The 922746-nt window shown below is 56.2% G+C and carries 759 protein-coding genes, 18 tRNA genes, 1 other RNA gene, 3 pseudogenes and 1 riboswitch (1 of these 782 running past the window's edge); of the genes and pseudogenes, 488 read left to right on the top strand and 293 right to left on the bottom strand.

What is annotated here, in order from left to right:
• Nucleotides 1–964: the 5' portion of a KpsF/GutQ family sugar-phosphate isomerase gene (locus tag AU11_RS06915; RefSeq protein ID WP_043317432.1), read on the bottom strand. The gene continues 8 nt to the left of window position 1, outside the view; the window shows 964 of its 972 coding nt (coding positions 1–964); it begins with the start codon at nucleotides 962–964; the stop codon falls past the left edge of the window.
• Between the two features lie 304 nt (nucleotides 965–1268).
• On the opposite strand from AU11_RS06915, the gene AU11_RS06910 reads away from it, so the two are divergent.
• The 5 genes from AU11_RS06910 to hisD all read left to right on the top strand — a co-directional run bounded on the left by AU11_RS06910 (nucleotide 1269) and on the right by hisD (nucleotide 5781).
• Nucleotides 1269–1961, top strand: coding sequence for a phospholipid-binding protein MlaC (locus AU11_RS06910; RefSeq protein WP_231491667.1), 693 nt, complete (start codon nucleotides 1269–1271; stop codon nucleotides 1959–1961).
• Between the two features lie 106 nt (nucleotides 1962–2067).
• Nucleotides 2068–2301: a BolA family protein gene (locus AU11_RS06905; protein ID WP_043317430.1), complete on the top strand. Its 234-nt coding sequence runs from the start codon at nucleotides 2068–2070 to the stop codon at nucleotides 2299–2301.
• Between the two features lie 72 nt (nucleotides 2302–2373).
• Nucleotides 2374–3636, top strand: a complete 1263-nt coding sequence (gene murA / locus AU11_RS06900) for a UDP-N-acetylglucosamine 1-carboxyvinyltransferase (RefSeq protein ID WP_043317428.1) — start codon at nucleotides 2374–2376, stop codon at nucleotides 3634–3636.
• A 184-nt stretch (nucleotides 3637–3820) separates the two neighbouring features.
• Nucleotides 3821–4459, top strand: coding sequence for an ATP phosphoribosyltransferase (gene hisG / locus AU11_RS06895; RefSeq protein ID WP_043317427.1), 639 nt, complete (start codon nucleotides 3821–3823; stop codon nucleotides 4457–4459).
• Between the two features lie 5 nt (nucleotides 4460–4464).
• Complete coding sequence (hisD, locus tag AU11_RS06890) at nucleotides 4465–5781, top strand: histidinol dehydrogenase (RefSeq protein ID WP_043317425.1); 1317 nt, start codon at nucleotides 4465–4467, stop codon at nucleotides 5779–5781.
• A 28-nt stretch (nucleotides 5782–5809) separates the two neighbouring features.
• Here hisD and AU11_RS06885 read toward each other — a convergent pair whose 3' ends face one another.
• Nucleotides 5810–6301, bottom strand: a complete 492-nt coding sequence (locus tag AU11_RS06885; protein ID WP_231491665.1) for a nuclear transport factor 2 family protein — start codon at nucleotides 6299–6301, stop codon at nucleotides 5810–5812.
• Between the two features lie 32 nt (nucleotides 6302–6333).
• Nucleotides 6334–7500, bottom strand: coding sequence for a S1C family serine protease (locus tag AU11_RS06880; protein ID WP_231491663.1), 1167 nt, complete (start codon nucleotides 7498–7500; stop codon nucleotides 6334–6336).
• Nucleotides 7501–7670: 170 nt separating this feature from the next.
• On the opposite strand from AU11_RS06880, the gene sat reads away from it, so the two are divergent.
• Nucleotides 7671–8861: a sulfate adenylyltransferase gene (sat, locus tag AU11_RS06875; protein ID WP_197023779.1), complete on the top strand. Its 1191-nt coding sequence runs from the start codon at nucleotides 7671–7673 to the stop codon at nucleotides 8859–8861.
• A gap of 127 nt (nucleotides 8862–8988) precedes the next feature.
• Here the strand turns inward: sat and AU11_RS06870 are convergent, their stop codons facing one another.
• Entirely contained in the window at nucleotides 8989–9459 is a 471-nt protein-coding gene (locus AU11_RS06870; RefSeq protein WP_043317423.1) for a YhcB family protein, read from the bottom strand.
• Between the two features lie 280 nt (nucleotides 9460–9739).
• Here AU11_RS06870 and zapE point away from each other — a divergent pair, with 280 nt between their 5' ends.
• The 8 genes from zapE to AU11_RS06825 all read left to right on the top strand — a co-directional run bounded on the left by zapE (nucleotide 9740) and on the right by AU11_RS06825 (nucleotide 17097).
• Nucleotides 9740–10831, top strand: a complete 1092-nt coding sequence (gene zapE / locus AU11_RS06865) for a cell division protein ZapE (protein ID WP_043317420.1) — start codon at nucleotides 9740–9742, stop codon at nucleotides 10829–10831.
• Nucleotides 10832–10967: 136 nt separating this feature from the next.
• The gene (gene rplM / locus AU11_RS06860; RefSeq protein WP_010132512.1) at nucleotides 10968–11396 is read left to right on the top strand and encodes a 50S ribosomal protein L13; all 429 of its coding nucleotides are present in this window, start codon (nucleotides 10968–10970) and stop codon (nucleotides 11394–11396) included.
• Between the two features lie 14 nt (nucleotides 11397–11410).
• Entirely contained in the window at nucleotides 11411–11803 is a 393-nt protein-coding gene (gene rpsI, locus AU11_RS06855; RefSeq protein WP_043317418.1) for a 30S ribosomal protein S9, read from the top strand.
• Between the two features lie 499 nt (nucleotides 11804–12302).
• On the top strand, nucleotides 12303–12902 hold the full coding sequence (gene petA, locus AU11_RS06845) for a ubiquinol-cytochrome c reductase iron-sulfur subunit (protein WP_043317415.1): 600 nt from the start codon (nucleotides 12303–12305) through the stop codon (nucleotides 12900–12902).
• Nucleotides 12899–15100, top strand: coding sequence for a ubiquinol-cytochrome c reductase (locus tag AU11_RS06840; RefSeq protein WP_043317414.1), 2202 nt, complete (start codon nucleotides 12899–12901; stop codon nucleotides 15098–15100). The genes petA and AU11_RS06840 overlap by 4 nt, the downstream gene beginning before the upstream one ends.
• 124 nt (nucleotides 15101–15224) lie before the next feature.
• Complete coding sequence (locus AU11_RS06835; RefSeq protein ID WP_043317412.1) at nucleotides 15225–15854, top strand: glutathione S-transferase N-terminal domain-containing protein; 630 nt, start codon at nucleotides 15225–15227, stop codon at nucleotides 15852–15854.
• 23 nt (nucleotides 15855–15877) lie between these two features.
• Nucleotides 15878–16270, top strand: a complete 393-nt coding sequence (locus AU11_RS06830) for a ClpXP protease specificity-enhancing factor (protein WP_043317410.1) — start codon at nucleotides 15878–15880, stop codon at nucleotides 16268–16270.
• Nucleotides 16271–16476: 206 nt separating this feature from the next.
• Nucleotides 16477–17097 carry a Yip1 family protein gene (locus AU11_RS06825; protein WP_043317409.1) on the top strand — a complete coding sequence of 207 codons (621 nt, stop codon included), beginning with the start codon at nucleotides 16477–16479 and terminating at the stop codon, nucleotides 17095–17097.
• 223 nt (nucleotides 17098–17320) lie between these two features.
• Here AU11_RS06825 and AU11_RS06820 read toward each other — a convergent pair whose 3' ends face one another.
• Nucleotides 17321–19378, bottom strand: a complete 2058-nt coding sequence (locus tag AU11_RS06820; RefSeq protein ID WP_043317407.1) for a M48 family metallopeptidase — start codon at nucleotides 19376–19378, stop codon at nucleotides 17321–17323.
• A 19-nt stretch (nucleotides 19379–19397) separates the two neighbouring features.
• The gene (locus tag AU11_RS06815) at nucleotides 19398–19994 is read right to left on the bottom strand and encodes a LemA family protein (RefSeq protein ID WP_043317405.1); all 597 of its coding nucleotides are present in this window, start codon (nucleotides 19992–19994) and stop codon (nucleotides 19398–19400) included.
• 245 nt (nucleotides 19995–20239) lie between these two features.
• On the opposite strand from AU11_RS06815, the gene AU11_RS06810 reads away from it, so the two are divergent.
• A complete protein-coding gene (locus AU11_RS06810; protein ID WP_043317404.1) occupies nucleotides 20240–21430 on the top strand; it encodes an acetyl-CoA C-acyltransferase in 1191 nt (396 codons plus the stop codon).
• A gap of 80 nt (nucleotides 21431–21510) precedes the next feature.
• Here AU11_RS06810 and AU11_RS06805 read toward each other — a convergent pair whose 3' ends face one another.
• From AU11_RS06805 to AU11_RS06790, 4 genes are all read right to left on the bottom strand, one after another.
• Nucleotides 21511–22110, bottom strand: coding sequence for a BON domain-containing protein (locus AU11_RS06805; protein WP_043317401.1), 600 nt, complete (start codon nucleotides 22108–22110; stop codon nucleotides 21511–21513).
• Nucleotides 22111–22113: 3 nt separating this feature from the next.
• Nucleotides 22114–22707: an SIS domain-containing protein gene (locus AU11_RS06800; protein ID WP_043317400.1), complete on the bottom strand. Its 594-nt coding sequence runs from the start codon at nucleotides 22705–22707 to the stop codon at nucleotides 22114–22116.
• A 41-nt stretch (nucleotides 22708–22748) separates the two neighbouring features.
• Nucleotides 22749–23108, bottom strand: a complete 360-nt coding sequence (locus AU11_RS06795; RefSeq protein ID WP_043317399.1) for a YraN family protein — start codon at nucleotides 23106–23108, stop codon at nucleotides 22749–22751.
• 85 nt (nucleotides 23109–23193) lie between these two features.
• Nucleotides 23194–25095 carry a penicillin-binding protein activator gene (locus AU11_RS06790; protein WP_051687012.1) on the bottom strand — a complete coding sequence of 634 codons (1902 nt, stop codon included), beginning with the start codon at nucleotides 25093–25095 and terminating at the stop codon, nucleotides 23194–23196.
• A 35-nt stretch (nucleotides 25096–25130) separates the two neighbouring features.
• Between AU11_RS06790 and rsmI the strand changes: the two genes are divergently transcribed.
• A complete protein-coding gene (gene rsmI, locus AU11_RS06785; RefSeq protein ID WP_043317398.1) occupies nucleotides 25131–25973 on the top strand; it encodes a 16S rRNA (cytidine(1402)-2'-O)-methyltransferase in 843 nt (280 codons plus the stop codon).
• Nucleotides 25974–26187: 214 nt separating this feature from the next.
• An RNA gene (rnpB, locus tag AU11_RS17710) (RNase P RNA component class A) lies at nucleotides 26188–26565 on the top strand.
• Between the two features lie 210 nt (nucleotides 26566–26775).
• On the opposite strand, the gene AU11_RS06780 is transcribed toward rnpB, so the two are convergent.
• On the bottom strand, nucleotides 26776–27453 hold the full coding sequence (locus tag AU11_RS06780; protein ID WP_197023778.1) for a phosphoadenosine phosphosulfate reductase family protein: 678 nt from the start codon (nucleotides 27451–27453) through the stop codon (nucleotides 26776–26778).
• Nucleotides 27454–28063: 610 nt separating this feature from the next.
• Between AU11_RS06780 and mraZ the strand changes: the two genes are divergently transcribed.
• The 19 genes from mraZ to mutT all read left to right on the top strand — a co-directional run bounded on the left by mraZ (nucleotide 28064) and on the right by mutT (nucleotide 51655).
• Nucleotides 28064–28507 (top strand): division/cell wall cluster transcriptional repressor MraZ, encoded by a 444-nt coding sequence (mraZ, locus tag AU11_RS06775; RefSeq protein WP_043317396.1) that lies wholly within the window; start codon nucleotides 28064–28066, stop codon nucleotides 28505–28507.
• A gap of 29 nt (nucleotides 28508–28536) precedes the next feature.
• Nucleotides 28537–29466, top strand: a complete 930-nt coding sequence (rsmH, locus tag AU11_RS06770; protein ID WP_043317394.1) for a 16S rRNA (cytosine(1402)-N(4))-methyltransferase RsmH — start codon at nucleotides 28537–28539, stop codon at nucleotides 29464–29466.
• 9 nt (nucleotides 29467–29475) lie between these two features.
• Entirely contained in the window at nucleotides 29476–29757 is a 282-nt protein-coding gene (gene ftsL, locus AU11_RS06765; protein ID WP_043317393.1) for a cell division protein FtsL, read from the top strand.
• Between the two features lie 42 nt (nucleotides 29758–29799).
• The gene (locus tag AU11_RS06760; RefSeq protein ID WP_043317392.1) at nucleotides 29800–31563 is read left to right on the top strand and encodes a penicillin-binding protein 2; all 1764 of its coding nucleotides are present in this window, start codon (nucleotides 29800–29802) and stop codon (nucleotides 31561–31563) included.
• Nucleotides 31560–33101 (top strand): UDP-N-acetylmuramoyl-L-alanyl-D-glutamate--2,6-diaminopimelate ligase, encoded by a 1542-nt coding sequence (locus AU11_RS06755; RefSeq protein ID WP_231491661.1) that lies wholly within the window; start codon nucleotides 31560–31562, stop codon nucleotides 33099–33101. Before AU11_RS06760 ends, AU11_RS06755 begins: the two co-directional genes overlap by 4 nt.
• On the top strand, nucleotides 33098–34477 hold the full coding sequence (murF, locus tag AU11_RS06750) for a UDP-N-acetylmuramoyl-tripeptide--D-alanyl-D-alanine ligase (protein ID WP_043317390.1): 1380 nt from the start codon (nucleotides 33098–33100) through the stop codon (nucleotides 34475–34477). Before AU11_RS06755 ends, murF (AU11_RS06750) begins: the two co-directional genes overlap by 4 nt.
• Before the next feature lie 3 nt (nucleotides 34478–34480).
• On the top strand, nucleotides 34481–35566 hold the full coding sequence (gene mraY, locus AU11_RS06745) for a phospho-N-acetylmuramoyl-pentapeptide-transferase (RefSeq protein ID WP_043317389.1): 1086 nt from the start codon (nucleotides 34481–34483) through the stop codon (nucleotides 35564–35566).
• A 40-nt stretch (nucleotides 35567–35606) separates the two neighbouring features.
• Nucleotides 35607–37004 (top strand): UDP-N-acetylmuramoyl-L-alanine--D-glutamate ligase, encoded by a 1398-nt coding sequence (murD, locus tag AU11_RS06740; protein ID WP_043317388.1) that lies wholly within the window; start codon nucleotides 35607–35609, stop codon nucleotides 37002–37004.
• On the top strand, nucleotides 37001–38227 hold the full coding sequence (gene ftsW, locus AU11_RS06735; protein ID WP_043317386.1) for a putative lipid II flippase FtsW: 1227 nt from the start codon (nucleotides 37001–37003) through the stop codon (nucleotides 38225–38227). Before murD ends, ftsW begins: the two co-directional genes overlap by 4 nt.
• A complete protein-coding gene (gene murG / locus AU11_RS06730) occupies nucleotides 38227–39324 on the top strand; it encodes an undecaprenyldiphospho-muramoylpentapeptide beta-N-acetylglucosaminyltransferase (RefSeq protein ID WP_051687011.1) in 1098 nt (365 codons plus the stop codon). The genes ftsW and murG overlap by 1 nt, the downstream gene beginning before the upstream one ends.
• 43 nt (nucleotides 39325–39367) lie before the next feature.
• A complete protein-coding gene (gene murC, locus AU11_RS06725) occupies nucleotides 39368–40810 on the top strand; it encodes a UDP-N-acetylmuramate--L-alanine ligase (RefSeq protein WP_043317385.1) in 1443 nt (480 codons plus the stop codon).
• A gap of 12 nt (nucleotides 40811–40822) precedes the next feature.
• Complete coding sequence (locus tag AU11_RS06720; protein ID WP_043317383.1) at nucleotides 40823–41662, top strand: cell division protein FtsQ/DivIB; 840 nt, start codon at nucleotides 40823–40825, stop codon at nucleotides 41660–41662.
• A gap of 91 nt (nucleotides 41663–41753) precedes the next feature.
• Entirely contained in the window at nucleotides 41754–42989 is a 1236-nt protein-coding gene (gene ftsA / locus AU11_RS06715) for a cell division protein FtsA (protein ID WP_043318403.1), read from the top strand.
• A gap of 76 nt (nucleotides 42990–43065) precedes the next feature.
• Nucleotides 43066–44268, top strand: a complete 1203-nt coding sequence (gene ftsZ, locus AU11_RS06710) for a cell division protein FtsZ (protein ID WP_043317381.1) — start codon at nucleotides 43066–43068, stop codon at nucleotides 44266–44268.
• A 559-nt stretch (nucleotides 44269–44827) separates the two neighbouring features.
• The gene (gene lpxC / locus AU11_RS06705; protein ID WP_043317379.1) at nucleotides 44828–45739 is read left to right on the top strand and encodes a UDP-3-O-acyl-N-acetylglucosamine deacetylase; all 912 of its coding nucleotides are present in this window, start codon (nucleotides 44828–44830) and stop codon (nucleotides 45737–45739) included.
• Between the two features lie 320 nt (nucleotides 45740–46059).
• Nucleotides 46060–46998 (top strand): M23 family metallopeptidase, encoded by a 939-nt coding sequence (locus AU11_RS06700; RefSeq protein WP_043317377.1) that lies wholly within the window; start codon nucleotides 46060–46062, stop codon nucleotides 46996–46998.
• A 186-nt stretch (nucleotides 46999–47184) separates the two neighbouring features.
• Nucleotides 47185–49932 (top strand): preprotein translocase subunit SecA, encoded by a 2748-nt coding sequence (secA, locus tag AU11_RS06695; RefSeq protein WP_043317376.1) that lies wholly within the window; start codon nucleotides 47185–47187, stop codon nucleotides 49930–49932.
• 116 nt (nucleotides 49933–50048) lie between these two features.
• The gene (argJ, locus tag AU11_RS06690; protein WP_043317375.1) at nucleotides 50049–51245 is read left to right on the top strand and encodes a bifunctional glutamate N-acetyltransferase/amino-acid acetyltransferase ArgJ; all 1197 of its coding nucleotides are present in this window, start codon (nucleotides 50049–50051) and stop codon (nucleotides 51243–51245) included.
• The gene (gene mutT / locus AU11_RS06685; RefSeq protein ID WP_081847970.1) at nucleotides 51245–51655 is read left to right on the top strand and encodes an 8-oxo-dGTP diphosphatase MutT; all 411 of its coding nucleotides are present in this window, start codon (nucleotides 51245–51247) and stop codon (nucleotides 51653–51655) included. Before argJ ends, mutT begins: the two co-directional genes overlap by 1 nt.
• 349 nt (nucleotides 51656–52004) lie before the next feature.
• Here the strand turns inward: mutT and nagX are convergent, their stop codons facing one another.
• The 4 genes from nagX to AU11_RS06665 all read right to left on the bottom strand — a co-directional run bounded on the left by nagX (nucleotide 52005) and on the right by AU11_RS06665 (nucleotide 58529).
• Nucleotides 52005–53102: a transmembrane glucosamine N-acetyltransferase NagX gene (nagX, locus tag AU11_RS06680; RefSeq protein ID WP_043317374.1), complete on the bottom strand. Its 1098-nt coding sequence runs from the start codon at nucleotides 53100–53102 to the stop codon at nucleotides 52005–52007.
• 266 nt (nucleotides 53103–53368) lie between these two features.
• Complete coding sequence (locus AU11_RS06675; protein WP_043317373.1) at nucleotides 53369–56482, bottom strand: glycosyl hydrolase family 18 protein; 3114 nt, start codon at nucleotides 56480–56482, stop codon at nucleotides 53369–53371.
• A 281-nt stretch (nucleotides 56483–56763) separates the two neighbouring features.
• The gene (locus AU11_RS06670; RefSeq protein WP_043317372.1) at nucleotides 56764–57222 is read right to left on the bottom strand and encodes a hypothetical protein; all 459 of its coding nucleotides are present in this window, start codon (nucleotides 57220–57222) and stop codon (nucleotides 56764–56766) included.
• 164 nt (nucleotides 57223–57386) lie between these two features.
• Nucleotides 57387–58529: a fatty acid desaturase gene (locus AU11_RS06665; protein ID WP_043317371.1), complete on the bottom strand. Its 1143-nt coding sequence runs from the start codon at nucleotides 58527–58529 to the stop codon at nucleotides 57387–57389.
• A gap of 659 nt (nucleotides 58530–59188) precedes the next feature.
• Between AU11_RS06665 and AU11_RS06660 the strand changes: the two genes are divergently transcribed.
• Both AU11_RS06660 and AU11_RS06655 read left to right on the top strand, forming a co-directional pair.
• Complete coding sequence (locus AU11_RS06660) at nucleotides 59189–61201, top strand: hybrid sensor histidine kinase/response regulator (RefSeq protein WP_231491659.1); 2013 nt, start codon at nucleotides 59189–59191, stop codon at nucleotides 61199–61201.
• A 182-nt stretch (nucleotides 61202–61383) separates the two neighbouring features.
• Nucleotides 61384–64782: an EAL domain-containing protein gene (locus tag AU11_RS06655; protein WP_043317369.1), complete on the top strand. Its 3399-nt coding sequence runs from the start codon at nucleotides 61384–61386 to the stop codon at nucleotides 64780–64782.
• Between the two features lie 95 nt (nucleotides 64783–64877).
• Here the strand turns inward: AU11_RS06655 and AU11_RS06650 are convergent, their stop codons facing one another.
• Nucleotides 64878–65684 (bottom strand): inositol monophosphatase family protein, encoded by an 807-nt coding sequence (locus AU11_RS06650; RefSeq protein ID WP_043317366.1) that lies wholly within the window; start codon nucleotides 65682–65684, stop codon nucleotides 64878–64880.
• 239 nt (nucleotides 65685–65923) lie between these two features.
• On the opposite strand from AU11_RS06650, the gene trmJ reads away from it, so the two are divergent.
• From trmJ to AU11_RS06545, 21 genes are all read left to right on the top strand, one after another.
• Entirely contained in the window at nucleotides 65924–66703 is a 780-nt protein-coding gene (trmJ, locus tag AU11_RS06645) for a tRNA (cytosine(32)/uridine(32)-2'-O)-methyltransferase TrmJ (protein ID WP_043318397.1), read from the top strand.
• Nucleotides 66704–66927: 224 nt separating this feature from the next.
• Nucleotides 66928–67422, top strand: a complete 495-nt coding sequence (gene iscR, locus AU11_RS06640) for a Fe-S cluster assembly transcriptional regulator IscR (RefSeq protein ID WP_043317364.1) — start codon at nucleotides 66928–66930, stop codon at nucleotides 67420–67422.
• A gap of 110 nt (nucleotides 67423–67532) precedes the next feature.
• Nucleotides 67533–68747: an IscS subfamily cysteine desulfurase gene (locus AU11_RS06635; protein ID WP_043318395.1), complete on the top strand. Its 1215-nt coding sequence runs from the start codon at nucleotides 67533–67535 to the stop codon at nucleotides 68745–68747.
• A gap of 39 nt (nucleotides 68748–68786) precedes the next feature.
• Nucleotides 68787–69203: a Fe-S cluster assembly scaffold IscU gene (gene iscU / locus AU11_RS06630; RefSeq protein ID WP_043317362.1), complete on the top strand. Its 417-nt coding sequence runs from the start codon at nucleotides 68787–68789 to the stop codon at nucleotides 69201–69203.
• Nucleotides 69204–69244: 41 nt separating this feature from the next.
• Entirely contained in the window at nucleotides 69245–69568 is a 324-nt protein-coding gene (gene iscA, locus AU11_RS06625) for an iron-sulfur cluster assembly protein IscA (RefSeq protein ID WP_043317360.1), read from the top strand.
• A gap of 100 nt (nucleotides 69569–69668) precedes the next feature.
• Nucleotides 69669–70187 carry a co-chaperone HscB gene (gene hscB / locus AU11_RS06620; protein WP_043318391.1) on the top strand — a complete coding sequence of 173 codons (519 nt, stop codon included), beginning with the start codon at nucleotides 69669–69671 and terminating at the stop codon, nucleotides 70185–70187.
• A gap of 9 nt (nucleotides 70188–70196) precedes the next feature.
• Nucleotides 70197–72077 carry a Fe-S protein assembly chaperone HscA gene (hscA, locus tag AU11_RS06615; RefSeq protein WP_043317357.1) on the top strand — a complete coding sequence of 627 codons (1881 nt, stop codon included), beginning with the start codon at nucleotides 70197–70199 and terminating at the stop codon, nucleotides 72075–72077.
• A 30-nt stretch (nucleotides 72078–72107) separates the two neighbouring features.
• Nucleotides 72108–72446 (top strand): ISC system 2Fe-2S type ferredoxin, encoded by a 339-nt coding sequence (gene fdx, locus AU11_RS06610; protein WP_043317355.1) that lies wholly within the window; start codon nucleotides 72108–72110, stop codon nucleotides 72444–72446.
• A 13-nt stretch (nucleotides 72447–72459) separates the two neighbouring features.
• Nucleotides 72460–72654 carry a Fe-S cluster assembly protein IscX gene (gene iscX / locus AU11_RS06605; RefSeq protein WP_043317353.1) on the top strand — a complete coding sequence of 65 codons (195 nt, stop codon included), beginning with the start codon at nucleotides 72460–72462 and terminating at the stop codon, nucleotides 72652–72654.
• A gap of 305 nt (nucleotides 72655–72959) precedes the next feature.
• Nucleotides 72960–73385, top strand: a complete 426-nt coding sequence (gene ndk / locus AU11_RS06600; RefSeq protein ID WP_043318389.1) for a nucleoside-diphosphate kinase — start codon at nucleotides 72960–72962, stop codon at nucleotides 73383–73385.
• A 117-nt stretch (nucleotides 73386–73502) separates the two neighbouring features.
• Nucleotides 73503–74648 (top strand): 23S rRNA (adenine(2503)-C(2))-methyltransferase RlmN, encoded by a 1146-nt coding sequence (gene rlmN / locus AU11_RS06595; protein ID WP_043317351.1) that lies wholly within the window; start codon nucleotides 73503–73505, stop codon nucleotides 74646–74648.
• Between the two features lie 81 nt (nucleotides 74649–74729).
• Nucleotides 74730–75518 (top strand): type IV pilus biogenesis/stability protein PilW, encoded by a 789-nt coding sequence (gene pilW / locus AU11_RS06590; protein WP_051687010.1) that lies wholly within the window; start codon nucleotides 74730–74732, stop codon nucleotides 75516–75518.
• Nucleotides 75505–76527 carry a RodZ domain-containing protein gene (locus tag AU11_RS06585; RefSeq protein WP_043317346.1) on the top strand — a complete coding sequence of 341 codons (1023 nt, stop codon included), beginning with the start codon at nucleotides 75505–75507 and terminating at the stop codon, nucleotides 76525–76527. Before pilW ends, AU11_RS06585 begins: the two co-directional genes overlap by 14 nt.
• 264 nt (nucleotides 76528–76791) lie before the next feature.
• A complete protein-coding gene (gene ispG / locus AU11_RS06580) occupies nucleotides 76792–77913 on the top strand; it encodes a flavodoxin-dependent (E)-4-hydroxy-3-methylbut-2-enyl-diphosphate synthase (protein WP_043317345.1) in 1122 nt (373 codons plus the stop codon).
• A gap of 101 nt (nucleotides 77914–78014) precedes the next feature.
• Nucleotides 78015–79277, top strand: coding sequence for a histidine--tRNA ligase (gene hisS, locus AU11_RS06575; protein ID WP_081847968.1), 1263 nt, complete (start codon nucleotides 78015–78017; stop codon nucleotides 79275–79277).
• Nucleotides 79278–79366: 89 nt separating this feature from the next.
• On the top strand, nucleotides 79367–80137 hold the full coding sequence (locus AU11_RS06570) for a tetratricopeptide repeat protein (RefSeq protein ID WP_043317343.1): 771 nt from the start codon (nucleotides 79367–79369) through the stop codon (nucleotides 80135–80137).
• Complete coding sequence (gene bamB / locus AU11_RS06565) at nucleotides 80134–81318, top strand: outer membrane protein assembly factor BamB (RefSeq protein WP_051687009.1); 1185 nt, start codon at nucleotides 80134–80136, stop codon at nucleotides 81316–81318. The genes AU11_RS06570 and bamB overlap by 4 nt, the downstream gene beginning before the upstream one ends.
• Nucleotides 81319–81501: 183 nt before the next feature.
• Nucleotides 81502–82896, top strand: coding sequence for a ribosome biogenesis GTPase Der (der, locus tag AU11_RS06560; RefSeq protein WP_043317341.1), 1395 nt, complete (start codon nucleotides 81502–81504; stop codon nucleotides 82894–82896).
• 225 nt (nucleotides 82897–83121) lie between these two features.
• Nucleotides 83122–84579, top strand: a complete 1458-nt coding sequence (locus AU11_RS06555) for an NAD-dependent succinate-semialdehyde dehydrogenase (RefSeq protein ID WP_043317339.1) — start codon at nucleotides 83122–83124, stop codon at nucleotides 84577–84579.
• A gap of 120 nt (nucleotides 84580–84699) precedes the next feature.
• Nucleotides 84700–85419, top strand: a complete 720-nt coding sequence (gene tsaA, locus AU11_RS06550; RefSeq protein WP_043317337.1) for a tRNA (N6-threonylcarbamoyladenosine(37)-N6)-methyltransferase TrmO — start codon at nucleotides 84700–84702, stop codon at nucleotides 85417–85419.
• Nucleotides 85416–85913 (top strand): protein disulfide oxidoreductase, encoded by a 498-nt coding sequence (locus tag AU11_RS06545; protein WP_043317335.1) that lies wholly within the window; start codon nucleotides 85416–85418, stop codon nucleotides 85911–85913. The genes tsaA and AU11_RS06545 overlap by 4 nt, the downstream gene beginning before the upstream one ends.
• A 100-nt stretch (nucleotides 85914–86013) precedes the next feature.
• On the opposite strand, the gene yacG is transcribed toward AU11_RS06545, so the two are convergent.
• The 3 genes from yacG to AU11_RS06530 are packed head-to-tail and all read right to left on the bottom strand — an operon-like array spanning nucleotide 86014 to nucleotide 87153.
• Nucleotides 86014–86220 (bottom strand): DNA gyrase inhibitor YacG, encoded by a 207-nt coding sequence (yacG, locus tag AU11_RS06540; protein WP_043317333.1) that lies wholly within the window; start codon nucleotides 86218–86220, stop codon nucleotides 86014–86016.
• Between the two features lie 19 nt (nucleotides 86221–86239).
• On the bottom strand, nucleotides 86240–86869 hold the full coding sequence (gene coaE, locus AU11_RS06535) for a dephospho-CoA kinase (protein WP_043317332.1): 630 nt from the start codon (nucleotides 86867–86869) through the stop codon (nucleotides 86240–86242).
• Nucleotides 86866–87153, bottom strand: coding sequence for a HigA family addiction module antitoxin (locus AU11_RS06530; RefSeq protein WP_231491657.1), 288 nt, complete (start codon nucleotides 87151–87153; stop codon nucleotides 86866–86868). The genes coaE and AU11_RS06530 overlap by 4 nt, the downstream gene beginning before the upstream one ends.
• 234 nt (nucleotides 87154–87387) lie before the next feature.
• Between AU11_RS06530 and AU11_RS06525 the strand changes: the two genes are divergently transcribed.
• Together AU11_RS06525 and nadS are read left to right on the top strand one after the other, a co-directional pair.
• Nucleotides 87388–87660, top strand: a complete 273-nt coding sequence (locus AU11_RS06525) for a type II toxin-antitoxin system RelE/ParE family toxin (protein WP_197023777.1) — start codon at nucleotides 87388–87390, stop codon at nucleotides 87658–87660.
• The gene (gene nadS, locus AU11_RS06520) at nucleotides 87653–87943 is read left to right on the top strand and encodes a NadS family protein (RefSeq protein ID WP_043317326.1); all 291 of its coding nucleotides are present in this window, start codon (nucleotides 87653–87655) and stop codon (nucleotides 87941–87943) included. The genes AU11_RS06525 and nadS overlap by 8 nt, the downstream gene beginning before the upstream one ends.
• An 84-nt stretch (nucleotides 87944–88027) precedes the next feature.
• On the opposite strand, the gene AU11_RS06515 is transcribed toward nadS, so the two are convergent.
• The 3 genes from AU11_RS06515 to pilB are packed head-to-tail and all read right to left on the bottom strand — an operon-like array spanning nucleotide 88028 to nucleotide 91888.
• Nucleotides 88028–88912 (bottom strand): A24 family peptidase, encoded by an 885-nt coding sequence (locus AU11_RS06515; protein WP_051687008.1) that lies wholly within the window; start codon nucleotides 88910–88912, stop codon nucleotides 88028–88030.
• 15 nt (nucleotides 88913–88927) lie between these two features.
• Nucleotides 88928–90142, bottom strand: coding sequence for a type II secretion system F family protein (locus AU11_RS06510; RefSeq protein WP_043317324.1), 1215 nt, complete (start codon nucleotides 90140–90142; stop codon nucleotides 88928–88930).
• A gap of 33 nt (nucleotides 90143–90175) precedes the next feature.
• Complete coding sequence (pilB, locus tag AU11_RS06505) at nucleotides 90176–91888, bottom strand: type IV-A pilus assembly ATPase PilB (RefSeq protein WP_043317322.1); 1713 nt, start codon at nucleotides 91886–91888, stop codon at nucleotides 90176–90178.
• A 421-nt stretch (nucleotides 91889–92309) separates the two neighbouring features.
• Here pilB and AU11_RS06500 point away from each other — a divergent pair, with 421 nt between their 5' ends.
• A complete protein-coding gene (locus tag AU11_RS06500) occupies nucleotides 92310–92756 on the top strand; it encodes a pilin (RefSeq protein WP_043318382.1) in 447 nt (148 codons plus the stop codon).
• 173 nt (nucleotides 92757–92929) lie between these two features.
• Here the strand turns inward: AU11_RS06500 and AU11_RS06495 are convergent.
• A pseudogene (locus AU11_RS06495) lies at nucleotides 92930–93412 on the bottom strand (transposase); the annotation flags it as partial.
• A 261-nt stretch (nucleotides 93413–93673) separates the two neighbouring features.
• On the opposite strand from AU11_RS06495, the gene AU11_RS06490 reads away from it, so the two are divergent.
• The 3 genes from AU11_RS06490 (at nucleotide 93674) to AU11_RS06480 (ending at nucleotide 95524) form a co-directional block, all read left to right on the top strand.
• On the top strand, nucleotides 93674–94660 hold the full coding sequence (locus tag AU11_RS06490; RefSeq protein WP_043317320.1) for a transposase: 987 nt from the start codon (nucleotides 93674–93676) through the stop codon (nucleotides 94658–94660).
• Nucleotides 94661–94779: 119 nt separating this feature from the next.
• The gene (locus AU11_RS06485) at nucleotides 94780–95211 is read left to right on the top strand and encodes a nucleotidyltransferase substrate binding protein (RefSeq protein ID WP_043317318.1); all 432 of its coding nucleotides are present in this window, start codon (nucleotides 94780–94782) and stop codon (nucleotides 95209–95211) included.
• Nucleotides 95195–95524, top strand: a complete 330-nt coding sequence (locus tag AU11_RS06480) for a nucleotidyltransferase domain-containing protein (RefSeq protein WP_043317316.1) — start codon at nucleotides 95195–95197, stop codon at nucleotides 95522–95524. Before AU11_RS06485 ends, AU11_RS06480 begins: the two co-directional genes overlap by 17 nt.
• A 96-nt stretch (nucleotides 95525–95620) precedes the next feature.
• On the opposite strand, the gene AU11_RS06475 is transcribed toward AU11_RS06480, so the two are convergent.
• Entirely contained in the window at nucleotides 95621–95938 is a 318-nt protein-coding gene (locus tag AU11_RS06475) for a HepT-like ribonuclease domain-containing protein (protein WP_043317314.1), read from the bottom strand.
• A gap of 21 nt (nucleotides 95939–95959) precedes the next feature.
• The gene (locus AU11_RS06470) at nucleotides 95960–97435 is read right to left on the bottom strand and encodes a DUF3360 family protein (RefSeq protein WP_043317313.1); all 1476 of its coding nucleotides are present in this window, start codon (nucleotides 97433–97435) and stop codon (nucleotides 95960–95962) included.
• Nucleotides 97436–97776: 341 nt separating this feature from the next.
• Between AU11_RS06470 and AU11_RS06465 the strand changes: the two genes are divergently transcribed.
• On the top strand, nucleotides 97777–98016 hold the full coding sequence (locus tag AU11_RS06465; protein ID WP_043317311.1) for a YdcH family protein: 240 nt from the start codon (nucleotides 97777–97779) through the stop codon (nucleotides 98014–98016).
• Between the two features lie 18 nt (nucleotides 98017–98034).
• Here the strand turns inward: AU11_RS06465 and AU11_RS06460 are convergent, their stop codons facing one another.
• Nucleotides 98035–98421 carry a DUF2750 domain-containing protein gene (locus AU11_RS06460; RefSeq protein ID WP_043317309.1) on the bottom strand — a complete coding sequence of 129 codons (387 nt, stop codon included), beginning with the start codon at nucleotides 98419–98421 and terminating at the stop codon, nucleotides 98035–98037.
• A gap of 154 nt (nucleotides 98422–98575) precedes the next feature.
• Between AU11_RS06460 and AU11_RS06455 the strand changes: the two genes are divergently transcribed.
• Nucleotides 98576–99238 (top strand): peroxiredoxin-like family protein, encoded by a 663-nt coding sequence (locus tag AU11_RS06455; RefSeq protein ID WP_043317307.1) that lies wholly within the window; start codon nucleotides 98576–98578, stop codon nucleotides 99236–99238.
• A gap of 24 nt (nucleotides 99239–99262) precedes the next feature.
• On the opposite strand, the gene AU11_RS06450 is transcribed toward AU11_RS06455, so the two are convergent.
• From AU11_RS06450 to can, 4 genes are all read right to left on the bottom strand, one after another.
• Nucleotides 99263–100030, bottom strand: a complete 768-nt coding sequence (locus AU11_RS06450) for a glycerophosphodiester phosphodiesterase (RefSeq protein WP_043317306.1) — start codon at nucleotides 100028–100030, stop codon at nucleotides 99263–99265.
• A 206-nt stretch (nucleotides 100031–100236) separates the two neighbouring features.
• Nucleotides 100237–100776: a flavin reductase family protein gene (locus AU11_RS06445; protein ID WP_081847966.1), complete on the bottom strand. Its 540-nt coding sequence runs from the start codon at nucleotides 100774–100776 to the stop codon at nucleotides 100237–100239.
• Nucleotides 100777–100872: 96 nt separating this feature from the next.
• Nucleotides 100873–102546 carry an FAD-dependent oxidoreductase gene (locus AU11_RS06440; RefSeq protein WP_051687004.1) on the bottom strand — a complete coding sequence of 558 codons (1674 nt, stop codon included), beginning with the start codon at nucleotides 102544–102546 and terminating at the stop codon, nucleotides 100873–100875.
• A 176-nt stretch (nucleotides 102547–102722) separates the two neighbouring features.
• A complete protein-coding gene (gene can / locus AU11_RS06435) occupies nucleotides 102723–103379 on the bottom strand; it encodes a carbonate dehydratase (protein ID WP_231491638.1) in 657 nt (218 codons plus the stop codon).
• A gap of 179 nt (nucleotides 103380–103558) precedes the next feature.
• On the opposite strand from can, the gene AU11_RS06430 reads away from it, so the two are divergent.
• Nucleotides 103559–103747 carry a hypothetical protein gene (locus AU11_RS06430; protein WP_043317301.1) on the top strand — a complete coding sequence of 63 codons (189 nt, stop codon included), beginning with the start codon at nucleotides 103559–103561 and terminating at the stop codon, nucleotides 103745–103747.
• Between the two features lie 41 nt (nucleotides 103748–103788).
• Nucleotides 103789–104277 carry an N-acetyltransferase gene (locus AU11_RS06425; RefSeq protein ID WP_043317299.1) on the top strand — a complete coding sequence of 163 codons (489 nt, stop codon included), beginning with the start codon at nucleotides 103789–103791 and terminating at the stop codon, nucleotides 104275–104277.
• Between the two features lie 22 nt (nucleotides 104278–104299).
• Here AU11_RS06425 and AU11_RS06420 read toward each other — a convergent pair whose 3' ends face one another.
• Together AU11_RS06420 and AU11_RS06415 are read right to left on the bottom strand one after the other, a co-directional pair.
• Entirely contained in the window at nucleotides 104300–105145 is an 846-nt protein-coding gene (locus AU11_RS06420) for an SPFH domain-containing protein (protein WP_043317297.1), read from the bottom strand.
• Between the two features lie 51 nt (nucleotides 105146–105196).
• The gene (locus AU11_RS06415) at nucleotides 105197–105658 is read right to left on the bottom strand and encodes an NfeD family protein (RefSeq protein WP_043317295.1); all 462 of its coding nucleotides are present in this window, start codon (nucleotides 105656–105658) and stop codon (nucleotides 105197–105199) included.
• Nucleotides 105659–106094: 436 nt separating this feature from the next.
• On the opposite strand from AU11_RS06415, the gene AU11_RS06410 reads away from it, so the two are divergent.
• The 5 genes from AU11_RS06410 (at nucleotide 106095) to AU11_RS06390 (ending at nucleotide 111560) form a co-directional block, all read left to right on the top strand.
• On the top strand, nucleotides 106095–106817 hold the full coding sequence (locus tag AU11_RS06410) for a hypothetical protein (protein WP_231491636.1): 723 nt from the start codon (nucleotides 106095–106097) through the stop codon (nucleotides 106815–106817).
• 178 nt (nucleotides 106818–106995) lie between these two features.
• The gene (locus tag AU11_RS06405; protein ID WP_231491634.1) at nucleotides 106996–108069 is read left to right on the top strand and encodes a phospholipase A; all 1074 of its coding nucleotides are present in this window, start codon (nucleotides 106996–106998) and stop codon (nucleotides 108067–108069) included.
• A gap of 11 nt (nucleotides 108070–108080) precedes the next feature.
• Nucleotides 108081–108584 carry an NUDIX hydrolase gene (locus AU11_RS06400; RefSeq protein WP_231491632.1) on the top strand — a complete coding sequence of 168 codons (504 nt, stop codon included), beginning with the start codon at nucleotides 108081–108083 and terminating at the stop codon, nucleotides 108582–108584.
• Nucleotides 108585–108723: 139 nt separating this feature from the next.
• The gene (locus AU11_RS06395) at nucleotides 108724–110715 is read left to right on the top strand and encodes an aminotransferase class I/II-fold pyridoxal phosphate-dependent enzyme (RefSeq protein WP_043317292.1); all 1992 of its coding nucleotides are present in this window, start codon (nucleotides 108724–108726) and stop codon (nucleotides 110713–110715) included.
• A 74-nt stretch (nucleotides 110716–110789) separates the two neighbouring features.
• Nucleotides 110790–111560, top strand: a complete 771-nt coding sequence (locus tag AU11_RS06390; RefSeq protein WP_043317290.1) for an ATP-binding protein — start codon at nucleotides 110790–110792, stop codon at nucleotides 111558–111560.
• 46 nt (nucleotides 111561–111606) lie between these two features.
• On the opposite strand, the gene AU11_RS06385 is transcribed toward AU11_RS06390, so the two are convergent.
• From AU11_RS06385 to leuS, 4 genes are all read right to left on the bottom strand, one after another.
• Nucleotides 111607–113265 carry an acyl-CoA dehydrogenase family protein gene (locus AU11_RS06385; protein ID WP_043317288.1) on the bottom strand — a complete coding sequence of 553 codons (1659 nt, stop codon included), beginning with the start codon at nucleotides 113263–113265 and terminating at the stop codon, nucleotides 111607–111609.
• Between the two features lie 203 nt (nucleotides 113266–113468).
• The gene (gene holA, locus AU11_RS06380) at nucleotides 113469–114473 is read right to left on the bottom strand and encodes a DNA polymerase III subunit delta (RefSeq protein ID WP_043317286.1); all 1005 of its coding nucleotides are present in this window, start codon (nucleotides 114471–114473) and stop codon (nucleotides 113469–113471) included.
• Nucleotide 114474: 1 nt separating this feature from the next.
• The gene (gene lptE / locus AU11_RS06375; protein WP_231491630.1) at nucleotides 114475–114993 is read right to left on the bottom strand and encodes an LPS assembly lipoprotein LptE; all 519 of its coding nucleotides are present in this window, start codon (nucleotides 114991–114993) and stop codon (nucleotides 114475–114477) included.
• A 275-nt stretch (nucleotides 114994–115268) separates the two neighbouring features.
• Nucleotides 115269–117866, bottom strand: a complete 2598-nt coding sequence (gene leuS, locus AU11_RS06370) for a leucine--tRNA ligase (protein ID WP_043317283.1) — start codon at nucleotides 117864–117866, stop codon at nucleotides 115269–115271.
• Nucleotides 117867–117968: 102 nt separating this feature from the next.
• On the opposite strand from leuS, the gene AU11_RS06365 reads away from it, so the two are divergent.
• The 3 genes from AU11_RS06365 to AU11_RS06355 all read left to right on the top strand — a co-directional run bounded on the left by AU11_RS06365 (nucleotide 117969) and on the right by AU11_RS06355 (nucleotide 119930).
• Complete coding sequence (locus tag AU11_RS06365) at nucleotides 117969–118451, top strand: hypothetical protein (protein WP_043317281.1); 483 nt, start codon at nucleotides 117969–117971, stop codon at nucleotides 118449–118451.
• A 93-nt stretch (nucleotides 118452–118544) separates the two neighbouring features.
• Entirely contained in the window at nucleotides 118545–119327 is a 783-nt protein-coding gene (locus tag AU11_RS06360) for a YdcF family protein (protein ID WP_043317279.1), read from the top strand.
• A gap of 198 nt (nucleotides 119328–119525) precedes the next feature.
• Entirely contained in the window at nucleotides 119526–119930 is a 405-nt protein-coding gene (locus AU11_RS06355; protein WP_043317277.1) for a hypothetical protein, read from the top strand.
• 32 nt (nucleotides 119931–119962) lie between these two features.
• On the opposite strand, the gene AU11_RS06350 is transcribed toward AU11_RS06355, so the two are convergent.
• The 6 genes from AU11_RS06350 to miaB form a co-directional block, all read right to left on the bottom strand.
• Nucleotides 119963–120895: a TIGR01777 family oxidoreductase gene (locus tag AU11_RS06350; RefSeq protein ID WP_043318366.1), complete on the bottom strand. Its 933-nt coding sequence runs from the start codon at nucleotides 120893–120895 to the stop codon at nucleotides 119963–119965.
• A gap of 317 nt (nucleotides 120896–121212) precedes the next feature.
• Nucleotides 121213–122814, bottom strand: a complete 1602-nt coding sequence (lnt, locus tag AU11_RS06345) for an apolipoprotein N-acyltransferase (protein WP_043317275.1) — start codon at nucleotides 122812–122814, stop codon at nucleotides 121213–121215.
• Nucleotides 122814–123710: an HlyC/CorC family transporter gene (locus AU11_RS06340; protein ID WP_231491628.1), complete on the bottom strand. Its 897-nt coding sequence runs from the start codon at nucleotides 123708–123710 to the stop codon at nucleotides 122814–122816. Before AU11_RS06340 ends, lnt begins: the two co-directional genes overlap by 1 nt.
• A gap of 32 nt (nucleotides 123711–123742) precedes the next feature.
• Entirely contained in the window at nucleotides 123743–124279 is a 537-nt protein-coding gene (ybeY, locus tag AU11_RS06335) for an rRNA maturation RNase YbeY (RefSeq protein WP_051687083.1), read from the bottom strand.
• A 10-nt stretch (nucleotides 124280–124289) separates the two neighbouring features.
• Complete coding sequence (locus tag AU11_RS06330) at nucleotides 124290–125372, bottom strand: PhoH family protein (protein WP_051687003.1); 1083 nt, start codon at nucleotides 125370–125372, stop codon at nucleotides 124290–124292.
• 516 nt (nucleotides 125373–125888) lie between these two features.
• Nucleotides 125889–127292, bottom strand: coding sequence for a tRNA (N6-isopentenyl adenosine(37)-C2)-methylthiotransferase MiaB (gene miaB / locus AU11_RS06325; RefSeq protein ID WP_231491619.1), 1404 nt, complete (start codon nucleotides 127290–127292; stop codon nucleotides 125889–125891).
• A 192-nt stretch (nucleotides 127293–127484) separates the two neighbouring features.
• On the opposite strand from miaB, the gene AU11_RS06320 reads away from it, so the two are divergent.
• From AU11_RS06320 to AU11_RS06290, 7 genes are all read left to right on the top strand, one after another.
• Nucleotides 127485–127817 (top strand): DUF1820 family protein, encoded by a 333-nt coding sequence (locus AU11_RS06320; RefSeq protein WP_197023776.1) that lies wholly within the window; start codon nucleotides 127485–127487, stop codon nucleotides 127815–127817.
• A gap of 265 nt (nucleotides 127818–128082) precedes the next feature.
• Nucleotides 128083–129456 carry a hypothetical protein gene (locus AU11_RS06315; protein WP_043317273.1) on the top strand — a complete coding sequence of 458 codons (1374 nt, stop codon included), beginning with the start codon at nucleotides 128083–128085 and terminating at the stop codon, nucleotides 129454–129456.
• A gap of 113 nt (nucleotides 129457–129569) precedes the next feature.
• Nucleotides 129570–130295: a hypothetical protein gene (locus AU11_RS06310; RefSeq protein ID WP_043317271.1), complete on the top strand. Its 726-nt coding sequence runs from the start codon at nucleotides 129570–129572 to the stop codon at nucleotides 130293–130295.
• Nucleotides 130296–130474: 179 nt separating this feature from the next.
• Entirely contained in the window at nucleotides 130475–131266 is a 792-nt protein-coding gene (locus tag AU11_RS06305; protein WP_043317269.1) for a UDP-2,3-diacylglucosamine diphosphatase, read from the top strand.
• Nucleotides 131263–132939, top strand: a complete 1677-nt coding sequence (locus tag AU11_RS06300; protein WP_043317266.1) for a lysophospholipid acyltransferase family protein — start codon at nucleotides 131263–131265, stop codon at nucleotides 132937–132939. Before AU11_RS06305 ends, AU11_RS06300 begins: the two co-directional genes overlap by 4 nt.
• A gap of 133 nt (nucleotides 132940–133072) precedes the next feature.
• Entirely contained in the window at nucleotides 133073–134527 is a 1455-nt protein-coding gene (locus AU11_RS06295) for a nodulation protein NfeD (protein ID WP_043317264.1), read from the top strand.
• Between the two features lie 30 nt (nucleotides 134528–134557).
• The gene (locus AU11_RS06290; RefSeq protein WP_081847965.1) at nucleotides 134558–135328 is read left to right on the top strand and encodes a slipin family protein; all 771 of its coding nucleotides are present in this window, start codon (nucleotides 134558–134560) and stop codon (nucleotides 135326–135328) included.
• Between the two features lie 319 nt (nucleotides 135329–135647).
• Here the strand turns inward: AU11_RS06290 and pgi are convergent, their stop codons facing one another.
• Nucleotides 135648–137261 (bottom strand): glucose-6-phosphate isomerase, encoded by a 1614-nt coding sequence (gene pgi / locus AU11_RS06285; RefSeq protein WP_043318355.1) that lies wholly within the window; start codon nucleotides 137259–137261, stop codon nucleotides 135648–135650.
• Between the two features lie 245 nt (nucleotides 137262–137506).
• On the opposite strand from pgi, the gene AU11_RS06280 reads away from it, so the two are divergent.
• The gene (locus AU11_RS06280; RefSeq protein ID WP_043317261.1) at nucleotides 137507–137761 is read left to right on the top strand and encodes a hypothetical protein; all 255 of its coding nucleotides are present in this window, start codon (nucleotides 137507–137509) and stop codon (nucleotides 137759–137761) included.
• 446 nt (nucleotides 137762–138207) lie between these two features.
• Here AU11_RS06280 and AU11_RS06275 read toward each other — a convergent pair whose 3' ends face one another.
• Together AU11_RS06275 and nhaC are read right to left on the bottom strand one after the other, a co-directional pair.
• The gene (locus AU11_RS06275; RefSeq protein ID WP_043317259.1) at nucleotides 138208–139266 is read right to left on the bottom strand and encodes a DUF3549 family protein; all 1059 of its coding nucleotides are present in this window, start codon (nucleotides 139264–139266) and stop codon (nucleotides 138208–138210) included.
• A gap of 8 nt (nucleotides 139267–139274) precedes the next feature.
• Complete coding sequence (gene nhaC / locus AU11_RS06270) at nucleotides 139275–140765, bottom strand: Na+/H+ antiporter NhaC (protein WP_043317257.1); 1491 nt, start codon at nucleotides 140763–140765, stop codon at nucleotides 139275–139277.
• A 337-nt stretch (nucleotides 140766–141102) separates the two neighbouring features.
• Between nhaC and AU11_RS06265 the strand changes: the two genes are divergently transcribed.
• The 6 genes from AU11_RS06265 (at nucleotide 141103) to AU11_RS06240 (ending at nucleotide 148517) form a co-directional block, all read left to right on the top strand.
• On the top strand, nucleotides 141103–142278 hold the full coding sequence (locus tag AU11_RS06265) for a 1-acyl-sn-glycerol-3-phosphate acyltransferase (RefSeq protein WP_043317255.1): 1176 nt from the start codon (nucleotides 141103–141105) through the stop codon (nucleotides 142276–142278).
• An 86-nt stretch (nucleotides 142279–142364) separates the two neighbouring features.
• Nucleotides 142365–144524, top strand: a complete 2160-nt coding sequence (dinG, locus tag AU11_RS06260; RefSeq protein WP_043317253.1) for an ATP-dependent DNA helicase DinG — start codon at nucleotides 142365–142367, stop codon at nucleotides 144522–144524.
• 55 nt (nucleotides 144525–144579) lie between these two features.
• The gene (locus AU11_RS06255) at nucleotides 144580–144906 is read left to right on the top strand and encodes a YqcC family protein (protein WP_043317251.1); all 327 of its coding nucleotides are present in this window, start codon (nucleotides 144580–144582) and stop codon (nucleotides 144904–144906) included.
• Between the two features lie 276 nt (nucleotides 144907–145182).
• Nucleotides 145183–145878: a RimK/LysX family protein gene (locus AU11_RS17705; protein ID WP_051687002.1), complete on the top strand. Its 696-nt coding sequence runs from the start codon at nucleotides 145183–145185 to the stop codon at nucleotides 145876–145878.
• Nucleotides 145879–145995: 117 nt separating this feature from the next.
• Nucleotides 145996–147528 carry an inactive transglutaminase family protein gene (locus AU11_RS06245; RefSeq protein ID WP_043317250.1) on the top strand — a complete coding sequence of 511 codons (1533 nt, stop codon included), beginning with the start codon at nucleotides 145996–145998 and terminating at the stop codon, nucleotides 147526–147528.
• Nucleotides 147528–148517 carry an alpha-L-glutamate ligase-like protein gene (locus AU11_RS06240; RefSeq protein WP_051687001.1) on the top strand — a complete coding sequence of 330 codons (990 nt, stop codon included), beginning with the start codon at nucleotides 147528–147530 and terminating at the stop codon, nucleotides 148515–148517. Before AU11_RS06245 ends, AU11_RS06240 begins: the two co-directional genes overlap by 1 nt.
• A 198-nt stretch (nucleotides 148518–148715) precedes the next feature.
• Here AU11_RS06240 and AU11_RS06235 read toward each other — a convergent pair whose 3' ends face one another.
• The 4 genes from AU11_RS06235 to AU11_RS06220 all read right to left on the bottom strand — a co-directional run bounded on the left by AU11_RS06235 (nucleotide 148716) and on the right by AU11_RS06220 (nucleotide 154800).
• Nucleotides 148716–151487, bottom strand: a complete 2772-nt coding sequence (locus tag AU11_RS06235) for a valine--tRNA ligase (protein ID WP_043318349.1) — start codon at nucleotides 151485–151487, stop codon at nucleotides 148716–148718.
• Nucleotides 151488–151626: 139 nt separating this feature from the next.
• Nucleotides 151627–152541 (bottom strand): hypothetical protein, encoded by a 915-nt coding sequence (locus tag AU11_RS06230; protein ID WP_043317248.1) that lies wholly within the window; start codon nucleotides 152539–152541, stop codon nucleotides 151627–151629.
• Nucleotides 152542–152562: 21 nt separating this feature from the next.
• Nucleotides 152563–152988 (bottom strand): DNA polymerase III subunit chi, encoded by a 426-nt coding sequence (locus tag AU11_RS18035; protein ID WP_081847964.1) that lies wholly within the window; start codon nucleotides 152986–152988, stop codon nucleotides 152563–152565.
• A 342-nt stretch (nucleotides 152989–153330) separates the two neighbouring features.
• Nucleotides 153331–154800, bottom strand: a complete 1470-nt coding sequence (locus AU11_RS06220; RefSeq protein WP_043317243.1) for a leucyl aminopeptidase — start codon at nucleotides 154798–154800, stop codon at nucleotides 153331–153333.
• Between the two features lie 301 nt (nucleotides 154801–155101).
• Between AU11_RS06220 and lptF the strand changes: the two genes are divergently transcribed.
• Nucleotides 155102–156244: an LPS export ABC transporter permease LptF gene (lptF, locus tag AU11_RS06215; protein WP_043317241.1), complete on the top strand. Its 1143-nt coding sequence runs from the start codon at nucleotides 155102–155104 to the stop codon at nucleotides 156242–156244.
• Nucleotides 156231–157292, top strand: a complete 1062-nt coding sequence (gene lptG / locus AU11_RS06210) for an LPS export ABC transporter permease LptG (RefSeq protein ID WP_043317239.1) — start codon at nucleotides 156231–156233, stop codon at nucleotides 157290–157292. Before lptF ends, lptG begins: the two co-directional genes overlap by 14 nt.
• A gap of 96 nt (nucleotides 157293–157388) precedes the next feature.
• Here the strand turns inward: lptG and AU11_RS06205 are convergent, their stop codons facing one another.
• Together AU11_RS06205 and AU11_RS06200 are read right to left on the bottom strand one after the other, a co-directional pair.
• Nucleotides 157389–157886: an RDD family protein gene (locus AU11_RS06205; protein ID WP_043317237.1), complete on the bottom strand. Its 498-nt coding sequence runs from the start codon at nucleotides 157884–157886 to the stop codon at nucleotides 157389–157391.
• A gap of 67 nt (nucleotides 157887–157953) precedes the next feature.
• Entirely contained in the window at nucleotides 157954–158460 is a 507-nt protein-coding gene (locus AU11_RS06200) for a hypothetical protein (protein WP_231491607.1), read from the bottom strand.
• 595 nt (nucleotides 158461–159055) lie between these two features.
• On the opposite strand from AU11_RS06200, the gene AU11_RS06195 reads away from it, so the two are divergent.
• From AU11_RS06195 to AU11_RS06170, 5 genes are all read left to right on the top strand, one after another.
• On the top strand, nucleotides 159056–161752 hold the full coding sequence (locus AU11_RS06195; RefSeq protein WP_043317235.1) for a family 20 glycosylhydrolase: 2697 nt from the start codon (nucleotides 159056–159058) through the stop codon (nucleotides 161750–161752).
• 365 nt (nucleotides 161753–162117) lie between these two features.
• Nucleotides 162118–163746, top strand: coding sequence for a GMC family oxidoreductase (locus AU11_RS06185; RefSeq protein ID WP_043317231.1), 1629 nt, complete (start codon nucleotides 162118–162120; stop codon nucleotides 163744–163746).
• Nucleotides 163743–164564, top strand: coding sequence for a 23S rRNA (guanine(745)-N(1))-methyltransferase (gene rlmA / locus AU11_RS06180; protein WP_043317229.1), 822 nt, complete (start codon nucleotides 163743–163745; stop codon nucleotides 164562–164564). Before AU11_RS06185 ends, rlmA begins: the two co-directional genes overlap by 4 nt.
• Nucleotides 164565–164587: 23 nt before the next feature.
• Nucleotides 164588–165022, top strand: coding sequence for a tRNA adenosine(34) deaminase TadA (gene tadA / locus AU11_RS06175; RefSeq protein ID WP_051687081.1), 435 nt, complete (start codon nucleotides 164588–164590; stop codon nucleotides 165020–165022).
• A 1-nt stretch (nucleotide 165023) separates the two neighbouring features.
• On the top strand, nucleotides 165024–165458 hold the full coding sequence (locus tag AU11_RS06170; RefSeq protein WP_043317224.1) for an ion channel: 435 nt from the start codon (nucleotides 165024–165026) through the stop codon (nucleotides 165456–165458).
• 19 nt (nucleotides 165459–165477) lie between these two features.
• Here the strand turns inward: AU11_RS06170 and AU11_RS06165 are convergent, their stop codons facing one another.
• On the bottom strand, nucleotides 165478–166077 hold the full coding sequence (locus AU11_RS06165) for an NADPH-dependent FMN reductase (RefSeq protein WP_043317222.1): 600 nt from the start codon (nucleotides 166075–166077) through the stop codon (nucleotides 165478–165480).
• A gap of 183 nt (nucleotides 166078–166260) precedes the next feature.
• Here AU11_RS06165 and AU11_RS06160 point away from each other — a divergent pair, with 183 nt between their 5' ends.
• From AU11_RS06160 to AU11_RS06145, 4 genes are all read left to right on the top strand, one after another.
• Nucleotides 166261–167175 carry a LysR family transcriptional regulator gene (locus tag AU11_RS06160; protein ID WP_043318344.1) on the top strand — a complete coding sequence of 305 codons (915 nt, stop codon included), beginning with the start codon at nucleotides 166261–166263 and terminating at the stop codon, nucleotides 167173–167175.
• Nucleotides 167176–167196: 21 nt separating this feature from the next.
• The gene (locus AU11_RS06155) at nucleotides 167197–168567 is read left to right on the top strand and encodes a hypothetical protein (protein WP_197023775.1); all 1371 of its coding nucleotides are present in this window, start codon (nucleotides 167197–167199) and stop codon (nucleotides 168565–168567) included.
• A 225-nt stretch (nucleotides 168568–168792) separates the two neighbouring features.
• A complete protein-coding gene (trxA, locus tag AU11_RS06150) occupies nucleotides 168793–169647 on the top strand; it encodes a thioredoxin (protein WP_043318343.1) in 855 nt (284 codons plus the stop codon).
• Nucleotides 169648–169664: 17 nt separating this feature from the next.
• On the top strand, nucleotides 169665–169982 hold the full coding sequence (locus AU11_RS06145) for a YqfO family protein (RefSeq protein ID WP_043317219.1): 318 nt from the start codon (nucleotides 169665–169667) through the stop codon (nucleotides 169980–169982).
• Nucleotides 169983–170031: 49 nt separating this feature from the next.
• Here the strand turns inward: AU11_RS06145 and AU11_RS06140 are convergent, their stop codons facing one another.
• Nucleotides 170032–170568, bottom strand: a complete 537-nt coding sequence (locus AU11_RS06140) for an NUDIX hydrolase (protein WP_043317217.1) — start codon at nucleotides 170566–170568, stop codon at nucleotides 170032–170034.
• A 75-nt stretch (nucleotides 170569–170643) separates the two neighbouring features.
• Here AU11_RS06140 and AU11_RS06135 point away from each other — a divergent pair, with 75 nt between their 5' ends.
• The 20 genes from AU11_RS06135 (at nucleotide 170644) to AU11_RS06040 (ending at nucleotide 198251) form a co-directional block, all read left to right on the top strand.
• Complete coding sequence (locus AU11_RS06135; RefSeq protein WP_231491605.1) at nucleotides 170644–172032, top strand: efflux RND transporter periplasmic adaptor subunit; 1389 nt, start codon at nucleotides 170644–170646, stop codon at nucleotides 172030–172032.
• A gap of 33 nt (nucleotides 172033–172065) precedes the next feature.
• Nucleotides 172066–175245 carry an efflux RND transporter permease subunit gene (locus AU11_RS06130; RefSeq protein ID WP_043317213.1) on the top strand — a complete coding sequence of 1060 codons (3180 nt, stop codon included), beginning with the start codon at nucleotides 172066–172068 and terminating at the stop codon, nucleotides 175243–175245.
• 73 nt (nucleotides 175246–175318) lie between these two features.
• Complete coding sequence (locus AU11_RS06125; protein ID WP_043317211.1) at nucleotides 175319–175930, top strand: CoA pyrophosphatase; 612 nt, start codon at nucleotides 175319–175321, stop codon at nucleotides 175928–175930.
• A gap of 145 nt (nucleotides 175931–176075) precedes the next feature.
• Nucleotides 176076–177896: an ABC transporter ATP-binding protein/permease gene (locus tag AU11_RS06120; protein ID WP_043317209.1), complete on the top strand. Its 1821-nt coding sequence runs from the start codon at nucleotides 176076–176078 to the stop codon at nucleotides 177894–177896.
• Nucleotides 177897–178116: 220 nt separating this feature from the next.
• A complete protein-coding gene (locus tag AU11_RS06115) occupies nucleotides 178117–179859 on the top strand; it encodes a Zn-dependent hydrolase (protein ID WP_043317206.1) in 1743 nt (580 codons plus the stop codon).
• A gap of 149 nt (nucleotides 179860–180008) precedes the next feature.
• Nucleotides 180009–181529, top strand: coding sequence for a DNA-3-methyladenine glycosylase 2 (locus AU11_RS06110; protein WP_043317205.1), 1521 nt, complete (start codon nucleotides 180009–180011; stop codon nucleotides 181527–181529).
• Complete coding sequence (locus tag AU11_RS06105; RefSeq protein WP_043317203.1) at nucleotides 181526–182020, top strand: methylated-DNA--[protein]-cysteine S-methyltransferase; 495 nt, start codon at nucleotides 181526–181528, stop codon at nucleotides 182018–182020. The genes AU11_RS06110 and AU11_RS06105 overlap by 4 nt, the downstream gene beginning before the upstream one ends.
• Nucleotides 182021–182111: 91 nt before the next feature.
• Nucleotides 182112–182666, top strand: a complete 555-nt coding sequence (locus tag AU11_RS06100; RefSeq protein WP_043317201.1) for a gamma carbonic anhydrase family protein — start codon at nucleotides 182112–182114, stop codon at nucleotides 182664–182666.
• Nucleotides 182653–182895, top strand: coding sequence for a DUF1289 domain-containing protein (locus AU11_RS06095; RefSeq protein ID WP_051686999.1), 243 nt, complete (start codon nucleotides 182653–182655; stop codon nucleotides 182893–182895). The genes AU11_RS06100 and AU11_RS06095 overlap by 14 nt, the downstream gene beginning before the upstream one ends.
• Before the next feature lie 392 nt (nucleotides 182896–183287).
• Nucleotides 183288–186806: a DNA polymerase III subunit alpha gene (gene dnaE, locus AU11_RS06090; RefSeq protein WP_043317199.1), complete on the top strand. Its 3519-nt coding sequence runs from the start codon at nucleotides 183288–183290 to the stop codon at nucleotides 186804–186806.
• A 370-nt stretch (nucleotides 186807–187176) separates the two neighbouring features.
• Nucleotides 187177–188133, top strand: coding sequence for an acetyl-CoA carboxylase carboxyltransferase subunit alpha (locus tag AU11_RS06085; protein ID WP_043317197.1), 957 nt, complete (start codon nucleotides 187177–187179; stop codon nucleotides 188131–188133).
• 234 nt (nucleotides 188134–188367) lie between these two features.
• On the top strand, nucleotides 188368–189147 hold the full coding sequence (locus tag AU11_RS06080; RefSeq protein ID WP_156035165.1) for a sulfite exporter TauE/SafE family protein: 780 nt from the start codon (nucleotides 188368–188370) through the stop codon (nucleotides 189145–189147).
• Between the two features lie 24 nt (nucleotides 189148–189171).
• Nucleotides 189172–190539 carry an aldehyde dehydrogenase family protein gene (locus AU11_RS06075; RefSeq protein ID WP_043317194.1) on the top strand — a complete coding sequence of 456 codons (1368 nt, stop codon included), beginning with the start codon at nucleotides 189172–189174 and terminating at the stop codon, nucleotides 190537–190539.
• 274 nt (nucleotides 190540–190813) lie between these two features.
• Nucleotides 190814–190912, top strand: a riboswitch (TPP riboswitch).
• A gap of 140 nt (nucleotides 190913–191052) precedes the next feature.
• Entirely contained in the window at nucleotides 191053–192993 is a 1941-nt protein-coding gene (thiC, locus tag AU11_RS06070; RefSeq protein WP_043317192.1) for a phosphomethylpyrimidine synthase ThiC, read from the top strand.
• 341 nt (nucleotides 192994–193334) lie between these two features.
• The gene (thiO, locus tag AU11_RS06065) at nucleotides 193335–194414 is read left to right on the top strand and encodes a glycine oxidase ThiO (protein WP_043317191.1); all 1080 of its coding nucleotides are present in this window, start codon (nucleotides 193335–193337) and stop codon (nucleotides 194412–194414) included.
• Nucleotides 194414–194614: a sulfur carrier protein ThiS gene (gene thiS / locus AU11_RS06060; protein ID WP_043317190.1), complete on the top strand. Its 201-nt coding sequence runs from the start codon at nucleotides 194414–194416 to the stop codon at nucleotides 194612–194614. The genes thiO and thiS overlap by 1 nt, the downstream gene beginning before the upstream one ends.
• Before the next feature lie 13 nt (nucleotides 194615–194627).
• Complete coding sequence (locus tag AU11_RS06055) at nucleotides 194628–195443, top strand: thiazole synthase (RefSeq protein ID WP_043317189.1); 816 nt, start codon at nucleotides 194628–194630, stop codon at nucleotides 195441–195443.
• On the top strand, nucleotides 195440–196990 hold the full coding sequence (gene thiE / locus AU11_RS06050) for a thiamine phosphate synthase (protein WP_043317188.1): 1551 nt from the start codon (nucleotides 195440–195442) through the stop codon (nucleotides 196988–196990). The genes AU11_RS06055 and thiE overlap by 4 nt, the downstream gene beginning before the upstream one ends.
• 39 nt (nucleotides 196991–197029) lie before the next feature.
• Nucleotides 197030–197794 (top strand): HesA/MoeB/ThiF family protein, encoded by a 765-nt coding sequence (locus AU11_RS06045; protein ID WP_043317187.1) that lies wholly within the window; start codon nucleotides 197030–197032, stop codon nucleotides 197792–197794.
• Nucleotides 197795–197924: 130 nt separating this feature from the next.
• Nucleotides 197925–198251 carry a cytochrome c5 family protein gene (locus AU11_RS06040; protein ID WP_081847962.1) on the top strand — a complete coding sequence of 109 codons (327 nt, stop codon included), beginning with the start codon at nucleotides 197925–197927 and terminating at the stop codon, nucleotides 198249–198251.
• 183 nt (nucleotides 198252–198434) lie between these two features.
• On the opposite strand, the gene AU11_RS06035 is transcribed toward AU11_RS06040, so the two are convergent.
• The 9 genes from AU11_RS06035 to purM all read right to left on the bottom strand — a co-directional run bounded on the left by AU11_RS06035 (nucleotide 198435) and on the right by purM (nucleotide 209017).
• On the bottom strand, nucleotides 198435–199265 hold the full coding sequence (locus AU11_RS06035; protein WP_043317184.1) for a type IV pili methyl-accepting chemotaxis transducer N-terminal domain-containing protein: 831 nt from the start codon (nucleotides 199263–199265) through the stop codon (nucleotides 198435–198437).
• 130 nt (nucleotides 199266–199395) lie between these two features.
• Entirely contained in the window at nucleotides 199396–200619 is a 1224-nt protein-coding gene (locus AU11_RS06030; protein WP_051686997.1) for an alginate export family protein, read from the bottom strand.
• A gap of 52 nt (nucleotides 200620–200671) precedes the next feature.
• Nucleotides 200672–201553, bottom strand: coding sequence for an ABC transporter ATP-binding protein (locus AU11_RS06025; protein ID WP_043317183.1), 882 nt, complete (start codon nucleotides 201551–201553; stop codon nucleotides 200672–200674).
• 58 nt (nucleotides 201554–201611) lie between these two features.
• Nucleotides 201612–202616 (bottom strand): ABC transporter permease, encoded by a 1005-nt coding sequence (locus tag AU11_RS06020; RefSeq protein ID WP_043317181.1) that lies wholly within the window; start codon nucleotides 202614–202616, stop codon nucleotides 201612–201614.
• Between the two features lie 110 nt (nucleotides 202617–202726).
• Nucleotides 202727–204103, bottom strand: coding sequence for a CmpA/NrtA family ABC transporter substrate-binding protein (locus tag AU11_RS06015; RefSeq protein WP_043317180.1), 1377 nt, complete (start codon nucleotides 204101–204103; stop codon nucleotides 202727–202729).
• A 698-nt stretch (nucleotides 204104–204801) separates the two neighbouring features.
• Nucleotides 204802–206205, bottom strand: coding sequence for an OmpP1/FadL family transporter (locus AU11_RS06010; protein WP_043317177.1), 1404 nt, complete (start codon nucleotides 206203–206205; stop codon nucleotides 204802–204804).
• A 228-nt stretch (nucleotides 206206–206433) separates the two neighbouring features.
• Nucleotides 206434–207195: a DUF3108 domain-containing protein gene (locus AU11_RS06005; RefSeq protein WP_231491603.1), complete on the bottom strand. Its 762-nt coding sequence runs from the start codon at nucleotides 207193–207195 to the stop codon at nucleotides 206434–206436.
• Between the two features lie 73 nt (nucleotides 207196–207268).
• Nucleotides 207269–207952: a phosphoribosylglycinamide formyltransferase gene (gene purN / locus AU11_RS06000; RefSeq protein WP_197023774.1), complete on the bottom strand. Its 684-nt coding sequence runs from the start codon at nucleotides 207950–207952 to the stop codon at nucleotides 207269–207271.
• Nucleotides 207953–207958: 6 nt separating this feature from the next.
• Nucleotides 207959–209017 carry a phosphoribosylformylglycinamidine cyclo-ligase gene (purM, locus tag AU11_RS05995; RefSeq protein WP_043317175.1) on the bottom strand — a complete coding sequence of 353 codons (1059 nt, stop codon included), beginning with the start codon at nucleotides 209015–209017 and terminating at the stop codon, nucleotides 207959–207961.
• A 244-nt stretch (nucleotides 209018–209261) separates the two neighbouring features.
• On the opposite strand from purM, the gene AU11_RS05990 reads away from it, so the two are divergent.
• From AU11_RS05990 to sodC, 3 genes are all read left to right on the top strand, one after another.
• The gene (locus AU11_RS05990; protein ID WP_231491601.1) at nucleotides 209262–210368 is read left to right on the top strand and encodes a DUF2066 domain-containing protein; all 1107 of its coding nucleotides are present in this window, start codon (nucleotides 209262–209264) and stop codon (nucleotides 210366–210368) included.
• 3 nt (nucleotides 210369–210371) lie between these two features.
• Nucleotides 210372–211106, top strand: coding sequence for a DnaA regulatory inactivator Hda (gene hda / locus AU11_RS05985; protein ID WP_043317174.1), 735 nt, complete (start codon nucleotides 210372–210374; stop codon nucleotides 211104–211106).
• 93 nt (nucleotides 211107–211199) lie between these two features.
• On the top strand, nucleotides 211200–211727 hold the full coding sequence (sodC, locus tag AU11_RS05980; protein ID WP_304412651.1) for a superoxide dismutase [Cu-Zn] SodC: 528 nt from the start codon (nucleotides 211200–211202) through the stop codon (nucleotides 211725–211727).
• Here sodC and AU11_RS05975 read toward each other — a convergent pair.
• The 4 genes from AU11_RS05975 to AU11_RS05960 all read right to left on the bottom strand — a co-directional run bounded on the left by AU11_RS05975 (nucleotide 211683) and on the right by AU11_RS05960 (nucleotide 217909).
• Nucleotides 211683–213050: a catalase family protein gene (locus AU11_RS05975; protein ID WP_231491598.1), complete on the bottom strand. Its 1368-nt coding sequence runs from the start codon at nucleotides 213048–213050 to the stop codon at nucleotides 211683–211685. The genes sodC and AU11_RS05975 overlap by 45 nt on opposite strands.
• The gene (locus AU11_RS05970; protein ID WP_043317172.1) at nucleotides 213047–215080 is read right to left on the bottom strand and encodes a di-heme-cytochrome C peroxidase; all 2034 of its coding nucleotides are present in this window, start codon (nucleotides 215078–215080) and stop codon (nucleotides 213047–213049) included. The genes AU11_RS05975 and AU11_RS05970 overlap by 4 nt, the downstream gene beginning before the upstream one ends.
• A gap of 172 nt (nucleotides 215081–215252) precedes the next feature.
• Nucleotides 215253–217139 carry a DUF885 family protein gene (locus AU11_RS05965; protein WP_043317170.1) on the bottom strand — a complete coding sequence of 629 codons (1887 nt, stop codon included), beginning with the start codon at nucleotides 217137–217139 and terminating at the stop codon, nucleotides 215253–215255.
• A gap of 188 nt (nucleotides 217140–217327) precedes the next feature.
• Nucleotides 217328–217909: a superoxide dismutase gene (locus AU11_RS05960; protein WP_043317168.1), complete on the bottom strand. Its 582-nt coding sequence runs from the start codon at nucleotides 217907–217909 to the stop codon at nucleotides 217328–217330.
• A gap of 331 nt (nucleotides 217910–218240) precedes the next feature.
• Between AU11_RS05960 and AU11_RS05955 the strand changes: the two genes are divergently transcribed.
• The 15 genes from AU11_RS05955 (at nucleotide 218241) to AU11_RS05900 (ending at nucleotide 231460) form a co-directional block, all read left to right on the top strand.
• Nucleotides 218241–218993: a hypothetical protein gene (locus AU11_RS05955; RefSeq protein WP_043317166.1), complete on the top strand. Its 753-nt coding sequence runs from the start codon at nucleotides 218241–218243 to the stop codon at nucleotides 218991–218993.
• Between the two features lie 222 nt (nucleotides 218994–219215).
• Nucleotides 219216–220724, top strand: a complete 1509-nt coding sequence (locus tag AU11_RS05950) for a fumarate hydratase (RefSeq protein WP_043317164.1) — start codon at nucleotides 219216–219218, stop codon at nucleotides 220722–220724.
• Nucleotides 220725–221116: 392 nt separating this feature from the next.
• Nucleotides 221117–221458 carry a DUF6508 domain-containing protein gene (locus AU11_RS05945; protein WP_156035163.1) on the top strand — a complete coding sequence of 114 codons (342 nt, stop codon included), beginning with the start codon at nucleotides 221117–221119 and terminating at the stop codon, nucleotides 221456–221458.
• Between the two features lie 575 nt (nucleotides 221459–222033).
• Nucleotides 222034–222357, top strand: a complete 324-nt coding sequence (locus AU11_RS05940; protein WP_043317160.1) for a hypothetical protein — start codon at nucleotides 222034–222036, stop codon at nucleotides 222355–222357.
• A 619-nt stretch (nucleotides 222358–222976) separates the two neighbouring features.
• Nucleotides 222977–223300, top strand: a complete 324-nt coding sequence (locus tag AU11_RS05935) for a hypothetical protein (protein WP_043317158.1) — start codon at nucleotides 222977–222979, stop codon at nucleotides 223298–223300.
• Between the two features lie 133 nt (nucleotides 223301–223433).
• Nucleotides 223434–223691 (top strand): hypothetical protein, encoded by a 258-nt coding sequence (locus tag AU11_RS05930; protein ID WP_043317157.1) that lies wholly within the window; start codon nucleotides 223434–223436, stop codon nucleotides 223689–223691.
• A 557-nt stretch (nucleotides 223692–224248) separates the two neighbouring features.
• Nucleotides 224249–224581 carry an excalibur calcium-binding domain-containing protein gene (locus AU11_RS05925; RefSeq protein WP_043317156.1) on the top strand — a complete coding sequence of 111 codons (333 nt, stop codon included), beginning with the start codon at nucleotides 224249–224251 and terminating at the stop codon, nucleotides 224579–224581.
• 132 nt (nucleotides 224582–224713) lie between these two features.
• A complete protein-coding gene (locus AU11_RS05920; RefSeq protein ID WP_043317155.1) occupies nucleotides 224714–225058 on the top strand; it encodes a hypothetical protein in 345 nt (114 codons plus the stop codon).
• Between the two features lie 120 nt (nucleotides 225059–225178).
• Nucleotides 225179–225628: a DUF3592 domain-containing protein gene (locus tag AU11_RS18030; protein WP_081847960.1), complete on the top strand. Its 450-nt coding sequence runs from the start codon at nucleotides 225179–225181 to the stop codon at nucleotides 225626–225628.
• Between the two features lie 956 nt (nucleotides 225629–226584).
• The gene (locus AU11_RS18270; RefSeq protein WP_156035161.1) at nucleotides 226585–226983 is read left to right on the top strand and encodes a hypothetical protein; all 399 of its coding nucleotides are present in this window, start codon (nucleotides 226585–226587) and stop codon (nucleotides 226981–226983) included.
• 121 nt (nucleotides 226984–227104) lie between these two features.
• Nucleotides 227105–227452, top strand: coding sequence for a hypothetical protein (locus tag AU11_RS05915; RefSeq protein ID WP_156035159.1), 348 nt, complete (start codon nucleotides 227105–227107; stop codon nucleotides 227450–227452).
• Between the two features lie 135 nt (nucleotides 227453–227587).
• The gene (locus AU11_RS18265; protein ID WP_156035157.1) at nucleotides 227588–227935 is read left to right on the top strand and encodes a hypothetical protein; all 348 of its coding nucleotides are present in this window, start codon (nucleotides 227588–227590) and stop codon (nucleotides 227933–227935) included.
• Between the two features lie 590 nt (nucleotides 227936–228525).
• Nucleotides 228526–228909 carry a hypothetical protein gene (locus AU11_RS05910; RefSeq protein ID WP_156035155.1) on the top strand — a complete coding sequence of 128 codons (384 nt, stop codon included), beginning with the start codon at nucleotides 228526–228528 and terminating at the stop codon, nucleotides 228907–228909.
• Nucleotides 228910–229115: 206 nt separating this feature from the next.
• On the top strand, nucleotides 229116–230672 hold the full coding sequence (locus AU11_RS05905) for an IS1182 family transposase (RefSeq protein ID WP_043315428.1): 1557 nt from the start codon (nucleotides 229116–229118) through the stop codon (nucleotides 230670–230672).
• 173 nt (nucleotides 230673–230845) lie between these two features.
• Entirely contained in the window at nucleotides 230846–231460 is a 615-nt protein-coding gene (locus AU11_RS05900) for a hypothetical protein (protein WP_043317149.1), read from the top strand.
• A 1489-nt stretch (nucleotides 231461–232949) separates the two neighbouring features.
• On the opposite strand, the gene AU11_RS18260 is transcribed toward AU11_RS05900, so the two are convergent.
• Both AU11_RS18260 and AU11_RS05880 read right to left on the bottom strand, forming a co-directional pair.
• Entirely contained in the window at nucleotides 232950–233612 is a 663-nt protein-coding gene (locus AU11_RS18260; protein ID WP_156035153.1) for a helix-turn-helix domain-containing protein, read from the bottom strand.
• Nucleotides 233609–234109 (bottom strand): transposase, encoded by a 501-nt coding sequence (locus AU11_RS05880; RefSeq protein WP_043315904.1) that lies wholly within the window; start codon nucleotides 234107–234109, stop codon nucleotides 233609–233611. The genes AU11_RS18260 and AU11_RS05880 overlap by 4 nt, the downstream gene beginning before the upstream one ends.
• 41 nt (nucleotides 234110–234150) lie before the next feature.
• On the opposite strand from AU11_RS05880, the gene AU11_RS05875 reads away from it, so the two are divergent.
• Together AU11_RS05875 and AU11_RS05870 are read left to right on the top strand one after the other, a co-directional pair.
• A complete protein-coding gene (locus AU11_RS05875; RefSeq protein ID WP_255343219.1) occupies nucleotides 234151–234423 on the top strand; it encodes a transposase in 273 nt (90 codons plus the stop codon).
• Between the two features lie 182 nt (nucleotides 234424–234605).
• The gene (locus AU11_RS05870; protein ID WP_043317141.1) at nucleotides 234606–235394 is read left to right on the top strand and encodes a toll/interleukin-1 receptor domain-containing protein; all 789 of its coding nucleotides are present in this window, start codon (nucleotides 234606–234608) and stop codon (nucleotides 235392–235394) included.
• A 57-nt stretch (nucleotides 235395–235451) separates the two neighbouring features.
• On the opposite strand, the gene AU11_RS05865 is transcribed toward AU11_RS05870, so the two are convergent.
• From AU11_RS05865 to AU11_RS05845, 5 genes and pseudogenes are all read right to left on the bottom strand, one after another.
• Nucleotides 235452–235769 (bottom strand): CcdB family protein, encoded by a 318-nt coding sequence (locus AU11_RS05865; protein WP_043317139.1) that lies wholly within the window; start codon nucleotides 235767–235769, stop codon nucleotides 235452–235454.
• Complete coding sequence (locus AU11_RS05860; RefSeq protein ID WP_043318322.1) at nucleotides 235769–236014, bottom strand: type II toxin-antitoxin system CcdA family antitoxin; 246 nt, start codon at nucleotides 236012–236014, stop codon at nucleotides 235769–235771. Before AU11_RS05860 ends, AU11_RS05865 begins: the two co-directional genes overlap by 1 nt.
• Before the next feature lie 360 nt (nucleotides 236015–236374).
• Entirely contained in the window at nucleotides 236375–237421 is a 1047-nt protein-coding gene (locus AU11_RS05855) for a transposase (RefSeq protein WP_043318320.1), read from the bottom strand.
• A pseudogene (locus AU11_RS18025) lies at nucleotides 237421–237615 on the bottom strand (tyrosine-type recombinase/integrase); the annotation flags it as partial. The pseudogene AU11_RS18025 and the gene AU11_RS05855, both read right to left, overlap by 1 nt.
• 294 nt (nucleotides 237616–237909) lie before the next feature.
• The gene (locus AU11_RS05845; RefSeq protein WP_043317135.1) at nucleotides 237910–238410 is read right to left on the bottom strand and encodes a lactoylglutathione lyase family protein; all 501 of its coding nucleotides are present in this window, start codon (nucleotides 238408–238410) and stop codon (nucleotides 237910–237912) included.
• A 93-nt stretch (nucleotides 238411–238503) separates the two neighbouring features.
• Here AU11_RS05845 and AU11_RS05840 point away from each other — a divergent pair, with 93 nt between their 5' ends.
• Entirely contained in the window at nucleotides 238504–239379 is an 876-nt protein-coding gene (locus AU11_RS05840; protein WP_043317133.1) for a LysR family transcriptional regulator, read from the top strand.
• Nucleotides 239380–239391: 12 nt separating this feature from the next.
• Here AU11_RS05840 and AU11_RS05835 read toward each other — a convergent pair whose 3' ends face one another.
• A complete protein-coding gene (locus tag AU11_RS05835; RefSeq protein ID WP_043317131.1) occupies nucleotides 239392–241242 on the bottom strand; it encodes a DUF885 domain-containing protein in 1851 nt (616 codons plus the stop codon).
• A 203-nt stretch (nucleotides 241243–241445) separates the two neighbouring features.
• Between AU11_RS05835 and AU11_RS05830 the strand changes: the two genes are divergently transcribed.
• Together AU11_RS05830 and AU11_RS18020 are read left to right on the top strand one after the other, a co-directional pair.
• Entirely contained in the window at nucleotides 241446–241790 is a 345-nt protein-coding gene (locus AU11_RS05830; protein ID WP_043317130.1) for a 4a-hydroxytetrahydrobiopterin dehydratase, read from the top strand.
• Between the two features lie 164 nt (nucleotides 241791–241954).
• Nucleotides 241955–242185: a DUF1272 domain-containing protein gene (locus tag AU11_RS18020; protein ID WP_081847959.1), complete on the top strand. Its 231-nt coding sequence runs from the start codon at nucleotides 241955–241957 to the stop codon at nucleotides 242183–242185.
• Between the two features lie 22 nt (nucleotides 242186–242207).
• Here the strand turns inward: AU11_RS18020 and AU11_RS05825 are convergent, their stop codons facing one another.
• Nucleotides 242208–242966, bottom strand: coding sequence for a TlyA family RNA methyltransferase (locus AU11_RS05825; protein ID WP_043317128.1), 759 nt, complete (start codon nucleotides 242964–242966; stop codon nucleotides 242208–242210).
• A 138-nt stretch (nucleotides 242967–243104) separates the two neighbouring features.
• Here AU11_RS05825 and nhaA point away from each other — a divergent pair, with 138 nt between their 5' ends.
• The 3 genes from nhaA to AU11_RS05805 all read left to right on the top strand — a co-directional run bounded on the left by nhaA (nucleotide 243105) and on the right by AU11_RS05805 (nucleotide 248292).
• The gene (nhaA, locus tag AU11_RS05820) at nucleotides 243105–244550 is read left to right on the top strand and encodes a Na+/H+ antiporter NhaA (protein WP_051686995.1); all 1446 of its coding nucleotides are present in this window, start codon (nucleotides 243105–243107) and stop codon (nucleotides 244548–244550) included.
• Between the two features lie 417 nt (nucleotides 244551–244967).
• Nucleotides 244968–247154: an alpha/beta hydrolase fold domain-containing protein gene (locus tag AU11_RS18015; RefSeq protein ID WP_197023773.1), complete on the top strand. Its 2187-nt coding sequence runs from the start codon at nucleotides 244968–244970 to the stop codon at nucleotides 247152–247154.
• Between the two features lie 82 nt (nucleotides 247155–247236).
• A complete protein-coding gene (locus tag AU11_RS05805; RefSeq protein ID WP_043317126.1) occupies nucleotides 247237–248292 on the top strand; it encodes a peptidase M42 in 1056 nt (351 codons plus the stop codon).
• On the opposite strand, the gene AU11_RS05800 is transcribed toward AU11_RS05805, so the two are convergent.
• The 5 genes from AU11_RS05800 to mltF all read right to left on the bottom strand — a co-directional run bounded on the left by AU11_RS05800 (nucleotide 248289) and on the right by mltF (nucleotide 253082).
• Nucleotides 248289–248714 carry a hypothetical protein gene (locus AU11_RS05800; protein ID WP_043317124.1) on the bottom strand — a complete coding sequence of 142 codons (426 nt, stop codon included), beginning with the start codon at nucleotides 248712–248714 and terminating at the stop codon, nucleotides 248289–248291. The two genes, AU11_RS05805 and AU11_RS05800, sit on opposite strands and share 4 nt — an antisense overlap.
• 82 nt (nucleotides 248715–248796) lie before the next feature.
• Nucleotides 248797–250548 (bottom strand): D-lactate dehydrogenase, encoded by a 1752-nt coding sequence (gene dld / locus AU11_RS05795; RefSeq protein WP_043317122.1) that lies wholly within the window; start codon nucleotides 250546–250548, stop codon nucleotides 248797–248799.
• 28 nt (nucleotides 250549–250576) lie between these two features.
• The gene (locus AU11_RS05790) at nucleotides 250577–250858 is read right to left on the bottom strand and encodes a PepSY domain-containing protein (RefSeq protein ID WP_043317120.1); all 282 of its coding nucleotides are present in this window, start codon (nucleotides 250856–250858) and stop codon (nucleotides 250577–250579) included.
• Nucleotides 250859–250902: 44 nt separating this feature from the next.
• Nucleotides 250903–251415, bottom strand: a complete 513-nt coding sequence (locus AU11_RS05785) for a hypothetical protein (protein WP_043317117.1) — start codon at nucleotides 251413–251415, stop codon at nucleotides 250903–250905.
• 188 nt (nucleotides 251416–251603) lie between these two features.
• Nucleotides 251604–253082, bottom strand: coding sequence for a membrane-bound lytic murein transglycosylase MltF (gene mltF / locus AU11_RS05780; RefSeq protein WP_051686994.1), 1479 nt, complete (start codon nucleotides 253080–253082; stop codon nucleotides 251604–251606).
• A gap of 584 nt (nucleotides 253083–253666) precedes the next feature.
• On the opposite strand from mltF, the gene purL reads away from it, so the two are divergent.
• The 3 genes from purL (at nucleotide 253667) to AU11_RS05765 (ending at nucleotide 258660) form a co-directional block, all read left to right on the top strand.
• The gene (gene purL, locus AU11_RS05775; RefSeq protein WP_043317115.1) at nucleotides 253667–257545 is read left to right on the top strand and encodes a phosphoribosylformylglycinamidine synthase; all 3879 of its coding nucleotides are present in this window, start codon (nucleotides 253667–253669) and stop codon (nucleotides 257543–257545) included.
• A 370-nt stretch (nucleotides 257546–257915) separates the two neighbouring features.
• Nucleotides 257916–258293, top strand: coding sequence for a DUF1801 domain-containing protein (locus tag AU11_RS05770; RefSeq protein ID WP_051686993.1), 378 nt, complete (start codon nucleotides 257916–257918; stop codon nucleotides 258291–258293).
• A 43-nt stretch (nucleotides 258294–258336) separates the two neighbouring features.
• Nucleotides 258337–258660: a TfoX/Sxy family protein gene (locus AU11_RS05765; protein WP_043317113.1), complete on the top strand. Its 324-nt coding sequence runs from the start codon at nucleotides 258337–258339 to the stop codon at nucleotides 258658–258660.
• Nucleotides 258661–258747: 87 nt separating this feature from the next.
• Here the strand turns inward: AU11_RS05765 and AU11_RS05760 are convergent, their stop codons facing one another.
• Nucleotides 258748–259869, bottom strand: a complete 1122-nt coding sequence (locus tag AU11_RS05760; RefSeq protein WP_081847956.1) for a cation diffusion facilitator family transporter — start codon at nucleotides 259867–259869, stop codon at nucleotides 258748–258750.
• A gap of 243 nt (nucleotides 259870–260112) precedes the next feature.
• On the opposite strand from AU11_RS05760, the gene AU11_RS05755 reads away from it, so the two are divergent.
• Nucleotides 260113–262113: a DUF3604 domain-containing protein gene (locus AU11_RS05755; protein WP_043317110.1), complete on the top strand. Its 2001-nt coding sequence runs from the start codon at nucleotides 260113–260115 to the stop codon at nucleotides 262111–262113.
• A 68-nt stretch (nucleotides 262114–262181) separates the two neighbouring features.
• On the opposite strand, the gene AU11_RS05750 is transcribed toward AU11_RS05755, so the two are convergent.
• From AU11_RS05750 to AU11_RS05715, 8 genes are all read right to left on the bottom strand, one after another.
• Nucleotides 262182–263750 carry an arylsulfatase gene (locus AU11_RS05750; RefSeq protein WP_051686991.1) on the bottom strand — a complete coding sequence of 523 codons (1569 nt, stop codon included), beginning with the start codon at nucleotides 263748–263750 and terminating at the stop codon, nucleotides 262182–262184.
• Nucleotides 263751–263769: 19 nt separating this feature from the next.
• Nucleotides 263770–264822 (bottom strand): HAD family phosphatase, encoded by a 1053-nt coding sequence (locus AU11_RS05745; protein ID WP_051686990.1) that lies wholly within the window; start codon nucleotides 264820–264822, stop codon nucleotides 263770–263772.
• A 167-nt stretch (nucleotides 264823–264989) separates the two neighbouring features.
• Nucleotides 264990–266288 carry a BatD family protein gene (locus AU11_RS05740; RefSeq protein WP_043317109.1) on the bottom strand — a complete coding sequence of 433 codons (1299 nt, stop codon included), beginning with the start codon at nucleotides 266286–266288 and terminating at the stop codon, nucleotides 264990–264992.
• Nucleotides 266285–267934, bottom strand: a complete 1650-nt coding sequence (locus AU11_RS05735; protein WP_051686989.1) for a VWA domain-containing protein — start codon at nucleotides 267932–267934, stop codon at nucleotides 266285–266287. The genes AU11_RS05740 and AU11_RS05735 overlap by 4 nt, the downstream gene beginning before the upstream one ends.
• Nucleotides 267931–268941: a VWA domain-containing protein gene (locus tag AU11_RS05730; RefSeq protein WP_231491596.1), complete on the bottom strand. Its 1011-nt coding sequence runs from the start codon at nucleotides 268939–268941 to the stop codon at nucleotides 267931–267933. Before AU11_RS05730 ends, AU11_RS05735 begins: the two co-directional genes overlap by 4 nt.
• Entirely contained in the window at nucleotides 268938–269459 is a 522-nt protein-coding gene (locus AU11_RS05725; protein WP_051686988.1) for a DUF4381 domain-containing protein, read from the bottom strand. Before AU11_RS05725 ends, AU11_RS05730 begins: the two co-directional genes overlap by 4 nt.
• Entirely contained in the window at nucleotides 269449–270468 is a 1020-nt protein-coding gene (locus tag AU11_RS05720; protein WP_081847955.1) for a DUF58 domain-containing protein, read from the bottom strand. Before AU11_RS05720 ends, AU11_RS05725 begins: the two co-directional genes overlap by 11 nt.
• Nucleotides 270469–270485: 17 nt before the next feature.
• Nucleotides 270486–271499, bottom strand: a complete 1014-nt coding sequence (locus AU11_RS05715; protein ID WP_043317105.1) for a MoxR family ATPase — start codon at nucleotides 271497–271499, stop codon at nucleotides 270486–270488.
• A gap of 109 nt (nucleotides 271500–271608) precedes the next feature.
• Between AU11_RS05715 and AU11_RS05710 the strand changes: the two genes are divergently transcribed.
• The 3 genes from AU11_RS05710 (at nucleotide 271609) to AU11_RS05700 (ending at nucleotide 277104) form a co-directional block, all read left to right on the top strand.
• On the top strand, nucleotides 271609–273966 hold the full coding sequence (locus AU11_RS05710) for a multiheme c-type cytochrome (protein ID WP_081847954.1): 2358 nt from the start codon (nucleotides 271609–271611) through the stop codon (nucleotides 273964–273966).
• An 83-nt stretch (nucleotides 273967–274049) separates the two neighbouring features.
• Nucleotides 274050–275549 carry an NAD(P)/FAD-dependent oxidoreductase gene (locus AU11_RS05705; RefSeq protein ID WP_043317101.1) on the top strand — a complete coding sequence of 500 codons (1500 nt, stop codon included), beginning with the start codon at nucleotides 274050–274052 and terminating at the stop codon, nucleotides 275547–275549.
• A 58-nt stretch (nucleotides 275550–275607) separates the two neighbouring features.
• Nucleotides 275608–277104: a phospholipase D family protein gene (locus tag AU11_RS05700; RefSeq protein WP_043317098.1), complete on the top strand. Its 1497-nt coding sequence runs from the start codon at nucleotides 275608–275610 to the stop codon at nucleotides 277102–277104.
• Nucleotides 277105–277176: 72 nt separating this feature from the next.
• Here AU11_RS05700 and AU11_RS05695 read toward each other — a convergent pair whose 3' ends face one another.
• The 7 genes from AU11_RS05695 to AU11_RS05665 all read right to left on the bottom strand — a co-directional run bounded on the left by AU11_RS05695 (nucleotide 277177) and on the right by AU11_RS05665 (nucleotide 289007).
• On the bottom strand, nucleotides 277177–279165 hold the full coding sequence (locus tag AU11_RS05695; RefSeq protein WP_043317096.1) for an alkyl/aryl-sulfatase: 1989 nt from the start codon (nucleotides 279163–279165) through the stop codon (nucleotides 277177–277179).
• A 49-nt stretch (nucleotides 279166–279214) separates the two neighbouring features.
• A complete protein-coding gene (locus tag AU11_RS05690; RefSeq protein ID WP_081847953.1) occupies nucleotides 279215–280513 on the bottom strand; it encodes an OmpP1/FadL family transporter in 1299 nt (432 codons plus the stop codon).
• Nucleotides 280514–280582: 69 nt separating this feature from the next.
• A complete protein-coding gene (locus tag AU11_RS05685) occupies nucleotides 280583–281389 on the bottom strand; it encodes a hypothetical protein (RefSeq protein ID WP_043317092.1) in 807 nt (268 codons plus the stop codon).
• Nucleotides 281390–281583: 194 nt separating this feature from the next.
• Complete coding sequence (locus tag AU11_RS05680; RefSeq protein ID WP_043317090.1) at nucleotides 281584–282474, bottom strand: DegV family protein; 891 nt, start codon at nucleotides 282472–282474, stop codon at nucleotides 281584–281586.
• Between the two features lie 314 nt (nucleotides 282475–282788).
• Nucleotides 282789–283697 carry a DUF4380 domain-containing protein gene (locus AU11_RS05675; protein ID WP_043317088.1) on the bottom strand — a complete coding sequence of 303 codons (909 nt, stop codon included), beginning with the start codon at nucleotides 283695–283697 and terminating at the stop codon, nucleotides 282789–282791.
• Between the two features lie 5 nt (nucleotides 283698–283702).
• On the bottom strand, nucleotides 283703–286297 hold the full coding sequence (locus tag AU11_RS05670) for an exo 1,3/1,4-beta-D-glucan glucohydrolase (protein ID WP_043317086.1): 2595 nt from the start codon (nucleotides 286295–286297) through the stop codon (nucleotides 283703–283705).
• 187 nt (nucleotides 286298–286484) lie between these two features.
• Nucleotides 286485–289007: a TonB-dependent receptor gene (locus AU11_RS05665; RefSeq protein ID WP_043317084.1), complete on the bottom strand. Its 2523-nt coding sequence runs from the start codon at nucleotides 289005–289007 to the stop codon at nucleotides 286485–286487.
• Between the two features lie 307 nt (nucleotides 289008–289314).
• Here AU11_RS05665 and AU11_RS05660 point away from each other — a divergent pair, with 307 nt between their 5' ends.
• Nucleotides 289315–290547, top strand: coding sequence for an AraC family transcriptional regulator (locus AU11_RS05660; RefSeq protein WP_051686987.1), 1233 nt, complete (start codon nucleotides 289315–289317; stop codon nucleotides 290545–290547).
• A 129-nt stretch (nucleotides 290548–290676) separates the two neighbouring features.
• On the opposite strand, the gene AU11_RS05655 is transcribed toward AU11_RS05660, so the two are convergent.
• The 4 genes from AU11_RS05655 to AU11_RS05640 form a co-directional block, all read right to left on the bottom strand.
• A complete protein-coding gene (locus AU11_RS05655; protein ID WP_051686986.1) occupies nucleotides 290677–292131 on the bottom strand; it encodes a sugar porter family MFS transporter in 1455 nt (484 codons plus the stop codon).
• A 283-nt stretch (nucleotides 292132–292414) separates the two neighbouring features.
• On the bottom strand, nucleotides 292415–294742 hold the full coding sequence (bglX, locus tag AU11_RS05650; RefSeq protein WP_081848007.1) for a beta-glucosidase BglX: 2328 nt from the start codon (nucleotides 294740–294742) through the stop codon (nucleotides 292415–292417).
• A 142-nt stretch (nucleotides 294743–294884) separates the two neighbouring features.
• Nucleotides 294885–297611, bottom strand: a complete 2727-nt coding sequence (locus AU11_RS05645; protein ID WP_043317082.1) for a TonB-dependent receptor — start codon at nucleotides 297609–297611, stop codon at nucleotides 294885–294887.
• Nucleotides 297612–297907: 296 nt separating this feature from the next.
• Complete coding sequence (locus tag AU11_RS05640; RefSeq protein WP_051686984.1) at nucleotides 297908–300061, bottom strand: carbohydrate-binding protein; 2154 nt, start codon at nucleotides 300059–300061, stop codon at nucleotides 297908–297910.
• A gap of 186 nt (nucleotides 300062–300247) precedes the next feature.
• Between AU11_RS05640 and AU11_RS05635 the strand changes: the two genes are divergently transcribed.
• Nucleotides 300248–301423, top strand: a complete 1176-nt coding sequence (locus tag AU11_RS05635; RefSeq protein WP_043317080.1) for an AraC family transcriptional regulator — start codon at nucleotides 300248–300250, stop codon at nucleotides 301421–301423.
• A gap of 25 nt (nucleotides 301424–301448) precedes the next feature.
• Here AU11_RS05635 and AU11_RS18010 read toward each other — a convergent pair whose 3' ends face one another.
• Nucleotides 301449–303005: an endo-1,4-beta-xylanase gene (locus tag AU11_RS18010; protein ID WP_231491594.1), complete on the bottom strand. Its 1557-nt coding sequence runs from the start codon at nucleotides 303003–303005 to the stop codon at nucleotides 301449–301451.
• 280 nt (nucleotides 303006–303285) lie between these two features.
• Here AU11_RS18010 and tilS point away from each other — a divergent pair, with 280 nt between their 5' ends.
• The 12 genes from tilS (at nucleotide 303286) to rpoS (ending at nucleotide 315673) form a co-directional block, all read left to right on the top strand.
• Nucleotides 303286–304587, top strand: coding sequence for a tRNA lysidine(34) synthetase TilS (gene tilS, locus AU11_RS05625; protein WP_231491592.1), 1302 nt, complete (start codon nucleotides 303286–303288; stop codon nucleotides 304585–304587).
• A gap of 124 nt (nucleotides 304588–304711) precedes the next feature.
• On the top strand, nucleotides 304712–306340 hold the full coding sequence (locus AU11_RS05620) for a CTP synthase (protein ID WP_043317078.1): 1629 nt from the start codon (nucleotides 304712–304714) through the stop codon (nucleotides 306338–306340).
• A 20-nt stretch (nucleotides 306341–306360) separates the two neighbouring features.
• The gene (gene kdsA / locus AU11_RS05615) at nucleotides 306361–307206 is read left to right on the top strand and encodes a 3-deoxy-8-phosphooctulonate synthase (protein ID WP_043317076.1); all 846 of its coding nucleotides are present in this window, start codon (nucleotides 306361–306363) and stop codon (nucleotides 307204–307206) included.
• A 98-nt stretch (nucleotides 307207–307304) separates the two neighbouring features.
• Complete coding sequence (gene eno, locus AU11_RS05610) at nucleotides 307305–308591, top strand: phosphopyruvate hydratase (RefSeq protein WP_043317074.1); 1287 nt, start codon at nucleotides 307305–307307, stop codon at nucleotides 308589–308591.
• A gap of 225 nt (nucleotides 308592–308816) precedes the next feature.
• Entirely contained in the window at nucleotides 308817–309131 is a 315-nt protein-coding gene (locus AU11_RS05605) for a septum formation initiator family protein (protein WP_043317072.1), read from the top strand.
• Nucleotides 309128–309883, top strand: coding sequence for a 2-C-methyl-D-erythritol 4-phosphate cytidylyltransferase (gene ispD / locus AU11_RS05600; protein WP_051686983.1), 756 nt, complete (start codon nucleotides 309128–309130; stop codon nucleotides 309881–309883). Before AU11_RS05605 ends, ispD begins: the two co-directional genes overlap by 4 nt.
• A complete protein-coding gene (ispF, locus tag AU11_RS05595) occupies nucleotides 309880–310362 on the top strand; it encodes a 2-C-methyl-D-erythritol 2,4-cyclodiphosphate synthase (protein ID WP_043317070.1) in 483 nt (160 codons plus the stop codon). The genes ispD and ispF overlap by 4 nt, the downstream gene beginning before the upstream one ends.
• Before the next feature lie 5 nt (nucleotides 310363–310367).
• Nucleotides 310368–311360, top strand: coding sequence for a tRNA pseudouridine(13) synthase TruD (truD, locus tag AU11_RS05590; RefSeq protein WP_051687074.1), 993 nt, complete (start codon nucleotides 310368–310370; stop codon nucleotides 311358–311360).
• Nucleotides 311361–311622: 262 nt separating this feature from the next.
• Nucleotides 311623–312294: a protein-L-isoaspartate(D-aspartate) O-methyltransferase gene (locus AU11_RS05585; RefSeq protein ID WP_197023772.1), complete on the top strand. Its 672-nt coding sequence runs from the start codon at nucleotides 311623–311625 to the stop codon at nucleotides 312292–312294.
• On the top strand, nucleotides 312294–313295 hold the full coding sequence (locus AU11_RS05580; RefSeq protein ID WP_231491577.1) for a DUF368 domain-containing protein: 1002 nt from the start codon (nucleotides 312294–312296) through the stop codon (nucleotides 313293–313295). Before AU11_RS05585 ends, AU11_RS05580 begins: the two co-directional genes overlap by 1 nt.
• A 206-nt stretch (nucleotides 313296–313501) precedes the next feature.
• Nucleotides 313502–314338 (top strand): peptidoglycan DD-metalloendopeptidase family protein, encoded by an 837-nt coding sequence (locus AU11_RS05575; RefSeq protein ID WP_369797800.1) that lies wholly within the window; start codon nucleotides 313502–313504, stop codon nucleotides 314336–314338.
• A 273-nt stretch (nucleotides 314339–314611) separates the two neighbouring features.
• Nucleotides 314612–315673 carry an RNA polymerase sigma factor RpoS gene (rpoS, locus tag AU11_RS05570; RefSeq protein ID WP_043317067.1) on the top strand — a complete coding sequence of 354 codons (1062 nt, stop codon included), beginning with the start codon at nucleotides 314612–314614 and terminating at the stop codon, nucleotides 315671–315673.
• A gap of 110 nt (nucleotides 315674–315783) precedes the next feature.
• On the opposite strand, the gene AU11_RS05565 is transcribed toward rpoS, so the two are convergent.
• The 3 genes from AU11_RS05565 to AU11_RS05555 all read right to left on the bottom strand — a co-directional run bounded on the left by AU11_RS05565 (nucleotide 315784) and on the right by AU11_RS05555 (nucleotide 319714).
• Entirely contained in the window at nucleotides 315784–316110 is a 327-nt protein-coding gene (locus AU11_RS05565) for a YdbL family protein (RefSeq protein ID WP_043317066.1), read from the bottom strand.
• A gap of 69 nt (nucleotides 316111–316179) precedes the next feature.
• Nucleotides 316180–316392: a YnbE family lipoprotein gene (locus AU11_RS05560; protein ID WP_231491575.1), complete on the bottom strand. Its 213-nt coding sequence runs from the start codon at nucleotides 316390–316392 to the stop codon at nucleotides 316180–316182.
• A gap of 178 nt (nucleotides 316393–316570) precedes the next feature.
• Nucleotides 316571–319714: a YdbH domain-containing protein gene (locus AU11_RS05555; protein ID WP_043317064.1), complete on the bottom strand. Its 3144-nt coding sequence runs from the start codon at nucleotides 319712–319714 to the stop codon at nucleotides 316571–316573.
• A 20-nt stretch (nucleotides 319715–319734) separates the two neighbouring features.
• Here AU11_RS05555 and ggt point away from each other — a divergent pair, with 20 nt between their 5' ends.
• Both ggt and pepN read left to right on the top strand, forming a co-directional pair.
• Nucleotides 319735–321585: a gamma-glutamyltransferase gene (gene ggt / locus AU11_RS05550; RefSeq protein ID WP_231491725.1), complete on the top strand. Its 1851-nt coding sequence runs from the start codon at nucleotides 319735–319737 to the stop codon at nucleotides 321583–321585.
• Between the two features lie 97 nt (nucleotides 321586–321682).
• Entirely contained in the window at nucleotides 321683–324322 is a 2640-nt protein-coding gene (gene pepN, locus AU11_RS05545) for an aminopeptidase N (RefSeq protein ID WP_043317062.1), read from the top strand.
• A gap of 19 nt (nucleotides 324323–324341) precedes the next feature.
• On the opposite strand, the gene AU11_RS17700 is transcribed toward pepN, so the two are convergent.
• Nucleotides 324342–324929 carry a histidine phosphatase family protein gene (locus tag AU11_RS17700; protein ID WP_197023771.1) on the bottom strand — a complete coding sequence of 196 codons (588 nt, stop codon included), beginning with the start codon at nucleotides 324927–324929 and terminating at the stop codon, nucleotides 324342–324344.
• A 44-nt stretch (nucleotides 324930–324973) separates the two neighbouring features.
• Nucleotides 324974–326533 (bottom strand): carboxylesterase/lipase family protein, encoded by a 1560-nt coding sequence (locus tag AU11_RS05535; RefSeq protein WP_081847947.1) that lies wholly within the window; start codon nucleotides 326531–326533, stop codon nucleotides 324974–324976.
• 615 nt (nucleotides 326534–327148) lie between these two features.
• On the opposite strand from AU11_RS05535, the gene AU11_RS05530 reads away from it, so the two are divergent.
• The 6 genes from AU11_RS05530 (at nucleotide 327149) to AU11_RS18250 (ending at nucleotide 343472) form a co-directional block, all read left to right on the top strand.
• Nucleotides 327149–328447 (top strand): MFS transporter, encoded by a 1299-nt coding sequence (locus tag AU11_RS05530; protein WP_081848003.1) that lies wholly within the window; start codon nucleotides 327149–327151, stop codon nucleotides 328445–328447.
• A gap of 448 nt (nucleotides 328448–328895) precedes the next feature.
• Nucleotides 328896–331334: a BapA prefix-like domain-containing protein gene (locus AU11_RS18255; RefSeq protein WP_156035147.1), complete on the top strand. Its 2439-nt coding sequence runs from the start codon at nucleotides 328896–328898 to the stop codon at nucleotides 331332–331334.
• A 209-nt stretch (nucleotides 331335–331543) separates the two neighbouring features.
• Complete coding sequence (locus AU11_RS05520) at nucleotides 331544–332995, top strand: TolC family outer membrane protein (protein ID WP_043317058.1); 1452 nt, start codon at nucleotides 331544–331546, stop codon at nucleotides 332993–332995.
• 60 nt (nucleotides 332996–333055) lie between these two features.
• Nucleotides 333056–335215 carry a type I secretion system permease/ATPase gene (locus AU11_RS05515; RefSeq protein ID WP_043317056.1) on the top strand — a complete coding sequence of 720 codons (2160 nt, stop codon included), beginning with the start codon at nucleotides 333056–333058 and terminating at the stop codon, nucleotides 335213–335215.
• Nucleotides 335215–336534 carry an HlyD family type I secretion periplasmic adaptor subunit gene (locus AU11_RS05510; protein ID WP_231491573.1) on the top strand — a complete coding sequence of 440 codons (1320 nt, stop codon included), beginning with the start codon at nucleotides 335215–335217 and terminating at the stop codon, nucleotides 336532–336534. The genes AU11_RS05515 and AU11_RS05510 overlap by 1 nt, the downstream gene beginning before the upstream one ends.
• Nucleotides 336535–336941: 407 nt before the next feature.
• Nucleotides 336942–343472, top strand: a complete 6531-nt coding sequence (locus AU11_RS18250; RefSeq protein ID WP_197023770.1) for a BapA prefix-like domain-containing protein — start codon at nucleotides 336942–336944, stop codon at nucleotides 343470–343472.
• Nucleotides 343473–343650: 178 nt separating this feature from the next.
• On the opposite strand, the gene AU11_RS05500 is transcribed toward AU11_RS18250, so the two are convergent.
• The 5 genes from AU11_RS05500 to AU11_RS05485 all read right to left on the bottom strand — a co-directional run bounded on the left by AU11_RS05500 (nucleotide 343651) and on the right by AU11_RS05485 (nucleotide 351176).
• Complete coding sequence (locus AU11_RS05500) at nucleotides 343651–344517, bottom strand: D-alanyl-D-alanine carboxypeptidase family protein (protein WP_043317054.1); 867 nt, start codon at nucleotides 344515–344517, stop codon at nucleotides 343651–343653.
• 51 nt (nucleotides 344518–344568) lie between these two features.
• Nucleotides 344569–345843, bottom strand: coding sequence for a UDP-N-acetylmuramoyl-tripeptide--D-alanyl-D-alanine ligase (gene murF, locus AU11_RS18670; protein WP_369797799.1), 1275 nt, complete (start codon nucleotides 345841–345843; stop codon nucleotides 344569–344571).
• 1018 nt (nucleotides 345844–346861) lie between these two features.
• On the bottom strand, nucleotides 346862–346963 hold the full coding sequence (locus tag AU11_RS18665) for a hypothetical protein (protein WP_369797798.1): 102 nt from the start codon (nucleotides 346961–346963) through the stop codon (nucleotides 346862–346864).
• Nucleotides 346964–348009: 1046 nt separating this feature from the next.
• On the bottom strand, nucleotides 348010–350040 hold the full coding sequence (locus AU11_RS05490; RefSeq protein WP_043318264.1) for an NADPH-dependent 2,4-dienoyl-CoA reductase: 2031 nt from the start codon (nucleotides 350038–350040) through the stop codon (nucleotides 348010–348012).
• Nucleotides 350041–350285: 245 nt separating this feature from the next.
• Nucleotides 350286–351176, bottom strand: coding sequence for a LysR family transcriptional regulator (locus AU11_RS05485; RefSeq protein ID WP_043318262.1), 891 nt, complete (start codon nucleotides 351174–351176; stop codon nucleotides 350286–350288).
• Between the two features lie 193 nt (nucleotides 351177–351369).
• Between AU11_RS05485 and AU11_RS05480 the strand changes: the two genes are divergently transcribed.
• The 5 genes from AU11_RS05480 to AU11_RS05460 are packed head-to-tail and all read left to right on the top strand — an operon-like array spanning nucleotide 351370 to nucleotide 355972.
• A complete protein-coding gene (locus tag AU11_RS05480) occupies nucleotides 351370–352041 on the top strand; it encodes a histidine phosphatase family protein (protein WP_043317053.1) in 672 nt (223 codons plus the stop codon).
• Between the two features lie 35 nt (nucleotides 352042–352076).
• Nucleotides 352077–353300, top strand: a complete 1224-nt coding sequence (locus AU11_RS05475; RefSeq protein WP_043317051.1) for an acyl-CoA dehydrogenase family protein — start codon at nucleotides 352077–352079, stop codon at nucleotides 353298–353300.
• A complete protein-coding gene (locus AU11_RS05470) occupies nucleotides 353301–354350 on the top strand; it encodes a phosphotransferase (protein WP_043317050.1) in 1050 nt (349 codons plus the stop codon).
• A gap of 48 nt (nucleotides 354351–354398) precedes the next feature.
• Nucleotides 354399–355175 carry an SDR family oxidoreductase gene (locus AU11_RS05465; protein ID WP_043317049.1) on the top strand — a complete coding sequence of 259 codons (777 nt, stop codon included), beginning with the start codon at nucleotides 354399–354401 and terminating at the stop codon, nucleotides 355173–355175.
• A 2-nt stretch (nucleotides 355176–355177) separates the two neighbouring features.
• The gene (locus AU11_RS05460) at nucleotides 355178–355972 is read left to right on the top strand and encodes an SDR family NAD(P)-dependent oxidoreductase (protein ID WP_043317048.1); all 795 of its coding nucleotides are present in this window, start codon (nucleotides 355178–355180) and stop codon (nucleotides 355970–355972) included.
• A 25-nt stretch (nucleotides 355973–355997) separates the two neighbouring features.
• On the opposite strand, the gene AU11_RS05455 is transcribed toward AU11_RS05460, so the two are convergent.
• The 4 genes from AU11_RS05455 to dinB all read right to left on the bottom strand — a co-directional run bounded on the left by AU11_RS05455 (nucleotide 355998) and on the right by dinB (nucleotide 358896).
• The gene (locus tag AU11_RS05455) at nucleotides 355998–356468 is read right to left on the bottom strand and encodes a hypothetical protein (RefSeq protein ID WP_043317046.1); all 471 of its coding nucleotides are present in this window, start codon (nucleotides 356466–356468) and stop codon (nucleotides 355998–356000) included.
• Complete coding sequence (locus AU11_RS05450; RefSeq protein ID WP_043317044.1) at nucleotides 356465–357193, bottom strand: RNA polymerase sigma factor; 729 nt, start codon at nucleotides 357191–357193, stop codon at nucleotides 356465–356467. Before AU11_RS05450 ends, AU11_RS05455 begins: the two co-directional genes overlap by 4 nt.
• A gap of 122 nt (nucleotides 357194–357315) precedes the next feature.
• Nucleotides 357316–357636 (bottom strand): DUF6116 family protein, encoded by a 321-nt coding sequence (locus AU11_RS18455; protein WP_197023769.1) that lies wholly within the window; start codon nucleotides 357634–357636, stop codon nucleotides 357316–357318.
• Between the two features lie 177 nt (nucleotides 357637–357813).
• Nucleotides 357814–358896, bottom strand: coding sequence for a DNA polymerase IV (gene dinB / locus AU11_RS05440; RefSeq protein WP_043317042.1), 1083 nt, complete (start codon nucleotides 358894–358896; stop codon nucleotides 357814–357816).
• Between the two features lie 74 nt (nucleotides 358897–358970).
• Here dinB and AU11_RS05435 point away from each other — a divergent pair, with 74 nt between their 5' ends.
• A complete protein-coding gene (locus AU11_RS05435; protein ID WP_043317040.1) occupies nucleotides 358971–359507 on the top strand; it encodes a carboxymuconolactone decarboxylase family protein in 537 nt (178 codons plus the stop codon).
• A gap of 93 nt (nucleotides 359508–359600) precedes the next feature.
• Here the strand turns inward: AU11_RS05435 and fdxA are convergent, their stop codons facing one another.
• Nucleotides 359601–359924, bottom strand: coding sequence for a ferredoxin FdxA (fdxA, locus tag AU11_RS05430; RefSeq protein ID WP_043317038.1), 324 nt, complete (start codon nucleotides 359922–359924; stop codon nucleotides 359601–359603).
• Between the two features lie 142 nt (nucleotides 359925–360066).
• Nucleotides 360067–362739 carry a DNA mismatch repair protein MutS gene (gene mutS / locus AU11_RS05425; RefSeq protein ID WP_043317036.1) on the bottom strand — a complete coding sequence of 891 codons (2673 nt, stop codon included), beginning with the start codon at nucleotides 362737–362739 and terminating at the stop codon, nucleotides 360067–360069.
• 386 nt (nucleotides 362740–363125) lie between these two features.
• Here mutS and AU11_RS05420 point away from each other — a divergent pair, with 386 nt between their 5' ends.
• The 3 genes from AU11_RS05420 to AU11_RS05410 all read left to right on the top strand — a co-directional run bounded on the left by AU11_RS05420 (nucleotide 363126) and on the right by AU11_RS05410 (nucleotide 368332).
• Nucleotides 363126–365906 carry a TonB-dependent receptor gene (locus tag AU11_RS05420; RefSeq protein WP_043317035.1) on the top strand — a complete coding sequence of 927 codons (2781 nt, stop codon included), beginning with the start codon at nucleotides 363126–363128 and terminating at the stop codon, nucleotides 365904–365906.
• Nucleotides 365907–365999: 93 nt separating this feature from the next.
• Nucleotides 366000–367553 carry a tryptophan halogenase family protein gene (locus tag AU11_RS05415; protein ID WP_043317033.1) on the top strand — a complete coding sequence of 518 codons (1554 nt, stop codon included), beginning with the start codon at nucleotides 366000–366002 and terminating at the stop codon, nucleotides 367551–367553.
• 14 nt (nucleotides 367554–367567) lie between these two features.
• Nucleotides 367568–368332, top strand: a complete 765-nt coding sequence (locus AU11_RS05410; protein WP_051686980.1) for a SapC family protein — start codon at nucleotides 367568–367570, stop codon at nucleotides 368330–368332.
• Nucleotides 368333–368401: 69 nt separating this feature from the next.
• On the opposite strand, the gene AU11_RS05405 is transcribed toward AU11_RS05410, so the two are convergent.
• Nucleotides 368402–370798: an alkaline phosphatase D family protein gene (locus AU11_RS05405; protein WP_043317031.1), complete on the bottom strand. Its 2397-nt coding sequence runs from the start codon at nucleotides 370796–370798 to the stop codon at nucleotides 368402–368404.
• Between the two features lie 28 nt (nucleotides 370799–370826).
• Complete coding sequence (locus AU11_RS05400) at nucleotides 370827–371801, bottom strand: sugar kinase (RefSeq protein WP_043317029.1); 975 nt, start codon at nucleotides 371799–371801, stop codon at nucleotides 370827–370829.
• Between the two features lie 468 nt (nucleotides 371802–372269).
• On the opposite strand from AU11_RS05400, the gene AU11_RS05395 reads away from it, so the two are divergent.
• The 5 genes from AU11_RS05395 to AU11_RS05375 all read left to right on the top strand — a co-directional run bounded on the left by AU11_RS05395 (nucleotide 372270) and on the right by AU11_RS05375 (nucleotide 380457).
• Complete coding sequence (locus tag AU11_RS05395; RefSeq protein ID WP_043317027.1) at nucleotides 372270–375794, top strand: TonB-dependent receptor; 3525 nt, start codon at nucleotides 372270–372272, stop codon at nucleotides 375792–375794.
• A 68-nt stretch (nucleotides 375795–375862) separates the two neighbouring features.
• Nucleotides 375863–377374, top strand: coding sequence for a tryptophan halogenase family protein (locus tag AU11_RS05390; RefSeq protein ID WP_043317026.1), 1512 nt, complete (start codon nucleotides 375863–375865; stop codon nucleotides 377372–377374).
• Entirely contained in the window at nucleotides 377349–377957 is a 609-nt protein-coding gene (locus tag AU11_RS05385) for a gluconate 2-dehydrogenase subunit 3 family protein (protein WP_081847945.1), read from the top strand. Before AU11_RS05390 ends, AU11_RS05385 begins: the two co-directional genes overlap by 26 nt.
• 28 nt (nucleotides 377958–377985) lie before the next feature.
• The gene (locus AU11_RS05380) at nucleotides 377986–379674 is read left to right on the top strand and encodes a GMC oxidoreductase (protein ID WP_043317024.1); all 1689 of its coding nucleotides are present in this window, start codon (nucleotides 377986–377988) and stop codon (nucleotides 379672–379674) included.
• 18 nt (nucleotides 379675–379692) lie between these two features.
• Nucleotides 379693–380457 (top strand): ThuA domain-containing protein, encoded by a 765-nt coding sequence (locus AU11_RS05375; RefSeq protein ID WP_043318258.1) that lies wholly within the window; start codon nucleotides 379693–379695, stop codon nucleotides 380455–380457.
• Nucleotides 380458–380561: 104 nt separating this feature from the next.
• Here the strand turns inward: AU11_RS05375 and AU11_RS05370 are convergent, their stop codons facing one another.
• Nucleotides 380562–384635: a carbohydrate-binding protein gene (locus tag AU11_RS05370; protein WP_043317023.1), complete on the bottom strand. Its 4074-nt coding sequence runs from the start codon at nucleotides 384633–384635 to the stop codon at nucleotides 380562–380564.
• A gap of 411 nt (nucleotides 384636–385046) precedes the next feature.
• A complete protein-coding gene (locus AU11_RS05365) occupies nucleotides 385047–387476 on the bottom strand; it encodes a hypothetical protein (RefSeq protein WP_043317022.1) in 2430 nt (809 codons plus the stop codon).
• Between the two features lie 292 nt (nucleotides 387477–387768).
• On the opposite strand from AU11_RS05365, the gene AU11_RS05360 reads away from it, so the two are divergent.
• The 3 genes from AU11_RS05360 to eno (AU11_RS05350) are packed head-to-tail and all read left to right on the top strand — an operon-like array spanning nucleotide 387769 to nucleotide 391555.
• Nucleotides 387769–389247 (top strand): aldehyde dehydrogenase, encoded by a 1479-nt coding sequence (locus tag AU11_RS05360; protein WP_231491565.1) that lies wholly within the window; start codon nucleotides 387769–387771, stop codon nucleotides 389245–389247.
• A 2-nt stretch (nucleotides 389248–389249) separates the two neighbouring features.
• Nucleotides 389250–390242 (top strand): phosphotransferase family protein, encoded by a 993-nt coding sequence (locus tag AU11_RS05355; RefSeq protein ID WP_043317020.1) that lies wholly within the window; start codon nucleotides 389250–389252, stop codon nucleotides 390240–390242.
• Complete coding sequence (gene eno, locus AU11_RS05350) at nucleotides 390239–391555, top strand: phosphopyruvate hydratase (RefSeq protein WP_231491563.1); 1317 nt, start codon at nucleotides 390239–390241, stop codon at nucleotides 391553–391555. The genes AU11_RS05355 and eno (AU11_RS05350) overlap by 4 nt, the downstream gene beginning before the upstream one ends.
• A 59-nt stretch (nucleotides 391556–391614) precedes the next feature.
• Here eno (AU11_RS05350) and AU11_RS17690 read toward each other — a convergent pair whose 3' ends face one another.
• Nucleotides 391615–392940 (bottom strand): carbohydrate-binding protein, encoded by a 1326-nt coding sequence (locus AU11_RS17690; RefSeq protein ID WP_051686978.1) that lies wholly within the window; start codon nucleotides 392938–392940, stop codon nucleotides 391615–391617.
• 192 nt (nucleotides 392941–393132) lie between these two features.
• Here AU11_RS17690 and AU11_RS05340 point away from each other — a divergent pair, with 192 nt between their 5' ends.
• The 3 genes from AU11_RS05340 to AU11_RS05330 all read left to right on the top strand — a co-directional run bounded on the left by AU11_RS05340 (nucleotide 393133) and on the right by AU11_RS05330 (nucleotide 398054).
• Complete coding sequence (locus AU11_RS05340) at nucleotides 393133–394431, top strand: MFS transporter (protein WP_043317018.1); 1299 nt, start codon at nucleotides 393133–393135, stop codon at nucleotides 394429–394431.
• 105 nt (nucleotides 394432–394536) lie between these two features.
• Nucleotides 394537–396819, top strand: a complete 2283-nt coding sequence (locus tag AU11_RS05335; RefSeq protein ID WP_231491555.1) for a beta-galactosidase — start codon at nucleotides 394537–394539, stop codon at nucleotides 396817–396819.
• A 338-nt stretch (nucleotides 396820–397157) separates the two neighbouring features.
• A complete protein-coding gene (locus AU11_RS05330; RefSeq protein WP_051686977.1) occupies nucleotides 397158–398054 on the top strand; it encodes an SMP-30/gluconolactonase/LRE family protein in 897 nt (298 codons plus the stop codon).
• Between the two features lie 218 nt (nucleotides 398055–398272).
• Here the strand turns inward: AU11_RS05330 and AU11_RS05325 are convergent, their stop codons facing one another.
• The 3 genes from AU11_RS05325 to AU11_RS17685 form a co-directional block, all read right to left on the bottom strand.
• Entirely contained in the window at nucleotides 398273–399727 is a 1455-nt protein-coding gene (locus AU11_RS05325) for a sulfatase (protein ID WP_051686976.1), read from the bottom strand.
• Between the two features lie 54 nt (nucleotides 399728–399781).
• Nucleotides 399782–400813 carry a hypothetical protein gene (locus AU11_RS05320; RefSeq protein WP_156035143.1) on the bottom strand — a complete coding sequence of 344 codons (1032 nt, stop codon included), beginning with the start codon at nucleotides 400811–400813 and terminating at the stop codon, nucleotides 399782–399784.
• 130 nt (nucleotides 400814–400943) lie between these two features.
• Nucleotides 400944–402893 (bottom strand): Ig-like domain-containing protein, encoded by a 1950-nt coding sequence (locus AU11_RS17685; protein WP_051686975.1) that lies wholly within the window; start codon nucleotides 402891–402893, stop codon nucleotides 400944–400946.
• 388 nt (nucleotides 402894–403281) lie between these two features.
• On the opposite strand from AU11_RS17685, the gene AU11_RS05300 reads away from it, so the two are divergent.
• From AU11_RS05300 to AU11_RS05235, 14 genes are all read left to right on the top strand, one after another.
• Nucleotides 403282–405846 carry a TonB-dependent receptor gene (locus AU11_RS05300; protein ID WP_043317013.1) on the top strand — a complete coding sequence of 855 codons (2565 nt, stop codon included), beginning with the start codon at nucleotides 403282–403284 and terminating at the stop codon, nucleotides 405844–405846.
• Between the two features lie 133 nt (nucleotides 405847–405979).
• Nucleotides 405980–407416 carry a sulfatase gene (locus AU11_RS05295; RefSeq protein ID WP_043318240.1) on the top strand — a complete coding sequence of 479 codons (1437 nt, stop codon included), beginning with the start codon at nucleotides 405980–405982 and terminating at the stop codon, nucleotides 407414–407416.
• 725 nt (nucleotides 407417–408141) lie between these two features.
• Complete coding sequence (locus AU11_RS05290) at nucleotides 408142–411807, top strand: TonB-dependent receptor domain-containing protein (protein WP_043317011.1); 3666 nt, start codon at nucleotides 408142–408144, stop codon at nucleotides 411805–411807.
• An 82-nt stretch (nucleotides 411808–411889) separates the two neighbouring features.
• A complete protein-coding gene (locus AU11_RS17680) occupies nucleotides 411890–413701 on the top strand; it encodes an Ig-like domain-containing protein (protein ID WP_081847943.1) in 1812 nt (603 codons plus the stop codon).
• 91 nt (nucleotides 413702–413792) lie between these two features.
• The gene (locus AU11_RS05280; RefSeq protein ID WP_043317009.1) at nucleotides 413793–414500 is read left to right on the top strand and encodes a hypothetical protein; all 708 of its coding nucleotides are present in this window, start codon (nucleotides 413793–413795) and stop codon (nucleotides 414498–414500) included.
• A gap of 58 nt (nucleotides 414501–414558) precedes the next feature.
• The gene (locus AU11_RS05275; RefSeq protein WP_043317007.1) at nucleotides 414559–415722 is read left to right on the top strand and encodes a mandelate racemase/muconate lactonizing enzyme family protein; all 1164 of its coding nucleotides are present in this window, start codon (nucleotides 414559–414561) and stop codon (nucleotides 415720–415722) included.
• Between the two features lie 5 nt (nucleotides 415723–415727).
• A complete protein-coding gene (locus AU11_RS05270; protein WP_197023768.1) occupies nucleotides 415728–416639 on the top strand; it encodes an SMP-30/gluconolactonase/LRE family protein in 912 nt (303 codons plus the stop codon).
• 74 nt (nucleotides 416640–416713) lie between these two features.
• Nucleotides 416714–418342 carry a sugar porter family MFS transporter gene (locus AU11_RS05265; protein ID WP_255343208.1) on the top strand — a complete coding sequence of 543 codons (1629 nt, stop codon included), beginning with the start codon at nucleotides 416714–416716 and terminating at the stop codon, nucleotides 418340–418342.
• A gap of 30 nt (nucleotides 418343–418372) precedes the next feature.
• Nucleotides 418373–419152, top strand: a complete 780-nt coding sequence (locus AU11_RS05260; RefSeq protein ID WP_043317004.1) for a glucose 1-dehydrogenase — start codon at nucleotides 418373–418375, stop codon at nucleotides 419150–419152.
• Nucleotides 419153–419488: 336 nt separating this feature from the next.
• Entirely contained in the window at nucleotides 419489–420937 is a 1449-nt protein-coding gene (locus AU11_RS05255) for an NAD-dependent succinate-semialdehyde dehydrogenase (protein ID WP_043317002.1), read from the top strand.
• 71 nt (nucleotides 420938–421008) lie between these two features.
• Nucleotides 421009–422172, top strand: a complete 1164-nt coding sequence (locus tag AU11_RS05250) for a mandelate racemase/muconate lactonizing enzyme family protein (protein WP_043317000.1) — start codon at nucleotides 421009–421011, stop codon at nucleotides 422170–422172.
• Between the two features lie 106 nt (nucleotides 422173–422278).
• Nucleotides 422279–423286, top strand: a complete 1008-nt coding sequence (locus AU11_RS05245; protein WP_197023767.1) for a 2-dehydro-3-deoxygalactonokinase — start codon at nucleotides 422279–422281, stop codon at nucleotides 423284–423286.
• 25 nt (nucleotides 423287–423311) lie between these two features.
• Nucleotides 423312–423944 (top strand): 2-dehydro-3-deoxy-6-phosphogalactonate aldolase, encoded by a 633-nt coding sequence (locus AU11_RS05240; RefSeq protein ID WP_043318233.1) that lies wholly within the window; start codon nucleotides 423312–423314, stop codon nucleotides 423942–423944.
• A 69-nt stretch (nucleotides 423945–424013) separates the two neighbouring features.
• On the top strand, nucleotides 424014–424976 hold the full coding sequence (locus AU11_RS05235) for a DUF4862 family protein (protein WP_043316998.1): 963 nt from the start codon (nucleotides 424014–424016) through the stop codon (nucleotides 424974–424976).
• Nucleotides 424977–425058: 82 nt separating this feature from the next.
• On the opposite strand, the gene AU11_RS05230 is transcribed toward AU11_RS05235, so the two are convergent.
• Together AU11_RS05230 and AU11_RS17675 are read right to left on the bottom strand one after the other, a co-directional pair.
• Complete coding sequence (locus AU11_RS05230; RefSeq protein WP_043316997.1) at nucleotides 425059–426402, bottom strand: family 16 glycosylhydrolase; 1344 nt, start codon at nucleotides 426400–426402, stop codon at nucleotides 425059–425061.
• A gap of 119 nt (nucleotides 426403–426521) precedes the next feature.
• Entirely contained in the window at nucleotides 426522–430121 is a 3600-nt protein-coding gene (locus AU11_RS17675; RefSeq protein WP_197023766.1) for a LamG-like jellyroll fold domain-containing protein, read from the bottom strand.
• Between the two features lie 360 nt (nucleotides 430122–430481).
• On the opposite strand from AU11_RS17675, the gene AU11_RS05215 reads away from it, so the two are divergent.
• The 3 genes from AU11_RS05215 (at nucleotide 430482) to AU11_RS05205 (ending at nucleotide 434649) form a co-directional block, all read left to right on the top strand.
• Nucleotides 430482–432917 (top strand): glycoside hydrolase family 42, encoded by a 2436-nt coding sequence (locus AU11_RS05215; RefSeq protein WP_043316995.1) that lies wholly within the window; start codon nucleotides 430482–430484, stop codon nucleotides 432915–432917.
• Nucleotides 432918–433049: 132 nt separating this feature from the next.
• A complete protein-coding gene (locus AU11_RS05210; RefSeq protein WP_043316993.1) occupies nucleotides 433050–433787 on the top strand; it encodes a FadR/GntR family transcriptional regulator in 738 nt (245 codons plus the stop codon).
• Between the two features lie 118 nt (nucleotides 433788–433905).
• Nucleotides 433906–434649 (top strand): FadR/GntR family transcriptional regulator, encoded by a 744-nt coding sequence (locus AU11_RS05205; protein ID WP_043318228.1) that lies wholly within the window; start codon nucleotides 433906–433908, stop codon nucleotides 434647–434649.
• 76 nt (nucleotides 434650–434725) lie between these two features.
• Here AU11_RS05205 and AU11_RS05200 read toward each other — a convergent pair whose 3' ends face one another.
• Genes AU11_RS05200 through AU11_RS05185 form a run of 4 tightly spaced genes read right to left on the bottom strand, consistent with a single transcriptional unit; the run spans nucleotide 434726 to nucleotide 439218 of the window.
• Nucleotides 434726–436990, bottom strand: a complete 2265-nt coding sequence (locus tag AU11_RS05200; protein ID WP_043316991.1) for a molybdopterin cofactor-binding domain-containing protein — start codon at nucleotides 436988–436990, stop codon at nucleotides 434726–434728.
• Entirely contained in the window at nucleotides 436983–437462 is a 480-nt protein-coding gene (locus tag AU11_RS05195; RefSeq protein ID WP_051686970.1) for a (2Fe-2S)-binding protein, read from the bottom strand. Before AU11_RS05195 ends, AU11_RS05200 begins: the two co-directional genes overlap by 8 nt.
• Nucleotides 437450–438121, bottom strand: coding sequence for an NTP transferase domain-containing protein (locus AU11_RS05190; RefSeq protein WP_043316989.1), 672 nt, complete (start codon nucleotides 438119–438121; stop codon nucleotides 437450–437452). The genes AU11_RS05195 and AU11_RS05190 overlap by 13 nt, the downstream gene beginning before the upstream one ends.
• On the bottom strand, nucleotides 438118–439218 hold the full coding sequence (locus tag AU11_RS05185) for an XdhC family protein (protein ID WP_051686969.1): 1101 nt from the start codon (nucleotides 439216–439218) through the stop codon (nucleotides 438118–438120). The genes AU11_RS05190 and AU11_RS05185 overlap by 4 nt, the downstream gene beginning before the upstream one ends.
• Nucleotides 439219–439508: 290 nt before the next feature.
• On the opposite strand from AU11_RS05185, the gene AU11_RS05180 reads away from it, so the two are divergent.
• The 3 genes from AU11_RS05180 (at nucleotide 439509) to AU11_RS05170 (ending at nucleotide 444506) form a co-directional block, all read left to right on the top strand.
• Nucleotides 439509–441053, top strand: coding sequence for a sulfatase-like hydrolase/transferase (locus AU11_RS05180; RefSeq protein ID WP_043316988.1), 1545 nt, complete (start codon nucleotides 439509–439511; stop codon nucleotides 441051–441053).
• A gap of 27 nt (nucleotides 441054–441080) precedes the next feature.
• Nucleotides 441081–442523 (top strand): sulfatase-like hydrolase/transferase, encoded by a 1443-nt coding sequence (locus tag AU11_RS05175; protein WP_043316985.1) that lies wholly within the window; start codon nucleotides 441081–441083, stop codon nucleotides 442521–442523.
• 81 nt (nucleotides 442524–442604) lie between these two features.
• The gene (locus AU11_RS05170) at nucleotides 442605–444506 is read left to right on the top strand and encodes a VCBS repeat-containing protein (RefSeq protein ID WP_081847942.1); all 1902 of its coding nucleotides are present in this window, start codon (nucleotides 442605–442607) and stop codon (nucleotides 444504–444506) included.
• A gap of 85 nt (nucleotides 444507–444591) precedes the next feature.
• Here AU11_RS05170 and AU11_RS05165 read toward each other — a convergent pair whose 3' ends face one another.
• The 5 genes from AU11_RS05165 to AU11_RS05145 form a co-directional block, all read right to left on the bottom strand.
• Complete coding sequence (locus tag AU11_RS05165; RefSeq protein WP_043316983.1) at nucleotides 444592–446052, bottom strand: aldehyde dehydrogenase family protein; 1461 nt, start codon at nucleotides 446050–446052, stop codon at nucleotides 444592–444594.
• Between the two features lie 69 nt (nucleotides 446053–446121).
• Nucleotides 446122–446916 carry an enoyl-CoA hydratase/isomerase family protein gene (locus AU11_RS05160; protein WP_043316981.1) on the bottom strand — a complete coding sequence of 265 codons (795 nt, stop codon included), beginning with the start codon at nucleotides 446914–446916 and terminating at the stop codon, nucleotides 446122–446124.
• Nucleotides 446917–446948: 32 nt separating this feature from the next.
• Nucleotides 446949–448103 carry a CaiB/BaiF CoA-transferase family protein gene (locus tag AU11_RS05155; protein WP_043316979.1) on the bottom strand — a complete coding sequence of 385 codons (1155 nt, stop codon included), beginning with the start codon at nucleotides 448101–448103 and terminating at the stop codon, nucleotides 446949–446951.
• Nucleotides 448100–449299: a CaiB/BaiF CoA-transferase family protein gene (locus tag AU11_RS05150; RefSeq protein ID WP_043316978.1), complete on the bottom strand. Its 1200-nt coding sequence runs from the start codon at nucleotides 449297–449299 to the stop codon at nucleotides 448100–448102. The genes AU11_RS05155 and AU11_RS05150 overlap by 4 nt, the downstream gene beginning before the upstream one ends.
• A gap of 15 nt (nucleotides 449300–449314) precedes the next feature.
• Nucleotides 449315–450514 carry an ABC transporter substrate-binding protein gene (locus AU11_RS05145; protein WP_081847941.1) on the bottom strand — a complete coding sequence of 400 codons (1200 nt, stop codon included), beginning with the start codon at nucleotides 450512–450514 and terminating at the stop codon, nucleotides 449315–449317.
• A 207-nt stretch (nucleotides 450515–450721) separates the two neighbouring features.
• Here AU11_RS05145 and AU11_RS05140 point away from each other — a divergent pair, with 207 nt between their 5' ends.
• Complete coding sequence (locus tag AU11_RS05140; protein ID WP_231491553.1) at nucleotides 450722–451546, top strand: IclR family transcriptional regulator; 825 nt, start codon at nucleotides 450722–450724, stop codon at nucleotides 451544–451546.
• Between the two features lie 434 nt (nucleotides 451547–451980).
• Here AU11_RS05140 and AU11_RS05135 read toward each other — a convergent pair whose 3' ends face one another.
• Complete coding sequence (locus AU11_RS05135) at nucleotides 451981–452640, bottom strand: 2-dehydro-3-deoxy-6-phosphogalactonate aldolase (protein WP_051686967.1); 660 nt, start codon at nucleotides 452638–452640, stop codon at nucleotides 451981–451983.
• A 295-nt stretch (nucleotides 452641–452935) separates the two neighbouring features.
• Between AU11_RS05135 and AU11_RS05130 the strand changes: the two genes are divergently transcribed.
• From AU11_RS05130 to aldA, 9 genes are all read left to right on the top strand, one after another.
• Nucleotides 452936–454486, top strand: coding sequence for an MFS transporter (locus AU11_RS05130; RefSeq protein WP_231491551.1), 1551 nt, complete (start codon nucleotides 452936–452938; stop codon nucleotides 454484–454486).
• A 42-nt stretch (nucleotides 454487–454528) separates the two neighbouring features.
• Nucleotides 454529–455302, top strand: coding sequence for an SDR family oxidoreductase (locus AU11_RS05125; RefSeq protein ID WP_043316976.1), 774 nt, complete (start codon nucleotides 454529–454531; stop codon nucleotides 455300–455302).
• Between the two features lie 13 nt (nucleotides 455303–455315).
• On the top strand, nucleotides 455316–456470 hold the full coding sequence (locus AU11_RS05120; protein ID WP_043316974.1) for a mandelate racemase/muconate lactonizing enzyme family protein: 1155 nt from the start codon (nucleotides 455316–455318) through the stop codon (nucleotides 456468–456470).
• A 54-nt stretch (nucleotides 456471–456524) separates the two neighbouring features.
• Complete coding sequence (locus AU11_RS05115) at nucleotides 456525–458948, top strand: beta-galactosidase (protein WP_043316972.1); 2424 nt, start codon at nucleotides 456525–456527, stop codon at nucleotides 458946–458948.
• Between the two features lie 395 nt (nucleotides 458949–459343).
• Nucleotides 459344–461623: an agarase gene (locus AU11_RS05110; protein ID WP_156035141.1), complete on the top strand. Its 2280-nt coding sequence runs from the start codon at nucleotides 459344–459346 to the stop codon at nucleotides 461621–461623.
• A gap of 98 nt (nucleotides 461624–461721) precedes the next feature.
• On the top strand, nucleotides 461722–462861 hold the full coding sequence (locus tag AU11_RS05105) for a mandelate racemase/muconate lactonizing enzyme family protein (protein WP_051686965.1): 1140 nt from the start codon (nucleotides 461722–461724) through the stop codon (nucleotides 462859–462861).
• A 12-nt stretch (nucleotides 462862–462873) separates the two neighbouring features.
• Nucleotides 462874–463905, top strand: a complete 1032-nt coding sequence (locus AU11_RS05100) for a zinc-binding dehydrogenase (protein WP_197023765.1) — start codon at nucleotides 462874–462876, stop codon at nucleotides 463903–463905.
• Nucleotides 463906–463944: 39 nt separating this feature from the next.
• Entirely contained in the window at nucleotides 463945–464709 is a 765-nt protein-coding gene (locus AU11_RS05095) for an SDR family NAD(P)-dependent oxidoreductase (RefSeq protein WP_043316967.1), read from the top strand.
• Between the two features lie 3 nt (nucleotides 464710–464712).
• Entirely contained in the window at nucleotides 464713–466167 is a 1455-nt protein-coding gene (gene aldA / locus AU11_RS05090; protein WP_043316964.1) for an aldehyde dehydrogenase, read from the top strand.
• Nucleotides 466168–466532: 365 nt separating this feature from the next.
• Here the strand turns inward: aldA and AU11_RS05085 are convergent, their stop codons facing one another.
• Nucleotides 466533–467141 (bottom strand): GntR family transcriptional regulator, encoded by a 609-nt coding sequence (locus AU11_RS05085; protein ID WP_043316962.1) that lies wholly within the window; start codon nucleotides 467139–467141, stop codon nucleotides 466533–466535.
• Nucleotides 467142–467544: 403 nt separating this feature from the next.
• On the opposite strand from AU11_RS05085, the gene AU11_RS05080 reads away from it, so the two are divergent.
• Nucleotides 467545–468444: a 2-dehydro-3-deoxygalactonokinase gene (locus AU11_RS05080; protein ID WP_081847940.1), complete on the top strand. Its 900-nt coding sequence runs from the start codon at nucleotides 467545–467547 to the stop codon at nucleotides 468442–468444.
• 39 nt (nucleotides 468445–468483) lie between these two features.
• Here the strand turns inward: AU11_RS05080 and AU11_RS05075 are convergent, their stop codons facing one another.
• Complete coding sequence (locus AU11_RS05075; RefSeq protein ID WP_043316961.1) at nucleotides 468484–469392, bottom strand: LysR family transcriptional regulator; 909 nt, start codon at nucleotides 469390–469392, stop codon at nucleotides 468484–468486.
• A 126-nt stretch (nucleotides 469393–469518) separates the two neighbouring features.
• On the opposite strand from AU11_RS05075, the gene AU11_RS05070 reads away from it, so the two are divergent.
• Together AU11_RS05070 and AU11_RS05065 are read left to right on the top strand one after the other, a co-directional pair.
• A complete protein-coding gene (locus AU11_RS05070) occupies nucleotides 469519–470580 on the top strand; it encodes a zinc-binding alcohol dehydrogenase family protein (protein ID WP_043316959.1) in 1062 nt (353 codons plus the stop codon).
• A 75-nt stretch (nucleotides 470581–470655) separates the two neighbouring features.
• Entirely contained in the window at nucleotides 470656–472506 is a 1851-nt protein-coding gene (locus AU11_RS05065) for a sodium:proton antiporter (RefSeq protein ID WP_043316958.1), read from the top strand.
• Nucleotides 472507–472536: 30 nt separating this feature from the next.
• Here AU11_RS05065 and ppnN read toward each other — a convergent pair whose 3' ends face one another.
• From ppnN to AU11_RS05050, 3 genes are all read right to left on the bottom strand, one after another.
• Nucleotides 472537–473919 (bottom strand): nucleotide 5'-monophosphate nucleosidase PpnN, encoded by a 1383-nt coding sequence (ppnN, locus tag AU11_RS05060; RefSeq protein ID WP_043316956.1) that lies wholly within the window; start codon nucleotides 473917–473919, stop codon nucleotides 472537–472539.
• A gap of 290 nt (nucleotides 473920–474209) precedes the next feature.
• Nucleotides 474210–474286 (bottom strand) — tRNA-Arg (locus AU11_RS05055).
• Nucleotides 474287–474480: 194 nt separating this feature from the next.
• Complete coding sequence (locus AU11_RS05050; RefSeq protein WP_051686964.1) at nucleotides 474481–475497, bottom strand: tRNA-dihydrouridine synthase; 1017 nt, start codon at nucleotides 475495–475497, stop codon at nucleotides 474481–474483.
• Between the two features lie 410 nt (nucleotides 475498–475907).
• On the opposite strand from AU11_RS05050, the gene AU11_RS05045 reads away from it, so the two are divergent.
• The 5 genes from AU11_RS05045 to AU11_RS05025 all read left to right on the top strand — a co-directional run bounded on the left by AU11_RS05045 (nucleotide 475908) and on the right by AU11_RS05025 (nucleotide 480738).
• Nucleotides 475908–476156, top strand: coding sequence for an OadG family protein (locus tag AU11_RS05045; protein ID WP_043316951.1), 249 nt, complete (start codon nucleotides 475908–475910; stop codon nucleotides 476154–476156).
• A gap of 125 nt (nucleotides 476157–476281) precedes the next feature.
• On the top strand, nucleotides 476282–478102 hold the full coding sequence (gene oadA, locus AU11_RS05040) for a sodium-extruding oxaloacetate decarboxylase subunit alpha (RefSeq protein WP_043316949.1): 1821 nt from the start codon (nucleotides 476282–476284) through the stop codon (nucleotides 478100–478102).
• A gap of 11 nt (nucleotides 478103–478113) precedes the next feature.
• Complete coding sequence (locus tag AU11_RS05035; protein WP_043316947.1) at nucleotides 478114–479427, top strand: sodium ion-translocating decarboxylase subunit beta; 1314 nt, start codon at nucleotides 478114–478116, stop codon at nucleotides 479425–479427.
• A 170-nt stretch (nucleotides 479428–479597) separates the two neighbouring features.
• Nucleotides 479598–480389, top strand: a complete 792-nt coding sequence (gene djlA / locus AU11_RS05030; RefSeq protein WP_043316944.1) for a co-chaperone DjlA — start codon at nucleotides 479598–479600, stop codon at nucleotides 480387–480389.
• 43 nt (nucleotides 480390–480432) lie between these two features.
• Nucleotides 480433–480738, top strand: coding sequence for a BolA family transcriptional regulator (locus AU11_RS05025; RefSeq protein WP_043316942.1), 306 nt, complete (start codon nucleotides 480433–480435; stop codon nucleotides 480736–480738).
• Nucleotides 480739–480839: 101 nt separating this feature from the next.
• Here the strand turns inward: AU11_RS05025 and AU11_RS18245 are convergent, their stop codons facing one another.
• Entirely contained in the window at nucleotides 480840–481079 is a 240-nt protein-coding gene (locus tag AU11_RS18245; protein WP_156035139.1) for a hypothetical protein, read from the bottom strand.
• A 73-nt stretch (nucleotides 481080–481152) separates the two neighbouring features.
• Here AU11_RS18245 and AU11_RS05020 point away from each other — a divergent pair, with 73 nt between their 5' ends.
• From AU11_RS05020 to AU11_RS05010, 3 genes are all read left to right on the top strand, one after another.
• Nucleotides 481153–481914 (top strand): OmpW family protein, encoded by a 762-nt coding sequence (locus tag AU11_RS05020; RefSeq protein WP_043316940.1) that lies wholly within the window; start codon nucleotides 481153–481155, stop codon nucleotides 481912–481914.
• Between the two features lie 105 nt (nucleotides 481915–482019).
• Nucleotides 482020–482997: a DnaJ C-terminal domain-containing protein gene (locus AU11_RS05015; protein WP_043316938.1), complete on the top strand. Its 978-nt coding sequence runs from the start codon at nucleotides 482020–482022 to the stop codon at nucleotides 482995–482997.
• Complete coding sequence (locus AU11_RS05010) at nucleotides 482994–483317, top strand: chaperone modulator CbpM (RefSeq protein ID WP_231491549.1); 324 nt, start codon at nucleotides 482994–482996, stop codon at nucleotides 483315–483317. The genes AU11_RS05015 and AU11_RS05010 overlap by 4 nt, the downstream gene beginning before the upstream one ends.
• Nucleotides 483318–483332: 15 nt before the next feature.
• Here the strand turns inward: AU11_RS05010 and AU11_RS05005 are convergent, their stop codons facing one another.
• From AU11_RS05005 to recQ, 3 genes are all read right to left on the bottom strand, one after another.
• Nucleotides 483333–484322, bottom strand: coding sequence for a calcium/sodium antiporter (locus AU11_RS05005; RefSeq protein ID WP_043316936.1), 990 nt, complete (start codon nucleotides 484320–484322; stop codon nucleotides 483333–483335).
• A gap of 236 nt (nucleotides 484323–484558) precedes the next feature.
• On the bottom strand, nucleotides 484559–485911 hold the full coding sequence (locus tag AU11_RS05000; protein ID WP_043316934.1) for a serine hydrolase: 1353 nt from the start codon (nucleotides 485909–485911) through the stop codon (nucleotides 484559–484561).
• A 101-nt stretch (nucleotides 485912–486012) separates the two neighbouring features.
• A complete protein-coding gene (gene recQ / locus AU11_RS04995; RefSeq protein ID WP_051686963.1) occupies nucleotides 486013–487866 on the bottom strand; it encodes a DNA helicase RecQ in 1854 nt (617 codons plus the stop codon).
• Between the two features lie 164 nt (nucleotides 487867–488030).
• Here recQ and AU11_RS04990 point away from each other — a divergent pair, with 164 nt between their 5' ends.
• Complete coding sequence (locus AU11_RS04990) at nucleotides 488031–488495, top strand: hypothetical protein (RefSeq protein WP_156035137.1); 465 nt, start codon at nucleotides 488031–488033, stop codon at nucleotides 488493–488495.
• 27 nt (nucleotides 488496–488522) lie between these two features.
• On the opposite strand, the gene AU11_RS04985 is transcribed toward AU11_RS04990, so the two are convergent.
• On the bottom strand, nucleotides 488523–489326 hold the full coding sequence (locus AU11_RS04985) for a glutaminyl-peptide cyclotransferase (protein WP_043316928.1): 804 nt from the start codon (nucleotides 489324–489326) through the stop codon (nucleotides 488523–488525).
• A 78-nt stretch (nucleotides 489327–489404) separates the two neighbouring features.
• Here AU11_RS04985 and AU11_RS04980 point away from each other — a divergent pair, with 78 nt between their 5' ends.
• Nucleotides 489405–490034 carry a DUF502 domain-containing protein gene (locus AU11_RS04980; RefSeq protein ID WP_043316925.1) on the top strand — a complete coding sequence of 210 codons (630 nt, stop codon included), beginning with the start codon at nucleotides 489405–489407 and terminating at the stop codon, nucleotides 490032–490034.
• A 6-nt stretch (nucleotides 490035–490040) separates the two neighbouring features.
• Here AU11_RS04980 and mnmC read toward each other — a convergent pair whose 3' ends face one another.
• From mnmC to AU11_RS04960, 4 genes are all read right to left on the bottom strand, one after another.
• Nucleotides 490041–492080, bottom strand: a complete 2040-nt coding sequence (gene mnmC / locus AU11_RS04975; protein ID WP_043316923.1) for a bifunctional tRNA (5-methylaminomethyl-2-thiouridine)(34)-methyltransferase MnmD/FAD-dependent 5-carboxymethylaminomethyl-2-thiouridine(34) oxidoreductase MnmC — start codon at nucleotides 492078–492080, stop codon at nucleotides 490041–490043.
• Between the two features lie 15 nt (nucleotides 492081–492095).
• Nucleotides 492096–492686, bottom strand: coding sequence for a flavodoxin FldB (gene fldB, locus AU11_RS04970; protein ID WP_051686961.1), 591 nt, complete (start codon nucleotides 492684–492686; stop codon nucleotides 492096–492098).
• Between the two features lie 3 nt (nucleotides 492687–492689).
• Complete coding sequence (gene trmL / locus AU11_RS04965; protein WP_043316919.1) at nucleotides 492690–493154, bottom strand: tRNA (uridine(34)/cytosine(34)/5-carboxymethylaminomethyluridine(34)-2'-O)-methyltransferase TrmL; 465 nt, start codon at nucleotides 493152–493154, stop codon at nucleotides 492690–492692.
• 244 nt (nucleotides 493155–493398) lie between these two features.
• Nucleotides 493399–493929 carry a glycine cleavage system protein R gene (locus tag AU11_RS04960; RefSeq protein WP_043316917.1) on the bottom strand — a complete coding sequence of 177 codons (531 nt, stop codon included), beginning with the start codon at nucleotides 493927–493929 and terminating at the stop codon, nucleotides 493399–493401.
• Between the two features lie 194 nt (nucleotides 493930–494123).
• Between AU11_RS04960 and AU11_RS04955 the strand changes: the two genes are divergently transcribed.
• From AU11_RS04955 to AU11_RS18000, 3 genes are all read left to right on the top strand, one after another.
• On the top strand, nucleotides 494124–494930 hold the full coding sequence (locus AU11_RS04955; protein ID WP_043318201.1) for a class I SAM-dependent methyltransferase: 807 nt from the start codon (nucleotides 494124–494126) through the stop codon (nucleotides 494928–494930).
• Nucleotides 494931–495080: 150 nt separating this feature from the next.
• Nucleotides 495081–495311 (top strand): YheU family protein, encoded by a 231-nt coding sequence (locus AU11_RS04950; RefSeq protein WP_043316915.1) that lies wholly within the window; start codon nucleotides 495081–495083, stop codon nucleotides 495309–495311.
• Entirely contained in the window at nucleotides 495311–495967 is a 657-nt protein-coding gene (locus AU11_RS18000) for an alpha/beta fold hydrolase (RefSeq protein ID WP_081847938.1), read from the top strand. The genes AU11_RS04950 and AU11_RS18000 overlap by 1 nt, the downstream gene beginning before the upstream one ends.
• Here the strand turns inward: AU11_RS18000 and AU11_RS04940 are convergent.
• Entirely contained in the window at nucleotides 495897–496298 is a 402-nt protein-coding gene (locus AU11_RS04940; protein ID WP_231491547.1) for an antibiotic biosynthesis monooxygenase, read from the bottom strand. The genes AU11_RS18000 and AU11_RS04940 overlap by 71 nt on opposite strands.
• Nucleotides 496299–496390: 92 nt before the next feature.
• Here AU11_RS04940 and tusA point away from each other — a divergent pair, with 92 nt between their 5' ends.
• On the top strand, nucleotides 496391–496621 hold the full coding sequence (tusA, locus tag AU11_RS04935) for a sulfurtransferase TusA (protein ID WP_043316909.1): 231 nt from the start codon (nucleotides 496391–496393) through the stop codon (nucleotides 496619–496621).
• A 276-nt stretch (nucleotides 496622–496897) separates the two neighbouring features.
• Here the strand turns inward: tusA and AU11_RS04930 are convergent, their stop codons facing one another.
• Nucleotides 496898–497584, bottom strand: coding sequence for a hypothetical protein (locus tag AU11_RS04930; RefSeq protein ID WP_043316907.1), 687 nt, complete (start codon nucleotides 497582–497584; stop codon nucleotides 496898–496900).
• Nucleotides 497585–498136: 552 nt separating this feature from the next.
• Between AU11_RS04930 and AU11_RS04925 the strand changes: the two genes are divergently transcribed.
• Genes AU11_RS04925 through AU11_RS04905 form a run of 5 tightly spaced genes read left to right on the top strand, consistent with a single transcriptional unit; the run spans nucleotide 498137 to nucleotide 502894 of the window.
• Nucleotides 498137–498673 (top strand): elongation factor P hydroxylase, encoded by a 537-nt coding sequence (locus AU11_RS04925; RefSeq protein WP_043316904.1) that lies wholly within the window; start codon nucleotides 498137–498139, stop codon nucleotides 498671–498673.
• Nucleotides 498670–499575 carry a 5'-3' exonuclease H3TH domain-containing protein gene (locus tag AU11_RS04920; RefSeq protein ID WP_043316901.1) on the top strand — a complete coding sequence of 302 codons (906 nt, stop codon included), beginning with the start codon at nucleotides 498670–498672 and terminating at the stop codon, nucleotides 499573–499575. Before AU11_RS04925 ends, AU11_RS04920 begins: the two co-directional genes overlap by 4 nt.
• Before the next feature lie 37 nt (nucleotides 499576–499612).
• Nucleotides 499613–500755, top strand: coding sequence for a 4-phosphoerythronate dehydrogenase (locus AU11_RS04915; RefSeq protein ID WP_156035135.1), 1143 nt, complete (start codon nucleotides 499613–499615; stop codon nucleotides 500753–500755).
• Nucleotides 500752–501945 carry an ATP-NAD kinase family protein gene (locus tag AU11_RS04910; protein ID WP_081847937.1) on the top strand — a complete coding sequence of 398 codons (1194 nt, stop codon included), beginning with the start codon at nucleotides 500752–500754 and terminating at the stop codon, nucleotides 501943–501945. Before AU11_RS04915 ends, AU11_RS04910 begins: the two co-directional genes overlap by 4 nt.
• Nucleotides 501938–502894, top strand: a complete 957-nt coding sequence (locus tag AU11_RS04905; RefSeq protein WP_231491545.1) for a class I SAM-dependent methyltransferase — start codon at nucleotides 501938–501940, stop codon at nucleotides 502892–502894. The genes AU11_RS04910 and AU11_RS04905 overlap by 8 nt, the downstream gene beginning before the upstream one ends.
• 106 nt (nucleotides 502895–503000) lie before the next feature.
• Here the strand turns inward: AU11_RS04905 and AU11_RS04900 are convergent, their stop codons facing one another.
• Entirely contained in the window at nucleotides 503001–503390 is a 390-nt protein-coding gene (locus AU11_RS04900; RefSeq protein ID WP_043316899.1) for a hypothetical protein, read from the bottom strand.
• Between the two features lie 19 nt (nucleotides 503391–503409).
• Complete coding sequence (locus tag AU11_RS04895; RefSeq protein ID WP_043316898.1) at nucleotides 503410–504624, bottom strand: pyridoxal phosphate-dependent aminotransferase; 1215 nt, start codon at nucleotides 504622–504624, stop codon at nucleotides 503410–503412.
• Nucleotides 504625–504886: 262 nt separating this feature from the next.
• Between AU11_RS04895 and msrB the strand changes: the two genes are divergently transcribed.
• From msrB to queF, 9 genes are all read left to right on the top strand, one after another.
• On the top strand, nucleotides 504887–505288 hold the full coding sequence (msrB, locus tag AU11_RS04890) for a peptide-methionine (R)-S-oxide reductase MsrB (protein ID WP_043316895.1): 402 nt from the start codon (nucleotides 504887–504889) through the stop codon (nucleotides 505286–505288).
• Between the two features lie 33 nt (nucleotides 505289–505321).
• Nucleotides 505322–506167, top strand: coding sequence for a DUF1499 domain-containing protein (locus AU11_RS04885; protein ID WP_043316893.1), 846 nt, complete (start codon nucleotides 505322–505324; stop codon nucleotides 506165–506167).
• 198 nt (nucleotides 506168–506365) lie between these two features.
• Nucleotides 506366–506441 (top strand) — tRNA-Glu (locus tag AU11_RS04880).
• Between the two features lies 1 nt (nucleotide 506442).
• A tRNA-Gly gene (locus AU11_RS04875) sits at nucleotides 506443–506518 on the top strand.
• A gap of 106 nt (nucleotides 506519–506624) precedes the next feature.
• Nucleotides 506625–506700: transfer RNA gene (locus tag AU11_RS04870), tRNA-Glu, on the top strand.
• Nucleotides 506701–506738: 38 nt separating this feature from the next.
• Nucleotides 506739–506814: transfer RNA gene (locus AU11_RS04865), tRNA-Gly, on the top strand.
• A 148-nt stretch (nucleotides 506815–506962) separates the two neighbouring features.
• Nucleotides 506963–507907 carry an ABC transporter ATP-binding protein gene (locus AU11_RS04860; RefSeq protein WP_043316890.1) on the top strand — a complete coding sequence of 315 codons (945 nt, stop codon included), beginning with the start codon at nucleotides 506963–506965 and terminating at the stop codon, nucleotides 507905–507907.
• Nucleotides 507907–508680: an ABC transporter permease gene (locus AU11_RS04855; RefSeq protein WP_043316889.1), complete on the top strand. Its 774-nt coding sequence runs from the start codon at nucleotides 507907–507909 to the stop codon at nucleotides 508678–508680. The genes AU11_RS04860 and AU11_RS04855 overlap by 1 nt, the downstream gene beginning before the upstream one ends.
• 21 nt (nucleotides 508681–508701) lie before the next feature.
• A complete protein-coding gene (gene queF, locus AU11_RS04850; RefSeq protein ID WP_043316886.1) occupies nucleotides 508702–509532 on the top strand; it encodes an NADPH-dependent 7-cyano-7-deazaguanine reductase QueF in 831 nt (276 codons plus the stop codon).
• Nucleotides 509533–509561: 29 nt separating this feature from the next.
• Here queF and AU11_RS04845 read toward each other — a convergent pair whose 3' ends face one another.
• The gene (locus AU11_RS04845) at nucleotides 509562–510956 is read right to left on the bottom strand and encodes an adenylate/guanylate cyclase domain-containing protein (protein WP_043316881.1); all 1395 of its coding nucleotides are present in this window, start codon (nucleotides 510954–510956) and stop codon (nucleotides 509562–509564) included.
• Between the two features lie 375 nt (nucleotides 510957–511331).
• Between AU11_RS04845 and AU11_RS04840 the strand changes: the two genes are divergently transcribed.
• The 4 genes from AU11_RS04840 to AU11_RS04825 all read left to right on the top strand — a co-directional run bounded on the left by AU11_RS04840 (nucleotide 511332) and on the right by AU11_RS04825 (nucleotide 514390).
• Nucleotides 511332–511892 (top strand): nitroreductase family protein, encoded by a 561-nt coding sequence (locus AU11_RS04840; RefSeq protein WP_043316879.1) that lies wholly within the window; start codon nucleotides 511332–511334, stop codon nucleotides 511890–511892.
• 245 nt (nucleotides 511893–512137) lie between these two features.
• Nucleotides 512138–512225 (top strand) — tRNA-Ser (locus AU11_RS04835).
• 514 nt (nucleotides 512226–512739) lie between these two features.
• Complete coding sequence (locus AU11_RS04830) at nucleotides 512740–513666, top strand: hypothetical protein (protein ID WP_043316875.1); 927 nt, start codon at nucleotides 512740–512742, stop codon at nucleotides 513664–513666.
• Entirely contained in the window at nucleotides 513650–514390 is a 741-nt protein-coding gene (locus tag AU11_RS04825) for an HIRAN domain-containing protein (protein WP_197023764.1), read from the top strand. Before AU11_RS04830 ends, AU11_RS04825 begins: the two co-directional genes overlap by 17 nt.
• Nucleotides 514391–514630: 240 nt before the next feature.
• Here AU11_RS04825 and AU11_RS04820 read toward each other — a convergent pair whose 3' ends face one another.
• On the bottom strand, nucleotides 514631–517795 hold the full coding sequence (locus tag AU11_RS04820; protein WP_043316874.1) for an efflux RND transporter permease subunit: 3165 nt from the start codon (nucleotides 517793–517795) through the stop codon (nucleotides 514631–514633).
• Between the two features lie 10 nt (nucleotides 517796–517805).
• The gene (locus AU11_RS04815) at nucleotides 517806–518981 is read right to left on the bottom strand and encodes an efflux RND transporter periplasmic adaptor subunit (RefSeq protein ID WP_043316872.1); all 1176 of its coding nucleotides are present in this window, start codon (nucleotides 518979–518981) and stop codon (nucleotides 517806–517808) included.
• A gap of 264 nt (nucleotides 518982–519245) precedes the next feature.
• Here AU11_RS04815 and AU11_RS04810 point away from each other — a divergent pair, with 264 nt between their 5' ends.
• The 11 genes from AU11_RS04810 (at nucleotide 519246) to AU11_RS04755 (ending at nucleotide 534831) form a co-directional block, all read left to right on the top strand.
• Complete coding sequence (locus AU11_RS04810) at nucleotides 519246–521654, top strand: TonB-dependent receptor domain-containing protein (protein WP_231491543.1); 2409 nt, start codon at nucleotides 519246–519248, stop codon at nucleotides 521652–521654.
• A 285-nt stretch (nucleotides 521655–521939) separates the two neighbouring features.
• Complete coding sequence (locus tag AU11_RS04805) at nucleotides 521940–523262, top strand: efflux transporter outer membrane subunit (protein WP_051686960.1); 1323 nt, start codon at nucleotides 521940–521942, stop codon at nucleotides 523260–523262.
• 15 nt (nucleotides 523263–523277) lie between these two features.
• Nucleotides 523278–524243, top strand: coding sequence for an efflux RND transporter periplasmic adaptor subunit (locus tag AU11_RS04800; protein WP_197023763.1), 966 nt, complete (start codon nucleotides 523278–523280; stop codon nucleotides 524241–524243).
• 29 nt (nucleotides 524244–524272) lie between these two features.
• A protein-coding gene (locus AU11_RS04790) for an IS3 family transposase (RefSeq protein WP_156035073.1) occupies nucleotides 524273–525816 on the top strand; the annotation gives its coding sequence in 2 pieces (ribosomal slippage) (nucleotides 524273–524744 and nucleotides 524744–525816; 1545 coding nt in all).
• Nucleotides 525817–525908: 92 nt separating this feature from the next.
• A complete protein-coding gene (locus AU11_RS04785) occupies nucleotides 525909–526400 on the top strand; it encodes an efflux RND transporter periplasmic adaptor subunit (RefSeq protein WP_051686958.1) in 492 nt (163 codons plus the stop codon).
• Nucleotides 526397–527128 (top strand): ABC transporter ATP-binding protein, encoded by a 732-nt coding sequence (locus AU11_RS04780; protein ID WP_043316861.1) that lies wholly within the window; start codon nucleotides 526397–526399, stop codon nucleotides 527126–527128. The genes AU11_RS04785 and AU11_RS04780 overlap by 4 nt, the downstream gene beginning before the upstream one ends.
• On the top strand, nucleotides 527115–528335 hold the full coding sequence (locus tag AU11_RS04775) for an ABC transporter permease (protein WP_043316857.1): 1221 nt from the start codon (nucleotides 527115–527117) through the stop codon (nucleotides 528333–528335). Before AU11_RS04780 ends, AU11_RS04775 begins: the two co-directional genes overlap by 14 nt.
• 278 nt (nucleotides 528336–528613) lie before the next feature.
• Nucleotides 528614–529588, top strand: a complete 975-nt coding sequence (locus AU11_RS04770) for an efflux RND transporter periplasmic adaptor subunit (protein ID WP_043316852.1) — start codon at nucleotides 528614–528616, stop codon at nucleotides 529586–529588.
• 4 nt (nucleotides 529589–529592) lie between these two features.
• Nucleotides 529593–532724 carry an efflux RND transporter permease subunit gene (locus AU11_RS04765; RefSeq protein ID WP_043316850.1) on the top strand — a complete coding sequence of 1044 codons (3132 nt, stop codon included), beginning with the start codon at nucleotides 529593–529595 and terminating at the stop codon, nucleotides 532722–532724.
• A gap of 66 nt (nucleotides 532725–532790) precedes the next feature.
• Nucleotides 532791–534023, top strand: a complete 1233-nt coding sequence (locus AU11_RS04760; RefSeq protein WP_043316847.1) for an MFS transporter — start codon at nucleotides 532791–532793, stop codon at nucleotides 534021–534023.
• A gap of 112 nt (nucleotides 534024–534135) precedes the next feature.
• Entirely contained in the window at nucleotides 534136–534831 is a 696-nt protein-coding gene (locus AU11_RS04755; RefSeq protein ID WP_197023762.1) for an alpha/beta fold hydrolase, read from the top strand.
• A gap of 4 nt (nucleotides 534832–534835) precedes the next feature.
• Here AU11_RS04755 and AU11_RS04750 read toward each other — a convergent pair whose 3' ends face one another.
• Nucleotides 534836–536221 carry a Na+/H+ antiporter NhaC family protein gene (locus tag AU11_RS04750; RefSeq protein ID WP_081847935.1) on the bottom strand — a complete coding sequence of 462 codons (1386 nt, stop codon included), beginning with the start codon at nucleotides 536219–536221 and terminating at the stop codon, nucleotides 534836–534838.
• Between the two features lie 346 nt (nucleotides 536222–536567).
• Here AU11_RS04750 and AU11_RS04745 point away from each other — a divergent pair, with 346 nt between their 5' ends.
• From AU11_RS04745 to AU11_RS04720, 6 genes are all read left to right on the top strand, one after another.
• Nucleotides 536568–537176 (top strand): PepSY-associated TM helix domain-containing protein, encoded by a 609-nt coding sequence (locus AU11_RS04745; RefSeq protein ID WP_043316842.1) that lies wholly within the window; start codon nucleotides 536568–536570, stop codon nucleotides 537174–537176.
• A 19-nt stretch (nucleotides 537177–537195) separates the two neighbouring features.
• Nucleotides 537196–537729 (top strand): DUF2271 domain-containing protein, encoded by a 534-nt coding sequence (locus tag AU11_RS04740; RefSeq protein ID WP_081847934.1) that lies wholly within the window; start codon nucleotides 537196–537198, stop codon nucleotides 537727–537729.
• Between the two features lie 68 nt (nucleotides 537730–537797).
• Nucleotides 537798–538628: a DUF4198 domain-containing protein gene (locus AU11_RS04735; RefSeq protein ID WP_043318183.1), complete on the top strand. Its 831-nt coding sequence runs from the start codon at nucleotides 537798–537800 to the stop codon at nucleotides 538626–538628.
• Between the two features lie 23 nt (nucleotides 538629–538651).
• On the top strand, nucleotides 538652–540217 hold the full coding sequence (locus AU11_RS04730; protein WP_051686957.1) for an NADPH cytochrome P450 oxidoreductase family protein: 1566 nt from the start codon (nucleotides 538652–538654) through the stop codon (nucleotides 540215–540217).
• A 49-nt stretch (nucleotides 540218–540266) separates the two neighbouring features.
• Nucleotides 540267–541178: a dienelactone hydrolase family protein gene (locus tag AU11_RS04725; protein ID WP_043316841.1), complete on the top strand. Its 912-nt coding sequence runs from the start codon at nucleotides 540267–540269 to the stop codon at nucleotides 541176–541178.
• Between the two features lie 8 nt (nucleotides 541179–541186).
• On the top strand, nucleotides 541187–542227 hold the full coding sequence (locus AU11_RS04720; RefSeq protein WP_043316839.1) for an isoaspartyl peptidase/L-asparaginase family protein: 1041 nt from the start codon (nucleotides 541187–541189) through the stop codon (nucleotides 542225–542227).
• Between the two features lie 10 nt (nucleotides 542228–542237).
• Here AU11_RS04720 and AU11_RS04715 read toward each other — a convergent pair.
• Nucleotides 542238–542313: transfer RNA gene (locus tag AU11_RS04715), tRNA-Arg, on the bottom strand.
• Nucleotides 542314–542808: 495 nt separating this feature from the next.
• Here AU11_RS04715 and AU11_RS18450 point away from each other — a divergent pair.
• The 13 genes from AU11_RS18450 (at nucleotide 542809) to AU11_RS17995 (ending at nucleotide 556225) form a co-directional block, all read left to right on the top strand.
• Nucleotides 542809–542982 (top strand): PA3496 family putative envelope integrity protein, encoded by a 174-nt coding sequence (locus AU11_RS18450; RefSeq protein WP_197023761.1) that lies wholly within the window; start codon nucleotides 542809–542811, stop codon nucleotides 542980–542982.
• Nucleotides 542983–543215: 233 nt separating this feature from the next.
• Nucleotides 543216–543560 (top strand): STAS domain-containing protein, encoded by a 345-nt coding sequence (locus tag AU11_RS04705; protein WP_043316834.1) that lies wholly within the window; start codon nucleotides 543216–543218, stop codon nucleotides 543558–543560.
• A gap of 16 nt (nucleotides 543561–543576) precedes the next feature.
• The gene (locus tag AU11_RS04700; RefSeq protein ID WP_051686956.1) at nucleotides 543577–545379 is read left to right on the top strand and encodes an ATP-binding SpoIIE family protein phosphatase; all 1803 of its coding nucleotides are present in this window, start codon (nucleotides 543577–543579) and stop codon (nucleotides 545377–545379) included.
• Nucleotides 545380–545411: 32 nt separating this feature from the next.
• Nucleotides 545412–546140, top strand: coding sequence for a cytochrome c biogenesis heme-transporting ATPase CcmA (ccmA, locus tag AU11_RS04695; RefSeq protein WP_081847933.1), 729 nt, complete (start codon nucleotides 545412–545414; stop codon nucleotides 546138–546140).
• The gene (gene ccmB / locus AU11_RS04690) at nucleotides 546133–546912 is read left to right on the top strand and encodes a heme exporter protein CcmB (RefSeq protein WP_081847932.1); all 780 of its coding nucleotides are present in this window, start codon (nucleotides 546133–546135) and stop codon (nucleotides 546910–546912) included. The genes ccmA and ccmB overlap by 8 nt, the downstream gene beginning before the upstream one ends.
• A 65-nt stretch (nucleotides 546913–546977) precedes the next feature.
• Nucleotides 546978–547733 (top strand): heme ABC transporter permease, encoded by a 756-nt coding sequence (locus AU11_RS04685; RefSeq protein WP_043316832.1) that lies wholly within the window; start codon nucleotides 546978–546980, stop codon nucleotides 547731–547733.
• Between the two features lie 19 nt (nucleotides 547734–547752).
• Nucleotides 547753–547992: a heme exporter protein CcmD gene (gene ccmD, locus AU11_RS04680; protein WP_231491541.1), complete on the top strand. Its 240-nt coding sequence runs from the start codon at nucleotides 547753–547755 to the stop codon at nucleotides 547990–547992.
• Nucleotides 547993–548066: 74 nt separating this feature from the next.
• Nucleotides 548067–548516, top strand: a complete 450-nt coding sequence (locus tag AU11_RS04675; protein ID WP_043318170.1) for a cytochrome c maturation protein CcmE — start codon at nucleotides 548067–548069, stop codon at nucleotides 548514–548516.
• Nucleotides 548513–550513: a heme lyase CcmF/NrfE family subunit gene (locus AU11_RS04670; protein WP_043316831.1), complete on the top strand. Its 2001-nt coding sequence runs from the start codon at nucleotides 548513–548515 to the stop codon at nucleotides 550511–550513. The genes AU11_RS04675 and AU11_RS04670 overlap by 4 nt, the downstream gene beginning before the upstream one ends.
• Before the next feature lie 42 nt (nucleotides 550514–550555).
• A complete protein-coding gene (locus AU11_RS04665) occupies nucleotides 550556–551137 on the top strand; it encodes a DsbE family thiol:disulfide interchange protein (protein ID WP_043316829.1) in 582 nt (193 codons plus the stop codon).
• A complete protein-coding gene (locus tag AU11_RS04660; RefSeq protein WP_043316827.1) occupies nucleotides 551100–551702 on the top strand; it encodes a YigZ family protein in 603 nt (200 codons plus the stop codon). The genes AU11_RS04665 and AU11_RS04660 overlap by 38 nt, the downstream gene beginning before the upstream one ends.
• A 312-nt stretch (nucleotides 551703–552014) precedes the next feature.
• Complete coding sequence (locus AU11_RS04655) at nucleotides 552015–554501, top strand: glycosyl hydrolase family 18 protein (protein WP_197023760.1); 2487 nt, start codon at nucleotides 552015–552017, stop codon at nucleotides 554499–554501.
• Between the two features lie 86 nt (nucleotides 554502–554587).
• Entirely contained in the window at nucleotides 554588–556225 is a 1638-nt protein-coding gene (locus AU11_RS17995) for a chitinase (RefSeq protein WP_156035133.1), read from the top strand.
• Nucleotides 556226–556438: 213 nt separating this feature from the next.
• Here the strand turns inward: AU11_RS17995 and AU11_RS04645 are convergent.
• Both AU11_RS04645 and AU11_RS04640 read right to left on the bottom strand, forming a co-directional pair.
• Nucleotides 556439–556515, bottom strand: a tRNA-Asp gene (locus AU11_RS04645).
• Between the two features lie 50 nt (nucleotides 556516–556565).
• Nucleotides 556566–556641 (bottom strand) — tRNA-Val (locus AU11_RS04640).
• 197 nt (nucleotides 556642–556838) lie between these two features.
• Here AU11_RS04640 and AU11_RS04635 point away from each other — a divergent pair.
• The 13 genes from AU11_RS04635 to AU11_RS04575 all read left to right on the top strand — a co-directional run bounded on the left by AU11_RS04635 (nucleotide 556839) and on the right by AU11_RS04575 (nucleotide 575229).
• Nucleotides 556839–557402 (top strand): cytochrome c-type biogenesis protein, encoded by a 564-nt coding sequence (locus tag AU11_RS04635; protein ID WP_051687067.1) that lies wholly within the window; start codon nucleotides 556839–556841, stop codon nucleotides 557400–557402.
• On the top strand, nucleotides 557395–558645 hold the full coding sequence (ccmI, locus tag AU11_RS04630; RefSeq protein WP_043316826.1) for a c-type cytochrome biogenesis protein CcmI: 1251 nt from the start codon (nucleotides 557395–557397) through the stop codon (nucleotides 558643–558645). The genes AU11_RS04635 and ccmI overlap by 8 nt, the downstream gene beginning before the upstream one ends.
• Nucleotides 558646–558942: 297 nt before the next feature.
• Nucleotides 558943–562446 carry a chromosome segregation protein SMC gene (gene smc, locus AU11_RS04625; RefSeq protein WP_043316825.1) on the top strand — a complete coding sequence of 1168 codons (3504 nt, stop codon included), beginning with the start codon at nucleotides 558943–558945 and terminating at the stop codon, nucleotides 562444–562446.
• Nucleotides 562447–562471: 25 nt separating this feature from the next.
• Nucleotides 562472–563851 carry a cell division protein ZipA gene (gene zipA / locus AU11_RS04620; protein WP_051686952.1) on the top strand — a complete coding sequence of 460 codons (1380 nt, stop codon included), beginning with the start codon at nucleotides 562472–562474 and terminating at the stop codon, nucleotides 563849–563851.
• Nucleotides 563852–563989: 138 nt separating this feature from the next.
• Nucleotides 563990–566026, top strand: a complete 2037-nt coding sequence (gene ligA / locus AU11_RS04615) for an NAD-dependent DNA ligase LigA (protein ID WP_043316824.1) — start codon at nucleotides 563990–563992, stop codon at nucleotides 566024–566026.
• Between the two features lie 150 nt (nucleotides 566027–566176).
• Nucleotides 566177–566611 (top strand): hypothetical protein, encoded by a 435-nt coding sequence (locus AU11_RS04610; protein ID WP_043316823.1) that lies wholly within the window; start codon nucleotides 566177–566179, stop codon nucleotides 566609–566611.
• Nucleotides 566612–566744: 133 nt separating this feature from the next.
• Nucleotides 566745–568166 (top strand): aspartate ammonia-lyase, encoded by a 1422-nt coding sequence (locus AU11_RS04605; protein ID WP_043316822.1) that lies wholly within the window; start codon nucleotides 566745–566747, stop codon nucleotides 568164–568166.
• A gap of 474 nt (nucleotides 568167–568640) precedes the next feature.
• Nucleotides 568641–568862: a hypothetical protein gene (locus tag AU11_RS04600; RefSeq protein WP_043316820.1), complete on the top strand. Its 222-nt coding sequence runs from the start codon at nucleotides 568641–568643 to the stop codon at nucleotides 568860–568862.
• 12 nt (nucleotides 568863–568874) lie between these two features.
• Nucleotides 568875–569963 carry an AraC family transcriptional regulator gene (locus AU11_RS04595; RefSeq protein WP_051686951.1) on the top strand — a complete coding sequence of 363 codons (1089 nt, stop codon included), beginning with the start codon at nucleotides 568875–568877 and terminating at the stop codon, nucleotides 569961–569963.
• A gap of 324 nt (nucleotides 569964–570287) precedes the next feature.
• Entirely contained in the window at nucleotides 570288–572084 is a 1797-nt protein-coding gene (locus AU11_RS04590) for an acyl-CoA dehydrogenase C-terminal domain-containing protein (RefSeq protein ID WP_043316818.1), read from the top strand.
• A gap of 102 nt (nucleotides 572085–572186) precedes the next feature.
• On the top strand, nucleotides 572187–572537 hold the full coding sequence (locus AU11_RS04585; protein ID WP_231491721.1) for an SCP2 sterol-binding domain-containing protein: 351 nt from the start codon (nucleotides 572187–572189) through the stop codon (nucleotides 572535–572537).
• Between the two features lie 388 nt (nucleotides 572538–572925).
• Nucleotides 572926–574563 carry an AMP-binding protein gene (locus AU11_RS04580; protein ID WP_043316815.1) on the top strand — a complete coding sequence of 546 codons (1638 nt, stop codon included), beginning with the start codon at nucleotides 572926–572928 and terminating at the stop codon, nucleotides 574561–574563.
• A gap of 156 nt (nucleotides 574564–574719) precedes the next feature.
• Nucleotides 574720–575229, top strand: coding sequence for a phosphate-starvation-inducible PsiE family protein (locus AU11_RS04575; RefSeq protein WP_231491539.1), 510 nt, complete (start codon nucleotides 574720–574722; stop codon nucleotides 575227–575229).
• Between the two features lie 78 nt (nucleotides 575230–575307).
• On the opposite strand, the gene AU11_RS04570 is transcribed toward AU11_RS04575, so the two are convergent.
• The 3 genes from AU11_RS04570 to AU11_RS04560 all read right to left on the bottom strand — a co-directional run bounded on the left by AU11_RS04570 (nucleotide 575308) and on the right by AU11_RS04560 (nucleotide 579472).
• Complete coding sequence (locus tag AU11_RS04570) at nucleotides 575308–577113, bottom strand: M28 family metallopeptidase (RefSeq protein WP_043316811.1); 1806 nt, start codon at nucleotides 577111–577113, stop codon at nucleotides 575308–575310.
• Nucleotides 577114–577174: 61 nt separating this feature from the next.
• Nucleotides 577175–578308 (bottom strand): M14-type cytosolic carboxypeptidase, encoded by a 1134-nt coding sequence (locus AU11_RS04565; RefSeq protein WP_043316809.1) that lies wholly within the window; start codon nucleotides 578306–578308, stop codon nucleotides 577175–577177.
• Between the two features lie 582 nt (nucleotides 578309–578890).
• Nucleotides 578891–579472: a hypothetical protein gene (locus tag AU11_RS04560; RefSeq protein WP_043316807.1), complete on the bottom strand. Its 582-nt coding sequence runs from the start codon at nucleotides 579470–579472 to the stop codon at nucleotides 578891–578893.
• A gap of 213 nt (nucleotides 579473–579685) precedes the next feature.
• Between AU11_RS04560 and AU11_RS04555 the strand changes: the two genes are divergently transcribed.
• Entirely contained in the window at nucleotides 579686–580210 is a 525-nt protein-coding gene (locus AU11_RS04555; RefSeq protein WP_043316806.1) for a hypothetical protein, read from the top strand.
• A gap of 79 nt (nucleotides 580211–580289) precedes the next feature.
• Nucleotides 580290–581261, top strand: a complete 972-nt coding sequence (locus AU11_RS17670) for a DUF3445 domain-containing protein (protein WP_081847930.1) — start codon at nucleotides 580290–580292, stop codon at nucleotides 581259–581261.
• Here AU11_RS17670 and AU11_RS04545 read toward each other — a convergent pair.
• Entirely contained in the window at nucleotides 581230–582720 is a 1491-nt protein-coding gene (locus tag AU11_RS04545) for a helicase HerA-like domain-containing protein (RefSeq protein WP_051686949.1), read from the bottom strand. The two genes, AU11_RS17670 and AU11_RS04545, sit on opposite strands and share 32 nt — an antisense overlap.
• Nucleotides 582721–582791: 71 nt before the next feature.
• The gene (locus AU11_RS04540) at nucleotides 582792–583781 is read right to left on the bottom strand and encodes an AraC family transcriptional regulator (RefSeq protein ID WP_043318156.1); all 990 of its coding nucleotides are present in this window, start codon (nucleotides 583779–583781) and stop codon (nucleotides 582792–582794) included.
• A gap of 158 nt (nucleotides 583782–583939) precedes the next feature.
• Between AU11_RS04540 and AU11_RS04535 the strand changes: the two genes are divergently transcribed.
• From AU11_RS04535 to AU11_RS04510, 6 genes are all read left to right on the top strand, one after another.
• Nucleotides 583940–585286, top strand: a complete 1347-nt coding sequence (locus tag AU11_RS04535) for an NAD(P)/FAD-dependent oxidoreductase (RefSeq protein WP_043316804.1) — start codon at nucleotides 583940–583942, stop codon at nucleotides 585284–585286.
• 13 nt (nucleotides 585287–585299) lie between these two features.
• On the top strand, nucleotides 585300–586268 hold the full coding sequence (locus tag AU11_RS04530; protein WP_231491537.1) for a bile acid:sodium symporter family protein: 969 nt from the start codon (nucleotides 585300–585302) through the stop codon (nucleotides 586266–586268).
• Nucleotides 586269–586365: 97 nt separating this feature from the next.
• On the top strand, nucleotides 586366–587385 hold the full coding sequence (locus tag AU11_RS04525; RefSeq protein ID WP_081847929.1) for an SDR family oxidoreductase: 1020 nt from the start codon (nucleotides 586366–586368) through the stop codon (nucleotides 587383–587385).
• The gene (locus tag AU11_RS04520) at nucleotides 587382–588257 is read left to right on the top strand and encodes an SDR family oxidoreductase (RefSeq protein ID WP_043316802.1); all 876 of its coding nucleotides are present in this window, start codon (nucleotides 587382–587384) and stop codon (nucleotides 588255–588257) included. Before AU11_RS04525 ends, AU11_RS04520 begins: the two co-directional genes overlap by 4 nt.
• 145 nt (nucleotides 588258–588402) lie before the next feature.
• Complete coding sequence (locus tag AU11_RS04515) at nucleotides 588403–589197, top strand: TatD family hydrolase (RefSeq protein ID WP_043316800.1); 795 nt, start codon at nucleotides 588403–588405, stop codon at nucleotides 589195–589197.
• Between the two features lie 6 nt (nucleotides 589198–589203).
• Nucleotides 589204–590874, top strand: coding sequence for an aminotransferase class V-fold PLP-dependent enzyme (locus AU11_RS04510; protein WP_043316798.1), 1671 nt, complete (start codon nucleotides 589204–589206; stop codon nucleotides 590872–590874).
• 8 nt (nucleotides 590875–590882) lie between these two features.
• Here the strand turns inward: AU11_RS04510 and tcdA are convergent, their stop codons facing one another.
• The 3 genes from tcdA to AU11_RS04495 form a co-directional block, all read right to left on the bottom strand.
• Complete coding sequence (gene tcdA / locus AU11_RS04505; protein WP_081847928.1) at nucleotides 590883–591713, bottom strand: tRNA cyclic N6-threonylcarbamoyladenosine(37) synthase TcdA; 831 nt, start codon at nucleotides 591711–591713, stop codon at nucleotides 590883–590885.
• A 95-nt stretch (nucleotides 591714–591808) separates the two neighbouring features.
• A complete protein-coding gene (locus AU11_RS04500; protein WP_043316795.1) occupies nucleotides 591809–592273 on the bottom strand; it encodes a peptidylprolyl isomerase in 465 nt (154 codons plus the stop codon).
• 173 nt (nucleotides 592274–592446) lie between these two features.
• Nucleotides 592447–592878 (bottom strand): hypothetical protein, encoded by a 432-nt coding sequence (locus tag AU11_RS04495; protein WP_051686948.1) that lies wholly within the window; start codon nucleotides 592876–592878, stop codon nucleotides 592447–592449.
• A 433-nt stretch (nucleotides 592879–593311) separates the two neighbouring features.
• Between AU11_RS04495 and AU11_RS04490 the strand changes: the two genes are divergently transcribed.
• From AU11_RS04490 to AU11_RS04475, 4 genes are all read left to right on the top strand, one after another.
• Complete coding sequence (locus tag AU11_RS04490; RefSeq protein WP_043316792.1) at nucleotides 593312–593731, top strand: HIT family protein; 420 nt, start codon at nucleotides 593312–593314, stop codon at nucleotides 593729–593731.
• 129 nt (nucleotides 593732–593860) lie between these two features.
• The gene (locus tag AU11_RS04485) at nucleotides 593861–594664 is read left to right on the top strand and encodes a GIN domain-containing protein (RefSeq protein WP_043316787.1); all 804 of its coding nucleotides are present in this window, start codon (nucleotides 593861–593863) and stop codon (nucleotides 594662–594664) included.
• Nucleotides 594665–594755: 91 nt separating this feature from the next.
• Nucleotides 594756–596192 carry a YcjX family protein gene (locus AU11_RS04480; RefSeq protein ID WP_051686947.1) on the top strand — a complete coding sequence of 479 codons (1437 nt, stop codon included), beginning with the start codon at nucleotides 594756–594758 and terminating at the stop codon, nucleotides 596190–596192.
• Nucleotides 596189–597385 carry a TIGR01620 family protein gene (locus tag AU11_RS04475; RefSeq protein WP_231491535.1) on the top strand — a complete coding sequence of 399 codons (1197 nt, stop codon included), beginning with the start codon at nucleotides 596189–596191 and terminating at the stop codon, nucleotides 597383–597385. Before AU11_RS04480 ends, AU11_RS04475 begins: the two co-directional genes overlap by 4 nt.
• 48 nt (nucleotides 597386–597433) lie before the next feature.
• Here the strand turns inward: AU11_RS04475 and AU11_RS04470 are convergent, their stop codons facing one another.
• Nucleotides 597434–597898 carry a hypothetical protein gene (locus AU11_RS04470; RefSeq protein ID WP_231491533.1) on the bottom strand — a complete coding sequence of 155 codons (465 nt, stop codon included), beginning with the start codon at nucleotides 597896–597898 and terminating at the stop codon, nucleotides 597434–597436.
• Between the two features lie 287 nt (nucleotides 597899–598185).
• Between AU11_RS04470 and gorA the strand changes: the two genes are divergently transcribed.
• Nucleotides 598186–599547, top strand: coding sequence for a glutathione-disulfide reductase (gorA, locus tag AU11_RS04465; protein WP_043316780.1), 1362 nt, complete (start codon nucleotides 598186–598188; stop codon nucleotides 599545–599547).
• A gap of 140 nt (nucleotides 599548–599687) precedes the next feature.
• Here gorA and AU11_RS04460 read toward each other — a convergent pair whose 3' ends face one another.
• Complete coding sequence (locus AU11_RS04460) at nucleotides 599688–600044, bottom strand: HPF/RaiA family ribosome-associated protein (RefSeq protein ID WP_043316777.1); 357 nt, start codon at nucleotides 600042–600044, stop codon at nucleotides 599688–599690.
• 582 nt (nucleotides 600045–600626) lie between these two features.
• Between AU11_RS04460 and AU11_RS04455 the strand changes: the two genes are divergently transcribed.
• A complete protein-coding gene (locus AU11_RS04455; RefSeq protein ID WP_043316775.1) occupies nucleotides 600627–601661 on the top strand; it encodes a hypothetical protein in 1035 nt (344 codons plus the stop codon).
• Between the two features lie 139 nt (nucleotides 601662–601800).
• On the opposite strand, the gene thpR is transcribed toward AU11_RS04455, so the two are convergent.
• The gene (thpR, locus tag AU11_RS04450) at nucleotides 601801–602397 is read right to left on the bottom strand and encodes an RNA 2',3'-cyclic phosphodiesterase (RefSeq protein ID WP_197023758.1); all 597 of its coding nucleotides are present in this window, start codon (nucleotides 602395–602397) and stop codon (nucleotides 601801–601803) included.
• Nucleotides 602398–602611: 214 nt separating this feature from the next.
• On the opposite strand from thpR, the gene AU11_RS04440 reads away from it, so the two are divergent.
• Both AU11_RS04440 and AU11_RS18630 read left to right on the top strand, forming a co-directional pair.
• Nucleotides 602612–603115, top strand: coding sequence for an Hsp20 family protein (locus AU11_RS04440; RefSeq protein ID WP_043316768.1), 504 nt, complete (start codon nucleotides 602612–602614; stop codon nucleotides 603113–603115).
• Between the two features lie 2 nt (nucleotides 603116–603117).
• Nucleotides 603118–603837, top strand: coding sequence for a class I SAM-dependent methyltransferase (locus tag AU11_RS18630; RefSeq protein WP_051686946.1), 720 nt, complete (start codon nucleotides 603118–603120; stop codon nucleotides 603835–603837).
• A gap of 5 nt (nucleotides 603838–603842) precedes the next feature.
• On the opposite strand, the gene AU11_RS04430 is transcribed toward AU11_RS18630, so the two are convergent.
• Nucleotides 603843–604829 carry a GlxA family transcriptional regulator gene (locus AU11_RS04430; RefSeq protein WP_043316766.1) on the bottom strand — a complete coding sequence of 329 codons (987 nt, stop codon included), beginning with the start codon at nucleotides 604827–604829 and terminating at the stop codon, nucleotides 603843–603845.
• 294 nt (nucleotides 604830–605123) lie between these two features.
• Here AU11_RS04430 and AU11_RS04425 point away from each other — a divergent pair, with 294 nt between their 5' ends.
• The 10 genes from AU11_RS04425 to AU11_RS04380 all read left to right on the top strand — a co-directional run bounded on the left by AU11_RS04425 (nucleotide 605124) and on the right by AU11_RS04380 (nucleotide 620515).
• Nucleotides 605124–606983 carry a beta-ketoacyl synthase gene (locus AU11_RS04425; protein WP_043316763.1) on the top strand — a complete coding sequence of 620 codons (1860 nt, stop codon included), beginning with the start codon at nucleotides 605124–605126 and terminating at the stop codon, nucleotides 606981–606983.
• Between the two features lie 493 nt (nucleotides 606984–607476).
• Nucleotides 607477–609633 (top strand): fatty acid oxidation complex subunit alpha FadB, encoded by a 2157-nt coding sequence (gene fadB, locus AU11_RS04420; RefSeq protein WP_043316760.1) that lies wholly within the window; start codon nucleotides 607477–607479, stop codon nucleotides 609631–609633.
• Between the two features lie 11 nt (nucleotides 609634–609644).
• Entirely contained in the window at nucleotides 609645–610820 is a 1176-nt protein-coding gene (gene fadA / locus AU11_RS04415; RefSeq protein ID WP_043316758.1) for an acetyl-CoA C-acyltransferase FadA, read from the top strand.
• A gap of 174 nt (nucleotides 610821–610994) precedes the next feature.
• A tRNA-Leu gene (locus tag AU11_RS04410) sits at nucleotides 610995–611079 on the top strand.
• 190 nt (nucleotides 611080–611269) lie between these two features.
• Complete coding sequence (tig, locus tag AU11_RS04405) at nucleotides 611270–612583, top strand: trigger factor (protein WP_043316756.1); 1314 nt, start codon at nucleotides 611270–611272, stop codon at nucleotides 612581–612583.
• A gap of 211 nt (nucleotides 612584–612794) precedes the next feature.
• Entirely contained in the window at nucleotides 612795–613439 is a 645-nt protein-coding gene (clpP, locus tag AU11_RS04400; protein ID WP_043316754.1) for an ATP-dependent Clp endopeptidase proteolytic subunit ClpP, read from the top strand.
• Nucleotides 613440–613667: 228 nt separating this feature from the next.
• On the top strand, nucleotides 613668–614951 hold the full coding sequence (gene clpX / locus AU11_RS04395) for an ATP-dependent Clp protease ATP-binding subunit ClpX (protein WP_043316752.1): 1284 nt from the start codon (nucleotides 613668–613670) through the stop codon (nucleotides 614949–614951).
• Nucleotides 614952–615353: 402 nt separating this feature from the next.
• Complete coding sequence (gene lon, locus AU11_RS04390; RefSeq protein ID WP_043316749.1) at nucleotides 615354–617759, top strand: endopeptidase La; 2406 nt, start codon at nucleotides 615354–615356, stop codon at nucleotides 617757–617759.
• A gap of 388 nt (nucleotides 617760–618147) precedes the next feature.
• On the top strand, nucleotides 618148–618420 hold the full coding sequence (locus AU11_RS04385) for an HU family DNA-binding protein (RefSeq protein WP_010132873.1): 273 nt from the start codon (nucleotides 618148–618150) through the stop codon (nucleotides 618418–618420).
• Nucleotides 618421–618616: 196 nt separating this feature from the next.
• Nucleotides 618617–620515, top strand: coding sequence for a SurA N-terminal domain-containing protein (locus tag AU11_RS04380; RefSeq protein ID WP_043316746.1), 1899 nt, complete (start codon nucleotides 618617–618619; stop codon nucleotides 620513–620515).
• Between the two features lie 78 nt (nucleotides 620516–620593).
• Here AU11_RS04380 and AU11_RS04375 read toward each other — a convergent pair whose 3' ends face one another.
• Nucleotides 620594–622168 (bottom strand): LysM peptidoglycan-binding domain-containing protein, encoded by a 1575-nt coding sequence (locus tag AU11_RS04375; RefSeq protein ID WP_043318143.1) that lies wholly within the window; start codon nucleotides 622166–622168, stop codon nucleotides 620594–620596.
• A 218-nt stretch (nucleotides 622169–622386) separates the two neighbouring features.
• Nucleotides 622387–623145, bottom strand: coding sequence for a hydroxyacylglutathione hydrolase (gene gloB, locus AU11_RS04370; RefSeq protein ID WP_043316745.1), 759 nt, complete (start codon nucleotides 623143–623145; stop codon nucleotides 622387–622389).
• A gap of 184 nt (nucleotides 623146–623329) precedes the next feature.
• Here gloB and AU11_RS04365 point away from each other — a divergent pair, with 184 nt between their 5' ends.
• The 3 genes from AU11_RS04365 to dnaQ are packed head-to-tail and all read left to right on the top strand — an operon-like array spanning nucleotide 623330 to nucleotide 625385.
• A complete protein-coding gene (locus AU11_RS04365) occupies nucleotides 623330–624175 on the top strand; it encodes a class I SAM-dependent methyltransferase (protein WP_231491529.1) in 846 nt (281 codons plus the stop codon).
• Between the two features lie 46 nt (nucleotides 624176–624221).
• Nucleotides 624222–624662: a ribonuclease HI gene (rnhA, locus tag AU11_RS04360; protein WP_081847926.1), complete on the top strand. Its 441-nt coding sequence runs from the start codon at nucleotides 624222–624224 to the stop codon at nucleotides 624660–624662.
• Between the two features lie 3 nt (nucleotides 624663–624665).
• Nucleotides 624666–625385, top strand: a complete 720-nt coding sequence (gene dnaQ, locus AU11_RS04355) for a DNA polymerase III subunit epsilon (RefSeq protein WP_043316737.1) — start codon at nucleotides 624666–624668, stop codon at nucleotides 625383–625385.
• A gap of 90 nt (nucleotides 625386–625475) precedes the next feature.
• On the opposite strand, the gene nhaB is transcribed toward dnaQ, so the two are convergent.
• Nucleotides 625476–627008: a sodium/proton antiporter NhaB gene (nhaB, locus tag AU11_RS04350; RefSeq protein ID WP_051686945.1), complete on the bottom strand. Its 1533-nt coding sequence runs from the start codon at nucleotides 627006–627008 to the stop codon at nucleotides 625476–625478.
• A 266-nt stretch (nucleotides 627009–627274) separates the two neighbouring features.
• On the opposite strand from nhaB, the gene AU11_RS04345 reads away from it, so the two are divergent.
• The 7 genes from AU11_RS04345 to AU11_RS04315 all read left to right on the top strand — a co-directional run bounded on the left by AU11_RS04345 (nucleotide 627275) and on the right by AU11_RS04315 (nucleotide 635054).
• Complete coding sequence (locus AU11_RS04345) at nucleotides 627275–628972, top strand: hypothetical protein (RefSeq protein WP_043316735.1); 1698 nt, start codon at nucleotides 627275–627277, stop codon at nucleotides 628970–628972.
• A gap of 53 nt (nucleotides 628973–629025) precedes the next feature.
• Entirely contained in the window at nucleotides 629026–629847 is an 822-nt protein-coding gene (gene nudC, locus AU11_RS04340) for an NAD(+) diphosphatase (protein WP_043316733.1), read from the top strand.
• Between the two features lie 42 nt (nucleotides 629848–629889).
• Nucleotides 629890–630540, top strand: a complete 651-nt coding sequence (locus AU11_RS04335; RefSeq protein ID WP_043316731.1) for a hypothetical protein — start codon at nucleotides 629890–629892, stop codon at nucleotides 630538–630540.
• Between the two features lie 69 nt (nucleotides 630541–630609).
• On the top strand, nucleotides 630610–631830 hold the full coding sequence (gene sohB, locus AU11_RS04330) for a protease SohB (protein ID WP_043316729.1): 1221 nt from the start codon (nucleotides 630610–630612) through the stop codon (nucleotides 631828–631830).
• 46 nt (nucleotides 631831–631876) lie between these two features.
• Nucleotides 631877–632902 (top strand): YhdH/YhfP family quinone oxidoreductase, encoded by a 1026-nt coding sequence (locus AU11_RS04325; protein WP_051686944.1) that lies wholly within the window; start codon nucleotides 631877–631879, stop codon nucleotides 632900–632902.
• Between the two features lie 198 nt (nucleotides 632903–633100).
• Nucleotides 633101–634363, top strand: a complete 1263-nt coding sequence (locus AU11_RS04320; protein ID WP_231491527.1) for a patatin-like phospholipase family protein — start codon at nucleotides 633101–633103, stop codon at nucleotides 634361–634363.
• 10 nt (nucleotides 634364–634373) lie between these two features.
• The gene (locus AU11_RS04315; protein WP_043316726.1) at nucleotides 634374–635054 is read left to right on the top strand and encodes a DUF4919 domain-containing protein; all 681 of its coding nucleotides are present in this window, start codon (nucleotides 634374–634376) and stop codon (nucleotides 635052–635054) included.
• Between the two features lie 35 nt (nucleotides 635055–635089).
• Here the strand turns inward: AU11_RS04315 and AU11_RS04310 are convergent, their stop codons facing one another.
• The 5 genes from AU11_RS04310 to AU11_RS04290 all read right to left on the bottom strand — a co-directional run bounded on the left by AU11_RS04310 (nucleotide 635090) and on the right by AU11_RS04290 (nucleotide 640473).
• A complete protein-coding gene (locus AU11_RS04310) occupies nucleotides 635090–637387 on the bottom strand; it encodes an ATP-dependent helicase (protein ID WP_043318137.1) in 2298 nt (765 codons plus the stop codon).
• Between the two features lie 67 nt (nucleotides 637388–637454).
• A complete protein-coding gene (locus AU11_RS04305; RefSeq protein ID WP_043316724.1) occupies nucleotides 637455–639188 on the bottom strand; it encodes a SulP family inorganic anion transporter in 1734 nt (577 codons plus the stop codon).
• An 84-nt stretch (nucleotides 639189–639272) separates the two neighbouring features.
• Nucleotides 639273–639695 (bottom strand): YeeE/YedE family protein, encoded by a 423-nt coding sequence (locus AU11_RS04300; protein ID WP_043316722.1) that lies wholly within the window; start codon nucleotides 639693–639695, stop codon nucleotides 639273–639275.
• A 4-nt stretch (nucleotides 639696–639699) separates the two neighbouring features.
• Nucleotides 639700–640149, bottom strand: a complete 450-nt coding sequence (locus AU11_RS04295) for a YeeE/YedE family protein (RefSeq protein WP_043316718.1) — start codon at nucleotides 640147–640149, stop codon at nucleotides 639700–639702.
• A gap of 9 nt (nucleotides 640150–640158) precedes the next feature.
• Nucleotides 640159–640473 carry a helix-turn-helix transcriptional regulator gene (locus AU11_RS04290; RefSeq protein WP_043316715.1) on the bottom strand — a complete coding sequence of 105 codons (315 nt, stop codon included), beginning with the start codon at nucleotides 640471–640473 and terminating at the stop codon, nucleotides 640159–640161.
• Nucleotides 640474–640648: 175 nt separating this feature from the next.
• On the opposite strand from AU11_RS04290, the gene AU11_RS04285 reads away from it, so the two are divergent.
• From AU11_RS04285 to AU11_RS04275, 3 genes are all read left to right on the top strand, one after another.
• Nucleotides 640649–641527, top strand: a complete 879-nt coding sequence (locus tag AU11_RS04285; RefSeq protein ID WP_043316712.1) for an MBL fold metallo-hydrolase — start codon at nucleotides 640649–640651, stop codon at nucleotides 641525–641527.
• Nucleotides 641528–641616: 89 nt separating this feature from the next.
• Complete coding sequence (locus AU11_RS04280) at nucleotides 641617–642024, top strand: TIGR01244 family sulfur transferase (RefSeq protein WP_043316709.1); 408 nt, start codon at nucleotides 641617–641619, stop codon at nucleotides 642022–642024.
• Between the two features lie 34 nt (nucleotides 642025–642058).
• Nucleotides 642059–643816 carry a SulP family inorganic anion transporter gene (locus tag AU11_RS04275; RefSeq protein WP_231491525.1) on the top strand — a complete coding sequence of 586 codons (1758 nt, stop codon included), beginning with the start codon at nucleotides 642059–642061 and terminating at the stop codon, nucleotides 643814–643816.
• 11 nt (nucleotides 643817–643827) lie between these two features.
• On the opposite strand, the gene AU11_RS04270 is transcribed toward AU11_RS04275, so the two are convergent.
• The 8 genes from AU11_RS04270 to AU11_RS04235 form a co-directional block, all read right to left on the bottom strand.
• Nucleotides 643828–644391: a DUF1415 domain-containing protein gene (locus AU11_RS04270; protein ID WP_043316706.1), complete on the bottom strand. Its 564-nt coding sequence runs from the start codon at nucleotides 644389–644391 to the stop codon at nucleotides 643828–643830.
• 16 nt (nucleotides 644392–644407) lie between these two features.
• Nucleotides 644408–644956: a DUF2058 domain-containing protein gene (locus AU11_RS04265; RefSeq protein WP_043316703.1), complete on the bottom strand. Its 549-nt coding sequence runs from the start codon at nucleotides 644954–644956 to the stop codon at nucleotides 644408–644410.
• A 291-nt stretch (nucleotides 644957–645247) separates the two neighbouring features.
• A complete protein-coding gene (locus tag AU11_RS04260) occupies nucleotides 645248–645826 on the bottom strand; it encodes a YceI family protein (RefSeq protein ID WP_043316699.1) in 579 nt (192 codons plus the stop codon).
• A gap of 299 nt (nucleotides 645827–646125) precedes the next feature.
• The gene (ahpF, locus tag AU11_RS04255) at nucleotides 646126–647721 is read right to left on the bottom strand and encodes an alkyl hydroperoxide reductase subunit F (protein ID WP_043316695.1); all 1596 of its coding nucleotides are present in this window, start codon (nucleotides 647719–647721) and stop codon (nucleotides 646126–646128) included.
• Nucleotides 647722–647937: 216 nt separating this feature from the next.
• Entirely contained in the window at nucleotides 647938–648504 is a 567-nt protein-coding gene (gene ahpC, locus AU11_RS04250; protein ID WP_043316691.1) for an alkyl hydroperoxide reductase subunit C, read from the bottom strand.
• Between the two features lie 174 nt (nucleotides 648505–648678).
• Nucleotides 648679–649263 (bottom strand): exopolysaccharide biosynthesis protein, encoded by a 585-nt coding sequence (locus tag AU11_RS04245; protein ID WP_043316688.1) that lies wholly within the window; start codon nucleotides 649261–649263, stop codon nucleotides 648679–648681.
• 9 nt (nucleotides 649264–649272) lie between these two features.
• Nucleotides 649273–652425: an efflux RND transporter permease subunit gene (locus AU11_RS04240; RefSeq protein WP_043316686.1), complete on the bottom strand. Its 3153-nt coding sequence runs from the start codon at nucleotides 652423–652425 to the stop codon at nucleotides 649273–649275.
• Nucleotides 652425–653576, bottom strand: a complete 1152-nt coding sequence (locus AU11_RS04235; RefSeq protein ID WP_081847924.1) for an efflux RND transporter periplasmic adaptor subunit — start codon at nucleotides 653574–653576, stop codon at nucleotides 652425–652427. Before AU11_RS04235 ends, AU11_RS04240 begins: the two co-directional genes overlap by 1 nt.
• Before the next feature lie 266 nt (nucleotides 653577–653842).
• Here AU11_RS04235 and katG point away from each other — a divergent pair, with 266 nt between their 5' ends.
• Nucleotides 653843–656077, top strand: coding sequence for a catalase/peroxidase HPI (gene katG, locus AU11_RS04230; protein WP_043316684.1), 2235 nt, complete (start codon nucleotides 653843–653845; stop codon nucleotides 656075–656077).
• A gap of 148 nt (nucleotides 656078–656225) precedes the next feature.
• Nucleotides 656226–657347 carry a MipA/OmpV family protein gene (locus AU11_RS04225; protein ID WP_043316682.1) on the top strand — a complete coding sequence of 374 codons (1122 nt, stop codon included), beginning with the start codon at nucleotides 656226–656228 and terminating at the stop codon, nucleotides 657345–657347.
• A 40-nt stretch (nucleotides 657348–657387) separates the two neighbouring features.
• Here the strand turns inward: AU11_RS04225 and AU11_RS04220 are convergent, their stop codons facing one another.
• Nucleotides 657388–658233, bottom strand: a complete 846-nt coding sequence (locus AU11_RS04220) for a DUF72 domain-containing protein (protein WP_043318134.1) — start codon at nucleotides 658231–658233, stop codon at nucleotides 657388–657390.
• A 171-nt stretch (nucleotides 658234–658404) separates the two neighbouring features.
• Between AU11_RS04220 and AU11_RS04215 the strand changes: the two genes are divergently transcribed.
• On the top strand, nucleotides 658405–658974 hold the full coding sequence (locus AU11_RS04215) for a hypothetical protein (protein ID WP_043316680.1): 570 nt from the start codon (nucleotides 658405–658407) through the stop codon (nucleotides 658972–658974).
• 52 nt (nucleotides 658975–659026) lie between these two features.
• On the opposite strand, the gene AU11_RS04210 is transcribed toward AU11_RS04215, so the two are convergent.
• The 3 genes from AU11_RS04210 to acnB all read right to left on the bottom strand — a co-directional run bounded on the left by AU11_RS04210 (nucleotide 659027) and on the right by acnB (nucleotide 662624).
• Nucleotides 659027–659497 carry a hypothetical protein gene (locus AU11_RS04210; RefSeq protein WP_043316678.1) on the bottom strand — a complete coding sequence of 157 codons (471 nt, stop codon included), beginning with the start codon at nucleotides 659495–659497 and terminating at the stop codon, nucleotides 659027–659029.
• Complete coding sequence (locus tag AU11_RS04205; RefSeq protein ID WP_043316675.1) at nucleotides 659494–659925, bottom strand: hypothetical protein; 432 nt, start codon at nucleotides 659923–659925, stop codon at nucleotides 659494–659496. Before AU11_RS04205 ends, AU11_RS04210 begins: the two co-directional genes overlap by 4 nt.
• A gap of 83 nt (nucleotides 659926–660008) precedes the next feature.
• Nucleotides 660009–662624: a bifunctional aconitate hydratase 2/2-methylisocitrate dehydratase gene (gene acnB, locus AU11_RS04200; protein ID WP_043316673.1), complete on the bottom strand. Its 2616-nt coding sequence runs from the start codon at nucleotides 662622–662624 to the stop codon at nucleotides 660009–660011.
• 420 nt (nucleotides 662625–663044) lie between these two features.
• Between acnB and AU11_RS04195 the strand changes: the two genes are divergently transcribed.
• From AU11_RS04195 to AU11_RS04185, 3 genes are all read left to right on the top strand, one after another.
• The gene (locus AU11_RS04195; RefSeq protein ID WP_043316671.1) at nucleotides 663045–663512 is read left to right on the top strand and encodes a DUF1289 domain-containing protein; all 468 of its coding nucleotides are present in this window, start codon (nucleotides 663045–663047) and stop codon (nucleotides 663510–663512) included.
• Nucleotides 663513–663590: 78 nt separating this feature from the next.
• Complete coding sequence (locus AU11_RS04190; RefSeq protein ID WP_043316669.1) at nucleotides 663591–664499, top strand: lipid kinase; 909 nt, start codon at nucleotides 663591–663593, stop codon at nucleotides 664497–664499.
• A gap of 61 nt (nucleotides 664500–664560) precedes the next feature.
• Entirely contained in the window at nucleotides 664561–664992 is a 432-nt protein-coding gene (locus AU11_RS04185; RefSeq protein WP_043316666.1) for a hypothetical protein, read from the top strand.
• 10 nt (nucleotides 664993–665002) lie between these two features.
• Here the strand turns inward: AU11_RS04185 and AU11_RS04180 are convergent, their stop codons facing one another.
• Nucleotides 665003–665971 carry a hypothetical protein gene (locus AU11_RS04180; RefSeq protein ID WP_051686941.1) on the bottom strand — a complete coding sequence of 323 codons (969 nt, stop codon included), beginning with the start codon at nucleotides 665969–665971 and terminating at the stop codon, nucleotides 665003–665005.
• A gap of 256 nt (nucleotides 665972–666227) precedes the next feature.
• Here AU11_RS04180 and AU11_RS04175 point away from each other — a divergent pair, with 256 nt between their 5' ends.
• Entirely contained in the window at nucleotides 666228–666851 is a 624-nt protein-coding gene (locus tag AU11_RS04175; RefSeq protein WP_043318131.1) for a tRNA-(ms[2]io[6]A)-hydroxylase, read from the top strand.
• 12 nt (nucleotides 666852–666863) lie between these two features.
• On the opposite strand, the gene AU11_RS04170 is transcribed toward AU11_RS04175, so the two are convergent.
• The gene (locus AU11_RS04170; RefSeq protein WP_043316662.1) at nucleotides 666864–667805 is read right to left on the bottom strand and encodes a hydrogen peroxide-inducible genes activator; all 942 of its coding nucleotides are present in this window, start codon (nucleotides 667803–667805) and stop codon (nucleotides 666864–666866) included.
• 120 nt (nucleotides 667806–667925) lie between these two features.
• On the opposite strand from AU11_RS04170, the gene AU11_RS04165 reads away from it, so the two are divergent.
• On the top strand, nucleotides 667926–668603 hold the full coding sequence (locus AU11_RS04165) for a carbonic anhydrase (RefSeq protein WP_231491523.1): 678 nt from the start codon (nucleotides 667926–667928) through the stop codon (nucleotides 668601–668603).
• Nucleotides 668604–668707: 104 nt separating this feature from the next.
• Nucleotides 668708–670357 (top strand): SulP family inorganic anion transporter, encoded by a 1650-nt coding sequence (locus AU11_RS04160; RefSeq protein ID WP_051686939.1) that lies wholly within the window; start codon nucleotides 668708–668710, stop codon nucleotides 670355–670357.
• Between the two features lie 79 nt (nucleotides 670358–670436).
• Here the strand turns inward: AU11_RS04160 and AU11_RS04155 are convergent, their stop codons facing one another.
• Together AU11_RS04155 and AU11_RS04150 are read right to left on the bottom strand one after the other, a co-directional pair.
• Nucleotides 670437–671165, bottom strand: a complete 729-nt coding sequence (locus AU11_RS04155; RefSeq protein WP_043316661.1) for a UDP-2,3-diacylglucosamine diphosphatase — start codon at nucleotides 671163–671165, stop codon at nucleotides 670437–670439.
• 54 nt (nucleotides 671166–671219) lie between these two features.
• Entirely contained in the window at nucleotides 671220–671729 is a 510-nt protein-coding gene (locus AU11_RS04150) for a peptidylprolyl isomerase (protein WP_043316659.1), read from the bottom strand.
• Between the two features lie 164 nt (nucleotides 671730–671893).
• Between AU11_RS04150 and AU11_RS04145 the strand changes: the two genes are divergently transcribed.
• The 10 genes from AU11_RS04145 (at nucleotide 671894) to AU11_RS04100 (ending at nucleotide 683907) form a co-directional block, all read left to right on the top strand.
• Complete coding sequence (locus AU11_RS04145; protein WP_043316656.1) at nucleotides 671894–673567, top strand: glutamine--tRNA ligase/YqeY domain fusion protein; 1674 nt, start codon at nucleotides 671894–671896, stop codon at nucleotides 673565–673567.
• A gap of 167 nt (nucleotides 673568–673734) precedes the next feature.
• On the top strand, nucleotides 673735–675108 hold the full coding sequence (gene cysS / locus AU11_RS04140) for a cysteine--tRNA ligase (protein WP_043316654.1): 1374 nt from the start codon (nucleotides 673735–673737) through the stop codon (nucleotides 675106–675108).
• 84 nt (nucleotides 675109–675192) lie between these two features.
• Nucleotides 675193–675381, top strand: a complete 189-nt coding sequence (locus AU11_RS04135) for a DUF3012 domain-containing protein (protein WP_043316651.1) — start codon at nucleotides 675193–675195, stop codon at nucleotides 675379–675381.
• Between the two features lie 24 nt (nucleotides 675382–675405).
• Nucleotides 675406–676842 (top strand): Wadjet anti-phage system protein JetA family protein, encoded by a 1437-nt coding sequence (locus tag AU11_RS04130; protein WP_043316649.1) that lies wholly within the window; start codon nucleotides 675406–675408, stop codon nucleotides 676840–676842.
• The gene (locus AU11_RS04125) at nucleotides 676839–677543 is read left to right on the top strand and encodes a DUF4194 domain-containing protein (RefSeq protein ID WP_043316646.1); all 705 of its coding nucleotides are present in this window, start codon (nucleotides 676839–676841) and stop codon (nucleotides 677541–677543) included. The genes AU11_RS04130 and AU11_RS04125 overlap by 4 nt, the downstream gene beginning before the upstream one ends.
• A 119-nt stretch (nucleotides 677544–677662) precedes the next feature.
• On the top strand, nucleotides 677663–681298 hold the full coding sequence (locus tag AU11_RS04120) for an ATP-binding protein (protein WP_043318125.1): 3636 nt from the start codon (nucleotides 677663–677665) through the stop codon (nucleotides 681296–681298).
• A gap of 245 nt (nucleotides 681299–681543) precedes the next feature.
• Nucleotides 681544–681993: a hypothetical protein gene (locus AU11_RS04115; RefSeq protein ID WP_043316645.1), complete on the top strand. Its 450-nt coding sequence runs from the start codon at nucleotides 681544–681546 to the stop codon at nucleotides 681991–681993.
• Nucleotides 681994–682126: 133 nt separating this feature from the next.
• Complete coding sequence (locus tag AU11_RS04110) at nucleotides 682127–682597, top strand: GAF domain-containing protein (protein ID WP_156035129.1); 471 nt, start codon at nucleotides 682127–682129, stop codon at nucleotides 682595–682597.
• Nucleotides 682598–682614: 17 nt separating this feature from the next.
• Entirely contained in the window at nucleotides 682615–683367 is a 753-nt protein-coding gene (locus AU11_RS04105; RefSeq protein ID WP_043316643.1) for a methyltransferase domain-containing protein, read from the top strand.
• 84 nt (nucleotides 683368–683451) lie between these two features.
• Nucleotides 683452–683907, top strand: coding sequence for a hypothetical protein (locus tag AU11_RS04100; protein ID WP_043316641.1), 456 nt, complete (start codon nucleotides 683452–683454; stop codon nucleotides 683905–683907).
• Between the two features lie 35 nt (nucleotides 683908–683942).
• Here AU11_RS04100 and AU11_RS04095 read toward each other — a convergent pair whose 3' ends face one another.
• Genes AU11_RS04095 through folD form a run of 3 tightly spaced genes read right to left on the bottom strand, consistent with a single transcriptional unit; the run spans nucleotide 683943 to nucleotide 686564 of the window.
• A complete protein-coding gene (locus AU11_RS04095) occupies nucleotides 683943–684962 on the bottom strand; it encodes a class I SAM-dependent methyltransferase (RefSeq protein WP_051686938.1) in 1020 nt (339 codons plus the stop codon).
• A 32-nt stretch (nucleotides 684963–684994) separates the two neighbouring features.
• A complete protein-coding gene (gene rsuA, locus AU11_RS04090; RefSeq protein ID WP_043316639.1) occupies nucleotides 684995–685687 on the bottom strand; it encodes a 16S rRNA pseudouridine(516) synthase RsuA in 693 nt (230 codons plus the stop codon).
• Between the two features lie 31 nt (nucleotides 685688–685718).
• Nucleotides 685719–686564: a bifunctional methylenetetrahydrofolate dehydrogenase/methenyltetrahydrofolate cyclohydrolase FolD gene (folD, locus tag AU11_RS04085; protein WP_043316637.1), complete on the bottom strand. Its 846-nt coding sequence runs from the start codon at nucleotides 686562–686564 to the stop codon at nucleotides 685719–685721.
• 422 nt (nucleotides 686565–686986) lie between these two features.
• Here folD and AU11_RS04080 point away from each other — a divergent pair.
• The 3 genes from AU11_RS04080 (at nucleotide 686987) to AU11_RS04070 (ending at nucleotide 687463) form a co-directional block, all read left to right on the top strand.
• Nucleotides 686987–687063 (top strand) — tRNA-Pro (locus AU11_RS04080).
• A 17-nt stretch (nucleotides 687064–687080) separates the two neighbouring features.
• Nucleotides 687081–687157 (top strand) — tRNA-Arg (locus AU11_RS04075).
• A gap of 230 nt (nucleotides 687158–687387) precedes the next feature.
• Nucleotides 687388–687463 (top strand) — tRNA-His (locus tag AU11_RS04070).
• Between the two features lie 142 nt (nucleotides 687464–687605).
• Here AU11_RS04070 and AU11_RS04065 read toward each other — a convergent pair.
• From AU11_RS04065 to AU11_RS03985, 18 genes are all read right to left on the bottom strand, one after another.
• A complete protein-coding gene (locus AU11_RS04065; RefSeq protein WP_081847922.1) occupies nucleotides 687606–688649 on the bottom strand; it encodes a tyrosine-type recombinase/integrase in 1044 nt (347 codons plus the stop codon).
• Between the two features lie 33 nt (nucleotides 688650–688682).
• Nucleotides 688683–688922 (bottom strand): DUF4224 domain-containing protein, encoded by a 240-nt coding sequence (locus tag AU11_RS18445; protein ID WP_043316633.1) that lies wholly within the window; start codon nucleotides 688920–688922, stop codon nucleotides 688683–688685.
• Nucleotides 688919–689194 carry a hypothetical protein gene (locus AU11_RS18440; RefSeq protein WP_043316631.1) on the bottom strand — a complete coding sequence of 92 codons (276 nt, stop codon included), beginning with the start codon at nucleotides 689192–689194 and terminating at the stop codon, nucleotides 688919–688921. Before AU11_RS18440 ends, AU11_RS18445 begins: the two co-directional genes overlap by 4 nt.
• A complete protein-coding gene (locus tag AU11_RS04050; RefSeq protein WP_043316629.1) occupies nucleotides 689191–689436 on the bottom strand; it encodes a hypothetical protein in 246 nt (81 codons plus the stop codon). The genes AU11_RS18440 and AU11_RS04050 overlap by 4 nt, the downstream gene beginning before the upstream one ends.
• Nucleotides 689433–690839, bottom strand: coding sequence for a DNA cytosine methyltransferase (locus AU11_RS04045; protein WP_081847920.1), 1407 nt, complete (start codon nucleotides 690837–690839; stop codon nucleotides 689433–689435). Before AU11_RS04045 ends, AU11_RS04050 begins: the two co-directional genes overlap by 4 nt.
• Nucleotides 690836–691570 (bottom strand): hypothetical protein, encoded by a 735-nt coding sequence (locus AU11_RS04040; protein WP_043316627.1) that lies wholly within the window; start codon nucleotides 691568–691570, stop codon nucleotides 690836–690838. The genes AU11_RS04045 and AU11_RS04040 overlap by 4 nt, the downstream gene beginning before the upstream one ends.
• Nucleotides 691567–692025: a hypothetical protein gene (locus AU11_RS04035; RefSeq protein ID WP_043316625.1), complete on the bottom strand. Its 459-nt coding sequence runs from the start codon at nucleotides 692023–692025 to the stop codon at nucleotides 691567–691569. The genes AU11_RS04040 and AU11_RS04035 overlap by 4 nt, the downstream gene beginning before the upstream one ends.
• On the bottom strand, nucleotides 692022–692264 hold the full coding sequence (locus tag AU11_RS04030; RefSeq protein ID WP_043316624.1) for a hypothetical protein: 243 nt from the start codon (nucleotides 692262–692264) through the stop codon (nucleotides 692022–692024). The genes AU11_RS04035 and AU11_RS04030 overlap by 4 nt, the downstream gene beginning before the upstream one ends.
• 1 nt (nucleotide 692265) lies before the next feature.
• Nucleotides 692266–692595 carry a hypothetical protein gene (locus AU11_RS04025; RefSeq protein WP_156035125.1) on the bottom strand — a complete coding sequence of 110 codons (330 nt, stop codon included), beginning with the start codon at nucleotides 692593–692595 and terminating at the stop codon, nucleotides 692266–692268.
• 77 nt (nucleotides 692596–692672) lie between these two features.
• Complete coding sequence (locus AU11_RS04020; protein ID WP_051686937.1) at nucleotides 692673–693509, bottom strand: DUF2303 family protein; 837 nt, start codon at nucleotides 693507–693509, stop codon at nucleotides 692673–692675.
• The gene (locus AU11_RS04015) at nucleotides 693509–693856 is read right to left on the bottom strand and encodes a hypothetical protein (RefSeq protein ID WP_043316622.1); all 348 of its coding nucleotides are present in this window, start codon (nucleotides 693854–693856) and stop codon (nucleotides 693509–693511) included. The genes AU11_RS04020 and AU11_RS04015 overlap by 1 nt, the downstream gene beginning before the upstream one ends.
• Nucleotides 693857–693888: 32 nt before the next feature.
• Nucleotides 693889–694182 (bottom strand): phage antirepressor KilAC domain-containing protein, encoded by a 294-nt coding sequence (locus AU11_RS04010; RefSeq protein ID WP_043316620.1) that lies wholly within the window; start codon nucleotides 694180–694182, stop codon nucleotides 693889–693891.
• On the bottom strand, nucleotides 694179–694334 hold the full coding sequence (locus AU11_RS18240) for a hypothetical protein (RefSeq protein WP_156035123.1): 156 nt from the start codon (nucleotides 694332–694334) through the stop codon (nucleotides 694179–694181). Before AU11_RS18240 ends, AU11_RS04010 begins: the two co-directional genes overlap by 4 nt.
• Nucleotides 694331–694735, bottom strand: coding sequence for a DUF6378 domain-containing protein (locus AU11_RS04005; RefSeq protein WP_197023757.1), 405 nt, complete (start codon nucleotides 694733–694735; stop codon nucleotides 694331–694333). Before AU11_RS04005 ends, AU11_RS18240 begins: the two co-directional genes overlap by 4 nt.
• Nucleotides 694732–695046 (bottom strand): hypothetical protein, encoded by a 315-nt coding sequence (locus tag AU11_RS04000; protein ID WP_051686936.1) that lies wholly within the window; start codon nucleotides 695044–695046, stop codon nucleotides 694732–694734. The genes AU11_RS04005 and AU11_RS04000 overlap by 4 nt, the downstream gene beginning before the upstream one ends.
• Nucleotides 695043–695258 (bottom strand): hypothetical protein, encoded by a 216-nt coding sequence (locus AU11_RS03995; RefSeq protein WP_043316618.1) that lies wholly within the window; start codon nucleotides 695256–695258, stop codon nucleotides 695043–695045. Before AU11_RS03995 ends, AU11_RS04000 begins: the two co-directional genes overlap by 4 nt.
• Complete coding sequence (locus AU11_RS03990; protein WP_043316616.1) at nucleotides 695255–695443, bottom strand: hypothetical protein; 189 nt, start codon at nucleotides 695441–695443, stop codon at nucleotides 695255–695257. The genes AU11_RS03995 and AU11_RS03990 overlap by 4 nt, the downstream gene beginning before the upstream one ends.
• A complete protein-coding gene (locus AU11_RS03985; protein ID WP_043316614.1) occupies nucleotides 695440–695784 on the bottom strand; it encodes a LuxR C-terminal-related transcriptional regulator in 345 nt (114 codons plus the stop codon). The genes AU11_RS03990 and AU11_RS03985 overlap by 4 nt, the downstream gene beginning before the upstream one ends.
• 65 nt (nucleotides 695785–695849) lie before the next feature.
• Here AU11_RS03985 and AU11_RS03980 point away from each other — a divergent pair, with 65 nt between their 5' ends.
• A complete protein-coding gene (locus AU11_RS03980) occupies nucleotides 695850–697094 on the top strand; it encodes an exonuclease domain-containing protein (protein ID WP_051686935.1) in 1245 nt (414 codons plus the stop codon).
• A 10-nt stretch (nucleotides 697095–697104) separates the two neighbouring features.
• On the opposite strand, the gene AU11_RS17665 is transcribed toward AU11_RS03980, so the two are convergent.
• Nucleotides 697105–697692 (bottom strand): helix-turn-helix domain-containing protein, encoded by a 588-nt coding sequence (locus tag AU11_RS17665; protein ID WP_197023756.1) that lies wholly within the window; start codon nucleotides 697690–697692, stop codon nucleotides 697105–697107.
• A 119-nt stretch (nucleotides 697693–697811) separates the two neighbouring features.
• Here AU11_RS17665 and AU11_RS03970 point away from each other — a divergent pair, with 119 nt between their 5' ends.
• Nucleotides 697812–698078, top strand: a complete 267-nt coding sequence (locus tag AU11_RS03970) for a YdaS family helix-turn-helix protein (protein WP_043316612.1) — start codon at nucleotides 697812–697814, stop codon at nucleotides 698076–698078.
• A 219-nt stretch (nucleotides 698079–698297) separates the two neighbouring features.
• On the opposite strand, the gene AU11_RS03965 is transcribed toward AU11_RS03970, so the two are convergent.
• A complete protein-coding gene (locus tag AU11_RS03965; RefSeq protein ID WP_043316611.1) occupies nucleotides 698298–698507 on the bottom strand; it encodes a hypothetical protein in 210 nt (69 codons plus the stop codon).
• A 134-nt stretch (nucleotides 698508–698641) separates the two neighbouring features.
• Here AU11_RS03965 and AU11_RS03960 point away from each other — a divergent pair, with 134 nt between their 5' ends.
• The 26 genes from AU11_RS03960 to AU11_RS03835 all read left to right on the top strand — a co-directional run bounded on the left by AU11_RS03960 (nucleotide 698642) and on the right by AU11_RS03835 (nucleotide 721939).
• The gene (locus tag AU11_RS03960; RefSeq protein WP_081847919.1) at nucleotides 698642–699673 is read left to right on the top strand and encodes a PriCT-2 domain-containing protein; all 1032 of its coding nucleotides are present in this window, start codon (nucleotides 698642–698644) and stop codon (nucleotides 699671–699673) included.
• The gene (locus tag AU11_RS03955) at nucleotides 699670–701421 is read left to right on the top strand and encodes a DUF5906 domain-containing protein (protein ID WP_051686933.1); all 1752 of its coding nucleotides are present in this window, start codon (nucleotides 699670–699672) and stop codon (nucleotides 701419–701421) included. Before AU11_RS03960 ends, AU11_RS03955 begins: the two co-directional genes overlap by 4 nt.
• A 336-nt stretch (nucleotides 701422–701757) precedes the next feature.
• On the top strand, nucleotides 701758–702102 hold the full coding sequence (locus AU11_RS03950; protein ID WP_156035121.1) for a hypothetical protein: 345 nt from the start codon (nucleotides 701758–701760) through the stop codon (nucleotides 702100–702102).
• Nucleotides 702103–702271: 169 nt separating this feature from the next.
• On the top strand, nucleotides 702272–702493 hold the full coding sequence (locus tag AU11_RS03945; RefSeq protein ID WP_043316606.1) for a hypothetical protein: 222 nt from the start codon (nucleotides 702272–702274) through the stop codon (nucleotides 702491–702493).
• On the top strand, nucleotides 702480–702947 hold the full coding sequence (locus AU11_RS03940; RefSeq protein ID WP_043316604.1) for a lysozyme: 468 nt from the start codon (nucleotides 702480–702482) through the stop codon (nucleotides 702945–702947). The genes AU11_RS03945 and AU11_RS03940 overlap by 14 nt, the downstream gene beginning before the upstream one ends.
• Nucleotides 702932–703420 carry a lysis protein gene (locus tag AU11_RS03935; protein WP_051686932.1) on the top strand — a complete coding sequence of 163 codons (489 nt, stop codon included), beginning with the start codon at nucleotides 702932–702934 and terminating at the stop codon, nucleotides 703418–703420. The genes AU11_RS03940 and AU11_RS03935 overlap by 16 nt, the downstream gene beginning before the upstream one ends.
• Nucleotides 703420–703806 (top strand): HNH endonuclease, encoded by a 387-nt coding sequence (locus AU11_RS17660; RefSeq protein WP_051686931.1) that lies wholly within the window; start codon nucleotides 703420–703422, stop codon nucleotides 703804–703806. The genes AU11_RS03935 and AU11_RS17660 overlap by 1 nt, the downstream gene beginning before the upstream one ends.
• Before the next feature lie 94 nt (nucleotides 703807–703900).
• A complete protein-coding gene (locus AU11_RS03925) occupies nucleotides 703901–704362 on the top strand; it encodes a phage terminase small subunit P27 family (RefSeq protein WP_043318102.1) in 462 nt (153 codons plus the stop codon).
• Nucleotides 704359–706017, top strand: coding sequence for a terminase large subunit (locus tag AU11_RS03920; RefSeq protein ID WP_043316601.1), 1659 nt, complete (start codon nucleotides 704359–704361; stop codon nucleotides 706015–706017). The genes AU11_RS03925 and AU11_RS03920 overlap by 4 nt, the downstream gene beginning before the upstream one ends.
• Nucleotides 706014–707255: a phage portal protein gene (locus tag AU11_RS03915; protein ID WP_051686929.1), complete on the top strand. Its 1242-nt coding sequence runs from the start codon at nucleotides 706014–706016 to the stop codon at nucleotides 707253–707255. Before AU11_RS03920 ends, AU11_RS03915 begins: the two co-directional genes overlap by 4 nt.
• Nucleotides 707248–708054, top strand: a complete 807-nt coding sequence (locus AU11_RS03910; RefSeq protein ID WP_051686928.1) for a head maturation protease, ClpP-related — start codon at nucleotides 707248–707250, stop codon at nucleotides 708052–708054. Before AU11_RS03915 ends, AU11_RS03910 begins: the two co-directional genes overlap by 8 nt.
• Before the next feature lie 85 nt (nucleotides 708055–708139).
• Entirely contained in the window at nucleotides 708140–709312 is a 1173-nt protein-coding gene (locus AU11_RS03905) for a phage major capsid protein (RefSeq protein WP_043316598.1), read from the top strand.
• 82 nt (nucleotides 709313–709394) lie between these two features.
• Nucleotides 709395–709949, top strand: coding sequence for a hypothetical protein (locus AU11_RS03900; RefSeq protein WP_043316594.1), 555 nt, complete (start codon nucleotides 709395–709397; stop codon nucleotides 709947–709949).
• On the top strand, nucleotides 709946–710248 hold the full coding sequence (locus AU11_RS03895; RefSeq protein ID WP_043316592.1) for a head-tail connector protein: 303 nt from the start codon (nucleotides 709946–709948) through the stop codon (nucleotides 710246–710248). Before AU11_RS03900 ends, AU11_RS03895 begins: the two co-directional genes overlap by 4 nt.
• On the top strand, nucleotides 710233–710583 hold the full coding sequence (locus tag AU11_RS03890) for a phage head closure protein (protein WP_043316590.1): 351 nt from the start codon (nucleotides 710233–710235) through the stop codon (nucleotides 710581–710583). Before AU11_RS03895 ends, AU11_RS03890 begins: the two co-directional genes overlap by 16 nt.
• Entirely contained in the window at nucleotides 710576–711019 is a 444-nt protein-coding gene (locus AU11_RS03885) for an HK97-gp10 family putative phage morphogenesis protein (protein ID WP_043316587.1), read from the top strand. Before AU11_RS03890 ends, AU11_RS03885 begins: the two co-directional genes overlap by 8 nt.
• Nucleotides 711016–711375, top strand: coding sequence for a DUF3168 domain-containing protein (locus AU11_RS03880; RefSeq protein WP_043316584.1), 360 nt, complete (start codon nucleotides 711016–711018; stop codon nucleotides 711373–711375). Before AU11_RS03885 ends, AU11_RS03880 begins: the two co-directional genes overlap by 4 nt.
• A gap of 15 nt (nucleotides 711376–711390) precedes the next feature.
• Nucleotides 711391–711588: a hypothetical protein gene (locus AU11_RS03875; RefSeq protein WP_043316581.1), complete on the top strand. Its 198-nt coding sequence runs from the start codon at nucleotides 711391–711393 to the stop codon at nucleotides 711586–711588.
• 56 nt (nucleotides 711589–711644) lie between these two features.
• The gene (locus AU11_RS17655) at nucleotides 711645–712055 is read left to right on the top strand and encodes a phage tail tube protein (RefSeq protein ID WP_051686927.1); all 411 of its coding nucleotides are present in this window, start codon (nucleotides 711645–711647) and stop codon (nucleotides 712053–712055) included.
• Nucleotides 712056–712058: 3 nt separating this feature from the next.
• Nucleotides 712059–712472 carry a hypothetical protein gene (locus AU11_RS03865; RefSeq protein ID WP_043316579.1) on the top strand — a complete coding sequence of 138 codons (414 nt, stop codon included), beginning with the start codon at nucleotides 712059–712061 and terminating at the stop codon, nucleotides 712470–712472.
• Entirely contained in the window at nucleotides 712472–712738 is a 267-nt protein-coding gene (locus tag AU11_RS03860; protein WP_043316576.1) for a phage tail assembly protein T, read from the top strand. Before AU11_RS03865 ends, AU11_RS03860 begins: the two co-directional genes overlap by 1 nt.
• Before the next feature lie 14 nt (nucleotides 712739–712752).
• On the top strand, nucleotides 712753–714807 hold the full coding sequence (locus AU11_RS03855) for a phage tail length tape measure family protein (protein ID WP_043316572.1): 2055 nt from the start codon (nucleotides 712753–712755) through the stop codon (nucleotides 714805–714807).
• Nucleotides 714808–714810: 3 nt separating this feature from the next.
• The gene (locus tag AU11_RS03850; protein WP_043316570.1) at nucleotides 714811–715203 is read left to right on the top strand and encodes a hypothetical protein; all 393 of its coding nucleotides are present in this window, start codon (nucleotides 714811–714813) and stop codon (nucleotides 715201–715203) included.
• The gene (locus tag AU11_RS03845) at nucleotides 715204–720924 is read left to right on the top strand and encodes a hypothetical protein (RefSeq protein WP_043316567.1); all 5721 of its coding nucleotides are present in this window, start codon (nucleotides 715204–715206) and stop codon (nucleotides 720922–720924) included.
• A 93-nt stretch (nucleotides 720925–721017) separates the two neighbouring features.
• Nucleotides 721018–721416, top strand: a complete 399-nt coding sequence (locus AU11_RS03840) for a hypothetical protein (RefSeq protein ID WP_156035119.1) — start codon at nucleotides 721018–721020, stop codon at nucleotides 721414–721416.
• A 40-nt stretch (nucleotides 721417–721456) separates the two neighbouring features.
• Nucleotides 721457–721939 carry an acyloxyacyl hydrolase gene (locus tag AU11_RS03835; protein ID WP_043316562.1) on the top strand — a complete coding sequence of 161 codons (483 nt, stop codon included), beginning with the start codon at nucleotides 721457–721459 and terminating at the stop codon, nucleotides 721937–721939.
• 1 nt (nucleotide 721940) lies between these two features.
• Here the strand turns inward: AU11_RS03835 and AU11_RS03830 are convergent, their stop codons facing one another.
• Both AU11_RS03830 and AU11_RS03825 read right to left on the bottom strand, forming a co-directional pair.
• Nucleotides 721941–722162 carry a helix-turn-helix domain-containing protein gene (locus AU11_RS03830; protein ID WP_043316559.1) on the bottom strand — a complete coding sequence of 74 codons (222 nt, stop codon included), beginning with the start codon at nucleotides 722160–722162 and terminating at the stop codon, nucleotides 721941–721943.
• Between the two features lie 41 nt (nucleotides 722163–722203).
• Nucleotides 722204–722551 carry a helix-turn-helix domain-containing protein gene (locus AU11_RS03825; protein WP_043316556.1) on the bottom strand — a complete coding sequence of 116 codons (348 nt, stop codon included), beginning with the start codon at nucleotides 722549–722551 and terminating at the stop codon, nucleotides 722204–722206.
• A gap of 382 nt (nucleotides 722552–722933) precedes the next feature.
• Between AU11_RS03825 and AU11_RS03820 the strand changes: the two genes are divergently transcribed.
• The 18 genes from AU11_RS03820 (at nucleotide 722934) to AU11_RS17980 (ending at nucleotide 742613) form a co-directional block, all read left to right on the top strand.
• Nucleotides 722934–723170 carry a hypothetical protein gene (locus AU11_RS03820; protein WP_156035117.1) on the top strand — a complete coding sequence of 79 codons (237 nt, stop codon included), beginning with the start codon at nucleotides 722934–722936 and terminating at the stop codon, nucleotides 723168–723170.
• A gap of 126 nt (nucleotides 723171–723296) precedes the next feature.
• On the top strand, nucleotides 723297–723554 hold the full coding sequence (locus tag AU11_RS03815) for a hypothetical protein (RefSeq protein WP_043316552.1): 258 nt from the start codon (nucleotides 723297–723299) through the stop codon (nucleotides 723552–723554).
• Between the two features lie 413 nt (nucleotides 723555–723967).
• Entirely contained in the window at nucleotides 723968–724591 is a 624-nt protein-coding gene (cysC, locus tag AU11_RS03810) for an adenylyl-sulfate kinase (protein WP_043316549.1), read from the top strand.
• Nucleotides 724592–724962: 371 nt separating this feature from the next.
• Nucleotides 724963–727314, top strand: coding sequence for a DUF6351 family protein (locus AU11_RS03805; RefSeq protein ID WP_231491521.1), 2352 nt, complete (start codon nucleotides 724963–724965; stop codon nucleotides 727312–727314).
• 180 nt (nucleotides 727315–727494) lie between these two features.
• Nucleotides 727495–727570: transfer RNA gene (locus tag AU11_RS03800), tRNA-Val, on the top strand.
• Nucleotides 727571–727663: 93 nt separating this feature from the next.
• Nucleotides 727664–727740: transfer RNA gene (locus AU11_RS03795), tRNA-Asp, on the top strand.
• A gap of 257 nt (nucleotides 727741–727997) precedes the next feature.
• On the top strand, nucleotides 727998–728360 hold the full coding sequence (locus AU11_RS03790; protein ID WP_043316544.1) for an MbcA/ParS/Xre antitoxin family protein: 363 nt from the start codon (nucleotides 727998–728000) through the stop codon (nucleotides 728358–728360).
• Nucleotides 728357–729139 (top strand): RES family NAD+ phosphorylase, encoded by a 783-nt coding sequence (locus AU11_RS03785; protein WP_051686924.1) that lies wholly within the window; start codon nucleotides 728357–728359, stop codon nucleotides 729137–729139. Before AU11_RS03790 ends, AU11_RS03785 begins: the two co-directional genes overlap by 4 nt.
• Nucleotides 729136–730089, top strand: coding sequence for a 1-aminocyclopropane-1-carboxylate deaminase/D-cysteine desulfhydrase (locus AU11_RS03780; protein ID WP_051686923.1), 954 nt, complete (start codon nucleotides 729136–729138; stop codon nucleotides 730087–730089). Before AU11_RS03785 ends, AU11_RS03780 begins: the two co-directional genes overlap by 4 nt.
• Before the next feature lie 217 nt (nucleotides 730090–730306).
• Nucleotides 730307–731176, top strand: a complete 870-nt coding sequence (locus AU11_RS03775; RefSeq protein WP_043316541.1) for an NAD(+) kinase — start codon at nucleotides 730307–730309, stop codon at nucleotides 731174–731176.
• Nucleotides 731177–731427: 251 nt separating this feature from the next.
• Nucleotides 731428–733521, top strand: a complete 2094-nt coding sequence (locus AU11_RS03770) for a hypothetical protein (RefSeq protein ID WP_043316539.1) — start codon at nucleotides 731428–731430, stop codon at nucleotides 733519–733521.
• Between the two features lie 28 nt (nucleotides 733522–733549).
• Complete coding sequence (locus AU11_RS03765) at nucleotides 733550–735595, top strand: glycosyltransferase (protein WP_043316538.1); 2046 nt, start codon at nucleotides 733550–733552, stop codon at nucleotides 735593–735595.
• A gap of 91 nt (nucleotides 735596–735686) precedes the next feature.
• Nucleotides 735687–736826: a polysaccharide pyruvyl transferase family protein gene (locus tag AU11_RS03760; RefSeq protein WP_197023755.1), complete on the top strand. Its 1140-nt coding sequence runs from the start codon at nucleotides 735687–735689 to the stop codon at nucleotides 736824–736826.
• Between the two features lie 185 nt (nucleotides 736827–737011).
• A complete protein-coding gene (locus AU11_RS17985) occupies nucleotides 737012–737869 on the top strand; it encodes a glycosyltransferase family 2 protein (RefSeq protein ID WP_197023754.1) in 858 nt (285 codons plus the stop codon).
• A 221-nt stretch (nucleotides 737870–738090) separates the two neighbouring features.
• Complete coding sequence (locus AU11_RS03750) at nucleotides 738091–739851, top strand: hypothetical protein (protein WP_156035115.1); 1761 nt, start codon at nucleotides 738091–738093, stop codon at nucleotides 739849–739851.
• Between the two features lie 143 nt (nucleotides 739852–739994).
• Complete coding sequence (locus AU11_RS18660) at nucleotides 739995–740864, top strand: glycosyltransferase (protein ID WP_051686921.1); 870 nt, start codon at nucleotides 739995–739997, stop codon at nucleotides 740862–740864.
• A 61-nt stretch (nucleotides 740865–740925) separates the two neighbouring features.
• Nucleotides 740926–741693 carry a glycosyltransferase family 2 protein gene (locus AU11_RS03740; protein ID WP_043316530.1) on the top strand — a complete coding sequence of 256 codons (768 nt, stop codon included), beginning with the start codon at nucleotides 740926–740928 and terminating at the stop codon, nucleotides 741691–741693.
• A complete protein-coding gene (locus tag AU11_RS17980; protein ID WP_081847916.1) occupies nucleotides 741690–742613 on the top strand; it encodes an NAD-dependent epimerase/dehydratase family protein in 924 nt (307 codons plus the stop codon). Before AU11_RS03740 ends, AU11_RS17980 begins: the two co-directional genes overlap by 4 nt.
• Before the next feature lie 27 nt (nucleotides 742614–742640).
• Here AU11_RS17980 and AU11_RS17650 read toward each other — a convergent pair whose 3' ends face one another.
• Genes AU11_RS17650 through AU11_RS03710 form a run of 6 tightly spaced genes read right to left on the bottom strand, consistent with a single transcriptional unit; the run spans nucleotide 742641 to nucleotide 749836 of the window.
• Nucleotides 742641–744377, bottom strand: a complete 1737-nt coding sequence (locus AU11_RS17650) for a BatD family protein (RefSeq protein WP_231491519.1) — start codon at nucleotides 744375–744377, stop codon at nucleotides 742641–742643.
• Nucleotides 744378–744382: 5 nt separating this feature from the next.
• On the bottom strand, nucleotides 744383–746263 hold the full coding sequence (locus AU11_RS03730; RefSeq protein ID WP_043316528.1) for a VWA domain-containing protein: 1881 nt from the start codon (nucleotides 746261–746263) through the stop codon (nucleotides 744383–744385).
• Nucleotides 746260–747309: a VWA domain-containing protein gene (locus AU11_RS03725; protein ID WP_043316526.1), complete on the bottom strand. Its 1050-nt coding sequence runs from the start codon at nucleotides 747307–747309 to the stop codon at nucleotides 746260–746262. The genes AU11_RS03730 and AU11_RS03725 overlap by 4 nt, the downstream gene beginning before the upstream one ends.
• Nucleotides 747302–747904 carry a DUF4381 domain-containing protein gene (locus AU11_RS03720; RefSeq protein WP_043316525.1) on the bottom strand — a complete coding sequence of 201 codons (603 nt, stop codon included), beginning with the start codon at nucleotides 747902–747904 and terminating at the stop codon, nucleotides 747302–747304. Before AU11_RS03720 ends, AU11_RS03725 begins: the two co-directional genes overlap by 8 nt.
• Nucleotides 747901–748926 carry a DUF58 domain-containing protein gene (locus AU11_RS03715; protein WP_231491717.1) on the bottom strand — a complete coding sequence of 342 codons (1026 nt, stop codon included), beginning with the start codon at nucleotides 748924–748926 and terminating at the stop codon, nucleotides 747901–747903. The genes AU11_RS03720 and AU11_RS03715 overlap by 4 nt, the downstream gene beginning before the upstream one ends.
• Nucleotides 748877–749836, bottom strand: coding sequence for a MoxR family ATPase (locus AU11_RS03710; protein WP_043318081.1), 960 nt, complete (start codon nucleotides 749834–749836; stop codon nucleotides 748877–748879). Before AU11_RS03710 ends, AU11_RS03715 begins: the two co-directional genes overlap by 50 nt.
• 366 nt (nucleotides 749837–750202) lie before the next feature.
• Between AU11_RS03710 and AU11_RS03705 the strand changes: the two genes are divergently transcribed.
• On the top strand, nucleotides 750203–755092 hold the full coding sequence (locus tag AU11_RS03705; RefSeq protein ID WP_043316521.1) for an NAD-glutamate dehydrogenase: 4890 nt from the start codon (nucleotides 750203–750205) through the stop codon (nucleotides 755090–755092).
• 122 nt (nucleotides 755093–755214) lie between these two features.
• Nucleotides 755215–756261, top strand: coding sequence for a quinone-dependent dihydroorotate dehydrogenase (locus tag AU11_RS03700; protein ID WP_043316519.1), 1047 nt, complete (start codon nucleotides 755215–755217; stop codon nucleotides 756259–756261).
• A 181-nt stretch (nucleotides 756262–756442) separates the two neighbouring features.
• Here the strand turns inward: AU11_RS03700 and rmf are convergent, their stop codons facing one another.
• A complete protein-coding gene (gene rmf, locus AU11_RS17975; RefSeq protein ID WP_081847914.1) occupies nucleotides 756443–756646 on the bottom strand; it encodes a ribosome modulation factor in 204 nt (67 codons plus the stop codon).
• 382 nt (nucleotides 756647–757028) lie between these two features.
• Between rmf and rlmKL the strand changes: the two genes are divergently transcribed.
• On the top strand, nucleotides 757029–759251 hold the full coding sequence (gene rlmKL, locus AU11_RS03695; RefSeq protein WP_043318079.1) for a bifunctional 23S rRNA (guanine(2069)-N(7))-methyltransferase RlmK/23S rRNA (guanine(2445)-N(2))-methyltransferase RlmL: 2223 nt from the start codon (nucleotides 757029–757031) through the stop codon (nucleotides 759249–759251).
• A 29-nt stretch (nucleotides 759252–759280) separates the two neighbouring features.
• On the opposite strand, the gene AU11_RS03690 is transcribed toward rlmKL, so the two are convergent.
• Both AU11_RS03690 and AU11_RS03685 read right to left on the bottom strand, forming a co-directional pair.
• Nucleotides 759281–761722, bottom strand: coding sequence for a bifunctional serine/threonine-protein kinase/formylglycine-generating enzyme family protein (locus AU11_RS03690; protein ID WP_043316517.1), 2442 nt, complete (start codon nucleotides 761720–761722; stop codon nucleotides 759281–759283).
• Between the two features lie 16 nt (nucleotides 761723–761738).
• Nucleotides 761739–762758: a PP2C family serine/threonine-protein phosphatase gene (locus AU11_RS03685; RefSeq protein ID WP_043316514.1), complete on the bottom strand. Its 1020-nt coding sequence runs from the start codon at nucleotides 762756–762758 to the stop codon at nucleotides 761739–761741.
• A 375-nt stretch (nucleotides 762759–763133) separates the two neighbouring features.
• Here AU11_RS03685 and AU11_RS03680 point away from each other — a divergent pair, with 375 nt between their 5' ends.
• Nucleotides 763134–764021 carry an FHA domain-containing protein gene (locus AU11_RS03680; RefSeq protein WP_043316511.1) on the top strand — a complete coding sequence of 296 codons (888 nt, stop codon included), beginning with the start codon at nucleotides 763134–763136 and terminating at the stop codon, nucleotides 764019–764021.
• A gap of 3 nt (nucleotides 764022–764024) precedes the next feature.
• The gene (locus AU11_RS03675; RefSeq protein ID WP_043316510.1) at nucleotides 764025–764279 is read left to right on the top strand and encodes a glutaredoxin family protein; all 255 of its coding nucleotides are present in this window, start codon (nucleotides 764025–764027) and stop codon (nucleotides 764277–764279) included.
• 62 nt (nucleotides 764280–764341) lie between these two features.
• Here the strand turns inward: AU11_RS03675 and AU11_RS03670 are convergent, their stop codons facing one another.
• On the bottom strand, nucleotides 764342–766351 hold the full coding sequence (locus AU11_RS03670; RefSeq protein ID WP_043316507.1) for a transglycosylase SLT domain-containing protein: 2010 nt from the start codon (nucleotides 766349–766351) through the stop codon (nucleotides 764342–764344).
• A 161-nt stretch (nucleotides 766352–766512) separates the two neighbouring features.
• Here AU11_RS03670 and abc-f point away from each other — a divergent pair, with 161 nt between their 5' ends.
• Nucleotides 766513–768417 (top strand): ribosomal protection-like ABC-F family protein, encoded by a 1905-nt coding sequence (abc-f, locus tag AU11_RS03665; RefSeq protein ID WP_197023752.1) that lies wholly within the window; start codon nucleotides 766513–766515, stop codon nucleotides 768415–768417.
• A gap of 65 nt (nucleotides 768418–768482) precedes the next feature.
• Here abc-f and AU11_RS03660 read toward each other — a convergent pair whose 3' ends face one another.
• Nucleotides 768483–768926 carry a universal stress protein gene (locus tag AU11_RS03660; RefSeq protein ID WP_043316503.1) on the bottom strand — a complete coding sequence of 148 codons (444 nt, stop codon included), beginning with the start codon at nucleotides 768924–768926 and terminating at the stop codon, nucleotides 768483–768485.
• Between the two features lie 224 nt (nucleotides 768927–769150).
• Between AU11_RS03660 and AU11_RS03655 the strand changes: the two genes are divergently transcribed.
• The 4 genes from AU11_RS03655 (at nucleotide 769151) to AU11_RS03640 (ending at nucleotide 773645) form a co-directional block, all read left to right on the top strand.
• Nucleotides 769151–769675, top strand: coding sequence for a hypothetical protein (locus AU11_RS03655; RefSeq protein ID WP_043316501.1), 525 nt, complete (start codon nucleotides 769151–769153; stop codon nucleotides 769673–769675).
• Nucleotides 769676–769929: 254 nt separating this feature from the next.
• Nucleotides 769930–772674: a type I DNA topoisomerase gene (gene topA, locus AU11_RS03650; protein WP_043318076.1), complete on the top strand. Its 2745-nt coding sequence runs from the start codon at nucleotides 769930–769932 to the stop codon at nucleotides 772672–772674.
• 82 nt (nucleotides 772675–772756) lie between these two features.
• The gene (locus tag AU11_RS03645; protein ID WP_043316499.1) at nucleotides 772757–773296 is read left to right on the top strand and encodes a DUF6586 family protein; all 540 of its coding nucleotides are present in this window, start codon (nucleotides 772757–772759) and stop codon (nucleotides 773294–773296) included.
• A gap of 94 nt (nucleotides 773297–773390) precedes the next feature.
• Nucleotides 773391–773645, top strand: coding sequence for a hypothetical protein (locus AU11_RS03640; protein WP_043316497.1), 255 nt, complete (start codon nucleotides 773391–773393; stop codon nucleotides 773643–773645).
• Nucleotides 773646–773797: 152 nt separating this feature from the next.
• On the opposite strand, the gene lexA is transcribed toward AU11_RS03640, so the two are convergent.
• Nucleotides 773798–774406: a transcriptional repressor LexA gene (lexA, locus tag AU11_RS03635; protein ID WP_043316495.1), complete on the bottom strand. Its 609-nt coding sequence runs from the start codon at nucleotides 774404–774406 to the stop codon at nucleotides 773798–773800.
• 169 nt (nucleotides 774407–774575) lie between these two features.
• The gene (locus AU11_RS03630; RefSeq protein WP_051686919.1) at nucleotides 774576–774908 is read right to left on the bottom strand and encodes a DUF6763 family protein; all 333 of its coding nucleotides are present in this window, start codon (nucleotides 774906–774908) and stop codon (nucleotides 774576–774578) included.
• Nucleotides 774909–775150: 242 nt separating this feature from the next.
• Here AU11_RS03630 and AU11_RS03625 point away from each other — a divergent pair, with 242 nt between their 5' ends.
• From AU11_RS03625 to AU11_RS03610, 4 genes are all read left to right on the top strand, one after another.
• Nucleotides 775151–775846 (top strand): TetR/AcrR family transcriptional regulator, encoded by a 696-nt coding sequence (locus tag AU11_RS03625; RefSeq protein WP_043316494.1) that lies wholly within the window; start codon nucleotides 775151–775153, stop codon nucleotides 775844–775846.
• A gap of 21 nt (nucleotides 775847–775867) precedes the next feature.
• Nucleotides 775868–776881, top strand: coding sequence for a beta-N-acetylhexosaminidase (gene nagZ, locus AU11_RS03620; RefSeq protein WP_043316493.1), 1014 nt, complete (start codon nucleotides 775868–775870; stop codon nucleotides 776879–776881).
• 66 nt (nucleotides 776882–776947) lie between these two features.
• Entirely contained in the window at nucleotides 776948–778090 is a 1143-nt protein-coding gene (locus tag AU11_RS03615; RefSeq protein WP_051686918.1) for a mechanosensitive ion channel family protein, read from the top strand.
• Between the two features lie 354 nt (nucleotides 778091–778444).
• Nucleotides 778445–778660 carry a cold-shock protein gene (locus tag AU11_RS03610; protein ID WP_043316491.1) on the top strand — a complete coding sequence of 72 codons (216 nt, stop codon included), beginning with the start codon at nucleotides 778445–778447 and terminating at the stop codon, nucleotides 778658–778660.
• A 153-nt stretch (nucleotides 778661–778813) separates the two neighbouring features.
• On the opposite strand, the gene AU11_RS03605 is transcribed toward AU11_RS03610, so the two are convergent.
• Together AU11_RS03605 and mfd are read right to left on the bottom strand one after the other, a co-directional pair.
• The gene (locus tag AU11_RS03605; RefSeq protein ID WP_043316488.1) at nucleotides 778814–779797 is read right to left on the bottom strand and encodes a CsiV family protein; all 984 of its coding nucleotides are present in this window, start codon (nucleotides 779795–779797) and stop codon (nucleotides 778814–778816) included.
• A gap of 129 nt (nucleotides 779798–779926) precedes the next feature.
• The gene (mfd, locus tag AU11_RS03600; protein WP_051686917.1) at nucleotides 779927–783412 is read right to left on the bottom strand and encodes a transcription-repair coupling factor; all 3486 of its coding nucleotides are present in this window, start codon (nucleotides 783410–783412) and stop codon (nucleotides 779927–779929) included.
• A gap of 338 nt (nucleotides 783413–783750) precedes the next feature.
• Here mfd and AU11_RS03595 point away from each other — a divergent pair, with 338 nt between their 5' ends.
• From AU11_RS03595 to AU11_RS03545, 11 genes are all read left to right on the top strand, one after another.
• Complete coding sequence (locus AU11_RS03595; protein WP_043318068.1) at nucleotides 783751–785214, top strand: glyceraldehyde-3-phosphate dehydrogenase; 1464 nt, start codon at nucleotides 783751–783753, stop codon at nucleotides 785212–785214.
• Between the two features lie 507 nt (nucleotides 785215–785721).
• Nucleotides 785722–787062 (top strand): Na(+)-translocating NADH-quinone reductase subunit A, encoded by a 1341-nt coding sequence (locus tag AU11_RS03590; protein ID WP_043316485.1) that lies wholly within the window; start codon nucleotides 785722–785724, stop codon nucleotides 787060–787062.
• 2 nt (nucleotides 787063–787064) lie between these two features.
• Nucleotides 787065–788276: an NADH:ubiquinone reductase (Na(+)-transporting) subunit B gene (locus tag AU11_RS03585; RefSeq protein WP_043316483.1), complete on the top strand. Its 1212-nt coding sequence runs from the start codon at nucleotides 787065–787067 to the stop codon at nucleotides 788274–788276.
• On the top strand, nucleotides 788269–789051 hold the full coding sequence (locus AU11_RS03580; RefSeq protein ID WP_043316480.1) for a Na(+)-translocating NADH-quinone reductase subunit C: 783 nt from the start codon (nucleotides 788269–788271) through the stop codon (nucleotides 789049–789051). The genes AU11_RS03585 and AU11_RS03580 overlap by 8 nt, the downstream gene beginning before the upstream one ends.
• A 2-nt stretch (nucleotides 789052–789053) precedes the next feature.
• The gene (locus tag AU11_RS03575; RefSeq protein WP_043316478.1) at nucleotides 789054–789728 is read left to right on the top strand and encodes an NADH:ubiquinone reductase (Na(+)-transporting) subunit D; all 675 of its coding nucleotides are present in this window, start codon (nucleotides 789054–789056) and stop codon (nucleotides 789726–789728) included.
• A gap of 3 nt (nucleotides 789729–789731) precedes the next feature.
• Nucleotides 789732–790340, top strand: a complete 609-nt coding sequence (gene nqrE / locus AU11_RS03570) for an NADH:ubiquinone reductase (Na(+)-transporting) subunit E (protein WP_043316477.1) — start codon at nucleotides 789732–789734, stop codon at nucleotides 790338–790340.
• Nucleotides 790341–790358: 18 nt separating this feature from the next.
• On the top strand, nucleotides 790359–791585 hold the full coding sequence (gene nqrF / locus AU11_RS03565; protein ID WP_043316474.1) for an NADH:ubiquinone reductase (Na(+)-transporting) subunit F: 1227 nt from the start codon (nucleotides 790359–790361) through the stop codon (nucleotides 791583–791585).
• Between the two features lie 111 nt (nucleotides 791586–791696).
• Nucleotides 791697–792695, top strand: coding sequence for an FAD:protein FMN transferase (locus AU11_RS03560; RefSeq protein WP_043318066.1), 999 nt, complete (start codon nucleotides 791697–791699; stop codon nucleotides 792693–792695).
• A gap of 2 nt (nucleotides 792696–792697) precedes the next feature.
• On the top strand, nucleotides 792698–792961 hold the full coding sequence (gene nqrM, locus AU11_RS03555; RefSeq protein WP_043316470.1) for a (Na+)-NQR maturation NqrM: 264 nt from the start codon (nucleotides 792698–792700) through the stop codon (nucleotides 792959–792961).
• A gap of 118 nt (nucleotides 792962–793079) precedes the next feature.
• Entirely contained in the window at nucleotides 793080–794477 is a 1398-nt protein-coding gene (sthA, locus tag AU11_RS03550; protein WP_043316468.1) for a Si-specific NAD(P)(+) transhydrogenase, read from the top strand.
• Nucleotides 794474–794941, top strand: a complete 468-nt coding sequence (locus AU11_RS03545; protein ID WP_043316466.1) for a thioesterase family protein — start codon at nucleotides 794474–794476, stop codon at nucleotides 794939–794941. Before sthA ends, AU11_RS03545 begins: the two co-directional genes overlap by 4 nt.
• 87 nt (nucleotides 794942–795028) lie before the next feature.
• Here AU11_RS03545 and AU11_RS03540 read toward each other — a convergent pair whose 3' ends face one another.
• On the bottom strand, nucleotides 795029–795331 hold the full coding sequence (locus AU11_RS03540; RefSeq protein WP_051686916.1) for a hypothetical protein: 303 nt from the start codon (nucleotides 795329–795331) through the stop codon (nucleotides 795029–795031).
• A 184-nt stretch (nucleotides 795332–795515) separates the two neighbouring features.
• Here AU11_RS03540 and AU11_RS03535 point away from each other — a divergent pair, with 184 nt between their 5' ends.
• The 4 genes from AU11_RS03535 to AU11_RS03520 all read left to right on the top strand — a co-directional run bounded on the left by AU11_RS03535 (nucleotide 795516) and on the right by AU11_RS03520 (nucleotide 800630).
• Complete coding sequence (locus AU11_RS03535) at nucleotides 795516–797147, top strand: alpha/beta-hydrolase family protein (protein WP_043316463.1); 1632 nt, start codon at nucleotides 795516–795518, stop codon at nucleotides 797145–797147.
• Nucleotides 797148–797249: 102 nt separating this feature from the next.
• Nucleotides 797250–798491, top strand: coding sequence for a lipoprotein-releasing ABC transporter permease subunit (locus AU11_RS03530; RefSeq protein WP_043316461.1), 1242 nt, complete (start codon nucleotides 797250–797252; stop codon nucleotides 798489–798491).
• A gap of 112 nt (nucleotides 798492–798603) precedes the next feature.
• Entirely contained in the window at nucleotides 798604–799353 is a 750-nt protein-coding gene (gene lolD, locus AU11_RS03525) for a lipoprotein-releasing ABC transporter ATP-binding protein LolD (protein WP_051686915.1), read from the top strand.
• Nucleotides 799354–799361: 8 nt separating this feature from the next.
• The gene (locus AU11_RS03520) at nucleotides 799362–800630 is read left to right on the top strand and encodes a lipoprotein-releasing ABC transporter permease subunit (RefSeq protein ID WP_043316459.1); all 1269 of its coding nucleotides are present in this window, start codon (nucleotides 799362–799364) and stop codon (nucleotides 800628–800630) included.
• Nucleotides 800631–800732: 102 nt separating this feature from the next.
• On the opposite strand, the gene AU11_RS17645 is transcribed toward AU11_RS03520, so the two are convergent.
• The 3 genes from AU11_RS17645 to AU11_RS03500 form a co-directional block, all read right to left on the bottom strand.
• Complete coding sequence (locus AU11_RS17645) at nucleotides 800733–803405, bottom strand: polysaccharide lyase family 7 protein (protein WP_051686914.1); 2673 nt, start codon at nucleotides 803403–803405, stop codon at nucleotides 800733–800735.
• A 552-nt stretch (nucleotides 803406–803957) separates the two neighbouring features.
• Nucleotides 803958–806639, bottom strand: coding sequence for a polysaccharide lyase family 7 protein (locus tag AU11_RS18435; protein WP_051686913.1), 2682 nt, complete (start codon nucleotides 806637–806639; stop codon nucleotides 803958–803960).
• A gap of 450 nt (nucleotides 806640–807089) precedes the next feature.
• The gene (locus tag AU11_RS03500) at nucleotides 807090–807623 is read right to left on the bottom strand and encodes a DUF2062 domain-containing protein (protein WP_043318055.1); all 534 of its coding nucleotides are present in this window, start codon (nucleotides 807621–807623) and stop codon (nucleotides 807090–807092) included.
• A 423-nt stretch (nucleotides 807624–808046) separates the two neighbouring features.
• Between AU11_RS03500 and AU11_RS03495 the strand changes: the two genes are divergently transcribed.
• From AU11_RS03495 to AU11_RS03455, 9 genes and pseudogenes are all read left to right on the top strand, one after another.
• Nucleotides 808047–808799: a GntR family transcriptional regulator gene (locus AU11_RS03495; RefSeq protein WP_081847910.1), complete on the top strand. Its 753-nt coding sequence runs from the start codon at nucleotides 808047–808049 to the stop codon at nucleotides 808797–808799.
• Nucleotides 808800–808827: 28 nt separating this feature from the next.
• Nucleotides 808828–809706 carry a methylisocitrate lyase gene (gene prpB / locus AU11_RS03490; protein ID WP_043316456.1) on the top strand — a complete coding sequence of 293 codons (879 nt, stop codon included), beginning with the start codon at nucleotides 808828–808830 and terminating at the stop codon, nucleotides 809704–809706.
• A 362-nt stretch (nucleotides 809707–810068) separates the two neighbouring features.
• Nucleotides 810069–811193 carry a 2-methylcitrate synthase gene (prpC, locus tag AU11_RS03485; protein WP_043318052.1) on the top strand — a complete coding sequence of 375 codons (1125 nt, stop codon included), beginning with the start codon at nucleotides 810069–810071 and terminating at the stop codon, nucleotides 811191–811193.
• Between the two features lie 237 nt (nucleotides 811194–811430).
• The gene (gene acnD / locus AU11_RS03480) at nucleotides 811431–814043 is read left to right on the top strand and encodes a Fe/S-dependent 2-methylisocitrate dehydratase AcnD (RefSeq protein WP_043316454.1); all 2613 of its coding nucleotides are present in this window, start codon (nucleotides 811431–811433) and stop codon (nucleotides 814041–814043) included.
• A gap of 215 nt (nucleotides 814044–814258) precedes the next feature.
• The gene (gene prpF, locus AU11_RS03475) at nucleotides 814259–815437 is read left to right on the top strand and encodes a 2-methylaconitate cis-trans isomerase PrpF (RefSeq protein WP_043318050.1); all 1179 of its coding nucleotides are present in this window, start codon (nucleotides 814259–814261) and stop codon (nucleotides 815435–815437) included.
• Between the two features lie 658 nt (nucleotides 815438–816095).
• Entirely contained in the window at nucleotides 816096–817817 is a 1722-nt protein-coding gene (locus tag AU11_RS03470) for a hypothetical protein (RefSeq protein ID WP_043316451.1), read from the top strand.
• A gap of 1111 nt (nucleotides 817818–818928) precedes the next feature.
• Nucleotides 818929–820485 (top strand): DEAD/DEAH box helicase, encoded by a 1557-nt coding sequence (locus AU11_RS03460; RefSeq protein ID WP_197023750.1) that lies wholly within the window; start codon nucleotides 818929–818931, stop codon nucleotides 820483–820485.
• A 68-nt stretch (nucleotides 820486–820553) separates the two neighbouring features.
• Nucleotides 820554–820848 (top strand): annotated as a pseudogene (locus tag AU11_RS18530) (integrase core domain-containing protein); the annotation flags it as partial.
• A 65-nt stretch (nucleotides 820849–820913) separates the two neighbouring features.
• Nucleotides 820914–821591, top strand: coding sequence for a DUF998 domain-containing protein (locus AU11_RS03455; RefSeq protein WP_043316447.1), 678 nt, complete (start codon nucleotides 820914–820916; stop codon nucleotides 821589–821591).
• A gap of 84 nt (nucleotides 821592–821675) precedes the next feature.
• Here AU11_RS03455 and AU11_RS03450 read toward each other — a convergent pair whose 3' ends face one another.
• The gene (locus tag AU11_RS03450) at nucleotides 821676–822449 is read right to left on the bottom strand and encodes an OmpW family protein (RefSeq protein WP_043316446.1); all 774 of its coding nucleotides are present in this window, start codon (nucleotides 822447–822449) and stop codon (nucleotides 821676–821678) included.
• A gap of 126 nt (nucleotides 822450–822575) precedes the next feature.
• Complete coding sequence (locus AU11_RS03445; protein ID WP_043316445.1) at nucleotides 822576–823526, bottom strand: alpha/beta fold hydrolase; 951 nt, start codon at nucleotides 823524–823526, stop codon at nucleotides 822576–822578.
• A 100-nt stretch (nucleotides 823527–823626) separates the two neighbouring features.
• Here AU11_RS03445 and AU11_RS03440 point away from each other — a divergent pair, with 100 nt between their 5' ends.
• Nucleotides 823627–824202 (top strand): ABATE domain-containing protein, encoded by a 576-nt coding sequence (locus tag AU11_RS03440; RefSeq protein WP_043316444.1) that lies wholly within the window; start codon nucleotides 823627–823629, stop codon nucleotides 824200–824202.
• 108 nt (nucleotides 824203–824310) lie between these two features.
• Here AU11_RS03440 and AU11_RS03435 read toward each other — a convergent pair whose 3' ends face one another.
• From AU11_RS03435 to AU11_RS03420, 4 genes are all read right to left on the bottom strand, one after another.
• Complete coding sequence (locus AU11_RS03435) at nucleotides 824311–824907, bottom strand: hypothetical protein (protein ID WP_156035113.1); 597 nt, start codon at nucleotides 824905–824907, stop codon at nucleotides 824311–824313.
• Nucleotides 824908–825465: 558 nt separating this feature from the next.
• Nucleotides 825466–825783 (bottom strand): hypothetical protein, encoded by a 318-nt coding sequence (locus AU11_RS03430; protein ID WP_043316441.1) that lies wholly within the window; start codon nucleotides 825781–825783, stop codon nucleotides 825466–825468.
• Nucleotides 825780–828281, bottom strand: a complete 2502-nt coding sequence (ctaD, locus tag AU11_RS03425; protein WP_043316439.1) for a cytochrome c oxidase subunit I — start codon at nucleotides 828279–828281, stop codon at nucleotides 825780–825782. Before ctaD ends, AU11_RS03430 begins: the two co-directional genes overlap by 4 nt.
• On the bottom strand, nucleotides 828278–828700 hold the full coding sequence (locus AU11_RS03420) for a cytochrome c oxidase subunit II (protein ID WP_197023749.1): 423 nt from the start codon (nucleotides 828698–828700) through the stop codon (nucleotides 828278–828280). The genes ctaD and AU11_RS03420 overlap by 4 nt, the downstream gene beginning before the upstream one ends.
• 252 nt (nucleotides 828701–828952) lie before the next feature.
• On the opposite strand from AU11_RS03420, the gene AU11_RS03415 reads away from it, so the two are divergent.
• Entirely contained in the window at nucleotides 828953–829516 is a 564-nt protein-coding gene (locus AU11_RS03415; RefSeq protein ID WP_051687058.1) for a DUF2231 domain-containing protein, read from the top strand.
• Here the strand turns inward: AU11_RS03415 and AU11_RS03410 are convergent.
• Both AU11_RS03410 and AU11_RS03405 read right to left on the bottom strand, forming a co-directional pair.
• Entirely contained in the window at nucleotides 829486–829998 is a 513-nt protein-coding gene (locus tag AU11_RS03410; protein WP_043316437.1) for a CopD family protein, read from the bottom strand. The two genes, AU11_RS03415 and AU11_RS03410, sit on opposite strands and share 31 nt — an antisense overlap.
• Complete coding sequence (locus AU11_RS03405) at nucleotides 829995–830780, bottom strand: cytochrome c oxidase assembly protein (RefSeq protein WP_197023748.1); 786 nt, start codon at nucleotides 830778–830780, stop codon at nucleotides 829995–829997. The genes AU11_RS03410 and AU11_RS03405 overlap by 4 nt, the downstream gene beginning before the upstream one ends.
• Nucleotides 830781–831083: 303 nt before the next feature.
• Between AU11_RS03405 and AU11_RS03400 the strand changes: the two genes are divergently transcribed.
• Nucleotides 831084–833453 carry a DNA polymerase II gene (locus AU11_RS03400; protein WP_043316435.1) on the top strand — a complete coding sequence of 790 codons (2370 nt, stop codon included), beginning with the start codon at nucleotides 831084–831086 and terminating at the stop codon, nucleotides 833451–833453.
• Nucleotides 833454–833478: 25 nt separating this feature from the next.
• Here AU11_RS03400 and AU11_RS03395 read toward each other — a convergent pair whose 3' ends face one another.
• Nucleotides 833479–834177: a hypothetical protein gene (locus AU11_RS03395; protein ID WP_156035111.1), complete on the bottom strand. Its 699-nt coding sequence runs from the start codon at nucleotides 834175–834177 to the stop codon at nucleotides 833479–833481.
• Nucleotides 834178–834339: 162 nt separating this feature from the next.
• Here AU11_RS03395 and AU11_RS03390 point away from each other — a divergent pair, with 162 nt between their 5' ends.
• Nucleotides 834340–835263 carry a M14 family metallocarboxypeptidase gene (locus AU11_RS03390; RefSeq protein ID WP_043316431.1) on the top strand — a complete coding sequence of 308 codons (924 nt, stop codon included), beginning with the start codon at nucleotides 834340–834342 and terminating at the stop codon, nucleotides 835261–835263.
• Nucleotides 835264–835278: 15 nt separating this feature from the next.
• Here AU11_RS03390 and AU11_RS03385 read toward each other — a convergent pair whose 3' ends face one another.
• The 5 genes from AU11_RS03385 to AU11_RS03360 form a co-directional block, all read right to left on the bottom strand.
• On the bottom strand, nucleotides 835279–836190 hold the full coding sequence (locus AU11_RS03385) for a spore coat U domain-containing protein (protein ID WP_081847907.1): 912 nt from the start codon (nucleotides 836188–836190) through the stop codon (nucleotides 835279–835281).
• Nucleotides 836187–838607 (bottom strand): fimbria/pilus outer membrane usher protein, encoded by a 2421-nt coding sequence (locus tag AU11_RS03380; RefSeq protein ID WP_197023747.1) that lies wholly within the window; start codon nucleotides 838605–838607, stop codon nucleotides 836187–836189. The genes AU11_RS03385 and AU11_RS03380 overlap by 4 nt, the downstream gene beginning before the upstream one ends.
• Nucleotides 838576–839301 (bottom strand): molecular chaperone, encoded by a 726-nt coding sequence (locus tag AU11_RS03370; RefSeq protein WP_051686912.1) that lies wholly within the window; start codon nucleotides 839299–839301, stop codon nucleotides 838576–838578. Before AU11_RS03370 ends, AU11_RS03380 begins: the two co-directional genes overlap by 32 nt.
• 1 nt (nucleotide 839302) lies before the next feature.
• Nucleotides 839303–839788, bottom strand: a complete 486-nt coding sequence (locus AU11_RS03365; protein ID WP_043316424.1) for a spore coat U domain-containing protein — start codon at nucleotides 839786–839788, stop codon at nucleotides 839303–839305.
• 276 nt (nucleotides 839789–840064) lie between these two features.
• The gene (locus tag AU11_RS03360; protein ID WP_051686911.1) at nucleotides 840065–840514 is read right to left on the bottom strand and encodes a GNAT family N-acetyltransferase; all 450 of its coding nucleotides are present in this window, start codon (nucleotides 840512–840514) and stop codon (nucleotides 840065–840067) included.
• Between AU11_RS03360 and AU11_RS03355 the strand changes: the two genes are divergently transcribed.
• A complete protein-coding gene (locus tag AU11_RS03355; protein ID WP_369797782.1) occupies nucleotides 840499–841110 on the top strand; it encodes a tRNA-uridine aminocarboxypropyltransferase in 612 nt (203 codons plus the stop codon). The two genes, AU11_RS03360 and AU11_RS03355, sit on opposite strands and share 16 nt — an antisense overlap.
• On the opposite strand, the gene AU11_RS03350 is transcribed toward AU11_RS03355, so the two are convergent.
• From AU11_RS03350 to AU11_RS03260, 19 genes are all read right to left on the bottom strand, one after another.
• Nucleotides 841107–842252, bottom strand: coding sequence for a hypothetical protein (locus AU11_RS03350; RefSeq protein WP_051686910.1), 1146 nt, complete (start codon nucleotides 842250–842252; stop codon nucleotides 841107–841109). The two genes, AU11_RS03355 and AU11_RS03350, sit on opposite strands and share 4 nt — an antisense overlap.
• A 131-nt stretch (nucleotides 842253–842383) precedes the next feature.
• Nucleotides 842384–842863: a hypothetical protein gene (locus AU11_RS03345; RefSeq protein ID WP_051686909.1), complete on the bottom strand. Its 480-nt coding sequence runs from the start codon at nucleotides 842861–842863 to the stop codon at nucleotides 842384–842386.
• Between the two features lie 47 nt (nucleotides 842864–842910).
• On the bottom strand, nucleotides 842911–843702 hold the full coding sequence (locus tag AU11_RS03340; protein ID WP_043316418.1) for an outer membrane lipoprotein-sorting protein: 792 nt from the start codon (nucleotides 843700–843702) through the stop codon (nucleotides 842911–842913).
• A 34-nt stretch (nucleotides 843703–843736) separates the two neighbouring features.
• A complete protein-coding gene (locus AU11_RS03335) occupies nucleotides 843737–846052 on the bottom strand; it encodes an RND family transporter (protein ID WP_043316416.1) in 2316 nt (771 codons plus the stop codon).
• 53 nt (nucleotides 846053–846105) lie between these two features.
• Entirely contained in the window at nucleotides 846106–846588 is a 483-nt protein-coding gene (locus tag AU11_RS03330) for a 3-hydroxyacyl-ACP dehydratase FabZ family protein (protein WP_051686908.1), read from the bottom strand.
• A 9-nt stretch (nucleotides 846589–846597) separates the two neighbouring features.
• Entirely contained in the window at nucleotides 846598–847617 is a 1020-nt protein-coding gene (locus AU11_RS03325) for a beta-ketoacyl synthase N-terminal-like domain-containing protein (RefSeq protein ID WP_043316414.1), read from the bottom strand.
• Between the two features lie 9 nt (nucleotides 847618–847626).
• Nucleotides 847627–848856, bottom strand: coding sequence for a beta-ketoacyl synthase (locus AU11_RS03320; RefSeq protein ID WP_043316412.1), 1230 nt, complete (start codon nucleotides 848854–848856; stop codon nucleotides 847627–847629).
• A gap of 44 nt (nucleotides 848857–848900) precedes the next feature.
• Nucleotides 848901–849650, bottom strand: a complete 750-nt coding sequence (gene fabG, locus AU11_RS03315) for a 3-oxoacyl-ACP reductase FabG (protein WP_043316409.1) — start codon at nucleotides 849648–849650, stop codon at nucleotides 848901–848903.
• 7 nt (nucleotides 849651–849657) lie between these two features.
• The gene (locus AU11_RS03310) at nucleotides 849658–850575 is read right to left on the bottom strand and encodes an MBL fold metallo-hydrolase (RefSeq protein ID WP_043316406.1); all 918 of its coding nucleotides are present in this window, start codon (nucleotides 850573–850575) and stop codon (nucleotides 849658–849660) included.
• Nucleotides 850576–850577: 2 nt separating this feature from the next.
• The gene (locus AU11_RS03305) at nucleotides 850578–851567 is read right to left on the bottom strand and encodes a beta-ketoacyl-ACP synthase 3 (protein WP_043316404.1); all 990 of its coding nucleotides are present in this window, start codon (nucleotides 851565–851567) and stop codon (nucleotides 850578–850580) included.
• A gap of 20 nt (nucleotides 851568–851587) precedes the next feature.
• On the bottom strand, nucleotides 851588–851917 hold the full coding sequence (locus AU11_RS03300) for an SCP2 sterol-binding domain-containing protein (RefSeq protein ID WP_043316402.1): 330 nt from the start codon (nucleotides 851915–851917) through the stop codon (nucleotides 851588–851590).
• A complete protein-coding gene (locus AU11_RS03295; protein ID WP_043316399.1) occupies nucleotides 851917–852891 on the bottom strand; it encodes a diiron oxygenase in 975 nt (324 codons plus the stop codon). The genes AU11_RS03300 and AU11_RS03295 overlap by 1 nt, the downstream gene beginning before the upstream one ends.
• Before the next feature lie 4 nt (nucleotides 852892–852895).
• A complete protein-coding gene (locus AU11_RS03290; RefSeq protein ID WP_043316397.1) occupies nucleotides 852896–854392 on the bottom strand; it encodes an NAD(P)/FAD-dependent oxidoreductase in 1497 nt (498 codons plus the stop codon).
• 14 nt (nucleotides 854393–854406) lie between these two features.
• Complete coding sequence (locus AU11_RS03285; protein ID WP_043316394.1) at nucleotides 854407–854661, bottom strand: acyl carrier protein; 255 nt, start codon at nucleotides 854659–854661, stop codon at nucleotides 854407–854409.
• Nucleotides 854662–854716: 55 nt separating this feature from the next.
• Nucleotides 854717–855760 (bottom strand): 3-oxoacyl-ACP synthase III family protein, encoded by a 1044-nt coding sequence (locus AU11_RS03280; RefSeq protein WP_043316392.1) that lies wholly within the window; start codon nucleotides 855758–855760, stop codon nucleotides 854717–854719.
• Nucleotides 855757–856605, bottom strand: a complete 849-nt coding sequence (locus tag AU11_RS03275; RefSeq protein WP_043316390.1) for a hypothetical protein — start codon at nucleotides 856603–856605, stop codon at nucleotides 855757–855759. The genes AU11_RS03280 and AU11_RS03275 overlap by 4 nt, the downstream gene beginning before the upstream one ends.
• The gene (locus AU11_RS03270) at nucleotides 856596–858152 is read right to left on the bottom strand and encodes an AMP-binding protein (RefSeq protein WP_051686906.1); all 1557 of its coding nucleotides are present in this window, start codon (nucleotides 858150–858152) and stop codon (nucleotides 856596–856598) included. The genes AU11_RS03275 and AU11_RS03270 overlap by 10 nt, the downstream gene beginning before the upstream one ends.
• Complete coding sequence (fldB, locus tag AU11_RS03265) at nucleotides 858149–858694, bottom strand: flavodoxin FldB (RefSeq protein ID WP_043316388.1); 546 nt, start codon at nucleotides 858692–858694, stop codon at nucleotides 858149–858151. Before fldB (AU11_RS03265) ends, AU11_RS03270 begins: the two co-directional genes overlap by 4 nt.
• A 756-nt stretch (nucleotides 858695–859450) precedes the next feature.
• Nucleotides 859451–860593: an NAD(P)/FAD-dependent oxidoreductase gene (locus tag AU11_RS03260; protein ID WP_043316386.1), complete on the bottom strand. Its 1143-nt coding sequence runs from the start codon at nucleotides 860591–860593 to the stop codon at nucleotides 859451–859453.
• 203 nt (nucleotides 860594–860796) lie between these two features.
• Here AU11_RS03260 and dbpA point away from each other — a divergent pair, with 203 nt between their 5' ends.
• Nucleotides 860797–862200: an ATP-dependent RNA helicase DbpA gene (gene dbpA, locus AU11_RS03255; protein WP_231491515.1), complete on the top strand. Its 1404-nt coding sequence runs from the start codon at nucleotides 860797–860799 to the stop codon at nucleotides 862198–862200.
• 61 nt (nucleotides 862201–862261) lie between these two features.
• On the opposite strand, the gene AU11_RS03250 is transcribed toward dbpA, so the two are convergent.
• On the bottom strand, nucleotides 862262–862702 hold the full coding sequence (locus tag AU11_RS03250; RefSeq protein WP_043316383.1) for a hypothetical protein: 441 nt from the start codon (nucleotides 862700–862702) through the stop codon (nucleotides 862262–862264).
• Between the two features lie 258 nt (nucleotides 862703–862960).
• On the opposite strand from AU11_RS03250, the gene AU11_RS03245 reads away from it, so the two are divergent.
• Nucleotides 862961–865174, top strand: a complete 2214-nt coding sequence (locus AU11_RS03245) for an OsmC domain/YcaO domain-containing protein (RefSeq protein ID WP_043316381.1) — start codon at nucleotides 862961–862963, stop codon at nucleotides 865172–865174.
• Nucleotides 865175–865317: 143 nt separating this feature from the next.
• Here AU11_RS03245 and AU11_RS03240 read toward each other — a convergent pair whose 3' ends face one another.
• A complete protein-coding gene (locus AU11_RS03240) occupies nucleotides 865318–868275 on the bottom strand; it encodes a pitrilysin family protein (RefSeq protein ID WP_051686905.1) in 2958 nt (985 codons plus the stop codon).
• Between the two features lie 213 nt (nucleotides 868276–868488).
• Complete coding sequence (locus AU11_RS03235) at nucleotides 868489–869421, bottom strand: porin (protein ID WP_043316379.1); 933 nt, start codon at nucleotides 869419–869421, stop codon at nucleotides 868489–868491.
• Between the two features lie 200 nt (nucleotides 869422–869621).
• Between AU11_RS03235 and AU11_RS03230 the strand changes: the two genes are divergently transcribed.
• From AU11_RS03230 to AU11_RS18525, 11 genes are all read left to right on the top strand, one after another.
• A complete protein-coding gene (locus AU11_RS03230; RefSeq protein WP_081847903.1) occupies nucleotides 869622–872162 on the top strand; it encodes a DNA internalization-related competence protein ComEC/Rec2 in 2541 nt (846 codons plus the stop codon).
• A 133-nt stretch (nucleotides 872163–872295) separates the two neighbouring features.
• Nucleotides 872296–872916 carry a MotA/TolQ/ExbB proton channel family protein gene (locus AU11_RS03225; RefSeq protein ID WP_043316377.1) on the top strand — a complete coding sequence of 207 codons (621 nt, stop codon included), beginning with the start codon at nucleotides 872296–872298 and terminating at the stop codon, nucleotides 872914–872916.
• A gap of 29 nt (nucleotides 872917–872945) precedes the next feature.
• Entirely contained in the window at nucleotides 872946–873365 is a 420-nt protein-coding gene (locus tag AU11_RS03220; protein WP_043316375.1) for a biopolymer transporter ExbD, read from the top strand.
• A 120-nt stretch (nucleotides 873366–873485) separates the two neighbouring features.
• On the top strand, nucleotides 873486–875324 hold the full coding sequence (gene msbA, locus AU11_RS03215; RefSeq protein ID WP_043316373.1) for a lipid A export permease/ATP-binding protein MsbA: 1839 nt from the start codon (nucleotides 873486–873488) through the stop codon (nucleotides 875322–875324).
• A gap of 53 nt (nucleotides 875325–875377) precedes the next feature.
• Nucleotides 875378–876409 (top strand): tetraacyldisaccharide 4'-kinase, encoded by a 1032-nt coding sequence (lpxK, locus tag AU11_RS03210; RefSeq protein ID WP_043316371.1) that lies wholly within the window; start codon nucleotides 875378–875380, stop codon nucleotides 876407–876409.
• A 17-nt stretch (nucleotides 876410–876426) separates the two neighbouring features.
• A complete protein-coding gene (gene kdsB / locus AU11_RS03205; protein WP_197023794.1) occupies nucleotides 876427–877182 on the top strand; it encodes a 3-deoxy-manno-octulosonate cytidylyltransferase in 756 nt (251 codons plus the stop codon).
• Nucleotides 877183–877269: 87 nt separating this feature from the next.
• Nucleotides 877270–878286, top strand: coding sequence for a UDP-N-acetylmuramate dehydrogenase (gene murB, locus AU11_RS03200; protein WP_043316366.1), 1017 nt, complete (start codon nucleotides 877270–877272; stop codon nucleotides 878284–878286).
• A 476-nt stretch (nucleotides 878287–878762) separates the two neighbouring features.
• On the top strand, nucleotides 878763–879407 hold the full coding sequence (locus AU11_RS03195) for a response regulator (protein ID WP_043316364.1): 645 nt from the start codon (nucleotides 878763–878765) through the stop codon (nucleotides 879405–879407).
• A gap of 123 nt (nucleotides 879408–879530) precedes the next feature.
• A complete protein-coding gene (gene uvrC, locus AU11_RS03190; RefSeq protein WP_051686903.1) occupies nucleotides 879531–881345 on the top strand; it encodes an excinuclease ABC subunit UvrC in 1815 nt (604 codons plus the stop codon).
• A gap of 94 nt (nucleotides 881346–881439) precedes the next feature.
• The gene (gene pgsA, locus AU11_RS03185; RefSeq protein WP_043316363.1) at nucleotides 881440–882006 is read left to right on the top strand and encodes a CDP-diacylglycerol--glycerol-3-phosphate 3-phosphatidyltransferase; all 567 of its coding nucleotides are present in this window, start codon (nucleotides 881440–881442) and stop codon (nucleotides 882004–882006) included.
• Between the two features lie 138 nt (nucleotides 882007–882144).
• The gene (locus AU11_RS18525; protein ID WP_231491513.1) at nucleotides 882145–882735 is read left to right on the top strand and encodes an HNH endonuclease family protein; all 591 of its coding nucleotides are present in this window, start codon (nucleotides 882145–882147) and stop codon (nucleotides 882733–882735) included.
• Here the strand turns inward: AU11_RS18525 and AU11_RS03175 are convergent.
• The 6 genes from AU11_RS03175 to AU11_RS03150 all read right to left on the bottom strand — a co-directional run bounded on the left by AU11_RS03175 (nucleotide 882732) and on the right by AU11_RS03150 (nucleotide 887485).
• Nucleotides 882732–884111: a serine hydrolase gene (locus AU11_RS03175; RefSeq protein WP_051686902.1), complete on the bottom strand. Its 1380-nt coding sequence runs from the start codon at nucleotides 884109–884111 to the stop codon at nucleotides 882732–882734. The two genes, AU11_RS18525 and AU11_RS03175, sit on opposite strands and share 4 nt — an antisense overlap.
• A 77-nt stretch (nucleotides 884112–884188) precedes the next feature.
• Nucleotides 884189–884275, bottom strand: a tRNA-Leu gene (locus AU11_RS03170).
• 71 nt (nucleotides 884276–884346) lie between these two features.
• A tRNA-Cys gene (locus tag AU11_RS03165) sits at nucleotides 884347–884420 on the bottom strand.
• A gap of 462 nt (nucleotides 884421–884882) precedes the next feature.
• Nucleotides 884883–886094 (bottom strand): hypothetical protein, encoded by a 1212-nt coding sequence (locus AU11_RS03160; RefSeq protein ID WP_051686901.1) that lies wholly within the window; start codon nucleotides 886092–886094, stop codon nucleotides 884883–884885.
• 318 nt (nucleotides 886095–886412) lie between these two features.
• Nucleotides 886413–886489: transfer RNA gene (locus AU11_RS03155), tRNA-Pro, on the bottom strand.
• A 147-nt stretch (nucleotides 886490–886636) separates the two neighbouring features.
• The gene (locus AU11_RS03150) at nucleotides 886637–887485 is read right to left on the bottom strand and encodes an acyl-CoA thioesterase II (protein WP_043316361.1); all 849 of its coding nucleotides are present in this window, start codon (nucleotides 887483–887485) and stop codon (nucleotides 886637–886639) included.
• A gap of 446 nt (nucleotides 887486–887931) precedes the next feature.
• Here AU11_RS03150 and AU11_RS03145 point away from each other — a divergent pair, with 446 nt between their 5' ends.
• The 4 genes from AU11_RS03145 to AU11_RS03130 all read left to right on the top strand — a co-directional run bounded on the left by AU11_RS03145 (nucleotide 887932) and on the right by AU11_RS03130 (nucleotide 894016).
• A complete protein-coding gene (locus AU11_RS03145) occupies nucleotides 887932–888630 on the top strand; it encodes a TetR/AcrR family transcriptional regulator (RefSeq protein ID WP_043316359.1) in 699 nt (232 codons plus the stop codon).
• Nucleotides 888623–889189, top strand: a complete 567-nt coding sequence (locus AU11_RS03140) for a DUF1285 domain-containing protein (RefSeq protein ID WP_051686900.1) — start codon at nucleotides 888623–888625, stop codon at nucleotides 889187–889189. Before AU11_RS03145 ends, AU11_RS03140 begins: the two co-directional genes overlap by 8 nt.
• Before the next feature lie 307 nt (nucleotides 889190–889496).
• Nucleotides 889497–891185, top strand: a complete 1689-nt coding sequence (locus AU11_RS03135) for a hypothetical protein (protein WP_043316357.1) — start codon at nucleotides 889497–889499, stop codon at nucleotides 891183–891185.
• A gap of 110 nt (nucleotides 891186–891295) precedes the next feature.
• Nucleotides 891296–894016, top strand: coding sequence for a TonB-dependent receptor domain-containing protein (locus AU11_RS03130; RefSeq protein WP_043316354.1), 2721 nt, complete (start codon nucleotides 891296–891298; stop codon nucleotides 894014–894016).
• Between the two features lie 186 nt (nucleotides 894017–894202).
• Here the strand turns inward: AU11_RS03130 and AU11_RS03125 are convergent, their stop codons facing one another.
• Nucleotides 894203–895840 (bottom strand): electron transfer flavoprotein-ubiquinone oxidoreductase, encoded by a 1638-nt coding sequence (locus tag AU11_RS03125; protein ID WP_043316352.1) that lies wholly within the window; start codon nucleotides 895838–895840, stop codon nucleotides 894203–894205.
• A gap of 442 nt (nucleotides 895841–896282) precedes the next feature.
• On the opposite strand from AU11_RS03125, the gene AU11_RS03120 reads away from it, so the two are divergent.
• The 16 genes from AU11_RS03120 (at nucleotide 896283) to AU11_RS03045 (ending at nucleotide 912008) form a co-directional block, all read left to right on the top strand.
• The gene (locus tag AU11_RS03120; RefSeq protein ID WP_043316351.1) at nucleotides 896283–897032 is read left to right on the top strand and encodes an electron transfer flavoprotein subunit beta/FixA family protein; all 750 of its coding nucleotides are present in this window, start codon (nucleotides 896283–896285) and stop codon (nucleotides 897030–897032) included.
• Nucleotides 897032–897961 carry an electron transfer flavoprotein subunit alpha/FixB family protein gene (locus tag AU11_RS03115; protein WP_043316350.1) on the top strand — a complete coding sequence of 310 codons (930 nt, stop codon included), beginning with the start codon at nucleotides 897032–897034 and terminating at the stop codon, nucleotides 897959–897961. Before AU11_RS03120 ends, AU11_RS03115 begins: the two co-directional genes overlap by 1 nt.
• Before the next feature lie 227 nt (nucleotides 897962–898188).
• Nucleotides 898189–898869, top strand: coding sequence for a type II secretion system protein N (locus tag AU11_RS03110; protein ID WP_043318016.1), 681 nt, complete (start codon nucleotides 898189–898191; stop codon nucleotides 898867–898869).
• 104 nt (nucleotides 898870–898973) lie between these two features.
• Nucleotides 898974–900956, top strand: coding sequence for a type II secretion system secretin GspD (gene gspD, locus AU11_RS03105; RefSeq protein WP_081847901.1), 1983 nt, complete (start codon nucleotides 898974–898976; stop codon nucleotides 900954–900956).
• Nucleotides 900956–902434 carry a type II secretion system ATPase GspE gene (gene gspE / locus AU11_RS03100; RefSeq protein WP_043316348.1) on the top strand — a complete coding sequence of 493 codons (1479 nt, stop codon included), beginning with the start codon at nucleotides 900956–900958 and terminating at the stop codon, nucleotides 902432–902434. Before gspD ends, gspE begins: the two co-directional genes overlap by 1 nt.
• 1 nt (nucleotide 902435) lies before the next feature.
• The gene (gene gspF / locus AU11_RS03095) at nucleotides 902436–903653 is read left to right on the top strand and encodes a type II secretion system inner membrane protein GspF (protein ID WP_043316347.1); all 1218 of its coding nucleotides are present in this window, start codon (nucleotides 902436–902438) and stop codon (nucleotides 903651–903653) included.
• Nucleotides 903654–903709: 56 nt separating this feature from the next.
• Complete coding sequence (gene gspG / locus AU11_RS03090) at nucleotides 903710–904138, top strand: type II secretion system major pseudopilin GspG (RefSeq protein WP_043316346.1); 429 nt, start codon at nucleotides 903710–903712, stop codon at nucleotides 904136–904138.
• 20 nt (nucleotides 904139–904158) lie between these two features.
• On the top strand, nucleotides 904159–904761 hold the full coding sequence (gene gspH, locus AU11_RS03085; protein WP_043316345.1) for a type II secretion system minor pseudopilin GspH: 603 nt from the start codon (nucleotides 904159–904161) through the stop codon (nucleotides 904759–904761).
• Nucleotides 904751–905140, top strand: a complete 390-nt coding sequence (gspI, locus tag AU11_RS03080) for a type II secretion system minor pseudopilin GspI (RefSeq protein ID WP_051686899.1) — start codon at nucleotides 904751–904753, stop codon at nucleotides 905138–905140. The genes gspH and gspI overlap by 11 nt, the downstream gene beginning before the upstream one ends.
• Nucleotides 905141–905147: 7 nt before the next feature.
• Nucleotides 905148–905960: a type II secretion system minor pseudopilin GspJ gene (gspJ, locus tag AU11_RS03075; protein WP_051686898.1), complete on the top strand. Its 813-nt coding sequence runs from the start codon at nucleotides 905148–905150 to the stop codon at nucleotides 905958–905960.
• Nucleotides 905957–907009, top strand: a complete 1053-nt coding sequence (gspK, locus tag AU11_RS03070) for a type II secretion system minor pseudopilin GspK (RefSeq protein WP_231491511.1) — start codon at nucleotides 905957–905959, stop codon at nucleotides 907007–907009. The genes gspJ and gspK overlap by 4 nt, the downstream gene beginning before the upstream one ends.
• Nucleotides 907010–908371 carry a type II secretion system protein GspL gene (gene gspL, locus AU11_RS03065; protein WP_043316344.1) on the top strand — a complete coding sequence of 454 codons (1362 nt, stop codon included), beginning with the start codon at nucleotides 907010–907012 and terminating at the stop codon, nucleotides 908369–908371.
• A 21-nt stretch (nucleotides 908372–908392) separates the two neighbouring features.
• Nucleotides 908393–908881: a type II secretion system protein GspM gene (gene gspM / locus AU11_RS03060; protein ID WP_043316343.1), complete on the top strand. Its 489-nt coding sequence runs from the start codon at nucleotides 908393–908395 to the stop codon at nucleotides 908879–908881.
• A 215-nt stretch (nucleotides 908882–909096) separates the two neighbouring features.
• A complete protein-coding gene (locus tag AU11_RS03055) occupies nucleotides 909097–909366 on the top strand; it encodes a hypothetical protein (RefSeq protein WP_043316342.1) in 270 nt (89 codons plus the stop codon).
• Nucleotides 909367–909539: 173 nt separating this feature from the next.
• Entirely contained in the window at nucleotides 909540–909746 is a 207-nt protein-coding gene (locus tag AU11_RS03050; RefSeq protein ID WP_043316341.1) for a DUF2788 domain-containing protein, read from the top strand.
• A 57-nt stretch (nucleotides 909747–909803) separates the two neighbouring features.
• Nucleotides 909804–912008 carry a response regulator gene (locus AU11_RS03045; protein ID WP_043316340.1) on the top strand — a complete coding sequence of 735 codons (2205 nt, stop codon included), beginning with the start codon at nucleotides 909804–909806 and terminating at the stop codon, nucleotides 912006–912008.
• A 93-nt stretch (nucleotides 912009–912101) separates the two neighbouring features.
• Here AU11_RS03045 and AU11_RS03040 read toward each other — a convergent pair whose 3' ends face one another.
• The 8 genes from AU11_RS03040 to AU11_RS03005 form a co-directional block, all read right to left on the bottom strand.
• The gene (locus tag AU11_RS03040; protein WP_043316339.1) at nucleotides 912102–915251 is read right to left on the bottom strand and encodes a TonB-dependent receptor; all 3150 of its coding nucleotides are present in this window, start codon (nucleotides 915249–915251) and stop codon (nucleotides 912102–912104) included.
• Between the two features lie 459 nt (nucleotides 915252–915710).
• Nucleotides 915711–916430, bottom strand: coding sequence for an arsenical resistance protein ArsH (gene arsH / locus AU11_RS03035; protein WP_043316338.1), 720 nt, complete (start codon nucleotides 916428–916430; stop codon nucleotides 915711–915713).
• Complete coding sequence (gene arsB / locus AU11_RS03030) at nucleotides 916427–917488, bottom strand: ACR3 family arsenite efflux transporter (RefSeq protein WP_051686897.1); 1062 nt, start codon at nucleotides 917486–917488, stop codon at nucleotides 916427–916429. Before arsB ends, arsH begins: the two co-directional genes overlap by 4 nt.
• A 32-nt stretch (nucleotides 917489–917520) precedes the next feature.
• Nucleotides 917521–917997 carry an arsenate reductase ArsC gene (locus AU11_RS03025; RefSeq protein ID WP_043316336.1) on the bottom strand — a complete coding sequence of 159 codons (477 nt, stop codon included), beginning with the start codon at nucleotides 917995–917997 and terminating at the stop codon, nucleotides 917521–917523.
• An 89-nt stretch (nucleotides 917998–918086) separates the two neighbouring features.
• Entirely contained in the window at nucleotides 918087–918431 is a 345-nt protein-coding gene (locus AU11_RS03020) for a metalloregulator ArsR/SmtB family transcription factor (RefSeq protein WP_043316335.1), read from the bottom strand.
• 198 nt (nucleotides 918432–918629) lie between these two features.
• Nucleotides 918630–919445 (bottom strand): exodeoxyribonuclease III, encoded by an 816-nt coding sequence (gene xthA / locus AU11_RS03015; RefSeq protein ID WP_043316334.1) that lies wholly within the window; start codon nucleotides 919443–919445, stop codon nucleotides 918630–918632.
• Between the two features lie 146 nt (nucleotides 919446–919591).
• Complete coding sequence (locus AU11_RS03010; protein ID WP_051686896.1) at nucleotides 919592–921697, bottom strand: carboxy terminal-processing peptidase; 2106 nt, start codon at nucleotides 921695–921697, stop codon at nucleotides 919592–919594.
• Between the two features lie 213 nt (nucleotides 921698–921910).
• The gene (locus AU11_RS03005; protein WP_051686895.1) at nucleotides 921911–922588 is read right to left on the bottom strand and encodes a TetR family transcriptional regulator; all 678 of its coding nucleotides are present in this window, start codon (nucleotides 922586–922588) and stop codon (nucleotides 921911–921913) included.
• Nucleotides 922589–922746: the final 158 nt, after the last annotated feature.

Raw genomic sequence — 922746 nt, 5'->3', positions numbered from 1 at the left:
CACCGGCGCGCAGTATGTCGTGCATGTGCAGCAGGCCGATGGGGTGGTGTTCCGGGTCTTCCACAACCAGTGCGGTAATCTTGTTGTCTTCCATGATGCGCAGTGCTTCCGCCGCGAGCGTGTGCGCACTCACTGTCTTGGGGCGGCGGCTCATTACCTGTTCCATGGTGGCGGTATCCATTTCCAGTCTCTGGTCAATCACCCGGCGCAGGTCGCCGTCGGTAAAGACACCCAGTAATTGGCCGCGATCATCCACCACGGTGGTCATGCCAAAGCCCTTGCTGGTCATTTCCAGCAGTGCCTTGGAGAGCGGTGTTTGTGGGGTGACCTGCGGAAGTTCATCCCCCGCGTGCATCACATCTTCCACCTTCAGCAGCAGCTGCCGACCGAGCGCGCCTCCGGGGTGGGAAAAGGCAAAGTCTTCGGCGGTAAAGCCCCGTGCCTCCAGCAGCGCAACGGCGAGGGCGTCACCCATCACCAGGGTGACGGTGGTGGAGGAGGTCGGGGCCAGGTTCAGTGGGCAGGCCTCGGTCTCTACCGCGATATCAAGATTGACGTCGGCAGACTGCGCCAGGGGCGAATCCGGTTTGCCGGTCATGCTGATTAGCGGAATACCCAGTCGCTTGAGTAGCGGCAACAGCGTTAGCACTTCGGCGGAGGTACCGGAATTTGAGATGGCGATTACCAGATCCTGGCGCGTGATCATGCCCAGGTCGCCGTGGCTGGCCTCACCGGGATGGACAAAAAAACTGGGGGTGCCGGTGCTCGCCAGGGTGGCGGCTATCTTGCGGCCCACATGCCCGGACTTGCCCATGCCGGAGACGATCACCCGCCCGGGGCAATTGAGAATCAGCTCGCAGGCGCGGTGGAAATCTTCGCCAATGCGGGGCTCCAGTGCCGTAACTGCGGCGGCTTCCATGGAGATGGTACGGCGTCCGGCCTGGATAATCAGATCTTTACCCATGGTGTGTCTCGTGTTCGCCCCACCTGGGAACGCGGGCGACTATGGTGGACCCGCGTGCAGGGAGGATATAGGTGCTAACCTATTAATACTGGTTCAAAAAACGGCGCCTCGATGCAAAGTGACCCAGTGCCGCTTGTCCGGAGGGCCGCCATGGTATAGTTTGCCGCCGCTATTGTCAGCTGTGGAGGCCGGGCGAAGTACGCTTTGTCTGATCCACGACCGCCAGCATGATTTTTTCGGCGTCCCACGACACTTTTTGGCGCTGTGGGTATCCAAGGGACGAATTGCCAATGGGAGATTATCTGTGAGCGCACTCACTTCTCGTTTTACCTTTATTACGCACAGTGTGCGGAGAGATTCCGCTACTGCTATCGCAAAACTTGCGCGCAAATTCTCGTTGTGGGTATCTGCTGTTGCACTTTGCTTTCTGGCTCCAATGGCTTCAGCAGCGCAAAACCCCTATAGCATGATCGAGGGGGTTTCCGGACAGTTGCTCAACGTTATCCGGACCGAAGGCAAAAATCTCAATTCCAACCCGCAGCGCTACTATTCTGCGGTAGACCGCGTGCTCGAACCGGTGGTCGATTTCGATTTTATTGCCCGCGGGGTGATGGGTGGCTACGCCAAGCAGGCAACACCGGCGCAGCGCGCCAAATTTGCCAGCACGTTCCGCCGCGACCTGGTGGCAACCTTCGCCCGCGGCGTGGCGACCTTTGGCAACCTGGATGTGAAAGTGATCAACCCGGGTTCGGCCCCCAGCGGAAACCGCGTCAACGTATTGCAGGAAGTGCGTAGCAAGGAAGGCTTGACCAAAGTCTCCTACACTCTGGTGCGCAACCGCAGTGGCCAGTGGAAGTTGATCAATGTGATTCTGAACGGAGTCAATCTGGGCAAAACCTTCCGCGGCCAATTCTCCCAGGCGATGCAGGCCAATAACGGGGATATCGACAAGGTGATTGCCGGTTGGTCCGCCGCGGACAAGGTTGCCGGCAACTGATGCGAAGTTGATGTTATGTGCCGGTGCTCAGCGGTATCGCGGCTGCGCACCGGTGGTGATTCCAGTACACTTGCGCGCTCTTTTTAGCCGATAAGTAGTCCCACCTATGCAACCAGATCAGATCAAGTCCCTGATTGAAGGGCAAATTCCCGGTAGTCAGGTAGAAGTGGCGTTTGAGGGCAGTCACTTGCAGCTCACCGTGGTCAGTGATGCGTTCAATGGCCTCAGCCGCCTCAAGAAACAGCAGCTGGTTTACGGCGCTCTTTCCGACAAGATTGCCGATGGCACCCTGCATGCGGTGCAGATGAAAACACTTACCCCGGAAGAAGCAGGCCAGTAGCCGGGCCCGATTCCCGGGGTTTTTTTGATCGTTCAATGATTTTTGCACCGTCGTTTAGGAATACCAGACCGAATGGATAAACTGATTATCGAAGGGGGCAGCCCCATTTCCGGAACCCTGAAAATTTCCGGAGCCAAGAACTCTGCACTGCCGATTCTGGCGGCGGCGCTGTTGGCGGATGGCCCCGTGCAGATCCACAATCTGCCGCACCTCAACGATATCACCACCATGATTACCCTGTTGCGGTGCATGGGAACCGAGATCACCATTGATGAAAAACTGGGAGTGGAGATTGATCCGCGTTCGGTGAATGAGCTCACCGCTCCCTATGAGTTGGTGAAAACCATGCGCGCGTCCATCCTGGTACTGGGCCCGCTGCTGGCCCGCCACGGGGTCGCCAACGTGTCATTTCCTGGTGGTTGTGCCATCGGTAGCCGCCCGGTGGATATCCACCTCAAGGGGCTGGAAGCCATGGGTGCAGAAATCACGATCGATGAAGGCTTTATCCGTGCGCGCAGTAATGGCCGCCTGAAGGGTGCCGATATCGTGATGGAAAAGGTCACCGTGGGCGGTACCGAAAACCTGCTGATGGCGGCTGTGCTCGCAGAGGGCACAACCGTATTGCAAAATGCCGCACGGGAACCTGAGATTGTCGACCTTGCGGAGTTTCTCATCGCCATGGGGGCCGAGATCGAGGGTGCCGGTACCGATACCATTCGTGTGCAGGGTGTACCGCGTCTGCATCCGTGTACCTTCTCGGTCATGCCTGACCGGATCGAGACTGGAACCTTCCTCGCTGCCGCCGCCGCCGCTCGCGGTAAGGTACGCCTGACTCATACCCGCGCCGACATTCTGGATGCTGTGCTGGTGAAGTTTGAGGAGGCCGGCGCGCACCTGAGTATTGGTGACGACTGGATCGAGCTGGATATGAAGGGCAATCGCCCCAAAGCGGTGAGCTTCCGCACCGCGCCGTACCCTGCGTTTCCCACAGATATGCAATCCCAGTTTACCGCCATGAATGCGGTAGCGGAGGGCACCGGAACCGTAGTAGAGACCATTTTCGAGAACCGTCTGATCCAGGTGCACGAGCTCAATCGCATGGGGGCGAATATTGTGCTGGAGGGGAATACGGCGATTGTCACTGGTGTAGAGAAGCTGAAAGGTGCACCGGTGATGGCGTCGGACCTGCGCGCCTCTGCCAGTCTGGTCATCGCCGGAATGGTGGCTGAGGGCACCACAATGGTGGATCGTATTTACCATATTGACCGTGGCTACGAGTGTATCGAGGAAAAACTGCAGCAGTTGGGGGCGAATATTCGCCGTGTACCGGGCTGATTGACGGTTTTACTTCATTTTTTGCCAAAAGCGGGAGCGGGTGTTCACCCGTTTCCTTCTAGCGCTATTCTGGATATGTATTGGCGCGGTTCGTAAAGAGCCGATAAGCTCCCGGGGGATTTGGGGCATGCCCGTACATTTTGGCCCGTAGACAGCGGGCGGATATCACACAACCATAAACGCTATGCAGATCACTATTGCCCTGACCAAGGGCCGAATTCTCAAGGAAACCCTGCCACTACTGGCGGCCGCTGGCCTGGAGCCGGCGGAGGATATTGCCAAGAGTCGCAAACTGATTTTCCCTACCAATCAGGAAAATGTACGCCTGCTGATCCTGCGTGGGTCGGACGTACCGACCTATGTGCAGCATGGTGCTGCCGATATGGGTGTGGCGGGCAAAGATAACCTGCTGGAACATGACGACAGTAATATCTATGAACCCCTGGACTTGAATATCGCCCGCTGCCGGCTGATGACAGCGGGCATCAAGGGCGCCCCGCTCCCCAGTGGTCGCATCAAGGTGGCCACCAAGTTTGTACAGTCTGCCAAGCGCTACTACGCCGCTCAGGGGCGCCAGGCAGACATCATCAAGCTGTACGGGGCTATGGAACTGGCGCCGTTGATGGATCTGGCGGATGAGATTGTGGATATCGTGGATACCGGCAACACCCTCAAGGCCAATGGGCTGGAGGCGCGGGATCAGATTGCGGACATCAGTAGTCGACTCATCGTCAACAAGGCGTCCATGAAAATGAAGTATGGTCCGATCAGTGCGTTGATTGAACAGCTGGCTGAAGCGGTGCGTACGCGGAGCGCAGGGTAATTTCCATGGGTGATTTTTCTGTGCGCCGGCTGGATGCCGGTAATTCCGAGTTTTCTTCCGAGCTGGATGCCCTGTTGGCCTGGGAGTCCGTCGCGGATCCTGGTGTCGAAGCGACGGTGGCGGATATCTTGCGCGAAGTGAGATCCCGCGGTGACGCCGCGGTAATCGAATACACCAATCGCTTTGATCGTCGCGATTTGCGGCAGGCGCGGGATTTCTGCCTACAGGCGGAGGAGCTGCAGACAGCGCTGGCGCGAATTCCTGCAGACAAGCGTGCGGCCCTCGAGGCGGCCGCTGAACGTGTGCGCGCCTATCACGAGCATCAGCTGCAATCTTCCTGGCAGTACCAGGAGGCGGACGGCACGGTGTTGGGGCAGCAGATTAGCGCGATGGAGCGCGTGGGTATCTACGTGCCCGGTGGCAAGGCCAGCTATCCTTCCTCGGTTCTGATGAACGCAATTCCCGCCCGGGTAGCCGGTGTTGAGGAGGTGTTGATGGTGGTGCCGGCTCCAGACAACCAGCTTAGTGATCTGGTGCTGGCAGCGGCCGCCATTGCGGGTGTGGATAAGGTTTTTACCATTGGCGGTGCTCAGGCTGTGGCCGCGCTCGCTTATGGAACAGAGTCCATTGCTCGTGTCGATAAGATCGTGGGGCCTGGCAATATTTTTGTGGCCTCTGCGAAACGCGCGGTTTTCGGTCAGGTGGCCATCGATATGATCGCCGGACCTTCGGAAATCCTGGTAATCTGCGACGGCAAAACCGATCCGGACTGGATTGCCATGGACCTGCTCTCCCAGGCGGAACACGACGAACAGGCCCAGTCAATCCTGTTAAGCCCGGATGCGGAGTTTTTGGAGGCAGTGGAAGTATCGTTGCAGAAACTGCTCGCTGAGCTGCCGCGGGAAGCCATTGCCAGTCGCTCTATCGCCGATCGCGGCGCGTTGATTCTGGTGCGGGATATCGAGCAGGCGATTGAGGTCTCCAACCGGATAGCTCCGGAACATCTGGAAGTCTCTGTGGATAATCCGGAGCAATATCTGCCGCAGATTCGCCACGCCGGGGCCATCTTTCTCGGTCGTTATACGGCAGAGGCGCTGGGGGATTATTGTGCAGGGCCGAATCACGTGCTACCTACCAGTGGCACTGCGCGCTTCTCTTCGCCGCTTGGGGTTTACGATTTCCAGAAGCGCAGCTCGATCATTTTCTGTTCGCCGGATGGAGCGGATACTCTGGGTCGGGTAGCGTCCACCCTGGCGAAAGGGGAGGGGCTCGACGCCCACGCCCGCTCTGCAGAATACCGGGTGCGGCCAGACGCGGACTGATTCGCGCGGATAGAGTGACGTGAACAAATTAGCCGTTGGCGGGCTCTGGCGCTGGGATTTTCGTGGCTTGCCAGGCCAATGCCCGCCACTCGCCATCGCGTTTGACGAAGGTGCCGGTGTTAAAAAACTCCATCTTCTCCGCCGGCTTGTCACCACCCGGAGCCGGCTCTGCAATCAGCCGGAACGCAACGATAGCGGTCTCGCCCAACACGCGGATATCGGTGTCTTCCGCACGGTAGCGTATTGGAGCAGAAGCCGCTTTCTTCTCTTTGTTCCCTTCCTTTTGTTCCGCCTTTTCCATTCCTTCGATAATCGTGGATTTGCCAAAGCGCTGACCGGATGAGCTGGTGTAGATCAGGTCGTCGGCCCAGAAGCGCTCGTGTACCTGGATATCATCTGCGGCACCGGTGAGAAACTGACTCAAGAGGTTGTCCAGTGTCTCGCGGTCATCTGCGGCGGCGCTGTGGTGAAACAGTGTCAGCATCAGTAGTGCTTTCAGGCCAAGAGCTTTTAATAGCACGATCACGTTTTCCTCTGGTGTTAAGCGCGAGGCTAGCCTTCTTCCTGTGCCTGGTTGCGTTCTGCCTGGGGGCGTTCGGATACCGTTGCACGGGTGGTCAGCGTTTCGCCGTCGCGAATGTAGGTAATGGTTACCACTTCACCCGGGCGCAGAGTGGCCATGGCGGCATTGCCGTGTTTGCCATCATTGATCGGGGTGGCGTTGATATGGGTGATGACGTCACCTGGCTTTAGCCCTGCCTGATGCGCCGGCCCTTCCTTGTAAATGGCTGTGACGATGACGCCATCGGTGGAGGCGAGATTGAAAGAGCGCGCCAGCAGGGGGTTCAGGTTCTGTGCCTCAATCCCCAGCCAGCCGGGTACCACCCGGCCAAACTCGATAAGGTCCTGCATGACCTTGAGGGCGATGGTAGCGGGAATCGCGAAGCTGATGCCGCCACTGGTGCCGCTCTGATTCAATCCGGTTTGGTTCAATACCGACGTGGTGTTGATGCCGAGAAGTCGACCCCGGGAGTCCACCAGAGCGCCACCGGAGTTGCCCGGATTGATGGCCGCATCGGTTTGCAGGAAATTTTGCAGGTAACCACCGACGCCGGTATTGCCCACGTCCCTGCCGGTTGCACTGATGATGCCCTGGGTCACCGTTTGCCCAACGCCAAACGGATTGCCGATGGCCAGCACCACGTCGCCGACCTGGGCTCTATCCGGGTCGCCAACTTCAATTGCGGTGAGGTTGGGGAGGTCGATCTTGAGTACCGCCAGGTCAAAATCTGCATCCGACCCGACCAGTTGTGCGCGGGCCTCACGCCCGTCGGCCAGCACCACAGCGATCTGTTCGGCACCGGAGATTACGTGAAAGTTGGTGAGCACATAACCCGCTTCATCGACGATAACGCCCGAGCCGAGGTTCTGCTGCATGCGTTCCCGTTGCAGCGGGGTCATTTTGTTCAGGTAGTAGGGAAACAGAGGATGGCTGGCAAGGGGGTGGTTGCGCAGTGCCCGTTTACTGAAGACGTTTACCACCGCCGGCCCTGCCAGATTGACCGCGCTGGCATAAGATTCTGGGGCGGTGATGGCTCGAGGAGTGTCGCTTCCCGTGCTTTCACGCAAATGGGGAAACAGGAAAAGTAGTGCGGCCGCCATCGCCAGGCCAATCGCGGCCGGAATCGCCCAGTCTTGCAGAAATCGTTGTAATGACACCTGAGGCTCCTTGGTTTGGGATCATTATACGTCTTTAGGTTCTTGTGTCCTCACCAGATGATCTAACCCGGGTCACGCTCGGCGCTTGGTGTGTGCCTGGTTATCCGTATAATGTGGCGCTCAAAATTTTCCTCAGAACTCTCTTTCCCAGAACTACCGCAGGAGTGTCTATGTCCCTGGTTCGTCCACACGGCAGTGTCGAGCTGCAACCCCGCTTTGTTTACGATAGCGAGCGCCATCACCAGCTGGCCCACGAAGCGGAATCCCTGCCGTCCATCGTGGTTAGCTCTGCTGCTGCGGCCAATGCCGTAATGCTGGGTGCTGGTTACTTCAACCCGCTGCACGGCTACATGAACCTGGCGGATACCCTGAGTGTTGCGGAAACCCTGCGTACCGTAGACGGTCTGTTCTGGCCGGTGCCGGTAGTGAACATGGTGGAAGACGCTTCCGCCATTGCCGGCGCCAAGCGCATCGCCCTGCGCGATCCCAATGTCGAGGGTAACCCGGTGTTGGCGGTGATGGACGTAGATGCCATTGAGACGGTGTCCGACGAGCAGGTGAACACCATTGCCGAGCACGTATTCGGCACTCTGGACGATGCGCACCCGGGTGTGGCCACCTTCAAGGCGGCCGGCCGCCAGCTGATCTCCGGTTCCATTGAAGTGCTGAACTTCAGCTACTTCCAGGCCGACTTCCCGGACACCTTCCGCACCGCGGTCGAGATCCGCAACGAGTTTGTGGAGCACGGTTGGAGCAAGGTTGTCGCCTTCCAGACCCGTAACCCCATGCACCGTGCCCACGAAGAGCTGTGCAAAATGGCTCTCGAAGCGGTGGACGCCGACGGCGTACTGATTCATATGCTGCTGGGCAAGCTGAAGCCCGGTGATATCCCCGCCCACGTGCGTGATGCCTCTATCCGCAAGATGGTGGAAGAGTACTTCCCCAAAAACACCGTAATGGTGACTGGTTACGGTTTTGACATGCTTTACGCTGGCCCGCGCGAAGCGGTGCTGCACGCGGTATTCCGCCAGAACTGTGGCTGTAGCCACCTGATCGTCGGCCGTGACCACGCTGGAGTCGGTGACTACTACGGTGCCTTCGATGCACAGACCATTTTCGATGAGAAGGTGCCGGAAGGGGCGCTGGAGATTCAGATTTTCCGCGCGGACCATACCGCTTACTCGAAGAAGTTGAATCGTGTAGTGATGATGCGCGATGTGCCCGATCACACCAAAGAAGACTTTATTCTTCTATCTGGCACCAAGGTGCGTGAGATGTTGGGGAATGGTATTGCACCGCCTCCGGAATTTTCTCGTCCGGAAGTGGCTCAGATTCTGATGGATTATTACCAGAGCCTGTAAGGCAATGGTGGCGGCTGGCCGGGGCTGTGTGCATCCGGCTGGCGGTCGCGCAGTACTTTGTCAGGATGCGCGCGTATACAAAAAAGGCGGGGTTGCTACCCCGCCTTTTTTCGTGTGCCAGCCGAGATCAGCGATTGATCACAGGCTCCGATGACGGTGCGGGCGCAGGGGCTTGCGCTTCCTTTTCCAGGCCGAACTCTTCAGACAGCGTTCCTTTGGCTCCGGGCTCCTTGGGGGCCCAGTCCCGGGGAGGGAGTACACTCAGGTTCTCGTCGTTGTCGCTCAGCTGCCCGCTTCCGGCTTCCAGCATCTGGCGGCCGATATCCTGGCTGGACAGGCGCATGGCGCTGTTGGCCAGGTACTCGTGCACCTCGCGATAGCTCTGGGTGAGATTGTTCACCAGCTGTGAGGTCTGGTCGAAGTGCTCATTAACCTCCTGCTGGAAGTCCTCGAGCTTACTGTTGGCTTCTTTCAGTCGCAGTTCCAGTTCCTGGGTGCGGTCAACGCTCTGGCGGCTGCGGGTGGCCAGAAAGGCCAGCAGGGCTCCGAGGGCCAGGCCGATAACGCCGACCAGAATTAAAACCGAAGTTGAGTGCACGATACATTCTCCTCAAAGTAAAAGTGGCACCAGCCCATCCGTGGCGGTGACCTTATTATACGCAATTCCGTCGCGCACGACGCGCCCTGCGGATCCCATATGTCATGGGGTTTGTGTCAAGGCGTGATGGATTTGGTAAAGTGCGCGCCAATCGGCAGTTGGTCGACTTCTCAGTTCCCGCCTGGCGGTGTCGCCACAAAATGTTATGAACGGTTTCAATTAGATGGTCACGGATCAGCACCAGATTGACTCAAACTTGGCATCCTCGCCTCTATCACCCATGCAGCGCTACGAGCGGGACCTGCTGCGCCCGGATTTTGTGGAAGATCCGGCGCAGCGGGCGGCGGTTGAGGAGTTGCAGGATCTCTACCAGCGTCTGCTGGCGGCGCATAGCAGTGGTGGTTTTCTCAGCGGCCTGCGTCGCCTGTGGAAAAAAGACGGAGCGCCGGAAACCGGGCTGTATTTCTGGGGTGGGGTGGGGCGCGGCAAAACCTATCTGATGGATGCCTTTTATGAGGCGCTGCCGTTCGAGCGCAAGCAGCGCACCCACTTTCATCGCTTTATGCGTGAAGTGCACCGCCAGCTGAAAAGCCTGGCGGGGGAGAAAAATCCTCTGGAAAAGGTGGCCGACCGCATTGCCGAACGCGCCCGGGTGCTCTGCTTTGACGAATTCTTCGTCTCGGATATTACCGATGCCATGATTCTTGCCAATCTGCTAGAGGCGCTGTTCCAGCGCGGGGTCACGCTGGTGGCCACATCCAATATTATCCCTGAGGGGTTATATAAAGATGGGCTACAGCGGGCACGTTTCCTGCCGGCCATTGATCTGCTGCTTGAGCATACCAAGGTGGTCAATGTGGATAACGGGGTGGACTATCGGCTGCGGGCGCTGGAAATGGCCGAGCTTTATCATCACCCGCTGGATGCCGACGCGGATGCCAGTCTCGCCCGTTCCTTTAATAGCCTGATGGTGGAAGGGGCGGAGATTCGCGAGCAGGTCGCTTTGGATATTGAGGGGCGTCCGATCGTTGCCTCCAGGGTGTCTGACGATGTGGCCTGGTTTGAATTTGCCGAACTGTGTGATGGGCCACGCTCCCAGAACGATTACATCGAGCTGGCGCGGGAGTTCCACACGGTACTGTTGGCCAATGTGCCGTGTTTTGACGAGCGCACCGAGAGTCAGGCGCGGCGCTTCATCAATCTGATCGATGAGTTCTATGACCGTTGCGTCAACCTGGTGATCTCTGCAGAGGAGCCTGCGGAGTCACTGTACGGCGGCCGTCACTTGCGCTTCGAGTTCCAGCGCACCGTCAGTCGTCTGCAAGAGATGCAGTCCCGGGAGTATCTGGCGCGACAGCACCGGGTGGATTGAGGTCCGGATGGCCGCAGTGGGCTGTTCACAAGTTGCTCAATTTTCTGCTTGAAAAGCCCATGGCGCTTATGTAGTATTCGCGCTCTTTTCGTGGGACGGCCCCCATTTCGGGAGCCATATACAGGTGTTTTATAACATGAAGACTTACAGTGCCAAGCCGGAAGCGGTCACTCGCGACTGGTACATTGTTGACGCTGCGGACAAGACTCTCGGCCGTATTTCCGCCGAGATTGCTCACCGCCTGCGCGGCAAGCACAAGCCTGAATACACGCCCCACGTGGACACCGGTGACTACATCGTAGTAATCAACGCCGAAAAGGTCCGCGTGACCGGCAACAAGGCCAAAGACAAGATCTACCATAGCCACTCTGGCTACCCTGGTGGTCTTAAATCCATCAGCTTTGAGAAGTTGATCGACAAGGCGCCTGAGCGCACCATCCAAAGTGCTGTGAAAGGCATGCTCCCCAAAGGCCCTCTGGGTCGCGCCATGTTCAAGAAACTGAAGGTGTACAAGGGTAGCGAACATCCTCACGCGGCCCAGCAGCCGATTGAACTGTCGATCTAAACGGAATCATTCTCATGGCAACTACTCAATACTACGGTACCGGCCGCCGCAAGACCTCCACCGCTCGCGTATTCATCGCGCAGGGTGAGGGTAAAATCAGCGTTAATGGTCGTTCCCTGGACGAATACTTCGGCCGCGAAGTGGCACGCATGATCGTGCGTCAGCCGCTGGAAATGGTCGACATGGTCGAGAAATTCGACATCAACGTAACTGTGAAGGGCGGTGGTTCCTTCGGTCAGGCGGGTGCGATCCGTCACGGTCTGACCCGTGCGCTGATGCAGTACGACGAGTCTCTGCGTCAGCCGCTGCGTGCGGCTGGTTATGTAACGCGTGACGCTCGTGCTGTCGAGCGTAAGAAAGTCGGCTTGCGTAAAGCGCGTAAGAAGCCGCAATTCTCCAAGCGTTAAGCGAGAATTACTTTTTTCTGGCCCGGCAAATGCCGGGCTTTTTTTTGCCTGCACCTCTGGTTGTACGTCGGTGCGCGTTTTGTGATCTGTTTAAAATCCCGCCAGTTCGCCGCGAGATTGCCGACGTTCGCTCCGGCATTCGCCTTGTATCGATTTGGCATTTTCTTTAACATTGCGCGAATTTCTATCCGCTTGCACATGGGGTTTGGCCAATTTGTTTTCGGGTCAGGCGAGCGGGCCAGTTGTAGGGGAGTTTCTGTTTAAGTCTCTGATTTCGCGGCAATAGGCTCTTGCTGTTGTTGCGCGGGTGCTCTGTTCTCTCTGGTTTTTGGCCACTGAGGCTGCACCGTTGCTACCGAATTGCGGTTAACCCTGGATTACCGCAATGGGTGGCTTTTGGATACTTGGCAGAGGTTTCCCGGAATTTTGGGTTTGGGCCAGTCAGTCTCGGAGCTGTGTATTTGCAGGTTACGGGGCGCTGTGATGGGAGATCTACGTCATGAGTGATGACGGTGTAAATGTGGGGCGTCGTCGATTCCTGACCGCTGCTACCTCCGTTGTAGGTGGTGCCGGAGCGGTGGGAGTCGCTGTACCTTTTGTCGCCTCCTGGAATCCGAGTGCCAAGGCGAAAGCCGCCGGCGCGCCAGTTAAGTACAATATTGCCAAGCTGGAGCCGGGCCAGATGGTCACCGTCGAGTGGCGTGGCAAGCCTGTGTATGTGGTTCGCCGCACCCAGGAAGTACTGGACAACCTTGTCAAAGTGGATCCGTATCTGCGCGATCCCAATTCTGAACAATCTACTCAGCCCGCCTACGTGAATCCGGAAAACCGAGCGATCAAACCGCAGATTCTGGTGCTGGTCGGTCTGTGTACCCACTTGGGCTGCGCGCCCATGTATCGCCCTGAAGTGGGCACTGCCGACTTGGGCGGCGATCAGTGGCAGGGCGGCTTCTTCTGTGCCTGTCACGGTTCCAAGTACGACCTGGCCGGACGTGTATATACCGGTGTACCCGCGCCGTATAACCTGGAAGTACCTCCCTATTCCTATGAAGGGGATGACGTAATCGTAATCGGCGTGGATCAGGAGGGCAGCGCATGAACTGGCTAACCGCACTGGGGGACTGGGTCGACCAGCGACTGCCGATCTATCGCGCGTGGGATACCCATATGGGTAAATACTACGCGCCCAAGAATTTTAACCTGTGGTATTTCTTTGGCGTGCTCTCCATGCTGGTTCTGGTGAACCAGCTGCTGACCGGTATCTGGCTGGTCATGAGCTATTCACCCACTGCAGACGGTGCATTTGCCTCTGTGGAATACATCATGCGCGATGTGGAAATGGGGTGGATAATTCGCTACCTGCACTCCACCGGCGCCTCTGCCTTTTTCGTGGTGGTTTACCTGCACATGTTCCGGGGCCTCATGTACGGCTCCTACAAGCCGCCCCGTGAGCTGGTGTGGATATTCGGTATGTGTATCTACCTGGTGCTGATGGCAGAAGCCTTTATGGGGTACGTATTGCCCTGGGGACAGATGTCTTACTGGGGTGCACAGGTAATCGTATCTCTGTTTGGTGCTATTCCTGTGGTGGGAGAAGACCTGGTGCAGTGGATTCGCGGTGACTACCTGATTTCCGGTATTACCCTCACGCGGTTCTTCTCCCTGCACGTGATCGCGCTGCCGCTGGTGCTGGTGCTGCTGGTTGTGTTGCACATCCTGGCGCTGCACGAAGTGGGTTCCAATAACCCCGACGGCATCGAGATCAAAAAGAACAAAGATGAAAACGGTGTACCGCTGGACGGCGTTGCCTTCCACCCCTATTACACCGTGCACGATCTGGTGGGTGTAGCGGTATTCCTGTTCGCTTTCTGTGTGGTGGTGTTCTTCTTCCCGGAGATGGGTGGTTTCTTCCTTGAGTACGCCAACTTTGAGGAAGCGAACCCGCTGAAAACCCCGGAGCACATCGCGCCGGTGTGGTACTTCACTCCTTTCTACGCGGTTCTGCGCGCGGTGACCATTGATATTGGTCCGCTGACCGCGAAGTTCCTCGGCCTGGTGGCCATGGGTGCGGCGATCGCGGTTCTGTTCGTGCTGCCCTGGCTCGACAAGAGCCCGGTGCGCTCCATCCGCTACAAGGGCTGGCTGCCAAAAGTGCTGCTGATGGTGTTTGCGGCGATCTTCATTATCCTGGGCTACCTGGGTGTGAAATCTCCAACACCGGGGCGTAACTTCCTGGCCCAGGTGGCAACCCTGTTCTATTTTGCGTTCTTCGTGACTATGCCGATCTGGACCAATCCGACCACCCGAAAAGGCCTGGCGTCCTGGATTGTGAGTGGAGCTTTCGGCTTCCTGTTCCTGTGGATGGCTGTGGTCAATTTCAAAGCGAGCCTGTTTGTGTTCGCCATGTCCATGGTGTTTGCGGTGTTCTTTGCGGTACTGCCGTGGCTGACCAGCCGTGATGTGGTGCATCCGGAGCCGGAGCGTGTTACCAGCCCGTCCAGCACCAAGTCGTTCATCCTGCTGATGACCGGTATTATCTCTGTGCTGCTGCTGACCTTTGTTCCCATCAAGGCGGTGGGCGCGGAGAGTTCTGTTGAACTGGATTACATCAAGACTGACCTGACCGACAAACCATCACTGCAGCGCGGAGCCAAATACTTCGTCAATTACTGCATGGGCTGTCACAGTGCCAACTTCTCCCGCTGGGAGCGGGTGGCGACAGACTTGGGTATTCCCAATGAACTGATGCTGCAGAATCTGGTGCTGGGGGACGACAAGATTGGCGATCTGATGCAGATCGCCATGAAACCCGAGGACTCGAAAGTCTGGTTTGGCGCCACTCCGCCGGATCTGACCCTGGTGGCTCGCGCCCGTTCGCCCGAATGGCTGTACACTTACCTGCGTAGCTTTTACAAAGACGACAGCCGTCCTCTGGGTGTAAACAACAAAGTATTTCCGAATGTCGGTATGCCCCATGTGCTGATGGAACTGCAGGGGCTGCCGGAGTGCGCCCCCGGGCCCAAGCGCGATCACGGCAAGGTGGTGCGCGATGAGATGGGCAATCCGATTATGGATGCCAACTGTGGCAGCCTGAAGGTGGGTAGCGTAAAGGGCTCCATGACCGATGTGGAGTATGATCAGGCCGTCTATGATCTGGTCAACTTCATGGAGTACATTGCCGAGCCGATGGCGGAAACCCGCAAGCGTATCGGCTTTTACGTGCTGGCGTTTATTTTGGTGTTCTTTATTTTCGCCTGGTTGCTGAACCGCGAATACTGGAAAGACGTGCACCACTAAACGTAAGCCTGTGACATTTCCGGGTGGTGGGCCGCCGGTTTACCGGTATCAGCCCGCCGCCCGTTTTCCGTTTTGAATAGTTGGCCCGGAATCGTTCCGGCCAGTAGATTGAGGTAGTTCCATAATGGGTGTGCCGACCAACAAGCGCTCCTCCATGACCTTCTTTTCCGACGGTCGTTGTCACTTCAGCCATCGGGTACGTATCGTGCTGGCGGAAAAAGGTGTTTCCGTAGAGATCATCGACGTCGACCCCGATGATAAGCCGGCGGAACTCGCCGACCTCAACCCGTATAACTCCCTGCCGACCCTGGTGGATCGCGACCTGGTGCTGTTTGAGACCAAGGTCATGATGGAGTACCTGGACGAGCGTTTCCCGCATCCCCCGCTGTTGCCGGTGTACCCGGTTGCGCGCGCGCAGAGCCGCCAGATCATGCACCGGATCGAGCGTGACTGGTGCCCGCTGGTGGATAAGATTCTGGCTGGTGGCAAAGATGTTGCCGCCGCTCGCAAAGACCTGCGCGACAGCTTTGTAGGCATTGCGCCAATGTTTACGGACCTGCCGTACTTCTTCAACGAAGAGTTCTCACTGGTGGACTGCTGCATGGCGCCGCTGCTTTGGCGTCTGGATCAGCTTGAAATTGCCCTGCCGAAGACCAAGCAGGCCAAACCCCTGTTGGACTATATGGATCGCCTGTTCGCGCGCGAAGCCTTCCAGCAGAGCCTGACCGAGTACGAACGCGAAATGCGCGCCTGAGGTGCTGATTGAATAAACCGCCAATGACGTCCAACCGCCCGTATCTGTTGCGGGCGTTTTACGAGTGGATTACCGACAACAAGTGCACTCCCTATCTACTGGTGGATACTCACCTGAACGGCGTTCTGGTACCCCAGCAGCACGTTAATGAAGATGGTCAGATTGTGCTGAATGTGTCGGAAACCGCGGTGATGGGTCTTACTATGGACAATTACGCGATCCGCTTTAATGCGCGTTTTGGTGGAGTGCCTACCGATATTCAGGTGCCGGTGGGTGCGGTGGTCGGGATCTATGCCCGCGAGAATGGTCAGGGAATGGTGTTTGAGCCAGAGGAAACTCCGGAGCCACCGGAGCCCACACCGCCAACCACCCTTAAAAAGCCCTCTAAGAAGCCGGCCTTGCGCGTCGTCAAGTAGTGCAAACGTCGATGCTGGCCAAAAGCTCTGTGACGAGCCGGCGGCCGGCGCTTCGCTCTTCTCCCCTCCGTTGTTGCTCTTTTCATCACCTTTTTGGCGCATTTGATCTGCTGGCGTAAAAATTGACGCCAGAATCCTGTTATTCATTGGTGAATTGACCCGGCCCTTCCGATACTGCAAACAAGCGGTATACAGGAGGACCCCAAGTGAAATTACTCAGCCATACCATTGGCATATTTACCAATCCGGATAAAGAGTGGCAGTCCATTCGCGCGGACAAGCACTCGTTTCTGCAGGTTTTTCTCAGTCATGTACCTATCCTGGCGTTGATTCCCTGTATTGCCGGTTATATCGGTGTGACTCAGGTGGGCTTCGAACTGGGCGGGCACGTGTCCAAGCTGACACCAGCGAGTGCCGGTAGCCTGGCGATCGTGACTTATCTAGCGCTATTGATCGGGATTTATCTGGTTGGAGAGTTTATCAACTGGATGGCCAAAGCCTACGGTGTTGAAGGCGATGAGCCCACTCGTCACTATGAAGGCACCGCGCTCGCTGTATTTGTGACTACGCCGGTGCTTCTGTCGGGGATTGTGATGATTTATCCCCATCTGTGGCTGGTGGTGACAGTAATGGGGCTGGCGGCCATTTATTCCGTTTATCTGCTCTATGAGGGTATCCCCATCCTGATGAATATGAGTAAGGAGCGTGCATTCCTTTACGCCAGTGCGGTGCTGACCATCGGCCTGGTGGGAATGGTCACGATCATGATCTGCTCTGTGATCATCTGGACCATGGGGGTCGGTCCGGTCTATCAGCATCACTATTAGTTCGTGGCTCAGTTCCAGCACCGCTACCGTGTGCGGTCTTGTGAGGCACGAGCTAGGCGCCCCCGGTAACCCATCCCTGGGGGCTCCGCACCGCCATCCCTGGCGGTGAAGGTCTCAAAGGACCACACCCGGTATCGTCACCTTCGCCCTCGGCTACGTTAAGTGAACAGCAATCGGCATTTATGCCGGCTTTCACTTTTATGGATATTGTGGCCTTGGCCGATCAGTTGACCGTGGCTGTTTCTCTGGGCGAGGCAACACTCGCCTGGGGCGAGATCGGATCGTGGCTGCCGGGAACAGGGGGCATCGGGCAATCCAGGCAATCGGCAATGGCCCTGAGCAACTCCACTTCACCTCCGCCAATCACGCCATCGTGGGCCAGAGTTGTAGCCAGGGCCTTGAGCAGCCGGGGCTTTTGCAGTGGTGAGATATCCCGCGCAATGGCCACCGCCTTGTCCAGGCGCTGTAGGGTAATATCGGTCCTGGCGGGCAGAGGGGCCGCAGGCAGCCCCAGCGCACGAGTGCCCGCTTCGAACGCACGTTTCGCGTTCAGATAATTGTCGCAGTCCGCGTGTGCCATGGTGGCCAGCAGAAACTGTTGCGCATCTGCGATGGCCTGGCTGTTCCCCTTTCGGCTGCCCAGCGCGCGGTGGCGGTCTGGGTTCGCCTCCAGGCCGTGCATGAGCACGCGGTAAAGAGCCCACTCCCAGATTTCCACCTTGCCATCGGCACGCAGCAGTTTGATGACGTTGCGTTTGAATATCTGAAACTGTTGCGGCGCAAGGGACTTGAGAGCCGGGATGCACAGGTCAATCAACGGCAGGCGATAGTGCTGTGGTGTGCTGGAAAGGAGTGGCGCCAGCTTGTTGAATTCTCGCAGAACGGCCGGGTGGGCAATCTCGGTGAGCAGGGTGAGTTGCTTCTCCCGGTGACCGGTTTCCGAAGACTCCGCATCGTTCCGCTCCTGCATCGCGCCACCATTGCTTCGGTTGTCCAGTAGCAGGCCATACACCAGCGCGCGCGCGGAAAATGGATCGTGCGCGGCAGTTTTCAATGGTGATGGAATATCTGCCAGTATGGCCTGACCCAGCAGGTGTTGCTGGTGTGTGGGCTGGGCAATGTTGTTATCCACGACTTCGAGGACTTTTTCGAGTCGGGTCTGGTAGTTCTCGTCACCCGGGCTGCCTGTGCCTGCATGTATCTGGGATGCTTGCACAGACGCCGCGTTGCTACCTGAAGATGCCGGGAGCTCCCCTGGGGGACTTGTTTCGCCGCTCCCGCTCCATTGCGGGTCCAGACGGGTGATTCGGGCATTGAGTGGGGGGTGGGTGGCAAACAGGCCGAGCAGGCTGTTTTTCAACCCGCTGGCGAAGTACATATGGCTGAATTCACTGGCATTGGCGGCCTGCAGGCGAGAGCCACCGGCGTGCTGGCCAATCTTTTTCAGCGCGCCAGCGATACCCTGACTATTGCGGGTGAACTGTACTGCGGACGCGTCCGCCAGGTACTCGCGCTGGCGGCTCACTGCCGATTTGATCAGGTTGCCAAAGAAAGTGCCGGTATAGCCTATGACCACCAGCCCGGCGCCGATGCCAAACAGGGCTGCCCGCCCCCGATTATCTCGCCCGCTGCTCCAGTAGCTGCCCCGCAGCAGCCAGCTGCCCAGCAGGCCGATCACGAGGATTCCGTGAAGAAGGCCGACGATACGGATATTCATGCGCATGTCGCCATTGAATATGTGGCTGAACTCGTGGGCGACCACACCCTGCAGCTCATCGCGGTTCAGTTGTTCTATACAGCCTCGGGTGAGACCAATGACGGCGTCGCCCTGGGCATAACCTGCGGCAAAGGCATTAATCCCGTTGTCATCGAGGATATAGACATCCGGCACCGGGGTGCCCGACGCCAGTGCCATCTCTTCTACGACATTGAGCGCTCGCTGCTCTGCGGGATTTGCCGGGGAAATGTTGATTTTGCGTCCACCGAGAGATTCCGCAACGGCCTGGCCTCCAGCGGAGAGCTGGCGCAACCGAAACAGGCTGGCGAGACCGATAATTGCAGTAATGGTGATCGCAATACCGGCGATAGTGTCCCAGCCGAGACTGCTGAGCATCGTCATGAGCGATGTCTCGGTGGATGGGTCGCGCAGGTCGGAATAGCTGGTAAGAAATGCCACGAACAGGGTCGTGACAGCAACCAGCCCGATGATCGCGGCAAAAAACAGTGCGATCAGCAGGGTGCTGTTACGTCTGGCGCGATCCTGATACTCAAAAAAGTTCATTGGTGTTACCGGTCCCGGCTCAGAATTCTACCCGTGGGGCGGCCTGTATAACCTCGGAGTCCGCAAACTCCAGAAGTTCGCCATTCTCACGGTGACCGAAAAAGCCGGCAAAAAACACGGGCGGGAAGCTCTGGCGGAAGATGTTGTAGGTGGTGACCCCATCATTGAATGCCTGGCGGGCGAAGGCCACCTTGTTCTCGGTACTGGTCAGCTCCTCCATGACCTGCTGGATGGTCTGGTTGGCTTTGAGGTCCGGGTAGGCTTCCATCACTACGTTGAGCCGCCCAAGCACGTTGCTGAGCAGCCCTTCGGCATTCCCAAGATCCGCAATCGCAGACGCGCTGCCGGGGTTGTTTGCCGCCGCTTTCAGGCCAGCAAGGGCGGAGTTGCGGGCCGCAATGACCGCTTCGAGGGTCTCGCGCTCATGCTTGAGGTAGCCGCGGGCAGATTCCACCAGATTGGGGATCAGGTCGTAGCGGCGTTTTAGCTGGACTTCGATCTGTGCAAAGGCATTTTCATATCGGTGTTTCAGTGATACCAGCTTGTTGTAAATACTGATGACGTACAGTATCAGAGCGGCGATGATCACAAGCCAGATGATGGTCGAAATTTCCATAGGGTCCCGGTTTCCAGTTTGTAGTGCTAAAGCCGGTGGAATCCGCGATTGGCAGATCGGTCAGTGCGATTGATCTTTATCGGTTTATTCCACCATTGCGCCTGATACTACCATGAGCAATACAACGAAGGGTGGATGGTAATCTCACCGGGTGTCTGGGTTATAATTCACCACCAAATCAGGACTTGACGCAATATTGGTCAGCCATTTGCGGCGGTTTCCGTTAAATATGGAGAGAAAACAGCATGAGCGAGCAATCAAAAGACCCTGTAGTCATCGTAGGTATCTCCCGTACCCCAATGGGGGCCATGCAGGGTGCTTTATCTGGCCTGAGTGCCCCGGAGCTGGGCGCGGTGGCGATTCGCGGTGCCCTTGCTGACGCCGGAGTGGATGTGGCGGATGTGGATGAAGTTTTACTCGGGTGTGTGCTGCCGGCGGGGCTTGGGCAGGCTCCTGCGCGTCAGGCCTCGCTGGGCGCTGGTATTCCGGAGAGTACGCCGACCACTACCGTCAACAAGGTTTGCGGCTCAGGGATGAAGACGGTGATGATGGCGCGTGACGCCCTGCTTGCTGGTGATGCCAAAGTGGTTGTGGCAGGTGGTATGGAAAGCATGAGCAATGCGCCATATTTGCTGCCCAAAGCGCGTGGGGGTATGCGCCTCGGGCACGGGGAGGTGCTCGATCATATGTTTACCGATGGTCTGGAAAACGCGTACGACGGCCAATTGATGGGCAATTTTGCCGAGAGTACCGCCGATAAGTATGGCTTTACCCGGGAAGCGCAGGACGCCTTTGCCATCGAGTCGCTTGCCCGTGCCAATGCCGCCATCGCATCCGGTGCATTCGAGCGAGAAATTTCTCCGGTCACCGTGAGCACCCGCAAAGGTGACCATGAAGTGTCCGTGGACGAAGGGCCAGGTAGCGCCCGCCCGGACAAGATTCCCCAGCTGCGGCCGGCGTTTCGGAAAGACGGTACCGTCACTGCGGCCAACGCCAGTTCGATTTCCGATGGCGCCGCCGCTCTGGTGCTGATGCGTGAGAGTGAAGCCAAGGCCCGTGGTATCAAGACACTTGCCGTATTGCGCGGTCAGAGCCAGTTCGCCCATGCGCCGGAGTGGTTTACCACGGCACCGGTATCGGCGATGAACAGCCTCCTGGATAAGACCGGCTGGAGTGCGGCGGATGTCGATCTGTATGAAATCAATGAAGCATTTGCCGTTGTCACCATGGCGGCCATGAAAGAGCTGGACCTTGCCCATGACAAGGTCAATGTTAACGGTGGCGCCTGCGCGTTGGGGCATCCGCTGGGGGCTAGCGGGGCTCGAGTGATTGTTACCCTGCTGGCAGCGCTGGAAAATCGCGACCTGAAAAAAGGCGTGGCCAGCCTGTGTATCGGTGGTGGTGAGGCCACGGCGATCGCGATCGAACGCCCGTAACCCCCTGATAATATATTTGTCTGGTGTAACCAAAAACGGAGGCATTGCCTCCGTTTTTTTGTTGCTATGCAGGGGGGAAGTCAGTCGATATATTCCACGGCTTTTACAACTTTCTGCACCCCGCCAACGGTACGGGTTTTCTCTGCAGCATTCTCAGCCTCCTGCCGGGTAAGCAGTCCCATCAGATAAACGACCCCGTTTTCCGTCACTACCTTGATGCGACCACTGTCAATTTCCTTATCGGTCAGCAGCACGCTTTTCACCTTGGTGGTCAGCCAGGTATCGCTGGTGCGTGCCAGTACCGAGGTAGTACCGCGCACCTGAATTTCGTTGTAGACCTGACGCACCGAGTGAACTTGTTGGGCGGTGCGGCCGGCCAGGTTGCGAAGTTCGTTATCGGAAACCTGGCCGGTGAGCAGAATCACACCGTTGAAGCTGGTGACGTCGATATTGGCCTCTTTCAGTTCCGGGTGTGCCTTGCGTAGGTTGACCTTGGTGATGGTTTCCAGCTGCTGGTCATCGATATAGGTACCGAAACTGCGTTCGCCGGGATCGGGCTGGATGGGGCCGTCGTGGGTGGCGTCCAGTACCGTGGCACAACCACTCAGGGCCGCCAGTAAACCGCCGGCCAGGGCCAGCTTCAGTGAGGTGAAAACTTTCTTATTGATGCTCGGTTGCATGGATTACTCCTCGAATCCGCCAAACAGGCTGCTGTCTATCAGGTCGCACAGGCAGAACAGAATCAGTAGGTGTACCTGGTGCACTTCCGGTGCCACCGGAGAGGGTACGCGCAATTCAATATCGTGCACATCGAGCAGAGCGGTACAGTCGCTGTCGCCTTCTCCTCCGGTCAGAGCGAGTACGCCCATATCCCGGTCGTGAGCGGCGCGGATTGCCTGGACCAGATTGGAGTCCTGGCCGTCTGTGCTGATGATCACCAGTAAATCGCCCGGTTGCCCCAATGCGCGTATCTGGCGCGCGTAGGACTCGGCGCGGCCATGTTTGCGTGCGACAGTACTGGTGGTGACGGCATCTCCATTCAAGGCAATGGCGGGCAGCCCCGGGCGCTCGCGCTCGAAACCGCCCATCAGCTGTGCGGAAAAGCTCTGTGCCAGAGCGCCGCTCAACCCGTTGCCACAGATCAGGAGCTTGTTTTCTGCCAACAGCGTATGCACGATCATTTCGCTCGCTTCGGCAATGTAAGGTGCCAAAAGTTCACCCGCATTCATGGTTGCTTCAATGCTGTGGTGAAACAGCGTTACCACTCTCTGTTCCATGTACTCTGTTTTTTCCTGTGGGTGAACTAACGGGGGTGAGCTTATTGCCCGAAGGCGTTTTGTATCCAGTCCAGTTTCAGCTGTTTACCGGGCCCTTCCTGCTCGATACTGATGACATCAAAGCGGCATGGGCAATCCAGCTTGCGCAGTTGCAGGTAGCTGTTGGCGGTAAGCAGCAGCTTGCGCTGCTTGCGTTGGTCAACGGACATTCCTGCTCCGCCAAATATCCGGTTACGTCGAAAGCGTACCTCCACAAAAACCAGCATATTGCCATCGCGCGCGATCAGATCAATCTCACCGAAGCGGCCACGAAAATTCCGTTGCACAATGCGCAGGCCCGCAGCAATCAAAAACCGCTCCGCCTCCGCTTCCATTTGGGTGCCAATACTGGTGGTATCCATACGCGTTTTCCAGGCTTTCCTGTTCCGTGGAAAGCAGTGTTTATTGGGTGCCCGCCAAAGGGCGGGACGCCGAGATAATCAGGGTTCAGTTGCGCGCGCTGTTGTCGGTGAGCCGCGGCGGGGCCTCGCTTGTGGTGATCGGCACCGGTGCCCCCTTGTCGATTTTCGCCCAAATCTGTTCCCGCACGATACGCCCATCCGCGGTGAGGCTAAGGGCGCCGGTCAAGCCATATACCTGTTGATCTGGGAACTGTCGCAGAATTGGCAGTCGTGGGTAGAGGCGGAAAGCATCGGCGCCGAGTGCGTAGAGGCGCGCAAACGCCGGGGCCGGTGCCGCCTGTCGCACAATATTCTGCTTGGTCTGGTTGTCGTCTTCGAACAGCCACGGTAGCGCGGTAAAGCGCACACCATTGATATCCCGGTCGCGTTGGCGGTCGACATTTCCCGCGAAAACCTGGGAGGTGGAATACACCGGTAACTCACCGGCATAGAAAAACGACAGCATGGGTTTGATCTGGCGGGCCTGTTGCGGTTGCGCCAGCACAAACAGCATATCTACATCACCGCGGCGGCGTGGGGTGAATTTGAGCGGCGTGGCCAGTTTGCTACGCAGGGCGCGCTCGCGCTCTTTACTTTCCGGAATCAATAGGGCGTCGCTTACCAACTGGGAGAAATTGGTGCTGTCTTTGTAGTTGCGGCTAACGCTGACACTGCCACCGAGGCGGTTCCACTCTTCGGTAAATGCCTGCAGGCCGCGCTGCCCCCAACCGGACTCCGGAGCCAGAATCATCGCTTGGCGATGTCCTTGGCGGTAGGCCTGCTGTGCGACCTGCCGGGCCTCATCTTCGATCGCAAGGCCAAACTGCACCAGATCGTCGGTCAGGCGCCCTTCATCGCCGTAGTTGAGTGCCAGGGTGGGCACCGGCAGGCTTTCCGTGGCCAGCAGGTTGGCAACCTTGCTCTTGTCCAGTGGGCCAACAATCGCCTGTGCGCCGTTATTGATGGCGGCCTGGTAGATTTCTTCAAACGGCTGCTCGGTGCCGGTGTCGTAAACCTGTACCTGGGGCGTTGGCGCGCCGGCATCCAGTGCGCTGTAGTAGGCCGCCATAAAACCGTCGCGAATGGCGTGTCCCGCGGAACCCAGTGGACCAGACAACGGCAGCAGCAGGGCGACATTCTGCGCCGGCTGCGATGCCAGTTTCTCAAGTAGCTGCAGCGCCTGGGGTGGGTACTGCACCGCCGTGTGGGTCGGCCATTGCTGGCGCCAGCGACTGAGCGCACTCAATTGGGTGCTGATATCAGCCTGGGTGTCGCGCCCGAGGAGTGCCAGTTGATACCAGGCTCGCATTTCTGGCGACAGGCTCTCTTCCGCACGCAGGCGCAATTCCTTGGACGGGAGCTGTGTCAGCAGCTGCCAGAGGCCATTGTTGTTGGTGTAGGTCGTCTGCTCATCCAGGGGCAGACCGGCGATGCGTTGACGCTCCTTGATTCCGCTGTCGATGTCTCCCATCAGGCTCCACAGGTCTGCACGCAGATTGCGCAGGGGCAGGGCGGTAGTGGCGGGAATCTGGAACCAGGACTGTTCCAGGCGCGGCGCACTGACCAGGTCCAGGGCGGTGAAAAACTCGTCGTCGGCGGCCAGCGCACTACCGTAAATATGCGCGTACTGGGCGTATTCCGGATCGGTAAGCTGCTCCGGGTCGATATCGCTCGCAGTCTGTCTGACCGTCGCGTTATCGCCCAATCCGTATAGAATGGCGGCCGCCTGCAGCTGGGTTTGCTCCTTCGCCGGGGATGGCAGCTGTCGCGCCTCGTCGATCAGGCGCATGGCGCTCTGGCGGTTGGCAGTGAGCGCATCGCCTGGAGCGGCCGGAATCTGCGTTCCCGGTCGGGTGCTCGGGGTCTGGCAGCCGGCCAGGGCCAGCGCCAGGGTGCCTGCGGCCAGGCTATTTAAAATGAAAGGAATGCGCCGGGAAAGGGCGGACATATTCTTCTCCCACAAAACTTATTCTGGAGTGAACTATGGGGCTTGATACAGCGGTGCTTTATATCGTCGCGACGCCCATTGGCAATTTGGCGGATATGGTACCGCGAGCCGTTGAAGTTCTACAATCCGCGGATCTCGTGGCGGCGGAAGACACCCGTCACAGTCAGAGACTTTTCTCCCACTTTTCCATCGAAACCCCGCTGGTTGCCTACCATGACCACTCGGACGACGTTCGTACCGGAAAGATCCTCGAGCGGCTCGCCCAAGGGCAGACTGTCGCCTTGATCTCCGACGCCGGTACCCCGTTAATCTCCGACCCGGGGTACCGCCTGGTGCGCGAAGCCCGCGAGCAGGGCTTCCAGGTCGTGCCTATCCCCGGCCCCTGCGCTTTCGTTGCTGCCCTGTCTGCGGCGGGGCTACCGAGTGACCGCTTTACCTTCGAGGGTTTCCTGCCTGCCAAATCCCTGGCTCGGGAAAAGGCGCTTTCTGCACTGGCGGGTGAAACCCGCACCATGGTGTTCTACGAGGCCCCGCACCGGGTGCTGGAGACCTTGGAGGCGATGGTCGACAGCTTCGGCGGGCAGCGCGAGGCGGTGATTGCGCGAGAGCTGACCAAGGCATTCGAGACGATTCAGCTGTTGCCGCTCGCTGAACTGGTTGAGTGGGTGAGGGCGGATAGCAATCAGCAGCGCGGTGAGATTGTGCTGTTGGTGCGCGGTGCAGAGGCGGCGAAGGCCTCGGAATTGGATAGTGAGTCCGAGCGAGTGATGAAGCTGCTGTTGGCGGAATTGCCGCCCAAGCGGGCGGCAGCGGTGGCCGCGGAGATCACCGGGGTGAATAAAAAGGTTTTGTACAACTGGTCACTGTCGCAGAAGTAGCGAGGTGCGACTGCGCTTGGATGCGAAGGTACTGCTACCGGGTATCGCCTTTTGAGACACGCCGTGCACCCATCCCTGGGGGCTCTGCGAAAACATCCCTGTTTTCGAAGGTCTCAAAAGGCGATACCCGGTAGCGGTGCCGCCACAGGCTCTTTTCGAAGTCGTTAAGGGATTTGGCTTGCATCCTCAGTCAGTGCTCATTAACCTTCGCGCCCGAGTCAGCCAGACAATCGCTGTTTTACCGCTTTCGGGCGATGAGATGGAGGAAAGTCCGGGCTCCATAGGGTGGGACGCCAGGTAACGCCTGGGGGGCGCGAGCCTACGGAAAGTGCAGCAGAGAGTAGACCGCCGATGGCTTCTTCGGAAGCACAGGTAAGGGTGAAAGGGTGCGGTAAGAGCGCACCGCGCGACTGGCAACAGTTCGTGGCACGGTAAACCCCGTTCGGAGCAAGACCAAATAGGCCCCCTATAGCGAAAGCTAAAAGGTGTGACCCGCACTGGGGGCGGGTAGGTCGCTTGAGGTGTCTGGTGACAGGCATCCCAGATGAATGATTGTCCGCGACAGAACCCGGCTTATCGGCTGACTCGACTTATTCTTAGTAGCAGTGGTGCATTTGTGCTGCTGGTTCAATCAGGTGGCGGTGTTAGTACTTGAAAGGTCCGGTGGCGGTGCTGCTACCGGGCATGGCCTTGCGAGACACGCCGTGAACCCATCCCTGGGGGCTCTTCCGCGACATCCCTGTCGCAGAAGGTCTCGCAAGGCCATACCCGATATCAGCCCCTTCGCATCGACTATTTGGTGCTACTTTTGCAGCAGTAACCCACACTCACGATGCTCCTCACCCTTCGTCGGGTCAAAGTACACATCGTTATCCGGCAGATCGTTCTCGTAAACATACTCTTCCACATCAATCTCTTTGAGGTGGAACATCGGCGCTACGCGAATGGTGCCGTGGTTGCCCTTGGTGAACACATCCAGCCCCTTGCGGTGCGCGTTCTGATCGTGACGGATACCATTTAGCCACACATCCGGCTTCAACTCCTGCATGGCGCGGTTGAAGGGTTCCAGCTTCACCGTGCGTGAAAAGAAGTCGTGCTCCGGGGTGTCCAGGGGCGGGATACCGCCGTATACGGCGTTGTAGTGGGCTGCGGACATTTTCGGCGAATACGTGTACAGGTTCAGATCCAGCAGTTTGATGACCTTCTCGATATGGCGGTAGGTCTCCGGCGTGTTGTAGCCGTGATCGACCCAGATTACGGGAATATCAGGCTTGGCGCGGGTGACCAGGTGCAGAAAAGCCACGGCCAGTGGGCGGAAGTTGGTGAAGACCACCGGGTTTTCCGCTTCCGCTATGGTGTACGCCATGATCTCGCTGGGCTTGCTACCTTTGAATCGCTGGTTGAGCGCATCCAGGTCGGCACCGTGATGGAAGGTGCGGGAGGGCGCGCTTTGTTTACTCAGTCCGGCTGTTAGGCCCATGTCGATAAATTCCTGCTGAATTTTGAATAGGGCAAAGCTACAGCGTGTCGATGTCCATTAAAAATAATAAAAGCTGATTTTTATATGCCTCCCTGTTCTAACCCCTGCCATATCCGCCTGATTGCAGGTTATCTGGCGCTGAAACTCTCCCCGCGCTCTCAATATTAAGGCGTGACGCGACAGTCTGTATTGGCGCGTTTTTCCTGGTGTTGAGGTGTGGTTGGCGACCGCCTGTAAGTGCCCGCTTACCTTTGGAGTTTTTGAGGTCTCTCATGGGGCTTCCGCGTAAACTTAAAGTGAATTATCAAGTTGCCAGAGTAAGTGCTTGCTTTGCTGTCGTTTTGCACAGTTAGTGTCCTGCCTGAAATGTGAACACTTCGCCTGCAGCCCGCGAAATTACTGGGCTTTTTCCGTGTTTATCCCTTCTATTTCCTTGACTTTGTTGTGCCCAGATTTATAGTGTCGTAAGTGGAGAAAAGTGGAAAAATGTGGGTATAAGTGGAGTTGGTGTGGTGGTGAGTGGTTATTCACGCATTATCGCGCCGCTCGGTGGCAATAAGTGCCAGCCCTCAAGCACATAACTGTTTACCAACTGAGCAATCGCTGATCCATGTATCTGGGCAGTCACGCAATCAATATGGACGCCAAAGGGCGTCTGGCGATTCCGGCGCGGGTGAGAGATTCGCTGCTGGAAGATTGTGGTGGTCGCCTGGTTGTGACGGCACATACGGAAGAGCGTTGTCTGCTCGTCTATCCTGATGCCCAGTGGCGTGAAATTCTTCCAAAGATTGAGGCGCTGTCCAGCTTCAACAAGGTGGCCCGGCGGGCCCAGCGACTGTTGATCGGATACGCCTGCGAGCTTCAGGTCGATGCCAACGGTCGCGTGCTGATTCCGCCGACCCTGCGCGAATACGCCGGTCTGGAGAAGAAGCTGATGCTGGTGGGGCAGGGTAAAAAACTGGAGTTGTGGAGCGAGGACCGTTGGATGGACTGGCTCGATGACAGTGAGGGGGATGGAGAAATGCCGGAAGAAATGGCTTCTCTTTCCCTGTAACCGAAACTAATCAATCGCAGGAGAGTGGGGTGTCCCAGGATCTGCATCGCAGTGTGTTGTTGCGCGAGGCTGTGGACGCCCTGGTGGTGGATCCGGGCGGCTTGTATATCGACGGCACTTTTGGTCGCGGTGGTCACAGTGCGTCGGTGCTCGAGCAGTTGGATGGTGCGGGCCGTCTGGTGGCGGTGGATAAAGACCCGCAGGCCATCGAGTTTGCCCGTGAACGCTTCGCTGGCGAGCCGCGTTTTGCGATCTGGCATGGCTCTTTTGCGGATATGGATCAGGCCGTCGCCGGTCGTGCTGGGCAGGTATCCGGAATCCTGCTGGATCTGGGGGTCTCGTCGCCCCAGCTGGATCAGGCGGAGCGCGGTTTCAGCTTTATGCAGGACGGCCCGCTGGATATGCGCATGGACACCAGCCGCGGTATGAGCGCCGCGGAGTGGGTGAATACGGAGTCCGAAGCCGAAATGGCGCGGGTATTCAAGGAGTACGGCGAGGAGCGTTTTGCGCGCCGTATGGCCGGCGCTATTGCGCGGCGGCGGGTGGAGCGTCCGTTCGAGCGGACACTGGACCTGGCGGAGGTGGTGAAGGCGGCAAATCCCGCATGGGAAAAGGGTAAGCACCCGTCCACCCGCGTGTTCCAGGCGATTCGGATTCATATAAATGGAGAGCTGGACGACCTGTACCAGGCCCTGGATAAGTCTCTGGCGTTACTCAAGCCCGGTGGGCGCCTGGTGATCATCAGTTTCCACTCTCTGGAGGATCGCATTGTGAAGCGATTTATCCGCGACCAGGAGAAGGGGCCTCAGCTGCCCCGCGGGCTGCCGGTGATGGACAGCCAGATTCGCAAGACGCTGCGCTCGGTTGGTAAAGCGGTAAAGGCCGAGGCGGAGGAAGTGGGTGAAAATGTGCGCTCGCGCAGTGCGGTGATGCGAGTTGCCGAGCGTCTGGCGGACTGATTACTGGCCATGGCTGCGAATACAAACAGTAAGTGGTGGGTGGCAGGCCTCTGGGGGCTCGTCATGGTTTCCGCTCTGGGAGTGGTGCACACCACACATCAGAGCCGGGTGCTCACTGCGCAGCTCGAGCAAGCGCAGCGCTACCGGGATGAGTTGCGCTACGAGCAGGAGCGCCTGCTTCTGGAGCGCGGCGCCTGGTCGGCATACAGCCGCATCGAGCAGGTAGCGAAAGAAAAACTGAAAATGCATGCGCCCAAACCGTCGGAGCGTGTGCTGGTAACTGCAAATTAGTGGTCGTCAAGCCGATAACAACAGGGATTCAGGGAAGCCTCGATGGGTGCCGTGAAAAAGCAGCAACAACAGCAGCAGGGTATCGCCCGCTGGCGCTTTGCGTTGATGGCGGGATTGCTGTGTGCGCTTGCGGCGGCACTGGTGGTGCATCTGGCGAGCCTTCAGGTGTTGCCGGAGCAGGATAAAGGTTACCGCTTCCTACAGGATCAGGGGCGTGCCCGCACTATCCGGACCGAAGAGATTGCCGCATACCGCGGCAGTATTCTGGATCGCAATGGCGAATTGCTTGCGGTGAGCACTCCGGTACACACCATCTGGGCCAACCCGCAGCTGTTGAAGGAGGCGGATGCCAAGCAACTGCGCGGCCTTGCGGCTGCGCTGGGTACGCCGCCGGCAAAACTGGCCAAGCGCCTGGAGAAGTACCGCAATAAGGGGTTCATGTATCTGCGCCGGCATATGACGCCGGAGGGCGCGCAAAAGGTGCTGCAGCTGGATCTTGCGGGCGTCTACAGCAAAAAAGAATATCGCCGCTTCTACCCTGCCGGTGAAGTCACGGCGCAGCTACTGGGCTTTACTAATATTGACGACCTTGGGCAGGAGGGGCTCGAGCTTGCCTACGAGCAGTCTCTGGCGGGCGAGCCGGGCAAGCGTCAGGTGGTGAAAGACCTGAAAGGCCGCACCGTGCGCGATCTCGCGGTGAAACAGGAGGCGCGTCCGGGGCGTGACCTGCAGCTCACCATCGATATGCGCCTGCAGTATCTGGCTTATCGCGAGCTGAAAAAAGCGGTCACCGAAAATGGTGCCGCCTCGGGTTATATGGTGATTCTGGATACGCGTACCGGCGACGTGCTGGCGATGGCCAATCAGCCCTCGTTCAACCCAAACAATCGTGCCGGGGTAAAAGCGGCCGCCATGCGTAATCGGGCCCTGATTGATCAGTTTGAACCGGGTTCTACGATCAAGCCGTTGACTGCACTGGCCGCTCTGGAGACCGGGCGCTGGCAACCGCACACCCGGATCAATACCAGTCCCGGCTATATCCGGTTGCCCGGCAAAACCCTGCTGGACCCGGTCAACTACGGCGAAATCGACCTGACCCGGGTGATTACCAAGTCCAGCCAGGTGGGGATCACCAAGGTGGCGATGGATCTGGAGCCGGAAACCTTGCGTGGACTCTTTTATCGGCTCGGGTTGGGTGAGGCCGTTGGCAGTGGATTCCCCGGGGAGGCGCCCGGAATACTGCCAACGCGAGGACGATGGCACCCCATTGAGCTGGCCAACTTTGCTTTCGGCTACGGTTTAACAGTGAACGCCGTGCAGCTGGCGCAGGCCTACAGTGTCGTTGCAAACGCCGGGCTCAAACGCCCGGTTTCGCTGATTCTGGAGAACGGCAAAAAGTCGCAAGATGCCGACCGAGTTGTGGAGTCTGAGCTGGCGCGGGAAGTGACCGCGATGCTGGAAACCGTAATTGGCCCCGAGGGTACCGGGAAGCACGCTGCTGTCCAAGGGTATCGGGTGGCGGGAAAGACCGGCACTGTGCACAAGGTGGGCAGCGAGGGATACGCGGACAACCGCTATCGTTCGGTGTTTGCCGGGTTTGTGCCAGCGGACAATCCGCGGCTCGCGGCGGTGGTGGTGATTGACGACCCCACCAGTGCCAAATATTACGGCGGTGAAGTCGCCGCGCCGGTGTTCGGAAAAGTGATGACGGGTGCTATGCGCTTGCTGCAGGTTCCACCGGAAAAAATTGCGCCGGCTGATCAGCAGTTGGCGACGCAGCTGGACGAGAGAGGTACTACATCGTGACCCAGCAAAAACAGACGCAAACTGGCGCGCCGAGCGGGATTGAGGTGCACAGCGTATCCCTGGCCACACTGGTGCCAGGCTACGCAGGTATTCCTGATATTTCTGTCACCGGTGTCGCCCTGGACAGCCGCCAGGTGCTGCCGGGTGATGTGTTTATGGCGCTGCGCGGCACAGTGGTAGATGGGCGGGAATATATCGACAGCGCAATTGCCAGCGGAGCAGCCGTAGTGCTCGCGGACGGCGAGGCGCTCGGCACCGAGGAGCGCAGTGGTGTCCAGGTCGTCACCGTGCCCGGTCTCGCAGCCCGGGTTGGTGAGATTGCTGCACGTTTTTACGGTAACCCCAGTGCATCCATGTATCTCGTGGGGGTGACCGGCACGAATGGCAAATCCACGTGTGCTTATCTGACTGCGCAAGTGCTGGCGGCACATTTTGGCAGCGCCGCAGTAATGGGCACCATCGGCAACGGTGTGTGGCGAGAGGGGGATATCGAACTGGTGGATACCGGTCTCACTACCCCCGACCCGGTACGCCTGCAAAAAGACTACGCAGAATTTTTTGCTCAGGGTGCCCGCGCTGGCGCAATGGAGGTGTCTTCCCATTCCCTGGCGCAGGGGCGGGTGCACGGGCTGGAATTTGATACCGCGGTATTCACCAATCTGACCCGCGATCACCTGGATTACCACGGCAATATGGCCGCCTACGGTGCCGCCAAGGAAAAACTGTTTGGCCTGCCGAAGTTGAAGCGTGGCGTTATCAATATTGACGATCCCTTCGGTGCGCAGATGGTCGAGCGCTGCAGACTGCGCGGCCTGAAAACCATCACGTATGGCTTGCAATCCGGTGATCTGCAGATCCGTGACCTCAAGCGTCTGGATAGCGGTTTTTCTGTGCACCTGATCACTCCCTGGGGTGAGGGTGAGCTGAAAGCACCATTGATCGGGGATTTCAATCTTCACAACGCCCTGGCAGTGGTTGCTGCGGCTGGCGCCGCTGGAATACCACTCAAGGAAATACTTGTCGCTTTCGAAAATATCCGCCCGGTACCGGGGCGGATGGAGCGTGTTGCCGGTCGCGTCGCAGGGGATATCAGCGTACTGGTGGATTACGCCCATACCCCAGACGCGTTACGCGCGGCGCTGGAAGCAGCGCGCCCCTATTGTCGTGGCAAGCTGTGGTGCGTATTTGGTTGTGGTGGGGATCGCGATTCCGGCAAGCGCGCCCCTATGGGAAGAATTGCCGCAGAGTTGTCCGATAGCGCGGTGGTCACCAGCGATAATCCTCGCGGTGAAGACCCTCAGAAAATCATTGATGACATTTTGCAGGGAGTTGATGGTCACCAGTGCGTAGTAAAAGTCGATCGTGCTGAAGCCATTGCTTATGCGATCGCGCAAGCCGAACCCGGTGATACCGTGCTGATTGCCGGCAAGGGCCATGAGGATTATCAGCTGATCGGTAGTGAAAAACTGCACTTTTGCGATCGCGAACAGGCCGCTGCCGCTCTGGAGCAGCGTGCGACCGCTGGGAGCGAGCAATGATTGCACCGCTCTCTCTGGAACAATTACAGCAGCGGTTCGGTGGCGAGCTGATCAATGGCCCGGTGACCTTTGATGCGGTGTGTACGGATACGCGCAACTTGGACGCGGAAGCCTTGTTTGTAGCGCTGCGTGGTGAGACGTTCGATGCGCATGACTTTCTCGCGGATGTCGACGGCAGGGTGCTCGGCGTGGTTACCGAAAAGCGCCTGGAAAATTCCAGCATGCCGCAGTGGCTGGTGGCAGATACCAATATCGCGCTGGGGCAGATTGGCCGCTTGTGCCGTGAACAGTTCACTGGGCCGGTGATCGGTATTACCGGTTCCTGTGGTAAGACAACGGTGAAAGAAATGATGGCGGCCATTTTCGGGCAGCGCCATCGTGTCTGTGTGACAAAAGGGAACCTGAATAACCATTTCGGTGTACCCATGACCCTGCTTTCCCTGTCCGCGGAGCACGAAGTTCTGATCGTTGAGATGGGGGCCAGCGGCCCCGACGAAATAGGCTATCTGTGTGGAATTGCAAAGCCCGGCATCACTGCGGTCAACAATGTGATGCCCGCCCACGTGGAAGGCTTCGGATCCGTAGATGGTATCGCCACCGCCAAAGGACAGATATACACCAGCCTCGGTCCGGATGGGATCGCGGTGGTGAACGCAGATGACAGCTATGCCGATTACTGGCGCGGTGAAATGCCGGAAGGCGTTCGCACCCTGGAAGTCGGCTTCGGGCACCAGTGTGCGATCCATCCCGATAATATCCAGATGGATGCATTGGGTTGCGCCTCTTTTGATCTCGTGGTCGAAGGCGTGTCTCACCCGGTCAAGTTACAAGTGCTGGGTGAGCATAATGTTCACAACGCGCTGGTGGCAGCGGGCTGTGCGCATGCGGCGGGAATACCCGGAGCTGAAATCGCCGGTGGTCTCAGTGCCGCAAGCGGCGTAGGCGGGCGCATGCAATCGCTACAGGGACGCAATGGGGCAACGGTTATCGACGACAGCTACAACGCCAACCCAGGATCGGTGAGTGCAGCCATTGAGCTGCTTGCCCAGCGCGACGGTAAAAGGATTCTGGTACTTGGCGATATGGCGGAGCTGGGGCCAGAAGCGGACCGTGCCCACCGGGATATGGGTGAACTTGCCCGCGACCGCGGCATCGACCAGCTGTTTACTCTGGGCACATTGAGCCGCGCGGCGAGCGTGGAGTTTGCGACCGGTCGTCACAACGGACAAAGGAATTTTTCTGAACGCGAATCGCTGATACAGGCGTTGGCGTCGGAACTGGATGGAAGCACCACTGTGCTGGTGAAAGGTTCCCGCAGTGCGCGAATGGAACTGGTTGTGCAGGCACTGACCAACGGGAATCAAGAGAAGGTTTAATTCATGCTGCTTTGGCTGGCCGAATATCTACAACAATATGAGAAGGGCTTTGCGGTCTTTGACTACCTGACTGTACGGGCAATCCTCAGTGCCCTCACCGCATTGGGTATATCCCTGCTGGTGGGGCCGCGCATGATCACCTGGTTAAACCGTTTGCAGGTTGGGCAGGCGGTTCGTGACGACGGTCCGCAATCGCACTTGAGCAAGTCTGGTACCCCGACCATGGGGGGCACGCTGATTCTCGCGGCGATATTTTCCGGCGCGCTGCTCTGGTCTGATCTCAGCAACCGCCTGGTATGGGTCACCCTGCTGGTCACCTTTGTATTTGGTGCGGTGGGGTTTGTCGATGATTACAAAAAGGTGGTGGAGAAGAACTCCCGGGGGCTGATCGCCCGTTGGAAGTATTTTTGGCAGTCCGTGGCGGGGCTTGGAGCGGCGATTTACCTGTATATGACCGCGACTTCGCCGGCGGAAACCCAGTTGTTCGTACCTTTTTTCAAGGATGTAGCGATCAATCTGGGGCCGGTCACTTTTATCCTGCTGACCTACTTCGTGGTAGTGGGTTCCAGTAATGCGGTGAACCTGACAGATGGTCTCGATGGTCTGGCGATCATGCCCTCTGTCATGGTTGGCGGCGCTCTGGGTGTGATCGCGTACCTGGTTGGTCATGTGGAATTCGCCACGTATCTACATATTCCGTCTATTTCCGGGGCGGGTGAGCTGGCGGTGTTCTGCGCGGCATTGGGTGGCGCGGGGCTCGGGTTCCTCTGGTTCAACACCTATCCGGCGCAGGTCTTTATGGGCGATGTGGGCGCGCTGGCACTGGGTGCGGCGCTCGGCATCATTGCGGTGATTACCCGCCATGAGATAGTGCTGTTCATCATGGGTGGTGTCTTCGTGATGGAAACTGTGTCGGTCATTCTGCAGGTGGCGTCTTTCAAATTGACCGGAAAACGTATTTTTCGCATGGCGCCGCTGCACCATCACTTTGAACTGAAAGGGTGGCCGGAACCGCGCGTGATCGTGCGCTTCTGGATTATCACCGTAGTACTGGTACTGGCAGGGCTGGCAACTCTCAAACTACGTTAAGCAACAAAACAAAGTAAATCGCGGAATTTATATAAAACCAATGAGCCTAATCGCAACTTCAGAGAGAAAAGTGGTGATCGGACTGGGCGCTACCGGACAATCGGTGGTGTGCTATCTGCTGCGCCAGGGTATTTCTCCTGTGGTCGTTGACAGCCGCGAGACGCCGCCCGCACTGGTTCAGTTCCGCGCAGAATTTCCGGACGTGCCAGTGGAGTGTGGCCCGCTGAACCAGGAAACCTTACTTGCGGCCAGCGAAATCATCGTGAGCCCGGGTATCGGAGTAGCGGAACCGGCGATTGCGGCTGCGGTGAAGGCTGGTATCCCGGTGGTTGGCGATATCGAATTGTTCGCGCGGGAAATCAATCGCGCTGAAGTAAAACCGAAGATTATTGCTATAACCGGGTCCAATGGTAAAAGCACCGTGACCACCCTGATGGGGAAGATGGTCGAAGCCGCGGGGATGCGTGTGGCAGTGGGTGGGAACATTGGTGTGCCGGTGCTGGATATGCTGGATCGATGTGGCCCCGTATTGCCGGATGTATTTGTTCTGGAGCTTTCCAGCTTTCAACTCGAAACGACCAGTGCTCTCGCGCCGGATGTCGCCACCATCCTTAACATCAGCGCGGACCACATGGATCGCTATGCCAATCTTGCGGCTTACCACCAAGCGAAGCAGCGAGTGTACCGTCATGCAGAGCAGCTGGTGGTCAACCGGGCAGATCCACTCACCCGCGGTCCTCTCGGGAAAGATCGGCTCGAGTGGAGTTTTGGCCTTGACCGACCGGACTTACGTCAGTTCGGTGTGATCAGCGCGGAAGACGGCCAGTGGTTGGCCAAAGGCGCTGAGAAACTGATACGCAGCGATGAGATGGCCATGGTGGGCAGTCACAACGCGGCCAATGCGCTCGCTGCGCTGGCACTGGGCAATGCGGTGGGAATTCCCATGGCGCCAATGCTTGACGTGTTGCGCACTTTTACAGGGCTTGCGCATCGTTGTGAGCGCGTGGGCGAGAAAGACGGCGTCATTTATGTGAACGATTCCAAAGGTACCAATGTCGGTGCCACGCGCGCGGCACTCGATGGCTTGGCTGACGATGCGCGTAAGATTGTTTTGATTGCTGGCGGCGATGGCAAAGGCGCTGATTTTTCACCGTTGGTGGAAGCGGCGGATGCCTTGCGTGGGCTGGTGACCATTGGCGTGGATGGTCCAGCGATCGCTCGGGTATTCGATGGCAAGGTTCCACAGCAAACCGCTGTGGATATGTCTGATGCGGTAAGCAAAGCCCGTGCACTGGCGCATTCTGGTGACTATGTACTGCTGTCACCGGCGTGCGCCAGTTTTGATATGTATCGAAATTTTGAAGCGCGTGGTGAAGCCTTTCGACGTGTTGTAGAGGACCACTTGTATTCCAGTCCGGCAAATGGAGGTGCGCAGTGAGTAAGTTGCCTCTGAGTGCTGCCAATCAGGAAGTCGATCCATATGCCTGGGTGCTGCCTTTCTGTGTCGCGGCATTGGCCAGTATCGGTGTGGTGATGGTCGCCTCAGCGTCGGTTGCTTACGCCTCGGATCTATACAATGACGAGTGGCACTTTCTAAAGCGGCATCTGGTATTTCTTGCTGTGGGTGTGCTGGGTGCGTTTGTGCTGAGCCGAATTTCCCTCAGTACCTGGTCAAACCTGTCGTGGACATTGCTGATTTTTGCCTGTGCCATGTTAGTGGTAGTGCTGATTCCAGGTGTTGGCCGTGCAGTCAACGGCAGTATGCGCTGGATTGCACTGGGGCCGATTACCGTGCAGCCAGCGGAAATTGCCAAATTTTGCTGCCTGGTATTTTTCGCCAGTTTCCTGACCCGGCGTCAGGAAAAGCTGCGCCATTGGAGCAGCTTTATGGTGCCGATTTCCGTGCTGGGAGTCGTGGCGATTCTGCTGTTGCTGGAGCCGGATTTTGGTTCCGTTGTGGTTATTGCCGGCACCGCACTGGCGATGGTGTTTCTCGCTGGTGCGCGCCTGCCGCACACCTTTATGCTGGTAGCTCTGGCGGCCTGTGGCCTGGTGATGATGGCGATTTTCAGTCCCTACCGATTACAGCGCCTGACGACTTTCTGGGACCCCTGGGCCGAGCAGTACGCGGCCGGGTACCAGCTCACTCAGTCGCTGATTGCGTTTGGGCGTGGTGAGTGGTTTGGCGTGGGGCTTGGAAACAGCGTGCAGAAGCTGTTTTACCTGCCCGAGGCGCACACCGACTTCGTGTTTGCGATTCTCGCGGAAGAGTGGGGCCTGGTGGGTGGCCTGCTGGTGATCGCCCTGTACAGCGCACTGACCTGGTCCCTGCTGAGGCTGGTGCGCAAGGCGTTGCAAAAGCAGGCTTATTTCGCCGCACTGCTGACCTTCGGTATTGCGGTGCTGTTAGCTGGGCAGGCGTTCGTGAATATGGGGGTGGCATCGGGCCTTTTGCCTACAAAAGGTTTGACGCTGCCGTTTGTCAGCTCTGGTGGTTCCAGCCTGGTGGTGTGCTTCGGATTGTTTGCACTCGCCTGGCGCGCGCAGAGAGAACTGAATAGTGACGAAGGAGAGGACCAGGGTCGTTTCGCCAAAATAAGTCAGTTGCCGATTTTCAACCCACTGCAACTGGGCGATCGGAAAACCGGGGAGGCAGCGTGATGAGCGCGAGCGACAATGCCAAGCCGTTTGCCGGCAAGAAAATCCTAATGATGGCCGGTGGCACCGGTGGTCATGTATTCCCTGCACTGGCGGTGGCCAATGCTCTGCGGGAACAGGGTGCTGTGATCGAGTGGTTGGGGACTATGCGCGGTATTGAGTCGCAATTAATTCCGGCGGCGGATATCCCATTGCACTTTATTACTGTTGAAGGCATTCGCGGCAAAGGTAAGGCGGCACTGCTGAAAGCACCGCTGCAGATCACTAAAGCGATTTGGCAGGCGCGCAAGGTTGTGAAAGCCGTGGGACCAGATGCGGTTCTTGGATTCGGCGGTTTTGCTACGGGCCCCGGTGGGGTGGCCGCACGGCTTGCCGGAGTCCCGTTGATTATTCACGAACAGAACGCGGTGGCGGGCACGACCAACCGGCTGTTGGCCAAAGTTGCGAACCGTGTGCTGGAAGCATTCCCCAGCGGTCTCCCAAAGGCGGAAGAGGTCGGAAATCCAGTGCGTGAGGAAATCTCCAGTCTGCCGGAGCCTGCCCAGCGCGTTGGCACCAGGCAGCCTCCACATCTGTTAATTCTGGGGGGCAGCCTGGGAGCGGTGGCGATTAATGAGCTGGTACCTCAGGCGCTGGCAAAAATACCGGCGGACAGCCGGCCATTGGTGGTGCATCAGGCCGGGCAGCGACACCTGGATGTGGCGAAAGAGGCCTACGAGCGTGTAGGTGTGGCGGCGGATGTCGTGCCGTTTATTGCTGATATGGCGGCGGCATATCGCCAGGCCGACCTGGTGATCTGTCGCTCAGGTGCTCTGACGGTTTCCGAAATTGCGGCGGCGGGGCTGGGTGCAATCATGGTGCCCTTCCCTTTCGCCATTGATGACCACCAGACAAAAAACGGAGAGTGGTTGCAGCAGGCGGGCGCCGCTCGTGTGATCCAGCAGGATGATCTGGATGCGGACCAGCTGGCGAAGTTGTTGAGCAGTTTGTTCGCCGATCCCAAAAAATTACTGGCCATGGCTGAAGCTGCGCGTCGCGTGGCTAAACCCGACGCAACCAGTCGAGTGCTGTCCGTGTGCCGCGAAGAGTTAAGGTGCTGAGATGACTGACGGAAAAGCCGGAAGCGCCGAATCAGGAATTGTTATGAGCGAAACGGGCGAGCGCCACTATCACGTACCCGCTATGCGTCGTATACGCCGTATCCACTTTATTGGTGTGGGTGGTGCGGGAATGAGTGGTATTGCAGAAGTGCTGCAGAACCAGGGCTACGAAGTATCAGGCTCGGACCTGCGCGACAGCAAGGTAACCGAGCGACTGCGCGGCCTGGGTGTAAAAGTGCAGATTGGCCACACCGCCGAAAACGTCAGGGACGTTGATGTCGTGGTCAATTCTTCGGCCATCTACGGTGATAACCCCGAGTTGACTGCGGCGCGGGAGAACCGCATCCCTGTGGTGCGCCGTGCGGAGATGCTCGGTGAATTGATGCGGTATCGCTACGGCATTGCGGTTGCCGGAACCCATGGTAAGACCACGACTACAAGTCTGATTGCGTCAATTTTTGCCGCTGACGGCAAGGATCCCACGTTTGTGATTGGCGGGTTGGTGAACAGTGCCGGCGCAAATGCCGCGCTCGGTGAGAGTCGCTACCTTGTGGCCGAGGCGGATGAGAGCGATGCCTCCTTCCTGCATCTGCAGCCGATGGTTACCGTAGTGACCAATATCGATGCGGATCACATGGAAACCTATGGTGGAGATTTCGAAAAGGTCAAACAGATCTTCATCGACTTTATTCACAACCTGCCATTTTATGGGCTGGCGGTGATGTGTGGTGACGATGCAAATGTTCAGGAAATTATTCCTAAGCTGGCGCGACCGGTCGCCACCTATGGATTCGATGAGGGTAATGACTTTCGCATCAGTGATGTGCGCCAGGAACCGCTGCGCAGTTTCTTTAATGTGTTGCGCCCCGATGGCAGCGTAATCGATGTATGCGTCAATGTACCCGGTATCCACAATGTACTGAATGCGACGGCAGCTATCGCAGTGGCGTCTGAAGAAGGGGTAAGCGACGCCGCTATCCGCGAAGGGCTGAAAGGCTTCCAGGGCGTTGGGCGTCGCTTCCAGATATACGGTGAGTACCCAGTCAGTGACGACCCGGATGCGGACAAGGTCATGTTGGTGGATGACTACGGCCACCATCCCCGAGAAGTTGCCGCGACGATCAAGACGGTGCGTGACGGTTGGCCAGAGCGGCGGCTGGTGATGGTGTACCAGCCCCATCGATATACCCGTACCCGGGATTTGTTCGAAGATTTTGTGCAGGTGCTTTCACAGGTCGACAAGCTGGTTCTTCTGGATGTATACAGCGCGGGCGAAGCAGTAATCCCGGGTGCCGATGGGCGAACTCTGGCGCGTAGCATTCGCAATCGCGGGCAGGTGGATCCGATTTTTGCTGAAAAAGTTGACCAGGTACCACCAATCCTTGCGGATCTTCTGGAGCCTGGGGATATCGTGCTTACCCAGGGGGCAGGTAACGTTGGTGGCCTGGCCCAGCAATTGTCGGAATGGCGCCTCGGCGACAAGTAACGGTAGCCGGCAGTGGGTAGAGAAACAAAATCGTCCCGCGAAAAAGTGGCGAAGAATAGAAAACCGAAGAAGGCGGTGCGTGGCGCTCGCGCTTTACCGAACCCGGATCATCAGTCCGCACCAGGGGTGCTGCGTGTTCTTGGTACGGTCTGCATGTTGTTGCTGGTCGCCGGTGCGCTGGGTTACACCGCGCACTGGCTCTGGCAGAAGGCCCCTGCGGTGGAATTGAGCCGCATGGATGCCCTGGAAAATGTGCGTGTGAAGGCGCCGTTCCGAGCAGTCAGTGAGAAAGCGGTCGAAGATATATTGCTACCGCACCTGAGTAACGGCTTCTTCGCAATGAATATCGATGAGATACGCAATGCGCTGTTGGCCGATCCGTGGATTGTTAACGCAACGGTAAGTCGCCGGTGGCCCAACGGGATTGAGGTCGTCGTTGAGGAAGCAGAGCCGCTCGCGATCTGGGGCGGAGACCAACTTCTGATCGCCAGCGGGGCTTTGTTGCCACGACCGGAAAATTTGAAAGACCTGCGGTTGCCGGAGTTGGCTGGCGACGCAGATCTGGTGGATCGAATCATGATGCAGTACCAGGCCTTGGCTGGACTGTTGACCACCAAAGATATGGAAGTGCGCCGCCTCTCATTCGATGACCTGGCGGGTTGGCAGCTGGAGCTGGTGAGCGGTATTCATTTGCAGCTCGGGCACGATGAACTGCTGGAGCGGGTCGATCGCTTTCTCAGTTTGACACGCGGCGTACTGGCGCCGCATCTGCAAAAAGTCGCGGGGGTGGATGCCCGCTATAACAACGCAGTTGCGGTGCAATGGAAGGCAACGGAAAACAAACAAAACTGACAACAAAACAGGCAGATAAAAAGCGGTACCTGGCCCTGATCCGACATGCACAATGTGGATCGGCGCAATGTTCCGCGAGGTTGAAATACGAATGACACAGTCCTCAGAACCACGCATGATCGTCGGGTTGGATATCGGTACATCCAAGGTGGTGGCGATCGTTGGTGAAGTTTCCGGAGACGGCGAATTGAATATCGTCGGAATCGGCTCTCACCGCTCTACCGGTATGAAGCGGGGCGTGGTGGTGAATATTGAATCCACAGTGCAGTCTATTCAGCGCGCGGTGGAAGAAGCCGAGCTCATGGCGGGCTGTGAGATTCACTCGGTGTATGCGGGTATTGCCGGTAGTCATATTCGCAGTCTGAATAGCCACGGTATCGTGGCGATCAAAGACCGCGAAGTGACCCAGCAAGATCTGGATCGTGTAATTGACGCTGCGCGGGCGGTGGCGATCCCCGCGGATCAGAAAATCCTTCACACCCTGCCGCAGGAATACCTGATCGACAATCAGGAAGGGGTGAAAGAACCTCTGGGGATGTCCGGTGTACGCCTCGAGGCAAAGGTGCACCTGGTCAGTGGCGCGGTGAATGCGGCGCAGAATATCGAGAAGTGTATCCGCCGCTGTGGCCTTGAAGTGGAAGACATCATTCTGGAGCAATTGGCTTCCAGTTATGCGGTGTTGACCGATGATGAAAAGGAGCTCGGTGTCTGCATGGTAGACATCGGTGGTGGCACCACGGATATTGCGGTTTTCACCGGTGGCTCTATTCGACACACCGGGGTGATTCCTATTGCCGGCGACCAGGTAACCAATGACATTGCCATGGCATTGCGTACACCGACGCCTCACGCGGAAGACCTGAAGATCAAATATGCCTGTGCGTTGGCAAAGCTCGCCCGTGAAGGGGAAACCATCAAGGTGCCGAGCGTGGGCGACCGCGCGCCGCGGGACCTGTCCCGCCAGGCGCTGGCGGAAGTGGTGGAGCCTCGGTACGACGAATTGTTCACATTGGTGCAGGCGGAGTTACGCCGTAGCGGTTTTGAAGACCTGTGTGCTGCGGGCATTGTATTAACGGGCGGTTCTTCAAAAATGGAAGGTGCCGTCGAACTGGCGGAAGAAATTTTCCATATGCCTGTGCGCCTGGCCGTACCACAGGGTATTGCCGGACTGACCGATATCGTTAGCAACCCCATCTATTCCACTGGGGTGGGCTTGCTGATGTATGCCATCAAGGCGGAAGAGAGCAAGGGTAGCCAGCCCCGAGTCAAGCACGACGAAAACCAGTGGTGGGACAAGGTTAAACACTGGTTTAGAGGCAACCTTTAGCAGGGGGCCCTAATGCCGAAAATAAATACCCGGACAAATTAATAAATTTGGACATGAGCAAAAAAGGGGAACAGCAATGTTCGAACTCGTAGATAGCGTACAGGATAAGCCTGTCATTAAGGTGATTGGAGTCGGTGGTGGCGGCGGTAATGCCGTCAAGCACATGATTGCCAGTGAAGTAGACGGCGTGGACTTTATCTGTGCCAATACCGATGCTCAGGCGCTGAAAGATGTGGAAGCGCAGACCATCCTGCAGTTGGGAAACACGATTACCCGAGGCCTGGGCGCGGGCGCGAATCCGGATGTGGGCCGTCAGTCTGCGTTGGAAGATCGCGAGCGCATCGCGGAAGTACTGACCGGTGCAGACATGGTATTTATCACTGCGGGTATGGGGGGGGGTACTGGTACCGGCGGTGCTCCAATCGTGGCGGAAATTGCCAAGGACCTGGGTATCCTCACCGTTGCTGTGGTCACTCGTCCGTTTATGATCGAGGGGCGCAAGCGTACCACCGTGGCAGAAGAGGGCATCCTCGAGCTGCGCGACAAAGTGGACTCTCTGATCACCATCCCCAACGATCGCCTGCTGGAAGTGCTCGGCAACAAGATCACCATGAAGGCCGCCTATAAGGAAGCTGACAATGTACTGCTGGGCGCGGTGCAGGGGATTGCCGACCTGATGATCCGTCCCGGTATTATGAACGTCGACTTTGCGGATGTGCGTACCGTAATGTCTGAAATGGGTATGGCGATGATGGGCTCCGGCTCTGCGGTCGGTGAAAACCGTGCCCGCGAGGCGGCAGAAAAAGCGGTGCGCAGCCCGCTTTTGGACAACGTCAACCTGCAGGGCGCTCGCGGCATTCTGGTGAATATCATCACCGGAAGCGAAGAGGCCGGCTGTCAGGAGCTGACTCTGGGCGAATACTCCGAAGTGGGGCAGATTGTTCAGGAGATCGCCTCCGACGACGCCACCGTGGTTATTGGTACCGCGGTGGACGACAAGCTGGGTGACGAGATGCGTGTCACTGTCGTGGCCGCGGGCCTCGGTGATGCCGGTGCCCAGGTCGCCCGCCCGACTAAAGTGGTTGATAACACCCGTCGCGCTGAGCCCCGTGAGTCGGTTCGTCCAGCGGCGCCGGCAGAGACTGCCCGCGAGACGCAAGAAGTGCGCAACAACGCCCGCGCTGAGGTGAAGCGCGAGCGCGCCATGCCGTCCCTCAGCCCGGATCAGGATATGGAATACCTGGATATTCCTGCATTCCTGCGCCGTCAGGCGGACTGATACCGTTTGGCTCTTTGGGTCCAGCAGGGTATCCATCACCCTGTGAGGGGCTCGCTGGAGCAGCGGCGGCATCTGCTCATGTCTGTGCCCGGTGAAATTCCGGGCATTCGCCCACTCCGGCGAGGAGAGCGGAACCTTCCTAACCTGAGGTACCGCTCCCCCCAGGGCCGAAAGCGCAGCTTTTGGATAAGAACAGACAGGGAAGAAACTGGTAGTACATCGCAGGAAGGCGGTGGCATTCAGGGGGAATTCAGCAACCCGACCATAAAATGTGGTGACCTTCAGGTTTTGGGCGTAAGTTAACACTTGTTAACCTCCAGCAGCCTGGTAAAGGCGTACAATAAACACCAGATTGTTTCCGGCCTGTGCGCCGATCTGGCGCAATAGTCTTCTCAGTGGACTATGCTTTTGGGAAGCAGGGTGGAAATGGTGTGCCGTAACTGCAGACACTCCGGGAAATGACCGAACGGGTTTCTGTAGTTTTGGCGTATATTTTCTGTTACTATCGCCGGCTCGCTGCGGTTCGTGCGCAGCTCACCGATTGGGAACCTAGATATAGATGATCAAACAGCGCACTCTCAAAAACGCTATTCGTGCCACTGGTGTTGGCCTGCATACCGGTAAGAAGGTCATTTTGACCCTGAAACCGGCGCCGGTGAACAGTGGTATCGTATTCCGTCGGGTCGATCTGGATCCGGTGGTTGAGATTGAAGCGCGTGCTGAAAACGTGGGCGACACCCTGCTCTCCACCACATTGGTGAAGGGTGACGTGCGTATAGCCACGGTTGAGCACCTGCTGTCCGCCATGGCTGGTCTGGGTATCGACAATGCGATTGTCGAACTGTCCGCCCAGGAAGTGCCGATCATGGACGGCAGTGCCGGTCCTTTCGTGTTTCTGATTCAGTCTGCAGGTATTCAGGAGCAGGCCGCTCCCAAGAAATTCCTGCGGATCAAGAAGCCGGTGACTGTGGAAGAGGGCGATAAGGTTGCCAGTTTCCTGCCGTTTAACGGCTTCAAGGTGTCTTTCACCATTGATTTTGATCACCCGGTTTTCGAGGGGCGCAACCTCAGCTCCTCTGTAGATTTCTCCAGCACCTCCTTCGTGAAGGAAGTGAGCCGTGCGCGTACCTTTGGCTTCATGCACGAAATCGAGTATTTGCGCTCCAAAGGTCTGGTGCAGGGCGGCAGTGTGGATAACGCCATCGTTATCGACCAGTACCGTATCCTCAATGAGGGTGGTCTGCGCTATGAAGACGAGTTCGTGAAGCACAAGATTCTCGATGCCATCGGCGACCTGTATCTGCTGGGTACCAGTGTGATCGGTGAGTTCAAGGCCTTTAAATCCGGTCATGCTCTGAACAACAAATCCCTGCGTACCCTGATGGCTCAGGAAGACGCATGGGAAATGGTTACTTTCGAAGATGAACAGGAAGCGCCAATCTCTTACGTCAAGCCGATTCTGGCGGTGTAAGAAGCACTTGACGCAAAAGCCGGCACGAAAATTGCCGGCTTTTTTGTTTGTGGCGAGCAATGATTTGTGCGCCAGTATTCTTATTTCGCCGCCAGTGCGTGTTACATTGGCTGGCACTCGCCATGAGGATGGCGCCCGGGGCAAGCAGGATGCGGCAGTCCCGGCCTCCGACAGAAGTCACTGAAGAGCCGTGTGTAACGGGCTCGTGCGCGTTTTGACTGGAAACTTCTGGTCTCGATGCTGTGACTGAAAGACTGTCGAGGGCCGAATACTAAAACAACAATTTGTCGCAAACCTTGTACGTCAGAAATGCGCCTGAAATGAAAGTTATCCTCGTCAATGACCGCGGCGGTGTGTCGCGCACTTTCAACTTCGGTGGCCTGAGTAAAGCTCTGCTCGGCCTCTGTCTGTTGGGCCTGCCCGTTGGCGCGTTGCTTATCGGGGCCAACCTTCCCGCTACAGAATCCGACGTATTCGACTCCCGCGCGGTCAAGGCGTGGAACAAGGCCTTGCGCAAACAGCAGGATCAGATTCAGGAAGCGGATCAGCAGGCGCGTGAGCAGCTCACCGCACTGACGGTAAAGCTTGCGGAGATGCAGGCTCGGCTGACCCGCCTGGACGCGCTGGGTGAGCGGCTTACTACCATGGCCAAACTGGATGAAGGTGAGTTTCAGTTTGGCAGTATGCCCGCTGTGGGCGGCCCGGAAGACCCGGGTATCAGTGGTGCCAGCGAGCTCCCCTACCAGCCCCCCGAGTTTCTCGAAGTCATCGGCGATCTGTCCGATCAAATCGAAGACCGCCAGATGCAGCTGCAGACGCTGGATAACCTGATGGCGCGCCGCCAGCTGCAGGACGAACAGTTTATCGCCGGCCGCCCGATTACTCGCGGTTGGATGTCTTCCCGCTACGGATACCGTACCGATCCTTTCAGCGGCCGCCGCTCCTGGCACAAAGGTGTCGATTTCGCCGGCAAGAAGGGCTCTGATGTTGTGTCCGTGGCGGCCGGCGTGGTGACCTGGGCGGAAGATCGTTATGGCTATGGCCAGCTGGTGGAAATCAACCATGGCAATGGCTATAAGACCCGCTACGGGCACAACAGTGAACTCAAGGTCAAGGTTGGTGATGTGGTCAAGCGCGGCCAGGTGATCGCCCTGATGGGTTCCAGTGGCCGCTCCACCGGACCCCATGTGCATTTCGAAGTGTATAAAAACGACCGACCGGTCGATCCTGCCAGCTATATCCGCCGTACCGGCAGATAACAACTATCCTCTATTCTTGCGCACGGGGCCCTTGTAATCCCGTAATGGCGCCCGCAACTCTGGTGTTTGCACCAAGTTAGACTGTTGCGGCGTCTGGCGCCTTCCTGTTTACTTGCACTCTTTTCTGCGCAGAGGCCCCATTTTTGGCCCTGCAGGCATAATCAGCATTAATGTGGTTTCTGAATAATGATTGGCAAACTGATAAAAACGGTCTTCGGCTCAAAAAATGACCGCGAACTGAAGCGCATGCGCAAGGTTGTCGCGAAGATTAACGCGCTGGAAGACGACTACAAAGCGCTGGACGACGCCGCGCTGAAAGCCAAGACCGATGAGTTCCGCCAGCGTCTGGCGGATGGTGAGACCCTCGACAAGATCCTGCCGGAAGCCTTTGCCGCGGTGCGCGAGGCCAGTGACCGCACCCTGGGAATGCGCCACTTCGACGTGCAGATGATTGGTGGTATGACCCTTCATGAAGGGCATATCGCCGAGATGCGCACCGGTGAGGGTAAAACCCTGGTGGCGACATTACCCGCCTACCTGAACGCGCTGGAAGGGAAGGGTGTTCACATCGTAACCGTGAATGACTATCTCGCCAGCCGCGACGCCAACTGGATGCGCCCGGTATACGAGTTCCTCGGCCTCACGGTTGGAATCGTGGTCTCTCAGCAGCATCCGGAAGACAAGAAAGCGGCCTACCAGGCAGACATCACCTACGGTACCAACAACGAGTTCGGCTTCGATTATTTGCGCGACAATATGGTGTTGCGCAAGGAAGATCGTACCCAGCGCCCGCAGAATTTCGCCATTGTGGATGAGGTGGATTCCATCCTGATCGACGAGGCCCGCACCCCGCTGATTATCTCCGGTGCCGCGGAAGATTCTTCTCAGCTGTATATGGCCATGAACAAGCTTGTGCCGCAGCTGGAGCGCGGCGAAGAAGGTGGCGAAGGTCATTACACCGTGGACGAGAAGAGCCGTCAGGTAGAGATGACCGAAGAGGGGCACCAGCTGATCGAAGATCTGCTGACTCGCAACGGCCTGCTGAAGGAAGACGAATCACTTTATGCTCCCGGTAACCTGGGCCTGCTGCATCATGTCAATGCTGCCCTGCGTGCCCACGTGCTGTTCAACCGCGATGTGGATTACATTGTGCAAAACGGTCAGGTGGTGCTGATCGATGAGCACACCGGCCGCACCATGCCGGGCCGCCGCCTGTCCGAGGGCCTGCATCAGGCGCTGGAGGCGAAAGAGAACGTTCAGATCCAGAGTGAGAGCCAGACGCTCGCCTCCACAACATTCCAGAACCTCTTCCGCTTTTATCCGAAACTCGCCGGCATGACCGGTACCGCGGATACGGAAGCCTTCGAGTTCCGTCAGATCTACGGTCTGGATGTGGTGGTGATTCCCACCAACCGCGAGAAGCAGCGCGAAGACCTCAATGATCTTGTGTACCTCACCAAGGAAGAGAAGCTCGAAGCCATTATTGAGGACATCAAGTACTGCCGGGATAAAAAGGCGCCGATTCTCGTCGGTACCGCGTCCATCGAGACCTCTGAGGAAATGTCCCGACTGCTGCAGAAAGCCAAGATCGAGCACCAGGTGCTGAACGCCAAGTTCCACGAAAAAGAAGCCCAGATCATCGCTCAGGCAGGTCGCCCGGGTACCGTGACCATCGCCACCAATATGGCGGGCCGCGGTACTGACATTGTGTTGGGGGGTAACTGGGAAGCGGAAGTCGAAGAGCTGCAACAGAGCGAAGGGCGAGAGGCAACTACGGAAGAGATCGAGAAGATCAAATTCGAGTGGAAGAAGCGCCACGAAACCGTGATTGAGGCTGGCGGCCTACACATCATCGGTACCGAGCGCCACGAATCCCGCCGCATCGACAACCAGCTGCGGGGCCGTGCCGGTCGACAGGGTGACCCGGGTGTGACCCGCTTCTACCTTTCCCTCGAAGACAACCTGATGCGTATCTTTGCCTCTGATCGGGTGAAGAACTTTATGCAGATGCTGGGTATGGAGCGCGGCGAAGCCATCGAGCACCGCATGGTGTCTAACGCCATCGAAAAAGCCCAGCGCCGTGTGGAAGGACGCAACTTCGATATCCGTAAGCAGCTGCTGGAATACGATGATGTCGCCAATGACCAGCGTCAGGTGATCTACTCACAGCGCAACGAGTTGCTGGAAGCAGAGAACATCAGTGACACCATTACCGCCATTCGCGACGATGTGGTAAACGAAGTGATTTCTGCCCATGTGCCCCCGCAGAGTGTGGAAGAGCAGTGGGATATTCCCGCGCTTGAGCAACAGCTGGCATCCGAGTTGGGGCTGCAATTACCGATACAGCAGTGGCTGGACGAAGACCGCACCCTGCACGAGGAAAGCCTGCGGGAAAAAATTGTTGAAGAGTCACAGAAGGCGTATCAGCAGAAGCTCGCACGTATTGCCGAGAGCACAGGCGATGAAAACCTGATGCCCACAATCGAGCGTCAGGTGATGTTGCAGGTGCTGGATCAATTGTGGAAAGAGCACTTGTCCAGCATGGATCATCTGCGCGCGGGCATCGGTCTGCGCGCCTACGCCAACAAGAACCCCAAGCAGGAATTCAAGCGCGAGTCTTTCCAGTTGTTCCAGACCCTGCTGGAAAACCTCAAGCACGAGGTAATCCGCGTGCTGGCCCATGTAGAGCCGATGACCCGCGAGCAGATGGAAGAAATGGAGCAGCGTCGTCTGGAGGCTCAGCGCCGTCAGCAACTGGAGTTGCAACATGCCCAGGCTTCAGCATTGCCGGAAACAGAAACCGCCACGGCGGAAGCAACTCCGGAGCCGGTACGTCGTGGGCCCCGTGTTGGCCGCAACGACCCTTGTCCCTGTGGGTCGGGTAAGAAGTACAAGCAGTGCCACGGCAAGCTGACTTCCTCCACTCCTACCTGAAAACTATTGTGCAGTCGTTATTGACGCATTAGATTCTGTAAAGGCCCGCCCTTACCCGGCGGGCCTTTTTATTTATAATTCGCGCACTACCCGCTTTTGCTCAAGGACGTAACCTCATGGCGCAGCCACTTCCTCCGGTTCCCGGTATCCGCCTTTCCGCCGTTCCCGCCAAAATCAAAAACTGGCAGCGTGACGACCTGTTGCTGATCGAAATCGCCGAAGGTGCCAGTGTTTCCGCGACCTTTACCCAGAACGCCTTCTGCGCGGCACCGGTGCTGGTGGCCAAGGAGCACATTCGCCAGGGGCAAATTCGCGCGCTTTTGATCAATGCTGGCAATGCCAATGCGGCCACCGGAGAGCGAGGCCTGAAAACCGCGCAACAAAGCTGTGAAGGGGTCGCGAACGCGCTTAAAATCAAAGCGCAGCAAGTACTGCCATTTAGTACCGGGGTGATTGGTGAGCACCTGCCGGTACAGAAGATTCTCGACGCGTTGCCAGCGGCTGTGGATAACCTGCAGGCGGATGCCTGGGACAGTGCGGCCAGAGCCATCATGACCACCGATACCCGTCCCAAGACGGCCAGTCGTACTGTCGATATCGGCGGTGAGGCCGTCACCATCGCTGGTATCGCCAAGGGGGCTGGTATGATCCAGCCGAATATGGCGACCATGCTGGCGTATGTGGCTACCGACGCGTGCATTGCGCAGTCAGTGCTGGACGAACTGGTTAAGGAAGCGGTGAATGCTTCGTTCAACCGCATTAGTGTGGATGGCGATACGTCCACCAACGACGCCTGCGTGCTGATTGCCAGTGGCGCCACCGGCCGTGAAATTGAAAGGGGTAGCGAGGCCTTTGCACAGTTGAAGGCGGCCATTGTGGATGTGCATATCGAGCTGGCGCAAGCCATTGTGAAAGACGGTGAGGGTGCGACCAAGTTTGTTACCGTGCGGGTGAACAACGCGGCCACCCCAACTGAAGCACTGCGTATGGCGTTTGAAATAGGTGAGTCACCACTGGTAAAAACCGCGATGTACGCATCTGATCCGAACTGGGGTCGTCTGGTAATGGCGATTGGTAATGCGGGTGCCGAGAACCTGGATACCAGTAAGATCAGTGTGTTTCTCGATGATGTCCAGATTGTAGAAGCCGGCGGTCGCGCAGATAGTTACACCGAGGAAGCTGGGCAGAAAATTTTTGCGCAAGCGGAATTCACTATTACCGTGGACCTGCAACGGGGTGATGCTTGTGAACACATCTGGACCTGCGATTTCTCCCACGAGTACGTGACCATCAATGCAGAGTACCGCACTTGATGGACGCGTCGGTGATCGAGCATATTCACGTTGCAGTCGGTGTCATTCTCGGCGTCGATGGTCGAATCCTGTTAGCCAAGCGTCCCGACCACCTGCATATGGGTGGCCGATGGGAGTTTCCGGGCGGCAAGGTCGAGGACAGTGAGACCATTCAACAAGCGATGAGTCGAGAGCTGAAAGAAGAGCTCGATATTGAAGTGAAAGCCATGGAGCCGCTAATCGAGGTTCGCCATGACTATGGGGATAAGCAGGTGTTTTTGGATACCTGGTTTGTTACCCAGTTCAGCGGAAAAGAGCGCGGTGTTGAGGGGCAGGAGCTGGCTTGGGTTGCTGTTTCAGAATTACCGGATTTTTGTTTTCCGGATGCTAATCAGCCTATTGTTGAGGCTTTGCTCGAGCGCCTTGGTTAAGTACGGGGTCCGCTAAGTTCTTCTGCAGGATTGCTGGCGGAAAAGCACTGGGTACGGGTTTTCAGGACCGCTGTGAATACGTCCCTGTACGCTGCGTCGCAAACATCCCTGTTTGCGACGCTCCTGAAAACCCGCACCTAGCACTTTTCCTTCACATCAAAATAATCACTTCGTAGCGGCAATGAGATTGTTCAATTCTGCTTGATCTGTGCACAGAGTTTAAATCGAAGGCGGAGTGCCAGGTATTCGTTTTCAAAAGCGTCGGCGACAGGGATGTATTCACAGCGGTTTTGAAATCGAATACCTGGTGCTCAGCCGCCACCAATCCAGTCAAGCGGAGCCCCGAAACTCAAGGGCTAATAAAGATCCCACGCTTGAACAAGAACCGCAGCACCAACCACTGCAGCAAAATCACACCACAGGCAATCACCAAAATCCCCGCCGCTTCGGGCAAGGCTGAAGCAATCCCACCGAACACACTCTTACTGGAATATGTCCAGTTCACCAGGCTGGTACCGAGATACACCAGAATCGCATTACAACCAATCACCGAGAAAAAGTAGGTGAAGGTTTCCCAGTGCCACATATCCACAACCAGGTAGAAAATACCTAAAAGAAGCAAGCAGCAACCGCAGGTGATCAATACAAACGAGCTGGTCCACAGCTCTTTGTTCACCGGGTAAATCCAGTGCCATAAAAATCCTACGAGCAGACAGGCCGCAGCGCCGATAAACAGGCCTTTGAGAATGGCTCCGTGATCACCCGCATTCCTGCTGAGCCAACGGCCGGCGAAGACGCCGAACATGGCGTTGGAAATGGCTGGGATAGTGGAGAGAACACCTTCCGGGTCGTAAGCGCGGTTTTGGTAAGTGATTCCCGGCAGGAAATGTTGATCCACCCAGGCGTTCACCGAGCCCAGCGGTGTGTAATCGCCAGCGGCAGCCTGAATCAGCCAGTATCCCAGCAAGATGCCGGCAGTAATCGCGTACTGAGTACGAATGCCGAAATGCCAAACGATCATCGCCGCAAAAAACCAGGCAAAACCGATGCGCGCTAACACACTGGCATAGCGGATTTCACCCAGGTCCGCCGGGATGCCGGTACCCCAACCGTGGTTATAAAGAACCCCCAGCAATATCAGTAAAAACAGGCGCTTGATAGCCTTGCGGTAAACTGGTGCCCGCTGGCTGATCGGCAGCCCCTGTAAAGATTTGTTGGCAAGTCCGAGGGTGACACCGGAAAGAAAAATAAACAGTGGAAAGATCAGGTCGTAAAAACTGAAGCCGTGCCACTCGGTATGCTGCATCTGCCCGTGCCCAAACTGGAAAATGGACCAGCCGGTGAGCGCAAATAGCGGCAGGAACAGCGCCTCGCCGCCGATAATCCAGAACATATCGAAGCCGCGCAGGGCATCGACGGAGGCAAGTCGTTGTTTTTTACTGACCATGATTGTTACTGCTAATCAAAAATTGAATATAAACGCGCTGTGGCAATTTCCCAAGGTAGCCCTGTTTCAGAGTTCTCATGGATGAAAACCAAAAAAAGCCCCGACCGGAGCCGGGGCGAACATAGGAGCAAATCCTGTACAGGAGTTCCTATCAGTCACAACGCAGAGAGAGAATTGTTGAATATCTGTTTTGTCGAGCTGCCCATCCTGTGAGATTGGACCGGCGCTGCGTCGCCGGCCCGGTTAGTCTGGTTATCTGGCGGAGTTCAGAGATTGCAGACGAAGCTCCAGCTGCCGTCCGCAGTGCCTGGTTCGGACTGAGTCCACCACTTGGCCTCGAATACACTGTTGTTGTGGATGATCTGGTCACCACTCGCTGCGTGATTACCCCGTGGCCACTCGGGGTAGGTGACCAGGCCACTGGTATCCACACCCGCATCGCTACAGCTCTCACCGCTACCGCCCCCAGAACTGCCACCGGAGGAACCGCCACCGCTGCCGAGCTCGGCAATGGGCAGATCGGGGTATTCGAAGGCCAGTGCGTAGGTGGTTCCGTTGACCGTTGCGGTGTAGGCCTGAGGGCCGGAGACCGGCAGGTAATAATTCAGAGTCATATCCCAGGATTCACCATCCGCCAGGTCCTGCCACTCTGGAAGGCTGAAGCGCACACGGTGGAACTCATTTTCCAGGCCGCCCACGTTACCCCCACCGGCGTTGGCCCCATCCTCAATGACTTCCAATCCGGCACCGCTCTGGTCGGTGATGATGTTGGATGTGGAGGTGGGCATGTCAAACTCGAACACAGTACCGCCGGGCAGTACGCCACCGGTGTTGTTGGTAATAAACAACTTCGGATTCAATGGGTAGTTCTGATCGCCTAACTTGAAATCCGTGATCTCGATGCCGATATCCAGTGCTTCATCCGGCACCACGCGATCGGTACGCAGGTGGCGGTACTCACTGGCGTTGGCGAACTTGTCGTAGGCCAGGGTAGTGAGTGTGTCACCCATAAAGTACTCACCTTTGGACGCATCCCAGTCGTAGTCGCCGGCCAGCTCCCAGAACATGATGCCGCCGACGCCCTCGTCGATAACGTATTGCACCTTGGCGTCCATGGACTCTTCGTCTTCGGTGGAGATAAAGACGCTCTTCTGAGCATTCCACAGCCAGGGGGCTTCAGAGACGCTGTCGTAGTTACGCTCGTAGGTGCCTACCAGGGCATCTTCGGGATCGTTGGCCGGGTTCAGGCCGTAATCGGTGAGATAGCTGCCGAGGATGCCGTTTTCCAGGTTCTTGGCATGCCACATGGGGTTGGAGCCCGCGCCCATCTCTTCACCGATACTGTTTTTGTCGTGCCACATGTTGTCGATACCGACGGCGCCGTTCCCGCAATCGGAAGCGCCACCAGTACCCTCAGGGCATTCTGACTGAGCCGGTAGTGGTGCCGAGCCGCCGAGGCCATTGGTGCCGCCGGAAACACCCTGCCAGCCGCGGGTGTAGTAGGGGATGCCGATATTGATACGGCCTGCGGGCATCGAACCGCGGAAATACTTCACCGCCCAGTCGATATTCAGGTAGCCGATACCGCCGTACTGGGAGGTGCTGTAGACACTAGCGGCTGCCAGCTCCGGATCATTGCCGTTGTCGAACAGCGCGGAGTTGTGACCGACATATTCATTCCAGGCGCCGTGCAGGTCATAGGTCATGATATTGACGTAATCCAGGTACTGGGTGATCTGCATGGTCTCCATGCCGCGTAGCAGGTAGCCGGAAGATGGTGATGCGATGGTCAGCATGTAGTGGGTGCCATCCTGCTCACCGGCTTCGTCCAGTTTTTCTCGCAGAACGCGCATCAGCTCCACATAGGACTCCATCAGGGCGCCGCGCATGGGGTTGGATATGCCGAAGTCCAGCGGGTTGCCGGCATCGTTCATGCTGGTGGGATATTCGTAGTCGATGTCGACACCATCGAAGCCGTACTGGCGAATAAAGTCCACAGAAGAGTTGGCGAAGGCCTCGATACCCTGGTGGTTGATACTGCCATCGGCGTTGGTGGTCATGGTGTAGAAACCGCCATCGGCCACTCGGTCGCCGTTTTCATTGAAGTGGCCACCGGTTTCTGCCCATCCACCCACGGAGACCAGAGTCTTCACGTCCGGATACTGGTCCTTGAATTTGGACAGCTGATTGAAGTGGCCCTTGTAGGGGTAGTCGGGGTCGGTTTCGGCACCGGGGACACCATTCCACTCCATTCCGGTTGCGGGGTTGCCGGGGTCACTGGTATTGCCTACCGAAACGGAGTAATCGCTGCCTACGTGGGCGAAGGCGTAATTGATGTGGGTGATTTTCCCCCACGGAATGTCTTTAACCAGATAGCTCGGCTGCCCGTTGGCGCCGTTACGCCAGCTGGTGAAGTAGCCAATGATGCGGCGTGGGTGGTCCGCGCCCATATCTTCGCGCCCGTCCGCGTCATAAATGGCGCAGTAATTGGGTGCCGTGCCGGGTGTGGTGTAGAGCCCATCCGGGCGACAGGGGTGATCCCCGATCACCACCGCTTCATCTTCTACGGTAATCGGCACCTCTGCGGAAGCTTCCAGCTCGTCGTTATCGGAGGCGACGGCGGAAATCGTGTGGTTGCCGAGCGTTGCGGTCCAGGAAGCTGTGTACGGTGCGGTGGAATCGGTACCGATCAGGTTGCCGTCAACGTAGAAGGCTACCTGGGTTACGCTGCCGTCGCTGTCGGAGGCACTGGCGCTGATATTCACACTGTCACCCGTGGTATGGGTAGAGCCGTTGGCGGGTGCCGTAATACTGATTTCCGGAGCAACCGGCCCGACCACGACATCTTCTTCCACGGTAAAAGTGACCGGCGCGGTGGTGGTGGTGAGATTGTCATTATCTGTGATGCGGGCGGTGAGAGTGGGCTCTCCGGCTACCGCAGTCCAGGTAGTTTGCCAGGGCGCGGTGGTGTCGGTGGCGACCAGTGCTCCATCGATAAAGAATTCAACGGAGGTAACGGTGCCGTCGGAGTCGGATGCAGATGCGGACAAGACAACGCTGTCATTCTCGTTGTGGGTAGAGCCGGCAGTCGGCGCGGTGATCGATCCCTGTGGCGGTGCGAGCGGGGGGGGATCACCATCTTCGCAGACACCCAGCAGGCTCCATTCCTGATACTGGCCGGAGTGCTGTTCGGGGTTCTGATTCTGAGTCCACCAGTTTGCCTTGTAGGCGTTGTCGTTATGCTGGACCTCCGCACCCCCGGAGTAGGCGGTGGCGGCTTCCCAGACCGGGAGTGACGTGCAGTCGACGGCGGCGTAGCCGTGTCCCGCAGTGAGCATGGCAGCGGTCATCAGACCGAGCCTGAGCTTTGAGCTGATCATATAATGTTCACCTTGCGGCAGATTATTTTTATTAAATTACGACGCTAATACCTCGGCGCCGCCAAATGACATCGCTGTCAAAATAGCAATCGCCGTGGGTCGAGGCAACACCCACTTTTCATAAAGTGGTCACAATCGAGCTTTTAACGCCAGAAAATACCGCTGAGGTGAAGTCGGGAGGAAGGTAGCGCCCGTCCTCGCCCTGTACTCTCCCGAGCGGAGCACCGGGAGCCAGAGCGGAGCACCGGGGGCGGGCGATGGGCGAACGCGGTGCAGGGCGGTTACATATCCCAGAGGGAGTTAGTGGCCATGGACAGGGTAATACGCTCCTTGTCTTGGATATGCTTGAGGTTTTCGAAGACTTCCTTGACCTCCACTGACTCGATAGATCCGTATACGGAGTGGTACAGCTCGGAAAAATAGCGGTCAACCTCCTGGCCGAGCTTGTTGATTTCATCGATTGACGGCTTTTCGCTCAGATCAAGGTTTTTCAATAGCTCTCCGGCAGATTCCTCATTGGTGTATTGCAGCCAGGTCTGCATGACCTTCTGCTCCGCTACCGCGCCGTAATTCTTAAGGTTGTTTGCCATGCGCAGCTCGTGTTCGTACAGATGTTTGAGCAGCAGCTGGGTGCGGTTGTCCTGGGCATTCTCCAGCAGCTGCTGGTAAACGCCGGCCATATCCAGATGAAATTTCTGGGCGTCCTTGAGAACTTCGTGGGCCTGTTTGAACGTCTTCATCAATAGCGCCTTCTCGTTGATTGATGTAATTATAGTTTTCCTGATCGCTCGGGAGTGCGACCTTTCTCTTATGGTTATAGTGCATATCCCGAGGCGTTCAAGTCATCGCCAGTGATTGATGTCCAGATACAAAAAAGGCGACCCCTTGGGGTCGCCTTGTGCGTTTACACCGTGGCCGGAGCCAGGTGGAACTGCTCCATCATGATCTGTAAGCGTTTGCGCTGCATCTTCAGGCTGTACTCCAGCTCTTTGACGCGGGTACGGATGGTCGCGTTTTCCCATTTTTCTACGAGACGCTCTCGGGCACTCTCATAGCGAGTCTGTTGCAGTTCCTTCCACTCTGCGAGAGCGGCGGAAAAGTCCTGTGCTTCGCGTTCCAGCAGCTGCTTCCAGCTTTCCTTGTGCTTGGAGTTTTCCAGTTTTTTCTCTGCGCGCTTGAACTGCATGGTCAGCATTGCTCTTTGAATGCGCATTGCCGGCACGGTTTTAAGGTTGCGCGCCAGGCCCAGCCAGCTGGCGGTCTTGATCAGCCACTTGGTGGGGTCCCACTGGTACCAGCGGATACCGTTGCGATAATCGGTCTGAAAAATGTGATGGTAGTTGTGGTAGCCCTCACCGAAGGTGAAAAATGCCAGCAGATCATTATCGCGGGCGGTATTTTCATCGGTATACGGACGGCGGCCCCAGATATGGGCAAGGGAGTTGATAAAAAAGGTGGTGTGGTGGTTCACCACAATGCGCAATACGCCGGCCAGCAGCAACATGCCCAGCACATCGCCGGTGAGCAGGCCGAGCGCCAGGGGCACGCCGACGTTCATGGCAACGGTAATGGGTACATAGTGGTTGTGCTGCCACATAACGATTTTGTCGCGTTGCAGGTCCTTGGCGTTGTCGAAGTCTACGGCACCACTGGGGTAATCCCGCAGCATCCAGCCGATATGAGAAAACCAGAAACCGCGATTGGCGGAATAGGGGTCGTGGTCATTGTCGTCACAGTGGCGGTGATGGCGGCGGTGACCGGAACACCAGATGAGTGCACTGTTCTGAAGCGCGGCGGCACCAAACAGCGCGTAAAACAGGCGCAGGGACCAGTGCGCTTCGTAAGTCCGGTGTGACCAGAGGCGGTGGTAGCCCGCGGTGATGGAAAAGCCGCAGAAGGCACCCAGCACGGCGAATGCCAGCCACTGGTACCAGTGATAACCAACCAGGAAGCCATACAGCGGTACCAGGGTCACGGCGACCAGCGCGGTACTGGCGAACAGTACGGTCGTGAGCCAGATACGGGGGGCTTCGGGAACTGCTTTCATATATTTACAACCTTGTTTAAGCCTGCCGATTTCGGCGCTTGCGGCAGAGTCGCGGGCCGAAAGGGAAATGCTACCCCAGATACCGTCTCGGAACACGTTATTAGAGGGCGCACGTCCTGTAATTTGGTGGATATGAGACCTGTTTTTTGCCTCGTGGTTCTCATTTTCCCCGCGATGGGTTGGACGAAACTCCATTTTAGCTTGTCTTCCATGGGTAGAAAGTCAGGATTGTGCGTATATGTCCTTAAGTGCGTTATTTTGGTGCGTTGGTGGGATTTTGCGTTCGATAATGGGTCAAGCGCTGTCATTTATCGTTAATAAACGCATTCTTAGAACAGGTTTTTCGTTATATGGTTTTCGATGTGACTAAATCTTGATCTATCTGGTCGGTTTTAGAGTGAAATAGATATTTTTTTACTCTTTCTCAAAAGTTGGCACACCGGTTGCAACATATTTACCGTGGGCCGCAAGGTCCACGCTCCGGGAATCCATCACGGGTTATGGCAATTGTAATAATGCGTGACTTCCCGTTTTCTCTCATCATCGCTATTTTGGGCCCCGCATTGCGGGGCCTTTTTTTATCTGGCGATAAGTGATTCACTAGCCGTATTCCGGCTGCATGCGCGGCCTTTCCTCAAGAGCAGCTGCACGGCAATACGGTGTCGAAGACGACCCCCATACACTCCAGTCCATTTGGTCTTCACCTTGCCAGCCCCGGCGAGTTGGAAGGCCTGTCGCCCGAGCAGGCACTGAATCAGGTGCAGTACCTGCATAGCCTGCTGTTGAGCGCAAATCAGGGAATCTGGGAGTGGCATCCTGAGACCGGAGAGCAGCGCGCCACCGGAAGTATCTGGCTGCAATTGCACCAGGATCCGGAATTGGCGCTATCCGGTATATGGAGTGGTGACCTGGACCTGGTTCATACCGATGATCGCGACGGTTTACTGGCGCTGCGCAATCGTTTGTGTCAGCAGGGAACCTTTGCCGATACCACGATGCGCGCTTATGCCCGCGACGGTCAACCGGTGTGGTTACGGGTCTGGGCTCGGGCGTTCAACGATCCCGCAGGGCAGCGATTCTTTCTGGGTGGGTGTACTGATTACACCGAACCGCTTTCGTTGCGCCCCCTGTCCAACTTTTCCGGGGAGCGTTTACAGCAGACGCTCAGCGCCATTGGTGACGGCCTGTGGGAGTGGGATCTGCGGGTCGATGAAATAGTGCTGGATAACACCTGTTGGAGCATGCTGGGATATGCCCGTGGACATAGCGACCCGGATGTCAGGGCGGCACTGGCTCGCTGGAAAACCCACATGTTCCCGGATGATTACCCCGATGTTAAACAGGCGATGGAGGACAACGTCCGTGAGCGGTTGCCGCTGGACGTGGCATTCCGGCTGAAACATCGCGATGGCAACATCCTCTGGGTGCGCGCTCGAGGTAACGTGCAGACTGACAGTGCCGGGCGCCCCATCCGGGTACTCGGGACCCTTGAAGATATCACCACCACCAAGAAAAAACAGATGCGTGCGAAAGAGGAGTTGTTGCGACTAAAGCAGCAGAACCGCGACCGCACGGAGCTGATTTCGAGCCTCGGGCACGAGTTGCGCACCCCGCTCAATGCGATCCTCGGATACAGTCAGATGGTCGAACTCGATCAAAGTGTGAACCCAAATCAGCGGCTGCGTCTTGCGGAAATCCGCAAGGCCGGGCAACACCTTCTGCACCTGGTCGGAGATGTGATGGATCTCGCGCGAATCGACAGTCAGCGTCTCGCGCCCTCCATTGAGCCCGTTCAGCCCGCTAACCTGGTAGCAGACTGCCGGCAGTTACTGGAGCCTCTCGCAGATACCCGCAAGGTCAGCCTGACCTTCGAGCCTCTTGGTTGGGAGCGTGCTTTTGTCCTCGCTGACCCCGTGCGATTCAAACAGGTGGTTCTCAATCTTGTGGGTAACGCGATCAAATACAATCGCGAGGGCGGTCGCGTGGTCATTTCTCTGGCCCCCCAGGCTGAGGGGTGGTTGAGGCTGAGTGTTCTGGATACCGGCAGTGGCATTGCCGCGGCCAAGCAGCCGCAGGTATTCGAACCGTTCAACCGCCTGGGGGCGGAGCTGGGAAAGATCGAAGGCACCGGTGTCGGGTTGGCGATTGCCAAGCAACTGACCGAGGCCATGGGGGGGCGCATCGGATTTGATAGCGAGGAGGGGCAGGGCTCGGTATTCTGGATTGAATTCATGATGAACGACGCCCCAAATGAAGTGCTGAAAATGGCGGCGCGTCCCGACTACGCTCAGATGCTTCCGGCTTGCCGCCTGCTTTATATTACCGGGCGAACCGCCAATGCCAGTCGTATGAAAGTGGTGTTGGCATCTGTACAGCAGGCCGAAGTACAGACCTGCAACGATGCAATGCGGGGGATTTTTGCCGCGCGAACTGCGCACCCAGACGTCATCTTGATCGACAGTGAGTTACCTGGTGTGTCACTTCGGGATTTCGCCAGTATATTGCGGAGTGACCCAAGTACTGCACATATTCCACTTGTGGGTATTCTCGATCAGTGCAGTGAGGATGTGGATTTCTGCGTGCCGGCGAATTACGACCTCGCCGGTCTCGCTGAGGGATTGCGTTATGGGTTGTCGCTTGGTCATATCGATGAGATCGAGGGCGGGCAGTAAGCTGTACATCCGGCTGCGGCTGCCCCTGTCCCCGGTTGGCGCGAAAGCTGTGGGCGTGAATGGCGCGTAAGGAATAACGATAAGATAGTGAAAGGACGTACTGCTTGAACGAGTCAGCGCCCGATACGGGAATCGCAGATCAAGGTAGCGCAAAACTTCGTGGGTTAGAGGCTCCTGCGAGTTTGCAGTCAACCCACGTCGAACAGGCGGTGGCGAGCGCATCGGGTGTGTTGTTGCTGGCTGTTGCCACCTTTGTACTCGCCTTTCTGTGCAAGCAGTTTCTCGATGTCAGCGACGGAATTGCCACCATCTGGCTCGCGGACGCATACACTATCGCCATCCTTTACCGGCATGCGTTTCGCTCGTGGCCGGTATTGCTGCTCGCCTCCTATACCGGTTCTCTGTGTGCTGCGGTGGCAGGGGAGGTGGCGCTGGTCAATGCGACACTGTATTCACTGGCCGGTGTTGTCGAGGCCAGTGTTTCGGCCACCATGTTGCGATTCTTTTGCCCCGCCGGCGACTTTTTCGACGGCGCAGGGCGCTGGCTGCGGTTCATCTGCTTTGGTGCGTTGATTCCGACATTTTTCGGTGCTGGATTTGGTGCTCTGGTGGCGATGGTGTTTGCCGGGCTGCCACCTGTTGATGTTTTTGTGGTCTGGTATCTGGCGGATGTCGTCGGGATAAGTATTTTTTTTCCACTGGTCTATCTGTGTACTTTGGGTGCCGGCTGCGAATCACTGTCCGCGCGGGCGATCCCCCACCTGCTGCTGGTGTCCGTACTGGCGCTTGCCGGAATAATTGGTATTTTATTTACGGTTCCACATCCGTTTGTCTTTATCGTCCTGCCATTGATCTGGGCAGCGTCGCGCCTGGATCTGATGCAAACACTGTTGCTGGTATTTGTAGCCGTTGTCGCACAGCTTGCGCTATTCACCAATGCCCTCTCCGTACTGCCAGAAGAATTGCAAAAGCTCACTACCGCGCTGGACTTCCTTCCTCTGTATGCCGCTATCTTCCCCGCGTACATTATGGCGGTGGTCTCGCGGGTCGAGCGCAAGCGCAGTACGCGGATAGTGGAAGTGGAAAGCAGTTTTCGCGCCGCGATGGCGTCCTCCCGTATAGGTATGCTCCTGGTCACACTGGACAATCGTATACTTCAGGCAAATGCGAGCTTTTGCCGGTTTATCGGCTTTAGCGAGGTCGAACTGCGCGGTTTGCGAGTGGGGGAGGTGGTTGTACTGCCTACGGTCAAGGCTGGCGCAAGCCACGGGATGCCAACCTATGAGCGCCCGCCGCAGGATTTTGAATTCGGCTATGTGCAGGATGCGGAATGGCAATTCGTTCGCAAAAATGGTGAGCGGGTATGGGGGCACTGGTCATGCTCGCTTGCCCGGGGTTCTCGCAACGAGCCGTTGTATGCGGTGGTGCAGATTGAAGATGTCGACTGGCGCAAGCGTAGCGAAGAACAGTTGGCGCGTGCCGAAGAGCGCTGGAAGTTTTCTTTATCGGTGACTGGTCAGGTGGTTTATGACTGGGATCTGGTTACTGGAAAAACTTTTTTTTCGGAGTGGCTCAGCAGTGGGATGGGTATTGATGCACGCAAGCTCGCCAGTCGCAACGACTGGGTCGCGCGGGTGGCGGACGTTGACCGTTCGCGCCTACTCGAGGCGCAGAAAGCGCACATTGAAGGTGGCGCCCCCGATATAGATTGCCAGTATCGTGTAGAAACCGACTCTGGGCAGTGGCGCTGGGTACATGAGCTGGCACATGTGATGGAATCGGCGGATGGTGGGTATCCATTGCGGCTGATTGGCGTGTTGCGCGATATCACCGAAAACAAGCAGATGGCCGAGTCTCTGGAAAAAGAAAAAGAGCACCTACAGGTGACCCTTACCGCCATTGCCGATGCGGTTATCGCCACAGACGAGCGCCAGCGAATTACCTTTATGAACCCGGTGGCCGAACAGCTGACCGGCTGGAAGCTGGCGGAAGTGAGCGGCCACGACGTCCGTGAAGTGGTGCGCTTGTCCACAGGGCGCGACGGAGCCCTGGTGGCCAGCCCGGCACAAGACTGTCTCAATATGAACCTTCCGGTGATGTCCCCTGAGGGCACGGTACTGCATCACCGTGGGGGCGACTGTTATGACGTAAAGTGTTCAGCATCGCCACTGCGGACCAGTGATGGTTTGGTACTCGGTGCGGTACTTGTGTGTCAGGACATTACCGAAACCCGCCAGCTGATCCAGCAGCTTCGCTACAAAGCGAGTCACGATCATCTTACACATCTGCCCAACCGCGAAGCTTTCCGGCGTGAATTATTGGAGGCGGTGAGTACCGTACGCAATACCGAGCGTGTGCATGTACTGGCGTATATGGACCTGGACCGCTTCAAGGTAATCAATGACAGCGCGGGGCATCAGGCGGGCGATGCGCTGCTTAAGAATGTCGCGCGCTTTTTGCGCGGGCACTTGCGGGAGTCCGATTGTGTGGCCCGCCTGGGTGGCGACGAATTTGGGGTTTTACTGCGTGACTGCGATAAAACGCAGGGGTTGGCACGCTGCGAGCAGCTGGTACGGAAAATTATTGCCCTGCGATTCCCATGGAGCGGCCGGATTTTCGATGTGGGCGCGAGTGTGGGTGTCACGGAAATTTCCCACAGTAACAGCCAGGTAGCCGACTTGATGAGCCAGGCAGATGTTGCCTGTTACTCTGCCAAGCACGCCGGCCGCGGTGTGGTGATGCTGTACGAGGCGGACCGGAGTGCGGCGGCGGAACAGCACCGGGAAATCCACATGGCCTCGCGTATTCGTGCCGCATTGGATGAGGGCAGCTTTCAACTTTACGCGCAGCCGATTGCCGGCGCCGGGGATACCTCCCGGATCCATCACTACGAAGTACTCGTGCGAATGCTGGATACAGACGGCACTCTGATTCTTCCCGGAGCGTTTATTCCGGCTGCCGAGCGCTATGGTCTGATGCAGCAGATTGACAGCTGGATTGTGCGGGAACTGTTTCAGACCCAGGGTGCAGCCGTTGCGGCCAGTGGACTGAAACTTGCGCTGAACCTCTCCGCCGACGCGCTCGGTGACAGCTTGTTTCAGCAACAGTTTTTTCACTTGCTGGAAGAGTCGGCGATTCCGCCGCAGCACCTCGGAATGGAAATTACCGAAACCGCAATGATCAATCAGATGGAGAGTGCCAGTCAGTTTGTAGCGGACTTGCGGGAAATGGGTTGTACCGTCGCCCTGGATGATTTCGGCAATGGACTGAGTTCATTCAATTACCTGAAAAGCTTTGCCATCGACTACATCAAAATCGACGGTAGTTTTGTGCGGCAGGTGGATTCCAATTTTGTCGATCTGATGATTGTCGAATCTATCAACCAGGTGGCGCACCGGCTGAAGGCGCAGACAATCGCTGAATTTGTGGAGGATCAGGCGACGGTCGAAAAGCTGCAGGCCATCGGTGTCGATCTGGTGCAGGGATACCATATTGGCAGGCCTCGGCCATTGGAACAATTGCTCCAGGAGACTCTTGTGTCGAAGGCGGAAGACGAGGTTGTGGTATTGGTCCAGAGCTGATGCGGGGCGCCAGATTGGGCAGATCGTTTCGGCAGCTGGGGGGCAGCGCGATAACGGCGTGGTGCCGTCACCGGGCGCTGCCCGCCGCTGCTGGATTATTGGCGAATTTTACCCAGGTGCTTGCCGACGATTTGCAGTAGAGGCTTGAAGGTTTTGGGGGTGGCACAAACCAGATTGCCAGAGTCCAGGTATTCGTTGCCGCCGCGGAAATCACTGATCAGGCCGCCGGCCTCTTTCACCAGCAGCGAGCCTGCGGCGATATCCCAAGTGTTCAGATACATTTCCCAGAAGCCATCGAAGCGGCCAGCGGCCACATAGGCCAAGTCTAGCGCGGCGGCACCTGGGCGGCGGATGCCCGCGGTCTGTCCGGCGATGTCTTTCATTGCTCCAAGGTAGCCATCGATATTATCGAAGGAGTCGCCGTTAAACGGGATGCCGGTGCCAATCAATGCGCCGTTCAGACCCTGGCGGTTGGACACACGGATGCGGCGGCCATTCAGGGCGGCGCCTCGTCCGCGGCTCGCGGTGAACTCTTCCCGTTTGATGGGGTCCAGCACCACGGCGTGCTCGATCTGGCCTTTGTGCTTGCAGGCGATGGAAATGGCGAAGTGGGGGAGGCCATGGATAAAGTTGGTGGTGCCGTCCAGCGGATCGATAATCCACTCGTATTCCGGCTCGGCGCCTTCCTGAATGCCGCTTTCTTCGGCGCGAATGCTGTGCTTGGGGTAGGCTTTGCGCAGGTGGTAGATGATCTCCTGCTCGCTGGCCTTGTCCACTTCCGTCACGTAATCGTTGCGCCCCTTTTCTTCAAACTTCATCAGGTCGCCGCGCTCCCAGGCGCGCTCGATCAGTTCACCGGCCTTGCGCGCCGCGCGCAGGGCAATATTCAGCATGGGTTCCATAGGGATTCCGCGATCAGTAGTGGATTGTGAATGGTAAAAAGCAATGTCGGGCCTGCCGACGGTCGCGATTGTAGGGATTTCCGTTCAATTTTGCTACACTCCGCGCCCGTTTTGTCATGGCCAAGTCTAGGCTAGTGCGGGTGTGTCCCGTAGGTCGGGTCTTGGCCCGAATTTCCCCGTTCATCCAGTTCATATCCGGAATCACCATGGCGACTTCCCCTTCGGAAACCTCAACTCAGATGGCTTCTCAGTCCGCGCTCGCGGCGCTGGGCAATATCCGCGTGGTGCTGGTGAACAGCGCGCACCCCGGCAATATTGGCGGCGCGGCGCGAGCGCTCAAGAATATGGGGTTGCGCCAGCTCTATCTGGTGCAGCCTCGCGAGTTTCCCGCGGCCAATGCGGTATGGCGGGCGGCGGGTGCCGCCGAGCTGCTGGACAGTGCGGTGGTTGTGGAGACGCTGGAGGAGGCGGTCGCCGATTGCGGGCTGGTAGTGGCCACCAGTGCTCGTGAGCGGCGTATTCCCTGGCCGCTGCTGACGCCGCGAGAGTGTGGTGTCCGCGCTGTGGCTGAGGCCAAATCTCACCCGGTTGCCCTAGTGTTCGGTCGTGAGGACCGCGGGCTGACGAACGAGGAGTTGCAGGCCTGCAATTTCCACGTGCATATCCCGGCTAATCCGGAGTACAGCTCTCTCAATCTGGCAACGGCGGTACAGGTGCTGGTCTACGAGGCTCGAATGGCGGCACTGGAAGCCGATAAGGGTGAAGCGCTGAAGTTCACCGACTGGGACAGGCCGCCTGCCAAAGCGGCCGATATGGAGCTCTACTACGAGCATCTCGAGCTGGCACTGGCCGAACTCGGGTTTATCGATCCGGACAATCCCCGTCAAACCATGACCCGCCTCCGCAGACTGTTCAGTCGAGTGCGTCCGGACGATATGGAGCTGGGCATTCTGCGCGGCATGCTGACCGCTATCCAGAACCATATCCATCGCAGTGGTGGCAAGGGTCGCCCGGACTGACCTGGGCCCGTCTCGGTTATGTCTGGGTGGTCAAAGCTGATAACCAATAGGTCTAAGCAAACGCCAAATACCCGACCAGAACGCTCGGCTATATACTTGACTGAAGTAGTGGGTTATTCCATACTCGCGCCCCGAATCAGTAGTGCCGGTAAGGGCTGCAGGGCGTCATCGAACGCCCGGCGACGCTGATTGGCGCGACCAGGTGCGACTTTCCAGGAGAGGGTATGCGGTTAACAACCAAAGGGCGGTATGCGGTCACAGCGATGCTGGACCTGGCGTTACACGCCGAACGCGGCCCCATCAGTCTGGCGGATATTTCCAAGCGTCAGGAAATCTCCCTTTCCTACCTGGAGCAGCTTTTTTCCCGGCTGCGTCAGTCCGGGCTGGTGTCCAGTGTGCGCGGACCCGGTGGCGGCTACCGTCTGGCGCGTCCGGGCGCTGAGATCTGTGTGGCGGAAATCATTGATGCCGTCAATGAGTCCGTCGATGCCACCAGCTGTGGCGGTAATAGCGACTGCTCGGCCGGTGAGCAATGTCTCACTCATTACCTGTGGACAGACCTCAGTCATCAGATTCACGGCTTTCTCAATGGTATCAGTCTGGCGGACATGGTCGCTCGCGCCGAAGTGCAGGAAGTGGCCCGTCGTCAGGATGGCCGCAGTGCCGCTCTGGGCGACAACATTGAGCAGAAAGTAGCGATTATCGGCGGCTTGCAGTAAGGTGCCGGCCGCCCGGTCAGGCACTGCGTTCTGGCCAGCAAAAAATTTGGACGCAAATTAGCGACAGCAGTATGGCGCCGAACAATATCGGCGAGTGGAGACAAGAGATTATGAAGCTTCCCATTTATCTGGATTATTCGGCTACATGTCCGGTAGACCCGCGCGTCGCCAGTAAAATGGCGGAGCAGTTGACCATGGAAGGCAACTTCGGTAACCCCGCTTCTCGCTCCCACCTGTTCGGTTGGAAGGCGGAAGAGGCGGTGGAAGATGCCCGTCGCCAGGTAGCGGAACTGGTCAACGCGGACCCGCGGGAAATCGTCTGGACCAGCGGTGCCACCGAGTCTGACAACCTTGCGATCAAGGGCGCTGCGCATTTCTATCAGGGGCGCGGTAAGCACATCATTACCTCTAAGATCGAGCATAAGGCCGTTCTGGATACCTGCCGCCAGCTGGAGCGTGAAGGGTTTGAGGTTACATACCTGAATCCTAAGGAAGACGGTATCGTCTATCCGGAGCAGGTGGAAGAGGCGATGCGCGAAGACACCATTCTGGTGAGCCTGATGCACGTCAATAACGAGATTGGCGTGATCAATGATATCGCTGCAATTGGCGAGCTGTGCCGCGCGCGCAAGGTTATTTTTCACGTAGATGCGGCCCAGAGCGCCGGCAAGATCGAAATCGACCTGGCGGAGCTGAAAGTGGATCTGATGTCCTTCTCCGCCCACAAAGTTTACGGCCCCAAAGGTATTGGCGCTCTGTACGTTCGCCGCAAGCCGCGGGTACGTATCGAAGCCCAGATGCATGGTGGTGGTCACGAGCGCGGTATGCGCTCCGGCACGCTGGCAACCCACCAGATTGTGGGTATGGGGGAGGCTTTCCGTATCGCCAAAGAAGAAATGGCGGAAGAGGCCAAGCGCATGGTTGCGCTGCGCGAGCGTTTCTGGAGCCAGATCAGCGATATGGAAGAGGTGCACATTAACGGTTCCGCGGAGCAGCGTGTACCGGGCAACCTGAATGTGAGCTTCGCGTTTGTGGAAGGCGAGAGCCTGATCATGTCGCTGAAGGACCTGGCGATCTCTTCCGGCTCCGCCTGTACATCTGCCAGTCTGGAGCCCAGTTACGTACTGCGCGCCCTGGGTGTCAACGACGAGTTGGCTCACAGTTCGCTGCGCTTCAGTTTTGGTCGTTTCACCACGGAACAGGACGTGGATACTGCGGCCAAAGAAGTAAGGAAGGCAGTAGAAAAACTGCGCGAGCTGTCCCCACTCTGGGATATGTACAAGGATGGTGTTGATCTCAGCACCATCGAATGGGCAGCCCACTAACGCACTGCCGAAATCAGGAATTTTTGAGAGGGTATAGTCATGGCCTATAGCGATAAAGTAATTGACCACTACGAGCACCCCCGTAACGTTGGCCGTCTGGACGACAAGGCGGATAACGTGGGTACCGGTATGGTTGGCGCCCCGGCCTGTGGTGACGTAATGCGTCTGCAGATTCAGGTGAACGATAACGGCATTATCGAAGACGCCAAGTTCAAAACCTACGGCTGCGGTTCTGCCATCGCTTCCAGCTCCCTGCTCACCGAATGGGTGAAGGGTAAGTCTCTGGATGAGGCGGCACAGATCAAGAACACCGAGATCGCCGAAGAGCTGGCGTTGCCGCCGGTGAAAATTCACTGCTCCGTGCTGGCGGAAGACGCTATCAAGGCGGCAGTGAACAATATTCGAGAAAAGCGCGGTGAAAAGAGCAGTGAAGCAGCAGAACAGGCTGCGGGCTAAGCGCCAGCACTGAATAGACAGAGAAGTAAGGAGTAGCTCCGATGGCAATTACCATGACCGAAGCGGCCCGGGCACACGTTGCCAAACAGCTGGCCAGTCGCGGTAAAGGTATTGGTATTCGTGTGGGTGTAAAAACCGCCGGCTGCTCTGGTATGGCGTACGTGCTTGAGTTCGTAGACCAGGCCGAGGCGGAGGACCAGGTGTTCGATGCCGGTGATGTGAAGCTGATCGTCGACCCGAAGAGTCTCGCTTATCTCGACGGCACCGAGCTGGACTTTGTCAAAGAGGGGTTGAACGAGGGTTTCGCCTTCAAAAACCCCAACGTCAAGAATGAGTGCGGTTGCGGCGAGAGCTTTCACGTATAAGGCTCGAGCGCAGCAGCAACAAGGCCGGGTGCGCGACTGCATGCCGGCCTTTTTGTTATCTGGTGGCACTTTCTGTAGCGAAGCTTTCGCAGTGATAACTATGCAACAAAATCACTTTGAAATTTTTGGTCTTCCGGTCTCTTATTCGATCGATCGTCAGGCGCTGGCACAGCGCTATCGCGAACTGCAGCAGGAGTTTCACCCGGATCGCTTTGCGGCAAAGTCCGAGCGCGAGCAGATGCTTGCGATGCAATACGCGGCGCAGATCAATGAGGCGAATAATACGCTGAAAGACCCGGTGGCGCGCGCCGCTTACCTGTTGAAGCTGGCCGGTGTGGAAATCAATCCGGAGCAGACCACTGCCGACGGCGAATTCCTGATGCAGCAGATGATTTTGCGCGAGCGTTTGGAGGAGGTGCGCGAAGCCTCTGACCCGGAAGCGGAACTCGAAGACCTCGCGAGCGAAACCGCGCAGTTGTTCAAGGTGCAGGAGCAGGCGTTCGCGCAGGCTTTAGAACATAGTGCGCTGGAAGATGCGAAAAGCGCGCTCCTGAAACTGCAGTTTCTCGCCAAGCTGCAGCGCCAGATTGAAGAGCTCGAAGAAGATTTATTGGATTAAGACTGACTTATGGCTTTACTGCAGATCTCCGAACCCGGCCAGACCCCCGAACCCCACGAGCGCAAGCGCGCCGTAGGCATCGACCTCGGCACCACTAATTCCCTGGTGGCAACGGTGCGCAGTGGCTCTGCGGAAGCGCTGCCCGCGGAAGATGGCCAAGCCATTCTGCCCTCTGCGGTGCGTTACACCGAGCAGGGGGTGGAAGTGGGCTACGGCGCTCGCGCCGCCGCCGGTGAAGATCCTTACAACACCCTTATTTCCATCAAGCGTCTGATGGGGCGTGGCATCGCCGATATCAAACACTTCGGCGAGCAGTTGCCGTACAAATTCAGCGAAGACAATTCCGGCATGCCGTCCATCGAAACGGTAGCCGGTGCGGTGAACCCGGTTCAGGTATCCGCGGAAATCCTCAAGGTTCTCGCCGAGCGCGGTGCGCAATCCCTGGGCGGCCCGCTGGACGGTGCAGTGATCACCGTGCCTGCGTATTTTGATGACGCCCAGCGCCAGGCCACCAAAGATGCCGCCAAACTGGCGGGGCTGAAAGTACTGCGCCTGTTAAACGAACCCACCGCTGCCGCCGTGGCCTACGGGCTCGACAAGGCCGACGACGGCAGCGATGTAGACGACAAAACCATCGCCGTTTACGACCTCGGCGGCGGCACCTTCGATATTTCCATTCTGCGCCTGTCCAAGGGCGTATTTGAGGTTCTGTCTACCGGCGGCGACAGCGCCCTCGGCGGTGATGATTTCGACCGCGCCGTGGCCGAGTGGATGGCGGCGGAAGCGGGGCTCGGTACCGACCTCGACGCCGGCACCCAGCGCAAACTGCTGAATGCCGCCTGCGCCGCCAAAGAGGCACTGGCCGCCGAGACCTCGGTGGCGGTCGCATACGGTGACTGGTCCGCGCAACTGCATCGCGCCAAGCTGGCCGAGCTGCTGGATCCGCTGATCACTAAAACCCTGCGCGCCTGCAAGCGTGCCTTGCGCGATGCGGATCTCACCGCGGACGACGTGGAAGAAGTGGTTCTGGTGGGCGGCTCTACCCGCACCCTGCGCGTGCGGGAGAAAGTGCAGGAATTTTTCGGTCGCGAGCCCCATGCGGATATCGACCCGGATCAGGTGGTCGCCATCGGCGCGGCGATTCAGGCGGACGTACTTGTGGGCAACAAGTCCCGCGAAGACCTGTTGTTGCTCGATGTTATCCCGCTGTCCCTGGGTATCGAGACCATGGGTGGCCTCACGGAAAAATTAATCCACCGTAACACCACCATCCCCGTGGCCAAGGCCCAGGAATTCACCACCTTCAAAGACGGCCAGACTGCCATGGCCATTCACGTAGTGCAGGGCGAGCGCGAGCTGGTGAGTGACTGCCGCTCGTTGGCCCGTTTCGAGCTTCGCGGCATCCCGCCCATGGTGGCCGGCGCGGCGCATATCCGCGTAACCTACCAGGTGGATGCGGACGGTTTGCTGTCCGTAACCGCCATGGAAAAGAGCAGCGGCGTGCAGGCGGAAATCACCGTCAAGCCGTCTTACGGCCTTGAGGACTCCGATATCACCCGCATGTTGCAGGACTCCTACGCCAACGCCGAGGAAGATATTGCCGTGCGCGCCCAGCGTGAGGCCCAGGTGGAAGCCGAGCGTACCCTGGAGGCGATGCTTGTCGCCCTGCAGGAAAATGGTGCGGAGCTGTTGAGCGAAAGTGAGCTGGCAGAGTTGGAGCGCGCCATGGAAGCCTTGCGCCTGGCCCATAACGGCGGCACTGCGGAAGAGATTCGCTCCCGCATTGACGAGCTGAATGCACTTTCCGAGCCCTTCGCCGCGCGCCGTATGGATGCTTCCATCAAACGCGCCATGCAGGGCCACAGTCTGGATGAATTCGACAAGCCCTGAGGGCGGTCGCGATTAATAGAGAAATAAGTTATGCCGAAAATCGTATTCCTACCCCACGAAGAGCTGTGTCCCGATGGCAAGGTTATTGAAGTGGAGCCGGGCATCAGCGTGTGCGACGCTGCATTGAAAAATGGCGTGGACATCGAGCATGCCTGTGAAAAGGCCTGCGCCTGCACCACCTGCCATGTGATCGTGCGCGAGGGCTTTGATTCTCTGGGCGAGCCGGACGAGCTGGAAGAGGATCTGCTGGACAAGGCCTGGGGTCTGGAGCCGGAATCCCGTCTGTCCTGTCAGGCGATTGTGGATAAAGAAGACCTGGTGGTCGAAATTCCCAAGTACACCATCAATCAGGTTTCCGAAAAACACTGAGGGCTCTGCCGGTATGAAATGGACAGACATTCACGATATCGCCATCGAACTCAGCGATACCTACCCGGACAAGGATCCGTTGACGGTCAACTTCGTCGACCTGCGCAAGTGGGTGATGGATCTGCCGGAATTCGACGACGATCCGGACCGCTGCGGCGAGAAGATTCTGGAGGCCATTCAGGCCGCGTGGATCGAAGAAAGCGAATAAAGCCCGTCATGCCGGACTCGATCCGGCATCCAGCGCTACGGAGCTCTGTTCTCAGGATCCCGGGTCAGGCCCGGGATGACGGAAGACAACCGTATTCCGTAGGGTGGATAAGCGCAGCGCATCCACCAAATCAAACAGTACAAACTTCATCAATCAACGCGTATAATCCGCGCTCCGCGAACCCGGATTGGTTAATTAATCGACAGTTTGCGCGGTGAGAGAATTCAGGGAAGAGCAACGTGAGTTGCTCTTTTCGTATCTGTCTTAAGACAAATTTTTTGCAAAACCTAGAAATGGAGAAAATCATGGCCGTGGAACGTACCCTGTCCATCATCAAGCCGGACGCCGTAGCCAAGAATGTTATCGGTGAAATCGAGAGCCGCTTCGAGAAAGCGGGCCTGCGCATTGTCGCCATGAAGATGGTTCAGCTGTCTCAGGAGAAAGCGGAAGGTTTCTATGCCGAGCACAAAGAGCGTCCTTTCTTCAAAGACCTGGTTGAATTCATGACCTCTGGCCCGGTTGTTGTACAGGTTCTGGAAGGCGAGAACGCCATTCTGGCCAACCGCGACCTGATGGGCGCCACCAACCCGAAAGAAGCCGACGCTGGCACCATCCGTGCAGACTTTGCTGACAGCATCGATGCCAACGCGGTACACGGTTCCGACTCCGCGGCTTCCGCCGAGCGCGAAGTAAGCTACTTCTTCTCTGCCGAAGAAATCTGCGCACGCTAATCAGCGCCGCAATCGTCATCCCGGGCTTGACCCGGGATCCAGACACTGGATGCCGGATCAAGTCCGGCATGACGAAGTTTTTGAATTTCCGCACCGCTGCCGGTGCAAGGTGAATCCATGACCGAAGTACAGACAGTTGTACAGACCGAGAAAGTTAACCTGCTGGGGCTTTCCGTAGACAAGCTCGCGGACTTCTTTGCCGGTTTGGGCGAGAAACGCTTTCGCGCGGTACAGGTCCTGAAGTGGATTCACCAGAATGGCGTGGACGATTTTGAGCAGATGACCAACGTCAGTAAGGTCATGCGTGCCAAACTGTCCGAGATCGCCGAAGTCCGCGCCCCCAAAGTCCTCAAACAGATGGATTCCGCCGACGGCACCCGCAAATGGCTCATCGAAGTCGCCGGCGGTAATGTGATCGAGACCGTCTATATCCCCGATGGTGACCGCGGCACTTTATGTGTCTCCTCCCAGGTGGGTTGTTCCCTGGACTGCAGCTTCTGTGCCACCGGCAAGCAGGGCTTCAACCGCGACCTGACCGCGGCCGAGATCATTGGCCAGGTGTGGATCGCGTGTAAATCTTTTGGTCAGCTGCAACCAAACGGCCCGCGCAAGGTGACCAATGTGGTGATGATGGGCATGGGTGAGCCCCTGCTCAACTTCGACAATGTGGTCGATGCCATGAACCTGATGATGGAAGACAATGCCTACGGTATCTCCAAGCGTCGGGTCACCTTGAGCACCTCCGGTGTGGTACCGGCTCTGGATCGCCTGGCGGAAGTGACCGATGTCAGCCTGGCGATTTCCCTGCACGCACCCAACGACGAGCTGCGCAACGTGCTGGTGCCGATCAACAAGAAGTACCCCATCGCCATGCTGCTCGACAGCGCCAAGCGCTACATCGAGAATATGCCGGATAATCACCGCAAGATGACCATCGAGTACACCATGATCCGGGAGGTGAACGACCGCCCGGAACATGCGGAGCAGCTGGCAGAGTTGCTGCGTGATGTGCCGGTAAAGATAAATCTGATACCCTTCAACCCGTTCGAGCTGTCCGATTATCAGCGGGTCAGCAACAACGCTTTGCGACGTTTTCAACAGATTTTGTTGGACAAAGGCTATACCGTAACCGTGCGTACCACCCGAGGCGACGATATCGCTGCGGCCTGTGGTCAGCTGGCCGGCCAGGTGAACGACCGCACCCGCCGCTCCGAGCGTTATCGCAACGCCGAGCGCCCGGTGAGGATTGTGGGCCAGGCATAACGGCTTTGATCGCTTCTGGGCATTGCCGAATGGATTTGGCGTGCGAGGTTGTACGCACCCCATAACCATAAGGTGAGGCTAGTGTTAGCAAGAATTTCCAATCCGGCGCTCCTTGCCGGATTACTGATCACCCTGCTGCTGGGCGGCTGTGTGGCCACCGGCCCCGGTGGCAAACAGATCGACCTCGACAAGGCCCGTGAGACTCACATCCAGCTCGGACTGCGCTACTTGCAAAGTGGCAGCGATAACCGCGAGATGGCCCGTCATCATTTCCAGGAAGCTCTCAAGCTGGGCAAGCGCGACCCTCAGGCCCATCACGGGCTGGCATTGCTGTACCAGGCCGATGGTGAGCTGAAAGTGGCCGAATCCCACTTTGAAAAAGCATTGCGCTACGACCGTAATTTTTCCATGGCCCGGGTGAACTACGGGGTATTTCTGTATCAGCAGGAGCGTTATCGGGATGCCAGAGATCAGTTCAAGACGGCCTCTGAAGATCTCACCTACAATCGCCGCTCCTATGCACTGGCCAACCTCGGCCGTGCGGAGCTTCGATTGCATGAGCTGGATAGTGCCGAGCAGGCATTCACCAAGGCGTTGGCCCTGAGCCCCGGCCTGCCGGTGGCGCTGCTGGAGCTGGCAGAGCTCAAGTTTGAAAAGCAGGACTACACCCAGGCCAAGCAGTATCTGGACCGCTTTACCGAAAAGAACCGGCAGGTGCCCCAATCCCTGTGGCTCGGTATTCGTATTGAAAAAATCTTTGGTAATCGTGACAAGGAAAGAAGTTACGCCCTCGCGTTGAAAAACCTCTTTCCCTATTCAGCGGAAACGCTGAAGTATCAACAGATGATGGCCGAAAATGAGCAGCAATAATCCCGTTTCTGAGCCGGCCGCAGCGGCCGCTAACCCCGTTTCCGTCGGTGGCCAGTTGCGCCACGCCCGTGAGCAGGCAGGCCTGGGTGTGGACGAGCTGGCGCGCCGCCTGTGTATGACCGCAGACAAGCTGGAGGCACTGGAGCGGGACGATTTTGAGCGGCTTGCCGGCGCCACTTATGTGCGCGGCTATATCCGCAATACTTGCAAAGAGTTGGGGCTGGACGCCGCCCCGGTACTGGAAACGTTTGCGCAACAGGTACCGGTCGAGTCTGCGGTGCACGTTCCAGAAATGCCCCGCGGTGCCGCCATGCCTCGTGGTGGACAGCCAAGTGAAGGCGGGTCGCTATTCGCTCCTGCGGTTTTGGTGCTCGCCATGGCAGCGGCTGGCGGATATTGGTGGTTCGGTGTGCAAGGTGCAAATGTTGCGCCGGCGGTAGACCCCGCGATGGCTGAGGCGACCCCCGCGGGGCGTTTTACCACAGAGGTGGCCCCGGCATCGAAGGATGCAGTGGAGTCCGAGTTCGATACCTTCGGCGCAGCCGATCCAGAGCGGATGGGGGGCGAGATAGCGGGAATCGCACCTGAAGAAAGCGCAGTTGATCCAGTGCCGGCGGATATCGAGTTGTATAGTGCCCAGGGCGCTCCCGCGGTCGCTGTTGGAGCGACAGTGGAGTCGATTGACGATGTCGAATCCGCCGTGACCCCGGCACCAGCGGTGACTGCGGTCGCGGAAGCACCCTCGGATATTGCGACGAGCGTGGAAGAGGGGGCTCCCTTGTCGTTGACCTTCAGCGAAGAATCCTGGGTGGAAGTGACCGATGCCGCAGGTAACAAATTGCTGGCCAAGCTACAGCCCGCCGGATCTACCGTGGAGTTGACTGGTGAGGCACCGTTCAATCTGATGCTGGGCAATGCCGCCGCCACCACTGTCAGCTATGCCGGTGAAGTGGTGGACAGTGCTCCGCTGGGCAATCGCCGCACCCGCAAGCTTATTGTGGGCGGATGAAGCTAAGTCGGCTTGGTCGTGCGGCGACCTCTTAGAATCGTAGCGAGCGGGTGCCTGCTGGTGCCCGCCGGAGCGCAGAAAGCGGAGTGTATGGTTAATACATGAGCATTTGACCGGGCTGGCGCACCAGCACCGCCTAGCGCCGCCAGGCACTCGCGCAGTAGATTCTATGAGGTGGCCTGTAGGTTTGCGCCCAATCTATCTATAATCTCCCCGTTTTTTTACCGTCACCCATACCCGCTTAAAGCCAACGCAGGTTCTGTTATGCAGTTCGAGTCACCCATAGTTCGCCGCGTGTCACGCCAGATCATGGTGGGCAATGTGCCGGTCGGCGGTGGTGCGCCCATCTCCGTACAGAGCATGACCAACACCGAGACCTGCGATGTGGCCGCTACCGTGGCCCAGATCCAGCGACTGGAGAAGGCGGGCGCGGATATCGTACGAGTGTCGGTTCCGTCCATGGAGGCCGCGGAAGCCTTCGGCGAGATCAAAAAGCAGGTAGCCGTGCCGCTGGTGGCGGACATCCACTTTGACTATCGCATCGCCCTGCGGGTCGCTGATCTGGGTGTGGATTGCCTGCGCATTAATCCGGGCAATATCGGCCGCGAAAAGCGCATTCGCGCGGTGGTGGACAAGGCGCGGGATCTGAATATCCCGATCCGCATCGGTGTGAACGCCGGCTCCCTGGAAAAGGACCTGCAGAAAAAATACGGCGAGCCCACCCCGGATGCGCTGGTGGAATCCGCCCTGCGCCACGTCGATATTCTGGACAGCCTGAACTTCCAGGACTTCAAGGTAAGCGTTAAGGCCTCGGATATTTTTATGGCCACCGCGGCCTACCGCAAACTGGCCTCCCAGATTGAGCAGCCGCTGCACCTGGGTATCACCGAAGCCGGCGGCCTGCGCTCCGGTACGGTCAAGTCAGCCATCGGCCTCGGTGCCCTGTTGCTGGACGGTATCGGCGATACCCTGCGGGTATCCCTTGCCGCGGATCCGGTGGAAGAAGTGAAGGTGGGATGGGATCTGCTGAAGAGCCTGCGCCTGCGCACCAAGGGCATCAACTTTATTGCCTGCCCCAGCTGCTCGCGCCAGAACTTTGACGTGGTCAAAACCATGAACGAGCTGGAAACCCGCCTGGAAGATATCACCACCCCGCTGGATGTAGCGGTGATCGGCTGTATCGTAAATGGTCCGGGTGAAGCCAAAGAGGCGGATATCGGCCTCGCCGGCGGCACCCCGAGCCATGCGATTTATGTGGACGGCCAACCGGACCGCAAATTCAAAAATGACAACCTGGTGGAAGACCTGGAAAAACTGATCCGCGAAAAGGCCGCCGCTAAAGAGGCCCAGGAAGCGAGCATCATCGCCAAGGAAACCACCGAGTAATTTAGATACCCCGTCATCCCAGACTCGATCCGGGATCCAGCTCCGAAACTGGATACCGGCCTGCGCCGGCATGACGACAGAACAGACATTAAGGACCACCGTTGAAACAACTTCGCGCCATCCGCGGCATGAACGACCTGCTGCCCACCCAGTCCCCGGTGTGGCAATACGTGGAAAGCACCCTCAGCGAACTCTTCGCCCGCTACGGCTACAGCGAGATCCGCACGCCGATCCTGGAAGCGACGCAACTGTTCGCCCGCGCCGTCGGTGAAGCCACCGATATTGTCGAAAAGGAAATGTATACCTTCGACGACAAGAGCGGCGACAGCGTCACCCTGCGCCCTGAAGGTACCGCGGGTACCGTGCGTGCGGCGATCCAGAACAACCTGCTGATCCAGCCCCAGCGCCTCTGGTACTTCGGCCCCATGTTCCGCTACGAGCGCCCGCAGAAAGGCCGCCTGCGCCAGTTCCACCAGTTTGGTGTGGAGGTGTTCGGCATCGAAGGACCGGATATCGACGCCGAGATCCTGATGATGACCGCGCGCCTGTGGAAACAGCTGGGCGTATCCGAGCATGTCACCCTGCAGCTGAACTCCCTCGGCAACAGCGAAAGCCGCGCAGCCTTCCGCGATGCACTGGTGGAATACCTGTCAGCACGCAAGGATCAGCTGGACGAAGACAGTCAACGCCGGCTGGAAAAGAATCCGCTGCGGATTCTCGACAGCAAAAATCAGGATACCCAGGCTCTGCTCGAAGAGGCGCCATGCCTGTTGGACTTCCTCGACGACGAATCCCGCGCGCATTTCGACCAGCTGCGCGCCTTCTTGGACGCCGCCGGCGTAGCCTATGAAGTAAATCCGCGCCTGGTGCGCGGTCTCGACTACTATGGCAAGACCGTTTTCGAATGGGTGACCGATAGCCTCGGCGCCCAGGGCACCGTCTGTGCCGGCGGCCGTTACGACGGCCTGGTCGAACAGATGGGCGGCAAACCCACCCCGGCAGTCGGCTTCGGCCTCGGTGTGGAGCGCCTAGTGCTGTTACTGGAAACCCTGGAAGTACTGCCAGACACCCTGGATCAACAGGTAGATGCCTATCTGGTGGCGGTGGGTGATGTACAATCAGCCGCCCTGGCCGCGGCGGAGCAGCTGCGCAGTGACCTGCCCTGGCTACGCCTGCAGACCCACTGTGGCGGGGGCAGCTTTAAAAGCCAGATGAAGAAGGCCGACAAGAGCAATGCGGATTACGCACTGATCATCGGCGAAGACGAAGCGGCTGCGGGGCAGGTAACGGTGAAGTCCCTGCGTGCAGAAGTAGAGCAGCAGACCGTGGCGGTCTCCGAGCTGGCCGCGCTTTTACAGAATTGATTCGTCGCGAGCGGGGCTGACTCCGCATCGCGTAGAAAATCAACGATCAACATTTCAAGACCTGGTATCGGGAATAAGGCAAATAACAAATGGCAGACCATCTGACAGAAGAAGAACAGATCGAATCCATCAAGCGCTGGTGGAAAGAAAACGGTACCGGCATTGTTACCGGTGTTGTACTGGCGCTGGCGTCATACTTTGGCTGGCAGTGGTGGCAGGGCAAGGAGCGCAGCGAAGCTGAAGCGGCCTCCAACGTATACCAGAGCTTTGTAGACGCTGTTTCCGCCAATGAGGGCAAACCGGACAACAAGCAGCTCACCACGGCTCAATCTCTCGCTCGTGAACTGAAAGATGATTACGCCAAGCGGATCTACGCCGCTCAGGCCTCTCTGGAGCTGGCGGCGCTGGCCGCGAGAGAAAATGATCTGGAAACGGCAGCCAAGGAGCTGCAGTGGGCGCTGGATAATACCAATGACGAGGCGTTGAAGCTGCTGGCCAAGCGACGTCTTGCCGCCGTGAAAGCCGCTCGTGGTGAAACCAAAGAAGCATTGAAACTGCTGGAAGGTGAGGTGCCGCCCGCATTCGCATCTCTGTACGCGGAAACCCGCGGTGACATTCTGGTGCAGCAGGGTGATAAAGACGCCGCTCGCACGGCTTACCAGGAAGCGCGCGCACAAATTCTGCCGGAGCAGGCGGCCAACTCCCGCCTACTGGACCTGAAGATCGAAAGTCTGGGTGAAGCACCGCAAAGTGACTCCCAGACAGATGATGCTCAATCCAATGAAACCAAGGAAGCTGCGCCGCTGTCTGAATCCGACAACGATTCAGACAATGCAGAAACGGAGAACAACGCGCAATGATAAGCACGCACACCGGTAACCGCTTCGCGGCGGGCAAGACACTCAACCGATTTCTTGCCGTGGCCCTGGCCGCGATGATCAGTGCCTGTGCTTCCAATGATGAAAAGGAAGACACAGACCCGGTGGAGCTCACCGAGATTCAGGAAAGTGTAAAGCTGCGCGAAGTGTGGTCCACCAATATTGGTGATATCGATGCGCTTCGCTACGCCATGCTGAAACCCGGCATCATCGACGGCAAGATTATCGCCGCCAATAGCGACGGTGATGTGTACGCGCTGGACCGCGCCACCGGCAAGCGCCTGTGGAAAACTGATATTGACCGCTCCATCGGTGGTGGTGTCGGTGTCGGTCTCGGTATTGCCGTGGTTGCGGATTTCCGCGGCCGTATTGTGGCTCTTGACCTCAATACGGGTGAACAGCGCTGGAACACCCAGCTAAGCGGCGAGGTGGTATCCACCCCGGCCGTTGGTGCCGGTATGGTGGTGGTGCAGACCGTCGACGGCAAGCTCCTGGGGCTGGATGCCAGCACCGGCGAGCAGCGCTGGCGCCACAATACCGCACTGCCGGTATTGACCCTGCGTGGTACCTCCAGCCCGGTCATTACCGGTGGCGTCGTATTTGCCGGTCTGGATAATGGCAAATTGATTGCGTTGAGTGCCACCGATGGTCTGACCCGCTGGGAACAGCGTGTGGCCATTCCGCAAGGCTCTGCAGAACTGGAGCGGGTTGTGGATATCGACGGTGCGCCGCTGGTGCGCGGTGAGCTGGTTTTCGCTGCCAGCTATCAGGGCCGGGTGGTCGCACTGTCCCGTGAAGACGGCCGTGGCCTCTGGGCCCGTGATGCTTCCACAAACCACGGTGTGGCGGTGGGCGCCGGCCAGGTATTCCTGAGCGGCGCCGACGGCAGTGTCCACGCCTACAATGTAGGTAATGGACAGATTCAGTGGACAAACAGTGAGCTGCTGCGCAGGGAAGTGAGTGGCCCCGCGTATTTTGGTGATGTGGTGGTTGTGGGCGACCTGGACGGCTACCTGCACGCCCTGGACCCGAATACGGGTCGCTTCGTGGGCCGCACCCGCATCGATCGCGACCCGATCCGGATTCCGCTGCTGGCCGATGGCGACCTGCTGTTTGTCCTGTCCGACGACGGTGAGCTGGCCGCCCTCCGCCTGGAGCGCTAATCAATGGTGGATGCGCTGCGCTTATCTACCCTACGGCAATGCACTGTACCGTAGGGGGGATAAGCCGAAGGCGCATCCACCAACAAAACCACACCGGTTTTAAACAATCGCCCGCATTCCGCGGGCGTTCGTATTTCTGGTCGGGCCCAAAACAACCCGCCAGTTTTTGAGTATATTTGAATTATGTTGCCTGTAATCGCCCTGGTAGGGCGCCCCAATGTGGGTAAATCCACCCTGTTCAATCGCCTGACCAAGAGCCGCGACGCCCTTGTGGCGAACTACGCCGGTCTTACCCGCGACCGTAAATATGGCGAGGCCGAGTTCGAAGGCCACAAGATGATCCTGGTAGACACCGGTGGTATCAGCGGTGGCGAAGAGGGCATTGATGCCGCCATGGCCCAGCAATCCATGCAGGCCATCGAAGAGGCGGACTTTGTCCTGTTCCTGGTGGACTGTCGCGCCGGTCTGACGCCTGCAGACGAAATGATCGCCGAGCGGCTGCGTACCCGCTCCAAACCCACCATTCTCGTGGCCAATAAGGTAGACGGGGTGAACCCGGATATTGCGCTGGCCCCTTTCTACGAGCTGGGTATTGGTGAACTTTTCCCAACCACCGCCACCCACGGGCGCGGTGTGCGTTCCCTGATGGAGCGCCTGGTCAACGACCTGCCGGAAAATGCGCAGGAAGAACAGCCGGAAGAGGCTACCGGTATCAAGATCGGAATCGTTGGCCGCCCCAACGTGGGCAAGTCCACCCTGGTAAACCGCCTGCTGGGCGAAGATCGCGTCGTCGTCTTCGATCAGCCCGGTACCACTCGGGATAGCGTGTATATCAACTACACTCGCGACGAAAAGCCCTACACCATCATTGACACCGCAGGGATTCGCCGGCGTAAAAACGTCAAGGAATCCGTGGAGAAGTTCTCCATCGTCAAAACCCTGCAGGCGGTGGAAGACGCCAATGTGGTGGTACTGGTGATCGACGCCAGTGAAGGGCTGGTGGATCAGGATCTGCACCTGATGGGCACGGTGATTCAGTCCGGCCGCGCACTGGTTGTGGCCCTGAACAAGTGGGACGGCCTGGACCCGGATCACCGCGACTTTGTCAAAACCGAACTGGAGCGCCGTCTGCGCTTTGTGGACTTTGCCGATATCCACTTTATTTCCGCGTTGCACGGCACTGGTGTGGGCAATCTGTATCAGTCCATTGAAGCTGCCTATCAGTCTGCCACCGACAAACTCTCCACCAACCATCTGACGCGTATTCTTCAGTGGGCGGTAAGTGAGCACCAACCGCCACTGGTCAATGGTCACCGTATCAAGCTGCGTTATGCCCACGCTGGTGGCCAGAACCCGCCGGTGATCGTGATTCACGGCAACCAGACCTCGCAGGTGCCCAATCACTATGTGCGCTACCTGGAGAAAACCTACCGCAAGGCCCTGGATCTGCACGGTACCCCAGTGAAAATCGAGTTCCGGACCGGTGATAACCCCTATGCCGGCAAGAAAAACAAACTGAGTGACCGCCAGAAAGCCAAGAAGCGTCGCCTGATGAAGTTTGTGAAGAAGAAAAAATAAATTCGGTTGAAGTGGCGCCGGGGCGCCGCAATACCCGTAAGGTGAGGGCAAAGAATTCCGCGCAAGACTAAACTTGCCGGGAATTCAATGGTGGATGCGCCTTCGGCTTATCCACCCTACAAAACTCGTACTACCGAACCCGTAGGGTGGATAAGCGAAGCGCATCCACCAATCTACTCGTAGGAGCCTGCTTGCAGGCAAACCCAAAGGCACAAGGACCCCCACGTGATAAACCTTAAAAACCCCGATCTCCTACGCAAACAATCCTACATTAACGGCCAGTGGACGGACGCCGACTCCGGCAACACCCTCGACGTTACCAACCCCGCTAACGGTGAAACCCTCGCCACGATTGCCAGTCTTGGCGCAGAGGAAACCCGTCGCGCCATTGAAGCCGCAAACGCAGCCTGGCCCGCCTGGCGCGATCTGACTGTCAAAGAGCGGGCCAGAATACTGCGCGACTGGTACAACCTGATTATTGACCACGTCGATGACCTTGCCGCCATTCTGACCGCGGAGCAGGGCAAGCCGCTCGCGGAAGCCAAAACCGAAATAACCTATGGTGCGAACTATCTCGAGTGGTTTTCCGAAGAGGCCAAGCGCGCCTATGGTGATGTGATCGCGCCGCCATCGAACGACAAACGCATTGTTGTTATCAAACAACCCGTCGGAGTGACCGCTTCGATCACCCCGTGGAATTTCCCCAGCGCCATGATCGCGCGCAAGGTTGCCCCGGCACTGGCCGCAGGTTGTACCTTTGTCGCCAAGCCTGCATCGGAAACGCCGCTCTCTGCACTGGCGCTGGCGGTGCTCGCGGAAAAAGCCGGGGTCCCGAAAGGTGTGTTCAACGTTGTCGTGGGTAAAAGCTCCCGGGAAATCGGTAGTGAGATGACATCTAATCCGCTGGTGCGCAAATTTACCTTTACGGGCTCTACCGCCGTGGGTAAACAGCTGGAAGCCCAGTGTGCCGAGACCATGAAGAAAACTTCCATGGAATTAGGCGGTAACGCGCCGTTTATCGTGTTTGATGATGCGGATATCGACGAAGCCGTCAAAGGCGCGATCATCTGCAAGTACCGCAACGCGGGGCAAACCTGTGTCTGTGCCAATCGGATCCTGGTGCAGGAAGGCGTGTACGATGAATTTGCCAAAAAATTCTCCGCCGCTGTCAGCCAGCTGAAAGTGGGCAATGGCACTGAGGAAGGCACCGACGTCGGCCCCATGATCAACCCCGGTGCCGTGGAAGATGTTAAAGCCTTGGTGGAAGATGCTGTGAGCAAGGGCGCCAAAACTCTGAACGACGGTGGCCCCAGCGATATGGGCGAGTGTTTTTATATGCCCACCGTGTTGGGCGACGCGGATGACACCATGCGCCTGTTCAAGGAAGAGATTTTTGGCCCGGTGGCACCGCTGTTCAAATTTAAAACCGAGCAGGAAGCCATTCAAATGGCTAACGACACCGAGTTCGGTCTTGCCTCCTATTTTTATTCCAGAGACATTGGTCGCATCTGGCGCGTTGCCGAAGGGCTGGAATATGGGATGGTCGGAATTAATGAGGGCATCATTTCCAATGAAATGGCCCCCTTCGGCGGTATCAAGGAATCCGGCAGCGGCCGTGAAGGTTCCAAGTACGGCATCGACGACTACCTGGAAATCAAATACCTGTGTATGGGGGGGATTTAGCGCTCCCTATTCCAGCGTGTCATACCGGCGAATGCCGGCATCCAGTGCGTTGGCACCGAGGCCGCTTCGTACCACCCACACTGGATCCCGGATCAAGTCCGGGATGACGTACAAAATAGAATGAACATTGTTCCCATCGCCACTACCCACTCCTGTTTCACCGAAAAGTTCGGCATCCCCCGCCAGCCTCTGCTGGCGGACGCCACTCGCGCGTCCATCGAATTATTGCCACCCTACAATGACCCGGAAGCCGTTGCCGGCCTGGAGCAGCACAGTCACCTTTGGCTTACCTGGCAATTTCACAAGGTTGCCGGACAGTGGTCCCCGAAAGTGCGCCCACCACGTCTTGGAGGCAATAAAAAAGTCGGTGTTTTCGCCACCCGCTCGCCATTCCGGCCGAACAATATCGGCCTGTCTGTGGTGCGGCTGATTCAGGTGCGTCTGCACCCTACCGTGGAGCTTGTGGTTGCCGGGGCTGATTTACTGGATGGCACACCCATCCTGGATATCAAACCCTACATCCCCTACGCCGATAGTGTCTCGGCGGCGACCAGCGAGCTGGCCGAAGCCTCGCCACCGATGATAGGCGTGCATATTCCGGAGCCGATACTGCGGCGGGCAAGAGAGTATCGCGATCAGCTCGGGACCGATCTGCCGCGACTTATCCAGCAGGTGCTCGGTCAGGATCCGAAGCCGGCCTATCAGCAGCCGGACCCCGAGCGGGTGTACGGCATGAAGCTCTGTGGATTCAATTTGCAATGGCGGTATCGGCAAGACGAGATCGAAGTGGTAGCTCTGGAGCCGCTGAGCGGTGAACTGGCGGGCGAGGTCAGCAAGTGAAGTGGCGTGGTGCGTTTTGGTCGCTAACCAAATTTATCCTGCTCGCCGCCGCGATCGTGACCGCTGTATCCTGGTATCACAGCCGCAATATGCCCAAGGGCCAGGCGCCAGAGCTACTGGCCCCGGATATCGATGGCCGACTTATCAGCCTGCAGAAGATGGTGGAGCAGGGCCCGGTACTTATCTACTTCTGGGCGACCTGGTGTGGGTATTGCCGCGTTGTTTCACCCGCGGTATCCGACCTGTCCACAGAACACCAGGTCATCACCATCGCCCTGCAGTCCGGCACTCCGGACGAAGTCGCCAATTACCAGGAAAAACACAACCTCAAATTCCACACCATCAACGACCCCGCCGGTGCCCTAAGTGCAAGCTGGGGCCTGCAAGTGACCCCCACCATCGCAATTGTGGATACAGAAGGCAACGTCAGTACGGTAACCTCAGGAATGACCTCAAGACTTGGATTAAAAACAAGACTCTGGTTAGCCAACTGAGCCCGAAACCCTCGTCGTGCCGGACTAGATCCGGCATCCAGCTCATCAGGTCCCCCGATACCACTGGATCCCGGATCAAGCCAGGGACGATGAGGTGGCATCAATGCCGCGTCTTGCTAGGATCCAAATCCTCACTCATCACATCATCAAACACCGGCTGCCCCGGAATCTTGTGCCCCTCACTGGCCCACTCGCCCAGGTCAATCAGTTTGCAGCGCTCGCAGCAAAATGGCCGGTAGGGGTTGGCTGGGCTCCACTCCATGGGCTTTTTACAGGTGGGGCAGGCTACAGTGGGTTTATCAGACATAAAACGGCTATTGCGGCAATTATTGAGGGGGAACCGCCTGCTGGAGGTACTGCTGGTGCAGCGCATCCACCTGGGCATGCAGGGATTCAAGTGGACCGCTATTATCCAGAATATCGTCCGCCCTTGCACACCGCTCTACCCGGGGCATCTGCGCGTCCATGATTTTTCGGATCTGATCTATGGAGCTGGTATCCCGGGCGCTTGCGCGGGTCAGCTGCACTTCTTCCGGAATGTCCACTACGCAAATACGCTGGACTAGCTCAGACTGATCGGTCTCCAGCAGCAGGGGGGATTCAAGAATCGCATAAGGCGCGGAATGGGTTTCGAAGCTTATTTCGAGAGAGGAAATTATTTCCTTGCGAATCAGCGGATGAGTCAACTGTTCCAGCCAGCGCCGTTCCGCGGGATTATCAAACACCAGCTTGCGCAGGGCCGCTCGATCCAGCCCACCCTGGGGCAAGATCACTTCCCGGCCAAAGTGCGCCGCAATGGCATCCAACGCCGGCCGCCCCGGCTCCACAACGACCCGCGCAGCCTGGTCGGCATCCACCACGTTCACCCCGTGGTGGCGAAAGCGCGCCGCTGCGGCAGACTTGCCGCTACCGATACCGCCGGTAAGGCCCACGACGAGAAAATCGACCTGAATCATGCCGCGCCCAGATCGAGTTTTTGCACCTTATTCAGCTGAATATGCTTCCTCGCTTGCCACAGGTCATATGTATTCTGCATGGCCAGCCAGCTTTCCGGTGAGCGACCGAGGGCCTTGGAGAGTCGAAGTGCCATTTCCGAGCTGATACCGCTTTGACGTTTTAGTACCCGGTTCAACGTAGAGGCTGCAACATCAAGCTTGGCCGCCAAAAAGCGACAGCTAACACCAAAGGGCTCCATATAAGTGAGCTGAATGAATTCGCCAGGGTGCGGAGGATTTTGCATCGTCATTTCAGCATGCCGTGGAGGGTGACTGTATCGTCAGTAAAGTGTAGCCTGTTGCGCAACAGCTGGCGACCACCTCCTGGACACTGGTCATAGTGTAATGGAGTTTTTAGGGGGGAATAGTAATCAGCAAAGTTTAGTGCCGCTTCTACCAAGAAGTACGCCATTGGCGTATAATTAGAGCAGATGATCTTCATAGAAACCAGTATCTTTACTCGGGTCATTCAATCATTAATGACCGATACCGATTATAAAGCCTTGCAGGAAGCTTTGATTCGGCGCCCCGATAGTGGGAGTTTGATCCAGGGCTCTGGAGGTTTAAGAAAAATACGTTGGAAACTTGATGGTCGAGGGAAAAGCGGCGGAATACGCGTGATCTACTACTGGGTGGTAGATGCTCACCAGATACGTATGTTGTACGCCTACCCAAAAGGGCAGCAGGAAGATCTGAGTAAAGAGCAACTGAAAGCGCTGCAAAAAATTGTAGAGAGGTGGTCTGATGAATAAAGCCATGTTCGACGAGCTGCTTGCCAGTGTTCAGGAAATGGATGAAATTGCCACTGGCAAGAAAGCTCCGGCGCGGGTATTTGAATACCCTGAGCCCGAAGTCAAACGTATTCGTGAAAATATCGGGTTGTCACAAAACCAGTTTGCGCTGCTGATTGGTGTCAGCAAGCGCACACTGGAAAACTGGGAGCAGGGCCGTCGCCATCCGACAGGGCCAGCAAAGGCTCTGCTGCGTATTTTGGAAGCTGACCCCGTTCACGCTTTGAAAGCGCTACATCACTGATGTGGGTCACATTAACTGTTTAACCGCACCGTGAACATCCAGTATTTGCCTGTACCCGCAGCCCTTCCATCTGCCGCTAACCGATTAAGCACTCAGCCCGGAAACGCGGAAATACCACCCCATAATCTGCTCACCCCACAGCATGGCAATCCACGCTGCGCCGGCCAGGTAGGGGCCGAAGGCGATTGGTAGGTTTTTGTCGCGGCCGGACACGAGGGTCCAGATAATGCCTGCCAGTGCACCAACCGCCGCAGACAACAGAATCACCAGCGGCAATACCTGCCAGCCAAACCAGGCGCCGATCGCCGCGAGAATCTTGAAATCTCCGGCGCCCATGCCCTCCTTGCCGGTCACCAGCTTAAATGCCTGGAAAACACTCCACAGGGCAAGATAACCGGCAATGGCCCCGATCACCGCATCCTGCAGGGGGGCAAATACATCCCAGAGATTGATCAGCAGCCCGGCCCACAATAAGGGCAGGGTGATGCTGTCTGGTAACAGCTGCTTGTCGAAATCAATCCCCGTGAGTGCCACCAGCGCCCAGGTAAAAAATACCCCCGCCAGCGCCTGCCAGGTAAAGCCGAGTTGCCAGACCACCACTGCAGTAAGAATACCAGTGGCCAGTTCAACTAATGGGTAGCGTTTGGAAATCCCTACCCCGCAGTTACTGCACTTTCCGCGCAACAGCAGATAACTGATGATGGGGATGTTCTGCCAGGGCTTGATCTCTTGCTTGCAGCCGGGGCAGTGGGAGTGGGGGAGGATCAGGTTGTAGGGCTGATCGAGTAGTACTTTGTCTTCTGCAGTCGGTATTTCTTCAAAGTAAGCGTAAAAATCCTGCTGGTACTCCCGCTCCATCATAATGGGGAGGCGGTGGATGACTACGTTTAGGAAACTACCGACTAGCAGCCCAAAAACAAAAGCGCTGCTTATTAGCAGCGCTGGGTGGGAGACGAAATAATCAGTCATTTTAGATTCTAATCGTTAGACTACTTGACCTAGTTGGAAGATGGGTAGGTACATGGCAATGAGCAGACCACCGACCAGAACACCCAAGACAGCCATAATCATAGGTTCTAGCAAGGTTGTAAGGTTATCAACCATATTATCTACGGCCTCTTCATAGAAATCGGCAGCTTTTGCCAGCATTTCATCCAGTGAACCTGATTCTTCGCCAATTGCTGCCATCTGTACCAACATGATTGGGTAAAGCCCTGAAGCTCGCATAGCGCCATTCAAAGGAATACCTGTGGCTACAGAGTCGCGGATCTTTAGAGTAGCCTCCTCATAAATAACATTTCCGGTGGCACCCGCGACAGATTTCAAGGCATCTATTAGTGGTACACCTGCCGCGAACGTAGTAGATAGGGTTCTCGCAAAGCGAGCGGCAATAGAGTTGTAAGTAATCTGGCCTAAGACGGGGATTCTCAGCATCAGCTTGTCAAAAGCATTTGCGATATTTTTATTTCGTTTTTTTGCTTCTATTGTCCCGCCTACGATAATTATTGTACAAATAAATGCGATGAGCCAATTTGCCTGCATCCATTCAGAGATCCCTAGCACAAATAAAGTGAATGCTGGGAGGTCTGCGCCAAAACTGGAGAAGGTTTGAGCGAACTGTGGTACAACTTTTACCAATAGTACAGCTGTTACAATTGCCGCAACGACCACAACCGCAATGGGGTAGGTCATTGCTTTCTTGATTTTCTTCTTAAGTGACTCGGTTTTCTCCTTATATGTGGCAATACGATCCAGCATGGTTTCCAGTGCGCCAGACTGCTCGCCCGAGGCAACAAGGTTACAGAATAAGTCATCAAAATAGAGGGGATGCTTACGCAGAGCGTCGGCGAAGGCCGTGCCGGAAGCAACATCATCCCGGATCTTAAATATCAAATCCTTCAGCCCCTCGTTATCCAGGCCATCAGCAACAATCTCAAAACTCTGCACTAGAGGCACGCCGGCCTTCATCATGGTAGCCATCTGACGAGTGAAGATAGCAATGTCGCCGGGCTTTACCTTTTTCTTGCCTCCGAATAAAGGTTGGGGCTTTTTCTGTACCCTGTTGGCTATAATTCCCTGTCGGCGCAACTGGGCCTTGATTAACGCGGGGGTTGTGCTGTTGACCTCCCCCTCAACTTTATTACCTTTGGCATCCACGCCTTTATAGATATAAGCGACTGCGGTGGCGGCTTTGGCCATGGTGTTAATCCCGGTTTTTTATCGTGTGTCTGGTTAGTCGTTGGTAACCCGGTTGGCTTCTTCGAGGCTGGTGACCCCCATCACTACCTTGCGTAAGGCAGATGTACGCAGGTTGTTGAAGCCTTCTTTCTGAGCCTGGTCGGCAATTTGAATGGAGTTTCCCCCCTCCATTATAATGCGCGAAATCCCATCAGTGATGCGAACCACTTCATACACGCCGACCCGCCCCTTGTAGCCCTTGGAGCAGTGCTCGCAGCCCACCGGCTGAAAAATTTGCCACTCACTTTTAGGGATGGTCACTGTATCAAAGCCTTCTTCCTTCAATACATCTTCTGGTAGCTGTGCAGGCTTTTTACATTCGCCACACAATCTCCGTGCCAGGCGCTGGGCAATAATCACGCTCACCGAGGTGGCGATATTGAAAGTGGGAACCCCCATGTTCATCAACCGGGTGAGAGTTTCCGGCGCGGAATTGGTGTGCAGGGTAGACAAAACCAGGTGGCCGGTCTGAGCCGCCTTGATGGCAATCTCTGCGGTTTCCAGGTCCCGGATCTCCCCCACCATTACAATATCCGGATCCTGCCGTAAGAACGAGCGCAGGGCCTCGGCAAAGTTCAGCCCTACCTTATTGGAGACGTTAACCTGGTTGATTCCCTCCAGGTTGATTTCCACTGGGTCTTCAGCAGTTGAAATATTGCGCTCTGGTGTATTGAGGATATTGAGGCCAGTGTAAAGAGATACCGTTTTACCGGACCCCGTTGGGCCGGTCACCAGAATCATGCCCTGAGGTTGCGCCAAGGCATTCATATAAATTTTCTTCTGCTCTTCCTCATAACCGAGGGCGTCAATACCCAGCTTGGCAGAAGAGGGGTCCAGAATTCGCAGTACTATCTTCTCGCCCCACAAGGTGGGCAGGCTGTTTACCCGGAAATCGATGGCCTTGGTTTTGGATAGCTTCATTTTGATGCGCCCGTCCTGAGGCACGCGCCGCTCGGAGATATCCATTTTCGACATCACTTTCAGGCGCGCGGAAATCCGGGTAGCCAGCTGGATCGGGGGGCGCGCCACCTCGTGCAGCACGCCATCGGTACGCATGCGTACGCGATAGGTCTTCTCATACGGTTCAAAGTGAATATCGGAAGCGCCGGTACGGATTGCATCGAGCAGGACTTTGTTGACAAAGCGCACGACGGGCGCCTCATCGCCACCTATATCGCTTTCATCATCGCGAGCTTGTTCACCGCCTTCCACATCCAGGGAGTCCAGATCTTCATCGTCCAGCCCTTCGAGACCACCGCCAACATCGTCACTATTGGCGAGGTAGCTTTCAATCGCTTTCGCCAGCTTGTCGGTCTCGACCAACACTGCATCGGTATTGAGGCCGGTGTTGAAATTAATTTCATCCAAGCCCGCTAGGTTGGTGGGGTCTGCCACTGCCACAAAAAGCCGGTTGCCACGCTTATACAGCGGCAGGGCGAAGTGCTTGGTTATCAGCTTTTCGTCAACCACGTTCCTAGGCAGTAGATCGAAATTATAGCTGGACAGGTCGAAAAGCGGTGAGCCGAATGCCTGACTGGCAATGCTGGCCAGCTCCCGACTTTTAATCAGTTTTGCTTCTACCGCGTGCTGGGCGAAACTCTGGCCTTCCCGTTTGGCCGCTGTGAGCGCTGATTGAGCGGTGGGCTCGTCAAGTGCCTTATCGATCACCAGCCGCTTGGCCAGTCCGCTGAGAGAGGTGCTACTCATTAAAATATATTCGCAATGTCTATTTTTGGGGCAGGTTTGGCGGTTTATTGCACGGGTACGCCTGCTCCTCAATATATCGAATTAACTGGCAGTCGCCAATTGCTGAAAAGACAATTGGATCACAGCCTTAACCTGCCTAGTTAAAGAAATTTATGAGCAATCGACTTTTGGGGCCTACTATATTAATTAATAGGTTTGTGAGTAGCCACTAGCTGACAATAAGTGTCACTATAACAGAGGTGGTGGTTAAGTTTTGCTCGCTGTGGTTGCGTTGCGACCAGATTGTTGGAGATTTGGTTTAACTTTCGTAGTAACTGAGGGAGGTGCCGCTTGCGCGTTTTGCCACAAACCCGGTATTGTAATTGTCGACTTCCTCACGGGATTTCGTCCAAAAACAACAGTCTGTATGGAGACGGTTACAATGAAAAAGCAACAGGGTTTTACTCTTATTGAATTGATGATCGTAGTTGCGATCATTGGCATTCTGGCTGCAGTAGCACTGCCTGCATACCAGGATTACACTGCGCGAGCCCAAGCAGCGGAAGCTCCGTCTATTGCGGCTGCAGCCAAGACCGCAATAGTCGAGTACTGGAATAGTGAGGGTGCATACCCTGCTAGCGGTGGTTCTCCTCTCGACTCCGATAGCCTAGCTGCGACTGGTGAGTACTCTGCTTTGGCTGTAGGTGACGGCACAGGAGTGATTACTGTTACTTTTAACTCTGCTGGAGTATCAAGTGAGCTTAAAAGCAAAACCGTAACCTTCACTCCTGTACCGCCTACAGCTAGTAATGCTTCATTCGGCTGGACGTGCGCTGGCACCACGTTGCAAAAGCATATGCCTAAAGGGTGCACTACTACTGCTCCCTAGTAGAGGCTATGGTCAATTTGTGACCAGTTAGGGCTAAGGGTCAACCCTTACCTTAATAATTAGTGGAAGAGAGCCCCGCAGTTTTTGCGGGGCTTTTTTGTTTGCCCGCGAGTTTGTGGGGGTAGGGGTCATGGGGTAGAGTTATTGTCAATTCTGGTGTTCAGCGGTCTTGATCAAGCAGCGCTCTGGTCAGCGGCTGGCACCTCTTCTCCATCTTTGAATTTCACTCCGGTAATGACTTTCGCGAGGTAGTCAAAGCCCCGGAGCTTTCTCCATTTTCCTTCTGCGCACATGCCCAGTTTGAACAACATGTGCAGCATTCCGTCTCTTGATAGGCAGCCCTTCGAGCGTTTAGTGCGACGCCGTATTGTTCCGAACGTTGACTCAATTGGGTTCGTTGTCCGGATGCTCTGCCAGTGCTTCGCCGGGAAGTCGTAGAAGCTCATCAGCTCTTCGTGATCCTTGAGCAAGCATTCAGTGACTTTCGGGTATTTTGCCTCGTACGTCTTGATGAAGGTGTCGAAGGCACTCTCCGCATCTGCCCGTGTCTCTGCCTGCCAGATGTCGTGCAGGAAACGCTTTGCTTTGGGTTGGCTCGCTTTTGGCAGCTTATTCAGAACGTTGGCCGTTTTGTGTACCCAGCAGCGCTGCTGGCGGAAAGTTTAGGGGTCAAAGGAAAGTTTAGGGGTCAAATCTTGACACAACAGTATTCCAGTCTTGTCTCCTTACATGAGCAGACCTTTACGACTGGAATACCCCGGAGCCTGGTACCACGTGATGAACCGTGGCCTGGCCCGGCAGAAAACTTTTATCAATGCGGGTTGCTATTCCGCGTTTCTCAATACACTGTCTGGGCTGAGTTTAGTGGTTTAGGGGTCAAATCTTGACATAACAGTATTCCAGTCTACTCTCCTTACATGAGCAGACCTTTACGACTGGAATACCCCGGAGCCTGGTACCACGTGATGAATCGTGGCTTGGCCCGGCAGAAAATTTTTCTCAATGCGGATTGCTATTCCGCATTTCTCAATACGCTTGCTGAAGCCCATCAGCGGTTTCAGGTTCAGGTGCACGCCTATTGTTTGATGGGCAACCACTACCATCTTCTTATTCACACACCTCTCGGCAATCTGAGCCGCGCGATGCGCCATATCAATGGTGTTTATACTCAGCGCTTTAATCGGCTGCAGGGGCGGGATGGCCCGCTGTTTCGCGGTCGCTACAAGGCAATTTTGGTGGAGGCCGATAGTTACCACTTGCCACTAACCCGGTATATCCACCGCAACCCGATTGAGACCAGGCAGCCGTTGGTGGATTCATTGGAGGCGTATCGCTGGTCCAGTTATCCCGCATTCCTCAATCTTTGCAAATCGCCAGACTGGCTGTATCGGGATTTTACCTACGCGGCGTTGGGCCGTCGGGACAAGTACCAGGGCTACCGGCAGTTTGTGGAGCAGGGTGTGGATGAGGAAGTGGCGGCGTTTTACGAGCGTCAGCGGCAGTCGCCGTTTCTTGGTGGTGAGGCGTTTCAGGCAGAAATGCGCTCGCGGCTTGGTGAGATACCGCCCGAGGTGAACGGCGTGGCCGGTGACGGCGGCACTTCGGTTGGGCATGTGACGATTGTGGAGGCTGTTGCAACGGTCTTTGAGCGGCAGGCTGACGACCTTTATAAGCGCTCGGCGCCTGGGCGCTCTGGCGCAAATCCGGCGCGGGCGGTGGCGATGTGGCTTTGTCAGGATCTGGCGGGGATGACGCTGCCAGAGATTGGCGCAGTGTTTGGTGGTGTGCATTACAGTGCGGTGAGTCAGGCGGTGCGGCGGATAAAGGAGAAGGTGAGGGGGAGCGCCGAATTGAGTCGCCTGTTTGAAGCGGCAAGGGGGGAGGTTTTAGGAAGTGGGTTGTGAGGTTGACTTTGACCTGTGAGTCATGATTCCGTGAGTCGGCTTGAACGAACTCGTTGTGACCAAGTGAGCAAGCACTATAATCGGCCGGAAGGCGATTATAGTGACTTTTGGAAGGGAAAATGGCTCTAAACGTGGATCATCTGTGCCGGACGGTGGATACACTGGCTGTAGCGCTCGAAGAGTTGGGTAAGGTATCGCCGGGCAGTGTTCAATACGATCTGTTTCGTAATGCCGCCATCAAGAGTTTTGAGCTTTCGTTGGAAACATCGGGAAAGTTGTTGCGAAAGGCGTTGAAGGCATTTTCCGGGAGCCCGCGACAAGTCGATAGACTGGTTTTCAATGATGTCCTGAGAAACGCTGGGACTCATGGTTTGCTGAGTATAGATGAGGTCGAGCGTTGGCTTGAGTATCGCGCCAACCGGAACACCACGGCGCACGACTATGGCGAGCAATTCGCAAATGAAACGTTAGTGCTCTTACCGCGTTATGTTGAGGATGCCAGGGCGCTAGCCAAGGTATTGTCGGAGATGACTGATGGCACCCAAGCTTGATCTGTTGCCGCGATACGCGGAAGGCGTGTTGGGTATTCTCGATGAGCAGGTCCCGGAGGCTGAAGTCTGGGCGTTCGGTAGTCGGGTGGTCGGCGGGGCCCATGAAGGTAGTGACCTGGACCTAGTGCTTCGCAACCCAGGTGATCTTTCTGCGCCCTTATCTGGCCTTGGGGCGCTTAAAGAGGCACTGAGTCAAAGTACAATCCCAATTCTGGTTGAAGTGCATGACTGGGCCCTGTTGCCAGAAGCATTTCACGAAGAAATTGAGAAAAAAAGCCTCCTTTTTCGGGCGCCCGTAAAGCCGGCGGCTTGAATGATTCGCTGGCGTCAAACCCTGCCATCACTGTGGTATAGCGCCAACTGTGAATATTAGTGCAGTGGCTGTGGCCGACGTCACTGCTGGTATGGGTTAGTCGGTGCTGTCGCCAAGCAGCTTGCAACAATGCTCCACAAACAGACCAACCTTTTTGTATTTCTGTTCTTCCAGCACGGCCTGGATTAGCTCCCAGTCCAGGTTGAAGTAGTCGTGAACAATGGCGTTGCGCATACCTATAGCGCCTTTCATTTCTTGCGCGCTCACGTTCGCGAGGGGGTGGTGCTCCAGTAGCTGGGCGATGGCGCTGGCGGCTTCGCTTCGAGCAGGGTAATTCAGTTTCTTGTTGGCATGTTTGGCTGCGCCGATAGCGGCTCCTACCAGTATTTGCAGGCTGCTGTTGCGCAGTATCAATTGATACCTGATCGGTTACGGTTATTCCATTCTGAACGCCCCCACCACCGCCGGCACCCCCGGAAACATCCCAATCGCCAACATCACAACACTCAGCAAAGCAAAAACAATCCCGGGAATTATCCATCGGCCAGTGTGCCCAAGCTCCTGCCCGCGTTCCTTACACCCGATCAGCCCCAGATTGTCCAGCAGCACCGTCAATGACCAGCCAAATACCGGGTTGACGATGGCGGAGGAGAAAATGACGACGGCGGCGGATTCGGTGGTTTTGCCTTTGCGGGTCATTTGCATGCCGGCTTCCAACAGTGGTAGGAACACGCCAACGATCAGCGCGATGCTTAACACCGGTGGCCATACCGCGAGATCCATGGGGTAGCCGAGTATTGCCGTGGCAATACACAGGATACCGGTGAGTACGGCACCGCCGGGAATTGGCCGTTTGGCGATTGCCGCCGGCACGATGTAGGTCCCCCAGGAGGAGGTGATATTTGCGCCCCCCATGACACTGCCGACAATTTGCCGGGAGGCGGCGCCGATCATGGTGTCGTCAATATTCATGATTACCCGGTCGGTGTTTTTCGGGTAGTTGAGTCGCTGGAACACCTGATGGCCGAGGAAGTCCGGGGACCACATGGCGACGGCGAGAATGGCGAAGGGGGTGACCGCCAGGAACGCCTTCAGGTCCGGTAAACCCAGCTGCCAGCCGGTGGATTCCCCCCACCAATATGCCGGGTTCATGTTCGGCAGGCCTGGTTCGGTGGTGAATTCGAAGGGTGCCCCTAGCGCAAAAGCTATCAGCCCCGCCAGCAGGCACCCCAGCGGAATGGCCAGCCAGCGTTTGCGGAAGTGCTCGAGCAGGGCGTACATGACTATGGTGGCGAGCAGTACGACGAAGGCGATATGGCCCTTGTCGAAGCTTTCCGCCCAGCTAAACAGGCGCCCCACCTGGCTGGTTACGCCAATAAATCCGAGGTACAGCAGCAGGCCGCCAGCTACCCCATTGCTGGTCAGTCGGGTGAGCAGGCTCCCGCATTTGGTGATACCCAGGATAAAGCCCAGTATTCCGATCATGATCCCCAGTGCCATGGGGTGCCCTCCGGAGGCGACGACAAGGGGAATCATGGGGATCAGTGGCCCGTGGGTGCCGGGCAGGTTGGCGGTGGGGTTCAGGAATCCGGAAAGAAAGAAGGCGAACAGAACTGCCGCGATCAGCATCTCGAAACGGATATTCTCCGTTATAAATTCGGTGGAAAGCCCCAGCGGTGTGGCGAATGCCGCCACAATAGCGGCCACCATCACTACCTTGCCGATAGTGGCGGCCATGGCGGGGATCCAGTCTTCCCACTCAAAACGGTAGTCGCGGAATGGGTAGTTGGGGGCCCAGCGGCGCGGGGCCATGACTTGCAGTTCGTGCTCAAGATAGGCTTCGCGGGTGGCAAACGCTGATCTCGGCTTGCGCTGTGTCCGGTAGCTATTCTCGGTTTGAGGCTCTGTCATCTAATGGTCCTTCACAGGGGCACTTATTGAAGGTTCTTCTCAAAGGTTTTTCTCAAAGCTCCTTATCATTGGCTCTTATCAAAGGGCCTTGGTCAGCTCTGCGGGTGTTCAGGTATCTGGCGTTTAGGTAACTATAGACGCGGGACAGTCGAGGAAAGCGAGTCCCGCGCCTGGTGCAGGACACGGTTGATGACAAGGTAAAATCAGGAGGGGGCGGCGCGGATGCGTTGATGGCGGGGATATTGGTCCGTGGCGAGTAATGTGGAGGGGACCGCTTCGACACTAGTATTCAGGAGTGAACCTCCAGCTTCCTGCTTACTAACTAATCGGAGCCTCTGCCCATGACCATGCGCACCCTGGAAACCGAATTTCCCGACCTCGCCGACAGTATCCGTCACCTTGTTCAGGACAGTATCCAGTTCAAGACCGATCGCGATAATTACCACAAGCTGGATAAAACCATTCGCGGTCTGGAGGAGCGAGGGGTGGCGACGGACGATCACCATTTCCGGGCACTGAAGACCGAGCGTGCGCGGTTGAAGGATCAACTTTACACTCAGGCGAAAAACCACGGGCACTGAGTGCGCCCGGGTTACATGTCAAAACCGTGATAGCTCGTCCCGCAGGTCCTGCTCCAGGTCTGCGGGTTCGGTGATCCATACGCTGTGATCTCCACCGGGAAATATGCCTACCTCGATACGGTCTTTTTTCAGGCCGGGCAACCAGCGGTTGAGGAACTGGGGGAGAGGGATACTTTTCGGCGTCAGGTCGCTGTCACTGGCGCTGTAGGCTTCGGCAAACTCGGCGCTCGGCCACACGGGGAGGTAGTCGAAGCCGCCATCCTCATCGCTGTGCAGCTTGAGGAAGTGCTCGTCGCTGTTGATCAATATCCAGACTTCCCGTTCTTCCCCCACCAGGTCCAGAAAATATTCAAAGCGCTCTTCGCAGGACTGTTCCAGTACGCTTTCCAGGTGATCTTCGCTCATAGGGTAACTTCTTGTGGCTTTGGGTGGCTTCGTCGCTGTTTGGGTGGCGGGATTGGCAAGTTGCCGTTTTGTGAAATGTTCATTATGCGCCACGCCGGTCGCTCAGAGTATGGTAATTTGAAAGCGAGTTCGCAATTGAGAAAAAGGAGTCGTCATGAGAAGAGTATTGTGTCTGTTTTCACTGTTGCTCGGGATCTTTTCCGGAGTGCAGGCGGAGGACGTCAAATTGCCTGAGCGCTTGCCGGAGCTCTCGGTGACCGAGGATGCGGCGCTTGGCACCGGGGATGTGGGGCTGAAGGCGGGGGCCAAGCCAGAGGATTTTACCGTGCGCGATCATAAGGGAGATGCGATTTCCCTGCGCTCCCTGGTGGCCTACAAGGCGCCGATACTGGTGATTTTCTACAGAGGGGGCTGGTGCCCTTACTGTAATGTTCAGATCCGTCAGCTGGCAGAGGCGTGGCCAGAGTTTGAAAAGCGCGGAGTGACGCCGGTGCTGATCAGCGCGGATAAGCCGGATGCGGGTGCCATGGCCAAGGCGACCTACGAGATTCCTTTCCCGGTATTGTCCGACCCGGATCTGAAAGCCCACGAGGCATTTGATGTGGTGGTGCAGATCGACGATGCGACGGTGGAAAAGTACAAAACTTACGGAATTGTGCTTGAGGACTGGTCGGGGCGGGATCACCACAAAATCGCGGCACCGGGAATCTTTCTTGTGAATAAAGAGGGCGTCGTGGAGTGGGCCCATGTCTCCAAAGATTACAAGACCCGCCCCAGTGTCGGGCAGCTGTTAGAGATGCTGGACAGCCGCAACTAGCCACTGAACAGATCGGGCCCAGAATCAGCCGGCTTTGAGTCCCCCGGCCGGCTGGATCTGCTCCGCCAGTACTTCGGCGGTTTTGGCGGCGTTGTAATCCATGATCAGCTTTGGCTCGTCGGTAAACACGCCGTCCGCTCCCATGGCGGCTACCAGGGCGAGGTCATGCGGATGGTTGACCGTGAACACATAGCTTTTCAGGCCCCGCCGGTGGCCATCGGCAATGATTTCCGGGCACACAAAATTGAGGCTGTGATGCATGGAGTAGGCCTGTAAGGGCTCCGCGCAGGCGGCAAGATCCAGCGGCACGCCGTCAATCAGTACGCCGCGGCGCACCTGGGGGATCAGCTTCAGGCATTCGTAGATCTGGCGATGGTCAAAGGACGAGACGATGTACTGCTCGTAGCTGACGCCGTTGTCGCGGATGTAGGATTCCAGCTCCCGGGCGGCGAGTGCTGCGCAGTTGGGGCCTTTCAATTCGATATTCAGCTGCACGTGGTTGCCGATCAGTTCCAGTACTTCCCGCAGGGTAGGCACCTGCTCGCCGCCGGGTAGCAGCATTTTGCGCAGGGCACTGGGTGCCATATCCGTCAGCAGTTCCTGCCCCGCCAGCAGGCGGCCCAGGCGGCGGTCGTGTTTGACGATCAGCTCGCCGCCCACATTCCAAACGTCGATTTCCACACCGTCAATATCGAATTCCAGTGCGTGGGAGATGGCCTGCAGGGTGTTCTCCGTGGCCCGTTTGGGGTAGCCCCGGTGAGCAAAGCAGAAGAGGGTGTCGGCTGATCGCATTTCGACGTCCACAGTGGCGGAGGTCTCCCAATGATGATTTAAAAGTATGACTACGAGGTGACAGGGTCACAACGGCGAGGCGGGAATTTGGGGGGAGTTTTTAGAATATTTGGTGTGGTTTTTCTGTGGGGTTATAACGCAGCCGGGGAATAACGGACCGGTTGCGAGAATCCGGGCCCTTGTGGCCCGGCATGCGCCCAGTGGCCTTACTCGCCGGCAAGGGCGCGATAGCGGCCTCGGTGAAACACCAGAGGTTCGCCGCCGGCGGCGGAGAATTCCAGTACTTCGCCCAGCAGGATGGTGTGGTCGCCACCGGCGATATTCTGCGCGCGGCGGCAGTGGAACAGGGCGGCGCAATCGTCCAGCTGCGGGATACCTTCGGCGCCCCGGTGCCATTTTACCTGGCCGAACTTGTCGGCACCGCGGCCGGCAAACAGGTTGGAAACATGCTGTTGGTCACCCTTCAGCACGTGTACCACAAAGCGCTCACATTCGGTGAAAGCGCTGTAGCTGAGGGATCCGCGGTCGATGCTCCACAGGATCAGTGCCGGGTCCAGGGATACAGAGTTGAAGCTGTTGACGGTCATACCCACCGGCTGGCCGGCTGCGTCCAGGGTTGTGACAACGGTTACCCCGGTGGCGAACTGGCCAAGGGTGTCGCGCAGGGCGCGGGCGCGCTCGGCCTGGGAATCCTGACTGGATGCCGGGCTAACGGAAGAGGGGGCGGAATTTGAAGGTGCCGTCATACTTCGATCAATTTGTGGTCAAAATTTGTGCTGGCGGCCATTCTACGGGAAAAGCGCCGCCATTGCGTGACTTTCTTTATCGCGAACGGCGTCCGGTCAGCCCTCTGTGCCCATCAGGGGCTGGCAGCGCTGGCTGAGGACGTCGCGCTCGGTGATACCACTGCCGGTGAGGGCGAAACCATGGAGTTGGCCGCTGGCGTCCAGGTACTCCGCGACGATACCGTCGTCCAGCCTGGTGACTTTCCAGTCCCCCGTCACTTCCGCGGATCTGGGCGGGCAGACTACGGTGGGGCGCAAGGTAGTTTTTACCGCGACCGGCAGGCAGCCAAAGTGCACCGGGGTTGGAGTACCGTTGAGCGTCTGCGCCAGTGCGCGCGCGCTCTGGGTGAGTGGTGCGACGTAAAAGAGATTATGACCGTCGACTTCCGCGCAATCCCCCAGTGCAAAGATATCGGGATCGTTGGTCTGCAGCTGGCGACTGGTGACAATGCCGCGACGAACCTCGAGTCCCGCGGCTTCAGCGAGGCCGGTATTTGGTATGAGGCCAAGGGCGGCGAGGGCCAAGTCCGCATCCAGGGTGTTGCCATCGGCCAGTTCCGCGCGGACTCCGCCGGCATGCTGCTGCAGCCTGTTGACGCTGTGGCCAAAGTGGAAGTGTACTCCTGCGTTTTCAAGAGATGTCTGAATATCCCGCCCTGCGGCTTCCGGCAGCAGGTTGGCCAGCGGCCAGGACTGCGGGTCCACCACCTCGACGTTGTAGCCCGCCTGAATCAGGTCGTTGGCAAGCTCGCAACCGATCAGGCCGGCGCCCATCAACAGTACCCGCTTGCGGTTGGCCAGCGCGGTGCGGAAGCGGTGGTAATCGGTCAGGCTGTTTACCCGGAACAGGCGCGATAGTCCATTGCCCTCAATGGGCGGTAGCGGCGCGCAATTGGCACCGGTGGCAAATACCAGTCGTCCGTAAGCGAGTTCGGCGCTTATGCCGCCACTGTCGGATACCAGGGTCAGCAGTTTGGCGCTGCGGTCCAGATTGGTGACATGGGTGTGCACCAGAATTTCTGCGTTCAGTTCTTTCGCCATATCTTCCGCGGTGGCGGTGGCCAGTTGTTGCGGCGTTTTCCCGTGGGCGAGCGAGGCGGACAGCAGAGGCTTTGAATAGAAGGTACCGTCGTCACCGGTGATCAGTATCAATGGGGTGCGCTGATCCAGTTTGCGGAACTCCCTGGCCAGATGGTATCCCGCGAGACCGGTACCGATGATCACCAGTGGCAGGGTATCGTCGAGCGCAGGGCGGATGTGTTCCGCGGGTTGCTCTCCAGGGGCCTCGGCATCCGGCTGACTTACCAGTACCATATCGAAATCTTCTTTACCGACGCCGCATTCCGGGCAGGTCCAGTCGGCCGGAATATCTTCCCAGCGGGTGCCGGGGGCGATGCCTTCCTCTGGTGCCCCTTTGGCTTCGTCGTAAATCCAGCCGCACACCATGCATTCCCAGATACGGCCTGCGGCAGAGTGCACTGCTGTAGACTGTGCCGCTGTGGCTGCTACCTGTTTACTTTGGGTGCTGGCCTGTGGCTTGTGTCCCGGAGCAGTGGCCACCACCGCGAGCATTTCGAATTCGTCTTTGGTGGCGCCACACTCCGGGCAGGCCCAGTCGTCGGGAATGTCTTCCCAGCGTGTACCAGGGGGAATACCGTCGTCTGGCGAGCCTTTGGCTTCGTCGTAAATCCAGCCACAGATCTGGCATTCCCACACACGGAAGTCGGACATGATTACCCCGGAAACAGCGTTATTCGTAAAGGTCGAGCGGTCGATTTTGGAGGCTGTGGAGTTTAGGGAAAAACGCGGGGAAAGTTAAGGAACCTATGATTTAGCCGGTGATTTCCCGGGTTTTCATGGGGTCCGGGAGGGGCGGCACCGGGTGTGGGCAGTGCCCGGGGCAAGGGTTACTCCTTGCCTCTCTGGGCGATGCTGGTGAGTGCGCGGTGATACATATCGGTGATCTGCCCGGTGTTCTCGACGGTGATCTTCAGGTCATTGATCAGCCCATTGGACAAGCCGTAGACCCAACCATGTACAGACAGTTCTTGACCATTCTCCCAGGCGTCGCGCACCGGTGTGGTCTGGCACACGTGAATCACCTGCTCCAGGACATTCAATTCACACAGCAGATCCACACGATCCTGTTCTTTAAACAACTCGATCAGGGTGTGATGTTTGTCGCGCACGTCCTTGATATGGCGCAACCAGCTTTCGATCAGCCCCAGACGAGTGTCTTCCAGGGCTGCCTTGACACCGCCGCAGCCGTAGTGACCCACAACCATGATGTGTTTGACCTTGAGCACTTCGACTGCAAACTGGATCACTGACAGACAGTTCAGGTCCGAGTGCACCACCACATTGGCAACATTGCGGTGGACGAACAGCTCGCCCGGCAACAGGTCGACGATCTGGTTGGCGGGTACGCGGCTGTCGGCACAGCCAATCCACAGGTATTCCGGTGTTTGTTGTTCGGAGAGCTTGAGGAAGAAATCGGGTTTTTCCTTGCGGGTAGTTTCCGACCAGGAACGGTTTTTTTCTATCAGGTCTTGGAGCTGGGACAAGGTTGTCATTCCATTGGTGTGCAGTGACTGCGCAGAATATCCTGTTTGGGACAGGCGTGGAATGCCTGTGGTTTTCGCGAGGGGATACTGGCGGGAATGTCTGCACCGGTGATCCCCTTCTGTTACCCTGCGCCTTTCACGGTGTGTAACGCCCGCTATGCCTTTCGCAGAGATTGATTATGGGATTCCGCAGAACCAGTATTCGCCGCCCACGCCGCTTCAATAAACACAATGCGGCGTTGACACGACGGCGGAAAAAAGTGCGCTGGCTGTTGGCCCAGCGGGCGCGGGTGCGTAATTACCGCCGCTTTTTTCAGGCGCAGAGCGAGCTGGTTGCGCGGGCGGAAGCCGCGCGCACGGACTGCTGATCAATCTCATTGAGTAGCAGAAATCGGAGTTTGGGGAGAATATGAATAACACGGTTGAGACGGTAATTGCCGATTACCGCGACGCGAGACAGGGCGCAGATCTTCTGGCGTTGTTGAATGAGTATGCGCTGGACCCCTGTGGCGGCGGTGAACCACTGCCGGAAATCTGTCATGACGCGCTGCTGGAGCGTCTTGCGGCCTTTCCTGGTGCGTTTTCGGTGCTGGCGTATCAGGGGGGGAAGGCGGTTGGGCTGGTGAACTGTTTTATGGGTTTCTCCACCTTCATGTGCCAGCCGCTAGTGAATATTCACGATGTGACTGTGAGCCCGTCCGCCCGCGGCGCGGGAATCTGCACCCTGATGTTCGAGAAAGTGGTGGCAGAGGCCAGGGCGCGCGGTTGCGGCAAGATTACCTTGGAAGTGCTGGAGAAAAACCTGCCGGCGCAGGCGGCCTATCGCAAGGTGGGTTTCAAACCCTACGCTCTCGATGAAGAGTTTGGCCAGGCGGAGTTCTGGCAGCGCTACCTGTAACACAGGTGCGCTGCCATAAGCGCTATCGGTTCAGTAGCCCTTTTACAGCATTGGGCAGATCTGCGGGTAGCAGGATATTTTTGGCGTTAGCGGAGGTAGAGAGTTCCTCCAGCGCATTGATATAGCGCTCCCCCAGCAGATACATCACCGGCATTTCCTTGTCGCCAATGGCCTGAGTGACGCGCTCAATGGCTTCCCGGCTGGCATCCGCCAGTACTACCTGAGCCTTGGCATCCCGCTTTGATGCTTCCAGGCGGCCATCTGCCTCCAGAATTGCGGCCTGTTTTTCCCCTTCCGCACGGGTAACCGTGGCACGGCGCTGGCGCTCAGCGGCGGCCTGTTCTTCCATCGCTTTCTGCATGGTAGCCGAGGGGTTGATGTCCTGAATCTCCACGGTTTTCAGATTGATTCCCCAGTCGGCAATATCGTCGGAAATGGCTTCCTTCAGTTTGGCCTTGATCAGGTCGCGGGACGAGAGCGCAGCGTCGAGGGACATCTCACCGACGATGGAGCGCAGCGCAGTCTGCACCAGGTTCTGAATCGCAATTTCGTAGTCTTCAACACCGTACACCGCCTTTTCTGGCGAGACGATGTTGATATAGGCAACGGCGTTGGCAATGATCGTGGCGTTGTCCTGAGTGATGACTTCCTGAGAGGGGATATCCAGCACGATATCTTTGGTAGTCACCTTGTAGGGTACCTGGTCCACATAAGGGATGATGACATTCATGCCCGGGTTTAGTGTGCTGTGGTATTTGCCCAGCCGTTGCACGATGTGTTTGGAGCCCTGCGGTACGATACGTACCCCCATGCCGACGGTGATAATCACCAGCACTACCAGTGCCAAGACTACAGATAAACCTTCCATTTACATTTCCCCAATAAAATATTCTGTGTGTTTGGATTGAAAGTCGTTCGGTCAGAGCGGGCTGACTACCAGTGTGTTACCGGAAATATTCATCACTTTGACCCTTTCGCCCACCGCAATCTCACTGGTACTCATAAACATCCACTCATCTTCGCCGAGAATGGGTGCCGGGAAGCGCATGCGTCCGCGGGCTTTGCCAATGTTGGAGTCGATCACTGAACCAACTTGGCCGGTCAGCGCTTCCATTGCCATGCCCGAAGTAGTGCGGTCTTTCCAGTTGGGTTTGATAAATTTCTGCCACAGAAACACCAGTGCAATAGACAGCCCCGCCCAGATCAGCAGCTGCGCGGTAATCGGCATGCCCACCAGCATCAGTAATACCCCCATAAAAAGTGCGGCGAGACCGAACCAGAACAGGATAAAGCCGGAAACGAAGATCTCGGCGGTTACCAGCAATAGTCCCAGTACCAGCCAGTGCCAGTAGGCGATGTGTGTATTCAGCCATTCGAGCATGATGGCTTTCTCCTTGTGTTAATTCTTGAAGCTTGCTGCCAAATTGAATGAGCAATTCCGTGATTATGCCTGAAAGCGTTAATGCCCGCGCGGGATATACCAGGTGGGGGTGTCGGAGCACAATCCCGTCGCACATCCTCCGCACAATAGAGCCTGGTTATCACGTATGATCCGCGGAATTTACCGTGAAAATAGTTCCATAAAAATTCGTAAAAACTTCATGAAAGCGCAGCAAATTCGGGGGGCTGTGCAATACTTTTTGCAGGTGCCGGTGAGTTTTACTCCGCTGGTACCGTGAAAGTTTCCCACAAGATGCTGAAGTCGTATCTGCACATCCGAGTTCTCCAGCGAACGAGCAGAAAATATGCATCAATTTTGTGCGTTTGTACCCGGGTTATCCCCGAAAATATCTCGCGAAATCATGGATGAACACTATATGCGAATGACCGCTAACCTTGCCCAGGGCCGCTACCAGTACAGCTGTGATGGCAGAACCATGCCGGTACAGGACGAGTGGCAGCTGGGGCGCGATGAGCAGGGCCGGCAGCTGCTTATCAGCCGCAGGCTGGTGGGTGAGCAGGGGCACGGTATCGAAGTCCGCGCGTTGATGGACGCGGGGCTGGTGACCGAATGCCTGGTGAACTGGAAAGACGAAGTCGATGAGGTGAATGCCCACTACCGCCTGGCGCCTACCAATAACGGGAGCGCCGCCATGGGCGACCCCATTGAGGCCGACTGGACCGGCCCCAACGGCCCCCAACAGATGGTTCTGGAAGGCGGCAATCGGCTGCTGTTTCCGCTGATGCGCATATTCATGGGGCCCCTGCTGCAGCGCCTGTGCGATATGGAATTTGGCTGTGAAGTGGTTGCCCCGGACATTGTCGACCCGTCCCAGCGGGGCAAGCTGCTGTCGCCGCGGGTGAGCCATCGCCGGGCTGAGGTTATGGCGGGTGATGCGAATATCCAGGGGGTGCATGATCTGGGCTCCGACATCACCGTATTTTCCTACCAGGGCGATGAAGCCGAGCGCGATGCCCACTGCTTTGTAGACCCCCGCGGCTTGCTGGTGGGGTACGACTGGCCTAGTAGTACCGGCCGTCTCTGGCAGGTGCGCCTGCACGATCTGGAGTGGTCGCCGGAGCTCGCGTCCCTGAGCTGAACTACGCGCAGACGCAAGCTGACTGGCTGCACACTTTAGATTCCCAAACCATGTAAACTGGCGTTCCGTGTTTATTCAGGAGCACCATTCGTTGTTTTCTGTTCGATCTTTGCTTCCCTTCCCCCGCTGGCCCCTTCTCTATGGTTTCGCCGCCGCTGTGGTTTTGACCGCAGAGCCGGTGTGTGCACAAGAAACCATCGCGGAGGAAGAGGTCGAGGCGCAATCCGGTTACGAAGAAATCGAGATTCTGCAGACCGATGATTCCCTACAAAGTGAAGAGCGGCGCCAGCAGAACTGCTTACGTGAGCAGTTACTTACTGCGCCCGCCAATATCACGCTCGAAGAAATGCGTATCCGCTGCGAACTGTCGGTGATCCGCGAGGGGCGCCGGGTGGAGGAAACTCCGGTTTTTGCCACCACCCCGGAGGTGTCCCCTCAGGAGTCCGCGGATGTACTGGTCAGCGAGCGCGCTCAGGCCATCCGCGATGCTGCGCAGAACCCGTTCACTCTGGCGTCCCATAAGACCAACTATCTTCTGCCGATTACCTACAATCCCAAACCCAACAAGGGCGGGCTGGAAGATTACGACACAGAACACGAGGTCGACCTGGATTCCATCGAGGTACAGTTCCAGCTCTCGGTACAGGTGCCCGTTTGGCGCGGTTTTCTGGGCAAGGCATCTTTTATGAGCTTTGCCTATACCAACCGCTCGTTCTGGCAGGCGTACAACTCGGACGATTCTGCGCCATTTCGCGAGACCAATCACGAGCCGGAGCTGATCATGACCTGGTTGAACGATTGGACCATTTTCGGGTTCCAGAATGTGGCCAATCAGATCGCATTCAACCATCAGTCCAATGGCCGAAGTGAGCCGCTGTCGCGCAGCTGGAATCGGATTTACGCCAACTTCGCGTTTGAAAAGGACGATGTCTATTTCACTGTCAAGCCCTGGTACCGCATTCCGGAAGACATGGAAGACGACGACAACCCAGACCTGGAGTTCTATCTGGGGCACTTCGAATTTGTTGGAGGGGTAGAGCGGGGCGACCACAATATTTCCATCATGGTGCGAAACAACCTGCGCTCCGACAACAAGGGGGCGGGTGAACTGCGTTGGAGCTTTCCCATGGGCAGCCGGGTACGTGGCTATGTGAAATACTTCAACGGCTACGGAGAGAGCCTGATCGACTACGATGAATCGGTGCAGACCCTGGGGATTGGTTTTGAACTGGCCCGGGGCACGGGAAGTTAAGTGGCACCGAGGTGCGTCTGCTGTGTGCGCGCCGGGTGGCGCCACCTTCCGCCGATTTCAATGGTGCCTGGAATGCTGATGAAGGTCCACGGATGGGATTCGACGATACCTACAAACTGAGTGCACACGCGGTCATCACCAACGAAGCAGGGGAAGTGCTGCAATTACGTGCCACCTACGCTGATAAAAGTTGGGGCCTGCCTGGCGGCGCCCTGGACCTGGGCGAGACGATTCATGAGGCCCTGCACCGGGAGTGCCGGGAAGAGCTGGGCCGGGAGATCGTCATCGACTATCTGAGTGGCGTCTATTACCACCGGGTATACAACTCCCACGTATTTATCTTTCGCGCGCACCTGAAAACCCACGGCGTGGGGAACAGTAACGGCGATATCACCCTGTCGTCTGAGCATTCCGCGTTTGACTACTTTGCGTTAAATGACCTGTCGCCGGTACAGCGCGTGCGGGTGCAGCATTGTTTGCAGTTTAACGGGGAAGTTCAGAGCGCAAAATTCTAATGTGATCACATTTTTCGACCATTGATTTCGTATCCCCCCCGCTTTCTGGTGCTTATTGCCAATTTCCGCAGTCCCCCCCTAAACGGCGCCAGCCTCATTTAGTATCTGTCTCCTATGCTGAAAGATAAGAAGAAATGTTATGGGTGTAGAACTGACAATGCCTGATCTGGGCAATCTCTGTGAACAGCGCCAGCCGCTGGAGTGCCGTGTCGCGCTGGTCAGTAATGACCGCGATCTGAGCAGTAGTTGGGTCAGCGCGCTCAACGCGACCGCCGCACAGCACGAGAATCCTTATGGGCTGCGGTTTGAATCGGTGGCCACCAGTGCTCTGGAGAAATGCCTGCGGGAGGAAGACCAGTTACAGGCACTCATTATTGATGGTGGCTGCGCTTCGGATGAGCTCAAGGCCGCCGAGCAGCTGGCGGATCGTATGCACGCGGTGCGTGCACAGCTGAATGTATTCCTGGTGGCGCAGGATTCATTCCTTAATGATCAGGGGGGGGCCCCGGCGTCCGTGCGCAAGCGTTTTGATGAGCTGTTTGACCGCCGCGAATGCAACTTCAACCATATGTTCCGCCTGGTGCAGGCATTTATTGCTCGCCGCGCTTCCACCCCCTTTGCCGATACGCTTAAAGAATACGTTTTCTCTGCCCGCGATGCCTGGCATACCCCGGGTCACTCCGGCGGCGACAGTCTGCGAAACAGCCCCTGGGTGGGCGACTTCTACCGCTTTATGGGTGAGCACGTTTTCAATACCGATCTGTCGGTATCGGTACAGGTGCTGGACAGTCTGCTTGAACCCCATTCGGTGATTCAGGAAGCACAGGATCTTGCGGCCCAGGCGTTCGGCGCCGAACAGACGTTTTTTCTCACCAACGGCACCTCAACCGCGAATAAGGTGGTGATCCAGCAGATTCTCGGTGGTGGCGGCAAGATCATTGTCGATCAGGCCTGTCACAAGTCGGTGCACCATGCGATCGTCATGAACCGGGTGGAGCCGGTGTACCTCAAGTCCACCCTGCACCCGCAATTCGGGATTTATGGCCCGGTGTGTCGGGCAGATATCGAGAAGGCGCTGGACGAACACCCGGATGCGGGGCTGCTGGTGATTACCTCCTGTACCTACGACGGCCTGCGTTACGACCTCAAACCGATCATTGACTACGCTCACGAGCGAGGGGTGAAGGTGCTGATCGACGAAGCCTGGTACGCACACGGATATTTTCATACTGAATTGCGGCCAACCGCCTTGGAGTGCGGGGCCGACTATGTCACCCAGAGCACTCACAAGATGTTGTCGGCCTTCTCCCAGGCCAGCATGATCCACGTGCAGGATCCGGATTTCGATGAGTTCCGTTTCCGTGAAAACCTGAACATGTACGCGTCCACCAGCCCCCAGTACTCCATGATCGCGAGTCTCGATGTGGCCCGTAAGCAGATGGTGATGGAAGGCTATGGCCGTTTGCGCCACTGCGCGCAAATGGTGGCTACGCTGCGTCGCGAGGTGGATGCCACCGGTGTATTCCGCGCACTGACCCTTGAGGATCTGGTTCCGGCACCGTTGGCGAAAGACAATATCCGCCTGGATCCCACCAAGGTCACCATCGACGTATCGGGTAGCGGTTATTCCGGCAAGGAGATTCAGGTCAAACTGTTTGATCAGTTTGGGATTCAGGTAGAAAAAACGACCTACAACACCGTAACGGTGCTGGTGACCCTCGGCAGTACTGAAAGCAAATTACTGCGCCTGGTTCACGCTCTCAAGCAACTGGCGCGCCAGCCGCGCAAGCGCAGTCATGTGGGTACAGCCCGGCAGTTGCCGGAATTCACCCATCTCAACTGTTTGCCAGCGGATGCCTATTTTGCTGAAACCGAAGAACTTCCGCTGATGGACAATGGTGTGGCAGCGGAGAAAAAGCTGGTTGGCCGCACCTGCGCCGACGAAATTGTTCCCTACCCCCCGGGGATACCGGTTCTGGTGCCGGGACAGGAAATTTCCGCGCAGATCGTGCAATTCTTACAACAGCTGCTGCAGGGGCAGAACGCCACGGAAATTCACGGGCTGATCTTCCGCTCTGATGAACCGATGTTGCGGGTGATGAAGAAGGCCGTATTCAAGCGGAAAAGCTGACACAGATGTATGGCGATTGATTGCATGCGTGTGACGGTGTACTTTTTGCGGCTTCGAATCGGGAGCCGTTCGGTATGCAAAAAATTGATTGGGATCAACAGATCGCGGCAATCTGGCGCGCTCAGCAAGGCGTGTTAAAGCCTGTTCGTCGTCTGGATCCGGTTCGCCTGGATCAGTTATTGGGAATTGACGAACAAAAGCGGCAACTGGTGGAAAATACCGAGAAGTTCCTGCGAGGGGAGCCCGCTAACCATACACTCTTGTGGGGTGCTCGTGGTACGGGAAAATCCAGTCTGATCAAGGCGTTATTGAACCGGTTCGGTAGCGAAGGGTTGCGCTGTATCGAGATCAATCTCCAGGATCTGGATGATCTGCCAGAAATTGTCGACTACCTCGATAGTGACGAGGTGTGCAAGTATCGTTTTATCCTGTTCTGCGACGACTTTTCATTTGAGAAAGGTGATGAACGTTATAAAGCGCTCAAAACCATTCTCGCCGGTTCCCTGGAGCTGCCTCCCGAAAATGTTCTGTTGTACGCAACATCCAACCGACGCCATCTGATCCCGGAAAGTACACAGGACAACCAGCAGACGAAAATCGTGAACGGCGAGCTTCACCACGGAGATGTGGTGGAAGAAACCCTGTCCCTGGCGGACCGCTTCGGACTCTGGCTGAGTTTCTATCCTGCGGACTGGGATAGCTACTTGAAAATAGTGGATCAGTATTTTTCCGAGTTTGACGGTGACCGCGACCAACTCCACACCGCCGCCAAACAGTTTGCCATGCTCCGCGCCAGCCACAGTGGGCGCACGGCGGAGCAGTTCTTCAAAAGTTATTCCAATTAACCGGTTACGTGTAGGAGTCTGCTTTGCAGGCTGCTACAGGCGAGTGTCACACGACCAGTGGATTGCCGCGCTCGATTACTGCTTTCACATCGATGCCCACCGGCAGGGTACCTGTGTTGTGTGCCCCCTGCGCGCCGAGCCTGGAAGCGATAAATCCCTCGGCCACAGCGGTGTTCCCGGCTTGTATCAGCAAGTGGCTCTGTATGGTCAGAGCCAGTTGATCTACCAGATGTCGCGCGCGGTATTCCATCTGATCGAGGTCCGCGAACTGGCTTTGTAAACGTGTCAGCGCGCGGTCAAAGCGCAGGTCACAGCCTTTGCTTTTTTCAAGCTCGTCAATCCAGGTGGTCAATGCGGCGGGGGTTTTGGTTACTGCACGCAGTACGTCCAGCGCCTGAATGTTGCCCGAGCCTTCCCAGATCGCATTGATCGGGGCATCGCGGTACAAGCGTGCGGTAATGAAATTTTCGATCACCCCATTACCGCCGAGGCACTCTGCGGCTTCGTAAGCGTGGTGCGGTGTGCGCTTGCAGATCCAGTACTTTCCCACCGCTGTGCCGAGGCGCATCAGCAGTTTCTGCTGCTCATCGTCAGGATGATCCATGGCCTGCGCCATGCGCATGGTCATGGCGACGGAGCCCTCCAATTCCAGTTGCAGATCTGCGAGGACGTTCTGCATCAGTGGCTGTTCGATCAGGGTTTTGCCGAAGGCGCTGCGTTGGCTCGCGTGGTAGATCGCCTGTAGCGTGGCCTGACGCTGCCCAGCGGAGGAGCCGATCATGCAGTCGAAACGGGTGGTGGAGACCATTTCGATAATGGCCGGTACACCTCGGCCCTCCTCACCCACCAGCCAGCCGAGCGCGCCGCGAAGCTCGATTTCTGACGACGCATTGGAAACGTTGCCGGCCTTGTTTTTCAGGCGCTGTACCTCAATCGGGTTTTTGGTTCCGTCCGGGCGCCAGCGGGGAACCAGAAAACAGCTTAGCCCAGCGCCGGTCTGCGCCAGCATCAGAAAGGCATCGCACATGGGGGCGGAGGTAAACCATTTGTGGCCGAGGAGTTCGTAGGTGCCGTCGCCAATCGGGGTTGCGGTGGTGGTGTTGGCGCGCACATCGGACCCGCCCTGTTTCTCTGTCATCCCCATGCCTATGGTGAGTGCGGACTTTTCGGTGTGGGGGCGATTGCTGGGATCGTAATCGCGATCGGTAATCTTTGGCAGCCACTCTTTTGCCAGTGCGGGAGCGAGGCTGATGGAGGGCACCGCCGCAAAGGTCATGGTGATCGGGCAGCCGTGGCCGGACTCCAGCTGACTGTGCAGGTAGTACTTGGCGGCACGCACTACATGCGCGCCGGGCTTCGGTTCCGTCCACGGCGACGAGTGCAGGGCCTCACTTTTGGCCAGCTGCATCAGCTGATGGTAGGCCGGGTGGTAGTTCACCTGGTCGATACGGTTCCCCACCCGATCGTGGGGCTCAAACTCCGGTTTGTGGTGGTTTGCCTGAAAACCCCGTTCGATCCACTCCGGTCTTCCACACACCTCCCCGTACCGCTGCAGATCCGCTTCACCCCAATGTCCTCCGTTGCGCGCCACCGCCTCTATCAGCGCAATGTCACCGGCGTAGAGATTGTGTCCCTGTAGCGGCGCCGGCTGGTTGCGTACCCGATGGGTGGAGGCGAGGTCGGTCGTCATTATTTTATTCGTCATGTCTGGTCTCTGACTGGAGCGGTGGACGTTGGAGAGTGGCTAACGAATATCCTAGCGGCTTGACAGGGGGTAGGCATGTCAGGACATGCCGGAATACTTGGCTTGCGGCGCCAAAGTGAGAGGCGCAGGCGGCGGGTTGCAGGCGAACGGACCGGAGTATTGTTCGGTTTGCCTGCACGCAGGCTTCTACGAGGGAGGAATTATTAGATGCTGCGTTTGCCAGAGAGATTTAGGGTGAGCTCCAGCAGACCTGCCCAGGGGTCCATTTCTTTGCCGCCTTTGATCGCGTTGTCCACAGCGCGAGCACGCATCAGGAAGTTTTCCAGATGGCGGGGGCGCAGGCGCTGGCAGGCGGCCTGGACCAGTGGTTGGCGTTTCTGGATTCGCACCAGTCGATTGATCGGCTGGCCCTGATCGAGTTTCTGCTGGGTTTCCAGTAGCGTGCGGATTTCCCGGGCGATGGCCCAGAGAACTACCGGGGCTTCTACGCCTTCTGCGCGCAGGCCTTGAAGTGTGCGCACCGCGCCGGCGGCATCACCGGCCAGTGCTTTGTCGATGAGGCCGAAAACGTCGTAGCGGGCGGAGCTGGCAACGACGTTGTTCATGGTGTCGGCGGTGATCACCGAGTCCTGCGCCAGCAGTTTCAGCTTTTCGATTTCCTGGCTGGCGGCGAGCAGGTTGCCTTCCACACGCTCGGCCAGGATCTGGATGGCTTCCGGTTCGGCGTCGAGGTTGGCTGCGCGCAGGCGCTGGTGGATCCAGCGGGGCATTTCAGAGGCATCTACCGGCCAGATCTGGACCAGTACGCCCTTGGCCTCCAGCGCCTTTACCCATTTGCTGTTCAGCTGCGATCGGTCTAGGCGTGGCAGAACTAATAACAGCAGGGTTTCCTCATTCGCCATGCTGGCGAATTCCTGCAGGGCTTTACTGCCTTTGTCGCCGGGTTTGCCGCCGGGAAGGCGCAGTTCGATGATTTTTTTATCGGCGAACAGGGACATGCTGCCGGCGGCGGAGAGCAGCTGGCCCCAGTCGAAATTGTGCTCGCCATGCAGCAGATCGCGCTCGTTAAAGCCGTGTTTGCGCGCGGTATCGCGGATGCTGTCGCAGCACTCCTGTACCAGCAGGGGTTCGTCGCCGGTGACGACGTAGATGGGGGCTAACCCCTGGCGGAGGTTCTGCGGGAGCTGACGCGGGTTGATACGTGGCATGTCAGGGGAGTGCCGGGCTGTCGCGGACGGGGGTGTTGATTTCGATACGGCGTAGGCGGTCGATGATCCGCCCGATGAGTTCGCGGCGCATTTCTTCCCGCTGCAGGCGCTCTTCTTCCCCTTTACTGACGACTTCGGCGTCGTCCCATTCGAGGGTGCGGTAGACGTCGGCGCGGGCCATGGTAAGGAGATCGCGGCCGGTGTTGTCACGCACGCTGTACTCGGCGCTGGTGATGAGTTCGTATTCGGAGGCGCGGCCCTGGGCATCCACGGAGACAGTGCGTTTCTGTTCGATCTCTTTGTGGATGGTGAGGGTGAAGTCGGCTTCGTTAGGGGCTTCTGCTAAAGGCAGGCCGCTGGTTTGCAGTAAGCGGGTGATGCTTTCGGCGAGTTCGCTTCTGGGGTCTTCGGTGGTGATGTAGAGCTTGCTTCCGGGGGGGAAGTTTTTCGGTGCGCCGCGGAGGTGCCAGCCACAGGCTGAGATTGCGATGGCCAGGATTATTGCGGTTATGCGGAGCACTGTATTTTTCATCTCGGTCCGGTGGTTTATTGTCTTGTGGCGGACGGGCACCGGGTACAGGTTTTCAGGACCGCGGTAGACCCATCCCTGGGCGCTGCGACGCAAACATCCCGTTTGCGACGCTCCTGAAAACCTGTACCCGGCACCCGTCCTTCGCGTCTGATCATTGTACTTCGTGAGCAATGGTGGATGCGCTGCGCTTATCCACCCTACGTCGAGGTGCGGCCTTAATTTGTAGGGTGGATAAGCGGAGCGCATCCACCAATCCGGGCTATTTAGTTGGCGACGATGTTGACCAGCTTGCCTGGTACCACAATCACCTTGCGCACGGTTTTACCTTCGGTAAATTTCAGTACGTTCTCGTCTGCCAGCGCCATTTTTTCCAGGGTTTCTTTGTCGGCGTCTGCGGGTGCTTCGAGTTTTGCGCGCAGTTTGCCGTTGACCTGTACCACCAGGGTGATACTGGAGCGGACCAGGGCTTTCTCGTCCACTTTCGGCCAGGGAGCATCGACCAGTTCGCCGCTGTTGCCCAGCGCTTTCCATAGTTCGTGGCTGATGTGCGGGGTGACCGGGGCGAGGAGCATGACGGCGGCCTGCAGGGCTTCGCGTTCTACGGCGAGGCCGTTGGCGGAGTCGCGCTCTGCGGTTTTGGTGACTTCGTTCAGCAGTTCCATGACCGCGGCAACGGCGGTGTTGAAGGTCTGGCGGCGGCCGTAGTCGTCGCTGACTTTCTGGATGGTCTCGTGGGTTTTGCGGCGCAGCTGTTGTTGCTTGTCGGACAGCGCGTTGGTATCAATCGCCGCACTGCCGTCGCCGGCTTCGATATGGCCGTGGACGGTTTTCCACAGTTTGCGCAGGAAGCGGCTGGCGCCTTCTACGCCGGAGTCGTGCCATTCGAGGGTTTGCTCGGGGGGGGCGGCGAACATGGTGAACAGGCGTACGGTGTCGGCACCGTATTCCTCAACCGCAGCGTGGGGGTCGATGCCGTTGTTCTTGGACTTGGACATTTTCACTACGCCGCCGGCGATGACTTCTTCACCGGTGGCGCGCTCGATGGCTTTGATCGGCTTGCCCTTGTCGTCGCGCTCTACGTCGACGTCTGCAGGAGAGATCCAGGTTTTGTGGCCGTTGTCTTCTTTGTAGAAGGATTCGGCCAGTACCATGCCCTGGCACAGCAGGCGCTTGAAGGGCTCGTCGCTTTTTACCAGGCCTTCGTCGCGCATCAGTTTGTGGAAGAAGCGCGCGTACAGCAGGTGCAGGATGGCGTGTTCGATGCCGCCCACGTACTGGTCCACCGGCAGCCAGTAGTTGGCGCGGTCCGGGTCGAGCATGCCTTCTTCGAAGTCGGGGCAGGTGTAGCGGGCGTAGTACCAGCTGGACTCCATGAAGGTGTCGAAGGTGTCGGTCTCACGCTCGACCGCTTCGCCGTTGTGTTCGTCTTTGCGCCACTCGGGGTCCGCCTTGATCGGGGAGGTGGTGCCGTCCAGGGTGACGTCTTCCGGCAGCAGGATCGGCAGTTTTTCCGCCGGTACCGGAATTTCGCCGCCGTCTGCCAGGTTGAACATGGGGATGGGGGCGCCCCAGTAGCGCTGGCGTGATACACCCCAGTCGCGCAGGCGGTAATTGGTGGTGACGCGGCCTTTGCCGGCGGCCTCTAAACCGTCGGCGATGGCATTGAAGGCGGCGTCGAAGTCGAGGCCGTCGAAACCACCGGAATTCACCAGCACGCCTTTTTCGGTGAAGGCTTCTTTCTCCAGATCGATGGATTCATCGCCGGTGGGGGCGATCACCTGCTTGATCGGCAGGTCGTATTTTTTGGCAAATTCCCAGTCGCGCTGGTCGTGGGCGGGTACCGCCATCACGGCGCCGGAGCCGTAATCCATCAGCACGTAGTTGGCGACCCACACGGGCACTTCTTCGCCGGTAAGCGGGTGGATGGCCTTGAGGCCGGTATCCATGCCTTTTTTGTCCATGGTGGCCATATCGGCCTCGGACAGGGACTGTTTTTTGCACTCGGCGATAAACGCCTTGAGCTCCGGATTCGATTCCGCCAGCTCCTGGGCGATCGGATGCTCCGCCGCCAGGGATACGTAGGTGACGCCCATGAGGGTGTCCGGGCGGGTGGTGTAGACGTCGAAGTGGTCGACACCGGCAATGGTTTTCGGCAGGGCGAAGGCCAGCTCGACCCCTTTGGATTTGCCGATCCAGTTGCGCTGCATGGTGCGCACCTGTTCCGGCCAGTCCGGCAGCTGGTCCAGATCCTTGAGCAGTTCTTCGGCGTAATCAGTGATCTTGATAAACCACTGGGGGATTTCCCGGCGTTCGACCAGGGCACCGGAGCGCCAGCCGCGGCCGTCTTCCACCTGTTCGTTGGCCAGTACGGTCTGGTCTACCGGGTCCCAGTTCACCGTGGCCATCTTTTTGTACACCAGGCCTTTCTTGTACAGGCGGGTGAAGAACCACTGCTCCCACTTGTAATAGCTGGGCTGACAGGTGGCCAGTTCACGGGACCAGTCAAAGCCGAAGCCCAGAGACTTCAGCTGGCCTTTCATATAGTCGATATTGGAGTAGGTCCACTTGGCGGGCGCGGTCTTGTTCTGGATGGCGGCATTTTCCGCCGGCAGACCGAAGGCGTCCCAACCCATAGGGTGCAGCACGTTTTTGCCCTGCATACGCTGGTAGCGCGAGATCACGTCGGTGATGGTGTAGTTGCGCACGTGCCCCATATGCAGCTTGCCGCTGGGATAGGGGAACATGGATAGGCAGTAGAACTTGTCGCGGCTGGGGTCTTCCTTTACCTCGAAGCTTTTCTGCTCGGCCCAATGCTCCTGGGCGGCGGCTTCGACTGCGGAGGGGTTGTACTGCTCTTCCATCGGTGGGGAACCTATACTCTGTGACTCGATCTATTGGGATATTCGGACCGGCAACCGCCTGCGCGGTTCTGCCGGAAAACGGCGAATTATAGGAGGGATAGGGTGAGTAAGAAACCTAAACAGGCCCGCAAAGTCGCGAATCCCGATCTGCCGGGGGAGGATGGCAAGCTCTCCACCGAAACCAGGCGCGAGCTGGAAAAGCTGGTGGGTGAAGAGCTGGACGTGGAGAAGTTCACCGCGCGTAAGGCGGCTTTCCTCAATGCCTGGATCAAAGATGACGTCCACCGCGCGGAGCACTATCTGCAGGACCTGGGAGGGGAACTGCTGACCCAGGAGGAGCGAGTGGGAGATTGGCTGCTGGATGCCGCTGACCCCACCAAGACCGTATGGCCAGCGGTAATGGGTTGTATCAAGCGCGGTGAGCCCTGGGCGCTGGCCGGAGAAAACGTTGGCGAGGGCGAGGAGCTCCAGTGCCTGGCCTGTGGTTACCGGGCACTACCGGACACCGGTACCGAGGTGACCCCATGCCACCGCTGTGGCTATGGCTGTTTCCGGCAAATTGTCGATGGGGCAAATCACCCATAGCTCTGCGGCAAGCGAATCTGCACCCGCAGCGGGGTCTATCTCGAGCCCATAGCGTATATCTTTTCCCTGAAACGGATCGCAGGCGAACCCAATATGGAACTGCAGACTGCACTCACGACTCTGGTAATGCCGCCATTCGCGCCCCTGGCCGGGATGTTGCTGGCCCTGGCTTTCTGGTTTTTCCCATCCTCTTCCCCGGTTGCCAAGCTGTCATTCCCTCTGGCTATCCTGTGCTTTATCTCGCTGTGGATATGCGCGACGCCGGCCTTCTCCGGCTGGCTTGGCGAACGATTGGTCAAGCAAATGCCGGAGGTACCGGAAATGGAGCCTGCGGCCGTGGTCATTCTTGGTGGAGGGCGATACCGGGATTGGGAAAGCGGGGACGAGCGCCTGTCCGCGGCGAGCCTTGAGCGGGTTACCCGGGCGGTGGCGGAGGCTCCAACCAAGCTACCGATCCTGGTAACTGGTGGGCGTGTGTTTGATGAAGAAACCCTGCCGGAATCAGATCTGATGGCCGCTGCATTGGAAACGTTGTTCGATCGCAGTGTTACCTGGCGCGAGAATTGCAGTCGCAACACGGCGGAGAATGCTTCTAATTCGGCGGCACTTCTTCACGATTCGGGAGTCGAAAGCGTACTTCTGGTGACTCACTGGTGGCATATGCCCCGCGCTGCAGAAACCTTTGCACGCGCCGGGCTGCAGGTGCAGCCACTGGCCGTAGGGAGCCCCGCAGAGTTGCTGCCCAGGGGCGAGAGCGGTTTGCTGCGCTGGTTGCCCAGTGCTGCAGCATTGGTGCGCAGCCAGGTGTACTGGCGTGAATTACTGGGGCTGCAGTGGTATCGCTGGCGGTCGCTGCCTGCGCGCAGACAGTGTTGAATTGAGTGGTATGACCCTGACGGGTTGACTGGAAAGGAACTGCGAGTTTTGGATCGCTGGTGAGGTTGCCGGTAGTTTCAGATAAAACTAATATGGCTGCCTTCGCCACTGTCCCCGAGGATACCCCGCGCGGGAATCGGGCAGTGGCTGTTCAGGCTACCCAGCGAATAACAACAAAAAAGATTGAGGTACGGATTGATGTCAGAATTTCCTGCGTCATTTTCCCCTATTCAGTTGCACAATCGACTGAATCGCCCGGTGTGGGTGGGTTTCAAAATGGCTCGCCGGGGCAGTCGGCAACTGGTGATGTTGTCCGCAGGCGCGGACAGTGGTGCCAAACTCAGTAAAAATTTCGAAACGTTTGTTGGCCAAATTGTGCGCGAGTTCAAGTTGGACCCCGAACACACCGATTTTGTGGAGTTGCGTCGGGAAAAGGCGGGCGGAGAGGGTGCTACCGGCAGCGCAGACGCCCACAGCTGGTTTCGCTGGCACGCCCAGTGGGTGGGTTCTGCACCAATGGAGTGCAAGGCCGATCCGGTGACGTCTGAGTCTGCGCGCAGCTACCTCGACGAAGTTCTGGTGCAAAGTAACGCCGCGGCGTAAGTAATTTTCTACACCCCGAATCTAGACCCCAATCAATGCCCTCGCGATGAAGCCTGGGCACTGCCATTACTCCCCGCTGGGGCCAGCAGGTCTTCCAGGGCTTTTTCCAGAGTGGGATACTGGAAGCTGTAGCCGCTATCCAGTGCGGTGCGCGGCTCCATGCGCTGGCTTGCCAGTAACAACTCCTCGGCCATTTCTCCAAACAGGATTTTCAACATCCAGGCGGGTGTGCGCATCAGACATGGTCGATGTAACTGTTTTGCCAGTAATCGCGAGAAGCTGTTGTTGGTGACCGGCTCCGGTGCACAGGCGTTGAAGGGTACACACAATTGACGGTCGATGGCGTGAAGCATCAGGCCGATGATATCCGCCTCGTGAATCCAGCTCATCCACTGCTCGCCGCAACTCATGGGGCCGCCGAGACCGGCTTTGAATGCGGGCAACATCTGTTTCAGAGCGCCCCCCTCGGTCGACAGTACGATGGCGGTGCGCATGGTGCCCACACAGATACCGGCCTGCTGTAGTGGATCTGTGGCCGCCTCCCAGTCGCGGCAGAGCTCAGCGGCGAAGCCACCTCCCGGACCACTGTTTTCCTTGAGCAGATCGCCACCCCGGTCACCGTAATAGCCCACCGCGGAGCCGGAGAGCACATACCTGGGCCGGCGTGGTTGAGAAAGAATCCAGCGCACCAGCTCGGCGGTGGTGTCGAGGCGGGAGCGGCGGATTTCCTGTTTACGGGCTTCGCTCCAGCGCTTGGAAATGGGCTCACCCGCCAGATTCACCACGAGATCCACCGGGTTCTGTATCTGCTGTAGTTCGCGCACCGCATGCGCCGCCTCTCCGCACTGGCGGTGTACCTTGGCCGGGGTGCGACTGAGAACGGTGAGTTGGTGGCCTCGCTCCAGCCATTTCGCGCAGAATTGGCGGCCGATCAGGCCGGTGCCGCCGGTAATCAAGCAATGCATAAATCTGGCATCCATGCCGCACTATGTCTGCCAGCGCCAGCTAGAGGTTGCCGCGCCGGGAAAAGATCTGTGCAGTTAAAAAGTGCAAATTTTTTCGTATCCGTTTACGCCGGTGGCATTTCGTGTGCCTGAGGCGGACGGGAGGGCGCCGGCAATATGCCAGGCCAGCGGGCGTGATACCCGGTAAATATCTCACGATAATAGCAGTCGCAAGGTCGCTTGCCGCGGATTCCCGGGGAATATTGGGTTCAGAGGAGAAACCCGGCGGCAAACGGGCGCATTTGCCGCCGGCGAATCGGTAGAGCGGTGTGAATAGGTCAGTCAGGCGCGCCGCTAAGCGTGCCTTCACCGTCTGTGGCGACGTCCTCAGTGGGCGCTACCGAACGGCGTTGCAGCAGTGCCGCGGCCAATAGCATCAGCGCGGACAGCGTCAGTAGGCCCCAAACGCCTAGCACCATAAAGGGTGTGAGACCGCTGCGAGCCTGTACCTCGCCGATAAGAGTGGCCTGTTCAAACTGTGGTAATTGCTCGGTGATGCTGCCGTCGGGGGCGACGATGGCAGTGACACCGGTATTGGTACCGCGTACCAGGTAGCGGCGGGTCTCCAGTGCGCGCATCTGCGCCATCTGCATATGTTGCAGGGGGCCGATAGATTTTCCGAACCAGGCATCATTGCTCAGAGTGAGTAGAACCTGCGCGTCACCACTGCTTTGGGATACCAGTTGTGGGTAAACGATTTCGTAGCAGATCAGCGGTGCCCAGCTGAGCCCGCCCGCGTTCAGCGGTGCCTGGCCTTCGGGGCCGGGGCGGATAAACGACGTTGGCAGATTAAAAAATTCGATGGTGCCGCGAATCCAGTCTTCCAGCGGTACATATTCACCAAATGGTACAAGGTGGCGTTTGTGGTAAAGCTGCTGCTCACTGCCGAACACGGCTGCCGAGTTGTGCACTACACGGCGGTAGTCCCTCTCGGTGTCGTAGAGGATGCCTGTGATCAGATCGGTTTCGGCGTCCCGTGCATTGCCCTGTAATGCTTCCATCAGATTGGGTGCATGATGGTACAGCAGCGGCAGTGCCGCTTCCGGCCAGATCACCAGATCTACGCCCTGTTGGTGCAGGGTTTCTGTCGCGGCCTGGTAACGTCGAATCGTCTCACCGCGAAATTCCGGCTTCCACTTTTTGTCCTGTGGAATATTGGCCTGAACAAGCCCAACGGTGCGAGAGTCTTCGCCGGGCGTTGTCCATTCGGAGTTCTTGAGCAACAGGCCAGCGGGCCAGATCAGGGTTGCAGTCACTCCGAGAGCTATTACTGCAGGAGATTTCCACGGGTTCGCGCCGAACGCTCGGCGTGCGAGCAGCGCGAATACCGCACAGGTAAACGCCAGCAACAGGCCGATACCGTACACACTCAGAACCGGCGCCCAACCGGCGAGCCAGGTGTGGATATGTCCGTAACCGGCAAACAGCCAGGGAAAGCCGGTAAACATCCAGGTGCGGAACCACTCGCTGATAAACCAGAGTGCGGCAAAGGCGAGGGCAAAGGAAACCGGGTTTGCGCGGAAGCGCGCGAGTAAAATAAACGGCAGGGCAAACAGCACCGCCATAATACCGACAAAGGCACCGGTAAGAATCACCCCGAGCAGTGGAGATGAGTTACCGAAGTCGGTGATGGAGACATACACCCAGGAGCCGCCGGTGGCGAACAGGCCAAAGCCGTAACACAGTGCCCGCCAAAAGGTCTGTCTGCCGCCAAGTGTCGGTGCCTGTTTTCCGGGAGCCAGCAACCAGGCAAACAGGCCGATGGAAAGCAGGCTGCACCACCAGAGGTTGTAAGGCGCAAAGGAAAGCGTAAGCAGGCCGCCCGCGATCAGGGCGGCCATTGAGGGCAAAGCCCTCGAGAAGAGCAGAGAATTACGCATCAACCATCTTCTTCTGCGGGCCTGTCGAACCGACTAACGCGCAGCAGGTGAATCTGCCGGTTGTCGGCGTAGAGGACGCGGAATTTGAATTCCCCGAGTTTGGTCATTTCATCGCGCCCCGGCAGGTGGCCGAAGGACTGCATGATCAGACCGCCGATGGTGTCGAACTCTTCATCGCTGAATTCGACCTCGAAGTATTCGTTGAAATCCTCGATGGGGGTGAGCGCTTTCACCACAAAGTCGTTGTCGCTCACTTTGCGGATAAAGCTATCCGCTTCTTCCTCGTCGGTCTCGTCTTCGATCTCGCCGACGATTTCTTCGAGAATATCTTCAATGGTCACCACGCCCGAGACACCACCATACTCGTCGATTACGACAGCCATGTGATAGCGGTTCTCGCGGAACTCCCGCAGCAGGATATTCAGGCGTTTGCTTTCGGGAATGATGTTGGCGGGGCGGATATGTTCTTCCAGGCGGAAATCGTCCACGCCTTTTAACACCAGCGGCAGTAGGTCTTTGGCCAGCAGGATTCCGCGGATATCGTCGATGCTCTCGCCCACCACCGGGAAACGGGAGTGGCCGGATTCGATGATTTTGGGGAGGAAGTCTTTGGGGCAGTCCTCGATGCTGACCACCACCATCTGCGAGCGCGGAATCATGATCTCCCGCACCTGTTGGCTGGATACATCCAGCGCGCCCTCGATGATAGACAGGGCTTCGGCATCGACCACCTTGTTTTCGGCGGCGTCCTTGATGATGTCCAGCAGTTCATCGCGGGATTTGGGTTCTTGTGAGAAGGCACCCAGTATTTTCTCCAACCAGTTTTTCTCCCCCGATCGGGGGCGGTTGGAAGAGGAGCTACTTGGGGGTTCGTCGGTGGTCATGGATGTGGCCATACTCCGCGTTACTCGTCGGTTCCGTTGTTCATTTATTCGGCCCGCGCATCGTGCGCCGGCGCGTCAGTCGATTCTTCTGCGGGCAAATAAGGGTCTTTGATTCCCAGGCTGCCCAGTATCCGGGTTTCCAGATTTTCCATGATCTCGGCCTCATCGTCCTCGATATGGTCGTAACCCAGAAGATGCAGTGTGCCATGGACCACCATGTGTGCCCAGTGTGCGGACAGGGCTTTGTGCTGCTGTTCCGCTTCCCGCGCCACTACCTGCGCACAGATCACCAGGTCGCCGAGCAGGGGCAGACCCAGCTCCGGCGGGATGTCCGCAGGGAAAGAAAGGACATTGGTGGGTTTGTCTTTGCCGCGATACTGGCCGTTCAGGGCCTGGCTCTCGTCCTCGTCGACGATGCGCAGGGAGATCTCGGCTTCGGGGCGATGCTCGCCCACCGCCGCCGTCGCCCACAGGGCAAGATCAGCATCAGAGGGGAGTGGGGAGCAGGAGGTGGCCCGCTGCACATCCAGGTGGACGTCAGCGGGCGAGCGCGACTGGCTCTCGGAAAGATTGGCGTTCATGGGCGCGGCCTCAGGCCGCATCTTCTCCAGCGCGGCCGGCGGCTTGCAGTGCGGCGGCCTTGCGCGCCGCGCGCTCGGCTTCCTGCTGCGCTTCCACTTCCGCCTCGTGTTCGCCGTAGGCCTCCACGATCCGTTGCACTAACGGGTGGCGCACCACGTCTTTGGCGCCGAAGTGGGTGAAGCTGATGCCGTTGACGTTGCTCAGCACTTCAATCGCGTGTTTGAGGCCGGAGGCCTGGCCGCGGGGCAGGTCGATCTGGCTGGGGTCACCGGTAATCACCGCGGTGGATCCGAAGCCGATCCGGGTCAGGAACATCTTCATCTGCTCGCGGGTGGTGTTCTGGCTCTCGTCGAGAATCACAAACGCGTTGTTCAGGGTGCGGCCGCGCATATAGGCCAGCGGGGCCACCTCGATCACATTGCGCTCGATCAGCTTGCCCACAGTCTCGAAGCCGAGCATTTCATACAGGGCGTCGTACAGGGGGCGCAGGTAGGGGTCGACCTTCTGGCTCAGGTCACCGGGCAGAAAGCCCAGTTTCTCGCCGGCTTCCACCGCCGGGCGAACCAGCAGGATGCGCTCCACGGAGTCCTTGAGCAAAGCTTCTACGGCGCAGGCCACCGCCAGATAGGTTTTACCGGTACCGGCGGGGCCAATACCGAAGTTGATATCGTTGGTCTGAACCGCGCGTACATATTTGCGCTGGTTGATTCCGCGCGGGCGTACGGAACACTTTTTGGTGCGGATCAGTACAACCTGGTCGTCCTCACCTTCCTGGATCTGCTGTTTCCCATTGGTCAGCTCTTCGACGCCGGACTCCTGCAGAGCAAGATGGATCTGCTCCGGGGTCACTTCGTCATTGGCTCCGGCTTCCTGGTACAGGTTGTTGAGGATCTCACCGGCGGCGCGGGCGGACTTGGCGTCTCCATAAAAAGCAAACTGATTACCGCGATTGCGGATTTCGATATCCAGTCGCTGTTCTATCTGGCGTAGGTGTTGATCGAATTGGCCACAGAGGTTGGCCAGGCGGCGAGCGTCGTTAGGCTCGAGAGTGATGCTGTGAGCGAGGGCTTGTGTATCCAAATTGGTTTCCATGCACCTTTTGTCTGATGGTTCAGTCTGTAGGTTATACCCATTTCGCCAATATGGGAAAGGCCGGTTTGTGACGAATGGGTTCTAACCGGTCCGGTGGCTTATAACAGGGGAGTATGAAGGTTTGAGGTCGCTTCGGGAATTCGGTACTTCGTAGTGGGCTGTGGTGCTTCGTAGGTGGTGGTGTGGCGGCCCCGCTACCGATAGCCCTTTGTGAGACACGCCGTGAACCCATCCCTGGGGGCTCTTCCGCGAGGTCCCTCTCGCGGAAGGTCTCACAAAGGGCTATCGGTATCGGCGCCTTAACCCCGAGTTCCCAGTATTTTCGCCCCTGAACAGGTCGAAAATCACAGTTGTCAAAAGCTAAGGCGCTGATGTCGGGATTCGTTTCCGGGACCGTACGCGGCCATGGATGGCCGTGTCCGAGCGCACATGGATGTGCTTGTAGCGTGTCCCGGAAACGAATCCCGACAGCAGGGCCGCCTCGGGGCCTACTAATCGGTTGCCCCGAAGGTTAAATCAGCTCAGCGGCCCATCCAGCTCAGAAGCCACCAGAGTTCCGCGCAGGGAGTTCGGCAGTGCTTCTTCAATCAGCACATCGGCAAACTTGCCGATCAGCTCCAGCTGGTCACAGCGGAAATTGACCACGCGGTTGTTTTCGGTCCGGCCCTGCAACTGGCCCGGGTCTTTCTTGGAGACGCCGCTGACCAGAACGCGCTCCACGTTCCCCACCATGCGACGCGCGATTTCCCGGGCCTGCTGGTTGATACGGTGTTGCAGCAGTTGCAGACGCTGTTTCTTCACCTCTTCCGGGGTGTCGTCCGGCAGATCCGCCGCCGGGGTACCCGGGCGGGCGGAGTAAATGAAGCTGAAGGAAATATCGAAACCCACATCCTGAATCAGCTTCATGGTGGCCTCGAAGTCGCGCTCGGTCTCACCGGGGAAGCCGATAATGAAATCGGACGACAGGCAGATATCCGGGCGGATCGCCTTCAGGCGGCGAATCTTGGACTTGTACTCGAGCGCCGTGTGGCCGCGCTTCATCGCCATCAGGATGCGGTCGGAACCGCTCTGAACCGGCAGGTGCAGGTGGTTTACCAGCTCCGGTACTTCCGCGTACACATCGATCAGCGCATCGGAAAACTCCACCGGGTGCGAGGTGGTGTAGCGGATGCGGTCGATGCCGTCGATGGCGGCAACGTAGGTGATCAGCTCGGCAAAATCCACGATCTGGCCGTCTTCGCCGGGCGCGCGGTAAGCGTTTACGTTCTGGCCCAGCAGGTTTACCTCACGGACCCCCTGGTCTGCCAGGTGCGCCACTTCTGCCAGCACGTCCGCTACCGGACGGCTCACTTCCTCACCACGGGTGTAGGGCACCACGCAGAAGGTGCAGTACTTGGAGCAGCCTTCCATGATTGAAACGAAGGCGCTTACCCCGTCCGCTTCCGGCTGCGGCAGGCGGTCGAATTTTTCGATTTCCGGGAAAGACACGTCGACAACGATGGCACCGCTCTGCTGTTTCTTGGTTTCCATCATCTCCGGCAGTCGGTGCAGGGTCTGCGGACCGAATACCAGGTCTACATAAGGGGCGCGCTTGGCAATGGCCTCCCCCTCCTGGCTTGCCACACAGCCGCCAACCCCGATCACCAGGTCCGGATTCTTTTCTTTCAGGTGCTTCCAGCGGCCCAGTTGGTGGAACAATTTTTCCTGTGCCTTCTCTCGGATAGAACAAGTATTTACCAGCAGCACGTCCGCGTCTTCCGGGTCGTCGGTGGGCACCATCTGGTGGGATTCGCCCAGCAGGTCCCGCATGCGCGCAGAATCGTACTCATTCATCTGGCAGCCGTGGGTCTTGATAAAGAGCTTCTTCACCGGTTTTTCGGTCGGTTCGGAGGACTTCTCGGGGGACATCTCAATAGACATGTTGGGCCTGGTTAAAAACTGGTCAGTTCAAAAGGTGGGGCATTATACCGGCCGCGTTTGGGGCTGCATAGACGGGGGTTGGATCCAGTGGTACCCTTCCGCGCTTTTCGTGGCTGAGGCCACCCGCACACTAGAATTCACGGGGCTTTCGCAATTTCCCTTGTACATTTCCGCCCCCTCATTGAGCGATCTATGGCAAACCCAATCTACAAAGTCATTTTCCACAATCAGAACCAGGTGTTCGAGCTCTACGCGCGTGCCATCTACCAGAGTGAGATGTACGGCTTTATCGAAGTGGAAGAGTTCGTTTTTGGGGAGAAGTCCCAGCTGGTGGTGGATCCCAGTGAAGAAAAGCTGAAGACCGAGTTTTCATCAGTGAAGCGTTCCTATATCCCCATGCACAGCATTGTGCGTATCGACGAGGTGGAGAAAGAGGGCGTAGGCAAGGTGCACGAGGTGAAGGGCGACAAGGTGGCACAGTTCCCGTTTCCGGCACCCATGCGACACCCGACAGATTCCGACTGAGTGGAATCAATCGAGAATGTGAAAACGGGCCAATTGGCCCGTTTTTTTATGTTCGGAGTTTATGGTCCGCGCGCCGCGGCAAAAAGGGAAATGGCGGCCCGTGGGTAGAGAGGCGCGCCAAGGTGGGGAAATTCTGGCGTGACAATTTCTTTTTAAGGGCCATTTGTCGCATCGACGGTGTCGGCGAAACACTGCCAGCTATGCTGAAAAAGGGAGTGACTCCTCCCGAAAACCTAAAATGTAGTGGAAGTTTTTAGGTGACAGCATGACCTCTATTCCGGCCACCAAAGCCGCCATCACCGCCCTCAAAATCGAACAGCGCGTGGAGCGCGACGTGAAAGCGGGTATCCCTGAAGTTGATCGACGCAACCATACCGAAAGCGAAGAGAGCATGCGCTCTTATGTGGTGCGGGAGATTATCGGCAGGGTACACGCAAATCGTCAGCGCGAGCTGGACAGGGAACTGGCCGATCGCAGCGCAGTGGATATCCGGCAACTGCATCAGGAATTGAAAAATACCGAATCGCTGGTGGAGAAAACCGTTGCCGGGCGCCTGGCAAATCTGGTGAGCGGACTCAAGCAGCGCGCGCAGGAGTATTCCGCGCAGCGTATGGATCTGGAAATGTTCCGCCAGCGCAATGGGCTTACCCGAGAGGCGGTATACCGTGAATCCAGGATTCTGCACCTCTCGGTGATCTTTTTTATCGTCATCATGGAAACGGTACTGAACGCGTTTTTTCTGTCTAAGGGTAGTGAGCTTGGTCTGGTAGGTGGCTTCTTCCAGGCATTTATCATCTCCATGATCAATCTCGGTTTTGCCGTGTTCCTTGCGTTTTCTCTGCGTCACTGTTTTCACCATAACCCGGCAAGAAAGTTCTGTGCCGGCACACTGTTTGTGGGCGTACTGTTTGCCGCCGCGATCTTTGTGCTCAGTGTGGGGCATTACCGCGAGGCGCTGGAGACCAATCCGTTTGCGGCCTCCCAGATGGCGATGACCACTTTACTGGCGCAACCGCTGGGCATTCAGGATTTCAATTCCTGGATTATGGTGGTGGTCAGTGGCATCGCGGTGATTCTATTGACAGCAAAATTCTTTGTGGTGGATGACCGCTACCCTGGTTACACCGCAATCACCCGACGGGTAAAGCAGCAACAGCAGGCGTGGCGCGAGGCCCATGAAGACGCCATTGAAAGTGTGAACGAGATGGCGGAGGACATTCAGGAAACCATCTCCGATACGGAAAAAACCATTCGCGCCCAGTTTATCCAGTTCAAGGCCAGTATCGAGCGTAGCGAAGAAATTCATCGCCACTATCACGAAGACATCGTAAAGGCACAGGGGCTTCTGGATGAGTTGGTGCGGTACTATCAATCCTACTCTGCTCGCATGATGAACCGGCGCTCTGCCTACTTTGGCGAGCTGTTGCGCTTCGAATTGGACAAGCTGCCGCAGCTGAATACCACAGGGCTGGAACAGCATAAGCGTGACCTCATTACCTTTGAGGCGGTCATGGAAGAGCTTGACCAGAGCTATTGCGATGCGGTGGATGTGGTTAATTGTCGTTGTGAGGCCATTCAGGCGTCCCTGGGGGCGCTGGTGGATAAACTGGAACTGGACAACGGTTTGCGGAGAGCGTGATGGGAGGCTTTCACCGTCGCCGCTCTTGTCGCTCACCCGGTCGTTCGCTCAGCCGGGCTCGCCCCTGGCGACGATTGTCCAGGGAAGACAAAAGAGGCACGCTGATTTTTGCCTTGGGAGCGCTGATCCTGGCAGCGCTGGTGGTGTTTGCGCTGCAGGTGGTGCGCTCGCCAGCGCGGGATTTCGATAAGGTCACCCTGTGCAATCCGCACCTTCCGCGCTTTGCCCAGCACCTTGTGGTTATCGACGCTTCCGACACGCTTTCGGCGCACCAGACCCACTTCCTCAAAACACATTTGTCGGGCTTGCTGGAGTCGGCGGCGGTCAATGATCGTTTTTCCATATTCGTGCTGGACGATCATTACAACGGGTTGTCGGAGCCGGTAATCAATCTGTGCAAGCCGCACTCCGGGGAAGACGTCAGTGCGCTGACGGCGAACCAGCAGTTTGTGCAGGCATTGTATAAACAGCGCTTTGAGCAGCCCCTGGATCACGCTATCGGCCGCGCGGTATCCGGTGGCGAGCAACCGGTCTCTCCCATCTACGAGGCGCTATCCGATGTGGTGGCGCTCAATCATCTGGACCCGGCCGCTGAGAACGTCCATCTCACTATTGTCAGCGATATGATTCAGAATTCTCGCGCCGGTTCGGTCTTCAAGCGGGGATCGGCGGCGATCGATCAACTGCCACTGATCGACCTGCGGCGGGCCCGCACCCGCGTTTACTGGCTGGACCGGGAGAAGTACCAGCGCTACCAGACCGCCGAACTGGAGGCCAGTTGGCAGGATTATCTGGGCAGTGTATCGCGGCTGGAAACCATTCAGCGGGTGCGCAACTGATGGTGGAAACCATACTGTTATTCCCCAAAAAATCACTTTTCGTCACTATTTTCCTCCTTGTGGCCGGTTTGCAATAGAAGCTTCAAGAAACAGCCGCCGGTTTGTAAGAAAACTCAAGCAAAGTTTTATCCCATCTGATGTGGTCCAAACCCTTGATGGAATCTGGATGGAACTTGCCAATGAGTAATCGATATCGCGCACTGTGGATTTCTGACGTTCACCTGGGCAGCCGGGATAGCGAGCCACAGAGGCTGGCGGATTTCCTGGCCCAGAACACCGCAGATACCGTGTACCTGGTGGGCGATATTTTCGATATGAAGGCCATGTCCCAGGGGAAGGGCAGCTGGTGCAAGGCTTCCAGTATGTTGCTGGAGATGCTCTCAGACCTCAGTACCCGTGTGCCGGAAATCATCTATGTCCCCGGTAACCACGATGCGCCCATGCGCAGCTGGGCTGGCAAGCGTCTTGGCAATATCCGGGTTGAACGCGAGTGGACACATACCAGTGCGGATGGCAAGCGCTACTGGGTGACCCACGGCGATCAGTTTGAACACCACATCGAAATCAATCCTGTCAGCTACCACATCGGTGACCAGAGCTACTACCTGATGTTGCGGATCAACCGCTGGATCAATTACTGGCGCAGCCGGTTCGATAAGCCCTGGTGGTCTCTGGCCAATCACGTAAAAAATCGTGTGAATGCGGCTCGACGGATGATGAACAAATTTGAGGAGGTGGCCATTCGCGAAACCGGTCGTCGCGGTTTCGACGGCGTTATCTGTGGGCACATCCATCGTGCGGGTATTCGTCACAGCGCTGCGAAAGACAGCGCGGTAACTTATGCCAACTGCGGAGACTGGGTCGACTCCATGACCGCCATTGTGGAAGAAAAAAGTGGCGCCCTAAGCGTACTGCACTGGCACCGGACGCCGAAGATTGCGCGCATCATGACAGAGGCGGTAGCCGCATGATTCAGCTAGAAAACCTGTTGCAAAAAAACCCTTGGTATAGTGCTGCGCCGAAGAGTCCAGCACGCCGCCTGGTATCTGCCACGGTAAAGAAAATCTGTTGTGAGCAGCAGTTGCAGCAATTCGGCAAGAACTTCCCGCATCTTGGTGGCCTGGATTTTATCCGACAGGTATTCCGCTCCTTTGATTTCCATTACGACGTCAATCTGGCGGAACTGGAGCGGATACCCACGTCTGGCCCGTTGGTGATAGTGTCCAACCACCCACTGGGCAGTCTCGATGGGCTCGCGCTGATCGATATGGTGGCGCGGGTACGCAAAGATGTGAAAGCAGTGGCCAGCCAGTTGCTGTGGAATATTGAACCCCTGCGTGGCTATCTACTGCCGGTGGATAACTTTAACGGTCGCACCCGCCGTGAAGACGTTGAAGGTATTTACAGCCATCTGCGCGCCGGCGGAGTGATCATCGTATTCCCAGCAGGAGAGGTGTCGCGGCTGACTCCTCAGGGTGTGCGGGATGGCCGCTGGAACCCCGGGTTTATCCGCTTTGCGGACAAGACCGGTGCGCCAATTCTGCCGGTACAGGTACGCGGGCGAAATTCCCTGTGGTGGTATGGTCTGTCGATGGTGAACAAGCCCCTGTCGACGCTGTGGCTGATTCGCGAAATGTTCAAGCAGGTCAGCAAAGGGATTGATATCCGCATTGGCACACCGGTAACCCCGGAGCACTATCGAGACTGGCCTATGGCGCCCCGCGCACAGGCCAAGCTGTGGAAAAAACAGGTCTACCGCCTGCACAAAAACCCCCAGGGATTGGCGCCGGAGCCAATCGCCGGAGCGGAAGCCGCTCCCGAAGTGGCGGCGGTACTGGGCGACTGTGAGACGCTGGTGGCACAGAGTGAGTTTGAGGTAAAACTCTACCGCCAGCGTCCGGATTGCCCGGTGATGCGGGAGCTGTCCCGTCTACGGGAGATCGCCTTCCGCGCGGTGGGCGAGGGTACCGGCAACAGCCGCGACTGGGATGCGTTTGACGCCTGGTACGATCACCTGTTGCTTTGGGACAAAGAGCGCCAGCAAATAGCCGGCGCTTATCGCCTGGTAAGTACCGATGGTCTCACCGCAGACAAGATATACAGCACCACCCTGTTCAACTATTCCCGTTCGCCGGAAGAGTGCCTGCCGGCATCGGCGGAGCTGGGGCGCAGCTTCCTGCTGCCGGAGTATTGGCGCAGCCGTGGCCTGGATCTGTTGTGGTGTGGTATCGGCCAGTGGATACTGCGCAATGACCGCCGCTACCTGTTTGGCCCGGTTTCCATGCCCGGTAATTTCTCCCGCCGAGCCAAGTCTGCCATCGTGCGTTATTTTCTGCACCACTTCGCAACCCAGCAGCCCATGGGTAACGCGCGTTTGCCGTTTGTCGAAGCCCGAGCGGACCTACCGGAGCTCAACGGTGATGCCAATGAGGACATGCTGCAGCTGAAGCAGATTCTGAAAGAGGAGGGCGTTGTTCTACCGCCACTTTTCAAGAAATACACCGCGGTGACCAGCCCCGGCGGTACCAGTTTTCATGCGTTCAATATTGACCCGGATTTCTGCGACTCGGTGGATGGCCTGGTGGTGGTGGACCTGGAAAAAATGGATTCCAAGTTTGCCAGGCGGTACTTGGCAGCAAATTAAGTGCCCACATCTTAGAGCGCGGCACGCTGGTTCTGAATAGTCGCTTATTTGCAACCGGCGCGCCTTTCCCTGTCTTCTTCCTCAATTCTGTTACGCTTGTGTTTCCTGTTCTTTCGCACCCGGGATAACACTTATGCAACAGTGGTGTTCGAAAGTAGTAACCGCCTGCCTGCTGCTGATTCTGGCGCAGGTGTTTTCCCATTCTGGTTTTTCCCAAGTGGAGCAGGAGGGGGAAGATTCAGCGCCGTCGGAAGTGCAGAATCAGCCCCATATCGCGCAGCTTTCCATCAATGGCCCGATCGGGCCTGCGACCACCGATTATCTGATTCGCACCAGCGAGAGCGCCCGGGAAGCGGGAGCGCGCTTGTTTATCGTAAATATGGATACCCCGGGCGGGCTGGATGCGGCCACGCGGGATATTATTCAGCATATTCTTGCCTCTGAGGTTCCCTACGTCACTTACGTCACGCCCGCCGGTGCCCGGGCCGCCAGCGCCGGCACCTATATTCTCTATGCCAGTCATGTGGCGGCGATGACACCGTCGACAACCCTGGGTGCGGCGACACCGGTACAGATTGGCGGTATGCCCGGACAGCAGGAGCCTCCGCAGAGATCGCCCGACAAATCGGCGGATGATAAAAGCGATGAAAAACAATCGGGCGGGAGCGATGAAAGTGATGCGGAAACGGGGGCGATAAAATCCGGTAGCGCTATGGAGCGCAAAGTTATTAACGACTCCGTGGCCTATATCCGCGGTCTGGCTCATCGTCACGGACGCAATGCGGACTGGGCGGAAAAAGCCGTGCGCGATGCCGCAACACTGACCGCCAAGGAGGCATTGGCGGACAACGTCATCGATGTGGTGGCCGAAAACCAGCAACGGTTGATTAAACAACTGCCCAATCGTGAAATCCTATTGAATGGCAGCAAGCAACAGATCGCCAGCACGATCAATGAGCTACCGGTAGTCGCTTACGAGCCCGATTGGCGCAATGAGCTTTTGTCATTGATAACCAACCCACAGATCGCCTATATCCTCCTGTTGATCGGAATTTACGGTCTTATTTTTGAAGGCTACAGCCCCGGCGCCATCGTACCCGGCGTTGTCGGTGTGATCTGTTTGTTACTGGCGTTTTATGCGTTACAGGTCCTACCGATCAACTACGTAGGGTTGGCGCTGATTATCGTGGGTGCGCTGTTGATCGCGGCGGAGCTGTTTGTACCGAGCTTTGGCGCACTGGGTATTGGTGGGGTTGTTGCCCTGGTGATTGGCTCGGTCATGCTGATCGACAGCGATGTGCCGGGCATGCAGGTTTCCAAGGCATTGATCGGCTCCATTGCTGCGGTCAGTGGATTGGGGCTTCTGGGTTTACTGTACGCCGTGGGTCATAGTCTGCGGAAGCCCAAGGTGGCCGCGAACAAGGCCATGGTGGGGCGAACCGCGGTGGTGATCGAAGTGGAACCGGAGTTATTGGTAAAAATCGACGGCGAAATCTGGCGGGCCCACTGTGACAATCTATTGACCGAAGGGCAGCTGGTGACGGTCACCGCGGAGCATGGATTGAACCTTCGGGTTCAACCGGAATAGCCATTTACAAGGCGAAAAAGGAGCATTCTTATGATCAGTTATTTTGCCAGCCTGTTGATTCTGGCGGTTGTGCTGATAGTCATGTACGCGATCCGCATCCTGCGGGAGTACGAGCGTGCGGTGGTGTTCTTTCTCGGGCGTTTCCAGGCGGTAAAGGGACCGGGGCTGATCATTATCATTCCGGTGCTCCAGACGATGGAGCGGGTGGACCTGCGTGTGGTAGTGATGGATGTGCCCACTCAGGATGTGATCAGCCGGGATAATGTGTCGGTCAAAGTGAATGCGGTGGTGTACTACCGGGTAATCGATCCACAGTCGGCAATCATCAATGTGGAAAACTACCACGAGGCGGTAAGCCAGTTATCCCAGACCACGATGCGCTCTGTGTTGGGTAAGCACGAGTTGGATGAGATGCTATCCGAACGCGACAAGCTCAATGTGGATATTCAGAAAATCCTCGATGAGCAGACCGATGCCTGGGGCGTAAAGGTCACCAATGTGGAAATTAAGCACATTGATCTGGATGAGAGCATGATCCGTGCAATCGCCCAGCAGGCGGAAGCGGAGCGTTCACGGCGGGCGAAGGTGATTCATGCCGAGGGTGAGGCGCAGGCGGCACGGAAGCTCACTGAGGCGGCGGATCAGCTTTCCAAGAACTCGAACGCTATTACGCTGCGATACATGCAAACTCTAATTGATATTGCTGGGGAGCAGAACTCTACGATTGTGTTCCCACTGCCGATGGATTTGATTAAGCCGTTAATTGATCAAGGGGCGAAGCGTGGTGGTCCCACTAGCTAGTTAAGTGGCGGCGGAGCACCGGGTGCGGGTTTTCAGGACCGCTGTGAACCCATCCCTGGGCGCTCCTGAAAACCCGCACCCGGCACTCCACCTTAAATTCGAAGTGTGTGGCCTAGCTCAAACTGAGGGGTAACGTCTTTTGGGGTGGAGCACGTAGTGAGATGCGAAGGCAAAGTGCTGGGTATCTGTTTTCAAAAGCGTCGGCAACAGGGATGTTGCCGACGCAGCGTACAGGGATGTATTCACAGCGGTTTTGAAAACAGATACCCAGTGCTTTGCCGCCACAGGGTCGCCTAAGTGATTACCACCAAACTACGCGTTACTTGAGAAGCAGCTTCAGTAGATGGGCCGTAGAGCCATCCCAATCCTCTGGGATATCCCCATCAATGGCCGCGTGCACACCATTGCCCAGCACCTTGCCTAATTCCACGCCCCACTGATCAAACGGATTGATGTCTAACAGACAGCCAAAGGTAAACACCTTGTGCTCGTAGAGCGCCAGCAGGCTACCCAGGTGGAACGGATCCAGCTTTTCCACCACCAGGGTATTGCTCGGGCGGTTGCCCGGCACCACCTTGTGGGGGGCCAGTTGATGCACCTCTTTGTGGGTATGGCCCGAGGCCTCCAGCTCCTTGCGGGCCTCCGCCAGGGACTTACCCTTGAGTAGTGCCTGGCTCTGGCTCAGGCAGCAGGACAACAGCCACTGGTGCTGTTCTTTCAGTTCAGACGTCGGTTCCTTGATGGCAATAAAGTCCGCTGGAATCATATCCGTGCCCTGGTGCAGCAACTGGTGGAAAGAGTGCTGGCCGTTACTGCCCTCGGCACCCCAGATCACCGCGCCGCTCGGATAGGGCAAGTGCTCGCCACCGCGGGTCACGCTTTTGCCCAGGCTCTCCATATCCAATTGCTGCAGCCACGCCGGAAACTTGGCCAGGCGCTGGGCATAGGGGAGAACCGCGAGGCTGCTGGCCCCCCAGCACTGGCGGTACCAGAAATGAATCAGCGCCATCAGCACCGGCAGATTCTGCGCGAACTGCGCCTCCGCGAAGTGACGGTCCATGGCGTTGGCACCTTCCAACAGCTCGCTGTACACCTCAAACCCGCAGGCCAGGGCGACAGGCAATCCGATGGCGGACCAGAGTGAGTAGCGGCCACCCACCCAGTCCCACATGGGGAAAATATTCTGTGCGGCGATGCCGAAGTCCTGGGCCGCGACGATATTGCTGCTCACCGCGACAAAGTGTTTTTCCAGATCGGACTCTGCACACCCGGCGTCGAGCACCCACTGGCGTGCTGAAAGTGCGTTCTGGCGGGTTTCGAGGGTGGAGAAGGACTTAGAGGCGACGATAAACAGCGTCTCGTCTGCGGGCAGGGGAGCGATGGTGTCGCTTAGGTCGGCGCCGTCGATGTTCGCCACAAAGTGCACCGTCAGCTCGGGGTTGTGCCAGGGGCGCAGTGCTTCCCACACCATGCGCGGCCCCAAGTCGGAACCGCCGATACCAATATTGACCACATGGCGGATACGCTTGCCGCTAAAGCCGGTCCAGGTGCCGCTGTGAATCTGTTCGACGAACTGGGCCATCTGCGCGCGGCAGTCGGCCACTGCCTGCTCATGCTCGGACTTGGGCTCGCCCTGAAAGCGCAGGGCGGTGTGCAGGGCCGGGCGGTGTTCTGTGTTGTTGATGTTGGTGCCGGCGAACAGGGCGCCGATGCGGTTTTTGAGTTGTGCGGTAGTTGTGTAGTCCAGAAGCTGTTGCAGTGTGTCTGTGCTCAGCAGGTTCTTGCTGTAGTCCAGATAAATACCCGCAGCTTCTGCGCAGAAGGTTTGCGCCCGCTCTGCATCAGTGGCAAACAGGTCGCGCAATGACCAACGCTGCTGGTCCTTGTGTTGTTGCAGAGAGGCAATGGCGGCAGACAGGGGGAGAGCATCCATGGTCATTAGTTCTTCGCTGAAAAAAAATTTATGTTCGGCAGGAAAACTGCTGATATTAGCGACAAATACGCAGTGCGGCCAGTGTGATGCCAATCGGTTTTGCGTGTGCAATTACGGTGCAGCAAAACAGCCACAAGTTACAGAGCGGTCGACCGATAACTGAGTCGATGCGTTGTGGTTGAGCCGCGTGAGAAGAGGGAAGCCGGAGCTTGCAGAGCGGAATGGAATAAATCTCGGAGGGCAGAATGCAAAATGCCGCTTCGAAAAGCGGCATTTGCATGAACCTGTCTGAGAGCGGTTATTTAACCACTTTCATGCAGCGAACATTATCGGATGCCATCCAGCAATCCGCGTCCGCAGGACAAGCCATGGAGGTCGGAATTTGCTCTGATCCTGGAGGGCAGGCGGCCGGCATCGGAGCCGGTGCACAACAACCTGCGAGGACCAGTGCACAAATAATTCCGGTTAAGTACTTGGCTGGAGTGAAATTCATCCCCTAACTCCTTTCCGTTGATGTTAGTCAATAGCATAGACAATAAAACGTCACCTGTTTGGTGTGCTTTGTAAAAATCTTTTCTACAAACATACCGCCCAATGGAGTGTAATAGGCGCGCGGTTAAAATAGCCGCCACAGGTGAATTCAGGATAAAAACGCCGCCAGTTTGTCGTCCCTGTGGGCCTGAATTTAAAGGGTTAAACGCCAAATTGCGTTTAGCAGCCGCTCTGCGGTGCAGCAGAGTGGGTATTATTTTTTTTCAGTAAAGTGAAAAAGAATTTTTTTTCCTTCTTTGCTGTGATGTAGCGAAGAAGGCGGCGCCAGAAATTGAAAAATGGCCGGGAAAATGCAGATAAAAGCTCGTAGATTTACGCGCATTTTTTTATACGCGTAAATCGGGAGGTGTCAGTGGGGCACTTTTTTGCGGAATAAAAGTGAAGCGGTGGCGGCTCAGGTACCGGATTGCAAGAAGCGACCGAAAGAGACAGCCACCGATTCCTGGCGCTGCGGGTCGCGCAAAACACCCAGCAGCACGTTGCGCAGTTGGGGAAGAAACAGCAAATCGGTCAGCAGCAGATTGAAGGTTTCCTGGGGCTGGCTCGCGCTGAGACGCTCCAGCCAGCTTTTTGCCAGGTCCGGTTCCATAAGGTCGTCACTGCAGCGACTGCCAATAGCCGCAAGCACTTCTGGTTGAGTGGCGGCACCAGCGGGATCCTGCTCTAGGAGCCATGTCAGAAATTGTCGCCGCATACCCGCTGCCGTGCTGTGTGATACGCCGCGAATAACGGCGATTACCAGGGTGAAATCCGGAGATGCAGATTCAAGGGATTGCCGGGCGCGGGTAATCAGGGGGCCTGTCAGCTGGTGGTCAATGGCCTCGCTCTCCAGGCACTGGCACAGAGAAATGAGAGCCGGCGCGGCAAAGCGGGGTAGATTCACTGCCAGATTGTCCTGCTCCTTACCCCAGCGCACCGCCAGATCCGCCAGACCTTGTAGAGCCAGTTGCTCCCAGGGAAACGCGGCCGGATCCTTGGCGTACGCCCTGGCGGCGGGGTAGTGGTCGCTGGCAGGGCGTCCCAGCAGCTTCGCCGCTTGCGCGTGGAAAACCGCACGCTTGTCCGCGGCGGGTGTAAACATCAGTCCGCTGTGTTCCAGCGCCTGCTGCAGGGCATTGGCCGGGGCTGGGGCGCCCTGTTGCTGCGGTATGAGCGCCTGCTGCAGCTCCCGTAAAAAGCGGTCGCGGATCGGCAGGAGTAACTTTCCCTGCTCATCCAGCGGGAGGCGCAGGAACCACACTGCGGGTTCTGCAGCACTTTCCTTGTCGGTTTCCCGTGGGGTCAAGAGCAGACCACACCAGGCGTGACGCAAATAGGGGTGGGGCCACGGGGCGGCGCCGTTTTCAAATTCTTGCGCGGACTTTCTGGAAACCGGGCGCACACGGCGCCCCAGGTCGAACCAGCGCAGATCAAAGTCCGCGTCGGTAATCAGGTCGGTTAAGGTGTTGGCCATTGGGTACGTCAGGCTTTCTCGGCATCTTGTAAGGGTTGCTGCACGCCCAGAGGCATCTGTTTGAAATGCAGCCAGCCGTAGGCGATGGCGAGCAGCGGACAGATAATATTGAACAGGGCGAAGGGCGCGTAAGTGAAAGTGGCAATACCGAGGGTGGCACTCATATAGGCGCCACAGGTATTCCACGGAATCAGTACCGAGGTTATGGTGCCGGAGTCCTCCAGGGTGCGCGACAGATTCAGACCGTGCAGGCCTTTGCCTTCAAAGGCTTCGCGGAACATACGGCCGGGAATAATAATGGCCATGTACTGGTCGCCAGCGGCGGCATTCATACCGAAGCAGGTGAGCACCGTTGAGGTGATAAGACCGCCCACCGTCTTCACGCCTGACAACGCCCAGTTGACGATTCGCTCGAGGAAGCCGGCGCGCTCCATTACGCCACCGAAGGCCATCGCGGAAATAATCAGCCAGATGGTATTGAGCATGCTGCTCATGCCGCCCTTGGAGAGAAGAGAGGCCACGGCTTCATTGCTGGAGGTGGACTTGTAGCCGTCGAACAGACTGTGCCAGGCGCCTTTCAGCAGGCTCAGCGGCCCTTCACCGCCGGCCAGCTGGCGAGTGGCGTTGGGCTCGAAAATCATCGCGATCATACAGCCAACCAGCGCACCGATTATCAGCGTGGGGTAAGCGGGTACTTTCTTCCACGCCATCGCCAACAGCAGTGCCAGGGGCAACATGCTCACGATAGAAATGCTGAACTCATCCTGCAGAGCGCCAAGCAGTGTCTGGATATCTTCCGCGGAGGCGTGGCCGGTATCGGAGCTAAGCCCGATGACGGCGAAGACCACAAGCGCGATGGTAAACGCCGGAATGGTGGTCCACAGCATGTGGCGGATGTGCAGGAACAGGTCGTTGGAGGTGACGGCGGCTGCCACGTTAGTGGTATCGGATAGTGGCGACATCTTGTCGCCAAAGTAGGCTCCAGAGATGACCGCACCGGCGGTGATTGCCGGGTTCAGGCCAAGAGCGGCGGCGATCCCCATCAGGGCTACACCCAGGGTGCCGGCGGTGGTCCAGCTGGAGCCAATGCTGAGGCCGACAACCGCGCAGATAATGCAGCTGGCGGCGTAGAACCACTGGGGTGAGAGCATCTGCACCCCGTAATAGATCATTGACGGCACGGTGCCGGCGAGAATCCAGCTGCCGATCAGAGCCCCCACCGCCAACAGGATCAGGATGGCGCCGAACACCAGGCTCATGCCGTGTAGCATACCGCCTTCCATTTCCTTCCAGGTGAAGCCGTTTTTCATGCCCACCAACGAAGCCACACCGGCACACAGCAGTAATGCAATCTGATTGGGGCCGTAGGACGAATCGGCGCCATAAAAATATACCGACAGGGATAATAGCGCGATCAGGATCAGGAGCGGGATCAGGGCATCCAGCAAGCTGGGTGTACGGGAGTCGTGATGCGACTCGCTGGAACTGGTGTGACTCAAGGCGGTCTCCTAGTGGCAGGCAAGTATCCGGCTCTCAGCTTGTGACCAGGGAGCCAGGTCAGTTTCTTGTTATAAAGCGGTCTATTCTCGGGGCGGGCTCCGCATATGTCTATAGGGATGCCGGTGAGGCTGGTAGTGGCAAAGGCCCGCAGGTTACCTGCGAGTCGCCACTGGCGCTGGCAGTTCGCCGCTGCATCCGGTATGTTCTGCGCCGGTTTCGCCCGGCAATGCCCCCGGTCAGGTATCGGAGGGTGCAGGCTGGGCCAAAATAAGAATGAGCCAGAGCGTGGCGGGCCCGAATCCTCGGCGCGCTGAAGTTGGCAGGTAGCACTACTCCATGAATGCGAGAAATATCGACCCCAGTCAGTTTGATGAAATCCGCCCCTACCGGGACGACGAAGTGCGCCCCGCGCTGCGCCGCCTGGTAGAAGACCCGGAAATGTCCCGGGTGGTGGCCCATTTCCTGCTCCCCGGCGCGGCCAGCAAGCTGGAGCGCCCCCTCGCCTGGCTGGTACGCCAGTTCGTGCGTTTTGAGTTCCGCAACGCCAATAATGTGCGCGGCGTGCAGGAAGTCATCGCCAAGTATCTGGAGAAAGCGGTCAACCGCACCAGTTGCGGCCTCACCATCTCCGGCCTGGATACTCTGCCGCGGGACCGCGCGTGTCTGTTCGTAAGCAACCACCGGGATATTGCCATGGACCCTGCGCTGGCGATTCTCGCCATGTTCAAGGAGGGACATGAAACCTCGCGTATTGCCATCGGCGATAACCTGTTGTCGAAGCAGTTTGCCTCGGACATCATGAAACTCAACAAGTGTTTTGTGGTTAAGCGCAGTTCCGGTAGCCGCCGCGAAAAACTGACCGCGGCCACGACCCTGTCGAAATACATCCACCACTCCATCGTCAATGACAATGAACATGTGTGGATCGCCCAGCGCGCTGGCCGCGCCAAAGACGGCCTGGACCGCACCAACCCGGCGCTGGCGGCGATGTTTGCCATGGCCAAGCCCAAAGAGCAGTCATTCGCCGACTTCTGGCGTGAGCTGCATATTGTTCCCCTGTCCATTTCCTACGAGTGGGACCCCTGTGACCGCTACAAGGCCCGCGAGCTGTACATCAAGGAACACCAGGACGAGTACCAGAAGGAAGCCCACGAAGATCTCGGCAGCATCGGCAAGGGCGTTGTTGGCAAGAAGGGCCATATCCACGCGGCCTTCGGCACCCCGATCGAGAAAGATTTCAATGATGTAGCGGCGCTTGCGGACGAGATCGATCGTCAGATTATCGGCAACTATGTGCTGCACCCTACCAACCTGATTGCCTATCAGATGATCTATGGGGAAGCGCCTCAGGTACCCGTGGGCTATCCCCCCAAGCCCTGGCACCCGGATGAGCACCAGGAGATCCGCGAGCAATTCGAGCAGCGTATGGCTGCCATTGACGAGCGCTGGCGGGACAAGGCCATCCAGGGGTACGCAAACCCGGTGGTTTCGCGGCTCGCTTTCGAGCAGTGAGCGGAATCCTGATTGGCGCAATCCTAAGCAAGCATGGATAATGCCCGGCTGATTTACTCCTTTAGTGCAGCTTCAGTCGGTCCCCAGTGCTCAGCGAAAAAGACAAAGAATCCATCCAGAACGCCTATCGTCAGTTTCTCAACGGCCGCGAGCTGAAAGCCCGCTACGGCCAGAAACTGATGATTGCGGCGATTGCCCGCACCCTGGGCGGTATCGAGCGCAACGGCGCCGGTGAGCGCGACCACGGCAAGACCGACGGCCAGCATATCTGTGTGGTGGAGGCGGGCACTGGTACCGGTAAAACCGTCTCTTACCTGCTGGCGGCGATCCCCATGGCCATCGCCCACGACAAAACCCTCGTTGTCTCCACCGCTACCGTAGCCCTGCAGGAGCAGATCATCCTCAAGGATCTGCCGGAGCTGGTGCGTCATTCCGGGCTTAAATTCGATGTGGCACTGGCCAAGGGCCGCGGGCGCTACCTGTGTTTATCAAAACTGGATCAATTGCTTACCGAGCTCACCTCCAGCGGTGTTGGAGCCTCCCTTGCCCTGTACGAGGATGAAAAGCCCCAGGTGGACGAGGCGGGCGTCAAACTGTATCGGGAAATGGCCGATGAGCTGGCCAGCGGCCGCTGGGACGGCGACCGCGATAACTGGAAAGACACCCTGGAGGGGGAAGACTGGAGCCGCGTCACTACCGACCACCGCCAGTGCAGCGGCCGTCGCTGTCCCCATGTGAGCAGTTGCAGCTTCTTCCGCGCCCGTGAAAGCCTGGGCAAAAGCCGCGTGATCGTGGCCAACCACGATCTGCTGCTGGCGGATCTGGCATTGGGCGGTGGCGCTATTCTGCCGGCGCCGGAAGACTCTATTTACGTCCTTGACGAGGCCCACCACCTGCCGGACAAGGCGCTTAATCACTTTGCCCACCACAGCCGCGTGGGAGCCACCACCGGCTGGCTGGATCAGGCCAATAAAAACCTGAGTCAGTTACTGGGGGAGATCGGTGATGGCGGCGAGCTGGATCGCGCCGGCGAGGACTTACCCGCGCTGTTCGCTTCCGCCAAGCAGAAGCTGGAAATGGCCTGGCCGCTGATTGAAGACCTGTGCGAATTCGAGGAGGAGCGCGGCCGCGGCGGCCAGCAGTCTCGCAGTGCCCGTTTCCGCTTTGAAGGCGGCGTGGTACCGGAACCCCTGATGCAGCTGGCCGATCAGTTGCGCGAGGACTTCGATGAAATGGAAGCGCTGCTCGGCAAAATGGTGCAGGTGGTCCAGCGCATGATGGAAGATGCCCACAGTCCGGTGCCAATTGTCGATCTGGAGCGTTGGTATCCGGTGCTCGGCGGTTGGCATGGGCGTGCCGAGGCAAATTTACAGTTGTGGGCAAATTACTCCCGGGAAGACCAGGGCTCTGTGCCGCAGGCCCGCTGGATTACCCTGGTGGACTGGGGCGGTTCCTTTGATTTCGAAGTGTGCAGTTCGCCGATCCTCGCCGGCAAAACTCTGGAATACAGTCTGTGGCGCCGCTGCTATGGCGCCGTGCTGACGTCGGCCACACTCACCGCCCTGGGACGTTTTGATCGGCTCAAAATGCGCGCAGGCACACCGGATAACGCCAGTTACGAGGTTGTGCCCAGTCCGTTCGATTTCTCCCGCGCGGAATTGCGTGTGCCGAAAGATGCGGTGGAGGCCAACAATGCGGACCTGCATACCGATGCGGTGATCGGGGCCTTGCCGGACCTGTTAGCGGCGGACGAAGAGGGGGGGGCTCTCGTACTGTTTGCTTCCCGCCGGCAGATGGAAACGGTGTACGAGTCCCTGCCGGGAACCTGGCGCAACCGCATACTGATGCAGGGGCAACAATCCCGCCAGCAACTGCTGGAGAGCCATAAAAAAAGTGTCGACAAGGGTGGGCGCAGTGTCTTGTTCGGTCTTGCCAGTTTCGCGGAAGGGCTCGACCTGCCCGGTAATTATTGCCGTCATGTGATTATTGCCAAACTACCATTTGCAGTACCGGATGATCCAATTGAGGCCGCGTTGGCGGAATGGATAGAAGCCAAGGGCGGCAACCCGTTTATGCAGATTACGGTACCGGATGCGGCGTTGAAACTGGTGCAGGCCTGTGGTCGTCTGCTGCGGACAGAGCGGGACAGCGGCACCATCACCCTGCTGGACCGCCGCATCGTCACCAAGCGATATGGCCGTGCCATGCTGGACTCGCTTCCGCCGTTCAGGCGCGCCATTAGTTAGTTCGTTGATTGTGTCCGCTGATTGGGCCCCTCAATCGACTGGAAAGTTACCTGTTATGAAGTCTATCTATTCGGATATAGCTACCCTGCTGCTGGAAATCGAAGCGGAGCTGCGCGCCCTTGATCTCTGGGAAGACACCCCGCCCAGCGCCGAGGCCCTCGCCAGCACTCAGCCCTTCTGTGTGGACACTCTGACCTTTCCGCAGTGGTTGCAGTTTGTATTCCTGGCACGCATGAGCCATCTGGTGGAATTTGAACAACCGTTGCCACAGCAGTGCGGTATCGCCCCTATGGCAGAGGAGCACTTCCGCGGCGGTAGTCTGTCGGGTGCGATTCTGGTTGCCAAACTGACCGAAATTGACGAGCGACTGGTTCGCGGCTGAGCCTCTCCCGGGTCGTATTTCGCTGAATGTCGCTTGATTCGTTGTGACCAGTTGGTACCATCGCGTCTCGCCGATTGCCGGCTACTCTTTCCTCCAGGCGTGCGCCCCACCCGTGAAAAGGGTGATCGGGCCCCCGGTGCAGTTGTGAAGTGGATAAGGTAATATCCGGGCTTTGCAAAATTCAGGGTGCAAGGAGCACCCGCTGTCATACCGCCAGGATTACTTGATAACAGTGCAAAGGGCCGATCCCGCGCCCTAAGGTAGTAATAAGAACAGATGCGGTTTTTGCCTTTTATTTCCCTGTTGCTGCTTGTTCAGCTGCTGGCCGGTTGTGAGACGCTGCGTCCGTCGGAACCGGCCTCTCCGCAAGCCCCCAACGTCTTCGAAGATACCCCTGCCGCGCAGGTGGCTCCGGACGCTGCCGGTCAATGCCCGCCCGTGGAAGCGGTGGTGTGTGCCGAGCCAGAAGTGAAAGTTGTGGAGCGTGTGATCGAGCGCAAGTTCGAGAAAATCGTCGAAGTCCCGGTTGCCAAAGACAAGCTCGTTTTAGGCTCGGAGGAGTATTTTGTGGTTGAGCCCGGTGGTCTGCGGCTCAAAGCGCTGGTGGACACCGGTGCTGCAACCTGCTCACTGAGTGTGGTGGCGCTGACGCCGTTCGAGCGTGACGGTAGCGATTGGGTGCGCTTCGACCTGTCTGATGGTGGCGATGGAGAGCCGGTGAAAATCGAGCTTCCCATCAAGCGTCATGTACGGGTCGCGCGACCGGGGTTTGATCGTCAGCGTCGTCCGGTAGTCAATATGAGCCTTACCATTGGGGAGGTGACCCACATGGTGGAAGTGAACCTGGTGGAGCGGGGGGAGTTTGACTTCCCGCTGCTGGTCGGGCGGAACTTCCTCAAAGATGCGGCGGTGGTCGATGTGAGCCGCAAGCTGGTCCAGGGCAATGGTTCTGTGTCGGTAGTTGGCAAATAATCCGTGATCACTGTCGGGTAAGCCTCGGAAATGTGGCGCGGTTACTGGCAGAACTTGCGGTAATCGGCAAAATACGCGGCCAAAAGCTGCAATCCATTTTGAAACGGGGAATGGCGAATGTCGCCACGGGCTCAGGTCTATATTCTCGCCGCGATTCTCGCCCTGATGGGCGCCGGCCTTACCATCTATAAAAATGTCGAACTGGGCTTCCCACTGTTGCCCGGTGAATACCGTACCGTGTGGACCATTGAGGCCAAGGTGCGCTTCACGGCCGATGGCGGTCCCGCCAAGGCGGCGCTGACCCTGCCCCGCGAGCAGCGCAATATGGAAGTGCTGGGGGAAACCTTCAGCTCCTCCGGTTACGGTTTCAATATCATCAGCGAGGACGACGAGTATCGTGCGGTCTGGGCCAAGCGTCAGGCCAGTGGCGTACAGTCGCTGTTTTACCAGTTGGATGTACACCAGACGCCCGGCGCTGCGCTGGAGCAGCCGCTGGATCTCAGTACCCAGGTTGTCAAACCATTGCTCGGAGCGGCCGAACAGGAAGCGGTGCGCCAGGCGATCTATTCCCTGGTTGGCAGTGCGCGTGAGCGTTCCTCCGATACCAGTACTTTCACCTCTGAATTACTCACCGCGCTCAGTGACAACCGCAACCAGGACAGTAACCTGATATTCGGGTACTACAAAAATCGCTCCTTTGTGGATGTGGCACTGCTGGTACTTGCCGCCGCCGATATCCCCGCACACCGCATTCGCGGGCTGTACCTGGAAGACGATCGTCGCCGTCTGGACCCGGAAGACCTGCTGGAAATATACGATGGCAAGCGCTGGATCGTGTTCGAGCCTCAAAGCGGCTCCCCCGGCGTACCGAAAAATTTCTTTATCTGGCAGCGCGGGGGCAAGAGCCTGCTGGATGTGGAGGGCGGCCGGAACTCCGGCGTGACCTTCTCGGTAATTTCCAATGATGTGCCGGCCCGCGATGTGGCCATGTTGAGTACCAGCCAGGAAAAAGAAGCGCTGGTGGATTTCTCCATCTACAGCCTGCCGATTGAACAGCAGAGTATCTTCAAGCTGATCCTGCTGGTGCCGGTGGGCGCTCTGGTGGTTGTTCTGCTGCGGGTGTTTGTGGGCCTGCGTACCTCCGGCACCTTTATGCCGGTGCTGCTGGCCATCGCCTTTATCGAGACCCAGCTGTTTACCGGTCTTGCGATTTTCGTGCTGATTCTGATCCTCGGTCTGTGGATCCGTTTCTATCTCAGCAGGCTCAACCTGCTCCTTGTGGCGAGGATCGCCGCGGTGGTGGTCACGGTGGTGATCTTGATGGGGGCGATCAGTGTGGTGAGTTACAAGCTCGGTATCGAGCAGGCGCTGACGGTGACTTTCTTCCCGATGATCATTCTCGCCTGGACCATTGAGCGTATGTCCATCGTGTGGGAAGAAGACGGCCCCTACGAAGTGGTGGTGCAGGCCGGTGGCAGCCTGCTGGTGGCGGTGATCGCCTGGTGGGTGATGACCAATCGCTATATCGAGCACTGGACCTTCAACTTCCCTGAGCTGTTACTGGTATTGCTGGGCTTTATCATGATTGTCGGTAACTACACCGGTTATCGGCTCGGTGAACTGGCGCGGTTCCGCCAGCTGGTGCGCTGATGCATCTGCCGTCTTTCTTTCGCGGAGGTTTGGTCTCACCGTTTGCGCTGAGAAAGCTCGGTGTGCTGGGCATGAACGCGCGCAATGTGCACTACATTGCGCGTTACAACGACCGCGACAAGTACCCCATTGTCGATGACAAGCTGAATACCAAGCGCCAAGCCAAGCGCTATCGTATCCCCGTCCCCGAACTGATCGCCGCCTTTGAAACCCAGCCCAGTCGTACGCGGGTAATGGAGGTGATCGAGCCACTGGATAAGTTCGTGATCAAGCCGGCACGCGGCTCTGGCGGCAAGGGTATTCTGGTGATCGTAGGTCGCGACGGGGAACACTATGTAAAGCCCTCCGGCAATCAAGTCACTGCCCTGGATATCCAGCGCCACGTGAGCAATATCCACAGCGGTCTCTACAGCCTGGGCGGCAAGCCTGACCGGGTGATGATTGAAGCTCTGGTGGATTTTGATCCGATATTCGACAAGTACTCGTTTGAGGGTGTGCCGGATATTCGTGTGATCGTATTCCGCGGCTACCCGGTAATGGCCATGCTCCGTTGCTCCACCCACGACTCCGACGGCAAGGCCAATCTGCACCAGGGTGCGGTTGGCGTGGGCGTGGATCTCGCCACCGGTAAGGCCTCTCATGCGGTGCAGCGGGGCATACGCGTGGATATTCACCCGGATACCCAGATGCCATTTTCGGACCTGGAAGTACCGGACTGGCAAGAGCTGGTGCGGCTAGCCGCCAGCTGTTACGAAATGACCGGGCTCGGTTATCTCGGCTGTGATATCGTGCTGGACCGCAAACGCGGGCCGCTGCTGCTGGAAGCCAATGCGCGCCCCGGGCTCGCGATCCAGATCGCCAACGGAGTCGGCTTGCGCACGCGTCTGGAGCATATCGAGAATATGGACCTGGAGCAGCTGGAAAAAAATGTGGATGAACGGGTGGCTTATTCGATGGATTATTTTGCGGCTAAGCCCTTAGCCCTATAAAAAGCCCTTAGCGCTATAAATAGCCTTTAGCTTAATGACCGTCATACCGGCGAAAGCCGGTATCCAGTGCTGAGCTTTGGGCATCGTGCAATTCTGGATCCCGGCTCAAGGCCGGGATGACGGGCGAGAATATCGATGGCCCATGGGAATCACTACATAAGATTCCGCATGGGCCTCTCGGTGAAACAACCCACTCGTTTACAGGTTCTTCAGCGATTCCAGCTGTTCGACAAAGCGCGTGCGGGTGCTTTCCAGGTCCGCCAGTCTCTGCTTCTCCTTGTTCACGACCGCTTCCGGTGCCTTGTCCACAAAGTTCGGGTTCTGCAGCTTGCCGGCAACCTGTTTCAGGTCTTTGTCCAGCTTGTCCAGCTCCTTCTGAACCCGCGCACTTTCCGCTTCCACATCGATCAGGCCGGCCATGGGCACCAGCAATTCCAGCTCGCCGACAAAAGCGGTGGAGGAGGCCGGTGCTTCGGCGCCTTTTGCCAGCCAGTCGATGGATTCCAGGCTCGCCAGTTTGGTGAGCAGGCTGCGGGTCTGCTTGAGCAGGTCTTCATCGTGCTCGGAGCCGCCGCGCAGGATCAGCGGGATCTTCTTCGCCGGGGAAATATTCATTTCACCGCGAATATTGCGCACGCCTTCAATCACGCCTTTCAGCCACGCGATGGCCGCTTCGGCATTCTCGTCAATGCGGTGCGCATTGGCTTCCGGGTAGGGCTGCAGCATGATGGTGTCGCCGGCCTTGCCCGCCAGGTCCTTCACGCGCTGCCAGATTTCCTCGGTGATGTACGGCATCAGCGGGTGCGCCAGGCGCAGGATGGTTTCCAGAACACGGATCAGGGTGCGGCGGGTGCCTTTCTTGATCGCGTCGCTGGCGTTGTCGTCCCACAGTACCGGCTTGGACAGCTCCAGGTACCAGCTGCAGTACTCGCTCCAAACAAAGTCATACAGGGCCTGGGAAGCCAGGTCGAAGCGGTAGCTTTCAACGGCTTCTTTTACGGCTATTTCGGTGCGCTGCAGCTGGGAAATGATCCAGCGGTCCGCAATGCTCAGCTCGAAATCTTCGCTACCATCCTGGCCGCAGTCGTGGCCGTCGCAGTTTTGCAGCACATAGCGGGAGGCGTTCCAGATCTTGTTGCAGAAGTTGCGGAAGCCTTCGATGCGGCCCACGTCGAACTTGATATCGCGGCCGGTGGAGGCCAGCGAGTAATAGGTGTAACGCAGGGCGTCGGTACCGTAGGCGGCGAGACCTTCGGGGAACTCCTTGCGAGTCTGCTTTTCAATTTTCTCGCGCAGGCGCGGCACCTGCATACCAGAGGTACGCTTGGCCACCAGACTTTCCAGATCGATACCGTCGATCAGGTCGATGGGATCCAGCACGTTGCCCTTGGACTTGGACATCTTCTGGCCCTGGCTGTCACGCACCAGGCCGTGTACGTACACGGTTTTGAACGGGACTTCTTTCTTGAAGTAGAGGGTCAGCATCATCATGCGCGCGACCCAGAAGAAGATGATGTCGAAGCCGGTAACCAGTACCGAGGTCGGGTGGAACGCCGCCAGCTCCGGGGTTTCTTCCGGCCAGCCGAGGGTGCCGAAGGTCCACAGGCCGGAGGAGAACCAGGTATCGAGTACGTCTTCGTCCTGACGCAGTTCGATATCGCCCAGGTTGTGCTTCTCACGCACTTCTTCTTCCGAGCGGCCCACATAAACCTTACCGTCGTTGTCGTACCACGCCGGGATTCTGTGGCCCCACCACAGCTGACGGGAGATACACCAGTCCTGGATATCGCGCATCCAGGAGAAGTACATGTTCTCGTAATTCTTCGGCACGAATTCCACGCGGCCGTCTTCCACCACCTTGATGGCTTCGTCGGCCAGCGGCTGGGTTTTCACATACCACTGATCGGTGAGCCATGGCTCGATTACGACGCCAGAGCGGTCGCCGCGGGGGACTTTCAATGTGTGCGGTTCGATTTTTTCCAGCAGGCCCAGGGCATCCAGATCTTCCACCACCTGCTTGCGCGCGGCGAAACGCTCCATGCCCTGATATTTTTCCGGCACGTTTTCGTTCAGGTTGGCGTCCTGGTCCAGGATATTGATCATTTCCAGATCGTGGCGCTGGCCCATTTCGTAGTCGTTGAAATCGTGGGCCGGGGTGATCTTTACGCAGCCGGTACCGAATTCCAGGTCCACGTAATCGTCCGCAATAATCGGGATTTCACGATTGGCCAACGGCAGGGTGATGGTCTTGCCGATCAGGTGCTTGTAGCGCTCGTCTTCCGGGTGCACCGCCACGGCGGTATCGCCGAGCATGGTTTCCGGGCGCGTAGTGGCGACCACAAGGTGGCCGGAGCCATCGGTCAGCGGGTAGCGGAAGTGCCACAGGCTGCCCTGTTCCTCCTCATTCAGCACTTCCAGATCGGAAATGGCGGTGTGCAGTTTCGGGTCCCAGTTCACCAGGCGCTTGCCGCGGTAGATCAGGTCGTCTTCGTACAGGCGGATAAACACTTCCTGCACCGCCTTGTAGAAACCGTCGTCCATGGTGAAGCGCTCACGGGACCAGTCCGGGCTGGCGCCGAGGCGACGCAGCTGGCGGGTGATGTTGCCGCCGGACTCTTCCTTCCACTCCCACACTTTCTCGATGAACTTGTCGCGGCCCAGTTCGTGGCGATTTTTACCTTCCGCTGCCAGCAGACGCTCCACCACCATCTGGGTGGCGATACCGGCGTGGTCGGTACCTACCTGCCACAGGGTGTTGTCGCCCTTCATGCGGTGGTAACGGATCAACGCGTCCATGATGGATTCCTGGAAACCGTGACCCATGTGCAGGCTGCCGGTGACGTTGGGTGGCGGAATCATGATGGAGTAGGGAGTGGCCTGGGTGTCGCCGGAGGGCTTGAAATAGCCGTTCTCTTCCCAGGTTTTGTACCACTGTTGTTCGATGGCGTTGGGCTGGTATGTCTTGTCCATGCGCTGGGGAATGCCTTGCGTTATATGGGCTGGCCGCCCGGTCATTATCGGTTCCGGGGGCATTGAATAAATAAAAGGGGCGGAATTATACCGCTGGGGTCGGGCAGGGCAAAGGAGTGGCGCCGGGTGCTCGTCGAGCTCAGCTTTCTTCCGGATAGATCTCGTCCACCAGGACGGTGATATTGGCACGCAACTGTCGCTCTAGCTCGGGCAACTGCTCGGCCATCAGCTGTTCGATCAGCTGTTCTCGTATACCGGGCTCGTCCTCAGATGCGGCCTTACCTGTATGTTCGGCTTCCGGCTGAGACTCCGTGGCCGATACTGTGACCTCAGCCTCCGGTTTGGGGATACGTCCACCGGTCAGGCGTGCGCGGATATGCGGTGGCAGAAACGGGTTTTCTGTTGCGGCCCGGGCTAGAGGCGGGGCGGCGGCCCGCACCTTTTCCGCGGTTTTCACGTCTCCGCCGGTTTCCGTCTCCACGGGCTTCTGTATTTTTGCCGCGTTAGAGGCATGTGCTGTGCTGGACGGTGCTGGTGATTTGGGGCTTTGCGCCTGCGGCTGGACTTCTTTGCGCGGTGCGTCGAAAAGCCCGGGTTGAAACTCTGCACGGGCCTCGGAGGCCGCTTGCGGGAACTGCTGCGGCGAGGCTTGCTTCGCGACCGGGGCAGGTTCGTCTCGGCCGGCGGGCCGGGGGAGATCCTGCAGTGGGCGCAGGAGTTCACGATCCGCGTCACTCAGGGTTGGTGCGTATTCCTCGGTGAGCTCTTCGTCGATAGGACTGAACAGGATTGGCAGATCGGCTTCCTCCAGCGGTCGCGGAGGTGCCAGCGGTGCGGCTTGCTGTGTCGGCTGTTGAGTGCTCGCTGATACGGGCTTGAGTACCGGTGGTGGGGCAGGGCGGTTACTGCCATTGGGGCTGGCGACCTGGTCCAGCAGAGGAATATCCGCTTCCATATCGCTGCCGAGCAGCTCGTGCAGCGAGTTAAGCTCGCTGAGCAATTCGTGGGGCGGCTGACCGTGGCGGTGCTTTCTATTCTTCTTTCGGCCGGACATGGCGCTTGGCTCGGGCTCTGATCAATGGGCGATTTTATGGGATTGTAACGGATATCCCCTGTCGCGGAAGTGACTGTATCGCGTTCTTGAGCGGGCGAGGGAGTCCGGGTGCTGGCAGACGATTTCGGCAAGGCGGTCGAATTGGCTGAACCAGCCGGGCACTTCTGTACAAAGGTTGATCAGGAGTCCGTGGTGCTGGCCGGGGTCTTCGCCGCTGTTGATTTCGATGGCGGCCTGCTGATCCAGGTTCTGCGGGGCGTGGGGCAGGAAACTGTCTTCCCTGAAGGTCCACAGCAGCTCATCAAATTGTTTGGCCTGTTGCTCGTTATCAACAGCAATCAGTACCCGCAAACCACTGCGGAACGCTTTTTCGGCAAGCCGGCAGGCAAAGTTCTGAATCTCATCGGGATTCTCTGAGGCCAAAACATAGAAGTCGATACGGGTCATTAGCAGGAACTTGTATAGGCGCAGGAGGCTGATGCGAAGGTGGCGATACCGGGTACAGCTTTGCGAGACCTTCTAAAACAGGGACGTTTTAGAAGAGCCCCCATGGATGGGTTCACGGCGTGTCTCGCAAAGCTGTACCCGGTAGCGGCACCGCCACTTTACGTGGTCCAGAGCACCGAACCTCCGTTAGTGGCGGTCCTGCTACCGATAACGGTTCACAGGACACACCGTGAACCCATCCGTGGGGGCTCTTCCGCGAGGTCCCTCTCGCGGAAGGTCCTGTGAACCGTTATCGGTATCAGGCCCTTCGCCCGAAGTTAATTACTTCGATTTAAGTTGTGACTATTTTTTATTCAGGATGTATTGCAGCAGCAATGGAACCGGGCGTCCGGTGGCGCCTTTGGCGGCGCCGGATTTCCAGGCGCTGCCGGCGATATCCAGGTGGGCCCAGTTGTAGTCTTCGGCGAAGCGGGCGAGGAAGCAGGCCGCAGTAACGGAGCCGGCTTCGCGGCCGCCAATGTTCTGCATATCGGCGAAGTTGGAGTTCAGCATGGGCTGGTACTCATCCCACAACGGCATGCGCCAGGCGCGGTCGCCGGTGGTTTCGCCAGCGGCGATCAGCTCTTCCGCAAGCTTGTCCTGGTTGGCGTAGAGGCCGGTGGCGTGGTGGCCGAGGGCGATCACGCAGGCGCCGGTGAGGGTGGCGACGTCGATCACTACGCTGGGCTTGAATTTGCCGGCCCAGGTCAGGGCGTCACACAGCACCAGACGACCTTCCGCGTCGGTGTTGAGGATCTCGATGGTCTTGCCACTCATGGAGGTGACGATGTCACCGGGCTTGCTGGCACGACCGCTGGGCATGTTTTCTGCGGCGGCGACTACGCCCACCACATTGACCGGAGCATTCATTTCCACCAGGGCGTTCATCACGCCGAAGACGCTGGCGGCGCCGCACATGTCGAACTTCATTTCGTCCATCATGGCGCCGGGCTTGAGACTGATGCCGCCGGTATCGAAGGTGATGCCCTTGCCTACAAGCACAATCGGCTTCTGGCCGGTTTTACCGCCTTTGTAGTTCATGGCGATCATCGCCGCTGGTTCGTCACTGCCCTTGGCCACGCTCATAAAGGCGCCCATGCCGAGGGACTCCATTTTCTTGTTGTCGAGAACGGTGGTTGTGAGTTTTGCGTGTTTTTTCGCCAGTGCTTTGGCCTCGCTCGCCAGGTAGCTGGGGGTGCAGATATTGCCGGGCAGGTTGCCCAGTTCCCGGGCCACGTTGCTACCGAGGGCCTGACCACCACCAATCTCCACGCCTTTCTGCAGGGCCTTCAACTGCTTTTTATCTGGCGCGTGGGCGGTGAACTTGGCCAGGGGGTTGGGCTTGGCGTCGCTGTGGCAGCGGGTGAATTTGTAGCTGGCAAGGCCGGCGGCGAGTGCGAGCTGTGCGCCCTGCCAGGTGGCGTCGGCGTCTTTTACGGAGACTTCGGTCAGGTAAGAGGTGGCGTCTTTCAGGGATTTGACCGCGCAGCCGCTGTTGTTGGCCAGCTTGCGGAATTCTGCCTGGGAGATCGGTGCTTTACTGCTGCGTACCAGCAGCACGCGCTCGGCGCCAGCGTCCAGGTTGGGGACCATCAGGGTACTGCCGGTGGTGCTGCCCAGGTCGCCGCGTTTCAGGAGCTTGGCCAGATTGCCACCGGTTGCCTTGTCCAGTGCGCTGCCGCTGTCGGTTAGGCGGTTCTTGTTGTCGACGGCGATGATCGCGCAGGCGGTGCGCTGTTTCAGGATGTCGGTGACCTTGGCGGTAAACTGCATGTAATGGTTCCTTGATGGTTTTATTCGCGTGCCGCGGCCAGGGCGCAGACGATTTATTCGAGCCAGAGATTGCGGCTCGGGGTGTGTCTTGCTGTCGGTAGGCCAGAGAAAAAGTGGCGGACCGAGACATTGCCGGGCTTTTTGGTGATAATGCGCCGCACAAGTTTAACCCGAGAAGCATCGCTTTGCTCGGGAACCTCTGATCAGGTGTTCTACTCTGACACCCGACGATGCCAATAAACCGGAATCGCATTTCCAATCGTCCAATCCAAACAGTGCAATCAGGGAAGCTGGTCGTTCAGTGATTATTTTCCGCTACCTCTGCCGCGAGTTACTCGGCGCCACCCTGGCTGTCAGTGCCGTGTTGCTGCTGATGGTCATGAGTGGCCGTTTTGTGAAGTATCTGGCGGAGGCCGCAGCTGGTGATCTTTCCGCCGGCATTCTGTTTTCTCTGATGGGTTTCCGCCTGCCTGGCTTTCTCGAGCTGGTGATCCCGCTGGGCTTTTTTGTCGGTATTCTGCTGGCATATGGCCGTCTCTACATCGAAAGTGAAATGACCGTGCTCCACGCCTGCGGGTTCAGTGAACGCCAGCTTCTCCGTTATACCCTGGTGCCGGCGCTGATGGTGGCGGCGTTTGTCGCAGCCATGAGCCTGTACCTGACACCCACTGGCATCGAGCGCACATCGCACCTGCTGACAGCTGACAAGACCCGCAATGAGTTTGATCATCTGGTGCCGAAGAAATTTGTCGCCACCGGTGGCGGTCGTGCGGTGTATTACGCAGAAGGGCTGAGCGACGACCGCTCCACCATGCACAACGTATTTCTCGCGGAGCTGGGTAACTCCCGCGGAGATACCGAAACCGATCACCAGATCGTTACAGTGGCCAGTGAGGGGGTACAGCAGATAGACCCGGAAACCGGCCTCCGATATCTGGTGTTGCGCGATGGCTACCGCTACGAGGGTGTACCGGGGCAGAGCGATTACCGCCAGATGGCATTTTCCAGTTACGAGGTGCTCCTTGAAGTACCGCGCTTGCGTTCCAAGGCCAGTGAAAAACTGCAGTCCATGTCCACCGCTGCTCTGTGGAAAAGTGAAGATCCCCGTGAGCGGGTGAATCTGCATTGGCGCTTCAGCCTACCGGTGCTGGTACTGGTGGTGGCGATTCTCGCGGTTCCCCTGAGCCGTACCAATCCTCGTCAGGGGCGCTATGCCAAGATGATCCCGGCGGTGCTGCTGTATATCGTTTATCTGGTGGCGCTGCAGGGGGTACGTGGTGCCATCGAAGACGGCAAAATTCAGCAGGCCTGGGCCATCTGGCTGGTGCATCCTCCGTTTTTGATTCTCGGGTTGTTTCTCCTCGGTGGGCGCAACCTGAAAAAACCGCGCAAGCGCGGCGGTGATGGTGGTGCAGATAAGGGAGGTGAGCATGTCCCTGCTTGATCGTTATATCGCACGTACCGTTACTCTGGCGATCCTGGCAGTGCTGATGGTCATTCTCGGCCTGGATGTGATTTCTGCAATTGTCGACGGCCTGGGCGATCTGGGAGGTAATTACCAGTTCACCAATATGCTCGAATATGTGGTGTGGACTCTGCCAGAGCGTATTTATAGCCAGCTCGGCTTTTCGGCTCTCGTGGGCTGTATGGTGGGACTCGGCACACTCGCCGGAACCAGCGAGCTGACGGTCATGCGCGCAGCGGGTATCTCCATCGGTCGTATCGCCTGGGCGGTAATGAAACCGGTGCTGGTACTGATTGTTCTGGGGCTAGCCCTCGCTGAGCTGGTGATTCCCTTTACCAACCAGACCGCGGAGAGCCGGCGTGCCATTGCCCAGGGTGAGTTCGAAAATGCCGGTCTGGAACAGGGTTTATGGCTGTTTGAGGGGGGCGAGTTTGTCCATTTCAATGCCGCACTGCCGGGCGGTACCCTGTTCGGTATTACCCGCTACAAGTTCGACCAGAAACAGCAACTGGAACAGGTGGTATTTTCCGAGCGAGGGCACTTTGCCAATGACCGTTGGGAGTTGCAGAACAGTCGCCAGACAAGTCTGACCCCGGAGCGCGCGAGCAGTACCCGGGAAGCCCAATCCACATGGGACTCCGACATGTCTCCGGATCTGTTTTCCCTGGTTGTGCCGCTGCCTTCGGATCTGTCGCCGCGCAATCTGTGGTCCTATGGTCGCTTCCTCGATCGCAAGGGCGAAGAGTCTGCGCGCTACTGGCTGGCGTTCTGGAAAAAGATTCTGCAGCCCCTGACCATCGCCGGTCTGGTGATGATGGCCATCTCTTTCATATTTGGGCCGTTGCGCGAAGTAACGACCGGCTTGCGGGTATTTACCGGAGTGATTGTGGGCATCGTCTTTCAGACGGTTCAGGATATGCTCGGGCCGTCTTCAGTGGTGTTCGGATTTCCGCCGTTTGTTGCGGTGATTGTGCCGATTCTGGCGAGCTTCTTGCTGGGGTGGGCGCTATTGAAGCGGGCGAGATAAGCCTCGCTGGCGTAACAATTTCCAGCGTGGTGGCGGTACCGCTACCGCACTTGGCATCGGCACCCTCGCATTTTGCTACCGCGCGGGCCTCATGTCTTACCTCTTCTTCTTTTTCGGCAGCTGGCGCACTTCGGTATCCGATGCCAGGTCATGCCAGCTGGCGCGGTCTGCGCGAAAATATCCCCAGAAGTACCCCAGGCCCAAACATGCCACTGATAGCGGGCCGACCAGTGCACGGATGAAGCACTGATACCAGCTCAGCTGTACCCCGTTATTGTTGGCCACCATCAGGCGCCAGGCGCGCATCCCAATGGTCTGACCCGCGGCGCGCCAGGACCAGAAGAAGTAGCCTGCAGTGACAAGAAGCAGTCCGAACTGGTAGAGAGGGCCGCCGACGCAGGGGGTGTAATCCACATGTTCCGGCTGGCAGTGCAATCCGCCGAAAGTCGATGCCACCAGCATCGCGAAGAATCCATACACCATCCACAGGCCCGCGACGATCAGCGCATCGTAAAGTAGGGCTATCAGCCGAGGTACTACGCCGGCGTGGGGAAGTTGATTGAACTGGGTGGGTGTCTTGACGGTGTCGGGCACGGGAATCTCCGCCTGTAGTAACGTGGCGGAGATTCTAGCAGGTTAGACGGGAGAACAGCGTCGGACTTCAGAACTCGTATTCGACAGAGATCTTGAACTTGTCGTCAGACAGGCGGAAGTCGTAGTCCAGCGCATTGTTGAAATTGAACTTGCCTTCGCCTTGGGTGTAGCGCAACAAGGGGTGTTGTTTGCTGCGCTTGTGCTGCTCCATATAGGTTTTGAAACCCATCTTCAGAATTTCGTTTACCGCGCGGCCACCGGTTTTATCCACATACTCACTGGGGCGGGTATGTTGCTCCAGCCACTGGTGATTCAGTCGGCGGTGAATCATTCCCATGGAATTGTTGCGCAGATTCTCCGCGGATTCGTACAGAGCGTTGTTGTCCATACCAAAGGCACTGTCGATGAAAAAGGCGTTGTCGGCCTGAAGATTTAGCGCACCGTTGGAGTCTGGGATAAAGATCTCGTCAGCGAGGAGGGTGGAGGAAGCTGGGAGCAGAATGAGACCAAGCACTACCGGCAGGGCATTGGCCAGGCGCTTAGAGGAAAGAAACCGAGTACTGCGAGAATCCATTTTTCCACCCCGGGGAGTATTTACTTGGCTCAGTTGGTTACTGAACAACCACTGAATTTATTATGGCTCACCCTGAACATGACGTTGTATCTCACAAAATCCGGAAAAGTGCCAATGCTGGTTGTGAATTCTGTGTCAAATTCAGTCATTTCGCTGCGAGCCCCGCCAGTGCTGGTTGTATTGAGTTTTGTCCAGTTTGCGGGGCCTGCGGGGATGTTTCCGCCAATGTTTTTTAATATAAAAACCGTATAGTCACGGTGTCGCTTATAAAAACATTGTCTAGTGACGGATGGGGGGAATCATTAGTGAGAGTGGTAACTGGGACCGTGGTTCCCCAGTCGGAAACTGTTGGCGCGCATATGGTCACTTTGAATAGTGGCTCACCAGGGCAGCGTAACTTCTGCCGGTGCCGTCCACTTAATACGTTCTACCCGACGGGGAGATGGAATATGTGGGGTGTGTTGACAGCGCTGTCTTTTTCGCTATTGTGGTGCACTGGCCGGATTCTGAAATACCGGCATACAACATAAGAATCCACGGGTGCTCTTTCCGGATTACGCGCGTAGAGGGAGCCTCACCAAAATAGAGATCATCCATGAGACGGATCCCACTCTTTGCCAGCCTGGCCCTGTCCGCTTTTATTGCTTCCTGCGCGGAGCCCGAATCCAGCCAGACGACCGCTGAGGTCGGTTTGTCTGCGCCAGAGCGTATTGCTGCCAATTTTGACGTCACTCAGGAAGTACTGCTCAATTTTCAGGGGGTGGATGACGCGCTGCGTGCGCAGTGCAAGCAGGCGGGCGGCAGTGCTGCGACATGTTCGACCTACCGTATCAGTCTGATCAACAACGGTCCGGCGGTGGCCGCCGATGAACGCGACTGGACACTCTACTTCCACAGCGTGCGCCGCTCCCTGGCGTTACTGAATACCGATGCATTTACCCTGGAAAGGGTCAATGGCGACCTGCACCGCCTGATTCCCAGCGAGCAGTTTGCCGGCATCGGCAGTGGCGAAACCCTACAGCTGGACCTGCTGGCCGAGAGCTGGATGCAGTTCGAGTCGGACTTCCAGCCGCGACTGTTCGTGGTGGATAGTGAAGGCGAGCCTCATATCATCCGCTCTACCGACACCGATGACCTCTCCGACATCGTTCTGCCCATTACCAAGAACGACCCCAACAACTGGAAGCGTGTAGCTGACGATGCCAATACCCTGGCCACTGCGAGTAGCCGCTTCCAGGAGTTTACCGCCGACATTCAGCCGGTGCAGGAGCAGGAATGGCGGGGCCGTATTATTCCTCAGCCCGTCAGCGTTCAGTTGCCGGATGCACCGCTGATCCAGCTCGGTGCCGGTATTGCGCTTCAGGCGGAAGGGCTGGAGGCTGGACACGTGGATGCGTTGGAGCAGCGTCTGGCCACGTTGCAGTTATCAGCTGTGGGAGATAAAGCCTATCCGGTCTCCGTTAAAATTGATGCAGGTGCCTTCGATACCCAGCCCGCGGGTGCTTACCGCCTGACCGCCAATGAGCAGGGTGCCGAGGTTATCGGTGCCGATGCAAGCGGCGCCTTCTACGGTGTGCAATCCCTGCTGGCCTTGGTAGACCTGAAAGGTGCCACCCTGCCGCCGGCGGTGGTAAACGATGCCCCGCGCTTTCCGCACCGGGGTATGTTTGTGGACGTGGGCCGAAATTTCCACAGCAAGGAAGTGATTCTGAAACTGTTGGATCAAATGGCTGCTTACAAGCTCAATCGCTTCCACTTCCATCTGTCGGATGATGAGGGTTGGCGGCTTGAAATTCCCGGATTACCTGAACTGACCGAGATCGGTAGCCAGCGCTGCTTCGACCTGGAAGAAAGTCGCTGCCTGTTGCCACAGCTGGGTTCTGGCCCCTTTGCGGATAACTTTGGCAGCGGTTTCTACAGTGTGGACGATTATGTGGAAATTCTGCGTTATGCAGCGGACCGCCATATTGAGGTGGTGCCGGAATTTGATATGCCAGCGCACGCCCGCTCCGCAGTGGTGGCGATGGAAGCGCGTTTCCGCAAACTGAAAGACACTGATCCCGCAGCGGCCGAGGCCTATCGCCTGATCGACCCGCAGGATGATACCCAGTACCTGTCGGTGCAGTTTTACAACGACAGCTATATCAATCCCTGTATCGACTCCACGTACCACTTTGTCGGCAAGCTGATTGATGAAGTGAAGGCGATGCACGACCGCGCCGGCCACCCGCTGAAAACCTGGCATTTCGGCGGCGATGAGGCGGTCAATATTCTCGCTGCTGATGCGTTTGAAGTCGGTCCGGGTGAAGATCCGGAGAAAGGTGATGTCTCCGCCGAGCAGCGTAGTAAGCCGTGGAGTAATTCTCCTCAATGTCAGAAGCTGATCGCCAGCGGCGAAGTAAAGGCCATTGATGAGCTGGGCGAGCTGTATGCCAAGCGCGTGAGCAAGCTGGTGGCGGATGCCGGCATTCCGACCATGGCGGCGTGGAATGATGGCGTGAAGAAGATCAGCGACGCTGAAGAGGAACTGGCGACGCAAAAGAACTATGTGAACTCCTGGGCACCACTGTTCTGGGGCGGTGGCGACGAGAGTGTACATTTTGCCGAAACCGGATTTGACCTGGTGCAGTCTCACTCCGATTACCTGTACTTTGATATGCCCCAGGAAGTGGATCCGAAGGAACTGGGTTACTACTGGGCTTCCCGCTACACCGATACGCGGAAAACATTCAGCTATGCGCCCCTGAATACCGCGCAGCTGGCGGAGCTCTACCCGAATCGAGATGGACAGGGTTGGGAGGCGACCTCCCCTGACCCGGTGTTCGCGGACAGTGTGCGGGGAATCCAGGGCCAGTTGTGGAGTGAGGTGGTGCGTACTGATGAGGCAGTGGAATACCAGGTGTTCCCGCGTCTGCTGGCACTTGCCGAGCGCGCCTGGCACAAGGCGGAGTGGGAATTGCCAATACAGCCGGGGCAGCGCTTCAATGCCGAGACCACTTTTGTGGACAAAAAAGCACTGGCTGCAGACTGGTCGCGCTTCTCCGCTGCAGTGGGCAACAAAGAGTTGTTGAAACTGGATCGCGCTGGCATCGGGTACCGGGTACCCGTGCCTGGCGCAGCGGTTGCGTCTGGAGGCGTGCTAACGGCACTGCCGTTCCCCGGGTTGCCAATCGAATACTTCGATGGTGAACAGTGGCGGCCACTTTCCGCTGATGTGGCGGCCGAGTCGGTGAAAGCCGTGCGAGCCCAGAGCGCGGATGGCCGGCGTACCGGACGCGCTGTGGCGCTCTAGATCACTCGCGACCTTTGCGGCACCAGTGCCGCAGCGTTGACAGAAAGGGGCATCCATTTGTGGATGCCCCTTTTTTGTTCAGCTCCTTTCTGTTCCTTTCCGTTACTTGCTGCTTCTCTGGCTTCTTCCGTGATTGTGCACTTCCCTGTGATCTGGTCATACACAGCGAAAAATCCGCGGTGTCCCGGGTCTACAATTGCTGGATTGACTGGAGTTGCTGCCGGCATATCTCTCACGGATTTCGGAATTACTCGTGTATTTCCCGTGGTTGAAGGCATGCTGAAGAAAGTTAGCTGCTAGATTGGGCGCCACCGCCTTGCGTTGGGTGAGTGGGCTCGATAACAAGCATAAAACGAGAGGAGATCATGGCGAGAAGTAAAGTATACGACTACGTGATTGTTGGCGGCGGATCGGCGGGCTGTGTGCTGGCCAACCGCCTCAGTGAAGCTGAGCAGAATCGCGTCTGCTTACTGGAGTCTGGTCCCTCCGATCACAATCTGTTGATTCAAATGCCCGTGGGAATCGGCTACCTGGTGCCGGGTAAGCGCTTCAATCTGCATCACTACACCGAACCCCAGGCAAACCTAGATAACCGCCGTCTGTTCTGGCCCCGAGGTCGTGTGCTAGGAGGTAGCAGCGCGATTAATGCCATGCTGTATATCCGTGGCAATTCTGGGGATTACAACGCCTGGGAACAGGCGGGAAATCCGGGTTGGGGGTGGGACGGCATACTGCCGTATTTTCTGATGGCCGAAGGCAATCAGCGTGGCAGTGATGCCTGGCACAGCGGCTTTGGTCCCCTGTCGGTATCCGATCTCAAATGGAAGTCACCGGCTGGATGCGCCTTCGTCAGTGCCGCGCAGGAGGCCGGGCACCGCCACAATCACGATTTCAACGGCCACCAGCAAAACGGTGTTGGTTTTTACCAGGTAACCCAAAAGGCCGGACGCCGCTGCTCGTCGGCCACGGCCTATCTGTATCCGGCTAAAGCGCGCCCCAATTTAAGCATTTACACCAGCTCTCCGGTGGCGGGACTGGAATTCAAGGGGGATCGGGTGAGTGCCGTCACGCTGGTCAATGGCCAGCGCGTGGTGGCGAATAAGGAAATCATTCTCTGCGCAGGCGCTATTCAGTCGCCTCAACTACTGATGCTCTCCGGTATTGGCCCCGAGGATGAACTCAAAAAATTGGGGATTGTTCCCCAGTGCCACCTCCCCGGTGTGGGACGTAATCTCCAGGATCACCTCGATATTACCCAGGTGGTGGAAACTAATCGCCCTGTTGGCTTTAACGACGCGTTTCTGTCCAAGCTGGGTGCGGCAATGCATTTTCCCGAGTACCTTTTGCTCAACCGAGGAAAGCTGACCAACAATGTGGCGGAAGCGGGAGGCTTTGCCAGTTCTGGTCTTGCTGGAGAGCATCCGGATATCCAGTTCCACTTGAGCGCGGCGCCACTGTTTAATCACGGCCTCGACAAGCGTCCCGGCAACGGTTATTCGCTGCACGCTTGCGCCCTGCGCCCCAAGAGCCGGGGCCAGATCACTCTGGTATCCCGTGACCCGCGCGCGCTACCGGCGATTCAGCCCAACTATCTGGCAGAGCCGGAAGATCTGCAGGTACTGATAGAAGGATTTGAAATGGCGCGGGACATCATCGAGCAACCCGCACTGAATAAGTTGCAGAAGCGTCGGTGGCTGCCGGAAAATTCGCTCACCAGTAAAGACGCCATCGCCAATTTTATTCGCCAGAAAGCGGAGTCCATCTATCACCCGGTGGGGACTTGCAAGATGGGTCAGGACGAGCTCGCTGTAGTGGATAGTGAGTTGCGCGTGCGTGGTGTGGATGGACTGCGTGTGGTGGATGCCTCCATAATGCCCACCCTCATCAGCGGCAACACCAACGCACCGGTGATTGCCATCGCCGAAAAAGCGGCGGAGCTGATACTGAATAAATCGACGGTGCGAAATATGCAGGAAGTCAGCGAAAGCGCATGATCTGGCAGTGCCCCCATTGTAAAGAACCCCTGAACCTGCAACAGCGAAGCTGGTGCTGTGATAACGGCCACAACTTTGATCAGGCGAAAGAGGGTTATGTAAACCTGCTGCCGGTACAACATAAGCGCAGCCGGGAACCGGGGGATTCGGCGGAAATGCTGAACGCGCGCCGCCGCTTTCTAGAAGGCGGTCATTATCAGCCGTTAGTCGATGCGATCTGTGCGCAGCTGCGTGCCGGCGTGGTGAGCAAGTCGGCTCCCGTGCTTCTGGATATTGGCTGTGGTGAAGGCTATTACGCGCGGCAAATTGCCGGCAATGATTGGCCGGCGGACTTGATTTACGGTATCGATATTGCGAAGGCCGGCGTGCGGCTGGCGGCAAAAAAACAGCCGCAGGCACAATTTGCGGTGGCCAGCAGTTTCCATTTGCCGGTAGCCGATGCCAGCGTCGACGCGGTAATGCGTGTGTTTGCGCCGGGCCCCGCGGAAGAGCTGGCACGCGTGTTGAAACCGGGAGGAGTATTGCTCGACGTATCGCCAGGGCCCAATCACCTTTGGAGCCTGAAATCCCGGCTGTATGATACGCCTCAGCAACACAGTGTTCCCGCTGCAATCGCCGGGTTCACGCCGGAAAGTGAAATGCGCTGTGAATTTCCCCTCGACATTGACGGCGTAGAGGCGGTGACGGACTTTCTGACCATGACCCCTTTTGCCTGGAAGGGAAATAACCAGGCGCGCCAGCAGCTTGAAGCGGAAACTTCTCTGCAATTGGAGGCAGATTTTCTGTTGCGCCGAATGACAAGAAATCAGGACCCTTAACCGTGGCGACACCACGCGATTTTATGTTTATGCAGCAGGCCCTGGGTCTGGCAAAAAAAGCGGCCGAGCTGGGCGAAGTGCCCGTGGGCGCTGTAGTGGTTCTGGGGGGCGAGGTCATAGGGGAGGGGTTCAATCAACCCATCTCCTCCTCGGACCCGAGCGCCCACGCCGAAGTCATGGCATTACGCGCAGCCGCGCAGCATCAGCAGAATTATCGTCTGCCCGGAGCCACCCTGTACGTCACCATTGAGCCCTGCACCATGTGCTTCGGTACTCTGGTGCACGCGCGCATAGCGCGGCTGGTTTACGGGGCGGCGGAGCCCCGCGCCGGTGTGGTCGCCAGCCAGCTACAGCTGCCGGAACAGAGGTTTTTCAATCATCGGGTGCAGGTGGAAGGTGGCGTGTTGCAGGACGAGGCCGGTACCCTGGTACGGGAATTTTTTCAGAAGCGACGCTGAAATGCTGGTAGCGACACTGATCAATATGTTCCTGGTGGCTTTCGCGGTGGTGATCCACCACGAGGCGCTGAATACCCTGTTCTGGGTGTCGCACCGTTGGAAATTTCGCCGTAATGTAGCGGTACTGATCGGTGTATTCGGTGCGCTCATCGCCCATGTGGTGGAAATCTGGATGTTCGCGGTGGGGTATTACTTTATGTATCACTCGCCGCTGTTTGGCACCCTGACGGGTAATTTCAATGGCGCCATGCTGGACTGTGTTTACTTCTCTTTCACCAATTACACCTCCCTCGGGTTTGGCGATATCGAACCTCACGGAGCCCTGCGGTTTACCGCAGGGCTCGAGGCTCTCACCGGCCTGGTGATGATCACCTGGACCGCTTCCTTCCTGTTCCTGAAAATGCAGCGTTTCTGGACTCAACAGCTGGAAGAATAGTGTGCGCCGGGGCATGCAGTCATGCGGTGTTTGCGGACGAGCGGGCATTCACCTCGATCGAGCGCAAGGTATCCTGCACCAGTGCACGCAGCTGCGCGGTGGCGCTTTCGTCGACCAGTCTGCCGTTTGTAAAAGCGGTCATGGACGACGGTACTGCCAGCATGGTGGGCGCGATCCAGGTGCCCAGTGGCTGCAGAATATCCCGCAGGTGATTCAGTCCGCGCATGCCCCCGAGCCCGCCAGGGGAAGTGGCAAATAGTGCCGCGCGGCGGCCGTGGAACACTTCGGCACGTCCAAACTGTCCGTCAGGGCGGGACACCCAATCAATCAGATTCTTGAGCGCTGCGCTTACCGAGCCGTTGTATTCCGGGCTTGCGATCAGTAGGCCGTCAGCAGAGGCGAACAGAGCCTTCAGGCGGCTCGCCTGTTCAGGTACACCGGCCGCCTCGATATCTTCGTCGAACAAGGGAAGTGGGAACTCGCGCAGGTCGATTTCGGTAACTTCTGCGCCGGCCTCGCGGGCTAATTCCGCGGCCGCACTGGCCAGTTGGCGGTTCCAGGAGTCTTTGCGCAGGCTGCCGGCCAGGGCCAACAGGTGGGGTTTGTGTCGCGTATTCATATTCTGTCCTCTGAAAATGGTGCCCTCAGGGGCTGGCAATGGGGCTATTTTGTCGAAGCCACAGAGGAACAGAAATACAATCCATGCAAAGGTTCTGTGCAAATTTGCACAGAAGGTCGGCCGCGGCTAGAGTTGACGCAGGCAAGCTGATTGCGGACATTGCGGAGGGAGCAAATATTGGCGGTGAGCTCGGTCAAGGACTGGAACAATCTGCATTACGCCCTTGCCGTGGCCAAGGCGGGCACCCTGTCCGGTGCCGCGCTTGAGCTGGAAGTGTCCCACTCCACGGTGTTGCGGCGTATCGATGCACTGGAAAAGGCGTTGAAAACCCGCCTGTTTATCCGCCACCCACGGGGCTATGTACCCACCGAGGCGGGGCAGATGCTAATGGGGGCTGCGGAGAACATGCAGGACCAGCTGGATCTGCTGGTGGGTAAAATGCAGGGCGCCGAGGAAACACTGCAGGGGTCTCTGGTAATTACCACGGTGAATACCCTGATTCCGCTGTTGATGCCGGTGATCCGCGGTTTTCAGCGGGAAAATCCGCACCTGCGCCTGGAGCTGGTGGCAGACCGGCGGCACCTGCGGCTGGATCATGGCGAGGCGCATATCGGGATCCGTCCGGGCGCCAGGCCCACCGAGCCCGACTACGTGGTGCAACCAGCCATTACCCTGAACAGCGCACTATACGCCTCGGCCGAGTACCTGCAGGAGTGTGGGCCGCTCAATGGGTTGGACGACTTGGCCGGGCATCGGTTTATCGGGCCCACCGAAGCCTACGACTTTATCCCGAGCCTCCACTGGATTACCCGACAAGTTCCGGACGAGCAGATCGTATTCCGTTGCAATGAGTTCTCCGGTTTTGAAGATGCGGCTCGCTGTGGTGTGGGTATCGCTGCCCTGAACCACTGGTGTGCGGAAGCGCGCCCGGGACTGCAGCGGTTAATTGAACCGCCGCCGGAGTGGTGCACTAACCTGTGGTTGGTTACCCACCGGGATATGCACCGCACGCGCAAGGTGCAACTGTTTCTCGACTGGATCAAACAGTCACTCGCCGGGCTTTCGCCGGAAATCGGGCGGGTGGAATTGCAAAGATAAATCACCATGGGAAAGACTATTGTGGATAGACGAATCGGTGCCGCGGCTGTATTCCTGCTGGCCATTTTTCAGTTCGCCTGTGACGGCGGCACGGAAAAAAAGACATCGGAGCAGCAACCGGTGGAGGCTTCTGGGGCTGAAAAGTCAGAAGTGCAACCGGAGTCGCACAGCGATGCCGCGCTGGACGCACTGGCGGAGCAGTATGTGCGCCTGGTCCTAACGCTCGGGAATCACGATAAAAGCTACGTGGATGCCTACTACGGCCCGGCCCCCTGGAAGGCCGAAGCGGCACAGGATGGTGCCTCGCCGGCAGAACTGGCCAACCGTGCGGAGCGCCTGCTCGCTCAATTACCGGACAGCGTTGAGCCCGCGGGAGACCTGAACACCCAGCGTCAGCACTACCTGAAAACCCAGTTGAAGGCCGTCGCTGCCCATGCGCACCATATCGCCGATGCGGGTTTTCGGAATTTCCAGAAAGAAGCTCGCGCACTCTACGACACCGAGCCACCGGTGCAGCAATATGCAGACTTTGATCCGGTACTGGCCGCACTGAATCAGGCGCTTCCCGGTGACGAGCCGCTCCATTTTCGTGTGCAGGCATTCCGTGAGCAGTACCGGATTCCCGAAGACAAACTCGACAGCGTGTTCAAAGCTGCGATCGACGAATGTAAAAAACGCACCCAGGCCCAGATCCAGTTGCCGAAGAATGAAAGTTTTCGGCTGGAATATGTTCAGGACAAACCCTGGAGCGGCTACAACTGGTATCAGGGTAAGGCCCACAGTCTGATTCAGATCAACAGCGGCCTCCCCATTCATATCGATCGCGCCGTGGACCTCGGTTGCCATGAAGGCTATCCCGGTCACCATACCTACAATGCGCTTCTGGAAGAGAAACTGGTCAATGATCAGGGCTGGGTCGAATACAGTGTCTATCCGCTGTTCAGCCCCCAATCGCTGATTGCCGAAGGCAGTGCTAATTACGGTATTGAACTGGCCTTTCCCGGGGATGAGAAAACCCGCTTTGAAAAAGAAACCCTCTATCCGCTGGCAGGGCTGGATCCCGCCGGTGCAGAAAAGTATCAACAGGTTCTGGATTTACTGGCGCAGCTGAAGTTTGCGGAGAACATTGTCGCCCGGGAGTATATTGATGGTGACATCGACCGCGACGAAGCCATCGAACGCTTCCAGAAATACACCGCTATGAGCCCGGAAAAAGCTGCCCAGCGTGTGCAGTTTGTGGATACCTACGGTGCCTACGTTATCAACTACAACTGGGGTAAACAGTTAGTGAAGGAATATGTAGAGCAGGGTGCGGAGAGTCACGGTGAGCGCTGGCAAAAGTTCTCTCGCCTGTTGTCCTCCCCGCGCTTGCCGTCATCTCTGAACTGGTAAACAGAGTTTGGGTTTATGCGTAATATATTGGATGTGTCTGGGTAGACGAGTGGGCCGGTTCAGCCTCTAAATCGGGCAATGAAAACGGAATACCCCTGGAACGTGCAGTGGGGTGGGTACAAGGAGAGGGTACAAGGAGGCGCAAACTCCGGTGAATCAGGTATCATGCGCCCATTCGTGGCTGCCCGTATGTGGCAGCCCGCCAGCAAGTTATCAGGAGTAGACGTGGAAGAGTTTATCGTCGATGTGACGGCACAGAATGCGCAGCAGGTACTGATTGAAGAGTCCATGAAGCGCCCGGTGGTGGTAGACGTGTGGGCCGAGTGGTGTGAGCCCTGCAAACAGCTGATGCCGGTATTGGAAAAACTGGCCAACGAGTACGCCGGCCAATTCCTGCTGGCGAAGCTCAATGCGGATACCGAACAGGCGCTTGCAGGTCAACTGGGTGTGCGCAGCCTGCCCACGGTCATGGTACTCAAAGACGGCCAACCGGTGGACGGCTTCGCAGGCGCCCAGCCGGAAAAAGAAATTCGCGAGATGCTGGACAAGTACCTGCCCAAGGCCTGGGAACTGCAATTCCAGCAGGCGCAGAAACTGGTGGGTGAGGGCGAGCTGGACGAGGCGCTGCCGCTGCTGCGTCAGGCTTACGGCGATTCCGGCGAGCGCGCGGATATTGCCAAGCAATACGCCGCCGTTCTGTTGGAGAAAAACCGCACCAAGGACGCAGAAGACATACTCGGCAAGATCCTGATGACGGATCAGGATTCAGACTATCAGCAACTGATGGCACAGCTCGAGCTGAAGCAGGCCGCTGCTGACTCTCCGGAAATCAAGGCCTTGCAACAGGCACTGGCGGCAAACCCTGAAGACAGTGAGTCCGCCTACAAGCTGGCGGTGCAACTCAGCCAGGCGGACCGCCACGAAGAGGCCCTGGAAATTTTGCTGAACCTGTTGCGCAAGGACCTGGGCTTTGCCGACGGCGCAGCCAAACAGGCCTACCTGGATATTGTCAAGGCGCTGGGTGCCGGCGACCCGGTGGCGACTACTTACCAGCGCAAGCTGATGACCCTGATGTTCTGATCGTCAACGCAAGCGCCATGTACAAACTCTGTATCTACATCCCCGAAACCCATCTGGAGCCGGTCAAACAGGCGATCTTCGCCGCCGGCGCCGGGCGTATCGGTGACTACGACAGCTGCTGTTGGCAGGTCCTCGGCACCGGCCAGTTTCGCCCGCTGGATGGCAGCCAGCCCTTTATCGGGCAGCAGGGTGAAGTGGAAAAGGTGCCCGAGTACCGGGTGGAAACCGTGTGTGCGGATGAGGTGGTGGATGGGGTGCTTGCGGCGATGCGCGGCGCCCATCCCTACGAGGAACCGGCGTTTGATCTGTGGAAGCTGGACGACCGCTGTAACTGATTTTGCCGCCATCCCGGCGAAGGCCGGGATCCAGTTCCGCGGAGTGCGCTTAAAGCTTCCGCTCAATCACTCCCCTGTGTAAAGCAAACTGCCCCTTCTCGCGGTCGCTGAAATAGTGTTTCAGCGTTTGCGTCATCACCGGAAATGCCATCTCGTTCCACGGAATATCTTTTTCGTCGAAGAGTTCTACATCCAGCGATTCTGGCCCCGGACCGAAATCCGTGTCGGTGAGCTCGCCGCGGTAAATCAGGTACACCTGATTGATATGGGGAATGTCATACACCGAAAACAGCTCATCCACGCGCAGCTTGGCGCGCGCCTCTTCCCAAGACTCCCTGAGCGCGCCCTGCTCGCTGCTCTCTCCATTTTCCATAAACCCGGCAGGCAGGGTCCAAAGCCCGTAACGGGGCTCAATGGCACGTTTGCACAGTAAAACCTGATCGCCCAGGTAGGGCAGGGTGCCGACGATGACGCGGGGATTCACATAGTGAATGGCACCGCAATCGTGGCACAGGTGGCGGGGGCGGTCGTCCCCGGCGGGGATCTCGAAAACAACGGTGTGGCCGCAATGGCTGCAAAATTTCATGGCGCAAGTATACCCGCGGTCGCAGTAAGCGCCAGTTCGCCAGCCATCTTCCTTCTATAGTGGTAAGTAGGATTTTTGTGCAGTAGCGATGGCTGGTTTTCCATGGCGCGTATTCTCGTTTTAGTAATTGCCATTTTGGCGATGGCCTGCAGTAAGCAAGAGGAGCAGGCCAAGCCCAAACCGCCGCCGGTTGAGGTCCTGGCGGTGCGCGCGCATCAGGTGGTTCCGCGCTACGAATATGTGGGGCGGGTGGAAGCTACGGATGAATACAAGGTGCGCCCGCGGGTAGAGGGGTATATCGAGACGCGCAATTTCGTTGAGGGGCAGCTGGTTCAGAAGGGCGAGCTGCTGTATCAGATCGACCCCAAACCGTTTATTGCCGCACTGGATAACCAGCGCGCCAATCTGGCGCAGGCACGCTCCGCGCTGCAGGTCGCACAGCGCAACTACCGGCGCGGTAGCGAACTGATTAAGACCGGTGCCATCAGCAAAATGCAGATGGACGAGCTGACCGGCAATTTCGAAGAGGCGGAATCCAAAGTTGCCGCCATGCAGGCAGATGTGGAAACCGCCCAGCTCAATCTTTCCTATACCGAAATCCGCGCGCCGCTCACCGGTCTGGTTGGCCGCTCGGAATATACCGAGGGGTCTCTCGTAGGTCCCAGCACCGACCCTCTCACCTCCATCGTGCGCATGGACCCGATCTACGTCACCTTCGAGGTACCGGAGAATCGATTGTTTGCGGTACAGGAAGAGACCGAGCGGCGCCGCCAGCAGGGCATCGCGCCAGTGAAACGGGAAGTGCGCATCAAACAGCCGGATGGAAAACTCTATCCCTATCCCGGCATCGTGGTTTTTGTGGATAACCAGATCGACCAGGCGACCGGATCTGCGCTGGTACGCGCCCGTTTTCCCAACCCGGAACGCCTGCTGGTGCAGGGGCAGTTCGCCCGCGTCGTCATCAGTGTGTTTGCCGGTGCGCAAGCGGTAAAGCCGCTCGTGCCGCAATCTGCGGTGCTCGAAGATATGCAGGGGCATTTCGTGTACGTCGTCGATGACAAGAATATTGCGCAGAAACGTTTTCTCAAGCTCGGGCAGCGAGAAAACGCCCTGTGGGCGGTGGAAGATGGACTCAAACCCGGTGAAAGAATTGCCGTCAACGGTTTGCAGCGGGTTACCAATGGGCAGCCGGTAGCACCGCAGAACGTCGCGTTGGATCCCTACAAGGGGATCAAGACCGAACAACCGCCTGCACAGACCAGCCCCGTCACACAGTTTCGCGAAGGTGAGGTCTCGCCGGAAGAGCGTCGTCAGTCCGGCGCGTCTGGCACCGGTTCAGATCTGCAGCAGATCGAGGCGGAAATGCGTGACGGTAGCGGGCAACAACTGCCGGAACCGGACAGCGAACGCAGTGAGCCCCTGGGCCAGGATAAGGAACCGGATGCCTATTTTGATGGCAAATGATATCCGCGGTCCCCGGGTGCAGGGCGTGATGCGATGATCAGCGCGACGTTTATCCGACGGCCGCGCTTTGCCTTGGTGATCTCTATTCTGATCACCCTTGCGGGCGTGCTGTCCCTGCCGCTATTACCCATTGCCCAGTTTCCCGACATTACCCCGCCCACGGTAGTGGTTACGGCATCCTACCCCGGTGCCAGTGCGGAAGTCATGCGCGACAGTGTGGCGGAACCTATCGAGTCTCAGGTCAACGGAGTGGAGGGCATGAAATATATGTCTTCCACCAGCAGCAACGACGGCACCTATACCCTGACGGTGACTTTCGAGAGTGGCTATGACGGGGATATTGCTCAGGTCAATGTGCAGAACCGGGTGCAACAGGCCACACCAAGCCTGCCGGATGAGGTGACCCGCAGTGGGGTCACCGTAGAGAAGAAATCCAACACCATTCTGCTAGTGGTCAACCTTCTGTCCAAGGACGATAAATTTGACACCCTATTTCTCGCCAATTACGGCGATATTTTTATAAAAGACGAGCTGTCACGGATTGATGGCGTCAGTGATGTGCAGATTCTCGGCGCCCAGGATTACGCCATGCGCCTGTGGTTGAATCCGGACAAGATGGCCGCGCTGGATGTCACCGCCAACGATGTGATCGCCGCGATTCGCGCGCAGAACCTGCAGGTGGCCGCAGGAAAAATCGGTGCGCCACCAATCAAACAGGAACAACAGTTTCAATACAGTATTCTCGCTCAGGGTCGCCTGGAGAGTGTTGAAGAGTTCGAAAATATCAGCATCCGCTCCCGGCCGGATGGTGGCATTGTACGCATGCGGGATATTTCCCGGGTGGAGTTGGGTAGCCAGAGTTACAGCGCCTACGGGGAGCTGGATGGACAACCGTCGGCGGTTATGGCGATCTACCAGCTGCCGGATGCTAATGCTCTGGACGTGGCGAATAAAATTCGCGATAAGGTTGACCAGTTAGCGCGGCATTTTCCGGAAGGGCTGGAGTCTGAAATTATTTACGACACCACCGGTTTCGTGAAAGCCTCGATCGAGGAGGTCGTGGAAACACTGGTCATTGCGCTGCTACTGGTGATTCTGGTGGTCTTCGTATTCCTGCAGGACTGGCGTGCGACACTGATCCCGGCCGTTGCCATTCCCGTATCTCTGATCGGTACCTTTGCGGTAATGCTGGCACTGGGTATGACGATCAACACCGTCACACTGTTTGCTCTGATCCTCGCCATTGGTATTGTGGTGGACGATGCCATCATCGTGGTGGAAAACACCCAGCGATTGCTGGGTGAGGGGCTGGATCCGAAAGAAGCCGCCATGGAATCCATGCGCGAAGTGACCGGCCCGGTAATCGCGACCACCGCCGTGCTGTTCTCGGTATTTGTGCCGGTAATGCTGATGCCGGGGCTGACGGGAAAGATGTATCAGCAGTTCGCCCTGACCATTTCCATCGCGGTTTTTATCTCGTCAGTGAATGCGCTCACCCTGAGCCCCTCACTCAGCGCGGTTCTGTTGCGGCCACCTCAGGGGGAAGGAGAGCACGGTGAAAAGCTGACTGGGGTGTTTGGTTTTTTTAACCGCTTCTTACAGCGTGCTACCCGCTTTTATATGGGGGTTGTGCGTTTTTTCGTGCGACTACCGCTACTTGGGCTGGCCACCATCGTCGGCACAGGTGTGCTGTGTTTTGTGTTGTTCAGAGTGGTGCCCACGGGATTCATTCCCGACGAGGATCAGGGGTACTTCATGATGAATGTGCAGCTGCCCGATGGTGCCTCACTGAAGCGGACCGCGCCGGTGGTCGAAAAGCTGAGCAGTGAAATCACCAAACTCGATGGGGTGGCCCATGTCATGGCGGTGCCGGGATTCAGTCTGTTGTCCAACAGTCTCGCATCCAATACGGCATTTATGATTGTGATCCTGCACCCGTGGGAGGAGCGCCTGACACCGGATCTCGACCAGTTTGCGATTCTGGATAAGGTGCAGAAACTCGGTGCCGCGGTTCCGGAAGCCCAGGTGCGGGCTTTCCCGGTTCCCGCACTACCCGGGCTGGGGACCATCGGTGGGTTTGAATTTGTGCTGGAAGATCTGCAGGGGCGGGAAATTCAGGAGCTGGCCGGGGTGCTGTACGCACTGCTTGGCGCCGCCAATCAGCGCCCGGAAATCGCTCAGGCATTCACCACTTACCAGGCCGCCTCGCCGCAATTGGAACTGCATCTGGACAAGGACAAGGCGCATATTCTCGGCCTGCAGCTTTCCGATGTATATCTTACCCTGCAGACGTATCTGGGGAGCTATTACGTTAACGACTTCAACCGTTTCGGCAAGGTCTTTCAGGTGCTTGCCCAGGCCGATGCGGAGTACCGGGACAGCGAGGAAGACCTCAGTGGCTTTTTTGTGCGCGCCAACAGTGGCGGGCTGGTACCGGTCAGCTCGGTAGCCGAGGTCAAACCTATCGTGGCCCCGCAAACGGTGCAGCGCTACAACCTGTACAACAGCGTCACCATTAACGGGGCCGCGGCGCCCGGTTACTCCAGTGGTGAGGCCATGCAGGCGATGGAGCTGTTGGGAAATCATTTGCCCGAAGGCTATGGTTACGAGTGGACTGGCGCCAGCCTGGAAGAAATCAGTGCAGGTAACCTGGCGCCGATCCTGTTTGGTCTGGCAATTTTATTCGCCTACCTGTTTCTGGTGGCGCAGTACGAGAGCTGGAGCATACCGGTTGCGGTGCTGCTGGCAATCCCGATCGCCATCGGCGGTGGTTTACTGGCGTGTTTTATCATGGGGCGCGATAGTGACCTGTATACACAGATCGGTCTGGTACTGCTGATTGCGATGGCCGCGAAAACCGCCATTCTGATGGTGGAGTTTGCGGTACTGCAGCGGGATAGCGGGCTTTCCGTCGAGGAATCCGCGCTGCAGGCCACCCGCTTGCGGTTTCGCGCGGTGTTAATGACCGCACTGGCGTTTGTGCTGGGCATTTTCCCGCTGGTGATCGCCACCGGTGCCGGTGCCGCCAGCCGTATCTCCCTCGGCCTTGCGGTATTTGGTGGCATGCTTGCTGCAAGTATTTTCTCCACCTTTCTGGTGCCCATCTATTTTGCGCTGGTGCAATCCATGCGTGAAAAAGTTAAGGGGGAACACCGACCGATGGATAAAGGCGAAGCAAAAAGCAAACCGGTGCAGAAGCCGGGTGCGACCTGATTCCCTGAACCGTTGAGGCAGAAGGTGTATAGTGATACAGGTACCGTGAGCTGGAGGCAGCACTCAAACAGCCATGTTGAAAACCATAGAAAAGAAATTTTCTGCAGTCAGGGATGAACTGCAGGCACGTGTGCCCCGTGGCCCGGAATTACAGGGCCATGCGGCGGTGCTACTGGCGTTGACGGACGAGTCAGACCCACAAGTCATTCTTACGTTGCGCTCGCAGCAACTGTCCAGTCACTCCGGCGAGGTCTCACTGCCCGGCGGGCGCTGGGACGATACAGACCCCTCTCTCGAATACACCGCACTGCGCGAGACCCATGAGGAAATCGGCCTGCCGGCGGATCAGGTGCGCGTACTGGGTCCTTTGTGGACACGCACTACCCGCTGGCAGGTGGAAGTGACTCCCTGGCTGGGCATAGTGCCGGCAGATGCACCACTGACACCGAACCCCGGTGAGCTGGATGCAATCTTCCGGGTACCGCTGGCCTGGTTCTTTGATGATCCACGTATTCGCACGGACCGTATCACCATCGACCAGCGCCGAATCTACCTGCCCGCCTACGAGTACGAAGGTTACGAAATCTGGGGGTTTACGGCGGGTGTTTTGACGGAATTTCTGGTGCGGGTTCTCGATGCCCCTATCGGCCGGCGGGATGACGTCCCTGTCAGGGCTTTGAGCTAAACCACTTTCCTGTCGAGTTTGCTTGCAGGCGAACCGTTCGCCACTGCTGAGTTGAAGCCTTGTCCCCATTCGCTGCAAGCAGGCGCGTACAGAGTGCGCGAGGCATGGTCAGGTATACTGCGCAGCTGATTTACCGAGATACGCCATGCCCAGACCCAAGTCCGCCGTCGCTCTGGAAGATGTCCACTGGAGCGCCCTCAAAACCCTGTTTCCCTATCTACTGGAGTTCAAGCGCCCGGTGCTGCTGGCACTGCTGTGTCTTATCGGCGCCAAGGCCGCCAGTGTTGGCCTGCCATTCCTGTTAAAGCATATCGTCGATGATCTGGATCAGGCCGGTGGTGCCGCCGCAGCGATTGCCTTGCCGCTGGGCCTGTTGCTGGCCTACGGCTTTGTGCGCTTTTCGTCGGTGCTGTTTGGTGAATTGCGGGATACGATTTTCGGTCGCGTGACCGAGCGCGCCCAGCGGCGAGTCGGTCTGGAAGTTTTCCGGCACCTGCACCGGCTGGATCTGGATTATCATCTCAATCGCCGCACCGGAGGCTTGTCCCGGGATATCGAGCGGGGCAATTCCGGTATCGGTTTTCTGATGCGGTTTATGGTGTTCAATATAGTCCCCACCCTGGTGGAGATCCTGATGGTGGTGGGGCTGTTGTGGTGGAATTACAGCGTCAGTTTCGCGTTGCTGGTGTTGGGTGCCGTGGCAGCCTATATCGGGTTTTCTGTGGTCGCCACCGAGTGGCGCACCCGCTATGTACGGGAGTTGAACCAGGCGGAGTCCCAGAGCAGCAGCCGCGCGGTCGACAGCCTGCTGAATTATGAAACGGTCAAATACTTCGGCAACGAAAAGTACGAAGCGCAGCACTACGATCGCGAGCTGGCTACCTGGGAACAGGCCCGGCGCAAGAACCGCCTGTCACTGTTTGGACTGAACGCGGGGCAGGCGATGATCATCGCCGCCGCCATGTGCGGCGCCATGGTGATGGCCGCAGTCAATGTGACCCAGGGCAGCATGACCATCGGCGACTTTGTACTGATCAATGCCGTGATGATGCAGATATTTATTCCGCTCAACTTTCTTGGTTTTGTGTATCGGGAAATGAAAGGCGCCCTGGCCAACATCGAGAAAATGTTCTCTATTCTCGACGTAAAACCGGCGGTTGAAGACGTGAAATCCGCCGGTGAACTGAGAATCAAACGGGGCGCTATCGAATTTCAAAACGTGTATTTCGGCTATAACCCCGAGCGGGAAATTCTCAAGGGCATCAGCTTTACCGTGGCGCCGAAACAGAAGGTTGCGATTGTCGGCGCCAGCGGCGCGGGCAAGTCCACCCTATTCAAACTGTTGTTCCGCTTCTACGACGTAACACGCGGCAGTATCCTGGTCGATGGGCAGGATATACGGGACGTACGTCAGGATTCCCTGCGCGCGGCCATCGGCGTGGTGCCCCAGGACACGGTATTGTTCAATCAGTCCATTCTGGAGAATGTGCGCTACGGTCGGGTAGGCGCCGCGGATGAAGAGGTCATGGCGGCGGTTCGCCACGCACAGCTGGATGACTTTATTGCCCAGCTTCCGGATGGTGTCCATACTGCCGTGGGTGAGCGTGGCCTCAAACTCTCTGGAGGGGAGAAGCAGCGCGTGGCCATTGCCCGCGCAATTCTCAAGCACCCTCCCATCATGGTGTTTGACGAAGCCACCTCCAGCCTCGACAGTCGCTCGGAGCAGGGGATTTTGCGTGCATTGCAGGATATTTCCCGCGAGCAGACCACCCTGGTAATCGCGCACCGTCTGTCCACCGTGGTGGATGCCGATCTGATTCTGGTGATGGACCGGGGGCGGATCGTGGAGCAGGGCAGCCACAACGACCTGATTGCCGCCAACGGCCACTACGCGGACCTATGGCGAATGCAGCAGCAGGAACGGGCGCGATACGATGACCGCGAGGATGTGTCCTTATCTCCCTGATGCCCGGCGGCAGTCCGGGGCACTATGCCGGAACGTGGATCTATTTGCTGGCGTAAATTGTTTTCCTCTAACGGAAACGCGCCACGGAATTTCCTATCTTTGCCCATAATTGCAGTCAAATATCCGGTGCCCTCTGAGCAGTGTGGGGTATCTGGACATCTTTCGAGCCCGCAATTAATGTGGCTCGCGCTATTCAATAAGACAACAGGCAGGAACCTGAATGAAATCTGCACTCTTTGCTGCATCGGCCTTGGCAATTGCCATTGTTACCGGCTGCTCTTCTGATGAAAAATCCGTCGCCACACCGGAATCTGCTGCGCCCGTAGAAACGACGGCGCAATCAGGGCCCGAGGCCGAGCAAAAAAATGCACAACCGGCCACTGGCCCCCAGGCTGGCGGCATCGCAAAAGGTGTGGACCCGGCGCGCTTCGATATCTACGCGCCGGTGGAATTGAATGCGGATCTCTCGTCGCTGTCTGAAAACCAGTGCCAGATGATCGGTAAGCTGATTGACGCCAGTAAAATCATGGATCAGTTGTTCTGGCTGCAGTCCTACGGTCCCGCGCAGGAGCTGCTGAGTGGCATCGATGACAGTGCCGCACGCAAGTTTGCGGATATCAACTACGGTCCCTGGGATCGACTGAACGACAACAAACCATTTATCGAGGGCTACGGCGACAAGCCGCTGGGTGCCGAGTTCTACCCGGAAGACATGACCAAGCAGGAATTTGAAGCCTGGAAACAGCCGGGTAAAGAAGGTCTGTATTCCCTGGTGCGCCGCGATAGCAACGGCGATCTTGAACTGGTGCCTTACAGCGAGGCCTACAAAGCGGAGCTGGAAAAAGCCTCAGCGCTGCTGCGTGAGGCCGCGGAGCTGGCGGAAGATCAGGAATTCGCGGCTTATCTGAAATTGCGCGCCGACGCCCTGCTGAACGACCAGTTCCGCGATAGCGATATGGCGTGGATGGACATGAAGGACAACCGAATCGACGTGGTGATCGGCCCTATCGAAAATTACGAAGACCAGCTGTTCGCCTACCGCACCGCCTATGAGTCCTACGTGCTGTTGAAAGACATGGCGTGGAGCGAAAAACTGTCCAAGTTCGCCGCCTTCCTTCCGGAGCTGCAGCGCGGCCTGCCGGTAGATGACAAGTACAAGGCGGAAACCCCGGGAACCGATTCCGACCTGAATGCCTACGACGTGCTCTACTACGCGGGCCACAGCAACGCAGGCTCGAAAACCATCGCCATCAACCTGCCGAACGACGAAGAAGTGCAGCTGAAGAAGGGCACCCGCCGCCTGCAGCTGAAAAACGCTATGCGCGCGAAGTTCGACCAGATACTGCTGCCTATCAGCGGCGTGCTGATTGCCGAGGATCAGCGCAAGCACATCACCTTCGATGCGTTCTTCGGCAACACCATGTTCCATGAAGTGGCCCACGGTCTCGGGATCAAGAAAACCGTCACCGACGGCGCCAATGTGCGTCAGGCTCTGAAAGAAACCTCCTCCGCACTGGAAGAGGGCAAGGCGGACATTCTCGGTCTGTACATGATCACCAAGTTGCACGAAAAGGGTGAAATTGAAGAAGGCGAGCTGATGGACAACTATGTCACCTTCCTCGCCGGTATTTTCCGCAGTGTCCGTTTCGGTGCCGCCAGTGCCCACGGCAAGGCGAATATGATGCGCTTCAATTTCTTCAAGCAGGAAGGTGCCTTCACCCGCGACGAAGCCACTGGCCAGTACAGTGTCGATTTCGACAAAATGCAGGCGGCGATGACCAAACTGTCGAACCTGATCCTGACCATCCAGGGCAATGGGGACTATAAGAAGTCGAAAGACCTGCTCGACAATATGGGCGTGGTTGGCGCGGAACTTCAGGCGGATCTGGATCGACTGAAAGATGCCAATATCCCGGTGGATGTGACGTTCATCCAGGGTAAGGAAGTGCTGGGTATTCAATAATCGTACGATCCTAACTTTTCCAGAGCGGGCCCTCATGGCCCGCTTTTTCGTTCCTCGGGGGCGAATAGCCAGCCAGTTCCGAATATGACTAGTTTGGGGGTTATCCGGTCCGTACACTGGAGGCAGTACAAGCTACAGATCAACTGAACGTGAAACCTGACCCCGGTATCTGCCACTCTGCCCGTCTCGCCCGCGACAAGCGGTTTGATGGCCGCTTCTACACCGCGGTGAAAACCACGGGCATCTTCTGCCGACCCATTTGCCCGGCGCGTCCGCCGCTGGAGAAGAACGTCGAGTACTTCCTTACCGCCGCAGAAGCCGCCGCAGCGGGTTATCGGCCTTGCCTGCGCTGCCGGCCCGATGCTGCTCCCGGCAGCCCGGCCTGGGGCCTGGTATCCACCACCGTGCAGCGCGCGGTAAACCTGATGCGCGCGGAGCGGGAAGCTCAATCCATCGAGCAGCTGGCGGAGCGCCTCGGTATCACTAGTCGTTATCTACGCAAACTGTTTGCAGAGCATATCGGCCTGAGTCCGTTGCAGGTTTGGCAGACGGAGCGGGCGCTATTCGCATTCAGCCTGCTGCGGGATACCAGTCTGCCGGTGGGGGATATCGCGTTCGCCGCGGGCTTTAATAGCCTGCGTCGATTCAACGGGGTTTTTAAGGGAATTTATCAGCGAACACCTAGTGAAGTTCGCCGCGAGTCGGTGTCAGCGCAGCCCAATGATCGCGGTGTAAAACCCATCCGGATATACCTGAGCTATCGGCCGCCGTTCGACTGGCCGGCGCTGCTGGCGTTCTTCGCCGCGCGCACCCTGCCGGGCGTGGAGCAGGTCGATGCCGGTGATGATCCTGAACAGGGGGAATACCTGCGCAGTTTCGAATTGCTCGGCCAGCGCGGGTTGCTGCGGGTGGCCCACGAACCCGACAAGGAGCGCTTGCGGGTCAGCGTTTACGGCGATGGTTGTGGAGCGGTACTTTATCCGCTGCGGGAGAAGCTGCGTCGCCTGTTTGACCTGGATACGGACAGTGATGAAATTCGCGGCCATTTGCAAACGGATCCGCTTCTGAAGCAAGTGCTGAAGGGGGCTCCCGGCGTGCGCTTGCCCGGTGCCTGGGATCCGTTCGAATACACATTGCGCGCGATCCTCGGTCAGCAGATTTCGGTGGCTGCGGCCACCACCATTGCCGGACGGGTCGCGAGCCGTTACGGCGAGACGTTTACCGGGCCAGAAGGCGAGTCGCTGCTGTTGTTTCCCACCGCGGAGCAGCTGCGCGATGCGGACTTCTCTGACATTGGTGTTACCCGCACCCGCGCAAAGACCCTGCAGACGTTTGTTGCGGCCACACTCAATGGCGATATCGACTTCAATGCGGCGGATCTCGAGAGCTTTTGCGTTCAAATGACCGCTCTTCCCGGTATTGGCGACTGGACCGCCCATTACACCGCCATGCGCGGTCTCTCCATGCCGGATGCCTTTCCGGCCTCAGACCTGGGAATCCTGATCGTCCTCGGCGATGGTGAGCGCAAGGCAACCCCGAAACAGGCTCTGGCCCGTGCAGAATCCTGGCGCCCCTGGCGGGCCTACGCCGCTCTTTTACTGTGGCAGTCCCTCAAAACCACACCTAAACCCAATTCCAAATCCAAGCCCAAGAAGAGGTTGCCCAAATGATCCACTATGAAATTTACCCCAGTGCATTTGGTGAACTCGGTATCGCCGCCAGTGAATCGGGGCTTGTGGGGATCGACCTGCAGGCGGGCAAGCGGCCGCTGCCGGTAAAGGAAGACTGGCTGCGTGGCGCCACCGAGCTGACAGACACAGCGGCAGAGCAGCTGGAGGCCTATTTTGGTGGTGAGATCCAGTCATTTGAGCTGCCGATGGATGCTACCGGCACGCCGTTTCAGCAATCGGTGTGGAAGGCGCTGTGTGCCATTCCCTTTGGTGAAACCCGCAGTTACCGGGAGCTGGCGGAGGCCATCGGCAATCCGAAAGCGGTGCGCGCGGTGGCGCGGGCCAACGGGGCCAATCCACTGTCCATCGTGGTGCCCTGCCACCGGGTAATTGGCGCAGACGGTAGGCTGACGGGCTATGCGGGCGGGCTGGAGATGAAGGCGCGTTTGCTGGCGTTGGAAGGCGTGTTAATCGGCCAGCCTGTCCGGTGAGTCACAGCTGTTCCAGGGTGGCAATCGGGAGCCCTGGGCGGGATAATGCCCGGCTGAATTCCACCACCACTAAATGTTTCCCGGAGATCAAATGCTGTACAGGTTGGGCGATAAGCAGCCGACCCTTGAAGGCGAGGGCCACTACATTGCGCCCGGCGCCCGGGTGATCGGCAATGTGCTGATGCAGCCTCACAGTTCGGTGTGGTTCAACGCGGTGATTCGCGGGGACAATGACCTCATCACTATTGGTGAGCGGGCGAATATCCAGGACGGTTCTGTGTTGCATACGGACCCGGGTGTGCCACTGACGGTGGGCACCGGGGTGACGGTGGGGCACAAGGTGACGCTGCACGGCTGCCAGATCGGTGAGTATTCGCTGGTGGGGATGAATGCGGTGGTCCTGAACGGGGCCAAGATTGGCCGCTGCTGCATTATCGGGGCGAATGCGCTGGTGACGGAGAATGCGGAGGTTCCGGATTTTTCGCTGGTGCTGGGGAGCCCGGGTAAGGTGGTGAAGACGCTGGATGAGGCGACGTTTGAGTTGCTGAAGGCGAGCAGTGAGATTTATGTGGCCAACGGTCGGCGGTTTGCAGACGAGTTGGTGGAGGTGGATATGCCTCAGGCGGTAAGTAGTGACCGAGAGTGACTGGAGCAAGGTGAAGGACAAAGAGCCGGAGGCTGCGTTTGAGTTTCCGGTGAAGTCGCCTTGTGTTTCCGTTTGTGCGTTGAATCGTGACGATATCTGTGAGGGGTGTTTTCGTTCCGGGGCTGAGATCAGTCAGTGGGGACGGATGTCTAACGCTCAGAAAAAGCATGTATTGAGTCTGTGCCATGAGCGGGCTGTTGCTCTGAAGCGGGTTTGGTGGTCCGACTGAATTTGTTTCTGTGGCGGTGGAGCGCCGGGTGAAGGTTTTCAGGACCGCTGTGAACCCATCCCTGGGCGCTGCGGCGCAAACATCCTGTTTGCGACGCTCCTGAAAACCTTCACCCGGCACTCCACCTGCGCATTCGGCCGCACTACTTTGTCAGTAAAAACGCGCATAAGATTTCTCGGGCTTACGAAGTAACGAATTACCAGAATTGCACTAAGCACCGAGGGGCGGTAAGCCCTTCCGGGACCTTCTCCGACATGGATGTCGGAGCAGAGCTACATGGATGTATTCACGGGGGGCGCCTAGCTCGTGTCCCGGAAGGGCTTACCGCCCCTCGGTGCGTTCCCGGAACAGAGCTAAAAATACCTCCGGGCCAAAATTAAATAGAACAGAATATGACCCAACCCTTCGTACATTTAAGAATCCACACTGAATACTCCCTGATCGACGGCCTGGTACGTATCAAGCCGTTGGTGGGTCGTGTTGCCGAGCTGGAAATGCCGGCGGTGGCGATTACGGACCAGACGAATTTCTACGGCCAGGTGAAGTTTTATCGGGGCTGTATGGGCGCCGGGGTGAAGCCGATTACCGGGGCCGATTTCTGGTTGAAGGAGGGTGGGGAAGAGCAGCCTACGCTGCTGACGCTGTATGCGATGAATACCACCGGTTACCGCAATATTACCGAGCTGATTTCCCGCGCCTGGATGGAAGGGCAGTACCACGGGCATGCGTTTGTGGAGCGGGAGTGGATCGAGCAGGCATCGGACGGTGTGTTGATGCTTTCCGGGGCCAAGTACGGTGATGTTGGCCGGGCGCTGATTGCCGGGCGGAATGCACAGGCGGAATCTCTGGCGCAGGAGTGGGAGCGAATTTTCCCGGGCCGCTACTACCTTGAACTGCAACGTACCGGTCGCCCGGGTGATGAAGAATATCTGCACGCGGCAGTGGGTCTGGCGGGCAGGCTGAATCTGCCGGTCGTCGCCACGAACGATGTACGCTTTATTGAAGACAGCGAGTTTGAGGCGCACGAGGTTCGGGTGTGTATCCGGGAGGGCCGGGCGTTGGATGATCCGCGTCGCGAGCGCCGCTATTCATCTGAACAGTACCTGCGCACCCCGGAAGAGATGCTGGCGCTGTTCAAGGATATTCCGGAAGCGTTAGAGAATACGGTGGAAATCGCGCGTCGTTGTTCTGCGCCGATTCAGCTGGGGAAATACTTCCTGCCGCAATTCCCCATCCCCGAGGGAATGACGGAAAACGAATTCTTTGAAAAAGTCTCGTTCGACGGACTGTACGAACGTCTGGAATTCATCCTCGACAAAAATGCGCCGGACTACGAGGCGCGTAAAAAGGTTTACGAGGACCGCCTGCGCTTTGAGCTGGATATTGTTATCCAGATGGGGTTCCCCGGGTACTTCCTGATTGTTATGGACTTTATCCAGTGGGCCAAGGATCACAATATTCCGGTGGGGCCGGGGCGGGGTTCCGGTGCGGGCTCGTTGATTGCCTACTCGCAGAAAATTACCGATCTTGACCCTCTGCAGTACGACCTGCTGTTCGAACGGTTCCTGAACCCGGAACGGGTTTCCATGCCCGACTTCGACGTCGACTTCTGTATGGAAAAGCGCGATCAGGTCATTAACTACGTGGCCGATCACTACGGCCGTGATGCAGTGAGTCAGATTATCACCTTCGGTACCATGGCCGCGAAGGCGGTAGTGCGGGATGTGGCGCGGGTGCAGGGCAAGTCTTACGGACTTGCAGACAAACTCTCGAAAATGATCCCGGCGGACCCGGGCATGACCCTGGCCAAGGCGTTTGAGCAGGAAGAGGTGCTGCGGGAGTTCCTCGAGAATGATGAGGAAGGTCAGGAAATCTGGGAAATGGCGCTGCAGCTGGAAGGCGTGGCGCGGAACGTGGGTAAGCACGCCGGTGGTGTGGTTATCGCTCCCACAAAGCTCACCGACTTCGCGCCGCTCTACTGTGACGAGACCGGTGCAGGCCTGGTGACCCAGTTCGACAAGAACGATGTGGAAGACGCGGGCCTGGTGAAGTTCGACTTCCTGGGGCTGCGGACCCTGACCATCATCGACTGGGCCAAGGCGATGGTGGACGAGCAGCGCGCACGGGAGGGCAAAGAGCCCCTGGTGATCGAGGCGCTGCCTCTCGACGACCCCGAAACCTACGCCATGATCAAGCGCGCCGAGACCACCGCGGTATTCCAGCTGGAATCTCGCGGTATGAAGGACCTGATCAAGCGCCTGCAGCCGGATAACCTCGAGGATATGATCGCCCTGGTGGCCCTGTTCCGTCCGGGCCCGCTGCAGTCGGGCATGGTGGACGACTTTATCAACCGGAAGCACGGTCGTGCGCAGGTCGCCTACCCGGATGCCAAATACCAGCACGAAAAACTGAAACCCATTCTGGAGCCTACCTACGGGGTAATCGTCTACCAGGAACAGGTGATGCAGATTGCCCAGGAGCTCGCTGGTTACACCCTCGGTGGCGCAGACATGTTGCGCCGGGCCATGGGTAAGAAAAAACCGGAGGAGATGGCCAAGCAACGCGCCACTTTCGAGCAGGGTGCGAAGGAGCAGGGAGTCGACCCGGAGCTCGCGATCAAGATCTTCGATCTGGTGGAAAAGTTTGCCGGTTACGGCTTTAACAAATCTCACTCCGCCGCTTATGCACTGGTGTCCTACCAGACCGCCTGGCTGAAGGCCCATTACCCGGCGCAGTTTATGGCCGCCACCATGTCTTCGGATATGGACAAAACCGATAAGGTGGTGACCTTTATCGAAGAGTGCCGGGCCATGAAACTGGACCTGGTACCGCCGGATGTAAATCTGGGTACTTATCAGTTCTCGGTGGATGTGGACAACCGCATCATCTACGGTCTGGGTGCGATCAAGGGGCTGGGGGAAGGCCCCATCGACAACATTATTGCCGAGCGCGAACAGAATGGACCTTTCACCGATCTGTTCGACTTCTGTTCCCGCATTGACCCGCGCAAGGTGAACAAGCGCGCGCTGGAAGCGCTGGTGCGTTCCGGCGCCCTGGACAGTATCGGCCCGGATACCAACAGCGCCGATGGCCTGGATTACTCGCGCGCGGTGCTGTTCAACGCGCTGGATGAGGCGGTGAAGTCCGCCGAGCAGCAGAGCAAGAACGATAGCGCCGGTATGATGGATCTGTTCGGCGAGGTGGTACGCTCCGCGTCCGACGGGGATGTGTACGAGGATTTCCGCAGTGCGCGTCCGTGGAGTATTCGCGAGCGTCTCGAAGGCGAGAAGAACACCCTCGGTCTGTACCTGACAGGCCACCCTATTGACGAGTACGAAGATGAGCTGAAGCATCTGGTGAAGGCGCGCATCGCGGACCTGAAGCCGGGCCGTGAAAACCAGAAGGTGGCGGGCCTGTGTGTGGGTATGCGGGTGATGAAGACCAAGCGCGGTGATTCCATGGCGATTGTGACTCTGGATGACCGCAGTGCGCGGATCGAGGCGGCGGTATTCAGTGAGGCGTTCGGGGAACACCGGGAGAAGCTGGTGAAGGATGCGCTGCTGGTGCTGGAGGGGTCTATCTCCCACGACGATTACAGCGGCGGCCTGAAGATGAGCGTGAATAGTGTGTCGACGCTGGACGATTTGCGCAGTGGCAGTGTGATCGGGGTGACCCTCAAGATCGATAGTGCTCAGGCATTACCGAAGATGGGGCAGCGTTTGAGCGCCTGCCTGCGTCCCTATGTGGGCGGCTCCTGCCCGGTGCTGGTGGAAGTGGAGCGCAGCGACGCGCGCGGTACCTTCCGCCTGGCGGATGAGTGGAAAGTGGAGCCAAATGACCAGCTGATCCAGTCCCTGCGGGAGGTGATCGGCCGGGAGCGGGTACAGCTCAACTACAATCAACGGCAGTAATTTTTCACTTGAGCCATTCGGTGGCGGTGGCGCTGCCGGGTGCGGTCTTGCGAGACACGCCGTCCACCCATCCCTGGGGGCTCTGCACCGCCATCCTTGGCGGTGAAGGTCTCGCAAGACCGCACCCGGCATCGCCACCTTCGCTCGAGGCTACGCCAAGCGATTTGTATTGCGCGACCAGTCTTCCGATTCAGGCTTTCTGTACTGTCGGAATTTAGTCAAGTGAACGCATGCACTCGACTGAGTGGTCCTATCCCGGTAAGCTAGCCGCCATTTTCAGTAGACGAGGCCTGTTTGCGACCGTTCGGGGTAGTTTGGTCGCATTTTCCAACATTTGGCAGGCCCACAGAATTATCAAGGCGCGAATTAAATGAACTTCAGTTTTCTCGAGTTTGAACAGCCGATTGCGGAACTGGAAAGCAAGATCAAGGAGCTTCAGCACGTCGGGGATGACAACGACCTGAACATCGCTGAAGAGATCACCCGACTGCGGGAAAAGAGCGAGAAGCTCACCGAGTCCCTGTATTCCGACCTCTCTCCCTGGCAGATCGTGCAGGTGGCCCGCCACCCGCAGCGTCCCTACGCCAAGGACTATATCGAGCGCATTTTCACCGATTGGGACGAGCTGCACGGCGATCGTCACTTCGGTGACGACAAGGCGATCATCGCCGGTATCGGTCGCCTGGAAGGCCGCCCGGTGGCGGTGATTGGTGAGGAGAAGGGCCGCAGTGTCAACGAGAAGGTGAAGCGCAACTTTGGTATGCCGAAGCCGGAAGGCTACCGCAAGGCGCAGCGCATTATGGAGATGGCGGAGCGCTTCAAGATGCCAGTCCTGACACTGATCGACACCCCCGGGGCCTATCCGGGTATCGACAGTGAGGAGCGCGGTATTTCCGAGGCGATTGCCAAGAACCTGGCGGTGATGTCCCGTCTGCGTACGCCGATTATCTGTACGGTGATTGGCGAGGGGTCTTCCGGTGGCGCGCTCGCCATTGGTGTGGGTGACCAGCTGAATATGTTGCAGTACTCCACGTACTTTGTGATTTCGCCGGAAGGTTGCGCGAACATTATCTGGAAGACCGTGGAGAAGGCGCCGCTGGCAGCCGAGGCCATGGGGGTGACTTCCAGTGTGCTGGAAGAGCTGGGTATTGTGGACGAGACGCTGCCTGAGCCGCTGGGTGGTGCACACCGCGATCCGGATCTGATGGCGGCGCGCCTGCGTGATCGCCTGTCTGAACAGCTGGATAAGCTGACCGCGATTCCTCTGGATGAGTTGCTGGAGAAGCGCTACCAGCGTCTGATGAGCTACGGTAACGTCGTAGGCTGAAGCCAACACTTCTTCAGGACATAAAAAACCGGCGTCTGTGCCGGTTTTTTTATGTTCGTGCATTCTTTCTCGTCCTCAAATAACCAGCTTCAGGCCCGGGACTACTGGGTTTGAAGCTGTCCTTACGGCTAGACTGGCCATCGCTCAAAAACCGATCGAATCACTGCGAGTTTCACCCGTAAGTACTCGGGATCGGCGCGATAATAATCACTGTTCAAAGCGTGGGGGTAGTCCTTGGCGGAGTTGGGTTCGCTGTTAAGCCTGATGCCAGACCAGAGCCCCGGCCTTGCCCTCGGGTTACTGCTGCTTGTCTGCGTGGTCAGTGCGTTTATCTCCGCGGTGACCGGCGGTGCCGGCGGTATCCTTATGTTCGCCGCGCTCAATGTGGTGATCCCCCTGCGCGCCCTGGTACCGATCCACGGTGCGGTCCAACTGATGAACAACCTCGCGCGTGTGGTCTATGTGCGCGAGCATATCCGCTGGGACCAGTGCATTTCGTTCTTTATCGGCTGTACCCTGGGCTCCGCGGCCATGACCCTGGGGCTGGCGAATCTCGACTGGCAACAACTGCCGCTGGTGCTGCTGGCGGTTTTGATTTTCTACACGGTGTTCAAACCGAAAAAATTGCCAGAAATCCGTTTGAAACCGCGCAATTTTTTCTGGGTAGGCATCGCCACCGGCACTCTGGGTATTGTGGCCGGCGCGGTAGACCCGCTATTGGCCGCGTTCTTTGTGCGTAAAGATATGACGCCGAAGGAAATCGTGGCGAACAAATCGGTGATGCAGGCCTGGTGCCACGCGCTCAAGGTGCCCGCATTTATTTATCTCGGTTTTGCATTTTCCGAACATCTAGGACTGATTCTTCTGCTGACCATTGCCGCGGTGATCGGCACTCGGGTCGGTATCGCACTGTTGAACCGGATTAACAGCGAAGTCTTTTTCAATCTTATGCGCGCGGCACTGCTGATCGCCGGCGCACGTATTATTTATCAGCTGGTTGCCCCGGCGATTTAGGACGAACAAAAGTAGGTAAACACCATGGCCGACTATCAGATTATCAACCCGTACAGCGGCGAGCAGATCGAAGCCTACGATTTTCACAGCAAAGAGCAGGTGGAAGAGGCTATTCAATCCCTGGTTGCTGGCCGCAAAATCCAGCAGGCCACCCCGGCGTTTGAACGCTCCAATATCCTTTTGAAACTTGCCCAACTGATTCTGGAGCGCAAAGAAGATCTGGCACGCCTGATATGCGAAGAAACCGGCAAAACCATCGGTGACAGCCGTATCGAAATCGACCGCGCCTACAACACGGCCCTGTCCAGTGCCATGGAAGCCCGCAACATCAACGGTGAAGCCCTTGACTCCGACGCCTTCCCGCCCATGCGCGAAAAAATCGGCGTGGTACTGTGGAAGCCACTCGGCACCGTACTGTGTATTACCCCGTTCAATTTTCCGATCAACATTGCCGTGCATAAAATCGGCCCGGCCTTCGCCGCCGGCAACACCATCCTGTTCAAGCCCGGCCCGCAAAACAAACGCTCTGCGGAACTGCTGGTTGAACTCTGCTATGCCGCCGGCATGGAAAAATCTGTACTGCAGATGCTGATTCCGGATATCGAGGCGACCAGTTACGCGGTCTCTCACCGGGAGATCCAGGCCATCAACTTCACCGGCGGCACCGCCGCAGCCGATGCCATCGCGAAGAACGCCGGTTACAAAAAAATGTTGTTTGAACTCGGCGGCAACGACCCATTGATCGTCATGCCCGGCGCCGACCTCGACGCCGCAGTCAACGCCACCATCAATCAACGCTTCGCCACCGCCGGTCAGCGCTGCACCGCCGCCAAACGGCTGTTCGTGCACAGCGACGTATTTGACTCCTTCAGCAACAAACTCATTATCGCCACCTCCAATCTCAACGTCGGCGATCCAATGCAGGACGACACATTTATTGGCCCACTGATTCACACCGCCGCTGCCGACGAAGTGGAAGCACGCATCGAATCCGCAGTGAAAGCAGGCGCACGGGTACTTTATGGCCACAAGCGCGAAGGCAATATCCTCTGGCCAACCATCCTCGACAACGTCCCCGACGACGCCGAACTGGTTGCGGAAGAAACCTTCGGTCCGGTAGTGCCGCTGCGGAAATTTGACGATGAAGCGGAGCTGATCTCGCTGATCAACAGCTCTCCATTTGGCCTGCAGGCCGGTGTATTCACCCAAAACCTCGCCCTAGCCAAACGCCTCTACAACCAGCTGGACGTAGGCCTACTCGCCGTCAACGATGGCCCCGGCTTCCGCGCTGAACACTTTCCATTCGGTGGCGTAAAAGAAAGTGGCGTGGGCAGAGAAGGTGTGAGTTACGCCATCCGAGAAATGAGCTACCAGAAAACATTGGTGATCTAATCATTCCGAAGTCAGCGGTCTAAATCGAAGGTGTCGACGTCGGGTATTGGCTCGCAAGACCTTCCGCGAGAGGGGCCTCGTGGAAGAGCCCCCATGGATGGGTTTACGGCGTGTCTTGCGAGCCAATACCTGGTGGCGGCACCGCCAGCGGGTGAGCTACGAAGCTCAAAGAACCTCCGGAGCGCACAACTCGAGCGGCGCAAAACCAAACCCTCGAATTCAAAGACAAGCCCCAAAGACTTGTCCTTCCTCTCAAATTACCTCTATACTCGGCTCCAACTTGTCGGAGTGCCTTAGGGCTGAGATCGCTGTTGCGAGATCCGTTGAACCTGATCGGGGTAACCCCCGCGTAGGGAACAAGATCTGAATTCGCTACATTTCGTACGCACGTTTGAATCCGGATTTAAACTGAGTTTTAAATCTCTGCGTCCGAAACCCGCTCTCCCCTCTGCCCCGGCAATCCACTCACGGATACCATCCACGGAACGTCCCAACAGGACGCAAGGGGTCAGCATGTCTCAAGTCGCCGAAGCAAAAATTACAACCAATAAAGCGGATAAGAAAAGCCGTGCCGAACAACAGCAAAGCGCCAAAGAATTTCTCGATAACCTAACCGCCCAGCAATTCCCCAACTCTCGCAAAGTCTATTTGCAGGGGGAACGCGAAGGCGTCAAGGTCGGCGTACGCGAGATCTGCCTCGGCCAGTCTCTGGTAGGTGGAGACGAAGCCAACCCTGTATTCGAACCCAACGAACCCCTGCAGGTCTACGACACCGCCGGCCCATACTCCGATCCCGACTTCAAACCCAACGTCCGCGAAGGCCTGCCCAAACTGCGCCAACAGTGGATCGAAGACCGCGGCGATACCGAAATTCTCGACACCCGTCAGGCCGCCTACAGCCAGAAACGCATGGCCGACCAGGGGCTCGACCATATCCGGTTTGACAACCTGCCTGCACCGCGCAAAGCCAAGCCCGGTAAAAATGTTTCCCAGATGCACTACGCCCGCCAGGGCATCATCACCCCGGAAATGGAATTTATCGCCATCCGCGAAAATATGGGGCGCGCACAGCTGGCCGAGCAGCTGACTGATAAGGACTATCAGAAAGCCCGCGACGGTATCTATATCCCACCGCAGATCACCCCGGAATTCGTCCGCCGCGAAGTCGCCGAAGGCCGTGCGATCATTCCCGCGAATATCAACCACACAGAACTGGAACCGATGATCATCGGCCGCAACTTCCTGTGTAAAGTGAACTCCAACATCGGCAACTCCGCGATAACCTCTTCCATTGAAGAAGAAGTGGAAAAACTTGTCTGGTCCATTAAATGGGGCGGTGACACCGTCATGGATCTGTCCACCGGACAGAACATCCACGAAACCCGGGAATGGATCCTGCGCAATAGCCCGGTACCCATCGGCACCGTACCGATTTATCAGGCCCTGGAAAAAGTGAACGGCGTCGCCGAAGACCTCAACTGGGACGTATTCCGCGATACCTTGATCGAACAGGCAGAGCAGGGCGTCGACTACTTCACCATTCATGCAGGTGTACTGCTGCGCTACGTACCACTGACCGCCAAACGCGTCACCGGCATCGTCTCCCGCGGCGGCTCCATCATGGCCAAATGGTGCCTCGCCCACCACAAAGAAAACTTCCTCTACACCCACTTCGAAGATATTTGTGAAATCCTAAAAGCCTACGACGTCAGCTTCTCACTGGGCGACGGCCTGCGACCCGGCTGTATCGCCGATGCCAACGACGAAGCCCAGTTCGGCGAACTGCGCACCCTTGGCGAACTCACCGAAATCGCCTGGAAACACGACGTCCAGACCATGATCGAAGGCCCCGGCCACGTGCCCATGCACAAGATCAAAGAAAACATGGACGAGCAGCTCGAACACTGTCACGGCGCTCCCTTCTATACCTTGGGCCCCTTGACCACCGACATCGCCCCCGGCTACGACCACATCACTTCCGGCATCGGTGCCGCCATGATCGGCAGCATGGGCTGCGCCATGCTCTGTTACGTGACTCCCAAAGAGCACCTCGGCCTGCCGAATAAAGAAGACGTAAAAGAAGGCCTAATGGCCTACAAAATCGCCGCCCATGCCGCCGACCTCGCCAAAGGCCACCCAAGAGCCTACAAACGCGACGACGCCCTCTCCAAGGCCCGCTTTGAATTCCGCTGGGAAGACCAATTCAACCTCGGCCTCGACCCCGAACGCGCGCGCATGTACCACGACGAAACCCTGCCCAAAGAATCAGGCAAAGTCGCCCACTTCTGCTCCATGTGCGGCCCGAAATTCTGCTCGATGAAAATCACTCAGGACGTCCGTGACTATTCCAAAAAGCTAGAGGCCGCAAAACAGGAAGCAGAAGCGAATAAAGGAATGGAAGAAATGTCCATCAAGTTCAAAGAACTAGGTGCAGAGATTTACCACAAGGGATAAGGAATCACTGAAAAGCTACTGCGCGTGCGCCTGGCGGCGTCCGGCGGTGCTCGTAATCCTCACGTACTGCAAGTACGCTCCGGTTACTGCGCTCCGGCGGCCACCACCAGCCACCCGCTCGCTACGCTTTTCAGCGATTCCTTCCGAGATTGATCGAAATAGCAGAACTTGATGCGAAGGCAGTGGTGCGGGTAAGCCTTTGCCAGACCTTCTGCGAGAGGGACCTCGCAGAAGAGCCCCCATGAATGGGTTGAGGGGGGGCGCCTAGCTCGTGTCTGGCAAAGGCTTACCCGTAGCGCTGCCGCCCCGAGTTGCCCGAGCACGAACCCCGGAATTAAAACGTGGCACAAGCCAAATTAAAGATTGGAATTGCAGGAGCTGGCCTAATGGGCCGCCTTCTAGCCTGGCGTTTGTCTGAAAAAGGCCACCAAGTAACCCTGTTCGAATCCGGTAGCCTGGAAAAACCTGCGGGCGCCTGCCACACTGCCGCCGGCATGATCTCTCCACTGTCGGAACTGTTCCACTGTCCACTTCCAGTCTACCAACTGGGTATGCAAAGCCTGCAACACTGGCCAAGCTGGGTAAGCCAACTGGAACAAACCACCGGCACTAACGTCGATTACCGCGAGAAGGGCAGCATCCTCATCGCCCACCCACAAGATCGCAACGAACTCCTTCAATTCCAACAGGAACTCAACGCAAAACTGGGCCCAGAGAATCGCGACCAACTGCAATGGCTAGACAATAACTCCCTACGAAACCTGGAGCCCGAACTAGACCGCTTCGACCAAGGCCTTTACCTCTCTTCTGAGGCCGACATCGACAATCGCAAACTACTGCCCGCGCTGCTCAAAGCGATCAAGCAAAACAAAATCGAAATCTGCGAAAACACCCCGGTAGATTGCACCCCCGAAATAATCCAAACCAAAAACGGCAGCGAACATTTTGACCTGGTCATCGATACCCGCGGCCTCGGTGCAAAAAATCAGATCAGTCGCCTGCGCGGCGTCCGCGGCGAAGTCATGGTCGTAGAAACCCCGGAAGTGCAACTAAACCGCCCCGTGCGCCTGCTGCACCCCCGATACCAACTCTACGCGGTACCCAGAGCCAACAACCAGACCGTCATCGGCGCCACCGAAATTGAAAGCGAAGATATGAGTCCCATATCCCTGCGCTCCACCATGGAACTCTCCAGCGCACTCTATTCGATTCACCCCGCATTCGCCGAGGCCCGCGTCATCGAAACCCGCGTCAACTGCCGCCCGGCAACCATGGACAACCTGCCGGTAGTGGAAAGCGAACCGGGCCTCATCCGAATCAACGGCCTTTTCCGCCACGGCTACCTGCTGGGCCCCGCACTGGTAGTCCAGACCGAAACTGAAATTTCCAGATTAACTCAAGCGACACAACAGGTGACCTGATGCAACTACTGGTCAATGGCGAAACAAAAAACTTTGACAGTGCACAAACATTGTCTGAAGTATTGCAAAAATTGGGCTACAGCGGCGAGACCTTTGCCGTTGCCGTCAACGGCGATTTCGTTCCCCGGGCAACCTACGAACAGACATCGCTGAACGCCGGCGATAGCCTGGATATCGTCGCCCCGGTAGTAGGCGGCTGAAAGGAGAGAGCACATGGCCGATAAACTGAAACTCTACGGAAAAGAATTCCACAGCCGTTTGCTGGTGGGCACCGCACTCTATCCGTCGCCGGCGATCATGCGCGAATCTGTCGCCGCCTCTGGATCGGAAATCATCACCCTGTCCCTGCGCCGCCAGAGCCCAGCTCAGCAGCAGGGCAAAATAATCTGGGACTATATCCAGGAATCCGGCTGCCAGTTATTGCCCAATACCGCCGGCTGCAAAACCCCTAAAGAAGTGATCGCACTGGCAGAAATGAGCCGGGAAATTTTCGGCACTGACTGGCTCAAACTGGAAGTGATCGGCGACGACTACAACCTGCAACCAGACCCCTTCGGACTGATCGAAGCTGCGCGGGAACTGGTGCAGCGCGGCTTCAAGGTGCTGCCTTATTGCACCGACGACCTGGTTGTGTGCCGCAAGCTGCTGGACGTGGGTTGCGAAGTGCTGATGCCCTGGGGCTCCCCCATCGGCACCGGTCGCGGTCTGATGAACAAATACAATCTGCAAACCCTGCGCGAACGCCTGCCGGACACTCCGCTGATTATCGACGCTGGTATCGGCGCACCCTCCCAGGCCTGCGAAGCCATGGAGATGGGATTTGATGCAGTCTTGCTAAACACCGCCATCGCCAAGGCGCAGAATCCGGTACTGATGGCGGAGTCCTTCAGGCTCGCCGTGCAGTCCGGCCGCGCCGCGCGCAATGCGGGACTGATGCTCAAACGCCAGACTGCCAGCCCCAGTACACCGACGCTGGACATGCCGTTCTGGCAGCAGACGATCAGCGCAGAAAATGGGGAGAAGGTATGAGCGGTACCGGACACCATCGCCCCATCGTATGGACCATTGCCGGCAGCGATTCCGGCGGCGGTGCGGGTATTCAGGCGGACCTGCTCACCATGCACGATCTCGGTGTGCACGGTTGCAGCGCCATCACCGCCAATACCGCCCAGAACACCCTCGGTGTACCGGCGATCAATGCGGTATCCGATGAAGTGCTGAAATCCCAGCTGGATGCATTGCACGCCGACCTCAAACCGGCGGCCATCAAGATCGGCCTGCTGGCAAACGCCGGGCAGGTTCGCCTGGTGGCGAAATTTCTGCGTGCGCTGAAATCCGCAGGCGAGTCCATCCCGGTGATCTACGATCCGGTGGCCGTCGCCACCAGCGGCGCGCAGTTGACCGAAGGCAGCACCGGTGCCGCCGTGTTGACGGAACTGTTGCCCCTGTGCGATCTGATCACACCCAACAGTATCGAGCTGGAATGGCTGGCGGCAACTGACGTTGATAACGCTGTGGCAATTCTCGAGGCCGCGCATAAAGTGCGAGGTAATCACAGTGCTGCACTGTTGGTGACCGGCGGCCACTTTGAATTAGAGCCGGGCACCACGGCAGACTTGCTTTGCTCAGGGTCCGGTGAGAATTCCAGTAATGACTGGCTGATCGGCAAAAAAATCGATACTCCCGATGCCCACGGTACCGGCTGCACCCTATCTTCGGCGATCGCGGCATTACTGGCGCTGGGCTACCCGCTGAAAGACGCCTGCGTGGTGGCCAATGCCTATGTGCGCCGCGGGCTGCGCCTGGGCGACAGCGATCATATCGGTGCGGGCCCCGGCCCGGTGGGGCACTGTGGCTGGCCCACAGAATTGCAGGACTTTCCCGAAGTACTGGTCGCCGGCAGCGAGCGCGCGAAATCATTCGGAGTCTTTAATGAGAAAGCGGCTGCGGCGTTTGCCGCCGAGTTCGCGCAGCCGGATTCTCATCAACTTGGGCTTTACCCGGTTGTGGAAACCGTGGAGTGGATCGAGAAACTGGCGGAGGAGGGTGTGCGCACGCTGCAGTTGCGCATCAAGGATCCGGGCCGCGACCTGAAAGAGCAGATTGAGCGCGCCGTCGCCATTGGTCGCCGCTACGATCTGCGGCTGTTTATCAACGACTATTGGCAGCTCGCCATTGACTGCGGGGCTTACGGAGTGCATTTGGGGCAGGAAGATCTGCAGACCGCAGATCTGAAGGTGATCCGAGAGGCGGGGCTCAAGCTCGGTATCAGCACCCACGGCTTTTTCGAATTGCTCTATGCCTATCAATATCGGCCCAGCTACTTGGCCATCGGCGCCATCTACGCCACCAATACCAAGGATATGAGTGGACAATTGCAAGGGCCCCGGAAGCTGACCCGGATGGCGGCCCTGCTGCCGGATTATCCACTGGTGGCCATTGGCGGTATTAACCTTGAGCGGGCACCGGCGGTGGCCGCAAGCGGCGTGGGCAGTATCGCGGTGGTGACGGCGATAACCCGGGCCCCCGACTACCGCGCCGCTGTGGCACAATTGCGTGCAGTGATCGATCAATAGCTATTGATTCGTTGAAATCTTGCCGAGAGAAACCGAGCCGTGTTGAGTCGTAAACAGCTACAGCGTTACAGCCGCCAGATCATGTTGCCGCAGATCGGTGAAGCGGGGCAGGAGAAGTTGGGCGCAGCGCGGGTCCTGGTGATCGGCCTCGGTGGCCTTGGCAGCCCGGCGGCACTGTATCTGGCCGCTGCAGGTATCGGTGAGCTGCACCTGGTGGATGGCGACAAGGTAGAGGTTTCCAACCTGCAGCGTCAGGTGCTTTACAAAACCAATCACCGGGAAAAGGACAAGGCCCAGGTGGCGGCGCAGCAGCTGACCGCCGCCAATCCCGAAATCCGTATCTACGCACATTGCCGTATGGCCGATGAGGGCTGGCTCACCGAATTGCTATCCCAGCAGTCTTTCGATCTGGTACTGGACTGCACCGACAACCTGAAGATACGGCACAGTATCAATCGCGCCTGCCGTGCGCAGAGAGTCCCAGTGATAATGGCTTCAGTACGGGGATTTTCCGGACAACTGGTAAGCTTCGATTTTCGCTTACAGTCCAGTCCCTGTTATGCATGCCTGTTTCCGCCAACGGCGACGCAGAGTGATTTGCCGGAAGTGGATAACTGCTCAACCGTCGGTGTGATTGGCCCCGCACTGGGGGTAATGGGGAGTACTCAGGCTCTGGAGGCGATCAAAATACTGGTGGGTTTACCGGTGAGCAGCCTGAATAAGCTGCAGTTATTCGAGGCTGGCAGCCTGGAGTGGCGTGCCCTCACACTATCAGGAAGCAGCACTTGCCCTGTTTGTGGATAACCAGTACAACGGAGCTGTACCAACAATAAATAGAGGGCGTATCTTGTCTGTTCATACTTTTCTCCGGGTTCTTGTCGCATTCACGCTTGGTTCATTGCTCTTTGGTTGTGGTGAAAAATCCTCAGAAGAGATGTCCATCTCCGAAAAGCCTGCCCAGGAAGTGGCCGTCGAAGAGGTGGAAACACAGCCAGTCGCGGAAGTGGATACCGTGCATATCTCCCCCAAGCTGTTGGAAACCTATCAGCAGACCTGCGGAGGCTGTCATGAAAAAGGCCTTGTGGGTGCGCCCGTCACCGGGGATGCCGAAGCCTGGAAACCGCGCCTTGCCAAGGGCATGGATACCATGGTGAAGCACGCCCGGGATGGCTTCAATGCAATGCCGCCCGCAGGGCTTTGTTTCCACTGTTCCGATGAGGACTATGCGGCGCTGATCATCTATATGTCCACTGCCAAGTAGCCATGTGGGGCGCGGCCTGAAGGAACATCTGCTGTGCCTTGTCTCTATGGGGCAATGATTGATTCGCGATTGGTTCATTGGGAAATGGGGCACCCTGTCGGTGGAGGCAAGACACAGCAGCTGTTCGCTTCGGATCACCGAAGAGTGCATGAGTTTGCTCAGCACATACTCGCGAGCTTGTAATCAGCGGGCGGCAAGTTCCACCGCGTTTAATAACTGCGCGTACTGACCGGTAATTATGTTCATGTTGCGCAACATGATGTCGGTGGTACCGGTGATGACATGAATCTGCCGCGCCTCCGATATCTGCATCTCCCCATCAAATCCGCGGCTGGCATAATGCAGGTGCCCCTGGGTTTTCAGCAGATTGCGGGTGATATCTGGTGTATTCAGCGGGCTTTCCAGTAGAAAGGTCAGCATCTGCTCGAACTCCGCCAGATCCTCGTACAGTAAACGCGTGCCGTCGCTGCCGGCCACCCCCCAATACTGGGCAACATAATTTTTTGCGATACGCTGAGACAGCATACGCTGTCGGCCGGATACGTTAACCAGTTCGGCGCTGCTGTGATCGGCCAGTGCCTGCAGGCGCATCACGTAGGTGTGGGCTGCAGGTAATAGAGTATTGCTGCGCTGGAACAGCTGCGCAGCAGTAGTTTTATTCACCGGTTGCCGGGCAACTTCCGCAAAAGCATCCCACTCTTGCTGAACCTGTCGCAAGGTATTGGCGAGCGGTTTCGCCGGTTCAAAGTTGGTGAGTCGCCCGAGATTACGCTCGAACTCTGCCATGGAGCGCTCAAAAACCTGACGGTGCTTGTCTACCGACGGCTGTACACCCCTTAGAATATAGGACTGTGTAATACGCTGAGACAGCATCCTCTGGCGTCCGGCGATATTGATGGCATCGCCCATGCTGAATCCGACATTGGCCGGATCAGCCGGTGCTTCCGCTTTGGCTGCAAATACCGGCGCGGTGCCCACTACAAATAACAGAAACAGGGAGAAAACGGATTTCATACTCTCTTTCCTGACTGAAAAATGGATGAGAAAGGGAGGGAGATAGGGAAGAAGAAAAAGTCCCGGCCTTGCGGCCGGGTAAATACTCAACGAGTGACTCAGGTTAAACCCTGTGAGTGGTTGCTTCCCTTTAGAATTTTGTCGCAGCGGTAAGCCAGAGTTTGTCGGTGTCCACACTGAAATCGTCCGCACTGTACGCGCTGTATTTCAGGCTGAGATTGACGCCGGAAAGGGTGCCCGCCACGAGAAAGCCCGCTTCGCTTCCCAGTTTATCCATACCGGATACACCGCTGTCGTCGGAGCTCAACTGATGGTAATTGAGTGCAAACTTGACGCCGGCGAGACTGGTACCTGCGGAAATGTACACGTCCTCAATACCGCCTACGATGTTTCCGGTACCTCCACCGAGAAATTGATCGGTCCAGCCCTGAAACTTGTGCAGGGTGGCCAGGGGGGTGATGAACTGTCCGTTCGCGCCGTCCGCACCCAGTAGTTCGTAGCCGCCGGAAATGGTGATGCTTCCCAGCTTGTAGCTACCTTCTGCTAGGAGGTAATCCGCATCGTAGTCTGCAGGGTTGTTTGCCGCGGAGGACTGGGTGGCATATTCCAGCGCATAGGAGAGGTCGCCCTTGCCTCCGGCAAAGCGCACACCGTAAGTGTCGGTGGAGAAGGCCGCTGCATCCTCGTTGTCGATCAGGTAGGCATAACCGCTGAGCGTGCCGGCGGAAAGCCCCGCGTACTTACCATTCAGCAGATAGGTATCATTGGTATGATCGCCCACCGGGCTATCCTCGCCAAAAATTCGGTTCACGTTTCTGACTCGCGCCAGAAACAATGTGGTGTCGGCGAGGCTGGTGTTGGTAACGCTGAAGGCATCGTAGGTCTGTTCATTCTGACGGAAGCCGACACCGCCAACTAAGCGCTGGTTATCCAGCAGGATGCGTTGACGACCGTATTTGAAGGTGGTGGTGCCAGTAGCGTAGGCCAGGTAAGCCTGGTTCACTTCGGTACCCTCCGGATCGCCCACACCGCCTTCGAATTCCGTAATATGCGTGACGTCGTCCATTTCGATCAGGGTGCTGAAACCTGCATAGGCTGCGGAAGTAAATGTAAGACGTGTCTGCAGGCTGGTCAGATCCACATTACTGCCGTCCACATCCACGAATTCAGAGCGGGCGCGGAAGCCCAGGGATACATCACCTTGAGCCAGAGCATCAGCGAAGCTGTTTACCTCCGGTGCCTGCTGCTCGGACATTTCCTGGGCGAAGACCGGTGCTGCAGCTATGGTGCTTATGGTGAGCGCGAGCAGGTTCTTGCGCAGTGAGAATTGGGAAATGAGAGTCTGATTTTTCATATTGTTTTCCTGTTGCGGAGATTAAAAGCCAAGTCAGCAAGGCGCAATAAAATCAGGCGGCGTCTTCCACCGCTTCTTTCTGCGCGTGACCTGTTGTGGTGTTTTCTGTCGTCTGCAGGGGTTTGGCAACGGTTTTTTTGACGGGAACGTCGGGCTTACTGTGCCGTTCGTGCAGAAATTTCAGTACCTTGGAGCGATACTGGTTGTAGAGCGGGTCGTTCGCCAGTTCCAGGCGGTGGCGCGGGCGCTCAAGATCAACGTCGAGAATCTCTCCGATGGTGGCGGCGGGACCGTTGGTCATCATCACAATGCGGTCCGATAACAATACGGCCTCATCCACATCGTGGGTGATCATAATTACGGTGTTGTTCAGCTCCGCCTGAATCTCCATCAGGGAGTCTTGCATATGTGCGCGGGTCAATGCGTCCAGTGCGCCAAAGGGTTCATCCATCAGCAATACTTTGGGCTGCATGGCCAGGGCGCGGGCGATACCCACGCGCTGCTTCATACCACCGGAAATTTCATTCGGGCGCTTGTGCAGAGCGTGGTTCATGTGCACCAGATCAAGATTGTGCTCGATCCACTCGCGCATCTCAGCTTTGGATTTGCTGTTGCCAAAAACCTGTTTGACCGCCAGTTCCACATTCTCATAGGCGGTGAGCCAGGGCAACAGAGAGTGATTTTGAAAGACCACTGCACGCTCCGGGCCCGGTTCGGTGACTTCCTTGCCATTGAGGATCACGCCGCCGCGGGTGGCCTGGTAGAGGCCGGCAACCACATTGAGTACGGTGGATTTGCCGCAGCCGGAGTGGCCGATCAGGGAGACAAACTCCCCCTGGGCAATTTTCAGGTCGACGTCCCGCAGGGCGGTGAATGGGCCCTTGGGGGTCGGGAATTCCATATCGATGTGACTGATGTCGAGAAGTACGCTCATTGGTTCAGGCTCCGTAAAATGAGTTACCCGGTGCTGTTTCGTTCCGGTGCAGATGGGGTTACTGGTTTGCTGATTTATCCCAAGAGACCAGTTTCTGCAGAGTGAGCATGCCGCGGTCCAGCAGGAAGCCGATCACACCGATCACCAGTACAGCGGCCATGATTCGCGCAAGGGAGTCGGAGCTGCCATTCTGGAATTCATCCCATACAAATTTTCCGAGGCCGGGATTTTGCGCCAGCATTTCCGCGGCAATCAGCACCATCCAGGCCACACCCAGGGAGAGACGCATACCGGTAAAGATCATGGGGACCGAGGCGGGCAGTACAATTTTCTGTACATGGCGCAGGGCGGGCAGACGCAGTACCTTGCTGACATTCACCAAGTCCCGATCGATGCCGGCTACACCCACAGCGGTATTGATAACCATGGGCCACAGGCAACACAGGGTGACGGTAATCAGGGAAACCAGGAAAGATTTGGCGACCACCGGATCGGGTGTTGCGTAGAGCGCGGAGACTACCATGGTGACCAGTGGTAGCCAGGCCAGTGGGGATACCGGTTTGAATACCTGAATGATCGGGTTGATCGCGTTGTTCAGGGGTTTGCTCAGGCCGATGGCGATACCCAGGGGGATGGCGATAGCCACCGCTAGTAGGAAACCACTCATCACGGTTATCAGGCTGGTCACAATCTGGTCGAGAAAGGTTTCCTTGCCGGTATAGGCGCGGATCTTGGGCTCGTAACTTGGATCTTTCGCTACACGCTCGGCGTTGCGCTTTTCCTGCCGCTGGTAAAATGCCTGCTCTTTTTCCCGTGATCGCTGGTGTTCATCGTACAGGGAGTTGAACTGCTCCATCACTGCAGCGGGTCCCGGGAATTTGCCCAGGGACGTATCGATGTTCTGTGCGGTGATGGACCACAGTAGCAGGAAAGTGAACATGCCCGCTAGGGGCAGGGCGATCAACCGAATGGCTCCGCTGACGAGGGTTCGATTGAAGACTTCGCTCAGTTGCGGCAGCTTGAAGCCTATCAATTTTGTGGCATTCGCGGTGGTGGTCGTCATTCCAGTTACCTCTGCACACGGCGTTGAGTGTTATGAGTGAGCATTTTTTGCGGGCGCTGACCGGTAGCTCTGGGCAGCGCCTTGTCTGGGTATTGCGTGAGAAAGCCGATTTACAGTTTTTGTCCGGACTTAAGGCCTATGGCGAATTTTTCGATATATTCATTGGGCTTCTGGCCGTTGTAGACGATACCGTCGATAAAATGGGTCTGCGGATTGCGGAAGCCATCTTCGGTGTCGAAATCCGGGAACTGCTCGGCACTAGCCAGTTTTTCTTCAATCAGAGACTTGGCGGCAGCGGCGTAAATGTCCGGGCGGTACACCTTGGCTGCCAGTTCCTTGTACCACGCGTCTGGCTTGTCTTCAGAAATCTGGCCCCAGCGCCGCATTTGTGTGAGATACCAGATAGCGTCGGAGTAGTAGGGGTAGGTGGCGTTGTAGCGGAAGAAGACGTTGAAGTCGGGCACTTCGCGTTTGTCGCCTTTTTCGTATTCAAAGGTGCCGGTCATGCTGTTGGCAATCACGTCATAGTCGGCGCCCACATAGTTGGACTGGGAGAGGATTTTCACCGCTTCCGAGCGGTTGGCGTTGTTGTTCTCATCCAGCCACATGGCGGCACGGATCAGGGCGCGGGTAACACGTACGGTGGTATTGGGGTATTTCTCGGCGAACTCTTTCGTGATACCGAAGACTTTTTCCGGGTTGTCTTTCCAGATTTCATAGTCCGTCACAACCGGAACACCGATATCCTTGAATACCGCCTGCTGGTTCCAGGGTTCACCCACGCAGTAGCCGTAGATTGTGCCGGCTTCCAGTGTTGCGGGCATTTGTGGGGGCGGGGTTACCGAGAGCAGTGCGTCGGCATCGATCTGTCCGGATGTGTCGCCCTTGTGGGGGGCATAGAAACCGGGGTGGATACCACCGGCGGCCAGCCAGTAGCGCAGCTCATAGTTATGGGTAGACACGGGGAATACCATTCCCATATTGAATGGTTTGCCTTCGGCCTTGTATTTTTCCACCACGGGTTTCAGAGCGTCTGCCTTGATCGGGTGAACCGGGCGGCCGTCTTCCATTTTCGGGATATTCGGTTTCATCTCTTCCCAGATGGCGTTTGAAACGGTGATGCCATTGCCATTCAGGTCCATGGAAAATGGGGTGATGATATCCGCCTTGGTGCCAAAGCCCATGGTGGCGGCAATAGGTTGGCCCGCCAGCATGTGAGCGCCGTCCAGGCGGCCATCGATTACACCGTCGAGCAAAACTTTCCAGTTGGCCTGAGCTTCGATGGTGACGTACAGGCCTTCATCTTCAAAAAAGCCTTTTTCGTAGGCGATGGCGATGGGCGCCATGTCCGTGAGCTTGATAAAACCGAACGTCAGTTCCTCCTTTTCCGGGTAACCAAGTTCTTTTGCGGTGGCGGGCGCGCTACTAAAGCCCATAGTCAGCACTAGCGAAGCGGCGAGTGTCTTGAAGGGTTTGTTCCTGATCATGATTCGTGTGCTCCAGGTTCCTGTTTGCGAAGTATTCAGTTTTCTGTGAGTCCGCAGTGCGCCGCCGATGCGGTAATCAAAAATCACACCTGCAAAAAAAAACGCTCACCAAACTCCCGTCGCCTGTGACGGGGTTGGTGAGCGCCTCTGCTCAAGGGCATACGCTTGCGCGCTGCCAGACTATTTTTTTGACGCCGTTGCCGGCTCAATCAATCAACGGATGTGAATTGGGTGTTTTTTGTTGTGATCCGGTCCGGTACGAAAATGTATTGCTGCGATGGATCACTGTTGAAAACGGTACTGCAGGGTCCGTGCCAACTTTTTTAGCACCGGTTCTGAGGCGCTTGATAAGGGGCGTGGGGGAAAACTGGCTCAGGAGGGTACTGTGGGAGGTCCAGATGCCCCTAAGTGACTGTAATTCAACAAGGTTTTATCGCCTTTCAGTCACCCGGAAATACCGGTGGGCAATTTTAGGTGGAACCCTGTTCATCGCTGTACGCAATGGTTTGAGGTGGGAGCGGCGGCGTGAAAACGTGCGTCAAGACACACTGTCGCTCTGTCACAATTGCCCTTTGTGGTGCACGCTCGGTGCGCGGTGCGGGAATGTTTTGGTGCGTGAGCGTTAAGGTGGGGCAATAAAAAAGGCCGGGTGTTGCCACCCGGCCTTGCTTGAATTGCAGCTTTACCCGTTCGTCGGATCAGAAACTGTAGTTCAGGCCTACACCAGCGATCCAGGCTTCCAGATTGGTGGTGCCACCGTCAAAGTAGGTATTGAGTGCGCCACCCAGTGCCGATACCGGCAGGCTGGAGAATTCCTGAATGGTGGAGTCGTCACCCCAGATATAGGCGAGACCACCGTCGATGCTCAACTGATTGTTGAATTTGTAAGTACCGCCGAAGGTCACCCACTGGCGATCGTTGTCCGGGATGGACAGGGTGCGCCAGGTGATGTCGCGGCCCACCAGTTCGCTTTCTTCGGTGTATAGACCGTCGCGGGCGGCACCTTCGTCATAGGCGTAGCCCATGCGCCAGGTCACTTCTTCGCAAGGGTAGTACTCCAGGCCCACGCTGTAGCGCCAGCCACTCTTGAAGTTCTCTTCCTTGATGTGCAACGGGTTGTAGGGCAGGTAGGGCTCGCCGCCAACGGTCTGATCGGGGAAGAATGCTTCCAGGCGCTCGAAGTCGTCCCAATCGGTCCAGGTGGCGCCTACCGCCAGGCCCCACTCGTTATTGAAGCGGTGATAGAGGCCGATCTCGGCCACATCCGGAAGGTCCAGGGTCAGGTCGGCAGGTTCGTTGTCGAACGGTAAGCCGGTAACCACGGATGGCAGCAGGTCAGAATCTACGTCGGCGTCGAGCTTGGGATCAAACTCTGCCTGGTAGGAAATACCGATACGGGTGCGGTCGGTAATGTTCCACAGTGCACCAATTGCCCAACTGGTATCCCAGTCGTCACCGCTGGCGTTAAGGATTTTGGCGTTGGACAGTGACGGGTCAACCGGGAAGTCGTTGGGTACCTTGGTGTTCAGGGTAGCGTCCGCGTACAGGAAGTTTACGGAAACCCCAACGCTGAATACGTCGCGGTAGTTGTAGGCTACGGATGGTGCGAGGTTGACGGTCAGCAGTTCCGTTTTGTCGGAGATGTGGGTTACCAGCCAGTTGGAATCGAAATCGGTTTCCAGACCGTAGTCCGCATTCATCGCAAAACCGAACGACCAGCAGTCATCAATTGGCACTGCGACATAGCCAAACGGCACTATGGCGTCGGTGGCGTAGTCGTTGGCTTCCTGGTACAGCGGTTCGGTCAGCGGAAACTCGCCATTGGGAGTCTGGGCGAAAAACTGGGTGTAACCGGCGGCGTCGATTTCCGGGTCGACATAATTGAAGCCACCGGTAATGGTGATGCGGTCAAACAGTGCTGAACCTGCGGGGTTGCGGGCGAGAATGGCGGCGTTGTCACCGACGGTGTTCTCGGCGGCATAGGCACGGCCAAGGCCGCTGACACTGGATTCCTGAAGTGCAAAGCCAGCAGCCATGGCGCCGCTGGATGCGGAACAGATTGCTGCCGCTAATGCGGCTCTGCGCAAAGTTTTGATAGTCATGAGGTCCCACTCTTTTGCTGAAAATTATGCCAGCGGGAATTTGGCCCAATACTGGCGAAGAAGCTTTTCCAGAAAGTTTTTGCTTCAAGCAAACAAATTCCCAGTAGCTTGATTCTAGCAGTGCGAATTTTACGCACGGGGAGAATGCGACGACTTTATAGTAGCCTGTAGCGGAAAAATCTACGGTTTGTCGTAAATTTTTTGTATAGATGTGAAAAAAATTTCTAATTATTTTTGTGCGCTGATTTCTTTTCCATCGATGGATAATTTTGTCAGGGTGATCTGGTAGCTTTTGCCATTTTCTTCACGCTGCATCAGTTTTACCAGTGCGTAATTCCACTCCGGCGCAAACCAGATATTGGTGACGCGATCTGCATCTTTGCCGCGCACTCGCTGAACTTTAATAGTTCTGACTTTGCCCATGGGTGTGTTGATGGTCTCTTCTCCCGCCACCTCAAATTCATAGTCACGAATTTTTTTGCCATCGGCAACCTGGTATTGCAGCGGCGTTTTGCCATTGGCGATATCAATTGCCAGCTGCAGCTGGTAGCTGATCTTGTCTTGGATATTTGCTGGCGCGTTGTCAATGCTACGGGATTTATCGTAGATATTCAGAATGCGCTTGCCACCGTCCTCAAAGCTGAGAGCGGTGTGACGATCGCGGCCCAAACCGGATTTCTGGTAGTCATAGTGTTGGGGGGTAAGCCTGGTGCCCTGTTGCGCGAAGCGGGAATATTCCTCGATCTTTGCAAACATCGAGTGCGCGGAAAAATCCAGACGCCAACTCTGCGGGCTGCCGGTCAACTTGCGCTCGGCTTTGACGCCAAACCCGCTGAACTCTGCCTCGTAAATCGCCGTGAAAGGAACGAGAACTGCGGGATCGTCAGTAACAGCGGGCGTTTGCTCGGTTTCGGCACTACTCGGGAGGCTGCTGAGGAAGGCAGCAAAGAGAAAAGATATTGAAGCGGCAGCAGCAGTGAAACGATTCAAAAGACAACCTCCGGCCTTGTTTTTGACTTCCATACATTGTGGGTCAGTGTCAGGCCGGAAGTGTAGTCCGGCTCTACAACCGTTTTCCGCTGCGTGGCAACAGCTCTCCATCCAGTTCGGCACGGTCGCCCACCATGCGCAGACGTCCTTGGGCAAACCAGCTTGCCACCAGCGGATAAATTTTATGTTCCTGCACCAGCACTCGCTGTGCAAGGGATTCGGCGGTATCGCCGGTTTCAATGGGCACCGCCGCCTGCAGAATAGGCGGGCCGCCATCGAGTTCTTCGGTGACAAAGTGCACGGTGGCGCCATGTTCCTTGTCGCCCGCATCCAGCGCGCGCTGGTGGGTGTGCAGACCCTGGTACTTGGGCAACAAAGATGGATGAATGTTCAACAGGCGCCCGCTGAAGTGGCGGACAAAGTGGGGTGTCAGGATGCGCATGAAACCGGCGAGGATCACCAGATCCGGCCCGTAGCCATCAATCAGCTTCACCATTGCCTGATCAAAGCTGTCGCGGTCGCTGAAATCCCGATGACTCAGGACTTCGGTAGGTACGCCCGCATTCTGTGCTCGGGTGAGTCCGTAGGCGTCGGCTTTGTTGCTGATTACCGCTTCCACGGAATAGTCGCCGTCACCGCCGGCCGCGGCATCCAGAAAGGTCTGCAGGTTGCTGCCGCTGCCGGAGATGAGAACAACGACGCGGCATTTCTGCGATGGGGTTGAGTTGTCGGTAGGCGACATGGTGCTGCTGGGCATCGGGAATTACAGGCCCGCCAGCTCGACGGCTTCGCCACCGTTCGCGGCTTCGATAGTGCCGACGATGAAGGCGTCCTCGCCCAGTTCTTTGAGCTTGGTAACGGCTTTGTCGGCATCTGCCGCTGGCACACAGATCACCATACCCACTCCGCAGTTGAAGGTGCGGTACATCTCACGGCCTTCAATGTTGCCCGCCTCCTGCAGCCAGCGGAATACCGGTGGCAGATCCCAGCTCTTGGTGTCGATCACCGCGCGGGCGTTGTCTGGCAGCACCCGCGGCAGGTTCTCCAGCAGGCCGCCACCGGTAATGTGGCTCAGTGCGTTGACCTGTACGTCCTTCATCAGCGCCAGCAGGCTCTTCACGTAGATGCGAGTGGGCGCCATCAGGGACTCGGCCAGGGTTTTGCCTTCCAGGTCTTTGTTCAGGTCGGCTCCGCTGATCTCCAGTACCTTGCGGATTAACGAGTAACCATTGGAGTGGGGGCCGGAAGCGCCGAGGCCGATCAGTTTGTCGCCGGTCTGGACCTTGCTACCGTCGATGATCTCGGATTTTTCAACCACACCCACACAGAAACCCGCGAGGTCGTAGTCTTCGCCTTCGTACATGCCGGGCATTTCCGCAGTCTCGCCGCCCACCAGTGCTGCGCCGGCCAATTCGCAACCTTTGCCGATACCGGTGACCACGTCTGCGGCGATATCCACGTTCAGTTTGCCGGTGGCGTAGTAATCGAGGAAGAACAGAGGCTCGGCGCCGGCAACCACCAGGTCATTTACGCACATGGCCACCAGGTCGATTCCGATGGTGTCGTGGATGCCCAGGTCCATGGCCAGGCGCAGCTTGGTGCCCACGCCGTCGGTGCCGCTGACCAGAACCGGTTCTTTATAGCCGCTGGGGATTTGGCAGAGTGCGCCGAACCCACCCAGGCCGCCCATGACTTCCGGGCGCGTGGTGCGCTTGGCCACATGCTTGATACGCTCAACCAGGGCGTTGCCCGCGTCGATGTCGACACCGGCGTCTTTGTAGCTGAGGGAGGGGCTGGAGGAGTTCGGCTTGGAGTCGCTCATGGTTCAACCTGATAAGGGCCTAATTGGAAGGGCGCGTATTCTAGTAGAAAATTACCTGAATGTGCGAACTGAAGGCTGGGAGAAACAGCCGACACTGATACAATAGCCGGTAATTGACTGCCGGGGGCCCGTCTCCGGCGCAGGAAGGCACCGTGTAACCCACTGGAACCGGCCGATATCAGGCCGAAGCTGGTCTCTGCGGACGTCTGATACATATAAAGAGGTAAAAGGGGACTGAGAGCCAATGCCATTGACCATAACCCCCCGTGCACTGCTCTGGTTTGTGCTGTTACTGGCAGCGATGTCGGCAACGCTAGTGGTCCCACCCGCCAGCGCGCGGGTCATGCCGGACCTGTACGATGTGAGTGAAGCCGTTGCCAGCCGCGGCGCCACTGACCGCGCCGACGCCACCGCACGTGGTCTGGAGCGCGTATTTGTTCGGGTTACCGGTGACCAGGACATCGCCAACAACCCCAAGGTTGCACCGGTTCTGGCGCAAGCCCAGAAATTTGTGCAGAGCTATCGCTACGACAGTGATAACAATCAGTTGTACCTGCAACTGGCCTTCGACCCGCAAGCGGTGAACGATCTTGTTCACAAGCTGCAGCTGCCCCTGTGGCCCAATAATCGCCCGGGTACGCTAGTGTGGATGGCGGTGGATACCCTGCAGTCCGGCCGCGATAGTCTTCGCCAGGAAGACTACCCGGAGTTGTTCGGATTGCTGGATGGTCTCGCCATGGAGCGCGGCCTGCCGCTCGACTTTCCGGTCATGGATCTGAATGACCAGCGCAATATGCCCCTGGGCAGCCTGTGGGCGCAGGATGAGAGTGCGGCGGAGCGCGCCGGTGTTCGCTACCGCCCGGATGCAACCCTGATGGGACGTCTGTTGCAGACCTCCGGTCAGCGCTGGCAGGCAAACTGGCTACTGATTCACGGTGGTCGCAGCTACGCCTTCGATGCCAGTGGTACCACGATGGAAGAGGTGGCGTTGCGCGGTGTCAATGAGGCCGCCAACCTGCTGGCAGAGCGCTACGCAGTGCACAGCTCCGATACCGGAGTAGCCAGCGCAGTTATGGTGGAGATTTCCGGTATCCGCAGTTTCGCTCAGTACTCCCAGGCAACCAAATATCTGCAGGGGCTGGCTCAGGTCAGCACCGCCGAGGTACTGGCGGTAAACGGCGATCGCCTGATGCTGGCGCTGACCTCCAGCACCGAGTTGCAGACGCTGCAAAATGTGCTGTCCCTGAACCGCAACCTGCAATTGGCCCGCGACGACGGGCTGGTCGATCTGACCGGCTATCGCGCGCCGCTTGGTAGTGCCCAGAACCCTCTGCGCTACAGCTGGCAGTAAATCGTGTCTGGAAGTAGCCAATCCGGTGGCGTCCCGCAGCAATTACCCCTGGGTGTTTCCCTCAGGGACGATGCGACGTTCGCCAACTTTTTCCAGTCTCCCGATGACGGCAACCGGCAGGTTGTGGGCATGCTGAATGCCTTCGCCTGCGGGCAGAGTCCCGAGCAGGTGGTTTATCTGTGGGGTGAACCGGGCAGTGGGGTGACTCATCTGTTGCAGTCTGCCTGTCAGGTTGCGGAGGCGAGTGGCCGCAGTTTTCAGTACCTTCCCCTGGGGGACCTGATCGACAACGACCCGGAAGCCATTGTGGAAGGGTTGGAGTGCCTGGATCTGGTGTGCATCGACGACCTACAGCAGATTGAGGGGCGCGCCGACTGGCAGACCGCCCTGTTCCACCTCTACAACCGGCTGCGGGACAGTGGTAAACAGTTGCTGCTGGGGGCCCGCCTGTCCCCGCGCGGTTTGCCGCTGGCGCTGGCGGATCTGAAGTCCCGGCTGCAGTGGGGACTGACTTTCCAGTTGCACCCGTTGAGTGACAGCGACAAGGTGGCGGCTCTGGTGCGCCGCAGCAAGCTACGTGGGTTTGACCTGCCGGAAGATGTCGCGCTGTATATTCTGCATCGGGCGCCGCGCAATACCCGTGCGCTGTTCACCCTGTTGGAGCAGCTGGACCGCGCATCTCTACAGGCTCAGCGCAAAATTACCATTCCTTTCGTCAAGCAGGTTCTCAATATCTGAGCGACTGACAGCCTGGCATTTCCTTCTACACTGATACAGATAGTGTAAATTCTGGCGCCACCAAATCTATTGGTGGTCTGAAGGAGGTGCCTCTTGTCCCGAATCTTCAAAAAGATCGCCCTTTCTGTGATGTGCTGTGGTCTGGCATTGCCCGCAGCGGCGGATACGGTGGTGACTGTGCTGAAACTGGATAAAGCCGGTGTCGGCACCATGCTCGGTACCGTCACCGTCACGGAAACCGCCTACGGTCTGGTGTTTACGCCCAAGCTGGATGGGCTGCCAAAGGGATTACACGGCTTTCATTTACATGAGAACGGGAGTTGTGAACCCGCCGAGAAAGAGGGTGAGATGGTACCGGGACTGGCAGCGGGCAGTCATTACGATCCGCAGAACACCGGCAAGCACGGCATGCCCTGGGGAGATGGCCATCTGGGTGACCTGCCAGCGCTGTATGTCGATAGCGATGGCAAGGCGATGACACCGGTGCTGGCCCCGCGGTTGAAAAAGTCCGACCTTAAGGGGCGCGCATTGATGGTACACGCGGGCGGTGACAATTACTCTGATCAGCCAAAGCCGCTAGGTGGCGGTGGCGCGCGCATCGCCTGTGGTGTCATCCAGTGATCGGGTATCCATACCGTAGCCGCCGCACTGGCTGTTGACTTCACTCCCATTTTTTGGACGGAAGTGCTGGTCGAAACATCGCGGTAGCGGCCAGCGCGGTTTGCGGATGTTGAGCCCCTGTGAGCCCGGGCATGGTGCTCCGGGCTTCGGGATACACCAGTTTTCCGGCTCTTGATAGTGGGTGTCGTTTTTCCGGTGTCGAAAGTCCGATACCGCGTGGTACACCAGTCGCCTTGCCCGGTTCAGGCTGCCGAGAGGTTCCCATTCTCCCACCCCTCGCCAGGGGTTCATGGATATGTTTTCACAAAATGCGTCCTGCCCCTCACTGGCAAAATCCTGTGGTGGAATATACACACGGGCGACGGGGATGAATGGCGACATTGATTCTTTCCAGATTGCCGTGCCGTCATCCAGTGGCATTTCCGATTCCGCGGCACCGCTAGCTCGCGGTTGTAGCAAAAAGTCGAAGCAGGCACTTTTACTGTCGAGGACTTGGGCCATCTGCTCGGTGAGGTAGTTGTCGCCGCGCTGTGTGTTGGCGCGAGCATCAGTGAAGTCACTGCCGGCGCAGGGGCGCGTGGAGAATTTGATGGCTGATTTTCCGAGGCGGTAGGGCAACATGGAAAAGTATTGCTCGGCTAGTGGGGTATCAATGGTGGAAGATACTGTCTGGTAGGCCCGCCACATTTCTTTCGGGTGCAGACGGGGAGGCCACAGGCTGAAAAACCAGGCGCTCCGGTCCATTTTGGCGAGGTGCTGCATATTCTCCGCGTAATCGAATATGTTGCGATTAAAAAATGCCGGGGTGTTGGTCATGATGAAATCCTGGTTCGCGGATTCACCTTGAGGCAGCTCCGGTGCGATCGGGGCCCCGCCGGTATCCATCACCTTGATTGCCATGCCGCGGGCGTCTCCGTGACCGTCGGGCTGCACCTGCATATCGCCATTGGAAAAGCGGATCCAGGCCCGATAGCTGCGCCCCGGTTCGGAAAAAATCGAATGTTGGAAGCGGCTTGGAATGTCGCCATTGATTTCAAATTCCGCCCGCACACAACCGGTGGCTTTGGCATGGGCGTCGCGGCGGTAGTGATTGCCATACCTTGGGCTGTTCAGCTTGTGAGCGGCGGTGGAGATGGCCCGCGCGGACTGAATGGCCGAGACAATGGCCTCCAGCTCATCGTCGGGGATGTCCATTCCCAGTGTATCCACGTCGAGAGATTCCAGACCGGTGGGGGACGGGGCGAGTGCCTGTGGTTGCTCATGGGCGGTCAATGTAAGCGGGCCGAGGGCGACCCCCGCCGCCAGTAGAAAGCGTGAGATCACCGTCTCGTCTCCCGGTTCCCGTGTTGGCTTGCCAATTGTGGGGCGCCGCTGTGGCGGTACGGAGCACAGGCCTGTTCGCCAATGGCACTGGCCGGCGGCTCCGGGTATTGCGCCCAGTTTTGCGGATCTCCGCTGAGGCGCTCGGCATAGTCCGGGTTGCCCATAACCTTCAGGTATTCAATGAGTGCCAGGCGTTCGCTTTCTTTAAAGCGTCGGCCGATACGCCCGGGCTCGTCGGCATCCGTAAACAGGTGGCCGCTGTTGCTGTTGCCGGTTTCGCGGGTGTCGAATGCAAAGTTCCCCGGGCGCAAATCGGTTACATAACCCAGCTTTTGCGGGTTGTATTCCCGGTGGCCAATACCAAACCGCACCGGACGCGCTTCCCTGGGGGACAGCAGGTCGTAGATGGTGGGAACGGATCCATTGTGCAGGAAGGGCGGCGTGGCCCAGACCCCGTGTAGCGGGCGTGCTTTATAGGCCGCCTTGTTGACGATGCGGAAGGGCACATTCAATCCGTCGTAGTCGGCGATTGCGTTGCCGTCGCTGGAAATCTCACGGTTTTTATACAGAACCGGAACCAGTTTATTGATCAGTAGTTGCAAACCGTCGCCCGCATTGACGCGGCGTTGGGCAGAATTCTCTGGTGCTGTCGGGTCGCGTGCAACCAGCGGACCCGGGTCAAAGGTATGTTCTACAAAATTGGTTGCTGCGGTCGGGTCGGTACCGATCACGCTGATGTCGATCCACGGAATGGCCCAGATGGATTCCCGCCAGTCTTGGCGTACCGGGCGGTTGTCAGCGTCATAGCCAACCTGGCCGGACATGTCCCACTGCCAGTTGACATCGCGCTGGCGGGCCGGGTTGTCGGTGGGGCCTGCGGCCAGCGGCCATTGATAGGGCTCGGAGATATGGGGTCCGTGGCAATGGGCGCATTGATCGGCGAACAGGTTTTTGCCTTGTCGGGCGCGGGTGATATTGATTTCTCCCAGCACCTCTTCCGGCCACTTGGGGGGGCGCAGTTTACGCAGGGTGGTTTCAATACACTGCATACCCTCCACATCAATAGTGGACGTACCAAACTCTCCCTCCGGCAGAAGCGCACCGTTTTCATCGATCAGTTTGACCGGTGCCATAACTCCCAGGGCCTCGCCTACATTGCGGGCCATGGCCTGGTTGGTGAAGCCGGTGTACTGCACCCAGTCGAAGCGCCAGATATCCCACAGGAAGGGGTAACTGACCGGGGCATTGGCTTCTTGATAGTTGTCTTCGATTCCCAGGTTGTAGCCGAAGACCACGTTGCCAATTCGGCCTACCGCATCGGTGCGACCGCGACCTTCTGCAACCGGAAAATTGCTACTCCGCCCCGGCCCTTTGGCGAATTCAAAAAAACGTTTGCGAAAGGCGGAAAAGTCTCGCCTCAACTGCGCGCGCGCTTGTTGGTCGTCACCGGCGATCTCATCGGCAAAGCGGTTCCATTTAAGCAGGTTGACCTGCATCTCCGCTGTGGTGGCACCGAGGGAGTGGATAAACTCACCAAAGCCGCTGGTGGACATACCGTGAATTGCCTGACCGCCGTCGATGCGCAGCGCGGTGCCCCGGTAGTGCAGTTCGCCGGTGTGGCACAAGGCGCAGCCCAGGTCCAATCGCCGTGAGCCGTCTTCGGGATTCTGGTGGCTGCCCATGCCCACCGGGTAGATTGCTCCGGCATTGGATTTTGGGCTGTGAACCGGATCGATGATGAAACCCCAGCCGCGCATATTATCTGCGCTGGCCAGTTTTTCCCTGGAGAAAGGAAGCTCCAGTGCCTGTAACCAGGCATAGTGAAGCCCCTGAAGTTCAGTGCCCTGAGGGGTATTGTAAAAAAGCTGACGGTCCTCGTCTGTCCAGCCCTGGTCCAGGTAGCGGATCTCGGTAATTTCCTCCCGGGTGATGTTGGGCTCGAACAGCTTATGAGCGAGCGTACAGCCGGTCAGTACCAGGCCGCCGCCAGCGAGTAACCACAGGGGGAGTTTGAGTAGCCGAAAATCCATTTTAATGTTCCAGTTTGATACCGTTTTTGTTGTTGTCGCCAGCTTGCCCTGCCTGCGGACGCGGCACTATTGTAAATTGCATCCGCTGAAAGAAAAGGCGGAAAAAAGAAAAGCCGGGCGCTGGAGTCCCGGCTTTTCTCGAATTGTAAGACTGATTGTCTAGGGCTGGGTGTCAGTTTCCTTTTTTCTCTTCAACCCAATTGTTCACCAGCTCTTCCAGCACATCCAGCGGCACGGCACCATTTGCCAGCACCACATCGTGGAATTCCCGAATATCGAATGCGTCTCCCAGTGACTGTTTGGCGTTTTCACGCAGCTCGACAATCTTCATCATGCCAATCTTGTAGGCGGTGGCCTGCCCGGGCATCACGATATAGCGTTCGATAGCCTTTACCACGTCGCCGTGGGGGTTGGGGCTGTTTTCAGCCAGCCACTTGATGGTTTCTTCGCGGGTCCATTTCTTGCTGTGCAGGCCGGTGTCAACAACCAAACGGCAGGCGCGCCACAGCTCCATGGCGAGGCGACCGAAGTCGGAGTAGGGGTCCTGGTAGAAACCGATTTCTTTCGGTACCAGCTCGGAATAAAGCCCCCAGCCTTCGGTGTAGGCGGTGTAGCCCCCGAATTTGCGGAAACTGGGAACATTTTCCAGCTCCTGCATGATCGATAGCTGCATATGGTGGCCGGGAATCCCTTCGTGGTAGGCCAATGCCTCCATCTGGTACACCGGCATGCTGCTCATTTTGTACAGATTGGCGTAATAGATGCCCGGGCGTGAGCCATCCGGTGCCGGGCGCTGATAGAAGGCTTTGCCCGCGGATTTCTCGCGGAAAGGCTCTACCGCTTTTACCACCAGGTCGGCTTTGGGCTTTGTAATAAACAGCTCGTCCAGGCGCCCCCTCATGGTATCGATCAATGCTGTGGCTTCCTTCAGGTAGCGCTGCTTGCCTTCTTCCGTTTCCGGGTAGTAGAACTGTTCGTCGGTACGCATGAATTCGAAGAATTCCTGCAGGTTGCCGTCAAACTTCACTTTTTGCATGATTTCGCGCATTTCGTTGTGAATGCGCTCCACTTCCTCGAGACCCTTCTGGTGGATTTCCTCGGCACTCATATCGGTGGTGGTGTATACGTTCAGGCGATGCTGATAGAAGGCGTCGCCGTCTGGCAGCTTCCAGACGCCGTCGTCGGTGGTGGCTTTTTTCTCCAGCTCACCCAGATAGCTGATCAGGTTTTCATAGGCCGGCTTGACGCTTTCCAGCATGGCGGACTTTGCCTGCTCGATCAGCGCGGACTTTTCCTCCTCGCTGATTTCCAGCTTGTCTACTTTGCCTTTAAAGTCGGCGTATAGGGTGCTGTCTTTACCGTCGTCGTAGGGGGCGCCGGTAATCAGGTTTTTTCCGTCGCTGATAATGTAGGGGAATACAAACTTGGGAACGATTACGCCCTTATCAGCCCGCTCCTTCAGGTTTTCAATCAGTTGGTCGAAATAGGCGGGCAAGCCGTTCAGACGGGAGATGTACGCTTCTGCATCGGATGCATCGTCCACCCGGTGCTGGTTGATCAGCAGCGAAGCGACGCTGGTGTGCGCGGCATACATCTGGTTGACCGGGTAGGTGTGCAGGCGCCACTTCCAGCTCTCGATGTCCTGCTCCAGGTTGCGGATGGCCAGCTCCAGAGACAGTCGGGTGGCGTCGTCGAGCTGGTCTGGATCAATTTTTTTCAGTGTTTCCAATTGCCGCTTATTGATTTCATGGGTTTCTTTTTCAAAGCGGGGAGAGATATCGTCCCATTTGCCGTAATCCTCTTTAATGCCCAAGAACGTTTTGAATTCAGGGCTGCGATTCACGTGCGTTTGGAACTGCTCTTCAAACAGCGCGTTGGTTTTCGCGATGACTTCCGGGTTGCCTGCTGACCCGGTGACGCTGGGTTGGTCCGTTGTCGGCGCTGCTTCGGTGGTTGCGGTCGGGGTGGAATCCGCCTGTTCTGTTGTTGGTTTCTGGTCACAACCTGATATGGCAAGCGCGCTTATGGCGGCCGCCAGCAGAGTCAACTTGAGCTTCATGGTGTTATCTCAGCGTCAGTGAATGAATTTAGGGAAGTGGTGTTGTAACCAGAAGCTGCGGTGGTTGCAAATCTAATGGCCGGGTGGTCATTTTTTCGGCGAAAGTGGTGGTGAGGTTATTGTGAATGACGGGCACAAAAAAGCGGGCCATGGGCCCGCTTTTGGTCTAACTGGAATTAACTCAGTGATCAGGCAAAGTTCTGATTCACGAAGTCCCAGTTGACCAGTGCCCAGAAGGCTTCCATGTACTTCGGACGCGCGTTGCGGTAGTCGATGTAGTAGGCGTGTTCCCATACGTCACAGGTCAGCAGCGGGGTGACGCTGTCGTCGGTCAGCGGGGTCTCGGCGTTGGAGGTGTTGACGATGGCGACCGAGCCGTCGGATTTCTTCACCAGCCAGGTCCAGCCGGAACCAAAGTTGTTCACAGCGCTTGTGGTGAATTCTTCTTTGAACTTGTCGAAAGAACCAAAGGCTGCGTTGATCGCTTCGGCTACCGCGCCGGTAGCGGCGCCACCGCCATTCGGGCTCAGGCAGTTCCAGTAAAAGGTGTGGTTCCAGATCTGCGCTGCGTTATTGAAAACGCCGCCGGAGGAAGATTTGATCACTTCTTCCAGGGACTTGTCGGCTTCCGGAGTGCCTTCCAGCAGGCCGTTCAGCTTGTCGACGTAGGTTTTGTGGTGCTTGCCGTAGTGGAATTCCAGAGTCTCTTTGGAGATGTGCGGCTGCAGCGCGTCCATAGCATAGGGGAGTTCGGGGAGAACATGTGCCATGTGATATTCCTTCCTTTGTCTGGGACCTGTACCGACCCAAGTACAGTAGCAGGTCAGTTGTTGGTGGCACGCATTCTACACGCGCTTGATGTCATTATTAAGCCATCGGACAGGCCGAAAACGGCTCAAATGTCGCTAAAGACACGGTAACTGTAATTAAGTGCTGCGAATGATTCTCAATGGCGAACCATGTCCGGTCCCTGGTGTCCTATTCTGATAACTGAACCCGCTTACTTTTTCGTCAATTTTTGGTATAACTGCCGCAGTTTTCATCTCCAAAATCGGTTTCCCACGCCGGCCTCAAAGGCCGAGCCAACGCAGGATCAACAGCATGCAACGCAGAGAGCCCACATTCGATGGCAGCAGTTCATCTTCTATGGACCCTCAAATCCCCAACGGGCCGATCGGCGGTCGCCGTGGGCCTGCCCAGCCTGTCGCGCCAGAGCCTGTGACTGAGGCGGGCAGTGGGGGTGGTTCTTCATTTCTGGCGATCGTGGCGCTGATGCTGGCACTGGCCGGTCTGGGCGGGGCCGGCTTTCTGTATACCCAGTGGCAGGAAACTGTGGCTCAGTTGAAAGATGCAGACGCGCGAATCGTGCAACTTGAGAAGCGGTTTGAAATGTCTGGGGAGGAGTCTGCTGCGTCTGTGGAAGTTCTCAACGCGAAAGTGAAGGAGAATGCCTCCGAAATCCGCAAGCTGTGGGGCGTGTCATACGACACCAATCGCAAGAGCATTGCCGCGAACAAGGCGACCGCCGACGCTGCCAAGAAAGAAGTGGCCGCTCTTTCCAGCAGGGTCAAGGGCTTTGAGAGCAGTCTGAAAAAAGTCGCTGCACTTGAGAGCGAGATCAGCAAGTTGAAAGAGTCTACGGTAACCGCGTCGCGCGAAACTAAAGATAAGGTGGCGAGCATCGAGCGGCAGCTGAATTCCGTGCGTGCCGATCTGACCGCACGCGTGGGTGCCAACGAAGAAGCTGTGCAGTCTATCGACAGCTACCGTCGTACCGTGAACAAGGATCTGGTCCAGCTGCGTGATGCTATTCGCAGCCTGCAATCCAGCTCTACCACAGCCTCGGCGCCCTGATATCCGTGCCCTGAACGGGGCGTCAATCAGGCGTCAGGCAGGGTTCAAATATTAGGATTCAAAAGGATTAACGGCGGTGGAGTCCGCCGTTAATCATTCTCATTTTCATCGGCGTCATTCAGGCAGGTAGTTTCTGCCTCCCTTCATATCGTCTCGCCCAACACCCCAAGCCATTTCGTGTAAAATCGCCGCCTTCGAGACGAGAGACAACCGGAGCCGGCAATGACGATTATCCGCCAGGACGACCTGATCGACAGCGTGGCCGACGCGCTGCAGTTCATTTCTTACTACCACCCACAGGACTTTATCCAGGCCCTCAACAAGGCCTACGAAAAGGAAGCCAACCCGGCGGCGAAAGACGCCATGGCGCAGATCCTGATCAACTCCCGCATGTGTGCACAGGGCCACCGCCCCATCTGTCAGGACACCGGTATCGTGACCGTGAAACTGAAAGTGGGCATGAACGTGCAGTGGGACGCGGAAATGAGCGTGACCGACATGGTCAACGAAGGTGTCCGCCGCGCCTACAACAATCCGGATAACGTACTGCGTGCGTCTATCCTGGCAGACCCGGATGGCGCACGTAAGAATACTGGCGACAATACCCCCGCGGTCATCCATTACGAAATCGTCCCCGGCGACACCGTTGATGTGTATGTGGCAGCGAAAGGTGGCGGCTCCGAAGCGAAGAGCAAATTTGCCATGCTGAACCCCTCCGACTCCGTCGTGGATTGGGTTCTGGAAATGGTGCCCAAAATGGGTGCCGGCTGGTGCCCGCCGGGCATGCTGGGTATTGGTGTAGGCGGCACAGCCGAGAAAGCGATGCTGCTGGCCAAGGAGTCCCTTCTCGATCCGATCGACATCCAAGACCTGCAGGAGCGTGGCGCTTCCAATCGTGCTGAAGAGCTGCGCCTGGAGCTGTTCGACAAGGTGAACAAGTTAGGCATTGGCGCCCAGGGCCTGGGAGGCCTTACCACTGTGTTGGATGTGAAGGTCAAGGACTTTCCTACCCACGCGGCGAACAAAGCGGTAGCCATCATCCCCAACTGTGCCGCTACCCGTCACACCCACTTTACCCTGGATGGTTCCGGCGCAACGCGCCAGACTCCTCCAAAGTTGGAAGACTGGCCGGAAATCACCCGTGAAGCCGGCGGAAATACCCGTCGTGTCAATCTGGATGAAGTGACCGCAGAAGACGTACTCAGCTGGCAGCCCGGTGACACATTGTTGCTGAACGGTAAGATGCTTACAGGCCGCGACGCTGCGCATAAAAAAATGGTCGACATCCTGGCCAAAGGCGAAAAGCTGCCGGTAGACCTGACCGGCCGTTTTATCTACTACGTGGGCCCAGTGGATCCCGTTCGTGAAGAGGTTGTTGGCCCCGCCGGTCCTACTACTGCTACCCGTATGGACAAGTTTACCCGTACCATGCTGGAAGAAACTGGCCTGCTGGGGATGATCGGAAAAGCCGAACGCGGCCCAACCGCAATTGAAGCTATTCGAGATAACAAAGCTGTCTATCTGATGGCTGTCGGCGGTGCTGCATACCTGGTGGCCCAGGCTATCAAGGACGCAAAGGTTATCGCTTTCCCGGAGCTGGGGATGGAAGCCATCTACGAATTTGAAGTGGAAGATATGCCGGTCACAGTGGCGGTGGACAGTAATGGTGAGTCAGTGCACAACACCGGCCCGGTAATCTGGAAGCACAAAATAGAAGAGGGTGCGGTATAACCGCAGCGCCACGCTTCACCTGAGCGCGACAAGCCGGCCCCAGCACCTGAGGCCGGCTTTTTTTGTGGATCTGGTTAAATAATATCCGCATTATGGTGTCAGAAAGAAATATTTGACCGAGATCAGCAGCCTATGGCGTGTGTGCAGGGAATGGGATAGGCTAACTCGTTGATATCTATATATTTAATCGAACCTAAAAAGTGCCATTTAGAAAATAAGAACAAAAGCCATTGGCTGCATTCTCTGGGCGGAAATTTGCAGAATGGTTTGCAAAATATTGATTTTACAGTGATTTATTGCCACCGTTGAATTCGGTGCCTAAAAATAATTGGGTTGGGAAAACACGCCTTTGGCGTATGAATAAAACTGTTATGCAAAGGAATGTTGAGATAGTGAAAATCGAGGATATATGGAAATTGGTGTTGAGCTATCAAGCAGCAGTTTCAGCGGTTCATGAGATCTCTCGTAGTGATGGATACCCTAATTATCCGGAAGAAATCTCAAGTTTCATGAAATTGTTGCAGTCTCCTCCTTGGGTTGCATATGAATATCAGCCAAACGAGATTAGCGGGATTCTAGCCTCAATTGAAAACGCGACCACAGAAGAAATTAAGTGGGCCTTAACTGCTGCGGCCAGGTCTGAAAGATTTTGTGATGGATCTTGGGAGCAAATTCTAAAAAATAGGAGGCTGGATCCAGTCCTTGAAAGGCTTCAGGAGCTGCATCATGCATAACAAACAGCGGCAGAGCGACAGCCAACGCTACGCACCTTTTGTGTTACTCGCTGGCGCTCAAACATTAACACAAAATGCGCTCCGCGCTGGCTGCGCCTGCGCTGGGCGTTAATGTTCAGGTTCATCGTGCCGCCGCCTGAAAATTGCAACGTGCTTGATGAGCGATTTGGCGGCCTCTGGCGCTGTAGAAACGTTATCGCTAGCAGGGATTGATGGTTGTTTTAAATGCGCTGCAGTGGCCTCCATTCTTTATATTTTGGGCAGGCGGCGGAAGAAGTAGAGCGGTGGTTTCCTGTTTGGCCTTTGAGCCGCTCTAGGGAAAACGTGGTAGGGTACAACCAATTGTGCCGCTCGTAGCATGCTAGTAATGAGCGAGCCCAGGTTTGGTGGTCTTAAAGTTGGTAAGTCGCTTATAGTCCCCCAACATTAACAATCACGGGCAGTGATGCTCCGGCCCTTCGGGCCTCCGCGGGACGGCTTACCTTATGCACGTTTTGCGCGGTCGCTTCGCTCCCATTTTTGCGCAAATCGCGCATAAGGTAAGCCGCCCCTGCCGTGGGCGTTATGTGTAAGCAATGACAAACGAAGAATTTATAAATGAGTTCAAAATTCTTAAGCATCAGTTGGTAGAAAGCTACTTCTCCTCAGATACTGATATATCAAGAATCAAAGGACTCAAAGGTGCCGGGCTCAGTGAAGAACAAATTGCATTAGTCCGGAATTTGTCCGGAGAGATCCTGACTGACGCGCTATATACAATTTTATTGGGGCTAGATGGCTGTGCATCTATTGGAGAAAAGCAAGCGGAATTCAAGATTGAAGATGAGGATGGCAATATTCTAGGTGGTGGCGATCTAGAGAGCTTGGCCTGGGAGGCCTTCCATGGCTCAAACACATAACAAACAGCGGCAGAGCGACAGCCAACGCTACGCACCTTTTGTGTTACTCGCTGGCGCTCAAACATTAACACAAAATGCGCTCCACACTGGCTGCGCCTGCGCTGGGCGTTAATGTTTTTTAGAGCTGTGGAAGGGGTTTTAGATTCAAAGTTCCTAGGCTTTGGAAAAGTGGTGGCGGATGCTTCTGTGGTAATAGTCCGTTACGTGAAAACGTGGAACCACCATTCGACTTCTGCTGCCGGGCTTCGTCATGCTTTTCAATAGCCCCATTTGTGCCGTGCCGCTGGTAGGTTCATCGTCGGCTTCGCCCACGATCGGTAATCTGAAATTCTGTGCCAAGTAGGGCGGCACCGCACGTTAGTTTTAAAGGTGTCCGCAAATGTTATTATTGTTCGTTCTATACGGTGGCCGGCTCAGGCCCAGGTAAAATATAGCGGGTCAAAATTTGGCCCAACATTAACAAGCGCAAGCAAGAGTGCTCCGGCCCTTCGGGCCTGCGCGGGACGCCCCACGCTGTGCACCTTTTGCGCGGTCGCTGCGCTCCCATTATTGCGCAAAAGGCGCACAACATTGGGCGCCCATGTTGCGGGCGTTATGAATCTCGGTATCGAGTAAAGCAATGAATATAGATATAGACAGTTTGTCGGAAGATGAGTTGATCGCTCTCAATCAAAGAATCGTTGAGCGCCTGAAATTTCTTGAATCTATGCACACTCATAAAGAGATGATGCAGTTCAATCCAGGAGAGAAGGTTAGCTTTGAGCCTCCAGGTCGCGGCCGCCAAATCGGTACGTTAGTAAAGTACAATAAAAAGACGGTCACAGTCATTACGGAAGGCGGCCAAAAATGGAACGTGTCTCCTCATTTACTGAGTAAAGTTAAAGAGATAAAGGGTGGAGCATCGGGCTCAGGTAAAGTAATTGACCTCCCGAGCAAGAAATAATTCATAACAATCAGCGGCAGAGCGACAGCCAACGCTACGCACCTTTTGTGTTACTCGCTGCGCTCAAACATTAACACAAAAGTGCTCCGCGCTGGCTGCGCCTGCGCTGGGCGTTAATGTCTGAGGAGTAGCAATGGAAAGTCTTGCGAAAGCCGTAATACAGGCATTGATGTTTTTTGAGCTGGTTGAGGATAACGTTCTGGATCCGGATACAGCATTAAAAAACGCAGAAAACTTGATCGCAGAACTTGAAGATTGTACTAATAACGAGAAGTCTGAGTTGCTCCGAGTCTGTAAGGATATGGCGCTAAAGGAAAGGCAAGAATTGAATAGAAAAGACGTAGTCCAGTTTCTAGAGCAGTTCAACGAATCCTACTTCCCCAATTACTAGCTAGCGAGATAAAACATTAACAAGCCGGGCAGAATACTCCGGGCCTTCGGCCCTCCGTGGGACAGCTTACCTTGTACACGTTTTCCGCGGGTCGCTTCGCTCCCATTATCGCGCAAAACGCGCACAAGGTAAGCTGCCCCTGCCGGCGGCGTTATGGTGCCGGGCTGTAAAAATGGTGGTCTGTGCCAGCGTGTAATTTAGAGCTCTATTTTGGCACGCAGCATTTGGCTATCTGCCATGATAAAATTAAGCAGTTTCGTTCCTAGAGCTTTCGTTTAATCTCATGGGAAACACGGCAACTCCGCTGCAGTAAGATGGTGTGCCAATAAGAAAACAATTGGTTGGGGGAAGTTGGAATTTCTTTCCTCGTTTTTAAGGAGCTTCGGCGCATTCGGTGCGCGTAGGTAGTTCGGAGCGCGTCAGCCATAACCAGGCGCTGCAGCCGACATCTTACTTTGTGCACTTTGTTGCGCGGTCGCTCCGCTCCTATTTTGCGCAACAAAGCGCCCAAAGTAAGCTGCGGCTGAGCGCGGCGTTAGAGTTTCGAGTAGTAAATAATGAAAAAAATAGTAATTTTGGCTCTGCTGGCATTCACCGGATGGAAAATTTATCAAGACAAGTTCGCCGTTAACGGCGATCGGTGGGGCGATTACGAAACAGAAGCAGTCGGGCGTTCTGTGGATGGTATGGAGATAATTAAGCTATCCCCACCAAAAGAGCAAATTCGCAGTAGCCAAGCTTCCTATCAAAATTTCAAATGCGATGGACGGCAGCATTGTAGTCAAATGACATCCAGGGAGGAGGCGGTTTTCTTTATAAATAACTGCCCAAATACAAAAATGGACGGAGACCATGATGGTGTTCCTTGCGAGAACGATTCCAGGTTCTAGGTCCGCCAACTCTAACAAGGTGCTGCAGCTGACGTCTTACTTTATGCACCTTTTGCGCGGTCGCTGCGCTCCTATGTTCGCGCAAAATGCGCATAAAGTAAGCCGCCGCTGAGCACGGCGTTATGTGTCAGTATGAATTTAAGTCCTCTAGAACAAAAAATATTCGATCTGTTGATTCAAGAAGATCCTGAAAAAGAAATCCTTAAAAGTCAGATTTCTCAAGTAGAGATTCTAGAGCGTAGTTATAGCGGCGTAGGAGTATTCACGAAATTTAAGGTGAGTGAGTCCGCAGAAAAATTACGTACAGAGAGACTAAAGCTCGAAGATTTTCCAGGGGCTTACCTTACCCATCCTGCTTTAGAGGCGGGCGCAGGTGTCATACTATGGTTAAATTCTGGCTACCTGGATACCTTAGAGTGTTATACATATGGTGGTGAGTGGCCAGCTAATGAGCAGTTATTCACAGTCCACACATAACAAACAGCGGCAGAGCGACAGCCAACGCTACGCACCTTTTGTGTTACTCGCTGCCGCTCAAACATTAACACAAAATGCGCTCCGCGCTGGCTGCGCCTGCGCTGGGCGTTATACGCAAATATGAACAATAGGTATCTACTTGGAGTAATAGCATTTTTGATTTTCGCTTGGGGAGGCGAAGCTGGAGGGAAAGCATTTAGTGGAGTCTACAGCTGGATCAAAAGTGACTTTAGCAATCCAGTGCCTGGTGTAATAACTAAATCGGAAATGGTGTGGTCGTCGGGACGTTATGGAGGGCAAGCTCACTGGGATATTGAATATTTCTACGTGGCTGGCGGAAAAGAGCTTACTGGTTATCGAGTAATGCCGTCTAGCTATGGAATTGAGGTTAACGAAGTTCTCTCCAGTTATCCTGTAGGCAAAAAAGTTACTGTCTGGCATTCAGCATCAGATCTCCAAAGCTCAATGCTGGAGCCTAGAAGAATTAGTTTCATGGCATTTTTTGTTGTTGTAGTCTCTGTGGTACTACCAGCACTAATAACATTCGTGTGGCTTCGGCCAAGCGTATAACAAGCAGCGGCAGAGCGACAGCCAACACTACGCACCTTTTGTGTTACTCGCTGTCGCTCAAACATTAACACAAAAGATGCTCCGCGTTGGCAGCGCCTGCGCTGGACGTTAATGTGCTCTGCAAAAAGTGTTGGATGGCAGCGTGCCAGGTTCGGGTTCATCGCATTAAGCCGCGGTTTCCGGGGTTTAGGTTTTGTGCCAGCGTTGGGCTGAGCAGTTTCGTTCTACGATAAGTAAGTTTCGCAGTTTGTCCTAGTACGGCATTCTTGCGGGTAATAATTAGTTGGCTGGGGTTTCGCTTGCGCTACACAACGTATTTCATAGTTGGTTGGGCAGTTCACAACATTAACAAGCGCATGTTGTGCGCCGCTATCGCGGCCGGACTCCTTACGCTGCGCTTCAGTCGCCGCAAATGCGGGCGTTATGCGTTTCTCCGATGCGAGTTTTCCCTGAATATAAGTTTTCCTTTAATTGAGAGTGGAAGTGGTTTCAGTAATTAATGTAATTCTTTACTTTGTTTTTATTTTCGGTATATTTTTGGTTGGAATTCCTGCTTGCATTTACTTTTCGACGAAATATGAAAGGTATATTGCTTTATTTATGAGTAGATGGTTCGCTTTACCGGTGCTACTTGTTGCAGGTTTGCTTATTTGGGGGTCAGGAAAAGTTCTTTCTGCATTCTATGTCTTGTTTGTTGTATGGGTACCATTTTTTGTTGCTCTTGTATTTGTGCAACTTAAGCCGCTATGGAAATGGTATATGCGTTATTTGAAGAATAAGTATAAGTGGAAATAATGAGCGCGTGGTTCCGCATAACAAACAGCGGCAGAGCGACAGCCAACGCTACGCACCTTTTGTGTTACTCGCTGTCGCTCAAACATTAACACAAAACGTGCTCCGCGCTGGCTGCGCCTGCGCTGGGCGTTATACGCCTATGAAGTAAAGGAGTAATTTCATTGAAACTAATGGGAAAAGAAAAATTTAGGCAATGGAAAGAAGAGCGAAATATTCCGGAGAATGTTAGCTTTGGTACGAGTAGAGCTTATTACGGTTTGTGTTTTCGATCGAGGCCGGGGGCATTGTATATAGATCGGGAATCGATCGTTCACTGGTCTTATGGCCCAAGTGATTGTTCGGCGGCAATGTTTGAAAAAGAGATAAAAATCTCCATTCCACTCGAAAGTGTCAAATCTGTAAAAGTAGAAAAACTTAGTTTCTGGTGGAAATTAGCGTTTATGGGCGCTAAATGGGTTGTAAAAATTGAGACTGATTCAGATCTCCAAGAAGTAGTTCTTTATGAAGATCCATCAGATTTAGTAGCTCCGATACAAGCAGCTAGCGCAGGGGCCGTATAACAATGCGCTGCAGGCCGACGTCTAACTTTGTGCACTTTATGCGCGGTCGCTTCGCTCCCATTATCGCGCATAAGGTACACAAAGTTAGCCGCGGCTGAGCGCGGCGTTATGTGATAGAGCCATGAAACGAGAAAAATTAATAATTTTAGCAGTGGTACTTCTGCCGCTATTCTTAGTTCTTCTTCTATGTGTCAAAAGTTCTGAAAATTGGAATGTATTTTCAGCTAATGGTGAGATGCAGGAATCATACGTTACTTTGGCATCCGAAGTTCAGTTGGGAAAGTACACAAATACGCAGATTGCAGAGAAATTTAAATCGCTTGCGGAAGCTGAGAAGAAAATATCAAATGGGGCTAAGTTGATTCAGTCAAGTTACTATTTCTGGAGCTTCTTGTTTGTGGTAATTGCGGCCCTTCAGCTCATGGTTCTATTTCGAGCGTTGGACGCACATAACAATCACGGGCAGTGATGCTCCGGCCCTTCGGGCCTCCGCGGGACGGCTTACCTTATGCACGTTTTACGCGGGTCGCTTCGCTCCCATTTTCGCGCAAAACGCGCATAAGGTAAGCCGCCCCTGCCGTGGGCGTTATGAGTCCATTTAGTCATGCACAAATACAAGACATCGGCTTCGCCATATTTGTGTGAAATTGCCATCGATCCAGGTATGGCGTATACCAAAAAAGATCTAAGCGTATTCAAAGGTAAGAATGAACGTGGCGTTGCCGTTTATGGGCATTCACCAAATGTTCTTGTCATCGCAAAGGAGCGCTACGACTACTGGGACACATTACATGTGTTGGTTAGCGCGCTGGATACTGGCAAATTAGCTGTTTGTGGAAGCAATTTTCCGAAAGATTTTTCTGAGTATTTAATGTGCTCAAATCCAGCGGTAAAAGTCCGCCTTTTGAGTTCTGATCAGAGCGCAGAAGGCAGAGATTGGCTCCTGTGCTAAGAAAAACTCATAACAATGCAATGCAGCCGACGTCTTACTTTGTGCACTTTTTGCACGGTCGCTGCGCTCCTATTTTCGTGCAAAAAGCACACAAAGTAAGCCGCGGCTGATCGCGGCGTTAATGTTCAGGTTCATCGTGCCGCCGCCTAAAAGGTTGCAGTGCGCTTGATGAACGATTCGGCGGCCTACAACGCTGTAGAAAGCGTATCGCTAGCAGGGATTGACGGTTGGTTTTAATAGGCTGTAGTGGCTTCCATTCTTTATGGATCGCGCTGGCGTCGGAAGAAGTAGGGTAGGGAATTCCCGTTTGGTCTTTGAGCCGCTCCAGGGGAAAGCGTGGTACGGTATAACCAATCGTGCCGCTCGCAGTATGCTGGTAATTTGCGAGTTCAGGGTCGGCGGTCTTTAAGTTGGTAAGTCACTTTCAGGCCTCCAACATTAACAATCACGGGCAGTGATGCTCCGGCCCTTCGGGCCTCCGCGGGTCGGCTTATCTTATGCACGTTTTACGCGGGTCGCTTCGCTCCCATTTTCGCGCAAAACGCGCATAAGGTAATCCGCCCCTGCCGTGGGCGTTAAGCATCTAAAACATGAATAGACCTAAACGAATTACAATTGTAGCTTGGTACGTTATCATTTCATCTGTTGTTGCAGGATTTTCGGTGACGTGGGGATTTAACCACCCAGAAGCCGTTAAGATCTTGGAGTCTGCTAATTTTCCAATCTGGCTGCAGAAGATATGGGCTTATCTCGCGCTCGCGCTTAAATTAGGGTGCGGTTTATATTTATTAGAAAGAATAAAGATAGCTCGTGTCGGGCTAATTATACTGCTGTTTGTTGGTCTGATGGTTACCATTCTAAATGGTTTAAGTTCACCGGCAATGTGGATAACTTTCATCGCTAACTTAGCAATTTACAGCTTTCTTTTTACCCCGGTTTCTGAAAAATGGTTTGGTCATCAGGCAAATGCTTAACAAGGCCAAGCAGTTTGCTCCGGGCCTTCGGCCCTCCGCGGGACGTCCAACGCTATTCACCTTTTGTGCTAGTCGCTGCGCGCCCATTTTTGCACAAAAGGTGAATAGCATTGGCCGCCCCTGTTGGCGGCGTTCAGGCTGTAGAAAAACTCTAAAAACCTAGTAGATTTTGATAAAATCTGCGGGCCCGGTTCCGAGATCCCGTCATGCCCAACTTCAAGCCCTATAATTACAGCCAGGACACAATGGTTGTAATCAATTTCGAAGATCAATTGCAGCCGAATACCTTCGAGTACACGCTGCATCACCTGATCGATAACCGTATCAATCTTTCCGCTTTCTACGACAAGTACAAGAATGAAGGTGGTGGGCGGTCTGCATACGATCCGGCTATTCTCTTGAAGATTATCCTGTTCGCTTACTCCAAAGGCATCACGTCTAGCCGGGAGATCCAATGGCAGTGTGAGCATAATATACTGTTCAAAGCTCTGTCCTGTGACAGCGTGCCGCACTTCACCAGCATTGCCAGCTTTGTCAGTAGTTATCCCGATGCCATACAGTCTGTCTTTGAGCAGGTGCTGATGGTTTGCGACCAGGAAGGTCTTTTGGGTAATGAACTCTTTGCCATTGATGGCTGCAAGATGTCGTCGAATGCCAGCAAGTCACACTCTGGAACTTTTAAAGAGCTCGAGCAAAAGCAGGCGAAGATCCGCAAGAAGATCCGTCATTGTCTCTCAGAGCATAAGAAGCTGGATGGAAGGAAGCCCGCCGAACGGGAGCGAAAGCAGCGTCTCGAGCAGGCGCAGAAGACCTTGGAGAAGCACTTTGAAAAGATCGACAACTTCCTAAAGACGCAAGCCCCAAGGATGGGGCAGGGCAAGAAACCGAAAGAAGTAAAAAGTAACATCACCGACAACGAGTCGGCCAAGATGAAGACTAGTAAAGGCACCATCCAGGGCTATAACGGAATTGCGGCGGTCGACAAGAAACATCAGATTGTCGTGGAGGCGCAAGCCTTCGGGGAAGGGCAGGAAGCGCATACCTTAAAGCCGATTCTTGACGGCATTAACACGCGTTATCGGAACGCAGGTATCGCCGAGGATATTCTTTCGGACCAGGTCATTGTTACCGCAGATACCGGATTCTCAAGTGAATCTAATAACGAGATGCTGAGAAGTGAAGGTGTCAATGCCTTCATTCCCGACAACCAGTTCCGTTCCCGCGACAAGGCGTTTGCCAAGCAAAAAGAAAAACACGGTAAGCGTCACCAAGATACGGTAAAGGGCGTTAAGCAGGTTCTGCCCGCTAGCGAGTTCAGACTCAATAAAAGAAGTAAGACCTGTATCTGCCCCGCCGGCAATGAAATGTTGCTCTACCGAGATGAGCGCGTCAGCGAGGGGAAGCAAAAACTTCACTTTGAAGGGCGACTCACAGACTGTCGACACTGCCCGCTAAAAAGCCAATGTATGCGCAATCCCGAATCGGCGGATACCCGGGATGGCCACGGACGACAAGTCTCTTTTACTTGGACGAATGGTAAAACAGCAACGGACTGGATGAAAAGACGGGTCGATAGCGTGGAAGGCAAGACAATTTACAGTCATCGCATGTCGGTGGTCGAGCCAGTCTTCGGTAATATTGGCACAAACAAGCGACTGAGTCGCTTCTCGTTGCGTGGAAAACACAAGGTGCAGGGACAGTGGCAGATGTTCTGCTTGGTGCATAATATCGAAAAGTTGATGCGATACGGCGCAGTACATTAATTCCTAGGGGCTTCTGCATTAATTTTGGGGCGATATGGTGAAAATACGCGCATGCGTGAGTAAGTGAAATTAGTGTGGTTAAATGGCGGTCAGTATGTAAACGAGAAAAGAGCCTTGAGGCGACGACTGCTGGGAGTTGTTTTTCTACAGGCTCGTTATACCTCAAGAAGCCAATGACAGAATCTGAACAAGTGCTAGAGAGAATTTTCAAAACGAAAGAAATTTCTTTTAAAAAAATACCAGAGTCAGCAACTAGAACTCCAGATTATGAAGTTGTTGCGGGTTTCTCCAAGTCATTTTGGGAGGTAAAGGAGATTTGTGAGAATGGTGAAGAAAAGGAAATTATTAGAAAGTTCGAGGCTGATCAGGGTGAAATATTTAGTGTCCATTCAAAAAGAGTTGAATCCAGCATAAAATCTGCTTCTGGCCAGTTCAAGTCATTTGGTGTTACCAATTACCCATGCATTATAGTATTAACTGATGTAAGAGATTTTTCGGTAAGAGATATCTGTTTTGAACTTTACATAAAAAGTGCAATGCTTGGTTCTGCCGAGTACATGGAATTTCGTGATGGAAGTGTTCGTGAGATCAACAGGAAAAACGGTCTCATGACTAATAGAATGAGCTACATTAGCGCTGTCGCATTAATGTACTGCGCAACTGATCAGCTCGTATTCCTTCACAACCCTAACACTTGCAACGAGCTTCCGGAGTATTTTTTCAATAAATTCCCGGAGCATTATAAAGTGGTCAACACAAGTATTGGGCTTGAGTGGACAAAGGTATAACAAACAGCGGCAGAGCGACAGCCAACGCTATGCACCTTTTGTGTTACTCGCTGTCGCTCAAACATTAACACAAAATGCGCTCCGCGCCGGCTGCGCCTGCGCTGGGCGTTAGGCAATAAGTAAAAGGAAGTTCAAGTGTATATTCTGGGGAAGGGAAAAAAGGCATTTTTAGAGTATATGCGGAATCTTACACCGCAAATTCTTCTTTCTTCATTTGTTCTTTTTATATCCAAGCGGTTGGATTTCTGTGAATGGGATTTATCGAATACGCCAATTACACTACTGTTCTTTAGTGCGCTTCTTTTACTTGTGTTTTCAATTTTTGTTAACATTTACTATTTTTTTGAACAATTTATAGAATCGCTGGAGTGGGTCGAAAATCTAAAAAAACAAAAACACTATATAAATCTGTCGTTGGTAGGAAGAGTTTCGTTTCTTGTATGTAGAACGTTGAGACCTCAGAAGTGGTTTTATTTCGAATTTGTTTTTTTGATTTTGCTTTTTCAGGTCACATTAGTTGTGGTGTTGACTCAAGGAGTTTTCGGCGCAGTCTCTCTCATTCAGGCAGTATCTCGGTGATCTGCCTAACAAACAGCGGCAGAGCGACAGCCAACGCTACGCGCCTTTTGTGTTACTCGCTGCGCTCAAACATTAACACAAAAGGCGCGTAGCGTTGGCTGCGCCTGCGCAGGGCGTTAGGTAAATGAGCATTGAGAAAATTTTCGAAGTACAGCCCGTCTACAATGTCGAAAAGAATAAGGCAGGAAGAAAATTGGCAAAAACAAAAAGCGCTGAGAGAAAGATATCTTCCTATATATTTTAAAGTATTATTTATAACTTACGTGTTTATGGTTTCAGTCTATGTCCCGTTTGGAAATCATGACAAATTTTACATTCAGACATTTATTATCGTGCTGATATTTATTGTGCCAGCAGGTAGCGCATTTATAGCGAGCGTTTTTTCTACCTACATGTCTGGAGTAAACTACTACTTAGGAGATTGGATCGTGTCGCAAGAGAGTGATGGGAGGCGATTTAGCAGCAATAAATTATTTTGTTGGTGCTTTTCAATAGTGTATATCACAATTTATTTTTTTTCCTCGGTTAACACGAGGCTCCTTTTTACCTAACAAGGTGCGGCAGACCGACGTCTTACTTTGCGCACTTTTTGCGCAGTCGCTACGCTCCTATTTTCGCGCAAAAACTACACAAAGTAAGCCGCCGCTGCGCACGGCGTTATGCCTCAATGAGAATTTAAGATGGAACTTATAAAAAGCAATGTTATTCAGTTCTTTGAACTTCTAGCCTTGAGAGAAGGTTGGAGTAAAAATTATACAAAGTTCACATTGTTTCTGATGCTCTCGGCTACAAGTTTCATGGCATACTTCATCTTCAAAGCGCTCGGAGTAATGAGCGCAAGTGATATGAATTCGTTGGCCGAAAATCTGTATCAATTGAAGATCTTTGGTATTGCAGTGTTAGCAGGAATCTACGGATTTTTTGGCTTGTACTGCAGCGTGCTTTCGGTGGCAATAATTAATGCCCTGGTACCCAAGGCATAACAAGGCACTGCAGCCGACAGCTTACTTTGTGCACCTTTCTCTCCGGTCTCACGCTCATACACCTCATGGCCGACAATTTTCCGGCTGTAAACATCCATAACCAAGTAAAGGTAATACCAGGTTCCGCATGCTGGTCCTGGTAGCCACGAGATATCCCACGACCACAGACAGTTTGGTTCTGATGCTTTGTGTGTGGTCGCTGCTCGCTTCCGCTCCGGCGCCTTCTGGCGGCCTCTACGGTGGACTTGATTGTATTCATGTAAAACCCGGTAGAGCGTTGATTCAGAGGCGAGATAATGGCCCTGATCCAGCTGGTCAGCAACAATAAATGCTGGAGGGCAGCTTCGGTATTCAGGTTGATTACACAGGGCTATTACGGCTTGACGCTCCTTAGCCGTCAGTTTGTTCGATGGCTCCGGCCTCGGCACCACGGGCCTCTGATCTTCCCTGACAACCTCGTCAGTGACCCAGCGTTGATAGGTGCGTACGCTCAAGTTCAGCAAGGCACAGGCCTTGGCCAGCCGGGCTCCGCTGCGATTGGCTTCGGCAATCAGAGCAACGATCTGCTGGCGATCTGGGAGGCTGGTCATTCGTCCTCGTCTTTGTGGCCCCAGATCGCCTCGGCTTTTTTTGACAGTGTGAGGAGCGCAGCGGTTTCAGCGAGCGCCTTCTCCTTACGTCGCAGCTCTGCCTCAAGCTTTTTGATACGCTTTTTCTCGGCCTTACTGGCCTTTTGGTTGCGTTTAGACTGCTCGTCAGATACAGCATTGGCTGACATGCAGGCCGTTTTCCAGGCCTCAATCTGCTCGGGGTAAAGGCCTTTCTTGCGGCAGTATTCACTGAGCTCCGCCTCAGTCATTGGGGCAGTTTCAAGGACGACTTTGAATTTTTCTTCGCTACTCCAATTATCGGGAGTAGCAGAGTTGGAAGGCAAAACAGCACCTCGTTGTCTGGCGGCTTTACGCCAATTGTACAGGGTAGCGGTACTGATGCCTTCCTGGCTCGCCAGTTCGGCAACGGTCATGCTGTGAGGCGGCGCCATCTTCTTGAGGATGGCCTCTTTACGTTCAGGTGAATAGTGGGGCATGGTTGTCCTCTGAAAAGTTCAGGCGACAACTACCCTGACACATAGGGGATGGCCACGGACGACAAGTCTCTTTTACTTGGACGAATGGTAAAACAGCAACGGACTGGATGAAAAGACGGGTCGATAGCGTGGAAGGCAAGACAATTTACAGTCATCGCATGTCGGTGGTCGAGCCAGTCTTCGGTAATATTGGCACAAACAAGCGACTGAGTCGCTTCTCGTTGCGTGGAAAACACAAGGTGCAGGGACAGTGGCAGATGTTCTGCTTGGTGCATAATATCGAAAAGTTGATGCGATACGGCGCAGTACATTAATTCCTAGGGGCTTCTGCATTAATTTTGGGGCGATATGGTGAAAATACACGCATGCGTGAGTAAGTGAAATTAGTGTGGTTAAATGGCGGTCAGTATGTAAACGAGAAAAGAGCCTTGAGGCGACGACTGCCGGGAGTTGTTTTTCTACAGGCTCGTTAGCTGCCCCAGACAAAAGGAAGAATATGCCAACTTATGATGTAGTGATTTCTTTCGCTGGAGAAGATAGAGGTGTTGCAGAGTCTATTGCTACCAATCTCATTACTAGAGGAATCAATGTCTTCTACGATGAGTACGAGCAAGCGAACTTATGGGGCAAAGATCTCTATGTACACTTAACAAAGATCTATCGCGATGAGTCTAAATTTTGCTTGATGGTAATTTCAGAGGATTATGCGAAGAAGCAATGGACAAATCATGAGAGGAAGGCGGCTCAAGCCAGAGCCTTTCAGGAAAACAGCGAGTACATCTTACCATTAAGGCTAGATGATGCAGAAATTGAAGGAATATTAGGTACAACAGGGTACATTGATTACCGGCAAGTATCTTTAGAGCGCATCATTGATCTACTTGCAGAAAAAGTAATTCAATATAACAAAGACAATGGTATAGCCTACGAAATTGTTAAAGCTGAAACTGTTTTTGAAAGAGCTTTAGACTTCAAAGATGGCCGGCCATTTCGTGACAGCGATATGAATACCGAGTGCCCTGCGTGTAATTCACAGCAAAATCTTTCCGAAGCCACGCTATCGCTTGATTACGATGACACAATTTATACGTGTAAAAACGGTTGCCAACCTTTGGTCGTGATCGGTCGGCCGGGGATGGTTGCGTGGCCAGGTAGGGGATTTAGGCTGAAAGATTACGTAATTCGAAATGTCAGAGACATTACAATTAAAACCGAAAATATGGGTATGCCAATGCTTATTCCTGCTAGCAAAGCTGCGCTAATGAAGGTGCGGCCAAGCAGCTAACAAACAGCTGCAGCGGATCATTTTACGCTGCGCTCCAATTGCCCGCTGAGCTGGGCGTTAAATACCGGTAATAGCAAAATCCAGAGCGGCTAATATTTCTGTTCGAAAATGTTCGAGTGTACCGATTGGGTTTTTTAGTCTATTCGTTGGCACGGAGGCAATCTGTGGGGTGAGTAAGATTAGCTCGTCACCCTCATATTCAATTACGGGGGTAAGCCTCCCAAGATTTTCATTTTTAAAATATTGCAACCGGCCGAGAGGGAGCACGATTCTTGTTCCTATATCAGAAATATGCTCGTGCTGAATATCCAGGATAAAAGGAAAAGTCTTCTGAGTTGCCTTGCTGGGGTTTTTGTATACGTCGAACTGCGGCATCAGAAATTCCTAAACTCATCGCCGAAGCAACCATGTTCTTCAACAAATTCGTTGTAGGCCTTAATTCCGGCTTTATGCTCATCTTTCCATTTCTGAGCTTCTCGCTTTGCGAGCTCCTGGCTCAGCGCTTGCTCTAAAGTCGCGGATAAATTAATGTGCATGGATCGGGATTTGACCAATAAGTCACTATTTATGCTGAGATTTGTTGCCTTCTTTGGGGCATTTGCGTCAAAAAGAGTGGTCATAGCGGCGCTCCAAGGTGTGCGCATAATAGTGCGCATACCCATGTTAGGCCGGTCTTGCTCGGAAATCAACCACTGGTTGACGGCTCAAGGTCCCGAGGCATTTAACGAATAAGGATAGATCGCGCGCAGCCGCGATCTCATCCAGTTGTTGGACAAGCCCGGGCTTTCCGGAAAGTTCTTTATATAAGCAAATATATTTTTTTGGCGTGGTGGGTGTTTCGCACAAGCTGTGTTATTAATTTTTTGAAGGCGAGCGAGAGCCTTGGCCTTTTCCTGCAGCCAATATGATCGACATCAGTTGCTCATAGGTTGGTTTTCTCCTCGCTTATGACTGTCGGTGTTTAATACGATCCTGAAGGGTTATCCGGATAGCCAGCCAGGCCTGAAGGCCTGAACAAACTGCAGTGGTGCCGTGCATCTCGGGCAAGGCAATACAGGCTTTTCCTGTGCCTTGAATGAGTCAATGACCACTTTCAATGTCATTTGCACGAGCTGCAGCAATCGCTTGGCATTGCCGTGCAGGAACCCGTAATCGCGTACGCGCCGAAAGCCCTTGGGGAGTACATGCTGCAGTACCAGCCACAAGAAGTCGGCGCCAGGTAATGTTCGCGTTTTGGGGTTGCCGCTTTTGCTTTCGATATAGCGGAAGGTTACTTCGCCGTTTCGGTCAGTGAGAATTTGTTTCTCGCTGATTACACCGCGATAAAGGTATTTTGATAAATATTCCAGAGCGGGTTGTCCTCTGCCGACTGATTGGCACTGAACGATCCACTTTATTGGAGTGTCGGGTACTGGCAGTCCAGCCTCTTGCAGGGCCTGGAGCATCCTTGCACGGAAGACTTTGGCAAGTGCTTGGCCGTTGAACAGGTATTTACCCTTTACCTTCTTCCACTGCCGTCTACTTCGGTTCACCGCACCGCCGGGAATCACGATATGGCAGTGCGGGTGGTAATCCAGACGTCGGCTATGGCTGTGGAGTACGCTGGTCATGCCGATCTCGCCGCTGAGCTGATCGTCGTTGAGGGCGAAGGTTTTGAGAATCCCGGCGGCAGCGGCCATTAACAGGTCATAGACTTTTTTTTGATGGCGCCAGGTCAGTGTACGAAGCTCCGCCGGGAGGGTAAAAGTTACCATGAAGTACTCCACCGGCAACAGCTTGCGGCGCTGCCGTGCCAGCCACTGGGTGACCTCGTGATTCTGGCACCGGGGGCAACTCCGGTGCCCACAGGGGCGCGGGTTCAACAGAGAGTGATTGCAATCGTTACATTGCCATAGTATCTCGCCAGCAGCGCTGGTACGGCAGCGTAGGATCGCCGCTATCGCCCGTCGCTGTTCCGGTAGCAGGCGCCCAGCATACTTTTGTAAGAGCGCCTCTTGATAGCGCTCAATCAGGTCGGCCAGATGCATTACGGCCTCCATAGATCGACATGCAGGGTGTTAACCAGCGCATTGATGGTGGCGGCAGTGTCCTGTTGGCTGAGCTCGGTAAGATGGATATAGCGGGCGGTGGTAGTGGGGCTAGCGTGCCCCAGCAGTGCTTGAATCTGGCGCAGACTCAGGCCGCGTTCCAGCAGGTGGGTAGCAAAGCTGTGACGCAGGGAATGTACCGAGGCTTTTTTTTAATCCCGCATTGGTGCAGCAACGCCTTCATTGCCGTTTGGGCGCTGCTCCCGCCCATGGGCGCTGGCAGAGTATCAATGGCTCAGACTTATATAGTGACTTTGAGGACTGCTAAATAAGTGAGATAGCGATGCCCCTTCTTGTTTCCTTACTTCAATCTTCCCATTAGTACTTTGGGTTGCTCGGTAAGTCGAATACGTCTCTCCTCGGCAGAATCCTGAGTTGCGCGCTCAAACCTGGCGGCTTATGCTCAACTCAGGATTCCAGTCGCGGGTTTAGTAGGCGCCCTCACTGTAAATCAGTTCGTAGCTGTGGCTGTAAATTTCCAAAATATTTCCAAATGGGTCTTCCATATAGATCATGCGGTAGGGCTTTTTGCCTGGGTAGTAGTATCTAGGCTTTTCCATGCGTCGCTTGCCGCCCGCGGCGACAATTTTTTCTGCAAGCGCTTCGACATCTGGATCTTGTACACAAAAGTGGAAAATACCGGTCTTCCAGTACTCGAAGTTGTTTTCCGGGTTTTTCTGGTTCGGGAACTGGAAAAGCTCGACGCCAATCCGGTCTCCGGTTGACAGATGTGCGATTCGGAAACTGCCCCAGCCTGCGCCGAAGACGTCGGTGCACATTTCTCCGATTGCGCTGTCGTCCTCTGTGATCTGGGTGGGCTCCATAATGAGATACCAGCCCATCACTTGGGTATAGAATTTGACTGCCTGGTCAAGGTCCGGTACGGAGATCCCAATATGTGAGAAGTTTCTAGGGTAGGTGTTGGTCATCTTGTGCCCTCCTGTTGGTAAGTAGTGCAAGCTTACAGTGGCACTTTAATAATCTATAATTATCATTTTGAATTGATATGATCTTTATTTGTAATGGTTAACACATCCTGGCTGTATACATTCTGTACTCTCGTTGAGGTTGGCCATTTCACTCGAACGGCCGAGCGGCTTCATATGACGCAATCCGGGGTCAGTCAGCACGTGCGTAAACTGGAAGAACAGCTCGGTGTTGAGTTGCTGGTAAGGGATGGTAAGAAGTTTTCCGTCTCGTATGCTGGTGAAAAGCTGTATGCGGAGGGGCAGGGCATTTTGTCGGCTCTTTCGGGTTTGGAGGAAAAGGTTCAGGAAGATAGGCCCTTTGAGGGGCTGGTTAGGGTAATGTCCCCGGGAAGTGTCGGGCTCAAGTTGTATGGGAATTTATTGGCTTTACAGTCTGAGTACCCGAAACTCGTTATCGATTACCGATTTGCTCCTAATTCCGAAGTAGAGGCGGCAATTGCCGAGTCCAGGGTTGATATCGGGTTTATGACTTCTGAGTCTTCCCTGCCGGAGGTCTTGTGCCAGCCTATTGCCGAAGAGAGTTTGTTACTGGTAACCCCCGCAAGTGTTGCACAGCCAGATTGGCACAATTTGATGGGGCTCGGTTTTATTGATCATCCTGATGGGCGCCATCACGCCAACCTGTTACTTGCGCCAAATTTTCCGCAGTTCCAGCATTGCGATCAGTTTCCGATTAGCGGTTTTTCGAACCAGATCGGTCTTATTCTCGAGCCTGTCAGTAGAGGGCTCGGTTTTACGGTTTTACCAGTCTACGCAGTGGAGGCGTTTCTTAAGCGGGATCGGATCAGGGTTCATCAGCTTCCCACACCGGTAAGTGAGACCTTGTACCTGTGTGGGCGGCGCGAAAAGGGGTTTCAAAAACGCATGCAAACCGTTATTACCGAAGCGCGCCGCTGGCTCGAGAATTGATCGAAGGAGAATTTACGATTCGATGTCCGTCAGCATCAGTTCCCGGATTACTGGAACAGGTGCGTTTCCGTAGCTCAGAAATTTTTCGTGAAATTGCTTCAAATTGAATTTTTCTCCCAGTTTTTGCTTTATTTCTTCCCGTAATTCCATGATGTCCATATAGCCAGCAAAGTAGCTGGTAAGTTGTACCTGGCTCAGTGTCGCGCGTCGCCATTTTCCCAGTGCTTCCGTTTCTTGCTGGAATGCCTGTTTCATCATCAATTCCATTGCCTGTTCTTCATTCATGCCTTTGACCTGAATTGAATAGTCCAGGATAGTGTTGACCACTGTGCGCAGGTTCCATTTGTAGTACATCATCCACAGCTCGGGCTGAAAATCCCCGTAGCCGGCTTCTAGCATCATACGTTCGGTATATACTGCCCAACCTTCAATCATGGCGCCATTGCCGAGGATGTTTTTAATGAGGCTGGGAGACTGGTTGGCATACACAAGCTGGGTATAGTGCCCGGGTATCGCCTCGTGGATGTTCAGTATTTGCATTAAGTAGGTGTTGTATTCTCTGAGGAAGCTCTCTGCCCGATCATCCGGGAGTTCCTCCACAGGCATCACGTTGTAATAGGTGTTGGCATTCTTGTCGTAAGGGCCTGGTGCATTGATTGATGCCACTGAAAATCCACGCATATACGCAGGTGTAGTACGCACGACCAGAGGCTTTTCAGGGTCCAGAGAAACGAGATCCTTCTCGTTGACGAAGGCGACAAGTTCCGGAATCTGTTTTTCTACTTCTGACTTGAATGTTTCCTTGGTTGCGTGATTCAGGGAAAGCTTTTCCAGCACCTTATGAATTTTCTCAAGTATGTCGTCTGGACGCTTTTCATCCGGGAAGTATTTAGGCCACAGTTGGTCGGCGAGTTCGTCCATTTTCAGGTGAAGCCGGTCTTTTTCTTTCATGGCACGGTTATAGAGTTCTTCACCACTCATGCTGATCTGTATATCGAATTTGAACTTTTTCTCGTAACGCTCTTTTCCGATACGAAAATCGCGGAAGCTGTCGGCTTGTTCCATCTGCGCGTGTAGCGTTTGCAGATAGACGACATATTCATCGATAGCCTGGCGAGCGGCCTGTAGGCGAGTAGCAAACTGTTCTTTTTCACGATCGCTGAGACCACTTTGTGCCAGTTTTCTCTCGAGTTCCTCACCAAATACAGATTGCGCACCTTCGTTCTGCTGAATCGCGAGGATGAGTTGTGGTGAGGCTGGATTGCTGAGGGTTTTTTCGGCGGCGGCGTAGTAAGCCGGTACTTTCAACAGGCGTTCACTGAAGGTTCGAAGGCGATCGTCCAGTGGTGCGTAATCGGTATTCAGGATCAGTGCGAACCCGTGGGAAACATTGTAGTCTGCGGGGTTCCACTCATGGGGCTTGAACTCTGTCAGTTTCCAGATGGTCTCATTCAGGAAGTTGACGATTAGCGCCAGGTCGGTACGCGCATTGGGGCTGAGTTTGTCCGGGGCAAATCCGGAAAACTGGTTCAGTGAGCTTCTCGCGAAACTGAGGACTTCCCGGCGATAGTGAGTGTCTGGCACTTCAAGTTGAGAGGCGACTTTATAGTATCCGTTGCTGATCGCCCAGGATGGAAAAAGGTGCCACATACGCTCGATCAGCTGGTTATTGAGTTGCTCAAAGGTTTCTTCATCGATGTTCGACTTTGGGGCTGGGGCCTTGCTGAGCTCATTTTTTCCAGCTCTGTGTTGCTCTGTTTGCGGGCTCTGGCCGTTGGGCTCGGTCGTCGAAGCTGGCGCGCTTTTTTGTCCACAGCCGTGAATGAAGGTGGCCAGAAATATGGCTGTGGTCAGTCGTTTCATGATGTTCTCGAATTTCTGATGGAATCTGTTGAAAACCTAGCACAGTCGTCTTGTGAGTAACTTTTTATCCACACACTATTTTGTGTGATCCAGGTCGCCTTGTGCCATATCCGGGCGGCGGCTAAAGTGGCACATCGCGAATTTGTGGCGGAGTGCCACGATTCGACCTTACCAATAAAGTACTGTGCACAGAGGAGTCAGATATGACCGAGCTGGCAGCGCAGGCCTGTGAGGCCTGCCGGGCTGATGCCCCCCTGGTATCCGATGAGGAATTGGCAACCCTGATCCGCGAAATTCCGGATTGGACCCCTATGGTTCGTAATGATGTGATGCAACTGGAGCGGGTTTTCAAGTTTCGGAACTTCAAGCAGGCGTTAGCGTTTACTAACCGTGTGGGCGCGATTGCGGAAGAGGTTGGTCACCACCCCGCGCTGCTCACTGAGTGGGGCAAGGTGACTGTGACCTGGTGGAGCCACGAAGCCGGTGGTTTGCACAAGAATGATTTTATTATGGCGGCCCGCACGGACAAGCAGCTGGAGGCGGAGTAATCTATTCCGTGCCACAGACTTGCCGGCGCAGCCTGCCTATGAAGTAGTTGGCCCATGTCCGGGATAACTCGGCTCACCGTGATGGCGTGGGCCGGGTACGGCTTTGACGTCACCCCGTCACAACCCTGGCAGCGGGCTATGAATTGCGAGTCTGAAGGAATACGATGCTGAAAATGAAAGCTAGCTGCGAACGTTGCAGCGCGCCCCTGGGCCTTTCTGACCTAGCCTATATCTGTTCATACGAATGCACATTTTGCCCCGAATGCACGGCAGCGTTGAATCAAGAGTGTCCGAACTGCCAGGGCAACCTCGTGCTACGTCCGCTGCGCCGAACGTCGCCAACGGAAGTTGCCCGCCCTGGCTTCAAGGCCAAGCTAGAAGCCATTCTGCGCTAGCACAGTGGCAGGGTGGGCGTCATTAGCGGGTTGCCCAGAGCAAAAACTCCCGATTTCCATCTCCACCCTTGATCGGGCTTTCAATGTAATCCCTTACCTGTAAATCCAGTTGCGTACACAGGGCGTATATTTTTTCCTGAACACCGCAATAGAGACTGGAGTCCTTTACAAGGCCACCTTTGCCAATACCTTCCGGGCCTACTTCAAACTGCGGTTTTACGAGGCTTAGCAGCTCACCACCCGGTTTTAGCATCGGGGGCAATTGAGGCAGTATCAGGGTTTGAGAGATAAATGACACGTCCATGACGATGGCGTCAAATCCGTTGTTCCCCCAGGGGGATACCTGCTCGCTGGTCAGGTGGCGGGCATTCAGCCCCTCAAACAATTTCATGCGCGGGTCCTGGCGTAGGGTGGGGGCCAGTTGGTCGTGGCCGACATCCACGCCGACCACTAGTGCTGCCCCTCGTTGCAGCAGGCAATCGCTGAAGCCGCCAGTGGAGCAGCCCACATCCAGGGCGTGCCACCCGCTGGGATCCAGGCCGGTATGATCGAGAATGCCAGCCAGTTTCAGGCCAGCTCTGGACACGTACTGGTCTTCCGGTAGTGGCTCGACGAGGACTTGAGTGTCCTCTCTCAAGGTCTGGCTGGGTTTTTTGACGATTTGCCATCGCTGGCCTCCAGCATCGGCCACTTGTACCCGGCCGGCATCAATCAGTTTGCGCGCGTGGGTTCGGGAGCTGGCCAGACCTTGCTGGACCAACAATAAGTCGAGACGGATCATGGATCGCACTATAGTTTTGAAAATCTGGAGGAGGAAATGACTGCCATGCTAACCTCTGCCCCCAAGACTGGGAAGACGCGCGACGTCTGTGCCCAGGCAAGTGACATAGCGAAACTGAATATTAGGAGTCGGCGTTAGATGGCAAACAATGTGTTGAGTAAATTCAGGATTCGCAAGGGCAAGGTATTTGAAGCGCCACTGGAGAGTGCCTTCGGCCGACTGGTAACGCCCTTTGAAGAGTTTATTCACCGCCAGAGCAGTAGTGGTGTGCTCTTGATGATCTGCGCGGTGGTAGCGTTAATCATTGCTAACTCCCCGTGGCAGGAAGCCTACAAACACCTGCTGCATTTACCGGTCAGTTACAACTTTGGTGACTGGTCCCTGTCCATGAGCTTCCACCACTGGATCAACGATGGCCTGATGGCCATCTTCTTTCTGTTGGTCGGACTCGAATTAAAGCGGGAGTTTCTGGTCGGCGAGCTATCCGAGATGAAGCATGCGGTACTACCGGTGATGGCCGCGATTGGCGGGATGGTGGTTCCGGCACTGATCTTCTATTTAATGAATGGCGGCACGCCGTCGGAGCGTGGCTGGGGTATCCCCATGGCCACGGATATCGCCTTTGCGGTGGGTTGTATCGCCATCCTTGGTAACCGGGTGCCGCGGGCCGTGGTGACGTTCCTGGTGGCGTTGGCGATTGTGGATGACCTGGGTGCAATTCTGGTAATTGCCATCTGGTATACGGAAAGTGTCAACACTACCGCTCTGATGGCGGCTTGCGTTTTGGTGGGTATGCTCTGGCTGCTGAAGTTTGCCGGTGTGCGCCGCTCCGCGGGGTACATTTTTGTGGGTATTCTGTTGTGGTACGCGCTCTACAGAACCGGGGTGCACGCAACTCTGGCGGGTGTGATCACCGCGATGGCGATCCCGGCCAAGCCGAAATACGACCCGGTGGCTTTCAGTACTTTCGTGAAGGATATTATTCGCAGTTTTGATCGCTGCTTCCGCCCCGGCGATAAGATTATTGCAAACGATGCACTGCGTGCGCGGGTAACCGCGCTGGACAATGGTATTCACCTGGTGCAGTCGCCACTGCAGCGGATGGAAACCCGCCTGCATACTCCAGTTGCGTTCGTGGTGGTGCCAATCTTTGCGTTGGCGAATGCCGGCATTCCTGTTGACAGCTTTACCAGCGCAGCAGCGGTGTTCAATCCACTGACACTGGGGGTGATCTGTGGTCTGGTATTTGGCAAGTTGATCGGTATCGTCGGAGCAACCTGGATAGGCTGGAAGCTGGGTTGGGGCGAACTGCCGAAATCGTCCACCTTTCACCATATTATTGGCGTGGCGCTACTTGGTGGTATCGGCTTTACCATGTCGATCTTTATCGCGGAGCTCGCGTTTGCCGGCCAAAACGAATTGCTCATACAGGCCAAGGCCGGGGTGTTGCTGGCCTCGCTAATTGCGGGGGTGTCGGGTTTTCTGATCTTACGCCGTGCGCCCATCGAGGAGTCCACGCAAACTGCCGAGCACCATGTGGAGAAGCCCGAAGATATTCAGCAGGGAGAGAAAAAACTGCCCTGAGCCTGTGGGGGCAGGGCCGGCATCAGCGCGTGCCCGCCCCCATTTACCAGCTCCCGTGTCCGATTGATCCTCTCCCAACCCGTCAGTGAGCTGCGTAACGAGTCGATCGGCTTTTCTTTCTCACGTGGTTTCTTCGCTGCTGTCGTATTTGCCGCACCGTCTTACTTTCTATCGCTCCTCTCCGGTTCTCAACCTGTATCCCCGCATCCCCTCTCCCCGTATACCCCTTTATCCGGCAGCTTGCCGGCGGGTGCTTTGATGTTTCGGTAAGGCCAAAGGTGGCCCCGGAACAAGGATGGGAGAGGGTGCCTTGAAATTCAGGTTCTGATTGGGGTATTTTGGTAAGTCCAAAATGCCTGACTTTTGGGTGATTGGTCAGCCTTCTGATAATGAAAATAAATCGAGGTGATGATGAAAATGGTTAGACGGGAATTCGATCGCTGGGCGCTGATCGTGCTGTTTCTGATGGGTTGTTCACAGGCGTTGGCCGGTATCGACTTGGAAGGGGTTGCCGGCTTCGGGGTGGATACCCCCGGGGGCAGTGGCGGTAAGATTATTCGGGTGACAAACCTGCAGAATCGCGGGGAGGGCTCACTGCGGTGGGCATTGGGTCAGTCTGGCCCCCGTATCGTGGTGTTCGAAGTGGGTGGTGTCATCGACCTCGACCGGGAAAATATTGTGGTCAGCGAGCCGTTTCTTACCCTGGCCGGGCAGACTGCGCCAAACCCGGGTATTACCTTGATTCGGGGCGGCCTGAGTATCCGCACACACGATGTGCGAGTACAACACCTCCGCGTGCGCCCTGGCGATGTCGGCCGACCGGCCCGCAGTGGCTGGGCTCCGGATGGCATTGGTATTTCGGGCAAAAATGCCTATCGAATCCATATCGATCATTGCTCCACCAGTTGGGCCGTTGACGAGAATATGTCGGCCTCTGGGGCGCGCACGGATGGGCCTGACGCCACCAGCCGACAAATTACGATCAGCAACTCAATCATCGCCGAGGGATTGGATTACTCAACCCACCGAAAAGGCAAGCATTCTAAAGGGCTGCTCGTACACGATTTTGTGCGTGACGTTGCGGTGGTCGGCAATCTGTTTGCCAACAATGATCGCCGCAATCCGTATTTCAAGGCGCATACCACCGGTGTGGTTGTGAACAATTTGATTTACAACCCGGGCTCTGCGGCAATTCAGCTGGGTTATATCGAAGACGAATGGCGGGATGTTGACGCGGCGCCGGTGAATCCGCGGGTCGCGGTTGTGGGCAATGTCCTGCAGTACGGGCGCGACACTTACAGTGATCTCGCGCTGGTGTCCTATCAGGGGGATGTTTATCTAGAGGATAACCTGGTGTGGAACCTCGATGGCGAGCCGATGAATATCGTACAGGGGGATATTCGGCGGCTGGAGGAGAAACCACTTTGGCCCGAGGGCTTGCGCACGATACCTGCCGAGATGCTCTCTCGCGAGCTATTGACAACCGTCGGTGCCCGGCCCGCCGAGCGGGATGCGGTAGATCAACGAATTATCGCGCAGGTAATGGCGGGACAGGGGCGTATTATTGATAGTCAGGATTCGGTCGAGGGGTACCCCACGCAGGTGCCGGTATTCCGTTCCCTGGCGGTACCGGAAGATGTAGATGCCTGGCTGTCGCGGTTATCGCGCGAGTTACTAGAGCAAGCCGAGCCGGCTGTCAGAATTTCGCTCGACGACTCGTTTAACATTCAATCCGCCTTTAACAAAACCCGCAAGACTCATCCAGACATTCAAGTTGCACGGGTGGCGCCTGGGCAGGGTACTGAAGTCCTACGGGATTTGGTGTATCGCCGCGTCGGGTCGCGCGCTCTGCATCTGGATCTCTTCCTTCCTGAGGGGGGGCAGCCCGCGTCCGAACGACCGGCTGTACTGTTCATTCACGGCGGCGGCTGGCGTTCTGGTAACCGCACTCTGCAGGAACCCATGGCAAGATATCTCGCCAACCGGGGATTTGTTACCGCGACGGTAGAGTATCGCCTGTCGCCGGAAGCCCGTTACCCGGCGGGTGTACAGGATGTTAAGTCTGCGCTTGGCTGGTTGCGGGCGCAGGCGGGTCGTTACGGCATTGACCCTGAGCGCCTCGCCGTCATCGGTGCCTCTGCGGGTGGGCAAATGGCCACGCTCGTGGGGGTAACCCCGGGCTTGCCCATATTTGAAACTGTACAGTCCGCGGGTAAAGACTCGGTTCAGGCTATTGTCAATCTGGACGGCATTGTCAGTTTCACTACGCCCATGGCATTGCAACATGAGGACGATCCGCGCAAAAAACCTTCGGCGGCGGGCGCCTGGTTCGGTGGTCGTTACGAGAATGTGCCGGATCTCTGGCAACAGGCTTCTCCACTTGAGTACGCGGGTGCTGGCGCTCCCCCCACGCTGTTTGTCAACAGCAGCCACCCGCGCTTTCACGCCGGGCGGGATCAATATATAGCGCGCTTGAGTGAAGCCGGTGTTGTTACGGAAGTAATGACCCACGTGGATGCGCCGCACCCATACTGGCTATTTGAGCCCTGGTTCACGCCGACTGCGGAGCGGGTTTACGGGTTTCTGAACCGGGTAATGCAGTAGCGATAAAAAACGGTCGCTCATTGGCGAAATTGCTGGATATACTCCGCAAATATCCCACGGCAGCGAGCGGAGCCTGCAGCCAATGCAACAGACCGAACAATTTATCGACCTGCTCAAACTGTTGGTGCGTAGTCCCAGTGTGGTAGGGGCGGAGCATTCTTTTTTCCGGGTTCTGCAGCGCGAGCTGGAAGAGCGGGGTGCGCACGTTACCTGGTACGAGGGCCTTCTGGTCGCTCAGGGGCAACGCCCCAATAGTGCCAAATTCTCTGCCCATATAGATCGTCATGGCCTTATCTGTACGGGCCCCAACGAATTCCAGTACGCCGCTTTTGTCTCCGGACGCCGCTCCGACCTACTGGGTAATTCCGTGTCGGAAAAGCTGATGACCAAGATCGTCGATCGTTTCCAGGGTGTCACCGTAACAGCTTACGAGCCCTGGTCCGGTTCCTATTTTGGCTCTGGTGTTATCCGTCGCGCTTACGTCTGCGGCTATCGCAATAACCTTATTTTTGAAGTTGCCGGCCTGGAGCACCTCGTTGCCGGAACGCCGGTTGCATTCACTGATCGGCTGGAGATCAACGACGGCATTCTCAGCGCACAGCTGGACAACGTACTGACTGCGGCCCACCTGGTGCATCTGTACAGTCTCGGCTTTCAGGGCACGGCATTTTTCACCGCCCAGGAAGAATCTGGCAGTAGCTGGCGTTACCTGTTGGAATGGTTCCGCCGTTTCAATGGCGGAACCGACAAGCTGATCGTGGTGGACACCAGCCCTTACCCGGATCGCGCCAGTGCCGACGCCCAACAGGTGGTTTTGCGTCGTAGAGATGCGAACGCCCAGTTTCACCCGGGTACCACCGAACGCCTGGCGCAGTTATGTGAATCCCGGGGGATCCGCTACAGCTACAAAGACAGTTATATCGAGGCACAAAATAAAAAGGCAGTCGCGGAGGGGCAAGAGCCACAGTCGTTCGGAAGTACGGAACTCGGGCGAATAGTGAGTGCGTCTTCCGGGTTTGTGCAGGGGACGACCCTGCAGGTTCCTACGACCGGCTATCACACCATGGAAGAATCCGCTTCACTCTCCGCGAACAGCGCGTTCAGCGATCTGCTGTTTGCCATTGCCGGGGACGATTAGAATTCTTCACTGGCTTGATAGCGGTTACAGCGATTGTTGCAGTAGGGCCTGTCGGAACGAATAGCGCCGGTTGTCGGGTTTACCGTCAGCTGGCGTTTTTTATTACCGTGATAGGCCACCACATTCCAGTACCCGTTGCGAAACTGAACCTGGTCAAAAGTGTGAAACCCCAATCGTTGCAGGCGCATCCGCACTGCACCCGCGCTCAGGTCTATCTCGGAAGGTGTCCCTCCATCCAGGTCCGGACCGTAGAGGTGTGGTGGAATTGGTATGCCCGATACGGGCCCGGAATACCGAAAGTCCTGGGCGGTGAATGGGCCCGGTTGCTGAGCGTTAAGCTGGCCTGGAGTCAATATGATGGCCAGGGTGGCCACGACCGAAAGCCTGGCTAAGGCTTTGTCTTTGATTGCGGCGTACAGCATGGTGTTCCCCAAATTACCGTTATCCTGTTATTGGTAATGTGGAACGCCATGAAAACCAAATTGGTGACCGTTTTAGGGCAGGTCAGCCGCAGTTGCAGCAGCGGCGGTGCTTGTCGGTTTTCCCGATACCGGGGTTGAAGGTATTGGTGGGGTCGAGCTGTTCGAAAAATGTTTTTTGTTCGTCGGGCGCCTGATAAAGATGGCCAACATTGTGCTCTGCCGGGTAGCGAGCCCCGCGGCGGTCGAGTAACCGGAGCAGGGCTTTTTTGACGGCTTCTGGATCGGCGCCTTTTTTAAGGATGTAATCCTGGTGAAAGACGTTGCACAGGAAGTGACCGTAGTAGAGGCGATACTCCAGCTGGCTTGCGATCTCGACAGGCAGCTTTTCTTCCCAGTCCATATCGTTGCGCCTGAGCGCGATATCCAGAGGCAGCAGCTCCCCTACCTGTTTACTGTGGACGGCCTGGTAGCGCATGGCGGCGCCGGCAGAGACGAATCGGTGCAGCATGGCCTTGCTGGCCTCTGAGGTACTACAGGCAAAAAATTCCCCGGTGTTTTCAGTCCCCGCAAAGAAGGTCTGCAACCACTGTTCGGCTGGCTCGATACTGCTATCCGCGACTTTTACGATCAGGTGATGCTGATACTTTTCCCGGTAATCCAGCATGGGTTTGGGCAAGTGCTGGGGGAGCAGTTTGCTGATACTCTGCAACAGGCGGTCACTGAAATATCGGGGCACCCACGACCGCTTTGCGAGCCACGCGTCGATGCGCCCCTTTAGTGCAAAGAAGCGGGGCATGCGGCGGGTTCCGAGCTTTTCAATGGTGTAAAAACTGTCTTTGCCGTAGCTCGCCGCCAGGTCGAACATGTCGCGATGCAGGTACTCGCCCAGCAGCGGGATTTCGGGTAGCTCGGTCAGCAGCCCTCTGCGCAGACGTGCAAAAACGTCTGCGTCATTGCTGCCGATGTAGAATGTCCGGGTGTGCCTGGGTATGGGGAAAGTATCGAGACGCACGGCAAACACAGCGACCTTGCCCGCACAGCCGCTGGTTTCAAACAGGCGGCGAGGGTCGGCATTGAATCTCGCGGGCGTGTCTGCCTCAACATCTCGTATCCGCTCCACATATTCCCGATCTGAAGCCATGCGTGTACGGCTGCTGTTGTGGGGGTGCGGTAGCTCCCTGACCTGAATAAAGGTACCGTTTTCCAGGTTGGTGAGCATTTCCTGCGGCGTCTCACCCAGGTCAATACCCAGGTGATTGATCAGTTGTAAACGTCCCTCCGCATTGACCTGTGCGTAAAGTGCAAGCTCTGTGTAAGCGGGGCCGCGTTGGCACAGTGCGCCGCCGGAATTGTTGGCGATGCCGCCGACAATGGAAGCGCCAAGGCAGGAGGAGCCAATTTCCGAGTGCGGCGAGCGCTGTAATGGTGTGAGGAGTTTTTCCAGGCTATGCAGCGTGGCCCCGGCCAAGGCGACAACCTGCTCTCCCTGGTGATTACCCTCTCCTAGCAGGTGAATACCGTTCATCTGCAGGGTATTGATTATCACGATCGGTCGATCGTAATCGTTGCCGCTGGGTGTGGAGCCTTCAGTCAGGCCGGTATTGGCCGCCTGCATGATAATGATGGCGCCGGCATCGACACATACCTGAAGAGTCTGCCACAGCTGCACAAGCTTTGCGGGGAACACCACTGCCAGCGCACCGCCTTCCCCTGAGCGGAAACCGGTGCGGTAGTGCTCGCTGCGCTGAGCATCGCTGATCACGCCATCGCGGCCGAGCAACCGCACCAGTTGTTGGAGCAGTGCTCGGCCATCGGGGGTGTCAGCGGGAGGCATTGAAGAGAGCTCTCCCTCGGGCTGCGGATCAGTCTTTATCTTCTTTGACCTCTAAAATTTCACCACTGTTGGGATCTACTTCGAGGTCCCATTTTCGCCCTTCTTTGTACGCTTCCACTTCCCAGCGGCCTCGCTCCAGTGAAACATCGACCACTGGAGTGTAACCCTGCTGTTCGAGTTTTGTGAGCAGGCTGGACAGGGCCATGGCGCCGGGGGGAGGCATTTCATCGTTGGCATTTGCCTGTGCTGCCGCGACTGCGGCGAAGCCGCTCAGAGTAACGGCGAGCAGGGAATTTTTCACGTTCTTCATGGTTTCTCCCGGTGTTGACAGATGTCTTATGGCTGGGAAGGTGGTCAGTCGGTTTTGTTGAGTCGCTGCTGCATCATGAAGCACCACTCATCACTGCCGCCATCGGGGCCGTGAGCGCCGTCACCTCCGGTCAGTTTATCCATGGCAATAAACCAGTCGTCGGAGCCGACCAGGGGTAAACCGGATGGGTAGTGTTCGGTAATGGCCTCACTCTGGGTTTTCATCACTTCTGAATTCACCCACTCGAACCACGTGGCGTTGCAGATCAGCTGGCCTTCACTGTTGGGGCTTTCCGCAGACGAGCTGTCGGTGTCACCGGCGGTGCCGCTAGCGTCGCCGCTGTCGCTGGTATTGTCGTTGGCACTGCCGGTGTCGCCAGTGGAGGAGGGCGCGCTGTAGTCTGGTGCGCTGGTATCCTCTTCGACGACGGTTGTTTCCTCAACCACTTCGGCCTCAGGCTTCTGGGTGGTGTCCGGGTCGTGGGTGTCAGATTTACGGCTGCAGCCGGTGATGGCAATCGTGGTCATCAGGCTGACCAGCAACATGTGACGAATCATAAGAGTTCCTCGTATCTATCGGATGATGGCGCCGAAATGATCGGTTCGCTGAAATAAGCATAGGAGGAATTTTGTGACTTGCACCTGTGGTGGAGGGGATTTGTGACCTCTTCCACGTGGCTGGCGGGAGGGAGAACAGGCAGGGCGGCCAATGGCCGCCCTGTGGGGGAGTGGGTGTCGTGCTGGAACTAAAGGGCCGACTGGGATGCGGCGGCCTCTGCTGCGGGTACTTCTGCCAGCGCTTCGCCGTTGTCATTGGCGGCCGCTGCGGCCAGGCGCTGTTCCTCGATGCGGCTGGTCCAGGTCAGCAGGGCCTGGTAGTGGCGGATATTCTGCACATAGGTCACCGGCTCCCAGCCCCGTGCGTAGCCGTGTTTCAGGTTCTTGTAGTACTGGCGCTTTGCCAGCAAGGGCAGGTGGTCCCTTACGTCCGCCCAGCGGTCGGGGTTGCCGCCCATTTGCTGGGTAAGTACTCGTGCATCTTCAAGATGACCGTATCCTACGTTGTAGGCGGCGAGGGCCATCCAGGTGCGGTCGGGTTCACGAATGCGTGCGGGAATCTTGTCGCGCACCTGCAGGAAATAGCGCGCCCCGCCATCGATACTTTCCAGTGGGTCCAGGCGATTCACACCCATTTCGCGGGCGGTTGCGCGGGTCAGCATCATCAGTCCGCGCACCCCGGTGGGCGACTTCGCGCGGGGATTCCAGTGGGATTCCTGATAGCTCAGGGCTGCCAGCAGCTCCCAGTCCAGCCCGTATTTGTCCGCGGTTTTCTGTAGTTCTTCGCGCCATTTTGGCAGGCGGTCGCGGGTCAGCTGGGCAAAGGTCTTGGCGCCTCCCACATTCATTTTGCTGACGTGACCGAAGTAGAGTTCACGCAGCTCCGCCACCAGACCACTGGTGTTGGCGCGCAACATAAAGTTGCGGGCAGCGCGGTACAGGGTGTCGTCTTCCCCTTTGGGGAAGGCCCAGGAAACCGGTTGAAATTGGGTCAGGTTAAACGCGATATGGGTGTTGGGGTAGAGGCCCCGGTGAACCGCATAGGCATTGGAGTCGACAACGGCGTAGTGGTATTGGCCTTCGTTGACCATCTCCACCAGTTCCATCGCATCCACATCGGAAATTTCTTCCCAGGAAAGGTTTTCGTAGCGTTGGGACAGCTTACGCAGCTGTTCCGCGTGGGCGCTTCCGGCAATGACGGCAATATTCTTGCCCTCGAGGTCGGCGACACTGCGCGGGCGCTGTTCGCCCAGACGATAGATGACCTGCTGGCGGATTTCGAAGTAGGAAGGGGCAAAGCGCACCTGTTCGCGGCGCTCGGAGGTGACGGTGAGGCCCGCCGCAGCCAGGTGCGCGCCGGACTCGGGGTTGCCCAGTTCACTGAACAGGTGGCTGAGGTCGTGGACGTCCCGGATTTCCAGCTCCACTCCGAGTTCGCGGGCAAACTCACGCAACATACCGTATTCGAAGCCGGTATAGCGGCCATTGGCGTCTTCGTAATAGGTGGTGGGTCCGTTCTGTGACAGCACAACCAGCTTGCCCGACGTTTTGACCTGCTCCAGCAGGCTGGGAGCTTTGCTTGCCACCAAAAGAGAAGCACAACAGGCCAGGGCCACCCCCTTCAACAGGCGGCGGCTGTATCGCAACAGTCGGCTTTTCATGATCATAGGCGGTCCCCTCGAATCCTTTCGTTAGCATTATTGATACGCAGAGCGGAGCCCTTTCATCCGGTTGGTCCTGGGCCGGTATCCTTGCTCTGCTGCGGGCGCGATCCGCTGCGCCTCGCGACTATCCTCTGCGGTATTCATTTGCGGCATATCAACTTGCCACCCTTCCTGATTACCGCACGTGCTGCCGGGCTTTGCCTATTATTTGAACAGGGTCAGGCGAAAGCGCGGCAATTTTACCTCATATATGAGGAGTCTGACCAATTGTGACCAGAATTGTCCCCTGAGTTTGTGATTGATCGGGTTGTTTCGATCCACTTTTCAGTGTAGTGGACGGTGTCAGGTCCGGTGTGGCACTCGCTAATCTCGGGTTGCCGCCAGCGCCAATCCGACCGCATTTACTCTGTTCACGTGGGTGCCGGCAGTGTTTCACCGCCGGATGCCCGCTTGACAGTGTTGGAGCGGCGATGCTTCGGGTACAATGCGCGCGCTCCGATTCCCGGTGTACCTGCGTGGCCCGTCCTAACCGATCTGATGCTTCCGCCCGCAGGCGCTCAAATCCAGACAAGAGGCCAACTCCCGCGATGCTAGTTCTGCGTGGTGCTCCCGCACTGTCGAAATTCCGCCATCAAAAACTGCTCTCTCAACTCCGTGCCTTACTGCCGGCGGTAGAGGATGTATACGCCGAGTTCGTTCACTTCGCCGACAGCGAAACGCTCGGCGACAAGGACCAGGCGCTGCTGGAGCGTTTGCTGCAATACGGCCCGACCGAAGAAAAGCACCAGCCGGAAGGCGAGTTGCTGCTGGTCGTCCCGCGTCCGGGCACTATCTCGCCCTGGTCCTCCAAGGCAACCGACATCGCCCACAATGCGGGTTTGACTGCGGTCCACCGCCTGGAACGAGGTGTTGCTTACTATCTTACCGGTGTGAAATTAACCGACGCTGAACGCAAGGTGCTGGCCGCGGAACTGCATGACCGCATGGTTGAAACCGTGTACACCGAATTAGGTGACGCAGAGCAGTTGTTCCAGGTGGAAGAGCCGCGCCCGATGGGTAGTGTGGATGTGCTGAGTGGCGGCCGTGATGCGCTGGTGGAAGCGAATGTCACCCTGGGTCTGGCCCTGGCGGAAGACGAGATTGACTACCTGCTGACCAGTTTTGAAGAACTGGAACGCAATCCCACCGATGTAGAGCTGATGATGTTCGCCCAGGCGAACTCGGAACACTGCCGCCACAAGATCTTCAATGCCAGCTGGACCATTGATGGCGAAGAGATGCCGCACTCCCTGTTCGGCATGATCAAGAACACCTACCGCAAGGGCGGGGAAGATGTGCTGTCCGCCTACGCAGATAACGCCGCGGTGGTGGTTGGCCACAAAGCCGGTCGTTTTTACCCAGACCCGGAAACCAAGGAATATGGTTTTAGCCAGGAAGCCATTCACCTCTTAATGAAGGTGGAGACCCACAACCACCCGACTGCGATCGCGCCTTTCTCTGGTGCAGGCACCGGCGCCGGCGGTGAGATCCGCGACGAAGGCGCCGTGGGCCGCGGCTCCAAGCCAAAAGTGGGCCTCACCGGATTTACCGTGTCCAACCTGCAGATCCCCGGTCACCTGCAGCCGTGGGAGGTGGATTACGGCAAGCCCGAGCGCATCGTGACCGCGCTGGACATCATGATCGAGGGCCCGATCGGTGGGGCTGCGTTTAATAACGAGTTCGGTCGCCCGAATATTTGCGGTTATTTCCGGACCTTTGAAGAAGACTTCAACGGCGAGCGCCGGGGCTACCACAAGCCGATTATGCTGGCCGGCGGTTATGGCAACATCCGCGAGGAACATGTGGAAAAGCCGGAGTTCAAGCCCGGTGCCAAGCTGATTGCACTGGGTGGCCCGGCCATGTTGATTGGCCTCGGTGGCGGCGCAGCCTCCAGTATGGCCAGCGGCTCCAGCTCTGAAGATCTGGATTTTGCTTCAGTGCAGCGTCAAAACCCCGAAATCGAGCGCCGCTGTCAGGAAGTCATCGACCAGTGCTGGCAGCTGGGGGATAAGAACCCCATCGCGTTTATCCACGATGTGGGTGCTGGCGGCCTGTCCAACGCCTTCCCGGAACTGGTGAAAGACGGCGGAACCGGCGGTAGCTTTGAGTTGCGCAATGTGCCCTCCGACGAGCCGGGCATGAGCCCGCTGGAAATCTGGTGTAACGAATCTCAGGAGCGCTATGTACTGGCGGTGATGCCGGAAGACCTAGCGCGCTTTGAGAAAATTTGTGAGCGCGAGCGTGCGCCTTTCGCGGTGGTGGGTGAAGCCACCAGCGAGAAGCACTTGACCCTGAATGACACGCAGTTCGACGCCAAGCCGGTCGACCTGCCCATGTCCGTGCTGTTCGGCAAACCGCCGAAGATGCACCGTACCGCTGAGAAGGTGGAAGTGAAAACCACCGCCTTCGACACCAGCAGTATCAAACTGGACGAAGCCGCTGAGCGGGTTCTGCGCCTGCCCACCGTCGCCAGCAAGAATTTTCTGATCACCATCGGCGACCGTACCGTAACCGGTCAGGTCAGTCGCGATCAGATGGTCGGCCCCTGGCAGGTGCCGGTGGCAGATTGCGCGGTCACTACCGTGGCTTACGACAGCACCGCCGGTGAAGCCATGTCCATGGGCGAGCGCACCCCGGTGGCGCTGCTGGACGCGCCGGCCTCGGGTCGCCTGGCGGTGGGTGAGGCTATTACCAACATTGCCTGCGCGCCGATCAAACAACTTTCCGATATCAAACTCTCCGCCAACTGGATGTGTGCCGCTGGCCACCCCGGTGAGGAAGAGAAGCTGTACCGCACCGTGGAAGCGGTAGGTATGGAACTGTGCCCGGAACTGAATATCACCATCCCGGTGGGCAAGGACTCCATGTCCATGCGCACTGCCTGGAATGATGGTGGTGAGGAGAAAGCGGTGACTGCGCCGCTGTCTCTGGTGATTTCGGCCTTTAGCCCGGTTACCGACGTGCGCAAGGTGGTAACCCCGCAGCTGCGTAAAATGAAAAAGGGCGAAAGCGAGCTGCTGCTTGTGGACCTGGGGGCGGGCAAAAACCGCCTGGGGGGATCCTGTCTGGCACAGGTCTACGGCCAGGTAGGGGACAAGCCGGCGGATCTGGACGATGCCAGGCGCCTGAAAGGCTTCTTCGATGTGATGCAGGAGCTGCTTGAAGAGGAAAAGGTCATTGCGTACCACGACCGTTCAGACGGTGGCCTGTTCGCGACACTTGCAGAAATGAGCTTTGCCGGTCGCGTGGGTATCGATGTGGAAATTTATGACCTGGGTGACGATCCCATTGCCGCTCTGTTCAATGAGGAGCTGGGTGCGGTACTTCAGGTGCCGAGCGCCGATGCGGATATGCTGGCAATGCGGTTTGCCTCGGTGGGTGTACCTGCGCATCGCATTGGTGAATTGAACGAAACCGAACGCCTGCGGATTACGTTTGAAGACAATGATATCTTCAATCGCAGCCGAGCGGAGCTGCAGCAGATCTGGAGCGAGACCAGCTATCGCATCCAATCCCTGCGCGACAACGCGGATTGCGCCAAGCAGGAGTTTGACGCAATCGCCAAGAGTGCCAAGGACGACCCGGGCCTGTCGGTCAAACTGTCCTATGACGTCAACGAAGACATTGCCGCGCCGTATATTAAGAAAGGTGTACGCCCGAAGATCGCCATCCTGCGGGAGCAGGGCGTGAACAGCCAGGTGGAAATGGCGCACTCTTTCCACCGCGCGGGCTTTAACGCCATCGACGTGCATATGAGCGATATCCTTGCCGGTCGTGTTGAACTGGATCAGTTCAAGGGCCTGGTGGGCTGCGGTGGCTTCTCTTACGGTGACGTGCTCGGCGCCGGTGAGGGCTGGGCAAAGACCATTCTGTTCAATGACCGCGCCCGCGATCAGTTTGAAGGCTTCTTTAACCGCAAGGACACTTTTGGCCTGGGCGTGTGTAACGGTTGTCAGATGTTCTCGGTGATCAAGGAGCTGATTCCGGGGGCTGGCCACTGGCCGCGTTTTGTACGCAACCTGTCCGAGCAGTATGAGGCGCGCTTTGCACTGGTGGGCGTGGAAGATTCCCCGTCTGTGCTGTTCAAGGGGATGGCGGGTTCCTATATGCCGGTGGCGGTTGCCCACGGTGAAGGGCGTGTGGAGTTTGCGGATCAGAAGGCGCTGGAGGCTTGCGAGCAGTCCGGCACCATTGCGATGCGTTACCTGAACAATAACCAGCAGATTACCGAAACTTATCCGGCCAACCCCAATGGTTCGGTTAATGGTATTACCTCTCTGTGTTCCGAGGACGGCCGCGTGACCATCATGATGCCGCACCCGGAGCGTGTTGCCCGCGCGGTCAGCAACAGCTGGCGCCCGGACGATTGGGAAGAGGATTCGGGGTGGATGCGCCTGTTCCGCAATGCGCGCGTGTTTGTCGACTGAAGCGCCTAACGTCCTTAGAAGCCTGCTTGCAGGCGAACCCAAAGCCCCGGCAATGCCGTTCACTTAAGAAATTTTGTGGCGGCGCCGCTCCCGGGGGCGGTCTTGCGAGACACGAGCCAGGCGCCCCCCGTTCACCCATCCCTGGGGGCTCTGTACCGCCATCCCTGGCGGTGAAGGTCTCACAAGACCGCCCCCGGAATCGTCACCTTCACTCTCAGCTACGTTAAATAGCATTGCGGCAAGCCGGGGCTTTGTCGTTTTGGGGAAGAGTCGATTTCCAGGACAACCGAGAATATCGTTCTCTGACTGCCCGGGCACTTTTTGATTTCTTTGCTACACTGTAATCAATAAGCGCAAAAACATTTTACGCATGGACACACCATCGCAGACTGCTTCAGATACCATCCCCCAGCTGCTTGCCGAGTACGTCAGCCAGCTTTCGACCTGGCGTAGTGAACGCCTGCAAAAGCTTCACAATCTGATTGTTGCCAACTTTCCCGATACCAGCCTCTCGATGAAATACAGAATGCCTACCTATGCGCTTGGCGACGGTTGGGTGGCACTGGCGAGCCAGCAGAGCTACCTGTCGCTTTACACCTGTGCGCGGGAGCATATACAGCCGTACCTGGATAGGCACCCCTCGGTGAAATGCGGCACGGGTTGTCTGAATTTTCGCGACAGCGACGATATTGCGTTTGAAGACCTGCGACCGGTAATCGCCTCTGCCCTGAAGATGCGCTCCCGGTGAAGTGATTGGCATAGGGAATTGATATAAAACGAAGGAGTTAGCCATGTCGTACAGTGAAGAACTGGTAGAAAAAGTCCGTGAAGTACTGCAGGAAGAAGATGGCCTGAGTGAGAAGCAGATGTTTGGCGGGCTGGCCTTTATGCTGAATGGCAATATGGCCTGTGGCGTGGTGGGTGAGGAATTGATGGTGCGAGTAGGGCCGGACAACTATCAGGCGGCACTTGGCGAACGCTACACACGGCCCATGGATTTCACCGGCCGCCCGCTGAAAGGAATGGTTTATGTGGAAGAAGATGCAATCGCCGCAGACCTGGACGGATGGGTGACCCGGGGTGTCGAGTTTGCCGGGACCCTACCACCCAAGTGATCCGGACCGCAGTGCCCGCAGATTGTGCAGGCACTGCCGTTCTCTCGAGTCGCGTGTCGCCGGAGCGAATTGGCACGACAGGGGCGATCAGAGGGATTTCCCTCTCAGTTGCTCCGGCACATCCAGTTTCGACGGTGCTGCGATACCATCGATCTCGATGGTTAGGTGAAACACCCGGGGGCAACGTTGCTTTAGTTCGGCCTCGAGCTCATCGATTAACTCTTCCGTTGCTTCAAGGGTCGCCTGCACGATGGCGCGTGTCTCGGCGTACTCGAGAACGGCGTCATTTCTGCGATGCTCCGCTACTCTTTCCAGCAGTTGCTGCTCATGCCGGTCAATGCGGTCGTTCATGCCCCGCATCAAAACCTCTTCGCGCACCTCGATTTCCGCAACGACGACCGTGTGGGTGTCATCCACAATCACTGATCTCAGGTCGTGATACCGTTCAACCTCCCGGTGATGTTTGATGATCTCGTGAAATGCGCGCTCGGCGTCCTTGTCGCGGATATTCGTCAGGTAGCGCATGTTGATCATGCCGAGAAAGATGGCCGTCAGTCCCAGCATGACCGCAATGGAAACCGAGAAGCCGATATCCCACATGGGATTACCCGTAGTCTGGGTTAGTCCGATACCCGTAGCGGCGAGGATAACGCCAGTTACCGCGATGCTGTCCTCAAGCAGTACGGCGATGAGAGTGGGGTCATCCGCATCGGCCAGGTACCGAAACGGGTTTTTCCTGCCCTCGGCGCGCATGCGTGAAAAGAACTCTTTAGCGGCGACCATCAGCACGTAGCCTTCGAGCACCAGGGCGATAAACAGCACCACACCGGAAACCCAGATCGGCGCGATGTCAAAACCGAGAACCGAAATCGCCTCTGGTCGATCAACCTGGTCGAGGTTGTGCCAGGCGTGCCATGCATGGGCGAGGCCAAGGCCACAGCCGATGGAGAACAGGCCGATGGCGCTCCACAGGTTCCACAGATACTTCTTTTGCCCGTGGCCAAACGCATAGTGGCTGTCCGCGGGCCGTCCACCGCGCTTTAACCCGATCAGCAGAAAAATCTGGTTTAGGGTATCCATCAGGCTGTGTACCGCTTCGTTCATCATTGCGGCGGAATGAGTCGCGAGAGCCGCCACTCCCTTGAGCACTGTGATGATGGCGTTTACACAGATGGCGTATAGAACAGCCTTTCTCGAGCCCTGGGCCATGTTTCCCCCATAAAACGGTAATGGTGTGCGGATTGCGCGGTGCTGTGTGTGGCAGATTATTCACACTGACGAACGGGAAGATTATAGAAGCCCGAATAGGGTGTCGACGCTCCGGGAACAAAGTCTCTCTTGCGCCACCGCAATGTTCGTCGCTACCCCCGGTTCTATACTCACGCGAAACCAGAATCACTGGTCCATTTCCAGACAACTCCGGCGTCCTTACTATCTAACAGGGAATTCATCATGCTTAAGCGCGGAATGACAGGTGTTGCACTTGCATTGAGTTTTTTTCTGATTGCCTGTGGCGGTGATCCTGATGGAAGAAGTGCAGGCGCCGCCCCAGACGAAAAAGACGGCGCACTGATCGAGGAAGAACTTGGTAGAGCGGATGACCAGCATGTGGATACAACTGGAAAAGCGCCCTTACCAAATCCGGAAATGTCTGGGAAATCAGCGTCAGCGTCGCAGTCTTCCCCATCTGGTTATCCCGTGCAGGCATATTTTGGCGATACCCATGTGCACACCGGCTGGTCTGCGGATGCAGGCATGGATGGGGCGATTCTTTCTCCGGAAGATGCCTATCGCTTCGCCACCGGGGAGGAAGTCAAATCCAATTCGGGGCTCAAGGCGAGGCTCGCCCGCCCGTACGACTGGTATATGATCACTGACCATTCTGACGGGATGGGCGTAATCAACGAGCTGATTGCCGGAAACCCGGAAATGATAGCGGATGAAACTCTGAAGCGTTGGCACGATGCGCTCAATTCCGGCGATGAAAAGGCCGCAGCAGATGCCAAAAGCGAATTGATTGTGATGCAGTCCGAGGGCCGGCTGCCGAAAACGGTGATGGACCCTAAATGGATGAAATCCGCCTGGGAAAAAACCGTCGATGCGGCAGAAAAATATTACCGTCCCGGCGAATTCACTACCTTTATCGCCTATGAATGGACGGTCAATGCGGACGGTGGTGATAACCTGCACCGCAATGTGATCTTCCGCGATGACGCCAGCAAGACCCGTCGCCTACTGCCATTGACCACCTTTGAAACACAGGACCCGGAAAAGCTGTGGGCGTGGATGGCCGCCTATGAGGACAAGACCGGCGGTCGGGTACTCGCCATTCCCCACAACGGCAATATGTCCAACGGCCGCATGTTTGAGCACAAGCGCTTTGACGGCTCGCCCATGACCAGTGAGTGGGCACAAATGCGCGCGCGGTTTGAGCCACTCTACGAGATCACTCAAATCAAGGGGCAGAGTGAGTCGCACCCCAGTCTCTCTCCGGAAGATGAGTTTGCGGACTGGGATCTTTGGGACCGTGGAAACCTGATATTGAAGCCAAAACCGAAAGGATCCTTTCGCTACGAGTACTGGCGCCCGGCGTTGATTGATGGCATGCGAATCGAAACCGAATTGGGTACCAACCCCTTCCAGTACGGTGCGAACGGGGGTACCGACAACCATGTGGGATTGAGTACCACAGAAGAAGACAACTTCTTTGGTAAATTCAAAACCCTGGAGCCCAGCAATAAAGAGCGCTGGGACTTTCCGTTGCTGACCGGGCCCAGTGGCAGTTACATGGGCTGGGAGCAGGCAGCATCCGGACTGACCGGTGTCTGGGCAACGGAGAATACCCGCGAAGCTATCTGGGACGCCATGATGCGGAAGGAAACATTTGCCACCACCGGTCCGCGTATGACACTGCGGTTCTTTGGTGGCTTTGATTTTGTATCGCAGGATGCCGAAGCAGACCTGGTTAAGCGAGGCTATCAGAAGGGTGTGCCCATGGGGGGCAAGTTAACTGGCAACGGCTCCACGAAATCAATCCGCTTTCTACTGGCGGCGTTAAAAGACCCGGATGGCGCCAATCTCGATCGGCTGCAGATTGTCAAAGGGTGGGTGGATGGAAATGGTCGCGCACACGAGAAAGTTTACAACGTGAGATGGTCGGGAAATCGTAAGGATGACGGTACCGGGCATATTCAGAAGGTCGGAAATACCGTCAATCTGGAAACGGCGGAATACACCAATAGTATTGGTGATGCCCAGCTGATCGGCTTTTTCGAGGATAAGGAATTCAATCCCAGGCACAAAGCGGTGTACTACGCCCGGGTACTTGAGATACCGACGCCCCGTTGGACGCTGTTCGACAAGGTGCGAAACGGGGTTGAAATGGATAAAGAAGTACCGATGGTTCTACAGGAGCGCGCTTTCAGTTCCCCCATCTGGTATTCGCCGAATTAGTCGCTGATACGGCAGGAAAAAGGGCCCATGCCGTAAGGTATGGGCCTTTTTTCATGGCGCCGAGAAAGTCAGTTACTGCCGCCTGCACCGGCCTTCAACTGTTCCTCGATCTTCTTGAGATTGAATGAACCCGGTGTCTGACTGGGGGGGTATTCCTCCATGGATTTGAGGAAGCGCGCTGCCATGCCCTGCATGGGCACCAGTACAAAGGCTCTGTCCAGGAACCAGTCATTATAGGTGTTGGAGTTGTGTTGGGCGCGCTCGAATGGATCGCGGCGCAGATTGAATAACAGAGGGACACGCAACTCGGTAAACGGCTCGCGCCATACTTCGAACGCCTGTCCGCGGTTTTCGAGAAATACCGCTTTCCACGCATCGTAGCGCATTGCCACAATCTGACCATCGTCATTTACATAAATGAACTCACGGCGGGGGGACTCTTCCGTTTTGCCGGTAAAGTAGTCCAGCATATTGTAACCGTCGATATGGTTTTTGTAGCTGCGGCCATTCAGGCTGACACCTTTGAGCAGCTTGTTCTTGATGTCTGGAGCACCACCTACTGCAGCGAGAGTGGGCAACCAGTCCTCGTGGGAAACAATACCGTTGAGTGTTTTACCCGCGGGGAATTTCCCCGGCCAGCGTACAAATGCGGGAACCCGGTATGCCCCTTCCCAGTTTGAGTTTTTCTCACTGCGAAAGATCGTGGTGCCGGCATCTGGCCAGGTGTTGAAGTGGGGGCCATTGTCAGTCGAGTAGAACACGATGGTGTTATCGGCGATTTTCAGCTGATCCAGCAGGTTCAGTAATTGCCCCACATGCTGGTCATGCTCAACCATACCATCCTGATAGTTGTTACCGGTCGGACCGGATAAGCCCTTATGCTCTTCTTTAACGTGGGTACGGAAGTGCATTCTGGTTGCGTTCCACCACACAAAGAAAGGCTTGCCGGCATTTACCTGCTGCTTGATAAAATCCATGGCTGCAGCGAGTGTCTCCTCATCTACGGTTTCCATGCGTTTCTTGGTCAGGGGACCGGTGTCTTCGATTTTTCCATCAGCGGTTGCCTTGATTACACCACGCGGCCCATATTTCTTGCGAAATTCAGGGTCTTTGGGGTAGTCCCGGTTCTCCGGTTCCTCTTCTGCATTCAGGTGATAGAGGTTGCCGAAAAACACATCGAACCCATGATTTACCGGCAGGTGTTCGTCGCGGTCACCCTGGTGATTTTTTCCGAACTGCCCAGTGGCATAACCAAGACTTTTCATGACGGTTGCAATAGTCACATCGGTTTTCTGCCAGCCCTCTTTGGCACCGGGTAAACCCACTTTGGTCATGCCCGTACGCACAGGAACACTGCCGCCGATGAAGGCTGCGCGGCCTGCTGTGCAGGATTGCTGCCCGTAGTAGTCGGTGAACGACAACCCCTGACTGGCTATGCGGTCAATATTGGGCGTCATGTATCCCATCATGCCTTTGCTGTTGGCGCTGATATTCCACACACCGATGTCATCGCCCCAGATTACCAGGATATTGGGCTTATCCTGAGCCTGAGCAGCGGTATGGCATATGGTGAGTAGCGCTGCTGCCGCAACGGAAATTGGCAGCCTCAGCAGGCGGCGCAAACGGATATTCCTCATGTGTCCCTCCAGGGCAGTGCTAACGCAATTGTGAAAGGCCTGTGGCCTGATTCGAAATGGTTGGGGATTTGTCGAAGGAGAAAACCCTGTTCCAGTCATTCTTCATATCGATGACATGCCAACTGTGTTTGCCTGCGTCATCCAGGCCTCGATGGAGCTGGCCGATATGGGATTTTCGGTCGTAGGCCCATTCGCGTTTGGCATCTGTGTGGTGTACCAGAACACCAAAGCGCGGGCCGCTACCAGAGGTGGCCCATTCCAGCATTTGATAGTCGCCGTCGGAATTTCCGGCAACAAAAATAGGACGCTGGCCAATGTGCTGATGGATACCGACCGGTTTCCCTTCCTTGTCGTCAATCAGGTTTATCTCCGGGAGCTTGATGACTACCGGCTTGCCATCGCGTACTTCGTAGCGGGCTTTTAAGCTGGAACCGACCACCTGGTTCGGCGGAATTCCATATGTCTCCTCGGCAAAAACACGGATAAAGTCCACGCCGCCGCCGGACACAATATAGGTTTGAAAACCATTGGCCCGCAGGTAATCCAGCAGTTCCAGCATCGGCTGGTAAACCAGTTCGTTATAGGGTTTGTCGTATTTTGGATGTCTGGCGGTTTTCAGCCATTGCGCCACAGCACTGGCGAATTCCTCTGTGGTCATATTGGCGTGGGTGGCGGCAATGATTTTCATCAGCCCTTCTTTGCCGCTGGCGATCACCTTACTCGTATCGCCATTGAGAATAGACGCGAAGGGTTCCTGGTTTTTCCATTCTGGGTGCTCCGGCGCCATCTTTCTTACTTGGTCCAGTGCGTAAAACAACTGGAAGTACATGGGTTGCTCTGCCCATAGGGTGCCATCATTGTCGAAGGTGGCAATACGCTGGCCCTGTTCAACAAAGTCCGGGGAACCTTTACGGGTCACCTTGCTGACGAACTCGATGATTGCAGACTTGGTCTGGCTTTCATTCCATGAGGGAAGCGGGTCAACGGGGGAATCTGCGAGCGTCAGGACTGGTGACAGGAAAAGGATAAATGTGGCCAGCGCAAGGCTGAGAAGCTTGTCCGGAATACGCATAGAACTTCCCCAGAAATTGCAGTGAGGGGCCACTCTGAATTTGGTACTCCTTAAACCTTAGTTCGTCTTTTTCATTTTCTCTGCGGGCGCCGGATAATTTTTTTTCATAACAGCGCTGTTGGGAGTAAGACTGGGCAGTTTCCACTTACCTGGCATGCGCTGGTTACTCAGGGTGGGTTCAGGGGAGGCAACGGGGATGAAAGCGCGCGACGCCGGCGCCCAGCGACGTAGGCATCTGTTGCCAGTTCCAGTTTTTGCCAGAGTGGTGCGGCGCTTGCCGAGGCCGGGGTATTGCCGTAATGGGCTTGTCCGAGCGCGAAGAGGGTCTGTGGGATATCGGAGGTTGCGTAGTCTGCCTGCTTTTTCAGTGTCATGGAGGCATTGAGAGCTACGGAGTAGTTATGATGTTTGATTGCCGATTGCAGCTGCCGAAGCGCAAGGGTCCCCGCCGCTTCCCGTCTTTGATGATACTGCGCACGTACCTGAGTAATCGTTGGCCAAAGGTATTCTCTGGCCAGCCAGAGCAGGGCAATGCCCAGAGCCAGCAGCCCGAGCCAGTGCGCGGGTGAAAGACCGCTGATGGCAGCGACCCCCTTCACGTGTACTTTGACCGGTTTCAGAGTGGTTGTCTTAATATCGCCGTCCTTCAGGTCATACCAACTGAGGGTGATGGCGGGCAAGGTGCCTTTTAGTGGGGTTTCGGCCACATAGGTGATTTTCTCAACCCGGCTGCCTCCATTTTCGCCGTCCACGCGCCCATCACTTTGCGCATTGGTCCTTGGGGTATCCGCGTAAGCAGCCAGTCCAGATGGGGCATCGGTGGTCAGTAGTGCCGGCACGAACATGACCGTTGAGCCCTGTATAGACGCTGTAACAGTGCGGCTGAAACTATCGCCCGGCTTCAGGTTTTCGGGGGTTCCTTCGATGCGCTGCTCGAGGTTCAGATTATCTGCTGCAATATAGGGATCCAGCGCTTCGGCACCTTCTGGCGCACTAGCGGTTAGTGTAATCGGCTCCTGCGCCAGGGTAGCTTGGCGGGTAATATCGGGGCCCCCATCGGGGTTGCGGTAGCGAATATCCAGGCTGGTTGCCGGAAGCCTGAACACACCAGGGGTAAGGGGGACGAGCAGATATTCGCGCACCACCCCAGACCAGGTTGTCCCGTTGATCGTCTCACTGGTAGAGACAGAGGATTTATCGGGCGCACTTACTGACAGATTCGGCCGGTCTATGGTGGGGAACTCTACGGGTTTGGTCAGCCAGGTGGGTACCAGCACGGTGATCTGCAGGGTGACCGCCTCACCGGGAACAACGTTGGATTGGGAGAGCGTGCTTCTGACAATGGGGGTATCGATATTCGCCGGCGTTGCGTTAGTTTTTGCGGACTGCGCCGAAGAAGCGCTGGCTGCCCACAGCAATATCACCGCACACAGAATACAGCGCAATCGAGAGTTCAACAGATTCATTGCGTGTTGCCCTCGCGTTTTTGTGCTGCGGCCTCAGCGGCAAACCGCTGTTTCATAAATGTACTGGTGCTGGTGTCCAGGGTCGACATCCACTGCTCCGGGTCGACCGGCTGTGGATCGCGAGAGCTATCGGGCGCTTGAATCTCCTGTTGTTGTTTGTCGTAGTTGTCTTGATCACTTTGCGTCTGCTCTTCTTTCTCTTCTTCCTCGCCGCGGGATTTTTCCATATAGGCAAGAATGTCTCGGGTAAGCCGCAGATTTTTATCGGCGCCAGGGAAATTCGAATTCATCGCCACTACCTGTTCAAAGCCGGTAATGGCGTCCTGATACTGGCCGCTTTTCACCTGTGCCATGGCTCGGGTGAATATTGCTTCCGGGCTATTCAGGCCTGCCAGGGTATTGGCCGCATCTTCAAACTGCCCGGCCTGATACTGGGCGTAGCCGCGTCGATAGGTATCGGAAAAGACATTGGCGGCGCGGCTGTATTCTTTGCGGTTCGACAGCCATTGGCCCAGCTGATCGGGGGTAAAAACACGGGTGAGAAAAGTATTTTCTGCGGGCATTGCATCCCGAGCAACGGCGGAGGTAAGAGACTGTGCGGTGACAACGGGCGAGGTGGAAGAGGTTGTTATCAGTCCGGTGAAAAGGAAAGTGAGTACCACACCAGTCGATAGGGCTGTGGATTTTTGCTGCGACACTGGCAGGATCCAGCCGCGGCGGAACCACAGCAGCGCCAGGATTGCCGCTGGCCATGCAAACCACCAGCCACGGTCCTCCCACTGCAGGTTTTTATCGTTTATCAATGCCTGTCGGAAATTATTGGAAAAATAGCGGACAAACCCATCGATATCCCGTGCATCGGGTGTTACCCGGGTGACTCTCGCGCGGCTGACTTGCTCTGCACCTGGGATCGGGGACTGGCTCGGTAGCAGCATTAAAAACCCAAGACCATTGTCCTGAGTGCGCTGAGCAAAGGCGGAGATATCGTGTTTTTCGATACCATCGGTAAGAAACAGGATGCTGCCGCTGGTCTGTTCTTTTTTCAGAATATCTTGCGCAAGCTTGAGGGCCGCGGCGGCGCTGTTACCTTCTTCCGGCATGACATCTGTTTCCAGCCCCTCCACGTAAGGGCGCATCAGGTACGGGTCTTCGGTCAGCGGTACGACACGGTGGGCGGTACCTGCGTAGGCGACCAGTGCGGTGGGGGCACCGTCACGGCGATCCAGCAGGTCGTAAATTTTCTGTTTGGCGCGTTCCAGGCGGCTCGGAGCAACGTCTTTCTCCGTCATACTCGAAGTCACCTCCAGGGCGAGGACCAGAGGGGCAGTGCGCGCCATCAATAGATTCGGTAGCCGGCTCCAGGCAGGGCCGGCGGTTGCCACGCAGAGAAACGTCAGAAGTAGGGCGAGGGTGTCGATGGGCAGTAAGCGCGGCCAGCCAGTTTTGTCATTTTTTCCGACACGGAGAGCATTGGCGAGATGTGGCGCGATATGAGGTTCACCAGAAGTCTCTTTCTGTTCAAGCCCGCCGGGTCGCCGCAAAACCCACCAGACCACGAGTATCACAGGTAACAGCAATAGCCACAGGGGACGTAAGAAGTGGAAGGCGGAGATAAACGTGGTCACATCGTCGAAGACACCGTTCATGAGGCCGCCTCCCGGCGCCAGTCTGCGCGTTCGAGCATGTGTAATGCAACGCTGAGCATTGCGAGCGTCAATGCCAGTGCCAGCGGAAAGTAGGCAAGGCTTTGGCGGGGGCGAAAGGTTTCGCTATCAACTTTCTTTGGTGCCAGTGCGTCTATCTGCTGGTACACCCGGGCAAGGGCTTGTTGATCATTGGCAAAAAAGAATTCCCCACCAGTGCGCGTTGCAATGGCGGTCATGGTGTCTATATCAAGCCTGTTGTCCGATTCTCCATGGGGATCGCCGACTCCCACGGTGAGGATTTTGACCCGCTGTTGTGCGGCGATGGCCGCGGCGTTAATGGGGCTCATACGGCTGGCGGTGTCACTGCCATCACTCAGCAGAATCAGCAGGCGCTGTTGGATGTCACTGGTTTCAAACTGGCGGATCGCCAGGCCAATGGCGTCGCCGAGAGCGGTGTGAGGGCCTGCCATACCAACTTCGGTCAGTTGCAACAGTTCCTGTACGGTATCCAGGTCAGTGGTGAGTGGGGCCTGCACAAACGCTTTTGAACCGAATACGATCAGCGCCACTCGCTCGCCCTCGCGGCCACCGAGAAATTGCGCCAGTACACTTTTGACGCCGGCGAGCCGCTGAGTCCGTTCGCCGGCAGGGCTGAGGAAGTCTTGCTGATCCATAGACCCGGAAATATCCACTGCGAGAATCAGGTCTCGGGCTGGTTTCTGGAGCGTCACGGCATCCCCTTCGAGTTCCGGGCGCGCCAGGGCGGCAACCAGCAGTAGCCACACCAGTGTGCCGATAATCCACTGCCAGTAGCGGCGCTTGCGCACAACGGAGCCCGAGCCTCGTATCAATCCCAGACGCTCACTGATGCGCTGGAAGAAGGGGACGCGTATAGCGGCGATGCGCTCGCGGTGAGGTGGAGCCAGCCACCATACCAGCAGGGGCAGCGGTAATAGTAAGAGGGCCCAGGGCGCACTAAACATAAGGCCGCTTGCTAATCCACTCACGGGGGCACCTCCGAGCCTTCGGGCCTGGATTTACGGGGTGGCACTATTTGGCTGCGATGACGGCGGACCCAGTTTTTGGCCGCTTGAGTCAGTCGGGGGTTCCGCGGGCAGCTGCGGTAAGCACCCCGCAATAAAGCCTCACCCAGATCACCGTTAAATTCCGTGCCGGAATACTGGCGATTAAGGAATTCCAGCCAATGGTTCCCGGTGAGTCCGGCGACCTGCTCTCGCGGATAAACGGCGAGTGCGGTGCGTCGTAAAATACTGGCAATCACTCCCGGGTCATTAGCTGCGTTTTCCAGAGCGCTCAGCGCGGCGCGCCGGTAGGCATTGCGCCGATAGTGACGGTAGGCTTTCCAGGTCAGGAAGAATACGAGTACAAGTAGCACTGTGAACATTGTCTTAGCCAGCGCCGTTTGAGGCCATAGTGAAATGGCTTCGGGTACCGGTGGCGGTACCAGCTGAGCGATCAGATCAGCTAATGTTGCCTCCGTGGGTTTGGTGTGCTCATTCTGCACCGGCGGTTCTCCTGTTTAGCGGGCACGACAGTCCCAACAGCCGGTGGAGTTGTGGCAGGGTTTCTGCACCTGCAGAAAGTGATGCCAGGGGGATTCCATAATGATGTTGCCAGCGCTCGATGGCCGCACGGCGCTCGCGGTTTAGGCGGTTCATGGCCGTGTGAATATCGCCAATGTTGGTATCAAGCGTCGCCTGTTGATCACCGTCAGAAATCGCGCTGACAAACCCCTTTGGCATAACTTCGCCACTCGGGTCTGACACCGGCATCAGTATCACATCATTGCGGCGCGCGAGGCCGGCGAGCAGTCGATCGCTGGCCGGTCCGATCACATCGAAATCACTGATAAGCAGAATCAGGTGATCGCGACGTGCAATATTTGCCACTGCTTGTAATACCGTGTCCAGAGATGTGGGGGTGGCTGGTGGCGCATCCGCATGTAGCGCACAGTTGGCGCGTGCGAGCTCGCTCAGGAATCGGGTCAGCGCGGTGCGACAGCGTTTGGGGCGCTGGCTGAAAAGCCCATCGTCCCGGATGACAATACCGCCTACACGATCGCCCTGGCTGAGCACCGCGAACGCGGCGAGTGTCGCTGTCTCCGCCGCGGTGACGGATTTCATGGCGAAGCGGGTACCGAAATACATGGACATGCGCTGATCCACCACAATGAGTGTGGGGCGGTCGCGCTCTTCCGTGTACACGCGCACGTGGGGCTCGCCAGTACGCGCAGTCACCTTCCAGTCGATTGCGCGCACGTCATCCGATGGTCGGTATTCACGCAGTTCCTCAAAGTTGAGCCCGCGACCGCGCAGGCGTGAAGCGTGGCGGCCGGCCAATACGCTGCGGGTCGGTTGCCTCGGTAGCAGATTCAGTGATTCCGCGGCGTCCTCCAGTGACTGCAGATGCGACAGGTCTACATGGATGCGGCGGTCGTTGCCGGTTGGCGGCGAGCTGATACCACCGACACCCGCGCGGCTGCGGTTACGTTGGCGCGTGAAAAAATTGAACATGGCGGTATCGTGATGAATCAGGGTAGGGCGACATTTTTCAGCAGAAGATCAATGACCTGGTCTGCGCTGATGCCCTCCCCCTGGGCCTCAAAGCTGAGCCCGATGCGGTGACGCAGGCAGTCGTGAATTACCCCGTGGATATCCTGCGGATCCACATAATCGCGCCCCTCCAGCCATGCGTTGGTGCGTCCCGCCTTGTCCAGTGCAATAGAGCCCCGTGGACTGGCGCCAATCTCAATCCAGCGCGCCAGCTCGTCGGAAAGCTTCGCCGGATACCGGCTGGCATCGATCAGGTCGGCCATGTAGCGCGCCATGGCGTCCGATACATGGATACCGGCTATTTCGCAGCGTGCGTCAAACACCGCCTGCTGCGGCACGAGCGTTGCGGCTTGTTGCGGCTTTGTGGCGCCACCGTCTGCACCTTTGTCTGGGGTGGCTGCGTGGGCTGCGGCAATTTCCTCTCCGCGCACCAGTTCGATCACCTCCACCTCGTCTTCTACCGGCGGGTAGGTGATCAGTACGTGCATCAGAAAGCGATCCATTTGCGCTTCCGGCAGTGGATAAGTACCTTCCTGCTCGATAGGATTCTGGGTGGCCATGACCATAAATAGTGGCGGCAACTTGTGGCTATTGCCGGCCACGGTGACCTGGCGTTCCTCCATAGCCTCCAGCAGCGCCGACTGCACTTTGGCGGGCGCGCGGTTGATCTCATCGGCGAGGACGATGTTGGCGAATACCGGTCCGGGGTGAAAGCGAAACGCGGACTGCCGCTCGTCCCGATAGAGCATATCCGTGCCGGTCACGTCCGCAGGGAGCAGGTCGGGCGTAAACTGTATACGACTGAAATCCGCTTGCAGGTTATTCGCCAGCGCTTTAATGGCGCGGGTTTTGGCGAGCCCTGGCAGTCCCTCCACCAGCAAATTGCCATTGGCGAGCAAACCGATAATCAGTCGCCGGATCACATCCTGCTGGCCGACGATGGCGCGACTCATACCTTGCTCTAGTGCGCTGATCTGTTCCCGTGCCGACATGGGCGCCTCGCGTTATTGCAACTCTACTAACGCTAGCAGATTCGAGGCTGAGCAAAAGTGTGCGAAAAGCTATACTCGGTGCCAATTACAAACATAATCCGGAGTTTCGATGCGTCGCCTGTCCCACCTTCTGTTTGCTGTCCTGCTGCTGAGCACTGTGAGTGCGTGTAGCAAAAATGACGAGACGAAAGGCGTGGAGAGCGGTGTAGAGCCCGGTGTTGCGGTAGCATCTCTTCAGCAACCGGGCCGCGGCTCCGGCACTGGTGCGGACGTCACTACTCAGAAGGCTCGCGGGTTAGCCGCTAAGTCCCCGGGCCCTGACGGCCACCCAGATTATGTGGGTGTCGAGGTCTGTTCCGGCTGCCACCAGGCGGAATATCAGGATTGGCAGAAATCCCACCACGATCTCGCCATGAAGACCCCCAACGGTGAGACCGTTGTGGGGAATTTCGATAACGCAACTTTCGATTATTTCGGCACGGAGTCCCGTTTTTTTAAACGGGATGGCCAGTACTATGTGCGCACCGATAACGCGGAGGGTGAACTACAGGACTTCCCTGTGGCGTACACCTTTGGAGTATATCCACTGCAGCAATACCTGATCGAGTTTCCTGGGGGGCGGTTGCAGGCGCTAAGCCTGTCCTGGGATTCGCGCCCCAAACAACAAGGCGGCCAGCGCTGGTTTCACCTGTACCCGGATGAAGAAATCAAGGCGGGCGACCCACTTCACTGGACCGGTATCAACCAGAACTGGAACTTCCAGTGTGCAGACTGTCACTCTACCAACCTGCACAAGAATTATGATGCGAAATCCCAGAGCTTTTCCACTCAGTGGTCTGAGATCAATGTAGGCTGTGAAGCCTGCCACGGGCCGGGAGCAAAGCATGTTCAGTGGGCGGGATTGCCAGAAGAAGAGAAATCCGGCTGGAAAAACAGTGGTTTTGCCGCGAGCTATGGCGGACGGTTGCGGGCGCACTGGAAAATGGATGCCGAGACCGGAATCGCCCACATCGAAAACAAGGCTGTGAACACCCAGCAGGAGATTTCCACCTGCGCCCAGTGTCACTCCCGTCGCGGTACCCAGTATCCGGGAGTTCGCCCCCATGATAACTTCCTGGATTATTTCCACCCGGCGCTGCTGGATGAAAACCTGTACCACGCCGATGGCCAGATCAATGACGAAGTCTATGTGTGGGGGTCCTTCCTGCAGAGCAAAATGCACGGAGCCGGCGTCACCTGTAGCAATTGCCATAACCCTCACAGCCTGGAAACCCGTATACAAGGTAATGGTCTCTGCTCGCAGTGCCACTTGCCCTCAAAATTCGATACTGTAGATCATCATCTGCATTCTGAGGGCAGTGCGGGAGCGCAGTGTGTCAACTGCCATATGCCCACCAAAACTTATATGCAGGTGGATGCCCGCCGTGATCACAGTTTTCGCGTACCACGGCCGGACCTGTCGGACAAGATTGGTTCGCCCAATGCCTGTATTGGCTGTCACACTGAAAAATCCAATCAGTGGGCAGCGGAAGCTCTGCGGAAAAAATTTGGTGAACCTGAGCCTCATTTTGGTGAAATTCTGTTTGCGGCCCGGCAGGGATACCCCGGTGTCGATCAGCCGCTGCAGGCACTGGCTCTGGACGAATCACAGCCTGATATCGTGCGCGCTACGGCAGTGTCACTGTTGCCACGCTATCTATCCCGAGCCTCTGCGCAAATGTTGCAAGTCATCGCTCAGGGGGACGACGCACTCCTGCATCTTGGCCTCGCGCAAAGCCTCGATAATATTCCGCAGCAGGTGAGACCGGCACTGGCCATCCCGTTATTGTACGAAGACGACCGTGTGATTCGCGCGCTGGCCGCCAATACGATGGTGGGAGCACCCATGGATGCCTACCCGGCGGAAGTGGCAGAGCGTTTTCAGAAAGGGTTGCAGGAATATGAAGATACCGCCCGGTTCAATGGAGATCGTCCGGAAGCCCTAGTCAACCTGGCAGGTGTGCGATTGAGGGAAGGTAAAACCGCAGAAGCGGAGTCTCTGTTGAAGCAGGCGCGGTTGCTGGCACCTCATTATGTTCCAGCGGTTATCAATCTGGCGGACCTCTACCGCTCATCCAATCGCGAGCATGATAGTGAGGTGGTCTTGCGGGAGGCGCTGGTAAACGCCTACGAGAAAGCGCCCTTGCAGCATGCCCTGGGGCTGTCTCTGGTACGTCAGCAGAAATTGCCAGAAGCGATGCCTCTTTTGCAGGCTGCCGCCGATAGCGACGGTGCGCCGCCGCGCTATGCGTATGTCTACGGAATCGCGCTCAATTCCAATGGTGATAGCGCGGGGGCCATCACTTATCTGGAGCAGGCACTGCAGCGCTATCCGGGTGACCGGGAAATATTGTCCGCCTTGGTATCTCTGCACCGGGAAGCCGGAAATACGGAAATATCTGAGCAATATCAGTCCCTGATACAGTAAATTCACTACTGAGAAAAGCCTTGTCCTCCCCCGGCTAAATCTCGGTACACTGGCTGCACGAATTTTAATAAAAGCGACGGACCATGCGAGCACAGTATTACGATACCCTCATTGTGGGCGCCGGCCTGTCCGGTATTGGAACTGCATGTCACCTCAAGCAGCATTGCCCTGATCGCAAGTTCGCCATTCTTGAACGTCGCGACCGCCTCGGCGGCACCTGGGATCTGTTTCGGTACCCGGGAATCCGCTCGGACTCCGACATGTTCACCTTCGGCTTCAGCTTCCGCCCATGGAACGGTGACCAGGTACTTGCGGATGGCTCATCTATTCGCCAGTACCTGGGGGAAACCGCGCAGGCCTTTCAGGTGAACGATCATATCCACTATGGGATCAATCTGACTTCCGCCAGCTGGTGCAGCAGCGAGCAATGCTGGACCCTGAGCGGCATCTGCCACGGGAAACCGGTGACCTATAATTGTCGGGTTCTGATTTCCTGCGCCGGTTACTACGATTATGCGCAGGGCCACGCGCCGGAGTTTAGCGGAGTGGATCGTTATCAGGGAGAGGTGATTCATCCCCAGCATTGGCCAGAAGATCTGGAGTACGCCGGCAAAAAAATACTGGTAATCGGTAGTGGCGCTACCGCCGTGACCCTGGTACCTGCGCTGGCGAAAAAGGCCGCGCATGTGACCATGCTACAGCGCTCCCCCACCTATATTTTGTCCATGCCAGGCCGCGATCGACTGCTGAGCCTGTTGAAGAGGTTTTTTCCCGAAAGAGCGGTTTTTGCTTTCGCCCGCTGGCGGAATCTGCGCTTGCACCGCCTGATGTTCAAAGCGGCAAAACGCTGGCCTGAAACCGTCCGGCGCCTGATATTGCGAGGGGTGCGCAAAGCGCTCAATGGGCACGCAGATATGCGCCACTTCACTCCCGAATATCAACCCTGGGACCAGCGGCTATGCGCGGTACCGGATGGCGACCTGTTTGAAGCGATCAAGGCTGGCCGGGCAACGGTTGTGACCGACACAGTCGACACTTTCACCACGAGTGGTATCCAACTGAAATCTGGCAAGGTACTGGATGCGGATATTGTGGTGAGTGCTACCGGCCTCAGACTTCAGTTGCTTGGCGGCATGGCGTTGACCGTAGATGGCGAACATGTGGATATGCGCAATCGCCTGACGTACAAAGGGGTGTTGATGGAAGGCGTACCGAATATGGCCTGGGTATTCGGCTACACCAACGCCGCCTGGACACTGAAGTCCGATATCTCCGCAGGCTATATCTGTCGCCTGTTAAATCATCTGCAGGAACGTAAACTGGGTGTATTCATCCCCATCGACCGCGAGGGCTGTAAGGCGGAAGAATCGGTAATGGCTGCACTGCAGTCAGGATATGTGGAACGTGCCGATGGAATATTGCCGCGTCAGGGCACCCGTTACCCGTGGCGTTTGCTCAATGACTATGAGCGCGACAGAAAGATATTACTAAAGGGGGAGCTGGAAGATGAATTTCTCAATTTCTATCCACCACTGCGTGCCGGGGACCGGAAACTGGAGGCCACTGTTACGAACCCGGTGTGAGGGCGCTTTGAACCGGCTAGACTAGTCGGGAACCCCGGACTCTGCCGTGTCATCGCCTATGAGTGACTCCTCAACGACCAAATATGACGCCGGGCCGGATTCGTCGGCCCTGGACCCGGCACGAGGCACAGAGCTCGCTCGTGGCCTGCGTGAAGAAATCGCGTCTCACGACAAGGATCAATCCGGCTTTCACCTGGTACACGATGGTTTGTCGGCATTTGTCGCACGCGCGGCACTGGTCAAAGAAGCCGGTGTTTCCCTGGATCTGAAATATTACATATACAGTGACGATAGCTCGGGGCGAATCCTTACCGGTTTATTGCTGCAGGCCGCTGACCGTGGCGTGCGCGTTCGACTGTTGGTTGACGACCTTGGAACACGGGTCACCAATCCCTGGATTCTTGCGCTGGAGAGCCACCCCAATATGCAGATCCGGGTGTTCAACCCGGTAGAAGGCCGCAGTGGTTTTCGCCGTGGACTTGAGCAGCTTTTGAATTTTGGGCGCATAAACCACCGTATGCACAACAAGCTGTTGGTGTGTGATGGGCAGGTTGCCATTACCGGTGGGCGTAATATTGCCGATGGCTATTTTTCTAAAGCAGAAACCGAATTTCTCGATGTAGATATCGTTGCAGTAGGCGCTGTGGTGAAAGAGGCCTCAGATATTTTTGATGACTACTGGAACAGTGAAGTCGCGATTCCGGTAACGGAGCTGGCACTAGCCAATGATCAGACCTGTTCGCTGGATGGGTTAAGGGACCGCGTAAGCGACTATCTCGCGGGTGAGCGGGAATCGGAATTCAGCCGCGCGCTGGAAAAATCCGATCTGGCTGAAAAACTTAAAACCGGTGCCATTGAGTTTCTCTGGGGGAAGGGAACACTGTTTGCCGATCCTCCGCGAAAGGCCATTGACCGGGCGAGCGTCCCGGTGAGTGAGTATCCCGGCTCGAAACTGGAAAAAACGCTCAGACAGTGTCAGCAGAAAGTGCGTATCACCAATGCGTATCTGATTCCCGGTATACCCGGTGTGGATTTATTTTCCGCCCTGCAGAATGCCAAGGTACAGGTGGATATTCTGACCAATGCCCTTGCCACCAATGATGTAGCGGTGGTGCACGGCGCTTATTCGCGCTACCGCAAACCCCTGTTGCGCGCCGGTGTTAACCTGTGGGAATTACGCCCGGTAGCAGAACAGAAGCAGCGGTTGCACTGGTTCAAAGGCAAGTCCCGCGCAAGTCTGCATGCCAAAACCTTCGTATTGGATGATGACCGCTCGTTCGTCGGCTCGATCAATCTCGACAGCCGCTCGATTATCCAGAATACGGAAATTGGCGTGCTGATTGAAAACCGGCAAATCAATCGACAGTTGAACGAGTTATTTGATACCTGGACCGGGCCGGATGCAGCTTGGCAATTATCTCTGGATGAGGGGGGGGATATTCGCTGGACCGCAGAGAGCGAGAATCTGACGGTAACGCACGAGCCGGAGACCCGGTGGTGGCAACGGTTGCTGGCCCGCCTGCTGTCGCGACTACCGATAGAATCACAAATCTAGGTGGTTAAAAAGGGCCCGCCGGTAACACACCTGCGGGCCCGATTCGCAGAAAAATCGGTGATTCGCCAGCCCTCAGCTTTTGGGGCGTGGATTGGGGGTGGATATGTTCCACCAGAATTCAAACGTATCGAGCATACCCAGGAATTCCTTGAACTTGGCCCCATCTCCACCGAGCTTGGCAGAGCCGTCTTTGACTTTATCGTCAATTTTTGCAGTGCCCATGATTACATCATCCAGAGAGCTGCGGTTGATGGTCACTGTGGCATCGGGCTTGTCGACGGGAGGCCCGTAGTTCAAAACTCCATTTTCCAGCATCAGTGCGTAGTTGCCCTTGATATCGGGGAGTGAAATATTGAACGCCATTTTCTTACCAGCGGCTTTTGGCCCATTTAAACGAATACCAAGAAAGTCGAAAAACATTTCTATGGGCATATTGGCAATGGTATCCGGACTCGCAGTAACCGGTACTGGCAATTTCTTAACGCCTTCGCGGAGTTCTTTTGCACCACTGAGGAAAAAGTTTCTCCATGGTCCATTCTCCTGCTGGTATCCCATCTGCTCCAACGCGTCGGCGAGCAGATTTTTTGCCTTCTGATTCTCCGGCTGTGCGGAAACCAGATTATCCAGTACCTGCGCTACCCAGCGGTAGTTGCCAGCATCATAATCCTTTTGGGCTTTTTGCAGAACGCTGTCTGCACCGCCCATATATTCCACGAATTTTTTACCGGCTTCTGTGGGAGGGAGCGGGTACAAACGGGCCGGATTACCGTCGAAAAACCCCAGGTAGTAGTTCCATACGGCACGGGTATCGTGGCTGACGCTACCGTAGTAGCCGCGGTTTGCCCAGTATTGGGATAACTCCGGGGGGAGCTCCATCATCTCTGCGGTCTCGACCATGTTGAAGCCCTGGTTTGCCATCCGCAGGGTCTGGTCATTCAGATATTTGTACAGATCGCGCTGTTTCTTTAGGTGATCAACCACATGCTCGTTGCCCCAGGTCGGCCAGTGGTGTGGCGCGAATAGTACTTCGGCCTTGTCTCCCCAGCGTTGTAACGATTCATTCAGGTAGTTGGCCCATGCTTTTGCGTTTCGAACCTTGGCGCCCCGGAGAGTGTACAGGTTGTGTAGAGTATGTGTGGCGTTCTCCGCCGCTGTCACTGCTTTCAGTTCGGGAATATAAAAATGCATTTCCGCCGGGGCTTCGGTTCCCGGGGCCATCAGGAACTCGAAAGTAAGCCCGTCTACCTTGATCTGCTGTCCTGTTTTGGTGACGGTATCCGTCGGCGGAATGATGGTAACGGTGCCCGGAGAAGTACCCAACCCCAGGCCAGTTCCCAGTGTCCCTTTTGGGTCTTTCGGCAAGAGATTGCCGTACATGTAAGACGCTCGGCGTCCCATGGTATTGCCGGCAAAGACATTTTCACTGACAGCCTCTTCGAGGAAACCCGCAGGCGCAATGATTTTAACCTTGCCGGATGTTACATCCGCCTCATCGACAATGCCGCGTACACCGCCATAGTGGTCAACGTGGCTATGGGTGTAAATCACAGCAACCACAGGCTTGTTGCCGCGATGCTCTCGATACAGGTCGAGGGAGGCTTTTGCCGTCTCTGCGGAGATCAATGGATCCATAACGATAATCCCATTGTCACCCTCGATAAACGTGATATTTGAGAGGTCCGCACTCCTAACCTGATAAATTCTCGGTGTTACTTCGTAGAGTCCACCTTCTGAGAGCAATTGCAACTGCCGCCACAGGCTCGGGTTCACCGTATCAGGTGCCTCTTTCCCCTGAGCAAATGCGTAGGCGCTTAGGTCCCAAACTGTCTGTCCTTTGTCATCTTTGATGACTCCGTTGTCTGGTAGTGGAGCGATAAATCCTTTTTTAACGTCTTTGAAATCCTGTTTGTTGTTGAATGGAAGCTGTGACTGTACTGCCGCGTTGGATTTTTGGGTGGTTTCCGTTGCGGCGTTTTGTGCCATCGCGGAGGGAACTGCAAGTGCAGTTACGCAGACGCTTATAAGCAGGGTAAATGGCGGTTTTAATCTCGGAAATTTCATGTTTACTTCCTTGTTACTCTGAATGTTTCCTTCCGTTTCCACGCGCTATTCAGAATTCGAATTGCACGGACCCGCCAAGAAACTGCAGTGAGGTATCTTTGTAACTTCCCTCGAGCCTGGGGCTGAACGGCGGGCGGCCAGTCTGATCAATATCGATATCACCGGACCAGAGCATGGTGTAACCGATGTCCATGGTTACGCCGGGGCACAGCATTTTCCCGGCCCCCAGGCCAAACCGATAGGCTTTGCCTGTGACCAGATTGGCGGTGAGGTTGGAGTCGTTCTGCATGGAGTTGTCATAAGCGAAACCGGTGGACAGGTTCCATCCCTGCAGGAATCCTTGGGAAACAGTATGTCTCACTCCCAGGGCGAAGTGACCGGTATCCTTGTATCCCTGGTCGACAAATACCGACAACTGATTCGGGTTGTCCAGTGCCAGTTCCATTCCGGCAAACTCGGACCAGTCCTGCCAGCCCAGGTTGGCGTACAGCGTTGTGGCCGGGCTAAGTTTTTGCTGCAGGCTCGCGGTTACCGTTGCCGGTACTGTCATATCGATTGTTGTACGAGCGCCATTGAGTCTTTCTACTGCCGGTTCAAGGATGGGGCCGAATCCACTCAAGCGGAGGTTGTCTTTGAAGGTAAGATCCACTTTCGAGGTATAGGTGATACCAAAGGTTGTAGATTCTACCGGACGGTAGATAATTCCAATGTTTCCGCCATACCCTACGTCGATATCTTCGTATTTGAGGTGGGCATCGTCGGGAAGAATCCCGGCTCGCGGCGCAGAAACATATTCAAAAAACGCGCCCATGATGTTAACGCCTGCGCCAATGGAAAGGCAGTCGTTAATTTTCCAGCTGAGCGAGGGGATCAGGCTCATTCCGATCAGGTCGGATTCCTGTACAAAGCGCCGGCCGGCCCAGTCGTCGTTGTAATCCAGGCCGAGGCCAAAGTTGCCCGTCATGGCCAGACCCCAGCCCAGGCGATCTGAAAATACTCCGGCGGCGTGGGCGCCGCCACCAGGAAACCATTTCACCGGATTGCCGCCGTCGTTGCCGGGCACATTGGTTTCTCCGCCATTGGTGAAGCCGATGTCACCGTAGAGCGCCTGGCCCGCCACGCGTACTTCTGTCGTCTCGCGCCATACGGTACCCGCTGGATTGGTAAATGCCGTAGCGGCGTCTTCTGGCATCGCTGCCCAGCCGGCGCTCGCTGTGCCGAGTGTCGGCGTGCCAATCTCCCACAGTAGTAATCCGCCGGCATGTGCCGGTGAGGAAGCGGCTATAGCAAGGGCCAGCGGTGTTAATTTATGAATGCGAGATTTGAATGACGTATGTTCGCGCTTCATAGCCAATTCCCTCTGGGTACGGACGTAGCGAAGTATTGAGTAGAGTGAGCCTGATATCGCCGATCAAGATTATTTGGGAAACAGCATTACCCAGTTGAGTCGGAATCCCCAGTCGTGGCTGCCCCCTGGTGGGCTTTCCGCGTAGTAGCGCGGCCCAGCCTGTATCTGATAGGTCTGCTTTCCCACCTTGAATACTTTGGCCACCAAAAAATGTACTGGCACATTCCATTGCTCGGTTTCCCAGTTGTAAGTGGATTCGGTCTGCAATGTAAACGTCCAGGATTTAGGGGTGTTGTATGCAAGAAACGGTTGCACAAAGGTGTTGTTCACATCGGTGCGGTTGTCGTTACCGGCAAAAGACCAAATGTGATTCGCGAGTGTTCCAATGGTCCAGGGGCCGGTCTGCTTCAGGATGACGCCGGTTGGGCCGGCGCCCCATTTTTCGGTACCCAATAGTGGCTCGCTACCTGTAGGCAATAGGAAAACCGGGCCCACCCCCCAGATAATACCTCCCGCGGTGGGAGCTTTGGGCGAGAAAAACAGGCTTTGCGTGGTGTCGCCGAGGCCGGTCTGATCGCCGCTTCCGGGGAAAATATCTTCCTGATTCATCACCGGAAGGATGGTGCGACTGATCAGGTTCCATTCCTCATTGATGGAAACCGGAATCACCGGCTGGATATTCAAGGTGTATCTTCGCCCGCCATCCACCGGGCCGACGCGGTTGTCCCAGTTGTTCTGGAATGGAACACTGATCAGATCCGATACCGGATTGCTGAGTTTTTTGGCGAGGTCGGCGTCGCCGAGGGTATCGCTGCTGACGAGCGATGTAAGTGTGGCCACAATGAACATGAGCGATGGAGCGAAACCGCGGTACATCTTATTCACCAATTTCGGTCAGTTGTAAAACAGCTTTCCTCAGTCTAGATGTAGCGGGCAATAATTGTTTTCGTGTGTCGCGGTGGACCACCACGAAATGGAAATTGATGACTGAGTGGCGCTATCGACAGCGTTTACCGTGCAATAGACGCCACGCAGCGGCAGGAAATCAGTAGAAGGCGTTGGGCGGCGGTTTACTTGGCGGCAATGGCCAATGCTACGGTGCCAGGCCCCAGGTTGATTCCCCCGGACAGGCTCATCACCGAACGATAAACCTTTACTTTGTGTTTTGCCGCGGTTTCGAGGAAGGACTTGAAACCCGGTATATTCTCCAACTGTTCCAGTGGCCCAGCGATACTGACCACCACGGCGGGCATCAACAGTGCGTTGGCGGCCATCTTTTCTTCGGCGATCTGAAACAGCCGGTGGGTACTACCATCGAAAGTTTTCACCGTATCGGCTACGGCGGAGCCCTGGTAGGTCATGGAAATGATCGGGTGCAGATCCAGTGAGCGCGCCATAAAGGCCTTCAACCAGCTTACGCTTTTTTCGTTTTTCTGCCGGCCGCGTTCACGGAGGTAGTACACATCCTGGATTGCGGCGTAGCCGGCAATCTTGCGGCCGAATTCCTCGGTGCGGGATTTTACCTGGGCACCAGTGAGACCTTTCTGGATAAGCGATAGGGTGTAGAGGGCCAGCAAACCCTGCCCGGAAAATAGGGTGTGTGAATCGACGGTATGAATCTCAACGGTATCTCCGCTCAGTCTTTTCGCGACTGCGACCGCGTTGGCGTATGTGGGGCTGTTGGCGGCGTTGATGGTCTGAATGACGATGTCCTTGTGGCCCTGGCGGATCAGTTTACTGATCACCTCTTCGATTTCCGGTTCGCCGGCGGGCCCGGAATTCACCACCCGGGAGCGATCGACCAGGGAGCGGGAATAGAAATGGCTCATTTGCGCAGGGTTGCGCTGATCGCCAAAGGTGTCTTTCCCCACGCTGACGCGGTGCGGCAATACGGGAACACCGTATTTGCGCAGGAATTCGTCCGGTAAATCACAGCCGGAATCGACGACTAACTGAACCATTGCGGGATACCTCTTATATTGTTTGGTCCGTTACCGAAGGCAATTGGTCGCCAAATTTAGCACTTCGTCACAATTTCGCACAGTTTGCGGAGTACAAAGTACTTGACTATTTGTGACTGGTTAGTTCGAAGCGTTGCCTGCCGGCATGACTGTACCCGATGACATTCACTCAAGCCGGTGGTGGGATCGGGTCCTGGGGGAAAGAGCTTCACGCGCAAAAAAGCCGCGGATGTCCGCGGCAGAAGCTACTCAGGATGTCGAGATGACGAGGAGAGTAAATCGATACGGCCCTTCTGGGGCCGTCTGAAATGGGGTCAGTGGCGGGAGAATTCCCTGATCTGGTTGCGAACAAATTCCAGCAGTGCGGGTGAACCAGTGTGTACCGCGAGCGCTTCCGGAAGCGGCACTACCAGCCAGTTCACTGTCCAGGACAAGACTTCTTCCTGTCGGAGCTGGTGTGCTGCACTCTGCACCTCCAGTTCCAGATAGGGAGATTCACCGCTCAGATAAAGTTCTATATCTCCTTCTCCCGTGGCCATCTCTGCGGCAGCCACAGGAGAGTAGATTTTGAGGTAGAGCAGTTGATCTACCACGTAGGCCAGCCAGCCCTCACTGCCATTGGCGATGACCTTACCTTCGACCAATGGCGCACCTTCGTTGAGAGGAAGCCAGAGTGTGTCCTTGTCCAGGGTGTAGGCCACTTCTCCACGCACGGTTTTGACCGTGTCGGCATTGACCGGGGCAAATGCCAGCCCGCGGTTGGGGACGCGGGTAATCTCCCAGGCTGCGACCTCCGGAAAATCCTGTTCGGCATCTATGCGGTAGTGCACAGCGATATGCTGGTCACTTTCGACTGATACGGTTTTGTGCACCTTGGCCCCCGCACCGGCAGCACTGGCGAGGCTTGCGGAATCATCCTCCTGCGTAATGACCGAGTAGGGCTGGTGATCGTGCTCGGGCACCGGTGGCCACTGCCACAGGGATTGCGGACTGAGCCAGAAGGTGGAGCCGAAGTTGTTGCCGCTGGGCTCGGCCAGCGACAACAGATCTTTGTCCCCGTAACGGAGCTCCGTGATTCTCCCGCCGTAGGCGGGATCCAGTACCAGTGAGAGCTTGTCCCTGCTCAGCTGGATACTGGAGGGCTCCGCGCTGGCGCTTGCGGCTGTCAGCGCGGCAGCGAGTCCCACGATGAACGGCAGATTTCCGATGCGTTCTTGCAGCATGGCGCTCAGCTCCCGCAGCGAATCTGTGCCTGTTCTGCCGCGCCGGGCACAAACTTGATGTTGGCCACAGCCATGGCCAGTTTGCCCTCACTGTGCAGGGACAGACCCTGGGAGACTTTCGAGAAATCCGCCCCGGCCTTGGCAAAGCACTGCAGGTCGATGGTGACCTGGGACCAGTCTCCCTGTGGCAGGGCCTGAAGCGTACTTTGCAGAGGCAAGGCACCATTGCATTCCTCGCCGGCGCAGGAAATCTTTGCGAAGACCGGGGCATCCGGTGCCTGGTCCATACGGATATCCATGGTCAGTGCGGCGCCTTCATCGAGGTAACGGCTGAGGTCCTGGGGCTTCTGGGTTTCCAGTACCACGCTGCCGGCGCGCAGGCCTTTCCAGGTCAATGCGCGCGCATCTTCCTGAGACAGCATGTCAATAGAGGCGACGGTGATATTGTCATCTGCACTGCTGGCGAGGTTGCCGCTGACCCATACCGGTTCCTGTTTGCCATCGGCAATAAACAGTTTCCAGGGCGCCTGGGGACGGGACACCATTAACCAGGCGTCTTCCAGTGCGCCATCCACGTAGGATTCACCGTCTTCGTTGAGATTGTTGGCCAGTTGTACATCGCTGGCGTAATCGAGACCGTAGCCATAGCTGAAGAGCGGTGCATAGTCTTCGTCGTCACGGTTGATGACGGTCTGGTGTACCAGCTCCGGCCAGCTGAAGGAGAGGCGGCCGGTAAAGTCATGGCGCTTTTTGCCGTTGCCGTCAGTGAGAAGAACATCTGCGACTCCGGCACCTTCCGAGCCTGGCAACCAGGCAGCGACAAATGCGTCAGAAAGGTTCAACTCCTTGTTCACCCACAGGGGGCGACCGGAAAGAAATACACTGACAACCGGAATACCCTGGGTTTTGATCTTCTGTAACAGTTCCTGATCCTGTTTGCTGCCCAGCTGGAATTCGATACTGGCCAGGTCTCCGTGCCATTCCGCATAGGGATCTTCACCGAAAACGACGATGGCCACATCGGGCTTTTCACCACCGAAGTCGGCGGGTAGGAGCGTGCCGTCTTCGCGCAATACTACTTGACCGCCGGCAGCCTCTACGGCCTGTTCGATTCCGGTATAGATAGACGTGGCTCCCGGGAAGTCTTCATCGGTATTTCCGGTACCCTGCCAGGAGATGGTCCAGCCGCCGCTCTGTTTGGAGATGTTGTCGGCACCGTCACCGGCCACCAGAATTTTCTTGCGTGCATCAACAGGTAGTAACTGATCATTATTCTTCAGCAGTACCAGGGATTTTCGCACCGCTTCGCGGGCGATGGCGCGGTGCTCCGCACTGCCGAGAATACCGTTTTTACCCGCCAGTGGGCGATCCCGTTCAAACAGCCCCGCACGGATTTTCACCCGCAGGATACGGCTGACCGCATCGTCGATGCGGCTCATGGGAATCTCCCCACTCTTGACCTGGGCAAGGGTGTTTTCCAGTAGCGCTTTCCACTCGGATGTGATCATGAACATATCCAGGCCGGCGTTGACGGCGGCAGCGCAGCTGTCGATGGTGCAGCCATCCACAAAGCGGTGGCCATTCCAGTCACCTACCACAAAGCCGTCAAAACCGAGGCGTTCTTTGAGAACGTCGGTCAGCAGGTATTTATGTCCGTGCAGGCGCTTGCCGTTCCAGCTGTTGAAAGAGGCCATCACCGATTGCACACCGGATTCCAGTGCGGTGAAGTAGCCGGCAGCGTGAATCTCTGCCAATTCTTTTTCGCTCACCTGGGTATCGCCGCGGTCAATTCCACGGGTGGTGCCACCGTCGCCGACAAAATGTTTAGCGGCGGAAACCAGATGGCGTCCGTCGAGAAATTCCTCGCTGTTTTTATCACCCTGAATACCCTTGATCATTTCCCGCGCGTAAGCGGCGACGATTTCCGGGTCTTCGGAGTAGCTTTCAAAAGTGCGGCCCCAGCGGTCGTCGCGCACCACGGCGATGGTGGGGGCAAAGGTCCAGTCCACACCGGTGACCGCCACTTCGCGGGCGGTGGCTTCACCTATGCGGCGGATCAGTTCCGGATCGCGCGCGGCGCCGAGGCCGATATTGTGCGGAAACAGGGTTGCGCCAATGACATTGTTATGGCCGTGCACAGCATCACTGCCCCAGATGATCGGGATGGCAACGCCGCCGTCCGAGGTATCCATGGAGGCTGCATAGTAGGCGTCGGCCAGTTGGCGCCAGTCGTCGGGGGTGGCGAACTTGTCGTTATTGGGGAAGGTGCCGCCGCCGTTAAGAATGGAGCCGATATGGTATTTTTTGACTTCTTCCGGCGTGATGGATTTGATTTCTGCCTGCATCATCTGGCCGACTTTTTCTTCCAGCGTCATTTGCGACAGGAGGTCAGCAATACGGGCTTCGAGTTTTTCATCTTTGGGGAAAGCCGGGGTCAGTTTTGGCCAGTTTTCCAGGGAATAATTTTCGCTTTGTGTCGGATGACTGTCCGTCGCCTGCGGTGTATGGGTGGCGTTATCGGAGCTGTTTTCAGGCTCGCTGCAGGCAGTAAGGACCGTTGCCAGCATGATGCTTGCTGACAGGGATTTCAGGTAAGACATGGGCACTCCGTAACGGATCCGGTGCGGAACGTCGCTAATTCAAAAAAGGCGGGGGCCTTGAGAAAGGGTGATCAAGGCCCCCGCAATCACTACATGTGAAACGTGTGTTTCTTACACGTCGAGAGAGCAGGGAGTCATGAACCGGGCTCGCCGCGCAATAAAAGCGAGCCCGGAGTACAGCAACCGCTTAGAAATTCACCTTGAAGCGCGCGCCATAGGTGCGCGGCAGGTTGGTGAATCTAATATTGTTGCCGTGATCAATGATTCCCTTATTAGAGACGGTTATGTCGGTCAAATTGGCCCCATAAAGTTCAACGCGGTATTTACCGGAGTTATCGGTGAAGCCAATACCGGCATCTACATTCACGTATCCATCTACGTGGTCCGCGTAATCTGGATCGCTACCGATCACGGTTTCACCGTCTACCAGATCGTAGTCGGTGTTGTTCCAGATGCTCAGGTAGTAATCACTGCGGTACATGGCGGAAACAGACCAGTCGAAGGTACCGGCGGAGGTATCCAGCTGTTGAGACAGAGCCATGGTCATGGTGAATTCCGAAGCCTGCGGCAAGCGCTTGCCGGAAATATCCACGATCGGCAGGTCGGTACCCCAGCCCTGGCGGGTATCCGCCATGGTGCCTTCCTTGATTTCCGCATTGAGCCACAGGGCGGTCATATCCAGCATCAGGTCGGCCGGCAGCAGGAATTTGCTTTCCAGTTCCAGACCGGTGATTTCGGAGTCCGCGATATTGCGGTTTTGCAGGGAGCTCGCGCCCTCATCGTCTGCAGTGGCCACAATCATCTGGAACACCTGGTCGGTGTAGTCGTAGAAGAACGCGGAAGCATTCAGTCGGGTGGGCACATTACCCAGGGTGAGTTCGTTCTTGCTGCCCACTTCATACATCACCAGTTTTTCCGGTGCGTAGGGGACTGCGATCAGGTCGCCATTGGGGTCCACCAGGCTGTCGTTGAAGCCGCCGGACTTGTGACCGGAGGCAACACTGGCAAACAGCATATTGTCTTCGGTCAGCTGGTAGGTACCGCCGATTCGGAAGTCGACATAGTCTTCCTCGTAGGAGCCTTCCTGCTGTTGCGGGCCATAGTAGCCACCTTCCATGTCGGAACCAAAGGCGCAGCTGTCGCTGTCCTGCAGGCACACGGCGATTTCATCGAAGTTGTCGTCGACGCCGAAGCTTTTGATGCCGGACAGCAGATAGCTCAGTGCATCGATCTTGCTCAGGTCATACTCGTCGCGGGCGAGCCCGTCATAGACGAAACCGGGGCTGCCCCAGCGGATGGATTCGGGGCGGTTCTCTCCGGCCCAGAAACCAAAGCCGTAGTTGCCACCGGTACCGTAGCGGTATTTCTCTTCCTCGGTGCGGCGAATACCGGCAAAACCGGTCAGCTGTTCCGTGAAGTCATAGGAGACATCGGCGTACACCGCGAGGGAGGAACCATCCACATCGGGCATGACCCATTCAGTGGCGTTGTACCAGTTTTCGATTCCGGCAACATCGGTGAGGCTCATCAGGCCCGCTTGCTGGTCTTCGTCGAACTGGAAGATGCCCGCGGTCCAGGACAGTGCGCCGTCGCCGTTGGAGAAGAAGCGCAGCTCGTTGACCACAGACTCGGACTGGGTGTCCCAGTACTGGGTGCTGTAGTTCTCCTGGTTGACGTCATCGTGACCAGGGTAGTAAACGCCGTCGTTAGAGGCGTTGGTCTGCTTGAAATCCAGGTCCCGGTAGCTGCTGGACAGCTCGACAGAGAAGCCGTCAAAGGCGTGGGTCAGCACGGCCATAATACCGGTGTGGGTGGAATCCAGGTCCCCCTCGGTGCCGCGATAGAGCACCGCACGCGGGTCGTCCAGGTCATCGAAATCGTAGCCCGACTGCAGCGCCTGCTTGATCTGGGCGCCGGGGTAGCCGGTGCCGCCTTCCTGGGTCTGGTCGGCCACCACATACAGGGTGGTGTCCTCGCCCACTTCCCACAGAGCCGAGAGACGGAAGGACTGGACGTCTTCACTGCCGGCGGCATCCAGTGCGCTGTTGGCGCTGGCGTTGCTGAAGTAGGGGTCGTGTTGCTCGGTGTAACCGGCGAGGCGCAGGGCGAAGGTATCGGTGACCGGCAGATTCACGGAACCGCGGGCGCCGAAGTTGTTGAAGTTGCCAGCGGAGACTTCAAGGTCCGCACTGGTGTCGTCCAGGTCCGGACGGTTGGCCACAATGTTGAGGGTACCGGCGGTGGCGTTGCGTCCGCGCAGGGTGCCCTGGGGGCCTTTCTTCACTTCGACCCGGGCAATATCGTAGAACATGGCGCCAACACCGCGGGGGCGCGGAATGTACACGCCGTTGAGGTGAGTGGCGGCGGCCGGATCGCCCAGCTCGGTATTGTTACTGGAACCTACACCGCGGATGTAGATTTCCATGTTGCCTTCCTGATCGGCAATATTGAGGCCGGGAACCACGTTTTGCAGGTTCTGGAAGTTGGTACCTACACCGAGTCGGTCGAGGCTGTCCTGATCGAAGGACTGGGCGACACCGGCGACGCTTTGCAAGGTCTGCTCGCGGCGTTCAACGGTGACTACCACTTCCTCCAGGGCTTGTGACGTTGTAGCTTCCTCGTCGGATTGGGCTAGAACCCCGTTGCTGATGAACCCAGCCAGAACTGCGGTCACAGCCACAGCCAGTTGATCTCGCTTGAATCGCACCATCGCTGGCACTCCTTTTTTATGTTTGTGATTATTTCTTGGTCGTCAGATTGAGTACTTCTCAGTCTCCCGAGAATACTGACGGCTGAGCGCGCTGCGAGTCGTCTCACTTAGGACATTTGCACAAAATTGAACGTCCAAATACCGGGTATGCATAAAGTCTTACGTTGATTATGGCGCCATTCTGGCTGTTATTTAAACATTCTGGTAGTCTCCCCTCAAAATACTGCGGTTGCCTCCTGGGCTTATGGGACAATCGCCTCTGCCTTAAAAAGCAGACAATAACAATACCGAGAGAAGCGCCCCTCCGATGGATATCCTTCTGTTTAACGTCCACGACATCGTCCTGATGATGACGAGTTACCAGTGCCTGCTATTCGCATTGCTGCTAACGGCGGTACGCAGTGAGCAAAAATTCAGCTTCCTGTTGTTGGCCGCATTTCTGGTCACCCAGGCCATGATCCCGATGGATACGCTGATCAGCTATGGGGCCGGTGTGCGCCAATGGGCGATCGATACCTCGCCGAATCTGTTTTATGTGTTCGGCTTCGCCTACTGGCTGGAGGGGCCGGTACTGCTGTGGTACACCCGCTCGCTGATCTATAAGAACTACCGTCCGGCCCGTTCGGATCTGGTGTATCTGCTGCCATTTCTCGGTTACGCCCTGTACGAGTATTTCACCTATTTCCGCTTCGATAGCGCCACCAAAATTGCCATGCTGGAGGGGTATACCCCCTACGGGGAAACCCTGGTGAACCTGATTATCGGCTTTGGCCGGGAGTCATTGCGCCTGCTGTTCGGGGTCTTCTGTCTAATCGAAATTCGCAACTGTCGGCGCCAGATGCGCGATACCTACTCCAATGTGGAGCGCATCGATTTCAAATGGCTGCTGATTCTGGTGTGGGGCTTTGTGCTGCTGCGTGGTTGGGCGGTGCTGGTCAATGTTGCCCTGACTCTGGCTGCACAAACCGACGTGCCGGTGGACTTCCGGATCATGGGGCTGGCCAGCAATTACACGGTATTTATCCTGATCAGCGCGATGATCTTCTTCAGCCTCAGCTATGCGTCCATGTTCGAGGGGATCGATCGCAAGCAGGACGGGGGCGAGGCGCTTGTTCCAGACAACGATGCGGGGGAGATAGCGGAAGAGGTCAAGCCGGTGGTGGACACCGCGTTGGCGGATCGTATCGCCGGATTTATGGAGTCAGAAAAGCCTTACCTGGAACCCTCGCTTACCCTGGAGCAGTTGGCCAGCAAGCTGGACGTGCCCAAACGCAGCGTATCCAGCACCATCAACCGCCATTTTGAGCGGAATTTCTTTGAGTTCGTTAATCAGTATCGGATTGAAGAGGCTAAAAACAAGCTGGGTGACCCGGACTGCGCGGATCTCACGGTCATGGATATCCTGCTGGACAGTGGCTTCAACACTAAGGCCACATTCAATGCTTTCTTCAAGAAACTGGTGGGTATGACACCGACGGAATACCGCAAGAACGCGCTCCGCGGGCAGAGCCTGCCGGAAAAAACTGCATCCGTGCAGTGATAAGGTGGCTTCCGTGCCGATTCAGCCAAGGTGTCATCCAGCGTTGGATGGAGGGAGATAAAGCTGTCGATTGCGTAATCAGAGACCCGCTGCCCGAATACCCGTGCAGCGGGTTTTTTGGGATGCGGGTTAGCCGCGCATCTGTTCCAGTTCCAAGCCCTTGGTCTCGTGCACCATGTACAGTACGAAAGCCACCGAAAGCAGGGCGAACAGGGTGTAGATGCCGTAGGCACCTGCCAGGCCGATGCCGGTCAGCATGATCGGGAAGGTCATGGTGATGGCAAAGTTGGCCACCCACTGCGCCAGACCGGAAACCGCCAGGCCGGAACCGCGGATCTGGTTGGGGAACATTTCACCGAGCATGGTCCACATGGCCGGGCCCCAGGAACCGTTGAAGAAGAACACGTAGGCATTGGCCGCGATCAGTGCCAGCAGGCCCATGCTCTGGGAAAGCTGCAATTTGCCGTCTACCAGGGAAGAATTTGCGAAAGCAAAGGCCACCAGCCCAAGAGTGACCGCCATGCCGATGGAGCCCACCAGCAGCAGCGGTTTGCGGCCGATCTTGTCGATCAATGTCATGGTGATCAAGCAGGCCGCGATACTCACACCCCCGGAGATGATGTTGATCAGCAGCGCGTCGGACTCGGAGAAACCGACCGCCTGCCAAAGTACAGCGCCGTAATAGAAGACGACGTTGATCCCCACCAATTGCTGGAAAACCGCCAGGCCGATACCCACCCACACGATCTTGCGCACCTTACCGGCCCGTTGACCGGCACTTTCCAGCAGGTCTGACATACGCGGGCGGTGATCAGTAGCAACGGACTGGTGAATGCTGTCCAGTTTTTCGCTCACTGCGGCTTCGCCGTACAGTTTGCTCAGGACTTCGCGGGCACGGGCCGTCTGCTTCGATAGCACCAAGTAGCGCGGGCTTTCCGGAATCAGCAGCAGGGCCAGGAAGAAAAGGGTCGCGGGGGCAATTTCGATCCAGAACATCCAGCGCCAGGCGGTAAAGCCCATCCACCATTCGTTCACGGCTGAGCCGGCGGTATTGGCCAGCCAATAATTGCTGATAAATGCCGCGAACAGGCCGGAAATAATGGCGATCTGGTTGATCGTGATAAGGCGCCCACGAATCGCCGCCGGGGCGATCTCACTGATATAGGCCGGCGACATAACGCTGGCGGCACCCACGGCCAGCCCCCCAATGATTCGATAAATCACGAACTCCTGCGAACTGGTGGCGATACCAGAACCCCATGCGCTTAAAATAAAAAATACGGCGGAAATCAGCAGTAGGGTTTTGCGCCCCCAGCGGTCGGCCAGGCGCCCGGCAAAAAAGGCACCCACCGCACAGCCCAGCAACATGGAGGCCACATTGAAACCGGTACCCGCGGTATTGGAGTTGAATGCCTGCTGCAGTCCGGTGACGGTGCCGTTGATTACGCCACTGTCGAAACCGAACAGAAAACCACCGATTGTGGCGACACCACAGATCAGCACGATAAAGGGGAGGGGAGGGGCGTCTTGATGGCTCTGGGCGGTGCCCTGAATACCATCGACGGAGTTCTCAATCGCTTGCATAGGTTACTTCCTGCATTTTTTATTTTCGGTGATCGGGTAGCTGGTATCCGCCCGAGTCTGTGAGTAAGTGGTTGTTCTTGTAATCGATGCACCCGCAATGGGGCAGTCTTAATAGTGACGTGTGGGTGGCGTAAAAGCGTCCTACTTTAGGAAAATACCTAAAGTTGGACGCCACTGGAGATCCCCATCCGTCCCAGTTTATGCAGCACGCCGGCAATCGGTGGGACGACCGGTGGGACGGAGGGAGCAACCTGTGAGACGTTGCCTGTTTAGGGGGTTAGCGTCAGCGCAGGGTGAAACCACTTTCCAGACCCGACTGGGCATCGGGCGCTACCCACAAGCGGAATTCGCCGGGCTCGATGACTTGCTCCATCTGGGCGTTGTGAAAGGCCAGATCCTCGGCAGTCAGATGGAACTGGACCCGTCGTGATTCCCCCGGGGCGAGGGTGACCCGCTCGAACCCTTTCAGTTCACGTACCGGGCGCGACACGCTGCCCACCAGATCGCGCACGTACAGCTGAGCGGTTTCGGTGGCGGTCGTCCTGCCGCTGTTGGTGATGGTGGCGGAAATACTGAGCTGGCCATTGGCATCCAGAGTGGTGCTGGACACTTGCAGGTCGGAATATTCAAATTCACTGTAGGTTAATCCGTAGCCGAACGGGAACAGGGGCTTGTGCCCGTAGTCCAGCAGGTTGGAGGAGTTACCCGGCTGGTGCTGGAACACCTCGCGTTCAATCTTCTCGATGCGGGTATAGTTATCATCGGTGGCCGGACGCCCTGTTGCCAGGTGGTTGTAGTAGATGGGAATCTGACCTGCACCCACCGGCCAGGTGAGTGGCAGACGGCCGGAGGGCGAGGTTTCGCCATAGAGCACATCGGCCAGTGCCGGCCCGGCCATGGTGCCCGGGTGCCAGGCCATCATCACTGCATCGGCCTGTTCCAGGGTGTCATCCAACTGCAGTGGACGGCCCGCCATCAATACCATGGCCAGGGGCTTGCCCGTCTCGGCCAGGGCCGCCACCAGTTCGGCCTGGGCACCGGGCAGGCGGATATCGCCGCGGCTGTGGCCTTCGCCGGAAAGAATGGACTCCTCACCACCCACGTACAGGATGACGTCGGCTTTCCGGGCCGCTTTGACGGCCGCTTTGAAGCCGCGGGTGCTCATGTCACGGCTGTAATCGAGACCCGCTGCATAGAGGATCTCTCCTTCGTCCCCGACCATCGCGCGCAAAGCGGGTAGCAGGGTGCGGGAGTGTTTCTTGTCACCGTTGTAAATCCAGGTGCCCAGCTGTTCATGGGGGGCTTCTGCCAGTGGACCGATGACCGCAACGGTCTGCCCTTTCTTCAGCGGCAGTACTTTTTTGTCATTCTTCAGAAGTACGAAGGTCTCTTTGGCGGCCTCTTTGGCTGCGTCCAGGAACTGCGCGCTGCGGATGATCTGTTCGCGCTCGGCCTCGGATTGCGCGCGGGGGTAGGGGTGGTTCCACAGGTCCAGGCGCAGTTTTACCCGCAGGATATTGGCAACGGCGGTATCCAGCTGTGCTTCCGAGAACTTCCCTTCATCCATCAGTTGCGGCAGGAATTTCTCATAGGTATCTGTGTGCATTTCCATATCGATGCCGGCGTTGGCGGCGAGATTGGCCGCGTGCCTGGCGTCGCGGGCAAACCCGTGGGGCACCATTTCCATGACCGCATTCCAGTCGCTCACCACGAAACCGTCAAAACCCCATTCGTCGCGGAGGATCTGTTTGAACAGGAAGGGGCTGCCGGTGCCGGGTACATCGTTAAGGGTACTGTAGGTACTCATGATGCTCTGCATGCCCGCATCGATACCCGCCTTGAACGGTGGCAGGTAGATATCGCGCAGCAGGCGTTCGGGAATATAGGCGCTGTTGTAGTCGCGTCCTCCCTCTGCCGCACCGTAGCCGGCGAAGTGTTTACCACAGGCTGCGAGGCTGGTGGGATCGGCGAGGTTACTGGTCTGGAAGCCTTCCACCATGGCCACACCCAGAATGGAGGTGAGTAACGGGTCTTCCCCAAGGGTTTCGGCAATCCGGCCCCAGCGCGGGTCCCGGCTGATGTCAATCATCGGAGCAAAGGTCCAGCGGATGCCGTCGGCGCTGGCTTCCTGGGCGGCGATGCGGGCGCCGTTTCTGATCAGCTCCGGATTCCAGCTGGCGGCTTGGCCAAGGGGGATGGGAAAGATGGTCTCATAACCGTGGATCACGTCCTGGCCGAATAGCAGAGGAATACCGAGGGGGCTTTCTTCCACCGCAATACGTTGCAGTTCTTCAAACGCATTCTTGTCCACAGCGCTGAAGTTCACGTTCAGGAATCCACTTACGCGCCCCTCGCGCACCGCCTGCTTGATTGACTTCATGTCCGAAGCACCAAAGGTGCCCCAGTCGCGCAGGGCCAGCTGACCGATTTTTTCGTGAATGGACATTTGCGCCAGCAGGTGCTCGATCTGGGACGCGATGTCTTCCTGTTGCAGCATCTGCTGTCTGGGGGTGCTGAAATTCGAGGTCTCGTTGGCGGCCTGCAGGGGCAGGGTGGCCGCGAGAGAAAGTAGCCCGGCCATAACGCCGACAGTAAGTGGGTGCTTTTTCATGGTGCTCACTCTGGTAAATCTGATTTCGGGTACTGCTATGCCGGCATCGATTCGCTTGTGCGCCACTTTCCTGTGTTAGACAGGCGCGGGGAAAAAGGCCCCCACCATCTGTGGTGAGGGCAAGCGACGATGACGATTGCGGTTAGAAGTTGTAGTTGCCGCGAATACCGTAGAAACGCGGCATGGAAACCGGGCCCTTGATTACGCCGTCGCCACCACCGGCCCAGTAGGTTTCTTTCTGGTCGGTGAGGTTGTAAACAAAGGCTTCTACATTCCACTTGTTGTCCGGTGCTTCCAGCTTGAGGGTACTGTTTACACTGTGGAATGCCGGGCGCACATCGCTGAACGCGCCCGGGGTTTCTGTGGCAAAAACGTCGTAGTGTTTATCCACGTTCTGGAAGGTGTGGTAGGACTTGTCCCGCCAGAAGTAGCTAAGGTGAGGGACAATGGCAAAGCCATTGTTGAAGCGGAAGGTGTGGGTGTAATTCAGCTTGGCGCTGAGTTTTGGTGACGCCGCCAGCTCGTTGCCTTTCAGATTGACCTTCATGGCGTCGTTGTCTGGGTTGGTGGCCGCTCCGTGGTCCACTTCGAACAGATCGGTAGCGGCGAAATCCCAGTGATAAATAAAATCGCTGGTGATTTCGGTATCCAGCCAGGTGACGTAACCGTCGAAGCGGCCGTTTTCGATGGGTGCCCAGTCAAACTCCACTTCCAGGCCCTTGATAACGGCGGTGCCGATATTGTCGGTCTGGAATACGGTTTGGGTTTCGGTGGTGATTTCGCCGGTCAGCTCACCGGTGTCATCGGCCCGCTCTTCCACATAGTAGGGGAAGATACCCTTGGCAGAGGCCGCCTGCATATCCTCGTAATCGCTGTAGAACAGGGTGGCCATCACATTCAGGCTGCCATCCAGGTAGGTGCCTTTGCTGCCCAGCTCGTAGGTAGTAACGACTTCAGGGTCGTAAGTATTGCGGTGACGCTCTTTGATGATGCGATCACCGTTGTCGTCGAGGAGATATTCAGCGGTGGCAGGGTCCTGTTCGTACTGCACGAAGACATCGCCGATGCCGCCGGATTTGAAGCCGTTGGCGACATAGCCGAATACCATCAGGTCGTCGTTGACGATGTAATCCAGGCCCAAACGGTAGTTGGTGAAATCCCAGCTGCCTTTGGTCTGGTTGTCACTGACCGCCGTGTAGATACCGGCGTCGTCGAAGTAGTCCGTGGGCAGCTGATTGAACGCGTCGCGGTCCCAGGCGGGGAAGCAGGCTTCGCCGGTTTGTGGGTTGATGGTATCGCCGTTACAGGCCATGTTGCGGCCACCCACGTCCTGCTTGGTGTCTTCGGTGTAGCGCACACCGACTGTAGCGTTCAACCGATCAGTGAGTGCGTAGGTGCCCTGGGTAAAGAAGGCTTGGGACTTGAGGGTACGATTGGGCTGGTTCCAATAATCCGCATTGGCGCCACTGTTGATCCAGCCGCCTTGCATATTGTTGTCTTCTTCAAAGTAGAAGGCGCCGGCGATCCACTGCAGCGGACCGGAGCCGGTGGACTGCAACTGGAGCTCGTGAGACTGGGAGGTAAACGTGGCGTCGCGGAAGAAAATGGACATGTCCCAGCCGGTGATACCGCGATCCTGGTCGGAATGCTGGGAGCGCACCTGCTCTGACCAGCCGGCGTTGTACACCAGCGCGAGTTCTTCGGAGAGATCCCAGCTCAGGTTGGAGCGAATGGATTCAATATTTAGGTCGAGGAAACCGGGCACACTGACGTTGACGGTAAAGTCGTCGGCACCGGGGCCGTACACGCTTTCACAGCCCAGCTGACCGGGTACCGGTGTGGCGGAAATATTGCCGTCTGCATCCAGGTAGTTGCCATCGCCGTCTTTGCGGATACGCTGGGCGGCCATGTCACAATTGAGTGTGTCGGCACCGCCGGCGCTGTCGTCCTGGAATTGCTCATAGGCGAGCATCCACGACAGGGTTTCGCTGGGCTCCCACAGGGCACTCACACGGAAGGCGTACTGGTCAGAGTTGTTGTAGAAGTCGGATGGATCGGCCTTGACCAGTTCCTGGACTTCACCGCTGCCCCAGCGTTCGCGCTGGCGCAGGCTGCGGTCTTCATCGGCGCCGGTGTAGACCGGCGCATTCTGGACTTCTTCCGGCAGGTAGCGCACGTCCCACTGGTTGGGATCGTAGTAGCCGTCCAGGTAGGAATCCCGGGTTTCCTGCATGAACGAGGCGCGTAGGGCGAAGGTCTCGCTCACCGGTAAATTGATCATGCCGCGGGTCTGCTGGTGATTCCAGCGGCCGGCCTCGATGCCGACAGACGCATCGAACTCGTTGAAGTCCGGGCGCTTGGAAATGATATTGACGTTACCCACGGTGGAGTTGCGTCCGAACAGGGTACCCTGGGGGCCGCGCATGGCTTCCACCCGCTCCACATCAAACATCAGCGCCATGGCGCCCTGGGGACGGGGGGAGTAAATACCGTCCAGGTGCAGGCCGACGGAAGGATCGCCCAGCTCGGTGATATTAGTGGAACGCACGCCGCGCATGGCGACCACCGGTGCGGTCTGCGAGGAATCCATGGAGATTTCCATGTTCGGCACCATTTGTGCCATATCCTTGATATTGGTCAGGCCTTCCCGGTCCAGTTTCTCCTGCGAAAAGGCGGTGATGGAAATCGGGGTTTCCATCAGATTGGTCTCCCGTTTGGTGGCCGTCACGACCACTTCTTCCAGGGCGGAAACGTCCTGGCTGCCGACCTGAGTATTCAGTGGCTCCTGTTGCGCATCTTGCTGCGCATAGGCGAAGCCTGAGTTCACCAGCGCTACGGAGAGCGCCAGAGGCTTGTGCAGTCTCTTCATCGGTATTCCTCTCATGTTTATTGTTTTCGGCCGCCAACGTGGGCGACGGAGGAAATTTGCCAAATGCCTTGCGGGCGGGCGTCCGGTTGCGGTTATTCGAACGCAAAATACGGGATTTTTTTGACGTTCGACTATCCTACGTGCACTCGAACGTCGAGTAAATCCCTAAAAATCAATGACTTAGGGGTTTTGGTTACCTTGGGGCTGCGCTGTTTTGGCAGATGAAAGAAGGGCCGCCAGCGTGTGCATTGCGGCCCATCAAGGTGATAGAGAGAAGGGAGACTTGTTAGCGGCGGTTAGTTTTCAAACAGCCATAGCTGATTGTCGCCCCCGTGGTATTCCCACTGCTGAATATTGGCGCCGGCGCTGTCGGACCCGTCCTGTACATCCAGAGATTTCCCGCTCAGCTCGGACAGGATGCGGAACTGGTTGCCAGAGACCGGTTCGACAATCCAGTGCTGGTTGGCGCCACCACCGTATTCCCATTGCTGGATGTTGGCTCCGTTGTCGCTGGAGACACCCTGTACATCCAGGGCCAGGCCGCTATAGCGGCTTTCAATCCGGTAGCTGCCATTGCTGAGGGTGGTGACCTGCCAGCGCTGGCTGCCACCCTGGATCACATTGCCGCCGTTACTGGTGGCATTGCTGGCAACGCCCAGCAATAGGCCGCTCGCCAGGTTGCGGATCTGGTATTCGCCATCGGCAATGTAGCCAGATGGCGGTGGGGTGGGGTCCTCGGGTTCTTCCTCGCCTCCTCCCACTGACAGCTCGAACCAGTTCAGGTTGAACCCGGGGCCTGTGACTTCCAGGCGCAGGGTCTGGGTACCCGCGGTCAGGTTGATGGTGGTGGAAACCGATTGCCAGCTCTGCCAGCCGCCCGTGTCGGGGAGATTGGTATCGGTCACTGGCGTACTGTCGGCCAGAAGTCGCAGCTGCCCGCTATTGGCGGTGCTGGCGATACGGTAAGTCAGTGTGTATTCACCATCCTGCGGAATCTCGACGCGGTAATCCAGCCAGTCGCCGCTATCGGTCCAGCCCGCATTCTGACCACCACCGTTATCCGCGGTATCTTCCAGCTGGATACCCTGCATCGCACAGAAACTTTCTGCCTCGATACGACCTATGGTGTGAGGACTGGTTTCAATGCACTCGGGAGTGGTGGGGCCGCCACCGGAACTGCCACCAGTGCCCGCATGGATCGCATCGTAAAAGCCCTGGTGCCACTGCACATTACTGGCGCCGTTGCCGATATGGTTCTGGGCGAAGTCGATCATTCCCGAATAGGCATTGGCCGGCGGTGTGCCGCCATGATTGATGTAGTCGACCACGGCGCTGTAGATCGCGTTGGGCTGGATGGTCCACAGAGTGCGGTGGTGACTCATCTTCTTGAAAGACCAGGGAAACTGTCCCGCTATATTCTCCATCGACCAGTCGGTGAGCTGGCGTAGGATGTCATTGGTGTCTTCACCATACTCCCCGAGGATCAATGGCACACCCATGGCGTCGGTGCGCGCCGCGCGCGGATAGAGGTCGGGAATCCAGCCGGCATTGCCGAACACATAGTGATGGGTCTGGTACACCAGGTTGTGGTCCCAGCGGGCGCTGATACCGGTATTGGTCTGGGTGTCAGAGTCTGTCCAGTCAATTTTCTGTATATCCGACCCCCACCAGCTGCCTTCGGCGATGATGGCGTGGTTACTGTCCACTTCGCGGATGGCATCGCGCATGGCGATCAGGGAGGGGAGCAGCTCGTATTCCCGTCCGGCCTGGGGCACCGGCTCGTTGATCAGGTCATAACCCCAGATCACCGGTTCCTCTTTATAGCGGTTGGCGATGTGTCGCCACACCTGGCTGGCAATCTGCACGTTGTTGCCGTCCCAGAATTTGACCGAGTCACGTGGCTGGCCCGCATTGGAATCCATATTGTCACTGTGGTCGCCGGGGTTCTGGTAGCCGGGGGCCGCGTGCATATCCAGCAGCACATAAATGTCGTGGGTGCGGCAGAACTCGATCAGGCGATCGAAATACTGGAAGCCATGGTCCGACAACTGCCCGTTTTCCCAGAAAAGGTTGTAGTGAAAAGGCACCCGCACGGTGTTGAAACCCAGGCTTTTCAGGTCTGCGATTTCCCGTTCGGTCACGTAGTGCATGCGCCACTGGTGTTCGAACTCCTTGGCCTGTGCCATGCTGCCAAAGGTGTCGGCAAGGCTGTTCAGGAACTGGGTGTGGGTCCGGTAGTTGAAGTCACCCATCATCAGGTAACCCTCCCACAACAGCCAGTTGCCGAGATTGATACCGTTTAGGTGGATGGGGTCACCATTACCGTCGACGATCTGGTTGCCATCGGTATGCAGGTACTGGGCTTGAGCGTCTTCTGTGGGGGTGAGCGGGGAGAGGAGAACCAGCAGTGTCAGAACACTGCCCAGTCCACTTGCGGTGTTAAATCTCATCATGCTTTCCTTTATTATCCATTTGATGTTGAGAGAAAAGGGCGATTGAGTCGCCAACTGCACCCTAAGAGGTGGAGACAATCCACGTCGTTCTGACGGCGTAAATTGTGTGGCATGTAGCGAGCCGAACCCGTTCGGCTGCCCCACGGGATTCGAACGCCCCGGTTTTACTGGAAAATCATAAAAATGAGCCAGGTCTTGTTTAATTTTCACGATGTGGTACTGCTGATGACGGCTATGCAGTGCCTGTTTTTTGCGGTACTGCTACTGGCCACAAACACCGGTAGGCAGACCAGTACCTATTTCCTCGCCGCCTTTCTGTTTGCGCACGCCTTTATTCCGCTCCACGAACTGGTGCTGTGGGGCGCGGAATTCAAATTTGCGGTGCGCGAGTGGTTGCCGCAGGTCTATTTCCTCGGCGGTTTTGCCTATTACCTGGATGGCATGCTGCTGTTCTTCTGCGTGAAATCCCTGATCTTTCGCGACTTTCAGCTGCGTCCCCGTGACGGGGTGCACCTGCTGCCATTCGCGCTCGCGCTGGTATATATGAGTGCGGTGTTCTTCCGCCTGCCTCTGGAGCAGCGGTTGGAACTGATCAACAGTGAAACCCTGGTGTATGGCTGGCACTACGTATTGGTGGAGTTTTTGTGCAAAGGGCTGCGAGTGGCGTACTGCCTGTGGTCTTTGTGGCTGATCGTCAATTACATCCAGCGCCTGAAAAGCACGCATTCGAATGTGGAACGGGTGGATGTTGCCTGGGTCCGGTTTCTGGTGGCCGGGTTTATGCTGGTGATGTTGGTAGAGGCGTTGCTGAGCGTGGTCAAGATATTCGGCCTGTATCAGCACTACGACCTGGGGGTGTTTGAACGGATCGGGCTGACTGGCTATTACATCGTCTTTATGCTGGTGAACCTGCTGGTATTTACCGGCGTGCGTTATTTTGCCGGTTTCGAATCCGTGCGTGAGCCAGATAAATCGCGCAAGGCGGCCGGTGAGCAACAGGTGTGCAACCCGGCGCTGGCGGAGGAGATCGACCGCAAGATGCTTGCCGAAAAATTCTACCTGCAGCCTGATGTGACCATCGATTTACTGGCGGAAAATCTTGGTGTACCGACGCGGGATCTGTCGATGATCCTCAACCGGCACTTCGAGGTGAACTTTTACGAATTCATCAATCGCTACCGCATTCGGGAAGCCATGCGTCTGTTGCGCAGCTCCGATGGTGAAGGCAAAACCATTACCGATATCTATCTCGAGGTCGGTTTTAACAGTAAATCGGTATTCAATACTTTTTTCAAAAAGGCTGCCGGAATGACGCCGTCCCAGTATCGCCGGGCCGACGTCACTCCCGAGACGGCGTGAGGGTGTACACTGCCGGTTTATGGGGCTATTGTCCCGTCAGCGCCTCGGCAACCCCCTCCAGTGCGGGCTTTTCTTCGTAAGGGCCATTGGCGGGGCCGCTGAACAGCAGTGGCCAGTCTTCCACGCCCTGCCAGTTTTCAAAATCCAGTATCCAACTGTCGCCATCCCAGAGACCCCAGACAGAGATCCCTCCTCGCAACGCCGGCGGCACCTCCTCCAGATACGTTTGTACGACGGCCTTGTAGCGGGCTTTCTGCAAGGCCGCGGCTTCCGGGGTGAACTGGGTGTGCTGCGGGAATGGCGCGGAGGAATAGGGATTGTTTACCGGTATATCCAATTCAGTGATTTTTACCTTGAGTCCGCGTTCGACGATGGCCTGAAAGGCGCTGCGCAAATGATCGGTGGTGGGCCAGTCGATCTGTATGTGCATCTGCAGACCGACCCCGTCAATCGGAATGCCGTCCGCCTGCATTTCGTCCAGCATGGTCAGCAGGCAGCTGAACTTGGCGCTGTTGCCTCCGGAAATACTGTAATCGTTGTAATAGAGGTCCGCAGTCGGGTCTGCGCTATCTGCGGCAATAAACGCCTCACTGACGTAGTCCCGCCCCAGCCGCTGGTAAAACAGCGTATCCCGGTAGCAATTGGGCTGGGTCTCATCCAGTACTTCATTTACCACGTCCCAGCTCACCACGCGGCCCGCGAAATGGTCGGCGATGGTGGCCACGTGGGTATTGAGCATGGACCGGAAATCGCCGTTGTAGCTCTTCATCCAGTCGGGTACCTGGTACTCGTGGTGCCAGATGAATGTGTGGCCGTGCACGCTCAGACCATTGGTGAGTGCCCAGTCCACCATCCGATCTGCATCGGTAAAGTCGTAGGTATTTTCGGCCGGGTGCAGAAAACGCATTTTCATGATGTTTTCCGCAGTGATCTGGCTGAAGTGCTGGCGAATGGTGATTTCCTGCTGAGGGATTTTCAGAAAGCTGCGCGCACTGTCACCGGCGGCGACCGCGACACCGATCGGGAAAGACGCCAGGCTGTACAGGTGGTCGGTGGAGCCGCCCGAACTGGACGAGCTACTGGAACTGGACGACCCACTTGAGCTGGATGAGCCACTGGAACTGGAAGAACCGCCGGAGCTGGACGAAGAGCTGCTGGATGAACCGCCCGATGACGAGCCGCCGTCGCACAGGGCGCCACTCACCGTAGGGGTTTCCGCGAAACTGCCAGAGGTTCCCTGAAAGCCGAATTCCGCCATCTGCCCCGGCAGCAGGCTGCCGTTCCACGATACATTGCTGGCGGTATAGGGATTGTCGCCCTGGACTTCGGCATTCCAGGCATTGGTGACACGATTGTCTCCAGAGTACTGCCACTGCACCTGCCAGTTCTGCACTGGGACGGGGGAATCGTTGGTGACACGCACATGGGCGACAAAGCCGGATCCCCAGTCGTTGCTGACGCTGTATTCACAGCCCGCAAACGCATTGCCCGCTGCGCTGGTACAAGCCGCCAGCAACAGTGGCGTAAGCCATCGGATCTGGTGTTTAAGGCGATGGTGGCCCGGGTGGGGGTGGTTACGCACACATCCTGCTTCTTTATGTATCTGCATCGCTATCCTGTTCTCTTAATATTGTTGATTTCGATGTGACTGCCTGACTGGCTGTGCCCGGGAATGCTGGACACATGCTGGTGACGTGTGAATGGTGTGGCCCGGGCCGCCCGCTGTACCGGTTTTGTGCACCAGATCTATAAATGGTCGCCTGCGACAACTTTTCCCGGTAGTTCGGAAGGTACCGGGTAGATGCGGGCAAGGTGTGGTTTGGCCGGGTATACTCGCGGCAAATCCCGTCTGGAATTCGTGTGTGACGCCCCCCACTGAGCAACTGAACGAAATGCTGAGCCGCTCTCTGAAGCGCTATCCTGCTTCGGGCCGGCTGTGGCTGGGCTATTCTGGAGGTCTGGATTCGTCCGTATTGCTGTATCTGTTGGTAGATGCACAGGTGCCGGTGACGGCGGTGTATATTCATCACGGCCTGAGTCCGGAGGCGGGTGCCTGGCAAAATCATTGTCAGGCAGTGGCGGCCCAGTTGGGGGTGCCTTTTGTGGCCCGCCATGTGCAGGTGGATCACGGAGACGGTGGGATGGAGCAGGGCGCACGGAATGCCCGCTACCGCGCATTTGACCAATTGATGGACGCAGGGGATCAACTTCTGCTGGCACATCACAGTGATGATCAGGCCGAAACTTTTTTATTGCGCCTATTGCGCGGTGCCGGGGTGCGGGGGTTGGGTGCCATACCGGAACACCGTGCCTTTGGCGACCGGCGGACGGAGAAGAGCCTGCTGCGACCATTGTTGAAGGCAACTCGATCGGAGCTTGAGTCCTATGCCCGCGACCACAGGTTGACCTGGATCCAGGACGAGAGCAATACAGACCTCGCAATCGACCGGAATTACCTTCGTAACCGGGTGCTTCCCATTATTAGCGAACGCTGGCCAGTTCAAGCTCGCGTGGAGCAGGCCTCGGAAAACCTGCGCGAGGCTGCTGAACTCTTACAGAACCTGGCCAATGAAGACCTGCAGCGGTGTGAATACCGGCAGGAGTTATTTGGTCACAGTGTCGACCTGGGGGGCTTCTCCTCACTCACCGAGGCGCGTCGCAAGAACCTATTGCGGGGCTGGCTGGCACACCTGGGATCCAGAATGCCGGAAGCCTCGCACCTGGTTCAGGCGCTGCAACAGGTTGGGGCGGTCGATGATGCCGCTCCAGAAGTTGTGCTTGGTGAATGGGTACTGCGCCGCTATCGCGATCGCCTGTTTCTTACACCACAATTGCAACCTTTCCATGGTATTGATGGGGGCGAGATCAAGTGGGATGGATCTGGCGAGCTGAACTTGCCGGGGAGCTGGGGCTTGCTGCCAAGCCCGGGCTGGCCAGTGGCAGACTATCGGGTTCGTTTCCGGGTAGGTGGCGAAAGGGCCAAACCGCGAGAACGCCATCACTCCCAGACCCTGAAAAAGCTGCTGCAGGAGTATGGCCTTCCTCCCTGGCTGCGAGATCGGGTGCCGCTGGTCTATCGGGGCGAGACCCTGGTGTCCGTGGGCGATCTTTTCGTCACCGGGGAAGGGCCGCCGCAACCGCCAATCTGGCGGTTTTTAGATTGAGCAGAAACGGCCTTTCTGGTAGTCTGGCGTCCCATCTCAAAGGCACCGGGTTGCGCGAGCTGCGCCCCCAGAGCCAGTCCCGCACGCCCGTACCCGTCGGGCATTCAACTGACCAAGGTTTTGCATGACGCGCTATATATTTGTCACTGGCGGCGTGGTTTCCTCATTGGGGAAAGGTATCGCCTCCGCTTCTCTGGCTGCTATTCTCGAAGCCCGTGGCCTCAAGGTCACCATCCTGAAGCTAGACCCTTATATCAACGTTGACCCGGGCACCATGAGCCCTTTCCAGCACGGCGAGGTCTATGTGACCGAAGATGGCGCCGAGACGGATCTGGACCTGGGCCACTACGAGCGCTTCATCCGCACGCGCATGTCCAAGCGCAACAACTTCACCACCGGCCGTGTATACGAAACCGTGCTGCGCAAAGAGCGCCGCGGTGATTACTTGGGCGGCACCGTACAGGTGATCCCGCACATCACTGACGAGATCAAGCGCCGCGTGATTGAAGGCGGCCGCGATGTGGATGTCGCCATCGTCGAGATTGGTGGCACCGTTGGTGATATCGAATCCCAGCCATTCCTGGAGTCCGTGCGCCAGCTGCGCGTGGAGATGGGGACCAACCGTGCTCTGCTGATGCATCTGAGCTACGTGCCCTATATCGCCACCGCCGGTGAAACCAAAACCAAGCCGACCCAGCACTCGGTGAAAGAGCTGCGCTCCATCGGCCTGCAGCCGGACATTCTGCTATGCCGCTCCGAGCGCGCCATCGACGACGATTCCCGCCGCAAGATTGCGCTGTTCACCAACGTGGAAGAGCGCGCGGTGGTGCCGCTACCCGACGCCAAGACCATTTACGGTGTTCCACGTATGCTGCACGAATACGGTCTGGACGAGATCGTGGTGGAAAAACTCCAGCTGGAAACCGATGCACCGGACCTGTCCGAGTGGGACGAGGTGGTCGACGGCAAGCTGAACCCGCAGCACGAAATCAAGATTGCCATGGTTGGCAAATACATGGAGCTGCTGGACGCGTATAAATCCCTGATCGAATCCCTGGTACACGCCGGCATCAAAAACCGCACCAAGGTCAATATCGACTTTATCAATGCGGAAGATGTGGAGGGCGAGAATGGCCTCGACCTGATCAAAGGCGCCGACGCGATTCTGGTGCCGGGCGGCTTCGGTGAGCGCGGCCTGGAAGGCAAGCTGGAATCCGTGCGTTACGCCCGTGAAAACAATGTGCCTTTCCTCGGTATCTGCCTGGGCCTGCAGTCCGTTGTGATCGAATATGCGCGCAACGTACTGAATTTGGAAGGCGCCAATAGTACCGAGTTTGACGCCAAGAGCCCGCACCCGGTGATCGGTCTGATTACCGAGTGGATCGACAGCGAAGGCAATATCGAGAAGCGTGACGAAAAATCTGACCTTGGCGGTACCATGCGCCTCGGTGGCCAGGAATGCCGCCTGGCCAAAGACTCTAAAGCCCGTGAAATTTACGGCAAAGACGTGATCGTAGAGCGCCACCGCCATCGCTACGAAGTGAACAACAATTACGTCGACCGCCTGCAGAAAGCCGGCCTGAAAATCGGTGGCTGGTCCGCCGACGACACCCTGGTGGAAATGGTCGAACTGCCGGAGCACAACTGGTTTGTCGCCTGTCAGTTCCACCCGGAATTCACTTCCACCCCGCGCGATGGCCACCCGCTGTTCGAAAGCTTTGTCGCCGCTGCGCTTAAGCACAAGCGGGTCTAAGGAAGCAGGCAGAATACGATATGAAGACAATTGCTGTGGGCAACCTGCAGGTTGCCAACGACAAGCCGTTCACCCTGTTTGGCGGCATGAACGTACTGGAATCCCGCGATATGGCCATGAAAGTGGCCGAGCACTACGTCAATGTGACGGACAAACTGGGAATCCCTTACGTATTTAAAGCCTCGTTTGACAAGGCCAACCGCTCTTCCATCCACAGCTACCGTGGCCCGGGGATGGAAGAGGGGCTGAAGATTTTTGAAGAGATCAAAAAGACCTTTGGCGTACCGCTGATCACTGACGTGCACGAGCCACACCAGGCCGCACCCGTTGCCGAGATCGTAGACGTAATACAGCTGCCCGCGTTCCTCGCCCGCCAGACCGACCTGGTTTCCGCCATGGCCGCTACCGGTGCGGTGATCAACGTGAAAAAACCGCAGTTTATGAGCCCACCGCAAATCAAGAATGTGGTGGAAAAGTTCGCGGAAGGCGGTAACGAAAATATCATCTTGTGCGAGCGGGGTGCCTGCTTTGGCTACGACAACCTCGTCGTCGACATGCTCGGCTTCCGTACCATGATCGACTCCACCGGTGGTGCCCCGCTGATCTTTGACGTGACCCATTCGCTGCAGATGCGCGACCCGGGTGGCGCCGCCTCCGGCGGCCGCCGCGCCCAGGTCACGGAACTGGGCCGCGCGGGCCTCGCCATCGGCATCGCCGGTCTGTTCCTCGAGGCGCACCCGAACCCGAATAAAGCCCTGTGCGATGGCCCCAGCGCCTTGCCGCTGGAAAAGCTGGAACCGTTCCTGGCACAAATGAAGGCCGTGGACGACCTGGTGAAAAACTTCGAGCCGCTGGATACGAAGTAAAGACTGAATAACTAGAAAGAGCGGCCCAGAGAAGGCGGTCGCCAACCCCAAACCTCACAGATCAATAAATTCCGACTAACAAGGAGCCCGTTGTAAACATGAGCAAAATTGTTGCTGTTAAAGCTTTTGAAGTATTGGATTCTCGCGGTAACCCCACCGTAAACGCCGACGTGATTCTGGAATGCGGCGCGGTAGGATCCGCCTGCGCACCGTCCGGCGCCTCCACCGGCTCCCGCGAAGCGCTGGAACTGCGCGACGGCGACAAAAGCCGTTACCTGGGTAAAGGCGTACTGAAAGCGGTTGAAAACATCAACGGCGAAATCGCCAGCCTCCTGGTAGGCAAAGACGCCACCGACCAGCGCGCCCTCGACCAGGCCATGATCGACGCCGACGGTACCGAAAACAAGTCCAAGCTGGGTGCCAACGCCATCCTCGCCGTCTCCCTGGCTGCCGCCAAAGCCGCCGCCATCTCCAAGGGCATCCCCCTGTATCAGCACATTGCGGAAATCAACGGCACCGCCGGCGAATACACCCTGCCGGTACCCATGATGAACATCATCAATGGTGGTGAGCACGCCGACAACAATGTCGACATCCAGGAATTCATGATTCAGCCGGTGAAAGCCAAAACCTTCGCCGAAGCCCTGCGCCAGGGTGCCGAGATTTTCCACGCCCTGAAAAAAGTACTGTCCTCCCAGGGCCTGAACACCGCCGTAGGCGACGAAGGTGGCTTCGCTCCCAACCTACCGTCCAACGAAGGTGCACTGAAAGTCATCGCCGAAGCCGTTGAAGCCGCAGGCTACAAACTGGGCGACGACATCACCCTCGCCCTCGACTGCGCCTCTTCCGAATTCTACAAAGACGGCAAGTACAACCTGTCTGGTGAAGGCAAAGAATTCGATAGCGAAGGCTTCGCCTCCTACCTGCAGGAGCTGTCCGAAAACTACCCGATCATCTCCATCGAGGACGGCATGGACGAAAGCGACTGGGACGGCTGGAAAATCCTCACCGACAAAATTGGCGAGAAAGTACAGCTGGTTGGCGACGACCTGTTCGTAACCAACACCAAGATCCTGAAAGAAGGTATCGAAAAAGGCGTGGGTAACTCTATCCTGATCAAGTTCAACCAGATCGGCTCTTTGTCCGAAACCCTGGACGCGATCAAAATGGCCAAAGACGCCGGCTTCACCGCGGTAATCTCCCACCGCTCCGGTGAAACCGAAGACACCACCATCGCCGACCTGGCCGTTGCCACCGCTGCTGGCCAGATCAAAACCGGCTCTCTGTGCCGCTCCGACCGCGTAGCCAAGTACAACCGTCTGCTGCGCATCGAAGCCGAGCTGGAAGGCAAGGCGCCTTACCGCGGCATCGCTGAGTTCAAGTAATTCAGTAAGCCCGGTAAACTGGCTGGAACTCGTATCAGAGCATAGCGCTCTGATGCGAAGGCTGCGACGCCGGTAGTGGTTCGCTAGACCTTCACCGCCATGGATGGCGGTGCAGAGCCCCCATGGATGGGTTCACGGCGTGTCTAGCGAACCACTACCGGCGGCGGAGCCGCCACGGACCTACAACCGTGCGAACCGCGAAACGCCAGATAGAGAACAAAACAAATGAAATGGCTGCTGGCAATCCTCACAGTAATGCTGCTGGTCACCCAATATCGATTTTGGGTGGGCGAGGGCAGTTTTGCGGATGTGACCAGACTCGAACGGCAGCTTGAAGAACAGCAGCAGAAAAACGCTGCACTGGAGCGGGAAAACCGCCACCTCCTGCGGGAAGTCCGCAGCCTCAAAGAAGGCACCGACGGCGTCGAAGCCAAAGCCCGCTACGACCTCGGCCTCATCAAAGAAGGCGAAACCCTGTTTATTTTTCTCGACCAGGATAAGCACAAAAATCCTGCGCAGTCACAACGGGAAAAAGAATGACCACCGCCAGCAACCCAGCTGAAACAAATTACTGGGTCATCGTCCCCGCCGCCGGTTCCGGCAAGCGTATGGGCGCCAAAAAGCCCAAACAGTACCTGCCATTGAGCGGCAAACCCCTCATCGCCCACACCCTGGAAAATGTCCTCCAATGGCCGGGCATGAAAGGCATCGTCGTCGCCATCGCCGCCGACGACACAGAATTCAAAACACTGAACTGCGCACAAGATCCAAGAATCCAGACCGTCACTGGCGGCGCTGAACGCGCAGACTCCGTACTCGCCGCCCTCAAATTTCTGAGTGAACACCAACCCGCGGAAACTCCGGTATTAGTCCACGACGCCGCCAGGCCGTTAGTAAGCACTGACGATATTCAGCAACTCCTCGCCGCGTCCCCCATGGCCCTGCTCGCGCAACCCGCCAGCGATACCGTAAAACAGGCCACACAAAGCGAAGGAAAAAGTCGGGTCCGGCAAACCCTGCCCAGAGCCCAGATCTGGCTCGCGCAGACACCACAAAAAGCACCGCTGGGTGTGCTGCTGGAATGCCTTCAGCATGGCCTGCAGGAAAACCCAAACGCGATCACCGATGAAGCCAGCGCACTGGAATTGGCAGGCCACGCCCCTGAACTGGTAGCCGCCTGCCGCAGTAATTTTAAAGTTACCCATCCCGCCGACCTTATTCTGGCGGAGGCCCTGTTACGACACCGACAGCAACACAGGGCGGTTGAACCTACCTCTGGAAATACACTATGAGCCTCAGAATTGGCCAGGGCATCGACGTACACGCCTTCGGCCCCGGTGGTCACGTCGTCCTCGGCGGTGTCACCATCCCGCATGATAAGGGCCTCGTCGCCCACTCCGACGGCGATGTCCTGTTACACGCCCTCGCAGATGCCCTGCTCGGCGCGCTGGCGCTGGGCGATATCGGCAAACATTTTCCGGATACCGACGACGCTTACTCCGGTGCCGACAGCCGCGTGCTGTTGCGTCATGTGGTGGGGCTGATTCACCAGAAGGGTTATCGGCTGGTCAATGCGGACGCAACTCTGATCGCCCAAGCGCCGAAAATGGCCCCCCATATTGACGCCATGCGTGCAAACATCGCCGATGATTGCCAGGTGAGCGCCGACGCCATCAGCGTCAAGGCCACCACCAGCGAGAAGCTGGGATTCACCGGTCGAAAAGAAGGTATCGCCGCACAGGCGGTCGTACTGCTGGAAACGCTGTCGTGACAGAATTGCCACAAAGCTGGGACCTGAACTGGCCCCGCGCCCTCGGCGGCACGGCGATTCAGGCTGACTTCCGTACCGAGCCCGAAGACTTCGTGGTGGACGAACTCGCCGCCCCTGAGGCCGGAGAGGGCGAACATGTCTATCTGCATATCCGCAAACGCGGGGCTAATACCGGCTATGTCGCGCAACAGCTCGCGCAAATAGCGGGTGTTCAGAGTAATGATGTGGGCTTTTTCGGCCTCAAGGATCGCCATGCCGTCACCACCCAGTGGTTCAGTGTATGGCTGGCACAAAAGCCGGAACCGGACTGGAAGGCGCTGGATAACGAAGAGTTTCAGGTGCTGTGTTACTTTCGCGGTGCCCGCAAACTGCGCCGCGGCGAGCACTTGGGAAACCGATTCCAGATTCGCTTGCGCAATATCACCGGGGACACCGCGGCCGCGGAACAGGTGTTACACCAGATTCCCAATGGTGTGCCCAACTATTTTGGCGAACAGCGCTTTGGCCACAGCGGCGGTAATCTGGACCTGGTAGAAAAGGCGGTTGCCGATCAGCAGGCCGGCCAACGCCGGCGTATGCCGCGCAATCAGAAGGCCTTTGCACTGTCTGCCGCCCGTAGCTGGCTGTTCAATCAGGTGTTGGCTGCCAGAATCGGGCGGGACAACTGGTTGGCGTCCATTGATGGTGAGCCGGAGGCTAATCCCAGTGGCCCACTGTGGGGGCGGGGACGGAACGCGGCTACCGGTGAGCAACTGGTTCTGGAAGATGGCGCCATGGAGCCTTGGAAACCGTGGCAGGATTGGCTGGAACACGGCGGCCTAAGCCAGGAGCGGCGCCCGCTGGTGTTGGTGCCTCAGGGGTTCGCCTGGGAGTGGCAGGAACAGGAGGGGCGAAAGGATCTGTTGCTCTCCTTCGCATTACCACCGGGGACTTTCGCCACCGCACTGTTGCGCGAAGTGGCGGAACTGGCCAATCAAGCCGCCGCCGCAATAAAATAAACGGACACGCCTAAAATCTACTGCGCGTGCGCCTGGCGGCGTCCGGCGGTGCTCAGAATGCTCATGTACTAAAGTACACTGCGCTTCCTCTGCGCCGGCGGCCACCACCAGCCACCCGCTCGCTACGATTTTAGAAGTGTCCTTACGAATATAGAAACGACAACAAAAGTGACCGGGTGTGGAAAGCCATTCACCGGTCAATCGCCGGATAAAGCAGTATTTGGGGGCCGGTGATCCGCTTGTAGGGAGACTTTCAGTCCTAATGGATCGATTCAGACACGAAGGCCTGGGCATGACGTCCCAGCGTACCCGCAACCGCCTGATTCAGCGCCTGCGCGATGAAGGTATCAGCAGCGAGGACGTGCTGGATGTGATGGCATCCACACCTCGCCACCTGTTTCTGGACGAAGCCCTGGCCATTCGCGCCTATGAAGATACCGCGCTGCCCATTGGGTACGGCCAGACCATTTCCCAACCCTATATCGTCGCTCGCATGACCGAGTTATTGATAAGCCGCGCTCCGTCGAGGGCTCGGGTATTGGAGGTGGGTGCCGGATCCGGCTACCAGACTGCCATTCTCGCGCGCCTGGTCGATAAACTGTATTCCGTAGAGCGGGTCGAACCACTGTTGATTAAAGCGCGCCAGCGTATGCGAGAACTCGGGATCTTCAATGTGGAGATGCGACTGAGTAATGGTGGCTTTGGGTGGCCGGAGCAGGGCCCCTATGATGCCATTCTGTGTGCGGCGGCCCCCGCCAGCATTCCCGATGAACTGCGTGAGCAACTTGCCCCTGGGGGCGTACTGGTGATGCCCGTAGGGAGCGAAAGCCAATATCTCACCATTGTTACCCGCCGCGAAGAAGAAAACCGCTATGACGTTGAAAAGGCGGAGCCAGTGCGTTTTGTCCCTCTGTTGAGTGGAGTGGTACGTTGATGACTGAGGATGCCCGGGAAATGAAATCCGCCGCCGATGCTCGGCACCGCAGGTCAGTCTGGCGCAGCCGCTACTGGGGCGTCGGGGCACGAGGCCTCGCGATGGGGGCTGCGGATGTAGTACCCGGGGTGTCGGGTGGAACCATCGCCTTTATTACGGGTATTTACCAAGAATTGCTCGGCAGCCTGAGTAAGATTGGCCCCCATACCCTGGTGACACTGTATAAAGAAGGGGTTGCCGCAACCTGGCGGCAGATCAATGGCAGCTTTTTGCTGGCGCTGTTCGGGGGTGTCCTGATCAGTATCTTCAGCCTCGCCAAGCTGATCAGTTATCTGTTGGATAATTACCCAATCCTTGTGTGGGGGTTCTTTTTTGGCCTGATTCTCGCGTCCACTGTTCCCATTGCACGCCGGGTAGCTGAGTGGCGCTGGTCCAGCTGGGTCGCCCTGGTCGCCGGGGTTGCTCTCGCGATTCTGGTGAGTGAAATGCGACCCACCGCAATCGCGGCTACTCCATATACGCTCTTCTTCTCCGGAGCGTTAGCCATTTGCGCCATGATCCTGCCCGGTATCTCCGGTTCCTTTATTTTGTTGATGATCGGGATTTATCCCCAGGTCATTACTGCGGTACACCAGTTTCAGGTCAGTGCGCTAGTCTGGTTCGCCGCCGGCGCTGGTTGTGGGTTGCTGTTGTTCAGTCGCCTGCTGTCCTGGCTAATGTACCGATTCCCCTCCGTTACCCTGTCGTTTCTTGTGGGAGTGTTGCTGGGCAGCCTGAAAATTGTATGGCCCTGGAAACTGGCGGATAGTGTCACGGGAGGCCTCAGCAACGCTAAACTGGCGCCGACCCTATCCAACGTTCTCCCCTGGGACTTTGCTGTGGCCAGTGGGCAGCCGTCTTACCTGGTCGGTAGCGCCCTGGCTGCGCTTGCAGCAGTGGCGCTCGTATTATCGATTGAGTGGATCAACCATCACTACGTAGGAAAAGACTTACAAGGTTGAATGGCAATTTCTTACTGCGCATACAGCCGCAGATTACAGGGAATTGCCACCGGACTTCAGGGTCAAAATAGCGGGAAGTTGGCAGAGATCGCCAATTATTCGGTGATCCGGAAAAAGGCAGATTTAATGGCCGTCAACAGACGAGGAAATAGCAGTTTTCTTTAGACACTTTTTCCATAAATGCCCACCTTTGATGTAAAAAGAGAATAATGAAACGGCGCAATATTCGACAATTTGGACACCGGTTTTTCTCTTTGTGCGGAAGAATTTTGCGCCTTTGTCCGTTTTTTCAGGGGGCCAAGCTGCCCTTGCTTTGCGCTACCCTTTTGATCGTTTCCTGCGCCAGTAACCTGGCTCCCACGTCATCTCTCAACCAGCCACCTAGCCAGAAGATTCAGCACCATACCGTGAGTAAAGGCGAGACCCTTTATTCCATTGCATGGAGATATGGTAAAGATTTCAAGGACTTAGCGGCCATTAATCGTATTTCCTCGCCTTACCGGATTTTCCCGGGGCAACGCCTGGTTCTGACTGGGCGGGTACCTGCACCGGTAAGCAGGCCGCCAGTAAGACAAGCGCAAGTACCGAAGAAAGTCACGCGCAAGACTGTGGTCGCCCCTCCCAAAGCACCGCCCAAGGTTGTCAAGAAATCGTCAATTTCGGACAGAAACAAATTTGACATAAAGTGGCAGTGGCCGGTACGAGGGCGAATACTGTCCCGCTACCAGGCCAACAACCCCTTGCGAAAGGGTGTTGATATCGCCGGGAAAAAGGGGGAATCTGTTCAGGCAGCAGCGGATGGCACAGTGATTTACGCCGGAAGCGCACTGAGAGGTTACGGCAAGCTTTTGATCATCAAGCACAGCGAGGAGTTCCTCAGTGCTTACGCCCACAACGACAAGTTACTTGTTGGCGAGGGAGCGAAAATCAAAGCGGGGCAACGGATAGCGGAACTGGGTTCGAGTGGTACCGACCGCGATATGCTCCACTTCGAGATTCGCAAGAATGGTCAGCCGGTAGATCCACTGGTTTATTTACCATGATCTCCCGTGCTTACTGTCCTGCTTGGTCGGTGCATTGAGCTCCCTGTCTTTACGCTGTTGTGTAATAAAAATGGACTTTTATTTATAACCACTTGAGGTAGTCACCGGGATCGGCAGTAACTGCCCTGCAGTGACCCTACTTACCGACAGGTTGCCAACGAGGGTAACGTCGGTGAGTTGCCGGGAACGGAGGCTGTCGCACAGACAGCGACCGATTCAGCAATCGCGCGTTGTCATGCGGCTGATACAGGCAAAGTACAAGGAGTTGGGGAAATGGAAGCACAACGTCACGATCACCTGGACATTGGTGCAAGAGCGGAACTATCACCCGAAGCAATGGATCAGGAAGAATCCATTAAGGAAAGTAAAACAAGCCGTGGCCGGAGCAAAGCGGCAAAAAAAAGCTCTGAAACAATCTCACCGAAAACATCAACAACAGCAAAAAGCGCCTCGCAGAAAACACCCTCCCGAAAGCTCGAAGATTCTCATGGACAGAAGAATCTGGATGCTACCCAGCTGTATCTCAATGAAATTGGTTTTTCCCCTCTGCTCACCGCAGAAGAGGAAGTCTACTACGCACGTAAAGCCCTGCGTGGTGACGCGGCTGCGCGCAAGCGTATGATCGAAAGTAACCTGCGATTGGTTGTGAAGATCGCACGCCGCTATGTCAGCCGTGGCCTGGCGCTATTGGACCTGATTGAAGAAGGTAACCTTGGCCTTATTCGCGCAGTTGAGAAATTCGACCCCGAGCGTGGATTCCGCTTTTCTACATACGCCACCTGGTGGATTCGTCAGACCATTGAGCGCGCGATCATGAATCAAACGCGGACTATCCGTCTGCCCATTCATGTGGTTAAAGAGCTCAATGTGTATTTGCGCGCGTCCCGCGAGCTGGCCCAGAAGCTGGATCACGAGCCGACAGCAGAAGAAATTGCCAATCTGCTTGAAAAACCGGTCGAAGATGTTGAGCGGATGCTTGGCCTGAATGAGCGCGTTACTTCGGTAGACACCCCTATCGGGCCGTCGTCGGAAAAAACGCTGGTAGATACTATTCCGGACCAACAGGAGTCTGACCCCGCAGAACTGCTGCAGGACTCAGATCTGTTCGACAGCATTAACCGTTGGTTGGGGGAGCTGCCCGACAAGCAGTGCGAGGTGGTATCCCGTCGCTTCGGTCTGCGTGGTTACGAAGCCAGCACTCTCGAAGAAGTAGGGCGTGAGATTGGTCTCACCCGCGAACGTGTACGTCAGATTCAGGTAGATGCACTGAAGCGCCTGCGTGAAGTGATGGAAAGCCAAGGGTTGGATGGCATGTCACTCTTTGCCAATCTGTAATGGCCTGACGAGACAATCAAGTAATCCCATAAAAAACCCGCAAACGAGCAGTTTGCGGGTTTTTTTAATGTGCAACTTTCCTGGGATAGGACAGGAACATCGAAAGGGGCCTACTTCTGTTTCCAGCGGCCCAGATTATCCTGATAATACTCCCCTCTAGAAAGGCGGGCTTCCAGCTTCTCGGCTGCGCGAGCGGCGACCTGGCTGATATCTATATTGTTGCGCTTGGCGATCGCAGCATACTCCTGCTTGCGCTTGTTGTTCACTTCTGCGACCAGTTTTTCAACTTCAGGGGTACTGTCTTGCACGACAGCGATATAACCGCTGTTTGCTTCACCAACTAAGCCTTTAGATTGCGCTTCTTTCAGCGAAAGCGCACTGGCGGGCAGAGCGATAAGCAGGGCCAGGCCAAGCAGGCCGTTTATCAGTTTCTTCATGGATGGGTATCTGGACATTGTTTCAATTCCTTCTCTCATTCGATGCGGGGGATTCTGAAGCCTTGGACGTTAGAAAATCCCTTCCTTATCTTCAAACAGATCATCGAGTTCCTTGTCTACCCGCACTCGGATTTCATGCTCGATCTTTACGTTCAGGTTAACGGTAATCGGCTCGCTGGGCGCTTGAACCGCCACCGTAGGTGTACAAGCGGCTGTAACCACCCCCCCGAACGATAGCATCACGCACACGGTAAGCCTCTTGAATATTCCCGATTGCTTCACTGATGAACTCCTGTGTCTCTCAGGTTATGGGTTGCCAGGCCTCTTGTAGCGCAAATCGGCCCGAACCGAGTCACCTGGGAGCAGTTGATGATCACTATAGATACTGTCTGATTAACCGCACCTGAACAGGCTCATTCAGGCTCTTACACCGGCGCAGTATACGTCTAATACCCAGAATTTATTGTACCTGTCGCTCAAGCACGTCGGTGAGATCTCGGCTCGCCTGAAGTGACCGAAGCATCGAAGGGACGTTGTTTTCCAGGTTCAGGTTGATAATCAGATCCCGATTGGCGTCGATGGCCTTACTGTGCCCTGTGAGCTTCAGATTCAGCTTCAGGTCACCGCTCAATGGGTAGTTAATGGTGCCATGAATGTCGCGATAATTGTAATCTTCCAGCGCCCCTGCGAGGAGCTTGAGCTGCGGGTTACTGCCCAGCATGGAGGGTGAAAAAGCGCCATAATAGCGCAGGCGCCCACCAGGTGGGCGTGATTGTACAGAGCCTTTCTCGACGGTGATGCCTTGTGCGTCTGTGGTGATAGGAATAGTCGCATCAAGCAGGCCGCTGGCTGCAAAATGAGTGGATTCCATTTCACGGGCAAGTGCCCCGATAGCCAATCCGGTGAACTGAAGGTTGGAGTGTCGTTCCTCACCGTGAATATTCCACACCAGGCTATTTGACGTAAGTGCACCTTCGAGTAATTCCGCGGAGAAATTCCCCAGTGTCAAATCACCATTTTCCGCCAGCGAAAACTGAAAGTTTATGTTTTGTAGGGAGATCCCCGCATCTATCTGATCGATAGAAACCGGGGAGGGGGCCGCAGTGACCCATTGCGTATTCAGCGGGGTCAGGGCTATGTGGCCGTTTATCCCTATGGCAAAGCTACTGTTGTACTGGAGTGCGGTATTCAACCATTGAACACTGAGGTGATCACTCCCAGATACGGGCCAATGCAGTACGCCATTGGCCTTGATGGCCCCCTCCACAAGATCTACAGGTAACCCCTTTATCGCGCTGGCTAGTGTGCGCTTTGGTGAAAATTCGCTCCTTGGAACAGTAATTTCCAGACTGCCAGTGCCACCTTTCAGGTTGTGCCTCCAGGAAGACTCTATTGCCAATGGGCCTGCGGTGATTGTGCTGGTACCAGAAACAAGTTCATTGCGAAGCACCAGCTTCCCACTAGCTGTGAAGTCACTCTGGTACTGATTTAGGGCGTGGATACTCAGGTTTTCACTGCGAAAACCGGTTTCGGCGTTGAAGGGATGTGGGTGGTCGCGATGGTGAGTCAGCGATAGATCATCAAAAAATACAACCCCCTGCATGCGATTATCGTCAATTTGCAGAGGTGACAGGCTCACGGCTACCTGTGGGGCTGTGCACACCGTCAGTCCGTCTCTCAGCTCGCAATTGGCCTTCGGGACGAACAGTTCTGGATTCTCCACGGTAAGTGCATCAGATTTGAAGCTATGTGCGGTGAGGTTAAGTGTGTCGAGTGCAAACTTTAGGGGATGAGCGTCAGTTGAGCGGAGGGCCAGCTTTTCAACGGATATATCCGCCCTGGTTACACTGGCCTGCGCGTCGCGTAGCGTCAGCTCTTGGAGGTTGGCTTCCATCCTGAGAGAGCAATTTAACTGAGGGAGCTGGGTACATTCAATATTGGACAGCTGACCGTTGAGGTTCGCTGGGTTGGAAGAAGCCTCGGTAAAGCGAGCTTGCTGCGCACGCACAGAAATTGTTGGTGCCTTAAGGTCCAGTGGCCCCGGCAGCTTGGCGGCGGCAAGCTCCAGGGTGCCTTTACTTGAAGCCTGTACCCAGGCGCTTTCCCACTGGATTGCCTGCAGCGGATCGGCGTTCTCCGGGAATTCAAGCTGTACGGTGACGCTGTCTTTCAGTTTCACTTCGGCGATAAAGCTTTCAATCGATATGTCATCTGTCTGGGTCACCAGTGTTTTGATTCCTGGCAGGTAAAAACTGCCTAGGATGTCGATCGAACCCTGGGCGTGTGAAATTGGTAGTATATTGCCGACCGCTTGCCATTTTTCTGCACCCAGGAGCTGAAAGAGTTCGCTAAGTTGAGTGTTTCCTGCAAAGCCGACCCGCGAGACACTTTCCACCGTATCGAAAGTGAAAGTACCGTCGAACAGGGGAGATAGAGTTCCGGCCGGGTTGGAGTTGAGGGAGGTGCGAAGTCGGGCTTTTCCGTCAATTGAAGCGGCCGATAGCGGAAAAAGAGAGTGCAGTTTTACTTTAATCGGACTACTGGTCGAAAAAAACATACTGACTGATTGGCCCAGTACGTCACTTGGTAGGTCCAGTGCAAGTCCATCAGATCGGGCGGATACTTGCACCTGGGTGAGATCAGCGATGCCGGAGGGGTGGTCGGGAAGCACTCCCGTTAGCGCAAGAGTGAGTTTCCCTTTCATTGAATCCGGTTGCGGGAGCCAGCCGGTCAGGGCCTCACTTTGAAAACCCGTGTTCTTTATGAGCTCTGGTATTCGTTGAGTATCAACCTTCAGATCGGTCGTTACTTGCCACCTTTCGCTCGCACTAGTCGGCGTCAGGCTGGTGCTTGTCATTGCAACCGAATGTCCGTTCTCTCGAATATCCAGTGAAAACACGATTGATGCGTTGTCGCTTCGGGCGTGGATATCCAGTGAGCACCGGTCGCAGTGGGTACTGCGCAACTTTGCGGTCAGCTCGCCAGGGCTAGGCTGCTCTATCGAAAGGGCAAAAGGGGCGGCCAGTACAGCTGGCCAGTGAATTTCCGGAAGTGAGAGCTTGTGGAGTGGAAAACCGCGTAAGTGTTTCAGAATCTCGGTAATCGAGCGCTGAGCATACTCTTCGCCGTTAATTGCCTCGATAGCGTCCGTGGGTTGCGTGCTTGTATCACCCTCAATACCGGAGCGCGGTGCAGAACTATCATTATTGTCTCTATCGCTACCCTTGCTGCTTCGTCGAGAAGTGTTCGCGGTGTCAACGGATACCTGCGCGGCGGATAGCTGGGATCTTGCAGCCGCCCCACGGGCACCTGGTTTGACGAGTGCGCCCATCAGCGAGGACAGGTCAGTGATGCGGGCGTCTTGCACTCTGATGGAATATTGGTCGTTTGATGTTAGCTTGAGGTGCTCAATATCTGCACGAATTCCCCCCTCGGACCAGACCAGGGTAAAGCCGTGAAGCTCCGTCAGAGTTACACCATTCAGTTGGCTGTTTACCAGCTTGGGGACCCAGATATAACGTGTGACCCAGATAGTGGCCCCAAGCAAAGCCAGAACGACCGCGGAAATTGCGGTAAAGACGATAAAACGGGACGCAAGACGCACAAATACCTCGGTTGACCGGCATGTCTAATACGGAGAGACTTGCCCTGAGAATAACGATAGGGGCAGTAATTGTGAAATTCGAGATGACAGTTTTTATTTCCCGCTGCGTCAGCAAAGTATTAACAGGCTGGGGGCGACATGGCTGGGGGAATCGGCGCCGATACACGGGCTCTGGAGCACTGCGTGCCACGGGTGCATTTGTGGCATCGCTGTTGTTCACTGCCAGTGTGTATGGGTATGACCGTGTCAACGGGGAGGGGTTCGCCAGCCGTTCACCGGTTTTGGCCACCCAGGGCATGGCGGCGACGAGTCAACCCCTGGCAACTCAGGTCGCGCTGGATATCCTCAAGCAAGGGGGGAATGCCATAGACGCAGCGATTGCCGCCAACGCAGTGCAGGGGCTAATGGAGCCTACAGGAAATGGTATTGGCGGTGATCTATTCGCGATTGTCTGGAGCGCAAAAGACAAGAAGCTATACGGTCTGAACGCCAGTGGTCGCTCGCCGAAATCTCTGACTTTTGACTATTTTGCCGACAATAACCTGGATAAGATCCCCTCTCATGGGCCATTGCCCGTCTCCGTCCCCGGTGCGGTTGATGGGTGGTTTGAATTGCATTCGAAATTTGGCCAATTGCCGATAGAAAAGCTGCTAGCCCCCGCGATTCAATACGCGAACGACGGGTTTCCGGTGACCCAGCTGGTTGCTTATTACTGGAACCGCTCTGTGCCCATTCTTGAGAAGTTTCCAGGTTTCCGCGATACCTTTATGCCCGGTGGTAAAGCGCCCACCGAGGGCGATCTATTCCGTAATCCTCGCCTTGCCAAGACATTACAGAGAATTTCCGAAGGTGGTCGTGACGCGTTTTACAAAGGCGAAATCGCGCAGGAGATTGATCGTTACATGAAGCAAAATGGCGGATTCCTTTCCTATGAGGATCTTGCCAGCCACACCTCCGATTGGATCGAACCGGTGTCCACCAACTATCGCGGTTACGATGTGTGGGAGCTGCCGCCCAACGGGCAGGGGATAGCCGCTTTGCAGATACTGAATATCCTGGAAGCCTATGACCTGAAGAAGTTGGGGCGTACCAGTCCAGAGTATGTCCACCTGTTTGTGGAAGCGAAGAAACTGGCATTCGAAGACCGCGCAAAATATTACGCAGACCCCGCTTTCAATCAGCTACCAGTCAAACAACTGATTTCTAAGTCTTATGCAGACGAGCGCCGTAAACTGATCAATCCGGATAAGGCTGCTAAACGCTATGATGCAGGTAATGTGGCGCTGCGCCATGGAGATACGATTTATCTCACTACCGCCGATAAAGATGGAAATATGGTTTCCCTGATCCAAAGTAATTATCGAGGAATGGGCTCAGGAATGACCCCCGGTAAACTCGGCTTTATATTGCAGGATCGAGGTGAGATGTTCAGCCTGAAAGAGGGACATTTCAACCAGTACGAGCCCGGAAAGCGCCCTTTCCATACGATTATCCCAGCGTTTGTCACCAAAGACGGTAAGCCCTGGTTGAGTTTCGGAGTAATGGGGGGCGCTACACAACCGCAGATGCACGCGCAGATTGTCATAAATATGGTGGACTTTGGTTTGAATGTTCAAGAGGCCGGCGATGCACCGCGCATTCTGCATAGCGGTTCCAGCCAACCCACGGATGAGTTGATGGAAGATGGCGGCTATATCAGCCTAGAGGACGGCTTTCCCATGGAAACCCGACGAAAACTGGTGCAAATGGGGCATAGAATTCGCTTCGAGAGCGGCCCCTACGGAGGGTACCAAGGCATTCTGAAGGCTGACAATGATGTATATCATGGCGCATCGGAAAGCCGTAAAGACGGGCATGCAGCTGGTTATTGAGGTCGGTTGACTCAGTAGACTGAATAGATGGAAGTCGGGCGTCGACGAGCGAAAGCACTGCAGTCTCGCCCCCAGGTTTTACAAGAGATTGTTTGGAATGAAAGAAACACAGCCACGCACCATATACCTGAAAGACTATCAGGTGCCCAACTATCTGGTGGATCGAACAGAACTCACCTTCGATCTGGACCCGCACGCTACCCTGGTCAAATCGCGCCTTTATGTGCGGCGCAATCCGGAGGCTGATATCAATGGTTCACTACCGCCACTTTGGTTGGATGGCGTAGATCTGGAGCTATTGTCGATTGCGATAGATGGTGAGCTGCTTCCTGCCCAACGGTACACAGAAAAGCCTGGCGGTCTCTTATTGAGTATCGATAAGGCGGAGTTCGAGCTGGAAGTTCAGACGCGGATAGCACCGGAAACCAATACGTCTCTGGAAGGACTGTATCTGTCTAATGGCATGTACTGTACTCAGTGCGAAGCCGAGGGCTTTCGCAAAATTACTTTCTACCCAGACCGCCCGGACGTGATGAGTGTGTTCACCACGACCATCGTTGCCCCTGCGACGTACCCCGTACTATTGTCTAACGGCAATAAAATAGACAGTGGAACCACTGCAGATGGCCGTCTGATCGTGACCTGGGAAGATCCTTTCGCCAAACCTTCCTATCTGTTTGCTCTGGTCGCAGGCGATTTACAGCTTGTAGAGGATCATTTCACTACCTGCAGTGGACGTAAGGTCACCTTGCGACTGTACACGGAGCCAAAAAATATTGGCAAGTGCGAACATGCAATGATCTCACTCAAGCGCTCCATGAAATGGGATGAAGAAGTGTATGGCCGGGAATACGATCTGGATATTTTCATGATCGTGGCTGTAGACCACTTCAATATGGGCGCGATGGAAAACAAAGGGTTGAATATTTTCAATTCCGCCTGTGTGTTGGCAAGCCCGGAGACCGCCACAGATGCGGCATTTCAGCGTATTGAAGCAATTGTCGCCCACGAATATTTCCACAACTGGTCGGGCAACCGGGTCACCTGCCGCGACTGGTTTCAGTTAAGCCTGAAGGAGGGGTTCACTGTATTCCGCGATGCGGAGTTTTCTGCAGATATGAACTCTCGCGCAGTTAAACGCATTGAGGATGTCACTCTTTTACGGACCGCGCAGTTTGCCGAAGACGCCGGCCCCATGGCTCACCCTGTCCGTCCCGATTCCTATATGGAAATTTCAAACTTTTATACCCTCACCGTCTATGAAAAAGGCGCAGAGGTAGTGAGAATGATTCACACCATTCTTGGTGCTGAGGGCTTTCGCCGTGGTAGTGATCTGTATTTCGAGCGCCATGACGGTCAGGCAGTTACTTGTGAAGACTTCATTGTGGCAATGGAGGACGCCAACGGCGTGGATCTGAAACAATTCCGTCGTTGGTACAGTCAGGCCGGTACTCCGGTACTGGATGTGGATGACTCGTACAATGCTGAAACCAGGGAGTATCGCCTGACCATTCGTCAGCACACCCCGAATACACCAGGTCAGTCAAACAAGTTACCCCTGCACATTCCTGTAACCATAGGCCTGCTCGGTAGGGATGGCAGTGAACTTGCTCTGGATGAGTCGGGAGATGTAGAGCGAGTTTTACACCTCACCGAATCCAGCCAGGAATTTATCTTCCGGAATATTCCTGAACAACCATTGCCCTCACTGTTACGCGGTTTCTCGGCGCCGGTCAAATTGCGGTACGGCTACAGCGAGGAACAGTTGCTGTTTTTAATGCAGCACGATAAAGACCCATTTAACCGATGGGACGCGGGGCAGCGGCTTGCATTTAACGCACTGTCAAAACTGCAGAGTGCCTTCCGTAGCGGGAGCGAGTTGGTGGTGCCGAAAGCGTTGGTGAAAGGGCTTTCGGCGGTTTTGGAAAATGCACAGCTGGACCCTGCATTGATCGCAAAAATGCTGACGCTACCCAGTGCCCAGGAACTGGCGGAGCACGGGGAGGAAATTGACGCCCAGGGGATCATCGCTGTACGTAAGTTTTTACGAGATGCGCTGGCTAACGCATTAAAAGCGAAGCTGCTAAAACGTTATGAAGCACTTGATTCCTCAAAGCCCTATCGCCCTACGGCCGATGATATTGCCGAGCGTAGCCTGAAAAATACGTGCTTGTATTATCTGTGCGCTACGGGTGAGAAAGAAACACTGGCTCTGGCGGAGTCACAGTTGGCCCGTGACGACAACATGACCGATAGCGCTGCGGCACTGGCAGCCTTGATTGAATTTGGTCCCGCGGAGCAGGCCCAGGCTCATCTGGATGCGTTCTATGAAAAATGGCAGCACGATACACAGGTCGTGGAGACTTGGTTTGGTCTGCAGAGTAGTAGTCCAACGTTCGGCACCTTGGCCAGGGTGCGCACTCTCATGCAGCACAGTGCTTTTGAAGTCAAGAATCCGAACAAGGTAAGGGCGGTGATTGGTGGTTTTGCTATGCGAAATTTCACTCAGTTCCACGCTGAAGATGGTAGTGGGTACGGATTTCTTGCCGAGCAGGTTATCGCGCTGGATAAGCTGAACCCACAAGTGGCGGCGCGGATAGTAGTCCCGCTGACTCGCTGGCGAAAATATCGTGCGGATGAATCTGTACAGATTCAAACGGCGTTGAAGCAGGTGCACGATAGCGGGGAGCTTTCCAGAGATCTCTACGAAGTAGTGAGTAAGAGCCTTGCGGACTGACACGGTGGGCAGAGAGCGGCTACTGGATCTGGTTCCTGGAGGCGCGTTCCTGCCCCAGCCTGACGATATTGAGCCTGCCGCTGCCTGACTTCAGGCTCAAGTGGGTTTGCGAGGTGTAGTCTGCAAGAAACTGGGTGACTCGGTGATCTCCGCGGATCGCTGCTACCACGGTATTAATCACCATAAAATGGCAGAATATCAGAGTGGTATGGACCCCCTGATCGGTCTCCTGCTTTATCAGGGCCTGCAATATGCGCCTACGCCATAAAACCTGCTCTGAGGTCATGCTTTCCCAGCTGCTGTTCAGAAACTCTTGAATCCATGCCCCGCGTTGGGCCAAGGGGATGTTCTCCGGTGATGGGATCTCGATGAAATCATCAGATCTCAAGATTGATTTTTTCCAAAGGTTGGATACCGGCCTTGCGGTTTGCAGTGCGCGTGCTTTGGGACTGCTGATTAGCCGGACTCCGGCGCCATGGGGATACTGCCGCTGCAGGTCTTTCGCTAATTCCGTGGCCTGCCGGCGCCCCTGCTCGGTTAGGTCCGGGTCGCTTTCCGTCGGTGACTTAGCGGCTTCCCCGTGGCGGATCAGTACGATGTTATGCATTGTCGGACGCTTCATTAGAATCTGGAGCACTGATTCTACGTATTTTATAGGAAACCGCGTAATTGCTGGTCGTCCAGGTCTGCCCACAGAGACTCTAATGCGGCGGGGTTGAGAGCTCTATCGGACTGATCCCCAAACTGTTGGCTGTGCCCCGATTCATACCCGGGCCAGTGATCGCCTGGCTCGCCGGTCTCGGCAAATCTCAGCCAGGCATCACGCATTGATGCACTAAGGATATGTGGTTCGGTTTCACCGCCATAAAAATGAGCCAGTTCTTCTGCGCTATGGGTGCCAAACACGTATCCCAATTCAGCGGCATGGCAGGCGCCCAACAGGGGCTGAGCGCTGAGTGGATGGGTGAAGTGATAATGATAGCGCTTGCCTTGATGCGCACTTAAAAGCCGAAGCCCGGGAACAGTGAATACCATGTCGGTCAACATCAGATTCCAGGCGCGACTCCATAAGGGCCACGGATTTTCCGCCATAGACTCCGCGCGGCCGCGGTAGTGTTCGAGCAATGGGGCTATCAGTGGCGCAGGGATGATGTGTTGCAGATGTGTGCGAATTTGCTGGTCATCAAGGGTGTAGCTCTCCGGCCTGGCCGCGCTGAAGAGGTTCCACTCATCGCTGTTACTTCCGACCATCATCGCAACATTGGCTGCGGCGGGATTTTTCAGCGCATCGACGGGAGCTTTGTGTAGGAAGTTTCCATCTTGTACTGGCTTAAATGGTAGGTGGCCCCATTGTTTGTCGGTCGCAGGGTCGTCCAGCAAGGTAGCCTGTGCTTTCAAAAGCTGTTGCACTGTGACTTGATGAATGGGTGTGTGCGTATCGATCTGTAGTGTTTCCAGAAAAGACTCTGCCAGTTCGTTCGCGGCCGTCGGAGGATGGTAAACCCCGGGGTTGCCGCTCTGCACAATTGCCTTGTGGAAAAGCTTTCCACAGATAGGCTCCGGTTGCTGCGGGCAGGCAGAAAATAGCGAAGCAATGCTCATTGCACCCGCTGATTCGCCAAACAATGTGATGTTTCCTGGGTTTCCCCCGAATGCGGCGATATTTTTCTGTACCCACAGGAGCGCAGCCAGCTGATCCATTAGCCCCTCATTTCCGGTAGCGGGTATTTCACTGATGTCACACAAACGTAAAAAACCGAATGCGCCCAGGCGATAATTCAAGGTCACCACTATGGCGCGACCGCTCGCCGCCAAGTACTTGCCATCATAGAGTGCCTGATTACCGGAGCCCAGATAAAAGGAGCCACCATGAATCCAGACCATGACTGGTAGCTTTTCTTGTTGGGGATTCAGGGGGGCATAGACATTCAGGTAGAGGCAATCCTCTGAATCCGGCTGCTCACCGTTGGGCCCACGAATTTCGAACAAGGATGACGGATTTTGCGGGGCGGGCATTCCGTAACGGGTGGCCTCCAGTACCCCTTCCCAGGGGGATAAGGGGTGAGGCGCTCGCCACCGAAGCTCTCCCACTGGTGGCTTAGCGTAAGGAATCCCCAAAAACTGCATCACCGAGTGTTGTGGTTCCAGTTTCCCTTTGACTGCTCCACAGGGGGCATCGATCAGCAGCGTATCATTCGGTGGGGTTTGCATCGGTATCCAGTCCTGCGTGTTTGTCGTGGTTCAGCAACCGCTTAGGGGATGCGCTGGGCAGAGCCTCTGTCAGTATAGAAGCTGTCACATTCCTGCAGATTCGGGCGCCGTCTATTAAGAAAATGTTTCCGGGCATTAATTGACGAATACGGTTGCATCGACCCGCTGTTGAGATATGATTAAAAGGTTACTGTCCTGCTCATACTAAAATGCAGGTACACAGACAAATCGGCCATCCCCCCTAACCAGAGCATTTTTCATGTTGAATAAACTTTTAGGCGCCGTCTCTACGTGCTTACGGAATCAAAAGATGACCGTAGGTACTGCTGTGTCTAGTGTGCAACATGCCCTGGCCGACTACGTATCGGACGCTTTGTCCGGTGTGTCTCTATGTACTCTGCTATGCACCAAGTCTTCGGGAACTGAATATTCCGCAATGGCGCATGTTGGTTCTGCGATTGTGTGTAAAGTACACCAAGTGCGTAAGACCCGCTATTTGTTAACCTGACAGTCAAATTGAATTGTGCTGGAGGGTTTTCCCAAGACCCTCCCCAGAAAACCCGGAGCGTCTTGGCCTCCGGGTTTTTTTTTGCCGCAAATTTGGGAGATAACGGCATGGACAGGCAGTGGTGGCAATCACTTTATGGCTTACCGCCTTTGATTTGGGTCGTTCTGATCGGCAGCTTTTTTGGCCGCGGTACCTATTTTATGGTGTGGCCTTTCCTTGCGGTGATGCTGCACGAAAAATTTTCTCTGACTCCCGGCACTATTGGGGCAGTACTCAGTATTTCAGCGATGTGTGCCGCTGTTCTGGGATTCTATACCGGTGCGCTGTCCGATCGATTTGGCCGAAAGTTCCTGCTGTTGGCAGGTACGCTGATTAATGTTTTTGCCTTCTGTTGTCTCGCCGTAGCCGATAGCCTGTCGGAGTTCGCGGTGGCGATTACCTTAAGTGCGATTGGGCGGTCAGTATGGGAGCCACCGGCGATGGCAATGTTTGGTGACTTGATACCAGATAAAAGCGTACGCGAGCTCGCACTTCAATTTCGCTATTTTCTGATTAATGTGGGTAGTGCCCTGGGGCCGATGATTGGTGTATGGGTTGGTATAAGTGCTCAACAGACAACATTCGGCGTAACTGCGGTGAGCTACCTAGGTCTGTTTATCGCTTTTTTGTGGGCGTTTGTCGTTTTACGGCCGGCATCCGAGAATCGAAACAACGAGGGTCCTGCGACGAGCTTCGCGAGCACTTTGCGTGTACTTTCTCAAGACACAATATTTTTGGTAACGATTTCGGCGAATATTCTCGCGCTTTTCATATACGCGCACATGGATTCAAGCCTGATACAGTACCTGACGGTGAGTGATGCCCCCAGGGTTGTATCTCTTATTTCAAGTATGATCCTGATCAATGCATCGACCATCGTATTTCTGCAGTTTCCTTTGCTGCGCTTCATGCGTCATCTGGCCGTCAATCAACGTATCTTGATAGGGCTGGTTGTACTGGCGTTTGGTCAGCTCTGGTTTGCATTCAATCCCGTTCAGTGGTTTTACGGTTGGTTGGGAGCAACATTTCTGATCAGCATTGCAGAGGCAATTTTGTTTCCAAATATGAGTGTCCAGATAGACCGAATGGCGCCCGCAAATCTTCGCGGTAGCTACTTTGGCGCAACCAGTCTGTATGCGTTCGGTTGGTCCAGCGCCCCCCTGGTAGGTGGATTTACAATCCAATTTCTGGGGGGGCAGGTCTTGTTTCTGGGGACATTTCTCTTGTGTCTTTTGGTAATGCTTTTGTACGTTTACGCCGGAAGACTCGCTGTATCATCGGTGATCGAATCCCCGATCGAGGAGAAAGTGGGTAAAAGTCCTGGGGTTGAATCTGAAAAGCCCACTCCGGTTCAATCTGCTGTCTGACACCGATCTCAACATTCACCTGCATCGCGGCCTTCCTTGCGGAGGGCCGCCACTTCATTCGTCGTTATTTCGGACGGCAGTCTTTCCGATCACCGCCTGGTGATCCCGGTTGAGGCATCGCCACGCCAGAGGTCTTTGTTTGGCGTGAGACCTTGTTTGTTGGCGCTGTATATGGTGATGCTGAAAATCGGTTCCGCTCAAATTGTGACCAACTTCAGATTATGTAGCGGATAAATTTAGCTATTGGCGCAAATATATCTTTCTTCGCATATATTCATTTTTTTAAACGAACGCCGTTAACTTGAAAAATCTGAATAACTCATCCATACCAAAGTATGTGTGATTAAAAATTACACAGATTGTGCAGGTGGTGATCGCCCCGGAGGTGTGGCAGTCATCAGATTCTTTGGGGTCCATCAGAAAGTGATGGAAAGAAAAGGTATGCAGGATGCAAACCCAGGTAGTCGATAAGTCTAGCGGCGCCTTGAGTTCATTCGATTCCACCCACGTGGTTTTAGATGCACCAGGGTTCGTAAAACTTCAGTTAGCGCAGAGCGAAGTGCGTGCGTTTTCAAGGGCAGGAGATGATCTGATTATTCAGCTCGCTTCTGGTGAAGTCGTTACGATCGAGAATTTCTATCTCGCAGATGTAGCAGATATTCAAAGTGATCTGTTCCTGGAAGACCCGGATTCAGGCGCCGTGCTGCTTGCGCAGAGGGGCGTGGATGGCTCCATCTTTTCCATGGCTCAGGTCAGTACCAGCTCGGACCTTGCTGGCGTCGTTCCGCCTACGGGAGATGTGGTTTGCCCCTGGGTCTGGGCGGGGCTCGCGGCGCTGGGAATCGCGGCAATCGCCCATGCAGTCGATGACGATGATGACGACAATGAGCGTGGAACATTTGAACCATTTTTAAGACCTACGCCATTTTCCGCCCCCCCACCGCCACCCGCACCTCCCCCCGCCGAAGAACCTCCGGTAATCGATCCTCGAACAAACGAGCCCCCGCCGCCACCACCACCGGATGGCGATGCCGATGCGGATTCCGACGCGGATGCAGACGCTGATGCGGACGCGGACGCGGACGCGGACTCGGATGCGGATGCCGATGCGGATGCCGATGCGGATGCCGATGCGGATGCGGATGCGGATGCGGATGCCGACGCCGATGCTGACGCCGATGCCGATGCCGATGCCGATGCCGATACCGATGCCGATGCCGATGCCGATGCCGATGCCGACGCTGATGCCGATGCTGACGCCGATGCCGATGCTGACGCCGATGCCGATGCCGATGCCGATGCCGATGCCGATGCCGATGCTGATGCTGATGCTGATGCCGACGCCGATGCAGACGCCGATGCGGACGCCGACGCCGATGCTGACGCTGATGCAGACGCCGATGCGGATGCGGACGCTGACGCCGATGCAGACGCAGACGCCGATGCAGACGCCGATGCAGACGCCGATACCGATGCGGACGCCGACGCCGACGCCGACGCGGATGCCGATGCGGATGCGGATGCGGACGCGGATGCCGATGCGGATGCCGATGCGGACGCAGACGCCGATGCAGATGCAGATGCCGATGCCGACGCCGATTCAGATGCCGACTGTGATAAGCCTTGCCATCATGGCTGTGAAATAAATGTTGATGTTGACGTAGACATTGATATCGACTGCAAATCAGATGACACGGACGCCGATGCTGATGCGGATACCGATGCAGACGCTGATGCCGACGCTGACGATGAAAGTGACTGGCATTTTGAATACGATCTCGCGTTGCACGGATACGATATAGAAATAGATATCGATATCGATTTCGAGAAAGTTAAAAATCCCGATCCGGATCATTGTGGTAAAGATTGCGAGATCAACCTTGACGTTGATATTGACATCGATATCGAGAAAGACTGCAAAATGCCGCCTGATGACGATGGGGACGCAGACGCAGACGCAGACGCAGACGCAGACGCAGACGCAGACGCAGACGCAGACGCAGACGCAGACGCAGACGCAGACGCAGACGCAGACGCAGATGCCGACGCAGATGCCGACGCAGATGCCGACGCAGATGCCGACGCAGATGCCGACGCAGATGCCGACGCAGATGCCGATGCAGATGCCGACTCAGATAGTGATCTAGATAATGCGATCTCTTACGTGGCATTCCGTCTCGAAGACGGCCGAATTATCAAGGTTGAGGGGTTTGAAGGTGAATTTGCGGAAATAAAGGACCCATCTTATCCGGAAACACTGTATGACTGCATCGAGGATGAGTACGGCTCACCGGTAGATACCGATGGCCTTCTGGATCCTTACATCATCAAGGCGGGTAATAACCATTACGACCCCGATGGTAATGAGGTCACTACGGCTGGCTGGCCGGTCAATATGTCCGGAAATGTCGGCGGTCCCGGTGTCGCGGATACCATCGATGTGGGTGATCTGTGTGATGATCAGGACATGCAGAGCCTCGCGGGTGCTGATTCACCTATGACCATGGCACTAGAAGAGAGTCTAGATAGCGAGCTCGGGAACAATGGTCACGATGCTCTCGATGTGGAAGCCCTGGAAGCGCTGATCGAGTCCCAGATTGAACATATCCTGGAATATACCCTGGAGTTAATGCTCGGTAATAAAGATGACGATTGTGGCTGCCCGGCGTCACCCGGCTCCGGTGATGCTGTTCCGACGCCAACTCTGGAAGATCTTTTGAGCGATTATATCCTTGGCGATCACTTACCGGGTACCGGTATGAATGATCTACTTGGAGATGCGATCTCTCAACAGCTCTCTCTTGCAATTGGCTCTGAAGTCGCGGTATCCAATTTCGATGATCCAACACAGGACATCTGGCAGCAGGGCGGTACATACGAGCTCTAAACATGATTTCAGCATTTGCCCGATAACTTGGGCGCCACAAGCACCGGGCTAAAAACCCGGTGCTTTTTTATTGAGCTAAACTTTATGCGGCAATAGAAATAAATTCCCGCACAGGGCCAAAAGGTCACCGAATCGCCAGGATGCGATTGAGTTGCGGCACAAAAAAGTGAATAAATGTGAGCCAGCGATACGATTCCCGCGAGCTAAGGATGGCTGAGCGTCGTAATGCCCGCCAGTCCAGATTTCTTCTTCTGCTACTCGTAATCGGTGTATTTACGGGCGCCACTCCCTTACTTGCCGATACTTCCCGGGAGATTGAGATCGAATCCATCAGCCCGAGCCGGTTACAAAGTGAGGTGGCAGTTAACCCGCTGTTCTCCGCTCAGCCCCTGAATCCGGTAACCACGTCGAGTACCGGCGCTTTTCAAATCAGCATGACAAATGCTGTTCAGCAAGCGGTTGGATGGCATCCGGCGGTTGGGCAATCTGTCGGTGAACTGCAGCGGCAGCAGGAAAATATTCGCGCCGCGCGAGCCGGCTATTTTCCACAAGTCAGCGTTGGTGTTGTAGGTGGATACGAAACAGAAAACGAAGGGAATGGTGATGGGCACGCAGTCCAACTCTATGTTTCGCAAGTTCTGTACGATTTTGGAAAGATAGCGGGTAGTGTCGACACCGCAACGGCTGGAGCCCGGGCATCCCAGGCACGTGTACTTCAACAGATTGACACGATTGCTCGCGATACAGCGCAGGCAGCGATTGAGGTGCTGCGATACCAGTCGCTGGTGGACTCCGCAGATGCTCAAGTAGAAGGTGTTTCCGCAATTTCGAATCTCGTGATCATGCGAAACCAGCGTGGAGCAAGTTCACGCTCAGATGTACTGCAAGCTCAAGCGCGGATTGAATCGGCTCGCGCTAATCGACAGCAGACCATTGCTCAGCTCAATCGCTGGCGCAGTGTTTTGCAAAATCTAATGGGGGTCGAGCAGTCAATAGTACTAAATAACGGAGTTCCCCAGTCTATTGTTAGCGGTTGCTCAGTTGATCCTCTTCAAGCGAACACCGCTCCCGCAGTGCTGATCGCAGAAGCAGAACGTGCGGAAGCGGTAGCGCAATTGAAGGAGGCTCGTGCCCAATCCTGGCCGACACTATCGCTGGACGGAAGCGTAAATAGCTATCTGGACCAGGAGTATGTCGACGTCAATGCGCTTAATGATCATGAAAGTGCGATATTTCTGAATCTATCTATGCCGATTTACCAAGGGGGAAGGTTGTATGCAAATCGCGATGCTGCAAATTTTGCTATGCGTTCTGCTGAGGCTGCAAAAGACAATGCTCGGCTGGCAGTTGCGAGAGATCTGCGTATCGCGCAGAGCCAAAGCATCGGTCTGGAACGTAGTCTGAATATCCTCGATACCCGCCTACATGCAATTGAGGAAACCAGAGATTTGTACCGTAAGCAGTACTCGGCATTGGGGACGCGTACTCTGGTGGAATTGCTCAATTCGGAAGAAGAGGTACAGCAAGCTCGTATTGAGAAAAACAATACACAATACGATCTGTATAGCTTGCAAGTTGATTGCCTCTACACCGTAGGGCAGATTCGCAGTGCCTTCAATCTTGATGGCCGTCAGATCCAAGGCATTGAGATTCTGCCGTGACCATGCGTTTTTCTCGAGCTTGCAGTGGAATCACAGATTTCAAGGGTGGATATAAGTAGTATGAATAGTTCCGATCAATTGCGCGCAGATTACGCCCCTTGGCTCGCTGCCGTACTTTCCGTTGCGAAATATTACCGGTTGGATTTCTCGGCTGAAAATGTCCGTATTGCCGGTGATTGGAGTGGTAAGGGGACGACTGAAAGCGTTATTCGGAGTATGGCGAGACAGGCTGGCCTGGTTGCTCGGTTTACTACATTCAATGAAAATATGTTGTCTCCTTGGCGTCTGCCCCTGGTAGTTCAGCTGAAAGGTGGACAGGTTGGAGTCATCCAGACTATCGATGGGAAGGGAAAAGTAGCGTTATCACTGAGTGGTGATGACGGTGCCACAACATCCGTCAAATCTAGTGTATTGACCCGGGAAGTGACATCTGTCGTAGTCATGAGGCCGTCTAGCAACGTCTCAGATGTTCGTGTTGATGACTACATAAAGCCGCCCGAGAAACACTGGTTCCGCTCTATCATATTGCGAGATGTGAAACCGTATGGACATGTGGTTATTGCGACTACAGCGGCTAATATTCTCGCTCTCGCAGGAATCCTTTTCTCTAAGCAGGTATATGATCGTGTTATACCGGCGGAATCCATGCCCACGTTGTACGTACTCTTTGTTGGTGTGTTAATTGCAATTCTTTTTAGTTTTATTCTGCAAGTAACGCGTATAAAGATCACAGATCTTCTGGGAAAACGGGCGGATATTCGAGTCTCTGATCTTGTTTATGGTCATGCAGTCCGGTTACGAAATAGCGCGAAGCCGAAATCAACAGGTGTGTTTATTTCGCAGATCAAAGAGTTGGAGCGAGTCCGGGAAATGGTCACTTCAACGACTATTCTCGCGCTTGCGGACTTCCCATTCTTTTTTCTCTTCTTGTTTGTTATGTGGTATGTGGCTGGCCCGCTTGCGTTGGTGCCTTTAGGTGCGCTGGTGCTTCTTGTTGTGCCTGGGTTACTCGCGCAGAAAAGGCTGTCGAACCTCGTCGCAGAGGCAAACCGGGAGGCTGCTCTGCGGAATGCAATGTTGGTAGAAACCATCCAGGGTATGGAGGACATCAAGGCGTTACAGGCGGAGCAGCGTTTTCAGCAACAGTGGAATCACTATAACGCGGTGACATCTGAGGCTAGCCTCAAACTGCGCAATCTGATTGGCAGGCTGACAACCTGGACCCAAAACATTCAAACTTCGGTCTTCGCCGTCGTGGTCTTGATTGGTGCCCCAATGGTAATGGCTGGAGATCTGACAACGGGATCATTAGTCGCCGCTTCAATACTGGGCTCGAGAATGATGGCACCAATGTCACAGATTACACAAGTCTTGAGCCGCTGGCAGCAAGCGAAGTACGCCTTGAAAGGCCTGGATCAGATCATGCAACTACCTGTGGATCATCCACAAGGGAGTAAGCGAGTACATATTCCTAGCATCTCTGGCAACTACTCCTTGAATCAGGCAGTGTTTAAATACAGTGCAGATTGCGCTTTGCCTGCACTCACCGTATCGAAACTGAATATTCGGTCGGGAGAGAAAATTGCGATTCTTGGGCGTAATGGAGCCGGAAAGTCAACCTTGCTGCAGGGCTTGTCTGGAATTCTCGAGACAAGCCAAGGCGAGATAACACTTGATAATGTAAGTCTGTCCCATATTGATCCGGCGGATACACGGAGAGATATTGGCCTTCTCACACAAAACTCGAGCTTGTTCCACGGTACGCTTCGAGAAAATATCACTCTCGGTGCACCGGGTGCGACTGATCGCGAGATAGTGGCGGCACTGGATATGTCTGGGGCCTTGGAGTTTGTTCGGAAACTCTCGAAGGGATTGGATCACATGGTTTTAGAGGGGGGATTAGGTATGTCAGGTGGGCAGCGGCAATCCCTGCTTCTGGCCAGGCTGTTCATTCGCGACCCGAGCATAGTTTTGCTGGACGAGCCTACTGCATCACTCGATGACATGACTGAAAAACGCTTTATCGCCAAACTGCAAAAGTGGGCTGTCGGAAGGACGTTGATTATCGCAACCCATAGGAGCAGCACACTTCAGCTCGCCGAGCGAATTCTTGTGGTGGAGAATGGAGAGCTGGTCCTGGATGCACCAAAAGCAGATGCCTTGAGTCGTTTGGCGCAAGCTTCTTCACGCGATAGTCGGAGCAGAGAGGTAGTCAGCTAGTGGCAACAGATAGTGCGAAAGGTTCGAATAATGAAATTGGCGCGAACCCAAGTAGTGATCAAATGATCATTCCTGCTGCTATTGGCGCAATCGACGATAAATCGAAAAGTGCGAGTAGCGTTGCAATTCTTGAAGCTGATTTTCAGAATGCCGGAGCTCATTTCAACGTCGACCTTGATGATTCTCGACTAACAAAATCCACTCGAGTTGTATGGATTTTTTTACTTCTATTAATTTCCCTTATTACATGGTCGTATTTCGCGGAAGTCGACGAAGTGTCCCGAGGAAGTGGAAAGGTAGTACCGACATCTCGCGCACAGATCATCCAGTCGCTTGAGGGAGGAATTCTCGCAGATCTGAAAGTGATGGAGGGGGATATTGTCGAGCAGGGGCAAGTCATCGCGCAGCTTGACCCGACGAAGATCCGATCAAATGTCAATGAAAGTGAAGCACGGTTTCGCGCAGCTTTGGCTAGTGCCGCGCGATTAAGTGCAGAAGTGAGTGGTGGAAAGCTGGCCTTTCCGCGTGAGTTAGCCGGATATGAAAGTTTGATTGCAAAGGAGAGAAAACTGTACGCAATTCGGCAGAACGGATTGAAAGACGCATTGGAGAGCCTGGAGGAGTCGCTTGATCTGGTAAAAAGTGAACTGAAAATCACCAAGGATCTGGTGGAATCCGGCGCAGCGAGTAATGTAGAGGTGCTCAGGTTGAGCCGCCAAAAATCTGAGCTGGAGCTTAAAATCAAAGAGGCCAAGTCAGAATATATGGTGCAGGCTCGAGAGGAGCTTTCCAGTGTCAGCGCCGAAGTCGAAGCATTGCGATCTATTATTGAGGGTCGGTCCGACTCTCTTACCCGGCTAACCCTAAAATCCCCGGTCCGTGGCATAGTCAAGGACATCGCTGTGACCACAATTGGAGGTGTCATACCCCCGAATGGTCATTTGATGGAAATCGTACCCCTGGACGATCGCCTGTTAGTTGAGGCGAAGATCTCTCCTAGAGATATTGCCTATATTCACCCGGGGCAAAGCGCGAAGGTAAAAATTACCGCGTACGATTACTCAATTTTTGGCGGTCTAGAAGGGAAGGTGGTGACGATATCTCCTGACACGATTCAGGACGAGAATAAACCTGATGAATATTATTATCACGTAACCATACTCACTGACGCGCCAGCCTTAATTAATAAATCGGGTAAAAGATTCCCAATTGTTCCCGGTATGATTGCGTCAGTAGATATAAAGACGGGGGCCAAGACAATTTTTGATTACCTCGTTAAACCTATCAATCAAGCCGGCGAGGCACTCAGGGAGCGCTAGTTCGTCAGCCAGGTTCGGTTTTCATCTCGACCACCTGATGTATTCCGACAGGTGGTCTCATCCTGTCTATGTCAACAGCGATTTCGAAATTTTGCTTTTTGCACAGTTTTTAGAGATCCACCTCCCTAATTGAAAGCAGTGGCCAAGTAAATGGCTCTTTCGGATTCCGGAAGGGGCTATTGGATGCATTCAGTGTCATTTCTTCGACCTGACAGTTCTCGACAACTATTTATTTACTAGTCTGTAAGAAATCTGACTTTCCGCGCAGAGCCTTGGTGTTGGTTGTCGAATATGAACGTTCTTGGCTCTCTACAGGTTTTGAATAATCAAACAGATTCTGACGTGGCTTTCGATTGTGTGGTTCTAAGGCTATTTCAAAAATAAGGTTCCTAAGCTAGGTGATGAATATGAAGGTTCAGGTAGTCGCGAAATCCAGTGGCGAGATAGCAGAATTTGATGGCGTAACCCTGGCGTTGAATGAACCGGGGATGGTCAAGTTATCCTTGGCCGAGGATGAAATAGATTCTTATGCTCGATCAGGAAATAACCTGATCGTGCAATTGGTCTCGGGAGAAGTTATTACAATTCAAGGGTTCTTTTCTCCACATAGTGACGAAGAAAAGAGCGACCTTTTTCTTAAAAATCCAGACACTGACGAGGTACTACTCGCTCACTTTGGTGACGATGGAAGCTTCTTTTCAACCTCCTTAGTAAGTAGCAGCACTGACTTGGTGGGAGTCGTTCCTGCGAGTCAGCAAGTATGCCCCTGGGTTTGGGCTGCTCTGTCTGCAATAGGTATCGCGGCTATCGCAGAAGCAGTTGACGATGATGATGATGATGATGACGATGGCGACAGAAGCAATACGGATGGAAGAGAGCAAAGAGATACTTTTGAGCCCTTTACGCCGAGCCCACGGATCATAGACCCACCAGCCCCGCCACCCCCCGATGGCGATGCAGACGCAGATTCTGATGCAGATGCCGACGCTGATGCGGATGCCGATGCGGATGCCGACGCCGACGCCGACGCCGACGCGGATGCCGATGCCGATGCCGACGCAGATGCCGATGCAGATACCGACGCCGATGCAGATGCCGATGCTGACGCAGATGCCGACGCAGATGCCGACGCAGATGCAGACGCCGATGCCGACGCCGATGCCGACGCCGATGCCGACGCGGATGCCGATGCTGACGCAGATGCAGACGCAGATGCCGATGCAGACGCAGATGCCGACGCAGATGCGGATGCCGACGCAGATGCGGATGCCGACGCAGATGCGGATGCCGACGCAGATGCGGATGCCGACGCAGATGCGGATGCCGACGCAGATGCGGATGCCGACGCAGATGCGGATGCCGACGCAGATGCGGATGCCGATGCTGATGCTGATGCGGACGCAGACGCAGACACAGACGCAGACGCAGACGCCGATGCCGACGCTGATGCAGACGCGGATGCCGATGCGGACGCTGATGCAGATGCCGACGCTGATGCAGATGCCGACGCGGATGCGGATGCGGATGCGGACGCCGACGCCGACGCAGACGCCGATGCGGATGCTGATGCCGATGCCGATGCCGATGCGGATGCCGATGCCGATGCGGATGCGGATGCGGATGCAGATGCGGACGCCGACGCCGACGCCGATGCCGACGCGGATGCTGACGCAGATGCCGACGCAGATGCAGATGCCGATGCGGACGCAGATGCCGACGCAGATGCCGACGCGGACGCAGATGCCGATGCCGACGCCGATGCGGATGCGGATGCGGATGCAGACGCTGATGCCGATGCCGATGCCGATGCCGATGCGGACGCAGATGCCGATGCCGATGCGGACGCAGATGCGGATGCGGATGCGGATGCGGATGCCGATGCGGACGCTGATGCCGACGCCGACGCCGACGCCGACGCCGACGCCGACGCCGACGCTGATGCTGATGCCGATGCCGATGCCGATGCCGATGCGGACGCAGATGCCGATGCCGATGCCGATGCCGATGCGGACGCAGATGCCGATGCGGATGCGGACGCCGACGCAGACGCCGACGCCGACGCCGACGCCGACGCCGATGCGGATGCTGATGCCGATGCCGATGCCGATGCCGATGCCGATGCGGATGCCGACGCGGATGCTGACGCAGACGCAGACGCAGACGCAGACGCAGACGCCGATGCAGACGCTGATGCCGACGCGGATGCCGATGCGGATGCCGATGCGGACGCTGATGCAGATGCCGACGCGGATGCGGATGCTGATGCCGATGCCGATGCCGATGCCGATGCGGATGCGGATGCGGATGCGGATGCGGATGCGGATGCGGACGCCGATGCGGATGCTGATGCCGATGCCGATGCCGATGCCGATGCCGATGCCGATGCCGATGCCGATGCGGATGCGGATGCGGATGCGGATGCGGATGCCGATGCCGATGCGGATGCCGATACCGATGCCGATGCCGATGCCGATGCGGACGCAGATGCCGATGCGGATGCGGATGCGGATGCGGATGCCGACGCCGATGCCGATGCCGATGCTGACGCAGATGCTGACGCGGATGCAGATGCCGATGCGGACGCTGACGCTGACGCCGATGCAGATGCCGATGCCGATGCCGATGCCGATGCCGATGCCGATGCGGATGCCGACGCCGACGCGGATGCCGACGCTGATGCGGACGCTGACGCCGACGCTGATGCGGACGCCGATGCGGATGCGGATGCCGATGCGGATGCGGATGCCGATGCCGACGCCGATGCAGACGCCGATGCAGACGCCGATGCAGACGCCGATGCAGACGCCGATGCAGACGCCGATGCAGACGCCGATGCAGACGCCGATGCAGACGCTGACGCGGATGCGGACGCCGATGCTGATGCGGATGCGGATGCGGATGCGGATGCGGATGCCGATGCCGATGCGGATGCTGATGCCGATGCGGATGCGGATGCGGATGCGGATGCGGATGCGGATGCGGATGCGGATGCGGATGCTGATGCCGACGCCGACGCCGACGCCGACGCCGACGCCGACGCCGACGCCGACGCCGACGCCGACGCAGATGCAGATGCAGATGCAGATGCCGACGCGGATGCCGATGCCGACGCGGACGCCGATGCCGATGCGGACGCTGATGCAGACGCGGACGCTGATGCAGATGCCGACGCGGATGCGGACGCAGATGCGGATGCGGACGCAGATGCCGACGCGGATGCCGACTCCGATGCTGACGCAGATGCAGATGCAGATGCAGATGCCGATGCCGATGCCGATGCCGATGCCGATGCGGATGCCGACGCCGACGCCGACGCTGACGCTGATGCAGACGCGGATGCCGATGCGGACGCTGATGCAGATGCCGACGCGGATGCGGACGCAGATGCGGATGCGGATGCAGATGCCGATGCGGATGCGGACGCAGATGCCGACGCCGATGCGGATGCGGATGCGGATGCAGATGCCGATGCGGATGCGGACGCAGATGCCGACGCGGATGCCGACTCCGATGCTGACGCAGATGCAGATGCCGATGCGGACGCGGACGCGGACGCGGACGCAGATGCCGACGCCGATGCGGATGCGGATGCGGATGCAGATGCCGATGCGGATGCGGACGCAGATGCCGACGCCGATGCGGATGCGGATGCGGATGCAGACGCTGATGCTGATGCCGATGCCGATGCCGACGCCGACGCCGACGCCGACGCCGACGCTGATGCTGATGCTGATGCTGATGCAGACGCGGATGCCGATGCGGACGCTGATGCAGATGCCGACGCGGATGCGGACGCAGATGCCGACGCAGATGCCGACGCAGATGCCGACGCAGATGCGGACGCCGATGCGGATGCGGATGCAGATGCGGACGCCGATGCAGATGCCGACGCAGACGCAGATGCAGACGCGGATGCCGATGCGGACGCCGATGCCGACGCAGATGCGGACGCCGACGCAGATGCAGATGCAGATGCCGACGCGGATGCTGATGCCGATGCGGACGCAGATGCCGATGCGGACGCAGATGCCGATGCGGACGCTGATGCAGACGCGGATGCGGACGCCGATGCCGATGCCGACGCAGACGCGGATGCAGACGCGGATGCGGATGCGGACGCCGATGCCGATGCTGATGCCGATGCGGATGCTGATGCGGACGCCGACGCCGACGCCGACGCCGACGCCGATGCGGATGCCGATGCAGATGCGGATGCGGATGCCGATGCTGACGCAGATGCCGATGCTGACTTCGAGCTAATAGACGTAAACGACGAAGCGGTTCTGCAGTGTGAGATCACGCTAGAGGCCGAGGTTACTCCGGATACTGATAGTGACTCTCAGTTTGATGTCGCAGGCATCACTATCGCGGATCTGGCTAGCCTGAATATCGGCACAGGTCACCCTCTTGTGGAGTTCGGCCTGGACGAAGACACAAACGAAACAGTATTTGACCTGGATATATCCGGGTTGGTGGGAATCGGTGTACTTAATGACTACGTCTTGATCGTCGAGCGATTTGAAGGCGGTTCATGGGAGCGTGTTGATGATGCTGAAAACAATCTTGATAGTGGTCTGCTATCTCTCAGCTTGCTGGGCTTGGGGGGAACGTCTGGCCAGGTAACACTGGAGAACCTTGAGCCCGGTTCATATCGCGCAACTCTGGTGCCAGATCCTGACCTTATCGACGTCAGCGTAGGTATTACGCGAAGTATTGACGTGACAGCTACAGACTTTACGGAAATTGAAAGTATCGTCGGAAGCGTGAATGCGGAGGACAATTTCATAACCCAGTCGGCTAGTGGCGATACGAGCAACCTGGAAATTCAATCGGTAACCTTTGATGGAAATTTGGTAACGCCTACCGGTGGCGAAATCGAAATAGAGGGTGATTACGGCACGTTGGTCATACAGACGGACGGCAGTTACGTCTATACGCCTGATGAAGAGTCTGGCAGTGCCGGTACAGATACTTTCTCAGTAACTGTTGTTGATACAGAAACCAATGAAGCCCTGTCAGCAAATTTGATCATCGAGGTTACGAAAGAAGTTATTCCTGATGATGGCGATGCGGATGCGGATGCCGATGCAGATGCCGACGCGGACGCAGATGCCGACGCGGACGCAGATGCCGACGCAGATGCCGATGCGGATGCCGATGCTGACGCCGATGCGGATGCCGATGCTGACGCAGATGCTGACGCAGATGCCGACGCGGACGCAGATGCCGACGCAGATGCCGACGCCGACGCCGATGCGGATGCCGATGCTGACGCAGATGCGGACGCAGATGCCGACGCTGATGCCGATGCCGATGCCGATGCCGATGCCGATGCCGATGCGGATGCCGATGCGGATGCCGACGCCGACGCCGATGCTGATGCAGATGCAGATGCAGATGCCGATGCCGATGCCGATGCCGATGCTGACGCCGATGCTGATGCCGACGCCGACGCCGACGCCGACGCCGACGCCGACGCCGATGCAGATGCAGATGCAGATGCAGATGCAGATGCCGATGCTGACGCCGATGCGGACGCCGATGCTGACGCCGATGCTGACGCCGATGCCGATGCCGATGCTGATGCCGATGCCGATGCTGATGCTGATGCTGATGCTGATGCTGATGCTGATGCTGATGCTGATGCGGATGCAGATGCAGATGCCGATGCGGATGCAGATGCCGATGCGGACGCTGATGCCGACGCCGATTTCGAACTAGCAGATATCGCTGGGAACGCTGCTGTTGAATGTGAGATAACCTACGAGCCGGAAGCTGTACCAGAGGTAGATGACGACAGTCAGTTCGACCTGCTGGGTGTAAGTATCGGAAACCTTGTCAGTCTCGATATAGGTTCTGGTCACCCACTGGTGGAGTTCGGTCTGGATGAGAACACTAACGAAACGGTGTTCGACCTTGAAATCAGCGGCGCGGTAGGAATCGGTGTCCTGAATCAGTATGTACTGATCGTTGAGCGGTTCGACGGTGGCAGCTGGGTAAGAGTTGACGATGCCGAAAATAACCTCGACGGTGGCCTGCTTTCGCTCAGTGTGCTTGGTCTTGGTGGTACATCAGGTCAGGTAACGCTGGAAAACCTGGATGCTGGTGAGTATCGCGCAACTCTGGTGCCTGATCCGGGGCTGATCAGTGTTGGTGTGGCATTGACCCGCAGTATCGATGTTACGGCGACGGACCTACTGGAAGTGGAAACGGTAGTCGGCAGTCAGGCCGCGACTGGTAACTTTATCAGTGAATCCGCAAGTGGTGATACGAGTAATCTCGAGATCCAGTCTGTTACTTTCAACGGGAATGAGGTGATACCAACTGGCGGAGAGATCGAGATTTCCGGTGATCACGGCACTTTGGTCATACAGAGTGATGGAAACTACGTCTATACCCCAACCGAAGTTTTAGGTAATGAGGGGACAGATATCTTCACAGTCGCAGTGGTTGACACTGATACCAACGAATCGCTGTCGGCGGATCTGAGTATTGAAGTCACCAAGGAAGTGGTTGTGTCTGGTGAGATGGCAATGAGCTCCTTTGCGATGGATGTGGAAGATGGCAGCGATGCTTCCTCCGATGATGATTTTGTAGTACAGACTAACGAGTCTGGGCTGGAATCGCTTCAGTGGCAGGGCGGTGCAGATACTATCGCGCTAGGTGAATACAGTGATTCGTTTAGCGATATAGCGGCCATTGATCTGGACCAGGTGAATGCAGTCACACTTTCCGTTGGTCTTGATGATTTGTTATCGATCTCAAATGGCGATGACAACTTCTTTATTAATGGAGGTACTGAGGACACTGTCGATATACTCAGTGATTGGTCCGCATCCACTACAGGAACGGCGCATGGAATCGATTACCACATTTATGTGGCTACCGACGATCCGGACCAGGAGTTGTGGGTAGAGACAGGTATCACGGTGGTATAAAACGGTAACCTATGTACCGATCGAAAACCGGGCCTTCAGGGCCCGGTTTTTGTATGCGCTCTGAAAGCCGGTCGATTGTGATATCAATTGAAAAATATGGAAGACAGCGAAATTACCGTCTGATAATGGTTAGTTTCACATTTTGGGCTTAATTTTTCGTGGAAGATTTGATGTGCGGTTATTGACCGGTTTTTGCGGTGAAGCGTTTCGCCAAACGGACCATCGACAGGTAATCGTTGTAGCGGTCCCGCGGGGAGGCGGAACCTAATGTGACGGATATGAGCGCAAGATTGGAACCCAGTGAGGAAGTCGCTGCAAGGTTGAAATGCGAAGGCCAGAGCGCACCTGACTTACCGCCGCGAAATAGGGGAATATCTAATGTGGGAACTTCTCCAAGTGTAGAAAAAATAAAGCTGGACTGTATGTCGATCTGTCGCTCATTTTTTCCGTGAACCGTTATTTTATAGCGCAACTTGTTCCAAAGTCCGCGAATTATCAGGATTTCTGAGCATTGGGATACCAGTCGTGAAAGATCTCGCGCAGTACTGTACTGCGCTTTGTGAGCTAATCCATGAGAGTTGGAAAATCTCGAATTTTCCATTTTTAGCTGGCGCGCAATCTGATTCATTTCCAGAATGAAACGATCAGTGGGATTTCTGGCCGAACGTGGGTCCGTGGCCAGGAGAATATCTCCTAGTTCTCTTGCTATTACATTCGCACTGATATTCGATGATGAGATCAGTAGATTGGCAATACAATCCAAGAAGGTAATTTGATCCCCAGCCTTTAAATTTCTTCCAGAGCCTTCTGCGTCGTCAGACTCTAGAACTTTCAGGTGACTGTCTATGGGAATGTTACTATTTATTATGGTCTTTACTGCGGTTAGGGCCGTTAGAAGCTTTGTTATCGATGCCGGTGAGATGGGCCTATCTGCTTCTTTTTCGTAGAAACACAGCGTTGTTCCGGTATTGTTTTCCGATGTTATAACCCCAATTGCGCTTTTCGCAGTAAGAGAGTCGTGGTTTGAGGGGGGAGTGTCTTCCACTTGTTTATCCAGACCTATCCTGATTGTTACATCACGCCATATTCAACAGTACTAAGCGGTATCCAGCTCCAATAGTTCCTTGACCAGAAGGTGTAACCCACTTCCGTGTGAACCCTTGAATAATAGAAGATCCTCCTCACTCAGAGAGCGGGTCAGCGCTTTTTTCAGAGCCTTGGAGTCGGCGTAGACGCTACTGTCTATACCTTGTTCAGCCAACTTTGGGTTTAGGTTCCTCATCTGCTCACCGAGAAGGAATACCTTTTGTGCACCCGTTTCGCTAATGTGGGGGGCAAGTGATTCGTGGTAGTGGCGGGAGTTATCGCCAAGTTCCAACATATCGCCAAGAACAAGAATTTTCTTGGCGGAATCATGTGCAAGAGGCGTATGTTTGATCAATTGTAAAGCGGCCTGCATCGACGCGGGGTTGGCGTTATAGGCTTCGTCGATAAGATTGATTTTTTTACCCCGTATGTTCACTTTGGATAAGCTGCCACGCCCTGGAAGTGGGGTAAATAAAGGGAGCAGGGGAAGCGCGATACGAGGATCCAGACCCAAAGCATCAACGCACGCCAGACAAGCCAGGCTATTCATGGCCATGTGTAAACCCGGAGCCCCGGTAGTGAAAGACAGTGCTTCACCGCGTGCAGTGGCAATCGCTGCGCCCGTGGACGAATCGTATTGGTTCAGGCGGAAATCACTCTTAGAGTGTTGGCCAAATGAGATGATCCTGAGACTAAATTTTTTAGCTTCGGCTTCGATTATCGGCCACTCTGCTATATCCCGATTGATGACTGCGATAGAACCGGGTCCCATACCGGAGAAAATTCGACTTTTTTTCCTCGCAATTTCCTCTGTGTTGTGGTGATACTCCAGGTGTGCAGGGTGGATATTGGTGATCATGGCAACGTCGGGCCGTGCGATTGAAGAGTTCAATTGCATGTTGCCGATTGCCATTTCGAGAACGGTAAATTTTGCGTCCCAAGGGATCGACGCAAGGTTCCAGGATATCCCCAGTGGGAGATTAGCGTTGTGTTCGGTCCTGCCAATGGTGCCCCACGGGCTCAGAACATGTTGCAGCATTGCAACACTGGTGGTTTTGCCCGAACTTCCTGTGATGCCAATCAGCTTTCCCTGGAGCTGCTTTCTTGAGAATCGACCAATATCCAGTATCGCTTTCCGTACTTCGCTGACTTTCAATACCGGAGTGCTGTCAGTAGGTCGGAACTCCGGATTGTCAGTGATAATCGCCTGTGGTGTGTAGCGTAAATTTCGCAATTGAGTGGGGTGGATAAACCGTTTGTCGTTTTCAGGCCTGAGTACCACCATATTGCCAGGGCGCATGCCGGGGGAAAATATACATAGGCCCGTGGCCCGCCAGGAATCTTTTGGTGGAGTGAGCCAGTCTCCCGAGGTGGCCTGGGTCAGGTTATGCCTATTCCAGTTATCTGCTACTGGAATAGGGCGATTATCTGCTGTGGTAATTTTTACAGGTTGTTGATGGCTAATGTCGGCAGATTTTGGCGGTGCACTTAGGGGGGGGATTGCTTTGGTGTCTTTTGGTGTTTTTTGAATCAAATGGTTTCGATAGGCGATAAATCCGGAAAGGTAGTGCTCCACATCATCAATACGGACTCGAAACGCGTGGTGGCGAATGAAAAAACTGCCAAGGATGCGTTTCGGGTTTTCGAAATACATGGCGTATTCCGGCCAATAGTAGCCATTCAGCAAGTATTCTGCGCGCGTATGCAGTGCTTTGTAGAATTTTTCCAGGTCAAGTTGCGCGAGTAAATGCGTGAACTCTTCCTGATTTCGAAGTCGAGATACCATTTTTTCAGCGGCCATCATCAGTTCGAGTAGAGTGGGAAAAGTGGTAATACGCTCTAACACGAAATCGAGATAGCCAGCGACATTCCGTATGCCAAACTGGTAGTACTTTTCTTTGGGGCGGTAGAGTGTGAGCTCGTTCACGCAGTAGCTAAGCCAGTGGTCATGGGCTTGCCAGTGTTTGTTATCGATAAAGTAGTCGAATGCCTTTTCTACAGTCTGAAGCCAGCGATCGTCTTTGGTTAATCCATAGAGGCGCATCAATCCGAATGCCGCTTCGCCGTCGTAGTAAATAATGCGAAATTCTTCTTTTACTGTAAGATCTGGATACTGAAGGACATGGACGAATTTTCCTGAATTTTTGTCCTGCATGTACTGGATGCCCAGCGCAAGCTCTTCAAGAAGACTCAGATATTTTTTTGTTCCGGTAACCTCACTGTATTTGGTCAGTGCCAGTAGGCAGACCGCATTGCCTCCCAGTTTAATTTCGCCATTTGCTTCTAGTAGGAACGCTGCCTTGTCACCGGATGGCAGCTGGGTGTGCTGGATGAGTTTCCCGGTAAGATAGTGTAACGCCCGGTCGATAGCCTTTTTCATTTCGGCATCTCCAGTGGCTTCCCAGGCTTCGGTCAGTGCGTAGATGGAGCTGGTGTGACGCAACGTGTTGTATGTGTTGATCGGGCGATCAAAGCAGCAGTGCCAACCGTAGTAGAAACGTCCATTGGGTTTTACCTGGCTAGCCAGGTATTTACCACTAGATTCGATCAGTTGGTAGGTGGATCCTTCGTCGAGCTCTTCGATAATTCTGCGGCCCGCATTCCTCCCGGGCCCGTATAAAGGCTTTGGAGGTGTTTTGATGTCCTTGGAGTCCAGAAAAATCCCTTCAGTGCTCAATACGCTCACTGACGCCTGGTCGTCGAACTCGAGAGGCGTCTTTGGGCCGAACCTTGTATCGGTATAGGCACGAAATTTCTGTCGGTTGATGACTACATGGTGGATCTTGTTTCCACCGTAGAGCATTGCGTTGCCGTTTAATTCCTGTTCGAGAAATGCAATTTTACACTCAGCGTCGAGTGCTAGCCCGTAGCGGAAGTAGCCGCGCTTGGTATTTTTAAATCGTGTATTGAGGCGCTCCCAGCTCATCGTTTCCCTGCGGGTAACCCAGTCTATGCGGAACCAGCAGGGTGTTATTTTGGCGCTTTTGATAATTTTACGAGCCTGATTGGCGAGTTTCAGCCAAAGGGCATCAATATCGTGCGCAGTTTCGTGGCAGACCTTGGCTCGTTGCGCTCCGTCAGATAGGGAAAAGAAGACGGTGTAGGGCGGCGGGAGTCGGGCGATATGTTGCAGTACCCGAGGTTTGGCCTGCATAAGCAGTTCGGAAAAGGAAACGGCGGTCGCACTGGTGGCCATTTTGGAAACTATCCCTGTTGATCGTTATTTTCGGGGTAAGGAGGTGCGGACCTGGGTTTTCGCTATCGGTATCCAGGCGCTATATCCGCTTTCCTGGCGGACTGTTCCGTACGATAGAGTATAGTCAGCCTGTGGAATTCTGCTGTGATTGTCTGAATGCTGGCGAGAGATTGGGATAAGGAGTGGGGAGATTGAGTGCGAATGCGTCTGCTGGGTGCCCGCTCAGGCACCCAGCAGAAGTGGAGATCGGCGGGTTTAAAGGGCTGCGGCGAGCCGGGAGCCCTGGTCGATTGCCCGCTTTGCGTCAAGCTCTGCGGCCTCAAAGGCGCCGCCAATCAAGTGGCTGACTTGGCCGCGGGCCTGCAATTGGTCATGCAGGGTGCGTAGGGATTCCTGGCCGGCGCAAACAACCACGTTGTCCACATCCAGTACTTTCTGTTCATCCCCCAGCCGAATATGCAGTCCCTGGTCGTCAATCTTCTCGTAGGTTACCCCAGCGAGACTCTGGACATTTCGATGCTTGAGACTGGTACGGTGGATCCAGCCAGTGGTTTTTCCCAGTCCCGCACCTACTTTCGAGGTCTTTCGTTGTAACAGAAAGATCTGACGTGGGCTGGTTACTGGTTGCTGCGGTTTCAGGCCAGCGCGGTGTTCCAGTTCGATATCCACTCCCCACTCATCGAAAAACTCTTCTTTGTTGCTCGCGATCAGCTCGTCGGCGTGATCTTCGCTGTGGGTGAGATATTCCGCAACGTCAAAGCCGATGCCACCTGCGCCGATTATTGCCACCGATTTGCCCACGGGTTTCTTTTCTTTCAGCACGTCCAGATAGGTCAACACTTTGGCGTGATCGATACCCGCGATTGGCGGTTTCCGCGGTGAGATTCCGGTAGCGATGATGACCTCATCAAATTCCGCCAGAGTTTCCTCGCTTGCCACGGTGTTCAATTTTACGTCAACGCCGGTCAGCTCCAGTTTGCGCTTGAAGTAGCGCAGAGTCTCCTCAAATTCCGCCTTTCCCGGAATCTGTTTAGCGATATTGAACTGCCCACCGATCTTATCGCTTGCCTCAAATAGGGTGACCCGGTGACCGCGCTCCGCGGCTACGGTAGAGGCTGCCAAACCGGCGGGGCCGGCACCGACAACAGCAATTTTCTTTACTGCTTTTGCCGGCTCATAGTTCAACTCCGTTTCATGGCAGGCACGTGGGTTGACCAGGCAGGATGTGAGCTTGAGTTCGAAAGTGTGATCGAGGCAGGCTTGGTTACAGCCGATGCAGGTATTGATTTCATCGGCGCGGTTCTGTGCGGCTTTGTTTACAAATTCAGCATCTGCAAGGAATGGGCGTGCCATTGACACCATATCTGCCTTACCTGAGGCCAGGACATCTTCCCCTACTTGAGGCATATTGATACGGTTGCTGGTGATAACCGGTACCTTCAGGTGCTGTTTCACTTTAGCAGTAATATCTGCAAATGCCGCACGGGGTACGCTGGTGGCGATAGTCGGTACCCGAGCCTCGTGCCAACCGATACCGGTATTGATGATGGATGCTCCGGCGGTCTCAATCGCCTGCCCCAATGCAACAACCTCATCGAAATCACTGCCGCCTTCTACCAGGTCCAGCATCGATAGACGATAGATAATAATAAAGTCTTCACCCACCGCCTCGCGAATACGGCGTACGATTTCGATCGGCAGTCGAGTGCGGTTTTCAAAGCTGCCGCCCCAGCGGTCACCTCTGTGATTGGTGCGGGCAACGATAAACTGGTTAATGAAATATCCCTCGGAACCCATCACTTCGACACCGTCGTATCCCGCTTCTTTTGCCAGGGTCGCGCAGCGTACGTAATCGTCGATTTGCTGTTCCACCTCCGTATCGCTCAGTTCTTTTGGCGTAAACGGATTGATCGGCGCCTGGATGGCAGAGGGTGCTACCAGATTGGGGTTATAGGCGTAACGGCCAGCGTGCAGAATCTGCATGCAGATTTTGCCACCTTCGTTGTGCACCGCTGTAGTGATTGCTTTGTGGTGCTCTGCCTCATCGGCGGTTGTCATTTTTGATGACCCCTGAAATACACCACCTTCCTCATTGGGCGCAATACCACCGGTTACGATCAGGCCGACACCGCCCCGTGCACGCTCACCATAAAACGCCGCCAGGCGCTCAAACCCGCCGGGATGTTCTTCCAGGTTGGTGTGCATAGAGCCCATCAGGACGCGGTTTTTAAGAGTGGTAAAACCCAGATCCAGTGGCGCAAGGAGGTGGGGATAGGCGTTTGTCATGGCGGTCATTCTCTCTGTATGCGACTCTTGTGTGGCGATGGGGCCTGCTGCAAATGCTTTGGTTTCAGAGGTTTATATGCAAAAAGTTGCATATTCTGGCTCAAGGATAGCAATTGTTCAGGCTAGCCCGCAGTGACCAATCCGATCGAAACCTCTGGCTTTCAGCGCTAGGAAAGGAGGTAAGGCCGGAGATGGGGATAGCGTGTTGATCCCTTGACGGGTTCCACTACTCCTACCTCACTGTTTCACCCAAACAGGCCGAGTATCTGCTCCCGTAGCCATTGATGGGCGCCATCCTCGTCCTGACTGCGATGCCACAGAAGATGCCAGTCCATCTGTGGGATCTGGAAGGGTAGCTCGAAACGTTTGGCCGGGTATTGTTGTGCCAGGCTGAGCGGTACGGTCAATGCCAGATCTGTCTTGAGCACTACCAATGGGGCAACCCGGTAGTGCTGTACCCGGAGTTTTACCCTGCGCCGGCGCCCGAGCTTATTGAGGGCGATGTCCGCGACACCTGGACCACTGCGACGGCTGGACACGTGTATATGCTCCAGATCCAGATATTGATCCAGCGTCAGACTGGCCTCCTCTGCCAGGGGGTGATCGGGGCGCAACATACACTGGTAGCGATCCGCAGACAGTCTGTGCTGGTTCAGCTGGGTTGCGGAGATCATTGGCACATCAAGGGCAAAATCCAGGCTGTTCGCCCCCAGCTCCTTCACCAGCTGGTCTCTCGGTACATAGTAAGACTCGACGCTGATCCCCGGCGCTCGGGCCTGCAGGTGCTCCAGCAATCGCGGTAACACCAGAGTTTCTGCCATATCGTTCATAGACACCCGCAGAGTCCTCGTTGCCGCTGCCGGCTCAAACCGGTGGTGTTCTGCCACGCTACTCGCAAGCAACGACAACGCCTGTTGCACTTGGGGCATGATTTGCTCGGTGAACGGTGTCGGACACATGCCGTTTGGCGTACGGCTAAACAGCTGGTCACCGAGAGCGCGCCGTAAGCGTGCGAGCGCGTTGCTCACTGCAGGCTGGGTAAGATGTAGTTGCTCCGCTGTACGGGTCAGATTTCGGGTGGTGTATATCGCGTCCAGTACCGGGAACAGATTCATATCCATTTTCTGCAACTGCATGGTCACGGCTCTCGTCATCGTTTGGGCAGTTCATCACTGCTGTGAATGTTTCGATATTTACATAATAAATTTCAATGATCTACGGTAAGTCGTTAGGTTTGTCTGCCAACGACGGAGCGGTACATATCATTTGAGACCTGGTCAGAAGAAGATATGTATCCACCGGCTGTGTAACGGGAGTGGAGGACAGGCGATGTCTGAAATATGCGTGGTGCGGCACGGCCAGGCGTCGTTCGGCAGTGACAACTATGACCAGCTCTCTGGGCTGGGTTGGCAGCAGGCGCGTTGGCTGGGGGAGCATTGGGCGAAAGAGGGGCTGCAGTTTGACCGCGTCGTAAGTGGCAACCTGCTGCGCCACCGGCAAACCGTTCAAGGTATCTGTGAAGGCCTGGGGCTCGATTACCAAGGGGCGCAAGAACTACCGCAACTGAATGAATTCGATTTCAAGCGCGTAATGAGCGCCTATGCCGAAAAAAATCCCCGGGCTGCGCCGCACTCGAGAGCTGTCCGTGAGGATTACTATCGGTTCCTGAAAATGGCGCTGCACGCCTGGTCCAGTGGTGAAATCGAGGCCACTGAAAGCTGGCAGCAGTTTGAGCAGCGTATTGAAGAAGTACTCGCGGTGTTGGCGTTGGGGGGTAAAGGTGGGCGAACCCTGGTAGTGAGTTCTGGTGGTGCTATTGCGATGATGGTGCGGCAGACTCTGGGAGCTTCTTCCCTCTGCATGCCGCAGTTGAATATGCAGATAAAAAATACCGCCGTCAGTCACTTTTTTGCCGGGCGCAGTGGGACTACGTTACACAGCTTCAACCATGTTCCACACCTTGATTACCGCGAGCGTCGAGAATTTATTACGTACAGCTAGGCTGTTTGACATGAGAATGAATAAGGGACTGCGCGATGCATTTTGAATATTCCCCGAAGGTACAGACACTGCTTACGCAGCTGAAACAGTTCATGGCGGTGGAAGTAGTTCCGGTTGAGCAAGCTTATTATCAGCAGCTCGAACTGGACCGTTGGGGCGAGCCGCCAATCATGAAAACTCTCAAACGCAAGGCTAAAGAGGCGGGGCTGTGGAATCTGTTCCTATCGGACAGTGAATGGGGGGCGGGACTGACGAATCTCGAGTACGCGCCGCTGGCGGAAGAAATGGGACGGGTCGGGTTCTCTTCTGAAATCTTCAATTGTAGCGCGCCCGATACTGGCAATATGGAAGTGCTTGCTCAGTACGGTTCACCAGAGCAGCAGGAACGCTGGCTGAAGCCATTGCTCCAAGGTGAAATTCGCTCCGCCTTCGCCATGACCGAGCCAAAAGTGGCCTCGAGCGATGCGACGAATATTGCAACGAGTATTGTGCGTGATGGCGATGAGTATGTAATCAACGGGCACAAGTTCTACATTAGTGGTGCAATGAACAAGCGCTGCCAAATCATGATCGTGATGGGCAAGACTGCACCGGACAGCGAAGACCGCTATCGACAGCAATCCCAGATTCTTGTCCCTATGAATACACCGGGAGTCAAAGTTATCCGCCCGATGAGCGTGTTCGGTTACGAGGATGCACCTGAAGGGCATGCGGAAATCCAGTTTGACAATGTTCGGGTACCAAAAGAAAACCTGATTCTCGGGGAAGGGCGTGGGTTCGAGATCGCCCAGGGCCGCCTCGGCCCGGGCCGCATCCATCATTGTATGCGCCTGATAGGACAAGCGCAGCGTGCACTGGAAATGATGTCAATACGGGCTGAACGTCGTGTGGTTTTCGGCCGACCGATGATTAAGCAAGGTTCGGTGCGTGAGGATATTGCAACCTCTGCATGCGAAATAGAGCAGGCGCGATTACTGACCCTGAAAGCCGCAGATGAGATGGACCGGAATGGCAATAAGGCGGCCCGTGACCTGATCGCTATGATCAAAATCGTTGCGCCTAATATGGCATGCAGAGTGATCGATCGCGCAATCCAGATCCATGGTGCCGCGGGGTTGGGGCAGGACCTGCACCTTGCGCGAGCCTACAGTTATGCACGCACCATTCGTATTGCCGATGGACCTGATCAGGTACACATGATGCAGCTCGGCCGCAATCTTGCCACCGCTTACGCTGCTACCGCGCAACAGGAGGAGTGAATGTCTGAAGTAAACCACGCGGGCCTCGTTGATCAATTGGATATAGAAAGCTTGCGCGGCTACCTGAGAGAAATTCTCCCCGGGTTTGATGGTGTGGTACGGGCGACGAAATTCTCCGGGGGGCAATCCAATCCCACCTTCAAGGTGGAGACTGACGCGGGCCTCTATGTACTGCGGCGGCAACCGCCGGGGAAGCTGCTGAAATCTGCTCATGCGGTAGATCGTGAGTTTCGTGTGATGCGCGCACTGGCAGATAGTGATGTACCTGTGCCAAACGTTTTTCACCTGTGTGAAGATCGCAATGTGATCGGCTCGATGTTCTATGTCATGGAGTACTGTGGCGGCCGAATATTCTGGGATGCCGCACTACCGGAGCTCAATTGCAAAGAGCGCACCGGGTTCTATGACGAAATGAACCGAGTACTGGCAAGGCTCCATAGCGTCGATGTTGAAGCCGTCGGGCTATCGGATTACGGCCGGCCGGGTAACTACTTTGAGCGACAGTTCGACCGTTGGCATAGACAATATAGCGCATCAGAACTGCAAACCATCGATGCGATGGATCAGCTGATTCGGTGGCTGGGTGACAACCTGCCCGAAGACGATGGCCGGGTAGCACTGGTGCACGGGGATTACCGTCTCGACAACATGGTGTTCCACCCTGTTGAACCCCGGGCTATTGCGGTGCTGGACTGGGAGCTCTCTACTCTGGGGCACCCGTTTGCTGATCTTGCCTATCAGTGCATGCAACTGCGTATGCCTGTCGACAGTGGCAATATTTCCGGGTTGATGGGTGTGAACAGAACACGACTTGGCATACCGAGTGAGCGGGAATATGTAGCGCAGTACTGTGAGCGTATGGGAATCACAGGTATCGACAACTGGGCGTTCTATCTCGCATTCAGCTTCTTTCGACTGGCGGCAATCATTCAGGGCGTCGCTAAACGTGCTCAGGAGGGTAATGCGTCCGGCAGTAATGCAGCGACGCTTGGTGTGTTTGTTACGCCTCTGGCTGCACTGGCTTTGGATGTAATCGAAAAAGAGTCTTGAAGAAAAGCAAGTATCTTAATTAACAGCATCATGCGTTAGGAGAATTGAATGGCGACAAATCTTTTTGATCTGAGTGGGAAAGTTGCCCTGGTCACCGGTGCCAGCCGTGGCATTGGTGAGGCCATTGCCAGGCTGCTGGCAGAGCAGGGTGCTCATGTGCTGGTATCCAGCCGCAAAATTGAAGGCTGTGAGGCGGTAGCAAACACAATTAACGAAGCGGGTGGCAAGGCCGAAGCGCTCCCTTGCCATATCGGCAATATGGAAGAGATTCATCTGTTATTCACGCATATTCGAAAGTACTACGGAAAATTGGATATTCTGGTTAACAACGCTGCCACCAACCCTTACTTCGGGCATATTCTGGATACGGATCTTGGCGCCTTCGAGAAGACTGTCGCGGTCAATATTCGCGGTTACTTCTTTATGTCTGTAGAAGCCGGAAAACTGATGCGGGAACACGGTGGTGGCTGCATCGTGAACACGGCGTCTATAAATGCATTACAACCGGGGGCCGGGCAGGGCATTTATTCCATTACCAAGGCTGCGGTGGTCAACATGACCAAAGCCTTTGCCAAAGAATGCGCCCAGTTCAACATCCGGGTTAATGCACTGCTACCGGGCCTGACCAAAACGAAATTCGCCGGTGCTTTGTTCTCCCATGAGGAAATATACAAGACCGCCATCAGTCATATCCCCATGCACCGCCACGCGGAACCGGAAGAAATGGCGGGTACCGTTCTGTATCTGGTTTCCGATGCAGGCAGTTATACCAATGGTGAATGCGTAGTGGTGGATGGCGGCCTCACTTCCTGTGGAGGGCTGTAATCATGGTGAACGCTTACAGAGATCCGCTCCTGGATTTCAGTGGAAAAACAGTGCTGATTACCGGGGCTGCCAGCGGTTTTGGCGCGTTGCTTGCCGAAGAATTCGGGCGCCGTGGAGCGAGGCTGGTTCTGGGGGATATCAATAACGCTGGCCTGATGCTCGTGGTGGAAAAACTGAAAGCAATGGGTGCCGAAGTGCAGGCGATGGCTTGTGACGTCTCTTCGGAAACGGATTGTGCTGCGTTGGTGGCACTGTCTCAGAAAAATTTTGGCTATCTGGATATTGCCATCAACAATGCGGGCATCGCGCCACCGTTGCAGTACCTCGAAGAGGTCGATGAAGAAACCTTTGACCTTCAACACCGGGTCAATGTGAAAGGGGTGTTCTTTGGGATGAAGCATCAACTGAAACGGATGCGTCTTCAGGGCGGCGGTGTGATTTTGAATGTAAGCTCAATGGCCGGTATCGGCGGCGCTCCCAAAGCGTCGCCTTATTCGGCGGCCAAGCACTCCGTGGTGGGGCTGACCCGCACCGCCGCGGTGGAATATGCGCGGTACAATGTACGAGTCAATGCCATCTGCCCGTTTTTCACCTTGACTCCGATGATTGCTGAAATGCACACCCCCGAGGGGGCGACTCTGGAACAGGTACACGCTGCCTTCGCATCTGGATGTCCGATGAAACGATTGGGCAGACCGGAAGAAGTCGTCAGCGCGATGCTGATGATGTGCTCGCCGGCGATGACCTATGTCACCGGGCAAGCCCTTGCCGTGGATGGGGGCGTATCTGCCTATTGACCCGGTGTTCCAGCGGATCACTGAATCAAGGCAGGATTCGACAATGCTGTCGGGCCTTGCTGGCTAAATCCGCGGGTAGGGAGTCGCTGGTATTGGAGCGCTGTTCACGGCGCCACTGAGCGCATAGTTGCGTATAACTTCCGGCGTCTACCTCAGTCCGCAGTGCGTGCCAGCGATCAGATTTGGTATCCACTATCGTGCCGGGTTTTGCCCGGTAGCGTTCCAGTCCCCGGCTCCCCGTCTGAGCGCTTTCCGGTACGATCTGGCCGGGGGCGGCACCTATGTACTGGGCTGGATGCAGTAAAACCACTACGATTGCCAGCGCGCTAAAACTGGATGCTGCCTTGGAGAGCAGGCCACTGTGCTTCTGCGGTGGACGAATCGGGCGAAGGGCCTTAACCCCGCGAATGCGCTCAAGCACTTTCTCGTCCAGTGCGGTGGGTGTCCGCACCTCCGCTATGGCGCGTTTATACGATACTTCCCAGTGTTTACTCATGCTCGCGCTGCCTCAACAGGTGAATTCACTGTGGACGGAGTGCCGGTGGCTGTGTTCGTGGTACCTTTTCGTGTGCCCCATGGGAAGCGCGCTCTGGGCTGGCGCGGCTTTTCTGAAACCTGTGGGGTTGGCTCCATTTCCGCAGCCTCTCGGGCGCGCGTTACACTGGATTTCCAGGGCTTCCGGCTACTGCCGTGAAGATTGAAAGTAACCGATTGTCGGCCGTCCGCCAGTTCCTGTCGGCAGGTAGCAAGAGATATCCGCTCTATGTCCGCAATGGTGGCAAGTGATAGGTTGCACTCATTAAACAACAGGAAAATATTGCGTTGCCGGTGAGGCAGTTGCTGTACCGCACTGAGCACATCGGAGGCTTCGAAGGTGGACTGCAATGTTGAGCCTGTTGTGGACTGCTGCTCTGTTTGGCCGGAGCGCGTGGAGTTGAGCGCTTTGTTCAGGCGGGTGTAGAGCCAGTTTTTCAGGCGTTGTCCGTGCAATGTCGGTGGCTCCTGCAACAGGTTGAGCCAGAACTCTTCCATTAAGGACACGCACCGCTCTAGATTCATCTGGGCGCAGTAGCGAAACAGAGGGTCTTTGTAGCGCTGGTAGATTTCACGAAAAGCTTTTGGATTACGCGTACTGCAATACTGTTGCAGTAAGTCTTCATCACTGAGACTGTACAACTTCTCCGCAAACATGGGATCTGCCTCCTTGGCTCCAATTCCCATTGTCACTTACTCGGTTGCACACCCCCCGAAAGTTCCTGTTCGGGAGTACATCGATGAACCAGTAAATCTTCTGTTAACGTTATTTCGCCGCGGTGTTTATTCGGCGAATACCACTCTCTGACTCAGTGTTTTCCGTACTTTGTATTTTCTGCAGACGTCGTATATGCGCTGCTTTTTTGGCTTGTGGCCTTTTCTGTGCTCCCTTTTACAATTTTTTCATCGCGTTCTGGTGGGTCTCGGAGTTCCTCACGACTTTTGCGCCACGAGGCCAAAAATATCGTTCCAAGCCCCAGTAGAATCTCATCCACAAATGGCACAAAATCTGGAATGATCAGGTCGATCAGAAACAGAGCGCAAATCCACTTGAATAACTGTGGGTGCTTTAGTTTACGCGCGTAATTGAGAAACCAACCGACAAAGGCGCTGGGGAGAACACGCTTCATAAACTGTGTGAAACTGCTTTGAGGACCGTGTTGGGAGTATAGCTCGGGGTGGCTGGACCGGTATCTTGCGGAAAGGTTCCGTGTTTGAAAAGACGCAAGGATTGGCGTCAAAACCTCACTGCTGGCCCCTTTATGGTGATAGTAGAGGCGCGGCAGTAGACTGAAAAGTGAGCAGTTTCAGGTGCTGAGGGATGACCGGTATCGCAAGGGAAGCGGCAATTGCTCTGGGCCTAATTCGGCGCGCAAATCTTTGAGTTTGATTCCCACCCCAAGTAGCCGAATCGGGTCGCTGCGCTTTTCCCAACACTGCTGGAGCAGTTGGTTGAACTCGCTGATGCGGCCTGCTTTGCTCGATCGTTCGTGTGTGGATTGACTGAAGTCGGCATACTTTACCTTGACGATTGCGCCGGCTATCTCATAGCGGTCTCCGAGTTTTTCCAGCCGTTCCTGCAAGCGCCCGAACAGGTTTACCATCTCTTCCTGCCAGGCTTCAAACTGCCCAAGGTCTTCGCTAAACGTGCACTCCACACTGACACTTTTGCGGGAGCTATCACTAGACACCGGCCTCTCATCGATACCCCGGCACAAGTGAAACAGGCGATTACCGAACTTGCCGTACTTCTGCACCATTTCCACCAGAGTAAATCGCCGTAAATCGCTGCAGGTACGAATTCCCTCGCGTTGCATTCTTTCTGCCGTTACGCGCCCGACGCCGTGTATTTTTTTTATGGGGAGTCGTAGAACAAAGTCTTCCACCGCATCGGGGTGAATGACGGTTAGTCCATCGGGTTTTTGCCAGTCGCTGGCGATCTTGGCGAGAAATTTATTGGGGGCCACCCCCGCAGAGATAGTGATTCCCAACTCTTTGCGAACCCGTGCGCGAATCTCTCTGGCGATCAAAGTTGCACTGCCATTGCAGTGGGAGCTACCGGTTACGTCAAGATAGGCCTCATCAAGGGATAGTGGTTCTATCGCGTCGGTATAAAGTAGGAATATGTCCCTTATCTGAGCGCTCACTTCCCGATATTTTTTCATGTTGCCCGGCACTACAATCAGATCAGGGCACAGCTTTTTGGCGTGTGCCGTCGGCATTGCCGAGCGCACACCGAAACTGCGTGCCTCGTAGTTGCAGGTGGAGATGACGCCCCTGCGATCACTGGCTCCGCCCACGGCGATCGGGCGCCCTCGTAAATTGGGGTCGTCCCGCATCTCTACGGAGGCGTAGAAGCAATCGCAGTCACAGTGGATGATTTTACGCATGCTGGAATTATATCCAGTATTTTGGCGCAGCCAACCAGATTCTTTGCTGCTCGCAGCCCAGGAGGGAGGTGGATATGAGTAATATGCCTTTGGTCAGCAACACGACAGGAATACCAAATGAAGCGCAGGTGACGGCGGTATTCGACGATGTTCGCACTCAATTGGGTTCTGTGCCCAACCTGTTCCGCGCTTATGCCAATAATCCGACCATCTTGACCCAGCTCTGGGACAGGTACCAACATGTGATGCTGACCGGGCACCTTTCGCCAAGGCTCAAGGAGGGGATCGCTCTGATGATCGCATCAGACGAGCACAGTGATTACGGTATTTCTCAGCACAGCACCCTGTTACAGAAGCTGGGCGTTGACCCCCATGAGGTGCTTCGCATCCGCACAGATCCGGATCACGCCCATTACAACGAGAAAGAACACGCTTTACTGGAGGTCGCCCGCCACGGAAATAGCAGACCCCATGATCACGGCGATAAGGTGGTTAATACCGCCCGGGAGGCGGGTGCCAGTGATGCGGAAATTCTAGAGGCGCTGGCGGTTGGCGGGCTGTCTGCGGAATTGAGTCATGCCGCTGCCTTGTTGGGGATAACGCCGGACTGATGTCGGGCCAATTGCGTATGAGTGCGCGGATATTTTTCACGAACAAAAAAGCCGTCTCGGAAGACGGCTTTTTTATTGAAGTTAACGCGGGGCCTATCGCTCCAGGTACTGTAATTTCCCTGTCTTCCCATCCCACTCTTCCGCATCCGGCAGGGGATCTTTCTTTTCAGTGATGTTTGGCCACACCTCAGAAAGCTCGGCATTGAGCTCGATATATTCCTGCTGATCGTCCGGCACTTCGTCCTCGGAGAAGATGGCGTTGGCCGGGCATTCCGGCTCACACAGGGCGCAGTCGATGCACTCGTCCGGGTGGATCACCAGAAAGTTGGGGCCTTCGTAGAAGCAGTCTACCGGGCAAACTTCCACACAGTCGGTGTATTTGCACTTGATGCAGTTTTCCCCAATTACGAATGTCATGCTTGTCCCTCGATAATGCTGATGCGTCGCCGCTGCCCGGTCGGCTCCGCGTGCCGGAACCGGACCTTATTCTTGAAAGCTGCGGATTTTAGCAATAACTGGCGCGAATTGTAGTGGCTTTTGAGTCGAATTGGTTGGGTGCTTATAACAGTTTGCGCAGGGCGTAGAGCTGCTCCAGCGCCTGGCGCGGGGTCAGGTCATCCGGGTCCAGTCCTTCCAGGGCCTCTACCGCGGGGTGCGGGGCGCTGCCGAACAGGTCGACCTGTGCGGGGGCGGCGGGCCTTGGTTGGGGTGCCGGGGCTTTTGTCTCCGGAGCAGGAGCCGGTACGGGAGTGGGCTCCGGGGCCGGGTCGGTAACAGCCTGCTGCCGGGGGGCGCCCGGACCTGAGTCGCGAGTGGTATGCCCCGCTTCCAGCGCGGCCAGCCGTGCCTTGGCTTCCTCCAGAACTTCCTGCGGAATTCCCGCAAGCTTGGCCACCTGCAGACCGTAGCTCTTGGATGCGGGGCCCTCCTGAATACGGTGCAGGAACACGATGGAGTCCCCGTGTTCGGTGGCATTCAGGTGGATATTGGCCGCATCCGGGCACTGTTCCGGCAGTTCGGTCAGTTCGAAATAGTGGGTGGCGAACAGGGTAAAGGCGCGTACCTTGTCGGCGAGGAAATGGGCACAGGCCCAGGCCAGGGAGAGGCCGTCGTAGGTACTGGTGCCGCGGCCGATCTCGTCCATCAGGATCAGGCTGTGCTCGCTGGCATTGCGCAGGATATTCGCAGTCTCGGTCATTTCCACCATAAAGGTGGAGCGGCCGCCGGCCAGGTCGTCGGCGCTGCCGATACGGGTAAAGATCCGGTCCAGCAAACCGATGCGTGCGCTGTCGGCGGGTACGAAGCTGCCGCAGTGGGCGAGCAGGGCGATCAGCGCAGTCTGTCGCATGTATGTCGATTTACCACCCATATTCGGGCCGGTGATCACCAGCATGCGGCGGCTTTCGTGCAGCTCGATATCGTTGGCCACAAACGGGTCGTCCAGCACCTGTTCCACCACCGGGTGGCGGCCGCCTTCCACGTGGATGCCGGGTTCCTCGCTCAGTTCCGGCTGGATCAGGCGCAGTTGATCGGCGCGTTCGGCCATATTTGCCAGTACGTCCAGCTGGGACACCGCGGCGGCGGCGGTCTGCAGTGCTGCGAGCGATTCGTTCAGGGTGGTGAGCAGTTCCTCGTACAGGAACTTCTCCCGGGCCAGAGCGCGACTCTTGGCAGAGAGCGCCTTGTCTTCGAACTCTTTCAGCTCGGGAGTGATAAAACGCTCGGCGTTTTTCAGGGTCTGGCGGCGGATATAGTCCGCCGGCGCTTTGTCACTCTGGCCGCGGCTGATCTCGATAAAGTAACCGTGCACCCGGTTGTAACCGACCTTTAACGTTGGGATCCCGGTGCGTTCTTTCTCGCGCACTTCCAGTTGTACAAGATAGTCGCCGGCGTTCTCGCTGATACCGCGCAGCTCGTCCAATTCCTCGTCAAAGCCGTCCGCGATCACACCGCCATCGCGCAGCACCACCGGTGGGTTCTCCACCACCGCGCGTTCCAGTAGTGCCACGGTTTGTGGCCACTCACCCATTTCCTGGCTGAGCTGTTTCAGCAGGCCGGCATCGGCTTCAGACAATTGACGTTGCAGTTCGGGGAACTGGGACAGGGACATACCCAGGCGCGACAGATCCCGCGGACGGGCGGAGCGCAGGGCCAGGCGGCCGAGGATGCGCTCCATATCGCCGATGGGTTTCAGGGCTTCTCGCAGAGGCTCGAAGCGGTAGTCCTCGATCAGTGCGGTGATCGCCTGCTGGCGTTGCTGCAGCGTGTGCAGGTTGCGCAGGGGATTGTTCAGCCAGCGGCGCAACAGGCGGCTGCCCATAGCGGTTTTACAGGCGTCGAATACGGACAGCAGGGTGTTGTCGTCACCGCCGTTCAGATTGGTATCGATTTCCAGGTTGCGGCGACTGGCGGGATCCAGGGCCACGGTGTCTTCGCTGCGTTCGGTGCGCAGGGTGCGGATATGGGGCAGCTCCGTGCGCTGGGTATCGCGGGCGTATTGCAGCAGGCAACCGGCGGCACACAGCGCGGCGTGCATATGGCTGCAGCCAAAGGCTTCCAGATCCATAGTGCCGAACTGGCGGTTCAGCAGGCGCAGGGCGCTTTCCAGGTCGAATTCCCAGGGCGCACGGCGGCGCATACCCGGGCGGCGCTCGATTTCCGCGGGCAGGGTGAGGTCTTCGGAAACCAGCAGTTCAGTTGGGCTGTAGCGCTGTACCTGTTCCGCCAGGGCTTCCAGGGTTTCGACTTCCTGCACGGCAAAGTGGCCGGTGCCCACATCCAGCAGTGCCAGGCCGAATTTCTCGCCCACGAGCACGGTCGCAGCCAGCAGGTTGTCCCGACGCTCGTTCAGCAGCGCCTCATCGGTCACCGTACCCGGGGTGACAATGCGCACCACCTTGCGCTCCACCGGACCTTTCGAGGTGGCCGGATCGCCAATCTGCTCGGCGATCGCCACGGAGACCCCGGCCTTGATCAGCCGCGCCAGGTAGCCCTCGGCCGCGTGATAGGGAATCCCCGCCATGGGAATCGGCTGACCGCCAGACTTGCCGCGGGCGGTCAGGGTCACATCCAGCAGCTCAGACGCGCGCTTGGCGTCGTCGTAAAACAGCTCGTAGAAGTCGCCCATGCGGTAAAACACCAGCTCCTGGGGATGCTCAGCCTTGATCTTCAGGTACTGGGCCATCATCGGCGTATGTTCGGGCTTGGCGGTTTTGGCGGCTGTTGCGGGCATATTGAGAAAATTCTTTTTAAATCAGTGGGTTATGTCAGGTTTGGCTGTGGAGGTTGGATTCGGTTCCCCCCCGGGGTGGGGCGGAAGAAGCAAGCCGGCAAGGATACCAAAGCGCTACCCGACAGACTATCGGGAGCTGCGGAGAAGAGGTGCGCATCAGCAAGACCGACCACTTATCGAGTATTGTTAACAATTAAATATTGACATTGCGCCACAGGAAACAGAGGATGGGCGCGCGGCTATTCTCGGGGGGCACTTTATGACTGGTGCTCACCCCGGTAGGCCGCGAGGAAGGTTCAACTCAATAATGAAAAAGCGCTCGAAACTCGGTCACCGCTTTGGTGTGCAGTCTGAGCATCGAGCCTACAGATGGAGAGAGAGCATCCATGCCTATCTATAACAAGCGCTTCACCCTGAGCGCCTTGTCCGCTGCCGTGATCTCGGCTGTTTCTGCAGGCGCTTACGCCCAGGAAACCGGCACCAGTGCGCTAGAAGAAATTACTGTGACCGGTATTCGTCAATCCCTCACTAACGCCATGGACGTCAAGCGCGACTCCGCCGGCGTAGTGGACGCGATTTCGGCAGAAGACATCGGTAAATTCCCGGACACCAATCTCGCAGAATCCTTACAGCGAATTACCGGTGTATCCATCGACCGCAGCAACAACGAAGGTAATAAGGTTACTGTGCGCGGCTTTGGCCCCAACTTTAATCTGGTGACCCTGAATGGACGGCAGATGCCGAATTCATCGGCGCTGCAGTCTGAAGGTATTAACCGCAGCTTCAAATTCGCGGAAATTTCTGCGGAAAGTGTCAGTGGCGTAGAGGTATTTAAAACCGGTAAGGCAGATATTTACTCCGGTGGTATCGGCTCCACCATCAATATCAAGACCGCACGGCCATTCGATTACAACGGGTTTGTCGCCAGCGCCAGCGTGAAAGGTGTCATGGACACCAGTGTCGAAAAAGGTGATACCGTCACTCCGGAAATCGCCAGTATGGTGAGCAGCACCTTTTTCGAAGATAAACTTGGTGTCCTGGTAGCGGTGTCCCACGCGGTGCGCGATAGCCGCAGTGAATCGGTGAGCACTCAGGCCTGGGTTCCCAACTACGGTGCGGCCGACACTTCGGCCATTGATCGCAATAAAAACCCGGAAGCCACTTATTGGGCCCCCTGGACCTTTGACGTAGACGTGGCCGACCACCAGCGGGAACGTCAAAATGCGCAGCTGGTTGTGCAGTTTGCGCCGGTAGACAACGTAACGGCGACCCTGGATTACACCGCGTCCCGCTACGACGAAGATATTTCCATGAACCGGACTAGTGTCTGGTTTGACAGCTCCACCGGTGTAACGGACAGCAACGGTACCGTAATTAACCCGAGTGTCCTGAACGACGAGCTCAATTTCTGGGCGTGGAATTATCAGTTTGTAACCGAAAACGACTCTGTCGGTTTGAATGTCGAATGGGATGCAACCGAATCGTTGAGCTTCGGCCTGGACGTGCACGATTCTACTTCTCACTCCCAGCCGGGCGGGATTCCCGCAGAGACCATCGCGAATACCAAAAACCCGGGTAAGTTGGTGGATATTACCGCGGACTTTTCCAGCGGTAGCGGTTTGCCAGGTATCAGCTTCGATGATTCTGCTCTCGCTGGTGGTGCGTTCGCCCCAGAAAATATCGTATCCGACCTGTTTCAGGAGCGGGGGCTGGAAATCGAAAACCAGATTCAACAGTTCCAACTGGATGGTACTTGGGAGAACCTGGACGACGGGGCACTCAAAACCATCAAATTTGGTATTGCCAGTACGGATTACCAGGTAGATTCCTACGATAGCCAATCTTTCGCCTTTGTAGATCTGGGCGACTTGGCATCTCTTGGTATCGACTTTGAGCAGCTGGGTGACTTTGGCGATCAAATTGGCAGTAATGCTGGCCTTTTCCCGCTGCTGGCAGACTATGAGGCATCTGACTTCATTGAGGCAGTTAAAGCCAGTGGTCAGTACTTCGAGGCAACGCCAACCTTCAACAAGGTGGAAGAAGAAACCCTGGCGGCCTTTGTTACGGCTGATTTCGAAACCGAATTTAACGGTTACCCGGTTCGCCTGAACGCCGGGCTGCGATTTGAAGATACAGAAGTGGTCGGTACTTCAATCCAGAATGGTATTCTCGGTCTTAGCTACTGGCACGACGAAGAGCTGCGCGAAGTCAATGATGACACACCAAGCGCCGATACTCTGGAAGGGGATTACACTCGCTTCCTGCCGAATCTGGATGCGAGTATTGAGTTGAGTGAGGAACTTGTTGCCCGCGCTTCTTACAGCCGCACCTTGAGCCGCGCGGACATCTCCGCGATGTTCCCGTCCACGTCCCTGAATGTGTCACGTCCCGGCGGCCCGTTTAACGCCTCTCAGGGCAATCCGGGTCTGTTGCCGATTACCTCCGATAACTTTGATCTGTCGATAGAGTACTACTACGACGAGGGTAGCTATGCATCTGTGGGCTACTTCAAGAAATACGTTGAGAACTTTATTGGCGCAACGTTTGAAGACCGTGTGATCACCGACGTCAACGGCAATCCGATTACAGACCCGAGTGTTAACCCGCGCCCGGGCTGCCCTGATGCCAGTGGGTCAAACCCGGCTTGTCTCGGTAATGCGAGTGATCCGGTGGTGACCTGGAATGTGGCCACCCCCGGCAATTTGGAGGATGCTGAGGTTTACGGCTGGGAGCTGGCCGTCCAACATATGTTTGGTGATACCGGATTTGGTGCAATCTTTAATGCAACCATCGTCGATGGTGATGTCGAATACGACGTGTACGACAATGAAAATGTGTTTGCTCTGACCGGTATGAGCGACTCCGCCAACTTGATCGGCTTCTACGAGAAAGACGCATTCCAGGCGCGTTTGGCTTACAACTGGCGCGATGATTTCCTACTGGCTACCCGTCAATCCCAGATTGGGGGGCAGCCTGTGTTCAATGAAGCCTACGGCCAGTGGGACCTGAACGCCAGTTACGATGTGACTGAGGATATCTCCGTGTTTGTGGAGGGGCTGAACATTACTGAAGAAACCATCCGTCGTCACGGTCGGTTCGCCAATCAGCTGGTCAGCGCCCAGCAGTATGGGGCTCGCTACAACATCGGCGTACGCGCCAAGTTTTAAGTGAGCGCTGGATTGTTCATGTAGTACCAGGGAGGGCTGCCACAGATGTGGTGGCCCTCTTTGTTTTCACCGTATAAAAACCAGAGGTCAGAAATGACTGATCCAATAAAATCCGTCGTTATTCTCGGTGGTGGTACCGCAGGCTGGATTACCGCGGGCACCCTTGCTGCACGCTTCAACAGGGACCAGGCCAATCCGGTTCGTGTCACTCTGGTGGAATCGCCGAATGTGCCGACCATTGGCGTAGGTGAAGGCACCTGGCCCACCATGCGTACAACCCTTAAAAAAATGGGTATTCGTGAAACCGACTTTATCCGCGTGTGCAACGTGGGCTTCAAACAGGGCGCCAAATTTGTGCGCTGGACCACGGGTGCAGAGGACGATTTTTACTATCACCCACTAGTGCTGCCGGAGAACTTCAATCAGTTCAATCTCGCTCCACAGTGGTTGTGTGGGGACCGGAATCAATCTTTCTCCGATATGGTGTGCCCTCAGGAAGCCCTGTGTGAGCACAACCGCGCGCCCAAACAGATCGGCACCCCGGAATACGCCGCCGTTGCCAATTACGCCTACCACCTGGATGCCGGCAAGTTCTCAGGTTTCCTACAAAAACACTGCATAGAACATCTGAACGTGCGTCATATCCTCGCGGATGTCACCGGCGTTACCGAATTGGCGAACGGCGATCTTGAGTCCCTGCAGACAGAGACTGCGGGGGATATTGAAGGTGATCTGTTTATCGACTGCAGTGGCTTTCGCTCGCGCTTACTGGGTGATCACTACGGGGTGCCGTTCCGTTCCTGCAAAGACGTGCTGTTTATCGACAACGCGCTGGCCGTTCAGATCCCGTACGAGAACGAAGACAGCCCCATTGCCACTCACACCATCTCAACCGCCCAGAGCGCCGGTTGGGTGTGGGATATCGGCCTGCAGAATCGCCGCGGAGTAGGGCATGTATTTTCCAGTGCGCATATCGATGAAACGGGAGCCTACCGCGAGCTCGCCGCTTATCTGAACCTGAGTGAGGCAGAGCTGGATAGAATGGGGGTGCGCAAAATCCCCATCGTGCCCGGCCACCGGGAAAAGTTCTGGCACCGCAACTGTGTCGCAATCGGTCTCTCTGCTGGCTTCCTGGAGCCGCTGGAAGCCTCGGCGCTGGTGCTGGTGGAAATCTCCGCGAGTATGATTGCCGAGCAGTTCCCCGCAAGCCGGGCTGCAATGGATATTGTGGCACGGCGATTCAACGATACCTTCCTGTACCGCTGGGACCGCATTATCGACTTCCTCAAGTTGCACTATGTACTTACCAAGCGCACGGATAGCCATTTCTGGCTCGACAATCGCGACCCGGAAACTATCCCAGCCAGTCTGAAAGAGCTCCTTACCTTGTGGCGCTACCAGCCCCCGTGGCACGATGACTTCGACCGCGCGGTAGAAGTCTTCCCCGCAGCCAGCTACCAGTATGTGCTTTACGGAATGGGATTCGAGACGGAGCCCAATGCCTTCGGCCTGTCGGAACAGTATCGGGAGCAAGCACAACAGTTGTTCCAGCAAAAACAGAAAGCCACACAGCAGATGCTCGCCGCCCTGGAAAACCACCGGGACCTGATCAACAAAATCTGCCAGCATGGCCTACAAAGAATCTGAAGGAGAGAAATACCATGAGCGCACAAGCAAACCCACGAAATAGCAATGTGGTTGCCCTCAACAACGAAAGCCACCGCAACCTTACCGTCGTTACCAAGCGCGGCGCCGAGTACGGCGAAGCCACCCACCTGGTGCCCGTAGTTGCGAACGAGCTGCGCAACCTCGTGCTCGAATACCCGGTCTGCATCACCAAAGACCCCAGTAATGGCCAGTTCTCCCTGTGTGTACTGCTCGGTTTTGAACCCGGTGAAAACCTCTACCTGAGCGGTGAGAGCTGGGATGCCCAATACATTCCCATGCATGTCCGCCGGCAGCCCTTTATGGTTGGCTACAAAAATCCACAGGCCGGTGCTGGTGAAGACGTTGGTAAAGACAAGGGCGCAGTGATTACCCTGGACCTGAGCAGTAAACGGATTCACGAAAACGGGGGGGAGGGTGAACGTCTGTTCGACGACCAAGGCAACAACACACCATTCATGCAGCAGGTCAGCGACCTTATGGGGCAATTGATGGCGGGTATGGAATCCACCACCGCATTCCTCAAAGCCCTGGCCGACAATGACCTGATCGAACCCGCCCACATCAACGTACAGTTCGCCAGTGGCGAACAGAAGCGTTACGAAGGCCTCTATACGGTCAACGAAGAAAAACTGCAAAAGCTCGACGCGGATAAGCTCGTGCATTTCCATCAACATGGATATTTACAGGCGGCTTACTGGTTGGGGGCTTCTATGGGGCAGGTACGGAAGTTAATTTTTCTAAAAAATAAATTGGGATAGTTTCGAAAGCTTAATGCGAAGGCGGCTGTACCCGGTAGCGGCGCCGCCACCGGGATAGGAAAGAACGGGTTATCCGGTGGGATCGGGACTTGCCGAGGACTCAATCGGATGCACCTGCGGCCATCCAGCGAACTGTCGGTCCCGCGCTGGATCTGCATCCCACGGCCAGCACTCCAGCCGATATTGCCCTTCCGAATGATCCACCACCGCAATCCCGTATCCCTCACTTTTCAGATTGCGATCGGAAACAAACTTACCCCAAGTCGTATTGTCATCACTGAACTCCGCATGAGTAATCTTCGGATTCGCCGCCGCCAGCACGCGCATATTATTGCCAAACGGATCGGTAAAGTTCCCGGTATTGGGATCGTCACCGTAACGGCCTTCCAGCTTGCCAAAACCCTCAAACCAGCGCTGCCAGAACGCCGCCGAAGCAGGACCTGAGAAGAACAGTGCCCCCGCGCTCTCATCACCCACAGGGAAGGCGCCACTGTACTGCCGCGCCACCAACCCCAGATGCTGGTCCCCCGCAAGCACCAGCGCCTTCGCATCTTCCACCAGCTTCACCGCACGGGTACGCCCATCGGGGGGATAGCAGTTGGCGTCGTAATCAATCAACCCCTTGCCTTCCTCATCCGTCTGCGGTGAGCCCCAGATAGAGGCGGTCAGGCAGATTTTCGGCAGACCCGGGTCCATCTTCGCCCAGTCCTGCAGGAACTGCTCCTGCCGTTGCCCCAGCAACTCGCCGGTAACCGTCAGACGATCCGCTTCATAGTCCGGTGCGGATTTGAACTTGCGATCCTCCACCATCGCGAAACTGGTGCCGCCGTAAACAAAGTGCGCATAGGTCACCGGAATCCCGTGGCGAATGGGTGTCGGGTCGTAGGCATCCGGCGTGTGGCTGCTCTGAATGCGGTACACCATTTTCACCAGCTCGATATCGTGCTTGAAGCCACCATCTTCCTCCCGGGGCCCACCACTGCCATCGCCTTTATTGCCCCACAGGTTGCCTTGCAGAACGTCGTGGTCATCCACCAGTACAATGGAAGGGCGGTTGCGCACGGATTCGCGGAAGGTCCAGTACCACAGGTACCAGCGGTATAGGGTATCCAGCTTCGCCTGGGGGGTATCACGGCCGTAGCGGGTGGGGAATGTCTCGTAGTACTGGTCCCCGGCAAACACGTACAGGTCCGGTTGGTGACTGTCGCAGTGGGAAACCAGGGTGTTGTGGGGGAAGAAAATACTGTCCTTGGTGTAACGCCCGAGAATACGCTCTTCCGGAATATGCTTTTTGTACTCCGTTTCATCGAGGCTTTTCGCCGTGGGAATGATGCAGGAATAGAGCGCGATTTTAAGTGGGCGGGACTGGCCCGGATCACGGGCGATGGTACCGGAGTAGAGCGCCGCTTCGCTATTGGTAAAACGCACACGATATTCGTGGTCTTTGCTCGCATCCCACCCGGCGATACGGAAGGCCGCGACATAGCCGTCCTCGATGGGTCGCTCGGCGCCCAATTGCCACTGATTAGTGCCAACCGCTCGATACTCCAGGATAGCGTTTGCAGTCGCCGTCAGATCGATCGGCATAAACTGGGCGGAAAGTTTCATCACAGCCTGATTATTACCGCAGTTCAGACTGTGCATACAACCCATCACCTGCCCGAGCTGGCGCTGTGGATGCTCGGCAATTTTCTCCCCACCGGTTTCGATATCCGCAAACCACCAGCGTGCACCGGCGGCATTCGCGGGCGGAGAGGAAACCAGCATAATACCGCCGGTCAGTTGCTCTGCTGGAACCTCGGTGCGGACCGCAAAGCCGAACTCCTCGCCACTGTGTGCATCGCTGGCTATCAGTCGCACATCAAAGCGGCCGTTTTTGACCGGGTCGATATGGCAGTCCAGCAGGATTTCCCGCTGGCCGACTTGAGCGATGCTGACACTGCCTTCCCGCTCCAGCTGGGTAAACGCCATGCTGTGGTCCTGATCGGAAAAGTCGCGGAAGCCGAGATTACCGCTTTCATCCAGCACCGCCATAAAGCCGCCGTTGGTGCCGCCAGCGCGCTGTGCCAGCGCCGCGCCGCGGTAGTCCAGCTCGCCGGCGCCGACGCCCAGTAGAAATCCGCAAAACCCTTTGGCGTCCGGTGTCAGCAGACCGACACGGGCGCGGATGCGGCCGGGTTTGTGGGTGTTTATCAACTCCCGTGTCAGCAGGGCAGCGGTGCGTACCTCAAAGGTTTTGTCCCCTTGCAGGCACTCCAGGCGCCCCTCACGGCACTGCCAGTCCTGCAGGCGGTTGCCCCAGAAGTGGCCGCCGAGCCAGTGTTGAGTACCACGTGGTAGGCTGCCAAGTGGCGTAGTCTCCACCAGCTTTGGGCGCGCCGCTGCCATGGCAACCGCAAGGGAAGGCGATATGGCTGGTGCCAGAGCGGCACCGGAGCCGAGCTTCAGAAAGCTTCTTCTTTTCATGGTTGGTTTTCCGTTTTCTCGATCGGATTTATTGTTCGCTGCGTGCGGGCATTGTTAGGTAATGACGAAATACTTCGGCATCCACCAGCGCTCCTTTGTGTTGAATCACCAGTGCAGACACTCTGGCGGCACAGGCAATGGCTTCGCGTGGGCTCAAGCCCTGGCTGCGGTAGGCGAGGTAGGAGCCATTGAATGAATCCCCGGCAGCAGTGGTATCCACTACTTGGGCAACCGGCGTAATCGGCTCAACAAAGTGTTCCGTTGGCCCGCGGTAGCAGACCCCGTTGGGGCCGTCCTTGATCACCAGCTCTTCGATATCAAAGCCGTCCAGGAAATCGCAGGCACTGTCAAAGCTGTTCACTCCGTACAGAGCCGACAGGTCCTCAATACCGGGCAATGCCAGGTGCGCGTACTCAAAGGCACGCGCGTACTCCGCTCTGGTCTCTTTTACGGAGTTCCACAGCTTGGGGCGGTAGTTCGGATCAAACACAATGCGGGTGCCGGCGTCGTGCAGCTGCTCCAGCAATTCCCAGAACGCAGGGCGGGAATTGGGGGTTAATACGGCCAGAGAGATACCACTGAAGAAAAACAGATCCGGACGCGGGGCGATGCCGCAGGGCAGATAACCGCCATCCCCAGCCACCTGGGTGGCCTCGCGGAACAATGGCATCACCTCCCGGGCCGCAGAGTCCGAGCGCCAGTAGCTGAAGCTGCGCTCACCCCGGTTATCGGTATTGACCATATACAGCCCCAACTGGCGTGTGGGGTGGCGGAAAACCAGTGAGGTATCGATGGATTCCAGCGCCAGGGCAGACACCAGCCCATGGCTGGCCGCATCGTGGCCCACGGCAGTCATCAGGCGCACCCGATCACCGGAACTGGCCAGTCTCTTGAAGTACACCGCCACACTGTGCACATCCCCAGCGTAGGATTGCTGGAACATTCCGGGGGTCCGTTGGCTGAATTCCACCATGCTCTCTCCCAGAATTACCAGATCTGTCATACCAGTCACCTTTATACGTTGCCTTATACGCGCCGTCTGGGACAATTTGCGCCATCAAATGAATGAATGACAGTTAAGTCTTGCCGCTGCGCAGTGAGTGCCTGGGGCGAGAGGATTGCATCTTTACTCCCCCAAAGCGACCTTGTAAATTGTCAACAACGGGCTGCCAATAAATGAGTAGCGAGTTAAAAAATACTTATAAAACAATAACTTGAAAGATTGAGGTTCGGATCGCCTCACTCTGGCTGCTGACGCCCCGTTCACCAACCATTAAACAATGGTTTTTAATTGTTAACAATCAACAGTTGACATAATTTCCGGGGTTGGTGGATGATTAAGCCATCGATGGAAGAAACCCACTAGATAACAAAACCGGGTCTTCTTTCGAAAACTAGGGGCGGCGCCACTAGCGGTATCAGTGAATGCCGAATTGATAATAAAAATGCGATCCGATGGAGAGAGTTAGCCATGTCTACGTCCACTGTACGTAATCGCTTCCGTATGTCTGCACTGTCAGTTGCCGTACTGTCCGCTTGTAGCGGCCAGGCACTCGCGCAGGAAACCGAAGACCCAAGCCAATACGAAGCACTTGAAGAAGTTCAGGTGACTGGTATTCGTGCCAGTATTGAAAAGTCCATTGATGACAAACGCTACGGCGGCAACATCAAAGACACCATCAACGCCGAAGACATCGGTAAAACCACCGACCAGAACATCGCCGAAGCCCTGTCCCGCGTGACTGGTGTTTCCATGCAGACTGCCGACGGTGAAGGCACCACTATCACCGTGCGCGGTGCGAATGCGCAGCAGAACAACATCAGTTTGAACGGTGTGCAGCTGGGTTCTACGGGATTCAGTCAAGCAGTGGACCTGTCAGCTTACTCCGCAGATATACTTTCAAAAATTGAAGTGGTGAAAACCCCCAGCGCGGACCACGACGAGGGGTCCCTGGGTGCGAATATCAATTTGGTTTCTGCCAAGCCGCTGGAAGTTACCGAAGGGCTGAATATTACCGGCCAGGGTCGCTACAACGATTTGTCCGAGAAAGAAGATCACAAAGCATCGGCAACATTCACCGGAAAGTTCTTTGACGATACTTTCGGAGTAATCGCAACTGCATTTGATGAAACCAACTCTGTTCGTAAAGATCAGTTTTCTCAGGATACTTGGGGGGCGCGTACTTCTCAGCGCGCAAGAGATGAAAATGGCAACATTGTCAATGATGTCACTGGTCTCGTGCCTTACCACACAAAAATGCAGCTGCACGAAAATGACCGTGACCGTCAGGGTGTAAACCTTGGTCTGCAGTGGCAACCGAATGACGATACCGAAATCAATGCAAATCTGAGCTGGAACAAGCAAGAAATTGATAACACCATGCATGAAGTTTCTGTTCGTGCGGGTGACTACTACACCTACCAAAATATGGTAGAGGGTGATGACTACCTATGGCTGGGCATTCCGTCTGAATGGACTGATCCACAAGAGGATTGGCATACCTACGATTCAGAGTCCCGTACCTTCACAAAATACCTGAACCGAAACTCTGCGGGTGACTTAACGCATCAAATCAACAAATTTACCAATGAAAATCGCATTGCGTCTGTTGATTTCAGTCATTCATTTACTGACGAGGTAATGGTCAGCGGTGGCCTGAACTACTCGAAAGCGGAAGAAATTCCGGATCAGGCTCTGTATGTCAATATGCAGAACTACCGTCGCGTTAACGCATGGTTGGTGCGACAGGCTAGCCCGGAAGAGCTTGAACCCGTAGGTTTCGACTGCTCGAGTGGTAAGTGTAATATTGTGGCTGGTACTGGCCTGATTGATTACGGCACTGTTCTGCATCCCGACCCGGGTGCTCTGTGGGATAACACTAGTACCACGATGTTTAACCCGGACGACCTTGAGGCTCAACACCTTGCTTACTTGGCGCGCACCGTTCGTGCAGTAGAAGACACCCAGCAGTCCGCATATTTTGATGTAGATTGGGATGTGGATTTTGCCGGTGTTCATCGCCTGGAGTTTGGTGCCAAGGCGAGTAAGCGGGAAAAATATGTTGATAATCAGAGCGGGGCATTTAACTCGATTGGCGAAGGTGTAACGGTTATTGATCCTGAAACAGGCCGACCTTTTACCATTGTGGAAGGTATTACCGATATTGATGGTAACTTTATTGCCGAAGGCTCGTTTCCTGTTGATGACTTCATGCAATCTCTTGGGTATGCGGATAACAACGTTACCGACGGTTGGAACACGATTTCTGCTGAGAAAGCGTTTGTCACTGCGTTGAATAACCCAGCAGCAGCTTTTATTCCAGATGATACCGAGACTCGCTCCGCTGATCTCGATACCCAGGCTATCTATTTTAAGGCGAACTTCTCATTCCTGGATGAGGCGCTTTCCGGTGATGTCGGCCTGCGTTACGTAAATACCACGGTAGATACCAGCGGCTATTCAGGTGTTAATTTTTATAGCAGCACGGGTAACCTGGGTAAGGTGCTCGACGTATTTAAGCTTCAGGAATTGAGGAATTCATCGAACCCTGCGTGTGCGCCTGTACTGGATTATGATCCTTCTATTATCTTGGATGATGCGTCTACACCGGACGTTAACGAAGGTAATGTGGGCGATCCGTTGAATCAGCAAGAGCTGCGTTGGTCTCGTCTCGATGGAATGGGTTGGGATACCAAAGGTACTCTGGATATATCAGACGATACTCGCATTGAAGCTCAGGGTCCCTGCTACGACGCGTATGCTGAACGTGACAACATGAATGAGTGGTTCCTGTGGCGCTATTCTGATCTGTCCACAGAGCAGAATTACGGAACCGAACGCGACGCCAACGGTAATGTGATTGTTACCGAAGATCGCAGTAACCGATCTTTTGCCGTAACCGGTGAGCACGAGTATGACGTACTGCTGCCGAGTTTGAACCTGAACTATGTATTCAATGACGAGTTGATTGGTCGACTGGCTTTATCCAAAACCATGTCGCGCCCTCAAATCGACTCACTGCGTCCAGGATTCAAAGTTCAGGAAACTGTTTGGACTGATGAAGCTGGCCGTGGGAACGCGATCACTTTGACAAACACCAAACTCGATCCGCTGGAATCCAAAAACCTGGACCTTTCTTTGGAGTGGTATTTCGGGGATAACGCGCTTCTCGCCGCGGGTCTTTTCTACAAAGAAATGACCAACTTCGAAGAGTCTCAGACGATCATCACCTATATGGATGACCTGCGTGAACTTGGGTTGGATGAAAATGAAGGACCTTACGACACTGCAGATCTGATCAAAACCGCTGACGATCTTGAAGGCTGTATGCCGCGTCGTATCGAAGGTACCCAGGAGTACACATCCGATTGGCTATTCTCCGATGATCTGGCGGATCTGTGTGCCAAGTTTCAGACCACTACCATTACTAACGGCAAAGGTGCGGAGATTCTGGGCGCAGAATTCCAATACACCCAGACTTACGACATGCTTCCAGGTGTGTTTTCTGGTCTTGGTACTATGTTCAACTATACGTATCAGGACAGTGCCTACGACCAGGAAGTTTCCTCGCTGGATCCGAGCGTAACACTGCCTGAGCTCCCGGTAGCCTTTACCCCTGAGCACAGTTATAACGCGACTGTGTTCTGGGAAATGAATGGTCACCAGCTACGACTGGCTTATCAGGGCACTTCTGACCAGCTGGCACAGCGCTCATGGGAAAGCGGCTCTCTGTGGCAGGAAGGGCGAGGAACGCTGGATCTTTCCGCCAGTTACGCTCTGAACGACAACGTTACTTTGTCATTCAATGCAGTGAACCTGACCGATGAAAAGGTACGCCACTACTTTACCAGCCGCTTTATCGAGCTGCCTGACGAAAACGGCAACATGATAGTGTTTGATGAAGGTAATCCGCTGGATGGTGGCAACGATAGCCGTACCACCATGGAGTACAAAACCGGCACCTTCTACCGGTTCGGTGTTCAGGCGCGCTTCTAACTCTCATTTTGTTATTGATTTGTCATCAAGATTTGCCGCGCCTGGAAACAGGTGCGGCTTTTTTAGTTATGAATAAAAAGAAATTGATCATTGTAGGCGGCGGAACTGCTGGGTGGATGGCCGCGCTGATGCTGCAAAAGGCAGTCGGTGATTCATGGAGTATTGAACTTATTGAATCAAGCAAGCTTGGAATCATTGGCGTCGGGGAGGGGTCTACTCCGGCTCTAAAGTCATTCTTTGATGAGGTTGGCATTCCCGAGTACGAATGGATGCCCGCTTGCAGCGCGACTTACAAGACAGGTATCACATTTGATCGTTGGTCGGAAAAGCCGGGATTTGAGAGCTACTTTCATCCATTCTATAGCTACTTTGATCGTGATCACGCCAAGGCACTAATTCATAATTCGATCGTCAGGCGTTCAGGGAAAAATGTGCACGCACACCCGAATGTGTTTGCTTATAACCACTATCTCTCTGAAAAGAAGCTTTGCCCGGTTACGCCCTATCACTTTCCATTCGAGGTACAGTATGGCTACCACTTCGATGCCGGCCTGCTGGCACAATTCTTAAAGCAGATCGCGTTAGCCAGAGGTGTCGCCCACCGTGATACGTTGATTACCGATGTAACCTTAAATGGTATTGGCAATATTTCGAGTGTCAGCGATGAGATGGGAGAGAAATTTTTAGCGGACTGGTTTGTAGATTGTTCGGGGTTCGCGGCTCTACTGATCGGTGATGCACTAAAAACTCCATTCAAAAGCTACGCAGATACGCTGTGGAATGACCGAGCCGTAACCCTGGCGATGCCTCCCGAAAAAGAACCGTCGTGCGAGACAGTGTCAACGGCACTAAAGAGTGGATGGGCTTGGCGCATTCCTCTGCAAAGCAGGGTGGGCTATGGCTATGTGTACAGTAGTCGCTACACTAGTGCTGAAGAGGCGGAGGCAGAGCTGCGCGAACATGCTGGAGCAGATACTTCTGTGGATGCACGTCATCTTTCGATGAAAATAGGTCGGCGTGAACTGCACTGGGTGAAAAACTGTGTTGCGGTTGGCCTCTCACAAGGGTTTATTGAGCCGCTTGAAGCCACTTCCCTGGCATTAACACAGCAAACAATCTCTCGATTTATCAATGCGTTCAAATACGGAAATACCGATCAAGGATTTCGCGATATTTTCAATCGATCCGTCAATAAGAGTTATGACGATGTGCGGGACTATATTTCCGTCCATTTTCTGATCAATGGCAGGTCGGATACCCAGTATTGGGTTGATAACCGAGAGAAACCCGGGCCTGCGAGTAGAGAGATAAGCGCTGTATTCAACTGCTGGTTCGATAGTGGCGATCTTCCGGGATTACTCAAGCACCTGAAAATTGATGGGGCATACAGCAATCATTCTTGGCACTATATTTTGTGTGGTATGGGGTTGTTCCCTGACGAGACCGGTCTGGAACTACCATCACAAGAGGATATTGATAAAGTAAATCTGGAAAATTTTCGCGAGTTTTTCAATCGATGTGCTTTAAATCATCAACCTCACGGCGAGTTTCTGAATGGCCTTTCTAACAATAAAACCTGATATTTTGATTCTTGTAAAAGGGTCGCCTCATATCCTAATGGTCAAGGAATCGATTTATATGCAAAGGCGTAAGTTTTTAGTCGACATGGCGAGTGCGCTCGGTTGTAGTCTTGCCTCACTCAATGTAAAGGCTGTAAACGCAGCCCTGTTGTACTCTCCTCGTGTTGCGACTTCTGGCGAAGGTTTGAGTGGCGAATTTTTGTCCGTCATCTCTGATATTATTATTCCTGAAACGGATACCCCGTCTGCAAGTCAGGCAGGGGTTCCCGGCTATATTCAGTATTATTTGGCTGAATTTCTTTCTCCTTCTGCGTCGAAGGAGTTTATTCGAGATGTAGATTATTTATTTTCCTCTGACGTATTTTTAACATTACCTTCTGAAGTTCAAGTACAACGAGTCCAAGAGTTTGATGATTCCCTCGGAACGGATAGTGAATTCACTGCATATCGAAATCTCAAAGAACTCATCGTAATCGGCTACTACACCTCCCAAGTCGGCGCCACTCAAGCGCTGCGTTATGACCCGGTTCCGGGACCCTACAAAGAAATCAAGCTGGCAGAAGTAGGGCGCGCCTGGTTGTAACATGCTATAGGTTTGAAGGAAAACAATAATGAGCAACACCGAATATGACGTAATCGTCGTCGGTTCCGGTATGAGCGGCGGATATGCGGCGAAAGAGTTCTGTGAAAAGGGTTACAAAACCCTGGTGCTGGATCGGGGCGAGATGGTCAAACACCGGCAATATAAAACCGAGGGCAAGGCGCCCTGGGAGATGCCGTTCAGGGGGGATGTGCCGGAGGAGTTCAAGGCGGAGCAGCATATCCAGAAGGATGTGTATATCTACAACGATTATACCCGCCATCATCTGATCAATGATCGCGATCATCCCTACGAGCAGAAGAAGCCGTTTATCTGGTACCGCAGTGCGACTGTTGGTGGCAAGTCGCTAATCTGGGGGCGCCAGAGTTACCGTTGGAGCAAACTGGATTTTGAATCCAACAAGATGGATGGCAACGGTATCGATTGGCCGGTGCGCTATGAGGATATCGAACCCTGGTACGACCGGGTGGAGCCGTTCGTGGGAATTTCCGGTAGCTATGAAGGACTCGACGTTTTGCCGGACGGCAAATTTCTACCGGCATTGCCGCTCAATGTGGTGGAACGGGATATGAAAAAGAAGATCGAAGAAACCTTTCCCGACCGTCACTTTATCCCCGCGCGGGTCGCGCATCTCACGCAGCCCCAGAAGCAGCACCTGGAACTTGGGCGGGTGCAATGCCAGGCCCGCAGTGAGTGTCCTCGCGGTTGTTCATTTGGTGCCTACTACTCGTCCAACTCGGCGGCGCTACCGGCCGCCGAGCGCACCGGGAATATGACGCTGGTGGCGAATGCCCAGGTTCAGGAGGTGCTCTACGATCAGGGCTCCGGGCGTGCCAGTGGAGTTGCCTATGTAGACACGCGCACTGGGGGGCGCAAACAGGTGCGCGCGCGAGTGGTGTTTATGTGTGCTTCCACCTTGGCCTCTGTACAGATTCTGCTGAATTCCAAATCTGAAACTTTCCCGGAGGGGATTGGCAACCGCTTCGATCTGCTGGGCCGCTATATTATGGATCATTGTGGTGGCGGCGGGGCCTCTGGCATGGTGCCCGGCTATCTCGAAGACTATTACAAGGGCCGGCGTCCCGGGGGTGTGTATATTCCTCGGTTTCGCAATATTCGTGAAAAGCACAGTGCGTTTGAGCGCGGGTATGGATTTCAGTGCGGGGCCAGCCGCGCAGGGTGGCACTGGGCCAAGAGTGGCAAAGGTATCGGCAACGCGTTCAAGGAGAAGGTCAGTCAACCTGGCAACTGGTATTTCACTATGTGGGGCTTTGGTGAGAGCCTGCCGAAATACGAAAATCGGGTTACCCTCCACCCCAGTAAGAAAGATCGTTGGGGCATGCCGATTCTGGTGACGGATGTTGCCTACGGAGAAAACGAGAGCGCTATGGTGAAAGACATGAGCGAAACCGCCGTAGAGATGTTGAAAGCGGCCGGTTTACAGAATATCCGCCCGTTTGAGGGCGAGGCGCCCCCGGGTGGCGCCATTCACGAAATGGGTGGCGCTTGTATGGGGCGTTCGGTGGAAACCTCGTACCTGAACAGGTGGAACCAGTGCCATGATGTGAAGAACCTGTTTGTCACGGACGGCGCAGCCTTCTCGTCCGTATCCTGTGTGAACCCTTCGATTACGTTTATGGCATTTACCGCGCGGGCGGTAGACTATGCCGATCAGCAGATGCAACAGGGGTTACTTTAAATGGCCGGGAAGAACAATTTGAAAAATTCGACAGCGAAGCGGGCGCTAACGTTACTCGCGCTGATGGCCACCACACCAGTATCGGCGGCTCAGTTCAAGACGCTGCTGTTTACCAAAACGGCGGGCTGGCAACACGAGAGTATTCCGGCAGCGGTTGCCGCGGTAACGGAACTCTCCCGCCTGCACGATTTCGAGGTGGTGCACACGGATGATAGTGAGGCGTTTACTGCAGAGAACCTGCAGCAGTTCGATGTGGTGGTTTTTCTGTTGACTACCGGTGATGTGTTGAATGAACGACAACAGGACGCGTTTCAGGCGTTTATCCGTTCCGGCAAAGGCTATGTGGGTGTGCATTCGGCGGCGGATACCGAGTACGACTGGCCCTGGTACCGGGGCCTGGTTGGGCGGAATTTTTTGATTCATCCGGCAGTGCAGTCCGCGAAAGTGCATGTGCTGGAAGCTGGCTTTCCGGGTGCCGAGTATATGCCTGCCCGTTTCCTGTGGACGGAGGAGTATTACACCTATGGGCCCGAACACAGCGACTCTCTGAACTACCTTTTGTCGGTGGATGAAACCACCTACAAGGCGCAGGCCGCATGGGGTGAAGTTAATTCGGAGGGGATGGGTAAGTTCCACCCCGTGGCGTGGTACCAGCAATACGATGGCGGCCGCGCTTTCTATACCGGCCTCGGTCATTTGCCGGCGTCTTACGGTAATGCCATGTTCCTGTCGCACCTTTACGGGGGTATATACTGGGCCGCGACCGGGAAAGGCATCGACTAACTACCAGCGATCTCTACATTTGACGTTTACTGAATCATTAAAAAACCCCGCCCTGTTATCAGGGCGGGGTTTTTTTGTTTGAGACGATAAGTCAGTAAGTCGACTTAATTACGCACTGGTGTGGTGCTGTAGTCTTTGATAATCAGATTAGCGACGGTCAGATCACCGTTGTGACGGAAGTCCACGCTGATCGTGTTGTTTGCCTGCAGTATGTCAGCCGGAACGGGAATCTCCAGGGTGTTGAAGTACCGTTCTGCAGCGTTCTGCTTGCGTCCACGCCAGTCCAGTGGCGTCTCAACGGTCTGGCCATTGATGGTCAGGCTGTCGATCTGCAGCAGGCTGTCAGGGGTGTCGTCTTCACCTGGGAACAGGGCTACCGTGAGTCGCAGTTGTGCTTCGGCATAGCCCGAGGGAACAGCGACATTGTTCACCTGCAGTGATTTTGCTCCGCCAGCTACTGTAATACGGTGCGGTTCGCTACCACCACTGACACTGTTACCGAAGTACTTCTTCTCGTTCATGGACTGGTTGATCGCCACGTTGTTGCTCAGAGTGTAGCGCAATACCACTGTGCCATCGGCAGCCAGCGTGAGCTTGCTCGGAGCTTGCTGCATATGATGCCGATCAGTGATGGTGTCGAAGCTGCTGTTGAAATGCATGTTGCGCATTTCAACATTCTGAACTGCCGATCCGAGGCCTGCGACATCGAGGTCGATGGTGGTGGCGACGGTTTCTAGGTTGTTGATGATCACGAATACTTCGTTTCCATCTACATAGGACTGCACTTGTACGTCGGCATCGGAGGAAACAGCATCCACTCGCGTGCCGTCTACATCGGCCCACAGCTCGAAGAACTGAATGTAGTCGGACCAGTGCCAATCGTCATTGTTCAGCTGAGACTCTTTCATCATGCTGTAGTGGTAGGGCGCGGTACAGGTGCGCACTTCTTCATAGCCACAACCGAATGGTTTGTAGCCCCACAGTGGTTTCGCAGGGGTAAACGGCATGGACTTTATGACGTAGTCAGGTCGATCCAGGATCTGCATCAACATGGCGTTAAAGGATTTGACTACCTCAGACTCGTAACGACTGTTGTGCGCCAGGTAATCCCAGCCACCCTGTACCGCACCGTACTCGGAAAGTACGATTGGTGTGCGGTTGGCTGCGCCATTTTGATGGACGTCATACCACTCCATCATGTCCAGCATGGCCGGTAGGTGCCCACCGCGGCGTAATGTGGACGTTGAATCGTTGGAGACGCCCGGCCAGTCGTACACATGCACGGCATAGAAGTCCATGTTGTGGCCGGCAGCATCCATAAAGCCTTTCCACATTACATCCCACTGGTACCAGTCTTGGCTGCGGGTATCATCAACCGTTGTGGTCATCGCATTGCGGAAGAAGGCTCTTGCGGCTTCCTGTACTTCTGGGTCTTCGTTGGTAATCCACTGATCATAGTTATCGTCGCCGAAGCGGGAGATACCATCGCGGCGATAGAAGTCATGCTGACCCCAGGTCATGCCGCCAATCATCGGTGCTTCGTTACCGAGTTTGGAACGGATTTCCTGCGCAACCAGATTGTGGTATTCCCACAGCGCTTCCTGGTTGGTGACCATGAACTTACCGGTTTTCATTTCCATGTCCGGTTCGTTAATCACTTCCCAGAATTTTGGCATGGGGTCGCCCACATTGCCGTTGCTGGAGTTGGCGTAGTAGTGCTTCAGATATTGACCCATCCAGGCTGCGGAGGTTTCGATATCCATCGGCTGCCAGCCGTGCCAGGTCTTTCCGTTGTCGTACCAGCTCAGGGTCGGGTAGGTTGGATGCGGGTTGGTACCGGCAATCAGCTCGGTGCTTTCCGGGCTGAAGCGTTTGTAGAAGGCATTCGCTTCGTAGCTCTCGCGGAGTTCCTGACCGCGTGTCACCATGTAATCCATATCCGGCCAGTTGGCTTTGTTTGGATCTTCTTTGGTGTCCTGGAATTTCCAGGTTGCGGTGCCGTTGTCGCGGCCCAGGGTTACGTCGAGAGTGTTCAGGAAATAGTTAAGCTTGTCCGCGTGGCCTTTCCAGTCATTCTCGTAAATGGTGGTGTGCGCAGTGATGTGCCGGTTACGACCGAAATCGGAAACGCCATTGACGCTGTGTTTGATGTTCGCGTTGACCGTTACAGTTGCGCTGTGGCTATTGCCCACCTGTGTGGCGGAGCAGCCGGACTCGTTGGCAAACTCGCCAGCGGGGGTCGAAGGGCAGTTGTCTGCGCTGTTGGCAACACCATCACCGTCGCTGTCGGCAAAGCCGGTACAGCCAGAGGGGTCGACATTCTGACCGTACGGCGTGTTTGCGCAATTGTCGGCGCTGTTTAGTACACCGTCGAAGTCGTCGTCGTCACCGCCCGCGCTGGCACAGCCTACGGCGTTGACAAACTCATCGGCACCCGTAGTCGGGCATTGATCCAGGTTGTCGGTAATGCCGTCTTCATCGGTGTCCAGTTGGGAAGGGGCGCAGCCTACGCTGTTTGCAGTTTCCGCCGGATCGGTGCTCGGGCACTGATCTGAAACATCCGGGGTGCCGTCGCCGTCGCCATCGAGCGCCAGGTCCGCGTCGCCTACACGCTCAAAGATCGCGTAGTCGATATTGAACTGGAAGTCCTGGCTGCCCGCTCCATAAATACGGATGGTGAGGTCGCCAGCGAACAGATTGATTTCGCTGGAGGCATTGAGCAGGTAGAAACTGTCCCAGTCACCCTGGCTTTGTACGTCGGTGGTGTTCTTGATGACCAGCTCACCTTCGTGGTCGGTTGCCATCAGGCCGACAGACGTACCGGAAGTATTGCCAGTACCGACGAAGAATTTCGGACGGTAAAGGCCGGACTGATCCAGGCTCAGGTTGTACTCGAGGTAGTCGCCACTGTTGAAGTAGTTCACTGCCGTGCCACCGTTGATGGCATAGGTCTCGATTTCACCACCCACAATGTGCGCACTTTCAGCCTGCAGGGTGAAGGTGCCGGAAACAGGGCTGCCGTTACCGGGGCTGCTGCCACCAGAGCTGGAGCCGCCGGAGCTTGAGGAGGAGGAACTCGAAGAACTAGAGGAAGAACTTGAGCTGCTGCCGCCAGATGAACTGGAGCTACTGGAAGAGCTCGACGAAGAAGAGCTGGAGGAGCTTGATGAGGAGCCGCCGCCGGAGCCGGAGCCCGCGCCGTCGTAGCTCAACTCAAAGCGGTCCAGGTTCCACTGCCAGTCGTGGGTGCCACCGCCGTACACGCGGATCTGCTGGGTGCCCGCTGGTAGATAGACACTACCACCGGCCAAGGCCTGGAAGTTATCCCAACCGGCGTTGGGAACGCTGGTTTGCGCCAGCGTCTGCCAGCTACCACTGCTATTGTGCTGGAAATCAATGCGGCCGCCGTTAATTGCGGTACCGGCAAAATAGGTGAGGTCGTAGTTGCCTGCCTGCGGAACAGAAATGGTGTATTCCGCATAGTCGCCTTTGTTGACGTAGTTGATCGCCGTCGCGCCGTTTGTGGTGTAGGTGCCGATCTTCTGTGGTTGGCCATCGGCGTAGGTGCCGCCAACCTGTGTGAAGCTTTCCGCTTCCACGGTGAACGCACTGCTGCCACCGCCGCTGCTGGAGCTGCCGCCACTACTACTGGAGCTGCTCGAACTACCACCGGTGTTGACCTGGGTCAGCTCCAGCGCATCCAGGTTCCACTGCCAGTCGTTGCTGCCGGAGCCCACCACGCGCAGGTTCACGGTGCCCGCTGGGAGCGTGACATTGCCCGCATCCAGAGGCTGGAAATTATCCCAGTTTCCGGTGGGAACGGCTTTCTTGACCAGTGAGTTCCAGCTACTGCCGCTACCGATCTGGAAATCGATCTCTGCACCGGAGGCGACACCGGTACCGATCAGGTACTGGAGGTTGTAGGTGCCCGCTTCCGCGATCTGTAAAGAATACTCCGCGTAGTCACTGCGGTTCACATAGTTGATGGCGGTAACGCCATTGACTGAGTAGGTGCTGATTTTTTGAGGCTGGCCATCGGCGTAGGTGCCGCCCACGCTGCTGAAGGCTTCCGCTTCAATTCGATAGTCTGCAGCGGTCGCGGCAGTACTGAAGGCGATACCAGCGGCCAGCACAGACTGTGCCAGCGCCAGAGGACGCCTGGGGTAAGGGAGTTTCATCGCTTGCTCCGAGATTAAGACACGGTACATCTGGTGTCGTTATTATTTTTGAACCGCTCGGGCGCTTGCCGGTACCTCGGATTGGCGAAGCGCTTGGACGGCGGCTCCAGATCGACTGCAGTTGCCGCGAGTACATCCTGTTGATGCAGGTTTTGGGGTGCGGCGCTGTTAGCGTTATGTCTGCCGTCATAATTATTAAACAATAAACTGTTAACAATCGACAATGTGAATTTGATGGTTTGTCGTGCTTTTCTCCCTGATTCTTTCGGGGATGAGAACTGTCTCTAGAAACGCGATGTGAAGTGGGAAGCGATGGGAAGTAAAGAAGCGGGCCGGTAGTGAGTACCGGCCCGCGAAAGGTGAAAGTCGTAGTTGTTATGTTGGAATGAAGCGCCTGGGTCAGAAATGTGCTTAATTCCGCGCACCGCGCTTCAGGGGTTCGGTGGTGTTGAATACCTGCAAAGTAGCGGTACTCACAAAGCCTCCATCGTCCTCAAACACGATTTCAATATCGTTGTCTTCGCTAAGGAAACTCAGGTCCACCGGTATTTCGAGCACGCCGAAATACTGGGCACGTCCTTTACCGCCGTAGTATTGATCGTAACCCTGGTAGTCTTCCGGTACGGTGACCACATTGCCGTTAACAGTAACGCTTGGGGTGAGGGATTTGCCATGATCGCGTCCAACGCCCAGGCGCAGCACCGCTTCGCCGTTGTCTCCCACAGTCACATCGTCGATTGCAAACTGAAGCTTGGCGTTGGCTGTGATGGCCTGTTTGTATTTGTCGGCGTAGTACTTGGTTTCTGTGGCGTCGCCATCAATCGTGATCGCATCCGCATAGGTCAACTGAAGAATGGTTGTGCCTTCAGGCTTCAGTGTGTACATCTGCGGCAGTTCTGTCGCATTACTTTCGTCCAGTACCGGCTTGCCGTCGCTGCCGTAGTGCAGTTCCTTGATGGTTACGCTTTGCAGGCTGTTTCCGTCCACGCCCAGCGCCGCAAGGCTCAGCTCGGTATCTTCCTGCTCCAGGTTATTCAGCACCAGGTAAGCGGTATCGCCATCTACATAGGCGTTCACCTGAACGTCTAGATCGCTGGCCCAGCTATCCACACGGGTGCCTTTTACGTCGGACCAAAGCTGATAGAACTTCACGAATTCCGTGTATACCCAGGCATCGCCAGTCTCGCCGTTCGCTTCCTTTTTCTGGCGCATCAGTCGGTTGGTGTAGGGAACGGTTTCTGACTGGCGGCCCCATTCGGCTTTGACGGTGACGAATGGAATGGACTTCAGAATCTGGTCTGGGCGTTCCAGCATATTCATGGTCAGGCCGTTGAGGGCGCGCAGCTTGTAGCCGTCCCGCTCCGGTGACCAGGGATCGTTCATCATGCTGTGTACGGTGGCGCCGATCTCGGAAACCAAGAACGGCATGCGCTCGCCGGTGGCCATCAGGCTGTATTGTTCCAGCATGTCGAAGGTGGCTTCTACGTTGCTGCCGCGGCGCAGCTGACGGGTGCCGTTGATGGCCGGGAAGTCATAGAAATGCACCGACAGGAAATCCATGTTAGCGCCGGCGATGTCGATAAACAGCTTGTCCCTTTCCTCCCAGCGATTGAAATTATCCTTTTCAAAATCCGGGAAGGCGACGGTGTAGCCGCCGATCTGTACGTTGTCGTGGGAAGCCAAATCCCATTGGTCGCGATATGCTCGGACTTCATTGGCCACGGCATTATGGAACTTGAATACGGCTTCTGGTGTGGTCGCAGTATTGCCATTTTTCGGGTAGTCGACCAGCTCATACAGCGGCTCGTTCATGACCTCCAGATACACCGGTTTGGGTTGACCGAACTCGTCGGTCTCACCGCGATTGAAATACTCGTAGAGATAGTTAGCCATGAAGTGGCCGACCGCAGTCCCGAACGGCTCATCTTCGGTATCTGTGGTCGAGAAGGACCAGCCCATGCCGGTATCGTCACCGTTCGGCCAGTAGGGGTGCTGCTGGCCGCCGACGATCATATCGGTGGCTCTGTGCTCATGTTTTCGCGCGAGCTGCCAGCGAGCGTCTTCGTTTTTGGTGTAAGTCCAGCGAACACCGCCGGCGTTGGTGACTGCCGTATCAACATCAATGAAGCCCGGGCGCGCTCCGTCTTCGGTCAGTTGGCTCAATTGCCATTTCATATCTCCGGTATCACGCCCCAGATAGACGTCGTAGCCTTCCAGGAAGTTGGTCATCAAATCCGGATCTTCGTTGGGAGCATTTCGGGCAGTGGTGTAGTCGAACCATTCGTTTTCCTTATTCGACGCGTGCAGCGTAATGAACTTTCGGCGATCAAACTCCGATTCTCCGCCTACGGAGTGACGCATATTCAGATTGAAATCGACTTTCACTCCGGTATCTGCCGGTGGCTCGGGATGCATCGGCTCTGCTGTGGTCGTTACCGCGTAATCTGCACTGATGCCGCCAATAGAGAGTGTTGCGGTGACTGTGGTGCTGTATTCGGTGCTGGCGGTTACCCGAACCGATACGCTATCCCCGTTCTCCACGGTAGCGGCGTCGCTGCTGAAAGCCCCATTGTTCACCGAGTATTCACCGCCACTGATACTGATATTCGCGGCTGCATTAATACCGGAAACCGTGATTGCACCGGAGGTGTAGGCGGTTCCCATTTCGGCATCGGTAACGGCGGTGAATGAAAACGCATCCGGCCGTGTGTCCTGCTGCGTTTTTCCTCCATCATCCGGGGGCGGGTTGTTGTTGGAACCGCCGCTGCCGCCACCACAGGCAACCAGGGCTGCGGTCAGTGTCAGTAAGGCAAAGCGGGCGGGCAGGGAATGGGGCTTCATCCGTTTTCTCCAAGTGTCTTATTTATTATCGACTTGAATACTAGGGTGGAAGCGAGCATTCTGTAAATGGTGAATTGTTAACAAAATGTTCTGGGGTTCGAACAATTGTGCCATTTGTGTCAGATTGTGTTCTTAATAGGGCTTTGGAAGAGGCGAGATAGATAGAGGAGCAGTGCGTGGAAGATTAGAGTCTGGTCTAACTTTTTATGTTGTTGACTGTTAACAAAAGCGTTAGTGTTTGGGTTAGTGCAGTTCCACCTTTAGTCAATAACCAACAATAATGAGTAAAGCGATGATTGAAACCAGCGCGAAAGTCCAGGCATTCCTCGGTCAGTCCCCCGTTCCTTTCTATTCCAACGGTGCCTGGATGTCCGGCAGTAAATCCATGCCGGTGGAGAACCCAGCAGACAAGTCCTCACTAGCAACGATTGCTAAAGCCGTCGCTACCGACGCCGAGCAGGCGATTGAAGCCGCACACATTGCATTCCAGTCCTGGCAAGACACCACACCCGCCGAGCGCGCCGCACTGCTGCGCAAGCTGGCAGATCTGTGTGAGCGCGATGCGGAAGAGCTTTCACAGCTGGAAGCACTGGATGTAGGCAAACCCGTGGAAAACGCCCGCGGCTTTGATGTGCCCTTTGGTATCGAATGTCTGCGTTATTTCGCCGATCTGTGCGAACAGGAAAAATTTGAAACCCCGCTGGCCCTGGATGGTATGAAGCAGGCGCGCACGGTACGCCTGCCTTACGGTGTGGTCGGCTTTATCTTCCCCTGGAACTTCCCGCTGACGTTGTGCCAATGGGGCATCGCGCCGGCACTGGCCGCGGGCAATACTGTAGTGATCAAGCCCTCTGAGGTCACTCCACTTTCTACCCTGTATCTCGCAAAGTTGGCGGAAGAAGCCGGCTTCCCTGCGGGTGTCATCAATGTGCTGCCCGGCGAAGGTCCGGAGGTGGGCACCGTGTTTACCCGTCACCCGAAAGTGCGCTTTGTTTCCTTTACCGGCTCTTCCCGCGTTGGTCGCCTGATTGGCGAAGCCTGCGGTGCGAACTTGAAGCCTGTAAAGCTCGAGCTTGGCGGAAAGGGCGCGTCCATTATTTGCGACGATGCCAATATCAGCGCGGCAGCGGCAGGTCTTGCCGGAGCCATCACCCTGAATACCGGGCAGGTCTGTTGTACGGCGACCCGTTGGATCGTGCACGAGAGCGTCGCCTCTGAGTTTATCGAGAAGGTAAAGGGGGAGCTGGACAAGGTGCTGATCAAGGCCGGTATGCATGAAGACAGTCAAATGGGACCGCTGGTCAGTGAGCGTCAACTGAAAACCGTGAACAACTATATCCAGCAGGGGCAGGAGCAGGGCGCGGAAATGGTTTACGGCGGCAAGAATATCTCCGATGCGGAGCGCTCCGGCTATTTCGTCAGCCCCACGTTGCTGATGGGCTCAGTAGAGAATATCTGCTTCCGCGAAGAAATTTTCGGACCGGTCGCTTATATCACCATCTTCAAAGACGATGCAGATGCACTACGTCAGGTGAACAGCCTGGACTACGGCCTCGCCAACAGTGTCTGGACCGGTAACAACGATCGCGCCATCGCCATTGCCAAGAAAATGGTCTCCGGCAACAGCTGGGTCAACGCCCACAACGTATTTGCCTACGGACTCCCCTATGGCGCCTGCAGCGCCAGTGGAATGGGTGGTGGCGTGAACAGCCGTGAAACCATGCTGGACTACACGCGCAATCTTTCGATCGCCGAACCCGAAGAGGAATAATTGTGGATCAGGTAGCCTTATGTAATTACCTGATCGACAAAGGTCTTCTGCACTCACAGGATGCAACCTTTACCCCGCTCTCCGGCGGGGTTTCTTGTGAAATCCTGTTGGTGGATGACGGCCAGTCGCGCTTCGTGGTGAAACGCGCGCTGGATAAGCTCAAGGTAAAAGACGATTGGTTCGCGGATATCAAACGCAATATCACCGAACAGGATTACCTCCGTTACGTTGGTAAGTTCCTGCCGGAATCCGTACCCGCCATTCTCTACTCTGATGCGGAAAAGTACTTTTTCTGTATGGAGATGATTGAGGGTGGCCTGGAGAACTGGAAGTCACGCCTGTTGCTCGGCGAATACGACCGTCAGTACGCGCGACTTGCCGGGGATTATCTCGGCACCATTCATCGTAGATCTCTCGGGGATGCGATTGCCCGGGATAAATTTGACACCCTCAAAGACTTCACCGAGTTGCGCCTGGAGCCCTACCTGCTGAAGACCGGTAGCCGGCACCCGCAGCTCAATCCGTACTTCACTACAGAAGCAGAGCGGATTGCTGATACCAGTACCTGCCTGATTCATGGTGACTACAGCCCCAAAAACCTGATGGTAGGCAGTGGCCGGCTGGTGATACTGGATTGTGAAGTCGCCTGGTATGGCGACCCGGTATTCGATGTCGCCTTTTTGCTGAATCACTTCCTGCTAAAAGCGCTGCACCGGCCGAAAAATGCCGCACAGATACTGGGCCTCGGCCGGAAGGTGTGGGAGAGCTACATCGCCGCCGCAGATTCGGTTGTCGACAGCGAATTCGAAGCCCGTCTTTGCCATCTGCTGCCAATGCTGATGCTCGCCCGGGTGGATGGAAAATCGCCGGTGGAATACCTCGACAGCAGCCAGCAGCAGATCGTACGGGATTTTACTTATGCGGTAATCCCGGATTCCCCCCAAACACTCAACCAACTTGTCCACCAATGGACGGAGCTTTTGACCACTGAATGAATAACGGTAAGAAATTCATGAATATCCAGAGTATTGACGCCTTTCAGATTTACGACTCCCGCGGTTTTCCTACCGTCGAAGTACAGGTCACCCTCGATAGCGGCATAACCGGAGCCGGCCTGGTGCCGAGCGGTGCTTCCACCGGCCAGTTCGAAGCATTGGAGCTGCGCGACGGTGATAAAGCGCGCTTTCGCGGCAAGTCTGTATTTAAGGCGATTGAAAATATCCAGAAAGAAATTGCCCCCGCATTGAAGGGCATGCCGGTCACCGACCTGAAAGCCATCGACAGCAAGCTCGTTGAGCTGGACGGCACCGCCAACAAATCCCGCCTCGGTGCCAACGCCACCCTTGGTGTTTCCATGGCCTGCGCCCGCGCCGCCGCCAACGCACGCGGTGTACCGTTGTACGAGTACCTGAGTGCGGTACGAGGCAAAGAGCAGGGCACCCTGTTGCCACTGAACGAAATCCAGATTCTCGGCGGTGGGGCCCACGCCGATTGGGCCATCGATATTCAGGACTTCCTGATCATCGCGGTAGGTGCCAAAACCTACGAAGAAACCCTGGAAATGACCTTCAATATCTACCACGCCGCCGGCGAAGTGATGAAGGCACGTGGAAAAAGCGTCGGTCTCGCCGACGAAGGCGGCTGGTGGCCCGCATTCGACAGCAACGAAGAACCCTTCGAGGTCCTGCTGGAAGCGGTACGTTTGGCAGGCTACGAAGCGGGCAAAGATGTCGCCATCTCACTGGATATCGCCGCCAGCGACCTGTTTGACGGTGAGCGCTATCACCTGAAGAAAGACGGTACCTCGTACACCCCTTCAGAATTCTGCGATCTGATGATCCAGTGGTGCGACAAGTACCCCATCATCTCCATAGAAGATCCCTTCGCCGATACTGACTTTGACAGCTGGAAACGCTTCACCACAGAAGTGGGCAAGCGCGTGCAGGTCATCGGCGACGACCTGTTCACCACCAATATCGAGCGCATCCAGAACGGCATCGACAGCCAACTGGCCAATTCGGTACTGATCAAACTCAATCAGATCGGCACAGTCTCCGAAACCATGGCCGCCATCGAAATGACCCAGCAAGCCGGCTGGCTCCCCGTCGTCTCTGCACGCTCCGGCGAAACCGAAGATGCCTTCATCGCACACCTGGCGGTGGCCACTAACGCCGGTCAGCTCAAGGTGGGTTCCTTTGCCCGGAGTGAGCGGATGGTGAAGTGGAATGAGATACTGCGGATCGAACGGAGTCTGGGCAACCGGGCTCGGTTTGTGGGGGCGGAGCTCTATCGGATCATTTTCTCCTGAATTTTTCTGAGAAAAAGGCCGGAGGGAGCTTCCGCTCCGGCCTTTTGCTTTGGTGATTGTCAGTTGCTCAACGTAAATTTGTCGAGATTCCACTGCCAGTCGTGTGTACCTGCCCCGTAAAGTCTCACAGTATGTGTACCGGCTTCGAGATAAACCGTACCTCCGCTTAATGGTTGGAAATTGTTCCAGCCGGCATTAGGTACCGCTGTCTGTGTCTTGTTGCTCCAGGTTCCACTTTCATTGACAAGGAAGTCAATACGTCCACCGGTAATACCGCTACTGATGTTATAGGTAATGTTGTAGATGCGATCTTCAGGCACGGTGACGGTGTAGTCTGCATAGTCTTCGCGATTCACGTAATTGATCGCTGTAGTAGCTCCCGTTGTGTAGGTGCTAATGGCTTGCGATTGGCCGTCTGAAAAATAGCCTCCAACGTTATCGAAATCTTCCGCCTCTTTCTCGACACTGATGCTCCCATTGCCGGGGCCACCGCCATTGGTATCAGGCACGGGTTTATAAAAGCGAACCCAGTCAACCAGGAATTTGTTTCGGCTCGGATCGGCCAGTTCTTCATCTGTCGGCGGCGCTGTGCCCTGCGTATCGCGCCAGGGTTGGTGTTCTGCGTCGAAGATTACCTGCATCGGTTTGCTGAGGCCCGTGCCGCCTGTATAGCCGTAGGGGTCGATCATACTCGGGCCGGTGACAGTGCGTACGTGCTCGCCGTTGACGTAGTACTCCAGTGTCCAGGGATCTACCCAGTAGGTGCCGATTCGAATCCACTGATTGCGCCAGGTGCCGCCATTGGGGTTTGGGTACCAGCTGCCGTCATCTTTGGGCTGGTAGTCCTGGAACGGCTCGCGGATAAACACGTGATGGCTGAGGTGCAGGCGCTCATCGAACCAGGTCTCGCTGGGACGGTCACTGCCGTAGGATTCCAGTACGTCGATTTCCTGGGTGGAATCAGAGCTCAGCAACCAGAAGGCGTTGGCCATGGTGAGGTTGGTGATCTGAACGCGCGCTTCCATATACAGGGGGTAGGTGACGCTTTCATTGGAGTGGATAGCGCCGGCATGAATCTTGGTGGTTCCGGCCTTGCGGCTGGCTTTAATGACCAGGTTACCGCTTTCTACCGAGGAGTTTGGGCCGTAGTACTCGGTTTCGCCCGGGCCTAGCCAGGGGTTGATAAAGCCTTCGCTCCAGCGCTCGAAGAATGTGGCGCTCTTACCGGAAGCTGGTGCCGAGTAGTTAAAGTCATCAGAGAGCGGGTGTAGCTCCCAGGTGTTGCCGGGGCCCGCATCGGCTGGAACCGGAGTGCCGTCCCAGTCGGCGGCCATCAGGGGGGTACTAAACACGAGCGCCGCCAGGGCGCACTGAGTGGTTTTCATTGCTTTGCTCCTTGCGCTCATTCTGGTACTGGATGAGCGCGTTATTGTTATATTGGAGCGGTTAGGTTACTGTTAATTGTTGACAATTTGAAGTGGCCATTGATTGCGCAGGTACGGAATGGGGACTCGTTCGCATTTCCAGGCACTCAATGCCGAGTCGCGACCACATAACAACGACGATGCAGTAGCGGTATGAAAGCAGCCAATAAATTCGGGGTTCTGGCACTGATCTTTATCAGTGTGGTGATCAACTATATGGACCGCACCAATATCTCGGTGGCGGCCAATGCGATTTCTGAGGATCTGAGCCTCACATCCGTACAGATGGGGATTATCTTCTCTGCCTTCGCCTGGACCTATTCCATCATGCAGATTCCCGGTGGGATGATTGTGGATGTGGTGAAGGTGCGGATCCTGTATCCCTTCATTCTGGTGGCCTGGTCGCTGGCGACCATCGTACAGGGTCTGGTCAGTTCACTGGCGGCGCTGGTGGGATGCCGCATGGCGATCGGTTTTTTCGAGGCGCCGTCCTACCCCGCGAATAATAAGATCGTTACCCAATGGTTTTCTCAGCAGGAGCGGGCCAGTGCGATTGCGGTGTATACCTCCGGGCAGTTTATCGGTCTCGCATTTTTGATGCCGGTACTGGCTTTGATTCAGGAGTGTTTTGGCTGGCGCGGGCTGTTTATTATCTCTGGGGTGATCGGCATCGTCTGGGCGGCGATCTGGTACTGGCTGTATCGTGAGCCCGAGAGTGACATTGGCGCTGCGGCGAGCCAGGAGCGGGATCAGAAGTCTTCGGTAAATGTCGGTGAACGTTCCGCGGCGGTGAGCTGGGGCAATATCCGTCTGGCCTTCTCCAGTCGCAAGCTTTGGGGGATCTATATCGGGCAATTTTGCCTGGGCAGTACCCTGATTTTCTTCCTCACCTGGTTCCCGACCTATCTCGCCGAGTACCGGGGGATGGGGGACCTGAAAACCGGGTTACTGGCTTCGGTACCGTTTCTGGCTGCTTTTTGCGGGGTGCTGCTCTCCGGCTTTACTTCCGACTGGCTGGTGCGGCGTGGCTTCTCGAATGAGTTTGCACGCAAGACACCAGTGATCCTTGGCCTGTTACTTTCCGGCTCTGTGATCGGCGCCAACTATATGGACTCGATTGCCGCCGTTACCTTTTTTCTATCCCTTGCCTTCTTCGGCAACGGTCTCGCCTCTATCAACTGGGTATTTGTTTCCCTGATCGCCCCGAAGCAAATGGTCGGTTTGGTGGGAGGCTGCTTCAACTTTATTGGTGGCCTCTCGGCCGTAACGATTCCCGTGGCCATTGGCTTTCTGGTACAGGATGGTGATTTCCGTCCTGCCTTAGCGCTGATTGGAGCTCTGGCACTCCTGGGGCTGTGTGCCTACGTCTTTCTGGTTGAAAAGATCGAAGAGATTCCCATGCAGAGTCCAGTTCAAGACTCTGATCTAGACGCTGCCAAGTCTTTGGTTTGAGCCCTCTACATGACAATAATGAAGAGCCGAATTATGAAACTCCCAATCAAGCAATGTTCAACAGCAATTTTCCTGGCATCCCTGATTAGTGGTTGCGGTAATGACGTGAGTTCCACGGCCGTTACGCCGAATACTGTAAATATAGATGCGCCCGCGGCGGCAAGTAGCGATACCCAATCCCTGTGGACGTTTGATCAGGGCCAGCTGCCCTCGGCAATCCAACTGGAGAATGCGGATGCTCGCGTGATTGCCGGAGAGTCCGGTAAGGCGCTGGAACTACAGCTGCGTACCAAATCCCATTACTCGGCAAATATCACCTTCGCGGCTGAGAAGCCCTGGGATTGGAGTGGGTTGGGAAATTTTGCCTTTGCCTTGGACATTACCAACCCAAAGCAATCTTCGGTGCACCTGTATGTGAAAGCTGCTGACAAGCACGGTAAGGTCCAGAGCCGCAGTTTCGCTGTGCCAGAGAACTCTTCCGGCACCTATTATATGGAACTGAAAGGGCCGGATCTGACGGTGGATACCGGGATACGCTCCAACCCGCCGAGCTGGGACTCGGAGTTTCAGGACATGATCTATCGCGGTGGGGTGAAGCAGATAGATGTAAGTGCTGTCAAAAGTGTTGCCCTGTCGGTTATCGGCGTCCTTGAAGATAAAACCTTAGTGATCGATAACGTACGCCTGATTCAGCCCAAGTCGCTGGACGAAAGCTATCTCAAAGATCTTGTGGATGAGTTTGGCCAGAACAACAAGCTGGATTTCGCTAGCAAGGTAGATTCTCTGGAGGAGCTGCGCGCAATCTCTGAAGAAGAGCAATCACAGCTGCGCAAAACACCAATGGATGGCCGCTCTCGCTTCGGCGGCTGGGCAGAAGGGCCAAAGCTGGAAGCTACCGGCTATTTCCGCACTGAGAAAGTCGATGGAAAATGGGCCCTGGTAGATCCGGAAGGGCACCTGTTCTTTTCCACGGGCATTGCCAATGTGCGTCTGGCCAATACCTCCACCATTACCGGATATGACTTTGACAAAGCCAGAATTCCCCAGCGCACTCCCGGCGACCTGACGCCGGAGGATTCTCTTGGTCTTAACCGCGTGCCCGATACGGCCATTCCAACGCGCCATATCAGCTCGCCTCTGCGTGCGGATATGTTTACCTGGTTGCCGGAGTACAATGAGCCCCTGGGGCAGAACTTTGGCTATCGCCGTGAAGTGCACACCGGCGTTATTGAACACGGCGAGACATTCAGTTTTTACCGGGCCAATTTACAGCGTAAGTACGATATTGCTGATGAAGAACGGCTGATGGCGAAGTGGCGGGAGACTACGATTGATCGCATGCTCAGCTGGGGATTCACTTCCTTCGGTAACTGGATCGACCCCGCCTACTATCAGATGAATCGAATTCCGTATTTTGCCAACGGTTGGATCATCGGCAATTTCAAGACCGTAAGTAGCGGCAACGATTACTGGAGTCCGTTGCCGGATCCGTTTGATCCGTTGTTCAAAGAGCGTGCCTATATTACCGCCGAGCAGATTGGCAAAGAAGTGGCCAACAACCCCTGGTGCGTGGGTGTATTTGTAGACAACGAGAAGAGTTGGGGGCAGGAGGGCTCTACCGCTTCCCAATATGGCATTGTGATCAATACCCTGGGCCGCGCCGCTGGTGAAAGTCCCACCAAGGCACAGTTTGTACAGCTGATGCAGGATAAATATGGCGAGATCGGCAAGCTGAATACTGCCTGGAATATTCAGCTGGCGGATTGGGACGCTTTTGCGAATGGTGTTGCGCTGACCGAATTCAGCGATGCCATGATCGAAGACTTCTCCACTATGCTGGAGCATTACACCGGCCAGTACTTCAAGATCGTGCGGGAAGCCATCAAGCACTTTATGCCGAATCATATGTATCTGGGCGCACGGTTTGCCGACTGGGGCATGACACCGGAGGTGCGCCGGGCCGCGGCGAAATACGCGGATGTGGTGAGCTACAACTACTACAAAGAGGGCGTCAGTAATAAATTCTGGAGTTTCCTCGAAGAAATTGACCGCCCTTCCATTATTGGCGAGTTCCACAATGGATCTCTGGACTCTGGTTTGCTGAGTCCCGGCCTGATTCACGCGAGCTCGCAGGCTGACCGTGGCAAGAAGTTTGCCGAATATATGAATAGTGTGATCGACAACCCGTACTTTGTTGGCGCGCACTGGTTCCAGTACATCGACTCCCCATTGACCGGCCGCGCCTACGACGGCGAAAACTATAACGTGGGCTTTGTGTCTGTTACCGACATTCCTTATCAACCATTGGTGGATGCGGTCAAGGAGGTGAACGAGAACCTGTACCAGCGCCGCTTTGGAGAAGCGAAATTGGCAGTGGCGCCAGAGTAAGAGCACACCGGACGGGTGCACATGGTCGCCCCGTACGTCTTAAGGACGACGTATGGTGTTTACAACTACCGGTGGACTGGAGCTGCTGGACGCGGATAATCCAGAGTCCGCCAGTATCCGTCTGGACCACTCGGTGTAGGCAAAGGTAATCGGTGCGATTGGCGCCACTTCTGAAGGGTAGAAATTTGCAGCTTGGTAAAAAAGGATTGTCGCGCCGGAAGCTAGTACTGGCGATGGTGTCGACCGGTTTCGCTGTCTCGCCACTGGGCGTCGCAGCCAGCGCAGGTAAAACGCATATTCGATCAAATAATGATGCAACGAGTCGAGGGGAAGAGAAGGTGAGTGAGTATTCGCAGAGCACTGCTGTGTCCAGTGCGGCAGAGGTCTTCGATAAACGTACCTGCAGCCTGGGGGAAGGCCCCCTGTGGCATCCAGAGCGCAAAAACCTGTACTGGGTGGACTTGCTCAACAAGCGGGTACTTGCCAATGGCGCGGAAGGTGAACAGGCCTGGGAATTTGATGAGATGCCCTCTGCGATCGGTTGGGTGGATAAGGACTGGATCATTGTGGCCTGTGAAAATGGCCTGAACCTGCTGAACCTGAACAGTGGCGAGAAAACCCTGGTGTGTGCCCTGGAACCGGATCGCCCTGGCAATCGGAGCAATGACGGCCGCGCCGACCCCTGGGGTGGCTTCTGGATCGGCACCATGGGCAAGGAGGGGGAACCGGATCAGGGCAATCTGTATCGCTGGTACAAGGGTGAGTTGCGTCAACTGGACAGCGGTATGACCGTGCCGAACGGTATCTGTTTTGATCGCGTGCGCAACCTCGGCTATTACGCAGATTCGGCCAGAGGTGTGATTTATCGAGTGCCGTTAAACGAAGCCCATGGTTGGTTGGCCGGAGAGCGTGAAGTCTTTCTCGACCTCAGTAAAGAGGGATTGATCCCTGATGGGGCGGTAATGGACGGGGAGGGGAATATGTGGTCCTCCCTGTGGGATGGTGCCCGTACCCAGTGCATTACCCCGGAAGGCCGTGCAACCGACGCATTACAGGCACCGGTGATTCGCACAACATGCCCCGCCTTTGGCGGAGATGACTTTACCGATATGTATGTGACCACGGCAGCGGTCGGGCTGGAAGACCAACCCGGTGCGGCGGTGGCCAACGGTGTGACATTGGTGTATCGGAATGCTGTGAAAGGCCAGCCCGAACCTGCGGTGATTCTCTTATGAAGCGGTTCCTAAGACATTAAAACCCCCACACCTTGGATCAGTTAGCAAACGTCGATGTGGTGATGAGCCACGGCTATGTCACCCATCCCTGGAAAGAACGTCACTTGCGGTGAAGTGATTCAGGCGATTGGATCGATCTTCAAGGTAAGCACAAGCAATAGAAAAGGCAGCCCAGTATTGAGCAGGGCTGCCTTTTTGTTTATGGGATATGCCGGTGTCTAATAGTTTGTGGTGGTCTCAGGTAGTTTGGCCTGGCGGTAGGTATCCATCCGTTCCATGGCCTTCCCTTCAAACTCCCTCTTCAACTGCCATCTGGGGCGCTCCAGCTGCAGCTCCCACTGGAATAATTTCTTGAACAGCGCGGTAACTTTGTCCGGATGTCGCAGCGCAAGGTTCTGGGTTTCGCTGACATCTTCCGCCAGGTTGTAGAGCTCGGCAGGTCTATCCGGGAAGCGCAGTAGTTTCCAGTCGCCATCGCGAATCGCCGCGCGGCTCTCCTTTTTCCAGTAGAGGGATTGGTGCGGTTTTCCGCTTGCCTCGCCGTTCAGGAAGGGCAGCAGGTTCACACCATCAATATCCTCCAGCGTGGACGTCTGGCCACCGGCGGCGGCGTAAAATGTCGGTAACAGGTCCAGCAGGCTAATGGGGGCCGGAAAGGTCTGCTGTGCTGGAATTTGCCCAGGCCACTGCATCACAAATGGAACCCGGATACCCCCCTCCAGATGAGTGGCCTTGGTGCCGCTCAAGGGGAAGTTGTTGGAAGCATTGTGATCTGTGGGGCCGCCGTTGTCGTTGGTGAAAACGATCAGGGTATTGTCGATCAGCTTCTGTTGTTCCAGTGCGTCGAGCAGTCTCCCCACCCCTCTGTCCAGTGCCCGGGTCATGGCGGCGACTTTCTTTCGGTTGTCGGAAAGCTCGGGAAATGCGGCCAGATCTTCCGGCAGTGTATCCATGGGCGCATGTACCGCGGTGTAGGATAGGTAGAGGAAGAAGGGCTCGCTGTTGTTGCGCTCCACAAATGCGACCGCTTCATCGGTCAGCGCATCGGTGAAGTATTTGGGTGTCTCGGCAAAGGAACCGAAACCGCGCTCGAGAAAATCTTCCCAGCGGGAATTGGGGTTGCTCTCATTGAACGGGAAGTAAGACCGGGCACCGCCGCGAAAGCCATAAAACTCGTCAAAGCCCCGTTTGAGCGGGTGGAAGCGATCCGCATTGCCTAAGTGCCATTTGCCCAGGATGGCGGTGTGGTAGCCCAGTGGTTTGAGGTAATCCGCGATGGTCTTTTCGTCCAGCGGCAGTCCCATATCGTCTCCGGTAGTGCCGCTGGCACTCATATAGCCCGGTACGTTGTTTTCCTCATAACCAAAACGCTGCTGGTATTTGCCGGTGACCAAACCCGCACGGGATGGTCCACACACCGCGGCACTTACATAGGCCTGCGCAAAACGGGTACCGTTTTTTGCGATGCGGTCAATGTTGGGTGTCTGGAAGACCTCGCTGCCCTGGAAACTGAAGTCCGCGTAGCCCGCGTCATCCGCCAGAATCAGAATAATATTGGGCTTTTGTGCGGCCTGCGCCGTGGCGGAAACCAGGATCAGCGAGACGAACGCGGACAGGACGCGCAGTGTGGCGAATAAGCCGGGGCAGCCGCCGGTATGGTTGTGGAAAGACATGGAAACCCCCCAATGCTGAATGATCGGAGGTAGTGTACCGCTATTTGTATATTGTTAACAAAGATCTGGCGTGGTTGCATGAACCTCAAATGACCAGCTATGGGATGCGTGGGGTGGAACCGCCGGCGCCGTCTCTCTGTCCAGCAGTTCCCGCAGGCTGTCGGCGTTGCCAATCGCCGGCTCCAGCACAAGATTGAAATAGGGCGCGCCGCCATCCCCGGCCCAGCCCCGGTAGTTGAGCCACAGGGCGATATGGGGCACTTCCGACGGTGGCAATACGAAATGCAGTGCTTCACCAGTTGCCGGATTCTCCAGCCCGGCTATAGCAGGAGAATTACCGCTGGTGCAGTCGAGCAGGTCCTGATGGGAAAGTAGCTTTGTTGCGTATCCGTTAGTGGTATCCGGATCTGGAATAACCGATATATCGGTACCGTTCGGGGTTAGTGGCCAGCGGAACTGGTCGCCAGTGGTCAGCGGGGCATTGTCGCTGGCGTAGGAACAGTACAATTGGTGGTTATCCGGCAGCCGCAGCTGCATACCAGGAGTAATGGCAAGCGCTGGGTGCATACACCAACTGAATGGAATAGGGTTGTCACTCAGGTTTTCGACACGATATTCGAACCAGAGTGTACCGCTGTCCGGGGCGAGCACCAGACGGCGCTCGAAAGTTAGCGGCAGTGTTTGGCACAGTTGTCTGAGTGTCAGTATTGCGGTGCCATCGCTGTGCACTGCGCTCTCTTGGTGTGTCCACGGGCGGCCGTAGAGTTCGCCGTGGTCGGGCAGGGTGAGACTGGCCCAGTCTCCCGCATTCGCTGGCAGTTCGCAGGCATCCACGCTGGGGAAGCATTCGTCGATGCCCCCGGTATCGTGCTGGCGTGTGTAGCTGTGGTCCAGCTGCGCGGGCTGATAAGGGGTTCGTTCACTTTTCCACAGCCATTCGGTCTGCAGCGCCGGGCCGGAGCGTAGACTGATAATTTTGCCACCCAGGTCCGGGGCGATGTCCAGGGATAGAAACCGGTTTTTAAGTCGAGATACTGAAAAGTTTTCGCCATTCAGGTGTTCAATGGTTGCAGTGGGGTTTGCCATGGGTTTCACAGGTGAATCAAACAATAAATCAGAATTGCACTTTTCGCGGTGTCGTGCAAAAAAAATGGCAGCCGGTTGGCTGCCATTTTCGGTCACCAATGAGAATATTGGTGATTGAAAGGATTGCAACTTACTGGGTGACAGTGACCGAATAAGTGGCTGTTTTCCCCTTGTTTTTGGTCTTGACGGTAATGGTTGCTGAGCCGGCTTTCTTGCCGACCACGACCCCGGAGGAATTTACCGTTGCGACGAGTGGGTCACTGGTGGAGTACACCACACTTTTGTTGGAGGCGCAGGCTGGTGCGACCACCGGATTGAGTGTCACAGACTGACCCCTGCGCAGAGTGCCGGAACTCGGGTTCAGGCTCACACCGGTCACTGCGACCCAGCCGCCGTCGCAGGTTTCACCTCCGCTGGAGCTGCTTGATGAGCCGCCAGAAGAACTGCTGGACGAGCTGCTGGATGATCCCCCCGAAGAGCTACCGCTGGCGGCACTCACGGAAAGGTTGGCCGTTGCCTGAAAGCCCCCTTCGTTGGTAGTGACGGTGATGGTTGCGCTACCCGCAGCATTGGCTTGCGCCAGGCCCTGCTGATTGACGCTCGCCACACCGGCGTTGCTGGACTGCCAGCTTACCCCTTTATTGGCGGCGCTGGCCGGATAAACTGTGGCGCTAAGCTGAGTGGTCTCGCCCACTTTGAGTTCGGTATCGCCGGCCGCGACGGAAACGCCAGTTACCGCAACTGGCACCTCGTCTCCCACAATATTGACCGGCTGGATGCCGCCCAGCTGGAATACGTCGCTACCGTTGGATGAGCGGAATACCGGCGCCAGTGCGTAGTAGTGGCCATCGGGCAGGTGTTCAACCGGTGTCACACCGCTCAGGTCCAGGCTGACCGTGGTCTGGCCACCGTAGCGTTTCTCTTCGCTAGTCACCGATGCATCGTTCGCGCTTGCGGCAATTTTCACAAAGCCATCGGCATTTTTTTCCACCAGATTGACGGTAACACCGTTGTACTGATCTCCCACCACGTGATGGTTGCTGCCGCCGTGGTAGTTCACGACCACATCCAGGGTCCCATCGTTGCTGTAACTGGTAGACAGGTACTTACTTTTGTCGTCTACCCAGATGGACGGCAGTACCTCCCAGGTTTTCACGTAGTCTACCTGCATGGTGGCGTCTTCCGGGAAACCCTCGGAGGTGACCGTGTTGGGGTTCGGATCAGCGCGGTTACACGCACTGTTAAAGTAAATGAACTGGCGGCGCAGGCCCATGGAGAAAATGACATGCATTGGGCGGTGCCAGAACAGGTTTGGCTTCTCGCCGATCAATTCTCCGTCCACGTACCAACGGATGACGTCCCGGCGGTTCTCTACCGCGTAGGTGTGGAAGTCTTCGGACGGATCAAAGGGAGCTTCAAACTTCAGCAGCTGTGCTTCCGGATAGGGTTTGGGACGGCGCCAGTAGGTGTTGCCATTTTGACCCACGATGCGAGCGTGCAGGTTGTGGTCCATTACGTTGATCGGGTCGGCGTCATTTGGGCCGGGGCCGTACCAGTCCGCCTGCTGCAGCTCGACAATATCAATTTCACTGTAATCCACGCTGCCCGGGACGTTGCGGTCGGGGTAGGGGTGGCCATCGCTATACAGCCAGAACGCCGGGCTCAGCCCAGGGAATACCTTGACCCCTTTCAGGCTGGCTTCGTAGTAACCGTACACGCCGTCATTGGTGGACTTTACCGCACCGGATTTGTAGTAGAGCTCGCGCTGGACGGTAGCGCCGCCCTGACACACATCGCGGAAAGGCCGAGTGTGGGTTTCCTGGGTGACCTCGATATTCAGTTTTCCGTCCGCCACATAGGCGTTGTCGCTATCAAAGGTCCAGGCGCCGATCACCAGGTCGTTGGGATCGTTGATCCATTTGCTGGTGTCGAGGCTGTTGCCATTGAAGTCGTCGGTGCGGTTGCCGAGCTCCTGCCAACGGATTTCGCCTTCGACCGCGCCCACAGGGCGGACGTTCTGCGCCTGTACGGCGGTTGCACCGGCGAGCAGCAGCGCTGCCAGTATTGGGGTGGTTTTCATAGATGGTTCTCTTCGCTAGTCAACTTATTGTTGTGTCACACAACCCTGAGTCTTACCGCACTCTCAAGGTAAAACAAATGTAAACATATGATGTTGAGGCTTAACAAGGGATCCGGGCGCTGGGGTAAGGGAGGTGGCCGGAAATGCGAGGTAGTTCCCGCGTCTCGTACCTTGTTGCGGACGGGTACCGGCTCGCTAATATGGTACGTATTGCTTTGTTAAACATCATATGTTTGAATGCATCTAATGAATGGTGGTGGCGGGTCAAAACCCGCATTGAGGTGTCTAACCATTCATTCGTCCATATGTAGGGCGTAGTGCGCTTAATAGGTACTCGCCCGATCCGGAAGCTGGCGGCACAGCAGGCTCCGGTGACGGCGGAAGCGCGATGAAAATAATCCAGTATAAAAATGAGAGGGAAGACGTGAAGAATCAGAGCCCAAAGTCCATGCACAGCTTGCTGATGCTCGGTTGCTGCTCCGTAGCCACGCTTTTCAATGTCGCCATCGCACAAGAGGTGGAGACCAAGAAAAAATTCGATGAGACCAGCGCCCTGGAAGAAGTGGTTGTTACTGCTCAGAAGCGCGAGCAGTCTGTTCAGGATGTTCCCGTATCCATGGAGGTTCTTTCAGGAGACCTGATTGAAGAACTCGGAGCGGATACTGGTTTCGATATCGTGAAATACCTGCCGGGCTTCGGCGTTGACGATAACAACGAAATCCGCACCACCACTCTGAAAACCCGCGGTATTGGTACTTTCACCAACTCCATTGGTCTGCAATCGTCCAACCTGATCGTGGTTGACGGCGAAGTACTGCCGCGTCAGTCCATGATGAATCTGGCCATCGCTGACGTAGAGCGCGTTGAGGCACTGCGGGGCCCGCAGGGTACTCTTTTCGGTCAGAATACTTCTACCGGTGTTATTCACTACGTGACCAAGCGCCCGCAACTCGGCGAGTTTTATGGTAGCGCCAAAGCCGAATTGACCGAATATAACGGCCGTCAGGTCAGCAGTGCGGTCAACTTACCCATCAACGATAACTGGGCTGCCCGCATCAACGTGCAGCACGGCGAGCAGGATGGCTGGATTCGCAATGAATATCCGGGCGGCGAAGATGTGGGGGCGGAAGAGAAATCCGGTATTCGCACACAGTTCCTCTACGACAATGGGACTGACCTGAGCGCTCTCGTACGTATGGATTATTCCGAGCGCGATACCAACTGTTGTTCCATGGTTAAAACCGAAATTAGCCGCGAGTATGGTCCAAAGCCGGTGGTGCGTATTGACGACGGTGTTGTGACTGCCGCCGCCTACAACGAAATTGATTCCGAGCCAGACTACAATGTTTTTGGTGAACCGGTCACGGCGCGCAACCCGGAATCCAACTACGGCTCGGTCGAAAACACCGGCCTATCCGCAGAAGTGAATTATGACCTCGCCAATGGTATGTCCCTGAGCTACCTGGCCAGCTATCGTGATTTCGAACTGAACAACAGTTCGGGCTTCTTCACCTTTAAATTCCCCGTACACCGCGAGCACTTCGGCGGTAATGAGTCCGTAGAGGTCATTCAGCAGGAACTGCGCCTGAGCGATTTCGATAACGAAACCTTCAATTGGGTACTGGGTGCGTTCTTCCACGACACCGCTGGCCAGCGTTCGGAAATTACTGACGGCTGTGTCGGTGGTGGTGGTGCCAGCTCTCGCGGTGTCATTGAAGATGGTGTAATGATTGGTTGTGTAAGTAACGCTTCCGCACTGGCGTTCATCAATCATTACAGCGAAACCGGCACACAGGATCGCTCCTTGCTGGAGGCGGACCGCAACCTGTCTGCCGGTGACTTTACCGCAGACTTTACCAATACGGCCGTGTTTGGCCAGCTGGAATATCAGATCACTGATCGACTGGACGCCACCCTGGGTTTCCGCGCCCTGCACGAAAAGGGCTCCGCTTCCTTTGACGCACTGTGGCTGCGTCCGCCCTCCGACGGTAGTGGTATGGAAACCTTCGACGAAGTGTTGGCGTTGTCCGAGTCTGACCCATCTCTGATTCGCAATGATCCGGAAGGTGCGAAGTTCTCCGATTCCAACACCGACTTTATTTACAAGGCGGTACTGGGTTACGACTTCACCGACAACATTCGCGCCTATGTGAACTACTCCACCGGCTACAAAGGTCCGTCTTACTTTGTCACCAGTAACACGAACCCAGCGGATGCGGAGTACTTCCCGACCCGCCCCGAACAGTCAACCAACTTTGAGGTGGGTGTGCGTTCACGCCTGCTGGATGACAAGCTGCACTTGAACCTGACCTACTTCGACATGGCAGTGGAAGATTATCAGGTCCGTGCCCAGCGGATCGTTGACGAAGACTCCAACACTATTTTCGCTGGATATGTGAATGCGGATGAAGTTCGTTCCACAGGTATCGAGGCGGACATGGTGTATAAGTTGACCTCTGATCTGAAAGTGGTCGCCAGCTATGCCAACTACGAAGCGACCTACGAGGACTTTGCCGATACTCCGGTAAACTGCCCAAGTGGTACCCTGGCGGATCGCTGTAGTGTTATTGGTGGGCGCAACGTATTCGATCAGACCGGTCTCCCGGTTGAGAATAATGCGCAGGAGCAGGCGCTGCTGACGGTGAATTATAACCGCGAAATCGGCAGCACTGGCTGGGATGCAAACTTACGCACCGTGTGGCGTTACGAAGGTGACTTCACTCCCTCCGCAAACATGATGGCACAAGAGTTTGATCCAAACGCAGATTACGATGTGCTGGATCTCTACATCGGTATCGGCAACGATAAACTGCGTGGCAATCTGTTCGTGAAAAATGTCATGGACGAGAGCTACAACACCTTTAAGTTTGCCGATCAGTGGGGCAACCAGGCATTGTTCTATCCGCGTGATTACTCGCGTTACTTCGGTGCCAGCGTAACTTATATGTTCTGATCTCACAGGTCGTTCGATATGTAGTCTGCCCCTGGTACCCGCCCGAGTAACCCCAGAATTTACTCGGGCGGTGTTCAGGGGCTTTTTTATGGGAAGAATGAAAATTTTCTTGCGAATTAATTGCGGTGATACGATGAAAAAGATCCTGATGTTGTTGATGGCCGTCGTCCTCGCGCCTGCAGCCTGTGCGGATGCTAACAAAGAGGCACTGGGAAAAGACGAGCGCGCTCCCAACATTGTGCTGGTGTTTGCCGATGACGCAGGCTTTGAGGACTTCGGTTTCCAGGGCAGCCCGGTGATGAAGACCCCACGCCTGGACGAGATCGCCGAAGGCGGTGTGCGATTCACGCAGGGATATGTCTCGGACGCTACCTGTGGTCCTTCCCGTGCGGGATTGATGACCGGAAAATATCAGCAGCGCTTTGGTTACGAAGAAATCAATGTACCGGGTTTTATGAGTGAAAACTCTGGGCTGAAAGGTGCAGAGATGGGGTTGCCACTGGATCAGAAAACCATGGCAGACTACCTGAAAGATCGCGGTTACAAGACCGCTATCTACGGCAAATGGCACCTGGGCGACGCCGACCGCTTCCACCCCACCAAGCGTGGCTTTGATGAATTTTACGGTTTCCGCGGTGGCGACCGCAGTTACTTCAAATATGATGGGGAAAACCCACTGGATAACGTGGTGGCCGCGTTCGATAAGAAGCTGGAGCGTGGATTCGGTCACTATGAAGAACACGATGGCTACCTGACCGACGTGTTGGCCGATGAGGCGGCACATTTTATCGAGCAGAACCAGGACAGCCCCTTCTTTATTTACCTAGCATTCAACGCGGTGCACACACCGATGGAAGCGCTGGAAGAAGATATGCAGCAGTTCCCGCAGCTCTCCGGCAAGCGCCGCGAACTGGCGGCAATGACACTCGCCATGGATCGCGCCACTGGTCGTGTGATGGATAAGCTGGAAGAGCTGGGTCTGGCGGAAAATACCATTGTGGTATTCACCAACGACAATGGGGGCCCCTCGGATAAGAATGGCTCCAGTAATTATCCCCTGGCGGGCACCAAGTCCAATCACCTGGAGGGGGGCTTGCGCGTCCCCTTTATTATGCGCTGGCCTGCCAGGTTGCCTGCCGGTGTGGATTACGAATATCCCGTCTCCACCCTCGATCTCTTGCCTACTTTTTATGAGGCTGCAGGTGGTCGCGAATACGAATCCCAACTGGATGGCGTGAACCTTCTGCCTTACCTTACAGGTGAGAAAAAAGAGCGCCCGCACCAGAAAATGTTCTGGAAAAAAGAGTCCCGTGCGGTGATTCGCGATGGTGACTGGAAGCTGATTCGTTTCCCGGATCGTCCGGCAGAGTTGTATAACCTGGCGGATGATATAGGCGAGCAGAACGATCTGGCATCGGCCGAGCCCGAGCGCGTGCGCAGTATGTTCAAAGACCTGTTCGAGTGGGAGCTTACCCTCGAGCGTCCGCTGTGGCTGCTCAAGCGCAAATACGAGAAATACGATATTGATCGCATGGATCAGTACCGGGTGCCAAAGCAGCCCGACGCTTGAGGGCGTTTGTGGCGGAGTCTGGTTCAGACACTTCTTTTGACCCATTGCGGGCGCCTGGTGCGCCCGCAATCACCACCCGCAACCGTTCACCCCGGTGGTCCTACTGATAAAGATCCACCTGGTATTTCCCCTTCCTCTGTAAAAATTCCGCCCAAAGATTTCAATTAACCAGTAGTACCCACTTGGTACCTGCCTAAAGATACCTTCGGATCTGTCTGTTGGCTCTGAAGATGCCTGTGGCTGACGCCGTCTGCCAGTGACGGTCAACGTGGCAGCGCTCTGCCAATCGTGCTGGTGAAAAGTGTGACTTGGATAGCGTATCCGCTATTGAAAAATGTTTCCCGCGATGTATTGCCTATGCAAACATCATATGTTTGAATAAGTCGTATGGGGTTGTGGTGCCGCTCTTCATGGGGTGGATAGCTCAACAATAAGTAGGCCCGGCCCCAATCTGGCAATACTTGCTGCCTCAGAAAGCAACTAGAAAAACTATAAGATTTCTCTCTCAGATAGTCGGGGTTTTATTGGCTCCGTCCGCGGACCTTTGAGTGGATGGCGTATTCTCTGCGCAAGGGTGGCGTTGTGATCAATCTTCGTTTTTCCGGAACTGCAATCTAAGTCGGCATGATGCGTCAATCAGGAGCGTTGGAGAGCCTGTGAGCGGTATGCAGGGGTGTCAGCGTTAGCAGTCAATAAAACAACAATAGTGAAGGTGGAGAGATCAAATGAAGAATAGGTTTAAGCCACATGCGCTCTCGGTAGCGATCCTGGGGGTTATGTTCGCAGCGCCGATTTTTGCTCAGGAGGAGGACTCTAAAGAGAGTAAAGAGCCAGCAGAGCAAAGTGAAAGCCTCGAAGAGGTAGCGGTCACCGGGTTCCGTCAGTCAGTCGAGAAGGCGGTAGATGCGAAGCGACTCTCTGACGAGGTTTCCGATTCAATTTTTGCAGAAGATATCGGTAAGTCCACGGATCAGAATATCGCGGATGCGCTGAACCGTATTACCGGTGTCAGCGTGACTGAGGAGGGCGGTGAAGGCGCGAGAATTTCGATTCGCGGTACCTCGTCCTATCAGAACCAGATTCAAATGAACGGTGTGGCGCTGACCAGTGGTCTGAGTTCACTGGGAGCCGGTGATACTGCTGATACCGCTGAAGCCGACCAGAGTGTCGACCTCAGCGCCTTCTCATCTGACATCCTTTCTGCTATTCGCGTAATCAAAACCGCTACCGCTGACCAGGACGAAGGATCTCTAGGCGGCACGGTTATTCTGGAGACAGTTGCTCCACTAAGCCGTACTGAACGCGTATTGAATGGCTCGGTACAGAGTCGTTTTAATGAGTTTTCCGGTGAAGACGATTACCGCTATAACGCAAGCTACCTCGATCAGTTCTTCGATGACAAACTCGGTGTAGTATTCACGGTATCGGAAGACAATCAGATTTATCGTGAAGACCGCATGACCCATGACTGGGGCGACTCTATGGCGATGGTGGCCGATGCCGGCGGAGAAAGTGGTCTTCGTGCCATTGATAAGGAAACCGGGAAGGCCATCCGATATCTCAACGAAGACGGTAGCCTGCCCGAAGGCTTTGACCCGGAAACCGAAGTGGCGTTTGCTGATCCGGTTGAGGTGCTTCGCCGGGATTCAATCCACTTGGCGTTGAGCCGTAACGAGCGCAAGCGTCAGACCGGTAACTTCGGTATCCAGTTCCGGCCTTCTGATTTCACGGATATACGCCTCGATACATCCTATACCAAGCAAACAGTCACTACTGACTACAACTCCATGCGTTACAACATGGGTTCGCAGGGGATGCAGCCGATCGATCAGACGGATTGGGCAGTAGTGAATACCGACAACAGCACACTCGAAGCCATGCGCGGCGTGGGGCGGGGGGGCTGGATGAACCGCTCTCAGGGGGACACCATTTCCGAGACCATGGTTGCATCCTTGAAGTTGGACCAGCAGCTTACCGACTCCCTGACCATGAATATCACCGCCGGCTACTCAAGTACCGATGAGAACACCGATGATTTCGTCAATATGGGGACGGAGACCTGGGGTACGATCGCTGTCGGTGCGGTTGAAAATAATGATCCCATGGAGAGCGAGCCCACGGGCTATGACTGCTCAACCGGTGTGTGTAGATTCTACAATGGCACTACTAATGCCACCTTTAATCCGGTTACCGGTAATGTCGTAAGTGCAACGGGGCGATTTAATCCCACCGATCTTTACGCGAACCATCTGGGTAATACTAATATTCGGGATAACTATCAAACGGATACGAATACCTCGGTGTTTGTTGACTTTGACTGGGATGTTGATCGCTTCGGGCTTACCACCGTTGAGTTCGGTGCTAAATACGCAAATCGCGTAAAAGATGTGCATACGCAAAATACGACCATCGGTCTGGGTTCCACATTCAAAGATGGTGATGGCACCGACTATGCCTACGACGGACTCTCCTCTGTGCGTCTGATTGATATGAGCGCTTCGGAAGCCTTCCTGTATAAAAACTTTGGTGAAAAGCTTGGAGTTGATCGGTCCAATCCTGTTTTTAATGGCTGGCCGATGATTGACCACGACAAGGCATTTGAAGCTTTGCTCGGAAGGAAGCCAGGGTCCATCAGGGTTGATATTGATAACCGTGGTACCCGGAATATCGATACCGATACTTTTGCTGCGTATATCAAGTCCAGCTTTGAAGCCATGGACGGTCGTCTGCGAGGTAATGTTGGCCTCCGCTACGCGGAGGATAAAACTGAGGCGCGAGGCTATGCGGGTATGCAGTATTACCCAAATCCTCACGTTATTGATCTGTATGACTTGGCTCAGCGTGGTCTATTCAATGATAAAAACCCGGTCTGCCAGGAGCCTGACTGGATCGGCGGTCCGCAAGATGGCGATCACCGCTATGAGCCGCAAAATTCCGGTCAGGATGGTGTGGATCAAAACTGTTTCTCCTGGCGCCTCAATTACGCATATGACGTCAATAAACCGGAAACGCTGCCATACGATACCGAGAAGGGGGAGTGGGTTCATAAAGACGGCAAGGACTTCAACCGAATTGTTAACATTGAATACAATGACGACGGGACCATTAAAGGTGGTGTCGAAGGTTTCAATGAGGCCATGGCGGAGTTCTACGGCGGGGAATTCGATAACCCTAACGGCAGTGGCACTTTCACAACTAATACGCAAAGCCATTGGTATTTCAATAATAATGGCGGTATGGAGCGTTGGTTGGATCGAAGTACGAACATTTACCGTTCGAATAGCGACTCCAGTCTGAATACCCAGCAGAACTACATTCGTGCATCCGAAATTTCAGATAAGGGACTTTTCGATGTCTTACTGCCAAGCCTGAATCTGAGCTATCAAATCAATGATGAGTTGATTGGTCGTTTTGCTGCATCCAAGACCATGACCCGTCCACGATTTGATAGCTTGAACCCAAGCCTGCAGGTCAACGAGAACAATTGGAACGAGTACGCAACCGGCACAGCGGGTAATACCCAGCTGCAGAATCTGGAATCGATTAACCTGGATTTTTCGTTGGAATGGTATTTTGGTGAAGGCAATAACTTGTCTGCCACCGTTTTCCATAAGGACATGAAAGACACTGAAATTACCGTCGAAACTCCATATTTCATTAAGGATGCCCGTGGAGATTACGATCTCGAAGATGCTGACCTCTTAATTGATCCGGTAGGCGTTCCCGGTGAAGGTGCCGCTGGAGGGGAAACTTGTTTACCACGGCGGCATATTGCTGGCTGGCAAACACAAGATATGCAAATCGAGTGTCGGGCAGCCCGTATTCAGCAGGTTCAGAACGGTGGTGGTGCTTCCATTACTGGCCTCGAGCTAAATTACACCCATATGTACGACTTCCTGCCCGGCATCTGGTCCAACCTGGGTGTTCAAGCGAACTATACCTTCCAGGATGCACTTCAGGATGAAGTTGCTCTCGCCACCACTGGACGGGTAATTGCACCTAAATCTCTCGAAGATACGCCGAGGCATTCAGGAAACCTAACCGTATTCTGGGAAGGGGATCGTCTGAGCCTGCGGTTAGCAAACAGCTATGTCGGTACTCAGGCTGTGGATCACGGGCAAATCGGAACGTCCATTTGGCAGGAGAGCTACAATCGCTTGGATTTTAGCTCAAGCTATTTCGTCAACGATAATCTGACTATCACTTTCCAGGCCACGAATCTCGGTGATGAAGGCCGTCGTACCTTCGTAACCGCTCGAGATATGCTGTTGGCAGATGGTAGCTATTGGGATGAAGGTGATGCGGTTACCGATAGCGTTAACACAAGCCGTACCGTCAACGAGTGGAACTTTGGTCGAGTATTCCGCTTGGGCGCGCGAATGAACTTCTAATCAATTCAAATAATAATTTTAAAGATGATTTCACCACTTTCTCTAAGAGATGTAGAGAAAGTGGTCGAAATGGAGAGAAAATATGAAACCTAGAATTCTGAAAAGTGTAGCCCTTATTGCGCCGGTTGTTGCTCTAATGACGGGCTGTAAAGTCGATAAAGGTCAGGACTTTATTGATGACGGTGATCAGCCAATCGTATTTAGTGAAGACGCGCTGAATATTGTCGTTGATGAAGATCAGGGCGTAATCGTGATTGATCTTCTTCAGGGCGCGACCGCTGGTGGCGATCCGCTTTCCGGGAAAAGTGGCGTTGGTGTGAGCCAGGTAAGCTTCGCGCAGGATACCATCATCTGGGATCCAGATGCCGAGAATAACGATCAGCCCATGTACGGTCTTCCCGTGCCCACTATTGTGGAAGATGGCAAGCAGGTAACGCCGTTCTTCCTCGATGGCAATCAAATGATCGTAGATCTGAACGGATTTGATGAAAGACTGATCTCATGTTCAGAGTTTACGCCCGGTGAAAGTGTTAACCCCTGGCCGCGCCCCGTTCACACCTACACCCTTACCTACAACGTCATCAATGGCGGTGATCCGGTAACCAGAACCCTGAATCTTACGATTAATGGTGTGAAAGCCGAGATTGAAGAGATTGATGTTCAGAATCTGTCTGTTCGATTGGGCGAATCCGTTAATGCCTCTGCCAGCTTTTCTCCTCAGGCCGTATGTGATCAGGAACTGCGTTACGAGGTTAGTGACGAATCTGTGGCAACTGTGGACGAGGCAGGTACGGTTACGGGTGTGGGCGTAGGTGAAGCGGAGCTTACTGTCTGGAATCCGGACAGCAATGTTTCTTCTACCGTTACGGTAGCCGTTGATTCCGATTTCCGTATCGGTGTTACCAATGCCGAAGGCCCCCGTGATGCGTTGGTGAAAGAGATTGCTGCGTGTACCTATGGTGGCTTGCATGTGGAGTCAGAACCGACGCTTGGCGAGATGTTGAATGGCGTCTATCAATATAGCTGGAGCACTGAAGAAGAGAGTCTTCTCACACTGCTTGATCTGGTTCCGGATGCGGAGTCTGAAAATGGCGAGTGGGCAATCCTGCAAGTTGGCGATGGCGATAAGAGCCCGGCTAGCAATCTTGCTCAGGATGCTGAGGCGATTACCGTTGCCTATGAATCCGGTGAAACCACAGCAGCAAAAGAGGATATTAGTTCGTTGTCTGTTGCGGTAAGTGTTGTGCCGAATAAGGCCTGTCTGAAATCCAACAATGCAGGTAATTCCTCCAACTGGGATCATACCTTTGAGCACAGTTTCCCAGGCAATGGGTACAACAAGTATATCTCGGGTGCTTTCGACCAGGCTGTGGGGGATCCCATTTTCGGTAGCTCCCTGCGTGTGACCGCAGAGGAAGACAATACCATCGCCGGTGTTGTCAAAACCAACTGGACCAATGGCGATGCTGCCTTCGATATGTGGGGCTCCTACTATGGCGTAGGCTCCCGCGGCCACGGTGTGGAGTTTGGTGTTTCCATGTGGGTCAAGCTTGAGCAGCCGCGCGAAGGCGTGAAGGTCCACTTTAATCTGGCGCCCTGGCATGACAGCCGTAACGCTCTGGATAACAAGGCTGCAGGTAGCTTCCCCAATGCGGAAAAAACCGGTTCTGACTTTGCAGCGGAGCTGGCGCCGACCACCGCTTGGCAACTGGTTAACCTGGTAAACCGTAACCATACAGAAGATGAAAGCGATGATTCTTCTACCTATACGATCCCTACTACCTGGGCGATTGATGGAACGGCGAATACAACGGTTATGCCTTACATTTACGCAACCGGGTTGACCGCAGGTGATCAAATTCTGTTTGATGATATTGCTGTGATGGAGCAATAACAGAGAAAGGTATAGTCTCCTGATTTAAGAATGGCTGCCGTGTATTAGCACGGTGGCTATTTTTTTCACTTTCCGAAATAGGTGATCTTAAATGAAGCGTTTTATCTTTTCTTTTCTGGTGTGGGCCTCTGCATTTTCCTGTGGTGTTTCAGCCGGCTCAGACGATTTCATTAACAGTATCGATGTTCCGGATGTTGTGGGGGGCAATCAGCCACTGCGTGTAGATGTCGATCTGAAAGTGCCTAAAACCAGGGATGTCTATTTTGTTTTACAGTACTTTGATACCTGGAAAAAATTTAAGCAAAAAACAGCAAGGGTAACGAAAAGCGGAAAGTACCACGTAAATTTCGATACGACTGGCATTGATCCTGGCAAATATCGAGTTGTTGTGTATGTCACTCCTCGCGGTGAAAACTGGAATCACCGTGTGGGAAATGAGGTGAACGTGAATTTTTCCGTTCTGACCGAAAGTGCCTGGAATGAGCACATTTCAACAGAGGCGATCTCTGAGGTTCGCTGGCCCCGTCGCGTCAGCACCGGCAAGGAAGTGCTTGCTGTCAGTTATCGAATCAACGCGCCGAAACTACTGAATCTTGATTTGGTGAACGGTGACGGTGACCTGGTCTCCAATATCCAGTACCCGGTGACCGAGTCGGGCGACTTTACTTTGCCAATTGATGATTTTTTCGGCAAAGTTGGTTCCGGTCGGTTCTCATGGAAAGTACTGCTGTTGGCTGAAGATGGAAAAAGTGCGGTTGGTGAAGAAGTTGTATTCCACTTTACTGCCTTTGGTGGGTAGCGCCGTTCCATTTGACATTGGGTGAGTTAGTAATTTTTACCGATAAGAGTTGTTTCCATTGAAAATCGAATCCGTTGAAACTTTATTGGGTGCCGTAGGCACCCGCAATCAGTTGCTGGTAAAGGTAGCGACCGAATGCGGCCTGGTGGGCTGGGGCGAATCCGGGCTTTCCAACCGGGAGCAGGCAGTGATCGGTGCTGTGGCGCACTTCGCCGAGTTTCTGCGTGGCCGCGACCCGCGCCAGATTGGCAGTATCTGGCAGGAGATCTACCGCAGCCAGTATTTCGAAGGGGGCAGGGTGCTGACCGCAGCCATGTCCGCGATTGATATTGCGCTGTACGATATCGCCGGCAAAGCGCTGCAGGTGCCGGTGTATCAACTGCTGGGCGGCAAGCAGCGGGACAATATTCCCTGCTTTGCCTGCTGTTATACGGAAGCGGACCCAGACCGCCTGGAGGAGCTGGTAAAAGAAGTCACCGCATTGATCGAGTTGGGGTGGACCACCATTCGCGTGATTCCCGCCGGTTTCGATGATCCGAAATTCTTCGACCCGCGGGATTCCATTGCGCGCACCGCTCGCTGCCTCACCGAGTTGCGCAAAACCATCGGTCCGGATATTACCCTGGGGATCGATTACCACCATCGCCTGAGCGTGGCCGAGGCGGCGTCATTCTGTCAGCGTATGGCCTCGGGTACCCTGGATTTTCTCGAAGAACCTATCCGCAATGAATCGCCGGACGCCTACGCCACCCTGCGTACCCTGACCACAGTGCCATTTGCCATTGGCGAGGAGTTCAGCTCCAAATGGGCAGCGATGCCCTTTGTGGAAAAAGGCCTCACCCAGTACCTGCGGGTGGACGTGTGCAATATCGGCGGCTTTACCGAGGGGATGAAAGCCGCGGCCATGGCCGAGGCACACTACATCGATGTGATGCCACACAACCCGCTGGGTCCGGTGTGCACGGCCGCATCCAATCATTTTGCCGCAGCGCTGCCGAATTTTGCCCTGATGGAGACCCATCAAGGGCCTTTCTGTACCTTCGGTTTTCACGACCCGGCACTCTTCCCGGTGCAGCACAAACTCGACGGTACCGCATTCGTGTTGCCGGATACCCCGGGGCTTGGTGTCGAGGTCAATGAAGAGGCCTTCCGCCAGTCGCCACCGGTCGCCGTAGAGGCGCCACATCTGCGCAGGGCCGATGGCTCTGTGACCAACTGGTGATCGCCATGACGGGTATGTCAGAAAGTCCGTTTACCGATGTTTGCGCGGAAGTTTTCGATGCGCGCCCCTGCCAGTTGGGTGAGGGGCCTTTGTGGCATCCACAGCGCCAGACTCTTTACTGGGTGGATCTGCTCAATCGTCGCCTGATGGCGAAAACCGAAGCCGGTGTCGAACTGGCCTGGGACCTGGGGGAAATGCCCTCGGCGATTGGCTGGATTGATGCGGAGCAATTGCTGGTGGCCTGCGAAAGCGGACTCAACCTGTTCAACGTGGAATCTGGAGAGAAGACTCTGCTGCGTGCGCTGGAGCCGGAGCTTCCGGGTAACCGCAGTAACGACGGCCGTGCGGATCCCTGGGGTGGCTTCTGGATTGGCACCATGGGGAAAAATGGTGAAGAGGGCGCGGGTAATCTTTACCGCTGGTATCGCGGCGAGCTGCGCAGGCTTGACGCTGGCCTGACGGTTCCCAATGGTCTGTGTTTTGATCGCGAGCGCCGACTGGCGTATTACGCGGACTCCGCGGCAAGCACGGTTTACAAGGTATCGCTGGATGCGCAAACCGGGTGGCCGGAATCGTCACGCCAGATACACCTGGACCTGACCGATGGCGCGTTGATTCCCGATGGGGCTGTAGCTGATTCCCAGGGAAACATGTGGACCGCCCTCTGGGATGGCGCGCGCACCCAGTGCTACAGCCCGGACGGTGTCGAGCTGGGAGCCCTGAAGGCACCGGTCATTCGTACCACCTGCCCGGCCTTCGGTGGGCGGGACTTTACCGACCTTTATGTGACGACCGCAGCGGTCGGGCTTGAGGATGCACCCGATGCCCTGGTGGCCAACGGTGTAACTCTGGTGTATCGCAATGCCGTGAAAGGGCAGGCGGAGCCGGCGGTCATTCTGGAAAGGGTGAGCGGCTGATCAGGCTCAATACGTTGCCAGCCTAAACATCATATGTTTAAATAGGTCTTATACGTTGCCAAAGGCGCAGTAAAGTGTCGGCAATTAGCGATGAAGAATATAACCAGGTACCAACAATGAATAACAATAGTGCCGCCAGTAATGTCACCAAATACGCATTGATTGCCGCCTTTGGCGGTTTCGTGTTTGGGCTGGATGCTGCAAATATTTCCGGGGCTGTGCGCTTTGTCAGCTCCCAGTTTGAACTGAGCAGTATGCAGGTGGGCACTGTAGTCGGTTGCGCCATTGTCGGCGTGATTATTGCGTTGTTTTTCACCGGTACCCTGTGTGAGCGTTTTGGCCGCAAGAACGTTCTGCTTGCCATTGCAGGAACTTACTCTCTCTCGACTCTCGTTTCGGCCTTCGCCGTGGACTACTACATGTTGGTCCTCGGCCGTTTTATTGGTGGTGTCGCCTTCGCCTCGATCACGGTCTCGGCCATGTATATCGGCGAAGTGGCACCGGCGGACAAACGCGGCAAGTTTGTCTCGGTCAATCAGTTGCTGATTACCTTGGGCAGCCTGCTCGCGTTTATCATCAATTACTTCCTCGTCAAATCCATGGCGGATATCAGCTGGATCCACAATGAAAACGTGTGGCGGTTGATGCTGGGCTTTGAACTCATCCCGAACATTATCTGGATCTCCCTGTTGCTGACGATTCCCGAGTCGCCGCGTTGGTTGGTGACCCAGGGGCGGGAACAGGAGGCGCGCGAAGTGTTTGCCTGTGTCGCGCCTGAGTCTCAGGTCAGTAGCCTGGTGAGCGAGGTGCGCGGCAGTATCGATGAGGAGCGTAAAAACAGCACCCTCGATCAGCTCAAAACCCTGTTCAGTAAACCCATGCGTTTAGTAGTGCTGATTGCGGTTTGCTACGCCGTGGTGCAGGGCGCGACTGGCATGAATGCAGTGCTCTTTTATGCGCCGACCGTGTTCGAGCAGGTGGGTATGAGCGTGGAAGACAGCTTTATGCAGACCATCGTGCTGGGCCTGGTTGCCGTTGTGTTCACTCTGGTGGCCATTACCACCGTTGAGAAGCTTGGTCGCCGGGTGCTGACCCTTGCCGGGCTTGTATTGATCGTGGTTGCTCACGCGTCCACCTGGTACGGATTCGAGTCCGCCCGCTATACCCTGGATGACAAGGCTATCGCCACCCTGGAAGCGCAGCAGATAGACGCAACTCCCCTGGCGCCCTATATCGGTAAAACCTACGAGAATGATGTTGCGCTGAAGAACGACATTGCTGCGGTCTATTCGAAAAAAGAGGTGCCGCTGGTCAGTGGCCCGATCATCAACTCGACGATTGAGATCAGTGCAGGCTTTGTGTTGTTCGGTATCTTCGCATTCCTGGCCGCGTTCAATATGTCCATCGGCCCGGTGATGTGGGTGATTTTCTCGGAGATCTTCTCCAACCGGGTCCGCAGTGTAGCCCTGCCGTTCGCGGCACTGGTGCAGAGTATTTCCAGCTACCTGATTCAGCAGTTCTTCCCCTGGCAGCTGGAACACCTGGGTGCGGCGAATACCTTCCTGAATTACGGAGTGATTGCCTTCGTGGGCATGCTTGTCATGCTAATGATCCTGCCCGAGACCAAAAACAAGTCCATCGAGCAGATCGAAAAAGATCTGGTGCGTCCGAACCCGGCCGGCAAGGCGGAGCTGGCGACCTGATTCCCGCAGGGATAGGTTGGGAGAAGTAACATGTCGAATCGATTGCAGAATCAGGTCGCTATCATCACCGGTGCCGCGGATGGCATCGGCAGTGCCATCGCCCGGTTGTTTGCCAATGAAGGCGCTAAAGTCTGTGTTGCCGATGTGGATGTCCTGCGCGGCCTGGCGCTGGTAGAAGAGCTGAAAGCGGCCGGACAGCAAGCCATTTTCGCCGAGACAGATATCGCCGATGAAGATTCGGTGAATGCCATGGTGCAGGCTACCTGCGCGCAGTTAGGCGAGCCGAATATTCTGGTGAACAACGCCGCGCTTACCCCGATGGGGAAAAGCGTGCTGGATGTTTCCAGTGAGCAGTGGCAACGCAACTTTGCCGTCAACGTGGACGGTATGTGGCACTGCTGCCGTGCGGTACTGCCGATGATGAAAGCCGCCGGTGGTGGCAGCATTATTAATGTGGGCTCCGTCCATTCCTTTAAAGTTGTGCCCGACAGTTTCCCTTACGGCGTAACCAAGCATGCAGTGATTGGCTTAACGCGAAATCTTGCGGTGGAGTTCGGGCCGGACAATATTCGTGTCAATGCGCTGTGTCCGGGCATGGTGGAAACCCCTAACGCATTCAAGGCCTGGGAGCAGACCGAAGACCCGGCTGCCGCGCGCAAGGCCATTGGCGATGTACACCCGCTGCGCCGCAATGCCAGTGTCGAGGAAATCGCACGTCCCGCATTGTTCCTGGCCAGCAGCGATTCAAGTTTCATGACTGGGCACAGTCTTGTTGTCGACGGTGGGCGCTCTGTGCTTTACCACGACTAGGGTGCATGTGGTTTTCATCTCACCACATTCTCCCTCACTTTGATGATGCGAGTTGCGTTCAAAGTGTTGTCTTGCCGGCACCTTCAGGGTGCCGGCTTTTTTTTTAGAGTTTGGCTCGCTCCTTCAACGTTGCCGCTCCCCATTACCGTTTATCCCTGCCTTCGACTTGTCTGACCAATCTCGCATAGTTGGCCGATAAAAGTCATAAACGTATTGTTAGTGTAAACATCATATGTTTAAATTGTTTGCAACTGGAACGAATCAATAAGCTTAAGGTGGGTGGTTGCTGGCGTCATATGCGTGGCCACCCGAAAGGCAGGCAACAGGGGACTGAATATGGCACTGGCCAAACGCATGTACATCGGGGGCGAGCTGTGTGGTGACGGCTACCTGGACGTGGTCAATCCGGCAACCAATGAAGTGGTTGGCAGTTTTGCCGAGGCGACCGTAGCCGATGCCCACAGGGCTTTGGAAGCCGCTCAGGCCGCCTTCCCTTCATGGTCTGCCACAAGCGTCGCCGAGCGCGTCAGCTGGATGCACAAGCTGCGCGATGTCGTGCTGGCGAATGAGGCGCACCTGCGCGAATGTATTCACCTGGAAATGGCCAAGCCCTGGGCGGCCACCAAAGATGACTACCAGATGCTGGTGCACAGCCTGGAGTTTTACGCGGAAGAAATTACCCGTATGCACGCCGAGTCCCTGGTGGACCGTGAAGGCACCCACGTGCACACCCTGTCCCGTCAGCCCGTTGGCGTGGCAGCGGCCTTCCTGGCCTGGAACTTCCCACTGCTGAATCTGGCCTACAAGCTCGGCCCGGCTCTGGCCGCCGGCTGTCCGATTGTGATCAAACCGTCTTCCAAAACCCCGCTTTCCGCCTATGCGGTGGGCGAGCTCTGCGCCGAGATCGGCCTCCCAGCCGGTGTGGTCAATATCATTTCTGGTACGGATCACGAGATTGGCGATGCGATTTCTGCCTCTACGATTCCTGCGCTGCTGACCCTGATTGGTTCCACCCAGACCGGGTTGCATGTCATGCGCACCGGTGCCACGTCCATCAAGCGCTACTCCATGGAGCTTGGTGGTAATGCGCCGGCATTGGTATTTGCCGATGCGGACCTGGATCTCGCCGCCGATGTGATTTGCGGTGTGAAGTACGCCAACTCTGGCCAGATCTGTGTAACACCTAACCGGGTGTTCGTGGAAGCTGGTGTGGCGGACGCATTCCGTGAAAAAGTGCTGGCTCGTGCCGCAGCGGTAAAAGTAGGTTACGAACGGGACGGCGATATTGATATGGGGCCGGTGATTGATCACCGCTCTGTTCAGCGCATTGATGCACTGGTTAAAGACGCAGTAGAGAAGGGGGCGACCCTGGTACACGGCGGCAAGAAGCCGGAAGGGCTGGATGAAAGCCTGGAGAAGGGTGCCTTCTACGCGCCGACGGTACTGGACGGTGTTAATAACGGCATGCGTTTGTACAGCGAAGAAGTATTTGGGCCAGTGATCAGCCTGCTCACCTTTACTGATGAAGATGAAGTGATGGTGCAGGCAAATGACACCGACGCCGGTCTGTCATCCTATATTTTCACCGCCGATATCGAAAAAGCAGAGCGTTGCGCGGCGCAGCTGCAATTTGGCGAGGTACAGATTAACGGTATTAAATATGCCATCGACCTGCCGCATTGCGGAGTTAAACAATCCGGCATCGGGGTGGATTGTTCACACCTGGCACTGGACGACTACTTGGCACCGAAACGTGTGTCGCGCGCCATTAAAAAATATAACTGAAATTATTTTCAAAACAGTTTCGGAGCAATTTTTCCGAAGTGGATTTGGGGATTGAGTTAAGGGTTAACTCCATGAAAATAACAAAAATCATCAGTCATGTGCTGCAGTACGATCTCGAAGAAGAGCTCGGCTATTCACAGCAGTACTACCTGAAGCGCACCACCCACTTGGTGGAAGTGCAGACCGATGTGGGCATTACCGGTTGGGGGGAATGCTTTGGTGGCGGTAACGTGGCCTTTGCCAATAAAGCCATTGTGGAAAAAGTCATCCAGCCGATGATTCTGGGGATGAACCCTCTTAATCGGGAAGTGATCTGGCACACCGTCTACAACCTGTTGCGGGATCATGGCCAGAAGGGTATGCCCATGCAGTCCCTGTCCGGTGTGGACATTGCCTTGTGGGACATCGCAGGTAAAGCCCTGAATCAGCCGGTTTACCAACTGCTGGGAGGCGCCTTCCGAGAACGTATTCCTGCGTACGGTTACGGCATGATGCTGCAGCGTGTACCGGACCTGAACGAACGTTTTGCCGAGGAAGCCGTTGCCATCCGCGAGAAGGGCTTCCGCGCAATGAAAATGAAAACCGGCCTCGGACACAAGAAAGATGTTGAGCTGGTGGAAGCCGTGCGCAATGCCATTGGTGATGATGTAGGCCTGATGGTTGATGCCAACCATGCCTATACCACTCGTGAAGCTATCCCCATGGGGCGCGAGTTTGAAAAGCTGGGCGTCGACTGGTTTGAAGAACCGGTAGCACCGGAAGACTACCGCGGCTATCGGGATCTATGCGAAGCCCTGGATCTGAATATTTCTGGCGGTGAGTGTGAGTTTACCCGCTGGGGCCATCGCGAACTGATTCAGAATCGCTGTGTGGACATTCTGCAGCCGGAAGTGTGTGCTCTGGGCGGTATTACCGAATACCAGAAAGTGCTGGCACTGGCCACGGCGAACTTTATTCCGGTGATCAACCATGTGTGGGGCTCCGCGGTTGCCGTAGGCACCAACCTGCACCTGCTGGCGGCACTGCCGGACCTGCCCGGTGCCGCGCATCCGGTACAGCCGATGCTGGAGTACGACACGACACCAAATCGCTTCCGCGAAGAGCTGCTCACCGAGCCGCTGCGTATTCAGGAGCAGGTCGCGGAGAGTGGCGGTACGGTTGCGCTGCCAAAAGGCCCGGGTCTTGGCATCGAGCCAGACCGCGACTTTATCAAGCACTTTGAAGTCGACGCCTAACGGCTAAATACCTGCCGCATCACGGCACAAAACTGTATACCCCGGCGGTCTATCTGGCATTTACCCAGTAGTCGACCGGGGTTTTTACTTTCTGATGGATCAATCCATGACTGAACATGTAAATACCTCGCCCGCATTGATCGGCGTCGACTGGGGTAGTTCAAACTTTCGCGCATTTCTGATGGATCGCAGTGGCACCTTGTTGCAGGAAACCTCCAGTCCGAAGGGCATGCTGACACTCAGGCAGGAGGAGTTTGAATCCTTTCTGATAGAGCAAATTTCACCCTGGTTGGAAGATGGAAAGCTGCCGGTACTGATGACCGGCATGGTCGGCAGCGCCCAGGGCTGGAAAGATGCCGGATATGTGGATTGCCCGCTCGCACTATCGGCAATGGGTAAGACGCTGTTCCAGCTGGAAAATCGCCAGGGACTTTCCATGGCTATTGTGCCCGGCGTACGCGGCCGCTCTTTCAGTGGATTTGCCGATGTAATGCGCGGCGAAGAGGTACAGATTCTCGGTGCCGAATTATTGCAGGGAAAGAATGAGGGGGCGGATGGATTACGCCTGCTGTGCCTGCCGGGCACTCATGCCAAGTGGGCGAGGGTGGACCTGTGTTCTGCTGCAAGCGGTGACGCTGAGCCGGCGATTTTGGATTTCGCCACCTGCATGACCGGCGAGCTGTTTAACGTCCTGTGTCAGCACAGCATCCTTGGCCGGCTGATTCCTGTTGATGATGCGGGCAAAGTCGCAAGCCCGTTCAATGTTGCCGCGTTTGATCGCGGTGTCGCTGTGTCCACGGAGCACCCAAACCTTCTGCACTCCCTGTTCAGCGCGCGCAGTGCGGTAGTTGCGGGTGCCGTTACCGATACCTTCCAGCTGAACACGGATGAGGTACACAGCTATCTGTCGGGCCTGTTGATCGGTGCGGAAGTGCACACGGTCACCGCCGAGATCGGCCGCCCAGGCCATGTGACCCTGGTAGGTGGTGGCAACCTCACCGCGCTGTACCAGCGCGCACTTGAACTGCGCGACATTCCTTCTGCAAGTATCGACGGCGACAGCGCCGTGCGCCGCGGTCTGGTGGCAATTGCCAGCAACGCTGGCTGGCTCTAAACCATAAGAATTTTTGGAGAAAATCATGACCACTAACGTACTGAACCCTTATCTCGAACCACTTCCCCTGGTGGCCATTCTGCGCGGTGTACAGCCCACCGAAGTAGTGGCTATTGCCGAGACCATCCGCGAAGCCGGATTTCGTATTATCGAAGTCCCGCTGAATTCCCCAGAGCCCTGTGCCAGCATCCAGGCACTGGCGGAAGTGATGGGCGACGATGTACTGGTCGGCGCCGGCACCGTATTGACCGTAGAACAGGTGCGAGCAGTGGCAGAAGCCGGCGGTAAGGTCATTATTTCGCCAAATACCGATGTGGACGTGATTCGCGAGACCAAACGCCTGGGCTTGATTTCCATGCCCGGATTCTGCACGCCGACCGAAGCCCTGGCCGCCGCGGACGCGGGCGCAGACGCGCTCAAACTGTTCCCGGCTACTGCGCTCGGCTCGCAAGGATTCAAAGTGGCCTCGGCGGTACTGCCGGACCTGCCGGTGCTGGCGGTGGGCGGAGTTTCACCGGCGAATATGCCGGATTATCTGGCTGCGGGGTTCTCCGGTTTTGGTCTCGGTTCCGGGCTCTATCGCGCGGGGATGACCGTGGCGCAGGTGCGGGACAATGCCGTGGCCTACGCCTCTGGCTATCGCGCCCTGTCTGCCTGAGCGCAGGAAGGACAAGCGATGATGCCCGGTGTATCATTTCCCGCAAATTCTTCCAGGAGATTGATTCCCATGAAAACCATTCTTGCGGCCTACGCAACAGCGCCTGTAACCGACGATTGGCAGCCAGAGCTGCAGGCCCGGTACCTGGATGGCATCAAACAGCTGAGCAGTATCCGGGGTATTGAACACCCATTTACCGGTCAGTTGCACCCGCACGATGATGACTGGTTTTTGCAGAACATCGACTCCACCTGGGATTTCGTGTTCACGGGTGTGCCGGGCATCATGGGCCGCCTGGGGAAAAACCCGCACTTTGGTATCGCTTCCGACAACCCGGACGGGCGTGCGGAAGGTATCGCCTTCTATCAGCAAATGCGTGCTGCGGTACATAAGCTGAATGCGCATCTCGGGCGCAAGGCGGTGGATTTTATTCAGTTGCATACCAGCCCAAACCGTACAGGAAGTGCATCTTCCGTGGCCTCGTTGGTCGAGTCGCTGAAAGAGATCCAGTCCTGGGACTGGGACGGCGCTGAGTTGGTGATCGAGCACTGTGATGCCTTTGTAGAAGGCGCACAGCCTGAGAAGGGCTTCCTGACGCTCGAGGAAGAAATTCAGGCGGTGTCAGAGGTCAACCGCGCTTGTGGTTGCGAAATCGGCCTGTCTGTCAACTGGGGACGCTCTGCGCTGGAAACCCGCAGTGTACAGGGGCCGCTACAGCACCTGCAGGCGGCGCGCGAGGCCGGGCTATTGCGCGGCTTTATGTTCTCCGGTATTTCTGATCAGGACACCCCTTATGGTGTATGGCGAGATACCCATATGCCACCGGCAGAAATCTTCGAAGGCGGAAGTTTCGCGGAGGGGTCCCTGTTGACCGCTGAGCAGATGAAGGCAAGCCTTGAGGTGGCAGACTGGTCCAGTCTGGATTTTATGGGTATCAAGATTGGTGTGCGCCCTAAGGATTTGGGAGCCGATGCTCGAGTGGCCTATAACCGCGATGCATTGGCGGCGCTGGATTTACTGACGAAGGGTTGATATCCCGCAGTATGTGTTTGGAAATCCAATAAAAAGGGGAGCAATTTGCTCCCCTTGTTCGTTGTTTGACTCAGAATTGCTCTCAGTGCCTCGTGGTTTTGATCTCATGTAAAGCGAGCTCGTCAACATAAACTAGCCCACCCTGTGGCTTGTTGGTAAAGAAGATGGTCACCTCAGTGGTGTTCGGGCCGGTAGTGAACTGCAGGCTCTTTTCATGCCAGCGGTTGAAGAAGTAGCGCACGTTTGAGGTGGCATTGCCGTGGTCTCTTACACCCAGGTAGGCATTGAACCATCGGTCCGCCTGATTGGTGTCGGCGCTATTGGCCCAGGCACTGACGATGTACGAGGTATTGGGTTTTACCGCTACCGTCTGTTCGATGGTGCCACCACTGGTGAGCGATGCCGCCTTGTTGCCATCCGATGTTTCGTTGGTGGTGATGGTGGCGGGACCGCTCCAGCCCTGCAGGTCATTTTCGAAGCTGGGGTTGGTCAGCAGGTTTTCCCGGTTCGGACAGGCGCCGCCAGATTGTCCGTTGGTGCGCTGGTAAACGCGGCTGTAGTCAACGATAAAATCGATACCTTCGGCGCCGTTAAAGTGTTCTGGGCGCAGATCCCAGGCACTGATTTCCCAGTCGAAGGTTTCCATGTCGATCCATGGGCGCTGGGGGTTGGTGGCAACCCAGGCATTGCCCATTTCTTCGCGGGTGACACAGTTTACCAGCGCGCCGTCGATATAGATCGCGACATAGTTGGGATCCCACTCAAACCCATAAACGTGGAAATCGTCAGCGACACCAAAATCAAAGATGTGGTCGTTTTCCCAGATACGTCTGCCGTATGTGGAAGAACCATTGCGCCAGTCGTGAAAGCTGGTGTGAAAACGCTTGCCGGACCAGGGGTTGTTCGGGTTCCAGCCAAAGCTTTCGAAAGCATCGGTCTCACCGCCAACGCCGGTAGTCCAGTAGGAGCTGGAAATGGGGCCCGGTGCGGCCTTGGAACGCATTTCCATATAGCCGTACAGGAAGGTGTTTTTGCCAAGCAGTGCCGCGGTGGTAATGGGCACGTCACCGTATTCCCAGTTGCCCTGGGAGTTGCCGCCGCCATTGCCGTCTGAGAAGTTATGCGCAGGGTCCCAGCGGGCTGTCATATACAGATAGCCATTTTCTACCCGCACGTTATCCGGGTCATATTCGGACGGGGCCCGTCCGCGCCACTGCCCGTTCCATTGGCCGTTTTCCCCCTGATTGAACCACACGTCTCGATCAAAGCTTGAGCCATTAAATTCATCGGACACACTGGGGTTTATGACCCAGCCGGCGCTGTTGTCTGGATCGGATAGTGGTGGTGGAATTGCCTGCGCGGCGGCCTGTTGCCCTGCAGCGACCGCCACGGTGAGCGCAATGGAGGCTGTTAATTTCTTACTCATTGATTTACACCCTTAAGATTTTTTTCTTATTTTTTTGGGGTTTGTACCGATGCTGGCCCGGTATCTCACCGCTATCGGTGCCGGGCCGGCGTTTCGTCGTGGACGTCAATGAAATGACATTACTGGGACACGATGATGGTAATGGTATCCGTAATGGATGAGTCCGCCTTGGAGACAACAGTAATGGTGGCTTGGCCTTCGCCCTGGGCCGTAATCAGACCCAAAGTACTTGGGCTGGCAATTTGCCAGCTGGACGATTGGTAAGTCACGTTTCGTTGGCTTGCACAGCTTGGCGAAACAGTAGTATCCAGAGACAGCGTGTCGCCGACATTCAGGTAAACGGTGCCTTCTACATTGAGCTCGACACTTTCTACTGGTACCCAGTTGGGTTGATTCGGGCCACAAATGCTGTTGTCGGGTTCGGGTTCGGGTTCGGGTTCGGGTTCGGGTTCGGGTTCGGGTTCGGGTTCGGGTTCGGGTTCGGGTTCGGGTTCGGGTTCGGGTTCGGGTTCGGGTTCGGGTTCGGGTTCGGGTTCGGGTTCGGGTTCGGGTTCGGGTTCGGGTTCGGGTTCGGGTTCGGGTTCGGGTTCGGGTTCGGGTTCGGGTTCGGGTTCGGGTTCGGGTTCGGGTTCGGGTTCGGGTTCGGGTTCGGGTTCGGGTTCGGGTTCGGGTTCGGGTTCGGGTTCGGGTTCGGGTTCGGGTTCGGGTTCGGGTTCGGGTTCGGGTTCGGGTTCGGGTTCGGGTTCGGGTTCGGGTTCGGGTTCGGGTTCGGGTTCGGGTTCGGGTTCGGGTTCGGGTTCGGGTTCGGGTTCGGGTTCGGGTTCGGGTTCGGGTTCGGGTTCGGGTTCGGGTTCGGGTTCGGGTTCGGGTTCGGGTTCGGGTTCGGGTTCGGGTTCGGGTTCGGGTTCGGGTTCGGGTTCGGGTTCGGGTTCGGGTTCGGGTTCGGGTTCGGGTTCGGGTTCGGGTTCGGGTTCGGGTTCGGGTTCGGGTTCGGGTTCGGGTTCGGGTTCGGGTTCGGGTTCGGGTTCGGGTTCGGGTTCGGGTTCCGGTTCGGGTTCCGGTTCGGGTTCGGGTTCGGGTTCGGGTTCGGGCTCTGGTTCGGGTTCAGGCTCGGGCACAGTTCCGCCAGCCAACGCCAGGAGGTAGTGATCCACGTTGAAGGCATTTTGCCGGTTGGATACCAGGCGCGTGTTGGGCCGGCCGCTGCCGAGCCAGCTCGCAGGAATGTTCCCGTAAACATACGGGTCCGGCTGCATCGGCTGACGGCGATCGTCGTACGGTGCCATTACGCCGGGACGGAATGCCAGTGCCTCGAGGTCAAGTCCGCCGCGCCCATCGGTGGTGTGACAGCTTAAGCAAAACGAGTTCCCACGGGACTCAGGGCGAGGGCGATCTGCCTGCAGTGGGCCTTCCGGGAAATTGATCGCTTCGCGAACGCCGACCATTCCGTTGGGAATATTCTGCAAGTGCGCGGCGTAGTCGTCACTGTAGTCGTGATAGCACGCATACTGCGAATAGGTGTCCTGCCCGAATTGTTGCAAGACGTCACTGACGTCGTTGTGTGCGTCAGCAGGGAAGGCATTTGCATGAGTGCGCCAGTTGGATGGTGCGCTGCCGGTAATACCGGCGAGTGTGCCTTTTGCATGGTTACAGGCGACTTCCGGATTGACGGTTTCTGAAAATACTTTGAAATCATCAATCCAACCGCGGAAGGAGGGGGTGCCGTGGGCGCCGGCGCCGATCGTTAAGGTACCGGGTTCAAGTGCGAACAGTGGCTGGCCGCTGATAAAGGTATCGACCTTGTAGCCATTGATATAAGTCTCGATTGTGCGGTTGCCGGCGCTCAGCTGAAAGCCCAGGTGTGTCCAGCCGGATAGCGGTATGGCGTCCACTGTGTTCAGGGTATGCACTTGCGCGCCGTCGCTATCGATAAAGGCGATGCGATCGCTGTTTTGCAGGCGGATCTGGGAGCCATCGGGGAATGCAATCAAGGTGCGCTCGCCAGCGTTGTTGCGGCTGTCGATGAAGATACCGTAGTACCAGGGGGTTCCCAGAACACTTTGCGGCTGTTCCGGTATTTCGTACTCCAGTCCGATATTGTCGCCATCCAGCCAATAGCCCTTACCGGTAAATCCGCCGTTGGCGATAATTTCCGCGCGCCCACCTCCGGTCATTTGTGCACTGAGCGGTTTGTTCCAATACAGGGACGTCGCTGAATTCTGGATATGTCCGTTGAGGACCGCTTTTACGTTGTATTGGGTGTTGATCCTCAGCTGCTGCACCATATGCGAAACAATAAAACCATTGGCATTGACGTAATCGTCAAACACGACTTCATCTGTAGATCGACCCGTACTCATCAGCCAGGTGACATCCGCCGGACTGATTGGACGCATATTGTCGAAGTAATTGAAGCGGTGCTCATTCGAGTCAAAAAAACTCGTGTTTGGTACGTTGCCGTTGGGCATAACATCGATGTTACGACTTCGGGTATCGCCCACACGTTTGTACCCTTGATCGGCCCCATTGGGTTCATAGAGCAACACTTCGCGGTGCGCGGTTTCACGCACATCTTCCATGCTGTCCATGTGGTTGATCATGCCGTCCAGCAGCACCATTTTGCCGCGTGTCCACAGCCCTAGAAGTGTGCGTCCGTTGAGCGGTGAATTTTCTGCACCGCCGGAGCAACCGCCATAGGTTGCCTGTATTTCTGGTGGGCAACGGGTGGGGAAACCGGCATTGGACAAGCGCCCGCCGATGGAAGTAAAGGTGATATTGGCACCACTCTTATCAATCCAGGGGTAGGTGCCAAAACCGAAGCCATCGGGAAGTACCAGGCGCTCTCCCCGGTTGTCCAGGGTCTCGAAGGGGTGCATGGCGAAACCATAACGGGTGTTAATGGTGTCATCGTAGGGAGCGTGGCCAATCGGGTAGCGGTCGGTGAATTGGCGCACGTCACAGGCTTCAAAATTGTCTGGGTTGTCGTTTACGTAGTAGACAATATCGGATCGAGCGGAACGGGTACCCCCGTCCGGGTGGCGCCAGGAAAAGGATGCATTGTCCGTACGGTGTACGAGCAGGTGACCGTCACCGGTAATACTGGGTTCAAAAAACGATCCACCGGGAAACGCCACATTGCCTTCCACGGTATTGCCGGCGGTGATTTCGGCAATGTTTGCATCAGCGGTTTTAGGGTTTTCAACCCGGATGTGCACGTCAGTACCGGCCAGGTGGCGGTTCTCCAACTGGGTGATAACAACCAGGTCATAGCAATCATCTGTACCGTCTACGCCACAGGCATAGGGGTTCGCATTCTCTCGGTGGGGCGCGGCGGATGGGTCATCTGAAAGATCCCCGGAAGGGTCACACAGCGTCATGTGGCCGGACGTGCCTCGGATCGGAATATCTCCATCCGGTTGCATTTCATAGGAGTACTCATGGCGACTCATGATTTCCATACCGGCAGGGGACTCGAGAAAGGGCTCGTTGATGTTTTCCGGTTTTAGCAGACGGAAATACACCCCGCGATAGGGCCGGTGGGTTAGCCCGATCCGGCTGTCTTTGCTGGTGGTGAGGGGGGGGATGTAAGGGTTTAGCCAGTGCCGATTGGCACCGCCAGGCACATGGCCCTCTGCCATGTGAATGGTGCGGTCGATACTGGGTCGTTCTGGGGCTGCATGGCCATAGCTCGCTGTGAGTGCGAGTAATACGGCCGGCACGTGAAGTCTCATCGCTAGTTGCCTCCGGGCATTATTTTTATGTAAGTGCTCAAAAAAACCTCGGAAACGGAGGTTTACCGCATTTGAGGAGGGCTCCCTGACAGAGAGAGTAATTAAAATGTAGCATTTAGATAAACATCATACTAATTGTTTTGTGTTATGTGTCGCACGCTTTTCGTGCAAAAACGCTGTCTCTAGTGGATTATTGCGTCAGATCGGAAGAATATTGCGAGCTTAAACATATGATGTTTAAATAAGTGGCATGACCCTGACTTCGAGGCTCCGTGTGAACCCGATGGGTAATCAATGTGAAATCTGAAAACCAATAACAGCCAAAGTCACGCCTGGATCGAGAGAAAAATGAAAAAGACATTGTTGTGCACTGCCATCGCTGCGCTTCTGCCGCTGGGTCTTGGGGCCTGCTCCGAGCAGAAATCGGAAGCCGCCGCACTGGAAAAACCAGCCAATGAGAGCGTGGCCAGTGCCAGCCCGCTGGAAGCCACTGCTCTGGACAAAATCAGCACTCTCGAGGCGCAGGTAAAGAAGGCGCAGGACAAGGGCCTGGATGTTACCCGGGAAGAAACCACCCTCTGGTTTGCGCGGGAATTTCTGAAGTTTGCCAACTGGGATGAGCGGAACCGCGATGCGGTGGCCTATATGTTCGGAGCCTACGCGCCCTATGAAGATAGAAAAGAACAGTTGGCGGATGAGCTGCCGGACTTCGAGCGCAGCAAAGTCATCGAAATCCTCGACGCGAGTATTGAGGAGCTGGGTAAAGTCATCGACGGCTCGATCACACGGCGCCCGGTACCGAAGATTGACTGGGAAAATATCGAAGTCAGCGACAATATGCTGCTGAGCAACGGCAAACCCGCGTTTCTCTATGATTACTTCTCCAAATCCGTCGGCCGCCCTCTGACGGATACCTCGGTGTACAACGATTATCTGGGTGCCATTTACCACGGGGGTGAAAACCTCTACCCGGTGGATCACGACCGTGCCATCAATTCTTTTCTACTAAAGGAGGACGGCACCTTCGATGAGACGCTGATGAAAGAAGTAACCGACATCAACCCGAACAATGTCGGCTTCTTGATTTACTGGAACATGGGTATCCCCGAGTGGGTGGAAAAGAAAGAGCCGGAGGTACGCCTCGGCCGCTCCCTGTTTACCGGCTATGACATCGACAACCCGCTGGTGCGCGATGTTTGGGGCAAGATCGCCAGCCATACCGGCGAGCTGACCCGTGGCAAAAAAGTGACTCAGTTGGGCTATATCCTTGCCAATGAGCCCCACTGGTTCAGTGAAAAAGGTCACTGGAGCCAGAACTTCCAGGAAATGAACGCGATCAGTTCCTATACCCTGAACGCCTTCCGCAACTGGCTCGACGACAAATATCGGGGGGATATCAAGCAGCTGAACGGTAACTGGGACAGTGACTTTGCCAGCTTTGGCAGTGTGCAGATCGATATCCCCATTGACCCGGCCATCCGCGGTACCGCCAAGTGGTACGATTGGTCCCGCTACAACATGGACCGGGCGATCAACTGGTTTACCTTTCTTCAGGGCGAGCTGCGTAAGGGCAATCCGGAGGCGGATACCAGTATCAAAATCATGCCGGACATGTTCACCGAGAACAGCCGCTCTCACGGTATTGATGTGGAAGCGCTCACCGATCTCACTTCAATGATTGGCAACGATGCCAAAACCCGCGAGACGCGCGCCCTGAATCGCGATCAGCCCGAGCCCTGGGAGGCGCATTACAGCTGGTTCTGGGAAGAGATGAGCATGAGCTATGACTTTATGGAGTCTGTCTCGCCGGGAAAAATCCACGTAAACAGTGAAAGCCACTTTCTTTCCGCGTCCTGGTGGCGGGAGCTGGATACCAGTGTGGATTACGTGCATAGCGTCTACTGGCTGGCGACCCTGCAGGGGATGGATGCCAATATGGCCTGGTTCTGGGCCCGTGACCCGGACGGCTCTCCGGAAGATCGTCTTGAGGGCGAGATGAATTTCTTCGACCCGGCACTGGCGGGTTCCTTTGCCGGCTCGGTCAACCAGCAACCGCATATTGCCAACGCCTATACCCAGGTGATGTACGACCTGAACAGCTTTTCCGAAGAAATTATCGCGCTGCGCGAACAGCGCCGTCCCATCCGCCTGTTTTACTCGGAAACCTCGGCCATCAATAAGCCGAAGCATATGAGCGAACAGTGGAAAGCCTACGAGAGCCTGTTCTTCGATGGCTTCCCGGTGGGTTTTGCCACTGAGAATATCATCCGCAAACAGGATCACAGTCAGTGGGATGTAATCGCGGTGCACAATACGGAGTATGTGAGTGCTACTGAGCTGGCTGCTTTGCAGTCTTACCTGAACGAGGGCGGTACCGTGATCGTGGACAACACGGAAAGTCTGAGCATGGATGAGTACGGCAAGCCGCACAGTAAATCTCTAGAGCAGGGCAAGGGCAAGCTCATTATTCTGAATAAAAAGAACGACGTTGCCGCAATGCGAGAAGCCGCGCTTGAAGTGGCTGCCGCGAGCCTGTCGCCAATCAAATTACTTGAAGATAACGGCACCGATCACAAAGGCACCACCTGGCGTGTTGTGCAGCAGGATGACGGCTCTTATCTGGTCAGTATCCTGAATATTGGTAAACATACCGCCAAGCTCAATTTGAGTCTGGACGGCTCCGATACCATTGCCGTAACCGACCTGTTTACCGAAAACGAGATGGGCACTCAATTCGATTTGGCGCCGAAGGGCGTGGTGTTACTCCAGGTGGTGGCCGGTTAGAGAGAGGTGGTCTCGAACGTTATTACGTTTATCTTCACGAAATGAGACCAAAAGTCTCTTTTCGTGAAAAGGACTACGCGGATCAAGAATATTCTGTTGTCCACTTAAAGGTATAATGTTTAAATAGATTCCATGAGTGAGTTAATCTATTACGACCTGAAGCGCGCCCCCACCATGTCGCCGAGTCTGTCCGTCCAGGTGGCGCGTGAGCTTGGTCGGAGAATCGTTTCCGGTGCTTTCGAGCCGGGGAGCCTTATTGATGATGAGGCGGCTCTCGCGGAGCGCTATCAGGTAAGTCGGGTGGTGGTACGCGATGCGGTAAAGATTCTGGTAGGGAAGGGCCTGCTGGACGTTCGCCGTGGGATCGGCACCAAAGTGCGGCCGCGTAACCAGTGGATCCTATTGGATGACGATGTACTGGCCTGGCACCTTTCCGCGCCCCCCAATCCCGCGTTTCTCAAACAGTTAATGGAAATTCGTCTGGCGTTTGAGCCTAAAGCGTCCCGCTGGGCCGCGGAGCGGGCAACGCCAGAAGATCTCGCAGAAATTGAAGCGGCCTGCAACCGGATGGCGGAAGAGCGCGGTTCTGCAGAAGACTTTGTTATTGCAGACTCGATGTTTCACCGTGCCATCATCAAGGCCGCACGCAACAGCATTTTGACGGCGATGGAAGGGGTGATTTACTCGGCTCTGCTGGTGAGTATTCGCGTAACCAACAAAGATCCGCGTGAGAATGGGGCCTCGGTGCCATTCCACCGGGAAGTGTACGAAGCCATTGCCGCTGGTGATGGCGACAAGGCCGAGCGGCTCACTGATAACCTGCTCCGGGATACCAGTCGGCGGTTAAGCCTGGAGGAGAGTGCGGCTTGATCGCTTTTTAAACAATTCGACTGAAAATCCCAGGTTTCCGATTTCCTGAAACGACCTGCCTGGCCTCCTGCCGACAAATCTATTGGCAAGTTCTACATGCTATGTTTATATGCGTCGCATGAGTGAACTTCTTTATTACGATCTTAAACGCTCGGTGTCCATGTCGCCGAGCCTCTCCGTTCAGGTGGCTCGCGAGTTGGGCCGCCGCATCGTTGCCGGTGCCATCGACCCGGATACCCTGTTGGACGAAGAAAACACCCTGGCCGAGCGCTTCAAGGTCAGCCGGGTGGTGATCCGTGATGCGGTCAAGATTCTTGTCAGCAAGGGGATGTTGGATGTACGGCGGGGAATCGGCACTCGAGTGCGTCCGCGCAACGACTGGAATTTGCTGGATGACGATGTGCTGGCATGGCACTTGTCAGCGCCCCCCAGCCGTGAATTTCTTATGCAGCTGCTGGAAATTCGCCTGGCGTTTGAGCCCAAGGCGGCACGCTGGGCGGCAGAGCGCGGCAGTAAAGAAGATATCGAAGCGATCAAGGAAGCCTGTGATCGTATGGAAGCCGCCGTTGCTTCCTCGGAAAACTTTGTGGTGGCGGATGCCCTGTTCCATAAAGCGATTCTTCACGCTGCCAATAACGAGATTCTGACCGCAATCGAGGGTGTGATTTATTCAGCGCTGCTGGTGAGCATCAAGATCACCAACCAGACTCAGGAGAGTAACCTCAAGTCTATTCCATTTCACCGCAGCCTCTACCAGGCTATTGCTGCCGGCAAGGCAGAAAAGGCGGAGAAAATGGCGGGGGATCTGCTGGGAGATGCGGCTGAGCGTTTGCGCAAGGAAATAGAGGCTGGCAAAGAGTAATTGCTGAGCGGATATGATGAAAGCGCCTGTCTGCCGAGCGGCCCTACGAGGCGCCGCTCGGCAGACAGGCGTTTTTTTATGCGAGCGACATATGCATGTTGACCGGCAGATCGCGGATGCGCTCGCCGCAGGCGGCATAGATCGCATTGGTGATACTCGGAGCCACCGGCGGTACCCCCGGTTCACCGACCCCCGCGGGCGGTTGATCGGAGGTGAGCAGGTGTACATGTAACGCCGGGCACTGCTGCATGCGCAATAATGGGTAATCGTGGAAGTTGCTGTTTTTCACGGCACCATTTTCCATGGTGACTTCCCCCATCAGTGCCAGGCTCAGGCCAAAGATCATCGCGCCTTCCATCTGTGCATTGACGCGATCCGGGTTCACCGCGAGGCCCACGTCGGCAACGCAGTGCATTTCCGCAACCCTGAGTTTATCGCCCTGTACCTCTACCCGTGTGGCAATGCCGACGTAGGAGAGGAAGCTGCGGTGCACCGCAATGCCCCAGCCTTCACCCTTGCCATTGTTGAGCGAAAAGTCCGCTTTGGCTGCGGTCTCTTTTACCACCCGTTTCAGGCGAGCAGTGTCAACCGGGCTGTCTTTCAGCTGCGCGCCGTAGTTGCCGTATTTGAAGTCTTCCTGATTTGGATTGACATATCGGTCCTTGCCGATCAGCTCCAACAAAAAGGCATCTGGGGTCTGGCCTGACAGGTGTGCCAGTTCATCGGCGAAGCTGCAAATCCCAAACGCGTTCTGGATATTGGCGACTGAGCGCATCCAGCCGATGCGGGTATGGTATTCGGCCACGGCGGTTTCGCAGGTGCGATTGGGGATGTCGAAGGCCAGGTCGGCAAAACCGAGGCTCAGTTCACCGGCAGAGGGGTGATCGACACCTGCGGAAAAAGTGCCGCTGATGGATGGGAAAGCGGTGCGCTGGCGCCACGCGGAAACCAGTCCGTCGCTGTTCAGGCCCGCTTCAAAGTAGGCGGCGCTGGCAGCGTGGTAATAGCTGTGACGGATGTCGTCTTCGCGGCTCCACACCACTTTGACCGGGCGCTGCATTTTGCGGGCGAGTACCGCGGCTTCAACCGCAAAGTCCGGTTTGGACTTGCGCCCGAAACCGCCGCCGAGCAGGGTGACGTTTACCTTCACCTGCTCCGGCTTCAGCCCGAGCGCTTTGGCTACATTCTGCTGGGCGGATTGCGGCGTTTGGGTGCAGGCCCAGATTTCACAGCTGTTTTCGCCAACCACAGCGGTGGCGCTAGGGGGCTCCATGGCGGCGTGGGTCAGGTACGGGACCGAGTAGGTCGCGCTGTGGTGTCGTTCGGATTTCGCCAGCTCAGTGTCCGTATCGCCGTAGGCAGTCACGGTTTTACCCGGTTTGGCCACGCGTTGCTTGAGAGTGTCGATATACTCCGTGCTGTTGTGGTCGGAATGTGGGCTGTCGCTCCAGGTGATTTCCAGCGCTTTGCGGCCTTTCAGCGCGGCCCAGGTATTGGTTGCCAGCACCGCGACACCGGCGAGTGGGTGAAACAGTGGTGGCAGCTGCCCACCATCCATGGTCTCAATCGCGACCACATCTTTTACCGCGCGGGCTTTATCCTGTTTCACACTGGCGACGGTGCTGCCGAGAACCGGAGCCCGTTCGATGCTGGCAATCAGCATATTTTCCAGTTGGATGTCCTGCCCGTATTGGCCCTTGCCGACAACCATATCCGGCGTGTCATAGGTAGCGACCGGTTTGCCGATGTAGTTGAAGTCTTCACTGCTTTTCAGTTTCAGCGCACTGGCTTCTGGCACCGGTTGTGAGGCGGCCAGTTCCGCCAGCTCACCAAAGCGGATGGAGCGCCCGCTGTCTTTATGGTGGACCCGGTGCTGTAGTGCCTGACAGCTGGCGACGGGGACAGTCCACAGCTGTGCGGCGGCGGCCTCCAACATATGGCGAGCGCTGGCGCCCATGGTGCGCATGGTGTGGTAGAAGTTGCGGATACTGCGCGAGCCGTCGGTGTTCTGGCTGCCGTAGCGTTTATCGGCGAGCCCTTGGATTACGTTGACTTTTTCCCAGTCCGCTTCCATTTCGTCCGCCACAATCTGTGGCAGGCCGGTACGGATACCCTGGCCCATTTCCGAGCGGTGGCAGACGATGGATACGGTATCGTCCGGGGCAATGCTGACAAACAGATTGAGGGTGTGTTCGCTATCGCTGGCATTGTCGGCATCCGCCCATACCGGCTGCGCGCCAGTAAATCCGCTTCCCAGAATCAGGCCGCCGCTGCCAATACCCGCCAGTTGCAGGAATTTGCGGCGGCTGACTACAGAAATACGAGAGTCCTGTTTACGCATTGGTGTTGCTCCCTTTCGCCGGATACGCGAGTGCCGCGTCTTTAATCGCGGTTTTGATGCGCGGGTAGGTGCCGCAGCGGCACAGGTTGCCGCTCATGGCGCTGTCGATTTCCTGTTCCGTTGGGTTCGGATTATTGGCGAGCAGCGCTGCCGCAGACATCAGCTGGCCACTCTGGCAGTAGCCACACTGGGGAACATTGTGCTTGATCCATGCCTGTTGCAGAGGGTGATTCCCGGCTTCGCTCAGGCCTTCTATGGTAGTAATAGTTGCCCCTTTGGCGGCGGATACCGGTGTCAGGCAGGCGCGCGCGGGGTTGCCATTGATATGAATCGTGCAGGCGCCGCACAGACCTGCCCCACAGCCGAACTTGGTGCCGGTCAGTTTCAGCTCATCGCGCAGTGCCCAGAGCAGAGGCATATCCTCGTCCACGTCCACCTGGTGAATTTTTCCGTTGATGGTTAATTCCATAATGCGTCTCCACTATTTTCAGGGCGCGTCTGAGGTTCGGTCTGATGCCCGGTCAGGGGTTCCGTTAATTCATGTTGGGTGTTTTGCCAGCGCTGCCAGTCTTCAGGTGTATCAATATCGATAGCCGCGCTGGGCATGGGGATGGTGTGCAGTGAGTTGGCGTTCGCTTCGAGCAGTGCCTTCGCCCCTCTGTCACCGTCGAGTTCACGCAACGCCGGAAACAGACTGCGAGGGAAAACTGCCGGTACACCCGGCGCATGCTGGTAATGCGCGCAGACCACCTTATCTGTCTGCTGCCGCCACCGCCGGTGCAATTGCGCAATCTCTTCATTGCTTACTGCAACCTGATCCCCGAGCAGCAGCAATACTGCGCGGGCGTTTTCCGGCACACAGCCCATGGCGAAAGCAATACTCGAGCCAAGGCCCTGGTGCCAGTTATGGTGGTGTTTAAGGTTTAGGTGGGGGTGCATCTGTTCGATGGCATTGTGCCAGGCGCCGGTGACAATCAATGGGTTACTGAGCCCGGCCTCGAGCACCGCGTCCACCCTGTGCTGTAGCAGCGACTTTCCTCCCTGCACTAGCAGGTGCTTGCAGTCACCAAACCGCTGTGCGGCGCCTGCGGCGAGAATGACGGTGGTCAATTCGTGGCGCGCACTGCTCATGACCACTCCTGCAGTGAGGGGATTGAGCTCATGTCCTGGCGAGTCTGTGTTGATGGGGTGCTGAGTGCTGCCGCGGATTTACCGTGCAGCACGCTGTGAATTTCCGCGCAGGTCGCCAAGGCAATACTTTCTGGTAATTCTCCCCCCAGATCCAGGCCAATGGGGGCACGCAATACGCCCCGAATCAGCTTTTGCTGTTTTTCAGAAGAGAGTCCGCTTTGCGCCAGTACGCGATCCCGGCGGCTGATTGGACCAAGCAGCCCCAGGTAGCGCAGTGGGTACTGGTGCAGCAGACGTATGGCGGCGGCATCCAGGTTCAGGTTGTGGCTCATCGCCACGGCTGCGTCGATGCTGGTGAGATCCAGCGTTTCCGGCAGCGCGTCGGGGTGGCAGCGGTAGCTTATACAATTGGGAAAATAGGCGGGTCGTGCATTGGCCGGACGCGGATCGCACAGACTGACCTGCCAGCCCTGGGCGTTGAACTGCTGTGCCATTGGCCGGGCGTCAATGCCTCCGCCCACGATCAGCACGTGCGGAGCGGGGAATAGGGGGGTGTTCAGCCAAAGGGTGCCGTCCTTTTCCGCCAGAATCGGCCGTTGTGACGGAAAACCTGACTTCTCAGCCTTGCTGTGGAGTGGTTGCAGTTCGGTACAGGTTTCACCATTTACAGGGATCTGCTGGCGGAAAACCACCGCCTGTCTTTGCTTTAGCTGGTTTCTCAGTTCCGCCAGCTGCAGGTAGTTGTTCTCCGCGGTAATAGGCTGCAGCAGTATTTCGACTTCGCCCCCGCAGCCGATGCCCAGCTGGAAGGCCACATCGTCCTCATCGCTGCCATCGTAGCGGATGGTGGCCGCCTTTCCGGTGCGCAGCGCCTTCAGCGCATGCCTTTGAATGTCAGATTCCAGACAGCCGCCGCTGAGCAGCCCGTAATGCCGGCCAAGGTCGTCACATAACATCATTGAGCCCGCCTTGCGGTAACTGGGCCCGCGAGTCCGATACACGGTGCCCAGTACCCAGCCACGGCTGTCCCGGTTAGTAAACCAGAGGTCCAGCAGTGTGCTCAGGTGGTTTGCAGGTGCCTCATGGAGGTCATGCATGGTGAGTAATCCGCGGTTTTTATTCTGAAATCAGCGGTGTATAGCGTAGCCCTGCTGAGGGCGCCGAGTCAGCCGCACCACTTTACCCTAACACGGCACACGGTTATTGCCTGCCCGAATCCGTCGAAGTGACGCTGTAGGCCGACCGCAGCAAGGCAAGAACCACTTGCACGAAAACATCATATGTTTATATTATTTCTATCTTGGATGTTCAAGCGTGACTTTCAGCTCTTATGTGCAAAGACCTGAGAAACCCCGCTGTTGATAAAAATAAAGTTCGGGTGGACTTAATGAATAAATTGCTAGCAGGGGTGTTCGCCTGTGTACTCGCGGGCGCAACCTCCGCAGTCGCAACTCCCTCGGAAGCGGGATCAGCCAGGCGTGACCGTGAAAACGTATTGATCCTGATGTTCGACGACATGCGGTTCGATACCTTCTCCTACCGCGATGGTCCTGTATCTACGCCGAATATCGATTCCCTCGCCGAGCAAAGCGTGCGCTTTGACAATGCCATGACCACCACCGGACTGTGCTCTCCCTCCCGTGCCGCTATGTTTACCGGCCGTTGGGGACACAGAACCGGGCTGGACGATAACGTCGGCCTGTATCACTCCCGTCTCTCTGAGCTTGACCTGTCCGAAGGTGGCCTGATTGCCCGCGCCAAGGAAGCTGGCTACTTCGTCGGTTACGTGGGCAAATGGCACCTGGGCCCGCAGGGGGTTCGCCTGCGTGGTGCAGACTACACCGCAGAAATCAAGGAAGCGGACTGGTCCCGTAGTATGCGCCAGCTGACGCCTTATGGTATCCAGAAAAATATTGCCAGATACAAGGCCGCAGCCAATGCACCGGAAGGCGAAAAAGCGGACTATTTCAATGGTGAGAAGGTCGAGTACTTCCAGACTCTGCCTGGAACCTACCAAGACACCAGCACTTACAAAAAAGTAAAAGCGGGCCAGGACCTGCTGCGCAAAGCGGCCAAAGAAAAACGGCCCTTTTTCGGGGTAATCAGCTTCGATCAGCCGCACCCGCCGTACCGTGTACCGGAGCCTTACGCCAGTATGTTCGCTCCTGAAACCCTGACACTACCGGCCAACCACCTGAGCAAACGGGTGAACAAACCCATGTCCCAGGACGAACCGTTCTGGCCCTGGCACGACGTCAGTCACCTGAGTGATGGGGAGTGGCTGAAAATGCGCGCTTACTACTACGGCGCCATGGCGATGATCGACCGCGCAGTGGGTGAAATCCTCGAAACCGCAAAACAAACCGGCCTTTACGAAAATCTGCATATCGTGTTTGTTGGTGACCAGGGCAGCATGCTCGGCGAGCACGGCTTGTATGACAAAGGCCCCTACGCCTACGACGAACTGATGCGTATGCCGCTGATGATTCGCAGTCCCAAAGTGCAACCGAAATCCGTCACCCGTCAGGTCTCCATGCTGGATATTACCCCGACCCTGGCAGAGCTCATGCGGTTGCCGGAAGACGGCGTTCAGGACGGGCGCTCCTTGCGTGCATTGATGGACAAGGGTGACGTTGCCGACAAGGGACGCAAGGACACCGTGCTCTACGCATACGAGTGGTACAACGGCGGCTGGTTCGGCATTCGCGCGCTGCGTACGCCGGATATGAAATTCGTGTGGAACCCCGGTGATGCCCGCGACGAACTCTATGACCTGCGCAAAGACCCGATTGAAATAAACAACCTGTTCGACAAGCCGAAGTACCGCGACCAGCTGGTACATATGGCGCGTCTGATGCGTGAAGAGCTGGAAAGGACAGAAGACCCGGTACTGTCCCGGTTTGATTTACAGATGAAAGATCTCCTCAAATAAAATTCGGGAAATAGAAGCGAGAGAAGTATGGATGTGTTGAGAACACTGGCGGTAACGCTATTGAGTCTGGCGGCAGGTGGTGCTTTTGCGGCTACCGCAGAGAAGATCGACAAACCCAACATTGTGGTAGTTCTTGCAGATGATCTGGGTTACGCAGATGTTGGCTTTAATGGCTCGAAAGACATTGTTACACCGAATCTGGACAAACTTGCCAGCGAGGGCATGACCTTCAATGAGGCCTATACCGCACACCCATTTTGCGGGCCAAGCCGGGCGGCACTGATGACCGGCCGCTATCCCCACAAGATCGGCTCTCAGTTCAATTTACCAGTCCGCGGTTCTTTTGTGGGGATTCCTACGGAAGATAAGTTCGTCAGCAAAGTGTTACAGGAAAATGGCTACTTCACCGGGGCAGTGGGCAAATGGCACCTGGGAGAGGCGCCGGAATACCATCCCAATCGACGCGGCTTTGACGAGTTTTACGGCTTTCTGGGTGGGGGGCACAACTACTTCCCCGAGCTGTTCAAAAAACTATATGCCAATCAGAAAGCACAGGGACTCACCAATATTGATCCCTACATCAGACCGCTTGAACATAATGGCAAGGAAGTAGAAGAGAACGAATACATCACCGATGCCCTTTCCCGCGAGGGCGTCAATTTTGTGCGCAAAGCCGCAGAAACCGGCAAGCCGTTTTTCCTGTACCTGGCCTACAACGCGCCCCATTCACCACTGCAAGCCAAGCAGGAAGATATGGCGAAGTTTCCCGATATCAAGGACAAAGATCGCAGGACCTACGCCGGCATGGTGTACGCCATGGATCGCGGTGTTGGCGAGCTGGTGGACACACTCAAGAGTACCGGGCAGCTGGACAACACCCTGATCGTTTTCTTTAGCGATAACGGCGGTGATAAAAGATATGGTGCCAACAACGATCCGCTGAGAGAGGGGAAGGGCAGTGTATTTGAGGGTGGATTCCGCACGCCAATGGTGATGCACTGGCCGAAACAGATCAAAGCGGGTTCGCGCTTTGAACACCCGGTCAAAGCATTGGACCTGTTCCCGACCTTCGCAAGTTTAGCCGGTGCGGAGCTTGAACCGGGAAATAAGCTCGATGGAAAAAACCTGGTCCCGTTCCTGAAATCCGGCGAGGCGCCGCACAAGGATGAGCTAATTTTTGCCCTGCGCCACCGCGGCAGCTATAGCGATGCCGCAGTGCGCCGCAATGAGTGGAAGGCGGTCAAGGTGGGGGAGAACACTCCGTGGAAGCTGTTCAATATCGAACAGGACAAAGAAGAAACACGTGATCTTGCCGACAAGCACCCACTGATGCTGCGTGACATGGTGCGCGAGATGGAGGTGTGGTCATGGGATAACGCACAGCCCGGCTGGTTCCATATCCACAAAGAAGGCGCCCTGTGGCGTCAACACGGTATGCCACGGTTTGATAAAACCTTTTCCACGGATTGAACTTTCAGAAATTATCTGTAAATCATCAGTTTTCTCGGCCGCCCAAGTACTTTCGGTGGCCGATTTTTTAGGCTTCCTACTATGAGTCCAATGGTTCCAAAGATGTGTCTGGCTGCGATGCTGGTTGCAATTTCCTCCGTTAGCCTGTTGGGCTGTGAGCACCGCACGGCTGGAGCCGTACCAGTTAATGACGGCATACGGTTTGCAGCGGTAAAAACTGGCTATTTTGGCGAGCAGAAAAACCAGCGGAAGTGGGGTGCTCCGGCCGTGGCGGATCTCGATCAAGATAGTTGGCCAGATCTGATTCTGAATGATCATGGCTTCGGTGTGCGGATACTCTGGAATAACGCCGGAAATTTTGGACAGCCCTATGATCTCCTGATGGGAGACTCTCACGGTGTATCGGTCGCCGATTTTGACCAGGACGGCGCGTTGGAAATCATCGTATCCCGCGGTGGCGGCTCTGGCTCGAATGCACGCAACTCGGTCATTTACCGGGTGGATGACGAGCGTAACTTTGAACGCCTAGAAGATTTCCCCGAACCGCTGATACATATGCGCGGTCGCACTGTGCAATTCACCGACCTGGACCACGACGGCGCGGCGGACCTATTGAACTTTGCGTTTCCTTCCAAAGAAAAACGCGGTGAGAGCGAAAACTACCTGTATCGCAATACACACAATGGCACCCTTGAGTTAGCCGGCCGCCTGAATGCCAGGGTGCATGGCGATGGGCAGCGAACCCTGATTACCGATATCGACGGCGATGGTCAGCAGGATCTTCTACTGTATGGCCATGGCCCCATCTCATTGCATCGCGGCCAGGGCGATTTTGACTTTGAAGAAGTGACGAAACAGTGGCTACCGGCTAATTATCGGGATGTTACCAGTGCAGTAGAAATCGACTTCGATAACGACGGCGACTTCGATATCGTTTTGAGCCGGGCAAATCCCTTTGAAAGCGGTGAAACCTTTTACGATGAAGAAACCGGAACCTGGGGATTCTATGTGCGCCGCGATACTTTCGAGTTCGATCTGGCGGCAGGTGACGTTCTAAAGTTGGTCAATTACCAGAGCCCCTGGCCGCACCGTCAGATCTACATCGGTGAATCTGCCTATCAATACAAATTTCCCGGTGAAACCCACAGTGGTAAAACACTTGATCTGATTAATAGCGATTCCCTTGGCTGGCCCGATCACCAGCAGGAGCAGGGGTTACACGCCGGTTATATCGGCAATAGTAACTGGCGAATCGGAGGCAAAATCTGGTCTCCTACCGCCGGTGTGGTAAAGGGGTTGGCAGAGAACCCGAGCCCGCAAAGCAATAGACACAAAGATGCACTGAGCAACGTACTTCTGGAAAATCGCGATGGCACATTCGTGGATGTTACTGCGCAGGCCGGCCTGGATGCTCCGTCTAACAGCACCGGTGCGGTAGTCGCGGATTTTGATAACGACGGCTACTTGGACCTGTTCTTCGTACAGCGCGGCAACCTGGTAACCCCCACTCAATCCAGTATTTACCGCAACAAGGGCAACGGAACCTTCGAGATAGCGCACAACCATCAAGTGGTCTCAAACGACCTAGGCTCCTGGGGCCTCGGTGGTGTTGCCCTGGACTTTGATCGGGACGGAAAACAGGACTTGCTGTATGCCAACGAGCACGGCCAGTGGCACCTGTTCAGAAATGAGACCGAGAAGGTTGGAGAGTCTCTTGTCATCGATCTGGGCGAAGGTAAATCACCTGACTTCACCCCGCTCGATGGCATCCTGCAATTAAGCGCGTGTGGTCAAACGCAAACCCGGCGGGTTGGTATTGGCAACGCCGGCTACGAGCGTGGTTACAACCGATATGTCTATTTCGGCCTGGCAGGCTGTTCAGAGCCCAGGCAATTGAGTGCGACCTGGACCAACGGGGAAACAGTAACGCAAATCGTTGAGCCGGCCGGCACCACCAAGGTGTCCCTGCTCGCATTTCCTTAGCAGTGCTCAGGTGGGCTTTACAATCGCGATCAGGAATTCTCCTGACCGCTGAGCTCTGGGGCCGTGGGTCATTTGTGTATATAGGTTAATTGTAATTTAAGTATACCGCGCGTTTTTGAAGGTAGCCTTCGATACCGTAGATGCCGTCCTCACCACCAATACCGCTGCGCTTGTGGCCGGAGTGGTAGCCCTGGATATAGCCGACGATCTGTTTGTTTACGAATACGGTGCCTACTTCCAGGCGGCTGATGCCGTCCATAATTACCCGGTAATCGTTGCTCCACAGGTAGCAGCTGAGGCCATCGTTGCGGCGGTTGGTGATTTCTACCGCTTCATCAAAGGATTTAATTTTGACGATGGGCAGTACCGGGCCGAAGATTTCTTCCCGCGCAGCGGCCATATCCGCGGTCACGTCGGTGAGTACAGTAGGCTGGTACCAGTTGCCGTGTTCAAACTCTGCGCCTTCCGGGCGGGCACCGCCGCAGGCGAGGGTGGCGCCGGCATTGATGGTTTCCTGCACGATGGAGTCCACGCGGTCCAGACCCTGGGCAGTGACCGATGGGCCCATGCTGGGGTTGTCCATGGGGTTGCCTACTGTTAGCGCTTTTACATTTTCCAGTACCTTGCGGGTGAATTCATCCGCGACCTTTTCGTGCACCAGCACCAGCTCGGCACAGATACATACCTGCCCGCAGTTGGCGTAGCGGGAGATGACCACCGCATCCACGGCCTTGTCGATGTCCGCATCGTCGAGCACGATAAACGAGGCCTTGCCCCCCAGTTCCAGAGAGACTGCGGTGACGTTCTCCGCAACTGCGCGGCAGATGGCCTGGCCCGCACGGATGCTGCCGGTGAGGGTGACCAGTTGGGTAATGGGGCTTTTTACCAGGTGCTCGCCCACGGCGATTCCGCTGCCGCTGATGATGTTGATCACCCCCTTGGGGATTCCCGCTTCTTCCACCGCTTTGGCAAATTCCATGGCGGTCACCGGGGTGGCCTCGTGGGGTTTTACGATCATGGTGTTGCCGGTGACCAGTGCCGGGCCTACCTTGCGGCCGATCAGGGCCAGTGGGTAGTTAAATGCACACAGGCCGACGGTCACACCGTAGGGGACCTTCTGAATCCACAGCTGTTCGCCGGCATTGTCTGAGGGGAAGATGTTGCCCTCGATACGGCGTGCCGCTTCGGCGGAATAGGTGAGGTAGTTCAGCGTATCGTCGAACTCGCCGTAGGCCTCGGCCAGGGTTTTGCCCTGTTCCAGTACCAGCAGTTTGGCAAACAGGTCGCGCTTGGGTTTGAGGGCTTCAATCAGGTTGAACAGGTGGCGGCCGCGCTCGATGGCGGGGAGCATTTTCCAGCTCTGCAGTGCCGCCTGCGAGGAGGCGAGGGCGGTGTCAGCCTGTGCCAGGGTGCAGTCCGGGACACTGGCAAATACTTTGCCGTTCGCGGGATTTTCCACCGGGAGCTTACTATCACTGTCGACCCATTCACCGTCGATATAACACTGGTAATGTTGTTGGGCGGTTTCCGCTATCTGTGTACTCATCATCTTCTCCGTCGCATTTTTTGTTTGTTGTTCGGTCGAGTCTGTTGGTTTGGTGCTACCGGTCGGACGCTACTGATTAAATACTGGTACGCGTTTTTCAACGAAGGCTTTCAGTCCCTCCACCGCATCTGCGGTTTCATAGAGAGAATCTGCCAGCTCCGCCTCCAGAGCGAGGCCGCGATCCAGCGGCAGGGAACTGCCTTCACGCAGTGCACGCTTGGTGGCCGCGATGGCGCGGCCGGGACCGCGGGCGATTTCTTCGGCAAACTCGGCGGTGCCGGCAGCCAGGGATTCCGCGCTGTAAACTCCGTCCAGCAAACCCAGCTCCTGGGCCTGGGCGAGCCCGAAGGTGTCCCCGGTAAGCAGGATCTCCATGGCGGCGCGGCGGCCGATCCGGCGGACCAGACGCTGGGTGCCGCCATTGCCGGGGATCAGCCCCAATTTGATTTCCGGCAGGCCGAAGCGGTAGTTGCCTTCTGCCGCGAAAATAAAATCGCAGGCCATGGCAATTTCCAGGCCGCCTCCGAGGCAGTGGCCGGCGACTTCGGCAATATAAATCTTGCTGCTGTTCTCAATGGCGTTGGCGTTCTCCCGTGCTGCGGCGACCAGGGCGAGGTTTTGCTGTACGCTGTTGCTTTCAAACACTTTGATATCGGCGCCGGCACAGAAAAATTTCGGCAGCGCGCTGTTGATCACCACCACGCGTACGCTGTCGTCCTGTTCCAGGGTGCGAATGACAATGCCGATTTCCCGCAGGAATGACTCGTGATAGGCATTCGCTGGCGCTAGCTGTAAAGTAATATGGGCCACCCCGGGGGTAGACTTTGATAGCGAAACATTCGATTGCGAATGGCGCTCATTCATGACCGGTTCCTCTCATTTTCACTTCTCATCTCTCATTTTTTGATTTCGTTATTGATGGCGCGCTGGTGTTGTCCCAGTTTCGGCGCTGGATGGCTTCCCCACAGGAATTGATCGTCGATGCGAATGGGGCAGCGGCTGGTGGTCAACCGGCTGCCACCAGACATGGGCAGGGATTGCAGCATGTCGAGGGTTTTGAAACCGTCGTGTGCCAACAGTTGATTCCAGTCGAGTACCTCCGCACACCAGATATCCGCCGGTTCCAGTAGCGAGAGCCAGTGCGCGGTTGTCTGGGAGGGGAGGTGATCTGCAAGAATCTGCTTGATGGCATCCCGCTCGGTAAAGGCGAGGGTCGGGTCGCAGTAGGGCAGTAGTGCGGGGCAGTCGAGCAGTCGCGCAAGGTCTTCCACGCGGCCCATGGAGAGCGCGATGTAGCCGTTGTTGGTCTGGTAGAAACCGTAGGCGCCGGCCACCAGTGCATGGGCGCCATTGACGACGGCGCGCTCGATGGTTTGTTGCGGGTCCTGTAAGGCGATGGTGAGTGGCTCGAACTGAAAATCCAGCATGGCTTCGAGCATGCTGATCTGTACCAGGCTGCCTTTTTCAGTAAATTCGCGGGCAAAAGCGGCGGCGAGAATGCCCTGCACCAGCTGCGCGCCGGTAAAAATATCTGCAACCGGTACACCCATGGCTACCGGGCCATCGTCGCGGCTGCCGGACAGCCAGGTGAGGCCGGAGAGCGCCTGCAGCAGCAAATCCTGTCCGGGACGTTCGGCCCAGGGGCCGGTGTCGCCGTAGCCGGTAATTTCACCGTAAATAATGCGTGGGTTGATGGCTTTTACATGGTTGTAGTCGAGTTCCAGTCGCTGCATGACGCCGGGACGGAAATTGGCGATCAGGATGTCCGCTTTGCGGATCAACGTGTTGAGCTCTTCGCGCTCGGTCGGATCTTTCAGGTCGACACAGTAACTTTCCTTGTCGCGGTTGATGGCGTGGAACAGGGTAGATTCCCCCTCCAGCACGCAGTCGGAAAGGTACAGGTTACGGCCGTCTTCGCCGCGCTCCGGGCGCTCGATTTTGATTACTCGTGCACCCAGGTCCGCCAGGCGCAAAGCCGCAGAAGGACCGGACAGAAACTGGGAGAAGTCGAGTACCAGCATACCGGCGAGCGGTTTTTGGAACTGGCTCATTGTGCAGCCTCCCGCTGATTTGAACTTTCTAGCAAGCTGTTGCGAATATGATCGGTATCTTCACCCAGGCGTGGGGCGGCTTTAGCACTGGTAAAGCGCTGGCCGTTGATCCGCAGTGGGCAACGGGTGGTGTTTACGGTAACTGTACTTTTCTCAGATGAGCTGTGGTCAGCCGAGGAGGCGGGGCGGGAAACCTGCAGCTCCATGGCTACGGCCTTGAAGGCGGGGTGGTGGAGCAGCTGGTCATAATCCACCACTTCCGACGCCCAGATACCGGCGGCATTCAGGCGTGTCATCCAATGGTCGGTGGATTGGGTGCGCAGGTGTTCTGCCAGTACGGCTTTAATCGCGTCCCGCTGGCTGAAGGTTTCACTGTCACTTTTATTCAGGGCTGTGCACTGCAGTGCTTCGGCCAGCGGCCCGAGTGGCCCCATGGAAATGGCAATCCAGTGGTCGCTGGTTTGATAGATACCGTAGGGCGCGCCGAGAAATGCGTGGGCATTGGCAATCTCGCTACGGCTGGGTAGCTGGCGGCCGTTGTTCAGGTAGGTGGTGAGACCTTCGAACTGAAAATCCACCATGGACTCCAGCAGGCTCGTCTGCACTTTTGCGCCGATGCCGAGTTTTTTCCGGCGCACCAGGGCGGCGAGAATGCCCTGGGCGAGATGCGTTCCGCACAGCATATCAGCAATGGCGAGGCCTAGGGGTACCGGGCCGTCACTGTGATTACCGGAGAGCCAGCCCACGCCGGAAACCGCCTGTGCCAGCAAGTCCTGCCCGGGTTTGTGGACCCAGGGGCCTTCGTTGCCGTAACCGGAGACTTCTCCGTAAATAATCTGCGCATTGAGGGCTTTGACACTGGGATAGTCGAGGCCAATTTTTTCCATCACACCGGGGCGGAAGTTATGGGTCATCACATCCGTCTGCGCGATCAGTTCGCGTACCGTATTCAGGTCGTGCGGGTTTTTCAGGTCCGCACAAAATGATTCTTTATTGCGGTTAATGGTGTGGAACAGCAGGCTGTCGCCATCCACCCACAGGTCTTTGGTGGCGAGCCTGCGGCAGGCGTCACCGCTGCCGGGGCGCTCTACCTTTATCACGCGCGCGCCCAGATCGGCCAGGCGCAGGCCCGCGTAGGGGCCTGCCAGGTACTGGCTGAATTCGAGAACGGTTATGCCTTTTAACGGTTGCATCATAGGTTTCAGTGGTTGTCAGTTTTGGCGGGACTTTACGTACAGCTCGTTGAGGTGATCGAGCAATGTATTGGCGTCGCCACCGTGCATCAGGTAGTTGCGAATGGGCGCGCCGGAGTTGTCCTGAAAAAACATATGCCCATGGTAGCGTGGACGCAGGAAGGCGCGGTCCAGGGTGGGCAGGGTGTTGGTGAAGTAGTTGTTGGTCAGGTGATTGGCTGACTCACTGGTCCAGGCTTTGCGGTGCCCTGGCTGTCCACCGTACTGGATATAGAAAGAGGCCTGCAGTTCCGGGTTACCGGCAAACTCCACAAATTGTGCGGCCACTTCCGCGTGCTTGGTGTGCGCGGAGATGGCGAGGCCGGTGCCGCCCAGGGTAGTTTTCAGGTGTTCGCCTTTGGGGCCTGCAGTCACGGTATCGCGGAATTCCAGCAGTTTGCGGGCATAGCCGGGCTGCGCGTAATTGGCGTAGCCGTAGGCGAAGGGGCAGTAGGCGAAGTCGTCACTGCGGGTCATGGCCTCGTACACCTTGATGGGGTTCCAGTCGAAGCAGCGGCGATCCAGGTTGTCGGACAGCGCCTTCAGCATGCCCAGGGCTTCGATCCCCACCGCTTTGCTCACCACTTCTTCTTCGCCCACACAGGGATCTTCACCCATGGCGGAGCACAGCATGTAGAAGTTCATCAGGGTGTCTTGGGGAATACTGGGCACCGCCACCAGGCCTTTTTCCGCCAGTGCCATCAGATCTTCCCAGGTTTGGGGTTCTTCCAGTCCCTTTTTTTCTAGCAGATCCGCGCGCAATGACGCTACCGGGGTGGCGGCGTCCAGGGCCCACTGCTGGCCATCGTAGTGATAGGAGGTGTGGGAGTGTCCCACGGCGTTATCTTCCTGGTCTTTGAGGAAGGCGGCGGGCAGGTGCTCGTCCAGGGGCAGGATGACCTTTTCCCGTGCGGCAAAACCGGTCCAGGGGTGATCGATCACCAGCAGGTCGTAGCGGCTGGCGAGGTCGTCGATGGGGTGGTCGGCAAAGGCCTGCAGTGAACGCTTGTCCCACTGGATGGTGACATTGGGGTTCAGTTCTTCAAAGCGCTGGGCTGCCGCCACCATGGGGGTAAAGCCACGGGTATGGTTCCAGGTCATGCCACGCAGGACGATGGGTTCCGCCGTCTGCTGCTTCGGGGTGCCTTGCTTCTGTTGGTCGTTGTCGGAGCTGCTCATAGTTTTCTCTCGATTTTCTCCATAGTGTCTCTGGAGTGTCTCGCTGTGCGAGGCGCGGGTGCTGGTCCGGGATTGGGGGCACCCGCAGGTTGGCGGCTCATCAGGATTGGGTTTTTATATTTAAAATTGTTATTCAAGTATAAAAATCGTTTTTTGGTGGTGTCAACCTGTGCTTAAATGCGCGGGTATAACAAACCGATAAACTCGATGGGTCAGGGGGAAGTGGTGCCCGAGAAAGTGAGCGAAAAGGTCGGCGGCCAGAAGAATGGCAATGGCGCGAATAAATACGCGGTGCCCGCGCTGGACAAGGCGCTGGAAATACTGGAATTTCTCGCCGCCGAATCGCTGCCGCTGTCCCAGTCGGATATTGCCCAGGGTATCGGGCGCACCAATAGTGAGATCTTCCGGGTGCTGGTTGGCCTGGAGTCCCGGGGTTACTTGCTGCGGGATGAAGTGTCTGGCAAATATCGGGTGTCTCTCAAGCTGCTGGAGCTGACCCGTACCCTGTCGCCAGTATCGCAATTGCGCTTTGCGGCGCAGCCGGAGATGGAGGCGCTGGCGGCGCGTCTGGGCCAATCCTGTCACCTGAGTGTGATCCACCAGGGGCAGCTGATGGTGGTGCTGCAGGTGCAGAGCCCCGGGCCGGTTTCCCTGTCGTTCAATGAGGGTACGCTTTTCCCGTTGCTGCAGACCGTTTCCGGACGGGTGCTGCTGGCAAACTGCGAGGCCGGGCGCCGCGCGGGCCTTCTCGACAAAGAGCTCCAGAAAAGAGGGCCCGATATGGATGGCGCTGCGGAGGTGGAGCGGTCTTTGCTGTCGGTGCGCGATCAGGGGTTTGAACTCCGGACCAGTGAATTGACCGATGGCGTGACCGATTGCGCTGCATTGGTGGGGCAGCCGGATGGGGCGACCATTGCCGCACTGGCGGTATCCAGCCTGACGTCGGTAGTAGGTAAAAAGCTGGAGCGGGAAGAACTGGTGCGGGCAGTGCGGGAATCTGCAGCGCGGGTCAGTGCGTCGCTTGGTCTCTGAGCGGGGTGGTGAGTAAATACAAGAGATAAAAAAACGCCCCTGAAAAGGGGCGTTGAAGCGAGAGAAATGTTCGTGTTGCGGCACGAACAAAGGTCACGAAGAGTCAATCGCAACTGACAAGGTGCACCGGATTCCATCACAGGGAGAGTCTCCGGTGTAAGAGAGAAATTGTTCAGGCGCCTAGGGAACCTCTGATCAAGTCCGTAATGCCTCAGCGTGACCTGAAGGCAGTAGCTGTTAGGCGCAGCTTGCAGTGAATGGCTGGCCCTTTACAAGAGCTGCAACGCAGCAGATGCTGTCTTCAGGTCGCGCCCTGCGGGGCTTTCAGAGCGATCCACACTCTGCGTTGTGACTTCTTGAAAGGTCTAGACATTCCTGCGAAGCCACGCCTTGATTGTGAACCGCTCTGAAAGCCTGAGGCATCACGGACTTGATCAGAGGTTCCCTAGTGCTTTGGCGCGGTTGGCCGCGTCCACCATGATCCGCGCTTTGTCCGCGATCTGGCTGGCATTGTCGCCGGCGGCGTAAATATTGGAGCCGAGGCCGAATCCGCGGGCACCGGCTTTCCAGTACTCTTCCATATTGGTATCGGTGATGCCGCCCACCGCCAGGGTGAGGATATCTTTCGGGACCACCGCACCCAGGGATTGCAGGTACTGGGCCGGGAAGTCCGCCACCGGGAACATTTTCAACACCCGGGCACCGGCCTTGAGTGCGCTGAAGGCTTCGGTCGGGGTGAGGCAGCCAGGAACAGAGATCAGATCCCGGTCGATAGTGGCCCGAATGATTTCCGGGTCGCAATTTGGCGAAACAATGATCTTTCCGCCTGCATTTTGTACACTTTGGACCTGTTCCGATGTGAGTACGGTACCGGCGCCACAGATGGTGGATTCGCCGAATTCGTCCATGATCTGGGCCAGCCGCTCGATGCTCTTAAGGGGCTCTACCGGTGAATTCAGTGGGATCTCGATAGCGCGTACACCGGCTTCCAGCAGGGTATTGGCAACCATATCGATTTCGTCCGGGGTAACGCCGCGGATAATGGCGATAAGAGGGCAGGCTTCCAGAGCCTGGTGGAACTGCTGGCTCAGCATCGTAGTTTCCTGTTGGTTTCCTATTAGGTTCCTGTGATTTTTCTTGCTGGTCTTTTTTAACGATCTATTCCCAGTGACGGGACAGGATGGATGCAGTATAAAGGGATTCAGGAATATTTGTATATAGTTAATTGTTAACAAAAATGGATTGGGGTTGTATGATGGGCCAACATCAAGTGGTGGCCGACCGTGCAACCAGAAGATACTTGACGCTAACGCCCTGAAGAGGGTGGCAGGTATCAGCGGTCGGAGTACCCATAACAATAAAGAGGGTTATCCGATGAGAGGATTCCAATTGACCGCCTTCAAATTTGCCGCGATCGTGGCATTTGGCGGGTTCATCTTTGGACTGGATGCGGCGCTGATCTCCGGCACCGTACGCTTTATTACGGCCGAATTTACCCTGTCCGACTTGCAGGTTGGGACCGTGGTCAGTGCGCCCGGTTTCGGGGTGATTTTTGCCTTGATGGTCACCGGGCGCATTTGTGACGCCTGGGGCCGTAAATCGGCGCTGCTGATTATCGCCGCTCTTTATCTTCTTTCTGCCATTGGCTCGGTGCTCGCCCCCAATTTTGAAATGCTGGTGGCGGCACGCTTCCTCGGTGGCCTTGCATTTACCTCCCTGTCTCTCGCCTCCATGTATATCGGCGAGATCGCCCCGGCCAATATGCGCGGCAAGTTGGTCTCCATGAACCAGATCACGACCGTAGTGGGGCTGTCGGCGGCGTACTTTGCCAACTACCTGATTCTGCAGGCGTCCAACGCGGACGCCGCCTGGGTAAGCGCGCTTGGGATCGATCAGTACACCTGGCGTTGGATGCTTGGAGTGGAGGTGATCCCAGCGCTGATCTGGCTGTTGATGTTGCTGGCTATTCCCGAGAGCCCGCGCTGGCTGGTGCTGAAAGGGCGCCTGGATGAGGCTCGCGCCGTGATGGGCAAATTGATCCCCGCTGGACATATCGAACCGCAGATTCAGGAAATTCAGGAGAGTGCTGCGGCCGCACCCACCGGCAGCTTCCGCCAGCAGGTGGCGGAGATTTTCAAGCCGCGCCTGCGCACCGCCTTCTGGGTTGGCCTGGTGATCGCCATCGCTCAGCCGATTACTGGTATCAACGCCATCATGTTCTACGCACCCACCGTTTTTGAGCAGGTGGGTATCGGCACCAATGCCGCCTTTATGCAGGCGGTGATCGTCGGCGTAGTGAGCGTGATGTTTACGATTCTGGCGCTGCTGCTGATTGATCGTCTTGGGCGCCGCCCGCTGGTGCTGTTCGGCCTTGCGTGGGGCGGTGTCAGTCTGTTTCTGTGCAGCTGGGCGTTCAGTCAGGCCAGCTATGAGTTGAGCGCGGCTTCGCTGCAGGCGCTGGCGGATGCGAATATTGATGTGTCAGGCTTGCAGGCCCTGGTGGGTACTGCTTTTGAGAGCGATGTGGCCTTCAAACAGGCCATGTATCAGACGCTCGGCGAAGCGACCGCGCGGGCCAATGAGGGTGCGCTGATCCAGCAGGCTATTCAGATCGACGCCAAGTTGGTATTAATGGGCATCATGTGTTTTATCGCCGCGTTTAACCTGTCCATCGGGCCGGTGATGTGGGTGCTCTTCTCGGAAATTTTCCCCACTCATGTTCGCGGTGTGGCGATTCCATTCTTTGCACTGATTGTGAGTACCGTCAGCTACTTCGTGCAGCAGTTTTTCCCCTGGCAATTGAACAATATGGGCGCGACGGAAATCTTCCTGTTCTACGCCGCCTGTATCAGCGTGAGCCTTGCTTTGCTGTTCCGCCTGCTGCCGGAAACCAAAAACAAATCCATCGAAGAAATCGAAGCGGCCATGGTGCGCGCCTGAGCGCGCGCACCGGTGGACCGTTCAAGAAAGTGAGAAGTCTTCATGTCTAAAGCCTTGCTGGATCAGAAGGTTGTTATCGTCACCGGTGCCGCTGCGGGCATCGGTTGGGGAATTGCACAGGTGTGTGCCGAGGCGGGTGCCAGGGTGGTGCTGGCGGATATCAATGATGCGAGTAACCGGGTGGAAACCTTGCGCGACCGCGGTTTTGACAGCGCCTATTTTCCGCTGAATGTGGGGGATGCTTCCGCCATCACGCCCTTTATCGACGAGGTCTTCGAAAGGTTCGGGCGCATCGATGGCCTGGTGAATAACGCGGGTGTCACCATCGAGGGGGACTTTCTTGACTTTGATCTGGACAAGCTGGACTGCCTTTGGGAAGTGAACCAGCGCTCGGTATTCCTGTTGTGTCAGGCGGCGGCGCGCCGTATGCAGCCCGGTGCGACGATTGTGAATATCGCTTCCAATCACGCCGGTGCCAGCGTGGCGGGCTACGAAATGTATGCTGCTACCAAGGGTGCGATTGTTGCCATGACCCGCGCCATGGCCTGGAGCCTGGGCAAAAAGGGCGTTCGCGTGAATAGCCTGTGTCCGGGGCTGACCAAGACCGAAGCGGTGGCGAAAGTCGCCGATGAAAACCCGGCACTGGCAGCGTCTTTTGACCAGATGCATGCGGACAACAAATACAACACCGTTGAGGAGGTTGGCCATATCGCCGCCTTCCTGCTGTCGCCCTGTTCCGGTGCCATGACCGGCTCCAATATCACCGCAGACCACGGCCTCAGTGCTAGCCTCTGCCCCACCGACGATCTGAAATGAGCGGAATGCGAGTATGAAGATTAGCGACATCAAGGTATATCCGGCCTGGGTTGGGCACCGCAATCTGTGTTTGGTAAAGGTGGAAACCGATGAGGGAATCTATGGCTGGGGGGAGTCCGGCTTATCCAGTCGCGAGCTGGCGGTGGCCGGTGCGGTAAAACATTTCCGAGAATTTTTGATTGGCCGCGATGCACGCAACATTGGTGCCCTGTGGCAAGAGATGTATCGCAGCCAGTATTTCGAGGGTGGTCGGGTGCTTACCGCAGCCATTTCTGCTATCGACATCGCCCTGTGGGATATCGCCGGTAAGGCGCTGAACGTGCCGACCTATCAATTACTTGGCGGCAAGCAGCGCAATGAGATTCCGCTGTTCGTTACCTCCACCAAACCCATGGGGCAGGCGCTGCTGGACGACTTTCGCGCGCTGCGCGAGCAGGGCTGGGAAGTGATCCGGGCAACCACCGGCGAACACGGTTCGCCCACCAAACCCACCACTTTTGACGTGCGCAAATCCATTGCTGCCGCAGCCGGCAGTCTGAAGGAAATCCGTCAGGAGCTGGGGGATGAGTTGGTGCTGGGTATCGACTATCACCACCGTTTTACTGTCGCGGAAGCGGCCAGCTTTTGCCAGAAACTGGGTGAGGGTGTGCTCGATTTTCTCGAAGAGCCAATCCGCGATCAATCGGTTACCGCGTACCAGGGGCTGCGCAAACTGGTGAATGTGCCCTTTGCCATCGGTGAGGAGTTCGCCAGCAAGTGGGACTTTATGCCCTATATCGAAAACGACCTCACCAACTTTGCCCGCATCGACGTGTGTAACGTGGGTGGTTTGACCGAGGCGATGAAAGTGGCGGCCATGGCGGAAAGCCACTACATCGACATTATGCCCCACGACCCGCTGGGTCCGGTGTGTACCGCTGCGACCATTCAGATGTGTGCGGCGGTGCCGAATCTTTCCTGGTGTGAGATAGCGCCCTACGACAGCAACAAAACCGATCACGATAAATATTTCATCAACCGCCCGAAAGAAGTGAATCGGGTATATCCGGTGGGCGATGCGCCGGGCATCGGTATTGATGTGCATGAGGAAATGATTGCCGAGCAGTCGTTCAAATTCTGGGAAGCCCCGCGGCTGTACAAGCCAGACGGCAGTTACACCAACTGGTAATAAATTCTTTCAAGTATTTGCGTCAGGCAACCAATAATTAAAACGAGTACTACGATGGACACCAAGCGATTTTCCAAACTCCTAATGCGCTCTGCGCTGAGCCTCGCGATCACTGCCACCACCCTAGGTGGTCTGGCGGCCTGCTCCGGCGAGCAGAAGGGTATTAAGCCGAAAGCCGACGAGACTGCGGCGAGTGTTGCCGCCGCGTCCGATTCCAATCTGCTGGCTCAGGATTTCTTGCTGGAAGGCTTCGATCAGGGCGGTATTCCTGCGTCTGTTCAGGTCAATAACGGCACCGCCAATCTGGTGGATGACGGTGCTGGCGGTAAAGCGCTGCAGGTCAAACTCAATCTTGCAAATAACAATAGTGCCGGCTTGATCATTCAGCCGGCGGAGGCTTGGGATTGGAGCGAATATTCCGATTTTAACCTTGCCTTTGATGTGGCCAACCACGGTGAAGAGTCGGTGCAGATCGATGTCACCATGGGCGATAAAAATGGTGATTTCTATACTCGCGGCCTGGTAGTGCCGGCGGATGGTCTGTCGCGTACTTACTACGCGAAATTGCACGGACACGATCAGGAAGACCCTGAGGCTGCCGCCCAGAATGAATTCAACTTCGCCTCTGGCCTGCGTTCCAACCCGCCCACCTGGCAGTCTGATGACATTATGCTGCACTCCTTCTGGGGTAAAAAACTGCTGGATCTGTCTGGCATTACCCAGATTTCCTTCGGCACCGATGGCAGCCTGAGCGATCGCCAGTACACCATTGATAACCTGCGTCTGCGGGCCAATCCTCCGATGGATGAAAACTTCCTTACCGGGCTGCTGGACAAATATGGTCAGAACGCCAAGGTGGATTATGAAGGCAAGATCCACTCCGATGAAGAACTGAAAAAAGTGGTTGAGGAAGAGCTGGCCAGCCTGTCTGGTAAACCCAACGCCGACCGCTCCAAATTCAGTGGCTGGAAGAGTGGCCCCCAATTGGAAGCCACCGGCTATTTCCGCACCGAGAAATTCAACGGTAAGTGGGCTATCGTCGACCCGGAAGGATATCTGTATTTCTCCACCGGTATCGACATCATCCGTCTGTCCAATTCTTCCACCATCACCGGTTACGATTACGACCAGAAATTGATCCCGAAGCGCAGCGCCGACGAGGTGATTGCGGAAGACGATCAGCCCCTGAACCGAGTAGATAAGGCAGCCTGGGCGACCCGTACGCTGGTATCGGAAACCCGCGCGAAAATGTTTAACTGGCTGCCCGGTTATGATGATGAACTGGGGAATCACTACGGCTACCGGCGTGAGACACAATCGGGGCCGCTCAAGCACGGTGAGACGTTCAGTTTCTACAGTGCCAACCTGGAGCGTCGCTATGGCGAGACATATCCGGAATCCTATCTGGATACTTGGCAGAAGGTCACTGTCGACCGCATGCTGGACTGGGGGTTCACTTCGTTGGGCAACTGGGCCGCGGAACCCTTTTATGAGCAGGAGCGGATTCCGTATGTCGCTTTCGCGGACATTATTGGTGAGTTCGGTACTCTCAGTAGCGGTTTCGATTTCTGGCATCCGGTACCTGATCCCTACGACCCTCGTTTCTATCAGCGCTCGGTAGTGGCGGCAAAGTCGGTCAGCGAGCAGGTTGAAAACAGTCCCTGGTGTATGGGGGTGTTTTTTGACAACGAGCAGAGTTTTGGTCGACTGGAAAGCGACGAACTTCACTACGGTATCGTGATCAATACGCTGACACGGGATGCAGCAGACACCCCAGCCAAGGGTGCCTTCACCAAGGTATTGCGAGAGAAGTACGGCACCATAGAAGCCTTGAATAAGGCCTGGAACAAAGAGGTGAAGTCCTGGGAAGCCTTTGAGAAGGGCATGGACTCGAGCCTCACGACCGATGCGCAGCGCGAAGATTACGCGACTCTGCTGTTTGAATACGGCAATCAGTACTTCGGCACTATTCGCAAGGCGATGAAGTCGGTGATGCCGAATCACCTGTATCTCGGCTCCCGTCTGCCAAGCTGGGGTATGCCTCCGGAGATTGTGAAGGCGGCGGGCAAGAACGTGGATATCATCAGCTATAACCTCTACGAGGAGGGGCTGGTGCCATCCAAGTGGGAGTTCCTGGCAGAGATCGACAAGCCGAGCCTGATTGGTGAGTTCAGCTTCGGCTCGGACGATCAGGGCCACTTCCACCCGGGGATCGTAATCTCTGCGGACCAGAAAGACCGCGGCCGTATGTTCAAGAACTATATGCACTCGTTTATCGACAACCCCTGGTTTGTGGGTGTGCATATGTTCCAGTACATGGACTCCCCAATTACTGGCCGCGCCTATGACGGCGAGAACTACGCGAATGGGTTTGTGTCGGTAGCGGATGTTCCCTACGTGGAGCTGGTCAAGGCGGCCAAGGAAGTCCATGAGGATCTGTACGAGCGCCGCTTTGGCGATGTGAAGCCTGTCGAGTGATTTTTCGAGCGCTGTAGAAAGTTCGGTGGCGGCGACGCTGCCGGGTAGGGCTTCCCAGGACACGCCGTGAACCCATCCATGGGGGCTCTTCCACGGGTCTCTCTCGCGGAAGGTCCTGGAAAGCCCTACCCGGCATCGACGCCTGCTTGAATAGATAGGTAGTTCAAACGTACCTGCGCCAAAAACAGGGCGACGGAGAAAAGCGCGGTGTCCGAGAGGGCATCGCGCTTTTTTTATCGGTAAAACAAGGGTTTAAGTCCCTCAAGGGACATAGAAACGTTTACATTGAGCCTGGATGACTGTAGATTGTTAACAAAATATTGTTAATAAAATAGAATAACGATCTTTTGGTCCCGGTTAGCTCAATGTCGATCTCTTTGTCCTCAGTTCAATGTGTGTTGAAGCAACTTCGTTTCGGAATACTGTGGCTTTCCGTGGCTCCTGTGCTGCTGTCTGCCTGCGGTCAGCCAGGCGATGAAGGCGCAGTAGTTGCGGGTCCGGGCAACGAGCACGAATACCCGCCGGCTTTATTGACTGGTGGCCGTGGGATTCCCGCAGGTGTGGAAGGGCACGGAGTGTCGCTTTCCCGACTGCCGGTGGACACCGGAATCTCCCCGTTGCACGCGGTTTTCTACAAAAACACCTATGAGCCGCGACTGGACCTTGCCCCGGATTCTGGCTGGGACTGGAGTGGTGCCGGGGAGAATATCGGTCTGTCCCTGAAAGTAACCAATCCCGGGGACCACTCGGCGCAGTTGTTTGTGTCGGTCTACGATGACGAGACTTATGGTACGCGCTCGTTCAATGTGCCCGCAGGCGGGACCGGTACTTATTATTTCGATCTGAATGGCCCGGCACTTGCCCTGGATACCGGTATGCGGGATGCGCCGGCACTCTACGACAACGCGGCGACGGCAATGACCTGGATGTGGGGCAGCAAGTCGCTGGATCTGGCGAATATTCGCCGCATCGAGCTCAATATGAAGAGTATCCTCAGTGACCGGGCCCTGGTGTTTGAGGATATCGCGCTGACATCCAACGGCGATTTCCAGCCGCAAAAGCTGCAGAAAATCTTCGATCGGTACGGGCAGTATGCACCTCAGGACTACCCGGAAAAGATTCATAGCGATGACGAGCTACGTGCAAGTGCGCAGCGTGAGGCAGAAGCATTTTCTGAGTCTTCGAACTTTCCGGATCGTTCCCGTTTTGGTGGCTGGGCGGAGGGGCCGCGCTATGAATCCACCGGCTATTTTCGGACCCAAAAAATCGATGGGCAGTGGGCGCTGATTGACCCGGAGGGTTACCTGTTTTTCGCCACTGGCGTCGACAATATGCGTATGGACAACACCGTCACCATGACCGGTGTGGATTTTGCGGATCCGGACACAGGGCGGGGAGAGACAATAGCATCAGAGCTGCGCCGGGACCTGTTTCAGTGGTTGCCGGAAAAAGACGATCCGCTCGCTGCCCACTATTTTTATCGTCCCGTGGTGCATATGGGGCCGGTAGAGAAAGGGCAGGGATACAGTTTTTATCGGGCAAATCTGCAGCGGAAATATGGACCGGATTATCTGCAGCGCTGGCGTGAGGTAACCGTTGACCGCCAGTTGAACTGGGGATTTACTACCCTGGGTAACTGGGCCGATCCATCGCTATACGACAACCGTAAGGTTGCTTATGTGGCCAATGGTTGGATTCGCGGCGAGCACAAGCGCGTCAGCAGTGGCAACGATTACTGGGGGCCACTGCATGATCCGTTCGATCCGGAGTTTGTCAATTCCGTAAAACGCACCGTGACACAGGTCGCTGCCGAAGTGCGGGGCGATCCCTGGTGTATGGGCGTGTACATTGAAAACGAACTGAGCTGGGGCAACACCAAAACCGACGCCGGTCACTACGGCCTGATTATTCATACTCTGACGCGTGACGCCGCAGAGAGCCCCGCCAAGGCCGCGTTTGTCGAAATCCTGAAAAACAAATACTCCAGTGTGGAGGGGCTGTCTCGCGCCTGGTTCTCCTCTATTCCTTCCCGGTCTATTCCTTCCTGGGAAGCGTTTGCCGCAGGCTTTTCGCTCTCTCAAGGAGCTGGCGGTGAACCCAAAATTGAGGGGCAGTTGCGGGAGGACTTCTCTCTGCTGCTGGAATCCCTTTCTGCCCGATTCTTCTCCGTGGTGCAGCGCGAGCTGGCCGATGTTATGCCTGACCACCTTTTTCTCGGCGCCCGCTTTGCGGATTGGGGAATGACACCAGAGGTGGTGCGCGGGGCTGCTGCCCATGTGGATGTGGTGAGCTACAACCTCTACACCGAGGGGCTGGCGGCAGATAACTGGGAATTCCTCGCGGAAATCGACAAGCCCTCCATCATCGGTGAATTCCATATGGGTGCGACGGACTCCGGCAGCTTCCACGCGGGCCTGGTATCCGCAGAGAGCCAGCAAGAGCGCGGCGAAATGTTCCGCGGCTATATGCACACCATCATCGACAACCCCTGGTTTGTGGGTGCCCAGTGGTTCCAGTACATCGATTCACCAGCCTCCGGCCGCGCCTGGGATGGGGAAAACTACAACGTCGGCTTTGTCACCGTAGCGGACGAGCCCTATGGGCCGCTGGTAGCTGCGGCCCAGGCTCTGAACCGGGAGCTGTATTCGCGCCGCTACGGGCAAAAAAATGATTGATGTTAATTGTTAACAATATACAATGGTTCCATTGATTGAAGTCTAATCAGTGAATAAACGTTGTGCTTATAAAAAATCACGGATTTTGGGGTTCCTCCATGTTGATGGAAGTACAAGAGCAGGCTACAGAGCTGCTGTCTTCGAGCACCATCGCCGCCACCAAGGTTGAGTATTACCAGGTTCCTCTGGCGGAAGTGCTCACCGATGCGCGCCACGGTGACCACACTCATTTTGAGGTGCTGGTGTTCCGCGTGCGCTGTCAGGATGGACTGGAAGGCGTTGGCTATACCTACACCGGTGGTCGCGGTGGTCGCGCCATCTACTCCCTGTTACAGGACGATATTCAGCCGCTGCTGGAAGGTCGCGATGCGTCGGATATCTTTGCCATCTGGGAGGGAATTCAAACCCATCTGCATTATGTGGGCCGCGGTGGCCTGCTGAGCTTTGCGCTGTCTGCGGTGGATATTGCTCTGTGGGATCTCCGGTGCAAACGTCTGGGCCTGCCCCTGTGGAAGGTGGCTGGTGGTGCCGGCAATTCCAGCAAGTGTTATGCCGGCGGTATCGACCTGAATTTCTCCGAGCCCAAATTGCTGGACAACATTTCCAGCTACCTGGCCCGCGGCTTTAATGCCGTGAAGATCAAGGTGGGTAAGGAAGACTATCGGGAAGACGTGGCGCGCGTGGAAGCGGTGCGAAAGCTGATCGGTGACGATGTCACCTTTATGGTGGACGCCAACTACTCCATGACCATCGAACAGGCGGTGCGCTTTGGTCGCGCCATTGATCACTGCGATATTACCTGGTTCGAAGAGCCCACCATTCCCGACGATTATCTGGGTTACGGCCGTATTGCTGATGCCATCAATATTCCACTGGCCATGGGCGAAAACCTGCACACAGTGCACGAGTTCACCTATGCCATTGCGCAGGCCAAACTCGGTTTCTTGCAGCCGGACGCTTCCAATATCGGCGGTATTACCGGCTGGCTGAAAGTGGCAGAGCTGGCCTACGCACACAACCTGCCAGTGTGCAGCCACGGTATGCACGAGCTGCATGTATCCCTGATGGCGAGCCAGCCCCATGCGGGCTATCTGGAAGTCCATTCCTTCCCTATCGACGAATACACCACCCGTCCGATCGTGCTGGAAAACGGCCGCGCCGTTGCCTCCAACGAGCCGGGCACCGGGGTGACCTTTGATGAAACTCTGCTGCGACCGCATCTGGTCAAGCAATCTTAACAGGTGATGTTCATGCAAGCTCAAGCTGCTCAGTATGTTGGTAACAAATCCTTTGAAGTTGTCGAGGGGCGCTGTGAGGCACCCGCTGCGGATGAGGTGCGCCTGAAGGTGGGTTACGTGGGGATCTGCGGCACCGATATGCATATCTACCATGGTGTGATGGATCAGCGTGTGCAGCCGCCGCAGGTTGTAGGCCACGAAATGTCGGGTGTGGTGGATGCAGTTGGTGAAAATGTAAAAGGCTATACCGTGGGCGAGCGTGTCGTGGTGCGCCCGCTGGATTACTGCGGCGATTGCCCGGCCTGCGATAACGGCCACAGCCATATCTGCCACAACCTGAAATTTATGGGCATCGATTCTGTGGGGGCATTTCAGAGCTACTGGAATGTGAAAGCCCGCACTCTGCACAAGCTGCCGGAAAATGTGTCCCTGAAGCAGGGCGCATTGATCGAACCCTTGGCCGTGGCCTGTCACGATATTGCCCGCGCGCGTCTTAAGGCTGGCGAGAAAGCCGTGATTCTCGGCGGTGGCCCAATCGGTCAGCTGGTTGCCCAGGTCGCGCTCGGTATTGGCGCCGAGGTAATGATCTCGGAGCCGAGCCCCGAGCGTCGCGCCTTTGCGGAAAAAACCGGTGCCCTGGCGGTGAACCCAATTGAGCAGGACTTGAAGGCGGCTGTAGAAGACTGGACCCGCGGCAAAGGTGCCGATGTGGTGTTTGAGGTTTCCGGGGTGCAGCCGGCGGTGGATGCCATGACCGAGATCGCGGCGGTGCGCGGTCGCATCTGTATGGTGGCGATTCATTCCCAGAAGCCGCAACTGGATTTGTTCAAGTTTTTTTGGCGCGAGCTGGAGCTGGTTGGTGCCCGCGTTTATGAAGCGCAGGATTTTGAGCAGGCCATCGCTATGGTTGCCAGTGGAAAAATCGATCTGGTGCCTTTCATCAGCAAGGTGGCGCAGCTGAACGATATCGGCAGTGCCTTTGCGTCCATGGATGGCAACCCATCCGGCATGAAAGCGCTGGTCGCCTGCGGCGCGGAAGACTGAGCCGCGATTCGCCAATTAAAGAATTTAGAGAGTAAAACGATGTTGCAACAATTCAGCCTCGCCGGCAAAAAAGCCCTGGTTACCGGCTGTAACCGAGGCATCGGCAAAGCCATGGCGGTGGCCCTGGCGGAAGCAGGTGCCGACGTCATCGGTGTATCGGCCAATCTGGATCTGAATGAATCTGACGTAGGCCGGGAAGTATCCGCGGCAGGTCAGCAATTTTTCCCTTACCAGTGCGATTTTTCCGATCGCAGTTCTCTGTACGGTTTTATCGACAAGGTAAAAAGTGAACACGCCCGGATCGATATTCTGGTGAACAACGCCGGTACGATTCTGCGTGCACCGGCGGCGGAACACGGGGATGACCTGTGGGACAAGGTGATCGAAGTCAATCTGAATGCCCAGTTTATTCTGAGCCGCGAAATCGGCAAGGAAATGGTGGCGCAGGGTTCCGGAAAGATTATCTTCACCGCGTCCCTGCTCACGTTCCAGGGCGGCATTACCGTACCGGGATACGCCGCCAGTAAAGGGGCTATCGGCCAGATCACCATGGCGCTGTCCAATGAGTGGGCGTCCAAAGGCGTGAACGTGAATGCCATCGCACCGGGTTATATCGCGACCGATAACACCCAGGCCCTGCGCGAAGACAGCGAGCGTGCGGCGAGTATTCTCGCGCGTATTCCCCAGGGCCGCTGGGGAGAGCCGGAAGACTTTAAAGGCCCGGTGGTATTCCTGGCTTCCGAAGCTTCTAACTATATGAACGGCAGCGTCCTACTGGTGGACGGTGGCTGGATGGGGAGATAACCCATGGCAATTGCAATTAAAAACAACGTGAACTTCGTTAACGGCGAATACATTGCCTCCAGGGCCGATGGCGTTATTGAAGTGCTGAACCCGAGCACCGGTGAGGTGCTGGGGAATATTCCCAAAGGCTGTGCGGAAGATGCGGAAGCGGCGCTGGCCAATGCCAAGCAGGCACAGAAGGCCTGGGCGAAGTGCACCGCTCGTGATCGCGCGGCGCTGTTGCGCAAGTTTGCCGCGGCGATTCGTGCCGAGACCGAAGGTCTGGCAGAGCTGCTGGTAAAAGAGCAGGGCAAGCTGATTGGTGTGGCCCGCGATGAAGTCAACGCGACCGCAACGTTTATTGAGTACGCCTGCGACAACGCGCTGACGCTGGAGGGCGATATCCTGCCCTCTGATAATACAGACGAAAAAATCTACATCCACAAGGTACCTCGCGGCGTTGTTGTGGCGATTACCGCGTGGAACTTCCCGCTGGCTCTGGCTGGGCGCAAGATCGGCCCGGCGTTGGTGACCGGCAATAGCATTGTCATCAAGCCAACTCAGGAAACACCGCTCACCACCATGGAGTTGGGTCGCATTGCCAACGAAGTGGGTATTCCCGCAGGCGTGCTGAATATCGTCAACGGTGAAGGCTCCATTGTTGGCCAGGCCCTGTGCGAAAGCCCGCTGACCGCGATGATCACCATGACCGGCAGCACTCGCGCCGGCCAGATTATTCACCAGGCCAGTGGCAAACACATGATTCCGGTCATGCTGGAACTGGGTGGTAAGGCGCCATTTATCGTGATGGAAGATGCAGATCTGGATAAGGCTGCGGAAGCCGCACTGTGGACCCGCTATGCCAACTGCGGCCAGGTGTGTACCTGTGCGGAGCGCCTGTACGTACACGAGAAGGTATACGACGCATTTATGGCCAGGTTCCTGCCCAAGGTGAAGGCGTTGAAAGTGGGTAACCCGCTGGATGAATCCTCGCAGATGGGGCCCAAAGTAAATGCCCGTGAAATCGAGCATATCCACGAGCTGGTGCAGAAAAGTATCGCCCAGGGGGCGGAGCTACTAACTGGCGGCAAGCCCGCGCAAGTTGCTGGCTTCGAAGGGGGCAACTGGTACGAGCCGACCGTGCTCACCAATGTTCAGCAGGACAACATTCTGGTGCACGAGGAAACCTTCGGTCCGATTCTACCGATCGTGAAGATCTCCAGTATCGATCAGGCTATCGCCTACACCAACGACAGCGAGTACGGCCTCTCTGCCTACCTGTTTACCGAAAACCTGCGCTATATCCACCAGTCCATTGCGGAAATGGAAGTGGGAGAGGTGTATGTGAACCGCGGTATTGGCGAGCAGCATCAGGGTTTCCACAACGGTTGGAAACTATCCGGCATTGGTGGCGAGGATGGTCGCTACGGACTTGAGCAGTACGTGGACAAGAAAACCGTTTACTTATCGGAAGTGTGAGCGACTTCCGGAGGCTTCCTTTCATCTCATCAGGATGAACATCTTTGCGGGGACTAATGTCCCCGCTTTTTTTACCTGTCGAGTTTTTCTGTCTATTGCGAGGTTTCAGGCGCAAAAAAGCCCGGCACTTGGCCTAATGCTGTTCACTTAACGTAGCTGAAGGCGAAGATACCGGGTGCGGTCTTGTGAGACCTTCACCGCCAGGGATGGCGGTGCAGAGCCCCCAGGGATGGCGGTGCAGAGCCCCCAGGGATGGGTTTACGGCGTGTCTCACAAGACCGCACCCGGTAGCGGCGCCGCCACAGAATTACTTAAGTGAACAGCATTACGGCACTTGGTCGGGCTTAAAGAATTCGGTATACGGATTACTTGATGTTCGCACGCAGTGCAGTCGTGGCCACGTTGATCTTGTTGGCCTTGAGGGCATCCAGTATCGCGCGGTGCTCGTCCACACAGTCTTTCGGCTTGGAGATACGCTTGTAGTTCATACGCATGCGCAGCACGATGGGGTACCAGAGGTTGGTCAGTTCGTCGCCGCCGGCAGCGTGTACCAGGTAACGGTGGAAATCGATATCCGCCTTGGTGACCTCGTTAAATTCCTGCGCGTCGAAGGCGTCCTGCAGGCGCACCAGAATGTCTTCCAGTTCGGCAAAGTCCATCTCGGTCAGCTTGCCTTTCAGCTGGGAAATGGCGAACACCTCGATGCGGCGGCGAATGTCAATCATCAGCTCCTGCATGGACGGATCCAGCACGCTGTTTACCGATACCCCGCAGTTGTTCTTGGCAACCAGCAGGCCTTCTTTGGTGAGCTGCAAGAGTACGTCGCGCACCGGACCGCGGGACACCCCAAAGCGATTGGCGAGTTGCTGCTCGTTCAGCTTGGTTGTGGGGGCGAGTTCTCCGGAAATAATGTCGGAGCGTAATTGGTCCGCAATCTGCTCGCGTACCGGAATAATCTTTGTGGCTTCACGCATGATGGATTCTGCTCACCATTTATCTTGAGGCAGGGGAGTCGCCCCTCCTACCGTGACTTAGGTTCTCGGATACAGCTGCCTACCCTGTACGCCGCCTTTCGCGCAAATCACATCTCATGTTGCGCTCCCGGCGGCGGCAGCCGGCGGCACCGGGACATGGGTGGATGCCGCTGGAACTTGTAACAAATCTACAACAGGTTCCCGTTACACGGATAGTACCGCAGGCCGGTAAAAAAATCGCCATCAAATTGTTAACAATGGACAATAATGCTGGTTAAATCCCAAACCAGAATGGCGGGACAGAACCAGAATCCGTGGTGCTAGGGCAGTTCCATGTGGATTATCCGTCAATGGTCAACAGTCAACCAATAGATATATCAAATGGATAGCCGAGGGTACGCTAATGAATGAGGTGCTGGTGTGTGACTGGGGGACCAGTAGTTTCCGGCTGATGCGTGTGGATGGGGCCGGAAAAATTGTCGGCCAGATCAGTTCGAACCGCGGGGTGAAAAGCGTACCGCAGCCGGAGATGGAAGCCTATCTGAAGGCTCAGATACTGGCGATGGGCAGCGATGACCTGCCGCTGTTGCTGTGCGGAATGGTGGGCTCCGGTATTGGTTGGTATGAGGCGCCTTACGTGGCCTGCCCTGCGTCCCGCAGGTCACTCGGCCGGGATTTGGTAAAGGTCCCGGATACTCACCTCACCGCCTGGTGTGTCCCGGGCGTGAAGTGCGTTACCGACCTTGGTACCGCGGAGGTGATGCGCGGCGAAGAAACGCAGGTAATCGGCTGGCTGACTCAGGCGAGTGAGCAGGAGCAGGCACAAAGCACGCTTTGCCTGCCCGGTACCCATAGCAAGTGGGTGCAGGTGGAAGGTGGTGAGATCTGTAGCTTCAGTACCGCCTTTACTGGCGAATTGTACGCGCTACTGACCGAGCACAGTGTACTGGTACAAGACAAGCAGCAGTTTTCCTCCGCGGCTTTCGTTGCCGGGCTGGCCGCCAGTGCTCAAGAGTCCGGGCTGATCCATCAACTGTTTAATGCCCGCAGTCGATCCGTGCTGGGGTTGCAGCCAGTAAGCGCCAGTGCTTCTTATCTCTCTGGGCTTCTGATCGGCAGCGAGGTTGCGGCCGTGAGTGGGAAACTGCGACGGGGAGAGCGCATCCATCTGATCTGTGGTGATTCTCTGGCTGTACCTTATGGCAAGGCTATGGAGTATTTCAGGCTTCCGTACAGGCATTATTCCGGTGATACCTTCGCCGCACTTGGTTTGCATGCCATTGCCCGGGAGCACGGGCTTTGAGTACAGAGGGGCGGCTGAGGTAGCGGCCAAGGGTCGTAGTTACTGCGCCAGCTGTTGTGCGAATTTTTGCCGCAGAAAATCCCGCAACAGCAGCACCGCCGGGGTGACCTGTCTGCGTGAAGGGCACACCAGGTTGAGCTCGATCGGGTGCGACTGAAGCTCTGGCAGGACGCGCACCAGTGTACCGTTGCGCAGTTCATTGGACATATCCAGTCTGGCTTTGAATGAAATACCCTTGCCGGCGATGGTCCAGCGGCGAACTACATCAGCGTCATTGGTGGTGCGATTGCTGGTGACTCGAATTTTTTCCGCTTTATGTTCGGAGCCTTTGGCGGGAACCAGCTCCCAGATATCATTGACGCGACCGCTTAGCTGGAATAACAGGCAGTTGTGTTGCAGCAGTGCCTGGGCGTTCTCCGGGGCGCCAAATCGAGCAATATAGTCCGGGGAGGCACAGAGTACGCGCTCTGTTGTTGCCAGTTTAAAGGCGATACGCGAGGAGTCGGCGAGATTGCCATAGCGGATCGCCAGGTCCACCCGGTCCAGATAAAAGTCGGATAAAGAGTCTCCCAGCGTCAGGCTGATGCTGAGCTCCGGATGCAGGCTCATGACCTCATCCAGCCAGCCCAGCAGGATATTACGCCCCAGATCCGATGGGGCGGACAGACGCAGCTCACCGGCGATCTTCCCACCACTGTTCCCCAGGGCCGCGCGTCCTTCTTCCAGCACCGTCAACGCTTTTCGGCAGTACATCAGAAACCGTTCGCCTTCCTCGGTAATCCGCAGCTGGCGGGTAGAGCGGATGAACAGCTGCGCCTGGAGCTGCTTTTCCAGCCTCTTGAGTGCGGCGCTGGCAGCGGCAGGAGTTAGGTCCATTTGCTGGGCCGCGCGGGTAATGCTGCCGATATCAGCCGTATGCACAAACAGTTGTAGATCGTCGGTATTCATTATCAAAAATATTTTGAATATGTTTGTTGTATTGATCTGTTTATAGCATGTAATCCCATGGCGACAATACCCGGGTCAACCTATATTCGTCTCCATACCATGGGGATACAACCGAGGGTCAACTTTATGAAAGCCGTTGCCTATACCCAGCCCCTTGATATCAACGCGCCTGGTGCCCTTGCCGATGTGAACCTGCCGATGCCACACGCCACCGGGCGGGATCTCTTAGTGAAGGTACGCGCCATCTCGGTAAATCCGGTAGATACGAAAATCCGCGTGTCTGTCGCCCCTGATAAAGCTGAACACAAGGTCTTGGGGTGGGACGCTGTGGGAGAGGTGGTGGCTGCGGGAGACGAGGTCTCTCTGTTTGAGGTCGGTGACTCGGTCTGGTACGCGGGGGACCTGAGGCGCCAGGGATCTAACGCAGAGTACCAGCTGGTGGATGAGCGGATTGTCGGGATAAAGCCGGCGTCGCTCTCCGATACTCAGGCTGCAGCCATGCCGCTTACTGCGATCACCGCCTGGGAATTGCTGTTTGACCGCCTGGGGTTTGTCGCGCAACTGCCCGCCGACGTGAAACCGTATGCACAGGGTTTTACCGACACCGGTGAGGCTGCCCGGATACTGATCGTTGGCGCGGCAGGTGGCGTTGGCTCAATCCTGATCCAGCTGGCCAAGAAGCTGACGGGGGCAACTGTCATTGGCACCGCTTCGCGGGAAAAAAGCCGAAGCTGGGTGATGGATCTGGGGGCGGACCATGTGATCAATCATCACCAACCCATGCTGCCGCAGTTACAGGCACTGGGGCTCGACGGCGTGACCCACGTGGTCAGTCTCACCCATACCGGCGAGCACTTTGATCAGCTGGTAGAGGTGCTGGCACCACAGGGCAAGCTGGCGCTGATTGATGACCCGCAGGAGGGGCTGGATGTTCTCAAGCTGAAGACCAAGTCGATCTCGCTTCACTGGGAGTTCATGTATACCCGCTCCATGTTCAGTACTGCGGATATGCAGAAGCAACACGACCTGTTAGCCGCGCTGTCACAGCTGATCGACAAAGGGATAATTCGGTCAACGCAGGGCGAGCACTACGGAGCCATTAACGCAGAAAATCTGATCCGCGCGCACAAGCAGGTTGAAAGTAACAGCTCTGTAGGCAAGATTGTGCTGGAGGGGTTCTCTGCGTAAAAATTGCCGTGATGGGTGAGTGGTTCCATATGGTAGGGTAACGGCCAGTAATCGGATTTTGGCAAATGCTTTTCTATGGAACAGATTCTTTCAAACCCTATGGCCATGCTGGTGCTGGTGGGCATCGTTTCGATCGCCTGTCAGTACCTCGCGTATATGTTGAAGCTGCCGGCGATTCTTCCGCTTCTACTGGCGGGACTGGCGTTGGGGCCGGTCACCGGAGCCTTGGACCCGGACGCCTTGTTCGGAGATCTTTTATTTCCACTGGTATCTCTGGCGGTAGCGATCATTTTGTTTGAGGGTGCGCTTACCCTGAAACTTTCAGACCTTGCCGGCCACGGTACCATGGTGCGCAACCTGTGTACTCTGGGGGCACTGGTCACTTGGCTGGTGGCCACTCCGGTTGCTTACTATGTGCTCGGCATGCCCATGCAGCTGGCGGCGCTGTTTGGTGCCATCGTCACGGTTACCGGGCCGACGGTAATCGTACCTATGTTGCGCACCGTGCGACCCAACACCCGAATCTCCAATATCCTGCGCTGGGAAGGCATCGTGATTGATCCCATCGGCGCGCTCCTTGCGGTACTTGTTTACGAATATATTGTTGCCACCCAGAATCCGTTTGAGCACTCACTGATTCTGCTGTTGAAAGTGGTGGTGATCGGGTTTGGCCTCGGTTCCCTGATGGGCCATTTTCTCGGTACTTTGCTGCGCAACAACTGGGTACCACATTATCTGCGCAATACCGCCGTGCTGACCCTGATGCTCGGCGCCTATGCTGCATCCGACCTTATGGCTCATGAGTCCGGGCTGCTGACAGTGACGGTAATGGGGATCTGGATGGCAAACATGAAGGGCCTCGACGTCGACGACATCCTGGAATTCAAGGAAACCCTCAGCGTGCTGCTGATTTCGGCACTGTTTATTCTGTTGGCAGCCAGGGTGGAATTGTTCACTCTGGCGCAACTTGGATGGGGGGCTGTGTTGGTACTTGCCGCAATTATGTACGTTGCCCGCCCCCTCTCGGTTTTTCTGTCGGCGCCGGGCTCGGGTCTGAACTGGCGGGAGCTGACGCTTTTGAGCTGGATTGCTCCCCGCGGCATTGTTGCCGCCGCAGTGTCTGCGCTCTTCGCACTGAAAATGGAGTCCTTCGGGCTGCCGAAATCCGAGTTGCTGGTACCCATGGTGTTCCTCCTGATTATCACCACCGTGGTTGTTCAGAGTCTGACGTCTAAACCTATTGCCAGGCTTCTGGGGGTACGTGCGCCATACCCCAATGGGTTCCTGATTTTCGGTGGAGGCAAATTCGCCCGGATGCTGGCGAAAGACTTGATGCAGAAAGAGGTACCGGTGCGGATCGCGGATACCAACTGGGATAGCATCAGTGAGGCGCGTATGGACAATATCCCCACCTATTATGGTAATCCCATTTCCGAACACGCCAGTCTGACCATGGATATATCCACGGTTGGCAAGGTGCTGGTCCTGTCGCCATACAAACAGCTCAATCCGCTGGTGACTTATCACTTTGAGCACATGCTGGGAGATGACGCGGTGTTTGGTCTGAACCCGGGCTCTCAGGCCGGAAGGGCCAGCCATCAGGTATCGGAAGAGTACGCACGGAAGCTGATCCTGTTTTCCGAAAACGCCACTTACGGGCGCCTGGCGAGCCTCACCGCAAGGGGCGCGACCATACGCACAACGCGGCTCAGCGAAGAGTTTACCCTGGAAGACTATGGGAAAACTTACGGCAATCGCGCTACCCCGCTGTATGCGGTAGATCCCCAGGGGAAGATCCACATCTGCACAATTGGGCATGAATTTGAGATTAAGGAGGACTGGCAGATTGTCAGTCTGATCGCACCCGAGGAGGAGGCGGAAGCGGTGTCGCCGACCACGGAGCGCGGTGTAGAGGCCGCCACCTGAAGCGGTGGCGGAGCTTGATAAAATCCGTCGTTAGTTTGTGGCGATGGTGTAGCAGGGCGTATACGCTTTTCCTGGTAATTTCATCCGCTGCTGTTTCACAAAGGAGTTCAGCAGCGTATCCATACTGCGCATTAATGCCGGATCTCCACGCAGTTCGTAGGGGCCGTTTTTCTCCACATTGCGAATACCTTCATCCTTCACATTTCCGGAAACAATACCGGAAAAGGCCCGGCGTAAATTTGCCGCCAGTAGGTAAGGCTCCTGGTTGTTGTGCAGTGCGAGCGCGCGCATGTTTTCATGGCTGGGAACAAACGGACGTTGAAACTCGGTGGAGACCTTCAGCTTCCAGTTGTAGTAGTACGCGTCTCCGGTGTCCTTGCGGTACTGGCGCACCTTCAGGATACCCGCAGACATCTGGCGGCCTACCTCCTGCGGGTCGTCGATAATGATCTGGTAACGTGACTGCGCTTCGTCTCCAAGTGTCTCGCCAATGAACCGGTCAATCTGTTCAAAGTATTCCGCAGCGCTGGCGGGCCCAGTGAAAATAACCGGGAAGGGCTGCTCCTTATTGTCCTGATGCAGCAGGATGCCAAGCAGGTACAGAATCTCTTCCGCAGTTCCGGCGCCACCGGGGAATACAACGATCCCGTGACCGGTGCGCACAAATGCTTCCAGGCGCTTCTCAATGTCCGGCATGATCACCAGCTGATTGACGATCGGGTTGGGTGCCTCTGCGGCAATAATTCCAGGCTCGGTGATGCCCAGGTACTGACCGTGCGCATCGCGCTGCTTTGCGTGGCCGATGGTGGCGCCTTTCATGGGGCCTTTCATGGCGCCCGGGCCGCAGCCAGTGCAGATATCCAGGCTGCGTAGTGCCAGTTCATAGCCCACCTTTTTGGTGTAGTCGTACTCCTCTCTGGAAATTGAGTGGCCGCCCCAGCAGACCACAAGGCGGGGGGCACGGGTACGATCAAAAGTGCCGGCGTTTCTCAGGATATGAAATACCGCGTCTGTCACACCCTGAGCTGAGACCAGATCGTAGCGAGGGTCGCCGGTAATCTCACTTCTGACGTAAATGATGTCCCGCAACACCGCGAACAGATGTTCAGCAATACCTTGGATCATACGCCCGTCTACAAAAGCGGTGGCCGGTGCATTGCAGACCTTGAGTTTGACAGAGCGCTCGGTAGGGATGACGGAGATATCGAAGTCGGAAAATTTTTCCAGTAGCTCCTTGCCATCGTCCATATAGTTACCGCAATTCAGAACGGCGAGCGCGCAGTTGCGGAAGATGGTGTTTTGCGGCCCGCGACTGGTGTCGGTGAGCTTGTGGATCTCATACTTGGAGAGGATATCGAACTGGCCCGTTGGGGAAACCCGTGCATCGACGAGCTCGATAAGTTCTGTGGTCATACAACCCCCAGTAATACTTGTTGTGTGATGCCTGACATATTCCGCAATGTTGTTCACTTGAGTAATTCTGTGGCGGTATCGCCACCTTCGCTCTCAGTTTTGTGAGGTGAACAGCATTGGGCCATGACGGGGCATTTCTTTATCAGATTACGTCTGGCGGAAAAGGTTTTATTTTCCGGTTCCTGACTAAGGATAGCTGACGGGTGCGTCAAATTTGGAAAAATTGAGCCGGGGAGCAGAGAGCGGAAAAGAAAAAGCCCCGAACTCTTGCGAGTTCAGGGCCTCTTGTATGGCGCGCTCGGGAGGATTCGAACCTCCGACCGCCTGGTTCGTAGCCAGGTACTCTATCCAGCTGAGCTACGAGCGCGTCGTTGTGGTTGCGAACTATAGTGACTTGCCTTGGCTTCGTCAACATTTTTTTAAAAAGATTTTTTAAAAACTCTTTAAAAATCCGCAAGTTACCGAGCTTTTGCTGCTGGCCGAAACCTTTGCTTCAGCTCGATAGGGCGCGCATTCTGCCGTGCCTTCTGTACCAATGCAAGCAGTTTTTTGGGATTTTTCTTACGAAGCCAGTTGATCCTGTAATTCCGTCCCGGATTGGTCTAGATGCTGAGCAAATGCCCACTCCAGAATCTCCGGATCCCGGTGGCGTTTGATCTGCTCAAAGAACACCTGCGCCTGCGGAAAGCTCAGCTTCAGATAGGCCAGCCACTGCTTGACCCGATTACCCAGGTATTTGGCGGGATAGATATCCTTGGTGGTGGTGTAGTACTCATAGAGGATACTGGCGACCTCGGGCCAGGTGAGGGGCGTCACCTTGTCTCCGGCGCAGAGCGCCCGAATCTGCAGGCCGATGTCCGGGCGCGCCAACAGGCTGCGGCCAAACATATAAGCGTCACAGCCGGTAACCTCGCGGCAGCGCTGGAAGTCTGCCAGCGTCCACAAATCGCCATTCGCTATCACGGGAATGTCCAGGGCCTGGCGAATTTCACCGATGTACTCCCAATAGGCCGGTGGCCGATAGCCATCGACTTTCGAGCGGGCGTGTACGGCCAGTTCCGACGCACCTCCGGCTTCCGCCGCGCGGGCGTTGTCCATATAGGCACTGCGGTCTTCGAACCCCAGGCGGATTTTCGCCGATACCGGGATCTCTGGGGGCACCGCCTGGCGCACTGCGGCCACAACCGCTTCCACCCGCGATGGTGATTTCAACAGGCAGGCACCGCCATCACTGTTGTTCACCTGTTTGGCCGGGCACCCGAAGTTGAGATCGATTGCGGTTGCGCCCGCTTCTACCGCACGGATCGCGTTGAATGCCATCGCGGTGGGATTGCCCCCCAGCAGCTGCAATTTCACTGGTGTGCCCGTTGGCGTTACTGCCCCCTGGTTCAGCTCCGGGCACAGGCGGGTAAATACGCGCCGTGGCAGTTTGGTATGGGTTACGCGCACAAACTCTGTGACACACACATCCACGCCCCCAATCTTTGACAGCAGGGCACGGACATGGTGGTCGATCACGCCTTCCATAGGGGCCTGATAGATCAAGGGCGTCTTGGTTTGAGCTGATTCTGTGTTCATGGATGGCAAAAATGGTCCGTGCGTACAACTTGGAATTGGCTAAGCGCACGCATTGTACGAGAAAACCTTCTGCCTGGTTAGATATTGCGCAGTGCCGCAGGCGCTAGCTGGAGAGTCACAGGTGGCGGGCCCAACAGGCGACGCCGGGGCGGACCTGCGGGGCTAACTGGTCGAATCTGGCAGGCAAATTGGTCGAAATAGAGGGTTTTGTCGCGGTTCTTGGTTGCTTCTGTAACTAATAAGTGTTTGATTTTGAAAGGTTCTTTTACTGATAATATCGCCCGCTCGAATGCAGGTTGCGGAGATCTGCACAATAAGACTGGTATCGCTAGGCCAGGACACTACCTGAGTCCGCTATACAACCAGAGCAATAACCAGAGTAATAAAAGCAACGAAGCGAGGGGGTTACCGTGCAAGACGCACTACTGCAGCAAGGACTGGACATCACACTGTTCGGCATGGGAATCGTATTTACATTTCTGCTGCTGTTGGTGATCTGTACCACGGTCATGTCCCGTGTCATGACGCGCTTCTTCCCCGAGCCCGAACCCGTTGCCGCGCCTTCTCCGGCGTCCGCCCCCCAATCCCCCGCCGGCGATCAACGCCTGCGCAAAATTATCCAGGCTGCTATCGAGCAGCACCGTAACCGTCGCAAATAATTTGCGAAACGTTGCGCCGGAGCTGTGTGCCGGCTTGCCGCGCGGAATCACTGCTCGCGTGGACTCGCGGATAAAAGCAACACCAATTTTCATTTGCCAAGATCAATTTTGAAGAGAGACCACCTATGACTGAGGTTAACTCTTTAGTTAAAAAATCCCCGCTCGGAATTACCGACGTAGTTCTGCGTGACGCCCACCAGTCCCTGTTCGCCACCCGCTTGCGGTTGGACGACATGCTACCCATTGCGGAAAAGCTGGATAAGGTCGGTTTCTGGTCTCTCGAATCCTGGGGTGGCGCCACCTTTGATGCCTGTATCCGTTATTTGGGTGAGGACCCCTGGGAGCGCATTCGTGAACTGAAAAAGGCCATGCCCAATACTCCGCAGCAGATGTTGTTCCGCGGTCAGAATATTTTGGGCTACCGCCACTATGCGGATGACGTGGTGGAAAAATTTGTCGAGCGAGCGGCCACCAACGGCGTGGATGTTTTCCGCGTGTTCGATGCCATGAACGATATGCGAAACCTGAAGACTGCACTGGCGGCGGTGAAGAAGCAGGGTAAGCATGCACAAGGCACCATCTCTTATACCGTGAGCCCTGTGCACAACATGGACATGTGGGTTGATCTGGGACGCCAGATTGAAGATATGGGGGCGGACTCCATTGCCATTAAAGATATGGCCGGCCTGCTGCGCCCCTACGAAGGCTACGAGCTGGTCTCCAAGCTGAAAGCGGCCGTGGATATTCCCATCCATATGCAGTGCCACGCCACTACGGGCCTTTCGACGGCCACCGCACTGAAGTGTGTGGAAGCCGGTATCGATAATATCGATACCGCAATATCTTCCATGTCCATGACCTATGGACACAGCCCCACCGAGGCAGTTGTGGCGATCCTCGAAGGCACCGATCGTGATACCGGTCTGGACATCAATCTGTTGGAAGAAATCGCGGCTTACTTCCGTGAGGTCCGCAAAAAGTACGCGAAATTCGAAGGCTCCCTGCGCGGCGTGGACTCCCGTATTCTGGTAGCGCAGGTGCCCGGTGGTATGTTGACCAACATGGAAAATCAGCTGCGCGAGCAGGGCGCCGGCGATCGTCTGGACGAGGTACTGGAAGAGATTCCCCGCGTGCGCAAAGATCTCGGTTACATCCCGCTGGTCACGCCGACTTCGCAGATCGTGGGTACTCAGTCCGTGCTTAACGTATTGACGGGCGAGCGGTACAAGTCCATTTCCAAAGAAACCGCCGCAGTATTGAAAGGTGAGTATGGCGCGACCCCGGCGGAAGTGAATAAAGAGCTGCAGGACAAAGTGCTCGACGGTGGTGAACCGGTAACCTGTCGCCCGGCGGATCTGATTGCCCCGGAGCTGGACAAGCTGGCTGCAGAGTTAAAGCAGAAATCTGCAGAAGACGATATTGCACTGACCGATGGCGATGGTGAGATCGACGATGTGCTGACTTACGCACTTTTCCCGCAGATCGGTCTGAAATTCCTCAAGAACCGCGGCGATGCCTCTGCCTTCGAACCGGTACCCACTGGCAATGAGTCCAGCGAAGTCAAAAATGACCAAGGCGAATCGGTGTACACGGTTTCCGTGGAAGGCGAAAGTTATACCGTCACCGTGGCTGACGGCGGCGATGTCACCGGTATGGTGAAAGTGGGTGGCGCAGCCCCGGTCGGCTCTGCGGGTTCATCACCCGCTGAGGGCTCTTCACCCGCTGAGGGCTCAGGCGAGCCGGTAAAAGCGCCGTTGGCAGGTAATATCTTCAAGGTGCTGGTAAAACCCGGTGACCAGGTCGCGGAAGGCCAGAACATCGTGATTCTGGAAGCCATGAAAATGGAAACGGCCGTCAGTGCCCCCCGCGCCGGTAGCGTAACCGGTGTCACCATTAAAGAAGGTGACTCTGTGGCGGTGGGCGATAGCCTGCTAACCATCGCGTAACGGGGGCCACTGTGGAAAATTTAACGAACCTCTGGCTTTCATCCGGCGCCAACCAGATGACCATCGGCCAGTTCTCCATGATTGTGGTGTGCCTTGGTCTGCTGTTCCTGGCCATTCGCAAAAACTTTGAGCCGCTGTTGCTGGTACCGATCGGTTTCGGCGGTATTCTGGCAAATATCCCTGGGGCAAACCTGGCACTACCTGCGGTAGAAGCTGCGATTGCCTCCGGTGATGCGGGTGTTCTGGCGCAGCTGTCACAGGCGCTCGGCCTTGGTGCCTCGGAATCCATCGAAAGCCTCAAGGCCGCTCTGGAAAGCGCACCGGCCGCTGCCGCAGAGCGAGCCTCCCAGATCGCTGCGGATGCGGGTTTCTCCAATGGCATGTTGTACAACTTCTATAACGTTGCCATTGCCTCCGGTGTAGCGCCACTGGTGATCTTTATGGGCGTTGGTGCCATGACCGATTTCGGTCCTCTGTTGGCCAATCCTCGCACCTTGTTTCTGGGTGCCGCGGCGCAGTTTGGTATCTTCGCAACGGTACTGGGCGCGGTGGCCATGTCCGCCGCTGGCATTATGGATTTCTCTATCGCTGACGCGGCCGCTATCGGCATCATCGGTGGTGCGGACGGCCCGACGGCAATTTACGTTTCCAGTCTGCTGGCACCTGACCTGCTGGGTGCGATTGCGGTAGCCGCCTATTCCTATATGGCGCTGGTACCCCTGATTCAGCCTCCCATTATGCGTGCCCTGACCACGGAGCAGGAGCGTCGAATTGAAATGGTGCAACTGCGGCATGTGAGCAAGCGCGAGAAAATCGTTTTCCCGCTGGTGCTACTGATCCTGGTAGCGCTTTTCCTGCCGGATGCAGCACCGCTGTTGGGTATGTTCTGCTTTGGTAATCTGATGCGTGAGTGCGGAGTGGTTTCCCGATTGTCGGATACGGCACAGAATGCGCTCATCAATATCACCACCATTTTTCTGGGGCTCTCTGTGGGTTCCAAACTGGCGGCGGACAAATTCCTTGACCCGAAAACCCTCGGTATCCTTGCGCTGGGTATCGTTGCTTTTGCCATTGGCACCGCGGCGGGTGTTCTGATGGCGAAGCTCATGAATACCGTGAGTAAGAACAAGGTCAATCCTCTGATCGGTTCTGCCGGTGTTTCAGCGGTGCCTATGGCGGCGCGTGTATCCAATAAACTGGGCCTGGAGGCAAATCCGCACAATTTCCTGTTGATGCACGCCATGGGGCCAAATGTGGCCGGTGTAATCGGTTCCGCAGTGGCGGCAGGTGTGATGATCACCATGGTGCGCGCCATGACCGGCTGATGTGGTCGGACCGAGTGTGTCCAGAGCGGTTTTTTTATGGCTGAATGAACTTCCGTGACCGATCAGTTCCTGTTTGCTGGCGCAAAATAGGGGCGCAGCGCCCCCCGTGGTAAGATGGCCGCCGTTTTTACGGTCAGTGGCGCCAGTGCAGGTGTCGGGAAGGAGAAGTTATGTCCTGGTTGGGAGCGGGTATCGGTGCCGGTATTGGCATGATGTTTGGCGGTCCTATCGGTGCGGCCCTGGGGGCCTGGGTGGGGAGTTCTTTTGGCTCCGGCCTGAAAAAGCTCAGTGAAGCCGGTATCCCGCTTAACCGCGAAGGCGCTCAGACGGTATTTATCGTTGCTCTGTTTTCGATGCTGGCGAAAATGGCCAAGGCGGACGGCCAGGTTTCCAAAGCCGAAGTTCAATTGATCGACGACTTCATCAACAACAATCTGCGCCTGAATGCGGAGGACCGCCAACAGGCGATCAAGATATTTCAGAATGCCAAATCGGATCAGTATTCGATCTACGACTACGCACGCCAGTACCGTCAGCTGATCCGCAATCAGGCCATGCGGGAAATGGTTTACCGCCTGCTTTTTGCCGTAGCGTTTGCCGACGGAGAGCTACATCCGGCGGAAGAGCAGATCCTGCGACGGATTCCTGAAGAGCTTGGCTTACACGCCTCCATATTTACGGCCATGTTCAATGAGTTCGGGCATGGTGCTGGGCCTGCGGCCAGCGGTGACAGCCTCAAGGCACATTACGACATACTGGAATGCAGCCCGGACGCGAGTGATCGCGAGCTGAAGCTGGCTTACCGTCGGAAGGCGGCGGAATTTCACCCGGACAAGATTGCCTCCAAAGGGCTGCCGGAAGAATTCATGCGCCATGCGGAAGATCAGATGAAAAGCGTGACAGTGGCTTACGATACGATTGTTGCAGCACGCAAGCGCCAGGCCGAAGTAAATCAGGCCTGATTCATATCTTGAGAGTTAGTGAGTGTTGGATAGAGGAGCAGGTATGTCTCTTGCGCAGCAGATTCAGGAAAAGCTGACGGCAGCCTTTGAACCATCCCATATCGAAGTGCAGTGTGAAAGCCATATGCACAATGTGCCGGAAGGTTCTGAAATGCACTTCCGTGTTGTGCTGGTCAGTGAGGCGCTGAAGGGGCTGCGAAAAGTGCAGCGGCACCAGAAAGTATACGGCGTACTGGCCGAAGAAATGGCGGGCCCCATTCACGCGCTGGCCCTGCATCTTTACACCGGAGAGGAGTGGCAAGGACAGGCTCCGGACAGCCCTCAGTGTCTTGGTGGCGGAAAAAAATAAAGATTTCCCCGCCAATTTTTGCTTTCTCAACACTTCTTTACGCTTGCGATTTTTCTGTTTGTGGGACCTGAATGTCGCCTGAATGACTGACGGAAAATTTCCTATTTCCCTGCAGCGCCCATTGCTTTTCTGAAACAGTTGGCGCATACCGCCTCTTTTTCCTCCCGTCTGGCGGCGAAAATTTCTTTTTTGTCGCCATTTCCCTCCTGCGCATTTGTGTCTTCTTTCGGGTTACGTCTTCCGCCTGGCGTATCACTTTGGTTTATTGATGAAGGTGGCGACGGAATCGCGCAAAAGTTCCACAAGTGAAGATTTTTTTCGGTTGTTTTTTCTACAGCCACTCACAGGCGTGTCTAGACTGACAAGTGATTGGGTTAATTGCTGTTTAATTTGCCGAATACGATGGAGTTCTCAATGAAAATGACACGCGTTCTGACACCGCTTGCAATCGCTGTAGCTGCTTTGGTTAATGCCCAGCAGGCTTCTGCTGATTGGTTGAGCGATGGAGATTTTATTGTACGTGTTGGTGCCAGCTGGGTAGATCCTAACGACGATGACGATCAGTTCCGTCTGAGCGATCGCTACAGCACTGCAAAGTTTGATGTCGATTCCGACACCACCTGGAATATTTCCGGTGCGTGGCTGCCGGTCGAGCATTGGGGTGTAGAACTGATGTATATCGGTTCAACCCAGCACGATCTGGACATTGAAGATATTCGCTACGGCGATATCACTTACCACACTGACCGCTACCGCGTAGGCAGCTTCGATGCCAGCTATGCGAATGCGTTCCTGAACTGGTATCCGCTGAGCCGCGACTGCATGGGCCAGCCCTACATCGGCATTGGTGTGAACTACACCGATTTCAGTGATGAGCATCTGCGCGGTGAATTCCGCGACGATATCAACAACTGGGAACCGGATCTGGGCATCCGCGATGTGGATTACGGCCTGGGTCACTCCTGGGGTATTGCTGGTCAGCTGGGTGTGGACTTCCGCTTTGGCCGTGACAGCGCCTTCCTGGTAAATGCCGCGGTACTGTACATCGACGCCGACACCGATCTGACCACCTACTACACCGATACCACTCTGCCGCGTAATCCGCGCCTGAGCGTATCCGACGACGTAGATTACAGCCCCTGGGTATTCAACCTGGGTGTTGGTTACTCCTTCTGATCACTTATTGTGATTTAGCGAGTAGCGTTCAAGGAAGAACGGAAAAGGGCACCTTCGGGTGCCTTTTTTCATTCATCGATCATCATCGAGAAATGGCAATCGTCCATGGAGTATCGCGACTACTATCAAATTCTGGGTGTAGAGCGCACAGCATCACAGGATGAAATCAAAAAGTCCTATCGCAAGCTGGCGCGTAAATTCCATCCGGATGTGAGTAAAGAGGATGATGCGGAAGATCGCTTCAAGGAAGTGAATGAAGCCTACGAAGTGTTGAAAGACCCGGAAAAGCGTGCCGCATACGACCAACTCGGAAAAAACTGGAATAGCGGTGAAGATTTTAATCCGCCGCCTGACTGGGATCAGGGATTTGAGTTTCGCGGGGGAGGCTATACCGAAGCGGACCCGGAAGCCTTCAGCGACTTTTTTGAGAGCCTGTTTGGGCGGGGCGGCTTTCGGCAAAGTGGTTTTCAGGGGGGCGGATTCAGCCGGGGAGGTCAGGCATTCCATGCCCAGGGAGAAAATACTCACGCGCGTATCGCCATTGATATCGAAGATAGCTATCGGGGCAGCAAGCGGCAGATTACGCTCAAGCACTCTGAGTTGGGTGCGGACGGCCGCCCGGTGGTAAAAGAGCGCATGCTTAACGTCACCATTCCCAAGGGGGTTACCGAAGGTCAGCAAATGCGCCTTGCGGGTCAGGGGCAGCCGGGTATTGGCAATGGTAAAGCCGGCGATCTTTATCTCGAAATTGTTTTCAACCCCCACTCCCGATTTAGTGTGGAGGGTAAAACAGTGTATATGGAACTGCCGGTGGCTCCCTGGGAGGCAGCGTTAGGCGCAAAAGTACCTGTGACGACACCGGACGGGGCGCTCAATCTTACCGTGCCGCCAAATAGTAAAAGTGGCAGTAAATTGCGCCTGAAGGGCAAGGGCCTCCCGGCGAAAGAACCGGGAGATTTATTCGTGGTTCTGGATATCGTCACGCCGCCCGCCCACAGTGAGGAAGAGTGCGAGGCCTATCGTCAGTTTCGCGATCATTTCCAGTTTGATCCCCGCCGTTCAGATAGCCGAGGAGGTGCATGACCATGCCATCGGGTAATCAGTCAGAAGACATTCTTGCGGAAGTGCTGGATGAGCACAGCATACTTACTCTGCGAGAGCTGTGTCGCGCCTGCAACCTGAGTGCAGAGCAGGTGCTGGCGATGGTCGAGCAGGGGGTTATTGATGCGCGGGAGGAAGGTACAGGCTTGCGATTTAGTGGTATCTGTGTCCGCCGGGTGCGCCGGGTGTACCGGCTGGAGCGGGATCTTGGGGTAAATCACGCGGGCGCGGCATTGGCATTGGAGCTGTTGGATGAGATTGAACAGCTCCGCGCACGGGTGCGGCGCCTTGAACGCCGCTAGCGTGATTCAATCACGTCAGGTTGCCGCTGCGGTACTGGTGATTTCATAGATCAGGTAGGCGGTGTAGGCAACATAGGCCGTCAGCAGGGCGCCGCCCTCGAACCGATTGATACGCCCCTGTCGTTTGCCGAACCCGTAGCCAAACACAAACAGTGCGATGGTCAGCCCCATCACCATCGGCCAGTCGCGGGTGATAAGTTCATGGGGCACATCGGGCATGGGGGCAATGGTTCCGGCAATGCCCACCACTGCCAACAGGTTAAACATGTTGGAGCCCACCACGTTGCCAATGGCAATATCGTGTTGCCCCTTTTTTGCCGCAACCAGCGTTGCCGCCAGTTCCGGCAATGAGGTCCCCAGTGCAACAATCGTCAGTCCGATGATCAGGTCACTGACGCCCAGCTGATGTGCGATTGTCACGGCCCCCCATACCAGCATGCGGGAGCTGATGATCAGCAGGATCAGGCCCGCTATCACCCAGAAGATCGCCTTGCCCAGCGGCATGTCGTGCTCTTCCAGATTGTCTTGCATGCCACTTTCGATCAGGTCGCCTTTTCCCTTGATTGCGGAATAAATCGACCAGCCAATCACGCCGAAAAAGCCTGCCAGCAGTATCAGCCCCTCGGCTCGGCTCAGGGTCCCATTCCAGAAGAATGCCGCGGTAAGACAGGTAATGATCAACAGCAGGGGCAGTTCCTTGTGGATGATTTTGCTGTTGACGGTAAGCGGAATAAACAGCGCTGTGGCACCGAGGATCAAACCGGTATTGGCAATATTGGAGCCGTAGGCATTGCCCAGTGCCAGGCCCGGGCTGCCGTCCAGCGCCGCCATTGCAGATACCACCATTTCTGGTGCTGAGGTACCAAAGCCCACAATCACCATGCCGATCAGCAGTGGCGGCATTCCCGCGTGCTTGGCAGTGGCGGCAGCACCATCGACGAATCGATCGGCACTCCACATCAGCAGCAGAAATCCGGCAATAATGGCGAGCGAGGCAAGAATCATGGGTTTCCTTGATGTTACTGAATGGCCGTTCACCCGGCTGCGCGACCGGGGGCGTTTGCGGCGCTGAAATTTGGGGGCCGATTGTAACGACATTGGCCGTCGCTTGCAGCGCTAAACCGGGTCTGCGTGTGGTTGGGGGATGAGCAGCGCGGACACCGGGGTTCTTTCTGGGGCTGGCAGGGGCTGGCGCCGGCGGTGCCGTGGTATTCATGGGATATTGCGCGACGGGTATTTACTCAGGGCAGCAGTCGCGCGAAGTTCTTGCCGGTAGGGTAGTCGCCACGGGTCCAGCCGAGGCGAACCACCACGGTTCTGGTGGACGGTGAAATCATTACCGCCTGCTCGCGGTTGCCCAGCATGAAGTAGCTGTCTTCGGGCAGTTCTGGGAATCGCAGGGTTTCACCTCCGCCATTCAACCAGAACTGGTACCCATAGCGTGGTTCGTTTGTGCTGGTATTGGGCTGGCTGGCCGCAGAGACCCAGCCCTCGGGCAGCAGAGGAGCGTCGTTCCAGTCTCCACCATTCAGCATCAGTAAACCAAGGCGCGCCCAGTCTCGGGCGGAGGCATAAATGTAGGAACTCCCCACAAATACGCCACTGGCATCCACCTCAAAGGTGGTGTTGCTCATGGCCAGGGGGGTGAGAATCTGTTGCTGAAAGAAATCCACATTTGTCTGGGGACGCGCGCCCAGCTGGTCATATACCCAGCGAGCAAGAAGATTGGTAGTGCCGGATGAATAGGAAAAATACTCCCCCGGTGGGTGTGCCAGCGGGCTTTGCATGGCAATATCCGATGCACTGTGGGCGCCGAACAGCATTTTAGTGGCATCGCTGCCGGGAGCGTAGGTTTCATCGAAAGCCAGCCCGGAAGTCATCTGTAGCAGGTTTTCCAGGCTTATCCGGCGGCGTTCGTCCTGCCAATGTGGGAACAACGGCGAGGATATGTCTATCTCCGGCTGCACGGCCTGCGACCGGGCAACCAGTATCGCTGTAAGGCTCTTACCCATGGACCAACCGAGCAGTGGTGTCTGTGGGGTAATCTTTTCACCGTAGGATTCTGCAACCAGCTTTCCATCCTGTATCACAACCAGGGCGCGGGTATTGAGCCCTGCGCTGTTGTCCTGCCGGAGAATGTCGTCCAGCGTCTCCTGCAGTGAAGGGATGATATCGGGGGCGGAGTTTCCGTGGGGCCAGGGTGCCTGGGACGCAACTACCGAAGCTACCGTCACCCCGTCCAGTGCGCTCGTATCGCCGATATCCAGTGTGCAGCCGAGACCGGGGCGAAAGGTCGCACTGGTTTCGCCCATTCCCATCAGGGTCGCGGTAACCCGCCCAGCCTGATCGTCGTAATGCAGGTCCAGTAACCGGTTTGCTGGAGAATAGGATGCCAGGTCATTGAGGTTGCGCGTGTGGTCAAAGCCGGAGAGATAGCGCCCGGAACAGGCGAGCTTTGCCCCCATGCCGGTAGAAACCCGCACGGCATTACCCAGCTCGGCTATGGAAAACCCCAGTAGCCGGGGCGCTAGAAGCGCGAGTGCAAGAATTAAAGCCGCGATGACGACAAGGAGGCTCAGAATTATTTTTTTCATTTCGAGTCGACACCTCAACAGCGATCCCTCGGGACCCTTTATTGGTTGTTATTCAGCTTGGCCGCAAATCATTCCCGATATGCCCGCACACGGACAGGTTATTAAGTGTCAGCTTCGGTGACCGTATCAAATTCTGACAACAGCTTGAGAAAGGGGTCACCGAATCGCGCCAGTTTGCTGTCGCCAATGCCGGAAACCGCGAGCATTTCCTGCGCATTGCGCGGCCGGGCGCTAAGCATCTCCCGCAGGGTGGCATCGTGGAATACCACGTAAGGTGGTACACCCAGCTCCTCGGCGATGGATTTACGCAGGTCGCGCAGGGCATCCCACAGAGGTTGATCCTCTTGCGAGATTTCCACCGCCGCGCGCGCGCGGCCGCGCTCCGGAGCACCGGAGTGCTTGGCGGCTTTGGGCAGGGTGCGAAGTTGCACAGATTCTTCTCCGCGCAGTACCGGGCGGCATAGCTCGGTGAGTTGCAGGGCATTGAACGCCTCTGGATTGACCCGAAGGTAGCCGCGTACAACCAGTTGTCGCGCCACTGCGCGCCACTCATTGGCACTGAGGTCGGCGCCGATACCGTAAGTGGAAACCTGATTGTGATGAAACTGTCGAATTTTTTCTGTATCGGCACCCCGTAGTACATCAATCACATGGGCCGCGCCGAAACGTTGACCAGTGCGGTAAATACATGACATCAGCTTGCGGGTCGCTTCGCTGGCATCCCAGGTGACGGGCGGCGTCAGGCAGGTATCGCAATTGCCGCAATCCTCCGATAGTGCCTCATTGAAGTACCGCAACAGGGCGCGGCGCCGGCAGCTGGTGATTTCGCACAGACCCAGCATGGCATCCAGTCGCTGACGCTCCTGGCGCTTGTGTTCTTCACTGCCTTCCGAGGTGCTCGCCATCTGGCTCAGTTTTACCACGTCTTCGAGACCGTAAAGCAGCAGTGCCGATGCCGGCTCCCCATCGCGGCCAGCTCGGCCGGTTTCCTGATAGTAAGCCTCGATACTTTTGGGAAGGTCCAGGTGAGCGACAAAGCGGACATCCGGCTTGTCGATACCCATTCCAAAGGCGATCGTGGCGACCACGATGACGCCCTCCTCACGCAGAAAGCGGCGCTGGTGATCCGCCCGCACCTCGGCGGAGAGGCCCGCATGATAGGGCAGCGCGTTAAAACCCTGTTGTTGCAGCCAGCTCGCAGTGGCTTCTACCTTGTTGCGAGACAGGCAGTAGATCACCCCGGCGTTGCCCTGATGCTCTTCATTGAGAAACTGCAGCAGTTGACGCTTGGGGTTGTTCTTGGCCGCGATTCGATACTGGATATTTGGTCGGTCAAAACTGCTGACAAAATGGCGGGCGTTTTCCAGGTCCAGGCGCCGGGCAATCTCTTTTTGTGTGCGCTGGTCCGCAGTGGCCGTCAGCGCCACCCGCGGTACGGTGGGAAAACGCTCATGCAGACAGGAAAGCTGCAAGTAGTCGGCACGAAAGTCGTGCCCCCACTGGCTGACGCAGTGCGCTTCGTCGATGGCGAATAACGAAATGCGGGCCTGGCCCAGCAGATCCAGGGTTCGCGGCTGCAGCAGGCGTTCTGGCGCCAGATAGAGCAGGTCCAGCTCGCCGCGTAACAGTTGCGCTTCCAGAGCCTGCGCCTGCTGATAGTCCAGGGATGAATTCAGGAAGGCCGCTGCTACCCCCACCGCAGTAAGTGCCTCGACCTGGTCTTGCATCAGGGCGATCAGGGGGGAGATCACTACCCCGCAGCCAGGGCGCGCCAGGGCGGGGATCTGGTAACACAGTGATTTTCCGCCGCCGGTTGGCATCAGGACCAGAGCATCCTGCCCATCCACCAGGGTTTCGATAATGGCTTGTTGGTCACCGCGGAACTCGGTGTAGCCGAAGGTGTGCTCCAAGATGTAACGAGGCGAGGGAGGTGCAGGGGGGGCAGTGTCATTCATGGGCGGCAGTATACCGCCTGAATCTTGTCAGAGGCGAACAGCTTCGGCCACCGGGCACCCCTAAAAAATGGCGCGCCCTGCCACCAGTATGGCGCGCGAATCCTTCAATTAATGCGAACTTGAACTATAATCCGTGCACCGCTGACATAGACAGGGATAATGCTATGCGCGCATCGACAACGACGTCTAAAACAGTTTCCTGTACTTGCGTTACTGCCTTACTGATTGGCCTGGCCGGTTGCGTAAGCTCGGCCCCGGAGCCGATCAATCCGCGCAGTCTTGCCCAATCCGCAGTGGCAGATACCCATCTCGGCTGGAAGCCGGCCCCCGCACACCAGCTCAATTACTCTCTCGCGACGTCTTCGGGCATTGCGCGTATGGAAATGCGCGAGCTACCCGGCGATCTGCAGGCGGTGACTATCGAATTGCCGGGGATGCGAAATGTGGAAGGGGTTCAGTGGCGTGCCGCCAATGGTGACCACGCAATGCTGTTCGACGGCGGTCGCGGTGCGGATGGTGTGACCCTGGAGCGCCGGCAGCGCGGATACCGCCTGCAGGTCCGTGGCCCGGCCCTTGAGATGCTTCGTCCCGGAGGACTTCTGACGGTGATTGATTACTACCGGAACTGACGGATTCCGAGGGCGGATAATCTACCTTCAATTTTCGGGGGCGTCCTGGCTTTCCCGGTCAAATCCAAGCCCGTCGGGGCGAATAAGATAAAGCTTGGGCCACAACTTTCCCGTTACCCACAGCCCGTTGCGCGCTCTATCCCATGCGATACCATTGGCTACGGCGTCCACATGCCGCCGCCCGGGCACGCTGTCATCCTGCAACGCTTTCAGGTCCACCCATCCCTGAACTTCCCCGGAGCCCGGGTCGATAGCGATAATCCGGGTGTCCTGCCAGATATTCGCCCAGATCAATCCGTTTGCGTACTCCAGTTCGTTGAGTCGCGACCAATCTTCCCCGCCGCCGGTCACTTTCAACCGGCGGGTCACCCGGAAGCCATCGGGCGTACGGAAACTGAGTGTGTCGCTGCCGTTGCTCATGATCAGTGACTCGCCGTCGCTGGTGAGTCCCCAACCTTCCCCAGAATAATGCAGCAGGTGTACCAGTTGAAAATTGGCGCGGTCGTAGATCTGCAGTTCACCGGCACGGTAGGTGAGCAGATACAGGTAATTATTGAAAACCGCGAGGCCTTCGGCAAAACGATCGCTTGCCAGCCATTTGCGCCTTACGGGATTGCCGCCGGGATCGGTATACTCCGCGAGCCAGGATCGGCCGTAGAGGCCGCTGCTTTCCAACCAGCGTTCGCCGTCAAAATACAGGCCCTGGGTGAAGTGGTCCGCGGGGCGTGACTTGCTCTCGAGTAGCTGATGCTCCACCAGCCGAGGATAGGGGGTGGCTGCAGCGGAAGCACACAGTGTGAGCAAGAGCAGAGCGGTGAGGGCGGCTTTCATGGTCTGATTCGGACTTCCCGGTAATTGCCGGTGGAGTACCGGCGTTCCATAACAATTCGTGCAGCTATTAGAACCAAGATGACCAGAATTAAAACATTTATTACGCTGACCCTGTTAGGTGGCCTGGCTGTTGTATTGCCAATCGCCATTTTTTTCCTGCTGTTCCAGTGGCTGTTTGGGCAGATCAGTGCATTGGTGGCACCGGCCACGGAGTGGATGCAGGCACATACAGAGTTCAAGGATAACTTTGCCCGCCTGATCGTGATAGCGGTGATTCTGGGGCTCTGCTTTCTCATTGGACTGTTAGTGAAAACCAGTGTGGGGCGCTGGGTGCACCGTCACCTGGATCACTGGCTGGGTAAATTGGCACCCGGTTACAACACTATCAAGGAACTGGTGCTGCAGTTTATTGGTGGCGGAGGTACCGAGGGCGTGCTGTCGGGGCCGGTGGCGCGGGCCCGGATTCACGGTGCGGACAACCCTTTGTCGGTAACCGCAATCGTGACATCCACCCACGCCGATGGCCACTTCACCGTCTATGTACCCACCGCGCCGGTGCCGACATCGGGATTTGTGTATCACCTGCCCCCCGAGTGTGTTGACATCCTGCCCCATGTGACGGTGGAAGCAGCCATGAAATCGATCGTCGCCTGTGGTTCAGGAAGCGGCCAGCTGCTCGCTGCCCCGGCCCTGGAAGAGAAAGCCTAGGGAACCTCAGATCGGCTTGTTTTTACCCAGAGCGCGAATCGCGAAACGCATCGGGTGCAGCGCCTTCACCAGGTCTACCGATACCGGCATCACTTCATTATTGATCCATGCGGCCAGTATCTCTGCCGCCAGCGGCGCATAGGTAAAGCCCCGGGAACCCAGCCCGGTAAGCACGTACAGGTTGCGTTGGTACGGTGTGCGCTCAGGAATCAGCTGCTTGCGATTTTTTCTGAGGGCAGAGTAGGTACTTTCCAGTGCATCCCACTGTGCCACCGGCCCTGCCATCGGCAGGTAATCCAGCGTGGCAGCGCGCAGAGCTGCGCGACCCTCCAGGGGCTGCCCGTCAAACGCTTTCTCAAATTCCGGAAGTAGTGTGCCGAGGGTTTCCATATTTTCCCGGTGTTCCACTTCGCGAACGTCCGTTTCCGTCTGCTTGAGTTTGAAGGTGGCGCCGAAGCTGTGGTATTCGGCCCGTTGTGTGCCCTCCGCAATTGTCGTCGGCGCAATATACCCTTCGCCACACAGAGCGATCTTCAACTTTTCTGTGGCGGGTGTTGCCTTCGCAAAAGAGACCTGGCCGCGGATCGGTTGTAGGGGCAGGGGAGCACTTTGCGGAAACTGGCGATTAGCGTTGGCGATACAGAGAATCAGGGCATCAAAACACTGCGGCTGATTTTCGCTGTCCAGCTGCAATTGCCATTGATCTGCCTGGAATTGAGCCTTGATGACACGGGTATTGAAGCGGACGTGAATGCGGTCATGCTGTAACAGGTTGCTGCAGACCAGCTTGGGTTGCAGCCATCCAGCCCTTGGAAAATACAACCCTGGGAAATCCAGCGCTACGCCGGCGAGTTCCGAGGCTTGCTCTGCGGTCACCGGTTGTGCCAGCAGGCTGCTGCCGTCCAAATCCAGTTGCTGGCAAATCTGCTGCTGTAACTGCTGCTCTTTTTCCGTTTGTGCCAGTTGTAACAGGCCGTCAAAGTGTGCCGCCTGAGGGCAGGTATTCGGATAGAAGCGCTGGGCAAACTGCAGGGCCTGGAGATTGAAATCGCCGTTGGGGCCGGGCTTGGGGGAGAGCTTTGCGTACAGAATACCCTGATCGTTTCCCGAGGCGCCGCTGCCCGGGTTGCTGCCCTCTTCGAAAACCGTAACCTGAAAACCCCTTGCCGCCAGCGCTCGTGCTGTGGTGGCGCCGGCGATGCCGGCACCGATCACGGCAATGCGTTCTGGCTTGCCTGCCAGAGAGGGGGGTAGGTGCCAGGGAGTGGCAGAATAGATACCTTTGCCACCGGCTTCGTCTCCGGTGGCAAAATGGCCCCGCAACATTTCCCGTTTGCGTCCAAACCCCGGCACCTTTTCCAGCGCAAAGCCCACGGACTTTAAACCGCGCTTCACAATCCCGGCACAGGTGAAAGTGGCAAATGTCGCGCCCCCGGCACTCAGTACCGCGATGGATTTGAACAGCGCTTCGCTCCACATCTCTGGATTCTTTGATGGTGCAAAGCCATCCAGAAACCAGGCGTTCATCTGTCGGTCCCGGTCAGCGTCTTCCAGGGCCAGCGACTCAAACCCGCGGCTGGCCTCACCAATGACGAGGGTCAAATGCACATTGCCCGGGAACACAATGCGGTGCGCACCGGGTGCGAGCTGGGCGGGGTAATTGGCGATCAGATGAGCGCTGAGCGGTGTCAGTTCCGGCCACATGGCCAGTGCCCGCGCCAGATCCCGGGGGTGCAGGGGGTACTTCTCCACGCTGACAAAGTGCAGATGCGCGGAGGCGGGGGCGGTATCTCTCCAAAGCTGCCAGGCTGCGAGAAAATTCAGTCCGGTACCGAAGCCGGTTTCGCCGATGGTAAATACAGCATCATCCGATAGTGCCGCCCAGCGCTCGCGCAAGTAATTCTGCGTGAGAAAAACATGGCGGGTTTCTTCCAGTCCCGAGGCGGTGGAAAAATAGATATCGTCGAAGGCACTGGAAACCGGTTGGCCGTTATCGCGCCACGCCAATTGTGCGTGGCAAACAGAACGCTGATCTTGGCTGCTCATATCGCAGATGTCACATCAAGCATCTAGCCCGCTCTCTAGACCACTCTCTAGGCCACTCTCTAGGCCAAACTCGCGCATAACCTGAGCACACCACTGGTCCAGACGCTCATCGGTGCGATCAAACTCGTTCTCTTCATCCAGTGCCAGCCCCACAAACTGACTGCCATCCGGCGTCAATCCCTTGGACTCCTCAAAGTCATAGCCATCTGCAGACCAGTAACCTACCGCCTTGGCCCCCACAGCGACGACCTGTGCGTGCAGATAACCGAGTGCATCCTGATACCACTGCGGATACCCCTCCTGATCGCCAAGTCCGTAACAGGCCACCTTTTTGCCGCTCAGATCGAGCGTCGCCAGTTGATCCCAGCAATTCTCCCAATCCTCCTGCAACTCGCCGTAGTCCCAGGTCGGAATACCGAGAATCAGAAAATCGTACTCCTGCATCAGCGCCACATCGTCCGTTGCCACATTGTGCAGATCGATCCACTCCTCACCGATGCGATCGCGAATCTTCTCCGCCGCCATCTCCGTGTAACAGGTGCTGGAACCGTAAAACAGCCCGATTGGGGCCAGGGACGTATCGTGGGAACTGTCTGTTGTTTGCATAATCTACTGAGCGTTCACATAGCCCAGCTGACGCCAGGCCTCATAAATAACGATGGCTGCCGCGTTGGACAGATTAATACTGCGGCTGTTGGGGCACATGGGAATACGCAGCGTATTCTCCGGCCCCGTCATTGCCAGAAACTCCGCCGGTAGACCGCGCGTCTCCGGCCCAAAGACAATCGCATCATCCACCTCAAATGCAACCTCCGAGTGCGGCTTGCTGCCCTTGGTGGACAGCGCTAATACCCGCTTCGGCTGCTCCGCCTCCACAAATGCCGCCCAATCCCGGTGGCGCACCACACGGCTGTACTCGGCGTAATCCAGCCCCGCACGGCGCAGACGCTTGTCATCCATCGCAAACCCCAGGGGTTCGATCAGGTGCAGCTCGGCGCCGGTATTGGCGCACAGGCGGATGATATTGCCGGTGTTTGGGGCAATTTCTGGTTGGTAGAGGACGATTTTGAACATGTATGCAATGGGGTAGTAGTAGCTGCGGCTGAACTACAGGCGGTTAACGTGAAGGTGTCGGGTACTGCCTTGCGAGACCTTCACCGCCAAGGATGGCGGTGCAGAGCCCCCAGGGATGGGTTACCGGGGGGCGCCTAGCTTGTGTCTCGAAAGGCAGTACCCGATACCGGCACCGCCCAGAAGCAGCTTAAGAACCCAGAGGCTAGAGGTCTGAATTGGCCACGGTCCAACAATTAGGCGCGGATTATAACGCGGAGGAAGTCTCTTCGCAGTCTATCTCGACACCCAGCTCATCGGCGATCTCATCGAGTTCATCGTGCAGGCCATCGATACTCACATCCTCCGCCACACTGATCGTGCACTCCGCAGAGAACAGCGGCTCACCACTCCACGGCGTACTGCCATAACGGGTATCCAGTGTCTCCATATTGATCTTGCGTGCCGCCAGGGCACGGGAAATCTCCTTCACAATCCCCGGTCGATCACTACCCACCAACTTCAACTGCAACGTCTGACGAGTATCCGCCGCCACCGCCAGAGCATCCTCAATCTGCAGTTTGAAATCGTCACCCGCCAGATTCTGCAGGGCCTCCCGCAGGCGCGCGCAGTCATCCGCCGTCACACTCACTCGCAGGATGCCCGCGAACTTACCGGCAAAGTGCGCCATCCGGCTGTCTTCCCAATTGCCACCATTCTCCGCCACCGCAGAGGAGAGCATCTCCACCACACCGGGTTTATCGTCGCTGATGATCGAAATGACGAGGTGCTGTTGCATAGGGACATCCTTCCTGGCACAGATAACAATTTGGTGAATTGTAGCCAGTGAGAGCCCCAGTGGGCAAAAAACGTGAATAGGCCTCAACTAGCCGAGAATGCCACTCAGTAGCCTTTACATGGCGGCGGTCAACGTGTTGAATCCGTGAGTACAGAAAATAATTCCAACCACCTGAATCACTTGGGAGATTCTTGATGAAACTGACTCACTGGCTCGCCGGTATGGCCTGTGCCATGACTATCGCAGGTACCGTACAGGCCGATCCCATCAAAGACGCTGTCGCCAACGAAAAGCGCACGGAAAAGTACACCCAGCGTGACCAGTACCGCCATCCCGCGGAAACCCTCGAGTTTTTCCAGATCAAGCCCGATATGACCGTGGTGGAAATCTGGCCGGGCGGTGGTTGGTACACGGAGATTCTGTCCCCGCTACTGAGCGATGAGGGCAAGCTCTACGCGGCTCACTTCCCCAAAGATACCGATGTGGGTTACTTCAAGCGCTCCCGTGAGAACTTTGAAAAGTGGCTGGCGGAGGAGAAAGATACCCACGGTCATATCGTGCTGACCGAATTTGCGCCGGGTAAAGACACCGAGATCGCCCCGGCGGGCTCCGCCGACGCGGTGTTGACCTTCCGCAATGTGCATAACTGGATGCGTGGTGACAACGAAGCCGCCGCTTTCAAATCCTTCTATAAAGCCCTGAAACCGGGTGGTGTACTGGGTGTCGTGGAGCATCGGGCCAAGCCGGGTACCGAGCGCGACGCCATGAAAACCAGCGGTTATATGACCCAGGACTACGTGGTTGAGCTGGCGACCAAGGCCGGTTTTGTACTGGAAGAAGCGAGCGAAGTGAATGCCAACCCCAAAGACTCTGCGGACCACCCCAAGGGTGTCTGGACCTTGCCACCGTCACTGCGCCTCGGTGACGAGGATAAGGATAAATACCAGGCCATTGGTGAGAGTGATCGCATGACCTTGCGGTTCCGCAAGCCGAAGTCGTGAATATCGGATAGTTGATATAGGTTCCTTGCGACAGTCTGATTCGATCCTGATACAGGCGTTACGATAAGATGCCCCGAGCCGGAACGCTCGGGGCATTTTTTTGTTGTCGAGCCATCCATCAATATCCGTGTATTTATTGAATCGCAAACCATGATTATTCCCTACAAACAACTGGACCCGGACACCCTGCAGAATCTGCTGGAGGAATACGCAACTCGCGACGGCACCGATTACGGAGAGCGGGAGGTGAGCCTGACCGACAAGGTTGCGAACCTGCGCCGCCAGCTGGACAACAAAACCGTGGTGATCTGGTTCGAGCCGGGGGAAGAGTCCATTAACCTGATTCTGGCGGAAGACCTTCCAAAGGACGGAGGCTACTGATGGCCGCGCCTGCCGATTGGCTGGTCGATCGACCTGAGTCCACTCCCTGCACCTGGTTCCTGTTCGCCCACGGTGCCGGGGCACCGATGGACAGTGATTTTATGCAGGCTATGGCTGGATTGCTTGTACAGCGGGGAGTGGGTGTTATTCGCTTCGAATTCCCGTATATGTCAGAACGTCGACTCACCGGTAAACGGCGGCCTCCCAACAAAATGGACGTATTACAGGCATTTTTTCAGGAGCAGATAGACCGGGCGAATGCCGAGTTTCCGGGGGTGCCCCTGGTTATTGGTGGAAAATCCATGGGTGGACGCGTGGCGAGCATGCTGGCGCAGAAAAATGTCGAAAAGGGCGCGATTGCCGGCGCCGTATGCCTGGGTTACCCATTTCACCCCCCGGGGAAACCGGAAAAATTGCGGACCGACCACCTGCGCCCGATGACCTGCCCGCTTGTGATTATTCAGGGCAGCCGGGATAAGCTCGGCAGCCGGGACGAAGTGGCGGAGTATCCGTTGGGCTCCGGTATCGGCCTGCATTGGCTCGAAGATGGTGATCACGACTTCAAGCCACGCAAGGCAAGCGGCTTTACCCAGACACAACACTGGCAGACGGCTGCTGACCAGATGCGCCAATGGCTGCATCTTCAAGGATGGTAATCCGCTCCTCGCTGGCCATCATTGGAGCCAGTTGCGCCATCTGATCCCGCCGCTCCTCGCTGTCGTACCACTGCTGCCAGTGCAGCACCGACTTCCAGCGGGAGAGGGTAAATCGGCGCAGGGGGTTACCCAGCTCGGTGTAGGTGTGCCCATCCACGAATCCGGTGGTCTGATAGGCATTAGTCAGCAGCTTGCGTGCCGCGTCTTCGTAGGTGGTTTCCAGGTCTTCGGCGATTTCTCGCTCAATCAATACATAAATCATTTCTGCGTTTGAATCCTGCTGGCTCTGGATTGGTTGTCTCGGTGTACGCAGTTTAGTCTTGGGTGCCAATGGTCGCTCTTCCCGTCGAGACTGCCAAGACGAAACCAATGAGTTCTACCATACCAGATGACGCGCCCGTGCAAATCCCCGACAATAGCTCTATGAAGTCACACCACACCCTCGATGCCCGCGGCCTTCTGTGCCCGGAACCCGTCATGATGCTCCACACCGCCGTGCGCAAAGTTGCCGCCGGCGAAGTGCTGCAGATGTTTGCCACCGACCCCTCCACCCAGCGGGATGTGCCCAAGTTCTGCCAGTTTCTGGGTTATGAGCTTGTGAAGCACGCCGAGGAAAATGATGAGTTTGTCTACTGGATCAAAAAAGCCGACTGACTCACAGTAGCCAGAAGCGAAGGCCGAGCATCGGGTATAGGTTTTCAAAACCGTCGGAGCATATATGGGTGAGGCAAGCGTTTGCGAAGCACTGCTTCGCGCGTAGCCGAACGACACCAATCTATGATTGGTAGCCGGTCCCACGCAGTGGGTACTTCGCTGCGATTTTGAAAACCTATACCCGGTGATTGGCCGCCACAATGGAACGAAAGAATCCTGAAATAACAAGGGCGACCACTGGCCGCCCTTGTTTTACATGTATGAGAGGGAAGTAAGTTAGGGCGAAGTGACAAGCGCCGCGATCGCAGCCAGGGCCTCAGGGTCCTCGGATTTGATCTTGTTGGCGATGTGGTGTTGGAAGAAGTAACGGAAACACTCCGACTCCTGAGCGGGGTACAGACAATCGTCCCCGGGGAGCACCGGTGTAGTCTCCACACTATTGTGGTCAATCAGCATGCCGTGGATCTCTCCGCTGGCAAATAGGCGCCAGCTCACGACTTCCGTAAGGGTCAGATTCTCCTTATCCGCATCCATAAACACCGCATGGGTACCAATGGTGTCGGGGATCTCCTGAACCACTTCATCTGCCTGATTGCTTTCGTACTCGAAGTATTCCGCCGCAGTCTCCAGCTCGACGATTTTATGGATGGGTGGCTCGTGGAAAATTTCCTCGATGCCAGAGTCGTAATAGCCTTCAAACCGTCCATCCAGAGGGTCCTGAATATCCGGGCAGGCGACGATGGAGTTCAACCAGGGAACCAGCCCGACTACCTCACCGTTGGCACGAAGCCCCCAGCAAAGGATTTTCAGACTGTAGAGATCTGTTCCACTGGAACTGTTGGAGTAGAGCATTTCCAAGCCATCCAGCTCCGGAGACAGACGGATAAACCGCAGGTTCTCTGAAGTCTCGATAGGCTTGCCGGTGAAGAGGTCAACCACGTTGTTAGTACTGTGGTCGGTCATAGAGCACCTCCTTGCAGGGCCGGTAGTAGGGCGGAAGGTCTTGTACTTCTGAGAAGCAACCGGCGTAGAGATACTGTGCGAAGGCCTGTCGGCCATCGCCAAATCCAGACTCCGGGAGCAACTTTTTTGCCTCCCTGGGAAGCCGGTACCGCAACCGAAAACAACTACCCAGAGCGCTCGCAACGGATGGCAATGAGCAGCAGCAGGTTTCCGGTATCCCCATATTCAAAGGTATATTCTGTTCCGCATAAATACAACCAGCGGAATGGGGTTCTTTGCCTCTAAGTACCTCCTCTAATTAGCTGAGCGGGTAAGTTGTGGTTGCGGACCCGGTGTCCGCTCTTGAGCTCGGGTGGCCGGGGCTCCCGGCCGCCGGCCTTGATCCCCCCGTCGGCACTGCTATAGTCCGCGCCAACCGGGCGTGCCGCCTGTGATTTAACACGACAGTGACCACACGTTTTGCCAGATACAGCCTCAGCTTTACCAAAAAGGCAAGTTTCGTACCACTCTGACCCAGTGCAGAGGGACGAGCCCCCTACGCCTGAGTCAACCGTGACTGAACGGATAGTCAGGGTATTTAATGACTGCTTCGCGGCGCCGCAAGCGTTGAATACGTGCCTGGTTGGAGGCCATACCGAACCCTTTTACCGTCCGGCGACGGCCCCGGGGGAGTGCCATCGGATCGAGTTCTCCTACGATTATCCCGCCAGTGCTTTGCACGAGGCCGCTCACTGGTGTGTGGCCGGTGAGCAGCGCCGGCAGCTTCCTGATTACGGCTACTGGTATGCTCCGGACGGGCGTAGTGAAGCGCAGCAGATCGAATTCGAGCGTGTGGAGGTCAAGCCCCAGGCCCTGGAGTGGATTTTCTCGCGAGCCTGCGGCATGAGCTTCCGGGTCAGTGCCGATAATCTGGATGCGGGGCTGGGCCCCAGTGATTCCTTCAGGCATGACATCTGGCAACAGGTGCAGCGCAACTGTTTGGTGGGTTTGAATGCGCGCGCGCGCCTGTTTGCGCAGTCCCTGGCAGCGGCTTTCCGGCAGCCGGACCCCTTGCAGCCAGGGTCCTACCGGCTGGAGGACCTCCGGTGAAGCAGATCTACCTGGTGGATGCCTCCGTCTATATCTTCCGCTACTACTTCGCGTTGCCGCCAAACTGGGAAAGCCGCTCAGGCTATACCACCGAAGCGGTGTACGGGTTTACCAACTTCCTCCTCGATCTGCTGGACAGTCGGCCGGATGGTATTGCCTGTGCGTTTGATGAGTCCCTGGGCAGCTGCTTTCGCAACGAGATCTATCCAGATTACAAATGCAGCCGGGTACTTCCGGACGAGGCGCTGGCCTTCCAGCTGGCTGCCTGCCGGGAAATGGCCGAAGCGCTGGGGATTGTCAGTTTCGCCAGTGACCGCTATGAGGCGGATGATATTCTCGCCACCCTGACCCGGATCTGCGTGGAGCAGGGTGCGGCACCGTTGATCGTTACCCGCGACAAAGACCTTGGTCAGTTACTGGATCGCGGGGCCGCTGCTTTGTGGGACTTTGCCGCAGGCCAGTATATTGGAGACGGGGAAATCGTTGCCAAGTTTGGTGTACGCCCGTCGCAGATTGCGGATTACCTGGCCCTGGTTGGTGACAGTGTCGACGATATCCCCGGGGTACCCGGCATCGGCCCGAAAACAGCGGCGCAATTACTGGGAGGTGTGGACTCCGTCGCAGAGTTGATCGACTGCCCGGACAGAATTGCGACACTGAACATACGCGGTGCAACCAGGCTTGTTGAAAAAATCGCGGAATACCGCGAGCAGATTGTGATGTCTTTGGCGTTGGCCCAGTTAGCGTACGACGTACCACTGGACGTAACAGTGCCTGATTTAAGTGGCGGTGGGGTTGACCCTGACTTCGCTATCGCGCTCGCAGAAGAATTCGGTATCGCCGGGCTGGCGAAAAAAATTATACGCACATTGTCCGCCGAGCGGGCGGGTATAACCGCTTGAGTTCTCCTCTACCACCACAATGGATTTCACCCAATAGATGATGAGTTCACAAAAAACACCGCGCCTCAACATAGTCGCTGACGAAAATATTCCCGGTCTGGATCAGTGGTTTGGAGGGCTGGGTACCATCACCCGCGTTCCCGGACGAACAGTAAGCCGGGAGCAGCTGATGGGTGCCGATGTGTTACTGGTGCGATCTGTGACGGAAGTGAATGAAGCGCTGCTTGCGAATACGCCTGTGCGCTTTGTGGGTAGCTGTACCATCGGCACCGACCATTTGGACATCCCGTGGCTGGAGGCGCGGGACATCGCCTGGAGCGCGGCGCCCGGCTGCAACGCCAACTCCGTTGTGGAATATGTATTTTGCGCCTTGGCGGCGTTGAATATCGACTGGCGCGAGCGTAGCTTCGGTATTATCGGCTGCGGCAATGTTGGCGGTACCCTGCAGCGCAAGCTGCGTGCACTGGGTATTCCCTGCAAAATTTACGACCCTTGGAAAACCGACAACCCGGATAGCGTCAGTCTCGATATCGTGCTGCAACAGGATGTGATCTGTCAGCACGCACCGCTGGTGAAAAATGGGCCGCATCCCAGCCTGCATATGCTGGATGGTCGCGCTCTGGAATGTATCCGTCCCGGCGCCGTGCTGATGAGTGCGGGGCGCGGCGCCGTCGTCGACAACGAAGCCTTGCTGGCCCTGTGCGAGCGTGAGCAAAAATTCACGACGGTTCTGGATGTATGGGAAAACGAGCCGGACATAGACCTGAATCTGCTGCACTTGGTGGATCTCGGTAGCCCACATATCGCGGGTTACAGTCACGACGGAAAACTGGCCGGCACACGTATGGTGCGCGAGGCGCTCGACCGCGCCCTGGGTTTGCCGGGTGAGGTTGCCGCTGAGTCGTCGCAAGCGGATGCCGTGGCGTTGGTTACGGAACAATCGGGATTTGCCGCCATCCGCGAGCTGCTGCTGGCCATGTATGACCCACGGGAAGACGATGCCCACCTGCGTGCTGCTGCAAAGGAATCTGAAGCAGATGGTGAACCGATGAAAGTTGCATTTGATCACCTGCGTAAGCAATACCCGAAGCGTCTGGAGTTCTCCCACTACCAGCTGGCGCAAGCGCCCAATCTGGACGATGCCACCCGCAATCAACTGGCCATCCTGGGGCTCAAGTGAAACTGAAAAAACTCGGACTCATCATCAACCCCTGGGCCGGTGTCGGTGGCCCCGCAGGGCTGAAAGGTAGCGACGGAGCCGACACCGTGGAGCGCGCGCTTGCGGCAGGTATTGTGCCGGAGTCACACAAGCGCGCAGCTATTGCACTCGCTGCGCTACAGCCATTCAGTAGCGCCTTGCAGATTGTCACCTTCGCCGGTGATATGGGGGAGCAGCTTGCGATCTCCCTCGGGTTCAATGTTGATGTGGTGGGTACGGCAGAAGGTGATCGCTCGACGCCAGAGGACACCGAGCGGGCCGCGAAGGCCATTCGCGCGGCCGGTGCCGACCTGATCGTCTTCGCCGGTGGCGACGGCACCGCGCGCAATTTGGTCAACGCCCTCGGCGATGCCTTCCCGGTGCTGGGTATTCCCGCCGGTGTCAAAATGCACTCCGCCTGTTTTGCCATTTCGCCCCGTGCCGGCGGTGAGGTGTTGCGCCGGTTGATGGCCGGAGAACTGGTGGATCTGCACCAGCACGAGGTGCGGGATATCGACGAGAAGTCTTTTCGTGAGGGCAGGGTAAGTACCCGCTACTACGGAGACCTGCTGGTGCCAGAAGAGGGCCACTTTCTGCAGGCAGTAAAAAATGCCGGGCGCGAGGTGGAAGAGCTGGCGGTTGCGGATATCGCCGCACAAATTGTTGAAGAAATAGACGCGCTGGACCCTGATACGCTTTACGTTTTCGGCCCCGGATCCACCACCCTTGCTGTATTGAGTGAGCTCGGTGGTGATGGAACCTTGCTGGGGGTGGATCTCTGGTGCCAAGGGGCGCTGCTGGAAAAAGATGTGAGCGCACCGCAGATCAATGACGCGATTGCCCGGCACCGTGAGAATGATCGTGAACGTCCGGTAAAAATTATTCTCACCGCCATCGGCGGCCAGGGACACCTGATTGGCCGCGGCAACCAGCAACTGAATCCATCGGTATTGCAGGCCGTCGGACGCGACAATCTGATGGTGATCGCCACCAAAACCAAAATTACCGAACTGGGTGGCCGCCCGCTGTTGATCGACAGCGGCGATCCGCAACTGGACGAAGCCTGGAGTGGCTTTGTACGGGTAGTGACCGGCTACCGCGACGAAATTCTTTACCCTCTGTCTGGCGACGGCAGTGGTGAAGTGCCCGCAAATACAATCGTGAGTGATTGACACCTTGAATTGGGAACCCCTGCTGCAGGAAGTGCGCAGTAAATTGACTGACCCCGCTGTGGGGGATACCCCAGACAGCCGCCGACTCTTTCATGGCCGCGGCCACTGTTTTCCCGGCCTGGACCGGGTCTGCGTGGACAGCTATCACCCGGCGATGCTCGTGACCCTGTTCGAGGAGTACGAAGGGGAGGACGCGCTGGTCGAGGCCTTGTGGTCGCTGGCGCAACCAGTCGGGTACTCCGGGGTGGCAGTGCAGCGGCGCTACTTGCGCAGGTCCCCGATTGAGTGGCACTGCGGGGAGCCCGTGGAAGCACCGGTAGCGCATCGAGGTGATCTGAAATTCCCGCTGACTTTTGATCGCCAGAATGTGGGCTTTTTTCTGGATATCGAACCCGGGCGCCAGTGGCTGGAGCAACAGGTGCAGGAAAAAGCCGGCAAGGTAGAAAACCTGAAGCTGCTGAACTTGTTCTCGTTTACCTGTGCGTTTTCGGTCGTGGCGCGCGCAGCCGGCGACCTGGAGATTCTCAATATCGACCTGAACAAGGGCGTATTGAAACGCGGACAGGCGAACCATCAGTTCAACCAGTTGCCGATGAAGGGGATTCGCTTTGTTGCCCGGGATGCCGTGCGAGATTTTAAACGCTACGACCGCAGTGGCCCTTTCCAGCTGGCGGTGGTAGATCCACCGACACGACAGCGGGGCGCATTTGAGGTAGATATCAATTATGCGAAGCTGCTGGAGAAGTTGCCGGCTTGTCTCGCCGATGAAGCGGATTTACTGCTGGTGCTGAATTCACCCGCCCACAGCGAGCACTTTTTTAGAGGGCTGATCGAGGCAGCGAACCCGGGTTACTCCGTGGTGGCTCGCTTGCCGCAAAATCCGGATTTTCCCGATAGCGATCCTGATGCAGCGCTGAAAATGCTGCACGTGAAATTCAAAAGAAGTTGATCGACCCCGTAGGGTGGATAAGCGCAGCGCATCCACCAACTGCGGTGGGATTTTGGTGGATGCCCTTCGGTTATCCACCCTACAGGTTTAGAAAAGGTACAGAGCGTTAGAGCGAGCGCATCAGCTCCACTATCAGCCCTTCCAGCTGGGGAGAAGACCCACTGCGCACCACCTGGTCCAGTTTCTCCGCGTTACTCATTCCATCATCCCCCCGGCTCACGAGCAGTAGAAAACTGCGGTGGGACAGGGTGGCGTCCTCAATTGCTTCCTGGCGCACCAGCTGGGTGAAGCTGATATAACCGCATTCCTTCAACCAGGTCATGGCGCCGAGGCAGGCCAGGTGGCGGGGTGAGTGCAGGCCGAATTCGTCCGGCGTATCCGGCCCGGCGATATCTTCCACATAGATGGTGGCCGGTGCGGGAAACTGCTGGAATAGCGCCAGCAGTATTCTCCCCGCGTCGCGGTAAAAGTCGTGGATGTGTAGATCGTCCAGCATATTTCCCGTGTACGGTCTGTTAGCTTGAGTAGCGCTCGAGGAAATGCCCCAGTCGACTCACCGCATGGGTCAGGTCGTCCGCGCGGGGCAGGAATACAATCCGCAGGTGATCCGGTGCGTCCCAATGGAAGGCGCTACCCTGTACCAGCAGGATTTTTTCCTGACGCAGGAAGTCGAGCACGAAACGTTCATCATTTTCTATCTTGTGGCGGTCCAGGTCGATCTTGGGGAACATGTAAATCGCACCCCTGGGTTTCACACAGCTCACCCCGGGGATGTCGTTCAACATGCGCCAGGCGAGGTCGCGCTGTTTGCGCAGGCGGCCGCCGGGTAACACCAGGTCGTTGATGCTCTGATAGCCGCCGAGCGCCGTCTGCACCGCGAACATGGCTGGCACATTGCCACACAGGCGCATGGACGAGAGTATATCCATGCCCTCAATAAAGCCTTTGGCCCGGTGCTTGGCGCCACTCACGATCATCCAGCCGGAGCGGAATCCGGCCAGGCGGTAAGACTTGGACAGACCGTTAAAGCTGAGGCAGAGCACGTCTTCGGCCAGTGAGCCCATGGGAATAAACTCAGCGTCGTCGTACAGTATCTTGCTGTAAATCTCGTCGGCAAAAATCACCAGGTTGTGCTGACGCGCGACTTCCACAATCTGCTCCAGCAGTTCGCGGGGGTAGACGGCACCAGTGGGATTATTGGGATTAATGACCACAATTCCGCGGGTGCGCGGGGTAATCTTCGATTTGATATCGTCGATATCCGGCAGCCAGTCGGCCTGCTCGTCGCAGCGATACAATACCGCCTTAGCACCGGTGAGATTGGTGGCGGCCATCCACAGAGGGTAATTGGGCATCGGTAACAGCATTTCGTCGCCGTTGTTCAACAGCGCCTGAGTGGACATGGAAATCAGCTCGGACACTCCGTTGCCCAGGTAGATATCGTCGATATCCACATTGGGCACCCCGAGTACCTGGCACTCGTGCATGATGGCCTTGCGCGCCGCGAACAGGCCCTTGGACTCCACATAGCCCTGTGCCTGAGACAGGTTGTAGATCACGTCCTGAAGGATTTCATCAGGCGCGTCAAAGCCGAAGGGCGCCGGGTTGCCGATGTTCAGCTTCATGATCCGGTGGCCTTCTTCTTCCAGGCGCGTTGCCTGCTCCATCACCGGTCCGCGAATTTCGTAACAGACCCCGTGGAGTTTTTCCGACTTGTGAATATCCTTCATTGCTGCGTTCTTTGTATGAGCTTGTTGCTAAGGGTTTATTTCCGTCATTCCGACAGCACGGGTACCGGAAAGTCCGGCTGGGCATCGGGCTGGCAAAATCGTTTCTACCAAACGCTCGGACCTAGTAGGCTGTGCTACATCTTGGCGGGTAACCGGCCGGACGAAGGGTTGGCACCGGGATTGGGGTGCTGCCGCAAAGCGTTGTGCCGGGCAGGGTAATGCCGCTGGATACTGACTTATCAGGCAAAAAAGGAGTCACAGTATGGCAAAAGAAAAAGACGATAACTACTGGCGCGAACGCCTGACACCGGAAGAATTTCACGTTTGCCGGGAAGCCGGGACCGAGCGTCCATTCAGCGGTGAGTATTGGGATACCTTCGAGGATGGCAAGTACCTGTGCCGTTGTTGCGGCAAGCTGCTGTTCAATGCGGAATCCAAGTTTGACGCCGGTTGCGGCTGGCCCAGTTTTGATGCTGAGGCGGAGCAGGGGGTGGTGGAAGAGCGGGTGGACAACAGTCTTGGCATGCAGCGCACGGAAATCGTCTGCGCCAATTGCGGCTGTCATCTCGGGCACGTTTTCCCTGATGGCCCGACCGAGACCGGCTTGCGCTATTGTGTTAATTCACTGTCGGTAAAACTGAACCCGGATGAGAAACCCGAATAGCGGGCTTGCCGGGGCCTGAAGGGGAGTTTCAACATGCTGCGATCCGGTCGTCCGCGGCACTGGAGCCGCTGGCTGTACCGCTGCCAGTGGCTGCTATTGACCCTCATAGCGCTTACGGTCGTCGCCGTGCGGGTGGGCCTGCTGCATCTGGATTCGTCATTTACCGTGTTTGCTGCCCTCGGGCTTGGCATGGTCGGGCTGGCGCTGTTGTCCATGCTGGTATTCCTCTGGGGCATGGTTCGGCGCCACACAGAGGCGAGATCGGCGGCGCTCTGGGCCATGTTGATGGGGGTGATACCCGTAGCCCTGCCTTTGCTGCTGGTGGGCCAGCAGAACCTCAGCACCCCCGCGTTGTACGATATCTCTACCGACCTCAAAGACCCGCCCCAGTTTGACCTGCTGTTGTCTCTGCGCAAAGAGGGGGATCACAGCCCTGACTATCCGGGAAATGTAGCCGCTGCGATTCAGCAGAAAACACCCGCGTATGGGGATATCAAACCACTGGTTTTGACTGCGAAGCCCGCGGAGGTCATTGCGCAGGCCGAAGTGATCGCCCGGGACTTGGGGTGGCGCATCATTGCGGTTCAGCCCGGGAAAGGAACGCTGGAAGCCGTGGTGCGAACGCCGGTTCTCGGTATCACCCAGGATGTAGTGGTGCGGATTCGGCCGGAGGGTGAGCGGAGCGATGCCGCAAAGGGCAGTGACAAGAACAGCACCAACAACATGGACGCGTCCCCAGCTTCCATCTCAACCCGGGTTGACATGCGCTCAGCATCCCGCACCGGCAGTCGTGACCTGGGTAGCAATGCTGAGACCATCCGGACCTTTATGGGGCAGCTGAAGCGACGGGTGGCTGAAGGTGTGCAGGTGGCGCAGTAATAGTGGGTCAATTTGACGGGGTATTTCTGCGGGTTTTGTGCACAGGTTATGTAAGTGCCTGTATGGAAAGGAAAAATTTGTAAAAAAGTTTTCAATCGGGTGTTGACAGCCCCCCGGCCCGTCCATAGAATGCGCACCACTTCTGAGGCACTGCTGATCTTTCTTCACCGAAACAGCGGCACCGAAAGAAGCTTCTGGGTCCCCATCGTCTAGAGGCCTAGGACACCGCCCTTTCACGGCGGTAACAGGGGTTCGACTCCCCTTGGGGATGCCACGCGGGAATAGCTCAGTTGGTAGAGCGCAACCTTGCCAAGGTTGAGGTCGCCGGTTCGAACCCGGTTTCCCGCTCCAATTTTTGTTCACTGGCAATTGCGAGTGAGCAGGTAAAAAGGAAATTGATCGCAAGATGGTTTCCAGATTACCAAACTCAATCTCCAAGAGATTGAGAATGTTCTATGTCCCCATCGTCTAGAGGCCTAGGACACCGCCCTTTCACGGCGGTAACAGGGGTTCGACTCCCCTTGGGGATGCCAATGCTGTGAAGCTGCTCTGGCAGCTTTACCACAGGATTGCGGGAATAGCTCAGTTGGTAGAGCGCAACCTTGCCAAGGTTGAGGTCGCCGGTTCGAACCCGGTTTCCCGCTCCAAAATAAAAAGCCGCTCTATGAGCGGCTTTTTTTTGCCTGTTTTCTGGCGAACCTGCTTCTCGAATTCCCGTGCTTTCCACCCCGCGGTTGAAATGTTTTCGCTGCAGGCGTTGAATAGCGCCTACCTTTTACAGATTCAGTACTTTTTATGACTGCCGCACTTTCTATTCGCGATTTGCAGAAAACCTACGACAACGGCTTTGAAGCCCTCAAGGGCATCAGCTTTGATGTGCAGCCGGGGGATTTCTTTGCCCTGCTTGGCCCCAATGGCGCGGGCAAGTCCACCACCATCGGCATCCTCTGCTCCCTGGTGCGCAAGACCGGCGGCAGTGTGTCCATATTCGGTATCGATATTGACGACAATTTCCCGGCGGCCAAGCAGATGCTCGGTGTGGTGCCGCAGGAATTCAATTTCAGCCAGTTTGAAAAAGTATTCGATATCGTCTGCACCCAAGGCGGCTTCTACGGTATGCCGCGCAAGCTGGCAGAGGAGCGCACGGAAAAATACCTGCGCAAACTGGGGCTGTGGGACAAGCGCAGTACCCAGGCGCGGATGCTCTCCGGCGGCATGAAGCGCCGTCTGATGATTGCGCGCGCGCTGTTGCACGAACCCAAGCTGCTTATTCTGGATGAGCCCACCGCGGGGGTGGATATCGAGCTGCGCCGCTCCATGTGGGAATTCCTGCAGGAAATCAACGCCCAGGGCACCACGATCATTCTCACCACTCATTACCTGGAGGAGGCGGAAAGCCTGTGCCGCAATATCGCCATTATCGACAAGGGCGATATTGTCGAAAACACTTCCATCAAGTCACTGCTGAAAACCCTGAGTCGGGAAGTGTTTATTCTCGATACGCGCGAGACTCTGGAAAAGGCGCCGGACTTTGGCGGATTTGACGGGCGCCTGCTGGACGAGCACAGCCTTGAGGTGACCATCGAGAAGGGGCAGTCTCTGAGTGATCTGTTTACGCAATTGAGTGCACAGAATATTGCTGTCACCAGTATGCGCAATCGCGCCAATCGGCTGGAGGAGCTGTTTGTCTCCCTGCTGGCTGAAAATCAGCCGTCGTCGGCGGATAAGGAGGCCGAATAATGAGCCCGCAATTAATCTGGACAGCCTTCTCCACCATTTTCCGTCGCGAAGTGCGCCGCTTTACCCGCATCTGGCCGCAGACTCTGGTGCCACCGGTGATCACCATGTCCCTGTATTTCGTGATCTTCGGTTCGCTGATCGGTCAGCGTATCGGTGAGATGGGTGGTTATTCCTACATGGAGTTCGTGGTGCCGGGCCTGATCATGATGGCGGTAATCACCAACTCCTATGGCAACGTGGTTTCGTCCTTTTACAGCGCCAAATTTCAGCGCAGTGTGGAAGAACTGTTGGTGTCGCCCACGCCCAACTGGGTGATTATGACGGGCTACGTGCTTGGCGGCGTTGCGCGCGGCCTGATTGTCGGGCTGATCGTAACCTTGATCGCACTGGTGTTTACGTCGCTGTCTGTGCAGCATATCGGCATTACCATCCTGATTGTGTTCCTGACTTCCGTGCTGTTCGCTCTTGCCGGTTTTATTAATGCGATCTTTGCCAACAGCTTTGATGATATCTCCATCATCCCGACGTTTGTATTGACACCGCTGACTTATCTCGGCGGGGTGTTTTACTCCATCGATCTGCTGTCACCGTTCTGGCAGGCGCTGTCGAAGCTGAACCCCATACTCTATATGGTGAATGCCTTCCGCTACGGCGTGCTGGGTGTATCCGATATCAACGTGGGTTGGGCGTTTGCCGGTGTCCTGGCGTTTATTGCGGCGCTGTCGGCGTGGGCCTTGCACTTAATGAGCCACGGTAAGCGTCTGCGCCACTAACGGAAAGGTTAAATAAATTACATGAACCGAGAAGACTGGCAAAACCTGCCCCTAGGGCAGGAGACCACCTACGAAGCGAAATACAATCCGACACTACTGCATCCCATTCCCCGCGCTGTGTCCCGTGCGCAATTGGGGCTGGATGGGGAGGCGCTTCCGTTCAGTGGCGCCGATGAGTGGTGGGGCTTTGAGTTATCCTGGCTAAACCCCAAGGGCGTGCCTCAGGTTGCCGTGGCTCGTTTCCGGTTTGCGGCTTCCAGTCCGTTCATGATTGAGTCCAAGTCGTTCAAGCTGTATCTGAACTCGCTGAATCAGACCGAGTTCGAGTCCGAAAACGCTGTGCGCCGGGTGCTGGAGCAGGACCTGAGCGCCGCGGCAGGCAGTGATGTATCGGTGACCCTATATGACGTGGAAAATGCCGAGCTCGCAGTGCAGCGCCCGGCTGGGACCTGTTTGGACCAGCAGGATATCGAAGCCCGGCAGTATCAGCCGGATGCGGGGTTGTTAAAACTGGTGGCCGGTGGCGAGACGGTGGCGGAAACTCTTTACAGTCACCTGTTGCGCAGTAACTGCCCGGTCACCGGCCAGCCGGACTGGGCGACCGTGAGTATCGAATATACCGGGCCGGCGCTAGATCAGCAGGCACTGCTGGCCTACATCATCTCCTTCCGGGAACACCAGGATTTTCACGAGCATTGTGTAGAGCGGATCTATTGCGACCTGCAGGCGCTGGCAGACTTTCAGCACCTCACTGTGTGCGCGCGTTATACCCGACGGGGTGGGCTGGATATCAATCCTTTGAGAACATCGGCCGGAGAGATTTGTTTTCCCGGGCGCTTTGCCCGACAGTAAGTTCACGAGGCGGAGCAACTGCCTGGACGTTAAATAATGGTCTTGCTCTTCAGTTGTGCCTGCGCCTTCTGAAGCGCTTTCAATACTTTTTCTTTATCGTAATTGCGGATTTTTTCCAGGTCCAGGTGCATCGCAAAGCCTGGCGCATGTTCTTCCAGATAGCTCTGTTGGCCACCCAGGTTCTTGCGCAGATCCGAAACCGAGTACACCTTGACCGGAGTGCTGAAGCCTTTCACCGTAATGTGCCCCTTATCCCGGCACATCACGGTCTGTTTGATCATGGCCCAGGTTTCATGGCTGATCAGAATCTCGCCGGGCTCTGCGGCACTTTCCAGGCGCGCGGCGAGATTCACGTGAGTCCCCATCACCGTATAGGTCTGATGATCGGCGGTGCCGAAAACCCCGACGGTGCAATAGCCGGTATTGATGCCCATGCGAATCTGCAGCGGGTGGGAGATGCCCTGGTCGTACCATTCCTGCATCATTTCCCGCACACGTTTGCGCATGGCCAGCGCCATGGCTACACAGCGCAGGGCGTCTGATTTGGGGCCCTTGCTCTGGTCATCCCCGAATACCACCATCACCGCATCACCAATAAATTTATCGATGGTGCCGCCATAGTGGGCCACGATGCGCGACATCTCGGTCAAATAGCTGTTCAGCAGTCGTGTCAGCGTTTCCGCTTCCATCTCCTCGGTCAGTTGACTGAAGTCCTTGATGTCGGAGAAAAATACGGTGAGTAATTTGCGCTCGGTGACAATTTCTTTCTCCCTGCCGGTGGTTACCGCACGCCACAGGCGTTTGGGAAGGTAGCGGGACAGCTTGTAACTGGCGAGATTGGCGATGCGCTGTTCTTTCTGCAGCTGCTCGTTATCGCGCTTTAGGGTGGAGATCTGCTTGAACATATAAAAGGCATGACAGCAGAAATAGGTGAACACACCGATCAGGCTGGCGGCACTGATATTCAGGTCCGCGTTGACCACCAGGGCGGGGCGGTGTATCAGGTAGCCAACCCCCACGCCGAGCAACATGGCGGTATTGTGCTCAAACCAGCTGCGCCCACCGCCCAGTGTCAACGCATTGAATTGCACCATGGTCAGGAACAGCAGGCTTGGCAACAGGCTGAAATTGGAAAGCGCCATTGCCATGCCGACCAGTAGTGCGTCAGTAAACGACAGCCAGCGATGGACTACCTCGTGGTTATCAGGAATTGCCCGGCGGCTGATGTGGTAGGCGAGGGGAATGTAAGCGAGCAGTATGATTGCCATGCCCAGAGGCAGGAGGGCGCTCTGTGTAAACAGGGAGGACCAGGAGATACTGTTCAGAAGCGTGCCGGAGGCCGCGAAACAGATCAGAGCGCGAAAATACAGCGGGTACCGGGAATCGGAGATTGTGCTGTTGGTTTCTTCAGGCTGGTTCTGCATGAACGCTGGGTCTTAATTAAAGCTGTGCTGCAATAAACGGGGCAGTTGGCAACCGTTCCTGCAAGAGTTAAATGGGAGCTTGTTGTTTTCTTCTCGTCCGCATCAATGCCGGCTCTCAGTGTGCCCGTCTATTTTTTGATCGCCAATAACGCAGTAAAGATATGCGCTATTGGAAATGCGTGGCTTAGATCACTGACAGGCGCAAAGTTTACCCTTATCCGTAGGTGAAAGCGATGCTAATTGACCATCCGGCCAGAATGCGGACGATCGTCTCAGATAATTTTTTGTCCGCCAATAGGATAGAATCTGCGATCCGCCCGAGCAGCCCTGGATCTTGGTGTGCACGGCGTTTTATGTAATTTTCAGGAGGCATTTATGGATGCGTTGGACGCACTGCACAACCGGGTTTCAATTGGGTTATTGACCGAGCCCGCGCCAGAAGGTGTTCAGCGTGAAAATATCTTCCGTGCGGCCCTCCGCGCTGCCGACCACGGGAATCTCCGCCCCTGGCGTTTTCTGGTAGTAGAGGGCACCGCCCGGAACCGGTTGGGTGAGATCTACCTGTCGGCCAGTTCTGAGCAGGAAGACCTGAGCGAAGCCCAGAAAGACCGCATCCGCGCCATGCCGCTCCGGGCTCCATTGGTGGTTGTGGCGATCACTTGCCTGCAGGAGCACCCCAAAGTCCCGTTCAACGAGCAGCGCATGTCCACCGCCGGCGCGGTACAGGCCATGATTACCGCGGCCTTTGCGCAAAATATAGGCGCCTACTGGCGTACCGGGGCCCTCGCAGAAAACCGGCAGGTGGCCAAGGGGCTCGGGCTGGCAGACAACGAAGAGATCAGCGGCTTCATCTATATGGGAACCCCGGCTAAACCCGCCAAGCCTGCCCCAGACCTTGCCACACAAGACTTCTTCAGCCACTGGACCGGCGAGTAACCTGACAGACCCAATGGCTTGGCGGCTTTTTTTGCCAAATACACTTGCACCCGCCGCCGCCATTCTGTAAAGTGCGCGCTCGCTGATCGGGGCGCTATGTTACTGATTAGCAAGACAATTTGAAGAGGTGTCCGAGTGGCTGAGCCGCAGCAGCGCGGAGACCATGCCCGAAGGGCATCACGAGCACGCAGGCGTGCGGACTGGAAGCTCGAAAAATTCCAGAAAGAAACGCAACAATCAGTTTTGGTGAGGTGTCCGAGTGGCCGAAGGAGCACGCCTGGAAAGTGTGTATGTCGAAAGGCATCGAGGGTTCGAATCCCTCCCTCACCGCCATCTTCTCTGAAGCCCCATGCGAAAGCATGGGGCTTTTTTTGTATATGGCGGTGAGGGTCTTAGAGTGCGCACGATCTTCCAGCCGAAATGAAAGTCGTGCCCTACGATGGTCGGGGCGCAGGGCTTCATTGTTGACACATGGGGAGGCAGAGCGAGCGTTGCTGCTGGAGGGCCCCGGAACTAGCTAGCATAGCAATGCTAATTTGCTCTTGGTGATGTACATTCAAGACATACTTGTGAGCGGTGTGTTTGAATAGTATTAGGGGAGTGGGGGCACTCATTGTGCTTGTGAGAGCCTAAGCTAGCCTTCGATGACTGAGTTTTCTTGTCGGTGAGCTAAGATCATTATTGCCCCTGATTAGTGGTCGAACGCTTAGGCTGCGTAGATTTATAGTGGGCGAGTGATATTTTAGCCTTCTCGGGGTTTTACTAATTTAGCGAAGGTCTTTATGTTTCGCTTTGAATGATCAAAGGGGGCTTTCATAGCGATGGATTGTGATCGTGATTACAGATTATGACATTTGAGATAAAAAGGCTAAATGTAAATCCTGAAGACCTTGAGCAGCTAGGAACCAAAGAAAAATTTTGGTTTCGATTTAAGGGCGGCAATACGAATTGGTTGTTCAAATATTCACGCAAAAATACTGGTGAGCATTGGTCGGAAAAGGTTGCCGAGAAATTATGTGAAGCCTTGGGTATTCCGCATGTGAAATACGAAATGGCGGAGATGGATGGGCGAATGGGTGTTGTTACACCCAATATCGTGCCAGAAGGCTTTCGCATGGTGATGGGAAATGAGGTTCTGCATGCAGATAGCCCCTCAAGTTACCCTGAGCCTGAAGTTAATTCGTTACAATTTGTTAGAGTGAAGGAGCATACTGTCCGTAGAGTATTAGGCTGCTTGGATATGACTGGCGTGCTTCCCCCTAGGAGTTGGACTTCGCATGTGGGGCTAAATTCGGGGGATGTCTTTTGCGGCTATTTGTTACTTGATGCATTGGTAAGTAATCAAGATCGACATCATGAGAATTGGGCTATTTTGATTGATGTAAATAGTCAGAAAAAATTTCTCTGCGAAACATATGACCATGCGGCTAGCTTGGGTAGGGAGTTGTTGGACTGTGATCGAGATCGTAGGTTGAGTTCGAAAGACAAAAATCAGTCTGTCGAAACATTTGTTCGAAAGGCTAGGTCTGAGTTGTTTAAGTTTAAAACTGATAGAAAGCCCATGTATACAGTTGATGCTTTTTTTGTTGCAGTTGAAAAGCGGGTGAAAGCGAAGGAGTATTGGTTGGGTCAGCTTTCTGAGTTGGGTTTTGATGAAATAAAAAGTATTTTTGATTGTATTCCAGGTGAAGTTTCTACTGATTTGGCGAAAAGTTTTGCGCTGAGAATGGTTTTGGAAAATAGGAAAAGGTTGCTGAATGATGTCAGAGCGTGACACCGTGTATTTAGCCTGGCAAGCCCCGGAAACTCGTAGCTGGCATGTGGTTGGCGCTCTAAGAGAGTTGAACGGCAGGTATGAGTTTCAATACACAAGAGGTGTGTTGGCTGATGAAAAATTTGTACCGTTTAGTGGAATGGATGATATCAATAAAATTTATGTGTCCGACGAACTTTTTCCGCTTTTTCGGAATCGGCTGCTTTCTAGGAAAAGGCCAGAATATCCACATTTTATCCGGTGGCTTGGCTTGACTGAGGCTGAAGCCACCCCTCTTAAAATTCTAGCTCGTTCGGGTGCGTCGAGAGGGACCGATCAGTTGCAAATGTTTAATAAGCTTGAAATTGGTCCCTCCGGAATTTTTGAGCACTACTTTTTTGCTCATGGGCTTAGTCACCTAGCAAAATCTGCCCAGAAAAGGGTTGATAGTTTGCATGGTGGGGAGGCCCTTTATTTATGTAGAGATTGCCAAAACCCTCATGACAAGGATGCGGTTCTCGTTCGAGCGGATAAACCATCTGAGATTGTGGGTTATTGCCCGCGATATTTGGCAGTAGATATGGGGCGATTGCTTGAAGGGGCCGACTATATGACTGTGGAAGTGGAGAGGGTTGCAAGCGATGCGCCGATCAATTATCGGTTGATGTGCAAAGTCCAGGGAAGGCTGTCTCACTCGAACGGTGACGCTTCGTTTCAGCAAGATGAGTATAAATTCGTTGTTTAAGTGCAGAGGTAGTAGGATGAATGTGGCAGGTAGTGTTTAAGTCTTTAGTTTTCTAATTTGACTTAATTTTATTGCACTTTCGGTTTACGGTTTTTCTCGGCTTTGCAATGGGCGGTCCTGAAGAGTATAGAAATCTAGGGGCTCTCCTTTCATCGATGTTGCTATTCTTACCCGCCATTTGTAAAAAGGCCCGAGGATGAAAATCCGCGGGCCTTTTCAGGCTTGGTCGGGTCGCGTTCATTATTGAGGCAGTGAATTCTCCGAATGCGCGGCTTGCGAACCGCCCCCCAGCCCGCCAATCAGCTTCTGCTTCCCGCGCGCCGCAAAGCGGCTGATATCCACTCCCACGCCATACAACGCCGGCACCAGCAGCAGCGTAACAAAGAACGCCACAAACACCCCAAACGCCAGCGCCACCACAATCGGCTGCAGAAAGGCGGCCTGAATGCTTCGTTCCAGCATCATCGGCAGCAGGCCTACAATGGTGGTTACTGTGGTCAGCAGAATAGGGCGGAAGCGCGCAACGCCGGCTTCGACGACGGCCTTGAGCGGCTCCATGCCTTTTTCCCGCAGGCGGTTGCAATGGTCCATCAATACCAGGTTGTCATTGACCACCACACCGGCTGCGGCGGCGATACCGAAGTAGCTGAAAATTGCCATGGTCATGCCCATCACACCGTGGCCGAGTATCGCGCCGACGAAGGCAAACGGAATGGCGATCAGGATCAAAATCGGCTGGAAGTAGCTGCGGAATGCCACCGCCAGCAGGCTGTACATGGCGAAGAAGGCCATGGTGTACAACCCGAGTACTTCGGCAATAAAGCGCTTCTCGCCTTCTGCCTGACCCACGGCGCCGCGCACGATACCCGGGTAGCGCTGTTCCCACTCCGGGAAAAAGTTTTCCTCCAGATCTTTCATGATGTCTCCGCGCACATCGTCTTTCAGATCTGCCATTACCCGTGCCGCACGGTTGCCGTTCCAGCGCTGAATGCGCTTGATACCGGGAGCATATTCCAGGTCGGCGATAGCGAGTAGCGGAACCTCGCGGCCATCACTGGTGCGCACGCGAAAATCCTTCAGGCTGTCGATGGAGCGGCGCGATTCCAGCGGGTAGCGCACCATGACTTTTACATCCTGGCCGCCCCGGGGCAGTCGCTGTACTTCTTCTCCGAAATAGGCCTGGCGTACCTGGCGGTTCACTTCCGCCAGAGTCAGACCGAGTTTGGTGGCGCCGGGTTTGAGGTCGATACGGATTTCTTCCGAGGCGCCTTCCAGATTGTTGCGTACGTCGTACAGGCTTTCGTAGGTGCGCAATTGGGATTCCAGGTCCGATGTGGCTTCCCGCAAGATGTCCAGATCTGGGTGGCGGATGGAAAGCTCGAATCCGGGGCCGTTGTTGTTGGCGGTGTATTGTACGGAAACTTCTTTTGCATCCGGCACATCGCCCAGTAGTTCACGCAGGCGTAACGCCGCATCTTTTGCCGACATTTCACGGGTCTCCGGCGGTGCCAGTTGCACAATGGCGATGACGCTGTCACGGCGGGAGCGGGTGTACCAGTTTTCGATCAGTGCGCCTTCTCCAGATTTTCCCTGTTCAGCAGCGCGCTGATTGACCTCTTCCTCGAGACGTTTTTCGGCATCCTGAAGCTGCGCGAGGACTTCCAGTGCCCGACTGTAAGGGGCGCCCTCCGGCATGATCACATTCACGATAATCTGATCGGATTCGATATCCGGCATAAAGCTTTTCTTGACCCAGCCACTGCCGAAGGCGCCGAAACCAATCATCATTACCGCAACAAAAATACTCACAGTAAGGTAGCGGCGATCCACCGCCCATTGACCGGCGCGACGGTAGTGGTTTTGTGCAAAGTGCACGATGCCATTGGCGATACGTTGCTGAAAGCGCCCAAACCGACCGGGCTCGGTCTGCGGCTTCAGGTTGTTCAGGTGCGCGGGCAGAATAAACAGAGATTCAATCAGGGAGAACAACAGCGCCAGAATCACTACCCAGGTGATGTGTCGGGTGAATTCACTGGTGGAGCCACTGATAAAAATCCATGGCAGAAATGCGAGGATTGTGGTCAGTACTGCAAAAATTACTGGTTTGGCCACCAGTTGTGTGCCCAGTACCGCCGCGCTCAGACTGCCACCGGATTTCTGATGTTCCGGATTGTGAGACTCGCTGTGAATGCTTTCGCCCACCACAATCGCGTCGTCCACGACAATGCCGAGCACCAGCAGGAATGCGAAGGTCGAGAGCATATTCAGGGATACACCCACTGAGGGCAATAACACAAAGGCGCCGGCGTAGGCGGTGCCGATGCCTACAGATACCCAGAAGGCGACCTTGGGGCGCAGGCTGAAAATCAGTACCAGTAGTACCAGTAGCAGACCCATAAAAGCGGAGCTGCTGATGGTTTCCATACGGCCCTTGAAGTCTTCTGCATTATCTGTCCATAGAGTGAGCTCTGCACCGGCAGGCAGGGTTTCACGGCGTTCGGCAATCCATTTGCGAATGGAGTCCGAGGCGGTGACGATGTCCATGGTCTCGGTGCTCATGACCTGCAGTAGAACCGCTGGTTCACCGTTGAGGGTGGCGAGGATCTCGTTGTCCTCAAAACCGTCCACCACTTTTGCCACATCGCCTACACGGATGGTGCCGCCGTCAGCAGTCTGGCGCACAATAATGTTGGCAAATTCCTGTTCGCTGTCTGCCTGATTGCGCACTTTCAGTTGATAGCTGCCCACCTCGGTGCGTACGGTGCCTGCAGATTGATTGATGGAATTTGCGCGAATGGCATCCGCCAGTTCCTGAAAGGTCAAACCATAGCGGCGTAGCGCCTGCTCACTGACCTCGATGGAAACCTCTTCCATGCGTGTGCCAAACAGTTCCACTACCGAGATGGCCGGCAACGTGGCCACTTCGCGGCGCAACTGCTCCGCGAGGCGCTTGAGCTCACGCTCGCCCAGGTCACCATGCACGGCTACGCGGATAAACTCGTTGCGATTTACCCACTGGTGTACCTGAGGCGGTTCAATGTCCCGGGGGAACGATGAGATACCGTCCACGCGGATTTTTACATCGTTCATGAAACGGGAAAAATCCACGGTGGTTTCCGCAAGGATATACACCTCACCAAAACCTTCGGAAGAAGTGGATCGCACCCAGTCGATATTGTCCAGATCGCTCACCGCTTCCTCGATACGCGCGACGATCTGCTCCTCCACTTCCTGAGGTGCGGCACCTGGCCAGGAGACGCGAATCTCCAGTCCTGGGAAGCGCACCTGTGGGTCCATTTCCCGCTCCATGCTGAAGAAGCCGATTACGCCGGCGACAAGAATGCCGATCATGGCGAGGTTGGCGGCAACCCGATTGCGGGCCCACCAGGCGATCAAACTGTTCATGAGAGCTTCCTTAGCGGCGGGCCAGTTGGGTGATGGGTTGCACTTCCATACCGTCCACGGGATTGGCGACGGTGGAGGTCACCACGCGTTCGCCATCGGCAACACCGGCGGCCAACACCACGCGATTGTCGGCAGTGGACAGCACTTCAACGGTGCGGATATCCAGGCGGTTATTGTCGTCTACCACATAGACCTTATCGGCGCTGCGCAGGGCTTCCCGGGGTACTACTATGGCGTCCCGCTGGGCGGTAGATTCCGCCTGTGCGGTAACAAACAGTCCCACCGCCAGCGGCACTCCGTCACTGGCACCTTTGCCGTAGGGATCTTCCACTTCTGCTACTGCATAGATCAGGCGGGTTTGAGGATCGATACTGGCCTGGGTGCGCACGATGTGGCCCTGCCACCGTTGTTCGTGGTTTCCCACCAGGGCAGAAAGGGTCACCGCCGGGCCCGGTGTCTCTTCGCTGGCAACAAAGCCGAGTGGAAGATCGAGTTCCAGTAATTGGCTGTCGGTCAGCGGAAGTCTTACCTCAACGCGATCTGTCGCAAATATGCGTCCCAGGGAGGTGCCGGCTGTCACGTACTGGCCGACGCCCACATCCCGGCTCACCACACGGCCGCGGTAAGGCAGGCGGATCTGAGTGCGGGCCAGATTCAGTTCCGCGTCCGCCAGTTCGGCCTTGGCGGCACGCAGGTTGGCTTCGGCCTCCAGCATCTGAGGTTTGTTTACCTGGAGCGGGGTGGGTTCTTTATTGGGGTTCAGGCCAAGCCACTGCTGGCGTTTGATATCCGCGGCGGCTTTTGCCTGTAACAAAAGAACTTCTGCCTGGGCAACCCGGGCCTTGGCCTGGGCGACGTTCAATTGGAAATCGGCATCATCCAATTGAATCAGAGTTTCACCGGCCTCGAATCCAGCGCCCTCGGCAAAGCTGTTTGCGATGGCGGTGATGCGTCCTGACACCTGTGGTGTGAGGTTAATAGCGGTGTGCGCGCGCACCTCTCCTTGTGTGGTGACCTGTAGCTGAACCGGCTGCGCGCGAGCCGGTGACGTAACCAGGGATACCAGGCGCTGTTCTTCTTCTTTTTTCTCCGGTTGCGGTTTTGCCGCTGACATCCACTGCACGGCGCCAAAGGCTGCCGCGAGTACCAGTACCGGTGCCATCACTTTCAATGATTTTCTGTTCATTTTTTTCGCAGTTTTGTTGCGTAGTTTTTAGGGGGTTGCCTGATGGACGGGGTGGTGCACCTAGATGGATGCAGGAGGGTGGAAAAAATTTCGCAGGCGCGGGGAACTTTCTCAGATAGTTATTGACGGGCACCTGATAATCATTATCATTACGCATCAAGTTTACAGCATGTTCATCATGTTTTACGGGGTGGTCGATGACAGGGTGGCCGAAGGCTGACCTGGCAGCGACGCGAAGGATGATTAGAAAAGGGGTTTGAAAGGATGAAGGGCATCAAGAGCCAGGGTTTTAAATGGAATTTATTGGCGGCCGCTGTTGTGGCGAGTCAGGTGGCGGCAGTAGCGCAGGCTGATGACGCCGCTGCCACGGAATCTGCCTCCGACGCGAGTATGGAAACCGTGGTGGTAACCGCGACCGGTTTTGAGCAGAAAATAACCGACGCGCCTGCCAGTATCTCGGTGATCAGTGCCGATGATCTGAAGACACGTCAGTTCACCAATTTATTGGATGCGGTGAAATACCAGGAAGGTGTCGATATCGGCAGTACCCGGGATAAGACCGGTCAGGGCTCCATCAGTATGCGCGGCCTCACCGGTGAATACACGCTGGTACTGATTGATGGTATCCGTCAGAACAATCATGGCGATATTTATCCGAATAACTTTGGTGGAAATCAGTTCAACCATATTCCCCCCCAGGACACCATCGAGCGTATCGAAGTGATTCGCGGCCCCGCGTCCACCCTTTATGGCGCGGATGCACTGGGTGGTGTCATCAACGTGATCACCAAGCGCCACACCGAAGAGTGGGGCGGCGGTATGACGTACGGCCGCAGTCTGCAGACCAATGACGATTTTGGTGATGATATCACCACGGATTTCAATGTGGTCGGGCCGATTGTTCCCGGTGTGCTGACCCTCGGCCTGCATGGCAGTGTGTACGAGCAGATGGCCTCAAGTCCGGAATTCCAGCCCGCGGTTGATCCGAGTGGCGGAATACACGTGCGCTCAATGGGTTTCGGCAGTGGAGGTCGCACTGTGGACAGCACTGCCGAACAGTTCGGCTTCAGCCTGTCTTGGAGCGCCAGCGATAACCAGTTTGTGCGCTTCAACTACGACACCTCTGAGCAGTCTTACGACAACACTCCCACCTTTGATATCAATACCGGTGAAATTACTTATCCACTGGGTACCAAAGACAATATCGAGTCTGTCTGGCGCGACAGTGGCGGCCAGGTTCAGCCGCGCACTGGTTACGCGGCCGATCAGATGTTTACCCGCGACTGGTGGTCCCTGAGCCACGAAGGGGATTGGGGCTTTGCCACCAGCAGCGTCTCTCTGAGCTTTGTTGATACCAACAATGAAGGCCGTACCCTTCCGTTTACCGTAGCCGAACGTCTTGAACTTCAGGAAATGTATGACGGCACCGGTGAATACGCTGGCATGGATGAAGACGCGCGCAAAGCATTGGCGGAAGCCACTTTCCTGCCGCGCCCGCAGCGTACCCTGGCCAGCAACCAGTACACTCTGGATGCGCGCCTGGATGTCCCCCTGAGCAATATGCTGGGAGAGCATATGCTGGTGATTGGTGGCCAGGTGATTGATGGTGAGCTGGAAGACGATGTTTTTGGTATTGAAGACAACGCGGCCGGGGGTGTTCAGGAACAGAAAATGTACTCGCTGTTTGTTGAGGACAACTGGACGCCGGTTGGCGACATGACCCTTACCGCCGGTGTGCGTTACGACAACCATGACACTTTCGGAAGCCAGGTTTCGCCGCGCCTTTACAGCGTGTATTCGCTGACCGATAGCTGGACCGTAAAAGGTGGCGTCAGCACCGGTTACAAGACCCCGCAAACCACTGATCTCTACGACGGGATTACCGGGTTTGGTGGCCAGGGCACGTCGCCGTTCGCAGGTAACCCGGAACTGAAGCCGGAAACCAGCGTAAACAGTGAAATTGCAGTCTACTGGACTGCGCCATCAGGGGCGCACAACTTCAACGCTACCCTGTTCCAGACAGATTTCGAAGACAAGATTGCCAGTGGCGACACAATCTTCAGCTGTGAGCGCACCGGTGGTGTTCGCCCCTGTGTGAACCTGGGTGAATATGACTCTCTGGGGTACGAGTCCTACAGCCAGAAAATCAATGTGGATGAGGTGGAAATCCGTGGTCTGGAACTGGCTGGGCAGGTATCTCTGGCGGCAGACTGGTCTTTGCGCGCCAACTATACCTGGACTGACAGTGAGCAATTAAGTGGTCCGGAAGAAGGGCAGCCGCTTACCAACACCGCAGAGCACATGGCCAATGCCACGCTGGACTGGCAGGCGACGGGCGATCTCTCTGTGTATCTGCAGGCCGAATTGCGCTCCGACCGCTACCGCAGCTGGGATAACGTGCTCGACAAGCCCCTGTACTTTGAAAACTACGAGGTATTGAATCTGGGTGCACAGCTGCAGATCAACGAGTACGTCTCTGTGAACGGCCGCATCAATAACCTGCTGGATGAGGATTTCACTTCGTACAGTACCTCCTATACCGATCTCAACGGCGATGGTGTTTACACCTATGCGTCGGGCCGTGGTGCAGTGAGCGAAGTGGTCTTTACCGATGATTACAACGTGAAGGACAAAGCACGAAGCTTCTGGGTGGGCGTTAACGTGTCCTTCTGATCGGGCCGGGTGAAGCACCATTTGGTGTATTGCTCGACCAATTGCGATACCTGCCTCAGTGGCAGTGGGTATCGGCCAAAAAATACCGGTGGTTATGGATAACCGCCGGTTTTTTTTTGGTAAATCGACAGGTCTATTCCCGGTATTTTTAACGTAATTTACATCGGGTTAACCCTTCTTTACGGATAACTCGGCCATCATGTAGATCCCTTTTTCAAGAACCTGTTATTCACCGTGCGCCAACTATCCTACCGTCAACGGACGACGTTAATCCTGCTGTTCGCAATGGCCGCTCCAGCGCCACTGTATGCCGCTCCGGAGTCCACCGAGCCTGAATTCTCTGACGCCCAGACGCTGGCGAGTATTGAATCGGCGGAGCAGACCGCTGTTGTAACGGCCGACTGGTGGCAGCAGTTCGACGATCCCCTGATGGTTGACCTGATCGACCGTGCCGTTGCTGCCAATCCTGATCTGCACAGTGCCCAGGCTGCGGTGCGGGCAGCCAAATCTCAGGCGGCGATCACCGGTGCCACCTTGAAGCCCGAGCTGGATGGCAGTACTTCCGCATCCCAGAGTGATGGTCGCAGCAGCTACGGTGCAGGCGTGGATGCCGGGTGGGAGCTGGATATATTCGGCGGTAACCGCGATAGCCTTCGCGCCGCCGAAGCTGACCTGGCGGCAACGACTGCCGGTCTGCAGGACATACAGATTTCTCTGGCCGCCGAAGTGGCCACCAATTACATCACTCTACGTCAGGGCCAGGCACAGGCAGATATTCTCGTCCGCAATCTCGCTGCGCAGCGGGAAACCGCAGAGTTGATAGAAGCCCGCTACAGAGTCGGGCTCGACAGTGAATTGGAATTCACTCAGGCCAGGTTAAGTGTCGGGCAATTGCTGGCGCAGTTACCGGAACAGGAAAAAGTGGTCAGCCAATCCATGCATAGCCTCGCGCTCCTTGTTGGTGAAGAGCCGGACGCATTGATCGCGCAATTGCGCACCGTTACCGGCGTACCCTATATGGCGCACCTGCACGGGAATCCGTCAATTGACGCCGAGCTGGTGCGTCGCCGCCCGGACCTCCGTGCGGCGGAGCACGCGGTGGCCGCGGCCGCTTTCCGCCGGGATGCGGCAGAAGCAGATCGCTATCCGAGCTTTCGACTCGGTGGCGCGTTGAACTTCAGCAGCCTGGATGCCGCGGATCTGTTTGATTCCGCAAATCTTGTCCGATCACTGCTCGGCTCCATTAGCGTACCTCTGTTTAATGGCGGTCGTCTGAAAGAGCAGGTAAACGTGCGCGATGCGCAGCATGAGCAGGCGGTAAATCAATATCGGAAAACACTGCTTACCGCGCTCGGTGAAGTGGCGGACGCCCAGGTGGATATGGTCAGCAGCGAACAGCGAATTCCCCAATTGACAGAGAATCTGGTGATGGCGCGGGATACCCTGGATCTGGCCTTTACCCGTTACCAGGCTGGTGCGGTGAACTTTCAGACGGTGCTCGACAGCCAGCGTCAGGTGTTAAGCGCGGAGGAAGCGCTGCTGCATGCCCGGGTAGCCAATTCCCTGGCCGCAATCAATCTGTACCGCGCGCTTGCCGGCAGCTGGTAATTCGAGAATAAAGACATGGAGAATCAATCGATGAGTGATCGCCACCAGTCGGTCCAGGAAATGCTGGCGCAGTCTGGCAATAGACACGGTTTTTTTACCGGGCTGAAATCGAGATGGAAGAGTGCGAGCATTACCCGTCGCAATAAAATCGGACTGGGTGTCGTCGGTGCGGCCGCAGTGGCCTACTGGGGATGGAGCAGTTTCTTTAGCGCGGGCGGCACGCCACAGTTCAGCACCGCAACCATCGGTCGTGGTAATCTCGAGGTCTCGGTAACCGCGACCGGCAATCTGCAGCCGGTCAATCAGGTGGATATCGGTACCGAAGTATCCGGCACGGTGGAAACGGTTTCCGTGGACTACAACGATCAGGTAAAAAAAGGTCAGGAGCTGGCCCGCCTGGTTACTGTGCAGTGGCAGGATCAGGTGCGCAAAAGTTCCGCGGCATTGGCGTCTTCCAAGGCAAGTCTGCAGCAGGCCGAGGCCTCGCAGATTGAAGCCGCACAAAACGTAAAGCGTTTACTGGATTTGAGAGAGGCCACCGATGGTCGTTTGCCATCGCGCGCTGAACTGGAGGCCGCAGAGGCGGCGGACAGACGTGCCCGGGCCGACGTTGCCGTCGCCGAAGCCAACGTGGAATCCGCCTCTGCGGATCTGGCGTCGGCAGAAACCAATCTTGCCAAGGCGATTATCGTTTCACCGGTGGATGGCGTGGTGCTCTCGCGCGTGGTGGAGCCTGGCCAGACCGTGGCCGCGTCACTTTCCGCCCCGGTGTTGTTCACCCTTGCTGAAGACCTGTCGAAAATGGAGTTGGAGGTCAGCGTGGACGAGGCGGATATCGGCAAGATGTCCAAAGGGTTGAATGCGACATTTTCCGTTGATGCCTGGCCTGGCCGGGAGTATCCCGCCACGGTCACCCGTGTGAGTCTTGGCTCCAGTATTGTCGATAACGTGGTGTCCTATTCCCCCTATGTGTCAGGGTAGTTGTCGCCTGAACTTTTCAGAGGACAACCATGCCCCACTATTCACCTGAACGTAAAGAGGCCATCCTCAAGAAGATGGCGCCGCCTCACAGCATGACCGTTGCCGAACTGGCGAGCCAGGAAGGCATCAGTACCGCTACCCTGTACAATTGGCGTAAAGCCGCCAGACAACGAGGTGCTGTTTTGCCTTCCAACTCTGCTACTCCCGATAATTGGAGTAGCGAAGAAAAATTCAAAGTCGTCCTTGAAACTGCCCCAATGACTGAGGCGGAGCTCAGTGAATACTGCCGCAAGAAAGGCCTTTACCCCGAGCAGATTGAGGCCTGGAAAACGGCCTGCATGTCAGCCAATGCTGTATCTGACGAGCAGTCTAAACGCAACCAAAAGGCCAGTAAGGCCGAGAAAAAGCGTATCAAAAAGCTTGAGGCAGAGCTGCGACGTAAGGAGAAGGCGCTCGCTGAAACCGCTGCGCTCCTCACACTGTCAAAAAAAGCCGAGGCGATCTGGGGCCACAAAGACGAGGACGAATGACCAGCCTCCCAGATCGCCAGCAGATCGTTGCTCTGATTGCCGAAGCCAATCGCAGCGGAGCCCGGCTGGCCAAGGCCTGTGCCTTGCTGAACTTGAGCGTACGCACCTATCAACGCTGGGTCACTGACGAGGTTGTCAGGGAAGATCAGAGGCCCGTGGTGCCGAGGCCGGAGCCATCGAACAAACTGACGGCTAAGGAGCGTCAAGCCGTAATAGCCCTGTGTAATCAACCTGAATACCGAAGCTGCCCTCCAGCATTTATTGTTGCTGACCAGCTGGATCAGGGCCATTATCTCGCCTCTGAATCAACGCTCTACCGGGTTTTACATGAATACAATCAAGTCCACCGTAGAGGCCGCCAGAAGGCGCCGGAGCGGAAGCGAGCAGCGACCACACACAAAGCATCAGAACCAAACTGTCTGTGGTCGTGGGATATCTCGTGGCTACCAGGACCAGCATGCGGAACCTGGTATTACCTTTACTTGGTTATGGATGTTTACAGCCGGAAAATTGTCGGCCATGAGGTGTATGAGCGTGAGACCGGAGAGTTGGCTTGTGAGTTTATCGAGAAAGCCTGCTGGCGTGAGCGCCTGACGGCGAAGAGCAAGCCGCTTGTACTGCACTCCGATAATGGTAGCCCCATGAAGGCGGCGACATTCCTGGAGAAACTGTATGACCTTGGTATAACCCCCTCGAACAGCCGCCCCCGAGTGAGCAACGACAATGCCTACTCTGAGTCATTGTTCAAGACGCTGAAGTTCCGACCGGGCTTCCCGGCAAGTGGCTTCAAAACGATCAATGAAGCTCGGAACTGGGTGCTGGCGTTTGTGCGATGGTACAACACCGAGCATCGCCACAGTGGCTTGAACTACGTAACACCTGAGCAACGCCATAATGGAGAGGCTCACGAGATACTGATTCAGCGCAGAGTTGTGCTTGAGGCTGCGAAGGCCAAGAACCCTCGACGCTGGTCAGGAGAAACCAGAAACCTCAGCTTGCCGGAGTCAGTAATGCTGAACCCGGACAAGGCGGTAAATTGTTAAAGAGCTGATACCTTAAACGCGACAACTACGTTGACAGATACCGTTCCACGCTGCTGTCCGTAGATAATCCGGATCAGACTCTGCGCCCGGGGATGACCGCAACAGCCACGATTACCACGGAATCTCGTGAAAATGTTCTGCTTGTACCTAACGTCGCGCTGCGTTTCACCCCGCCAGCGGAGTTGATGCCGGATATGTCCCCCCGTGGAGAGCAAGGCGGTGAAGGTGCCGGTGGCCGTCGCGGAGAAAATGGTGAGCGTCCTCGCCGTGAAGGTATGGGGGCGAGAACCAGGGGAGACGGTGAGCGGCAGCGCAGTGGGAATAATCAACCCGGTGGCGTGTTCTCCCAGCTGATTTCCGGTCCTCCTCGTGGATTCCGTGGCTCACGTGACCGCAATCAGAAGCGCACTTCTTCGGTTATGTCCAACCGCGGGCCACAACGTGTGTGGGTGATGGAAAACGGCGAATTGAAACCCGTGCGTGTGCGTACCGGCATCAGCGATGGACGTTATACAGAAATCATCGGCGGCCGCCTGGAAGAGGGTGCCGAGGTGATTACCGGAATGACAGGAGCGCGCGGATGAGTGCACTGCTGGAATTTTCCGGAGTCACCAAAAGTTATGGCCAGGGCAGTGCCGCATTTCAGGCGCTGCGCGGTGTCGATCTCATAGTGGAAGAGGGCGATTTTGTCGCGGTGATGGGCCCCAGTGGGTCCGGTAAATCCACCGTGATGAACATTATCGGCTGCCTGGATATTCCCACCACCGGTGGCTATCGCTTTCGCGATGTACAGGTGGAATCGCTGTCCCGCAATGAGCGCGCTCTGTTGCGCCGGCATTTTCTCGGCTTTGTTTTTCAGGGGTTCAACCTGCTGGCCCGCACCTCGGCTCAGGAAAATGTCGAATTGCCGTTACTGTATCGCGGCGAACCGGCCGATGTACGCGCCGCGGCCGCAAAGCGTGCGCTGGCTCAGGTCGGGCTTGCGGGGTGGGAGCACCACACCCCGGCGGAACTTTCCGGTGGCCAGCAACAGCGTGTGGCCATCGCCCGGGCCATCGTCACCAGCCCCACTCTGCTGCTCGCAGACGAACCCACCGGTAACCTCGATACATCTCGTAGTCACGAAATCATGGAGCTGCTGGTCTCTCTGAACCGCGATATTGGCATCACCGTATTGATGGTGACTCACGAAGAGGAAATGGCAGCCTACGCACGCCGCATGGTGCACTTTGTCGATGGCCGTGTTGCCCGGGACGAAACGCAAGAATCGCGCGTGCGAGAAACGGGGGAGTACGCCAATGTTGTGGAGTAGTCTGCTGCTGGCGGTGCGCGAAGTGCGCCGCAATATCCTGCGCTCTTTCCTCACCGTGCTCGGTATTGTGATCGGAGTTTCGGCGGTTATCACCATGGTGACCCTGGGCAACGGCGCTACGGAATCCGTACGCGAACAGGTGGAAAAACTCGGTAGTAATCTGCTGATGCTCCGCCAGAGCCGGTTCCGCCGCGGGCCGCCGGGCAGTGCCGGCTCTTCTGGTCCGCCGCCGTTCAAGCTGGATGACGCCGATGCGATTCGCTCCTACATTCCTGGCGTGGCCGCGGTGGCGCCAGAGCTGGAAGTGAGTACCACTGTCGTGGCCTATTCCAACAACTGGTCTACGGAAGTTGTCGGCAGCAATACGGAATACTTCACCGCCGCCAATTGGGAACTGGAGGCCGGGCGCTTTTTCAGTGAGGAAGAGGCGCAGATGGGGTCTACCGTGTGTGTGATCGGGTCTACCATTCGCGACGAATTATTCGGCGAGTCTGCTACACCTGTGGGCGATATCCTGCGGGTGAAAAATTTTTCCTGTGAAATTATCGGCGTGCTGAAATCCAAAGGGCAAGCGCCCATGGGTGATCAGGACGATAAGGTAATTATGCCCCTCGGTGCCGTACAACGGCGCCTGGCGGGCAGCCGGCGCAATATCGACACCATTCTTGTATCCGTTGTCAGTGCGGAACAGATTGACCAGGTGAAGGCGGAAGTTACCCAGTTGATGCGTGAACGCCGCCGGCTGTCGGAAAATGAAGAGGACGATTTCAATGTGCTCGACACCCGACAGATCGCTGACGCACTCTCCGGTACTACGCAGGTACTTGCCGGGCTGCTGGCTGCGGTGGCTTCTGTAAGTCTGCTGGTGGGTGGTATCGGGATCATGAACATCATGTTGGTGTCCGTGACCGAGCGGACCCGGGAGATCGGCATTCGTCTTGCCATTGGTGCGCTGGAGCGGGAGGTACTTCTTCAGTTTCTGATTGAAGCGGTAGTGTTGGCCGCGCTGGGTGGATTGATGGGTATTATTCTTGCGACCGTCGCATCGGTGGGGTTGTCACTATTAATGGGGCTTCCATACCGGTTTGACGTGGCGATCAACCTGATTTCTTTTGTGTTCTCTGCGGGAATTGGCGTGTTGTTCGGCTATATGCCCGCCCGTCGGGCGGCACAGCTGGACCCGATTGATGCTTTGCGGCACGAGTAATGAAATTGGTCATATAGGTCGTACTTGAAAACCGCCCAGAAAATGGAAACGGTCATAGAGAGCAGGTAGTCTTGGCAGCCGGTACCGGAGTGCCAATCGAATAAATATTTTTAATCAGCGGAATAAATGGCCGCTATTAACCTGTTATTAAAGCTGATTTCCAACCTGGTGATTTCTCAATGCCAAGCTCACCCTTGTCCGCTCACTTCTTCTCAACTTACCGGGCTTTAACTGCTGGGGTTGCGATCTGCCTGACTCTCTCGGGTTGCAGTCGAGATGTGGAGGCGCCCGCTGACGGCGAGCGGGCACCGGCCGCTCAACCGGTAGTGACCGAGGTAGTGGAGTGGCAGCCGCGCAATGTGCGGATTGAAGCCGTAGGCACGTCCAGAGCACTGAAAAGCGTCACCGTACATCCGGAAGTCAGCGGCGAGGTTGTGGAAGTGACCTTTGCGGCGGGAGACAGGGTAAAGGCCGGGCAGACCATTGTGCGCCTGGATGATCGCGACCAGCGTCTCGCGGTACAAATCGCCAGTGTGGAACTGGAAGATGCCAAGCGCCTGCACAACCGCTACCAGCGTACCCGCGGTTCCGGCACCGTGACCGAAAGCGTGCTGGACGATGCGCAGAGCGCGGTCGAGCGCGCGCGACTCAATCTCGATCGGGCGAAAGTTGCGCTGGACTATCGCAGTATCGAGGCGCCTTTTGACGGTTACCTGGGCATCAGCAATATCGACCCCGGTTCCCGCGTAGATACCACCACCGCGATTACCACCATCGATGACCGAAGCAAATTACTGGTGACCTTTCAGGTGCCGGAACTGTTTCTCGGGCAGATTCAGCAGGGGCAGGAGATCGCCGTCGCCACCTGGTCCAATGGCAGCGCGGATCACACCGGTCAACTGGTAGAGATCGACAGCCGCGTCAATCCAGAGACTCGTACCTTTGCGGCCCGCGCCCTGGTGGTAAATGACCGCGATCTGCTGCGCCCGGGGATGAGTTTCCGCGTGACGCTGAATCTGGAAGCCGGGCGCTATCCGCTGATTCCGGAAGTGGCCCTGCAGTGGGGTAATGATGGTGCGTTTGTGTGGGGTGTGAACGACGAAAAAGTCACGCGGATTCCCGCCACCATCGTGCAGCGGGTACCCGGGGCCATTCTGGTGGAGTCCGATCTGCCTGAAGGTATGCAGGTGGTTACCGAAGGTACCCAACGCATGCGCGAAGGCCTGCGTGTTACCAATATCGCGGGGCTTTAATACCATGCGCGATCAGAATAAACCCGCTGAGGTAAGCGCGAATAGCGCGAAACAGGATCTCGCCTCTCTGGCCATCCGGCGTCCGGTGCTGGTACTGGTGCTGAACCTGCTGATTGCCATTGCCGGTATCGCTGCGTTCAGCGCGGTGGAAGTGCGTGAGTTGCCGGATGTGGATGTGCCCATCGTTTCTGTACGCGGCACCTTGCCCGGCGCCTCGCCGGAAACCCTGGATTCCGAAGTCACCAGTATTGTGGAAGGCGCGGTGGCGCGGGTTTCCGGCATTCGCCAGATTGAATCTTCCAGTGAGGAAAACAGCTTCCGCATCCATATCGAATTCAATTCCAATGTGGATCTGGATACCGCCGCCGCCGACGTGCGCGAAGCGGTCAGCCAGGCGGAGCGCAACCTGCCCAGTGATGTGGAGCAGCTGACGGTCGTCAAGGCCGCGGATCAGCCGGAGCCGGTGGTGCAACTGGCGGTCACCAGCGACACCCTGCGTGATGAAGCGCTTACCTACATCATCGAAAAAGACATAGTCCCCGAGCTGATTTCCATCAACGGCGTGGCGGACGTGCCCATCTCCGGGCAGCGCCAGCGAGTACTGCGGGTAGTGCTGGATCCATTGCGCCTGACAAGCTTTGGCCTTTCGGTGAGCGACGTGGCCGACGTACTGCGCAACGCGCCGCTGGATGTGCCCTCCGGCAGTTTCAATTCCGTGGATCAGCAGTTACTGGTGCGCACCGACGCGTCCACGGTGACCGAAGAGCAGGTGCGTGAAACTACTGTCCGCGGCGATATCCGTATCGGCGATGTGGCCCACGTGTCCTTCGGACCGGAAGATGTGCAGTCCCTGGTGTACTTGAATGATCGCCCGGTGATTGGTCTGGGGGTGGTGCGCCAGGCACAGAGTAATACCATCGAAATCAGCGATGCGGTGCATCGCAAAGTTGCGTCCCTGAACAAGCGCTTCAACAATCTTTCTATCACCGTCACCGAAGACCGCGCCGTGTTTATCAAGGGGTCGGTGAAGGAAGTGGTCACCAGCCTGTTCTACACGGTGCTGATTGTGATCGCCGCCATCTGGCTGTTTTTCGGCAATATCCGCACCACCCTGGTTCCCAGTACCGCTATTCCCATCGCACTGATCGGCACGCTGGCGGGCATCTGGATGATGGGTTTCTCCATCAACATCCTGACCCTGCTGGCCATTGTGCTGGCCACCGGCCTGGTGGTGGATGATGCGATTGTGGTGCTGGAAAATATTCAGCGCCTGCGTGGAATGGGCATGGGCGCGCGGGCGGCAGCAGTGCTCGGTACGCGCCAGGTCATTTTTGCGGTGCTGGCTACCACTGCGGTGCTGGTGAGCGTATTTATTCCCATCGCTTTGTTGCCCAGTACCGCCGGGCGTATGTTCCGTGAATTCGGCATGGTACTGGCGACCGCCGTGGCACTGTCTTCCATTGTGGCGCTGACGCTGGTGCCGATGCTCACCGCGCGGGTCACCCGCAACGAGCAGTCCCAAGGCGGCAATAAAATCTACCAGCGGATTGCGGCACTGGGCGAACGTCTCGCGAACATTTATCAGCGCAGTCTGGAAGCCTGCCTGCGCCGCGGCTGGATCAGTTTTGCGGTGGCCATGTTGCTCGCGGTGGGCGCCGGTGCCCTGTACACGGTGATCGGCAAAGAGCTGTTGCCATCGGAAGACCGCGGCATTCTCTACGTGAATGCCACCGGACCCGACGGGGTAGGGCAGAACTATATCGCCCGTCAGGCGGAACATATCGAGGATGTAGTGCGGCCACTGGTAGAGCGCGGTGATATCACCGATATCATGACCAAGATTGGTCAGTGGGATCCCAACCGCGCACAGATTACCTTGCCACTGGCGGACTGGGATGATCGCACGGTTTCGCAGCAGGATATCAAGCGGGAAATCCAGGGCCCACTGGAGGCAATCCCCGGTGCCCGTATCCGCGTAGGCAGCCCCAATAGCCTGTCGTTACGTGGCGGCGGTGGTGGTATTGAGGTGGCGTTGCTGGGGAACGATTACGGACGTATTTATCAGGCCTCCAGGGATTTGGCCCGTGCCATGGAAGATCGGCTGCCGCACTTCGGTCGCCCGGAAATCAGCTACAGGCCCACGCAGCCACAACTCTCTATCGAAATTGATCGCCGCCGCGCAGCGGATCTCGGTGTGCCCCTGGACAGTATCGCGACGACTTTGCGCACCGTCGTGGATGGCCTCGATGTAGTGGACCTGAATGTGGGTGACCAGGCGGTGCCCATCATGCTGGAAACGTCCAACACCACCGTCTCCTCGCCGGAAGACCTGGTGAATCTCTATGTGAAAAGTGAGCGCGGTGACCTGCTGCCACTGTCCAGTATGGTGAAACTGCGCGAAGAAAGTGTCGCCGCCGAACTGGACCGCCAGGGTCAGCGCCGCGCTATCGAGATCGACGCGGGCCTGGAGCCGGGTTATCCCCTGGCAAGTGCGGTGGAAGATATTCAGAAACTGGCAGACGAAATTTTGCCGGAAGATATTGGCCTCGCGTTTCTCGGTGAGGCAGATTCCCTGGAAGAAAGCTCCCGTGAAGTGGCCATGACCTACGCCATTGCCGCACTGGTGGTATTCCTGGTGCTGTGCGCGCAGTTTGAAGGTGTCAGCAGTGCGGTGATTGTGATGGTCACCGTACCTTTCGGTTTGGCTGCGGCGGTGTACGCACTGTTTTTTACCGGCACCACCATCAATATTTTCTCGCAGATCGGACTGGTGATGTTGATCGGGTTGATGGCCAAGAACGGGATTCTGCTGGTGGAATTTGCCGATCAGTTGCGGGACAAAGGCCACAGTGTCTATGACGCCGTGACTGAAGCGGCGCGGGTGCGCCTGCGTCCCATCGCCATGACCATGCTGTCCACCGTGCTGGGTGGTTTGCCGTTGATTTTAAGTAGCGGCCCCGGCGCGGAAGCGCGCTCCGCCATTGGCTGGGTAATGTTTGGTGGCCTGGGGCTTGCCGCGCTGTTTACCCTGTATCTCACACCGGTGGTGTACCTCGGCCTCGGTCGATTCCACAAGCCGCGCTCGGTGGAAAGCAGTTTGTTGGATACAGAGTTGGAAGATGCGCTGAAGGGGTGAAGTTCGGTCTTGTCGAGTGCGAAAATTCGTTATGCTTCAATTTCTATCAGAAACTGAAGTCGCATCATGGCCTTTGAGGTACTGAAAGACCGCAACTACGCGCTGTACCTGGGCGGGAATACCGTCTCCTGGATTGGTACCTGGATGCAGCGCACGGCCATCGGCTGGCTGTCGTGGGAGCTGACGGAATCCTCAAGCTGGGTGGGCCTTATCGTGCTCGCCCAGTACCTGCCTCTGGTATTTATCGCGCCGCTGTTCGGCGTGCTGATCGATCGCATGGATCGCCGGCGCTATGCCATCGTCTGCCTGCTGGTGCAGATCCTGCTTAATACCGGACTCTTTGTTACCCACGCGATGGGTTTCCTCAATATTCACGCGCTGCTCGCCTGTTGCGTATTGCTGGGTATTGGCAACGCCGCCTATCAGCCGATCCGGCTGACACTGATTCACGATATTGCCCCGCGGGAATACCTGACCCAGGCTATTAGCCTCAATGCCGTGGTGTTCAATGTCACCCGTGTGGTGGGGCCGGCAATGGGTGGTATTTCCATCAGTACCATCGGCGTTGGCGGCACCTTTCTGATCAATACCCTAACTTTTCTCGGTACGCTGTTTTCCCTTCTGGTGGTGTATATCCGCCCGACGGCCCGCAGCAGCAAGGGCGGCGGTGTCTTCTTCCAGCTATTGGAAGGGCTGCGTTATATCAACAGCGTGCCGAAATTTCTTGAGCTGTTTGTGCTCTCGGTGGCCATTGCCGCCTTCGGCCGCGGTGTGCTGGAATTGTTACCGGCGTTTGCCGGTGGCGTCTTCGAGCGCGGCAGCAGCGGGCTCGCCACCCTGATGGCGGTAGCCGGTGCCGGCGGCATTGTGGCGGGGGTACTGCTGTCCGGAACGACCAGGCGCAGCACCCTGGTGACTTTCATTTCGGTGGGCTGTGCACTGCAGGGACTGTTTGTGGCGCTGCTTGGTTTCTCCAGCCTGTTTTTACTGGCCGCACTCAGTATCTTTGGCATCGCCGCCATGTCGACCCTTGCCAGTATTGGCATGCAGGCGGCACTTCAGGCGGATCTCGACAGCGCATTTCGCGGTCGTGTGGTCAGTATCTGGGGGATGATCACTGTGGCCGGCCCGGCACTGGGAGCGTCGATCCTCGGTGCTCTGGCGCAGGTAACCGGACTCCCGGCGGTGGCGATAATCAGTGGCGTGTTGTGTACGTTGATCTGTATTGGCGTAATGTGGCGCAGCCGCTTTTTCCCACTGGGAGGGCGCGGCCTGAAACACACATCTGATGCGCCTTGACTCTAGGGGCCACCTGCCCGTCGAGACAAGACACAACAGCTGCACGCTTCAGACCACGCCAGGGGTGTTTCGGCAGCCTGCTAAACACTGAATTTTTTGAATGGAGAATCCCGTGAGTACCGCCGCCTCAATTGCCCTTATTCCCGGTTTTATGCTGGATGAAACACTGTGGGATGACTTTCGGGATTATCTGCCCCGAGATTGGAGTGTTCATACCGCTTCTCTCGGCGACGGCCCAACCATTCGCGATATGGCGACCGACATTGCCGACCGCCTGCCGCAACGATTTGTCCTGATCGGATTCTCTCTCGGTGGCTATATCGCCAGACAGCTGGCTGCGGATTATCCGGAGCGGGTGGAAGCGTTGGTGCTTGTTGCCAGCTCGCTGCGTGACGACACCACACAGCAGAGGAAAACGAAAATGCAGGCGGTGCAGGCGCTAACCCCGGAGCGATTCCGGGGACTGAGCAACAGCACCATTGCCCATTCGCTGCACCCGGATAATGTCGCAGACAAGGCTCTGGTTGCGAGGATCAAGGAAATGAGTCGCCGCTTGGGCTACCGGGCACTGGCAACGCAATCGGCGCTGGATCGCTCTCAGGTTCCGGCGCCAGCAATTGATTGCCCGACACTGGTGATCGCCAGCGCAAACGATGCCCTGCGCTCACTGGAAGAAGCAGAAGAACTGGCGGTGGCAATTCCCAATGCCGAGCTTCAGCTGATCGAAGGATGCGGCCATATGATTCCGCTGGAGCAGCCGCAGGCGCTTGCTGAATCCATTCAGCGCTGGTTTGGTCAGCAAAGATAACGAATTAGTTTTTGTCTGCGGCCGACTTTTTTGTAGACCGGCTGCTGAACAGCCCGGTCAAAATGGAAATCAACGCACTGATCCCCAGCAGCCAGCAGTAGTGAATACTGCCCGCCAATGCCAGCGGCGAGACTTTTGCCAAAGACGATGCCAGCAGTATCTGTGCACCGTACGGTAGCAATCCCTGCACGGTGCAGGAATAAATATCCAGCAGGCTGGCGCTGCGACGGGGATCCACGCCGTAGCGGTTGGCCATATCTTTGGCGAGCTGCCCAGTCAGCAAGATAGCCACGGTATTATTGGCGGTACAGACATTGGTCAGCGCCACCGCGGTGCTGATACCCAGCTCGCCGGTTTTGCGCCCGGGCTTACCGCGGCTGCAAAGCTGGCTGATTCTGTCGATCTCTCGGCCCAGCCAGGCCAGTCCACCACCGGCGTGCATCAGGGCGCCGAGTCCGCCGATCATCAGCGACAGAATCAGAATCTCCTGCATACCGGTATAGCCCGCGTAAATATCCTTGGACAGAGCCGCAATGGAATAGTCCGGCTGCAATCCCGCTCCAATGGCACCGGCCAGCAGAATCCCGATAAACAGTACCAGCAGTACGTTCACGCCACTGACCGCCAGTACCAGCACCACGATATAGGGCAGCACCCGAATCAGTTCGTAGTCCCCCGGCGCCGTTACCTGCGCGGTTGTGCCGGAGAAGTACAGCCAGATCAATGCGACCACCGCGGCGGGCAGGGCGATCAGCAGGTTCATGCGGAATTTATCCCGCATCTTTACCCCTTGAGTGCGGGTGGCGGCGATGGTGGTGTCGGAAATAATCGACAGGTTGTCACCGAACATGGCCCCGCCCACCACGGTGCCGATGGCGAGCAGCATCGGCAACTCCGTCGCATCGCTGAGGCCTACCGCGATGGGCGCGATGGCGGCGATGGTGCCCATGGAGGTGCCCATGGCAGTCGCCACGAAGGCAGTGATCAGAAACAGCCCAGGCAGCACCAGCGTGGGTGGAATAACGCTCAAGCCAAAATTCACCGTGGCATCCACACCGCCAACGGCCTTGGCCACACTGGCAAAGGCCCCGGCGAGCAGGTAGATCAGCACCATGGTGATAATGGTCGGGTCACCAACACCCTGGATAAAGGTATCGATACGTCGGCTTAGGGAACCCTGGGCGAGCAGGATCGCCAGGGCAATGGCCGGCAGAATCGCCACTGGTGCGGATACCTGATAGAAGGCCATCTCAACGCCCTGGCACTGATACCAGAGGCCAGCACCAACGAACAATGCAAGGAATAGTAATAGGGGTAGTAGTGCAAGTACCGTTGGTTTGGGTGTGGGCGAGGAGGTGGGATGTGCCTGTTGCACTGAATTTTGAGTCATTGATACCGCTTTGACCGTTGGGTTTGACGTTGGTGTAGGAATCAAAGGGCGCGAATTTTAAACAGTAATCGCAGCTCCGGCTAAGAACTTGCGGGCGTTTCGCGGTTCAGTCTCGTTATATCGCATGACGGTGGGACGTTGTGCGCCCGTTTCTTTACAGATTTTTACCTTTCGCAGCCGTGGAAGTCTTTGATGTTGTTAATGAGATACATTATCATTCCTGGTTTGCTCACCCGTGTTTCGGCTAGATTGCCGCAAACGCTATAACCAGCGCTTCTCAGAAGAACCTCTGGCGTGGCGCAAAACTTTCAGGTACAGAATAAGTAGTTTCGGGGGCGGAACCAACGTGGCTTTTTCTCTTGGGTCGGTGCGACAGTGGCACTGGATTAGTTCTGCTGTCTGTCTTGTGGGGATGTTGTTGTTTGCCGTCACCGGGGTCACGTTGAATCACGCCGCTGAAATTCCGTCGACGCCAGAAATTGTCAGCCATGAAGGGCAGGTGCCAGATGCTCTGATCGAGGCGGTACGCAACCTTGCCAGCGATGGAAGGGAGCAGCGGATTCTCCCGGGTGTGTTGAAGAAGTGGCTTGCCGCGGAGTATCAGATACATATCCCGCGCGCGCGCCGCGGGGAGTGGGACGGTGGAGAATTCTATCTGGCCCTGCCGCGCCCTGGCGGCGACGCCTGGTTTTCTCTGGACACTGAGAGTGGGGAGTTTATCTACGAAAGTACCGACCGCGGCTGGATCGCGTACTTTAACGACTTACATAAGGGGCGAGACACCGGTACGGCCTGGCGTTGGTATCTGGATCTCTTTGCAGTCGCCTGCATCGTGTTTTGCCTTACCGGGTTTTGGCTGTTATGGCAGCAGTCCTCCCGGCGGGTCTCTACCTGGCCAATTACTGCCCTGGGGGTTCTGATTCCCCTGGTCATCGCGCTTGTTTTTATTCACTGATTATTAAACTGGAATAAGCATGGAAAGAAAGCTGTTCAAAAGTCTCCCGGGCATGGCCGCCATGGGTGCTCTTTTTCTGACAATGGGCGCCCAGGCGGAGAACCTGCAGGTAAGTATCGAAATCCCACGATTGAGCGTGGCCGAATACCACAAGCCATATGTGGCGGTATGGCTGGAAGACGAGTCCCGCAGTGCCACCCAGATTGCCGTGTGGTACGACGTGGAAATGCGCAATAACGAAGGCGAGAAATGGCTGAAAGACCTGCGCCAGTGGTGGCGTCGGGGTGGTCGTTCTCTGGATGTTCCGGTAGATGGCATTACTTCCGCTACCTACGGTCCGGGTGAGCATACATTCGAAGTATCCATCAACGGCAGTGACCTGGCTGATCTGGCGCCGGGAAAATACCGGCTGCGGGTCGAGGCAGCTCGGGAAGTTGGTGGTCGCGAGCTGGTGGAAATTCCACTGACATGGCCACTGGAAAAATCCAGCTTGCCGCTGTCGGTCAAAGGGAGTGAAGAGCTGGGCCAGGTGCGCATCGCACTGCAGCCCTGATCCTGGCATCCCTGACTGACGAAATCTGACCTGAATCTGAAATGACCGATACTGATAAGGACACACCCATGAAATCGAATTTCGCAAGTGTACTGGTTGCTGGACTGTTGGCGGCTGGTGTTGCCATGCAGGCCGAGGCGCACCGCGTATGGATTCTACCGAGCAGCACCGTGCTGTCTGGCGATGACCCCTATGTCACCTTCGATGCAGCCGTTTCCAATACCATTTTCTTTCCGGATCACGTGGCGATGGGCGTTGACGCCGTCACCGCAACGGCACCCAACGGCAAAACCGTAGCCCTGGAAAATGCGTCCCGTGGTAAATATCGCTCTACCTTCGACGTGCAGCTGAAAGAAGAAGGTACTTATAAAATTGGCCTTGCATCTTCCGGTTTGCGCGCTTTCTGGAAAGATGCAGAGGGCAAACGCAAGATGTGGCCAGGGCGTGGCCAGCAAGCCAACGATGCCGAGTTTGAGACCGCGGTGCCAAAGGATGCCAAGGATCTCCGTGTGACCCAAAGCTCCCGTCGGGTTGAAACTTTTGTGACCGCGGGCGCGCCGACCAACGATGTCTTGAAGCCTGAAGGGGTTGGCCTGGAACTGGTGCCGGTTACTCACCCCAACGATCTCTACGCCGGTGAGGAAGCCAGCTTTGAGATGCTGATCGATGGCGAACCGGCAAAAGGCGTCGAAATCGTATTGATTCCCGGCGGTTCCCGGTACCGCGATTCGCAAAACGAAATCAAGGTCAAGGCTGACGCGGAAGGTCGTTTCAATGTGACCTGGCCGAGCGCTGGCCAGTACTTTATGGAAGCGGAATACGAGGATGATAAAGCCAGGGCGCCGGCGACTGTGCGCAGTGGTTCCTACTCTGCAACTTTTGAAGTGCTGCCCCTGTAAAGCCAAAGCCACGGAGCCAACCAGTGACCGAGAATCAGCGCATTGCTCTTGCCTTGGGCTGCACGCTGCTCTGGCTTCTATGGGTGGCGTACCTGTACCTGCGCCACCGCCGGGCAATACCCCGCGCCCACCGTCAGCAAGACCCGGTAGAGGGGCATGTTCTTATCGCCTATGCGAGCCAGAGTGGAACTGCCGCAACACTGGCGCGTCAGAGTGCAGATCACCTCGGGGCATCACGAGCGGTTACCCTATTGCCTCTCAGCCAGGTTTCTTCGGAGACGCTGCGGGTCGCGCGCAAGGCGTTGTTTGTCGTGGCGACTTATGGTGAGGGTGAAGCGCCAGATAACGGTCAGCGATTTGCCAGGAAATTCTTGGCAAATCCCAGTCGTAGCGGCGCTGGCGTGGGGGCACTGGACCTCTCACATCTTTCCTATTCCGTAATTGCTCTGGGGGACAGTACTTACGAGCGCTTTTGTGCCTTCGGACAACGTATGTTTGATGGTATGGCACAGCTGGGTGCCAAGGCTCTGGAGCCCTTGCATAAAGTCGATAGTGCGCTGGGGGATCCCAGCAGTGTTGTCCGTGCAATGCCCCAATGGTTCCGTCCGGTGCCAGCGGCGGTTTCCCCCGGTAAGGAAGAGGCTCTGCAGCGGCGCGTCTGGTGGCGCCTGGCCGCGCGTACCCTGTTGAACTCCGGAAGCCCAGGCGAACCACTTTTCGAGCTTACCCTGCGAGCGGTCAGCGACTGGCCAAAGTGGCGTGCCGGCGATATTTTTGAGTTACAGCCTCGCCAACCCCGCGCATTGGTTGCGGAGTGGCTGGCACAACATCAGCTGGATGCCAACGAGTGGATAGTTGTTGGTAAGCGCGGCCAGACCTTGCAGGCATGGTTGCGCGAGCGCTGGCTTCCGCGTGGTGGCTTCAATCGGGAAAAATTGCTGAGCGGTGATTTCTCCGAGTTTCCACGGCTACCGGTGCGCGAGTACTCGGTGGCTTCCAGCCACTCTGAAAAAGTGCTCAAGCTGATCGTGCGACAGCAGTCCGATGGCCAGGGAAATCTGGGGCTGGGGTCCGGTTGGCTGACTGAATTCTGTGAGGTCGGAGAGCTGTTTGCCGGTCGCTTGCGGGAAAACAGCCGTTGCCACACCCCGGACCACAGTCGTCCCTTATTGTTGATTGGTGCCGGCAGCGGCCTCGCCGGCCTGCGCGCGCAAATAGCGGAGCGGAGCGCTCAGGCCGCTTCTCCGGGCAGTGCCGGGCCCGTCTGGATGGTGTTTGGTGAGCGTTGTGCCAAAACGGATCGCCCACTGATGGAGGAAGTTGATACCTGGATGACACAGGGCACGCTCTCCCGCTGTGATCGTGTTTTCTCCCGGAGCGAGTCCGGCGAACCCGGATATGTGCAGGATTTTCTCGCCCGCCATTCCCAGGACCTTTACGGTTTCGTTTCCCGCGGTGCAGACATTTATGTATGTGGGAATCGGGAGGGAATGGGCGCGGGCGTGGACCGCACTCTGCGGCAAGTGCTGGGGGACGCGGAAGTGGATTCACTTCTTGATCATGGCCATTACCGAAGGGATCTGTACTGAATTCGGCTTTTCCAGTAGGGTCATGCTCATTCAATAAAAGGAGTGGGTTATGTGTGACGAGCTGAATAGCAAAGATGCCGAATCCTATTTTTTGCAGCATGGGTCTGGTAAAGGGGTAAGCCGCCGAGGGTTTGGGCGCCTTGGGATTGGTGCCGGACTGTTGGCCTTGCTGCCTTGGTCCGTATCCGCACAGAATGGAGCCAAGGTTGTCGAGCGCAAGGTCATGGTACCCACACCGGATGGTGAGGCTGACTGCTATTTCGTACACCCGACAGAAGGCCGTCACCCGGCGGTAATACTGTGGCCGGATATTTTCGGTATGCGCCCGGCATTCCGTGAAATGGGCAAGCGCCTGGCGCAGTCCGGTTATTCGGTCCTGGTGGTAAACCCCTACTACCGCACCATGAAAGGCCAATTAGTACCGGATGATGCAAAAATCATCGGTCCGGAGTTGCGCAAAGAGGTATTCCCCAAAGGCCGCGAGCTCGCCGGCACGCTTTCTCCTGCGACCTGTGTTACTGACGGCAAGGCGTTCATTGCCTGGCTGGATCAGCAGCCGTCGGTGGATCCCCAGAAAAAAGCCGGCACCGCCGGTTACTGCATGACCGGCTCCTACACCTTCCGCCTGGCCGCCGCCATGCCGGACCGCTTTGGCGCTGGGGCCTCCTTCCACGGTGGCGGCCTGGTGACGGATGCTGCCGACAGTCCGCATCGCCTGATCCCGGAAATCAAAGCCAATTTCCTGGTAGCCATTGCTGAAAACGACGACGAGCGTCAGCCCGAAGCGAAAGACGAACTGCGTAACGCCTTCAAGGCCGCGGGCGTGGATGCCACCGTGGAAGTCTACGATGGCGCCATGCACGGCTGGTGCCCGCCGGATTCCATGGCGTATAACCCGGCTCAGGCAGAGCGTGCCTGGCAGGAAATGCTGAACCTATTTGCCCGCTTGGAAAACCGCTAGAGGTCAGAATGATGCTGCAGCTCGCTAAGTGTTTTTTGGTCAGCTCCTGCCTGATGGGGACTGTGGCCACGGCGGAAACGTCTGATGCTCCCCCATTTGCTATCGCCATTCACGGGGGTGCCGGCACCATCGAGAAGGCGTCCATGACTCCGGAAAAAGAGCGTGCTTACCGCACCAAGCTCGAAGAAGCCGTGAATGCCGGTTACGGGGTGTTGGAGCAGGGCGGGTCCAGCCTGGATGCGGTGGTCGCCGCCATCAATATTCTTGAGGATTCTCCCCTCTTTAACGCTGGTAAGGGTGCTGTCTACACCTACGACGGCACCCACGAACTGGACGCCTCCATCATGGATGGCCGCGATCGTCAGGCCGGCGCCGTAGCCGGGGTGAAGCATATTGCCAACCCGATCAACCTGGCGCGGATGGTGATGGAAGATTCTCCCTTTGTGATGTTGGCCGGGCAGGGTGCGGAGGACTTTGCCAAGAGCCGCGGCGTGCCCATGGTCGACAATAAAACCTTCGACACCGAACAGCGCCGCCAGCAGCTGGAAAGGGTCAAAGAAAAGCTGGATAAGGAAAACAAGCAGGACAAGGATTACCGGGCCGCGGTCGAAGCTCTGCCGGAACCTTTCCGCATGGGCACCGTAGGCGCAGTCGCCCTGGATAATGAGGGCAACCTCGCAGCAGGCACCTCTACCGGTGGTATGACCGCCAAACGCTACGGCCGCATTGGCGACTCCCCGGTGATCGGTGCCGGCACCTTTGCCGACAACAAATCCTGCGCAGTCTCCGCCACCGGCCACGGGGAATACTTCATCCGCTACAACGTCGCCGCAGATATCTGTAGCCGGGTAGAGTACCAAAGCAAGTCCGTGGCCCAGGCTGCGGGCGAGGTGATCAACGATATCCTGTTACCGGTAGGCGGTACCGGCGGGGTGATTGTTCTGGACGGGGAAGGCAACATCGCGCTGACCTTCAATACCAAGGGTATGTATCGGGCGAGTCGGGTGGCAGGTCAGAAGCCAGTCATCGGAATATTCGAAAAAGACTGACCACAAGATTTGGCGCCCCCGGCAGGACTCGAACCTGCAGTGCGGACTTAGGAGGTCCGTGGTTTATCCTGTTAACCGACGGGGGCGTTTTGTAGGTCGCCAGCCTGTGCGCCACAGGGAGTGGTCGGCCGGGCGGGGCCATTCTAGCGGCTGATGTCGTATCTGTCATGGCGCCCGACTCTATCGACCTTTCTGAATACGCTGCCGCGTTGGGCGTTTCTGCAAATCTCGGATCAAATTTCACTCCGCTTTCACACTGTCACCTAGGGTAACGCTTCGGTTCAAATCGGTTACCGGTTTGCTCTCTTTCGGGGCGTTTTCAGACACCGGGAAAACTGCGGAAAAATTTCGCAAATTGGTAACAATTTGTCGTTATTTTGGCGCCAGCAGGTGGGGGGGGAGGATCAGTCTCCCCGGTGCTGAAGGTGCTATCCAGGTGACAGGTGTAACCCCAGGAAAAACCTTACTGCGTAGCGAAAAAGTTGCTTGACCGGAAAAGCCGGAGCTGGCTAATCTGCGATTGCACAACAAAAACAGACAAAGAGTTTCTGCCCTGGCAGATCGAGATTGTGGAGTTTTCTATGAGCGGCAACGTTATCGAAAATGACATGGATTTTGATGGAACTGATTCCTCTCTTGAAGAGAGTCTGCTCTATACCCCAGAGAGCCCTCGCGACGCACGTCGGCTGGTTGAAGACCGGTTGGAAGAGATGCGCTTGCGGCGGGAGTTGATGGATTACCAGTACGACTTCTGACCGGGATTGGAATCTCAGGCCAAAACCTCGCACCGGGATCAGCCCGGAATATAAATTTTTCCTGCCTCAATGCATTGTGCATTAAGTGAGCAGTGATCGCCAAAGGGTGCCATCGGCACCCTTTCGCATTTCTGGGGGACAAGCCCAGCCAGTTTCCACACCTTGCAGTGGGGTGTATATTGGAGGCTCAGGTTCTGCAACAGTCAGGATGCAGCAGGATATAGGATGTTCTAATGGTGATTTCCGAAAGGTTCGAGAGCCGCGTGCGCTCGGAAGTTTCCGAGGATGGCGAGGAGCTGGTGATACATGTCACCGGTAACTTCGACTTCAACATTCACCGGGACTTTCAGCGGGCCTACCGCAATGCGAATCCGGTCCCCAAGGTATTTCTGGTAGACCTTGCAGCCACGGATCACCTGGATAGCGCGGCGCTGGGCATGCTGCTGCTTCTGCGTGACTATTGCGTCGAAATTGGCCGCGAGCGCCAACAGCCTACCGTGGAATTAATGAATGCAAACGCGCACGTTGCCCACATCCTCACCGTGTCAAATTTTGACCGTATATTCAGCATTCGCTGAGTAGCGCATTATTGTCATGCCCGCCTTCCGTATTCTCATCATTGAAAGTGACCAGCAGGAAACGGAGGCATTGCGCCAACTGATCGCCAAATGGGAGTACCGGAGTTCTGCCGGCTGTGTGCTGCCGGCGTCGATGCTGTGCGTCGCAGATGCCGAGGCGGCGCTGCGCGCCTATGATGAGTTTATTCCCAATCTTCTGATCTTTGGCCCAAATGCGGCGCTGGCGACGTCCGGTGAAGCGGTAGGGCAATTGCGCCAGTGTATGGGGGTGGAGCCGGTGCCGATTCTTGCGGTGCAAGAGCTGCGGGGTATGGGTGCCGACACGCTGAGTCTCGCGGCGTGCGATGACATCCTTACCAAGCCGTACAGTCCACGCCTGGTACAGCTAAAACTGGCATCGATTCGGCGCTTTTGCGAGTTCAGCCGATCCTTGATGGCGCAACGTGACCGGCTTCGGCGCCATCACGCGGACTTCCTGCAGGAGCAGGCCAACGCCCGGGAAATTTTTGGCAACCTCGGAAACGAAAGTTGTCTCGATGATACTCCGGCCATTCGCTATCACCTGTCTCCCCGTGCAGTGTTGAACGGGGATTTACTGGCCGCTACCTATACGCCGGACGGCAAGCTGGTGCTGATGTTGGGTGACTTCGCGGGACATGGTCTCGCCGCCGCGGTAGGAGCGGTACCCCTCACTTCCATTTTCTATTCGATGATTCCGCGCGGTTTTTCCTTTGCCCGTGTGGCCCGGGAGATCAATCGCAAACTGTACGACATATTGCCGCGTCAAATGTTTTGCTGTCTGGCAATGCTGGAGTACGACCCCCGACGCCGACATTTGCGCCTGCTGAACGCGGGAATGCCGAGCCCTTGCCTCAAGCGGGCCGATGGTGCACTGAAGTTGCTGGAGTCCAGACATTTACCGCTCGGGGTGCTGTCATCCGACCAGATAAGCTCCGCCATCGTGAATATTCGGGTGTTGCCCGGCGACCGACTGTTCCTTTGGAGTGATGGGATTCATGAAGCGCGCAACAGCAAGGGCGAACATTTCGGAGAGTCGCGGCTGTTGGCCCTGTTGCGGCAGACAGCTGATACGTCGGCAGCACTGGACCCGGACACTCTGGTGTTCGACCGGATACTGCTGGCCGTCAGTGCGCATGCGGCGGAACAGCACGATGATCTGTCGCTGGTGGAGCTGGACCTGTCAGACCCTGGTCTGCGCCGCAGTGGATGTCCTGAACTGGAAACGACCGGGGATCGCAAGGGTGGTCGAATTGGTGACTGGTCAATCAATTTCCGTCTGACAGAGATTGAACTGCGCGAGTCAGACCCACTGCCCCATCTTTTGAGTGTGCTCGGACAAATGCCCGGCGCGGCGCGTTTTCAGGAGGATCTCGCCATTGCGCTGGGAGAGCTGTTTCGCAATGCCCTGGAACACGGTGTGCTGGAACTGGATTCCTCGATAAAGGGCACCGATGATGGTTTTGTCCGCTATTACGACCTGATGGCAGAGCGACGAAACCGTCTGTCTGATGGTTGGGTCAGTATCTCCCTGTGCTGCCGTGAGGGGGAGAATGGTGGCCGTCTGACTCTGGTGGTGGAAGACAGTGGTCAGGGCTTTCCCGCAGTGCGTGAAACTGGCTCAATCTACGCAGGCCGAGGTCTGGCGTTGCTGGACACTGTGTGCACTGAGGTGCGTTTTAGCACGGGAAGCAGCCGCGTTGAGGCGACGCTGGTCTGGGGGGAGAATCGGGATCCGAGACCGGAAAATGGTCCCGAATCACAACACGGTACCATGCAAACCCCGCCAGTACCGGTATAATCGCGCTCAGTTTTTCATCAGTCCGGTGCTCAATGTCCTCCTTCACCCCAGAATCCAATACTGCCGCAGGCAGTCCGCTCCTGTCGGTACAGGGGTTGTGCTGCGAGCGCGATGGGCGGCAGCTGTTCGCTGGGCTGACGTTTTGCTTGAATCCTGGGACTGCGATTCAGGTGGTGGGTGCCAATGGCGCGGGCAAGAGTACTCTGATCCGCACGCTTATCGGTAGCGTCTCAGATTTCCATGGTGATATTTCCTGGCGCGGCAGGGCATTTCCCCGGGGGGTGCGGTCGATGCGTGCAGAGTTGCTGTATATCGGGCACAACGCCGGTGTACGACGTGGTCTTACACCGTTGGAAAACCTGGCCTGGTACGGTGCTTCCGAGCGGGAGGCCTGCGAAGCGCTGGAGGCGGTCGGGCTGTTTGGGTTTGAAGACCTGCTGTGCCAGCAGCTTTCCGCTGGCCAGAACCGCCGCGTGGCACTTGCGCGCCTGTACCTGCCTGATCCCGCACCGCTGTGGGTGCTGGATGAGCCTCTGGCTGCGCTGGATGTGGCGGGCGTGCAAAGCCTGGAAGCCCGCATGGAGGCGCACCTGAGTAGTGGGGGGAGCCTGCTGGTGACCTCTCACCAACCTGTCCATATTCAGCCGCTGGCCCAGGTCGATCTTGCGGATTTCCAACCTCCGTGGGGTGGCACATTGGACGATGCCAGGGACTTTCCGCTAGCTGCCTCCTCGGTGGATCGCGAGGTTCGGCATGGTTGATCCCTCAGTGTCATCAGCACGGGAGCCCTCTGCGCCAATCCCTCAGGATCCTCAGGCAGTGCCAGGCCAGGGCGGTGCCCGGCGTGCGGTCCGCTTTTCCAGGCTGCCGGGCTTCCTTACTCTGCTTCGCACAGAATTCATCCTCGCGGCTCGGCGACGGGCCGACATTGTCAATCCGCTGCTGTTTTTTGTCACCGTGCTGGCCATGATGCCACTGGGCATCGGGCCTGAACCGGAGATGCTGGCCCGTATGGCGCCCGGCCTGATCTGGGTGATGGCGCTGCTGGCGACCTTGTTGTCACAGGAGTCGCTGTTTCGCAATGACTACGAGGATGGCTCCCTGGAGCAACTGGCGCTGCAGTCGCAGCCACTGTACTTCCCGGTTCTGGCGAAGGTACTAGTGCACTGGCTGGTAACCGGGCTACCGCTGGCGCTGCTATCACCGCTATTGGGAATGATGCTCAATTTGGGAGCGGCGGGCTATTGGCCTTTGTTTGTATCCCTTGTACTGGGCACCGCCAGTCTCAGCCTGATTGGTGGGGTGGGAGCGGCTTTGACCGTGGCCCTGCGGCGCCCGGGCCTGCTGTTGGCGTTGATTATTATGCCGCTGTATGTGCCCGTGTTAATCTTCGGCACCGGAACAGTGCAGGCGGCACTGGACGGCTACAGCTTTGGACCCCAGTTGGCGATCCTCGGTGCCATTCTGGCCACGGCGGCCGCGCTTGCACCCCTGGCGTCTGCGGGTGCCATCCGTATCAGTCTCGAAAACTGACCTTTTCCTGCATTCCCATAAGCGGCACGGGTATGGGCTGAGAAAAGGGCATAGGAGTACGTAATTTGTCCTGGCAATGGTTTCATCGATTGGGCTCGCCCCGCTGGTTCTATCAAAAGTCCAGCGCCTGGCTGCCCTGGCTCGGAGCGGCAGCACTGTTGTTGCTCACTGTCGGTATTGTCTGGGGCCTGGGTTTTGCTCCGGAAGATGCCAAGCAGGGTAACAGTTACCGCATCATTTATATCCATGTGCCCGCGGCCTTTCTCGCCCTGGCGGGTTATTACATCATGGCCATTTCCGGTGCCATCGGCCTGATCTGGAAGATGAAACTGTCCTTTGTGGTAATGCGTGCTGCGGCTCCGATCGGCGCTGTGCTCACCTTTGTTGCCCTGTTTACCGGCGCCGTGTGGGGCAAGCCTACCTGGGGTACCTACTGGGTATGGGATGCCCGTATCACCTCCATGCTGATTCTGTTTTTTTTGTACCTGGGCGTAATGGCGCTGTCCGGTGCGTTCAGTCGCGAACAGTCCGGCGATAAGGCCAGCGCCCTGTTGGCCCTGGTTGGCACCGTCAATATCCCGATCATCTATAAGTCGGTGGACTGGTGGTTCACCCTGCATCAGCCCGCCACCCTCAAGTTGACCGAGGCGAGTACCATCGACCCGAGTATGTTCTACCCGCTGATCACCATGATTGCGGGTTTCTACCTGTTTTATGCTTGGGTACTGACCCTGCATACCCGCGCACTGATTTTGCAGCGGGAGTGGCGCACCCAATGGGTGCGGGAATTGATGGGCACTTCATCCGCAGCCAGAGGTTGAGCGGCCAGCGAGGATCTGAATGATGGAATTCCAATTTGACAGCCTGGCCGGCTTTTTGGCCATGAATGGCCACGGACCATACGTGTGGGCTGCTTACGGAGTGGCGCTCCTGGCTATGGCGGCGCTGGTGCTAGTGCCGACGCTGCGGCAAAAGGCGTTGCGGGCCGAGATCGCCCGCCGGGTGCGACAGGAAGAGGCTCGTCGTCGAGCCGCGCAAGGGGCGCGCGCAACACACACCGCGCCGGAACTGGCTGACTGATTATGTCCGCGTCGCCGACCGCTGGTGGCGGCAGGCAAAATGTACAACGAATTGCGAATGAGAACAGGATTACCATGCACCCAGCCCGTAAACAGCGACTGATACTGGTGGTTCTACTGGTGGCGCTCTCGAGTGTCGCGGTGGGGTTTGTCACCTACGCCATGCGTGAAAACATGGACTTTTTCTATGCGCCCAGTGCTTTTGCCGCAGGCGAAGTGCCTTTTGAAAAACGTATCCGCGCCGGCGGTTGCGTCGTGCCTGGTAGTATTGTGCGAGACGAGGCGTCTCTTGATGTGCGCTTTGCGATCACCGATGGCGAGGCAGAGCTGGAAGTCGTGTTTGATAAGATTTTGCCGGACCTGTTTGCCGAAGGGGAGGCTGCGGTCGTTACCGGTAAGCTTCAGCAGGGTGGATATGTCCGTGCTGACCAGGTACTTGCCAAACACGATGAATCCTATACACCGCCGGAAGTGGCGGAGACCATGGTAAACCAGGCGAGCTGCCAGGGAGATGCGAAGATATGAGTCCTGAACTGGGCCATTTTGCCCTGATTGTCGGCCTGCTGCTGTCTGTCGCTCTGTCACTGGTACCAATGCTGGGTACCTATACCGGGCGTGTTCTGTGGGTAAATACCGCACGCCCACTTTCGCTGGGAGTGCTCGCGTTTACCGCGTTGTCCTATGTGTGCCTCACTGTCGCCTTTGTGAACAGCGATTTTTCCGTGGCCTACGTGGCGCAGAACTCAAACAGTATTCTGCCCATGATGTACAAGGTAACGGCTGTGTGGGGTGGGCACGAGGGGTCTATCCTCTTGTGGCTGTTGATGTTGGCCGGCTGGACAGCGGCAGTTGCCGTCTTCAGCAAGCAACTGCCAGAAGTGCTTGTGGCGCGGGTGCTGTCCGTTATGGGCATGCTGTTGATCGGCTTTTTTCTGTTTATTCTGCTGACTTCAAACCCTTTCGATCGCCTCCTGCCGTTCCCGCCGAGTGATGGCAGCGACCTGAACCCTCTGCTGCAGGACCCGGGGATGATTATCCACCCACCACTGTTGTATATGGGGTACGTGGGCTTTGCGGTGGCATTTGCCTTCGCTATTGCCGCTCTGCTGGAGGGGCGGCTGGACAGCGCCTGGGCGCGTTGGGCGCGGCCGTGGACCGCTGTGGCCTGGGCGTTTCTGACCCTGGGGATCGCTCTGGGTAGCTGGTGGGCCTACTACGAACTCGGCTGGGGTGGTTGGTGGTTCTGGGATCCGGTGGAAAACGCATCGTTTATGCCATGGCTTGTCGGCACTGCGCTGCTGCATTCACTGGCGGTAACCGAAAAACGCGGCCTCTTTCGTAGCTGGACCATTTTGCTTTCCATTTTCGCGTTCAGCCTTAGCCTGTTGGGAACCTTTCTGGTGCGCTCCGGTGTGTTGACCTCAGTACATGCGTTCGCCACGGATCCGCTGCGGGGTGGGTTTATTCTCGCTTTTCTGGCGGTGGTCGTCGGAGCTTCCCTGTTGTTGTTCGCTTTGCGCGCCCCTACGGTGAGTGCGGGCAGTGTATTTTCTTTCCGCTCCCGCGAGACTTTCTTGTTGGGTAACAACATTCTATTGATTCTGATCATGGCGGTGGTGTTGACGGGCACCTTGTATCCACTACTGGCGGACGCCTTGAATTGGGGCAAGATCAGTGTGGGACCTCCGTTCTTCAATATGTTTTTTGTGCCCTTGATGTTGGTACTGTGCGTGCTTCTGGGTATGGGCATTCACGCCAACTGGAAAGACAGCAAGACCAGAAGATTACTGCAGTCCTGGAGTGTGCCGGCACTCGCGGCGGCGATAGGCGCGCCGCTACTGACGCTGTTGGCGGGTGATTTCCACTGGGGGGCGGCACTGGGGTTATTTGCCGGCCTCTGGGTGATCGCTGCGAGTGTCGCGGATATTCTGTCCAAATCGCGCAATGCGGATAGCCTGGTCGCAGGGCTTAAGCGCCAGCGTGCGAGCTATTACGGGATGCATCTCGGCCACATCGGCCTGGCGGTGTCTGTGCTGGGGGTGGCCTTGACCACTGTGTACAGTGTGGAAAAAGACTTGCGCATGTCGCCGGGGCAAAGCGCTGTGATGTCGGGTTACGAGTTTATCTTTGAGGGCGTGCGACAGGTTCGCGGACCAAATTATCGGGCATCGGAAGGTGTGGTGCTGGTGCGTGAGAATGGTCGTCAGGTCGCTGAGTTATTGCCGCAGAAACGCAGCTATTTCTCCGGTGGCAATATCATGACCGAGGCTGCCATCGACACCAGTCTGTTCCGGGATCTCTACGTCGCGTTGGGCGACCCCATGGACAAAGACAATCTCGGTGGCGACTGGGCAGTACGCCTGCAATACAAGGCATTTGTTGTCTGGATCTGGTTGGGGTCGGCACTGATGGCGCTGGGTGGAGCAATCGCTGTTGCCGATAAGCGTTACCGCAAGGTGCGCGCAGCGCGGGCCGGTGCGACCCGCACAGAAGCTGCGGGTGGTTCCCTGGCCGGGGCCTGATTGGTCTTCGAACAATAAACGATATATGGATTTGCGGATTACATGGCGAGACTCAAGCTCTTCCTTCCATTGATTGTTTTTGCGGCGCTGGCCGCACTTTTCTGGCGGGGTCTGTCACTGGACCCGCAAGAGATGCCTTCGGCTCTGGTGAATAAGCCGGTCCCGGAATTTGCGCTGCTGGATGTGGAGTCCAATCGCGAGCTGAAAAAAGCCGACTTGCCCCGCCGTCCATTATTGCTGAATGTCTGGGCGACCTGGTGTATCTCGTGCCGGGTGGAGCACCCCTATCTGAATGAGCTGGCAGAGCAGGGGGTGCCGATTGTCGGCATCAACCTGAAAGACGACAACGAAGCGGCGCAGAAATGGCTGGAAAAATTCCAGAACCCCTATGTTTTCTCCGTATCCGATGTTGAGGGTCGCCTGTCTCTGGATCTGGGTGTGTTTGGTGCACCGGAAACCTTTCTGGTAGACGCGGGTGGCACCATACGTTGCAAGCATGTCGGTGTGGTAGACGACAAGGTCTGGCAAACCAAATTGCAGCCCCTGTATCAGCGGTTACAGAATCAGGATTGGGACGAATTTTCTGGTGAGTTATCAGATTCCCTGCTCGCCCGTTGTCGCTGAGACAGAAGAAAAAAAGAGCCGCTTTATCTGCTGGTTGGGACCGGTGACCGATAAAGCGGCTTTTTCCCATGCGCTTGAAGCCATGCGGGGGCGCTATCCAGATGCTTCCCATCACTGCACTGCGCTGGTGATTGGCAACCCGGCGAACCCTGAGGTTATGCAAAGTGACGATGACGGCGAGCCCGGAGGCAGTGCCGGCAGACCCATGCTGGAACTGCTGTTGAAGCAGGAAGTGGGAAATGTCGGGGCTATCGTCACGCGCTACTTTGGCGGCACCAAGCTGGGTGTCGGTGGTTTGATGCGAGCGTACCGGGGTGCGGTGGGTGCGGCGTTGCAGTTGGCGGAACTCGAAATCCACGTGCCGCTGATTGATGTGCGGATTACATGTGACTTTGCCGGAGAGTCCCGTGTGCGCTTTCTGGTCGCACAGCACCGTGGCCTGTGCGGTGTCGTAGAGTACAGTGACCGTGTGCAGATTGCCGTACAGCTGCCGCGAGACCAGTGGTCCTCCTTGAAACAAACCCTTGTGCCAGAAGGCTTTTCGTTCTCTTTATCAGCGCCCTGAGCGCTTCTGTCTAGCGCGACCTGATCCTGTCCTGTGAGATGCCGCTTGCGGGGTTACTTGGCAATCTTTGTATTAAGTGGCGCCTTACCCTTCCAATTGTTTGACAGCGTTGTCACTACCCCCTAGCTTGATCCCCGCTAGTTGACAGCGCTGTCGGCTAAAGGCCGGTGGTGGCTTCCTTTCTAAACCCCCGTTCACAAGAGGGGGGTTCTTTCCTCTAGCGTTTTCTTTCCTTGCGGTACAGATCCATTCAAGCGGGCGGAATCTTCTGCCAGACAATTACCGACTCTTCGATCAGGAGAAGAAGAAAACATGAAAACAACAACAATAAAAAGGATGTTGAAAACCGGCGCTGCATTGATCGGCCTTTGGGCTGTGACAAGTGCGGCGGCGTACGATTGTTCTAGTGCGCCGGAATTTATCGACGGTGGCAGTTATACCACCGGTGCCACGGTGCAAAGCGCGGGCGATGCGTACCGTTGCGATGTTGGCGGCTGGTGTAGCCAGGGAGGGGCGTACGCTCCGGGCAGTGGCTGGGCCTGGGAGCACGCCTGGACCGTGCTCGGTATCTGTGATGCCCCCGGTTCCAGCAGTTCGGGCTCAGGTAGCTCCAGCTCCAGTAGTAGTTCCAGCTCCAGCAGTAGCTCCGGCGGTGGGAGCAGTAGCTCCAGTTCTGGCTCAGGAGGATCTTCGGGCAATGGCGGTGGCTGCCCCGCCTATGTTTCCGGCAGCAGCTACACAGCCGGAGATGTTGTGACAAATGCGGGCGGTTTCTACGCCTGTTCCGTAGCCGGTTGGTGTTCTTCCGGTAATTCTGCTTACGAGCCGGGCATCGGCTGGGCCTGGGAAAATGCCTGGACCGGTAGCAGCGAAGCGGCCTGTTCCGGTGGTGGCAGTAGCAGTGGTGGCGGTGGTGGCAGCGTGCCGGATGAATTTTTTTGTGCGGTCGAGTGGCAAACCGGCACTCTGTACACGCAAGGTACGGTGGTAGCCTATCAGGGAGTTGCCTATCGCGCGTTGGTGGATACCCATTCCATCGCACCGGACAACACTGCATATCCGGGGCAGTGGGAGGCGGCCGGCTACCCCGACGATGCCCTCTGTCCAGTACCCATTCCCAATAACATTGATTACGGAGAGCCGCAGCCTGTTGATGGAAACCTGAGTGCAGGGGTGGTCAACCCCACCGGTGCAATTGCGCCCGCACGGATTGCCGATACCCAGTCGCCGATTACCGGTTATCAGGGGGGTGCCAATCCGGCGTCAGATAATGGTGGTGATCACGGCGGACTGGATGTGGACAACGGAGCCCGCGGTACCAAGCTGGTACCCGGAAACCTTCCATTGCAGCACAACACCTATAGCCTGAGCTCGGGAACGGAAATCGTTACGTATATTGGCGACTGGGCAATTTACGGCCGCCAGTACAATTTCACGCAGTTGCCGGCGGCCAACTTGCACCGCATTGTCTATGGCTTTGCCGGAGTCTGTTACCCCGATGCAAAGAATGAACAGGACGGGGGTTTTCCCACATCCGCTCCGGCCGCGGTGATGCGAACCTGTAGTCAGAGTGCGCTTCCCGATGGTGCCATGGCGGTGGCGGATTTTGAAGCTGCCTTCGTACGTGACGTGGGTGTCGCGCCGAAAGGCGTGGTGGGTACTGAGAGTATGTACGCACTCGATAAAGATAATGTCGGGGGTGTGTTCGGTGTTCTGTACCAGCTCCGTGAACAAAATCCGCAATTAAAGCTCGACCTTTCCATTGGGGGCTGGACCTTGTCGGAAGGGTTCCCGTGGATGGCGCATGATCCGGAAAGGCGCAAAGTTTTCGTTGATTCCGTTGTGCATTTTCTCGAACGCTATGACTTTGATGGTGTGGACATCGACTGGGAGTATCCCGGAAGTGATGGTGCTGTGGTTGGAATGGCGCGGGAAGACGATGGCGAAAACTACGCCACACTGATTCGCGAACTGCGAGCAGGGATGGATTGGCTGAGTGAAAAAACCGGTAAGCCATACCGGTTATCCTCCGCGATTCCTGCGGGGCTGGGTCGTCTTGAAAAAATCGACTGGTCTCAGGTTCATCCCTATATGGATCGCCTGTACGCGATGACCTACGACCTCACCGGTGCCTGGGAGCGGGAGCTCTCGCATCACACACCTCTCTATATTAATCCGATGGCGACGGGATCTTCGGCGGGGACGTCCGCTAACTGGACGCTTGCCTATCTTCAGAGTCTTGGTGTACCGGCAAATAAATTGATGATCGGCGGCGCCAACTATCATCGGTCGAAAGCGACCAACCCTGGCGACATTTCCGAGTTTACTTACGGGGTTACCGGAAACACGGGCTACGGTGATGCCAGCTGGAGTGGGGCGGATTTGATTCTCGGTATTGCCGGGCTCGGCTCTTGGGAGGCTGGTGTCATAGAGGGTTACGACCTTTACCAGAATTACCTCGACAGCAACATGCAGCCACGTAACGGGTTCTGGCTGTACACCGACAAGGAGTCCAATGCAGATTACCTGTACAACGACGGAATCGGAGCATTTATCTCGGTAGAAACTCCGCGAACGGTGGCCTTGAAGGCGCAGTACGCCAAAGACAATGGGCTGGCCGGAATCTTTTTCTGGATGGCGGAGCAGGACAATGGTTACAACCTCAATACGGTGAACCATGTTTTAGGGAATAGCCTGACGGTCGATCAGTCCGACGGTGATCCCGCAGACCAGATCCCTGTCTGTGGGCGCAATATTACTGTTGCGGAATGTGAGTCACTGATTATCCCCCTGCGCTAGAGGCGCGTCGTGAATGGTGGTCCCCCGTGTTACTGGTTGCGGCATGGGCGGGCCACAAATTACTCAATAAAAATAAAGGTGAACTTATGAAAACGAAATTGGTTTCGACCGCAACACGCTGGCTGTTGTGTATCATCGGATTGGTTGGCACTGGCTCCACTTATGCCGTGGATTGTTCTGGTCTTGCAGTCTGGAATAGCAGTGATGCATACAGCGGCGGAGCACAGGTGCAGCATATCGAGACGGCGTATCAGGCCAATTGGTGGAGCCAGGGCGCAGATCCCGCACAGAACTCGGGCCAGTGGCAGGAGTGGTCGATCATCGGCCAGTGTGACGGCGGGAACTCCTCGAGTTCTTCGTCGAGCTCGTCATCATCGAGTTCATCTTCATCCAGCTCCTCCTCGTCCAGCTCATCATCCAGTTCGTCTTCGGGTTCTTCCTCTGGCGGTGGTAGCTGTAGCTCTGTGCAGTATGTTGCGGGAACCAGCTATGCGGTAGGTCAGCGGGTGCAGAACCTGGGTGATGAATACATATGCGATATTGCCGGTTGGTGTTCATCTGAATCTGCCTGGGCGTATGCGCCAGGGGAGGGGACCTATTGGGATCACGCATGGACCTATGTCGCCAGTTGTGGCACATCTTCCAGTTCGTCCTCCAGCTCCTCGTCCGGCGGATCGACTTCCAGCTCGTCCAGCAGTTCGTCGGGTGGTTCCAGTGGTGGCAATAGTGCCCGGCTGATTTCCGGTTACTGGCACAATTTCGACAATGGTTCTGGGGTGATTCCCATTGCCGAAGTCTCCGATGCATTTGATGCGATCAATGTTTCCTTTGCGGAGCCCACGGGGGCGGCGCCGGGTGAAATTGGATTTGTATTGGACCCGCTGTTTGATGAGCAGGATTTTATTACCGGTATTCAGGCCAAGCAGGCAGCCGGTAAAAAAATTATTATCAGTATCGGTGGGGCCAATGGCCAGGTTCGTCTTGAAAGCGCTGCCGCCCGCGATAATTTTATCGCATCGATGATCGAGATTATCGATCGCTACGGATTTGATGGATTGGATGTGGACTTCGAGGGGCACTCGCTGGAGTTGAATGCGGGGGATGTGGATTTCCGCAATCCGACAACGCCGGTGATCGTTTATCTGATTGAGGCGCTGCAGGCTCTGACGTCCCATTATGGTGACGACTTCATGCTTACTATGGCACCTGAGACGTTCTTCGTGCAGTTGGGTTACAGCTTTTACGGTGGTTCCTGCTCCGGCTGTGATCGCCGTGCTGGCGCTTACCTTCCAGTCATTCATGCAATGCGCGACCAGCTGAACTGGTTGCAAGTGCAGCATTACAACTCCGGTTCCATTATCGGGCTGGACGATCAGTATCACAGCATGGGCGTTGCGGATTTTCATATCGCCATGGCTGACATGGTATTAACGGGCTTTAATGTCGGTGGTAATCCCGATTATTTCTTCCCTCCGCTGCGTCAGGATCAGGTGTTAATCGGCTTGCCGGCAAATGTAAATGCCGGTGGCGGGTTTACTTCCGTCAGTGAAGTGCATGCCGCACTGAATTGCCTGGTGAAGCTCGAGGGGTGTACTACTTACACGCCACATACTAGTACAGGGTGGACCGGGCTCGGTGGTTTGATGACCTGGTCAATTAACTGGGACAAGTTTAATAACTTCGAGTTTTCTACCGAGCATCGGGAATTTTTGGATGCGCTGTAAATTCGGTTCGTGGAAACGAAAGGGAAAATTGAAATAGAGAGATGTGTAGGTAGCGTGCGGTGCGGCCGGGACTGATTCGCGGCTGCGCCGCTCACCCTTCGGGCGCCTTCGGCGTCTTAAATTGCTGCGCAATTTGATCGAACGAGGGTTCTCGCACGCCGATCAACCACATACAAAAAAGGCCCTCACTTTCGTGAGAGCCTTTTCTGTATGTGGCGGACCGGACGGGACTCGAACCCGCGACCTCCGGCGTGACAGGCCGGCATTCTAACCAACTGAACTACCGGTCCGCATTCCTGACATTCCTTTGCGCGATCTGCCGTGCAGATGTAAAGGAAAGTGGTGGGTGGTACAGGGGTCGAACCTGTGACCTACGCCTTGTAAGGGCGCCGCTCTACCAACTGAGCTAACCACCCCGCGTCAGGAGCTGCGTATAGTAATGATATTTTTTGGGGCGTCAACGGTTTTTGAAAATTTTTTTTCAATTCAATGGGTTAACGGAACGCTAGCGGGATTCTGTTTTGTGCGCACGGTATCGGCACGGTTTCTTTCCGGGCGTGTTCGTAGGCGCTGGCGCTGATATAATCGGCAGAATTTCCGCCGGAGAATGCCAGTGCAGAAAAAAATCTTCGCAGCTCCACTTGCTGCCATCCTGACCCTGCTAACCGCCATGGTCGCACCTTTGTCTACCAGCTTTGCGTCGGTAGAAGTGGAGCCCCTGTCCACGCCCGAACTGCAGGCGCGCTACCAGGTTTTAATCGAAGAGATGCGCTGCCCCAAGTGTCAGAACCAGAATCTGGCCGGGTCGGACTCCATGGTGGCGACAGATCTGCGGCGCGAGGTTCGCCGGCTGTTGGAAGAGGGGTTCAGCGACAAAGAGATCAATGAGTATATGGTGGCCCGCTATGGCGACTTCGTTCTGTATCGCCCCCCGCTGCAGCGCAACACGATGTTGCTGTGGGTGGCGCCGGGTGTATTTGCCGCACTCGGAATGTTGTCCCTGATTGTGATTGTGGCGCGCTCTCGTAGCGGGCGCGGTGGCGATCAAGGGGATGGCGACGGGACCCTGAGCGCGGAGGAAGCCCAGCGGCTGGCACAGTTGCTCGACAGCAGAGAACAACCCGGTGAACCCAACCCGGTAACCCGGCAGAAAAGCGGTAGTAAAAACGATGATTGATCTTTGGATAGTGCTGGCGCTGCTGCTTTTCCCCCTCGCGGCAGTGATTGCCTGGCCACTGTTGCGCAAGCAGCCAAGACCGGTAGCCCAGAGTCTGGATTCGCAAGCAGTGCTCTACCGGGAACATCTGGCGGAGATCGAAAGTGCGCACGACAGTGGGTCTATCGATACTTCGCAATATGAATCCCTGAAAGCGGAGCTTGGCCGCAAGTTGCTGGCTGAGGAGTCGGGCGCGGCCTATCGTCTGTCGCAGCACCAGTCTGGTGGTCGCGGCCTGCTGTTGGGGCTGGCGCTTGTAGTGCCCGTTGCAGCCGTCGGCCTGTATGTCTACTGGGGGGCACACGACGACCTTTCTCTGTACCGGGATATGGCCGCCAGTCAGTCCGGTGATACGGATATGGTAGCGGAAGCGCGGATTACTCAGCAGTTGCGTGAGCGTGCGCTCAGCCATCCTGAGGACCTCAACAGCCGGTACGTTTTGGCGCAGCGGTTGCTGGTAAGTAATGATGTCCAGGGCGCGGTGTCACAGTACCGTTATATCGTGGCCCACGAACCCCAAGCGGCCAACATCCGTGCTGAGCTTGCTCAGGCGCTGTTTTTTGCCAACGGGTCACAGATGAGTGCGGAGGTGATTCGCGAAGTGGATCAGGTTCTGTCCACCCAGCCGAACAATACAACCGCGCTCGGTCTGGCAGGGATTGCGGCCTTCGAGCAAAAGAACTATGCCGCAGCGAAAACCCATTGGCAGCAGGCGTTGGCGCAGATGGCCCCGGGGTCTGGCGCGGCTCAGGCTCTGGCCGCTGGTGTGCAGCGAGCAGAAGCAGCAATGGCACAGGCTGGCAGCAGTGGGTCTGGCAGTACGGTAGAGAAGCCGTCGGCCATCAGTGACTCGGGGGCCTCTGCCGAAAACGCCATTGCGGTGTCAGTGTCATTGTCAGAATCTGTAACGTACACCCCGGACACGCCGGTGTTTATTTATGCGCGTACTGCGGAAAGTCCGATGCCGCTGGCGATTGTTCGCCTCACTGCGGCGGATCTGCCCGCACGGGTGGTGCTGGATGAGTCCCGTGCGATGATGCCCGGGCGCAGTCTGAAAACGGTAGACCAGGTGCAGGTTGTTGCCCGCCTAGCCGTCGGCGGCAATGCCCGCCCGGCGCCCGGAGACTGGCAGGGCGAGATCAAGAAATTGCCTCGGGCCGACTGGTCCAAGCCGGTGAGCATTCTGATCGACGAGCAGATCTGACGGTAAAGTGCCCGATGAGTCGGTCTGATTTACCGGGTCAATTCATTCAGGCACCCCGCGAAACATATTGTCCGGCTTCGCTGTAAGGCGTGGCCGTGGTAGCCGTGTTGCTGTGAAAATAGCGCTGAAACCCGGCCCGCAGCCATGTACAATCGGCGGTTTGCAAAGACAAAACGGCGATTTGCGGGTACTGGCCAGTCAGACCCCCTTCGCAAATCCCCCAGAAAGTACAACGAAGAGCGTTCGGCGGCGGAATAGTGACCGCACGGGCGCCGGGCATTACCGAGTTTTAAGACCATGCGTTTGAAGTGCATCAAGCTGGCCGGATTCAAGTCGTTCGTTGACCCGACCACCGTTTACTTCCCCTCCAATCTCAGCGCCGTGGTCGGCCCCAACGGCTGTGGCAAGTCCAACACCATCGACGCCGTGCGCTGGGTAATGGGTGAGTCCTCCGCGAAAAACCTGCGCGGCGATTCCATGACCGACGTTATCTTTAACGGTTCCAGTGGTCGTAAGCCCGTGGGGCAGGCCTCCATCGAGCTGGTTTTCGATAATTCCGCGGGCAAGCTTACCGGTGAATACGCCGCCTTCAGCGAGATTTCCATCAAGCGCAAGGTGACCCGCGACGGGCAGAACATTTATTACCTGAACGGCGAGAAGTGCCGCCGCCGCGACGTGACGGACCTGTTTCTGGGCACCGGTCTTGGCCCGCGCAGCTACGCGATCATCGAGCAGGGCATGATCTCGAAATTGATTGAGGCCAAGCCCGAAGAGCTGCGGGTGTTTATCGAGGAGGCCGCCGGTATCTCCAAATACAAGGAGCGCCGCCGGGATACTGAAAACCGCATGCGCCGCACCAAGGAAAACCTGGAGCGCCTCACCGATATCCGTGACGAGCTGGACCGTCAGCTGTCGCGCCTGGAGCGCCAGTCCGCGGCTGCCGAGAAATACAGCCGCTTCAAAGAGGAGGAGCGTACTCACAAGGCGCACCTGCAGGCCCTCAAGTACAAGGACCTGGACGATCAGGCCCATGCCAAACAACAGCAGATCGGCGAGCTGGAGCTCACCGTGGAAGAGCTGGTGACCCGTCAGGTGGGCTTTGATACGGGTATTGAAGAGCAGCGCGTGGCTTATCACGATCTGTCCGATGCGTTCAACGAAGTTCAGGGGCGTTTCTATGCGGTCGGTGCGGATATTGCGCGCCTGGAGCAGAGTATTTCCCACGCCCGTGAGCGCAATACGCAGTTGCAGGCGGACTTCGCCCGCACCAAGCAGGAATACAACGAGTCCCAGTCACTGTTGGCGGCAGACCAGGAGAAGGCGGTTGAGTTTGACGCCGAACTGGAAATCATCATTCCCGATCTGGAAATGGTACAGGCGGCGGAAGAAGAGTCTGCCCAGGCCCTGCTGACCGCCGAAGATCAGATGCGTGACTGGCAGAATGAATGGGATCAATTCAACCAGGGAGCCTCCGGGTCCCGCCAGCGGGCGGAAGTACAGCAGTCCCGAATCCAGCACCTGGAAACCTCCAGCCAGCGCCTGCAGGACCGCATTACCAAGCTGCAGACCGAGCGCGAATCCCTGTCCGGATCCGGTGACGATGCGGAGCTGGAGCAGCAAAACGAAGAGCTGGCGGAGTTGGAGCTACAGCTGGCAGAACTGCGCGAATCCATTGCCGAACAGGTAGAACAGCTCTCGGATCTGCGCCGCCGGGAAACCGAGCTGGGTGCGGAGCTGGATCAGGAGCGTCTGCAATTACAGACCAGCCGCGGCCGCCAGGCCTCCCTGGAGGCACTGCAGCAGGCGGCCATGGGGCAGGGCAAGAGTGTCGCCAGCTGGCTCGAACAGAACAACCTTCAGGACCGTCCGCGTCTGGCCGAGCAGATCAGCGCCCGCGGGGGTTGGGAAACCGCCGTGGAAACTGTCCTCGGCGCCCAGCTGCAGGCGGTATGTGTCGATCAGATAGAAGCCTTGCAGAGCAGTCTCACCAGTTTTGACGGTGGTCAGGCTGTGTTTGTCGATGGTCGTCACGCGCCCACAGCTTCTGCCGGCAATCTGCCGAAACTGGCGGATGTGGTCGAAGGCCCGGCGTCCCTGAGTGGCCTGGTGGATGGTATCTACACCGCCGAAGATCTGAATGCTGCGCTGTCCCAGCGCGATCAGCTGAAAGCCAACGAATCTATTGTTACTCGCGACGGTCTGTGGGTAGGCCCCAACTGGCTGAAAGTCAGCCGTGGTGGCGACGCTGAGTCCGGCGTGCTGGCGCGCAAGCAGGAGCTGGAAAATCTCGATGCGGAGCTGGAGGCCTGCGAAGCGCGTATTGAAGATCTGGCTGAACAACGCGAACAGCTGCGCAGCCGCGCCGGGGAGCTGGAATCCGGTATTGAGCAGGCTCGCAACAATGCAGAGCAGCTGAACCGTCGCGCAGGTGATCTGCGCAGCCAGCTGTCTGCCCAGCGCGCACGCCAGGAGCAGATGGACGAGCGCCGCCGTCGTATCGAGGCGGAAATCGCTGAAGTCAAAGAGCAGCAGGAACTGGAAGCCGAGTCCATTTCCGAGGCGCGCATCGTGCTGCAGGAGGCTCTGGAGGCGATGAGCGACGATACTGATCGCCGCGAAACCCTGTTGGCGCGCCGCGAAGAACTGCGCGAAGCGCTGGACGCCGCTCGCCAGCGGGCTCGCGAAGACAAAGATCGCGCTCACGAACTGGCTATGCGCGAGCAGTCCGTGCGCACGCAGAAGGTATCCCTTGAGCGCACCCTACAAGTGCTGCGCGAGCAGGTGGAGCGCCTGCAGGAGCGCCGCGAGCAACTATTGCGTCAGATGGAAGATGCACAGGATCCGTCCCAGGATTTCCAGGCGGAACTGGAAGAAAAGCTCGCTCAGCGCATCGATGTGGAAACCGAGCTGTCCGAAGCGCGCAAGAAAATGGAAGAGGTGGAGTCTACCCTTCGCAACCACGAGCAGGAGCGCCACAAGGTAGAGTCCGCCCTGCAGGGCGTGCGCGCTCAGCTGGAGCAGCAACGTCTGGCTGCACAGACCCTAGAAACCCAGCGCAACGGCCTGGTAGAGCAGCTGGCGGAGGCTGGTCATGAGTTGAAAGGCCTGCTGGAGGAACTCCCGGAAGAGTTGACCATCGAAGCTGTACAGCAGGATATCGAATTGGTGGCCGCACGCATCTCCCGTCTTGGTCCGATTAACCTGGCGGCCATCGACGAGTACAAGCAGGAGTCAGAGCGCAAAAATTACCTGGATACCCAGTACGGTGATCTCACCGACGCTCTGGAAACCCTGGAGAACGCCATTCGCCGTATCGATAAGGAAACCCGCACCCGCTTCAAGGAGACCTTCGATCAGGTCAATAGCGGTCTGCAGGAACTGTTCCCGAAGGTATTCGGTGGTGGTCATGCGTATCTGGAACTGACCGGCGAAGATCTGCTGGATACCGGTATCGCGATCATGGCGCGGCCGCCAGGCAAGCGAAACAGTACAATCCACCTGCTGTCCGGTGGTGAGAAAGCGCTGACGGCAATCGCCCTGGTATTTTCCATCTTCCGCCTCAACCCGGCGCCCTTCTGTATGTTGGACGAAGTGGACGCACCGCTGGATGATGCCAACGTGGGTCGTTACGCACGGATGGTAAAAGAAATGTCAGAGCACGTTCAGTTCATCTACATTACCCATAACAAGATTGCCATGGAGATGGCCGATCAGCTGCTGGGGGTTACCATGCACGAACCGGGTGTTTCCCGTCTGGTATCGGTGGACGTGGAAGAAGCCGCGGAGCTGGCATCGGCGTGATGGCTACAGGGAGAGGGATGTAATTATGGACAACTGGCTGATCAATTTGCTGGCGCTGGTGCTGCTGGGCGTAGTGCTCGATGGTGCCCGCCGTGCCTATCTCAAGCATAAAGACTCGGTGAAAGTCTCCCGCAACCTGTCCCGCAGCCTGCGCCAGGAGATGGATGACGTTAACGAAGACATCCTTTCTACGCCGCGCACGCTCAAGGACGCCGTGGATCCGGTGGTTGTGCCGGAAAGATCCAATCCGATCAGCGAGTCCGAGCTCGAGTACATTGACCCGGAAGAGGCGGAGAAGCGCCGCCAGATTTCGGCCGAGTTACCGGGAACGGTGCGCGTTGTACAGCGCCGCAAGCCGGAAGATGCCAGCCAGGTGAATCGCCAGGTGCAGCAGAATTTCCAGTCTTCCCGCAAGCCGCTGGCCGGAAGCAAGCCCGAGCGTGTGGCAGAGCGCGGCGAAGACCGTCATGAAATCCCCGCGGAGCCTTCAACGACCACGCGCGCGGCCAAGGTGCCGGAGCAGGCCTCGCTGAACCTGGAAGAGCAGGTGCCAATGCTGATGGATTCGGTTGAGCCGGAAATCGCCCCCAGCCCCGCACCGGGGGAGTCCGTGTCCACGATCGAAGACGATCTGCAATACCAGGGCGAGCTGGCGCCCATGGCCGGTTTGTCTGCCGAGTCTGAAGAGCCGGCAAGCGACCGCCGTGAGCCCTCGCTGGATGAGTCTGTCAGCCTCGAATCTCTGCAGTCGGTACCTGACGAGGCGCCGATGGAAGAGCCGGGCGAACCGGTGAGAAAACCCGGTTGGTCTCCGGCGGATCTCAAATTGCCAGAAATCCGTTTTCCGGACCTTAAAAAAGGGCAGGACCTGAAAAAAGCGCCTTCCCACGATGAACGTAGTGTGGCGCCGGTTGAGAACAACAAAAAGCGTGGCAAGCGCGGGCAGAGTGCGCTGAAAGAGCGGGATGTGCAGGAAGTGTTGATCCTGAATATCATGGCGCCCGCCGGTGACTGCTTTGAAGGCAACGACCTGCTGCGCGTGCTGCTCTCCAGTGGTCTTCGCTTCGGTGAAATGAACATTTTCCATTACCATTGCGGGGAGGCGGGGGAAGGACCGGCTCTGTTTAGTCTTGCGAATATCGTGGTGCCCGGTACCTTTGATATGTCTGAGATGGAAGACTTCACCACCCCTGGTGTAAGCCTGTTCCTGGCGCTGCCCGCAGAAGTGGAGGCGTTGAAAGCCTTTGATACGCTACTGTCCACCGCACGCTATATTGCCGAGCAGTTGGGCGGCGAGCTCAAAGATGAAAACCGCAGCGTTTTTACCGCGCAGACTGCCGAACACTACCGGCAGCGGGTAATGGAATTCCAGCGCCGCAAAGCCCTGGCCCGCGCCCAAGCCTGATCTTTTTTTGTTGTAGGAGTCTGCCCTGCTGGCGAACAAACCTCGTGATGAGAGTTGAGTGTTCGTCTGCAGGCCGGGCTCCTGCAAAAATCACTTTCAACTTCATCGGCAAGAATCCCCCATTTTTGCGGAACAACAATGACAAAAAAAATCCCCCCGGAATCCCAGTCCCGTGCCATGGAACTGCACGAAATCCTCAACCGCGCCAATTACCAGTACTACGTCCTGGATGCACCGGAATTACCCGATGTTGAGTACGACCGGTGTCTGCGCGAACTGCAGGGGTTGGAAGAACAGTATCCGCAGCTGGTTACCAGTGACTCTCCCACCCAGCGAGTAGGGGCGGAACCACTGGCGGCTTTCACACAGATCCGCCACGAAATGCCCATGCTGTCACTGGATAATGCGTTCAGTGATGAGGAAATGGAGGACTTCGACCGCAGAATTCGCGAGCGGCTGAATTATAGTGCGCCGGTGGAATATGCCTGCGAACCGAAACTGGATGGGATCGCGGTGAGCCTGCTGTACCGCAACGGATTACTGGAGCGCGCGGCGACCCGTGGTGATGGCACAGTGGGTGAAGACATTACCCAGAATGTACGCACCATTTATTCTGTGCCGCTGAAACTGTTGGCCGAAGACGTGCCGGACGTACTGGAAGTTCGCGGTGAAATTTACATGCCCAAGGCCGGTTTCGAGGCTCTCAATGAAAAGGCCCTCGCCACCGGTGACAAAACCTTTGTAAACCCGCGCAATGCCGCTGCCGGCAGCCTGCGCCAGTTGGACCCCCGGATTACCGCCCAGCGCCCGCTGGAGCTGTGTGCCTATAGCGTGGGCGTGGTGGAGGGCGGCGAATTACCCGAGGCGCACTCGGAAATCCTCCAGCAGTTGAATCGCTGGGGGTTTCGCATCAATGGTGAAATGACGGTGGCGAAGAATATCCAGGAATGTATCGAGTACCACCGCAGGCTTGGTGAGAAGCGCGCGCAACTGCCATACGACATCGACGGTATCGTGTTCAAGGTCAACAGCATTCCCCTGCAGAGACGACTGGGTTTTGTGGCCCGCGCCCCGCGCTGGGCTACGGCTTACAAGTTCCCCGCACAGGAAGAGATGACAAGGTTGTTGGATGTGGAGTTTCAGGTGGGACGCACGGGCGCGGTCACCCCAGTGGCACGTCTTGAGCCGGTGTTTGTTGGCGGTGTTACCGTATCCAACGCAACCCTGCATAACCGCGATGAAATTGAGCGTCTGGGAGTGAAAATCGGCGATACGGTAATCGTTCGCCGTGCCGGCGACGTAATTCCACAGGTGGTGTCGGTGGTGGAAAGTCGTCGCCCCAAAGGCGCACGGGACATCGAGTTCCCCAGTCATTGCCCGGTATGTGATTCGCCGGTGGAAGCCACTCCCGGTGAAGCTGTCGCCCGCTGTAGCGGGGGGCTTATCTGCAGTGCCCAGCGCAAACAGGCAATCAAGCATTTCGCATCGCGCAAAGCCATGGACATTGATGGCCTTGGTGACAAGCTTGTGGAGCAGATGGTGGATGAGGGGCTGCTGAACTCAGTGTCCGGTCTGTACCATCTTTCACTAGAGCCCCTCGTGGCGCTGGAGAGGATGGGGGAAAAGTCCGCACAGAACCTTCTGGATGCGCTGGAGCGCAGCAAAGATACCACGCTACCGAAATTCCTTTATGCCCTCGGTATTCGCGAAGTGGGGGAGGCCACTGCGCGCAACCTGGCGCGGCACTTTGGTGATCTGGATCAAATAATGCAGGCGGATACGGAAGCGCTGCAGCAGGTGGAAGATGTTGGCCCGATTGTGGCTCACTATGTCGCTGAGTTTTTTGAGCAGCCCCACAATCTTGAGGAGATAGCTGCGTTGCAGCAGGCGGGAGTGCACTGGGCGGCCGAGATTCGGGAGTCCGGCAGCGAGCCGCTCGCCGGGCAGACCTGGGTGCTGACCGGCAAGCTGGAGACCCTGTCTCGCAGTGAGGCGAAGGATTACCTGCAGCGGCTGGGGGCCAAGGTGGCTGGTAGTGTATCCGCCAATACCCACACGGTTGTTGCCGGACCGGGCGCGGGTTCCAAGCTGAACAAGGCGCGGGATCTGGGGTTGCCGGTGCTGGACGAGGAGGGATTGATGTCGATGTTGCGAACGCAGGGTATCGAAATTTAAACGAACTGCGTGAAATGCGATCGGGTCGAAAATTTGCCCGCATCTGGCAGTAGAATTATCCCGGTCACGCCGTTACAGTTGGCGGAGCATTAATTGAATTGGCCCGACAACACATCTGTGCTGCGGGGGAAGCGTAGGGGTTAGCGCAGCGTGATTCAGGGCGATCAGGAATCAATCGTTTACGGCTGTATCAAAGACAGCAACAGCCTGGCAGGCAGCAGCGATCGCCGCCGGGTCAACCGCGAAGCCGTGCTGGCGCTGCCCAGCGCGGACGAGTGGCCGTTCCTGTGCCGCGATATGTTTTCGATCCCTACGATCAAGGTCAAACAATCCCAGTATCAGACAGACGTCATCCATTTCGGTGCCTCCTATCGCGCCGTTGAGTATGAATGGAATCACTGGATCCAGAAGTTCGAAGAGCTGTTGCGCAGCATGTACTGGGTTTCTGCCACGGTCCACCTGGAAACAGAGCTCTCCGGCACCCACTCGTTTAACTGGGAGGCGGCAGGTCTGTTTCATGAGCCCGGCAGCGGCGATATGCAGGTGCGTTGTGAATGGACCCAGGAAGGGCGAGTCAGCGTGTGACCGTACGGGCCTGTGCCACCTTCCAGCTGATTGCCAAGTCCCACCACCACACATTACCCTGTAACTGATCTCTCCCGGTGCCTGCACCGGTTCCTCTTTCTTTTTACCTGTGTTTTCCAGGAGGTCCTGCGCCGTGCGCAAGCCGCCCCTCGACAATCCAACCGAGAGCGCCGGAGCTTTTCGGGTCGAAAAAGACAGTCTCGGTGAAATTCGCGTTCCAGAAGATGCTTTGTACGGCGCGCAGACTCAGCGTGCTGTCGACAACTTTCCCGTCAGTGATCATGTGCTCCCCGCGTCATTTTTACGCGCCGTGGTGGCCATCAAGCGTGCTGCTGCGGAGACAAACCAGACCCTCGGTATTCTCGATGAGGAGAGGGCCCGCGCGATTATTCAGGCCTGTGACAACCTGACGGACGCCCACTATCAGCGTCAGTTTCCTGTGGACGTTTTCCAGACGGGGTCCGGCACCAGTACCAACATGAACGTGAACGAGGTGCTCGCCCGTCTCGCCAGTGAAGAAACCGGTGTTGAGATTGGCGCGAACGATCACGTCAATATGTGCCAGAGCAGTAACGATGTCATTCCGACCGCGATTCACCTCTCTGCACTCCTGGCCATTCAAAATCAATTGCTCCCCGCATTAGTACACCTGTGCGAGGTGTCAGATGAGAAAGCCGACAACCTGGCGTCTGTGGTAAAGACCGGGCGTACGCATCTGATGGATGCTGTCCCTATCACCCTGGGGCAGGAAATTTCGGCCTGGAGTGCGCAGATAAAGCTGTGCCGCTCGCGTCTGGAAGATGTACTGCCCCGCCTGGAGCAGCTTGCTCAGGGAGGGACTGCGGTAGGCAGTGGTCTGAATGCGCACGAGCAGTTTGCCGAAGTGTTCGCCCGTAAACTCGGCGCAGCCTGTGGGATCTCTGTGCGCCCCGCGGACAATGCTTTCGCCGCAATCGCCAGTCAGGATACGGCGGTGGAGGTATCCGGGCACCTGAAAACCCTGGCGGTGGCCCTGATGAAAATTGCCAACGATCTGCGCTGGATGAACAGTGGGCCGCTAGCGGGGATTGGTGAAATTGCGCTGCCGGCGCTGCAACCTGGCAGCAGTATTATGCCTGGCAAGGTCAACCCGGTGATTGCCGAGTCGGTAGCGATGGTGGCGGCAAAAGTGATGGGAAATGACACCACTATAGCCGTGGCGGGGCAAAGCGGTAATTTCCAATTGAATGTGATGTTACCGCTGATAGCGTTCAGTCTACTCGAGAGTATCCAATTGTCGGCAAATGCATCTCGCATTCTGGCAGACAAGGCGATCAGTGATTTTACTGTGAACGCAACACGGATGCAGGATGCGCTGGCCCGCAATCCCATTCTGGTTACCGCGCTGAACCCGGTCATCGGTTATGCCAAGGCAGCGGAGATTGCCAAGGCCGCGTATCGCGCCGGTCGTCCCGTGCTGGATGTCGCCGAAGAAATGACCGATCTGGATCGGCAAACGCTGGAGAAGCTGCTGGACCCGGCGCGTCTCAGTGCGGGCGGTATTGTGGGCGACTAACGCCCTGTATCGCAGGTCGGTCGCCGCCTACGCAAGCAGCAGGATGCCCAGTAATACCGAACCCGCGAGCAGCATCATGCACTCGACCCAGATTCCAAGTCGGCGGAGAGTGGACCTGTCTGATTTGCGGAGTAGGTGTCGTCTTTGCATGGCATTCTCCCAGATCGGGTTCGCCGAAGTGCCAATCCAGCCGGCTGCGTTGACAGCCCATGACCAATCCTGCAGGATTCGGCGCCATGTGGAGTCGGGAATGCCCGGTCCCACCTTTCAGGTCTTGCACGTAATCTGGCAGTTCGCGGAGGTAATCCCTGCTAACCGGTAGAATTCATCGCTCTGATAATACAACCCTATAGTATTAGAGAGTCGGCAAAACCGGATTAGCGGACGCACCGTGAAGCGCTGCGCACTACCTGAATCCTAGTGTCGACGGTATCCGTCGACCAATCGTTCACTCCCCGTCGAAAGTGTTTTGTTATGGCCCAGAAACGCCGCCGTTCGTTTATTACCAGTGTGCTTGCCTGCATCGCGTTTATCGCTGCGGCGATCTGGAGCTGGGACCTGCCAGTGGCGGATGTTCTCAGCTACCTGGTGTTGATGCTGGTATTTCTGGCGGTAATTGTGACTCTGGCATTCGGTTTTGGTGCGTTGCTGAATTGGCTGCGGCGCCGCAACGACCGCCGTGACGACGACCGCTAGGTAAGGCAGAGCATGGCCAGCGATAGCCCGTCGGTTTCCAGTTCCGGTCAGAGTGACGATATCCGTATACCCATAGCCTACGTCCAGCGCTTGCTGGACGAAGCGGCCCGGCACGGTTGTGATCGGGCAGAGTTGCTCGCGTCGGTGGATATTTCTGAGGGTGAGCTGGAAGATACGGCGGCATTTTCTGCCATCAAGTACGGCCGTTTGTATCAGCGGGTCATGTGGTTGGCCCAGGATGAGTGGTTCGGCATGCTCAGTGGTGGCCGGGTGCGCTCGGGCTCATTCCGGTTACTGTGTCTGACGGTGGTGAATTGCGCAACCGTGCGTCAGGCGATCACGCTTAGCGCGGAATTCATGGAGATCTGTCGCGGCTTCCGGGTCAAGCCAGTGCTGTCTTCCCGGGGAGATCGCGACAAAGTGGTGATTGTAGGGATCAGTTCCCTGAAAGAGGGCGAATTTGACCAGCTGATCGCCGAAACCACACCGGGAGTCATTCGTACCACCCTGGCGGTGTGGCACCGGTTTTACTGTTGGCTGGTAGGGCGAGAGATTCCGCTGGCCAAGCTGCATTTTTCTTTTCCCTGTCCGGAGGAGTTCCAGACGCTCGCTCAGAGTGAGGCCGGCGAGCTGCTGTTCGATCAGCCTGCCAATGCGCTGGAGTATGAAAGTCGCTACCTGGACTACCCCATAGTGCAGAGCCCGCAGACGGTGGAAGATTTTATCCGCACAGCCCCCTATCACCTGGTCATCAGTGATGGCAATGCCAACAGCATCAAGACCAAGGTCAAGACGATTCTCAATCGCGATGTGAGCGAATCCATGCCGCCTGCGGAAGCGGTGGCGGAGCGTCTGAATATGTCCGTCACCACCCTGCGTCGTAAATTGCAGCAGGAAAACACCTCTTACCAGAAGCTCAAGGACGAGTGCCGGATGGAAGCGGCTTTTCACTATCTGAGCTGTCCGGATCTGTCGAATACACAGATAGCTGAAATGCTTGGCTTTGACGAAGCGAGTGCCTTTTTCCGCGCGTTCAAAAAGTGGACCGGGGTAACTCCCGGTGAATACCGTAAAAGCCCGCGAGCGGCGGTGTCTTCCTGACTGTACCCCCGTACTTGGCGGATTTTCCCCGCGTTTCCCTTCTGTATGCCAGCCTCTTGCCAGCGACATTCTCGCCATTTTTCGCTATAGCCGTGACCTGTGCGTCAGTGGATATCTGGCAATTTCGTCGCCGTATTTTGTTAGTGCTTTGGACACTTTTCGCCATAGTGACTATTGGTAATTTGCTACTAATATGAATAAAACGAATAGTTGAGTCACGGCATTTGGCCGTGCTTCCCGTGGCGCAGCCCGGCCTGGTGTGAACAAGACGTAGGCAGTGGGCGCGAAAATCGAGTGTAAAAATCGTTAAAGAGGGTATTCAGGATGAGCGAGATCAAAATTCCGCTGCGTGACATGCGTTTCGCCATGCGTGAGCTGCTGAACTGGGATCAGCACTATGCGGCACTGGGCTATGAAGATGCGAGCCCCGACGTGGTGGATGCCATCCTGGAAGAGGGTGCCAAGTTCTGTGAGAACGTCCTCGCCCCGATCAACCAGATCGGCGACCAGCAGGGTTGTACCTGGAAAGACGGCGAAGTCACTACCCCCGATGGCTTCAAGGAAGCCTACCAGCAGTTCGTGGAAGCCGGCTGGCCGTCCCTGCCGCACAAAGTCGAACACGGTGGCCAGGGCCTGCCGCCTTCTCTGGGTACCATCCTGAGCGAGATGGTGGGTACTGCCAACTGGTCCTGGGGTATGTACCCGGGTCTGTCCCACGGCGCAATGAATACCCTGGAAGCCCACGGTACCGATGCGCAGAAAGAAACCTACCTGACCAAGCTGGTCGAGGGCACCTGGACCGGCACCATGTGTCTGACCGAGCCACACTGCGGTACCGACCTGGGTATCCTGCGCTCCAAGGCCGAGCCCAACGACGACGGCTCCTATGCCATCAGCGGCACCAAGATCTTTATCTCTGCCGGTGAGCACGATATGGCCGAGAACATCGTCCACATCGTACTGGCACGCCTGCCGGATGCCCCTGCGGGCACCAAGGGTATCTCCCTGTTTATCGTGCCGAAATTCCTGCCGAATGCCGACGGCTCCGTGGGCGAACGCAACGGTGTGACCTGTGGTTCCCTGGAACACAAGATGGGTATCCACGGTAATGCCACCGCGGTGCTCAACTTCGACGGTGCCAAAGGCTTCCTGATCGGCCCGCCCAACAAGGGCCTGAACTGCATGTTCACCTTCATGAACACCGCGCGCCTGGGTACTGCCCTGCAGGGCGTGGCGCACGCGGAAGCGGGCTTCCAGAAGTCCCTGGCTTACGCCAAAGACCGCCTGCAAATGCGCTCCCTGAGTGGCCCGAAAAACCCGGAAGGTGCGGCAGACCCGATCATCGTACATCCGGATGTACGCCGCATGCTGCTGACCCAGAAAGCCTTCGCTGAAGGCGGTCGCATGCTGGTACTGCTGTGTGCACAACAGGTTGACCGCAGCCACGCCGCAGAGACGGAAGAAGAGCGTAAAGACGCCGACGACCTGCTCGCGTTCCTGACGCCGATCGCCAAGGCGTTCCTGACCGAGACCGGTTATGAATCTGCCAACCTGGGTCTGCAGTGTTTTGGTGGCCACGGCTACATCGCCGAGTGGGGCATGGAGCAGAACGTTCGCGACTCCCGTATCTCCACCATCTACGAAGGTACTACCGGTATTCAGGCACTGGACCTGCTGGGCCGTAAGGTCCTGATGAGCCAGGGCGAGCTGCTGCGTAAGTTCACCAAAATCGTGCACAAATTCTGTCAGGCCGAGGTGGATAATGAAGCGCTGGCGCCGTACGTTGCCAAGCTTCAGCAAATCAACAAGGAGTGGGGTGAGCTCACTATGAACGTCGGTGTCAAGGCCATGGAAAACCCCGATGAGGTCGGCGCAGCTTCCGTGGATTACCTGATGTACTCCGGTTACGCCGTGCAAGCCTATCTGTGGGCACAGGCCGCGAAAATCGCCAACGAGAAACTGCAGGCGGGTGCCGGTGAAGAAGACTTCTACCGTGCAAAAATCGCCACCGCACGTTTCTACTTCGATCGCATTCTGCCGCGCACCGCGACTCACGCCAGCGCCATGCAGAGCGGCGCCGACAACCTCATGAGCCTGGATGCGGAACACTTCGCGTTCTGAGCAACATGATTGGAAAACACCGCCCCTGGTAACAGCGGCGGTGTTTTTGAATCCGCTTTTTGCCAATGGCGGCCGATGGCGGATGTCCGAATTTGCGGAGTGATGATGCAATTACCGGCGCACATTCTCGAGCGCTTGCGGCTGCTTACTTGTCTGCCTCAGACCACTCGAGTACAGTTTCGATTGCCGGATGGCAGTGATTTCTACCTGCGTGTCGAACGCAAGGCGGTGGACCAGCAGGGCCCAGAGGGGGAGGCTTTCATTATCGAGGCCGAGCAGGTTTCCGGATTGGTTAAAGCACCAGATCTGGACCTGGAAATGTCCTACGATACCTTGCGGGATATCATCGACGGCCAGCTGAGTGCGCGGCACGCATTTCTGCTGGGGGATATCCGCTACACCGGGAATCGTGAACTGGCAGCGGCACTGGCGGATCTTTTCATCGTACATTGATTACTGTCACACTGTTCTCTGCAGGAGAAAAATTGTCTGCGTTGAACGATAACGGGTATGCGGCCCCGTCAGGTTGACCACCTGGCGTAAAAATAATTATTAATCTGCCGGTTCTGGGTTTCTAGTGAAATTCAGGCGGCTTATTTGCCTCTCGCAGTAACATTCACCAGATAACTAACAAAACTTACAATAATTGCCCGTCTGCTCAGATCACAACTGCGGATTTCGACTATAAACGGACTGGATCACTTGGTGAGGTATCATCAGTCCGCGAACTCGCCGATAATCTGCCAGTCTAGTGAAACTGTCCCTGCTCGATTTCTTGCGAGTGCGGCAGGCCGCGTTTGGCGGGTGACACCACAAAAACAACAGTATTGGGAGAAACAAGTTGGACATCGAACGCAGCATTCTTGACGTGTTTACCAGTGCCACGGCCAAATATGCAGAGCGCCCGGCATTTACCTGCCTTGGGCAAACGCTCACCATCGGCGATATTGATCGGCTCAGCGCCCAATTTGCCTCCTATCTTCAGAACCACACCAACCTCAAGCCCGGCGATTGCGTCGCTGTGCAGCTGCCCAATGTTCTGCAGTACCCGGTTGCCGTATTCGGCGCCCTGCGTGCCGGTATGGTGGTGGTCAATACCAATCCGCTGTACACACAGCGGGAAATCAAGCATCAGCTGAATGACTCCGGGGCCAAGGCGCTGGTGGTGCTGGCGAATATTGCCGATACAGCCGCTGCGGTGATCGAAGAAACCTCCGTCGAGCAGGTGATCGTGTCCGAAATTGCTGATCTGCATCCACCGCTCAAGCGGGTGCTGATCAATACTGTTGCCAAGCACATTAAAAAGATGGTTCCGGATTTCCACTTCAGCAATCAGGTGAATTTCCGCGACGCCATGTCTTCTGGTGCCAAGCAGCCGCACCAGGACGTTCAGCGCACGCCGGATGATATTGCGGTGCTGCAGTACACCGGCGGTACCACTGGTGTTGCCAAGGGCGCAATGCTGACCAATCGCAACCTGGTGGCGAACATGGAACAGGTGCGTGAAGCCCTTGGCGATTCCATGAAAGAGGGCGAGGAAATTTATATTGCGCCTCTGCCGCTGTACCATATTTACGCGTTTACCATTCACTGCATGGCCTTGTTTGCCACTGGTAACCATTCAATCCTGATTCCTAACCCGCGCGATATCCCGGCCTTCGTGAAGACCCTCAAGGGTGTCCGTTTTACCGGGTTTGTGGGCCTGAACACATTGTTCAACGGCCTGATGCGCAACCCGGATTTTGCCAATCTCGATTTCAGCAAGCTGCACACCACCGCATCCGGTGGTATGGCTCTGACCCGCGATACGGCCAAGCGCTGGGAAGAAATGACTGGCTGCGTTGTGACGGAAGGTTACGGTATGACGGAAACCTCACCGGTTGTGTCTTTCAATCCTTCAGAAGCGGTACAGTTGGGCACGGTGGGTAAGGCGGTGCCAAGTACTGAAGTGAAGGTGATCGACGAAAACGGCAACGATCTGCCCAACAATACCCCGGGGGAACTGTGTGTACGCGGCCCTCAGGTAATGAAAGGCTACTGGGAGCGCCCGGAAGCTACCGCTGAGACCATTGATTCAGAAGGGTGGTTGAAAACCGGCGATATGGCGGTGATCCAGGACGATGGTTACATCAAGATTGTGGATCGTAAGAAAGACATGATTATCGTCTCCGGATTCAACGTCTACCCGAACGAGATCGAAGATATTGTCAGTGCGCATCCCAAAGTTACCGAAGCCGCGGCGGTTGGTATTCCGGATGAGCGAACCGGCGAGACCGTAAAACTGTTCGTGGTAAAAGCGGATAGCTCTCTGTCTGAAGAAGAGATCATTGCCTACTGTCGTGAAAATATGACAGCCTACAAAGTGCCAAAAAATATTGAGTTCCGCGATGACTTGCCGAAGACCAATGTCGGTAAGATTCTTCGTCGCGAGCTTCGCGACGAAGAACTCAAGAAAGTGGAAACAGCAGTCAGCGCCTGAGCTTGAATCCTGTTTCGAAAACGAAAAACCCGCTGCTTGCAGCGGGTTTTTTTTGTGGAAGATCGTTGAGAAAAACGTGTGTGCGGTGATGCCCCATACGGGGCGGTGGCTGGTGCGCTATAACTAATGGGCAAATTGTTGACCCAAGAGCACCCAATGTCAGAGAAGCAGGAAAGGCCGACCATGATCCACGAGGAGCTGCCGGCGGAACACGAAGACCCGTTGATCCGGTTGCTACATGTGGTTATTCGCAGCTCGGTGCGTTTTCTGTCCGTGGTGATGGCGCTGGTTATTGTGTGGAGTGTGGCGGATGTCGTGTGGGTGGTGTATCAGCGGCTGCAGGCAGCCCCCGTGCTGATCATGAACCACAATGATCTGTTTGATGTGTTTGGTGCAATCATGCTGGTGCTGATTTCCATCGAGATTTTCATCAATATTCGACTTTATCTCGGCTCCAATGTTATTCCGATTCAGTTGGTGGTGGCGACGGCACTGATGGCCATTGCGCGAAAAGTGATTGTGCTGGATCTCGATGACACGACGCCGGATTATATTCTCGGTATTGCCGCGGCGGTGCTGGCGCTTGGGGTAACCTATTGGTTGGTGGCAAAAAAAGAAGCTCTGTCGTATAAAGAGCGGCGCAGCCTGCTCGAGGATCAGGACTGAGACCGGACAACATAAAAAAGGGGCGCCCGATCGGGCGCCCCTTTTCGTTGCGGCCGTATGGAGGCCGCGCGAGCGGATTCACTTGCGTGTATCGGCGCTCTTATCCCGCGCAGCGCGGAATTCGTTGCCCTGGTACCAGTTGGGCCAGTCGCGGCTGTTGGCGAGCGCCAACCCCAGGTCAAGGCCCAGCGCCAGATCCAGCGCCGCCCCTTCCAGGTTCCACTGCGGATCGTATTCATCGGCGGGCTTGTGGTATGCGCGGGCACCGTATTCTGCCGCTTTCTTTTGTGCCCATTCACGGCCGTGTTCGAAGCTGTCAGTGCCAGAGTCGAAGTACAGCATGGGTACGCCTTTTTTCGCCAGGCTGAAGTGATCCGAGCGATAAAAGTAGCCGCGTTCCGGGTGGTCTTCCGGAGCCAGGTAGCGCCCCTGTTTTGCCGCGGCCTGCTCCAGCAGTTGTTCCAGCTCGCTGTTGCCGTAGCCGACCACGATGACATCGCGCATAGGACCGAGTACTCCCATGGCGTCAAAGTTGATGCCCGCAACCGTTTTTTCCAGGGGAACAACCGGATTCTCCGCATAATACTTTGAGCCCAGTAGACCTGATTCTTCCGCAGTGACCGCGACGAAAATCATAGAGCGCTGCGGTGCTTCCGGCAGCTTCGCCACCTGCCGTGCCATGGCCAGCAGACCGGCTGTGCCTGTGGCATTGTCAACAGCGCCATTGAATATATGATCGCTGCCTTCGGCGTGATCATTCACTCCCAGGTGGTCCCAGTGTGCGGTGTAGATAACCGCTTCGTCGGGGTATTTACTGCCCTCGACTTTGGCAACCACGTTGCGAGAGTTGGAGGTACGGACCTGATTTTTCAACTCGACACTGGCGGTCAGGTTCATTGGCTTGGGCTGGAAGCCACGCTGCTTTGCGGCCTCCAATTCCGCAGCGAAGTCCAGGCCGGCGGCGTCAAACAATGACTTGGCCACATCGGTAGTGATCCAGGATTCCACGGCAACCCGGTCAGAATTCTTGTCTTCGGCGGCGAGACTGATCTGGGCACCGGACCAGCTACCGCTGACCACTTCCCAGGGGTAACCGGCAGCGCCGGTCTCATGGACGATGATGGCGCCTTCCGCTCCCTGGCGCGCGGCTTCTTCAAATTTGTAGCTCCAGCGACCGTAGTAGGTCATAGCGTTGCCGTTGAACAGGTTTTTATCCTGGGTGGCATAACCTGGGTCGTTTACGAGGATCACCGCGGTTTTGCCTGTCATGTCGAGACCGGCGTAATCGTTCCAGTTGTTTTCCGGGGCAACGATGCCGTAACCGACAAACACCAGTGGGCTGTCGACAAGTTTACTTTCCGGGGTCTGGCGCTGGGTAAAGGCAACCATGTCGGTCAGGGCGGTAAGGGACTTCGCAAAATTCTCACCCCTGATTTCCATGGGTGTGGTTTCAATCTGCATCTCTACCACCGGCACCGACTGATACCAGCTGGGATTGCCCCCGGTGTCGACCGCGCCGGGTTTCAGGCCCAGCTTTTTGAACTCATCTGCGAGGTACTTGACCGTGAGCTCTTCACCCTTGGTTGCAGGCGCGCGGCCCTCGAATTCATCGGAGGCGAGCACCGCGATATGGGAGTGCAGATCCTTTGCCAGCTCCGCGACTTCGCTCTTTTCTTCCGCGCTGAGTGTCGGTGCGGCCGCCGCTCCAGCATTCTCTAGCAGCGCATCTGTTGAGGCTTTGTCTTCGGCCTGCGCAGTCGCTGCTTCCGGTGCATTGGGCTTGTCGGTGGCGCTGTCATTCTGCTTGGCGCATCCGCCAACGGCGATCAGGCCTGACAGGGCAAGCGGCATAGCCAGCTGTCGCCAGGGAAATGGTGTTCGCATAGGGTTACCTCTGTTGTTATTGGTTTAGTTGTTTTTGATGTTGTGGTTATTGGTGTCGTAATTATTGATTGCTGTCCATATAGACCAGGGTCTCACGAATGGGGGTTAGCATGTCCCGGGCCAGCTGGCGACAGCGCGCCGGTGACCAGCCTTCAATGGGATCTGGCAGATTGTCGTTGTCCTTAAACGGCATTTCCAGAGTCAGTGCCAGCGTGCGAAATTGGTGACCGCACCAGTTGGTGCCCACGGTCATATTGGCTTCACCGGGCTTGTCCAGGGGGTATCCTTGCTCCGTCTGGAAATCGGGGCTGGCTTTAACAAAGGCGGCCTTGAAGACGTTTTCCAGCGCAGCGTGTTTATCGTCGTAACCGGGTATGCCTTCACAGGCGGCAACAAAATTAAACGGCAGCGCTTCGTCGCCGTGAATATCCAGGAACATATCGCCACCGGTCTCCAGCATACGTTCGCGCACCAGATAGACCTCGGGGCTTTTTTCCATGCTGGGAGATTGCCATTCGCGGTTCAGGTTGGCACCGGCGGCGTTGGTGCGCAGGTGGCCCCGTACACTACCGTCCGGATTCATATTGGGTACTACGTAAAAAACCGTGTCCTGGAGCAGTTGGCGCGCTGTGGGGTTGGCTTCGTCCAGCAGGTTTTCCAGAAAGCCTTCCACAAACCATTCGGCCATTGACTCACCGGGGTGTTGGCGGGCGATCATCCATACTTTGCGCTTCGCTTTTTCCGCGTCGCCCACGGTGAGCAGGGTCATGTCGCGACCGTCCAGGGTCAGGCCGAGGGTTTCGCATTCTACCCGCTCATCGGACTGGGCCCACGCCAGCAGGTCGAGATGCCGTTCCCAGGAATAGGGGGCAAAGTACGCCAGATAAATGGCGGGCTGTTCCAGGTTTACCGTGAAATCCAGAACCTTGCCGTCGTATTGAGTGTTGATGCGGAACCAGTTGTGGCGATCGTAGGAGGCACATACCCGGTAGTTTTCCCAACCTTCCGGATAAGCGGCCTTACCGGCATTGTTAATGCGCAGCGGGTATTCCTTGCCCACCTCACCTTCCAGTCGGAAGTGGAACCACTGGTAAAAGTCGGACTGGTTGTCAATCCGGATCGCCAGTTCTACGGGATTCGTGTTTTTATCGATGACTTTGATGTTGCCGCTATCGAAAGCGCTGCTGATATGCATGCGTAGACTCCGCAGTGATTTTGTTCAGGTTTTTGGCACCGTGCTTTGAGCCAGTGGTCGAACGGTTTGCAGGATACAGCTTCAGGCCTGGAAAACAGGATAGCCCAAGGCAGCTTGGTAGAAATAACTGCGGTAGCGCAAGTTTCGAGAACAATGTTTTGAAGGCTGGCGGGAAATTCCTCAGGACATTTTTCTGGTTAGTGGACCAAATAAAAAGGCGCGACGCCCTTGCGGACGTCGCGCCTCTGCCAATCCTTGGCGGCACCTGCTGAGACTACTGCTCCCTGAAATTTCTGGCGTCGGACCAATGACGACTTCTCACTGCCCTGGTCAAATGCTCGGTGCGAACCACTAACACACCTTCAGAAATGTTGTACTGCTCCCTGACATTCCTCAGCAGGTGCTGACTAAAGTTTAGGCAGTCTTTTGCGGGGGGCATGGATTCAAAGGGCAAGTTGGCGCAGATTCAATTAACTATTAGACAGGTTAAGCAGGTTAGAACTTGTGGCGCCAGCGGACATGGCAGGGCGGCTCCCGATGCATTGTCTGCCGGCTTTACTACCCGGTCACCGGTGTGCGGATTCAGTTCAGTGCGGCGTCTTTCCAGTACTTGGTGCCTTTCACCGTCGCTTGCAGTGCGATCCCGCTTTCAGTGAGCTGGTACACGCGCATGCCATCCACTACGACTTCTCCGCCTACGGCGGCGCCTTTATCCTGTGATTTTGCAGCGGCGTCCGCATGGCCGCCGAAGGTCCAGCCGGATTCCACAAAACGCTCCATGACTTCCGTAGAGTCGAAGATGAACAGAGCACGGAAATCTTTCACCCCGAGCCCGAGGCCTACACCCACCTCACCCATCTTCATATAAGTACGCTTACCGGATTTGTTCACCACAACCCCGTACCCGCTTGCGGTGCTGGCAACCAGCAGGTTGACGTTGATGTTGCTGAATACGGCGTAGCCGGGGGCTTTGGCCACTTCGCTACGAAGCGAAGGCTTCAGTTGGTACAGCTCAGTGAGTACCTCGCGCTCGGTTTGTGCGATGTGTTGGCGCTGCTCTTCGGGAGTGCGCCCGGGGGCTGCACAGGCGGCGAGCAGGCAGACCTGAAGTACCGCAAACAACAGGGTCAGTGGTCGTAGAGCATGGTACTTGAGACTGGGCATGGGAGATCTCCGAAAGCCTTGGGGGTTATTACTGGGTCTGGCACAGGTTCCTTGCAAGAATACCGATGATGTCCCGTTACGCCTGCGACCTGGCGCACAATGAATGAAATGGCGCCACTTTCAGCCGGTTTATGAAATCAGGTATCCTTGCGGGCATCTGAAATTCGAATTGACCGGCTATGTACCGCTGGCTCCCGTTAAGGAAATTGCACTATGACCCGACCTACGAATCGACCCGCATCGCGATCTCTCAAGCGCGGCCTTGCCGCCACCTGCCTACTCACAATGGTGATGAACCTGACTGCCTGCGGTTACTTCCTGTATCCGGAACGCAAGGGGCAGACTGGCGGCCGGGTAGACCCGGTGGTGGTCATTCTCGATGGTGCGGCATTACTGTTCGGCATTCTGCCGGGGATCGTGGCGTTTGCGGTGGACTTTACCAATGGCACGATTTATTTACCGGCGGGCGGGTCCTCCGCTATTGATCGCCACGTGAGCTCTGCGGATGATGGCCAACTGAGCGGAGACAAATCCGTGAAGCGTGTCATTGACCAAAATGGGCAGGCCTGGGTTGAACTGCCTCTGCACACCGCGGAGGAAAGCGGTGATCTGGCGCAGGTCAGCGCAGCCCTGCGTGAATATACCGGGCGCAACACCCGCTTGTCGGACATTATCTGGGTAGAAGACCTCGCGGCACTGCAGCAGGCGCGCAATACGCAAATGGCTGCAACGCACTAGGTTTTCTCGGTTGGCCGTTTTGCCGGCTTATGGATCGTCATCGCCCGCACCTGCCTGTGCGGGTAGTGACGTCGGCGAAATGACTGCGCGGCGTTTTGCGCAGGATTTTGCCTCAGCTTCCCCATGTCTTCCTTTCCTTACGGTGCCCGATGTGGTGCATATGGGGCTCAACAAGCTCGACCCACGCCACTGGGTTTTGCCCTGCCGTACTCTTCCGCACTATCAGCAAAATAAAATTGCCGCTCGCCACGCGATGGGCGACAGAGTATACGCCCAACTGCCGGCATCGTTGCCGATTCAGCGGGAGCTGGCTACGCAGCTCTATCAGCACCTGATATATGACCACACCAACTATCTGTGCGCGGCGGATTCTGTGCTCCGATGGTGCGCTGCCGGTAGTGAACTACGTTGGCCCGGGCTGGCACCTCAACTCGCAAGCGCCGAACCCCTGTGGGGTGCCAGCTGCTGGGTCGCAGACGACATCTGCCTGCTGCAACCTGGCCAGCACGGCTATACGCTGGTCGCCGCATCGCTTGCCGCGCCAAGTTACTGGCGCCTCGAGGAAAAAATCGGGCGGCCACTGGACCAGATTCACGGACCCGTACCGGGCTTTCAGCAAAAGCTGTCTGCCCGGGTAGCGCGCTTTTTCGATCATTTGAAGCCCGAATTTCCCGTGTGGCGGAGTAACTGGTCGGTAGTGGATTCCCCGCAACTGTTGCAGCGTGCGGGCGAGGTTACCGATTCGAAGTCCGCATGTATGGGGCAGCCAAGGCGGTTATACCTGCGGATTGAGCGGCAGACGCTGCGCCGCCTGCCTGCAACCGGTGCGGTGGTGTTTACCATTCGCGTAACGATCAACCCACTGGAGGATCTGTTGCTGATCAGTGGTGGCGTTGCTGCCCTGAGGGATGCAGTGCTGAGGATGTCGCCAGAAGAGACTCGCTACAAGTCCCTGGCGCCTCTGTTGGCGGAGGAGGGAGGACCACTGCGGCGCTTCTTTACCGAACACGGTTACTCAATCAACGCCGGCGACCGGACAGGGCTCCCATAAGCCCGCGCATCAATTCCCTACCGATCTGTCGTCCGAAACTGCTTGCCATTCGGTTAACACTTTTTTCCAGCGGACTCTGCTTTTTAACCACATTTTTTTTCGCGGCGGGTTTTGAGATTGGGTCTTTTTGAGCCTCTAGTTGCTCGCGTCTTTGCTGTAGTTGTTCATAGGCGGATTCGCGATCCAGCTTCCTGGCGTACGTTGATCGCAAAGGGTCGTTTTTACGTTGCGTTTTCTTTTCCGTGTCGGTGAGCGGAGCGAGTCGACTCGCTGGGGGGTGAATGATGGTCCGCGCCACAGGCTGGGGCACACCGTCAGCGTCCAGTCCGGAAACCAGTGCCTCGCCTACGGCGAGTTCACCAATGACGGTGGCAGTATCAATGGCTGGGTTTGCGCGAAAGCTGCGTGCTGCGGCCTTTACTGCCCGTTGCTCATTTGGGGTGTAGGCGCGCAGGGCGTGTTGAATGCGGTTGCCCAGCTGAGCGAGGATGTCTTCCGGGATATCCAGCGGATTCTGGGTGACAAATACAATGCCCACCCCTTTCGAACGGATCAGTTTTACGATCTGCTCCACCTCATCACACTGGCTTTTTGGGAGGTCGTCGAACAGTAAATGGGCCTCGTCAAAGAACAGCACCAGGCGCAGCTGACTGTCGCCGGTTTCCGGCAGGGTCTCATAGAGCTCTGCAAGCAGCCACAGTAATAAAGTGCCGTACACCGCCGGCTGCATATCGCTTGCGTCGAGCAGGTGTATGCGTCCTTCCTGCATCAGGTCATCGAGGGCCAGTGCGGGCTCTCCGAATAGACTTGCGGCACCTTTAATATCTGGAGAAAGTGGCTCCAGGGCAAGCAGCTTGCGTTTGATCGCACCCAGGCTCGCGGGAGAAATGTTGCCGTACTCAAGGGTCAGGTGCTTGCGGTTCTGGTCTACATGGTCCAGTAGGGCGGTTAGGTCTTTCCAGTCCAGTAGCAGTAGCCCCTGCCGATCTGCCATGCGAAAAATCATCTGGAGCAATCCCTGCTGATTGTCGTTGAGCTGGAGCAGGCGGCCCAGCAGCTCAGGCCCCATTTCACTGGGCGTGGTGCGTAGAGGGAGCCCGCTGCGCCCCCACAGAGTTACCGGGAAGGCAGTGAAATACTGCGTATCGAGTGCAAACAGGGGAAGGCGCTCCGCGACTTTTTTGTTGGCGCCGCCGGGGGCGGCGAGTCCGCTCAGGTCGCCTTTCAGGTCTGTCACCAGGGTGGTGATATTGCGGCGGTTTAACTGTTCCACCAGGTAGCGAAGGGTAACTGTCTTGCCAGTTCCAGTAGCGCCGCAAATCAGGCTGTGGCGATTCAGCATCTGCGGTAACAGGGTCACCAGGGTGGATTGGGCGTCTCCGGCGCCCGGGGAGGCGGACCGACCGATGACAATGGGCGTTGTGGGTGACTCAGTATTGTGCGCTGACGGGAGTGGCATGAGGGGTTCCTGAGTGCTGTACTTCGGGAAGTCCCCCTAACTGTAGCGTTTTCCCGCTGTGACGGTAGCGCTTACTCCTGTGCCTTGAATCCCTTGGGGGAGAGCCCAGTCCAGCGGCGGAAGGCTTTACCAAAAGCGCTTTCGTCGCAGTACCCGAGGGCCGCGGCAATATCCACGTTGGTTTTCTGCCCTTCGCGCAGCCACTGACAGGCGTAATGACAGCGCACTTCATCCTGTATCCCGCGAAAACTGGCATTTTCTTCCAGCAGTTTGCGGCCCAGATGTCTTGGGCTGATACACAGGCGTGCGGCCACCTGCTCGCGGCTAAGTTGGGGTTCCTGCTGCAGCAGGTGTGCCACGCGCAATTGCAGGCTCTTGCTGGTCAGCGCCTTGAGCAGGGCATCCGCTTCCGGCTTCAGTCGCGCCATGACCTGGCGATCTGCGGCCACCAGGGGGGTCTCCAGGTCCTGCGGGCGCAAGCGGATTGCGGAGACTTCTGCGTTGAACTGTACCGGGGCCTGCAGCAATTGTTGGTACTGCTGCTGCACCGCGAGGGAGGGGGTGGGGTAGGCGAACTGTACACTCTGGGGCTGGAACTCGCGACCGGTCATGGCGCGGGCCTGCGCCAGGCAGATAGAGAGGACTGTCTCAACCCGCAGGCGCGCACAGCGAAGGTAGTTGGGGCGGTAGCAGAGCTCGACATAGAAGCTGCTGCGGCGCAGCTCAAACTGACCGCCCTCGCCCAGTAACGGATGGTAAATAAGCAGCTGATCGATCGCAGCGCCGAGATTTTTCTGGGTCATCAGCAGGTAGCCGACCAGCCCCATCTGGCTGCCCTGCATGGCCTGGCCGAGGCGAATACCTAAAAGGGGGTCGGGAATGGCTTCCTGGACCGCCAGCCATATCTCTTCCTGGACCTCCATTGGCACCCGCTCTTCCTCGTTAATGGCGGCCAAAAGGGATTGCACGCTGTGTGGGAGTGCCAGGTCCAGGCGCCCCAAGGCGGCAATAATAGCGCGGGTGTAGCTGAGTGTGACGCTTCGAGTATCAGCGGTATTCAAATTCACTGTCCGAAATTAACCAGAGACTGCCCGATTATGACGACGGCCTCTCCGGATGTCACGTTATATTCAAATTCGATCCCAAACGGTATGTCTGAGAGCGTGGCAAGGCGCGGAGCAGGCATCGTTGATGAACTGAAAAAACAGCGAGAAGAATAATGAAGCCCTATGCGGTGATTGGCGCGGGCCCCATGGGTCTGTGTAGTGTACGGAATCTGGCAAAGCACGGCATCCCCTGTGTGGGATTTGAGATTCACAGCGACGTCGGTGGGCTGTGGGACATCGACAGCCCCACCAGCACCATGTACGAGTCGGCGCACCTCATCTCCTCGAAACGCATGACGGAGTTTGCCGAGTTTCCGATGGGCGATGAGGTTGCTCTGTTCCCCCATCACAGCGAGCTGAAAGCCTATTTCAGGGCGTACGCGCGGGAATTCGACCTGTATCGCCACTATGAATTCGACACCGAGGTGGTGCACTGTGCACGTGAAGGTGATGACTGGCGTATTACCACCCGTTGTAAGGGCGAAGAGCAGACCCGTGTTTTCGGCGGCCTGTTGATCGCCAATGGCACCTTGCATCATCCCAATAAACCGCAATTACCTGGTGAATTTGCCGGCGAACTACTGCACTCGTCCGATTACCGCGATCCGGCGATTTTCGAGGGCAAGCGCGTTTTGCTGGTGGGGTGCGGGAATAGTGGTGCGGACATTGCGGTGGACGCCGCGCATCGCGCCAAGAGTGTTGATATCAGCCTGCGCCGCGGGTACTACTTCCTGCCCAAGTTTATTGGTGGTAAAGCCACCGATGCTGTGGGTGGCAAGATCAAGCTGCCGCGCTTCATACAGCAGAAAATCAGTGCCGCTCTGTCAAAGTTCATGCTGGGCTCTCCCGAGCAATACGGTCTGCCAAAGCCCGACTACAAGATGTTCGAGTCTCATCCGGTGATCAACTCGCTGATCCTCCACCACATTGGCCACGGGGATATCAAGGCGCGCAAGGATATCGCTGCAGTGGACGGCCACCGGGTGACCTTCACCGATGGCCGCATTGGCGAGTACGACATGATCCTGCTGGCGACCGGTTACAAGCTGCATTATCCGTTTATCGATCGCGCGCACCTGAACTGGGAGTCTTACGCCCCGCGTCTTTACCTGAATGTCTTCCACCCGGAATACGACAACCTTTTCCTGATGGGAATGGTGGAAGCTGCCGGGCTCGGATGGGAAGGGCGCAACCGTCAGGCGGAAATGGTGGCCCTGTATATCCGCCAGCTGGCGGACGGCGCCGAATCCGCGCGCAAGCTGAAAGCGATCAAGCGGTCCCAGGCCGGGCGCCGCGCAGATGGCGGGATGAATTACCTGAACCTGGAGCGCATGGCCTATTACGTGCACAAGGACACTTACCTGAAAGCACTGGCCGGTCACACCGAAGACTTGCTGAAGGGGTATGAGTTTGCGGATACTGATCATTTTGTAGCCAGTGCCGCTGCGGCGACCCGCTGAGGTCGCCTGGACTATGAATGAAATGAACCCTGTCTTCTCGACCTCACTGGACACATTCCAGATGTCACCGGCGGCGCTGCTCGCGCTTAATGCGATCCTAGCGTTTATGATGTTTGGCGTATCCCTCGGACTGCGCAGCGCGGATTTTCGCCGAGTGCTGCGCAGGCCAGTGGCGCCAATAACCGGCCTGGTGGCGCAGTTCCTGGTGCTGCCGGCAGTCACCTGCGCGGCCACCTGGGCGCTGGACATCAGCCCTGGACTGGCGCTGGGAATGATTCTGGTGTCCTGCTGTCCTGGCGGTACCTTTTCCAATGTGATGACCTGGATCGGGCGTGCCAATGTGGCCACGTCAGTAAGCATGACGGCCATCTCCAGTCTCGCCGCGGTGGTAATGACCCCGTTCAACTTTGCCCTTTACGGCAGCCTCAACCCTCAAACTCGCGACCTGCTGCAAGCCATCGCTCTGCCTGCAGAGAACATGGTGTTGATCGTGGTCATGGTGCTTGCGGTCCCCATGGTGGTGGGGATGGTGGTCGGTGCGCGTTTTCCACGGTTCTCCCAGAGTAGTGAGCGCTACTTCCGTACGGCCTCTCTTTTTGTATTCCTGCTGTTTGTGGCTATTTCCTTCAGCAAACACTGGCAGACGGCTTTGCAGATCGCCGGATCCGTGCTGGTGCTGGTGGTGGTGCACAACGCGTTGGCATTTCTCATCGGGGATCTTTCCAGTCGGGCGGCGCGCTTACCGGTAGGGGACCGGCGTGCCGTAACCATGGAAGTAGGTATCCAGAACTCCGGCCTGGCCCTTGCCATCCTGTTTACCTTTTATCCGCAGGCGGGCGAAATGTTGGTGATCGCCGGTTTCTGGGGCGTGTGGCACCTGGTGTCCGGGCTTTGCCTGGCCGGTTACTGGAGTTATTCCAACAACCGCTGCCAACGACTCGAAGAACAGAAAGTGCGGGCCGTGCAGCCCGATTCGGTTTGACCCACAAAGTGGCAGATCTCGAATAAAAAACGGGTATCCATAACAAAATCGATTTCGCTGCGATGATCGGTCGCAGCCTGGGAAATAAGAGTTAACAATGACTGACAAGCGGGTATTGATTACCGGTGCCGCGGGTTATGTGGGCCGTCTTCTGGGGGAGTCCCTGAATAAACAGATGTCTGTGATGGGTATTGATATCGTGCAGCGTGACGCCGGCTTTCCCATTCTGGCAATGGACATCTGTGATGCGGCTCTGGCGGAACTGTTGCGCGCAGAGCGCATCACGCACGTAGTGCACCTGGCTTCTGTGGTATCGCCCGGGCGTGATCGCGCGCGCGAATACAAGATCGACGTGGAGGGCACGCGGAACGTGCTGGAGGCCTGTGTCAAAGCGGGTGTTTCTCATCTGACGCTGACCAGTAGCGGCGCGGCCTACGGTTATCATGCAGATAACCCGGCCTGGCTGCAGGAGTCTGACCCACTGCGCGGCAATCGAGAATTTGCCTACTCCGATCACAAGCGGCTGGTAGAGGAGATGCTGGCTGAATATCGTCAGCGCCACCCTCAGCTCAAGCAGTTGATATTCCGGCCGTGCTCCATTGTCGGCGCAACGACCAATAGCAAGATCAGTGCACTGTTTTCCGGACGAGGAATTCTCGACCCCGGTGGGCACAATTCACCCTTTGTGTTTGTGTGGGACCAGGATGTGATCGGTGCCATAGAGTACGGAGTCACTCACACTGCCTGTGGTATTTTCAATCTTGCCGGTGACGATGCGCTTACCCCGGCTGAGATCGCGCGACTGTTGAAGAAGCCACTGCGGCGCCCACCGGTGTGGTTGCTGAAATGCATTCTGTCACTCAGTTTCAGTCTGCGTCTTGGCAATGTGCAGCCCGCCCAGGTGATGTTCCTGCAGTATCGCCCTGTCTTGCTCAATCACCGCCTGAAAACAGAGCTTGGTTACCAGCCGCAAAAAACCTCGGCCGAGGCGTTTGCCTATTTCGCCAATAACGCATTGGGAATTTCGGTAAGCGCAGAAGACGCACGGGTTACCCGTTTTGAAGGTACGCCGGCCGAGGCAGTGAAGACACAAGAGCGACAGGGGGAGGCTGCATGAGTTTTTTACGTGGTAAGCGGGTGAACCGCGATCAGGTTGCAGTTGTTACCGGAGCCGCGGGCGGGCTCGGCTGGGCCATGGTGCAACAGCTTGCCGCGCGGGCCCAGGACAGCGGGACGCCCCTGCGTCTGGTGTTGGTGGATATGAATGGCGAAGCGCTGCAGCTGCGCGCGGCAGAGCTAACCCAGTCGGTTGTCACGGTGGATGTGCAGGTGGCGGATCTGTCTGCCGAAGCATCGGTTGCGCAACTGTGTCAGGCGCTGGCCGCCCGCTACCCTCAGGTCGATCTGCTGATCAATAACGCGGGTATCACCCACCGCAGTCTTTCCACCCAGACCAGTAATGCGGTGATTCGCCGGGTAATGGCCGTGGATTACCACGCGCCGGTGGAGCTCGCGCAGGGACTGCTGGCACCGATGCGTGCCGCTGGCGGCTGTGTGGTGAATATCAGTTCCATGGCGGGGTGGATGCCGGTGCTGGGGCGTGCAGGATACTGCGCGGCCAAGAGTGCGCTGCATCAGTATTTTGAAACCTTCCGCGAGGAAGTCCGGGAAGACGGTATTTCCGTGTTGATGGTGTATCCGAGCTTTGTCGCCACCAATATCGACGCCAATGCGCTGTCCGGTGATGGTGGTCGTGCGCAACACGCGCAGAGTACCGTTGGCCAGGTGCGCACCGCGGACTGGATGGCAGCACGTATTCTGAACGCGGTGGCTACCGGCAAAGAGCGCTTGTTCCCATGGGACAAGACCCTGCTGGGTGCCTATCTGTACAAGCTGGCACCGCGTCTCTTCCTGCGCCAGATGGTGAAAAACTTTCGCGTAGAGCTGGAAGAGGGGCGCAAGCTGGCGCGCCAGTCCAGCGCGGTCTGACGCCTGCAGCCGGTAGCGGCTGTGTGTAGCTGCTTTTGACGCTCAGCTTTCCTTGCGAGCGCGTCGCTTTTCCGGCGCGCTCGACCTACAATTCACGCCCTCAATATCGCGAATTCACCTTGTCCGAGGTTTCCTGGGGGCCTTGATGGCACTATTCGATAGCCATTGCCATTTTGATTTTGACGCCTTCGCGGCTGACCGCGCACAGGTATGGGCGCGCTGCCAGGCGCTGGGCATGCAGGGGTTGATCATTCCCGGTGTGAGCATTCCCCAGTGGCGAAACCTGTTCGCGCTCGTGCATTCTGAACCGGGCTGGTTTGGGGCGGTGGGGGTGCACCCCTGGTGGGTTGCTGAACTTGCGCTGGCGCCGTCGGACGTTGGGCGCGCGGTGATTGAGCGGGTGACCCATGAGCGCAAGCGGGGAGCCGGGCCGTCGCGTTGCATTGCGGTGGGCGAATGCGGCCTCGATGCCAATATTGATACGCCCCTCGCCCAGCAGTTGCCGGTATTCGAGGCGCAACTTTGTGCAGCGCAGGAATTGTCGCTGCCAGTGATCGTTCACTGTGTACGCTGTCACGGAGAAGTGCAGCGGGTATTGAAAAACATCCGCCCGCAAAAAGGTGGGGTCATTCACGCATTCTCCGGCAGTCGCGAGATAGCGGAGGAATATATCAAACTCGGGTTTACCCTCGGTGTCGGCGGCACCATCACCTACCAGCGCGCGGCCAAGACCCGCAAAACCCTTGCCGAAGTACCGCTGGACAAGTTGCTACTGGAGTCTGATGCGCCGGATATGCCCCATGCGGGGCGCCAGGGTGAAAGAAACAGCCCGGAATACCTGCCTGCGGTTGCGCAAACACTGGCGGAGTTGCGTGGGATTCCGGTGGACACGGTGATTGCCCAGACGGGAAACAATGCCCGCGCACTTTTCGGGATTTAACCAAACATGTATTTCTCTCCCGAACGTTTCAAACAATATTTCCCGCTCTTCGCTCAGGAGGAGAATCGGGAGCTGGTCTATCTCGACAACGCCGCAACCACGCAAAAGCCTGTCGGTGTCATTGAGGCATTGCACGACTTCTACCTGCACAGTAATGCCAATACCCATCGCTCCAGTCACCGGCTCGCGCGCCGTGCAACGGAGATGGTAGAGCGCGTTCGCCGTGCCGCCGCTGGATTTTTGAATGCCCGCTCGCCCCGTGAAATTGTATTTACCCGCGGTGCGACCGAAGGCTTGAATCTGCTCGCCAACAGTCTGTGCAGCACCTTGGTTGCGGGCGATGAAATTGTTCTGTCCACTGCGGAACACCATGCCAACCTGGTGCCCTGGCAGATGATGGCTGAGCGGCACGGGCTGCGTCTGCGTTTTGTGCCGGATATCGCTGGTGTTCCCCAGTTCGACCGGGTGCATGAAGTGCTGTCTGCGCGCACCAGGGTCGTTTCCGTGACGGCGGGTTCCAATGCACTTGGTTTTCGCACTGACCTGGCGGCGCTGCGAGCGATACTGGATGGCCGAAATTTGTACTGGGTCCTCGACGGCGCTCAGTTGGCCGCGCACGACCAGGTCGATGTGGATGCGATCGGTTGCGATTTTTTTGTTTGCTCGGCGCATAAGTTTTACGGCCCTACCGGGATCGGTCTGGTATTCGGGCGCGAGGAATTGCTGCAGCAACTTCCCCCCTGGCAGGGGGGTGGCGAGATGATCGCCAATGTCGATCTGCTGTCCAGCGACTATGCGGACCTGCCCCACAAGTTCGAGGCGGGTACATCGTCACTGGCGGCGATTGCAGGTCTCGGTGCCTGTATGGCATTTCTGGCACAGCAGGACCGCGTCGCAATGGCGTGGCACGAACAGCAGTTACAGTGTTACTTACACGAACAGCTGTCGCAGATTGCAGAGTTGCAGTTACTCAGTAGCCCGCAGAGCAATCTCGGCATCGTCAGCTTTATTCACCCCCGGTGTGCCGCCATTGACCTGGCGCAGTGGCTGGATGGGCGCGATATCGCGGTGCGGGTAGGACATCACTGTGCGCAACCGCTTATGCAGGCCGCTGGTCACACCGCGACTTTGCGCGCTTCGATAGCGGCGTACAACACACGACAGGATCTCGACCGGTTTATTGCCGCGGTGCGAGAATTTCTTGAGCAGCTGGATGTTGATCAAGAGCCGGTTTGCGCAATGCCTGACGAGGGTATATCCAGTACGCAGTGGCAAGGGGACGATCTTTCGACGCTGGACGCTGAACAGCTGCGCAGGCATCGCAATTGGCAGGATCGCTACCGAACCCTGATGGGGTGGGCCAAGGTGATTCACCGCAAAGACATCATCCGCACATCCGACAACCTGGTGCGGGGCTGTGAGTCCAGTGCCTGGTTGGTGCATCGTCAGGTTGGCGACCGGCATTACTTCGCCGTAGATAGCGATAGCCGCATCGTGAAAGGATTGGGGGCTTTACTGTTATCGCAGTTAGAGGGCTGTCGGTCTGGCGATGTGAGTGCGGTGCAGTTGCAGACGCTGTTCGATGAGTTGGGTTTGGCGCAACAACTGAGTGAATCCCGCGGTAATGGGTTTCGTGCACTGGTACAGCGCGCTTTTGATTTGATGAGTGCGCGCTGAGTTTTTAGTTAACCCGCCTTTCGCGCTTGCTGCAGTAACCGGTCAATCGCTTTCGCTGCCGCGACAAACCCGAAGGTGCCTGTGACCATAGTGGCGGCCCCGAAGCCGCCGCTGCAATCCAGCTTTACCCCATTCTGCATGCTGCTTTTCTGCTGGCACACCTGACCATCGGGCTGCGGGTATACCATGGGTTCGCTGGAATAGATCGCATCCACGCCAAACTGACGTTTGCTGGACTTCTGGAAATTGTGAAAGCGATACAGGTGCTGGCGGACTTTTGCCAACATGGGGTCGCTGACCGTGCGCCCGAGATCGGCGCAGGTGATCTGGGCAGGGTCCTGTTTACCGCCCGCCGAGCCGACGGTAATCAAACGCAGCTTGCGCGCCTTGCAATAGGCAATCAAAGCCGCCTTGACCCGGGCGTTGTCGAAAGCGTCGATAACCAGGTCGATAGAATCCCGTTCCGGTGCCAGTAGCTCGGCAAAATTATCACTGGCGATAAAGTCCTCGACGGTCGCAACGGAAATTTCCGGGTTGATACTGCGCAGGCGCTCCGCCATCACCGAAACCTTGATTCCCCCTACGCTGTGCTCCAGCGCGTGAATTTGCCGGTTCGTATTGGTGATACAGATATCATCCAGGTCGATCAGCGTGATTCGGCCGATTCCGCTGCGGGCCAAGGCCTCTGCCGTCCAGCTTCCCACGCCACCAATTCCGATCACCACCACATGAGCGCCGTGCAGAACCCGCAGGGCATCGGTGCCATAAAGCCTTGCAATACCGCCGAAACGCTGGAGGTAGTTGTCGCTCAGATTGTTCTGGAGCAGAGAGTCGGACATAGGGGTTCCGGTACCACTTACTATTGGATATGAATAATAAACCGAAGGGGAGGGGGCACAGGGCGGAGAAGCCGCCCTGTGGGAAGGGGATCGAATCAGTGCACGTGGCCGTGGTCGATTTCTTCCGGGGTCGCTTCGCGCACGGAAACGACTTCGATGTCAAAGTGCAGCTCGACGCCCGCCAGCGGGTGATTGCCGTTGATGGTTACCTGGTCACCGTCAATATCGATAATCTCAACTTCGATCGGCTGACCCTCGGTGCTCTGGGCGCGGAAAGCCATACCAACTTTCAGCTCTTCCACACCTCCGAATGCGCTCTTCGGCAAAGTCTGGATCAGTTCCGGGTTCTGCGGGCCGTAGCCATTTTCCGGGTCTACGATAACCTTGAACTTGTCGCCGGCGCTCTTGTCCAGCATTTCCTGCTCTAGCCCGGGGATGATATTTCCTACGCCCTGCAGGTATTTCAGCGGCTGGCCACCTTCGGATGTGTCGATCACGGTACCTTCGGCATCTTTCAGGGTGTAGTTGATCTCCACAACACTGTGGTTAGCAATTTTCATTGGCAATCTCTTGTATCTTGAGCGTGAGTTGTAGCGCTTACCGCTTACAGTAGGAAAAGCAAACGGGGATATAGGCTGTGTGAGGGTGCATTGTATGGGGCGGCCTCGGTGGTCGCAACCGAGGCCGGCGGGGGCGGCAAAGGGGGGTGGAGCAGTTGGCGTCGGAGCGTACCTTAACAGGCGATTGACAGCGGTGTTTCACTCCGGTCGTACAGGTCGGTCACGGTACGTACCAGTTGCCCCCCGAAGGATGAGGAAAAACCAAGTTCCAGCAGGCGTGCCTCAAAATATTCCATGAGTGCCTCAAACAAGGCCGGATTCAGGCCTCGGGCAAGAAAGCTGGCACGGGCGCTGTGAACCGGCTCTGCCTGTTCCGACAGGGCGTGGCTGAGAAACAGCGCCTGGCGGGTCGTCTGCTTGGCGTGATCGGATGCGTCTTCGGCAGACAGGTACTTGCCGATGGCCTGGTAAAACTCGCCGACAAGCTGGTCAATAAACGCGCGGCCGCCGATGATGTCGAGCAGGCTGCACTCTGCCTGAATTCGCGGCTCGTTGTGGTCTGTGCACGATCGGAGTGCTGGTACTGCTGATACAACCTGTGGCATGGATGAAATCCCCCTGTGAGACGGTCGATCTAGAGTTATCAGGCGCCCGTTTTTCCTGTAAGTATTTGCTTTTGTAGGCAATTGAGAGAGCGTTATTTACCGCTTTCGCTGAGGTTGGGGCTGCCGGCTTCGATATGGGCGGCAAGATTACGGGATGGAAATACCACTGCCAACTAAATGGCAAGAAATTGTCACACTCTTCCACGGGTGTTTGAGGCCCCGTTTAATTGGGCGCAACAGTGCGGCGCGGTATGCTTCGGGAGTCTATTTTTACGGCATTTTTGGCGGCTTCCGAGTTGTCGGTTAGCTCGTGGGAGTCAGGTGTCATGGGTGGTATATCGGGGCGCGCAGCGTCGGGCTGGTGACAGGGGAATCGCCGCTGGTAAACTTCGCAGCATTCTTTGCAGCACTTTTATCCAGGCGGGACTCTTTAATGGCGAGTATTTTTACCCAAATCATCAATGGCGACCTGCCGGGGCATTTTGTCTGGCGCGACGACGTGGCCGTGGCAATCATGACGATTGCACCAATCAAACCCGGCCACTGTCTGGTAATTCCGGTGGAGGAAATCGATCATTGGGACGATGTGCCCGCGGAGGTGAATGCACACCTCATGAGCGTGGCGGGCAAGGTGGCCAAGGCGCAGAAGCAGGTGTACAGCCCGAAGCGGGTGGGGGTGATGGTGGCTGGTCTGGAAGTGCCCCATACCCATTACCACCTGGTACCAATCAACGAGATCCCCGATCTGGATTTCGCGTTACAGCAACAGGCTGAACCTGAAGTACTGGCTGCAGAGGCGGCGAAGATTCGCCAGGCCCTGGTGGATCTCGGTTACTGCGACAGCACTGAATAATCGCGCCGGGGTCGGTGTTGCTGCGCTGCATCCAAACCCCTTCGCGGTAGCGTCCTACTGGCAATGAACGGAGGTGGCAGCCCCAGGGGCCATCGCATACATCAGCTAATGACCACAGGTAATCGGACCATGGGTTCCAGAATTTCAAGTTTTGCTCGTTTTTTAACCGCTTTGGTGTTGGCGCCACTGTTACTCACGGGGGCTGCGAGTAGCTACGCGGAACAGAGCCGCAGTTTCGCAGCGGAGGGTTTCTCAGCCATTGTCCTGAAGGGCGGTTCCACTCTTGAAGTGGTTCAGGGGCCTGAGTTCTCCGTGACCGCTCACGGGGAGAAAAATGATCTGGAACACGCCAGAGCGGAGGTCAGTGGTAACACCCTGTCTCTATCCGTAGAGTCTGACCGCAAAAGTCTGTTTGGTGTAGTCACCGTCAGCAGTGAGCCGGAAATCGCCTTTCGCGTTACATTGCCGACCATCACTGCCTTACGTGTTACCGGCTCCGGTAAAGCCTCCGCAACCACCCTCGAGAGCGCAGAACTCGATTTACGCGTGACCGGGTCCGGGGTGATTCAGGTGGCGAAAGTGGCGGCAGAGTCACTGAATACCAACGTTACCGGCTCCGGCGACCTCATTCTCGGGACTATTCTCGCTGTGCAGGGGAATACCGGTGTGACAGGCTCGGGCGATGTTCGCATGGACAATTTTATCGGTGAGGCGCTGAATGCGCAGATAAAGGGGTCCGGGGATATGGTTATTGGAGGCAAGGTCGCCGACCTGAAGATCACTGTGATGGGATCTGGTGACTTTGTGGGCCGCAATCTGCAGGCTACCAATGCCGGAGGCACCGTAATGGGGTCGGGGGACATCGTGCTCAAGCGCCCGGCCAGTGAGAATTTTTCGGTGATGGGTTCCGGAGACATCGCGCTTGTAGAGTAGAGTGGTGATACTGGTCGGTGGCCGGCGCGGTTGTGACCTGGAGCGCTGTTTTTGCGTCGCGTATAGGGTCAATGGGGTAAATGGAGTTTGAGTGAGTTCTGAAAACCAGGGTGGTACCGGCAGCGGCCGTTTGCGCGGCTTGAAGAAACAGTTGCGCCGATTGGGAAAGGAGGCGCTGGATAAATCCCACTGGGCTGCCGAACGCCTACTCGACCAGCGTTTGTGTATTGGCATTGCCGGCCTCAGCGGGGCCGGAAAATCCACTCTGATCACCAGTTTGATCTATCAGTTGAGCCATCCTGACAGGGCTCAGCTGCCAGGCTTTGCGCCGGCCTTGAATGGTCGTCTGATTGGCGCCGAGCTCCATCCCGCGGTCGACGCCGGGTTACCCCTGTTCGAGTATCAACGCTGCTTAGATGCGCTGACTGCCAATCCTCCGCGCTGGCCAGAATCGACCCGCGACCTCTCCGCCCTGGAACTGCACCTGCACTTACAGAGCCGCCGCCTCGGGCGCAACTACCGACAGAAGCTGATTCTTGAATTCCGCGACTATCCGGGCGAATGGCTGATGGATCTGCCGTTGCTGCGCATGGACTTTACGACCTGGTGCAGGCACCAGAGCGATTTACTGGCGGGGGAGAGTCGTCGCGCACTGGCACCGCTGCTACTGGATCGCCTGGCGAAGCTGGTACCCGAAGCAACCGCGGATCCCCGTGAGCTGGATAGCCTGTGGCAGGATTACCGGCAATTTTTGCGTGACTGTCGCGGCAGTGCCCGGTTGAGTTATCTGCAGCCCGGTAGGGCGCTGCTCGACAATGACGAGTATGGATTTTTCCCGCTACCGGCACTGGCGCATCAGAACGCCACAGAACTGGCGGCGCTGCCGGAGAACAGCAATTACCGTGTCCTCGAGGCCCGTTACCGGGAATATGTGGAGGCCCGGGTAGCGCCGTTTGTAGATAGCCATTTTCGTCATCTGGATCGCCAGCTGGTACTGGTGGATCTGATCGGAACACTGTTTGCCGGCGAAGACGCATTGGAAGATATGCGCAAGGCGTTCGGGCATATTGCCGATACCTTCCGCTACGGGAGGAATAGCCTGTTGCGTAAATTGTGGCGGCCGCGTATCGACCGGCTTGTATTCGCCGCAACCAAAGTGGATCAGGTGCTGGCGGCTGATCACGACGCATTGCGTCAGTTGTTGGGGCAGCAGCTGCAGCAGGTGTTTTCCGGAGCGCGCCACCGCGGGCTACCCCTTTATTGCGAGGCCATCGCCGCAGTGCGCTGTTCAAATGAAAATGTGCGCGACGGGCGGCGCATGTTGGTGGGGCATGGTATGGATGGCCGCTATCTCGGCTTTGAGAACGCAGAAATCCTCGCCCACCTGCCGCAGGAAGCTGACTGGCAACATTACAATGGTGGCTTGCCCCCGCAGTTGCGACCGCCGTTGGGCATCGGGCGGGAGGGCTATATGCCGCATATACGAATCGATGCGCTACTGAATCTACTGCTGGGAGACAAGGTGTGACGGATTTGCCCGACGATAACGCCATTCCTGCCGGTAAAGCTCCCGGAGGGCGCAATGAGCCCCGACGTCAGACCCGCATCGAGAATCTGGATGCCGAGGAGCCAGCCCTGCGCGAGCGTGCCAGTACCCGGGTGGAATCTCTCGCCGACGAGCCCGAGCAGCTGCCGCGCTCGATCACAACCGGTGAGTCCCTGCCCAACACCATTTCCTTTTCCGAGCTGCGTCTACCGGTATTCCGCTTGCGCCTGTGGAAGCCGGCACTACTTGCTGCACTGGCTCTCACGTTTGGAGCCGTGTTCTGGGAGTTGCGGCAGTTTTTCTACTGGGCAGCCGATATGCACTGGAGCCTCGGGCTGTTGGCTGGGGTCATTATTGGCGCGCTGGTGCTAACTATGGCCAGTGCGGTGTGGGAGTATTTTCGCGCAGGTAAACCGCTGCGCAAACTACAGAAAACCCAGCAGCTCGCCGCCGAGGTGCGCGATAGTCGCGCCACTGATGCGGTTGAGCCGCTTAATCAGCAGTTGCGGGAGCTGTTTGACGGCAAGCCGCAGGGGGCGCTCTTGGCCAGAGTGCAGGAAGAAACGCCGGATTATTTCGATAACAGCGAACTGCTCAAGCACCTGGAACTCAACTTTTTTGAGGCGCTGGATCAGGAGGCATTGCGACGTATCGTGCGGCATGCCACTACCACGGGTGCTCTTGTAGGGTTGAGCCCTTTCACGACGCTGGATGTTCTGGTGGCGCTGCGTCAATCCATGCGCATGATCGACGATGTTGCCCAGATTTATGGCGTGCGCCCTTCCATCGTGGTGCGCTGGCGACTGTTTAAGAAAATACTGGCGCTGGTGGCCTATAGCGGCGCGAGCGAATATGCCGTGAGTGAGCTGTGGCCGGAGCTGGTGGGCGATAGTATGTTGAGTACCGTGTCTGCGCGGTTGGGGCAGGGCATGGGGGCGAGCCTGTTTATGGCGCGTATTGGCCTCGCCGCGGTGCACAGTTGTCGGCCGATCCCGTTTTCCGAAAAGCAGCGTCCGAGACTCGGAGCACTCACGCGCAGAATCGCCGCCAGCCTCAAGGAGCGGCTTCTGGGGCGCGACCCAGGGGGGGTGCCAGATATCTTAGTGGCCGAGATGGCAAAGGGGGCGGGCGAGCGCGAGCCGGTGGCTCGCCAAACAGGGAAGGAAGGGGGGTGATCGCGTTCAGCTGACTGCGCGCAGAACGCCCCCCCCTTGTATGGATGATTACTGGAACTGCTTTTTCATCAAGATGCGGGTGTGGTGCTGATCCATCAGCTCCGCGAGTGTCTCGTAGCGGCTTTTGATAAACGGGTGCGGATTATTCGCCCCGGACTCGTCCGGGTATTCGACCCCTTCCCGTACCAATTGCAGTTCCTTGGCAAGGGCATCAATGGCTGCAAAGATGTCCTTGGTGTTCTTCTCATCGTGGAACACGTGGACACTGGCAGTATCCTTGAGGTAGGCGTCGCATTCTGACAGCCACTCCGAACGCTGCTTGAGGAAATTGATGGTATTGCGAATACCACCCTTGTACTCCGGCTTAAAATTCTCATTAACGTACTTGCCCAGGCTTCGCATCCCGGAGTCAACGAACTGTTCTACCAGTCCGTCGCAGTAGCTCTCGGTGAGATAGGACGGGTGAGCGTTGGCAGCGGCGTGTCCGGAGGTCATCAGGAGACCGAGTGTCATGGCGGCACTCAGCGCCTGTGTTACCTTCCGGCGTAGAGTCGGCTGGCTGGATTGAGTTACGTGTGCTGTTTTTGGTTTTGGCGTTTTCATTTTCGAGTGCCTTGCTGTTGTTTTCGCTATCAGGCTTGTTATTGTGATAAACATCACATAAGTATCTAAACGCCAGTCTTATGTCAACGGCTTTTAAGTTCGAAATGTCACTTATGTGCCAATTGCGGAACCAGTCCGCGTTTCCCTCGGCCATTTCGTGGTGATATGGGTAGTTTTTTCGGCAAAAGGAGTGAGTTTTGTCAGAATTTGATTTTGATCTTTTCGTGATTGGTGCCGGCTCGGGCGGTGTGCGCGCTGCGCGCATGGCGGCTGCGGCGGGCATGCGTGTGGCGGTTGCGGAGGATCGGTATATGGGCGGAACCTGCGTGAATGTCGGCTGTGTGCCCAAAAAACTCTTCGTGTATGCCAGCAGCTATCGCGAAACCTTCGAGGACGCCGAAGCCTATGGTTGGCAAGGCCAGGTGGGCGCCGAGTTCGTGTGGCCGACCCTGCGTGACAATAACGCGAAGGAAGTGGCGCGCCTCAATGGTATTTACCGGAATCTGCTGGGTACTTCCGGCGTCACCATTATTGATGGTCGTGCAAAGCTGAGTGGCAAACAGCAGGTATCGGTTGGCGAGACTCAATACTCGGCGGAGCGTATTCTGATTGCGACCGGTGGCTGGCCCTTCGTGCCGGAATTTCCGGGCAGTGAGTACGTTATTACCTCCAACGAAGTATTCTCCCTCGAGGTGTTTCCCAAGCGGGTGCTGGTGGTCGGCGGTGGCTATATTGCCGTAGAGTTCGCCGGGATTTTCGCCGGGCTCGGTGCAGAGACCCATCTGTCCTATCGTCGGGACCTGTTTCTGCGTGGATTTGATAATGATGTGCGTCGCTTTGTGCGCGACGAAATGGCAAAGAAATCCGTGCATCTGCACTTTGAGCATCATGTTGAGTCCATTGAGAAGTGTGCCGATGGCAGTCTTCGGGTGTGCGACAGTGACGGCAATGTGCTGGAAGTGGATGCGGTGCTTTACGCCACCGGGCGCAAGCCCAATACAGCCGGGCTCGGCCTGGAAAAGCTTGGGGTCGTGGTGCATAAGGACGGCACCATCGGCGTGGATGACAATTTCCGCAGCAGTGTCACTTCCATTTATGCGTTAGGTGATGTGACTGGGGGGCCGGAACTGACACCCGTGGCCCTGGCGGAGGCGATGGCGTTGGTGAAACACTGGCAGAGTGGCAAGACCGCGGAAATTGATTACAACAATATTCCTACCGCTGTGTTCTGTCAGCCGAATATCGGCACTGTAGGTCTGACCGAAGAGGAAGCTCGCCAGGCAGGTATTCCTGTGCAGGTGTTCCGATCTGATTTCCGCGCAATGCGTCACTCGGTCAGTGGGCGCGATGAGCGCACGCTGATGAAGTTGATTGTGGACCGCAGCAGCGACAGGGTAGTCGGTGCACATATGGTGGGCCCTGATGCAGGGGAGATTATTCAGGGGCTGGCGGTCGCGATGAAGGCCGGTGCGACCAAAGCTGTATTTGATCAGACGATCGGTATACACCCGACCGCAGCGGAAGAGTTTGTGACCATGCGTACTCCAGTGGCGGATTGACGCGTTCGTTTGGTGATGTATGAACAAGGCGGGGTATTACCCCGCCTTTTTGGTTGGACATCTGCAGGGGCCTGGAGCCCACTGCGGGAAAATTTTGTCAGTGTGTTCAGTCTGTCTGAGCTCGGTTGGGGAGCGGTTTACTACTCCTCGGTGACAGCCTCTACCTGCGGCATTTGGTGGCGACGGGTTTTGCGGCGGTCGCCACGTTCTTTCAGGCAGCGCTCAGCAGAGCTGAAGGCGCCATTGACCGCTCGGTGAATGGAGTCGCTCTCATTGGTGATGGTGACTGGGTTGCCGCTCACGGCGAGCTCAACGGAAGCTTTGTACTGCTTTCCTTTGTGCTTGTGTTGATGGGGGGCTTCGAGGACCACACGGCTTCGTATGATATCGCCACAATAACGTTCCAGCTTGTCCAGCTTTCTGGAGACCGTGTCTGCGAGGGCGACAGATTTGTCGATGTCGCGGAACACAATGTTATCGTAGGGCGCAGATTTCATGGGCACATACCTCCGGTTATAAAGGGTCCATGCAGGCCGCGATGCGCGGTTTGCTGAAAGAAGGTAGGGCGCCCTGTAGGGAGAAAATGACGGGGTTGAAGATTTGGTCACCAGAGGTCGCGGAATAGTGGCTGCAATTGCAGCCTGTATAAAGTTTTGCGCTCGGGCCGGTTTTCAACCAGGTCAGGACTAACTCCCTGTGATCCATAATGCGATTCTCAGAAAAAAAATCAAGCACCAGAATCAATAAAATGTCATAAATATTTGCTAGTAATCGGGGAACTTTTCAGCGGGAAAGAAACTGCGAACTGAGGCACAGGTCACTCAATGCCCAGCATTCTAGTTGGCATGGTCATTGCTGCGTAAAAATGTGTGGGGTAAATTTGTCAGGTACATGAGAAAATGTGCCTGAGAGCGACTTTAGGCCGATTGAAGTCCTGTAGTGGGACCTTTTGATCGTCGGGTTGCTCAATATTCATACTGTCGGCGCCGAAAAGTGGTCGCTCGGCACATCAAGAGCGTCCGGGAAGGTATTTTGCGGTCGCTCTCTCGAAGTAAAAAATCAAACAATGGATTTTGACAATGGTGGTAAACCGTGGCCGCTCGCTGCTGATTGCGGGCCTGTTGGGGGTGATTGGCTGGAATTCCGCGCTGCAGGCAGCTTCTTCGCTGACCGCGGAGCAGAACAAGCTTGCGCGTATGGAGCAGGTTCAGGAAAACCGACTGGTCGAGTTGGAAGATGTTGAGAACGAAATGCTGGCTTATGAGTACAAGCTGCAACGTGCTCAGGAAGCGCTCAGCAAGGCGCGGGAAAACTATCAGCAGAGCCTGATGGAATTGAAGGCGGCGGAGCGCGAGCACAAGGGTGCGCCGAGCACCGATACCGAGCGCGCCCTGCACAAGGCGCGCCATGCGCACGATATGGCGGAACGCGGTGTCGATAGCCGCAACCGTCGCGTTGAGATTATTCAATCCAACTTCGCCGAGCTGGAGCTGCGGCTGCAAGAATCCCGCGAGTCGGTTGCGGGTGGCAAGGCTCGCCTGGCCAGCCAGCAGGCGCTGGTGGACACAATGGTGAAGGCCATGCTGTCGGAGGCAAACACCAAGGCGAAGGCGCAGGCGAAGAAAGCGGAACAGGTGAAAAGCGCCCCGCCGGCGGTGGCCATGTCGCAACCGAATATTCCAGAGCCGACACTGGCTTCCCTGGCGCCTGTTGAGGCGGCACCGGTTGCGGATGAGCCCTCTGCCGAGGACGCGTCGGTGAGAGAGATCGACCCTGAGCTGCTGGATTATGTACGTGGAGAGCGCGAACGCCTCGAGAAGCTGCTGGGGGAACTCGACGAGGGGGAAGATGGCAAGCACACTTTCCGCAATCTGACGTTAAAGCCATCGGGAGAGGATTCCATTGAGTTCGAATTTCTCGGTCAGAACCAGTACAAGTTGATTGCCCCGGTCAGCGCCGGACGTCAGACCTATAAAATCAATTCCTGGCGTTTCCGCCGGACTATTCCTTCTGATGATGACGGCGAGCGGTACGTGTTTATTTTTGACGCCCGTCGTCTATCGCGCCCGCGCCTGGTCATGTACCCCGAGTATGTACTGTCTCATCTCGACTGACAGGTCAAACTTGCGCCCCTAATGCTTGTGCGGGGGTGCCGCCAAAAGCCCGCCGGTCTGATCGCCGGCGGGCTTTTTTGTGCCTGTTTTGTGCCTGTTTTGTGCCTGTTTTGTCCCTAGGGAACCTCTGATTAAGTCCCTAAGTTTTCGCTTCGGGAATCGAGGGTCCCGTTAACGGCAGTGTCAGTAGAGGGCGGTACTGGCTGCCACCGGGCGCGAGCAGGCTCTGGTAGAGCGTCAGGTTGTCCAGTGCGCAGGTGAAGTCTGCCGGGATGGGGGCTGGCTGGGAAAAGCCCGCTGTGCTGCGTGCAAGGGTGAAGTGTGGGCGAAATGACTTTCGCTCGGGTTTTTTTCCGGTAGCGCTCATGAGTGCCTGACATGCCTGGTGCAAGTCGGTTAGTCCAGGTGAGGGAAGTAGTTCCGCTGCGAATAGTGCAGCGCGCTTTTTGGGAAACGGGTGTGCACTGACAATTCTCCCGCAAAGAGGGGGCGATAGGCTGGCGATCTCCTCCATCCGCTGCTCTATTGCGTCCAGGTGGGACGGGTCCGTTTCGCCGAGAAATACCACGGTGAGGTGCCGGTTGCCATGGCTGGTCCAGCGAACTTTTCTCGGTATGCCGCGCAGCTTCGCTTCGCGGCAGATTCCGTCAAGAAAGCGCTGGGTACTCTGATCTGGAGTAACTCCTACAAACAGTCGGATCAAATCGGAGGCCGGGGCCTTTCGATGTGTGCGCACATTTTTTTGCATATTTTTTGGGTTTGGATCTTGAAGCCGAAACAGGCGGCCCTATATCTATGGGTAAGGGAGCAGGCTCGACAGAGGTGCTCCTGAAATACTGGTCAGCGCTCGCTATCGGGACAGCACCAGTCAATAACCGCCCGGTACAGAAGCGAGGCTTCACCAAGGTACGGGCAGCTTCCAAATATTGCTCTGAATTGAGGATATGACAATGCGTAATATCGATTTTTCTCCACTTTATCGCTCTGCAATTGGCTTCGATCGTCTGGCTAGCCTGCTAGATTCCATGAACAGTGCTGAACAGAATCAGCCAGCCTATCCCCCTTACAATATCGAGTTGACCGGGGAGGATGCTTACCGGATTTCCATGGCTGTGGCGGGGTTTGAGCAGTCAGAGCTGGATATCCAGGTGGAGCAAAACCGCCTGACTGTCAGTGGTAAAAAACCTGCGGACGAGAACCAGCGTAATTTCCTGCACCGCGGTATTGCTGCGCGCAATTTCGAACGGCGCTTCCAGTTGGCTGACCACGTGAGAGTGGTGGATGCTCAACTCTCCAACGGGTTGCTGCATATTGAGCTGGTGCGCGAAATTCCGGAGGCGATGAAACCTCGGAAAATAGAAATTTCCGGTGGTAACTTACTTCAGGCCAGTCCGTCAGGCCCGCAAGCTGTTGCCGAGGACGACGAGCAAGGCAAGGACGAGCAAGCCGCCTGATCGTGGATTCGTCGCAAACGAACCAGAATGGGCTGGCGTCGTCAGCGTCTTGCCCCCTGTGCCGCCTTCGGGCGGCACAGCCGTTTCTATACCACCGGGATCGCTTAAAAAAGGGGTATCGCGCCGTTGCTGAGGCCGGATCTCGGCTGTACTTTCAATGTGCTGGTTGTTCCCTGGTATACGTACCCCGTCAGTTTCACCTCTCTCCAGCGCAAGAAAAAGCCTACTACGATCTGCACGAAAACAGCCTGGAGGATCCCGGCTATGAAACGTTTCTGGGCCGATGTGCCGATCCGTTAATTTCTGCTTTACCTGCGGCTGCGGAGGGATTGGATTTTGGTTGTGGTCCGGCGCCTCTGCTGGCCCGCTTGCTTGAAAACGCCGGCCACCGCGTGGCGACTTACGATCTTTACTATCAGCCGGATGCAACGGTGTTGGCGAGATCCTACGATTTTATTGTCAGCACCGAAGTGGTAGAGCACCTGAGTGCACCGGGTGATGTAATCGAGATGTTGTGGCAGCGGGTGCGGCGGGGAGGGGTGCTTGCGCTGATGACCAAGCTCGTTGTCTCCAGAGAGCGTTTCGCCAGCTGGCATTATATTCGCGATCCCACTCACATCGCTTTTTTCAGTCGCGACACTTTTTCCTGGTTGGCTGCGCATCTGGGGGCCGAGCTGGAATTTGTCGCGTCTGATGTGGTTTTTTTGCGGCGGCCGGTTTGACCGGGTCAGGTGTTGACTCGAAACAGTTTTGCCCGCACGGTCGTACGGTACTCGCTGGGGGTGGTGGATAAGAATTTTTTGAACAGGGCGGTAAAGTGCCCCATGTCCTGGTAGCCCACCTTCTCGGCAATTTCATTTACCGATAGATTGCTTGACTGTAATAATTCTCTGGCCATGTCCACGCGTACATTCTGCAGATACTGCAGGGGTGTTTGCCCGGTTGCCAATTTGAAGCGGCGATTGAAGGATCGCACGCTCATGTCGAATGTCTTCGCCACTTCACTCAGTTTTACGTCATCGCTGCAGTGCTGCTTCAGCCATGTCTGAGCCTGTACGATGTCTTCGTCCGGATGCAGGTGCACCGCACCCTCTGAGTAGGCAATTTCTTCAAAGGGGCGACGGATTTCGTGGGAAAAGTTGCGCTCAACATGGCTCGCCACTGACGGACCGTAAAGTTGCCGGATCAGGTGCACCGTTACATCCGCCAGCGCGTTCACACTGGCAGCGCAGAACAGCTTATCGGTCTGGGTAATAAAATACTGACGTTTGAGTTTTACTTGCGGATAGTCTGCGGCAAACCGCTCAAAATAATGCCAATGAGTGGTGGCCGGCTTGCCGTCCAGTAGTCCGGCCTCTGCAAGAAAACACACGCCGGTACCAACGGCGCTGATCGCGGCACCTTTGCACGCCTGATCGTTGAGCCAATCCAGTAGTGGTGTGCTTCGCTTGAGTGCCGGGCGGGGATTTCGCCACAGCGCGGGGAGGTAGACGATATCGCTATCGGGGACCTGGGCAAGGGCCATGTCTGGCGCTAGATTGAATCCGGAACGCGATCTTACCGGGGCGCCATCGACACTTGCGGTGATCAGTTTCAGAGGGGTGGATTTTCCCTCTGCCCGTGCCCGGCTCTCTGCCCCGCGCAGCATTTCCAGGGGCAGCATTGTGCCGGTGGATAGCATTTGGTCAATCAGCAGGAAAGTGACGGTGGGCATCAGGTAACTCTCTGGGGTAACTCTCTAGGGTAGCGTGGAATTCAGTACTGCAGTCGAGCTTGTGGCACGACCGCAGGATAGTGATGTGTTCAGCACTATTCGCCGCACGTTCTCCGCCGCCACCGGGCCTCGTACCAATGCAGCCCGGCGGGTGCACAGGCGCAATGGCCAGATGGTCAAAATTGCTGGCCAGTATGCCCATAACGAGGCCGAATCGCCAGCCCCTAAACTGACGCACATCCGATTTTACCGGGTCAATTTGTTTCGTATTTCCGTATCAGGCTGGAGGTCAGGATGCAGCGCCTACCCGTTATCACTGCGTTTGGGGGGTTTAACCCGGCAGGTCGCAGTTCCTTCCACCGCGGCTACAAGCGCGTGGTGTTGGATAGTCTCGGGGCGGAAGAGCGCACCGATGTACTATCTGACCTGGCGGCACTGATGGGCCTGCGCACGGGCGCGGAGGTTACAGGTCCCCTGGGTGCAGAGCTGGAACAGCGGGTGCTGGAGGGTACCCTGGTGCGAGCACTTGAACCGCGGTTCTACGATTATCGCCAGTGCCACTTCCATCAGCCGGCTTCTCTGGCGAGTACTGAAGGCTTTACTTTTGAGATGTCTGCACGTCAATTGCCAAACCCGCTGCCAGCGGATTGGCAGGTAGAGGCGCTTGAGACCGGACGGGTAAAAGTGCGTGCCGGCAGCCTGTCGGTGATGCTTGATAGTCACCGGGAAATTGCGGTGGCGTCTGCGGGACAGTTGCCCACCGGCTTTGAGCCGGGCGAGCAGTACAATTCCCGGTTCCATCCCCGGGGCCTGCAGTTGGCGATTCTCGGCGCCTCCGATGCGGTGCAATCACTGGGAATCGACTGGGGCATGGTCGCCGAAAAGGCCGGGCCCGACAAAATTTCCGTTTATGCCAGTTCCGCCATGAGCCAGTTAGATCCCAATGGCAACGGTGGCTTGTTGCAGTCGCGCCTGCGCGGTGGCCGTGTCAGCTCCAAGCAGCTGGCGCTGGGTCTCACCAGTATGCCGGCCGATTTTGTGAATGCCTATGTGCTGGGCAGCGTGGGAACTACTGGTGCGGTTGCCGGTGCTTGTGCAACTTATCTCTACAATCTGCGCTCGGCGGTGGAAGATATTCGCTGTGGCCGCGCTCGGGTTGCGGTTGTGGGGGCTGCGGAAGCTCCGCTGGTGCCGGAAGTGGTCGATGGCTACGCCACCATGGGTGCTTTGGCCAATCTGGATGGGCTGCGCAAAATATTCGGCGAGAATATCGATTTCCGCCGCGCCAGTCGCCCATTTGGTGACAACTGCGGCTTTACCCTGGGCGAGGGTAGTCAGTGGGTGGTGCTGATGGACGATGAGCTGGCTCTTGAGCTGGGTGCGCCCATTCACGGGGCTGTCGCCAATGTCTTCGTCAATGCCGATGGGCCCAAAAAGTCCATATCTGCGCCAGGCCCGGGTAACTATCTGACGGTGGCGCGCGCCATGGCGGAAGCCCGGGCGATTCTCGGTGAAGAAAGCTTGCGCCAGCGCAGTTTTGTGCAGGCACATGGTTCCAGCACCCCGCAAAACCGGGTTACTGAGTCAGCAATTTTTGATCGCTTGGCGGCGGCTTTCTCGATAAAAGAGTGGCCAGTGTGTGCGGTGAAGGCGTTTGTGGGGCATACCGTGGCGGCCGCCAGTGGGGATCAACTGATCACCAGCCTGGGCGTGTTCAACCGCGGTATCCTGCCCGGTATCACCACCATTGATCGGGTAGCGGAGGATGTGCATCACGAGCATCTTGCTCTTTCTTTGACGCATGTGGAGCGCGACCCTGAGACTCTGGATGTGGCATTCCTTAACTCTAAGGGGTTTGGTGGTAACAACGCGACAGCCAGTGTGCTTGCGCCCCATGTTACCCGGCGCATGCTCACCAAGCGTCACGGCCAGGCTGCATTTACCGCATACCAGAAGCGCAATGAGGTGGTAGCGGAACAGTCTGCGGCCTACGATGCGCGTGCCAGTCGCGGTGATCTCAACGCCATTTACCGATTCGGTGAAGGTTTGATCGATGAGGCTGCCATTGAGATGGATGCCCATACACTGACGCTCCCCGGTGGGGCTGGTGCCATTTCTCTGGATGCGGACAACCCCTTTGCGGATATGGTCTGAGTAGGTCCGATGCTGGCCCGTGAGAGCGGGTCAGCATCGGTACCTTCGGCAGAGTATTCCGCTGTCTGCCGCTTCGCGCGCCTATCCCGACTTTCCTCACTTCATTGCTCGCCCCACGGGCTCCCCCAACAGCCGCTTTTTCCCGCTATGCTTGCTGCGCACACCGCTGTTGCCGGGGTGAGCCCACGTAGAAATAAATTCCCCGGTTCGTGAACGATTGGGTCAGATTTTGATCGGAATGGGTGCAAGACCACAATATTGGCACCTGCATGCACCGAACCGGACAGTGGATATGGCAGAAATGGTATTCAAACACACGTTTGAATCTGGCTATACTTGGCGCGTTGACTGATTTCGGACAGTGCGTCATCAACTGGCAACACGAGTGCCGCACGCTGTTCGCGGCGAGTCCTATCTCAGTCTTGCACAACCCGACCCCCGGACCGGTCCATTGATACCAATGACACCGGGTCACCAATCAATGAGGTCAATAATGTTATTTAGTGGCAAAGCGCTATCCGTGCAGATGCTGGAAAACGGCATCGCGGAACTGAAATTCGATCTGGAAGGCGAGTCCGTCAACAAATTCAATCGTCTCACGGTATCGGAGTTTTCCGACGCTCTGGATGCGATTGAACAAGCGGGCGATATCAAAGGCTTACTGCTGACCAGTGGCAAGAGTGTATTCATCGTCGGTGCCGACATTACCGAATTTGGAGGAGCCTTCTCCGCCGGTCCGGAAGGCATCGCCGAACTGATGAACAAGAACAACGAGAATATCAATCGCCTGGAAGACCTCCCGTTCCCCACAGCGGTAGCCATCAACGGTTACGCACTGGGCGGCGGCTTCGAGGTCTGCCTGGGTTGTGACTTCCGTGTAATGGGCGACAAAGCCAAGGTGGGCCTGCCAGAAGTAAAACTGGGCCTGATTCCCGGTTGGGGTGGCACCGTGCGTCTGCCGCGCGTCGTCGGTGTTGATGTTGCGGCCGAGTGGATTGCGGCGGGTAAAGAGCAGCGTCCGGATGCGGCGCTGACCGCTCATGCGGTGGATGCGGTAGTTCCGACCGACAAGCTGAAAGACGCCGCGCTGAAATTGCTCGAACGCGCCATTGCCGGCGAGTTGAATTATGAGAAGCGTCGCGAGATCAAGAAGTCGCCGATCCCGCTGAACGACACCGAAGCGCTGATGGCCTTCTTCACTACCAAGGCGTTTGTCGGCCAGCAGGCGGGGCGCAATTATCCGTCGCCGGTGAATGCGGTGACTTCTATCGAGCAGGGCTACAAAGTCGATCGCGAAGAAGCCCTGAAGATTGAGCAGCAGCAGTTTATTGCCAGTGCCCAAACCGAAACCGCCAAATCTCTGGTGGGTCTGTTTCTGAGTGATCAGAAAGTGGGCAAGGTGGCAAAAGGCTGGGAGAAAAAGTCGGACAAGGATATCGAGCGCGCTGCGGTACTGGGCGCCGGTATCATGGGTGGTGGTATTGCCTACCAGTCTGCCTACAAAGGCACGCCGATCAAGATGAAGGACATCGCTCAGGACGGCATCGATCTGGGTCTGAAAGAGGCGGGCAAACTGCTTACCAAGCTGGTTGATCGCGGTCGCATGACCCCGGCGAAAATGGCTGAGACCCTGAACCGCATCGAGCCCACTCTGAGTTACGACGGTTTTGACAATGTCGATATTGTTGTCGAGGCCGTGGTGGAAAACCCGAAGGTGAAGCACGCGGTGCTAAAAGAAGTGGAAACCAAGGTGACCGACGATACCGTCATAGCCTCCAACACTTCCACCATCTCCATTGACTCCCTGGCGGAGCCACTGTCCCGCCCGGAAAACTTCCTCGGCATGCACTTTTTCAACCCGGTGCACAAAATGCCGCTGGTGGAAGTGATTCGCGGTGAGAAGACCTCCGAAAATGCCATTGCACGCGTTGTGGCGTATGCCAACAAGATGGGCAAGAAGGCCATCGTGGTGCGCGATTGTCCTGGGTTCCTTGTAAACCGCGTACTCTTCCCCTATTTCGCTGGCTTCGCCATGCTGGTGCGCGACGGCGCGGATTTCCAGCAGGTGGACAAGGTGATGGAGCGTTGGGGCTGGCCAATGGGCCCGGCTTACCTGATGGATGTAGTCGGTATTGATACCGGTGTGCACGCTGAGCAAGTGATGGCGGAAGGCTTCCCGGACCGCATGGGTAAATCCTTCACTGCTGCTTCTGATGTCATGTATGAAGCGGGTCGTTACGGTCAGAAAAATGGCAAAGGTTTCTACGTCTACGAAGAAGACAAAAAAGGTCGTCCGAAGAAAGTGGCAACCGATGAGGCCTATGAGCTGCTGAAGCCCCACGTTGCCGAGCGCCGTGAGTTTGAAAACGAAGAGATCATCGAGCGTATGATGGTGCCGATGGCGACCGAGCTCGCCCGCTGCCTGGAAGAAGGTATTGTGGATTCTCCTGCGGAAGCGGATATGGCGCTCATCTACGGCATCGGTTTCCCGCCGTTCCGCGGCGGCATCTTCGCTTGGCTGGACAGCATTGGTCTCGATACCTTCGTGAAAATGGCCGAGAAGCACAGCGACCTGGGTCCGCTGTATGAGCCGACCAAAGGTATGCGTGAAATGGCTGCCAGCGGCAAAACCTACTACGGCGACAAGTAAGGAGAGTTTCCATGAGTCTGAATCCTAGAGATGCCGTAATCGTCGACTACGCGCGCACCGCCATGGGTCGATCCAAGAACGGTGTTTACCGCAACGTGCGTGCGGACGACATGTCTGCAGAACTGCTGAAAAAATTCCTGCAGCGCAACGGCAAGCTGGACCCGAAAGAAATCGATGACCTGATCTGGGGCTGCGTAATGCAGCGCGACGAGCAGGGTTTCAATGTGGCGCGGTTTATTCTGCTGCGCGCGGGTCTTCCGCACACCATTCCGGCGCAGACTGTAAACCGTCTGTGTGGCTCTTCCATGTCGGCGCTGCACACTGCGGCGGCGAATATCCAGGCCGGTGTTGGTGATGTGTACGTGGTCGGTGGCGTAGAGCACATGGGCCACCTGAACATGATGGAACATGTGAGCCCCAACCCGATGCTGGGGCGCAACATGGCCAAGGCCGCCGGTTCCATGGGTATGACCGCCGAATACCTGGCAATGATGCACGGTATCCAGCGCCAGCAGATGGATGAATTTGGCGCCCGCTCTCACCAGCTGGCCGCCAAGGCTACCAAGGAAGGTAAGTTCAATCGCGAAATTATCGCGATCGAGGGACACGATGAAGACGGCGTGCCGATGCTGGTGGAAACCGACCAGACCATTCGCCCGGATACTACTGCGGAGGCGCTTGCCCAGTTGAAGCCGGCATTCGATCCGAAACATGGCCAGGTGACTGCCGGAACCTCCTCGCAGATTACCGACGGCGCTTCCGTGATGCTGGTGATGTCGGCGGAGCGTGCCCAGTCTCTCGGTCTGACGCCGATCGCCAAAGTGCGTGAGATGGCATTGGCTGGTGTGGATCCTTCCATCATGGGTTACGGCCCGGTTCCCTCCACGCAGAACGCGTTGAAGCGTGCCGGCCTTACCATCGAGGATATTGACAAGCTGGAATTGAACGAGGCCTTTGCGGCGCAGGCGTTGCCGGTGCTGAAGGACCTGAATCTGCTGGACGTCATGGACGAAAAGGTAAACCTCTACGGCGGTGCGATCGCCCTGGGGCACCCCTTCGGTTGTTCCGGTGTGCGTATCACCGGCACCTTGCTGTCCGTCATGCAGAATGAAGGCGGTAATCTCGGCGTTTCGACCATGTGTATTGGTCTGGGGCAGGGGATTACCACGATTCTCGAGCGCGTCTAAGTCGCCGGGATTCGCGTATGAGATCAGGGCGCCTGCGGGCGCCCTGATTGTTTTCGGCGTACTTATTGAAGCCCTGTGTCCACTGTGGCACAATCTGCTCCCCTCGCTGGACGTGCAGCCTGTTTTTTTCTAAAAGTTCAGGGAAATCAAAGGCTTATCCGCGAGTGTGTCGTTGGGGACGTGGTGGAATTGGTAGACACGCCAGATTTAGGTTCTGGTGCCGCAAGGTGTGAGAGTTCAAGTCTCTCCGTCCCCACCAATCAGGAATTTTGCAGTCCGTGCTCATTCGGTACCTTCAACGCGCTTGCGAAGTGCGCTCAGGGAGGTAGTGGCGCGGGCTGTTTGTATTTGGCGGCCGAACAAGCATCGGCGCAACGCTAATCGCTGGTGCGGGCAAGCATTCCCGTAGCCCGGCATTCAGTGAAGAGAAGAGTCTCACGAGGATTAACATGCAGGTTTCCATCGAAACAACTTCCGGTCTGGAACGTCGCTTAACCGTCAATCTGCCGGCAGAAGTGGTTGATAAGGAAGTAGACAAGCGCCTTCAGCAAGCGGCAAAGACCGTGCGCATCAACGGCTTCCGTAAAGGCAAGGTGCCGATGAAGGTTGTGCGTCAGCGTTTTGGTGCTGGAGTTCGTCAGGAAGTGCTGGGCGAAGTAATGAGCCGCTCTTTCTACGACGCTGTTCAGAAGGAGCAGGTTAAGCCGGCTGGTCAGCCGAGCATCGAAGCCAAGAATGTGACCGAAGGTGAGAATCTGGAGTACGTAGCGACCTTCGAGGTTTATCCGGAAGTTGAGCTGGCGGACCTGTCAGAAATCGCCGTTGAGCGTCCCGTGGCTGAAGTAACCGATGCGGACGTGGACAATATGATCGACGTTCTGCGTAAGCAGCAGTCTGGCTGGAAAGAAACCAAGCGCAAGGCTCAGAAAGGCGACCGCGTAACCATCGACTTCGTTGGCCGCAAAGACGGCGAAGAGTTTGAGGGTGGTAAAGCCGAAGGTCAGCAGCTGGTGTTGGGTTCTGGCAGCATGATTCCCGGTTTCGAAGATGGCATCCTCGGCATGAAGCCGGGCGAAGAGAAAGAAGTGGAAGTAACCTTCCCTGAAGATTACCAGGCGGAAAACCTGAAAGGGGCGAAAGCCGTTTTCACTATCAAGGTGACTGCGTCTGAGAAACCGGAGCTGCCGGAGTTGAACGACGAATTCTTCGCGGGTTATGGCGTTGAAGAGGGTGGCGAAGAGAAGTTTCGCGAGGAAGTGCGTGGCAATATGCAGCGCGAGCTGAAGAATGCGGCACTGAATAAGGTCAAGACCCAGGTCATGGACCAGCTGTTTGAAAAGCATCAGGTGGAAATTCCCGCTGCACTGGTAGCGGGTGAAGTTCAGACCCTGCGCGGCCAGATGATTCAGCAGTTTGGCGGTCAGATCAAACCGGAAGATGCTGCGAAAATGCTGCCGGATACCATGTTTGAAGATCAGGCAAAGCGTCGAGTAGTACTGGGCCTGGTAGTTGGCGAGATTGTGAAAGAAAACAAACTGTCCGTCGATGCTGACCGTGTAAAAGCCAAGGTTGAAGAGCTTGCTTCCACTTATCAGCAGCCGGAAGAAGTGGTTGAGTACTATCTGAATAACCGCGAGCTGCTGGCTGGTGTCGAGTCCGTAGTGCTGGAAGATCAGGTTGTTGATTTTGTTTTGGATAAAGCAAAAGTCAGCGATGTCGAAAGCAGCTACGACGATGTGATCAAGCCACAAAAGCAGTCTTGATTCGCGCTCGATAGTGTTTAAGGCGGCCACCTTCGGGTGGCCGTTTTCGTTTATGGGTTTTGTATATTCAGCTCGGTGGCGCGAGTGTCAATCTGGCATTATTGCGAATGAGCGGTTAAGCTCAGGTTGAGCGAATTTTTCAGAAGTGTGTCTTTTTTGAGCACATGCGTTCTGACCCGCCTAATACGCCGAAAAAGGAAGCATCGTATCCATGGCATATTTTGATAATCCAATGAACTCCAAAGAAATTCTCGCCACTGGTGGCCTGGTGCCCATGGTGGTGGAGCAGACTGCCAGAGGGGAGCGTTCATTCGATATTTACTCCCGTCTGTTGAAAGAGCGCGTGATTTTTATGGTGGGCCCGGTCGAAGACCATATGGCCAACCTGGTGGTGGCGCAGCTGCTTTTCCTGGAAGCGGAAAACCCGGACAAAGACATTCACCTGTACATCAACTCCCCGGGTGGTTCGGTGACGGCTGGAATGTCGATCTATGACACCATGCAGTTTATCAAACCTGACGTCAGCACCATGTGTATTGGTCAGGCCTGTAGTATGGGGGCTTTTCTGTTGACGGCGGGCGCGGAAGGCAAGCGCTACGCGACACCAAATTCCCGCGTGATGATTCACCAGCCCAGCGGTGGTGCTCAGGGGCAGGCGTCGGATATTCATATCCACGCTCAGGAAATCTTGAAAATCCGCGCGCGCCTGAATGAGCTGATGGCGCATCACACAGGTCGAAGCGTGGCGGATATCGAGCGCGACACCGACCGCGACCGCTTCCTCAGTGCCGACGAAGCCAAGGAATATGGTCTGGTCGACGATGTGCTGGCCCAGCGTCAGAATTTGGGCAAGTAATACTGCAGTCGGACTGACTGCGCACCAAATCCCTAAAATACCCGAGGGTGAGGGGAGGGTTGTCCCGCGGATTTCCGCAAGCCATAGCGGGAACTGTGGGGCAGCGCTACCGCCGTACCCGGAGGAGAGAATAAAAAAGCTTGAAAATCCTGCCAAAAGACCGCATCTTGGCTATGAACCCTATTTGCCGCCGAGTTTTGGCTGGCTATGAGACCACGGAGTACTTAGATGACTGAAAAGAACAGCGGAGACGATAACGGCAAACTCCTTTACTGTTCCTTCTGTGGCAAGAGCCAGCAGGAAGTGCGCAAACTGATCGCAGGCCCCTCTGTATACATCTGTGACGAATGCGTCGAACTCTGCACCGATATCATCCGTGAGGAGGTGCAGGAAACCGTCGATGGCGACGATTCCCGTCTGCCGACTCCTCAGGAAATTACCGAAATCCTCGACCAGTATGTCATTGGTCAGGCGCGCGCCAAAAAGGTGCTCGCAGTTGCGGTATACAACCACTACAAGCGTCTGCGCACCAGTAAAGGTGTAAAAGGTAAAGACGATGTGGAACTCGGTAAATCCAATATTCTGCTGGTTGGGCCTACCGGCAGTGGTAAGACTTTGCTTGCCGAAACCCTTGCGCGACTGCTGAATGTGCCGTTCACCATCGCTGACGCGACCACGCTTACCGAAGCGGGCTACGTTGGTGAGGACGTCGAGAACATCATTCAGAAGCTGCTGCAGAAGTGCGATTACGATGTGGAAAAGGCCCAGCAGGGTATCGTTTACATCGATGAGATCGACAAGATTTCCCGCAAGTCGGACAACCCGTCGATCACTCGTGATGTGTCCGGGGAAGGTGTGCAGCAGGCTCTGTTGAAACTGATCGAAGGAACCGTCGCTTCTGTTCCGCCTCAGGGTGGCCGCAAGCACCCGCAGCAGGAGTTCCTGCAGGTGGACACCTCCAATATCCTGTTCATTTGCGGTGGTGCATTTGCAGGGCTGGACAAGGTGATTCGCGATCGTTCCGAGAAGGGTGGCATCGGCTTCTCCGCGGAAGTAAAGTCCAAGGATAGCAACAGTAACTTCGGCGAAGTGCTGCTGGATCTGGAGCCGGAAGACCTGGTGCGTTACGGTCTGATTCCTGAATTTGTTGGTCGTCTGCCGGTGACCGCGACTCTGGAAGAGTTGAACCGCGCCGCCCTGGTGCAGATTCTCACCGAGCCGCGCAATGCCTTGACCAAGCAGTACGGCAAGTTGTTCGATATGGAAGGGGTCGAGTTGGACTTCCGTCCGGATGCGCTGGACGCAGTTGCCACCAAGGCCATGGAGCGTAAAACCGGTGCCCGGGGTTTGCGTTCGATCATGGAATCTGTGCTGCTGGAAACCATGTACGACATCCCGTCCATGGACAATGTGGCCAAGGTGGTCATTGACGAAGCGGTGATCAAGGGCGAGTCCGCACCGCTGCTGGTGTATGAGCAGGCCGAGGCGCAAAAAGTGGCGCCCGAGGAGTAATACTTCGGGCCCTGAGCTGGCTCCATTCGCCTATGAAAAAGCCCCATTTTGGGGCTTTTTTTATGTTTGCCGTTTGGGCATTGCCTACACCGACGGGCTCTCCGGGCGTTAGGGTGATGACCCTGGCGTCTTTGTCCTGCCGACTCAAAGGTGAGTTGGTTTTGTGCTAAGCAGTGCCGGCATTCAGAAACTACAGTTTTGTGCGACCAAGGCCGACTCTGCGGAATTAAACTAATTTTGCTGCGCACGGCGGTGCAGGCTTGTTATTCTGCTGTATGCCCCCACTTTAGCTGTTGAACAGGCACTAGCCGTACAAAAGACCGCATCAGGAACTGCGGCTTGCGACGACGAATACGCTGCCAATCTGGCGGTTCCTGCCGCCTGAAGGCCGAGAGGAGTTATATGGACCAGCCATCCGAGACCTTGAACGAATACCCCCTGCTGCCACTGCGAGACGTGGTGGTATATCCGCATATGGTTATCCCGCTGTTTGTTGGCCGGGAAAAATCCATTGATGCGCTGGAAGATGCCATGCGCAGTGATAAGCAGGTATTGCTGGTTGCCCAGCGTCAGGCATCAGAAGATGATCCTGGCGCCGAAGACGTTTACCGTGTGGGTACCGTTGCCAGTGTGTTGCAACTGCTTAAACTGCCCGATGGCACCGTGAAGGTGCTGGTGGAGGGCGGCCACCGGGTAAAGGTGGAGGAAATTACCGAAGGGGAAGGGCATTACCGTGCCACCGTATCCCCCATTGACTCCGAGGATTTACCCGAGGCGGAAGCGGAGGCGCTGGTGCGCTCCGCGATGTCCCAGTTTGAGCAGTATGTCAGCGTGAGCAAGAAGGTGCCCAACGAGGTAATGACTTCCCTGTCCGGGATCGATGAACCGGGTCGCCTCGCAGATACCATTGCCGCGCACATGTCCCTGGACCTGCCCCAGAAGCAGGAGCTGCTGGAGACGATCAGTGTCAAGGAGCGTCTCGAGCACCTGCTGGGGTTGATGGACTCGGAAATTGACCTGATCCAGGTCGAAAAACGCATTCGCGGTCGTGTCAAAAAGCAGATGGAGAAGAGTCAGCGCGAGTACTATCTGAATGAACAGATGAAGGCGATTCAGAAAGAGTTGGGCGAGATCACCGAAGAGCCCAATGAAATTGAGGAGCTGGAGAAGAAAATCGCCGACTCGGGGATGTCTGCCGAGGCTGAGAAGAAAACCCGTGCCGAACTGGGCAAGCTGAAAATGATGTCGCCCATGTCTGCGGAAGCCTCCGTGTTGCGCAGTTACATCGACTGGATGCTGAGTGTACCGTGGAAAAAGGCCAGCCGCGTGCGTCACGACCTGATCAAGGCAGAAGAAATTCTGAACAAAGATCACTACGGTCTGGAAGAGGTCAAGGAGCGTATCCTCGAATATCTCGCGGTGCAAAAGCGCGTGAAAAAAGTGAAAGGCCCAATTCTCTGCCTGGTTGGACCGCCTGGGGTCGGTAAAACTTCCCTCGGCGAATCCATCGCCCGTGCGACCAATCGCAAATATGTGCGTATGGCCCTGGGGGGCGTGCGCGATGAAGCGGAAATTCGCGGGCACCGTAGGACTTACATTGGTTCTTTACCGGGGAAGCTGGTTCAGAAAATTTCTAAAGTGGGGGTAAAAAACCCGCTCTTTCTGCTGGACGAAGTTGACAAAATGGGTATGGATCACCGCGGTGATCCCGCTTCGGCACTACTTGAGGTGCTGGATCCGGAGCAGAACAAGTCGTTTAACGACCATTACCTGGAAGTCGATTACGACCTCTCCGATGTGATGTTTGTGTGCACCTCCAACTCGATGAATATTCCCGGTCCGTTACTTGATCGTATGGAGGTGATTCGAATCCCCGGTTATACCGAGGATGAAAAACTGAACATCGCCCAGCGTTATCTCATTCCAAAGCAGCGCAAAGCCGCCGGTTTGAAGCCAGAGGAATTGGAGCTGGCAGATGAGGCTGTGCGCGATGTGGTGCGCTATTACACCCGTGAGGCCGGTGTGCGTGGTTTGGATCGGGAGATGGCAAAAATCTGCCGAAAAGTGGTCACCGAGCATGTGCGGAACGCCACTACTAAAAAGGTGGTGATCAAGTCGGAACAGCTAGAAGACTTGTTGGGTGTGCGGAAGTTTGATTACGGCCGCGCCGAGGAAGAAAACAAGATTGGTCAGGTCACCGGATTGGCATGGACTGAAGTGGGTGGAGAACTGCTCACCATCGAGTCTTCGGCGGTGTCCGGCAAGGGGCGGGTGATTAAAACCGGTTCTCTGGGTGACGTGATGCAAGAGTCCATTCAGGCGGCTCTGACCGTTGTGCGCGCTCGTGCGCAGGCGCTGGGTATCGCGCCAGACTTCCACGAGACCCGTGATATACATATTCACGTGCCGGAGGGGGCGACCCCAAAGGATGGGCCGTCGGCAGGTATCGCCATGTGCACGGTTCTGGCATCGGTGTTGACCAACATCCCGGTGCGCTCCGATGTGGCAATGACTGGTGAAATTACCTTACGCGGTGAAGTGTTGCGCATCGGGGGGCTGAAGGAGAAGTTACTGGCGGCCCATCGCGGTGGTATCAAAACCGTTCTGATTCCCGCGGACAATGAGCGTGACCTTAAGGATATTCCTGACAATATCCAGCAGGATTTGGTGATCAAGCCGGTAAAATGGATTGATCAGGTGCTGGAGTACGCGCTGGAAACCATGCCCAGCCCGCTCAGTGATGAAGAGTACTCTGCTTTGCAGAAGCAGGCGGATGAGCGCTCCCAGCGCTCGGTGCAAACTCACTAAAAGGCCAGCCATCCGGTCGGCAAAAAAACCATTGAAACCTCGGCAGCAAGTCGCGTAGAGTACGCGACCTGCTGTTGCTGCAGGTTAAAAAATGAACTTGCCGACCGTTGATTGAACAAGTGCGCTTCAAAATTGTCCAACTGCCCGCAAAGCCGCATGGTTCCTTGACCCACCAACAGGCAGTTGGTATAAAACGTGGCTTGTTGCGCTGCGGGGGAGCCGCAGGCGATTAAAAATCGACTGCTAAAAATGCACGATTGCGCCTTGTAAAACGGGGTTGCAACAGACCTGAAAAAGACACCTGGAAATCACGTCCGGAAGGATCTTCCGGATGCAGAATCTAGTTATTTAGACCATTTAGACCTAGAAAAGAACAGAGGGATATAGCGTGAATAAGTCCGAACTGATTGAAGCCATCGCCGCGTCTGCCGACATTCCTAAGGCAGCTGCTGGCCGCGCTCTGGACGCCATGGTAGACAGCATTACCGACGCACTGAAGAAAGGCGATCAGGTTGCTCTGGTTGGCTTTGGTACTTTTGCTGTTAAAGAGCGCGCTGCCCGCACCGGCCGCAACCCGCGCACTGGTGACCCGATTGAAATCGCAGCGGCTAAAATCCCGAACTTCAAAGCTGGTAAAGCTTTGAAAGACGCGGTGAACTAAGAAGCCTTGTAAAAGCAATGCTTCAAAGAGGCGTATCATCTGGATGCGCCTTTTTTGTTTGTGAAAGAAAAAATTGTAAACAGGATCAACAGATAATTTGTCCTGATCGGCCTCAGCAAACCCTGGACCTGAGATCGATACAACAATAAAGATTGATCTGCCTGAATACTGACAAGAGTTAATTTCGGAGCTGAATATGCTTCAGTCCATGCGTGACAACCTGAAGGGAACGGCCGCCATTATTGTTGCGGCGTTTTTCGGATTTATCATGGTGATCGGTGGGATTGATTTCTTCACCGGTGCCAGTGGTGGCTCCGCCGACAAAGTGGCGGAGGTAAATGGGGAGAAGATTACCCAATTGGATCTGCAACGGGCGATTCAGAATCGCCGCGCGATGATCGAAAGCCAATACGGCGAAAATGTACCAAGCGATCTGCTCACCGATGAGCAGCTGCGCGGCCCCGTGCTACAGCAGCTTGTTAATAGCGCAGTCATGCGCCAGGCGGCCTTGGATAGCGGCATGGCCATGAGCACCGGCGCTGTAGATAAAGAAATTGTGCAGATGCCCGGGTTTCAGGTAAACGGCCAGTTTGATCAGCAGATGTTCCGCGAGGGGCTGCGCCGCATGGGGTACAGTCCTGCAGGATTCCGTCAGTTGCTTGAGCAGGAAATGGTGATGCAGCAGTTTATAAGCAGCGTGTCCGACACTGCGTTCAGCACACGGACCGATGCGGAGAACATCGTGGCGGTATCCATGGAGGAGCGCGACTTTGATTACGTTACGCTGTCTGCTTCCCCATTACTCGAGGGCATCGAAATTGCCGACGAAGAGGTAGACGCCTTCTACAGCGAAAATCAGGCCTCGTTCCAGCGCCCGGAGCAGGTAGCGATTGAGTACATCGAGCTGACGCCTGAGCAGTTTGCGGAGAATATCGATATCTCTGAGCAGGACGTACGGGCTCAGTACGAGCAGGAGGTACAAAACTTCGAGGCTAATGTTCGTCGTCATGCCGCACATATCCTGGTAGAAGGGGATGACGAGGCCGCGCAAGCCAAGATCGCGGAAGTGCAGGCAAAGCTGAACGAAGGTGAATCCTTTGAGGCGCTGGCAAAACAGTATTCCGACGATATTGTGTCCAGCGAAGAGGGGGGCGACCTGGGCTTTACTTCTGGTGATGTATTCCCTGAAGCGTTTGAAGACGCGCTGGCAGAATTGCAGGTAGGTGAGGTGTCCGGCCCGGTTCAAACCGATGGTGGAACCCACTTTATCAAGCTGATCGAAATTGCGGATGCGGAGCCACCGACCTTCGAAGAGCGCAAAGCGGCTATTTCCTCTCGCTTGCGCAATGCTGCAGCGGAACGCGAATTTGTCGATGCGGTCAGCCGCCTGGGTGACCTTGCGTACAACGCGGAAACGCTGGCAGCGCCGGCGGAAGAGTTGGGCGTTAGTGTGCAGAAATCTGCACTATTCTCTCGTCAGGGAGGTAGCGGTATCACTGGTGAGGGTCAGGTAATCTCTGCGGCCTTTGCACCGGAGGTGCTGGAGGATGGTAATACTTCCGACGTGCTGAACCTTACCGAAAATCACGCTGTGGTGTTGCGTGTTGTCGAGCACAAACCCGCCGGTGTAAAGCCGCTGGAAGAGGTGAAGGCAGAGATCGTCCAGCAGCTGAAACGCGAAAAAGCCAGTGAGCAACTCGCAAGCAAGGCTGAGCAGATTCGCGAACAGGCAGCCGCCGGTGAGGGGCTGGCGAGCGTCGCTGAGACAGAAGGCCTGACGCTGGAGACTAGTGATAAGACTCGCCGTGGTGGCTTCGGTGCACGGGGTGAGGTCGTGAGCAAAGTATTCGCGATGAATGAACCCCGCCCGGGAGCACGCACACTAGAGCAGTTCGCTCTGCCCAGCGGCGATGTGGTGGTTGTTCAGTTACGTGCTGTACGTGCGGGCGATTTGGCGCGGCAAAGCAAAGAGCAACGAGATGCACTACTACAGCAATTGGCTTCGATGCAGGGTAGTGCAGAGCTTGCGGCAGTGCAGCAGTTCCTGGCCGGTAAGGCGGATGTAGAAATATTCCGTGCGGAACAGGCTCAGTGATTGCCAGCTTTGATTGCTGAATAAAAAAACCGGCGAATCTCGCCGGTTTTTTTATGTCTGCTGGAAAAGTTTGTTTCGTTAACCGTTGTTGGCGCTATCCACAAACAGGGTCAGTCTTTGGCCAGGCTGTAGATAGCTGTTCTTACTGATTTTATTCCAGCGCACAATATCGCTGATGTCGATGCTGAATTTACGTGCGATACGGTAGAGGGAGTCACCGTTGCGTACCCGGTAGGAGAGTTTGCGGGTCGTTCTACTGTCGCTGCTGTCACTGTTGCTGTAGGCGACCAGCTGGCGGCCCGGGCGCAGGGTATCCCCCGGTGCCATGCTGTTCCAGCTGGCGAGTTCGCGCACTTTCACATCCAGCTTGCGGGCGATCGCCCAAAGGGTGTCGCCAGGGCGAACGGTATAGTTGGTTTTCTGCCCCTTCCCTGAGTTCTGTCGGCGTTTTACCCGCTGGTCAATGGCGTAGGCGTATTGGGTGTTGGGTCCTGAGGCGCTGGGTATCAGCAGAGTCTGACCTGCTCGAATGCTACTGCCGCGCAGCTTGTTTGCCTGCTGGATGGCTGTAATTGTCGTTTCGTAGCGGCGTGCAATCACCGACAGAGAATCCCCGCGGGCCACCCGATAGTGTTGCCAGCTGACACGTTGGTCTGCAGGGAGTTTTTCCAGTGCTTCAATGAATCGAGCACTTTTATCGCGGGGTACCAGTAGGCGATGGTTTCCGTCCGGGTCTGTGGCCCAGCGGTTGAACCCGGGGTTCAACAGATGCAGCTCTTCAATTTCCACACCGGCCAGTTCGGCAGCCTGGGCCAGATCGATCTGGCTGCCCACATTGACCGCTGCGTAATAGGGTTCGTTGCCAACATCATGCAGTGGAACCCGGTAGTGGTCTGAGCGCGATACCACTTCGGCAAGTGCCAGTAATTGCGGTACGTATCGCTGGGTCTCGCGAGGTAATTTCAGGTCCCAGAAGCTGGTGCCCTTGCCCTGGCGGGCATTGCGCTCTCGGGCTCGGCGAACAGTCCCTTCTCCGGCGTTGTATGCGGCCAGGACCAGCAGCCAGTCGCCGTCGAATTTTGCGGACAGGTAATTGAAGTATTCCGATGCGGCGCGGGTGGATTCCACCACGTCGCGGCGGCCGTCATACCACCAGTTCTGGTGAAGTCCGAATGAGCGGCCCGTTGCAGGGATAAACTGCCACATACCGGATGCCTGGGCATGAGAGTACGCGAAGGGGTCGTAGGCGCTCTCGACAATCGGTAACAGGGCAAATTCCAGTGGAATATTATCCTGTTCCAGCTGCTCGGCGACATGGAAGATATACCGGCGGGAGCGTTCCGTTACCCGGGCCATATAGCCCTGGTTGGAAGAAAAGTATTTTACGTAATCTTTTACCTTGGGGCGATGGACTTCACGGTCGAGGGTAAATCCCTGTCGAAGACGTTGCCAGATATCGTCCGGCGGCAGGGCCGGCTCGGTGACGTTCAAGATGTTCTGGCTGATTTCGTTGTGCTCGCTCCCGCCAGTGGTCAGGTCTTGAGCGGCCCCATTTTTCTGAGAGGAGTTTGCGTTTTGCGGTGCAGAATCAATCTGCGTGCAGGCCCCCACGGCCGCTGCCAGTAGCGCAACGGCAAACTTCTTATAAACCATTCTGGTGTCCACGATCTGTTGTTATCTTGTGGCTCTCTAATCCTGCAAAGCGCGCCCAGCGCTCCTCGGATGCGATTCTGGCAGGCCCCGGGCCTCCAGCAGAAAGTGCTGCTGACAGATGTGGCCTCGGGATCAAGTCGCCAAATAATACACTTGAGCTTTGATTTGTAATTGTCTGATTCTAAAGAGGGGGATTGGTTCCGGTCAATGGAATTTGGTCAAAAAACGTCCTTCCATTGGCGTAAGGTGGCGAAAATTTCCACAGTATCCGCGCTGGCCGATGCCCCACGCTGCAGGGCCTGTTGGCGAACGCTGGGTTCCGCGGTGCGCAAGAAGGGGTTGGTGGCACGTTCCAGACCGATAGTGGACGGGAGGGTGGGCTCACCGCGATCGCGCTGTGCTCTGGCGGCCTGCTGGCGCTCGATCAATTCCTGGTTTTGTGGTTCAGCGGCCAGCGCAAACGCCAGGTTGGCGAGTGTGTACTCGTGGGTGCAGTAGACGAGCGTGTGCGAGGGCAGTGCCGCGAGTCTGGAGAGAGATTGATGCATTTGATCCGGTGTGCCCTCGAACAGGCGCCCGCAACCGGCGGCAAACAGTGTGTCGCCGCAGAACAGGTACCGCTCAGCGCCATCCTCCATAAGCAGGGCGATGTGATCGAGTGTGTGACCTGGCACCTCAAAAACCCTGCAATGTCTGCCGAGTAGGGTAAGCCGGGAACCTTCCTCCAGTGGGTGGGTGACGCCTTCGATGGTTGCGGGGCCGTAAACCGGGCAGTCAAAGGCGCTGGTGAGAGCGCTTACACCGCCGGTGTGATCGAAATGGTGGTGGGTCAGGAGAATGCCGGTGAGACGCTGCCCCTGCAATGCCGCCATTACCGGTGCGGCGTCACCCGGATCCACTACCCAGTGCTCTCCATTTTCCTGTAAGTGCCAGATATAGTTGTCGTTAAATGCCGGGATCGGGCGGATTGTGATCATTGGCTGTCCCCGCTAACCTAAGGATGATTGGCGAACCCTAACATAGGCACAATGCTGCGGCAGGAAGAATGTTGTCACCAGTGTGACTGGTCAGTGTTGGAAGGGGCGTGCGACCATAGGGTGGCAATGGCTGGATGACGGGAACTGGATGACGGGAACTGGATGACGGGAAAAGGAGCTGGAGATGACGCGGATGCCGGAAAAGCCGGGAAAAAAATCCCTGTTCTATCGCGGGAAAGCGCCCATAGCTCCGCTCGCCGAGTCCTGCCCGGCGCTGAGTGACTGGTTCGACAGTGGTTTGGGGCGGGAGATTTTGACCCAGCAGTTGGCACTGGTTCAGCCAGTGGTGGAGGGGCTGTTTGGTTATCACCTGATGCAGGCCAGTGTGGCCCGGCAGGTGGATTTCGCCGCGTGCAGTCGTATCAATCACCGCTTCAAGCTCAGCCCTTGCACGCAAGGCCAGGGGGCTGCACTTGTTGAGTTTGAGCAATTGCCGCTTCCTTCAGAATCTATCGATGTGGCAGTTTTACATCATCTGTTGGATTTTTCTCCGCAACCTCACCAGGTTTTGCGAGAAGCGGCGCGGGTGCTTATACCCGGTGGGCATATGGTTCTGATTGGCTTCAATCCATTTTCCTTGCTGGGGCTCACACGCCTGTTTCGATCGTCGAGTCCATATCAGTCCGGCAACCAGTTACGCGCTGCGCGTATCGCCGACTGGATGAATCTGTTGGATCTTCAGTCTGGCGAGATTGAGCGCGGTTTCTTCCGTTTACCCCTGACGCATGGGGACCTTCTTGCCAAGACGTCGTGGATGGAGCGTGTGGGGACCCGGTGGCACTTGCCGTGGGGAGGCTTTTACATCATAGTCGCGCGCAAAGAAGTGGCGCGGATGCGTACGATCAAGCTCAATTGGCGCGGTGAGAAAAAGCCGGCTCTGAGTGTTGTGCCCAGCAGTCCACGCATAGCGGCGAGAGACAGGCTCAAGCCACTGCCCTCACACAAGCGGGGTCGGAACAGTAAGCGCTGACACGCCCTGCTCGGCAACCAGTCAAAAAATTCTAAACGAGTACGATTTGAAACAGGTCACCATATACACCGATGGCGCTTGCCGTGGAAACCCCGGCCCCGGTGGCTGGGGAGCATTGCTGATGAGTGGCGATGCAGAAAAAGAGCTGTGTGGCGGTGAGTCGCTGACGACCAATAATCGAATGGAGTTAATGGCGGCCATTCAGGCATTGCAGGCTCTGAATCAGCACTGTCGAGTGGATCTGCATACGGATTCCCAGTACGTCCGCCAGGGTATTACCGGTTGGATACACAACTGGAAGAAAAATGGCTGGAAGACTTCTGCGAAGAAACCGGTAAAGAACGCGGATCTCTGGCAGGCGTTGGATGCCGCTATCGGTGAACACGAAGTGCACTGGCACTGGGTGAAGGGGCACGCCGGCGATCCAGGCAATGAGCGCGCCGATGCGTTGGCCAATCGCGGCATAGATGAGTTGGGAGAGTCCTAAACCATGCGTCAGATAGTTCTGGATACGGAAACCACAGGTCTGGACCCGAAGTCCGGCCACCGGATTATTGAAATAGGTTGTGTTGAGCTGATCAACCGCAAGCTGACCGGTCGTCACTACCATCAGTACATCAATCCGGAGCGCGAGGTGGATGATGGCGCGATCGAGGTCCACGGGATCACCAATGAGTTTCTCGTCGACAAGCCGATTTTTTCGCAGATTGCCGATGAATTCATGACCTTCTGTGATGGTGCAGAGTTGGTGATTCACAATGCGCCGTTCGATGTGGGGTTTATTGATTCCGAGTTGAAGCGACTGGGAAGCCCTCGCTGGCAGAGCGTGACGGCTCACTGCGGGGTGCTGGATACTCTGGCGCTGGCGCGCGAAAAGCATCCCGGCCAGAAAAATAATCTGGATGCATTGTGCAAGCGCTATTTCGTCGATAATTCCCAGCGAGATTTGCACGGCGCACTACTGGATGCGGAAATTCTCGCCGACGTCTACCTGATGATGACTGGTGGGCAGACGGATCTCGCACTCGCCGGTGCCGATGCTTCCAATGATGACGATCCCGAAAGCCAGGCACAGGAGGCGGGTTCCATTCGCCGCTTAAGTGCGCAGCGGGCGCCGTTGCCGGTAGTGCGGGCAAGCGCCGATGAGTTGCAGGCCCACGAGGAGTTTCTCGGGCAGCTGGAAAAGGCGGGCGGTAAGCATTTTTGGTGAGTGTCTGCTTTGCTGCAATAAAAAAAGGGGCCTTGGGCCCCTTTTTTTATTGCGGATGTTCTCGCTCCGCGCCGCTCCCCGCGGGCTGAATCAAAGTGCGTAAACGACGCAAAACAGTGCAACGATGGTGAGAACGATGGTGTAAGGCAGTGCCATGATCACCATGCGGCCATAAGACAGGCGAATCAGTGGTGCGAGGGCTGATGTCAGCAGGAACAGAAAAGCTGCCTGCCCGTTCGGTGTTGCGACACTGGGCAGGTTGGTACCCGTATTGATCGCTATCGCCAGCTTATCGAAATGCTCGCGAGTGATTTCGCCGGCTGTCAGTGCATCCTTCACCTCATTGATGTAAACGGTGGCAACAAACACGTTGTCACTGATCATCGACAGAATGCCATTGGCCAGAAAAAGCATGCCCGGTTGCTGCTCGGGCTCAAGGCTCAACACAAAGTGCGTTACCGGTGCGAACAGGTGCTGCTGATGAATCACGGCGACGATGGCGAAAAACACCACGAGCAGTGCGGTGAACGGCAGTGCCTCCTCGAAGGCGTGGCCAATCCGGGCTTCCTGGATAACGCCGTTGAAAGCGGTCAGAAGCACAATAACCATCAGGCCGATGATGCCTACCTCGGCGACATGGAACGCCAGGGCGAGTACCAGAATGACCGCTACGATACCCTGCACCCACAGCTCAACAATATCGCGCTGGGTGCGTTTACGCTCCTGTTCGGCGGCGTAATTCGACAGAACCTCGCGCACGGCATCTGGCAGCTTTGCACCGTAACCGAACATTTTGGACTTCTCGAGCAGAAAACAGGTGACCAAGCCAGCTGCGAACGCCGGCATGGTGACCGGAGCCATATAGGTGAAAAATTGCAGAAAGTCCCAGCCGGCTTTTTCCGCAATCAGAAGATTTTGCGGTTCACCTACCAGGGTGCAGACGCCCCCGAGGGCGGTGCCTACTGCCCCGTGCATAATCAGGCTGCGGAGAAAGGCGCGAAACTGGTCAAGGTCAGAACGGTGGTACTCGACCACGCCATCGTCGCTTGAATGGTCGTGTTCAGGGTGCGTCTGCCGATTGGAGGCGACCTTGTGGTAGACCGCATAAAAGCCCACTGCCACGGCAATCAGTACTGCGGTTACCGTCAATGCGTCGAGGAAAGCGGAAAGTACCGCGGAAACCCCGCAGAACAGTAGCGATAGCACAGATTTTGAGCGCACCGAAACCAGCAATTTGGTAAATACGTACAGAAGCAGGCTTTTCATAAAGTAAATGCCGGCCACCATAAACATCAGTAGAAGGATGACCTGGATATTTTCCGTGACTTCATGAAAAACAGATTCACTGCTGGTCATTCCCAGCAGTACGGCTTCGATTGCCAGCAAGCCGCCGGGTTGCAGTGGATAGCACTTTAGAGCCATGGCCAGGGTGAAGATAAATTCACCAATGAGAACCCACCCGGTCACAAAAGGAGAAGTGGTGTACAGTAGGATCGGGTTGAGGATCAGGAAGAGGGCGATGGTCAGCTTGTACCAGTCTGGAGCCTCTCCGAGAAAGTTGTCGGTAAATGCGCGACCGATGCCGCCACCTGCTGCCGGCAGGGTGTCATTAAGAGCGTTCATTAATACTACTTCCTTGGTTCTCTTTGAGCCCCCTGCCGGTACCGCCGGGAGGACCGGCGGCAAAGCTACCTTTTTTTGTGGGGAAATTCAATTGGTTTTACCAATTCGTGCGGGATGTACGTTTTTGTCGATTGATCGGTAGAAACGGATTGATTTAATCTGGACACTTTTACGGTTTTGTATAAATTGAGCGGTTTGCAGGTGTGCGCGGTTGGCGCCCGGCTGGCTGGCAGTGAAAAATAACGAGAATTGCAGTGGTGTAGGCAATGAGTGGATTGCGCGAAATCAACCTGACCTCCGTCAGTCTGGTAAAAGACGAGCTGGTTGCGAGTATCGAAGGAGCGACCGGCCACCTGGACCAGTACGCGGCCGATCACGGGAATAAACTGGCACTGGAAAAGTGTATCCAGAGTCTGCGCCAGGTGTCTGGTGTATTGCAGATGGTGCAGTTGAGTGCGGCCGAGCTACTTGCTCAGGAAATGCTGACAGCCATGGGCGACCTGTTGCAGGACCGTCAGCAGTCCCCACAGGAACTGTTGGAAAGCCTTGGCATTGCGTTTTATGTGATGACCCGCTATCTGGACTTTGTTCAGAACCGGGCTACCCCCCGCCCGGAGCTGCTGGTTCCCTATATCAATAGCCTGCGTCTGGCCAGGGCGCAGGCGCCAGTGCCCGAAAGTCACTTTCTGCGCTGTCGTCTTGATGCGACAGTGCCCGGTGCCGTTTCCTCCGCTGTCATGTCGGAAGACCTGAAGACCTTCGTACGCCGTTTCCGTCATATGTATCAGGTTGGCCTGCTCGCGCTGCTGAAGGGGAAGCCGCGGGGACCTGCGTACACCATGATGGCCCGTGCGCTGCAGCGAATAGCCAGCGTGTGTGCCGGGCGTCCGAATGGCAAGCTCTGGTCGGTTGCGGGAACCGCAATCGCTGCCATGGCCAGCCGCGAGATGTTGGTCAATCGTCAGCGGGTGATGGTGTTCAGCATGCTTGATCGCCGGCTGCGCAATATCTGTCGCGACGGTGATGCGGCGCTGGACCAGCCAGCCCCCCCCGTGTTGATCAAGGAGTGCCTCTACTGGTTGGCTCTGGCAGGCCCTTCCGGGCAGGGGGAGAAGCTGCTGCAGGTATTCAGCGTCCGCCCTCTGTCCTACCGTGAACCGGAGCTTGAGCGTGACCGCGCGAGTCTTGGCGGTCCGGGTGCCACAGCAATTGCCGCGGTAGCCAGTGCGCTGGAAGAAGAGTTGTCCGGAGTGCGCCGCCTGTTGGATGACGCAGAAATGGTGGGCATGACCGGGCTGGATGATGAAGGTGGGCTGGTGGAAACCCTCCGTCGTATCTCCAACACCCTCATACTGCTCAATTTCCGCCGTATCGGTGAAAATCTGGGCGGCTCACTGACGGCCTATCAGAATTGTGCCCAGGTGGGTGGCCGCGCGGCGGATAATGCCCTGCAGCAGCTAACCAACCAGATACTGACTGTCGACAGTGCAATCCGGGCCATGCGCCAGCGCTCCACCATTGAGCTCGATGAGAGTGGCCAGGCGGACATCGCCCTTGAGCGCAGCCAGCTGGAGGAAGCAGAATTGGCGGTGCTGAAGGAGGCGGAAGCCGGTCTTTCCCTGATTAAACGTGCATTGGCCTCATACGCTGAATCCGGCTTCGATCACGGACATATTCGCAATGTGTCCACCACCCTGAACAGTGTGCGTGGCGGTATGGTGGTCCTGAGTCTCGGCCGGGCGGCCGCTGTGGTCGAGCGCCTGGCACACTTTGTGGATGCGGTGATCGATCAGAAAACGGTTTCCCCGGGCGTCGAGCAGTCTCTGGAGATATTCGCCGATGCCATCATCAGCCTCGAGTATTACCTCGGTGAGGTGAAGCTGCACAGACAGGTCGATATGCAGTCGTTGGATCTGGCCGTGGAAAGCCTGGAGGCCCTGGGGTACCCGGTAGAGGTTGCCTGAACCCGGCCCCTGGTGCAGTCTTGGTTTTATGGTCCAAGTGCAGAACCCTATGAATGTCTGATTTCAATCCCGCGGCGAACGTATTACCCCACCCGGAGTTTCACTGGCACATTGTGGTTTCCCACGGAGAGGTGCTCTGCGGCGAGCGGGGCCCGCTTCATCTGAGCGCACCGGTGCGTGAGGCAGCCCGTGACGGGGCCCAGTCCAGCACGCATTATCTGGGGGACTGGGGCGGAAAGCCCTGCGCCGTTCATCATCTGCCCTTCCGCGTAGAGCTGCCCGGCTGTGAGTGGCGCGGATTACGCACATTTCTTGGGACCGTCAGTGAGGCCCTGTTTTTCCTGATCGGGCGTGCCGTGCAAGTGGTCAATTGGGACCTCGATCACCGCTTCTGCGGCCGCTGTGGCTTATCGACCGTTTATCATGCCAAGGATCGGGCGCGGGTCTGTACCTCCTGTAATTTTTCCGTATATCCGCGTATTTCCCCCTGTGTCATCATGTTGCTGGTACGGGGCGAGGAGTGCCTGCTTGCGCGTCACGCGCACCACCGTCACGCGTTATATACCGCACTGGCAGGGTTTATCGAGCCCGGGGAAAATGCAGAGCAGGCGCTCGCCAGAGAGGCGCTGGAGGAAGTGGGGCTCGAGGTCGGGCAGGGCCCCCAACATTTACAATATATCGGCACTCAGTCCTGGCCATTTCCCGGTCAGTTGATGATTGGCTATCTCGCCGAAGTGAGTGGCGGAACACTGAGGCCCGACCAGGAGGAAATCATGGAGGCGCGCTGGTTCCATAAATCGCAAATCCCCCAGGCGATTCCGCCGGCGGAAACGCTGTCGGGTCAATTGATCAGAACGTTTGTCGAGCGGTGCTGAAACGATTCCATAACTGCATCGCGCGGAGATGAGGCATTAACAATGTATATCGCTATAACCTTTGCAATCGCCTTCGTGGCACTTCTACTGGTGTTCTGGGGTGGAAAGGTACTGCTGCGTGGTAATTGGCTGATGGGCTTTTTACGCGGCTCTGTGGGCTTGTTACTGCTGGTGGGCGCGCTGCTGATAGTACTGGTGGCGCTGGATGTCTATAGCTATCGTAATCTTGGTGATGAGCACAGTGTCGGCACAGTCTCTTTCGAACGCTTGGGCAGCCAGCATTACATGGTCAAATTTGCTGATGAAGACGGCATCTCGCAAGAATTTGAGCTGTACGGGGACCAGTGGCAACTGGATGCGCGGATGCTCAAGTGGAAAGGCGCACTCGCGCGCTGGGGTATCGAACCGGCCTATCGTCTCGATCGCCTGAGTGGTCGCTATCTGACATTGCAGGATGAGCGCAATAAAGCGCGTTCGGTATATCCACTGGAGCAGAGCAGTCACGGCGTGGATCTGTGGAATTTCCTGCGTGAAATGAACAATCGCGTTCCGATGGTGGACGCGGTGTACGGAAGCGCGACCTTTTTACCCATGCAGGACGGTGCCGTGTACGAAGTCCGCATCAGCCACTCGGGGCTACTGGCCCGCCCGCTGAATCAACAGGCAGAGTCTGCACTGAACGAGTGGCAGTGATTTTCCGGTGAAATGGTTTTAAGTTGTCCGCAGTCAATGATGCTGCGGAAAGTAAAAAGAGAGGATTGAGTGGAATTTCTCAGCGAGTACGGATTGTTTCTGGCCAAGGTAGTGACCATCGTTGTGGCACTATTGTTGGTCATCGGTTTTATCGTGGCCAATCGCGCGCAACTGAAAGATCGCCAGCCCGGCCACATCGCCGTGACCCACCTGAACGACCGTTACGACGATATGAAGGAATCACTGCTGGAAGCGGTGATGGACGACGCGGATTACGCAGAGCGTAAAAAGCAGCAGGAAAAAGATAAAAAAGCCGAAGCCAAGGCACAGGCCAGGCAGAGAAAGGCCGCGCTCAAGGCGCAGGCCAAAGCGCGTAAGGCACAGGGTAACGATACATCCGGGGAAGAGTCCCGGGATGTCGCGGTGCCGGAACAGGCAGAGGCCGATGCGGAAGCCGGCGCAGCGCCCCTTGAAGGCGACGTGCAGGCAGCGGGTGAAAATCCCCAGCAGGGTGCCGGAGCGAATACCCGAAAACGCTTGTTTGTGGTGCATTTCGATGGCGATATCAAAGCCAGTGCACTGTCCAATCTGCGCGAGGAAATTACCGCGATACTGCAGATTGCCGGCAAAGACGATGAGGTAGTCGTGTGCCTGGAAAGCCCAGGGGGCATGGTGGCCAATTACGGTTTGGCAGCCAGTCAACTGGCGCGGGTGCGCAGCGCTGGGGTCAAGCTGACGATCGTGGTCGACAAGGTGGCCGCCAGTGGCGGATACATGATGGCGTGCGTGGCCGATCGAATTCTTGCTGCTCCGTTTGCAATGTTGGGGTCTATTGGTGTGGTTGCACAGTTGCCCAATTTCCATCGCCTGCTGCAGCGCAATGACGTGGACTTTGAATTGTTTACCGCGGGCGAATATAAGCGCACGGTAACCATGTTTGGAGAGAACACGCCGGAAGGCAAAGAAAAATTCCAGAGTGATCTCGAGGAAATTCACACCCTGTTCCAGCACTTTGTGCAGGAATACCGGCCGCAACTGGATATTGCCAAGGTGGCGACCGGCGAAGTCTGGTTTGGCCAGCGAGCCCTGGATCTGGCGCTGGTTGATGAGTTGAAAACCTCTGACGAATATCTCACTTCGCGGGCGGCGAATGCCGACCTGTATCAGGTGGAATATAAAGAGCGTCAGAATATTGCGCGCAAGATGGGCCTCGCCGCGCAGCAGGGTATCGAAAGTGCTTTTTCTCGCCTGTTTACCCGGCTCGAAGCCTGGCGTCATCAGGCCCAGTAATTTCCACTGGGCCTGGAAAATATAGGTTGGAAAGGAAGTAGCGGGAATGGCTGCTGAACAACAAAACAATCCGTATCAGAGTTACCGGGCCATGCTGGTAGAGGAAGTGGCTGCGGGAAAGTACGACCAGAGTATCGTACAGCGGCCCATGAGCGACCTGCCGGCACACCCGGTTCGTATTGCGGTATCCCATTCTTCGTTGAACTACAAGGATGCGCTTTCGGCGTTTGGCAATCGCGCGATCACCCGCGAATACCCTCATACACCGGGTATCGATGCTGCGGGAACCGTGATCCGTGATGATAGCGGCACATTGCCACCGGGAACCCGGGTGCTGGTAACCGGCTATGACCTGGGAATGAACACCCCCGGAGGATTTGCCGAGCGCATTTCGGTGCCAGCCCAATGGGTCGCAGCCTTGCCGGAGGGGCTATCCCTGCGGGAGTCGATGATTCTGGGGACAGCCGGCCTCACCGCCGGGCTTTGCGTCGAAAAGCTGCTGGAGGCGGGTGCCAAGCCGGACGATGGCGAGGTGCTGGTTACTGGCGCCACTGGCGGCGTGGGTTCCATCGCCGTTGCACTTCTGGCCAAGCTGGGGTTCCGTGTGGCGGCGGTTACCGGCAAGCTGGAGTCCGCCGAATTTCTCACTTCCCTCGGAGCCTGGAAGGTGCTGGACCGCGAAACTCTGGCACCCTTTGCCAATAAGGCCATTGCCAAGCCGCTGTGGGCTTGGGCGGTGGATACCGTTGGCGGTGAGACCCTGTTTAATGTGATCAAGTGCCTCAAGTACAGCGGCGGCGTTGCGGCCTGCGGCATGGCTTCCGGTGCCCAGTTTCAGGCCAATGTTTTCCCGTTTATCCTGCGCGGTATCTCTTTGCTGGGTGTGGATAGCGTTGAATTACCGTTACCGAAAAAGGCAGAGGTCTGGCAGAAACTGGCGGGCCCCTGGTATATCGGTGAGCAGCTGGAGCGAATTGCGGAAGATATCTCTCTGGAGCAGGCGCCGGAATTCCTGGCCCGGCTTCACCGCGGCCACGGAATCGGTCGCTATGTTGTCGATATGACCCGGTGATGTATTTTCAGTCAGTTGTGTGAATCTGCACGCACATTTCCACTTTGCGGTCTTCCTCTAGGGGCCGCTGGCCGTCGGCCCTGTTATCCTCAGCTGCTATGCTGAATAGCCGCAATAAATTTAAGTTGGGATAGATTGGCGATTAAGTGGTCAATCACGAAGTAAAGTTCCTATTTTCTGTTGATCTGGTAGCAAACTTTGTCGGTCAATAATCCGGTACCCCCCATTACCCATGATTCTGGCGCCCTGGTTCTCTCCGGTGGTGGCGCCCGTGCAGCCTATCAGGTTGGTGTACTGAAGGCGTTGGCGGAGCTGACTCCGGACAGCGAACCGCACCCGTTCAAGATCATTTGTGGGACCTCGGCGGGCGCGGTGAATGCGCTGGTGCTTGCCACCCACCCAGGTACCTTCAAGGAGGCGGTTGCGCGCCTGTGTGATCTCTGGATGGGGCTGACGGTGGATCGTATCTACCGCAGTAACTGGACCAGTCTTCTCGGCAATATGCTCACCATCACCCGCTCCCTGTTCAATCATGGGGTTGCGCGACACAAGCCCCTGGCACTATTGGACAACCGCCCGCTGCGCGAGCTGGTCACCGAAGTGGTGCCGTTTGGCAATATTCAGCGCAATATCGATGAGGGCCGTCTGCGTGCGGTCAGCGTTAATGCCATGTCCTATAGCGAGGGGGAGTCGGTCAGCTTTTTTCAGGGCAGTGAGGAATTGCAGGAGTGGCGTCGGTTCCGCCGTTGTGGAGAGCGCACTCAGCTCACCGTTGATCATCTGATGGCTTCTGCGGCCATACCGACATTGTTTCCATCGGTAAAAATAGGCGATGCCTATTTTGGGGATGGCGCGGTGCGTCAACTGGCGCCGATCAGCCCGGCACTGCATTTGGGCGCCAGCCGGGTGTTTGTGGTGGGCGTGTCGGACAACCGGTCGCCGGTACACTGGGGTAAGCATCGCAAGGCACCAAGGCACTCCCCATCGATTGCACAAATTGGCGGCCAGTTGTTCAATGCGGCGTTTATTGACAGTCTTGAGGGGGATCTTGAGCACCTCGACAGGGTCAATTTGTTGTTGAATTCAGTGGATGAAAAAACCCTGCCGGAGCTCGCGCCTCTGCGGGCAGTGGAGTCGGCAGTGATTGAACCGAGCCAGAGTCTGGATCGTATAGCCGGGCGCAAAGTGCGTTATCTGCCGCCCACGTTGCGGTGGTTGTTTCGCTCCACCGGCGCAACCACCTCTGGGGGTGGCGCGTCGGCTGCGAGCTATCTGTTATTTGAAAAACCTTATCTCGGCGAACTGCTGGAACTGGGTTATCAGGATGCGATGTGGGAGCGGGAAACTCTTAAGGAGTTTCTGCGACCGCGGACCCAACTGGTGGAAAGCCAGCAAAAAAGTCTGTTTGGATTACGGGTAAAGCCCGCAACGGAAGCTTCTAATGATAATTCCTCGACCTGAACTACCTTCAATGACACGGGCCAGGTTCAGCGGCTCGCTGCGATTTTGTGCTGCCGCGTCTCTGGCTGCACTTCTGGCTGCCTGTAGTGGACAGGGTACCCAGCAAGGGGCGACCAGTCCGACTCTGCGCGCGCAGAACCAGAGTGAGTACCAGATGTTACTGGAAGAGGCGCGCCAGCTGAGTTTTACTCTCGATTTTGACCGCTTGCGTAAAGCCTATGTGGAGTCTTCGGAATACAATCCCTACGGCGGAATGAAACTGAAAGGCCTACCGGAAGCGTACAGCTCGGTGGAGCAGGCGGATTTCAATAGCTGTCTGCGCAATGTCGATAAAGTGCTTTCCTACAACTATATGAGCCTTGAGGCACACATGATTGGTGTGGTGTGCAGTGGGCAGGCGGGGGAATTTGAGCGCGAGGACTTGCACCGCTACATGGTAGAAGGGTTGATGACTTCCATCGAAAACAGTGGTGATGGTAAAAGTCAGGAAAGCGCCTTTCTGACCATCAGTACATCGGAATTGCGGGGCTTTGTGCGTCTCAAAGGGCTGCAGGTTCTGGATCAGTCCATTGTGTACGACAAGCAGGGTATCTACGACAAAATGCAGGTGCGCGATCCGGAGTCCGGGGAGGAGTATCCGCTGTTCTTCAATGTCAGTCAGCAGTTTGCCCACTCCACCGAAACGGAATAGAAAAGCGGGCTGTCGCGCAGTGATGTCCCGAAGGGTCAGCACAAGTGCTGCGACAGCTTGTCCCAGTCAAAGCGCCGGGTCTGACGATCGCTGAACAGAATCTCGACCCGCGTATCCTCCCATTTGATGACTCGCCCATAACCCAGTTTCTGGTGTTGTATCCCGTCTCCCACCGAAGGTTTTTTTAATACCGCGCGCGGTGCATTGATATCCGGGTTGTAATCGCATGCAGCCAGGTAGCGCAGTGCCAGTCGCGTGACCGGTACCTGGGTGTCGATATTTCCCGGCCGCTCACTCAGAGAGTTTCCCAGTAAATTACTGAGTGGCAGGTGCATTTCATCCAGAAACAGCGACGGCTTTTGCTCCGCTTCCGCGAGACTGTCAGAGGCTTTCTTGTCCGCAGCGGTTGGCAGCGGTGGTGTGAGCAGAAACAGCTGCTTGCGCGCGCGGGTCATGGCGACATACATCAAGCGGCGCTCGCTTTCAGTGGAGGCGGGAGTGGAGAAATCCCGCTGAGGCTGGTACGGCATATTGTGCGTGGTGAGCCCGGGAATTATGACCTGATCCCACTCCAGTCCCTTGGCCTGGTGCATGGTGGTGATCTGGATACGCCCGCGTGTTTCCTCCGATTTTTCAGTGCTGCCGGAACGCCCGCTATCGTCTGACGCATCCTGGGTGTTGTCGTTCTGGTGTTGTGCCTGCAGCTGTTGCAGGTGGGCCAAGGCTTCCTGCGGTGCCAGGCGCAACTGATCGAGGTACTGGGTGAAGGCCAGGATGGTCTGCTGTTTTTCTTCTGCCTGCTGCCGGCTAAATGCGTCTTCGGCAATACCGCTCAGGAAGTCCAGCTCGCCCAGCTGCCGGCGCACCAGCTCCCCGGCTGTGCCGCGCCACTGTTCCACCTGTATCAGCAGTTCCGCCCGTTGCCGCAATCGCTTGCTCTGGGGTTGGCTCAGGGACTCCGGAATCCGTGTCAGCAGTGTTTTACCCCAGCCCTTTTCCTGCCGGGCAATTCCTTCACAGAGTGGTTCCAGCACTGTGCGGGCGATACGCACATGGGGAGCCGTAAGCCATTCGTACAGGCCCTTTGCGCGGCGCGCGATCGGCAGGTCACGAAACCGGCCTGCGGCGATATTCAGACTCCAGAACAGTGGGCGCAATTCCCGGCGCGAGAGAACCGTATTGCGACTGCCGGAACGGTAGGGAATATTGTTGGCCAGCAGTGCCAGTTCCAGTGGTGCGGCGAGGGACCAGAGCCTGACCAGTACGGCGATATTGCCTAGGTCGATGCCTTCCCTGTGGCAGCGGCGGATGTGTTCCACCAGCCATTTCCCCTCATTGGCCGTGCTGACCTGCTGGATTGATGTCGCCGCTTCGGGGTTGCCAGAGACACAGAAAATATCCGCGCGCTCGCGATTGTTCTGGATAAAGTGGTTGGCGGCGAGCGACAGCGTGTGCCCGTAGCGGAAGGTGCGGCTCAGACGGTACACGTTGGACGGTGGGAAATCCCCGTCGAACAGGCGCAGCAGAAACTCCGGCCGCGAACCGCGCCACTCGTAAATGGTCTGGTCCGGGTCGCCAATGGCAATCACATTGCCGGATTTGCCGTACAGTACCCGCAGCAGGAAGTGCTGAACCTCATTGATGTCCTGGTATTCGTCTACCAGCAATTCCTGGTAAAAACTGCCGTAGGCTTCGGCCATTTCCGGGTTGAGCTTGAGTTGCATGGCCGGGTCGTAGAGCAGGTCGGCGTAGGTGACGGCCTGCTGCTCGCGACGCCAGTCCTCAAACTGACGAAACACCTTGAGAAAGTACCGGTATTCGTCGCCGAGCTTGAGTCGGTCAAAAGCGCTGAGATCGCCGTCCAGAGTAGTTTTGGTGAAATCGATAAAAAATTCCGCCGCTTCAGTCTCGGACTGTTTACGCGCGCGAATATCTTCCAGCTCCGCCGGTGGTGCGCAGGCTTCGATGGCTTTCCATATCTGCAGTTGCACCAGGGACTGGGGCAGGGGGGACAGGTTTGCCTGGGGCAGCTGGCCCCGGGCCATCATGCGCTGGTACAGGCGGTAACCGAGGCTGTGAAAGGTGTTTACCGCGGGGCTGTTTGGTCCACAGAGTGCCTGCAGGCGGCGACTGAAATCTTCACGGGCGTTGCGGTTGTACATCACCACCAGAATCCGCCGCGGGTCGGCGCCCGCGTTTAGCCGGTTCTGGATATAGTGCAGTAGTGCCGTGGTTTTCCCGGAACCGGCCACGGCAATTATTTTTGCGTGACCGCCCGGGTGGTTGGCAATGGCCTGTTGCTCTTCCGTGAGCTGTGCTGGGTTGCCTGACATGAATTCGTGTACCGCCAAAAAAGAGTACTGGATATATTGCCAGTATAGGGGTGGCGGGTACAAGTTTTTATGCCGGGTCCTCTGGTATCGGCTCGCCCTCGTCACCGCGTCGCAACGCCAGTTCCGCAATATACGAGGAGAGGAAAATACGGCCGGTCAATTTTTCCAACAGTTTGGACCGGCTCAACCGGTCGAGCACCGGCCCTTTTACCTCGGAAAGGTGCAGGCGGATGTTGCGGTTTCTCAGATCCTTGTTGATCTGGTGCAGGCGTTCCAGTGCTGTGCCGTCGATACGGCTGACCGATGACAGAATCAGCACCAGCTCGCGGGTTGCCGGGTGACGCTTCAGTTCGCTCAACAGGCGGTCTTCCACGGCACTGATATTACTGAAAAACAGGCTCTCATCGATGCGCAGAAACAGAATGTCTTTCTGGGTTTCCACATCGTGGCGCAGCACATTGCGGAAATGTTCGGTGCCGGGTACGCGGCCTACCACCGCAATATGTGGGCGGCTGCTTCGCCAGATCAGGGTGGCAAACGAGAGGCCAATACCCAGGGCGATGCCCACTTCCACCCCGAATAACAGTACCCCGATAAAGGTACACAGCATGGCGATGCCATCGGTGCGGTCGTAACGCCAGTTATGGATAAAGCCGCGAAAGTCGAACAGGCTGGCCGCCGCCACGATAATGATTGCCGCAAGCACCGTGAGCGGCAGTTCACTGAACAGTCCGGTCAGGTACAGCAGCACCGGGATCATGACCAGTGCAGCCAGTACACCTGCCAGCGGTGAGACGGCACCGGCCTCGGCATTGACCGCGGTGCGCGAAAAACTGCCTGCTACCGGCAGGCCACCAGACAGCCCACTGGTGATATTGGCTGCGCCCAGGCCGAGTAATTCCCCATCCGCATTGAGACGCTCCCCCCGCCGCGCGGCCAGTGCCTGGGCGATGGAGAGGCTTTCCACGAAGGTGAGCAGGGCAATGATCAGAGCCGGCAGAAGCAGCTGAAAGACCAGGCGCCCGTTCCAGTCGGGGACAACTATCTGCGGCAGCCCCGCGGGGATGTCGCCGACGATCTCCAGTTCTTCACCGAGTTTCAGCCAGTGCACCAGGCCGATGGCGCAGAGCACCAGCAACATCGGCATCAGTCGCGCGCCCAGTCGCGCCAGTTGCTTTGGTGCGCCGAGCCGGTACAGCAGCATGGGTAACCAGATGCGGCTGGCGATGAGGATCGCGGCGGTGGCAACACCAAACACCATGGTGGGCAGGTGGGCATCCGGCAAATGCTCCACCACGTGCAGTAACTTGACCGATGCGGTTTCGCCTTCCGCCTTGACCCCCAGTAGTGCGGGAAGCTGGCCCACGATAATCAGTGCTGCGGCTCCGGACACGAAACCGTTGATCACCGGGTGGCTCAGCAGGTTGGACAGCGCGCCCAGCTTGAACAGCCCCATGGCAAACAGAAACACACCACTGAGCAGGGTGAGCACGATGGCGGCGCCGATATACTCGGGGCTGCCGATGGCGGCAATAGGAGTGAGTGCGGAAACCGTCATCAGAGACAGAACAGCCGCGGGGCCGACCGACATGGCGCTGCTGCTGCCGAAAACGGCGTAAGCGATCAGTGGGACCAGGCTGGCATAGAGCCCCACGTGTGGTGGCAACCCCGCCAGCAGCGCATAGGCGAGCCCCTGAGGTACCAGCAACATGCCGGACACCAGTGCCGCGGTAAGGTCAGAAAGGAGCCACTGGCGGCGGTAATTTCGCAGCCAGAAGGGTATCAGTCGGTTTGCCCGCATCTGTTTTGCAGTCTTGCTCCGAAGGGCGCATGAATTCCATCAGCATAGCCCCTGCTATCTGGAAGAGGCCAGTGCCATCTACGCTCAGTGGGTGCGCTGCTCCAGAATGCGAAAGACGAACATCCCGGCCAGCATGGCGAGCACAAATATCGCCGCACCCGGCTGCAGCGCGCCGGTAGCGACAATGCCTGGCCCCGGGCAGAAACCGGCAAGTCCCCAGCCAACTCCGAAAGCCAGGCTGCCGAGAACCAGGCGCCTGTTGAGGGAGCGTTTGGTGGGCAGGTGTATTTCCCCTCCGAGCAGTGCGCGCTCGCGCTTTCTGGCCAGCGTAAACGCGGGCAGGCCGACCGCAATGGCGCCCCCCATTACCAGCGCCAGAGAAGGGTCCCAGGCACCGAACAGGTCGAGAAACCCGAGCACCTTTTCCGGGTTGGCCATACCGGAAAGTAGCAAGCCGACACTGAAGATCAGCCCGGAAACAAATGCAGAAACCGTTACTTTATTCATGGCGTCAGGCTCCCAGCAGGTGGCGCGCGATAAAAACGGTGGCGAAGCCGCCGCACATAAATGTCAAGGTGGCAGCCAGCGACCTGGGCGACATTCGCGACAATCCGCAAACACCGTGGCCGCTGGTACATCCGGCTGCATAGCGGGTACCGAGCCCCACCAGCAGGCCGGCCGCAACCAGCACCGGGTAGCTGGCATTGATTTCAATAGGGGGCAATGCATAAAACAGTGCCCAGACCCCGGGGCCCGCGAGAAGGCCGAGGATAAAGGCGAGCTGCCAGCCGTGATTGCTTCGTTCTTCAGGCCCGCGCTCGCGGTTTATCAGTCCGCCGAGAATCCCGGAAATTCCTGCGATACGGCCGTTTGCGAGGATCAACCAGGCGCTGGCCAGCCCGATCAGCACCCCGCCGGCGAGAGCGGATATGGGGGTAAATGCATTCCAGTCGATGTTCATGGTGGCGAGTTACTCCGCGCAGTACAGTTGATACAACGTTTGTAACAGGGCCAGTACCTTCGGGTCAGCCACCCGGTAGTACACCCGCTTGCCTTGCTTGCGTGTGGCGACCAGGCCCTCCCGACGCAATACGCCCAGCTGCTGGGATAGGCTCGGTTGGCGTATATCCAGTCGCTCCTCCAGCTCTCCAACACTCAGTTCCTCTTCACACAGCTGGCAGAGCAGGAGCAGACGATCCTGATTGCCCAGCGAGCGCAGGAGTTGCGAGGCTTCTCCCGCGGCGGCACGCATTCTGTCGAGCTGTAGGTCATTTGGGTCCGGCATTCTGGTGTTCCACTTGGTGAATCAGGCTGGAGTGAGGCTAAGGGCACGCCGTATGTGCTGCCGGGCAGCCACGGCAAACTGTTACGGAAAAAATAATATATTGAAAAGTATATTGTTGGAATATATATTTCCTCTGGTTATTGATATATTCCTAAATCATCTATGAGGCGCCTACATGGTTACCGCAGATCCCCGTCCGCTCGTGCAACCGTTTCTCGATGAAGACACCGAGACATGGAGCTATGTGGTCTATGACCGGGCGGGTGGCAGTGCCGCAGTTATCGATGCCGTTTTGGGTTTTGAGCAGGCGTCCGGGCGTACCAGCACCGACGGCGCCCAGAGAATGGTTGAGTTCGTGCGCGACAAGGACCTGACCGTGGAGTGGATACTGGAGACCCATGCCCACGCCGACCACCTGTCTGCGGCGCCGTTCATTCGCGAGCAGCTGGGGGGCAAGATCGCCATCGGCGATCATATTCGCCAGGTGCAGGGTATCTTTCGCGATATTTTCAACCTGGAAAAAGAGTTTCTGGTCGACGGCTCCCAGTTCGACTACCTGTTCCATGATGGCGACACCTTTAATATTGGCGACCTGAATGGACGGGTTATTTACGTGCCCGGTCACACGCCGGCGGATATGGCCTGGCTGATAGGCGACGCGCTGTTTGTGGGCGACACCCTGTTCCTGCCGGATGTGGGCAGTGCGCGCTGTGACTTCCCTGGCGGTGATGCCCGCGGCCTGTATCGGTCTGTGCGGAAGCTGCTGTCTTTACCGGAAGAGACCCGCATGTTCATGTGCCACGACTACCCACCCAACGGTTCCCGTGAGCACGAATGCGAGACCACGGTAGGTACCCAGAAGCGCAAAAATATTCATCTGCACGACGGTGTGCGTGAGGATGAATTTGTGAAGATGCGGCGTGAGCGCGACGCCACTCTGGGGATGCCGCGACTGATTTTGCCGTCCATCCAGGTCAATATTCGCGCGGGCCAGATGCCGCCGGCGGAAGACAATGGCACCGTGTATCTGAAAGTGCCGGTCAACAAACTTTAACCAGCAAGCCATTGAAAGGTGCAGTGACCTATTACTGTCGCCTTGCGAGCGCCTTGCGAGCGCCTTTCGAGTGAGTGGAGGAAACAACTATGGAACGCAAAACACTGGATTCTCAGGTCAGTATTTCCGCGGAGCCTGCGCTCGAGGCTTTTGCCGAGCTGAGCGAGCAGGGCGTGGAAGTGATTGTGTGCAACCGTCCGGAACACGAGGCCGAAGATAGCGTCAGTTTTAACGAACTGGAAAACGCCGTAACTGCTGCGGGCATGGCATTTGTAGCCATCCCGTTCTCCCGCGGACAGATGCAGCCAGCCCACAGCGAAGAATTCGCCAGGCTGTTGAGCAGTGGCAAGAAGGTACACGCCTTCTGCCGCACAGGTAATCGCTCCTGCAACCTGTGGGCAGCGGCGCGCTGCCTGAATGGTGCCGACAGGAAGGCACTACATCAGGCTGCCACTAACGCCGGGTTTGATATCACTGGTGTGCTGGTGACCTACTGATCCGGGTCAGCACTTTGTCTGAGGATTCCATCGGGTGAAAGGGGTATTCGGTCGTGGCGTGGGGCGGTTCCTGAGCCAGTTTATACCTGCTGCGCAGTGGTTGCCCGAGTATTCACGGGGGGCGTTGCAAAGGGATCTCTCGGCTGCATTGATCGTCACCGTCATGTTGATTCCGCAATCCCTTGCCTATGCGCTGCTGGCGGGTTTACCGGCGGAAGTGGGGCTCTACGCGAGTATCGCGCCACTGGTTGCCTATGCGCTGTTTGGTAGCAGTCGCACCCTGTCGGTAGGGCCCGTTGCCGTCGCTTCGCTGATGAGTGCGTCGGCCCTCGGTCAGGTAGCGGCACAGAACACTTCTGACTATCTGCTGGCGGCGATGGTCTTGGCATTATTGTCCGGTTTGTTTCTGTTTTTTCTTGGCGTATTGCGCCTCGGGTTCCTCGCCAATTTCCTGTCCCACCCGGTGATCTCCGGGTTTATTACCGCATCGGGACTTCTGATCGCCCTCAGTCAAGTAAAACATCTGCTGGGTGTCCCTGCGCAGGGTGACAACTTGCCCGAGCTGATGATGTCGATGTATTCGGGTCTGGGAAGCGTCAATGTGTACTCGCTCGTTTTGGGCGCGTCGGTTGTAGGTTTCCTGATCTGGTCGCGCGGTGCTGCGGTGCGATTTCTGCAGCAGCTGTCAGTGTCGAAAAATACCGCCGTATTGCTGGTGAAGGCGGCGCCGGTCGTTGGTGTGGTGGCCACCATTCTTCTGGCCAGTGGTTTCGACCTGGAGGGAAAGGGGGTTGATCTTGTCGGAGAAATTCCCCGTGGCCTTCCACAGATTGTGTGGCCGATTTTATCTCTGGAGCTGGTACAACAACTCTTTCTACCGGCGGTGATGATTTCCATTATTGGCTATGTGGAATCGGTATCCGTCGGCAAAACCCTCGGTGCCAAGCGCCGCCAGAAGATTGATATGAACCAGGAGCTGATCGGGCTGGGTGCGGCAAATATGGCTGCGGGATTTTCCGGAGGTTTTCCGGTTACTGGCGGTTTCTCGCGCTCGGTGGTCAACTTTGATGCGGGTGCGGAAACCCAGATGGCGAGTGTGTATACCGCCTGCGGCATCGCGCTGGCGGCAATGTTTCTTACACCGTTTCTCTTTTATCTGCCCAAGGCGACTCTGGCGGCGACCATTATCGTTGCGGTGCTGTCTCTGGTGGACTTCTCCATTCTGAAAAAAACCTGGCAGTACTCACCCAGCGATTTTTTCGCAGTACTGGTCACCATCGTGGTTACGCTCCTGTTCGGCGTGGAGGTGGGGGTGTCCTGTGGGGTGCTGGCATCGGTTGTACTGTTCCTGTACCGCACTTCCAGGCCGCATATCGCGGAAGTGGGGCTGGTGGAAGGCACAGAACATTTCCGCAATATCCAGCGTCACCCGGTGCGGACCCTGCCGCAGATATTGAGTATCCGGGTGGACGAAAGCCTGATGTTTGCCAACGCGGCATTTCTGGAGGAGCGGGTGTACGGCGATATTGCCGCGACACCGGAGGTCCGGCATGTGATTCTGATGTGCAGCGCGATCAATGAAATCGACTGGAGTGCACTGGAAACCCTCGAATCCATCAATGCACAGCTGAAGGCTTCGGGAATTTGCTTTCACCTGTCCGAGGTCAAGGGGCCGGTGATGGATGCCCTGTCGAAGAGCGGCTTTCTAGACGCGTTGTCGGGCAAGATTTTTTTCACCCAGTACCAGGCATTTACCACGCTGCGTGACCACTTCGATGGTTGCCCACAGTAACGGGCTGCTCGCTATGGGGAAAACAGGTAGGGAAACAGCCGCTCTTTCTCCTTATCCGTGAGCGACTCCACCCGCAGGATATTGTTGTGGGGAATGGATTCCGGGTCCGGATAATTTTTTAGCCTGCGCTCCAGGCTCGCTTCGCGCAGAATATGCAAAATAGGGTAGGGGGCGCGATTGGTGAGGTTTTCCGCATCGTCCGGTTGCGTATCTGCAAACTGGTAGTGGGGGTGGAAGCTGGCGATCTGATACACACCCTCGTAGCCCTGTCGCTTCAGCAGCCACTCAGCATCCTCGAGGAAAAAGTTGTAATCGTGAAAGTCCTGCAGCTGGGTGGGCAGGATCAGCAGGGTGGTTTCCACCTCTTCTTCCGTGCAGCGGTCCAGTACCTGAAATTCCTGCAGTAACTCCTCCAGCAAAATTTCCGTGCACTTTTCCCCGGCGGCGTCGCTCACCACGTAACGGATCTGCCCGGCGCGCAGCGGCTTGCGGGCAAAGGGGCACAGGTTCAGCCCCACCACGACCTCATTCAGCCACTGCTCGACCTGGGCGATAACCGGATCGCTGTCTGTCATCTCACTGCGCGTCCGCTTACCACATCAGATCATCGGGGATTTCGTAGCCCGCATAGGGATCGTCTTCATCCGGCGTTGCGCTGCTGTTTTCTGGTGGCTGCACCACCATGGCGGGATTGCGCTCGGCAATTTTTTCGGCCACGACCTTGGGCACCAGCTCGAACTGTTCGCCCTCACCGACGATCAGTAGCCGGCCTGCGATCAGGTGGTCCTGTACTGCGGCGGAGACATAGATTTTTTTGACCTTCTTGTCGAAGGTGAAGTGGTAGGCAATATCGTCTTTGCCATTGCCGCCCCGGGACTGCTTGTTGCGCTCGATCAGCTGTTTGACTTGAGCCTGAATGGCCTTTTCCTGGGCGGCCGCCTCACGCTGGGCATTCAGTTCCCGGTCTTTGGCCACTTTGGCTGCACGGGCCTGTTCCGCTGCCAGTTTGGCCTCGTCCACCTGAACCTCGCCAGATTTCTTGGCCACTTTGTTCTGTTTGCGCTTTTCTTTGCTGATTTGCTTGGCTTTCTTGCCGTCTACCAGACCTGCCTTGAGCAGTTGATCCTGGAGTGATGCCATGGGGGTCTACCTGATGGGAACGTTCAGGCGGGAATTCTAGCGGATTTTGGTGGGGATGCGCAGCGTCAAGGAACTGCGTTGCTTGCGGTTAATTTCTGAAATGTCGATGAGAAGGGGCCGCTGCCGGTAAAGCCTCGCGAGACCTTCTGCGAGAGGGGCCGAAGGCGCCGCGAATACATGGAGCGGCCGGGCCACCTCGCAGAAGAGCCCCCGTGGATGGGTCTACGGCGTGTCTCGCGAGGCTTTACCGGCAGTGGCGTCGCCTCGAAACTGGTTCGAGGCGACGATCCGTTATTTCTGCTCGAAGACCAGACTGGTAGTCACCGGCACCATCGGGCTGATGCTATCCAGGCCAGCCACTTCGCGCAGCTTCTCGATACCTTCGAGCAGCTTGTAATCACCGGCATTGAGCAGAATGGGCGCCTTGGTGGTGACCAGCAGGCTGCCGCCTTCCAGGCCGGTAACATGAAGCTTGGCCTTGTGGGTTTTGGACTCGCCGTGAATCGCGACCGCAACATCCGCGTCCACCGACATGGTCTGACCGGGCTTCAGGGCCTTCAGTTTCGCGGCATCCACACTGGTGGAAACTGTCGCCTCGGCGAATTTCGCCGTCTCGAACAGCATCTTCTGCATCCGCTCATTGCGGATCGGGATATTGGTTTCCACACTGGCCAGGTCGATGGTCACCTTGGCATCGCCGCTATCGGAAATACTGCCATTCAGGCTCTTGAAAAAGTGGGTCTCAGCAATGGTGGACTTCTTGACGGAAACAAAGTTTACGCTGGAGTCGTCACCGGCCAGCTGCCAGTCAGCGAAAGCGGATACAGGCAGGGCAAGTAGGGATGCCAGGGCAATGGACTTCAAAGTCATGGTGATTCTCCTGTTTCAGACTCGGTATTGAAGCCGAGGTTTATTCCATACAGCTTGCGTCGACCGAAATCGACCAATCGGTTTCAGGTGAGAAACATTATCAGTCACTGTGGCTACTGGCCAGTGAAAGTCTGCGAATGGTAGTAAAAAATGGGAAGAAAAAAAGCCGGCTGATGCCGGCTAAAGGTTGAGGATGGTTCCCAGTTTGGATGGGAGGGGTGCCCATCGGGGAGAGGCGGGGTACCGCTGGGAGGCCAGTACCCCGGGTTGAAACGGGAAAGTCAAAACTACCGCGGCGATCAGCTTGCCAGTGACAGAGATTCCGCCTGTTCCCCCGCACTGTCATCGGTCACGGATGTCCGGATCAGGTGGTCAAAGGCTCCCAGCGCGGCGGTGGCGCCCGCGCCCATGGAGATCACAATCTGCTTGTAGGGCACCGTGGTGGCATCGCCCGCGGCAAATACGCCAGGAATGGAAGTGGCACCGCGGCTGTCGATTACGATCTCACCGACGCGGTTCATTTCCAGCCCGCTGTCCTTCAGGAACTCGGTGTTAGGTACCAGGCCGATCTGCACGAATACGCCCGCCAGTTCCAGCTTCCTGCTCTCGCCGCTGACGCGATCGGTGTACTGCAGGCCATTGACCTTGCTGCCATCGCCGAGCACTTCGGTGGTCTGGGCATTGGTGATGATGTCCACGTTGGGCATGGAGCGCGCCTTGCGCACCAGTACCTCGTCCGCTCGCAGGGTATCGGCGAATTCCAGCACGGTGACGTGCTTGACGATGCCCGCGAGATCGATGGCCGCCTCAATGCCGGAGTTGCCGCCGCCAATGACTGCCACGTGCTTGCCCTTGAAGAAGGGACCGTCACAGTGGGGGCAGTAGGCAACGCCCTTGGTGCGGTATTCGGCTTCCCCGGGCACGCCCAGTTCGCGCCAGCGGGCACCGGTGGCAAGCACCACGGATTTGCTCGCCAGCGTGGCACCGCTCTCCATTTGCAGCTCGATCAGCTTGTCACGCTTCAGCTCGGCAGCGCGTTGCCCGGTGATGATGTCCACACCGTACTCTTTTACGTGTTGTTCAAGGCTCGCTGCCAGTTTCGGGCCCTCGGTATAGGGTACCGAGATAAAGTTTTCGATACCCACGGTATCCATCACCTGGCCGCCGAAACGCTCGGCCACGAGGCCGGTGCGGATGCCTTTGCGGGCCGCGTAAATCGCTGCCGCGGCACCGGCCGGGCCACCGCCCAGTACCAGCACGTCGTAGGGCGCGCGCTCGTTCAGCTCTTCCGCCTTGCGCGCTTCGGCACCGGTATCAATTTTGGCCACGATTTCTTCGAGACCCATGCGGCCCTGGCCGAAGTGTTCACCGTTCAGGTAGACCGCGGGTACCGCCATGATCTGGCGCTCGTCCACTTCTTCCTGGAACAGGGCACCGTCGATCATCTCGTGGGTGATGTTCGGGTTCAGTTTCGCCATCAGGTTCAGTGCCTGGACCACGTCCGGGCAGTTTTGGCAGGACAGCGAGATATAGGTTTCAAAGTGGAATTCACCCTGGATATTGCGGATCTGTTCCTGCAACTCCGGATCCGCCTTGGATGGATGGCCGCCGGCCTGCAGCAGGGCGAGAACCAGGGAGGTGAATTCGTGTCCCATGGGGATGCCTGCGAAACTGACGCGTGGTGTTTCTCCGGCGGCCGCGATGGCCATGCTCGGGGTGCGCTTGCGGCTCTCCTGCTTCAATTCGATCTTGCTGGAGAGGTCGGTGATTTCGCTGGCGAGGTTGTTCAGTTCAACAGCCTTGGGGCTGCTGTCGGCGGACACACTGATCTCGATCGGAGTGACGATATTCTGCAGATAGGTGTCCAATTGTTTCTTTACGTTTGCGTCCAACATCGGTGTGTCCTGAAATTCGGGTATTTATCAGAAGTTGCTGTGAAGGCGCCGATGCCGGGTGCTCTCTTGTGAGACCTTCCGCGAGAGGGACCTCGCGGAAGAGCCCCCAGGGATGGGTTCACGGCGTGTCTCACAAGAGAGCACCCGGTAGCGGCGGCGCCACTGAACTCTATTCCGAGCTCAGATTTTTTGCGGGCCGGAGCCCGCAGCTATTCGTTAGATCTTGCCTACGAGATCCAGAGAAGGCGCGAGGGTTTCTTCACCTTCTTTCCACTTGGCCGGGCAAACTTCACCCGGGTGGGCGGCAACGTACTGGGCGGCTTTGATCTTGCGCAGCAGGTCCTGGGCATCGCGGCCGATACCGCCGGCATTGATCTCAACGATCTGGATCTTGCCTTCCGGGTCGATCACGAAAGTGCCGCGGTCTGCGATGCCTTCTTCCTCGATCATCACACCGAAGTTGCGGGTGATTTTGCCGGTGGGGTCGCCGATCATCGGGAATTGGATCTTGCCGATGGTGTCGGAAGTGTCGTGCCACGCCTTGTGGGTGAAGTGGGTGTCGGTGGAGACGGAGTAGATCTCAACGCCCAGTTTCTGGAATTCGGCGTAGTTGTCCGCCAGGTCGCCCAGCTCGGTGGGGCATACGAAGGTGAAGTCCGCCGGGTAGAAGAAGACCACAGACCACTTGCCTTTCAGGTCCGCGTCAGACACATCGAAGAAGTCACCAGACTGGTATGCCTTGGCGTTGAACGGTTTGATTTCGCTGTTGATGTAGTTAGCCATGGTATTTCCTAATCTCCTGAGAGAATTTTTGCCCGTCGTTGTGGGCCGTTTTTGAAAACAGGTTATTGGGTACGGGGGAAATACTATTAGCTGTTGGTTTCTTATAAAAATTATTGATTTCTATGGTTTTGATTGTCCTGGCCTATATCATTTTTCCATTTGATAGGTTTTGTCTTAAAAGAAGTAATAGGGGATCAATGCCAGCGCGGTGCCGGTCAGTGCAAATGCCAGCAGCTCCAGAGCGCCGTCGCGGGCCACCAGTGCCAGTCCAAACGCGATCAGTGCAAGTCCCGCCAGGGAGGCGGAGAAGGGAATGATTTCCATCAGTGGCAGCAGCAGGGCGATGACACTGCAGATACCGGCGGTAGCGAGGCTGCCGGCGCGGTACACCATGATCCCCAGACGCGGGCGCAGCCAGCGGTCGAGGTGTGCTGCGGGCTTTTCGATCCAGCTCAGCCCGTGCATCAGCGGGGATTTTGGAATGGTCCGGGTGAGCAGCCACTGTGGCAGCCACAGGTGATGGCGCAGCATCAGCATCTGCGTACTGATCAGTAACAGCAGGATGCCCATTAGCGTGGGCATACCGGGAATTCCCGACAGTGGGGAAAAGAGAATCAGTCCGGCGAGCAGAATTACCGGCGCAAAGGAGCGATCCCCCATGGCGTCGAGCACCTTGTCCAGGGTGATGTGGTCACTGGACTCGGCCATGGCTTCCAACTGCTGGACCAGCTGGCTGAGGTTCTGAATACGCTCTGACATGGTTCAAGGCTACACCTTGCCCGGTGCCTCTGCATGGCGCTGGTGCCACTCCAGCACAAAGGCGGTCAGCGACGGGAGCATGGTCAGGGTTACCAGGGTCGCGCCAATAATGCCCGCCATCACAATCACGCCCACTCCACGATAGAGCTCGGTACCGGCGCCGGGCAGGAACACCAGTGGCGCCAGACCAAAAATGGTGGTGAGTGTGGATATGGCGATGGGGCGCAGCCGGGAGTCCACCGCCTCCTGCACCGCTTCAACGGCGTTCATGCCATCTTCCTTCACGTTGGCGATGGCCCGGTGCACGATCAGGATAGGGTTATTGACCACCGTGCCCATCAGGATCAGAAAGCCGAGCATGGAGATCATGTCGAACGGTTGGTGTACCCCTTCAAAACCCATGCCGCGCAGTATCGCGCCGACGAGATTAAGTAAGGCGAGCCCGGCAATACCACCGGCAATACCCAGCGGGATTGTGGTCATGATCAGCAGCGGGTATCCCCAGTGGGAAAAGATCGCCACCATCAACAGGTAGATAATGGCGAGCGCCACCGCATAGTTGCTGCCGAGGGAGGCGCGGGTGGCGTCCAGCTGGTCTGCAGCGCCAGAAATATTCAGGGAAACTCCCAGCGGAACCTGGCCATTGTCGCGCAGATATTGCACCAGCTCCGAGCGCACCGCTTCCACACCGGTTTCCAGCGCGACCGAGCGCGGCGGAATGATATTCAGGCTGACGGTGCGGCGGCCGTCGATTCTGCGTACGGTGGCGGTGTCGACGGTCTCCTGGATCTCAGCGAGTTCTGATAGTGGCAATACTGTGCCACCAGGGGTGTACACGAAGATCTGTTCCAGTGTTTCTACGGTAGCTTCCGGTCCCTGCTGGTTGTACAGGTAGATATCCACCTTGTCGTCGTTCATGAAAAACTCGTTGACGAAGGCGCCGTCGGTCAGTGCGGCCACGGCAAAGCCGATGTCTTCCGCGCTCATGCCCACTTCTGCGGCACGGGCCCACCTGGGTTTCACTTCCAGCAGTGGCTGCGCCAGTGACAGGCTGGCGGGGCGGGTCTGAATATTGGGATTGTCAAAGATCTGTTGTGCGCGGCTGTAGGCCGTGCGAGCAACCTGATACAGGTCCGCGAGATTGGAACCGGAAATATCCAGGTTCACACTGCGGGTACCGCCGTCGTTGCTGCTGATGATGGAGCCCCGGGTCGCGAAGGCGCGCATACCGGGATATTGCTCGTACTGCTCGACAATCACAGCCATCAGTTCATCAATATGTCTCGGGTCCTTGGTCTCCGCAATAATGCGCAGGCTTTGCGGGGACACGCTGATGATAAAGAACTTCATCGGTGGCACTTTGGTGTCCCCGCGATCAAATGCCTCCGGTGCCGGTTCCAGATAGGGCAAAAAGAATTCCTGCAGCTCCAGCGCAATTTCTTGCATGGTGGCGAGGTTGTAGCCCGGCGGTGCATTCATACTGGCAAAGGTTTTTGCCTCCTCGCCCTCGGGGAGGTATTCCGCTGGCGGGGTGAGCAGCAGGATGATGGCGAGGCTCGCAGCGACAGTACCGCCGATGCAGTAGAGGCGCCTGGAGGGCGCGGCGAGCAGCCAGTGAATCCGTTCAATTACGCTGCGCCTAAGCCGGCTGTTTTCCAGGTTGTTTGCCGTGGTGCCATCGAATTTCAGCCGCGCACTGGCGGTGGGGATGACGGTAATGGCCACCAGCATGGATACGAGAATGGAAGCGGAAATGGCGATGGCAATGTCGGAATACAGTTGCCCGGCTTCCTCCGCGATAAACACCACCGGCAGAAATACCATGACCGTAGTAAGCGTCGACGCCAGCACCGCCGGCCACACCTTGCGGACCCCGCTGATTGCCGCCTGTAGCCGGTCCAGTCCGCGGCGACGCTCGAGCTCGATGCTTTCCAGTACCACGATACTGTTGTCCAGAGTCATGCCGATGGAAAAGGCCACACCCGCCAGAGAGATGACATTGATGGTGCGCCCGGCGATCAACAGGCCGATAAACGCGGCAATGGTACAGATGGGAATCCCGACCACGCCCAGCGCCGTGGCGCGGAAAGAGCGCAGGAAAGCGTACATGATGGCGGTGGCGAGTAGCGCGCCGATGGCGAGGTTTTTCCACACATTGAATACGGAAGATTCCACGTATCCCACGTCATCGGCAGTGAGGGACAGGTGCATGCCCTGCGGTTCGAGTAATTCCCGGTTAATCTGCGCGACTTCCCTGAGCATGGCGCGTTTGATATTGATCACATTGGAACCGCTCTCGCGGCGCACCGACAGGAAGATCACCGACTGACCGTTGACGAAGGAGCTGCTGCGGATCTTGAAGTGGTCCAGTCTGATCTCGGCGACATCCCCCAGGTACACGATACTGTCGCCATCCCGTCGCAGGATCAGTGCGCGCAGCTCCTCCAGATCTTTAAATCTTCCCAGAGTGCGCAACAGATAGCGGCGCTTGCCGCTTTCCACTTCTCCCCCGGAGATATCGCTGTTGCGCGCATTGATTACCGCGCGCACTTCGGAGAGGGTCAGATTGCGCTCTGCCAGCCGCTCCGGCTTCAGGCGGATCTGGATCTGTCGCTCGGCGCCACCGCCCACGTCCACCTGTGCCACGCCGGGAACCCCCGACATACGCGGGCGCACATTGTCCTCCACGTAATCCCGCAACATATCCATGTCCAGTCCGCGCGGGTTGCCGGGCAGGGGGGAGACGCGAAAGTACATAAACGCATTCGACGAAAAGGAGGTGGCGTACACCCGCGGCTCGTCCACATTTTCCGGGTAGGAGGGTACCTGGGTGAGGGCGTTGTTGACGCGTATCTGGGTTTCCAGAATATCCACACCAAAAGGAAATTCGAGCTCAATCTCGGCGGAACCCAGGTCGGCGGTGGACTGCAGTTCCTGGAGATAAGGGATGTTGCGCAGGTATTCCTCCTGCTCGATCAGGATTTCCTTTTCGATATCCTGCGGCGTGGCGCCGGGCCAGCTGGTGCGGATGGAGATGGTGCGTACCTCAAGGTCCGGAATCATCTGCACGGGAATACGGAAGGCGGCCACCAACCCGAGTATCGCGATGATCAGTACCGTCACCGTGACCAGAATGCCGTTTTTGATGATCTGCTCGAACATCAGCGGCTGCTCGCCCCAGTGTCGGTTTTCAGTGCCTGTTTGAGCACCACCTTCTGGTCCGGCTGCAGGCTCTCGTTACCGCGCACGACGACCTGTTGCCCCGCCGTGAGGCCGGATTTGATTTCGATCATGCCGTTAAAGCTGAGACCGGTGGTTACCGGCTGTTCATTTACCGAAACGGTACCGCCCCAACGGCTACCGGGGGCAGCGACCCACACGGTAATGCGTCCGTCGGGGTAACGCAGCACTGCATCTCGCGGTACCGCAATTCCCTGGCGATCGCTGGTCAATTGCAGTACCGCGGAAGCGGACATACCGGGGATCACCGCGTGAGCTTCTCCCGTATCGCCCCGGCGTTTGTCGTCAATAATGGTGCGCAGCAGGAAGGTGCGGCCGCCACTCCGGCTCACCGGAATACGGTGCTCCACTCTCGCGGTTAAGGTCTCGCCACTGTCGAGGGTGACGCGCAAACCCGTGTCGGGCTGGACGCGGGAAAAGTAGCGCTGGGGCACCTGGAAGTCTGCACGCAAGGTATCGGTATCCACCAGTTCGAACAGCGCGGTGCCCGGTTCCACCCATTCGCCCACATCCACCTCGCGCAGGCTGACCGTTCCCGAAAAGGGTGCTGCAACCCGGTGCCTGCGGAGCAGGGCGCTCAGACGTTCGGTTTCAACCTGAGCCGCCTGCAATTGCGCGCTGCGCTCGCGCACCTCCGAGCCGAGGCTTTCCACTTCGGTTTCTGCCACATGATTGTCGCCCACCAGGCGCTGCAGCTCCGCCAGACGCCGGCGGCTGTCCGCCAGTGTCTCCCGCACCCGTGCCACTTCTGCCAGGGCGGCATCACGCTGGATACTGCTGAGCTCCGGGTCGAGCGTGAGTAGTAGCGCTCCTGTTTTTACCCGGTCGCCGATATCCGCGTGGATGTCCTGAATCATGCCCGCGACTTCCGCCGACAGCAGGGCCTGGCGCAACGGGTTGATGGTGCCAGTGACAGGAACTTCCTCAATCAGTGGCTGCGCGCGTGCGACCACCGCCTCAACCGCAATCGGCGCGGCGCCGGATGCCTTTGCGCCCCGGTCTTCTGACGGTTGTGAATACACCGAAGACAGGGCAAGCAGCAATGGAATTGGCAGGAATCGGGTTAACCGCATGGAGGAAAAATCGTTAAACGTATCTGGCTAGTGTAGTTATCGTGTCCGGCGCTATTCACTGCATCGGCCGGTATTGAATAAGGAAAAACAATGAGGCTGATTTGCTCTCTTTATGGGTGGAGCGTCACTTCGAAAGATTTCCAGTTTTATCTCACTGGTTGGCGCCAGATATTTTCTCTTGTGCTTTCGCGCCTTACGTCAGTGCCTATATTCAAAACCAGCACTATTCAGAACAAACCAGCGAGCAACTCGCAGGAGGCCCTGACATGATCAAATCAACGATCCCCTTTTGCACCGCCGTCGCGTTGATGGTGGCGGCGCTTTCCGCGAGCCCAGCCATTCAGGCGCAGGAAAAACCAATGCCTGTCGCGCCGCCCGCCGGAGAACCGAAACCCAACAGCTTCTGGTGGCCGGAAGAGCTGGATCTCTCTGTACTGCGTAGCAACAGCCCCGCGTCCAACCCGCTGGGCGAGAGCTTCAACTATGCGGAAGCATTTAACAGTCTCGACTACAACGCGCTGAAAAAAGACATCGAGAAAGTGCTGACTACCTCGCAGGACTGGTGGCCCGCTGACTACGGCCATTACGGCCCGTTGATGATTCGTATGTCCTGGCACGCATCCGGCACGTATCGTGTTGTAGATGGACGTGGGGGTGCCGGTGGTGGACAACAGCGCTTCGAGCCCCTGAACAGCTGGCCGGACAATGTCAGCCTGGATAAGGCCCGTCGCCTGCTGCTACCGATCAAACAGAAGTACGGCAACAAGATCAGCTGGGCGGACCTGATGGCATTGACCGGCAATGTGGCGATGGAGTCCATGGGCTTTGAAACCTATGGCTTTGCCGGCGGCCGTGAAGACGACTGGGAAGCGGACCTCGTCTATTGGGGGCCGGAAACCAAGTGGTTGGATGACAAGCGGTACAAGGGCGATCGGCAACTGGAGAAACCGCTTGCCGCGGTGCAGATGGGCCTGATCTATGTCAACCCGGAAGGCCCGAATGGCAACCCCGACCCAATTGCTGCGGCCAAGGATATCCGTGAGACCTTCGGTCGTATGGCCATGAACGATGAGGAAACCGTGGCATTGATTGCCGGTGGCCACACCTTCGGCAAGGCCCACGGTGCGGTCAAGCATGACTGTGTGGGTAAGGAACCCGCTGCAGCGGGTATCGAAGAACAGGGTTTTGGCTGGCAGAACAAATGCGGTTCCGGCAAGGGCGCAGACACCTTCACCAGCGGCCTTGAAGGCGCCTGGTCGGTAAATCCCATTCAGTGGAGTAACCAGTATCTGGAAAACCTGTTCAAGTTTGACTGGGTGAAAACCAAGAGCCCGGCCGGCGCCACCCAGTGGATTCCGAAAGACGGTCAGGCCGCCAACCTGGTGCCCGATGCCCACGATAAGTCCAAACGCCACGCGCCCATCATGTTTACTACCGACCTGTCTCTGAAGATGGATCCCGAGTACAAGAAAATCTCCCAGCGTTTCCTGGAAAACCCGGATGAATTGCAGAAGGCCTTTGCCAAGGCCTGGTTCAAACTGCTGCACCGGGATCTGGGGCCCAAATCCCGCTATCTCGGGCCGGAAGTTCCAAAGGAAGACCTGATCTGGCAGGACCCCATTCCGGCAGTGGATTACACCCTGATCAGCGAGAGCGATGCTGCCAATCTAAAGAAAAAGATCCTGGCCTCGGGGCTGACGGTGCCGGAACTGGTACGTACCGCCTGGGCGTCTGCCGCCTCTTACCGGGACTCCGATGCGCGGGGAGGAGCAAATGGTGGTCGTATCCGGCTGGCGCCACAGAAAGACTGGCCAGTAAATACACCGGCAGAGCTCACCAAGGTGCTGGCCAAACTGGAAAGTATCCAGAAGGATTTCAACAACTCCCTCGGGGGCGGCAAGCAGATCTCTTTTGCCGATACCGTGGTGCTCGCGGGTAATACCGGTGTGGAGGAAGCTGCTAAGAAAGCCGGGTACAGCGTTCAAGTTCCGTTCAAGCCCGGTCGCAATGACGCCACGGCGGAGCAGACGGACGTGGAGTCCTTTAGCTGGTTGGAGCCCAGAGCCGATGCGTTCCGCAACTACTATGGCAAGGGTAATACCCTGTCACCGGCGGAAGCGATGGTAGACAAGGCAAGCATGCTCGACCTGAGCGTTCCGGAGATGGCCGTGCTGATCGGTGGAATGCGTACCATGAACACCAACAGTGATAAATCGGCAAACGGCGTGTTTACGGACAAGCCCGGCACGCTCAGCAATGATTTCTTTGTCAATCTCGTGGATATGTCCACGGTGTGGAGTAAATCCGGTGACAATCTGTACGAGGGTAAAGATCGCAAAACCGGAAAGGTGAAATGGTCTGCAACGCCAGTGGACCTGATCTTTGGCTCCAACTCCGAGTTGCGTGCGGTGGCCGAGTTTTATTCCGCCGACGATGCGAAGCAGAAGTTTGTCGATGACTTCGCCAACGCCTGGCACAAGGTGATGAATCTGGGTCGCTAGTGCACGGATGCATTCGCCACCGAATGGGTGCCCTGGGGGCGCCCATTTTTATTTGTGGTGCATTAATCGCAATGGGGGTGATCCACTAAACTGAAACTGCGTAACATACGGAAAAACCTCCAGACAAATTCCCGCGGAAATAACTCTCATGTCAGCACCTGGTCGAATACTGCCCGCGATTACCGTATTTTTTTGCGCCCTGTTGAGTCCAGGTCTGCTTCTGGCGGCGGCACTTGAGGTGCGGGTGATCAATGCACCTGCAGAGGGAAGCCTGATGTTTCAGGTGTATGACAACCCGGACGCCTTTGGGGATTTCCGCAGTCCATCCCGGGAAATTCCATTGTCGGTCAATCGCGAAGGTATATACCGTATTGAAGGTGTGCGCCCCGGCGCAGTAGCCCTGCTTGTCTACGCGGATTCCAACAACAATGGCGCCCTGGATCGCACGTTTATCGGAATTCCAAAGGAGCCGATCGGCCTTTCAAACGGCTACCGGCCGAAGGGGCCTCCCAGCTTTCAGCGTGCGAGCTTTTCACTGGCAGAAGGCGAAACCAAACCGGTCGACATCGAATTGTATGAAGTGCTGGGCGAATTTGGCCAGTGGGGTGTTGGGCTCGGCGTCATCGGACGCAGCAGCCCCTATGTCGGTTCGGATGCCACCGTCATTCAGGTAATCCCGGCCATCACCTATTTTGGCGAGCGCCTGCAATGGGTAGGGCCAAGCCTGCGCTATGGTTTGTGGGGCAGCGATACTTTCCGGTTTGCAGTGAATGCCACCTACCGGGTTGGTGCCTATGAAGAGGACGACAGCCCCGTATTGACAGGGCTGGGTGACCGGGACAGCACTCTGATGGCGGGTGTCGGGCTGGTGTACGACGGTCCTAACCGTATCGATGTGGATTTTCGCTATCAGCACGACGTACTCGATCGATTTGGTGGCGGCACCGCCGAGCTGCGGGTATCGAGAGGGTTTCAGAATGGCAACATCAACTGGGCGCCGTCGCTCGGTGTTAACTGGCTGAGCAGTGATCTCGCCAACTACGATTTTGGCGTGCCGACCTGGGGCGCGCTGCCTGGGCGCCCAGCGTACGACGTCGGCAGCACCGTAACGGTGGAGGCGGGCATTGGTGGGATGCTGGAAATTACCGAGCACTGGCGTCTGGTGCTGGACATCAATGCCGAGTATCTGGGGAACGATATCTCGGATAGCCCGATTGTGGGCGATGACTATGTCATCAAAGGGTTTGCCGCGATCACTTATACCTTCTGACAACCTTTTTCCTTGCAGAGATACTGCATCGCAGGTCGCGCTAGAACAGCCCCATTTGGGGCTGTTTTGGGTTAAAGCGCATGACAGGAGCCTGCGGCAGCCGGGCGTGGAGCAGTTCGGTCCATAAGGTGACCAGGTTCAGCGCATCTCCGTTATCCGGCATATGGATGAAAACGTACGGTCGGGTTCCCTGTTCGATCCAGTTCGCCACTCGCTCAACCCAGGGGGGCAGATATTCCCGATTGCTCTCCAGATCCGGGTGGCCGATATAGCGAATCACCGGCGGCGCATCAACCGGTAGCAGGTGCACTGGCACATTCGGTTTCTTGCGCTGCGCATCCACGATTGACGGGCTCTCCGCTTTTGCCGCAAACAGGCCGCGGCTGTCCAGGCACACACGTGCGCACTTGCGCTCGCGCAACCCCCGGTTCAGGGCGCGCTCTGCGTCACCTTTTTGGAAGAATGCGGAGTGTCGGACTTCCACTGTGCAGAAAAATGGATCCGGGAGATCATCCATAAACCGCCAGAGATTGCTCAACTGCTGTGGGCCGAATGTCGCCGGCAACTGCAGCAGAAACGGGCCCAGAACGTCATTCAGCGGAGAGACGATCTCCAGAAATTCGGTCACCAATTTTTGTGGTGGGGCGAGAAGGTGATCGTGGCTGATACTGCGGGGAAACTTGAGCAGAAAGCGAAAATCATCGGGAACCTGGCTCCGCCACTGAGCGCATTGCGCCTGACTCGGGGTGGCGTAGAAGGTAGTGTTGCCCTCGACACAATTCAGCACCTGACTGTAGCGTTCGAGCGGCGTGGCTCCCGGAGGTAGTCGTGCATTCCAGACCGGATGCTGCCACTGGGGACAGCCGAGAAAATACGGGAGATTCATGATTTCGCAGCGATAAATATTCCAGCGCAAATGTATCGAGCAGATTCCGCAAGTCAAGTCTGCACATTTACTTTTTAATCATTAGAATGCGCGACCTTTTCGCGGGTCAGTTTGGCAGGTGATCCACTTCTGACCCGCCCGTCTGGATATGAAGAGGTTGACTGAGTTTCTATGATCGTATTTACCCTGACCAATGAGGATACGGATCAAGTATGGGTGGGCACCGCGCGGGAAGGCATGACCCCGGAAGCCCGCTTTGAGCAGATTCAGGCCGCGGTATCTCTGGGCATCGATCATCCGTTTTATGATGAACTGAAAAAATTTGGCGCAGGCGCGTTCTCCGCGGATTTATTTGCCGTAGCCGAAGACCGTGTGGAGTTGCAGGAGATGGTCGAGGAGGCTCTGGACGCGCTGAATGCCAAGAGTCTGGTGGGTATCAAGACGGTAAAGCCCGGCACCACCAAGTCCGCACTGGCGCCGAAGGCAAAAACACGCGTGACTCGGGTGAAGCCAGCTTCGGGAGCGCCAACAAAGCCGAAGACCAGTAAACCGGTCAAGGAAAAACTGGCCACCGGCCGCACCGGAAGCGCTGCCAAAGAGCGGGCCATCAAGGCGGGTATTGAGGCGGAGAAAGCCCGTATAGCGGCTGCGAAAGCCCGGAAGGTTCAAGAAGAAGCGGATGAGATGAAGGCCATCCTGGCCGGCCTGGATGCCCGCGGCTCCACACTTTCACGCCGCTGAGGCGTCCACTAATCCTATCGCTGCGCGCTGGGGCTGCTATCGCGAGTAGCCCCTAGCGCTTGGTATAAAACCCTGTGTGGTCCAGTGCTTTGCGAATTTCGGCTACCGTTGCATTACTGAGCTGGCGGTAGTCGGGGTAGGGCGTCAGAAGGATGCGTTTCTCCACGTCGAGAGCAACTTCCGGGGCCCCTCTCAAAGGCTGAGCATTCAGCCCTTCAATACTGAAACGCTGCAGATTCTCCTTACCTCCTATCCAGTGCCACCCCGGCAATCTCTTCAGATGCGGCGTAAAGCACAGCGCCGTGCGCTCAAATAATTCATCGTCCCTGAAGCTGCGCCACTCTTCCTGCGGACTGGCAATTTTTGCCAGTAAGGTCACGATTTTCCGCCAGTGGTTGGAGTTATTTTCCATTAACCGACCGGCATCCGGCGCCGCGACCAACTCATCCAACCCCTCGGGGCGGTGGGGAAGATAGAGGGCGATTACTGGATTTGTCGGCCCCAGATAGTCTGCTTCTCTCAAAGTAAAGTGCAATTTTCCCTGGACTCCAGATGGAAGGCGGCAATCAGTGAATATTGCAGGAAGGGCACACAGGTGGTCAGGTAGTCCTTGATCCAATACTGGATATCTTCAACGTCCAGCTGCACATCAATTGCTACGAACTTGCATCGCACCACCTCTCGTGCGTCTCGCACCTTTTCGTCGTCGGTGACCACGATGGTCAGGGTCGAGGTGTCGACGTTCCACCCAAAAAGCAGATAGCGGGAGTCGTCCTGGAGGTTGTCCTCCAGGTGTTCACAGGCTTTATCGATACTCGCTTCGATCACGTGTCGTATGTCCTGTCCATCCGAGCCTTCAGCCTTTGTCTGATAGATCGTGTATTCGCGATCACTTTGCGACGAGGCGCCAGGGAGAGAGTTTTCGGTGGTCAAATTCCAATTTAGCGACATGCAAGCTCCTGTTCAGCGTTGATTCCATCGACAAAAAAAGCCCCGCTCTTTCGAGCAGGGCTCTCTGATCCTCAGTCCGTCACTTAAACAGCAACATCCTGAATCTCGGTTGCGGCGATGCGCTTACCTTCTTCGGCAGACTTCTGGAAGTCTTCAATCTGATCGAAGTTCAGGTAGCGGTAGATTTCCGCAGACATGGAGTTCAGGTTCTGGGCGTATTCCTGGTATTCCGCCGGGGTCGGCAGTTTGCCCAGGATGGCGCCTACAGAGGCCAGTTCCGCGGAGGTCAGGTACACGTTGGCACCGTCGCCGAGGCGGTTGGGGAAGTTACGGGTAGAGGTGGACAGTACGGTGCTGTTCGGGGCTACACGTGCCTGGTTACCCATGCACAGTGAGCATCCCGGCATCTCGGTGCGTGCACCGGCGGAGCCGTAGATGTTGTAGTAGCCTTCTTCCATCAGCTGGTGCTCGTCCATCTTGGTAGGCGGAGAGATCCACATGCGGGTGGAGATACCGCCTTTATGTTGCTGCAGCAGTTTACCGGCAGCGCGGAAGTGACCGATGTTGGTCATGCAGGAGCCGATAAATACTTCATCTACCTTGTCGCCGGCCACGTCGGACAGCAGCTTGGCATCGTCCGGGTCGTTCGGGCAGCACACGATGGGCTCTTTCACGTCCGCCAGATCGATTTCGATCACAGCCGCGTATTCCGCGTCGGCGTCGGCACTCATCAGTTCCGGTTTTTCCAGCCAGGCTTCCATGGCGCGTGCACGACGTTCCAGGGTGCGCTTGTCGCCGTAGCCTTCCGCAATCATCCAGCGCAGCAGGGTGATGTTGGAACGCAGGTACTCGGCGATGGAGTCTTCCGGCAGCTTGATGGTACAGCCAGCAGCGGAGCGCTCGGCGGAGGCGTCGGACAGTTCGAACGCCTGCTCTACGGTCAGGTTGTCCAGACCTTCGATCTCGAGGATGCGGCCGGAGAAGATGTTCTTCTTGCCTTTCTTCTCGACGGTCAGCAGACCTTCCTGAATCGCGTAGTAAGGGATGGCGTGTACCAGGTCACGCAGGGTGATGCCCGGCTGCATTTCGCCCTTGAAGCGCACCAGTACGGATTCCGGCATGTCCAGCGGCATTACACCGGTGGCAGCGGCAAACGCCACCAGACCGGAGCCGGCCGGGAAGGAGATGCCCATGGGGAAACGGGTGTGGGAGTCACCACCGGTACCTACGGTGTCCGGCAGCAGCATGCGGTTCAGCCAGCTGTGGATGATGCCGTCACCCGGACGCAGGGAAACGCCACCGCGGTTCATGATGAAGTCCGGCAGGGTGTGCTGGGTGTCGATATCAACAGGCTTCGGGTAAGCCGCGGTGTGACAGAAAGACTGCATGGTGAGGTCGGCCTGGAAGCCGAGGCACGCCAGGTCTTTCAGTTCGTCACGGGTCATCGGGCCAGTGGTGTCCTGGGAGCCAACGGTGGTCATCTTCGGCTCGCAGTAGGTGCCCGGACGGACGCCTTCCATACCACAGGCTTTACCCACCATTTTTTGCGCGAGGGTGTAGCCCTTGCCGGTGTCGTTCGGCTGCTCCGGCAGGCGGAACAGGTCAGACGGGCCGAGTCCCAGAGATTCGCGTGCCTTGGTGGTCAGACCACGGCCAACGATCAGGTTGATACGGCCACCGGCCTGCACTTCGTCCAGCAGCACGTCGGACTTCAGTTCGAATTCAGACAGCACCTTGCCGTCTTCAGACAGAATCTTGCCTTCGTATGGACGGATCTCGATCACGTCGCCCATGTTCAGGTCGTCAACCGGGGCTTCGAAGACCAGTGCGCCGGCATCTTCCATGGTGTTGTAGAAAATCGGGGCTACTTTGCCGCCGATGCAGATGCCGCCGCCTTTCTTGTTCGGTACGCCGGGCAGTTCTTCGCCGAAGAACCACAGTACGGAGTTGGTGGCGGACTTACGGGAAGAACCGGTGCCCACAACATCGCCGACGAAAGCGACCGGCAGACCTTTGGCCTGAATTTCTTCGATCTGGCTCATGGGGCCGGTAACACCGTGCTCTTCCGGCGTGAGGCCATCTCGGGTCATTTTGTACATGGCGCGGGCGTGCAGGGGGATGTCCGGGCGGGACCAGGCGTCCGGGGCCGGGGACAGGTCGTCGGTGTTGGTTTCACCGGTCACCTTGAAGACAGCAACCTTGATGCTCTCGGCGACTTTGTCGCGCTTGGTGAACCACTCGCCGTCCGCCCAGGACTGGATTACGGCTTTGGCCACTTCGTTGCCGGCTTTCACTTTCTCTTCCACGTCGTGGAAGGCGTCAAACATCAGCAGGGTGCCTTTCAGCTGTTCGCCGGCCAGTTCGGCCAGGTCTTTGTCGTCCAGCAGATCTACCAGAGTGGCGATGTTGTAGCCGCCCAGCATCATGCCCAGCAGTTTGGTGGCGTGTTCTCTGTCGATCAGCGGAGATTCCGCTTCACCTTTGACGATGGCAGTGAGGAAACCAGCCTTCACGTAGGCAGCCTCGTCCACACCCGGCGGTACACGGTTGGTGATCAGGTCCAGCAGTTCCTGCTCTTCACCCGCGGGCGGGTTTTTCAGCAGTTCCACCAGGCCGGCAACCTGCTCGGCATTCAGGGGCTTGGGTGGGATATTCTGTTCGGCGCGCTCGGCGACGTGTTTGCGATAGGCTTCAAGCACGGATAATTCCCTCTTTGGTGTATGGGGTGGAACCAACAGCTTTCCTGGAGTTCTGCGCGGCTGACGCCGTCCGTTGAACTCCGTTTTACATCAATGGCCGCTGGAAGCGGGTGGCGAATTCTACATTACTCGGTTAACGCTGTTAAGTTCGTTGAAAAATCAATAACTTACGCGAATTTTCACCATTCATGAAACAAATAAAGGTCTGTACGGGTGCGCGATTTCAAGTGAGAATCAATCGCATTCTGGCGCCTGTGGCGCGCCATTATCCATGTGATGAATGGGCGTAATCGCCTAACGGAAATGCTATTCTGTGCCGCCTCGATTCACCGCGTTTCCCACGAATTTTCAGCGCCCCAGCGGCTGGCGAGTACCGCGAGCGGCACAGGTGGCGGCAGGCAGAAGAGGTATTTTCGCTGCATGGCGATCTATAAAAAAGTCCGCACGCCGTGTATTGGCGTCTGCTCCACCGGTATCGGCGACAATGTTTGCCGTGGCTGTAAGCGTTTTGCGCACGAGGTTATCAACTGGAATGCTTACTCGGAAGAGCAGCGCCGCATCATAGCGGAGCGCCGTGACGGTTATCTTGCAAATGCGGTGCGCAGCCAGTTTGAGATTATCGATCAGAATCTACTGCTATCACAGTTGCGACATCAGCAGATTCGTTTTAATGAAGATCAGAACCCCTATTGCTGGGTGTTTGAGCTGTTGCGGGCGGGGGCCAGTCAGATCGCGAACCCTGCGGAATTCGGGCTGCGCCTGACCCCGGCGGCGCGGGGTGTGCCACTGACGGAATTGCGCAAACGCATTGATGACGACTTTTACGCGCTCTCGCAGGCGTACTATCTGCGGTTTGTCGCGCCCGGGCTGACCTCGGCAGCCCAGTAACCGATTCCACCGTCTTTGTGTGTTAAACATTGGATCGCAGTCGCGGGTGGGTGACGCCCGGAAAACAAGGAGTCTCGCTTGCCTCACGCCTCAAATCCCGCCGATAAACAGCTTCTTGTACTGATTAATCCTGCCAGCCGCAGTGGTGGGGACCGTGCCGATCAATTGGACGCCGGTGTGAGCCAGTTGCGCGAGGCTGGCTGGTCGGTTGAAGTGCGGGAGACCTGCGGCCCGGAAGATGCGGCCGCCAGTATTCACGGCGCCCGGGTAGATATTGTGGCTATTGGTGGTGGCGATGGCACCGTCAGTGGATGTGCCAGGGCGCTGGTAGAGCGGGGTCTGCCGTTTGCGGTATTGCCGATGGGCACTGCCAACGATCTGGCGCGCTCACTCGGCATAGAGTCGCTGGAGCAGTCGTTCAAGGCCATTAGGGATGGGCGCAAGACGCGCATTGATCTGGCACAGATCGGTGATGAATATTTTTTCAATGTCGCAAACCTTGGGCTGGGAGTGCAGGTAACTGAGGCGCTTACGCCCGATGTGAAACGTCGCTGGGGCGTATTCAGCTATCTCAAGGCGGTGAGTGAAGCGTTGACACGTCGCAACCAGTTTAAAGTCCGGCTTGAGATAGATGGCCGAAAGTTTCGCCTGCGTTCGATGCAGCTTGCGGTGGGGAATGGTCGCTTTTACGGTGGCGGTAATGTTGTGCACGAGGAGGCTACCATTAGCGATAGCCGCCTACATCTGTATAGTCTGAAGCCGCAAGGCCTGCTCGAACTGCTGTCGCTGGCGCCGTTTATTCGTCTCGGGCAGCATCGCGTATCCCAGCGGATATTTACGGAGTCGGGTGCAGAGGTACATATCGAGACTTCGCCTCCGGGGATGGCTGTTCACGCGGATGGCGAGCCTGTGGCGAAAACGCCGGTGAGTATTCGGGTTGTGGCGGGTGTGATTGAAGCGGTGGTGCCGTCCAGCGCATCGATGTAGCAAAAGTTTTCACAGCAAGAATTGTGGGCTTTCAGGTGTATTCGTACAGAGGATCATTCGAATGAGTTTTTTGAGAGATGACATCCAGGTCGCTTTGCAGTGGCTGCACAGCTGGGCCCTTGAAACTCTTTCACATTTCCAGTTCGTTGCTGACCACGAGGTTGGGGTGGAAGTGGTGGCGTTGTGTGGCGCACTCGCGACGGAGCGCGAGCAGCTGGCGGGGAAATTGGCGGCGGCGATCCGGGACACTGGTGATTTGCCGGCGGAACCAGATCCTGATCGAGAGGCCGTACTGCAGGTGCAGGAGCAGCTGTCAGGTATTTTTGCGGAACACGGCAGCGACGCGATGTTGGCCTATTGCCGCTCTCGCGAGGAAGCATTTTTAGCGCAGGTGCGACAGGAGGCAGGCATTCTCGAGGAGTCAGAATTCCGTTCGCTGCTGTCGGCGTGCCAATCCAGTGCGGAACTGGCTGTCGATCGCCTGCAGCCCTGAATGCCGTCCCTTATGTCCGATCAGACGAGTGCGGCCGGATGAGATGTACTCGCAATGCCGCTAGGAACGGCGTTTTGTCTACTTTCAAGTCCCGGCGCGTGCGCCGCCGGCTCGTGGGTGGGTTGTGATCTACGCCGGTGAATTCCGGTAAAGAGCGGTCTCCCTCGCTGTTGATGAGTACCGGCATGGCAGAATAGCCCACCTGTCGATATTCCTCCCGTGCCAGATCTTCTCGCGCACGAAAAATCTCCGCTACCTGAAGATTCGCTCTGCTCTGAATTTGAACCTGGCGTAAGTTATCGTGCTCGTCGCGGTGCAGTCCCGCCAACAGCTGCCGCTGATATTGAATCCCGGTGTCCTGTCCCTGTGGGTCCAGTTGCACCAGCTTTCGCTCACACCAGGCAACACTCACCTTCTTGATGGACTTGCGGGCTTTTATCCAGCTCAGAGCGATGGCATCCGGGCGCTGAGGGCAGAGCAGAATCTGGCGGTAACATTGACGCAGGTGCGCGCGGGGAAATCCCGCATCACCCAGCATATCGCGTAATTGTTGGTCGCGTTCCAAGGCGGGGCGCGGAGCGAGGGCCTGTTTGATGTTGGCAGTGATTTGCTGGAACGTCGCTTTTGCTGCATTCAGGCGAAGCGCGAGGTCAATCATGTCGGGTGGGACTGCCAATATTCCAGGGATCTGCAGCGTATGCCGTGCGTCCCCTGGCTGGTGCTGATCGCCGTAGTCGAGATTGCGAAATAGCGCGGCTGCCAGGGTGAAAGGACGCTCGAACGGTACACCGAGTCGTTCCGCTGTGTCGACGGCAAAGTCAGGTCTCAACAGGTAATGTCCCCAGGGGGGGGTGATTGAGTCCAGTGCCGATGTTTGCTGCGCCAGGTTCTCAGCGAGGTGGTGCATCTGTGCCAGAGTCTCGGCAAGGGCGTTGCGCAGATTTTTCAGCTTGAGTGCCGAGTGTTCAATGTCCGACATTTTGGGTGCCAGCTCTGTTTGATGAGCGGTGGTGGGATCGCAGTGCCTTCACGGTGCCGCGAGTCGGCCCTGGCGATCGGTTATGCGTAATAATAATCCACTTAATAAGTCGTTATCAAACGAAGCTGGCTAACCTATGGACCAACTCCGAGCTTCGTAATCCGGTCAACAAAAGGCGGGGAGGGGCGCTATAATGCGCCGCGCCGGGAGGCGTGTGCCTCCGGGTGTCCGCGTCCGTCTTGCCATGAGTTCTGATATGAGTAGTGCCCCGGTTCCCGACCTATCCGCCATCCACGACTTTCTGTTGTGTAAAACCCCAGACGCCTGGATTGAGGCGGCACTCGCTGAGCCGGAAATGATGCTGGTTGACCACGCGAATTGTGAAAAGAAGGCCGCCGGAACGGCGTTGAACCTGATGTTTCGCTACCTGGATAATTTTGAGCTGCTGAATAAGATGTCGCGCCTGGCACGTGAGGAGCTGCGACATTTTGAGCAGGTGATCGCAATCATGAAGAAGCGGGGGATCCGCTATCCGCACGTCACCGCGTCGCGCTATGCGGCGGGCTTGCGCGACCAAGTGCGTCGCGAAGAGCCCGGTCGGCTGGTGGATACGCTGATCTGTGGTGCGATCATCGAGGCGCGCTCCTGCGAAAGGTTTGCGCGAATTGCCCCGCATCTGGATGATGAGCTGCAGAAGTTTTATCTGTCTCTACTGAAATCTGAGGCGCGGCACTTTCGCGATTATCTGACGCTTGCGCAGAAGGCGACGAGCGAAGATATACAGCCGCGGGTGCAGGTAATACTGGAGGTGGAGCGCGACCTGGTACAGGGTGGCGATGACGAATTTCGCTTTCACAGTGGTGTACCCAGTCTCGCGTAATTGTTTACGTGGCTATTTGTACACCTCGACCACATCGCCCAGGCGCTCCGCCACAATGGTACGCAAGTCACTGGCCAGTTCCCGGTAAAAGCGCCGCGCCGGAGCGCTGGCTCTCCACACCAGTCCATGCTGCCGCCGGATCGGTTTGGCGCGCAGCTCACTCACGTGCAGTGCCTCCGGGTTGTGCATTTCAGAATGTACATACAGTCCGGGTAAGAATGCGACACCCAACCCCATCACGACCATCTGGCGCAGTGTGTCCAGGCTGGTGCCCTCGTAATCTCGCTGTAGCTGGGCGCCCAGGCGTTCGCATATTTCCTGCACCTGATGGTGGAAGTGATGTTGTCCTTCCAGGGTCAGCACCTTTTCTCCCTTGAGTTGTGATGGTGTCACCTGCGCTTTACCGGCGAGCCGGTGGTCGGCGGGTACAACAAATTTGAGCGGCTCGGTAAATAGAGGCTCAACGGCAATATCGTCGCGCTTCACCGGTAGAGGCACGATCGCAATGTCGTAAAGGCCTTCGGTGAGTGACTGGAGCAGGCGATTGGGCGGAGCTTCCCGAACGTACAGTTTCAGTTTGTGATGCCGGTGATGGAGTGCCGGCAACACATTGGGAAGCAAATACGGGCCCAGGGTCGGAGGTACTCCCAACTTGTAAGTGCTTTGATGCCCCTCTGAAATAAGGCTTGCATGCTGCGAAAATTCGCGAACTCCGAGTATAAGTTGCTTTGCGTGTTCAAGCAGCTCGCGGCCCTCGGGGGTGAGCAGGGTGCCAGAGCGATTGCGCTCAAATAATGGAATACCGAGATTGTTCTCCAGCGCCTGAATCTGTGAGGTGAGGGCAGGCTGACTGACTCTCAACTCTTCGGCGGCGCGGCGAAAACTTGAGTGTGACGCTATGGTCACAAAATATTCCAGCTGTTTGAAACTGGGGGGCTGTGTGGATTTTGGCATGGCAGCTCAGTAGTTTTTGATAACTTATGATTATCAGCAATAGGTATTTTAACTTATTGAACTATCAAAAAATAATGGATTCCAAGTTGAATGCCCGTTCCAGAATGATTGCAAGGAGTAATGATGGAGCACGTAATTTCCGGTGTGGCCAAGTTTCAGAAAGAAGTTTATCCCACCAAAAAGGCGCGTTTTTCGAAGCTGGCCGACGGCCAGAACCCTGAAGTCCTGTTTATCACCTGTGCCGATTCCCGGATTGACCCGAATCTTGTTACCCAGACCGAGCCCGGTGAGCTGTTTATCTGCCGGAACGCCGGCAACGTGGTGCCACCGCATAGCAATCATTCCGGTGGTATGACCGCGTCTATCGAGTTTGCGGTTGCCGCCCTGGGTGTTTCACACATTGTGATCTGTGGTCATACCGATTGCGGCGCCATGAAAGGTGCCATCGAACCGGAAAACCTTGACTCGCTGCCTCACGTCAGGGAGTGGCTTGGCCACTGCCGGTCCGCCACCGATGTGGTGCGGGATCGCCACGGTGAGCTGAGTAAGGCGCACCTCGACGAAGTGATCTGTGAGAATGTGGTCCAACAATTGCAACACCTGCGTACCCATCCCGCGGTAGCCAGCGGTCTTGCCAATGGGCGGGTCACTCTGCACGGCTGGGTTTACAACATTGGCAGTGGTGAGGTGCTGTGCTTCGACGAGTCCACTCGCGAGTTCAAGCCGATGGATGAGCGCTACCGCGCGATGTTCGGTGATCTGGCGGACTCTGTGGCCAAGGACACCTGCGGAAACTGATCCTGTCGGCTTCCAGAGTGTATGTCGTCTGCGTTTTGTACTGACTGAAGGGGCTGCTCTGCCCCTTGCAAGGAAGATCCTGAAGTAAAAGAGGTACCGTAGTAATGAAGTTCGACCTGTCTAATCTGCGCGGCGACATTACCGGGGGTATTACCGCCGGTGTCGTTGCCTTGCCATTGGCACTGGCCCTGGGTGTGGCCTCCGGGCTCGGCCCCATGGCCGGCATGTACGGTGCAATTGCGGTGGGTTTCTTCGCCGCATTGTTTGGGGGCACCGGCCCGCAAATTTCTGGTCCGACTGGACCAATGGTGGTGGTTCTGGCGGGGCTGTTTGCCAGCCTTTCCGGGGATGCCGCACTCATATTTACCGCGGTGATGCTCGCTGGCGCACTGCAAATCGCCTTCGGGGTTCTCGGTATCGGGCACTATATCCGCCTGGTGCCTTATCCGGTGATTTCCGGCTTTATGACCGGTATCGGTGTCATCATTATCATTCTTCAGCTGAACCCGCTGCTGGGACATGCGTCGCCAAGTGGTGTGCTGGGGGCGCTGGGCAATGTGCCAGAAGCCATTTCCTCGATTCATCCCGCCAACCTGGTGCTTGGCCTCGCTACGCTGGCGATGGTTTATCTGTGGCCGGGTAAGTGGGGGCGCTATCTGCCTGGCCCATTGGCTGCTTTGATTCTGGGTACCGTAGTCGCTTATTTCGCCTTGGATGTGCCGATTCTTGGCAGTATCCCCACCGGTTTGCCGGAGCTGCATATGCCGGTTCTGGGTGGCGAAAATATGATGCTGGTGGTGGAGGCTGCGATCATCCTCGCGATTCTCGGCTCTCTTGATAGTCTGCTCACTTCTCTGGTGGCGGATAATATGTCCCGGACCCGGCACCACAGCAATAAGGAGCTGATTGGTCAGGGTATTGGTAATACAGCGGCTGGATTCATCGGCGGTATTGCCGGCGCGGGAGCCACCATGCGGACTGTGGTGAACATCCGTTCCGGCGGTCAGACCCGTATCTCGGGCATGACTCATGCCCTGGTGTTGCTCGCCGTGGCGTTGGGGCTCGGTCCGCTGGCGGAGAATATTCCTCAGGCCGTACTGGCCGGTATTCTTGTGAAAGTTGGCCTGGATATTATTGATTGGAAATACCTAAAGCGTGCACATCAGGGCCCCCGTTGGGATCTGCTGCTGATGGTGCTTGTGCTCAGCATGACGGTGTTTGTCGATCTGATCACTGCGGTCGCGGCCGGTGTGGTACTGGCAGCCCTGGCGTATGTGAAGCAGGTGGCGAGCTTGCAGATCGAGCGTCTACGCAACCTGCCGGAGCACCTGGATAGCGAGGAAGACAAGGCTATTCTGCAGCGCAATCGCGATCGCATTGCCCTGTTTGAGTTCAGCGGCCCGCTCAGTTTTGGTGCGGCGGCAGACCTGGGGCATCATGTGCGCGAACAAAGCAGTAAGGAATCGCGGGTGCTGATCCTGAACTTCTCCTCGGTGCCGTATCTCGACCTGTCTGCGGCACTTGCGGTAGAGACAATTGCCGCGGATGCCAAGAGTAGCGGTAAGCAGCTCTATCTGGCGGGGATGAATGAAGAGGTGCACAAAGTACTGAAGGGCCTGAACGGTCGGATTCCTGCCTCAGGCACGTTTGAAACCCTGAGTGACGCGTTGAAAGCGGCGGAAGCGTCAATCGAATCGACCGCTGATGTTGGCGCGGGTGATCTAAACGGATTACCCAATGGCGGTGCGGCCTGATTGAGTGGGTATCGCGTTATACGAAAGCGGGGCACATTTTGTGCCCCGTTTTTTTGCCTGCCTGACCACGCTGAGTGGTTCAGGGTTCGATTGGCCAGTGTTGCAATGACAGGCCGCTTTCATCTGCCCTGATACACCACGCAAACTTACCCCAGTCGCCGAGCACTATGCGTTCAGCTGGCCGTCCATTTGCAGTCATTGCATGGCGGTCCGGGCGATGTGTGTGTCCGTGGACCAGCGTCTGGGCGCCGTGGGTTTCCATCGCTTTAACCACTTCTTCCGGGGTCACGTCCATGATGTCTTCCGCCTTCAGGCTGTTCATGGATTTTGAGGTGGCGCGGATCTGCGCGGCAATCTGGCGGCGCTCATCGAGGGGTTTGGCGAGCAGGCCCTGTTGCCACAGCGGGTTGCGGGCCTGCCGGCGGAACGCCATGTATTCCTGGTCCCGGGTGCACAGGCTGTCACCGTGCATCAGCAGGACTGGCTGACCCGCCAGTTCTACCAGGCTCGGATCCGGAAGCAGGGTGGCGCCGCAGCGCTGGGCGAAGTCCTCACCCATCAGGAAGTCCCGGTTGCCGTGCATCAGGTAAAGGTCGGGGCCGGAGGTGGAGTAGGTGTAGAGTTGTCGCGCAACTTCTTCGATCAGGGGGGCATCGTCATCGTCCCCGATCCATACTTCGAAAAAGTCGCCGAGAATATACAGCGCGTCCGCGCTAGCCGCAGGCCCTTTCAGGAACTCGAAAAAGGCCCGGGTAATGTCCGGGCGGGATTCGTCCAGGTGCAGGTCTGAAATCAGGTAGGTTGCCACTGGTCTGCTCCGCCCGGGGTCGCTAGGTGTGAGAAGTAGGTACGCGAGGTCCGCTTACTTGTCTGCGTAGGCGTTGGACACGGTCACACCGGTAATTTCGATGGTCTCGGTGGGGACGTCCTGGTGGAAGCCGTTGCTGCCGGTGGGAACGTCTTTGATCTTGTTGACCACGTCCATACCGTCAACCACTTTACCGAATACACAATAGCCCCAGCCCTGTGCGTCTTTGGCACGGAAGTTCAGGAAATCGTTGTCCTTCACGTTGATGAAGAATTGCGCAGTGGCGGAGTGCGGGTCCATGGTACGTGCCATGGCCAGGGTGCCGGTGTCGTTTTTCAGACCGTTGTCGGCTTCGTTTTCAATAGCGTCGCGGGTCGGCTTCTGGTCCATGTTCGGGGTCATGCCGCCGCCCTGAATCATGAAGTTGTTGATCACCCGGTGAAAGATGGTGCCGGTGTAGAAGTCGTCGCGGCAGTACTGCAGGAAATTCGCGGCGGTCTTCGGCGCCTTGTCAAAATCCAGTTCAATGGCGATGTCGCCGTAAGTGGTGTGCAGAGTGATCATAAAATGTCCTGTCCGGGGTCGGTTTGGGGCGGCATGATACTCTGTTCACAGACCGACGCAAGCCGCGCAGTCCGGTAACATCCAAGCAGTGAAAACCCCATGCGGCGGCAGCCATCTGCGTTATAATCCGCCGCTTACTTCGAGTCGTTGATTTAGAGAAAGCTATGACATCCGAGAGCAAGCCCGCTCACTTCCTCCAGAACATCATTCGCGAAGACCTGGCCGAGGGCCGCGTCGAGCAATTGACCACCCGTTTCCCGCCGGAGCCCAACGGTTACCTGCATATCGGTCACGCCAAATCCATCTGCCTGAATTTTGGCCTGGCGAAAGAGTTCGGTGGCCAGTGTAACCTGCGTTTCGACGACACCAACCCGGCCAAAGAAGAAGAGGAATACGTAAACGCGATCAAGCGCGACGTGTCCTGGCTGGGGTTCGATTGGGCAGGGGATGTGCGCTACACCTCCGACTACTTCGACCAGCTGCATCAGTGGGCCATCTACCTGATCGAGCAGGGCAAGGCCTACGTCTGTGACCTGACTGCCGATCAGGCGCGGGAGTACCGGGGCACCCTGAAAGAGCCCGGTAAAAACAGTCCTTACCGCGACCGTTCCGTGGAAGAGAACCTGGATCTGTTTGCGCGTATGACCGCTGGCGAATTCGACGAAGGTAGCTGCAGCCTGCGCGCCAAGATCGATATGGCTGCGCCGAATATCAACCTGCGCGACCCAATTATCTATCGCATCAAGAAAATGGCCCATCACCAGACCGGTGACAAATGGTGCGTGTATCCGAGCTACGACTTCGCCCACGGCCAGTCGGATGCCATTGAAGGGATCAGCCACTCCATCTGTACCCTAGAGTTCGAAGATCATAAGCCTCTGTACGACTGGTTTATCGAAAACCTGCCGGTGCCGGCGCGCCCGCGCCAGTACGAGTTTGCCCGCCTGCACCTGAACTACACCGTTGTGTCCAAGCGCAAGCTCAAGCAGTTGGTCGACGAGGGTTTTGTGGACGGCTGGGACGACCCGCGTATGCCCACCATTTCCGGTCTGCGCCGCCGCGGTGTCACTCCGGCCTCTATCCGCCAGTTCTGCGAAATGATCGGTGTGACCCGCTCCGACTCCACGGTGGACGTGGGCATGCTGGAGTACGCGATCCGCGACGACCTGGATAAGAATGCCCCCCGCGCCATGTGTGTGATGGAGCCGCTCAAGGTGACTCTCACCAATTACCCGGACGGGCAGCAGGAAATACTGAGCGCCCCGGGCCACCCGGTGCGCGAAGATCTGCCGGCGCGTGAGCTGCCGTTCACCAAAACCCTGTATATCGAGCAGGAAGACTTCCGCGAGGAAGCCAACAAAAAGTACAAACGTCTGGTACTCGGCAAGAAAGTGCGCCTGCGCAACGCCTACGTGATCCAGGCGGACGAAGTCGTCAAGAACGATGCAGGCGAGATTGTTGAAGTGCTGTGTTCCGTAGACCTGGATACCCTGGGTAAAGATCCCGCCGACGGGGTCAAGCCGAAGGGTGTGATCCACTGGGTATCTGCGGACAACAATGTCGATTGCGAAGTGCGCTTATACGACCGCCTGTTCAATGAGGAATCCCCGGATGTTGGTGACAAAAACTTCCTGGAGTCCGTCAACCCGGACAACCTGAAAGTGCTGACCGGCTGTAAAGCCGAAATCGGCCTCGCCGAAGCGCAGCCAGAAAAAGGCTATCAGTTCGAGCGCAACGGGTATTTCTGCCGCGACAGCAAATACGGCACGCCGGAAAAGCCGGTGTTCAACCGCACCATCGGGTTGCGTGATAGCTGGGCCAAAGAGCAAAACAAATAGGTCCCAGGTGCTGGATTCCGGCATACGCCGGAATGACGGAATTAAACACTCGTCATGCCGGCGAAAGCCGGTATCCAGAGCGTTGGGACCGAGCCGAAGGGTGGATAAGCGCAGCGCATCCACCGTCCGTTACCAAAAAGCCACAAAATTAGAAACAGCGAGAAGAGATGTCTCTCAAGGTTTACAACACCTTCTCCGGTGAAAAGGAAATCTTCAAGCCCATTCAGGAAGACCGCGTGCGTATGTATGTGTGCGGTCCGACCGTGTACAACCGTGTACACATCGGCAACGCGCGCCCGGCGGTGGTGTTTGACACCCTTTATCGCGTACTGAAAAGCCTCTACAGCGATGTGGTATACGCACGCAACATTACCGACATCGATGACAAGATCATGAAGGCTGCGCGGGATAACTGCGAGGAAATCGGTGCCCTCAGCGCGCGGTTTGCCCAGGCCTATTGCGAAGATATGCACGCGCTCAATACGCTGCAGCCGGATGTGACTCCCTATGCCACCGAGCACCTGCCAGAAATGATTGCCATGATCGAGGCGCTAGTTGAAAAAGGGCACGCCTACGCGGCCGAAGGGCACGTGCTTTTCGCAGTACAGTCTATGGACGACTACGGCAAACTCTCCAAGCGTTCTCTCGACGATATGCTCGCCGGTGCCCGTGTGGAAGTGGCACCGTATAAAAAATACGCCGGTGACTTTGTACTGTGGAAGCCGTCTTCCGAAGATGAACCGGGTTGGGACAGTCCCTGGGGCTACGGTCGTCCGGGCTGGCACCTGGAGTGTTCGGCGATGATCAAAAAGCATCTCGGGGATACCATCGACATCCACGGCGGTGGCCGTGACCTTACTTTCCCGCACCACGAGAATGAAATTGCTCAGAGCTGCTGCGCTAACGGCAAGGAGTTCGTGCGTTACTGGATGCACAACGGCTACGTCAATATTGACGGTGAAAAAATGTCCAAGTCCCTGGGCAATTTCCGCATGGTCAACGACCTGCTGCAACAGTACCCCGGTGAGGTGCTGCGCTTCGCATTGCTGTCAGCGCACTACCGCTCGGAGCTGAATTTCAGTGCGGATCTGCTAGATCAGGCCTGGCGTTCTCTCGATGGCCTTTACGGCGCACTGCGCGAAACGCAATCCGTTGAAGCGGCTGAAGCGAATCTGGAAGGCTCCGCGTTTATCGAAGCCCTCCATGACGACCTGAATACGCCGATCGCGATCAGTGAGCTGCATCAGTTGGCGCGCGAACTGAACAAGGCCGCCGATGCCCACAAGTCAGCACTCAAGGGCCAGTTGCTGGCCGCAGGCGAGATGCTGGGAATTCTACAACAGGATGCAGAAGCCTGGTTCAAACAATCCCGCGGTGACGACGAGATCAATGAAGAGGAAATCGAAGCCCTGATCGCCGAGCGTCAGCAGAGCAAGAAAGACAAGAACTTTGCCCGCGCTGATGAAATCCGTGAGGAACTCAAGGCTAAAGGCGTGGTATTGGAAGATAGCCGCGAAGGCACCAAGTGGCGTCGGGAGTAATGTTCGGATAAGCGCTACTTACATCGTCATTCCGGCATGCGCCGGAATGACGAAATAAAAGATAAAAAATTAGAGACAACGACCATGAAAAAGATCTTCTCAGTTGCATGTATCCTCTCCGCCGCATTCCTGCTCACTGCCTGCGAACCCAAGCACGGTTCCGATGCCTGGTGCAAGAAAATGGATGAAACCCCGAAGGGCGACTGGAGCTTCAAAGACGCCGGTGATTACACCAAATACTGCGTACTGAACCAGAAACCAGAAGACCAATAAGTCGTCCACTCGGAAGCCTGCCCGTTGTTCTTTGCAGATTCCTATCAGCACTTCTTCCGCCCGCTCACTGGTAAATACCGTGAGCAGGTGGTCGAGTGCCTGCGCCTGCTGTATGAACGCCTCTACACCGCGAAGGCGGACTATGGCGAATCGCTGACTCGCGAGCAGATACTGGAAATTTTCGCCGAAGCACTGACTCGAGCCCCGCAACTGGATAGCGACGGTAGCACTGAGTCGGAAGGGCGCTTTCGCGGCTTGCGTGAACAGGCGACCTGGGTACTCAATAGCCTGGTTGAATTCGGCTGGTTGGAAAAGCTGGTGGACACCGCCACACTGACCGTCTCTTATCCTTTCAGCCGCCGCGGTCGTCTGTTTACCCAGCCAATGGTGGAACTCAATAGCACCCGCGTACGCACCCGCCACCGCAATACCCGCAACACGCTGAACTCCCTGGATGCTTTCGCCAATCGCGGCGAGGTCTATGACCTGATTGACGCCTGGGAGTATTCCGAGCGTATTGTTGCCGACTTCACCGACATGATTGCAGAGCTGGAGGAGCGCAAACGGGAAATGGTGCGCGAGGTGGAAGCACAGATTCTCGTGCAGCAGGCCACCGACGAATTTTTTTCCTTTATGGAGAGTCGTTTCCAGCCGGATCTGGCAATCCGCTTATCCGCGGATAGCGTGGAAAAACATCGCGACAGTATCAGCCGAGTCATCGGCCAGATCCGCCGCAAAGACAACAGTAAGAAAGCCGAGTGGGAGCAACGGCTGCGTCAGCAGTTGCCGGAGCTCCACGCGGAAGGGCAGTCTGTGCTGTGGTTAATGCTGGATACGATCGAAGACCGTATGCGCCGCGCCTGTGAAGTGAAGCTCCCGGCATTGCGTCAGGCCCTGCAGGGTTTTACCAAGCGGGCGGAAATCATTATCCGCCAGTTGAGCTACCTGCAAAGTACCACCGAAGGTGCCTTTACCGATCTGTGCCAGGAGCTTGGTGCAAACAGCGATCGCGATGAATTACTCGGCAAATTGGGCAGCGACCTGGCTGCCTTCCAGTTGCGATTGTTTGATCCCAGGCACACCCAGCTGTGGCAGCGCAGCCGCCGCCAGCCGGTCAATACCCTGGTGGAAGACGAAGCGCCTATCGACGACGATAGCCAGCGTGGCATCGTGCTGCAGCAATTGCTGGATCAGGCTTTCAATTTCAACGGTAGCGATCTGCGAACCTACCTGAGTAATGCCCTGGGTTCCGGCCAGGTCGTCACTAGTACAGAGCTGCCGTTGACCAATGCCCGCGACCTGCTCGCCATGAGCCATGCCCTGGAGGCGGCAGCCGTTTCTCAGGATGGCAGCGGCCCCTTTGTAGAGGTGACCTTCACTGGCGAGACCGCCAGTAACGATTACTTTGAACAATTCGATGAATACACCCTTGAACTGAAAACCGAGTCGAAGAAACCGTGATTGAACAGGCTTTGGACGAGGCACTGGCCCAGTGCCGGCTGACTCGCAACGAATTTTCCGAACTGCTGGTGCGCCTGCTGGATTACGGGGTCATCTGCCGGGATGAAAGCAATGTGGAAACAGTGCTGTACGACCGCTTTCAGCGTTGCGAACAGTTGATCCGCGAGTGGATCGCGCCGCTGGGCCTGCGCTTGCAGCACGACAACCGTTTCCAGTTTATCCGCGTCTATCCACCCGGGGCGGAAGTCCCCGGTATGCCGGATCAGGAAGAGCCGCATCACGGTGGTTTCCGCGCGCGCCTGTCGCAGCAGGAAGTGGCGGCGATTCTGGTGTTGCGGGTGGAGTACGACAAATCTCTGCGGGAAGGTCAGGTGGATGATCAGGGTTGTGTGGCCTTGACGCTCGAGGCGTTGGAGCTCGGCCTGCGCAACCTTTTGAAGATGTCCCTCCCGGACAAACTTGCCGAGCGCAAACAGCTACTGAAGAAACTCCGTCAGCTGCGCCTGATTCAATTCAACGGTGAAGACAGCGAGGCCGTGGCCGAAACCCTGCTGCGGGTGCGCCCGACCATTGCGCAGTTTGTCAGTGAATCCGCACTGGCGCAGCTGTTGGAAAGCGATGCGCCGAAAGACGAAGTAGAACAAGCCGAACGGATTACCCCGACCAGCGAAGATCACAGTCTCTTCGCCACTGAACAATAGTGCCGTCATTCCGGCGCAGGCCGGAATCCAGCGCTACGTAGTACTGGATGCCGGATCAAGTCCGGCATGACGAAGGCATATCTGCCACCGAGAAAAATGAAACCGAGCACACGAAACGTATGTTTCTGAAAAAACTCATCCTGATTAACTGGGGCAACATTCCCCAGCTGGAATACGACTTCGGCCCCATCAACCTGTTTTCTGGCGGCAACGGCTCCGGCAAAACCACCGCGGCCGACGCCATTCAGACCCTGATGACGGCAGCCCACGATACCCTGTTCACTTTCAACCCGGGGCAGGACGAGACCACCCAGCGCGGTCGCGGCGGCAAGCAGGTACGTACGCTCGCGTCTTATGTACTCGGCTGCGATGATGGCAGCTACGCCCGCCTGCAGCCCACCGATTGTTACATTGCCGGTAATTTCTTCCCCACCGACGGCGAAGACGGCGAGCCGTTTACCGCGGTTATGGCGATTCGAGCACATCTGGATACCAGCTCTAAACCTGCCCAGGCGCGCCAGGACAACCTGAAATTTTTCGTGATCCCCGGCGAACAGCTGGCCATGGGCGATTTCATCAAGGAATTCAAAGACGGCAAGCATCTGTTGCCGTTGGACAAGTTTTACAGTGTCGTCAGCAAGCAGTTCGGTAAGGTCGAGCAGTACGATAAAAAGAAAGCCTACCTGAGGCGGCTTTATGGCGCACTGCGCGGCCGTAAGGATGCAGTACCGGATCGTGAGGCTACCCACGCCGCGCGCACATTTGCCAACTTTATGGCCTACAAGCCGGTAAAGAGCATCAATGATTTTGTCGCTCAGGAAGTACTGGAAAAGCGCGATCTCGGAGAAGCCATCCGCTCGGTTTCCGAGCTGATGAAAACCATTCATGGTATGGAGCAGGAAGCGCGGGAAATTGTTGACCGTGTGGATGCTCTGGCACGCATTGGCGAGTCCGCGGACCTGTATAGCGAACAGTGGCTGCAATTGCGCGTGCAGGAGTACCTGCAGGCCAAACACCAGCAGTTGCGGGTGCAGAAAACCTATGTGGAAGGCAAAAACCGGCAGAAGGAAACCCGTGCGGAGCTCGAACGTACCGGCCAGGAAATCCTCCAGTCTGAGAGTCGCACCCGCCATCTGAGCGAACAGCTGGTGGCGATCCAGGCTCAGCGTCAGGGCGTGGCGGCGCTGCGCAGCAAAGACGAGCTGGATCAGAAAATCGCCGAGGCTAACCGCGCGCTGTCTTCTCTGGCAGCGCCGTTGGCGGCTCAGCAACAATTGTTTGCGGCTAACCAGGAAGCCGCCGGCGAACTGCTGTCCCTGTTGAGCTCCACCTCCGTTTCCCTTGAGATTCCGGCGTTCAGTGACGGTGGCCTGGTCAAGTCCCTCAAGGCGGTCGCTCGCAGTGATGCGTTGCCAAAGCTGGACGGTCTGCTGGGCAAGGACTGGGTTGATCTGTCCGCCCAGGAATCGCTGCGAGAAGTGGTGGCCAACTTCGAGGCCCAGCAGAATCGATTCGTGCAGCTGATGACCGGAGCGGAACCGGGCGAGGTGACCCTGCGGGATCAGGTCAACGACCTGGTGTCCCGCGGCGAGCTGAAGGTGCAGCAGGTACAAAAGCAGTTGCACACGCAGGAATCCCGGATTCAGCATCTGCACGCTAATCGTGTGCGTTACCCACAGTATGTGGACCAGGCACTGGCGGCCATTCGTGAGCAATGTCCACAGGCGGAGCCACAGGTGCTGTGTGATTTTGTGGAAGTGCTGGATGAGCGCTGGCAGATGGCGGTGGAAGGTTATCTGGGGGGGGCGCGTTTCTCGATTATCGTGGACCCGGATTACGAGGCGGAGGCGATGCGTATCGTACGCAGTATGCCGGGCCGTAGTAACCGGGCGCGGGTGATCCAGGGGGACAAAGCCCGCCGGGATGCCGAGCGTTTGGACGCGCAGAATAAATCCATCGTGGAGTTGATGTCCTTCAGCCACAAGACCGCAGAATATTATCTGCGGGCGTCCTACGGTTCCGTATTGCAGGTGCGCGACGCTGAAGAACTGAAAGGCACCCGACGCGGCCTGACCTCGGAAGGGCTCGCCAGCGGCAACTACAGTATGTGGCGGTGCGATATTGACGATAGTGAGCTGGTGTTTGGGCAGGGTGCGCGGGCGCGGGCACTGGCCGCGCAGGAACGCGCGCTACAGCAGCTTCTGAAAGAGGCGGGTCAAATAAATGAGCAGCAGCAACAGTTGCGTAAACTGGCGCAGGCTGTGCGCAACCTTAGCCCGCTGAAATTGCTGGATGCAGTCGATAGCGCGCTGGATGCCCAGCGTCAGGGCCGCAATGCGGAGCAGGCGCTGTCCAACCTTGATCTCAACGATGGCCTTGAGTTGGAGCAGCAGGCCAACGAACTGCACGATAAACTCGAAGCTGAACGCCAGCAGGGTGCTGGTTTGCAAAAGCTTGCCGGCAAACTGGAGAGTAATCTCGATGGCATCGGACGCCAGCTGCAGGCACTGTCCGCTCAGCTGGATCAGCTGGACGAGGCGCTATCCGATAGCGAAGCCGCCGTGCAGCGTATCGCCCAGATTACCCCGGACTTCGATGCGGAATCGACCCTGCAAAAAGCGGATGACCAGGCCGCGCAAGCCGACGACGGTTTCGATTTTTCCCTGGATGTGGCCGAGTGGCGCGGTCTGTTACAGAAATACAGCCACCAGTTGCTGAAGGCGGTCATGGATTACAACAGCAGCTGCAGTACCGGCGATACCCTCTCATTCGATCCCGATTTTGCCGCAGGTCACAGCGAAGGCCAATTTAAACTGGTTTGTCAGCTGGTGGAGCAGGTGACCGCACTGCGCAATCGCCTGAAAAATAATCTGCTGGTGGACCGCCACGAGCAGCTGCAAGGACTGAAAAAATCCTTTAACACCACCTTCGTCACCCATTTGTGTCACGCGATTTATCAGTCCATCAACGATGGTAAGCGCGTGCTGGACGACTTGAATCTGGAGCTGGAACACCACCGTTTCGGCGCGGATCGCGAGCGCTTCCGCTTTGATTATCGCTGGGTGCCCGAGTTCAAGGAATACTGGAACTTCTTCAAAGCAGTGATTGAATTGCCCAACCTGGGCGAAGAGCAGAGTCTGTTTGATGCGGATCTGGATCCGAAGCATCAGAAGGTCCGCGATCGGTTGCTGGGTATGCTACTCAGCGAAGACGAGCAGGTGGCGCGCCGTGAACTCGACCGCATCAGTGACTATCGTAACTACCGCAACTACGAAATCTACAAAGAGCCTCAGGGTAAGGAACCCATCGCGCTCAGCCAGTACGGGACTGGCTCCGGCGGCCAATTGGAGACCCCAGCCTATATCATTCGCTCCGCCGCGGTGACATCCGCCTTCCGTTTCAATGACGGTAACAGCCACCTGAAAATGGTATTGGTGGATGAGGCATTTTCCAAGATGGACGAGTCCCGCTCCCGCGAGGTGATTCGCTATCTGACCGAGACTCTGGGCCTGCAGCTGCTGTTTATTATGCCCAGCAGTAAGTCGGGGCCTTTCATGGATCTCATCTCGAACCAGTTTGTGTTTAGCAAATGCCCGAGCCCCAAACCTATCGGAGAATTAAACACGCGGGTGTACGTTGACCGCAAAGTCTGTAATCAGGAAAAAATTGCCAAACTCTGGGCCAACCACCGCCACACCATTCGGCAACAGGCGAGCCTGGAGTTTCTGGATTTGCTTGATGAGGTATCTGAATAAACCTCGCATTTCATTATCTCAGCAAAGGCCGGGATCCGGAGCTACCAAGCTGGATACCGGATCAGGTCCGGTATCGCTGTTATGCTCGGACACCGGATCACGCCCGATACGATGAGGAAGGGAGCGGCCTTGCTGGTCATAGATTGAACTTGCGTTTTACATGCCAGTTCACGGAATATATCCCCACTTCCGGTAGTATTCGCCGAATTATATACAGTAATCGCGCATAAGCAGGGGAGGCTTGAATGCGTCAATTTTCGATTTTGTTGGTCTTCGTGGTGGCCTTTGGAGGCGCTGCGGTGTTGTACGAACAGGAGAGCCGCAAGGTAAAAGGGGTGCTGTCCCAGATTACCGATTTGCAGGCAAAGCTCGGTGATATGCAGGCGGAAATCAATCGTCTGAATGCGGAGCTGGAAGCGGTGAAGCTGGCGGATCGCCGCCGCCCGAACCTGAATACCGTTGCCAGCCGTGTGCTCAGGAACGCCCCGGCGGAACCCAGTGCCCCGGTCAGCCAGCATGCGCCTGGGGTGCGCAAACGTGCCCTTGTCGCTGGAGACGTGACTACTACCGGTCCGGCTATTCGCGCGAATCAATCTGAAAGTGACGAGAGCGAGTGGGCGAGGCCATCGGTCGATGCGGAAACCTATGAAGGGCAATCCGAAGCGGAAGCACCGGTAACCGATCCCTACCAGTAACGTTTTCAGTGACCCGGCGGGCGGGCTTTATTCCGTTCTGTCCAGCCCGTACAATTACTTCTGAGCCCGCTGTTGCGGGCTTTTGACATTCTGGTATGGACTGATTTACCGGACGCTAATGCTCGAGGTCGCTATGACGGTTACTGCATTTTATGAATCTCTCACCAGTCAACTGGCTGGTCTACTGACCGGTGAGCGGGATTGGCTGGCCAACACGGCCAATGCCAGTGCGCTGCTCTGGTTGGAGCTGTCGGACATCAATTGGGCCGGTTTCTATTTTCTGCATGGCGATGAATTACGCCTCGGCCCATTTCAGGGTAAGCCTGCGTGCACTCGTATCGCTGTTGGCGCGGGAGTTTGTGGTACCGCTGTGAAAACAGGACAGTCACAGTTGGTGGAAGACGTACACGCTTTTCCGGGACATATCGCCTGCGATGCGGTTTCTGCGTCGGAAATCGTCGTTCCCTTGTATAACGGTGAACGTTGTATCGGAGTTCTCGATATCGATAGCCCGCAAATAGCCCGCTTTACCGAGCAGGATCTCGCGGGTATTGAGCTGTTCGCGCAAACACTGCTCAAGCACTCGGAGTTGCCCGGTAGCTAAGGCGCAGGTGCTCTGGGATGGCGATTATCTGGCGACAGTGCCGCGGCGGCGATCGTTATGAGGTGCGCACCCATGGCGCCTCCGTGCGGTTATACAGTAATGGTGTATTCCATTCCCAGTGGAACCCGAGAGACCCGTTAAAGGGCTCCTTGTGGGAGCTGCTGTTGCTACCGACCTTTTTTCGGCCCCCTGAGCAGGTCAAGCGTGTCCTACTGCTTGGGGTGGGGGGCGGTGCGTTGATTCGGTTGTTGCAGTCATTTGTGGCTCCGGATTCCATTGTGGGTGTGGATATCGATCGCGTACACCTCAATGTTGCCCGGCGCTTTTTCGGTGTGAAAGGGGCTGAACTGATTTGCGCGGATGCCCGCGAGTATCTATCCGGGTGTCAGCAGTCCAAGGCCGCGCAGTTCGACTTGGTAGTCGATGATCTTTTTGGACATGCAGATGGTGAGGCTCGGAGAGCCTTTCCCGCCGATCCGGACTGGTGCCGACAGCTGCTGAATATCCTAGCTCCTCATGGTGTAGTGGTCGGTAACTTTGGCTGTCGCCGGGAGTTGCTGGATAGCGGCTGGCGTACTTCAGTGGTTCGTTCACAGCTTGCGCCCGGCAAGGGCGCCTGGACCTTCGAGCACCCCGAATACGAAAACTGTATAGGTGTTTTCAGTCGTGCTCCTCTCCTCCGTGCCGATCTTCTTCAGTGGGCCCCTTCCGCAATTAATCCCCGCGATCCGTGCCGAAAATTGGATGCCCGTCTGCGCCCGCTTCGGTAGGTCGAACCGGGGGATTTCGATTGGCGGGTTAATGATCCTTGAGTCTATACTGATTTTAGTCAGTTATTTTCCCGGGACCAGTTGATGCGGTACAAGACCTTGGAAGATGTGATCCAGGAGGGGAGGGAGTTCCACCTTAAGTTAAGCCGTCAGTACGAAGAGTTCGAACTACTTTCCGTGAATGCGCGCGCCAGTCTCTTGCTTGACCAGTTAAAGCGCCGGGAGGTCTCCATGACGCATACTCTGGAGAACTTTCGGGAAGATGTGGGGGAGGGGGCGTTGCATACGTGGGTGCAGTTTGCACCAGAGGGGCGTGAGCCTGAGTTACTGCAACGGTTGCGCAATACGGATATCACGGATGTGGAAGCCATTGGGCAAATAGCGATGGACATCGAAATGTATCTGGCGGACCAGTATCGGGATCTGCTACTGGTGGCGGATACACCCAGCGCGAAGCATGCATTGGAGCGATTACTTGAGCTGGAGCAGCTCGAGGAGCATACGCTGTCAATGAATCTGTTCAACCTCAGAGATTACTGATTTGGTTGAGTAGTTTCCGGGGAAGTGTCGGTGATTTATCGCAATAGGCGATAGATACAGAAACCTCTGGCCTTCTCCAGTAACTCCACTTGCTGAAAGCGTTCCTCAGCTTTTTTCCCCAGCGGAATAAATTCATTTACCACAAATAATGCCGTGCCTTTCGGGCGCAGTATACGTGCTGCCTGATCGAGAAAGCGTGTTGTCAGATCACCTTCGACCTGGAACCCCTGGTGAAAAGGCGGATTACACAAAATCATATCTGCTGACGCGCTGGCTATTTCCGATCCGGCATCACCGGGAATGACTTCACCTGGAATCTTGCTCTCAGTGAAGTTTTTTTCACAGGCAAGCAGTGCCGCAGCATTGTTGTCTGTAGCCAGGATGTGCGCCTGCGGGGCCAGTTTTGACAGCTCGCGACTCAAGTAGCCATAACCGCAGCCCAGATCCACCGCGGTAAAAAGAGCGGGCCGCATATGGTCGGCAAGGTGATTGGCCAGCAGGGCACTGCCCACATCGATTTTGTTCCAGCCAAACAGGCCAGGTTTGGAATAGAGGCCATCCAGTTCTATCAGCGCCCGGAGCCACGGGTATTCGCTATCGTCCAGTGGCGCACCGAGTGTCGTGCCAACAGGAAAATTGTTGCGACTCAGATATTCCGTGCCGTGTTTTTGCAGGCTCTTCTGCGTGCCCAGGTACTGAGCTGCCTTTTGCGCGTAGGTCTTGATACCGCTGTTCTTGCTGCCCAACAGAATCAGTTCGCCGTTTTCGCGCAACACGAGCGGTGCGGAATTGATGACATGATGAACCGCCGCCTTTTCCTTGGAGACAGGGTAAATAATCTGCGAGAAATCCGAGCCGGCTTTTGCCAGCTCAAAGTCTGAAAAAATGGCGGTGATTCCACACTGTAGCGCTGCCTGTACCAGATCCCAGCGGTTACTGAGTAGCGTTCCAGAAAAGGAGAAGCCCTGGGTTAGCAGGGCTTTGGCGTTCTCGTCTGCGATCCAAAGGGTGTTCGCGTCACTTTCGCGTAACAGTTGGGAGAGCAGGGCAGGCATAGTTGGATTCCGGCGGAAGTGATCGGAGTGAATCAACCAATACTGGCGATTTCTTCTGGCGTCAGTGGGCGGTATTCCCCTTCCGTCAGCATCTCGTCCAATTGGATCTCACCGATGCTTTCTCGGTGTAGCTCCAATACTTTATTGCCAAGGGCGGCAAACATACGTTTTACCTGATGGTAGCGTCCCTCGGTAATGGTGATGCGCACTTCGTTGCGGTAAAGGATTTCCAGCTTGGCGGGTTTGGTGCGGGTTTTCTCATTGTTGAGCCAGACCCCTTTTTCAAACTTCTCTACTGCATCGTCTGCAATCGGCTCCGCCAAGTGCGCATAGTAAGTTTTGGCGCACTGATGGCGAGGTGAGGCAATGCGGTGGGACCACTGGCCGTCGTCGGTAATCAGTACCAACCCGGTAGTATCAATATCCAAACGTCCGGCAATATGCAGTTTTTGCAGATTCGGCTCGTCCAAGAGGTCCAAAACGATGGGGTGTTCCCCGTCCTTAGTGGCGCACACGTAGCCAAGTGGCTTGTTCAGCATAAAGTAGCGCGGGCCTGCCGCGCTCAGTATGTCCCCGTCCAGGCAAAGTTCATCGGTGTCACTGATTTTTGCGGAGGGGTCGGTTACCGCTACGCCATTGACGGTAATCCGTTCCTGGCGCGCGGCTCTTTTCACATCTGCTCGGGACAGGTCGGTCACCTGACTGACGGCTTTATCCAGGCGCATGGGGGCGGATGCCGATTGTGGTGAAGTGGACTTAGCCAAGTTTTTTCTCACCGGAATCGACGGATTGGTAAATCAGGGTATTGATGGTCATAGGACCTACGCCTCCGGGAACCGGGGTATAGGCTGATACGCGTTCTGCCAGTGGCCCCAGTTCGATATCGCCCACGCCACCCGGGTGGTACCCGGCGTCCACAACTACGGCGCCGTCCTTGATCCAGTCGGCCTTGATAAACTCCGGGCGGCCCACCGCACCGACCACAATATCCGCGCGGCGGATGTGATCCTCCAGGTCCTGGGTGCGCGAGTGGCAGATGGTCACAGTGGCATTGGCGTTCAGCAGCATTGCGGCCATAGGTTTGCCAAGAATCGGACTGCGGCCCACGACCACCGCGTGTTTACCTTCCATTTCAATATCGTACGCTTCCAGCAAGCGCATGATGCCTTTGGGCGTAGCGCAGCCGTATGCTTCTTCACCCATTGCCATGCGGCCAAAGCCCAGACAGGTTACGCCGTCGACATCTTTGTTCAGGGCGATAGCATCGAAGCAGGCGCGCTCGTCAATCTGCTCGGGTACCGGGTGCTGTAACAGGATACCGTGTACATTCGGGTTGGCATTCAGCTCTTCAATTTTCGCCAGCAGCTGTGCCGTGGTTGTGGAGGAGGGGAGCTCCACTTGCAGGGAGTCCATGCCAATTCGGCGGCAGGCATTGCCCTTCATCTTTACGTAAGTGGCGGATGCAGGGTCGTCGCCCACCAGGATAGTAGCCAGAATCGGCGTCTGGCCGCCGCTCTTTTCTTTCATGGCGGCAACGCGGGCAGACAGTTCTTCTTCTGTTTTCTGGGCAAGGGCCTTGCCATCCAGAACCAGTGCAGACATAGAGTTTCTCAACCTGAACAGGGAGTACCGGCGCCATGTGGGCGGGGCACTCATTAGATGTTGGAGCGAGCAGGCTGTCGAACTTAGGACTGCTCTGCTGTGGTAAAGCCGGATTCGGCTCTTTTGTGTACAAACCCTCGTTAATTAGCTGGCTATTCGCCTCGGGTTTGCACGCAAAATAGCTCGAACCGGACTTTCCCTCGCGACGAGCGCCTAAGACCGTCAGCCTGCTAAAGCTTAATTTAGGCGCGGCATTTTCGCACAAGCGGCGAACATTTTCCCTATTCGGTCACTCATAACATCGCCACATTGGCGAAAGGCTAAACTACTTTAAAAAAGAATGGCTTAGCGCCGTTGACACCCTAGGGAGCCGCAAGTAATATGCGCGCTCTCGAACGGGGGGACACCCTCGGGAAAGAAATCGGGGCATAGCGCAGTCTGGTAGCGCGCCTGCTTTGGGAGCAGGATGTCGGGGGTTCGAATCCCTCTGCCCCGACCAATTTACCGGGTTTTCTTGCGCCCGTAGCTCAGCTGGATAGAGCATCCGCCTTCTAAGCGGATGGTCGCAGGTTCGAGTCCTGCCGGGCGTGCCATATCTCTGATAGTGGCTGCGAGCTTGGCAGACTAGTGATGGTCCGCAGCGAGCTAAAAGACGCAGGACTATTCCGGCCCATCAGCACAGCTGATGGGCGTAAAAATCGCCGCAAAGCAGTGCTTTGCACACAGCGATTTTTACCCTGCCGGGCTTTGGGCCAGGCTGGGAGTGCGGTGGAAACATCGCCGTTGTGCAGCCACAGTGTACAACGTTAAACAGCGTTCAATGGTGGCCGTAGCTCAGTTGGTAGAGCACAGGATTGTGGCTCCTGAGGTCGCGGGTTCGAAACCCGTCGGCCACCCCATATTAAGTCCTTGATTTTCAAGGCTTTTCAGAACCCCGCCTAGTGCGGGGTTTTGTTTTTCTGGGCTCAGTGTACGAATTCAGTGTACGAATTATTGCCCCAATCGCCTTTCTGGCGGCTTCCTTTCTGTACGTCTATCCAGCTATTCAGCGGCGTTGTTGGCCGGTTTATTGGCGCGGTTCAGTGAGACTACGCGGTCTGGCGTACGGTTGTAGCGCTCGGCCATGGAGCGGGTCTTGTGGCCGGTGAACTGTTGCACGTCACCATCGAAGTCTGAAGCGGCCTTGATCTTCATATCGTGAAAGCGGAAGCGTTCTTTGATCGCGCCTGCAGCCAGTGCCGCGCGCTGTTCCCGCTGCCATACAGCGTTGAAGCCATCGCGGGTGTAGCGGCGGCCGGTGCGGCTGCGGAGGATATGCGCGGTTTGGATCTTCGCCTCGGTGTTTGTGGCCAACGCGCGGTTCACGGCGTCGCGCAGGGCCGGGCTCCACAGCTTCAGCTGCTGCTTGCCGGTCTTCGCCTGAATGATCAGCAGGCCGTCTTCCTGGATGTGCTGGCGGGTGAGGGCGAGTACGTCCTGCTGGCGCGCGGCGCACAGGTAGCTGATCTCCATGGCGCACTGGTGCATGGTGTGGCCGCGCTGGCCCAGCCAGTCATAGAACGCCTCGAATTCCCAATCTTCGACGTAGCGACCACCTGGTCCCTCTGCGAGGGGGCGCACCACGGTGGTTGGATCCTCGATCGCAACAAAGCCGCGCGCCTTGCCCCATTTCATGATGATGCCGAGGAAAGTCCGCTCGCGGTTGGCCGCGGCCGGGTACTCCGCGCCACGGGCGTCCATGTACATCTGTACCAGCGGGCTGGTGATGGCGTCCGGAGACATCTCGCCGAAGGACTCACGGATCTGCTTGCTATAGCGCAAATAGTCTTTCTGGGTCTCTGGGCTGATGTGCTTGGTGTACTGGGGGGAGGCGAAGTAGAGGTCGATCAGGTCGGCGACGGTGAAGGTCTTCTGCACCAGGTTGGCGAGGTAGCGCTCATAGGCGGCCCACACCTCGGATTTGCTCGCGTCCGGGCCTGTAAGGTGCTGAGTTGGTTCACCCTTCTTGCGGACCCGGTATCCCCCTTTGTAACGCGCCACATGCGGTGGCATCCAGGCGTTTTCTGGATTGCGTTGTCTTCCCATTATTCGAATTCTATTTTTGTGTGCTTAGATCGGTCAGCTGGCCTGTGGCAGCTTGAACCCCGGTGGAAGGTTAGCGCCGTTGGCCGCGGGCGTCGAGGCGCCTCGGGCCAGCAGTGCCTGGTTCACCACATCCCAGGTGAGCGCCGGCGATCCGTCTTTGCGGCGGAAATAGGGCACACGGTTGGCGTCCAGCACCTGCTTCTGGGCTTCCGGATTATCGACCGGTGCGCCGGTGAGGCGGGCGATTTCGGTTTTGGTCAGTAGCTTGCTCATACTGGGCTCTTCTGTCCGGGTTCCAGGTGCCACGGGATGGTGATGTGGCAGTGGGTGCAGTACTTGATCTGCTGGGTGCGGATCAGCACCAGGTGCGGATTGCCGCAGTCCCAGCACTGCTTGGTGTTCTGGCGCCAGGTGGCGCGCTGGGTGTGGCGGCCACAGTTTCCGCAGACCAATTGCTTGGGTGGTGGTTTCTCCCCGGCGAACCACGGTGCTGTGGTTTCTCGTGGATCCGGATTCTGACATTGGCAGGTGCTGTGAAAAATCATCGGCCACCACCTAAAAGACCAGCATCTTCTTGATCAATATCTGCAATTCTCTCTTGCAGATGCTTCCGGCGTTTCTGGTTGTTGAATCGTTCAAAGGCAAATTTGACGAACTCGCCCGCGTCTTCTCCACCTGCTTCGATTTCAAGCATTTCGGACAATAGGGACCAGTCATCATCGTTGAGCCAGTCAATTACTGATTGAATAGCTGAGAAGGGGCCTTGGACATGGCGCGTTTTCATCATGCTGCCTCCTTCATTGGAATTGCTGCCACTGCCATATTCGCCCGCACCAGCGCCTCCGCCAGCGGTGGGCACACGGAGTTGCCGCACTTGGCCACTTGCTGGGTTTTGGTGATGGCGTGCCCGGTGCCGTCACGATCGATGATGTAGTCGGCGGGGAAGCCCTGCGCTTTGAACAGTTCGTGCGGCTCCAGCATACGCATACCGATATCGACGACCTGGTAGGGCTCGCCTTTCACCATCACCAGGCCCATGCGCGCCTTGGTGGGGATGGTGTGCATCGGTTCGTTGAGTGCCTGCCACTGGCCGCCTTCGCTGTAGTACTTCATCAGGAATGCGCGCACTTGTTCGCCGCGGCCGGTACCGGCGTCGCGGGTGAGGTGTGCGGTGACAACCTGATTCTGGGTGCCGCGGGTGGTGATAGTCGGGTAGGGCGTATCGATGTTCACGCCGGTGACGCCACCGAAGTGCTTGGCGAGAAATGCGGTGACCAGTGCGAAGTGTCCGCCCTTGATACTGGCCACTTGCGTGCGCAGTGGCTCGGCGGCGCTCCAGGAGCGCGGGTTGGATCCGTTGGCGTGCTCGGTCAGGAACTGCGCCTGCTTGCCGACGATGTACGGCTCAGGGTTATCGATCACAAAACGCTGGATGCCTCGGGCGATACGGCGCTGGGTGTTCTCGGCCAGCGGGCGTTTGCGATCGAAGATACTGGGGCAGGGAATGTTCCAGTCGATAATGTCCGCCGCGGTGCGGTAGGACTGCAGGCCGGGGCCGTGGGTAGGCTCGGGCCATGTGATCGGCTGGCCGTCGCAGCGGGCGATGAGGAACAGGCGCTTGCGAATGGTGGGCGCCCCGAAGTCGCAGGCGCGCAGCTCGCGGGTTTCCACCTGGTAACCCTGGCGGCGGATGGCGTTCAGGAATGAATTGAAGGTGTTGCCGCGGCGCTTCTTACAGGGCATGTAATCACCGTCGCCGTTGCGCACCACCGGGCCCCAGGTCTTGAACTCTTCCACGTTTTCCAGAATCACCACGCGCGGGCGCACGGTGCCGATCCAGCGCAGCACTACCCACGCAAGGCCGCGCACCCGGGGCGATACCGGTGTGCCGCCTTTGGCCTTGGAGAAGTGCCGGCAGTCTGGTGAGAACCAGGCGAGACCGACCGGGCGGCCCTGGCAGGCTTCGCGCGGATCCACCTCCCACACGCTTTCGCAGTAGTGGCGCGTCTGCGGATGGTTGACGGTGTGCATGGCAATGGCCTGCTCGTCGTGGTTGATGGCGATATCCACCGGTCGGCCGAGTGCGGCCTCGATGCCGGTACTGGCACCGCCGCCACCGGCGAAGCTGTCGACGATGAGCTCACCGAAGTTGAAACCGATCTGGGGTGGGGTGCGGTATTGCATGGTCATGCGCTGGCCTCTGGCGTTTCTGGGCGCCCTTCGTCTAAGCAATACAGCTGAAGGAACTCGTCAACCACCGAAACTTCACCCGCGTAGTATCGGCGGCCCATTTCTTCTAGGTGCTCGCACATTTGGCGGGCGCCGAACTTTATATGTCCGCCAACGCGGTGGAGTATCCCGCTGGCGCTAATGCGCATACCTTCGTGATCCTTTGCCAATGGAGGGCGCTGCGGCTTATCCGGGACAGGAGCGGTGGAGAGCAGGGACCTGCACAGCATCACCAAATACCGACCTTCCAGCGATTCCGGTTCTGGGGGCAGTGAAATCGGCATTTCTTCTGGAGGCCATACTTCAACGCGGCCGTTATCCGTTTCTTTGATGCCCCACTCTTCCGGCACCTTGCTGTCTTGCGCTGGGGAGCGGTGGGCAACTGTCAAGGAATCCTTGACAACTGGACTGGTGTAAAGCGGCTGCAATTCCTGCCCGACAGCTGCTGCCAGCCTGTTAACTTCGGTCTCTTTCGCGGTCCAGATGCGGATATTCCCGTCAACGGTGAATGCGGCCCACGCCACCGGCTCCTGCCCCTTCTCGCTATCAGATGAGGCGAGGGCGGCTTTCCAGCCAGATTTAAAGTTTAGGAATGCAAGCCGCATCAGAAATCCTGTGTAATCTCCATTGGCATCCTTTTCTGGCGGCTCGTTCTGTTCGGCCTCAAAGGCTTCTCTTATTTTTTCGATCACGCTGCCTTCTCCTGCTTTGGGGGAATAATTTCTGCCTTCCATCCCCAGTCTGATAATAAAAACCCTTCCTCTCGCATTATTTTCTTCACCACTTCAATCTCTGGATCGCATAAGGGCTGAAGCTCGTTAACGCGAATGCCCGGGGCTTCGAATACGGTCGCCTCAAGGTCTGGGGTTTTGCGCTTTGAGTCGGGGCGGAAGCCTTCGGCAAATACCGTGACGCGCCAGGTGTGTTTCCCGTCAATTGCCTGGTCAATTTTTTCAGGCTTGTGCATCTTCCGTTCGCGGTTGCGATCGCGGTGGTGGACGCTGAAGCAGGGCTCACCATCACTGTCCTGGCCGTAGGATTCGCGGCCGATCAGAATGGTGCCGATCAGGTAGCGCTGGTCTGCGCGCTGCCGGCGCTGTTGGGTGCTGAGTTTGCGGCGGGCGTTCTTGTTGCGTTTACGGCTCATCCCTCCTGCACCTCCCTGGGCTGCGTGCTGCGCAGGCGGATCCGCTCGGCGTGACGCTGCCAGATAGGGTGGCGCGGATCGTTGGCGGTGTACTTGTTCAGCGGCTGCGATTCGCGGCGGTGGGCACGTTCGCAGGCCAGGTGCACTGCGTGGATATCGCCAGCGGTGACTTCCGCTGGTGGCGGAATCAGGTGGCTGATGGCGCGGGTTAGGGCTGTATAGGTGCGGTGGATGATCATGTTATTTGCCCCAGATGCGACAGCCGCGCATCCATGGCTTGATGCCTTGGTGCATCCAAGTGCTGTACCAGCTTGTCATGTAAAAGCGGTAGCCGCTTGTGAAGCTACGCCAGTAATTGCGGGGAGTGTGAACTTTTCGAAATTGATCTTCGTGTGCCTCAACTCGGCCTTCACTTCTGGAAAGTGTCCAGACTGGGCTCTTTACGCCCTGCGCCAACATCCACACCTGGTTCTTGAAAACGACTTCGTCGCCGAGGTTGTAATTAAAGATCCAGCGAAAAGACAGGCGGATGATGAACAGGCGCCAATAAAGGGCTTTCAGCTTTTGCATGTAATTTTCCCCAAAAATGGGCCCCATACCGGCGGCCCTAACGGTCTGACGATTGCGCGGAGCGCGGTTTAAAATTGTTATCGGTTGAGTGCGAAGGCGCCGAGGTAGATGGGCGCACCGTCCGGTAGGGCGGCGTTGATCAGGCCTTTGAATTCAAACGCCATGGTTTCTTCGTGCTCTTCCAGTTTGATAATGCGGGCTACCAGTACCGGCTGTTTTTCACCGGTGAGGATGCCGACGCGCAGCTGGAAGGTGCGTTCACCGAGATCCTTGTAGGGGTTGCAGGTAAATTCCAGGAAGGCCGGTAGCTGGTCTTCGCTCTTGGCTTCGATGGATTCCATCGCGCTGCGGCTGGCGCCGAAGCTGCGCACTTCTGTATCGCTTTTGGCGGTGGCTTCGATGGTGATCCGTCGGATAGCGGCGATGGCTTTGCTGAGGTTCAGCTCCTCGCCCTGGCTGTCGGTGGCTTTCAGGTGATCGCGCCAGTCTTCCATCCATTCTGCGAAGTCCTTCTGGCTCATGCGCGTGCCGTCGATCTTCAGCAGGCTTTTGAAAGGGGCGGTCTTCACTTCGCACAGGCTTGCGGTGTGGTCACCGTGGCCGGGCTCGCCGTCCAGTTCGTAGAGATTGAAGATCGCTTTGGCGGTCATGCTTTCCGGCTGAACAAATACCTGGGTGCCGCCTGACATTTCGCTTTCATTGGCGTGGTAGTAGGCTGCGAAATCTTCCAGAGAATTGGTTTTCAGGTCGGCGCGGAAGCGATTGCGGTGCTCCTGCAGGTGCTCGATGTTTTGGATATCGCAATTGTTCGGCACGACGACGGCCGACAGGCTTTGCTCTCTCAGTCGCGCGGCGGCTTCAATTGAAGGTGCGTTTTCTTGTATGCACTGGATGGCGCTGGCGTCCATAGACATCAGTTGGTTTCCTTTTGTTTGGCTTCTACTTCGCCGGTTCTAGTAAACATCTGGTGTTGGTTTTCCGGGAAGAAGGTCATGCGGCCGCCTTTGCCAACGTGCATGGCGGTCTTGGTGACGTTCTTCTCGGTGCTCTCGCCGTTGCGGCGGGGGATGGTGTACTTGAGCGTGTGCTGCACGTTCACCTGGCTGCTGCCCAGCAACTGGATATCAAAGTCGATGGTGACCTTGCCTTTCTTCTCGTTGTCGCAAACTCCGGCGGCAACGTCGCTGAGTGCGCGGGAGAGCTTTTCAGCGAATACCCCTGCATCCAGATCGGTGATGAACTCTTCTACGTTGGTGCCCATGGATTCCTCCGTTGTTATGAATGTCGGGGCGGTTAGCTTGCGCTGGCCGCTTCTTCAGCTTCGCGGTCCAGCAGATCGTCGATCCACACCAGGCCTTTGGCGGTGACCTTGGCGGTGGTGTGGTTTACGCGCACCGGGCCGCGGTAGAACTGGGAGAGGTGCGGGTGCAGTAGTCCCTGCTCGACGGCGGTTTTGGTGGGCGCACACTCCATGCCTTGCCGGGTGTGCAGGTAGCCGTGATCGCGCAGTTTCTTGATCAGGGTGTTGCGGCCGATGCCGAGTTGGCGCGCTGCCTGGGTGAGGGTGAGTACCTTTTCTTTGCTCATGCGGCTTTGTCCTCTGGTTGTGCGGTGTTGCCGTGCAACTGCTCGGTGAGCTCGGCTACGTGTTCCCTTAAGATTTCCAACTCCAGTTTTTGCGCATCCTGGCGGCACTTGAGCTCTTCCATGATTCGCAGAATTTGGCTGAATTCACTCACTTGGGCTGCCGTTCCTTCGCGGCGGCTTCACCGGCCAGGCCGAAGTAGGCGGCGCCGTCTTCGTAGTCATCGGGGGTGAACTTGCCCTGGCTGGATCGGGACTGCTTGAGCAGGACCATGAACATCCAGCCTTCCTCTTCAGTCAGGTCTTTGCCGTAGAGTGCATTGAAGGCGGCGACAGTTCTGCCCATTGACTTCTCGCCATCGGGGGCGTCGCGTTGCTCGGCGCGGTCACGCATGTGCTTTGCTCCCTTTTCGAGAAAGGCGGGGGCGCTGTAGTCGGGCTTGCTGCCGTGGTGATGCACCTTCAGCCGCTCCATATCTCTTGTCATTTGCTCGGCGAGATTGCGCGGTGTCACTCCGCAGTTGTCTATTTGGGGGTTCTCGTCGTAGTTGCTCATGCGGCCACCTCGGTACTACTGGCCTTCAGGTGTACCCAGCGGTCGTGTAGGGCCATGAAGCGCTTGTCGCCGTTCTTGATCACGGTGTGAGGCTCGTGGCCGTGGTAGCGCAGGGTGATTACGCGTATTGCATGGCGGTAGTTGTCCGCATCCAGGCGGGCCAGTTCGGCAACCGGCAGGGTGAAGTCGTAGCTATTCCAAGCGCTGAGCAGTACCTGTGCGGCGACTTCGCTGCTGCCGCTCTGGTAGCTCTCAATTTTCAGCAGGGCCTCGACGCTGTCGGCGGCATCGGTGAAGGTCATTGTGTTCATTGGGTTGCTCCTAGTGGGCGGCCCCACCGTTCGCGGATGTGTTTTGCCGCGTGGCGGCGATTGAATGCCGCTTTCACGGCCAGCAGACGGTATTCCATTTCAGCTTCAGCGTTGCCTTGGCGCTCTGCGCGGCGGGCGCGCTTTACCCAGAACTGCTCTTGCTCCTGCCAGTGCTGCTCGATCTCGCTGATTACGCGATTCTGGGTGCTCACGCGGCATCGCCTCCGAAAGGCGGCCAGTCGTTGTTGGGCTGGGTAACCACGCGCACCAGGCGCGGTTTCGGCTTGGCCAGCTTCACGTTGCCTTTGCCAGTCGGCACCGCCATCAGGCCGGTGCTGCGCTCCAGATTGCGCACGTTTTCCACGCTGAGTGCGCTCGGGTGTATGTACACGTTCATGCGAGATCCTCACGGTTGCGGATGCGAATGGTTCGAATGGTGGGGCGGCGCTGGAAGCGGGTGCGCATCTGTTCGCTCGCGTCAGGACCGACGCCGGCGAGGATGGTGGCTACCAGTGCGAATTGGATCAGGCCCTGCTGTACCGCTTTGGCAACGGCGTCGACGGAGCTGCGGGCGTGGAGCTTGAAGAAGCACTCGGCCATCAGGTTGCTGACGTTGCCCACGGAGCACCCCATCGCCGCTGCTGTTTCAGCCTGCGACAGGCCACGCGCGCGGTGGGTGAGCGCTTCGGCTTGGCGTGGTGCCAGGGGGCGGTAGGTTGGGGTGGTTTTGGGTTGCATTTGCGATGCCCTGCTTATGGTTGATAAGCGCAATATAAGCAATCTTATTTTTAGGGTCAATAAGTTTGCTTATATTTCAGTTTGCTCGCTTCAGGGCAGATTTGCACGTTGGTATTCTTGTGATTGCCGTCACAAAACTAATAAGGGGGATACCGGTGGCAATGGATAGCTATGTGTCGAGCTTGTCGTTCGTTGCGGTGGACGTGGAGACCGCAAACTCTGATGTGTCGAGTATTTGCCAGGTTGGGGTGGCAATCTTTGAGGGTGGTGAGCTGAGGGATACTTGGCAGACCTTGGTAAACCCTAAGTCTTCATTCGATGGGATGAATGTTTCCATTCATGGAATTACGGAGAAGCATGTACGCAAAGCTCCGGTTTTCAAAACGATCGCACCAAAGCTTCGAGATCTACTTGAAGGGCGTGTGGTTGTTAGCCATACGGCATTTGATCGATCGTCGCTGACGCGCGCGCATGAGGAGGCCGGGCTAACCGCTCCAACCTGGGAATGGCTGGATTCTGCCAAGGTTGTGCGCCGGACATGGCCGCAGTTCTCCCGGCGGGGTTACGGGCTGGCTCCCGTCGCGGAGCACCTGAAGATTAAGTTTGAGCACCATGATGCGCTAGAGGATGCCCGAGCATCTGGGGAAATACTTCTGGCATGTGCGCATGAGCATAAGTTGCCACTTCCGGATATCGTCAAGCTCAGTAAGCGCAGGATCCCTTTTTCCGAGCCGAAGCTCGCGGCGCAGACGCCCAGAGAGTTGGGCTCCTTGTCTGGTGAAGTTGTAGTGTTTACTGGTTCTCTCAATACGTCTCGTATGGAGGCGGCGAATCAGGCAGGTCTGGCAGGCGCTACTGTGGCGAATAATGTCACCAAGAAAACAACCGTTCTTGTGGTGGGAGATCAAGATTTACTGCGCACGAACGGTGAGGAAAAAAGTGGCAAGCACCGTAAGGCGGAAGAGTATAAGGCGCGTGGGCAGGCTATAGAGATAATCGGGGAGGCTGAGTTTCAGCGACTTGTAGAGGTTGCACCGAAGCCCCGGAAATCCTCGCCAAAGCCTAAACCGCAAACCGCTGCTCGGCCTGCGAAGGAAGCTCCCCCTCGTGCTAGACAGCCAGTTTACCTGGATGCCTCCTCGGGGCCGGTTATTGAGGATGCGAGAGAGGTGGGGCCCGGGTTAGGTCTGGGAATTGTTGTCTTCCCCTACATCTTTGCCTGGTTTCTGCTGAAGAAGGGATACAGTGCGAAGGCAAGGGTGCTGGCTTTTCTCTGGATGGGGTGGGTTGTCTGGACCGCGATGGGCTAATAGATGCGTGTCACTTTTGGCCGGTCATCAGTTCTAAGCTGCTTCTGAGTACATTTGCGTGCTCTGCCGTGAGGGAGCCATTGCGGGCTCTCTCTCTGATTACGTTAATCAGCTCCTGGACCTCTTCGGGCAGTGTGTGGTCCTGCCTAGCACCGTACTGTGTCCGCGGCTCGCTCGTTCCGGGTTGGCTGTGGTCTACTTCTAGCCAACCTGTTTCAAGCTGTAGGCGGCTCTCCAGTTTCCGGGCAACCCGAGCGCTTATGATGGCTGTCCCGTCGAGTAGGCGCTCGAAATCAATGATCCCGCTGGCCGCATCGGCTAATTTTTCCGGTCCTACCTGGGTCAGGAGTGTGTCGATGTTCCTGATTCGGTTGTCTGCCGGGCCATCTTCAAACATGGCTCCTTTGCCAGTAGCAAGCCAGGTAGGGCTTACTTCCAAGTATTGCGCGAGCTGGATTAAGTGGCGACTGCTGTAGGATTTGCCTCGCTCCAGATCGCTCAAGGCTGGCTGGGTGATGCCCACCTCAGCAACTACTTCCCGCTGTGTTTTTTTCGCGGCAACTCTGGCTGCTTTTAGCCTGTCTTTCAGTTCCAGCACGTGTGCAAGCCCCATAGGTTTCGTGAGGGTATGTTATAAGTCGCCCTATATCCCATCTAATAAGTTTGCTTATCGATTGCCTGTTGACGCGCTGATAAGTTTGCTTATATTCTCGCCGCATGAACAAACTTAATCAGGTCGAAGAGGCCGCCAAGAAACTCGTTGAGCACTTCGGTGGCCAGGTGGCTGCGGCGAACGCCCTGCAAGTAAAACAGCCGACGATTAGCAATCTGGTTCGTGGAAAGCACGGCGCTTCTGCTGAGCTTGCGTTGCGCGCGGAGCTGGCAACGGGCGGTGCGGTAAAGGCTTATCAGCTGTGCCCGAAATTGGCTGGGCTATATGGCGGTCGTCCTGAAGAGCCTGAAGAAGTTCGAGAGGCAAGTTAACCGGCCGTGGGTTGGTCGGTGAGAGAAGTACAAAGATAACCATTATCCATTCCCCAATCTGTATTTGTTATGTGGCCATTGTGCCAACGGACGTGGGGCATTGTGATTGATCACTACAAATGGATGTTTATACAGGGGTGCCAGATGGCAGCGAACGTCACTTTGAAAGCGAAGGCCGATATGAGCGCTATCAGCGCCGGCCTCCGCACCTTGGCCGATTTACTCGAACATCGATCCGAGGTCGGCAAGTTCCTTTTCAGCCTGCCGGATCTCGCTGAGCGCCTCTTTTGCGTCAACCATGATAGTTGCTCCGCAGAGGCAGGTGAGCTGGTTCTGTGTTTTGAGCCAACCGATTGTTTTCACAGTCTCGTGGCTGCACTGAGGGCAGGGGACGCTGATCTCGGCGTCATTAAAAACATCCTTTGTCATTCTTCTGATTCCTGTAGTTCGTGAGTGTGGGCTTTCGAGCATAACGGGGATGGCGACACCTGCCCAGTGGTGTGACAGCCGGAGAGACGGCCTTTTCTACGCGCACTGCGCGCGAGTCTTAGGGGGATTTCTTTATGCATGATCAATGTACGCTGGACGATGTGTGCCGGGCGTTGAGTTTTCTCGACCCTGAGTGCGACCGGGATACCTGGGCGCGGCTGGCTATGGCGATCAAGTCGGAGTTTGGTGATTCCGGTTTTGATGCCTGGGACGATTGGAGCAAGGGACACAGTAAGTACCGCGCTGCAGATGCGCGCTCTACCTGGAAGAGTGTGCGCGGTGCTGGCGGTGTTGGCATTGGTACGCTGTTTGCCCTGGCGAAGGAACGGGGCTTTACCTTCGAGCGCCGTGAGCTCACTGCAGAAGAGAAGCAGGCGTGGGCCAAAGAAAAGGCGGGGCGCGAGCGTCAGCGCGAGATTGATGCCCAACGTGAAGAGGCGGAACGCCAGCAGGAGCGTCGGCAGGTAGCCGATCTCGCGCACCTGATCATCGGCGATCTGAAGCCGGTGGGTAGCAGTGAGTACCTGGGACAGAAGAAGATCCAGTCTCACGGTATGAAGTTTTTCCATTCCCCGGTGCTGATCGTGCACAGGGAAGGCGGGCCGGTACGGGTGACCGATCGGGCCGAGATCAATGCGTTTTTCAATATCCCCAAAGAGCAGCAGCCGAAGTTCCACTATTTCAAAAAGGGGTTCTTTGCGCTGCCGCTAGTCGATATCGACGGTAATCTGTGGAACCTGCAGGTGATCACGCCGAAGGGTAAGAAGCTGTTTCTGCGCGGTGGTCGCAAGAGTGGTCTGTTTGCCTGGCTCGGTCAGCCGGATCCGCGTATGCCGTTGGTGCTGGTGGAGGGCTTTGCTACTGGTGCCAGTGTGCGTGAGGCGACGGGTTGCCCGGTGGTGGTTTGCTTTGATTGCGGCAACCTGATGCCGGTGGCGGTGCAGTTGCGTGAGCGCTACCCGGACCAGCACTTGGTGTTCGCTGCAGATGATGACGCGGGTACCAAGGATAACCCGGGCGTGAGCAAGGCGAGAGCGGCGGCGAAGGCAGTGGGTGGTGCGGTCTGGATTCCGTCTGAGGCGGATGCGTTGGAGGACGCCGCGTGACAACAGAAAATAAAAAAGATCAGGGATTGGATTTTAACGATATTCACTGTCGGCATGGCCTCGGGGAGGTGAGGCGGCAGTGGGATCAGTTTATATCTAGGGTCCAGGCGGGCGCTGACAATGTGATTGTCTTCCCGCACCCATCTCAAGCGGAGGCCGCGCCGGTACCGGGTGCTCCGCCGCTGGATGATATCCCGCCTGAGTATTCTGAATCTGAAGCTGCTGAATCTCCCGCACCCTCTGTTGTTGCGGAGGCGCGCGAAATTACCTTTGAGGATGCACTGAAGCGTTTTGCGCTGATTTCTGGCACTACCAAGGTATGGGACGAGCATTTGCATCGTGAACTGAAGGCTGCTGCGTTCCGTGCGGAAGTAGGGCCCAAAGTATGCAAAGAGTTCATGGATTCCACTGAAAAGCGCAAGGTGCTAGAGCTCGATGTGAAGCGGTTTATCGCTGCGCGCCAGGCCGCCCACAAGGGGGCCGGGGGAGTGGGCGAGATGTTGGAGCGGTTTACCTATCTTGAGGTTTCCGATACGGCGTGGGATGCCAAGCGGCGCACGTTGGAGCGATTGCAGGATATCCGCCACGCATATCCCGATTCGTATGACATCTGGTACAAGCACCCGGATCGCCGCATGGTGGATAAAGAGAATCTGGTGTTTGACCCATCGCGCCAGGTGGATCCGGATACGCATATCAATATGTTCCGCGGTCTGCCTCTGAAGCCAAAGCGAGACGACAAAAAGTGTCGACATATCCGGCATCTGCTGTGGCAGTTGTGCAATGAGGATAACGAGGTTTGGGAGTGGTTGATCCGCTGGCTGGCGTACCCGTTGCAGCATCTCGGTTCAAAGATGGCGTCGGCTGTGTTGATGCATAGCTCGGTGCATGGATCGGGTAAGTCGCTGTTCTTTGATGTGGTGATGCGTGCGGTCTACGGTGAGTACAGTCGGACGCTCGGGCAGCAGCAGATGGAAGGGCAGTACACGGACTGGATGTCGAACCTTCTGTACGGTGTGTTTGAGGAGATTTTTTCGCGGTCGAGCAAGTACTCGCACCAAGGATCATTGAAGCAGATGATCACCGGCAAGACAGTCCGGATTGAGAAGAAGTTTGTGAGCGGGTGGGAAGAGGCGAACTATATGAACGCTGTCTTTCTCTCGAACGAGATCCTTCCATTCCCTGTTGAGGGTTCCGATCGTCGATTTCTGGTGGTCTGGCCTGAGAAGAAGTTATCTGAAGAATTAAAAAAGGCGGTACCGGCTGAGCTCGAATATGGCGGTGCTGAAGCCTTTTATGCCTGGTTGTTGGCGGTGGACCTCGGTGACTTCCATCCTCACACGGAGCCGCCGGTAACGGCTGCTAAGCAGAGCCTGATTGACTTCGGCTTGCCGAGCTGGGAGCGGTTCCTGAAGGAGTGGAAGGCGGAAGAGTTGGATGTACCGTACTGTAGCTGCCTGACGAATGATTTGTTTGTGGCCTATGCGATGTGGTGTAAAGAGTCGTATGCTGGTTCGCCGCTGCGACGCGACAAGTTCCTGGAGAATGCTGCCCGGGAGTTGGATCGCAAGCCTAATCGTTATTACGATTCCCCTGGCGGGTTTGGCAAGCCACCGAAAAAGAGTGTTACCGGTACTTTCTTCTTTGTGCACGAGCAGCCGCACGACAAGACCCAGCACGAATGGCTGTCGGAGTGTGTGAAGTATTTCCGGGATCATATCGGTGCCTTTGCGGAGGTAACCCCATGATGTCTCGGAGTGCTTCGGAGGGCATTCGGAGGCCTTCTTGTGACCCCCTCCGAGACTGCAGCCCGCGTCATATCTGCGTTTCAGAGTTTTTCGGAGACCTCGGAGGGGTTTTTCTCGCGCGCGCGTACGCATGTGTGCGCGGATTATTAACTCTCGACTTCCTAATCTATAAAAAATTTTTTCGCGTGCGTGAGGCGTTGGGTATCCGAGTCTCCGAAATTCACACAATATCTAATAACCATGCGGTCTGTAGTCTCGGAGGGGGTATAAGTCCTGTCTCCGAATTGTGTCCGAATGTATCTGAATCAGAAATTAAAACGGCAGGGGGCAATTAGGATGATTGAGCGTGTACATTTTCGGTTTCAGGAGTGGGCTGCTGCAGTGGAGGGTGTTGGCTGCGGGTCTGTCTTGGGGAGTCTTGGCATGTCGGTTGGTTCAGGTAATGCTGAAGGCACAGTGCCGATCAATTCAGATGTGCGAGAGGTTGAGCAGTTTGTACTGGAGCTGCCTGAGGATCTGCGGCGCTCTGTAATGCTTTTTTATTTGCCGCCGTATTTGGGGCACGGTCAAGCGGCGAAAAAGTTGGGTATCTCGATGAGTACGCTTTATCGACGCATTGATGGGGTGCATGTTTTGTTTAATGCGAAGCTGTTGCGCGGTGTTCTACCTAAAGTTTCCTGAAGGGTGTTGACCGCGTGACAATGAAGTGATTGAATGCAGGCAAGCTAGCATTGCTGGCTTCAGAGAAAACCCGGCACCCCCGCCGGGTTTTTTCGTTCATGGACCCCAATCCATCCCTATTCGACGGCGCCCTAGTGGCGCCGTTGCTTTTTCTGGCTAGGAGAAGTCAATGAGTGCAGCGCAGACTGTCGCGGTAGAAGGTGCGAAAGTCGGGCCACCGTTGGCAGTGATGGGGGCAAAGTATTTTGGCATGACGGTTGATGATTGGATTCAGTTGCTGACCGTTCTGTACCTGCTGGGTTTGGTGCTGCATCAGCTTCCAAAGCACTGGCAGGCTGTGAATTCTTTTTGGCGTTGGGCCAAGGGTAAGTTCGGCGATGCGAGTCAGTAAGCGAGTTGCGGCTATTGCTGCTGCCGGTGCGCTGAGTGTTGCTGCGCCTGTCGTTATGCAGTTTGAAGGACTGCGCACAACGGCCTATCTCGACCCGATTCAAATCCCGACGGTTTGCTATGGCCATACGCTGACGGCGTCCATGGGCCAGACGAAGAGTGTTGCCGAGTGCGAGCAGCTGTTGCGGGATGATATGCAACAGGCGCTCACTGGATTGGCCGCCTGCGTTGAACCTGAACTGCAGCCGCACGAATGGGCAGCTCTAGTGAGCTGGTCCTACAACGTCGGTGCTGGTGCTGCATGCGGATCGACGCTGATGCGGAAATTGAATGCGGGCGCGGCGCCTGGTGAATGGTGCCCAGAACTGCGCCGGTGGGTTTATGCCGGCGGTCAACGGCTGGCGGGACTGGTTCGTCGGCGTGAAGCGGAATTGCAACTATGCCTGGGACGCTGAGACAAAAGGTTCTCGTCGCTTTCCTGGCGTTGGTGGTGGCGTTCAGTGCTGGCTGGAAGGTTCAGGGCTGGCGTCTCACGATCAAGCATGAGAAGTATCGCCGTGAGCAGGCGGAAGCGCTGAATGAAGCGCGTGACCTAGTTGATCGGCTTGAATCCCTGTACCGGAATAAAGTGGCGACGATCGATGCGCGCTACACCAAGGAGCTGAAAGATGCACAAGCGGAGAATGACCGTCTGCGCGCTGATTTGCAGCGCGGCGCTATCCGGCTGTCAATTCCTGCAAAGTGCCCCGCAACCAGTGTGCCCGGCAATCCCGGCACCACCGGCAGCACTAATGCAACCAGCAGAGCCGACATTGACGAGCGAGCTGCTGCAGAAATTCTCACGCTCACCGAGCGAGGAGATAAAGCAATCCGACAACTGAGTGCGCTACAAGAGTATGTGCGCTCGGTTTGTATTGGTGGTGAGTGATGCCGGTCAAGGCTAAGACGCCGTGTCGCAAGTGCAAGCGTGCGCATTCCAATAGCAACGGTTACTGCGACCAGCATCTGGATCTGGCGACTAACTGGGGCGCATACCAGAAGCGCCTGGGTGAGCAGGCGAATCGCCGGTACAAAAGCAAAGAGTATTTACGCAATCGCGAAATCGTAAAGCGATTGGCGAACGGGCTGTGCGAGCACTGCACAAAGCTCGGTCGTGTCACTGAGGGCACTGAGTGTGACCACAAGGTGCCGCGATCCCGTGGTGGTTCGGACGATGTCGGTAACCTTCAATGGCTCTGTAAGTCGTGTCACGCACGGAAAACCGCACAGGAAGGCGGCGGCGCAAGAGGGGAGGGGCGGGTCAAATCTCTGTGACCTGATCCACCAACACCGCCGCCATGGTTAAAATTTCATATTGGCTAAATTCAGGTAGGGGGGGTATCCGTTAAGGGTGCTCTCTTGGATCACTATGTCAGCAGGTAGACCTCGCAAAGCACCGCAGCTGAAGGTGCTCGAGGGTAGTTTTCGCAAGGACCGTGATGATCACGGTGCTGCGCAATCAAAACCTGTTGGGCTTCCTCCGTGTCCTGTTTGGCTTCCGCGCACCGCGAAGAAGTATTGGAAGGAGATCGGCCCTCAGCTGGCGAATGCTGGCTTGATGTCACTGCTGGATACCGCTGCCTTCGCTGCCCATTGCGACTCCATGGGCAAGTTCGAGGAGGTGACGCGCAAGCTGAAGACCCTCGATGACATGATGGACACGACTCCTAACGGCCTGCAGATCCAGAGCGCTCTGTTCACGATCCGCAATAAGTTGTGGGACCAGGTGCTGAAGTCGGCCAGCGAGTTCGGCCTGACCCCGGCAGCGGCTAGCCGCGTAAAGGCGCCGGAGCAAAAGCAGATGTCGCTGGGTGGCTTTGAAGACCTGTGAGCAAGCGGTATGCGGACATCGCGCACGGCTATGCCCGTGACGTGGTCTCCGGGAAAGTCATTGCGTGTGAGCACGTTAAACGCGCCTGTGAACGGCAGCTCGCTGATCTGGATCGCGACTGGGATTATTTCTTTGTCCCGGAGCTAGCAGACCGCGTCTGCAAGTTCGTGGAACTGATGCCCCACATCAAGGGCGAATGGGCTGGCAAGAAAATCACCCTGGAACCCTGGCAGGTTTTCATCCTCAGCGTCATTTTTGGCTGGGTGGATGAGCACGGCAATCGCCGCTTCAAAACGGCTTACGTGGAAGTACCGCGTAAGAATGCGAAGTCCACGTTATCGAGCGGTGTTGCTCTGTACTGCCTCGCAGCTGACGCGGAGGCTGGTGCGGAGGTTTACAGCGCGGCCACTACCCGCGACCAGGCGCGCATTGTCTGGGCCGATGCCAAGCGCATGGCCGAGCGCAGCCCTGGGCTGCAGGCGCGCTTCGGTGTAAAGACCAGTGCCCACGCAGTATTTGTTGAGGACACGGCCAGCACGTTCAAGGCGCTGTCCCGAGATCAGGGCGGTAACCTGGACGGCCTCAACGTGCACTGCGCGATTATCGATGAGCTGCATGCGCACAAAACCCGGGAAGTTTTCGACGTTATCGAGACGGCCACCGGTGCACGAGCTCAACCGCTGTTGTGGTTGATCACCACTGCCGGCTTCAACCGCTCTGGTATCTGTTACGAGCAGCGCAGCTACACCGCCAAGGTGTTGAACGGTGCGGAAAAGGACGAAGAATACTTCGGGATCATCTATACCCTCGATGAGGACGATGACTGGACTGATCCCAACTGCTGGGCCAAGGCCAACCCTAACTGGGGTGTCTCGGTAAAACCGGCCGACATCGCGCGAAAGGCTCGCAAGGCCATGGCCATGTCCGCCGCGCAGAATAACTTCCTCACCAAACATCTGAACGTGTGGGTGAACGCCGACACAGCGTGGATGGATATGCGCGCGTGGGATCGCTGCGAATCAACGCGCACCCTGGACGAATTTGAGGGCCAGACCTGCTGGATCGGTCTCGACCTCGCTAGTAAAACCGATATCGCCTCCATGGCGATACTGTTCAAGCGCGACGGCAAGCTGTACGGCTTCCTGCGCAACTACTTGAACGAGGCAGCTGTTGAGGATGGCCGCAACAGCCAGTACTCCGGCTGGGAGCGCGACGGTCGCCTGGTGGTGACCCCCGGCAACGTTACCGACTACGGCTACATCGAGCGCGATCTGATGGAGTTCGCCAGTCGCTTCCGGATCGAGTGTGTGGCCTACGACCCATGGCAGGCCGAATACCTCTCACAGCGGCTCGCTGAAGAGGGGTTGGAAATGCTCGAGTACCGTCAGACGGTGCAGAACATGAGCAGCGCCATGAAAGAGTTCGAGGCGTCAGTACTCTCCGAGCAGTTCCAGCATGACGGCGACCCGGTATTTACCTGGATGGTCAGCAACGTGGTCGCCCATGTGGACGCCAAGGAAAACATCTACCCGCGCAAGGAAATGCCGGAAAACAAAATCGATGGCGTGGTAGCCATGCTGATGGCATACGGTCGCGCCCTGCTGGAGGAAGACACCACCAGCGTCTATGAAACCCGAGGCATTCGCTTCCTATGATTAAACAGCTGCGCAACCTGTTCTCGCCCCGTGCCGAGACCAGCACGCTCAAGGCCCCCAGTGATGACCTGCTGGAATCACTGACCGGGCCACAGTCCGCCGCGGGCAAATCCGTGACGCCGGACACGGCGATGCGCGTGGCTGCGGTGTACTCCTGTGTGCGCCTGTTGTCGGAAACCCTGGCGGCACTGCCGCTGAATGTGTACCGCAAACAGAGCGACGGCAATCGCGAGGTGGCCACTGGTCACCCGCTGCAGATGCTGCTGCACGATCTGCCGAACGAGGAAATGACCTCGATCGATTTCCGTACTCAGCTCATGGCTTCGCTGCTGTTGCGTGGTAATGCCTTCAGCGAAGTCGAGCGCGATCGCGCTGGGCGCCTGCGCGCAGCTTGGCCACTGAACCCCGACAAAATGCACGTGGCTCGCTCCGATCGCACCAATCGGCTCACGTTCGAGTATCACGACAAGGGCATTCAGACGATCCCCGCATCACGCATGTGGCGAATCGCCGGCCTGTCTACCAACGGCATTATTGGTCTGTCGCCAATCAGCCAGGCGCGCGAGGGCATTGGTCTCGCCCTGGCATTGGAAGAGCACGGCGCCCGCCTATTCTCCAACGGAGCGCGCCCCGGCGGCACCCTGGAAGTTGAGGGGAAGCTTTCCGACGAGGCCTACGACCGCCTGCGCACCAGCTGGAATAATCGGCACCAGGGCGGCGCCAACGCGCACCGCACCGCGATTCTCGAAGAGGGTACCAAGTGGAAGCAGATCGGCATGAGCGCCGAGGACGCCCAGTTCCTGGAAACCCGCAAATACCAGCGCAGCGAGATCGCAGCCATCTTCGGTGTGCCGCCGCACATGGTCGGTGACCTCGACAAGGCCACATTCAGCAACATCGAACACCAGTCCATCCAGTTTGTCGTGTACAGCCTGTTGCCGTGGCTCAAGCGCATCGAGCAGAGCATCTTCCGCGACCTGCTGTCGCCGATGGAGCGGCAGGAGTACTACGCAGAGCACAGCGTGGAAGGCCTGCTGCGCGGTGATGCCAAAGCCCGCTCAGAGTTCTACAAAAACCTGTTCAATGTAGGTGCGCTCAGCATCAACGATCTGCGCCGCCTGGAGAATATGAACAGCATCGAGGGCGGCGACGAACACTGGCTGCAAGTCAACACCGCGCCGATCACCGTGCCGCGCTCAGGCAGCGGCAAGACCACCACCGGAGAAAACAATGCGTAAGTGGTATGAAATCAAGGCTGCCGCCGACAATAGCAGCGCCGAGGTCTATATCTACGACTACATCGGCTACTACGGCGTGGAAGCCAAGGCCTTTATCGATGAGCTCAACGATCTGGACGTAACCAGTATCGACCTGCGCATCAACACCCCGGGTGGCAGCGTGTTCGAAGGCAATGCCATCTACAACGCGCTGAAGCGCCATAAGGCGAAAATCACCACCTACATCGATGGCATCGCCGCCTCTATGGGCTCCATCATCGCCCTGGCCGGTGAGAAGGTGGTGATCGCCGAAAACGCCATGTACATGATCCACAACCCGTGGACCAGCGCATACGGCGACGCGCGCGACCTGCGCAAAACGGCTGAAACGCTCGACAAGCTGCGCGAGTCCATGCTCAACATCTACCACGCCAAAACCGGCATCGAAGAAGATGCACTGGTGGCAATGCTGGACGAGGAAACCTGGCTTACTGCCAGTGAGTGTGTGGAGCAAGGTTTTGCTGATGAGACTGTCGAAGGTGTTTCGGCTGCAGCCAGCTTCGAGAAAGACAAATTCAAAGGCTGCAAGCGTGTACCCGAGCAGCTGGTGTCTGAGCCGAAGCAGGCTGCTCCCGCCATCCAGATCAATGGCGATCTCGGCGGGGCCAGCGCTGAGCAAATTGCGGCGGCGCTGAGTAAATTGATTTCCGAGAGCGATCAGTCTCTGGAACAGCCTGCTGCAATCGAAGCAGAACCCGAAGTATTCAACCACCGAACCCCGCTCTACGAGCGTCTCACCGAGATCGCCGAGCGAACCTGAATGCGAGCAGGAGCGTGTCCGCGCTTCTCGCAAATCCCCACCGGCCTTGAGCCGGTTTTTTTATGTCCGAAAAACGGAGAACCCCATGAGTAAATTGCTCGACCTACAGCAGAAGCGCGGCCAACTGGCAGCGTCCATGCGCACCCTGGTGGACAAAGTCGATTCCGCCAAAGGCATGACCACTGATCAGGAAACTCAGTGGAACAAAATGAATGACGATCTTGTTGCACTGGATAAGCAGATTGCACAGCTCGAAAAAATGGAAGAAATCGAGGCGCGTATGGGCGAGGTTCCGGACCCTGCCAATCGCCCGGCCCCGGAGGGCAACACCCCGGTCAATCCGCTGGCCGCCACTGACTACGTCGATAATTTCGAGACGTACGTGCGCGCTGGCATGAACACTGATGTACGTGCCGCACTGACCATCGGCACCGACTCCGAGGGTGGCTACACCGTGCCGGAGTCCTGGTCCAACATGCTGATCCAGAGCCTGGCGGACAACGTGGTCATGCGCAGTATCTGTACCGTGATCGGTACCGGCGAAGACCGCAACTTGCCGCTGGTGGCAGACAATGGTGCTGCTGGCTGGGTCGGTGAAGGCGGTTCCTACCCTGAGAGCGATCCGGCGTTCGCTGGCGCGATCCTCAAGGCTTGGAAGCTGGGTCGCATCACCAAAGTCTCCGAGGAGCTGCTGCAGGATTCTGCGGTGAATGTCGAGGCGGAAATCGCTCGTATCTTCGGCTTCACCTTCGGCACCGCTGAAGAGGCGGGTTTCATTGTTGGCGACGGCACCGACAAGCCCACCGGTGTGACCGTGACCGGTCAGGTCGGCAAGACCGCCGCCAGCGCCACCGCAATCACCTACGACGAGATCGTGGATCTGATCCACTCCGTCCGCGCGGTGTATCGCTCCAACGGCAGCTTCCTGGTGAAGGACGCCACCATGGGCATGCTTCGCAAGCTCAAATCTACCGATGGCATCCCGCTGTGGCAGCCGTCTGTCGCCGCCGGTGTTCCTGACACCTTCCTTGGCCACAAGGTTTACACCTCCGAGGCCATGCCAGCTGTTGCCACCGGTAACAAGTCCATCGCCTTCGGCGATTTTAAGCAGTACTACATCGCAGACCGCGGCGGCATCGTGATGCAGCGCCTGAACGAGAAGTACGCCGATACCGGTCATGTTGGCTTCCGCATGCGCAAGCGTGTCGACGGCAAACTGCTGGTAGCAGAGGCGGTCAAGACCCTGCAGCAGGCTTAAACCTGACGCAGTAGCGCACTGACCGAACAGCGCCCGGTCCGGTACCGGGCGCTTTCACTATCGGATAACCCGGAGAGAACCGATGTCCGCAAAATTCAAACTGGTACTGCTCACCAGCCTGGTAACCGCCTTAGATAGTTTTGCCGCTGGCGACGACTATGAAGCGGGTAACGATGAAGCCTGGCAGATGATCCACGACGGCATCGCCGAGCTGAAAAACCCGAAAGGCAAGAACAAGCAGGAGCCGCCGCAAAAGCCTGCTCGTATCGCCAAGGCAGAAGCCGAGGCTGCCGCGAAGGCGGAACATCAGCTGGAGCTAGTGCCGGTGCACGCCGAAGGCAAAGAGCTCAATGCCGCACTGGAAAAGCTCGCCTCGCTCCGAGCGGCCAACACCAAACAGGGCGAGCAAGTTACCCAGTTGGGCAACACCGTGGCGCAGCAGGCCGAGTACATCGCCACACTGGAAGCGGAGGTGGAAAAGCTCGAAGGCGAGGTGACCACGCTTGAAGAAGAAAAGGTCGCACTACAGGAAGAGCTGGCCGAACTCAAAGCGGCAGGCGAGCAAGCCGCTGAACCGACCGCGCAAGAAGCGGACGACAAAGCTGAAGCCGACAACGCCGGAGGCGAGCAACAGTGATCTTTGATCTGGAGCTGGTGAAAAAGCATCTGATCGTCGAGCACGACGATGACGATGCCTACATAACCTCGCTCTGTGTTGCCGCTGAACAGCAGTTCAATCAGTACACCGGCCGCGTGTTGTATGCCGAGGGCACTGATCTTGGCGAAGCCGAAGAAGGCGCGCTCACGGTGACCGAGAACATCCAGCTCGGGGCAATGGTTCTGGTGGGATCGTTGTACGAAAACCGCGAGGGCGGCGGCGCTATGCCGCTGCCCACCCGTATGCTCTGGGATCCGTACCGATGGCTAAACGTCTGAAGATAGGCCGCCTGCGCGACCAGGTGCGCTTCGAACACTTTACCGAAACCGACAATAGTCTCGGCGAGCCCGAGCGCAACTGGGTGGAATACCTCACCTGTCGCGCAGAGGTGCTGCCGGTACGTACCGGTGAGGGCATTGTTCAAGGGCAGGAGCTCGCCACCAGCGAGGTCACCATCCGCGTGCGCACAAGCAGCCAGAGTCGCGGCATTACCAGCGCCATGCGCGCGGTCTGGGGAGGGCAGGTGCTGGACTTGTCGCCGCCGCGCAAAGTCGCCGGGCGTGACCGCTATCTAGAATTTACCGGACTCAATCGGAGCACCAGCGATGAGTGATGGCAGCAAATTTAATGTGGAAGGCCTCGGCAAGCTAAACAGAGCGCTGCTGGGGCTGGACGCTAAGACCGGGTCTGCGGTACTGCGCCGAGCCGGCCGCCAGGCGATGAAGCGTGTCGAGACCGCGATGCGCAACGGTGCCAAGGTGGACAGCGGTGACCTGCAGGATTCCATCGGCATGCGCGCTTCCACCGCGAAAGGTAAAAGCCGGGATCGCGTGGCTCGTATCACCGTGGGGCCACTCAAAAAATCCAAGGGCCGTGGCGATAACAAGCGTGACCTCCACAACACCAACCAGAAAGCCATCGCGCAGGAATACGGCAACGCCAAGCAGTCGGCCAAGCCGTTTATTCGCCCGGCTCTGGAAAACAATATCGACAGCGTCCTGCGGGACGTGATCAATGAAGTCAGCAACGAGCTCACCAAACTCAAATGATCGAGCAGAACCTGAACACCTGGTTGCGAACCCTGGGTGCCGCCACCGTGCGCCCGTTACTGTTGCGGAAAGGCGACGCGGTGCCGGGCATCGTTTACACGCCGGTGGCCGCACGCGCGCCACTGGGGATCGATGGATCGTCGCGCACCCGAGTCGACCAGATTCAGGTGGATGTGTGGGCGGTGTCCTATCGCGAGGCGAAGGCCCTGGCGAATGCTGTACATGGAATCAACGGCTTCGCTGGCGACTTTTTCGGGCAGCAAGTTGGACTGATCGAAACCAGCACAAATTTTGAAGAGTACGACGAGGAAGCACACCGCTATCGCGTCAGCATCGACCTCACCATATACACCTAATGCGGAGCACCACCTATGAGCAGCAAGGTTGCAACTAAGAAAGTCAAGATTACAGCCCCCTGCATGGCGCGCGGTAAACCTGCACCGGTGGGTACAGAACTCGAGTTGCCGATTGTCGAGGCCAATCAGCTGATTGGTACGCAGCGAGCGCGCGCAGTGGCAGCGCAGCCCGCGGCCGCGCCGGCAGGGACACCAAGCAAAGAATCCAAGTAATCAGGGTTGCCACCCGGATTGCGCCCCATCTCATTTAGACAAGCGAGAGTATAACCATGACACAAGGTTACAAAACGCAGTTTCACCGCAGCGATGACGGCACGGTTTACACCCAAGTGGCGGGCCTGCTGGATATTGACCCCGGTGAAGAATCCCGTGGCTCCGACGACGTGACACCGATTGACGGAACCAGCGGCTACATGGATTTCGATCCTGTTGGCTTGCGCGATGCGGGCGAGGTGTCCTGCATTTTTATCTGGAATGAGGGTGACGCTGGCCAGCAGGCGTTGCGCGCGGACTTCGATGCCGACACCAATGTCAACTACAAGGTGGTTTACCCGGAGGGCACTGAAGTCGAGTTCGTCGGCCATATTACCGGCTGGGGGCAGGCCACGCCGAAGGATTCCAAAATCACCCGCACCGTGAAGTTCAAGATTTCCGGCAAACCCACCGTGACGGCGGCGTAAGTCATGAGCCTCTTCTCTGCGCCGCTGTTAAAGCGGCAAGCCGTCACCTTTGCGGGTTCCGAGTTCGAGTTGTTTGAGCTGAGTGCATTCGACCGCTGTGAATACTTGGAGAAAACCACCGGGCATATTGCGGTGCCGAAGAATGGCGAAATCACACAGCCGGAAATGGAAACGCTCGGCCAGTTGTGGGCGCTGCGGCGTGAGGATGTCAGTGGGAAGTTATTGCTGGTGGCCTATGCGCTGAAACCGGGTCGGGAGGAATCGTTGGATGCTTTGCACAGGGAGTTGTGTTTCAACGTGGCGCCTGAGCAGATCGATGGGTTGTATGTGCCGGCGGCAAAACTTTCCGGCTTGTATGTAGAGCCTGACGTGAGCGATGACGGTGACGAACACGAGGATGCTGAAAAAAAAGGCTAGTGCCGGGCTTTATATTTGCCCGGCAGCTCGCCCGTGATTTCAATCGCCCCGACTATTTCAATATGCTGCGCAGCATGAGCAGCACCGAACTAGATCACTGGTACAGCTACCACCGTGAGAAACCCCTGCACGGTGATGCGATACAGTTGCAGCTCGCCCAGATTGCCGCTGGAACCTGTGGCGGCAAGGTCTCCGACTACATTCCCGAATACCGTCAGCCCAAGTCGATCAACGATCAGATTGCGATTTGGAAATCTATGGCCTGACCTGAGAGAAGCAAATGGCTAAAACTGCGACCATCGCTACGCTCGTTGCCAATCTGGAAATGAATTCCGCCAGTTTCCGCAAGGAAATGGATCAGGCGCGCGCGCGTACAAAAAACTTCACCAAGGACATGCGCAACACGAAGGCGGCGAACGACGGCTTCACGCGTTCGTTGCGCGGTGCTGCGCAGGGCGTGGTGGCCATTGATGGCCCACTGGGTGGTGTGGCTGGGCGCCTGTCTGCAGTGAATGGCTTGGTGACTGGTGGAAGCCTGGCGTGGGCTGGGCTGGGTGTCGCTATCGCTGGGGTCACCGCGGTGATGTACAAGAGTGTGCGTGCTGGCGAGGAGATGGAGCGGCAGCAGCTAAAAATTGAGGCGTTGCTAAAAGCCACCGATAGTGCGAGTGGTCGTACAGCTGCACAGCTTGATCTGCAAGCCCGCTCTGTCGCTCGAAATACCCTCGCAAGTGTGGCTGGTGTTCGGGATGCGCAGGCGGTACTGCTCACCTTCAAGAGTATTCAGGGTGAGACCTTCGATCGAGCCATCTCGTTATCACAGGATCTGGCCGCCGTAATGGGCGGGGATGCCAAGAGCGCCGCGCTGCAACTGGGTAAGGCGCTGGAGGAGCCCAGTACCGGACTTACCGCACTACGCCGTGCCGGGGTCAGCTTCACAGAGGCTGAGAAAGAACAGATCAAGGCGATGGAAGACGCTGGCCGGGTCGCTGACGCGCAGCGCATGATCCTTGCGAAGCTGGCGCAGCAGGTGGGTGGTGCGGGTACTGCTGAGGCGGGTGGCCTATCCGGGCAGGTCGATACGCTGAGCCAGAACTGGCAGGAATTCCTGGAGGCACTGAGCAAGACCGATGAGGCATCAAAAGGTGTAGGTCTGCTTGCCAAGTTTGTCGAGAACCTGCGACGGGGCGTGGCGCCCACAGACTTGGAACAGCAGGAACTCCAGTACAAGAAGCTGCATGCTCAGTACGTTTTTCACCAGCAGCAATTGGCCAAGGCTGAAGCCGATGGCGTTCAGATTCAGATCCAGATTCAGGGCAAGAAGGTCGAGGAATACCGCGCGAAGCTACAGGAAATGCAAAGCGCGCGAATTGACTCTCAAAAGAAAGAATACGCCGATGTGGTTGCTGCAGAAGAGGCGGCTGCAGCGGCTCGTGAACAGGCGCAGCGCGAGCGCGCGGCCGCAGAGCTCTCCCGTCAGCAAGAGGCAGGCGCTGCGCAGCTGGTACAGCTGGATCAGTTTCTCGCAGACAAGCAGGGAAAGCTGCAACTGGAGCACGAAGAGCGGTTGCTTCAAATTGCGAATCTGCAGCTTTCCGAGCAGGAGCTTCAACGGCGCGGCTATGAATCGATTGAATTGCTGAAGGAAGAGTACCGACTGCGGGAGCAGGAACGCTACGAGCTTCAGCTTGAGGAGCAGCAGCGACGTATTGAAGATCGCCACCAGCGTCAGCTTGATGCTGAGCGGCGCCTTCAGGATCAGTTGACCTCCGAGCAGGAGCGACAAGCACGGGAGCGTGCGCGCATAGAAGCCATTGCTGCGCAGGAGCGCGAGCGGATGGTTGGCAATATGTGGACCAATCTTGAGTCGCTGACGTCGAGTAAAAGCCGCAAGTTATTTGAAATTGGCAAGGCGGCTGCGATCGCCAACGCGGTTATCTCCACCTACGAGTCTGCCAACAAGGCGATGACCACGCTGCCCTGGCCCTTGAACCTGGCCGCTGCCGCTGCGACTACCGCCGCAGGCTTGGTGCGAGTTCAGGCGATTCGCTCACAGCAGTTCAAGGGCGGCGCTCAGAGCGCCGCCGCAGGAGTTAGTTCTGATGTAAGTGTTGGGGCCGGCTCGAATAGCACAGCCCCGCGAGAACCCGCGATTGGTCCTACCGAAGAGCGCGAGTACCAGCAGCCGGGAACTGTGGTCAACCTCACCATTGCGGGTGATTTGGTCGGTGACAACGCTCAGACAATTGCTCAGCAAATCACGACCCTAATCGCCGAGCAGGATCTTGTAATCATTCCTAGCGGTAGTCGTCAGGCACAGGAGCTATCAGGGTAGGCCATGTACATCGAGTTTTCCCCCACGCGAATGGTCACCGGTGGTGCCGGCAAGCTGGAAGCGGTGCTGAAAAAGTTTGACGGTGGAGCACCCGTGGTCGAAGGAAAAACCCACCAAGCACTGTCTGGCTTTACGGAAGACACTGTGTACCGGGTTGAGACCGAGCACCAATGCGAGACTGCGCCCATGACATTAACGGATAGTGAGCTCTCCGAGTGGCATGAGTTCGCATCCAGTTGTGGTGCAGGTGAATTTTTTACCTTCGATCCGTTCGGTACGGAGGCCGCACCTAGTGCACCAGCGACCGTGCAACTCAAAAGAAAGTCATTCAAGCAGCAGCGGCGACCTGGGTCGCGCTTTGTCTTCAGCTTTACTATCGTGAAAATCGTGGCCTAGATGCGCAACAACTCCGAAACCTTCGACCTGTACAACACCAGCCCCCAGCGCGCGCTGCGCCTGGTAGTGGTGATTGAATTTCCGACCCCGGTGTACCTGGCGAGCCACGGCGATATTCCCGGCCTGCCCGGCGGCGCATTGGGTGGCGTGCTGGCCAAGGTCAGCAGTACCAGCCAGCGCTTGATACCCGAGCAGGGCCGCGCGGAAATTGGCGCAATCAATTTTGAGCTGGTGGACGTGGGCGGCGTATTCACTGACACCCTGCGCAACCAATTACAGGCGGGACACGGCATCAAGGGCTGCACCGTGCGCCTGTACCAGGGCGGCGCGGGCATGGACTGGGCCGACTTCCGCCTGGAGCAAACCCAAGTGGCGGAGGAAAGCCTGGGCTACGACCACGGCCGTTACCGGGTGCGCTGCCGGGATATTCAGCGGGAAATGCGCAAAGACATTTTTGTACCGCGCAGCACCCGCCTGGCCGCAGACTTCCCCAAGGGCGCCAGCACCCTGAGTGTGTACAGCACTGCGGATTTTGAACCCTGCCCGCACACCGCGAGCTTTGGCGACGCGCCCGGGCAAACCGTGTATTACCTCAAAATCAAATACCAGAATGGCTGGGAAGTGGTGCGCGCCACCGGCAAAACCGGCAGCACCTTTACCGGCGTCACCCGTGGCCTGTTCGGCACCGTGGAATACGACCATACCGTGCCCACGGAAAACGACGACGACAAGGGCATCGAGGTCGAGGAATTTATTTACCTGGAGCTGCCCGCGCCCGCGCTCGCCTATGCGTTGCTCACCGGCCAGATTCTCGGCACCAATGACGTGCTGCCCAGCAACTGGCAACTGGGCATCGACCCGGCCTATGTGGTAGCGGATGAGTTCGAGAATATCGGCGCGGACTGGTACAAGCCCGGCGACTATACCAAGGGCGTGATTCTGCGATTTGATGGGCTGGCCAAAACCGACGGCAAAAAATTTATCGAGCAGGAAATAAACCTGCTGATGGGCGCCTATATGCCGGTGAATGCCGCCGGCCAACTGGGCTACCGCCGTATGACCGGCGTGCTGGCGGACGCCGGCACCGTGGCCACTATAACCGCGGACGACGTGGTAAGCCTGGGCGAGCTGCAGCAGGACCTGGCAGCGCTGCGCAATATTTTTTCCATTCAATGGTCCTGGTACGAGGCGCCGGGTTTTGACGGGCGTTTTCTACGCTCCAATGTGCTGGCGGATGCCGACAGCATCGCCCACCACGGCGAGAGCAAACCGCAAGCGCTGAAATTCAAGGGCTTGCACAACAGCCGCCATACCTTCACTACGTTAAAAAACCGATTCGACGCCCTGCGCGACCGCTTTGCCGGCCCGCCCCTGCGCCTGCGGCTTTCGCTGCTGCCGAGTAATAACGATATTGAAGTGGGCGACGTAGTGCGTGTGGCACTGCCGCAAGTGCGGGATTACACCCGCGACCCCAATGCCAATGTATTGCGTTGGGACTTTGCCAGCGGCAAAGATGGCTGGAGTGCACCCGGTGAGGGAACCAAAATAATCACAGCAGCTGCTGGCGGCGTTCTGTCGGTACAGTGTCTGGCGTTCGATCCCTATATTTTGCGGTCGCTGTCTGTAAGTGAGCGATTTGTGGGTGCCACTGTGCCCTACGCCAAAATCCGCTTGCGCCGTACCAGTACGGAGCCTGTGCCCGCTGGGTCCACCTTTTACTACCGCGACCAGGAGACATTCACATATCGAGGCGTGAACATTGACGCTGAAGTAGAACGTTTCAACGCGCTACCGGTGGGCACCTGGCACGAGATTGTGGTGGACCTGAGTGGCGAGCCAGAATATATGGGCAGCGAGATCAACCTGATTCGCTGGGATATTGGTAGCAACCATGTAGCAGATTGGTCCTACGAGGTGGATTACGTCCATCTTTTGCCAGACATAAACCTGGACGACAAAAGTTTGGACCGGGCTATGGAAGTGCAACGGGTGAGCGTGGACCAGACCAGTGGTCTGGTGCAAGTGGAGCTGTTCGGCTCCACCCAAAAGGCCGCACCGATTACCGATGAGGCTGCGAGCACCAACGCCGAGTTGCCGGACGGCTGGTACTCGGCCGAAGGCACCGCCATGGCCGCCGCGGGCCTCGCCATCGACAGCAGCGGCTTTCTGACCGCCGACGGCACCCTCGACGGCGCCGCCAGCAGCCGCACCATTTACTATTACCTGGGCGACCTGACCATCCCCGCCGGGCGCACCCTGACAGTGACCGATAACGTCGAGCTGCGAGTGATGGGGGTACTGCAGGTGGATGGCACATTGCGCGGCGCGCCGAGTAATAGCGGCGCGGGCTTTCTCGGTTCCTGCCGCGGCGGCGCCGGCCGTGCGGTGGGCAAGATTGGCCCCACCGGCTGGGTGAATACCCGCGGCGAAGTGGTTACCGGGCGCAACGCGGTCATGCCAACTATTGCCATTGACAACGACGGCGGCGAGCTGCTGGGTATCCCCGATGATCTGCGCGGTAGTGGCGGTGCCCGTGGCGGTCATTCTTACCACTACCTGCGTGGCGACAACAGCTGGGAGCCGGCGGGCTTTGGTGGTATTGGCGGCCAGGGTGGCGCTGGGGTTGCTGTAGTCGCGCGCGGTATTGCCTTGGGCGTGTCGGGCAAGATCAACACCAGTGGTGGCAACGGCCTGCCCGGTAACGATAACGGCCCGCAGTATTCCGTGCCCGCCGGTAGCGGTGGTGGTGGGGCCCCCGGCGGCGTGCTGCTGATTATCGACGGCCACCAGAACCCGCAGCCGGTGCTCACCAACAGCAAGATGGTGGCGTGCTATGGCGACAGCCCCAGCAGCCCCGGCAATGCGGGCGCGGGCGGTAAATGCCTGGGCGTGAATGCGGCGCGGGTGTACACCGTACCGAAAAGCCGTACCCCATACCCCAACTATGCGCAGGACCCGGAAATTTCCGCGGAACTGCAGCAGGCGCTGGACGATGCCGCAGCCGCGCAACAGGCCGCCGCCGCCGCGCAGGCGGATGCCACCCAGGCACTGGGCAAACTCGACGACATAGGTGCGGACGGCAAACTGCACCCGGTGGAAAAGCTTCGTGTGCGCCTGATTTACGCGCAGTTGACCGGCGAGCAGGCGGGCATCGACGCGCAGGCGGACCAGCACGGTCTGGTACTGCTGCGCGGCGACTACGACGGCGCACTGGCAGCGCTCGCCAGCTACCTGGGCGGGCTGACCCCCAACTGGGACGACACCAGCCAAGTGACCACTGTCAGCCGCACCCTGTGGGATGCGAACTGGCAAGCAGTGTACGACGCGCGCCAGGCGTTGCTGAATGCGGTTTCCGACGCGCTGACCACCCGCGCCGACAACGCGCAGACCACCGCCGACAACGCGCAGGCGGCGGCCGACAACGCGCAGGGTGCAGCTGATGATGCGCAAGCCACTGCCAACAACGCCTCAAGCGATGCCGCTGCGGCACTTGCCGACCTCAGCGACATCGCAGCGGATGGCAAGCTGCACCCGTCGGAAAAAATCCGGGCCAACCGTGAATATAACGAGATTGTTGGCGAGCAGGCGGGAATCGAGAGCCAGGCCACCAGCCTGGGGATCACCACTGCAAAAACAAACTACAGCAACGCAGTGGCCGCGCTAACTAGCTATCTGCAGGGTTTGAGTCCCACCTGGAACGCCACCAACAGCACCACTAGTATTGTGCGCAGCACCTGGAATACGCGCTGGCAGGATGTGTACGTCAAGCGCCAGATTTTGCTGGATACCATTTCTGGTGCCCTGAAAGTATTGGCGGATAATGCGCAAAGTTCTGCCACCAACGCTAGCAATATCGCAAGTGCGGCGCAGGCTAGTGCGGATGCCGCGCAAGCGGCGGCGGATGATGCGCAGAACGACGCTAGTACGGCGCTGGGTGATCTGGACGACATAGGCGCGGATGGCAAGCTACACCCAGCAGAAAAGCTGCCAACGATTCGCGAATACAGCGCAATCATCAGCGAGCAGGGGGGCATTACTGCCAGCGCTACGTCGTTCGGTATCACCACTGAAAAGACCGCCTACGCCAATGCGGTGGGCGCGCTCACCAGTTATCTGAATGGGCTGAGTCCTGCGTGGGATAGCACTACCACCGTAACTGACATCAGCCGCTCCATTTGGAACAGTAACTGGCAGGCGGTGTACGACGCGCGCCAAGCGCTGCTGGATCGCATCGCTGAGAAGGCGGGATCGCTGGCGGACTGGGCCGAGATTTACGGCAGTGGCAAGCCACAGGATGGCGCCACGGTGGGCGCTACGGCGCAAGAGCGGTTGCTGATTAACTCGATGCGCAATACGTTTTTGGAGGATTTTTCTCCATCCAGTGATTGGCAAAACGTATGGATTAGTAATGGTGGTGGCGACGCGACCGTTGCGCAGTATTCTGGCGGCAGCTCACAAGTGGGAGGTGGTGCGGCGATACTGGGCGATGCTTACGACGGTACAGAGATGGGGCGATTGGTGCCGCCCAAGGATATGCGGGTGCCGTTTGACCCGAACAAGCTCTACCGCATAGAGTTCCGTGTTTACAATTACAACCATGGCGACCTAACAAGAAGGTTTTACCTTGGAGTAAATGGATTCGATGCTGCCGGAAATCTTTGTGGTACTGGTGGGGCAGACAGTTATGGCTCGCAACATTATATCGCGGTCAGCGGGGCTCGTGCAGAGGATCACCTGTTTTGGGAAACGTATGTCGCCTATTTTAAAGGGAACGCTGCGGGTAACGCTGAGTACAGTGGGCTGGTAGGTGGTAACCATATCGGCAACCCGGCCAAGCTGCAGGCCAACGTGCGATTTTTCCAGCCAACTATTTGGAACAACTATCAGGGAAACGGCGGTCGAATGCTGATTGATTACGTCAAGGTTGACGTGATTGAAGTGGAGGACCAAAGCGACCTCCCGATGGTTCAGTCCGACACCGCCAGCGTGGCGCTTTCAGCGGTGTGCACAGCCGTGGACGCGGGCAGCACCGCCACCATCAATGTGGGCGCGCACTCGGTACAGTTTGGCAGTTTTACCGTGGCTTACAGCTCCGGCAGCATTACCGGTCTACAGTTTTCCAAAAAATACTATGTGTATTGCGATGACCCCGGTTATGCCGGTGGCTCGGTAACCTATTACGCTACCACCAACTGGGCCACCGCAAGGGGGAGCACCTATCGGCGATTGGTAGACGTTATCACCACGCCCGCCAATGGTGGCAGCGGTAGTGGTGGGTCAGTGCTGGACCCGGGCGAGTGCGTGTGCGCGGATATGTGGTTGCTGGATGGGCTGCAGGCGGCGGACGCGCGCGCCGGTGATCTGATTAGTGTCTGGGAGCCGGGCGACCAGCTGTGGTACGGACCGATTAAAACCACCAAGTTGGTGGAGGGCATCGACTGCGTGTGCTTGGTCACCGAAAGTGGGGCGGAGGTGCACTGCAGTACCACCGCGCCGGTGACCGACCGCGACGGCGTTGTGCGCCGCGCTCCGGACACCCTCGGCACCTGGGTGGGCGTGAGCCACCACGGCAGCCACACCGTTGCCTGGGAGCGCATCACCCGGGTGGAGCCTATCGGCCAGCGCGCGGTGTGTCGCATCAAGGTGGGCGGTATCAGCTACGCTGCTGGCGTGGACCCCGCGCACCGCATCATCACCCACAACCCGTACTACAAGCCCTGATCCCAAATCCCATTAACTAACCCACACCGCCGCGGCAGGGAGCTGTCGGCCGCGGTGCCCTATTGCCCCAAGGAAAGCCAAAGAGAAATGACCGTGAGCAACGTCACTTATGAAAACGCCAGCGCCGAGGTGACCGGGCTGCAGCCGGGCCAGGTGGCTCTGCGCATTACGTCCGGGGTATTTACCGGCGAGCTGATCCGCGTGCAGGTGCTGCGCATCGAGGAGGACGTCAACAAGGACGGCAACGTGGACCAGTTGAACCTCAAAACCTGTGGTGCCGTCATCAACCCGGATAACACCGTCAAAACAACCTCCGGCGGTCGCGCCATGGAGTGCCCGGCCAAGGTGGACAGCATTCTGGTGGCCGCCATCGCCGAGGGCACCGTGGACCCGCTGGTGCGCCAGGCCGAGGTTACCGACGAATGCGTGTACCGGATGCTTAACCTGGCGGTTTCCATGCAGGCGTGGGAGTCGATCCCCAGCGCCGGCTAAACACCAACCCACCCCGAAAATAACCGAGAGAGAAAAACCTATGCCGAAATTTAAATGGAGCTGGACCAAGGGCGCGGTGGCGCTGTTCCTGGTGATTTTACTGTGCGCGCTGGTGGCCGAGCGCGCCGACGCTCGCCCGGTGGTGAGCCTGGGCCACACCGCCCTCAACAGCCACAACACCGTGGGGGAAATCGGCTGGCAGTTTGGCAGCGCCCACCAGTGGGAAGTGGCCGCCACCGCCATCGGCCAGGGCCACACCGACCGTGGCCGCATTGACCGCAACTGGGTGTATTCAATCAGTCGGCGGGTACAGCCGGGGTGGTCGATCCTGGGGGCAGAAAATTACTACCGCCTGGGCGTGGCCTACGTGGACGGCTCGCCGCTGGTGGGGGATATCAATTATCGGCTGGGGGCAGGGCTGCAATGGAGTGTAGTGGCACTCGAATATTTTCATTACTCGAGTGCCGGGATCAACGATCCGAATACCGGTATCGATGGGATCCAGGTCCGGGTGCCGTTTTAGCTCAGTCTTTCTGGAAGTCGAACAGCTCGCGCGGCTCAACCCCGAGTGTGCGGGCGATGTCTTCCAAAAGATCAAAGCGAGGGCCGTGTATGCCGCGCTCAATGTGGCTCACGGTCTCAACGCTGACATCCAGAAGGAACGCCAGATCTTCCTGGCTGATGCCTCGGGCTTTGCGCAGCACCGTCAGTCGCTGGCCGAATTGTTGTTTTAGGTTCCTTTTCATGCCGCGAGGCTATTGCCCGGGGCGGAAAAGCAACACGTAGTTTAACTACGGTTTTTGGTTTTCGCGTACAGCTTGTGCAGCCCCTCGATCGAGCGCTGAACGTGTAACTGCCAGTCTGTGGGGAGCTGCGCGTAGAGTTTCGCGATGTGGGGCGCGAAGGGGACACGGGCGAAGTGGTGCGCGTGTTCTTTGCCGTAGGCTTCAGCCAGCGAGATACCGACCGCCTCGCACCAGCGAGGCAGGAGGTCGCTCGGTATTCGCTGAACACCGCTCTCCATTTTCGAAATTTGCGATCGCGACAAATTGCCTACGCGTTTCCCTGCCTCCGTTGCGGATAATCCTTGCCGCCGCCTTGCCGCTCTCAACCGCTGACCGATCTTGCCTGGCACAGAACTCAAACCGCCGTACTGTAATGCCGTGAAATGTGCGCGATTATAGAAACACTGGGTGGATAAGTGTTTCTAATTTAGCGCTTTCCAGCATTGGAACTTAATGAATCACTTTAAAAGCGGTAGATTTGAACTGTTTCGCAGAAATTACCGAAACGATGTTCTACGCAGCCCGTTATTCGGTGCAGTTTGGGTATGTCGCGGTCATTGTGGGTGGAATTATATTTTCGCTCTTGTTTGTGGCCTTTGCGTGTTTGAACTGACGCGTTCGCAAATGTGGCGGGGCGTGGAGGGGGCTATCTCTATGAAGTGGTCAGGGGCTGTGATTCCCCTCCGTTCGCTAGAGGCAGTTAAGTATTCCTACTGAATGGAGAATAATAAGATGTTTGCCGCACACGTTAAGCAGCTATACCGAGTGAAGCATCTCAATGTCGGCCTGGAATGGGTCGCCATGTGTCCAGACCAGAATGCCAGGCAGGTGCTGACAGAGCTGGTTGGGGAGGAAGTCGGTGCGGTGATCGCCGGCGCAATTCAGGCTGCCGAAGCTAAAATGCGGGCGGCAAACCATGCAGAGCCGGAAGGCACATCTGGCCAGGGGCCGCAGCCGCTACGCGGCTAAACGCGGCCCCTGGCGGGCGGGCCGAACGGCGGCAGTCGCGCAGGAGACCGCTACGCGGACTCCTCAACGCGCGCCTATGCGCCCCCGTTCGGCCCGCCCGAATCAACCTCAGTGGAGGCGATAATCATGAGCGAAGATGTTCCGGCCTACGGCCCGGACGCTACGCGCCCGGAAATCTACGCCCGCTTCGATGCTGGCTGGTCCCCGCCGGTACCGGTGGAGATCCGCGCGGAGCTGCAAAAAGCCCACCTCACTCCCAGAGCGGCAGCGGCCCTGATTGGCGTTCCCGATCTGGGCGGTTATCTCAGTGGCGACCGTCAGATAAGCTACAGTTCCTGGCGGTTGCTTTGCCTGTATTCGGGTAGTGTCGAGGGGGTAGGGTGACCATTTTCGTGATGCCGCGAAAATAGTGTATGCCTATACAGTTCGGCGGTGTGGTAATATTTGCCGCCTCAAGGCGCCACGCGGGATAAAAGGGCGCTGTTAGTGGGGCGGATTGCCACACTAAATTGGCTAAGTCGTTGATTTTAAATACTTGTCGGCCTGCTTGTGGCTCCTGAGGTCGCGGGTTCGATCCCCGTCGGCCACCCCATATATGACCTTCTGGTCCCGCAAACCCGGCTTTATGCCGGGTTTTTTGGTTTTAGCACTTTATTGTTCTATGGGTTGCCTTTACCTGCACTGGGGCGATCTAGGATAATGCGCGCCAGTTTTAGATTTCCGTCCCAAATGCTGTTGAGTACTTGGCGTCGGAGCAATTATTTATTCGCAAGTTCAACAGTACTTAGGGGAAGAGCGTGACGGAAGTAGTCGAGCGTAAGGCAACCAATGTTCATTGGCACGATGGGGAAGTTACCCGTGGTGACCGTGCTGCAATGCTGGGGCATAAGGGCGTGACCATGTGGTTCACCGGCCTTTCCGGCTCCGGTAAAAGCACCGTTGCGGTTGCAGTAGAGAAAGCGCTGACAGCCCGTGGCGTCCTGACTTACCGTCTCGATGGCGACAATATCCGCCTCGGTATCAACTCCAACCTAGGCTTCTCTGCGGAAGACCGTCAGGAAAACATCCGCCGTGTAGGTGAGATCTCCAAGCTGTTCGCTGACACTGGCGTTGTGGTACTGAGCAGCTTTATCAGCCCTTACGCCGATGATCGCGCCATGGTGCGCAAGGTCCACGAAGAGGGCGACCTGCCGTTTATGGAGGTGTTTGTCGACTGCTCCCTGGAAGCCGCTGAAGAACGCGACCCGAAAGGCCTGTACAAGAAAGCCCGCGCCGGCGAGATCCGTGGCTTCACCGGCATCGACGACCCCTACGAAGCGCCAGAATCACCGGAACTGCATCTGCGCACCGACAAAATGACCCTGGAAGAAGAGGTTGAGGCGGTGATCAAATCCCTGCAGGATCGCGGCATCATTGTCTGATCCTGATGGGTTGCTGTAGGAGTCTGTTACCAGGCTCCTGCAGAGTGGCACGAAAAATTTTCATGGCGAGCCAGTCACGTTCTGTTTCAGGAAAAAGTGCTCCCGCAAATAGGCCTTTCGACATCAACGTTCTTTGATTTCTCCATTCTTTCTGTCTAAATTTTAAACGGCAATCCCTGCCGAATTTTCTTCGAGTAAACTCGCCCGCCAACCGGCCAACGCTTTTCCCGGCGCCACATATACTGTTGCTGTGCCCGCAGTTTTTGATGACGAAAGGCTTCGTCTATTCGGTGCACAGGAATACATGGCGTACGGAGGCGCATATGGCTTGGAGCGCAAGGAATATGACTGCGCGATTTGGAGTCCGGCGAGTGGTAACCAGTGTTGTTGCCGCATTTTTTATACTGCTGGGGTTGGGCATCTGGTTTGTCTATGAAAACCTGCCGCGGTTACCCGGCGTGCCGAAAGCGCCGGTGGTTGGGGTTCCTGCGGGAGCACTGGATCATGCGCCCCAGGCTGCCTACCTGGGGGATCACCCAAGAAAAAGTGGCCGCCCAGCCGAATATTTTCCATTCCCGATTGCCATCGGGGAAAGCGGACCCGTCGAAACCCTGTTTTCGGGGCCTTCCACTTACCCGTTTCTGTGCGGGGAGAATAAGGTCACCAATCTCCAACCGCTGGTGGATAATCACAACGGGGAAGGCATTCCCGTGTTCGCTCTCGACGAGCAGGGGGGGCAGACGGATGAAGTGATTGGGTATAGTCGCGATTGCACTCACGCTACGTCAGTTTCCTATTTCTACCGAAGCGCGGTGGATGGTCAATTTCATCCGCTGGAAGACGCGAATGGGGATATCGATCAGGTTACTGTCAACGGCCGTACCACCGATTTTGTGGTGCGCCTGGAGACCGGCACTATCAACCGTTTTTTCTACGCAATCGCGGTGTTAAAAGGTGATGGCGAGACCGCAGAAAAACCCAATACCAGCAACTGGAACAAGCGGCTTATTTACCAGTTCCGCGGTGGTGTCGGTGTGGGCCGCCGTCAGGGAAATATCGGTCGTAATCACATCGTTGAGCGCCGGGAAGATCAGCTTGCGCGCGGCTACGCCGTTGTGTACTCCACCGCGAATCAGACCAGTAATCACTACAATATCTGGCTGGCAGAAGACACTGCCCGGCGCCTGAAAAAGCAATTTGCCGCACTTTATGAAGAACCTCTGTATACCGTTGGCATCGGCGGTTCCGGCGGCGCTATCCAGCAATACCTGATTGCACAGAATGCTCCAGGTGTACTGGATGCAGCTTTACCGCTTTATTCATACCCGGACATGGTGAGCCAGACCATATACGTATTCGACTGCGAGCCACTCGAATATTATTTCGATGTAGTGGCCGCCGGAAATGACCGTTGGAAAGAGGTCTCCGAGCGTGAAGCGATTATTGGTCTGGCCACCAAAACAGATTTCGATCATCGATTCAAAATCCTGGAAGAAGCCGTGGGGCTCTTTGATAGCCGATACAAGGGCACGGCGAACGGGGCCTCGGAGTGTGTCCAGGGGTGGCGGGGTCTTGTGCCGTTGGTGAACAACCCTAATTTTGTGCACTTCAGTGCGAGCTATGCGGATCCTGTGGCAGAGAAAACCCATTGGACGCATTGGGAAGATCTGCGGAACTTTTATGGCGCGGGGCAGGACGGTTACGCCAACAGTGCTTGGGATAACCAGGGGGTTCAGTACGGCCTGAATGCACTGAAGCAGGGCAAGATCGATATTGATGAGTTCCTGCGCTTGAATGCAACCATTGGTGGCTGGAAAGAGCCCACAGAGCAGGGCGGTGAAAAGCTCTGGTTTATGAATGGAGATGTATTCCCGGTAGAGCTATCGGTGTGGAGTGAGCACAATATGAATCTGGGTGGACTGGACAACCCAGCACCTAGAAGTGTTGCCGATATCGAAGCCATCGAAGGGATATACCGCTCCGGCCACGTATTTCTTGGTGATGTTGAAATTCCCATCGTTGACTTGCGGCACTACCTGGAAGGGGAGCTGGATATGCACCACAGCCTCGCCTCCTTTTCCAGTCGCGAGCGCATTCGGCGAGCGCGTGGGCATGCAGACAATCAGCTGATCTGGATGAGCCACAAAAAATACAACCCGATCGATGAAGCACTCGACATCATCGATCACTGGATCCAGAAAATCGCCGAGAACCCTGAGCGGGGTGTAGCTGGAAATAAACCTGTAGAAGCGACCGATCGCTGTTTCGATGCGAGCGGGAATGTGCTGGCGGCCGGCCCCGGGGTCTGGGATGGTGCCTGGAACCACAAGCCTGAAGGCGCCTGTATGCAACGTTACCCGATTTACAGTACACCCCGGCAAATGGCCGGCGCACCGATAACCGGCGATGTATTCAAATGCGCCCTGCAACCCTTGGAGCGTGCGATCGCCAAAGATACATATGGTGCGGCTACCGGAGCGGTCGTGTCGCGTATTGATGACATGCGGCGGATCTTTCCGGACGGGGTTTGCAACTACAATGAGCCGGATATCGGGCGCCCGAAGGGACCACTTTTCCAGCTGGGTGGGCCGGTTATCATCGCTGGTCAGCCGGTAAACGCCGACTATCGTTTACAGCCAGAGCAGATAGCCGGGGAGCCTGAAGTGGAAGGGGAAATCCTGCCGACGCCCGTGTCCGCAGATGCGCCCCCATCGGAAGATTAGCTCGAAAAATCAACGACTTAGGTTATTAAATAGACGCTGAAAAGTTTTTGAAACTTTTGGCGTCTTTTTTGTTGACACTAACTCACAGTCCGGTAAGATGCGCCTCGCTCTCGGGGGACAAGCCCAGAGAAAAGTCGGAAAACTTGATCGCTTTTAAGCTCGAAAAACAGTTGCCCGAAAGGGTGGTTAGCTCAGTTGGTAGAGCGGCGCCCTTACAAGGCGTAGGTCACAGGTTCGACCCCTGTACCACCCACCATTAATCCGTCGGGAGCGGATTAAGACGACGAAGTCGCCCGCAGGGCGAGTGCCAGGATGGCACGAGTCACTCCTTTAAAGGGAGCACTACCGCGGACCGGTAGTTCAGTTGGTTAGAATGCCGGCCTGTCACGCCGGAGGTCGCGGGTTCGAGTCCCGTCCGGTCCGCCATATACGCAAAAGGCCCTGTTCGAAAGAGCAGGGCCTTTTGCGTATATGGCGGACCTTCGGACTCGAGTCCCCGTTCGACCAAATCGCAAAGCGATGTAGGACGCCGAAGGCGCCCGCAGGGCGAAGGCCGATAGGCCTGAGTCAGTCCCGTCCCGATGTGGCACCTACTGTACTCCTAGGTTCCACCGTCTTTGCAATTTGTCCATTTGTCGAATATATTTAGGTCAAATGTCCTCTAATCCCAACCCGGAGGCAAAATGGCCAACCCAGCCCATACCCCGCAAACCACCGAAGATCAGGTCCTCCTGGAGGCAACCCTCAATACTGCCAGTCACCTGGGCCTGAAAAAGAAAGAGCTCAGCGAGATCATTCATCTGGACGATCGCACTCTGCGTCGCCGCAGTGGCCTTGCCCCACAAAGTGTCGAAGGGCAGCTCGCCCTGTTGTTGGTTCGCGCCTACCGGTCAGCCTTCGTCCTTATGGGTGGAGAGGAGGGTGCTAAAACCTGGTTTGCCACTGCCAATCGTGCGCTGAATGGGGTTCCCAAAGAGGTTGCCCGGCGCATTGATGGTCTCGTGCGTATCGTTACCTATCTCGATGCCATGCGGGGCAAGGTGTGATTGATCTGCGGGAGAAAATCCGCCAGTCGGCTATCCGCCTGTTCGGGCGTCTTTATCGAATCATTGAGTCCCAAGAAGAGGTCGCCACCCGCGGCCTTGTCGACAGCCTGCAAAAGCAGGAGGTTCTGGAAAACCTCCTCGAGCAAAGCAAGCCTGCCAGACTCCCGGGGAGCGAAGATTTGCACTATCTGCTGGCGACGCCATTTCGCTACCCGCCGCTTCCCTGGGGATCAAGGTTTGGTGGCGTCGCCGAGAGCGGTATCTTTTACGGCAGTAAAACCATCGACACGGTACTCGCCGAGACTGCTTATTACCGGCTGCTATTTATCAGCGACATGGCATATCCCCCGCCGAATCCTGTAACCAGCTTCCACCAAGTTTTTTCTGCCAAATACTGCGCTGATCCCGGGGTTCGCCTGCAATCGACAGAATGGCAGGCCTACTGGCCACAGCTCACCCACGCTGCGGAATACCGTTTCTGTCAGCAGCTGGGGACGCAAGCAAGAGCGGTTGGGGTTCAGGGTTTTGAAGCACCGTCTGCCCGTGCCCTTTCTGCTGGTGTTGCGGAGCTGCCGACCGCTGGCGTCGAGGGGGTCAACATAGCGTTATTTGACCCTCAGGCGCTGTTGCGTCGCCCACCCACCATGGAGGCGGAAGTTACCGCTGAGTCTTCGAGCGAGGGCGTCGCCTTCCTGGTCAAGACCGGCAGCGGGGTTCAGTCCCGCAATTTTTCTCGAGATCTTTTCGAGGCATCTGGCCAGATCCCACAGCCCGCATGATCCGCTACCTGACCGAGTTGAGCATGGAAGCCTTTACCGAGGCCGCCAGAAACGTGCCCTATCAGCAGGTTGAGTCCGAACTGTTTCCTGGTGTCGACCTCTGGATCCGCCGCGATGACCTCATCGACCCCATTATTTCTGGCAATAAAGCCTACAAGCTGATTTTCAATCTGCTGGAGGCCCGGGAGCAGGGCAAAGATACCATAGTCACCTGCGGCGGCGCCTGGTCGAACCACATCCACGCCACCGCCGCTGCAGGACAGCGGTTTGGGTTCAAAACTATCGGCATCATACGCGGCGAACGCCCCCCTGTGCTGAGTGCCATGTTGCAGGACACCGAGCGGTTTGGGATGGAATTACGATTTGTGTCTCGCACTATATATAGGAAGAGAGCGGAAGAAGGGTTTTGGGCGCAGTTGGGGCTATCCGGCGAGCGGTATTGGTACGTGCCGGAGGGCGGGGCGAATGAGCAGGGGGCCCGAGGGGTTGAGATTTGGGGGCAGGTGATCCGGGAAACCTGCCCAGTAACCATGGATGAATGCTGGCTGGCCTGTGGTACGGGGTTGACACTGGGTGCCCTAAGCTCGAGCTTGGAATTGTCAATGCCATGCGTTGGAGTAGCGGTTCTCAGGGCAGATAAAAGTATCAGTGATGCGGTACATAATTGGGGGAGCAGGAATCGGCGGGCAGTAGTTCCAGATCCGGAGATAATTACCGATGCGCACCATGGGGGATACGGCAAAACCACCGAATCACTGCGTCGAAACATCCACCAATTAGAGGACTCTACTGGTGTCAGGTTCGACCACGTGTATACGGCTAAGGTGATCTGGGCATTGAAAAAGCGCTACTTAAATGATGCGCCAAGAAGAAGCTATATGCGCCATCGCAGTGTCCTGTTGATCCATACCGGGGGGCTGCAGGGGATACGCGGAATGTATAAAAAATAATCTAAATCATGGTGTTTTTGTTTAAAAATTAATCTGTTTGATCTGTGACTGATCAGGCGCACTCGACCCTGAATCGGGTTCGACTCACCCTTTTCCCTCAGGCATAATCACCTGTCAAATTACCCGCTGATAGATTAGAAATTGAACAGTTTCTGAGTGAAGCGCAAAAACTCAAATAAAACTGCATTGGCCCAGATTCGGGCACCTTGGGGGAGCGGTGTCGGAATTTCAAAATATCGGACTAATCGGCCGAACCGAAAGTGATAGCGCAGTACTCTCACTCAAACGCCTTATGGCGTTTCTTGAGAGAGGGGGCTATTCGGTCGTGCTTGAAAAGAATACAGCCAATGATGTTGCCGGTCACAAAGCCAGAGTTTCTAGTAAAGACAAGCTCGGCGAACTCTGTGATCTGGTTATCGTAGTCGGTGGTGACGGAAGCCTGCTCGCCGCTGCACGCGCCCTGGCCAAATTCAGCGTGCCTCTACTGGGGATTAATCGCGGCCGATTGGGTTTCCTGACAGATATTACTCCTGATGAAATTGAGCAAAAGGTAGGGGAAGTGCTCTCCGGCAAATATATGGCCGAGAGCCGCTTCTTGCTGGATATGTCCGTCACCCGAGATGGTAAGCCAATAGGTAAGGGCTCCTCGCTGAATGATGTGGTGATTCACCCGGGTGAGTATATCCGCATGATTGAGTTTGATCTGTTCATTGACGGGCAGTTTGTATATACGCAGCGTTCAGATGGATTGATTGTCTCCACGCCCACGGGGTCAACAGCATATGCGCTGTCTGGTGGTGGGCCGATTATGCATCCTAAGCTTGATGCGATTGTCGTAGTACCCCTCAATCCGCACACACTCAGCAGTCGCCCAATTGTCGTTGAAGGCAGCAGTGAGTTCAAAATCGTTATTGGCGAAGAAAATACAGCTCATTCTTATGTTACCTGCGATGGGCATGAGCAGGTGGTGACCGAGCCCGGGGACGTCATTCGGATCCATAAAAAACCACATAGGCTGACGTTAATCCATCCGATTGATCACAATTTTTATGAGACGTGCAGATCGAAGCTAGGCTGGCTTACTTAAGTAGCGCGGACGGCTTTTTGGTATCGTTATTCAGGCGAGTCGGGATCACTAATGCACGGAAAAGGTTTTACTACTAGTCATGAAGCAAGTATTTAAGCAGGAAGTAACTTGCCCCAGTTTTACCCGGCTACTTTTACGCATCGGGATTAATTCGTTGGATCCGGATTGGCTTGAGTTGGCATATCTAGCTGAAAGTACCTGTGCGTTTTCATTAAGAAAATATAATTTAATTTGTACGGAGTGATGTCTAGATGTCCCTAAACATTGGTGCGCTACCTAATAGTCACTGGCAGCGCCTTACCCCTCTTTTGAATGCTCTTGGATGGAATCCTGATGATGCGCCTGATCCTGAGGTTTGGTATCAGAGTAGCGAGTTTGCATATGGATCTAATGATGACGTATATGTCCTGTTTTTCGTTTGTCCTGAACAGGCCGTTTCCAACGCTATGCAAGAGCAGCAAGATCTAGTAACTGCGATTGCATCGTGGAGCGATAGTGCTGTCAACATGCTAGAGTTTCGAAAATCTAATCCCGAGCGCGCAATTCTAGTGGATGCCACTGAGGCTTATCGAAAGCCAAAGAAATTTCTCGACAAAGCTGCAGAAAAACTGGGGCTACCTCCAGTCGAAATTATCCCTAAATTAACAGAGCAAGACGATTCGCAGGGGATTTTTCTGATGTTGGCGAGCCAGCTCGTCGACCAGAGTCCGGAGTTACGCGAACTCCGGGACGAGTTTGTCAACAGCTCAATTTTTTTAGGCTCCCATCATCGGTTGTCTCCAGCTCTTGATATTGGAAAACTGTACGAGGAACAGTTGGCTCAACGGAAGGTGGTAGAAGAGAAGGAAATGCAGGTACGAGCGTTGAGTGAAGAAAATGAAATGGCACTTAAACAGCTATTCCGCCTTCAAGAGAGCCTCGAGGTAAAACTCCTTGCGCAAGGCAAAAAGGAGCCCAGTAATCGTCAGCGAAGCAGTTCCAAAACTCGGGAGAGGACTTTGTTAGACAAGTTGGCGGCAAAAATAAAGTCGAGTAGGTTTCTCTGGCAGGCCTCTGGCCCTGTTAGAGCATTGACTAGGCCGTTTCGTAGAGCTTTATCAAGAAGGGTTGGACTTGGCGTGGCTTTAAGTCGAGCTACTAAGGAGCTGGCAGATATGAAGCCGCGTTATCAAGCCCAGAAAAAACGCATCACTGAACTTGAAAATGAAAGAAAGTCTCTTCTTCGTGAATTTGAGGCTTGTCAAGCAGAGCTAAGCGGCCTGAGAAGTGAGTCTACGTCATTGAGAGAAAGTATTGAGAGGCTGGAAGGGTTATTGAACCACGCGGAAAAGTTAAACGGAGCTGAAAGAGAGTATGTTAAGAGTGTTGAGTATTCCTTTGACAGAGAGAAAAGCGCTCTGAATGAACAGATATCTTCCCTTGGCAAAGAGAATGGCGCCCTGAATGAACAGATATCTTCCCTTCGCAAAGAGAATAGCGCACTTAAGGAAGAGGTATCTTCCCTTCGAGCAAAGGTGGATGAGTTGCGAAGAGGGGAAAGTAGTCTGGATTTGCTAGAGTCGAGACTCAGTAGCTTGATTACCAAGGGACTGGTTAATAATTTTATGCAGATAGAGTCATATATTGCCGTCCAGCATTACCTAATCCACGGAGAGCTGGCAATGGACTTCCATGGCTGGCCCATTAGCCCGGATATAGCGAGCTACTTGATCGGTAAATTCGAAAGAAGAAATTATGATTTGATCGTTGAATTTGGGAGCGGTACATCGACCCAGCTATTCGCAAGGGTAATTCAGAATAGCTCCCAAGCCCTTAAGAAGAAAGCTCGAATGGTGGAGCTCGCGGAAGTTGCTACCGGAGGTGATTGTGGCGAGGAAGAGGTCGCTCCCTCAAAAGCTGCGCGTGTAATCTCATTTGAACACAATGAATTGTACTACGATCGGACAAAGAAAGAGCTGGAGCGAAAAGGCTTAGATTCTTTTGTTCATCTAGTGCATGCTCCTCTGGTTGACTACCAGTATCCTCAGGGGAACTTTCGTTATTATTCTTGCGATAAAAGCCTTAAGAATGCTTCTCAAGCAGTTGGTGCGGGTGCGCGAGTCATGGTGCTAGTAGATGGGCCTCCTAGCGATTTAGGGCCTCTTTCGAGGTTCCCCGCTCTGCCCAAATTGTTGAGTCATTTTTCGAACTGTGCGATTGACATTATCCTTGATGACTTCAACAGGCCAGAAGAGAAGGCCGTGGTTGCTGAATGGAAGAAACTTCTTGATGAAAGAAATATCGCGTATTGCGAAGAGAAACCTAAAGTTGAAAAAGGGGCAATCTGCCTTTCTGTAATTAATTGAAGTGTCTTCAAATTTAGCGAGTAAATAAATGTCAATCCTTAAAGAAGCAAATACATTGTTCCTGAAGGGTGTTTATCCCGAAGCTTTGAGGCTATATAAACAAGCAGGTCAACTCTATGGCAATGAGTTAGTTGAGTATAATGTTGCTCTTTGTGAAAAAGCCTTAAACGAAAATTCAAGAGGTCTTTCATCCTCTTCGGAACTCGATCCAATCTCAAAACTATTACTTTCAAATAGTGGTGAACGCCCTATTTCACCAGAGGAAAGGCTGGCATGCTTGGACTTTTATGATGCTTTGAGAAAACACCAATCGGAGAAAGCCCAGCAAAGGAAAGTAAGCCCACTCCCCTCCGATTGGCCTGTGGGATTGACGCTAGCTCCGTTGCCTGAAAGCTCGAATGACTTCGTGTGGCACAGAAGCCGAAAGAGTATCGCTCCTCGCTCTGAAAAAGATGTCGGTATTAGTGTAGTGGTCCCAACGTATAATCGTTCCCGCATTTTGGATATTACTCTGGCAGCTTTGGCAAAGCAGGTTACCGATTACCAATATGAGGTCATAGTCGCTGATGATGGTAGCGCTGAAGATCTGATGCCTTTAATTCGGCAATATGAACGATATTTAGATGTCAAATTTGTTCGTCAGCGAGATTACGGGTACCAGTTGTGCGCGGTGCGCAACTTGGGCCTGCGAACTGCTAGGCACGAGTTTGTTGCGATCCTGGATTGTGATATGGCGCCAAACCCGTATTGGGTGCAGTCTTATGTCGATTTACTCCTTGACGACTCAGACGTGGCACTTATTGGTCCGCGTAAGTATATCGATACTCATGGAGTATCATCGAAAGATATTTTTGGCGATGAGAATTTTTTGTCCAAACTGCCTGAGGTGGTAACAAATAGTGAAGTTGGAAATAGCCTCAGAAAAGGAAAGTCGGTAGATTGGCGTCTCGAACATTTTAGAGAGACAGAAAACCTTCGATTGTGTGATGCGCCATTTCGATTCTTTAGTGGCGGGAATGTAGCATTTGCGAAAAAATGGTTGCATACGGCAGGCTATTTTGATGAAGAATTTACAGACTGGGGAGGTGAAGATAATGAGTTCGGTTATCGTTTGTACCGTGAAGGTTGCTTTTTTAGAGCGGTGGATGGCGGTTTAGCATATCATCAGGAGCCGCCTGGTCGAGAGAATGAAACTGATAGGGCCGCAGGCAAGGCTGTAACTATTGGAATCGTGCAAAAAAAGGTGCCGTACTTCTATCGTAAACATCAGCCTATCGCATCAGCGACGATCAACAAAGTTCCATTAGTGTCCATATATATTCCTGCCTTCAATAGCAAAAAATTTATTGAGCGCTGTGTAAATAGTGCTCTAAATCAAACGGTTACTGATCTTGAGGTCTGCATCTGTGACGATGGATCAACAGATGGGACTTTTGAGCTCCTCAATGAGCTTTACGGAAATAATCCACGGGTACGATTCTTCACGAAGAAGAACGGTGGGATAGCTTCTGCCTCAAATTCTGCTGTCAGGAATTGCCGCGGGTACTACATAGGTCAGCTGGATTCAGATGATTACCTGGAACCCGACGCAGTAGAATTATGCCTGAAAGAATTTGGGCGTGACCCTAAGTTGGCGTGTGTTTATAGCACAAATAGGAACGTGAATTCTGATGGGAGCTTGATTCAAAATGGTTACAATTGGCCGAGTTTTTCTCGGGAAAAATTAACCACGTCAATGATTTGTCATCACTTCAGAATGTTTACTATTCGTGCGTGGAAGTTAACGTCGGGATTTTCAGAGGAAATTGAAAATGCGGTTGACTATGATATGTATCTTAAGTTGAGTGAGGTTGGTCCATTTAAACACATCAATAGGATCTGTTATAACCGTGTTTTACACGGTGAAAATACTTCCATTAAAAAGCTAGCTGTGCAAAAGGAAAACCACTTTAAGGTTGTCAATGAATCATTGAAAAGGCAGGGAGTTCATAAGTGGCGCTATGCTCCTTTGACTGCTGATGATGCATGCCGCAAGTATGTGTTTGATAGTGCGCTGTTTTTCGAGGAGCAGTAGGCTTACGTTAGTTATCGATGCGAGCCTGGGGTTTTCTGGTCAAGAATTTTAAAGAAAGCGATTCATTAATTTCTGAGTAATAGGAGTTATCGTGTATATAGGTGTGATAGGTTGCTTGCCCGAGCTGCCGGGGAAGTTTCCGCTAGAAATGCCTGAAAACTCAGGCAATATGATACATGCAAATGCACCATTGGAGCTTTATAGCTATGCAGTCCACTCCACGCACAATAGCTACAAGTTTTCAGGCGAAAGAAGCTTCAAGGATTTCGTAAACAGCAAATGCTCTCATTTAGTGGTGACCTTGGCAAATACGCTTTCACTAGATAAGCCAGATGGAGAAAAGTATGTGCGGTTTAGGCGCTCTTTGGAACAGTATGAAGTACCAATAGTAGTCTTTGGTCTTGGAATTCAGGCTAAACATAGAGATCTTGAAAATGCATCGCTCTGCCCAGAAGCAGTAGAGCTTCTGCAGTACTTGTCACATCGTGCAGAGGCCCTCGGCGTTAGAGGGGAGTTTACTAAGAGCGTTATTGAGAAGTGCTGCGGTATTAAAAATGTGTTTGTGACAGGCTGCCCTTCACTTTTCTCCAAGCCTCAAGAGCTATTAGAGCTGCAAGAAAATTGCAAGTTAGAGAATCTAAGTGGCAGGCCTAGCTTTAATGTCACAAATATGGGGAGAGAAGACGAGCGTCTATTGTTAGCGAGAGGCATTAGTCATAGCCATTTTTTGGTCGAGCCTGTATCAAAATTTATGCACAAGTTTCATTTGGAACTCATGAAGGGCGGAAACCCGGAACTTCCTGAGTTGCCATACTTCTTGAATGGTATTCGAAAACGCAAATATTACAATATAGATACAGTTGAAGAGATATTTGCCTTCTATCAAAGATATTATCGACTATTTCGAACTACCAAAGAGTGGTATACCTTCAACAAAGAGTGTGTCGCTTACACTTATGGGACTCGGTTTCATGTAAATATGGCTTCTATCTTAAGTGGAAAGCCAGCTTTGTGGCTGACACATGATGCGCGAACAAAGGAATTGGTAGAGTTCTGTAATTTACCATCTATACCTCTCTCTGAAGCAGTAACATGCAGTGAGGATGAAATAGTCCAGCATATTGATTATTCGGATTTTTTTAACAAGATTGGCAGCCTCTTCGACAATTTTAACGAATATTTGAGCATTAATGGCCTTGAAAAAGTTCAGCATGAATTTACTTCCCACTGAATACTTTTGTCCCCTTTGCTAGCTCGCCGACTGTAAGCGACGCGATCAGCCCCAAAGGTTCTTGAGAAGCATACACTCAAATGCGGGGTATTGTTTGAATGTTTCGTGCTGAGCCGTTCACTAACTTTAGTTTTGGAAGGTAAAATATGCTTCGTTCAAGAGCCTTTCTACAGAGTTCCTTGAAAATGACTGTTGTCGTCCCTGTTTGTGATCATTGGCATGTTATCCCAGGCTTATTGGATTGCCTTGAAAAACAAACTTTACCTCAAGATGAATTTCAGGTGCTCCTGATCGAGAATGGATCGAATGAATTTTCCCCGCCTAAGATAAGGGCCAGGAATGTAACCATCTTAACTTGTGAGAAATTGGGCTCCTATGCTGCGAGGAACTTAGGGGTCGTTGCTGCGCAAGGCGAGTGGCTGGTATTCACCGATGCTGACTGCTTGCCTGAAAGCGATTGGTTGGAAAATATTCGTCATCATGTGGGTCATTGTCATGACGAGCTTCAGTTTTTTGCTGGCCGAATTTCCGTCGTTTATCAGACTTCGCCTCCAAATTATTGCGAAATCTATGATGTTCTTAAAGGGATTCCACAACGTCGATATGTCAAGCAGGGCTACGCAGCGACTGCAAACTTGGTAGTGCATAAAAAGCTGTTCGATCAGTTGGATGGTTTTAGTGAGCATGCGTTTTCTGGGGGCGACGTTGATTTTTGCCGTAGAGCTGTTTCTAGCGGGGCTCAGCTCAATTATTTGCATCAGGCCGTGGTAAAGCATCGCGCGCGTACAACATGGAAGGAGATCGCCACAAAAGCGCGACGGATTAAAGGAGGTAAGTTTCGAACTCCGTCAGGAAGAGGACGCGTTCTGACTATCGCAAGGTCGTTGATGCCACCTGCTATCGCTGTCTATCGTTTTGCTAGGGATAATCGCTATTCTTGGCGCTATCGAGGAGTTGCAATTAGCATCCAGCTTGGTTTGTGGATTGTAGAGCTAAAAGAGCTTCTCCGACTCAGTTTTAATAGGGAAGCGGAGAGACGCTAACGTGGAAATGCTGTTTTTCGAGGAGAGCACGATTCAATTGTTAATATCGGCGCCGCTTTTTGGGCGACTGAGAAGCGTGGTTTTCGGTATAGTGCCAGCACTCAAGGCCCGTGTGGCTCTGTTGGAGCTAAGGAAATGTTTAAATTTGGCGCAATGCCTCTAATTGGTGGGTTAAATTTATGATCTCCGAGGTATGGAGTTCTATCCGGTGGAGCGTATCCTTGGCAGCCAAGCTTGCTCGAGTTGAGCCATGGCGGACGTCGCTAATAATTCTTCTAACTATCATTTCCCAGGTTTCAATGCTGCTGGCTTCATTCTTGCCACTGAAGGTAGTGATATTACTTGGGACGGAGACCCTCCCTGTCTATTTGCCGGCCGAATGGAAGGAGATCGGTCGCGAAATATTGATTATCGCGCTTAGCGCGGCGGCGGTTGGCTTCTTTCTAGTTCATCTTCTTTCCCAGAATTTTATTGGAGTGATTACCCAGAAAGCCTCTAAAGAATTGTTGTTGAAGAATAAAAAGATAATCCTCTTTGAAAATCAAGATGAAATTGCAGCCAGTACGTATCAACGTTTTTCTCGAGCGTTATCTGATGGTGTGTTTTCAGTATGTGCATTTCTTGGGCTTGCGCTGTTGTATTTAGATATTGCTGCAATCTTACTTGGCTATCTATTTCTATCGATGGTGATGATTTTTTCGATTTGCAGATTTTCTCAGTCATTTCATGATGCTGTGGGGGAAGATCTCGACAAAAATGCAAAGATTCTCGCTGCTTTTGGGTTCTTTTCCGCTTTCACATTTTTGGTCTCCGATTTTATTTTGTTCCATCCCCCCTCGGTTATTATCGCCATAGTTTCATTACTTTTAGCGCGGCAACTTCTGAATAGGTTCGCTTCTCTTGTTCGAGACGTGGCCTCGTTATATCAGCAGCGAGTTCGGATCAACGCCCTTTTTTTTCATGGCGAGGTGCTGATGAAAGGGCCAGCCTCAGCAGATAAAGGCATTTGGCCACTTCTATTACCCGAGATTCGGTCCAAATGGTGTATCGAGGTTCTTAGTAGAGTCGCTCCCAGCTACGATGGAGCAACGAGCTTTGAATGGCACCATTCAAGTAATCGTACAGCTGGTGTTATAAAAGTGGTGTCTCGGTCGGGCGAGCATGATTACCTGCTCAAGCTCTTTAATGAAGACCGAAAGGCTATTGCCATTCATGAGTCAACTCTCCTGAGTAATGCACCTAAAGGTCTGCCCGTTCCATGCTTCCTGGGGACAGTCAATGTGAGCGAGTTTCTGAGTCTGGTATACCGGATTCCAAAAGACGTAAATTCTCCAAAAGCTAGAGACGTACAACCCCGATTGAGAGACTTGAGGGACTCATTGTTAACTCTCGAGCCGCCAGAAACACTTGTTCATCGATATCGACGCTCGAAGCCATTGTTATGGCAACGGCTTGAGCCTGATTTGTTTAGGCGATTGCTGGTTGCGGTTGGTAGTACTCGGCAGCATGATGGAGTTCTCAGGCTTATCGACCATCTGCCAACCCTAAAAAAGCACTTGAGATCCCTGCCATTGACGGTTACAAATCCTGATTTTACCGGAGCGAACATCTTGGTGGGCGGGCGGGAAGATTTCCCGTTGTCGTTGAATTGGGGACGGTGGTCTCTCGAGCCACTTGGTTTTGGCTGGCCGGTCAAAACTGGGGATTGGCGTAAGCGGGATCAGCTTCATGAATTGGCTCCTGCGATCGAAATGGGGGCCAGTGTGCGCGCATCGTTAATCGATGTTCGAGTGGAGGCAGCTGAGCTTTCAGCTTTGTTAGCCGCTTTGGAGGAGCGCTGTCTTCGGCACCAATTTGTGGATGGGCTAGAACTTGTTGGGCGAGTTATCGAACGTGTTGATTTGTTAGTGGGGGAGTCCATTCGTACGGAGCTTCCGGATAGGATAAGTTTAATTAATAAGACTTCGAGCTTTGGAGCATGAAGAGTCTGGTGGTAGTAAAGCTACTGCTCATTTTCCCAGAATTAAAGATTAGGCTAGCTTTCATTGGTTACCTTTTTGGGAATTGTTGCACTGTTTATAGTGAAGATGACTTGTCTATATGAATAGAAAGCGGGTTTTTTAAAGTGGGTATCCACGTATCTATCATTGTTCCTGTCTTTGAACAGTGGCCCATGGTTCCAGATCTGTTAGATTGCTTGAAGGGCCAAACGTACCCACGGTCACTTATTGAGATTATTTTGGTGGACAATGGATCCAGTGAAGTCATATTGCCAGATCAGCTTGAGCCAAATGTGCAAGTCTTGCGTTGTAAGAAAAAAGGTGCTTATGCGGCCCGCAATTACGGTGTTGCTAAGGCTCAGGGGCGGTGGCTTCTTTTCACAGACGCGGATTGTCTCCCGGGGAGGAGCTGGGTTGCACAAGCCGTAAGTGCACTTGGTGCTGACCGGACTAAGAGAACTTTTGTGGCGGGTAGAGTTGAGTCTATGACCGATAATGGTCAGCCCTCGGTTTATGAGATTTTCGATATGGTCCGGGGAATCCCTCAGGCTCATTACGTTAGGCGGGGTTATGCTGCTACGGCAAATCTAGCCGTTTCTAGAACGTTGATTTCTGAGGTTGGAGGGTTCAACGAGCAGCTCTATTCCGGGGGCGATGCCGATTTCTGTCATCGGGCGAGACGACGGGGGTTTAATATTACCTACGTGGAAGCTGCTGTTGTGAATCATCGTACGAGAACAAGTTGGAACGAGATAGCAACCAAAGCACGTAGGGTTAAGGGTGGGCAATTAACCTGTAAGTCTAACCGATACAAGGTCTGGATATTTATCCGTACGATATTATCCCCTGCGATAACATCGATACGGCTAGCAAGTTGCAGCCAATTTCCATTGAAATATCGTTTGATCGCAAGTTTTGTGTATATAAAAGTTTGGCGTGTTGAACTGTTAGAGCTGATACGTGTTGGTTTTGGCGGTAAGCCAGAGCGCAGATAGTTTTCATGCCATTGTTTACTACATGAAGTTCACTTAGCAAATCTGGCAGCTGGATATGTGAATGTCGCGAGAAATTTATGACGAGGTCAGTGTGATAATGCCCGCCTTTAATTTGGCGGGTTTTTTGGCCTCCTCCATGGAATCTGTATTAAACCAAAGTCACAGAGCTCTTGAGCTAATTGTCATCGATGATTGCTCGACAGATCAAACAAGAGAAATCGCCAACATCTTCGCGGCCCGCGATTCGAGAGTTCGAGTTCTTCATAGTAGTGAGAACCTAGGCGGAGCTGGCGCAAGAAATATGGGGCTACAAGCCGCCAGGTTTCCCTACGTTGCCTTCATCGATGGGGATGATCTATGGGATCCGGAAAAGTTGGCACGTCAGATTAAGGTCGTAAAGGAGCAGGATGCTCAGCTGGTTTATACCGCGATTCAAAAGGTTGACTCGTTTGGTAACCAGTTTGGCGCTGTCCAGAGTGTCGAGCACCATGTAGATTATAGTACCCTTTTGGCCAATCCGTTAATTGGCTGTTCCAGTGTGCTGCTTGACTATAATGCGCTCGGCAGGCCTAAGATGCCGGATATTCGCAAACGTCAAGATTTCGCATTTTGGCTGAAATTGCTCCGAGAAGGTGCCGTTGCAAAAGGGATAGATGAACCGTTGACATACTACAGAGTAAGACCTGGGTCATTGTCATCAAATAAGTTGAGTGCAGCGCTGTATACATGGCGAGTATATCGTGATTTTGAGCGATTACCGCTTTGGAGGGCAATTCCTAATTTTATTTCTTACGCATTCCGGGGCTTTCGAAAGCGGTTGAATCGATGATTGCAGGCAAGATACTAGTCACTGGTGCGAGTGGAACGATTGGTCGGGCACTGTTGAATAGGTTGAATTCAACGGGGGAATCAATGAGCTCTAGCAAGCCTACTCAATTGGGTGTAGCCGTTGGCCCTCATTGGAGACTCGGCCAGCCATTAGGTGGCGCCTTGGATCGCGTGGAGTCGCTAGTGCATTTGGCTGCGCGTGTGCATATTCGGGGTAAGGGGTTTTCGGACAACTCTGGATTTATTAAAGATAATGCTGACGGGGCACTTGCGCTCGCTCAGGAAGCCAGCTTCTATGGTGTAAAGCGGTTTGTGTTTGTCAGCTCTATCGGGGTTTTGGGATCAAATTCGAGTACACCCTTGACTGAAAGTGCACCGTATAAAGCTCATAATGCGTATACTACTTCAAAGGCTTTGGCTGAAGAAAAATTAATGGATTTTGCAAATTCCAGCGATATGGAGTTGGTGATATTGCGCTCTCCTGCAGTCTTGGGCTCTGGTGTTAAAGGTAATGTGGCAAGTCTGGTTGGCGCAGTTAAACGTGGAATCCCGCTACCATTCTCCCGAGTACTTAATCAGCGTCAGTTTGTTGCGGTTGAAGATCTAGTATCCGCAATCGATTTGGCGCTGTCACACGAGGGTGCCCCAGGTGAGATATTTCATGTGGCCAATCCTGAGCGAGTTTCTACACGTGACCTTTGTAAAAGTGTTGCTTCGTGTATTGGCGTGAAGCCTAAATTGTGGCCCATTCCACCCGGTGTTCTGCGATCTGTATCGACCCTTGTCGGTCGAAAATCTCTAGGGGACGGCCTCACTGGCGATCTATTGATCAGCTCTGAAAAAATTACCCGTTTACTTGGGTGGCAGCCTAGGCAATCTCTTGACTCTGCATTATCCGATGCCATTCGGTCAATGAGCTAGCCGGGTCTTTCTGAAGCTTCAATAGTGCTACTGCGAGAACAGCCCAGGAAGTGTTTCGTCCTCTGTTTTAATTTTCTCTTCTATTTCTCGTTTTATTAATCGGCTCGCTAATATCTGTACTTGCTGCTGATTTAGCGGCTTCGGCGGTGTTAGATAGAGGGCTGTTCCAAGTAGCTCCCGAAGCTTATCCAATTCTTCAAAATTTAGCTGGCGGTTGAACTCACTTAGGCTGCTGCCTTTCACCTGCGGCCAACGAGCACCTATCCAATGAACGAGAGCTTGTTGGATTTGGACAGCATCGCCATTTTTTATCGCGTGTCCCAAAGCACGGGTTTGTTCGTCGACGCCGGTGGAGCCCCTGGCGTTGTTGGCTTTCTCGTGGACGCGGTTGCCTCGGCGATAGAATAGATAGAAAACCCAAAGCAGATGCGATGCGATCGCGGCAATGGCGACCTTTTGCCAGAATCCTGGTTCCACCTCGTTGGTGATTGGTGTGCGGGCGCTCGGCAAGCCTGTAGATGTCGCCGCAGCGCTATTCGTTACTGGAGTGCCGCTAACGTTAAACCGAAACGCCGGCAACTGCGTAGCCCTCTGTTTCCCAGTCTTCGTATCCCACCAGGTGATCGTAACGGCCGGTAGCTGATAGCTGCCGGGTTTGGTGGCGACAATGGCCGTTGTTTCAATCCGGCTGCCGGTTATGCCGTTCGAGCCGGGCTGATCTTCCTGCTGCGGTTGATCCGGGTATGTCTTGAGCCCTTCGATATTTAACTTCGGTAGGGGTGGCAGTTGAGCGGCCCTCAAACCTTCCGCTCTGAGAGTGATAATTCGAGTGATAGGCTCGCCCACTTTGAACTCTTCCGGGTCTTTGGACCAGCTCTGAACCAGCCCTAGGCTGGCCGCAGGTAGCCAGTGGCTCCCGCTGTAGCTATCGGGCTTAGGCTCCACCTGTACTGTTTTTGCTTCCGAGCGCAGGCGGATGCGTTGGGCGTTGCGGTTGAACAGGGAGAAGGGGTCTCGTCTGCCGGTCACGGCAACGTAGTTGAGCGCGGGGATTTGTAGCTCGCCTGAGCTTTCCGGGAATACGGCATAGGTCAGTTCGTAGACGGCGTGACCTACACCTTTGATTCTGTGTTCAAAGCGCTGTTCATCCACTTTTTCAATATGCGCACCGGGTATCTGCAGGGGGTCGGTGGCGATGTCGTGCAGGCCTACGGTGGTGTAGAGGCGGACTTTGACCAGGAGCTGTTCCTGTACGTACAGCTTGTCTTTGTCCAGCTCAACTTCCAGAAATGCTTTGCGGTTGTCGCCACTGGGTGTCTGGCCGGCTTTGTTGACGGTGATGGGGATGGCGTCGGAGATCTGGCCGTGCAGGTGCAGGGAGGGGACGAAGAGTTTGCCTTCCTTCAGTGGGGCGAGGATCAGGGTCCACTCGACGAAGCTCTCTGCACGGCCATTGATGACGCGATACTGGTTGGACTGCTGGCGGGAGAGGACTTCGAAGTCCTGTTCCAGCAGGTTGAAGTCTGGCTGGCCGCCGCTTTGGCTGCCACTGTAACGCAACGTGAGGGTAAAGGTCTCGTTGATAGCGAGTTCGTTGCGGTCTACGGACGCGGTCAGGTCCTGGGCGCTGGTTGACAGTGAGACCAACAGGAGGAGTGGCAGCAGGATAAGATAGGCGAGCCGGGTGGATCGTGTGGTTTTCGCGCGTGCGCGCGGTTCGCCTGCAGGCAGGCTCCTACGTGGGGGAAAGGAGTAGTTTTCCACTTGGCTTACCATCTTTGGGTGGCTCCGTTTTCCGGGGGTTGCCATTCACCGGCGCGGTAGGCGCGGCGGCGCTGCAGGCTTTCGTATTTGAATTTTTCGCGCATCAGACCAGCGGGATCGTCTGGGATCTGGCGCAGCCATTGGTCCAGAGCCTGTTGCGTTTCCGGGTCCAGCTCACTTTCCGACTCTTGGGAGTTGGCGTTGGCCTGTTTCTCGGACTCTTCGCCGCCCTGGTTTTGCTGCTGGCTGTCGGCCTGCTGTTCCTGTTGCTCTTGCTCGGACTGGTCCTGCTCACCTTGGTCGGAGTTCTGTTGCTGTTCCTCTTCGCCCGTTTGCTGTTGGTTCTGGGACTGCTGTTCCTGTAACGACTGGTCGGAGTCGCTTTGCTGCTGATCCTGCTGGGATTGATTCTGCGACTGTTGATTCTGTTGTTGGTCTTGCTGCTGATTCTGGTTCTGTTGTTGATCGCCCTGTTGGGATTGTTGGTTTTGTTGCTGTTGTTGCAGTTTTTTCAGCTCTTCGGCAATTTGCTTGTTATGGCGCGCGTCGGCGAATTCCGGGTTTTGCTGGAGGGCCCGGTCAAAGGCTTCGATGGCCAGATCAAACTGGCCCTGTTGGGTTAGGCTGTTACCGAGATTGTATAGGCCCTGTGGGTCAGTGCTTTCGGCGAAGCTTTTTGCCGCTGCATCGTATTCACCGGCGCGATATTGCGCGGTGCCACGCCATTGGGAGTTTTCAAAAATCTCTGCGGCGGCTTGAGGGTTACCTTGTCGAAGAAGCTTTTCTGCCTGCTGGTTTGACGTCTGCCAAAGACCGTTGGCTTCCTGCGCGCTGGTCTCGGGTGCGGCCAGCATTGCCATCAATGGAAGGCTCAGTGGCAGCATGCAGGCGAGTGTGCCTTTGCGGAACAAAAGCAGGGTAAAGGGTAATAGCAGCAAGACCAGCCATGGGCCTTCTTCATTCCACTGATCGAATTCCCGCTCGGTAAGCTCTGCCTGTTGTGGGGAGGTGTCTTCCGGTAGAACTCGGGCAATATCACTGTCATCCACGGTGATCTGGGCGAACTTTCCACCGGTGTTGTTGGCCAGTCGCTGCAGTTCGCTGCGGTCAAAGTTGGCAATAATAATGGAGCCGCTGTCATCGGTAATAAAGCCACTGCCCGTGTTCTTGGGTATTGGACTGCCCTCACCACTGCCAACGGCGAGAATGGAAAGGGTGGCATCGCTATTGTTCACTTCGCTTTTGATTGTGCTTACCGCGGCTTTGTCGATACCGTCCGTAACGGCCAGTAATCGTCCGTGACCGCCCGCGCCGTCTTCCAAGAGTCGCAAGCCCTCTTGAACTGCCATTTCGATATTACTTCCCGGTACGGGCATGATACGTGGCGAAAGAGACGGAACCAGGTTGGCAATGGTTGCGGTGTCATCGGTCAGTGGTGTGACGATATGGGCCTCGCCGGCGTAGGCGACCAGAGCGGTCAGCCCGTCTTTACGCTGTTTCAGGATGTCGAGAATTTTCAGTCGGGCGCGGGTCAGCCGATTGGGTGAGAGGTCTGTGGCCATCATGGACGGTGACAGGTCCAGCAGAATCACTACTGCGTCCTGATTACTGTACACCGGGGTGGGAAGCTTGCGCCAGGTTGGCCCGGCGAGGGCCACAATGGCACAGGTCAGTAGGGTGAAGATAAGTGTGAATAGCCAAGGACGTTTTTCACCGCCTTTCAGCAACAGGTGTGGGAGAAGGTCGGGATCGATGATCTTTTGCAGTCGGCCACTGGCAAACACCGTGCGTGCCAGTGCCCAGCAAATCAGTGCAGCGGGCAGGATCAACAACAGGGTTGCCGGGCGCAGAAAATGAAACTGGTGAAGGTCGGCGAAAAAGCTCACGCGGGTTGACCTCCATTCCGCTTGCTGGCACGTCTACTGTTGCGCAGTTGCAGCTCCGAAACCCCGGAGGTTATCAGCGGTAGAGCGGCCCACAAAAGTGCTGACAGCAGGGCGAGACCCAGTGGCCAGATGTACAGGGACTTCAATGGTCGGTAGGTTTCCGCTTCCTGTTCTACCGGCTCCAGTCGATCCAGCTCCTCATATATCTGCACCAGCTCCTGGGGATTGTGCGCGCGGAAATATTTACCGCCGGTCTGGTCGGCAATGGCCTGCAGGGTGTCGCTGTCGAGATCCCGGGATGGGTTGACCCGGCGCGCGCCAAAACGGGATCCCAGCAGGCCGGGCTGGACCATTTCGTCGGCACCGACGCCAATGGTGTACACGCGCACACCGGCCTGTTTGGCCAGTTCAGCCGCTTTCAGTGGCGCCACGTCGCCGGCGGTGTTGGCACCGTCGGTGAGCAGAATGAGTACGCGCTGATCCGCCGGTCGTTGGGTAAGTCGTTTTACCGAAAGGCCAATGGCATCGCCAATCGCGGTGCCCTGGCCGGCAAAACCGATCTGGGCCTCATTGAGTAGAGTATCGACGGTTTGGCGGTCGAAGGTGAGCGGTGCCTGCAAATAGGCGCGGGTGCCGAACAGCACCAGTCCAAGACGATCGCCTTTACGGCGCAACACAAAATCACCGACCACGTTTTTTACCGCGGTAATGCGCATGGCGGGATTACTGTTCAGGATCATGTCGGGAGTTTCCATGCTGCCGGAAATGTCCACGGCGATCAGCAGGTCGCGGGCGCTGGTGGTCTGGGTAATGGGTTCACCATACCACTGGGGGCGGGCGGCGGCGCACAGCAGCAACGTCCAGAGCATCCACAGCATCAAAAGATTCCAGCGGTTTCCCGCGGCGCCGCCACTTTTTCGCGGCAGTTGCTGGTAATAAGGTACCTTGAGGGCGCTGTTCAAAGGTTCGCTTTTCGGCAGCAGCTTGCGGGCCAGTAGCGGCAGTGGCAACAACAGGAGCACCCAGGGAAGGCCGAACTCAAACATGCTCGGCCTCCTGCGTGCTTGGCGGCTCGGTCTGCGTTTGAGAATTCTCCATCACCTGGTGATTGCGCACCCAATCCAATGCGTATTGCTGCAGTATCTGTAGATCCTGCGCATCCGGTTCCCGCGCGCTATACAGGCTTTCCAGGAGGGCGCGGCGAGCAGGCTCGGGCATGGATGTGTCTGCGGTGGACTGAAGAAATTCGATCCAGCGCTCGCCGGTCAGTGGGCCGCACTGGGCGCGGCCGAAGGTTACCACAGCGACCCGTTTTAGAAGGACGTTGATGGCTTCCACCACCCGCGGCTGCTGCAGGTCGAGCTGTTTCAGCAAGCGGGCGCCTTCGACTCTGTACATTTTCCTCTGACGCTGGCGGCGCAGATAAAAAAATAGCCATACGGTGGCAAAAGCCAGCGCAATCAGCACGCCTGCGAGAATCCACCAGCCGGGCGCCAGTGGCCACCAGCCGATGGGGGCTGGCTCATGGATATCTTTGAGTTGCTCCAGCAGTTGCTGCATTTCCGGTGTGATTTGCGGCGGCTGTTGGGGTGGCTGTTGGGGCGGTATGACCTGCTTGACAAAGGGTCCGAAGGATTTCACGGGTGCCTCCGGCCCGGGGCGGGCTGCCTGTCGCCATAGGTGGCGAGCAAACGCGGCACCACCGGCTGGGTATTGTCAAAGTCCAGTAACGGCAGACGCAGCCGGCGACACAGTTGCGCGGCGTTTTCCCGCATTTCTTCCTGGTGACGGGCGAAAATCTGCCGCAACCCCTGATTCCCTTTTCCTAGAAAGGTGCGCCGCTGGCCGTCGCTGATGGTGACGGCCTGATCCGGCAGTTGCTGTTCCAGCGGATCGGTTACCCGCAGCACCTGGAGGTCCGCGTGTCGGGTGAGTGAGTAAAGCGCCTGCTCGCAACTTTGGTCGAGATCATGACAGTCGCTGATCAGAAACACGGCACTGCCGGGGCGGGCGACACGGCGGGCTTCTTCCAACAGGGTGGACAGTGCCTGGGAACCATTGGCGGGAATCGGGCTGTCCAGGGCGGAGGCGGATTCCACCATGCCGTGAATGGCGGCGAGCACGGCGTGGTGGCTGCGCCGCGGGCGCACGGTGTTGACGTCGTTATCGTCGAATATCAGCGCGCCGATCCGATCCCCGTGTTGCAGGCCGGCCCAACTGAGGGCGGCGGCGATACTGCAGGCCGCAACAGATTTGAATGCTTTCTGACTGCCGAAGAACATGGGAGAGCGCAGGTCCAGCAGAATCACCACCGGGCGCTCGCGCTCTTCCTGAAACAGTTTGGTGTGGGTTTTACCGGTGCGCGCAGTTACCCGCCAGTCGATGGAACGCACATCGTCACCGGGCTGGTAATACCGCACTTCCTCGAAATTCATACCGCGCCCGCGGTAGCGGGTCAGCAGGTTGCCGGCCTGGTCGCTGCGGCTGACTCTGGGTTTGAACAGGCGCAACTGGCGGGCGATATGACGCAGGCGCACCAGTGGTGCTACCTCGGGGTAGGCGCCCTTTAGTTCCAGCTCGTTGTGGTTCAGTGCTTCGACCACCATCAATAACCTAGATCGCCGGGACCAGTTGCAGCAGGCGGCGGATGACGCGGTCGGCATTTGCACCGGCGGCTTCCGCTTCGAAGCTGAGCAGCAGGCGGTGGCGCAGTACGTCTGGGGCAATCGCCATTACATCGTCCGGCGTCACGTAATCGCGCCCGGCGAGCCAGGCGTAGGCGCGGGCGCATCGGTCCAGGGCGATGGTGGCGCGGGGGCTGGCTCCGAAATCGAGCCAGCTGGCCAGTTCGTCGTCGTAGCGCTGGGGTTCGCGGGTGGCGATGATCAGCTGCACGATATAGGTTTCCACCGCTTCCACCATGGTCAGGTCGAGAATTTCCTTGCGTGCCGCGAAGAGGGTTTCCTGACTGATGATGTTTTCCGGGCGGCCTTCACCGTGGCTGGCTTCCGCACGGGCGAGCTTGAGGATCTTGGTCTCCGCTTCCGCATTTGGGTAGCTGAGATTGACCTGCATCAGAAAGCGGTCGAGCTGTGCTTCCGGCAGGGGGTAGGTGCCTTCCTGCTCGATGGGGTTCTGGGTGGCCATCACCAAAAACAGTTCCGGCAGGCAGTAGGTTTTGCGGCCCACACTGATCTGCCGCTCTGCCATGGCTTCCAGCAATGCAGATTGCACTTTGGCCGGCGCACGGTTGATTTCATCCGCGAGGATCAGGTTGTGGAATACCGGGCCGGGTTGGAAATGGAATTCGCCGGTCTCCGGTCGGTAGATATCGGTGCCGGTAATGTCAGATGGCAAAAGGTCCGGGGTGAACTGCACCCGATGGAAATCGCCCTCGATGGCATCTGCCAGGGTTTTGATCGCTTTTGTCTTGGCCAGACCCGGCGCTCCTTCAACCAGGAGGTGCCCGTCGGCCAGCAATCCTATGAGAATCCGATTGACCAAAGCCTCCTGGCCAATAATCTGCTGCTCCAGCCAATCACCCAGAATTTTTATCTGCTGGCGTGTGTCCATATCGTCACTTCTTTTGCCGATTTCCTGTTTCAATACGCTGCCGCGGAGCGGTGGCTATCTATGCTTTTTGAGGTGCCCTCTTATATATAGCCACTTGTCCGAAGTCTGCGGGCAGGTCGATTTTAGCGGCAGTTGGCTGAGAGGCAAATGCCGCAAGGCCTTCCCGCACTCAAAGGCGGAAGAGTAGACAATTATTCTGTCGTTTTGTTCTACCTTGTAAGCGTGTGGCGATGAATGCCGGCGCAAAAAGGTGAATAATACGACAGGTAGATTCAGGCGGGTGGAGCTTGGCACCCGGTGTGCCGGCTCAGATCAATCAGTCGGATGCAATGACGATTGCACCGGGATGGGAGGACGTACGTGAATATGGCGACGGTGATTACCGATAGCCGGGAAGAGCTGCTGGAACAGGTCGGCAGTGTCATTCGCGATAAGCTGGGGGACAAGGCGGGGCCAGTGGAGGCCTTCGCCGAGCAATTTCTGAATCAGTACCCGCTGGAGGATCTGGCGGGAAGGCGGCTGGCGGATGTCTACGGGTGCATATACACCTGTTGGGACTTTATTCAGCAGCGAGGTGGTAGTGAACCCAAAGTGCGGGTGTACAACCCGCGCCTGGAAGAGCATGGCTGGGAGTGCTCCCATACTGTGGTGTGCGTATTGCAGCGTGATATGCCGTTTCTGGTGGATTCGGTACGCATGGAGATCAACCGTTGCAATACGGTGATCCATTCCATCAAAAGTACTGTGATGCAACTGCAGCGGGACGACAGCGGGCGTCTGCAGCATCTGATATCGGCCACCCATCGCCAAAGTGAAGACCGCCAGGATGACCCGCGCATCACCAGCGAAGCGCTGATCTATCTCGAGATCAACCTTGATACTAGCGCCTCCCATGCGTCGGACATGGCGCGGGCTCTGAAAGATGTGCTCGGCGATGTGGAACTGGTGGTCGACGATTACGTGCCGATGCTGGATACCTGTGCGGCCATGGAAGATCAGCTGCAGGCCGGTATTGCCGATAACGACGCCAACCTGGACGAAGCCAGTGCCTTTCTGCAATGGATGCGTGACGGTAATTTCACTTTCCTCGGTTACCGGGAGTATGAATTCTCCCAGCAGGGTGACAAAAAAGTCCTGCACGAGGTGGAGAACCGCCGGCTGGGTATCTTTAAAAAGCTTGAAGAGAGTGCCCAGCCCACTCCCGAGTACGCCTTCAACGAAGGTAAGCAGCGGTTCTATCAAGGCCCGAACTTCCTCACCTTTGCCAAATCCTCGGTGAAGTCCCGGGTGCACCGGGCGGCCTATTCGGATTACGTCAGTATCAAACGCTACGACGACAAGGGTGAGGTAATCGGAGAGTCCGCGTTTATGGGCCTCTACACCTCGCCGGTCTATACAGAGAGCCCGTCCAAAATCCCGATCATTCGCCGCAAACTGGCCTCAGTGATTGAGCAGAGCGGCCTTGCGCCCACCAGCCATGATGGCAAGGCGCTGAAGCGGATTCTGGACACTTTCCCTCGGGACGAGCTCTTCCAGAGCAGCACCCGTGAACTCTTCGACACTACCCATGGCGTACTGGCCATGAATGAGCGCGCACGCCTGCGCCTGTTTATGCGCAAGGACCCGTTTGGCAAGTTTGTGTCGGCCATGGTGTATGTGCCGCGGGACCAGTTTAATAGTGAGGTGCGGGAGAAGATCAGCGACCGTATTGCCCGTGCAATACACGCTCTGGATTCCGATTTCACCACGTACTTTTCCGAATCGATTCTCGCCCGGGTACATCTGGTGTTCCGGGTTGACCCCAATGAACCCGTGGAATTTGATGTAGCGCGACTGGAGGCGCAAATCGTGGATATAACCCGCAGCTGGGAAGACGTATTCCATAGATCCCTGATTGAAACCCACGGGGAGGAAGAGGGCAGTCGCCTGATCGGCACCTATGGCCAGGCATTTCCTGCCGGTTATCGGGAAGACTTTGAACCTCGTATCGCGGTACAGGATGTCACCTCCATTCAGGAGCTGAGTGACAACAACCGGGTAGCCATGAGTTTTTACCAACCGGTAGGCGCGGAACCCGGCAGCCTGCGGTTCAAAGTGTTCAACGTTGGTGGAGGACTGACCCTCTCTGACGTGATCCCGGTACTGGAGCACCTGGGGCTCAGGGTAATGGGCGAGTTCCCCTACACCATTCGCCCTCGCGATAAGCAGGACGTGTGGATGCACGAATTTCATCTGGAATTCGGTCTGCCCACTCGCATCGACGCGCAGGCATCGCGTTCCCTGTTCCAGGATGCTTTCGCAGCGATCTGGGACGGAGTCGCGGAGAGCGATTCCTTCAACCGCCTGGTGCTGGCAGCACGTCTGAACTGGCGCGAAGTCACCATGCTGCGTGCCTATGCCCGCTATCTGAAGCAGACCAAGTTCAGCGCCAGCCAATCTTATATTGCGGCGACGTTGGCGAATCATGTGGAGATAACTCGCAACCTGGTGGCCTTGTTCCGCGCCATGTTTGATCCGCGGATCAACTCTGCCGACCGCCAGGATCAAGCCCGGGTAGAGCGCCTGATCAACAAAATTCACGACGGCCTCGACGCGGTGGACAACCTCAACGAAGACCAGGTAATCCGTCGCTATCTCGATCTGATTCGCGCGACCCTGCGTACCAACTTCTTCCAGCTGGATGAGAACGATCAGCCCAAGGATTACATTGCCATCAAATTCAGCCCGCGGGATATTCCGAATATCCCCGAGCCCCGCCCGCTGTTCGAAATATTCGTCTATTCGCCGCAAGTGGAGGGGGTTCACCTCCGTGGTGGCAAGGTGGCGCGCGGTGGCCTGCGCTGGTCCGACCGCCTGGAAGACTTCCGCACCGAAGTGCTGGGCCTGGTGAAGGCACAGAACGTGAAAAATGCGGTAATTGTCCCCAGTGGCGCCAAAGGTGGTTTTGTGGTGCGCAAGCCGCCGGCCGACAACAGTCGCGAAGCGTTTATCGAGTCGGGTATCCAGTGCTACAAGACCTTTATCCGTGCCTTGCTTGATGTCACCGACAATCTAAAGGATGGCGAGGTAATTCCGCCCGAGCGGGTAATCCGTCGCGATGAAGACGACCCCTATCTGGTTGTGGCTGCCGATAAGGGTACGGCGACTTTCTCAGATATCGCCAATGGCATCGCCGCCGAGTATGACTTCTGGCTGGGTGATGCCTTTGCCTCCGGTGGCAGTAATGGCTATGACCACAAGAAGATGGGTATTACCGCGCGCGGCGCCTGGGTATCCGTGCAGCGCCATTTCCGTGAGATGGGCATCAATGTGCAGACCGAGAATTTCTCGGTTATCGGCATTGGTGATATGGGTGGGGATGTGTTCGGCAACGGTATGTTGTTGTCGGAACATATCTGCCTGAAGGGCGCCTTCAACCATCTGCACATCTTTGTCGACCCGAATCCGGATGCCTCCAGCAGTTACCACGAGCGCAAGCGGTTGTTCGAGCTGCCCCGTTCCAGCTGGGCAGACTACAACCTGAGCCTGATTTCAAAAGGCGGTGGAATATTCGAGCGCCGTGCCAAGTCGGTGAAAATCAGTCCGGAAATGAAGCAGGCATTTGGTATTGAAGCGGATCAGCTGACGCCGAACGAGCTGATCAGTGCGATGCTGAAAGCGCCGGTAGACTTGATCTGGAATGGCGGTATCGGCACCTACGTAAAGGGTACTGCGGAAAGTCATGCCCAGGTCGGGGACAAGTCGAACGACAACCTGCGGGTCAATGGCAATGAATTGCGCTGCAAGGTATTTGGTGAGGGCGGCAACCTGGGTATGACCCAGCGTGGCCGTATCGAATTTTCGTTGAAAGGCGGCCGCTGCAACACCGACTTTATCGACAACGCCGGCGGCGTGGACTGCTCGGACCACGAGGTGAACATCAAGATCCTGCTGGACAAGGTGGTTGCCAACGGAGATCTGACCGAGAAGCAGCGCAATCAGCTGCTGGAGGAAATGACCGAATCCGTGGCCGAGCTGGTTCTTACCAACAATTATGATCAGACCAGCGCATTGAGTGTGGCTGCCTATCAGGTGGGCGACCGTTTCGATGAGTTCCGTCGAGTAATCAATGCCCTGGAGAGTGAAGGGCGCCTGCGTCGTCAGCTGGAATTTATTCCGGACAATGACGTGCTCAACGAGCGCCAGAGCAAGGGACAGTATCTTACCCGCCCGGAGCTTTCCGTTCTGATTTCATATGTAAAAGTGAAATTGAAAGAAGAGCTGCTGGGTGCGGACATCATCGACAACGATTATGTCCAGGCAGCGGTGGAGTCGGCCTTTCCACCGGCGCTGGTGGCGCGCTACAAGGCCCTTGTTTACGATCATCAGCTGCGTCGAGAGATCGTTTCCACCCAGGTGGCCAATGAAATGGTCAACAGCATGGGGATTACGTTCTACCACCGGATCAGTGGCGCCACCGGTGCAGATATTGACACCATAGCCGCGGCCTACATCAGCGCCCGGGATGTTTATCTGATGCCGCAATTCCAGGACGGCGTGGCTCTGCTGGATTATCAGGTGCCGGCCGAGATGCAGCTGCAGTTGATGAGTTCCATGATAGGCCGCGTGCGCCGAGCCACCCGATGGTTTGTGCGCAATCGTCGCGGCGAGCTGGATCCGGCAAAGGAAAGTGCACTCTATCAGGAGCCGGTTCAGCGTGTGATTCGCGCTCTTCCGGAAGTGCTGAGCGGTGAGCCTCTGCGCGAATGGCAGTCTCGTCACGAGCAGCTGATGGCGGCGAAGGTGCCGGAGGATCTGGCATTGCTGGCCGCATCGCCGACCTATCTGTTCTCGGCATTGGGTATTTCGCACACCGCGGCACACAGTGATCGCCCGGTGGAAGAGGTGGCCAAAACCTACTTCGCACTGGCGGACCGCCTGGGGCTCTACTGGTTTGGTAATCAGATTATCGACCTGCCGTCGGAAACCTTCTGGCAGTCACAGGCTCGGGAAACCAGTATGGATGACCTGGATAGCCAGTTGGCCCGCCTGGCCACTCATATCCTGCGGTTGGCCGGGGATGATGGTCTGGATGTCGACAGTGCGGTAGAGCACTGGGTGACCCTGATGGCGCAGTCCATTCAGCGTTGGGAAAGCCTGATGAAAGAGCTGAAATCTTCTACCCAGGGGGATTTCGCCATGTTCACGGTGGCCCTGCGTGAGTTGATGTACCTGGCAAACGCCACCGCGGATCAGGAATCCCTGTTGACCGACTGAGTGAGGGCCGGTTTTTCGTCCGGCCTTAATTCCGTACAATAGCCAAGCCCCATCCGGACCCGGTTCCGGTGGGGCTTTCTCGTATGCAGTGATCTAAAACGAATTCAATCGCCAGGAAGCCCATGTACCAGCATTTACGCAAAGCCCTGTTTGCCCTTGATCCCGAGCGTTCCCATCATTTGTCGATGGATGCCATTGGTGCGGCGGAGCGTCTGGGGCTGATGTCGCTGTTTAGCAAGCCGGTACCGGATGACCCGGTGGAATTGATGGGACTGACGCTTCCCAACCCCGTGGGGCTGGCCGCGGGGCTGGACAAGAACGCCCAGGCCTTCAACGGGCTCGGCGCCCTCGGGTTTGGGTTTGTAGAGGTAGGCACTGTGACCCCGCGCCCGCAACCGGGTAATCCGCATCCGCGCCTGTTCCGCCTGCCCGAGGCAGAGGCCATTATCAATCGTATGGGCTTCAACAACGAGGGCGTGGACTACCTGCTGGAACGGGTAAAGCGCCGCCGTTATTCGGGGGTGCTCGGAATCAATGTCGGCAAAAATTTTGATACCCCGGTAGAGGATGCGGCGGATGATTACTGTATTTGCATGGAAAAGGTGTATGCCCATGCGGATTACATTACTGCCAACGTGTCTTCCCCGAATACTCAGGGGCTACGAGACCTGCAATTTGGCGATAGCCTGAGCCAGCTGCTGAATGCGCTAAAGGAGAAGCAGGCGCAGCTTGCCGCTGAGCACGATCGGTATGTGCCTCTGGCTGTAAAGATTGCCCCGGACATGGACGACGATGCCATTGCACAGGTGGCGAAAACCTTACAGGAGCATGAAATCGACGGAGTTATTGCAACCAATACCACTATCGACAAGTCTTCCGTGGAAAATATGGAACACGGCGCGGAGCAGGGTGGCTTGAGTGGTCGCCCCCTGACCGCGCGCTCCACAGAAGTCATCCGGAAACTGTCCTCTGCTCTCGACGGCAAGCTGCCGATTATCGGTGTGGGGGGGATTTTTGACGGTGAATCGGCGGCGGAGAAAATCCGCGCCGGTGCGACTGCGGTCCAGATCTATTCCGGCTTCATTTACCGCGGTCCGGAAGTCATTCGCGAAGCTGCAGCGGGTATTGCCGAGCTCCACAAAGCCCGTGTAATGGAACGAGCGAAGTAATCCGCAAAATAGCCTATCGAGCAAAAAAAATCCCGAGCCATGCATATCGCGCTGGCTCGGGATTTTCTTACCCAATAACGAAACAAGCACGTGACAAACGTATGCGTTACATTGAGTAAAACCGTTAAGTTTTCAGTGTAGAAGTTGTTGTCGAAAGAGAGGTGATTTCACCACCTGTCCGCTACATACTCTCCATGCGCTGGGCTTGGGCGGCACGCCCGAAGCCACTCCAGATATCCTCTCGCCCCTGTCGCCACCCGTTCACCCATTCCTGGTGTAGTGATCCGTTCTCGTGAGGGCAGCTGTCATGGTTTCTGCCCTGAACGGCAGCAACGTAACCTTTGTGGAAAGCTCTATCGTTCGGATTACGTTTTTGGCGTTTCATAGATGTGATACCTCATTCTGGTTTTCGTGTCGGCCGTACCAACGGAAGGTCCGAGCCGACGTCACTCATTTTCCCCCCTTCCTGATTTCCAGCTTATTGTGGAGCCTGGCCGCTGAGAAGAGCTGCAGTTAACCAAATTCACGCGCCACCGGGAACGAACCATTTTTTATGAAAAGCCACGGGTTTAGGCACAATCCATCTAGGCCGAGAAAAGTTGTCTTGGGCAGGAGCAGAGCGGGCAGAACAGAATCTCCGATTGCGGTATGCTTGCGCCACGAATGCACCGCGTGGCCAGAATGGCCACGCCAATTCTGCCAGAATGGCATTGATTATCACCGCAGGGAAATCGACTGTGATTCTGCGGCCCTGTGAGGTTTATCCCTTGACTGAGAAGTACCAATTTACCGCCACTTGCCCGAAAGGCCTGGAAAATGTCCTTGCAGAGGAGCTGCGGCAGCTGGGTGCGACCGTTGAGAAAGAACAGCCGGCGGCAGTGCGGTTTGTGGGCGATCTTGCCATGGGCTACCGAGTCAATCTGTGGAGCCGTATTGCCAATCGGATACTGTTGAACCTGGGGCAGTCGCGGATTGAGGACGCGGAAGCCTTGTATCGCGCGGTGGCCGATGTGCCCTGGGAAGAGCACATCAGCCCGAATGGCGTGTTATGGGTCCAGTTTTCGGGGACCAATGGGCAAATTCGCAACAGTCAGTTTGGTGGGCAGAAAGCCAAGGATGCGATCGTTGACCGCTTGCGCAAGGTTACTGGTGCACGCCCGGATGTAGACAAGCGCGAACCGGACCTCTCCGTCATGTTGCGGTTACACCGTGATCTGCTGGAAATTGCCATCGACCTCAGCGGCGACAGCCTTCACCGTCGTGGCTACCGCACACATATTGGTGCCGCTCCACTCAAGGAAAACCTCGCCGCGGCTCTTCTATTGCGTGCCGGTTGGCCCAAAATTGCCGAGGAGGGCGGGGCCCTTCTGGACCCCATGTGCGGTTCCGGCACTTTTCTGGTGGAAGCGGCCCTGATGGCCGCCGATGTAGCGCCGGGTCTGCTGCGCGAGGTGTTCGGTTTCGAACGCTGGCTCAATCACCAGAGTGATATCTGGTTGTCCCTGCGCGAAGAGGCGTTGCAACGGCGCGCGGAGGGCCTGGCAAGAGCCCTGCCGGAAATCCGCGGTTACGATGCCGATGCCAAGGTTCTTTTTGCGGCTGAATCCAATATTGCGCGGGCAGGTCTGGACAAACATGTGCGAGTCAGCTGCCGGCCGGTCGCCGCATTCAAGGTGCCCAGTCACCGGGAAGTGACCCCCGGACTTGTGATTGTTAACCCCCCTTACGGTGAACGTCTTGGTGAGCAGGAGGCCCTGCGGGAAACCTATGCCGAACTGGGGCAGCAACTGAAGCGGGAGTTTGGCGGCTGGAAAGCGGCAATCTTTACCGGAAACCCGGAACTGTGTCATTCCACCGGTCTTCGTTCCCACAAACAGTACAAGCTGTTTAATGGCAGCATCCACAGTCAGTTGCTCCTGTTTGACGTACATGCGCAGACTGGGCGTGGGGCGGAAGGCCGCGCGCCACGCTTGTCCGAAGAGGCGCAGATGGTGGCCAACCGCCTGCAGAAAAACCTCCGTACGACGGGTAAGTGGGCGCACCGCAACGGAATTTCTTGTTATCGCCTTTACGATGCGGATCTGCCCGAGTATTCGGCAGCGATAGACGTTTATCAGTCTCTGCAAGGGGAGCACTTTGCGCACGTTCAGGAATATCGCGCACCGGCAAATATACCGGAACAGAAAGCGCGTGCTCGTCTGATGGATCTGGTGCGCGCGACCCGTCAGGTGCTGGATTTGGCCCCGGAAAATATCTCTATCAAAGAGCGCCGCCGCCATAGCCATAAAGACAGTGGCAGTCAGTACCAGAAGCAAACAAACCACAGGCGTGGTGGTCGTAAACGCGATGATCAGAACCCGGAAGGTGCGCGCACTTTCTGGGTGGAAGAGTACGGCGCGAGACTGGAAATCAATCTGTGGGATTATCTGGATACTGGCTTGTTTCTGGACCATCGCCCGGTGCGTCAATACCTGAGCAGGCTGTCCAGCGGCAAGCGGATATTGAACCTGTTCTGTTACACCGCAACCGCCACGGTACAGGCAGCTCTGGGTGGTTGCAGTGAAAGTACCAGTGTGGATTTATCTAAGACCTATCAGGCCTGGGGGCAGCGAAATTTCCGTGAAAATGGCTTGGACCCGTATCGCCATCAACTGGTTGAGGCCGATTGCCTTCAGTGGCTGAAGGCCGCCCAGGACAATCGGCGCGGGCATTACGATGTGGTTTTCCTCGACCCGCCAACCTTCTCGAATTCCGCAAAAATGCAGGGCATCCTGGATATCCAGAGGGACCACCCGGACCTGATTCGCCAGTGTATGGCGTTACTGAATAGCGGTGGTGTGTTGCTGTTTTCCAACAATCTGCGCAGCTTCAAGATGGATGAGAATATCCAGAGTGCGTTTGCGGTGGAAAACCTGTCAGCCAGATTGCTGGACAAGGATTTTCAACGCAATCCGAAGATCCACAACGTGTGGGAAATTCGCGCGCGTTGAGCTGCGCGATCTCATTTGTGTGGTAAAGCTTACAGCTCCATCACCAGGCGGAAACCGACTTCTTTGGAGCGGGCCTGTTCATTGAGGCCGGTGCGGTAATCGGAACTGATGTTACGCAGAGGTTCACGCATTGAGCCGCCACGTACTACCCGCAGGTCGCAGTTTTTCAGCTGAACCGGGCGCGCATCACTGCGGTGATTGGTGAAATCACCGAGGAAACAGTCTTGCACCCATTCACCAGCGTTACCTGCGGTATCGTAAAGTCCAAATTTATTTGCCTTGTAGTGACCAACGGGCGCGCTGGATATTGAAAACAGTGAATTGAATTCACTGGCACATCCACGGCGACAGTTGGCTTTACCCCGTGCGCTGCTGTCGCCCCACCAGTACAGGGCATCGCTGTTCGCGCGGGCGGCATATTCCCACTCGGCTTCACTGGCCAAGCGGTATTTCTGCCCCGTCTGTTCGCTCAGCCATTGCGCGTATTCCTGCGCTTCCTGCCAGCTGACGTTGATGACCGGGCGTGTACCGCGGCCCCACCCCTGGTCTCCGGGGAGGCCCTGCCCCGTGGCTTTTGCGAATCGGTCATAGTCGTTAAACGTGACTTCATGCACGCCGATTGCGTAGGGGCGGCGAATGGTAATTTTGTGTTCCGGGCTGGTGAACGGGCGGGCATTGTTGCCCATGGTAAAGGAGCCCGGTGACACCACCACCATTTCCGGCCCGTTTCCGCCATCCTTCAGCGGCGACTGAAAGGATTTGCCCGGGAAAAACTTGCGCTCGAGCTGCACGGCAAGATTGACATCGGCGCTGCTGATCTCGACCCAACGCCGCACAGTAACGTACCCGGGCTTGCTTACCTCCACATCATAGCGACCTGGCTCCAGGGCGATACCTGGAGAATATCGGGGGACGATATTCATGATCCGGATACGCGCATCCGCAGGGTTGGCGGAAACCATCAGCGCATAGGTGGCAATGACCTCTTCCTGTACTTCAGCGGCCGGTGGTGTGATCTCGGTATGTATTCCATCACCCGCACTGGTATCTGCATCGACGATAACGTGTGATCCCGAGTTTCCGTCGAGGCTTTCTGCTGTGGCGTGGTCTGAGTCAGAATTGCCTCCATCCAGTCCGGTAGCTGTGGTATCGCGAAGCACAGGACGAATCTGATCGGCTGCTGATCCGGTACCTGGCAGGGGTTGAGGCTGGGTTGGGCCCGGCAGGCTATTCACCGATGGCACCGGCTCGACGGATTTGGTGATGTTGGCTGGCAGCAGTACCTGCGATGTCATGTCCATCGCGTTATTCACCAGCCCGGACTCTGTTTGCCACTGAAACTTGTTGCTGAACAGACTGAACAGAATCCAGGCCAGGCAAAAGCTCACTCCGAGCATGCCCGCGAATAGCCAGGAGCGCTTTTTCTCCGGTGTGGCCTGTTGCATGACCTGTTGAATGCGCATGATGGTCTGCTGCTCAGCGCGTGGATTCTGCTGGTGCAACGGCTTGTCGCGCAGCCGGGCCCAGGTCGCTGACAGGCGGTCGGTCAAGGTGCCGTAGAGTGTCATTATCAGAGCGCGCAGCAGGCTGGAGACACGCACCGAAGTGTTGTTCAGCTTGGTGTTCGGCGCCGGAGTTTTGCCATCGAGCGCGGCCAGCAGCTGGTCGATGGTATCAACCACATCCAGGCCTCGCTGGAAGCGCTGCTCCGGGTCTTTGGCAAGAAAACGGTCGATCAACCCCTGGTACAGGGAGTGGCGTGCCGGCAAGCGCGGAATAGGATCGGTCAGGTGCTTGATGGCAATGGCGACCGCTTCTTCTGCCTGGTAGGGCACCGCGCTGGTCAGCATTTCATAAAATACCACACCCAGGCTGTAGAGGTCTGCGCGTCCATCAACCGCGGCACCGCGGGCCTGTTCGGGGCTCATATAGTGCGGCGTGCCCACAACCATACCGGTGTTGGTCATTCGCGTGGTGCGGGCCACCGCCCGTGCAACGCCAAAATCCGTGAGTACCGCGGAGCCGTCCTCGCGGAACAGGATATTTTCCGGTTTCAGGTCACGGTGCACATAGCCTTTTTTACTGGCGTGATCCAGGGCCATGGCGATCTGCCGGGTAATGTGCAGGGCTTCCAGGGGTTCGATGGCGCCCTTGGTCAGTGCGTCGGCCACGGACCCACCGGGCAGGTAATCCATCGCGATGTAGTTCAGGCTGCGGTAGCGGCCGATATCGTGGATGGCGACAATGTTGGGGTGGGAGAGCTGGCCAACGATATTGGCCTCGCGCTGAAAGCGCTCACTGAAAATCGGATCGGCATTCAAAACCGGCGACATGACCTTGAGGGCCACCTGGCGTCCCATGCTGCGCTGGGTCGCCAGATAAACAGTGGACATGCCCCCCTGATTGATTTTCTTCAGGATCTGGTAGCCGGGAATTTCCAGCGAGGCGATGCCGCTGCTGACTACTTCCATTCGCACCCATTCCTTATTATCCGATCAGCAGCTGCCAGGCCGCGTAAACACTTAGCGAAAAAATTATCGCAAGTGTAGTGATTCTGCGGATCAGTGTGCCCCGTGCAAAACGAAATTTATCGGACACAGGTGGCTGCTGGGATGTGCGGAAGTTCCGGTTTTCGAATGTCGGCTGACCATTTTTGTCAGAGCTGTGCGCATTTTCGCCGGCTTCACCTTCAGCATCGTTGTTGGGAGCGCTGATGACCTGCACGGTGATATTGTCGCGACCACCGGCATCCAGTGCCGCAGCAATGAGTAATTCACTGGCGCGCTGGTTATTGGGGTTTTCGGTGAGTACCTGGCAGATTTCCGCGGCGCTCACGTCGTTGCTTAATCCATCGCTGCACAACAAAAGTTTTTGCCCGCTGCCCCAGGAAAAAGAGGCGCGGTCGATCTCGAGGCTCGGGTTTGCAGAGCCGCCGATACAGCGTGTAATGACGTGTCGATTGGGGTGGTTCGCCGCTTCTTCCTGATTGATCGCGCCGGAATCAACAAGCATCTGTACATAGGAGTGGTCCACGGTGAGCTGCTTCAGTGAACCGTGGGGTGAGCGGGTATTATCAGAGGCGGTTGGTTCCTCGCCATGACTCTCTGGCGGGGTCCACAGGTAGGCTCGGCTGTCGCCTACCCAGTAGATATGGAAATAGGCTCCATCTTCCGCAACCACAACGGCGGTAGTGCCCATGGCGGTAGCGCTTCCCTCGTCGCCGGCGAGTAAGGCGTGTGCGCGACGCAGAGCCTGCTCGTAATGGCGATCAGTAGCTGAGGATCGTTGAATCTCTTCGACAACGGTCTGGCTGGCAATTTCCCCAGCCTGATGGCCGCCGAGGCCATCGGCCACCACCCAGACTCCGCGGGTCTCGTCACCCCAGAACGCGTCCTCGTTCTGTTCACGGCGATATCCGGTGTGGGTCGCGCCGGCACTGCGCGTGGTTGCGCGGACGGCGGGTTGGCTCACACCACTGGGGTGTTCCCGTAGGTTGGCTTCACTCACTGGTATGCAACTACCTGTTACCTGTCGTTATTGTCGAAAGCGCCAAACTTGTGGTTTGCCTCTTTCCGCCCCTGAAATCCGTGGGGTGGGGTTCCTTGAGGTAAATCGCGCTTCCATACTAGAGCCTGAGGGCATTGTAAGCTGCAAACGGAATCACAGGCCAATGAAATTGGCCGTGATAAACTGCCGGCGATATTTTCAGACACGCTGAATTTGAAAAATGACCGCCACAGGCCCCAGGCTGGCGGTAATTTGGTGCATCGACACTCGGAGTCACCGGTCTTGCAGTCTCTGCTCAGAGCTGAGCCCCCGTGTCGATCAATGTGATTGGTTAAAAATTGTACGCTTTTTGGCGTCTTCAAGGAAGCCCAAACCATGTTGAAATTGTGTGACGTGAAAGACGCCAGCCAGAGTGTGTGGCTGGTAGCGCCCAAGGTCACCATTGGGCGGGGAAGTCAGTGTGACCTGACACTGGCTGACCCGTCTGTCGCCAAGCTGCACGCTGAGATTCTGGTGGACGGCGAAGAGCTGGAATTGCGCAATCTCTCTGGTGGCGGGCAGGTGACCGTCAATGGTAAACCGGTGGAGAGCAGTTGTGCGGTGTGCCGGAATGACCGGATCCAGCTGGGCAACAGCAATCTCGCCGTGGTAGATCCGAAGGTTACCCGCGTGAAGAGCGCCGGCAACGCGGCCAATGTTTCCTGGGCGCTGCGTGCCAACCATCCCGCCATTGTGGGGCGGGTATTCCCTGTGCGGGAAACCAGTGTGGTCGGGCGCTCCGACGAATGTGACCTCACCTTTGCCATGTCCCATCTGTCCCGCCGACATGCGCGCCTCGAGGTACGCGAAGGCCTGTTATTCGTGGTGGACCTCGGGTCCGCCAATGGCACCTTTCTGAATAACCAGCGCATAACGGAGTCGCGGGTGCGCCGCGGTGATGAACTGCGATTTGACAGTCTCAGCTTCAGTGTTGTGGGTCCGGCGGACGATCTGGACAAGACCACGGTGCGCCAGGCTGTTGCCATGCCGGAAGCGACGCGTCAGAGCGCGACGCTGGATCAGGCAATGCAGCGTGGGCGGCAGGGGGAGCATCGGGGGCTGGTGAGGGAAATTACCGGCAGCGGCGGGGTTTCTCCGGGGCACGCCGGCGGTTCGCAATCGGCTACCGCCGGAGGCATCAGCGGGTGGATCTGGCTGGGTGTGTTGTTGTCCTGTGCCGGTATCGCCGGTTTTATGTGGGCAAAGGGTCAGGGGTTGGTGTAGTCCGTGGAACAACGGGATCTGCTTCTCTACACCACACTGGGCTGCAGCCTGTGTGAAAAAGCCAAGGTGGAAATCTGGCCGCTGCTGGAAAAATATCAGTTGCGGCTCCGCCCGGTGGATATCGCCGATGACGAGACCTTGAGTCGGCTTTTTGGCTGGAGCATTCCGGTGGTTGGACTAGGCGCGACCGACGATGTTCTATGCTGGCCGTTTACCGCTGAAGAGCTGGATGTCTGGCTGGCCGAAAGGCGCGAGTGATCTATCCTCCCCGAACGCTTCTCGGCTAATTTTCTGCATCGGTGCCCGATTGCGGCACTGCTTCACCACTTGGATTCCGCCTCATTCTTGTTGAGCAGGGGAGCTTTGCTGCCACTGCGGTAGGCATAAATTACCGAGTAAGAGAGCACGTTCTGCACATACTTGCGGGTTTCACTGTAGGGAATGGTCTCGATCCATACGTCAAACGGCAGCTGTTTATTGGTGTCTTTCAGCCAGCGCGATACTCGCGTCGGGCCGGCGTTGTAGGCGGCGGCGGCAAGGAAGCGATTGTTGTCAAAGCGGTTCAGTAGCGAGTTCAGATAGTAAGCACCCAGGTTGATATTGGTGCTGGGATTCAGCAGGTCCCAGCTACGTCGGTAGGGAACGCCAGCCTTGCGCGCGGTCGCCTGTGCGGTGGACGGCAGTAGTTGCATCAGGCCCATGGCGCCGGCGTGAGACTTTGCATCGTGACTGAAGTGGCTTTCCTGGCGGGCAACGGCGAGTACCAGATAGTCGTTGAGTGCGGTTTTTTTGCCCATACGTTTGGCTACATCACTGACGATGTCGGAAAACGCCAGCGGAAAACGCAGTTCAAGATCGTCCAGATAATCCGCGGCGAGAATTGACTGGATGGACTTGTGGTACCAGCCCCAGGTGCTGGCAATCTTGCCTGCGGTCATCAACTCTTCGGTGGTCATCGGATCCGTGGCATAGTCCCACTCCCGCCGCGCATGGTAAAACTCACCGATGGCCTGCAATTCACGGGCGCGCTGCATGCCGGGGCGCGCTGCTACTTCATTCACCAGTTTAGGTGTGATCGGCGCCGGGCGATCCACAAAGCTGTAGTCGGTTCCAATGGTATCGGAGGCGAGAAAGCCATAGTAACTGCGTTCCGTCGCGGCCTGCTGGTAAAGCTTCTTCGCCAGCGCCTGGCGCGCCGGGTCTTTCTTATTGGCGTTCGCCAGCTGCTCTTCAATGGCGCGGGCTTTCCAGTACAACCAGCGGTCCAGCTTCTGATCCTCCGCCGGTAGCTGGTCAATCCAGAATTCAATCTGTGCCCAGTCCATTTCTCGGAGTGACTGGCGGATCAGCCATTCGGAGGTGCGCAGGTCGTAAAAGCCCGGATTGTTTTCGATCAGCGCTTCCAGCCCTTTTTTGTCGTCCTGACGGGCGAAGCGCAAGGCGAGATACTGCAGGTAATCGTCGCGCTCTTCGTCGCTGAACAGGTAGCTTGCGCTGTATCGGTCCCACGCCTGGCTGGCTTTGGGGGCGTCCTTGACGGCCAGTCGCCGAAGGCCAATGTTGACGATGTCGCGGTACTCCGGTTCGTCACGGATAAACTTTTTGTATTCGAGGATCTGTTCGGGTTTACGGTACACCGTTCGCATCAGTTCTGCCCGGGCGGCACCGGTTTTATCCAGCTGACGGGCGATATAGGCAGCCAGGTCCAGGTTGCCCGACTGCACCGCGAGGGTATGGCGCTTCCAGGTGCGGGCTGGCGTGAGTCCGCCGTCTTTCATCCATCGCGCGAAAGCCGGGTCACACTCTTTTGGCTGTGATGCGCCCACGGTCCAAAGCTCCGCGATCAGGTCGTACGCCTGCTGCTTGTCGCCATAGCGGGACAGCGCGTCGACGTAATAGCAGCGCAGCTGGGTGCGGCGAACTTTTTCCGGGTCATAGTATTTCAGGTACGCCTTGAAGCGGTCGCGGCCGCCCAGTTCGCGGAGTACTCGTATCCGCATCCAGTCACCGAGCGCGGTGCCCTCATACTTCTCCAGGAACGCATCGATATCGTCATACGGCAGGCGAGGAAGGCGTTTGCTGAGCTCCCAGTATTCGATATAGGGCAGCAGAGGATAGTCTTTCAGCTCTTTCTTGAGCGCGTTCAAGCGGCGCTGGTCATTGTTGGCAATGGCAAGGCGTGCCTGTTGCAGCTTTTCCCGCTGTGCGACGGCGGCCTTGGCTTCCGCGGTATCTGCTGCCCGCGCAGAGGCCGGGCAGGCCAGTAGAACGGCAACCGTGATGGTGAGGCTGGTAAAGAGAGTGGCGAATCCCTTGCTGCCAATCGACATACTGAAAACCCGATTGAGAAATCGCTTATTCGATGGGATGAAGAATAATGCGTAAAATGCCCTTTTTACACGGACGCTGACACAAACTGGGTGGAGCGGTCATCCTGACTTTCCCGTTTCCGATTTGTTTGAACGTCTCAAAGACATTGTAGTGGTTAATTATGTTGCTTCAGTTGGATGGCGTCGGATTGCGCTATGGCGTGCAGGTTCTGGCGGATGGTGTGAGCGCCAAGGTGGATCGCGGTGACCGGATTTGTCTGGTGGGCCGCAATGGCGAGGGTAAATCGAGCCTGCTTAGCCTGATCGGCGGCAAGGGCGACCCGGATGAGGGCGAGATCATTCGCCAGACCGGGATGGTACTCGCCACACTGGAGCAGGCGCTGCCGGAGGATTGCGATCAGTCCGTTTACCGTTACGTTGCCGAGGGCCTGGGCGATGTTGGCGCCTGGCTCGCCGAATATCGCGACAGTCAGAACCCCGATCTGCAGGCAAAGATCGAAAATGCGCACGGCTGGGAACTGCTGGCAAAAATAGACAGCGTGCTGGACCGGCTGGATCTGGATGAGGGTGCGCTGGTGCAGGATCTTTCCGGAGGCTGGCAGCGCCGCGCCGCGCTCGCGCGGGCACTGGTGACGGAGCCGGATCTGCTGATTCTCGATGAGCCGACCAACCATCTGGATATCGCCGCCGTAGAGTGGTTGGAAGATTTCTTGTCCAGCTACCGCGGGGCGCTGCTGTTTGTCAGCCATGACCGCGCTCTGGCCCAGCGGCTCGCCAATACCGTGTGGGATCTGGATCGCGGTATTTTGCGGGTGTTCAACTGCCCGTTTGACCGCTATCAGCAGGAAAAAGAGAAACAGCTGGAGGAAGAGGCGCGCAATGACGCCCTGTTCGACAAAAAGCTGGCCCAGGAAGAGGCCTGGATCCGGCAGGGCATCAAGGCCCGCCGCACCCGCAATGAGGGACGTGTACGTGCACTGAAGGCCCTGCGCAATGAGCGCAAGGCTCGCCGTGATCGGCAGGGCGTAGCGAAAATGTCTCTGGATTCTGGCGAAAAGTCGGGCAAGCTGGTGGCGGAGATGAAAAACGTCACCTTCGGTTTTGGAGGCGAGAATGCTGGGGAGCAGGGCGACGAGGCACCGCTAATCCGCAATCTGAATTTCACCCTGATGCGCGGCGACAAAGTGGGTCTGATCGGCCCCAATGGTGTCGGCAAAAGTACGTTGATCAAGCTGTTGCTCGGGGATCTCAAGCCTCAACAGGGCAGTATCCGCCTCGGCACCAAGCAACAGGTGGCGTATTTTGATCAGCGTCGCGATGTGCTCAACCCCGATCTCAGCGTGGTGGACAATATCGCTGAGGGCCGTGAAAACATCCAGGTCGGTGGCAGCAGCAAGCATGTCATGGGGTACCTTGCCGACTTCCTGTTTACCGGCGTCAAGGCCCGTACCAAGGTGGGCGCCCTGAGTGGTGGAGAGCGCAACCGAGCACTGCTTGCCAAGCTGTTCAGCCAGCCGGCCAATATTCTTGTGCTGGACGAGCCGACCAATGACCTGGACGTGGAGACGCTGGAGTTATTGGAACAGTTGCTGCTGGATTTCTCCGGGACCGTACTGTTGGTGAGCCACGACCGTGCATTTCTCGACAATGTGGTGGAAAGTTGCCTCGCATTCGAGGGCAATGGCGTGGTGCGGGAGTATGTCGGCGGCTATGAAGACTTTGTTCGGCAGGGCGGCAAGTTTCTCAGTGCTGAAGAGCAGTTGAAGGCGCGCAAACAGGCTGCGGAAAATGAAAAGACGCCAGTGGTCGCCCCCTCCATCGACGCAAATAAGCCGGCAGTAAAACCGAAAAAGCTCAGCTACAAACTGCAGCGGGAGCTGGATGCGTTGCCAGCACAGATTGAAAAGCTGGAAAGTGAGATCGCCGCGATGGAGGCGGAAGTCGGTGCGCCGGACTTTTATCAGCAAGACAGTGGTGTGGTGCAGGCGCGCTTACAGGTACTGACGGATTTGCAGGCAGCGCTGGAAGAAGCGTTTGAACGGTGGGCAGAGCTGGATAGCATGTAACCCTTTGATGGTTCACCTTTCCAGGGCGGGTACGTCAGTACCCGCCCTGGAGCCTGTCCGCTCGATTAGTCACTCGGTGGGTGAACCCGTACTGCCAGGACGTCGCAGCCAGCTCCGTGCAATACACCGTTTGCGGTAGATCCCAGCAGCAACGCCAGGCCGTGGCGCCCATGGCTGCCAATCACAATCAGATCGCAGCCGCTTTCCTCCGCCAGGCGGTGAATTTCCGTGGCCGGTTGCCCGAGCACCACGTACTGACGCTCCGCGGGAATATTCAGGCCCTGCGAGGCCTTGCGCAACTGTTCTTTTGCCTGGTTTTGCAGCTGTTCCTGCACTTCAGACAGGTCCATAGGAATGTCGCCGCCGTAAGCGAAAGTCAGTGGCTCGATAATGTGCGCAAGGCTCATTTGCGCGCCGGAACAGGCGGCAATATCGCTCGCGCGCGCCAATACCTGGGAAGATTCCACCGATAGGTCCAGTCCTACCAGAATGTTCTTATAGCCTGACATGGGCTCCTCTCAATCTCCGTTGGTAGTTCACATATCTCATGCGTGAATGTGCGGCAAACGGGTAACAAAATCCGGGCGCCGATGCCTTCACTCAGTCTACTTTAAAAAAACAGACTTGACACAACCGCCCCGTTGCAGAGAAAAATGCGCGCCTCAATTGGGTGTCTCTGCTTTTGGGAGACGCTTTACTGCGCAAATTGCGACCTCTAGACAGGAATACCATCATGGCCAGCTGGGTACCCATCGTAGTCATCATATTCGCCGTAGTGCTGGTGATTGGCCCGGTTATGTGGCTGAAGCCCAGCAGTCGCGATCGTAAGCTTGCTGAATTACGTCACAAGGCTGCCAGTGCCGGTTTGAAAGTGCAAATGCAGACCCTGCCCGCCGCGATAGGAGAGGGCACTGCGGCGACCTACTTTTCCCAGTGGCGTAACCCGCGTCGGCTGAACACCGGGTGGGTGCTGGAAATGCAGCGTATGTCTCACGAAATGCATTTCGAGGGGACATGGGACTGGCGCAAGGGGCGCGCCGCCCCGGAAGCGGCGCAGCCACCGCTGAGGGAGTTGATTTCGATGCTGCCGAGCGATGTCACCGCGATATTTGCCAATGACAGCGGCCTCGGTGTGCAATGGCGGGAGCGCACCGGTGACGTCGGATTCGCAAAAATTCAGCAAGCGCTGGCCGTCCAGCGGCCGGTAATAGAAGAAGCAATAAGACAGCCCACACGCAGCGAGTCGGGTGAGGTTTGAACAGACCCCTGCGAGAGGTGAAACTGGCCGCCAGGCAGATCTGGGCTACTGTTTTAACCGGTTGAACCATCCCCGCAATCGTCGGTCACAGGCGTCAATATGAGTCAGGAATTGGTAACCAATTTGACTCTGATTTTGCCGATTTGCTTGACCACACTGGGGGCGGAGCATATATATTCGCGCAGCGCACCGCCCAATCGGATTCTGGTGCCGGGTGCGTGAGCAGTAAATTTTCTATTAAAAATCAAAAGCTTATGGGTAAATCACTGGTCATCGTCGAGTCGCCGGCGAAGGCAAAAACGATCAACAAGTATCTCGGAAAGGACTTTGTGGTGAAGTCCAGTATCGGTCATATCCGGGATCTTCCTACCGGTGCATCGGCGAAACAGGCCGTGGATCCCAAAGAGCGCGCGCGCCGGGCAGCGGAAACCCGCAAGCTATCGCCGGAAGCGAAAGAGATCTACAAGCGCAAGAAAAGCCGTGAGCAGCTGATCAAGCGCATGGGTATCGACCCGGACCACAACTGGGAAGCCCACTACGAAATTCTTCCTGGAAAAGAAAAGGTGGTGGACGAGCTGCGTAAGCTGGCCGCCAATGCCGACCACGTCTATCTCGCAACGGACTTGGACCGCGAGGGAGAGGCCATCGCCTGGCACTTGCGGGAAGCCATTGGTGGTGATGAGCAGCGCTACCGACGCGTGGTGTTTAACGAAATCACCAAGTCCGCGATCCAGGAAGCATTCGAAGATCCGGGCCCTCTGGATATCGACCGAGTCAATGCGCAGCAGGCGCGCCGGTTCCTAGACCGTATCGTGGGCTACATGGTTTCTCCGTTGCTGTGGGAAAAAGTCGCCCGTGGTCTTTCTGCCGGTCGCGTGCAGTCCGTAGCGGTAAAACTGGTGGTGGAGCGCGAGCGTGAAATCCGCGCGTTTATCCCCGAGGAGTACTGGACTCTGTTTGCGGATACGCAAACCGCCAAATCAGACGCCCTGCGCCTGGAAGTGAAAAAACAGGCTGGTGAAGCGTTCAAGCCCACCAACCAAGAACAGGCCATGGCAGCGCTGAAGGCGCTGCAGTCCAGCGATTTCACCGTAAGTGCACGGGACGACAAACCCACCAGCTCAAAGCCCAGTGCACCTTTTATTACTTCCACGCTGCAGCAGGCCGCGAGTAATCGCCTCAGTTTCAGCGTGAAGAAAACCATGATGATGGCCCAGCGACTCTATGAGGCGGGTTACATCACCTATATGCGTACCGACTCCACAAACCTGAGTGCCGAAGCCGTGGCTTCCGTGCGCGAATTTATCGGCGAGAATTACGGCGAGAAGTACCTGCCAGAAAACCCCAACCGCTACAGCAGCAAAGAAGGGGCTCAGGAGGCGCACGAAGCGATCCGGCCATCTGATGTGCGGGTCAAGCCGAACATGCTGTCGGGCATGGAGCGCGATGCTGAGCGCCTGTATACCCTGATCTGGCAGCAGTTTGTGGCCTGTCAGATGACTCCCGCACAATTTACCTCCACCTCTGTGGTGGTTACTGCCGGTGATTTTGAGCTGCGCACCCGTGGCCGCGTCATCCGGTTCGACGGTTTCCTGAAGGTCGCGCCCGCGCAGAGCAAGAAAGACGAAGATCTGGTGCTGCCGGACATCAAGGTCGGTGAAAAGCTGAATCTGAAAAAGCTGGATCCGAAACAGCATTTCACCAAGCCGCCGGCGCGTTTCAGTGAGGCGGCACTGGTAAAAGAGCTTGAAAAACGTGGTATCGGCCGTCCGTCCACCTACGCATCCATTATTTCCACCATCCAGGACCGCGGCTACGTGCGCCTGGAGAACCGTCGTTTTTACGCGGAGAAAATGGGCGATATCGTCACAGATCGATTGAGTGAAAGCTTTACTGATCTGATGGATTACGGTTTTACCGCCAGCCTGGAAGAGTCATTGGATACGGTGGCGGAGGGTAAGAAAGGCTGGAAAGACCTGCTGAATGAATTCTATTCCGACTTCAGCAAGCGGCTCGAGAAAGCTCAGGATAAAGAGGGCGGCATGCGTCGCAACTCGCCAACGGACACGGATATCGAGTGCAGTAAATGCGGTCGCCACATGCAGATTCGCACTGGCTCCACCGGCGTCTTCCTCGGCTGTTCCGGTTATGCGCTGCCGCCCAAAGAGCGCTGTACCAACACCATGAACCTGGTGTCCGGTGAAGAAGCGGTTGATGCGGAGAAAGACGAAGATGCGGAAACCCGCCAGCTGCGGGATAAGCGCCGCTGTCCCAAGTGCGGCACCGCCATGGATAACTACCTGGTGGACGAGCATCGCAAGCTGCATATCTGTGGTAATAACCCGGATTGCAGTGGATTTGAAGTGGAGAAGGGCACCTTCAAGATCAAGGGTTATGACGGCCCGGTGATCGAGTGCGACAAGTGCGGGTCGGACATGCAGCTGAAATCCGGCCGCTTCGGCAAGTACTTCGGGTGTACTAACGAGAGTTGCAAGAACACCCGCAAACTCCTGAAGAGTGGTCAGCCAGCACCGCCGAAAATGGATCCGGTACCCATGCCGGAACTGGCCTGCGAGAAAGTTGAGGATACCTATATACTCCGCGACGGCGCATCCGGCTTGTTCCTGGCCGCCAGCCAGTTCCCGAAAAATCGCGAGACCCGCGCTCCGCTGGTCAAGGAGCTGTTGCCACATAAGGATGAGATCGATCCGAAGTACAGCTTCCTGTTCTCGGCGCCTACCGAAGACAACGAAGGTCGTGACACCGTTGTGCGCTTCAGCCGCAAGACGCAGGAGCAGTACGTCCAGAGTGAAGAAGAGGGCAAGGCAACGGGCTGGAAGGCGTTCTATCGCGATGGTAAGTGGCAGGTAGATGCCCCGGCGAAAAAAGCTCCGGCCAAGAAAAAGGCTGCCGCTAAAAAGGCACCGGCCAAGAAAGCTGCAGCCAAAAAAGCGCCGGCGAAGAAAAAGGCAGTAGCCAAAAAATCCCCGGCCAAGTGATTGGCCGGGAGGCCGCTATCCGTCATCCCGGCGCATGCCGGGATCCAGAAAATCTGGGAGAAAGACTAGGGGGTAATGCAGTTTGAGTAATCCCTACACCGGTACCGTGGCGTCGGCGTTACGCAAGGCACAGCTGCTGCTGCAGTCCAGTGCCGAAGTGGACGATACGCCTCTCCTGGAAGCTTCCCTGCTGGAGGCCGCGGTTCTGCAATTGTGGCGGGGATACCGGGGGTTTCTGGCGGAGCAGGGGTATCAGATGCAGCTGGGGTTCGCCGCAGGTGCCGAGCCGCAAACGGCTCAAGCGCTGGCAAACCTGGTGGCCCAGCGGGGCAAATTCAGCGGCGAGGCCAGTGAACTGGTCAATCTCGCTGAAAACCCGGACAGCTGGTTTGCAGGCCTCTTTGCCGCCTGGCACAAGTTATGGGTGTTGAGCGCCTCCGGGTCCTCGGGTCATGCACAATCCACCACGTCGGTGGGCGTTCAATCGATGATTCCCGTGCGTCAGCTGGATTCTGCTGAGGTCGCACCAGAGCAGCCTCTGACCCGGGAGCGGGTCCAACAGTGGCACCGGAGCCTGTCCGAGTTGATTCAGCGCCAGCGGGCACACAGTCAGGAGTGGTGAGCGTCTGTCGCGAAACCTATCACCTGCGGCCCGCTGATTAATCAGGCGCCGCTGTGTTACACTGCTCCAAATCACGCGGTTACTGGAGAAGTGAATGTCTACCGAGACTTACGAAATCATTGAGTTGTCCAATGGTGATGTGGCGCTGCGACGCGCTGGTCACAAAGGGGAACCGCTGGTACGTATTCATTTCTCGGACGAGAGCCAGCACTTTCTGCGGGAACACAAGGTGGCGGTAGCCCGCGCCATGCTTGAGGCTGGTATCGAAGCGGTACAGGACATCAATGAGATGGAGCCGGAGCCGTTCGAGGAAGAAGACGTGGATCTGACCGAGCACACCATTCACTGATCATTCTGTGGTTAATTCGCAGACATAAAAAACAGGGCTAAAGCCCTGTTTTTTATATTCGAAATACGAGACACGGAATGTTTGGCGATTTGTCCACTCGGCGAATGCCGGGATCCAGAAAACCTGAGGGCTCGCCGCTTACACCGCCAACATCAGATAGGATTCTGTCGAATCACACCCACCGCCAGACCCTCAATGGCAAAGCTGCGATCCCGCATATCAACTTCAATCACATCAAAGTCCTGGTTCTCCGGCAGCAGTTGCACCGTCGCCTGATTGCCGCGTCGCTTGAAGCGTTTTACCGTCACTTCGTCCTCGATGCGCGCGACCACAATCTGCCCGTTGCGGATATTGTCGGTGCGCTGTACCGCCAGTAAATCCCCGTCAAGAATACCGGCATCTTTCATGCTCATACCATGTACCCGCAGCAGGTAATCCGCCGGTGGGTGGAAAAACTCGGCGGGAATCTCGCAATACTCTTCGATATTTTCTTCCGCCAGAATCGGGTTGCCGGCGGCCACGCGGCCAACGATAGGCAGGCCGCTGTTGTAATCGGGAATACGGATACCGCGGGATGCGCCGGCGATCATTTCGATTGCGCCTTTACGCGCCAGCGCTTTGAGGTGCTCCTCCGCCGCATTGGGAGAGCGGAAGCCCAGCTCCTGGGCAATTTCGGCTCGGGTGGGCGGGTAGCCGGTGTCATCCAGATAGGATTTGATCAATTCCAGTACCTGAGCCTGGCGTGCGGTGAGGTTTGTCATGAGCGCCTTCCTGTTGTCTGTATTTTTATACAGTTGCTGTGATTATATACAGATTTCAGGGGCGCGCAATCAAGTGCCGATTATCCGAAGATTTGGAATCTGTGCCGACGGAGCACACGGTGCTTTGCACAAGTGCCGTACTGTGGTTGCCAGTTATGGCCGGAGTCGGTCAGAACCCCTCGTCGGTACCGGGAAAGGATTCACCCTCCAGGCGATCGATTGCACTCTGTGCAGGGGAGAAAATCGGACTGCGGTAGCCGGCGTCTTCCTCGTCCTGCATTTCATCCGCAACGGTGCCGTACCCGGCGTTTGGATCTTCCGGCGCGGCTGCGCCGATGACCGGCATCCCAGGCCAGTTCTGGAAATCGATTTCATCCAGGCTCCCGTCGACATACTGGATTTCTATGGTGCGCGCGGGGTGGTCTACGGCAACCACTTCGAAGAGGTCGCCTGTGTCGAAATTTTCAAACCAATTGCCAATTTCCGGAGCGATTCGTGCCATGGCATGCTCCTCCTCTATTACTGTTGTGATGTGTCCGCCTTCGGTTCCTTCCCGGCGCTTTCAGAGCCGATATACCCGTTCTAATGTGCCGGTTGCGGGCTTGGTACTTTGGCGGCGCACTCTGTACTGGGGCTTTCTGCGAGGGGCAACGCAATAGCGCAGGTTTCATCGCTGGCGGTATATGCTAGTCTCCGGGTAAAACGAGCGTTTTAATTGTTGGTTTGAATTGGTGTGAAATCGGCATGAGTCAGACAGACACGGTCCATCGTATTCTGGACGCCGCGGAAGTTCTGTTCGCAGAGCGAGGCTTCACGGAGACCTCGCTGCGTACCATCACGAGTACTGCCGGGGTGAACCTGGCGGCGGTGAATTACCATTTTGGTTCTAAAAAAGAGTTGATTCAGGCGGTTTTCGAGCGCTTTCTTACACCTTTTACGGAAATTCTGAATCGCGAGCTGACCCGGCGGGGCGCGGCCAGCGAACCTTTACAGCTGGATGACCTCCTGCAGAGCCTCTACCGCGTTGCTTTGGCCGGTCTTGCCAGTCAGGGGCGCGACCCCAAGCGCTTTATGCGCTTGCTCGGGCTGGCTTACACCCAATCTCAGGGCCATCTGCGGCGATTTATCGTCTCTCGCTACGGTGACAGCTACCGGCGTTTCGCGGGGCAGCTGGCGGCGGCCCTGCCCCATGTCGATCCAGTGACCTTTTATTGGCGTCTTTACTTTATGCTCGGCGCCACAGTGTTTTCTCTTTCGAGCTTTGACGCCATTGAAGCTATCCTTCGGGAAGATTTTGGCGCCGAGAGTAGCTTGGAAGAAACCCTGGCGCGCCTGGCGCCGGCCGCAGTGGCCATGCTGACCGCGCCAATGCCAGGAGTGGGGTCGGGACAGGTTCCGGGGGCTAGTGCGCCGAGGGGCAGTACCGGCGACAACCGTTAATTCATCTTGGAGTTCATGCCGATGTCTAAGCCGATTGGCCCGGTAATGATTGATGTGGAGGGGCACTCCCTCACCGACGAAGACCGCGCGTTGTTGCAGCACCCCCATGTCGGTGGATTGATTTTTTTCGCGCGCAATTTTGAAAGCCGTCCGCAGCTGGAGGCGCTGATTGAAGAAATTCGCGCTGTGCGCCCTGAAATCCTGTTGGCGGTGGATCAGGAGGGTGGGCGAGTGCAGCGCTTCCGCGATTCGTTTACCCGTATCCCGTCTATGCAGGCGCTGAGCGCGCGCGCCGACAAGCAGCAGTTGCAAGATGTGGGCTGGCTGCTGGCCGCGGAGTTACTGGCGGTTGGCATCGATTTCAGTTTTGCACCGGTACTGGATGCGGACGATGACTTCTGTCGCATTGTTGGCGACCGCAGTTTTGCGCAGGACCCACTGCGACTGGCGGAGAAAGCCCGCCCTTTTATGGCGGGGATGCACGACGCCGGCATGGCGACTACCGGCAAGCACTTCCCGGGGCATGGGCAGGTGCTGGAAGATAGCCATGAAGAACTGCCGGTGGATCAGCGCTCCCTGGAAGAGGTTCTGGCTACCGATTGCACGCCTTTTAGCGAGTGTATTGCTGCCGGCGAGCTGGAGGCGGTAATGCCCGCACATATTCGCTTTGCCCGGGTGGATGAAAATCCGGTGGGCTTTTCGCGCTTCTGGTTACAGGAGATCCTGCGCAAACGTCTCAAGTTTGATGGTGTGATTTTCAGCGACGATCTGACCATGGAGGGGGCTGGCGCCGCCGGCGGCTACCGGGAGCGAATTCACGCGGCTATGGCTGCGGGGTGTGACATGGGCGTTGTGTGTAACAATCGCGCCGGTGCAAAAGAGGTATTGGAAGCGCTGGAGGGTTTTACGCCAGATCCTGCATCCAGTCAGCGACTGGAGCGCATGCGTGGCCGTGCGAAAATTCAATCCTGGGAGGTGTTGGAGGCTAGTCCGCGCTGGCAGGAAACCCGTCAGTGGCTGGCCTCCTGGATGTAAATACCGCTCAATCTTTGATAAAAACACAGCGCGTGTTAGTGAGCACAGCAATAAAGTCAGTAGCCAATGGAGTTGTTTGTGGAGTCAGTTATAGCGTTTTTGCGCTCCCTGGTGGGGGATGACCGCTTCTGGATTGCCGAAGTATTCGTCATCGTATTAATTACGGCAACCGCATCGTGGATTCTTGGAATTTTTGTCAACCGGCTGCGGGAGCGCGCCGAGCGCACCGTCAACCCGTGGGATGATGCGTTGGTCAATTCGATCAATCCGCCCGCGTCGATTCTGGTCTGGTTGTTGGGGCTCACGTTCGCCGCCGCCCGTGCCGGTGATGCCACCGGCGCCGAGCTCCTGCTCTGGCTCGAAGGTAAGCCGCGGGCCATCGGGTTTGTCGTGGTGGTTACCTGGTTTGCGCTGCGATTTGCAAAAGAAGTCGAGCAGAACATGGCGGACCCACGCTATACACGCAAACCCATCGATACCACCACGGTACGTGCGATTGGCAAGTTGGTTCGCGCTTCTATTCTGATTACCGCGGCAATGGTTGTCATGGAGCGGCTGGGCTACAACCTCAGCGGTATTCTGGCGATGGGGGGCATCGGCGGCCTCGCGATCGGCTTTGCGGCGAAAGATTTGCTGGCGAATTTCTTCGGTGGTTTGATGATCTATCTGGATCGACCATTCAAAGTGGGAGACTGGGTGCGCTCACCAGAAAAGGAAATCGAGGGCACAGTGGAAGATATCGGCTGGCGCCTCACACGTATTCGCACTTTCGACAAGCGTCCGCTCTACATACCCAATGGGGTGTTTACCCAGATATCGGTAGAAAACCCATCCCGAATGCTGAATCGTCGAATTTACGAAACGATTGGTATTCGTTATGACGACGCACAGAAAATGGCGCCCATCGTTAAAGAGGTGCGCACCATGCTCGAGAATCATCCTGAGATCGATACCAATCAGACCTTGATCGTAAACTTCAATTCGTTTGCGCCTTCGTCCCTGGATTTCTTTATTTACACATTTACCAAGACCACCGACTGGGTGCGCTATCACGAAATCAAGCAGGATGTATTGCTGAAGATTCTGAAGATTGTCGAGGATCAGGGCGCTTCCTGTGCCTTCCCGACATCGACTCTGCATATTGCCGACATTCCCGAGCTGGCCTTGAGCGATCGGCGTGCGGAACCGTCGAGCCCCGTCGGTGCCTGACTTGCGCAAAACCATGGTTGCGCAAGGAAAGACAGGATTGTGCGTCTGGTCTGAATCGGGATTTGGGGCGAAAGAGCATGAAATGTCAAAAAGTGTGGCACTTTCGTTACCAAATTGGTGATATGTTGCGCATTGTGCATGGGAAGTAACATTAATTTCACGTGCAAACCTAGACACTGGCGCAGTTTTATCTAAGAATCGGTAACGACCTGCTCGCGATGTCGAGCAGGTGCTTCGAGACAGTGGCCGGCCTTGCGATATTGGAGTTTTATATCGGGTACGGTCACCGCAATTGGGGTAGGCGAGTCGCCCGCAACCGGGGCGAACGCAATAACAATAAATGAGGTTGGCTTAATGAGTGATCGCGTTACGGGTACCGTGAAGTGGTTTAACAATGCCCGGGGTTATGGCTTTATCACCAGCTCGGAAGGTTCGGAAGATATTTTTGTTCACTACCGCAGCATCCGCGGCGACGGCTACAAGACCCTGAATGAAGGGCAGGCGGTAGAGTTTGAAATGCAGCAGGGTGACAAGGGCCTGCTGGCAGAAGACGTGGTTCCCTGCGAGTAAATCGCAACCTCGTTCAGGTTGGCTTCTGGTGGCGCACCGATGCTGCGCCGCTGACACCGGCCCAAAATAAAAAGCCCACAGGGTAGCAGACTGATACTGCTATTCCGTGGGCTTTTTTGTGCGCTGGTGCCGCGCGAACAGCGCGGCGTGCCATTAATCGGTGAGACCGGCTGGCTCGATATCGTCTTCAGCGGATGGTGTCACCGTGCGCACTTCAATCAATACCCCGAGTTTGGGGTGGTCGATGTAATGCAGCTCGCCACTGCGCAGTCGGCGTTCTTCCTGCAATACCGCTACACGCTTTGCGATTTTTTCCAGCGAGCGGGTTGTGGCGCTCATGGCATCGATTTCGCCATCCTCGCCATGGAATACGGCGCGGTCCGCGCTGGTGCTGAAGCCGCCACTATCTGTGCGGCTGTTGCTGTTCGCTACGGTGCCCTGGCCGGCCGCTGATGTCAGCCCCATGGGTTCGTCGCCCGGCATGTGTACCTGTCGCGCGACAGGCGCACGTGGGCGCGTGGGTACCGCGATACCAGCTGGAGCGCTTTCATCACCCGATGGGAAGCTCCTCTGCGCTGCAGGACTCCACTGGCCGCTATTTTCTGATTGATCTGCCCATTCGCTCAACCACAGATCCGTACTCAGGTGCAGATACCGGGAAACGCTGAGTTTGACGCTGCCTGCCAACTGGTGGTGATCGCCATTGACTTCCCCGCCATCGATCAGAACCGACGGCGCATTGCGCTCGGTTTGCAGCACCTGGCGCCAGGTCTTGTGAAACAGCACCTGGTAAGCTGGGTCACGGCGCAGGGCCGCCGCTTTGTTGTTCAGCTGATTGGCGGCAGGCTGCAGGGCTGGCACCATGGGGTCAGCGGAGGAAGGTGTATTGAAATCGACCCACTTGCTGTCATAGCTGAGCGTAGGGTTGGTTGGCCAGGTTTCCCGGGAGGCGTTCATGCCCTGGGTGCGGCTGAATACCACCATTTCGATTTCAAATTGGGTCCCCGCATAGCCTGCTGCCTGCGCACCGTTCGCACCCAGTGTGAGGCTGGCAGCCAGGCAAGTCGCCGCCACTGCGGCGCCCGTTTTGATGGATTGGGTCAGTCGCTCGGCGACCAAGGTCTTGAAAGTGGTCATTATCACTACCGCGTTTGTTCTAAACCGCTTTTTGGGCTTGCCAGGGATGTACCTGCCAGGGCTCGATGCCCTGGCGAATAATTCATCCATGTTAGCACCCTTTGGCGGCGGGATCTGCCGCCGGTACCGTTATTGCGACAGCTGTTGCAGCACATCGTTGACTTGTTGCAGACGTTGTTCCGGCCCGCTCTCATCGAGTACGAAATTCAGCTGGTTGGCGCCTTGCAGGCGATAGGTCGTCGGGCGTGTCTGCACCAGTTTTACCAGTGTCAGTGGGTCAACATTGGCATTGTCGGCAAACTCGATGCGCCCGCCGGTGGCGGACGCCTCCAGTTTGCGGATGCCCATCTTGTTGGCGTTCAGCTTGATCTCGGTGATGCGGAACAGGTGCTTTACTGGCTCCGGCAGCAGCCCAAAGCGATCGATCATCTCTACCTGCAGCTCCTTCAGGGCGTCCTTGTTTTCGGCATTGGCAATGCGCTTGTACATGATCAGACGGCTGTGTACGTCCGGTAGATAGTCTTCCGGGATGAGGGCAGGCACGCGCAGGTTAACGTCCACGGCGGGTGATTCCAGCGGCTCATCGATATTCGGGGTGCGCCCTTCACGGATGGCCTTCACCGCATGGTCAAGCATTTCCATATACAGGTTGAAACCGACACTCTGGATCTGGCCGCTCTGTTCTTCGCCCAGCAGCTCGCCGGCACCGCGGATCTCCAGATCGTGGGTGGCCAGGGTAAAGCCGGCGCCCAGATCCTGCGCCTCGCTGATGGCCTCCAGCCGTTTCACCGCATCGCCGGTCATGGCGCGCTTGTTGGGGGTCAGCAGGTAGGCATAGGCCTGGTGATGAGAGCGGCCCACCCGGCCGCGCAGCTGGTGCAACTGGGCCAGGCCAAACTTGTCCGCGCGCTCGATCAGGATGGTGTTGGCGGTGGGGATGTCGATCCCGGTTTCAATGATGGTGGTGCACACCAACACATTGAAACGCTTGTGGTAGAAGTCGCTCATCACCTGCTCCAGCTCGCGCTCGCGCATCTGGCCGTGACCGATGCCAATGCGCGCCTCGGGTACCAGTTCCTGAAGCTCCCGCGCGATACGTTCGATACTCTTCACTTCGTTGTGCAGGAAATACACCTGGCCGCCGCGGAGGATTTCCCGCAGGATCGCCTCCTTGATCAGGGCGTCGTCGCGCTCGCGCACAAAGGTCTTCACCGACAGCCGTCGCGCCGGCGGCGTGGCGATCACGGAGAGATCACGGATACCGGCCATGGCCATATTCAGAGTACGTGGGATTGGCGTGGCGGTGAGGTTGAGGATGTCGACCTCCGAGCGCAGGCTCTTCAGTTTTTCCTTTTGGCGCACACCAAACCGGTGTTCTTCGTCGATGATCAGCAGGCCCAGATTTTTGAACTTGAGATCGCTCTGCAGTAGTTTGTGCGTGCCGACCAGAATATCCACCTTGCCGTCTGCCACGCGCTCCTTGATGGCTTCCACTTCTTTGTTGCTGCGGAAGCGGGAAATCACCTCGATAGTCACTGGCCAGTCGGCGAAGCGGTCTTGCAGGGACTGGAAATGCTGTTGCGCGAGCAGGGTTGTCGGCACCAGCATGGCCACTTGTTTTCCCCCGTGCGCGGCGACAAAAGCCGCGCGCATGGCAACTTCGGTTTTACCGAAGCCCACATCGCCACACACCAGGCGGTCCATGGGTTTGTCGGAAAGCATGTCGCCGACCACTGCTTCAATGGCCAGCTGCTGGTCCGGGGTTTCCTCAAATGGGAAGCCGGAGGCGAATTCGCGATACGCCATGCCTGGGTCGCCAAAGGCGTGGCCCACGCGGGCCTCCCGGCGGGCATAAATATCCAGCAACTCGGCGGCGGCGTCGCGCACTTTTTCCGCAGCCTTGCGCTTGGCTTTCTGCCAGGTTTCGCTACCCAGTTTGTGCAGCGGCGCCAGTTCTTCGTCGGCACCGGAGTAGCGGCTGATCAGGTGCAGGCTGGCGACCGGCACATACAGCTTGGCGCCATCTCCATACTCGAGTGTCAGAAATTCTGCCTGCTGGCCGTCAATATCCAGGCTTTGCAGTCCTTTATAGCGGCCCACGCCGTGATCGATATGAACCACCGGTGCACCGATACGTAGTTCCGCCAGATTCTTGACCGCGTTGTCGGCGTCTTCCTTGGCCTTGCGGCGTCGGCGCTGCTGCAGCACCCGGTCGCCGAACAGCTGTGGTTCTGCAATCAGGTTCAGGTCCGGGTCGTCCAGTACCATGCCTTGATCGATCGGTGACACGGTGATCGCATACGGATCGTCGCTGTCGAGGAAGTCCTGCCAGCAATATATGGTTTTCGGTTTCAGTCGAATACCGCTTAGCAGCTCCAGCAGGGCTTCGCGGCGACCACCGCTTTCCGCACAGAACAGCACGCGGCCTTTGTATTCCATTAAATAGGCTTCGAGCGCTTTCAGCGGTTGCTCGGACTTTCCGTCCACCGGCAGGCTCGGGGGTTGGGTGGTGGCGAAGTTGTAGGTGCCTTCCGCCTCCGGCAGCGTTTCATTGGAGAAAAAGGCGCGCGGCAGGCTTTTCAGTGCGCCGTAGAATTCGTCGATATTCAGAAGTACCTGGCGCGGCTCCAGTATCGGCCGGGTCAGATCACCACGGCGGCTCTGGTAGCGGTTTTCCGCTTCCCGCCAGAAGGATTCCACCGGCTGTTGCAGATCGCCCTGGATAAATACCTGGCTGTTGTCCGGGAGGTAATCGAACAGGCTCGCGCACTTGTCAAAAAACAGCGGCAGATAATATTCGATCCCCGCCGGGGCAATTCCGGCGCTGATGTCCTGATAAATAGAGACCGGGCCCGGGTCGCAATCAAACTGGCCGTGCCAGCGCTCGAGGAATTTTGCCAGCGCCGGTTTGTGCATGGGGAATTCACGCGCGGGCAGCAGATGGATCTGCTCGACCTTGTCGACGGTACGCTGGTCCTCGGGATCGAAGGTGCGAAGAGACTCGATTTCGTCATCAAACAGGTCGATACGGTAGGGCAGGTTGCTGCCCATGGGGAAGATATCCATCAGTGAGCCGCGCACCGCAAACTCCCCGTGTTCGTATACGGTGTCGACGCAGTGGTAGCCCGCCTGTTCGAGTAATTTGCGCTGGGCATTGAGGTCAAACTTCTGCCCCTCGCTGAGAATCAGTGCGTTGCCGGCCACGTAATCCTTCGGCGCCAGTCGGTGGAGCAGGGTACTGATTGGCACAATAACGATACCGCTGCCCATTTGGGGCAACTGATACAGGGTGGCCAGCCGGTCCGAGATAATATCCTGGTGTGGGGAGAAGGTGTCGTAGGGGAGGATTTCCCAGTCCGGGAACTGGAAAATTTTCAGCTCGCCGTTGCGGCCGCCGGCATCGCTATCTCGCCGCGGCTTGTTAAAAAATTTCAGCTGCACCTCAAGTTGATGCGCTTCCTGGCTGTTGCGCGCGATCAGCAGAGTGGGTGCGGTGCTGGCGCGCGCGGCATTCAGGATCGCGAGTGCGGCGCCTGCGCCGTGCAGCTGACCCCAGAATTGTCGGTCATTCTGGCTGCGAAATGCGGGTGGGGACAAAGGGGGGAACTGACTCATCTTTCCTTATAATTCCGTGCTTTCTGACCAGTGCCGGCCGGGGAGGAGGCGTATTGTAGCGGCGAACCGTGACCGTTGCAGGTTTGGGGTTCAAAGGGTTGGAATTCACGCAATCCCGGGGTCGTGTTGCGCACCGATGAAAGCCAGGTTTAGCCCGCTGACAAATGTAGTTTAACTACAGTTTTTAGGCTGTTTTTTGCGCTGTTGCGCGGCCTCAGGTGAATCCACATAATTCGCCCGCCTTCGGGGCAGAGACAGAATTTTGAGCCATTCTTGGTGGTGTGCTCGATGAATTTCTCCGTCCCGGGCAAGCCCCAAATTCTACTTTGCAGAGGTGTCTGACTGTGACTCAGAAGCGACCGAAGCCCGCTGACTTTTTCAAGGACTGGAAAGCGCGTGAAGCGCTGGCGGAATCCATGATTCCGATGATTGGTAAGCTCAACCGGGAAAGTAATGTCGGCATTTATATGTACGGCCAAAACCTGGTGAACCGCTCCGTGCTCAGCATCATGAAGGCGCACCGCTTTGTGCGTCAGGTGGAGGAGAACGAGCTGTCTGAGTTTGAGACCTATCCAGTGCTTGAGGCCATCTGCAAGCTGGAGCTGGGCCCGGTGCATATCGACCTGGGCACTCTGACCAACAAGTACATGCGCGACCAGCGCGGCCTGTCCATCGAGGATTTTGTGCGTGAAGAGCTGGCGGACGCTTCCGGCGCTGGCAAGCCTCTGCCGCAGTCTCAGGACGTGGTGATCTACGGTTTCGGGCGTATCGGTCGCCTGGTGGCACGCCTGCTGATCGAGAAGGCGGGTAGTGGTGATGTGCTGCGTTTGCGGGCCATCGTACTGCGCAAGGGCAAGGCGGATAACGATCTGGTCAAGCGCGCCTCACTGTTGCGTCGCGACTCGGTGCACGGCGCGTTCAATGGCACCATCCGTGTGGACGAAGAGACCAACACCCTGATCTGTAATGGCAATGAAGTGAAGGTAATCTACGCCAACTCCCCGCAGGAAGTGGATTACACCCAGCACGGTATCAACAATGCCTTGATTGTCGACAGTACCGGTGTGTGGCGCGATGAAGAAGGCCTGTCCCAGCACCTGGAGAGCAAGGGCGCGGCGAAAGTGCTGCTCACTGCGCCGGGCAAGGGCGACCTGAAAAACATCGTATACGGTATCAACAACGGCGACATCACCCCGGACGACAAGATCCTTTCGGCCGCATCCTGTACCACCAACGCCATCGTCCCGGTACTGAAAGCGATGATGGACAAGTACGGTGTTGAGCACGGCCACGTGGAAACCGTACACGCCTACACCAACGACCAGAACCTGATCGACAACTATCACAAGGGTGAGCGCCGCGGTCGTTCCGCCGCTCTCAATATGGTGTTGACCGAGACCGGTGCTGCCAAGGCGGTCTCCAAGGCGTTGCCGGAGCTGAAGGGTAAGCTTACCGGTAACGCCATCCGCGTGCCGACCCCGAACGTGTCCATGGCGATCCTGAATCTGCGCCTGGGCAAGGAGACCACCAAGGAAGAGCTGAACGACTACATGCGCGATGTGGCGTTGCACTCGCCACTGCGCCAGCAGATCGACTTCACCAACTCCCCGGAAGTGGTGTCCAGTGACTTCGTGGGCTCCCGTCGCGCCTGTGTGTTCGATTCCATCGCCACCATTGTCGATGGTGACAGCGCGGTACTCTACTGCTGGTACGACAATGAATTCGGCTACAGCTGTCAGGTAGTGCGCTGCCTGGAAGATATGGCCGGGGTTCGTTACGAGCTGTTCCCGAAGAAGGACTGAGCGGGCAATCCGCATCAGTGGGGGTAATCGGCAGGGCCGCTGGTCAGGCAGATTAATCCCGCGCCACCCCCGGCGGTCCGGCCGGTGGTGGCGCCTCCAACTAAAGTCGTTGTTTTTTCAGCAAAAATTTCCTCATCTTCGGGCTATTTGGCCCTATCTGCTCTGGTAAACCCCACCTCCCATCCTTATAATGCGCGCGATTTTGCGGGGCTGCTGTGCGCCGGGAATTCTTGCGCAAAGATTGCGGGTTGCGAAGGCAATTGCGGATCTTTGCTTCCCGGACTGTGAGTGACTTCTTCTTATACCTGATAGGTGCCGACCGGCCAGACATGCCGGGACCAGTGGCCGTCGACGTGTGGCTGCTCTTTTCGCGGTCCACCTCAAGGCTTGTGTCAGGCTCTCCAAGGCTTAAGCCCCCGCACCGGGTTTCCTTTTCTTCCGGGCCCAAAAGGTCCAGAAATTTTTAAAACCTACTAAATCTACCAACTTAGAACTAGGCACAGGCGTATGAGAAAGATCCGTCGGGGATTGGATTTACCCATATCCGGCGCGCCCGAGCAGGTCATCTATGATGGCCCTGCAGCCAAAACTGTTGCGGTGATTGGTCCCGATTACAACGGGATGAAGCCCACCATGGCGGTTGCGGAAGGGGATAGCGTCAAACTCGGACAATTGCTGTTCACAGACAAGAAGACAGACGGTGTGCGCTACACCGCCCCGGCCGCAGGCCGCGTGGTTGCAGTCAACCGCGGTGTTCGCCGTGTGCTGCAGTCGGTCGTGATCGAGGTGGAAGGGGACGAGGCAGAGCAGTTCGCCAGCTACAGCGCTGACCAGCTTGCCACCCTGACTGCTGAGCAGGTACGCGTGAACCTGGTGGAGTCCGGCCTATGGACCGCCCTGCGTACCCGCCCATTCAGTAAGGTGCCGGCCCTTGATGCCCAGCCTTCTGCCTTGTTTATCAATGCCATGGATACCAATCCGCTGGCGGCGGACCCGATCGTGGTCATTGCCGAGCAGCGCGATGCATTCGCCCAGGGTGTTGAGATTCTGTCCAAGCTCGCCGACAAGACCTTTGTCTGTACCGCGCCGGACGCCGATATCCCGGTGCCCAGTGCTGCAAATATTCAGCGCGAAGCCTTTGCGGGCCCGCATCCCGCCGGCCTTTCCGGTACCCACATCCATTACCTTCACCCGGTGAAGCCTGGTCGTCAGGTCTGGACCATCGGCTACCAGGACGTGATTGCCGTAGGCAAACTGTTTGAAACCGGCAGACTTTACACCGATCGTGTGATAGCCCTGGGTGGCCCGCGTGTGACCAAGCCGCGTCTGCTGCGCACCCGTCTGGGCGCGGATCTGACAGCGCTGGTCGCTGGTGAGACTGAGGGGAGCGATAACCGCGTTATCTCCGGCTCCGTATTCGGTGGTCGCACCGCAGCTGGTCCTTTGGCCTATCTCGGTCGTTACCACAACCAGGTGAGTGTGCTGGAAGAGGGCCGTGAGCGCCCGATGTTCCACTACTTCACTCCCGGTGCGAACCGCTTTTCCGTGCTGCCGATCTATATCAGCCGTTTTATGAAGAGCAAGCGTTTCAATTTCACCACCAGCACCAACGGTTCCGAGCGCGCACTGATGCCCATCGGGACCTACGAGCGTGTGGTGCCCCTGGATATCCTGCCGACTCAGCTGCTGCGTGCGCTGATCGTAGGCGATACCCAGGTTGCCCAGCAATTGGGTGCTCTCGAACTGGACGAAGAAGATCTGGCGCTGTGTACCTTTGTGTGCCCGGGCAAGTACGACTTCGGCACCATTTTGCGGGACAACCTCACCCGTATTGAGAAGGAGGGTTAAGGATGTTGCGTAAACTACTCGACTCCATGGAGCCGCATTTCCATAAAGGCGGCAAATACGAAAAATGGTATGCCCTGTACGAAGCGATCGACACAGGTCTCTTCCAGCCTGCAGACCGCACCAAGGCCACCGCACACGTGCGCGACGGTATCGACCTGAAGCGCATCATGATCACCGTGTGGGCCTGTGCCATGATTCCGATGTTCTACGGTATGTGGAACGTGGGTTTCCAGGCCAACACCATCATTGCTGGCATGGAAAACGTGGACCTGAGCGGATGGCGTCACGCCATCATCGGCGCACTGTCCAGCTACGATGCCAATAGCGCCTGGGATAACCTGATCCACGGTGCCATGTACTTCCTTCCTATCTACGCGGTGACCTTCATCGTCGGTGGTATCTGGGAAGTGCTGTTCGCGGCGGTTCGCGGCCACGAAGTGAACGAAGGCTTCTTCGTAACCTCCATCCTGTTCGCGCTGACCTGTCCGCCGGACCTGCCCCTGTGGATGGTGGCGATGGGTATCAGCTTCGGTGTGGTGATCGGTAAGGAAGTGTTCGGTGGTACCGGCAAAAACTTCCTCAACCCGGCGCTTACCGGCCGTGCCTTCCTGTTCTTCGCCTATCCGGCGGCCATGTCCGGTGACACCGTATGGACGGCGGTGGATGGCTACACCGGCGCTACCGCGCTGTCTGTACTGGCGAGTGAAGGTCTCCAGAACGGCGCCGTAGGTGTGCCGGCAGGTCAATTGACCTGGATGGACGCCTTCCTGGGCAATATGCAGGGTTCCATTGGTGAGACTTCCACCCTGGCCATGCTGATTGCCGGTGTGATCCTGATCGGTATGAAGATTGCCAGCTGGCGTATCGTTGCCGGTACTCTGCTGGGCATGATGGCCACCGCCACCATGTTCAACTTCATCGGTTCTGAAACCAACCCGATGTTCGGTGTGCCCTGGTACTGGCACCTGGTGGTAGGCGGCTTCGCCTTTGGTCTGATCTTCATGACCACTGACCCGGTGTCTGCTGCCATGACCGACGCCGGCCGCTGGTGGTACGGCATCCTCATCGGCGTGATGTGTGTATTGATCCGCGTGGTGAACCCGGCATTCCCGGAAGGCATGATGCTGGCGATCCTGTTCGCCAACCTGTTCGCGCCGCTGTTTGACCACTTCGTTGTGCAGTCCCATATCAAACGGAGGTTGGCACGTGGCTAATAAAGATTCAGTAAAAGGTACTCTGATTGTTGCGCTGGTACTGTGTATCGTCTGTTCCGTGGTGGTCTCCACTGCGGCGGTGATGCTCAAGCCCACGCAGGAAGCCAACGCCGCGTTGGACATGAAGAAGAACGTACTGTTGGCCGGTGGCCTGATCGAGCCGGATCAGACCAGTCGCAAGGCGATCGAAGAGGCCTTCGACAACGTCACCATCAAGTATGTGGATCTGCGCACCGGCAAGTTCACTGACGAAGCGCCGGCAGGTGGCAGCGGTCGCGCTGCAGCCAAAATCGCCAGCGCCAGTGAGAAGCTGCCGGCGGACCAGGACACCGCAAAGATCATTCGCCGTGAGAACACCAAAGAGGTGTATCTGGTGGAAGAAAACGGTGAAATGCAGCGCATCATCCTGCCTGTTCGCGGCTATGGCCTATGGGGTCAGCTGTACGGCTTCCTCGCTCTGGAAAAAGACCTCAACACCGTTGCCGGTCTGGGTTTTTACGAGCACAAGGAAACACCGGGGCTGGGTGGTGAAGTGGACAACCCGCGCTGGAAATCCCAGTGGGAAGGGAAAGAAGTCTACGATGCAGACGGCAGCGTTGATCTGACCGTCGTAAAAGGTAGTGTGGACCCCAGCAGCCCGAATGCCGAACACCAGGTAGACGGTCTGTCTGGTGCGACCCTGACCAGTAAAGGTGTCGATAACCTGATCAAGTTCTGGCTTGGCAGCGACGGTTACGGTCCCTTCCTGAAAAACCTTAAAGCAGGGGAGGCATAAGCATGAGCAAGAAATTAAAAGATACTCTGCTGGAGCCGGTATTCAACAATAACCCCATTGCACTGCAGATCCTCGGTATCTGTTCCGCACTGGCGGTAACCAGCTCGCTGCAAGTGACGCTGGTAATGTGTATCGCATTGACCACGGTTGTGGCGTTCTCCAACACCGCGGTCTCCCTGATCCGCAAGCAGATTCCAAACAGCATCCGGATCATCGTGCAGATGACCGTGATTGCCTCGCTGGTAATTCTGGTTGACCAGGTATTGAAAGCCTACGCCTACGATATCTCCAAGCAGCTCTCGGTATTCGTTGGTCTGATTATCACCAACTGCATCGTAATGGGCCGCGCGGAAGCCTTCGCCATGAAGCACGGTCCTAAAGACAGCTTCTTCGACGGTGTCGGCAACGGCCTGGGTTACAGTGTGATCCTGATCGGTCTCGCGTTTATCCGTGAACTCTTCGGCGCGGGCAAACTGTTCGGTGTGGAAATCCTGCAAACCGTGAACAACGGTGGCTGGTACGTACCGAACGGCATGCTGCTGCTGCCGCCAAGCGCCTTCTTCCTGATCGGTCTGTTTATCTGGGCAATTCGCGCCTGGAAGCCGGAGCAGGTGGAAGAGGACGAGTTCAAGATTGCGCCCAACTCCAAAATGCCGTTGGCGCAACAGGAGGCCTGATCGATGGAACATTTTATTTCTCTCATCATCCGCGCCGTTTTCGTAGAAAACATGGCGCTGGCCTTCTTCCTCGGGATGTGTACCTTCCTCGCGGTATCCAAGAAGGTCGAAGCGGCGATTGGTCTCGGTGTTGCGGTAATCGTAGTACTGACCATCACCGTTCCCGTTAACAACCTGATTTACACCTACCTGCTGAAAGACGGTGCGCTGGCCTGGGCCGGTTATCCGGAAGTGGATCTGAGCTTCCTCGGTCTGCTGTCTTACATCGGCGTAATTGCAGCACTGGTACAGATCCTGGAAATGTTCCTGGATAAATACGTACCGGCGCTCTACAACGCCCTGGGTGTATTCCTGCCGCTGATTACCGTGAACTGCGCCATCATGGGTGCTTCTCTGTTCATGGTGGAGCGCGAATACAATTTTGGTGAAAGTGTTGCCTACGGCTTCGGTGCCGGTCTCGGCTGGGCGCTGGCGATTGCTGCTCTGGCGGGTATCCGCGAGCGCATGAAGTACAGCGACGTACCGAACGGTCTGAAAGGCCTGGGTATCACCTTCATTACCGTTGGTCTCATGTCGCTGGGCTTCATGTCCTTCGGCGGCATCGACATCTAAGCGGGGAGGTTGAATAACATGGAATTAACGGATATTTATTTCGGCGTCGGCATGTTCACCGTGATCGTGATCGCGCTGGTAGCCATCATTCTGGTTGCCCGCTCACGTCTAGTGAACACCGGTGACGTCAACATCCTGGTAAACGGTGAAAAAACACTCACCGTACCTGCCGGCGGTAAACTGCTGCAGACCCTGGCAGCTAACAATCTGTTCCTGGCTTCTGCCTGTGGTGGTGGCGGCTCCTGCGCGCAGTGTGTGTGTGTGGTAGAAGAGGGGGGCGGTGACATGCTGCCCACCGAAGCTGCCCACTTCACTCCGCGTGAAGCGAAGGAAGGCAAGCGCCTCTCCTGTCAGGTTGCTGTTAAGCAGGACATGAAAATTGAAGTGCCGGAAGAAGTGTTTGGTGTGAAGCAGTGGGAGTGCACTGTGGAATCCAACCCGAACGTGGCCACCTTCATTAAAGAGCTGACCCTGAAGCTGCCGGAAGGCGAAAACGTAGACTTCCGCGCAGGCGGTTACGTTCAGCTGGAAGCGCCGCCCCACCACGTAAAATTCTCCGATTTCGATATCGAAGAAGAGTACCGTGGCGACTGGGAGCACTTCGGCTTCTTTAAGCTGGAGTCCAAGGTCACCGAGCCAGTGGTTCGCGCCTACTCTATGGCGAACTACCCGGAAGAGAAGGGCGTTGTTAAGTTCAACATCCGTATCGCGACTCCGCCGCCGCGCACCGAAGGTATTCCGCCGGGCCAGATGTCTTCCTACGTCTTCAATCTGAAGCCGGGCGACAAAATGCGTGTATACGGTCCTTTCGGCGAATTCTTCGCCAAAGATACCGACAACGAAATGGTCTTCATTGGTGGTGGTGCCGGTATGGCGCCGATGCGTTCGCACATCTTTGACCAGCTCAAGCGACTGCACTCCACCCGTAAGATCAGCTTCTGGTACGGCGCGCGCTCCCTGCGCGAGATGTTCTACGAAGACGATTACAACGGTCTGCAGGAAGAGTTTGATAACTTCCAGTGGCACATCGCTTTGTCTGATCCGCAACCGGAAGACAACTGGGAAGGCTACACCGGCTTCATCCACAATGTGGTGTACGAAAACTATCTGAAGGACCACCCGGCACCGGAAGACTGTGAGTACTACATGTGTGGGCCGCCCATGATGAACGCGGCAGTGATCAACATGCTGAAGAACCTGGGCGTTGAGGATGAGAACATCCTGCTCGACGACTTCGGTGGCTGATCACCCATGATTGGAAGTGACAACACATCCACGAAAGCAGGGCCGATGAATTCGGCCCTGTTTTTGTTTGTGCATCGCGGGTTTTCGTGTCGAGCCAAAGCTGCGCTGCTAATGGTCTTACTGTTTGCGCTGTCCGGGTGCAGCCAGGAAAAGACCGTCTGGAAGCTCTCCGGCCCCACTATGGGGACCGCCTACCACGTCACCGTGGTGGATGCGCCCGGCGTGCTGGATCAGGCAGAATTGCAGGCAATGATCGACGGGGAGCTGGCCGCGGTGAATCAGGAAATGTCCACCTACATTCCCGAATCTGAGCTGATGCGCTTCAATCGCGGCCCGGTGTCTCAACCGGTGGCAATTTCGCCCAACCTGGCGCTGGTGATCGGCCAGGCGTTGGAGATCTATCGCAATAGCGGTGGCGCGTTTGATGTCACGGTTGGCCCACTAGTCAACCTGTGGGGCTTTGGACCCCAACCTGAACCCGAAACGATACCCGCGGCAGAAGAAATCGACGCGCTGCGTGCGGAGATCGGCTCCGATGCGCTGACCCTCGAGGGGCAACAGCTCAGCCGCAGTCGCCCGGTTCAGATCGATCTGTCGGCCATCGCCAAGGGCCACGGCGTAGATCGTGTGGCCGATCTGCTGACTGCGCAGGGAATCGAGAATTACCTGGTGGAGGTCGGTGGCGAGCTGCGCACCGCGGGCGTCAATCCCGCCGGGCGGGTGTGGCGGATCGGTGTCGAGCGGCCATCCGCAGGGCAGGTGGTCCAGAAGCCGATTCAGGTGGCGGGCAAGGGTATTGCCACCTCGGGTGATTACCGCAACTACTACGAGCGGGATGGTAAACGCTATGCGCACACCATTGATCCCCGTACCGGCAGGCCGGTAGAGCACCGCCTTGCGTCGGTAACCGTGATCGCGGATACCTGTGCAATGGCCGACGGCTACGCCACAGCGCTCAATGTGATGGGGGCTGAGGCTGCGTTAAAATTGGCAGAAGAGCTGCAATTGGCGGTTTTCCTGCTGGTCAAGACCGATTCCGGGTTTGAAGAGCGCGTCAGTAGCGCTTTTGCGCCCTATCTAGCAAATCAGGCTGAAAGTCAGGGGAGGTAACCGTGACTATTTATATTCTTGCGTTCATTGTTGTACTGTTGGTCATTACCGGTATGGCGCTGGGGGCCATTGTCCAGAACAAGCCCCTCAAGGGTTCCTGTGGTGGTCTGAACAAGATCGGCATGAAGAAAGACTGCGATATCTGCGGTGGTGACGACGACGAATGCGAGAAAGAGCAGGAACGTCAGCGCCAGGCCGCTCTGGCCAAGACTGCGTCAACGGATCTCGCTTACGATGCAACCGCAAAAGGTAAATCGGACCAGTAAACGGCTGCTCAGGGGCGCCTGCGCAAATTATGGGCGGACACATTCGGATGGAGAAGAGCGCTGCCCGTCGGTCGTGCTCCCGATAACAAACGAAAATTAAAACCAAGACAGTACTTCAATGGCAGATTCCAAATACGATCTGGTAGTGATTGGCTCCGGCCCCGCCGGAGAAGCCGCGGCCATGAGCGCCGCTAAAAAGGGCCTGCGCTCCGCAGTAATCGAGCGCAGCGTAGCGGTTGGCGGCAACTGCACCCACAAGGGCACTATTCCTTCCAAGGCACTGCGCCACTCGGTAAAGCAGTTGATGCGTTACAACACGCAAAGCGTGTTTCGTGCACTGGGTGAGCCCCGCCGCCTCACCTTTCCGCAGGTTATGCGTACGGTGAACAAGGTCATCAACCATCAGGTGGAGATGCACACCAGTTTTTATGCGCGCAATCGTGTAGATCTGATCATCGGTGATGCCAAGTTTCTCGATGCCAACCGGGTGGAAGTGCAGTTGGCCGATGGTGCCAAGGAAATTATTACCGCGGAAAAATTCGTCGTGGCCACTGGCTCTCGCCCCTATCGGCCAGCGGACGTGGACTTTGACCACCCGCGGGTATACGACAGTGACACCATCCTGGATATGGAGCACACCCCACAGGCGATCATTATTTATGGTGCCGGTGTTATCGGTTGTGAGTACGCGTCCATCTTTGCTGCGCTCGGTATCAAGGTCGACCTGATCAACAGCCGTGAGCATCTGCTGGAATTCCTCGACGACGAAATTTCCGATGCGCTCAGTTATCACCTGCGGGATATGGGCGTCACCGTTCGCCACCGGGAGGAGTACGCCAAGGTAACCGGCAGTGATCGCGGCGTGGTGATGGAAATGCAATCCGGCAAGCGTATTTCGGCCGATGCCCTGCTGTGGTGTAACGGCCGCTCCGGTAACACCTCGAGCCTCGGCCTGGAGAACGTGGGGCTGGAAGCCAACCACCGTGGCCAGCTCGCGGTAGACGAGCATTACTGTACGTCTGTTGAGAATATTTTTGCGGTGGGTGACGTGATCGGCTGGCCGAGCCTGGCATCGGCATCCTACGATCAGGGGCGCGCGGTAGCGGCAGCGATTGTCGGCCGTGGGCACCGCGTGATCGAAGACGCGCCCACCGGTATTTATACCCTGCCGGAAATTTCTTCCGTCGGTAAAACTGAATCGGAACTGACCAGTGCCAAGGTGCCATACGAAGTAGGGCGCGCGCTGTTCAAGCATACCGCACGGGCACAGATTTCTGGCGAGCGTGTGGGCATGCTGAAGATTCTGTTCCACATCGAGACCCACGAAATTCTGGGTATCCACTGCTTTGGTGCGGAGGCCGCGGAAATCGTCCATATTGGCCAGGCGATCATGAAGCAACCGGCGCCGAACAACAGTATCGATTTCTTCGTCAATACCACCTTTAATTATCCCACCATGGCGGAAGCGTATCGCAGTGCTGCGCTGGATGGGCTCAATCGGGTAATGCGACTGTGACAGAACCATCGGCAGATGAGTTTCGCAAGCTGATGGAGGGCGTCTTTGAACAGGTGCCCTTTGTCCGCGAAATTGGACTCAAACTGCATGATTTCAATTTTGCCGAACAGACTCTGTCGGCAAAATTTCCACGCACCCCGAAATTGATTGGAAACCACTATCACAATATCCTGCACGGTGGCGTGATCGCCACGGCGCTGGATACCGTAGGTGGCTTTACCGCGATGGTGGCGGCCTATCATCGTATGGGGGGCGCCATTGACTGGGAAGAAAAAGTCCAGCGGCTCACGCGCCTGGGCACCGTGGACATGCGTGTGGACTACCTCAAGCCCGGTCGTGGTGAAGAGTTTATCTGTGCGGGATCGATTCTGCGGGTAGGCAACAAACTGGTGGTCAGTCGTATGGAATTGCACAATGAGAAGCAGGAACTTATTTCAACAGGTACCGCGACCTTCCTGTACTGATTGATCGGGCTCGGCATGTGAACATAAAAAACGCGCTGACTGAAAAGTGAGCGCGTTTTTTTGTGCCCGTGGGGCAGTTTCGCCGATTCAACCCCGATGCTTGGCAACGGTGTGCAATACACGGTCGTACTCGAAATAGACGAAGAAGTCGGCGTACTCCCAGCGGGTAATTGCTGGCTCGCCCACCGGGCCCTGAATGTTGAGCGGTTCACCGAATTCTTCTGTGACTTTTTCCTGCTTTTTGCCGCGCAGGTGATCAGCCTCTGCAGCGTAACCCTGTTCGCCAACGGGAACCTCGACGGTGTCTGCCTGGGTAAATGCGGCGCCTGACAGGGCGGCACAGGTCAGGCTGGCGAGTGTCAGCGTGCGCATGCGATTGCTTGAGAACATTGGGGCTCTCCGGTCTGATTATTGGAATCGGATAATGGACGTTGCCACGATTAAACCAGATATTCTGCCCAAACACGCGGCATTCTTCACGTTTTTCATGTGCCGTGCTGCCCGACGTCTTATCCCGCCGGCTCCAGCCCTGTGCTAGGCTGAATCTCGAACAGGGATAACCGGACAGTCACGGATGAGGTTTGCACACTTCTTCACCAGTGGTGGCCTGCTGGTCGGCACCATCTTTTTCGCGCTCTCGCTGACGCCCTCACTGATTCCGCGAGAGGGTGTCACTCAGGGGGTGATCTCCGGGGTTGCACTGGCGGCAGGCTACGGGGTGGGTGTTTTTCTGACGTGGTTGTGGCGGTTTCTGGAACTGCCTTCGCTGAGTGACAGAACCCGCACCCGGCTGCGCTGGGTGGTCAGCGGGGCGTGTCTGCTACTCGCAGTGGGATTCCTATGGCGGGCCGCCCACTGGCAGAATTCCGTACGCGCATTGATGGGAATGGAAGAGGCGCCTGGCGTCCGCCCCATAGTGATTGCGATGGTGGCGGTACTGCTGTTTCTGGTACTGCTGCTGATCGCCAAGGCATTTCGGTGCTTGTTTTATTTCCTTGCCGCCCGCTTCCAGCACCGGGTGCCCCGACGGATTGCGGGGCTGCTGGCATTGTGCGGCGCTTTTGCGCTGTTCTGGGCAGTGTTCAACAAGCTACTGATTAAAGAGGTGCTGCACCGGGTTGATGGTATCTATCAGCGTCTGGACGCCAGCGAAGCCCCGGATCTGCCGGCACCCACCGGTGCGCTGGCGCCGGGCGGTCCGGATTCTCTGGTGCGCTGGCAGGATATGGGCCATCAGGGGCGACGCTATCTGTCTCTCCGCCCGAGGGCGAAGGATATCGCCGAAGTTACCGGCGACGCCAAGGATCCCGTCCGGGTCTATGTAGGGTTGAACGCCGCCGATACCCCCGCTCAGCGCGCCAAGCTCGCTCTGGATGAACTTAAGCGGGTAGGGGGCTTCGAGCGCTCCTACCTGATTCTGATCACACCCACCGGCACCGGCTGGGTCGACCCGGGTGCCATCAATTCTGTGGAATATCTGTTGGGTGGCGACGTCGCCAGTGTCGCCGCCCAGTACTCATATCTGCCAAGCCCGATCGCTCTGATGACCCAGGATGCCTACGGTCGCGAGACAGCGCGGGCGGCTTTTGAGGAAATCTATGGGTACTGGCGCAAGTTACCTCACAGCTCCCGTCCCAAGTTGTACCTGTTCGGCCTGAGCCTAGGTGCGCTCAACTCCGATCGCTCCTTTGATTTTTACGACATTATCGATGACCCCTTCCACGGTGCCCTGTGGGTTGGGCCGCCATTTCGCAGCGATACCTGGCGTATGGTGACCGCAGAGCGGGACAAGGGCTCGCCTGTCTGGCTACCCGAATTTCGCGGGGGGGCTGTGGTACGCTTCGGCAATCACTTTGAGGGCTACAACCGCGGGGACGCCAACTGGGGCCACTTCCGTATTGCCTACTTGCAGCACGGCAGCGACCCCATTGTGTTCTTTGATCCAAACGCGGCCTACCGCGAACCGGCCTGGATGAAAGGCACTCGCGCGCGGGATGTGTCCCGGGATCTGCATTGGTACCCGATTGTGACCATGCTGCAATTGGCAATGGATATGCACGCTGGGCTCGCCCCGATGGGGTACGGGCACAGCTATGCGCCGCAAGACTATGTGCGTGCGTGGCACCAGTTACTGGCCGTACCCGGTTGGGACAAGGCAAAAATCGAACAACTCAATAAACATCTATCAAAATGGAATCCTCGCTGAGTTATGTCGTCCAAACCTGAGTGCTTCCGACCTGGTATCGGGGCGGCGCATCCGGCTCTAAATACTTGGATTTCTTGGCGTTTTTCCGCTTAAATCACCGTCATGATAAAACCTGTTCCTCTCTATATCGGCCTGCGCTACGTGGCCGCCCGCCGGCGCCAGCAGTTTATTTCCTTTATCAATGGTTTCTCCCTATTGGGTATGGCTCTGGGGGTCTTCGCGCTGATCGTGGTGACTTCGGTCATGAACGGTTTCGATCGAGAGTTGAAAACCCGAATCCTGTCAGTCGTGCCCCATGGGTTTGTGGAGCAGAAAGGCGGCCTCGAAGATTGGCCTGCCATCGCCACTCAATTGCGCGCGCAACCGCATGTGCAGGCCGCCAGTCCATTTGTACGCGGCTTCGCACTGCTTGGTGCCAACAATCAATCCCAGGGGGTGGAGTTTCAGGGCGTCGACCCGGTGGCGCTACGGGAAGTTTCCGCGGTGGGCGAGCATATGCTGGTAGGCAGCCTGGATGGGCTGGAGTCGCGCAGCTACAACATCGTGCTCGGGCGTATTCTCGCGCGTCAGCTGGGTGTCATGCCTGGCGACAGTGTCATTCTCACGCTGCCGGATGTCGTGATTACCCCCGCCGGTATTTTCCCCCGCACCAAGCGTTTTACCGTTGCCGGTGTTTTCTCCGTGGGCGCTCAGGTGGACCAGAATATGGCGCTTATGCACTTGCAAGATGCCGCGCGCCTGCTGCGGATGCCCGGAAAAGTCCAAGGGCTGCAGCTCAAGTTTGATGATATGAACAACGCCCTCGGTCGTGTGCAAGGGTATGCCTCAAACCTCGGGGAGGGGTTTACCGGCGAAGACTGGAGCCACTCCCAGGGCAGTCTGTTCCAGGCGGTCAAAATGGAAAAGACCGTGGTCACCCTGATGCTGATGATCATCGTCGCTGTGGCGGCCTTCAATATTGTTTCCGCACTGGTGTTGATGGTGGCGGACAAGCGTTCAGATATCGCCGTACTGCGTACCCTCGGGTTGACTTCACGTCAGATCATGGCGGTATTCGTGGTGCAGGGCAGTGCCATCGGCATTATCGGTGCGCTGGCTGGCGGACTGCTGGGCACCCTGATTGCGCTGAATCTAACGGATATCGTGTCCTGGATTGAGCAGGTGATTGGTGCGCAGATTTTTGATCCGCGGGTCTTTTTCGTCAGCTTCCTGCCATCGGAATTCCGACTGGGGGACGCCATTACGGTGTTGAGTGCCGCGATCATCATGAGTCTGCTGGCAACCCTGTTCCCAGCGTGGCGCGCCGCACAGATCGCCCCGGCAGAAGCGCTGCGCTACGAGTAACCGCTGTAGTGTCTGGTGGATGCGCTGCGCTTATCCGCCCTGAAACGACGAAAGCACCAAAACCGTAGGGTGGATAAGCGCAGCGCATCCACCAACTGGAAATGAATATAAGATGAATAGCCAAGTGGAAATACACCCGGAAGAATCGACCCCGTACCCGGCCGCTGATGTGGTACTGGCCTGCCGACAGCTTTCCAAATCCTACCGGCAGGGCGCCAATGAACTGGCGGTGCTGCGGGGGGTGGAATTGCAGGTTCCCAAGGGGGAGCGTCTTGCCATTGTTGGTGCATCCGGTTCCGGTAAATCGACGCTGCTCAATTTGCTTGGTGGCCTGGATACACCCACCTCTGGTGAAGTCTGGGTGGGTGGCAAGAACCTGGCGGCGCTCAATGCCAACGAGCGTGGCTGGCTGCGCAACAGCAGTCTCGGTTTTGTCTATCAGTTTCACCACCTGCTGAATGAATTCAACGCGCTGGAAAATGTGGCCATGCCACTGCTGATTGGCAAACAGTCAGTGTCGGAAGCCCGTGCGGCAGCCACGGAAATGCTGCAGGCCGTTGGCCTCGGAGAGCGCCTGGATCACAAGCCCGCGCAACTGTCCGGTGGGGAGCGTCAGCGTGTGGCCATTGCCCGCGCGCTGGTGGCGCGTCCCGCCTGTGTATTGATGGATGAGCCCACCGGCAATCTCGACCGTGCGACCGCTCAGGAAATTCACAAGCTGATGGATCGTTTAAACAGCGAAACCGGCATCAGCTTTGTCATCGTCACCCACGACCCGGATCTGGCCGGTGCGTTGGATCGCTGTCTGCATCTGGTAGATGGCGAGCTGGTGGAAGACTGGAAGCCGAGCGACGGCGTTTAAGGAAAATAATGTTCAAACCTTTACCTGCCTTTATCGGTCTGCGGTACGCAGGCGCCCAGCGCAGCGACGAAGACTCCGCCGGTCTGGTGTCGTTTATATCCGGCCTTTCCATGATCGGGCTGATTCTCGGTGTGGCATTGATGGTCATTGTCATGTCGGTGATGAACGGGTTTGACCGCGAGTTGCGCGAGCGGATTCTCGGCATCATGCCCCATGCCACCGTCTACAACACCAACCCGGATATCAACTGGACCGCGGTACGGGACCAGATTGCCGCTGCCGACGGTATTACCGCCGCCGCGGAAGTGTGGCAGGTGAATGGGCTTGCAAAAAGCGGATTGGAAGTAACACCGTTGCTGGTGCAGGGTGTAAATCCGGAAACTATCGTCAATGTGTCGACGATCGGCGACTTTTTACAGCCGGGTAGTTTTGCTGCACTGACCAGTGACCCCGCCGAGCCCGGCATAATTCTCGGTAAAGGCATTGCCGATAAACTGGAAATCGGTGTGGGCGAGCAACTGTCTGTAATCGTGCCCCAGAGTGCCAGTGGGAATAGTGGCGGTCGTTCCGCAGCACAACTTGCCGGTTTTAAGGTTGTCGATATTTTCCATTCCGGTACCGCACTGGATCATTCCCTGGCCATTGTGGACTGGGCGCAGGCGCAATCCCTCGCCGGTGGGGCAGGGGGAGCCGGTGTGCAGATGCGAATGCAGGATATGCTGCGTTCCTTCTCCGTATTCCAGAGCCTGCTGCATCAACTCCCGGTCGAGGGCTATTACGGCAACGACTGGACTGGTACCCACGGCAATCTTTACCAGGCGATCCAGATGTCGCGCAATCTCGTGAGTCTGTTGGTCTTCCTGATTATTGCGATTGCTGCATTTAACGTAGTTTCCACTCTGGTAATGGTGGTGATCGACAAGCATGGCGATATCGCAATTCTGCGTACCATGGGGGCGAGTACCAAGGAGATTCTGCTGACGTTCGTCAGTCAGGGTGCTTTGGTTGGTCTGGTGGGTGTGCTGGTGGGCGGTGCGCTCGGTGTGCTTGGCTCACTGGTGGTCACCGATGCGGTAGCGGGGCTGGAGTCCCTGTTTGGTATTCAGTTCCTCAAGTCCGATGTGTATCCGGTAGATTATCTTCCATCTGAGTTGCAGTGGGGTGATGTGGCACTGGTGGTCGGTGCCGGCTTCCTGCTGAGCCTGATTGCAACGCTCTATCCCGCGCTTCAGGCAAGTCGCGTGCAGCCAGCGGCCGCACTGCGACAGGACTTCTAATATGTCATGCCGGACTGGGTCCGGCATCCAGAGAATCGAAGTACTGGCTCCCGGGGCAAGCCCGGGATGACGAAAATGCCCCCGTGGCCGGGGGCACATTATTTACTGATGATCTACCCAGAAATCGTAAACAACCACTTCACCGTAGTTGTCCGGATGATCGGTGTAGTCACCTTCCTCTTTGGGATTACTCTGGGTGTAGTTGCCAATCTTGAAGTAGGCATCTCCGTAGTCCAGATCCATCACATAATCGTTGGAACCGTCTTTTACAAGATACTGGCTTGCATTACCTGACAGGAATGCTTCATTCAAATTGCCATCTTCGCTGTAGTAGACGTAGTGCTTGCCATCCACAACCTCAAAGATCACCTCGTGACGGGTGCCGAGCTTGTAGTCCTCTTTAATAGTGACATTGCTTCTCAGCTTGCCACCATTAAAGCTCAGGAACAGATGCTCGCCCTCCAGACGTACAACCAGAGAATCGTCAATGCCCTCGTCCTTGTTGCCGTGGATCTGTGTGGCAACCAGCTCATCCTTCACGATCGGCAGATGGGTAATCGCCTGATCCACATATACGATGTGCTGGCCGTCTGTGGTCCAGTAAATATCCTTGCTGCCATCGGCCACACGCTCGCGAAGCTCTGAGCGAATGTTATCCGAGTTCGGCGTAGTGCCATTGTTACTGCGAACCGGTGCGCGGAAAACCATACCGTCGCCGGCTTCGTTCAGGAAGAAATACTCATTGTTGGGCTCACCACACAGAGTCTTGTCTTCCCCACCGTCGGGGTAAGTGATTTTCCACTGGTTGCAGTTTTCCATCAGGTCAGATGGAACGGTTGCGGAGCCGGAAGAACCACCGCTGCTGCCACCGGACGAACTGCCTGAAGAGCTGGAAGAGCCACCGGAAGAGCTACTGGACGAACTTCCACCAGAGCTGGAGCCGGAATCATTGTCTCCATCGTGTGACACTTCCAGGTTGTAGAAGGAAACCTGCGCGTAGTCGTCGCTGTCACCACCATTGTTCTGGTTGTAGTTACCGGCTTTAAAGTAGAACCAGTCATCGTTGTATTCTTCGGCCCAGAAAACGGTTTGGCGCGCCCAGGTACCATCGGACTTGGTCACGGTTACCGTCATTTCACGGCCTTCCACATTGACCTCGTAGCCAAATTTCTCACCTAGGGCAATACCGTCTTCCACCGGTTCCACCGTAGAGGTCAGACCATACTTGTCGGTATCGGACTCACCAAACAGCGGGATGAATACTTCAGTATCGGAGTCTTCATAGGCCATATAGACCCAGCCTTTGGTGTGGCCCGGTAGTTTGCGGTAATACAGTTTGAAGGGCTCGTGATCCGAGGCGTGAATCTGGCCAACAATCACACGACCCACACGCCACTCGGAATCGGAGTCGTATGTGTCGGATACCCGGTCTACAGAAACCGTGGCCTTCATGTTGCCGTCCACAGCGCCCGCGGCGTTGCGGTCGGAGCTGGAGGCGGTGGAAATGACCCAGTTATTGCCGAGATTGGTAGTGCCTGCACTTTCGTTCAGCATCTCACGCAACTCGGTGCGGGAGTAAGAGGAGGTGGAGGTAGAACCGCCGTTATTCGGGCACTGAAATACCATGGCGCCGGTGTCGCGGTCGGTATAAAACTCATCGGCACTTACTTCTGGTGGGAACTTTTCATCGGCATCCGGATAAGTGATTTTCCAGTTGCTCAAATCAAAGTTTTCATCAGGGTCTGCGGAAGGATCCAGATTGGCCAACGGCAGAGTGCCATCGGTACCGTAAACGAGACAGCCCACAGTAACACTGTCGCCGGAGCTGGAGGTATCGCAATCGGAGGAACCACCACTGCTACCGCCGCTGCTTCCGCTTCCGCTGCTGCCACCGCTGCTGCTACTGCTGCTCCCACCGCCGATCGGGTCGGAGTGACCGTTGTCTTCACTGATGCGGATCTCAGACAGCGAGTTCCAGGAGCTATCGCTGTTTCCATAACCGAGATAGCGTACATAGCGCGCTTCGGTTTCAAACAGTGAGAAGCTTTCCCAGGAAGCCGTGTCGCCGCTGCTTACACCGCCGGAAAGAACGGTTTGCCAGCTGGAAGTGTCATCACTGGTCTGGATGTCAAATGAAAAGCTGCGCTCGTCGCCTTTGTGAAAGGCGATGTCAACACTGCCGATTGTCTGGCTTTTGCCGAGGTCCAGCTGCAGCCACTGGCCACTGCCATCGGCAGACCAGCGAGTTTCCAGGTCATCATCCAGGACGTTGGCCGCGATGTTTTCCGCTTCGCTACCACTGGCGGTTGCGACTATCTCGGGTACACAGGCAGTACAGCCGGGATCTTCAATTTCATCACCGGGATCATCAGAACCGCTGCCGCCGGTAGTGAGGATATCGACTTCGCTGATACTGTTCCAAGCGTTGGCCGAATTACCGTAGCCAACAATGCGTACATAGCGCGCGTAGGAGTCGGAAACTTCGACACCTTGCAGCTCGTCAGAGCTGTAGGGCTGCTCATCGTCGTACACGGTTTTCCAGTTACTTCCGTCAATGGAAGTCTGAATCGTAATGGTACTTGTACGCTCATCACCTTTGAAAAAGGCAATTTCCAGCGAGTCGACGGTGTAGTACTTACCCAGATCATACTGGATCCATTGACCCTCACCTTCGGCTGACCAGCGAGTGGATAAATTATTGTCGAGCGTATTTTCGGGCTTGTTCCCGTCGTGGCTCGAAGCAGTAACATTTACTGGTTCTACGATTTGGCTCATCGCTGCTTGTGAAGCAAACACTAGAGCCGCCGTTGCCAATTTTGTTGGCAACCATTTTCGCGCGTTCATTTTTGATTCCCTTTGGGTTTTTTTAGCGCGCACAATCCCACCGATGAACGCTCAGGTTCACCTATGAAATGTGACGCAATTGTTTTATGGAGAAATTTTTACAAACTGCGAAACCACATTTGTGGCTTTTGTAAAAACGATCAAGTCAGCTCAGGATGGATTCGAGTGGCTTAATCGCTGGCTACATTAGTGAAGTGAAAAAACCTTCGTCAATGAAAATTCTGACAAATTCTCTGAATTGGTTGACCAGTTGGTAAGAAAGGTGACTCGCGTCTAATAAATGGTTTTTTTCGGGGAAATACATCAAATATTAATTGGGAGGATAGTACCAAGTGGGTGCGTGGGACTGGTCGTTTACGAGCACTGGTAAAACGGCGGGAAATAAAAAATTGAGACCTAGTTCGTAAAACGGGTGAGAAGGGGTATCCCGGGCTGAGCCCGGGATACGGAAAAAGTGCCCCCGCTACGCGGGGGGCACGTCACTTACTGGTGGTCAATCCAGTAATCATAAACAACTACTTCACCGTAGTTGTCCGGGTGATCCGCGAGATCTCCTTCGCGATCAGCATTACTCTGCGTGTAATTACCGATCTTGAAGTAGGCGTCCCCGTAACTGTGATCCATCACATAGTCGTTGGAACCGTCACGCACCAGGTACTGGTCGGCATTGCCAGATAGGAAGGCGTTGGCAAGGTTGCCGTCTTCGCTGTAATAGGCGTAGTGCCGGCCATCCACTACTTCGAAAATAATTTCGTGAGTGGTGCCCAGCTGGTAGCCGGTTTTGATGGTGAGATCATCCCGCAGTTTGCCGCCGTTAAAGCTCAGGAACAGGTGATCGCCTTCCAGTCGCAAGACCATAGCGTCATCGATACCTTCACTTTTATTGCCGTGAATCTGCGTTGCTACCAGGTGATCTTTCACCATCGGCAGATGGGTGATTGCCTGCTTCACGTACACGATGTGTTGACCATCGGTGGTCCAGTAAACATCCTTGCTGCCGTCGGGCTCACGCTCACGCAGCTCCGAACGGATGTAGCTGGAGTTTGGCGTGGTGCCGTTGTCGGTACGAATCGGAGCGTAAAACACCATACCGTCGCCCGCATCGTTTACGTAGAAGTACTCGTTGTTGGGCTCGCCGCACAAGGTTTTATCTTCTTCACCGGTGGGGTAGGTGATCTTCCACTGGTTACAGTTTTCCATCAGGTCAGACGGAACAGAACCGGAACCGGAAGAGGAGCCACCAGAGGAACCGCCGGAAGAGCTGCCAGAAGAACTACTGGAAGAACCGCCGCCAGAACTGGAGCTGGAAGAGCCGCTATCGCCGTCGTGGGTAACCTCAAAGTTGTAGAAGGAAACCTGGGCGTAATCGTCGCTGTCGCCACCATTGTTCTGGTTGTAGGAACCGGCTTTAAAGTAGAACCAGTCGTCGTTGTACTCTTCAGCCCAGAAAATGGTCTGACGTGCCCAAGTGCCATCGGCTTTGGTCACTGTCACGGTCATTTCACGGCCTTCGACGTTGACCTCATAGCCCCACTTCTCGCCAAGTTCGATACCGTCTTCTACCGGCTCAACGGTAGAGGTCAGGCCGTACTCGTTGGTGCCGGATTCACCAAACAATGGAATAAAGATTTCCGTATCGGAATCTTCATAGGCCATGTATACCCAACCCTTGGTGTGCCCAGGCAGTTTGCGGTAGTACACCTTGAACGGCTCGTTGTCAGACGCATGAATCTGACCGACAACAACGCGGCCCACACGCCACTCAGAACCGGAGTCGTAGGTGTCGGACACGCGGTCTACAGAGATGGTGGCTTTCATATTGCCATTCACGCCCGCAGCAGCGCTCTGGTCAGAGCTGGAAGCGGTGGAAATTACCCAGTTGTTGCCCAAGCTGGTGGTTCCCGCACTCTGGTTCAACATCTCACGCAGTTCACTGCGGGAATACGATGAGTTGGAGGTGGAACCGCCGTTGTTGGGGCACTGGAATACCATGGCGCCAGTTGCCGGATCGGTGTAGAACTCATTCGCACTGACCTGCGGCGGGTACTCCTCACTGGCATCCGGATAGGTGATTTTCCATTTACTCAGATCAAAGTTTTCATCGGGATCGGCGGATGGGTCCAGGTTGGCCAGAGGCAGAGTGCCACCAGAGCCATACTCCAGGCAGCCCACAGTCACACTGCTTCCGGTGCTGGAAGTTTCACAGTTCCCGGAGCCACCGCTGCTGCTGCCACCGCTGCTACTACTGCTGCTTCCACCGCCCACTGGATCGGTGTTGCCGTTCTCTTCACTGACGTTCATTTCAGTTAGTGAGTTCCAGGAGTTTGAGCTGTTGCCGTAACCCACGTAGCGCACGTAGCGCGCTTCGGTTTCAAACAGAGAGAAGTTTTCCAGCGCAGTGGAATTACCACTGCTGACACCGCCGTAAAGTACGGTTTCCCAAACGGAACCATCGTCACTGGTCTGGATATCGAACGACGAGGTGCGCTGATCTCCCTTGTAGAATGCAATATTTGCACTGCCCACTACCTGCGACTGACCCAGGTCTAGTTGCAGCCACTGGCCACTGCCATCTGCGGACCAGCGGGTGCCCAGGTCATCGTCCAGGACATTTTCCGGACCGTTGCCGTCATCGCTGCTCGCAGTGGCGACCACCGCAGGCTCACAGGCCGGGCACCCGGGATCGCCCGGATCACCGGGGTCATCTTCGGAGGTGGTAATGTCCACTTCACTGATACTGTTCCAGTCGTTAGAACTGTTGCCGTAACCCACAATGCGCACGTAACGCGCGCTGCTATCAGTCACATCAAATGTCTGCAACGCGGCGGTGCTGGAAGGCTGATCGCCGGAGAAAACCGTCTGCCAGCTACTGCCGTCGGCAGAGGTCTGAATATCCAGTGTCGCGGTTCTCTGATCGCCTTTGTGCAAAGCAATTTGAAGCGCTTCGACGGTGTAACTGGTTCCGAGGTCATATCGGATCCACTGTCCGTCACCCTGCGCGGACCAGCGTGTAGAGAGGTTGTTGTCGAGAGTATTTTCAGGTGTGTTGCCATCATCGCTAGACGCAGTGACACCCACAGGATCAGCAGCAAAACTCACTGTCGCTTGCGAAGCAAGCAACAGCGCAGCCGCCAATTTCATAGGCGAGTATTTCTGCACATTCATTACATAATTCCTTGCATTATTGTTTTTCACAGCGCGCACGAACCCACGGACAAGCTTTTGGAGGAAGCTCGCCTAGAGAGTGTGCCGCGCGATGAAATTCATTAAAGAAATTATTACAAACTACGAAACCACGAATGTGGTCATTGCAATAACGATCAAGCCAATAGTTATTATGTGGATAAGGCCTGATCGATATTTACATTACTGAAACGAAAAATCGTTCGTCAATTAAAATCCCGAGAAATTGAAATAATTGGTTGACCAGTTCGACTTTTTCGAGAACTACGTCAAAATCATGATACTTTTTCCGAATAAAATTCTGTTTGAGTGGCGGTGAATATTTAATGGAAACAAGTCAGAAGAAAGGGACGTTCGGGTGGAAAAGGAGGGGAATAAGAAAACAATGTGTGACGCGGGGCGGAGGTGCGAGAGTAAATCTGTGACTGTTTTTCAGCTTTGGTCGAGTTGGGATTTACGTTGAGCGAGGCGCGCTTTCCAACGCTTCACCACTTGCCAGCGCCAGATGGCCTGCATCGCAAAGTACGCGGCGGTGGCAAAGAAGATCGCGAAAATCAGGGAGCCGGAAAACAACGGCAACCAGATACGCCCGACTTCTTCCGTAAGCCACTCCCAGGACAGCTCGATCTTGAATTGCATGGGCGGGGTGCCGAGTATCCATGCGCCAAGCTTGTAAGCGCTATAGAAAATCGCCGGCATGGTGACCGGGTTGCTGATCCATACCAGAGCCATGGACAGCGGCAGATTACAGCGGAACCACAGCGCCAGCAGTGCGGCGATCAGCATCTGGCCGGGGAGGGGGAGGAAGCTGGTAAAGATCCCAACGGCAAAGGCCACCGACACCGAATGGCGGTTCAGGTGGAACAGGTTGGGGTCGTGCAGCAGGGTGCCAAGGAACTTCAGGCCGTTATTGGCGCGCACCTGTTCGGGAGTTGGCAGCCAGCGCCTGATAATACTCTTAGGCATGATGTCGTTCTGCTCGGTACTCTCGAAATTGGGTCCGGTCGGGTCACCGGTACTACATAAGCGGCGGATCTGGTGTTCAATTGCCGACACTTTATAAGGATAGAGTGTTCAGCATAGATTCCGCTGGCGCGGCCCTGGGCCGGCGCGGGCGCTATTATGCCCATATCGCTATTTCAAGACTACCATTCCTGGCCCGAACCCCACGAAGTACCCGGGTTGCGCTCTAATCCCTCCAGATCCGTCCTTATTGTCGGCAAGTTCAGCTCTAAAGTCAGTGACCTGCGAGTCAGTCGCTAAATGACAAAATGTTGACACAATTTGCGGTTGACGCGGAAAAGGTGGGCAAATATCCTGCTTCAAACTAAAAAGTGTCGACAATCTTGGTCGGCATATACCGGCACTCGAATCGGGATAGTGATCACGATGGAATCCGCCAAACACCAGCCGAGCGACACGTCCGGCCTCGCGGCATCAGCGCGACAAGGGGAAGCATCCAACGCACCCGCGGGCAAACCCGCCCGCGGTACTCAGAGCCTGGCTGACCGACTGTTCCTGTCACTGCGTAAAGATATCGTCGAAGGTCGAATTGCCGCGGGCAGCAAGATCAGCGAACCGGAGCTGGCCCGTCGCTTCGACGCCAGCCGTGGCAGCCTGCGGGAAGCGCTGATGCGTTTGGAGTCCCTCAGCCTGATCGAGCGCAAGGTCAATGTGGGCGCACGGGTAGTGGAACTCACCGAGCGCGGCCTGCTGGAAATCTACGACGTGCGCGAGGCCCTGGAAGGCATGGCCTGCCGCCTTGCCGCTGAGAACCGCAGCGAAGAAGACCTGGTGGAACTGCGCCAGATGCTCAACCGCCACGAACAGCAGGAAGAACTGAAGAAGGGCACCGCCTACTACCAGCCGGAAGGGGATTTCGACTTTCACTTCCGGATTGTGCAGGCGTCGCACAATGATCTGCTGATCGACACCCTGTGCAACAAACTCTATTACCGCGTGCGCATGTACCGCTATCAGCTCGGCATGGCCAGCCCCCGCGCGCACCGCGCCTTCCGCGAACACAGCCACATCATCGAAGCCATCGAAGCAGGGGATGGTGAACTGGCAGAAATCCTGATGCGCCGCCATATCCGTGCGTCGCGCAGCAATATCGAAAACAAGCTTTCCCAGCAGAATTAACGCGAAAATTACCAGAGAAGAGGCAGTTATGAGCAGACCAGAATCCGCCGGCGCACGCTTCCGTCAGGCCCTGAAAGACAACCAGCCACTGCAGGTTGTCGGCACCATCAACGCCTACACCGCCATCATGGCGGAGCGTATCGGCCATCAGGCCATCTACCTGTCTGGCGCCGGTGTGGCCAATGCCTCCTACGGTCTGCCGGACTTGGGCATGACCAGCCTGGATAACGTGCTGGAAGACGTACGCCGCATCACCGCCGCCACCCACCTGCCGCTGCTGGTAGATATCGACACCGGCTGGGGTGGTGCATTCAATATCGCGCGTACCATCAAAGAAATGATCCGCGCCGGCGCCGCTGCGGTACATATCGAAGATCAGGTAGCCCAGAAGCGCTGCGGCCACCGTCCGAACAAAGAGATCGTCTCCAAAGAGGAAATGGTCGACCGCATCAAGGCCGCAGTAGATGCCCGCGATGACGACGATTTCTTCATCATGGCCCGCACCGATTCCTTCGCACAGGAAGGACTGGAAGCCGCCATCGACCGCGCCCAGGCCTGCATCGAAGCCGGCGCCGACGGCATCTTCGCCGAAGCCGTGACCGAACTCGAACACTACCGCGCCTTTAAAGACGCATTGAACGTCCCGATCCTCGCCAACATCACCGAATTTGGTAAAACCAAGCTGTACAACAAAGCCGAGCTGGGCGAGTCCGGTGCCGACATGGTCCTCTACCCGCTGTCCGCCTTCCGGGCCATGAACAAGGCCGCGGAAAACGTCTACACCAGCATCCTGCAAAACGGCGACCAGCAGGCGGTTGTCGACACCATGCAGACCCGCGCGGAACTCTACGACTACCTGAACTACCACGAGTTTGAAGACAAGCTCGACGCACTCTTCAAGAAGTAATCGATCCACCTACCGTCATCCCGGCGCATGCCGGGATCCAGAGCGGAGGCAGACAAGAACCACCAACCTGGATGCCGGATCAAGTCAGAGGTCGTCGACAGGCACCGAACTGGTTCCCGGCATTCGCCGGCATGACGAACAACAAACCCAGCGTCATCCCGGGCTCGATCCGGGATCCAGTCAGAGGTCGTCGACAGGCACCGAACTGGATACCGGCATGCGCCGGCATGACGAACAACAAACCCAGCGTCATCCCGGGCTCGACCCGGGATCCAGCCAGAGGTTGTCGACAGGCACCGAACTGGATACCGGCATACGCCGGCATGACGAACCAAAAACGCAAACTGATAGGGGAATTAGAGATGGCAGAGAAAAAAGTTGGCGGAGCAGGCTTGCGCGGCCAGGTAGCCGGTAAAACCGCACTGTCCACCGTAGGCGTATCCGGCTCCGGCCTGACCTACTGCGGTTACGACGTAAAAGACCTGGCAGAAAACTGCGAGTTCGAAGAAGTCGCCTATCTGATCTTCAACGGCGAACTGCCCACCCAGGCCCAGTTAAACGACTACAAGGGCACCCTGAAAACCATGCGCGGCCTGCCCGTAGCCCTCCGCGAAGTGCTCGAGCGCATCCCCGCTGACGCACACCCCATGGACGTGATGCGCACCGGCTGTTCCATGCTCGGTAATCTGGAAGGCGAAGAGTCCTTCGACCAGCAGCAGGACCGCGCCAACCGTCTCCTGGCTGCATTCCCATCCATCATCTGTTACTGGTACCGATACAGCCACGAGGGCGTGCGCATCGAAACCGAAACCGATGACGACTCCATCGGCGGCCACTTCCTGCACATGCTGCGCGGCGAAAAGCCCAACGACCTGCACGCACAGGTAATGAACGTCTCCCTGATCCTGTACGCAGAGCACGAGTTCAACGCCTCCACCTTCACCGCGCGCGTATGTGCCTCCACCCTGTCTGACCTGTTCAGCTGCATCACCGGCGCCATCGGCTCCCTGCGCGGCCCGCTACACGGCGGCGCCAACGAAGCCGCCATGGAACTGATCGAGCGTTTCTCTTCTGCCGACGAAGCAGAAAAAGAACTGATGGGCATGCTCGAGCGTAAAGAAAAGATCATGGGCTTCGGCCACGCGGTCTACACCGAATCCGACCCGCGCAACGCCATCATCAAGCAGTGGTCCGAGAAACTGGCCGCCGATGTTGGCGACGACGTACTGTACCCGGTATCCGTACGCTGCGAAGAAGTCATGTGGCGCGAGAAGAAGCTGTTCTGTAACGCCGACTTCTTCCACGCGTCCGCCTACCACTTCATGGGTATTCCCACCAAGCTGTTCACCCCGATTTTCGTGATGAGCCGCGTAACCGGCTGGGCCGCCCACGTATTCGAACAGCGCGCCGACAACCGCATCATCCGCCCAAGCGCGGAATACACCGGCCCGGAACTGCGCAAGGTAACCCCAATTTCCGATCGCTAATTTGTACCCCGTCATTCCGGCGCATGCCGGAATCCAGCTCCCCTGAACCACCAGCGGGCACTGGATCCCGGACCAAGTCCGGGATGACGAAAGAAATGCCCATCATTCCGGCCTTCCCGTCATTCCGGCGAAGGCCGGAATCCAGCTCCCCCAAACGCGGGCACTGGATCCCGGATCAAGTCCGGGATGACGGGTAAAGAACATCAAGCACCAATCAACCCGAACGGGTGATATACGATGAACACCGAATACCGCAAAAAACTTCCCGGCACAGACCTCGATTATTTCGACACCCGCGAAGCCGTCGAAAACATCCAGCCGGGCAGCTACGAAAAACTCCCGTACACCTCCCGCATCCTCGCGGAGAACCTGGTACGCCGCTGCGAACCCGAAAACCTCACCGCAGCCCTGAAACAGATCATCGAGCGCAAACGGGACCTCGACTTCCCCTGGTTCCCCGCGCGCGTCGTCTGCCACGATATTCTCGGCCAGACCGCACTGGTGGACCTCGCCGGCCTGCGCGATGCGATCGCAGAGAAGGGCGGTGACCCCGCCAAAGTAAACCCGGTGGTGCCCACCCAGTTGATCGTCGACCACTCCCTGGCTGTCGAACACCCCGGTTTTGAAGAAAACGCGTTTGAGAAAAATCGCGCCGTGGAAGAGCGCCGCAACGAAGACCGCTTCCACTTCATCAACTGGACCAAAACCGCGTTTGAAAACGTCGACGTCATCCCGCCCGGCAACGGCATCATGCATCAGATCAACCTGGAGAAAATGTCTCCGGTGGTGCAGAAAAAAGAGGGCCCAGACGGAAGCACAGTGGTATTCCCGGATACCTGCGTCGGCACCGACAGCCACACCCCGATGGTGGATGCGCTCGGCGTAATCTCCGTAGGTGTGGGCGGTTTAGAGGCCGAAAGCGTGATGCTCGGCCGCGCCTCCTACATGCGCCTGCCCGACATCGTCGGCGTCGAGCTGACCGGCACACTGCGCCCCGGCATCACCGGTACCGACATGGTTCTGGCCCTGACCGAATTCCTGCGTCGCGAGCGCGTAGTAGGTGCGTATCTCGAATTCTTCGGCGAAGGCGCCTCCAGCCTGAGCCTGGGCGACCGCGCCACCATTGCCAACATGACCCCGGAATACGGTGCCACCGCCGGCATGTTCGCCATCGACGAACAGACTATCGACTACCTGAAGCTCACCGGCCGCGATGACGAGCAGGTAGCCCTGGTAGAAAAGTTCGCGAAAGAAACCGGCCTCTGGGCAGATAGCCTGAAGAATGCTGAATACGAGCGCGTACTCAAATTCGACCTCTCTGCTGTAGGCCGCAACCTCGCAGGCCCTTCCAACCCGCACGCACTGCTGCCGGTCTCCGAACTGGCGAACCGCGGTATTGCCAAAGAGTGGGAAGAGAAAGAAGGGGAGATGCCGGACGGCGCCGTGATCATCGCCGCGATCACCAGCTGCACCAACACCAGCAACCCGCGCAACATGATTGCTGCGGGCCTGATCGCGCGTAACGCCAACAAGCTCGGCCTGACCCGCAAGCCCTGGGTAAAAACCTCTCTGGCACCGGGCTCCAAAACCGTAAAAATGTACCTGGAAGAAGCCGGCCTGCTGCCGGAACTGCAGCAACAGGGCTTCGACGTGGTCGCCTTTGCCTGCACCACCTGTAACGGCATGAGCGGCGCGCTGGACCCGAAAATCCAGAAAGAAGTGATCGATCGCGACCTGTACGCCACCGCCGTACTGTCCGGCAACCGCAACTTCGACGGTCGTATCCATCCCTACGCTAAGCAGGCCTTCCTGGCTTCGCCGCCCTTGGTCGTTGCCTACGCCATCGCCGGCACCATCCGCTTCGATATCGAGAAAGATGTACTGGGCCACGACAAAGACGGTAACCCGGTGACCCTGAAAGATATCTGGCCGAGCGACGAAGAGATCGACGCGATCGTCAAACAGAGCGTGAAGCCCGAGCAGTTCCGCGAGGTCTACATCCCGATGTTCGATCTCAATAAAGCGGAAGCAGAGAAGGGCGAGCCGCTGTACCACTGGCGCCCACAGAGCACCTACATCCGCCGCCCGCCATACTGGGAAGGCGCACTCGCCGGTGAGCGTACATTGAAAGGCATGCGCCCGCTGGCAGTACTCGGTGACAACATCACTACCGATCACCTGTCGCCGTCCAACGCCATCCTGGCCAGCAGCGCCGCCGGTGAATACCTGGCGAAAATGGGCCTGCCGGAAGAGGACTTCAACTCCTACGCAACCCACCGCGGCGACCACCTCACTGCCCAGCGCGCCACCTTCGCCAACCCGAAACTGTTGAACGAAATGGTGCGCGATGAAAGCGGTGCCGTGAAACAGGGCTCTCTCGCCCGCGTGGAGCCGGAAGGCAAAGTCACCCGCATGTGGGAAGCCATCGAAACCTACATGGACCGCAAGCAGCCGCTGATCATTATCGCCGGCGCCGACTACGGCCAGGGCTCCTCCCGCGACTGGGCGGCGAAGGGCGTACGCCTCGCCGGTGTCGAAGCCATCGTGGCCGAAGGCTTCGAGCGCATTCACCGCACCAACCTGATCGGCATGGGTGTGCTGCCTCTGGAGTTCCAGCCGGGTACTACGCGCGAGACTCTGGGCATCGACGGTACCGAAACCTTCGACGTAATCGGCGAGCGCACCCCAGGCACAACACTCACACTTCTCATTCACCGCAAAGACGGCGAAACCATAGAAGTACCGGTGAAATGCCGCCTGGATACCGCCGAAGAAGTCTCCATCTACGACGCCGGCGGCGTACTGCAACGCTTCGCCAACGACTTCCTCGAAGCCGAAGCAAACGCCTAAACCAAACCCTCGTCATCCCGGACGCGATCCGGGATCCAGAATACCTCGTCATGCCGGACTTGATCCGGCATCCAGTAAAAACCCTCGTCATACCGGACTCGATCCGGTATCCAGAGGATCGAAGCACTGGACCTCGGGGCAAGTCCGGGATGGCGAAAGAACCAAACCGTAGGGCGGATAAGCGCAGCGCATCCGCCATTTTCGCGAGAAGCAAAATGAAATTCGCCCCCCAAATACGTATCCCAGCCACCTACATGCGCGGCGGCACCAGCAAAGGCGTCTTCTTCCGCCTCCAAGACCTCCCCGAATCCGCTCAAACCCCAGGCCAAGCAAGAGACAACTTCCTGCTCCGCGTAATCGGCAGCCCCGACCCCTACGGCAAACAGACCGACGGCATGGGCGGAGCCACCTCCAGCACCAGCAAAACCGTCATCCTGTCCAAAAGCGAGCAGCCGAGTCACGACGTGGATTACCTGTTCGGCCAGGTCTCCATCGACAAGCCGTTCGTAGACTGGTCCGGCAACTGCGGCAACCTCACCGCCGCCGTCGGTGCCTTCGCCATCAACAGCGGTTTTGTCGATGCGGCGCGGGTTCCAGAGAATGGCATCTGCACCGTGCGCATCTGGCAGGCCAACATCAAGAAAACCATCATCGCCCACGTCCCCATCACCAATGGGGAAGTGCAGGAGACCGGTGATTTCGAACTGGACGGCGTCACCTTCCCGGCGGCCGAAGTGCAGATCGAATTCATGGACCCGGCGGATGGGGACGGAGCAATGTTCCCCACCGGCAACCTGATGGACGATCTGGAAGTGCCCGGCGTCGGCACCCTTAAAGCCACCATGATTAACGCAGGTATCCCGACCATTTTCGTCAACGCCGCGGATATCGGTTACACCGGCACCGAACTGCAGGAGGCCATCAACGGTGACGACAAGGCCCTGGCCATGTTCGAAACCATCCGCGCCCACGGCGCGCTGAAGATGGGCCTGATCGAAAAGGTAGAAGAGGCAGCCGCTCGCCAGCATACCCCCAAGGTCGCGTTCGTCGCGGCACCCAAGGGCTATATCGCCTCTAGTGGCAAAGAAGTGGCTGCGGGTGATATCGACTTGCTGGTGCGTGCCCTGTCCATGGGCAAACTGCACCACGCCATGATGGGCACCGCGGCAGTGGCCATCGGCACCGCCGCCGCCATCCCCGGCACACTGGTAAATCTGGCCGCGGGGGGAGGGGAGCGCAATGCCGTGACCTTCGGTCATCCGTCCGGCACCTTGCGGGTCGGTGCGGAAGCAGAAATCGCCAATGGGCAGTGGACTGCTACCAAGGCCATTATGAGTCGCAGTGCGAGGATTTTGATGGAGGGGTGGGTGCGGGTGCCTGGGAGCACTTTTTAGTGCGAGTTCAGGAACCGCCGCAAAACGGTGCATACTGTTTGAACAAGCAGTGAAAGTCGAAATAGCGAGTCAAAATTTGGGCTCGCTTTTTTTGTGCCGAATTTCTTATTGTCCCTTAGCTATAAAGGGCTATGTGCACTCTCCGTTGGATAGAATTTGGCGTGAAAATCACCCGACTAAAGATAAGTGATTGACTCAATTCGTATTTGAAATACGATCGAATACAGTTCTACGAAAAATTAAAAAATCTTGTAGAGCATGATATGTGAATGTATTAATGAATAGTTTGGTGGGTAATTCGGTGAGAGTTTGGGTGTATAGCAGGGTCCTCTTTGCCCTTGCACCGAACTGCCAAGACCGTAAAAGCGTAAGGAGAGATCGCGGATTTACAATGTTCAGATAGAGCGAGCTACAAGTCGGGCTCGCTTTTTTGTTTCTCCAGTCTATTCCGCGAAACTTGAATAATTCGATATTGGCTGCTGTTCCATCAGCAGGTGCTAATGCTTTGAAAATAAAATAGTAATAATGCAGTAGATTTTATTCGCTGTGATTAATAGAACCGTTAGTTGCAATATTGAATAGATGCTCACGTGAAGGCTGACACGAGACGAGATCGGCCGCCAAAATAGACTAATAGTAATTTTCTCAGGGGGATATAGTGATCAATATTAGAATGTGGGCACCCAAGGTTGTGGTGGGGTTACTTTTTTGTTTCTGGGTCGGCGAAATTTTTGCGCAAATTCCGCCCAACTCTCGGCGCTTTCAGATCAATGACTATTACGGCCCCGACGGAAGTGGTGGATATGAGCTCTATCGAGCGCATGGATTTGCTTTACAGAGCGCAGACAATATAAAAACGAAAATATTTCTACTGCCATTGGTTGAAGCACGAACCCACGCGATTGAATTCTACGACGACGATGGTTTCCTATATGACCCAGCCGATAGTCCGAAGCAGCTCGCACGTTCCATTAGCATTCCGTTGGCGTTGCACCAGAAACTACCAAGTAAAGAACATACACCAGCATTTGTTAGCGCACTAAGCGACGGTATCTCTGTGACCAACTATATGTACCCGAGTGCGAAAGCACCTAACGGTATGTCTCTAATTTATCCCCCCGCGCAAGGCCTGGCTCCCCAGTTGCATCAAGCAAACATGGAAAGAGACAGGCTCTTCGCCGAACAACAAAAAATGATCGAGCAGTTTGATAACTATGCGCCGGAGCTTGTAAACCTCTTGGAGCTAGAAATTTCGGTGCGAATTGGGTCTGAGCAAATTTCCGTTGTGTCGTACCCTCATAGCTTTATAACGATGGGTGACACGCTGTCTGTCGCGGTTGAAAACCCCTCAATGTATGAGCAGAACAGAATCCGACAAGGCAAGATGGATGTGCTGGTCGCCTACAAATTCCGTGATGCTAAGACCTCCACCATTTCAGCGCGCTTCGATGCGAAGCGGATTGTCAATAGATTTCTTCGCGAGGTTCAACAGTCTTCAGTGAAAAAGAAGTCGTCTGGTTGGCAGTTTCTCGGATTTGGATCCCGCCGCAGTACCCTAAAAACAGCCTTCAATCAGAGTGTGGATAGTCAGTTTAAAGGCTCAACATCCGAGTCGACTACGATTGAAATGTTTGATGCTGACGACAGCATGATTGAACAGTTCGAGGCGGACTTCTTCCCGGAGCTAAGTCGCCAATCAGTGATAGAGAACCATCTCGAAGCGGCCCGAATTGCTGCGGCATCTGGAAATGAAAAGCTTCGCGATCTGCACTTGAAGTACGCCGATGCGGTTGAAAATAGTAACCCCGATCTGGAAGTGGATGTGGCGGATGCCGTGGCTTCCCTCTCTGCCGGTGATTACGCAGGGTTTTTAGCAAAAGGGGTCCGTTGGGGTGACCACCGGGCCACCGGTAATAGCTCGTTCCGCCGAGTGATAAATGAGCAAGCGGCGATTGACAAAAATAAAGCCTGGAGTCAAAGCCGGACGGTGTCGGTCCAGCGCTCATTGACGATGAAGGCTGATCGCCTGAATACGCGGGAGCAGTGGCCTGACATGGGCATTTGTGGAGTGGTCTCGTATAACTATCAGGTGCCGATCGAACGTTGGAATGGATGGCAATGGGTACAGAAGGTAGGCGTCATGCCCACATGTGTAACTGAGAATGGTCCAGCTCGCTCAGCAGGTATTATTCCTGGCATGATTGTGGCTGATTTTGATGGTGAGCTGTTCACCTCATCGTTGGAGGCGGAGGATTTTCTACGTCGCTATAAACCCGGCGATCGTGTTACGGCAAGAGTGGTTGATTTCCCGCCGGGTCGACCACCGCAGTACACAGATTACGACATCCAATTATCTGCAGGGAAGCCAATCAAACTATGAAGACCTTACGGATTACCGTTCTTACCATTTGCGCTTCGATGACCTCTTACGCAGTCACAGCCCAGGAGGTACCTCGGTGCCACGTGTATGTGGATCGCGCTGGATGGGTGGCGAGTGATGTTTCAAAAGTAGTCAAGGTGCGCTATGACAGTGCCCGTCTATGTGATACGACCCTCAAACACTATGTCTGTTACACCTATTTTGAGAGTCGAGAGGGCTGTAAGAAGGATGACACTAGCCTGGTCGACCTCTTCTTGAAGGATGCACGCGCTGCAGGAAGAGTTGTTGATTGATGCATTGACGGTTGCTCGAGTTCTCTGGCTCTGAGTAGGATATCCGTAAGAGGGTGGATACAGGTGCCCGGTGACTGCATTTGGTTTGGACGCCAATATTAGTGGCCGGTACAAAGTAGCGAATTTTCACAATGCGAAAAAGCGAGCCTCATTTGAAGCTCGCTTTTCTATATGCGTCAGTCGCTGATTAAATCTTAGCCGAATTACATGTTGAAACCACGATGACGGATTACTTAATCGCGACTTCAGTGGGCAAACCTGTGTCATTGACTTAAAACCGAATTCAAATACTATCTAGATCAGAAAAATTTAACGGATATATGGGAAATGTCCGTCGAAACATGGCGCCCCGTTGTGTATGGATAGAAGGCTCCGTCCTTTTTGGCAATCAATTGCCGGCGCTGATATGCCCCAGCGCTCTGTAATCGAGTTGGATATGCAAATATCATTCAAGGAAGTTCGCTTGCCTACCGCCCTAACGCACCATGTGCAGAGGGCGTTATGGCTAAACTGATTCCATCCCTCAGTTCCTGTCTGTCCAGAATGACCTCCGGCGAGAAACGCTTTGCTCGGCGCCTCGAAGCACTGCTGGAAGATGATTACCTCTGTTGGTTTGATATTCCCTTGGGGGGAAAGCGTCGCTACCCGGATTTTATAATTCTGCATCCCGCTAGAGGTATTCTTTTTTAGAGGTCAAGGATTGGAAGGTATCCAGCATCAAACGTGTAAGCCATGCTGAAGTTGATCTTGAAACCTCCAGCGGTCGTAAAACGGTAAGTAATCCGATTGAACAGGCCAGGCAGTGCAGTTATCAAGTTTTGCAGGTACTTGAGCGCGACCCTCAGTTAAAGCAGCTGATGGGAAAATACAAGGGAAAACTGTGTTTCCCCTACGGGTATGGTGCAGTATTTTCCAATATCACTCGCAATCAAATTGAAAAAGGTATCCCAGAAGAATATCGCCAAAAGCTGCTGCCTGGGCACCTATTAATCTGCCAGGATGAAATGTCCGAAAGTGTTACGGCTGAAGAGTTCCAGGAGCGGCTATGGGGAATGTTCAATTATCAGTTTGGCAATAAACTGACGTTACCTCAGATAGATAGAGTTCGCTGGCATTTATTTCCTGAAATCCGTATTGAGGCGGCCCAGGATGATTTGTTTGGTGCGGAGGAGGCCGGTGAAGATATGCCTGAGGCCTCGTTGGCCGAAAACATGCCAGATATTGTGAAAATCATGGATATCCAGCAAGAGCAACTGGCCCGCAGTTTGGGGGATGGTCATCGGGTTGTTCACGGTGTTGCTGGTTCTGGCAAAACGTTGATTTTGGGCTATAGGTGCCTCTATCTAGCGGAGGCGTTAAATAAGCCTATCTTGGTGCTTTGTTTCAACATTACCTTGGCTGCTCGCTTACGTAGCTTTATCGCCGAAAAGGGGATAAACGATAAAGTCCAGGTTTATCACTTTCACGATTGGTGTGGCGAGCAGCTGCGAGCTTACCACGTTGATCTGATCGATATAGATGCTCCGGTTTGGGAGCGTCAAGTGCTTTCCGTGATTAAAACCGTTGAGAAGGGGCGTATTCCCAAAGGCCAGTACGGGGCGGTGTTGATTGATGAAGGGCACGATTTTGAAGCTGAGTGGTTGACTTTAATTTCTCAAATGGTTGACCCAGAGACGGATTCGCTTCTTCTGCTGTATGACGATGCGCAGTCTATTTACAAACGGAAATCAAGCCTTGGGTTTAGCTTGTCGAGCGTGGGAATCAAGGCCCAGGGGCGGACTACGATACTTCGATTGAATTACCGTAATACCCGAGAAATCCTTGCCTTCGCGTATCAATTCGCCAAGGACTACTTTTCTCAAAATTCTGATTCCGAAATCCCTCTAGTTGAGCCTGAGGCAGCGGGTAAGAGTGGTGTTGAACCTTATGTAAAATGCGTTGAAACCCTGGAGGAGGAAATTGAGTATGCGGTACGCTGTTTGAAGGTCTGGAATAGTAAAGGGAAGGCTTGGAAGGATATGGCAGTGCTGTACCCGGGGGGCACTGCTGGGAAGCGGATGGCTGCCGCATTGAAAAGGGAGCGCATACCGTGCGCATGGCTCGCCTCCAGCGAGTATAAAAAGCGCTATGACCCAAATTTTGAAAGTGTCTGCATCATGCCGATTCCGAGTAGTAAGGGGCTGGAGTTCGATACTGTAATTATTCTTGATGCCAGCTATCGATCCAGCCACGAGGAAGATGTTGATTTGGCTGGTGATGTGCGTCGAATGTATGTTGGTTTGACACGAGCGCAGGAGCATTTACTGGTGAGCCACCACCGACGGAATGAGTTGAGCACAATGCTGTCTAGCCGAGGTCGGGTCGGGATTGAGTAATTTATGTAAGGTTATTCTGATTGGGAGAATTTGGTGCCGAAATGGTAATCTGACCCCATTTATTCTTGTTCGACTCCGAGCAAGGACGCAAGTACACAAGCCTCACGTTTCGGCAACTACTATGGGGCTACAGAATGACGCAGAGCCTGAGCCGCCGCGGAAACTGCTGAGACAATGCACCGACGGAGCGCTTCTTCAGGAGCCTTAAAACCGAGTGGGTGCCGGAAACCGGCTACAAGTCCTTTCCTGTGGCTAAACAGGGGAGCACGAGCTATATCAATGGCTACTACAGCCAAATACGTCCCTCCTAAAAGTGATGGGATGCCGCCGAATGTGGCGGAAGAGAAATATTGGAATGCTTAGAACTCGGTGGCCAAAAAGAGTTGACCACTACATGTGGGTAATTCAGAACATTTTAGGTTGGGTTCATGGATAGGAAACCACTAGACACAGAAATTGATCACCACACTGCCAAATTTATCGTGGGATTTATCGCTTTGTCGCTTGCGATTTTCACAGACTTGCTGACGCCCGGGGTCAGTATTAGGTCGATTAGCCTGTCATATCATTTAACGGACAATGCCCGAAATGTATTCGTTGGCTCTCTCTGTGTTATATCGGCTTTTCTCTGGTCGTATAACGGCTACTCCTTGTTTCAAGCTGTCTTGAGTAAATTCGCAGCAATAGCTGTTGCATCTGTGGCATTTTCCCCATGTGATTGCTTTACCGGCCGGTTTGACGACGGGGTAACTAGAGAGGCCACGATGACTGGGGTTGTTCATACGATCTCAGCAATTTCAATGTTCATTATCCTCGCAATCTTTTGCTGGCTTTTTTACCTGAGGGCTAAAGAAAAGAACTCTAAGGAGGCGAAGGCTAGGGGGCTAATTTATAGAGTCTGCGCATCCGTTATGGTTGGCGCTATGGCCGTGCAGCTGCTCGATATTTTGGGGGTAAATTTTAGCGGTATTACTCAGCGGCTGACTTACTACGTCGAAGCGACTGGATTGTTTGCCTTTGGTGTTGCATGGCTGACTGCGAGCCGCATGCTGCCATTTATCACGAATGAGGATGAACGCATAAAAATTGAGCTTGCTGGAAAGTAGGAGGGAATACCCAATTCAGCCGGTTTTATCCCATCCATAAAAAGGGCGCCGAAGCGCCCAACAGAATCTGCCGAATCTTCAATGTCAGAAGGAAAATTTGTATCCCACTGACAAATTGAACATCCAGGGATCATAGATGTAATCCCCGGAATAGGACTCATAAATCGGCTCTACATTTGGTGGCGGTGGTACGTCATCCATCAGCTGCAAACGCATATCGGTCATGGATCGCGCGTAAACCGCGGCGACGTTTACCAGCCAGGCGCTGTCGCGTCCGAAATTGAAGTCCATACCCACTTGCCAGGTATATCCCCAGGAAGATCCCAGATCGAAGTCGCCGCGCAGGCCGAAGTCGGCGAGGTCGTCGCGTGCTTTGCGGCTTAGGCTGCCTTCGCCGAAGTCGGTGTAGCTAACGCCACCACCGATATACGGCTGTACCATGCAGGTCTCATCCAGAGGATAGAATTTCAGGCTTGCGGTGCTGATGTCGGCGTCAAAACTGACTACATCACGAAATTCAACGTTGTCGAATCCCAGAGAGAAAAAGCCGTCAGCGTGACTACTGGTGTGATTGTCGCCGTCCATATAGGCCAGCTCGATGCCCCAGTGCTCGACAGGCTTCCACTCGAGGTTCATGTACCAACCCCATTCGGAGCCGGGATCGACGTTGGCGCGGAAGGCGTCGAAATACTGGTAGGTATCATCGACAAAGCTGACTTCGTCATCGCCCGGTGACATATAGTATCCACCCACACGGACGATAAAGTCCTGTGGGTCGGAGAGGCCGAAAGCGCCGGCAGAGACTGGGGTGGAAAGCGCCAGTGCCAGAGGCGCCAGCAGAGGTGAAAATTTCAACATCCTTTTCATCCGAGGTAACTCCTTTATACCCGTGGAATAAAAAGTGTAATACAGCCAGTTATGGCCTAAAGAACAAACTGCGTACTTTAGGCGCCATGTCGAAAAATAGTCCCCGTCAGTATTCAATTACTTCAAGTTGCGATCCAGAAACTCTTTGATCACCGGAATAATTTCTGCTTGGTGCGTCTCTAGCGCAAAGTGGCCCGTATCAAAAAAATGCACTTCGGCGTCTGGAATATCTCTTTTCCATGCTTCAGCCCCTTCTGGTGAGAAGAAGGGATCATTCTTGCCCCATACCGCCAGAAGGGCCGGTTGATACTTGCGAAAGTACTCTTGGTACTCGGGATATTGCGCAACGTTGGAGGCATAATCGAGCAACAGGTCTAACTGAATATCCGCCATTCCAGGCTTTGATACATGCAGCCCTTCGAGGGTATATCCGTCAGGAGCCACTTTGCTCGTATCAGGCACACCTTCGATATACTGCCATTTGATCGAAGCTGCCGTTGGGAAGTCGTTAAGCGCCTCCCTGTTTTCAGTCGATGGCTCTTTCCAGTACTTCTTGATGGGCGCCCATCCATCTGCCAGGCCCTCTTCATAGGCATTGCCATTCTGAGAGATGATCGCCGTCACCCTGTCTGGATGCTTGACCGCTAAACGCCATCCAACAGGGGCACCGTAATCGTGAACAGCGATGGCGAAGGAGGCGATTCCTTTTTGATCAAGGAACTGATCTACCGTATTGGCAAGGTTGGCGAATGTGTAGTCGTACTCAGTACCTTTAGGGGATTCCGTAAACCCAAAGGCGGGCAGGTCCAGTGCGATTACGTGATAGTCATCAGCTAATGCGGTAATCACATTACGCCACATATAGGAAGAGGCCGCATAGCCATGCAGCATCACCACGGTAGGCGCATCGGGGCTTCCCGCTTCCCTGTAGAAGATGTTGACCCCTTCTACCTGTTCATAATTGAAACTTACTTGCTGCGCCTGAGCATCCGCTTGTACACCAGCGGATGCGCTCCCCATAGCGATACTTGCTGCGAGTAGCGTCGCTGAAGTTGATTTTGATTTCATTTTCGATCCTGTAACCCGTAAGAAGTGTTTTTGCAGGTTAGTTGTGAATGGTGTAACCTGTCAAGCACGGTTTAGATGGTTACGCTTGGTGGAATAGTTGATGTCTTCTTCAGACTTTATTTTTGTGGCAAACAACCTGGCACTAGATTTCCTGAATACAGAGTCATTGGCAGGGGAGAGCGTGGTTGAACGATTAACGAGCGGCGAAAAGGTTTTAGATTGGCTGCAAGAGGCTGCACCCCGATCACTGCGGACCAGTGAGGCTTCGCCCAACCTGCTCGAATTGGCGATTAGGCTACGTGAGGAAATGAAAGAGTGCCTGGGGATGGCAAAGCTGGGGAAGCCTTATGGGGCAGATACCGTTAACTTGATTCTTGAGAAAGGGGCACCAACACCGAATCTGGGATGGGATGATAAATCGGGAAGATTTATTGTTACCGAGCGTTATGGTGCCATCACCGATGAAGTCTTACTGCACCCTATTGCACACGCATTTGTTCACCTGGTTACCGACATCGACTTAAACCTCGTAAAGCAATGTGAGGCACCTGATTGTATTTTGATGTTTCATGATCAGACAAAGTCCCACCGCAGACGTTGGTGCAGTATGGCGCTGTGTGGGAATCGAATGAAAGTGGCGGCACACAGGACAAGGGCACAGCAGAAGTTACGTTGAGAAGTACCGTGATCTGTAACAGTTAGCGGTTTTCTGGTGCGGCTGTGATCATGCTTACACTTCGGGGAGCAGATTTCGGTCCACTCCCTTCTAGGATCGCTGTGTCGACTATCTAGCGCTGTTCGCTTTTCTCGCCCCAACGTACATGGCAAGTAAGCGAAGGCCTATGGAAATCAGAACGAGCATGCTCGGCGCTGTAAGGTCGGGCATGGTTTTCAGTTGCGAGATTTCCCTTTGGATAATCATCGTTTGATGTGGGTTGGACTGATGCTTGGAAATCTGGCTGGTATTTTGTTTCAGTAGTTTATCGAACGACTCAATTTCTCCTGCGAGCATGTCCAGGAGTTCCATTTCGTTTTTACCGTCCGTTGGCAGTTTTTTAATGTCCGTTTTCAGCGCTTTGCCAATTTTTTTCCATTCTTCTGTGAGAAAGGCTTCGAGCGAAGAGAGTGTCCCGAGCTTTGAGTTCACCGACTGATTGGCTCGGTAGGTGTTGTGGCCAGCACTGGCTGCCTTCATTTTGCCAAAGTGCTGTACGTTGTGTTTGGCGGTATTCAGATTGCGGCTGATTAGAGCGAGCTGTTCCAGTGCGTGATTCAGTGTGCGATTCCAGCCGGGATCTTTATCCTTGCTCTTTATCGCTGCCAGTGCGGAGGCCACCAGTCGCTTTACCTGTTCCTTGGTTGCATGTTCGTTAATAGACATATCCATTTATCCTCGTAACGTCTTTGAAAACCTGTTTTGCTTTTTGCACCTGGGACAATCGTGCCACATCAGCCCGTTTGTCAGATGACAACCTGAATTCAGTACCAGGTTGTATTGCCCGAAAGCAGGTGCCCGGTAGCCGCGGGCATTGTTTTTGCGCTAAGCGTGGATTCTAAACTAATTTTGTCTCGATGTTCTTGCTGAAAAGATCTGATTCGCGTGGTGGTTATCATTTTGCCTGGTGCCGTTGATGGCGTGAATAAAAGAGAAGGGAAAGATGAAAGTTATGCTACAAATTGGCGCCATTTGGCGCTCTTCTTATTCGCCGACGGCTTAATCAAAAGGCAGTAGCTTTTCGGTGGTTGCTGCGGCTTGTTAATGGTTTTAATGAGGTGAGCTTGCGGGGAGGGATGGGAAGTATTCGCTCTTGAGCTCAAGCAGCCCACTGCGACATTTATCGAGGGGCTTTCGCGCGTGACCTGCCACAGTTCATTTTGTGTCCATGGCGAACACCATGATGTAACTCGAGATTTTACAGGTCTAAATCACCTGCTCGTATCAGTTGCAAATACTTGTAAATGTGACGGGGAACAGTGACCATATTGCGGCCACCATGGCAACGCAGGCGGTGATACGGCTGATTGCCGAGGTCCAGGGGAGTCTCGGGGCGGTGCGCTCGAGCCAATAGAAAATGCCTACGAGCGTAGCGATGGTAAGCACCCATGCAAGAATCAGCATTGCACGCAGAAATGACATGCCTACAAAGATGGCTTCGTTCAGGCCGGCTGCACAGCCGAACCCCTGAAGGGCGTATACAGCGCTAAACGCAGCAAGCCAGATCAACGGTGCAATGAGTATGCGCAGTAGGTCTCTCATGTGAACAAGACCGGGCTGAGGATAAGCACCAGACAGACAACGCCGATGAGCGCCGCGTAGTTGATCCAGAGTTTGACAATTTCCACTTCGGAGCGGCGTCGGCTGGAAATAAAACCACGACGGATACGGAACACCAGAAAAACGAGCATCAGAATGGCCAGCAGTGCATGAAAAAGCCCGAAAGCGCTGATAACGCAGAGGACCGCGCCATAAGCGTGTTCTGTTGGTAATGGGGTGCGCAATAGGAGGCCGATGAAAGCGGCCGCGAGTGCGCTCAGGCCGAGTAGAGACTGCCAGGTGGGCAGTAAATGGGGCATGCCAGTGGTAGTGCCACTTCTTCGTTGCATAGGCCTGGGTGTCTGGCGCGCGGCAATGATCGCTACTGCCGCCCCGGCAACCCCAATCAGTGGTTCCCAGACCGAGAAGGCCAGCCATTGTGGTGGTGGCCAGTTAGGTGCGATCGTCCAGAGAAAGGCATAGCCAAAGATCAAGGAGCCGAACAGGGTCGCATCGGCAACCATCAAGAAGACGCTACCCCACCATCCTTGTGATCGGTCGGTCTGCATGGCATGCGGGACCGTCTCGCCAAAACCTATTTCCTGGTCCTCTTCATCGGTTTGGCTTCCCAGCCCCCAGACCCACCGCCAGGCGAGGGCCGCCACAGCCAGTACCGCGAATGGTGTGAACCAGTAAATCTTGAACAGCAGCGAAAGAAAAAAGCTTCCAGTCACCGCAGCCATTAGTATTGGCAGCGCTGTATTACCTGGATATACCACGAGACTCTCAGGGTGGGCGTGGGTTGTACTGACCGTAAGCATCTCCCGTCGGCCGTCGCGGGGCACCGCAAGATACCCTTCCCCGCGGGCGAGGCGAGTGGGTAAATCCGGTATGTCGGCGAGCGGCTCTCGGCTAGTCACCCTCGGCAGGCTGGCGAAGTTGTAGGCCGAAGGTGGCAGCATCATAGACCATTCCAGCGTTCCCGATCGCCAGGGGTTGCGTTTGCCCCGTATGGCGACAATGGCGTTAAGCGCTAGATCAAGCAATACCATCGCCAGACCGATTGCGAGCACAAATCCGCCAATGGATGAGATCAAGTTGATCAGTTCCCATCCCGTGTCCGCGTCATAGGTATAGATACGCCGTCTTTGGCCCAGCAGGCCGACCCAGTGCATCGCGAAAAAAGTGCCGTGAAAACCAATAAATACGAGGCCAAATGCATATTCGCCGATGCGAAAAAAACGTCGTCTGCCGGTCACCAGAGGGGCGTAGTAATAAAGTCCCGCCAGAACCGGAAATACAAAACCGCCAAACAATACATAGTGCAGGTGCGCGGTGACGAACGCGGTGTCGTGTGCTTGCCAGTCAAAGGGGACAATCGCCAGCATGACACCGGTCAACCCACCAATGACGAAGGTGGCGAAAAAGCCCAGTATGTAAAGCATCGGCATTTGTAACTGCGGTCGCCCGTGCCACATGGTGCCGATCCAGGCGAACACCTGTACCGCCGTCGGCACCGCGACCAGTGTCGAGGCCGCTGAGAAAAACGCCACCCCCATATGGGGAATACCGGTGGCAAACATATGGTGGACCCAGAGCCCAAAGCTTAAGAAGGCCAGCGCGACGACCGAGGCCACAACCCAGCCATGGCCGAGAAGTGATGTGCGCGACATGACGGGAATGATGGTTGAAATCAGTCCTGCGGCAGGTAGAAAGATAATGTACACCTCGGGATGGCCGAACAGCCAGAACAGGTGTTGCCACAGCAGACTGTCTCCCCCTAGGGCCGCATCAAAAAAAGGTAGGCCGATGGCGCGCTCCAGCTCCAGTAATATGGAGCCGAGGATCAGTGGCGGAAAAGCGGTCAGGATCATCAGGGCGGTGACTAGCGCGTACCAGACAAATATCGGCATTTTGTCCAGCGACATGCCCGGAGCGCGAAATTTTAGAATCGAAACGCATAGCTCTACCGCCGCACAAATCGCCGAGATTTCCACAAAGGTCACGCCGAGCAGCCAGACATCCGTGTTGACCCCTGGTGACGCCGCCGGGCCGGTCAAGGGGGGATACATAAACCAGCCACCGTCAGGTGCAAGGCCAACCAGCATTGAGGTCAGCATCATGAACCCGCCAAAGGTGTAGCACCAGAAACCGTATGCAGTGAGCCTGGGAAAAGCAAGATCGCGCGCGCCGAGCATTTTGGGCAACAGGTAGACCGCGAGTCCCTCAAACGCGGGAATTGCGAACAGGAACATCATCATTGTGCCGTGCATGGTGAAAACCTGATTGTAAATATCAGGCCCCATAAATGCGGCGTCAGGACTGGCCAGTTGAGCCCGAATGAGCATTGCGAGTACACCGCCGACAGCGAAGTAGAAAAACGCCATACCCAGAAACATGCGCCCAAGATCTGTGTGGCTGACGGTGGTAAAGCAGCGCTTCCAGCCGGAATCCGATGCCCAGATTCTGGTCAGTAGGCGATGGCGTTTAAGTGCATTCACATCGGTTCTCCGGCCAGGAAGCGAGCCCAATCAGCGGCGCTGTGGGCCTGCACAATAAACGTATGGCCGGTGTAGCCTTTTCCCGAAAACTCCGCGCTCTGGCCGTGATAGAGCCCGGGTGCGCTTGCCTCAATCCGAAGAACATTGACGTGGCCCGGGATCGCATCGAGCTTTCCGGCGAGGCGGGGCACCCAAAAGCTATGGATTACATCTCGTGTGGTAATGGCCACATCCACGGGACGCCCTGCGGGAATATGCAATACACCTTCGCTAACGTATTCGGGGCGGTCGGTGTAAGTAAACTGCCAGCGCCACTGTTCGGCAATGGCATTGACTCTCACAACCTCATCATCCAGATGCGGAAGCAGGCGCTCGCCCACGACCAGTGCGTAAATAAGCAACGCGGCCAAGACACTCATCGGAAACACCAGACCCAATCCGTAGATCCAAATGCGAATATTGCGACCCAGAGGTTTATCCGTTGGGGGAGTACTGCTGAAACTGCGCCAGATCAGCGCTGCTACAATAATGACAATCAAAGTGGATCCCGCTAGCATGATCCACCAGAGGGTATTTATTTCAGCCGCGGCAGGGCCGATTGGATCAAGCACCGATAAAGATCCCCCGCAGCCTGCCAACATTACGAGCGAAAAAAGTATCAGGGGCTTAGCATGTCTAAACATTCGCCCACGCCAGGCGTAAACCAGCCCGAAGAACCCGAAGACGCCACTGACGAAGCATCGCCCGACGATGCTTTTCGCGATCCTATTGAGGAAATTCCCGGGTATAACGCCACCGAAACCCGCGTCGCCATTCTGGGGCACCCGATTCACGCTATGAGCGTTGCTTTTCCTGTGGCGCTCACCTTTTGCACTTTCGGGGCTGACTGTCTGTATTGGTTTACCGGCGAGTCTTTTTTGGCAAGGGCTGCCATCTGGGCAGCTGGAACCGGGTTTTTCTTCGGCATGATGGCCGGGTTCACAGGCTTGTTTGAATTGTTGCTCGTCAGAGGTATTCGGGCTCGTGCAGCTCCCTGGACCCATTCCATTATTGCCGTGATGTTGCTTTCTCTGTTGGGTGCAAATTGGGGACAACGGCTCTCCGGCTACGAAGCGGGCGTTCTGCCTTATGGCATTCTGATGTCGGCTCTGTCCGTTGTGCTCGTGATCGTAACAGGTTGGCATGGCGGCAAGCTTGTATTTGACTATCGTTTAGGAGTCTCGAAAGGCAGCTGATTATCGCGTGCCTCACGTAGCCATTCGGGAAATTCGATACCCGACAATTCCGGTTTTGCCAACACCAAAAATAAAACTGCCAGCATCGGTAATAGAACAACCAGTAGAGCAATAAACGGTGTTGGTATATGTGTGCGGCCTTTGGTTTCCGCAACCTCTACGATGATGTGCCCAATCCAGGCATGGGCGAAAACCATCAGTGCGACAAAAAATAGCTTGCTGTAAAACCAGGGCTCGAATACGCCGCGTAAAAAAATCAACCAGGTGCCAACCACCACGGTAGTTACTGCGGCTGGAGTGACATAGTAAATATAGGTTTGATGAGTGGCGTGGCGAATGCGCCGATATTCCTCCGCGGTATCCTTTGGATCATGATGCGCAAGCATCAGCGGCAAGGTCACCAGGCCCCCGCACCAAACGATCAGAGCCGTTATGTGCACAGCTTTAAAAAGTGGAATGAGCGCAAACAAAAATTCAATCATGCAGCCTGGTCCGTAAGCTCCGACCAAGCGATACGGGCTCGCCATGCGCCGACGATGATATAGGGCAAAATAGCGGGGACCCACATGATCAATCCTGCCAATTGCTGATCGGCCAGTGGCGTCAGCCCCCACGCCAGAGGGGCGTTGGAATGCGCGGCGTAGAGCGGATTCGGCGCAAATGTCAAAAGAGCACCCAGTAACCCCATCTGCGTGAGCCCTGCGACAGTGAGATAGATGGATTGAATCGCAGGCCGCCGCCTATCTAGCACAATCTGCCAGAACCAGACGGCGCTGAGCAGTAAGCTGGCCTGCATACACCAGTACACACCGACGTGAGACAGCGCCAGGTCATAAAGTGGCGGCGCGTGCCAGATCCAGAGAACTAATGAAGAGACAGTAAACGCTGCGCCGGCGCCTGCAGCAATTCGCTTGGCTGGTGCAAAAACTGCCAGTAGCGGAGCCGCGACAGTAAATAGCAGGACGTGATGAACCACGCGCGCGGAAAACAGCGCTGAGGAAAGCGCGCAGAGCGGGGAGACAAACGTTAGAAACAGTACCAGAGTGGCGGCTATCCCGATGTAGCGTTTAGGTGACCGGTAAGAGAAAAACAGCAGAAGGCCCAGAAAGCACAGAACGAACGGATCAAAATTCCAATGTACCCAGAGGCTTTCCGGCATGGGTGGGTCCCCACAATAGGTGCGGTACAAACTATCCGGACCGATTCCGCTGTTCTTCATGGCGTTGGCCATACTTGCCCAGTTGGTGTCGAGGAATAGTTGCATGGTGTCAATGGCGCCACGTCCTTAGGCGAGACGCTCGGTTACCCTTTTGTGTCTGCAGTTGAGCGCGTTCGCTGTACCCGGTTTCCCGGTGTCCACCCTTTATGGATTCACTTTTTCTGAATCGAATCGCGATCTTTCCTGATCTAGCTAGTGAGTCAGAAGAGTCTAGCACGTCACCCCCCGATGGGCGGCGGCCGGCACTCGAGCGCCGGCCGGGGTCCATGTGGCGATGGGTGACGCCTGTTTATTCGTCCAGTACAATAGGGCTAGTCTCTAAATCAAGCCTCAACCCAGTACAGCCTCTTGCCCCAAGGTTTCCTCCTCACTCGCCACAGCTTTGATCAGCGCAACAGCACCTGTATCCACTACTGGCTGGCTACCCCTGAGGGCCCGGTCAAGCTGGTTATCGAAGGTGAGCGCCCGGTCTTTATGGTCAAGGTGGCGGACCGCACTCAGGTAAGCGAGGTGCTGGCTGGGGTGCCCCATGAATGGCAGCAGCTTGGCTTTCAGACCTTCAGCCGTGAAGAAGCGGCCATGCTGTATTTCCCTACCATTGATGCGCACCGCCGGGCTCAGGCTTTGTTGACTGATCGCGGCATTGAGGTGTTTGAGGCAGATTTTCGGCTTCACGACCGCTACCTGATGGAGCGCTTTGCACGGGGTGGGCTCTACTTTGAAGGTGTGGCCCGTGCCAAAGAGGGCTATACGGAATACCGCAACGTGCGCCTCAAGGGCGCTGAGGTGCAGCCGGGCTTCAAGGTGGTCTCCCTGGATGTGGAGTGTTCCGGCCAGGGTGTGCTGTATTCCATTGGACTTTACGGGCACGGAGTGGAAGAGGTGCTGATGGTGGGGCAGCCGGAAAGTGCCGAAACCAACATCCACTGGGTGAACGACGAGCGGGCGCTATTGCAAGCCCTGGAAGAAAGAATCCAGTCACTGGATCCGGACGTCATCATCGGCTGGGCGGTGGTGGACTTTGACTTTCGGCTGCTACTGAAGCGGGCCGGGCGCTATGGGCTGCGCCTGAAACTGGGGCGCGGTGGTTCTGATGCCCGCTGGCGGGATGGCCGGGAGGGCAACCAGGGCTTCGTGACACTGCCGGGCCGAGTGGTACTCGATGGCATCGACGGGTTGAAGAATGCCACCTACAACTTCGAAAGTTTCAGTCTGGAGTTCGTAGCCCAGACTTTGCTGGGCCGGGGCAAGGACACCGAAGATGTAGATAATCGTCTCGCGGCGATCGAACACGATTTTCGCCATGACAAGCCCAAACTCGCCGCCTACAACCTGGAAGACTGTCGTCTGGTGTGGGATATCTATGAGCACACCCGTTTGTTGGACTACCTGCGGCTGCGGGCTCAGCTTACGGGCCTGGAACTCGACCGCAGCGGTGGCTCGGTGGCGGCCTTTACCAATCTTTATCTCCCCAAACTTCATCGCAGCCGCTATGTGGCCCCCAACCTGCCGGCGGACGGTGGCCTGGCAAGCCCCGGCGGCTATGTGATGGATTCCCGGCCCGGCCTTTACGACAACGTGCTGGTACTGGATTTCAAGAGTCTGTATCCCAGCATTATCCGCACCTTCAAGATCGACCCTATGGGTCTGATTGAAGGGTTAGCTGAGGGGCTGGCGGAGAACGACGCCGGTGAGAGCAGTATCCCCGGTTTTCGCGGCGCGCGCTTTTCCCGCGACAAACACTTCCTGCCGGACATCATTACCAATCTCTGGGCCCAGCGTGATATCGCAAAGCAGGAGCAGGATGCCGCCCGCTCGCAGGCGATCAAGATCATCATGAATTCGTTTTACGGGGTGTTGGGAAGCGGAGGCTGCCGTTTTTACGATACGCGTCTGGCCAGCTCCATCACCCTGCGGGGTCACGAGATCATGCAGCAGACCGCCCGCTGGATTGAGGAGCTGGGCCATCAGGTTATTTACGGCGATACCGACTCCACCTTTGTCTGGTTGAGTGGCCAGCCCAGCCCGCAACAGGCGGATGCGGTCGGTAAGAATCTTGCCAGTGAGATAAACACGCGCTGGCGCAACAAGCTCAAAGACGAGCTGGCGCTGGCGTGCGAACTGGAGCTGGAATTTGAAACCCACTACCAGCGCTTCTTGATGCCTACTATCCGTGGGTCCGAGGCCGGCTCCAAGAAACGCTACGCGGGCCTGGTGGTGAAAGAGGGTGAAGAAAAGCTCGTGTTCAAAGGTCTGGAAACGGTGCGCAGTGACTGGACGGCCCTCGCCAAACAGTTCCAGACCAAGCTCTACGCAATGGTTTTCAAGGGCGAAGATCCGTCCGACTATATCTGCGAGACGGTGGAGAAGACCCGGGCAGGGGAGATGGACGAGCAGCTGGTGTATCGCAAACGACTCCGGCGCAGGCTGGATCAATACGTCAAAAACATACCTCCCCAGGTTCGCGCCGCGCGGCTGGCAGATGAACAGCGCCGCCTGCAGGGGCTGTCACCCAAATACCAGAACAAGGGCTGGATCCAGTACGTTATCACACTCAATGGCCCGGAACCGGCGGAGTACCAACTCTCACCGATTGATTACCAGCACTATATCGACAGACAGCTCAAGCCGGTGGCTGATGCCATATTGCCGTTTATCGACCTCGACTTTGAATCTCTTGTAGATGGCCAGTTGGGCTTATTCGGGCCGGCCGATTAAGCCCAGGTGGACGAAGCCTAGATACCTAATAGGCTGCATACGGTAAATAGTTGTTCCAGTTGCTCCAGGCTAGTTGTTGGACGGTTCTGTTGACGCCATTTGTCTGCATGTAGAAATTCCATCGGCCAGCATTTTTAACGCCAATAACATTTTTGTTTTGTAGGTTGATCGCGGCAAAGTTTGACTGGACAAGTATGTACCTCGCCGGGTCGACACCTCCAATCTTCGACGCGTCGATCAGTTGGGTTACTTCTGTACGGAGGTGGGTTCTCTGGGCGCCGGCAAAAACGCTTAATGGTGTGTTACCGAGGATACTCCGGCTAACTTGCCCATAAGTGGAAAATGGGTGGGGTAACATATGCGCCATAGACAACTGGCCGCCACCCCAATCCACGATGATCAAACTGCAGCCCGTTTGCCGTTCAGTTACCCAAAAGTCGGCCCCAGCAGTGTTCGGTCGGACCATCGCGGTAAATCTGTTTGGGGAGTTGTGAGCTCGCGTTGGAGTGACCACCGCATTCATATAAATGCGTGCATCATTGTTAGGCGCCCCTGGACCAATATTCAGACCTCCCGCTGTCAACGCAAATGGCACTCTCGTACAGCTTGTTTGGTGTCCGCCTGGCAGGCCAACCAGCAGGGGGTTATTTTGAAGTACGGTTTGCGGGTTTTGTTTCAAATCCCTTAGGGCATTGCGGGAATTAATTTGATCCTGTAGTGGCATTTTTCGACCCTTTATTCCTTTAATTGGTTAAAAGATGATATATCGTTCCTGTGTTGCGAGTAAGTCACGAAATGCGACCCTGAATGTGAATCGGGTCAATCGCGGTCGGTCGAGACGGGGCAATGGGCGAGCTTTACAATGCACCAAGCAGAGGTATAAACGATGAGTACTCCCACCAATTACTATTCCATTGGTTCCCCTGGCACCCCCTGGGGTGACGCTGAACGCAGCCAGTGGTTGTCTCGGCAGGCCTGTCAGCGCAGCTACGAATCTGAGGTGTTAGGCAACATCGATCAATTGCGTTCGCGCTTTGATGTGGAAGAGTACGGTCGTCTGGAATATGGCGATGAAAGCTTTCCGCTGATGGCCATTCGCAGCCGCGACTGGAATGACAATCTGCCAGTAATGCTGGTGACCGGCGGAGTGCACGGTTATGAGACCAGTGGTGTACACGGTGCGCTGCAATTCGTAGATCAACATGCTGCAGATTACGCCGGTCGCGTGAACTTGCTGGTGGCGCCCTGCGTCAGCCCCTGGGCTTATGAACGTATCCACCGCTGGAACCCCAACGCCATCGATCCGAACCGTTCTTTCTATGGCAACAGCCCCGCAGAAGAATCCGCAGCTCTGATGCGCCTTGTGGCACCGATCCGCGATCGTGTGGTCATGCATATCGACCTGCACGAAACCACCGATACTGACGAAACCGAATTCCGCCCGGCACTGGCGGCCCGTGACGGCAAACCATTTTCCCCGGGCGGTATTCCCGACGGTTTTTATCTGGTGGATGACAGTGAGAATCCGCAGCCCGAATTCCAGCAGGTGATAATTACTGCTGTAGAGCAGGTGACCCATATTGCCCCGGCTGACGAAAATAACGAAATCATCGGTTCGCCGGTAGTGGCCCGCGGTGTGATCGAATACCCCCTCAAACAGCTGGGTCTTTGCGCCAGCGTAACCAGCGCGCTTTATAAAACCACTACTGAGGTATATCCGGATAGCCCTCGCGTGACGCCTGAACAGTGCAATACTGCGCAGGCAGTGGCGGTGTGTGCGGCGATTGAGTATGCGTTGACACACGGATGATTGTCGGGGGCACGCTCAGTATGTGACCGTTGCGGTAATAGTGTCCTGGTAAGTTCCCGTCGGCTTTGCACCTTGTATAGGCACGCGACCATATACCGTGAGTGACTGGGTGTTACCGTTACCGGTGCTGCTTACGGTGGAACCTGCAGTATCTCCCCAAATTTGGGTACGCGCGGCATCCTGGTAGAGCTGGTAATCGATTGTGTCCGCGCCTAGCTGCATTTTGCGGTTGTTCATGTCGCCGTTATTTCCGCCGTCCAGGGATATGCTGTAGGCACCGTTCAGTGTGCAGGTCACCGATAAATTACTGCTGGCGTCTGTCTGGCCGATACTGGTGACAGAGCCAAAGTCGAGCGGGCTCGCTGAAATGGTGCAGTTTGGTTCGATCTGTAGCTGGGACGTCATGCTGTCCGGCAGAATATATACAGAACTGATCGAAGAACAGCTTTCCAGGGTTAGCCCTTCCCGCACTTCAATTCCATTCAGTATTGACTGGTAAAGGCCCACTGGCTTTCCGGTCTGCCCTGCAAATATACGCCCGTACACCGTTGTTACCTGAGTGCCGCCGAGTACAGTAAAGTCCAGTGTCAGTTGCTGGCCTCCGGGTACATCTCCCCAAACTTGAGTGCGCGCTGCATTCCGAAATAACTGGTATTGAAGGTCATAACCGCCGCTGATCATGCGTCGATCCGACAGGGAAATGCCACCACTGCCAATAGGTAGACTGATACATACGCGCCTTAACAGCAGGCTGCCGAGGGCGGGGCATTGGACGGTGATATTTGCACTTACATCTATCTGTGTCGTCGGTAGGCCGACCATGGCGCCGAAATCCAGAATTGGCGCTACGGTGTAGTTGCATGCCTGCCCCCAGCACTTTATTCCGACCAATAGGAGCATCAGTGGTAGTACGCGTTTGACGGTCAAAGTAGTGCCTCGCAGCGTTCGGGTGACAGTCGAAGCCGAATGAATCCGGGTTTCGATTCGACGCTGGGGCGGGCGGTGTAGTGACACAGGAGGTTTTGTTGTTGTACTTCGATACGTGCACCCGTTGAGATGTCATCCAGGTAGATCTCGCCATCATACCCCACCGGTAGGCCGCGATGTTCGTCTGCCTGGTGGAGGATGGCGTGGCTACCGGGGGCTAGCTCCCGGTTGTGCTGGTCCAGCAGCGTAATTATCGCGGGCTGTAGCTGAGCCATTGGAAAGACAACAAATTGACCGGCATGATCGGCGGGGACTGCGAACTGTTCCAGCTCTGCGACTTGTACATTTGCCGCCAGTTGATCAGGGTCAATGCCGATCCTGTTGCGTTGCCAGCCACGTAAATCGGGAATCAGAAGATAGCCCTTTTCATCCGTGTGACCATAGATGCGGTTTTCACTCAGGACGGGAATATTTCCCATGCCGGTGTACACCAGCGCGAAGGCGTCGTGGATTCGCCGACTGGCGATAAGTTGCCTGTCCATAACGGCAACGCTGCCTCCGGCCTCAACAAAATAGCCGCGTGCACTACGATCCCAGTCAATGCCAGCACGTGCCTCTAGGTAGCGACCACGGGTTTCCACTGCGGCTTGGCCGTAACCGCCGTCCGCGTCACCACCCTGAAGCCACCAGCCCCAGCCGCCATCATAGGGAGTGGTGCGCCGAAGTTGTGCCTGCGGTTCCATTGATCCACCACTGCGACGGTGCGCGCCGACCGCGACGTAGGCCAGGTGCTGCAGCGGAATGCTGAATGTCAGATTACCTCCGGAGCCGGTGTCGTCATCCCGAAACAGCGCAGCAGAAATAGAAAGTCGTCGGCCGATGTTTTGCGTCCAGCTGAGGCTGTGAGTGCTATTAAATTCTTGCGGCAGCAAGCGCTCCCGGTAATCTCGTCGGCGCAGATAACTGTAGGCGAGGCTGCCACGTCCAATCTGGAGCCAGGTGGTGGCACGGTCCTGCGCGTTGAGCCAGCGCTCCGTCAGGGTTCTGTCTGTATCCATATCAGCCAGATCGCAATAGCCCCGGGAGCGGCGCACAGATTGCACATCTATGCCCAAAACCGGGCCAACCCATTGATAGCCCAGGCTGTATTGAAATCCAGATTCATGATGCTCGCGAGGGGCTGTGGAGTTGCTGTAGGCAAGGGCGGTGGAGACCAGCCCCCAGCGCCTGCCCGGTGACCATACGCCTCCGATCCCCGCAAGCGAAAGGTCATGCGCAAGCTCGGCGTGTGCCTCGAATGTAAACGCATCTGAAATACCCTGCAGCCAACTGGCACTGGCTACTGGATCTTCTCTGTAATCATCCCAGCCCCCTGCAAAATCGGTACGCAGTACACCGGCCTCGAAACTGAAATCGCTGAGCCCGGGTGCAAGACGGCGGTGATCGACATAAAGGGGGGCACTGGTTTCTGATGTTCGACCGAGGGCATCGGTTACCACCAGCGTCGCGATCCCGGCCCCGCTGATTCTGGGCAGGGTATTCAGCACAAAGGGCCCACTGTCGATGGCTTCATCATATTGAAGAATATTGTTGACGTAGAGCTCGACGGTCGAGGGAAGGGCAGCGCTGCCATCGAATCGCGGTACCGGTAACGTGATCAGGTCGGGGCGTACATCGAAGTTACGCCGCCACTGAATTCCAGCCATGCGCACCGGGCGAGACCAGCTATGTCCTCCGCTAATCAGGTCACCCGCGGTCCATGTCCACATTCGTATGGGGTCGCTGTAGGTCCAGTAACTATCTAGCCGACGATAACCAACGGCTTCCCCACCGCTGCGACTTACCCCGGCAATCTGCAGGCTCCCGTAACGACCGAACCAGTTTAATGAGGTACCGAGGGACGCGTTGCTTTGCCCCCGCCAGTGCCGGGCGTAGACGTCATACCCGAGCAGCAGTCCGTGATCCCGGCGCACCTCAACCGGTGGCGGTGGCCGGTAGCCCAGTTGCTGCCTGTGACGGAGACTCGCAGGTGCATGGAGAACCAGAGACTGAGTTGGAATATCGTAGCGATAGGAAAGACCGGCCACAGAGTCCAGAGGTACCCATTGGGTCGCGTTTGTTTCCGCTATCGTGAGACCAATTTCGTGAAGGTCCCCGGCGATGACAAACAGCCGGTTTTCACGAAGTTGTGCATGTACGATCAATCCACTGCTGCGCTCACCGTAAAAAGCTTCCAGGTACAAGTCCTGAGTCGACATTGCCTCCGTAGGAAGGTGATCGGCAGCGAGTTGGTGGCGATCGAGAGAGGTAAATGCTTCTGTTGTGACAGTGAGGCTACCGACAAACAGGTAGAGGAGTGCGCGGACTGAGCGGACACCAAGCTTGCTATTGCAGAGGGATAGTGCTGGGTTGTCCATTGAGCAGTGTTTCCAGTCGCAAGGGGTGCGTGGAATTCGATTCAGGTAGATGGGTATTGTCTGGTAGTGTCCAAACCCTGCGACTGCCAGGTAATACGTAGCCGAGTAAACCTGCACTGAGTGGCACAGCCCAACCAGAGTCATCGGTCAGGCGAGTGGCGCCTAGCTGAGCTGCTCGGCCACCGGAATTGAGGCATTCCAATAAGCCCGCGCCTTCATTGATACTGCAGGAAATCTGGGAGGGAAGTGCGTCTCCAGCACGTACAAACAGCGGCAGAACATAGCGCATCCGAACATGGACTTTTGCGTTGTCATCGCGGTTGTTTGATGGCAACTCGTCCACTACCAGGCGGAAATTATGATCTTGCCCCGAAGCCGCTGGCCCCAGCCGTACGATGCGCACGATCTGCTCTGCGCCGGGTGCGAGCTGGACTATCGGCGGGCTTGCAACTACGGCATCACTGGGTGTCAGTTGATCTTCGCCATCAACCTGTTGCCAATGGAATATTCGAACCTGCGCGGAAAGTTGCCCGTCACCGGTATTGGAAAGTCTTAAGCGTGAAGCCTTATCTCTAGCGCCGATCTGCACCAGTATAGGACCTGCCTGCAGTTGACCTTTGGCGAACGCCGCAGCACAGAAAATAGCGCTGATGAACAATATGAACCAACGCAGACGCGCGTGCGGAATCCGCATCTTAGAAGGTTGCCGTGGCGGTGATCGTAGAGTCGTAAGTGCCTGCAGGCTTGGGGTTTTGCCCTGGGCCAGTGAGCCCATAAACATCGAAAGTATCAGCACCGCCCGTACTGGTGAGGTCAATGGTAAACGTGCCGGTACTTCCATCACCGAGAATTTCGGTATTCGCCGCATCACGGTAAAGGTTGAAGTCGATGGTATTGGTACCGTCGTCCATTTGCCTGGTGGTAAATGAGCTAGTGCCGCCTGTCCCTGCGCTGAAGGCAACGCTTACGGGCGCAATACCGGTACAGGTGATAGAGCCGGTAGTGGAGCCGGAAATCGAAGGCGTCAAATCATTGACGGTACCGAAACTGAGGTCGTTAATAGAAATAGTGCAGTCATTTTCGATAGTGATGGATACATCGAATGTTGTTACATCTGTGGCGGAGAACACGGGGGCCGAAAGCAGTAGGGCGATAAGGGAAAGTGTTTTCTTTTTATTCACGATAACCTCAGCTGTTTTTAGACGCTGCCGGAAAATTTTTATGTAGGCTAAAGCTAGCCCAATTCCGGACAGCTGTATGGTTTATCGCGAAAGGTTGGCGGAAAAGATAACCTTAGTTGAGCTCAGAGGTGTCACAGCTGTGAGGTGTACCCGTCCGAATGTGTGACATGGTTCTTGGTTTGGTCGCCTAAACGCTTTTTGGTGATGGCTATCTATTGCGATTGAGTGAACTGATAAAAGCTTTCTTGGGGATTTCTCAGTCACTCGGGGTAGATGTTATGTGCGCATCTGATAGCGCATGATCACAATATCCCGCCCCTGCTTTTGATATGTGTGGAATCTATCAATGATGGCGGAAGGCAAGCCATTTTCTCCCACAAGGGCATAACCGAGTGATTCGTAAAACGGAGTCAGGTGCTGATAGGGGAAGGTAAATGTGCTGTCGTCGTAGGCTTCTGCCATGTGGGTCAGAAGCAGTCGCGCGACGCCTTTACCCCGGTAGCCTTCCGCGACGGCGACACCGGTGAGTAATTGGCTGTCGGTGAGTTTGCGAAGCGAGCCGCAGGCAATGATCTGGTTGGTGCTATCCCGGATTACCATACATGGGTCATGCCGCCGGGCTTTACCGCGTAATTTTTGGTTGCGATAGAACTTATTGGCTAAAGGTATCTCCTGGTCGGAGAGCCATTGGGTAGTATAAAATTCAGTCGATGTATCCAAGCCCATATTTCTTTATGCCACGCGAAACCTGTCCTGACTGCCGACGCCCACTCAAGACGTGCTATTGCGATGACCTGGTGTATATTCCCAGTCATATCAAGGTAATGATCATACAGCATCCTCTGGAGGAGAAGCACCCGTTCAATACCGGGCGTATGGCACATCTGTGCTTACCGAATAGTACGTTGGTGGTTGCGGAGCGCTTGCCTGACAATAAACTAGCTGAGCTGTTGAAGCCCCGATCGGCGCTACTCTATCCTTCCCTGGAGTGGCTCCCGCAAGTGCCGGAGTTAGTCCCAGGGGGACCAGGCGCCTGTGAGCTGGAGCAGCTGGTTGTGATCGATGCGACCTGGCGCAAATCAAAGAAAATGCTCCATCTGCACCCAGTACTGCAAAAACTGCCGAGGGTAAGCTTTGCCGGTGCGATCAACTCAAACTACCAGATCCGCCATTCCTCGATGGAAAACAGTCTATCGTCGCTGGAAAGCATTGCTCTCGCGATGGATGCATTGGAGCCTGAGGGCGGCTTTACGCGGTTGCTCAGACCGTTCGAAAAGATGGTGTCAACGCAACTGGAGCTGGCCCGTTCTCATTCGCGTTAGAAGTAACGCCGTATTTCAAGTTGCAGGTAATCGTCGCGATGAAAACTGAATTCCGGGGATGTGGTATCGATAGAGGAGAATACCCTTGCCTCAATCCCAAGGTGCCAGAAACTGTTCAGCCGGCGTTCGGTTTCGATGGATATAAATCGATTGCCGTTATCGAGGTCTGTTGCGAGTAATGCGAGTACCTCGGTTCCGTTGAAATCATTCAGTGAAAGCCTGAGACCGGCCGCGATATCGTTCTGACTCAATCGTTGGCGCAAGCCTGCGCGATCGTCGAACTGGTACTCGGTAATTATTCCAAGATCAGCACTGCTTCCACCGAGGCCATAGAGAGTATATTCAAACCCACCGACGAAGGCCGTGTTGCGACCGTGCCCTGTCTCATAGACGGATACGGCCTCAAGTTTCAACAGCGTGGCATCCAGTGTGGCTTGGACTTCGAAACCAGTCTGTTCGATTTGCTGATAATGTGGCCGCAACCCCCAAACTTCGCCACTCAACTCGGGCACCAGGAGTGGCGTGCGGCTGGTTCCAGAAAAATGGCTGATACCGATATCCCAGATATCGAAATAATTAGACCAACGCAGCGCCCAATCCACATGACGCTTGCCAGCACTGGATTGAAAGACCGGGTCCGAGTGAACGATAAGTGGAAATCGCAGCCTCGCAGACTCTGATGGATACTCTCTGCTACGAAAGTAGGGAAGCAGGTAACCCTGTAGCGATCCCCAATTTTCTGTCCAGCTCAGCTGTACCATGGGCTGTCCGAGCTTTTCCTCTCCATCCATATCTTCGACAAAATCGTCCTGATTGATAATGTCGACCAGGTGGACAGACTCGGTGACGCCCCAGAATATCTTCTGGACACCGACGGAGACACTGCCGTTTTCAATCGTGGTAAGCCAATAGGCCTCCCGAAGATCAAAGTGGGATCGCTGACTGTCGGCACTATCAAGACGCCCGAATGCTTTGACCTGTATCTGGTGAGCATCTGAGACTTCGTAATACTGCTCAAGCTCTGCAGAAATGGAAGCGGAATGCTCAGATTGTTCTGCGTACAGTGGATTTTGCGGGAAATACCGTGTCTGCGCCGCGAGGTATCCGTCAGTGCTTGCACCAATACTATGGGATTGCAGCAAAAGCAGGGTGAAGGCTCCAAATAGACGGGAATTAACACAAGATCGCTTGCCCGCCGGAAGCGACTTTGTACGCGAATCATGTCTCTCCGTGCGACGCGTCTTATGCGAAATGATCCTACACATGGGAGTACTCAGGGGGTTGAGGAGGAAGACGTCGATTCAGTTGCGCCATTATTCAGGCGAATGGCCCCGAGGGTATATAGGCTTCCCAGGCCGATGCATAGCAGGGAAGACCAGAATAGGAAGGCGGGTCTGACCTGCAATTCGGCAAAATAGGCAGATTCTCCCACGAATAGCAGGGGGACACCGAGCAGACCCCGGGCGAGCAGAATTGCTCCAATTGTGTAGAGAGCAACGCGGGTCAGTGGCAACCGCCGGATGACATTGGCAGCGCCAAAAGCATAAGCAGACCAGATCAGGAGAACGGACGCGATGAACAGCGTTACGATCGCAGGGTAGGTAGACCCGCTTTCTGCCATTCTGGCCATCTCTTCACCGGCGCCCCAGAATCGATACCAATCGGGTCCTCCGATAATGATGAAAATATGAAGAAGTGCTCCTGCGAGAGTGATAACACCGGCGGCGATAAGGGTACTGCGTTGGCTGATCATGGAAAGTCCTGGCATCTACGAAACATCGGATTGATTAGAAGCGCGCTTTATTTCTGATGCTTCATACCGCTGCGATGAAAGGTCGCGGGGTCGAAATCCACACCAAAAGACAATTTATTGGTGGCGAGTATGGTTTTGTTCTTATTCTGTACGTTGACCATGGTTTTCGTATTCGCCCGCCAATAGCGATTCTCATACAGAGTGTAGTCTGATAGCAGTAGCGTCTTGAGAAGGCTATCTTTGCGATCATAATATTCGACCTTGCTCTGGCGCAGATGCTTGGTGTCTAACCAGACTTTCAGTTTGGTATATCCGGAATTTTCGTATTTCGGAATGTATTCGATGACATGGTTCGGTTTTCCCTGAAAGTCTTCCAGTTCCACGTATCGATAGTCGTATTTTCCGATTTCAAATGAGCCGACGTCCTCGTAGGCGAACTCGCTGCCAAGAAATGGTCCGGATTTGTTCCGCGAGGCGATCCGTTTGATACGCCCCAGAGCGGGCATGTAGATCCATTGCTGATCCGGCTCGAGAACGCGGGATATATTCAGAAAGACGGTGCCTTTGACGTCATGTGGTGTGTCGAAAATCGTCAGGCTTTTATCACCATCGTCGGCTACTTCGAGCATCATGGTCCGCAACTCTCGACTGACGCTATTACCATTTTTGTCGAAGAGGGTCATGGTCATTTCTGCGGATGCATCTACCCACCCAGCATCGCGTTGCTTGCTTTCGGTAACGATTGCGAGTGCCTTTTCATTATTTTGTTCCACAGCCCAGGCCTGCCCGGACAGTACTATCGCCAGGATGAGATGCGGGATTGTCTTGTTCCATTTCATGGTTAACCTCACTGTAAACCGTTATTGATTGACTTCAAGCCGATTGAGGCTGTACGTCCACCGGAAGTGCAGAAGCCGCGCGCCTTCTGCGAAGGGTGATGATGAGTAGAGCAGGGAGAACTATGAGGTCAAGCATGAGGGCGATCAGTATACAGACCGCAGTGAGAAGCCCCATCTCGGAATTCACCTTGAAGTGCGATAACGCCAGTATGCCGAACCCGCCCGCCAGAATCAGACTTGTGCTGACGATAGCGCGACCGACATGACGTATGGTGCGGGGAACAGCCTGCTCGATTCCAAGACCGGCGCGCTGATAGCGCAGACAGCGGTACAGAAAGTGGATGGTGTCATCTACCACAATACCCAGACTCATGGCTGCAACAACCGAGACCGCGAGGCCCACCTCACCGACCACTATCCCCCAAAGCCCGAACGCCATCAGCGCCGGAGCGAGATTCGGTAGTAGACTGATGGCACCATATTTCAATGATCGCATCATCAACAACATCAAAATTGAGATCCCGATCAGTGCGAGTGCCGTACCAGTGAGCATTGATTTGATATTTCGTAGACTGATGTGCGCGAACATCAATGTGGGGCTGCCCGCGAGCACCTCAATATCCCCCCGCTGGCTCCACCATTGCTTCGCACGCTCTTCAAAGGCAAGCACCTGCTGAGTGGGTATCGTTGACAGCGTTGCCGAGACCCGTAGGGAAGATTTGTCCAGGCTCATCTGGTTTTTCAGATCCAGCCCATAGGGCAGGGACATCTCGTAGAGAAAGATATATTGCGCGATTTCCTGCTCTGTCTCTGGCAGGCGGGCATAGTGTGGATCATCGCCATGCAGGTTTTTGTTCAGGCGCTTGATGGTACTGAGTAGTGAACTTACATGTGTCACTTCCGGTTGCTCATTCAACCATGTCACGAATTCTTCAACATTACGTAGATATGCGGGGTCATAAACCCCATTCTCCGTGCCAGAATCGATGGCATAGTCGATAAAATAGAGCCCGGTAAGACTCTGTTCTATGGTGTCACTGTCAGCACGAAACTGGATTTCGCGATCGAAATAATGAAGAAATGTATCGTCGATCCGGTTCTTGGGTACTTGCGCAACAAGCGCAGCGACAATGAGTAATCCAGCTGCGGCAATGAGCCCTGGTTTCTGAACGATTTTATGTGCGAGGCCACCCAGTAGCTTGTCTGTACCGCGTAGCGTGATCCCTTGTTGTGTGACAGGCGGTAGCAACCATAGTAGCGTTGGCAGGACGGTCAGCGAGAGAACGCCAGCAAACAGGATGCCCAGTGCGGTGATATTGCCAAGATCCCGAAACGGTGGTGAATCACTGAAATTCATTCCGATAAAGCCAATTGCCGAAGTAATGGAGGTAAGCGTGATCGGCATCCAGTTGTGCGAGAACGCATAGCGAAGCGCCTTCAGCTTAATCCGGGTGTTTTGTAGCTTGTGCTGATAGGACGAAATAAAATGAATGCAATCAGCGATAGCGATGGTCAAAATCATTAAAGGTGCTGAGGCGGAGGGCGGAGTGAGCTGTATGCCAATCCACCCCGCTGCACCCAGTGCCATAAGAACAGATGCGACGATGATACTGGTTGTTGCAAATACCGCGGTCAGCGAGCGAAACAGTGCATAGAGGATGACCAACATCAGCAGTAGCGCACCGGTGATAAGGGTTTCCCCATCCCGCATGGACACTTCTGCGAATGCGTAATCCATGGGAACCACACCGCTGACATAAAAGGCCAGTTGCGGGTGCTCTTCTTCAACACTGCTAATCATCTCTCTCACGGCTTCCATCACTTCTTTCGGCTGTCCCGGTGTGCGCTCATCGGGAAAGCTGATGGTGATATAAAGTGCCGTATGCGCGCTGTCGTTTGACAACAGTCGACCCACAAGCTCTTCCTGACGAAGTGCATCCTGGTTGGATCTTGTCAGGAAATCCTGGGTTAGAGGTTGATCCGTTGGAACCAGGTCTCGTACCGTAAGATCGTCATTTTCCGCCTCACTGAACTGAAAATTGGTAATGGAATCAACCCGCGTCGAGTAGGGTATTTTCCACGACAGTTCGGTGAGTTTATGAATTGCGGATATGGTGGACTCGGTAAAAACGCGATGGTTTTCCGGTGATAGCATGATCATCACCGTATCGCTCTTTACAAAACGGTCCTGAATGGTATCGAACGCTCTCAGTTCCGGGTTCTCATTATCGTAGAAAGCGTGATAGTCCGTATTGAAACTCAGTTTAGGAATGCCTGCGGCGAGCCCAATGACAATGATCGCCAGTAGGGCAAGCAGATGATACCGGTATTTCTTGGTTAAACTGTCCATGTTGTACGCTTTCTGGTCGTGAGTTGGAGCGAAGCTTTGATGTTGCTGGTACTTTAGGCGGGCTGAGCCTTTGTGTGATCAACCGCCTGCAGGCTGGTGGCGGACACTTTTAGTGTTCCGCGGGCACAGATCTTTCCGCTCTGTAAAGCTTGAACCTTGAATTCGCGAAACGCGTCGCTATCACTTACGATCTTGACCCGCAGTTCAAGAGGTGCTCCGGGGAATACCGCTTTTGGAAACTTGATATCCGAGTGCAACAGGACGTATACCTGATCCGCTGCCAGCTTTTGTGTGTCCGTGATGCTTTTTGCTTCCAGTGCAAGGAATGCCGCACAGGACTGTGCAAGGGCTTCGGTCACCAGAACGCCCGGCATAATCGGAAAGCCGGGGAAGTGCCCCTTAAACCAATAGTCGCTCTCACTCACCGAACGTTGCGCGTGTAGCGCAACACCGGGGGAGTAGTCGACAATTTGATCAATCAGTAAGAATGGTTCGCGATGGGGAATCAATTCCCGTATATCGATCGTTTTGTACATTTGGCTTACCTATCGCTTCTGAAAGATCACAAGGCTATGTTGCCCGTCGTCGTCACAGGCAAGGATGCCAATGGTTGACGGTGCTGCAGTAGGTTCCCCGAGTACATACGGAGTAGCTTCCTTTGGAACCTGAAGTCCCTTGGTTAACGTTTCATTAACCCATCCCGCGAAAACAAAGGCATTTGCGCATTCGCCAGTTTGGCCGAGCCATGCTTCGCCATCTATCACGTACTGTGCGCTATTGCTGGCGTACATCGCGGCAGCAAGCGACTTGCTGTCATCGTAGAATTTCGATGCAGAAGCAATGATCAGACAATCGAGACCCGCAGGCAGATTCTTGGTGTTGATCGATTGGTTGATCATTGTCACGACGCTGTTCAGGTCTGGTGTTGGACTGGTGAAAATCGTTGGAATGTGGACTAGCACCTGATCGTCTTCCCGGGATCGACGAACCACGAAACTACAGGCGAGTTCTCGGGGCTTTGAGTGCAGCGACTGATGATAGGGTGAGAAAATTTCTACCGCGCCAATAATTCCCAGATTAATTGACTCGTTCTCTATACTCAGAAACGCGAGATCCAGGGTGTGGGCAAGGCTGGATTGACCTGAAGAAACTGTACAGTTTGGACCCTGGACACCCGCAAAACGGGCGAAATGGCTTGCCACCACATTCGCAAGGGTATTTGGCGCGTGCAGTGGGCTGACATAATCGGGGCCGTGATTCCGTGCACACATGTCGAAAACGAAGTCGTCTTCCAGATTAATGTGCTCACCGGCAAAGAAAACACCAATGGCACCTGGGTCTCTCTGCAGGGTTTCAGCCGATTCCGAATCCTCGAGAAGTTTGCACGCAGTGGAGCTGAATAGCTTGGTTGCAGCACTCAGGTGTCGGCTCTTCCCGATACTTTTGTCTGCGTCATAGTTTGAGAAGGTGCCGGTAAGTGCCCCTGCTCTGACGGCATCAAAGCATGTATTCGCGGAAACCGTTTCCGGGAATTTGACGGTAAAACGTTCAATGGCAAAAGTCATAGGGCACCTTTATTCGTAGCGGCTCATTACAATGGAAGCGACATTGCCACCGAAGGCAAACGCATTGCTTAGCACATGGTTTACTTTTGCTTCTCTGGCATGATTGGGGACGATATCCAGCGGGTAGGGGAACGCGGGGTCCAGGTTCTGAGTGTTTGCAGTGGGGGGCAGTGCCTGCTCTTTCAGTGCCAACACACAGGCAACCGCTTCAAAGCCGCTCGCAGCGCCCATACAGTGTCCGATCAGGGATTTGATGGAACTCACCGGGATTTCATTGAGTGTATCGCCGAACACCCGGTGTAGCGCAATGGCTTCTGACTCATCGTTGGCCCGAGTGCCTGTGCCGTGCGCACTGATATAATCAATGTCCGCTTTCTCGATATCCGCCATTTCCAACGCCTGTTTCATGGCGCGGACGGCGCCGTTACCCTCCGGATGCGGTGCGGTCGCGTGGTAGGCATCGCAGGTGAGGGCGTAGCCAGTAACTTCCGCATAGATCTGTGCGTTGCGCGCTTTAGCGTGCTCCAGTTCCTCAAGCACCAGAAACGCAGCACCTTCGCCTACAACCATTCCATCGCGGTTCTCATCGAAAGGTCGGCAGGGGCCCTTGGTGGACGCATTGAGGCGGTGGAAGATGGTATAGCAGGTACGACTGAATGGGTCCGCGCCCCCCGCCAGGATGACATCATTCCTTCCGCTACGAATGCGGTCGAAGCCGACACCCACGGAGTAGTTTCCGGCTGCACATGCGTTTACCAGCGTTGCAGACCCACCGTACAGCGACAGTCGTTTTGCCGTCTCAGTGCTCAGCTTTGCCGGGCTGAAATTCTCGATATCGGCTTTCGGGACAATCGCGGGGTCCTGATCTTCCTGTAAATTGTGGCGGTCGATCGCCCGTTCAACCAGGTCCTGGTTGCCCATGGTTGTGCCGATCAAAACGCCATAGCGATTTGGCTTGTCCGGGTCGATATCGAGATTGGCATCGGTAATTGCCATACTGGCCGCAGCCACACTGTATCCGACCGCCTGGCCAAATGTCGCGAGACTCGGATCCTTACTTTGTGGTAGTTGCTCCCAGTCTTTGATCTCCGCTGCCAGAGGGCGAGGGTATTTATCCGCATCCAGCTTTGTAAGCCTGTCGATACCACTCTGGCTATCCATCAATCCTCCCCAGAAAGATTGAATCTGACTGCCCAGAGGTGATACCACCCCGATACCCGTAACGACTACTCTTCGCATTGTACTCTCCTTGTGGCGCAGCTGATTGCGCGGGGTAGGTTGTGCTAGGCGCTCAGTCCGCCATCGATTACCAGTGTTTGCCCGGTGATATAATCGGCGTGATCTGACAGCAGGAAGAGCGTGGCCTTAGCCACCTCGCTTACTTCACCAACGCGCCGGGCGGGAATCATTTTTGTAAGCTTTTTCATCGCCAGCTCATTCATCTGATCGACCATGTCGGTACGGATAAACCCGGGGGCGATACAGTTGACCTGAACACCGAAACGAGCCATTTCATGGCTGAGAGTTTTTGTCAGTCCGACCAGGCCCGCCTTGGATGCCGAGTAATTTGCCTGTCCTGCACTTGCCTGAAGTCCACTGACGGAAGAGATAAAAAGAACCTTGGCGTTGTCGTGATGGATCATGTGCTTTAACGCAGCCTGAGTGATAAAGGCACTGCCGCAAAGATTGGTATCGATTACTCGATCCCAGCTTTCCGCTGGCATGGTCATGAAGGCCTGGTCGGCGGTAATCCCTGCATTATTGACGAGGGCGTATAGGCTTCCTTCATTGGCGATTACATCATCCACTACCGCCTGGCATTGCTCCGGATCAGCGACATCCGCTTGCACACCGCGGCAGTACAGGCCCTGTGCGGCGCTGTCGCCCTCGATATCCCGTGCCAGCGCTTCGTTGTTGCGGTAGGTGAATACCACTCTGGCGCCGCTCTGGCTGAGGGCGTCTACAATGCCTTTACCGATTCCACGGGTTCCGCCGGTTACGATGACGGTTTTGTCTTTCAAAGAGCTATACATAGTTCTCTCACGCTAATGTTGTAGAAGCCGGACACCTATCGAAGGTGTCCGGGGACATATTCAGAATCAGGTCGACCATCCGCTTCATGCTGCTGCGATGGAGGCTTTTCGGTACGAATGTCGCGCTAAGTTCATGCCAGTGCCGATGGAGATCCTCGGAGATCTGTTCGCTGCAAGCTGTTTGGCGGATCTTCCGGATACATTGCTGCGTCTGCTCAAGACAGTCGGCGACAATATTCTCGCTGCCCTCAGGGGTAAGTACGCCGTGATGCGCGGTCACTATCTGACGTACAGGGCTCCGGCTGAGCGTGTTCAGGGTTTCCAGGTATGCCGCTGCGTGGTCGAATATTAATGGGCGCCATTGATGCGTTGCTGGATCGAGCTCCCCCAGACAATCCCCGGTGAATAGCCGTTGTCTCTGGAAGTCATAGAAACACACATGATCCGGTGAATGTCCTGGGGCGGCTAAAGTGACGACTGTGAGCCAGGCGCCGGCCACAAAGGACACCCCGAGATCGAGCACCCTACTGGGCATTGCGTTTAGGCTGATACAATCCGTTGACAGAGTGGGCACACCCAGATCCGTATTCAGTCTGCTGATGACTGCACGGGTCGACGCGCTCTGCCAGGCAGCGATCGTTGCTGCACTTGCGACGATTTCCACATTTGGCATAAGTGGTACGACGTAGGGAAGCATTCCACAGTGGTCATAGTGTTTGTGGGATACAAACCAATAGCGTATGGCTTCCAGGGGTATCCCGTGTTCGGCCAACTGCGTAAGAAGTAAATCGCTATCCCGTCCGATACCACCCTCGAACAATGCAAATTCATGGTCATTGATCGGGACGGCATAAACCGATACACCACTTGAACCCAGAATTTTCAGTTCGTCGCAAACCCAGTTTTCACGGCTGTGGCATTTCATGGTCAGGGAACCCGGTACACCAGGCTTCCCCAGGTCGCACCGGAACCGTAAGCGAGACAGAGTACCGTCTGACCAGAGGAGAGTCTGTCCATATTTAACGCCAATGTTGCGGGCAATGAGGCGGAGGCCATATTGCCGAGCTTATGCACGGTTATAAGAAACTTTTCCTTGGGGATGCGTAGTTCCTCTCGCACACAATCCAGTATTCTGAGATTTGGTTGATGACAAATGACATAGTCAATATCGTCGAGAGTTAATTCGTTGTGTTCAAGGGTTTCCTTGGCAAGTCGGATCAGCGTATTACTGGCGTGCTCAAACATCGGGCGCCCATTCATGACAAACTCGGTATCCCCAGCCTCAATCTGTTCTGGACTTAGAAATCGGATACCTGCAGATCCAGGGGCTTTGGTCATCAGCAGATCAAAGTAGTTACCATCAGCTCCTAGCTGGCAGTCGAGCATCCCCGATTTAGCATTTTCACTTTTACGGACAACCGCAGCGGCGGCGCCATCTCCAAGCAGGATGGCCAGATTCCGACCTTTGTCGGAGCAATCCATACGCTTTGACAGCACCTCGCCACAAACGATGAGAATATTCTCGTATTTGTCGTTGTTGAGAAGTGCGTTAGCCAGTTCAAGGCCATATACGAATCCGCTGCACTGGGCCCGTAAGTCCATCGCCGGAACGCAGTCGAGGCCCAGCTTTCGCTGAATCAAGCAGGCCTGGGATGGATCGTGGTGGTCTGGCGATAACGTATTCACCAGCAAAAAGTCGATTTCTGAAGGGCCTATTCCGGAATTTTCCATTGCCTGTATGGCCGCGGGAATCATCAAGTCACTACATGCTTGTCCGCTCGCCGCATGGTGTCTGTAGATGACACCCGTACGTTCGATGATGAATTCCTCAGAGGTATTCATCATTTTGACAAGATCTGCATTTGAAACACATCGATCGGGTATCTTACAACCCATTCCCGCTATCTCTAAAGCCATGAGATTTTCCACTGCCTCAATTATTTGAAAATATTGTCCATTTTACTGGCGAGATAAATGTTGCCTTTCACGAGAAGTTTGCGCGTCAATATCGCTGTCATTCCCTTCAGCTCATTATTCACCAGTCGCAGATAGGAGTTCTCGTCGGTTTCAAAAGTCACATCTGGGTTTTCCCTGCGCCCCTCGAGTATGGCGAACTCACCATTGTTAACGTGGATGCAGAACTCTTTGCCGTTCTCTCCATTGATGATCCACTGATACTTTGCATCTACGCCTTTACTGGCCGCAGGCTGAAAGCGGGCGTCCATGGATTGAATCACTTCATCGATAGAACTTATGCGCTGTGTCATTACTGCTGGCCTCTCGCTAATGCATTATTAATTACGCGCTCGAACCCCTGCATTACCCAGATGTCGTGGTAGTCAGGGTGGTAAATACCAGATTTTACGAAGTAGTGAATGCTTGGCATCACAAGCTGATCATTGAGTTTCTGCCTGTGGTCGGAGTAGAGAATGACATCAAGCAGATGTTCGTGGTCTTTGAAAGCGGGGTCCTGGAAGCCGATCTTTTCGAAGCAATCGATATTTGTGATGCCCTGGTCCACCAGCTGGCGAAGATATACTGCGGTCAACTCCTGAGCTTGGTGTTTGAATGTGGGGTCACTGTCAATGAGGTTCTGAATCATCTGTTGCCCCCACTTGATATGCCGCATCTCTTCTTTCCAGTGGGCTTGCACCACCGCTTTCGCCATCGGATGTACGTAGTCCGCATCGACATCAAGACGTTGATATTCATCTGCTATCCATTCGATGACCATGGTCAGAAATACGGCCATCAAAGGGTATTGCCCGGTACCGGCATTGTCATCGTAGAAAGTCCTGAGAAAATCAGGCATTGGATAGATGTCGCTGCCGTAGTAACGGATGGCTTTCTTGAATACCAGCGTGTGTACGAGCTCTTCCTTGATGAAGTGCTTCATGTAGTCTCTTACCAATGGAAGATCATCGAAGGCACCGTTGTTGAGCTCTTTCATGTAGTACTCAACGACCAGAGATTCGAGATGCACGAATGCTGACCACCAGGTAATCATTTCCTCCTGGGAGAGTTTCTGAATTTCTTCAGGTGTCGCTTTATCCCAGAACTCTGTGCCGTAAATGGAAATACGCTCACGCTTTTTTAGAAAAGGAGGTTCGACAATCTCCATGTCCCAAGGATGATCGTGGAGAGTGCTCATTGATTTTTTTTCAGACGATAGAATGAGACGCTCAGTGACTTTGTTGATACGGTCAATGTTGGCTTGGTGTACGACAGCCTGCTGCGACATGGTCTTATGCTCCTTCTGGGATCGGTTGTCGATTGCGGATGGTGGCGGCGGTAAACCCGAGGCACATGGCGGGTTCGTAACCGGCTCCGTTTATCCAGGTTCCGACAAACTGAAGCCCCTGAAATGGTGGTTTCTGTAGAAATCGCACGTTTCTTTTCGGCGTTGGTTTGTACCCGAAAGAGGACCCACCGTACGAGTTGGTGAACTTTTTACTGGTCTTCGGCGTCGATACGTCGAAATACCGAATGTGCTTTTTGATATCCGGAAAATGTGACGCAAAACGATCGATCAATAGTTGTGCAATCGCAATTTTCCGTTTCTTGTATGTCTGACGATCCAGTTCGAACCAGTCAGACTGATGATCCAGTACTTCGAGTTGGATGACGTTTCCGTAGGAGGAATCGAGTACCGAGTAGTTTGATACCGAAAGCGGCCAGTGCTGATACCGCTCGTCGGATGCGGCGAGTCCTTCTGCGCAGTCCAGGTACTGCGTCGAAGCGAACAGATAGTCGTCTTCTGTTATCCCGATATCCTTCGGCGGTCTGTCCAGTCCGAGATAGACGATAAAGGCACCCAGCCCGAACTCCAGAGATTCCAACTTTTCAGCGAAACGATCTAACTCTGTCGTTGAAGGGCTGAGATCGATAATCTGATTGGGGCAACCGGTGAACACGGTGTGTCCTGCGGTTATGTCGTACCGTCTGGTCAGGCAGCCGGTGACGGTGCCTTCTTTCACCTTCAAGCGGTTTACCTCCTCTCGGACGATCAATTGACCGCCGCGACGTGTAAACTCACCGGCCAGGGTGTCAGATAGCGCCTGTGACGATCCTTTGACAAAACGTTTCTCTGTAAAGAAGAACGTGTAAGCAAAATGGAGGAAGTACAGCGCATCGACTTCATAGGCTTCTACACCAAGATTGATTGCAATTGCACAAAATAGCGTAATCAGTTCCCGGTTGTTGAATAGCTCGCAGAGATAGTCGTATGTAGTGATTCGACTTAGTTTCCGCCCACGCACGATTTCATCCAGACTGAGTTCGTGCTCGCCCAGAGCCAATCGTGCGATCATGTAGTTCTGATAGCCGCAGCCTTTTATATCTGAGACGAAACGCTGTATTGACTCAGCCTCATCGGGGAACGCCTGCAGTAACTGAGCTATGAATTGCTCAGGGTGTGCAGACAGACGAAGGTTTCGCTTTCCGATAAAGATGTTCGTCAAGTGTTCGTAGGTCTCAAAGTCCACAAGGTCAATGAGTCCCGTACGGGTCAACGCATCTTCGAGGTTTCCGTTTTTGCCGAACCCGGTAATCTTGTGAAGACTGCAATCGAATATATATTCGCCTTTACGGGAAAAGTTGGTGGCATAGCCACCAACTTTTGTGTGTTTGTCTATGACAACCACACGTTTCCCGGAAGCGGCGGCTACATTCCCGTAGACCAGCCCGGTAAGACCTGCACCAACGACCAGTTCGTCAGCGAAAATTTTCGCTCGTTCCTTCATTGAACAAATCTCGATCAGGCGGTCGCTGCTTCTTTCGCGTCGACCAGTTCATTGATCAGATCGGCAATGGCCTGAATGGTCACCATTTCTTCATAGCGGGACGGTGGAACCTTTACTTTATACTTTTTCTCCAAGCCTACCGTGATCTCCAGCCCGGCCAGAGAATCCAGGCCTACGTCTTCCAGGTTGTCCTGAAGACCGATTTCCGTGTCTTCCAGCTCGCCGGCTTCGATTGCGAGGCTTCTGATCGTCTCGATAAGATTGTCCATAATGTCACCTGTTTAGAGAAAATTTGGGGGACTCCCCCGGTTAAATTAAATATGTTCAGCAGATAACGATATCGCCGACACGCCACACCTGTGCCGCAAACCCCCATCCCGTCGCCGCGCCAGCCATTACGATAGTGTCACCTTTCTGGATACGTGCCTGCTTCAGGGATTGATGCAGGGTATAGGGGATAGAAGCGGACACCATGACGCCCGCCTTATCCATGGTTGTGAGATATTTCTCTTCAGGGCAGTCGACGCCGGATGCCCAGGCGTGCACGAGGAGGGGAGATGGCTGGTGAAACACGAATTCGCTGATCTTGTCACTTTTCAGATCCGCTTTTTCCAGGGCACGGTGAATTGCGATGGGTACATTTTGCGGAACAAATTCCTGCATCTGCTTCTGGCCATCTTCGTCCAGGGTGAAGTAAAGCTTTGTGGGCGCTGTCTGGCACCCATTTGATGGGAGGCGCCATTTCCCTGTGGCGATCGTGTAATGTGTAGCATCGCTGTGTTGTGCGCTAGCGAGCAGCTCGCCTTCATCGTCACTGACGGTGAGTAGTGTCGCTGCGCATCCGTCGGAAAATATTGTGGAACTTCGGTCGGTGTAGTCCATCATGTTGGAGATGTACTCACAGCAAAGAACGATTGCGTTTCTGACTTTCCCTTGCTCGATGAACGAGGCTGCAAGCTTCTGACCCAGTAAAAAGCTTGCGCATTCCATCTGGATATCAAAGTGCATGGCATTCGTCAGGCCTGCTTCTTCACGCAATACCCGGCTCAATCTCGGATACAGGCGCGGAGCATTGACCGCTTTCACGCTGCCGATATCTGTCAACACAGGGCAAGATGCTGCGCAAATGATAAGATCAATATCCTCAGCTTTCAGATTGTTGGCTTTCAGCAGGCGACTGAGAACGGAGAGTGAAACGGTCAGTTCATTCTCACCGAGCTCGGGACTGAAATAGCCGCGCTCTTCAATGCCCCAAAAACGCCACCACAGTTTTGACATCTCAGGAAGTTCGCTGAAGACCGGATCAGTATTTTTATATCGACGTGCGGGCAGCTGGCTCGCGATCGATGCTATTTTCGCCTTTTTCATGATTTAGCCTGGCTCACGGTCAACGTTACGAAATCAATCGCTGATGCGAATGGGTCATACGAGTAGAGGCCGGTCGCTCCACTATTTGTTTCGAGATTGCTCTTCATCCATTGAAAGAATGTGAAGGGCCCCGCGTTTAATAAATCGCCACCTATCCAGGATTCAATCACGTAGTCGTCGTACAGGTCGCTATTCCGGTTGTGCGTAGAGGTGATGGTGCTTTCGACCGTGTTTTGAAGGTTGGGGTGATAAGCAAAGCTGAACTGACCTTTCTTGTCATTTGCCGATTTGATTTTTGTATTCAGATTGATGCTTAGCGGCTCAATGTCTAGATTGAGGGGATATGTCGCAGCAATTTGTTGCCGATCCGCTTCCAGCAAGGCAATCGCAGCGCCGTCGGAGCTTATAAAACCACTCTCGGGATCGGGATCAAACGACTGATTATTGTCATATCGGATCACTAAAATATTGCTGTAGGACTCGGCGATCGCCAGGGTGTTGATGATTGAAAGTGCTTTGGCGAGGCTTGATTCCATCAGGTCGAAAACGAAAGCCTTGTTCGCACCGATCACACTTTGGAATGGGTGTCCGATTTTTGGCCCCATTACACTGGTATCACCGATCAAGTGGTCTGGCGCGAGCGACAGAGAGACAATCAGATCGATATCATCCGCTTTAACCTGATGCCTGCGTAGAATCCGGGCGGCCATTTGTTGCAGATAGTCCACGCCGATACTGCCGGTTTCAAACCGGGCGTAACGGATCGGGTAGGTATCACTATCACCTGGGTCGACGCTATTAAATGCGGGTTCCGGAAGGTGGCAATCAACGTCAATTACGCGCATTCAGATGTCTCCACAGATTCGGTGTGCTGGCTTGCAATCATCGTCATTTCTTTGCGAACCACTTTCCCGTTGTCATTTCTGGGAAGGGAATCGAGGTACAGAATTTCCACGGGATGCATGTAGGAGTCGAAACGATTCTGAACAAATTCCAGCACAGACCGTGCGGTGACAATCTTCTGATCCGCCACCAGAAACAGGATGGGTTGTGAGGGGGTTGCGCCACCACTTGATGGAACAAGAGCACACTCAAGCAACGAGGGGAATTGCACGAGCAGACTCTGTTCAATAAGAGCCGGAGTCACCCAGCGCCCATTTACCTTGAACATGTCGTCTTCGCGACCTCGATAGTAGTAGTAGCCGTCGGCGTCCATTACAAAGTTGTCGCCCGTCCGGTACCACCCCTGATTGAATTTCTCAGACGTTTTTTCGTGTTGGCCGTAATAGCCGGAACTTACACTATCTCCTCTGACCAGCAGTACCCCTTGTGTGTCGGGCGCAGATATCTCGTCGCCGTTATCGTCTACGAGCATGCACTCGTACCCCGGCAGCACCCGGCCAGTAGCTCCGGCACGGGTGTTTCCCGGGCGATTGGCAAGAAAAATATGTCCCACTTCCGTCGCGCCAATGCCGTCACACACTTCAACGCCCTGTTTCAACCAGTATCGGTATTCGGTTTCGGGAAGAGGGGCACCGGCAGATACCGCGTGCTCGATTGATCTTGCTATCAGGCTCGCATGGCCTTGCAATGCATTGTAAATGGCCGGTACGGCAAACAGCACAGAGGGCATGTATCGGGTGATGTTGTCGATAATTCCTTTGGGTGTGGGCCAGGCATCATCAAGAATAGCGGTGCAGCCTGCGTATAGCGGGAAAAAAAGCGAGTTACCCATGCCATAACCAAAGAACATTTTGGGTGCTGAGTAGCACACATGTTGGTTGTTCAGGCTGAGCAGCTTCCCAGCGACGGCCTCGCAGAAAGCCAAAGTACCTGCAGCGGAATGCATTACCCCTTTCGGTGTGCCCGTAGATCCGGATGTATATTGCAGATAGCAGAGCGCTTCGCTGGATGTCTCATAGAAATCATCCCATTCTGGATTACCTTTCGCGAATCCATACTGCTCAGGAGAGAGGCCATTATCAGCCTGCAAGTCTTCTTCAAGAAGAATGATCTCGATATCAGACCAATGGGGGAGCGTATGCGCTTTTTCAAAGGAGGTCACAATGAACGCGGGGGTCTTCTGCGAAATCATAGCTTCGATGGTTTCACAGCGAATCTTTGGGTTGATGATCGCTGGAACGCCACCTACCGCGATGATTGCCAAGAACATCTGCGCCAGTGATGGCGAGTCGTTCAGCATGATCAGTATGTGGTCACCGGGATTGATCACGCTCTCGAGTTCGCTGGCAAGTGCTCTGACCGAAGCTGAAAATTGTGTCCGCTTTATTCGGCTTTCTTTGTACAGGTACAGTACCTCTGTGGAAGATCTATCGCTGCTTCGAAGGAGTAGCTCGGAGAGGTTTTCGCGGTAACATGGGTTGCTGATCATACGGCAGAGACCTCCGCAGCAGCATCGCACTTACTACTCATCTGTTGCAGTAGTGAAGTACACCAGTCTGTAATACGTTGCTCTGTCTTTTCCGGTTGGCAGTCTTCATCAAGTGCGAGACCGACAAAATGTTTCCCGTCGTCCGTCAGTGCTTTTGAGCTTTCAAATTCGTAGCCCTGATTCGGCCAGTGGCCAATGATCTCTGCTCCTTTTCCCACACATAGATCGTGCAATATTCCCATGGCATCAAGGTACCACTCAGGGTATCCATACTGGTCCCCCAGGCCGAACAGCGCGATTGTCGCATTTGAAAGATCGGTCTCTTCGAGCTCGGGCCAGAGTTCTTCCCAGTCCGATTGTAAGTGCCCGTAGTCCCAGGTTGGTATGCCAAAGATCACGAGATCATAAATTTCCAGGTCGGGAAAACCCGCATCTGAAATCGTGTTCAGTTCAGCGAGATCATCCCCGAAGAAGTCATGTATCTGCTTGGCTGCGACTTCGGTATTGCCAGACGTGGAGTCGAAGTAAATTCCAATTTTCACAATAAAACCATCCGATGGTAACTCTGATGCCCATGGCCACGGTGTGACGGAAAGCGAGTTCGCTTCCCGTGAAAACTTTCCGGGTCCACTTGGCGCGCTGTGTCGATTGATCTGCGGTGTACGCTAGCGAAGTTTTGTTACATAAAAAATTCTTCGTAAAAAAATATTCTCGATAACGTTTTTTCGATGGGAAAAGATTGCTTGAGTAGCAAGGCGGCGCATTTCATCAGGAATTATTTTTTTCGTCAATGCGCAAAAAAATTATTTTCGCGTGTAATGCGGTGAAATGTCGCACCTGCCCAGATCGGGTTTTCGTGAGTTTCAACTTTATGTGGAATTGCGCGCTGAGGCTGTATTGGTACGGGTGTGTTTGTTGTTGAAGATATGTTTCTACTGAAGAGGATGTTTTTGCGTGCTTGACGGTTTCTTGGGTGTTTATCGGTTTCAACTTAACCGGTTTTTCGAGTTTGATAATCCTGGAACCATTGTTCTGGTTTGTTAATCGGTACGCGGGTGTGATTTTGTTTCAGGGTTCTCGCAAGGCGTGTATTAATTTTTTTGTTGTATTAATTTTATGGTACACGTGTCCAATCTGTTTGGTTTTGATCGCTGCGTGCGATGTTTTTCGAGAATTTTATTCGTATTTTTTCTTGCACGCTGGTTCAGCTTTGAAAGCAGCGGAGTTTTTTGCGCGAGACGGTAGCGGTAAAAAATCCAGGTCCATGTGGTGAGTGGCCGAAAATAATGCAGGCGGAATCAGTCTGTCTTCTCTGTGTGCTTGAAGTACGGCTTATAGATAGCGCCACCGTTTCCGATCTTTGGTATGCGACTGGAATACTTAATTGCCGCGAGTTTTACGTGGTTTAGCCGTTCCCCGGGCAGGTGCGCGATTTTCCCGAACATTCTTGAGTAGGATTTTATTTTTAGGACTCGTTTATGTCTTGCAGATATGTACGCTCGTGTCAGATCGGAATCGATCCTGGGTTCGGGTTTTGACTTGATGAGCTTTACCAACTCTGCGGCGTCTTCAAACGCGAGGGAGGCACCCATGCCCAGGTTCGGTGATACTGCGTGGGCAGCGTCGCCTATTCGGAGGAATCCACTATCGCTTAACCAGCACACCTTGTTCTCAGTGATTCGGTCGAATCGGACCTTCGTATGCTCGGTGGTGCTACGACTGACCGTCTCACCAGCCTGGCCGAAACGCTCCAGTATCTGTCGGAGGTCTTTGTTGCTGTATCGGGATTCGTGGTTGAATGCACATGGTTGGGAACTGAGAAATACATAAGCGCGGGAGCTGGTTACCGGGAAGATCCCCAGGCGGTATTTTCCGTTGTGTATTTCGTACGCCCGTTCCTGATCGAAGTTGGTGTCTATCAGCCAGCGCCAGACCCCTTGTGTGGTCTGTTCAATTTTTGCGGCTTCGGGTTCAAACCCGTGAATCCCATCTGTGAAAAGGACACTGCGTGCCTCCACTGTCTCTCCTGTGGAGAGTGTAAGGCGTGTAAAGCTTCCAAACTGTTCGACTGTAACCAGTTGCTGTTGTGGCAGGCAGCGCTTTATGTCGACGTTGCGATACAGCAATCGATGCAGTGTGGAACGTAATGTCGATACGACCGGGTAGCCCTCATAACCTACAGGTTGCTCTGCGATGCTATTGTGTTTGGGCGTTCCGAATACCATGTGGCTGAGGGGTATGTACTCGTTCAACTGCTGGTAATCCACTCCAAGAAGGTGCAGTGCGTGCAACCCTGAAGGGTGCAGGACAATGCCCATACCGTCGGATACTGGGAGTTGTCGCTGTTCTATGAGGCGGTAATCTATGCCCGCGGTTTCGAGTCCGCAGGCAATTGCCATGCCTGCAAGGCCCCCGCCTATGATCGCGATGTCCGTTTTCATACTGTACAGTTCCTAGTGTTCCAGCGCGGATTACTGCGCTACTGCCTTGCTTACAGAATGAAATCACACCCCGTACCTCAAGAGAAGCCTGGTGACTGCCATGAAAAGGTGTACTGCGGGTTGTTCGCTCAAGATATATGGATAGGAAACCGCGCGCTCCTTAACTACAATACGCGGCTATTTTCCCTATCCGAGTTCCCGCTGTGACCATTGCCAACGCTGACCACCCCCGCGATTTCCAGTCTCTTCCTTTACAAAACCCCTTATTGAAGAACCTGAAGGATTTGGGCTACGAGCGACTGACCGAGATTCAGGCGGCGGCGCTGCCGGCGATTGTTGCGGGGAAGGATGTGATAGGGCAGGCCAAAACAGGCTCCGGCAAGACGGTGGCGTTTGGTCTCGGGTTATTGCACAAGCTGAAGGTCGAGCAGTTTCGGGTCCAGTCTCTGGTGCTGTGTCCGACCCGGGAGCTGGCCGATCAGGTGGCGCGGGAGCTGCGCAAGCTGGCGCGGGCCATCCACAACATCAAGATCCTGACTCTGTGCGGTGGTATGCCGTTCGGGCCTCAGATCGGTTCCCTCAAACACGGGGCTCATATCGTGGTCGGTACCCCGGGGCGAATTGAGGACCACCTGCGCAAGGGCAATCTCGATCTGAGCCATGTGGATACGCTGGTGCTGGATGAAGCCGACCGCATGCTGGATATGGGATTCCAGGCGGTGCTGGATCAGATTCTGGCAGAGCTGCCGAAGGAGCGTCAGACACTGCTGTTTTCCGCTACCTACCCGAAAACCATTGATGCACTTGCAACCCGCGTGCTGTGGGACCCGGTCAAGGTGGAAGTGGCCGCGGCGCACACCAAGAGCACCATTGAGCAGAACTACTACCGGGTGGAAAACAATGAAGCGCGCCCTGGGGCGCTGTACCAGCTACTGGCCAGTTACGATGCCTCGTCAGCGCTGGTGTTCTGCAATACCAAAAAGGAAACCGAAGAAGCCGCGCAAGCGCTCAAGCGCGCAGGCTTTGCCGCGCTGGCTCTGCACGGAGATATGGAGCAGAAGGACCGCGACCGCACCCTGGCGCTGTTTGCCAACGGTAGTGCCTCGGTTCTGGTGGCAACGGATGTGGCAGCGCGCGGGCTGGATATCGAAGAGTTGCCGGTGGTAGTGAATTACCATCTATCCCGTGATCCAGAGGTGCATGTGCACCGCGTTGGTCGTACAGGACGGGCAGGGCAGAAGGGCGTGGCGCTCTCAATGGTAAGTAAAAAGGAAATTTACAAGCTGGAACGGCTGGAAGAGCTGATGCAGCAGAAAATTACTCTGCTGGAAGTGCCCGAGCTGTCACGGGGATTTGCGCCGACACGTCCGGTGATGTCCACGCTGCAGATTGACGGTGGCAAAAAACAGAAGGTGCGTGCCGGTGATGTTGTGGGTGCCCTGACCGGCGATGGTGGTATCGATGGCACTCAGATCGGAAAGATTCAGCTGTTCGATTTTTCTACCTTTGTGGCGGTAGAGCGGCCCGTGGCCAAGAAAGCACTGAGCAAGCTCTCTGCCGGAAAAATCAAAGGCCGAAAGTTCCGCGCACGTATCGTCGGTGTTTGATCATTTTCACGTTCGGAGCACCCCATTGCACACTGGTTCGTGGCAATGGGGAGCTATCCCATCAAAAGCGCAAACGAATGCCCAGCGCGCCATCCACGTCGAAGCCTTCGTAGTAGTCCACATCGCTAAATCCGTAGTGCGGTACTGCCTGAATGTAGGCCTCGAGGCTCGGTGCGATACCAAAGCTCAGGCCTACCGGCAGGCGGATACCGGTCTGGTAGTAGTCGCCATTCCCGTCACCGTCCCGATAAAAGCCGCCCGCATCGATGTAAGCATGCATGGTGCCCAGATTGTTGCTGAAGTTCTGCAAGCGCATATCAACGGCGATGGCGTCGCTGTTGAAAAAGATCGAAGTTCCTCGCAACTGTGCGGTCACGCCCAGCCCCAGGTCGTGGGCGACACCGAGGCCAACCCCTGTCTTGTTGGCGGCGAAACTCGGGGCGCTGATGGCAGTAATCAGAAGAGGGAGGACGATCTTGTTCAGGTGCTTAAAGAGCTTCATGGGTACCTCTTAGGTGGAGATGAATAAGGTGGCGAGTATAGATGCGGCGCCTGGCGGTGCTTTGCGGTGGATCACAGTTGCGAGAAGGCCGGCCGGTTCTAAGATACCTCGGATCAAGTCCGCAATACCTGAGGTATCACGGATTTGGTCAGAGGTCCCTTAATATTCTGGCAAGACGAAGCGGGGAAAAATCGGGATAATGCCGCGGCTTCGCTTGGCCATTTATTGTCCCCATTCAGCCCCAAACCGGTAGTTTCCATGGAAATCAGCGTCAACTTCCTTGATAACCTGCGACTTGAAGCCAAATTCGATGACTTCACGGTCATCACGGATCAGCCGATCCGGTACAAGGGAGACGGTTCCGCCCCCAGCCCGTTCGATTATTTCCTGGCTTCATCGGCCCTGTGTGCGGCCTATTTTGTCCGGGTGTACTGCCTGGCACGGGATATTCCTACCGACAACATCCGCCTTTCCCAGAACAATATCGTGGACCCGGATGACCGCTACAACCAGATCTTCAAAATCCAGGTGGAATTGCCGGAGGATATCTCCGAGAGGGACCGACAGGGCATCCTGCGCTCCATCGACCGTTGTACCGTGAAAAAGGTGATCCAGACCGGTCCGGACTTTCAGATTGAGACGGTGGAGAATCTGGCGGAGGACGCCCAGGCGCTGCTCATGGTGGAGCCGGACGCGGAGCATCAGACCTTTATCGAAGGCAAAGATCTACCGCTGGAGCAGACCATTGCCAATATGACGAAAATTCTTGCCGACCTGGGTATGAAGATCGAGATTGCTTCCTGGCGTAATATCGTGCCCCACGTCTGGTCTCTGCATATCCGCGACGCAGCCTCGCCCATGTGTTTTACCAATGGTAAAGGAGCGACAAAAGAGAGCGCTCTGTGTTCTGCGCTGGGCGAATTTATTGAGCGATTGAGCTGCAATTTCTTTTACAACGATCAGTTCTTTGGCGAGGAACTCGCCGATGCCGAGTTCGTGCACTACCCGAATGAAAAGTGGTTTGCACTGGAAGACGACGACGCCTTGCCTGCGGGCATTCTCGATGACTACACCCGGGCGATTTACGATCCGGAAGGGGAGCTGGGCGGTTCTAACCTGGTTGATACCAATTCTGGTCGTGCCGACCGCGGTATCTGTTCCCTGCCGTTTGTGCGCAAGTCAGACGGCGAGTCGGTGTATTTCCCGTCCAACCTGATCGAAAACCTGTTTCTTAGTAATGGTATGAGTGCCGGTAATACTCTGGCGGAAGCCCAGGTACAGTGCCTGTCAGAAATCTTCGAGCGGGCGGTGAAAAAGGAAATTCTGGAGCAGGAAATTGCGCTGCCGGATGTACCTAAAGAGATTCTGCAAAAGTACCCGGATATTCTCGAAGGTATTGAAGAGCTGGAAAAGCAGGGCTTCCCGATTTTGGTAAAGGACGCCTCTCTCGGCGGCAAGTTCCCGGTGATGTGCGTGACCCTGATGAATCCGCGCACTGGCGGCGTGTTTGCGTCCTTCGGTGCGCACCCGAGCCTGCATGTGGCACTGGAGCGCAGTCTGACCGAACTGATGCAGGGCCGCAGCTTTGAAGGTCTGAACGACGTACCACCGCCGACCTTCAATAGCCTGGCGGTGACCGAGCCGCACAACTTTGTCGAGCATTTTATCGATTCCACCGGTGTGGTTTCCTGGCGTTTCTTCAGCGCCAAATCCGATTATGCATTTGTTGAGTGGGACTTTACTCCGAAAACCAAGTCCGGCGATCACGGAGATACCAACCAGGCCGAGGCGGAACGCCTGTTCGCAATCCTGGAAGACATGGGCAAGGAGGTCTATATGGCCACCTACGATGACCTGGGTGCATCGGCCTGTCGTATTCTGGTACCCGGCTATTCCGAGGTTTATCCGGTAGAAGACCTGATCTGGGATAACACCAACAAGGCACTGGACTACCGCGAAGACATTCTCAACCTGCACCGGTTGGAAGATGACGCGCTGGAGGAACTGGTTGAACGACTGGAAGAGAGCCAGATCGACAACTACGAGACCATCATTACGCTGATTGGTGTGGAATTTGATGAGAACACCGTCTGGGGTCAGCTCACCGTTCTGGAGCTGAAGCTGCTCATTTACCTCGCCCTGCAGCGTCATGAAGAAGCGCTGGAGCTGGTGGAGACCTTCCTGCAGTACAACGACAATACCGTTGAACGCGGGTTGTTCTATCGTGCGGTGCAAGTGGTGCTGGAGATTGCGCTGGATGAGGATCTGGCGTTGGAAGATTATCGCTATAACCTGAACCGGATGTTTGGTGAGGCCACCATGGATGCGGTGGTGGGCTCAGTCGATGGCAGCCTGCGTTTTTATGGTCTGACGCCGACGAATATGCAGCTGGAAGGATTGGACAAGCATCTGCGCTTGATTGAGAGCTATAAAAAGCTGCATGCGGCGCGGGCGGCTAGGTTCCAGGGGTGAGTGCTGGGGGCGGAACCGGTGGGGCTGGATTCCGGCCTTCGCCGGAATGACGGGAGGTACTATTTCTCTCCCCCGTTACCCCCGCGAAGGCGGGGGTCTAGGTATTTTGGAGATATTAGTTAAGTCGGTGTGAGCCAATACGATCAGTTCAGGCTCGCCGCATCTTCCGATTGCTCAGCCTGATCATTTTTCTTTACGTATCCATCCTCATCCAGCTCAACAATCGGCATGCCCAATTCCGCGATGCTTTCGCGAATATTGGCCGCATCGCCAACCACCACAATCGCCATATTCTCAGGTTCGAGCATGTCAGTAATGACCTTGTTCAGGGTTTTGCGGTCGGTCTCTTTGAGCATGGCGCCTTGCTGAGAGCGGTAGTCCAGTGGCAGGTCGTAGCGCAGGATGTTGTTCAGCAGGCTGAGCTTGTCGCCCGGGGTTTCGTACTTGCGTGCTTCCTGTTGGCCGATGGCGGAACGGAGATAATTGAACTCGCTTTCGGTCATGCCTTCGCTGTCATACTTTGCAAACTCTTTGATTACTTCGTGCAGGGCATCTGCGGTTGTTTCCTTCTTCACCTCTGAGCTCATCATGTATTGGCCTTCCTGCGGCTCTCCAATCAGGTACGAGCGGGCGCCGTAGGTGTAGCCTTTGTCTTCGCGCAGGTTGAGGTTAATGCGGCTGTTGAAGTTGCCACCCAGCGGGAAGTTGCCGAGGTAGGCCAGGTAGTAATCACCCAGGGCATCGTAGGGCAGGCCATGCTGGGCAACGCGCAGGCTGGACTGTGCCGCGCCTTCTTTGTTTACCAGGTAGACGGTGCGACCGTTGATTTCCGGTTTCTGCAACGCGATGGCCGGGCGTACCGGTTGTGCGGTTTTTAGCTTTGCCAGCCCTTCCAGAGACTTGATGATCTTCTCGTGCGGCACACTGGTGCTGACGGTAACTCCACTCAGGTGGGCGGGAAAGTGGGCCTTGTAGTACTGCTTGACATCATTCAGGGTAATCTGCTCGACAGTGTCCGGCAGGCCGGCATCCGGGAAACTGAGTGGGTGTTCGGCACCGCGCATTACCGCACCAACCGCTCGGGTTGCCAGCCCTTGAGGGGTTTTGCGGGCTTGTTGCAGGCCTTCAATGGTCTGTTGCTTGATGCGGTTAAAGTCTTCTTCACTAAATGCCGGCTTGAGTATGCGCTCCATCATCAGAGGCACTGCGGTATCCAGATGCTTGGCCAGAACATTCAGGGTCACAGTGGTCTCGTATTGACCACTATTGACGCTGACACTGGCACCCAGGCGCTTCAGGGCTTCGGTAAACTCGGCGGCACTGCGCTCGGTGGTGGCCTCGCTCATCAGTGAGGTCATCAGCGAGGTGAGGCCGGCTTTTCCACGGGGCTCATCCCGTTGACCAAAATCAAATACCGCACGCACGGTAACGGTTGGCGTCTCGTCATTGGTTACCGCCAGCAGGCGAACACCATTTTCCAGTTTTCCATCCTGAATCTCGGGCAGTTCCACTTGCGGGTTTACCCCGGGAGTTGGCTGTACACTGCGATCGAAGGTGTCTTTTACGGGGCGCAGGGCGAGGGCTTCTCCGTCATCACCGTAGGTCTCCGGGATGGTGCGCTTCCACTGGTAATTCTGTTCGGCCGCGGCCATTTCCGGTTTGCCGTTAGGTACCACACTCAGTAGCACGGCAGGCTGCTTGGCGATGTACTCTTCAAACACTCGGGTGACGTCGTCGGTGGCGACGGACAGGTAGGCTTTGATCTCTTCGTCGATGCCTTTGGGGCTGCCAGTAAAAGTCTCAAAGGCGGCGAGGGTCGAAACCTTGCCAGAGACGGATTGCAGGCCAAATACGCGACTGGATTCATAGCCGGCCTTGAATTTCACCAGGTCATCCTCGGTCACGCCACGACTGGCAAATTCGGTGAGGGTGTCGCGTACTGCCTGTTCCATTTCCGCCAGGGTTTCACCGGAGGCGGGGTTCTGGATGACGATAAACCACATCTCACAGGCCAGTTCCTTGCAGGAATGGCTGACACTCGCGGACACGGCGCGACCGGTTTGTACCAGGCGCTGATATAGCATGGAGTCCTGGCCCTGACCGAGAATCGCGGCGGCGGCATCCAGTGCCGGCTCGTCCTCATGGCCGTAGTAAACCGTAGGTACCATCATCGCCAGAGCGGGCAGGTGGATATTATCTTCCAGGGTGACGTAGCGATCCGCATCGAGTTTGGCCGGTTGTTTCGGCAGGTTTTCCACTTCCGGGCCGGCGGGGATGGGGCCGAAGTACTTGGCCACCCATTCCAGGGTTTTGGCTTTGTCCACGTCACCACCGATGGTGAGCACGGCGTTATTGGGACCATACCAGCGCAGGAAGAAGCGTTTCAGGTCGTTGAGGTCGGCGCGATCGAGATCCTCCATCCACCCGATCACCGGCCAGGAGTAGGGGTGACCATCCGGGTAGGTGGTGGCATACATGGTTTCCAGGGCGCGGCCGTAAGGGCGGTTGTCCACCCGTTGACCACGCTCGTTCTTCACCGTTGCGCGCTGGACTTCAAATTTTTCCTGGGTGACCGCATCGAGGAATACCCCCATGCGGTCGGATTCCAGCCACAGTACGGTTTCCAACTGATTGGCGGGTACCGTCTGGTAGTAATTGGTACGGTCTGTGTTGGTGGTGCCATTCATGCTACCACCGGCTTCAGTGATGATGCGGAAGTGTTCCTCATCCGCCACATTGACCGAGCCCTGGAACATCATATGCTCGAAGAAGTGGGCAAAGCCGGAACGGCCCGGATCTTCGCGATTGGAACCCACGTGGTAGGTGACATCCACGTGCACCAGTGGATCGGAATTGTCTTCGTGCAGGACGACGGTGAGGCCGTTGTCGAGTTTGTACTTGCTGTAGGGGATGGCGATCTCGGCATCGTCACCATCGAAGGTCTCAATCAGGGTAATACCGGGGGGTAAGCTGGCTTGTTGCATAACTTCCGCGGACGCTTCGCTTGTGGCGGAGGTCTGCGGGGATTCAGGATCGGTGCCCTTGCTGCAGGCTACCAGAAGTGCGGATGCGAAAATCAGTGCGATTTTTGTGCGATGCATGATGGTAGGAGACCTTTTTATTTTCAGAATCTCCGATCCTAGCACAGGTGGCGGAATGTGCCGGAGCGAGTAAATGGTCCGAGGCGATAATCCGTATCGCCTGACGCAGTATTCTTCGCGTGAAAAACGGCAAAGGGGCGCGACCCTGAGGTGGTGCCCCTTTTGGCAGGAAACGGTATGGCGCCTCCGGCAAATACCGACTACCGCTCTAAATCAGAACTTGAATTCCGTACCTACGCCAACGTAGCTGCGTGCGTAATCATCCGCGGCGGTTTCATCGGTGTAGAAGGTAAATACCTTGGCAGCTTTGGACAGCTTGTAGTCCAGTCCAAGGCTGAATGTTTCGCCATCGGTTTTCACGATATCAGACTGGCCGTACTGTGCTTTCGCGGTCCAGTTATTGATTTTGTAAGCGACAGAGGTCATCCATCCGTCCTGCTTACTGTTGTCTGCTCTTTCCTGCTCTTCGTAAAGCCCGCCGACCTGCACATTACCAAAGTTGTACTGCGCAACCATACGCGCAACATTCCAGTCATTGGCCTCTACATCCATGTCATAGGCGTAGGCCAGGTAGACACCGTTGTTATCGTACGCAAATGCAACGGAAGTACCGTTGTCGCGGGTGTCGATCAGCGCACCCTCGTCGTCGAGGATTTCGGCCTCTTTATTGCTGATGTACGCTGCTGCCACTTGGAAGCCACCAAATGACGGAGTGGTGTACTGCAGATTGTTGGATTCGCGGTTGTCGCTTTTGGTGATCAGGCTTTTAATATCGCCTTCCAGGTCGTTGAACAGATCTACTTTCTTCTGTGCAATCTTCAACGGCGTATCGAATTTACCGCCGATGACCTGGCCGAAGTCGCCTTCGAGGCCGGCAAAGATATTGCGCTGGGTGAAGGTGTCACCTTCGCCATCCATGTTGACCTGGTATTCCATTTTGTAGATGCCCTTGATACCACTGTCTAGGGGCAGCTCGCCTTTTACACCGAGGCGAGAGGCATTGCTTTTTACGTCGGTCGTTGCGCCGTCACCTTCGTCGTTGGACTGAAAGGAAGCGTTGGCTTTACCGTAAAAGCCAAAGATTTCCGCGTTGGCGAAAGAGGGAAGTACTGCAACCAGCGCGAGCGACATGGCGGTCTTTTTCATGGGGGCTCTCGTAATGTTTGTAAAAAATGAACGCTGTGTGTTCTTGAGTTGCGCGCAGTTTGCTGCGGAAATGTTACAAAGATGTGAAATGTGAAAATAAAGTGAATAAATTGTTACTACTGCGCTTTATGCGTGACAGGTATGGCAGTTAAATCGGAGTGAAAGCGGGGGGAGTTCCCACAGGGACGGGGCATGGGTCGATGACAGGGATCAGGTTGGACGACCGACCAAATATTTTGTTGGGGCTATGGGCCTGTGCAGCGGGCATTGGGCAGGTTGCCTACTGGCCGGAATTGCCCGGGTCTCAGACCGTGGCTGGAGCAGCACTGCTCGGCCTGCTTGCCGTCACTCTGCTACTGATGCTGAGCGGCGTAAGGCCCGTTACAGTCAACCGGCGAGTTGTGCTTCTCTTCAGAGTCGTCCTGCCATTCTTGTTCGGGACATGCTGGGCACTGTGGGCAAACCACCAGGCACTGGAGCGGAGGCTACCTGAGTCACTACACGGTACCGACCACACCCTGGAACTGGAAGTGGTTTCGCTGCCACAAGCCGCGCCGGCGGTTTCCTTTTTCGGTGCGCCCCGGGCGGCCACCGGTGGGTATCTGGATGCGCGCTTTCGCGCCCGTGTTACTGATGGAGAAGATGCCCGCTTTGTTGGCCGCATTTTACAACTCGGCTGGTATCGGATGGCTCCGGCGGACGCTGAGCGTCTTGAGGCCGGCAGTCGCTGGCGGATGCGAGTGCGGGTCAAACAGCCCCGTGGTAGCGTCAATCCCCATACCTTCGACTATGAAGCCTGGCTGCTCGAACAGGATATTTTTGCCACGGGTTACGTGCGCGATCGTGATAACGAGCCGCTGTTTCTCAGAGCCGGTGCGGGCCTCAACCGCATTCGGGAGGATCTGCGCAGTCACCTGGATAGCGGGGCACAGCTACAAGAGCTCGCGTATAAACAGGCGCCGCTGATGCGTGCATTATTGCTGGGCGACCGCAGCGGAATTGATGAGGCGACCCGCAAGCTCCTCCAGAATACGGGTACTGCGCACCTGCTTGCGATCTCTGGGCTGCACGTGGGAATGGTGGCCGGGTGCTTCTTTTTATTTGGAGGCGTTCTGGGGCGCACCGCCGCTGTGCTGGGCGCTATGCGGGCGGGCAATCCTGTGTACCTGGGCGGTGCCGCCGGGTTATTCGCGGCGTTGACCTATACGCTGATCAGCGGGGCTCCACTGTCTGCCCAGCGGGCACTCGTGATGGCGATGGTGGCACTGGGGGCAGTCGTTCTGCGGCGCCGGTTTGACGGTCACCTGGGGCTGGCGCTTGCCCTGTGTGGCATCCTGTTCTGGCAGCCACTGGCGGTACTCAATGCTGGATTCTGGCTGTCGTTTATCGCAGTCGGCGCCTTGCTGTTACGTTTTCAGGGCAGGGTGCGGGTAGACGATCGGCCGATGCCCTCCACAGGCTGCTTGTCGCTCGGTACAAGGTGGCGTACCTGGCTGGTGAGTGGTGTCCACAGCCAATGGGCCATTGTCATTGGTATGTTGATACCCTCAGTGTTGATTTTTCATGGGGTAAGTCTGAGCGGGCTTGTGGTCAACCTGTTCGCGATTCCCTGGGTTGGCCTGTTGATCTTGCCTCTGATTCTGGTGGGTGCTCTGTGTCCAGTGGAGCCTCTGGCGGCGGGAATATGGGCGCTGGCCGACTTACAGTTGGGCTGGCTGGTTGCCTTTCTCGAATCCGCAGACCGAGTTGCCCCCGGCTGGTATGTGCTCCCGGTGCCCGGGCCCTGGGTCATATTGCTGGCGGCCGTTGGTGGGGTGCTGCTGGTCATGCCGCCGGGTGTTCCGGGGCGGGGGCTTGGCTGGCTTTTGATTCCGGCCATTGCCGTTGGCGGCACCGGCTGGCAGCGGCCGCTGCCGGACTCTTTCGAGCTGACGGTACTGGATGTGGGGCAGGGCCTGGCGGTTACCGCTGTCAGCGGGGCGCATACGGTTATCTTTGATACCGGTGCGAGTTCCGCTAGCGGGTGGAGCGCGGGCTCGAGCATAGTTGCGCCCTACCTCCAGGCACAGGGCCGGCAAAAGGTCGATGCGCTAATTGTCAGTCACGGGGATCGCGATCATGCCGGTGGTGTAGGCGGGGTGCTGGAGCAATTGGAGGTGGATAATGTGGTCGCGCCGGGCAGTCTCGGCCAGCGCTTGCTGGCGAAGCCTGGGTCGCGTTCTTGCCGCGCCGGGCACACCGCTCAATATGGCAGTTTCTCAATTCACTGGTTGTGGCCGCGCACAACATCGGTGAATGGTGAGGAGAATGACCACAGCTGCGTCGGTCTATTGCAGTGGAATCATGTGCGTATCCTGCTAACCGGTGATATTCCCAGCCGGGTAGAGATGCAATTGGCTGCGCTATACCCCGATCTGCCGGCAGTCGATCTTCTCATTGCACCGCACCACGGCTCGCGTACCTCCTCCTCAGCGGCGCTGATCGCGTGGGCGCAGCCGTCCCTCGTGGTGTTCAGTGCCGGCTACAAACACCGGTTTGGACATCCGCATCCGGATGTGACTGCGAGGTACCGGGCGGCCGGTGCAACTCTCTTCAACACCGCGCAGGAAGGAGCCATTCAGTTCCAATGGGATGATACTGGTGGGCTGGAGATTACACGGGCGCGGCAGGGGGGGCGCTTTTGGTATCAGCATCACAGCGACAAAAAAGATAACAATCAGATACTTAGCCACCGCCAATAGCTGTGGTAGAGTTTGGCGCTGTAGTGCTGAACGAGTGCCGAATGGCTCGGCCTGGCACCGGAGTTTGCAGGGGATTTCTCTGTAAAGCTCTCGATAAACCATAAGAATCCCGTACGCAGTCTGGGGCACAAACGTGTTAGAAATCATCAAATCCGGCGGCTGGCTGATGCTGCCAATCCTGCTTTGTTCCGTTGCCGTTATCGCCATCTTTATCGAGCGCCTGTGGACGCTGAATGAGCGCAAGATTGCGCCGCGGACCCTGTTGGGGGATGTATGGGGCAGTCTGCGAAACAACGAGTTGACCACAGAGAAGATCAAGGAACTGCGCGATTCCAGCCCGCTGGGGCGCATCTTTGCTGCGGGACTGTCCAATTCCAAGCACGGCCGTGAGGTCATGAAGGACAGTATTCAGGAGGCCGCCAGTCAGGTGGTGCACGACCTGGAGCGGTTCCTGAATGTGCTGGGCACCATCGCTGCCGTTGCCCCCTTGATCGGTCTGCTCGGTACCGTTGTGGGGATGATCCAGGTGTTTACCGCCATCATGCTGGAAGGCACCGGAAACGCGGGTGTCCTTGCCGGTGGTATCTCCCAGGCATTGATCACGACGGCCGCTGGCCTGAGTGTGGCGATTCCGGCGCTGATGGCGCACCGCTACTTTCAACGCCGCCTGGATAGCATTGTGGTCACCATGGAGCAGGAAGCCGTCAAGCTGGTGGACGCGCTGCACAGTGACCGTCGTATCGAAGCCGCCTGAGCCCATAGCCAGACATTCAGGAGCGCTCGATGCAATTCCGTCGCCAAAGCCAAGAGCAGGATGGGGTCAACCTCACACCACTGATCGATGTGGTGTTCCTGCTGCTGATCTTCTTTATGGTGTCTACCACCTTTACCAAGGAAAGCCACCTGAAACTGAACCTTCCCGAGGCTGCAGGGCCCCAGGCGGAAGTGCCGCCGTCCACCATTGAAATTCTGATCAATGCGGACGGTTCTTACTCAGTGGATGGGCAGGCGCTGATCAACAAGAAGTTGGTTACTCTCAAATCGGCACTGTCGGAAGTTTCTGCTGGCGAGTACAATCGCCCGCTGATCATTACCGCGGATGCCACTGCCGAACACCAGTCAGTGGTTCGCGCCATGGATGCTGCTGGTCAGCTGGGATTTGTGCATCTCAGCATTACCACGCGGCAGCCTGACGAACAGTAATCTATAAGTGTTGATGCGGGGCGGCGACTACGACGCTCCGCTAGCCCTTTCGTAACGACCCGCCCGCAATCTGCGGGCGGCGTCGTTTGATGGGGCGGCAAACACACGACCTGATTGTTTATGGAAAAATCTCCGCAACCGGCCCGTACACCGAAAAATGGAGCCAGGACCTACCGTCGCCTGCTCTCGTATGCCGCACCACACTGGGCGGTGTTTGTGGTCGCCGTCTTCGGTTTCCTGCTGTTCTCCACCATGGAAGTTGCCCTGATTGCGGTGACGGAATTGCTGCTGGATGCGGTGGGTGCTGGCATCGATACCGGCCGTGGCTTCCTCTCCAAATACGTTGCCTCTTATTTCCCCAATGGCCAAATGCCACAGGAGACTGCTCGCTGGTTGGTACCGATGGGGATGCTCATCATTATTGTACTGCGCGCGGTAGGTAATTTTGTGGGCAGCTATGGTCTGGCGTATGTCGCACGTGCGGTGATCCACCAGCTGCGTTCCGAGCTGTTCGAAAGTATCGGCCGGTTGCCAAGCAGCTATTACGACCGCTATACCGGCGCTTTCCTGATTTCCAAGGTGGCGTATAACGTCGAGCAGGTCACCAACTCCATTACCAAATCGCTCAAGACGATCTTTCGCTCCTCGTTTACCGCGATCGGATTGCTCACCTACCTTCTGATGGTGAACTGGAAGCTCACGCTGACCTTCTTTCTGTTTGTGCCGATTATTGCGGCCATTGTCGGCATTGTGGGCAAGCGTTTTCGCAAGCTCAGTCATCGCATCCAGAACACCATGGGGGACGTTACCCACGTTACCCAGGAAGCCATCAACGGCTATGAGGTGGTGCGTATGTACGGTGGGCAGAAGTATGAAAACGCGCGCTTTCAGGCGGCGAGCAATGCCAATCGTCAGCAGTTTATGAAACTGGTGGTTGCGGATAACGCAAGTGTGTCGGTGATTCAGATTCTTGTGGGGCTTGCCACAGCGGTGCTGGTCTGGTTTGCGCTGGCCCCGGGGATGGTGGAATCCATGACCGCCGGCGTGTTTGCCTCATACATCGGTGCGGCGGCGTCCCTGGCCAAGCCGATCCGAAACCTGTCCGAGGTGTACGCGGAAATCCAGAAGGGGATCGCCGCCGCAGAAAGTATTTTCGAGGTGTTCGATGCCCCCAAAGAGCCGGCCGAAGGCGACGCGGTACTGCCGCAACCGGTGACCGGAGAGGTGACATTTGAGCATCTCGGTTTCCGCTACAGCGAAGACGGCCCCGAAGTGCTTTCGGACATTAATTTCACTGTGCGCGCGGGGCAGACGGTGGCCCTTGTGGGGGCATCCGGTTCGGGCAAGACCACGCTGGTCAGCCTATTGTCGCGGTTTTACGAACCGACCAGCGGCCGGATACTACTGGACGGGGTCGATATCACGCGCTTGCCGCTGGCTAATCTGCGCGCACAAGTCAGCCTGGTTTCCCAGAATATCGTGCTGTTCAATGACACCGTGTACCGCAATATCGCGTACGGGGAGCTGGAATCGAAGTCGGATGCCGAGGTGCAGCGGGCTGTGGACCAGGCCCACGCGCGCAGTTTTATCGAGGAGTTGCCACAGGGGCTGCAGACGGTTCTTGGTGACAACGCTCAGATTCTGTCCGGCGGTCAGCGCCAGCGACTGGCTATCGCGCGGGCGCTGCTGAAGGATTCGCCACTGTTGATTCTGGACGAGGCCACCTCGGCCCTCGACAACACTTCCGAGCGGCATATCCAGGCCGCGCTTGCCGAGGTGATGAAAGACCGTACCACCTTTGTGATCGCCCACCGGCTCAGTACTATTGAGAACGCAGATTGCATTCTGGTCATGGATCAGGGGCGCATTGTGGAGCAGGGCAGCCACAGCGAGCTGCTTGCCCAGGGCGGGCGCTACGCACTCCTGCTGCAACAGCAGAATATGCAGGGCGCGGGTTGAGCGCCACCAAATTGTTGAATACATCGCATCAGGGATAGGGGGCGCAGAGCGCAATGTCGCTTGAAGACTGGTTAAACAAACGCTGGTACCCGGCCACTGAAGGTGGCGACGATAACGGCACCCAGTTGCCACTGCTGGCACCGCTGGAACTGGCGTTTCGCCACGGTAGCCGCTGGCGCAAGCAGCGCAATAAACCGGCGCCGCTACCGGTGCCGGTGATTGTGGTTGGCAACATCACCGTGGGCGGCGCCGGCAAAACACCACTGGTGGCCGAACTCGGCCGCTGGCTGAAGGAACGCGGCCGTAAGCCCGGGATTATCAGCCGCGGCTACGGTGGTCGCGCCAAGCATTACCCCTATGATGTCACCGCCCAATCTCATCCCCTCGAGTCCGGTGATGAGCCGCTGATGCTGCACCTGATGACCGGTCTGCCGGTTATGGTGTCACCAAAGCGGGTTGAGGCGGCGGAGGCGCTGGTTGAGCAGCACGGTTGTGATGTGATCCTTTCCGACGATGGGCTACAGCACTACGGCCTGTGGCGCAGCATGGAAATCTGTGTGGTGGACGGACACCGGGGGCTCGGCAACGGGCACCTGTTGCCGCGCGGGCCCCTGCGGGAGTCGATCGAGCGCCTGTCCAGTGTGGATATGGTGGTCGTCAATGGTACCGCCGGTACCCTGGCGGAGTCCCAGTGTGGCGACAAGGTCGACTTCACCATGCACCTGGAGCCGGCGCGCTGGCATCAGTTCAACCTGGACCAGACCTCCACTCTCAAGCTGGAATCCGGCCCGGAAGTGGGCCCGTGCCACGGAGTGGCGGCGATCGGCAACCCCCAGCGCTTCTTTAACGCCCTGCGTGCGATCGGTTTCACTGTGATGGAGATGCCTTTCCCGGATCATCATCAGTTCTGCCAGCAGGAGCTGCAGCTCGACGGTGTAACACCGGTCATAATGACCATGAAGGATGCGGTGAAATGTCGCGATTTCTGGCAGACCCACTGGTGGGCGCTGGAGGCACGGGCGCAGCTTCCCGATCTGTTCTATCAACGCATACACCAACACCTCGAGAGTTTTGACGCCCCATGAGCCGTATCGCCGATGACCTGAGTTTTGACGTCATTATCCCCGCCCGCTATGGGTCCAGCAGGCTGCCCGGAAAACCACTGGCTGAAATTGCCGGGAAGTCCATGGTGCAGCGCGTTTACGAGCGTGCCAGTGAAAGTGCGGCAGAGCGGGTAATCGTCGCGACCGATGATGATCGCGTGGCCGAGGCGGTGGCCGCTTTTGGTGGTCAGGTGTGTATGACCAGCTCCGATCATGCCTCCGGTACCGACCGCCTGCAGGAAGTGGCGGTCAAGTTGGGGCTCGCGGAGGAGCGGATTCTGGTGAATGTGCAGGGGGATGAACCGCTGATTCCGCCTGCGGTCATCAACCAGGTTGCGCGCAACCTGGCGGATAACACCACTGCTGGTGTGGCTACCCTGGCGGAGCCTATCGAATCCGTCGAGGACTTCGTCAACCCAAATATCGTCAAGCTGGTGTGTGAGGAAAGTGGTCTGGCACGCTACTTTTCCCGTGCGCCCATACCCTGGCCCCGGGACGCATTTGCCGCGGACAGGTCTGTGCTGCCTGAGGGGCTGACCCCCCGTCGTCATATTGGCATCTATGCTTACCGTGCGGCCCTGTTAAATTTGTTTGTAGGCTGGCCCATGGCACCGTTGGAGCGGATCGAGGCACTGGAGCAGTTGCGCTTCCTCTTTAATGGACAGCCGATACATGTGGCGGACGCCTGTGAGGCCGTGCCCGGGGGAGTGGATACAGAGCATGACCTGGCGCGGATGCGCAGTCTGTTCCGCTAAGCGTTGCCTGCGTCAAGCGCACGTATACCGCTCGGTACCTCCGCAAAAAGATTTCGCCGGTACGGTCAATTCATATTCTGGTAGTGCATGATTCAATCTGATATCGACCTGCAGCCTTTTAATACCATGACGATCGCCGCGCAGGCCCGTTACTTCTGCTCGGTGACCTCTCTAGAGCAGTTGCGTGACGCTCTGCGGTTTGCCCGCGATAGGCAGCTTCCGATACTGCCCCTCGGTGGCGGCAGCAATATTGTACTTACCGGGGACTTCCCCGGCCTCGCATTGCATCTTGGCATGCTCGGAGTAGACCTTAGGGATACTGAGGATGGGGTGCGAGTACGTGCAGCGGCAGGGGAAAACTGGCACCAGCTGGTAATGCGTACTGTCGAATCCGGGTATGGCGGACTGGAAAACCTGGCGTTGATTCCCGGGAACATCGGTGCGGCACCTATTCAGAATATTGGCGCTTACGGAGTGGAGCTGAAAGATCACTTTGAGCAGCTTACCGCCATGGAGATCGCAACGGGCGAGCTGGTGACCTTCACCGCGCGCGAATGCGCTTTTGGTTACCGTGACAGCCTGTTCAAGGGGGAGGCCAAAGATCGCTACCTGATTTGCGAGGTAGTGCTCAAATTGCACCGTGGCTGGCAGCCGCGGATTGATTACCCCGCCCTTCAGCAACACTTTGAGGCGCACGAGACCAGCCTTGAATCCTTGACCCCGCAGCAGGTCGCGGAAGCGGTGATTGATATCCGTAACAGTAAGCTTCCGAATCCGCTAGAAATACCGAATACCGGTAGCTTCTTTAAAAATCCCGTGGTGTCCGAGGCTCAATACACGGCCATCAAAAAAACATACCCGAACGTCGTCGCTTATGCAGCCGGGAACGGATGGAAACTGGCCGCAGGCTGGCTCATCGATCAGGCCGGCTGGCGTGGCTTTCGGCGTGATGGGGTCGGGGTGCATGACCGCCAGGCACTGGTGCTGGTGAATCCGGGGCACCGGGCAGGGCAGCAGGTAGTCGATCTGGCCCGTGATATCGCCGAAGACATTCAAGTCAAGTTCGGGGTGACCCTGGAGCCGGAGCCGCGGTTTTACCCGTAGAGCCCGGGGGATCGCAGCAATGCCGCTCACTTAAGTAATTTTGTGGCGGCGCCGCTACCGGATGCGGTCTTGCGAGACACGCCGTAAACCCATCCCTGGGGCTCTGCACCGCCATCCCTGGCGGTGAAGGTCTCACAAGACCGCACCCGATATCGTCACCTTCGCCCTCAGCTACGTTAAATGAATAGTAGTACGGGGGGTGCAGGGGTTCCGTAGTGGGAAATGCCGGCCTTGGAGCGGCATGGGAAATTTTCTGCTGTTTGTGTGGGTTAAAACAATAGATAACTTCGCGTTTAGTTGCGTACCACTTGCTTTGCAATGAGACACTAGTCTGGTATGTTTTCTGAGGGCTCTGTGGATGGATCTTTGCGGGACATAACTCGCTGAGCAATAACAAAAAATTCGATTTTGTGCTAGCTGATTTCAGTAGGAAAATTTTGCGCAGAATCGGCTGATAATCCGTGGTTGGGGCTAATTTGATAAAAGTCTTAGTGGTAGACGATCACGACTTGGTGCGTATGGGTATTTCCCGCATGCTGGGAGATGTCGATGACATTCAGGTTGTCGGCGAAGCCAAAAGTGGTGAAGACGCACTGGCATTTGTCCGCGAGACGGAAGTGGACGTCATTTTGATGGATGTACGAATGCCCGGAATGGGGGGCCTCGAGGCTACCCGTAAATTGATTCCCCGCTTTCCCAAGGCGAAAGTCATTGCGGTCAGCGCACTGGACGACGACCTTTTCCCCAGCCGGCTGATTCAGGCGGGGGCCTCCGGTTACGTCACCAAGGGCGCGGATCTGGAAGAAATGGTGCGGGCTATTCGCTCGGTAGTCGCCGGCGAAACCTATATCAGTTCGTCAATGGCGACCAAACTGGCCCTGCGCAGTGTCAGCGGTGGCTCATCACCCTTCGAAGATCTTTCCGAGCGGGAGTTGCAAACGGCGGTCATGATCGTCAACGGTAACAAGGTGGCAGAAATTGCCGAAACCCTTGCGGTCAGTCCGAAAACCGTCAACACCTATCGCTACCGGATATTTGAAAAACTGGGCCTGCATTCCGATGTGGAGTTGACCCTGCTCGCGGTCAAACACAATGTGCTGGACCCGGAAGAGGCTGTGTAGCGGCAGCAGGTATTTGGCAGCGGAAGCGTTTAGCGCGAGCAGATAGAATCGGTGCATCATGGTGTGTTGTTAGAACAGGGGCCTTTCCGGCCCCTGTTCTGTTTGGGTGGTAGTAAATTTTGCATGTTCGACAGTAAGCGATTTTTATCGACAGTAACCCGTAAACCTGGCGTCTATCAGATGTTTGATAGCCAGGGAAAGGTCCTGTATGTCGGCAAGGCGAAGAATCTGCGCAATCGTCTGGGCAGCTATTTCCGGGCCACCGGGCTCACCGCAAAAACCATGGCACTGGTGGAGAAAATTGCGGATATCGAAGTGACGGTTACCCGCAGTGAGACGGAAGCGCTGGTGCTTGAGCAGAGCCTGATCAAATCCCAGCGGCCGCCCTACAATGTGATGCTTAAGGATGATAAGGGGTACCCTTACATCTTTTTGTCGAGCAAAGATACCTTTCCGCGCATTGCGTTTCACCGCGGTTCAAAACGTAAGAAAGGTGACTATTTTGGGCCTTTCCCCAACGCATCGTCGGTGCGTGACAGTCTGAACTTTCTGCAGAAAACCTTCCGTATTCGCTCCTGTGAAGACAGTGTCTTCGCCAACCGCTCGCGCCCGTGCCTCCAATATCAGATTGAGCGCTGCACGGCGCCCTGCGTCGATTTTATATCGGCGGAAGACTACCAGGCCGATGTGCGCCACGCGCAGATGTTCCTTGCCGGTAAAAGCGACACGATTATCCGCGAGCTGGCCGATTCCATGGAACGGGCCTCGGCTGCGCTGGAGTTTGAAAAAGCCGCGCGCCTGCGCGATCAGATCGTCGCATTGCGTCGTTTGCAGTCGGACCAGATTGCAGAAAGTGCCGGTGGCGATGTGGATGTGCTCGGGGCGGCGACTTCTGGTGGCCTGTGCTGTGTGCATGTCCTGTTTATTCGGCAGGGGAGGATTCTTGGCAGCCGTAGCTACTATCCCAGTGAAAAGCTCGGTCTGGAATCTTCGGAATTGCTCTCCGCGTTTATCCCGCAGTTTTACCTCGGTGCGAACCGCGAGATTCCCCGTCAGATCCTGATGTCCGAATCGCTGGAAGATGGCGATGCGCTCCAGCAGGCGCTGTCAGAGCAGTCTGGCAAAGATGTTCAGTTGGTACACAAGCTGCGCGGTAATCGTGCCTCCTGGGTGGAAATGGCCCAGCAGGCCGCCAGCCAGAACCTGCAAAGTCGTACCGCGTCGCAACAGAAGCTGCAGGACCGGTTTGAGAACTTGCAGGAGGTGTTGCGGTTGGGGGAGTTGCCCGAGCGCCTCGAGTGCTTCGATATCAGTCACTCCAGTGGCGAAGCGACGGTGGCATCCTGCGTGGTGTTTGATACCGGCGGACCGGTCAAATCGGATTATCGGCGATTCAATATTGAAAATATCACTGCGGGGGATGATTACGCGGCCATGGGGCAGGCGCTGCAACGGCGGTACGCGCGATTATCAAAGGGGGAGGGCCGCTTCCCGAATATATTGCTGATCGACGGCGGTAAGGGGCAGGTACGGCAGGCCATTGATACACTCAATGAGCTGGGGGTCACCGGTGTCCAGATTATTGGTGTCGCCAAAGGCACCACCCGCAAAGCGGGGTTTGAGACGCTGCACGTGGTGTCCCAGAATCGCGAGCTGGTGCTGGAGTCCGATTCCCCGGCTCTCCACTTGATTCAGCAGGTGCGGGATGAGGCGCACCGGTTTGCGATTACCGGCCACCGCCAACGGCGGGACAAGAAGCGTCGCGAGTCACCCCTAGAGGGGATTCCCGGTGTCGGGCCTGCGCGCAGGCGTGCATTGCTGCACCACTTTGGTGGATTGCAGGAAGTAATGCGCGCATCGGTCAACCAGCTGGCCAGTGTGGAGGGGGTCAGCCGCAAGCTTGCCCAGGAAATTTACTCCACTCTGCACAATGAGTAATGTAAAGAAACCTCTTGGCGTTTATTTTTTGGATGCGGATTGCTAAGTTACGCACTGCCGACGAAGTGTGTTCAGCGAATGTAAAAGGACCAGCATGACCCTTGCCAATCAATTGACCCTGCTGCGCGTAGCGCTGATTCCGGTATTTGTGCTGGTTTTCTATCTTCCCTACAAGTGGAGCTATATTGCCTCTGCGCTGATCTTCTCCATTGCCGCCGCAACAGACTGGCTGGATGGATATATCGCTCGCAAAATGAACCAGAGCACGCCGTTTGGGGCCTTCCTGGACCCGGTGGCCGACAAGCTGATGGTGGCCACTGCACTGGTGCTGCTGGTGGATCTGCACAATCATCGTCTGTTTACCATTGCCGCTGCCGTGATTATTGGCCGTGAGATCGCTGTGTCTGCTCTGCGAGAGTGGATGGCGGAGTTGGGGCTGCGCAGTAGTGTGGCGGTAAACTATATCGGCAAGATCAAAACTACGGCGCAGATGGCCGCGATCATCGTGCTGCTCGCTTTCGATGTACAGGAATTCCCCGTTATGGAAACCATTGGCTACATCCTGCTATACGTTGCCGCGGCCCTCACGCTGTGGACCATGGTGGTTTATCTGCGTGCCGCCTGGCCCGCATTAAGTGGCGACGAAACCACCAGATCCTGAGTGGCTTTCGCCTCGCCCGGAAGTGTCCGGGTCGAGGCGGTCACAAATTTCACTTTACAGTACTGGCGCTAATTTTCGCGCCTCATATCTTCGGGTACGATAGTTCCATTCGAGCTTTTATACGCCAATGGAGTTGTTGTGCCGCGTCCTCAAGCTTTCGCTTCTTCCTGTTCCCTTATCGCCTGCCTTTTTCTGTTACCCGGTTTGCTGTGTGCCAGTGCGATGGTCTCTGCCAGCGAAGGCAAGTATCGCCGCAGCGAATGGCTTCCCCGGTGGTCCGATGCCGACCGGGACTGCCAGGATACCCGGCATGAGCTGCTGATCCGCTATTCCCTTGCGCCCATCGCTTATACCGATGATCGCGGGTGCAAAGTGGCCAGTGGCTTATGGATGGACCCCTATACCGGGAATTTCTTTGAGTTGGCGTCAGATCTCGATGTCGAGCACATTGTGCCGCTTAAATGGGCGCATGAGCGTGGCGGCGCCCATTGGCCCCGTGAAAAGAAACGTGCCTTTGCCGAGGACCCGGATAACCTGTGGCTGGTGGATGATGGACGCAACCAGAGCAAGGGGCATAAAGGACCGGACCAGTGGATGCCGCCCTATGGCCCCGTGCGGCAATACTACCTGCGACGGTTTATGGCCGTTGCGGAGAAATACGGGCTTCAGGCAAGCCCTCAGGAGTCCCGACTTTTTCTGGCAATGCTGGAGGACTCTCACCGGGGTTAATTTGGCAGTACCTCTAGAATCTCACTGAAGCGGTCTTCGATGGGGTAGGGGGAGGCAGACCATCCAAGCCTGACCACAACTGCATTGTGGGAGGGCGCGATCATCAGTTTCTGTTCCCGGTTGCCGAGCATAAACGCGCTGTCTTCAGGTAATTGCGGGTACAGCGGTGGGAGCCGATTGGTGCGGTTGTTCAGCCACAGCTGAAAGCCGTAGCGCGGGTCATTGTCACTCCGGTTAGGGCTTAGCGCATGGGAAAGCCACATCGGGTCCAGAAATGGTTGTGAGCCGTACGCGTTCTCTAAACCCTTCAATAATGTGCCGCCAATTTTTGCCCAATCCCGCGCAGTGGCGTACCCATAAGAGCTCGCGATAAAAACCCCGTCATTATCAAGTTCCAGTATCGCGCTGGTGAGGCCGAGCGGCTCCACAAACTCTTTTTTCCAGAAATGTAGGGTCGCTTCTGTACCACCGAGCGCTCGATGTATCCAGCGTGCCAGCAGGTTGGTGCTGCCCGATGAGTAGGAAAAGTGGCGTCCCGGTGTATGCAGCAACGGTCGTTGCAGGGCGTAGCGGGAAGCTGGCAGGGTGCCAAACAGCATGCGAGTGGCATCGCTGCCGGGGCGGTAGGTTTCGTCGAAGGCGAGCCCGTCGCACATTTGCAGAAGGTGTTGGAGGGTTATCTCGCTACGGCGGTCGTTCTGCCATTCCGGAAACAGGCTTAAAGAGGTGGAGTCTGCGAGACCGAGCGTCTCCAGGCGCCCGAACAGTATTGCCAGCAGGCTTTTACTCATGGACCAGCCCAGTAGCGGTGTGTGCGCGGAAATACCCAGCCCGTAGGCTTCCGCCTGCAATTGCCCCCCCTGAGTTACCAGGAGAGCGCGGGTATCCAGCCCTGACTCGTGATCGTGGTGTAGTTGGCTATCCAGCAGTTCCTGCAGGGCAGGATTGCTTGCCTTCCATTGGTAACCACATTCATTCTCGGATTGTTTGGGGTAGTGATCTCGGTGCGACGGGGGCTCTATGAGTTGCGCGGGACTTTGCTGGTGAATCAATCTGCAACCCTGAAGTGGGTGAAAGCAGGCTTTGACACTGATGAGGTTACCAATTTTTGCGCAAGTAATGTCTCGACTCTGATCAATGGATACCAGTGCGAACAGCGGTGAGTAATTCCGCAGGTCACGGTGGATACGCTGAGGTGTAAATCCCGAGATATGGTGAGCGGAGCACGCCAGTTTGGCACTCATGTGCAGTAAGGTATAGATGGCATCGCCGGGCAGTCGCAGCAATTGTGATATTTTTGTTTCCGGGTTCTGAAGCCCGAAGAGCAGGGCGGTAGCCGCAATGATCGCGACTGCGCAGAAAAGTATAAATATCATTTGCTTCCGAAAGGCGTGCCGCCACAGCAGGTTGCGATGAACAAGGTTGCCTGTGAAGCTTAGGAGAAAACGGAAGGTGGTGCCCAGAGCCGGACTTGAACCGGCACGTCCCAAAGGACGGGAGATTTTAAGTCTCCTGTGTCTACCAATTCCACCATCCGGGCAGATAGGGCGATCGACAGATGTGGAGGAAGTCTGCCGATTGGATCAGTCTGAAAATCAGACCGGAGGAAAATGGAGGCTAGGGTCGGAATCGAACCGGCGTACACGGAGTTGCAGTCCGCTGCATGACCACTCTGCCACCTAGCCATAGGTGTCGCTTGAAGCGATGAAAACGTCGCGGATTCTAGCGGAATGAGAGCAAAAATCCCAGCGTTTTCTGATACTTACGCGCGCCAGGGCGTGTAAGAGGGCGCTATTCTATGGTTTGCCCGCGATTAGTCAAGGCCATTTCACGATCTCGTGAAAACTGTTTACATAGTGACCTGTGGACTAGTTTTGCGCCGCTAATGCGGTGCGTAATAACTGGATGAAATGGATCGGCGCTATCTATTGCCAATTGTTCTAAATTAATTGGCCATCCCGCTGGCAATCCACCGGACCTGGCCAATACTGAGAGTAGCTGGCTAGCACACATCTCCCCCCACGTCGTGTTTAGTAGTGCCGGCCGGGTGTCTGCCCCCATACGGACACCCAGTGTGTTGTAAGGATGAAATCCTCCAAGTTTCACTCCTAATGGTCTTGGCCCTGACGCTCTCCCCCCCCCCGTCGTCAGGGCTTTTTTTTGCCTGTAAGAAATGTCCGGTCCAACTGCGGCACGGGCTCACCTGCGGCCTGTTCCACCAGCTTGCGGAATTTTTCCAACGTTATCTCTCCGCGCTCGGCGGCCAGTGCGGTGACGACTTCATCGAGATTACGTTTGCCCCTGCTGGATTTCTGTATCTGTTGATCGATCTGGTGGAGCACCACCGTGGCCCGAGCAGTGATAGGTCCGGAAGAGCGCTTGACCAGTAGATTGGGGGATTCTTCGCCCCATTCCGCCAGTTCTTCGAGGGCCTCCTGGTAGCGCCGTTCACTGATGCCGCCGGTGCGGCGCAGTGTCTCGAGGGAGTAGTACTCGGCAATACCTTCCACGATCCAGTCGCTTTCCTGGTCCCCGCGGATACCGGTACCCACATGGACCAGCTCGTGCAGCATGCTGCTCGTGCGGTTTCCGGAAATCAGAGGTCGGTCTGCGTGCATAAAGAGGGAGCGAGTCCCTGATAGGCCGCCGCGCCACATGGGATCATCCGCCATGACGATCAACAGTTTGTTTGGGAACTCCGGGAACACCTTTTTGAGCTCGGGCAGCGTCCAGCCCAAAAACGCGAGTGTGTCCTGGCGACGAAGGCCTATGCCGAGGGGGCCGGCGATCACGGTGTCGGTACCATCGATAATGTCCTGTCGGCTGCCGATCCGCCCTGAGATCATCCAGCCTTTAGGGCGAATAAAGCGTCGTCCAGGGTCTTTCAGCTGGAAATTGCCATTGTCGTCTTTGGCGTAGGGCGCGAGTGTATTCCAGTTCTCCGGAGTGTTTACCTGAAGCGTCGCCCGTGACTGAAGGGACTTGGGCGCGCGCGCGGAGATCGGCGGGATCAGCTTGTCGCTGCGCAGGATCGTCCACTTCTCGGTCATCAAGGAGTCGTAATTACCGGACGATTTTTTTTCGTCAATTTTGAAACGGTACTCGATTTCACTGTGATCTTTGCCAGGTTTCCAGATGGCTTTGTCACCATCCAGAGTCACACTATCCCCGGCGATTTTCGAATGGCGCTCCGGGTTGAGGTGCAGGGTCAGCTGACTGGGGAGTGCGTCGCCGGAAACCGCGATCCGGACATGTGCGAAATCCTCACCCGGCTTCAGCTCGACTTCATACCGAACATCGTAAATTGATTCGGCTGCCGAATGCGCAACAGGTATGAAAATGCTGAGAAATAGGGCCATTACGCCCAAAAATGCGTATCTAGGAGAAGAGCAGGTGTTCCAAAAATGATGCATGAATACGTTCTGGCTCTGTTGAAAAGTCTTGGGTGAATTTGCTGATATGACAGTGCATCCTGCAAACAGTGCCCGAGGGTAGCGCGCAATCTTCCCGGACGCGACCCTGCGCACAAATTTCAAATCAAGCTAACACTGACATTAAAATTCCCGGGATTCGTCAATTGAAAATGCGCAGACGCCTAATGGCGTGGGTACAATCGCAAACCGGTGGTACAGGATTGTGCAGCTAAAAAGATGGGGAATTGAAAGAGGGAGGTAAAATGGTCGGTGAGAGAGGATTCGAACCTCCGACCCCTTCGTCCCGAACGAAGTGCGCTACCAGGCTGCGCTACTCACCGACTTGTACAGCATTGTGTGACTCCGTTGCGGAATCCGCTGCGGCTTCCTGCAGAAGCGGGCGGCATTATAACAGCCGATCCGCTTCTGTAAACCACTGATTTCACTTAATTTTAACTCTCAGTGGCGCTCCGGCACCACCGGTGATTTTACTTATTGATCTTGCGGATCAACCCTTCCTGGGTGGTAGACGCAACTAGCTTTCCGTCCCGCGAGAATATCTGGCCGCGGCAGTAACCACGGGCGCCGCTGGCAGAGGGGCTGTCGGTTACGTAGAGGAGCCAGTCGTCCGCGCGAAAGGGACGGTGGAACCACATCGCGTGATCCAGACTGGCGGGCATCAGGTGCGGATCGAACAGGCTGATAGGGTGTGGCTGCAGAGCGGTGCCTAACAGCGCCATATCTGAGGCGTAGCATAGGGCGCTGCGGTGCTCGATGGGGCTATCGGTCAACTCGCTATCCACTTTGAACCAGAACATACAGCGAGGCTCTCGCACGGCATTGTCAAAATAGCTCATTGGGTCGATAGGGCGAAAGTCCACCATGTACCTGCGTTGGTTCTGGGCGGCGCCTTGCATACCGGCCTCTTCTGCAAGCTGCTGGGTGTTCTTCAGCTCTTCCGGCTGAACCAGTCCATCAATGGGCATATCCGCCTGGTGATCAAATCCCGGTTCTTCGATCTGGAAGGAGGCGGACATATTAAAGATGGCTTTGCCGTTCTGGCGGGCAACTATTCGGCGAGTGGTAAAGCTACCGCCGTCGCGGATGGGATCGACGTCGTATATGACAGGCTTCTCACTACTGCCCGGCCGCAGAAAGTAGGCGTGTAAAGAGTGAGGTAGGCGATCCTCAACGGTCCGCGCGGCCGCCATCAGTGCCTGCCCGAGTACCTGGCCACCGAATAACACTTTGCGGTAGTTTTCGACATGCTCCCGGCTACGGAACAGATTGGTATCCAGTTGTTCGACATCAAGGAGCTTGCTTAACTTTTCCAACATGGGCGGTTACTGCCTGTCTGAATGGGGTTGTTTGATGTGTCGCCTAGTGCTCTCGCAATTGGCAGACCGGAAATATTAGCAATTGCGTCCAGAATGGCCATTGCCGAACTGATCAAAATTGATTTCCTTGTCTTACGGATTTTCCCTGTCGGCACCTGCTCCGTTATCGTGCCGGGCCACCGGCGATTCATCGGTTTTGAACGAAAAAAGATCAGTGTGACTGAACTATAAGCGCTAAATTTAATGAGAGGAAACGGGAGTGGCACCGTGTGATACCCGCCAAACTGCGGAAAATGTGCTACTGGCGCGGGTTTTTCCTGTCAATTAGGCGCAAAGTCCCTTGTAGAATTTGGGAAATCCTTTTCCATTCCGGGGGAATTGCCTATCATTCATGAATGAATAGTCAATTTCAGTCTCCACATTCACGGACAGCTAAGGTCGGAAGTATGGATAAGGCAAAAGAGAAGGTTCAGCGGTTCCGCGCGCGGGAGCAACGTATCCTGGATGCGGCGTTGGAGCTGCTGCTCGAGCATGGTGAAGAGAAGGTTACCGTCGAGCAGATCGCTGAACGGGTCGATATCGGCAAAGGCACCATCTACAAGCATTTCATCTCCAAAACCGAGATCTATATGCGCTTGTTGATGGACTACGAGAAATCCCTCACCGAACGCCTGAAAAGCGCCGTTGCCACCGCCGAGCAGGGCGATATTACCGCTCCGGCCCGTGCCTATTTTGAGTCTCGTATGGCCGATCCGGCGCGCGACCGCCTGTTCCAGCGCCTGGAAGAGAAAATCATCGCCCTGAACCTGGCGCCTGAGATGATCGCCGAGCTGCATGCTCTGCGAAATTCCAATGCCTCCGCCCTTAACCGGGTGTTTGAGCGTCGTATGGAGCAGGGGGTTCTGAAGAAGGTGCCCGCCTACTATTACTACTCTACCTATTGGGCGCTGGTACAGGGCGCCGTTGAGCTCTACCACTCCAAGTCTTTCGCCGACGTTATCGAAGATCGCGAGGGACTGATGGAGTTCATCATGGATGTGGGTGTCCATATTGGTGATATCTCCAATCGCCGTCACCTCAGCGGAACCCAGGCCTCCGAGCCGGCACAGAGCACCCCGAGCACCCCGGGGAGCAGTTTTGGCTGAACCGCTCTTCCAGCAGCTGCAGAAACTGCAGGACGAATTCCAGGGGCACCCACCGGTGTCCTCCTGGGACCCTGATCTCTGTGGCGATATGGACATGTTGATCCGGGCGGACGGCCGTTGGATTCACGAAGGGACCGAGATACAGCGCCAACCATTGGTGAAGCTGTTTGCCAGTATCCTTAAGAAGGAGGGGCGCCACTATTACCTTGTCACACCCGTGGAAAAGTGGCGTATCCGCGTCGAAGATGTGCCTTTTCTGATTACTCAGGCGGCGCGGGAAGGTGAAGGGGTCGATGGCCAAATATTGCTCACCACCAATACCGCAGACGTTATACCGCTGGACAAAGAACACCCACTCTCGCTTAAACCTTATGGCGACCCTCCGCAACCGGTTCCATACGTGGAGGTCCGCAATGGGCTTCAGGGGCGAATGTCACGGGATGTTTACTATCAATTGATCGACTGGGCCGAGCCGCGCCAGCCCAATGAACCACCGGCAAAACTGTGCCAGTTGTGGTTGCTAAGTAAGGGCGAGGAATTTCTTCTCGGCCAGTACTAGCGGTTTTATCAACAGTGAAACCTGGAACCTGTGTACCGGCTGCCACTTTTTTAGACTCGTTGTTGTACGTTTTTTGCTCCCTCGAGATCTCTTTGAAATATCTATGAAATCAAGCAGAAATATTGCGGAAACATAAGTTTAACATTGCAGTGTTTTTGAATTGATTTGCCGCTTTTTTTCTTCGCGTCTTTCATTCGTAACAATTTCGCAACACTCCATTCCTAGACTCCCCCTCGTCCAAAATGCTTTGGCCGATAAGAATTTTTAAATCTCGGATTAATTCACTTCATCCTTGTTAGGGGGATCCATGAAACTTGCATCCAACAAGCTGCTGCTGGCAGCTGCGATTTCTGCTGTGCTGGCTGGTTGTGACAGCGGCGGTATCACCATTGCTCCGGAAAATAACGACAATTCCGTGACCAACCCAGGTACCGGTACTCCGACTACCCCCTCCGACAACCCTTGCGCTTCCTACGAGAAAGCCGGTTCTGTTAAGCAGGGCGAATTTGATGCGGAAACTGGTAACTGTACCTATAGCGCAGCGTTCGTTGACTCTGGTAACCCGCTGACTGTCGATCTGGTTATCTCCAAGCTGGATAACGGTGGTGCGCACGTTTTTGAAGGCAGCCTGTTCGTAGGTAACAACTACGATGACGACACCACCATGGCTGCCGCTGGTATCGCTGAAGGTGGCGACGGCGCGAAGCTGACTGTACAAGCCGGCGCTACTGTTGCTTTCCCGAACAGCACCAAATTCATGGTAATCAACCGTGGTTCTCAGCTGAATGCTGTGGGTACCGCGCAAGACCCGATCACGTTTACTTCTCTGTCTGACGTTGAAGGCACTGTAGGTGCCGAAGATGTACAGCAGTGGGGCGGCATGGTGATCAATGGTTTCGGTATCACCAACAAGTGTGCCTACGACGCCGAACTGAAAACCTCTGAATGTCACGTACTGGCTGAAGGCGCTGCCGGTAAAGACCAGTCCAACTACGGTGGCGACAACAACGACGATAGCTCTGGTCACATGGAATACGTTCGCGTCAAGCACACCGGTGCTGAGGTTGCCAACGGCGACGAGCTGAACGGTATTACTTTCAGCTCTGTAGGTGCCGGCACCATCGTTAAAAATCTGCAGGTTTACTCCACTTACGATGACGGCATCGAAATGTTCGGTGGTGCGGTGAGCTTCGAGAACTACCTGGCCATGTACGTGCGCGACGACTCCATCGACATCGACGAAGGTTGGAGTGGTTCCATCACCAACGCCCTGGTTATTCAGAGCGAAACCGATGGTAACCACTGTATCGAGTCTGATGGTATCGGTTCTTATGACGGTGAAAATGACTACTCCGCGCTGATCGCCGCTGGCCTGAACAGCCGCCCGAAAATCGACGGGCTGACCTGCATCATCTCTGCTCAGGCCGAAGGTACTCACGATCCAGGCGCTGGCTGGCGTTTCCGTGAAGGCATCTTCCCGATGATCACCAACTCTATGGTTGTTGGTTCCTTCGCTGCGGATGAAAGCGGTGCGGATGGTAACAACTACTGCCTGCGCGTAGACAGCGTTGAAACTGCAGCTGCTCTGGAAAGCGGTGAGGCTCAGATCGAAGGCAATATCTTTGCCTGTGCCGACAAGACCAAAGGCGAGCAAATCGGCGGCGTAGACCTGGCAGAGTGGGCCGAAGCCAATGGCAACACCTTCGCAAACGTTGCTGCTGACGCTGCCCTGAACCCGACTGCCGCTGCCGACACCGGTCTGCAACTGCTGGAAGGCCCTCTGTCTGTGTTCTCTATCGATGCCGAGAGCATGATGGTTAACGACGCTGCTATCGCGATCAGCCCGGTAGTTGGTGCCACCGACGGCTCTGATGATCCTGTTGCCCGCGCGTACTTCGGTGCCCTGAGTGCCGGTGGTACTGACTGGACTGTTGGCTGGACCTACGGTCTGCACGAAGGCAGCCGCGCTCAGGCGCTGTGGTTCGAGCAGCAGTAAGTGCTTAGCCGGTCGGGAAGTTAATTCCTGACCTGAAGGGCGCCGCCTTCACATTCTGGAGTCGGCGCCCTGTTTGATTAAGAGTTCAGGAACGATAAGAGGCCTGGGAAATGAAAAAGAACGACACGTTTCAGAGAGCGCCGCTGGTATTGGCTATCGCCACGGCCTCAGTCATTGCTCCTAACGCGTTTGCGCAGGTAGAAATGGATAATGTTGCTGGCCCGCAGGCGCAGCAAATTGAAGAAGTTATGGTTCAGGGGCGCCTAAAAGACTCGGCAGAAATGCTGGTCAGCGAACGCCTGGAAGAAGAAGTGGTAACCGATATTCTCGGTTCCGAAATGATTGGCCGGGTAGGGGATTCTACCGTTGCTGCAGCGCTGCGCCGGGTGTCCGGCCTGACTCTGGTCAACGATAAATTTGTATACGTGCGCGGTCTGGGTGAGCGCTACTCGAGCACAACGCTGAACGGGGCGACGGTGCCGTCGCCAGACCTGACCCGAAGTGTGATTCCGCTGGATATTTTCCCCACCTCGGTAGTGGATTCCCTGGCGGTACAGAAATCCTACTCCGCTGATCAGGCGGCGACTTTTGGTGGTGGTAATGTAGATATCCGCACCAAGGGTATCCCCGATGCGCTGACCTTCTCTGTAGAGCTGGGTAGCGGCATGAACTCCGAAACCGACGGTGACGTATTGTCCTATCGCGGAGGTGACGATGACAGCTTTGGTACCGACGACGGCACCCGCGCGCTGCCGACCGAACTGACGGAAGCCCTTCAGCGCTTCAAGGGCCGTCTTGGTGTTCAGGACATCCGCAATGTCCTGGAGCAGGAAGGTAACGAATACGGCTCCGCATCTGAAGCCATCGCCGCGGCACAAGATATCAACCGTCAGCTGGCCAAAAGTCTCAATCGTGACATCGCCATCGAGGAAGATTCCAGCAATCCGGACATGGATGTAAAAGGTAGCATCGGCAACCGCTTTTACATCAGTGATGACTGGGAAGTGGGCTTCTTGGCCGGTGGCTCCTACAAGAGCCGCTGGCGTGAAGAAGAAACGCTCAAGCGTAGCTATGGCTTCCCGGAAGAACGTATCGATACCGAGCAGACTTCAACCTACTCTGTGGACCTTACTGGTAATCTGAATGTGGGTATCCGCTACGCGGACGAGCAGGAGGTTACCCTTACCAGTCTGTATCTGCGCAACACCGACGACGATACTTCTGTGCGGGATTTCTTCAATGAGAACCGCCAGGTTTCCGACGGCCGTGGTTTCCGTGAGTACACCCTGAAGTACGAAGAGCGCAATATGCTGGTGAATCAGGTCAAGGGTAGTCACCTTGCTGGTCCAGCGACTAAGGCGCTGGTGCCGGGTGGTCTGCTGAACTGGGCGCCGGACGAACTGGTGGTTGACTGGTTCTACTCTGACGCTACTGCCGAGACCGATATTCCGAATGAAGTTTCAGTCAGTGCTGACACGGTCACCAATACCCAGGGTGAAACCGTTGCCTCCAGCGTAAGTACTGGTGTGAACAGCTCAGGCTTCCGTTTTACTGAATTGGAAGACCAGGTGATCAACTATGGCTGGAGCACCACGCTGCCGCTGGAGTTCTCCACATCAACTCTGGAGCTGAGTGGTGGTTTTGCCCGCACCGAGAAAGCGCGCTCCTACAAGCAGACCGAGTTCCGCCTTGGTTCCTTGGGTGGTGATTCCGATTCCCTGAGCGGCAACTTGGACGACGTATTTGGCGATGCCAATATTGACGATGCCGAAAATAATTTTGTTTTTGACCGCGCGGGTGCCAATAACCAGAGCTACATCGCTGCGACTCTGACCGATGCTGCCTTCGGTAAGATGGACTGGACCTGGAACGAGACCTGGCGCCTGTCTGCCGGCGCGCGCTGGGAAGAGTACAATCAGGTGGCTTTGGACTGGAACCCCTATGGTTACAGCCTGGACGATCCGCAGATCACCACAGATCCGGAAGAGCTTGAGCAGGCAACCTACGCAGAGGATGCGGTGTACCCATCGTTGTCTCTGACTTACATGGGTGCGCTGTGGGCGGATACTTTCCAACTGCGTTTTGGCGCCAGTAAAACCGCGGTTCGTCCGGACTTGCGTGAAATCACCGATGCGATCTACATCGATCCGATTACCGATGAGCAGATTCAGGGTAACCCGAACGCGCGCCCATCAGAGATTACCAACCTCGACGTTCGCGGTGAGTGGTACTTTGACAACGGCGATAATCTGACGATCTCTGCGTTCTACAAAGATATCGTTGACCCGATCGAGTTCTTCGAGTTCGCTTCCAGTGATACCAACATCGCCCGTGAGATCGTAAATGCGGAGTCTGGTGAGATCACCGGTATTGAAATCGAAGGTTTGAAGAGTCTCGGGTTTATGGGGGAGGTGATGGACAGCTTCTTCCTGCAGGGCAATGTCACCGTTCAGGAAACTGAGCTGGTTGCCGGTACCGAAGCCGATGCACCAACCAGTCCGGTTCGTGAAATGACTGGTGCATCCGACTACGTCGTGAACATGTTGGTGGGCTTCGATTCCCCCGATGGTATGCACTCCGCAACCCTGGGTTACAACGTTTTCGGCGATCGTCTGTACTTGGCTGGCCGCAATGGCGCGCCGGATGCGTACGAGCAGCCATTCCATTCTCTGGACCTGACTTATTCCTGGTACCCCACTGCGGAAATTACGGTAAAAGCGAAGGTTCAGAATCTGTTGGATGAGGCGATTGAGATCGAGCGTGCGGACGTGATTGTCTTTGAGCAGAAGCCCGGTCAATCTTTCGCCCTGAGTGCGCAATACCAGTTCTGATCTGAAATAGAAGAAACCACGAGCAACCTGGAAGTTGTAGCGGTAATAAACCAACAGGGAATGCTTGATAAGCCGGGCGCTGGAAACAGCGCCCGGCTTTTTTCGTTGTGTACCCACGAGTTTTCCGGTTTTCAGGCATAAAAAAGGGGCGCCAGAGACGCCCCCATAGGTAATGTGATCAGCTGATTACATATTCGGGTAGTTCGGACCACCGCCACCTTCCGGTGCGATCCACACAATGTTCTGCGTCGGGTCTTTGATGTCGCAGGTCTTACAGTGCACGCAGTTCTGCGCATTGATCTGGAAGCGCTTGCTGTCACCTTCCTCGATCACTTCGTACACGCCGGCAGGACAGTAGCGTTGTGCCGGCTCATCGTAGATCGGCAGGTTGTGATTCAGCGGGATGTCACTGTCTTTCAGGGTCAGGTGGCAGGGCTGATCTTCCTCATGGTTGGTGTTGGAGATGAACACCGAGGAGAGTTTGTCGAAGCTGAGTACGCCGTCCGGCTTCGGGTAGTCAATTTTCTTGCAGTCCGCGGCTGGCTTCAGCTGGGCGTGGTCGGCTTTGCTATCGCTCAGGGTCCAGGGCAGCTTGCCCTTGAACAGGTTGATATCAATAAAGGCGTAGGCCGAACCGAGAATGTTGCCCCACTTGTGCTGCGCGGGCCCGAAGTTGCGCTGCATGTGCAATTCCTTCCAGGCCCAGCTGTTTTTGTAGCGTTCGCTGTAATCGGTCAGCTCGTCGCTGGTGCGTTCCGCAGCCAGTGCTTCCGCCACGGACTCCGCCGCCAGCATGCCGGACTTCATGGCGGTGTGGTTGCCCTTGATCTTGGCGAAGTTCAGGGTGCCGGCGTCGTCGCCGATCAGCAGGCCGCCGGGGAAGGTCATTTTCGGCTGGGACTGCAGGCCACCTTTGACAATGGCGCGGGCACCGTAGGCCACGCGTTGGCCGCCCTCCAGGTACTGCTTGATCACCGGGTGGTGTTTGTAGCGCTGGAATTCATCAAACGGACTGACATGGGGGTTGCTGTAGGAGAGGTCGGTAATCAGGCCCACAACCACCTGGCTATCTTCCAGGTGATACAGGAAGCCACCACCGGCAGAGCCGGACTCGTCCAGGGGCCAGCCGGCGGTGTGTACGACAAGGCCCTGCTGGTGCTTGTCGCTGTCTACTTTCCAGATTTCCTTGATGCCGATGCCGTAGTGCTGCGGGTCGCGGTCCGCATCGAGGGAGAACTTGGCGATCAGCTGTTTACCCAGGTGCCCACGACAGCCTTCGGCAAACAGGGTGTATTTCGCATGCAGTTCCATACCTGGCATGTAGGAGTCTTTCTCCTCACCGTTCATGCCAACACCCATATCGCCGGTAGCGATGCCTTTTACCGAGCCGTCTTCGTTATACAGCACTTCGGCTGCGGCAAAGCCCGGGAAGATCTCGACCCCCAGGGCCTCGGCCTGTTCGGCGAGCCAGCGGCACAGGTTGCCGAGACTGATAATGTAATTGCCTTCGTTGTGCATGGTGCTGGGGACCAGCATGCCGGGCACCTTTAAGGCGCTTTCCGGTCCGCGCAGTACATATATATCGTCGCCATTGACGGCGGTTTCCAGTGGCGCACCACGCTCTTTCCAGTCGGGGAAGAGCTCATTGAGGGCGGTGGGTTCGAATACAGCGCCGGAGAGAATGTGCGCACCGACTTCAGAGCCTTTTTCTACAACACACACGGCGATGTCTTCGTTGATCTGACGCAGCTTGATTGCGGCGGCAAGTCCGGCAGGGCCCGCGCCGACGATGACTACGTCGTATTCCATTGACTCGCGTTCCACAGGTCTCTCCTCAAACAGGTTTAATTATTCACCCGCCGAATTATGGCAGGCAATTTATAGGTAGGCGGATTATATCGGGCATCGCACACCCCCACCAATTGCGTAAATTTTCATTTCTGCTGGCAAATACTGGCGTATTTTCGGGTTGTTGCACCCTGGGGATTGGGCGTGTTTATGGCTTGAAATTGATCTTGTGAATGGCTGCTAGGCTTACTATTCGACTATTGATTTTGGTCTGTGAAAGGGCCAACATACACGCCGCTCAAACGCTTGTTTGAACTGGAGGCTGGCTCGCAGGTGCCTTAAAACACTCGCTCCGGGTGGTTTGGCAGGGCCGCTGAAACACTCAGCCGCGAGGCTGCGCGAGTTACCCATGCCGCAGGTCAGCGCCGTTACGGCAGCAGGCTGTGGCCTTTATGTAGACTACTGAGACGGGATTTTCATGAAAGTTCTTGTAGCCGTGAAGCGCGTTGTCGATTACAACGTGAAAGTTCGCCCTAAGGCGGACGGTTCAGATGTGGACACTGCCAACGTCAAGATGTCCATCAACCCCTTCTGTGAGATCGCTGTAGAAGAAGCGGTTCGCCTGAAGGAGAAGGGTGTGGTTAGCGAGATAGTCGCTGTATCCATGGGCCCGAAGCAGTGTCAGGAACAGATTCGTACCGCCTTGGCTCTGGGTGCCGATCGTGGTATTCAGGTAGAAACCGATGCTGAGCTGCAACCGCTGGCAGTGGCCAAGTGCCTGAAGGCGCTGGTGGAAAAGGAAGAGCCCCAGCTGGTTATCCTGGGCAAGCAGTCCATCGATGGAGACAACAATCAGACTGGTCAGATGCTGGCTGCACTGACAGGTATGGGGCAGGGCACGTTTGCCTCTGAAGTCAATGTTGAAGAAGGCGCCGTCAAGGTGACCCGTGAAATCGACGGTGGCCTGCAGACTGTCGAGTTGACCCTTCCGGCGGTGGTGACCACCGACCTGCGCTTGAACGAGCCCCGCTACGCCTCCCTGCCCAACATCATGAAAGCCAAGAAAAAGCCTCTGGATGTGACCAATCCGGAAGAGCTGGGTGTGGATATCGCCCCGCGCACCAAAACCCTGAAAGTTGAGCCGCCAGCAGAACGTCAGGCGGGCATCAAGGTTGCCGATGTTGCGGAACTGGTGGAAAAACTGAAGAGCGAGGCGAAGGTAATCTGATGAGTATTCTTGTAATTGCAGAACACGATAATGCGGAACTGAAAGGCGCCACGCTGAACACCATCGCTGCGGCCAAAGCCATTGGTGGTGACATTGATGTGCTGGTGGCGGGCAATAACTGTGCCGCTGTCGGCGAGGCGGCAGCCAAGGTTGAGGGTGTGGCCAAGGTGCTGGTGGCGGACAATGCTGCATATGAGCACCAGCTGGCGGAAAACGTCGCCAAGCTGGTGGCAGATCTTGGTAAAAACTACAGCCACGTACTGGCTCCGGCGACAACGACTGGCAAGAATATGCTGCCGCGTGCCGCAGCATTGCTGGATGTGCAGCCCATCTCTGACATCATTGCCGTAGAAAGCGCCGATACCTTCAAGCGCCCGATTTACGCAGGCAACGTTATTGCCACGGTTCAGAGCTCCGATGCCATCAAGGTGGCGTCTGTGCGCGCTACCGCATTTGATCCGGTTTCGGCTGAAGGTGGCAGTGCTTCCGTAGAGTCCGTGGATATTGTTGACGACGCGGCGGTTTCCAAGTTTGTCGGTGAAGAGCTGGCGGAATCCGATCGTCCGGAGCTGACCGCGGCGCGCGTAGTCATCTCCGGCGGTCGCGGCATGCAGAATGGTGACAACTTTGAGCTGCTGTATAAAGTGGCAGACAAGCTGGGGGCTGCTGTTGGTGCATCCCGCGCCGCGGTTGACGCAGGCTTTGTGCCGAACGATATGCAGGTCGGTCAGACCGGCAAGATTGTGGCGCCGGACCTGTATATTGCGGTAGGTATTTCTGGCGCGATTCAGCACTTGGCGGGCATGAAAGACTCCAAGGTAATCGTGGCGATTAACAAGGATGAAGAAGCGCCGATCTTCTCCGTAGCGGATTACGGCTTGGTGGCCGACCTGTTCGATGCGGTGCCGGAGCTGGAAACCAAACTGTAACAATCAGTTCATATACTTCACTCCAAAATAAGAAGGGCGGCCACAGGCCGCCTTTCTTATTTTGTGTGAATGTTGGGACACTGTGCCGGATTTTGCGGCCAGTAATGCTTTACTTGCCTGTTGGTTATTCCTTAGCCTATGCAGGCTGGAACATTGCCTTTCTGGGGGGAAGCCCCGAGAATAGGCGCCCAATAATTAGAATCATGCTGTTTGTGACGGGTTTCATCATGTCATTGGTCAAGCGCACATTATCGTCCGCACTACAGAATCCGGGGGCTCCCGGAAGTAGTGCCAAGAGAGGGCTACTCGCTACTGCGGCGGTGGTCGGCGGCTGGTTTGCCGTGAATCTGATGGCCTACGGGCACCTCGCGGTCCCCGATGACGGTTCGGACAGCCTGTTAGTCGAGCGGACCACCCGCTCTGTGGCGCAAAATGCCACCACAACTCTTCCCTCAACGGCATTTTTTGGTGTCGCTCCGGTCAAAAAGGCGGAAGAGCCTGAGATCGACCTGGCCAATATTCCTATCACCCAATTGAATCTGGTGTTATCTGGCGTGCTGAGCAGCAGCGTCAACGAGCACGCCAGTGCCTTGATTGCGGAAAGGGGGAAACCCGCTGAGCGTGTTTTTGTAGGACAGACCTTGCCGGGGGGCGCCGAGGTCTACTCCGTTGAAGTCGACCATATTATCCTTCGCCGTAACGGGCAGATGGAAAAATTGACCTACCCAGATGCGGAAGGTCGCCCGACTGTTCCCAAACAGTACGCCAACTATGCCCGCCAGGCGGCCAAGGTGATCAGTGCCAACTCCAGTGGTAGTCAGGCGGATAAGCAGCAGTCCATTCGCGAACGCCTTGAGCAGTTGCGTGAAATGGCTCGGGAGCGTCAGGGGGCGCAATCAAGCCGCTGACGACTTCGCCAGCGAACCGGTGAGCGAATGGGGATTTGGGTATTCGCTTTGCTTTCAAGACCTAACCATTTAACGACCAGATAAGAATTAGAGTCAGATTCATAATGATGAGCGTGTTACACCGACGACTGGTTGCAGTCGCCATGGGTTTTTTGTTGTCTTTTTCGGTGCTGGCTCAGTCTTCTCCGGAGAGAGTGACACTTTCTCTCGACAACGCCGATATTCGCGACCTGATTAACTGGGCTGCGGATTTCACCGGCAAAAACATCATTGTTCACCCCAATGTAAAGGGCAAAGTGACCGTGGTTGCGGGTGATCCCATGACCCACGCCCAGGCCTTCGACGTTTTTATGTCTGTGCTGCAGGTGAACGGCTTCAGCCTGGTGGAGCAGGGGGATGCCTGGAAGGTCGTGCCCGACGCACTGGCCAAGCAACAGGCCATTCCGGTTATTGACGAGCAGACCCGGGCGCCCGGTGAGGCGCTGGTGGTGCGCACGGTCAAGGTGGAGAATATCTCCGCTGCACAGCTGATCGCCATGCTGCGGCCGTTGATCCCACAGACCGGCCACCTGGCGGCCTACGCGGATACCAACACGCTGATCGTCGCCGACCGGGCCGCAAATATCGACCAGATAGTACGGCTTATCAAACAGTTGGACCGTGCGGGGGCTATCGATATTGAGCTGGTTGCTCTGGAATTTGCCTCCGCCAAAGAGGTCAAGCAGGTGTTGAACGAATTGTTGCAGGGCGGTGGTAAGCAGGCCGGTAACGATGTGCAACCGTTGCGTATCGCCGTAGACGAGCGTTCCAACAGCATTCTTCTGACCGGCGACCCGGTCACCCGCACCCAGCTCAAGAAGGTCATCCAGCGCCTCGACCAGCCGCTGGCCGGCGAGGGTAATACCGCCGTGGTCTATGTGCAGTACGCCAGCGCGGTGGATCTGAAACCCATTCTCGAAGGGATGAGCGGCAGTATCCAGAAAACCGAAAAAGATCAGCAGGTGGCGGATGTCGAGGTCAGCATTCAGGTGAATGAGGAACTGAATGCGCTGATTCTTACCGCGCCCCCATCGCTGCTGGAAACGATGAAAGGGGTAATTGCCAAACTGGATGTGCGTCGGGCACAGGTTTTGATTGAGGCGATTATCGTCGAGGTGACGGAAGGCACTGGTAACCAGCTGGGAATCAAATGGTTGGCAGGTAATAACGACGATATTTTTGCCGGATTCAATAACGATGTGGCGATTGGCGATCCGGATGGGGACAACACCATTGAAGTCGACGGAATTCCTATCAACCCGGGGTCTTTGGACCCATTAAACCTTGTTGGAAGCGGGTTGAACCTTGGGTTCCTGAGTGGCACCGATGTTCGCGTGGCGATAAACGCAATTGCCAGCGAATCTAACGCGAATATTCTGTCGACGCCGCAAATCATGGCGCTGGACAATGAAGAGGCGGAGATTCTGGTGGGCCAGAACGTGCCGTTTATTACCGGGTCACAGTTGACCACTGGCAGCAATAACGACCCCTTTCAGACTGTCCAGCGTCAGGATATCGGTACCATCCTCAAGGTGACCCCGCGAGTGAATAACAACAACTCGGTTACTTTGGAAATCGAACAAAAGGTTGAAAACATCGCCCCAGCAGCGACAGCTTCCGGTGAAGCCGTAGACATTATTACCAGTAAGCGTGAAATCCGCACCAAAGTGTTGATTGATGATGGTGCTATTCTCGTGCTGGGTGGTCTTATTGAAGACAATGTCACTGAACTAAAGAATAAAGTTCCGTTGTTGGGGGATATTCCCGGGATTGGTCGCCTGTTCCGGAATGCCCAAAAAGATGTAAGCAAAACCAACCTGATGGTGTTTATCCGCCCGCGTATTCTCAGTAATCAGATTGCCGGTTACGAGGAAACCCGTCGCCGCTACCGCGATATGCAGGAGAAGCAGCTGCGTATGCGTGATGATACCAGCCGTATCTGGGACTGGAATCGGGGCGATGTGCTGCCTGACCTGCTGCCACCTGCAGCAAGTTACGAGCAGGAATCTCAGGAGCCTGTTCCGGTGGAGCCTGAGGGCGTCAAGTAATGGCGGAAGTGGTACTGAAACGCCTCCCATATGCGTTTGCCAAGCGGCATCAGGTGCTGCTGGCGGACGTTGAGGGCACTCCGGTCTGTCAGTATGTAGCGCCGCTGAACCCTTCAGTGCTGGCGGAAGTGCAGCGACTATGTGAAGTGCCGCTCGGGGTAGCCCCGGTTGACCTGGAAACATTCCAGCAGTCGCTGCAGCGGGAATATGAAAACCGCGAAGGCGGTAACCTATCCGATGTCGAAGGGCTGGGCGAGGACCTGGATCTTGCGGCAGTCGCCGACTCCCTGCCGGAGACCGAGGACCTGCTGGAGCAGGAAGACGATGCGCCCATCGTCAAGCTGATCAATGCCATTTTTGCCGAATCCCTCAAGCAGGGGGCTTCGGACATCCATATCGAAACCTTTGAAAAACGCCTGGTGGTGCGCTTCCGGGTGGATGGCGTCCTGCGGGAAGTACTGCAACCGCGTCGCGCACTTGCACCATTGCTGGTTTCGCGGATCAAGGTAATGGCGAAGCTGGATATCGCCGAAAAGCGTGTTCCTCAGGACGGCCGGATTTCCCTATTGATGGGCGGCAGGGAAGTGGACGTGCGTGTATCTACCATGCCGTCATCTGCCGGTGAGCGGGTGGTAATGCGTCTGCTGGACAAGCAGGCCGGTAAAATGGATATGCGTCAGCTGGGCATGGCCGAGCGTGACCTGAAGGTTATCACCGAGCTGTTGAGCCGGCCGCATGGCATTCTGCTTGTTACCGGCCCAACGGGTTCCGGTAAAACCACCACTTTGTATGCCGGCCTCGCCAGTATCAATAATCGGGAAAAGAATATTCTCACCGTGGAAGACCCGGTGGAATACAACCTGGAAGGGGTTGGCCAGACCCAGGTAAACACCAAGGCGGATATGACCTTTGCCCGTGGTTTGCGTGCCATTTTGCGTCAGGACCCGGACGTAGTGATGGTGGGTGAGATCCGCGACCTGGAAACCATGCAGATTGCCATTCAGGCCAGTTTGACCGGTCACCTGGTGCTTTCCACCCTGCATACCAATACCGCTCTGGGTGCGGTCACCCGATTGGTGGATATGGGGATCGAACCGTTCCTGCTCTCTTCGAGTATTATCGGCGTCTTGGCCCAGCGTCTGGTGCGGGTGTTGTGCCCGGATTGCCGACAGCCTCATGCGGCGGATGCCTTTGAGCTGAGAATGCTCGGTATTCCGGAAGATGGGGAGGCGACCATATATCGGCCCGGTGGCTGTGAAAAGTGTAATCACAGTGGCTACCTCGGCCGAGTCGGTATTTATGAGCTGGTACCGGTCAACGAGCGTTTGCGGCAGATGATTCACGATCGTGATTCGGAAAGTGCGCTGGTGAGTGAGGCTCGTAAACTCGGCCCCAGTATTCGCGATGATGGTATGGCCAAGGTGTTGGCTGGAATCACTTCACTGGAAGAAGTGCTGCGGGTAACCCAGGAGTCCTGACATGGGGGCATTTGAGTACACGGCACTCAATAGTGGCGGGCGCAAAAATCGCGGCACACTCGAAGCGGACAGTGCAAAGGCCGCGCGCCAGCAATTGCGCGCGAAAGGCCTGATTCCCCTGGAGGTCACCGCAGCGGGTGACTCCTCTCAACAGTCCACGGGCAGTTTTCTCAGTGGTAGCCCCGGGCTTGGTATCAAGCCATTAGCCCTGCTGACCCGGCAGATCGCAACCCTGCTGCGCGCCGGCATTCCGCTGGAAGAAACCCTCAGCGCTATCGCTAACCAGACCCGTAACCAGAAGGTGCGCCGCATAGTGCTGGCGATTCGTGCCAAGGTGCTGGAAGGTCACAGTCTTGCCCAGGCGCTGGGCAGTTTCCCGCGGGCGTTTCCCAAACTCTATCGCGCGACCGTCGAGGCGGGGGAACACTCCGGGCACCTGGACGACGTGCTGGAGCGGTTGGCGGATTACACCGAGAGTCAGCAGCAGTTTCGACAAAAAGTGCAGCTGGCACTGATTTACCCCATCGTACTGGTGGTGATCTGTGTGCTCGTGGTAACCGGCCTGATGGTGTACGTGGTTCCCGATGTGATCGAAGTATTCACCGGTACCGGGCAACAGCTGCCAATGGCAACGCGTATCCTGGTTTCGATCAGCGATTTTATTTCCTCCTGGGGCTGGATTATTCCTCCGGTGCTCGTGTTGCTGGTGGTGGGCTGGCTACTGCTTCTGCGCCAGCCGGGTTTCCGTTATCGCTATCACCACCGGTTGCTGGAAATGCCGGTGATCGGCTGGCTGGTGCGCGGCGGCCAGAGCGCGCGTTATGTCGGTACTCTGGCGATTCTGACCGGCAGTAGTGTGCCGCTGGTGCAGGCCATGGGTATTGCCAGCGGGGTCATGGGCAACGATTTTCTGAAGGAAAGACTACAGACTGCACAGAAGTTTGTACGCGAAGGTGGCAGCCTGCGGCGGGCACTGGAGGACGTGGAGTACTTCCCGCCGATGATGACCTATATGATTGCCAGTGGTGAGTCCTCCGGGACACTGGATGAAATGCTGGAGCGCGCCGCGGAGAACCAGGAGCGGGATCTGCAGGGTGCGGTTACCGCGTTTGTCAGCCTGTTTGAACCGCTGATGTTGCTGGTGATGGCTGGGATTGTTTTGTTTATCGTAATGGCAATCATGATGCCGATTATGAACATGAACCAGTTGGTGGTCTGATTTGCTTCCGAAGCGGAACAGTGGTGCCAACGGATTTTGAACACGCGAGGTGAGAAATGAAAAATTTGCGTAAGAGCCAGGGATTTACCCTGATTGAGATCATGGTGGTGATCGTGATCCTCGGCGTATTGGGTGCGCTGGTCGTGCCCAATATCATGGGGCGTACCGGGGAGGCTCGAATCAAGGCGGCCACCGTTGATTTGCGTGCCATCTCCTCCCAGCTGGACCTGTACCGCATGGATAACTTTGTCTATCCAAGCTCCGATCAGGGCCTAGAAGCACTGGTAACCAAACCATCCGGTTTTCCCGAGGCCAAAAACTGGGTTGAACCCTACCTGAAGCGCGTGCCCAAGGATCCGTGGGGCAACGAGTACCAGTACATCAGCCCAGGCAGCAGCGGTCCCTACGATCTGTTCAGCCTGGGTGCCGACGGCAAGCCGGGCGGTGAAGGTGAGGCCGCGGATCTGTTTGCTTCCGAGCTGTAAGCCCGGAGACTGATTTCGTTATGCGTGTGCCGTCCCGCCGCCAACGGGGGTTTACCCTGATCGAGTTGCTGGTGGTGATTTTCATAATCGCTACCCTGGCGGGCATGGCGACGCTCTCACTTCGCAGTACCGATAGTCGAAATTGGACCGGAGAGGTCCAGCGGCTGGCAAATCTGCTGCAGTTGGTGGCTGACCGCGCATTGATCGATAAATCCCACTACGGTGTGGTATTCGAAGATGATCGCTATCAGGTTGTCCGCTATGACTCCTCCGCGCTGAGATGGCAGGAAATCGATGTCGCCGGTGTGGCCAAGACCTCCAGTGCCGGTCGGTTTATGTCCCATGAGCTGCCATCCAATATGCGTCTTGAAGTGCTCTCGCAGGCAGAACTTCCCGGTGCGGACAGCAACAGCAGTTTTACGCCCAGCGGCCGCTCTAATAGCGCCAAAGACGATAAAGAAAAAGAGGTAAAGCCTCAGTTCGCGGCCCTGTCCAGTGGTGAAGTATTGCCGGTGGAAGTGGCATTCTTTCTGATGCGCGATGGCGACGTGGCTCGCGGCGCGGTCATTTCCTATAGCAGTCTCTACGGTATGCAGCTGGAGTGGCGGACCGATGACTACTAAGCGGCCCACGCTGCGAGCCCGGTCTGAATCCGCGCGTGGATTTACCCTGGTAGAGGTGCTGGTTGCCCTGGTGATTTTTGGGGTGATCGCCGCGAGCGTACTGAAAACCATGCAGGATAGCGTGCGACAACAGGCTGCACTGGAAGAGCGTCTTACCGCGAATCTGGTGGCGCAGCAGGCGCTGGCAGAGATTCGCCTACGCACCGACTGGCCTCCCTTGGGTAAGAAAACCGAGCGGGTATTACTGGCGGAGCGGGAGTGGGAGGTCACCGCGGAGGTCAAGTCAACCAGTGAACCGCGCATGCGGCACATCATCGTTCAGGTGGGGTGGCCGGACAAATCGCCGCTGCTTACCATCGATTCCTGGGTGGCGGAGTAACATCACTATGCGGCTCCCAACCAATCCCCACAAGCTGTCGAATCGGACCCAGTCAGGCTTTACCCTGATTGAGGTTACGGTAGTGCTGGTGATCGTCTCCATCATCGGCATCGGCTCCTATTCCCTGTTGGAAACTTTTTTTACCACTGACCGCGCGTTGAACGCCCGTGCCGACGAAATGCGCCGCCTGTCCATGGCCATGTATCGGCTGGATGATGACCTGCGACAGTTTACCGCGCGGCCGGTGAAGAATGGCTACAGCGGTTACGAGCCGGCGTTTCTGGGGCTGAGTAACGAATTTGAGTTCACCCGCCTTGGCGCCGCGAACCTCACCGGCGATCCCCGTGGCAATCTGCAGCGGCTCCATTACGGCATCGGCTATGCGGACGAGGATGATGACCGGTACGAGCAGGCGGAAGACGATACCGCGCTGCTGCTGCGCAGCCGCTGGCGAATCCTTGATCGCGGCCCGGATTCCGAGCCGGTAGCCGAGCCGGTATTGGACGGTATTATCGAGTTGAATGTGCGATATTTTGATCGGGATACCCAGACCTGGTTGGCCCAGTGGCCACCGGCTTCGTCGGGCACCACACCCGGTGCGGTGGATCTCCGATTACCTCAGGCCATCGAGGTTACGCTGTTGACCCGGACCGGCGGTGAGATGCGTCGACTGTTTTCCCTTCCGGAATATACCGTTGTTTCCGCAACCGGTAGCAGCGGTGGCAGTTCCGGGGGTGGCGACGATGATGACAGCTCCGGTAGTGGTGATGACGACCGCGGCAGTGACAGCGGTGATGGTTCGGACGAGGAGCGCCAGTGAAACCCTCTTCCTATTCTGAAAACACTCGCCACCGACTTTCCAGAGGGCTGCTGCGCGATCAGCGGGGTGTGGCGCTGATTACCGTACTTCTGGTGATGGTTATTGCAGTGGCGGCAGTGACGCACGCGGTGACTCGTAACCGCCTGGCGATTTCCCGTACCAGTGCCATTCTCGCCAACACCCAGTTGGCGGAGTTCGTACACGGCGCCGAAGCCTGGGCGAAAGTGACTCTCGAGAAAGACTTTGAAGAGGATCGCGAAGCCGCTAATGCCAGTGACAATCTACATGAGCTCTGGGCTCAGCATCAGACCGAGTTCAATCCTGGAAACGGTAAAATTCGCATATTAATCAAAGACTTACAGGGATGTTTTAATGTAAATAATTTGACGGTTCCCGCGAGCTCAAGCAGTTCCGGGTCCGGCGGGAGTGGTACCGCGGGCAGTGGCCCCGGGCCGGTATTGCGGCGCCTGGTGAGTAATCTGGGCGGGCAGGCAGATATGGCACTGGCCATCGAGGATTGGCTTGACCCCGGTGACACACCACTGGCTTCCGGGGGGGAAGATACCGGCTACCTCGGCTTGGAACTGGCCTATCGCACACCGGATACCCTGATTACCGATGTTTCCGAACTGACTGCCGTGCAGGGTATGGAGCCTGAAGTGTGGCATCAACTGCAGCGCGAGCTCTGTGCGCTGCCGGAGGCCGGGACTCCCGTTAACGTGAACACAGCGTCTGCCGAGCTGTTATCGGCAATGTTTCCCTCCGCCGATATCGCGAGTCTTATTACGCAGCGGGAATCCGGTGTGATGTTCACGCAAATGTCCGAGCTTTCCCCGTTCAACATCTCCGGTGGGGGGGATCTGGATTTCAACAGCGCGTATTATGTTGCGCATATCGCAGTGCAGCTGGGCCTGGAGATGGGCACCGAGCATCGCCAGTATTGGGAGTCGATTCTGAAACTCGACACCACCACAGGAAAAATAAAAGTCATACAGCGCCAGCGGCGCGAATTCTCCGGGCAGTTTTTGCAGGAATTATTGGGGGTCTAATTGAGCCAGGAAGTAAAACTATTGCGGCTGCGGGAGCCCGGTGCCGGGGCCCATAGCGGTGACCAGGTGCTGGGCTCCGGGGCCGTTGTGCTTGAGTACTGGCACCAGAAGCAGTGGCAACCCGTAGCCGTTGATGAGGACTTTGTGCAGGCGTTCGCCAGCGAGGCGGAGCCAGTGGTAGCGGGTAGTGTCGACGCGCAGGTTGCGGTACCCGAAGCCGAGCCGGCTCCGGGTCTATCGCTGGAGTTTGAGCCGGGTGAGCGCGGTGTTCTGCTGGTTCCCGGCACCTGGGTCTGGAATGGGCTCGAAACGGTACCCCGCGCTGCCCGCCGGCAGAGTCAGGCTGTGGGCTATATGGTCGAGGAGCAGCTGGCCGAGGACGTCGAAGATCTCCATTTTGTGTGCGAACCGGTGCAGGGTGAGCTGTGCAGCGTGATGGCGGTGGCAAGCCTCAAGCTGGCAATTCTGAAGTCGCAGTTCGAGCGGCTCGGATGGCCGGTCACCGTTGCCATCCCGGAGTACCGTCTGCTGGCGAATACGGGCGCTGAGTCGGCAGTATGGTTTGATGGAGAGAGGGTGCATTTCTGGCACGTCAGTGGGCGCGGGCTATCGGTAAACCGGCCGCTGGCGGGCGTGATTGCAGAAAGCCTGTTCGTCGCCGATGCTACTGCCCCGGGCGCTGATAGTGGTGGGGCTGAGCTTGCCATAGAAGCTTCAGATTCTTTGCCGCTGCGCGTGATGGGTGATGCAACGGAGTTGGAGCGTGCCACCCTGGAGCAGCTCGGCACCGCGAACGTGGTGGATGAAGCTCCGGAAGACCAGTTTGTGGGTACCCTGGGCACATCCGTACCCGGAAATCTGCTCTCAGGCCCTTATCAGGTGGCGTTGCAATCTGCCGAAGGCCCCTGGTGGAAGAAGCCGGCAATTGCGTTGGCCGCATGTTTTGTATTGCAACTGGTCTTTTTCGTCGGTGCGGGCACCTATTTCAAAATCAAAGCAGCGAACGCAGAGGCCGCTGCACGGGACCTGTTTTCCGAGATCTTCCCCGATGATTCTCCCAGTGCGGATCTGCGCCGTCAGATAACCGGTTACCTTAATCAGTCCAGCGGTGGCGGCGGCGAGTTCGCCGGTCAGTTACAGCAGTTGAGTTCGGTTTGGGGCGGTGCCAAGAGTGGCGAACTCAAACTGCAGTCGCTGCGCTTTGACGGCAATCGCGGGGAGCTGGTACTGCAGCTGCGCGCTGCCAATTTGGGCCAGTTGGACTCCGTCGTCAGCAAGTTGGGGCAGGGGCAGTTCAAGGCTGAGCTACTGGCTGCCAACGAGCTGGAAGAGGGCGTATCCGGCCGGATTCGTCTGCGTTAACCGCGATCACGAAGAGCGAATATGAAGCAAACATTGGAACAATGGCGACTGAAGTGGCTCGCTTTGCCGCCCGGGGATCAGCGCGCGCTGGGAATTCTGGGGCTGTTTCTCGGGCTGATGATCATTGTGTTCGGGCTGTTCAGGCCCGCCCAGTCCTATTTCGATAACGCGCGGGCCGATGCCGAGGCGGCGCAGGAGCTGGTGCAATGGATTGAGCGCCAGCGACCGCAGCTGGAACGGGTGCAGCGCGCCGGTGGTGGCCAGTCTGAGGGGCGAGGGACCTTATTGCAGCGGGTAACTGCGGCGGCCGACAATCACAAAGTCACCATCAAGCGGTTTGAACCAGAGGGCGATCGACGTATTCGTCTGTGGGTGGATGAGGCGCGCTATCAGGATCTGCAGCCGTGGTTGAATACTCTGCTGCAGCAGCGCTTTACCATTCGCTCTGTCAGTGTCGATGCGTTGGCTGAGGAGGGCATGGTCTCTGCCCGCCTGACCCTGGAGCGCTGATACCTTCCTTTATTTTGACTATTCGCCCAGGTGCTGTATGCATTTTGGGCGACACTTCTTTTTTTTCTGTTGGTTTTTGCCTGGTTTTCACTTTTTTTGTCGATTATCTGGAATCCTGGATGGGCTGCGGTTTTGTATCGGCTGATGGATTTGCTCCCGGATGGCGCCATTTTCTCTCTATACTGATGGGTATTGAGAAGAAATAGAGGTCAAGCATGTTGTTGAGAAATGCCGAAGGTAACCACCTGATTGATGTGGCCGACGTGGTCACCCTGACCAATCCGTACGAACTGACCGTTGTCGGTCGATACCTGTGGGGCGAGGAGATTCAGGATCCAGAAGTGTTTGATAAAGAGCAGTTACGCTTTTTGTCGGGGGAGTCACTGCCGCGTTGCTGGCAAGACAGCCGGTATCGGGACCGCGAGGTCCGTCGTGTGAAATGTGGCACCCGTGTCGACGATAGCGACTATTATCAGGGCGCGTAAAGTGCACCCTGAAAACGGGGTATCCGCTCTTGGGGCCCGCGTTCGATCTGCCCGAAAGGTACATGGTTAAGCGTTGCGACCTCCTATACAATACGCGCCAATTTTTCGCCGGTAACACGCCGGGATAAGTGGTAACCCGGCCGCGACCGGGAATTACGCGTGGAAGAGGTGTCATGAGCTTCGAGCTGTTTGAAGAGTACTCCCTGATTGTAGGTATCGGGGGCCTGATTCTGTTTATGGTGTTTATCGTCTGGAATCTGGCGAAGGAGTCCAAGGCCGGGCGCTTTGGCACCTTTATTCTCTTCACCGCACTTGGGCTAGGCTTGCTGGGCTTCCTCGTAAAAACCGTATTGGTCGAAGTCATGGGCCTCGGCCAGTAACAGGCCATTGCAACGCCTCGACATTTCCGTCACAGGGAGCGTTCGCCGGAAATCGCTATGCCGTTATTTGATCACCCGGAACTCAAAGTCCAGAAAGATCGCCGTGTATGCCGCAATACGGATACCCGGATAGCCAAGTACAGTCGCCGTGGAATGCTGTTCACCATGGTGGCGTTTGCTATTGCCGTCGCCATTGGTGAGCTGAGAACCATCGCGCCCAAATTGGTACTTTCCCTGGCGATCGTATTGGTACTGGTCACGCTGTTCCGTGCCTATTACGTTTTTCGCTTCGATAATATTTACGCCACGGGCCCCAAACGCTGGCGCCATCGCTATTTCCTGGCCTCAACACTCGGTGCTATGTGGTGGGGCGTTATCCTGCTGAGCCATGTATTCCTTCTCGGCTTCTCACCGGCCACCCAATTCCTCTGGCTTTATACAGTGGTGTTCTGCGCCAGTGTGGCCTCGGTGTTTTCCCCCTATCACCGTTTTCTGACCTGGTTTCTGGCCGGCTCATTGGTACCCGCGGCCCTTCAGGGGTTTATGACTGCGGATATTCTCGGGGCTATTTATGGCGCGTTAACGCTGGCCTTTGTGTGGCTGATGGCGCACCAGGCTAGGCGCGAGTCGGAGAATTACTGGGATCGCGTGGCAGCCATGCAGGCATTGCAGCAGAAAGCGAGCAACCTCGCCGCCGCGCGTAAGCATTCCGAGGCCGCGGTAGAGGTGACTAATGAATTTCTCGCCAATGTCGGGCAGGAATTTCGCAGTCAGCTGTCAGACTCTTTGGGAGCCCTGGCTTTGCTGGAGGGGGATCGTCTTTCCGAGCGGCAACGGGAGTGGGTGCGACTGGCCAAGAACGCCTGCAATCAACAGCTAAAGCTGGTTGATAATGTCGGTATGTTTACCCGAGTGGCCCGCAAAGACATTCACCTGCGACGCGCGCCGTTCAATCTTGTCCGAACCATAGAGAAAGCCTTCAAGTTCGCCGCGCGCGCTGCCCAGCGTCAGCGCCTCGAGTTCAATTTTCAGATCAGTGATGAGCTGCCGGTCATGGTGACCGGCGACAACCGCAAGACCGCACAGCTGATTCGCAACCTGGTTGACTCCGCGACGGTAATCGCCGAAAGCGGTGAGCTGTGGGGGGAAGTCCTGTTTGAGCAGGTGGGGACCGAGGAAGGACAGTTGACCCTCAAGCTGGTGGACAACGGTCGCGGTGAAATCCTGCCGGACGAGTCGGAACTGTTCGGTGCATTCTCCCGTATGGACACCACCCAGGTGACCACTGGACTCGGGCTGAATATCGCCAAGGGCCTGGCGGAGGCCATGGGGGGTTACCTGCAGCTGCACTCATCTGACGAGGGCAATCGTTACCAGGCGGTGATCAAATTCGAAATCGAGCCGAACCAGCGTATTTACCTGCAGCCAGACCGGCGTCTCCAGGATACCGAGATTCTGCTACTGCATCAGCGCGGCCTGTTCGTGGGTGGTATCGTGCAACAACTGAAGTCGTTTGGCATGGAGGTGTCCTGCGAAGTCTGGGATGACGGCAGTACCGCGCCCATGGATGAGCTGCTGCAGTTTATGGAGCGCGGGCAGCTGGTGGTATTGGCACCGGCGGCTGGGGATGTGCAGATGTTGAGTGGCGTAACCCAGGTGATTACTTCAAATAAGGCGGAAGGTACCAAATTCCCCCTGTTGTGTCTGGGAGGTTATGGGCACAAGCTGGAGTTTTCACCGCTGGCTGCGGCAGACCCTGAGGCGCAATATCTGGCCCGTCCGGTGACGCGCAAAGAGTTTCACGATGCGTTGGTACTGCGATTGTTCGGTGGTCAGAAAAAAGCCAGCCGGCGGGTGGTCAGCCAACAATCTGCAGTGCCCCGCAAAAACAACCTGTTACTGATCGAGGAGTCTCGACAGCACCAGGGGGTGACCGAGGAAATGGTGCAGGCATTGGGGTATCAGGTGCAGGTGGTTCCGTCCGTCGAAGAGGCACTGCTGTTGCTACCGGAGAACAACTTTGACCTGTTACTGGTGGATTGCCAGCAGAACACTGGTCACAGCGCGGAGATTATCGAGCAGCTGCGGTTGTGGGAAAGCGAATATTCCACCGACGATCGCTTGCCGATTGTTGCATTGACCAGTACCACGGAAGAGCAGTTTGAGGGACGTTGTCTGGCAGCGGGAATGGACGATTTCCTTACCAAGCCGCTGAGTAAAGACAGTCTGGCGGAGACACTGGAACGTTGGCTCGGCGAATAAGCTCATCGCGAAGCAGTTAAAAAAATGGCCTGTCATTGACAGGCCATTTTTTGTTTTGCGGAGCCGTAACTTTCCGGCTCTGCAGGGGCTGGATCAGAAGTTGTATTTCAGGCCCAGCTTCACACGCCAGGTAGACTCAGCGGCCTCGAAACGGCTGTAGTTGCGCGAATCAAATCCGCCGAACGGTTCGTCGTAAACGTACTGCCCGTCTTCATTGACTTCGAAATCGAACAGTTTGTTCTGCGGGAACTCCAGATCGTATACCTTACCCCAATCGTCATTCAGCAGATTGGCAAAGTTATCGATGGTCAGGTACACCAGGCCGCGGTGCTCCGGCATAAAGCCTGGGACTTCCTGGCTGATTGCCAGATCCATGGTGGTTACCCAGGGCATGTTGTCGGAGTATTTGTCTACAAACCCACCGGCATAACCATCGACACCGGCGGCACGGGCCATTTCCATGATTTCCGCGTAGCTCAGACCATTCTCAAAGTCCACGTTGGGGTCATCCGCGCCGGACGGGATATAGGCCAGGTACACATCGGAGTCGTCGAAACTGGCCTGATCGCCGAAGTGTGCATCGCGGTAGGAGTCCAGGGTCCAGGAGAACGGACGTCCAGAACGGCGCTCCATGAACAGGTTGAAGTTGGTGGCGTAACCCTGGATGAACTCGGCGCGGTAGCCCAGATTCAGAACGAAGCGATGCTCGATTTCGTAGTAGGCAGTGCCTTCCAAGGGCTGGTTGCGGTTTTCGGTCACTTCGTACTGGAAGTTGGATTCCGCCGTGGAGCTGGTACCCGGATTCACTTCGGTAATGTCCTGATTGGTGTAGGACAGGTTGAAGGAGAGGCCATTGTCAAAGGCTTTGTCCAGGGCGGTGGACCAAATGATACTGCGGCCACCATTGTCGACGTTGGTCAGCTCCAGGTCGTAGTTGCCTTCGAACTCGGTGCCATCATAGATGCTGTCCCAGATAATGCGGTCGCCGATACGCTTGCCGTTATCGACCCGCGACAGGTCGCGCCAGTACACCGCATTTTCACGATCGACGTACATGACTTCGGTGCTCCAGCTGAAGTCATCACCCACGCCCGGAATTGCAAACACATAGTCCGCAGCCAGCTGGTAGCGCCAGTCGGAAGGAAGCTCGAAGTCTGGATCGATGGTGTTGGTGCTGCCGGCACCGGGTTCCAGGGCGTCCAACGCCGCCTGAGGGACACCGGTGAAATCGACGTCGGAAGGGTCAACATCGGTGCTGTAGTAAGAATCCTTGGTGGTGCCGTCGTTGGTGTAGGCATTGGATACCCACACCAGCGGCATGCCGCCGCTGAAGCGTCCGACGCCACCGCGCAGGGTCAGGTCATCCTGAACCGCCCAGTTAAAGCCGATGCGCGGCAGGAAGATGTCGCGTCCATCCAGGTTTTCAGTGTTGCTGAAACCATAGGTTTCCACAAAATTATCGTTCTGGTTGGGGGCGCTGTCGATGCTCAGGGTCTCGTAGCGCAGACCGGCCACAAGCTCAAATCCGGCGAATGGCTCGAAGGTGGCTTCACCGTAAAGGGAGTAGGTGGTGCCATTTACATCGTAGGCAATATCATCGATGTTGTTGGTGTAGGCGTTGCTGTACTCGAGGCTGGCGACTTCGCGGTTTTCAAACGCGTCGAGGTCGTCAAAGGTCCAGGTGCCCCGTGCATCGCGGCCGTAGAGGTTGTAGTTCCAGGTGTCCTCCAGTTCCGCACCAAAGCGATACTGGACTTCACCGGCCAGGTAGGTGCCGTGTACGCCAAAGTTCCATACTTCGTTGGCCAGCACGTTAGCGTGGCGGTTTTCATCCGCACCGGCGACGATATACCCATCTTCGGTCTGGATATTGATTTCCCCCCAGCTGGAGCTGGTCAGGGAGGCCTGCTCATAGTCCTTGTAGGACAGGTTCACCTCAGTGCTGAATACATCGCTCCAGTCCGAGAACAGGTGCGCGGTGTAGTAGGTGGTGTCCTGGGCCATGGTCCACAGGTTGGAGCCTAGATTCAGGGTGGCGCTGCCGTCGGTGTAGTTGCGCGCGGAGCGGGTTTCCTGGGTGCTGTAGGTGAAGTCGGCGCGCTGGTTATCGGCGATATTCCAGTCCAGTTTTACCAGAACCTTTTCATCGCTATCGGGATCAGGGGCAGATCCTGCAGTGTCATTCAGGCCGTATACATCCTGAAGAATCGCCAGGGCGCGGTCGCGCTCCGCTGGGGTTACATCGTGATTGGCGAGGGTGTTCAGGTCGTAATCAAACGCGACTTCTTCTTCCCACTTCTCATAGGAAGAGAAGAAAAACAGTTTGTCCTGGACCAGCGCGCCGCTGAAGGTCGCACCGTAAGTCTCTTCTTCGTTCTCGATATCGATCTCAGTAACCGAGCCATCGGTGGGCAGTCGGTCGTCTTTGGCAGTGCCAGTCCACGGCGTATTTTCGACGTAGATGCTGCCGTGATATTCGTTGGTACCGGATTTGGTCACCGCGTTAATGTTCCCGCCGCCAAACTTTCCGATACGGGCATCGAATGGTGCGAAATCCACGGAGATCTGCTCAACCGCATCCAGGGAGATTGGTGGGCGGTTGGTCGGGTAACCGTTGGACTGCAGGCCGAACGTATCGTTGATACCCACGCTGTCGATGGTGAACGCGTTGTATTTCGGGTTGGAGCCCGCGATGCTGAGCTCGGTGCCATCGGGGCTGACCACCGCCAGTGGGTTGGCCCGGATGACTTCCTTGAGATCGCGATTGAAGGTTGCAGCGGAGGAAATCTGGTCTTCACCGAAAACACTGCTGGAACCGCGGTTCTTTGACAGCAGCGCCTCTGCCGTCACTACAACCTCTTCAAGTTCATTCACTTCCACGTCATCGCTATCGAGGTCGATGGGGAGGACTAAGGGATTGCCCAGGGAAAGATAAATGCCGTTAACCGTCTCATCACCAAAATCGGACTCAACGCGCACGGTATAAGGACCACCTACACGCAGGCCGGATGCAGTGAAGCGGCCAGCATTGCCACTTTCAATAACGCTCTGGGTATTGGAGGGCTGGTGAATGATGGTGAGCTTGGCATTTTCGACGGGTTTCCCCCCATCGCTGGTAACTACGCCACGAATGGCCGAAGTCGTCTGTTGCGCGCTGGCGGTCGGTGCGATTCCCAGTGCGGAGATTACCGCTGCGGATAGTAGCGCAACCGGAAAGGCGTTGCGTTTTACGGAACTGATCATGGAACTCTCCTAATGTGTACTTCTGGTTGCCGTGCGGGCGCACCGTATCCTCGGTATCTTTCCCGCGGGCCTGAATGTGTATCTCGTTCATGTAGGTCTCGGTCTGCAGTGCAGCCGGCCGAACATTCGGCGCGCCCATTGTTGTGGAGAAGTCTTGCAGCGGAGTGAAGAAAATATTTCCGAATTGTCGCAAACGGGTGACAGATACTCTCTATCTATCAGCGCAATTGGTGGAGCAAATTACCTGGAAATAAAAGTGCAATGATGTCCGAGCTATGTCCGATGTTGAGGTAGGCGCTGGCCATGCAGGGCAGGGCGGCAGATCAGGATCATTTTGAGCCGTTGGAGAGTGTAATTCGTGAAGGGTAGAGTTCCGAGGGTGTCGCCCTGTGCGCTTCCATACGCAACAGGGCCTGAGGTCGGTGCCGCGCGCGGCGCCACAATGCAGATGGCTTGCGCTTACATGGACCGCTGATCGATCCGCTTGCGAAACTCTTCGCTGGTTTCCTTCCGCTCGGAGTAGCGATCGGTAAAGTAGTCCCGCTTGTCTTTTAGCAGGTAGGTAAACTTCATCAGCTCTTCCATTACGTCCACTATACGGTCGTAATACGAGGAAGGTTTCATACGGTCGTTGTCATCAAATTCCATCCAGGCTTTGGCCACCGATGACTGATTGGGGATGGTGACCATACGCATCCAGCGGCCGAGGATGCGCATTTGATTGACCGCGTTAAAAGACTGAGAGCCTCCACACACCTGCATCACGGCGAGAGTTTTTCCCTGGGTGGGTCTCACGCCTTGCATGGCCAGTGGAATCCAGTCAATCTGGGCTTTCATGATTCCGGTCATGGCACCGTGCCGCTCTGGCGATGACCACACCATCCCGTCGCACCAACTGGCGAGCTCGCGCAGCTCCTGCACCTTGGGGTGGTCAGCATCCGTATCATCCGGCAGCGGCAACCCGGAAGGGTTGAACACACGGGTCTCTGCGCCCAGGCGATTGAGGATTCGTGCTGCTTCCTCCGCGGCAAGCCGGGAGAAAGAGCGCTCTCGGAGTGAACCGTAGAGCAGCAATATCTTTGGCGCCGACTCTTCAATCGGCGCGGTTAGTTGACTTTTGTCGGTATCCTGAAAGCACTCAGTTACCACGTTGGGCATATCCTGTATTGGCTTGGTCATACTTCCTCTCCCACTTTTGTCGCTGCAGGCACATCGGCATTCCCGTCGAACCAGTGCCGGGTGCGGTTGGCAATTGCTACCAGAGACAGCATGACCGGCACTTCTACCAGTACCCCAACAACGGTTGCGAGTGCTGCGCCGGAGTGTAGGCCAAATAGCGAGATGGCTACGGCCACGGCCAGTTCAAAAAAGTTTGATGTACCGATCATACACGCGGGCGCGGCGATGTTATGGGGCAGCTTCATTTTATGCGCGGCAGCGTAGCTGATGGCAAAAATGCCATAGGTCTGGATGAGCAGTGGAATGGCAATCAGCAGAATGGCTAGCGGATTATCGATAATGGTTTCGGCCTGAAAGCCGAACAGGAGAACGACGGTGGCGAGCAATCCGGCCACGGAGATAGGTTTTACCCGCTGCAGAAAATTGTTGAGTCGGCTGTGATCATTCGCCTTGTCCAGGGCGCGGCGAGTGAGTATTCCGGCGATCAACGGTAGTAGCACATACAGCACCACGGACAGAATCAGTGTGTCCCAGGGTACGGTGATATCACTGACACCAAGCAGCAGTGCGGCGATCGGTGCAAATGCGAAAATCATGATTACGTCGTTGACGGAAACCTGCACCAGGGTGTAATTCGCATCGCCACGAGTGAGCTGGCTCCAAACGAATACCATGGCGGTGCAGGGTGCGACACCCAGCAGAATCATGCCGGCAATGTATTCCGATGCGGTTTGCGGATCGACGAGATCGGCAAATAGGACGCGAAAGAACAGCCAGCCAAGCGCGGCCATAGTAAACGGTTTGATCAACCAGTTGATGACCAGGGTAAGGGCAAGGCCCTTGGGTTTATCACCCACATGTTTGATGGATGAGAAGTCCACCTGCACCATCATCGGGTAGATCATGACCCAGATAAACACTGCCACAGGTAGATTGACGTGTGCGATTTCCATGCCCGCGATTTGCTGGAACAACCCCGGGGCCATGTTTCCCAGAATAAGGCCGGCGAGAATGCACAATCCAACCCATAGGGACAGGTAGCGTTCAAAAATTCCCATTTTCTGCTCTCCTGATGGTTACTGCCAGTTGCTCACTCTTCGCCTTGAATCAATGCCTGGGCGGCGTCACGAAGTTCTGAGCCATACTTTTTGTCCAGGTTCTGCTCGAGCATTCTTTCTACCCGTTTCTGGATAATATCGATCGTCTGATTGAATGCCTGTGCCAGCTCTTCTTCGCTGCCCTCAAGCTTTGACGGATCTTCCAGCCCCCAATGGACCTTGGTCGATTCCCCCAGCCAGATCGGGCAGGCTTCACCGGCGGCGCTGTCGCATACCGTTACTACAAGGTCTGGAACCCAGCTTTCAAATTCGTCCCAGGACTGACTTTTCAGGCCATCTGTCGAAATACCCTGCTCGGCGAGGTATTTGAGGGAAAGTGGGTGTACCTCACCACTGGGCTGGCTGCCCGCGCTACGGGCTTCGATGCGACCCTGGCCGAGGTGATTGGTAACCGCTTCGCTCAGAATGCTGCGGCAGCGATTGTGGGTGCAGATATAGAGAATTTTCATCGGTTGTACTCTTAGTAGAGAAGGTCAGTGGATATTCAGTGCGGTGACTTTCGCAGTCAGATTAAAATCGTGGACACTCGTTTGACCGGTCAGCAGCAGTTGTTTGCACCACTGGGGCGGTCCTGCATTTCGTTCAATGCCTGTTGGTTAGGTTGGATAAAGCCGGTGTTCCCGCTTAGCGTCTGCTGTAGCACCTCCGTTACCCAGCTCGGAAGATCCGGCGCCAGACGGTAATACACCCACTGGCCGCGACGTTCATCCCGCAGCAATTCGCAGTTGCGGAGCTGTGCCAGGTGGCGAGAGATCTTGGGCTGGCTCTGGTTCAGTGCGCACATCAACTCACAGACGCACAGCTCTCCCTCACTGGCGATCAGCAAAAGGCTGCGCAGCCGAGTGTCATCGGCCAGACATTTAAAAACGGATACCGGGTTCATCGGGTACTCCAGGCCCCTGGGGGGGCTTCTATGCGGATTGCAGGTAGGATATTCGAAATAGCATATATATGCAAAAGCATATATTAATGCCTGAATCTACCCGCTGGAATGAACGTGCTGGGAGGAGGGCGCGGGGATGCTGCTGGAGGGGGAGGTAAGGCGCACCAGGCAGGCTGGTGCGCACTTGTGTCCGTTTGGTCAGATATCAAATTCCGCCCAAACTGGTGCGTGATCGGAGGGGCGTTCCATACCGCGAATATCGTAGTCGATACCGGTATTAACGCAGCGCTCGGCAAGCATCCGCGTCGCCAGAATCAGGTCGATACGCAGTCCGCGGCGGGGTTCGCGGTCAAACCCTCGGCTGCGATAGTCGAACCAGCTGAACAGGTCATTGGTCTCCGGATTCTGCGCGCGGAAGGTGTCTACCAGCCCCCAGTTGTGAATCTTCTCCAGCCATTCCCGCTCCTCCGGCAGGAAGCTGCATTTGCCGTCACGTAACCAACGTTTGCGATTGGGCTCACCAATGCCGATATCCAGGTCGGTCGGCGAGATATTCATGTCGCCGATCACCAGTACCGGCGCCTCCTTGTCGCAACTTTTGTTCAGGTAGGCATCCAGGTCCGCGTAATACTTGCGCTTGGCCGGGAATTTAACCGGATGCTCACGATTTTCGCCCTGGGGGAAGTACCCGTTGATAACCGTGAGCGGTTGCTCTGCACCGATATCAAACTGGCCAGCTACGAGGCGGCGTTGCGCGTCATCGGTGTCGGTGGGGAAACCGTATTGCTTTTTGATAAATGGATAACGGGAGAGAAGGGCAACGCCGTAATGGGTTTTCTGGCCGAAGTAAATCACCTCGTAGCCGAGGTCGCGAATCACATCTTCCGGAAAATCCTCGTCGGTAACCTTGGTTTCTTGCAGGCCGATGATGTCCGGTGACTGGGTTTTTACCAGTGCTTCCATCTGGTGCAGGCGTGCACGGATACTATTTACGTTAAAGGATACAACTTTCACTTTTCCCTCCCCCGATCAGTTTTATTAAGCGGTCAAAAAGCCAAAGCCCGCGGCTCGATATGAGCCGCGGGCTTGGTAATGTTTTTCTCAGCCTGGCCACCTTTCTTACAGCGGTCTCAGGCCACTTTGGTTGGGGCGAACCCGACTCAGTCGAAGTTGGCTACTTGCGGCGAGTTCGCGTGTTTCTTCAGGCCGATAAAATCGGCCATGATGTAGCCGGCTTCATTCAGTACCGGATCATCTTCCAGGGTGATTTCAGTAGGGCCACCTACTGGCGCAGTGTCGTCTGACTCACTCTTCTCGTAGGCTTCAAAGCTTTCGTAGGGCTCCAGTCCCTTCGCTTTGCGGCGCTCGTTTTCCATGGCGAGAATTTCCTGATTCAGGTTCTCCCGCTCTTGAATGCGCGCTTGCTCATTGAGGGATACCGTTTTGCGATCGGCACGCTCGGATTGATATTCGAACTGTTTGCGCAGGAAGACGAAGTCGGGGTCGGCCGCGGTGCGCTTTTCGTGTTTTTTCGAGAGCGCCGGTACCATGTCTTTCAGATTAAAGTACTTGGCGTGACGCACAGCGTGGATACGATCCCAGGGCAGGGCGGTATCGTAGGCACTTTCACCCACCTGTTCGCTGTCAATCAGCTGTGGCATGGCGATATCGGGCATTACGCCAGCGTGCTGAGTGCTGTCGCCAGAGACCCGGTAGAACTTCGACTGCGTGATTTTCAGCTGACCTTCTTTCAGGGGCGCCATGGTCTGCACGGTGCCTTTACCGAAAGACTGGTTTCCTACCACCAGACCGCGGTTGTAGTCCTGGATCGCACCGGCAAAAATTTCCGAAGCGGAAGCCGAGAGACGATTGATCAAAACCACGAGTGGGCCGCGGTACATGGCGCGTGAGCGCGAGCGGTTATGGCGGGAAATCTGCTCATTAGCGTGGCGAATCTGTACAACCGGACCCTGATCAATGAACAGGTCGGTGAGCATGGTGGCTTCCTGTAGTGAGCCGCCGCCGTTGTTACGCAGATCCAGAATGACACCGTCCACGCCTTCCTTCTGCAGTTCGTCCAGCAGGCGTGCTACATCACGAGTGGTACTTTTGTAGTTCGGATCGCGGCGACGGTAGGCTTCAAAGTCGATATAGAATGTGGGCAGGTTAATGACCCCTACCTTGTAATTCTGCTCACCGTCGGAAAACTCGAAAATCGCTTTCTTGGCTGCCTGGTCTTCCAGTTTCACCTTGCTGCGTTTGATCGTGATGGTGCGGTGGCTGCCGTCGCCGCCTGTGGGGATGGTTTCGAGGCGTACATAGGTACCTGCGGAGCCACGAATCAGGTCCACCACATCGTCCAGGCGCCAGCCCACAACATCGACCATTTCACCATTCTGATCCTGGCCGACGGCGACGATCTTGTCGTTCGGCTTGATTTTACCGGTGCGGTCAGCCGGACCGCCGGCGACCAGGCGTGCGACCTTGGTGTACTCATCTTCCATCTGCAATACGGCACCGATACCCTCCAGCGAGAGGGACATGCTCATATTGAAGTTCTCCAGGGAGCGGGGAGACAGGTAATTGCTGTGGGGGTCGTATAAACGGGTGAGCGAGTTCATGTAGAGCTCGAACACGTCGTCGCTGTTCTGTTGGCTGAGGCGCTTCAGCTGGCCTTTGTAGCGGCGCTTGAGCAAATCGGCGATTTCATCATCGCTTTTGTCGGTGAGACGCAGATTCAGCACGCTGCTCTTGAGACGCTTGCGCCATAGGTCGTCTGCTGCACTGATGGACTGGGGCCACTCGCTTTTTTCCCGGTCGAGCTCCAGGGATTCATCCTTGGTAAAGTCGAATTCGGGCAAGCCATTTTCCAGCTGCGACACGATATTGTTCAGGCGGTCTGATATGCGCAGGCGGTAGCGGTTGTAGATATCAAAACCGCGGTCCACGTTGCCCGCGCGTAAATCGTCGTCGAGCTTGGTGCGCCACTGGCGGAATTCATCGATGTCTGAGGACAGGAAGTAGCTTCGGGTGGGGTCGAGGCTGTCAATGTATTCGTCCCACAGGCCGGCAGACATCTCATCACCGACTTTCAGTTTGTTGTAATGCAGCATCTCGAGCTTGCTGACAATCTCGCGGGCGGTTCCACCCTGGTCTTCGTGGGGTTTGAGCTCTTCGGTGTCAGCGGCCAGGGCGGCCGGTGAAGTCATTACCAGGAGAGAGAGGGAAAGGCCGGAAATCAGCGCGGCTATTCGATTGCTAAGCATAAGGAGTCTCTTTATACGTCCTACTTCAAGGCGTCCCACTGTCATTTTCCCGAAAGGGGGCTTCCGGAGCAGTGGCGACTTATAGCTTAGGACAAGTATAAAGGCTGAAAGCTCCGAAAGGCATGAAATGCTTCTTGAACGAGGCGAAAGGTTCCTGGCTCAAGGCAATGGGAGGGAGGAATTTCCCGCCAGTCGCGTTGGCATGGTGAAAAATTACTCAGATTCAACCTTTGCTTCTGCCAACTCTGAGGGTGCCGCAGCGGGATTCTTCCTCAGGTGGGCGGAATTTTTCAGCATTTCCAGCATCGCTTCTACATGACGGGCACCGACTTCGGCAATGTTGAATGCCTCCGGCTTCATCAACCACTCCTGCAGTAAACCGATAATTCCGGCATGTACCAGCGGAACCGCGACCTCCACATCCAGATCTGAGGGCAGTTGCCCCACAGTCACCGCCCCCTGGATCAGGGTGCGCAAGCGCTCGGTGCCTTCTGCGTGACCCTCGCTGCAGCGCTGGTGAATCTCACCATTTTCCGGGACCCATTCGCAGCGCAGCAGAATGATGGCGAATATGCGGTGCCATTGCTCGTTCGACATAACCTCCCGGTACATGAACAGGCAGCGGTTCCTCAGTTCCCCCAGCGGATCGCAGGATTGATGGGGCGCCTGACACAGGGACTCGTCCGGCAGCTGAATGCGGTCGGCGAGGGCGCTGAACAGGTCCGCCTTGTTCTGGAAGTGGCCATAGACTGCGCCGCGGGTAACGCCCGCGAGTTCGGCGATCTCGGTTAGGGAGGGGCGAGAAACGCCCCTGCGGTCGAAGACTACCACCGCTGCATCCAGAATCTTTTCGCGGGTTTCCAGGGCGTCTTCTTTGCTTCGTTTGGCCATATCGAATCCTGATGAAAGGTACTGCGCGACGGGGTTCTGGCGCATCGCTAAGATGGCCGATCTTACTTTACATTCATGAATGAATAAATAGTTGATATTCATTCATGAATGTATTTAAATCGCCTCAGTTGCCGGACTGTCGCTGAAAGTCAGGTCAG

The sequence above is a fragment of the Microbulbifer sp. HZ11 genome, assembly GCF_000708675.1.
Taxonomy (GTDB): domain Bacteria; phylum Pseudomonadota; class Gammaproteobacteria; order Pseudomonadales; family Cellvibrionaceae; genus Microbulbifer.
Note: the sequence above shows the minus strand (reverse complement) of the source record. Positions and strands in the feature narration are given on the sequence as shown.

What these genes read in the sequence shown, in the direction of transcription:
- AU11_RS06905 (WP_043317430.1), top strand. Translation starts at nt 2,068, where the DNA reads ATGCAACCAGATCAGATCAAGTCCCTGATTGAAGGGCAAATTCCCGGT.
- murA (WP_043317428.1), top strand. Translation starts at nt 2,374, where the DNA reads ATGGATAAACTGATTATCGAAGGGGGCAGCCCCATTTCCGGAACCCTG.
- hisG (WP_043317427.1), top strand. Translation starts at nt 3,821, where the DNA reads ATGCAGATCACTATTGCCCTGACCAAGGGCCGAATTCTCAAGGAAACC.
- hisD (WP_043317425.1), top strand. Translation starts at nt 4,465, where the DNA reads ATGGGTGATTTTTCTGTGCGCCGGCTGGATGCCGGTAATTCCGAGTTT.
- sat (WP_197023779.1), top strand. Translation starts at nt 7,671, where the DNA reads ATGTCCCTGGTTCGTCCACACGGCAGTGTCGAGCTGCAACCCCGCTTT.
- zapE (WP_043317420.1), top strand. Translation starts at nt 9,740, where the DNA reads ATGCAGCGCTACGAGCGGGACCTGCTGCGCCCGGATTTTGTGGAAGAT.
- rplM (WP_010132512.1), top strand. Translation starts at nt 10,968, where the DNA reads ATGAAGACTTACAGTGCCAAGCCGGAAGCGGTCACTCGCGACTGGTAC.
- rpsI (WP_043317418.1), top strand. Translation starts at nt 11,411, where the DNA reads ATGGCAACTACTCAATACTACGGTACCGGCCGCCGCAAGACCTCCACC.
- petA (WP_043317415.1), top strand. Translation starts at nt 12,303, where the DNA reads ATGAGTGATGACGGTGTAAATGTGGGGCGTCGTCGATTCCTGACCGCT.
- AU11_RS06840 (WP_043317414.1), top strand. Translation starts at nt 12,899, where the DNA reads ATGAACTGGCTAACCGCACTGGGGGACTGGGTCGACCAGCGACTGCCG.
- AU11_RS06835 (WP_043317412.1), top strand. Translation starts at nt 15,225, where the DNA reads ATGGGTGTGCCGACCAACAAGCGCTCCTCCATGACCTTCTTTTCCGAC.
- AU11_RS06830 (WP_043317410.1), top strand. Translation starts at nt 15,878, where the DNA reads ATGACGTCCAACCGCCCGTATCTGTTGCGGGCGTTTTACGAGTGGATT.
- AU11_RS06820 (WP_043317407.1), bottom strand. Translation starts at nt 19,378, where the DNA reads ATGAACTTTTTTGAGTATCAGGATCGCGCCAGACGTAACAGCACCCTG.
- AU11_RS06815 (WP_043317405.1), bottom strand. Translation starts at nt 19,994, where the DNA reads ATGGAAATTTCGACCATCATCTGGCTTGTGATCATCGCCGCTCTGATA.
- AU11_RS06810 (WP_043317404.1), top strand. Translation starts at nt 20,240, where the DNA reads ATGAGCGAGCAATCAAAAGACCCTGTAGTCATCGTAGGTATCTCCCGT.
- AU11_RS06805 (WP_043317401.1), bottom strand. Translation starts at nt 22,110, where the DNA reads ATGCAACCGAGCATCAATAAGAAAGTTTTCACCTCACTGAAGCTGGCC.
- AU11_RS06800 (WP_043317400.1), bottom strand. Translation starts at nt 22,707, where the DNA reads ATGGAACAGAGAGTGGTAACGCTGTTTCACCACAGCATTGAAGCAACC.
- AU11_RS06795 (WP_043317399.1), bottom strand. Translation starts at nt 23,108, where the DNA reads ATGGATACCACCAGTATTGGCACCCAAATGGAAGCGGAGGCGGAGCGG.
- AU11_RS06790 (WP_051687012.1), bottom strand. Translation starts at nt 25,095, where the DNA reads ATGTCCGCCCTTTCCCGGCGCATTCCTTTCATTTTAAATAGCCTGGCC.
- rsmI (WP_043317398.1), top strand. Translation starts at nt 25,131, where the DNA reads ATGGGGCTTGATACAGCGGTGCTTTATATCGTCGCGACGCCCATTGGC.
- AU11_RS06780 (WP_197023778.1), bottom strand. Translation starts at nt 27,453, where the DNA reads ATGGGCCTAACAGCCGGACTGAGTAAACAAAGCGCGCCCTCCCGCACC.
- mraZ (WP_043317396.1), top strand. Translation starts at nt 28,064, where the DNA reads ATGTATCTGGGCAGTCACGCAATCAATATGGACGCCAAAGGGCGTCTG.
- ftsL (WP_043317393.1), top strand. Translation starts at nt 29,476, where the DNA reads ATGGCTGCGAATACAAACAGTAAGTGGTGGGTGGCAGGCCTCTGGGGG.
- AU11_RS06760 (WP_043317392.1), top strand. Translation starts at nt 29,800, where the DNA reads ATGGGTGCCGTGAAAAAGCAGCAACAACAGCAGCAGGGTATCGCCCGC.
- murF (WP_043317390.1), top strand. Translation starts at nt 33,098, where the DNA reads ATGATTGCACCGCTCTCTCTGGAACAATTACAGCAGCGGTTCGGTGGC.
- mraY (WP_043317389.1), top strand. Translation starts at nt 34,481, where the DNA reads ATGCTGCTTTGGCTGGCCGAATATCTACAACAATATGAGAAGGGCTTT.
- murD (WP_043317388.1), top strand. Translation starts at nt 35,607, where the DNA reads ATGAGCCTAATCGCAACTTCAGAGAGAAAAGTGGTGATCGGACTGGGC.
- murG (WP_051687011.1), top strand. Translation starts at nt 38,227, where the DNA reads ATGAGCGCGAGCGACAATGCCAAGCCGTTTGCCGGCAAGAAAATCCTA.
- murC (WP_043317385.1), top strand. Translation starts at nt 39,368, where the DNA reads ATGAGCGAAACGGGCGAGCGCCACTATCACGTACCCGCTATGCGTCGT.
- ftsA (WP_043318403.1), top strand. Translation starts at nt 41,754, where the DNA reads ATGACACAGTCCTCAGAACCACGCATGATCGTCGGGTTGGATATCGGT.
- ftsZ (WP_043317381.1), top strand. Translation starts at nt 43,066, where the DNA reads ATGTTCGAACTCGTAGATAGCGTACAGGATAAGCCTGTCATTAAGGTG.
- lpxC (WP_043317379.1), top strand. Translation starts at nt 44,828, where the DNA reads ATGATCAAACAGCGCACTCTCAAAAACGCTATTCGTGCCACTGGTGTT.
- AU11_RS06700 (WP_043317377.1), top strand. Translation starts at nt 46,060, where the DNA reads ATGAAAGTTATCCTCGTCAATGACCGCGGCGGTGTGTCGCGCACTTTC.
- secA (WP_043317376.1), top strand. Translation starts at nt 47,185, where the DNA reads ATGATTGGCAAACTGATAAAAACGGTCTTCGGCTCAAAAAATGACCGC.
- argJ (WP_043317375.1), top strand. Translation starts at nt 50,049, where the DNA reads ATGGCGCAGCCACTTCCTCCGGTTCCCGGTATCCGCCTTTCCGCCGTT.
- mutT (WP_081847970.1), top strand. Translation starts at nt 51,245, where the DNA reads ATGGACGCGTCGGTGATCGAGCATATTCACGTTGCAGTCGGTGTCATT.
- nagX (WP_043317374.1), bottom strand. Translation starts at nt 53,102, where the DNA reads ATGGTCAGTAAAAAACAACGACTTGCCTCCGTCGATGCCCTGCGCGGC.
- AU11_RS06675 (WP_043317373.1), bottom strand. Translation starts at nt 56,482, where the DNA reads ATGATCAGCTCAAAGCTCAGGCTCGGTCTGATGACCGCTGCCATGCTC.
- AU11_RS06670 (WP_043317372.1), bottom strand. Translation starts at nt 57,222, where the DNA reads ATGAAGACGTTCAAACAGGCCCACGAAGTTCTCAAGGACGCCCAGAAA.
- AU11_RS06665 (WP_043317371.1), bottom strand. Translation starts at nt 58,529, where the DNA reads ATGAAAGCAGTTCCCGAAGCCCCCCGTATCTGGCTCACGACCGTACTG.
- AU11_RS06650 (WP_043317366.1), bottom strand. Translation starts at nt 65,684, where the DNA reads ATGGAACCCATGCTGAATATTGCCCTGCGCGCGGCGCGCAAGGCCGGT.
- trmJ (WP_043318397.1), top strand. Translation starts at nt 65,924, where the DNA reads ATGGCTTCTCAGTCCGCGCTCGCGGCGCTGGGCAATATCCGCGTGGTG.
- iscR (WP_043317364.1), top strand. Translation starts at nt 66,928, where the DNA reads ATGCGGTTAACAACCAAAGGGCGGTATGCGGTCACAGCGATGCTGGAC.
- AU11_RS06635 (WP_043318395.1), top strand. Translation starts at nt 67,533, where the DNA reads ATGAAGCTTCCCATTTATCTGGATTATTCGGCTACATGTCCGGTAGAC.
- iscU (WP_043317362.1), top strand. Translation starts at nt 68,787, where the DNA reads ATGGCCTATAGCGATAAAGTAATTGACCACTACGAGCACCCCCGTAAC.
- iscA (WP_043317360.1), top strand. Translation starts at nt 69,245, where the DNA reads ATGGCAATTACCATGACCGAAGCGGCCCGGGCACACGTTGCCAAACAG.
- hscB (WP_043318391.1), top strand. Translation starts at nt 69,669, where the DNA reads ATGCAACAAAATCACTTTGAAATTTTTGGTCTTCCGGTCTCTTATTCG.
- hscA (WP_043317357.1), top strand. Translation starts at nt 70,197, where the DNA reads ATGGCTTTACTGCAGATCTCCGAACCCGGCCAGACCCCCGAACCCCAC.
- fdx (WP_043317355.1), top strand. Translation starts at nt 72,108, where the DNA reads ATGCCGAAAATCGTATTCCTACCCCACGAAGAGCTGTGTCCCGATGGC.
- iscX (WP_043317353.1), top strand. Translation starts at nt 72,460, where the DNA reads ATGAAATGGACAGACATTCACGATATCGCCATCGAACTCAGCGATACC.
- ndk (WP_043318389.1), top strand. Translation starts at nt 72,960, where the DNA reads ATGGCCGTGGAACGTACCCTGTCCATCATCAAGCCGGACGCCGTAGCC.
- rlmN (WP_043317351.1), top strand. Translation starts at nt 73,503, where the DNA reads ATGACCGAAGTACAGACAGTTGTACAGACCGAGAAAGTTAACCTGCTG.
- AU11_RS06585 (WP_043317346.1), top strand. Translation starts at nt 75,505, where the DNA reads ATGAGCAGCAATAATCCCGTTTCTGAGCCGGCCGCAGCGGCCGCTAAC.
- ispG (WP_043317345.1), top strand. Translation starts at nt 76,792, where the DNA reads ATGCAGTTCGAGTCACCCATAGTTCGCCGCGTGTCACGCCAGATCATG.
- AU11_RS06570 (WP_043317343.1), top strand. Translation starts at nt 79,367, where the DNA reads ATGGCAGACCATCTGACAGAAGAAGAACAGATCGAATCCATCAAGCGC.
- bamB (WP_051687009.1), top strand. Translation starts at nt 80,134, where the DNA reads ATGATAAGCACGCACACCGGTAACCGCTTCGCGGCGGGCAAGACACTC.
- der (WP_043317341.1), top strand. Translation starts at nt 81,502, where the DNA reads ATGTTGCCTGTAATCGCCCTGGTAGGGCGCCCCAATGTGGGTAAATCC.
- tsaA (WP_043317337.1), top strand. Translation starts at nt 84,700, where the DNA reads ATGAACATTGTTCCCATCGCCACTACCCACTCCTGTTTCACCGAAAAG.
- yacG (WP_043317333.1), bottom strand. Translation starts at nt 86,220, where the DNA reads ATGTCTGATAAACCCACTGTAGCCTGCCCCACCTGTAAAAAGCCCATG.
- coaE (WP_043317332.1), bottom strand. Translation starts at nt 86,869, where the DNA reads ATGATTCAGGTCGATTTTCTCGTCGTGGGCCTTACCGGCGGTATCGGT.
- AU11_RS06530 (WP_231491657.1), bottom strand. Translation starts at nt 87,153, where the DNA reads ATGCAAAATCCTCCGCACCCTGGCGAATTCATTCAGCTCACTTATATG.
- AU11_RS06525 (WP_197023777.1), top strand. Translation starts at nt 87,388, where the DNA reads ATGACCGATACCGATTATAAAGCCTTGCAGGAAGCTTTGATTCGGCGC.
- nadS (WP_043317326.1), top strand. Translation starts at nt 87,653, where the DNA reads ATGAATAAAGCCATGTTCGACGAGCTGCTTGCCAGTGTTCAGGAAATG.
- AU11_RS06515 (WP_051687008.1), bottom strand. Translation starts at nt 88,912, where the DNA reads ATGACTGATTATTTCGTCTCCCACCCAGCGCTGCTAATAAGCAGCGCT.
- AU11_RS06510 (WP_043317324.1), bottom strand. Translation starts at nt 90,142, where the DNA reads ATGGCCAAAGCCGCCACCGCAGTCGCTTATATCTATAAAGGCGTGGAT.
- pilB (WP_043317322.1), bottom strand. Translation starts at nt 91,888, where the DNA reads ATGAGTAGCACCTCTCTCAGCGGACTGGCCAAGCGGCTGGTGATCGAT.
- AU11_RS06500 (WP_043318382.1), top strand. Translation starts at nt 92,310, where the DNA reads ATGAAAAAGCAACAGGGTTTTACTCTTATTGAATTGATGATCGTAGTT.
- AU11_RS06490 (WP_043317320.1), top strand. Translation starts at nt 93,674, where the DNA reads ATGAGCAGACCTTTACGACTGGAATACCCCGGAGCCTGGTACCACGTG.
- AU11_RS06485 (WP_043317318.1), top strand. Translation starts at nt 94,780, where the DNA reads ATGGCTCTAAACGTGGATCATCTGTGCCGGACGGTGGATACACTGGCT.
- AU11_RS06480 (WP_043317316.1), top strand. Translation starts at nt 95,195, where the DNA reads ATGGCACCCAAGCTTGATCTGTTGCCGCGATACGCGGAAGGCGTGTTG.
- AU11_RS06470 (WP_043317313.1), bottom strand. Translation starts at nt 97,435, where the DNA reads ATGACAGAGCCTCAAACCGAGAATAGCTACCGGACACAGCGCAAGCCG.
- AU11_RS06465 (WP_043317311.1), top strand. Translation starts at nt 97,777, where the DNA reads ATGACCATGCGCACCCTGGAAACCGAATTTCCCGACCTCGCCGACAGT.
- AU11_RS06460 (WP_043317309.1), bottom strand. Translation starts at nt 98,421, where the DNA reads ATGAGCGAAGATCACCTGGAAAGCGTACTGGAACAGTCCTGCGAAGAG.
- AU11_RS06455 (WP_043317307.1), top strand. Translation starts at nt 98,576, where the DNA reads ATGAGAAGAGTATTGTGTCTGTTTTCACTGTTGCTCGGGATCTTTTCC.
- AU11_RS06450 (WP_043317306.1), bottom strand. Translation starts at nt 100,030, where the DNA reads ATGCGATCAGCCGACACCCTCTTCTGCTTTGCTCACCGGGGCTACCCC.
- AU11_RS06445 (WP_081847966.1), bottom strand. Translation starts at nt 100,776, where the DNA reads ATGACGGCACCTTCAAATTCCGCCCCCTCTTCCGTTAGCCCGGCATCC.
- AU11_RS06440 (WP_051687004.1), bottom strand. Translation starts at nt 102,546, where the DNA reads ATGTCCGACTTCCGTGTGTGGGAATGCCAGATCTGTGGCTGGATTTAC.
- AU11_RS06430 (WP_043317301.1), top strand. Translation starts at nt 103,559, where the DNA reads ATGGGATTCCGCAGAACCAGTATTCGCCGCCCACGCCGCTTCAATAAA.
- AU11_RS06425 (WP_043317299.1), top strand. Translation starts at nt 103,789, where the DNA reads ATGAATAACACGGTTGAGACGGTAATTGCCGATTACCGCGACGCGAGA.
- AU11_RS06420 (WP_043317297.1), bottom strand. Translation starts at nt 105,145, where the DNA reads ATGGAAGGTTTATCTGTAGTCTTGGCACTGGTAGTGCTGGTGATTATC.
- AU11_RS06415 (WP_043317295.1), bottom strand. Translation starts at nt 105,658, where the DNA reads ATGCTCGAATGGCTGAATACACACATCGCCTACTGGCACTGGCTGGTA.
- AU11_RS06410 (WP_231491636.1), top strand. Translation starts at nt 106,095, where the DNA reads ATGCGAATGACCGCTAACCTTGCCCAGGGCCGCTACCAGTACAGCTGT.
- AU11_RS06395 (WP_043317292.1), top strand. Translation starts at nt 108,724, where the DNA reads ATGGGTGTAGAACTGACAATGCCTGATCTGGGCAATCTCTGTGAACAG.
- AU11_RS06390 (WP_043317290.1), top strand. Translation starts at nt 110,790, where the DNA reads ATGCAAAAAATTGATTGGGATCAACAGATCGCGGCAATCTGGCGCGCT.
- AU11_RS06385 (WP_043317288.1), bottom strand. Translation starts at nt 113,265, where the DNA reads ATGACGAATAAAATAATGACGACCGACCTCGCCTCCACCCATCGGGTA.
- holA (WP_043317286.1), bottom strand. Translation starts at nt 114,473, where the DNA reads ATGCCACGTATCAACCCGCGTCAGCTCCCGCAGAACCTCCGCCAGGGG.
- leuS (WP_043317283.1), bottom strand. Translation starts at nt 117,866, where the DNA reads ATGGAAGAGCAGTACAACCCCTCCGCAGTCGAAGCCGCCGCCCAGGAG.
- AU11_RS06360 (WP_043317279.1), top strand. Translation starts at nt 118,545, where the DNA reads ATGGAACTGCAGACTGCACTCACGACTCTGGTAATGCCGCCATTCGCG.
- AU11_RS06355 (WP_043317277.1), top strand. Translation starts at nt 119,526, where the DNA reads ATGTCAGAATTTCCTGCGTCATTTTCCCCTATTCAGTTGCACAATCGA.
- AU11_RS06350 (WP_043318366.1), bottom strand. Translation starts at nt 120,895, where the DNA reads ATGCATTGCTTGATTACCGGCGGCACCGGCCTGATCGGCCGCCAATTC.
- lnt (WP_043317275.1), bottom strand. Translation starts at nt 122,814, where the DNA reads ATGCGTAATTCTCTGCTCTTCTCGAGGGCTTTGCCCTCAATGGCCGCC.
- AU11_RS06340 (WP_231491628.1), bottom strand. Translation starts at nt 123,710, where the DNA reads ATGGCCACATCCATGACCACCGACGAACCCCCAAGTAGCTCCTCTTCC.
- ybeY (WP_051687083.1), bottom strand. Translation starts at nt 124,279, where the DNA reads ATGAACGCCAATCTTTCCGAGAGCCAGTCGCGCTCGCCCGCTGACGTC.
- AU11_RS06330 (WP_051687003.1), bottom strand. Translation starts at nt 125,372, where the DNA reads ATGGAAACCAATTTGGATACACAAGCCCTCGCTCACAGCATCACTCTC.
- miaB (WP_231491619.1), bottom strand. Translation starts at nt 127,292, where the DNA reads ATGTCTATTGAGATGTCCCCCGAGAAGTCCTCCGAACCGACCGAAAAA.
- AU11_RS06320 (WP_197023776.1), top strand. Translation starts at nt 127,485, where the DNA reads ATGGCAAACCCAATCTACAAAGTCATTTTCCACAATCAGAACCAGGTG.
- AU11_RS06315 (WP_043317273.1), top strand. Translation starts at nt 128,083, where the DNA reads ATGACCTCTATTCCGGCCACCAAAGCCGCCATCACCGCCCTCAAAATC.
- AU11_RS06305 (WP_043317269.1), top strand. Translation starts at nt 130,475, where the DNA reads ATGAGTAATCGATATCGCGCACTGTGGATTTCTGACGTTCACCTGGGC.
- AU11_RS06300 (WP_043317266.1), top strand. Translation starts at nt 131,263, where the DNA reads ATGATTCAGCTAGAAAACCTGTTGCAAAAAAACCCTTGGTATAGTGCT.
- AU11_RS06295 (WP_043317264.1), top strand. Translation starts at nt 133,073, where the DNA reads ATGCAACAGTGGTGTTCGAAAGTAGTAACCGCCTGCCTGCTGCTGATT.
- AU11_RS06290 (WP_081847965.1), top strand. Translation starts at nt 134,558, where the DNA reads ATGATCAGTTATTTTGCCAGCCTGTTGATTCTGGCGGTTGTGCTGATA.
- pgi (WP_043318355.1), bottom strand. Translation starts at nt 137,261, where the DNA reads ATGGATGCTCTCCCCCTGTCTGCCGCCATTGCCTCTCTGCAACAACAC.
- AU11_RS06280 (WP_043317261.1), top strand. Translation starts at nt 137,507, where the DNA reads ATGCAAAATGCCGCTTCGAAAAGCGGCATTTGCATGAACCTGTCTGAG.
- AU11_RS06275 (WP_043317259.1), bottom strand. Translation starts at nt 139,266, where the DNA reads ATGGCCAACACCTTAACCGACCTGATTACCGACGCGGACTTTGATCTG.
- AU11_RS06265 (WP_043317255.1), top strand. Translation starts at nt 141,103, where the DNA reads ATGAATGCGAGAAATATCGACCCCAGTCAGTTTGATGAAATCCGCCCC.
- AU11_RS06255 (WP_043317251.1), top strand. Translation starts at nt 144,580, where the DNA reads ATGAAGTCTATCTATTCGGATATAGCTACCCTGCTGCTGGAAATCGAA.
- AU11_RS17705 (WP_051687002.1), top strand. Translation starts at nt 145,183, where the DNA reads ATGCGGTTTTTGCCTTTTATTTCCCTGTTGCTGCTTGTTCAGCTGCTG.
- AU11_RS06245 (WP_043317250.1), top strand. Translation starts at nt 145,996, where the DNA reads ATGTCGCCACGGGCTCAGGTCTATATTCTCGCCGCGATTCTCGCCCTG.
- AU11_RS06240 (WP_051687001.1), top strand. Translation starts at nt 147,528, where the DNA reads ATGCATCTGCCGTCTTTCTTTCGCGGAGGTTTGGTCTCACCGTTTGCG.
- AU11_RS06235 (WP_043318349.1), bottom strand. Translation starts at nt 151,487, where the DNA reads ATGGACAAGACATACCAGCCCAACGCCATCGAACAACAGTGGTACAAA.
- AU11_RS06230 (WP_043317248.1), bottom strand. Translation starts at nt 152,541, where the DNA reads ATGTCCGGCCGAAAGAAGAATAGAAAGCACCGCCACGGTCAGCCGCCC.
- AU11_RS18035 (WP_081847964.1), bottom strand. Translation starts at nt 152,988, where the DNA reads ATGACCCGTATCGACTTCTATGTTTTGGCCTCAGAGAATCCCGATGAG.
- AU11_RS06220 (WP_043317243.1), bottom strand. Translation starts at nt 154,800, where the DNA reads ATGCAGTTTACCGCCAAGGTCACCGACATCCTGAAACAGCGCACCGCC.
- lptG (WP_043317239.1), top strand. Translation starts at nt 156,231, where the DNA reads ATGTCCCTGCTTGATCGTTATATCGCACGTACCGTTACTCTGGCGATC.
- AU11_RS06200 (WP_231491607.1), bottom strand. Translation starts at nt 158,460, where the DNA reads ATGGATTCTCGCAGTACTCGGTTTCTTTCCTCTAAGCGCCTGGCCAAT.
- AU11_RS06195 (WP_043317235.1), top strand. Translation starts at nt 159,056, where the DNA reads ATGAGACGGATCCCACTCTTTGCCAGCCTGGCCCTGTCCGCTTTTATT.
- AU11_RS06185 (WP_043317231.1), top strand. Translation starts at nt 162,118, where the DNA reads ATGGCGAGAAGTAAAGTATACGACTACGTGATTGTTGGCGGCGGATCG.
- rlmA (WP_043317229.1), top strand. Translation starts at nt 163,743, where the DNA reads ATGATCTGGCAGTGCCCCCATTGTAAAGAACCCCTGAACCTGCAACAG.
- tadA (WP_051687081.1), top strand. Translation starts at nt 164,588, where the DNA reads ATGTTTATGCAGCAGGCCCTGGGTCTGGCAAAAAAAGCGGCCGAGCTG.
- AU11_RS06170 (WP_043317224.1), top strand. Translation starts at nt 165,024, where the DNA reads ATGCTGGTAGCGACACTGATCAATATGTTCCTGGTGGCTTTCGCGGTG.
- AU11_RS06165 (WP_043317222.1), bottom strand. Translation starts at nt 166,077, where the DNA reads ATGAATACGCGACACAAACCCCACCTGTTGGCCCTGGCCGGCAGCCTG.
- AU11_RS06145 (WP_043317219.1), top strand. Translation starts at nt 169,665, where the DNA reads ATGTACAAACTCTGTATCTACATCCCCGAAACCCATCTGGAGCCGGTC.
- AU11_RS06140 (WP_043317217.1), bottom strand. Translation starts at nt 170,568, where the DNA reads ATGAAATTTTGCAGCCATTGCGGCCACACCGTTGTTTTCGAGATCCCC.
- AU11_RS06130 (WP_043317213.1), top strand. Translation starts at nt 172,066, where the DNA reads ATGATCAGCGCGACGTTTATCCGACGGCCGCGCTTTGCCTTGGTGATC.
- AU11_RS06125 (WP_043317211.1), top strand. Translation starts at nt 175,319, where the DNA reads ATGTTGAAAACCATAGAAAAGAAATTTTCTGCAGTCAGGGATGAACTG.
- AU11_RS06120 (WP_043317209.1), top strand. Translation starts at nt 176,076, where the DNA reads ATGCCCAGACCCAAGTCCGCCGTCGCTCTGGAAGATGTCCACTGGAGC.
- AU11_RS06115 (WP_043317206.1), top strand. Translation starts at nt 178,117, where the DNA reads ATGAAATCTGCACTCTTTGCTGCATCGGCCTTGGCAATTGCCATTGTT.
- AU11_RS06105 (WP_043317203.1), top strand. Translation starts at nt 181,526, where the DNA reads ATGATCCACTATGAAATTTACCCCAGTGCATTTGGTGAACTCGGTATC.
- AU11_RS06100 (WP_043317201.1), top strand. Translation starts at nt 182,112, where the DNA reads ATGCTGTACAGGTTGGGCGATAAGCAGCCGACCCTTGAAGGCGAGGGC.
- dnaE (WP_043317199.1), top strand. Translation starts at nt 183,288, where the DNA reads ATGACCCAACCCTTCGTACATTTAAGAATCCACACTGAATACTCCCTG.
- AU11_RS06085 (WP_043317197.1), top strand. Translation starts at nt 187,177, where the DNA reads ATGAACTTCAGTTTTCTCGAGTTTGAACAGCCGATTGCGGAACTGGAA.
- AU11_RS06075 (WP_043317194.1), top strand. Translation starts at nt 189,172, where the DNA reads ATGGCCGACTATCAGATTATCAACCCGTACAGCGGCGAGCAGATCGAA.
- thiC (WP_043317192.1), top strand. Translation starts at nt 191,053, where the DNA reads ATGTCTCAAGTCGCCGAAGCAAAAATTACAACCAATAAAGCGGATAAG.
- thiS (WP_043317190.1), top strand. Translation starts at nt 194,414, where the DNA reads ATGCAACTACTGGTCAATGGCGAAACAAAAAACTTTGACAGTGCACAA.
- AU11_RS06055 (WP_043317189.1), top strand. Translation starts at nt 194,628, where the DNA reads ATGGCCGATAAACTGAAACTCTACGGAAAAGAATTCCACAGCCGTTTG.
- thiE (WP_043317188.1), top strand. Translation starts at nt 195,440, where the DNA reads ATGAGCGGTACCGGACACCATCGCCCCATCGTATGGACCATTGCCGGC.
- AU11_RS06040 (WP_081847962.1), top strand. Translation starts at nt 197,925, where the DNA reads ATGTCCATCTCCGAAAAGCCTGCCCAGGAAGTGGCCGTCGAAGAGGTG.
- AU11_RS06035 (WP_043317184.1), bottom strand. Translation starts at nt 199,265, where the DNA reads ATGAAATCCGTTTTCTCCCTGTTTCTGTTATTTGTAGTGGGCACCGCG.
- AU11_RS06030 (WP_051686997.1), bottom strand. Translation starts at nt 200,619, where the DNA reads ATGAAAAATCAGACTCTCATTTCCCAATTCTCACTGCGCAAGAACCTG.
- AU11_RS06025 (WP_043317183.1), bottom strand. Translation starts at nt 201,553, where the DNA reads ATGAGCGTACTTCTCGACATCAGTCACATCGATATGGAATTCCCGACC.
- AU11_RS06020 (WP_043317181.1), bottom strand. Translation starts at nt 202,616, where the DNA reads ATGACGACCACCACCGCGAATGCCACAAAATTGATAGGCTTCAAGCTG.
- AU11_RS06015 (WP_043317180.1), bottom strand. Translation starts at nt 204,103, where the DNA reads ATGATCAGGAACAAACCCTTCAAGACACTCGCCGCTTCGCTAGTGCTG.
- AU11_RS06010 (WP_043317177.1), bottom strand. Translation starts at nt 206,205, where the DNA reads ATGACTATCAAAACTTTGCGCAGAGCCGCATTAGCGGCAGCAATCTGT.
- purN (WP_197023774.1), bottom strand. Translation starts at nt 207,952, where the DNA reads ATGCCCAGCAGCACCATGTCGCCTACCGACAACTCAACCCCATCGCAG.
- purM (WP_043317175.1), bottom strand. Translation starts at nt 209,017, where the DNA reads ATGAGCGACTCCAAGCCGAACTCCTCCAGCCCCTCCCTCAGCTACAAA.
- AU11_RS05990 (WP_231491601.1), top strand. Translation starts at nt 209,262, where the DNA reads ATGCCATTGACCATAACCCCCCGTGCACTGCTCTGGTTTGTGCTGTTA.
- AU11_RS05970 (WP_043317172.1), bottom strand. Translation starts at nt 215,080, where the DNA reads ATGGATTTTCGGCTACTCAAACTCCCCCTGTGGTTACTCGCTGGCGGC.
- AU11_RS05965 (WP_043317170.1), bottom strand. Translation starts at nt 217,139, where the DNA reads ATGAAGCTCAAGTTGACTCTGCTGGCGGCCGCCATAAGCGCGCTTGCC.
- AU11_RS05960 (WP_043317168.1), bottom strand. Translation starts at nt 217,909, where the DNA reads ATGGCACATGTTCTCCCCGAACTCCCCTATGCTATGGACGCGCTGCAG.
- AU11_RS05955 (WP_043317166.1), top strand. Translation starts at nt 218,241, where the DNA reads ATGCAACGCAGAGAGCCCACATTCGATGGCAGCAGTTCATCTTCTATG.
- AU11_RS05950 (WP_043317164.1), top strand. Translation starts at nt 219,216, where the DNA reads ATGACGATTATCCGCCAGGACGACCTGATCGACAGCGTGGCCGACGCG.
- AU11_RS05940 (WP_043317160.1), top strand. Translation starts at nt 222,034, where the DNA reads ATGACAAACGAAGAATTTATAAATGAGTTCAAAATTCTTAAGCATCAG.
- AU11_RS05935 (WP_043317158.1), top strand. Translation starts at nt 222,977, where the DNA reads ATGAATATAGATATAGACAGTTTGTCGGAAGATGAGTTGATCGCTCTC.
- AU11_RS05930 (WP_043317157.1), top strand. Translation starts at nt 223,434, where the DNA reads ATGGAAAGTCTTGCGAAAGCCGTAATACAGGCATTGATGTTTTTTGAG.
- AU11_RS05925 (WP_043317156.1), top strand. Translation starts at nt 224,249, where the DNA reads ATGAAAAAAATAGTAATTTTGGCTCTGCTGGCATTCACCGGATGGAAA.
- AU11_RS05920 (WP_043317155.1), top strand. Translation starts at nt 224,714, where the DNA reads ATGAATTTAAGTCCTCTAGAACAAAAAATATTCGATCTGTTGATTCAA.
- AU11_RS18030 (WP_081847960.1), top strand. Translation starts at nt 225,179, where the DNA reads ATGAACAATAGGTATCTACTTGGAGTAATAGCATTTTTGATTTTCGCT.
- AU11_RS05915 (WP_156035159.1), top strand. Translation starts at nt 227,105, where the DNA reads ATGAAACGAGAAAAATTAATAATTTTAGCAGTGGTACTTCTGCCGCTA.
- AU11_RS18265 (WP_156035157.1), top strand. Translation starts at nt 227,588, where the DNA reads ATGCACAAATACAAGACATCGGCTTCGCCATATTTGTGTGAAATTGCC.
- AU11_RS05910 (WP_156035155.1), top strand. Translation starts at nt 228,526, where the DNA reads ATGAATAGACCTAAACGAATTACAATTGTAGCTTGGTACGTTATCATT.
- AU11_RS05905 (WP_043315428.1), top strand. Translation starts at nt 229,116, where the DNA reads ATGCCCAACTTCAAGCCCTATAATTACAGCCAGGACACAATGGTTGTA.
- AU11_RS05900 (WP_043317149.1), top strand. Translation starts at nt 230,846, where the DNA reads ATGACAGAATCTGAACAAGTGCTAGAGAGAATTTTCAAAACGAAAGAA.
- AU11_RS18260 (WP_156035153.1), bottom strand. Translation starts at nt 233,612, where the DNA reads ATGACCAGCCTCCCAGATCGCCAGCAGATCGTTGCTCTGATTGCCGAA.
- AU11_RS05880 (WP_043315904.1), bottom strand. Translation starts at nt 234,109, where the DNA reads ATGCCCCACTATTCACCTGAACGTAAAGAGGCCATCCTCAAGAAGATG.
- AU11_RS05870 (WP_043317141.1), top strand. Translation starts at nt 234,606, where the DNA reads ATGCCAACTTATGATGTAGTGATTTCTTTCGCTGGAGAAGATAGAGGT.
- AU11_RS05865 (WP_043317139.1), bottom strand. Translation starts at nt 235,769, where the DNA reads ATGCCGCAGTTCGACGTATACAAAAACCCCAGCAAGGCAACTCAGAAG.
- AU11_RS05860 (WP_043318322.1), bottom strand. Translation starts at nt 236,014, where the DNA reads ATGACCACTCTTTTTGACGCAAATGCCCCAAAGAAGGCAACAAATCTC.
- AU11_RS05855 (WP_043318320.1), bottom strand. Translation starts at nt 237,421, where the DNA reads ATGCATCTGGCCGACCTGATTGAGCGCTATCAAGAGGCGCTCTTACAA.
- AU11_RS05845 (WP_043317135.1), bottom strand. Translation starts at nt 238,410, where the DNA reads ATGACCAACACCTACCCTAGAAACTTCTCACATATTGGGATCTCCGTA.
- AU11_RS05840 (WP_043317133.1), top strand. Translation starts at nt 238,504, where the DNA reads ATGGTTAACACATCCTGGCTGTATACATTCTGTACTCTCGTTGAGGTT.
- AU11_RS05835 (WP_043317131.1), bottom strand. Translation starts at nt 241,242, where the DNA reads ATGAAACGACTGACCACAGCCATATTTCTGGCCACCTTCATTCACGGC.
- AU11_RS05830 (WP_043317130.1), top strand. Translation starts at nt 241,446, where the DNA reads ATGACCGAGCTGGCAGCGCAGGCCTGTGAGGCCTGCCGGGCTGATGCC.
- AU11_RS18020 (WP_081847959.1), top strand. Translation starts at nt 241,955, where the DNA reads ATGCTGAAAATGAAAGCTAGCTGCGAACGTTGCAGCGCGCCCCTGGGC.
- AU11_RS05825 (WP_043317128.1), bottom strand. Translation starts at nt 242,966, where the DNA reads ATGATCCGTCTCGACTTATTGTTGGTCCAGCAAGGTCTGGCCAGCTCC.
- nhaA (WP_051686995.1), top strand. Translation starts at nt 243,105, where the DNA reads ATGGCAAACAATGTGTTGAGTAAATTCAGGATTCGCAAGGGCAAGGTA.
- AU11_RS18015 (WP_197023773.1), top strand. Translation starts at nt 244,968, where the DNA reads ATGGTTAGACGGGAATTCGATCGCTGGGCGCTGATCGTGCTGTTTCTG.
- AU11_RS05805 (WP_043317126.1), top strand. Translation starts at nt 247,237, where the DNA reads ATGCAACAGACCGAACAATTTATCGACCTGCTCAAACTGTTGGTGCGT.
- AU11_RS05800 (WP_043317124.1), bottom strand. Translation starts at nt 248,714, where the DNA reads ATGCTGTACGCCGCAATCAAAGACAAAGCCTTAGCCAGGCTTTCGGTC.
- dld (WP_043317122.1), bottom strand. Translation starts at nt 250,548, where the DNA reads ATGCCTCCCGCTGACACCCCCGATGGCCGAGCACTGCTCCAACAACTG.
- AU11_RS05790 (WP_043317120.1), bottom strand. Translation starts at nt 250,858, where the DNA reads ATGAAGAACGTGAAAAATTCCCTGCTCGCCGTTACTCTGAGCGGCTTC.
- AU11_RS05785 (WP_043317117.1), bottom strand. Translation starts at nt 251,415, where the DNA reads ATGATTCGTCACATGTTGCTGGTCAGCCTGATGACCACGATTGCCATC.
- mltF (WP_051686994.1), bottom strand. Translation starts at nt 253,082, where the DNA reads ATGATCATGAAAAGCCGACTGTTGCGATACAGCCGCCGCCTGTTGAAG.
- purL (WP_043317115.1), top strand. Translation starts at nt 253,667, where the DNA reads ATGCTAGTTCTGCGTGGTGCTCCCGCACTGTCGAAATTCCGCCATCAA.
- AU11_RS05770 (WP_051686993.1), top strand. Translation starts at nt 257,916, where the DNA reads ATGGACACACCATCGCAGACTGCTTCAGATACCATCCCCCAGCTGCTT.
- AU11_RS05765 (WP_043317113.1), top strand. Translation starts at nt 258,337, where the DNA reads ATGTCGTACAGTGAAGAACTGGTAGAAAAAGTCCGTGAAGTACTGCAG.
- AU11_RS05760 (WP_081847956.1), bottom strand. Translation starts at nt 259,869, where the DNA reads ATGGCCCAGGGCTCGAGAAAGGCTGTTCTATACGCCATCTGTGTAAAC.
- AU11_RS05755 (WP_043317110.1), top strand. Translation starts at nt 260,113, where the DNA reads ATGCTTAAGCGCGGAATGACAGGTGTTGCACTTGCATTGAGTTTTTTT.
- AU11_RS05750 (WP_051686991.1), bottom strand. Translation starts at nt 263,750, where the DNA reads ATGAGGAATATCCGTTTGCGCCGCCTGCTGAGGCTGCCAATTTCCGTT.
- AU11_RS05745 (WP_051686990.1), bottom strand. Translation starts at nt 264,822, where the DNA reads ATGCGTATTCCGGACAAGCTTCTCAGCCTTGCGCTGGCCACATTTATC.
- AU11_RS05740 (WP_043317109.1), bottom strand. Translation starts at nt 266,288, where the DNA reads ATGAATCTGTTGAACTCTCGATTGCGCTGTATTCTGTGTGCGGTGATA.
- AU11_RS05735 (WP_051686989.1), bottom strand. Translation starts at nt 267,934, where the DNA reads ATGAACGGTGTCTTCGACGATGTGACCACGTTTATCTCCGCCTTCCAC.
- AU11_RS05720 (WP_081847955.1), bottom strand. Translation starts at nt 270,468, where the DNA reads ATGTTCAATTTTTTCACGCGCCAACGTAACCGCAGCCGCGCGGGTGTC.
- AU11_RS05715 (WP_043317105.1), bottom strand. Translation starts at nt 271,499, where the DNA reads ATGTCGGCACGGGAACAGATCAGCGCACTAGAGCAAGGTATGAGTCGC.
- AU11_RS05710 (WP_081847954.1), top strand. Translation starts at nt 271,609, where the DNA reads ATGCGTCGCCTGTCCCACCTTCTGTTTGCTGTCCTGCTGCTGAGCACT.
- AU11_RS05705 (WP_043317101.1), top strand. Translation starts at nt 274,050, where the DNA reads ATGCGAGCACAGTATTACGATACCCTCATTGTGGGCGCCGGCCTGTCC.
- AU11_RS05700 (WP_043317098.1), top strand. Translation starts at nt 275,608, where the DNA reads ATGAGTGACTCCTCAACGACCAAATATGACGCCGGGCCGGATTCGTCG.
- AU11_RS05695 (WP_043317096.1), bottom strand. Translation starts at nt 279,165, where the DNA reads ATGAAATTTCCGAGATTAAAACCGCCATTTACCCTGCTTATAAGCGTC.
- AU11_RS05690 (WP_081847953.1), bottom strand. Translation starts at nt 280,513, where the DNA reads ATGAAGCGCGAACATACGTCATTCAAATCTCGCATTCATAAATTAACA.
- AU11_RS05685 (WP_043317092.1), bottom strand. Translation starts at nt 281,389, where the DNA reads ATGTACCGCGGTTTCGCTCCATCGCTCATGTTCATTGTGGCCACACTT.
- AU11_RS05680 (WP_043317090.1), bottom strand. Translation starts at nt 282,474, where the DNA reads ATGGTTCAGTTAGTCGTCGATTCCGGCTGTGATTTACCGGACGAATTC.
- AU11_RS05675 (WP_043317088.1), bottom strand. Translation starts at nt 283,697, where the DNA reads ATGCTGCAAGAACGCATCGGAAATCTGCCGTTCATCGTGGGACTCGCT.
- AU11_RS05670 (WP_043317086.1), bottom strand. Translation starts at nt 286,297, where the DNA reads ATGTCTTACCTGAAATCCCTGTCAGCAAGCATCATGCTGGCAACGGTC.
- AU11_RS05665 (WP_043317084.1), bottom strand. Translation starts at nt 289,007, where the DNA reads ATGGTGCGATTCAAGCGAGATCAACTGGCTGTGGCTGTGACCGCAGTT.
- AU11_RS05660 (WP_051686987.1), top strand. Translation starts at nt 289,315, where the DNA reads ATGGATATCCTTCTGTTTAACGTCCACGACATCGTCCTGATGATGACG.
- AU11_RS05655 (WP_051686986.1), bottom strand. Translation starts at nt 292,131, where the DNA reads ATGCAAGCGATTGAGAACTCCGTCGATGGTATTCAGGGCACCGCCCAG.
- bglX (WP_081848007.1), bottom strand. Translation starts at nt 294,742, where the DNA reads ATGAAAAAGCACCCACTTACTGTCGGCGTTATGGCCGGGCTACTTTCT.
- AU11_RS05645 (WP_043317082.1), bottom strand. Translation starts at nt 297,611, where the DNA reads ATGAAGAGACTGCACAAGCCTCTGGCGCTCTCCGTAGCGCTGGTGAAC.
- AU11_RS05640 (WP_051686984.1), bottom strand. Translation starts at nt 300,061, where the DNA reads ATGAGATTTAACACCGCAAGTGGACTGGGCAGTGTTCTGACACTGCTG.
- AU11_RS05635 (WP_043317080.1), top strand. Translation starts at nt 300,248, where the DNA reads ATGAGCCAGGTCTTGTTTAATTTTCACGATGTGGTACTGCTGATGACG.
- AU11_RS05620 (WP_043317078.1), top strand. Translation starts at nt 304,712, where the DNA reads ATGACGCGCTATATATTTGTCACTGGCGGCGTGGTTTCCTCATTGGGG.
- kdsA (WP_043317076.1), top strand. Translation starts at nt 306,361, where the DNA reads ATGAAGACAATTGCTGTGGGCAACCTGCAGGTTGCCAACGACAAGCCG.
- eno (WP_043317074.1), top strand. Translation starts at nt 307,305, where the DNA reads ATGAGCAAAATTGTTGCTGTTAAAGCTTTTGAAGTATTGGATTCTCGC.
- AU11_RS05605 (WP_043317072.1), top strand. Translation starts at nt 308,817, where the DNA reads ATGAAATGGCTGCTGGCAATCCTCACAGTAATGCTGCTGGTCACCCAA.
- ispD (WP_051686983.1), top strand. Translation starts at nt 309,128, where the DNA reads ATGACCACCGCCAGCAACCCAGCTGAAACAAATTACTGGGTCATCGTC.
- ispF (WP_043317070.1), top strand. Translation starts at nt 309,880, where the DNA reads ATGAGCCTCAGAATTGGCCAGGGCATCGACGTACACGCCTTCGGCCCC.
- AU11_RS05585 (WP_197023772.1), top strand. Translation starts at nt 311,623, where the DNA reads ATGGATCGATTCAGACACGAAGGCCTGGGCATGACGTCCCAGCGTACC.
- AU11_RS05580 (WP_231491577.1), top strand. Translation starts at nt 312,294, where the DNA reads ATGACTGAGGATGCCCGGGAAATGAAATCCGCCGCCGATGCTCGGCAC.
- rpoS (WP_043317067.1), top strand. Translation starts at nt 314,612, where the DNA reads ATGGAAGCACAACGTCACGATCACCTGGACATTGGTGCAAGAGCGGAA.
- AU11_RS05565 (WP_043317066.1), bottom strand. Translation starts at nt 316,110, where the DNA reads ATGAAGAAACTGATAAACGGCCTGCTTGGCCTGGCCCTGCTTATCGCT.
- ggt (WP_231491725.1), top strand. Translation starts at nt 319,735, where the DNA reads ATGTCTAATACGGAGAGACTTGCCCTGAGAATAACGATAGGGGCAGTA.
- pepN (WP_043317062.1), top strand. Translation starts at nt 321,683, where the DNA reads ATGAAAGAAACACAGCCACGCACCATATACCTGAAAGACTATCAGGTG.
- AU11_RS17700 (WP_197023771.1), bottom strand. Translation starts at nt 324,929, where the DNA reads ATGCATAACATCGTACTGATCCGCCACGGGGAAGCCGCTAAGTCACCG.
- AU11_RS05535 (WP_081847947.1), bottom strand. Translation starts at nt 326,533, where the DNA reads ATGCAAACCCCACCGAATGATACGCTGCTGATCGATGCCCCCTGTGGA.
- AU11_RS05530 (WP_081848003.1), top strand. Translation starts at nt 327,149, where the DNA reads ATGGACAGGCAGTGGTGGCAATCACTTTATGGCTTACCGCCTTTGATT.
- AU11_RS18255 (WP_156035147.1), top strand. Translation starts at nt 328,896, where the DNA reads ATGCAAACCCAGGTAGTCGATAAGTCTAGCGGCGCCTTGAGTTCATTC.
- AU11_RS05520 (WP_043317058.1), top strand. Translation starts at nt 331,544, where the DNA reads ATGGCTGAGCGTCGTAATGCCCGCCAGTCCAGATTTCTTCTTCTGCTA.
- AU11_RS05515 (WP_043317056.1), top strand. Translation starts at nt 333,056, where the DNA reads ATGAATAGTTCCGATCAATTGCGCGCAGATTACGCCCCTTGGCTCGCT.
- AU11_RS18250 (WP_197023770.1), top strand. Translation starts at nt 336,942, where the DNA reads ATGAAGGTTCAGGTAGTCGCGAAATCCAGTGGCGAGATAGCAGAATTT.
- murF (WP_369797799.1), bottom strand. Translation starts at nt 345,843, where the DNA reads ATGGTGGTACTCAGGCCTGAAAACGACAAACGGTTTATCCACCCCACT.
- AU11_RS05490 (WP_043318264.1), bottom strand. Translation starts at nt 350,040, where the DNA reads ATGACAAACGCCTATCCCCACCTCCTTGCGCCACTGGATCTGGGTTTT.
- AU11_RS05485 (WP_043318262.1), bottom strand. Translation starts at nt 351,176, where the DNA reads ATGCAGTTGCAGAAAATGGATATGAATCTGTTCCCGGTACTGGACGCG.
- AU11_RS05480 (WP_043317053.1), top strand. Translation starts at nt 351,370, where the DNA reads ATGTCTGAAATATGCGTGGTGCGGCACGGCCAGGCGTCGTTCGGCAGT.
- AU11_RS05475 (WP_043317051.1), top strand. Translation starts at nt 352,077, where the DNA reads ATGCATTTTGAATATTCCCCGAAGGTACAGACACTGCTTACGCAGCTG.
- AU11_RS05470 (WP_043317050.1), top strand. Translation starts at nt 353,301, where the DNA reads ATGTCTGAAGTAAACCACGCGGGCCTCGTTGATCAATTGGATATAGAA.
- AU11_RS05465 (WP_043317049.1), top strand. Translation starts at nt 354,399, where the DNA reads ATGGCGACAAATCTTTTTGATCTGAGTGGGAAAGTTGCCCTGGTCACC.
- AU11_RS05460 (WP_043317048.1), top strand. Translation starts at nt 355,178, where the DNA reads ATGGTGAACGCTTACAGAGATCCGCTCCTGGATTTCAGTGGAAAAACA.
- AU11_RS05455 (WP_043317046.1), bottom strand. Translation starts at nt 356,468, where the DNA reads ATGAGTAAACACTGGGAAGTATCGTATAAACGCGCCATAGCGGAGGTG.
- AU11_RS05450 (WP_043317044.1), bottom strand. Translation starts at nt 357,193, where the DNA reads ATGGGAATTGGAGCCAAGGAGGCAGATCCCATGTTTGCGGAGAAGTTG.
- AU11_RS18455 (WP_197023769.1), bottom strand. Translation starts at nt 357,636, where the DNA reads ATGAAGCGTGTTCTCCCCAGCGCCTTTGTCGGTTGGTTTCTCAATTAC.
- dinB (WP_043317042.1), bottom strand. Translation starts at nt 358,896, where the DNA reads ATGCGTAAAATCATCCACTGTGACTGCGATTGCTTCTACGCCTCCGTA.
- AU11_RS05435 (WP_043317040.1), top strand. Translation starts at nt 358,971, where the DNA reads ATGAGTAATATGCCTTTGGTCAGCAACACGACAGGAATACCAAATGAA.
- fdxA (WP_043317038.1), bottom strand. Translation starts at nt 359,924, where the DNA reads ATGACATTCGTAATTGGGGAAAACTGCATCAAGTGCAAATACACCGAC.
- mutS (WP_043317036.1), bottom strand. Translation starts at nt 362,739, where the DNA reads ATGCCCGCAACAGCCGCCAAAACCGCCAAGCCCGAACATACGCCGATG.
- AU11_RS05420 (WP_043317035.1), top strand. Translation starts at nt 363,126, where the DNA reads ATGCCTATCTATAACAAGCGCTTCACCCTGAGCGCCTTGTCCGCTGCC.
- AU11_RS05415 (WP_043317033.1), top strand. Translation starts at nt 366,000, where the DNA reads ATGACTGATCCAATAAAATCCGTCGTTATTCTCGGTGGTGGTACCGCA.
- AU11_RS05410 (WP_051686980.1), top strand. Translation starts at nt 367,568, where the DNA reads ATGAGCGCACAAGCAAACCCACGAAATAGCAATGTGGTTGCCCTCAAC.
- AU11_RS05405 (WP_043317031.1), bottom strand. Translation starts at nt 370,798, where the DNA reads ATGAAAAGAAGAAGCTTTCTGAAGCTCGGCTCCGGTGCCGCTCTGGCA.
- AU11_RS05400 (WP_043317029.1), bottom strand. Translation starts at nt 371,801, where the DNA reads ATGACAGATCTGGTAATTCTGGGAGAGAGCATGGTGGAATTCAGCCAA.
- AU11_RS05395 (WP_043317027.1), top strand. Translation starts at nt 372,270, where the DNA reads ATGTCTACGTCCACTGTACGTAATCGCTTCCGTATGTCTGCACTGTCA.
- AU11_RS05390 (WP_043317026.1), top strand. Translation starts at nt 375,863, where the DNA reads ATGAATAAAAAGAAATTGATCATTGTAGGCGGCGGAACTGCTGGGTGG.
- AU11_RS05385 (WP_081847945.1), top strand. Translation starts at nt 377,349, where the DNA reads ATGGCCTTTCTAACAATAAAACCTGATATTTTGATTCTTGTAAAAGGG.
- AU11_RS05380 (WP_043317024.1), top strand. Translation starts at nt 377,986, where the DNA reads ATGAGCAACACCGAATATGACGTAATCGTCGTCGGTTCCGGTATGAGC.
- AU11_RS05370 (WP_043317023.1), bottom strand. Translation starts at nt 384,635, where the DNA reads ATGAAACTCCCTTACCCCAGGCGTCCTCTGGCGCTGGCACAGTCTGTG.
- AU11_RS05365 (WP_043317022.1), bottom strand. Translation starts at nt 387,476, where the DNA reads ATGAAGCCCCATTCCCTGCCCGCCCGCTTTGCCTTACTGACACTGACC.
- AU11_RS05360 (WP_231491565.1), top strand. Translation starts at nt 387,769, where the DNA reads ATGATTGAAACCAGCGCGAAAGTCCAGGCATTCCTCGGTCAGTCCCCC.
- eno (WP_231491563.1), top strand. Translation starts at nt 390,239, where the DNA reads ATGAATAACGGTAAGAAATTCATGAATATCCAGAGTATTGACGCCTTT.
- AU11_RS17690 (WP_051686978.1), bottom strand. Translation starts at nt 392,940, where the DNA reads ATGAAAACCACTCAGTGCGCCCTGGCGGCGCTCGTGTTTAGTACCCCC.
- AU11_RS05340 (WP_043317018.1), top strand. Translation starts at nt 393,133, where the DNA reads ATGAAAGCAGCCAATAAATTCGGGGTTCTGGCACTGATCTTTATCAGT.
- AU11_RS05325 (WP_051686976.1), bottom strand. Translation starts at nt 399,727, where the DNA reads ATGTCTTTCCACAACCATACCGGCGGCTGCCCCGGCTTATTCGCCACA.
- AU11_RS05320 (WP_156035143.1), bottom strand. Translation starts at nt 400,813, where the DNA reads ATGGCAAACCCCACTGCAACCATTGAACACCTGAATGGCGAAAACTTT.
- AU11_RS17685 (WP_051686975.1), bottom strand. Translation starts at nt 402,893, where the DNA reads ATGAAAACCACCCCAATACTGGCAGCGCTGCTGCTCGCCGGTGCAACC.
- AU11_RS05300 (WP_043317013.1), top strand. Translation starts at nt 403,282, where the DNA reads ATGAAAATAATCCAGTATAAAAATGAGAGGGAAGACGTGAAGAATCAG.
- AU11_RS05295 (WP_043318240.1), top strand. Translation starts at nt 405,980, where the DNA reads ATGAAAAAGATCCTGATGTTGTTGATGGCCGTCGTCCTCGCGCCTGCA.
- AU11_RS05290 (WP_043317011.1), top strand. Translation starts at nt 408,142, where the DNA reads ATGAAGAATAGGTTTAAGCCACATGCGCTCTCGGTAGCGATCCTGGGG.
- AU11_RS17680 (WP_081847943.1), top strand. Translation starts at nt 411,890, where the DNA reads ATGAAACCTAGAATTCTGAAAAGTGTAGCCCTTATTGCGCCGGTTGTT.
- AU11_RS05280 (WP_043317009.1), top strand. Translation starts at nt 413,793, where the DNA reads ATGAAGCGTTTTATCTTTTCTTTTCTGGTGTGGGCCTCTGCATTTTCC.
- AU11_RS05270 (WP_197023768.1), top strand. Translation starts at nt 415,728, where the DNA reads ATGACGGGTATGTCAGAAAGTCCGTTTACCGATGTTTGCGCGGAAGTT.
- AU11_RS05260 (WP_043317004.1), top strand. Translation starts at nt 418,373, where the DNA reads ATGTCGAATCGATTGCAGAATCAGGTCGCTATCATCACCGGTGCCGCG.
- AU11_RS05255 (WP_043317002.1), top strand. Translation starts at nt 419,489, where the DNA reads ATGGCACTGGCCAAACGCATGTACATCGGGGGCGAGCTGTGTGGTGAC.
- AU11_RS05250 (WP_043317000.1), top strand. Translation starts at nt 421,009, where the DNA reads ATGAAAATAACAAAAATCATCAGTCATGTGCTGCAGTACGATCTCGAA.
- AU11_RS05245 (WP_197023767.1), top strand. Translation starts at nt 422,279, where the DNA reads ATGACTGAACATGTAAATACCTCGCCCGCATTGATCGGCGTCGACTGG.
- AU11_RS05240 (WP_043318233.1), top strand. Translation starts at nt 423,312, where the DNA reads ATGACCACTAACGTACTGAACCCTTATCTCGAACCACTTCCCCTGGTG.
- AU11_RS05235 (WP_043316998.1), top strand. Translation starts at nt 424,014, where the DNA reads ATGAAAACCATTCTTGCGGCCTACGCAACAGCGCCTGTAACCGACGAT.
- AU11_RS05230 (WP_043316997.1), bottom strand. Translation starts at nt 426,402, where the DNA reads ATGAGTAAGAAATTAACAGCCTCCATTGCGCTCACCGTGGCGGTCGCT.
- AU11_RS05215 (WP_043316995.1), top strand. Translation starts at nt 430,482, where the DNA reads ATGAAAAAGACATTGTTGTGCACTGCCATCGCTGCGCTTCTGCCGCTG.
- AU11_RS05210 (WP_043316993.1), top strand. Translation starts at nt 433,050, where the DNA reads ATGAGTGAGTTAATCTATTACGACCTGAAGCGCGCCCCCACCATGTCG.
- AU11_RS05205 (WP_043318228.1), top strand. Translation starts at nt 433,906, where the DNA reads ATGAGTGAACTTCTTTATTACGATCTTAAACGCTCGGTGTCCATGTCG.
- AU11_RS05200 (WP_043316991.1), bottom strand. Translation starts at nt 436,990, where the DNA reads ATGCGTAAACAGGACTCTCGTATTTCTGTAGTCAGCCGCCGCAAATTC.
- AU11_RS05190 (WP_043316989.1), bottom strand. Translation starts at nt 438,121, where the DNA reads ATGAGCAGTGCGCGCCACGAATTGACCACCGTCATTCTCGCCGCAGGC.
- AU11_RS05185 (WP_051686969.1), bottom strand. Translation starts at nt 439,218, where the DNA reads ATGCATGACCTCCATGAGGCACCTGCAAACCACCTGAGCACACTGCTG.
- AU11_RS05180 (WP_043316988.1), top strand. Translation starts at nt 439,509, where the DNA reads ATGAATAAATTGCTAGCAGGGGTGTTCGCCTGTGTACTCGCGGGCGCA.
- AU11_RS05175 (WP_043316985.1), top strand. Translation starts at nt 441,081, where the DNA reads ATGGATGTGTTGAGAACACTGGCGGTAACGCTATTGAGTCTGGCGGCA.
- AU11_RS05170 (WP_081847942.1), top strand. Translation starts at nt 442,605, where the DNA reads ATGAGTCCAATGGTTCCAAAGATGTGTCTGGCTGCGATGCTGGTTGCA.
- AU11_RS05165 (WP_043316983.1), bottom strand. Translation starts at nt 446,052, where the DNA reads ATGAGTACACAGATAGCGGAAACCGCCCAACAACATTACCAGTGTTAT.
- AU11_RS05160 (WP_043316981.1), bottom strand. Translation starts at nt 446,916, where the DNA reads ATGAATGAGCGCCATTCGCAATCGAATGTTTCGCTATCAAAGTCTACC.
- AU11_RS05155 (WP_043316979.1), bottom strand. Translation starts at nt 448,103, where the DNA reads ATGAGCCAGTTCCAAAAACCGCTCGCCGGTATGCTGGTACTCGACTTC.
- AU11_RS05150 (WP_043316978.1), bottom strand. Translation starts at nt 449,299, where the DNA reads ATGATGCAACCGTTAAAAGGCATAACCGTTCTCGAATTCAGCCAGTAC.
- AU11_RS05145 (WP_081847941.1), bottom strand. Translation starts at nt 450,514, where the DNA reads ATGAGCAGCTCCGACAACGACCAACAGAAGCAAGGCACCCCGAAGCAG.
- AU11_RS05140 (WP_231491553.1), top strand. Translation starts at nt 450,722, where the DNA reads ATGGGTCAGGGGGAAGTGGTGCCCGAGAAAGTGAGCGAAAAGGTCGGC.
- AU11_RS05135 (WP_051686967.1), bottom strand. Translation starts at nt 452,640, where the DNA reads ATGCTGAGCCAGCAGTTCCACCAGGCTCTGGAAGCCTGCCCTCTTATC.
- AU11_RS05125 (WP_043316976.1), top strand. Translation starts at nt 454,529, where the DNA reads ATGTCTAAAGCCTTGCTGGATCAGAAGGTTGTTATCGTCACCGGTGCC.
- AU11_RS05120 (WP_043316974.1), top strand. Translation starts at nt 455,316, where the DNA reads ATGAAGATTAGCGACATCAAGGTATATCCGGCCTGGGTTGGGCACCGC.
- AU11_RS05115 (WP_043316972.1), top strand. Translation starts at nt 456,525, where the DNA reads ATGGACACCAAGCGATTTTCCAAACTCCTAATGCGCTCTGCGCTGAGC.
- AU11_RS05105 (WP_051686965.1), top strand. Translation starts at nt 461,722, where the DNA reads ATGTTGATGGAAGTACAAGAGCAGGCTACAGAGCTGCTGTCTTCGAGC.
- AU11_RS05100 (WP_197023765.1), top strand. Translation starts at nt 462,874, where the DNA reads ATGCAAGCTCAAGCTGCTCAGTATGTTGGTAACAAATCCTTTGAAGTT.
- AU11_RS05095 (WP_043316967.1), top strand. Translation starts at nt 463,945, where the DNA reads ATGTTGCAACAATTCAGCCTCGCCGGCAAAAAAGCCCTGGTTACCGGC.
- aldA (WP_043316964.1), top strand. Translation starts at nt 464,713, where the DNA reads ATGGCAATTGCAATTAAAAACAACGTGAACTTCGTTAACGGCGAATAC.
- AU11_RS05085 (WP_043316962.1), bottom strand. Translation starts at nt 467,141, where the DNA reads ATGCGTGAAGCCACAAAGATTATTCCGGTACGCGAGCAGATTGCGGAC.
- AU11_RS05080 (WP_081847940.1), top strand. Translation starts at nt 467,545, where the DNA reads ATGAATGAGGTGCTGGTGTGTGACTGGGGGACCAGTAGTTTCCGGCTG.
- AU11_RS05075 (WP_043316961.1), bottom strand. Translation starts at nt 469,392, where the DNA reads ATGAATACCGACGATCTACAACTGTTTGTGCATACGGCTGATATCGGC.
- AU11_RS05070 (WP_043316959.1), top strand. Translation starts at nt 469,519, where the DNA reads ATGAAAGCCGTTGCCTATACCCAGCCCCTTGATATCAACGCGCCTGGT.
- AU11_RS05065 (WP_043316958.1), top strand. Translation starts at nt 470,656, where the DNA reads ATGGAACAGATTCTTTCAAACCCTATGGCCATGCTGGTGCTGGTGGGC.
- ppnN (WP_043316956.1), bottom strand. Translation starts at nt 473,919, where the DNA reads ATGACCACAGAACTTATCGAGCTCGTCGATGCACGGGTTTCCCCAACG.
- AU11_RS05050 (WP_051686964.1), bottom strand. Translation starts at nt 475,497, where the DNA reads ATGAACACAGAATCAGCTCAAACCAAGACGCCCTTGATCTATCAGGCC.
- oadA (WP_043316949.1), top strand. Translation starts at nt 476,282, where the DNA reads ATGACTGAGGTTAACTCTTTAGTTAAAAAATCCCCGCTCGGAATTACC.
- djlA (WP_043316944.1), top strand. Translation starts at nt 479,598, where the DNA reads ATGTCCTGGTTGGGAGCGGGTATCGGTGCCGGTATTGGCATGATGTTT.
- AU11_RS05025 (WP_043316942.1), top strand. Translation starts at nt 480,433, where the DNA reads ATGTCTCTTGCGCAGCAGATTCAGGAAAAGCTGACGGCAGCCTTTGAA.
- AU11_RS05020 (WP_043316940.1), top strand. Translation starts at nt 481,153, where the DNA reads ATGAAAATGACACGCGTTCTGACACCGCTTGCAATCGCTGTAGCTGCT.
- AU11_RS05015 (WP_043316938.1), top strand. Translation starts at nt 482,020, where the DNA reads ATGGAGTATCGCGACTACTATCAAATTCTGGGTGTAGAGCGCACAGCA.
- AU11_RS05010 (WP_231491549.1), top strand. Translation starts at nt 482,994, where the DNA reads ATGACCATGCCATCGGGTAATCAGTCAGAAGACATTCTTGCGGAAGTG.
- AU11_RS05005 (WP_043316936.1), bottom strand. Translation starts at nt 484,322, where the DNA reads ATGATTCTTGCCTCGCTCGCCATTATTGCCGGATTTCTGCTGCTGATG.
- AU11_RS05000 (WP_043316934.1), bottom strand. Translation starts at nt 485,911, where the DNA reads ATGAAAAAAATAATTCTGAGCCTCCTTGTCGTCATCGCGGCTTTAATT.
- recQ (WP_051686963.1), bottom strand. Translation starts at nt 487,866, where the DNA reads ATGAATGACACTGCCCCCCCTGCACCTCCCTCGCCTCGTTACATCTTG.
- AU11_RS04990 (WP_156035137.1), top strand. Translation starts at nt 488,031, where the DNA reads ATGCGCGCATCGACAACGACGTCTAAAACAGTTTCCTGTACTTGCGTT.
- AU11_RS04985 (WP_043316928.1), bottom strand. Translation starts at nt 489,326, where the DNA reads ATGAAAGCCGCCCTCACCGCTCTGCTCTTGCTCACACTGTGTGCTTCC.
- AU11_RS04980 (WP_043316925.1), top strand. Translation starts at nt 489,405, where the DNA reads ATGACCAGAATTAAAACATTTATTACGCTGACCCTGTTAGGTGGCCTG.
- mnmC (WP_043316923.1), bottom strand. Translation starts at nt 492,080, where the DNA reads ATGAGCAGCCAAGATCAGCGTTCTGTTTGCCACGCACAATTGGCGTGG.
- fldB (WP_051686961.1), bottom strand. Translation starts at nt 492,686, where the DNA reads ATGCAAACAACAGACAGTTCCCACGATACGTCCCTGGCCCCAATCGGG.
- trmL (WP_043316919.1), bottom strand. Translation starts at nt 493,154, where the DNA reads ATGTTCAAAATCGTCCTCTACCAACCAGAAATTGCCCCAAACACCGGC.
- AU11_RS04960 (WP_043316917.1), bottom strand. Translation starts at nt 493,929, where the DNA reads ATGCAACAGCACCTCGTCATTTCGATCATCAGCGACGATAAACCCGGT.
- AU11_RS04955 (WP_043318201.1), top strand. Translation starts at nt 494,124, where the DNA reads ATGAAACTGACTCACTGGCTCGCCGGTATGGCCTGTGCCATGACTATC.
- AU11_RS04950 (WP_043316915.1), top strand. Translation starts at nt 495,081, where the DNA reads ATGATTATTCCCTACAAACAACTGGACCCGGACACCCTGCAGAATCTG.
- AU11_RS18000 (WP_081847938.1), top strand. Translation starts at nt 495,311, where the DNA reads ATGGCCGCGCCTGCCGATTGGCTGGTCGATCGACCTGAGTCCACTCCC.
- tusA (WP_043316909.1), top strand. Translation starts at nt 496,391, where the DNA reads ATGAAGTCACACCACACCCTCGATGCCCGCGGCCTTCTGTGCCCGGAA.
- AU11_RS04930 (WP_043316907.1), bottom strand. Translation starts at nt 497,584, where the DNA reads ATGACCGACCACAGTACTAACAACGTGGTTGACCTCTTCACCGGCAAG.
- AU11_RS04915 (WP_156035135.1), top strand. Translation starts at nt 499,613, where the DNA reads ATGATGAGTTCACAAAAAACACCGCGCCTCAACATAGTCGCTGACGAA.
- AU11_RS04900 (WP_043316899.1), bottom strand. Translation starts at nt 503,390, where the DNA reads ATGCTGGACGATCTACACATCCACGACTTTTACCGCGACGCGGGGAGA.
- AU11_RS04895 (WP_043316898.1), bottom strand. Translation starts at nt 504,624, where the DNA reads ATGAAGGATATTCACAAGTCGGAAAAACTCCACGGGGTCTGTTACGAA.
- msrB (WP_043316895.1), top strand. Translation starts at nt 504,887, where the DNA reads ATGGCAAAAGAAAAAGACGATAACTACTGGCGCGAACGCCTGACACCG.
- AU11_RS04885 (WP_043316893.1), top strand. Translation starts at nt 505,322, where the DNA reads ATGCTGCGATCCGGTCGTCCGCGGCACTGGAGCCGCTGGCTGTACCGC.
- AU11_RS04860 (WP_043316890.1), top strand. Translation starts at nt 506,963, where the DNA reads ATGACTGCCGCACTTTCTATTCGCGATTTGCAGAAAACCTACGACAAC.
- AU11_RS04855 (WP_043316889.1), top strand. Translation starts at nt 507,907, where the DNA reads ATGAGCCCGCAATTAATCTGGACAGCCTTCTCCACCATTTTCCGTCGC.
- queF (WP_043316886.1), top strand. Translation starts at nt 508,702, where the DNA reads ATGAACCGAGAAGACTGGCAAAACCTGCCCCTAGGGCAGGAGACCACC.
- AU11_RS04845 (WP_043316881.1), bottom strand. Translation starts at nt 510,956, where the DNA reads ATGCAGAACCAGCCTGAAGAAACCAACAGCACAATCTCCGATTCCCGG.
- AU11_RS04840 (WP_043316879.1), top strand. Translation starts at nt 511,332, where the DNA reads ATGGATGCGTTGGACGCACTGCACAACCGGGTTTCAATTGGGTTATTG.
- AU11_RS04830 (WP_043316875.1), top strand. Translation starts at nt 512,740, where the DNA reads ATGACATTTGAGATAAAAAGGCTAAATGTAAATCCTGAAGACCTTGAG.
- AU11_RS04825 (WP_197023764.1), top strand. Translation starts at nt 513,650, where the DNA reads ATGATGTCAGAGCGTGACACCGTGTATTTAGCCTGGCAAGCCCCGGAA.
- AU11_RS04820 (WP_043316874.1), bottom strand. Translation starts at nt 517,795, where the DNA reads ATGAACAGTTTGATCGCCTGGTGGGCCCGCAATCGGGTTGCCGCCAAC.
- AU11_RS04815 (WP_043316872.1), bottom strand. Translation starts at nt 518,981, where the DNA reads ATGAACAGAAAATCATTGAAAGTGATGGCACCGGTACTGGTACTCGCG.
- AU11_RS04810 (WP_231491543.1), top strand. Translation starts at nt 519,246, where the DNA reads ATGAAGGGCATCAAGAGCCAGGGTTTTAAATGGAATTTATTGGCGGCC.
- AU11_RS04805 (WP_051686960.1), top strand. Translation starts at nt 521,940, where the DNA reads ATGGCCGCTCCAGCGCCACTGTATGCCGCTCCGGAGTCCACCGAGCCT.
- AU11_RS04800 (WP_197023763.1), top strand. Translation starts at nt 523,278, where the DNA reads ATGGAGAATCAATCGATGAGTGATCGCCACCAGTCGGTCCAGGAAATG.
- AU11_RS04785 (WP_051686958.1), top strand. Translation starts at nt 525,909, where the DNA reads ATGACCGCAACAGCCACGATTACCACGGAATCTCGTGAAAATGTTCTG.
- AU11_RS04780 (WP_043316861.1), top strand. Translation starts at nt 526,397, where the DNA reads ATGAGTGCACTGCTGGAATTTTCCGGAGTCACCAAAAGTTATGGCCAG.
- AU11_RS04775 (WP_043316857.1), top strand. Translation starts at nt 527,115, where the DNA reads ATGTTGTGGAGTAGTCTGCTGCTGGCGGTGCGCGAAGTGCGCCGCAAT.
- AU11_RS04765 (WP_043316850.1), top strand. Translation starts at nt 529,593, where the DNA reads ATGCGCGATCAGAATAAACCCGCTGAGGTAAGCGCGAATAGCGCGAAA.
- AU11_RS04760 (WP_043316847.1), top strand. Translation starts at nt 532,791, where the DNA reads ATGGCCTTTGAGGTACTGAAAGACCGCAACTACGCGCTGTACCTGGGC.
- AU11_RS04750 (WP_081847935.1), bottom strand. Translation starts at nt 536,221, where the DNA reads ATGACTCAAAATTCAGTGCAACAGGCACATCCCACCTCCTCGCCCACA.
- AU11_RS04740 (WP_081847934.1), top strand. Translation starts at nt 537,196, where the DNA reads ATGGAAAGAAAGCTGTTCAAAAGTCTCCCGGGCATGGCCGCCATGGGT.
- AU11_RS04735 (WP_043318183.1), top strand. Translation starts at nt 537,798, where the DNA reads ATGAAATCGAATTTCGCAAGTGTACTGGTTGCTGGACTGTTGGCGGCT.
- AU11_RS04725 (WP_043316841.1), top strand. Translation starts at nt 540,267, where the DNA reads ATGTGTGACGAGCTGAATAGCAAAGATGCCGAATCCTATTTTTTGCAG.
- AU11_RS04720 (WP_043316839.1), top strand. Translation starts at nt 541,187, where the DNA reads ATGATGCTGCAGCTCGCTAAGTGTTTTTTGGTCAGCTCCTGCCTGATG.
- AU11_RS18450 (WP_197023761.1), top strand. Translation starts at nt 542,809, where the DNA reads ATGAGCGGCAACGTTATCGAAAATGACATGGATTTTGATGGAACTGAT.
- AU11_RS04705 (WP_043316834.1), top strand. Translation starts at nt 543,216, where the DNA reads ATGGTGATTTCCGAAAGGTTCGAGAGCCGCGTGCGCTCGGAAGTTTCC.
- AU11_RS04700 (WP_051686956.1), top strand. Translation starts at nt 543,577, where the DNA reads ATGCCCGCCTTCCGTATTCTCATCATTGAAAGTGACCAGCAGGAAACG.
- ccmA (WP_081847933.1), top strand. Translation starts at nt 545,412, where the DNA reads ATGTCCTCCTTCACCCCAGAATCCAATACTGCCGCAGGCAGTCCGCTC.
- ccmB (WP_081847932.1), top strand. Translation starts at nt 546,133, where the DNA reads ATGGTTGATCCCTCAGTGTCATCAGCACGGGAGCCCTCTGCGCCAATC.
- ccmD (WP_231491541.1), top strand. Translation starts at nt 547,753, where the DNA reads ATGATGGAATTCCAATTTGACAGCCTGGCCGGCTTTTTGGCCATGAAT.
- AU11_RS04675 (WP_043318170.1), top strand. Translation starts at nt 548,067, where the DNA reads ATGCACCCAGCCCGTAAACAGCGACTGATACTGGTGGTTCTACTGGTG.
- AU11_RS04670 (WP_043316831.1), top strand. Translation starts at nt 548,513, where the DNA reads ATGAGTCCTGAACTGGGCCATTTTGCCCTGATTGTCGGCCTGCTGCTG.
- AU11_RS04665 (WP_043316829.1), top strand. Translation starts at nt 550,556, where the DNA reads ATGGCGAGACTCAAGCTCTTCCTTCCATTGATTGTTTTTGCGGCGCTG.
- AU11_RS04655 (WP_197023760.1), top strand. Translation starts at nt 552,015, where the DNA reads ATGAAAACAACAACAATAAAAAGGATGTTGAAAACCGGCGCTGCATTG.
- AU11_RS17995 (WP_156035133.1), top strand. Translation starts at nt 554,588, where the DNA reads ATGAAAACGAAATTGGTTTCGACCGCAACACGCTGGCTGTTGTGTATC.
- ccmI (WP_043316826.1), top strand. Translation starts at nt 557,395, where the DNA reads ATGATTGATCTTTGGATAGTGCTGGCGCTGCTGCTTTTCCCCCTCGCG.
- smc (WP_043316825.1), top strand. Translation starts at nt 558,943, where the DNA reads ATGCGTTTGAAGTGCATCAAGCTGGCCGGATTCAAGTCGTTCGTTGAC.
- zipA (WP_051686952.1), top strand. Translation starts at nt 562,472, where the DNA reads ATGGACAACTGGCTGATCAATTTGCTGGCGCTGGTGCTGCTGGGCGTA.
- ligA (WP_043316824.1), top strand. Translation starts at nt 563,990, where the DNA reads ATGACAAAAAAAATCCCCCCGGAATCCCAGTCCCGTGCCATGGAACTG.
- AU11_RS04600 (WP_043316820.1), top strand. Translation starts at nt 568,641, where the DNA reads ATGGCCCAGAAACGCCGCCGTTCGTTTATTACCAGTGTGCTTGCCTGC.
- AU11_RS04595 (WP_051686951.1), top strand. Translation starts at nt 568,875, where the DNA reads ATGGCCAGCGATAGCCCGTCGGTTTCCAGTTCCGGTCAGAGTGACGAT.
- AU11_RS04590 (WP_043316818.1), top strand. Translation starts at nt 570,288, where the DNA reads ATGAGCGAGATCAAAATTCCGCTGCGTGACATGCGTTTCGCCATGCGT.
- AU11_RS04585 (WP_231491721.1), top strand. Translation starts at nt 572,187, where the DNA reads ATGATGCAATTACCGGCGCACATTCTCGAGCGCTTGCGGCTGCTTACT.
- AU11_RS04575 (WP_231491539.1), top strand. Translation starts at nt 574,720, where the DNA reads ATGTCAGAGAAGCAGGAAAGGCCGACCATGATCCACGAGGAGCTGCCG.
- AU11_RS04570 (WP_043316811.1), bottom strand. Translation starts at nt 577,113, where the DNA reads ATGCGAACACCATTTCCCTGGCGACAGCTGGCTATGCCGCTTGCCCTG.
- AU11_RS04565 (WP_043316809.1), bottom strand. Translation starts at nt 578,308, where the DNA reads ATGCATATCAGCAGCGCTTTCGATAGCGGCAACATCAAAGTCATCGAT.
- AU11_RS04560 (WP_043316807.1), bottom strand. Translation starts at nt 579,472, where the DNA reads ATGCCCAGTCTCAAGTACCATGCTCTACGACCACTGACCCTGTTGTTT.
- AU11_RS04555 (WP_043316806.1), top strand. Translation starts at nt 579,686, where the DNA reads ATGACCCGACCTACGAATCGACCCGCATCGCGATCTCTCAAGCGCGGC.
- AU11_RS17670 (WP_081847930.1), top strand. Translation starts at nt 580,290, where the DNA reads ATGACTGCGCGGCGTTTTGCGCAGGATTTTGCCTCAGCTTCCCCATGT.
- AU11_RS04545 (WP_051686949.1), bottom strand. Translation starts at nt 582,720, where the DNA reads ATGCCACTCCCGTCAGCGCACAATACTGAGTCACCCACAACGCCCATT.
- AU11_RS04535 (WP_043316804.1), top strand. Translation starts at nt 583,940, where the DNA reads ATGAAGCCCTATGCGGTGATTGGCGCGGGCCCCATGGGTCTGTGTAGT.
- AU11_RS04530 (WP_231491537.1), top strand. Translation starts at nt 585,300, where the DNA reads ATGAATGAAATGAACCCTGTCTTCTCGACCTCACTGGACACATTCCAG.
- AU11_RS04525 (WP_081847929.1), top strand. Translation starts at nt 586,366, where the DNA reads ATGACTGACAAGCGGGTATTGATTACCGGTGCCGCGGGTTATGTGGGC.
- AU11_RS04520 (WP_043316802.1), top strand. Translation starts at nt 587,382, where the DNA reads ATGAGTTTTTTACGTGGTAAGCGGGTGAACCGCGATCAGGTTGCAGTT.
- AU11_RS04515 (WP_043316800.1), top strand. Translation starts at nt 588,403, where the DNA reads ATGGCACTATTCGATAGCCATTGCCATTTTGATTTTGACGCCTTCGCG.
- AU11_RS04510 (WP_043316798.1), top strand. Translation starts at nt 589,204, where the DNA reads ATGTATTTCTCTCCCGAACGTTTCAAACAATATTTCCCGCTCTTCGCT.
- tcdA (WP_081847928.1), bottom strand. Translation starts at nt 591,713, where the DNA reads ATGTCCGACTCTCTGCTCCAGAACAATCTGAGCGACAACTACCTCCAG.
- AU11_RS04500 (WP_043316795.1), bottom strand. Translation starts at nt 592,273, where the DNA reads ATGAAAATTGCTAACCACAGTGTTGTGGAGATCAACTACACCCTGAAA.
- AU11_RS04495 (WP_051686948.1), bottom strand. Translation starts at nt 592,878, where the DNA reads ATGCCACAGGTTGTATCAGCAGTACCAGCACTCCGATCGTGCACAGAC.
- AU11_RS04490 (WP_043316792.1), top strand. Translation starts at nt 593,312, where the DNA reads ATGGCGAGTATTTTTACCCAAATCATCAATGGCGACCTGCCGGGGCAT.
- AU11_RS04485 (WP_043316787.1), top strand. Translation starts at nt 593,861, where the DNA reads ATGGGTTCCAGAATTTCAAGTTTTGCTCGTTTTTTAACCGCTTTGGTG.
- AU11_RS04470 (WP_231491533.1), bottom strand. Translation starts at nt 597,898, where the DNA reads ATGACACTCGGTCTCCTGATGACCTCCGGACACGCCGCTGCCAACGCT.
- AU11_RS04460 (WP_043316777.1), bottom strand. Translation starts at nt 600,044, where the DNA reads ATGAAATCTGCGCCCTACGATAACATTGTGTTCCGCGACATCGACAAA.
- AU11_RS04455 (WP_043316775.1), top strand. Translation starts at nt 600,627, where the DNA reads ATGGTGGTAAACCGTGGCCGCTCGCTGCTGATTGCGGGCCTGTTGGGG.
- AU11_RS04440 (WP_043316768.1), top strand. Translation starts at nt 602,612, where the DNA reads ATGCGTAATATCGATTTTTCTCCACTTTATCGCTCTGCAATTGGCTTC.
- AU11_RS04430 (WP_043316766.1), bottom strand. Translation starts at nt 604,829, where the DNA reads ATGCCCACCGTCACTTTCCTGCTGATTGACCAAATGCTATCCACCGGC.
- AU11_RS04425 (WP_043316763.1), top strand. Translation starts at nt 605,124, where the DNA reads ATGCAGCGCCTACCCGTTATCACTGCGTTTGGGGGGTTTAACCCGGCA.
- fadB (WP_043316760.1), top strand. Translation starts at nt 607,477, where the DNA reads ATGTTATTTAGTGGCAAAGCGCTATCCGTGCAGATGCTGGAAAACGGC.
- fadA (WP_043316758.1), top strand. Translation starts at nt 609,645, where the DNA reads ATGAGTCTGAATCCTAGAGATGCCGTAATCGTCGACTACGCGCGCACC.
- tig (WP_043316756.1), top strand. Translation starts at nt 611,270, where the DNA reads ATGCAGGTTTCCATCGAAACAACTTCCGGTCTGGAACGTCGCTTAACC.
- clpP (WP_043316754.1), top strand. Translation starts at nt 612,795, where the DNA reads ATGGCATATTTTGATAATCCAATGAACTCCAAAGAAATTCTCGCCACT.
- clpX (WP_043316752.1), top strand. Translation starts at nt 613,668, where the DNA reads ATGACTGAAAAGAACAGCGGAGACGATAACGGCAAACTCCTTTACTGT.
- lon (WP_043316749.1), top strand. Translation starts at nt 615,354, where the DNA reads ATGGACCAGCCATCCGAGACCTTGAACGAATACCCCCTGCTGCCACTG.
- AU11_RS04380 (WP_043316746.1), top strand. Translation starts at nt 618,617, where the DNA reads ATGCTTCAGTCCATGCGTGACAACCTGAAGGGAACGGCCGCCATTATT.
- AU11_RS04375 (WP_043318143.1), bottom strand. Translation starts at nt 622,168, where the DNA reads ATGGTTTATAAGAAGTTTGCCGTTGCGCTACTGGCAGCGGCCGTGGGG.
- gloB (WP_043316745.1), bottom strand. Translation starts at nt 623,145, where the DNA reads ATGATCACAATCCGCCCGATCCCGGCATTTAACGACAACTATATCTGG.
- AU11_RS04365 (WP_231491529.1), top strand. Translation starts at nt 623,330, where the DNA reads ATGACGCGGATGCCGGAAAAGCCGGGAAAAAAATCCCTGTTCTATCGC.
- dnaQ (WP_043316737.1), top strand. Translation starts at nt 624,666, where the DNA reads ATGCGTCAGATAGTTCTGGATACGGAAACCACAGGTCTGGACCCGAAG.
- nhaB (WP_051686945.1), bottom strand. Translation starts at nt 627,008, where the DNA reads ATGAACGCTCTTAATGACACCCTGCCGGCAGCAGGTGGCGGCATCGGT.
- AU11_RS04345 (WP_043316735.1), top strand. Translation starts at nt 627,275, where the DNA reads ATGAGTGGATTGCGCGAAATCAACCTGACCTCCGTCAGTCTGGTAAAA.
- nudC (WP_043316733.1), top strand. Translation starts at nt 629,026, where the DNA reads ATGTCTGATTTCAATCCCGCGGCGAACGTATTACCCCACCCGGAGTTT.
- AU11_RS04335 (WP_043316731.1), top strand. Translation starts at nt 629,890, where the DNA reads ATGTATATCGCTATAACCTTTGCAATCGCCTTCGTGGCACTTCTACTG.
- AU11_RS04325 (WP_051686944.1), top strand. Translation starts at nt 631,877, where the DNA reads ATGGCTGCTGAACAACAAAACAATCCGTATCAGAGTTACCGGGCCATG.
- AU11_RS04315 (WP_043316726.1), top strand. Translation starts at nt 634,374, where the DNA reads ATGACACGGGCCAGGTTCAGCGGCTCGCTGCGATTTTGTGCTGCCGCG.
- AU11_RS04310 (WP_043318137.1), bottom strand. Translation starts at nt 637,387, where the DNA reads ATGTCAGGCAACCCAGCACAGCTCACGGAAGAGCAACAGGCCATTGCC.
- AU11_RS04305 (WP_043316724.1), bottom strand. Translation starts at nt 639,188, where the DNA reads ATGCGGGCAAACCGACTGATACCCTTCTGGCTGCGAAATTACCGCCGC.
- AU11_RS04300 (WP_043316722.1), bottom strand. Translation starts at nt 639,695, where the DNA reads ATGAATAAAGTAACGGTTTCTGCATTTGTTTCCGGGCTGATCTTCAGT.
- AU11_RS04295 (WP_043316718.1), bottom strand. Translation starts at nt 640,149, where the DNA reads ATGAACATCGACTGGAATGCATTTACCCCCATATCCGCTCTCGCCGGC.
- AU11_RS04290 (WP_043316715.1), bottom strand. Translation starts at nt 640,473, where the DNA reads ATGCCGGACCCAAATGACCTACAGCTCGACAGAATGCGTGCCGCCGCG.
- AU11_RS04285 (WP_043316712.1), top strand. Translation starts at nt 640,649, where the DNA reads ATGGTTACCGCAGATCCCCGTCCGCTCGTGCAACCGTTTCTCGATGAA.
- AU11_RS04280 (WP_043316709.1), top strand. Translation starts at nt 641,617, where the DNA reads ATGGAACGCAAAACACTGGATTCTCAGGTCAGTATTTCCGCGGAGCCT.
- AU11_RS04270 (WP_043316706.1), bottom strand. Translation starts at nt 644,391, where the DNA reads ATGACAGACAGCGATCCGGTTATCGCCCAGGTCGAGCAGTGGCTGAAT.
- AU11_RS04265 (WP_043316703.1), bottom strand. Translation starts at nt 644,956, where the DNA reads ATGGCATCACTCCAGGATCAACTGCTCAAGGCAGGTCTGGTAGACGGC.
- AU11_RS04260 (WP_043316699.1), bottom strand. Translation starts at nt 645,826, where the DNA reads ATGACTTTGAAGTCCATTGCCCTGGCATCCCTACTTGCCCTGCCTGTA.
- ahpF (WP_043316695.1), bottom strand. Translation starts at nt 647,721, where the DNA reads ATGTTGGACGCAAACGTAAAGAAACAATTGGACACCTATCTGCAGAAT.
- ahpC (WP_043316691.1), bottom strand. Translation starts at nt 648,504, where the DNA reads ATGGCTAACTACATCAACAGCGAAATCAAACCGTTCAACGCCAAGGCA.
- AU11_RS04245 (WP_043316688.1), bottom strand. Translation starts at nt 649,263, where the DNA reads ATGTCAGAGCGTATTCAGAACCTCAGCCAGCTGGTCCAGCAGTTGGAA.
- AU11_RS04240 (WP_043316686.1), bottom strand. Translation starts at nt 652,425, where the DNA reads ATGTTCGAGCAGATCATCAAAAACGGCATTCTGGTCACGGTGACGGTA.
- AU11_RS04235 (WP_081847924.1), bottom strand. Translation starts at nt 653,576, where the DNA reads ATGCGGTTAACCCGATTCCTGCCAATTCCATTGCTGCTTGCCCTGTCT.
- katG (WP_043316684.1), top strand. Translation starts at nt 653,843, where the DNA reads ATGATCAAATCAACGATCCCCTTTTGCACCGCCGTCGCGTTGATGGTG.
- AU11_RS04225 (WP_043316682.1), top strand. Translation starts at nt 656,226, where the DNA reads ATGTCAGCACCTGGTCGAATACTGCCCGCGATTACCGTATTTTTTTGC.
- AU11_RS04220 (WP_043318134.1), bottom strand. Translation starts at nt 658,233, where the DNA reads ATGAATCTCCCGTATTTTCTCGGCTGTCCCCAGTGGCAGCATCCGGTC.
- AU11_RS04215 (WP_043316680.1), top strand. Translation starts at nt 658,405, where the DNA reads ATGATCGTATTTACCCTGACCAATGAGGATACGGATCAAGTATGGGTG.
- AU11_RS04205 (WP_043316675.1), bottom strand. Translation starts at nt 659,925, where the DNA reads ATGTCGCTAAATTGGAATTTGACCACCGAAAACTCTCTCCCTGGCGCC.
- AU11_RS04195 (WP_043316671.1), top strand. Translation starts at nt 663,045, where the DNA reads ATGGCGATCTATAAAAAAGTCCGCACGCCGTGTATTGGCGTCTGCTCC.
- AU11_RS04185 (WP_043316666.1), top strand. Translation starts at nt 664,561, where the DNA reads ATGAGTTTTTTGAGAGATGACATCCAGGTCGCTTTGCAGTGGCTGCAC.
- AU11_RS04180 (WP_051686941.1), bottom strand. Translation starts at nt 665,971, where the DNA reads ATGTCGGACATTGAACACTCGGCACTCAAGCTGAAAAATCTGCGCAAC.
- AU11_RS04175 (WP_043318131.1), top strand. Translation starts at nt 666,228, where the DNA reads ATGAGTAGTGCCCCGGTTCCCGACCTATCCGCCATCCACGACTTTCTG.
- AU11_RS04170 (WP_043316662.1), bottom strand. Translation starts at nt 667,805, where the DNA reads ATGCCAAAATCCACACAGCCCCCCAGTTTCAAACAGCTGGAATATTTT.
- AU11_RS04165 (WP_231491523.1), top strand. Translation starts at nt 667,926, where the DNA reads ATGATGGAGCACGTAATTTCCGGTGTGGCCAAGTTTCAGAAAGAAGTT.
- AU11_RS04160 (WP_051686939.1), top strand. Translation starts at nt 668,708, where the DNA reads ATGAAGTTCGACCTGTCTAATCTGCGCGGCGACATTACCGGGGGTATT.
- AU11_RS04150 (WP_043316659.1), bottom strand. Translation starts at nt 671,729, where the DNA reads ATGATCACTCTGCACACCACTTACGGCGACATCGCCATTGAACTGGAT.
- AU11_RS04145 (WP_043316656.1), top strand. Translation starts at nt 671,894, where the DNA reads ATGACATCCGAGAGCAAGCCCGCTCACTTCCTCCAGAACATCATTCGC.
- cysS (WP_043316654.1), top strand. Translation starts at nt 673,735, where the DNA reads ATGTCTCTCAAGGTTTACAACACCTTCTCCGGTGAAAAGGAAATCTTC.
- AU11_RS04135 (WP_043316651.1), top strand. Translation starts at nt 675,193, where the DNA reads ATGAAAAAGATCTTCTCAGTTGCATGTATCCTCTCCGCCGCATTCCTG.
- AU11_RS04120 (WP_043318125.1), top strand. Translation starts at nt 677,663, where the DNA reads ATGTTTCTGAAAAAACTCATCCTGATTAACTGGGGCAACATTCCCCAG.
- AU11_RS04115 (WP_043316645.1), top strand. Translation starts at nt 681,544, where the DNA reads ATGCGTCAATTTTCGATTTTGTTGGTCTTCGTGGTGGCCTTTGGAGGC.
- AU11_RS04110 (WP_156035129.1), top strand. Translation starts at nt 682,127, where the DNA reads ATGACGGTTACTGCATTTTATGAATCTCTCACCAGTCAACTGGCTGGT.
- AU11_RS04105 (WP_043316643.1), top strand. Translation starts at nt 682,615, where the DNA reads ATGGCGATTATCTGGCGACAGTGCCGCGGCGGCGATCGTTATGAGGTG.
- AU11_RS04100 (WP_043316641.1), top strand. Translation starts at nt 683,452, where the DNA reads ATGCGGTACAAGACCTTGGAAGATGTGATCCAGGAGGGGAGGGAGTTC.
- AU11_RS04095 (WP_051686938.1), bottom strand. Translation starts at nt 684,962, where the DNA reads ATGCCTGCCCTGCTCTCCCAACTGTTACGCGAAAGTGACGCGAACACC.
- rsuA (WP_043316639.1), bottom strand. Translation starts at nt 685,687, where the DNA reads ATGCGCCTGGATAAAGCCGTCAGTCAGGTGACCGACCTGTCCCGAGCA.
- folD (WP_043316637.1), bottom strand. Translation starts at nt 686,564, where the DNA reads ATGTCTGCACTGGTTCTGGATGGCAAGGCCCTTGCCCAGAAAACAGAA.
- AU11_RS04065 (WP_081847922.1), bottom strand. Translation starts at nt 688,649, where the DNA reads ATGGGAAGACAACGCAATCCAGAAAACGCCTGGATGCCACCGCATGTG.
- AU11_RS18445 (WP_043316633.1), bottom strand. Translation starts at nt 688,922, where the DNA reads ATGAGCAAGCTACTGACCAAAACCGAAATCGCCCGCCTCACCGGCGCA.
- AU11_RS18440 (WP_043316631.1), bottom strand. Translation starts at nt 689,194, where the DNA reads ATGATTTTTCACAGCACCTGCCAATGTCAGAATCCGGATCCACGAGAA.
- AU11_RS04050 (WP_043316629.1), bottom strand. Translation starts at nt 689,436, where the DNA reads ATGATGAAAACGCGCCATGTCCAAGGCCCCTTCTCAGCTATTCAATCA.
- AU11_RS04045 (WP_081847920.1), bottom strand. Translation starts at nt 690,839, where the DNA reads ATGACCATGCAATACCGCACCCCACCCCAGATCGGTTTCAACTTCGGT.
- AU11_RS04035 (WP_043316625.1), bottom strand. Translation starts at nt 692,025, where the DNA reads ATGAGCCGTAAACGCAACAAGAACGCCCGCCGCAAACTCAGCACCCAA.
- AU11_RS04030 (WP_043316624.1), bottom strand. Translation starts at nt 692,264, where the DNA reads ATGATCATCCACCGCACCTATACAGCCCTAACCCGCGCCATCAGCCAC.
- AU11_RS04025 (WP_156035125.1), bottom strand. Translation starts at nt 692,595, where the DNA reads ATGCAAAAGCTGAAAGCCCTTTATTGGCGCCTGTTCATCATCCGCCTG.
- AU11_RS04020 (WP_051686937.1), bottom strand. Translation starts at nt 693,509, where the DNA reads ATGTCTATGGACGCCAGCGCCATCCAGTGCATACAAGAAAACGCACCT.
- AU11_RS04015 (WP_043316622.1), bottom strand. Translation starts at nt 693,856, where the DNA reads ATGGGCACCAACGTAGAAGAGTTCATCACCGATCTGGATGCAGGGGTA.
- AU11_RS04010 (WP_043316620.1), bottom strand. Translation starts at nt 694,182, where the DNA reads ATGAGCAAAGAAAAGGTACTCACCCTCACCCAGGCAGCGCGCCAACTC.
- AU11_RS04005 (WP_197023757.1), bottom strand. Translation starts at nt 694,735, where the DNA reads ATGAGCAACTACGACGAGAACCCCCAAATAGACAACTGCGGAGTGACA.
- AU11_RS04000 (WP_051686936.1), bottom strand. Translation starts at nt 695,046, where the DNA reads ATGAACACAATGACCTTCACCGATGCCGCCGACAGCGTCGAGGCCCTG.
- AU11_RS03990 (WP_043316616.1), bottom strand. Translation starts at nt 695,443, where the DNA reads ATGAACGTGTACATACACCCGAGCGCACTCAGCGTGGAAAACGTGCGC.
- AU11_RS03985 (WP_043316614.1), bottom strand. Translation starts at nt 695,784, where the DNA reads ATGCAACCCAAAACCACCCCAACCTACCGCCCCCTGGCACCACGCCAA.
- AU11_RS03970 (WP_043316612.1), top strand. Translation starts at nt 697,812, where the DNA reads ATGAACAAACTTAATCAGGTCGAAGAGGCCGCCAAGAAACTCGTTGAG.
- AU11_RS03965 (WP_043316611.1), bottom strand. Translation starts at nt 698,507, where the DNA reads ATGACAAAGGATGTTTTTAATGACGCCGAGATCAGCGTCCCCTGCCCT.
- AU11_RS03960 (WP_081847919.1), top strand. Translation starts at nt 698,642, where the DNA reads ATGCATGATCAATGTACGCTGGACGATGTGTGCCGGGCGTTGAGTTTT.
- AU11_RS03950 (WP_156035121.1), top strand. Translation starts at nt 701,758, where the DNA reads ATGATTGAGCGTGTACATTTTCGGTTTCAGGAGTGGGCTGCTGCAGTG.
- AU11_RS03945 (WP_043316606.1), top strand. Translation starts at nt 702,272, where the DNA reads ATGAGTGCAGCGCAGACTGTCGCGGTAGAAGGTGCGAAAGTCGGGCCA.
- AU11_RS03940 (WP_043316604.1), top strand. Translation starts at nt 702,480, where the DNA reads ATGCGAGTCAGTAAGCGAGTTGCGGCTATTGCTGCTGCCGGTGCGCTG.
- AU11_RS03935 (WP_051686932.1), top strand. Translation starts at nt 702,932, where the DNA reads ATGCCTGGGACGCTGAGACAAAAGGTTCTCGTCGCTTTCCTGGCGTTG.
- AU11_RS17660 (WP_051686931.1), top strand. Translation starts at nt 703,420, where the DNA reads ATGCCGGTCAAGGCTAAGACGCCGTGTCGCAAGTGCAAGCGTGCGCAT.
- AU11_RS03925 (WP_043318102.1), top strand. Translation starts at nt 703,901, where the DNA reads ATGTCAGCAGGTAGACCTCGCAAAGCACCGCAGCTGAAGGTGCTCGAG.
- AU11_RS03915 (WP_051686929.1), top strand. Translation starts at nt 706,014, where the DNA reads ATGATTAAACAGCTGCGCAACCTGTTCTCGCCCCGTGCCGAGACCAGC.
- AU11_RS03910 (WP_051686928.1), top strand. Translation starts at nt 707,248, where the DNA reads ATGCGTAAGTGGTATGAAATCAAGGCTGCCGCCGACAATAGCAGCGCC.
- AU11_RS03905 (WP_043316598.1), top strand. Translation starts at nt 708,140, where the DNA reads ATGAGTAAATTGCTCGACCTACAGCAGAAGCGCGGCCAACTGGCAGCG.
- AU11_RS03900 (WP_043316594.1), top strand. Translation starts at nt 709,395, where the DNA reads ATGTCCGCAAAATTCAAACTGGTACTGCTCACCAGCCTGGTAACCGCC.
- AU11_RS03890 (WP_043316590.1), top strand. Translation starts at nt 710,233, where the DNA reads ATGGCTAAACGTCTGAAGATAGGCCGCCTGCGCGACCAGGTGCGCTTC.
- AU11_RS03885 (WP_043316587.1), top strand. Translation starts at nt 710,576, where the DNA reads ATGAGTGATGGCAGCAAATTTAATGTGGAAGGCCTCGGCAAGCTAAAC.
- AU11_RS03880 (WP_043316584.1), top strand. Translation starts at nt 711,016, where the DNA reads ATGATCGAGCAGAACCTGAACACCTGGTTGCGAACCCTGGGTGCCGCC.
- AU11_RS03875 (WP_043316581.1), top strand. Translation starts at nt 711,391, where the DNA reads ATGAGCAGCAAGGTTGCAACTAAGAAAGTCAAGATTACAGCCCCCTGC.
- AU11_RS17655 (WP_051686927.1), top strand. Translation starts at nt 711,645, where the DNA reads ATGACACAAGGTTACAAAACGCAGTTTCACCGCAGCGATGACGGCACG.
- AU11_RS03865 (WP_043316579.1), top strand. Translation starts at nt 712,059, where the DNA reads ATGAGCCTCTTCTCTGCGCCGCTGTTAAAGCGGCAAGCCGTCACCTTT.
- AU11_RS03855 (WP_043316572.1), top strand. Translation starts at nt 712,753, where the DNA reads ATGGCTAAAACTGCGACCATCGCTACGCTCGTTGCCAATCTGGAAATG.
- AU11_RS03850 (WP_043316570.1), top strand. Translation starts at nt 714,811, where the DNA reads ATGTACATCGAGTTTTCCCCCACGCGAATGGTCACCGGTGGTGCCGGC.
- AU11_RS03845 (WP_043316567.1), top strand. Translation starts at nt 715,204, where the DNA reads ATGCGCAACAACTCCGAAACCTTCGACCTGTACAACACCAGCCCCCAG.
- AU11_RS03835 (WP_043316562.1), top strand. Translation starts at nt 721,457, where the DNA reads ATGCCGAAATTTAAATGGAGCTGGACCAAGGGCGCGGTGGCGCTGTTC.
- AU11_RS03830 (WP_043316559.1), bottom strand. Translation starts at nt 722,162, where the DNA reads ATGAAAAGGAACCTAAAACAACAATTCGGCCAGCGACTGACGGTGCTG.
- AU11_RS03820 (WP_156035117.1), top strand. Translation starts at nt 722,934, where the DNA reads ATGTTTGCCGCACACGTTAAGCAGCTATACCGAGTGAAGCATCTCAAT.
- AU11_RS03815 (WP_043316552.1), top strand. Translation starts at nt 723,297, where the DNA reads ATGAGCGAAGATGTTCCGGCCTACGGCCCGGACGCTACGCGCCCGGAA.
- AU11_RS03790 (WP_043316544.1), top strand. Translation starts at nt 727,998, where the DNA reads ATGGCCAACCCAGCCCATACCCCGCAAACCACCGAAGATCAGGTCCTC.
- AU11_RS03780 (WP_051686923.1), top strand. Translation starts at nt 729,136, where the DNA reads ATGATCCGCTACCTGACCGAGTTGAGCATGGAAGCCTTTACCGAGGCC.
- AU11_RS03770 (WP_043316539.1), top strand. Translation starts at nt 731,428, where the DNA reads ATGTCCCTAAACATTGGTGCGCTACCTAATAGTCACTGGCAGCGCCTT.
- AU11_RS03765 (WP_043316538.1), top strand. Translation starts at nt 733,550, where the DNA reads ATGTCAATCCTTAAAGAAGCAAATACATTGTTCCTGAAGGGTGTTTAT.
- AU11_RS17985 (WP_197023754.1), top strand. Translation starts at nt 737,012, where the DNA reads ATGACTGTTGTCGTCCCTGTTTGTGATCATTGGCATGTTATCCCAGGC.
- AU11_RS03740 (WP_043316530.1), top strand. Translation starts at nt 740,926, where the DNA reads ATGTCGCGAGAAATTTATGACGAGGTCAGTGTGATAATGCCCGCCTTT.
- AU11_RS17980 (WP_081847916.1), top strand. Translation starts at nt 741,690, where the DNA reads ATGATTGCAGGCAAGATACTAGTCACTGGTGCGAGTGGAACGATTGGT.
- AU11_RS03725 (WP_043316526.1), bottom strand. Translation starts at nt 747,309, where the DNA reads ATGTTTGAGTTCGGCCTTCCCTGGGTGCTCCTGTTGTTGCCACTGCCG.
- AU11_RS03715 (WP_231491717.1), bottom strand. Translation starts at nt 748,926, where the DNA reads ATGCCGACCGCGTCATCCGCCGCCTGCTGCAACTGGTCCCGGCGATCT.
- AU11_RS03710 (WP_043318081.1), bottom strand. Translation starts at nt 749,836, where the DNA reads ATGGACACACGCCAGCAGATAAAAATTCTGGGTGATTGGCTGGAGCAG.
- AU11_RS03705 (WP_043316521.1), top strand. Translation starts at nt 750,203, where the DNA reads ATGGCGACGGTGATTACCGATAGCCGGGAAGAGCTGCTGGAACAGGTC.
- AU11_RS03700 (WP_043316519.1), top strand. Translation starts at nt 755,215, where the DNA reads ATGTACCAGCATTTACGCAAAGCCCTGTTTGCCCTTGATCCCGAGCGT.
- rmf (WP_081847914.1), bottom strand. Translation starts at nt 756,646, where the DNA reads ATGAAACGCCAAAAACGTAATCCGAACGATAGAGCTTTCCACAAAGGT.
- AU11_RS03690 (WP_043316517.1), bottom strand. Translation starts at nt 761,722, where the DNA reads ATGGAAGTAGTCAGCAGCGGCATCGCCTCGCTGGAAATTCCCGGCTAC.
- AU11_RS03680 (WP_043316511.1), top strand. Translation starts at nt 763,134, where the DNA reads ATGTTGAAATTGTGTGACGTGAAAGACGCCAGCCAGAGTGTGTGGCTG.
- AU11_RS03670 (WP_043316507.1), bottom strand. Translation starts at nt 766,351, where the DNA reads ATGTCGATTGGCAGCAAGGGATTCGCCACTCTCTTTACCAGCCTCACC.
- abc-f (WP_197023752.1), top strand. Translation starts at nt 766,513, where the DNA reads ATGTTGCTTCAGTTGGATGGCGTCGGATTGCGCTATGGCGTGCAGGTT.
- AU11_RS03660 (WP_043316503.1), bottom strand. Translation starts at nt 768,926, where the DNA reads ATGTCAGGCTATAAGAACATTCTGGTAGGACTGGACCTATCGGTGGAA.
- AU11_RS03655 (WP_043316501.1), top strand. Translation starts at nt 769,151, where the DNA reads ATGGCCAGCTGGGTACCCATCGTAGTCATCATATTCGCCGTAGTGCTG.
- topA (WP_043318076.1), top strand. Translation starts at nt 769,930, where the DNA reads ATGGGTAAATCACTGGTCATCGTCGAGTCGCCGGCGAAGGCAAAAACG.
- AU11_RS03640 (WP_043316497.1), top strand. Translation starts at nt 773,391, where the DNA reads ATGTCTACCGAGACTTACGAAATCATTGAGTTGTCCAATGGTGATGTG.
- lexA (WP_043316495.1), bottom strand. Translation starts at nt 774,406, where the DNA reads ATGACAAACCTCACCGCACGCCAGGCTCAGGTACTGGAATTGATCAAA.
- AU11_RS03630 (WP_051686919.1), bottom strand. Translation starts at nt 774,908, where the DNA reads ATGGCACGAATCGCTCCGGAAATTGGCAATTGGTTTGAAAATTTCGAC.
- AU11_RS03625 (WP_043316494.1), top strand. Translation starts at nt 775,151, where the DNA reads ATGAGTCAGACAGACACGGTCCATCGTATTCTGGACGCCGCGGAAGTT.
- nagZ (WP_043316493.1), top strand. Translation starts at nt 775,868, where the DNA reads ATGTCTAAGCCGATTGGCCCGGTAATGATTGATGTGGAGGGGCACTCC.
- AU11_RS03615 (WP_051686918.1), top strand. Translation starts at nt 776,948, where the DNA reads ATGGAGTTGTTTGTGGAGTCAGTTATAGCGTTTTTGCGCTCCCTGGTG.
- AU11_RS03610 (WP_043316491.1), top strand. Translation starts at nt 778,445, where the DNA reads ATGAGTGATCGCGTTACGGGTACCGTGAAGTGGTTTAACAATGCCCGG.
- AU11_RS03605 (WP_043316488.1), bottom strand. Translation starts at nt 779,797, where the DNA reads ATGACCACTTTCAAGACCTTGGTCGCCGAGCGACTGACCCAATCCATC.
- mfd (WP_051686917.1), bottom strand. Translation starts at nt 783,412, where the DNA reads ATGAGTCAGTTCCCCCCTTTGTCCCCACCCGCATTTCGCAGCCAGAAT.
- AU11_RS03590 (WP_043316485.1), top strand. Translation starts at nt 785,722, where the DNA reads ATGAGAAAGATCCGTCGGGGATTGGATTTACCCATATCCGGCGCGCCC.
- AU11_RS03585 (WP_043316483.1), top strand. Translation starts at nt 787,065, where the DNA reads ATGTTGCGTAAACTACTCGACTCCATGGAGCCGCATTTCCATAAAGGC.
- AU11_RS03575 (WP_043316478.1), top strand. Translation starts at nt 789,054, where the DNA reads ATGAGCAAGAAATTAAAAGATACTCTGCTGGAGCCGGTATTCAACAAT.
- nqrE (WP_043316477.1), top strand. Translation starts at nt 789,732, where the DNA reads ATGGAACATTTTATTTCTCTCATCATCCGCGCCGTTTTCGTAGAAAAC.
- nqrF (WP_043316474.1), top strand. Translation starts at nt 790,359, where the DNA reads ATGGAATTAACGGATATTTATTTCGGCGTCGGCATGTTCACCGTGATC.
- AU11_RS03560 (WP_043318066.1), top strand. Translation starts at nt 791,697, where the DNA reads ATGGTCTTACTGTTTGCGCTGTCCGGGTGCAGCCAGGAAAAGACCGTC.
- sthA (WP_043316468.1), top strand. Translation starts at nt 793,080, where the DNA reads ATGGCAGATTCCAAATACGATCTGGTAGTGATTGGCTCCGGCCCCGCC.
- AU11_RS03540 (WP_051686916.1), bottom strand. Translation starts at nt 795,331, where the DNA reads ATGTTCTCAAGCAATCGCATGCGCACGCTGACACTCGCCAGCCTGACC.
- AU11_RS03535 (WP_043316463.1), top strand. Translation starts at nt 795,516, where the DNA reads ATGAGGTTTGCACACTTCTTCACCAGTGGTGGCCTGCTGGTCGGCACC.
- AU11_RS03530 (WP_043316461.1), top strand. Translation starts at nt 797,250, where the DNA reads ATGATAAAACCTGTTCCTCTCTATATCGGCCTGCGCTACGTGGCCGCC.
- lolD (WP_051686915.1), top strand. Translation starts at nt 798,604, where the DNA reads ATGAATAGCCAAGTGGAAATACACCCGGAAGAATCGACCCCGTACCCG.
- AU11_RS03520 (WP_043316459.1), top strand. Translation starts at nt 799,362, where the DNA reads ATGTTCAAACCTTTACCTGCCTTTATCGGTCTGCGGTACGCAGGCGCC.
- AU11_RS17645 (WP_051686914.1), bottom strand. Translation starts at nt 803,405, where the DNA reads ATGAGCCAAATCGTAGAACCAGTAAATGTTACTGCTTCGAGCCACGAC.
- AU11_RS18435 (WP_051686913.1), bottom strand. Translation starts at nt 806,639, where the DNA reads ATGAATGTGCAGAAATACTCGCCTATGAAATTGGCGGCTGCGCTGTTG.
- AU11_RS03500 (WP_043318055.1), bottom strand. Translation starts at nt 807,623, where the DNA reads ATGCCTAAGAGTATTATCAGGCGCTGGCTGCCAACTCCCGAACAGGTG.
- AU11_RS03495 (WP_081847910.1), top strand. Translation starts at nt 808,047, where the DNA reads ATGGAATCCGCCAAACACCAGCCGAGCGACACGTCCGGCCTCGCGGCA.
- prpB (WP_043316456.1), top strand. Translation starts at nt 808,828, where the DNA reads ATGAGCAGACCAGAATCCGCCGGCGCACGCTTCCGTCAGGCCCTGAAA.
- prpC (WP_043318052.1), top strand. Translation starts at nt 810,069, where the DNA reads ATGGCAGAGAAAAAAGTTGGCGGAGCAGGCTTGCGCGGCCAGGTAGCC.
- acnD (WP_043316454.1), top strand. Translation starts at nt 811,431, where the DNA reads ATGAACACCGAATACCGCAAAAAACTTCCCGGCACAGACCTCGATTAT.
- prpF (WP_043318050.1), top strand. Translation starts at nt 814,259, where the DNA reads ATGAAATTCGCCCCCCAAATACGTATCCCAGCCACCTACATGCGCGGC.
- AU11_RS03455 (WP_043316447.1), top strand. Translation starts at nt 820,914, where the DNA reads ATGGATAGGAAACCACTAGACACAGAAATTGATCACCACACTGCCAAA.
- AU11_RS03450 (WP_043316446.1), bottom strand. Translation starts at nt 822,449, where the DNA reads ATGTTGAAATTTTCACCTCTGCTGGCGCCTCTGGCACTGGCGCTTTCC.
- AU11_RS03445 (WP_043316445.1), bottom strand. Translation starts at nt 823,526, where the DNA reads ATGAAATCAAAATCAACTTCAGCGACGCTACTCGCAGCAAGTATCGCT.
- AU11_RS03440 (WP_043316444.1), top strand. Translation starts at nt 823,627, where the DNA reads ATGTCTTCTTCAGACTTTATTTTTGTGGCAAACAACCTGGCACTAGAT.
- AU11_RS03435 (WP_156035113.1), bottom strand. Translation starts at nt 824,907, where the DNA reads ATGTCTATTAACGAACATGCAACCAAGGAACAGGTAAAGCGACTGGTG.
- AU11_RS03430 (WP_043316441.1), bottom strand. Translation starts at nt 825,783, where the DNA reads ATGAGAGACCTACTGCGCATACTCATTGCACCGTTGATCTGGCTTGCT.
- AU11_RS03420 (WP_197023749.1), bottom strand. Translation starts at nt 828,700, where the DNA reads ATGAGTGTCTTGGCCGCGTTGCTTATTTACGCACTGGTCGTGGGCGAG.
- AU11_RS03415 (WP_051687058.1), top strand. Translation starts at nt 828,953, where the DNA reads ATGTCTAAACATTCGCCCACGCCAGGCGTAAACCAGCCCGAAGAACCC.
- AU11_RS03410 (WP_043316437.1), bottom strand. Translation starts at nt 829,998, where the DNA reads ATGATTGAATTTTTGTTTGCGCTCATTCCACTTTTTAAAGCTGTGCAC.
- AU11_RS03405 (WP_197023748.1), bottom strand. Translation starts at nt 830,780, where the DNA reads ATGCAACTATTCCTCGACACCAACTGGGCAAGTATGGCCAACGCCATG.
- AU11_RS03395 (WP_156035111.1), bottom strand. Translation starts at nt 834,177, where the DNA reads ATGCCACTACAGGATCAAATTAATTCCCGCAATGCCCTAAGGGATTTG.
- AU11_RS03390 (WP_043316431.1), top strand. Translation starts at nt 834,340, where the DNA reads ATGAGTACTCCCACCAATTACTATTCCATTGGTTCCCCTGGCACCCCC.
- AU11_RS03380 (WP_197023747.1), bottom strand. Translation starts at nt 838,607, where the DNA reads ATGGACAACCCAGCACTATCCCTCTGCAATAGCAAGCTTGGTGTCCGC.
- AU11_RS03370 (WP_051686912.1), bottom strand. Translation starts at nt 839,301, where the DNA reads ATGCGGATTCCGCACGCGCGTCTGCGTTGGTTCATATTGTTCATCAGC.
- AU11_RS03355 (WP_369797782.1), top strand. Translation starts at nt 840,499, where the DNA reads ATGTATCCAAGCCCATATTTCTTTATGCCACGCGAAACCTGTCCTGAC.
- AU11_RS03360 (WP_051686911.1), bottom strand. Translation starts at nt 840,514, where the DNA reads ATGGGCTTGGATACATCGACTGAATTTTATACTACCCAATGGCTCTCC.
- AU11_RS03345 (WP_051686909.1), bottom strand. Translation starts at nt 842,863, where the DNA reads ATGATCAGCCAACGCAGTACCCTTATCGCCGCCGGTGTTATCACTCTC.
- AU11_RS03340 (WP_043316418.1), bottom strand. Translation starts at nt 843,702, where the DNA reads ATGAAATGGAACAAGACAATCCCGCATCTCATCCTGGCGATAGTACTG.
- AU11_RS03335 (WP_043316416.1), bottom strand. Translation starts at nt 846,052, where the DNA reads ATGGACAGTTTAACCAAGAAATACCGGTATCATCTGCTTGCCCTACTG.
- AU11_RS03330 (WP_051686908.1), bottom strand. Translation starts at nt 846,588, where the DNA reads ATGTACAAAACGATCGATATACGGGAATTGATTCCCCATCGCGAACCA.
- AU11_RS03325 (WP_043316414.1), bottom strand. Translation starts at nt 847,617, where the DNA reads ATGACTTTTGCCATTGAACGTTTTACCGTCAAATTCCCGGAAACGGTT.
- AU11_RS03320 (WP_043316412.1), bottom strand. Translation starts at nt 848,856, where the DNA reads ATGCGAAGAGTAGTCGTTACGGGTATCGGGGTGGTATCACCTCTGGGC.
- fabG (WP_043316409.1), bottom strand. Translation starts at nt 849,650, where the DNA reads ATGTATAGCTCTTTGAAAGACAAAACCGTCATCGTAACCGGCGGAACC.
- AU11_RS03310 (WP_043316406.1), bottom strand. Translation starts at nt 850,575, where the DNA reads ATGAAATGCCACAGCCGTGAAAACTGGGTTTGCGACGAACTGAAAATT.
- AU11_RS03305 (WP_043316404.1), bottom strand. Translation starts at nt 851,567, where the DNA reads ATGGCTTTAGAGATAGCGGGAATGGGTTGTAAGATACCCGATCGATGT.
- AU11_RS03300 (WP_043316402.1), bottom strand. Translation starts at nt 851,917, where the DNA reads ATGACACAGCGCATAAGTTCTATCGATGAAGTGATTCAATCCATGGAC.
- AU11_RS03295 (WP_043316399.1), bottom strand. Translation starts at nt 852,891, where the DNA reads ATGTCGCAGCAGGCTGTCGTACACCAAGCCAACATTGACCGTATCAAC.
- AU11_RS03290 (WP_043316397.1), bottom strand. Translation starts at nt 854,392, where the DNA reads ATGAAGGAACGAGCGAAAATTTTCGCTGACGAACTGGTCGTTGGTGCA.
- AU11_RS03285 (WP_043316394.1), bottom strand. Translation starts at nt 854,661, where the DNA reads ATGGACAATCTTATCGAGACGATCAGAAGCCTCGCAATCGAAGCCGGC.
- AU11_RS03280 (WP_043316392.1), bottom strand. Translation starts at nt 855,760, where the DNA reads ATGAAAAAGGCGAAAATAGCATCGATCGCGAGCCAGCTGCCCGCACGT.
- AU11_RS03275 (WP_043316390.1), bottom strand. Translation starts at nt 856,605, where the DNA reads ATGCGCGTAATTGACGTTGATTGCCACCTTCCGGAACCCGCATTTAAT.
- AU11_RS03270 (WP_051686906.1), bottom strand. Translation starts at nt 858,152, where the DNA reads ATGATCAGCAACCCATGTTACCGCGAAAACCTCTCCGAGCTACTCCTT.
- AU11_RS03260 (WP_043316386.1), bottom strand. Translation starts at nt 860,593, where the DNA reads ATGAAAACGGACATCGCGATCATAGGCGGGGGCCTTGCAGGCATGGCA.
- AU11_RS03250 (WP_043316383.1), bottom strand. Translation starts at nt 862,702, where the DNA reads ATGAAGCTCTTTAAGCACCTGAACAAGATCGTCCTCCCTCTTCTGATT.
- AU11_RS03245 (WP_043316381.1), top strand. Translation starts at nt 862,961, where the DNA reads ATGGAAATCAGCGTCAACTTCCTTGATAACCTGCGACTTGAAGCCAAA.
- AU11_RS03240 (WP_051686905.1), bottom strand. Translation starts at nt 868,275, where the DNA reads ATGCATCGCACAAAAATCGCACTGATTTTCGCATCCGCACTTCTGGTA.
- AU11_RS03235 (WP_043316379.1), bottom strand. Translation starts at nt 869,421, where the DNA reads ATGAAAAAGACCGCCATGTCGCTCGCGCTGGTTGCAGTACTTCCCTCT.
- AU11_RS03230 (WP_081847903.1), top strand. Translation starts at nt 869,622, where the DNA reads ATGACAGGGATCAGGTTGGACGACCGACCAAATATTTTGTTGGGGCTA.
- AU11_RS03220 (WP_043316375.1), top strand. Translation starts at nt 872,946, where the DNA reads ATGCAATTCCGTCGCCAAAGCCAAGAGCAGGATGGGGTCAACCTCACA.
- msbA (WP_043316373.1), top strand. Translation starts at nt 873,486, where the DNA reads ATGGAAAAATCTCCGCAACCGGCCCGTACACCGAAAAATGGAGCCAGG.
- lpxK (WP_043316371.1), top strand. Translation starts at nt 875,378, where the DNA reads ATGTCGCTTGAAGACTGGTTAAACAAACGCTGGTACCCGGCCACTGAA.
- murB (WP_043316366.1), top strand. Translation starts at nt 877,270, where the DNA reads ATGATTCAATCTGATATCGACCTGCAGCCTTTTAATACCATGACGATC.
- uvrC (WP_051686903.1), top strand. Translation starts at nt 879,531, where the DNA reads ATGTTCGACAGTAAGCGATTTTTATCGACAGTAACCCGTAAACCTGGC.
- pgsA (WP_043316363.1), top strand. Translation starts at nt 881,440, where the DNA reads ATGACCCTTGCCAATCAATTGACCCTGCTGCGCGTAGCGCTGATTCCG.
- AU11_RS03175 (WP_051686902.1), bottom strand. Translation starts at nt 884,111, where the DNA reads ATGATATTTATACTTTTCTGCGCAGTCGCGATCATTGCGGCTACCGCC.
- AU11_RS03160 (WP_051686901.1), bottom strand. Translation starts at nt 886,094, where the DNA reads ATGGCCCTATTTCTCAGCATTTTCATACCTGTTGCGCATTCGGCAGCC.
- AU11_RS03150 (WP_043316361.1), bottom strand. Translation starts at nt 887,485, where the DNA reads ATGTTGGAAAAGTTAAGCAAGCTCCTTGATGTCGAACAACTGGATACC.
- AU11_RS03145 (WP_043316359.1), top strand. Translation starts at nt 887,932, where the DNA reads ATGGATAAGGCAAAAGAGAAGGTTCAGCGGTTCCGCGCGCGGGAGCAA.
- AU11_RS03135 (WP_043316357.1), top strand. Translation starts at nt 889,497, where the DNA reads ATGAAACTTGCATCCAACAAGCTGCTGCTGGCAGCTGCGATTTCTGCT.
- AU11_RS03130 (WP_043316354.1), top strand. Translation starts at nt 891,296, where the DNA reads ATGAAAAAGAACGACACGTTTCAGAGAGCGCCGCTGGTATTGGCTATC.
- AU11_RS03120 (WP_043316351.1), top strand. Translation starts at nt 896,283, where the DNA reads ATGAAAGTTCTTGTAGCCGTGAAGCGCGTTGTCGATTACAACGTGAAA.
- AU11_RS03115 (WP_043316350.1), top strand. Translation starts at nt 897,032, where the DNA reads ATGAGTATTCTTGTAATTGCAGAACACGATAATGCGGAACTGAAAGGC.
- AU11_RS03110 (WP_043318016.1), top strand. Translation starts at nt 898,189, where the DNA reads ATGTCATTGGTCAAGCGCACATTATCGTCCGCACTACAGAATCCGGGG.
- gspD (WP_081847901.1), top strand. Translation starts at nt 898,974, where the DNA reads ATGATGAGCGTGTTACACCGACGACTGGTTGCAGTCGCCATGGGTTTT.
- gspE (WP_043316348.1), top strand. Translation starts at nt 900,956, where the DNA reads ATGGCGGAAGTGGTACTGAAACGCCTCCCATATGCGTTTGCCAAGCGG.
- gspF (WP_043316347.1), top strand. Translation starts at nt 902,436, where the DNA reads ATGGGGGCATTTGAGTACACGGCACTCAATAGTGGCGGGCGCAAAAAT.
- gspG (WP_043316346.1), top strand. Translation starts at nt 903,710, where the DNA reads ATGAAAAATTTGCGTAAGAGCCAGGGATTTACCCTGATTGAGATCATG.
- gspH (WP_043316345.1), top strand. Translation starts at nt 904,159, where the DNA reads ATGCGTGTGCCGTCCCGCCGCCAACGGGGGTTTACCCTGATCGAGTTG.
- gspI (WP_051686899.1), top strand. Translation starts at nt 904,751, where the DNA reads ATGACTACTAAGCGGCCCACGCTGCGAGCCCGGTCTGAATCCGCGCGT.
- gspJ (WP_051686898.1), top strand. Translation starts at nt 905,148, where the DNA reads ATGCGGCTCCCAACCAATCCCCACAAGCTGTCGAATCGGACCCAGTCA.
- gspM (WP_043316343.1), top strand. Translation starts at nt 908,393, where the DNA reads ATGAAGCAAACATTGGAACAATGGCGACTGAAGTGGCTCGCTTTGCCG.
- AU11_RS03055 (WP_043316342.1), top strand. Translation starts at nt 909,097, where the DNA reads ATGTTGTTGAGAAATGCCGAAGGTAACCACCTGATTGATGTGGCCGAC.
- AU11_RS03050 (WP_043316341.1), top strand. Translation starts at nt 909,540, where the DNA reads ATGAGCTTCGAGCTGTTTGAAGAGTACTCCCTGATTGTAGGTATCGGG.
- AU11_RS03045 (WP_043316340.1), top strand. Translation starts at nt 909,804, where the DNA reads ATGCCGTTATTTGATCACCCGGAACTCAAAGTCCAGAAAGATCGCCGT.
- AU11_RS03040 (WP_043316339.1), bottom strand. Translation starts at nt 915,251, where the DNA reads ATGATCAGTTCCGTAAAACGCAACGCCTTTCCGGTTGCGCTACTATCC.
- arsH (WP_043316338.1), bottom strand. Translation starts at nt 916,430, where the DNA reads ATGACCAAGCCAATACAGGATATGCCCAACGTGGTAACTGAGTGCTTT.
- arsB (WP_051686897.1), bottom strand. Translation starts at nt 917,488, where the DNA reads ATGGGAATTTTTGAACGCTACCTGTCCCTATGGGTTGGATTGTGCATT.
- AU11_RS03025 (WP_043316336.1), bottom strand. Translation starts at nt 917,997, where the DNA reads ATGAAAATTCTCTATATCTGCACCCACAATCGCTGCCGCAGCATTCTG.
- AU11_RS03020 (WP_043316335.1), bottom strand. Translation starts at nt 918,431, where the DNA reads ATGAACCCGGTATCCGTTTTTAAATGTCTGGCCGATGACACTCGGCTG.
- AU11_RS03010 (WP_051686896.1), bottom strand. Translation starts at nt 921,697, where the DNA reads ATGCTTAGCAATCGAATAGCCGCGCTGATTTCCGGCCTTTCCCTCTCT.
- AU11_RS03005 (WP_051686895.1), bottom strand. Translation starts at nt 922,588, where the DNA reads ATGGCCAAACGAAGCAAAGAAGACGCCCTGGAAACCCGCGAAAAGATT.